Below are 896959 nucleotides of genomic sequence, written 5' to 3'. Positions count from 1 at the left end.
ACGCCTGTTGCGGCAGGCGAGCCTCCTTGCTGAGAGTGCTCCGCGTGCGGGGCTACTCCCCGACGCGGGTCACCACGGCATCGGGCATCCGCTCGGTCATGACGCGCACGGCCTCGGGGTTGTCGTCGACGAGCACCGCGTCGCGCCCGAGAGCCGAGGCGACGGCCCCGGCGGTGCCGCTGCCGGCGAAGAGGTCGAGCACACGGTCGCCCGGACGGCTGGACGCCCGCACGATGCGCCGCAGGATGCCCTCGGGTTTCTGCGTCGGATATCCGGTCTTCTCGCGGCCGGTCGTCGGCACGATCGTGTGCCACCACACGTCGGTGGGCAGCTTGCCTCGGGCGGCCTTCTCTGCCGTGACGAGGCCGGGAGCCATGTACGGCTCGCGATCGATGTCGTCGGAGTTGAACACGTACTCGCGGGGGTTCTTCACGTAGACGAGGATCGTGTCGTGCTTGGTGGGCCAGCGACGGCGGGACTTCGCACCGTAGTCATAGGCCCAGATGAGCTCGTTCAGGAAGCAGTCGCGGCCGAAGACCGCATCGAGCATCACCTTCGCGTAGTGCGCCTCGCGGTAGTCGAGGTGCAGATAGAGGGTGCCGTCGTCGGCCAGCAGTCGCCACGCCTCCTCGAGTCGCGGCATCAGGAAGGCGCCGTAGTCGTCGAAGCGGTCGTCGTAGGTGCGGAGCATCCCGCGCACCCGCTCATAGGCGTGGCCGTGGAACCCGTGCCGCACCTCGGCCGGCGGCGCCGCCGGTTCAGAACTCAGCACGATCGGCGTGACCGCCGCATCCGACCCGCGGGATTCCGGGAGTCCGACTCCGGACGCACCCGGTTCTTGCTGAGTCGTGAACGTGCGACGGGCGGTGACCACCTGTCGCTCCTGCGTCCGGCCCGTGTTGAACGGCGGGTCGAGGTAGACGAGCGTGAACGACGCCGACGGCAGGGTCGCCGCGACGGCGAGGTTGTCGCCCTGGATGATCGAGACGTCACCGCGGACGACAGGAGCGGGATCCACCGCCCCGGGATCAGACGAGGGGTCAGGCGCGGGGTCGGTCACGGAACCCGGTGCAGCCACGTGTCGGTGGCGAACTTCGACTCCACCAGAGCCTCGGCATCCGCGTACTCCTCGGCGCTGATCGTGCCGTCCTCCGCCGAGGTGAGCGAGCGGAAGGTGTCCTTGAAGCGCTCGATGATCTCGGCCCGCGCGAGGCCGGTCTGGCTGCGCAGCGGATCCACCCGCTTCGCGGCCGACGTCGTCCCCTTGTCGCTGAGCTTCTCGCGGCCGATGCGCAGCACCTCGGTCATGGTCTGGCCGTCGATGTCGTACGACAGGGTGGCGTGGTGCAGCACTCCCCCGTTGGCGAGGCGCTTCTGCGCGGCTCCGCCGATCTTGCCCGACGAGCTCGCGATGTCGTTGAGCGGCTGATAGATCGCATCGATCCCCAGCGAGCGCAGCGCCTGCAGCACCCAGTCGTCGAGGAACGCATAGGAGTCGGCGAAGGTCATGCCCTGCACGAGGGATGCCGGCACGTAGAGCGAATAGGTGATGATCTGCCCTGCGGCCATGAGCATCGCGCCGCCGCCGGAGATGCGGCGCACGACGTCGAAGCCGTGCCGGGCGGCGCCCTCGGGGTCGACCTCGTTGCGGTACGACTGGAATGAGCCGATGACGACGGCCGACTGGTCCCACTCCCAGATGCGCAGCGTCGGACGACGGCGCCCCTCACCGACCCGAGAGGTGAGCACCTCATCGAGCGCGAGGTTCATGCGCGGCGAGACCGCCTTCTCGTGCAGGATCTCCCAGTCGAAGTCGTTCCAGCCGGGAGCCGTGACCAGGGCGCGGCGCACGGCGGTGCCGACGGCTTCGGGCGTGAAGCCCAGCAGCTGCGCGCCCTCGGGGAGCGCACCGCGCACCGCGGCGGCGATGGCCGTGGCGTCCGTCTCGACGGGCAGCCCGGTGACCGCCCGGTCGATGTCGTCGAGCGCCGTGTCGGGTTCGAGGAAGAAGTCGCCGGCGAGCCGGAAGCGGGCGATCCTGCCGTCTTCGACCTCGAGGTCGACGACGACGAGCTTTCCTCCTGGAACCTTGTATTCACCGTGCACGGCTACAGCTTAAGGCGGGGCCGTCAGGTCGGCGCGGTACGCCGCGGATTCAGCGCCCGTGCACCACCGCGCGCTCTCCGGCGCGGATCGGCGCCGAGAAGCGGTTGCCCGGCGGCGGCTGAGGACACACGTACTGGTCCGAGAAGGCGCAGGGCGGCAGGTAGGCACGGTTGAAGTCGATGACCACCGAGCCGTCTGATGCCGGTTCCTCGACCGGCAGGAAGCGGAACCGATAGGTCTCGGTGCCGTTGGTCCCGTCGGCGAAGACGGCGCTCAGGCCGCCCTGCGGCGCACGCGTCGCGGCCAGCGCCACCGCGACACCGTCGAGCGTGAACCGCAGCCGTCCGGCGAGGTCGGTGTCGTGCGAGCGCCCGTCGATCGAGGTCACGGTGATCGTCTCGCCCGGCGTGGGCTCGAACACCGCCGGGATCCGCCATCCCTCCCGAGGCGGATACGCGTCGATCGCGCTGAACCGCTCGCGCTCGGGGCGTCGGGGGTTGAACACCCGCAGCGCGACGTCGCCGCGCCGGTCGAACACACGCAGCTCGCGGCGTCCGAGCCGCAGCGTCTCACGGCCCCTCAGCGTGACGACCGACCCGGCCGTGCCGAGATCGCTGCCGCGGATCCCTCCGTCTCCCGTGAGCGCCCAGAGACCCGGGACCCCCTCCACGGCGGCGGGTTCGGTGATGAGCCAGTTCGTCGCCTCGAGTGCGGCCGGGCCGTACTCCGCGCCGGCATAGCGCTCCCGCGCGTCGTGCCATGCACGCCACTCGTCTTCGAATCCCACCCCGCACCTCCCTCTCGCCGTGAATCTATGCGGAGGAGAGGCCGAGGTGCCGGGATGACGTCACGCGGATTCACCCGCTGTAACGTCCGTTCACGGGGCGTAACACGCCGACGCGCGAGCCGCCCGGATCATGGCACGGCTCGCCCGGATCGAGGCGACGGTCAGCGAGCGGGAATGCGGGTGTCGAGCCACGACAGGATGTCTGCGCGCACCTCGTCCTGCTGCAGCTCGTTGAAGATCTCGTGACGAGCGTCGGGATACACCAGCGTCGTGATGTCGGTGAGTCCCGATCGGGTGCGGTACTCGTCGGCGAGCTTGTGCACGCTGCGCGGACCGCCGACCGGATCGTCGCGACCGACGAGAAGCAGCAGGGGGATGTCGCGTCCGAGGTCCTTGCGCGGACGGCCGTAGAGCTTGGCCGCCTCGACGGGGCCGAACAGCTTCAGCAGCGGCTGGTTCGTGGTGAGCGGATCCTCGTCGAACGCCGTCCACACCGCCGGATCGCGGCTCAGCCACTCGAGGCCCGTGGCGTCGTCGGCGGCCCAGCGGGCGTTGAGCGGTGCAGCGTTGAGCGATCCGGGCGTACGCAGAGCCGAGCCCGAGAGGATCACCGCATCCCACGCCTCGGGGTGGTCGTTCACGAGCATCTGCGCGAGGAATGATCCCCACGAGTGCCCCAGCAGCACGAGGGGCAGGTCGGGGTGCTCGTCCTTGATGATGCCGGTGAGCTGCCAGATCGCCGCCTCCGCCGCACGCAGACCGCCCTTGCCGAGTCGACCGAGCTTCTCGGGTCCGCCGTGCTGACGGATGCCGGTGCGCCCGTGCCCCCGATGATCGTCGGCGTAGACGATGAATCCGGCCTCGGTGAGCGCGGCGATCAGCGCGCCGTACCGACCGGCGTGCTCGCCCACCCCGTGCAGCAGCTGCACGACTCCCCGCGCATCACCGACCGCCGGGTGCACGTCGTAGACGATGGCGATGCCGTCGGCATCCGTGAATTCGCGCGTATCGGTCACGCCCCCACCCTACTGAGAGTGCGCGACATGCGTCAGGCCGACCGCGTCGGACGCGTCAGCTCGACAGCGCGGCGATGACGCCCTGGGCGATCTCGAGGTCGGTGACCTCGTATCCTCCGACGCCGTCGGTGGCGGAGCCCATGCGCACGCCGCCGTCTTCTCTCACCGTGCGCTTCGCGGAGAAGTGCAGGGCGTCGACACCGGCGGCGGCGAGGGCGGCGGCGCTGGCGGCATCCACTCCGCTGCCCGCCATGATCTCGATCTCTCCGGCGGCCTCGGCGACGAGCGCCCGGAGCGTGTCGATGCCGTCGATCGCGACCGAGGCGCCGCCCGAGGTCAGCACGCGGCGCAGGCCCAGCGAGCGAGCGGCGACGAGCGTGGCGACGGGGTCGGGGGTCACGTCGATCGCGCGATGCAGGGTGACGGATGCTCCCCCGGCGGCGTCGCGCAGACGCCGCATGGCGGGGATGTCGAGCAGCCCCTCGTCGTCGAGGGCGCCGATCACGACACCGTCGGCTCCCGCCTCGATCGCACGTCGGACATCGTTCTCGGCGATCGCGATCTCGTCGGCGGAGTAGCGGAAGCCGCCCGCCCGAGGCCGGACGAGCACGTGCACCTCGACACCGACGGCATGCGCGGCGTCGATCGACAGGTCGAGGGTCGCCGGCGACGGAGTGAGGCCGCCGAGCGCGAGGGCCTGGGCCAGCTCGACGCGCGCGGCGCCGACGGCTCCGGCGATGCGCACTCCGGCGGGATCCTGGACGGCGATTTCGATCGCGGGGGTTCGGGTCACCCGTCCATTGTGACCCGTGCGGCGGGTGCGTCCTGCCATCGACTTCCGATCCGGGCGAAAATTACTTAGACTGTCTAAGTAATGTCTGCGCCCGATGATTCCCTCCACCTCACCGCGACAGACCTGCGCATGGCGACGTTCCGGCTCGCACGGCGTCTGCGATGCGCTCGCGCCGTCGACGCGATGAGCGACGCGCAGCTCGCGGTGCTCGCGACGCTGCGCATGCACGGCCGCCGCACCATCAGCTCCCTGGCAGAGCGCGAGCGGGTCACCGCGCCGTCGATGACGAACATGATCAACGGGCTCGAAGAGCAGGGATTCGTGCTCCGCACTCCGGATGCCGAAGATCGCCGCCGCGTGCAGGTCGACATCACCGAGGCAGGCACCGAGATCGTGGAGCAGACCATCCGACGAAGAGACGAGCTGCTCGCCGAGATGCTCGGCGAACTGGACTTCACGGAGGACGAATTGGCGACGCTGCGCGCAGCGAGCGCCCTGATGCGAAAGGTGGTCGACCGATGAGCGCGATGTTCCGTTCCTTCTCGAACATCAACTACCGCATCTGGTTCGCCGGCGCCCTCGTCTCGAACATCGGCGGGTGGATGCAGGCGACCGCCCAGGACTGGGTCGTGCTCACCGAGCTCACCGACAACGACGCCGCGGCCATGGGCGTCACGATGGCGCTGCAGTTCGGTCCGCCGCTCGTGCTCGTGAGCCTCACCGGATGGGTCGCCGATCGCTTCGAGCGCCGCCGCATCCTGCTCGCCACCCAGAGCGCCCTGCTGATGCTCGCGATCGCCGTCGGCGTGCTGCTGCTCAACGGAGTGATGACGCTGCCGATGATGTTCTGCTTCGCTGCGGCGTTCGGTGTCGTCAACGCCTTCGACGCCCCCGCGCGGCAGGCGTTCGTCTCCGACATGGTCTCCGCCGGCGACACGTCCAACGCGGTCGCCCTCAACTCGGCATCCTTCAACCTGGCCCGCATGATCGGCCCGGCCGTCGGCGGCCTGCTGATCGTCGCGATCGGCTCGGGATGGGTGTTCATCGCGAACGCCGTGACGTTCCTGGCGATGCTCGTCGCGCTGCTGATGCTGCGCACCGGCCAGCTCGCGCCGCGCCTGAAGAACCGCCGCCCCGGCGGACTCGCCGAGGGCTTCCGCTATGTGTGGGGGCGCAGCGATCTGCGCGTCGTGTTCGTGACGGTGTTCCTGATCGGCGCCTTCGGCATGAACTTCCCCATCTTCGCTTCGACCATGGCGATCGAGTTCGGGGCGGGCGCCGACGGGTACGGAGTGCTGAGCTCGGTGCTCGCGATCGGCTCGCTCGCCGGTGCGCTCCTGGCTGCCCGGCGTGACCGAGCCAGGGTGCGTGTCGTGATCTTGGCTGCCGGGGGATTCGGCGTCGCGGCGTTCGTCTCCGCATCCATGCCCACGTATCTGACGTACGCGATCACGCTGACGTTCACCGGGTTCATGATCGTGACGCTGCTGACGACCGCCAACGGCTACGTGCAGATGACCACCGCGCCTGCCCTGCGCGGCCGTGTGCTCGCGCTGTACATGGCCGTGATCATGGGCTCGACGCCGGTCGGCGCCCCGATCGCCGGGTGGGTGGCCGACACCTTCGGGCCGCGCACGGCGATCATGCTCGGCGGCACCGCCGGTTTCGTCGCGTGCGCGATCGGCGCGATCTGGGTCTTCACCTCCGGACGACTGCACCGCTCCGAGGGCAGCCGATTCCTCATGACGCTCGACGAGACGCGACCGCTGAACATCGTCGACGAGGCCGAGATCCTCGAGAAGAAGGCCGAACCGGTCGAGTTCAGCGACGAGGCAGCCGTCACCACGCCGATCCGCACCTCGAAGAAGGACTGACCGCGTTCTGACCGGGCATCGCGGGCGGAACGCGTGAGACCGGTTTGTCAATGCCCTCCACGCGCAGGCGGGGTGGACGTACCGTCACGTCATGGACCAGAACACAGGACGCACCCCGCACCCCGAGCAGCCCGCAGAAGGCTCCCCCGACGTGATCCCCGAGCACAACACCGCTCCTGACGGCCAGTCGACGGCAGACGCCGGGCGTCAGCCCGACGAGCTCGACGGAAACGCCCAGGGCTCCAATCAGGGCGGCGCGATCCAGGGCGACAGCTCGCACGGCGACTCGCCGCGCGGTGCCATCCAGGGCGACGCCGACGAGGAGAACGCACAGGGCGCTGCCCAGGGCGGCGCCATCCAGGGCGACAGCTCGCACGGCGAATCACCCCGCGGCGCCATCCAGGGCGACGCCAGCCCCGACCGCGACGCGGCCATCGGCGGCGACGAGAACACCGAAGACCAGCTGACGGCCGACAATGAGGTCGAGCAGGACACCCTGCGCACGCTGGACCCGAACGACACCCCGGCCTGAGCGCGCGGGAACGACGAAGGGGGCGGATGCCGCAGCATCCGCCCCCTTCGTGCGCCGTCTGACAGGGCGTTCAGCGAATCGTCCCGGCCCGCACGAGCAACCGCCGCACTCCGATCACGCCTGCCGCCACCGCCAGTTCGCCGACGATGCGCGCGCCGAACGTCGCCGTCAGCACGCCGGGCACCAAGTGCTCGGGGGAGAACACCGGCAAGGCGACGAGGAACAGCACGACGCCTGCGACCGCAGCGGCAAGGAGGATGCGGCGTGCGCTAGCTGTCGTTCCCCGCTGGAGCGGCAGGACCAGATCGAGCGCGATGGCGGCGCAGACCATCGGCACCGCCGCGATCGGACCGATCGGGGAGATTCACCCCCGCCCGAATGAGCCGAATTCACCCCTCGTTTTCACCCCTTGCTCGGAACGGTGGGGCGTCATGGTGCACGGCACGAGTGACCAAACTGTTAGGGTTGCCTAACCAACATCGATCTGGTCGGTGTCGTTCCCCTCCCCGGTCCCGAAAGGTCATTCACCATGCCCTCCAGCCTCCGTCTTCGCGCCGTCACGGCCTTGGCCGCCTCAGGATGCGCACTGCTTCTGCTCGCCGGCTGCGCCCCTGAGCCGACCGCCGTCACCGATGCGGCGGGGGAATCCGCCGGCACCCACGACGTCGAGCATGCCCGCGGCACCACCGCGGTCCCCGACGAGCCGCAGCGCGTGGTGACCCTCGAACCGCTCGAGCTCGACACCGCCGTCGCGGTCGGCATCGAGCCGGTCGGCGCTGCGGTCGCGAGCAACGTCGCAGGAGCACCGGCATACCTCGGCGCCGACGACGTCGAGCCCGTGGGCACTGTTCCCGAACCCGACCTCGAGGCCATCGCCGCGCTCGAGCCCGATCTGATCCTCGGAACCGAGGCCCGGCACTCCGAGCTCTACGAGCAGCTCTCGGCGATCGCCCCGACCGTGTTCATCGAGACCCAGGCCGACCCGTGGCGAGACAACGCCATGCTCATCGGCGAAGCGCTGGGCCGCGAGGCCGAGGTCGCCGATCTGCTCTCGGCCGTCGACGACCGGTGCGAGTCGCTGGCCGGCGAGTATGCGATCGACGGCGAGAGCGTGCAGCTGATCCGCCCCCGCGACGAGACGACCCTGAGCCTCTACGGACCGGTGTCGTTCTCGGGCAGCCTCCTCGAGTGCGCCGGGTTCACGATCCCCGCGCAGGAGTGGGCCGATGGGCTGCAGGCAGACATCTCGCCCGAGAACATCGTCTCGGCGGCAGCGGACCATGTGTTCGTCACCGTGACCGACGTCGACGAGGCCTCGGAGATCCCCACCGCGATCACGCAGAACGCCGCAGACTTCCCCTCGGTCACCCCTGTCGACACGAGCTACTGGGTCTCAGGAGTCGGGCCGAAGGGCGCACAGGCCGTGCTCGATGACATCGAGGCGTACCTCGAAGAGAGCCGGTGACGACTCTCACCCCGGTCGAGACGTCGGGGGCTCCGCACGCGCGGATCCCCCGACGCGGCGGTCGTGCGGTCGTCGGTGCGATCGTCCTTCTTGCTGCGCTCGCGGCCGCCGTCGTCCTCTCCCTCGCGATCGGCGCGAATCCCCTCTCCCCCGAAGCGGTCTGGACGACCCTGCGGGGCGCGGGCACGACCGAGATGGATTACATCGTGCTCGAGTTGCGCATACCTCGCACCGTCACGGGGATCGTCGCCGGTGCGGCGCTGGGTGTGGCCGGCGCTCTCATCCAGGCCTTCACCCGTAATCCGCTCGCCGACCCGGGCATCCTCGGCGTGAACGCCGGCGCCGCGCTCGCGGTCGCCCTCGGCGTGAGCGTGCTCGGCCTGCGCGACGTCTCGCAGTTCGTCTGGTTCGCCTTCTTCGGCGCCCTCATCGTCACGGTGGCCGTCTACCTGATCGGCTCGGCGGGACGCGGCTCCGCTGACCCGCTCCGCCTCACGCTCGCCGGGGTCGCACTCGGAGCCGTGCTCTCCGGCATCACGACGGGCATCTCCCTCAGCGATCCGGAAGCCTTCGACTCGATGCGCAGCTGGAACGCCGGAACGCTGCTCGGACGTGGTTTCGACGTCATCATTCCCGTCCTCCCGTTCGTCGCTGTCGGAGTCGCACTCGCAGTGCTGCTCGGTCCCGGCCTGAACGCCATCGGCCTCGGCGAAGACGTCGCTCGGGCACAGGGCGCGAATGTCGCAGGCATCCGCGTCGGGGTCATCATCGCCGTCACACTTCTCGCGGGCGCGGCGACCGCCCTCGCCGGCCCGATCTCGTTCATCGGGCTGATGGTGCCGCACGTGATCCGCTGGACGTTCGGCGTCGACCAGCGAGTGATCCTGCCGCTCTCCGCCGTGCTGGCACCGGTGATCCTGCTTCTCGCCGACGTCCTCGGCCGGGTCATCATCGCCCCGGCGGAAGTGCCTGTCGGAATCGTCGCGGCATTCGTCGGAGCGCCGGTGCTGATCGCGCTGGCGCGGCGACGCCAGGTGAGTGCCCTGTGAGCGCGTCGATCGCCTCGGCGCTCACGGACGCCTCCCGCTCCAGGATGATCCTGCACCTGGGGCCGCTGCGGATGCAGGTTCGCCGGCGCAGCATCCTCGTCGGCGTCGCTGCAGCGGCCACTCTGATCGTTCTGGGCATCCTGGCGCTGGGGCTGGGGAGCTATCCCCTCACTCCCCAGGAGGTCGTGCAGACGCTGCTCGGCGGGGGCGACGCCCTGCACCGCACGGTCGTGATCGACTGGCGCCTGCCACGCGCGATCGCGGCGATCACCGTCGGTGCGCTCCTCGGCATCGCCGGCGCGCTCTTCCAGACCGTCACGAGGAATCCGCTCGCGAGCCCCGACATCCTCGGCCTGTCCAACGGCGCGTTCACGGGCATGCTGATCGCGCTGGTGCTGGTCTCGGGGAGCTGGCCCGTGCTCACCGCCGGGTCTCTCATCGGCGGGTTCGCGACAGCCGTGGTGATCTGGCTGTTGTCGGCACGAGGCGGTGTGCACGGCTTCCGCCTCATCGTCGTGGGCATCGGAGTCTCGGCGATCCTGGCCTCTCTCAACACCTGGCTGCTCCTGCAGATCGAGCTCGAGACCGCGATGTTCGCGTCTGCCTGGGGCACTGGATCACTGAACGGCGTCACCGCAGGCCCGCTCGCGGGCGCGCTGCTGTGCGCCCTGCCGTTCACCGTCGCAGCGCTTCTCCTGGTGCCGCGACTGCGCCAGCTCGAGCTGGGGGACGACACGGCCGCAGCCACAGGGGCTCGGCCGGGGCGGATCCGGGTCGTGGCGCTGCTCATCGGCGTCGCACTCGTCGCCGCCGCGACGACCGTCGCCGGCCCCGTGGCGTTCGTCGCGCTCGCTGCACCGCAGATCGCGCGCCTCGTGGCCCGCACCCCGCACCTCTCGCTGATGCTGTCGGCGCTGTTCGGAGGAGTCCTCCTGCTCGGTGCCGACCTCATCGCCCAGCACATGCTGCCGTCTGCTCTGCCTGTCGGCGTCGTGACCGTGTCGGTCGGCGGCGCCTACCTCGTCCTGATGATCATCCTGGAGATCCGCCGCCGTGCTTGAGAACTCGACCTCGCCCGACCCCAGCGCCGCCTCGCGCCTCAGAGCCGAGAGCATCACGCTCACATACGACCGCACCGAGATCGTCCGCGAACTCTCCGTGGCTGTGCCCGCAGGAGGCTTCACGGTGATCATCGGGCCGAACGCGTGCGGCAAGTCCACCCTGCTGCGCGGCCTGTCGCGCCTGCTGCCTCCCTCGAGCGGGCGCGTCGTGCTCGACGGCCGGTCGATCAGCGAGTACCCGGCGAAGGAGGTGGCCCGCCGGCTGGGGCTGCTTCCTCAGAGTGCGACAGCGCCGGACGGCATCACCGTGGCCGATCTGGTCGCCCGCGGACGTTACCCGCATCAGAGTCTGATGCGCCAATGGTCGGATGCCGATGAGAGTGCTGTGCGGCACGCTCTCGACGCGACAGGAACAGCAGATCTCGCGTCACGCCCCGTCGATGCTCTGTCCGGTGGGCAGCGCCAGCGCGTCTGGGTGGCGATGGTGCTCGCGCAGGAGACGGATCTGCTGCTGCTCGACGAGCCGACCACTTTCCTCGACGTGGCCCACCAGGTGGATCTCATGGAGCTGCTCGCGCATCTCAATACGCAGGGACGCACACTCGTCGCCGTTCTGCACGACCTCAATCACGCCGCACGCTACGCGAGCCACATCATCGCGATGCGCGAGGGCCGCATCGTCGCTCAAGGCCCACCCCGCGAGGTCATCACGAGCGAACGAGTGCAGCAGGTGTTCGGCCTGGCGAACGTCGTGATCGATGATCCCGTCACCGGAGGACCGCTGGTGGTGCCGCTGCGCGGCTCGGCCCCTGCGGGAGTGCGGTCGTGACCGCCGAGCGCCCATGGGCCTACAGCGCTTTCCCGGTGGAGGTTCGCGCACGCGTGATGCTCAGCCCGCATTTCGTCAGGCTGACCCTGGGCGGTGAGAGTCTGCGGAACTTCGCTGACTGGGGCATGGATCAGCGCATCAAGGTCGTCCTGCCGCTGGCCGACGGAGGCATCGCCGACTTCGGACTGCTCGACGAGCCGACACCGCATCCCTCCGACTGGTACACACGGTGGCGCGCCCTCCCTGAAGACGAACGCAACGTGCTGCGCACCTACACCCCCGCCGCGATCAGAGCCGAGGACCGCGAGATCGACATCGACTTCTTCCTCCACGAGCCCGCCGGGCCCGCCTCTGCATGGGCGGCCGCGGCGTCCCCGGGCGACCGGCTCGTCGTCAACGGTCCCGACGCGCGAATGGGGTGGACCGGGTACGGACTGCACTGGCATCCCGGCGATGCGGGGCGGTTCTTGATCATCGCCGACGAGACGGCATTCCCGGCTGTGCGCGGCATCCTCGACTCCCTCGGGCCGGACGCGCGCGCCGAGGTCATCCTCGAATGCGGTCACCCCGCCGATGACCTCATCTCGCCGGCTGCCCCCGACACCGCGCGCGTGCATCGCGTGCTGCGCGACGCCCCGGATTCGACGGCGATCGAACGGGCGGTGCACGCCTGGGGCGCCACCCACGGTGCGTCCGCCCGCGAGGACACCGCCTTCTACGCGTGGATCGCGGGTGAGTCCGGCATGACCACCGGTATTCGCCGGTATCTGACCTCCGACCTCGGCATTCCGAAGGAACGGGTCTCCTTCCTCGGCTACTGGCGTCGAGGTGGGCCACTCGTCGGGTGATCCGCGCAGCGGAGCACGACGAAGGGGGCGGATGCCGTAGCATCCGCCCCCTTCGTATCGTTCAGCAGGTGACTCAGAAGTCCCAGTCGTCGTCTTCCGTCGCCTCGGCCTTGCCGATGACGTACGACGATCCCGAACCCGAGAAGAAGTCGTGGTTCTCGTCGGCGTTCGGCGAGAGAGCCGACAGGATCGCCGGGTTCACGTTCGTGACGGTCGAGGGGAACATCGCTTCGTAGCCGAGGTTCATCAGCGCCTTGTTGGCGTTGTAGTGCAGGAACTTCTTGACGTCCTCGGTCAGGCCGACGCCGTCGTAGAGGTCCTGCGTGTACTGCACCTCGTTGTCGTAGAGCTCGAACAGCAGGTTGAAGGTGTAGTCCTTCAGCTCCTGGCGGCGCTCCTCGGTCTCCTTCTCGAGACCCTTCTGGAACTTGTAGCCGATGTAGTACCCGTGCACGGCCTCGTCACGGATGATGAGGCGGATCAGGTCGGCCGTGTTCGTGAGCTTCGCCTTCGACGACCAGTAGATCGGCAGGTAGAAGCCCGAGTAGAACAGGAACGACTCGAGCAGCGTCGAGGCGACCTTGCGCTTGAGCGGGTCGTCGCCCTGGTAGTAGTCCATGATGATCTGAGCCTTCTTCTGAAGGTTCGGGTTCTCAGTGGACCAGCGGAACGCCTCATCGATCTCCTTCGTCGACGCGAGCGTCGAGAAGATCGAGGAGTAGCTCTTCGCGTGCACAGACTCCATGAACGCGATGTTCGTGTACACGGCCTCTTCGTGAGGCGTGATCGCGTCGGGGATCAGCGAGACGGCGCCGACGGTGCCCTGGATCGTGTCGAGCAGCGTCAGACCGGTGAAGACGCGCATGGTGAGCAGCTGCTCATCGGGCGTGAGCGTGTTCCACGACTGGACGTCGTTCGACAGCGGCACCTTCTCAGGCAGCCAGAAGTTGTTCACCAGGCGGTTCCAGACCTCGAGGTCCTTGTCGTCCTGGATGCGGTTCCAGTTGATCGCCTGAACGCTGTCGACCAGCTTGAGCGGGGGGTGAGGAGTCATGATTCTTCGTCGTTTCTCGTGTTCAGGGCCGGATCAGAGCATGCACGAGACGCACTCGGTCATGTCGGTGCCCTCGAGCGCCATCTGACGCAGACGGATGTAGTAGATCGTCTTGATGCCCTTGCGCCATGCGTAGATCTGAGCCTTGTTGATGTCACGCGTCGTGGCGGTGTCCTTGAAGAACAGCGTCAGCGACAGGCCCTGGTCGACGTGCTGGGTGGCGGCGGCGTAGGTGTCGATGACCTTCTCGTAGCCGATCTCGTACGCGTCCTGGTAGTACTCCAGGTTGTCGTTCGTCATGAACGGCGCCGGGTAGTAGACGCGGCCGAGCTTGCCTTCCTTGCGGATCTCGATCTTCGACGCGATCGGGTGGATCGACGACGTCGAGTTGTTGATGTACGAGATCGAGCCGGTCGGGGGCACCGCCTGCAGGTTCTGGTTGTAGATGCCGTGCTCCTGGATCGACGCCTTCAGCGCCACCCAGTCCTCCTGCGTCGGGATGTGCTTGCCCGCGAAGAGCTCCTTGACCTTCTCGGTCTCGGGAACCCAGGCGCGCTCGATGTACTTGTCGAAGAACTCCCCCGACGCGTAGGTCGAGTCCTCGAAGCCGTCGAAGGCCTGCTTGCGCTCGATCGCGATGTTGTTCGAGGCGCGCAGCGCGTGGAACAGCACCGTGTAGAAGTAGATGTTCGTGAAGTCGATGCCCTCTTCGGAGCCGTAGTGCACGTGCTCGCGGGCGAGGTAGCCGTGCAGGTTCATCTGGCCGAGGCCGATCGCGTGCGAACGGTCGTTGCCGTCCTCGATCGAGCGGACCGAGCGGATGTGGCTCTGGTCGCTCACCGCGCTCAGCGCACGGATCGCGGTCTCGACCGTCTGGCCCAGGTCATCGGCATCCATGGACAGCGCGATGTTCATCGAGCCGAGGTTGCAGGAGATGTCCTTGCCGATCTGGTCGTACGACAGGTCGTCGTTGTATGTGGTCGGCGTGTTCACCTGCAGGATCTCGCTGCAGAGGTTGGACATGTTGATGCGGCCCTTGATCGGGTTGGCCTTGTTCACCGTGTCCTCGAACATGATGTACGGGTAGCCCGACTCGAACTGGATCTCGGCGATCGTCTGGAAGAACTCGCGCGCGTTGATCTTCGTCTTCTTGATGCGCGGGTCGTCGACCATCTCGCGGTACTTCTCGGTGACCGAGATGTCGCCGAAGGGGACGCCGTAGACCTTCTCGACGTCGTACGGCGAGAAGAGGTACATGTCCTCGCCGTTCTTCGCCAGCTCGAACGTGATGTCGGGCACGACGACGCCGAGCGACAGCGTCTTGATGCGGATCTTCTCGTCGGCGTTCTCACGCTTGGTGTCGAGGAAGCGCATGATGTCGGGGTGGTGTGCGTTGAGGTACACCGCGCCGGCACCCTGACGCGCACCGAGCTGGTTGGCGTAGCTGAAGCTGTCTTCGAGGAGCTTCATCACGGGGATGATGCCCGAGGACTGGTTCTCGATCTGCTTGATCGGCGCACCGGCCTCACGGATGTTCGAGAGCAGCAGCGCCACTCCGCCGCCGCGCTTGGAGAGCTGGAGGGCGGAGTTGATGCCGCGGGCGATCGACTCCATGTTGTCCTCGATACGCAGCAGGAAGCAGCTGACGAGTTCGCCGCGCTGGGCCTTGCCCGAGTTGAGGAAGGTCGGGGTCGCGGGCTGGAAGCGACCGGAGATGATCTCCTCGACCAGTGCGACGGCGAGCTGCTCGTCGCCGCCGGCGAGGCCGAGGGCCGTCATCACGACGCGGTCCTCGAAGCGCTCGAGGTAGCGCTTGCCATCGAACGTCTTGAGCGTGTAGCTCGTGTAGTACTTGAAGGCGCCGAGGAACGTCTCGAAGCGGAACTTCTTGCCGTAGGCGAGGTCATTGAGCTTCTGGATGAACTCGAGCGAGTACTGCTCGATCACGGCCGGCTCGTAGTACTCCTTCTCGACGAGGTAGTCGAGGCGCTCCTTGAGCGAGTGGAAGAACACCGTGTTCTGGTTGACGTGCTGCAGGAAGTACTCGCGCGCCGCCCGCTTGTCGGCGTCGAACTGGATCTTGCCGTTCGCGTCGTACAGGTTCAGCATCGCGTTGAGGGCGTGATAGTCCAGGCCCTCGTAGGTCGGGTTCATCTTGAACGCCACCGTATCCGTCACTGAGTCGGCTCCTGCCTGCTCGTCAACTGCGGTACCCACCGTCGCTCCAATCCGTCGCTCACGCGATCTACATCGTCTTGTGTGCCGAAGATCTCGAGCCGATACAAGTGAGGCACGTTGCACTTGCGGCTGATGATGTCACCGGCGAGACAGAACGAGTCGCCGAAGTTGGTGTTGCCCGCCGAGATGACTCCGCGGATGTGACGCCGGTTGCGCTCGTCGTTGAGGAACCGGATGACCTGCTTGGGCACCGCGCCTCGTTCGACGCCGCGCCCCTCACCCCCGCCATAGGTGGGGGTGACCAGCACGAAGGGCTCGTCGACGACGAGTTCTTCCTGCTGTCGGAGAAGGGGAATGCGTCGGGCCGGGAGCCCGAGCTTCTCGACGAAGCGCGCGGTGTTACCCGAGGCGCTCGAGAAGTAGACCAGGAGCGGCGCGGCGGTCGCGACGGCGCTCATGGCGGATCACGCCAGACGCGAGGCGAGCTCGTCGATCTTGTCGGGGCGGAAGCCCGACCAGTGACCCTCGTCGGTGACGACGACGGGTGCCTGCATGTAGCCGAGCGCCTTGACCTGCTCGAGCGCCGTGGCGTCCTCCGACAGGTCGAGGATCTCGTACTCGATGCCCTTGGCGTCGAGCGCGCGGTAGGTGGCGTTGCACTGAACGCAGGACGGCTTCGTGTAGACCGTGATCGACATCTTTTCGCTTCCCCTCACATCTCTGGCCTGCATCTGAATCAGGCTGTTTTCCGGTAGACCCTCACCGGGATCTCAATACTACATATAGGTACGGACATTCAGGGTGACCACTAGGGGTAGTAGTTACATACGTGTAGTTTTCCACCGCTCTCCACTGTTACAACACAGGTTCTCCACCGTTTCTTCCACAGGCACAGCCCCCTTGACAGCACCTCCGAACCGCGAGAAATCGCGGCTGGGAACGACCTGTGAGAGATCCATCCACAGGGCGGACGATACGGCCGACCTCGGACATCGGATTTTCTGTGGAAACTCGGTTTGGGCGTGTCGCGGCGTGTCGCAGAGGAGCCGCTTGGACCCGCGTCCGCGCCTCCCGGTAGCGTTGACCCGTGGCGGGATATCGGGACCTTCTTCGCACGCCCGGAGTGGCGCGCATGATCGCTGCACAGCTGACCGCTCGCTTCCCCAACGGGATGACCTCGCTCGCGATCCTGCTGCACGTCGAGCAGCAGACCGGGTCATACGGCTCGGCGGGCCTCGTGCTCGCCGCGACGAGCGTCGGGCAGGCCGTCGCCGGCCCGATCACGAGTCGGTGGATGGGTGTCTGGGGCATGCGCCGCGTGCTCACCCTGACGCTCAGCGTCTGCGTGGTCGCCGTGCTGGGGCTCGCGCTCCTCCCCCTCAGCATCCCCGGCTACATGATCCTGGGCATGATCGCCGGTCTCTCGACCCCGCCGGTGCAGGCCGCCGTGCGCACCATCTATCCGAAGCTCGTGAACTCGAAGCAGCTCACTCCGCTGTTCTCCCTCGATGCCTCGCTGCAGGAGATCATCTGGGTCATCGCGCCCGTCGTGATCACCCTCGTCTCGACCCAGGTCGGCACCGCCGAGGGTCTCCTGCTCGTCGCCGTCGTGCTGGTGGGCGGCGGGGCGTGGTTCATCCTCTCGCCCGAGGTCGGCCGCGTGCGCATCCCCCGCAGCCGCAACGCCCTCGGCAAGGTCGTCCTCAAGCCGCCCGTGCTGCTCGCCACCGTCATCGGGTTCCTCCTCATCGGCGCCTGCTCCGCCGTCGAGGTCGGCGTCGTCGCCACGTTCGAGCACGGCAGCCTCGCCGCCGGCCTCGTGCTGGCCGTCTTCTCGGTCGGCAGCCTCGCCGGCGGACTCGCGTTCGGACACATCCCCATCGGCCCCTGGGCGATGGCCCGCCGTCTCGCGATCGTCACCGTCGGCCTGGCGCTCACCATGTTCTCCCTCAACGTGTTCTGGCTCGGCGGCACGCTGGTCCTCGCCGGCATCGGCATCGCGCCGGCCCTCGCCGTGCTGTTCGCCATCACGACCGCGAGCGTGAAGTTCAGCGAGACCGCCGAGGCGTTCGGCTGGGCGGGCACGGGACAGCTCATCGGTGCCGCGGCGGGCTCGGCGGTCGCCGGCTTCCTGGTCGACGCGACGGACCCGCGCGGCGCCTACCTCGCCGCGACGCTGTTCGCCGCAGCCGGCCTCGTCGTCTCGATCGTCTTCGTCCGCTCCTTCCCCGACCTGCGCCATCGCGACGCGAGTCCCCACCCCGACACCGAACCTCTGGCGGTCACCCCTTCATGAGCTCTGCCCCCTCCCCCGCATCCGCCGCCCCCGAGGTGGTCTGCATCGGCGAGTCCATGGGACTCGTCACCGCTCTCGGCGCCCCGCTCGCCGAGACCGAGACGGCTGCGCTCGGTCTGGCGGGAGCCGAGGGAAACGTCGCGGTCGGGCTCGTGTCGGCAGGGCACCGCGCCGCGTGGGCCTCACGCCTCGGTGACGACCCGATCGGCGTGCGCATCTCGACCGAGCTCGAGCGGCGCGGCGTCGACCTCTGGGTGACGACGGATGCGGATGCTCCCACCGGCGTCATGTTCAAGGACCCCGGCGTGGAGTCGTCGTCGGTCTACTACTACCGGCGCGGTTCGGCCGCCTCGCTGATGGCACCGGGGTTCCTCGACGCCGCCCAGCTCGCCGGCGTCCGCATCGTGCACACCACGGGCATCACCCCGGCGCTCTCGCCGTCCTGCCGCGCGATGGTCGATCAGCTGTTCGTCGACGCTCGCGCCGTCGGCGCCCTCGTGTCCTTCGACGTCAACGATCGCCGCGCACTGTGGACGATGCAGGATGCCGCCGACACCCTCGCCCGCCTCGCTGACGGCGCCGACATCGCCTTCGTCGGACGCGACGAGGCCGAGCGCATCTGGGGCACCGCGACCGCCGCCGAGATCCGCACCCGTCTGCCGCACTGCGGGCTGCTCATCGTCAAGGACGGCGACGTCGGGGCGACCGCGTTCCTCGGCGACGACGAGCCGGTGTTCGTGCCCGCTCCCCGTGTCGAGGTCGTCGAGCCGGTCGGCGCCGGAGACGCGTTCGCGGCCGGGTTCCTCGCCGCGACCCTCGACGGCGCAGATCTGTCGGCACGGCTGTCCGCGGGCCACACCGCCGCGGCCCGCGTGCTGACGACGCACGGCGACCTGCCGCCCCTCGACTGAGCTCCGCAGGCCTCACCGCCGCGAGCCGGTCGTAGGCTTGCTGCATGCCCGCACCGCTCACGCTGCCCCGCATCTCCTGGGGCGACCCGGCATCCGATCGTCGCGTTCTCCTCGTGCACGGGCTCGGCTCGTCCGCGGCTCTCATGTGGCGCGTCGGCACCGACCTCGCCGACGCCGGATGGCATGCGACCGCCGTGGATCTGCGTGGCCACGGCGACGCCCCGCGCGCCCTCGACTACTCGGTCGCCGCCTACGCGGCAGACCTCGCCACGACGACGCCCGACGGAGGGGGACCCTGGGATGCCGTCGTCGGCCACTCTCTCGGCGGGGCCTCCAGCACGGCGGCGGCGGCATCCGCTCCCGAGTGGACGCGCCGACTCGCGCTGCTCGATCCGGCGCTCCTCGTCGGCGGCCGGGATGCCGCGATCGTCCGCAGGAGCCAGGAGCGCGCCTTCGCCGACAACAGGGTGGAGCTGGTGCAGCAGGAGCATCCGCACTGGCACCCGCAGGACTGGGAGCTGAAGGTCGACGCGGTGCACCGCGCGAGCGCCTGGGCGGTCGAGCAGACGAGTGCGCAGAACACTCCGTGGGACGTCACTGCGGATGCCGCCCGGCTGACCGTTCCCACCCATGTGATCGCCTCGGATCCCGCGGTCTACAGCATCTTCACCGGCGAGGTCGCGGCCCGCGTCCTCGCCTCCAACCCCCTCGTCACGATGTCGGTCGTCGAGGGCGCCGGGCACTCGCTGCACCGCGACAAGCCCGAAGAGACCGTCCGACAGCTGAGAGAGGCACTCGCGTGAGCACCTTCGATCCGACCGCCTACCTTCCCGACGACCTTCTCGAGCGCATCCGCGAGCGGGCCCCGATCCACGACCGCGAGAACACGTTCCCCGAGCAGGACCTCGATGAGCTCCGCGACGCGGGATATCTGTCGATCCTCGTGCCCGCCGAACGCGGGGGCGCGGGGCTCGGCCTCGCCGAGGCGGCGATCCTGCAGCAGCGTCTCGCGACCGCCGCTCCCGCCACGGCGCTCGCGATCAACATGCACCTGGTGTGGACCGGCGTCGCGAAGGTCTTCTCCGACCGCGGCGTGCCGGGTCTCGAGTTCGTGCAGGACGGCGCGGTCGCGGGCGAGGTCTTCGCCTTCGGAATCAGCGAGGGCGGCAACGACCTGGTGCTGTTCGGGAGCGACACCGAGGCCGCGCCCACCGCCGACGGAGGCTACGCGTTCACCGGCACGAAGATCTTCACCTCGCTCGCGCCCGTATGGACGAGGCTCGGGCTGCACGGCCTCGACACGACGAGCGCCGACGCTCCGAAGCTGGTCTTCGCCTTCGTCGACCGCACCGACGCGGTCGTCACGGGCGACGACTGGGACACCCTCGGCATGCGGGGCACCCAGAGCCGCACGACGCGTCTCGACGGAGCCGTGGCGGATGCCGCGCACGTGGTGCGTCGCATCGATCCGGGCCCGAACCCCGACCCCATCGTCTTCGGGATCTTCTCCGTCTTCGAGATCCTGCTCGCCTCCGTCTACACGGGCATCGCACGTCGTGCCCTCGACCTGGCGGTGCTCACCGCGCAGATGCGCCGTTCGAAGAAGACGGGTGCGACGTACAGCCAGGATACCGACATCCGCTGGCGCATCGCCGACATGGGCCTCGCGTACGACGCGCTCCCGCCGCAGATCGCGGTGCTCGCCCGCGATGTCGATGAGAGGGTCGACAACGGCGCTCGGTGGTTCACGCTGCTGTCGGGCGTCAAGCATCGGGCGATCACGATGTCGAAGCACGTCGTCGATCAGGCGATGCTCGTCGCCGGCGGCGGCTCGTACTTCTCGTCGAACGAGCTGTCGCGTCTCTACCGGGACGTCCTCGCGGGCGCATTCCATCCCTCCGATCCCGAATCGGCGCATTCCACTGCGGCGAGCGCCTGGCTCGGACCCCTCGAGGCATAAGCGCGATATTCTGCGGTTTCACCCCTGAGGCTCTGTCGATTCTGCGGAATCAGTTGAAGACCGGCCGCTGCGGTGCGAGGATCGCATCATGGCGTCCTCGAAGAAGCACCCCCACTGGACGATGTCGCGAAGACGATCATCGAACTGCTGCAGGAGGACGGGCGACGCTCGTACTCCGACATCGGGCGAGAGGTGGGACTCAGCGAAGCCGCCGTCCGCCAGCGCGTGCAGCGGCTCACCGAGTCCGGCGTGATGCAGATCGTCGCAGTGACCGATCCGATGCAGCTCGGCTTCCCCCGGCAGGCCATGATCGGCGTCCGCGTCTCGGGCGACACGAGGGTCGTGGCCGAGGCCATCGCCGAGATCGCCGCCATCGACTACGTCGTCATCACCGTCGGCTCGTTCGACATCCTCGCCGAGGTCGTCTGCGAGGACGACGAGGACCTCCTCGCCCTCATCAACGATCACATCCGCCCGATCGACGGGGTCCTGTCGACCGAGACCTTCATCTACGCCAAGCTGCAGAAGCAGCTCTACAACTGGGGGACCAGATGAGCACGCAACGCCCGACACCGTCCGAGGCCGAACTCCAGACCATGGCCAAGGACCACCTGTGGATGCACTTCACACGGCAGTCCACGATGGAGAAGAGCGGCGTCCCGATCATCGTCAAGGGCGACGGTCACCGCATCTGGGACTCGAAGGGCAAGGAGTACTTCGACGGCCTCGCCGGACTCTTCGTCGTCAACGCCGGCCACGGCCGTCGTCGGCTCGCCGAGGCCGCGGCGAAGCAGGCATCCGAGCTGTCGTTCTTCCCGCTGTGGTCGTATGCGCACCCGGCGGCCATCGAGCTCGCCGACCGACTCGCGGCCGAGGCGCCCGGCGACCTGAACCGCGTGTTCTTCTCGACGGGCGGCGGCGAGGCGGTCGAGACCGCGTTCAAGCTCGCGAAGCACTACTGGAAGCTGATGGGCAAGCCGACCAAGCACAAGGTCATCTCGCGATCGGTCGCCTATCACGGCACCCCTCAGGGCGCACTGGCCATCACCGGCATCCCGGCGATGAAGTCCATGTTCGAGCCCGTCACCCCGGGTGGGTTCCGCGTGCCGAACACCAACTTCTACCGCGCGGCCGAGATGGGCGGCCCGAGCGACGACCTCGAGGCCTTCGGTCGCTGGGCCGCCGACCGCATCGAGGAGATGATCCTGTTCGAGGGCGCCGACACGGTCGCCGCGGTCTTCCTCGAGCCGGTGCAGAACTCGGGCGGATGCTTCCCGCCTCCTCCCGGTTACTTCGCCAGGGTGCGCGAGATCTGCGACCGCCACGACGTGCTGCTCGTGTCGGACGAGGTCATCTGCGCGTTCGGTCGCCTGGGCCACACCTTCGCGTGCACGGGCCTCGGCTACGTGCCCGACATGATCACGTGCGCCAAGGGAATGACGAGCGGCTATTCGCCCATCGGCGCGACCGTCATCAGCGACCGGATCTACGAGCCGTTCTCGAAGGGCGACGTGTCGTTCCCGCACGGCTACACGTTCGGCGGGCATCCGGTCTCGGCGGCCGTGGCCCTCGAGAACCTCGCGATCTTCGACGAGGAGGGGCTCAACGAGCACGTGCGCGAGAACTCGCCCCTGTTCCGCGCCGAGCTCGAGAAGCTCCTCGACATCCCGATCGTGGGCGATGTGCGCGGAGACGGCTACTTCTTCGGCATCGAGCTCGTGAAGGACAAAGCGACGCGGGAGACCTTCGACGACGACGAGTCCGAGCGGCTGCTGCGCGGCTTCCTCTCCCCCGCCCTGTTCGAGGCCGGGCTCTACTGCCGTGCCGACGACCGCGGCGACCCCGTGATCCAGCTCGCACCGCCGCTGACGGTGGGACCCGCGGAGTTCCGTCAGATCGAGCAGATCCTGCGGAGCGTGCTCACCGACGCCCAGTCGGTGCTCTGACTCAGTCGGTCACCGCGGTGCGCCGCCTCGCGAGGAGCGCGAGGTGAAGCGCCGCGATCGTCTCGCCGTCGTCGAGGTCGGCACCGAGCAGATCGCCGATCAGCGTGAGGCGCTGATAGAACACCGACCGCGACAGGTGACTCGCGGCGGCCGCCGCCGAGCGGTTGCCCGGGTGTGCGACGAGAGCCGCGAGCACGGCGAGCAGGTCGCCGCGACGCTCTCGGTCGTGACGGATCAGCGGCGCCAGCATCCGCTCGCTGTGCTCGTGCAGTCGGTGATCGTCGCGCAGCGTGGCGACGAGCCTCTCGAGCGGGCGATCGTCGACCCGCCGCACTCTGGCCCCCGCCTCGGCGCGGTCGCTGTCGGCGAGGTCGCGCGCGGCGCGCAGCGAGCCGAGCAGTCCGACGACGTCATCGGCGACCGGGCCGACGAACACCGCGCGGTCGGGACCGGCGATGCGCAGCACGACCTCGTCGGACAGCACTGCGGATGCCGGAAGCGAGAGCAGAGCGACGTCGTCGCCCTCGACCCTGGCCGCCATGACGGCGAACCCCGCCTGCCGTGCGCGATACGCGAGCTCGCTGATCGACGCCGACCCTCGGGCGACGATCCCGTGGCACTGCCGGTCGGCGAGGGCGAAACCGCCGGCACGCAGCCGCGCGTCGATGTCGTCGGCCTTCGCGAAGCGCGCCCCCAGCAGATCATCGATCACCGTGCGCTGCGCGAGCAGCGACCATTCGGTGTCGCCGCCGTCGGCGATGCAGCCGAACGCGAGGGCCGTCGCCCCCTGTTCGAGCACCGTGACCCGCCCGGCGGGGTGAGCCGGTCCCGGCTGGGCGAGCAGCGTGCCCCAGCGCACTCCCCGCGCCTGCACCGGCACCCGCTCGGCGTCGCCACGCGAGCTCAGGACGTCGGCGATCGGAGAGTCGAGCCCCTCGGCCGCGATCACCTCACCCGCGAGGTTCTCCAGGATCACCGGTGCGCGCAGCGCCCGCGCGGTCTCGGACACCACGACATCGGCCGGCGCGCCCTGCAGGCTCAGCGCGGTGAAGAGCTCGTGCAGGTGCTGCCGCTCGTGCAGCGCGTGCGTCTGCGCGGCGATGAGTGCGTGATGCACCGCCTCGGTCACCGCGACGAACTTGACTTCTCGGGTCAACGCGATGAGCGCCAGTCCGGCCGTCGCACACAGGTCGACCAGCGGCTGGGGAACCGCCTCCCGGGCTGTGCCGAGCTCGAACACGATGCCGGCGATGCCCGCGCGGTGCAGGCTGGTCGCGAAGTCCCGCAGCTGCTCGACGTCGCTCGGCCACCCGGCGCCCGTGGTCAGCAGCAGTTCGCCGCCGTCGAGAAGCCGCGCGACGTCCGGGCTGTCGGAGACATGCACCCACCGCACGGCGACATCGAGAGCGGCGCCGCCCACGAGCACCGACGGGCCGCCCTGCTGCACGGCGGGCTCGGAGAGCACGTCGGAGACGCTGAGAAACGTGCTGCCGTCCGGACGTTCTGTCCGACCCAACTCGAAGTCGCTACGTTCTGACACCTGTTCGCCCTCTCGTGCTCTGTGATCATGGGAGAGAACCCAGCGTATCGCTGCTCGGTCAGAGTGTTCGATACGGATCACGCAGCACGAAGGAGCCCCGTGGACATCGTCCGTCACCTCATCAATGGAGCAGAGACCGCCGACGCGGCGCGCACGGGACAGGTCTTCGACCCGGCCACCGGTCAGGTGTCGAAGCAGGTCGCCTTCGCGTCGACCGCCGAGGTCGACCATGCCATCGCCGCCGCGGCATCCGCTCTGCCCGCCTGGCGCGAGACGAGCCTCATCAAGCGCGCCGACGTGTTCTTCCGCCTGCGTCAGCTGCTCAAGGAGCGCACGCCCGAGCTCGCGGCGATCGTCACCTCGGAGCACGGCAAGGTGCTCTCGGATGCCGCCGGCGAGGTCTCGCGCGGCATCGAGAACGTCGAGTTCGCCGCCGGCCTCGTGCACCTGCTCAAGGGAGAGCGCAGCGAGCAGGTCTCGCGCGGCGTCGACGTGCACTCGGTCAAGCAGCCCGTCGGGGTCGTCGCGGCGATCACGCCGTTCAACTTCCCCGTCATGGTGCCGCTGTGGATGGTCGCCTCGGCGATCGCCTGCGGCAACACGGTCGTGCTCAAGCCGAGCGAGAAGGACCCGTCGGCGGCCATCTGGATCGCGAAGCTCTTCCAGGAGGCAGGACTGCCCGACGGCGTGCTCAATGTCGTGAACGGCGACAAGGAGGCCGTCGACGCGCTGCTCGAGTCGCCGCGGGTGAACGCGATCAGCTTCGTCGGATCGACCCCGATCGCCCGCTCCATCTACCAGCGGGCGGCGAACGCGGGCAAGCGCGTGCAGGCTCTGGGCGGCGCGAAGAACCACATGGTCGTGATGCCGGATGCCGACATCGACGCCGCGGCCGACGCCGCGGTCTCGGCCGCATACGGCTCGGCCGGCGAGCGCTGCATGGCCGTCTCGGTGCTGGTCGCGGTGGGAGACATCGCCGACGACCTCGTCGCAGCGATCGCCTCGCGCATCGACGGACTCACCATCGGCGCGGGCACGGATGCCGCGAGCGAGATGGGCCCGCTCATCACCCGCGAGCACCGCGACCGCGTCGCCTCCTACGTGACCGGCGCCACCGCGGAGGGTGCGACCGTCGTGGTCGACGGCACGACGAAGGAGTTCGACTCCGACGGCTTCTTCATCGGGGTCAGCCTCATCGATCGGGTCGCTCCCGGCATGAAGGTGTACGACGACGAGATCTTCGGCCCGGTGCTCTCGGTCGTGCGCGTCGAGACCTATGCCGAGGCCGTCGAGCTCGTCAACGCGAACGCGTACGGCAACGGCACCGCGATCTTCACCCGCGACGGCGGCACCGCCCGTCAGTACGAGTTCGACATCGAGGTCGGCATGGTCGGCGTCAACGTGCCGATCCCCGTGCCGATCGGCGCCTACTCGTTCGGCGGCTGGAAGGACTCGCTCTTTGGCGACTCGCACATCTACGGACCCGAGTCGGTGCACTTCTACACTCGGTCGAAGGTGGTCACGACGCGCTGGCCCGACCACACGCCCTCGCAGATCGACCTGGGCTTCCCGAGCAACCACTGAGCCCCCGAGCAGACACTGAGAACCGAGACACGAGACATGACGAACTTCATCGATCGCCACGGCGCATCGCATCCGCTCCCCGCCCCCGAGGCCGAGGCGCAGGTGCGGGCGGACGACCGCGGCCACGTCTTCCACTCCTGGAGCGCCCAGGGACTCATCGATCCGCTGCCCGTCGCCGCGGGTGAGGGCTCGACGTTCTGGGACTACGCCGGCAACGCCTACCTCGACTTCTCGAGCCAGCTGGTGAACCTCAACCTGGGGCACCAGCATCCCGACCTCGTGGCCGCGATCCAGCAGCAGGCGGGTCGCCTCTCGACCATCCAGCCGGCGATGGCCAACGACGTGCGAGGCGAGCTCGCCCGACTCATCGTCGAGGTCGCGCCCGAGGGCTTCGAGAAGGTCTTCTTCACCAACGGCGGCGCCGAGGCCAACGAGTACGCCGTGCGCATGGCGCGTCAGTCGACGGGCCGCCACAAGGTGCTCTCGATGTACCGCAGCTATCACGGGTCGACCTCGACGGCGATCTCGCTGACGGGTGATCCTCGCCGGTGGGCGAACGGCACACCGGATTCCGGAGCCGTGCGCTTCTTCGGGCCCTACCTCTACCGCTCGCCGTTCCACGCCGAGACGCCGGAGCAGGAGTCCGAGCGCGCCCTCGCCCACCTCGAGCAGACCATCCAGCTCGAAGGACCCTCGACGATCGCGGCGATCATCATCGAGACCGTCGTCGGCACGAACGGCGTGCTCGTGCCGCCGCCCGGCTACCTGCAGGGCGTGCGCGAGCTGTGCGACCGCTACGGCATCGTCTACATCGCGGACGAGGTCATGGTCGGCTTCGGCCGCCTCGGCGAGTGGTTCGGCATCGACGCGTACGACGGGCGTCCCGACCTGATCACCTTCGCCAAGGGCGTGAACTCCGGATACGTGCCGCTCGGCGGCGTCGTCATCTCCGAGCGCATCGCGAAGGCCTTCGACACCACGCCGTTCGCCGGAGGGCTCACGTACTCCGGGCATCCGCTCGCGTGCGCCGCGGGCGTCGCGACCTTCGAGGTGTTCCGCCGCGACGGCATCCTCGAGCGGGTGCGCGACCTCGGCGAGCGCATCGTCGAGCCGACCCTGCGCGGCTGGGTCGACACCCACCCGAGCGTCGGAGAGGTACGCGGCCGCGGGCTCTTCTGGGCCGTCGAGCTGGTGCGCGACAAGGAGACGCGCGAGCCGCTCGTGCCGTTCAACGCCAGCGGAGCGGATGCCGCGCCCGTCGCCGCCTTCGCCGCCGCCGCCAAGAAGGCGGGTGTCTGGCCGTTCACGCACTTCAACCGCATGCACGTGGCACCGCCGCTCGTGATCGGCGAGGACGATCTCGTGCGCGGTCTGGCCGTGCTCGACGAGGCTCTCGCCGTGGCCGACGAGGCAGCCACGAGCTGACAGTGCCGTGAGGCGCAGCCGCTGCTGCGCGGGTTCAGATCAGGAATCCGCGCAGCAGCGCTTCGGAACCGGCGAGGTGATCGCGCATCGCCGCCTCGGCGACGTCGGGCCGCCCGGCGAGGATCGCCGTCACGATCTGCTCATGCTGCTCACCCGAGTGCTGGATGTTGCGCGGCATCAGCGGGAACGTGTCGAGCCACGCATTGACGTCGGCCCGGTTCTCGGCGACCAGCGCGACGAGCGAGGGGATGCCGGCCGCCTCCGCGATCGCGAGGTGCAGCAGCGTGTCGAGACGCCGATACTCCTCGGGCCCGGCGGGCAGCGCGGCCTCATGTCGCGCCCACAGGTCGGCGCGGGTCGCGGCATCCAGCGCCCGGCTCGCCGCAGCCCGCACCGCTCCCGTCTCGAGCACCCGCCGCAGCCCCAGCACATCGTCGATCTCGTCCGCCGTGACCTCCCCGGCATCCGAGGGCTGGGGCAGCGGATCGGCGATGAACGTGCCGCCGTACCGCCCCCGCTTGGGCACCAGGTATCCGGTGTCGGCGAGTTCGCGGATCGCCTCGCGCACGGTGTCGCGACTGACGCCGAACGAGGCGGCGAGCTCTCGTTCCGGCGGCAGCGACTCCCCCGGGGCGACGACGCCGAGGCGGATGGTCTGCACGAGGCGAGCCACCGCATCCTCGAGGGCGTTGCCTCGGCGAAGCGGCCGGTAGACCGCCCGACGCACCTCGACGAGATCGCCGTCGGAAGGGTGCTCGCTCATGCTTTCACCTTGTCACAGTGACATGGTCCCGCTTCACAGCGGGGTGACGTAGGCGTTCGTGATGCCGCCGTCGACGACGAAGGCGCTGGCGGTGATGAACGATGAGTCGTCCGAGGCGAGGAAGGCCACAGCGGCGGCCAGCTCGGACGGCTCGGCGAAGCGCCCCATCGGCACGTGCACGAGTCGTCGCTGCGCGCGCTCGGGATCCTTGGCGAACAGCTCCTGCAGCAGCGGCGTGTTCACCGGCCCGGGGCACAGCGCGTTCACCCGCACGCCCTGTCGCGCGAACTGCACGCCGAGCTCGCGCGACATCGCCAGCACGCCGCCCTTCGACGCGGTGTAGCTGATCTGCGAGGTCGCCGACCCCAGCAGGGCGACGAACGACGCGGTGTTGATGATCGATCCGCGACCCGCCGCCACCATGTGGCGCAGTGCCGCACGGCTGCACAGGTACACGCTCTTCAGGTTCACGTCCTGAACGCGATCCCAGGCCGGCAGCTCGGTCGTCTCGATCGAGTCGTCGTCGGCGGGCGAGATGCCGGCGTTGTTGAAGGCGATGTCGATACGGCCGAACTCCGCGGCGACGCCGTCGAAGAGCGTGTTCACCATGGTCTCGTCGGCCACGTCGACGGGACGGAACGCACCGCCCACCTCGGCCGCCGCCTTCTCGCCCGTGGCGGGGTCGACGTCGGCGATGACGACGAACGCGCCTTCGGCCGCGAAGCGCTGAGCGGTGGCGAAGCCGATCCCGCTCGCCCCTCCGGTGATGATCGCGACGCGGTTCTTGAGGCGCTGGGTCAGATCGATGGTCATGTGTGCTCTCCGTTGCAGGTGGGGATGGTCGGGCCGGGTGTCGCTGGTCAGGATTCGTCTGTCGCGAAGAAGACGTTCTTGGTCTCGGTGAAGTGCTCTGCGGCGTCGGGACCGAGCTCGCGCCCGAGTCCGGATGCCTTCATGCCGCCGAACGGCGTCGCGTAGCGCACCGACGAGTGCGAGTTCACCGAGAGCACGCCGCTCTGCACGCCGCGCGAGACTCGCACCGCCCGTCCGAGGCTCTCGGTCCAGATCGACCCGGCGAGACCGTAGGCGGTGTCGTTCGCCAGGCGGATCGCATCGGCCTCGTCCTCGAACGGCATCACCGCGACGACCGGGCCGAACACCTCCTGCTGGGCGATCCGGTCGGACGGGTCGGCGAGCACCACGGCGGGCGCGAACCAGAATCCGTCGCCGCTCGGAGCGCTGCCGCGGAACGCGATGTTCGCGTCGTCGAGGAACCCCGACACGGTGTCGCGATGCGCGGCAGAGATGAGCGGCCCCATGTCGGTGTCGGCACTCGACGGGTCGCCCACACGCCACGCCCTGACCGCGGGTTCGAGCATCTCGAGGAACCGGTCGTACACCGATCGCTGCACGAGCAGCCGGCTGCGGGCGCAGCAGTCCTGGCCCGCGTTGTCGAACACCGAGCCGGGCACCGCGGCGACGGCCTTCTCAAGGTCGGCGTCGGCGAAGACGATGTTGGCGCTCTTGCCGCCGAGCTCGAGCGTCACGGGCTTGAGCGCGCGAGCGCATCCGGCGGCGACCTCGATGCCGACCTCGGTCGACCCGGTGAACACGACCTTGCGGACGTCAGGGTGCTCGACGAGACGCTGCCCCACCACGGATCCCGACCCGGTGACCACCTCGAACAGCCCTTCGGGAAGGCCCGCCTCGAGGGCGAGCTCGCCGAGTCGGATGGCTGTCAACGGCGTGAGTTCGGCGGGCTTCAGGACGACGGCGTTGCCTGCGGCGAGCGCCGGCGCGAACGCCCACGCCGCGATCGTCATCGGGAAGTTCCACGGCACGATGACTCCGACCACGCCGTAGGGGTCGTGGAAGGTGACGTCGAGTCCGCCGGCCACCGGGATCTGCCGACCCGACAGTCGCTCGGGATCGGCCGAGTAGTAGTTGAGCACCTGCGCGACGTGTCCGGCCTCCCAGCGGGCCGAGCCGATCGGATGCCCGGAGTTCCGCACCTCGAGCTGTGCGAGCTCCTCTGCGGCGGCCTCGACCGCACGAGCGAAGGACCGCAGCGCGTCAGCCCGCGCGACCGGGGCGAGAGCCGCCCACCGTCGCTGCGCTGCGACCGCGCGGGCGATCGCGGCATCCGTCTCTCCGATGTCGGCGCGCGCGATCTCACGGATCGCGGCACCGGTCGACGGGTTGATGACTGTGAACGCGCTCATCGGGCGTCCTCCTTCCGCCGCGCGGCGAACGCGCGGGCCTGTGAGACGAGATCGGTGAAGAGCCGCCGATCCTCGGCGTTCTCTTCGGGGTGCCATTGGACGCCGACGATGTGGCCGGCTGACGTGTCGACGAAGGCCTGCACGAGGCCGTCGTCCGAATGCGCGGCGGCGACGAGCCCCTCGCCGAGACGGTCGACCCCCTGGTGGTGGTAGCTGTGCACCCGCATCTCGGTCTCGCCGATGATGTCGGCGAGGGGTGTGTCGGTCGACACCGCGACGTCGTTCTCGGCGAAGACACCGCCGCCGATGCGGTACTTCTCGGTGCCGAGCGACTCGGGCAGGTGCTGCTGCAGGGTTCCGCCGCGGGCGACGTTCACGAGCTGCAGACCGCGGCAGATGGCGAGCACCGGGATGCCACGACGCTCGGCCGCCTGGAAGAGCGCGAGCTCCCACGCGTCGCGGTCCACCCTCGCGGGGTCGGTGAGCGGATGCCGGTCCTCGCCGTACAGCTCGGGGGCGACGTCCGCGCCACCCGAGAGCACGAGTCCGTCCATCCCTGAGATCGCCGCGTCCGCGGCATCCGGATCCTGGGGCGGGAGAAGAAGGGCGATGCCGCCCGAGGAGGTCACGCTCGTGAGGTACTGCTCCGGCAGGAACGCGGCCCTGACATCCCACACCCCCTGCTGCGCGCGCTCGAGATAGGTCGTGACGCCGATCAGCGGCGCGGGGTCAGAGGCGCTCGAAGCCACGGATGCGCTCCCAGTCGGTGACGGCCGCGTCGTAGGCTTCCACCTCGATGCGGGCCTGGTTCAGATAGTGCTCGACCACGTCGTCGCCGAACGCCGCCCTCGCGACGGTCGATTCGCTGAACAGCTTCGCCGCCTCGCGCAGTGTGGTCGGCAGGTGGTCGACCGCATCCTCGTAGGCGTTGCCGGTGAAGCGCTCGGGCAGCGGCAGTTCGTTCTCGATGCCGTGCAGACCGCCCGCGATGATCGCCGAGATCGCGAGGTACGGGTTCACATCTCCGCCGGGCACCCGGTTCTCGACCCGCAGCCCCGATCCATGGCCGACTACCCGCAGAGCGCAGGTGCGGTTGTCGATGCCCCATGCCACACCGGTCGGCGCGAAGCTGCCCTTCGCGAAACGCTTGTACGAGTTGATGTTGGGCGCGAGCAGCAGGGTGAATTCGCGCAGAGTGGCGAGGATGCCGGCGATCCAGTGCTCCATCACGGGACTGAAGCCGTGCTCGCCGTCGCCTGCCATGACCGGGGCACCCGACTCGTCGCGCAGCGACAGGTGGATGTGGCAGCTGTTGCCCTCACGCTCGTTGAACTTGGCCATGAAGGTGAGCGCCTTGCCGTGCTGCTCGGCGATCTCCTTCGCGCCGTTCTTGTAGATCGCGTGCTGGTCGGCGGTCTCCCGCACCTCCGCATACCGGAACGCGATCTCCTGCTGACCGAAGTTGCACTCGCCCTTCACGCCCTCGCAGTACAGGCCCGCGCCGTCCATGCTGTTGCGGATGTCACGCAGCAGCGGCTCCATGCGGGTCGAGGCGAGCAGGTTGTAGTCGACGTTGTAGTCGGTCGCGGGTGTCAGCCCGTCGTACTTGCGCGCCCAGGCGTCGCGGTAGGTGTTGTCGAAGACGATGAACTCGAGCTCGGTGCCCGAGTACGCGGTCCAGCCCCGCTCGGCGAGGCGGTCGCGCTGGCGATCGAGGATCGCCCGGGGCGAGGGCCCGACGGGTTCGCCGTTCTGCCACACGAGATCGGACATGACCAGCGCGGTGCCCTCGAGCCACGGGATGTTGCGCAGGGTCTCGACGTCGGGCTTCAGCACCATGTCTCCGTAGCCGCGGTCCCACCCCGACATCGCATAGCCGTCGACGGTGTTCATGTCGACGTCGACCGACAGCAGGTAGTCGCAGGCCTCGGCCCCGTGAGCCAGGATGTCCTCCTGGAACAGCCGCGCCGACACGCGTTTGCCGACCAGTCGCCCCTGCGCATCCGCGAAGGCCACGATCACCGTGTCGATCTCACCGGCGGCGATGCCGGCATCCAGCTGTTCGATGCTCAGGTTGCCCGACATCTGACGCTCCGTTCTCGTGCGGTGAAGCGATCGGCCGACCGGCTTCGCCCTCAGAGTAGATCAACTCGTCGTCTAAAGGTAGACGAAACCACCATTGACTGTCACAATCATCCGCAAGGTGCACCCGGCGCCTGCACGCATGCGAACGGAGAGCGGATGTCCCAGCAGAGCAATGAATCCCGCAAGGTCGCCGGAGCGACCTATACACGTGCCGGGAGTGACTACTTCGAGAAACGGACGCTGAAGAGGTCGGCCGGCGTCTGGGGCCTGTGGGGCCTGGCGGTCGCCGCGGTGATCTCGGGTGACTTCTCCGGCTGGAACTTCGGCATCGACTTCGCGGGTTTCGGCGGGATGCTCATCGCGTTCGCCATCCTCGTGGCGATGTACTACGGCATGATCTTCGCGATCGGCGAGATGGCGGCCGCGATGCCGCATACCGGCGGCGCGTACTCCTTCGCCCGCTCGGCCATGGGTCCGTGGGGCGGTCTCGTCACCGGAGCCGCCGAGACCATCGAGTACGTCGCGACCACGGCGGTGATCGTCTACTTCTCGGCGTCGTATGCCAACGGCATCACGAGCGAGCTGCTCGGCCTCGAACTGCCGGGCTGGGTCTGGTATCTCATCCTCTACGTCGTCTTCATCGCCCTGAACTCCGCGGGCGCCGCCATCTCGTTCCGCTTCGCGATCGTCGTCTCCGTGATCTCCATCGGCATCATCCTGGTGTTCTCCGCCATGGCGATCTTCTCCGGCGCGTTCTCGTGGGATGCCCTGTGGGACATCGTCCCCGACGAGGGCCAGACCGCGTTCCTTCCGCACGGCGTCCTGCCGATCCTGTTCGCGCTGCCGTTCGCGATGTGGTTCTTCCTCGGCATCGAGGAGCTCCCGCTCGCGGCCGAGGAGTCGCACAACCCGACCCGCGACATCCCGAAGGCAGGATTCTGGGCCCGCGGCACCCTGATCGTCACCGGACTCCTGGTGCTGTTCCTGAACACCGGCGTGATCGGCGCCGAGGCCACCGGCACCGCCGGTGAGCCGCTGCTCGACGGCTTCCGCGCGATCGTCGGCGACCAGCTCGCCGCCGTGCTCGCGCTGTTCGCCCTCATCGGCCTGCTCGCGTCGCTGCAGGGAATCATGTTCGCCTACGGACGCAACATGTACTCACTGTCCCGCGCCGGCTACTACCCCCGCTTCCTCTCGCTCACCGGAAAGCGGCAGACCCCGTGGGTCGCGCTCACTGTCGGCGCGGCGGTCGGCTTCGTGGCGCTGATCGTGCTCGACGTGCTCACCGCCGTCGACTCGGAGGGTGCCGGAACGGTCGCCGGCGCGATCGTGCTGAACATCGCCGTGTGGGGAGCCGTCGTCGCCTATGGACTGCAGCTCGTGTCGTTCATCATCCTGCGCAAGAAGTTCCCCAACGTCGACCGTCCGTACGTCAGCCCGTGGGGCATCCCCGGCGCGGTGATCGCCCTGGTGATCGCGGCACTGATCTTCGTGGGCTTCCTGCTCAACCCGACGTTCGGCCCGGCGATCATCGCGATCGCGATCGTCTACGCGATCATCCTGCTCGGATTCGGCCTGTTCTTCCGACACCGCCTCGTGCTCTCGCCCGAAGAGGAGTACGCGCTGTCAGGCGGTTCGCACGGCGACCCGCAGGCCGAGGGCTACGACGCCATGGAGGGCGAGGTGTTCGGCGGCGGACGCTGACCGGGGCGGAGGAGCGCGGCGCTACTTGCGGTCGAAGTCGAACGCCTTGAGCAGCTCGTCGACGGCCTTGTCGCGCTCCTCCCCGCCCTCGTCGAACATGTGCGTCACGTGCGTGCGCAGATGGTTCTCGAGCAGCAGGCGGTTGAGGGACTCGAGCGAGCGCTGGATCGCGCGGGACTGCGTGATGATGTCCATGCAGTACTCCTCGCTCTCGATCATCCGCGCGACTCCGCGCATCTGACCCTCGAGGATGCTGGTGCGGTGCAGCGCACGCTTCTTGATGTCTTCGATCACGATTCGAGGGTACTCGGATCCTGCCTCGGTCAGACCGAGAACGGGTTGAGGACAGCGAGTCCCGGGATGTCGAAGTCTCTCTCGTTGCGGGTGACCAGCGTCAGTCCGTGGTGCAGCGCGGTGGCCGCGATGAGCGAGTCGCCGAGCGGACGCCGGTTCGGCACTTGGATGGCTGCGGTGATCTGAGCGATCGCCTGCGTCACCTCGAGAGCGGGGTGCACCAGTCCGCTTCTGACCGAGTCCAGCCACCGTTCCAGAGACGCGGCGGCGACGGCATCCCGTCTCCGCGCCAGGAGGACGCCGCGCTCGAGTTCGAGCCCGGTGATCACGCTGATGTGCATGGACTCCCGAGCCGTCGCGCCGAACCACCGCGCCACGCCGAGGTCGGGCCTGGGCCGACGGATCTCCGAGATCACGTTCGTGTCGACCAGGAACGGTGTCACAGGTCGATCTCTCGTCCGAAGTCACGCGATCTGTCGGCGGCGATCTCGTCCATGATCTGACCGAAGACGTCATCGGGATCCGCCCCCTCAGGGAGGGGCCGGACGACGTCCAGGAAGGATCGCGTGTCCTCCGTCAGAGCGGCGGGCCGGAGGCGTTCGTACTCTCCGATGCTCAGCAGTACATAGGCGGGCTCGCCACGTCTCGTGATCATCACGGGCTGCCCGTCGGCGACGCGCTGAGCGCGCGCGACGGACTGGTTGAACTCTCGAGCGGTCATGGTGAACACGATGGACCCCGTTTCGAACTGTAGTGAGAGTACTACACAGCGTGGACTCGGTGAAGGGCGAACGGACCGGACGCTGCAAGCCGACCTCAGCGAGGACTCCCCGTGAAAGGATGACGTCATGCCGCGAACCCCGATGGCGCTCCTGTCGCCCGCAGACCAGGTACGACTTCGCGCTCTTCGCCGCATGAAGGCGGTGGCTCTCGGAGCGCTGATCTTCATGGCGGTCGTGTTCGTGATCGCGTTCGCCTTCCAGGAGCGACAGCCGTGGTTGGCCTACGTCCGCGCCGCCGCTGAAGGCGGCATGGTGGGTGCTCTCGCCGACTGGTTCGCCGTGACCGCGCTCTTCCGTCGGCCGCTGGGGCTGCCCATTCCGCACACCGCGATCATCCCGAACCGGAAGGATGAGATCGGCCGCACGCTGGGCGAGTTCGTCGAGACGAACTTCCTCGAGGCGAGCGTCGTGCGCACCAAGCTCGCGAGCACGGCGATCGCGAAGCGCGCCGGTGAATGGCTGCGTGAGCCCGCCCACGCCGAACGCGTGGCGGCCGAGGGGGCGACGATCGCGACCGCCGTCCTGAACGCTCTCAGCGACGACGACGTGCGCGACCTCATCACCGACCTCGCCCGCGAGCACCTCGTCTCTCCCGAGTGGGGACCGCCCGCCGGCGCCTGGCTCGAGAAGATCGTCGAGGCCGATGCGCACCACGGGGCGGTCGACCTCGCCGCCGACAGCATCGGCCGCTGGCTGGATGCGAACGCCGAGTCGTTCTCGGGACTCATCTCGCGCAGGCTCCCCGGGTGGGTGCCGAAGCTCGCCCACCGATTCGTCGACGACACCGCCTACAACGAGGCGGTCAAGTTCGTCCGCGCCGTGCAGGCCGACCCGAAGCATCCGGCGCGCATCGCCGTCGACGGCTATCTCGCCCGCCTCGCCGACAGCCTGCAGAACGACCCCGCGACGAGGGCCAAGCTCGAGAACGCCAAGGCATCGCTGTTCGACAGCCCCCGCGTGGGCGCCCTCGCCGCCGAGGCCTGGGACACGGCGAAGAACGGACTGCTCACCGCCCTCGCCGACCCCGAGAGCGGTCTGCGTGTGCGCGCGGCGCAGGCTCTGCAGGAGATCGGCGACAGGCTCACGACGGATGCCGCGCTGCAGCACCGCGTCGACACGTGGGTGTCGGATGCCGCGGTGTTCCTCGTCGACCGCTACCGCCACGACATCGCGTCGATCATCACCGACACCGTCGAGCGCTGGGACCCGGTCGAGACGACCGAGAAGATCGAGCTCATGGTCGGCCGCGACCTGCAGTACATCCGTCTGAACGGCACGTTCGTCGGCGCGCTCGCGGGCCTGGCGATCTTCACGATCGCGCACCTGCTGATCCCCGGGGTCTGAGCAGCGCGGACGGCATCGCACCCTCCGGGTGAGGGCCTGTGGAGGGGCGGCCGCGCCACTGCTAGCGTGCACCTCACTCGCGCAGGTCGCACGGGGAACCCCTCTGGCATGCCGGCATCCCTCGAAGGAGGAGTCATGGACTCGCTGCTCTCCGCGAACCTGGTCTGGTCGGTGCTCGCGATCGCGGCGTTCTGCATCAACGTGCTCGCACTGATCTACATCCCGCGCGATCGCAAGCCCACCGCGGCGATGGCCTGGCTGCTGCTCGTGTTCCTGCTTCCTTTCATCGGCATCGCGCTCTACCTGCTGATCGGAGACTTCCGGCTGCCGAAGAAGCGCCGTGACGAGCAGCAGCGCATCACGGCGATGATCGCCGAGCGCGCCCTCGACCTTCCGGATGCCGAGGCTCCGCGGTGGCTGCAGCGTGTCGCGCAGCAGAATCACGCCCTCACCGGCCTGCCGATGGTCGGTGCCTCGTCGGCGCAGCTGATCGACGACTACCAGGCATCGATCGACGCGATGGCCGCAGCCATCGACTCCGCCGAGCGATACGTGCACGTGGAGTTCTACATCGCGGCGCGCGACGAGACGACCCGGGGCTTCTTCGACGCGATGGAGAGGGCCGTCGCCCGCGGGGTGACGGTGCGCCTGCTGGCCGACTACATCGCCTCGCGCAAGATCCCGAAGTCGGAGGAGACCTTCGCCGAGCTCGACCGGGTCGGCGTGACGTGGGCATGGATGCTGCCGGTTCGCCCGCTCAAGGGCGAGTACCAGCGCCCCGATCTGCGCAACCACCGCAAACTCGTCGTCGTCGACGGCCGCGTCGGTTTCGTCGGCTCGCAGAATCTCATCTCTCGCGACTACAACTCCGAGAAGAACATCAGACGCGGCCTCATGTGGCAGGAGCTGGTGTCCCGCGTCGACGGACCGGTCGTCGCCCAGGTCGATGCGGTGTTCCTGTCGGACTGGCTCATCGAGACCGGCGAGGACCTGTCCGCGGTCGAACGCGTACCGGCCACCGCCGTTCCCGCACCTCCACCCGCCGATCTGCACTGCCAGATGGTGCCGAGCGGGCCGGCATACGGCACCGAGAACAACCTGCGGATGTTCCTCTCGCTCATCCACGGCGCGACCGAGAAGGTCATCCTGACGAGCCCGTACTTCGTGCCCGACGAGGCGATGATCTATGCCATCACCACGGCATGCCAGCGCGGACTCGACGTGCAGCTGTTCGTATCGGAGCTCGGCGACCAGGCGATGGTCTATCACGCACAGCGGTCGTACTACGAGACGCTGCTGCGAGCCGGAGTGCGCATCTTCCTCTACCCCGCGCCGTACATCCTGCACGCCAAGCACTTCTCGATCGACGACGACATCGCCGTGATCGGCTCGAGCAACATGGACATCCGCTCCTTCAGCCTCAACTCCGAGATGTCGCTGCTGGTGCGGGGCGGGTCCTTCGTCGCGCAGATGCGCCAGGTCGAGCAGAAGTACCGCGCCGCCGGGCGGGAGCTGACACTCGACGAGTGGCTGCGCGAGCCTGCGAAGTCGACCTTCCTCGACGGCCTGTTCCGGCTGACGTCGGCGCTGAACTGAGTGGCGCTCTCCCGACGCCGTGTCAGCGGGACGCGAGCGCCGCGAGCATCTCGAGCACGCACAGCGCGGCGAGCCTCACCGTGCGGAGGTCGTCGGTGTCAGCGGTCGCATCGACCTCGGCGATGTCGGCGCTGACCACACGCGGGTCGCCGACGATCGCGCGCACGAGGTGGCGCAGCTCCCACGCGGCGAAGCCGCCGGGAACGGATGCCGGGCAGCCCGGCGCCGCGGAACGGTCGGCCGCGTCGACGTCGACGTCGAGGTGGATGCGGGCGGCGGCACCCGCTCCGGCGATGCGCGTCGCCTCCGCGACGACGTCCTCGATGCCCCGGCGGCGAACCTCGTCGAGGGTGATCACGCGGATTCCCCACCCGGCAGCACGCGCCGCGTAGGCGGCGGAGTTCGCGAAGTCCGCGATGCCGATCTGGACGATCCTCGTCGGGTCGATCCTCTCGCCGTCGGGCGCGTCTTCGATCAGCCGACGGACGGGCGATCCGTTCGAGATGCCGTCACGCAGATCGAAGTGCGCGTCGATGGTGATGAGTCCGGTGGCCCCGGCACCGCGCGCGACCGGATAGGTCAGGGCGTTGTCGCCCCCGAGTGCGACGACGAGACGGGTGGCGTCAGCGAGCTCGCGCACGCGCCGGACGGTGATCGCGATGCCGTCCTCGCCGTCCGGCTCGTCGACGTCCCCGGCATCGAGCACGCGGAGTGCCGCCCCGAGATCGACCACGGGCGGCCCCATGAGCGTCGCGCTGTACCGGGTGAGCGCCTCGCGGATCGCGGCGGGCGTCGCGTGCGCTCCGGTCGGTGACAGCGAGGTGCGCCAGGTCGGCACGCCGAGCAGCACGGCATCCGCATCATCCCCTGTCTCGAACCCGGGCCAGGAGCCCGCGCGCGGCCAGAGCTCATCGTGCGACAGTGCCATGATTCGTCCCCTCTGCCGTTCCGGATGCTGCGAAGACCCCGACGCCGTCCTTCCACACCCGCTCGACGAGCGGGACTCCGGGTCGGTAGGCGAGATGGATGCGGGTCGGCGCCGACAGCAGCACGAGGTCCGCCCGCGCGCCCGGCGTGATCACGCCGACATCGTCGCGGCGCAGCGCCAGAGCGCCCCCGGCGGTCGCCGCCCACACCGCCTCGGCGGGGGTCAGGCGCATGTCGCGCACCGCGAGCGCGATGCAGAACGGCATCGACGACGTGAAGCTCGATCCCGGATTCGTGTCGCAGGCGATCGCCACGGTCACGCCCGCGTCGATGAGTCGTCGCGCGTCGGGATACGGCTGGCGCGTCGAGAACTCCACCCCGGGGAGCAGCGTGAGCACCGTGTCGGATGCTGCCAGCGCCTCGATGTCGGAGTCGGTCAGGTAGGTGCCGTGGTCGACGGATGCCGCGCCGAGGTCGACGGCGAGGCGTACTCCCTCACCCGGGCCGAGCTGACTCGCGTGCACTCGGGGAACGAGCCCCTGTGCGATGCCCGCCTCGAGCACCCTTCGCGACTGCTTGACTGAGAACGCACCCGTCTCACAGAACACGTCGATCCACTTCGCATGCGGAGCGCACGCGTCGAGCATCGGCCCTGCCACCAGGTCGACGTACTCGTCCGCGCGGTCGGCGTACTCCACCGGCACCACGTGCGCTCCGAGGAAGGTGACCTCGGGCGTGACTTCCGCCGCGAGGCGCACCAGGCGCTCCTCGTCTCGCACGCTCAGGCCATAGCCGCTCTTGATCTCGACCGTCGTGGTGCCCTGGGCGAGCATCTCGTCGACGAATCCCCGCAGACGCGCGCGCAGCTCGTCGTCGCTCGCCGCTCGTGTCGCGACCACGGTCGAGCGGATGCCGCCGGCGGCGTATCGCTGCCCCGCCATCCGGGCCTCGAACTCCGCGGCGCGGTCGCCTCCGAAGACCAGGTGGCTGTGGCTGTCGACGAAACCGGGGATGACGGCGCGACCCGCCGCGTCGAGGATGATGTCGGCCTCCGGCGCATCCGCGGCGGACCCGACCCATGCGATCCGCTCGCCGTCGATGAGCACGGCCGCGTCGACGAGCGTGCCGAAGCGGTCGCCGTCGGGCGAGGCGACGTTGGTCGTCAGCTCGGCGATGTTCGTGATCAGCGAGGTGCTCACAGCATCGGCACCTTGAGTCCACGCTCACGGGCGATGTCCCGAGCGTGCTCGTATCCGGCGTCGACATGGCGCATGACGCCGGTGCCCGGATCGTTGGTGAGCACGCGTTCGAGCTTCTCGGCGGCGAGCGCCGATCCGTCGGCGACGCTCACCTGCCCTGCATGGATCGAGCGCCCGATGCCGACTCCGCCGCCATGGTGCAGCGACACCCACGATGCACCGGATGCCGTGTTGAGCAGCGCGTTCAGCAGGGGCCAGTCGGCGATGGCGTCCGAACCGTCCTTCATGGCCTCGGTCTCGCGATACGGCGACGCCACGGAGCCGGAGTCGAGGTGGTCGCGGCCGATCACGATCGGCGCGGCCAGCTCCCCCGAGGCCACCATCTCGTTGAACCTGAGGCCGGCGAGGTGGCGCTCCTTGTATCCGAGCCAGCAGATGCGCGCGGGCAGTCCCTCGAAGTGCACCTTCTCGCCGGCCTTCTCGAGCCAGCGGTGGAGAGCCTTGTCTTCGGGGAACAGCTCGGCGATCGCACGGTCGGTCTTGTAGATGTCCTCGGGGTCGCCCGAGAGCGCCGCCCAGCGGAAGGGTCCGCGACCCTCTTCGAACTGCGGGCGGATGTACGCCGGCACGAAGCCCGGGAACTCGAAGGCGCGATCGAATCCGCCGAGCTGCGCCTCGGCCCGGATCGAGTTGCCGTAGTCGAAGACCGCGGCCCCGGCATCCTGGAACGCGACCATGGCCGCGACATGCTGAGCCATGGACTCGCGCGAGCGGCGGGTGAACTCCTCCGCATCCCGCTCGGCCTCGGACTTCCAGTCGGCGACGGCCATGCCGACCGGCAGGTAGGCGAGCGGGTCGTGCGCGCTGGTCTGATCGGTGACGATGTCGATCGGCACCCCGCGGCGCAGCAGCTCGGGGAAGACCTCGGCCGCGTTGCCGACCACGCCAACCGAGAGCGCTTCGCCCGCATCCTTCGCCGCGACCACCCGCGCGATCGCCGCATCGAGATCGGTGGTGTACTCGTCGAGGTAGCCGTGCTGCACACGACGGGCGAGACGCGACTCGTCGACGTCGACGATCAGCACGGCGCCGTCGTTGAGCGTCACCGCGAGCGGCTGAGCGCCGCCCATGCCACCCGCACCGCCGGTCAGCGTCAGCGTTCCCTTGAGCGAGTCCTTGCCGAGCGAGCGGGCGACCGCGGAGAACGTCTCGTACGTGCCCTGCAGAATGCCCTGGGTGCCGATGTAGATCCACGACCCCGCGGTCATCTGGCCGTACATGATCAGACCGAGCTCTTCAAGCTTGCGGAACTCGGGCCAGTTGGCCCAGTCGCCCACGAGGTTCGAGTTGGCGATCAGCACGCGCGGCGCCCACTCGTGCGTGCGGAAGACGCCGACCGGCTTGCCCGACTGCACGAGCAGCGTCTCGTCCGGCTCGAGCTCATCGAGCGTGCGGACGATCGCGTCGTACGCCTCCCAGCTGCGCGCCGCCTTGCCCGTACCGCCGTAGACGACGAGGTCTTCGGGGTGCTCGGCGACCTCGGCGTCGAGGTTGTTCATCAGCATCCGCTTCGCCGCCTCCGCACCCCAGCTCTTGGCGGTGCGCTGGTTGCCACGGGCGGCGCGAACCGTGCGCGGCCCGGTGGTCGGAGTCGTATCCGTCGTGATGTCAGTCATTCGCGTGCTCCTTTGCGATGCGGGCGATGGCGCCGGACTGCACGAGTGCGGTCACGGCCTCCATGTCGGGTGAGAGGAATCGGTCGGGTCCGGGGCCCGCGGCGACCGTGCGCACCAGGTCGCGCACCGCTCCGGTCGCGGGGCCGGCCTGCAGCGGAGCGCGCAGATCCAGCGCACGGGCACCGGTGAGCACCTCGATCGCGATGACACGGCCGAGGCCGTCGATCGCACGGCGCAGCTTGCGAGCAGCAGCCCACCCCATCGAGACGTGGTCCTCCTGCATCGCCGAGGACGGGATGGAATCGACGGATGCCGGAACGGCGAGCCGCTTGAGCTCCGAGACGATTCCAGCCGCCGCGTACTGCGCGATCATCAGCCCCGAGTCGACACCGACCTCGTCGGCGAGGAAGGGCGGCAGCCCGTGGTTGCGTGCCGGATCGAGCGCCCGGTCCGTGCGCCGCTCGGAGATGGAAGCCACGTCGGCGACCGAGATGGCCAGGAAGTCCAGCACCGCTGCGACCGGTGCACCGTGGAAGTTGCCGTTCGACTCGATGCGCCCATCGACCGTGATCACCGGGTTGTCGATGACGCTGGCGAGCTCGCGCTCGGCGATGGTGGATGCGTAGCCCATCGTGTCGCGCGCGGTGCCGTGGACCTGCGGCGAACAGCGCAGGGAGTATGCGTCCTGCACGCGCCCGTCCTCCGGTCCCTTGTGGCTGTGCACGATCGGCGAATCGTGCAGGAAGGCCCGCAGGTTCGCCGCCGACTCGGCCTGGCCTGACTGCGGTCGCAGCGCCATGAGGTCGGCCGCGAAGACGGCATCCGTGCCCAGCTGCGACTCGACCGACATCGCCGCCGCCATGTCGGCCGTCACGAGCAGCGTCTCGAGGTCGTGCAGCGCCAGCACGAGCATGCCCAGCATGCCGTCGGTGCCGTTGATGAGAGCGAGGCCCTCTTTCTCGACGAGAGTGAGAGGCTCGACGCCGGCGGCGGCCAGAGCATCGGATGCCGGGATGAGCGTCCCCTCGGCGTCACGGACATCGCCCTCTCCCATCGCCGCGAGCGCGATGTGCGCGAGCGGGGCGAGGTCGCCGGAACACCCCAGCGATCCGTATTCGCGCACGATCGGGGTGATGCCCGCGTTCAGCAGAGCAGCGTAGGTCTCGACCACGACGGGGCGAACACCCGTGCGGCCGGAGGAGAGCGTCTGAAGGCGCAGTAGCTGCAGGCCGCGGACGACCTCGCGTTCGACCTCCGCGCCGGTGCCGGCCGCGTGCGAGCGGATGAGGCTCGCCTGCAGCTGAAGGCGGCGGTCGGGGGCGATGAACGTCGTCGCGAGCGCGCCGAAACCCGTCGAGACGCCGTAGTGCGGGTGCGGATCTGCCGCGAGTCCGTCGATCACGCGCCGCGTCTCGGCGACCCGGTCGAGAGCGGCGGAGCTGATCGTGACGCTCGCGCCATAGCGCGCCACCGCGACGACGTCGGCGGGGCTCAGGGGTGCATCGCCGATGAGGACGGCGGGAAGATCGGTCATGTCTCGATTCCACACCCGACGGGTCGCGCGTGGCAGGTGATCGTGACATCCTGTGTCTGTGATCCCAGACAATGAAGTGGCCGCCGCGCAGGTGCCCGCCGCCCACAACACGCTGCGGATCCTGAGTTATCTGGCCGGGCGCCCCGCGCCCGTCGCCGCCTCGGCGATCGCCCGCGAACTCGAGCTGCCCCGGTCGACCGTTTATCACCTGCTCACGACCCTCGCTGCGCACGGGTTCGTGCTGCATATGAAGGAAGACCGGCGCTGGGGCCTCGGCACCTCGGCATTCGAACTCGCCGGCGGATACGCGCGGCAGCAGCCGCTCGCACGGATCGGGCGGCCTCTTGTGGCCGCCCTCTCAGATCGTCTCGGCGAGAGCACCCACCTGGCGGTGATGAGCGGCGGCGACGTGCTCTATATCGTCGAGGAGCGCGCTCCCCGACGGCAGGCTCTCGTGACGGATGTCGGCGTCCGCTTGCCTGCGCACCTCACCGCCTCGGGGCGGGCCATGCTGGCTGCGCTCCCCCGCGAGCAGGTGCGTGCACTGTACCCGAGCGCGTCTGCGTTCCCCGACCGTACGGGACGCGGCCCCCGGAAGCCGGGCGAACTGCGCGAGCTGCTGCGCACCGTTCGTGAACGCGGCTATGCGACCGAAGACAGCGAGGTGGCAGACGGACTGCGCAGCGTCGGCGCCGTCGTCCGCGATCATGCGGGCTGGCCTGTGGCCGCGGTCGCGGTGACCTGGGCCGGCGGCGAGCTCGATGAGCGTATCCTTGCGGACGCCGTGATCGAGACGGCGTCCGTACTCGAGTCACGGCTCAAGCGCTGACGCTGCGCATTCTCTGCTGCGCCCGGTCAGTCGACGACTGCGCTTGCACTTGCGCTTGCGCACACGTTAACGCAGAAAAGCCACCCAACATTGGGTGGCTTTTCTGTTTAAAAGAAGTCCGGCGGTGTCCTACTCTCCCACAGGGTCCCCCCTGCAGTACCATCGGCGCTGTGAGGCTTAGCTTCCGGGTTCGGAATGTAAACCGGGCGTTTCCCTCACGCTATGGCCGCCGAAACACTATTGATGTTTCAATCAAACCTATAGACAAATCATTGTTGTCTGTAGGGTTCTCGACCGTACATCGAGAACCACTCAGTGGACGCGTAGCACCAACAAACGGTGTGTTATCAAGTCATCGGCTTATTAGTACCAGTCAGCTGCATGCATTACTGCACTTCCACATCTGGCCTATCAACCCAGTAGTCTGGCTGGGAGCCTCTCACCCGAAGGTATGGAAATCTCATCTTGAGGCCGGCTTCCCGCTTAGATGCTTTCAGCGGTTATCCATCCCGAACGTAGCTAATCAGCGGTGCTCCTGGCGGAACAACTGACACACCAGAGGTTCGTCCAACCCGGTCCTCTCGTACTAGGGTCAGATCCTCTCAAATTTCCTACGCGCGCAGCGGATAGGGACCGAACTGTCTCACGACGTTCTAAACCCAGCTCGCGTACCGCTTTAATGGGCGAACAGCCCAACCCTTGGGACCTACTCCAGCCCCAGGATGCGACGAGCCGACATCGAGGTGCCAAACCATGCCGTCGATATGGACTCTTGGGCAAGATCAGCCTGTTATCCCCGAGGTACCTTTTATCCGTTGAGCGACAGCGCTTCCACAAGCCACTGCCGGATCACTAGTCCCGACTTTCGTCCCTGCTCGACCTGTCAGTCTCACAGTCAAGCTCCCTTGTGCACTTACACTCGACACCTGATTGCCAACCAGGTTGAGGGAACCTTTGGGCGCCTCCGTTACTTTTTGGGAGGCAACCGCCCCAGTTAAACTACCCACCAGGCACTGTCCCTGAACCGGATTACGGTTCGAAGTTAGATATCCAGAGTGACCAGAGTGGTATTTCAACAATGACTCCACACGAACTGGCGTCCATGCTTCACAGTCTCCCACCTATCCTACACAAGCCACACCGAACACCAATACCAAGCTGTAGTAAAGGTCACGGGGTCTTTCCGTCCTGCTGCGCGTAACGAGCATCTTTACTCGTAATGCAATTTCGCCGAGTTCGCGGTTGAGACAGTTGGGAAGTCGTTACGCCATTCGTGCAGGTCGGAACTTACCCGACAAGGAATTTCGCTACCTTAGGATGGTTATAGTTACCACCGCCGTTTACTGGGGCTTAAATTCTCAGCTTCGCCTTGCGGCTAACCGGTCCTCTTAACCTTCCAGCACCGGGCAGGCGTCAGTCCGTATACATCGTCTTGCGACTTGGCACGGACCTGTGTTTTTAGTAAACAGTCGCTACCCACTAGTCTCTGCGGCCTCCAAACGCTTTCGGAGCAAGTCCTAATACGTCGAAGGCCCCCCTTCTCCCGAAGTTACGGGGGCATTTTGCCGAGTTCCTTAACCACGATTCTCTCGATCTCCTTGGTATTCTCTACCTGACCACCTGAGTCGGTTTGGGGTACGGGCGGCTAGAACCTCGCGTCGATGCTTTTCTTGGCAGCATAGGATCATCCACTTTTTATCCGCATCGTGTCTCAGCCTATGTGAGAGACGGATTTGCCTATCTCTCGGCCTACGCACTTGCACCAGGACAACCATCGCCTGGCTTGGACTACCTTCCTGCGTCACACCTGTTAATACGCTAACCGCACCAGAATGGGGTCGTGCGCTAGGCCCAACGCGTCACCCCGAAGGGATCAGTCACTGGGATTCAGACACTTAGCACTACTGGATTAGCTTGGGCGGTTCTTCGCCGGTACGGGAATATCAACCCGTTGTCCATCGACTACGCCTGTCGGCCTCGCCTTAGGTCCCGACTTACCCAGGGAAGATTAGCTTGACCCTGGAACCCTTGGTCTTTCGGAGGACGTGTTTCTCACACGTCTTTCGCTACTCATGCCTGCATTCTCACTCGTGTAGCCTCCACGGCTGGTTTACACCGCCGCTTCGCTGGCCACACGACGCTCTCCTACCCATCAACACGGCTGGACCACGAAGGCCTACCAATAATGTCAATGCCACAACTTCGGTGGCGTGCTTGAGCCCCGTTACATTGTCGGCGCGGAATCACTTGACCAGTGAGCTATTACGCACTCTTTCAAGGGTGGCTGCTTCTAAGCCAACCTCCTGGTTGTCAAGGCAACTCCACATCCTTTCCCACTTAGCACGCGCTTTGGGACCTTAGTTGGTGGTCTGGGTTGTTTCCCTCTCGACTATGAAGCTTATCCCCCACAGTCTCACTGCTGCGCTCTCACTTACCGGCATTCGGAGTTTGGCTGACGTCAGTAACCTTGTAGGGCCCATCGGCCATCCAGTAGCTCTACCTCCGGCAAGAAACACGCAACGCTGCACCTAAATGCATTTCGGAGAGAACCAGCTATCACGAAGTTTGATTGGCCTTTCACCCCTATCCACAGCTCATCCCCTCAGTTTTCAACCTAAGTGGGTTCGGTCCTCCACGACGTCTTACCGTCGCTTCAACCTGGCCATGGATAGATCACTTCGCTTCGGGTCTAGGACATGCGACTGAATCGCCCTATTCAGACTCGCTTTCGCTACGGCTACCCCTCAACGGGTTAACCTCGCCACATATCGCTAACTCGCAGGCTCATTCTTCAAAAGGCACGCTGTCACAGCTACTAAGGCTGCTCCAACGGTTTGTAAGCAAACGGTTTCAGGTACTATTTCACTCCCCTCCCGGGGTACTTTTCACCTTTCCCTCACGGTACTTGTCCGCTATCGGTCATCTGGGAGTATTTAGGCTTATCAGGTGGTCCTGACAGATTCACACGGGATTTCACGGGCCCCGTGCTACTTGGGATACTCTTCGCGCCACGGTTGGCATTTCGACTACGGGGTTGGCACCCTCTATGACCGGCCTTTCAAGACCGTTCGTCTATACCATCGTGTAACGCCGCCATCTCGGCAGAGATGACTGAAAAGTCCCACAACCCCCAACGTGCAACGCCTGCCGGCTATCACACACGCTAGGTTTAGCCTGTTCCGGTTTCGCTCGCCACTACTAACGGAATCGCGGTTGCTTTCTCTTCCTGTGGGTACTGAGATGTTTCACTTCCCCACGTTCCCTCTACCCGCCCTATATATTCAGGCGGGAGTCACTAGGTCGGCACGCCGCCCAGCGGGGTTTCCCCATTCGGACACCCTCGGATCAAAACTTGCTTATCAGTTCCCCGAGGCTTATCGCAGATTGCTACGTCCTTCTTCGGCTCCAGATGCCAAGGCATCCACCGTTTGCTCTTAAAGACTTGAAATCACATGAGTTTGAATCAGAATCGACACCAGACCCAAAGGCCTGGCATGAAATTGACTAATGATCTTTAAGATCATCTTGTGCAACCGACCGAAGCCGGCTGCAAGATGCTCGCGTCCACTGTGTAGTTCTCAAAGTACGGGCGGTACCCCTTCTCGCCACCCCCACAGGGGAAACAACAAGAGGCCCAGAGGTACAGAAACGATCCGAAGATCGCATCCGGTCCCTCAGGACCCAACAGCGTGCAGACACCTCGCTCACGAAGTCCCACTTTCCAACCGACCCGAAGGTCAGCGTACTCACGAGACTCAGCTGCGCTGATGTCATGTCAAATGTTCCACCCATGAGCTCCCAGCGAAGAACGAACGTCTTCGATCTGGGTTCTGGACTCCGAAGAGTCAGATGCTCCTTAGAAAGGAGGTGATCCAGCCGCACCTTCCGGTACGGCTACCTTGTTACGACTTAGTCCTAATTACCGATCCCACCTTCGACGGCTCCCTCCACAAGGGTTAGGCCACCGGCTTCAGGTGTTACCGACTTTCATGACTTGACGGGCGGTGTGTACAAGACCCGGGAACGTATTCACCGCAGCGTTGCTGATCTGCGATTACTAGCGACTCCGACTTCATGAGGTCGAGTTGCAGACCTCAATCCGAACTGGGACCGGCTTTTTGGGATTCGCTCCACCTCGCGGTATTGCAGCCCTTTGTACCGGCCATTGTAGCATGCGTGAAGCCCAAGACATAAGGGGCATGATGATTTGACGTCATCCCCACCTTCCTCCGAGTTGACCCCGGCAGTATCCCATGAGTTCCCACCATTACGTGCTGGCAACATAGAACGAGGGTTGCGCTCGTTGCGGGACTTAACCCAACATCTCACGACACGAGCTGACGACAACCATGCACCACCTGTTTACGAGTGTCCAAAGAGTTGACCATTTCTGGCCCGTTCTCGTATATGTCAAGCCTTGGTAAGGTTCTTCGCGTTGCATCGAATTAATCCGCATGCTCCGCCGCTTGTGCGGGTCCCCGTCAATTCCTTTGAGTTTTAGCCTTGCGGCCGTACTCCCCAGGCGGGGAACTTAATGCGTTAGCTGCGTCACGGAATCCGTGGAATGGACCCCACAACTAGTTCCCAACGTTTACGGGGTGGACTACCAGGGTATCTAAGCCTGTTTGCTCCCCACCCTTTCGCTCCTCAGCGTCAGTTACGGCCCAGAGATCTGCCTTCGCCATCGGTGTTCCTCCTGATATCTGCGCATTCCACCGCTACACCAGGAATTCCAATCTCCCCTACCGCACTCTAGTCTGCCCGTACCCACTGCAGGCCGGAGGTTGAGCCTCCGGATTTCACAGCAGACGCGACAAACCGCCTACGAGCTCTTTACGCCCAATAATTCCGGATAACGCTTGCGCCCTACGTATTACCGCGGCTGCTGGCACGTAGTTAGCCGGCGCTTTTTCTGCAGGTACCGTCACTTTCGCTTCTTCCCTGCTAAAAGAGGTTTACAACCCGAAGGCCGTCATCCCTCACGCGGCGTTGCTGCATCAGGCTTGCGCCCATTGTGCAATATTCCCCACTGCTGCCTCCCGTAGGAGTCTGGGCCGTGTCTCAGTCCCAGTGTGGCCGGTCACCCTCTCAGGCCGGCTACCCGTCGACGCCTTGGTGAGCCATTACCTCACCAACAAGCTGATAGGCCGCGAGCCCATCCCCAACCAATAAATCTTTCCAGTAACTGACCATGCGGTCGCTACTCGTATCCAGTATTAGACGCCGTTTCCAGCGCTTATCCCAGAGTCAGGGGCAGGTTGCTCACGTGTTACTCACCCGTTCGCCACTGATCCCACAGAGCAAGCTCCGTGTTCACCGTTCGACTTGCATGTGTTAAGCACGCCGCCAGCGTTCATCCTGAGCCAGGATCAAACTCTCCGTAAAAAAGAAATGCATACAACACCGGGAAAACGGTGACGCAGCGAGTTTGATGCTGACCAAAGAGACAAATCATTGCTGACTTTATCCGTTGCCAACCCCACAAGGAGGTTGGTCTTTGATCCAAAGGAATCTCATCCAGCCGAAGCTGAATCGAGGTTATTTGGCATTTGACAAGTGCACGCTGTTGAGTTCTCAAGGATCGGATGCTCCCACGACCCAGTCATCACAACCAGGCCCGAAGGGCAACTTCTCTATCTTATCTGTGCCATTCGGCCTGTCAAATCGACACGCCGTGAGGCTCAGAACCAGATCTGCAGCTCGGGGCTCAAGGCCGCCGAGGCAACTTCACTAGCTTATCCGTTCCGGAGTCGCTGTCAAATCGACCGTTTCTCCGAAGTGGAAGCTCCAGGTCAGACAGAAGTGTGTCTGCGATCTGCTCCGAGGAGCTGATCGAGTGGAGGTGGTTCTCCGCTTGAGGGGGGTAAGGCTCTCGGCCTCTCCGCTTCCCTGTGGGGCGAACAAGTAATAAGTTACGTGGGTTCCGGGGTTCCGGCAAATCCGGGCTGTCCGCCGGGCGTGTCGCCCGGCGGACAGGGCGTCACGCCCCGAGAACCAGCTTCAGCTGCTCGACCGCCCAGTCGAGTTCGGTCGCGCGGATCACCAGCGGAGGGGCGATGCGGATCGTCTGACCGTGGGTGTCCTTGACGAGCACACCCCGGTCGAGGAGCTTCTCCGCGATCTCGCGGCCGGTGCCCTTGGCGGGGTCGATGTCGACGCCGGCCCACAGCCCGGCGATGCGCACCTCGGTCACCCCGTGCCCGATCAGCGGCTCGAGGCCGGCGGCGAGGTGGGCGCCGAGTGCGCGAGCGCGCTCCTGGAACTCCCCGGACTCGAGCATCTCGACGACCCGCAGGCCGACGGCCGCGGCGAGCGGGTTGCCCCCGAACGTCGAACCGTGTTCACCCGGGCGGATGACTCCGAGCACATCCGCGTCGCCGACGACCGCCGACACCGGAAGGATCCCGCCGCCCAGCGCCTTGCCCAGGAGATACAGGTCGGGCACGACGCCCTCCCGATCGCAGGCGAAGGTCTCGCCGACCCGGCCGAGACCCGACTGGATCTCATCGGCGATGAACAGCACGTTCTTCTCGTCGCAGATCTCGCGGATGCGGCGCAGGTATCCCTCCGGGGGGATCACCACTCCGCCCTCGCCCTGGATCGGCTCGATCAGCACGGCGGCGGTGTTCTCGGTGATGGCCGCTGCGACGGCATCCGCGTCCCCATAGGGAACCACGTCGAATCCCGGCGTGTACGGGCCGAAGTCCGTCCGCGCCTCGGGGTCGTCGCTGAAGCTGACGATGGTCGTGGTGCGTCCGTGGAAGTTGCCGGCCGCGACGATGATGCGCGCCTGGTCGTCCGCGATGCCCTTGACGCGATACCCCCATGCGCGAGCGACCTTGATGCCGGTCTCGACCGCTTCGGCGCCGGTGTTCATCGGCAGCACCATGTCTTTGCCGGCGAGAGTCGACAGCGCGGCGGCGAACGGCTCGAGCCGATCGCTCATGAAGGCGCGGCTCGTGAGGGTGACGCGACCGAGCTGCTCGGTCAGGGCCGCCACGAGAGCCGGATGCCGGTGCCCGAAGTTCACCGCCGAATAGGCGGCGAGCAGATCGAGGTACCGCTTGCCCTCGACATCCGTCACCCACGCACCCTCACCCCGGGCGATGTTGACCGGCAGCGGGTGGTAGTTGTGGGCGACGTGCGGCTCCGCCGTCACCTCGGCGCTCACGCCCGAGTCGACGGCGGTCACACCGCACCGCGCAGTTCGAGGGTGCAGCACTTGATGCCGCCGCCGCCGAGCAGCAGCTCGGACAGGTCGATCATGATCGGGTTGTAGCCGCGCTCGCGCAGCTGCTTCTCGAAGCCCTTCGCGCGCGGCGAGATGATCACGTTGTAGCCGTCGCTCGCGGAGTTGAGACCGAAGACGGATCCGTCCTCGTCGGACACGAGGATCGCCTCGGGGAAGCGCTCCTCGAGGATCGCCCGGCTCTCGTCATCGAACGCGCCGGGCAGATACGCGATGTTCGCGCGCTCGGGGCCGCCGTTCTCTACGCCCTGCACGGGGTCGAGCACCGCGATCGCGGTGTCCAGGTGGTAGAAGCGCGGGTCGACCAGGTTGAGCGACACGACCTCACGGCCGAAGACGTCGCCGACCTCGCGGTGGCTGTCGCCGGTCGAGCGGAACCCGGTGCCGGCGAGGATCACGTCGCCGACGAGCAGGAAGTCACCCTCGCCCTCGTTGACCTCTTCGGGGATCACGGTGTCGTAGCCCGCGGCGCGGAACCAGTCGGCGAACGCGGGCGCCTCGCCCTGGCGCTCGACGAAGCGGAACTTCGGCACGTAGGCGCGGCCATCGATCAGGAATCCGCCGTTCGCTGTGTAGACCATGTCGGGGAACCCGGCGAGAGGCTCGATCAGCTCGACCTCATGGCCGAGCTCGAGGTACAGGTCGTGCAGCTTCTGCCACTGCTCGACCGCCCTGGCCGTGTCGGTCGGCTTCGAGGGCTCCATCCACGGGTTGATCGAGTAGTTCACCGTGAAGTGCGACGGCGTGCACATCAGGTAGTGACGGTGGTGTGCGGTGCGGACCGGGGCTGCGGTCTCGGATGCCGGCGCAGTGGTTTCGACAGACATGGGGCTCCTCGAACGGATGCGGCGGACGCTGTCCAGGGGCCCGGCGGTCCTTCGACCCGCGCCGCTCGATGAGAGCCGGCGCCCGGGGAAGATGCGACTCGGGCACGCCAGCATCCATTCTGTCACCCGCCCCCTGGACGCCGCCAGAGCGCAGGCGCTTCTCGCTCAGGCTCCGCGGACGACGACCTTGCCGACCGTATGACCGGCTTCGAGGTGCGCGAGGGCCGCGCGGGCCTCGTCGAATCCGAATTCGCGCTCGATCACGGGTGTGATCCGCCCCTCGGCGGTGAGCTCGAGCAGCTTCGCGAGGATCTCCGGACGAGGGCTCGCCGCGAGCGGGCGGATGCGGCGGCTCGAACCGATCGACAGGAACGCCGCCTTCACCATCCGCGGGATCGGGCCGAGCACGTGGCCGCCGTCGCCCGTCACGAGCACCACCCGGCCGCCGGAGATCACGAGGCGCTGCAGGTCGCACAGCGGCATCCCTCCGGCGATGTCGATCACCGCGTCGAAGTGTGCTGCGGGCAGCTCCGTCAGCGGCGAGCGACGGTGGTCGAGGGTGCGCACGGCGCCGAGGTGCTCGACGAGGCGCGCGTTGCGTTCACCGCACGTCGCCCAGACCTCGGCACCGCGCAGCGCCGCGAGCTGCACCACGAAGGTGCCCACTCCCCGGAGGCGCCGAGCACCAGGACTCGAGGAACGTGGCCCGCCGCAGTGTGCTTGACGGAGCGGAAGCCGATGCCGGCGTGGTCGAGGGCCTGCCATGCGGTGCCTGCGGCGATCGGCAGGCAGGCCGCAGTCACGGAGGTCACATCCGGCGGGATCGGGACGAGGCGCGTCGCGGGCACAGCGACATGCGATGCGAGTCCCCCTCCTCCGACGAGCTCGCCCACCACGCGCTCGCCGACCTCGGCGCCGATCTCCTGGGATCCGACGGCGACGACGGTGCCGGCCACCTCCATTCCCCGCACCGGATGCTTCGGGCGCGTCAGGCCGAAGACCGGACGCACGAGCAGGGGGTCTCCGAGCATGAGGCGGATGTCACCGGCGTTGAGGGCGGTCGCCTCGACGCGCAGCACCACCTCGCCCGGACGCGGAATCGGAACGGGGATCTGCTCGAGGTGCACTCCGTCGGACGGGCCGTATGTCTCACGCACCCAGGCAGGCATCGTCTCGGTCATCTCACACCTCCGCGCTCGTGGGCTCGGGGTACTGGAACAGGTCGTCGATGCCGACGCCGAACGCCCGGGCGATCTGAAAGGCCAGTTCGAGGGTCGGCGAGTACTTCTCCTGCTCGATCGCGATCAGCGTCTGGCGAGTCACGCCGACGCGGCGGGCGAGCTCGGCCTGGGTCAGACCGGCGGCCTCCCGATGCGCACGGATGCGGTTGGAGACGAGCGTCGGCTTGACCATCAGACGAGACCCCTTCGATAGGCCACGACCCGCGCGATCCCGCCCACGATCGTCGCGATCGCGAAGCCCGCGAACATGGCGTGGGCGATCCAGAAGACGTCCGCGTTCATCGCGCAGAGCAGGATCACGCCGGTGCCCGCGATGGCCACGAACGCCTGCTCGACACGACTCCCCATGCGACCGATGTCCCGATCGCGGATGTCGGACCTGCCCACGCCGTCGGGGTCGCGGGCGCCGGCGATCATGCCCCAGATGATGCTGATCGCGATGGTCACGACGATTCCGCCGCCGATCATCCACAGCATCAGCGGCGGCCAGTCGACCTCGGTCACGGGACCGCCGGCCGCCTGCTGCAGCACCGCGACGACGTACGCCGTGATGGCGATCAGGCTGACGACGAGACCGACCCAGACGTTGCGCTCCTCGTAGACCATGACATCCTCCCGTGTAAAAGATTCTTGACACGAGGTTACGCCTGCGGCATCGTCTGTGTCAAGAATTCTTTACACAGCGCGCGCGCGGCGTCAGATGACGGAGGCGCTCCAGGCGTCGGGGTTGCCGTAGCGGTGCGCGGTGATCGCGATGGCCTGCTCGTGCACGAAGGGCAGCAGCTCGATGCGCCCGGCGGAGGTGACCTCGCCGTCGTACACCGCGAGGTCGGGATCGCCGCCGACGGCTGTCGCCAATGCGCGGTGCCGCGCTGCCACGGAGTCGCGGGGCCCGACCAGCCGCACCCGGCTCGGTCGCAATTCGTCGTCGAGGGATTCAAGCGTCGCGGACGACTGCTCGCCGCGCCGCCGCATCCGCTCGATCCACTCGTCGTCGCTCTCCATGTGGACGACGGCGCCGAGCTCGCCGAGAGCGCGGCGAACCAGCGCCGGAAGACCGACGGGCGTCGACAGCACGAACCGGGCGCCGGCGCGCACCGCGGCGACGACGACGCGCAGCAGCTCCTGCCAGCCGGCATCCGCGGTGGCTCTGATCGCGACCGGAACCGGGCGGTAGCGGAACAGGTTGCGCTCGATCCCGAGGTGCGACACGTCGCGCACCTGCCCGAACTCGCGGTCCCAGGCGAGCGCATCCGAGAGCGCAGAACGACGCAGCCACTCGAAGGCCTCGAAGTCGAGCGACGGCTGCGCCGACTCGATGAGGTCGGTGATGCGCGAGTCCAGCCCGCGCAGATGGAGAGTGCTCGAGACGGTGCCGGACCCGCTCGATCGCCAGGATCCGAGTCCGATGAGGTAGTTCGGGCCGCCGGCCTTGGCGCCGGGGCCCACCGCGGAGCGCTTCCACCCGCCGAACGGCTGGCGCTGCACGATCGCACCGGTGATGCCCCGGTTCACGTAGAGGTTGCCGGCCTGCACGCGGTCGAGCCAGAGCGCGAGCTCAGCCGGGTCCTGCGTGTGCAGTCCGGCGGTCAGACCGTACTCGACCGCATTCTGCAGATCGATCGCCCGCTCCAGCGTCGGCGCGTGCATGACGCCGAGCACCGGGCCGAAGAACTCCTCGGTGTGGAACCGCGAACCCGGCTGCACTCCCACACGGATGCCGGGTCGCCAGAGGCGCCCCGTGGGGTCGTCGGTCGAGACGGCGGGCTCGATCAGCCACTGCTCGTCGCCTTCGAGCTCGGTGAGCGCCCACGCGAGCTTGCCCTCGGGTCGCTCGATGACGGGTCCGACCTCGGCGAGCGGATCGGTGGGCCAGCCGACATGCAGCGACCGAGTGGCATCGGCCAATTGACGGGCGAAGCGCTGGGAGCGTCCGACGGGTCCGACGAGGATCGCGAGGGAGGCCGCCGAGCACTTCTGCCCCGCGTGCCCGAAGGCGCTGCGCACCAGATCGGCGACCGCGAGATCGAGATCAGCCGAGGGGGTGATGATCATCGCGTTCTTGCCGCTGGTCTCGGCGAGCAGCGGAAGTTCGGGGCGCCACGAGCGGAACAGCGCCGCCGTCTCCCACGAACCGGTGAGGATGACCCGATCGACGGACTCGTGCGAGATCAGCTCGCGGCCGAGATCGCCCTCTTCGATGTCGACGAGGGCGAGCACGTCGCGGGGAACGCCGACCTCCCAGAGCGTCTCGGCGATGACCGCCGCGCAGCGGCGAGCCTGCGGAGCCGGCTTGAAGACGACTCCGGAGCCCGCGGCGAGCGCGGCGAGCACGCCGCCCGCGGGGATCGCGAGAGGGAAGTTCCACGGTGGGGTGACGACCGTCACGCGCGCCGGGTCGAACGTGGCGCCGGCGACGGCATCCAACTCCCGCGCCTTGGCGGCGTAGTAGCGCGCGAAGTCCACGGCCTCGCTGACCTCGACGTCGGCCTCGGCGAAGACCTTGCCGGTCTCGGAGGCCGCGACCTCGATCAGGTCTCCGCGGCGGCCTTCCAGAGCGGCGGCCGCGCGCAGCAGCACTTCGGCCCGCTCGGCGGCGGGGCGAGCACCCCAGAGCGCCGCGGCGTCGTGCACGCCCGCGATCGTGGCCTCGAGCGTGTCCGCATCGTCGATCCGGGCGGCCTCGATCGTCGAGACGCCGAGGGTGGAGTCGTCGATCCGGGCGGTGATCTCGCGGGCCCAGTCCCGGTTGGCCGGAAGCGACGGGTCGCTGTCGGGGGTGTTCGCGAAGCCCGGCGCGCCGCCGGTCGCCTCATCGATCTCGCGTGGGGCGTAGACCGCGGTCTCCAGGAACGGCCCGGTCGGGTCATCCGATCCGCGCGAGATTCCGAGCACCGCCTGGGTCAGCCCCTCCTCGGGCGCAGGCGCCACGGGCACGGGCCGCATGGACTCGTGCACGGGTGCGAGTCGGTCCTGGCTGCGCAGCGCCCCCACCTGCAGCGTCGGGGACGCCGAGCGGTCGACCGCATCGAGGAACCTGTCGCGCTCACGCACGAACAGCGCCTCGTCGTCACCGAGGCGGAATGCTGCGGACAGGAAGTTGTCGCTCGACGCGTTCTCTTCGAGCCGGCGCACCAGGTAGCTGATGGCGACGTCGAACTCGCTCGGCTTCACGACCGGGACATAGAGAAGCACCTCGCCGACCTCGCGGGAGACGGCCTGCACCTGCCCCTGCGCCATGCCGAGGAGCATCTCGAATTCGATCGGCGGCTGCGAGTTCGCGGCGGTCGCCGATCCCGGATCGAGAGCGCGGACACCCCGCTCCCCCGCGAGCAGCCACGCATAGGCGATGCCGAACAGGTTGTGACCCGCGATCCCCAGACGCACGGCGGCGACGTTCTCGGGGCGCAGCGCCCAGTCGAGGCAGCGCAGATAGTTGGCGTCGGTGTCGAGCTTCGTGTCATACGTCGCCTGCGTCCATCCGTGCATCCGCGCCTCGACCCGCTCCATCGCGAGGTTGGCTCCCTTGACGAGCCGCACCTTGATGGGGGCGCCGCCGTGGTCGACGCGCTCGCGAGCCCAGGCGGTGAGCTGCTGCAGCGCCGACAGGGCGTCGGGCAGATAGGCCTGCAGCACGATGCCGGCCTCGAGACCTTCGAGCCGCGGATCCTCGAGGATGCGTGTGAACACCGCGATCGTCAGATCGAGGTCGCGATACTCCTCCATGTCGAGGTTGATGAAGGTGCGATCCGACGCGGCGGTCAGATACAGCGGAAGGAGTCGCTCGACGACCGACTGCACGACCTCGTCGAACGCCCACATCGAAATGTGGCTGACGATCGCCGACACCTTCACCGAGACGTAGTCGACATCGGGACGACGGATCAGCTCATGGATGCCGTCGAGCCGCCGCTGCGCCTCGGCCTCGCCGAGCACGGCCTCTCCCAGCAGATTGAGGTTGAGTCGTGCGCCCGATTCGCGGATCTTCGCGATCGCAGGACCGAGCTTCGCCGGTCGGGCGTCGACGACCAGGTGACCGACCATCTCGCGCAGCACCCGGCGGGCGATGGGCACCACGGGGCTCGGCAGCATCTGCGCGACTCCGCCGCCGATGCGCACGGCCGACCGCAGGTACCACGGCAGGAAGTCGGGCACGATCGGGGCGATGCGGTGCAGCTGGGATGCCGCGGCGCTGAGGCTCTCGGGGCGCATGACCCCGTCGACGAATCCGAGCGTGAACGGCAGCCCGTTGGCATCCTGCAGCACACCGGCCAGGCGCTCGGCCGCCGGATCGACATCGGCGGCCGCGGCCTCGATCACCCAGCGGCGGGCGAGCTCGACCGCACGGTCCGCGAGCGAGACGGATTCGGGATCCGTGGAGGGCATCGGGTCGGCCATGAGCTCAGCCTAGGACCGCGGCGAGCGCCTGGCCCTGAGCGACGATCGCGTCGTGCGGTTCCGGCCGCAGTTCGTGCCGTCGAACGCGCGGGCGGGCGGCACGAACTGCGACCGGAAGAGGTGAAACCGCTCAGAGCGCGGCGATCATCTCGTCGTATCCCTCGCGGAAGGTCGGGTAGTCGAGATCGCCGAGGAACTCCTGCAGCAGATGCCCGTCGAGCACCGTCCCGCCGCCGACCTCGGGGTCGAGGTGCGGCGGCGGCTCGACGCCGAGCCGGGTGGCGATATGCGCGACCACGTCTCCGAGCAGCACCGGCTCCCGATCGACGGCGTGGATCAGCGGTGGCGCGGAGTCGGCACGCAGCATCGCCTCGAGCAGCCGCACGAGGTCCGTCTCGTGGATCCGGTTCGTGCGACGCGTGTGGTCGACCGGTGCCGCCTCTCGCACCCGTCGGATGAGGAAGTCGCGTCCCGGGCCGTAGATGCCGGCGGGCCGCACGATGCGGGCACCGAACAGCTCCATGGCCAGCTGCTCGCCCTCGACCAGATCGCCGCCTCGCTCGCTCGAGACCCGCGTCGCGTCGCGCTCGGTCAGCGGTGTCTCGCCAGGACGCCCCTCGAACACCCGCGTCGATGACACGAACACGACCCGCTCCGGCATCGACGGCAGGGCCTTCGCGAGTCCGCGCAGCGCCGGTGGATAGATCGAGTCGCCCTCGGTGCTGGGCGGCAGCGTGACCACGACCGAGTCGAAGGCCGGAAGGTCGCGGTCGAGCGGATGCCGCAGATCCGCCTCGATCGTCGGGAAGGGCAGCTCCCCCGCACTCCGGCGCATGGCCGTGACCTGCGCGCCCTGCTCGACGAGCCGCTCGCCGAGTCGCACGCCGAGTTTGCCGCATCCCACCAGCAGCACCGAGCCCGGTGCGCGCGTCTCGAGACCCCACGGATCGGTCACGGGGTCAGTTCCACACGCTCGGCGCGGAGGTGCGCACGGGAGGCAGAGCGGATGCCGCGGCCCAGTCGTGCACCCACGGATCGATCTCGGGCACGCCCTCGGGCTTGCCCACTGCGGCGAACAGCTCTTCGTTGCTGACCGTGCCGCCGGTGCGGCGCAGCATCCGCGAGCGCACGATCACCCGCGCGTAGATCTCGCCGCCGACGACGGCTCGGTGCTCGAGGAACACGGCCTTGTCGTCGTGTCCGATGAACCGGGACTGCACCTCGAACCGCTGCCAGAGCTGCAGGGACTTGCGGAAGGTGACGGTCTCGCTCGACACGACGGCGTACCAGCCGCGCTCGTTCATCGCGTCGAACAGCCCCGTGCGGATCAGCAGGTCCCAGCGACCGAGGTCGAACAGCGACAGGTAGCGACCGTTGTTCATGTGGCGCAGGATGTCGATGTCGGTGGGGAGCGTCGTCAGTGTGATGCTGCTGACGGAGCCCGCGTCGAGGGTCTTGCCTCGCCGCACGCGGCGACGGGCGGAGAGGATCACGAGGAGAGTGCGCCAGATCACGTTCACGAGCACTGATCGTAGCCAGCGACGAACGATTCGCGAACATCGTTGTGCGATGTCTCCAGCGGCATATCGGTGCTGCGGGAACGCTTCCGTTCGATTTCCTCTTCGCGGACCCCGCGCGTAGAGTCGCGATATGAGCGCCGAAGCCCAGCCTGAAGTCATCGTCCGTCCGGTCCGTGATGTGGATGCGGAAGCCCTGGGTCGCGTGCACGCGCAGTGCTGGCACGAGACCTATGACCACCTGATCAGCAAGGCAGCCCTCGAGAAGGTCTCGCCCCGCCGCATGGCCGAGCTGTGGACGCACTGGGCCTCGCAGGGCCCCGAGTTCACCATGCGCGCCGCGCTCGTCGACGGAGAGATCGTCGGGTTCGTCGGCTCCGGCCCCGCCCGCGACAAGGACGCCCCGGCGTTCCGCGAGCTGTACTTCATCTACCTGCTCGACGCGTACCACTCCACGGGCATCGGCCAGAAGCTGTTCGACGCCGCCGTCGAGAAGGACGAACCTCTCTACCTGTGGGTCGCGGAGGACAACCCCCGCGCCCACCGCTTCTACACGCGCAACGGATTCACGCTCGACGGCGCGAGCCACACCGAGCCGTTCCTCGGCGAGACGCTGACCGAGGTGCGCTTCGTGCGCTGAGCCCGCGCCTCGTGGCCCTCGCGCTCACGTTTTCGCATGAACGGCCCCCTGCCTCAGGCAGGGGGCCGTTTCGCTGCGTCGGAAGCGGTCTGGGCTGAATCGTGGACGGGTCAACGTCCGGAGACGGTGCCGAACAGCTTCGCGATCGGGGCGATCACGAGCGGCCGGGCGGCGACCCAGCCGAGGGCGATCACCACGAGGGATGCCACGAAGACCCAGAACCCGGTCCAGCCGACGGCATCCGAGGAGGCGTACATGTGGTTGAGGTTGCGCAGGAACCCGGTGAGGAACACCAGCGCGACGTGTCCGATGATGAACACCACGAAGTAGATCATGATCGGGAAGTGCAGCGCGCGGGCCCACTCGATCGGGTAGGCCTTCGAGAGACGTTCGGCCTTCTTCGGCCACATCCCCGACATGCGGAACCCGGTCGCCGCCGCCAAGGGAGCCGCGATGAACACCGTGACGAAGTAGGCCAGCTGCTGCAGGCTGTTGTAGTTCACCCAGCCGTGCTCGGTCGGCCAGTCGAACGACACGTACTGCAGCGCGGCCGACAGCGCGTTCGGGATGACCTCCCAGCTCGTCGGCACGATGCGCGCCCAGTGTCCGGTGACGAAAAGCAACACCACGAAGATCACGCCGTTCACGAGCCAGAGGATGTCGAGCGCCTGGTGGAACCAGATCGTCAGGCTGACCTTGCCCTTGGGATCGTTGCGCGGGGTCCAGAACGCGGTCGGGCGCTTCTCGTTGCGGATGCGGAGGCCCGACCGGATGATCAGCACCATCAGGAACACGTTGAAGAAGTGCGCCCAGTTGGTCCACGGGGCGAATCCCGGTTCGACGGCGACGGCCGGCTCGTATTCGCCGGGGAACGCGGCGAGGAAGTCCTGCATGAACGGGAAGCTCAGCAGCGCCCGCACGAACGCCACGGCAGCGGCCGCCAGGATGCCGAGAGCCGCGGCGCCCAGAAGGACGGCGATCGCCTGGGTCCAGGTCGGCCGAGGTCGGTCGGATGCCGGAGCGGTCGCCGTGACGTGCCGAGGCGCACTGCCGTTCCAGACGGTGCGGGGAGCGGGCAGCGGGATCGAAGGATCCCCGAGCGCGAACGCGGCGGCGGTGGCGACGGCCGTGGTGGGTGCGGATGCCGGAGCGGCGGCCGGTGCGGATGCCGGTGCAGATGCCGCGACCTCGGGGGCTGCATCCGCGGAGGCCGGGGCATCCGCGGCAGCCGGGGCATCGACGGCGATGGAGGAGGCCGCGTCCGAGGCGACTGCGATCAGCGGAACGGTATCCGCCGGGGGCCACGGGTCTCCGCCGGCGACTCGCGGCAGACCGCGACGCACGGATCCCGTCTGCGCGACGACCGGGGCCGACTCAGGCGTCGGCTCGTCGAGCGTGGACGGCGAGGCGGACCGGGTCGGCACGTCTGCCGCGGCGTCGGTGGCAGCATCCGCCGGCTCCGGCGTCGAAGACGATGTCCGCGCCGCGGCAGCGCCTGCGCCTGCGACAGCCGCCACGCTCGCGGGAGGCCACGGTTCGCCACCCGGCGTGCGCGGAAGGCCCCGGCGAAGAGACGCGCCACTCGCCGCAGACGGCACCGCGTGCTCGACGACCGAGGACTCGGGCTCCGGCACGGCAGTCTTGGGAACGGTAGCCACCGGAGCGGCAGCCGCCGGGGCGGCCTCCTCCGACTCATCGAGCGAGGTCGACGGCGCCGAGAGCGGCGATGCGTGCTCGGCATCCGCAGGCGCCTCCACGGCGATGTCGCCGGGAGGCCACGGCTCGCCGCCGGGAACGCGCGGGAGCCCGCGCCTGAGCATCCGCGTCGCCATGGCTACTTCTTCCGCGCCTCGAGGGCCGCGATCACCTGCGGGACGATCGTGAACAGATCGCCGACGATGCCGAAGTCGGCGACGTCGAAGATCGGCGCCTCGCCGTCCTTGTTGATCGCGACGATGTTCTTCGCCGTCTGCATGCCCGCGCGATGCTGGATCGCACCCGAGATGCCGAGGGCGACATACAGCTGCGGCGAGACCGAGACGCCCGTCTGACCGACCTGATGCGACTGGGGGATGTAGCCGGCGTCGACCGCCGCGCGCGAGGCGCCGACCGCTGCGCCGAGAGCGTCGGCGAGCTCTTCGACGAGCACGAACTTCTCCTTCGAGGCGAGGCCGCGACCACCCGAGACGACCCGCGTGGCGCCGCGCAGCTCAGGCCGCGTCGACGTGGACTCGACGGCCTCGACCGCGCCGACGGTCGCCCCGACGGTGCCGGATGCCGACACGGAGAGCGCGTCGATCGTCGGCGACTCCACCGCCTCGGCTCGCGCGTCGACCGCGCCCTGACGCACCGTGATGACCGGTGCGCCGAACGTGGGAGCCGAGTCGGTGAGGTACGCGCCTCCGTAGACGGAGTGGTGGGCGACGATGCCCTCGTCATCCCTCGAGACGCCGACGGCGTCGACCGACAGCGCCAGCTTCGCGCGCACGGCGAACCGCCCGGCGACATCGCGTCCGCTGATCGAGTTCGAGATCAGCACCGCGTCCGGCCGCACCTGCTCGAAGGCCGCGTGCAGTGCATCGACGATCGGCACGGTGAGCACCGTCGGGTCGCCGTCGGCCGTGAGCACGACCGATGCTCCGGCCGCGGCCACCTGAGCCGCCGCGTCTGCGGACCCTCCGACGACGAGCGCGACCGGAGCGCCGACGGTCGAGGCCGCGCCGATCAGCGCCGCCGTGCTGCTGGCGGGGTTGCCCGCGGGGTCGAGGTCGACGAGGACGAGGATGGGGTTCTCGGGGTAGGTCATGTCACACCAGCCTGTTCTGCACGAGGTACTCGACCAGCTTCTCGGCGGCATCGCCCTCATCGACGATCTTCACGCCGGCCGCGCGCGGCGGCTTCTCGGCGACCGACGTCATGATGGTGCGGGGTGCGGCCGCCGGGTCCGCGGAGACACCGAGGTCGTCGAGGGTGAGCACCTCGAGCGGCTTCTTCTTCGCCGCCATGATGCCCTTGAAGTTGGGGAAGCGCGCGTCGGGCAGTGCCTCGGTGATCGAGATCACCGCCGGGAGGGATGCCGAGATCGGCTGCGCTCCGGCATCCGCCCCTCGGGTTCCGGTGATGCCGTCCGAGGAGATCTCGACCGAGGTCAGCGCCGTCGCCTGCGCCCACCCCAGGTGCTCGGCGAGCATCGCCGCCATGACGCCGCCCGAGCCGTCGGTCGACAGGTTGCCGGTGATCACCAGGTCGGGTTCGCCGCGACGGATCGCCGCGGCCAGCGTCTCGGCAGTGAGGCCGAGGTCGGCCCCCGCGAGCTGCTCGTCGGCGATGTGCACTGCGGAGCCTGCGCCGATCGCGAGCGCTCGGCGCACCGATGCGGTCGAGCCGCCAGGAGCCATCGCGACCGCGACCACCTCGGTGCCCTCATTCTTGTCGGCATGACTCAGCGCGACCTCGAGCGCGCGCTCCGTGATCTCATCGAGCACCACGTCGCCGGCGCCTCTGTCGGCGAGGCCGGTCTCGAGGTTCAGCTTGCGGTCGCCATAGGTGTCCGGCACCTCTTTGACCAGGACGAAGATCTTCATCGATTGCTCCTCACGACTGCGTCGATTCTAGTCCCTTGATACTGAGTTCCACCCGACGAGCGACTGAGGGCCACCAGTCGGCTCCCGGGTGCCGGGTCCCGGCTGCAGCGACGCGATGGCCTACCGTAGAACCGTGAACCGACCGCGTCCGCTGCCCGTCGATCCGCTCGCCGAGGCGAAGCGGCAGTGGCTCGCGCACGGATGGACCGATGCCGCCGACGGCATGACCGTGGTCACCTCCGTCATGCGCGCGCAGCAGCTGCTGCTCGCGCGGGTCGACGCGACGCTCAAGCCCTTCGCGCTCAGCTTCGCCCGATACGAGATGCTGCGTCTGCTGGCGTTCAGCCGGTCGGGCCGACTGCCGCTGTCGAGCGTCGTCGCCCGACTGCAGGTGCACGCGACGACCGTCACGAGCACCGCGGAGCGCCTCGTGCGCGACGGACTCATCGTGCGCGAACCGCACCCGCACGACGGCCGTGCGGCACTGCTCGCCCTGACCGAGTCGGGCCGAGAACTGGTCGCTCGCGCCACGGACGCCCTGAACGCCGATGTCTTCGCCGACCCGGGGATGAGCCGCGAGGATGCCGCCGAGCTCGTCGCGATCGTCGCCCGCATGCGCAAGGCCGCCGGCGACTTCACCGACCCCAGGCCGCAGCCCGAGCCGCTCTGACATGGCCGCGTTCGTGCTCGAGACGGTCATCGCCGCACCGCGTGAGACGGTGTTCGCAGTCGCTCTCGACCCCGGGATGCACCTGCGGTCGATGGCGCGATACCGGGAGACCATGATCGAGGCTCCCGCCGGCGGCGTGTTCACGGAGGGGTCGACCGTCACGTGGCGAGCACGGCACTTCGGCATCCCGTTCCGGCTGCGGACGATCGTGTACGACGTCGACCCGCCGCGTGGGTTCCGCGATCGGCAGCTCTCCGGGCCGTTCGGAGCGTTCGAGCACGAGCACGTGTTCGAGGAGCATCCGCAGGGAACCCTGGCCCGCGACACGATCGTCTTCCACTCGCCGTTCGGTCCGATCGGACGCCTCGTCGACCGTCTGATCCTTCGCGAGTACATGCGACGCCTGATCGAGGAGCGCAACGCCCACCTGGCATCCGAGGCCGAGGGACGCGGGCGTACACTGCCCGCATGAGCGAACTGCGCCTGCACACCATCCTCGAAGGCCGTGGCCCCGCCGCCGCGATCATCCTCACCGACGAGCAGGTCGCCTCGTTCGGAGCGGGGAAGGCGTTCCCCGTCGCGGTCACGATCGGAGGACGCACCGCCCGTCTGCGCCTGGCCCGGATGGGAGGTGCGAACATGATCGGCTTCAGCAAGGCTGTGCGCACCGACCTCGGCGTCGAGATCGGCGAGGAGGTCGATGCGGTGATCCGGCTGGATGCGGCCGAGCGCACTGTCGAGGTGCCCGCCGCCCTCGCGGAGGCGCTCGACGCCGACACCGCGCTGCGCGCCGGCTTCGACGCGCTCCCCTATTCCGTGCGCAAAGAGCACGCCCGCTCGGTGGCGGAGGCCAAACAGGATGCGACCCGCGAGCGGCGCGTGGCGAAGATCGTCGACGCGCTGCGCGGCTGAGGTCTCCCGCCGCCTGCGTGCAGGCTCTGCTCCATGACTCCGGAGATCCGAGGGGGCTCGGGCTTGCCGGCGGGTGCTCGGCACGGAACGGGCGCAGTCCTCCGGAGTTGTGGAGCGGCGCTCAGCGGTTCTGGAAGTCGGGCGCACGCTTCTCCCGGAAGGCGGACATGCCTTCCTTCTGGTCTGCGGTGTCGAACAGCTCGGCGAACGCCCGCTTCTCGTGGGCGAGGCCATCGGCGAGCGTCGTCTCCATCGCCGCGTCGAGCGCGGCCTTCGCGGCGAACACCGACGGCAGCGATTTCGACGCGATGGTCTCGGCGAGCCTCGTAGCCTCGGCGAGGAGGTCGGATGCCGGCACGACGCGCGACACGAGGCCGGAGCGCTCCGCCTCCTCGGCGCCCATGAACCGACCGGACAGCACGAGTTCGGCCGCCTTGTAGTAGCCCACGGCGCGGATGAGCCGCTGCGTGCCGCCCATGCCGGGAATGACGCCGAGGTTGATCTCGGGCTGCCCGAACTTCGCGGTGTCGGCGGCGAGGATGATGTCGCACATCATCGCGAGCTCGCATCCTCCCCCGAGTGCGAACCCTGAGACGGCGGCGATCACGGGCGTGCGCACCGCGGCGAACTCATGCCAGACGCCGAAATGATCGGTCTCGAGCATCTCGGAGGCTGACATGCCCTCCATCTCCTTGATGTCCGCGCCGGCGGCGAACGCCTTCTCAGACCCGGTCACGACGATGGCGCCGACCCCGTCGTCGAGGTCGAAGGCCACAGCGGCCGCGGTGACCTCGTCGGCGAGGCGACTGTTCAACGCGTTGAGCGCCTCGGGGCGGTTCAGGGTGATCCACCCCACACGTCCGCGCTGCTCGACCAGGATCGTCTCGTATTCCGTCATCGTGAAGGCCTCTCCGTCGTGGTCATCTCAGTATCTCGCGCGGCTCACACGCTGCCGTCGCGGATGTCGGTGATGATGCCGGAGAAGTCGCGGGTCGCGCCGTCGCCCGCAGCGAAGGCGGCGTAGAGCTGCTGGGCGAGCCGCCCCATCCGCGCGTCGGTCGACGTCTGCTCGATCGCCTGCAGCGCGAGCCCGAGATCCTTCGCCATCAGAGCACCGGCGAAGCCCGGCTGGTAGTCGCGGTTCGCCGGGCTCGTCGGAACGGGGCCGGGGACGGGGCAGTTGGTCGTGATGGACCAGCACTGACCGGACGCCTGCGACACCACGTCGAACAGCGCCTGGTGCTCGAGCCCGAGCCGCTCGCCGAGCACGAAAGCCTCAGCCACCGCGATCTGCGAGACGGCGAGCACCATGTTGTTGCACACCTTCGCGGCCTGGCCGAGCCCCGACCCCCCGCAGTGCACGATGCGCGTGCCCATGATCTCGAGCACCGGCAGTGCGGCGGCGAAGTCCTCGTCCGAGCCGCCCACCATGAACGCGAGCGTGCCGTTCTCGGCACCGACGACGCCGCCGGACACCGGGGCGTCGACATTGCGATGCCCCGCGGCGAGCGCGAGCGCGTGGGCGGCACGGGCCTCGTCGACCGCGATCGTCGACGACTCGATGAACAGGGTGCCGGGGCGGGCTGCGGCGAGCAGCTCGGTGCGGTACGCGTCGATCACGTGCCTTCCCGCCGGGAACATCGTGATGACGACGTCGGCGTCGGCGACGGCGTCCGCTCCGCTGGCCGCGACGGGGATGCCGGCGGCCTGCGCCGCCTCGATCGCCGCGGGCACCAGGTCGAACCCGTGCACCTCGTGCCCTGCGGCGACGAGGTTCTTCGCCATCGGCAGCCCCATGTGGCCGAGTCCGAGGAAGGCGATCCGGACGCTCGACGACTCGCTCATGATGCGCTCCGCATCGAGGCGGATCCCGCCGGTCGCAGCATCTCGCGCCCGACGATCAGGCGCATGATCTCGTTCGTGCCCTCGAGGATCTGGTGCACCCGCAGGTCGCGCACGACCTTCTCGATGCCGTAGTCCTGCAGGTAGCCGTAGCCGCCGTGCAGCTGCAGCGCGCGGTTGGCGACGTCGAATCCGGCATCCGTCGCGAAGCGCTTGGCCATCGCGCATCGCATCGTGGCATCCGGGGCGTGCTCGTCGACCGCCAGCGCGCCGTCGGTCACCATGAGGCGAGCGGCCTGCAGGTCGGTGCGCATGTCGGCGATCGCGAACAGGATCGACTGCTTCTCGGCCAGCGGCTCGCCGAACGCCACGCGCTCGTGCACGTACTGCACCGCCCGATCCAGGGCCCACTGGGCACCTCCGATGGAGCAGGCCGCGATGTTGAGGCGACCGCCGTTGAGGGCCGACATCGCGATCGCGAAGCCACGGCCCTCGTCGCCGAGCATTCCGGATGCGGGGATGCGCACGCCGTCGAGGATCACCTGACGGGTGGGCTGGGCGTGCCAGCCCATCTTCTTCTCGGGCGCCCCGAAGCTGAGTCCCTCGGCATCGCCGGGAACGAGGAAGGCGCTGATGCCCCGGGCTCCCGGCTCGCCGGTACGGGCCATCACCACGTAGACGGCGGCCTCGCCGGCACCCGAGATGAACTGCTTCACGCCGGTGAGGAGGTAGTCGTCCCCGTCGCGCACCGCGCTCGTCGCGACGTTCGCGGCATCGGATCCGACGCCCGGCTCGGTCAGGCAGTAGCCGCCGAACTCCTGCATGGCGGTGAGGTCGGGCAGCCAGCGGCCGCGCTGTGCATCGTCGCCGTAGGTGTCGATCATCCACACCACCATGTTGTGGATCGAGATGTAGGCGGCGACCGCGGGATCGCCCTTCGCGAGCTCTTCGAAGATCGCCACGGTGTCGGAGCGGCTGAGGCCCGTGCCGCCGAACTCCTCGCTCACGTAGATGCCGCCGAGGCCCAGTTCTCCGGCCTTGCCGAGCGACTCGCGGGGGAAGATGTGCTTCTCGTCGCGTTCGGCGGAGAAGGGTGCGAGCTCGGTCTCGGCGAACTCGCGGACGGCGTCGAGAATGGCCTCGCGCTCTTCGGCGGTGGTGGTGACGGTGGTCATTGTCATGTCGATTCCTTGTGGGCGTCGCGAGGTCAGTGCATGGTGGGGATCACGAAGCTGGCGCCGTCGCGGATGCCGGCCGACGGCCAGCGGCTCGTGACCGTCTTGGTCTTCGTGTAGAAGCGGAAGGCATCGGCGCCGTGCTGGTTGAGGTCGCCGAACCCGCTGCGCTTCCAGCCGCCGAACGTGTAATACGCGATCGGCACCGGGATCGGCACGTTGACGCCGACCATCCCGACCTCGACCCGTGCGGCGAAGTCGCGTGCCGCGTCTCCGTCGCGCGTGAAGATCGCGACGCCGTTGCCGTATTCGTGCTCGGATGCCATGCGCAGCGCCTCCTCGTAATCGGCGGCGCGGGCGATCACGAGCACCGGTCCGAAGATCTCCTCGCGGTAGATCGCCATGTCGGTGGTCACGTCGTCGAACAGCGTCGGTCCGAGGTAGAAGCCCTGCTCATGACCGGGCACCGTGAAGCCGCGACCGTCGGCCAGGAGGGTCGCGCCCTCGTCGACCCCCTGCTGGATGTACCCCTCGACCCGCTCGACGGCAGCCCGGGTGACGAGTGGCCCGTAGTCGACGTCGGAGGCGAGGGACGGGCCGATCCGCAGCTGCGCCACGCGCTGGGTGAGCTTGGCGGCGAGAGCATCCGCCGTCTCCTGACCGACCGGCACCGCGACCGAGATCGCCATGCAACGCTCGCCCGCCGATCCGTATCCCGAGCCGACCAGCGCGTCGACGGCCTGGTCGAGGTCGGCGTCGGGCATGACGATCATGTGGTTCTTGGCGCCGCCGAAGCACTGCGCGCGCTTGCCGTGCGCGGCCGCCGTCGAATAGATGTACTCGGCGATCGGCGTCGAGCCCACGAAGCCGACGGCGCGGATGCGGTCGTCGGTGAGCAGCGCGTCGACGGCCTCTTTGTCACCGTGCACGACGTTGAGGACCCCGGCGGGCAGCCCCGCGTCGAGGAACAGCTCGGCGATGCGCACCGGCACCGAGGGGTCGCGCTCGCTGGGCTTGAGCACCACGGCGTTGCCGGCGGCGAGGGCGGGGCCCGCCTTCCACAGGGGGATCATCGCCGGGAAGTTGAACGGGGTGATCGCCGCCACCACTCCGAGCGGCTGCCGCATCGAGTAGACGTCGATGCCGGCGCCGGCACCCGTCGAGTACTCGCCTTTGAGCAGGTGCGGCGCGCCCGCGGAGAACTCGATGACCTCGAGACCCCGCTGGATGTCGCCCTTCGCATCGTCGACCGTCTTGCCGTGCTCGCTCGCAAGCAACTCGGCGAGCTCGGTCATCTCGCGCTGCACGAGATCGAGGAAGCGCAGCAGCACACGTGCGCGCTTCTGGGGGTTGGTCGCCGCCCACTCGACCTGCGCGGCCTCGGCGTTCGCGATCACATCGGCGACCTCCTGCGCGGAGGCCAGCGGCACGCGCGCCTGAACGGATCCCGTGCTCGGATCGAACACGTCGGCGAAGCGCCCTCCCTCGGGGGTGAGGTGCTTTCCGCCTACGAAGTGGGGAATGGTACGAGTCATTGTGCGATGTCCCTTCGCGCCGTCGTTGGCACTATGACGATGGTACTTCGGCATCCGCATATTTACTAGGGTGTCCTTGCAGTTGCGGAAGCACGCCGGACGACTGTGCTGGAAAGCGCTTCCCCGCTAGGGTCGAGAGAGCAGGCCGAACACCCGACCCAGGAGACTCATGCACTACGGCGCCGACTACAACCCCGAGCAGTGGCCGCGAGAGGTGTGGCCGGACGACGTCCGGCTGATGCGCGAGGCCGGCGTGACGCTCGTGAGCCTGGGGATCTTCTCGTGGTCGCGCATCCAGCCGGCCGAGGGCGAGTTCGACTGGGAGTGGCTCGACGAGATCATCGGGCTGCTGCACGAGGGCGGCATCCAGGTCGACCTCGCCACCGCCACCGCATCCCCGCCGCCGTGGGCCTCGACCGCCTACCCCGAGATGCTGCCGCAGGATGCCGACGGCTCGACGTTCTGGCCCGGCAGCCGCCAGGCCTTCGCGCCCTCCTCTCCCGTCTACCGTCGCCTCGCGGCCGAACTCGTCACCGCTCTCGCGGAGCGCTACGCGCAGCATCCTGCCGTCGTGCTGTGGCACGTCAACAACGAGTACGGATGCCATCTGCACTACGACTACTCCGACGCCGCGCGCGACGCGTTCCGCGCATGGTTGCAGCGCAGGTACGCGACGATCGACGCCCTCAACCACGCCTGGGGCACGGACTTCTGGTCGCAGCGCTACACCGCCTTCGATCAGATCGTGCCGCCGCGCAAGGCGCCGTACAGCATCAACCCGACCAGCGTGCTGGACTTCAAGCGGTTCACCTCCGACACCCTGCTCGAGCTGTATGTGATGGAGCGCGACATCATCCGAGCCGCGGGAGCGACCCAGCCGATCACGACCAACTTCATGGGCGCGTTCCCGCCGGCCGACTACTGGAAGTGGGCGGCCGAGGTCGACGTGATCAGCGACGACAACTACCCCGATCCCAACGACCCCCAGTCGTTCCGCGGGGCCGCGTTCGCGCGCGAGCTGATGCGCGGCCTCAAGCCCGGGGTGCCCTGGATCCTCACGGAGCAGTCCACCAATGCCCTGAACTGGCGTCCCACCAACGCCCCGAAAGCACCCGGTCAGATGGCGGCGATCAGCGCGCAGGCGGTGGGCCGAGGCGCCGACGGGATCATGTTCTTCCAGTGGCGGCAGTCGCGCCGCGGCAGCGAGAAGTTCCACTCGGCGATGGTGCCGCAGGCCGGGCTCGACACCCGCACCTGGCGGGAGGTCGTCGAGCTGGGCGGACAGCTCGCGCAGCTCCCCGAGATGCCGGACGTCTCGTCGGGGGCGAAGATCGCTCTCGTCTTCGACTGGGAGAACTGGTGGGCGATCGACGGGCGCGACCACCCGATCGTGCTCGACTACCTGACGCTCTCGCACCGCTGGCATGCGGCGCTGCATCGGCAGAACCTCGCGGTCGACATCGTGAACACGACGAGCGATCTCCGCGGCTATTCACTCGTGGTCGCGCCTCAGCAGTATCTGCTGAGCGATGAGGGCGCCGCGAATCTCACGGCGTATGTCGCGCAGGGCGGCAACCTGTTCGTCTCGGCGTTCAGCGATGTCGTCGACCAGGACGACGCGTTCCGCGAGGGCGGCTTCATCGTGTCGCTGCGGGACGCGCTCGGCGTCGCGCTCGAGGACTTCGGGGCGCTGGTGCCGCCCGAGTCGGTGCGATCGGCCGACTCGGCCGGAGAGGTCGCGAGCCACGCCGTGCCCGACGGGCCGGGCCAGTCGGAGGCGCCAGTGGACGGCCCCGCGGGGACGATCGTCGGCCAGTACTTCGCGGAAGAGCTCCTCGTGCAGGATGCCGAGGTGCTGGGTCGCTTCACCGAGGGTCGCACCGCCGGGCGAGCGGCGTTCACCCGCAAGGCCTTCGGGGACGGCAACGGCTACTACCTCGCGACGATCCCGGACGACGCCGGCATGGCAGCCGTGCTGCGCTGGCTCGCCGCCGAGGCGGGAGTGACCGCCGAGATCGAGGGCCTTCCCGAGCACGTCGAGATCGCACGCCGAGGCGGCATCCTCACCGTCATCAACCACAGTGCAGAGCCGTTCGCGGTCGATGTGCCCGGCCGCGACGTGCTCACGGGGTCGATCGCGGCGCGCCGCGAGCTCGGTGCGTACGGCTGGGCGTTCATCGACACGAGCGGGGTCGACGCGCGGGACTGATCACGCGAGGACGGCCGCGGTCGCGCGGGTCGAGGGGTGCGGCGCGCGGCCGCACCCCTCGCCTCGACCTCAGTAGACGATCACCGGGAGGCTGCGCGTGCTGCGGGAGTCCTGCCACGGCTCCGTACCGTCGAAGCGGACCGTGAGCAGGTGCACCCCACGGCTCAGCTTCGGCACCGACACGGTGACCCTGCCCTTGTCGGAGGGAGCCAGCTCGACCGTGGCGACGACCTTGCCGCGGTCGTGCACCGTCACCGTGCCCACCGGCGCGCTGCCGTCGTCGGCCGCCACGGTGACCTTCACGGTGGCGCTCTTGCCCGACTTCACCAGCAGGTCCGAGGAGGCGCGCACCCGCGTATCGATCGGCTGCACCTGGTCGTCGACCAGCACGGCGACCGACCGGGCGGGGATCGTCACGGTGCCGGTCGCGGCGTCCCAGGTCGTGGTCTTGACCACGGCATCCGCTCCGTTCGCCTGAGCCGGGGTCAGCGCGAACGAACGCCCGGCCAGGCCGGCGACGGTCTGCGTGACCGGCGCAGGAGAGGAGTTGAACGCGACGAGCGCACCGTCGAGATCGGCGTCGGCGTCGGGACCCGTCAGGTCGTCGATCTGCATCAGGATCACGCCCGGAGCCGCCCCCGCCCCGCCGTTCGGGAACGTGACCTTCTGCTGGATCAGCTCGGCCGAGCCGAGCCGCAGCAGATCGACCTCGTCGCGGATGCGCAGCAGATCGAGAGCGGATGCCTCTGCGGCCGCCATGTCGGCCGCGGCCGGCTTGAGCGCAGGATCGGCGAGCAGCGGCGCCATGATCGGCCACTTCTCCTCGTTGTCCGCCGCGGTCGGCAGCCCCGAGCCGAACGTCGACTCCTGACCGGTCCAGTCGATGCGGTTGAACCAGTCACCGGAGTTGTAGCTGTTGCGATCGAGGGACTTCGACCGCAGCAGCTCGGTGCCTGCATGCCAGAACGACGGCGACTGCGAGAGCGTCACAGTCGCGAGCTCCAGCGTGTTCATCCGCACGCGGTCGGCCATCGTCGTGTCGACCGGGAGCTTGAGCACCGAGAGGTCGTAGAGCGTCTCGTTGTCGTGCGCATCGACGTAGTTGATCGTCTCGTCCGGCTGATCGGCATAGCCCGCCGCGGAGCCGCGATAGTCGATCGCCTCTCCTGCCGTGACCGAGCCGTCGCTCGTGGTGAACTCGAAGTCGCGCAGATTGCCCGCCAGCCCGAGCTTGACGAGATCGGTCTCGTGGCCGAGGTCGGCGAGCGCCTGCTCGACCGTGCCGTTGATCGGATCGCCGTTCGGGTCGGTGCCGAGACCGGTGCCGAAGCCCTGACGGAACGTCGACGACGAGTCGACCGGGCTGCCGCCGTGCACGGCGTCGCGCAGGCGGTCGTTGAACGTGCCGATGCCGGTGCCTCCCAGCTGCCCCTGGGTGGCCTGCTCGAACAGCGCATCGTCCGCCACCTCGCCGAAGTTCCAGCCCTCGCCGTACAGATGGATCGCCGAACCGTCGACGCCGTCCTTCGCGAGGGTCAGGGCGTCGAGCGCGTCGCGGATCGCCTGCATGTTCGTCGTCGAGTGGTGGCCCATGAGGTCGAAGCGGAAGCCGTCGACCTTGTAGTCGCGCGCCCAGGTCACGATCGAGTCGACCATGAGCTTCTGCGCGGCGAGGTGCTCGGTCGCGACGTTCTGGCAGCACGTCGAGGTCTCGACGCCGCCGGCCGCGTTCAGCCGGTGGTAGTAGCCGGGCACGACCTGGTCGAGCACCGACTTCTCGGCCTGACCGGATGCCGCCGTGTGGTTGAACACCTCATCGAGCACGACCTGCAGGTCCATGTCATGGAGAGCGCCGACCATCGACCGGAACTCGCTGACCCTGGCGCCGCCGTCGGCGTCGACCGCGTACGAGCCCTCGGGCGTCGAGTAGTGGTACGGGTCGTAGCCCCAGTTGAAGCCGTCGGCATCCGCGACCGCCTGGATGCACGCCTGCTGTGCCGCGTCGGCCGGGCCGAACGAGGCGAGGTCGCAGTCGGGCACCGCCTGCGCTGCGCGGTCCTCCTCGATCGAGGCGATGTCGAAGGAGGGCAGCAGATGCACGGTGTTGATTCCGGCATCCGCGAGCTGCTTCAGCTGATCGGTGCCCGCGCTGTCGCGGGTGAACGCCAGGTACGTGCCGCGCTCGTCGGCCGGAACCGTCTCGTCGCTGATCGAGAAGTCGCGGATGTGCAGCTCGTAGATCGCCCGGTCGACCGCGCGCTCGACGACCGGCGCTTCGGCCTTCTGCCACTGCTTCGGCTGCCAGGCCTTGTCGTCGAGGTCGATGGCGACCGAACGCCGCGAGTTCAGAGTGAGCGCCGTCGAGTAGGGATCGGTGACCCGGTTCGTCTCGATCGCACCGGTCGTCGGCGCATAGACCACGACCTCCCACAGGAACTCGTCGCCCTTGAGATCCTTGGCGCCCGCGACCGACCAGACGCCGGACGCCGCATCCCACGCGGCCTCGTGCCGAGCGGGGTCGCCCTCGGCGCCCTCGTCCCAGGTGAGAAGGGTCGCGCTCTGCGCCGTCGGCGCCCACAGCCGGAACGTCGGCTTCTTGCCCGAGAACGTCACGCCCAGGTCGACGTCGTCGAGGGCTGCGGCATAGAGATCGTCGAGAACCCCGGCGATCTGCACGCCGGTGAATGCGGAGGGCGCACCCGTCTCGTCACGTTGGACGACCGCGAGCTGCGTGCGCAGCAGTGCCGCCGCATCGGCATCCGTCACCCGCAGGGCGAGGTATCCGTCGAGCGCGGGGAACCGGGCGAGCTGCTCGTCCGTCAGGCCGCCCTCGATCACCTCGAGCGCGATCGACTCGCCACCCGCGATGTCGCCGTCTGCCACCGCGAGCGAAGCGTCCGCCGAGGAGTACAGCTGATAGGCGGCCTTGTCGACAGACCCGAGAGTCGCCGGCCAGGCGATCGTCTCGGCGTCGACCCACTGTGCGCGCTGCTCTCCGGTGCCGGGGAGCTGCGGGTCCGCGCTCACGACCTCGAGGACGTGCGTCGCCAGCGTGTAGCGGAACGACGTCACGCTGCCCTCGGCCGCGCTGAACGAGATGTTCGCGCCGCCCGGCACTCCGTCGGCGCCGTAGTTCTCAGCCCAACTCAGGCCGTGCGCCACCTTGAGCTCGTAGGCTCCGGTGGGGAGGTCGGCGGTCGAGAACTCGTAGACGCCGTCGCGGTCGCCGTCGGCCATGAGGGTGCCGAGGCAGTCGGGAGACCAGTCCGCCGCGCAGCCGAGCTCGTCCTGCAGAGAGCCCGGCAGCGTGACGATGGGTCCGTCGGCCGAGGACTGCACGATGTTCGTGCGCGGGTCGAAGTAGAAGGTGATCGGCCCGCCCGCGTGGGTGAGCGTGACGTTCGAGCCGCCCGGCACACCGTTCGCTCCGTAGTTGACGGCCCAGCTGCCGTTGATCGCCGCCTTGTACTCGTAGTCGCCGGCCGGCAGATCAAAAGCCCCCTCCCATACGCCGTCGGCGCGCAGGGTCAGCTTCGCCTTCTCGCAGGCAGGGTCCCAGTCGCCCGCACAGCCCATCTCGGAGTTGAGACTGCCGGGCACGGTCACCATGTCGATCGGAGACTCGGGCTCCTCGCCGGCCGCCAGCGTCACGGCGTTGCCGACCGACGCGTACGTCGAGGCTGCGGCGTGGTTGCCCGCGGCATCCGTCGTCACGGCCCGATATTCGACGAGCGTGCCGTTCGCGAGATCGCGGATGTCGTGGAAGACGCGGGGGTCGGTGTCCTCCGCGGTGCCGAGCGCCTGCCACTCCTCGGAGCCGACGACGCGCCAGGCGAAGCTCGTCTGCGCCCACTGATCGGCGATGTCGGCCTGCACGGCGGACTGTCCGGTGACACCGGCTCCGGCGGCGGGCACGACGACCTCGACGGATGCCGCCTCGGACGGCGCCGTGACGGTCGAGTCGGCTTTCCAGACCACCGCCGACAGAGCCGGCACCGTGATCGAGGCGGCCGCACCGGCATCCGTGGCGAGGGACGCGGCGTCACCGTAGAGCACCTCGTACGAGGCGTCGGCGGTCAGCGTGGTGAGGTCGACCGTCTGCGCGGTGGCGGCGTTGTTCACGGCCACCAGGTATTCGACCTTGTCGTCGGCATCCACGCGGGAGAACGCGTACACACCAGCACCGGATGCCGCGTACCGCTCGATCTGCGCGCCCTCACTGAGCGCCGGGTTCGACTCCCGGAGCTCTGACAGCGCGGCGATGTGCTCGTAGAGCGCGGCATCCGTCGCATAGCGGTCGACCGAGCCGGCCTGCTCGCCGGTGATGAGGTTCTGATTCGCGTAGTCGGCGACCTGGGTGGCGAAGAGCGACTGCCGGGCGTCCTTGTCGCCGCCGGGGCCGGCGAAGCCCTGCTCGTCGCCGTAGTAGACGACCGGCTGACCCCGGGTGAGGAACATGAGCTCGTGCGCCAGCTCGTCGCGCTCGAGCGGAGCATCCGTCGTCTGCAGGAAGGATCCCACCCTGCCCATGTCGTGGTTGCCGAGGAACGTGGGCAGTGCCGTCGCCGACGAGTCGGGTGTCGTGTAGCGATCGTCGCCCGCGAACAGGGACTGCAGGCCCTTGGCCGAATTGCCCGACGCGTAGCTGACGGCGGAGGACTGGAACGTGAAGTCGAGGATCGAGTTCATGTCGGTGTCTCGCACGTACGGCGCGAGCTTCACCGGGTCGGCGTCGTAGACCTCGCCGAACATGAAGAAGTCGTCGTTGCCCTTCTCGTGCGCGTAGTCGAGGACGTCGGCGGTCCATTTCTCCCAGAACTCGAAGTTCACATGCTTGACGGTGTCGATGCGGAAGCCGTCGATGCCGAGGTCGATCCACTTGTCGTAGACCTCGACGAAGCCGTTGACCACCGTCGGGTGCTCGGTCATCAGGTCGTCGAGTCCGCTGAAGTCGCCGTATGTGACCGACTCCCCCGACCAGGTCGAGTCTCCGCGGTTGTGATAGAGCGACGGGTCGTTCAGCCAGGCCGGCACCTTGACGTCGGCCTCGCTGTCGTCGATCACCGGCGTGTAGGGGAAGCTCGTCGCCGGGTCGAGTTCGGGGAACCCGTCGGTGCCCGCGTGGTCGGCCGGGTCGAACGCCGTACCCGCGGCATCCGTGTAGGGACTCGTCGCCTGGTCGATGTAGGAGTACTGCCCCTCGGCGTAGTCGATGACGTCGGCAGTGTGGTTGGTGATGATGTCGAAGTACACCTTGATGTCGCGGGCGTGCGCGTCGGCGATCAGCGCCTGCAGCTCCTCATTGGTGCCGAGGTGCGGGTCGATGCGGGTGAAGTCGGTGATCCAGTAGCCGTGATAACCGGCAGAGGCGTTGGCGCCCTCACCCTGCACCGGCTTGTTGGCGAAGCTCGGCGTCAGCCAGATCGCCGATGTGCCGAGCCCCTCGATGTAGTCGAGGTTCTCGCGGATTCCGGCGATGTCGCCGCCCTGATAGAAGCCCTTGTCCGTGGGGTCGAAACCGGTGGTGAGCCGGTCGCCCTCGAGACCGCCGGTGTCGTTGGCCGTGTCGCCGTTCGCGAAGCGGTCGGTCATCACGAAGTAGAACTGCTCGCCGGCACCCGCCTGTCGGGTCGGGCTCGCGATGAGCGCCTCATCGTCGGAGGTGTAGCCGCCACGCAGGTCGGTGGACTCGAGCCCGACGCGCTTGAGCGTGTCGTCGAACGTGAAGCGGAGGGTTGTCGGGCCGGCCACCGTCAGAGGGATGTCGTCGGCCCCGCCGTCGAGCCCGTACGCCTCGTCCCAGCCGTCGTTCACCGCGACCTTGTACTGCCACGTGCCCGCAGGGACCTCGAACTCGGCGGAGTAGATGCCCTCGGCGCCCGTGGGCTCGAGCTCGGTCTCGGTGCAGTCGGGCGCCCAGTCGGCCGCGCAGCCGAGCTCGGACTGCAGCGAGCCCACGAGAGCCACGGTGCGATCGGCCGCCGCGGCGGATGAGCCGCCGAGCGTGCCGGCCGCGCCGAAGCCCGAGACGACGAGCGCGGTGGCGGCGAGTAGGGCGAGCGGACGTGAAGCGGTCGTCTTCGACCGAGCCGACTTGAACAAATGATGCTCCCTGATGGCGGCGGACACGACGACGTGTCCGGAGGCTTGCGAGTGAAGCTAGCAGGGCGGGCTCCAGGACTGCAAGCGCTTGCAGCTGCGGTCTGGCGAAAAGTCAGGGGTGTGAGTACTGCTGATGGCCTTAAGTCGCAAACGCTTCCAGGATCGCGAATCCCGGGTGAGGAGGATTTCTCGCCGCGTTCACCGCCCGGACACCTTCGCCGACTACAACTGCAGATGCGCGGACACAGACTCAGACCGGATCGGGTAGTCACGTCATCCGCGCATACGGTGAGCGTCTGCTCCCGAAGAGACCCCCGCCGAATCGGGTCGGCGGGGGTCTTCTCTGTCTTGTCCGGCGAACATCGACCCGGCAGGGGCACAGCGGGTGCCGGACGCCGGATGCCGGATGCCGGATGCCGGATGCCGGATTACAGCCGCTCGATGATCGTGGCGTTCGCCATGCCACCGCCCTCGCACATGGTCTGCAGTCCGAAGCGGCCGCCGACCGCGTCGAGGTGGTCGATCAGGGTGCCGAGCAGGCGGGTGCCCGACGAGCCCAGTGCGTGCCCGAGGGCGATCGCACCTCCTCGCGGGTTGAGCTTGGCGGCATCCGCCCCGAGTTCCGCGGCCCAGGCCAGTGGCACCGACGCGAAGGCCTCATTGACCTCGTAGGCGTCGAGGTCATCGATCGTCAGTCCGGTGCGTTCGAGAATGCGCCGCGTCGCGGGGATCGGGCCGGTCAGCATCATGAGCGGATCGTCGCCGACCACCGTGAACGCGTGGAACCTCGCCCGCGGCGTGAGTCCCAGCTGTTCGGCACGCTCGGCGCTCATCACGAGCGCAGCGGATGCTCCGTCGGTCAGCGGCGAGGAGTTGCCGGGAGTGATCCGCCAGTCGACGTCCGGGAATCGGGCGGCAAGAGCGTCGGTGCGGAACGCGGGGCTGAGTCCCCCGAGCCCCTCGGCCGTCGTGCCGGCGCGCACGGTCTCGTCGCCCGCGGCATCCGGAGCCTCGGCGACCGGAATGACGGTGCGGTCGAAGAAGCCCTCGTGCCACGCGGCGGCCGCGCGGCGGTGCGACTCGGCGGCGTACGCATCCAGCGCTGCGCGATCGATGCCCCAGCGCTGGGCGATCAGCTCGGCCGAGACGCCCTGGTTCACGAGTCCCTCGGGGTAGCGCTCACGCAGGCGAGGCGACATCGGCGACCCGCCGGCCGCAGACGATCCGAGCGGCACCCGACTCATCGACTCGACGCCGCCGACGATGACCGCGTCATACGCGCCGGCCATGATCCCCTGCGCGGCGACATGCATGGCCTGTTGGCTGGACCCGCATTGGCGGTCGATCGTCGTCGCGGGGATCGACTCGTCGAAACCCGCGGCGAGCACAGCCTGCCGCGCGATGTTCGACGACTGGTCCCCCACCTGACTCACGCAACCGAGCAGCACGTCGTCGATCTGCCTCGACTCGAGCCCGCTGCGCTCGAGTATCGCGGCGAGAGCACCCGCCGCGAGGTCGACAGGATGCACACCCGAGAGCGCGCCGCCCGGCTTGCCGCGTCCGACGGGAGTGCGGACGACATCGATCAGGACGGCTTCGCTGCGCGTGCTCATGCCTCCTATTCTCACCCTGTCGCGGAGTGCGGGGACGGATGCCGCGTCGCTGCCCTGCACCAGCCTCGGCCATGCGCGCCCGCGACGGCCGAATTCCCGGTATCCGGCCGTCGCAGGCGCATTCGGCCTTCTGAAGCGTCCGGCACCCGGCATCGGTATCCGGCACCGGCACCCGGCACCCGGCATCGGCATCCGGCATCGGCATCGGCATCGGCATCGGCATGCACCCCGAGATGCCGTCTTCGCGCGCGGCGAAAAACGACCGGCGCCACCCGGCATCCGAAATACAATCGAACACGCGCCCGCACCCCGGCGCATCCCCCACCGTCGAGGCGCCCGTGACCCGGGCGATCCGCTCTCTCCGAGGACCCCACCATGTCCAGCGAACCCATCACCGTCTCCATCCGCCGCGAGGTCGACCCCGAGCATGTCGCCGCCGCCACCGCCTGGGTGCAGACCGGCGTGAATCTGGCGCACCGGTACCCGGGGTTCCTCGGATCCGGCTGGGTGCGCGACGGCGAGGACTCGCACGTCTGGCACATGCTGTACCGCTTCTCCGACGAGAAGTCGCTCGTGGCGTGGGAGCAGTCGGGCGAGCGCGAGTGGTGGAAGTCGACCGGCGAGCAGTTCGTGCGCAGCGAGCGCGTGCGCCGCCGCACGGGCATCGAGGGCTGGTTCGACGAGCCGACCACCGACACCATCACCCTCCCCCGCGCTGACGGCTCGACGACCACCGTCGCGATGGTCAGCACTCCGCCGCGGTGGAAGCAGGCCGTGTCGATCTGGCTCGGGTTCTTCCCGCTGAACCTCGCCTTCACCTATGCGCTGAGCCCCGTGCCCGGCTGGAACGAACTGCCGATCTGGCTGCGCGTGCTCGCCACGACCGTCGTGCTCACGCCGATCATGACCTACTGGGTGCTGCCCTGGGTCACGCGCACGCTGCGCCACTGGCTCAACCGCTGAGGCTCGGTCGCCACTGCCGCATCGGGTCTGCCGCACCTGCCGTGTGCGGTCCGTCCGTGAGATGCGTGCGTCCGTGAGGTGCGTGCGTGAGGTGCGTGCGTCCGTGAGGTGCGTGCGTCCGTGAGGTGTACGCGTCCGTGAGGTGCGCGCGTCCGTGAGGTGCGGCATCCGTCCGTCGTGTGCGTTCGCCGCGCGAGCGGCTGCACATCTGTGAGGCCGGGCAGTGCATCTGTGCGGGGCCACTACCGCATCCGAATCGGGCGTTTCCGATGCGAAACTGACTCCGCACCGGATGTCCGATGCGAAACTGACCCCGTACCGAATGGTGGATGCGAAACTGACCCTGCACCGGACTCCAGATGCGCACCTGACCCCGCACCGCCGCCGCGACGAGCGTCAGAGGTCGGCGACGGCGGCGCGCAGCGTCTTCTCCACGGCCGCGACCCCGTCGGACAACGGACCCGGTCGCCGCACGAGATACAGCGTGTTGATCGGCGGATCCTCGGTGGGTCGCAGGTCGACGAGTCTGCCATCGGCGAGTTCGTCGGCGATCAGGTAGGTCGGCAGGGCGGTGACGCCCGCCCCCGCAACCGCAGCGGCGGCGAGCGCGCGCAGGTCGGGGAAGACGAGAGCCGGTTCCCGGTCGAGACGGATGCCGAACACGTGGCGCCAGTACCGTCGGACGATCGGGACGTCTCGGTCGTATGCCAGCAGAGGTACGTGCGCGAGCGCGTCCGGTGAGAGGGCCGGAGACGGGTCGATGCGCAGCGACGGCGAGGCCACGAGCACGAAATCCTCGTCGAACAGCGGCATGCTCGGCAGCGCCCGTCCGCGAGGTCGCACGGCGGAGATCACCAGGTCGAGGCTGCCGACCCTCAGCTGATCGAGCAGGTCGTCGGCCAGGCCCGTGGTCACCGCAAGCCGCAGTCCGCCGGCCACAGCACTCGCGAGAGCCGGGGCGGCGACGGCGGCCAGGAACTCCCCCGCCCCGCCGAGGCGGATGACCGGCGGTTCGAGGGCCGGGTGGGTGCCGAGAGCATCCGCCAACGCGTCGAGCGGGCCCGAGAGCCGCGCGGCGAACTCGTCGGCTCGGGGCGTCGGACGGATGCCGCGGGCATGACGGACGAACAGCGGCTCGCCGACGCTCGCCTCCAGCGCCTGCAACTGCGTCGTGACCGACGACTGCGCGAGTCCGAGCCTGCGCGCCGCCGCCGACACCGACCCGGATCGGTGCGCGATGAGGAAGGTGCGCCACAGCCCCAGGTCGGGCAATCCATCGGAATTCCGATTGCTCATATCGGCAATCTATCGGAATCGTTCGTCGCGGCGGGCCGTTGTCCTGGATATCGCATCCGCACGGCATCCGTCGTCCGAACCTTGGGAGCATCCATGTCATCCGTCCTCTTCGTCGTCTCCGGCGCCCGCGCCTGGACTCTGTCCGACGGCACCGAGCACCCCACCGGCTACTGGGCCGAAGAGCTGCTCGCCCCCTATCGCCTGCTCACCGCCGCGGGGCACGACGTGGTGTTCGCGACACCCGGCGGTGTCGAGCCGGTCGCCGATGCGTCGAGCCTCGGCGACGGGGATGCCGCGGCGCTCGCGGAGATCCCGGGGCTCAGCACTCCCCTGGTGCTCGCCGATGTCGACGGCGCCGACTACGCGGCCGTCTACTACCCCGGCGGGCACGGACCGATGCAGGACCTCGCTGTGGATGCCGATTCGGCGGCGCTCATCTCGGCGACCGTCGCGGCGGGACGTCCGCTGGCCGCGGTGTGCCACGGGCTCGCGGCTCTGCTGCCCGCACGCGATGCTGCGGGCGAGCCGCTCGTCGCCGGACGCCGCATCACCGGATTCTCCGACGAGGAGGAGCGCATCGGAGGGCTCGCGGACCGCGCGCCGTTCCTGCTCGAGACCTCTCTGCGCGAGCTCGGCGCCGACATCGACGTGACCGACCCGTGGAGCGATCACACGATCGTCGACGGACTGCTCATCACCGGCCAGAACCCGCAGTCGTCGGCATCCGCAGCCCGGGCGCTGGTCGCGGCACTCGCCTGATCGGAGAGGCGCGGTCCGCAGCCGCGACATCCGGCACCCTCACCCGCACCCGCACCCGCACCCGCACCACGCGTGCGGGGCCAGTTGCGCACCGGAAACGCCCCATTCGGATGCCGAACTGGCCCCGCACCGAGCCCCGGATGCCGAACTGGCCCCGCACCCAGTCCCGGATGCCGAACTGGCCCCGCACCGGGTCCAGGGTGCCGAAATGGCCCCGCACCGAGTCCCGGATGCCGAACTGGCCCCGCACCGAGCCCGGATGCCGAAGAACTGGCCCCGCATCGGCGCCACGACCGTGCCGCGAGCGACTCGGCCGGCCGCCGCGCGTCAGACGGCGGCGATCCGCCAGGATGCTGCGTGCGTCGCGCCGGGTTCGAGCACGACCAGGTCGGTCCCCGAGTTGAACGCGTCCGGCGGACAGGTCATCGGCTCGACCGCGAGGCCGATGCGATGGATCGCGTCGATGCCGGGGTTGTCGGCCGTGTGCACCTGCACCCACGGGCAGCGCTCGTCGAAGGTCATGACGACGCCGCTTCCGGCACCCGTCACCACCCGCACCTCGGCGACTCCGCCCTCGCGGGCGAGGCCGGAGAACGCGTGGTCGATGAAGACGTCGGCGATCGGGCGCGCAACGCGGAAGTCCCACTGCGGATGCGCGGACACTCCCTCGAGCGCCACCGGGCTCAGCCGGTCGTCGGTGACGGTCAGCACCTCGGATGCCGGCAGGGTCAGCGTCCAGTCATCGACGCGGCCATCGGGTCCGGCGACGAGATACGGGTGCGGCCCTGTGCCCCAGGGCGCGGCATCCGTCCCGAGGTTGCGCGCGGTGACGGTCTGCTGAAGGCCGTCGCCGTCGATGCGGTACTCGGTCTCCACCTCGACGCGGAACGGATAGCCGGTCTGCGGCTCGATCACGGCCGCGAGCACGACGCGGTCGTCGAGCACCAGTCGGTCTTCGAACTCGCCCCAGGCGAGCAGCCCGTGCAGCGCCTGTCCGCGGGCGGGCTCGGTGAGGGCCAGCTGATGCTCGACGCCGCTGAACGTGTAGCGACCGTCGACGATGCGATTGGGCCACGGTGCGAGGGTGGTGCCGCGGTATCCGGGCCGCACCTCGTCGGCGTCGAAGGGCACGACCAGGTCGCGTCCTTCGAATGCGAGCAGGCGCAGCGAGGCGCCGACGCTCGCGATCACGGCGTCGTATCCGTGCCCGGTGATGCGCAGCTGACGCCCCGAGCGCGGCCGGCCGGCTCCCGTCATCACAGCCCCTGCGCGAGTCGGTAGTAGGCCTGGTTCCAGCGGACCTGCTTCTGGAACTCGGGCAGGGTGGTCGCATCGTCGATCACGAGCAGCTCGACCTCGGCCATCTCGGCGAAATCGCGGAAGGCCTCGAGCCCGATGGCGGTCGACATCACCGTGTGGTGCGCAGCACCCGCGGTCAGCCAGGCGGCGGCCGAGGTGTTGAAGTCGGGCTGCGGCTTCCACACGGCGCGGCCGACCGGCAGCTTCGGCAGCGACTGGCGCGGGGGCACGTTCTCGACGACGTTCGCGGTGAGGCGGAAGCGGTCGCGCATGTCGCTGAGGGCGACGACGATCGCGGGGCCGGGGTCGGCGGTGAAGACCAGACGCACCGGGTCTTCCTTGCCGCCGATGCCGAGCGGGTGGATCTCGAGGGTCGGCTTCGCCGTCGTGAGCGAGGGCGAGACCTCGAGCATGTGCGCCCCGAGGATCAGCTCGTCGCCGGGCGTCATGTCGTAGGTGTAATCCTCCATGAGGCTCGCCCCGCCGGGCAGGCCCGCGCCCATGACGTTGGCGACGCGCACGAGGATCGCGGTCTTCCAGTCACCCTCGGCGCCGAAGCCGTATCCCTCGGCCATCAGACGCTGCACCGCGAGGCCCGGCAGCTGCTTCAGGGCGCCGAGGTCTTCGAACGAGGTCGTGAAGGCGCCGAAGCCGCCCTCTTCGAGGAACGTCCGCAGACCGATCTCGATCGCGGCCCCGTCGCGCAGCGACTGGTGGCGGTCGCCACCGCGACGAAGCTCCGGCACGACCTCGTACAGCTCTTCGTACTCGGCCACGAGGGCGTCGATCTCGGAGTCGGATGCCGCGGCGACGGCATCCGCCAGGTCGTTCACGCCCCACGTGTTGACCTGCACGCCGAAGCGCAGCTCGGCCTCGGTCTTGTCGCCCTCGGTGACCGCGACGAAGCGCATGTTGTCGCCGAAGCGGGCGAGCTTGAGCGAACGGGATGCCGCGAGGCCGGCGGCCGCACGCTGCCACGTCGCGATCTCCTGGCGCACCCGCGGGTCGCTCGCATGACCGACGACGGTCTTGCGCGGCACGCCGAGGCGCGTCTGGATGTAGCCGAACTCGCGGTCGCCGTGCGCCGCCTGGTTCAGGTTCATGAAGTCGAAGTCGATGTCGGCCCACGGCAGCTCGACGTTCGCCTGCGTGTGCAGGTGCGCGAGCGGCTTCTGCAGCGCGTCGAGACCGGCGATCCACATCTTCGCGGGGCTGAAGGTGTGCATCCACGCGATCAGGCCGATGACCCGGTCGTCGGCGTTCGCCTCGAGGGCCGTGCGCTTGATGGCTGCGGCATCCGTCAGCACCGGCTTCCAGACGATGGTCACGGGCACCTCGCCGGCCTCGTCGAGGATGCGGGCGATCTCCTGCGACTGCTCGGCGACCTGCGCGAGCGTCTCGGGGCCGTAGAGGTGCTGACTGCCGGTGAGGAACCAGACCTCGTAGCCGTCGAGCGAAGTGGTGAGCGGGGTGCGGGGCATGAGAGTCCTTGGGTGTTCCGGTGTCGGCGTGAAGAGTGCGCGTGGGGGTCAGAGAGCGGTGGTCGCGGCGGCTTCGATCGCGAGGCCCGCGCGGTAGCGGTCGAGGTAGGCGGTGAAGCCGGCGACGTCGGCGGGGTCGGGGTCGGCGACCGCGAGGGATGCCGAGGCGAAGACGTCGCGCTCGAGGTACTCCCCCAGCGACGCCGTCTCGGAGTGCGCGAGATACGACGCGAGCACCGCGATACCCCACGCGCCGCCCTCGGAGGCGAGCTCGCCCACCGCGACGGGAGCGCCGAGTGCTCCGGCCAGGAAACGCTGCGCGACCCCCGCGGTGCGGAACATGCCACCGTGCGCGAACATGCGGTCGAGTTCGACTCCTTCGGCGGCGAGCACCTGCATCCCCAGCGCGAGCGTGCCGAACACGCCGTACAGCTGCGAGCGCATGAAGTTCGCCAGCGTGAAGGCACTGTCGGGGGTGCGCACGAACAGCGGGCGCCCCTCGGTGAGGCCGGCGATCGGCTCGCCCGCGAGGTGGTTGTACGCCAGCAGGCCGCCGGCATCCGCCTCTCCGTCGAGAGCCTCGCGGAAGAGTGCGTCGAAGACGGCGTCATCGCTCAGCGGCTGCCCCGCGGCGGCGGCGAAACGGGTGAAGAGCCCTGCCCAGGCGGCCAGTTCGCTCGCGCCGTTGTTGCAGTGCACCATCGCGACGGCGTCGCCCGCGGGTGTCGTCACGAGGTCGAGCTCGTGGTGTACCTCGGCGAGCGGGCGCTCGAGCACGACCATCGCGAAGATGCTGGTTCCGGCCGAGACGTTGCCGGTGCGCGGCGACACCGAGTTCGTCGCGACCATGCCGGTGCCCGCGTCGCCCTCGGGCGGGCAGAGCGGGATGCCGGGGGGCAGCGCGCCCGACGGATCGAGCAGGGCCGCGCCCTCGGCGGTGAGCGTCCCGGCGGCGGCGCCGGCGGGAAGGACGGTCGGGAGCAGGTCCTTGGCTGCGGCGGGAAGACGGTCGGCGGCGAGGGCGTCGTAGGCCTGCAGCATCCGCTCGTCGTAGTCTCCGGTGGCCGAGTCGATCGGGAACATGCCGGAGGCGTCTCCGACGCCGAGAACGCGCTCGCCCGTCAGCCTCGTGTGCACATAGCCCGCGAGGGTGGTGACGAAGTCGAGCTGCGGCACGTGCGCCTCGCCGTCGAGCACCGCCTGGTGCAGGTGGGCGATCGACCACCGCAGCGGGATGTTCACGCCGAGCAGGTCGGTCAGCTCGGCCGCCGCGGCGCCCGTGTTGGTGTTGCGCCAGGTGCGGAACGGCGTGAGCAGCTCGCCCTGCGCATCGAACGCGAGGTATCCGTGCATCATGGCCGAGATCCCGATCGCGCCGAACGTCTCGGGGCGCACGCCGTGGCGCTCGTCCGCGTCGGCGACGAGACCGGCGTATGCCGCCTGCAGGCCTGTCCACACCTCGTCGATCGCGTAGGTCCAGAGGCCGTCCTGGAGGCGGTTCTCCCACGAGAACGACCCGGTCGCGAGCACCTCGGTGGCGTCGGATCCGATCAGACAGGCCTTGATGCGCGTGGAGCCGAGCTCGATGCCGAGGCTCGTGCGGCCGGCGAGGATGTCGTCGCGGGCGGTCGTGCGGGTCGTGTCGCTCATCGTCGGGCGTCCGAGTTCTGTCCGTAGACGTTCTGGTAGCGGTTGAAGAGGCTGTCGATGGCCTCCTGCGGAATCGGGATCAGCGGGCCGGCCTCACGGGCGTAGTGCACGGTGCGGGCCACGTCTTCGACCATGACGGCGGCCTTCACGGCATCCTTCGCGTCGACTCCGATGGTGAAGGGACCGTGGTTCTGCATGAGCACCGCGCGGCTGCGGTGACCCGAGAGCGTCTGCACGATGCCGCGGCCGATCGAGTCGTCGCCGATGATCGCGAAGGGACCGACCGGGATAGGACCGCCGAACTCATCGGCCATGGCCGTGATGACGCAGGGGATCTCTTCGCCACGGGCTGCCCACGCGACGGCGAACGTCGAGTGCGTGTGCACGACTCCGCCGACGTCGGGCATGTGGCGGTAGACGTAGGCGTGGGCGGCAGTGTCGCTCGAGGGAGAGCGGTCGCTTCCCGGAGTGCCGGGGATCACGGCGCCGTCGAGGTCGCACAGGATCATGTTCTCGGGCGTGAGGTCGTCGTAGCTGACGCCCGACGGCTTGATCACGAACAGGTCGGCTCCGGGCACGCGGCCCGAGACGTTGCCGCCGGTCCAGACGATGAGGTCGTAACGGACCAGTTCGCCGTGCAGACGGGCGACATCCTCGCGGACGGCCTGGATGGAGGCGTCGATCTCAGGGGAGAAGACGGGGGCTTCGTTGCTCACGGATACCTCAGGGTCGGCGGTGGTCACTGTGACCGGTCACAGAAGTGTGTCACGGAGGTCGGCGGACCGTCAAGACACCGGCGACCGCTCGGCGCCGCGGTTCGGGGCCACTTTCGCATCTCCCGTCTCGTGCGGGGCCACTTTCGCATCGGATACGGCGTATTCACGTGCAGAACTGACCCCGCACCGCGCCGCACAGGCAGAACTGACCCCGCACCGCGCCAGCACACACCCTGGCGCCGTTCAGCGCGGCGGCGCCACCGAATCGCGGGTCACGAGCACCGGTGCCACCGGCGCGAGGTCGGATGCCGCGGCTCCGGCACTGCCCGCCAGCACCGCCGCCACCGCACGACGCGCCAATTCCGAGAAGTCCTGCCGCACGGTCGTGAGCTTCGGCCAGTAGTAGGCGGCATCCGGAGTGTCGTCGAAACCGACCACGCTGATGTCCCCCGGCACCGAGAGCCCGACTTCCTGCAGACCGCCGAGCAGACCGAGGGCCATCTGGTCGTTCGCCGCGAATACCGCCGTCACACCCGAGTCGCGCACGGCGCGAGCCGCTGCATAGCCCGAGCCGGCGGTCCAGTCGCCCTCGATGACCGGCCCGGCGGCGAGTCCTCGTGCGGCGAGCTCGACCCGGAACCCCTCAGCGCGGGACTCGGCCTCGAGCCAGTCGGCGGGGCCGGCGAGGTGCGCGATGCGTGTGTGCCCGGCGTCGGCGAGTGCCGCGACGGCGAGTCGAGCCCCGGCCTCCTGATCGACCGAGAGGCCGCGCGCGCCGCGATCGGCTGCGTGCAGGGTGACGACGGGCACGCCGATGGGCACCGAGTCGAGCGCGTCGAGGGTGTGGGCGTGAGGCGCGACGACGACGATGCCCTCGACTCCCTGCATGACGAGGTGGTCGACCGCGGCGACCACGGCATCCGTGTCCCCCGCATCCGCGAAGGCCGCACTCAGCCAGTAGCCGACCTCGCGGGCCGACGCCTCGAGCGCTGCGATGCTGCGCGACGGGCCATAGTGCAGTGCGTCGGTGGCGAGCACCCCGAGCGTGCGGGAGCGGCGGGTGCCCAGCGCTCTGGCCGCGTTGTTCATGCGGTAGCCGAGTTCCGCCATGGCGGCGATGACGCGTTCTCGAGTCTCGGCGGCGACCTCGGGGTGGTCGTTGAGCACGCGCGACACCGTCTGCCGAGACACCCCTGCGCGCACGGCGACGTCGCGCACGCCGACGGTGCGGCGGGGCTCGCTGCTCGTGTCACTCACGCCGACGAGTGTATGCCGAGCGGCCCCGGCGCCTCGTCTTCGTGCCACTCTGGTGACATGCGCATCGCACTCACCGGATCATCGGGCAAGCTCGGCAGCGTCGTCGCGCGGGAGCTCCGCGCTCACGGACACGAGGTCATCGGCATGGACGTCTCGGGCACCCGCGGCCCTGACTTCGTGCAGGTCGACCTCACGGACTACGGCCAGGTCGTGGATGCTTTCACGGCCGTCGGCGACCGGCACGACGGCATCGACGCCGTGGTGCATCTCGGCGCGATCCCGGCGCCCGGCATCCGCAGCGATGTCGCCACCTTCCACAACAACATGCCCGCCACGTTCAACGTCTTCTGGGCGGCGGTGCGCCTCGGCATCCGCCGCGTCGTCTACGCCTCGAGCGAGACCGTCCTCGGTCTGCCGTTCGACGTGCCGCCGCCCTACGTGCCGGTCGACGAGGACTACCCCGCCCGCCCCGAGTCGGTCTACTCGCTCGTGAAGACCCTCGAGGAGCAGCTCGCGAGGGAGCTCGTGCGCTGGCATCCCGACCTGTCGATCACCGCACTGCGGTTCTCGAACGTGATGAACCCCGAGGACTACGCCGAGTTCCCCGACTTCGACGCCGATGCGCTGCGCCGTAAGTGGAACCTCTGGGGATACATCGACGCCCGCGACGGCGCTCAGGCGGTGGAGCGTGCGCTCGAGGTGGCGGCACCCGGGTTCGACAACTTCATCATCGCGGCGGCCGACACGGTGATGACGCGTCCGAACGCCGAGCTGCTCGCCGAGGTCTTCCCCGATGTGCCGGTCGCCCGCGAGTTCGGCCCGAACGAGACGCTGCTGTCGATCGACAAGGCCCGCCGCGTGCTCGGGTTCGATCCGCAGCACTCCTGGCGCGACCACGCCTGACCTGACTCCGGCACGCGCGAGCGCCCCTCAGCGCCGGGCGATGGTCGATCCGCGGATCACGAGCCGCACCGGCAGGTGGTGCGCGCCTTCGCCGATGTCGATGCCGTCGATCGCATCGAACACCCGCAGCGCCGCCTGACGACCGAGCTGCTGCAGGTTCGCGTCGATGCTGGTGAGCTCGGGCCGGGCGTTGGTCGCGAGCACTTCCCAGTTGTCGTAGCCGATCACCGCGAGGTCGTCCGGCACGGTGCGGCCGAGATCGCGGGCCGAGTCGAGCACACCGCGAGCGATCTGGTCGGATCCGCAGAACACGGCGTCGATGTCCGGATGCCGCTGCAGCAGCATCGCCGCGGCATCCCGACCCCAGTGCTCGGTCCACTCCGAGAACATGGGCTCGCCCACGAGTTCGAGCCCCGCCTCGCCGAGTGCTGCTCTGGCGCCGGCGAGGCGGTCTTGGGCTGCGGCATAGGTCGGGTCGCCCGAGATGTGCGCGATGCGCCGACGTCCGCAGGCCAACAGGTGCTCGATCGCGAGACGCCCGCCCGCGTAGTTGTCGGGGGTCAATGAGAGGTCGCGCGGGTCATCCGAGGGGGCGTACGCGTAGACCACGGGCACGGGGATCTCCTGCCCGAGCGAGGGGCGCGGATCCGTCTGACGGCCGACGACGATGATGCCGTCGACCCTGCGGCTCAGCAGCTCCTTCAGGTGGTGCTGCTCACGGATCGCGTCACCTCGCGCATCGCACAGGAAGACGTTGATGCGACCTGCGCCGAACGCATCCTCCGCGCCCATGAGGATCGGCAGCATGAAGCGGCCCTCGAGGTCGCTGGTGAGAAGGCCGACCGTGCCGGTGCGCCCGGCGAGGAGTCCTCGCGCCATGGCATTGGGGGTGAAGGACAGCTCCTCGGCGATCGCACGCACCTTGGCGCGGGTGGCGACCGATACGTCGCCCCGATCGTTCAGCGCCTTGGATGCGGTCGAGATCGAGACTCCGGCGCGCGCGGCGACGTCACTGAGGGTCGCAGCTCGTGCTCCAGTCGTATCCGTCATCCCACTCCTTCGTGCTGAAAGGTTATCGGAACGAGGGTTGACGCGCCCTCCGAAACCACGCTATACCTTTTCGAAAGGGTTTTCGTAACTTTCGAAGAACCTGATCTTCACCCTCATCTCCACTCCCGGCGCTGCACTGCCGAAGCGCCACACCGCACCCGCTCGAGGACGAGCCCAGAGGAGCCCCCGCCCATGAACACCATTCGCACCCACGCCGCACGTCGGGCAGCAGCCGCCGTCATCGCGGCCGGCCTGCTCGTCGGCGGACTCGCCGCCTGCGCCCCCGCCGGCGATGACGCCGCCTCCGACGAGCCCATCCCCGCCGAAGGCACCGACGACGGCACGACCCTGACGCTGTGGACCCGCGCGCCGATCGAGCGCCAGGCCAAGCTGCTCGTCGACGCCTACAACGACAGCCACGAGAACCAGGTCGAGCTGACAGTCGTGCCCAACGACGACTACGTCGCGAAAGTCGGCGCCGCCGCAGGGTCGAGCGGCCTGCCCGACCTCTTCGCCGCCGACATCGTCTACGTGCCGAACTGGGCGCAGCAGGGCCTGTTCCAGGACATGTCCGAGCAGATCGACGCCCTCGACTTCAAGGACGAGATCAACCCCGGGCACCTGTCGGCCGGCACCGTCGACGGCGCCGAGTACGTGCTGCCGTTCGCCCTCGACCTCTCGATGCTGTTCTGGAACAAGGAGCTCTTCGCCGAGGCCGGCCTCGACCCCGAGAAGGCGCCCGCCACGCTCGAGGAGTTCGCCGAAGCGGCCATGGCCGTGCAGGCGCTGAACAAGCCGGACACCTACGGCACCGCGACCGGCCTCAACTGCGGTGGATGCCTGGTCTTCACCTGGTTCCCCTCCATCTGGGCATCGGGCGACGAGGTCATGAGCGACGACGGCACCGAGTCCCTGCTCGACGGCGACTCGGCTCAGGCCGTCTACGACACGTGGGCAGGCCTCGAAGAGGCGGGTGCGGTTCTCCCGAGCTCGACCGATGAGGCCGGCCCCACCTGGACCGCCGCGTTCAGCGAGGGCAAGGTCGGCGTGATGCCGTTCCCCGCGACGCTGCTCCCCTCACTCGAGTTCGACGCGGGAGTCGCCGGCATCCCCGGTGTCGACGGCGGTGCCTCGACGTTCGTCGGCGGCGACGGCATCGGCATCTCGAAGGACTCGAAGAAGGCCGCGCAGGCCTGGAACTTCCTCAACTGGATGATGTCCGAGGACGCCCAGGTCGAGGTGCTCGCGAAAGACGGCAACGCCGTCTCCCGCGGAGACCTGGCCGACAACGAGTATGCGGCCGCCGATCCCCGACTGGTGACGATCAACGAGGTCGCAGCCCAGGGCGACACCCCGGTGGCCCTGAACTTCCAGCAGGCGTTCAACGCCCCGGGCAGCCCGTGGCTCACCCTGGTGCGCAACGCCGTGCTCAACGGCGACGACTCGGTGCCCGCCGACAACGAGGAGATCACGGCGATCCTGTCGCAGTGACCACGCGGGGGCGGCGCACCGCGTCGCCCCCGCATCCCCCCTCGTCAGTCCCCCATCGAAAGAGAACGTGATGACCCAGGCCACACTCCCGCTGCATCGCCGCAGACGGCGCACCGCCTTCGGCGGCCCGGTGCAGGGCTGGCTGTACGCGGCCCCCACGGCGATCTTCGTCGCCCTGCTGTTCATCGTGCCGCTGGTGCTGGTGCTGCAGATGTCGGCCTCGGACTGGCCCCTGCTGAGCGGCAACCAGGGCATCAACTTCCCGGAGAACTATGCGGATGCCGTCACGCACCGCCTCTTCTGGGATTCGATCCGCTTCACCCTGCTCTACACCGTCATCACGACCGTGATCCTGATCGGACTCGGGCTCGGCCTGGCCCTGCTCGTGCAGGAGTCCACCCGCTGGAAGGGGTTCCTGCGCACGGCCTTCCTGATCCCCAGCGCGCTCGGCCTGGCATCCGCGTCACTGCTCTTCTACGTGCTGTACTCCCCCATCGCCGGCCCGTTCGCGAACCTCATGAAGTCGTGGGGCATCACGTTCCTCGGCACGCCGGAGGGCGCACTGTGGTCGACCATCTTCCTGATCGTCTGGCGATACGCGGGCTTCTACATGCTGCTGATGCTGGTGGGCCTGCAGGGAATCCCGGATGACGTCTACGAAGCCGCCCGCATCGACGGTGCGAACCGCTGGCAGACCTTCCGCGACATCACCGTGCCGTTGCTCAAGCCGACCTTCGCGCTCACGACAGTGATGTGCGTGACCGGGTCGCTGCTCGCGTTCGAGCAGTTCTACATCCTCACCAAGGGCGGCCCCGACAACAGCACCATGACCGTCGTGCAGCTCATCTACAACGTCGCCTTCCAGGGGCAGAACAGCCTCGGCATCGCCGGCGCCCTCTCGGTGATCGTGCTGCTCGCACTCATCGTCATCAACGTCTTCCAACTGCGCGCGTTCCGCCGCACGGATGAGAGCTGAGAATCATGTCCCAGACGCTGACGCGCACGATCGTCGCTCCGAACCATCAGCCGACCCCGCCGCGCTATCGCTCGAAGGCCGCTCGCGTCGTCCTCGGCATCCCGTACTGGGTGTTCACGACCGCGCTCGCCGTGATCTTCCTCTATCCGCTCATCTGGACCGGCGTCTCGTCGGTCAGCCCGATGGCCGGCACCAGCCAGACAGACGGCTGGGGCTTCGGCAACTATGCGGCCCTGGGCGAATACCAGGCCGGCATCTGGGTGTATCTGGGCAACTCGCTCTTCGTCTCGGTGCTCACCGTCGCGCTCACCCTGTTCATCTCGCTGCTGGGCGGATACGCGTTCGCGCGCTTCTCGTTCCCCGGCAAGAACGCACTGTTCCTCCTCACCCTCGCCATCCTGATGGTGCCGTATGCGACCCTGCTCATTCCGCTCTACGTGATCCTCAATGCGGTCGGCCTGCAGAACTCGCTGGTCGGCGTCGCGCTGGTGATCACGATGTTCCAGCTGCCGTTCTCGATGTTCATGATGCGCATCTCGTTCGAGTCGATCCCGCGGGAGATGGACGAGGCGGCGATGGTCGACGGATGCTCCAGCTGGGGCGCCCTGTGGCGGGTGCTGCTCCCTGCCGTCAAGCCCGGGCTCGTGACCGTCGGGCTGTTCGCGTTCCTCACCGCCTGGAACGACTTCATGGCACCGCTGATCCTCATCAACGACACCAACCGCATGACGCTGCCGCTCGCGGTGGCGAACCTCCGCGGACAGGTGCAGGGCGTCGTCGACTACGGCGCGACCGAGGCGGGAGTCGTCGTGCTGGCGCTCCCCTGCATCCTTCTCTTCCTGATCCTGCAACGACACTACGTGCGCGGCTTCATGTCCGGCGCCTTCAAGGGATGACCATGTTCGACACCACTGCACCGGCCGCCCCGGTGGTTCCCACCCACGGGCGTCTGCGCCCGCTCGGCCTCGACGAGGTGCGCATCACCGGGGGGTTCTGGGCCGACCGCCAGGCCGTCAACGGCACTGCCACTCTCAGCCACATCGAGTCGCGACTCGAGTCCGAGGGATGGCTGCCCAACTTCGACCTCGCCGCCGCCGGCACGCTGCCGGACGGGCGTCGGGGACGCGAGTTCGCCGACTCCGAGATCTACAAGTACCTCGAGGCGCTGGCGTGGGAGATCGGGCGGACGGATGCCGCAGCCGACAGCGACCTCGAGCAGCGATTCCGCCGGGTCGTCGACCGGGTCGCCGCCGCGCAGGAGCCCGACGGGTACCTCAATACGATGTTCGGCCGCGAGGGCCAGGACGAACGCTGGTCTGCGCTGCAGTGGGGGCACGAGCTGTACTGCCTCGGGCACCTGTTCCAGGCGGCCGTCGCCCGGGTGCGCACGAGACCGGATGCCGACGACGGTCTGATCGACATCGCTCGGCGCGCCGCGGATCTCGTCTGCCGCGAGTTCGGCGTCGACGGCCGGGACGCGATCTGCGGGCATGCCGAGGTCGAGGCGGGGCTTGCCGAGCTCGGCCGAGCGCTCGGCGAGCAGCGTTACATCGATCAGGCCGCGCTGTTCGTCGAGCGGCACGGGCGTGGGTCGCTCGGCGAGATCGAATGGGGGCGCAGCTACTTCCAGGACGACGTGTCGGTGCGCGACGCCGAGGCTCTTCGCGGGCACTCCGTGCGGGCGAACTACCTGTCCTCCGCCGCAGCCGACGTCGCCGCCGAGCTCTCCGACGACTCGCTGCTCGACGCCCTGCGGTCGCAGTGGGATCGCACGGTCGAACGCCGCACCTATGTGACGGGGGGCCAGGGGTCGCACCATCAGGACGAGGCCTTCGGCGACGACTGGGAGCTGCCGCCGGATCGCGCCTACTCCGAGACCTGCGCCGGCATCGGGTCGATCATGTTCTCGTGGCGGCTGCTGCTCGCGACCGGTGAGGCGCAGTACGCCGACCTGATCGAGCGGACCCTGTTCAACGTCGTCGCGACCTCGCCCGGTGACGACGGGCGCTCGTTCTTCTACGCCAACACCCTGCATCAGCGCACGCCGGGGATCCCGGCGGATCCGGATGCCACGTCGCCGCGCGCCTCGTCATCGCTGCGCGCGCCGTGGTTCGAGGTGTCGTGCTGCCCGCCGAATGTGGCGCGCACGTTCGCGAGCCTCTCCGCGTATGTCGCGACGGCCGATGATGACGGCGTGCAGCTGCATCAGTACGCACCGTCGACCGTGCGCACGACACTGCCGGACGGCCGGATCGTCGCGTTCGATGTCTCGACGGACTACCCGGCGAAGGGCGATGTTCGCGTCACGATCACGGAGGATGCCGAGTTCACACTGACGCTGCGAGTGCCGTCGTGGGCGTCGGGAGCAACGGTGCGTGTGCACAGCGGGAATGAGGTCACGGAGCTGCCTGCACCTCCGGGTGCGGTCGAAGTCGCTCGTGCGTTCCGCGCCGGCGACATCGTCGTACTGAACCTGCCGATCGTGGCGAGGACCACGTCACCGCATCCGATGGTGGATGCCGTGCGCGGCAGCGTCGCGATCGAACGCGGCCCCGAGGTCCTGGCACTCGAGTCGATCGACCTCGGCGGCGACATCGGCGACGCGGTCGCGGCCGGGGAGCCCGTCGAGCGCGACGGTCACGTGGTGCTGCGGGTGCGCCACCGCTCGACCGGCGAGACGGTCGACGCCCCCTTGATCGCCTATCACGACTGGGCGCGGCGCGGTCCGTCGACCATGCGGGTCTGGATTCCGACGGTGTGAGTCAGCTCCAGAGGTCGGCGACGTGAGCCTCGGCCTCGCGAGTGCGTGCTTGCGCGCGGGCGGCCGCGGTGGCGGCGCTGGTGAGAGCGGTCTGCATGTCGCCGGCGCACTCGTTCCATTCGCGGTGAGCGCGGGAGTAGGCATCTTGGGCGGCCCCGGTCCACAGGTGCCTCAGCCCGGTTGCTTCGGCGTCCAGGTCGTCAAGGAGCGCTCGGATCTGCTGCGCGGTGTCGGCCAGCGTCGCGATCGACTGGGCGAGCGGTTCGTGCTCGACGCGGATGCGCATCAGCCGGCGCCCTCTTCGGATTCAGGTTTCGGCCAGCTCAGGTGCAGATCGCGGAGCTCGTAGGGCTGAGACACGTCGTCGGTGAGGAAGTACGTGTAGAAGACGACCGCCGCCTCGTCGGCGGTGAAGACCTCGTGCGGGTAGACCGTGGTGCTGTGGCGACCGTCGTCGTAGTGGATCACCTCGGTGGGCTCGCCTGTGCGGTCGCCGCCGGGCTTGCCGATCGCGTACTGGCGGGGAGTGCCGTCGGCCTCGATGCGGCGCACCTCCAGCGCCAGCGCCTCAGCGGTTCCCGCGCACTGCATGTACTCCTCACTGAACGGCAGATCTCGGAGAAGGTCGGCTCCTTCCGGCGCCCGCCACAGGCCCCACGCCCAGAACGATGACCCATTCATCCGGCTCAACGAGAATCGGATCTGATCCGGATACGGGCGGACACTATCGATCAACGCCATGCGACTGTAGCCGTTTCGCTGTGTGACGTGTGTGCGTGTGATGGCCATACGGTGACTCTCTTCTCGGCGTTGGCGGCCGGCAGGTTCACGGAACATGTTTGAGGATCACATCCACGATCCGGATGGGCTGGCCGTTCAGCGTCGCGATCGCGGGCCGCTCGCGACTGACCATTGCGTCGAATCCCTCCTGCGCCGCATCACGGGACCCGGTACCGCCCTTCACTTCGATCGCTGTCCAAGTCCCGTCGCCGTTACTGTAAAGGCCATCAAAGTATCGGTGTTGATCCGAAGCCATTCCAGGCCGGTGATGGTACCCCTCGATCGTCGCACGCACCTTGTCGCGGATGACATCCGTTCCGACATCATCCGCGACTTCGTCGAGCCCGATCTTCTCGGTGTCGACCCAGGGTCTTTGCCCGTCTCCGTTCCAATGGCCCTTGATGTCCCGGCCCCCATACTCGGGATGCGGCGGCGGTCGTCGGGCGACGGAGGCCGCGTCGTCACCGGCCGCCTCATTCATCCAGCGAATGCCGGCGTGCCCGGCAGCCGCGACCCCGGCCCCGACGACCCCCGCGCCGGCCCACGCCAGGCCGCCGCCCGGGGCTGCGCCGACCCCGGTGATCGCGAGCGCACCTCCGCCGCCGATCATCGTGCCGCCACCGACCACGAGCGCGACTCCGCCGAGGAGTTCGAGGAGGATGTCGGGGTGGTTGATGAGCGCGTTGCCCATCGAGGCGATGAAGTTCAGTTGCTCGATCGCCGGGTTGAGTACGGCGGTCTCGAACATGATCGAGCCGACCGCCCCGACGACTGCCCAGTTCGTCGCGGCTTCGGCCTGCTTCGGCGTCTGCAGGGGCGCGGCATCCGCCGCTGCGTGGATGGCGTTGGCAGCGTCGACGGCGTAGCGATCCAGCACACCCCGTGCGTTCGTCAAGACGTCGACCGCCTGCGCGCGCAGGTCCGCGCCGCCGTCGACGAACGGGACGTCGAGTTCGACGTGTCGCAGGTGAAGGTCGCGTTCCAGCTCACGCACCTTCACCTGGTGCTCCTGGCGTGAAGCGATCGTCGCTGCTTCGGCCTGCTCCCACAGGTCGATGGCGCGTGCGGCTTCGTCCTGCGCCCATCGCAGAGCATCGCCATAGGCCGACAGAGCGGCGGCGCCACTCATCAAGTACTCGCCGCACCTCTGCCACGACGACCGCACGTATTCCGCCCGCTCGAGGTACTTCTCATACGGGTACCCCGTCCACGCGGAATCGACCTCGAGGCCCCGCAACCCGTCCCGAAGGGCAGTGGCGGCCTCGGACCGAGACCGCCACGCGGACGCGACCGTATGCGCTGCGGCATACGAGCCCGGTATCAGCGCGACCGGGTCGTTCGTCATCCCCAGCTCGGACATCAGTAGTCGCTCTCGGCCCAGATCATCTGGCCGAGTTCGCTGCTCGACGCCTCATCGCCCCGGTCGAACACCTCGGCCGTCTGCCGCAGGTTCTCCGCCACCATGTCGACGTCCGCGAGACGGCGCCCCAGTGCCGTCGTCCATGCGTCGCCGAATCGCGCCACCGCCGCGGTGATCGAGCGTGCGCCCAACCCCGACGACTGCGCGACCACCGCCGAGCCGAAGTCGCCCCGCAGACTGGCGGCCTTCGTCGCGAAGGCGCGCAGCTCGTCGGTCTCCACATCCGTCATCGCACGCCATCGGTCACGAACGACAACGTTACGTCTTCATATGAGGACGTCACCGACATCCGCAGCTCGAATACCGGTGTTCCGAGATGGGACCTTCAGGGTGCTCAGACATGCGAATGGCCCCACCTCGGTGCGAGATGGGGCCATTCGGGCGATGGAGCGGAAGCTACTCCCGTTTGCGTGTCACTGCGCGCTGGAGCAGCACGAACACGAGCAGGATGCCGCCCGTGATGATCGTCGTCATCTCGGGCGGGATGCCTCCGTCACGCGTGATGAGCACGTTCATCAGACCGAGCACCAGCGCACCGACGACCGAGCCGAGCACGTATCCGTAAGCCCCTGTCAATACGGTGCCGCCGATCACTGCCGCGGCGATCGCGTCGAGCTCCCACCCGATGCCGGTGATGTTCTGAGCGGTGCCGAGTCGTGCGGTGTAGAGCACCGCCGCGAGACCGGCGAGACCGCCGCTGATCACGTAGACGAGCACCTTCGTGCGCTGCACGGGCAGACCCATGAGCAGCGCCGAGCTCTCCGATCCTCCGATCGCGTACACGGTGCGGCCGGTGCGCGTGCGGTGCAGAACGAAGAACGCGGCGGCCACGACGATCACCGCGATGAGCACTGCGGGGGTGATCACGAGGTCGTTGACCTTCGGGCCGTCGATGATCTTCAGCTGGGTGCCGATCCAGCGGATCGGCGACTCCTCACCCAGCCGCTCGGGCTTGGTGCTGAGCAGCGAGGCGAGGCCCCGACCGAGGAACATCATCGCCAGTGTCGCGATGAAGGGCTGCACGTCGAAGTACCGGATCAGCACTCCCGAGACGATGCCGAAGAGCACTCCGATGCCGATCATCGCGACGATCACGGCGAAGGCGTTCCAGCCGGCGTTCGAGAGCATCACACCGGCGACCGACGAGACCGCGATGATCGATCCCACCGAGAGGTCGATGCCGCCCGTGAGGATCACGAAGGTCAGCGCGACCGCGAGCACGATGAGGTGCGCATTGTTGATGAGCAGGTTCGACAGCGTGTTGAACTGCAGGATGCGGCCGTAGGCCACCTCGCCGAAGATCACCATGCCGACGAAGATGACCACCGAGGCGATCGTCGGCAGCACCGAGGGGTTCGCCGTGATCATGCGTCGCAGACGGTCGGCGACGCTCTCCGTCGCCTGAGGGGCCGGAGGGGCGGTCATGACGCTCATGCGGACACCTCTTCTTTCGCGATGATCTGTTCGACCGGGCGGGCTCTGCGTCGCGTCCGGAACCAGCTGCGCACGCGCTGCGACTGCAGCAGACACAGCACGACGATCACGATGGCCTTGAACGCCGGGGTCGCCGACGACGAGACGCCGAGATACAGCACGGTCTTGTCGAGGGTCGCGATGAGCAACGCGCCGACGAAGGCGCCGCTGAGTGAGAACTTGCCACCCGCCAGCGATGCGCCGCCGATGACGACCGCGAGGATCGCGTCGAGCTCGAGCTGGTAGCCGGTGCGGGAGATGTCGACGGTCATGACGCTGCCGACCGACATGATGCCCGCGATCCCGGCGAGGATGCCGCTCATGATGTAGGCCGTGAGCAGCAGTCCCTTCGGCTTGATGCCCGCCATGCGGCTGGCCCGGGGGTTGATGCCGATCGCCTCGATCATGAGGCCCAGCGCGCTGCGCCTGACCACCCAGCCGACGGCGATCACGATCAGCACCGCGAGGATGAACACCACGGGGATGCCGATCACGAAGCCGTTCGCGATCCACCGGAACGCATCGTTGGATGCCGTCGTGTTCTGCCCGCCGGTGATCACCTTGGCGATGCCTCGGCCGGCGAGCATGAGCACGAGCGTGGCGATGAAGGGCTGCAGGCCGACATAGGCGACGAGGACGCCGTTGACCGCCCCCAGGATGCCGGTGATGACCAGCGCGAGTCCTACCGCGGCGAGCGCTGCGCCGAAGGAGTCGCCTGCGGCGCTGAGGAACTCCATCGAGACGGCTCCGGCGACGGCCATCAGAGATCCGACCGAGAGGTCGATGCCACCGGTGGCGATCACGAGCGACATCCCGATCGCGATCATCATGATCGGCGCCGCCTGGCGCAGGATGTCGATGAGGTTGCCGACGAGGTTGCCGTTGTTGGGGTTGATCGAGAGCGCGAGGTACGTCGGGTCCTTGATCACGTTCAGGGCGAGCAGCGCGAAGATCGCCACGATGCCCCAGAAGAACGGCTTGTGGATCAGGTCCCGCCAGATGGTGGTGCCGGCTGACGCGGTCATCGCGCTGCCTCCTTGTCGGTCGTGGGGGCGATGCTATCGGGCACGGCGCCGTCGGTGTCGTCGAGCGTCTCGGCAGCGGCCTCGACTCCGTGAGCGGCGATCACATCGACGATCACCTGCGCGGTGACGTCCGGTCCGTTCTGGATCTCGCCGATCTTCCGGTGGTCCTTCAGCACGACGATCCGCTCGGAGAGGCGCACGACCTCTTCGAGCTCGGAAGAGATGAACACCACGGCGACGCCGTCTTCGGCGAGCTCGGCCACCGCCTCCTGGATCTCGGCCTTCGCACCCACGTCGATTCCGCGGGTCGGCTCATCGAGGATCAGCAGCTCGGGCTGCGTGGCGAGCCAGCGGCCGAGCAGCACCTTCTGCTGGTTGCCGCCGGAGAGGTTCTTGATCATCCGGTCGGGGTCGGCCGGACGGACGTTGAACTGCGCGATGTAGCGGTCGACGATCGCATCCTGCTCCTTGCGGCTCATGGGACGCGCCCATCCGCGCTCCGCCTGCACGGCGAGGATGATGTTCTCGCGCACGGTCAGGTCTCCGATGATCCCCTCGTCGCGGCGGTTCTCGGTCGAGAAGGCGATCCGACGAGGCAGCGCATCGGCGGGCGACTTGAGGTCGACCCGGCGTCCATGCAGCTCGATCGTGCCTTCGTCGGTGCGGTCGGCGCCGTAGAGCAGTCGGGCGAGCTCGGTGCGCCCGGAGCCGAGCAGCCCGGCGAACCCGATGACCTCGCCGGGGCGGATGTCGAGGTCGGTCGCCTCGACCGCTCCGCGGCGTGCGATTCCGGATGCCGCGAGCAGCGGCTTCTCATCGGCCTCGCGCGGCGCGCGGCGGCGGTTGCCTCCGAGCGACTTGAGCGCATCGAGGTCCTTGCCGATCATCTTCGAGATGAGAGCGTGGCGGTCGAGGTCCCGGGTGAGGTACTCCCCCTCATACAGTCCGTTGCGCAGCACCGTCAGGCGGTCGCTGATCGCGTAGACCTGATCGAGGAAGTGCGAGACGAAGAGGATCGCGACCCCCTGGTCTCGCAGTGCCCGGATCACGGTGAAGAGGCCTTCGACCTCGGCGGCGTCGAGGCTGGAGGTCGGCTCGTCGAGGATGAGCACCTTGGCCTTGATCGCCATCGCGCGGCTGATGGCGACGAGCTGCTGCAGCGCGATCGAGAGGGTCGAGAGCGGCCGGCGGGTGTCGAGGTGCCCCAGGCCGAGTCGGGAGAGGGCGTCGGTCGCAGCGCGGTGGGTGGCCGTCCAGTTGATGCCGAACACACCTCGCGTCTCATGACCGAGCATCACGTTCTCGCCGATCGAGAGGTTGGGGGCGAGGTTGACCTCCTGGTACACCGTCGAGATCCCGGCATCCTGCGCGTCGCCGGCGCCGCCGAAGCTGCGCTCCTGCCCGGCGACGACGATCGACCCGGAGTCGATCCGGTAGACGCCGGTCAGGGCTTTGATCAGGGTCGACTTGCCCGCGCCGTTCTCGCCCATGAGCGCGTGGACCTCGCCCTGGAACAGCCGGAAATCGACCTTGTCGAGGGCTTTCACCCCAGGGAACTCGATCGAGATCCCACGCATCTCGACGATGGGCAGTGCTTCGTTCATCGGTGTCTCCTCCTCCGGAAGAGCCCGGGCGGTGCGGCTGTTGCGGCACCGCCCGGGCTCACTGGCTGATCGCTCCGGCGGCGGGGTCAGTACTTGCGGTCGGCGAGCACGGCCTGTGCCGCCTCTGCGGAATCGAACGCCTCGCTGGGGACGACGATGTACGAGTCGACGTCCTCACCCGCGAGAGCCTTCTCGACGACCTCGAGGGCCGTCTCGCCGAAGAGCGGGTTGTACTCGTGCACGTAGCTGAGCTGGCCGTCGGCGAGCGCCTGCATGGCGTTCTTCGTGCCGTCGATCGTGGCGATCTTGACGTCTTCGCCCACCACCAGGCCGGCTTCCTCAGCGGCCTGCGCAGCGCCGAGACCCATCTCGTCGTTCTGTGCGAACACGAGCTGGATGTCGTTGTTCGAGGACTTGAGCATCGTCTCGAAGACGCTCTTGCCCTCTTCCGCCGACCAGTTCGCCGTCTGCGCGTCGAGCTTGGTGAGCGACGAGTCGCCGAGGCCCTCGTCGAAGCCGGTGTTGCGCTCGTTCACGACGCCGACGCCGGCCGGGCCCTCGAGCACGACGTAGTTGCCTCCGTCGGGGAACGTCGCCGCAGCCCAGGTGCCGACCTCCTTCGCGACCTCGACGTTGTCGGGAGCGATGCGGGTGACGTACAGGCTGTCGTCGTCGGGCTCGATGCCGCGGTCGAGCAGGATGACGGGGATCTCCGCCTCCTGTGCGCGCTTGAGCGAGTCCTCCCAGCCCGAGGCCTCGGTGGCCGAGAGCAGGATCACATCGACGCCCTCGTCGACGAACGACGTGAACGCGTCGATCTGCGACTTCTGGTCGAGGTTGGTGGCGGGTGCGTACTTGAGGTCGTATCCGGCTTCCTCCGTGAAGGTGTCCTGGATGTTCTGCTCGTTGGCCTCGCGCCATGCGCCCTCGGGACCGACGGCCACGAAGCCGACCGTGGTGACGTCGTCGCCGTCGCCACCCCCGTCGCCCGAGTCGCCGGTCGAGCAGGCCGCAAGGCCGATGGTGAGTGCGCCGACTGCTGCCAGGCCGAACGCGATGCGAATGCGCTTCTTCGCGGACATTTCTTCTCCTCGTTGAGATGCCGGTGGTCACTCCGGCGGTGGTGGACCAGTCATGGTCCGATCGTGATTGCAGGACACCTGCATCGCATGTCCTGCGGTGATGTTACCGGGAACAATTTCTGGAACACAAGAGGTGAACGAAAATCAACGATGTAAGGAGCGAAAGATCTTGTTACCGATCACAGCTCGACGCTGTGGCTGAGCTCAGCGGCGATCATCTCGACCACGGTGTCGACCGTGACACTGGGACCGTTGCTGAGCTCGCCGATCTTCTCGCGGTCCTTCAGCACGATGATGCGATCGCTCAGCCGCACCACCTCTTCGAGTTCGGACGAAATGAAGACCACGGCCACTCCGTCACCGGCGAGCTGGCTGATGCGTCTCTGGACATCGATCTTCGCCGCGATGTCGATCCCCCGAGTGGGCTCGTCGAGGATCAGCACGTGCGGACGCACCGCCAGCGCACGGGCCAGCAGCACCTTCTGCTGGGTTCCCCCCGAGAGCAGGCCGACCGGGCGGTCGAGGTCGGCGGGATCCAGATGCAGGGCCTCGACGTACGTCTCGACGAGTCCCCGCGACTCCGCGTGCGAGAGCGGACGAGTCCACCCGCGCAGCGCCTGCAGCGACAGGATGATGTTCTCGCGCGCCGTGAGCTCGCCGATGATGCCCTGCGTCCCCCGGTTCTCGGCCGACAGCGCGATCCGGTGTCGCAGCGCCGCCGACGGGCTCCGCAGCTGCACCCGTTCGCCGTCGACCCAGAGCTCGCCGCTGTCGGCCCGCGCCGAACCGCTGAGCAGCGACGCGAGCTCGGTGCGCCCGGAACCCCGCAGCCCCGCGAGGCCCACGATCTCTCCGCGTTGGATCTCGACATCCATCTGCTCGAGCTCACCGCGTCGCCCCACACCGGACGCCTGCATCGCGGGCTCTCCGTCGTACGCGTAGTGGTGGGCCTTGCGCTCAGAGCCGAGCGCTCGGAGGCTGTCGATGTCCTTGCCGAGCATCTTCGAGATCAGGTCGGCCCGGTCGAGGTCTCGCGTCGCATACTCCCCCACGCGCCGCCCATTGCGCAGTACGGTCATGCGGTCGCTGATCGCGAACGCCTGCTCGAGGAAGTGCGAGATGAACAGGATCGCGACCCCCCGCTGCCGCAGACCGCGGATGACGCGCATCAGGGTCGCGACCTCGGCGACGTCGAGGCTGGAGGTGGGCTCATCGAGGACGAGCACCCTCGGCTCGTCGACGACCGCGCGCGCGAGTGCGACGAGCTGCTTCTGCGCAGGCGTGAGCAGCGAGAGCGGCGTCTTCGGATCGAGGCCGTCGAGCCCGAGTCTGGCCAGCGCCTCCGCGGCATCCGCTCTCGTCCTCCGCCAGTCGATGCCGAACCGTCCTCGGCGCTCCCGCCCGAGCATCACGTTCTCCGCGACGCTGAGATTCGGGCTCAGCTGGGTCTCCTGGAACACCGTCGCGATCCCCGCCGCTCGACTGTCGGCGACCCCCGAGAACCGACGGGGCTCGCCGTCGACGAGGACCGTGCCCTCCTCCAGCGCGAGGGTGCCGGTGATCACCGCGACCAGGGTGGACTTGCCGGCGGCGTTCTCGCCCATGACGGCATGCACCTCGCCGGGGAACAGCCGGAAGTCGACGTCGTCGAGCGCGCGCACGCCGGGGAACTCGACCGTGATGCCCGCAAGCCGCACGACCGGCGCGGGACCACGGTCGGAGGTCATCGCACCTCCCGAGGTGCGGCCGATGAGCCGCGGGCGACGAGCTCGGTCGGGATCCGGGTGAGCGTGGGGATGTCCCGCCCTTCGATCGCCGCGCGCAGCATCTCGACCACCGCGACGCCCAGCGCCCCGAAGTCCTGGCGCACCGTCGTGAGCGGCGGGATGAAGTGCCGCGCCAGCGGGATGTCGTCGAAGCCGACCACGCTCAGATCCCGCGGCACCTCGAAGCCCCGGTCGTGCAGACCGTGGATCAGCCCCATCGCCATGTCGTCGTTCGCGGCGAAGAGCGCCGTGTAGTCGGGCAGCCGCGTGAGCCCTTTCGCGAAGTCGTAGGCGAAGTCGGCCGACCAGTCGCCGACGACGATGGGCCGTTCGCGGATGCCCCACGACTTGGCCCGCGAATGGAAGGCCCGCTCCCGCGCCCTCGCGTCGAGCCAGTCGAGCGGACCCGAGAGGTGCAGGATATCGCGGTGGCCGAGCGCGACGAGGTGGTCGACCACGGATGTCGTGCCCGCATGCTGGTCGATCGACACGGTGAGGAACGTCGGGTCGGCGTCTGCCTTGACGACCAGCATCGGCACGGTGATGGCGATGCGGCGCAGCGCCGCCACGGACGACGAGCGGGGCGCGATGACGCAGAGCGCATCGACTCCCTGGGTCACGAGATTGTCGACCGCCTCCTGCGGAGACAGCGGGTCGCCCTCGTGCAGAGCGATCGGCGTGACGGAGTATCCGGTGGCACGTGCGGAGAGCTCCACGGCTCGCAGGATGCTGGTCGGACCGTGCGCCACCGCGCTCTCGACGATCACGCCGATCCGGCGGGTGCGCTGCGTGGCGAGAGCCCGCGCGACGAGGTTCGGGCGGTAGTCGAGCTCCTCGATCGCCTCGAGCACGCGGCGTTTCGTGTCGGGCTTGATGTTCGGGTGATCGTTGAGAACACGCGAGACCGTCATGTGCGAGACGCCCGCGATGGTCGCCACCTGACGGATGTTGGGCTTGTCTGAACCGACGTTCGCCATGCACACCTCCGTCGGCCGAGCCTCGGAGAATGTTACCGAGAACAACCCCGGTGGTGCAATGGATCCCGCGGCAGCGACCGGCGCTAGAGGCCCAGGCGCTCCAGGTACGGGTTCACCAGTCGGCGCTCGGGGTCGAACCGCGCCGCGAGGTCGGCGAAGTCATCCCAGCGCGAGTAGCGAGAGCGCACCTCGGCGGCATCGAGCGTGAACACCTTTCCCCAGTGCGGGCGGGCGGTCTCGGGCAGTGCCGCTTCGAGCGTGGGCAGGAACTCGCGAACGGCCGCCTCGTCGGGCTTCCAGGTGAAGTGGATGCCGACGGCATCCGTACCCTGCGATGAGCTCAGCCAGAGGTAGTCGGGGGCGACCGTGCGGATCTCGTTCACGAGCAGCAGCGGCGCGATCTGGCCGGCGAGGGTGCGGACCGCCTGGATCGCGGCGACCGCATCGGCGCGGGGCACCAGGTACTCGCTCTGGATCTCGGCGCCCGCCGACGGCGTGAACTCGAGCTTGAAGTGCGCGAGACGCTCGAACCACGGCCCCGGCACTCCGAGCTGCTCGGTGCAGGCCACCGGGTCGACGCCGATGATCGGATGCCGCTTCGCTGTCGCAGGCTCCGCTCCGAGTCGGTCGAAGAGATCGGCGCGGGTGTTCTCGCGCGCCTCGGGCTGTCGCTGCTTGACCCAGATCTGGTCGGCGACGTCGGTGTGCTCCCACCGCGAGAAGATGCTGACGCTCGTTCCGATGCTCGTCACCTCGTCGAAGTCGGCGAGGATCGCATCCCACGACGGATGCTCGAACACGTGCTGGGCGACCTCGTAGGCGGGCTCGACATCGAGCGTCACGTCGACGACCGCTCCGAGTGCGCCGAGGCTGACGACTGCGCCGTCGAAGTCTTCGTCTCCGCGAGCGAGCGAGCGGATCTCCCCTGCCGGTGTGATGATCGTCAGCGCGCGCACGGCGGAGGCCAGCGATCCCGTCGCGTCGCCCGAGCCGTGCGTTCCGGTCGCGACGGCTCCCGCGATCGAGATGTGCGGCAGCGAGGCGAGGTTCGCGAGCGCGAGCCCCTCGGCATCGAGCAGCGGGGCGAGGTCCCCGTAGCGCAGCCCGCCCGACACGCGCACGGCGTCACGGGCGTCGGCGACCTCGAACACGACGGGCAGCCGGTCGAGCGCGATGAGCACCCCGTCGGTGTCGGCGATGTCGTTGAAGCAGTGCCGCGACCCGAGGATGCGCACGGCCCCGCCCCGGGCGAGCAGTCCCTGCAGCTCATCGATCGAGCTCGGGTGCTCGATCGCGGATGCGCGATAGGTGAGGTTGCCGGCCCAGTTGCGTTCGATGGTCATCGGGCCATAGTAGCCACGGCAGCCTCGCCCGCCATCGGAGAGGCACCGCGCTCGGCACGCGCATGGATAGGCTGACCGGATGACTGCGATGCCGCCGCCGCGCGCGACGATGAAGGACGTCGCCGCACTTGCCGGCGTCTCACCCAAGACGGTCTCGAACGTCGTCACCGGCACGGTCGCCGTTCGCGAGGAGACGAGGCTCAGGGTCGAGTCGGCGATGGCGGAGCTCGACTTCGTGCCCAACCTCAACGCCCGCGGGCTCCGCAAGGGCCGCTCGGGCATCATCGCCGTGGCCCTGCCCGACCTCGCCACCGCGTTCTCGGCCGAGCTGATGCATCGCATCGTCGACGCTGCGCACGATCGGGGCCTGGCGGTGCAGATCGAGGAGACCGCGACCGATCCCGAACGCGAGCGGGAGCTCGTCTCGCGCGCTCGCGCGCACCTGGTCGACGGGCTGATCCTGAACCCGATCCGCCTCGAGGACAGCGTGCTGAAGTACGCCGACCGGCTGCCCCCGCTCGTCGTGCTCGGGGAGGTCGAGCAGAACAGGGCCGACCACGTGCGCATCGACAGTCGCCGCGCCGCCGCTGACGTGACCCGGCATGTGCTGTCTCGCGGGGCGACCCGCATCGCGGTGATCGGCGCCGATGACGACGCGGCGGTCGCGACCGCCACAGGTCGCCTGCGACTCGAGGGCGTGCACGACGCGCTGCGAGAGGTCGGCATCCCGCGCGACACCGCTCTCGAGATCAACCCGATGCCGTGGTCGATGACGGGTGGGGCGGATGGCGTCGCCACGCTGTTCCGGCGGGGTGTGGCATTCGACGCGATCATCGCCTTCACCGACTCGCTCGCGCTCGGAGCGCTGCACGCGCTGCACGATCACGGCGTGAGCGTGCCGGACGATGTGATCGTGACGGGCTTCGACGATGTCGAGTTCTCGCGGTACACGTCGCCCTCGCTCACGACGATCGCCTTCGATCGTCGCGCGTTCGCCGACGCGGCCCTCACGCTGCTCGAGTCGCGCATGGACGACCGCTCCGCTCCCCCGCGCGCGCTCACCCTCTCGCATCATCTGCTCGAGCGCGACAGCACGCGGGGCACCCCGCGCGGCTACCGCCCCTGACGCGGCTCGGAAGCATCGGCTCACTCTTGCGCGGCTGATTACATCGATGTAATGATGTACCCCGACCCCGCCCGCTGTCACGAAGGAGTGACGATGACGCCCCCGCTCGATATGTCCAGACGGCAGTTCCTGACTGCCGCCTCCGTCACGGCCGCCGCAGCGCTGCTCGCCGGCTGCGCACCCGGCACAGTCCCGGGCTCGAACACCACGACCCTCCAGTTCTGGCATCTGCTCTCGGGTGGCGACGGCGTCACCATGTCGCAGCTGCTCGACACCGCGAACGCGGCGCAGAACGCGTACCGCATCCGCCCCACCGTGCTCGCCTGGGGCACCCCGTACTACACGAAGCTCGCGATGGCGGGCGCCGGTGGCCGCGCCCCCGACGTCGCGATCATGCACGCCACCCGCACGGTCGGCTGGGCCCCCGGCGGTCTGCTCGACCCGTGGGATCTCGACCGACTGGCAGACCTCGGCGTCGACGCCTCGACGTTCCCGAAGCCCATCTGGGAGAAGGGCTTCGTCGGCGAGAACATGTACAGCGTCGCGCTCGACGCGCATCCGTTCGTCGCGATGTTCAACACCGACATCTGCGATGCCGCCGGAGTGCTCGACAGCGACGGTCGCCTCGCAGAGACGTCGTCTCCCGAGGAGTTCGTCGAGCAGCTGCGCACGATCGGCGGCAAAGCCGACGGCCACGCGCTGTCGTACGGATATCTCGGCGACGGCGCGCAGATGTGGCGCCTCTTCTACACCTTCTACTCGCAGCACGGCGGTGCGATGGAGCTGCCCGCCGGCGGCAAGGCCGTGATCGACAAGGATGCCGCGGTCGAGTCCCTCTCGCTCATGCGCACTCTGCTCGACGGCGAGATCGCCCTCGCCCAGGCCGACTACGGCAGCGCCGTCGCCGAGTTCGCGACCGGCAAGAGCGGCATGCTGTTCACCGGCGTCTGGGAGCTCCGCACCATGCAGAACGCGGAGATCCCGTTCGACGCGACCATGATCCCCACGCTCTACGGCACCCCGGCGGTCTACGCCGACTCGCACTCGTTCGTGCTGCCGCATCAGACCAACGCCGACGAGAAGAAGCGCGACCTGACGTACCAGTTCGTCGCCGACATGCTCAAGGGCTCGTTCGGCTGGGCCGAGGCCGGGCACATCCCCGCCTTCCTGCCGGTCACCGAGTCCCCCGAGTACGCCGATCTCGTCCCCCAGGCCCACTACGCCGAGGCCGCGCAGCACGTCGTGTACGACCCCACCGCGTGGTTCACCGGATCGGGCTCCAACTTCCAGGGCGAGTTCGGCGCCGCGGTGCAGGGCGTCCTGCTGTCGGGCGATGACCCCGCGGCGGCGATCGACCGGTTCGAGGCACGGGTGAACACCCTGCTCCGTCAGCCCAACCCGGCAGACCCCGAGGGGACGTTCGCATCATGACCACGGCAACCGACTCCACGCGCACCATCGTCACCGGCTCCAAGGCCGCCATCCCGATCCGTCGCGCCGGCTCCCGCAACCGCGAGCAGCTCATCAGCTGGGCGTTCCTCGCTCCGTTCCTGCTCGCGTTCGTGCTGTTCCTCGCCTGGCCGATCGTGCACGGCATCATCCTCAGCTTCACCGACCAATCGCTCACGGGCGCCGGCGGCTCCTTCATCGGCTTCGCGAACTACGCCGAGGCGCTGACGGATCCGAAGATGTGGCAGTCGATGGGCAACACGGTGTGGTTCACCCTGCTGTCCACTGTGCCGCTCGTCGTGATCGCTCTGCTGATGGCGGCGCTCGTCGACCGCGGCATCCCGGGTCAGTGGCTGTGGCGACTGTCGTTCTTCATGCCGTACCTGCTCGCCTCGACCGTGATCTCGCAGATCTGGGTGTGGATCTTCAACCCGCAGATCGGTGCCGCGAACAACATCCTCGAGTTCTTCGGTCTCGAGCCGCTCGCCTGGCTCCAGAATCCCGACACCAACATGCTCTCGATCGTGATCGCCACCGTCTGGTGGACGGTCGGATTCAACTTCCTGCTGTACCTCGCGGCGATGCAGAACATCCCGCCGCAGCAGTACGAGGCGGCATCGCTCGACGGCGCGGGGCCGTGGCGCCAGTTCTGGTCGATCACTCTTCCGCAGCTGGGACCGGCGACCGTGCTGATCCTGATCCTGCAGATCCTGGCGTCGCTCAAGCTCTTCGATCAGGCGTACCAGATGCTCGGCGGTGTCGCGAGTGACACGACCCGCTCGATCGTCCAGTACATCTACGAAGCCGGCTTCGTCAGCTACCGATTCGGCTACTCGGCCGCGATCTCCTATGTGTTCTTCGCCCTCATCGTCATCATCGGCGTCGCGCAGGCTCTGATCACGCGCCGCCGGAAGGAGTCGCAGCTGTGATGTCCACCGCCACTCTCACCGAGACCATCACCACGACCAAGCCCGCGCGGGCCCGTCGCCCGCACCTGCCGGGCGAGAAGCCGTTCGGCGTGCTGCGCATCAGCGCACTCGTCGTCCTCATCGTCCTGGCGGTCGGCTGGCTGCTGCCCTTCCTCTGGGCGATCGCGACGGCCTTCAAGACCGAGACGGATGCCGCCAGCGGCGACCCGTCCTGGATCGGCGCCTCGGGCCCGACGATCGAGGCGTTCACCGCGATCCTGTCGCAGGGCAACGTCTACACCTGGGCGTTCAACAGCCTATGGACGTCGATCGCCGTGACCCTGATCACGCTCACGATCTCGGCATTGGCCGCCTACGCCTTCTCCCGGCTCGACTTCACCGGTCGCAAGTGGCTGTTCGTCGCCATCATCGCCTCGATCGTCGTGCCGCCGCAGGTGCTCATCATCCCGCTGTTCTACGAGATGCTCGCGTTCAACATGATCGACACCTACTGGGGTCTGATCCTGCCGCAGGTCGTTGCGCCGGCCATGGTGTTCATCCTGAAGCGCTTCTTCGACGCGATCCCGATCGAGCTCGAAGACGCCGCCCGGGTCGACGGCGCCAGCCGACTGCGCATCTTCTGGTCGATCGTGCTGCCGCTGTCGCGCCCGATCCTGGCATCCGTCGCGATCTTCGTGTTCATCGGCGCCTGGAACAACTTCCTCTGGCCGTTCCTCGTCATCAACGACACCACGCTGATGACGCTGCCGGTCGGCCTCCAGACGGTGATCAGCGCCTACGGCGTGCAGTACGCCCAGGTCATGGCGCAGGCCGTGCTGGCGGCGCTGCCGCTGATCATCGTGTTCATCATCTTCCAGAAGCAGATCGTCAAGGGCGTCGCGACCAGCGGCTTCGGCGGTCAGTAGTCCCCCACCCGGCTCGAGAGCCAGAAACAAGGAGAGCAATGTCTCAGGCCCGCATCACCATCGATCGCGACTTCACCATCGCCGACGTCCCCCGGAGGCTCTTCGGGTCGTTCGTCGAGCACATGGGGCGCTGCGTGTACACCGGCATCTACGAACCGGGGCACCCGCAGGCCGACGAGCGCGGCTTCCGTCAGGACGTCCTCGCCCTGGTGAAGGAGATGGGTCCGACCGTGGTCCGATACCCGGGAGGCAACTTCGTCTCGGGCTACCGCTGGGAAGACGGGGTGGGCCCGGTCGAAGACCGCCCGGTGCGCATCGACGGCGCCTGGCACACGATCGAGACCAACGCCTTCGGCCTGCACGAGTTCATGGACTGGGCGAAGGATGCCGACGTCGAGGTCATGGAGGCCATCAACCTCGGAACCCGGGGTGTCGAGGAAGCCAGGTCGCTCGTCGAGTACGCCAACCACCCGGGCGGCACGTACTGGTCGGACCTTCGCCGCAAGAACGGTGCCGAGCAGCCCTTCGACATCAAGCTGTGGTGCCTGGGCAACGAGCTCGACGGCCCCTGGCAGATCGGCGGCAAGACCGCGACGGAGTACGGGCGGCTGGCGCAGGAGTCGGCCAAGGCCATGAAGCTCGTCGACCCGACGATCGAGCTCGTCGCCGTCGGCTCGTCCGGCCGGTCGATGCCGACGTTCGGCACCTGGGAGCACACGGTGCTGACTCACGCGTACGACGAGGTCGACTTCATCTCGATGCACGCGTATTACCAGGAGCATGACGGCGACGCCGAGTCGTTCCTCGCGGAGTCGGTCGACATGGATGCGTTCATCGACGGCGTCATCGCGACGATCGATGCGGTGAAGGCGGCGGGCAAGCACACGAAGCAGGTCGACATCTCGTTCGACGAGTGGAACGTGTGGGACCAGGTGAAGTTCAACGACGTCGAGTCGGTCGAAATCGCGAAGGCCGGGTGGAAGAAGCACCCGCGTCTGATCGAGGACACCTACAACGTGACGGATGCCGTCGTCGTGGGCACGCTGCTCAACAGCCTGCTGCGTCACGGCGATCGCGTGAAGATCGCGAACCAGGCGCAGCTCGTGAACGTGATCGCGCCGATCCGCTCGGAGGAGAACGGTCCGGCCTGGCGTCAGACGAGCTTCTGGCCCTTCGAGCGCATGGCCCGTCTCGCCAAGGGCCGCATCCTGCGCCTCGCGGTGTCGGCTCCGCAGATCGAGACGAAGCGCTACGGCGGGGTCGACTCGGTCGATGCCGCGGCCACGTGGGACGAGGAGACCGGACGAGTCGTGGTCTTCGTCGCGAACCGCTCGCTGACCGAAGAGAGCGACCTGACCGTCGAGCTGCGCGGCCTCACCGGCCTCCGCGTCGTGAACGCCGAGACGCTGACGATCCCCGAGGGCGGCGACCGTCGCACCGCGAACCTCGAGACCACGCAGGATGCCGTGCACATGGTGCCGCTCGGCGCCGCCGAGGTCGTCGACGGGTCGGTGCGTGCGACGCTTCCGCCGCTGTCATGGTCGGTGATCGAACTCGCCTGAGGTTCGGCTCGACAGGAGAGGGCCCGGCATCGGATTCCGATGTCGGGCCTTCTGCGTGTCCGGCATCCCGCGCGCCTGCACCACGAAGCACCCCGCAGACGCGAAGAAGCCCGGTATCGATCGATACCGGGCTTCTCAGCGATGGGGTTCGCGGCCGAGGCCTGTCACTCCGTCAGATCGTGATCAGGCGATCAGCTCTGGATCTGCTGGCGACGACGCACGACCAGCAGCAGTCCGCCCGAGAGCAGGGCGAGCGCGATGGCTCCGGCCGTCAGCGGGACGAGCATGTCGGAACCGGTCGCGGCGAGACCGCCGTCACCCGGGGCGGCTGCGCCACCCTCACCGGGAGCGGGAGCGGCTCCGCCACCGCCGGCGACCGGTGCGGCGAGAACAGCGAACGCCAGGTCGGTCGGAGCCGACGAGACGCCGTCGATGGCCTGCGTGGCCGAGACCGTGTAGGTGCCCGACTCGAGAGCCGCACCGAAGTCGACGCTCCAGGCGCCGTCCTCGACAGTGGCCGTGAACGTGCCGCTCGCCGCGGCGAAGGCGCCCGCGAGGGCCGCCGTGTTCGCCGTGGTCGGCTCGGCGCCGGTGAGCTTCACCGTCACGGTCGCTCCGTCGATGCCCGAGCCGGCGAGTCCGGAAGGACCGTCATTGTGGGCGAACTCCGCGCCGTTCGCGACCGAGGTCACGGCCGGCGAGACGGGGATGACCGAGAATGCCGAGGTGGCCTCGGGAGAGACTTCCTCGTCACCGTCGATCGTGCGGGTCTGCGTCACGACGACGCTGTGCGAGCCGTACTCGAGGGTGAGTCCGTCGACGGTCCAGGAACCGTCTGCGGCGACCTCGGTGGTGCCGAGCACGTCATCGGTCTGGGCGTCGGTCACCGTGATGGCGGTGGTCGGCAGGCCGGTGCCGCTGATCGCGGTGACCGTCTCGTTGACGGTCGATCCGTCGGCGGGCGAGGTGATGACCGGCGCGACGAGCGGAGCCGGCACGACCTTCACGTCGAGCGTGACGGTCTCGGAGGAGCTGAAGCCGGTGCGGGCACGGACCGAGATGGTCTGCTCGCCGAGCTCGACCGGGCCGACCACCGAGAACGCGCCGTCGACGACGCGAACGGTCTGGTCTGCGCCGAAGCCGCTGACCGTGACCTTCTCCGCGCCGGGAGCGGTTCCGGTGATGGCCGTTCCGGGCTGCACCTCGGCGCCATCGGTCGGGCTGGTGACGACCGGTGCGTCGAGGTCGAGAGCGACCTGGTAGCCACCCGTCTTGGGCAGGGCGGTCACGAGCGATGCCGCCCAGGTGAACTGCTCCTGGGTCTCGGTCGCTTCCGTGCCACCGCTGATGAGGCCGACGGCCGCGTTGCCCTGGATGACCGATCCACCGGAGTCTCCGGGGCCTGCGAGCGTGTTGCTCGAGAAGCCCTGCACCCAGTGACCGTCGATGTTGGCCCATCCGTCGAGGATGTCGTCGCTGGCGACGACGCCGGTGGTGAAGCCGGTCGTGCGACCGCTCTTCGAGACCTCGCCGAGCGTCGGTGCCGCGACGGACTTGATCTCGATGACGCTGTCTGCGAGCGAGCTCAGCGAGTCGCCGGCAGTGGTCCAGTCGGTGACCGCCGGTACCGGGTTCCAGCCTGCGGCCTCGTTGATGTCGATGGTCGAGATGTCCGTCGCGGTGGTGTCGCCGTTCGAACCGAGGCCGCCGTCGCCGCCGCCGAACTGAGCGAAGCCGAACGTACCGAGCAGGTCGATCGTGGCCGGCAGCGCGGTCTGGGTGCCACCGGCTGCGTCTTCGCTGCTGGGAACGGTCAGCGTGGTGTCGCGGAGCGGCTCGCCGTCTTCATCGAACGCGCAGTGTCCGGCACTCAGGAGCGCCGGGTCGCCGGTGGGCGTGAAGGCCGCGAAGCCGATGGAGCACGACCAGGCGTTGCTCCCGGGCACGCCGGCGACGAAGCTCTCGAGATCGGGGCTCACCGAGAGGTAGCCCTGACCGCCGACGATGTCGCCCTCGGCGAAGGACGAGAGTGCGGTGTCGACCTTGACGACGGATGCGTCGGTGACGCCGTTGTCGCTCGCGATCTGCGTGATCTCGGCGTCGCTCTTGCCGGTGTCGGCGGTGACGACGACGACGTTCTCGCCACCTGCGGTCTGACCGAGCGCGACCATGTCGGTGTCGGCCTCGGCCAGGTCCGCCTTCGTGTTCAGCACCTGGGCAGGAGCGTCCTGTCCGGGTGCTTCTGCGGAGTCGTCCGCGAACGCCACAGGCGCTCCGAGGAAGAGCCCCGAGAGGGCGAGCGTGGTGGCGGCCGTCAGCGCCAGTGGGCGGCGGCCTGTCACTCTGTGCTTCATGTGATGTATGTCCTTGCTGGTCACGGATCGTCAGTCAGTTTCATCGTCGGCAGTGTGCTGTGCACACAGAACCGTTCGCCTCCCGGTGGAGGCGTGAACTGCGACGCTGGCCCCCCGACAAGCAGGATCCTGTTCGTCGAGACGAGCAGGGATCTCCAGAAGCGTACCCAGTAAATCCACAGAATGGGGAAATTGTTTACCAGAATTTCGCCTCTTGACCTGGCCCTCTCGTTTGCGATACGGCAGGACGACCGCCCGCCGCACAACGGATTGCGTTCGCAGACGACACGGTTACCATGGCCACCATGAGCACCCACCGCAGAGCACGCACCCTCGTCGGCCTCGCGATCCTGGGAGCCTTCGCCGTGATGGGCGCAGCCTGCGCGACCGGCGGCCCCAGCAGTGCGCCGACGTCGAGCGCCGACCCGAACGGCGAAGACAGCGCCGTCGTCGAGAAGCTCGTCGGACTGTGGGGAGAGGATGCCTCCGGTCAGCCGCACCTCGAGTTCACCGCCGACGGCGAGGTGCACGGCAGTGACGGCTGCAACGGCATCACGACGACCTACTCGGTGAACGGCGACCATGTCGATCTCGCCCGATTCGCGTCGACGCTGAAGGCGTGCCCCGGAGTGGACGGCTGGATGCGGGGCGTGCGTGCGGTCGAGATCGACGGCGACGTCCTCGTGATCAAGGACGCGTCCGGCACGGAGCTGGGCACCCTCCCGCGCGCGAGCTGACGTCACGCCGCGGAGTGCGGCATCCGGTCCGGCGCCCGGCCCGGGTCGTCGACCCGGGCCGGTGCGCCGATCAGTTCTCGATGTGGCGTTCGTCGACGCCGTCGTAGAACGACAGCGGGCGGATCAGAGCGTTCGCACCGGCCTGTTCGATGATGTGCGCCGTCCACCCTGTGACCCGCGCCGCGACGAACAGCGGCGTGAAGGTGAGGGTGTCGAAGCCGATGAGGTTGTAGGCAGGACCCGACGGGTAGTCGAGGTTCGGGTAGATGCCCTTGCGCGCCACGAACTCCGACTCGAGAGCGTCGTACAGCTCTGCCACCTCGGCCTTGTCGTAGTGCTCGACCAGGGTGTCGAGCGCCGCCTTCATCGTCGGCACCCGCGAGTCGCCGCTCTTGTAGACGCGGTGCCCGAAGCCCATGATTTTGCGCTTCTCGGCCAGCGCCGTGTCGAGCCAGGGCACGACGTTCGAGGCCTCGCCGATCTCGTCGAAGATGTGCAGCACAGCCTCGTTGGCGCCGCCGTGCAGCGGCCCCTTGAGCGCGCCGATCGCCCCGACCACCGCCGAGTAGAGGTCGCTGAGGGTGGAGGTGATCACGCGGGCCGTGAACGTCGAGGCGTTGAACGAGTGCTCCGCATACAGGATCATCGAGCGGTTGAACGCGTCGACGACCACAGGATCGGGCTCCTCGCCGAACGTCATCCAGAGGAAGTTCGCGGAGTAGTCGAGGTCGTCGCGCGGTGCGATCGGCTCCTGCCCGCGGCGGCGGCGCTGACCGTACGCGACGATCGCGGGGAGAGCGGCGAACAGACGGATGCTGCGCTCGAGGTTCTCCTCCGGGCTGCCGCCGGCATCGAGCACCGATCCGCCCGCGTTCGTGTCGGAGGCACCGATCAGGCTGACCGCCGTGCGCACCTCGTCCATCGGATGCGCGTCGAGCGGAACCAGGTCGATCGCGGTCTTCACGCTGTCGGTCAGAGCGCGTCGGAGGCGCTCCTCCGCGCGGAAAGCGGCCAGCTCGTCGGCCGTCGGCAACTCGCCGTGCCACAGCAGGTAGGCCACCGCCTCGAAAGGCTGGGTCGCCGCCAGCTCCTGCACGGGATATCCGCGGTAGAGCAGGCTGTTCGTCTCGGGGTTGACCTTCGAGATCGCGGTCGTGTCGACGACGACCCCGGCAAGGCCCTTCTTGATGTCCGGCTCGGTCATGCTCACTCCTTCGTGACGGTGAAGCCTGCGACGCCGGAGTCAAACTGCTTGTAGGACTCGTAGTCGATCAGGTCGTAGAGATCGGCACGGTGCTGCATCTCACCGAGCTTCGAGGTGAGGTGCCCCTCCTCGTTCAGCGTATCGAGCGCACCGCCCGCCGCGCCCATCGCGATGCGCAGCAGCGACACCGGCCAGATGACCATGTTCACACCGGCATCCCGCAACTGGTCGACCGAGAACAGATCGCTCTTGCCGAATTCGGTCATGTTGGCGAGGATCGGCACGTCGAGCGCATTCGCCATCGCCTCGAACTCGCCGAGGGTGCGCATGGCCTCGGGGAAGACGGCATCCGCCCCGGCATCCACCAGCGCCTTCGCACGATCGATCGCGGACTCGAGTCCCTCGACCGCGCGGATGTCGGTGCGCGCCATGATGAGGAAGTTCGGGTCGCGTCGAGCGTCGGCGGCGGCGCGGATGCGACGGATCGCCGTGCTCTCGTCGACGACGCTCTTGCCGTCGAGGTGGCCGCAACGCTTCGGGTTGATCTGGTCTTCGATGTGCGTGCCGGCGAGGCCGGCATCCTCGAGCTCCTGGATCGTGCGGGCGACGTTCATCGGCTCGCCGAAGCCGGTGTCGGCGTCGACGATCGCGGGGATGTCGGTCATCCGCGCGATCTGCTTGGCCCGACCGGCGACCTCGGTCAGCGTGGTGAGGCCGATGTCGGGCACCCCGAGGTCGGCAGAGAGCACCGCACCCGAGATGTAGACCCCGTCGAAGCCCTTCTGCTCGATCAGTCGGGCGCTCAGCGGATTGAACGCGCCGGGGAAGCGCAGCAGCTCGCCACTCGCGAGCCGTTCGCGGAACAGACGGCGCTTCTCAGCCGGGGTGACGTGCGAATACAGCATCAGAACAGGCCCTTCGGGGCATCGGCGCCCTCGAGCAGGCCGGGCTTCGCGATGATCGACAGCTCGCCGACCTCCGCGGCCGTGAGCTCGGGCAGACGCTGCACGAGCTCGAGGAACCGCTCGATCTCCGCGGGCTCGAGCACGGGCTCGGCCAGCAGACGGAACTTCGCGATGTAGTTCTCGCGGGCGAACGGACGAGCGCCCAGCGGGTGCGCGTCCGCGACGGCGATCTCATCGACCACGGTCGTGCCGTCGGTGAGGCGGAACTCGACGCGACCGCCGAACGCCTTCACGTCGGGGTCTTCGGAGTGGTAGCGGCGGGTCCACTCGGCATCCTCGGCCGTGGTGATCTTGTGCCACAGGGCGACCGTGTCTGCGCGACCGGCCCGCTCGGGGGTGTACGAATCGACGTGGTGCCAGCCGCCGTCCTGCAGCGCGACCGCGAAAATGTACGGGATCGAGTGGTCGAGCGTCTCACGGGATGCAGTGGGGTCGTACTTCTGCGGGTCGTTCGCACCCGAGCCGATCACATAGTGCGTGTGGTGGCTGGTGTGCAGCACGATGGCCTCGATGTTGGCGGGGTCGCGCAGCGCCGGATTCTCGGTGCCGAGCTTGCGGGCGAGGTCGATCCACGCCTGCGCCTGGTACTCGGCCGAGTGCTCCTTGGTGTACGAGTCGAGGATCGCGCGCTTCGCCTCGCCCGCGGCAGGAAGCGGCACCTCGTAGGCGGCGTCCTTGCCGTCGAGCATCCAGGCGATCACGCCGTCTTCGCCCTCGTAGATCGGCGCGGGACTCGTCTGACCGCGCATCGCCCGGTCGACCGCTTCGACGGCGAGCTTGCCGGCGAAGGCCGGGGCGTGCGCCTTCCAGGTCGAGATCTCGCCCTTGCGGCTCTGACGCGTGGCGGTGGTGGTGTGCAGGCCCTGACCGACGGCCTGGTAGATCGTCTCGACGTCGAGCCCGAGCAGAGTGCCGATGCCGGCGGCGGCCGACGGGCCGAGGTGCGCGACGTGGTCGATCTTGTGCTTGTGCAGGCAGATCGCGCGCACGAGGTCCATCTGGATCTCGTAGCCGGTGGCGATGCCGCGCAGCAGCGCGCGGCCGTCGGCCTGCACGTGCTGGGCGACGGCGAGGATCGGCGGGATGTTGTCGCCCGGGTGCGAGTACTCCGCCGCGAGGAACGTGTCGTGATAGTCGAGCTCGCGCACGGCCACGCCGTTGGCCCACGCCGCCCACTCGGGGCTGGTGCGGTGGTCGAGAGCCGCGCCGAAGACCGTCGCGCCGATGCCGCCGGTCGAGACGGGGTGGCTGAACGCCTGGGTGCGAGCCGCGTTGATGGGCCCGCGGGTGAGCGATGCCGCGGCCACCGACGCGTTGTCGATGATGCGGTTGATGATCATGTCGGTGACGTCCTGGTCGACCTCGACCGGGTCGGCGGCGACCTCGGCGATCTTCCAGGCGAGCTGGTCTTCGCGGGCGAGGTTCTCATCGCTGCGGTGGACGCGGACGTGGTGGGTGACGGTCATTTCACACCTTCTGGGTTGGCGGTCAGTGAGTCGAGGATGCCGGTCAGCGCATTGTGCAGATGCACGTGCGTGGCGTGGGCGGCGAGGTCGCCGTCCCGGGCGGCGAGGGCCTGCGCGATCGTTCGGTGCTCGGCGGCTGAGGCTGCGAGGCGGGCCGGCTTGTCGCGGGCCATGCGGCGGACTCGCACGAGGTGGGTGCGCACGGTGCGCAGAGCCGAGGCGATGTAGTCGTTGTCGACCGCACCGTCGAGAGCGGCATCGAAGCGGGCGATCAGGGCGTAGTACGCGTCGCGGCCCTCGACGGCGGTGAGGTCGACGTGCGCGAACTCGTCGGCGAGGGCGGCGAAGAGGGCGGCGTCACCCCGCCGGGCCGCGAGTCGGGCGGAGGTCTCTTCGAGCGCGCGGCGGATCTCGAACAGCGCGCGGATGTCGTCGGCATCCAGGTCGGCGACCACCGTCACTCGCGGCGACTGCTGCACGACGAGGCCGTCGGCGGCGAGGCGGCGCAGCGCTTCGCGCATCGGGGTGCGGCTGATGCCGAGGCGGGCGGCCTGCTCGACCTCGCCGAGCACGAACCCCGCGGGGAGGGCGCCGGACTGGATCTCCTCGAGCAGCGCGGCGTGGGCTCGATCGCCGGCGGTGATGCGATCGGCGACAGAGCTCATGCCCTCAGTGTATACACAAATACGTTTCGATGGTCAGTCGCGCGGTCATCGGGTTCTTCGCGTATACATTGCGCTACCGCTGCGGCCGCTCCACGGCATCCGGCACCGGCTCGACGAACTCGGCGGGACGCGGCTCGCCGAGCTTCACCACGACGACGCCGACCAGCACCAGCGCCCCGCCGAGGGCCTGCAGCAGATCGGGCAGCTGTCCGAGCAGCAGCCAGCCGAAGAGCAGCGCGGCGACCACCTCGGAGAGCGCGACGAAGGATGCGAGGCGGGAGCCCAGCATCCGTGTCGACGCGATGCCGAGCACGTAGGCGAGTGCCGTCGCGATCAGGCCGATCGCGAGCACCGGCACGAACCACGGCACGGTGCCGAAGCGATAGGTGATGTCGTCGGTCGTCCACGCGATGGGCAGGATGCCGGCGAGTCCGGCGACCGTCAGTGCGATCGCGCCGAGCAGCAGCCCGCCCCCGGCGAGCGCGATCGGAGGCAGTCCGGTGTCGGCCTTGGCCGAGAGCAGGAAGTACGTCGCGGCGCCCACCATCGCGGCGAGTGCCCAGAGGATGCCCGCGACATCGACCTCGGCGCCGGTGATGATGTCGAGCATCAGCACGAGTCCGATGAAGGCGATGGCCGCGCCGATCACGCTGCGCCGACTCGGCCGCTCGCCCCGGCGGAGCCACAGCCAAAGGATGACGGCGATCGGCGCGGTGTATTCGATGAGCAGTGCGAGGCCCACGTCCATCACTGCGACGGCCTGGAAGTAGCAGAGCTGCGTGGCGGTGACGGCGAGCAGTCCGTAGGCGGCGACCATCCCGGCGTTCTTGCGGAGCACTGCCCACCGCCCGCGCAGCGACAGGACCGTCGGCACGAGCAGCACGAGTGCGGCGACCCAGACACGCGCGGTCACGGCAGCACCGGGCGTCCACCCCGCATCGATGAGCCCGCGAGCCCAGGCGCCGGACATCCCGAACGCGAAGGCCGCGCCGATCGCCAGAGGCAGACCGAGACGCACGCCGCGCATCGAGATGTCATTCGCAACTTTGCTCATGACAGGTGACGCTACTCGTGCACGTTGTAAGGTGTCAACATGAACTTCACCGATGACACGGAAGAGGCGCTCCGCGCAGCCATCCGGCTCGTGAACTCGGCGGAAGAGCCCGAGACCCTCGAGACGCTCGCCGACTACGACGCCTTTCTCGCGGACTTCCCCTACTCCGGCCGCCTCGACCGCGACGACGCCGAGCTCTCCTCGCTGCGTGCGATCCGCCCGCGCCTGCGCTCCATGCTCATCGCGCCACGAGACGAGATGGCCGAGCACGTCAACGCCGCGCTGGCCGAAGCGTCTCTCGCGCCGCGACTCGTGCGCCATGACGGCGTGGACTGGCACCTGCACGCCGTCGCCGACGAGCGCCCCCTCGCCGAGCGCGTGCTGATCGAGACCGCGATGGCGCTGATCGACGTCATCCGCACCGACGAGGGATCCCGCATCTCGATCTGCGCCGACGACACGTGCGAGGCGCTCGCTCTCGACCTGTCCCGCAACCGGTCGAAGCGCTACTGCTCGACGACCTGCACGAATCGCAACGCGGTGGCGGCGTATCGTGCGCGGCGCGCGAGCGCCTGAGCCGCGGCATCCGGAGGACGTTCGGTAGCGTCGTCTCGTCATGGCCTTCCCCCTCCCTACGACACCTGGTTCCCCGACGCCGAGTTCGACGCCGCTTACGGACACACGCTCACCACGCTCCGCGAGATCGCACCGGTTCCAGCGCCGGACGGCTTCACCGCGCGATGGCAGGCGTGGCGCGCACAGGCGAAGACGGTGGATGCCGCACCCGCCGTGCTGTCCACCGAGAGCATCCACGGCCGGCGGGTGTCGATCATCGAGCACGCCGGAGTCGACGGCATCCGACTGCGTGCCTGGCTCGTCGAGCCCGTCTCGCCGCCCGCGCGGGTGGGCGTCGTGCACAGCCACGGATACGGCGGGCGGGATGCGATCGACCTCGCTCGTATTCCCGAGGATGCAGCGGCGATCTTCCCTGTCGCCCGCGGGCTGCCCACGCTGAACACGGGCATCGGCGCCCCCGAGATCCAGGCCGAGCATGTGCTGGCCGGGATCGAGAACCCCGACGACTACGTGCTGGGACTCTGCGCCCGCGACCTCTGGCTCGCGGCGGATGCCCTGACCGCGCTCGTCGGACGCGTGCCGCTCTACTACGTCGGCGAGAGCTTCGGCGGCGGCATCGGAGCGCTCGCCCTGCCGTGGGACGACCGGTATATCGGGGCGACCCTCATCGTCCCGAGCTTCGGGCAGTACGACGAGCGCCTCGCCGTTCACTGCCTCGGCAGCGGGGAGACCGTGCGCGATCACGTCGCCGCGCATCCCGACGCGCGCGAGGCGCTGCGCTGGTTCGACGCCTCGTCAGCCCTCGGCTTCGCCCGCGTTCCGGTACGCGTGGAGGCGGCACTGTGGGACCCGTACGTGCCGCCGCCCGGACAGTTCGGCGTCGCGAACGCGGCGCGGATGCTCGAACTCGCCGTCCTTCCCGCCGGCCATGCCGACTATCCAGGGGCCGACGAGGTGACAGCCGAGTCCGTCAGAGGCGGCCGCGCCCACCTCGCGCGCGCACTGCGCGCCGCCTCCGCTCCATGACTCCGGAGAAACTCGCATGGCGAGCCCGACGGGTTCGGGCGATCCAGGAGCAGCGCACACCCGCGCTCCCCGGCCTGCGCATCCGAGCACTGGACGCCACTTGTCATCACAGGTACACTCAACTTGTCATTACAGGTTGCGCAGCGCCGCAGCATCCGCACGAGGAGCACCGATGCCCCAGTTCCACACTCCCCCGATCTCGCCGATGGCGATCGCCTTCGACGCCGAGAAGCTCACGCTCTCCCCGGAGGGACCCACTCTGACGCGGCGCATGTCCGACCTCGAGGGACTCTTCCTCGACGCCGACGCCTGGGCTGCCGCGGCCGCCGGCGACAACCCCGTCGTCTACACCGTGGTCAGCTCTCCCGTGCCCGAGGTCGACCGCGAGCTGCCGCAGTCGATCACCACGATCATGCCCGGCGACACCTCGGGAGAGCTCTGGATGACCAAGGGCCACCAGCATCCGAACCACCAGGGCGAGATCTACCTCGCGCTGAAGGGCCGCGGCGGGCTGCTCATGTTCGACGGCGAGCGCACCGAATGGCTCGACATGCTGCCCGGCACGATCGGCTACATCCCGCCGGGCTGGGCGCACCGCTCGGTCAACACGGGCGACGAGCCCTACTCGTTCCTCGCGGTGTACCCGGGCGGCGCCGGCCACGACTACGGCTGGGTCCTCGAGCACGGGATGGGCTCTCGGGCCTATCGCGCCACCGAGGGCGTGGACCTGCGCCCCTATTCCGCGTCCCCCTCCGCGGAATAGGCTCCGGCCATGCTGATCGCGCACGATCTGGGGACCACCGGCGACAAGGCCTCCCTGCACCATGACGACGGACGCCTCGTCACCTCGGTCACGGTGCCGTACCCCGCGCACTTCGCCGCGGGCGGCATCGCCGAGCAGGATCCGGCGGACTGGTGGGATGCCGTCGTCTCGGCGACCCGACAGCTGATCGACCGTGCGGGCGTCGACCCGTCGACCGTCGGCGGACTCGTCGTCAGCGGCCAGATGATGGGCACGGTGCTGCTCGACGCACACGGCGAGCCGGTGCGCCCCGCGATCATCTGGGCCGACACCCGCTCGGGCGCGCAGACCCGTGAGCTCGAAGAGCGTCTCGGCGCACAGGACGCCTATCGCGTGCTCGGCCATCGACTGAACCCCACCTACTCGGTCGAGAAGATCATGTGGGTGCGCGACAACGAGCCGGATGTCTGGGCGCGGGTGCGGCACTTCTGCGTCGCGAAGGACTACATCGTCTACCGTCTCACCGGACGCCTCGCCACCGAGCGCTCCGACGCCTCGGGCACCAACGCCTACGACCAGGTGCGCGGCGAGTGGTCGGCCGATGTGCTCGCCGCCGCGGGACTCGACCCCGCCCTCTTCCCCGAGATCCTCGAATCGACGACGATCGCCGGGTCCCTCACCGCCGAATCGGCCACCGACCTCGGGCTTCCGGCATCCGTCCGCGTCGTCATGGGCGGCGGAGACGGCCCCCTGGCCGCCGTCGGTTCGGGCATCGTCGCGCCCGAAGACGGCGCGTACGTGTGCCTGGGCACCTCGTCGTGGATCTCGTTCGCGAGCCTCACACCGCTGCACGACCCGCAGATGCGCACCATGACGTTCGACAACGTCGTGCCCGGATCCTTCGTGCCGACCGCGACCATGCAGGCCGGCGGCGCCTCGGTGCAGTGGATCGCCGAAGCCCTCTCCCCCGACCCCGCCCGCCCCGACACCGCCCGGCTCACCACGGAGGCCGGGGGCGACCTCGACACCGAGGACCTCTACTTCCTCCCCTATCTGCTCGGCGAACGATCCCCGCTGTGGGACCCGCACGCCCGCGGAGCCTTCGTCGGCCTCGCCCGTCACCACACCCGCGCGCACCTCACCCGAGCCGTGCTCGAGGGTGTCGCGTACAACCTGCTCACCTGCATCCAGGCGTTCCGCGAATCCGGTGCGTCGATCGACCGCATCGACGCGGTGGGCGGCGGAGCGCAGAGCGACGCCTGGCTCGGCATCCTCGCCGACGTCTGGGGTGTGCCGATCCGACGGCGCACGATCGTCGAAGAGGCCAACAGCCTCGGCGCCGCTGTCACCGGTGCCGTCGGCCTCGGCCTCGCCGACTTCCTCGGCGGCGCGGGCGCTCAGCGAGGTCACGGCGGAGTTCACTCCGGACGCCGGCCGGCACGCCGTGCACGCGCAGCGGCATTCGCGCTTCGTCGGCGCCTACGCCGCGCTCGAGCCGTGGTTCGCCCAGGCCCCCGCCACCCGAGGCGCCTGATGGGAGTCATCCTCGCGACCAGCCGGTCGTTCTCGGACGGAGACCTCGACCTCGTCGGGCGAGCCAGGGCCGCCGGCCACGAGATCGTCCGGGGCCCCGCCCACCACGCGCTCACCGAGCTCGCACCCCTGCTCGCTGCCGCCGAGGGGTGGATCGCGGGCACGGGTCCGGTGACCGACGACCACCTGGCCGCCGCGCCGAACCTCAGGGTCGTGGCCCGCTACGGCGTCGGCACCGAGGCAGTCGATCTCGACGCGGCGCTGCGGCGCGGCATCCCGGTGACGAACACCCCGGGGGCGAACGCGGATGCCGTCGCCGACCACGCCGTCGGCCTCATGCTCGCGGCGCTCCGGTTCATCCCCGACGGCGATCGCCGCGTGCGGGCCGGCGACTGGGCCGTGCGGCGCGGTCGCGAGCTCGGAGCCGCCACGGTCGGCATCGTCGGGTTCGGTCGCATAGGCCAGGGCGTCGCGCGACGTCTGAGCGGTTTCGGCGCACGCGTGCTCGCGGCAGATCCGTTCCTGCCGGCCGACGTGATCGCCGAGCGCGGCGCCGAACCGGTCGACCTCGACGAGCTGTTCCGCACCGCCGACGTCATCACCCTGCACGCCCCGGGCGGGCAGACGCTCGTCGATGCGGCGCGACTCGACCGCATCCGCCCCGGCACGATCCTGGTGAACACCGCCCGCCCCGACCTCGTCGACGAGGCGGCACTCGCCGCCGCCCTGCGTGACGGACGCCTCGGCGGATACGCCGCCGACACCCTGACCGGCGACACCGCGGCGAGCGCGAGTCCGCTGCTCGCCGACGACCTCGCCGACCGTGTCACCGTGACCCCGCATCTCGGCGCGCAGACGACCCAGGCCGTCGACAACATGGGCTCGATGTCCCTCGACGATGTGCTCGCGGTTCTCGCGGGCACCGCTCCCGCCCACCCCGTCTCCCCCGACCCTGAAGGACCCAGCGATGACCATCACCGAGAACACCGCGACCCCCGCGACCACGACCGGCGGCTACATGGGCTTCGTCGGCGTGAGCACCGGCTCGTCGTCGATCATGAAGGTGTTCCCGAAGTGGGCCGAGGTGCTGGGCCTCCCCACCGAGAACCTCATCGGACACGACCTTCCGATGGATGCGACGCCCGAGCAGTACGTCGCCATGGTCGAGCAGATCCGCGACGACCCGCAGCACCGGGGCGCACTGGTCACGACCCACAAGATGAACGTGTTCGCCGCGGCATCCGACCTGTTCGACGAGCTCGACCCGTTCGCCGTCTCGTGCTCCGAGATCTCGAGCATCTCGAAGCGGGGCGACCGCCTGATCGGCCGCGCCAAAGACCCCCTCACCGTCGATCTCGCACTCGAGGACTTCCTGCCGGCCGACCACTTCGCCCGCACCGGGGCGGAGGTCGTGATCCTCGGCGCCGGCGGCTCGGGCACCGCGCTCAGCTGGGCGCTGGCGGAGAGGGCGGATGCTCCGGCGAAGATCACCGTGACCGCTCGCGACGACGACAAGCTCGACCACCTGCGCGAGGTGCACCGCCAGCACGGCACCCCCGACGGGCTGATCACGTACGTGCGCACCGACACGGTGCAGGATGCCGCGGCCATCGTCGCAGGCGCTCCCGCGGGCTCGCTGATCGTGAACGCCACCGGCCTCGGCAAGGACCGCCCGGGCTCGCCGCTGCCCGACGACGTCGCGTTCCCCGAGGACGCGTGGGTGTGGGAGTTCAACTACCGCGGCTCGCTCGAGTTCCTGCATCAGGCGCGTGCGCAGGAGGGCGCGCGCGGTCTGCACGTGGTCGACGGCTGGCGCTACTTCATCCACGGGTGGTCGCAGGTCGTCGCCGACGTGTTCGAGATCGACCTCACGCCGGAGATCGTCGAGCGGCTCGCCCAGGCCGCCGAATCGGTGCGCTGATGCCCGTCGTGCGGACGGTGCTCGGCGACATCGACCCGACGCGTCTCGGGGCGACGGACTATCACGAGCACCTGTTCCAGATCTCGCCGCTGCTGGTCGGCGATGAGCTCGACGATGAGGAGCTCTCCGGCCAGGAGGCCGCCCTGCTGCGGGCCAGCGGCTTCGCGGCGATGGTCGATGCGACGCCGTTCGGGCTCGGGCGCGATCCCGAGGGGGTCGCACGCATCAGCGCCGGCACCGGACTGCACATCGTCGCCACGACAGGGCGCCACCGCGAGGCGCACTACGGCGAGGACCATCCGATGCAGGTGTGGGATGTCGAGCGCCTGGCCGAGCTGTTCATCGCCGAGGTGATGCGCGGGATGCTCGTCGACGATGCGCTGGTGTTCGAGACCCCCGACGTGCCCCGGGCGGCTGCGCCCGAGGGATCACCGGTACGCGCCGGGATGCTGAAAGCCGGCGTCGGCTACTGGAGCATCACCGCCTTCGAGCACACGACCCTGCTCGCGGTCGCAGCGGCGCACCGAGCGACCGGCGCGCCGGTCATGGTGCACCTGGAGTTCTGCACCGCCGCGCACGAGGTCCTCGATCTGCTCGAGGGCGAAGGCGTGGCATCCGATCGCGTCGTGCTCGCGCATGCCGACCGCGATCCGGATGCCGGGCTGCACGCGTCGCTCGCCGAGCGCGGTGCCTACCTGGGCTACGACGGCTTCGCGCGTCCGCGCACGAGGTCGGATGCCGAGCTGCTCGCCCTGACCGAGAAGGCCGTCGCCCTCGGATGCGGAGACGGCATCCTGCTCGGCGGCGATGTCGCCCGCCGCACCCGCTACCTCGCGTACGGCGGCATGCCGGGTCTCGCCTATCTCGGCGAGCGCTACCTGCCGCGGCTGCGCTCCGCGCTGGGCGACGACGCGGTCGAGCGGATGCTGGTCGCCAACCCCGCGCGCCTGCTCACCCTGTCGACCTGACCCTGTCAGCCTGACCACACCGCTGCCTGACCGCACCGTCCCACCCCGCCAGCCCACACCCGAGGAGTCCGCATGACCGAGCCGACCATCCTGCATGCCGTGTTCACCGCACGCCCCGAGAAGGGCGACGACGTTGCGGCGCTGCTGCGCGACTTCGCCGAGGTGGTGCGCGCCGAAGAGGGCAACGTCGTGTTCGATGCGACGCGGCTCGTCGACGACCCCGACCGCTTCTTCGTCTACGAGGTCTACCGCGACGAGGCGGCCTTCCAGGCGCACATCTCGGCCCCGGCCGGCGTCCCGTTCAATGAGGCGCTGCAGCAGCTGATCGTCGAGCCGGCATCCGTGCTGACCTTCCTCCGACGTATCTGACGCACCCTGCCACGCGCCCCCCGCACCCCCGGCACGCAAGAAGCCCCCCACCCGAAGGTGAGGGGCTTCTTTCTCAGCGGGTCACTCGTAGAGGACCGCTGCGATGTCCTCGTCCTCGAGGTTCGTGCTGTCGTACCAGTACGAACCCGTGTCGTAGAACTCCTCGACGTCCTCGCCGTTGGCCGCGTCGTACGCCGCCTGGACGACCTGCGCGCCGATGCCGATCGGGTCCTGCGTGATGGCGCCGGCCATCGTTCCGTCCTTGATCGCGTTGATCTGGGCAGCTCCCGAGTCGAAGCCGACGATCGTGATCTTGCCCTTCTCGAGGCCGAGCTCGTTCACGGCGTTCACGACGCCGATGGCCGAGCCCTCGTTCGTGCCGTAGATGCCCTTGAGATCGGGGTGAGCGGCGATCAGCGTCTTCGCGATGTCAGCCGACTTCAGGTGGTCGCCGTCACCGTACTGGATGTCGACGATCTTGATGTCGGGGAAGTCCGCCTCGATCTTCTCGACGAATCCGTCACGACGCTCGACACCGGTCGAGTTGATGTTCGAGTGGCCGACGATGGCGACTTCGCCCTCGCCGCCGATCAGCTCGGCCATGTGCTCTGCGGCGAGCGCACCGGCGACCTTGCTGTCGGTCGCCGACAGGCTGAGTCCGACGTCGCCGTCGCAGGGAGCGTCGAAGTACACGACGGGGATGTCCTTGGCCTTCGCCTGCTCGAGCGGGGCGACGCACGCCTCGGGGTCGAGGGCGGCGTAGGCGATGGCATCCGGGTTCTTGTCGATCGCGGTGGTGAGCATCTCGAGCTGCTGGGCGATCTCGGTCTCGGCGGCCGGGCCCTCGAACGTGATCTTCACGCCGAGCTCGTCCGCCTTCTCCTGAGCACCGGTCTTGACGGCCTGCCAGAACTGGTGCTGGAAGCCCTTCGAGACGAGCGCGATGTACATCTCGCCGTCGCCGCTGCCTCCGTCGCCGCTGCCTTCTTCGATGACGTCACCGCCGCCTGCGCAACCCGCGAAGACGAGGGCGGATGCGGCCACGAGTGCCGCGAATGCGGTCTTCTTGCCGAATTTCATGGAAACTCCATTGTTCTCTGTGTGGTGGTGGGGGGTGTAGATCTGTGGGTCAGGTGCGCTGGCGGTTGCGCAGCGAGTCGAGGAAGACGGCCAGCAGCACGACGATGCCGACGACGATGTTCTGCCACTCCGACTGGATCGACATGATGCGCAGGCCGTTGACGAGCACGCTCATGATGAGCGCACCGATCACGGTGCCGAGGATCGAGCCTCGTCCGCCGAGCAGCGACGTTCCGCCGATGATGACGGCGGCGATCGCCTGCAGCTCGTAGCCGGTGCCGATCTGCGGCTGCGCCGAGTCGAGACGGGCCGCGATCACGATGCCCGCGATGCCGGTGAAGGCGCCCGCGAACATGTAGATGAGGATCGTCCAGCGGCGGGTGTTCACACCCGACAGCCGGGTGGCCTCCTCGTTCGAGCCGATCGCGAAGGTGTAGCGGCCGAGGAGCGTCTTCGACAGCACGAGCCACGCGATGATCGCGGCCACGGCGGTGATCAGCACGGCGTTCGGGATGCCGGGGATGATCACGCCGAGCGCGATCTTCTTGAAGTCGGGGGCCGAGGTCGAGAAGTAGATCGGCGAGACGTTCGAGATGACGAGGGCGAGTCCGCCGGCGATCATCATCATCGCGAGGGTCGCGATGAAGGGCGGCAGCCGGAGGAACGTGATGTTGATGCCGTTCACGAGTCCCATGAGGACACCCGTGAGCACACCGCCGATCACCCCGACCCAGACGGGGAGTCCCATGTTGGTCACGAAGACACCCGTCATCACGGCGCACAGCGCCATACCGGTGCCGATCGAGAGATCGATGCCGCCGGTGATGATGACGAAGGTCGTGCCGAGGGCGAGGATGCCGATGACCGCCGTCGACAGCAGCACCGTGGCGATGTTGCTGAAGGTGAAGAAGTTCGGGCTGGCGATCGAGAAGAAGATCACCAGGACGATCAGCGTGCCGAAGGCGAGCGACTGCTGCAGCTGGCGACGGAGGAACCCGCCGAAGTCGCGCTTGTCGGTGTTCTCATCGACCGCCGTCTGGATGATCGTCGTCGTCGACGATCCGGACTGCTGTGGGGTGCTCATCAGTCTTCCTCCCCGTGGGCTGCGAGTTGCATGATCTTCTCCTGGCTGGCTTCCTCGTTGCGGAGCGTCCCGGTGATCCGACCGTTCGCGAAGACCGCGATGCGGTTCGCGACGCGGAGGATCTCGGGGAGCTCCGATGAGATGACGATGATGGATTTGCCCTGGTCAGCGAGCTGCTGCATGAGGCGGTAGATCTCCTCCTTCGCGCCGACGTCGATCCCTCGGGTCGGCTCGTCGAAGATGAGGATGTCGCAGTCGCGCATCAGCCACCGGGCGATGACGACCTTCTGCTGGTTCCCTCCCGAGAGCAGCTTCACGACCTGGTTCACCGAGGGCGTCTTGACCCGCAGCTGCTGCACGTACTCCTTGGTGCGGTTCTTCGCTTTCGCGTCGCCCATCCAGCCGATGCCGTTGGCGTACGACCCGAGCGAGGCGAGCACGGTGTTGAAGGTCACGTCCTGCTCGAGCATCAGGCCCAGCAGCTTGCGGTCCTCGGAGAGGTAGCCGAGGCCGTGCTTGACCGCATCCGCCGGCTGTCCGATGCGCACCGGGTCGCCGCCGATCGCGATCGTGCCGCCGTCGCGGTGGTCGGCACCGATGATGGCCCGCGCGGTCTCGGTGCGCCCGGCGCCCATGAGCCCGGCGAAGCCGAGGATCTCGCCCTTGTGCAGCTGGAACGAGACGTCCTTGAGGAGGTTCTTGGTCGAGAGTCCCTGCACGTCGAGCACGATCGGGTCGTTGATGTGATCGCGGGCCTGCGGACGGGTTCCCTCGTCGATCACGCGGCCGACCATCATCTCGATGATCTTCGGGACGCTGACCTCTGACTTCTCCAGTGATCCGATGTATGTGCCGTCACGGAGCACCGTGACCCGGTCGGCGAGACGCCGCAGCTCGTCCATGCGGTGCGAGATGTAGACGATGCCGGTCCCCGAGGCGCGCAGCTGCTCGATCAGCAGGAACAGGGTCTCGGTCTCGGAGTCGGTGAGCGCCGAGGTGGGCTCGTCCATGATGAGCACCTTGGCGTTGAACGAGAGCGCCTTGGCGATCTCGACCATCTGCTGCTCGGCCACGGTCAGCTCGCCGACGAGCTGTCGCGGGTTGACCCTGATGCCGAGGCGCTGCAGCAGTTCGGCCGTCTGCGCGTTGAGCTTGCGCTCCGACAGGAAGGGGCCGGTGGTGGGCTCGCGACCCACGAAGATGTTCTGCGCCACGGTGAGATCGGGCATCAGGTTGAGTTCCTGGTGGATGATCGTGATGCCGAGCTGCTGCGCCTGCAGCGGGCTGGTGAGTTCGACCTCCTGGCCCTCGAACGTGATGGTGCCCTCGTCCTTGGTGTAGATCCCCGAGAGGATCTTCATCAGGGTCGACTTGCCGGCGCCGTTCTCGCCCACGAGCACCAGCACCTCGCCGGCTCGCACCTCGAGGTGCACATCCTTGAGAGCCTGCACACCGGGGAATCCCTTGCTGATCCCGTCGACTCTGAGAATGGGGTCACTCATGTGCTCACCTGCTTCCTTGAAGGTCGTGATGCGATATTCCGGTCGGGTCCGGAAACATCGGATCAATTCTGCGTCTTACGCCCCACCCTGCGCAAGTTGTATCTAAATGTAACTAAGACTTCTTCGGATGGGAAGACCTGTAATAACAAGTTGGCAACAGGTCGGCGGATCGAGGCGACGGCCCGGCTCAGTGCAGCCGGATCGAGTCGACCGCGACGAGCTTGTCGCGGATGTAGGCGTTGGCGTGCGCTCCGAGCTCGACGTTGTCGGTCCACAGGTTGCGCCAGATGCCGAGCATGCGGCTGAGATCGGGGGCGACGACGGCTGACGAGAACGACTCGAACACGATCGGACCGTCGTAGCCGATGCGGCCCAGCGCCTTGAAGAAGGTGTCGAAGTCGACGGTGCCGGTGCCGAGATAGCCGCGGTGGCTCTCGCCGATGTGCACGTAGCGCAGGGCCGGAGCCGCGTCGAGGACCGGCGCGAACATATCCGACTCCTCGATGTTCATGTGGTACGTGTCGAGGTGGATGCCGAGGTTCGGCCGATCGACCTCGGCGAGGTAGGCGAGCGCCTGCCGTGCGGTGTTCAGCACGTTCGTCTCGTAGCGGTTCACGACCTCGAGCGAGACCGAGATGCCGCGCTCTGCGGCATGGTCGGCGACGCGGGCGATCGTTTGCCGACTGCTCTCCAGCCCCTCGGCCGTCACCGGGTCCATGTACTTCTGCATCGCACTGTAGATCACGCCGCAGAAGTGCTGGCCGCCGAGGTCCGCGAGCACGTCGACCGCCCTGAGCAGCAGGGCCTCCCCCGCGGCCACGACAGCCGGGTCGGAGCTCGTCACGTCGGTCGCTCCCGAGAGTCCGAGCGAGGCGCTGACGGCGAGATCGTGCTCTTCGAGCGCGTCCTTCGCCGCGGTGACGTCGAACGAGAACGGGTCCATCAGCGGGAACTCGATCAGGTCGAATCCGGCCGCCTTCGTCTTCTCGACGGAGAGACGGATGCCGTCGGCATCGAAGTGTCCGGTCCAGACGAGCCCGTGGCATCCGATGTTCATGAGACCTCTCGGAGACGGGTGTGCGGCACCTTCGCCTCGGCAGGATTGGCACGTTGCAACTCTGCGTTCAGGTCACCGTACGCGGGTCGGGGATGCGGTGTCAAGAACTTTCTTGGCACGTTGCAATCGCTGGGCTACTCTGGACTCGCCGCCGACCGTCCTGCGTCGACGCGCAGTCGACAGGAGCTCCATGCCCGCCAGCGTCAAAGACGTCGCCGCTCTCGCCGGGGTGTCCTCCTCGACCGTCTCGAACTACCTCAACCACCCGCATGTGCTCGGCGAATCGAGCGCGGCGAAGGTGAGGGAGGCGATCGCGCAGCTCGGCTACGTGCCCAACGAATCCGCCCGTCAACTGCGAGCCGGCTCCAGCAAGGCGCTGGCGCTGATTCTTCTCGACGCCTGGCTGCCGTACTTCCACGAGCTCTCGCGCGGGGTCGAAGACGTGGCCCGCGAGGGCGGCTGGTCGCTGTTCTTCAGCAACAGCAACCGCGACGCCGACACCGAACGCGGCAACATCGACATGTTCGAGGCGCACCGGGTGCAGGGCATCGTCATCTACCCGCTCGAAGACGTGGTGCCCCGGCTCGAACAGCTCGCCGATCGCGGCATCCGCTCGGTCGTCGTCGGCCCGATCCCCGATTCGCCGACCGTCGGTTCGGTGCTGTTCGACGACCGCGGCGGCGGACGGCTGGCGGGCGAGCACCTGCTGTCGCTCGGCCGCCGCCGCATCCTCTTCCTGGGGGCGCCGAGCGTCAGCCAGTCGAACGACCGCCTCCTCGGGCTGCGCGATGCCGTCACCGCGGCCGGGGCGACGGCCGATGTGATCGACGTGCCGCACCTGACGACCGAGGACGGCCTCGACGTCGGCGCGCGGATCGCCGAGATGCCTGCCACCGAACGCCCCGACGCGATCTTCGCCGCCAACGACATGGTGGCGATCGGCGTGCTCACCCAGCTGCTGCGCCGGGGCATCCGCGTGCCCGAGGAGATCGCGCTGGTCGGCTTCGACGACGTCGCGCAGGCCCACCAGAGCGTCGTGCCGCTGACGAGCGTGCGACAGCCCGGGTACGAGATCGGCCGCGCGGCGGGCGCGGCACTCATCCGTCAGCTCACAGACCCCACGGCCGACCTCCCCGCTCCCACACCGTTCGCCGCCGAGCTCGTGGTCCGCGAGTCGACCGTCGGCCGCTGAGCCTCGTCTCCGCCGTCGCGTCGCCGGTGCGACTCCATAACTCCGGAGAAGCGCCCACCCAGTCCGAGCCCTGGCGTCTGGCGCTGCCGTTCCGCCCCGGCTATCCAGAGTTATGGCGCAGGCCCGGTTCACAATTCAGCACGAACCCGCACTGATGCCGCCGCCGAAGCCCCAGACCGCCCACTAGCGCAGACCTATGCTGAATTGTGAACGCGCGCCGTCCGGCTTCCACAACTCCGGAGAAGCGCACGTCGAACTCACGCCAGGGCGTCTCAGCCCGCCATTCCGTCCCGGCTATCCAGAGTTATGGCGCGGGCTCGGTTCACAATTCAGCACGAATCCGCACTGATGCCGCCGCCGAAGCCCCAGACCGCCACTAGCGCAGACCTGTGCTGAATTGTGAACGCGCCGCCGTCCGGCTCAGCCCGGTATCAGCCCCTCTGCAGCGAGCTCATTCCACAGCGCGCCAGGAATCTCGAGCGCCGCATACTCGGCATTCTGCGTCAGCTGCCCTGGCCGGCTTCCTCCGACCACCACCGAGCGCACCACGTCTGACTGCAGCGGGAACTGGATCGCGGCGGCGGGCAGCGGCACGTCGTGCTCGGCGCACACCCGTGCGATGCGCAGCAGCCGCTCCCACAGCTCGTCGGGAAGCTGCCCGTACTCGTATCGCCCGTCGCGGCGAGGTTCGTTCGATGCCAGCAGCCCGGAGTTGAAGACGGATGCCGCGACGATCCCTGTCCCGGTCTCTCGGCACGCCGGCAGCACCTCGGCCGCCGCCGGCTGTTCGAGCAGCGTGTATCTGCCCGCGACCATGACCAGGTCGAGGTCGGCCGACCGCACGGAGGCGGCGAGCGCATCCGACACCATCGAGCCGATGCCGACGGCAGTCACCTCGCCGTCGCGACGCAGCTGCTCGAGCGCCGGCAGCGCCTCGGCGAGCGCGAGATCCAGGTCATGCCGCTCGGGGTCGTGCAGGTAGAGCAGGTCGATGCGCTCGATCCCGAGACGTTCGCGGGACTCATCGAGACTGGTGCGTATCCCCTCAGCCGAGAAGTCCCACACGCGCTGCAGATCGTCGGGAACATGGAAGTCGTTCGCGGTGTCGAGGCCGCCGTCGTGGTCGGGGTTCGGTCGCAGCAGGCGGCCGACCTTGGTCGACAGCACGTACTCGTCGCGCGGTTTGGTCTGCAGGAACGCCCCGAGACGACGCTCCGAGAGCCCGAGCCCGTAATGCGGAGCGGTGTCGAAGTAGCGGATGCCGCTGTCCCACGCCGCATCGAGCACCGCCCACGCCTCGTCATCGCTCAGCGCGCGGAAGAGGTTGCCGACATTCGCGGCCCCGTATCCGAGGGGCGGAACCGCCAGAGCATCAGACCCCGACATGCTGCCCCGTCCACGTGTACGCGGCGATGCTCTCGGCCTTCATCTCCATGCCGGATCCGGGCGCCGTGGGCGCCATGTACGACCCGCCCTGGATGTCGGTGGGGATCACGAAGTGCTCGTGCAGGTGGTCGACGAATTCGATCATCCGCCCTTCGCGGGTGCCGGTGACGGCGACGAAGTCGAACATCGAGAGGTGCTGCACGGCCTCGCACAGCCCGACGCCGCCGGCATGCGGGCAGACCGGCACACCGAACTTCGCGGCCAGCAGCAGGTTGGCGATGTTCTCGTTGACGCCCGCGACGCGCACGGCGTCGATCTGCATGACCGAGATCGCCTCGGCCTGCAGCAGCTGCTTGAAGATGACGCGGTTCTGGGCGTGCTCGCCGGTGGCGACGCGGATGGGTGCCACCCCCTGGCGATCTCGGCGTGACCGAGCACGTCGTCGGGGCTCGTGGGCTCTTCGATCCAGGCGGGGTGGAACTCGGCGAGCGCGCCTATCCATTCGATCGCCTCCGACACCTCCCACCGCTGGTTGGCGTCGATCGCGATGGGGAAGTCCGGTCCGCACACCTCGCGGGCCTTGCGGAAACGGCGGATGTCGTCGTCGAGGTCGGCGCCGACCTTGAGCTTGATCTGGGTGAAGCCGTCGGCCATCGCCTCGCGGGCGAGCCGTTCGAGCTTCTCGTCGGAGTATCCGAGCCATCCGGGGCTGGTCGTGTAGCCGGGGTATCCGGTGGCGAGCAGTTCTCGTTCGCGCTCGAGGCGTCCCGGCTCGGCGGCGCGCAGGATCTCGAGGGCGTCCTCGGGCGTCAGCGCATTGGTGAGGTAGCGGAAGTCGACGAGTCCCACGAGCTCCTCGGGCGTCATCCGCGCGAGCAGCTGCCACAGCGGCAGCCCGGCCCGCTTGGCCTTGATGTCCCACAGCGCGTTGATGACCGCGCCGATGGCCATGTGCATGACGCCCTTCTCGGGGCCGAGCCAGCGCAGCTGCGAGTCGCCGATGATGTCGCGGAACGTCGTGCCCATGTCGTCGAGCAGCGGCTCGATCTCGCGACCGACGAGGTGCCCGGCGAGCGCGTCGATCGCGGCGACCTGCACATCGTTGCCGCGCCCGATCGTGAAGACGAACGCGTGGCCGTCGATGCCGTCCTCGGCATCCGTGCGCACGATCACGTATGCGGCCGAGTAGTCGGGGTCGGGATTCATGGCATCCGATCCGTCCAGACTCAGCGATGTCGGGAAGCGGATGTCGGTCGTGTCGAGGGCGACGATGCGGCTCACGGGTTCCTCTCGTGCACGGGACGGATATCCGTGCAGATCTCTTGGAGTGTAAACATCGGATGTCTATACTGTCAACGAGACGGGCCGCACTGACGCGCCTCGTCACCCACGGACACCTCACTGAGCAGGAGAGACATGAAGTTCGCACGGCTAGGCACCCCCGGCGCCGAGATCCCCGTCCTCGTCGAAGGCGACCGCTACCTCGATCTGCGCTCTGTGACATCCGATGTGAACGGTGATTTCCTCGCCGGTGATTTCCGGGCTCGCGTCGCCGCGGCCCGCGCCGCCGACGAACTGCCGGTTCTCGGGGATGCCGCGGCGATGCGCATCGGCGCGCCGATCGCGCGCCCGAGCGCCGTCATCTGCATCGGCCAGAATTACGCGGCGCACGCCCGCGAGTCCGGCTCCGAGCCGCCGACCGTCCCGATCATGTTCCTGAAGACGCCGAACACGGTGGTCGGCCCGAACGATGCGGTCACGATCCCCCGCGGCAGCGAGAAGACCGACTGGGAGGTCGAGCTCGGCATCGTGATCGGCGCCCGCGCCGCCTACCTCGATTCGCCCGACGACGCCGACGCCCACATCGCCGGCTACGTGGTGGCGAACGACGTCTCGGAGCGCGCCTTCCAGATGGAGGTCTCGGGCGGGCAGTGGTCGAAGGGCAAGATCGCCCCCGGTTTCAACCCGACCGGCCCCTGGCTGGTGACACCCGACGAGGTCGACGTCGACGACCTGCGGCTGCGCAGCTGGGTGAACGGCGAAGCGCGTCAGGATTCGAACACCGACGACATGATCTTCGACGTGCGCGTGATCGTGCACCACCTGTCGCAGTACGTCACGCTCGAGCCGGGCGACCTGATCCTCACGGGCACTCCCCAGGGCGTGGCCTTCGGGGGCAAGTTCCCCTATCTGACGGCGGGCGACGTGGTCGACATCGAGATCGAAGGACTCGGGCATCAGCGCCAGGAGTTCGTGGCATGGGAGGCACAGAAGTGAGCAGCGCACTCGACGGACTCGTCGCGATCGTGACCGGCGGAGCATCCGGGATCGGAGCGGCCATCGCCGCCCGCCTGCACGCCGACGGCGCGCAGATCGCGGTGCTCGACCGCGACACCTCAGGAGCGGATGCCGCCTTCGCCGCTTTCACGGCCGACGTGTCGGACCGTGCATCGGTCGATGCCGCCGTGGCCGCCGTCGCCGAGAGGTTCGGGCGCATCGACATCGTCGTGAACAACGCCGGGGTCGGCGCCCAGGGCGACATCAGCGCCAACGACGACGACGAGTGGGCGCGTGTGCTCTCGATCAACGTCACGGGCATCGCCCGCGTCACGTCGGCGGCGCTGCCGTGGCTCAAGAAGTCGCCGAGCGCGGCGGTCTGCAACACGGCATCCATCGCCTCGACCACCGGCCTTCCCCAGCGCGCGCTCTACAGCGCGTCGAAGGGCGCCGTCTCGGCCCTGACCCGTGCCATGGCCGCCGATCACCTGCGCGAGGGCATCCGCGTCAACGCCGTCAACCCCGGCACCGCCGACACCCCGTGGGTCGGCCGGCTGCTCGACTCGGCCGACGACCCGGCCGCCGAGCGCGCCGCCCTCGAGGCCCGCCAGCCGCATGGCCGCCTGGTCTCACCCGACGAGGTCGCCGCGGCGGTCGCCTACCTGGTGAGCCCCGCCGCGGGCTCGACCACGGGCACGTTCATCGAGGTCGACGGCGGCATGGCTCAGCTGCGGCTCCGTCCCGTCGGGGGCTGACCGCCGCGTCGCCCACTGTCCCGGTCCCTGCCCCGGACAGCGGGCGCTACGAGCGACCGCCGCGCAGCCAACCCAGGATGCCGCGGCGCGGCCGCTCCTCCCGAGCGTCCTCATGCGTCGGCCGCTCGCCGATCCGGTAGAACTCCTCGGCGTTCGTCCACATGATCGCGTCGACGTCGTGCCCGCGGCGCTCGGCCCAGGCGATCACCGCATCCGCCCATCTGATCCGAGCCGTCGGCTGGTACATGGGCGATCCGTCGACGTTCGCGTACGGGTCGCCCTCCTCCGGGGGTCCGATGACCGAGACCGGCCAGTCACTGCCCCACATCAGCCGCTCGACGCCGAACGCGTCGGCCGCGGCGTCGAGGAACGGATGCAGCTGCTCGGCCGACCAGTCGCCTCCGGCCTCTCCGGGCAGCCCCGAGAGCTTGCACCACACATTCGGATGCCGTGCCAGGTCGTCGAGATCGCGCACCCATTCCATGGTCGGCGCCACCGGGGCCTTCGCCGTGCCGACCTCGGGCTTGCCGAGGTGATCGAGCACCATCCGCAGCTCGGGCACCGCCCCCGCGAGCCGGGCCACCTCGGGCAGCTGCGCGGCGCGCACGCAGGCGTCGAAGGCCCAGCCGCGCGCCGCGACCTCGCGCGCGCCGGTGACGAAGTCGGCCGAGACCGCCAGTCCGTCGGGTTCGCCCTGCAGGTTGTGCCGCACGCCGACCACGAGCGGCTCGGCGGCGAGTCCTTCGAGGTGCGCGGTGGTGTCGGTGCCGCGATCCAGACGCGCCCCCGCGACGATGCCGACCACCCCGACGCGGGGCGCGAGCCCGGCCACCCACCGCACCTCTTCAAGGAAGTCGTCTTCGACGGTCTCGGCCTGCACGAACACCGCGCGCTCGGTCGTCGCGCGGGCGATGCGGGCGTGCTCGATCTCGGTCGCACCGAACAGCCAGGCGAGCGGACCCTCGAGCCACGTGTAGTGCAGAAGCTCGGGGTCCCAGAGGTGCAGGTGCGAATCGAGTACGCGCATGCCCCCATCCTGCCGCAGACATCCGATGAATGGCTAGGATGACGCCATGGCAGTGACTGACGACGCGATCGAGAAGATCAAGGCGATGATCGTGTCGGGCGAACTCGCACCCGGCGATCGCCTCCCTCCCGAGAAGGAGCTGTCCGAACGGCTCGGCCTGTCACGCAACTCGATGCGCGAGGCCGTGAAGGCGCTCGAGGTGATCCGGGTGCTCGACGTGCGCCGCGGTGACGGCACCTATGTCACCAGCCTGGAGCCCCACCTGCTGCTCGAGGCGATCTCGTTCGTGGTCGACATGCACGACGACGACTCGATGCTCGAGATCTTCGCAGTGCGGCGGATGCTGGAGTCGCAGGCGACCGGCCTCGCGGCCACCCTCGGCAGCGACGCCGCGATCGCCGGCCTCGAGAGCGAGGTCGCCTCCATCGATCCGACGGTCAGCATCGAAGAGCTCGTCGAGCACGACATCCGCTTCCACCGTGAGATCGTCGGCATGGCCGGCAACGCCTATCTCGCCAGCCTCATCGAGCACCTGAGCAGTCAGACCGTGCGCGCCCGCGTGTGGCGTGGTCTCACCGAGGGCGGAGCGGTCGAGCGCACCCTCTCGGAGCACCGGGCGATCGCCGACGCCATCGCCCGGCGCGATTCGGGTCTCGCCACCTCGCTCGCCACGGCGCACATCGCCGGCGTCGAGCGGTGGCTGCGCCAGGCGGCATCCGCCTGACGCAGCGACGCCTTTTCTCGGCCACGCGTCCCTCGGGCCTTCCCTGCACGCTTTCGTCGCCCGGGCCCTCACCGGCACGTTCGGCCAGATGCGCTTCGCTCGGCCGTATCCGTGACGTCGGGCCGAATCTGGCGCGTCTGGCCGACGCTGACCCACCCGCCGAAGTGCGACTCAGGCCCCGAGCCGCCCCATCGCCGCGTCGAACTCGGCGGCGGAGCTGTCGCTGACCTCGTGGAACAGCACCTGCTCGATCACGTCGGGTGCCGCCGTGAAGTACGGCACCCCCGCGAGACGCAGACCGGTGATGTCGTCAGGTGATCGCAGGCTGGCCGCGAGCACGTTCGAGTCGCTGCCCGCGCACACCTCCTGCATGCGGGCGATCACCGTATCCCCGTCGATGCCGGCATCCCGCATCCGTCCGAGGTAGGGGGCGATGTACTGCGCCCCGATCGAGGCGCATGCCAGCGCCTGTGCGACCGAGTAGACGGCGGTGACGAGCACGGTCGCGCCGTCGCGCACCAGAGCGGATGCCGCGGCGAAGCCGTCGCGGGTCGCCGGCACCTTCACGGCCACGCGATCGCCCAGCGCACGGATGCCCTCGGCGTTGCGGAGGAAGGATGCGGTGTCGCCGCCCCACGTCTGGAAGAAGATCTCGCGGGCGCCCTCGTCCGACCAGCGGGCGTAGAGGTCGGGGATCTCCGCGGCGGTGCGGCCACCACGCTCGAGGATCGTGGGGTTGGTCGTCACGCCGTGCACGACGCCCGCGGTGAGGAGGGAGGCGACGCGGTCGACGTCCGCGCTATCGACATAGAGACGGGGGGCCAGCGCGGTCATCGGGTCTCCTTGTGCACAACCTGTCGTTACAGGTTCGGATTCGGCTAATGTAATGACAGCCGCGGAGGATGTCAAAGCACCCCGCATCGACGACGATCAGGAGTGCCATGACAGCCGCCACCTCGCCCGATCGCACCGGCGTCGTCATCGTCGGCAGCGTGACCGCAGACGTGACGACCTTCTCGACCAGGCTCCCCGCCCGCGGAGAGACCATCCTCGGCAACGAGTTCACCCTGATGCTCGGCGGCAAGGGCGCGAATCAGGCGGTCGCCGCCGGACGATCGGGGGCCCGCACGAGCTTCGTCGGATGCGTGGGAGACGACCTCTTCCACGACCTCGTCGTCGACGGGCTGAGCGAGGCCGGAGTCGACCTCACGCACCTCCGCACGGTGCCGGGCCCGACGGGCATCGCGCACATCCGCGTCGACGCCTCGGCGCAGAACGACATCGTCATGGTGCCTCTGGCCAACGCCGCGCTCAGCACCGAGCAGATCGACGCGGCGCTCGAAGCCCTCGCGCCGACCACGTCGGTGCTGCTCACCCAGCTCGAGACGCCCTCGGCGCTCACCGCGCACATCACGTCACGAGGACGCGAGCACGGCATGACCGTCATCCTCGACCCCGCCCCCGCCGCTCCGCTGGATGACGCCGTGTGGGCGAGCATCGACATCGTCACCCCGAACGAGACCGAGGCCTCGGTGCTCAGCGGCGTCGAGGTGACGGATGCCGCGTCGGCGGAGATCGCCGGACGCTGGTTCCTCGACCGGGGCGTCGGCGCCGCCGTGATCACGCTCGCGGGTCAGGGCTCGTGCGTCGTGACCGCAGCGGGAGCATTCGTCATCCCGCCCTTCCCTGTCGAGGCCGTCGACACCACCGCGGCCGGCGACGCCTACGCCGGGTATCTCGGCGCCGCCCTCGCCAACGGCTGGGAGCTGACGGATGCCGTTCGCCTGGCGACCGCCGCCGGAGCCCTCGCCGTCACGAAGCAGGGCGCGTCGCCCAGCCTGCCGCTGCGGGCCGAGGTCGACGCCTTCCTGGCCGCCCGAGAAGCCCACTGACACCCCCGAGGAGACATCATGCGCAAGACAGCGACGACCATCAACCCCGCACTCTCGCGCGTGATCAGCGAGACCGGCCACACCGATCTGCTGGTGGTCACCGACGCCGGCCTGCCCATCCCGCCCGGATCCGAGCGCATCGACCTCGCCTATCGTCCCGGCGCTCCGGGATTCTTCGACGTGCTCGACACCGTGCTCGCCGAGCTCGTCGTGGAGGGAGCGACGGTGTCGGCCGAGGTCGCCGAGAAGAGCCCCGAGGTGCTGGCCGCGCTGCGCGAGCGCTTCGCCGATCAGGACTTCGAGATCGAGCTCATCCCTCACGTCGACTTCAAGAAGCTGACCCACTCGGCGCGCGCGTTCGTGCGCTCGGGAGAGTTCACCCCCTACGCGAACGTGATCCTGCACGCGGGAGTGGCGTACTGATATGAACGACACGATCGACCGCCACTCCGCCGCGCCCATGTACGACCAGCTGCGTCAGCTGATCGTCGACGGCATCTCGCGAGACGGCCTGCAGCCCGGCGACCCGCTGCCCGGCGAGCACCGCCTCTGCGAGCGGTACGGCATCTCGCGCACCGTGGTGCGCCAGGCGTTGGCCCAGCTCGAGCACGAGGGGCTCGTCGAACGCGTCAAGGGCAAGGGCACGTTCGTGTCGCGCCCCCGCACGAGCGAGAGCCTGGTGCACACGCTGATCGGCCTCTACGACGACGTCGAGCGCCGCGGCGGGCACGTGCACAGCGACGTCCTGCGCCACGAGCAGACTCTCGCCGACGACGAGATCGCGGCGGCACTCGAGGTCGACCCTGGCGCACCGGTCGTGGTGCTCGACCGTCTGCGTCACGTCGACGGCGAACCCTGGTCGCTCTCGACCACCTGGATGCCGGATGCCGTCGGCGGAGTCACGCTCGGCGTCGACCTCTCGGAGCGGTCCCTGTACCGCCTGCTCGCCGATCACGACATCGTGGCGACCAGCGGCGTCCGCTCGGCCGAGGCCACCGTCGCGACCCACGAGCAGGCGCAGCATCTGGGGGTGAGCGCCGGCTCCGCCCTGCTGCGACTGCGCAGCGTGAGCCGTTCCTCCGACGGCACGCCGATCGAGTACTTCGTGGCGCACCACCGCGGCGACCGCTCGCGCTTCGAGTTCCAGCTGCAGCAGGAGCTGTCGCAGGCGTCGCTGCTGCACGTCGACGGCGACGGCAGCACCTCGCGCGCCGGCACCGTCCGCTAGCCGCATCCGCACGCGGCATCCACTCACAGGTGGGTCGGCCGAGCACGGGTCGCGGACTAGCCTGGAACGAGAGCACGCATCGCACGGGGCGATGCGATCGGGGGAAGACACGATGGTCGACGACGCGCATCCACCGGCATCCGACTCCGACCCGGTCATCCCTCCGCCGCCTGCCGCGGCGCCGGGACAGCTCGGATCCTCCGTCCCGCTGGCCCCGCCGCTGGGCGGGATCCCCGGGCCGCCCGCGCCGCTGCCGCCGTACGCCTCTGCCTCCCAGCCGGGGCAGCATCCGCAGATGGCCGCGTACCCGCCGCCGCACCCGGGGCAGCCGTCGCCTCCCTACGGCGCCGCATATGCTTCCCCGTCCGCGCCTCCTCCTCCGCGTTCAGGACGGACCGTCGGCATCGTCATCGCAGCGGTCGCGGCGTTCGTGCTGATCGTCGTCGTGGGCATCGCGGTGGCCGTGAGCCTGCTGCTGAGCTCGCGCACCGAACCGGCGACCGCGCCTCCGGCCACGAGCGTCACGGAAGAGCCCGCAGCGCCTTCCGAGGCACCGCAGGGCGACCCGGACTCCGACGGCTCGGGCGACGCCGATGCCTCCGCCATCGCCGACGCGCTCCAGGCGAAGATCGACGAGTACAAGCGCCTGCGCGACAGCGGCGCGCTCTGGCAGAGCATCCCCGACACCGAGTTCAACCGCACGGCCGTCTCCGCCTTCCTCTACTTCCTCACCGACATGAAGGTCGCCACCATCTGGGGTGTCGACGATGCGCAGGCGCAGGAGTACGAGGAGCGCATGACGATGCTCGAGGAGCGTCTGCTCGCCCAGCAGCCCCTCGGCGACGACATCCAGATCACCCTCGAGGACGAGGTCTTCACGTACGACGGCGAGACGGGCGAGGGCGGCTACACGCCCCGCTAGAGGAGCGTTACGCTCGAAGCATGAGCGACTGGACCAGCACCGCGATCGCCCTGCTGGAAGCCGACGCCAACCGCAGCGCCGACACCCATCTGCACCTCTTCCCGCTGCCACCCGAGTGGGGCATCGACCTGTACCTGAAAGACGAGTCGGTGCATCCGACCGGGTCGCTCAAGCACCGTCTCGCGCGCTCGCTGATCCTGTACGGACTCGTCAACGGACGCATCACCGAGGACTCCACTCTCGTCGAGTCCTCCAGCGGATCGACGGCCGTCTCCGAGGCGTACTTCGCGCGGATGCTGGGGCTGCCCTTCGTCACCGTCGTACCGCGCTCGACCAGCCAGGAGAAGATCGACCTCATCGAGTTCTACGGCGGACGCTGTCACTTCGTCGACCGTGCCGAGGACATGTCTCCTGAGGCTCAGCGCCTGGCCTCCGAATGCCATGGCCACTACCTCGACCAGTTCACGTTCGCCGAGCGGGCGACCGACTGGCGCGGCAACAACAACATCGCCGAGAGCGTGTTCAGCCAGCTGTCGCAGGAACGGCATCCGATCCCCCGCTGGATCGTCGTGGGCGCAGGCACCGGCGGCACGAGCGCCACCTTCGGCCGGTACGTGAAGTACCGCCGCCACGAGACGCAGATCGCGGTCGTCGACCCCGAGGGTTCGGCGTTCTACGACGGATGGGCGGGCACCGTCGACGCGCCGGCCGGACGCCCCAGTCGCATCGAGGGCATCGGCCGCCCGCGCGTCGAGGCCTCGTTCGTGCCCAGTGTGATCGACGAGATGATCCGCGTGCCCGACGCGGGGTCGATCGCCGCGATCCGGATGCTGCGCGAGCGCACCCTGCACTGGGCCGGAGGTTCGACCGGCACCAACCTGTACGGCGCATTCCAGCTGATCGCGCGCATGCGCGCGGCGGGCGAGACCGGCAGCATCGTCACGCTCATCTGCGACAGCGGCATCCGCTACGCCGGCACGTACTTCAACGATGAGTGGGTCGCCGAGCAGGGCTGGGACCTCGACCCGCATCGCACCCGCCTCGATCACTTCCTCGAGACCGGGGTCTGGGTCGACTGACCCTCGTTCCGCTTCCATGACTCCGGAGATCCGGGCAGGTCATCCGGGAGAACACGCTTCCTCGGGGTCGAGCGGCCACATTCTCCGGAGTCATGGCACGTCGCGGGCCGAGGCGCTCCGGCTACGCTGGCCGCATGACTACTCTCATCCTCACTGTCGCGGGTGCCGATCGCCCCGGACTCGTCGCAGCCGTCGCCGATGTCGTCGATGCCCACGGCGGAAACTGGGAGAACAGCTCGCTGGCCGAGCTCGCGGGCACCTTCGCCGGAGTGATCGAGGTCTCGGTCGCCGCCGACCGTTCCGACGAGCTGCAGACGGCGCTCCGCGGACTTCAGGGACAGGGGCTCCTGACGCTCGCCGTCCTCACCGGAACGCCTGATGACGACGCGGAGGACGAGCAGCGACTCGAGATCCGGGTGCTGGGCAACGACCGATCCGGCATCGTCCGCGAGGTCTCGAACGTGCTGAACGCGCACGAACTCAGCATCGAGGAGCTCGCGACCGAGACCCGGGATGCCGCGATGGCCGGCGGCCGTCTGTTCGAGGCATCCGTGATCGCGCGGGTTCCGTCGTCGGTCGACATCGATGCCCTGCGTCGCGACCTCGAGCGCATCGCCACGGAGATCCAGGTCGACATCACCCTCGCCTGACCGCGGCGTCCCCTCCGCCCGATACGCACACAGCGTCCCGCACGGCCCACGGGGCGACCGCACGCCTGTGCAGACCGAGGCGAACTGTGCAGAACGGGAGAAATGAGAGGGCGATCGTCGTCACTCAGGGCGACTCGACGGACGATCCTTCGGCTCGCAGATCCGTATCGGTGTACCGGCGCACCCAGTACTCGGTCTGAGCCACGTGGGCGGATGCCGCAGCCGACGCCGCGACCGGGTCCGCCGCCGCGAGTCCGCGGAGGATCGCCCGGTGCCCGGCATCCGAGTGGAGCTTGAGTTCGGCGGCGTCGCCGGCATCCGGGATCCGATAGGCCCGCGAGCGAGAGCGCAGCACGTCGATCAGGCTCGTGAGCGCGTCGTTGCCGGCGACCTCCGAGATCGTCATGTGGAAGGCGTGGTCGAGGCGGGAGTGGTCCTCGAAGTCGTCGCTCGCCTCGATCTCATCGAGCACGCCGCTGAGCGTCTCGATCGTGGCGGCGTCGATGCGGGCCGCGGCGAGCGCAGCCGCGTGGGGCTCGAGCACCCGGCGAAGCTCCGTCAGTTCGAGCACCCCGGCCATGGGCAGGAGTCCGACCGTGAGAGAGAGGCTGCCGATCAGGTCGGCGGCGCGCAGCTCGCTGACGTAGCTGCCCGAGCCGTGCCGGGTCTCGAGCACACCGAGGGCGGCCAGCATGCGGATGGCTTCGCGCAGCGATCCGCGTGAGACGCCGAGCGTCTCGCACAGCTCACCCTCGCTCGGCAGACGGTCGCCGGGACGCAGCTCGCCGTCCGCGATCAGCGCACGCAGCCCGTGCAGCGCTGTGTCCAGTGCGCTCATCGTCATCCTCCTGACACCGCCCGATCCCCTTGCTGAGTCTGTCGGACGCAGACCCTTCGTCAAATTCGTATGACAACTATGTTTCATCCTCGCCTTTTCGTAGCCATTTCGAAAGCCGTGTGGCAAAGTTGTGCAACAACTCCCCCACTGCACCGACGAGGACCGATGCCCGCACCACTCTTCCCCGCACCGCTCACGCTGAACTCCGGCATCCGAGCCCGTGATGCGTGGCCGCTCGATCCCGACGTGATCCACCTGAACCACGGCTCGTTCGGCGCGGTCCCCACGGCCGTCGTCGAGCAGCAGGATGCCCTGCGACGTCGCGCCGACCTCAGCCCGGTCGAGTGGTTCCCCCGCATCGCCGAGCGGGTGCGCGACGCTCGCGAGCGCACGGCTCCGTTCCTCGGCGCCCATGCCGAAGACAGCGTCTTCGTCCCGAACGCCTCCGCCGCCGCGACCGTCGTCTACAACGCCCTGCACCTCGAGCGCGGCGACGAGATCCTCGTCACCGACCAGGGCTACGGAGCGATCACCATGGGCGCGCAGCGCCTGGCCCGCCGCTTCGGAGCATCCGTCCGCGCCGTCGAGCTGCCGCTGCTCGCCTCCGACGACGAGGTCGTGCAGCGCTTCGCCGACGCACTCACTCCGGCCACCCGCCTGATCGTGGTCGACCAGATCACCTCGCCGACCGCGCGGATGCTGCCGACCCGGCGCATCGCCGAGCTCGCGGCGGAACGGGGCATCCGCACCCTCGTCGACGGCGCTCATGCTCCCGGTCTCGTCGCCGATGCCGCCGCGGTCGCCGGCGGCGACTGGTGGTTCGGCAACCTGCACAAGTGGCCCTGCGCCCCGCGCGGTTCCGCCCTGCTCGTCACGAACGCCCCCGACCGCGACGACCTGTGGCCGCTCATCGACTCGTGGGCGGCGAACGAGCCATACCCCGAGCGCTTCGACACCCAGGGCACGATCGACGCGACGACCTATCTCGCCACCCCGGCGTCGATCGAGTTCATCGAGTCCGAGTTCGGGTGGCACAACGCCCGCCAGGCGATGGCGCAGATGGCGGATGCCGGGGCCGAGATCATCGCCGAGGGCCTGCGCCCCTACGGCGACGAAGACCCCCTCACTCCGTTGCCCTCGCCCGTGCCGTCGATGCGACTCGTGCGTCTGCCGCTCGGACTCGGCTCGACCCGCGAAGAGGCCGATGCCCTGCGCATGGACCTGCTCGACGAGACCGGCGTCGAGACCGCGTTCACCAGCTTCCGCGGCGTCGGCTACTTCCGCCTGTCGGCGCACCTCTACACAGAGGCGTCCGACTTCGAGGCCTTCGTCGAGCGCTGCATCCCGCAGATCCTCCGCCGCGCCGGCATCCGCACCGCCGACTCCATCATCGTCTCCTGACCCGACCCACCCCTCCACCCACCACCCGACCCACCACCATCACCAACTGAGAGGCACCTCGTGAAGAAGAACAGAATCTTGACGACCGCCGCGGGAATCGGCACCGTCGCCGCACTCGCGCTCACCGGCTGTTCCGCAGGCGGCGGCGAGTCCGCCGACGGCACCGTCACCCTGCAGATGGTCGAGAGCCTGACCAATCCTGCCCGCACCGACCTGCTGCGCGGACTCCTCGACGACTTCGAGAAGGAGAACCCCGACATCAAGGTCAAGCTCGTCTCGCCGCCCACCGAGCAGGCCGACGCGAAGATCCAGCAGATGCTGCAGTCGGGCAAGGGCGTCGACGTCCTCGAGGTCCGCGACATCACCGTCGGACCGTTCGCGAACAACGGCTGGCTGCACGACATCTCGGCCGACCTCGAGAAGTGGGACGGCTGGGACGCCCTCACCGACAACGCGCAGTCGGCGTCCGTGGCCGCAGACGGCAAGAGCTACTTCGTGCCGTACGGCTTCTACGGCCTCTCGCTGTTCTATCGCACCGACCTCGTCGAGGAGGCGGGCTTCGACGGCCCGCCGCACAGCTGGAAGGATCTGCTCGAGCAGGCCAGCGCCATCCAGGACCCCGCGAACAACATCTACGGCTACGCGTTCCGCGGTGGCCAGAACGCGAACAGCAATGTGGTCGCGGCTATCGAGGCCTACACGATCGACGGCCTCGACGTCGATGACGCCTTCCTGATGGAGAACGGGTCGACGATCTTCGCCGCTCCCGAGGCACAGGAAGCCGTCGACGACTACTTCGACCTCTTCAAGGAGGCGTCGCCGCCGTCCGCCGTGTCGTGGGGCTACCCCGAGATGGTCGCCGGTTTCACCAACGGCACCACGGCGTTCCTGCTGCAGGACCCCGAGGTCATCGCGACCGTGCAGGACTCCTCTCTGACCGAGGATCAGTGGGACACCGCCCCGCTGCTCGTCGGGCCGTCGGGCAAGGCCGCGCAGCCGCTGGCCGTCGCCGGCTGGGGCGTCGCGGAGAACAGCGAGCACCAGGATGCCGCGGTCAAGCTCGTCGAGTTCCTCTCGTCGGCCGAGCCGGCCACCGAGTTCGCGCAGGCCAACAGCCTCGTGCCGATCATCTCCGAGGCAGCCGATGACGAGTTCTACTCCTCGGGCCCGTGGACGAGCTACGTCACGATGACCGAGGACCCCGAGACCTACGTCAACGTCAAGCAGCCTCGCGGCGTCAGCTGGTGGACCGAGTGGATCCAGAAGTCCGACCAGGACGTGCAGAACGTGCTGCTCGGCAACATGTCGACCACCGAGCTGCTCGAGTCGTGGGACACCTTCTGGACCGAGAAGTACGCTGCGGAAAAGGGCTGATCCGTGACCCGGACCACTCTCGAAGGGGGCTCCGTCGGCACCGCCGGCGGGGCCTCCCCGGCATCCCGCCGGCGCCGCCCCTTCCGTGGCCGCCACGCGCTGACGCTGCTGGCCTTCATGGCCCCGGCGATCGTGTTCGTGTGCTGGTTCACCTACTGGCCGATGCTGCAGGGCGCACGCATGGCCTTCCACGACTGGAACCTGTGGGATCTCACCTCCACCCCGTGGGTGGGTTTCGACAACTTCGTCACCGTCTTCCAAGACCCTGCCTTCCCGATCGTCGCCTGGAACTCCGTCCTGTGGGTCGTCGGCTCGCTCGTGCCTCAGCTCGTGATCGGCTTCCTGATCGCGCTCGCCCTGCGCAAGCGCTTCCGCTTCCGCGGGCTCTACCAGGCGCTCGTGTTCTTCCCGTGGGCCGTCTCGGGCTTCCTGATCGGGATGCTGTTCCGCTGGATGTTCAACGCCGAGTTCGGCGTCGTGAACGACCTGCTCATGAAGGCCGGCCTGATCGACGCCCCGCTGCCCTGGCTGGCGGATCCGAAGCTCGCGATGTTCGCGGTCATCGTCGCCAACATCTGGTACGGCGTGACCTTCTTCGCGATCATGATCCTCGCGGCTCTGCAGTCCGTGCCCGATGAGATGCTCGAGGCCGCGAGCCTCGACGGCGCAGGCAAGGTGCGTCAGCTGTTCTCGATCATCATCCCGTACATCTCGATGACGCTGCTGCTGACGATCCTGCTGCGCATCATCTGGATCTTCAACTTCCCCGACATCATCTACGCGATGACCAACGGCGGGCCGGCGAACCAGACCCACATCATCACGACGTGGATGATCAACTACACGCAGCAGGGCAACTACGGCATCGCGAGCGCCATCGGACTCATCGTCGTCGCGTTCCTGTTCGTGTTCTGCGCGTTCTACCTCATGGCGATGCGGAGGGTCCAGCGATGACCATCACCGGAACCACGGTCACCGAGACCCGGCGTCTCACCGTCCCCGACATCGCGAAGGCACCGCGTCCGAAGCGCAAGGCCTCGGTCGGCGGCGTCGTGCGCGTCGTCGGTCTCGCCCTCTGGCTCGTCATCACGCTCTTCCCGCTGTACTGGATCGCGCTGACGTCGTTCAAGTCGCCGGGAACGATCAACTCCTTCCCGATCGAGTACTGGCCCAGCGAGCCGTCGCTCGACAACTACGTGAGCCTGTTCGAGCAGAGCTCGTTCGGGGTCTTCCTCGGCAACTCGGCTCTCGTGGCGACGATCGCGGGTGCGGTCGCGACGCTCATCGCTCTGCTCAGCGCCTATGTGATCGCGCGCTTCGAGTTCCGCGGCAAGGGGACGGTGCTGGTGGCGTTCCTGCTCACGCAGATGATCCCCGCGTTCATCGCGCTGGGGCCGCTGTACTCGATGATGACCGACCTGGGCCTCGTCGACACCAAGCCCGGCCTGATCCTCGTGTACATCGCGGTCTGCATCCCGTTCTCCACGGTCATGCTGCGCGGTTTCTTCGAGAACGTGCCGGACGCGCTCGAAGAGGCGGCGATGATCGACGGATGCTCGCGCTTCGGCGCGCTGTTCCGGGTGCTCGTGCCGGTGATGACCCCGGGCATCATCGCGGCCTTCATCTTCAACTTCGTCAACTGCTGGAACGAGCTGTTCCTGTCGGTCGTGCTGATGAACACCGACGAGAACCGCACCGTGCCGTCGGCGCTGAACGGGTTCATCTCGACGTTCAACATCGACTGGGGCTCGATGAGCGCCGCAGCCGTGCTGACGATCCTGCCGACCATGGTGATGTTCGCACTCGCGAGCCGCTGGATCGTGCAGGGCCTGACCGCCGGCGCCGTCAAGGAGTAAGCGCATCCGGATATGACGAAGGCCGCCGCCCCTCAGGGACGGCGGCCTTCGTCATGCATCCGTCAGACCAGGCGGGCCTTCGGCGACACCGAGTACGTGGCCTCTGCATCGCGGTTGACCGTGTCGCCCAGTGCGGTGTCGATCGCCGCGAGCGTGTCGGCGTCGAGCGTCACGCCCGAGGCCTTGACCGTCTCGGCGAGCTGCTCGGGGCGCGAGGCTCCGACGAGAGCTGCGGCGACGTTCGGGTTCTGCAGCACCCAGGCGATCGCGAGCTGCGGCATCGACAGGCCGGCCTGCTCGGCGATCGGCTTGAGCTTCTGCACGGCGGTGAGGATGTCGTCCTGCAGGAACCCCTTGATGAAGTCGGAGCCGCTGTGCGGATCCGTCGCGCGGGAGCCCTCCGGAACCGGCTGACCCGGCAGGTACTTGCCCGACAGCACGCCCTGCGCCATCGGCGACCAGACGATCTGCGAGATGCCGAGCTCCTCTGATGCGGGCACGACCTTGCCCTCGATCACACGGTGCAGCATCGAGTACTGCGGCTGGTTCGAGATCAGCTGCACGCCGAGCTGCTTCGCGAGGGCGTGCCCCTCGCGCAGCTGCTCGGCCGTCCACTCCGAGACGCCGATGTAGAGGGCCTTGCCCTGGCGGACGACGTCGGCGAACGCCTGGAACGTCTCCTCGAGCGGAGTCTCGTAGTCGAAACGGTGCGCCTGGTAGAGGTCGACGTAGTCGGTGCCGAGTCGCGTCAGCGAGCCGTTGATCGATTCGAGGATGTGTTTGCGGCTCAGCCCGGTGTCGTTCGGACCCTTGGGGCCGGTCGGGAAGTAGACCTTCGTGAAGATCTCGAGACCCTCGCGGCGCTGACCCTCGAGCGCCTTGCCGAGCACGACCTCTGCCGCGGTGTTCGCGTAGGTGTCTGCGGTGTCGAATGTGGTGATGCCGGCGTCGAGCGCCGCGTGCACCGTCTTGACGGCGGCGTCGTCGCCGACCTGCGAAGCGTGCGTGACCCAGTTGCCGTAGGTGATCTCAGAGACCTTGAGACCGCTGTTGCCGAGATAGCGATAGTTGACCATGCCATAACGCTACCGGCCGTGGCAGGCGCCGGGCCCGGATCTCCGTGACCGGTCTCAGACCGACGGACGCGAGGCCGGCTCCGGACGCGCACGCCCTCTCGCGAGTGTCGCCGCCAGGATCACCCCCACCGTCAGGGCTACCCCCGCGATCACGCTGACGACGAAGAACGGCATCACCCCCGGGAGGAAGATCCCGCCCGCCACCATGAAGGTGTCCGCCATCCCCATGCCGGGTCCGAAGGACGCGACGAAGAGCCCTGGCCCGCCCAACATCAGAACGCTGAGAAGCGTGATGGCCGGAATCGCGGGGTGTGCGCGAGCTCTCACCGCGATCGCGGCGACGACCACGGCGATCAGCGGGCCGATCGCGAGGATGGAGATCGTACTGGCCTCGTTCAGCGACTCTCCTGCACTGTGCATCTCGGCCTTGACCTCTGCGAGAGAGAGTCCTGGCGCCGCGGCAAGCGGTGTGAACACGAGGATCTGCAGTGCGGCCAGGCCGGCGTAGATGACCACGACGGCCACTCCGACCGTGGACACGATGATCGTCTGACGCCGTCTTCTCATGCCGTCACGCTAAAGGCGCTCGCTGAGAGCAGCCCGATACTCCCGCCACGCGACACCGGTGCCACCCAGCGGGCATCCACCCGGCATGACCAGACGGCACCGACTGCAATCGGAACCAACGCTGCAGGCGATCAGACGCGCGGTTCGACCAGCTGCTCCTGCTCGGCGAGCGTCTGCGCCTGGGCGCGCTTCTCGGCGAGCTCGCGCTCCTGCGCCGCGTCACGCGCTTCGGCGGCCTGGGCGGCCTCCTTGCGCTCGGCGCGGGTCTGCGGTTCGCCTGATCCGGCATCCGCCTGGATCCCCTGCGACTGCACGGTGACGATCGCCGCGCGGTCGCGGAACCCCTCGGCGGTCACCTTGTCGAGCGCGACCTGCTTGCGGATCGCGACGGCCTTCTCGTAGAGCGACGGGTCGCCGTAGGAGGTGAGCACCTTCACGAGCACGGGCAGCAGCTCGATCATGAAGAACAGTGCGGCGATGAGGATGTGCGCCCACAGGATCGTCGGCTCCTTCTCGCTGAGCCTGTTCAGACCGCTGATCTGGCTGAGCAGACCGATCGCGCCCGCGTTGCCGGACGCCACCGATTCGGCGCGCGCGTTGTACGCGGCGAGCGCGGTGTCATAGCTGTCGCGCGCGGCGGGCAGCTGAGACTGCGCCTCTTCACGGTTCTGCGACTCCGACGTGCTGGTGTTCTCCTTGGCGGCGGTGCCCGCGGCTGCCAGCTCTTCGTTGGCGGTGCGCAGCTGCGCGGCGAGCGCGTCGTAGGTCTGCTGCGCCTCGGCGAGCTGGGCCTGGGCGGCATCCGAGCTCGCGCCCTCGCCGTTCACGCCGGTGCAGCCGGGAACCGTGCCTGCACCTTCGCCGGTGAGCTCGCACTGGTAGAGGACGCGGGCCTGGTCGATCACGGCCTGCTGCTCGGTCATCTTGGCCGTGAGGTCGTCGACCGTGGCCTGCGCGGCCGATTCGGTCGCCGACGACGAGTCGGTGCCGGCGACGATTCCGGTCGCCGCCTGGTTCTCGAGCTCGGCGACGCGGTCGGATGCGGCGTCGAGCGCCTTCTTCTCGGGGCCGGTCTCGAGTGCATCCTGGTCGGCCTGCGCCTGGGTGATGTTCGTCGAGGCGACCTCGCGCGCGATGTCGTTGTGAAAGATCTGCAGCACGAGCGGCTCGGCGACGACGAAGCCGATGATCGCGGCCATGATCACACGTGGGATCGCGAGGCCGATGAGCTTCCAGACGTTGCGGGTCGACGTCATGGTCGAGGTGAGGAAGCGATCGAGGTTGAAGATGATGAGCGCCCAGACGACCGCCAGCGGCACGGCCAGCCAGATCGCGGCCTGCACGCCCGTGGTCAGTGCGAACAGCATGGAGATCGCCGAGACCAGTGCGGTTCCGGCCAGCACGAAGAACATCTGCACGAAGCGCGGGGTCTCACCGGGGACGCGGTCGAGGATCTCGCCCTCGGCTCCGCCGAGGATGGCGAGCTTGCGCAGACGCGACCCCGGCACGCGCGGTGCGCGCTCGCGCGGCTGACGCCGGGGCTTGGGCTCACGCACGGGACGGGCGGATGCCGCGGCATCCTGCTCCTGCTCCGGCGCATCGGGCACCTCGGGTGCCTGCTGCGGTTCCGGCAGATCGGCGCCCGTGGGCTCGTACGCGCGCAGGAAGTCGAGGTCGTCCGTGTCAGCGTTCGGGTCGCTGTCGAGGATGATCCGACCCTGTGAATCGAACCGTCCTGGGCGGTGAGCGGAATAGGGCATTCCGACAATCTACGAAATGTCGCCTGTGGAAAACGTGCACGAACCCTGTGTTTCCGCCTCCGCGGGCCTCGTCAGGGTCAGCGCGGCAGCATGCGGACGAGCGCATCGGCGCTCGCGGCGAGCGCGTCCTTGAGCGAGAAATGTCCGGCGGCGCACAGCGTTCCGAGTCCGTGCACGAGGCCCCACACTCCGGCGACGCTCTGCGCGTCGAGGCCCGCCGCCACGGACGCCTCCGACAGCAGCTGCTCGAGTTCATCGATCAGGGGGGCCATGGTCTCGCTCGGCTCACCGGGGATGCACACCGTCGGGTCGTAGATCACGTCGAAGCCGTGCGGATGCTCGACCGCGTAGCGGATGTACGCGGCACCGCCTTCGATCACGGCGGATGCGGAGTCCGGCGCCTCCTCGATCCCGCCGCGCACCGCGTCCACCAGGTCGGCCATGCTGCGCTCGGCGAGGACCTTGAGCAGACCGCGCCGGTCGGAGAAGTGGTGGTACGGGGCGTTATGGCTCACGTCGGCGGCGCGGGCGACCTCGCGCAGGCTGATCTCCCCCGCGGGCTTCTCGGCGAGCAGCTGCATCGCCGCCGCCTCGAGGGCGTGGGCGAGGTCACCGTGGTGATAGCCGGATCGGGAACTTGACACAAGCAACATTGTTGCTTATCTTGACAGTGTCCACCACTGCTTGACACTGTCAACATAGGAGCGCACATGCCATCCGCACTGATCATCGACGGCCACCCCGATTCCGGATCCCTCACCGCAGAACTGGCCCGACGCTATGCCGAAGCGCATGGCGACGCCCGTGTCCTCGCTCTGCGCGATCTCGACTTCGATCCGTCGCTGCGCTTCGGCTACCGCCGGCGCATGCAGCTCGAGCCCGACCTGATCGACGCGAAGCGCGCACTGGCCGAAGCGCGGACGGTCGTGGTGTTCACCCCGCTCTGGTGGGGGTCGGTGCCCGCGCTGCTGAAGGGGTTCTTCGATCGGTCGCTGCTGCCGCAGCAGGAGTACCGGTACTCGAAGCTCGGGATGCCCGAAGGCCTGTTGACGGCCGCGAACGGACGCCTGTTCCTACTGGCGGACACCCCGTGGTTCCTCACGCCCTTCACCGGGCTCCCGGCGCAGACGCACGTCGCCCGCGGGACGATGAGGTTCTGCGGCATCCGCTCGGTGCGCACCACGCGGATGCTGGGCGTCAAGGACGCGAGCCCCGCGCGCATCGAGTCGTGGCTGTCGCGCTCCGAGACTCTCGGTCGCCGCGACGGCCTTCGCGATCGCGGCACCGGCCCTCAGGCCATGGCGGCGGAGGCAGCCTCGTCTTCGGTCGTCGCGACGAGCTGACCGCAGGCACCGTCGATCTCCTTGCCGCGAGTGTCGCGGAGGGTCGTCGGGATGCCTGCGTCGTTGAGGCGGCGCACGAACTCGTTCTGCACCGAGGGCTCGGACGACGTCCAGATCGAGCCGGGCGTCGGGTTCAGCGGGATCGGGTTGACGTGCACCCAGCCGCGGCCGCGCTCGTTGAGCTTGTCGGCGAGCAGGTCGGCGCGCCAGGCGTGGTCGTTCATGTCCTTGATCAGCGCGTACTCGATCGAGACACGGCGGCCGGTCTTGGCGTAGTAGTCGTAGGCGGCGTCGAGCGCCTCGTCGACCTTCCAGCGCGAGTTCACCGGGATGAGCTCGTCACGCAGGTGGTCATCCGGTGCGTGCAGCGACAGCGCGAAGGTGACGGGGATGCCCTCGTCGGCGAGCTTCTTGATGGCCGGCACGAGTCCGACCGTCGACACCGTGATGCCGCGCGCGCTCATGCCCAGGCCGTCGGGCTGGGGCGCGACCATCGAGCGCACCGCGTCCATCACGCGCTTGTAGTTGGCGAGCGGCTCACCCATGCCCATGAAGACGATGTTCGACACGCGCTCCATCGAGTGGTCGTCGGCCTTCTTGCCGCCGAGACCGCCCTCGGCGATCAGGCGGTTGGCGCGGACGATCTGCTCGATGATCTCGGCGGTCGACATGTTGCGGGTGAGGCCCGCCTGGCCGGTGGCGCAGAACGGGCAGTTCATGCCGCACCCGGCCTGCGACGAGACGCACAGGGTGATGCGGCCCGGGTAGCGCATGAGCACCGACTCGACCAGCGCGCCGTCGTGCAGACGCCAGAGGAACTTGATCGTGTCGCCGCGGTCGGTCTCCAGGCGGCGCACCTCGGTGAGCAGCGGCGGCAGCATGCCGGCGACGAGCTGCTCCCGGGTGTCGGCCGGAAGATCCGTCATCTCCGCAGCATCCGACGTGTAGTGCCGGAAATAGTGGGTCGAGAGCTGCTTCGCGCGGAAGCCGGGCAGGCCGAGCTCCTTGACCTTCTCGACGCGCTCGGCGGGCGTGAGGTCGGCGAGATGCACCGGCGGCTTGCCGCGCTTCGGGCTCGCGAACTGCAGCAGCGGCCGCCCCTCGGCATCCTTCTGCTGCGTCCATCCCTCGGTCGCAGGACGCACCTGCGGGGTGCCGGTCGAGCGGACTGCCCCCGAACGGGACGACGCGGGTGCCGTGGCGGGGCGCGTCTCGCGCGTGCGGGGAGTCTCGGTCATACCTCCAGGGTACGCGGTGCCGGGTGGGAAGCGCCTGGGGCGCCGGCCCCGGCGTCCCTAGACTGACCCCATGGACATCATCATCGCTGTCGGCGCGGTCATCGCAGCTGTCGTCGTGGGCGTGGTGATCATCGGCGCCGCCCTGCGCTCGATGCGCCCGAAGGCACCGGAGCCGCACGTGTTCACCCCGTCGCCGACGATGGCCCGATCCGTGGCATCCGCTTCGACGTCGACCGCCTCGGCATCGCAGCTGACGCCCGCGGCGATCGCCGAGATCGATCGTCTCGTCGCCGCCGGGCAGAAGATCCACGCGATCAAGCTCTACCGGCAGCACACGGGCGTGCGCCTGCAGGAGGCCAAGGACCGGATCGACCACTGGTCCGTCAGCACCACGGCACCGCACCTCGCGGCCGTCTCGAACGCCTCGGCCGCCCACTCGTCGATCACGGCGACGCCGTCGTCGGTGCGGGGTGCGCTGCCGGCATCCGTCGCCTCCGAGGTCGACCGGCTCATCGCCGCCGAGCAGAAGATCCAGGCGATCAAGCTGGTCAGGGAGCACACGGGGCTCGGCCTCAAGCAGGCGAAGGACGTCGTCGAGGCCTGGCCACACCCGCGCCACTTGTAGTTACAGGCTGCGGTCGGGGAGAATGGAGCCGATCCCCCATCGAAGGAGTCTTCGCCATGCCCGACCGCCTCTCCCGCGCCCGTTCCACCGGCGTCCTCGCCGTCTTGCGCGCACCCTCGCCCGAGCTCGCACTCGAGGCGTCCGAGGCGATCATCCGCGGTGGCGTGACCGGCATCGAGGTCACTTTCTCGACCCCCGATGCCCCCGCGGTGATCCGCGAACTCATCGCGCGCCACGGCGACGCGGCCTACATCGGCGCGGGCACAGTGACGACTGCCGAGCAGGCCGCCCTCGCCGCCGATGCCGGTGCGGAGTTCCTCGTCAGCCCCGGAACCCTGCCCGCTCTGACCCGAGCGATGCTCGAGACCGGCCGCGTCGTCATGACAGGTGCCATGACCCCGACCGAGGTCATGGGCGCGCTCGAGCTCGGCGTCGACGTGGTCAAGATCTTCCCCGCGTCCCTCGGCGGGCCCTCGTACCTCGGCGCGCTGCGCGGACCGTTCCCGGATGCTCCGCTGATGCCGACCGGAGGCGTCAGCCCCGACAACCTCGCCGACTGGTTCCGCGCCGGAGCCGTGGCGGTCGGAGCGGGCGGCGACCTCGCGAACGGCGCCTCGCTCGCTGCATCCGACTGGGCCGACATCGAACAGCGCTCGGCCCGCTTCGCCGCGGCGCTCGCTGCGACCCGCAGCTGAGTCGGCCGATGACCCGGTGATCGAACTCGCACCCCTCGCCTGGGCGGCGCTCGGCCTCGCCGCCGTCACGATCGGCATCTCGAAGACCGCGCTCCCCGGCGGCAGCATCCTGGCCATCGCACTGTTCGCGACCGTGCTCCCCGCGCGCACGTCGACCGCCGCGATGCTCCTGCTGCTCATCGTCGGCGACGTGTTCGCGTTGATCACCTATCGCCGCCACGCGCACTGGCCGACGCTGCTGCGCCTCGCGCCCGCCGTGCTCGCGGGACTGCTGGCCGGCTTCGCGTTCCTCGCGCTCGCGGGCGACGGCATCGTGCGTCGGGCGATCGGCGTGATCCTGCTGGCGATGATCGCAGTCACCCTGTGGCGGCGATGGCGGCAGGACCGGGCGGATGCCGCGTCGCCCGCACCGGGAGGCATCGTGCTCTCGGGCGTCTACGGCACTCTCGGTGGCTTCACGACCATGGTCGCCAATGCGGGCGGACCCGTGATGTCGATGTACTTCCTCGCCACCCGCACGCCCGTGCAGGTGTTCCTCGGCACCTCGGCCTGGTTCTTCACGATCATCAACCTCGTGAAGATCCCGTTCCTCGCGGGCCTCGGCCTCTTCGAGGGCCACGTGCTGCTCATGGATGCCGTGCTCGCGCCGCTCGTGGTGCTCGGCGCTCTGGGCGGCATCCGCCTCGCGAAGCGCATGAACCAGGTGCTGTTCGACCGCATCGTGATCGTGCTGACGATCGCCGGCGCCGTCTACCTGCTGTTCTGACCGTCTGCTCCCCGCGGCAGGACCGCCTCAGTCGAGGAAGATGTCGGGGAACAGCCGGTCGTCGGGAGTGCCGGGGACGGCGGCGTAATGCGAGAAGTCGGTCACGCCGTCGGCCTCGAGCACGTCCTCGACGATCAGCGTCTGACCGGTGTACTCGGCCGCGGGCTTGAGCAGCACCGCATAGGCGGCGTCGGCGTAGATGTCGGGCGTGCGGCTCGCCGCCATGACCTTATCGCCGCCGAGCAGGTTCTGCACCGCGGCGGTGGCGATGGTGGTGCGCGGCCACAGGGTGTTGGCGGCGATGCCGTCGCGGGCGAACTCCGCGGCAAGGCCGAGCGTGACCATCGTCATGCCGAACTTCGCGAGCGTGTATCCGGTGTGCGCACCGAGCCACTTCGGCGTGGGGTTCAGGGGCGGCGACAGCGACAGGATGTGGGGGTTCTCGGCGTCCTTGAGGATCGGCACCGCCGCGCGCGAGAGCATGAACGTGCCCCGGACGTTCACGTCCTGCATCAGGTCATACTTCTTCGCGCCGAGGTCGAGCGAGCGCGAGAGGTCGATGACGCTGGCGTTGTTGATGACGATGTCGATGCCGCCGAACTCGCCCTGCGTCTTGAGCACGGCCTCGGTGATGTCGTCGTCGTCGCGCACGTCCCCGACGATCGGCAGCGCCTGACCGCCCGCCGCCCTGATCTGGTCGGCGGCCGTGTGCACCGTTCCCTCGAGCTTCGGATGCGGGGTGTCGGTCTTCGCCAGCATCGCGATGTTCGCGCCGTCAGCCGCGGCACGCAGCGCGATCGCGAGTCCGATGCCGCGGCTGCCGCCGGACATCAGGATGGTCTTGCCTGCCAGTGACATGGATTCTCCTTGGAGCGTCGGGGCTTCGGGACTTCGGGGTTCGGGCTTACTTCGGTGCCATGCGGATCGCGCCGTCGAGGCGGATCGTCTCGCCGTTGAGGTAGCCGTTCTCGACGATCTGCTGCACGAGAGAGGCGTACTCGTCGGGGCGTCCGAGACGCGAGGGGAACGGCACCTGCTGGCCCAGCGAGTCCTGCGCCGCCTGCGGCAGGCCCATCAGCATCGGGGTCTCCATGATGCCGGGAGCGATCGTGCAGACGCGGATGCCGTAGCGAGCGAGCTCGCGAGCGACGGGAAGCGTCATGGCGTGCACGCCGCCCTTCGAGGCCGAGTATGCCGGCTGGCCGATCTGCCCGTCGAAAGCGGCCACGCTCGCGGTGTTCACGATGACGCCACGGTCGCCGGTGTCGGTCGCGTCGTTCTTCGCGATCACGGCGGAGGCCTGCGACAGGACATTGAAGGTGCCGACGAGGTTGATGCGGACGATGCGCTCGAAGTCGGCGAGCACGGCCGGGTTGCCCTCGCGGTCGAGCACCTTCGCCGGCGGGGCGATGCCCGCGCAGTTGACGACGATCCGCAGCGGAGCGGCGGCCTGCGCTGCGGCCACGGCGGCAGCGGCATCCTCAGCGCTCGTGACGTCTCCGCCCGAGAACACCCCGCCGAGGTCGGACGCGATCTCGGCACCGGCCGACGAGGGCAGGTCGAGGATGGTGACGACGGCGCCGGCGGCGGCGAGCGTCCGCGCGGTGGCGAGGCCCAGACCGGACGCACCGCCGGTGATGAGAGCACTCGAGCCCTGGATCTGCATGCGGTTCTCCTTCGAAACGTGTGCGACTCAGTGTCAGTTTAGCTGATTCCGAGTTTCAGGTGACACATCGCGAAAGCCCGCGACGGTGTCGACCCCGAGCCTACGCCGCGCACGTCGAAGGGGCGGGCCCATGACGGCGCCGCCCCTTCGGAGTGACTCGCGAGATCAGACCTGGATCTGCGCGGCGATGCCCTTCAGCTTGTGGCGTGCGAGCGCGAGGTTCGCCGACGCACTGTTGAGCACGAGGTAGATGAAGAGCCCGCTCGCACCGGTCGTGTTGAGCACGTTGATCAGGTGATACTGCGAGCTCAGGGTGATGAGGATGTCGTCGATCTCATCCGTGATGCCGAGGTCGCGCATCGTCGCCAGCTTGGCGCGCACGACGTTCGAGTTGCCCGCGGCGGCGATCCCCAGGTCGAATGAGGGGTTGCCGCCCTGGGCGAGTGCCATTCCGCTGCCGTAGTCGACGATCGCGGCGCCGGTGGCGCCCTCGATGGCCAGCAGCTGCTGCAGGGCGTCGTCAAGTGAACTCATGTTGTACTGCTCCTCTGTGGTGGTGCGTGTGCTCTCGACGCCGGCGTCAGGCGCCTGTGCGGATGCCGGGGCGTCGCCGCTCCAGATCCACTCGACGAACTGGTCGAGATCCCGTTCGCCGGATTCCTGCGACGAGATCGCCGGAGCCTTCGGCAGCCCGACCGCGGTAGCGTGAGCGGCATCGGAATCGGCACCGGGTGCGACCTCGGAAGCCGCGGATGCGGACGAGGAGGCACCGGCATCGCTGCCCTGCCGCCGCCACCACTGTGACCGGGACGAAACGCGCACGAAGACCTCTGATGTGTCGAGTGGGATGGATGATGCGGCCGCCGACGGCGACCGCGACTGAGACTAACCGCGTCCTGCCGCCTGGAGCCGGAAAAATACACGCATACCGATATACGTTCGAACATGAGATGAGCGCCCCATGAGCATCCCCTCCACGACGACGGAGATCCCGCCGATCGTGCGGTCACTGGCCGCGGGCGCCACGCTCACGCCGGTATGGCTGAACGGCATCGGCGGGCTCACCTTTCGCACCGACGACGGGCGCTACATCAAGTGGGGCCCGCATGACGCCGAGGCGAACATGCGGGACGAAGCGGAGCGGATGCGGTGGGCGCGGCGTTGGATCGCGGTTCCCGAGGTGATCGATCAGGGTGAGGACGCCACGCACGAGTGGCTCGTCACGGCTGCGCTCCCGGGCCGCAGCGCTGTGGACCCCCGATGGATCGACGACCCCGAGACCGCCGTACGCGCGGTCGGAACCGCGCGGCGCGCGATGCACGACTCGCTGCCCGTCGAGCAGTGCCCCTGGACCTGGAGCCCCGCCTGGAGGATCGCGAACGCGGTCGAGCGCGGCGTCACGGTGCCGGCCGACCTGCACGAGCCGCCATCGGTCGAGAAGCTGGTGGTCTGCCACGGCGACGCGTGCATGCCGAACACGCTGCTCGACGACGACGGCCGCCCGATCGCGCACGTCGACCTCGCCGCGCTCGGCGCAGCCGACCGCTGGTCGGACATCGCCGTCGCCTCGATGAGCACGACGTGGAACTTCGGTGCGGGGTGGGAGGACACGCTCATCGAGGCGTATGGCGTCGCGCCCGACCGGGATCGGCTCGAGTACTACCGCCGACTCTGGAACGAGACCTGAGACTCGACTCAGTCGGTCGGCGAGGCGTCCTCGTGCACGGCCACTCGGATCTCCGAGATCCGGCGACGATCGACGGCCGTCACGCGGATCGTCGCACCGGGCACCTCGACCGAATCACCGACCACCGCGAGGCGGCCGAGCATCTCGGTGACGAAGCCCGCGACCGTGTCCGATGCGCCACGGGGCAGCGCGATCCCGGTGATCTCGGCGAAGTCCTGCAGATTGAGGCGGCCGTCGAGTGCGCCGCCGGCGTCCGGCATCCGGTCCTCCGTGTCGTACTCGTCGAAGATCTCGCCCACGACCTCTTCGACGAGGTCCTCGAGCGTCACGATGCCGTCAGTGCCGCCGTACTCGTCGACCACGACGGCGATCTGGTGACCGGCCGCCCGCATGCGGGTCAGGGTGGGCAGCACGCCCGCGGTCGAGGGCACGTACTCGACGGGACGCATGAGTCCGAGCACCGCGCGCGTCGCGTCGTCGGCGGCGGCCTCGAAGAGGTCGCGCACATGCACGAAGCCCACGATGTCGTCGAGCGAGGCGTCGATCACCGGGTACCGCGAGAACGGCAGCTCGCGCACGTCCGCGATGGCCTCGGCGAGCGTCGCGGCGCCGTCGAGCGCGACGACCTCGGGACGGGGCCGCATGACCTCGCTCACCTGACGTCCGCGAAGCGACAGCACGTCGTCGAGGATGCGTCGCTCGTCGTCGGGGAGGCTCTGATGCGTCGCGACGATGTCGCGCAGCTCCTCCTCGCTGAGCTCGTCCGCCGCCTTGTGCGGGTCGCCGCCCAGCAGACGCACGACCGCATTCGTCGACACCGACAGCAGCCAGATGACCGGCCTCATGACCACGGCGAAGCCGTCGAGCACCGGCGCGACGGCATACGCGAACTGGGCGTTGCGCTGGATGGCGAGCCGCTTGGGCACGAGCTCGCCGAGCACGAGCGACAGGTAGGCGATCACGAGCGTCAGCAGCACGGTCGAGAGGGTGAGAGCCAGCGGAGCGGCGACCCCGAGGTTCTCGAGCAGAGGCGCGACCGACGGGGCGATCGAGGTCGCACCGTAGGCGGCCGAGGCGAAGCCGGCGACCGTCACGCCGATCTGCACCGCCGAGAGGAAGGTGTTCGGGTTGCGAGCCAGGCTCGCGACCTTCTCGCCTCGTCTGCCACGAGCAGCGATCGCATTGATCTGACTCTCACGCAACGTGACGAGGGCCATCTCCGTCGCGGCGAACACGCCGCCGACGAGGACGAACACGAACACCAGAGCGATGTTCACCGCGAGGTCGCCCATCAGCGGGCCACCTCACGAGGTGCGGGGGTGCCCGAGGTCATTCGGGCGCCGGGTCTGTCGGGGTCTGCGGACGCGTCGGAGCGGCGCGACTGGTTCACGAGTGTTCCTTCTGGGTGTCGGTGGTGAGCGGTGCAGAGCTGGACGGATCAGGAGTGTCGAGCGCGTCGCGCTTGTCGTCGCGTCGCGTCTTCATGAGGCTCGCGACGGTGGCGACGGCGATCGTCGCGCCGATGAAGACGAGCGAGAACCAGATCGGGATCTCAGGCGCCCACAGCATCGGCTCTCCTCCGTTGATGAACGGAAGCTCGTTGACGTGCATCGCGTGCAGCACGAGCTTGACGCCGATGAACGCGAGGATGACCGCGAGGCCCTGCGCGAGGTACACGAGGCGCTGCAGCAGGCCGCCGATGAGGAAGTACAGCTGGCGCAGGCCCATGAGGGCGAAGGCGTTGGCCGTGAAGACGATGTAGGCCTCTTCGGTCAGACCGTAGATGGCGGGGATCGAGTCGACCGCGAAGATCAGGTCGACGAAGCCGATCGCGATGATCACGAGGAACATCGGCGTGAAGAATCGCTTGCCGTCGCGCTGCACGGTCAGGCGGTCGCCGTTGTACTCGTCGCTCACCGGCAGGATACGGCGCACGAAGCGCATGAATCGGCCGTTGGCCGGGTTGTGGTCGCCCTGTGCGAACGCCTGGCGGTAGGCCAGGAACAGCAGCAGCGCACCGAAGAGGTAGAAGATCCAGGAGAAGTTCTCGATCAGCGTGGCGCCGAGCGCGATGAATCCACCGCGCATGATGAGCGCGATGACGATGCCAATCATCAGCACCTTCTGCTGATAGATGCGCGGCACGGCGAAGCCGGTCATCACGATGAGGAACACGAAGAGGTTGTCGATCGACAGCGCCTTCTCGGTCAGGTACCCGGCGAAGTACTCACCGCCGTACGTCCAGCCCGACACGGTGCCTATGCCGACGCCGAACAGCAGGGCCAGACCGATGTAGAACGCCGACCAGCGGGCGGACTCGCCGATGGTGGGCTCATGGGGCTTTCGCACGTGCGCGAAGAACTCGTACACGAAGAAGGCGATCGTGACGGCGATCGTGATGATCCACACGAGGGGGGTGATGTTCAAGGAGGTCTCCAGAAGACGAGGCGTGACGAGGTCGACGCCAAGGTCTTCTCCATCCTCGAGAACGAGGACCGGGGACCCGGGATGCAGGGACATCCGTAATGACGAGCCGCCCGTGGTGGAGTACTCCCCTTGGGTTCACTCGATGCTAGCGAATACATCGGCATTCCAGCTATGAGAAAGCTGAGTGGATGCTGCCAGGTCCGGTGGTTCGGGCGGGCGTCCGGTCGTGGGCTCGTCAGCCGGTCGGGCCGAGGATGAAGTTCCACGCACCCGTGAGCACCGCCGCCGCGATCGCCACCGCCGGGATCACCGCCGCGACGACGACCAGCGCCGTGTCGCGTCGGTCCCACCTCGACTCCCGCGCCCACGAACGCGGTGCCGAGCCGCCGAAGCCGCGAGCCTCCATCGCCGTCGCCAGCGACGATCCACGACGGATCGCCAGCACGAACAGCGCGAACGCCATGCCGAGCGCACGACGGACCCGCCCCTCGTCGGCCACCCCGCGCGCACGCCGCGCGAGAGAGAGCGCCCGCCAGTCGTCGACGAGCAGGCCCAGCATCCGCATCCCCGCGAGCGCGCCGACGACGAATCGCGCAGGCAGCCTCACCCGCTGCGCCAGGTCGTCGGCGAGGTCGGTGGGGTCGACCGTGATGAAGAGCACCACCGCGGGGAGTCCGATCGCGAGCACGCGCACGGCGGTCGCCGCAGCGAGCGCGAGCGACCCGTCGCTGATGCGCACGACGAGCCACTCGACATGCACGGTGCCGCTGGTCGCGCCGTAGAGAGCGATCGTGACCGCACTGAGCGGCGCCGCGATCCACAGCACCGCGGTGCGGGTCCAGAACTCCTTCGCGCGCAGGCCTGCGAGCACGAGCAGAGGGATCTCGAGCAGCAGGGCGACGGATGCCGACACCACGTCGATCGTCAGCACGAGGGGGAGGGCGATGAGAAGCGCCGCGATGAGTTTCGCGAGGGCCGAGCGCGGGGCGATCGGACCGGATCGTTCGACGCGGGCGGTCAGCGGATCGATCATCGTCCCACCTCGATGCGCCGAGCGTGCAGAGCCTCGAGCACGGCCTCGTCATGACTGATCGCCACGATCGCCGTGCCCTCGTCGCGCAGACGTGCGATCAGGCCGACGAGTTCGGCCCAGGTCGTCGCATCCTGCCCGAAGGTGGGCTCGTCGAGCACCAGCATCCGGGGCCGCGTGGCGAGGGCGGCGGCGACCGTGAGCCGCCGCTTCTCTCCGCCCGACAGGGTGTAGGGATTGGCTGCGGCGAGCGAGGTGAGCCGCAGTCTTTCGAGCAGGTCGTCGACTCGGGAGGCGATCTCGGCGTCCGGCAGCTTCAGCGCCCGCGGCCCGACCGACAGCTCGTCGCGCACGGTCTTGGCGAGCAGCTGGTGCTCGGGCGTCTGCATGACCGACGCGATGCGCGTGAGCAGGGCGCGCGACGACCAGTGGATGGGATCCGGCTTCTCTCCGGCGGCGAGGGGCGGCAGAGCGGCGACCCGACCTTCTTCGGCCGGGATCAATCCCGCGAGCGTGAGCCCGAGCGTCGATTTGCCTGCGCCGTTCGCGCCGGTGACCCCGAGCACCTCTCCGGCGCGCACATCGACGTCGAACGGACCGGCGACGGCGAGCCCGCGCCTGCGAGACACGGCGAGACCACGGGCCTCCAGCAGCGTCGCTCCCGGCCGCTGCGCCGGTGCGGGCGGGACGGCGGGCGGGTGCCCGGGAACCCAGACACCGGATGCCGCGAGCTCCGCGCCCCGAGCGCCGAGGACCGCGTCCGGGCTGCCGTCGGCGAGCACGACCGTTCCATCCGGCTCGGCGCCGAGCACGATCACCCGGGTCACGAGCGGCAGCCAGATGTCGATGCGATGCTCGATGACCACGAGGGTCGCACTCGTTGCATCGAGGGCGGCGGCCACGGCATCCCGTACGTCCCGCACCCCCTCGGGGTCGAGGTTCGCCGTCGGTTCGTCGAGCAGGATGGCACCCGGTCGCATCGCGAGCACGCCGGCGAGGGCGAGGCGCTGCTTCTGACCGCCCGACAGCGCGGCCGTGGATCGATCGAGGGCGACGTCGAGCTCTACGGCGTCCAGCGCCGCGCGCACCCGCTGCCAGATCTCGTCTCGGGGGACGCCGAGGTTCTCGCAGCCGAAGGCGACGTCGTCGCCGACCCTCGCGAGGATCGTCTGCGTATCGGGATCCTGCAGGACCATCCCGACCCGACCCCGGGCGTCGGTGGGCGGCACGCCGTCGACGAGCAGCGCACCGTGCGTCTCGCCCTCATCCGCACCGCCGAGCACCCCGCCGAACCCCTGGAGCATCGTCGACTTGCCCGAGCCGGAGGCGCCGAGCAGCAGCACCCGCTCCCCCGGCTCGATGCGCAGGTCGACGTCGCGCACCGCCCAGCGCCGTCGCGTCGCGTACCGCCACCCCCAGCCACGGGCTTCGAGGGTGGCGGGCGTCGTGAGCGAGCTCACACCCGTGCGGTGACCTCGCGGCCGGCGGCGAACCGGCTGAGGGCGCCCGTGGCGGCGAGTCCTCGGGCGATCAGCCACGCCCCGAGCCCGGCGATGACCGCGCCCGAGATGGTCGTCGAGACGATGTAGACGCTCGTGAAGAGCGTGTCGGCGCCGGCGTACCAGAGGATGCGGTCGTTGATGCCGCAGGCGAGACCCGCACCGGCACCAGCCAGCATCGCGACAGGCAGCCGCCAGACGCCGTACAGGAAGATCAGGAACACCAGCTCTGCGCCGAGACCCTGTACGAGGCCCGAGACGATCGTGAGCGGGCCCCACGCGTTGCCGACGAGTGCTGAGATGATCGCGGCGACCAGCTCGGTGTACAGAGCGGCACCGGGCTTGCGTATGATCAGACCGCCGAGCACTCCGGCGATCAGCCAGGGGCCGGCGAGCAGGCCCTGCACACCGGGGAGCAGCGGCGTCAGGATGCTGCTCGGCACCTCGTAGCCGACGTTCCAGAGCAGGAAGATCATCGCGCATGCGACGGCGATGACACTCGCCACGACGATGTCGACGACCCGCCAGCGCCAGAGCTGCGGGCGACCGAGGCCCGTCGATGACTGCGTGGCCGATGCCGATCCCGTGGTGGATCCGGACGTGGATGTACTCATCTGTGACTCCTCCCTGCGCTGGCATGACCCAGATCAGGTTCGACGGTCGAAGCGCGATTCGCTCCCTCTCAGCCCGGCTCGCCGGACTCCCGTGGTTGTACCCACGATCTTACCCAGAGGCGACACCCCGCGTCCTCTCCCGCTGCAGCGACACGGATCCCCGCACGAGTTCGGTACCGTGAGGAGGTGACCGCTCCCGATTCCGCCGAGGCCACCGCCTCCGCCGTTCCTGCGGATGACGACGTCTCTGCGATCTTCACTCCTGAGGCGACTCCCCCGCGCAGTGGGCGGAGGAAGACAGCGGCGGCACTCCCCTGACGTGGGTCGACCCGGTCGACGTGGCCCAGCACCCGGCGACCGACGCGCTCGATGACGCGCCGGCCGTGGAGAGCGGCGGTGCGCTGCTGACCGGAGCGCACCTGCGCCCGGCGATCGCCCGGCCCGGCGTGCTGGTGCCGCTCGGCGTCCTCGTCGGCTTGCTCGGCACCTACGCCGGATCGGCCATGCTGTGGCCGTTGCACGAGGTCGCGCCGACGGTTCAGGCCGTCGAGCTCGCCCCCGTCGCGGCGCCCGCTGCCGCGATCACCTTCCCTGCCCAGGGAAGCGCTGCCGTGGGGATCGGCGGCATCGGTACGACGTCGTCGTCGCTCGACGCTGCGGCGATCGCAAGCGTCACCAAGGTCGTCTCGAGCTTGATGGTGCTCGAGCGGATGCCCCTCGCCGTGGGCGAGCAGGGCCCCGAGTTCTCGTTCACGCGGGCCGACAACCTGGCCTACTGGGACTACCGCCGCTCCGACCAGTCCGCGCTCGACGTGCCCGTGGGCGGCACTCTCACCGAGTTCCAGCTCCTCCAGGGAACGCTGCTCGGATCGGCCAACAACTACATCGACCGGCTCTCCGCGGAGATCTGGGGTTCCCCGTCGTCGTTCACCGCCGCAGCAGCTGTGTGGCTGCGCGACCGTGGTCTCGACGACATCACGATCATCACTCCGTCGGGCTTCGACGACCGCAACCGGGCCACACCCGAGTCGCTCGTCGCGTTGGCCGAGATCGCGATGCAGAACCCCGTCTTCGCCGGCATCGTCGGAACTCCGTCGGTCGATCTTCCGGGTGCGGGCACGGTGGTGAACACGAACGGGATGCTGGCGGACCCCGGCGTCGTCGGCGTCAAGACCGGCACGCTCGGCGACAGCTGGAACCTGTTGACCGCGAAGGTCGTCACCGTCGACGACACGACTGTGCATCTGTACGCGTCGGTTCTCGGTCAGGCCGACGACGCGCAGCGCCTCACGGAGACCCGTTCGCTGTTCACGCAGGTCGAGACGGCGCTGGAGCAGCAGACTCCCGCCGTCGCCGAGGGCACGGTCGTCGGCACCGTCACCACGGCGTGGGGCGCGAGCACCGATGTCGTCACGGATGCGGATGCCGATGTGGTTCTGTGGAACGGCGCCGTCGCCGAGGCCTCGACGGACTTCTCACTCGGCGACAGCCGCGAAGCGGGCGACGAGGTCGGCACGATGACGAGCGTCGGGCCGTTGAACACGGTGACCACGTCGCTGTCGCTCGCCGACGATGTCGATGCCCCGAGCCCGTGGTGGCGGCTGACCCACCCCCTCGAACTCCTCGGCATCACGGCCGACCAGCGCTGACGCGTCGTCCCTCCAGCGAAAGCTCGACGGACGCAAAACGCCTCGCCGCCCGGGATTCGGGAGGCGAGGCGTTCTGTCACTTCAGGGGCTCTGGCGCTTCAGGCGCTCTGGCGCTTCAGGCGCTCTGGCGCTTCAGGCGCGTGAGGAGCCTCCGGCATCCGGCCGTTCGACCACTGCCTGCGCGGCCGCTGCCTCGGCGGCGGGAGTCTGCGCCCCCACCGAGACGCCGACCTGTGCCGACGCAGCCGCGTCTTCGGCGTCGCCGCTCATGACGACCGGAGTAGACCCGGTGAGCGCGTCCTCTGCGTCGATGTCGGTCGCCGCCTGTTCGAACTGCGACTGGTAGAGGCGCCAGTAGGCGCCCTGCGCGGCGATGAGCTCGTCGTGCGTGCCCTTCTCGACGATGTCTCCGTGCTCCATCACGAGGATGAGGTCGGCATCGCGGATGGTCGACAGGCGGTGCGCGATCACGAACGAGGTGCGTCCCTGTCGAAGCGCCGCCATCGCGTGCTGCAGCAGCAGCTCGGTGCGGGTGTCGACCGCCGACGTGGCCTCATCGAGGATCAGGATCGACGGCTGGGCCACGAACGCTCGCGCGATCGTGATCAGCTGACGCTCGCCCGCCGAGACGTTCGACGCGTCTTCGTCGAGCACGGTGTCGTAGCCCTCAGGGAGGGCATGCACGAAGCGATCCACATAGGTCGCCTTCGCCGCTTCGAGAACCTCGTCGTCGGTCGCGGTCGAGCGTCCGTACCGGATGTTCTCGCGGATGCTCCCGGCGAACAGCCACGGGTCCTGCAGGACCATGCCGGTGCGAGAGCGCAGCTGGTCACGCGTGACCTCGGAGATGTCCTGACCGTCGAGCAGGATGCGCCCGCCGTTCAGTTCGTAGAACCGCATGATGAGGTTGACGAGAGTGGTCTTGCCCGCTCCCGTCGGACCGACGATCGCGACCGTCTGACCGGGCTCGACCCGGAACGAGAGGTCGGTGATCAGCGGACGGTCGGGAGTGTACGAGAACGCGACGTTCTCGAACTCCACGACGCCCTTGCCGTCGGCGAGCTTCGGAGCATCCGCGTCGTCCGCTTCCTGCTCTTCGGTGTCGAGGAGCTCGAACACCCGCTCGGCCGATGCCGTACCGGACTGCACGACGGCCGCCATTCCACCGAGCTCGGACAGCGGCTGCGTGAACTGCTGCGAGTACTGGATGAAGGCCTGCACGTCTCCGAGACGCAACTGCCCGTTGGCGACCATGAGACCGCCGAGCACCGCGATGCCCACGTAGGTGAGGCTGCCGACGAAGGTCATCGCCGGCATGATGATGCCGGAGAGGAACTGCGCCTTGAAGCTGGCCTGGAACAGCTCCTCGTTCTCGCCCTGGAACTTCTCCAGCGCGTCCTGCTCGCGACCGAAGACCTTGACCAGCGCGTGACCGGAGAAGGCCTCTTCGACGCGAGCGTTCAGACGCCCGACCTTGCGCCACTGGGTGCCGAACGCCTTCTGCGAGCGAGGACCGATGACGCCGAAGATCACACCCATGAGCGGGAGCGCCACGAGCGCGACGAGAGCGAGCTGCCAGGAGATCGAGAACATCAGGACCAGCACGCCCACGACCGTGAGTACGGCCGTGATCGCGCCGGACAGCGACTGCTGCATGGTCTGGGTGATGTTGTCGATGTCGTTCGTCACGCGCGAGATCAGATCACCGCGCTGCACCTTGTCGAAGTACGACAGGGGCAGACGGTTGATCTTCGCCTCGACCTGCTCGCGCAGACGCCACATGGTGCGGACCATGATGACGTTGATGACGTAACCCTGGATCCAGCTGAGGAAGGCGGCGGTGACATAGATCGCCAGCACGGCGATGATGATCCACCGCAGCGCGTCGAAGTCGACACCGTCACCGACACGGAAGGCGCCGAGGGCCTCGACCTGGTTGGCGAAGTCGTCCTGCCCTCCCTGGCGGAGTGCCGCGACGACATCGTCCTGCGGAGTGCCGGCGGGGAACCCGGGGAAGTCCCCGTTCGCCTGCGCGAGCTGCACGGAGATGAAGCCCTTGTAGATGAGGTTCGTGGCCTCACCGAGCACCTTCGGCGCCGCGACCGTGAGCACGACGCCGACGGCGCCGGCGATCGACACCAGGATGAACCAGACGGCCGACGGCTTGAGCAGCCCGATCATCCGGCTGAAGCTCTTGCCGAAGTTGTCGGCCTTTCCGGGAGCGACGCTGTCCCAGCCGCCGCCGTCCTGGCGTGCCTTCTCGGCGAGCTCGGCCTCGTACTTCTCTTCGTCTGTCAGCTCCGGCTCGACCGCAGTGGTCGTGTCCGCCGCCTTGGCCGCGCGACCGCGGCGGGTCCGGGGAGCGTCCTGCTCGCTCATGCGTCCACCCCCAGCTGCGACTCGACGATCTCTCGGTAGGTCGTGCTGGTCTCGAGAAGCTCCTCGTGCGTGCCGACGCCGACCATGGTGCCCCCTTCGAGGACGACGATGCGGTCCGCATCGGTGATGGAAGAGACGCGCTGCGCGACCACGATCTTGGTCACGTGCGGCAGCTCACGCCACAGCGCCTGCCTCAGTCGGGCGTCGGTGGTGAGGTCGAGCGCGGAGAACGAGTCGTCGAAGACCAGGATCTGCGGCTGACGGACGATCGCGCGGGCGATCGCCAGGCGCTGACGCTGACCGCCCGAGACGTTGGTGCCGCCCTGGGTGATCCTCGAGTCGAGCCCCTGGGGCATCTCCTCGACGAAGTCGCGTCCCTGAGCGATCTCCAGCGCATGCCAGAGCTCTTCGTCGGTCGCGTCCTCGCGGCCGTACCGGAGGTTCGAGGCCACCGTTCCGGTGAAGAGGAACGGACGCTGCGGAACGAGGCCGATGGTCGCCCACAGCGACTCGACGTCGGCATCGCGCACATCGGCGCCGCCGACGAAGACGGCTCCGCCGGAGACGTCGAAGAGTCGTGGGATCAACGACACGAGGGTCGTCTTGCCGGCACCGGTCGATCCGACGATCGCCACCGTCTCGCCGGGCTCGGCCGCGAAGCTGATGCCCTTGAGCACGGGAGAGTCGGCGCCCGGGTAGGTGAACTCGACGCCGTCGAAGGCGACCGAACCGGGTGTCGGGAAGTCGGTCACGCCGTCGGCCGGCCGCACCATGCTCGACTGCGTCTCGAGCACCTCGCCGATGCGCTCGGCCGACACTGCCGCGCGCGGGATCATGATCGCCATGAAGCTGGCCATGATGACGCCGCCCATGATCTGGCCGATGTACTGCATGAAGGCGAAGATCGTGCCGACCTGCACCGTGCCACTGTTGACCTCGATGCCGCCGAACCACACGACCGCCACGATCGTGACGTTGAGGATGAGCATGAACAGCGGGAACAGCAAGACGAACAGCGAGCCGACCTTGCGGCCGACCACCATGATGTCGGTGTTGGCACCGCGGAAGCGCTCTTCTTCGATGCCCTCTCGGACGAAGGCACGGACCACGCGCACGCCGGTGAGCTGCTCGCGCAGCACGCGGTTCACGGTGTCGAGCTTGCCCTGATAGCTGCGGAACAGCGGAACCATGCGGCTGACGACGAGACCGGCGACGATCAGCAGCAGCGGGACGGACACGGCGATGAGCCAGCTCAGGCCGATGTTCGTCTGCACGGCGAAGATGATGCCGCCGATCGCGAGCAGCGGCGCGGTGACGAGCATCGTCGCGCCCATCATCGCGAGCATCTGCACCTGCTGCACGTCGTTCGTGTTGCGCGTGATGAGCGAGCCGGCGCCGAACTGCGACACCTCTCGCTCGGAGAATCCGCTGACCTTGGCGAAGACGTCGGCACGGATGTCGCGCCCCGCACCCATCGACGCGCGAGCCGCGAAGTAGGTCGCGATGACCGACGCGATGATCTGGCCGAGCGAGACGGCGAGCATGAAGAGCCCGGTGCGCCAGATGTAGGCGGTGTCGGACTGGGCCACGCCCTTGTTGATGATGTCTTCGTTCAGGCGCGGGAGGTAGAGGGTGGCCAGAGCGCTGGCGAATTGGAACACCAGCACGGCGACGAGCAGCCACTTATAGCGGGCGAGATAACGGAGGAGGATTTTTCCCAGCACAGGCGGACTTTCTAGGAAGGATGAATCGGCGGATCTCCCGACGGGCGGACGCAGGCCGACGATCGCGCACATGCAAGGGTGGCACGAACTCCGGACATTCGTATCCCCCTGTGGGCGGACCTTCGCTCACAGCGAACCATTTCGGGCGCGGCCAGCGGTTTATGCACCGCGGCGAACAACCGCGGATATATCGAAATGCTCTAGAAGAGGGGGTCTTCGGGCGTGAAGTGTCGAGCGTCGGCGCCGGGGTCTGCAGGCAGTTCGGAGATCGTCGCCGGGTTCCACTTCGGATTGCGGTCCTTGTCGATCAGCTGCGCCCGGATCCCCTCCACGAGGTCGGGATGCCGCAGGACGAACCACATGACGCGGCGGTACTCACCCTCCAGGGCGGCACGCAGGTTCGGCAGCGCACGCGCTTCCCGCACGGCGTCGAGCGTGACGGCCAGCCCGGTGGGCGCCAGGCTCTCGAGCAGATCCGCGGTCGCCGCGGCATCCGGGGCCTCGTCCGCGCGCAACCGCGACACGATCTCCGCGACCGTGTCGGCGGAGAACGCGTGGTCGATCCATCCCCGAGAGGCCGGAAGCGTCGACGGATCGGGAGTCTCGTCGAACAGCAGCACGATCTCGGCCGGTCCTGTCGGATCGGCACGATACGCGAGCGCCTCGCGCAGCGCGTCGAGGCGATCGGAGGGCACGAAATGGTCGGCGAAGCCGAGCAGTACGGCATCCGCTCCGTTCATCGACGCCCCCGTGAGCCCGAAGTACTCGCCGAACCGCCCCGGAGCGCGTGACAGCAGCCACGTGCCGCCCACGTCGGGCGTGAAGCCGATCCGCGTTTCCGGCATCGCGAGCTTCGACCGCTCGGTCACGATGCGGATGGCCGCGTGGCCCGACAGTCCGACGCCTCCGCCCATCGTGATGCCGTCGGCGACGGTGACCACGGGCTTCGAGTACTCGGCGATCATCGCGTTCAGCGCGTACTCCGCGCGGAAGAACTCCGCCGTCTCATCGGATCGGCCCTCCACGATCTGCGCGTGAAGTCCCCGCACATCGCCGCCGGCGCACATGCCTCGGTCGCCTTCGCCGTCGATCAGCACGATCTGCACATCGGTGTCGTGCCGCCACCGCTCCAGCGTGCGCGTGATCTCCTGGACCATGCCGAAGTCGAGCGCGTTGATCGCTTCCGGTCGGTTCAGGGTCAGCCTGCCGAGGGCTCCCTCGGTACGGACGAGGACCCGGGAAGCGGCGCTGGATTCGGTCACGATTGCCAGGCTACCCGGTGGATTGAGCCTTGCATCCGGCCGTGTCTGTACGGTAAATGCACGATCCGGCGGCTTTTCCGGCAGGATAGACAGAACTGCCCACTGCAACGAGAGGTCGCAGATGCCCGACGGACAGGTGCTCGAGTTCACGCACGTCACGAAGCGGTTCAACGACGTGACGGCGGTGTCCGACTTCTCCGCGCGGGTCGAGCCCGGCGTCGTGACCGCTTTCCTCGGCCCGAACGGCGCCGGAAAGACCACCACGCTGCGCATCCTCCTCGGTCAGGTGCGCGCCACGAGCGGCACCGCCACGATCGGCGGAGTCGCACATCCTGAACTGCGTCACCCGCTGCGCACCATCGGCTCCGTCCTCGAGGAGACCGCCTACCGCCCGCGGCGTTCGGCAGCCCGCCAGCTGACCATCGCGGCCAAGGCCAACGGCATCCCGCTCTCGCGTGTCGACGAGGTCCTCTCTCTGGTCGGGCTCGAGCACGAAGCGGAAGGACGCATCGGCAGCTTCTCGCTCGGGATGCGGCAGCGGCTGAGCGTCGCGCACGCGCTGCTGGGCGACCCTGGCGCGCTCGTCTTCGACGAGCCGGCGAACGGGCTCGACCCCGAGGGCATCCGGTGGATCCGACTCCTCCTGCGCCAGCTCGCCGATGAGGGCCGCACGGTTCTCGTCTCCTCACATGTGCTGAGCGAGATCGAGCAGGTCGCAGACCACGTGCTCGTGCTCTCGAAGGGCCAGCTGGTCCTCTCGAGCGGCATCGAGAAGCTGGCCGACCCGTCCGCCGGATCCGTGGTCGTCGACGCCGAGGACCGCGCCGCCTTGAAGGCGGCGCTCTCGGCCGCCGGCCTCGAGGTCGAGGTGCTCCGCTCGGGTCTCACGGTCCGCGGCAGCAATGCCGGCGCCGTCGGCGCCATCGCCGCATCGGCCGGCATCGCTCTGGCGACCCTGGTGCAGCGCGGCCCGACGCTCGAAGACGTCTTCATCGAGCTCGTGCGCGGCGGGAGACTCGCCCCGCAGGCCATCACGGCTGCACCGGTCATCGAGTCGGAGACGCCGGTCGCGGATGCGACAGCGCCGCTCGCGGCGGTCCCTGCTGCGTCCGACGCTCAGGACGTGTCCGGTCCGAGTGCCCCCGATTCTGCTGCGTCCGACGCCGTTGCGTCCGATGCCGACGCGTCCGAAGCCGACTCGTCCGATTCCGACTCGTCCGATTCCGACGCCGAACGCGCGGAGGCCGATGCGGCCGACGTCGAGGCTGACGCCGCCGCGGATGCAGCGGATGCGGCTCGCGACATCGAGTACGCCGCGGCGGAGCTCGGCTACGCAGCGGACGCCTCGGATGCGAACGACGCCGAGGATGCGGCTGATGTGGCCTCCGATGCCGCGCATGCGGGCGGTGACGAGGTCTCCGGCGACGACGACTCGACGGGGGAATCGACCGAGCACGAGACTCCGGCCGAGGAGCACCCTCAGCCCTCCTTCGACGACATCCTCTTCGGCACGACCCCTGTCGATGCTCCCACCGATCCCGATGTCCCCTCGGCGGCCGAGAGCGGCGCGGAGGAGCACTCCGGCGTCGAGTTCTTCGGCGAGGCGCACGACTCCGAAGACGCGTCGGAGTCGTCTGATGACGTCGCCGCGCCGTCTGACGATGACCCCCGATCCGCGGCCGTCACCTCGATGCTCGCTGCAGCAGCGCGCGCGTACTACGAGGACGAGCCGAAGGACTATCCGCTCGGAGACGCCGACGCATCAGCCGACGCGCAGGCAGCGTCGGATGCCGAAGGCGAGCACCACGAAGGTGAGCACCACGAAGGTGAGCACCACGAAGGCGAGCACCACGAAGGCGAGCACCACGAAGGTGAGCACGACCGCTCCTGAGGTCGCTCCCCCATTGCGAACGCCCTCCGCGCCATAAGGCTGCGGAGGGCGTTTCCCGTTCCGTGACGGTCAGGCGGGACGCGGGCGGATCACTGGGCGGCGGCTGCCCTTCGAGACCGGCGTGGGCGAGGTCGCCACGATCTCCTCGACGTCCGCCGGCTCATCCGACACATCGAGTCGGAGCGCTTGGGTCAGGGCGAGGCCGTGCCTCGTCGTGAGGATCAGACGCCGGTACTGCGCATCCCCGGAGAGATCGATGACCACGCTGGGACGACGTTTGCGGATGAGGACGAAGTCGACGCTGCCTGCGGCCTTCCACGTGCCTGCGGCGAGCACTCCGGGGATGTGCGTCCCCGGGTTCGGCACGCCACGCAACCAGGTCCACGCATCATCGATGAGCTGGACCTTGGTGATGGTGTCGCGCACGAGCCGCACGTTGTCCCGGTGGAAGCTCGCCGCACGCTCGATCGGCGAGAGCACGATCTCGAGTTGCGTCTGGTCCAGCAGCAACGTCACCATGCGTCCAGTCTGCCAGCGGCACCCTTCCAGATGTCTGTGTCTTGTTCACAGGAAGGCAACGATCCGTTGTCGGTTCCCACGATTCCACCCCTTTTCCATTCCGGTGTTCCGCTCGACTTTCGAACAAATCTACTAGATTCGGAACATGACATTCGCCACCGACCCCGGCCTCGAGCAGCGTGCAGAGCTTCTCGACTCCTGGGTCGAGAAGCGACGGCAGTCCGGCTGGAGGACGAACAGCCGGTCGCATCGCTCAGGGCAGCATCGAGTATGCCTTCACGGATGCGGCATTCCTCGAGCGAGGCCACCCGCGCGTCCAAGAGGCCTTCCGCGAGGGAGCCGTCACGGCGGCTGGGGGTGGGTCAGCTCCGCTCAGGCAGTCGCGGCGGCATCAGCTGCGGCGCGCGCAGCCACGGGCAGAGCTGCCTCGATGCGCTGCAGCTCTTCCTCACCGTGAGCGGCGGTGAGGAACCACGCCTCGAACACGCTCGGAGGGAGCGCCACGCCCTGCTCGCGCATCGCATGGAAGAACGGGGCGTACCGGAACGACTCCTGCGCCTGAGCCTCGGTGTAGTCCCGAGGTGCAGATCCGCGGAAGGAGGCGCTGAAGAGGTTGCCGGCATGGGCGACGGCGTGGGTCGCACCGGCCTCCGTGAGCGCCTCATCCAGGGCGCGGGAGACTCGCGCTGCGGCCGCGTCGACGGTCGCGTACACCTCCGGCGTGGCGAGGCGCAGCGTCGCGAGACCCGCGGCGACCGACAGCGGGTTACCGGACAGCGTGCCCGCCTGGTAGACGGGTCCCAGAGGAGCGAGAAGGTCCATGATCTCCGCACGGCCTCCGAGCGCAGCCAGCGGCATCCCTCCGCCGACGACCTTGCCGAAGGTGATGATGTCGGGCAGATAGTCCTCGCCGGCGGCCGCCTGGAGCCCCCAGAAGCCCGCCGGGTGCACGCGGAAGCCCGTCAGCACCTCGTCGAGGATCAGCAGGGCGCCATGCGCGTGAGCGGTCTCGGCGAGCAGGCGGTTGAACCCCGGCAGCGGCGGAACGACACCCATGTTCGCCGCTGCGGCCTCGACGATCACCGCCGCGATGCGCGGGCCGTGCTCGGCGAACACAGCTGCGAGAGCGTCGGGATCGTTGTAGTCGATCACCAGCGTCTGAGCCGCGATGGGCGCAGGCACACCCGCGGAACCCGGAAGCGCGAGCGTCGCGACACCGGAGCCCGCCGCAGCGAGCAGACCGTCGGAGTGCCCGTGATAGTGCCCGGCGAACTTCACCAGCAGGTCGCGTCCGGTGGCGCCGCGGGCGAGCCGGATCGCCGTCATCGTCGCTTCGGTTCCGGTCGACACGAGCCGCACCCGCTCCACCGGCCGAACCTCCCCGAACCGCACGCGGTCGGCGATCAACTGAGCGAGCTCGACTTCGCCCTCCGTGGGAGCGCCGAACGAAAGGCCTCGGGTGGCCGCTTCCTGCACGGCGGCGACGACCTCCGGCTGCGCGTGGCCGAGCAGCGCCGGCCCCCAGGATGCCACGAGGTCGACGTAGCGGTTGCCTGCGGCATCCGTGACCGTCGCGCCGCTCGCCGAGGCGAGGAAGCGCGGCGTGCCGCCGACCGAGCCGTACGCGCGCACCGGCGAGTTCACCCCTCCGGGGATCACCGTGCGGGCAGCGGAGAACAGGTCGTCATTGCGGTCGGTCACAGCACACTCCTCAACGATGCGCGGACCTCTCCCGGCATCCCATCCAGGCTAATGCGCCGACCTGAGGGCGGGACTCAGATCGACGGGGCTCTCAGCGAAGGCGTGCGCGACTCAGCCGCGCAGCCAGCGGGCGGCCTCGGTCGCCCAGTAGGTCAGGACGACGTCAGCACCCGCACGGCGGATCGAGAGCAGCGACTCGAGGACCGATGCACGACGATCGATCCAGCCGTTCGCAGCGGCCGCCTCGATCATCGCGTACTCGCCGGAGACCTGATATGCCCACACAGGAATGTGGACGGTGTCGCGCACCTCTCGCAGCACATCGAGGAACGCCATCGCCGGCTTCACCATGACGATGTCGGCGCCTTCCTCCTCGTCGACGACGGCCTCGCGCACACCCTCGCGACGATTGCCCGGGTCGAGCTGATAGGTACGACGGTCGCCCGTGAGCTGCGAGTCGACGGCTTCACGGAACGGGCCGTAGAACGCGCTCGCGTACTTGGCGGCATACGCGAGCAGCAGCACGTCGGTATAGCCGTCCGAGTCGAGCGCCTCGCGGATGACCGCGACCTGGCCGTCCATCATCCCCGACAGACCGAGCAGCTGCGAGCCGGCGCGGGCCTGCGAAAGCGCCATGGAGGCGTACCGCTCGAGGGTCGCATCGTTGTCGACCGACCCGTCAGCTGCGAGAACGCCGCAGTGACCGTGATCGGTGAACTCGTCGAGGCAGAGATCCGTCTGCACCACGAGTGCATCGCCCACCTCGGCGGCCAGCGCCTCGGTCGCGACGTTGAGGATGCCCTGCGGGTCGTCGGCACCCGAGCCCTGAGCGTCGCGCACGGCGGGCACGCCGAACAGCATCACACCGCCCACACCCGCCTCGGCCGCCTCGGTCGCGGCGGCTCGCAGAGAGTCGAGCGAATGCTGCGCGACTCCCGGCATCGATCCGATGGGCGCGGCCTCGGTGAGTCCCTCGCGGACGAACAGTGGAAGCACCAGCTGACGAGGCTCGATCGAGGTCTCGCGCACCAGTCCACGGACTGCAGCAGACTGGCGGAGGCGGCGCAGTCGTACGTCGGGGAAGCTCACGGTGCCAACTCGTCCGCCGCGTGCGGGAGGGTGTAGCTCGACACCGCGTCGATCAGCGCGTCCACAGTCTGACGGTCGGCGACGACGGTGATCGGCAGACCTGCCCGATCGGCATCCTTCGCGGTGCGCGGACCGATCGCTGCCAGCAGCGTGTCGTCCGGGATCAGCGGGAACTGCTCGCGCACCTGCTCGGCGACTGAACCGCTCGTGATCAGGATCGCGTTGATCCGTCCGTTCTCGACATCACGCTTGATGCGCTCCGTGACAGGGACGCCGACCGTGCGATATGCCACAACGCTGTCGACATCGTGACCGGCCTCCTGTAGGAGGACGCTGAGCACGGGCTTCGCGATCTCGCTGCGCAGCGCCAGGATGCGACGAGGCTCGGTCTCGAGGGCGATGAGCTGCTCGGCCATGCCCGCTGCCGAATTGTCTTCGTCCGGCACCATCGCGACTTCGTAGCCGACCGCCTGCAGGGCGGCGGCGGTCGTCTCGCCGACGGCCGCGATCTTCGTGCGGCGCGGGACGATCGCGCGGTGCGCGAACATCACGTCGACGGTCGTCGCACTCGTCACCGTCAGCCAGTCGTACTCTCCATCCGCGAGCCGGGTGAGAGCGACGTCGAGGGCTGCCTGGTCGGTGGTGGCGGCGAAATTGATCAGCGGTGCCACGACGGGCACCGCGCCACGGGAGCGCAGACTGGCGGCGACACCGTCGCCCCACGGCCCTCCGCGGGGTACGAGGATGCGCCAGCCGTCCAGCGGTCGGTCCTGCTTCGAATTGGTCATGATGAGGAATGCTCTCGGGAGACGAGGTCGGCCGCCCCTTGCTCGAGCAGCCGATGGGCGACAGACAACCCGATCTCGCGTGCTGCGTGCATCGGGTCTGCACCACCGGCAGCATCCGCTCCATTGCCGCTGCCGTTCCGACGAATATACTCCCCGTTCACGGCTTCGGTGACGTCGAGGCCGATACGGCGCCCACCGTCGGTGGCGTAGACGACTGTCCTGATGCGGATCTCGTCGCCCTCGACGACCGCATGTGCGGCCATCGGCGCCTGGCATCCGGCATCCAGCCCCTCGAGAACGGCACGCTCCACGGTCACCGCCAGACGCGTGTCGAAGTCGTCGAGCTCGGCGAGCGCGGCGAGCAGCTCTGCGGGGGCATCCGTGCGCGTCTCCACGGCGAGCGATCCCTGCCCCGGCGCTGTCGGCCATTCGGAGAGGCCCAGCTCTTCGCGGCGCAGCGGGGAGTCCGTGCCGAGGCGCGACAGACCGGCCGCAGCCAGGATCACCGCATCCAACTCGCCGGAGGCGACCCGCTGCAGACGAGAATCGACGTTGCCCCGGATGTCCACGACCTCCGCGTGCGGAGCCCTCCGGTGCACCTGCGCGATGCGCCGGGGGATCCCGTGCCGACCTTGCTGCCGGAACGGAGCTGGTGCAGCGGTGTGCCGCCGCGAGTGATCGCGACGTCGCGCGCGTCCTCACGCACCGGGGTCGCTGCGATGACGAGACCGTCGGGGATCGCGGTGGGAAGGTCTTTGAGCGAATGCACGAGGAAGTCGCACTCGCCGGCGAGCAGTGCCTCTCGCAGACGCGTGGCGAAGATGCCCTGACCGCCGATCTCCGACAGCGACGCACGATTCGTGTCGCCCTCGCTGGTGATCGGTACGAGCTCGACGGGGCGCCCCGAGATCTTCTCGAGCGCGGCGGCGACGTGCCCCGACTGCGCCTGAGCGAGCGCGCTGCGGCGGGTGCCCAATCGGATCGGGGAGGGGGTCTGACTCTGAGTGTTCATCGTCGACCTACTGCAGCACGTCCGCGATCTCGTCGAACCGGAGGCGTCGACCCGTGTAGAACGGGACCTCCTCCTTCACGTACAGGCGCGCGTCGGTGTAGCGCAGGTCGCGCATGAGATCGACCAGCTCGGTGACCTCGTCGGCTTCGAGCGGAAGGATCCACTCGTAGTCGCCCAGGGCGAATGCGGCGACCGTGTTCGCGATGACCCCGGTGAACGCCGCTCCCTTGCGTCCGTGATCGGCGAGCATCTTCCGGCGCTCCTCTTCGGGCGCAAGATACCACTCCGGCGTGCGGACGAACGGGTACAGGCACAGCCAGTCCTTCGGCTCCACGCCACGAAGGAATCCCGGGACGTGAGCTCGGTTGAACTCGGCATCGCGGTGCACGCCCATGACGTTCCAGACCGGCAGCAGGGTGCGCAGCAACTCGGTGCGGCGGAGCCGGCGGAGAGCCTTCTGCAGGTCTTCGGCAGTGTCGCCGTGCAGCCACACGAGCAGATCGGCGTCCGCCTTCAGGCCCGAGACGTCGTAGAAGCCACGGACCGTGACGCCGGAGTCCTCGATGTACGAGACGATCGTCTCGAGCTCCGTGGAGTCGGACTCGGTGACCGCCACATCGGGGTTTCGTCGCCAGACTGCCCAGAGGGTGAAGCCGGACGGGTTCTCTTCGCGCGCATCGGACATGGATCCAGTCTGCCCCCTTTGTGAAGCACTCGCGAACGCGAGTCAGGATGCGAGGATTTCGGCCTGCGGTCAGCGTGAGAGCGCGCGGGCGATCGCCCAGACGGCACCGCCGACGATCACCGCGACGCCCACGGCTCCCGCGATCGCGGCAGCCGGGTTGCGGTCGGCGAAGACCCGCGCCTTCGCCGCGGCGCGCTTGGAGGCCGTGTCGATGCGCCGGGGGAAGTTGCCCTTGACCTCGATCGCCGCGAGAGCGGCCTTCAGCTCCGCCCGAGCCGACTGGACCGGGTCGACGATGCCCGCCGGAACCGCCGTCTTGGGCAGCGGCCTCGTGATCTCAGAGTTCGTCATTACCGGCTTCCTTCACGAGTCTGATGTCTTCGCCCACCGCTTGCGCGGGGTTCTTACGAGCGAGCACCTTGCGGAACTTCAGGATGCCGAGCAGCGCGAACAGCAGCACGGCGAGGATCAGGATGCCGAGCACCGCCAGGGCGGACAGCCAGACCGGCCACCACGACGACAGCCCGGCGATCGCGAACACCAGGATCACCGGCACGGCCCAGAACAGGAAGAAGAGAGCGACGAGGAACCAGACGGAGCCGATCCCCGCGTCCTTCGCCGTCTTCGAGATCCAGGTCTTGGCCGCGTTGATCTCGGCTTTGACGAGGCTGCTGATGAGCTCGGGAAGATCGCCGATCAGGGACAGCAGGCTGTCCTCGGCGCGATCGCGGTATCCGCGGGGCATGTCAGCTGCCAGACTTCGCGGCGGTGGAGCCGGGCGTTGCCGGCTTCTTGGCCGCGGGCTTCTTCGCGTCGTCCTTCTTCGCGGCGTCCTTGACCTCTTCGACGGCGTCCTCGGTGGCGTCGACGATGTCGTCAGCGGCCTTGCGCCCCGCAGCCACGGCGGAGTCGAGTCGCTGCCCAGCGGTCTTGTCGCCACCGCCGGCCGACTTGACGACCTTCTGCACGCCGGTCCAGATCGCACCGGGCACTGCCGCCGCCTTGTCGCCGACGTAGCCCTTGACCTTGTCGACCTGCTCCTGCACCGGGTCGAGGTTCCAGACCTTCAGCCACTGAGTCTTGATCTGCTCATACCTCTCGCGGCCCGCGCGGGTTCCGAGCACGTATCCCACGCCGATTCCTACGACGAGTCCGATCTTCCCCTTCATGGGGTCTCCTCACGTTGTTCCGGTGTGAACGCCTGGGGCGAACCGACGACTCGGAGCCGCCTGCAGGTGTCCAGCGTAGCCCCGTATGCCGATTTCGGCATCTGTCACGCAGAGGGTTGACAGCGGAGCGACTTTCGGGTTCGTGCGACGGCGTCAGTCCCAGAGCAGCGCCCGACGAAGCCGGTCCGCCTCTTCGCGCGCGTCGGGGATCACCTGGGCGAGACCCGTGCCGGCCAGCCACGCGCCGACGGCGGCGAGCCCGTGCACGCCCTGCACAGCCGACCTCGCGGCCTCTCGGCGCGCACCGGAGCCGATGATCGATGCAGGCTGCGACTGCACGTACCTCGCGCGGTGAGACGCCACGAGGTCGCCCGCCGCGAGCGGCACGCCGAGGAGAGCCGATGCTTCGCTCAGCGCCAGTCGAGCCGCGGCGTCGTCGTCGAGCGCGGTGGTGGCGGCGGGTTCGCCCTGGGCTCCGAACGAGACCCGCACGACGTGCCTGGGGCCGGCCGCGGCGCGCACCCAGTCCCACTTCGCACTGGAGTGGGTGAGCGCCTTCGCTGTGTGGCTGCCGGGGACGGTCAGCACGCCGGTGCCCCGTGGAGCACCCGCCAGCGCCGACGGCTCCAGCAGCAGTGTGACGATCTCGATCTCCGGAGCATCCGCCGGCGCGGTCTCCGCCAGTGCGGGCACGCTCTTCTCGAGAAGTCGCCTCGCGGCGGCCTCGGAGGTCGCGACCACCACGCCATCTGCGGCGAACTCGATCTCCTCCGTGTGAGCGTCGCCGAGAACGGCGTCTGCCACGGGAGCGACGTCGGCGTGAGCCTTCACCATCCACGCCTCGGCGGTGCGCGTCAGCTGCGTCACCCGCGCGCCGGTGTGCACGACGCCACCGAGCTTCTCGATATCCGCGACCAGCGCCTCGATCAGCACCGTCATACCGCCGTCGAGCCCTTCCACGGCCGCGCCGGGCGCGAGCGCGGCACCTTCGCGACTCGCGGCTCCGCGCGCCTTCGCAGCTCTGTCCGCGCTCTCCTGCCGCATCGTCTGCACCGCCCCCGAGAGCGATCCGACGCGGGTGAGGGCGGCGTTGAGTCCGGGGGCCGCGATGTCGACGTCGACGTCGTCAGGCGAGGCTGAGTACACACCGGTCGTGACCGGGGCGACGAGACGATCGCGCACCCTGGCTCCCATGCGCGACGACACCAGTCTGCCGAGGCTCTGACTGTGGCCGATCGTCAGCGGCGGGCGAACGCGATCCAGGTACGCACGCCATGCGCCCGACCACCCGATGATGCGGCGGACGTCCTCCTGGAACGGATTGCCGGGGATTCCGAGAATCCCGCCGACGGGCAGCGGTGCCGCGCCGATGCCGGGGATGCCGGCGAGCCAGGCGCTCCCTGCCGCGGGCGCGACGATGCGGTCGGCGAGGCCGAGCTCCTCGATCAGAGCGCGCACACGGCCGCCCCTCGTCGCGTAGCTCTCCGCGCCGGCATCCACCACCACTCCGTCGAGCTCAGCGCGACGGATGGCGCCGCCGATGGCATCCGTCGCCTCGAGCAGGGTGACGCGCATGCCGACCTTGACGCACTCCCGGGCAGCGATCAGGCCGCCGATGCCCCCGCCGATGACGACGATGTGCCTCTCCGCCGCCCTCGCGGCGACGTCGGCCGGTTCGGCGCGGGGCGTCTCACTGTTCGCTGGCTTCGACGTCATGCGTCAATCCTTCCATCCGCCGGGGGAACGGCGTCCAGCATTCGGCCGGACAAACCCGTCACGCCTCGGTCTGCACCGCGGATTCCCGCCCGGTGCCGCGCTTGCGCACCTCACGGAGCACGATCTGCTCGGGGCACACGGTCGACAGGAAGTCACCAACGGAGAGGGCCAGCCGCTCGCCGACGAGGGAGTACAGGATGCGGTTGGCATCACGACGCTCGCTCACGAGACCGGCCTGACGGAGAACGCCGAGGTGCCGCGAGATCGTCGGCCCGCTCGACGAGAACCGCGAGGCTATCTCACCCGCTGCGAGCTCGCCCTCTTTCAGATCCTGCAGGATCTGGCGCCTCGTCGGGTGCGCCAGAGCCGCGAAGACGTCCGACGCGCTATCTGTCATGGGTGCAATCTAGCACTGACGCTATATTGCATCCTCATGAAGCTCGGCCGCGAAGCGCTCTGAGACTCAGATCGAATGGACCAGCTCGACGATACGGGTGAGCTGATCGGGGTCCGCCTCGGGCGGCACGCCGTGCCCGAGGTTGACGATGTGTCCCCTGGCGGCACTCCCGCGCTCGACGACGTCGCGCACATGCGCCTCGAGCACCGGCCACGGAGCGGACAGCAGTGCCGGATCGATGTTGCCCTGCACCGAGACGTCGGGGCCGAGGATCGCGGCGGCCTCGTCGAGCGGCATCCGCCAGTCGACACCGACGCCGTCGGCGATGCCGTCCAGGCGCATGTCGGCGAGGAAGGGCCCGGTGCCCACGCCGAAGTGGATGCTCGGCACGCCGATGGCATCGAGGGCGACACGCGAATGCGGTGCCACGTACGCGCGATAGTCGGCGGTGCTCAGCGACCCGGCCCAGGAGTCGAACAACTGCACGACGGATGCTCCGGCATCCCGCTGGATCTCGAGGAACCGGCGTGAGACCTGCGCGAGCCAGCCCGCGAGGCGGTTCCACGACTCCGGATCGGCGTGCATCATGGCCCGCGCCCGCAGGTGCTCCTTCGACGGGCCGCCTTCGACGAGGTACGCGGCGAGAGTGAAGGGAGCACCCGCGAATCCGATCAGGGGGGTGTCGCCGAGCTCGGCCGTGACGATGCCGACGGCCTCGGCGATCGCGGTGCCGTCGAGCGACAGCGGGTCGATCGCTGTGATGCGATCGACATCGGCGGCAGACCGCACGGGGTCGGCGAACACGGGGCCGCGTCCGGGCTCGATCTCGACGTCCACCCCGGCGAGACGCAGCGGGATGACGATGTCACTGAAGAACACGGCGGCGTCCACGCCGTGACGACGCACGGGCTGCAGCGTGATCTCGGCCGCGAGATCGGGAGTCAGGCAGGCGTCCAGCATGCGCGTGCCGACGCGCAGCTCGCGGTACTCGGGCAGCGACCTGCCGGCCTGGCGCATGAACCACACGGGAGCATGTTCGGGGCGGGGGCCGGTGAGGGCGCGCAGCAGCGGAGCGTCGGAGAGGACCATGCGACCATCCTCCCATCCGCCGCCGGGCCGACCTGCATGAAGCCTCAGGTAGAATCGTCATGTGCTGCTGGTTGTCACGGCGAGTCACAAGACCGCCTCCTTCGAATTGCTCGAACGCCTGAGCCGCACCCCCGATGACGTCGCCTCCACGGTCGTGGACATGGCGTCCTGCGTGCAGGGTGCGGTCGTTCTTGCTACCTGCAACCGCTTCGAGGCCTACGTCGAGATGGACGAGCCCGTCACGGCGGCGGGTGCGATCGGTGTCGAGGCGGTGCTCGAGGCTGTCGAAGCATCGACCGGCATCCGCGCGTCCGAACTCGACGGCGCCTACGAGGTGCACTCCGGTCGTCGAGTGGCGGAGCACCTCTTCTCCGTCGCATCGGGACTCGAATCCGTCGTCTCCGGCGAAGGCGAGATCGCCGGTCAGGTGCGTCGCGCCCTCAAGTCCGCGCGCAAGGAGGGCACCACCTCGCCCGAGCTCGAGCGGCTTTTCCAGCGCGCGAGCCAGGCGCAGCGCAAGGTCAAGAACGTCACAGCCCTCGGCCGGGCCGGCCGCTCGCTCGTGCGCCTCGCCCTCGAACTCGCTGACAGCCGCATCGCCGACTGGTCGACGGAGCGCGTGCTGCTCGTCGGCACCGGTGCCTACGCAGCCGTCACCCTCGCGACACTGCGCGAACGGGGAGCCGTCAACATCTCGGTGTACTCACCCTCGGGCCGAGCCGAGAAGTTCGCCGCAAAGCACGGCATCCGCCCGGTCGCCGCAGAGGACTACGCGCGCGTTGCCTCGCGCTCGAGCCTGCTGATCACCTGCACGACGGCGACCGCTCCCGTGCTGACACCTGAGCACCTGCAGGCGCCGACCGGCATCGCACCCGAGGGATGCCCCGTCGCGTCGCACAGCCAGATGGTCGTCGACCTGGGCATGCCGCGCAACGTCGACCCCGCCGTCGCAGCGCTCGAAGGCGTCGCGCTGCTCGACCTCGAGACCATCAGCCTGCACGCACCGCTCGAAGAGCTGCAGGCGACGGATGCCGCACGCACCGTGGTGCGCGAAGCAGCTGACACGTTCCACGTCGTCGGCAGCCGACAGAGCGTCACGCCGTCGGTCGTCGCCCTGCGGTCGCATATGTTCGCGCTGCTCGAGGCCGAGATCGGCCGCGCTCGCGCACGCGGCGATGACGACGGCAGGGTCGAGCAGGCGCTTCGCCACCTGACCGGCGTGCTGCTGCACGTGCCGACCACCCGCGCCCACGAACTGGCCGCCGCCGGCCGCGCGGACGATTTCGCAACTGCGCTCTCGACGCTGTACGGCATCGAGCCGGTCGAGTCCGCGCTGTCATCCGATACCGACGGCGCCGCGACCGCCTGAGCCGCGCTCCTTCTGCACAGGAGCCCTCTGTGGTGGTCTTTCCACAGCACTCGGGAGAAGCACGGCGGTCGCCCTGGCGGCCACTTCGATGCTTCATATCGTCGAACCCCTGACAGCGTCGATCACGCGGCGCAGACTGGGGGAATGCTCGTGGATCCGAACCTGATCGGCATCATCATCGCCCTCTTCGGCGTCACTGCCACCGTGCTCGGCGGCGTCTCTCGGATGCTTGCAAAGCAGGCCAAAGGGCTCGAAGTCCGGTTCGACAGGATCGACGAGCGATTCGACAGGGTCGATGAACGGTTCGCGAGGGTCGAAGGCGACATCGCGGAGCTCCGCACCGAACTCAAGACCGACATCGCCGAACTCCGCACCGAACTCAAGACCGACATCGCCGAACTCCGCACCGAACTCAAAGGCGACATCGCCGAACTCCGCACCGAACTCAAGGGCGACATCGCCGAACTCCGCACCGAACTCAAGGCCGACATCGCCGAGCTCCGGTCGGAACTCAAGCAGGACATCTACGACGTCAAGACAGAGCTCAAGGCCGATATCGCCGATGTCCGAATTTCGGTCGCGCGTCTCGAGGGCCCCCTTCCCAAGCTCCAGCGCATATGACTCCGGCATCGGAGCGAGTCGGTGCCAGACTGGATGCATGGCCCTTCACATCACCGGAGACACCGCCGCAGACGCGCTGCTCACCGACAATCCGCTGGCCCTGCTGGTCGGGATGCTGCTCGATCAGCAGGTTCCGATGGAGACGGCCTTCGCCGGTCCCCTGAAGATCGAGCAGCGCACAGGCGCGTCCGACGCCACCACGATCGCGGCCATGGACCCGGACGAGTTCCTCGAGGCGTTCAAGACGACGCCCGCCGTGCACCGGTTCCCGGGTTCGATGGCGGCACGCGTGCAGACCCTGTGCCAAGAGATCGTCGATCAGTGGGACGGAGACGCCTCGGCGATCTGGACCGACGGTGATCCGTCGGGCACCGAGGTCCTGAAGCGGCTCAAGGCCCTTCCCGGCTTCGGCGAACAGAAGGCGAAGATCTTCCTTGCTCTGCTCGGCAAGCAGTACGGCTTCACCGGCGCGGGATGGCGGGAAGCCGCCGGCGACTACGGCACCGAGGGTTCGTACCGCAGCGTCGCCGACATCGTCTCGCCCGAATCGCTCACCAGAGTACGAGAGCACAAGAAGGCCATGAAAGCTGCGGCGAAGGCGAACGCATGAAACCCACGGGCGATGACGTCGCAGGTCTCATCGCCCGCTCCACTCCGGCGGTCCGCCGCCGGGATGCCGAGACGCTGACCGCGCTCATGCAGGAGATCACGGGCCGCGACCCTCAGACCTGGGGCACGATCATCGGATTCGGAAGCTGCCACTACCGGTACCCGACCGGCACCGAGGGCGACAGCGGCCTGCTCGGCTTCGCCCCGCGTAAAGCTGCGACCACCATCTATCTGTTCGACGGCGTCGATGCGCACTCGGGCGCGCTCGAGAACCTCGGCCCGCACAGCACCGGCGTCGGATGCCTCTACATCAAGGACCTGGAACAGATCGACCTCGACGTGCTCCGCGGCATCCTCGAGCGCTCGCTCGCCTGGGTAGAGGCGGGCGGCACCGATCAGGTGCAGCTGACCGTCACCGGCTGACGCGAGAGGCCCGCCGTCCTCTCGGACAGCGGGCCTCTCGTTCTGGTGGTCCGCGCGTCAGGCGCCCTTGAGACGCTCGGCCAGGTACTCGTGCAGATCGTCGATCGAGACGCGCTCCTGAGCCATCGTGTCGCGGTCGCGCACGGTGACCGCACGGTCGTCGAGCGAGTCGAAGTCGATCGTGACGCAGAACGGTGTGCCGATCTCGTCCTGACGGCGGTAGCGACGGCCGATCGCGCCCGCGTCGTCGAAGTCGACGGCCCACGAGCTGCGCAGCGTGTCAGCGACCTCGCGCGCCAGCGGCGACAGGCGCTCGTTGCGGCTCAGCGGCAGTACGGCGGCTTTGACAGGGGCGAGACGCGGGTCGAGCTTGAGCACGGTGCGCACATCGGTGCCGCCCTTGGCGTTCGGCACCTCTTCTTCGCGATACGCGTCCACGAGGAACGCCATCATGGCGCGAGTGAGGCCGAACGAGGGCTCGATCACGTAGGGCGTGTAACGGTCGCCGGTGGCCTGGTCGAAGTAGGTCAGGCTCTGGCCCGAGGCTTCGCTGTGGCTCGACAGGTCGTAATCGGTGCGGTTCGCGACGCCCATGAGCTCACCCCACTCCTTGCCCGTGAAACCGAAGCGGTACTCGACGTCGATGGTGCCGGCCGAATAGTGCGCGCGGTCATCTTCGGGAACGTCGAACTGGCGCATGTTCTCGGGGTCGATGCCCAGATCGATGAACCAGTTCCAGCACGCCTCGACCCAGTGGTCGAACCACTCCTGAGCTTCTGCGGGCGGCGTGAAGAACTCGATCTCCATCTGCTCGAACTCACGGGTGCGGAAGATGAAGTTTCCGGGCGTGATCTCGTTGCGGAACGCCTTGCCGACCTGGCCGATGCCGAACGGCGGCTTCTTGCGGCTGGCGGTGAGCACGTTCGAGAAGTTCACGAAGATGCCCTGAGCCGTCTCGGGGCGCAGGAAGTGCAGCCCGGACTCGTCGTCGACGACTCCCAGGTAGGTCTTGACGAGACCCGAGAACGACTTGGGCTCGGTGTACTGTCCCTTCGTGCCGCAGTTCGGGCACGGCACATCGGCGAGGCCGTTCTCCGCCTTGCGGCCCTTGCGCGCCTCGAAGTCCTCGATCAGGTTGTCGGCACGGAAGCGCTTGTGGCAGCTGAGGCACTCGACCAGCGGATCGGTGAAGGTCGCGACGTGACCGGACGCCTCCCACACGCGCTTGGGCAGGATGATGCTCGAGTCGAGGCCGACCATATCGCCGCGGCCGCGCACGAACGTCTGCCACCACTGGCGGCGGATGTTCTCCTTGAGCTCGGTGCCGAGGGGCCCGTAATCCCACGCGGACCGCGAACCGCCGTAGATCTCACCCGCCTGGAAGACGAACCCGCGGTGGCGGGCAAGGGCGATGACCTTGTCTAGACGGGACTGTTCGGCCACGGTGGCTCCAATGGTCGGCGGTGGGAAAGCCCGTGATCACGGGCACCTCAATCTTATCCGCGACCGCTTCGCGTCAGGACCCCGGCGAGGCCAGGTGTGCGGCGCTCAGGCCGTGAAGAGGTAGCCCTTCTCGACATCGAACCCCGAGAGAGCGAGGCCGCTGCCCAGCAGCCCCTCCATCTGCGCGCGCAGCCGCGTGCGCCACTCGTGCGCCGCCTCCGGATCCTCGATGCGCATGGTCTCGATGTCCGAGGGGATCTCGAGCGTCTCGACGATCGCGTCGGATGCCGGTGGCTTGGCGATGTCGGCGAGAGCCCACTCGACGTCGAGTCGGTCGCTCTCGTCTCCGGCATCCCCGCCGCCGAAGATGCCGTAGCGGTTGACGGAGTATCCGGTGACACGTGCGCCGAGAACGGTGAGGAAGAAGTGCGCGTTGCGGGCGACGAGCGGATCGAACGTCCAGGTGATGCGGCCGACATCGCGCGAGAACGCCCACTGGCGCTGGTGCTCCTTGAGCTCGCGCCCCCACCCGCGTCCGCGGTAGTCGGGCAGCAGTGCCGTGATGTGCGAGTGCATCGCCCGGCGTCCGGGTGCGCCGAAGAACGCGATCGACGCGCCCACCATCCGCTCTTCGCCGCTCTCGGCGTCGAAGAGGCCGACGACGTAGTTGCCGGATTGCTGCAGGGCGCGCAGCGTGCCGGCGTCGATCACGCGCTCGGGGCCCCGGATGGAGTCGAGCAGGCCCTGCGCGTCGATGATGAGTTCAACGGTGTCCAGATCACGGATGGTTCGCACGCCCCCAGTCTGCCCCTCCGGTCGCCGTTTTCGGAATCGAGCGACGCGAACGGTCTGGGAACCATGCCGCGAGCGGGCGTACCGTGGAGGGATGTCAACCAGCGATACGACCGCCGAGAGGTCCGACACCAGGTTCTTCGGGCAGCCCTGGGCGCTCGTCCACATCTTCGGAGTCGAGATGTGGGAGCGCTTCAGCTTCTACGGCATGCAGGGAATCCTGCTGATCTACCTGTACTTCTCGGTCACCGAGGGCGGCCTCGGACTCTCGCAGGCCGTCGCCGGCGGCATCGTCGGCGCCTATGGCGGGTCGGTCTACCTCTCGACCATCCTCGGCGCGTGGATCGCCGACCGGATGCTGGGGTCGGAGCGAGTGCTGTTCATCAGTGCGATCGTGATCGTCGGCGGGCACGTCGCCCTGGCCCTGCTTCCCGGGTTCATCGGAGTCGGCGTCGGGCTCGTGCTCGTCGCCCTCGGATCCGGTGGCCTCAAGGCGAACGCCACGTCGGTCGTCGGAACCCTCTACAGCGCCGATGACACCCGCCGGGATGCCGGATTCTCGCTGTTCTACCTCGGCATCAACCTCGGGGCCTTCCTGGGTCCGATCCTCACCGGCATCCTGCAGTCGTCGCTCGGATTCCACTATGGCTTCGGCCTCGCCGCGATCGGGATGACGCTGGGGTTGGTGCAGTACTCCTTCGGCCGCAAGGCGCTGCCGGACGAGGCGCGCCGCGTGCCGAACCCGCTCCCCCGGTCGCGCTATCCGCTGGTCGCGATCGTCGCGGTCGCAGCCGTCGCGCTCATCGCGGTGCTGGTGCTCATCGGCGTGATCCAGGCCGACAACCTGGCGGACATCGTCATCATCGGAACCATCATCGCGACGGTCGCGTACTTCGCCGTCATCCTCAGCAGTCGGCGGATCGACGGCACCGAGCGCTCCCGCGTGTGGGGATTCCTGCCGCTCTTCATCACGAGCGTCGCGTTCTGGTCGCTGTACCAGCAGCAGTTCACCGTGCTCACGGTCTATTCCGATGAGCGCCTCGACCGCAACATCTTCGGATTCGAGATGCCCGTCTCGTGGGTCCAGTCGATCAACCCCGTGTTCATCATCATCCTCTCCGGCGTCTTCGCGGCGATCTGGACGCGCCTCGGCCCGCGCCAGCCCTCCACCCCGGTGAAGTTCGCACTGGGAGCGATCATCATGGGTGCGGCGTTCCTGCTGTTCCTGCCGTTCGCAGGCGGCGGCGCCAACTCCACGCCCCTGCTCGCGATCGTCGGCATCCTTTTCGTGTTCACCGTGGCCGAGCTGCTCATCTCTCCCGTCGGGCTGTCGGTCACGACGAAGCTCGCGCCGAAGGTGTTCCACACCCAGATGGTGGCGCTGTTCTTCCTGTCGATCGCACTCGGCACCGCGATCTCGGGCTGGCTCGTGCAGTTCTACGACCCGAAGAACGAGGTGCCGTACTTCTCGATCCTCGGCGCGATAGCGATCGTGGTCGGCCTCGGTCTGCTGTTCGCCGTCAAGCCGGTGCTGCGACTGATGAAGGGCGTGAGCTGACGATCGCATCGGTCTCGCGCCTCCGGTGTCGCAGACGCCGATAGCCTGAAGCGATGGGAGAGAACGAAGATCGCGCGCGCAGAAGACTCTCCCGAACACCACCCAAGTGGGCCATCGTCGCCGTCCTGGCCTTCGCGGGCCTCTGCTCGTCGTTCATGTTCACGCTCGTCGTGCCCCTGCAGGCCGAGCTGCCGCGCCTGCTGAACGCGTCTCGCGAGGACACCACCTGGGTCGTCACGATCACGCTGCTCGTCGCCGCCGTCGCCACTCCGATCTCGGGCCGGCTCGGCGACATGTACGGCAAGCGCCGAGTGGTGATCGTGCTGCTCGGGCTGCTCATCCTCGGCTCCCTGATCGCCGCACTGTCGGGCTCGATCATCGGAGTCATCATCGGTCGAGCGCTCCAAGGCGCGGTGACGGGTGTGGTGCCGCTCGGCATCGCGATCATGCGCGACGTGCTGCCTCCCGAACGCCTGGGCACGGCCGTCGCCCTGATGAGCGCGACCATGGGCGTCGGAGGCGCGATCGGGATGCCGGTCGCCGCGCTGCTGGCCGTGAACGCGGACTGGCACTGGCTGTTCTGGCTCGCCGCGGCTCTCGGCGTCGTGGGTCTCGCACTGGTGCTGCTCGTGATCCCCGAGGATGTGCTGCGGTTCCCCGGACGCCTCGATGTGCTCGGCGCCATCGGACTCGCGATCGGACTCACCGGCATCCTGCTGTTCGTGTCTCGCGGTGCCGAGTGGGGCTGGACGGCACCGCTGACCCTCACCTGCATCATCGGCGGCGTGGGCGTTCTGCTCGTCTGGGGCTGGTATCAGCTGCGGACGAACGATCCGCTCCTCGATCTGCGGGTCGCCGCGCGCCCCGCCGTGCTCTTCACCAACATCGCCGCGATCGGGATGGGCTTCGCGCTGTTCGCGTCGAACGTGACGTTCCCGCAGCTGCTCGAGGGCCCCGCGGCCTCGGGTGCGGGCTTCGGGCTCGACATGGTCTCGGCGTCGCTGATCATCATGCCCGCCGGCCTCGTGATGATGGTGATCTCACCCCTGTCGGGATGGCTCGAGCGCACCGTCGGACCTCGTCCGCTGTTCACCGTGGGCGCGGGAGCCATCGTGCTCGCGTACGTGTTCGTGCTCCTGTGGTCGAGCGAGGTGTGGCACATCCTGGTGGGCAACCTGCTGATCGGCGTCGGCATCGGCTTCACGTTCGCCGCCATGCCGATGATCATCATGCGGTCGGTGCCCGCGAACGAGACCGGCGCCTCGAACGGACTCAACGCCCTCTTCCGCTCGGTCGGCACGTCGAGCGCCTCTGCCGTGATGGGCGGCGTGCTGGCCGCGATGAGCATCGACGTCGGCGGGGTATCCGTGCCGACGAGGGCGGCGTTCGACGTGTGCTTCTGGCTCGCGATCGCCGCCGGAATCGTCGCTCTCGTCCTGTCGCTGTTCATCCCCCGCCAGCGCTCGTCCGAGCAGCACCCCTCGCTGCCGGGCTGACCGCGCACGCACACCGCGCACGCCGGCGCCCGCAGTCCACGAACGGTCGGGTCAGAACGCCCGCGGATCGGGATCCGTCGGCGATGGCGTCCGCAGCCGATCAGGGGCGGGCCAGGAGAGCACGTACTGCTGCGTGGCGGGACGAGTGATGTCGCCGAAGTCGTCGACCTTCACCACGATGCGCCCCGATCTCCCCTCACCATCGGGCGTGACCTCGACGATGCGCACGCGCAGGGGGCGCTCGGCCTCGCCCTCGAGCATCCACGGGTCGGCGAGCCACGCGATCCCGTGGTCCTCCAGGGCCGCCTCGGCGTCGAGCCACTCCGTCGGCCCGGACACCGCGCGCCCGAGCACATCGATCGCGACCCAGGCCTCGCCTTCCGGATGGATCCAACCGAGCAGTTCTCCGTCATCACGATGATGCGGGGTCCAGTCTGTACGGGGCATTGCTCGATGCTAACCGCGGCCGACGTCGCGTCGGGCGTGGAATGCGATCAGTGGGTGTACTCCATGAGCTCGACCCCGAGGACGCGGAAGACGTCGTGCGCGCGGAGTCGGTGCGTGATCGACAGATCGTCGAAGCAGACGATCAGGGAGTAGGTCACACCCGCGCGCGGCCCGGCGAGCACTCCCGCTTCGGCACGCACGCCGCGGTCGCGGCCGGTCTTGTTGATGAACAGCAGGCCGTGCGCGTCGTGGTCGTGTGCGAACGGGTCGAGGCCGGTCGCGGATGCCACCAGGCTCAGATCCTGATTGAGGCTCAGCCACTCGGACACCTGAGCGCTCACCGACGCCCCCACCACCTGGGAATTCACGAGCGCCGAGAAGAGACCCGCGAACTCGCGTGCAGAGCCCACGGCGACGTGCGGAGCATCATCGGGGCCGCGCTCGTCACGGAATCGATCGAGAACGGCGGTGCGGCGCAGTCCGAGAGCCTCGATGCGCTCGCGCACCCGGTCGTGGCCGACCCGCTGCAGCAGAGCGTTGACCGCGATGGGGTCGCCGGCCGTGGCCGCGAGCACGGCGAGGTCTTCGAGTGGGAGGGCGGGCGCGTGCAGGTGGCGCCAGAGCCCCGACGTCGACACCGGATCGACGGCGGTGCGCTCGACGATCTCGAGCGGATCGAGTGTCCCCGCCTCGAACGCGGCCGCCACCTCGATCAGCAGGGGCACGACACCGAGTCCGGCGACCGGCATGGTCACATGGTCGTCGCCCGCGAGGACGTGCGTGTGGTTGTCGAGATCGACGACATGCACCGATACCTGGGCCCCGGCATCCGCCAGCTGTTCGAGCGCCCGCAAGGTCGAGGTGAACGACCTGCGCCCTGCGGCAGCACGGCGCGGCAAGCGTCGGCTGGTCCGCTGAGAGCGGCGCAGCGAGGCCAGCGGCGGGCCGTCGGCAGGCTCGGAAGCACCCACGCGTGATCCTTAACAGGGGGTTGGATTGGCGGGATGCTGCGGTGTCCATCCGCCGCAGCACGGATATCGTAACCCCGCCAGGTGAGGATGCCCTACATACTCCGGTATACGGTCATCAGAACGTCATCCGGCAGACAGCAGGGCACCCCGACCCGGCGCGATCGCCGAGGCCGGAGCGCTCACCAGATGGTCACGCGCGAGTCCTGCGGCAGCCACAGCGCGTCGGTCTCGGTCACGTCGAACGCCTCGTAGAACGCATCGATGTTGCGGACGATCTGGTTGCACCGGAACTCGTTCGGAGAGTGCGGATCGATCGTGAGCAGGCGCAGCGTCTCGGCGTCGCGGCTCTTCTGCTGCCAGACCTGCGCCCACGACAGCAGGAGGCGCTGCACGCCGGTGTAGCCGTCGATGACCGGCGCCTCGGCGCCGTCGAGTGCGATCTCGTACGCCTTGAGCGCGATGCCGAGACCGCCCAGGTCGCCGATGTTCTCACCGATCGTCAGCGCTCCGTTGACGTGGTGCTCGGCGGCGAGGCCCTCAGGCACGAGTTCGTCGTACTGCGCGATGAGGGCCTTGGTGCGCTGCTCGAACGCGGAGCGATCGGCATCCGTCCACCAGTCCTCGAGCTTGCCGTCACCGTCGTAACGGCTGCCCTGGTCGTCGAATCCGTGACCGATCTCGTGACCGATGACCGCGCCGATGCCGCCGTAGTTGGCGGCCGCGTCGCGCGACGCGTCGAAGAACGGGTATTGCAGGATCGCCGCCGGGAACACGATCTCGTTCATCGAGGGGTTGTAGTAGGCGTTGACCATCTGCGGCGGCATGTGCCATTCGTCACGGTCGATCGGCTTGCCGACCTTCGCGACGTTGCGGTCGTGCTCGAAGATCGCCGCACGGCGCACGTTGCCGAACAGGTCGGCGCGGTCGATCTCGAGGCTCGAGTAGTCGCGCCACACGGCAGGGTGCCCGATCTTCGGCGTGAAGGAGTCGAGCTTGGCGAGTGCGCGTTCGCGGGTCTCGGCCGTCATCCATTCGAGGTCGGTGATGCTCTGCCGGTAGGCCTCGATGAGGTTGTCGACGAGCTCATCCATTGCGGCCTTCGCCGTCGGCGGGTAGTGCCGCTCGACGTAGACCTTGCCGATCGCCTCGCTCAGCGCGCTCTCGGTCACCGAGACACCGCGCTTCCAGCGCTCGCGGATCGAGGGGACGCCGGTGAGCTCGGTGCCGTAGAACGAGAAGTTCTCCTGCACGAAGTCGTCGGTCAGATACGGAGCCGCGGCGTGCACGACCTGGGCGCGCAGCCAGGCCTTCCACTCGTCGAGACGCTCGGCGGTCAGCAGCGACCCGAGGCCTTCGAGGAAGCTCGGCTGCGAGACCACGACCTCGGCGAACGCCTCGGGGTGACCGGGAGCGACGGCATCGCGCCACGGCTCGAGGTCGACACCGGCGAGCTCCTGGATCTCGGCCCAGGTCTTCAGGTTGTACGTGGCGACGGCATCGCGGCTGCGCACGTTGTCCCAGTGGTGCCCGGCGAGCTCGGCCTCGAGGGCGATCGAGCGGTCGGCGGCGCCCGCGGCATCCGCGACTCCGGCGAGCGCGAGCAGTCGCTCGAGGTGCGCGCGGTACGCCGCCCGGGTCTCGGCGAAGGTGTCGAGCCGGAAGTAGCTCTCGTCCGGCAGCGACAGGCCCGACTGCACGACCACCGGGAGGTAGCGCTCCGGATTGCCCGGGTCGCCGTCGACGTAGAACCCGATCAGGTGCGCCCGGCCGTCGCGATCGTAGGCGCCGACCGTGCGCAGGAACGCGGGGATGCCGTCGATCGCGTCGATCTCGGCGAGCGTCTCGGCGAGGGGCGTCACCCCGGCGGCGGCGATCCGCTCGGTGTCCATGAAGCTGGCGAACAGGTCGCCGATCTTGCGGGCGAGAGTGCCGGGCTCGGCATCCTGCGACTCCTCGATGATCGCCCTGACGTCCTTCTCCGCCTGCTCGGCCAGCAGATGGAAGGACCCCCACCGCGCCTTGTCGCCGGGGATCTCGGTGCGGGAGAGCCAGGCGCCGTTGACATGGCGGTAGAGGTCGTCCTGCGGGCGGATGTCGGAGCTGAACTCGGAGGTCTCAAGGCCAGAGGGAAGCACGTCGGTCATGCCGACCAGCCTATGCGTCGCTCCGACATTCGGGGGGATGGGTCACGCCCTGCGCCGGAGGCCGAACCGACGTCGCCGGGGCCGCTCCGGCGTCTCCGCAGCACGCGCCGCGAAACGCGCCGCGCGTCGCTCGGCCCACGCCGCCACCTCGGCGTCGATGTCGCGTGGACTCGTCACGACAGGCGGACCGCCCTGCAGCTGGCGTCGGGCCTCGAGCACCCGACCGTTGAAGTCCTCGAGCACCGACCGCACGTCGGCCTCGCGACCGAGCAGGTCGAGCTGGTCGTCGAGCTCGCGATCCTCGGTGCGCAACAGGATCGCCGGCGGACCGAGACCCGTCAGGTTCTCCTGCTCGATCTTGCGTCGGATCCACCAGTCGGGGTCGTGGTGCGTTCCGAGTCCCTCGAGGGGCTTGCCCGCACCGGGGAGATCGTCGAAATCGCCCCGGCGGATCGCGACCTGGATCGCCGTCTCGATGAAGGCGGCTCGATCCGTCGCTGCGGCGATGCCCGGCTCTGCACCGGACTCGCTGTCGTCCTCGCCGTCCCCCCGGCTTCGCTGCCGCGCACGGTACCGCGCCGCGGCCTCCCGTGGATCCGTCATGATGCACCTCCGTCGCATCCTGGTCCTTCCAGGGTACGACCGCACCGGATCCGGAGGGCGGAGCGGGCGTGCTGCACCGCCTGCTGTCCGCGCCAGCCCATAGGCTCGGAGGATGACCGAGCGCACTCTCAACCGCGAGATCCTGCGCCTCGCCGTCCCCGCGCTCGGCGCCCTGATCGCAGAACCGGCGTTCCTCATCGTCGACGCGGCGCTGGTCGGACACCTCGGCACGACGCCGCTCGCGGGCCTGGGCATCGCGGGTGCGGTGCTGCAGACGATCGTCGGACTCATGGTCTTCCTCGCCTACTCGACGACCCCGGCGGTGGCCCGACTGTTCGGCGCCGGCAGACCGGGCGAGGCCGTCTCGGTCGGCATCAACGGCATGTGGCTCGCCCTCGCGATCGGGGCCGTGCTCGCCGCCGCAGGCGCGGCATCCTCCCCCTGGCTGGTCTCGCTGTTCGGCGCGAGCGACGCCGTGGCCGCCGATGCCAACGCCTATCTCGTCGTCTCGATGTGGGGACTCCCGGCGATGCTCATCGTGTTCGCCGCGACCGGGCTGCTGCGCGGGATGCAGGACACCATGACTCCCCTGTGGATCGCCGGCCTCGGGTTCGGGGCCAACGCGCTGCTCAACGTGGTGTTCATCTACGGGCTGGGCTGGGGCATCGCCGGCTCGGCGGCCGGCACGGTCGTCGCCCAGTGGGGCATGGTCGGCGCATACGTCCTCGTGATCCGGCGGCTCGCGGCGAGGCATGACGCATCGTTGAAAGCCCGACGGGACGGCATGGGCAGCACAGCGCGCTCGGGCGGCTGGCTGTTCCTGCGCACCGTGAGCCTGCGCGTCGCTCTGCTCGCGACGGTCGCCGTCGCCACCGGCATCGGCACCGAGGAGCTCGCCGGATGGCAGATCGTGTTCACGATCTTCTCGGCTGCGGCATTCGCGCTCGACGCGCTGGCGATCGCCGCACAGGCGCTGATCGGCAAAGAGCTCGGTGCCGGCGACGAGCGACAGGTGCATCGGGTGCTGAAACGCACCGTGGCCTGGGGCGCGTGGTTCGGCGTCGTGGTCGGGGCTGTCATCGCTGCACTCTCCGGAGTCCTCGGGGTCGTGTTCACCGGCGACGCCGAGATCGCGGCGCTCGTGCAGCCGGCGCTGCTGATCCTCGCGCTCGCGCAGCCGATCGCCGGGGTGGTGTTCGTGCTCGACGGAGTGCTGATGGGGGCGAACGACGCGCGCTACCTCGCGATCGCCGGCGGGATCAATCTCGTGCCGTTCCTGCCGGCACTCTGGATCATCGCCGCGAGCGGAGTCGATGCGTCAGCGGGCCTCATCTGGCTCGCCATCGCCTTCTTCGGCATCTACCTGCTCGCTCGGCTGGGCACTCTCGGCTGGCGCGTGCGCTCGGGTCGCTGGGTCACCGCCGGCGTCTAGCACTGCACGATCGCTGCGACTCCGGACGTCTGCACGTATCCCGGAATCTCGGGAACTGAGGATGCCGCGAGGGATCAGGCGTTCTCGAGCTCGGCGATCACGATCTTCTTCATGTGCATGAGCGCCTGAATCTGCTCTGGCCTCTGCTGGAGCAGATCCAGACCGGCCGGCACGACCTGCCAGCTCACTCCGAACCTGTCCTTGCACCAGCCGCAGGCCTCCGAGTCCGGCACGGCCGAGAGGGCTTGCCAGTAGTGGTCGATCTCGGCCTGATCCTCGCACCCGATCACGAAGGAGATCGACTCGTTGAACGCGAACTCGGGGCCTCCGTCGAGGCAGCCGAACGGCGAGCCGTTCAGGGTGAAGTCGCCGTTGAGGACCTTGCCGCTCATGCCCTCGAAATGTCGATCGAGCGATTCGTCGGGGTACAGGACCACCTGGTCGATCGACGAGTTCGGGAACACCGAGACGTAGTACTCCATCGCCTCCTGCGCCCGCCCGTCGAACCAGAGAAACGGGCGGATGGAACTGATCGCTGCCATGTCGACCTCCTCAGATCGGCACTCACGCTACGCCCGAGCGGGCATCGTGTCGAGAGGGTCCGACGCCGCCGTCAGCCCGCATGCCTCCGGCACCACTCGTACATGATCACCGCGGCGGCCGCGCTCGCGTTGATCGACCGGGTCGAGCCGTACTGCGTGATCTCGATGTGGGCGGATGCCGCGGCGAGCGCGGCATCCGAGAGACCCGGTCCCTCCTGACCGAACAGCAGCACGCAGCTCTGCGGCAGATCCGCGCGGTCGACGGGCACTGCGCCCTCGACGTTGTCGACGGCGATGATCGGCAGGCCTTCGGCGGTCGCCCAGGCGGTGAAGGCCTCGACGTCCTCATGGTGCACGACGTGCTGATAGCGGTCGGTGACCATGGCGCCCCGCTTGTTCCACCGGCGCCGGCCGATGATGTGCACGGTGTCGGCGAGGAACGCGTTGGCGCTGCGCACGATCGAGCCGATGTTCATGTCGTGCTGCCAGTTCTCGATGGCCACGTGGAACGGATGCCGCTTGGTGTCGAGGTCGGCGACGATCGCGTCCATCCGCCAGTAGCGGTAGCGATCGATCACGTTGCGCGTGTCTCCGACGGCCAGCAGCTCGGGGTCGTACTGTTCCCCCGCAGGCCACTCGACCTCGCCGCCGGGCCAGGGTCCGACCCCGTATCCGGGCTGGGCCGACGATCCGCCTGTCTCCGCTGCATCCGCGGGCGCCTGCTCATCCATCCAGCCAGGCTATCCGGCGCATCCGCAACAGAGATTTAGGTACGCCGAAATATCCGCTACGATTTCGGCATGCCGAAAAATGCTGTCGTCGAGAAGGGGCCGACGCCCACCCGCGCCACCGCGCCCCGCAGCCTCTGGCTCCTCGGCCCCGCGCTGGTCGCCGGTGTCGCGTATCTCGATCCGGGCAACGTCGCGAGCAACATGACCGCCGGCGCGCAGTACGGGTACCTGCTGGTCTGGGTCGTGGTGGCGGGCAACGTGATGGCCTGGCTGATCCAGTACCTGTCGGCGAAGCTCGGCGTCGTCACGGGGCAGAGCCTCCCCGAGGTTCTGGGTGCGCGCCTCACGAAGCCGTGGGCCCGTCGGGCCTACTGGCTGCAGGCCGAGCTCGTCGCGATGGCGACAGATCTGGCCGAGGTCATCGGCGGCGCGGTCGCCCTCTACCTTCTGTTCGACATCCCGCTGCTGCTCGGAGGGATCATCACCGGCGCCGTGTCGATGGTCCTGCTGACGGTGCAGAGCCGCCGCGGCGCTCGGCCCTTCGAGTTCGTGATCATCGGGCTCATGGTGATCATCGCGGTCGGCTTCGTCGCCGGGCTCTTCATCGCACCGCCGGATGCCGCGAGCATCGTCGGTGGCCTGGTGCCCCGTTTCGAGGGCACCGGATCGGTGCTCCTCGCCGCCTCCATCCTCGGCGCGACGATCATGCCGCACGCGATCTACGCGCACTCCTCGCTCACTCGCGATCGGTTCGGTGCCGCCGCGGCGCACGGGCCGACGGAGACTGCGCGAACCGAGACCTCGCGCATCCGTCGCCTGCTCACGGCGACCCGCTGGGACGTCTCGATCGCGATGGTGATCGCGGGCACCGTCAACCTCGGCATCCTGCTGCTCGCGGCCGCCAACCTGGCCGGTGTCGAGGGGACGGATTCGCTCGAAGGCGCCCATGCCGCGCTCGCCGCGGGACTCGGGCCTGTCGTCGCGACCTTCTTCGCGGTCGGGCTGCTGGCCTCCGGTCTCGCCTCGACATCCGTCGGCGCCTACGCGGGAGCGGAGATCATGCACGGCCTGTTGCACGTGCGCATCCCGCTTCTCGCGCGTCGACTCGTGACCCTGATCCCCGCGCTGGTGATCCTCGGCATCGGCGTCGATCCCACGCTGGCGCTGGTGCTCAGCCAGGTCGTCCTCTCATTCGGCATCCCGTTCGCGCTGATCCCCCTCGTCGCGCTCACCGCGCAGCGTCGCACGCTCGGCGTCTGGGCGAATCGCACCTGGACGACGGCGGCGGGCATCGTGGCATCCGTTCTGCTCATCGCGCTCAATGGCGCCCTGCTCTGGTTGGTGCTGACGGGCGCCTGAGCGACCGGCCTCGCGCGCGCAGCACGACCCTTGCGCGCAGAACCGCCCCGAGCCGGCACGGGAAGAGTCGACTCGGGGCGGCGTCCTGTCACCGCGCCGTCAGCGAGAGCGGAGAGTCTCGGTCCACTGCGAGGTCGCGCCGTCGGCGATACGCCATCCGGGCTCGGGGACGGCGACGACGGTCACTTCTCCCGTCACCTTCACCTTGCCGCCCCGCGCCTCGACCTTCTCGCCGTTGACGTAGTAGCTGATGCCTGTCACGTTCTTCGGCACCTTCACCTCGTCGCGGGAGGTGCCCGGCTTGTCGGTGAAGGTCGGAGCCTTCGGAGTCGTCGGCGCGGTCAGCACCGGCACCTGCGACCAGTCGATGTCGCTCGCCAGGTAGTACGAGGTGTACGCGGGCTGGTTGTAGGTGGTCTGCTGACGCGCGGTCTCGGCCCGGTACTGCACGTCGTGCATCAGCGTCGTGAGCTTGTGCGCCGTCGGCTCGGTCGTCGTGAAGAACCGCAGCGCGCTCGAGTCGACGGTGCGCACGAGCAGCTCCTCACGCCAGTCCCCCAGCACATCGGCGACGAGCGACGGGTGGCCTTTCGTGCCGTTGTTCGTGAGCGTTCCGGTCGCGGTGACGAGCGTCCCGCGGGTCCAGTCGTCGATGGTCGGCGTCTGGGCGCCGCTGCCGTTCACGAGCTGCGTCGTCAGGTCGCCCGCCCAGCGGATCGACATGTTGGTGCCTGGCGTCTCCGGCTGCAGCACCTCGCCGGTCGCGCTCAGGAGTCCGCTGCCCTCGGTGCCGCCTGGCATGCTCGACCACACCTCGATACCCGGCACGTCGGGACGCACGTCGCCGATCATGGCGCGACCGGTGTCGCGACCCGAGTACGCCCCGAACAGGGACTCTCCCGTCGCGGCATCACGCATCACCGACCCGTACGGTGCGCTCGTCGCACCCTCGTGGGCCGTCCAGATCTCGAGGCCGGGGCGGCTGGGGTCGATATCGGTCACGTGCATGGCGTCGCCATGGCCCAGGCGCACGGTCGCCCCGGGATCGGCGCTGCCCTCGGGGAGCACGTCGAACGAGCTGTACAGCAGGCTGCCGTCGTCGTCGATCGTCGCCGATCCGTAGACGAGCTCCTGCTTACCGTCGGCATCCACGTCGGCGAAGCTCAGCGAGTGATCGCCCTGCGTCGTGATCGTGCCGAACTCGGGGTCGGTGCCGTCCCGGCCGTGCGGGGAGTCGTTGAACGGGTTCGTCATCGGCACGTGGCCGCTGTCGACGCCCCACCGCTCCGTGAGGCGCTTGCCGTCCCAGTCGAAGGCCGTGACGGTCGTGCGCGTGTAGTACCCGCGAGCGAAGACGGCCGACGGATGCTGCCCGTCGAGGTACCCGACGCCGGCGAGGAAGCGGTCGACGCGGTTCGCCGGCTCGATGCGCGACATCGCGTAGTCACCCCACAGCAGTCCGTCGTCTCCTCGCTCGGTCGGATACGGGATGGTCTGCAGCTCCTTGCCGGTCGCGCTGTCGAAGACCGTGAGGTACTCGGGTCCGTCGACGATGAAGCCCTCGAACTCCCGCAGCAGGTTGCGCGCGCTGCGGCTCGGCGCGTACACGTCGATGAAGGTGGTCGCCAGTTCCTGCGCGGCCTCCGGCGAGAGCGGGTAGTCGTGCGTCACCGGCATGCCCCACGCCTCTTCGAGAGTGGCCGGCCACTGGCCCGACACGACCTCCTCGCGGTCACTCCACCCGAGGAACATCTCGACCAGACGCTGCTCGTAGTCCGCGGCACTCAGGCGGTAGTCGTCGTCGTTCGAGTACCCGGCCTTGCGGTCGTCCTTGGGGAGAGTGATGTACGACTCGCTCGCGACCGAGCCGTCGTCGGCATACTGCACCGACTTCGTGCCGGGCGCCGTCTTCAGCATGGTCTCGGACCGGCCGTCGCCGTCGAAGTCGTAGACGAGGAACTGCGTGTAGTGCGCTCCGGCGCGGATGTTCACGCCGAGGTCCAGGCGATTCAGCAGCGTTCCGTCGAGCTCGTAGGTGTCGAGATAGACCGGCCCGGTGTAGCCGCGCTGCGAGACGTCCTTCGAGTTCGAGGGGTCCCACTTCACGACGTACTCGTACTGCCCGTCGCCGTCGACGTCGCCGACGGAGACATCGTTCGCCGAGTAGGTGTAGGCCTCGCCCTTCGGCGTCACCCCGTCGGCCGGCTTCTGCAGGGGCAGATCGTGGTGACCGTCGGCCCAGGCGGTGACGGATGCCGACGCGGATGCCGTCAGCTCGATGCCGCTCACGATCGGGACGACGGAGTACTCCGAGGTGGCGGAGCCGCCGGCATCCGCGTAGTTCGTGCTGTCGGTGACCGTGGCGACCTTCGCGCCGTCGCGATAGACGGCGAAGTCGGGGCCGGCGAGGCCGGTCTCGGTCGCGCCCGTCGTCTCGGTCGCAAGGAGTCGCCAGCTGAGGAAGACGCCCTCGGCGGTCGAGACGGCGACGAGTCCGCGGTCGAGCGACTCGAGTTGCGGTGCCGGGGTGCCGTGATCGTGGCGACCCGCGGCCGGGGCTGCGGGTGACGCCGTTGCCGCGCTGTGCGCACCACCCGCGACGAGGCAGCCGGCGGCGGCCACCGCCACGACGGCGCGGAATGATCGGTGTCGGATGTTCATCATCGAAATCCATCTCTGGGCCTGCGGCCCGCTCGGATAGCGTTTTCCCGTGCCCGGTCGAAGCTACCCGCCGCGCTCCTGTCGCGTCAAGGAATCGGGCCGGATTGACACGATTCACAGCGTCCACGGCGCCCTCGCCAGGCGATTAGGCTCGAAGGATGTCTGCCGAACCCGCGCGCCGCACCGTCCGCATCCTCACGTGGACCGGCATCGCGACCGGCGTGATCGGAGGCCTCCTCGTCGCCTTCCCGACCGTGCTTCCGTTCGGCGGCCCGTGGGTGCAGCTGGTGCTGGGCATCGCGACGCTGGTACTGGCCTTCCGCGCCCGCAAGATCGGCATCGCCGAGATCGAGGGGTTCGACGGCCGCCTCTCGCTCTTCGCCGCTCTGCTCGGCTTCCTCATCGTGTTCTTCGCCGGCCAGGTCGCCATCGGCATCCTCGTCGACGTCGCGAACCCCTGATCTAGGCTGGACGAGTGGCATCCCCCGCAGCAGACGACTACCTGAAGACGGTCTACGCGCACACCGAGTGGCAGGACGCGCCGATCACCCCGTCGGTGCTCGCGGCGAAGCTCGGCATCGCTCCGTCTTCGGTGACCGAGATGGTCAAGAAGCTCGCCGCTGCGGGCCTCGTCTCGCACGTGCCCTACGGCGCCGTTCGGCTGACCGTTGCCGGCACGCAGCGCGCCCTGGCCATGGTGCGACGCCACCGCCTGATCGAGACCTGGCTGGTGCAGGAGTTCGGCTACGGCTGGGACGAGGTGCACGACGAGGCCGAAGTGCTCGAGCACACGATCAGCGACCGCCTTCTCGAGGGCATCGACGCACGCCTCGGCCGGCCACGATTCGACCCGCACGGCGACGCGATCCCGGATGCCGCGGGCGTCGTCGAACGCGAGCCCTTCATCCTTCTCGCCGACGCGCCGGTGGGTCACGTCGGCCGCGTGCTGCGCGTCGACGACCGCGACCCCGAGCTGCTGCGCGCCCTCGAGGCGGCTGGCGTCGCCGTCGCGGCGAGCATCACGACCACGGACCGGGGCATCGAGCTAGACGGCGTCGAGACCACGCTTCCTGACGGCGCCGCAGAGGTGGTCTGGCTCAGCGCCTGACAGCCTCGCCACAACCTGACACCTGCCCGTAATCGCCGCCCCATAAGCTGTGCTCATGGCACACCGCGACAACATCGAATGCTGGCTGACCGACATGGACGGCGTGCTCGTGCATGAGAACGACGCCATTCCCGGCGCGTCCGAGCTGCTCGCCGGGTGGGAGCAGAACGACATCCCGTACCTCGTGCTGACGAACAACTCGATCTTCACGGCACGAGACCTGTCGGCCCGCCTCCGCGCCAGCGGACTCGTCGTGCCCGAGGAGCGGATCTGGACCTCGGCGCTGGCCACCGCGGACTTCCTCGCGCAGCAGCTGCCGGGCGGTTCAGCCTTCGTGATCGGCGAGGCGGGCATCCTCACGGCCCTGCACGAGGCCGGGTTCATCATGACCGAGACGAATCCCGACTTCGTGGTCGTCGGCGAGACTCGCAACTACTCGTTCGAGGCGATCACCAAGGCGATCCGACTCATCATCAAGGGCGCGCGCTTCATCGTGACGAACCCCGATGCGACGGGCCCCTCGGCCGACGGAGTCATGCCGGCGACCGGCGCGATCGCGGCGCTCATCACCAAGGCGACGGGCAAGGAGCCGTATGTCGTCGGCAAGCCGAATCCGATGATGTTCCGCTCGGCGCTCAACAAGATCGGCGCGCACTCGAAGAAGACCGGCATGATCGGCGACCGGATGGACACCGACATCATCGCCGGCATCGAGGCGGGGCTGCACACCGTGCTCGTGATGACCGGCATCAGCGACGAGGCCGAGGTCGAGAAGTATCCGTTCCGGCCCGACGAGATCGTCGACTCGGTCGCCGACCTGCTGCCCACCGTCACCGAGTCGATTCCGACACTCGACGAGGACTGACGTGGGCGCGCTCGACGAAGGAGAGCGGGTCGTCGCAGCGGATGCGGCCGCCTGGCGCGCCTGGCTCGAGGAGCATCATGAGCGCATCGCGGGAGTCTGGCTGCTGAGCGTTCGCGGCAACCGGGCCGGAGGTGTCGGATACGACGATGCCGTGCGTCAGGCTCTGTGCTTCGGATGGATCGACGGTCCGGTGCGCACCTTCGACGACCAGACGGTGGGCCAGTGGTTCTCACCCCGACGACGCGGCAGCGGATGGGCAGCGACGAACAAGGCGAGACTGATCGACCTCGAGGCCGCCGGACAGCTCGCACCGGCCGGCATCCGCGTGCTCGAGTCCGCGAAGGCGGACGGGTCGTGGACCTTGCTCGACGGCCCGGAAGCCGGGATCGAGCCGCCCGATCTGACGGAGGCGCTGGATGCCCTGCCCGCCGCGCGGGCCCACTGGGACGCCTTTCCGAAGTCGGTCAAGAAGTTCGGCCTGACGCACATCGCGATGGCGAAGCGTGCCGAGACGCGGTCCGCTCGGATCGCCAAGATCGTGGCGGATGCCGCGGAGGGGAAACGCCCATGAACCAGTCCGACCTGCTGTTCCTGGTGATCTTCCTGATCCTCCTCAGCACGCTGACCGTGTGGGTGGTGCAGTTCTTCCGCTCACGACGTCGTGGAGGCGGCGGGGGCGATGGGCGCGCCGGCTGGTGGGAAGGCCCCTGGGACGACGACGACCGCAAGCGCTGAGCGCCCCGATCCCTCGATCAGCGCAGCGTCAGGCTGCGCACTCTATCCACGGGCTCCGGCATCCGCAGCGGACCCGCACCGGGTGTGATGGTGCCGAGGATTCGGGCTTCCCGCGCTCCGGTGCCGCCGGGCGTCACGGCCGGGACGCCATGCAACGTGCACCATCCGATCAGCGCGAACAGGATCGCCTCCTTGCTGTCGACCGGGGCGCCGAGCTCGTCGGCGAGCACCACCTCGATGTCGGGGAGCGCATCACGCAGGCCTTGCATGATGAGCGGGTTGTGGCACCCGCCACCCGAGACAGCCAGGAAGCGGATGCCGGCGGTGCGGATGTCGTGTGCGACGGTGCGGACCGTGAGCTCGGTGAGCGTGCGGATCAGGTCTGCCGGCGCGATGCCGGGTCGCATGCGGTCGACGTGCGCACGCACATAGTCGAGGTGGAAATGCTCCTTGCCCGTGCTCTTGGGCGCGGGCAGGGCGTAGTACGGGTCGGCGAGCAGCTCGGCGAGCAGCACGTCGTCGACGGTGCCGGTGCGAGCGATCGCGGCATCCGCGTCGTAGCCTCGGTCGTTCAGCCCCTCGGCGACGACCACCGCGTCGACCAGTGCATTCGCCGGGCCGATGTCGTAGGCCGACAGACCGTCGGGACCGACCACGGTCACGTTCGCGATGCCGCCGAGGTTCACCGCCGCCGAGACTCCCGCCCGACCGCGCAGCAGCAGCTCATCGAGGAACGACACGAGCGGTGCACCGTGGCCCCCCGCAGTGATGTCACGGATGCGCACGTCCGACACCACGGGTGCGCCGACCCGCTCGGCGATCCACGCCGGCTGCCCGATCTGCAGGGTGCCGAGCGCGTGGCCGTCGGCGACCCAGTGGAAGACGGTCTGGCCGTGCGTGCACACGGCATCCACTCCCCCGACGACATCGGATGCCGTGGCGGCGACCTCGGCGAAGGCCTGGCCGATCAGGGTGTCGAGCTCGCAGACCTCGGCGAACGTCGTGGGCGCCGGAGGCAGCGCCGCGACGAGTCGGGCCCGCAGATCGGGGGCGTACGGCACGCTGTCTTCGTGCAGCACCGTGCCGCGCAGCGCTCCGTCGCTCTCTGCGAAGTCCACGACCGTGACGTCGATGCCGTCGTGTGAGGTGCCCGAGAGCAGTCCGAGTACGCGCATGCGTGTTCCTTCCGTCGCCTGCTACGAGCGTAGGCCGGTTTTGTTAGGGGGGCGAACGGAAAGCATCGATCTTTTCTGCACGATCATCTTCTGGACCGCGTTCTCCCCCGTGCCCGAAGGATGACCCGCACCGCCGACGGCCCCGGTCGTCGCCCGCGTAGCATTCTGCGAGACCCCACCCTCCACCCCCAGAATGGGAGCATGTTCGTGTCCGCCGAGATCATCACGATCGTCATCAGCGCCGTCGGCCTCCTGCTGGCTCTGGGCGGCACCATGTTCGCGGGCTTCGCCTGGTGCATCCGCCGATCCGACTCCCTCCGCACCGACCTCGTCGGCGTCGAGACGTCGCTCGGTGCGCGTATCGACGGAGTGGAACAGAGGCTCACGGCACGCATCGACGGAGTCGAAGAGAAACTCACCGCACGCATCGACGGCGTCGAAGAGAAACTCACCGCACGCATCGACGGAGTCGAACAGAGGCTCACGGTACGCATCGACGGAGTCGAAGAGAAACTCACCGCACGCATCGACGGAGTCGCCGCCGATGTCACCGAACTCAAGGTCGCGGTGGCCCGACTCGAAGGGCCGCAGCGTCACCTGATCGTCGCGGGGCGCTGATTCCCCGGTGACCGACAGGTCAGCGTAGGACGAGCGCCGCGGCGCCGATGAGCGGCCCCTCGTCGCCGAGTCCCGAGCGCACGACCCGGGTACGCCGCGAGTACTCGTGCGCGGCACTGGCCGTGAGCGCCTGCTGCACGAGGTCGATGTAGTCGGCGGACACGCGAGAGAACCCGCCGCCGATCGCGACCATGTCGAGGTCGACGAGGGTCGCGGCATCCGCGAGCGCTTCTCCGACCGCCTTCGCCGACCGCTCGATGGCCGCGCGGGCGACGGCGTCGCCCGCGGCGGCATCCCGAGCCAGGTCCTCGCCGGTGGCTCCGGTCCAGCCCTGTTGCTGAGCCCAGGCGGCGCTCGCGGGCCCCGAGGCGATCTCCTCGAGGGTGAGTCCGCCTTCGCGACGCACCTGTCCGAGATGCCCGGCATTGCCGGTGGCTCCGGGAATGTACGCGCCGTTGACGACGAACCCTCCGCCGACGCCGGTCGAGACGACGATCGACAGCGAGGCACCGGCATCCTGCGTGGCACCGAGCCAGGATTCCGCGAGGGCGAGCGCGCCACCGTCATGGCCGAGGACGGTCGGAACCTCGCGGCCGAGCGCAGCGGATGCCGCCGAGCGCACCGACTCCGCAAGACCGAAGCCCCGCGCGAGCGGCATGTTCACCGGCATGATCGCTCCGGCGGCACGGTTGATGGGTCCGGCGCTTCCGGCACCGGCGCCCACGAGGTCGGCATCTGCCGGCAACGCGGCCAGAGCGTGGGTCACGATCGAGATCACCGCGTCGTTCAGCGACTCGAGCGTCGCCTGGCGCCCGGTCGCCTGTCGCGAGCGGCTGCCGCCGACGAGCACACCGTGCTCGTCCACGAGCGCGGCCTCCATCTTCGTGCCGCCGACGTCGACGGCCAGCGCGTAGCGGGTCACTGGGGGTCGAGTCCGAGGTCGTCGAGGTCGAAGGCGGCACGCCATTCGAGGCCCTCGGCTTCGATCGCGGCCTGGGCGCCCGTCTTGCGGTCGACGATCACGGCGACGGCGACGATCTCGGCCCCTTCCTTGCGCAGCGCCTCGACGGCCTTGAGCGCGGACTGCCCGGTGGTCGAGGTGTCTTCGAGCACGACGACGCGCTTGCCGGCGACGTCTGCACCCTCGATCTGGCGACCGCGGCCGTGGTCCTTCGGCTCCTTGCGCACGACGAACGCGTCGAGCGGCTTGTCGGCGGCGACCGAGGCGTGCAGCACCGCGTTCGCGATGGGGTCGGCGCCGAGGGTCAGGCCGCCGACCGCCACGACGTCGAGGTCGCCGATGAGGTCGAGCATGATGCGACCGATCGCCGGTGCCGCGCGGTGGTCGAGGGTGAGCTTGCGCATGTCGACGTAGTACGTCGCCTTCTTGCCGCTCGAGAGCGTGAAGTCTCCGTGGAACACCGCCTCGTCCCTGATCAGGTCGAGAAGGGTCTGGCGGTCTGCGTCGAGTGCGGTCACGGCATCCAGTGTAGGAGGCAAGGCCTAGGCTTGACGCATGCGCTTGGCCACCTGGAACGTCAACTCCATCCGCACCCGTGTCACCCGCACCGTCGAGTTCGCCGTCCGAGAGGACATCGACGTGCTGGCGATGCAGGAGATCAAGTGCAAACCCGAGCAGTTCCCCTACGGGCCGTTCGAAGAGGCCGGCTACCACGTCGAGGTCCACGGCCTGAATCAATGGAACGGCGTCGCGATCGCCAGCCGCCTGCCGATCACCGACGTCCGCACGTCTTTCGACGGCATGCCGGGCTTCGCCAAGGGACACGAGGGACCGGATGCACCGCTCGAAGCACGTGCGCTCGGCGTGCTCGTCGACGGTGTGCGCGTGTGGAGCCTGTACGTGCCGAACGGCCGCTCGCTCGACGACCCGCACTACGCCTACAAGCTGCACTGGCTCGAGGAGCTGAAGAAGTCCACGGCGGCAGAGCTCTCGGCGAACCCCGAACTGCCGCTCGCTCTGGTCGGCGACTTCAACATCATCCCGTTCGACGCCGACAACGGCGACCCCGACATCGTCGAGGGCGTCTCGACGCACGTCTCGCCTCAGGAGCGTCAGGCCTTCTTCGCTCTCGCCGACGCGGGCCTGACCGATGTCGTCCGCCCACTGCTCCCCGAGGGCTACACCTACTGGGACTACCAGCGTCTGAAGTTCGCTCGCAACGAGGGCATCCGCATCGACTTCATCCTCGGCTCGAAGACACTCGCCGAGGCGGTCACCGGAGCGTCGATCCACCGCGAAGAGCGCAAGGGCGAGCAGCCCAGTGACCACGTCCCCGTGGTCGTCGAGTTCGACCTCGGCGGGGCCGAGGAAGACGACGACCTGCCGATGATCTTCTCCTGAGACTGTGACCGTCCGCCTGATCGCGACCGATCTCGACGGGACACTGCTCGACTCCTCGTCATCGGTCACGCGGCGCACCCGCGCGGTCCTCGACGCGGCGCGCGCCCGTGGCATCCACGTCGTCCCGGTGACCGCTCGTCAGCCGATCGGTCTACGCGCGCTCGCGGACGGCGCGGGCTTCGACGGCTGGGCGCTGTGCAGCAACGGCGCCTACGCGACACATCTCGTCGACGGACGGATGCTGTTCGCGGAAGAGCTTCCGGCAGAGACGATCCGCACCCTGGCCGAGGCGCTGCGCGCCAGCATCCCCGGACTGCTGTTCGCGAGCGTGCGTGAGGGCGGCGAGACGTTCGTCGCGCAGCACGGCTATGCCGAGATCGCCGATCTCGCCGACCACAAGCGCGATCCACGCACGATGGGCGGCGTCGAGCTCGATCATGTGCTGGCCGCACCCAGCCTCAAGCTCGTGATCCGGCACCCAGAACTCGCCCCGACGGCGTTGTTCGACGCGCTGCGCGACCTCGGGCTGACCGGTTTCGAGGCGACGCTCTCAGGCGCCCCGTTCGTCGAGGTCATGGCCGAGGGCGTGACCAAAGCCACCGGGCTCGCGCGCCTCTGCGAGCACCTCGAGATCGACCGCCGCGATGTGATCGCTTTCGGCGACGCCCTCAACGATGTCGAGATGCTGCGCTGGGCCGGACACGGCGTCGCGATGGCCGACGCCGACGACGTCGTGCAGGATGCCGCGGATGAGACGACCACCTCGAACGACGACGACGGGGTGGCGAGGGTGATCGAGCGGGTGCTCGGCGCCCGCTGAGCAGGACAGTGAGAACCCGGCCCCTTCCGCAGAAGTCACCGGGTCCTCGTCGCCAACGCCGTCAGCTGCGCACGCGCCGACGACGCACGAGCAACAGGCCGGCGAACAGCAGGCCGGCCGCCATCATCGACGCGAACGCGGGCACATCACCACCGGTGTTGGCCAGCGTGTCGCCACGAGCCTCGACCGCGCCCGCACCCGCTGCCGTCGTGGTCGGAACCGCCGCGATCGGTGCTGCGGGGGCCGGTGCCTGGGTCACCTGCAGAGCGACGCTCGCCACCACCTCCGACTGCGCGTTCAGCGCCACGAGCGTGTGCGCTCCCGGAGGCGTGCTCGCGGGAATACGGAAAGTACCGGTGAGCGCGCCGTTCGCGTCGGCGGTCAGGGTTCCCAGAGCCACCGGAGTCGAGCGCAACTCGAACGCGATCGTCGCGCCAGGGGTGAACCCGGTACCCGAGACGTCGATGTCACCGCCGGCGCGGGTGGACGCGATCGAGACCGTCAGCTCGGGCTCCGGTTCGGGCTCGGGTTCCGGTTCAGTGATCGGCACGAGAGTGAAGTCGATGCCGTCCACTGTCGTGGAGGCGACTGCCGTGACGGGGGTCGCGAGCTCCGCCGTCTCGACGCCGTCGTAGAACTGGGGCTTCGCCGTCGTCGGGCTGTCGTTGTAGAAGATCGCAGATGCCTTGAGGATGTACGTCCCGGCAGGGATGTTGAGGGTGTACGCCCCGGTCTGCCGATCGGCGATCACATACCCGACACGTTCGCTGCCGTCCCACGCTTCGACGAGCATCTCCCGGTCTTCCGAGCTCGCCATCGTGACCGTGCCGGCGATGGTCGCCGCTGCATCGAGCTGTGCGTCGACACCCGTGACGTCGTCGCCGGCCGCGACCACCACAGAGGTGGCGTCCTCGGGGACGGCGGCGTCGTCCCAATACTCGTCGAGCAGGCCGGAATCGAAGGCGTCGAAACTCACCAGGTAGGTCCCCGGCGCGACGGCGACGCGAAAACTGCCGTCACTGCCGACGAATGCGAACCGCATGTCTCGGTCGATGCCGCTGACCGTGACAGAAGCGTTGACGGGAGAACCGTCGGCGGTCTTCGTCACGGTGCCGCTGATGTAACCGACGCGTTCGAGTGCGGCATCCACATTCGTCACCGTCTGCTTCTCGACGATCGTGATGAGCGTCGCGGCGTCCCAGCCGTATGCGTCGTCCCAGAACTCCCACACCAGGTCGGGGTCAGGCGACCCGAAATACAGGCGGTAGGAGCCGCCAGGAAGACCGCCGAGGTGGTACTCGCCGGACGCGTCGGCCTGGGTCGATGCGACGATCTCGTTGTTGTCCGAGAGTGCCGAGACAGTGGCGCCCGCGACCGCTGAGCCGTCCTGCGCCCGGGTGACGATGCCCTCGATGGCGCCGCCGGTGCTCAGCGACGCGTCGATGTCGGCGACCGACGCACCGCCGGCAATGACGACAGGAGTGGCGGCCGAGGAATCTGTGACTCCATCCCAGTGCTCGCGCATGAGGTCCGTCCCGCCTCCGGCCCAGAACGACACGACGTAGGAGTCGTCCGCGAGTCCACGAAGGGTGTAGTCGCCGTTCTCGTCCGTGAGGGCCGTCGGTGTCACCCACGCGCGCCCGCTCACCGACACGCTCACGCCGGAGATCGGAGCCCCGTTGTCTTCGCGTGTCACGGTGCCGCTGATCGTCCCGGTGCCCTGAGGCGCCGGTGGCGGTGGCGGGATCAGTGCCGGAGGCGGCATCAGTGCAGGGGCGGCGTCGAGATCGAGCGGGTCGGCTGCGATGTCGTCGGTCGTCGCGATCACCTCGCCTGTGGTCGCCCCGGGATCGATCGTCGGATCGTCCTCCACAGCTCCCGCTGCGGTCGCTCCCCCGAGTGCGAGTGCGATCGCCGCCACCCCACCCAGAACTGCATGAATCAGAGCGCGTCGTTGCGCCATAGCTCCACCCTCCGACGGAAGTCGAGCACGCCGTGAACGGACCCTGCGCCGGACCTCGGAACCGCGGCCGTTCCGGCCGCGTTGAGTTGAAGCTATCGGATCGCCACGCAGGAGGGAAGAAGCGGGCGATATACCGTTTCAGTCATCGAAGGTGCCGACCTCGGGCACCCGATCCGTCCGTCCGTAGCGCAGCAGCAGCACTCCACTGTCGTCGGCGACCGGCGCCTCGAGCAGCCGCAGCACCGCCGGCTCGGCGCCGTCGTCGAAGACCTTCTTGCCCGTGCCGAGGAGGATCGGATAGACCCACAGGTTGAGCTCGTCGAACAGACCCTCGGCCAGCAGCGAGTGCGCGAGGTCGATGCTGCCGATCACGTGCACCTCGTCGTGCCGCTCGCGCATCGCGGCGATCTCCGCGGCGAGATCGTCTCCGACGCGCTCGCTGCCCTTCCACGACAGATCGAGGTCGGCATCCCGTGTCGCCACATACTTCGGGACCCGATCGAAGAGCCTGCCGATCTCCCCCGACGGACCGTCGGTGTGATGCGGCCAATACGCGGCGAAGATGTCGTACGTGCGGCGCCCGAGCAGCAGCGCATCGAGTCCCTGCATCCCCCGCTGCACCTGGGGCCCCATCCCGGACGACGGATACCCCGCCTGCCAACCGCTGAACTCGAAGCCTCCGGACGGATCCTCGTCGATACCGCCCGGCCCCTGTGCGACGCCGTCGAGGGTCATGAAGAGGTCGATCAGAATGCGTCCGGTCATCAGAGTGCTCCTTCGCACGAGAGGGCGGCGATGTTCACAGTATGCGCTCGTTCTGCTCGGCGGGTGCCGGCACCTCCGCGCCCCAGCGGCCGAGAGCCTCGATCGCCTCCCGCAATGCGACGCCTCGCTCGGTGAGGGCATAGGCGCGCGTGTTGTGCCGCAGGGGCAGTCGCCGCAGCACTCCGGCCGCTTCGAGCTCGCGCAGACGTGTCGCGAGGATGTTCGTCGGAGCTCCGAGCTCACGCTGCAGATCGCCGTATCTCTGCGGCCCGTCGAGCAGCTTCTCGACGATGAGCAGGGCCCAACGGGCACCGACGACATCGAGGGCTGCGGCGAGGTCGCTCACGCGCCCGGATCGGCGTCCGGCTTCATCCAGAACGGCGAGTAGTGATAGCCGTCCGGATCGTCGAACTGGCGCTGATACATGAAGGGGTAGTCGTCGGTGTCGCCGATCCGACCGCCGGCGGCAGCCGCGCGGTCGACCAGCTCGTCGACCGCCTCACGACTGTCGAGGTCGAACGAGACAGTGACCTTCGAGGGGGTGTCAGGGCCGCCGATCACGTCTTCCGTGCCGCCGACGCTCGCATACATCTCGCGGCTGCCGAGCATCACGTACTGCTCGGGCGCGATCATGAAGCACGACACATTGTGATCGGACATCTCGGCGTTGAGGGTCCAGCCGAGAGCGGTGTAGAACGCGGTGGCCCGGTCGACGCTCTCGACGGGGCAGGTGATGAAGAGGCTCATGCGCCAACACTTGCAAAATACAAGTGACGCGTCAAGAGCTTCTGCGGTCCCGCCGCAATCCCACCAGCGCGAGCACTCCGGCTCCGGCCGTGAGCGCGGCCACCGCCGCGAGACCGACGCCGGGGACGGATGCCGTCGCCACGGCGCCCGCCACGAGAGGACCACCCGCATCTCCCAGCTCGCGTCCGAGTTCGGCGCTGCCCATCGTGCGGCCCATCCGCTCCGGCGGGGTCGATGCGGCCAGGTGCGAGAACGCGATCGGCGTCGCGACCCCGACGCCGATGCCGACCAGCAGCGCGGTGACGACGAGCGCGGCCGGAGTCTGCGTGACCGCGGCGAGCGCGATGCCGGCCGCGATCAGCGCCAGGCCGCCGACGGCGCCTGTGCGCACCGAGATGCGCCCGCGGTCATGCGCGGCGCCCACGAACGGCTGAGCCACGCTCGACGCGATCGCGAGCACGGTCACGATGGCCATGCTCCAGACGATGTCGAGCCCGGCCTGCCGCCCGAGCAGCGGGAGGAATCCGACGGCGACCGCCAGGGCGCCGGTCGTCGCCGCCAGCACCAGGGTCGGGACGAGGAATCCGGGCGCGATCAGCTCTCGACCGAGATCGACGAGCGTGACTCGCTTGCGGGGCAGCACGGCGACCCGTGGCACCGCTGCAGCGACCCACAGTGCAGCGCCGAGACCGAGCACGGCGAGTGCCCAGAACAGCGCGGGCAGGCCGCCCCAGACCACGAGCACGGCGCCGATCAGCGGACCGAGCGCGTAGCCGAGACTCTTCCACGAGCCGTAGCGACCGAAGTACTTCCCGCGGGTGGCATCGTCGGTGAGCCGGGCGACGGCAGCCGACGACGACGGCGAGAAGGCTGATGCCGCCGCCCCCTGCCCGAATCGACCGATGACGAGTCCGAGCATGCCGGGAACCACGGCGCCGAGGACCGAGAACGCCGAGAACGCGAGGAGGCCGCCGATGATGACAGGGCGCACGCCCACCCGGTCGCTCAGCGCGCCGAACAGCGGCTTGAGCAGCACCTCGGCGAGGTCGTAGAGCGCGAGGGTGAGCCCGAACGCGAGCAGCGTCCACCCGATGTCCTCGGTCTCCGCGCCCAGCGCCGCGGCGATGCCGTGGGCCCCGAAAGCGGTGGTGAATCCGGCGAGGTAGAGCGGGGCGAGGCGGGGCTTCGCGGTGTGCGGAGTCGAGGTCACGCTCGATTCTCGCAGGATCGCGTGTCTGCACGTCACCACGGCCCCGCCACGATCCCCCGTGCGGGGGATGCCGCCGCATCCGCCCCGGCTCTACGGTAAGAGGATGCCTGCAGCGCCGTTCACCCGCATCCCCAGCGTCCGCGAGCAGCGCAGCGACCTCGTGCTCGCGGCGGTCATGTTCGTCGGCGCCGTCCTCAGCGCCGCTCTCTCGACCGTCGCCGACATCTACGGCGACACCCGGGCAGAACCGTGGACGGCTCTCGTCTACGCGGTCGCGGTCACCGCACCGCTGGCCGTGCGTCGGCGCTGGCCGGCCCCGGTCGCGATCGCCGTGTCGCTGGCATACTTCCTCGCCATCTCTTTCCAGGTGCCCGAGATCTATGTCGGCAACATCGCCATGTTCGTGTCGCTCTATACGGTCGGCGCCTGGATGAACAACCGCCGGGCCGCGATGATCGTGCGCGTCGGCATCATCCTCGGCATGTTCGTCTGGCTGATCATCACGATGTACCGCGAAGCCATCGAAGAGGCGGCGAAGGCCGAGGTCGCGGCGGGACTCCTGTCTCCGTACCTCGCGTTCATGCTCATCCAGCTGCTGCTGAACGTGCTGTACTTCGGCGGCGCCTACTACTTCGGCGAGCGCTCCTGGCACGCCGCACGCGAACGCGCGGTGCTCGAGCAGCGCACGGCCGAACTCGAGCAGGAGCGCGAGGTGACCGCGGCGCAGGCCGTCGCCCTCGACCGCGTGCGCATCGCCCGAGAGCTGCATGACGTGGTCGCCCATCACGTGTCGGTCATGGGCGTGCAGGCGGGCGCCGCTCGTCTCGTGATCGATCAGGACCCTGCGAAGACCACGAGCATCCTCAGCGGCATCGAGGACTCCGCGCGCGATGCGATCCACGAGCTGCGGCAGTTGCTCGAGACGCTTCGCACACCCGGCGGCGAGACGGCGGATGCCGCGTCGACCGTGACGCTCGACGACATCCGCTCGTTGGTCGACGCGTCGTCGGAGGCGGGGCTGCCCACCGACTATGCGGTGATCGGCACCCCGAGGCCCGTGCCCTCGGTCGTGTCCGTGAACCTGTATCGCATCACCCAGGAGTCGCTCACGAATGCTCGGCGTCATGCCGGCGTCGGCGCGACCGCCGATGTGCGCGTGCGCTACGACGATGACGGGGTCGAGGTCGAGATCGTCAACACCGGTCGCGCCGTGGCCGTGCTTCGCCCCGGACTCGGTCAGCTGGGCATGCGCGAGCGCGCCGCGGCATCCGGTGGCACGCTCGACGTCGCTCCTCGCGCGGCGGGAGGTCTGCGGGTGCGGGCTCGAGTTCCGCTGACCGGCGCCGGCGGCGCGCAGGCCGCGTCGCCGATCGAGACGGGTGTCTCCACATGAGCGGGTCCGACGCACCCATCCGCGTCCTGCTCGTCGACGATCACGCGATGCTGCGAGCCGGATTCCGGACGATCCTCGACACGCAAGCCGACATCACGGTGGTCGGCGAGGCGGCGACCGGCGCCGACGCCGTGGCGCAGGCATCCGCTCTGCGCCCCGACGTCATCACGATGGACGTGCAGATGCCCGACATGGACGGCATCGAGGCCACTCGGCGGATCGTCGCCGACCCGGAGGTCGGCGCGGCCATCGCGATCGTCACGACGTTCGATCGCGACGACTACCTCTATCAGGCGCTGGACGCCGGTGCGAGTGGCTTCCTGCTCAAGAACGCCGGCGCCGAGGATCTCATCGCCGCGGTGCGGGCCCTCGCCGCGGGCGACGGGATGCTGGCACCCGAGGTCACACGACGCGTACTGGCTCGGTTCACGACGGCCCCCGGACCGGCATCCGGACCGGCATCCGCCTCCGCGCCATCGCAGGTCGCAGCGACCGTGCTCGCCGACCCGCTCACCGACCGTGAGGCGGAGGTGCTCGTGCTGCTGGCCGATGCGCGCAGCAACGCCGAGATCGCGAGCGCCCTGTTCATCGGAGAGGCGACGGTGAAGACGCACGTGTCGCGCATCCTGCAGAAGCTCGGCGCGCGCGACCGCGTGCAGGCCGTCGTCCTCGCGCACCGGATGGGATTGGCGTGACCTCGACACGCGATAGCCTCTGACGCATGCCGACCGCCGCGCCCCTCTCCCGACCGATCCTGGCCGGGGTGGTCACCGCGCTGGTCGGGTTCACGAGCTCGTTCGCCGTGGTGCTCACGGGCCTCAGCGCCGTCGGAGCGACCCCCGAGCAGGCCGCCAGCGGGCTGCTCGCGGTCAGCCTCACGATGGGGCTCGCCTGCGTCGTCCTCGCCTGGCGATATCGGATGCCGATCACCGTCGCCTGGTCGACTCCCGGCGCCGCCCTCCTCGCCGCCACCGGAGCAGTCGACGGCGGATGGTCGGCAGCCGTCGGCGCGTTCCTCGTCACGGCCGCGCTCATCCTGCTCACGGCGCTGTGGCCCGCTCTCGGCACCCTGATCGCCCGCATCCCTCCGTCCATCGCGCAGGCCATGCTCGCCGGGGTGCTCCTGCCCCTCTGTCTCGCACCGATCACCGGACTCATCGCGAATCCGTGGGGCGTGGTTCCCGTGGTGATCACGTGGTTGGTCTTCGCGCGTCTCGCGCCGCGGTGGGCCGTGCCGCTCGCCTTCGTCGCGGCAGCAGTCGTGGTGGCCGTCTCGTTGGTGCAGGAGAGCACGGCAGTGGATGCCGGACTCCTCGTCCCCCGGATCGAGCTGACCGCCCCCACGTTCACGGTCGGCGCTCTGGTCGGGGTGGCGCTGCCGCTGTTCATCGTGACGATGGCCTCGCAGAACGTGCCGGGCATCGCCATCATGCGCAGCTTCGGCTACGAGGTCCCCTGGCGTCCGGCGATGCTCGTCACGGGTGTCGGCACCGCGATCGGCGCGACGGCAGGCGGCCATGCGATCAACCTCGCGGCGATCAGCGCGGCCCTCGCCGCTTCACCCGACGCCGATCCCGACCCACGGCGTCGGTGGGTCGCCGGTGTCTCGACCGGCTTCTCCTACCTCGTGCTCGGCGGCTTCTCTGCAGCGTTCGCCGCGCTGGTGCTGCTCGCTCCCGACGCAGTCATCCCGGCTGTCGCGGGGCTCGCGCTGTTCGCCGCCTTCGGGTCGTCGGTGCAGCAGGCGATCGACGACCCCGGCGAGCGCATCCCCGCCGTGGTGACCTTCCTGGTGGCGGCATCCGGCATCGCGGTGCTGGGCGTCAGCGCCGCATTCTGGGCTCTCGTGGCCGGACTCCTCGTGCGCACCGCTCTGCACGCCGGCCGTCGCTGACGCTGCGGAGAAGGCGCTCGGCTACCGTGGACGCGTGACAGTTCCCACGCCTGCTCCTGTGCCGTCGGCCGGTGCTCCCGCCGGGTCCTTCGACGCCCGCGCCCTGCTCGATCCGGTGAATCCCGCCGAGGTCGACGCGTTCGCACGCGCCCAGCGCACCGCTCACCCCACGTCGGCCGCACGGATCATCGCCTGGGTGGGCGTCGGATTCGCGCTGCTCTGCGTCGTCCCCATCCTCGGGATCATGATCCTCGGCCTCGGCTATGCGGTCGGTCAGGAGGCGGGGGTCGCCGTCGCCGCGCTCATCGGGCTCGTGCTTCTCGCCGGCATCGTCGTCGGCGTCGTGATGCTCGTGCGCCGCAGCATCCGCCTGCGCAACATCACTCGCTTCCGCCTCGCGCGATTCGCCCGGGCCAACGCCATGAGCTATCTCGACCGCATCGACGAGCCGCCCCTGCCCGGCATGATCTTCTCGTCGGGCTCGAGTCGGATGTCGACCGACGTGCTGCGCGGCGTGGAGCCGCGTTTCGTCGAGTTCGGCAACTACCAGTACACGACCAGCAACGGCAAGCAGTCGACGACGCATCGCTGGGGATACGTCGCGGTCAAACTCGACGTGCCCCTGCCGAACATCGTGCTCGACGCGCTCGGGAACAACACGCTCGGCAGCACGCTCGCTGGCGCCTTCAGAAGCGACCAGCGCCTCTCGCTCGAGGGCGACTTCGACCGCTACTTCTCGCTCTACTGCCCGACGGGCTATGAGGTCGATGCGCTGTACCTGTTCACCCCCGATGTGATGGCGCGCTTCATCGACCACGCCGCGCAGCTCGACGTCGAGATCGTCGACGACTGGCTGTTCCTCTATGCACGACGCGATGTCTCGACCCTCGACCCGGCCACCTGGGCGTGGCTGTTCGGAGCCGTCGGGGCGCTTCTCACGAAGCTCGACCAGTGGGCGCGCTGGCGCGATGACCGGCTGCGGCTCACGCAGCATCCGGGATCCCCGGCAGCACTGCAGGGTCCAGGGCAGATTCCAGGGCAGCATCCTGGCCCTTATCCGGGAGCTCCCGCCCTGCCGTTCGCTGCGCCCGCAGGGCTGCTCACTCCCCCGCCGCCGGGCGTCGCCCTGCCCGGCCAGCGCCTCCGGCGACGCAGCCCCTGGCTGATCGTCGGGATCATCGTCGGCGTCATGTTCGTCGTGACCATGGCCCCGTTCGCGCTCGGGATCCTCTCGGTGCTCTTCCTGCGTTGACGCGGGCTCTCCCCCGCACGGCGGACCACCGTCGCCTCCCGCGCTGCGCAACTCCACCCGCAGATCCGCCACGCGGGGGATGCCGCGGTCCCGCACCGCGCCATAGCGTGAAGGCATGACCACAGGAAAGCTCGTACTCACCGGCATCACCAAGAGCTATGGCTCTCGGCGCGTGCTCGACGACGTCTCATTCGAGGTGGCGCCGGGGCGCCTCACCGGGTTCGTCGGCGGCAACGGTGCCGGCAAGACCACGACCATGCGCATCGTCCTCGGGCTGCTCGGCTCCGACGGGGGCACCGTCGCACTCGACGGTCGGCCGCTGTCGAGCACCGACCGGCGCCACTTCGGCTACATGCCCGAAGAGCGCGGCCTCTACCCGAAGATGAAGGTGCTCGAGCAGATCGTCTACCTCGCCCGTCTGCACGGCTTCAGCAAGGCGGATGCCGAGTCGCGCGCGACCGCGCTGCTCACCGAGCTGGGACTCGGCGAGCGCCTGGGAGACACGATCGAGTCGCTGTCGCTCGGCAACCAGCAGCGCGCGCAGATCGCCGCCGCCCTCGTGCACGACCCCGAGGTGCTCATCCTCGACGAGCCGTTCTCAGGCCTCGACCCGCTCGCGGTCGACGTCGTCGCATCGGTGCTCCAGGCGAGCGCCGCCAAGGGCGCGTCGATCCTGTTCTCCTCGCACCAGCTCGATGTGGTCGAGCGGCTCTGCGACGACCTGGTGATCCTCGCCGGCGGCACGATCCGCGCGGCCGGCTCGCGCGACGGGCTGCGCGCTCAGCACGCCGGCGACCGCTACGAGCTGGTCTCCGCCGGGGATGCCGGCTGGCTGCGCGCCGAGCCCGGCGTGACCGTGATCGATTTCGAGGGCGGCTACGCCCTGTTCGACGCCGAGGACGCCGACACCGCGCAGCGCGTGCTGCGCACCGCCGTCGAACGCGGAGACGTCGCGAGCTTCGCCCCCAAGCATCCGTCCCTCGCCCAGATCTTCAAGGAGGTCATCCAGTGAGCACCTCGAACACCACCGGGTCTGCAGGCTCGCCCTCGCAGGCATCGATGATCTGGCTCGTCGCCGAGCGGGAGATCGGGTCGAAGCTGCGCAGCAAGGCGTTCCTGATCTCCACCGGAATCCTGCTGCTGCTCGCCCTCGCCGGGATCGTGATCGGGGGCTTCGCGAGCAAGAACACCGATGCGATGCCCGTCGCAGTGACCTCCGAGACGGCATCCGAGGTGTCGGCTCTCCCCGCGGTCGAGATCACCGAGGTCGCCGACCAGGCCGCGGCCGAAGAGCTCGTGCGATCGGAGAAGGTCGACGCCGCGGTGCTCCCCGGCGACGGACCGACCGGGGTGACGATCATCGCTCTCAAGGACGCACCGACCAGCCTCGTGTCGGCGCTGTCGCAGGCACCCGACATCGAGATCCTCGAACCGGCCACGACGAACCCGCTGCTGCGGTACTTCATCGCGATCGCGTTCGGAGTCGTCTTCATGGGTGCGGCGGCGACCTTCGGCGGCACCATCGCGCAGAGCGTCGTGGAGGAGAAGCAGACCCGCGTGGTCGAGATCCTGCTGTCGACCATCTCCGCCCGCACGCTGCTGGCGGGCAAGGTGATCGGCAACACGATCCTCGCGATGGGGCAGATCCTCGCCCTCGCCGCGGTCGCCACCATCGGTCTCATAGCGACGGGTCAACGCGAGGTGCTGTCGACCCTCGGCGCCCCGATCATCTGGTTCGCCGTGTTCTTCCTCTTCGGCTTCATCCTGCTGGCGGCCCTGTTCGCCGCTGCCGCATCGATGGTCTCGCGTCAGGAGGACATCGGCTCGACCACCACCCCGATCACGATGCTGATCATGGCGCCGTACATCCTGGTCATCTTCTTCAACGACAACCCGCTGGTGCTGACGATCATGTCGTACGTGCCGTTCTCGGCTCCGGTCGGCATGCCGATGCGGCTGTTCGTCGGCGAGGCGCAGTGGTGGGAGCCGCTGCTCAGCCTCGTGATCCTGCTCGCCAGCTGCGTCGCGGCGATCATGATCGGCGCGAAGATCTACGAGAACTCGCTGCTGCGCATGGGGTCGCGGGTCAAGCTCGGCGAGGCGCTGCGCGGCTGAGGTCGCTCGGACATCCCTCCATCGACGAGGCCCCACCCCGCAGACGTCTGCAGGGTGGGGCCTCGTCGTTCAGACGGTCACAGTCCGGGATCAGATCAGGCCCTCCGACAGGGTCGTCGGGTTGCCGAACCGGTGGTTCGTGATCGAGACGGCCTGCTCGTGCAGGAACGGCAGCATCTCGACGCGACCCGCACCCGTCACGGCGTGCGACCAGACGGCGACATCAGGCGTGCCACCGAGGGCCTCGAACAGGGCCGACGCATCGCCGCCCACCAGGCGCACGCGCTGCCAGGTGTGCTCGGCCTTCGCCGCGGCCTTCGCGTAGCGCTTGACCCAGGCGGCGTCGTTCTCGATCTTCGGAGTCACGCCCTGCGCGCGCAGCGCCTTCTCGACGCGAGACGGCAGAGCGGATGCCGACACCGTGAACGGGCTGCCGCTGCGCAGCGCAGAGGCGATCACGCGGATGCCGTCGGCGAGCGACGCCGCCTCGGCGATGCGCACGTCGACGGCGACCGGGCGGTACCGGAACACGTTGCGCTCGACACCGAGACCGGACTTGTCGCTCACGGCGCCGAACTCGTCGACCCAGGCACGCTCGTCGGACGCGGCGGCGCGATGCAGCCACTCGATCTCGACGGCGCCGAGGTCTGCACCCGCAGCGGCGAGCACGGCCTCGACGGCCGAGTTCACGGCGGCGCCGGGCGCTGCGGCGGGAAGTTCGGCCGGGGCCCACTCTCCGAGGCCGAACAGGTAGTTCGGGCCACCGGCCTTCGCGCCGGCACCGACCGCGGAGCGCTTCCAGCCGCCGAACGGCTGACGCTGCACGATCGCGCCGGTGATGCCGCGGTTGACGTAGAGGTTGCCGGCCTCGACCTGGTCGAGCCAGGTGGCGACCTCATCGGAGTCGAGCGAGTGGATGCCGGCGGTGAGGCCGTAGTCGACGGCGTTCTGCAGACGGATCGCCTCGTCGAGGTCCTTCGCGCGCATGATGCCGAGCACGGGTCCGAAGAACTCCGTCAGGTGCGTGGTCGAGCCCGGAGCGACGCCGATCTTGACGCCGGGAGTCCACTGACGCCCCTCGTCGTCGAGCTTCTTCGGCTCGACGAGCCAGCGCTCGCCCTTTTCGAGAGTCGTCAGCGCGGTGAGCAGCTTGCCGTTCGCCGGCTCGATGATCGGTCCCATCTGGGTCGCCGGGTCGTCGGGCAGGCCGACGCGCATCGAGGTGACGGCGTCGACCAGCTGACGCTCGAAGCGCTGCGAGTCGGCGACCGAGCCCACGAGGATCGCGAGCGATGCCGCCGAGCACTTCTGCCCCGCGTGGCCGAACGCGCTGCGGGCGACGTCGGCGGCCGCGAGGTCGAGGTCGGCCGACGGCGTCACGATGATCGCGTTCTTGCCGCTGGTCTCGGCGAGCAGCGGCAGGTCAGAGCGGAACGAGCGGAACAGCTGCGCCGTCTCGTAGGCACCGGTGAGGATGACCCGGTCGACCTCGGGGCTGGCGACGAGGCGCGTGCCGAGATCGCGGTTCGCGAGATCGACGAGGGCGAGCAGGTCACGCGGCACACCGGCGGCCCACAGCGCCTCGACCATGACCGCGCCGCAGCGCTGCGTGAGCTTGGCGGGCTTGATGATCACACCGGAGCCCGAGGCGAGGCCGGCGAGCACTCCACCGGCGGGGATCGCGACCGGGAAGTTCCACGGCGGCGTCACGACGGTGACCTTGGACGGGACGAACTCCGCACCCGAGACGTTCTCGAGGTCGAGGGCACGCTCGGCGTAGTAGTGCGCGAAGTCGATCGCCTCCGAGACCTCCGGGTCGGCCTCGGCGATGGTCTTGCCCGCCTCGTGGGCCATGATCTCGATCAGCTGGCCGCGACGGGCTGCGAGCTCGTCGCCCGCGCGGTGCAGCACGGCCGCCCGCTCGGCGGCCGGCAGGGCGGCCCACCGCACGGCGGCGGCGGATGCGGCGGCGAAGATGCCGTCGAGCTCGTCGGTCGTCTCGACCTTGGCGAGAGCGATCGAGTCGAGACCCAGTGTCGACTCCAGCGACCGCGCCAGGATCTCGCGACCCCAGGTGCGGTTCGCGGCGATCGCCGGGTCGCTGTCGGGCTGGTTCTCGAAACCGGTGGTCACCTCACCGCCGGCACCCGCGGCGGCCTCGGCCGCACGGTCCTGCACGCGGTTCGACGAGGGCACGGAGCGGTCGGCCTCGAGACCGGCCAGGGAGCGCTCGAAGCGCTCACGCTCGCGAGTGAGCAGTGCGGGGTCCGATGCGAGCTCGAACACGGCCGACATGAAGTTCTCCGGGCTCGCGTTCTCCTCGAGGCGGCGCACGAGGTACGCGATGGCCACGTCGAACTCGGCCGGGTTCACCACGGGCGTGTAGAGCAGCAGCTGACCGACGTCCTTGCGGACGGCCTCGGCCTGACCCGTCGCCATGCCGAGGAGCATCTCGTACTCGACGGCATCCGTCACCCCGCGGGCCTGCGCCAGCAGCCAGGTGTAGGCGATGTCGAAGAGGTTGTGTCCCGCGACACCGATGCGCACGGCATCCAGTCGATCGGGCGTCATCGACCAGTCGAGCACGCGCTTGTAGTTCGTGTCGGAATCCTGCTTGGTGCCGTAGGTGGCGAGCGGCCAGCCGTGCACCGCCGAGTCGACGTGCTCCATGGCGAGGTTCGCGCCCTTGACGACGCGCACCTTGATCGGCGCACCGCCCTTCGCGCGGCGAGCCGAGGCCCACTCCTGGAGATGCTGCATCGCGCCGAGCGCATCGGGCAGGTAGGCCTGCAGCACGATCCCGGCCTCGAGCTTCTCGAGCCCGGGCTGGTCGAGGATGCTGGTGAACGCCGCGATCGTCAGGTCGAGGTCGCGGAACTCCTCCATGTCGAGGTTGATGAACTTGGTCTTGCCGGCGGCCTCCGAGGTCGCGGCGAGCTCGTACAGGGGGGTGAGCTTCTCGACGACGTCGGCCACGGCCTCGTCGAACGACCACATCGACAGCTGGCTGACGACGCTCGACACCTTGATCGACACGTAGTCCACGTCCTTGCGGGCGAGGAAGTCGTAGGTGCCCTGCAGGCGGCGGCCGGCCTCACGCTCGCCGAGCACCGCCTCGCCGAGGAGGTTGAGGTTCAGGCGGTTGCCGCTCTTGCGCAGCTTCGCGATCGCCGGGCCGAGCTTCGACGGCGTCGCGTCGAGCACGAGGTGCCCGACCATCGCGCGCAGCACGCGGCGCGAGATCGGCACGACGACGCCGGGCAGCTTGGGCGCCCAGAAGCCGCCGGTCTTGATCGCGGCGCGGAGGTAGCCGGGCAGCAGCGAGGGCGTGATGTCCGAGAGGTCGGCGAGAGCGCGGCCGGCGACACTGAGGTCTTCCGGGCGCATCACGCCGTCGACGAAGCCGACCGTGAAGGCGAGTCCGTTCGGGTCCTTGAGAACCTCGGAGAGACGCTGCGCTGCGGGCTCGACGGGGTGCGTCTCGCTCTCGGTGAGCCAACGCTGCACGAGGGCGGCGACCTCGTCGGTGCTCGGCGTGGTGTCGGGGGTGGTGGTGTCGGCGACGACAGTCATCGGGGTGAGCCTTCCAGGGGGATCGCACACCCGGGAACGTGTGCGGCTCGATCATTGTCAGCCTCGCCGGTAGGCTACGTCTATCAACCGATTCGGGACCATTCTGTTCAGCCGGAGTGAACGATGGGGACGACTCCGAAAGGCTCAGGATGCTCGACGTCAACCGACTGCGGATGCTGGTCGAACTGTCTCGTCGCGGCACGCTCTCGGCCGTCGCCGATGCGCTCTCGTACAGCAAGGCTTCGGTGTCGCAGCAGCTCAGCGCCCTCGAACGAGACGTCGGCGTCCCGCTGCTCCGCCGGGTGGGGCGCGGCGTGCAGTTCACCCCGCAGGGCACCGTGCTCGTGGCCGAGGCGATCGGCATCCTCGATCAGCTCGAACACGCCGAGGTGGCGGTCGCCGAGTCGCTCACCGAGGTGACCGGCACCGTGCACATCGCGGTCTTCCAATCGACGGCGCACTCCCTGCTCCCCGGGGCGCTCAACGCGCTGCGCGAGCAGCATCCGGCCCTGCGCGTCGAGGTCACCGAGAGCGATCCCGAGACCGGGCTCGTCGGCGTCTCGAGCCGCGACTTCGACCTGATCCTCGCCGAGCAGTACCCCGGTCGCACCCGCCCGATCCACGCCGATCTCGATCGCGTGGTGCTCGTGCACGACTCCATCACGCTGGCCAGGAAGCCGGGAACCCGGGATGCCGAGGACGCCGTCGCCGCGCTCTGGTCGACCAGGGATGCGCCGTGGGTGCTCGAACCCGCAGGCACGGCGTCGCGAGCCTGGGCCGAGCAGCTGTGCCGCACCGCCGGCTTCGAGCCCGACGTGCGCTTCGAGGTCGCCGATCTCACGGCGCACGTGCGTCTGATCCGCGCCGGTCTCGCCGTCGGACTCCTTCCCGAGCTCGTGTGGGCCGGCGAGGCACCGACCGTCGCGCTCACGCCGCTGCCCGATGAGCCACGTCGGGAGATCTTCTCCTCCGCTCGTCGGGTATCGGCCGCAGCGCCGTCGATCCGTGCGGTGCGGCGAGCTCTCGCTTCCGCCGCATCCCGCAACCTGCTGGACTGAGCGCGGATCGTCCCCCGACGTCATCTCGCGTCATCGGGAATATGCGTTCACATACATCTGTTGAGACCCTCGTACCCGGACGAAGGAGTCCGATCGACTCCTTTTCGAAAGGCACTTCCGTGAGCACTCCCGTGATCGACCGCACCGCCCCCACCGAGCACCCCGTCCTCGACGTCCTCGCCGGCCGCTGGAGCCCCCGCGCCTACGACGCCGAGACCACGATCGACGACGCCAAGCTGAACGCCGCCCTCGAGGCCGCACGCTGGTCGCCGTCGGCCTACAACCTGCAGCCGTGGCGGTTCATCGTCGCTCGCCGCGGCACCGCACTGTTCGACCAGGTCGTCGACTCGCTGGTCGAGTTCAACCAGCTCTGGGCCTCGAAGGCCTCGGCGCTCGTCGTCGCGATCGCCGAGACCGAGTCCGAAGAGGGCAAGGCGATCAGCCACGCGGTCTACGACCTCGGCCAGGCCGTCGCGCACTTCTCGGTGCAGGCCCACCACGAGGGTCTTCTCGTGCACCAGATGAGCGGCTTCGACCCCGAGGTCATCCGCGAGTTCGCCGACCTGTCGCCGCGATTCTCCGCCCTCACCGTCATCGCTGTCGGTGAGCTCGGTGACGCCGCCGGTCTTCCTGAAGGACTCCAGCAGGGCGAGACCGCTCCGCGCGTGCGTCGCCCGATCGACGAGACCGTCATCCTCAGCGCCTGACGCATCGCCCACGGGCATGACAAGAGGGGCGGATGCCATGGCATCCGCCCCTCTTGTCATGCCCGGGCGTGACCGAGCCACATGGCCGGGTCCTACTCGTCGAGCAGCTCGGCGTCGATCACATCGTCGTCGTCGGATCCGAGATCGGGCTCGGGCTCGGGTGACGTCGACGTGAGCATGAGCCCGCTGCCGTCGACCGCGACGTCGACCCTGACCAGGTCGCCGTCGTGCACTCCGCCCGAGAGCAGCGCCGTGGCCAGCTTGTTCTGCACCTCGGTCTGGATGAGACGCCGCAGCGGCCGGGCGCCGAACATCGGGTCGTAGCCGCGCTCGGCGAGCCACGACCGTGCGTCGGGGGTGACCGCCAGAGTGAGTCGCCGATCGCGCAGGCGGTCGTGCAGCTGGTCGATCGACAGCTCGACGATCTGCGCCAGGTCGTCCTGACTGAGCGCGGAGAACATCACGATGTCGTCGAGACGGTTGAGGAACTCGGGCCGGAACGCCTGGTGCACGAGCGCCATCACCTGCTCGCGCTTCTCATCGGGCGACAGCGTCGGATCGATGAGGATCGGCGAACCGAGGTTCGAGGTGAGGATCAGGATGACGTTCGAGAAGTCGACCGTGCGGCCCTGTCCGTCGGTCAGTCGGCCGTCGTCGAGAACCTGCAGCAGCACGTCGAAGACCTCGGGGTGCGCCTTCTCGACCTCGTCGAGCAGCACGACGCTGTAGGGACGCCGTCGCACGGCCTCGGTCAGCTGACCGCCCTGCTCATAGCCCACGTACCCGGGAGGGGCTCCGACGAGCCGGGAGACGGAGTGCTTCTCGCCGTACTCCGACATGTCGATGCGCACCATGGCGCGCTCGTCGTCGAACAGGAAGTCCGCCAGGGCCTTCGCCAGCTCGGTCTTTCCGACACCGGTCGGGCCGAGGAACAGGAACGATCCGGTCGGGCGACCGGGGTCGCTGATGCCCGCACGCGAGCGCCGTACGGCATCGGAGACGGCCTTCACGGCATCCTTCTGTCCGATCAGGCGCTTGCCGAGCTCGGATTCGAGGTGCAGCAGTCGCTCGCTCTCACCCTGCAGCAGTCGCCCGACGGGGATGCCGGTCCATGCGGCGATCACGGCGGCGATGTCCTCGTCGGTGACCTGCTCGTTGACCATGCGACCCTCGGTCGACACCGTCGCCTCGGCCTGCTCGGCCTCGGCGATGTCGCGTTCGAGGCGCTTGATCGTCTCGTACTCGAGCTTCGAGGCGCGCGTGTAGTCGGCCTCCCGCATCGCGAGGTCGCGCTGGGTGATCGCATCGTCGAGCTGCTTCTTCAGGTCGCCGACACGGTTGAGTCCCTGGCGCTCGCGCGCCCAGCGGGCTTCGAGCTCGGCGAGCTGCGCCTCCATGCCCACGAGCTGCTCGCGGAGGGCCGCGAGCCGCTCTTTCGACGCGGCGTCCTTCTCGCGCTTGAGCGCCAGCTCTTCGAGCTTCATGCGGTCGACCTGACGCTTCAGCTGGTCGATCTCGACCGGCGACGAATCGATCTCCATCTTGAGCCGCGACATCGACTCGTCGATCAGGTCGATCGCCTTGTCGGGAAGCTGCCTGGCCGGCAGGTACCGGTTCGACAGTGCCGCGGCGGCGACCAGCGCGCTGTCGGCGATCGTCACCCCGTGGTGCGCTTCGTAGCGGCCCTTGAGCCCCCGGAGGATCGCGATGGTGTCCTCGACCGTGGGCTCACCGACGTAGACCTGCTGGAAGCGACGCTCGAGAGCGGCGTCCTTCTCGATGAACTCGCGGTACTCGTTGAGAGTCGTCGCGCCGATCAGCCGCAGCTCGCCCCTGGCCAGCATCGGCTTGAGCATGTTCGACGCCGCGACCGAGCCTTCGCCGCCGCCCGCGCCCATGAGCACGTGCAGCTCGTCGATGAAGGTGATGATCTGCCCGTCGGATTCGGTGATCTCCTTGAGGACGCTCTTCAGCCGCTCCTCGAACTGGCCGCGGTACATCGCCCCGGCGACGAGGGCCGAGATGTCGAGCGACACGAGCTCCTTGTCCTTGAGCGACTCGGCGACGTCACCCGCCACGATGCGCTGGGCGAGCCCCTCGACGACGGCCGTCTTGCCGACGCCGGGCTCGCCGATCAGCACGGGGTTGTTCTTCGTGCGACGGGTGAGCACCTGGCTGACTCGACGGATCTCGCTGTCTCGCCCGATCACGGGGTCGAGCTTGCCCTGTCGGGCACGGTCGGTCAGATTGATACCGAACTGCTGGAGGGCGGCCTGCTGGTCATCGTTCTGGGGACTGCTCTGCGGGCTTGGCATGTGTTCCTCCTGGGGAGACTCCTTCGGGTCGGCATCCACAAAGTTGAGTGGATGTGACTCAAGTTTAGCGCATTCTGCGCGCGGCATCCAGGATCACGCGGGCGACCTCGCGCTTCGATCCCGCGGCGGATGCCACGACCTCACCTCCCGCCCCGACGATCTCGACCGCGTTGTCGCGCTTCTCGAAGCCGTGACCGGCGTTCGCGAGGTTCACCGCGAGCAGGTCGACGCCCTTGCGCTCGCGCTTGCGGCGAGCGCGCTCGCGACGTTCGTCCGCGTCCTCCGAGGTCTCGGCCGCGAAGGCGACGATGGTCTGCCCCTGCGGCGCACGGCCGTCGGCGCGGGATGCCGCGAGCGCGGCGACCACGTCCTCGTTCTCGACCAGGTCGAGGTGCGTGAGCACGCCCTGCTCCTTCGTGAGCTTGTGCTCCGACACCGTCGCGGGGCGGTAGTCGGCGACGGCGGCGGCCATGATGACGATGTCGGCAGCCCCGGCGGCATCCTTCATCGCGTCGGCGAGCTCGGCCGCGGTCCCGACCGGGACGACCCTGACGGACGGATGCCGGGCATCGGCCAGCACATCGGCTGAGATGTTGGCGGCGACCAGCGTGACGTTCGCGCCGCGGGCTGCGGCGTCCACCGCGAGCGCGATGCCCTGTCGGCCGCTCGACCGGTTGCCGAGGAAGCGCACGGGATCGATCGGCTCCCTGGTGCCGCCCGCGGACACGACCACACCCAGCCCGCCGAGGTCACGCGGCGCGAGGAGCGCGAGGGCCACCTCGAAGATCTGCTCCGGCTCCGACATGCGGCCGGGCCCGCTGTCGCCGCCGGCGAGCTCGCCGTCGGACGGGCCGACCAGGTGCACTCCGCGCGACCTCAGGGTCGCGATGTTCGCCTGCGTGGCGGCGTTGCGCCACATCTCGGCGTGCATGGCCGGCGCGAGCAGCACCGGAGCCTCGGTCGCGAGCAGCGTGGTGCCGAGCAGATCATCCGCGATGCCCGCGGTGATCTTCGCGATCGAGTTCGCCGTCGCGGGGGCGACGATCACCAGGTCGGCGTTCTGGCCCAGTGCGACATGACGCACCCGCGCGACGTCGTCATGCACGCTCGTCGTGACCGGATGCCGGCTCAGAGCCTCCCACGTCGGGGTGCCGACGAATCGCAGGGCGTCCTCGGTCGGAACGACGGTCACCTCGTGTCCGGCCTTCGTCAGCAGACGCACCAGGTGCACTGTCTTGTATGCGGCGATGCCACCCGTAACCCCGACGACGATGTTCACGGTTCGATTCTGCCCCAGCATCCGACGTCGCGGGCCCGGGACTGCGACGCGCTTCTAGACTGGATCCCGTGTGCACCGTGGTGATCGATGTGGCCGGATCCGAGACCGCGCGACTGCTCGCAGTGCGCGATGAAGACCCGCAACGGGAGTGGGATGCCCTCGGCGAATGGTGGCCGGACGCCTACCCCGGGGTCTCGGGCATCCGCGACCGGCGTGCCGGTGGCGCGTGGCTCGCAGTGAATGCGGCGGACAGACGACTTGCGGTGCTGCTGAACCGCGCCGACGTCGTGGATCTCGCGGCAGACGTCGCCGTCTCTCGCGGTTCGCTCGCCCTCGAATCGGTCATGGGGAGGTCCCCGGTGGCTCCGCTTCCCATGCACGGCTTCAACCTGCTCGAGGTTCGGCCGGAGGGAGCGCGCGTGCTGAGCTGGGACGGCGCGGAGCTGCGCGAGACACCGCTCGGCGACGGCATCCACATGATCGCGCACGACGACCTCGACGACCTCGGCACTCCCCGGATCGCGGCGTGGCTGCCGGAGTTCCGGGCGCTCGGGCCCGCGGCCGACAGCGGCGACTGGACCGGCGAGTGGACGACCCTGCTCGCCTCGTCGGCGCGGTTGGACCCGGAGGACGATCGGGCGATCATCCGCGACAACCGTCCGCACGGCTACCCGACCCAGTCGCTGCTGTACTGCACCGCCGCGGTCACCCCCGACGGGGTCGACGTCGACTATCGCGCGCTTCCCAGCCCCGGCCACTGGGATCACTGAGCAGCGAGCGTCACTGAGCGCAGCGTGCGGCGCGCCGTGCAGCGTGCGTCGCTGAGCGCAGCGTGCGGCGCAGCTGCGTCGCGCGGTGCCGCGCTCAGGCCGCAGACGACTCGCCGTCGTCGGCGCACGAGAAGCGCGCACGGTAGGCCGTCGGGGTGGTGCCGAGCACCCGCGAGAAGTTCTGCCGAAGCACGGCCGCCGACCCGAAGCCGCACTCGTCGGCGATCTGCTCGAGCGACAGATCGCTGCGCTCGAGCATCCGCTGGGCGTGCAGCACACGCTGCCGCGCCAGCCAGGCCGCCGGAGTCGCGCCGTACTCCGCCTTGAACCGTCGGGCGAACGTGCGGGGAGACATGAGCGCGCGGGCCGCGAGCTGGTCGACGCCGAGATCGTCGCGGAGGTGCGCGACGGCCCAGTCCGCGACGGCGGCGAGCGAATCGTTCTGCGCGACGGGGATCGGACGGTCGATGAACTGCGCCTGGCCTCCGTCGCGCTGCGGCGGCACGACCATGCGACGGGCGATGCGGTTGGTGAGCTCGGCCCCGAGCTCGATCCGCAGCAGGTGCAGGCAGGCGTCGATGCCCGCCGCTGTGCCTGCGCTCGTGATGATGCGGTCGTCCTGCACGAAGAGCACGTCGGGGTCGATGTCGATCTCGGGATACATCTCGGCCATCACGTCGGAGTACATCCAGTGCGTGGTCGCCCGACGCCCGTCGAGCACTCCGGCGGCGCCGAGGATGAAGGATCCGCTGCAGATCGTCAGTACCCAAGCGCCGCGCGCGACCGCGTCGCGGGCGACCTCGAGGAGCAGCGGGTCGATCTGCGTCCAGTACTCCCGGGGAACCGGACACAGGATGACGAGGTCCGCTTCGTAGGCGAACGACAGGTCGTGCTCGACGTTGATCGAGAAGCCGAGCTTCGACTGCACGACACCGGGGTGCGGAGCGACGACCCGGAAGTCGAAGTTCGGGACCCCGTCGTTCGACCGGTCCAGTCCGAACGCCTCGCAGGCGAGGCCGAACTCGAACGGCGCGAATCCGTCTTGGACGACGCAGGCGACGGTCTTCATCATGGCGCTCTCCCGGTTTGGCAGTTTTCCTACGTGCAGAGTCTATTCTGCCACTCGTGGCAGATCAACAGTGATCGTAGCGTTTCTGCCATGTTCCTCATCATCGCACTCATAGCCCTCGCCGTGTGGGCTCTCGTGTCCACGGTCATCGAACTCCGCCGCGACGGATACCGACGCGTTCCCACTGACTGGTCCCGCGTCGCCGATCGAGACGCGCTCGACCGAGCGGAGACCGGGCGCGTCTATCGCTGAACCGGAGCGGAATCTCCCTGCGCGCCGGCATGCGCGGCTACGCTCGTGTGCATGAGCGAGCCCCAGCAGCCTCCCGCGCAGCCACACGGAACTCCCCCGGACTACGCGGGCTCGCACTATCCGGCGCAGCCGGTACCGCAGCCGGCACCGCAGCCGCCACCGCAACCGCAGCACGCGCCGCACGACGGCCAGCCGCACGCCGGACAGCCCTACCCCGGACAGCAGCATGCCGGACAAACATATGCCGGACAAACATATGCCGGACAGCCGTACCCGGGCGAGCAGCGTCCGGCCCAGCCCGGAGCCGGCCTCGGGCGCACCGCCTTCCTCCTCGCTCTGGTCTCGCTCGCGATCGGGCTTGTCGTCACGCTGTCGTACCCTCTGATGTTCCGGATGACGGGCGACCCCTTCGCGATCGGCGCGTTCTCGGCGATCGGCAACGGACTCGTGCTGGTCGTCGCCGTCGTCGGACTCATCCTCGGCCTGATGTCGGTGCGACGACCGGGGCCGAAGATCCTCGCCGGCATCGCGATCGGCGTCACCGCATCGCAGCTCGTCGGAATCGTCATCTCGTGGGTGTCGAATCTCTTCTACGCGCTTCCCTTCTGACCGTCCGGAGAATCGATGAGCGACCAGCAGCAGAACCCAGACGCCCCCCAGGATTCGGGCAGGCCGCACACGCAGCCCGGCCAGCCGCACGCGCAACCCGGCCAGCCCTATGCGCAACCCGGCCAGCCGTACGCGCAACCCGGCCAGCCCTACGGACAGCCCGCCCAGCCCTACGGAGTCGCGACGCCGCCGTACGCATCAGGGCAGACAGCACCGCGGCCCGGGAGCCTCGGTCGCACCGCGTTGATCGTGGCGGTGAGCGCCGCGGCCGTGGGGCTCTTCTTCCAGATCGTCACCCCGTTCATGTACATGAGCGTCGGCTACCAGTTCGTCGATCTGCTGTCGAACCTCGTGAATCTCATCGTGCTGGCCGGCGCGGGTGCCGGTCTGGTGCTGGGACTCATCGCGCTTCGGCGCCCGGCACCTCACCTGCTCGCGGCGATCGCGATCGGCGTGGGCGGCAGCGCCGTCGTCGGCACCCTCGTCTCGTGGGTGTCGAACCTGTTCTACTACTTCGGGTTCTGAGTGCGAGACTCGGCCGCGAGCACGCGGTCGTAGACCTCGATCATCGCGGCGGTGCGCGACGACTGACGGAACGACTCCGAGACTTCGCGCATGGGCAGAGGTGCGGTGCCGGCAGCGATGTCGGATGCCGCGCGGCGCAGCGTCTCGACGAGACCCGCCCGTCGCTGGTCCTCGGTGCCTGACGCACCCGGGACAGCCCAGAGACCGCCACCCAGTTCTGCGGCGATGTCGGGGTCGCTGATCACAGACGGCGTGCCGAGCGTCGCCGCCTCGAACGGCGTCATCCCCTGCGTCTCGAAGCCGATCGAGGTCTGCACGAGCGCGTCAGCGGCGGCGATTCGCGCCAGCGTGTCGGGATAGCTGAGCTTGCCGGCGAATCGGACCGTCGGCAGGTCCTCGACGATCTTCTCCGCCGCGGCTCGCTGGGCGCCTCCGCCGATGATCTCGAGATCGGCATCGACTCCCGATTCGACGAAGGCCTCGAGGAAGGGGAGCAGTCGCTTCTCGGGGCTCATGCGCCCGAGCCAGACGAAACGGGGGCGCCCCGGTTCACGCTCGCCGGGCGCGGCGGCGAGGGTCGCGTCGCGGATGTCGTCGTCGATGCCGTTCCACACCACATCGACCGGACTGAATACCCCATGCTCTTCGAGGCGTCGGGCGAAGTGGGTCGACGGTGCTGTCACCGCTGACGCACCGCCGGCGATTCCACGCAGGAACGCCCAGCCGTCACTGCCGCCGATCGTCGGCACCACCCCCGCGAGCGCCCGGCGCCGCCAGATGTTCAACGCAGAGAGCACCGGCCCATGCAGCGGGGTGACCGCGGCGATCCCCACGTCCACGCGGTTGTGCATGGTGTGCACGACGGGAATGCCGTGTCGAGCCGCATATCGGTGCCCGATGAACGCACCCCAGAAGTCCGCCTGGACATGCACGAGATCCACGGGCGGTCGATGCGTCAGCGCCCGATCGAGGAAGCGATCCGTGCGGCGTCCGGGCCAGCTCATCGAATACTCGCGGTCGACGGTGATCGGCACCGACGGCAGGTCGAGGTTCGAGGGATCGGTGCCGCCTGCAGCCCGCGATCCGTGCATCTTCGGTGCCACGACGGTCACGGTGTGGCCTGCGCGCTCGAGGAACTCGCGCTGCAGCCGCATCGACACCTGCGCCCCGCCGAGCGAGTCGAGGTGCTGATCGCCGAAGAAGACGATGTGCATGGCGGGTGCCGTCACTCGGGCAGGGGCTCGTCGCGGTACAGCGCCTCGAAGGTGTCGAGCGTGCGGTTGATGTCGTGGATCGCGACGCCGTCGAGAGATGCCTGCTGCATGCGGGCGTACTCCCCGGGTGACGCGGTCAGCACATCGGTGAGCCGCGCCGCCAGGGCATCGGCATTGCCCGGTTCGAACAGGTAGCCGTTCTCGCCGTCGTGCACGAGGTGCGGCAGTGCGACGGCATCCGCTGCGACGATCGGGAGCGCGGAGGCCATGGCTTCCATCGTCGCGATCGACTGCAGCTCGGCGATCGAGGCGATCGTGAAGACGGAGGCACGCGAGAGCAGCGCCCGCAGTTCCTCATCGCTGGTGCGTCCGTGGAACGTCACGCGGTCGGCGAGGCCGAGCTGGTGCGAGAGATTCTCGAGCTGCTTGCGCTGATCCCCGCCGCCGACGATGTCGAACGTGGCGTGCAGGGCGGGGTCGAGCTTCGTCATCGCCTGCAGGATGACCTCGACCTGCTTCTCGGCGGTCAGTCGGCCGACGAAGATGATGCGATTCGCGTCACGGGGTGCGACGACCGGCGTGTACTGGGTGCGGTCGATGCCGCAGCTGACGGGAATGACGTTCTCGACGGCGACGGTGCGCTCGAGGAAGTCGGCTGCTCGACGCGTCGGCGTCGTGATCGCGCGGGTCAGTGCGAAGGTGCGCTTCGCGTCTCCCCACGCCCACCGCAGCACGAGATCGTCGATGAACTTCGGCATCGTGGTGTGGTCGAGGATGTTCTCGGCCATCACATGGTTCGTCGCGATCACCGGGATGCCCCGCTCGTGAGCAATCCGCGAGAGGCCGCGACCGATCACGATGTGCGACTGGATGTGCACGACGTCGGGCTGCACGTCGTCGATGATCTTGCGGGCGTAGTGCTTCACGCGCCACGGCCAGACGAAGCGCAGCCAGTCGTGCGGAGCCCAGCGCACCGAGGGCAGCCGGTGAAGAGTCATCGGCTCGCCCTCGATGACCTCCGTCCGCGCGGGCGTGCGGCGGTAGACCAGGTTCGGGGCGACGACATGCACGTCGTGGCCGCGCTGCACGAGACCGGCGGCGAGGCGCTCGGCGAAGCGCGCGGCACCGTTGATGTCGGGCGCGAAGGTGTCGCATCCGATCAGGATGCGCAGTGGACGGGGTCCCGTGTGGGGAGCGACGTCGGAAGCACTCGTCGGATCGGAGGTAGAGGAGGACATTCTGCCTTACGGTACGGCGGCCAGGGGAGCCCGATCGGGCGATCGCCACTCTACCCGAGGGGCTTGTTCGAGCTGCTGAGGCATACCGGCATCCCTCAGCCTCACCCCCTACCGTGGAGGCATGCGACTGACTGCCGACGCCGACCCGCAACTGTGGATCCCCGTGACGGATTCGCTCGGATGGAGGGGTCGCCGGCACCGCAAGGCGGCGATCCGGATGCTGTTGGGGCAGGTGAACTCGGCGATCGGCGCCACGCAGCGTCCGGGTTCGCGGCTCGGCGCCTGGGCGATGAGCCAGGCGGCGCCGATGCTGATGCGCCGGGCGGACGGGCGCGTGCTCGTCTGGACCTGGAAGGCGGACCCTGAGCTGGTCGTGGCGATGGCGACCGCGCAGGCGCTGACTCCCGAAGTCCGGATCGCCCGCGCCTCGATGCCGATGGACTACGACGACACCCAGTCCTTCTCGAGCCGCTGGCTGGGCACGGGAGAGAAGCTCGTCGTGGCGATGCCGCCGTCCCCTGCATCTCCGCCGTTCGTCACCTACACCTGGGACACCGGCACGCACCTGGTGACGTTGACCGCGATGTGCAGCGACCGCGAACGCTTCGGCACGCTCGACGGTGCGCTCGATGACCTCGCGCGCAGCATCCGGGTCGCCGATGAGGTCACGGGCGGCGAATCTCCCGAGGTGCTCCGCCTCGGACCCGCCTGAGCTCGATTCTCCCGCCCGAGCGGCGGTTGCCAGAGTTCGATCGCGGGACCTTCCCGGGTCGTGGATGCGGGCGAAGGTGCCCTATTCGGCTGTTCTTCTCCGGTCAACGCCGTCAGGTCAGACCCGCATAGGGGCAGCTCGAACGTGCACGTTCCGCAGGACGCTGAGCCTCGGTGTGCGCCATCGTTCGTCGGGATCCCACCATCTCGGTCCTCGTACCTGCGGGACCCCGTCGTCCATGCGGATCTCCCACCCCGAGGTCCCGAGGGATCGGTGGTGCCACCAGCACAACGGCACCCCGTTATCGGTATGCGTCGGACCACCCCGCACATGCTCGACGACATGGTGGATCTCGCACCACGACGCCGGAACATGGCACCCGGGAATGAGGCATTCTTTGTCGCGGGCGATGATCGCCCGGCGTTGGTGCACGGTGAACACCCGGTCGGTGGTCGTGATCCCGATGATCCTGCCCTCATCCACCAGCACCCGTTGAATCGTCCCCGCGCATCCGACGTGCGCGGCGACGGAGACCGGGACGTGGGCACCGGATCCCGGGATCGTCGCCCACCCACCGTTTCCGCCCGCTCCGCCCATTCCGCCCGCTCCGCCCATTCCGCCCACGAGATCCTTCGCGTCGACGTTCACGACCAGGACCGGCGCCGCTCCACCGAGGGTGGGCATGTCGTTGTGTCGCGCGGCGATGGCGAACACCATCGCGAGGGCGTCGTGACGCTTCTGCGACGCGGAGCGGTCATCAAGCACACACCGCGGATCCGAGTTGAACGGGTCACCGTCCTCTACGTCCGGGCCGGCGTCAGTATCCGCACCAGCATCCGCATCCGCATCCGCATCCGCACCCTCGCTCGGGGCGAAGTGCACTCCGGGCATGGGCGGGCCGTCGCTTTTGGGGTTGAGGATCGCGTCCAGGATCAGCTGCAGCTGCGCCGCGACGTCCGGGGTCAGATACCCGCGGATCGCGTGCACGCCGTGCGTGAGACGGCCGATCGTGATGCCCCGCCGGCGCCGGGAGTCCTCATCCTTGGGTTCTTCCCCATCGGGGTCGAACATCGACGCGAGATCCTCGGCAAGGGCCTTCAAGTCCTGAGCGGTCGGCGCCGGACCCGGCTCATCAGCCTCCAGGCCCTCATCATCAGCGTCGACCACGACGCCGTGGCCGCGAGCACACCCCGCCAACGCGACATCCGCCGCCAACCGCTGATCGACCGTCAGCCGATCCCACACCTTCTCGATCGGCCCCGTCGCCGCAAGAAACCCGGCCACCCCGACCACCCCATCCAGCAACGCGAGACGCAACTCCGACCACCGCGCCGGCATCCTCTCCCCCGCCAGACTCACCGGACGCCGCACCAGATCGACGACCCTGTCGACCCGGGACGCGCCCCGCACATCCACCGACACCGTCCGCTGCAACAGCTCATTCAGGCCCCGACACCCCGCCGAATGCGGAAAGTCTGCCGCGTCGCCCGTCGCGATCGTCTCGACAATCACGGCCTCCGCGCGGCGGAAGACAGCACCCGCACCCTGCAGAACAGTCACCCGATCCGCATCCGACAACCCCGCCAGCGCGTCATCGGACAGCACCGTGTCGAGGTCGGCGATGACCCGATCCAGAAGCTCCGCAGTGCTGTTCATACCCCCAGTCAACCCCGGGCCACCGACATTCGAGACCCGAAACCACCAAGAATTACCCCAGATCAGATCCGTATTCTGATCTCCCGGAATGGCACAGCGCAGGGTGCACGCCATCAGGCGACGCCTATTGTGAACAGAGGTAACAATGTAATAGGGTAACCACCATGGAACCCCTCTTCGTCGACCGCCTCCTTCAGATCGCCGACCTGTTCCAGAAGGACATGGCCCGCGCGTTCGCCGGCACGGATCTCACACCGACCCGTGTGCACCTCCTGTGGGTCCTGCAGCACACCGGTCCGTCGACGCAGCAGACCCTCGCCACCCTCTGCGGGGTGACACCCCGCAACATCACCGCTCTCGTGGACGCACTCGAGGGCTCAGGTCACGTCCGTCGCACCCCCCATCCCTCCGACCGCCGCGCCGTGCTGGTCGAGCTCACCTCGACCGCCCTCGAGACCATGTCGCAGATGCAGGAGGAGCACGCGCAGCTCAATGAGACGCTGCTGAACGCGATCGCCCCCGACGACCGCGCCGCGGTCGAGCGTGGCCTGACAGCCGTCGCCGCGCATCTCGAGAACCTCGTCACCTCCGCGGCGAGCGCGCACGCCCCCGCACCCGCACCCGCACCCGCACCCACACCGGTGCCGACACCGACCCCGGCACCGGCACCGACACCGGAGGGCACGCCATGACCGAGCATCTGCAGACGACCGCTCCGAGCCCGACCCCGATCGCGCGCATCCTCACCTTCCTCCATCGCGCATGGGTCGCCGAGCTTCGCGTCTACTCGAGCATCGCGCGTGCCATCGCCCGTCGTCCCGCAGTCCCGGAGGGCGGCACGGGGATCAGCTATCACCGTCCCGTGCTCACCGTGCTGTTCATCTTCATCGGCCTCTCCGCTGTCGAGATCCCGATCCTCGACCTGATCGTGCATCAGTGGCCCGTCGTGCGGATCACTCTGCTGGTGCTCGGGATCTGGGGCGTCACCTGGATGGTCGGTCTGCTGTGCGCGATGCTCATGCGCCCGCATGCCGTGGGGCCAGACGGCGTCCGGGTGCGCAGCGGACTCGAGCTGGACGTGCCGATCGGCTGGGCCGACATCGCGTCGATCGCGATCAGTCGTCGCGTCGATGAGCCCAAGCAGCCGCGGGTCATCGGTTCGGAGTACGCCGAGCGGATGCAGGACGAGACCAACATCGAGATCGAACTCGAACGCCCCGTCGCGATCCGGCTCCCCGGCCTCGCGCCGAAGGGCGGGACTCATCAGGTCGACCGCATCCGCCTGTGGGCCGACGACCCGCGCGCGTTCCTCGACGCCGCCCGACCGTTCCTCGTCGCGGCCTGAACGAGGCCTGATCGCGGCGCGGTCAGTCCAACCCGCGGTCCGCGAGCCACTGCTTCGCGACGAGTACCGGAGCCCGCACCAGCCAGGCGTCCGCGATGATCTCCGCCAGCCGGTCGCGCTCGACCGCATCGAGCTGCACCAGCACACCGGGGTACCCGTCGAAGTGCGGAATGGAGAACAGCCCTTCGGGCTCTGCGGCGAGCAATGCCGCCTTCTCATCGAGGCTGCCGACTCGCACGCCCAGCACGGGCCCCTCCGGCCAGTCGAGCCCGAGGTCGGCGAGCTGCCGCAGATCGACCTTGCTCGGCCCGCGCACCCAGGCGATCTGACCGCTCGCCAGGCGCCAGGAGGGCTCGCCGGTGTGTCCGCCCACACGCTCGGTCACACCGGGGAGCGCGAGAGCGATCTCACGGACATCATCGACGGTCGCCATCCGCCCATCGTCCTCCCGTGAGGCGGCCGCCACAATGGCCGCATCCGCTCGCCGCCCCTCGGGTGGCGTTCAGCGCGAGTCGCGCTTCGCCTGTCGACGCGCACCCTGGGCGCGACTCGAGGCGTCTCGTTTCACACCACCGGTGGTCTGCTCGGGGATCCCCGCCCGCCATGGGTTCTTGCGCGGAGGATGCCGGTCGGAGGACATCCTCACGGCTGCCTCACCGCACGATGCGCAGCGTCCGCACCTCGAACGGCCGCAGGCGCAGCTCTCCGCCGACGCGCGGGTCGTCGATCGCATCCTCGATCAGCGAGACCTCACGGATCTCCCTGTGCTCGAAGTCGGCGACCAGCGAACCGACGGCGCGGCGACCGAGCGCCTCGTAGAGACGGACGATGACGTCACCGGAGCCATCGTCCGCGAGCTTCACGCCCGACACCACGATGCCGTCGCCGTCGACGGACACGAGAGGCGCGACTTCGCGCTCGCCGTGCACGACCGTCGGCGCGGTGTTGAGTCGGATCCCCTCGGTCGTCGCGATCGCCGCATCGGCTCCGATCACGAAGCCGATCGTGATCTCGTGGTGCCCGTGATCGGTGTCGGGATCGGGGAACCGCGGTGCGCGCAGCAGCGAGAGCCGCACGGTGGTCGCGACCGCGTCGTCCGAGACCTCGCGCGAGGTGTCGTACCCGTAGATCGAGTCGTTCACGAGCGCTACGCCGAAGTCCTGCTCGCGCACCAGCACGAAGCGGTGCATCGAGGTCTCGAACTTCGCAGCCTCCCAGCTGGTGTTCGTGTGCGTCACCCGCGACTGGTAGCCGAACTGCGTCTCGGCCTCGGTGTGCGTGGCCTGGATGTCGAGAGGGAAGGCGAGCTTGAGCAGCTTCTCGGTCTCGTGCCAGTCCACGTCGTTGCGCAACAGCACGGTGCGCTCGCCCGGGGCGAGCGTGATGGTCTGCTCGATCGTCGACTCCGAGAACGCCCGGGTCACGATGACGGTCGCGACCCCGTCGACGACGGATGCCGAGATCGATGCGACCGCGGTGAGGTCGTCGACGCTGTTGCGGTAGTAGCGATCGATGTCCCAGGCGTCCCACATGTTCGGGAAGTCCTGGTGCAGCTGGAACAGGTTCGCCGCCCGCCCCTCGGCCACCGCCTCTCGGCCCGACGCCTTGTCCACCGCCGAGACGATGAGTCCCTCGGCGGAGATCAGCACGGAGACCAGCTCGTTCTCGAGCCGCCAGCCGCCGTCTTCTCCTGCGAGCAGGACGGATGCCGGGGCCGGCGCCTCGACGAAGCCGGCGCCGAGGGCACGACCGCCGCCGACCGAGGTCGGCACGAACCGCAGCTCGCGCTCGCCTTCTCCGGCGAGGGAGCGGCGCGCGGCGTCGGCGAGCGCCTGCGCATCGGCGAGCACGCGCGAGAGGACCTCGACGGCCTCACGATGCACCCAGGCGATCGAGGTGCCGGGCAGGATGTCGTGGAACTCGTGCAGCAGCACCGTCTCCCACAGGCGGTCGAATTCGGCCTGGGGATATGCGGCGCCGGTGCGCACGGCATCCGTCGCCGCCCACAGCTCCGCCTCCACGAGTGCGTGCTCGCACCACCGGTGCAGCGCCTTGGTGGCGTGCTGGCTGGTGAGCGTTCCGCGGTGGAGTTCGAGATAGAGCTCGCCGACCCATACGGCCGGGTTCGGCAGCTCGGCCCTGGCCGCCTCGAAGAAGGTGTCCGGGTGCTCCCAGACGACCCGCGCGCTGCCTTCGAGGTTCTCGAGGCGCTTCGCCTTGCCGGTCATCTCGCGCGTGGTGCCACCGCCCCCGTCGCCCCAGCCCACCGGTGCGATCGACCGCGACGTCACGCGGTTCTCCTTGAACTGACGAGATGCCTTGGCGACTTCCATGCCGCTCAGCTGCGAGTTGTACGTGTCCATCGACGGGAAGTGCGTGAACACCTGCGAGCCGTCGATGCCCTCCCAGAGGAAGCTGTGGTGCGGGAACGCGTTCTGCTGATTCCACGAGATCTTCTGCGTGAAGAACCACTCGAACCCGGCCCGGCGCATGAGCTGCGGCAGCGCAGGCGAGTATCCGAAGCTGTCCGGCAGCCAGACGCCCTTCGAGCGGATGCCGAACTCGCGTTCGAAGAACCGCTGACCGAACGAGAACTGGCGCACGAGCGACTCGCCGGACGGCATCACGGTGTCGGATTCGACCCACATGCCGCCGAGCGGCAGGAATCGCCCGTCCGCGACCGCGGCCTTGACCCGGGAGTAGACCTCGGGCCGGTGCTCCTTGAGCCATGCGTACTGCTGCGCGCTCGACATCCCGTAGAGGAAGTCGGGCTGCTCGTCGATCAGCGTCGCCATCGACGACGTGGTGCGGGCGACCTTGCGGATCGTCTCGCGCACCGGCCACAGCCAGGCCGAGTCGATGTGCGCATGTCCGATCGCCGAGATGCGGTGGGCGCTGGCCTCGGCGGGCGCCGCGAGCGCCGGCGCCAGTCGAGCTCGGGCATCGGCAGCGGTCTCGACGATGTGCTGCAGGTCGAGCACGTCGAGGGCATCGTCCATCGCCTGCAGGATCTGCATCCGTCGCGGCGAGGTCGCCGGCAGCTCGGCCTGGAGCTCGAACAGGACCTCGAGGTCGAGGGACAGCTCGAACACCTCCTGCTCGAAGACGGCGAGGTCGATGCGGCGGGTGCGATAGAGCGGTTCGCGGGAGGACGTGCGGATGTCGCCCTCCTGCGTCGGCAGGAAGGGGTGGTAGTCGAGCAGAACCGGGTTGGCGGCCGCCTCGAGGTAGAGCTCGACCGGCTCGTCGCCGTGCGCGGTCTCGGTGATCGGCAGCCACTGATTGCGTGGGTTGATGCTCTTCACCGGTGTTCCGTCCGGCCGGTAGACGAGCGCCTCGCACTGGAAGCCGGGCATGTTGATGTCGAACCCGAGGTCGATGACGGCCTCGACCCGACGGCCCGCCCAGTCGGCGGGCACTGCGCCGGTGATCTTGAACCAGGTCGTCGACCAGGCAGGACCCCACATGCTCGGCACGGATGCCGGGGCGAAGTCCAGTGCGAGCCCGTCGGCGGGACTGATCGGCTCGCCGGGGATCTGGTTGACCTCGACGGTGAGGGGGACGGCGGCCGAGTGGACGGCCGGGCGGATGCGCTCGTCGAGCACCCTCTTGACGCGGCCGACGGTGAGCGAGGTGTCGTCATGCATGTATCTGGTTCTCCGGGCTCGACGGTGAGTGGTGCATAGGCGGTGTGCGCGACTGGAGCCCGATTCTCGGGCAGGTGCCGACAATGCTATCGGATTTACTAAAGCGATCTAGTAAATCTCGCATCGAGCGTGTCAGACCCCTGTCGTGCGGCTACCGAGCGGCTAAACCGATCAAGTAGTGTGAGGCCCATGACCTCGGCCAAACGCGTCACCATCGCGGACATCGCGCGCATGGCCGGAGTCTCGCCCGGAGCAGTCTCGTTCGCGCTCAACGGACGCCCGGGGGTGAGCGACGAGACGCGCCAGCGGATCCTCGCGATCGTCGAGGAGAACCACTGGCAGCCGAGCTCGGCGGCACGCGCCCTCGTGGGAGCCCGTGCCAACACGGTCGGCTTCGCGCTCGCACGCCCCGCCCGTTCGCTGGGCTCGGAGGCCTTCTTCACCGACCTCATCGCGGGCATCGAATCCCGGCTGTCGGAGAGCAAGGTCAGCCTGCAGCTGCGGCTGGTCACCGACATCGCCGAGGAGATGGAGGTGCATCGGCAGTGGCGCTCGTCGAACCAGGTCGACGGCATCATCCTCATCGACCCCCGCGACGACGACCCGCGCAGCGACCGGATCGCAGCCCTCGACGCCCGCGCCGTGTTGATCGGCTCCAAGCCCTCACCCGACGGAGCGGTGCCGAGCGTCTGGATCGCCGACGACGAGGTGGCCGAGACCCTCTTCTCGTACCTCGCCGCGCTCGGACACACCCGCATCGCCTACGTGGCGGGTCCCGCCGAACTCGAGCACACCCGGCTGCGTGCCGAGGTGCTCGATCGCATGGCTGCGGACGGCGTCTCGAGCGAAGTGATCACGACGGACTTCTCCCCCGCACGCGCATCCGCGGTCACGCGATCGCTGCTCTCCGCGAGGCCCCGCCCGACGGCGATCGTGTACGACAACGATGTGATGGCCGTCGCCGGCCTCCGCGTCGCTCAGGAGATGGGCCGCGCGGTGCCCCGCGACGTGTCGATCGCCTCCTTCGACGACTCCGTCATCGCCGGCCTGATCAATCCGTCGATCACCGCGATGACCCGCGACACGTTCGAGCTCGGCGAGCAGGCCGCGACACTGCTGCTGCAGCAGATCGTCGCCGGGACCAACCTCCCGAGCGCGCAGGGCCCGACGCCGACGCTCACCGCCCGCGAGAGCACCGCCCCGCCGACGGCCGCGTCCTGACGGAGCCCTTCGGCCGCTACGGCGTCGCGCTCAGCCGCTGACGACGGTGTTGACGGAGCCGTAGGGGTCGACACCGCTCGTCGACAGATCAGGACGGATGAGGTGACGGATGCCGCGCGCGGCGAGCGCCGCGTCGTCGCGCACCGTCTGAGACGTCACGAAGGCGGGGTCGAGCCCGCGCTCGCAGGCATCCACCCACGCCTGGAACACGGCACCGCCCGGGCTCAGCGCCGCCCGGCTCACCGGCACCTCGCGCTCGTCGACGTCGACGACGATGGCCGTCTCCCGCTCCGGCGTGGCCGCCCGTTCGCGCAGTTCGGGGATCAGCTCGGCGAACCGGCGGCCGATCGGCTTGGCCGCACCGCTCTGATCGACCAGGCCCAGCGAGTACTCCAGTTCGGGGAAGTCGCCGAGCTCGCGGCTCACATCGTGCGAGCACCACCAGGTCACGCCCCAGAGGTTCTCGGTGCGCACCGCGGATCGCAGGGTCGCCTCGAGGAATCCGGGCATCTCGCTCTCGTCGAGGCAGTTCGACGGAGCGCCGACCTCCTGCAGCCAGACCGGTCGATCCCGATCCGTCGCGAAGGCGCGCGAGAGCTCGATGAGGTACTCGGCGTGGCGGTCGGAGGCGACCGAACGGCCGCCGTAGCGCTGAGCCGTGCCGTTGAAGATCCAGGAGTGGATGGTGGTCATCTCGCCCAGCCGAGACGCGTGCGCGGGCGTGAAGCCGTGCCCGTCCATGTACCAGACCGCGTCGTACTCGCTGTGCACGTGCGAGAGACCGGGGGCCGCACCCTCGGCCGCGGAGAGCAGCGACTCGATCCAGTGCCCTGCCTCGTCGATCGTCACGGGCCACGGGGACGGGTGCGTGTGCGCCGAGAACTGATTCGTCTCGTTGCCGAGCGTCAGGCCGAGGAAGTTCGGCGCATCGCGCAGCGCACCGGCCAGCGTCTGAACGAGGTCGACCTGCCCGCTGAGCGCCTTCGGATCGGTGAACATGTTGCGGTCGTGCCAGGTGTACAACCATGACGGGACGAAGTCGAAGCTCGACAGGTGCCCCTGGATCACGTCGACGCTGACGTCGAGCCCGAACTCGGCGCCGATGTCGACCATCGAGCGGACGTCGTCGATCGCCTTCGGGCGGATCAGAGTACGGTTCGGCTGCAGCACCGTCCACAACGGGAAGACCCGGACGTGATCGAGACCGAGCTCGGCGAGCGCCGCGAAGTCCCTGCGCACATCGTCGGGGGTGAAGTCGAGCCAGGAGTGCATCCAGTCCTTCGACGGCGTGTAGTTCGCCCCGAATCTCAGGCGAGCATCGAGAGCGCGGCGCTGCGTCATGTGTCCGGACCTTTCCGACAGAGCCCTCCGACGAGGACGTGGTCGCACCACTATAACGCTTGAGCAACGGACCGCTACCCGGAATACCGCGGCCCGCCGATGCACGCAGCCTCGAGACCTTGACAGCGACGGGATCGGATGGTTTCATCTGCTAAAGCGTTGTAGTCCGTTGGACGGACACCGCCAATCGCCCGCCTCGAGGAAGAAGCACGATGAAAGTTCCCGCACGCATTGTCGCTCTGGCAACATTCACGATCGGCGCCATGGCGCTCGCCGGCTGCACCGGAGGCGGTGCCACATCCGATGCCGACGGACCGATCGACACCTCCGGCGAGCTGAGCGGGACGATCCAGTTCCAGACCTGGTCGCTGAAGAACGAGAAGTTCACGCCCTACTTCGAAGACCTGATCGACGCGTTCGAGAAGGAGCACCCGGAGGTCACGGTCGAGTGGCTCGACCAGCCGGGCGACGGCTACCAGGAGAAGATCCTGAGCCAGGCGAACGCCGACACGCTGCCCGACGTGCTGAACCTGCCACCGGACATCGCCTACCCGCTCGTCGCCGCCGGCAAGCTCGTCGACCTCGAGACGGCCGACCCCGACCTGAAGTCGGCATACAACACCGGCGCATGGGACGCCTACAGCCAGTACCCGGGTGTCGAGGGCACGTACGGTCTGCCCTGGTACCTGTCCAGCGACGCATCATGGTGGAACCTCGCTCAGCTCGCCCCCTACGGCGTCACCGAGGAGAACCTCCCGACGACGGTCGACGAGCTGCTCACCCTCGCGAAGGACGTCGCGACCGAGTCCGGCGGCAAGGTCCAGCTGCTGTCATCGATCCCGGCACTCGACACGTTCACGTCGGCCGGCATGGAGGTCATCAACGACGACGGCGAGTTCGACTTCAACACCGACGAGGCCGCGGCCATCATCGAGAAGTACGCCGACGCGTACGCGGCCGGAGCCATGCCGGCCGAGGCGCTGACCGGCGACTACGGCGGAAACGCCGAGGCGTACATCCAGGAGAAGGTGGCCTTCACGACCGGTGGCACTGGTTTCACGACCGACCTCGCGAAGGACGCGCCCGCGCTGCTCGAGAACACGGTCGCCACGCAGCGACTGGGCATCCCGCCGCTCTACGTGCAGGGACTGAACGTCTCGGCCGACTCCGACAACAAGGAGGCCGCCCTCGCGTTCGCCGAGTTCGCGACGAACGAGGAGAACCAGGTCGCGTTCTCATCGCTCGCGGTCGGCACCGCACCCGGCACCTCCGCCGGCGGCGACGCCGTCGTCGAGAACATCTCCTCGTCGATCACCGACGAGAAGCAGCTCTCCGCGATCGACACCGTGTTCACGGCCATGGAAGACGCCAAGGCGATCCCGTTCCAGTGGACCTCCGACATGGCGACGTACATGACCCAGCAGATCGCGCTCGCCGTCAACGGCGAGGCCGACGCGCAGGAGCAGCTCGACAAGATCGTCGAGTACGCCAACGCGAACCGCGTGGACCAGTAAGCCATGAGCGCGCACACCAGCATCCGGAGCCGGAGGACGACCATGCGATCGCACCGGTGGTTCACACCCTGGCTGCTCCTCGGCCCCGCCGTCGTCTGGGTGCTGGTGTTCGCGCTCTGGCCGTTCCTCAACACCGTCTTCCTGAGCTTCACGGACGCACGTCCTCTGCGGACTCCCGAGTTCGTCGGCGCCGCGAACTACGAGCGGATGTTCGGCGACGAGATGTTCTGGAACGCCCTCACCACGTGCATCATCTACGTGGTCGTCTGCGTGCCGTTGCTCACGATCCTTCCCCTGCTGCTCGCCCTGCTCGTGCAGAAGAAGCTGCCGGGCATCGCGTTCTTCCGCACCACCTTCTACTTCCCCGTCATCGCCTCGGTCGTCGTCGTCGCCCTGATCTGGACCTGGCTGTTCGACAGCCGCGGCATCATCAACCAGACGCTCGAGTTCCTCGGCCTCGTCGACAAGCCCATGGCGTTCCTCGTCGACCGGTGGCTGCTGCTCGGCTGCGCGATCCTGCTCACGGTGTGGAAGGGTCTGGGCTACTACATGGTCGTGTACCTCGCCGCGCTCGGCAATGTCGGCAAGGAGCTGCACGAGGCGGCCATGCTCGACGGCGCCGGCTCGTTCCGTCGCTTCCTGTCGGTGACGATCCCGTCGGTGCGCGGAGCGATGCTCCTCATCGCGGTGCTCATCGCCGTCTCGGCGATGAGAGTGTTCGCCGAGCTCGACGTGCTCTCCAAGAGCACGGGAGGTCCCGGTGGATACGACATGTCGCTGGTCATGCTGATCCGCCAGGTCGGCTCCGGCCTGAACGGCAACATCGGCTACGCCTCGGCGATCAGCGTCGCGCTGTTCCTCCTCACCCTCATCCCGCTGGCCGCGATCGCCTTCATGAATCGCGAGAAGAAGGCGAAGGTCTCCGCATGAGCACCCTCACTCCGCCCCGCATCGACGACGACCGTCGCCCTGACGATCAGTCGGCTGCGACCACGCGCGAACCCATCTTCCGCCGCCGCGGTTCCGGCGACTTCAGCAAGCCGACGCTCGGCGGGCTCATCGGCCGCTATGCGCTGCTGCTGCTCGTGCTGGTGCTCGTCATAGGCCCGTTCCTCTGGCAGCTCTCGACGTCGTTCAAGGGTCCGCAGGAGAACATCTACTCGTTCCCGCCCAACCTGATCCCCCGCGAGCCGACTCTGCAGAACTACGCCACGGTCGCCGAGATCGTGCCGGTGTACCTCTACGCCTGGCACTCGCTGCTCGTCTCGGTGGGCACCGTCGTCAGCAACGTGGTGCTCGCGACCTTCGCGGGCTACGCCCTCGGATGCATGCGGTTCCGCGGCAAGTGGATCGTCATGGCCATCCTGCTCTCGACCCTGCTCTTCCCCGGCGAGGTCACGGTGACGAGCAACTTCCTCACCATCCGCTCGCTCGGCCTCGCCGACACCCTGTGGGGCGTGTTCCTGCCCGGCGCCATCAGCGCGATGAACGTGCTGCTCGTCGCCACCGCCTGCCGCATGATCCCGAAGGACGTGCTGGACGCCGCGACGGTCGACGGAGCGACGACCTGGCAGCGCATCCGTCACATCGTGTGGCCCAACATCCGCGGCATGGTCTCGGTGGTCGCGATCTTCGCCTTCATCGGCGCCTGGGACGACTACCTCTGGCCCCTCATCGTGCTCTCCGATCCGTCGAAGTACACGCTCACCGTCGGCATGGCCTACCTCAACAGCAGCTTCTCGGTCGACCCGCGCCTGATCGCGGCGGGCACCATGATCGCCCTCGTGCCGATCGTCATCATGTTCTCGTTCACGCAGCGGTTCTTCTTCAAGGGCGTGCAGGAGGGCGCGGTCAAGGGGTGAGCGACGCCCAGCTCACGCCCGCCGACGGACCCGCCGATCCTCCGTCGTCCCGCCCTCACTCCGGCGTGCTCCGCGGTGACGTGTTCGCCTACTCGTTCGATCCGTCAGCGGGCGAACAGCGGATCGATGTTCCCGGACTCGCGGACGTCGCGATCAGCCCCGACACTCTGCTGCACTGGGCGTTCTACGCAGACGGCGATGCGGCGACCCTGGCTCCGCATGCCGCCCTCGCGGTGACCGTCGATGTCCGCGGGGACGGCGGCGCGCGGCTCGGCGAGACAGCCGCCGTGCGTGACCGGTACGACTTCGCCATGACCGCCGATGCCCAGTTCGCGGCGCGCTGGAGCATGCCCGAGCAGTGGAACGCCGACACCGTGTCGCTGGCGCCGATGCTCCCCGGCTCGGCCCCGCGCACCTCCGCCACCGTCGAGCTGGTGCTCGGCAGCGGATCCCTGGCGGGGATGAGCGGACTGCCGCCGCTCGTCACGGGATTCGTGCAGGTCCTGGTCGAGGAGCAGGTCGAGCAGCAGGATGCCGTCGCCGACCCGCCACCGGTCGAGCGAGTGGACACTCGTCGCGGCAGCCACTCGGGCCCGCGCTTCTCGCGTGGCAACACCACCCCCGCCGTCGCCGTGCCGCACGGCTTCACCTTCGTCACCGCGGCGACCGATGCCTCGGACACGCGCTGGCCGTATCGGCCGAGCATCCACGATGATCCACCCGGGCGACGCCTCGAGGCCCTGCAGTTCTCGCACCAGCCGAGTCCGTGGATCGGCGACCGCTCGGTGCTCCAGCTCATGCCGTTCGACGGGCATCCGGCCTCCGAGCGCGCCGCGCGCCGCCGGTGGATCGCCCCGGGCACCGAGCGAGCACGCCCCCACGAGTACGCCGCCGATCTCGGTGATGGTCTGCGCGTGGAGATGACCGCGACGTCGCACACCGCCGCCTTCCGCGTGCATGGCGCAGACACTGACGCGGTCGTCGGCTTCGTGATCGATCAGCCCACCGATGACGGCGAACTGCACTGGACCGACGGCGGTGGCTTCGAGGGGTGGACGCCCGAGGGCTCCGAGGACTGGGGCAACTCCCCCGCTGCTACTTCGCGGGCGCCGTGCTGCATGGCGAGGGCGACCCTGCGACGAGTCTGCACGGCGCCCTCGACGACGACGGACGGGCGCGGGTCGCGGGCTACGTCGCCGGCGACGGGTCGCTCGAGGTGCGCGTGGCCGTGTCGTTCCTGTCGGTGGAGCAGGCCAGGCGCAGTCTCGAGATCGAGTGTCCTCCGGGCATCGCATATGACGAGTTGCGAGCGGAAGCCGCAGCCTCCTGGAACCGGGTGCTGGGCCGCGTGACGATCCCGCCGCTCGACGCATCCGAGACCCCGTATCGCCGATTGGCCGACGAGGAGAATCGAAACCGGATAGCCGCCGCATTGCATCGGATGCATCTGTATCCGAACTCCGCCGCCGAGAATGCCGGCACTGCAGAGGCGCCGCGGCATCGCTTCGCCGACGTGTTCGCCCCACGCGCGCCGTTCGGGGAGAGTGAGACGAGCGCGCCGATCGTCGACGGCGAGCTCATCGTGAACAACGGCTATTGGGACACCTATCGCACCGAGTGGCCGGCGCTCGCGCTGCTCGATCCCTCGCTGACCGGCAGACTGCTCGACGGCCAGCTCGAGCAGTACCGTCGCGGAGGGTGGATGGCGCGGTGGAGCGCGCCCGGATATGTCGACAGCATGGTCGGCACCTCCAGCGACCAGATCTTCGCCGATGCCGCCCGGTGGGGCGTGGCGTTCGACCGGGCGGAGGCGTTCGAGAGCGGATGGCGCAACGCCTGCGAACCCGGGCCCGATGCGCGACGCGGCCGCAAGGGCATCGCACGCGGACGCTTCACCGGCTACATCTCGTCCGAGGTGCCGGAGGGCATGAGCTGGACCGTCGAGAACGCGGTGAGCGACGCGGCGCTGGGCCGGTTCGCCGAGCAGCTGGCCCTCGAAGCCGAACGCGCAGCCGCTCCCGGCTCCGACCGCGATGCCGCTCGCTACCGTTCGTTCGCCCGCTATTTCGCCAACCGAGCGCGGTCGTATCGCACACTCTTCGACTCGGAATCCGGGTTCCTCCGCGGCAGGGATGCCGACGGCGACCTCGCCCCCGAGTTCGACCCGCGCACCTGGGGAGGCGACAACGTCGAGACGAACGCCTGGGGCATGTCGGTGGGCGCCGTGCACGACGGCGCCGGCCTCGCCGCGCTGCACGGCGGACGTGGGGCCTTCGCACAGCACCTCGACGCGCTCTTCGCCGAGCCGGAGACCGCCGACGAGCGATTCGGCGGGGCGTACGGCACCGTCATCCACGAGCAGCGGGAGGCGAGGGCCCTGCGTTCGGGCATGTGCGCGATCTCGAATCAGCCCGCCCATCACATCCCCTTCATGTACGCGTTCAGCGACCGGCCGTGGCGAGCCGGCGCGATCGTGCACGAGCTGGCCGGGCGTCTCTTCGCAGGCGCCCACATCGGACAGGGCTTCCCCGGCGACGAGGACAACGGCGAGATGAGCGCCTGGTGGCTGTGGGCCGCGCTCGGTCTCTATCCGCTCGAGCTCGCGTCCGGCGTGCTGAGGATCGGCTCGCCCCTCTTCGACGACATCCGCGTCGATCGCGCGGACGGCCGCTCGCTGCGCATCCGCTCTCATCGCCGAGAGCCGGGAGCGCACGTGCTGCAGCGTGCCCGGCTCGACGGGGTCGACCTGCCCAGGGCCGAACTTCCCGTCGACGCCCTCGCCGGGGACGCCCTCGTCGGGGACGTCGAGCTCGAACTGGTCTTCGGAACCGAGCCCGCGGATGCTCTCGAGACGGGTGAGCGGATGACGGATGAGATCGCGCCCTGGTGCCGCGATCTCACGGCAGACACAGGAGGCGTCATCGCGTCGGCATCCGTCATCGATGCGGACCGCCTGTTCGACGACGGCGACCCGAGCGGTTCGAGCGGCGTCGTCCTGGCGGCCGGCGAATGGGCAGGATGGCGTTTCGCCGAGCCGCGCGCGGTCTCCGATCTCACAGTGACGATGGCCACCGGCGCCCCGTCGTCTCGGCTGCGATGGGAGATCCTCGACGCGGACGGATGCTGGGCGGCGGCTCCGACCACCTACGACGCGGAACTCCCGGCCGATCGCACGACCCCGTTCGAGCTGGTGTCGCGCGTCGTGACCCCGGCGATCCGCCTGCGAGCGGATGCCGAGGTCACGATCCGTCAGATCGAGGTCTTCGACCTCGGGTGATGGCCTCGAGCGCGCGTCGTCACTTCGACAGGACGAACGAGAGCTCGGTGACGTTGCCGGCGACGTCGACCACCTGCAGCGTGTTCTCCCCCACGACCGCACCGAAGACACCGGGCTTCACGAAGTTCAGGTCGCTCCACGCGTTGTCCGCGAGGTCCTTGACGACCCCGTTCACGGAGAGCCGGTCGATCTTGCCTTCGTCGAAGAGCTTGTAGCTCACGCGCTGGTAGCTGCCGTCGGTCTCGACCTTGGTGAATCGCGCGCCGTCCTTGATCGTGACGGTCGGCGAGGTGGTGTCGCGAGGCGCCGCCCGGTACTCCGTCGCCTCGCCCTTCAGCGCCTCGGTGATGCCCGAGAGATAGGCCGACTGATCGGTCGCGGTGAGGTTGTAGGCGACATAGACGCCGTAGCCGTCGGCGACCGTGCGGGTCGCGAAGTCCTCCGCCGTCGCGGCGCTCGTGTTCGAGAGGTCGATCGCCGCTGCCCCGAGGCGGGTGCGGTCCTCCAGCCCCGGAACGGTGGGCGCGTCATAGGTCGGGTAGTACGGGTTCCAGGCGTAGTCGAGCACGCCGGCCGCGTCGAACAGCGTGAAGTCGGTCGTCGTGTAACTCGGACCGATCGCATACAGGCTGATGATCTTGTCGGGTCCGAGACGGTCGCGCAGCGCCGTGGCCAGCCATCCGAACGACTGCGGGTTGGGCTGCGGGGTGCCGTTCGCCCCGTATTCGGTCCACTCGTCGTCGAAGTCGATGCCGTCGAGACCATAGGTCGTCACGGCGTCGGCGAGCTGCGCGGCGAACGCATCCGCCTGCGCATAGGAGGTGAAGTTCGCGAATCCCGCACCCTGATGGTTGCCGAGCACCGAGAGCAGCACCTTGGTGCCGTTCTCCTGCACCGGACGGATCTGCGTCTCGGCGTCGTCGAGCGTCTCGGTGACCCGCTCGTTGAAGTGCAGGTACGCCTTCTCGCCGTCGTAGTTGATGTTGGCGGCGAAGATCATGGCCATGTCGATGGCGGCGTCTCCGGACTCGGCAAGGGTGTAGTCGGCGGCGTTGGCTAAATCGTTCGAGTTCACCTCGACGTACACGGCGAGCTGCGGGTCGACCGGCTCGGTCGTGTCGGCGGCGGCACCCGCGGTTCCGACGAGCATGCCGGCAGCAGCGGTGGCGAGCACTCCGAAACCGGCGATGCCCTTTCGGAACCGGTGATTCCTGACGTTCTGGTTCATGACTGATCGTCTCCTTCGGCGTCGTTGTCGAATCCGGTCGCACCGTCGCGACCTGTCGCCGACTATAGCGCTTAAGTGATGTGACGGGAAGGCAGAGAAGAAGGGGCGGATGCCGCAGCATCCGCCCCTTCTCGACCGCCTGGACCCTTCGCTCAGATGGTCACATCTCCGACGAGATTGACCTGGATGCCCATGCCCGCGAACATCGCGGCCTTCGCGATCAGCGCCTTGTCGGCCGTCTCGGCGTCGGGCGCGTAGACGAGCTGCGCGTGGTTGGCCTTGTGGCGGGCCATGAACTGGTCGCGCGAGATGCCGTGCAGCACGACGTGCGCGATCGGCCACTCCGGGTTCGTGGCATCCTTGCGTCGCTGCGTCTCCTCCGCAGGCAGCTCCACCACGGAGGCTCGGAAGATGTCGGCCTGCAGGATGCCGTCGGCGATGAACACGCGCGACAGCACGATCTCGCCCGGCTTCGAGACGCCGTTGATCGTGGCGCCGCCCGCAGGGAAGAAGACGTGGCCCTGTCGCCAGCCCTCGGCGTTCTGCCATCCGCCGAGATGCGAGGCGGGCACCGAGCCCGAGATCTCGTAGACCCAGACGAACTCTCCGTCGAAGTCCTCGCCCCAGCGCACGTCGTGCAGGGTGTTGTCGGGCACCAGACCCATGGCGCGCCAGACCCGGTCGGTGACGAGGGCGTCGACTGCCACCCCCTCGTCAGCCTCGTTGAAGTGCGGGAAGGCCCGGCCGTCGTGCAGCACGCGCGAACCGTCGCGAGAGGTGACGGGAGGGCGCTCGGTCGAATTCAGGATGCCCTCGGCGAGGTCCGATGCAGGGACGAGGTCCTTCAGGCCCTGCTGGTACTGGATGCCGACAGCGTCGAGCCCGAAATCGTCGGCGATGCGGAGTGCGGCGATATACATCTTCAGCTGCCACTGCACCTGCTCACGGGTCAGCTCGGTGGCGGCATCCTCGCCGTAGCGGAAGGTCATGCCGGCGTCGATCAGCCAGTCGTAGGCGGCATCCGCCTCATCCTCGCCGACCTCGAGCATCTCGGCGTACAGCGCGGACTGCGAGAGGCGCTCCTTGTAGATGCCCGTCTGGTTGAGCAGCTCGTCGTCGAAGATCGCGTTGTACATGCCCATGCAGCCCTCGTCGAAGACGCCGATGATGGCCTTCTCGGCGCGCAGCTCGGCGGCGAGCGCCTCACCCAGCTGCTTCTCGGGGCTGTCCGGCAGCTCGGGCAGAGGACGCACATGCGAGGCGTCATGGGTGATCGACCCGGTCTCCGTCCACTCCCTGATGCCATCCGTGAACCAGTCGTCGGTGAAGTCGACCGACCAGATCGTCGAATAGGGCTTGCCCATCTTGGTGAGGCCGGCATTGAGGCCGAGGAGTCCGACCAGGCCGGGCCAGTCCCCCGCGAAGTTCGCGACGGTGAGGATCGGCCCCTCGTGCGTGCGCAGTCCTGCGAGCACGTGGTGCGAGTACTGCCACACGGCCTCGGCGACGATCAGCGGAGCATCCGTCGGGATGTTCTTGAAGACCTCGAGGCCCATGCGCTGGCTCGAGATGAAGCCGTGGCCGGTCTCGGGATCGACATCGTTGGCTCGGACGACGCTCCAGCCGAGCTGTTCGAAGACGCCGGTGACGCCCGCTTCGAGTTCGACCTGCACGGGCCAACCGCCCGTGTTCGCGGCTTCGCGCAGGTCGCCGGAGGCGATCAGGTACGCGGTCTTCGGCGCGGACACCGGTCGGGATGCCGTCGTCGGCAGGGTATAGGTCATGACTCGCGTCCTCCTTGATCGCACGTGTCCTGCAACTGTACGTGAAATCGGTTTCAGCACGCAAGCACCCGGACCGAGCGTCGTGTGCGTCAGCGCGTGGCGGTCGCCCCGGCGCGGGCGGGCTGGACCTCGGCTGGCAGCACCACGATGCGCGACGGACCGCCGGCCCCACCGATGCGCTCGAGCAGCATCCGCGCCGCCCGGACTCCCATCTCGCGCGCCGGGAGGCGCACGACGGTCACCGCTGCGGGCGAGAGGGTGGTGAACGGCAGCGAGCCGATCACCGCCACGCCGACCCGCGGCGGGGTCAGGCCGTGCTCCGTCAGCACCTGGATCGCACCGACGCCGATCAGGTTGTTCCCCGCCACCACCGCGTCCGGCGGCTCCGGGAGCGCGAGCAGCTCTTCCATGGCGCCCCTGCCTCCGTCGACGCGGAAGGTCGCGAAGCGCAGCAGCTCATCGGCATCGACCTCGGGGGCGCGCGCCGCGAGCGCAGACCGCCAGCCGGCAGCGCGCTCTGCGGCCGTGTCGATCCCCTCCGGACCGCCGATGTACGCGACCCTCCGGAATCCGGCGGCGAGCAGCGCTTCGGTGGCCGATGCCCCGGCCTCGCGATTGGCCATGACCACACCGTCGACGTCGTAGACCGTATGCCGATCGACGGCGACGACGGGGCGCCCCGTGTCGAGGATGCCGTCGAGCCTCGTGCGTTCGGACGCGGGGGCGATGATCACACCCGACATGTGCTCGGAGACCGCGATCTGGAGGTAGGTCGTCTCCTTCTCGGGCTGCGAGTCGGAGTTGCAGAGCACGACCGAGTATCCGGCCTCGGACGCGACGTCCTCGACGCCTCTGGCCATCTCGGTGAAGTAGGGGTTCTCGATGTCGGGGATCACCAGCCCGATGACCTCGGACCTTTGCCGCCGCAGATTGCGAGCCGTGCGGTTGGGCGTGAAACGCAGCTGCTCGGCGGCCCGGCGCACCGCCTCGACCTTCGCGGCGGAGACGCTGGTGCCGTTGAACACCCGCGAGACGGTGGCGGGCGAGACCTGCGCGAGTCGAGCGACATCGTAGATCGTGGCCATCGGCACACTGTAACCGGTTTCAGGTCGGCACGGAGAGTTCGTCTGCGCCGGCGCGTCAGTCGGCCAGCATCCGATCCCGCACCTGCCTGCGCAGGACCTTTCCGATGAGCGAGCGGGGCAGCTCGTCGACGACCGTGATGCGCTTGGGCACCTTGTAGGGCGTCAGCCGCGTGCGGCAGAAGTCGCGCAGCGCACCGGTGTCGAGCACAGCTCCCTCGCGGAGCACGACCGCAGCGGCGATCTCCTCTCCCCGCTCGACCGCGGAAGGCCGACGACCGCGGCCGCGACCACGTCCGGGTGCGCTTCGAGCGCGTCCTCGACCTCACTGGGCGACACGTTGAAGCCGCCCGTGATGATGAGCTCCTTGAGGCGGTCGACGATCGTGACGAAGCCGTCGACCGAGACCTCGGCGATGTCGCCTGTGCGCAGCCATCCGTCAGACAGCAGGACGTCGGCGGTGTCACCGGGACGGCGCCAGTACCCCTGGAAGACCTGCGGACCGCGGATGAGCAGCTCGCCTCGTTCGCCGACGGGCAGGTCGACGTCGGTGTCGGCGGGGTCGACGACGCGGATCTCGGTGCTCGGGAAGGGCACTCCGACCGTGCCAGGGCGCCTGCTCCTGCCCATCGGGTTGCCGAGCGCGACGGGCGAGCTCTCGGTCATGCCATAGCCCTCGACGAGCAGACCGCCGGTGGCCTCCTCCCACCGCTGCACTGTCGCGACGGGAAGGCTCATCGCCCCGGAGATGGCGAATCGGACGGTCGAGAGGTCGATGGTCCCCCGCGATGCGGCTCGGGCGAGCTGGTCATAGATCGGCGGGACCGCGGGCAGGAACGTGGGCGGACTGGTGCGGGCCGCCTTCGTGACCAGGCCGAGGTCGAACGTCGGGAAGAGCACCAGCTTCGCGCCGATGCTCATCGCGAAGGTCAGGCACAGCGTCATGCCGTAGGCGTGGAACAGCGGCAGCACGCCGTAGAACGTCTCCTCGCCGTCGACCAGACCGGGCACCCATGCCTGGCCCTGCATCGCGTTGGCGCGCAGGTTCGCGTGAGTGAGGATCGCGCCTTTGGGCGTGCCCGTGGTTCCGCTCGTGTACTGCAGCAGGGCGGTGTCGTCGAGCGTCGGGCCGGCGACCTTGCGCGAGAGCGGCCGATGGTCGACCAGCTTCCTCCAGGCCACTGCTCGCCGTGTCCGCGGGGTGGCCGTCAGCTTCGCGCGCGCCGCGCGCGCCTTCGGGATGGGCAGGCGCAGCAGCATCCGCTGAGCGGCGGGCATCGCCTCGGTGAGGTCGACGCTCACGATGTGCTCGACTCGCAGATCGGAGGGGAACTCGGCGATCGTGTCGACCGTCTTGTCCCAGACGATCGCGACCTTCGCTCCGTGATCCTCGAACTGGTGCCGCAGCTCCCTCGCCGTGTAGAGCGGGTTGTGCTCGACGACGATCGCTCCCAGGCGCAGCGCCGCGTAGAACGCCACGACGTGCTGCGGGCAGTTCGGCAGGACGAGGGCGACCCGGTCGCCCTTGTGCACGCCCAGGCGCCTCAGCCCCTCGGCAGCGCGTGCGATCTGGTCGCCGAGCTCGCGGTAGGTCGTGACCGCACCGAAGAACTCGAGCGCCGGTCGACGAGCGAAAGCGGCGATGCTCGCCGACATCATCTCCGGCAGCGTCTGCGTCGGAGCGTCGATCTCGGCGGGCACACCGTCCGCGTAGGAGTCGAGCCATGGCCGGGATTCATACGGGGAGTCGGACATGGGTCCATCCTGCCCCGACCGGCTGTGAGCCGGCCCGCCCCACGCGGCGCGAGATGCGAGCGGCTAGCTGTGCGCCGCCACCACCTGCGCGACGGCGCGACGCTCCTCGTCCGTCGGCTCGGCGATCGCCATGCGGCAGTGCGTGTCGACCACATCGAGCACGCGGTAGGCCTCTTTCATCCGCGCCATGTCGCCGCCGATGAGCGACACGACATCGTCGACCGCGGCCTGCGCGACCGCGATGGCGTCGGCATCGCCGGAACGGCCGGCGTCGGCCAGGGCACGGAAGGGCTTCGGGGTGACCGAGGAGACGCCCGAGACGACACCCTGGGCACCCACCTGCACGGCCGCGATCAGGTCGCGGTCGGCGCCGGTGTAGAGGTCGAAGTCGGCGGGCACCGCGGCCCTGTAGGCGGCGATGTCGTCGAGCGACAGCTCGCTGATCTTCGCGCCCACGATGTTCGGCAGCGCGGCAAGCCGCGTCAGCAGCTCGACCGACACCGGATTCCCGCTGCGCGCGGGATAGATGTAGACGTAGAGACGACCGTCGCCGATCGCGCTCGACAGCGCCTCGTAGTACTCGAAGATCGACTCGTCCGTGGCCTTGAGGTAGTAAGGGGTGAGGGCGGCGAATTCGGTCGCACCCAGTCCCCTCGCGATCTCTACGAGACGCAGCGCCTCGAAGGTGCTCGGCTGGCCGACGTGCACGACGACGCGCATGCGGTCCTTCAGCTCGGCCAGCGCGGCCTCGACGATCGCCGCGAACTCGGTCGCGTCGACGGCAGGGAACTCGCCCGTGGTGCCGAGGACGAAGGCGCCCTCGTTGCCCGATTCGGCGACGAAGCGGAAGATCGCTCGCGATCCCTCGAGGTCGAGTGCGCCGTCGCTGTGGAAGGCTGTGGGCACGGCGGTGAGGATGTCGTAGCGGGTCACTTCTCGTTCTCCTTGGAGTTCTTACGGGTCTTGCGCGGGCGCCTCGTGGCGGCCGGGACGCTGCGGACGGTCGACGTGAGCAGGTCGGGGTCGGCGGCGAGCTCGCCGTGCGCCTTCTCGATCTGCTCCCGGCTCTCGGCATCGAGGATCGAGTCCTCGAGTGAGCCGCGCTCGGCACGGGGTGTGCGGGCCGCGCGGATCGCCGGCATGACGATCGAGAGCACGGCGAGCGCGAGCAGCACGATCGCGATGGGACTGACGACCTCGAAGAACGGCCGCGTGGGCAGGATCGCCAGCGTGCGAGCCAGGTTCTCCTCGGCCAGGGGGCCGAGCAGCAGGCCGAGCACGATCGGCCCGGCCGGCACCTGCATCCGCTTGAGCAGCACTCCGATGACACCGAACACGAGCATCGTGACGACGGTCGACAGGCTGTTCGAGGTGGCGTACGTGCCGATGATGCAGAAGATCAGGATGCCGCTCCACAGGTAGGGCTGCGGCACGTCGAGCAGCTTCACCATGCCCTTCATGCGCACGAGGCTCAGTCCGAGGGAGAGCAGGGTCGCGACGAGCATGATGCCCACGATCGAGACGACGAGGTCGGGGCGGTTGGTGAACAGCGTGGGTCCGGGGGTGATGCCCCAGATGATCATCGACCCGATCATCACCGCCATCACCGAGTCGCCGGGGATGCCGAGGGCCATCGTGGTCGTGAGGGAGCCGCCGAGCGTGGCGCTGGACGCGGTGTCGGATGCCGCGACGCCCTCGATCGAGCCCTTGCCGAACATCTCGGGGTGCTTCGATGCCTTGCGGGCTCGTTCCCATCCGATCAGACCGGCGATGTCGCCACCGGCTGCCGGTATCAGCCCGACCCCGAGACCGACGGCGCCGCCGACCGCGGTGGCTCGACCGCTCTGCTTCAGCTCGGCGCGATTCGGCCACCAGCGGCCGAGGCTCGAGATCGGGCGCACGTGCGACTTGCGATACGTGAGCAGCTGGTCGAAGAGCTCGGCGATGCCGAAGAGTCCGATGATCACGGCGATGAAGTTGACGCCCTCGACCAGCTCGAGCACTCCGAAGGTGAATCGCTGGTCCGCCGTGGCGGCATACGTTCCGACGGTGCCGAGCATGAGGCCGAAGAGACCCGCGAGGATGCCCTTGAGCATCGACTTCGACGAGATCCCGATCATGATCGCGATGCCGAAGACGACGAGCGCGAACAGCTCGGGCGACTTGAAGTAGTCGCGGGCGAAGCTGGCGATCGGCACGGCGGCGACGGCGAAGAGCACGAGGGAGGCGAGGATGCCGACGGCCGAGACGATCGCCGAGATCGTCAGCGCGAGACCGGCTCGCCCCTGCTTCGCCATCGGATAGCCGTCGAGAGTCGTCGCGATCGACGCGGGAGTGCCGGGGGTGTTGATGAGGATCGACGGCACGCGGTCGCCGAAGTTCGCGGCGACGTAGATCGTCAGCAGCACCGCGAGGCCCTGCACGGGCTCCAGCGTGAGCGTGAATCCTGCGGCGAGAGCGACCGCCATGGTCGCGGTGATGCCGGGGAAGGCGCCGACCATGAAGCCGAGCAGCAGCCCGACGAGCATGTACAGCAGGATCGAGATGTCGAGGAGCGAGTTCAGCCCCTCCATGAGCGCGTTCACAGCGGGATCCTCAGGAGCATGCCGAACACCACGTAGACGAACGCGGTGACGGAGACGGAGTAGATGATCAGGCTCAGCCACCGGCGGTGCCCGTAGAGGAGCATGAGAGCGGCCATCAGCACGGCGGCGGCGATCGGGAAGACCTCGATGCGGTAGCCGAAGAGGATGACGGATCCGAGCGACCACACCGCGATGAAGGCCCCGGCGATCAGCAGGGTGGCGATGACGCGGACCACGCCGCCCGGCTGGATGCGGTCGAGGTCTTCGCGGCCGGGAGCGGGGCGGGTGATCGCCAGAGCCAGGATCACGAGCGAGACGACGACCGCCGCGACCGCGAGGACCATGGGCCAGAAGCGCGCGTCGATCTGTCCGGGCAGTGCCTCTCGGCGCAGCGGGATCTGCGTGGCCAGGAAGAGATAGCCGGCGCTGAACGCCAGGGCGACGGCGCCGAAGACGATCTCGAGCGGTCGCGAGGGCGGTGCTCCCTGGTGCGCGTCCTGCTCGATCGCAGGAGTGACATCGGCGTGGGACATGGTGCTCCTTCCCTGGTCTGACGTGCGGCGGCGGACTGCGGGGCCGGCGTGCGGCCGACCCCGCAGTCGGAGCCGGTCAGCCCAGGAGGTCCTTGAACAGGTCGAACTGCTCGTTCACGAACGTCGTCCACTCGGCCGAGTCGCGGTAGACCACGAGGTTGCCGGCATCCTTCTGGAACTGCTGGTAGGTGTCGGACTCGACGGCCTCCTTGACGGCGGCCTCGAGCTCGCTCTTCACGTCATCCGGCAGACCCTTGGGGGCGTAGATGCCGCCCCAGCCGCCGAAGACCACGTCTTCGCCGATCGCCTCGTCGGCTGTCGGCACGTCCTCGGCGTCGGGGTGACGCTCGTCGTTGAGGACCGCGAGGATGCGCACGGCCTCGCCCTGCGCGAGAGCCTCGCCCAGGCCGGACACGGCGGCGACGGTCTCACCGGATGCGGCGGCGGCGACGGCCGTCGCTCCGCCGTCGTAGGGAACCGGCGTGAACGCGGCACCGGTCGCGTCGCCGAGGCCGATCGTCGCGGCCTCCCAGATGGAACCCGCGCCGGAGTTGGCGACGGTGACGGCGCCGGCCTCGGCCTGGGCGACCAGGTCTTCCAGAGTCTCGATGCCGCTGTTCGCGCCGACCGTGACGACACCGGGAGCGAGCATGATCTGGCCCAGCAGGTCGAAGTCCTCGGGCAGCACGTTCGCGCTCTGCGTGGTGTTGAGCATCGCGATCTCGACCGGGGCGAACCCGATGACGTAGCCGTCCGGATCCTGCGATCCGACGTACTCCATCGCGAGAGCCCCTGCCGCACCCGGCATGTTCTCGGGGATCACGCTGACGCCGAGGATGCCCTCGAGCTCGGTCGCGAGGGCACGCGACGACAGGTCGGATCCACCGCCCGGGTTCGCCTGGATGATCAGACGGATGTCATTCTCGGGAAAGGCGGATTCCGCGTCTTCACCCTCTTCGACCTTCGTGCAGGCCGACAGGACGAGAGCGGTGGCGGCGACGGCCGCGAGAGCGGCGGCGGCCCGGGTGATGCGCTTGCGGGGCATCTTTGCTCCTCTACGTGGGTCGACCTTGTTGTCGACCCCCTGACCGTATCAGTGTTGACTGTTAACAGTCAACACTGATACCGGTATACAACTCTCCGCCACCGCCTGTCATCCGCGCCCCGGCAGGTGCGAGTATGAGAGCAGCTACGAGGGGAGCGGAGCAATGTTCGATGAACGCAGACGCCAGCAGGCACTGGAGGAACTCGGGATCCTGGACACACCACGGGATGAACGAGTGGATCGGGTCGCCAGGCTGGCTCAGCAGATGTTCGGTATGCCGATGGTGAGCGTCTCGCTCCTGGACGGCGACCGCCAGTGGCGCAAGTCGGAGATCGGACTCGGCGGGCGAGAGGCGCCCCGACAGGATTCGTTCTGCGACTACACGGTCGGCCAGGACCGCACGGTGGTGATCGAGGATGCCAGCGCGACCGAGAACTTCGCGGCGAATCCGTTCGTGGTCGGTGATCCGCACCTCCGGTTCTACGCCGGGCACCCGCTGCACGCACCCGGCGGCGAACCGGTGGGAACGCTGTGCGTCCTCGACACCGAGCCGCACACCTTCTCGGAGGCGCAGCGCGACCTGCTGCGCGACCTCGCCTTCTGGGTGCAGACCGAGCTCGCGGCCGACGCCGAGCTCGATCAGGCCACTCTGATCCAGAGCGCGCTGCGACCGCACTCGCTCCCCACCATCGCCGGCTACACGATCGCGGGCGGGGGCGCCTCGCGTGGCCGCCTGGCGGGCGACTTCTACGACCTCCGCCTCCACGGCGGCGCGCTGCGCATCACCCTCGCCGACGCGATGGGCAAGGGCACGGGTCCCGCCATCGTCGCCGCGGGCGTGCGCGCCTCACTGCGCACCGCTCCCGAGCGCAGCATCGCCGAGGCCGTCGCCGACGCCGACCGGCTGCTCGAGGAGGACCTCTCCGAGACGACGATGTTCGTGACGGCGGTCCACGCCGAGCTGCAGCCCGAGACCGGCGATCTCGAGGTGATCGACGCCGGGCACAGCCTCGCGTTCATCCTCCGAGCCGACGGCTCGTGGGAGCACCTTCGCTCGACCGGCCTCCCCCTGGGGATGGGCGCCGCCCTTCCGGACCAGGATGCTCGGGAGTCCCGGAGCACGCGCCTCGAACCCGGAGACGCCTTCGTGTGCTGCAGCGACGGCCTGCTCGACGTGCTCGACGCCGATGACCCGTTCGCCCACGTGGCCCGCGTGCTCGACGCGCTCGGTCCCGATGGGGCGATCAACGAGGCGCTGCAGCTCATCTCGGACGATCGAGCGACCGACGACATCACCGTGGTCGTGGTGCGGCGCGACGCATGACCGCCCGCTTCGCCGCGATCCGCATCATCGCGGTGCTGTCGGTGCTGCTCGGTGTGAACTACGTCGCGTGGCGCTGGCTCGAATCGGTGAACTGGTCGGCGTGGTGGATCGCCGTGCCCCTGGTGATCGCAGAGACCTACAGCCTGATCGACACCTTCCTCTTCTGTCTCACGATGTGGCGGGCCAAAGAGCGGCCGGCTCCCGTGTCGCCGCCTCAGGGCACGGTCGACGTGTTCATCGCGACGTACAACGAGCCGATCGAGCTCGTGATGACGACCGCGCGAGCAGCGCGCGGGATCGCCTATCCGCACACCACCTGGATCCTCGACGACGGTGCCCGACCCGAGCTCGAGCGGGCCGCCCGCGACGCCGACATCGGCTACCTCACCCGCTCCGACGACTGGATGGGCAAGCCCCGTCACGCGAAGGCGGGCAACCTCAACAGCGCGCTCTTCGAGACCGACGGGGAGTTCCTCCTCATCCTCGACGCGGATCAGATCCCCGATCCGCTGATCCTGCACCGCACGCTCGGGTACTTCGCCGACGACCCGGAGGTCGCCGTGGTGCAGACCCCGCAGTGGTTCGTCAACGTCGACGAGGCCGATCCGCTCGGCAGCCAGGCGCCGCTGTTCTACGGCCCGATCCAGCAGGGCAAGGACGGCTGGAACGCGGCGTTCTTCTGCGGATCGAACGCCGTGCTCCGTCGCGACGCCCTGATGCAGCTCGGCATCATCGGCTACGTGCGCGAGGTGACGGACACCGCGGCTCGCGCGCTGCGCACCTCCGAGACCCTGGTCGAGAAGGAGATGCGCTCGGCATCCGATCCGGAACTCCGTCGCGAGCTTTTCGCACTGCACGTGACGATCGGCCAGAGCCGTCGTGATCTCGCCGGCGGGGCGCCCGTGCGCGAGGTCGCCGACGCGGTGCTGGCTGCGGTGCACAACGCCTCGGTGATCCTGGTCGCCAAGGATCTCGCCGGCATCAGATCCGACCTCGCGGAGCTGGGCTCCCTGCCGATCGCCCACGATGCGCAGCTCGACGCGATCGTCGTCGACGAGGCGGGCCTGACGGCGCTCGCCCAGTCCGATCTGTCGCCGATCACTGCGCTCGACGCCGTACGAGCGCTGCTCGACGCTCTCCGCCTCGACCGCGGCGACGAGGCGCAGCCGATCCTTCCGCTCGCCACGATCTCGGTCACGGAGGACATGGCCACCGCGATGCAGCTGCACTCGCTCGGCTGGCGCAGCGTCTACCACCACGAGATCCTGGCGAAGGGCCTCGCGCCCGAGGATCTGCGGACGATGCTGACGCAGCGCCTGCGCTGGGCGCAGGGCACGCTGCAGGTGATGCTGCGCGACAACCCGCTCGCGAAGCGCGGACTGTCGATCGGGCAGCGGCTGATGTACTTCGCCACGATGTGGAGCTATCTCTCGGGGTTCGCCGCCGTGATCTATCTCACGGCGCCGGTCGTCTACCTGGTGTTCGGCGTGCTTCCGGTGACCGCCTGGTCGGTCGACTTCTTCGTGCGGTTCCTGCCCTACTTCCTCGTCAACCAGCTGCTGTTCCTCGTGGTCGCCAAGGGGCTGAGAACCTGGCGCGGGCAGCAGTATTCGCTCGCGCTGTTCCCGGTCTGGATCCGCGCATGCTGGACGGCGTTCGCGAACGTGGTCTTCGGCCGCCCCCTGTCGTTCGCCGTCACGCGCAAGGACGGACGGGATCCGCGAGGAGTGCCGTGGCGCGAGATCTGGCCGCAGCTGACCGCGATGGTCGTGCTCAGCGTGGCGCTCGTGATCGGCATCACCCGCGTCGTCATCGGAACGGGCGACGGCACCGGCACCCTGGTCAACACGGTGTGGGTGCTGTACGACCTCGTCGTGCTCAGCGTCATCATCCAAGCCGCCCGCTACCGCGGACCGGCCCGAACCCTCGAGGAGGAGAACCATGGATCTCAGCACTGACATCAGGGACGGCTTCGCCGTGATCTCCCTGTCCGGACGCCTCACGGCGACGGGAGCACCGCTGCTCCGCAAGGCGGTGAACGACCTCGTGGCCGGAGGCGAGTCGAGGATCGTGATCGACATGGCCGACCTGCAGTTCGTCGATTCGTCGGGCCTGGGCGCCCTCGTCGGCGGTCTGAAGAGCGCCAGGGTCGCCGGCGGCGATCTGCGCATCGCAGCAGTGCCCGAGGCGGTGCGGACGGTGCTGCACCTGACGAACCTCGACCGCGTGCTGCTCGACCACCCGACACCCGAGACGGCGTTCGATGGGCGTTGAGGAGCGCCGGGCGCACGTCGCGGGCCTCGCCGGCCCCGCCTTCGTCGAGCACGTCCTCGACGCCCTGGACGCCCTCTGGGAGTCCGCCCCGCATGTGGCGCCCGAGGACCGCACGCTGTTCGCACTGGCGGTCAGCGAGGTGTCGACGAACATCGCCACGCACGCTGACGCGCAGGGCGAGCCGGATGTCGGCATCACCGTCGAGGTCGACATCGAGGTCGGCTCCGACGACCTCGTCGCGACCTTCGTCGACACGGCCGATCCGGCCAGGATCGACTGGGATGCGGTCACGATGCCCGGCGTCGACAGCGAGAGCGGACGCGGCCTCGCCCTGTCGAGCGCTGTGCTCGACGATTTCGAGCACAGCGGCGATGCGACCGGCAACACCTGGGTGCTGCGTCGTCGCCTGACGCCTCCCGCCTGATCCGGACGGAGATCTGTCGGAGACCGTCAGAGATCCGACGCGCAGGCGCCGTCAGGCGGGTCGGTCGGCGAGCTCGCTGAGCATCCGGTCGCGTGCGCCGTCGAGGTGGGCCGTGAGCACCGCCGCAGCCTCGTCGGGGCTGCCGGAGCGCATCACCTCCATGAGCTTCATGTGGTCGTCGGACGACTCGTGGAGGTCGTCGTCGTGATTGATGGTCACCTCGAGGAGCGACGCGAAGGTCGGCAGGTACTGACTCCACGCGCCCTGCAGACGCGGGTGGTCGGCGAGGACGTAGATCTCGGAGTGGAACTCGAGGTCGGCGGCGACGAAGGCGGCGTGATCGCCCCTGTCTGCGGCCTGACTCATGCGATCGACCGCAGCCGCCATCGATGCCCAGCGCTCGTCGTCCTCCACCCTCATGGCGCGCGACAGCGCGAGCTGCTCGAGGGCGCCGCGCAGACTGTAGAGCTGATCCACGTCGTCCTGCGAGAGCCCGGTGATGTACACGCCTCGAGGGCGCTGCACTTCGACGAGCTTCTCGAAGCTGAGCTGGGTGAGGGCGTCGCGGATCGGCCCCCTGCTCACCGAGAACTCCTCGGCGAGGGCCTCCTCGGTGATGCGCGCGCCGGGCGAGAGCTCGCCGCGCACGATGCGCTGACGCAGGACCTGCGCCACCTGCGCGCCGAGGGACTCTCCGCGCTTGACGGTCTGTGTCACGGTGACCTCCTGTTAACTGTTGACAGGATACACACCGACGGGGGAACGCCCCGTGGGGCGCTCCCCCGCATGCTCAGCTGAGCCAGGCGGGAACACGACCGCGCAGGAAGGCGCCGTCGAGCGAGAAGCGGCCCGCGCCGGTGAACGCGAGCGCGAGGGCCGCGACGCCGAGAACCGCGACGAACTCGTAGCCGCCCTCTCCGACCCAGAGGCCCGCCGGAAGGTGCACCGCGAACAGGGCCACGATCATGTCGATCGCGAGCAGGATGCCGACGGGGCGCGTGAAGAGTCCCAGCGCCAGCAGGATGCCGCCGATCAGCTCGATGAAGGCGACGACCGGAGCCGCGATCTCGGGCAGAGGGATGCCCATGCCCGCGAAGCTGCCGATGGTTCCGGGGAGGGTGTACTCGAAGATCTTCTGCGCTCCGTGAGCGGCGAAGACGGCGCCGACCACGACGCGGAGGACGAGCAGTCCCAGCGAGGCGGCGGCAGAGGGGCGGGTGGTGTTCGTCATGAGGAGGTGTTCCTTCGTGGCAGGACACCGCGCGCCAGGCGCGGAGCAGGGGCGATCCCTGCATCCACGCTATGAAGACGACTTTTCCGTCTCCTGTACGAGTCGCGGGGCAGACTGCCGCCGCGTTCTCTTCCGTAGACTCGCCGGATGGCATGATGCGCGATATACGGGAACATCGGGCACAGCCGGAAAGGGGCAGAGGCGAAGGTGAGGGCACGATCGGTGTTCGGCGTGCTGCGCCTGACGACAGCAGCCGTCTGCACCGTCGCCCTCGTGCACCGCCTCTTCTGGGGTCTGAGCTCGCGGACGATCGCCGGCGAGAACTTCTTCGCCTATCTCACCGTGCAGTCCAACTGCGCCCTCGTGGTCGTGCTGCTGATCGGCACGGTGCTCGCCTTCATCCGGGCGACGGACCCCCGCTGGTTCACCGTGGCTCTGGCCCTCGTGCTCACCTGGACCATCACGGCAGGGCTCGCCTTCGCGCTCATCGTCTGGCAGGCGGGTCTGCGCGGCATCCGCGTCGACGTGCCCTGGTCGGACCAGGTGCTGCACTTCTACCTGCCGGCCTGCACCGCCCTCGCCTGGGTGCTCACCCCCGGGCACCGCGGGGTGCCGTGGTGGGTGGTGCCGACGGCGCTCACCTTCCCGCTCGCCTGGGGCGGCGTCACCATGTGGCGCGGACCGTCGGTGGGCTGGTACCCGTATTACTTCCTCGACCCGCGGCAGGTGTCCGGCCCGCCCGAGTTCCTGATCACCAGCGCAGTGGCCCTGGCGATCTTCGCTCTCGTCGCGACGGTGATCGTGCTCGTCAGCAGGATGCGACGGCGCGGCCACGAGCGGCCGGAGGTCTGAGCGCGCTCGATCCGGCGGGATCAGGCTCGCGTGATCAGGCAGGGGGCGAGCAGGCTCGTGCGATCAGGCAGGGGCGCTGAGGAAGGGCGCGAGCGAGGCGATCGCGGCCTCGACCGCCTTCTGGTCGTTCAGCTCGGCGAATGTGCCCGCCGCTTCTCCGCCGACGATGCCCACCACGACGTTCTCGCCGGTGGCCGGTGCGAGGTTGATCCACGTGCGGATCAGCGCATCGCCGCCGACCACATGCCAGAGCGTGGCGGCGGAGGCATCCGCTGCATCGGCGCCTTCCTCGGGCTCGGGCTCGGGCTCGGGCTCGGCCACGATCAACGGATCCTCGAAGCGCAGCCACACCGTCTCGATGCGCCCCATGCCGAGTTCGGCGATCGCTCCGCGGTGACCGAAGGGCAATGCGGGAGAGAACTGCAGGCCCTCGCTCTTCAGCACACCGAGCGGCACCGTGATCAGCACGCGGTCGAACGACAGCGATTCGCCCGAGGCGATGCCGAGGCTGACTCCCGCTTCGTCGTAGGCGACGCGACTGACCGGCGACGAGAGGCTCAGCTTCGCACCCTCGAGCAGCCCCTCGATCGCCGGGGTGAGGTCGCCGAGTGGCGCCAGCATCTCGTCGACCGGCAGTCGCGGGGGGAACCACGTCGAGACATCGGACGCATCGGCGCCGGCACTGGCGGCCACCGAGGCGAGCAGTGCTGCCAGCCCCGGCTCCTCGAGGTCGGCACCCGCCGCCGCGAGCGCCTCGTCGAGAGACGCGTCGGTCAGGCCCTGCTGGGCAGTCGCTATGGCGGCCTGCACCGGCTCGATCGGCACCGGCTCGACGTCGCCGTCGGTCGACCGCCACAGCGAGCCGGTGACCGGAACCGTGCGGATGTCGAGGGCGTTGAGAGCGTCGAGCAGGACGTCGTCGGAGGACCCGAGCAGCCAGCCGCCCAGCTGAGCGGGGAACGGCCAGGCCTTGTCGTCGACCACGGACTGGACGCGTCCGCCGACGCGGTCGCGGGCCTCGAACACCGTGACCTGCAGCCCCTCGGCGACGAGGCGAGCTGCGGCGGCCGCACCCGCGAGTCCTGCACCGACGATCGCCACACGCTCACCGCTGTCGGCCGCGCGGAGGAGCTGCTCGGCGGCCCGGTCTCCAGATCGGAGCGCAGCCGCGATCGTGCCCGGCGCGTCGACATCCGTCGCCTCGCCGGAGATGAACAGGCGGTCGTCGATCGGCTCGGCCAGCGCCTCGCGGGCACTCGCCTGCGTGCCGACGGGAGTGAAGCTCGCGGCGCCCAGCGCGAACGGGTCGGTCGTCCAGGAGCTGCGGGCGAACGCGGCGGGCGTGATCGACCCGGCGGTCGGCTTCGGAGTCGGCGAGCGATCGGGCGTGGGAGACGGCGCCGGCTCGGGCGTGCAGGAGGCCAGCAGGACTCCCAGGACACCGGCTCCGGCGCCGATCAGCAGTGTGCGACGCGTCATCCTCATCGTGTCGCAACGATACCGCGCGCGGGTGGACGACGCGTGCCGGCTGCACCCTGCGAGCCGCGAGCTGTCAGCCCCGGCCGCTGCCCGGATGCCAGAGCACGACCTCGGCCGATCGACGCATGCGGCGACCACTGGGCATCGGGATGACACCGGCGGATCCTGCTGCGAAGACGCGCATGCCCGGGCGGTTCTCACGCTCGGCGCGCAGAGCGGCGTCGAGTTCGGCGACGCGGCGGCGCAGCATCCGGTTCTCGTCTTCGAGGTCGAGAAGGCGTGCGATCGCAGGAAGGCTGACGCCTTCCGACGACAGCTGAGCGACTTCGCGGAGCTGCTCGATGTTGCGGGTCGAATATCGGCGTGAGCCGCCGGACGTCCGGCCGGGCACGACGAGCCCGATGCGGTCGTACTGTCGCAGGGTCTGCGGGTGCAGCCCCGAGAGCTGGGCGGCGACGGCGATCGCGAACACCGGGGTGTCGGCATCCATGTGCTGGTCAGCCATGTTCCCTCACCTCTTCCTCGGTGTTCGCGTTCGTCATCATCAGGTGTTGCGGTTCTCTAGCGGCGGGCCTTGGCCATCAGGTCGGCCCGCGGATTCTCCGAGGGCTCGAGCGCCTGGAACTTCTCCAGCGCCTCCCGAGCCGCTTCGTCGAGGTGCGACGGCACCGCGATCTGCAGCTCGGCGAGCAGGTCGCCGGTGCCCTTCGAGGTCGTGACCCCACGCCCCTTGACGCGCAGAACGCGTCCGGACGGCGTACCGGGCGCGACACGGAGCTTGACCGTGTCGCCGCTCAGAGTGGGAACCTCGATGGTCGCGCCGAGGGCGGCCTCCGTGAAGGTCACCGGCACGATGACGCGCAGGTTCAGCCCCTCACGGGTGAAGACGGGATGCGGTCGCACAGCGATCTGGACCACCACGTCGCCGCTCTCGCCGCCGTCGGGCGAGGGACGCCCGCGGCCGCGCAGCCGGATCTTCTGACCGTCGGCGACGCCCGCGGGGATCTTGACCTTGAACGGCTTGCCGTCTTCGCCCTGCAGGGTGATCGTCTCGCCCTGCACGGCCGTCACGAAGTCGAGCGTGGTGCGCGCCGTGACGTCGGCCCCCTTCTGGGGTCCGCCGAAACCGCGGTATCCGCCGGAGGTCTGCCCGAACCGACCGGAGCCGAACGAGCCGCCCTGACCCTGGTTGAACATCGCGAAGATGTCCTCGAAGTCGGCGGACTGCTGCTGCCCGCGCCCCTGCTGCCCGAACCGGCTGAAGACGTCTTCGAAGCCGCCCGCGCCCGCGCCGCTCGCCGTGAAGCGTGCGCCCGAGCCCATCGCGCGGATCTCGTCGTACTCCTTGCGCTGTTCGGCGTCAGAGAGCACGGAGTACGCCTCGCTGACCTCTTTGAACTTCGCCTCCGCCTTCTCATCACCCTGATTGGAATCGGGGTGATACTTGCGAGCGAGCTTGCGGTACGTCTTCTTGAGATCAGCGTCGCTGACGTCCTTCGTGACCCCGAGGGTCTTGTAGAAGTCCTTGTCGAACCAGTCCTGGCTAGCCATCGATCACCTACTCTGCGGGTACGGCGACGACGACCTTCGCGGGACGCAGCTCGACGTCACCGAGGCGGTAGCCCACCTCGACGACCTCGAGCACCGTGGTCTTGTCGGCGCCCGGGGTGGGCTGCTGGAAGATCGCCTCGTGACGCTGCGGGTCGAATTCCTCGCCCTTCTCGCCGTACGAGACGACACCGAGACGCTCGACGACCGCGCGCACCTTGCCGGCGATGACGGCGAAGGGAGTCCCCTCGACCAGGTCACCGTGCTGCGCGGCGCGGTCGAGATCGTCGAGCACGGGGATGAGGCCCTTGGCGGCCTCGCCCTTCGCTCGCTCGATCTCGACCTGGCGCTGCTCTTCGGTGCGGCGGCGGTAGTTGGCGTATTCGGCCTGGAGGCGCTTGAGGTCGTTCAGCAGCGTCGACTCCAGGTCGGCGAGCACAGCATCCTCTGCTGCGGCCTCGCCGGTCTGGGTGGCGCCGAGGATGTCATCGACCGTCAGATCGTCGGGGGCGCCGTCGACCGGCGTCTCGTCGGATCCTTCCGCGGCCGCGGCCTCGCGCGAGTCGGGATTCTGCGGCGCGGGGCCGGATGCCTGAGCATCCGACCCCTCGCTGCGAACCTCGTCGTCACCTTCGAAGTTCTTGTCCGTCATGATTACTTCTTCTCGTCCTCGTCGTCGACGACCTCGGCGTCGATGACGTCCTCGTCGGAGGAGGTGTCATCGGCCGGAGCCTCGCCCGCGGCGTCGGCGCTCGGAGCGCCCTCTGCCTGGGACTGTGCGTAGATGGCCTCGCCGATCTTGCCCTGCGACTGGTTCAGCTTGTCGAACGCCGTCTTCACGGCCTCGTCGTCCTCGCCGGCCAGAGCCGTCTTCAGAGCGTCGACGTCGGCCTTGACCTCGGTCTTGACGTCTTCGGGCAGCTTCTCGTCGTTCTCGGTGATCAGCTTGTCGATCGAGTACGCGAGCGTCTCGGCCTGGTTGCGGACCTCGGCGGCCTCGCGGCGCGCCTTGTCCTCAGCCGCGTGCTCCTCGGCCTCGCGCACCATGCGCTCGATGTCCTCCTTCGACAGCGACGAGCCGCCGGAGATGACGATCGACTTCTCCGTGCCCGTGCCCTTGTCCTTGGCGGACACGTGCACGATGCCGTTGGCGTCGATGTCGAACGTGACCTCGATCTGTGGGATGCCGCGGGGAGCCGGGGCGATTCCGGTGAGCTCGAACGTTCCCAGCGGCTTGTTGTCGCGGGTGAAGTCGCGCTCGCCCTGGAAGACCTGGATCGCGACGGACGGCTGGTTGTCGTCTGCCGTGGTGAAGGTCTCGCTGCGCTTGGTCGGGATGGCCGTGTTGCGCTCGATGAGCTTGGTCATCATGCCGCCCTTGGTCTCGATTCCGAGGCTGAGGGGCGTGACGTCGATGAGCAGCACGTCCTTGCGCTCACCCTTGAGGACACCGGCCTGGAGGGCTGCGCCCACGGCGACGACCTCATCGGGGTTGACACCCTTGTTGGCCTCCTTGCCGGTCTCGCGCTTGACGAGCTCGGCGACGGCGGGCATACGGGTCGATCCACCCACGAGCACGATGTGATCGATGTCGGCGACCTTGATGCCGGCTTCGCGGATGACATCCTCGAAGGGCTTCTTGGTGCGGTCGAGGAGGTCCTTGGTGAGGTCCTCGAACTTCGCGCGGGTGATGGTCTCGGAGAGCGAGACGGGGCCCGACTCGGTCAACGACAGGTAGGGCAGGTTGATGCTGGTGCTGGTCGAGGAGGAGAGCTCCTTCTTGGCCTGCTCAGCCGCCTCCTTGAGACGCTGCAGAGCGATCTTGTCGCCCGAGACGTCGACGCCCGTGGTCTCCTTGAACTGCTTGATCAGGTGGTCGACGAGACGCTGGTCCCAGTCGTCACCGCCGAGGCGGTTGTCACCCGCGGTGGAGCGCACCTGGATCGTCGAGAAGTCGTCGTCCTTGCCCACCTCGAGGAGCGAGACGTCGAAGGTTCCGCCACCCAGGTCGAAGACCAGGATGAGCTCGTCTTCCTTGCCCTTGTCGAGGCCGTAGGCGAGGGCTGCGGCGGTCGGCTCGTTGATGATCCGCAGGACGTTGAGGCCCGCGATCTCACCGGCCTCCTTGGTGGCCTGACGCTCGGCGTCGTTGAAGTACGCGGGGACGGTGATGACGGCATCCGTCACCGTGTCGCCCAGGTAGGACTCGGCGTCGCGCTTGAGCTTCTGGAGGATGCGCGCGGAGATCTCCTGCGGCGTCCACTTCTTGCCGTCGACGTCGAACGTCCAGTCGGTGCCGACGTGACGCTTGACGGATGCGATGGTGCGGTCGACGTTCGTGACGGCCTGGCGCTTCGCGGTCTCGCCGACGAGCACCTCGCCGTCCTTCGTGAATGCGACGACCGAGGGGGTGGTGCGGAAGCCCTCGGCGTTGGCGATGACCTTGGGCTCGCCACCTTCGAGGACACTGACGACGGAGTTCGTCGTACCGAGGTCGATTCCAACAGCACGTGCCATGTGATTCTCCTTTGTTGCTGAGGTTGATGTGGGTCTGGAAATCCGGGGCGATCAGGGAAACCTGAGTCGCGATGACTCAACTGTACTCCGACCTCCCGAGGCTGTCAAATGAAGTTGATACAACCCGGCTCAACTTTGCGACCAGACGCGCACATTCGCACCCCAGGCGCCGCGAGATCCTCGAAACACCGTCGTCACACGGCTCGCCTACAGTCGCACCATGAGCCGCCCCATCCTGCTCGCCGTCTCGCACGGCACCTCGGATGCCGAGGGCGCCCGGGCGATCGCCGACCTGGTCGATGCGGTCGCCGCCGCGCTTCCCGACGTCGAGGTGCGCAGCGCCTTCGTCGACGTGCAGCAGCCCGATGCCGCCGACCTCCTTCCGACGATCGAGGGGCCGGTCGTGATCGTGCCGCTGCTGCTGTCGCGCGGCTTCCACGTGCACCACGACCTGCACGGGATGGCGGCGAAGAAGCCGGACGCCGTCGTCAGCGACGCGATGGGACCCGACCCCCGGCTCGCCGAGGTGCTCGCGGATCGACTCGCGGCAGCAGGTGCGGCATCCGCCACGTCCGCCGACGCGGCACGGCTCGAGCCGGTGATCCTCGCGGTGGCGGGCTCTCGCGACCCCGCGTCGGTGACGGATGCCGAGGCCATGGCCTCCCTGCTCTCGCTGCGGCTCGGCGCGAAGGTCGAGCTCGCCTATCTCGCGGCCCGGCAGCCCGACCTGCCCTCATCGATCGCCGCGCACCCCGACGCGGTCGTCTCGACCTATCTGCTCGCGCAGGGCTTCTTCTTCGACCTCACGATCAGGCAGACCGCAGGACGCTCGGTCACCGCGCCCCTGCTCGACGGCGTGACGGTGCCGCAGCCGCTGATCGACCTCGTCATCGCCCGATACGACGAGGCGGCGGCTCGACTGCCCGCCACTGCCGCACGGTCATGACCCCGGACACGCCCTCAGGGGTCGCCACGGTCACGCTGGTCGGTGCCGGACCCGGCGACGCGGGCCTGCTGACTCTGCGCGGTCTGCGCGCGCTGCAGCAGGCCGACGTTATCGTGGCCGACCGTCTCGGAGCCCGGGCCGTGCTCGCGCAGCTCGCCGAGGACGGAGTCCTGCTGGATGCCGAGGTGGTCGACGTCGGCAAGCTCCCCGGTCACCACCCGGTGCCGCAGGACGGCATCAACGCACTGCTCGTCTCGCTGGCCAGGGACGGGCGCCGCGTGGTGCGGCTCAAGGGCGGCGATCCATTCGTCTTCGGCCGCGGTCGCGAGGAGCAGCTGTTCTGCGAGGCGGCCGGCATTCCCGTCGAGGTGGTCGCCGGGGTGACGAGCGCGGTCGCGGTGCCCGGCCTCGCCGGCATCCCGCTGACGCAGCGCGGAATCGCCGAGACGTTCACCGTCGCCAGCGCACATGATCAGATCGTCGCGCTCGGTGGCGGACGCGACCACACCGTCGTGCTGCTCATGGGCGTGAACACGCTCGGCCATTCGGCGCACGTGCTCGCGGCCGGCGAGCGCGGCGGGGACTGCCCCGTGGCGATCATCGAGGACGGGTTCGGCGCACGTCAGCGGGTCACCGTCGGCACGCTCGCGACGATCGCGCATCTCGCCGCCGAGCGGCAGGTGCGCTCCCCCGCGGTCGTGGTCGTCGGCGACGTCGTCATGCTCAGCCCGCACGCCGAGGCCCCCGCGAGTTAGGCGACCCTCAGCTCCGAGGTGGCAGACTGAAGACGTGCGAATTGCTGAGGCGGACACCTACGACGTGCTCGTGATCGGCGGTGGCCCCGCCGGCCTCTCCGCCGCCCTGAATCTCGGCCGTTCGCTCATGCGGGTGCTCGTGGTCGACGCCGATCGCCCGCGCAACGCCGCCACGCTGAACTCCCACGGCTTCCTCACCCGTGACGGAGTCGCCCCGCACGAGCTGCGTCGCATGGCCCGCGAAGAGCTCGCCGCCTACCCGAACATCGAGGTGCGCACACGCGTCAGGGTGCTCGAACTCCGCAGGACGGATGCAGGTGCGGATGCCGATGCAGCCGGAGGGTTCACGGCATCCGTGGGGCGCAAGGATCCCACCGACGTGGTGACCGCCCGGACCGTGCTGCTCGCGACGGGCCTGCGCGAGACCCTCCCCGACGTCCCCAACCTCCGCGGCTTCTACGGCATCAGCCTGTTCAGCTGCGCCGCCTGCGACGCGTGGGAGCTGCGCGGCCGACGACTCGCGCTCATCGGCGAGACCCCCGACATCGCCGAGCGAGCCCGCCTCATCGCGCGCTGGACCGAGGATCTCACGATCTTCACCCTCGGAGCCGACACCGTCAGCCCCGCCGAAGAGGCCGAGCTCGCCGCCTCCGGAGTGGCCGTGCAGCGGCATCCCATCGCCGAGCTCGTCGGCGACCGCGGCCGCATCGAGGCGATCAGACTGACCGACGGCACCGTCGTCGCCGTCGAGGGCGGCTTCGTGCGCCCCGAATGGGAGACCGATCTGTCGTTCCTCCGCGGCTTCGCGCCTGCCATCGACCACGACGGGCACCTCGTCACCGACCGCTCGGGGCGCACCGACGTCCCAGGACTCTACGCCGCCGGCGATGCGGCGATCCCCGGCCCTCAGCAGCTGATCGTCGCCGCGGGGGCGGGCGCGAGGGTCGCGTCCGTGATCGTGCATGACGCGGTCGGGATCGCGACAGCGCACTGACTCGGTGCCCGCACCGAGGGCTAGGCTGACCGGCATGACGCGCATCTCGCAGGTCTCGCCGCTCGTCCGCCTCGCCGCCGCCTCGGTGGTCGCGCTGGCCGTGCTGCCGCTCAGCGGATGCTTGTATGCGCAGATCCCGGTGAACGTCCCCGACGGCGACGGACCCGATCCCTCCCCGACCGCGATCCCGTCCGAGCAGCCCTCCGGCGATCTGCCGTCGTCGATGACCTTCGCCGACGGCGCAGACATCCCGGCGAGCGCCTACATCCAGTGGGGAGACGGCTTCGTCGTCGACGACGGCTGGAAGATCGTCGAGCCTGACGACGGCAACGGAGGCTGGACCTACGGCACGGTCGACGACACGTGCACCGCGCAGTTCTGGCAGGGACTCATCCCCGATGTGCCGACCGTGGCCGGCGATGACAGCGTGAGCTCCGATGCGATGCTCGCCGTCATCCTGGGCGAGGCGGATGCCGCCGCGATCACCCCGCTGTCGACCACCGGAGGCTTCAGCTACCAGGTCGGCGGCAATGCCGAGGTCGAGAACCGGCAGGTCCTCGGGCAGGAGGCCGACCGCCAGTGGGCGATGGCGGCGCGCGCCTTCACCGCGACCGGGGTCGGACTCTACGTGATCGTCGACTGCACCGGTGGCGACATCGACGCGACGATGGCCGAGGTGATCGATAAGAACGCCGTCGTCATCTCGTGAGCCGGGCCTCGGCTCACTTGCCGCCGGGCGGGCCGACCAGCAGCAGGATCACGTACAGCGCGACGATGCCGACGGCGAGCAGGATCGCGAGCACCCACGGGCGACGCAGGAACCAGCGCATGAGGCGGTCGTACCAGCGCGCGTCGCGCGGGTCGTCGGTCTGCTCCAGGCGCCAGTCGCCGGCCAGCCGACCGGTGCGGTGCAGCCAGATCTCCATCGGGATGGTCGCGTAGGGCACGATCGCACTCGCCACGGCGAGGATCGCGACGCCGAGGTGCCAGCGCTGGTTGAGCGCGACGAGCACGGCCGTCGCCGCATAGGCGAGGAACACGAACCCGTGGATGCCACCGCCCACCGTCACGACGACGCCGGGCGCACCGGCGGCACGGGCGATGATCGCCGAGATCAGAAGGGTCCAGGTGATCGCCTCCGCGATCGCGAGAACTCGGAACAGGCGGTCGGGTGTGCGGAACACGGGACTCCTCGGGTGGGGGTTCCTTCAGCGTATCCGGAATAGCTATGAGGGCCCGGGCGTTGCCGAAGGCATGGTGACCGTCGACTCCGCAGCCCTCGGGCAGGTGCTCGACGCCGTCGACCTCCGCGTCGGTGTCGCCCGTCGCGTCGCACTCGCCACCGGCGGCATCCTGCCGATCCCCTCAGGTGCCGCCACCCTCGTGTACATCGCATCGGGTTCGGTGCACGGGCACCCCCGCTGACCACCGGATGCCGCCTCGACGTCGACGACGCGGCCCAGCTCGTCGCGGTGGACGATCGCCCGCTGAGCGCGAACCTGGTCGCCGGAGACGCGTTCCTGACGCTCGGCCGCGCCGCGATCGCCCTCGTAGCCGACGGGACGGCCGACCTGGTGGTCGTCGACCTGGAGTTCTCGGACAGCGCCTCGATGATCGCCGCGCTTCTTCCCGATCCGATCACCGTGATGTCGTTCGCCGAGCTCGAGCCGGCGGCGGCCGCGCTCGCCGGCAGCATGGGCCCCTCCGACCCCGCCACCTGCCCCTCGCGTCAGGGCGATCCCGTGATCTGCCGGATGATGGCGCAGACCGTTCTGCTCTCGGTCATCCGTGCCTGGGCGGCGAACGGCTGCGCACCGGCCGGCTGGCCCTCGGTGTCGAACGATCCGTTCCTCGACCGGGTGGTCGAGGCGATCCACGAGCAGCCCGGACGCGACTGGACGGTCGAGCGCCTCGCGAACGTCGGCGCGATGTCTCGGTCGGTGTTCGCCGAGCGGTTCCGCAGCGCGATCGGACGCTCACCCGCCGACTACGTCACCGAGGTGCGCGTCGACGCGGCGAAGCGGATGCTGAGCGAGGGCCGGTCGATCAGCGAGATCTCTCGCGAGTTGGGCTACGCCTCGGATGAGGGTTTCAGCCGTGCGTTCCGCCGCCGCACGGGGATGACGCCCTCCGCCTGGCGGGCATCGCAGCTCACCGCCGTTCCGGCCTGAGCCCGGCGACCGCCCTGCCGGGCACGGCGAGACGGCTCAGAGCCGCGCCGCCGCGGTGCTCATCCGGTTCGACGCACCGAACAGCACGGCGCCGAGCAGCAGAGCCGCCGCGCCCACGACGTAGACGACTTCGACGCTCAGCGTGTCGACGAGCAGGCCGCCGACACCGGCGGCGATCGTGATGGCCCCCTGGAACCCGACGACCACGAGGCTGCCCCCGGCCTCGAGGCGATCGGGGGTGCGGTGGCCGACCCAGGTGTTGATCACGAGCAGCCAGGACGAGAAGAAGAACCCCCAGACGAGCACGACGATCGCGATGCCGAGGACCGATCCCGACAGGAAGATCATCGACAGCACCGAGGCCGCGATCACGAGCGGCGCGAAGACGGCGAAGAAGGCGAACGTGCGGTCGATGAAGAACCCGAGGCCGAGGTTGCCGGCGAGACCGCCGACGCCGAAGAGCGCGAGCAGCAGGATGATCGTCGAGCCGTCGACCTCGGGGATGCGCTCGAGAGCCAGTCGCACGTACGTGTAGGCGAGGAAGTGCCCGAGCACCACGAGCACGTGTCCGACCATGCCGAGTGCGATGCCGGGGCGGCGAACCGTGTCGACCAGGAGTCGGATGCTGGACGCCTGCTCCGCCGGCACCGAGGGCAGCACGAATCTCAGCGCGACGGCCAGCAGCACCATGAGCACACCGGCGATCGCGAACACCGTCTGCCAGTCGACGATCTCGCTGAGCATCACGCCCAGCGGCACTCCGGCGACGGTGGCGAGCGAGACGCCCGCGGACGTGAACATGACCCCTCTGCCGAGATGCTCGGGTCCGGCGAGGCGCACGGCGACCGTGATCGACATCGCCCAGAACGCGCTGATCGCGGCCCCGAGCAGGAATCGGGCGAGGAGGACGATGATCAGGTTGGGCGCGACGGCGACGATGAGGTTCGACACCGCTGCGGCGAGCGCCATCCAGACGAGCAGCGATCGACGGTCGAGGCGGGGGAAGATGAGTCCCACCGTCGGTGCGACGATCAGGCCGACGAGAGCGGTGACCGTGACGGTCTGTCCCGCCTGACCGGGGGTCACGCCGAGCGCATCGGCCATCTCGGTGAGCACGCCGTTCGGCAGGAACTCCGCCGTGACGAGCAGGAAGCCCATCAGCATGAGCACGATGAGCCCGCCGTAGCGGATGCTCTCGGTGCGGGCGGTCGTCACGGGCACGGGCGCGGTCGTCGTCATGGTTCCACACTCGCAGCGCTGCGGCCCCTCCGCCCGACGCGGCGTCCACGGCATCCGACCATTCGTCCGGATCGGGTCTGGACACCGGTCGGCTCCGCGCCCTAGGCTCGACGACGCACCGGGGTTCTCCCGGAAGGCCAGAGCGAGAGGAGTGGATGACATGACCACCGTCTCTGTCGTGCCCTTCGCCGACATCCTTCCTCTCGAGGCCTCCCGCTCCTGATCCGCGCGCGGCCTCCCTCTTCAGGAGCCACACCGTGTCTGATCTGTTCGCTTCTTCCGAAGCATCCTCTTCCCGTCTCTCCGGTGCCTCGACCTTCGACGCCTCCCCCTTCGAATCGGTCCCGACGTTCGCCGATGTCGAGCCCGCCGACGGCCAGCGCTGGACCACCTGGCCGGCGATCACCCCCTCTGAACGTGGGCCGCTGCCCTGGCCGGCCTGGGTGGTGACGAGCGCCGGCGCGCTCGACACCGAACTCGGCATCCTGAAGACCGGCAAGGAGGCCGACGTGTTCCTGCTCGAACGGGCGGTGCCGGATGACCCCGCCCAGCGCACATTGCTCGCCGCCAAGCGCTACCGCGACACCGATCACAGCAGCTTCCACCGCTCGGGCGTCTACACCGAGGGCCGCAGCACCAGGAACACCCGCGACACCAGGGCGCTCGCGAAGAAGAGCGAGCACGGCCGGGCGGTCGCCGCCCTGCAGTGGTCATTCGCGGAGTTCGATGCGCTGTGCCGCATGTGGGAGCTCGGCGCGCCGGTCCCCTACCCCGTGCAGGTCAACGGCACCGAGCTGCTGATGGAGTTCATCGGCGACGCGAGCGGGGTCGCGGCACCTCGCCTGGCGGCGGTGCGCAGCGACCGGGGCGAGCTGGCCGGTCTGTACGACCAGATCGTCGACCTGATGCGGATCTTCGCTGCGGCGGGCTTCGCCCACGGCGACCTCTCGGCGTACAACCTGCTCATGCACGACGGCCGGGTGCGGGTGATCGACCTGCCGCAGATCGTGGACATCATCGCGAACCCGCGAGGCCTGGATCTCCTGCACCGCGACTGCGTCAACATCTGCGACTGGTTCACCCGCCGCCGTGTCGAACGCGACCCCGAAGAGCTGTTCGCCGAGCTGCTCGCCGCGTCGTACGCGTGAGGGCGGCGCGCCTCGCACCGGCACCCGGCGCGCCGTCACCGTCCGTTCACCCCGCGCCGCCAGACTTCGAGCATGAGCGATTCCCCGCAGAGCGGCGCGGTGCCCGAGCCCGCTGCGACGGCCAACAGCGGCGCGGTCGGCGTGATCGGCCTCGACCTGCGCGGCGAGACACCGGCCCCGAAGAAGCAGGTCTACTCGTGGGCGCTGTGGGATTGGGCGACGCAGCCTTTCAACACCGTCATCCTGACCTTCATCTTCACGGCCCTGTACCTCACGACCGAGGCTTTCCTGCCGGCGTCGATCGCGGGCCTCGACGCCAAGGATCCGATCCGCGAAGCCGCTGAGGCCGATCTCGCCTCGGGGCTCGGCCTCGGGTCGACGATCGCCGGCATCGCGATCCTCCTGATCGCGCCGGTGCTCGGTCAGCGAGCGGATGCCGCGGGGCGCCAGAAGCTCTGGCTCGGGATCGGCACCGGCGCGCTCGTCGCCTGCATGTTCGGCCTCTGGTTCGTCGAGCCGACGCCCGCGCTGTTCTGGCTGGGCGTCGCATTGATCTCGGCCGGCTCCGTGTTCGGCGAGATCGCTGCCGTGAACTCGAACGCGATGCTCGTCGGCATCGCGAACCCCAAGACCGTGGGCCGCATCTCGGGGCTCGGATGGGGGTTCGGCTACATCGGCGGGATCATCGCTCTCGTCCTGGTCGTCATCTTCTATATGCTCGACTGGTTCGGCCTGCCGGAGGACGGGGGGCTGCCCTTCCGCATCATCGCCGTCGGCTGCGCGATCTGGGCGATCGTCTTCTCGATCCCGATCTTCCTCAACGTGCCGGAGCCGTCGCTCGGGCGCCCCGAGCGCAAGGTCGGCTTCTTCGCCTCCTACGGACTTCTCGTGAAGGACGTCGTCGGCCTCTACCGCAACCCCGAGACCCGTCAGACGTTCTGGTTCCTGCTGTCGAGCGCGGTGTTCCGCGACGGACTCGGCGGCGTCTTCGCCTTCGGGGCCGTCATCGCCAGCCAGGTGTTCGACTTCGCCTTCCTCGATCTCGTGATCTTCGGCATCGCCGCGAACCTCATCGCGGGCGTCTCGACGATCATCGCCGGCCGCTACGACGACCGCTTCGGGCCGAAGCGCATCATCCTCATCTCGCTCGCCTCGATGGTGATCGCGGGGCTCGCCGTCTTCTTCCTCGTGGATGCGGGCACGGTCGTGTTCTGGATCGGCGGCCTGCTGCTCTGCGCATTCGTCGGTCCCGCGCAGGCGGCATCCCGGTCGTTCCTCGCCCGCATCACCCCGGCCGGGCGCGAGGGCGAGATCTTCGGCCTCTACGCCACGACCGGGCGGGCGGCGAGCTGGATGGCATCCGGTGCGTGGACGCTGCTGATCGTGCTCTCGGGGTCGACGTCGTACGGCATCCTGGGCATCGTGCTGGTGCTGATCGCCGGGTTCCTCCTGCTGCTGCCGGTGAAGGCGACACAGCGGGCCTGATCGTGATGGCCCGCGGACGTCGCAGCCCCGGGAGTAGCCTGACCGCGTGACGGTCATCATCGCTTTCCTCGCCAACATCCTCGTCGCGATCGCCAAGACGGTCGCGGCCGTGATCACCTCTTCCGCGTCGATGGTCGCCGAAGCCGCGCACTCGTGGGCGGATGCCGGCAACGAGGTCTTCCTCCTGATCGCCGACCGTCGCGGTGCGCGGGCGAAGGATGCCCGGCATCCGCTGGGCTACGGGCGCGCGGCGTTCGTCTGGTCGTTGATCGCGGCGTTCGGCATCTTCACCGCCGGCTCGATCGTGTCGATCATGCATGGTGTCCAAGAGCTGTCCGAGACCGGCCCGGTCGAGAGCCCGACCGTCGCGTACACCGTGCTCGGCATCGCATTCGTGCTCGAGGGCGCGTCGTTCACGCAGGCGATGGTGAAGTCTCGACGGTTGGCACGCGAGCGCGGATCGTCGACGTGGGACTACGTGCTCGACACCAGCGACACGACGCTGCGGGCGGTGTTCTTCGAGGACCTGGCGGCTCTGATCGGCCTCGTGATCGCGGCCGGCGCGATCGCGATGCACCAGGTCACCGGCGTCGCCGCATGGGATGCGATCGGGTCGATCCTCGTCGGCATCCTGCTGGGTGTCGTGGCGGTCATCCTCATCGGACGCAACATCGCGTTTCTGGTGGGCTCCAACGCGTCGCCCGCGCTGCGTGATCGAGTCGGGCGGGCGCTGCTCTCGTCTCCGCAGATCCAGCGGCTCACGTATCTGCACATCGAGTACGTGGGCCCGAACCGCCTGTTCATCGTCGCCGAGGTCGACCTGACCGGTGACGCGCGCGAGCACGATGTGGCTCGAAGCCTGCGCGCGATCGAGCAGCAGATCGAGGCGCACGACGTCGTCGAGACGGTGGTGCTGTCGCTGTCGGTCGACGACGAGGAGTCCCTCGAGTTCGGGGCAGCTGTCTGAGTTCATCCGGCGCACGCGAAGAGTTCATCCGGCACGCGCGAAGACGGGCGGCCGCCGCGTTCTGCCCTGCGCCGAGGCGCTGAGTCTTGGGGTGCGCCATTGCTGTGCGGGGTCCCACCACCTCGGCCCTCGCACCTGCGGAATGCCGTCATTCATCCGGATCTCCCACCCGGACGTTCCCAGACTCCGGTGGTGCCACCAGCACAACGGCACCCCGTTGTCGGTGTGCGTCGGCCCGCCCCTGGCGTGTTCGGTGACGTGATGGATCTCGCACCAGGATGCCGGGACATGGCACCCGGGGATGAGGCATTCTCTGTCGCGGGCGATGATCGCGCGACGTTGATGCACGGTGAACACCCGATCGGTCGTCGTGATCCCGATGATCCGACCCTCGTCGAGGAGAACTCGCTGGATGGTGCCGGAGCATCCGACGTGGGAGGCGACACTCAGAGGCAGTTGGCCCCACGCACCGCTGACGCTCGCACGCCCGGTGCCGTTCACGAGGTCGTTCGCATCCACCGTCACGACCAGCACCGGTGCGGCGCCTCCGAGTGCGGGCATGTCTCGATGACGGGCGGCGATCGCCAATGCCGCGGCGAGAGCATCATGACGCTTCTGCGCCGGCGTGCGGTCATCGATGACGGCACGCGGATCGGAGTTGTACGGATCCTCGTCGCCGTCTGCCGCATCGCCGTCTTCCGCGTCACCGCGATCGGCCGCGGGCGTGAACGCGACGCCGGGCATCGGCGGCCCGTCCCCCTTGGGGTTGTTCAGCGCATCGAGGATCAGCTCCAACTGCGCGGCGACCTCGGGCGTCAGGTATCCCTTGATCGACCGCAGCCCGTCTCGCACCCGCCCGAGGGTTATCCCCCGACGCCGGGCAGGCTCATCACCCGGCCCGTCTCCATCAGGGTCGAGCAGCGCGACCAGCGTCTCAGCAAGCAGCTTCAGCTCATCGAGTGTGGGCGCCGGGCCACGGACCTCCCCGTCGGGGCCCGCCTCGGCGTCAGGTCTGATGCCGCGAGCCGCGCGAGCGAGACACGTGTCGGCGTCGAGCCGATCAGCGGCACCGATGCGATGCGACACCTTCTCGATCGGCTCTGTCGCGGCGAGCATCCCCGCGACTCCGATCACCCCATCGAGCAGCGCCTCCCGCAGCGCCGGCCAGCGAGCAGGCAGCCGATCGCCGGACACCAGATTCACGTCCCGGCGGACCAGAGCGACCACCTTGCCGACGCGCGTCGCCTCTCGCACGTCTGTCAGCAGGGTGCGCTGCAGCAGTTCGTTCTGAGTGCGGCACCCCGTGGCATGCGGGAAGTCCACCGCATCCCCTGCGGCGATCGTCTCGACCACCACGGCTTCGACCCGCCGGAACGCCGCGCTCGCAGCCTGCAGCACCTCGACCCGTTCTGCATCCGTAAGCCCCGCGAGCGCGTCGTCGGACAGCACCTGATCGAGGTCGGAGACGACCTGATCGAGAAGGGCACGAGTGCGGGATGACATGACTCCATCACACACGGGGCCACCGACATTTGAGCCCTGAAGTCAGCCTCTTTTCGGCCAGTTCAGAAGCATATTCCGGAACACTGGACATGCATTCCGGAACACCGGCGAGCGCCTACCCACACCGACCGCCAGTACCGCCGCGCGCCAGTCAGTTCTCCCAGTTGTCGGCGAGCTTGTTCAGCAGCGTCGCGAGCTGATCGCGCTCCTCATCCGTGAATGCGGCGAGCGCCTTGCTGAGCGCCTCCCGCCGCTCGCCGCGCATGCCCCGAGCGACCTTGCGCCCTTCGTCCGTCAACGCGATGCGCGTGCGCCGCGCGTCGTCGGGGTCGGCCTCGCGGCGCACGAAACCGTGAGCGACCCCCTGTTGCACGAGCCGCGAGGCCCGGGGCTGATCGACTCCGATCGCCGCGCCGAGATCACTGACGCTGAGAGGAGCGGATGCCGCGGCGAGCGCCTCGAGCATCCGCATCCGCGCCGGGCCGCCGAAGCGTCCGGACGGGTCGTTCGCCCACGGCGGCATGCCGGGGTGCACAGGGTGCCCGCGTCCGTGACTCCCCTGCTCGAAGTGGTCAGGGTGGGGTCCGCCGTGCCAGCCGTGCGGCCCGCCCATCCCTCGCGATCCGCGACCACGGTCGCCGGGGCGCCTTCCGCGAAGGCGCGACAGGGCGCGGGCGATGGCCTCGGCGGGGTCGTTCTCTGCGGCGCTCACAGATCGATTTTACATGCGACTTGACATGGATCTGCACTACATGTCACACTACATATACATGCATAGTGACAAGCACATGCTCCATGACATCTAAGGACTCCACCCATGAACACCTCTGACACTCAGAACACAGACAGCACCTCCCGCCCCTTCGGCTATTGGCTGAAGGCCGTCGACCGCCTGATGGCGGCCGAGTTCGACTCCGCTTTCGACGGCGAGCATGCAAGCCGCCGCGACTGGCGGATGCTGAACATCATCGACGGCACCGCGCCGGCCCGCCGCCCCCTCAACGCACACAAGCTGCACAGCCTGGTCGAGCGCGGCTGGGTCGTCGCCGACACCGACAGCGACCTCGGCTGGACGCTCACCGACGACGGCCGCACGGCGAAAGACCGGCTCAGTGACGTCGTCGACGGCATCCGCGCCAAGGTCACCGACGCGGTCGGGCCCGAAGACCTCGAGACCACACTGGCCACGCTCCAGCAGATCGCTCGCGCGTTCGGCTGGGACGAGCAGACGCCGCTTCCTCGTGGACGCGGCCGTCGCCGCGGCTTCGGCCGCCACGGTTTCGGACCCGGATTCGCCCCGGGGCGCGGTTTCGGCCGCCACCACCGACACCCGTTCGGACGCGATCACGGTGTCGCACCCGACTTCGCGTCCGAGCACGAGCACGACCACGAATCGGATGCCGAGTTCCGCCGCCGCGAGTGCGGTCACCGCGGACACCCGGGCCACGACCGCTTCGCGGACGCACGCCGCTCACACCACGGCCACCACGGCCACCCGCGTGACATCGCGGAAGACCGTGACCACCGCCATGGTGGTCACGGTCACGGTGGCTTCGGAGACGTACGCCACGGCGAGCACCGCGTCGCCCGCGCGGCGCAGCACGCCTACGAGCGCGGCTTCGACGCCGGCTTCTCCCGCGGCCGCGACGCCTGAGGCGTCACACCCGCATCCGCTGCACCCAGAACGCCCCGTTCGCTTCGGCGCACGGGGCGATCCCGCGCGTCGGAACCGCACCCCGAGCCAGCTCACGCCAGGAGAACAGCGCCGACCCCGTCGCGAGCCGCGGAGAGGCGCCTAGCGCAGAGCGGGCAGAACGACCTCGTCGACGAGCTGCACCACCGCATCCGATTCGAGTGCGCGCCGCCGCAGGCTGACGCTGCCGAACGCCGCGGTCGGCACGAGGCCGGCGATGAGCGCGACCGGAGCGTCCGCACGCACCTCGCCCCGCTCGATCCATCGCTCGATCACTGCCGTGAGCGCCGCGACGGGCGGTCCGCCGACCACTCGATAGGCGATGTCGCGCAGCTCGTCGTCGCGTCCGATCTCGCTCAGGATGCTGGCGAGCACGCCGGCCGTGCGGTCATCCGCCCTCGCGAAGTGCATCGCCGCAGCGAGGAGATCCTCGCGGAGGGTGCCCGTGTCCGGCACCTCGGCAGCGACCTGCAGCGCACCGACCGCTGCCACGACGAGCTCGGCCTTCGTCTCCCATCGGCGGTAGATCGCGGAACGCCCGCAGCGGGCGCGCTCTGCCACGGCGCCGATCGTCGTGCCGGCGTAGCCGCTCTCGATCAGCAGATCCTGCACCGCCTCGAGAATCGACGCCTCCACGCCGGGGTCACGAGGACGCCCCGCCGGTCTGGTCATCGCATCTGCGCTCATCGGACCCATTGTACATTCCGGTATCGAGCAGTACCGTTTATATCCGGTACTACTCGGTACCGGATATCCGAACCACACTCCAAGGAGCCGTCATGGTCACCACCGCCGTCCGCGCAGACCGGCGCACCACCGAATCCCGGTTGCGCACCGCACTCATCCTCACCGCCGCCATCGCCGTGGCCATCGCGACGAACTCCGTCGTGGCCCTCCTCGCAGTGGCTGCCGGCGCTCCGGCGACATACGGGCCGCTGACACTGCCCGCCTATGCCCTGTTCACGACTCTGGGCATCGTCGTCGGCTGGATCGGCTGGTCGCTCGTGCGCCGCCGCGCCCGCAACCCCCGCCGCACGCTCTCGATCCTCGTGCCGATCGTGACCATGGCGTCGTTCATCCCCGACGTCCTGCTGCTCGTTCTCCGCTTCATCCCGGGAACGACGGGGAGCGCCGTCATCGGGCTCATGGTCATGCATGTCGTCGTCGTCGGAGTCGCAGTGCCCGCATACATCTGGGCCTCGAGGAGACGCTGAGGGAAGCACTGGCGCCACTCTCGGCCGAGAGGTCGCACGGCGCGAAGGTCAGGCGCGCGGTTCTTCCGGGTGGAGCAACCGGGAGGCACCGAGAATCTCGATGCCGAGCAAGTGGCCGTCGCGATCGAAGTCGAGAAACAGCCCACCGGAGATGTCGTCGGGCAGGTTCACCGCGACGGTTCTCGCAACCTCGCCATCCGCGATCGCTGCGCCCACCGTCACGTACGCGGCGTCGACCTCAGGGTCGCGTCGCAGCTCACCCACGCCACGGAGTCGCGGCGGCGGCGGCGACATCCGGGGCACCCGCCGACTGCGCGAACGACACCGTCGTGCCGAGGTAGACCGCACCGGCGATCGCCGCCGCGAGCAGCACGATGAGGAATCCGAAGATCACCGCCGACAGCGCGCGGTATCCCCCGGATGTCGGCACCTCAGGTGCCACCGACGGCTGCGCCCAGTCGTCGGCCACCGGCGCCGGCTGATCGCCCGTGAGGATCGCCGGCTTGGGCCGCGACCGGCGAGTGCTGGGAAGCATCGCCTCGGGCGGAGGCGGCGGAATGACGGCATCCGGAATCTCGGACTCCGCGGGAGGCGGCGGGATCACCGCATCCGGAACCTCGGACTCGGGCGGAGGCGGCGGAATGACAGCATCCTCCGGTCGGATGTACGGATCTCTGCTGTCACTGCTCATCTCAGCCCCCTACGGCTCCGACGTCGGTCGTGCCGACGTCCGTCTTGTGGAAGTTCTGGAACGAGCGGGATGCGGTCGGCCCGCGCTGCCCCTGGTAGCGGTTGCCGTACGGGCCCGAACCGTACGGGTTCTCGGCCGGCGACGTCAGCCGGAAGAAGCACAGCTGACCGATCTTCATTCCGGGCCACAGCTTGATCGGCAGCGTCGCGACATTCGCGAGCTCGAGCGTCACGTGCCCCGTGAACCCGGGGTCGATGAAGCCGGCGGTCGAGTGCGTGATCAGCCCCAGGCGACCGAGCGACGACTTGCCCTCGAGGCGAGCCGCGATGTCATCGGCCAGGGAGACCTGCTCGAACGTGGCACCGAGCGCGAACTCACCGGGGTGCAGGATGAACGGCTCGTCGGGGTCGACCTCGATCAGCCGAGTGAGTTCCGGCTGATCGACCGACGGGTCGATGAACGGGTACTTGTGATTGTCGAAGAGACGGAAGTAGCGGTCCAGCCGCACGTCGATGCTCGACGGCTGGATCATCTCCGGCTCGTGCGGATCCAGACCGATGTGGCCGGAGGCGAGTTCTGCTCTGATGTCGCGGTCGCTGAGAAGCACGGCCCCAGCCTAGTTGGCACACGCGGCCGACACTTTGGCCATGACGGATCGTGCGGGTAGGCTTGCGTTCACCCGCTCCTCGGATGCGGGTACGGGGCTGTAGTTCAATGGCAGAACTTCTGCTTCCCAAGCAGATAGCGCGGGTTCGATTCCCGTCAGCCCCTCCGTATATGTGACGCCCCGCTCGCTGTTCCCGCGACGCACTCCGGCTCCTCCTCATGGATCCATCACGGATTCGTCGGTGGGTGGTCGAGGGTGATGACGAGTTTCCGTGCCGATACGCCACGGCGAAGGGTGTCGATGGCTTCTTGGATGGCCGAAAGCCCGTGTCCTGCGATGTGGGCCTCCGGGTAGAGGTGGTGGCTGCCCGAAGCGAGAGCGGCAGGGAGATACCCGCCCCAGACGGCCGGACCCACGGGAGACGTGGCGATGGCGCTCCCCCAGATGAATGATGCCCTGATGCCGCGAGCGCGACTGCGCACCTGCAGGAGGGCGGTCTTCGTTCCGAGCGTCAGGAAGAGACGGATGCGGGCGAGAGAGAGACCGCCACGGCGGGGTTGTTCGTAGAACGAGACGGGAGGGCTCGCCATCGCGATCCGCGTGGCACCGGTGGCGCGGGCGATCCTCAGACAGGGCTCGGCCGATCCCACCGCGACGGCGAGGATCCCCGCCACCGCGGAGCCGCCGACCGCTTCGACGATCCGATTCGCCGCTTCCGGGTCGCGATAGTCGAAGGCGGCTTCTGCGCCCAGCCGCCTCATCCGGTCGTGGTTCTTCGCAGAGGCCGTCGTGATGACGCGATAACCGGCCGCTCGGGCGAGTTGGATCGCATTGCCTCCGACGGCTGTCGCGCCGCCCCAGATCACGACGACCTCATCGCGATGCGCCGAGTCTCCGAGTCGGGAGCAGTCCAGTCCCAGCTGCTCCTTCTCGAACAGACCGGCCGCCGCAGTGGACACCGCCAGCGGCAGGACGGCGGCATCCTCGAAAGCTGTGGTGGCCGGCAGAGCGGCGGCCAGGCTCGCATCGACCGCGACGTAGGTCTGGAAGCCGCTCTCGGAGACGGCATCCCGACCCTTCTCCAAGCCCATCGCATACGCCACGACGCGGTCTCCGACGACGAAGTCGTCCACGCCCGCTCCGGTCTCGACGACCACGCCCGCGACGTCCTCCCCGAGGATCACCGGGTAGCGCAACCATCCGTACATGACAGTGCCGTTGGACTGGATGATCGCATCGAGCGGATTCACCGCCACCGCATGCACCTCGAGCACGAGCTGCCCTGCCCCTGGCTTCGGCATCGGGGCATCTCGAATCGTCAGGTCCGCATAGGCGGAATCGATCCACGCCGCAGTGTTGTCGCTCATTTTCTTCCGCTCTCCGAATCCGATGACATCTCGTGTCATCATAACTGAGCTTACGACAGTTCGTGTCATCATTGCTGTATGCCTCGATGGTCACCGGATGCTGCACTGCGGTTGGAAGCTGCAGCGATGAACCTGTTCACCGACCAGGGGTACTCGGGAACCACGGTTCCCCAGATCGCCGAGGCGGCGGGACTGACCACGCGGACGTTCTTCCGCCACTTCTCGGACAAACGCGATGTGCTGTTCCTCCGAGATCGCGAGTTCCCCCAAGCGGTGAGCGACTTCATGGAGTCCATCCCGCAAGAACGCGGCGGGACGGCCACCGTTCGAGCCGGCCTCGCGGCCGCATGCCGAGGCCTCCAGGAGTGGCGGGAGCAGATCGCACGTCGACGCAGCATCATCCGCAGCGAACCCGCGCTGCACGAACGCGATCTTCTGCGCAGTCACTACCTCGCGCGCGCCATCGAACGGTCACTGAACCAGCGCGGCATCGCCCCTGAGCACGCACATACCCTGGCCGCCCTCGCCGTGACGTGTTTCGACCTCGCGATGGACCGATGGCTGGAGGGCCCCTCCGATCTCTCACTCGAGGATGCCCTGACTGCGGTGTGGACCGACATGCAGGGATGGATCAACGGGTGACATCGCCCCCACCGCATTCGGCTGGACACCGACGGGAGAGTGCCGAGACGTCGACTGGCCGAGACATCAGCAGTGCCTTTCCCCATCCGATTCCTCCCGGGCTCCGAACAGGAGCAGATGGGCCCGTTCTCGCGCGCCCGAGAGGAGTTCCGATGATCGAATCGTCGACCCCGCCGCTCGCCGACCTCGACGGGTATCGCAACGTCACCGACCTGCTGGTCGCACGCGCAGCCGCAGCTCCCGATCACGTCGCCTTCGAGGTCAAAGGCGCGGATGCTCGAGGCCCGTGGCGCCCGATCACGACTCGGGAGTTCCTCACCCAGGTGCGCGCTCTGGCCAAGGGCTTCATCGCCCAGGGCGTGCGGGCCGGTGATGCCATCGCGATCATGGCTCCGACTCGTTACGAGTGGGCCGTCGCCGACCTCGCCGCCTGGTACGCCGGCGCTGTCGTCGTGCCGATCTACGAGACGTCCTCGCCCACGCAGGTGAACGCGATCATCGCGGACGCGGATGTGCGTCTGGCCATCGGCGGCACCTCGATGCACGCGGTGCTGCTGCAGTCCGCACTCACCCACACGGAACGGATCACGCTCGGCGCCTGGACGATGGATGCCGCAGTGTCCGGCACGCTCTCCGATCTGGTGGCGCGGGGCGCCGCCGTCACCGACGAGGAGCTCGAGGCCCGCAGGGCGTCCGCCACGCAGGACGACCCCGCCACCATCGTCTACACCTCGGGCACCACGGGCGAGCCGAAGGGGGTCGTGCTCACGCACCGGAACTTCCTCGGGCAGGTGCTCAACATCGCCGCCGCCTACCGCGAGATCGTGAACGAGCAGGGCAACACCGTCATCTTCCTGCCCCTCGCCCACGTGCTGGCGCGCGGCCTGCAGCTGATCTGCCTCGCCAGCGGGATGCGCATCGCGCACCTGTCCGACCCGTCGACCGTCGTCGCGACCCTCGACACACTGCGCCCGACGTTCCTCGTCGTCGTGCCGCGCGTGCTGCAGAAGATCCAGGCCGCCGCGGCCGACAAAGCCGCCAAGAAGAAGCTCTCGGCGGTGTGGGCCAAGGCCCGGTCGACGGCTGTCTCCTGGGGCCACCGCGCCGAACGGATCGACGCCGGCCGCCGTCTCCCGAAAGACCTCGGGCTCAGCCTGCGGCACCGCGTCTTCGACGCTCTCTTCTACCGCCGCCTCCGCACCGTGATGGGCGGGCGCGTCGGATACATCCTGTCGGGTGGAGCCGCGCTCGACGCCGAACTCTCGCTCTTCTTCCGCGGCATCGGCGTCCCTGTCATCGAGGGCTACGGCCTGACCGAGACGACCGCTCCCCTCACCGGCAACCTGCCCGGTCGCATCGCGTCGGGCAGCGTCGGCTCGCCGCTTCCGGGACTCACGGTGCGCATCAGCGACGAAGGAGAGGTGCTGGCCCGCGGGCTCGGCGTCTTCAGCGGCTACCGCAACCCCGCGCACGACGACGGCGCCTTCATCGACGGATTCTTCCGGACGGGCGACCTCGGGCGCCTCGACGACCAGGGCAGGTTGATCCTCGACGGCCGCCTCAAGGACGTGATCGTGACGTCGAACGGCAAGACGATCGTGCCGACCCGCTGGGAGAGCGTCGTCGAGGCGGATCCGCTGGTCTCGCACGCGGTGATGGTCGGCGAGGGGAAGCCGTATCTCTCGGCGCTTCTCGTGCTCGACCCCGAGCAGACCGTGGCCTGGGCGGCATCCGAAGGCGTCAGCATCCCTCTCCTCGCCGAGACCGACATCCGCGCCGTGACCGAGCCGACGCTGCGCGCCCGCCTGCAGCGCACCGTCGACGCCGCCAACGCGCTCGTCGCTCGCAGCGAGCAGGTGCGCCGTTTCAGCGTCGTGTTCGCCGACCTCGACGACCGCGGACTCGTCACCCCGACCATGAAGCTCAAGCGGAGCGTCGTGCTGCATCGCGCAGCCCTCACCGTCGAAGACCTCTACCTCTGACAACCGGAAAGAACACCATGTCCTCCCCCACTTCCTCCGCACCGAAGTCATCCCGGTCCTCGCTGATCGCGATCATCGTCGCCCTCGTCATCGGCGCCCTCGTCGCACTCGCCGGCAGCCAGGGCGGCGCGACCGTCGGCGGCATCCCGCTGTTCGCCATCGCCGTCGCCGCGGCCTTCGCGATCCAGATCCTCGCGTTCATCCCGGCGATGATCCTGCGCACCGAGCGGTTCTTCGACCTCACCGGCAGCCTCACCTTCCTGGCCATCTCAATCGCTCTCGTGCTGCTGACGCCTATGCCCGATGCGCGCAGCTGGATCCTCGCGGCGATGGTGACCCTGTGGGCCGTGCGCCTCGGTTCGTTCCTCGCCCTGCGCGTGCACAAGGCCGGATCCGACGGCCGCTTCGACGAGATCAAGGGCTCGCCCGTGCGCTTCCTGCAGGTGTGGGTGATCCAGGGCGCGTGGGTGTCGATCACGGCGGCGGCGGCATGGATCGCGATCAGCACGGATGCTGCGGCACGAGCGCCCATCGGATGGCTGACCGTCGTGGGCATCGTCGTGTGGCTGCTCGGCATGACCATCGAGATCGTCGCCGACGCGCAGAAGTCGGCGTTCCGCGCCGACCCGAAGAACAAGGACGAGTTCATCCGCACCGGACTGTGGTCGCGTTCGCGCCACCCCAACTACTTCGGCGAGATCGTGATCTGGGTCGGCGTCTTCCTCACCGCCGCGCCCGTGCTCGCCGGATGGCAGTGGGTCGCGATCCTCTCGCCGCTCTTCGTCATCCTGCTGCTCACGCGCGTGAGCGGCATCCCGCTGCTCGAGGCTCGCGCCGAGAAGAAGTGGGGCGACCGCGCCGACTACATCGAGTACCGCGAGAGCACGCCCTCGCTGATCCCGCGGCTCACGCGGCCCGTGGTCCGCGAGCACGCGGCGTAAGAGCGCCGTCGCGTGAGGGGCGCTCGCGAGCGCCTCTCACGCGAAGTCGAGCTCGCCGCGCACGATCGAATCGCCCGAGTGCGCAGGATCGCCGTCGACCGGCTCGAAGGAGATGTCGACCAGGCGGTACTCGTCGAGGTCCACACTGTCGGGGACGCGGAACGTGCCCGACGAGTCGTCGAGCACCCCGAGGCTGATCAGCGCCTGTCCGTCCTCGCGGATCAGCCACACCTCGCGGTAGTCGCCGGCGACGAGCTCGTCGCCGTCGAGGGTCACTGTCAACGTGCGCCGGCCGTCGCCGTCGTCGTCGATCCGGGCCTGTCCCTCCGCATCGGGGTGGTCGGGGAACGCGGCGAGCTCGGCCGAGGCGATCACGGCAGAGGAGGGCGTGAGGGTGCGGGCGATCCATACTCCGGCGCCGATCGCGACGACGAGCGCCATCGAGGCGGCGAGGATCCACATGGTGGCCGACGAGCGGCGGCGTGGACGGACACGAGCCCGGTGTCGCGGCGCAGCCGCTTCCGCAGCATCCGCCTCAATCGCGGTCGCCGGACCGGCCGCCGAGACCGGTGCCGATGCAGCCGGTGCCGATGCAGACTCCGATTCCGATTCGGGCGGGTGGACGTCGGATGCCGGGTCGGCAGCAACCGCCGAGGTCAGCCCGAGTTCGCCGTGGATCCTCGACCAGACGTCGGCGGGCGGGGATTCCAGGTCGCCCTCGACGACGCTGGAGCGCGCCACGAGCGCCACCCGCGACATCGCAGCGACCTCGGCGGCACAGTTCTCGCACTCGACGAGGTGTTCCATGTCGGCGTCGGATCCGGCCGGTTCGCCCATCGCGATCAGGGCGATCTTCTCGTCATCGAGATGTGACACGGTTCACCTCCAATCGGTCGCGCATGCGGGCAAGGCTTCGGCGGATATGGCTCTTCACGGTGCCGAGCGGCATCCCCATTCTGCGTGAGATCTCTTCGTGGGTCAGGTCATCGTAGAAGGCCAGTCGCATGACGGCCTGTGCATCCGGCGCGAGCTGCTGGAGCTCGCTCGAGAGCAGCAGAGTCTCGGACAGATCGATCGATTCGGAGACGAGGGCGTCGGGCGGAGTGAGTCGTTCCATCTCGGCCTGCAGCTGCTGCACCTTGGCGCGCGCCTCGAACGTGTCGGCGATCCGGCGCCGCGCGATCGTGATCAGCCAGGTCGACAGTCGCGCCTTCGACGAGTCGTATCCGGCACGCGAGTTCCACGCCGACACGAAGGTGCGCTGGGTGACGTCCTCGGCATCCCCCCGATCGCCGAGCGAGCGCAGCGCCAGGGTGAAGACGACCGGCGACCACCGCCGGTAGAGCTCCGCGAGCGCCTGCTCGTCGCCCGCGACGAAGCGCCTGTCGAGCGCCGCTTCGGCTTCGGTGGTCTCATCCACCCGGAGTCTCCTCTCCATGGTGATCACCCCGCCTCATCGCGGGACCGCCACCGCGACCACGTTATCGCGGTAGTGCCCGGTCTGGCTGTCGAAAGGTCCGCCGCACGTGACCAGCACAAGGGCCGAGGGGCCACCACGCTGGAAGAGCTCGTCGGTCGGCAGTGCCGCCTTCTCGTAGTAGGTCAGCGACTGCACCACGAACTCGCGGCTGGTGCCGTCGGCCGCCGTGATGAGGATGGTCTCGCCGGCGGGCACGTCCCGCAGGCGAGCGAGCGGTCCGATCGGATAATCGATCGCGTCGACGTGCGCTGCGATCAGAATCCGGCCGCTCGTGCTCGTGGCATCCGCTCCGTATCGATACCAGCCGGCGATGGCCGGGTCGACGGGCAGTTCCATCTGTCCGGAGTCGGCCACCCCGACGTCCGTCACCGGCATGTCGATGGCGAGCGACGGGATGGCCAGACCCACGGGAGCGACGGATGCGGTCGGGGTGGGGAGAGCACCCGGCCGCACGGCGACGTCTCTCGCGGGAGTGGGAGGGACGGGCGATGGAGTCGTGGGGGGCGACTCCGTGGAAGGAGGGAGATCCGCGCCCGCCCCTCCCGGTGTGCATGCCACGAGGCACGCCGCGGTGACCAGGGCGCCGAACGTCATGATGACGCGGCGCAGACGGGCCGTCCGCAGCGTGCCTCGGAGCATCAGCGCACCGTCTGGCGGCGACGGACGATCAGGCCCGCACCCACGGCGGTCGCGATCGCGAGGGCGACGAGACCCGCCGAGAGGAGGGCGTTCGCCGAGGCATCCTGCTCAGCGAGGTAGCCCGCGGTGCCGGAGGGCACTCCGTCGGGGTTCGAGTGGAGTCCCGAGATCGTCTGAGCGGCGATCGCGAGGTTGCCGTCTTCGGCACTGCCCCACGCGTAGACGATCGTGTTGACGCCCTCTTCGATCGCGACGTCTGCCGGACCGATGACCGGGTCGGTCGTGCCGGTCAGAGCGACGGCGGCCGACACGGTGCCCGCGGGGAGGTCGAGCTTGGCCTCGTTCGGGTTCGTGAGGTTCTCGATCACGGGCGATCCGCCCGCGAGGATGTCGACCGCGGGCGCCGCGGCGGTGTGACGCACGGTGAGTCGCCCCTGGCCGGGAGCCGTCTGCGAGATGTCGTTGGTGAAGAGGTTGAGGCCGGGTTCGCCCGCTTCGGTCAGGTGGGCCACGGCGGTGTAGTTCCCGCCCGCTTCGAGAGCAAGGGTCGCCGGGCCGAGGATGGGCGCGCTGGCGTCGGCGGCATCGGGAGCGGTGAGCGCCACCTCGTACGAACCGGCGGGCAGCTCGAGCGGTCCGGCGAGGTCTCCCGGCGCGAAGTCGTCGAGGGTGAGCTCGCCGTTCACGTACACGTCGACGGGGGTGTCGGGGATCGCATGCAGCACCGAGAGCTGTGCGGCCTGGGTGGTGGCGGCGCCGGCCGGCATGGCCAGGCCGAGAGCGGTGATCATTCCGACGGCGAGGCCGGCGGCGACTGTCTTGCGCATCTGTTCCTCCTGTACCCGGACCGCCCTGTGCGGCCCTTCATAGGAGTTGTTCTCCGGGAGCGCCGGGTTTGGATGCACCTGGATGAAGATTTCTCAGATCGCCGTGTCGATGTCCGTTCCGGCTATCCGAGCAGCCACTGCTGCAACGGGTACACGAAGTAGAGCAGCGAGAAGGCCTCGTAGAGCGCCCCGATGATGAGCAGCGCGAGGGCGGGCAGGCTCAGCCAGCCGATGTGCTGGAGTCCGCGCAGGTAGGCCGCGCGTCGATTCCGCGCACCGATCGCCTGTGGGCGAACCCAGTACCGGCCCAGCAGGAACGCGCCCAGCAGCAGAAGGATGTAGGCCTGCAGCTCGATCACGAGAGTCAGCGAATGCGGGATCAGCGCGACCCACCCCTCCGGCGTCGTCGGCACGAGGGTCACTCCGGTCGTCACCGACCAGACCGCGAACGTCGCGAGTCCGAGGAACGGCACGACGAGCGAGGGCAGCAGGATCGTGAGGGCGCCGAGCCGCAGGGTGTTGACCGCCAGGATCGTCAGCGCGAAGAGCCAGGGACTGCTGAGCAGAGAGGTGACGAGGCTCGCTGTGCCGTCGTCCTCCAGCGCCTGGGCGCGGCCGGCGACCAGGTCGGGGAAGAGCAGCCCGAGGATGAAGCCGATCGCGAAGGTGCCGTAGGCGAGCGCATTGAGAAGCGCGTAGACGCGGAGGTTCGAGCGGATGATCTGGAAAGGCCTGCGGATGAGTGTCATGGGTGCTCCCGTCGATGGACTAACACGGTGTGTTAGTAAGGGACGCACGCCACGCTAACACACTGTGTCACCGGGGGTCGTGGAGAATGGGATGATGACCGCCGACCCGAGCATGCTGCCGACGAAGGACCGCATCCTGCACGCGGCACTCACGATGTTCGGCGAATCACGCGGCGCGAAGCTCAGCGTCCGCGCGGTCGCAGCGCGGGCTGGCGTGAGCACCGGGTCGTTGCGCTTCCATTTCCCGACGCAGCGGGCGCTGCTCGACGAGGTCCTCCGCGTGGTCTACGAGGTGATCGCACCGGACGACCCGATCCACGATGAGTCGCTGACCGCGAAGGAGCGGCTCCTCGCATGTCTGAGGCAGGTGCTCGCTCCGTCAGGCGTCGGGGCGCAGGCACGCGAGGCAGCCACGATCCTGCACCGGACCTTCATCGAACCCGAGCTCACGGACGAACTCCGTGATGCCTACCTGGCCATCGAGCGCGAAGGGCAGCGCAGGGTCGAGCACTGGCTGTCCGTCCTCGAAGACGAAGGCTCACTCCCGGCCGGAGACAACGCCACGCGCGCGCGTTTCCTCAACTCCGTCCTCGCCGGCCTGGCCCTCGAACGGGCGCTCCCCTCGGACGAGTCGATCCTCGGATCCGAGACGAACACGCTCGCGATGGCGGTCGATGCCGTGTTCCGCGACGACTAGCGAGGGCTCAGTCCGCCGCCGCCTTCGCCGCGCGCTTGGCCTCTTGGAAGACCCGGATCGCCTCGTACCGCTCGGCTGAGCGAGCCTGTCGCTTCTCGCGCTGCTCGTCGCGGTCCTTCGGGGGTGCGGTCGTGACGAGGTCATCGAGCAGATGTCGCACCGACTTCTCGATCTCAGCGACAGCACGGTCGAACACCTCCCTGTTGGCGCGGGAGGGGGCGTTCGCACCCGAGATCTTGCGCACGAACTGCACTGCGGCCTCATGGCATTCGTCATCGGTGGCCGGCGGGGCGAGGTTGTTCAGAGGAACGATGTTGCGGCACATGCCTGCCAGGGTAGAGCGCTGAGCGCCGGAGTCAAGAGGCATCGGACCGACGACTTCCCCACCTATCCTTCCGAGCAGGCACAGCCCCACCCGAAGGGGTGGTCAGCCGCGCACGATGGCCGCGAGCTCGGCGCGTGACGCCGCCCCGGATTTGCGCAGCAGGTTCGACACGTGGAACTTCACCGTGTTCTCGCTCACGTTCAGCGTCTCGGCTATCTCGCGGTTGCGGCGCCCCGCCGACACCAGTCGCAGCACATCGCGCTCTCGCGGGCTGGCGTCGATCGCATCCGGCAGATCGCCCGGCTCGGCCGGTGGATCGAGAGGAAGGCGGATGCCGACCTCCGACCCCCATCCGGGTGTCGAGGCCACCGACAGGTCGCCTGACAGCGCAGAGACCTGCTCGGCGATCGGGCGAAGTGCGTCGTCGTGCGTCGTCAGGTCTCCTCGGCCGTCGTCGCGGATCGCGATCAGCAGGTTCAATCCGTCGCAGTCCCATTGGATGCGCACGCGTCGCGTCTCTCCGCGGTCGACGATCGCCAGCACGGTGCTTCTCACGATCGAGCGCGCCGAGTGGGCGATCACCCCGGGGAGCGCGCGACCGTTGGCCGGGGGCTCGACGAACTGCACGTCGAGTTCGCTGTATCGCACGAGCGGGCGCAGATCGCCGCGCAGACGCTCGAAGGCGCCCGTCACCGGCTCGAGTCCTGCTCCCTGCTCATCGTTGTGCGTCCGCAGTCCGACCAGTGCACCGGCCGCGACATCGACCGCGATCGTGCGTGCCGCCCGGTCGTCGAGCCGCTGCGAGCGCAGCGTCGCGAGCAGGGATTCGAGGGTGAGGGCGTAGCGGTCCCGCTGCTCGGCGAGGGCGAGCGCGTGGTCTGCGGCCAGTCGGCGTGATCCCGCCGGCCCAGCATGCTCTTCGATGCTCATGATCACCTACTCTATTCGCCCCTCTCCCTTCGGGTAGGTGGAACGGTCCCGAGGCGGGAGCGCCCGAAGGTCGCGCGATCGCAAGAGTGGAGACATGCCTCTCACCGCCACGATGTCGCCCGGCGCCGCCATCTCCCTCATCGCCAACGAGCTGCTCCGCGTCGCGGAGCGCACGAGCGTCGCGAACGCGCATCAGCTCATCGATCTGGCAGACCTCGTCGTCGAGGCCCGGCGCGTCTTCGTGCTCGGAGCCGGCCGCTCAGGGCTCGCCCTGCGAATGACCGCGATGCGCCTCATGCACCTGGGACTCGACGTGCATGTGGTGGGCGACACCACCACTCCGGCAATCGAGGCCGATGACCTGCTGCTGACGGCGAGCGGGTCGGGAACGACGGAATCGATCGTGCGAGCCGCGCAGCGCGCCTCGTCGGTCGGGGCGCGCATCGGCGCGCTCACGACCGCAGCGACGTCGCCCCTGTCAGAGCTCGCCGACGTCGTCGTGCGGGTGCCTGCCGCCCAGAAGCTGGACCGCACGGCCGACGCCTCGCACCAGTACGCGGCGAGCCTGTTCGAGCAGGCGGTCGTCGTCATCGGCGACGGGCTCTTCCACGCCCTCTGGCAGCGCCAGGGCACCAGCGCCGACGACCTCTGGCCGCGCCACGCGAACCTCGAATGAGCGGCTGCCGCCCCACCATCCACCCCGCAGAACGAACGGAACACCCATGAAACTGCAGTTCGCCATCGACACGCTCAGCACCGAGAAGGCCCTCGAGCTCGCCGCCGCCGCGGCCGCGCACGTCGACATCCTCGAGCTCGGCACCCCGCTGATCAAGAGCGAAGGCCTCTCGGCGATCACCGCCCTGAAGAGCGCCCACCCCGACAAGGTGATCTTCGCCGACCTCAAGACCATGGATGCCGGTGAACTCGAGGCCGACATCGCCTTCGGCGCGGGTGCGGATCTCGTGACGGTGCTCGGCGTGGCCGACGACAGCACGATCACCGGCGCGGTGAAGGCCGCGAAGAAGCACGGCAAGGGCATCGTCGTGGATCTGATCGGCGTCGCCGACAAGCCCGCCCGCGCGCAGCAGGTCATCGGCCTCGGTGCCGAGTTCGTCGAGATGCACGCGGGTCTCGACGAGCAGGCGCAGGACGGCTACTCGCTCGACAGCCTGCTCACCGACGGCACCGCATCCGGCGTCGCCTTCTCCGTCGCGGGCGGCGTCAACGCCTCGAGCATCGCCGCCGTCCAGGCATCCGGGGCGCAGGTCGCCGTCGCGGGCAGCGCGATCTACAGCGCCGAGAACGTCGGAGACGCCGCCGCCGAGTTGCGCGCCGCGATCAGCTGACGACCGCACAGAGAGGGGCCGACCGGCGATGCCCGGTCGGCCCCTTCGTGCGTCGAACGCCCCGACGGCGCCGCTCTAGACGACGCGGGCCGTCACGAGCAGGTACTCCCAGTCCATTCGACCGTCTTCGAGGTAGCGGTCGCCGAGGTCGGCGAGCGCATCATCCAGCTCTGCTCGCCGCTGTTGGTCGTCGCCGATACCTCGGTACGCCGCCGCGGTCGGGCCGTAGAAGTCCCGGAAGAAGTCCCGGAAATCCGCACCCGACGCGAACCTGTCGACCGACAGCTGCCGACGCTGCGTCGACAGCTCGGCCACGCGGTCTCCGAGGAGGGCGCGCACGTGCTCCTCGTCACCCCAGAGCGGCGGCGGCTGCACACCGGCAGGCGGCGCGGGGACGAACTTCTTCAGCGTGGCGAACAACTGTCCGACGAACCCCTCCGGCGTCCAGTTGATCAACGCCAGCCGTCCATCGGCGCGCACCACCCGCGTCAGCTCGCCGGCCGCCACCTCGTGATGCGGCGCGAACATGACGCCGACGCACGAGAGCACGGCATCGAACGAGTCGTCCGCATAGGGCAGCGCCTCGGCATCCGCCTCCTCGAAGGCGAGTTCGACGCCCTGCCGTGCAGCATCCTGCCTGCCGATCTCGAGCAGCTCGGGCGTGAGGTCGCTCGCGACCACGGATGCGCCGGTGCGCGCAGCTTCGATCGACGCGTTGCCGGTGCCGGCGGCGACGTCGAGCACGCGATCGCCCGGCCCGATGCGGCTCTCGGCGACGAGCACCCGACCGAGTTCGGGGATCACTTCGCGCGCGACGGCCGAATAGTCGCCGAGCGCCCAGACGACTCTGTGCTTCGCCTTCAGCGCGCGGTCGGCGTCGGCCTGGAGGTCGGTGGTGGTGTTCATGGTGGGCTCCTCTGCCTTGTGATCCTCACGCTACGAACCCCGCGCAGACCGCTCTAGTATCCGATCTGTACCGGGTCTATCGTGAGGTCCGTGGGCGCCCCCTACTATCAGTTCTGCCCCGTCGCCAAGGCGATGGAGCTGCTGGACGAGCGGTGGACGATGCTCCTGCTGCGTGAGCTTCTGCTCGGCACCGAGCACTTCAACGAGCTGCGCCGCGGCCTCCCCCGCATGTCGCCGACGCTGCTGTCCCATCGACTCGACCAGCTGCAGCGTGCCGGCCTCATCGAGCGGATCACCCAGGGTGCCGACGTCCGCTACGTGCTCACCGTCGCGGGTGCCGAATTGCGTCCGGTCGTCGAACAGCTCTCGGCGTGGGGTGTGCGCTGGATCGGCGAGCTCGGAGACGCCGACCTCGACCCCAAGCTGCTGCTGTGGGACATGCACCGCAACGTCGATCACGGCACCGTCCCCGATGCGCGCACGGTGATCGCACTGCATTTCACGGACGCGAGTCCGGCGCAGCGCCGGTGGTGGCTGGTGATCCACGACGGCGAGGCCGACGTGTGCGACGCCGACCCCGGGTACGACGTGTCGGTCGAGGTGCGCTGCACGCTCCGAGCGCTGACCCGGTTCTGGCGCGGGGACATCGAATGGACGACGCTGCTGCTCGCCGAAGACGCCACCGCGACCGGCCCGAGCGACCTGCGGCGAGCGCTGCCGTCGTGGTTCATCCGCCCGGGATATGCCGCGGTGCCGCGGGTGGGCGCGCCGGTGGTGGCGGGCGCGAGCGCCTGAGGGCGTTGGTCTCGCCGTGTCAGTAGAACGTGCCGTTCTCGTCGAGCACCGAACCGCCGTGGGCCTGGATCAGCGCACCCGTCGTGTCGAGCCAGACCTCACCGGGACGGATGCTGTCATTCACGGCCATGGAGAGAAGCCTTCGGTGGCGACGGTCCACGTCCGTGGGAACCCGTGCGTGGCGAGCATCGAGACGGCGGCGAGAAGCGAGCCGTTGCCTGGCAGGTAGATCGGGAGGATCGAACCCATCTGACTGTTGTGCCCGACCGCGGTGAATCGGTTCTTCACCTCGTCGCGCATCAGCGCATCGATGGCGACGTCGGCCAATCCGAGCCGGGAGGCGGTCATGGCGAGCACCGGGAAGTCCCACCCCCACGCCGACGGCCACTCCCATGTGCGCAGGACGTCGTCGAGCGTCGCGCGCATGATGCTCGGGTCGATCACAGGCGTCGATGGCAGCACTCCGAACGCGGCCAGCAACGACGGATGATCGTCGCGACGAAGGTACGGCGCGGTGGCGATGGCCGTGTAGCGCCCGTTCTCGACATGAGGCGTTGTCAGTCCGTTCTGCACGGCGGACCAGTCCTCTCGTCGAGGTTCACCCGCACGCTCGCGCCACCGCTGGGCGATCTCCAGCCCCCACCACCAGTACGCGAGCTCGTACGTGGGATCTTCGGTGGTGGTCACGTCATAGAACTCCTGCGCCGGCATGAGCGGCGCGAGCAGGTGGAAACGGCCGCCACGCTCTTCTGCGAAAGCGGCCATGAACTCCGCAGTGCCCACGACGAGATCGCCGAACTCGTCGATCAGCGCGGCGCGCTTCACCGCGTCCGACGCTCTCCACACGAGCTCCAGCAGGTAGAGCACGTGCGGCTGCTGCCAGACGAGGAAAGAGCCGATCGGGTCGGGGCTCTCCCTCCCCTCCGGGCCGACCTGCTTGGGCCAACGGATCCCCGGATAGCCCTGCCCGTCGGCAGTCGCCCGCGCCCGGTCGGCGATAGCGCGATACCACCCGAGGCTGCGTTCGAGCAGCTCGGGGCGACCCCAGGTCGCGAAGTGCGCGGCGTGCCAGAAGTGCATTTCCAGATGTGACTTGCCCGACCAGGAGTTGGTGATGAGTCCGGTCTCCGACGGCGGCATCACTCCAGCGGAGTTCACGGCTGTGAGGTACTGCGAGAGCACGATCCGGCGTTCGAGTTCTGCAGCGCGAGCATCGTCCGTTCCGGCGAAGTCGACCGCGGCGCCCGAGTTCCAGAAGCGCTCCCACGAGAGCGCCGAGGCCGAGGCCACCTCGTCGAAGGTGGGCAGTTCTCGGGCGCTCTCCTCGGTGAAGCGGACGATGAGGTCGAGATCGTCGCCGTCGGATCGCAGCTCGAACGCATGAGCTGCGATCCGACTGATGCTGCCACCGGTGAAACCGAGTTCGACCCCATAGGCCGTGTCATCGAGGGTGCGGATGATCCGGGCACCGAGATCAGTCGACTCGAGGGCGGACTCGTGGCGCTCCGGCGAGGACCAGTCGGAGGTCTGGAAGAACCCCGGATGTGCGTAGGGGAAACGCAGCGCGACCCTCAGCCGTCCGTCGCCCATCAGCGGAGAGTGGATGCGGAAGGCCACGAGCGACTCGTCGGGGGCCGACACCGTCTGAACGGATACGGGTTGCCCGTCGAAGACGAATGCCGAGCGGATAACCCCCGACCACAGGTCGAGCGTCTGCCGCGTGTCCCGCAGCGCCTCAGGGCCCGTTGCCGGGTCGTCGAACGCGAAGCCGATGCGACCGAGATCCAGCCGCTGCGGGTTCGCGTTCAACCAAGCGCCGGCCCGGTTCTCGTCAGCGACCTGGCCGCGCATCGCACCTTCCATGTCGTGGCGGTCGGGGTAACGCACAGCTCCTCGGCGGGTGAGGTGCTCGGACATCGCGTCGTCGAGGACAAAACCCTCGGGGTTGGGCATCTCGTGCCATCCCCAGGAGCTCATCGTCGCCGTGTTGACCGCGACTCGGCCCTCCCTGACCGCCAGGGACTGATCGTGGAACGCCGTGAACGTCTGCATGCCCGTGATGTCGGCGGTGTAGGCGAAGTCGCCGTTGCCGACCGTGAGAACGTGCTCGGGGTCGGGCGTGCTGACGGTGACGTCGTGACGGCTCACGACCTCGCGCCGGTTGATCGCGACGCCCATCAGCGCGCTCCCTCCGCCAGGCGCGCCCGAGGGAAACCGATGCCGATCGCGCCCCCATCGCTCGCGGCGACTTCGCCCAACCACGCCAGACTCGGTTTCGGTGTGCGCGTGAAAGTCTCTCGATCGACGGAGATGAGACCGAACGTCGGCTCCCAGTGGCCCCATTCGAAGTTGTCGAGCAGAGACCAGTGCAGATAACCGCGCACATCGATACCGTCATCGATCGCGGTGGCCAGTCCGCGGAGCGCCCCTGTCGTGTATGCGATTCGACGATCGTCGTCGGCCGTAGCCAGCCCGTTCTCGGTCACAAGAATCGGCACGCCGCCGGTCACTTCCCAGGCGTGCCGCACGGCCGATTCGAGAGCATCCGGACGGTAGTAGGTTCCGACCAGCGTGTTCTCCGGTCCCGGCTCCGCCGCCACGAATCCCTGCGCATCGATCTCCTGCGTCGAGTAGGCCTGCACACCGATGAAGTCATCGTCGCGCGCCGCTCGGAGATAGAGATCCTCCCGTGCGTGACGCTCGGCCTCGAGGTACACCTCGTTCTCGGGCTTCGCCCACAGATTGAGATTCGCCAGCGTCCATCCGACCCGGGCGCTGGTGCGCTCCTTCAGCACGGCGCGCGCAGCGAGGTGAGCCTCGACGAGCCGTTCACCGACGTGGAGAGACGGACGGGGAAGCACGAACCCTTCGCCCGGCTGCACCGTGGGGGTGATGAACGACGGTACGGCGTCCGGGTTGATCGATCGCGACATCAGCACCATCAGGGCGAGCATGTTGGGCTCGTTGATCGTGCACACCCAGTCGACGCCGTCGAGGATCTCCACGACCCGGGTCACATAGGCCGCGAACCGGTCGATGGCGGTGTCCCCCAGCCACCCGCCCTCTTCGACGAACCAGCGCGGACTCGTGAAGTGGTGAAGGGTGACGACGGGCGTGAGACCGAGCCCTTGTGCGGTGTCGATCATGCGGCGGTAATGTGCCAGCGCCGCTCGTGAGTACTCTCCCGCGATCGGTTCGACCCTCGACCATTCGATGCCGAAGCGGTAGGCGGTGAGACCGGCATCCGCCAACAGCCGCATGTCTTCTTCATACCGGTGATAGCTGTCGACCGCGTCGCCGCTCAGGCCGAAGTGCGGCATCAGCTGCTCATAGAGCCACCAGTCGCTGTTGACGTTGTTGCCCTCGACCTGGTGCGGCGCAGTCGCCGCACCCCAGAGGAACGCGGAGGAGGTGTCGGTCATCTCGGAGATCCTTTGTGCGTATAGCGATTCAGCGGACGGACTTGACGCGGAGGATGACGAATCCACCGATCACGACGAGCACGGCTGCAGCCACATAGAGCACCGAATAGTTCGGTCCTCCCTCCGTGGCGATCAGCGTCAGGACACCGGACGCGACGAGTGGCGCCAGCGCCTGGGGGATGGTGGTGGCGAACTGCGTGATGTTGACGAAGCGACCCGCTTCGGTGTCCCTTTCGGGAAGCACGTCGAGGAACAGCGCCTGATCCACCGCCGAGAAGACCCCGATGCTCAGGTTCGTCAGCAGCGAGCCGATGATGAGCAGCGTGAAGTCGGGCGCGAGGACCATGACAATGGCTCCGATCCCGAACAGGATCGCGGAGCCCAGGACGAACGGCTTACGACGACGAAGCCTGTCAGACAGGAACCCACCGGCGAAGACTCCCACGATGGTGCCCAGGATGCCGATCAGGCCGACGGTCGCGACGGTGTCGCCGATCTCGATGACGGGAATGTCCAGGCGCTGTGCGAAGAAGTAAGCCGTGTAGGTCGTGTTGAGCGTGAGCCCGAAGAAGAACAGGAAGCGGCCCAACCAGTTCCAGGCGAAGTCGGGGTAGCGCTTCGGGTTGAAGACGTACCCCGAGAGCACGCCCTTCACCGAGAGGGGTCCGTCGAAGGTCAGCGAACGACTGTCGGCGTCCTTGTAGAACAGCACGAAGACGAAGACGAAGACGAGCGCGACGGCACCGGGGACGAGGAAGAGGAGGAACGGCTGAGTGGCGAATCGACCGCCGACCACCGCACCGACCACAGGCGCGACCATCGTCACGAACCCGGTGATCGCGGCGACGCGTCCTCGCTGCGACTCGGGCAGCTTGTCGGCTTGAATCGTCGTGAAGAGGTTGGCGGCCTGGCTCAGACCGATCTGGGCGATGATCCACCCGAGACCCAGCACGAGGACGTTCGGGCCGAGAGCCATCACGGTGAGACCGACGAGTCCGAGCAGTACACCGCCGATGAGCCAGGGACGGCGGCGCCCGAAGCGTGATCTTGTGCGGTCGCTCAGCTGCCCACCCAGCGGCCCGACCAGCAGCGCGGCGAGCGAGCCGATGCCGAGCAGCAGACCGAGGTACTCCGGGTTTTCGGGCGCGAGGACGTTGACCCGCAGAGCGAGCGAGATGGCGATCGGGGTGACGAATGCGAGGTAGGTGCCGAACAGGCCGAGTGCGAGGAGGGCGATGAAGGCTCTGCTCACCCTCTCGCGCACGATGAGGGTGCCTGTCTCGGTGAAGACCGGCTCCTCGGGGACGGTCGCTGCGTTCAGCAGCGGGTCGCTGACTCCTGCGGTCACAGGGGTGGTCCCCGGTGCGGTGTGGTCGTCGGTGCTCATGGTGACTCCTTTGTCTGGCGTGCGTGGCGTGTGTGCGGGTGTCTGGTGAAGGTGCGGGGTCGGTCAGGATGCCGTCAGGGCGACGCTCACTGGATTCGCGAACTCGGACGAGACAGTGACTGTGATGTCTCCGGTGCCGATCGGACGGATGATGGCGAGTGCGCGCCCGTCGAAGGTGTCATGCGTGTCGGCCGAGAAGGTCTCCCGGGTTGCCGGTGCGCCGCTGCCGAGAGCCTGCAGCATGGCCGCGCCCTCGACGGTGACTGTCACGGCCTGATCGCGGGCGGCGTGCACCGCTCCGGTCGCATCCGTGAGTGCCACCTCGATGAAGCCGAGATCGGTGCCGTCGTGGCGGAGCACAGCACGCTCGACATCGACCGAGAGCCGCAGATCGCTCGACGCGCTGCGAAGCATGCTTCTTCCCGTCTCGACTCCGTCGGTATACGCGACCGCTTCGAGCGTTCCCGGGTTGTACGTCGTCGTGAAGGCGGCACGAAACGGCGCGGGGTCTCCCACCCGACTGCGGCCGATCACGGCCCCGTCGAGCAGGAGCTCGACCTCGTCTGCGTCGCTGTACACCTCGACCTGCACCGGGCGCCCCTCGAATCCGGCCCAGGACCAGCTGTTCAGCGAATCGGTCCACGACCAGGGCGTTGCCACGGCGACCGGGACACCGTGGACGGCGGGTCGTTCGACGGCGATATACGGTTCAGACCGCAGGCCGAAGACCGTCTCGCGGAAGTAGGAAACCGGACGCCGCGTGCCGATGATGTCGATGTCGCCACACCAGGCCGTGAGTTCGGGGAATCCCCCGAGAAGCCCGATGTCGGGGCGGTGTCGCCCGCCTCGGCGGAAGGCAGGTACCGAACGGTGCCGAGACCCGTCTCGCCCAGGTAGTCCCAGCCGGTCCAGGTGAAGTCCCCGATGACTCGCGGGTCGGCCTGTACGAGATCCCAATTGCCGGCGATCGAACTGGGCCACGTCTCGGTGCCCACGATGATCCGGTCAGGGAAGCGCTCGCGGTCTTGGACGTATCTGGCGTCGGAGTAGTTCATGCCCGCAGCGTCGAGCACCGCGAACGACTCCTCCGTGCGCTCGGTCGCCGCATCGGAAGACTGGATATGACCCATCATCTGGCCGAACCCCGCCATCATCGTGTTGACCCCGCCCGCCGTCTCAGGCGCACTCGCCTCGCGACGCGCCTTCATCTGCGGCACGATCGTGTCGAGCATCGCCACGAACGGATTGATGCCGTTGGTCACGAATCTCGTCGAGTCCAGCGACCGCACCTTCTCCGCGAGTCGGCGGCCCCAGGTCGAGCCAATCGGCGTTCCGGTCTCAGGGATCTCGTTGCCGATCGAATAGAAGATCACGCTCGGGTGGTTGAAGTCCTTCGCGACCAACGCCTCGATGTCGCGCTCCCACCACTCGGGGAAGTCGAACGAGTAGTCGTAGTCGCTCTTGGCCGATGTCCAGACGTCGAACGTCTCATCCATCACCAGCATCCCGAGTCGGTCGCAGGCTTCGAGCAGCGCGGTGCTCATCGGGCAGTGCGAGCTGCGGATCGCGTTGAACCCCGCCTCTTTCAGGCGGGCGATCTTCCGTTCCTCCGCGGCGCGCATCGACACCGCGCCGAGCGGGCCGTTGTCGAGATGGATGCAGGCGCCGCGCAGCTTCACGACCTCGCCGTTGATGCGGAGGCCATGGCGGGGATCCAGCTGCAGTGATCGGATGCCGACGACCGCGTTCTCCTCGTCGACCACGCGCTCGTCCACGGGGTCGCGCAACGTGATCAGCACGTCGTGGAGGTTCGGCGCGTCGACGCTCCACAGCGCCGGATCCTCGAGGAACAGCCGCCGCCGAACGGTCGCGCGACTGCCGGGCAGCAGAGTCACGGGCGAGCTTCCCGCTGCGGCGATCTCGCCCGATGTCCCGACGACGTCGACCTCAAGGCGGTACGTCCGCGTCAACGCACCGCTGTTCTCCACGACGGCGGCGATCTCGACCACAGCGCTGTCGGTGTCGACACTCGGCGTGCTCACTCTCAACTCGTCACGCACGATGTGCACCGCGTCCTTCACGACGAGATGCACATCACGGTAGATGCCCGCTCCTGCATACCAGCGACTGTCGAGGTGGGTACGACACTCCACTCGGATCTCGTTCTCGGCCCCGAAGACCAGGAACGGGTCGATCCGCACCGAGAAACGGGAGTAGCCGAACGCCCGCTGTCCGGCGAGGTGACCGTTCACGTAGACGGCTGCATCGCGGTACACGCCGTCGAACTCGAGCCGCATCAGACGGCCAGCGAGCTCGGCAGCAACCTCGAGCGTCCTCCGATACTCGAACGCTCCACCGGGAAAGTACCCGCTGGTCTCTCCTCGCGGCGCGTCCGCGCGGCGCTCCTGCGCGATGAGCGCGTCATGCGGGAGGTGCACCGAAGTCCATTCGGATGCCGAGCTGCCGCCGAGCTCCTGGAAGGCGGTCACTTTGCTGCGATATGCCCAGCCGTCGGTGAAGAGGAAGCGACCCGTCGACGCTCGCCGGTCCTCACGACTCTCGACAACGTCTCTTGCGATCGACTCTGACAGCACAGCATCCTCCTTGACGTCCGCCAAAATACCCAGGCATGGCGGTTTTCATGAAGATAGCACGAAATACGCCACAGGTGGGTAATTTCATTCGAAGTACTCTCGAAGGTGCCCGGGACGTCGTCGAGAGGACCGGAGCGGTCAGGAGAAGACATGACGAACGACGCCACACACGGGGGCCGCGGCCCCTACGCGAAGAGCGCAGCCGTGCGTCAGCGGATCCTCGAGGCGGGGATGCAGGGCTTCGCACAGGTCGGCTACTTCGCCACCTCTCTCAATGACATCGCGGACCGTGCCGGCATCAGCCGCCGCGGTCTCGGACACCACTTCCGAAGCAAGGAGGAGCTTCTCACCGAAGTGCTGGACCAGCGCCAGGACGAGGACGCCGAGCGCATCCGCGACACCCGAGGGATCGACTCACTGGCCGCCGTGCTCGAAGTCTCGACCCAGAACGCCGACCGCCCAGGCCTCATCCAGCTGTACAGCCTGCTGCGCGCGGATGCCACGGCGACCGAGCATCCGGCGCACGAGCATCATCGCCTGCAGTACGACCGCCTCCGGCAGTATCTCGCCCGCGCGTTCGACGAGGTGCGCGGCGACGGGGAACTCAGGTCGGACGAGGACTCCGACACCCTTGCGTCGACCTATCTCGCACTGATGGACGGGCTGCAGATCCAATGGCTCTATAACCGCGACAACACGGACATCGACCGAGTGCTGCGGGCGTATCTCCGGAGCGTGATCCCCGCTTTCCCGACCGCCCGGGACGCCCGTCGAGAGCCTGACACCGCCGCACACTGACGGCGCGTCGGGATCTACTCCTCGCCGCTGTCGAGGAAGACTCCGACATGGTCGCCGTCGAGCACGAACTGCAGCGCTACGCCTGACGGGAAGCGCTCGGCGAGCTCGTCGGGGGTCTCGGAGTCGAACGGCACCGCGACGGTCGGCGGGAATGCACCCACGCCGCACGCCACGTACCGTTGGCCCTCGAAACTCCAGGACGTCTCGGTGAAGTCACGCACATCGGGCAGCTGGTCGTTCCTGACGACATTGAGACAGACGTTCTCCGACGAACGCTCTCCCGAGTCGGCGTACCACCCGGGCGTCAGGAAGACCGTCAGGCCGGAGAACTCGGCCGATGCCGCATCCTTCTCCGCGCCGAACCACCCCGGCGCGATCATTCCGGATCTCGTGAGCTCGAGCGTCTCGATCTGCGGCGCACCCGCAGACGACGACACGGGCGGGACCACGGCGAAGGCGTAGGCGATCGACGCCGCGAGCGCGGCCGACGCCGCCACGGAGGCCACCCACAGCGGTGCTCGCCACCTCGCCAGGCGCCCCGGCCACCCGGTCACCCCGTGCGGGGCCGCGGGTGCGACCGATTCGTCCCACGTGGAGTCGTCGTCCAGTCGGTCGAGCAGGTCACCGCTCTCGCGCGATGCATCGGCCGAGGGATGCACGACCCGCAGCTCGGCGCGCTCCGAGTCGGCGACGGAGGCCACAACGGATGCGGCGCCAGCGGCCTGGGATCCCGCCGCGCCCCCGGTCGACGCCGCGCTGCGCGAGGATTCGAGCTCCTCGAGTCGGCGGACCGCGGACGGGTCGCTCGCGATGTCAGCACGCGGACCGTAGGCACGAGCCCATAGCTCGCGAAGCTCGTCATCAGCGGCAGCATCCATCCCCGGCATCGTCTCACGGCATCCTCGCCGCGCACAGCAACGGGCGGATGGAGCGTGACACCGCTCCATCCGCCCGCGCCGGGGGTCTTACTTCTTGAATGCGTCCTTGACGTTCTCGCCGGCCTTCTTCGCGTCGGCCTTGACCTGGTCGGCCTTGCCTTCGGCGGCGAGCTTGTCGTTGTCGGTCGCGTTGCCGATCGCTTCCTTCGCCTTGCCGGCGATGTCCTGAGCGGCGTTCTTGATCTTGTCATCGAGTCCCATGAGGAGCTCCTTTCGTGAGGGTGATCGTGACGGCGGGAGGATTCCCGACGTCTTATCGCCGTTGCGTGTCGCGACCGACGATAAGTCTGTGGAGGGGTGTCAGCGGCGGACCTTGTCGAGTGCCTTCTCGGCCGCCTTCGCCGCCTTCTTGGCCGCCTTGGCGCGTTCCTTCTTCGCCTTCGGGTCGTTCCACATGCGCACCAGCTGGTGCCGCACGGACTCGCCCTTGTTCACCTGCACGGTCGCTGCCCGACTGCCCACGACGTAGGCGACGAAGGCGATGGCGCCGATGAGGAGGATCTTGTTTCGCATGGTGCTGTCCTGCTTCCTGGGGTGGTGGGGGCGAGGTCCGAGGTTCACGACAGACGTCGCTGGTCGTGCGCGAGCCGCGCCCGGAGGCCGGTGTGGATCGAGACGAAGGTCGCGCTCTCGCGGCCGGTCAGGGTGGCGAGGTTGGTGAGCAGCTTGTCGATGTGGTCGACCAGCTCACGCGGATCGGTGTTCTGCCGGGGCGTGACGGCCACATGCAGCACCGGCTCTCGACGGATGTCGTTCGCGGTGACCTGCGACGACAGGATCTCCGCTCTCCCGGCGAGGGAGTTCTTGACGGCATCCGACACGAACGACTCGGTGACCGTGACACGTCCGAGCGGGTTCTGTGCTCCGCTCGAGCGGAAGGCGGTCTTCGACCGGCGGCCCGAGATGCTGGTGAGGGCGACGATCAGCAGCACGATCACGATGACGATCGCGGCCACTGCGCCGATGCCGATCCACGAGAGGCTGCCGCCGGCGATGGCCGTGGCGGCGATCGCCTGGTCGAGCCATGAGCGGGCGTCCGTGCCGGCCGACGTCCAGATGTCGGTGGCGGTCGGCCAGCTCATGATGGCGATGCCGAGAGCGCCCAGTCCGAGGAAGAGCAGGCCGATGATGAGCAGCAGGGTGCGGTTCAGCGCACGATTGGTGTTGTTCACAGCTCGTCTTCCTTCTCGTGGGGGCGCTCGATGCGCACGCGGGTGCGGACGCTGCGGGTCAGCCGGTAGGTCTGCAGCTCTGCCTCCGTGGCCGACTGCACGGCGCCCTTGTCGAGGGGGATGCCCGCGCCGGGGCGCACGGTGACGTCGACACTGCGGTGGCCGACTCCGACGGTGATGCTCTCGCGAGCCAGGCCCGTCTCCTCCGAGAGGTGCTGGGCGAGCGCGCTGGCGATCACGCCGTTGTCGACGACGACCGCCCTGTCGCCCGCCTCGAGGGTGTGCCGTGACAGGCGACCCGGAGTGACGGCCAGCACGACGAGCACGACGCCGATCAGGGCGAGCACGACGCTGCCCGCGATCACGAGTCCGGCCGGCTGTGCGGTGGGCAGGCCGACCAGCCATCCGCCCGCCGCGGCGGGACCCAGCAGGAGAGCGGGCTGCGCCGCGAGGCTCAGCACGATCTCGAGCCCGATGTAGGCGAGGGCGAGGATGAGGAGGATGACCGCGACGAACATCGCGACGGTCCGCGGCGAATGCGTCTCGCGTCGGACGACGCGACGAAGAACCGGGGTGCTCATCGCACTCGTCTCCTCTCTGGGATGGTGGCACCGGTGATGGTGAGGGTGATGCGGGTCACGTCACGTCCGAGAAGACCACTGAGACTCTCCTGCAGCTGCTCCTGCAGCTGACGAGCTCGGTCGAGGACGGGGACGCTCTGGGAGATCGCGACGGTGTCGTCGAGATCGGGGACGGGAAGCGGGGTCGCTATGCGCACGGCGATCCCGCCCGGGTGCTCGGCGACGTCGACCTTCACGTCACCGCGCGGCACACCGATCAGGGTTGCGGACGCCTTCTCGGTGACCGTGCGGTAGACGCGTTCCTTCACGTCGATGCGCCCAGGGACGGTGGCCTCTGCGGTGGCGGCCCGCGCGGGGCCGCCACCGGCGGCGAGGTGCTGGTCGACGCGCATCAGGAGGTGCGCCGCCCTGTGAAGGCGTCGGCGAGACCGCGGACGTCGAGCTTGCCGGAGGCGATCCGGCCGATGACTGCTCCGACGCCGGCGAACAGGGCCATGAGGAGGAATCCCCAGAACCCGAACAGCAGAGCGGCCAGGGCCAGGAGTGCGCCGATCAGGGCGCCTGTGGTGGTGGGGGTCATGAGACTCGCGACTCCTCGTTCTCCTGGTTGTCGTCACCGGGGACGTGCACGTCGTTGACCTCGACGTTGACCTCGACGACCTCGAGACCGACCAGGCGGCTGATCGCACCGGCGACGGCGGCGCGCACGTTGCTCGCGACCTCCTGGATCGGGGCGGGGTACTCGACGACGATGGTCAGGTCTGCGGCGGCCTGCGTCTCGCCGACCTCGACCTTGACGCCCTGCGTCAGGTCGGTGGCGTTGACGGCGTCGCGGATGGCGCCGAAGGCACGTGCTCCGCCACCGCCGAGCGCGTAGACACCGGCGACCTCACGGGCGGCGATGCCGGCGACCTTGGCGACGACGCCGTCGGCGATGACCGTCTTGCCCGCGGCATCCGAGTCGGCGGGGACGCGCGACGTCGAGAAGGCCGACGTGCGGTCGACGCGCGAACCCGAGGCAGCCGGCTTCGGCGCGGTCGACGTCTGAGCGAGCTCCTTGTCGGCGGGGCTGGTGGGGGTGTTCTGATCCTGAGTTGCCATGACCATTCCTTCGTCTTACGATGTGCCGGCCGGGCCGTGGTGGCTTCGCCGGGAGCGTGTGTGGGTCGCTCACAGATAGGACGAGCGCCGAGCGGGATTCGTCACAGATTCGTCGGGAGAATCTGCGAGACGGCGCCCGAGCGGCGATCGACGGCAGAGAACACGCGGTCGCTGGCCGTGCAGGCACTGGCCGTCGCGGGCCGGGACCGCGAGGATGATCGGATGAGCCACGACTCCCCCGCCACCGCCCTGCTCGTGATCGACGCGCAGGAATCCTTCCGCCAGCGACCCGACGAGTGGGCGGCCACCGCCAACCCGGGCGTCATCGACAACATCTCCCAGCTCGTCGCGTACGCGCGTCGGTCGGGAGACGCCGTCGTGTGGGTCACGCACTCCGAGCCGGGCAGCGGAGGAGTCTTCGATCCGGCCAACGGCTTCGTCCGGGTGGTCTCCGACCTCGACCCGCAGAGCGACGAGATCGCCGTGACGAAGACCACCGTCAACGCGTTCACATCGACCGATCTCGAAGATCAGCTCCGGCGCCGCGGCGTCGGCCGGGTGGTCGTCTGCGGCATCCGCACCGAGCAGTGCTGCGAGACGACGGCTCGGATGGCGGCCGACCTCGGCTTCACGGTGGAGTTCGTGACGGATGCGACGACGACCTCGGCGATCGAGGCGACGGACGGGCTCGCGGCCGTCTCGGGCGACGAGATCATGCAGCGGACCGAGAGCATCCTGGCGGCGCGCGGATTCGCGACGATCGTCCGCACGGCCGACCGGGTGGGTGTCTCCGCCTAGGTTGGAGGACATGCCCTCGCCGCTCGCGCTCCCCGACCTCACCGGCCGCACGATCCTCGTCACCGGGGCGAACGCGGGCATCGGATACTGGTGCGCGGAGATCCTGGCCACGCAGGGTGCCAGGGTGCTGCTCGGATGCCGGTCGGCAGAGCGCGCACAGGTGGCCGTGTCGTCGATCCGCGCGCAGGTTCCGGGTGCCGACCTCGACATCGTGCCGGTCGATCTCGGGTCGTTGGTGAGCGTCGCCTCGGCGACGGCATCGCTCGACGAGCGGCTCGATGCGGTGATCTGCAATGCCGGGGTCAAGGCGGCGGATCGCAGCGCCCGCACCGCGGACGGACTGGACCTCATGGTCGGCACCAACGCGATCGGACACTTCGCCCTGGTCGCCCAGCTCGACCGTCTGCTCGCCGACGACGCTCGGGTCGTGGCCGTCGGATCGCTGGCGCATCGCTTCGCCGAGATCGACCCCGGCACGCTCTCTCAGCCGTGGACGGGTGCGTCGCTGCGTCAGTACGGCCGCTCGAAGGCCGCCCTGATGGCCCTCGCCTTCGAGCTGAACCGCCGGTGGCGGGGCACGGCGCGGTCTGCGCTGTGTGCTCACCCCGGTTACGCCGTCGATCCGCTGACTCCGCACCGCGACGGACTCGCCGCGGTCTCACCTCTGACGCGCGCCCTCGCGTCGGTCAGCCGCCCGCTCGTGCAGGGCAAGGATGCCGGGGCCGCGCCGATCGTGCATGCTGCCGTCGCGGCCGATGCCACCGGCGGCGATTATTGGGGTCCGGGCGGGCTGCTCGAGTTCCGCGGGGCGCCGAAGCGGGTCGCCGCGAGCGCCCAGGTGCGGTCGGTCGACGTCGGCGCGGAACTGTGGTCGGTCGCCGAGCACCTCTCGGGCGTGCGCTTCACGATCTGATGGCGGATCAGGCGAGCTCCTGGAGTGTCGCGGTCATGTCGCCTCCGGCGTCCCCGGTGTTGACCGTTCCCTTCGGCTCGAACAGGATCGCGTGCACCTCGTCCGTCGCCTTCGGGCAGTGCTCGACCCCGCGCGGCACGACGAAGACGTCGTTCGGGTGCAGAATCACGTCACGGTCGCGGAGCTGGATGGTGAGCTGGCCGCTCACCACCATGAACAGCTCATCGGTGTCGGGGTGGGTGTGCCAGACGAATTCGCCCTGGAGCTTGACGACCTTGACGTCGTAGTCGTTGACGCTGGTGAGCCGGTGCGGCTGCCAGTGCTCGGTGATCGTCGAGAGGGCGTCGTGGACGTTGCGCACATCGTCTGTCATGCTCACGAGCCTAGCCACCGGCTGGCCACGGCCCCCTCCCGATGAGCCGCGCTCAGGCGGCTTCGGCATCCCTCGACGGGATCTCGTCGATCGATCGATACACGGGCAGCCCGCGCTCGAGCGCGATCTCGACGTCCTTGTCGGCGCCCGCGGAGTCTCCCGGCAGGCGCAGCACCGCGTCGCAGTGCTGCAGCAGTCGGTGGGCCGTCTCGTACATGACGTCGCCCTCGGCGGCATCCGTCTCGTCCATGCCTCGGAGGATCGGCAGGGCGACCCATTCGCCGATCATCGGCACGTGGCCGAGACGGTGGATGGGGGCCGCGACCTCTTCGAGGACCTCGAGGTTGCGGGCGATCAGGGCGGGGTCGCCGCCCGTGCCGGAGCGGTAGGGGCCGGCGATGAGAATCAGCAGTGGTGTGTTCATGGAGAAGACTGTAACGTTAACCGTGCAGGAACGTGCAACTTCGTGAATGATCGGGATGGAGCTTCGGATGCTGAGTGCGCAACGAAAGGATCATCTGCGCGAGATCCTGCGCAGAGACGGTCGCGTTGTGGCGAAGGACGTCGCCACCGATCTCGGCGTCTCCGAGGACTCGATCCGTCGCGATCTGCGCGAGCTCGCCGACACGGGCGAACTCGTCCGCGTCTATGGCGGCGCTCTGCCGGTTCCGCCGGCCGATCGGCCCGTCGACGAGCGCTCGTCGCTGGCCACCGAGAGCAAGGAGCGGGTCGCCCGCCGCGCCGTCGAGCTGATCCTGCCGGGCTCGACGATCGTGCTGGATGCCGGAACCACGACGCTCGCGATGGCCCGCATGCTGCCGTACGGCGCCGACCTGACCGTCATCACCCCCAGCCCGGCGATCGCCCTCGCCGTCGCCGAGCACTCCGACGCCCGCGTCGTGATCATCGGCGGCGAACTCGCCCGCTTCTCGATGGTCGCGAGCGGCCCCCTCGCCATGGAGGCCGTGCAGCATCTCGCCGCAGACCTGTTCTTCCTGGGCGTGACGGGCGTCGATCCCGTCCACGGCCTGACCACCGGCAACCTCGACGACGCCGCCACCAAACGCGCGATCGCCGCGCGCTGTGCGCAGACCTACGTCCTGGGCAGCGAGGAGAAGATCGGCGCCATCTCGCGCTTCCCGGTTCTGAACGTCGACGCCATCACCGGTCTCGTGGTCGACCCTCAAGACGCGAACCCGGTCATCGGCGATCTCGCAGAGGGCATGCCGGTGCTGCGCTGACCGGTGTCAGGTGATGGTCGCCGCCACGATCGTCGGCGTCATGATCGCCACCATCGCGGCCGTGATCGCATCGTTGACCGCCTTGGCGACGGCATCCCCTGCCTGCGATCCTGCCGTGAGCTGCTCGATCCGCTTCTTGAGGTCGCCCGAGGACCGCCCGCCGCACTCCTCGCGCAGGATCGCGTGCGCCGCGTTGAGGTTCTGCAGGATCGCAAGCAGCGCCAGGTCGGCCTGCGTCGGAGCACCCGTTCCGGCGAGCACCGCGGCGAGCCGCGCCCTCAGCGCCTGCTCGGGCGTCGAATCGGATTCGGGAGTGCGTGCCGACCCCCAGCCGAAGAATCCGCGCTCCCCTCTGACGAGCACGCCCTGCACGATGAGCGACTCGACCACGATCTCGAGCGGATCGAGCTTGGGGCGCACCACGAGCGACTGCAGCCGCTTGCCGCGCAACGGCACGAGGCGCTGCAGTGTCGTATCGAGGATCGGGTTGCCCGTCGGGTCGGTCGACACGATCTCGACGACCGGGTTCTTCTCGTCCGACACCGCGATGCGTCCGTGCAGGGCGAGGTCGACGATCACGGCCGCGACCTCGCCGTACAGGCGGTTCACGCTCACCGCGCTCTCGACGCGGCCATCAGGCCGGAGAAGCAGCATGTGGAGTTCCTCGACGATCAGCATGCATCCACGCTATGACGGGCCACCTCACGACGGCATCCCCCGGACGGATGATTCCGGAACACCCCCACACGCACGAACGCCGCGCCCTCCGGAGAGGACGCGGCGTTCGATGAAGAGTGGTTACGCGCCGATCTTCTTGGCATCGTCCGCGTTGAGCACGCGGAAGAGCAGAGCCGCGATGACCGCGCCGACCACGGGGGCGACGATGTAGAGCCACAGCGAGACCCAGTCGAAGTACCCGCCGACCGAGAGGCCGAGGGCCACCGCCGGGTTGAAGCCGCCGCCCGAGATCGAACCGACGGTCGCTGCGCCGACGAACACCGTCGCCCCGATCGCGAGGCCGTAGAACGAGTTGCCCTCGGTGTCCTTCGAGGTCGCGGTGTTGAGCACGACCCAGACGAGGATCAGCGTGAACAGCGCCTCGACGAAGAAGGCGGGTCCTACCTCGACGACCAGAGCCTCGCCACCGGCGGGCCACACGGCGAAGCTGACCAGCGCGGCGAGCGCGCCACCGACGAACTGCGCCACGAGGTAGGCGATGAAGTCGACGACGCTGAGGCCGCCACGGATGAAGACGCCGACGGAGACCGCCGGGTTGAGGTGAGCGCCCGAGATGTGGCCGGTCGAGAAGACGAGCACGGCGAGCGTGAAGCCGATCGCGAGCGGAGTCAGCGGGCTCTCGCTGTTGATCGCCGCGATGATCGTGAGGACGAAGAGGAACGTGGCGATCGCTTCGGCGAGCGCCTTTCGGGGAGTACCGGACATGAGAAGTGCTCTTTTCTGAGAGGTGAGGGAAGGCGACCCCCGTCCGCCTGCGCACTCCAGCCGACGCACCCTCCGATAACGCCCCCGAATCTAGCGACGGCAGTCGGAGTCCGGGCGTACGCCGCGCTGGCGCCTGTGAAATACCTGAATGCGATGCGACGGCATGTCAACCCCGTCGCCACATCGGCACGCTTGTCCGTACTGTTCCGGGATGACTTCCGACACCGCCACGACGCCGGAGGAGCCCACTCGCCTGCGTCGCGCCATCACCGGCCCCCTGCTGTTCGCCTTCATCCTGGGCGACGTGCTCGGCGCCGGCATCTACGCCCTGATGGGTGTGCTGTCCGAGAAGGTCGGCGGGATGCTGTGGGCACCGCTGCTTCTCGCTCTCCTGCTCGCGCTGCTGACCGCGGGGTCGTACGCCGAGCTGGTCACCAAGTATCCGCGCGCCGGCGGGGCATCCGTCTTCGCGGAGCGCGCCTTCCACAGCCCCGTCGTGTCGTTCCTGGTCGGGTTCAGCATGCTCGCGGCCGGCGTGACGAGCGCCGCGGGCCTGGCGATCGCGTTCGCCGGCGACTACCTCGGCACGTTCTTCGACCTGCCGACCATTCCCGTCGCGATCGTCTTCCTCGCGATCGTCGGAGCACTCAACGCCCGCGGCATCCGTGAGTCGCTCGGCGCGAATCTGGTGATGACGGCGATCGAGCTGAGCGGTCTCGTGATCGTGATCGTCGTGGTCGGGATGTTCGTGGTCGGCGGCGGCGGCGACGCCTCGCGGCTGACTCAGACGCCCGAGGGGACGCCCGTCGCCCTAGCGGTCCTGTCGGGAGCGGTGATCGCCTACTACTCCTTCGTCGGCTTCGAGACCTCGGCGAACATGATCGAAGAGGTCAAGAATCCGCGGCGCACCTATCCGCGAGCCCTCTTCGGCGCGCTCTTCACCGCCGGTGCGGTGTACGTGCTCGTGGGGGTCGCGAGTTCCATCGCACTGCCGGCGTCCGAGTTGCAGGAGTCGAGCGGACCGCTGCTGTCGGTCGTCGAGGCCGCGGGTGCCAGCATCCCCTCCTGGCTGTTCAGCCTGATCGCCCTGATCGCGGTGGCGAACGGTGCACTGCTCACGATGATCATGGTGAGCCGCCTGACCTACGGGATGGCCGAGCAGAACCTGCTGCCCGCCGTGCTCGGCCGCGTGCTGCCGAATCGAAAGACCCCGTGGGTGGCGATCCTCACCACGACCCTCGTCGCGATGGGACTCACGCTCGTCGGCGATCTGGCGACGCTCGCCGAGACCGTCGTGCTGCTGCTGCTCTTCGTCTTCCTCAGCGTCAACGTCTCGGTGCTGGTGCTGCGACGTGACCGCGTCGAGCACGATCACTTCCGCATCTGGACGGTCATCCCGGTGCTGGGCATCGCCTCGTGCATCCTGCTGCTCACCCAGCAGCGAGGGGTCGTCTGGCTGTTCGGCGCGATCCTGCTGGCGGTCGGCGCCGTGCTGTACCTGCTCGCCCGCTGGGGCCGCAACCGCTCCGACCGTCGCGACCACGACGGAGCCCCGTCATCCACCACCACGAAGGAGAACGATGAGCACGCCTGATCTCACCCCCGACGCCGACGACGCCATGACGAGCGAGGAGAAGCGCCACGACCAGCTGACCGCGGCCCCTGATGCCACCGAGGCCGATGCCGCCCCGCGCATCGAGGTCTCGGAGCACGACGGGAACACCCGCATCGACATCCTCCCCGATGCCGCCGTGCGGCCGGGACCCGGACCCGGGGTCGAGGTCGACGACGAGCCCGAGCAGTAGGCGGAGCGGCGGCGAGAACGCGCGCGGGATCGCCCCCGCGATACTTCAGCGTTCCGATATATCACAACTCGCCCCTCGAAAGCAAGCTCTGAGCGTATGCTGACTCCGAGACCGCCTCCGCGGTCTCGGAGTCGGTGACCCGGACCCCGTCACCACGATCGGGGGGACGCCATGAGCATCACCACAGATCCGAGCACCGACACGCGGTCGGATGCCGAGCTCGCCGACGCGACGCGCAGCGGAGACGCCCGAGCGTTCGCCGTGCTGTGGCAGCGCCATTCCGAGGCGGGGCTCCGCGCGGCCCGCGCAGTGACGCGTTCCATCGACCCTGACGACCTCGTCAGCGAGGCCTTCACGAAGACGTTCAGCGCGATGCAGAACGGCGGCGGACCGACCGATGGCTTCCGGGCGTATCTCTACGCCGCCATCCGCAACGCCGCCGCGACGTGGGGCGGCAAGCAGAAGGACATCCCGATCGAGTTCATCGAGGAGATCCCCGATGAGGCCCCCGACGCGATCGAGCAGCTGTCGGACAAGACGATGCTCGCGGCGGCGTTCAAGAATCTGCCCGAGAACCACCGCACCCTGCTCTGGTACCTCGAGGTCGAGGGCATGAAGCCGCGCGAGATCGCTCCGCTGATGGGGCTGACTCCGAATGCCGTGTCTGCGCTCGCTCTCCGCGCTCGCGACGGATTCCGCCATGCTTGGCTGGATGCGCTCATCGCCGACCCTTCCCGTCCCGAGGAGTGTCGCTGGGCGTGCGGGCGGCTCGTGCGCCGCTCTCGCCGCCCGGTGAGTCGGCACGAGCGCCCCCGCCTCGAGTCCCATCTCGAAGGGTGCGCCGGCTGCACGATCATCGCGCGAGACATCGACACGGCCTCGTCGAAGCTGCGAGCCGTGCTGCTGCCCCTCGCACTCGGCAGCGCCGGCGCCGCCGCCTACGCCGCTCTCGAGCCCGGCGCGGCAGCGAGCGCCTCCGTCATCGGACCGTCCGCCGCACTGCGGACCCGCCGCGTGCTCACCATCGGGATCGCCGCGGGAAGCGCGGTCGCCCTCGCGGCGACGGTCGCCGTGGCGATGGTCGCCCCCTGGTCGCAACCGGCGGCAGACGGCGACCGTGGTGAGGCGTCCGGGCCCGCCGCCCGACCCATCGCCCCGACTCCCGGTGCCACACCCGCGACGGACGACGACACGTCACCGACGCCCCCACCTGTCGCACCGCTCATTCCTGCTCCGGTGGAGCCGCCAGTGCAGCCGGTCGTCGAGACGACTCGGCAGGACACACCTGTGCGCGCCGTTCCGGAGCCGCCGAGCGCCCCGGTGGCCGCACCGCCGGCGGCGGGCCCTCCGGCGACCAGACCCCCCGTGGCGACCCCGCCGGTCGAGGTCCCGCCGGTCGAGACCCCGCCCGTGTTCGCGATCGGTCCGGACGGGTGGGACACCAGCAGTCCCCTCGCTGTCTCGGTGAGCGGCACCGGCATCCCCGGCAGCATGGTCGCCGTCATCGACGAGCTCGGCTCCGTCCTCGCCCAGGCGACGGTCGACGACGACGGTGAGTTCACGCTCTCCGTCGCGGGAGGCGAACTGAGGCAGGGCATGACGCTCACGGCCCAGCACACCTCACCCTCCGGCGACGTGGACCTCAGCGAGCCGGTCGGACCCCTCGCATTCCCCGTGCCGGTCATCTCCGGTGATCAGCCCCGCCCCCACCTCGAGCGGGGGGATGCTGACGCCGACGGCGAGCAGGACGACGCGCTCGTCACTCTCGAGGGCATCCCGGGCGGCTGGGTGCAGGTCGCCGTCGACGGCGTCGTGGTGCCCCACCTCATCGCCATCGACGAGGTGTCCTCCGACGACTACATCCCCGACATCCATCTCGGATTCCACCTGCTCACTCTGCAATACGTCGATGCGGAGTCGGGCGTCACCGGTCCTGGAGCCGAGTACGCGGTCGTCGTCACCCCGGGCGGCAAGTGACGTCCGGGCACGGATCCGACCGGAATATTGGTTGCGGCGTCAGGAACGGGCGTCGTCAGCGTCTTGATAGTGGGACGAGAAGCCGGCCCTGGGGACCTGAGTCGACTTCGTGTCCGAGAGCTCGCGTTCCCCTACGGACGCGGCACTCGCGGGTGGGGCTGCTCCCCAGTCCCACCCGCATTCCCTTCCGCACCCGTGGGGGGGCCTACAGCCAGCCCTTGCGCTTGAACGCCCAATAGAGCCCGACGCCCATCGCCAGCATCAGAGCGACCGCCATGGGGTATCCGAGCGTCCAATGCAGCTCGGGCATGTGGTCGAAGTTCATGCCGTACACTGTGCCGACGAGCGTCGGGGCGAACAGGATCGCCGCCCAGCCCGAGATCTTCTTGACCTCGTCGTTCTGGCGGATGCTCAACTCGGTCATCCGCCGCATCTCCTCGTTCTGCCGCCGCGCCACGATCGTGGACTCGACGGTCAGCGCGTTGTCGAGCACCGTGCGGAAGGTGTTCGCGCGCTCCGACACGCGCAGGGTGTGGTCGAGCACGTCGCGCAGGTACCGCTGCAGCTCCTCGTCGACCTCGTACTTCGTCGAACCTCGCAGCAGCGAGTCCAGCATGCCCGCGAGAGGCTGCACCGCGCGCTGGAAGTCGATCACCTCACGACCGAGTTCGTAGATGCGCTGCGTCGCGTCGACCTCGTCCTCGAAGAGCTGGCTCTCGATCTCGTCGATGTCGTTCTCGAGTCCCGACAGCACGGGTGCGTACTCGTCGACGACCTCGTCGAGGATCGCATAGAGCACCGCCTCCGGACCGAGCTTCAGCAGACCGGGGTCGTCTTCGAGTCGGCGTCGCACCCGCCCCAGGTCGGGAGACTCCGCGTGGCGGATCGTCACCACGAAGTCGGGCCCCACGAGCACATGGATCTCGCCGAACTCGACCTCCTCCGCGGCATCCAGATACCGGGCGGATCGCAGCACCATGAACAGCACGTCTCCGTACCGCTCGAGCTTCGACCGCTGGTGACCCGAGAGCGCATCCTCGACGACGAGAGCGTGGATGCCGAACTCGTCGGCGACCTCGCGGATCTCGGCCTCGCTCGGCCGGTACAGACCTATCCAGCTCATGCCGCCGCGTTCGCGCAGCACCTCGAACGTCTCACTGAGGCTCCGCGGATTCTCGGTGCGGACACCGTCGACGTAGATCGCGTTGTCGATGATCGCCATCGGCGTTCCCTTCGTCGGTATGCCGCGGCGGTCGTGCGCCGGGCCCTAGGCGGCCGGCGGTGCGACGCAGGCGACCGCCGAGTCCGTGATGGCCTGGTGATACTGCTCGGCCGTGAACGGAAGCCCGAACTCGGGAGCGGTCTCACCCGCGGCTGCAGGCACCTTTGAGGCGATCGCCGCGAGCTCCCACGCCAGGTACATCGCGGTCGTCGCGCCGGTCGTCGAGTTGTTCAGCGACACTGCGACCGTGAAGCCCGTCTCGGGGTCGGAGAACGCCGACGTCTGATACCCGGGAGTCCAGCCCGCCTGTCCGACCATCGAGCCGACGAGCAGAGCCCCGCCCGTGGCCTGGAGCCAGGAGGGAGCCTGGGGGCCCTGCGGCAGGGGAGCTCCGAAGCGGTTCGGCTCGTCCTTCGTGCGCAGCTTCTGCGCGGCTTCGGCCTGGGCGTACCGACCGAGATCCTCGATCGTCGACACGACGCCGGAGTCGGTGTAGCCGGTGCTCGACGAGAGCGTGGTGATGTCGACCGGGGCCGCACAGTCGTACCCGCCTTCGACGGGTGTCAGGTAGTGCCCGTTCATGACCGGTCCGTCAGAGGGCGGGGCCGGGGCCGGCGAAGGCAGCGACGTCGCCGAGAGACCGAGCGGCTGGGTCACGTACTCGGCGATCAGCTCGGAGGCCGTGCGGCCGGACGCCCGCTCGAGTGCGAGTCCGAGCAGCAGGTAGCCGGCATCCGAGTTCGTGTAGGTCGTCTTCGGAGTGGTGCGCGGGGCGCCGAGGCCGTACGCCGCGAGCTCGAGGGGTGCCCACACGCGCTCGGGGGTGGTGAGCCATGCGGCCTGCGCGGTCGCCTCGGACGAGCCGACGCCGCTCGTGCTGTTGCACAGGTCGAGCAGCGTGATGTCCTTCATGTCAGCGACGCCCGAGACGTGGTCGGGCACGGGGTCGTCGAGATCGACCACGCCGTCATCGGCCAGACCGTAGAGCACGTCGCACGTCATGAGACGCGTCATGTCCGCGATCCGGAGGGACATGTCGGTGCTGATCTCTTCGTCGCCGCCGGGGGTCTGGGTGCCGAGACCGGCGACCCAGCTGCCGCTCCACGGAGCCCACACGCCCACGACGGCGCCCGAGGCACCCGATGCGGCGAGCGCGTTGGTGATGGCCGCCTCCATGGCGGCGACCGTGTCGTCAGGCAGAGGGCCGTCGACCTGGGACGGAGGCTGGTAGCTGAACTCCGGTTCGGCCGTGCAGCCGGTGAGGAAGAGCCCGAGCGCGGCTGCGCCGGCCACTGCTGCGCGGAACGTGCGCGACGAGAGAAGCTGCATGAAAGGGGACCCCCGGAAGACGTGTCTCCCGAGTCTAGAACGCCCATCCTGAAAGAAAGGCATCACCGAACGCCGTTTAGGGTGATCACCATGCCCCACACGTTCGATGCCGACGTCGTCTCCGCGATCCTCCGCCACATGAACGGCGACCACACCGATGACAATCTGCTCATCACGCGCGCCTTCGCGCCGGCCGAAGGGTCTCAGTCGGACGAGATCACCGACGCCGTGATGACGGACCTCGACGGCGACGGCGGAGTCTGGAAGGTCACCCGCTCCGGCGAGGCCTCCGAGATTCGCATCCCCTGGCCCTCCGGTCCGATCACGGAGCGCCCCGCCGTGCGCCGCGAGGTCGTCGCGCTCTACGATCTCGCCTGCGAGAAGCTCGGGGTCGAGCCGCGTCCGCACGCATGACGCTCGGCTCACCGAGGGGTTTCCTTTCAGGTTAGGCGACCCTTACACTGGGCACATGTCCGAGATCCTCTCCTTCTCCGCAGCCCTCCGTGAGCGCTCCTCCGGTTCGCACTCGCGCAGCGAGGGTGCCGGCTTCATGTCCGACCTGCTCAAGGGCGAAGGATCGCGCGAGGACTACATCGCGCTCGTCGCGCAGCACTACTTCATCTACGAAGCCCTCGAGGGCGCGGGCGAGCGCATGCGCCAGGACCCCGTGGCATCCGTCTTCCTCAGCGACAAGCTGACCCGCCTGCCCGCGCTCGAGGCCGACCTCGAGTTCCTCCTCGGGGCGCACTGGCGCGATGTGATCGTCGCGCTGCCGACCACGCAGCGCTACGTCGAGCGCATCCGCCAGGTCGGGGCGACCTGGGCCGGTGGCTTCGTCGCGCATCACTACACGCGCTACCTCGGCGATCTGTCGGGCGGCATCTTCATCGGACGCGTCATGGCACGCCGCTTCGGCTTCGAGACCAACGGCATCGGCTTCTATCTTTTCGACGACATCGCCGACCCGTCGGCGTTCAAGGACGTCTACCGCGAGCAGCTCGACTCCGCCCCCTGGGACGACGCCGAGCGCGAGCGCGTGATCGACGAGGTCCTGCTCGCCTACCGGTTCAACACCGAGCTCTTCGAAGACCTCGACCGCGCACGCGTCGCCGCCTGACGACGAACGGGCTCAGCCCTTCCCGACCTCGGGAGTGGATGCCGCGAGCCACGCGTCGCGCATGAAGCGGCGCACATCCTCGTCGACGCGGATGTCGCTCGGGCGCAGCGCCCTCGACAGGTAGAGCCCGTCGAGGGACGTGAGCCGAGACAGCGCCACATAGGTCTGCCCTGGAGCGAAGGCGCCTGAGCCGAGGTCGATGATCGCGCGGTCGTACGTCTTGCCCTGCGACTTGTGGATCGTGACCGCCCACGCGAGGCGCAGCGGGAACTGGGTGAACTCGGCCACGACGTCACGGCTCAGCTTCTTGGTGCTCGGCTCGTAGGAGTATCGGAACCGCTCCCAGACCGCGGGCTCGACGTCGACCTCTTCGCCGTCGATCTCGACGCGCACGGTCTCTCCGAGGATCCGCACGACCGTGCCGATCGTGCCGTTCACCCACCGCGGCGGCTCGCCCGACATCGAGGTGTCGTTGCGGAGGAACATCACCTGCGCGCCGATCTTGAGCTTGAGCTCCGACTCGGCCGGCAGCGACGCCTCGCCCTTCCCGAACTCGCCGCTGACCTCGGCACGCGCCGTCTGCTCCTTGCCGGGCAGCGCTGCGAGGTGGCGGCTGTTGATGGTGTTCACGATGTCGTTGCGGGTGGCGAGGGTGATCATCGGCACCTCTCCCGGCTCCGGGTCCGGTGGTGTGCGCGCGCCCTGCGTGTTCAGCACTCCCGCGATCTCCGCGGTGACTCGCCCGTACCGCACCGCGTTCAGCATCGCCTTGAAACCGTCATCCGACTGCCGGTGGATCTGCACGAGCTCGCGCACGTGCAGCTGGGCCCGGGTGTCGACGGCGAACAGTCCCCCGTCGTCCTCGTCACCCTCACCGCCGGCCGGACCCGCCCAGACCTTGGCGTCGAAGAACCAGAACGAGCGGTAGTGGTCCTTGACGTAGCGCAGCTCGTCGCCGCGCGGCGGCACGGGAGCCAGCTGATACGGATCGCCGAACATCACGATCTGCACTCCGCCGAACGGGATGCCCCGCTTGCCCCGCGCCTGACGGAGCGAACGGTCGATCGCATCCATCAGGTCGGCGTTGACCATCGAGATCTCGTCGATCACGAGCGTCTCGATCGCATTGAGAATCCGTCGCGTGTTGTCGTTCTGATCGATGTCCGAGTCGCCGATCAGTCCGATCGGCAGCCGGAACAGGGAGTGGATCGTCTGACCCTCGACGTTGAGCGCGGCGACGCCGGTCGGCGCGCAGATGGCGATCTGCTTCTTGGTGTTCCACGAGAAGTACTGCAACAGCGTCGACTTGCCGGTGCCCGCTCGACCGGTGATGAAGACGTGCTCGCTGGTGTCCTCGATCAACCGGAACAGCTCTTGCTGCTCTTCGGACAGGGCGGGAAGCGACACGGTTCTCTCACACGGACGGAGGCGGGAATGCACGGCGAGACCGTGCCTCCCCATGCTACGTGGCGGCGCCGCCCGGCATCCGAGGAACACAGCGATCGCGGCCGACGCACACCGACTCACGCACGGCGTCGTCCCAGGCCACGCTTCTAGACTGACGCCATGCAGCAGGTCGAGACGAAGGCGCCCCGGCGCTCGCGCCTCGCTGCCGATCTCGCGCTCCTCGCGGTCATCGGCCTCGTGCTCGTCGCCGCTCTCGGTGCAGGTGGAGCCACCCTGTACCAGCAGTTCTACGGGCCGTCGGCGTTCGTCGTGCGCTACCTCGACCTGCTCTCGGAAGGACGAGCGGCTGACGCTCTGCGCGTGCCCGGCGTCGCGATCGATCGGGAGACCCTCGAGATCGCCGGCATCGGAGCCACGGCGTCGGAGGCGCTGCTGCGTCACTCGGCACTCGCGCCGCTCACCGACGTGGAGGTGCAGTCGGAACAGGCCGACGAGTCCGGCAAGACCGAGGTGACCGTGTCGTACGAGGCGAGCGGGCACGCCGGCACCACCACCTTCACCGTCGAGCAGGACGGCTGGGCGGGGGTCACCCCCAACTGGCGCTTCACGACGAGCCCGCTGGCCGTGGTCGAGCTCACGGTGCGCGGTGCCGATCAGTTCGCCGTCAACGGCTTCGAGATGGATCGCCGCCAGGTCTCACCCGCCGGGGCGGAGGCCGCACCCCTCGATCCCCTTCCCCTGCTGGTCTTCACGCCGGGGCTGTACTCGGTCACCGTCGACACTGCGATCGCGGAGTCCGAGGGCATCGGCGTCCTCGCCGACACCCCGCTCGCCACCACGCCCGTCGACGTGCAGACCGAGCCCACCTCGGACTTCGTCGCGGTGGTGCAGCAGCGGGTCGAGGAGTTCCTCACCGCCTGCACGACGCAGGAGGTGCTGCAGCCGACCGCCTGCCCGTTCGGCCTCGAGGTCTCCAACCGCCTCGCCTCGCTGCCGAAGTGGTCGATCGCCGCACAACCGCAGGTGAGCGTCGTGCCCGACGGCGGACACTGGAAGATCCCTCCGACGGATGCCGTCGCGCACGTCGACGTCGAGATCCGCTCGCTCTTCGACGGCTCGGTTCAGGAGCGGTCGGAGGACGTCCCGTTCCAGGTGAACGGATCGATCACGATCCTCCCCGACGGCAAGGTATCCATCCGGGTCGGATCCCCCGACGAGGAGTCCACGGGCTGACGCCCGCCGGGAGCACGGTCACCGCGCGTCGCGCTCCGCCTGACGCAGGTCGCGCTCGGCGAGAGCCGCGAGCTTCTGGTTGTACTCCTCGAGCTCGGCCTCGCCCGTGCGGTCTGCATGCCGGTCGCGGCGCTTCTGCAGCTTGGTGTCGCTGCGGCTCCACTGGATCGCCACGGTGATCGCGAGGATCAGAGTCGGGATCTCTCCGATCGACCACGCGATGCCGCCGCCGATGTACTGATCCTCGATGGGCGTCGGGCCCCAGGTGCGACCCATCGACCCGAACCAGTCGGCGACCATCAGCCCCTCCTGCATCATGATCGCGACGCCGAAGAAGGCGTGCATGGCCATGATGGCGATCAGGGTGATGAGGCGCCCCGGGTAGGGCAGACGGTAGGGCACCGGGTCGGCGCCGACCAGGCTCAGCACGAACAGGTAGCCGGAGATGAGGAAATGCGCGACCATCCACTCGTGGCCGAGGTGCTCGAACATCGACCAGCGCACCAGGTCGGTGAAGTAGAACGCCCACAGCGACAGGATGAAGATGCCCGCCGCCACGAACGGGTGGGTGACGACCTTCGAGAACGGCGAGTGCACGGCCCACATGATCCATTCGCGACCACCGCGGGTGCCGTCGTCGCGCTTGTGGATCGCTCGAAGGGCCAGCGTGACCGGCGCCCCCGAGACCAGCAGCAGCGGGATCGCCATCGACAGCATCATGTGCCCCAGCATGTGCACGCTGAAGAGATACTCCTGATACGCGTTGATCGGGCCGCCCGTGACCCAGAGCAGCATCAGCATTCCCAGCACCCAGAACACGGTGCGGTGGATCGGCCAGCGGTCGCCACGGAGCCGCAGTCGGCGCACGCCGGCGAGGTAGAGGAAGAGGCCGAACCCGGCGGCCACCAGCCAGAGCACGTCGATGTCCCACGCCGTGAACCAGCGGTCGATCGTGAACTCCGGCGGCAGCGGGGAGCGGGTGAGGTTCTCGGCGGGGGTCTGCACGAACGCCGCCTCCTCGCCGGTGGGCGGGGGCGTGCGCGCGAGCGCGGCGGCAGCTCCCGAGGCCAGACCCATCAGAGCGACCTCGCACAGCACCAGCATCCAGAACCAGCGCGCGGATCCGTCGTCCTCGAGCCGAGGGATCAGGCGGGTGCGATACCAGGCGCCCAGCATTCCCATACCGACGAGGAGCACGACCTTCGCGAGCAGGATGGTGCCGTACGGCGTCCAGAGCTGCGAGATGTCGCCGAACGAGACGACGGAGCGGGCGAGACCCGAGATCGCGACGACGGCGAACGCGGCGATCGCGAGACTCGAATAGCGGCTCACCAGCTGCGCCGTGCCCACGCCCGAGCGGTCGCGCAGGATCACGACGAGCAGCAGGCCGCCGAGCCACACCGCCGCGCCGATCGTGTGCAGCAGGATCGAGTTCACCGCGATGTTGTGACCGGCGAGCTCCCCGGAGTGACCCTGCGTCGCCAGCGGAAGGAAGGATGCCGCGGCGAGGATCGCCGTGATGAGCGTCGGCGTCCACGTGCGCCACGCGAACGCGAGCACGGTGATCACCGAACCCATGATGGTGGTGATCAGCCATGACTGACCGAGCGGCAGCTGCAGCAGGAATCGTCCGAGCTGCTCACCGAACTCGCGCTCGGCGCTCAGCTGCGGGTTGAAGGCCGCCATGAAGGTGAAGAATCCGCTGATGCCGGCGGTGACCGTGAAGACGGCAGCGCCCGCCGAGGCCGTGTTGAGCGCCGTGTCGAATGACTTCTCCTCGCTGCGCAGGGCGAACAGCGCCAGCACGAGCGAACCCAGCATCGCCGCGGCCGCGATGTTCATCACGAGCTTGACGATGGGGGTGGCCCAGCGCACGAAGGGACCCGGATCCTGCAGCAGCAGCGGAGCCGCGCCTCCGCCGATCACGAGGGCGAAGATCACGCCGATCAGTCCGGTCGCGAGCAGGATGCCGATTCCGGCCGCGCGATACGCGGAGCGGGTCGGGGTCTGCACGGCGCGGGCACTCACCCCTCCAGCCTAAGCCGCGGATCCGGGGAGGACGCACGAAGGCCGCCCCCGACGGATCGGGAGCGGCCTTCGAAGAGGTGCGGTCTTACTTGACGGCAGCCTTGAGCTTGGAACCAGCGGTCACCTTGACGCGGTGGCCGGCCGGGATCTTGATCTCGGCGCCGGTCTGCGGGTTGCGGCCCGTGCGAGCTGCGGTCGCGACCTGCTCGAACGAGATCCAGCCCGGGATCGAGACCTTGCTGCCCTTGGCAACAGCGTCGGAGACCGAGGAGAACAGCGCGTCGAGGACACCCGAGACGGTGGCCTGGCTCTGGCCGGTGGCAGAAGCGATGCTCGCGACGAGCTCGGTCTTGGTGATGGACTTGTCAGCCATGTCATCCTCCAGCGACGAGGTTCCCGTCGCATCGTTGTGGTTCAGAGGGCTGCTGCCCTCCGTTGGTCGAGTGACCGCCTTGAATGTACCAACCACCACCCACATTTCCGCGTCATTTCGCGGGTTTTGGGCTTTTCGGCGGCGTGTCGTGGGGCAGAAGTGACGAATGTGACTCGTGGGGCATCGATTTCAGCGCGCCTGTCGGCCTCATCGTGGGAAGGAGATCTCTTGCCGCGAAGGCTCGGAATCACCGTTCGATCCTTGCGTGAGAGAGATCTCCTTCGCTCGGCGCGCGCAGGTCAGCCCGGGCGACGACGCGTCTCAGGTCGGTTCGGCCGTCGTCGTGGCGGTCGGGGATGCGTCGTCGGCCGTGGCGGAGGCCATCGCGGCGCGGCGCTTCGCACGACGGGTGCGGGTCTCCTTCGACAACGGGTACCGGGCGTCCAGCCGGGGCTCGAGGACGATCCGACGCAGCGCAGTGAGGATCACGTACCCGCCCACCCAGTAGGACAGGAACAGCACGAGTCCATACGAGAACGTGAAGCTCAGCAGCGTGCACACGATGCCGATGCCGACATAGAGCCAGGTCCAGGCGTGGGCGATGCGATCACGCGCGGCCTGCTGGTCATCCGTGCGCTGCTGCAGCGAATCGACCCGGCTGCTGAGTGCCTCATCGTCGATCGTGGCGAAGAGGTCCCGCACCGGCACCTGCAGCGCATCCGCGACCAGAGACAGCGTCTCCAGGCTCGCATCCTGTCCGGCTTCCAGGCGCTGCACGGTTCTGAGTCCCACGCCGCTCTCGGTCGCCAGTCGTTCCTGAGTCCACCCCTGCGCCTGGCGCAGTTCCGTGATCCGTGTCGTGTTCATGTCCTCCATGCTCTCCAGCGGCCCCGATCCGCCGCCACGCCACCGAGCCGCCAGTCAGCCGCCAGCTGGCCGCCATCGACCCGCCGCCATCCGCCGCCCCGTCGCCGCGTCAGAGCGGGCGGTGGGCGGCGACCACCGAGCGCGCGGTGCGCTCGAACGCCGGCGTGACCCGCTCGTCTCCGTCGAGGTACCCGCCGACGAGCGCGGCGTCGCGCAGCAGCACGAGGGACGCCGCGACATCGACGGGGCTCTCGAGGCCGGCCTGCTCGGCGACGGCCTGGAGCGTCGAGCGGAACCACTCCCGGTGCTCGTCGATCAGCAGACGGACGGCACCGTCGGCATCCGGATACTCCGCTGCCGCGTTGATGAACGGGCAGCCACGCGTGTGTCGGAGGCGGATGTCGGCGGCGATGCCGTCGATCACGGCGTCGACCAGCTGCGCAGGATCCGTCACCGCCTCGCCCGCGTCGGCGAACATCGCGCGGAGCATCTCGTCTTCGTTGCGCAGGTACGCGAGGACGAGGTTCTCCTTGCCGCCGAACTGGTTGTAGAGCGTCGCCCTGGTGACCGCGGCCTCATCGATGATGCGGTCGACGCCGACCGCATGGATCCCCTCTTCGTAGAAGAGCCTGGTGGCGGTGTCGATCAGCCGGGTGCGGGCTGCGCTGGGCCGCTTCGGAGCCGTCGTCGGAGCGGAGGTGGAAGTCGTGGTCTTCATGATGATCCCTCTCATCGTGTCATCCGATTCGGGTTTTCGGGAATAGGTTGTGCTATATAGAACGTTCGGTCTACTATCAGCGTAACGCACTCGCACCGGGCGGGGCAGACATAGGAGAAGAAACGATGAACAGCACCGACAAGACCCCGATCGTCCTGATCCACGGACTCTGGATGACGCCGAAGAGCTGGGACACGTGGGCCGAGCGGTTCCGCGCGCAGGGCCACGAGGTGATCATCCCGGGATGGCCCGGGATCGACGACCGCTCCGTCGAGGACATCCGCCGCAACCCGTCGGCCCTCAAGGGGATCGGCCTGAAGCAGATCGCCGACAACTACGAGCGCGTCATCCGGGCGCTTCCGGTCAAGCCGATCATCATGGGCCACTCGTTCGGCGGCGTGCTCACCCAGATGCTCGCCGACCGCGGCCTCGGCGCCGCCTACGTGGGCGTGGCCCCGGGACAGACCGCCGGCGTCACCGCACTGCCCCTCTCGACCCTGTGGACCGGAACGCCGATCCTCTCCAACCCCTTCGGCATCAACGGAGCCAAGCCGCTGTCGAAGCGCCACTTCCACTTCACGTTCGGCAACGACCTCCCCCGCGCAGCATCCGACGCCCTCTGGGAGGAGTACGCCGTGAACTCCTACAACAAGGTCTTCTTCGAGGGCGTGACCTCGGTGCTCAACGAGAAGGGCGGAGTCACCCACGTCGACTACGCACGCGCCGACCGCGCCCCGCTGCTCGTCATCACCGGCGAGATCGACCACGTCGTGCCCCCGGCCATCGGACGCGCGATCGTGAAGAAGTACCACTCGTCCGGCAGCACCGCCATCGTCGAGTACAAGGAGTATGCGGGCCGCACCCACCGTCTCGTCAGCCAGGACGGCTGGGAGGAGATCGCCGACTACGCGCTCACCTGGGCGGTGGAGCACGCGACAGCATCCGTCGCCTGATGCGGGGCGCTGCGGCGCCTCGGAGCGCATCCGCGATACGGAGAACGCCTCGATGTGCGAAGGAGATCTCGCGCAGCGAAGGACTGGATGACGCATTCGGTCCTTCGCTGGGTGAGATCTCCTTCTCTGCAAGCGAGGACATCAGCCGAGATGCCTGCCCTGAGCGACAGCATCCATGATGATCGCCTGCACTTCTGGCCAGCGAGCCATGATCTGCTCGTATCCGAACCGCAGCACGTGATAGCCACGGAGCACGAGCTGTGCGTCATGCTCGATGTCAGCCGTCCGCTGTGCTCCGACGTGTGTCGCTCCGTCGATCTGAATCACCAGGCGCTCGCCGATCAGGAGGTCGACACGGTGTCCGTGCAGCCACGCCTGCTGCACCATCGCAAGACCCAACCACCGCAGCCTCGACACGAAGATCGTCTCGAGACCCGAGTCCGAGAACGGCCTGGCGGATTCGAGCAGCTCCCGGGCGGCGGGCGGCAGCTCGAATCGCGACAGCACACGCTCGTCGACGAGCCCCTTGTTCAGAGCCGACTCCCAGATCACCAGGGCGGTCTCTCTCGGCTGGCAGCGCGCCACCACGGCGAGGGTGTTGACGAGCCCGTCGACGGTGGAGTCGGGGTCGCGCTGAACCACCGGGCGCGACCAGTGGACGACGACCTGCGACGGCACCCGCACGCGGGCGGCATTCGGGCGGGCAGCCACGTGGACAGACGATGCGTTCGGCACCCACAACCCCATGCGCTCGGCTGCGGTGACGCAGGTGATGACGACCCCGCGAGTCGCGGCGCCCACGACGATCGGGTCGGCGTCGGGCAGCGCAATCCATCCTCGACGGATCGATCTCACCGCACCGAGCTCCTTCGCACGGCGCAGTGTGTGAGCGCTCACCCCGAGTGACCGAAGTCGCTCGACGCGCGCGATCCCACCCTGACGTTCGAGCTCGGTGACCGCATCCATCAGGCGATACTCCCCCGTGGTCGACTTCCGAGGCGGCCGCGCACCCGGCCCCTGTAGAGAACCGTGAACTCGGCCCCTCGGTGCAGAGCGACTGCTGCGAAGGAGATCTCATGCAATGAAGGAGCGAATGGCGCAGCATCCCCTTCTCAGCGAGAGATCCCCTTCGCAGCGAGGGCCGCAACCCGGGACGCGGATGCGGGACGCGGATGCGGGACGCGGATGCGGATGCGGGACACGAGTCGCGAATGCCGGGATGCGGATGCCGGGACACAGGCTCGGGGACAGCGAAAGGGGCGAGGATCCGAAGATCCTCGCCCCTTTCGGCTTGTCTGCTGAGACTTACCAGCTGGACTTGGTGACACCGGGCAGCTCGCCACGGTGTGCCATGTCACGGAAGCGGACGCGCGAGACGCCGAACTTCGTGAGGACACCGCGGGGGCGGCCGTCGATGACGTCGCGCGAACGCACGCGAGCCGGCGACGCGTTGCGCGGCAGCTTCTGCAGGCCGACGCGTGCGGCCTCGCGGGCCTCGTCGGTGGCGTTCGGGTCGACCAGGGTCTTCTTCAGCTCGGCGCGACGCTCTGCGTAACGCTCGACGATGACCTTGCGCTGCTCGTTGCGAGCGATCTTGCTCTTCTTAGCCATTGATCAACGCTCCTCTCGGAATTCGACGTGCTGACGGATGACCGGGTCGTACTTCTTGAGCACGAGGCGGTCGGGGGTGTTGCGGCGGTTCTTCTTGGTCACGTACGTGTAGCCCGTACCTGCCGTGGAGCGCAGCTTGATGATCGGACGTACGTCCTGAGCCTTCTTGGCCATTAGAGCTTCACACCCTTCGCCTGGAGGTCCTTGACCACGTTCTCGATGCCGCGGACGTCGATCACCTTGATGCCCTTGGCGGACACGTTGAGCGTGATCTTACGACCGAGCGAAGCGACGAAATAGGTCTTCTTCTGCACGTTCGGGTCGAAGCGACGCTTCGTCCGGCGGTGCGAGTGCGAGACGTTGTGACCGAAGCCGGGAACAGCTCCTGTCACCTGGCACACTGCTGCCATGATGTGACTCCTTCTATACCGTGAGACCGGACGGTCTCACCCAAGATCCCTTGTCTGCGCGCCACCCCGCATCGCCGATCTCTCGGCCGAAGAAGGGGAAGCACGCGAACTACGCACAGGAGTGTGCGCAGACAAAGAGTCAGTCTAGCACGACCCCGAGTCAGACCCGAACGACCTCGAGCAGCAGCGCCGCCCCCGGCGCGAGCAGGGGCAGGGGCACCCCGACCGCCTCGAAGAACGCGCCGGTCGCCTCGATCCCGGCATCCAGCCAGGCGGGATCCGAGACCTGATGCCGCGTCGCGGTTCCCAGCTCGTCCCGCACCCGCAGCCGGTAGCGCCCGCCGGGCTGCAGTCCGGGGATGCGGGTGCGCGGCGTGAACGCGTCGACCGACGCACCCTGCCGCACCCACGCGAACACACCGCGCGAGCCGTCGACCGCGACGACGCCGTGCAGCAGCGTCTCGTCGTCGACCTCGTCGCTGCGCACGGTGACCCCGGAGTGCAGCAGCGGCCGCAGCTCGCGATAGAGCGCCGTCCAGCGGGTCAGCGCCTCCCGCTCGTCATCCGTGCACCGCGTGATGTCCCACTCGATGCCAGCGTGCCCGAACAGCGCGGTGGCCATGCGGAACGGCAAGGATGCCGCGCGATGCGTCGTCTCGGCGACCGGCGGACCGACGTGAGACCCCACGACCTCCGGGGGCACGAGAGTGCCTGTCCAGCGCTGGATCTGCTGCCGTTCGATCGGATCGTTCGAGTCCGAGCCCCAGACGCGCTGGGTGCGCTGGAGCACCCCGAGGTCGACGCGGGCTCCGCCGCTCGCGCACGACTCGATCTCGAGAGAGGGATGCCGCTCGCGCAGCGCGTCGAGCAGGGCGTAGAAGGCGGCCGTCTGAGCATGCACGGACGCGCGGCCGGTGTGCGGCGACACCGCGGCGTGCAGGTCGCGGTTGTGGTCCCACTTGATGAAGTCGATGCCGATCTCGGAGACCAGGGCGTCGATGCGCTCCAGCAGGTGGGCCGCAGCATCCGGGTTCGCCAGGTCGAGCACCTTCTGATGCCGCCAGGTGGGCGCGTCGGGCGCGGCCTGCAGCACCCAGTCCGGATGCTGCGCGGCGAGGTCGGAGACCGGGTTCACCATCTCAGGCTCGAACCAGAGACCGAACTGCATCCCGAGACCGTGCACCTGATCGGCGAGCGGCCGCAGCCCCTCCGGCCACTTGGCGTCGTCGATGAACCAGTCGCCGAGTCCTGATCGGTCGTCGGGGCGTCCGCGGAACCATCCATCGTCGAGCACGAACCGCTCGACGCCGACGGATGCCGCAGCCTCGGCGAGCTCGATGATCTTCGCGGGGTCGTGGTCGAAGTACACGGCCTCCCAGGTGTTGAGCACGAGAGGGCGCGGCGTAGTGGGGTGTGCGGAGAACGCGCGGACGGTCTGATGCAGGCGGGCCGACACGGAGTCGAGCCCGCTCTCGCCGTAGGCGAGGAACACCTGCGGCGAGACGTAGGTCTCCCCCGCGCCGAGCCGGATCTCGCCGGGCAGCAGCAGTTCTCCCCCGCCGAGCACCGCCCCGTGAACGCCGGCGCCCTCGGGGAGCCTCTCGACGCCGACTTCGAGGTCCCCGCTCCACGCGACGTGCGCGGTCCACAGTTCCCCTCGGCGGAAGCCGAACCCGTCGGTGCCGATCGCGGTCAGGTACGGGGCGTCGTGGCCACCACGACCGCGGCGCACCTGACGCAGGTGCGCTCCGTGGCGCAGGGCACCTCGCTGTGGTCGCCGCTCGCCCGTCCAGCGTCCGGTGTGATCGAGCACCTCGGTCGCATGTGCGGGGATCGGCAGCAGGATGCGCGCGGCGAGCAGGTCGAGCGGCTCGGCAGCATCCGCCGTGCTCGTCACCGACACCTGGGCGGTGAGCACGCCGACGGCATCCAGCTCGAGATCGAGGACGACGGATGCGCCGGCCGCGGGATCCGCGAACTCCCCGCGCAGCGATGACTCCGTCGCCTTCCACCCGGTCGAGCGCAGCAGCGGCGCGCTGTGCAGCCCGCCGCGGTGCCAGGCGAGCGCCGGGGCGCCGGACCATCCGTCGGCTTCGACGGCCAGCAGCGGGACGGTGCGCGAGGCGTCGAACGAGCTGAACGTCACAGCCCCGGTCGACGACACCGCGAGTGCGTCGAGGTCGGCGGTGTCGAGCGCCGCGCCCCAGTGCAGCAGTCGCGCACTCGTCGTGTCGATGACGACGCTGACGCCGGCCGAGGTCAGGTGGACGAGTTCGCTCATTGCCGCTCCAGACGAAAAGGGGAGGCCCGCCCGTGAGCATACGGGCGGGCCTCCGAGAGGTGTTACTCCGTGACGGGGATCGATGCGGCCTTGAGCGCGTCGATGGTCGCCGTCTGGCCCTTCTCGATCGCGTCGAGCAGAGTGCCGTTGCCCGAGACCGCGGCCTTGAAACCGTCGGACACGTCCGAGTAGGTCTGGGTCATGGTCGGGCCCCACGCGAAGTCGGGCGAGACCTGGGTGGCGGCGTCGGCGAAGACGTCGTAGATCTTCTGTCCGCCGTAGAACTCGACGCCCTCGGCGTAGACCGGCAGCTCGAGACCGGCTGTCGTGGCCGGGTAGAGGTTGGCGGCCTCGGCGAGCGCGGTCAGCGCCTCATCCGACGTGTTGAGCCACAGCGCGAACTTCGTCGCCTCGTAGACGTGCTCGCTGCCCTTGAGGACAGCGGTCGACGACCCGCCCCAGTTGCCGGCCGCGGTGCCGCCGGCCTCCCACTGCGGCAGCGGTGCGACAGCCCAGGAGCCGGCGGTGTCGGGGGCTCCGCTGGAGATCGAGTTGGCGCCCCAGACGGCGGAGTTCCAGGTCCAGACCTGACCGGAGTTGTAGGCGTTGTTCCACTCGTCGGTCCAGGCGGGAACCGTGGCGACGAGGTCGTCGTCGAGCATGCTCTGCCAGAAGTCGGCGACCGTGGTGGTCGCGTCGTCGGCCAGCGACACCGTCCAGCCCTCGTCGTCGCTCGAGAACCACTGAGCGCCGTCCTGCCAGGCGAAGCCGGCGAACTGGTTGATGTCCGACTGCGAGAAGTTGGTGATGTATCCGCCGAGGTCACGGATCTTCACGGCCGCCTCGCGGTACTCGTCCCACGTGGTGGGGATCGCGATGCCGTTCTGCTCGAACAGGTCGGCGCGGTAGAACAGCGCCATGGGGCCGGTGTCCTGCGGAACGCCGTAGACGCCCTCGGTGCCGAGGGTGACCTGTCCCCAGGCCCAGTCGACGAACTGGTCCTCCGCGGCGACGACGTCCTCACAGCCGCTGAGGTCTTCGAGGCCGTCCTGCACGAGGAAGTTCGGCAGCGCGTCGTACTCGATCTGACCGAGGTCGGGCGCATCGCCGGCCTTGATCTGGTTGAAGAAGTTCTGGTACGTGCCGCCGTTGCCGTTCGGGCCGGTCTGCACGTCGACCTGGATCTCGGGGTTGGCCTCGTTCCAGATCTCGACGACGTCTTCGATGCCGGGGATCCAGGAGGTGAACTCGAGCGTGACGTCGCCGTCCGCCGGGGTGCACGCGGCGGCTTCGCCGCCGGTGCCGGAGCTGTCTCCGCCGGACGCCGAGCAACCGGCGAGCGCGAGTGCCGAGATGGCGATGACAGCGGCTGCCTTCATCTTCGAATGCTGCATTTCGATCCTTTCGTGGATGCGATGGGGGTGGTGCGGTAGGGATGGTGCGGTGGTGCGGGCCGTCCGGTCGGTCCGGGCGGCCGCCTGCTCACTTCAGGGCGCCGGCGCCCAGTCCGTTGCGCCAGAAGCGCTGGAGCAGGAGGAAGGTGACGATCAGCGGGATGACCGACAGCAGAGCGCCGATCAGCACGAGACCACGGAGTTCCGGCAGCTGGTTCAGCTGGTTGTTCCAGTTGTAGAGACCGAAGACGACCGGGAAGAGGTCTTCGGATCGCAGCATGATCATCGGCAGGAAGAAGTTGTTCCAGATGGCGACGAACTGGAAGAGGAACATCGTCACCAGCGCGGGCGTCATCAGTCGGATGCTGACCGTGAAGAACGTGCGGATCTCCCCCGCGCCGTCGAGCCGACTCGCCTCGAGCAGTTCGTCGGGAACGGAGGAGGCCGCGAAGATCCGCGCCAGGTAGACGCCGAACGGACTCACGATCGACGGCAGGAACACCGACCAGAACGTGTTGGTCAGCTGCGCCTGGCTGAAGATGAGGAACAGCGGCAGCGCGAGGGCCGTGGCCGGAACCAGCACTCCGCCGAGCACGATGTCGAACATCAGGTCGCGGCCCGGGAACCGGTACTTCGCGAGGGCGTAGCCGGCCATGGCGGCGAGCAGGGTCGCGATGGCACCGCCGAGCGCGGCGTAGAGCACCGAGTTCAGCAGCCAGCGCAGGTAGACGCCGTCGCGGTAGGCGAACAGCTCGGCGATGTTGTCGAGCAGGTGGAAGTCGGCGAACCACAGCGGGGCGGTGGTCAGGATGTCGCCGGTCTCCTTGCTCGACGCGACGAGCAGCCACCACAGCGGCAGCAGGAAGTAGACCGTGAACACGGCCATGATCAGCATGGCGCCGGTGCGGGAGATGCCCGATTCGCGAGCACCCTTTCCGCGCGGGGCCTGTGCGCGCGAGCCCCGACCGGGGGCGACGATCGTCATGGTGCTCATGCGTTCTGCTCCTTGCGCTGCATGTACTTCATGAATCCGAACGACAGCACGAACGTCGTCACGGCCAGCACGACCGAGAAGGCGGCCGCGAGGTTGGTGTTCGGGATGGATGCCGTGGCGTAGACGGTCATGTTCGGGGTGAACGTGCTCGTGACCGCCGAACTGAACGAACGGAAGACCTGCGGTTCGGCGAGCAGCTGCAGCGTGCCGATGATCGAGAAGATCGCGGTCATCACGATCGCCGGGCGCACCAGCGGGATCTTGATCGACCAGGCGATGCGCCACTGTCCGGCGCCGTCGAGGATGGCCGCCTCGTAGAGCTCCTGCGGGATCGAGAGCAGCGCCGAGTAGATGATCAGCATGTTGTAGCCGACGTAGACCCACGTCACGACGTTCGCGATCGACCACAGCACGAGGTCTGCCCCGAGGAAGTCGATGTTCTTGGTGATCGCGGTGAACGGCGAGAGGTTGGGCGAGAACAGCGAGCCCCACATGATCGCGGCGATGACACCGGGAACCGCATACGGCACGAAGAACGCGAGGCGGAAGAAGCGCTTGCCGCGGACGAGCGGCGAGTCCAGCAGCAGCGCGAACAGCAGGGCCAGGCCGAGCATGACCGGCACCTGCACGACGCCGAAGGTCAGCATCCGCCCCATCGATGCCCAGAAGGCCTCGTTCTGGAAGACGAGCACGTACTGCGTGAAGCCGCCGAACACCTGCTCGGCCTTGCCGAAGGTGCCGTCGCGCTCGACCACGAGCAGGGACTGCCAGAACGCGTAGGCGATGGGGACGACGTAGAACAGCGCGAACAGCACGCCGAAGGGCACGATGAGGAAGGCGATGGCGCCCTTGTGCGGGATCCGTCGACGGCGGCCCGGCGCCTTCGGCGCTGAGGCGACCGCCGGAGCGGCGAGCGTGGTGGTCATACATCCTCCTTGATGATGCGGACCGCACCGGCCGGCACCAGGCCGGTGGCGCGGGCGTCGGTGACGAGGTCGTGACCTGCGGCCGCGACCTCGGCATCCGTGGATCCGTGGTTGATGACGAACAGGAACGAGCCGGCATCGCCGGTGCGGCGCACGATCTCGACGTCGGGTCCGGCGCCGGGGACGGGCGCGACACCCGCGGATGCGGCGAGCCGTGCGATCAGTGCGCGGTAGTCCTCGCGAGCGGGCTGGGTGCCGAGGAACCAGGCCTCGCCCGCTCCCGTCGCGCGCCGCGTGATCGCGGGGCGTCCGGCGGCGGGGCCGTCGACGAACGACGCGATGACCTCGGCATCCGTGGCCTTCAGGCGCTCACTCCACACTGTCGCGGTCGTGCCGTCGGTCAGGGTGACGGTCTCGTCGGGACGCAGGGGCGTGAACTCCTCCGAGCGGATGCCGAGCAGGTCGCGGAACGCGCCGGGATAGCCGCCGGTGCGCACTCTGTCTTCTTCGTCGACGATGCCGCTGAAGAAGGTGATCAGTGCTGTCGCGCCGTTCTCGACCGCGCGGGCGATCGCCGCGGCATCCGCATCGCCGATGAGGTGCAGCGCGGGAACGATCAGCAGGCGGTGGCCGTCGAGGTCGCCGCCGGGGCGTACGACGTCTGTGGTGATGCCGGCATCCGCCAGCGCGGCATGCGCGGCATGCACCTGGCCGAGGTAGGTCAGCGCCTCGCTCGGACGGCCCTCGTTCTCGGCGGCCCACCAGCTCTCCCAGGAGAAGAACAGTGCGGCGTCGGCGACGACGCGCGTCCCGGCGACCTCGCCCAGGCGATCGAGGAGTCCGCCGAGCGCGACGACCTCGCGCCACTGGTCGGAGTCCTCGCCCGCGTGCGGCACGAGTGCCGTGTGGTACTTCTCGGCGCCCTGGGTCGACGCACGCCACTGGAAGAAGCAGATGCCGTCGGCGCCGCGCGCGATGTGCGCGGCGATGTTGCGCTGCAGCTCACCGGGAGCCTTGGCGAGGTTGTAGGGCTGCCAGTTCACTGCGCCGGTCGAGGTCTCCATGAGCAGCCACGGCGCACCCTGGGCGAGGCCGCGGGTGAGGTCGGCGGCGAACGAGAGCTCGCCTCGCGCGTCGTCGAGGCGACGGTCGAGGTAGTGGTCGTTGGCGATCAGATCCATCTCGCCCGCCCACGACCAGTAGTCGAGGTTGCGGATGTGCGCGGTGACCATGAAGTTGGTCGTCACCGGCACGTCGCTCCGCTCGCGCAGGATCGCGGCTTCGGCGCGGTAGAGCGCGAGCTGCTCGTCGGAACTGAAGCGCTGGAAGTCGAGGATCTGCCCCGGGTTGCGCAGCGAGAGGGCCTGAGCGGGCACCCGCACGTCGTCGAAGTCGCTGTAGCGCTGGCTCCAGAATGTCGTGCCCCACGCGCGGTTCAGCGCGTCGATGTCGGCGTACCGCTCGCGCAGCCAGCCACGGAAGGCCTCGGCGCTCGTGTCGCAGTAGCAGAGCGCGTTGTGGCAGCCCAGCTCGTTCGACACGTGCCAGAGCGCGACGGCCGGGTGGTCGCCGTAGCGTTCGACGACACGGGTGACGACCTCGGCGGCGTACGCGCGGAAGAGGGGCGAGCTCGGGCAGTACCCCTGACGACCGCCCTGCTGGAAGACGGTCCCGTCTTCGCCGACCGGCAGGATCTCGGGATGCTGCGCGGTGAGCCACGGTGCGGGCGAGGCCGTGCCGGTGCCGAGGTTGATGCGGATGTCCGCGGCGTGCAGCAGCGCGATGATCTCGTCGAGCGCCGCGAAGTCCCACACTCCCCTGGCGGGGTTGATCGACGACCAGCCGAAGATGTTGATCGCCACGAGACCCACGCCGGCCTGCTGCATGAGCCGCACGTCGTCGGGCCAGACGCTGCGGTCCCACTGCTCCGGGTTGTAGTCGCATCCGAAGACGAGGCCGCGCCCTGCGGAGAGGGTGGCGATGCGGTCGGACACAGCGGCGGCCATCGGTGACGCTCCTTTGCGGATCATGTGTGCACGTGCACAGTCCGCTGCGTCGAGACAGCGATCGGGATTTCTGTGAACGTGCACACATCGTCGCATGTCGTGGCGAATCCCGTCAAGTCCGGGTCGCTAGGCTGTCGATCATGAGCACTTCGGCCCGTCGTCGCAGCACCGTGCACGATGTCGCGCGCGTCGCCGGAGTCTCCAGGGGAACCGTCAGCCGCGTGATCAACGGCGGCTACGTGTCGGACGCCGCGCGCACCGCGATCGAAGAGGCGATCCGCGAGGTCGGCTACGTGCCGAACACCGCCGCCCAGAACCTCGTGCGACAGCGCACCCAGGCCATCGCGTTCATCGTGCACGAGCCGCACGCGCTGTTCCTCGAAGACCCCAACATCGGCGCGATCATGCTCGGCACGAACGAGACTCTCTCCGAGGCGGACTACCAGATGGTCTGCCTCGTGGTCGACTCGGTGCGAGACACCGAACGCGTCGCCCGCTACCTCAACGGCGGGTTCGTCGACGGCGCTGTGATCGTCTCGGCCCGAGCGCAGGATCCGATCACCAAGGCCGTGATGCGACTCGACCTGCCTGTCGCCTACGTCGGCCACCCACCCGACGTCGATGCCGCCTGGGTCGGCGTCGACAACCGCGGCGCCGCGCAGGCCGTCACCTCACGTCTGCTGGCGACCGGTCGCACGAGGGTCGGCATGATCGCCGCCGCCCTCGACCGCGACTCGGGCACCGATCGACTCGCCGGATTCACCGACGCTCTCGGCGACGACTTCGATCCGGACCTCGTCGAAGAGGTGCCGCTGTACTCCTACGCCGACGGAGCCGCCGCCATGAAGCGACTGCTCGACCGAGCACCCGACATCGACGGAGTCTTCGCCGCGTCCGACGCGGTGGCCGCCGGAGCGATGTGGGCGCTGCGCGAAGCGGGACGGCGTGTGCCGGATGACGTCGGCGTGGTCGGCTTCGACAACAGCACGTGGGCGACGCGCACCACCCCGCTGCTCTCGACCGTCGACCAGCCGGCCGAAGGTCTCGGGGCCGCGGCCGCGGCATCCGTCCTCGCGCAGCTGCGCGACGATCAGCGTCCGCGTGAGGGGATCATGCTGCCGACGCCCGTGGTGTGGAGAGACTCGGCCTGAGCGCCCCTCCCCCAGCGGAACGGCGAGACCGTCGGGTCGCCGGAGATCCAGAAGCGCCAGGGGAATGCCGCGGTCCCGGCGATGCCGGCCACACCGACCCTCGGCCCGGTCGCCACATCGGTCACCGGTTCGTCACGCAGCCACAGCTCGGCGCGGGCGCCCGCGAACTCCGCTCCGGTGATCGCGTCGATGCCGTCGTGGATCGGATGCCGCAGGCCCGCCGACTGGCCGAATCGACCGGGCCCGCGCGCGAGGTCGCGCAGCGCAGTCGACGTCAGAGGGGGCGTCGCACGGCGGCGCACCGCGACGGCATCCGCCCCGTGCACCACCTCGCCCGCACGCAACAGGATCCCGCCCGCCTGACCCTCGGGGCCCGAGACGACGTTCACGCACGAGTGGATGCCGTGACTCAGATAGACGTACAGGTGCCCCGGCTCGCCCCACATCGTCGCGTTGCGTGCGGTGCGCCCCATGCGCGCGTGCGACCCGGGGTCGGCCGCGGGTCCCGTGCCCTGCCCGTGATAGGCCTCGACCTCGGTGAGTCGGAGTCGCACCTCGGAGCCGGCCACGACGGTGCGCAGCTCGCCGCCGAGCAGCAGCGGAGCGACCTCGACCGGCAGCCCGCTCAGCTCGGCGCGGGTCGCTCGGTGCAGGGCATCCGTCGGCATGGGCTCAGAACTGGGGGGCCGTCTGGCACCACGAGGCGTCGAAGCCGGTGAGCGCCACGATCTCGTCACCCGTGCGCAGGTCGAGCAGGTGCGTCTCGAGGTTCTCGGGCAGCGGCAGCAGCATCTGGTCGTAGGGGTTGTCGGCGAGCTCCGGCGCTATGACGACCGCGGCGTACTGACCGCTGGGCGACGCGCAGGCCTGCAGGATCGAGTCGGTCGAATCGACCTCGACGAGCGGTGTCGCCGCGCCCTCGTCGTTGACCCGGATGACCGCCTGACCGACGGGCAGACCGTTCTCGTCGCGCGACACCACGTGGCGGAGGGTGCCGCCGGGGTACGGCGTGATCGTGATCGCGGTGCCGTAGTCGGGAGTCGATGCTTCGAGCGGCACCTCCGACCCGTCAGCGAGGTTCAGCTCGACCACCGTGCCGTCGAGTCGCTCGACGATCGCCGTGTACGTGCCCCGCGAGATGCCCTGGATGGTCGTCGCGAGTCCGAGGGACTGCACTCCCGCATCGGTCGAGCGGTCGACCAGCGAGAGCGCACCGTCGAAGTCGATGAAGAGCACGGCGGAGCTGTCCGGCACGAACTGCCAGACGAAGATGTTCGCCTCCTTGCCCCCGACCTCTGTCACCACCGGTTCGTCGTCGCCGCTCAGCGATTGGGTGACGAGCACGCTGGCGCGCCCCTCCGTATCGCTGAGCTCCTTGTCGGAGTAGCTGTAGCCGACCAGACCCCCGCGATCGGAGACCTGGATCGCCCCGACGTATCCGACACCGGGCAGCTCGAGCTCGCGCTGGTCCGTCCCGTCGCGGTCCATCACGAGCAGCTTCGAGCCCTCGTCCTCCTCGACCGAGACCACGAGCTGCGACGACGTCGCGCGGAAGTCGTTGATCTTGTCGGCCGCGAACACGGGCTGCGCCTTCTCACCCGACAGGTCGGTGCGGAAGATCTGGTCGTTCCCGTCGGGGTCTCGGCGCAGCAGGAAGATGTGGGATGCCGGAGTCGAGAAGCTCGTCGACAGCGTAGCGCTCGGGCCGCCTCCGGCGCCGACCGCATCGGCGACCTTCACCGTGTACTCGGTGTCATCATCGAGCGGCACGGTGAAGCGGATGCCGATGCCGCGGCCCGCGGCGTCGAGGGTGAAGGGCACGGCGGGGTCGACCGTCACCTGCGATTCGTCGATCGCGGCGAGGGACTGGTTCGCGGTGAGGATGACCCGGCTGCCGGAGGTCTCGATGGCCTCGGTCGGGTCGACCTGCACCTCGGTGATGCGGGGTCCCTGGGTGAGGCTGACGACGCCGAGTCCCGCCCCCACCAGCACGAGGATGCCGAGCACAGCGCCGAGCGCCAGCAGGAACCGGCGGTCGCTCGGGGTGTCGGACTTCTCGGGCTTCGCGGGCTTCGCGGGCTTCTCCGGCTTGGCGGGCTTCTCGGGCCTGGCGGCCTTCGCCGGCTTGGCGGCCTTCGCCGGCTTGGGCTTCTTCTCGGCCTTCGGCTTCTTCTCGGCCTTCGGCTGCACCGGCGCCGGGGGCGCGTAGTCGGTCGTGGAGTGAGCCGCGAACGACGTCGTGGACTCCGCATCAGGCGGGACGAAGGTCGAACGCGTTGGCCGTTCGCCGCCGGCCCCGCGAGCCGCGCGAGCCGCAGGCGAGACGACAGGCGTGTCGGTCGCAGGAGAGGTTCCGTCTCGCTCTGCCCCGCCGCCCTCGTCCGGCGATTCGGCGGTGGGTTCGGCTGCGCCGCCGTCGCTCACCGACGGCGACGGGGAATCCGCGGCAGCAGCGGCCGCTTCCGCCTCGCGGGCGGCGCGCAGCTCGGCGCGCGTGCGCGGCACCGCCGGGAGGTCGGGGCGCTCGTCGTCAGTACTCATACGGGTCCTGAGGCTCGTCGATCGCGGTGACGGTGGTGGGCTCGACGTGCAGCGAGCCGTCGGCATCCGCCTTGACCGTGCCCTCGACCTCGACCCACTGGCCGGTGTCGAACTCTCCCGCGTCGATCGTCACCGGCAGCGTCGCCGGCTGCGCGTCGATCACGCAGTGCGTGATGACGAGGCGCGTGAGGTTGACGCCGTCGGCATCCGTGGGGGTGACGAAGCCGGTCAGCGTGACCGTCTTGCCGTCGTAGGCGGCGGTGTTGGTCGCCGTCGCGAACACGCTCGCCCAGTCGCCCACCCCGAAGGTCGCGGTGTCGGCGACCCCGAGGGTCACATCGTCGGCCCCGGCGAACAGCGCGGTCTGCTCTCCGACCCGCGACATCGCCAGCTCGACCGACAGCGATGCGGGCGGCAGCACGAGCGCTGCGATGACGACACCCGAGGCGACGACACCTCCGGTGACCGTGCCCACGAGGGCGAGGCTGCGGCGAGGCGACGGCTCGGCATCCGCATCCGTGCCGTGTCCGTGATCGTGTCCGTGGTCGCCTTCCTCGCCGAGCGGCAGGGTGCACGACCAGATCGCTCCGGCAAGAGTCACGACGGCCGCGGCGCAGGCGAACCACACCGACTCGGGGCTGATGTAGAGATTCAGGCGACCGGTCAGGCCGAGTCCGAGCGTGACGACCGAGATCACCGTGGCGAGACCGATGCCGAGCCAGCGGGTGCCCAGGGCACGGGCGCGCGAGCGGGCCTGCGTGGGGTGCGCGTGATCAGACAAGGACGTTCACCCCGATCCCGATCGCGAAGGCGGCGAACAGCACCACGCCGATGATCCCGACGAGGGTGCGGGTGGTGAAGGTCGTGCGCATGAGAGCGAGCATCTTCACGTCGACGAGCGGGCCGACGAGCAGGAACGCCACGAGCGCGCCCGACGAGAAGGTGGAGGCGAACGACAGGGCGAAGAAGGCGTCGACGTTCGAGCAGATCGCGACGGTCATCGCGAGGGCCATCATCGCCAGGATGGACAGCACCGGGTTCGAGCCGATCGCCAGCAGCACCTCGCGCGGGATCAGCACCTGCACCGCTCCGGCGAGCGCCGATCCGATCACGAGCGCGGGCATCACGGCGCGCAGCTCGACGAGGAACTGCGTGAGGCTGCGGCGCACCGGGGTGCCGTGCTCGTGCGTGACGCGGTCGCAGGTGTCGATGAACCGCTGGGTGAGCAGCGAGTCGGGCGAGGGGTGGCGGCTGTAGATCCAGCCGATGAGGTTGGCGATCAGGTATCCGCCGATGAGACGGGCCACCAGGATGCCGTCATCGAAGCCGAATGCCGCGTGCGTGGTCAGGATCACGATCGGGTTCACGATCGGGGCGGCGATCAGGAACGTCAGCGCCTCGGCCGGTGCGAGCCCGCGCATCATGAGACCGCGGGCGAAGGGCACGTTGCCGCACTCGCACACCGGGATGAGCATGCCGAGCAGCGACAGCACCGCACGCCGGGCCCATGCGCGCTTCGGCAGCCAGCGGTGGATGACGTCGGCGGGCAGCCACACCTGGACGACGATCGACAGCAGCACGCCGAGGATCACGAACGGCAGCGCCTCGATGAGCACGCTCAGGGCGAGGGTCAGTCCGTCCTGAGCCCTGCTGGGCAGGCTCGCGGTGAAGAGCGACGGAAGGAACCGGTCGATCAGGAAGAGCGCGAGCACGATCGCGGCGCCGAGGCCGACCCCGATCCACGGCGAGCGCGGCGATCGGGAGGGCCGGTGCGAGTGCACCGTCCGTGGAGCGGCCTGGGTGGTCACGCGTTCGCTGCCTCTTCGGCGTCCCGCTTGTTGGTGCAGGAGGCGCACAGCCCGAAGATGTCGACCACGTGCGCGGCATCCGTGAAGCCGTGGAGGGCCGCGGTGCGGTGCGCCCACTGCTCGACGTCGGTCGCCTCGATCTCGACCGTGAGTCCGCAGTTGCGACAGATCAGGTGGTGGTGGTGGCCCTGCGTCGTGCAGGCGCGGTAGAGCGCCTCGCCTTCGGGGCTCTGCAGCGAGTCGGCGTCGCCGGCTGCGGCGAGTCCGGCCAGGGCCCGATAGACCGTGGCGAGGCCGATGCCGGTGTTGTCGTCGCGGAGCGAGGCATGCAGATTCTGCGCGCTGACGAATCCTCGCGCGTCGGCGAGGGCTTCGCGCACGCGATCGCGCTGCCAGGTGTTCCGCTGAGCCATACCCACGATTCTAGGCGCGCCGCCCTTGCCGGGCCCTGGGAACGTCAGGCCCGCACGCGGCGCACGCCGCCTCGGGCGCGCTGGATGATCCAGCACACGACGTAGATCGTGAACGACAGGGTCGTGATGTACGGACTCACCGGCAGCGTGCCCGCGAGGGCGAGCAGGATGCCGCCGACGGCCGACACGAACCCGAAGAGCGCCGCGAGCAGAGGCACCGCGACCGGCCCGGCCGAGACGCGCATGGCGGCCGCCGCGGGAGTCACGAGCAGCGCCATCACGAGCAGGGCGCCGATGATGTGCACGCTGACCGCGACGATCAGACCGAGCAGCACCATGAAGAGCAGGCTCACCGCGCGGGTCGGCACACCGCGGGCCGCGGCCGACTCGGGGTCGAGCGAGTCGAAGCGCAGCGGGTTCCACATGAGCAGCAGCCCGAGCAGCACGACGATGCTGATGCCGAGCAGCCAGCCGAGGTCGGGGCTCGAGACCGAGACGATCTGTCCGGTCAGCAGACTGAAGCGGTTGGCGCTGCGCCCGTCGTAGAGCGACAGGAAGAGGATGCCCAGGCCGAGGCCGAACGGCATGAGCACCCCGACGATCGAATTGCGATCTCGGGCCTTGGCCCCCAGGACGCCGATCAGGATCGCCGCCACGAGCGCACCGCCGAGGGATCCGACGACCACGCTGCCCCCGAAGAGCAGCGCTGCGGCGGCACCCGCGAACGAGAGCTCGCTGACGCCGTGCACCGCGAACGCGAGGTCGCGCTGCATCACGAAGACGCCGATCAGTCCGCCGACGATGCCGAGCACCGCACCCGCGATGATCGAGTTCGCGAGCAGGGCGACGAGCTCGCCGTAGTCCTGGAACGAGAACACGTCACTCCAGTCGACCGCAGGCACGATGCCGGTGATGACGGTCATGCGGCACCTCCGTGGTCGTGGTCGTGCAGGTGGTGGGGCTCGGCATCCGGCACCCCGACGACGACGAGTCGGTCGCCGGCGCGCAGCACGAACACCGGGGTGCCGTAGAGCTCGGTGAGCACGCGGGTCTGCAGCACCTCTTCGGGGGTGCCGAGCACGAAGCGACCGCCGGCGATGTAGAGGATGCGATCGACGCGGCCGAGGATCGGGTTGATGTCGTGGGTGACGAACAGCACGGCGGCGCGGCGATCGCGACGCTGGCGGTCGATGATGTCGGTGATCGCGACCTGGTTCGCGAGATCGAGGTTCGACAGCGGCTCGTCGCACAGCAGCAGGGCGGGTTCGTCGGCGAGCGCCTGACCGACGCGCAGTCGCTGCTGCTCACCGCCCGACAGGAGGCCGACCCGGCGGTCGGCGTAGTGCGCGGCTCCGACCGAGGCGAGCAGCTGATCGACCTTGGCCTTGTCGCCGCGGTGCGGGATCGGGAAGCCGAAGCGGCTGCCCTGCACGCCGAGCGCCACGAGATCGCGGGCTCGCATGCTCGTGTCGGGAGCCAGCGAGCGCTGCTGCGGGATGTATCCGATGCGCGGGTTGCCCTTGCGCACCGGCCCGCCGGCGACCGAGATCTCGCCGGCCGACAGCGGCTGCAGGCCCAGGATGCTGCGCAGCAGCGTGGTCTTGCCCGAACCCGACGGTCCGAGCACGGCGATGAACTCCCCGGGCTCGACGGTCAGGTCGAGGCCCGACCACAGTTCCCGGTCACCGCGCTGGAGGGCGGCTCCCCGCACCTCGAGCACGGGGTTCGACTTCTCGGCTCCTGCCCGCGCGTCGGCGGCGGCGCTCACGACTGGAGCGCGTCGGCGAGGCTCTGGATCGCGTCACTCATCCACTCAGAGTACGACGATCCTTCGGGCAGCAGCTCCGTGAACGCGACGAGAGGGATGCCGGCGGCGATCGCGGCATCCTCGACGCGCTGCGTCTCGGCCCCGCCGGTCTGCGCATTGGTGAGCACGGCTGCCACGTCGCCGCTGGCGACGACGTTCAGGGTCTCGAGCAGGGTCGCGGGGGCGACATCGCTGCCCTCCTCGACCGACTCCGCGAATCCCTCGGGGGTCACATCGGTGAGTCCGGCGGCGGTGGCGATGTAGCCGGGCAGCGGCTCGGTGATGATCACATCGGCGCCGGCGGCATCCGTCTTGAGGGTCTCGAGGTCGACTTCGAAGCCCTCGAGGTCGGCGACGATGTCCTCGGCGTTGGCGGTGAACTCCGCCTCGCCGTCGGGGTCGATCGCGGCAAGCTCATCGGCGATCGCCTCGACCACGTGGATCATCGTGTGCGGGTCGAACCAGACGTGCTCGTTGAAGCCTTCGATGTGATTGTGGCCCTCATGCCCCTCTTCACCCTCAGCGTGGTCGTGATCGTGCTCTTCCTCGGTCGCGCCCTCCTCATCGGAGTGACCCTCGTTGCCCGGGAAATCGTGCGAGAACTCGACGGCGGTGACGAAGTGCGGGTCCTGGGCATCCTGCAGCAGGGTGTCGATGAAGCCGTCGTAGCCGCCGCCGTTCTCGATCACGAGGTCGGCCTTCTGCACCGTCAGGCGGTCACGGGCCGAGGCCTCGTACGAGTGCGGGTCCTGCGTGGCCGAGGTGATGATCGAGGTCACGTCGACGCGGTCGCCGCCGATCTGCTCGGCGAGCGAACCGTAGACATTGGTGCTCGCGACGACCGTCACCGCTCCGCCGTCGCCGCCCTCTCCCGCAGCGGGGGTGGTCGAGCATCCGGCCAGCGAGAGTGCGGCGACGGATGCGAGGGCGAGGGCGACGAACGGCTTCTTCATGTCCCCCACTCTAAACGCTAATGAGAACCATTATCAAATCGGTGGGGTGCGGTGGCACGCTTCACGATCGATTGCAGGGCCGACGCACGGATGCAGGACGAGAAACCGTGTTCTCGCCCTGCATCCGTGCTTTCGTCCTGCAATCAGACCGGCTCAGCCGAGGAGACCCGGCGCGATCCACACGGTCGAGTCCGCCGGGACCGCCTCGTCGACCACCGTGCCGAGGACGACATCGGCGGCATCCGCTCCGAGGTCGAACGGCTCGGTGCCGAAGTTCGTCACGATCTGCCAGCCGTTCGGGCGAGCGAAGCGCAGCACATCGGGCCGGCCGGTCTCGATCCACTCCAGGCTCTCCTCGGTCTGCAGCTCGTGCCGCAGCCGCAGCGCCTCCCGGTAGAGCGAGAGCGTCGACGACGGATCGGCGGCCTCGACATCGACCGCGGACTCGGCAAACCACGCGGGCTGCGGCAGGTGCGCCTCGGCGGATCCGAAGCCGAACGACGGTCCGGATGCGGTCCAGGGCAGCGGCACGCGGCATCCGTCCCGTCCCAGTCCGTCGAAGACGGCACCACGGAAGAACGCCGGGTCCTGACGCTGCTCGGGCGCGACGTCGGCGACCTCGTGGAGGCCGAGCTCCTCGCCCTGATACAGGTAGGTGCTGCCGGGGAGCCCGAGCAGCAGCAGCGTCGCAGCGTGCGCTCGGCGAAGACCCGCCTCGCGATCGAGCTGATCCTCCGGCCCGCCGGCCGCGACCCACTCGACCCCTTGCTTCACTCCGGCGCGCCCCTCGAGCGGCGCGAGACCGTAGCGCGTCGCGTGACGGGTGACGTCATGGTTCGACAGCACCCACGTCGTCGACGACCCCGTGGCCTCGGACTGCGCGAGGTTGTCGGTGATGATCGTGCGGAACTGCGTCGCGTCGAAGTCGGCGACCAGCAGGTCGAAGTTGAACGCCTGCCCGAGCCCCTCGGCCGAGGCATACCGCGCGCGGCGCTCGGGAGTGCTGACCCAGGCTTCGGCCACGGCGGTGCGGGGCGGGTCGTAGTCGTTGAAGACCCGACGCCACTCGGCGTAGATCTCGTGCACGTCGTCGCGGTCGTGCAGCGGATGGTTGCCGTCGTGCGGGAGCAGCTCGAGATCGGCGGTGCTGGGCAGGGGCTCGGTCAGATCCTTCGTCAGCATGTGGGCGACATCGATGCGGAAGCCGTCGACCCCGCGGTCCGACCAGAAGCGCAGCGTCGTCAGGAAGTCCTCGCGCACCTCCGGGTGGTCCCAGTTGAAGTCGGGCTGTTCGGGGGCGAAGCTGTGCAGGTACCACTGGCCGTCATCGACCCGCTCCCACGCCGATCCGCCGAACGCGGCGGTCCAGTCGGTCGGCGGCTCCGCACCGTCGGGACCGGATCCCTCGCGGAAGATGTACCGCTCGCGGGCCGCCGAGCCGCGGCCTGCGGCGAGCGCCTCCTGGAACCACTCGTGCAGGTCGGACGAATGGTTCGGCACGATGTCGACCACGACGCGGATGCCGCGCTCGTGCAGCGCCGCGACCATGTCGTCGAAGTCGTCGAGCGTGCCCAGGCGCGGATCGACGTCGCGGTAGTCGGCCACGTCGTAGCCCCCGTCTGCCAGGGCCGACGGATAGAACGGGCTGAGCCACACGGCGTCGATGCCGAGGTCGCGCAGGTAGTCGGCCCGCGAGACGATGCCAGGGATGTCACCGAGGCCGTCGCCGTTCGCATCGGCGAAGCTGCGGGGGTAGATCTGGTAGACGGCGGCCTGGCGCCACCATGCGGCCGTCGTGTCGTCGCGGGTCTCGGTGAGAAGCGCATCGGTCATGAGGGGTGTTGCTCCTTCGTGTTGCGGTCTGGGGTGTGCGACGTGTCAGCCCTTGACGGCGCCCTGTGTGACGCCCTCCATGACGAAGCGCTGCGTGAACAGGTAGGCCAGGATCGCCGGGGCCATCGCCATGAGGTACGAGGCGAACGACACGTTGTAGTTGTTGCTGAACTGGGTCTGGAAGAGGTTCTGCCGCACCGGCAGCGTCTGCAGCGCGGGATCGGAGATGATCAGCGACGGCATCATGAAGTCGTTCCAGGCGTAGAGGAAGGCGAAGATGCCGACCGTCGCGCTCATCGGCGCCAGCAGCGGGAAGATCAGCTGCCAGAACGTCTGCCAGGTGGTGGCGCCGTCGATGCGGGCGCTCTCTTCGAGCTCGATCGGGATCGACCGCAGGAACGCGGTGAACAGCAGCACGCTGAAGCTCAGCTGGAACATCGTCGCGAGGATGATCACGCCGAACGGGTTGTCGAGTCCCACCCAGCCGGTCAACTGGATCTGCGGCAGCGCCACCACGGGGAACGGGATGAACATCGCGGCGAGCAGATAGAAGAACGACCAGCGGAACAGGCGGTGGTCCCAGTTGCGGACGATCGCGTACGACGCGAAGGCCGCGAGCACGATCGTCGCGATCACGGTGCCGGCCGTGACCAGCAGCGAGATCCCCGCGCCGACCGGGAACTTCGTGAGATTCCAGGCCTCGACGAACCCGTCGATGCTGAAGGGCGCCGGCAGCGAGAACGCGTTGCCGTCGACCGCCTGACCCGTGGTCTTGAACGCCATCGAGATCGTGACGTACAGCGGCAGCAGCACGGTGACGGCACACAGGATCAGGATGATCGTGCCCGACCAGTTGACACGCTCCATGCGGACGCGCGGCTTCTTGCCCGAGGTGGGGATGGTGGTGAGTGTCTGCGTCGACATCAGAGTGCGTTCCTTCCGCGGGTCAGCGAGAGCTGCAGCAGGGAGATGAGCACGGCGACGATGAAGAAGATCGTCGCGTTGGCCATCTGGTAGGCGTAGTCGCCGCCGTTGAAGCCCGCGATGATCGTCATCGCGACGCTGCGGGTGGCGGTGCCGGGACCGCCGTTGGTGAGGCCGACGATGATGTCGTAGGCGTTGAGGAAGCCCTTGAAGCCCAGGATGACGTTGATCACCACGTACCCCGCGACGAGCGGAAGCGTGATGCGGAAGAGCTGCTGCCTCTTGTTCGCTCCGTCGATGCTGGCCGCCTCGTAGACCTCGCCCGGCACCGAGAGCAGGCCGGCGATGTAGATGAGCAGTGTGCCCGGAACCGCCTGCCACGCGGTGACGATGACGATAGCCACCCACGCGAGATCGGGATTCGCGAGCAGACTGGTCGAGAGCCACGGGATGCCGGTGGCGGCGCCCGCGGCAGGGATCGAGTTCGAGAACAGGAAGTTGAAGACGTAGGCGATGATGATGCCCGAGATCACCATGGGGATCACGAAGATCGTGCGCAGCCCCGTCTTGAACCGGATGCGGGAGGTCAGCCCGACCGCCAGCAGGAACGCGATCACGTTGACGACGATCACCGTGGCGATCGAGAAACCGAACGTGAACAGGTAGCTCTGCAGGATGGCCGGGTCGCTGAACATCGCGATGTAGTTGGTCAGCCCGTTGAAGCTCCACTCGCCGATGCCGATCGAGTCGGTGAAGCTGAAGAAGATGCCCATGATGCCGGGCACGGTGATCGCGAGCGTGAAGATGACCAGCGTCGGCAGCAGGAACAGGTAGTAGATCGGCTCGACCTTGCGGGTGCGGCGACCGAGCTTGCGGGTGCCTCCCGTGATGATCGCCGTGGTGTCGGTCGTGGGGGTGTTGGGCTTCGTGATCGTGCCCGCCGTCGGCCTCGACGACGAGGGGTTGGGGGCTGCCGGGTTGGGCAGAGCGGTGTTCGTCATGGCGTGGACTCCTCTGTCTCGCCGGATGCTGAGTCCTCACCGGAGGCGTTGTCCTGGGTCGACGGGATGGGAGCGCGGAACGCGATCCTCGCCCAGTCGGCATCCATGGTGCGCAACGTGGAGGTCGGGGACGCGCCCAGCACCATCGCCTGCGCGTAGTTGAAGACCGGCAGGGTTCGGGGCACGAGCACCGAGGGTCCCTGATAGATCTGGCCGTTGTCGTAGTACTCGATCATTCCCTCGATCCGAGGGTCGTCCGGGGCCGGTGCGTCCTTCGTCGGGGTGAACCCGAGCTGCGACGCGTTGTAGGCCTCGATGTTCTCGGGCTGGAACAGGTACTCGAGGAAGTCACCTGCTGCCTCCTGGTGCTGCGACCCCTCGGGGATCATCGCGGCGAGGTCCATGTTGACGCGCACGCCGAGGTCGGCGGGATCGTCGGTCATCGGCAGCGGGAAGGTGCCGAGGTCGAGGTCGGGAGCCGTCTTCTCGATCTCGCTGAACGCCCACGGCCCCTGCAGGTACATCGCCGCCTCACCCTTGCCGAATGCGAGATTGCCGTCGCCGTATCCGCGGCTCGCGGCATCCGCGTTGGTGTACTCGGTCGCGAGGGTCATCATGCGGTCCATGGGCTCGGCGAAGTCCTTCTCGAACGACACCTCGGAGTCGGGACCGACCTCGGTACCCTCCTCCGCGAGGGTGTCGAAGAAGTCGATCACGTCGACCGAGCCGCCGGCGGTGTAGTCGTACCAGCCCTGCGCGACGGTCCAGTCGTCCTTGAAGGTGGCGTAGAAGGGGTCGATCCCCGCCTGCTTCAGCTGATCGCACACGGCGAGCAGCTCGTCCCACGTCTGCGGGACCTCGAGGCCCTGCTCGTCGAAGATCTGCTTGTTGTAGATGACCGACGCGCCCATCACCGAGTACGGCAGCGCGCTCGTGCGCCCCTCGCACGAGCCGTACTGCTCCATGAGCGGCTGCAGGTCGTCGCGGATGGTCGAGGCGGCCTCGGTGTCGGAGAGATCCGTGAGCGCGCAGCGCTGCACGAACCGGGCGATCTCGTAGTTGTAGTTGGCCAGCATGATGTCCGGCGGGTTGCCGCGCACGAAGCTCGCCGACACGACGTCGACACCCGAGGTGTCGATCTCGACGCGCACCTTGTCCTGCGAGGAGTTGTACTCGGCGACGAGCTCTGTCATGAACTCGATCGCCTCGCGTTTGCTGAACGTGAAGCGGATGGTCTCGGTTCCGCCGGCCGTCGAGCAGCCGGTCAGAGCCGCTCCGACCAGGGCGAGCGCGGCCGCACCGGCCACCAGCTGCGCCGGGCATGGGGGTTTCACAGACACCGTCGTCCTTTCGTCCTATAGATCCGCAGACTAAATCTAGTGAGCGAATTTACTTCGATGAACGGTACTCTCTCATCTGGACGAGAGTGAGGTCAAGGCCCGTGACAGAAGTCTCCGCAGGTCTCGGCACCGGACGAGCCAGCGTCGGCGCCATCCTCGACTTCGCCTGGGCGGCCGGGGAGTTCACCGCGACCGAGGCGATGGCGAGCACCTCGCTGACCCGTTCCACAGCGATCGACGGGATCGACACCCTCGTCGACGCCGGGGTGCTGCGCGAGCTGCCCAACGCCCGCGCCGCCGGAAGCTACCGCGCAGGACGCCCGGCGCGACGTTTCGTGCTGGCATCCGACCTGGGCGTCGTCATCGGGGTGGATGCCGGAGACACCCACCTCGCGGTGACCGTCGCCGACCCCACCGAACACACTCTCGTGCACCACCGCACCGACCTCGAACCGACGCAGACCGCGGCGGCACGCCGCGCCACGATCCTCGACCAGATGCAGCACGCGCTCGCCGAGGCCGAGGTCTCGCGCGAGGCGGTGCTCGCGATCTGCGTCGGCGTCGCCGCGCCCGTCAACCGGGCGGGCATCTCTCCGCCGCATCCCGAGGGCTTCTGGGAGCGCACGAACCCCGGTCTCGCCGAGGCGCTCGCCGACTGGGCCCCCGTCGTGGAGATCAAGAACGACGCACAGCTCGCCGCGATCGCCGAGGGCTCGGCCGGCGCAGCCATCGGATGCCGTGACTACGTCGCCCTGCTCGCGAGCGAACGCTTCGGCGGCGGCGTCGTGGTCGACGGCCACGTGCTGCACGGCGCTCACGGTGGAGTCGGCGAGGGTGTCGTGTTCGACCACATCATCGGCGTCGGCTCGGCCTTCGGTCTGCGCTACGCCCTGCAGGATCAGGTGCGGGCGGCGGTCGAGAGCGGCGAGATCTCCTTCGAATCCCCGATCGGGCGGCTCGCACGCGAGGAGCGCATCGACCCCCGCGCCGTGCTGACGGCGGCGGCAGCTGGCGATGCCGATGCGCTCCTGGCCACCTCCCGCGTCGGCGCGACGCTCGCCCGTGTGGTCGGCGTGCTCGGCAGCATGTACGACCCCTCCCGCGTGATCGTGTGCGGGGCGGTGGCCGAGAGCATCGCCCCCGTTCTCACGGCTGCGCGCGAGGTGCTGCCGGCCCAGCTGCACCTGCCGGCACCCGAGATCCTCGCCTCGACGCTGGGCGCCGAGGTCGTCTCGGTCGGCGCCGTCGCGACCGCGCGCAGGGCGGCGCGCGAGGTGGCCGTGCCGCTGCTCGCGGAGCGGCGGCTCAGCGCGGTGAGCTGACGTCGTGCGAGAACCAGAGCCGCAGCGCTCCCCGTCATCGATCGAACTGCTCCTCGACGCAGGGGCCGAGGCCGCGGTCCGGGCCGAATGGAATGCTCTCGCGGCGCGCGGCCTGTCGAGCCTCGCGGGGCACACGTCGGCGAGCAACCGCCCTCACATCACGCTGGTCGCACGCGTCGACCTGTCACCGCCCGGACCAGATGTCTTCGCCGGCATCCCGTCGTTCCCGATCACGCTGGGCGCTCCCCTGCTCTTCGGCTCCGGAGATCGCCGTGTGCTGGCGCGGAGCATCGTTCCCCGTGCGGAGTTGATCCACCTCCGCGAGACGATCCTCTCCGCCGTCGGGCCGGGTGACGATGCCCCGCATACCGCGCCGGGCGAGTGGATGCCGCACGTCGCCCTCGCCCGACGGTTGCGGGTCACCGATCTGGCGGACGCGCTGGATCTCATCGGCGGCGACATCCACGCTCACGCGCGCAGTGTGCGGCACTGGGACCCCGGCACCGCGCAGATCACTGCGCTCGCGGAGCTGCGTCAGGCGTAGTCGCTGTCGTCCACCGGGGAAGGCGCCGACCCCAGGCTCTCGATGGCGCCCCACAGCGCCTCCGGGACCTCCGCCTGCTCCAGCTCGTCGAGCTGCTCACGACGATGCGGTCTCGACACCCCGACGACTGTGGAGTCGACCAGCGGGGACCGCAACGAGTAGTGCAGCGCTGCGGCAGCCATCGACGTCCCCTGCTCCGCGCACACGTGCTGCAGACGCTCGGTCCACCTCAGCAGCTCCTCGCCGGCAGGTCGATAGGCGTACTGCGCACCGGAATGCGGCCCCTTGACGAGCAGTCCCGAACCGAAGGGCGCAGCGTTGAACACGGCCATGCCGCGTGCCTTGGCGTCGGCGAACACACTCTCAGCCGAGTGATCCACGAGCGTGAATCGGTTGTGGATCAGCACGGCGTCGAACACCCCCGTCTCGACGTACTTCGCCATCAGCGGGACCGGAGCCGCCGCCACACCGATCGCGTCCACCACGCCGGCGCTCCGCAGTTCGATGAGCCCCTGCACCGCGCCCCCGATCGAGATCGTGTCCTCGAACGACACCGAGTACGGGTCGTGCAGGTGCAACAGCGGAAGCCGGTCGACCCCGAGCCGCGCGGTCGTCTCCTCGAACGAGCGGAGGACGCGGTCTCGGTCGAACACGCCCGTCTCAGGGTCCTGATCCACCTTCGAGATGACTCGCGAACCGTCCATCCCCAGCTCGCGCAGCGCGATGCCGATGACGGCTTCGGATCGACCGGCCGAGTAGTTGTTCGACGTGTCCACGAACCCATGACGGCTCGTGAGCAGGTCGATGGCGACATCGACGGCCGCTCTCTCCTCGGCGGATCCCGGCTCCGAATGCCGGCCGAGGCCGGAGGTTCCGAGAGTGATGGCAGTCGGTTCGATCCTCATCCGCGTTGAGTCCGTTCTGTCGGGGCGGTCATCACGGTTCTCCGCCACTGTATCCCCGCTGTCCGCCTCACTCCACGAGCAGTGCGGGCTCCTCGAGCACGGATGCCACGTCGGCGATGAAGCGGCTCATACCGTCGCCGTCGATCACGCGGTGGTCGAACGAGCCTGCGACCGTGGTCACCCAGCGGGGGCGCACCTCGCCGTCGACGACCCACGGCTTCTGGCTGATCGTGCCCATGGCCACGATGCCCGCCTCGCCGGGGTTGATGATCGGGGTACCGGCATCCATCCCGAACACACCGATGTTGGTGATCGTGATCGTGCCGCCCTGCTGGTCGGCGGGGCTGGTCTTGCCCTCGCGCGCCGTCAGGGTGAGCCTGTTCAGAGCGCGGGCGAGGTCCTTCATGCTGAGGTCCTGCGCGTCCTTGATGTTCGGCACGAGCAGACCGCGAGGCGTCGCCGCGGCGATGCCGAGGTTCACGTAGTGACGCACCGCGATCTCCGCGCCGCCCTCGGTCTCGATCCACGCGGCGTTCACCATCGGGGTGCGACGGGCGGCCCAGATGACGGCGCGGGCCATGATCAGCAACGGCGAGACGCGGATGTCGGCATAGTCGGGCGATGCCTTGAGCCTCTTGACGAGCTCCATCGTGCGGCTCGCGTCGATCTCCTTCCACACGGTGACGTGCGGAGCGGAGTACGCGCTCTGCACCATCGCCGACGAGGTCGCCTTGCGCACGCCCTTCACGGGGATCGACTCGGTGCGGTCGTCGGACACCGGGGCGGATGCCGGCGCTGCCGACACTCCACGGGCGAGGCCCGCCGGCGTGCTCTGCGGTGCGGGCACGGTCTCTTCGCGCACGGCGCCCCACTCGGGCGTCTCGATGTTGCGGAAGACGCTGGCCTGCGAGGCGTGGGTCATCACGTCGTCGCGGGTCACCTCGCCGTCGGCTCCGGTGGGCGTGACCGTGGTGAGGTCGACGCCCAGATCGCGGGCGAGCTTGCGGATCGGCGGCTTCGCGATCACGCCGACCGACGAGCGCACCGGGCGCTCCGCCGGACGCTTGCGCCGCGACGTCGCACCGCCGCCCGTGCCGTAGCCGACGAGAACCGACCCGCCGCCCTCTTCCGGCGCGGGGGCCTCCGCGGTGGCGATCTTGCCGGGTCCGGCGTCGTCGCGCGCATCGGTCACGAAGGTGATGATCGGCGAGCCGACCTCGACGGTCGCGCCCTCGGCGGCGAGCAGCTCGCCGACGACTCCGGCGTGCGGCGACGGCAGCTCGACGAGCGACTTGGCGGTCTCGATCTCGCAGATGACGTCGTTGATGGCGACGGAGTCACCCGGCGCGACCTTCCATGCCACGATCTCGGCCTCGGTCAGGCCCTCGCCCACATCGGGGAGGTTGAAGTTCTGCGTGCTCATGTGCGGTCCTTTCGGAACGGTGAGATCAGGGTGAGATCAGTAGGCGAGCGAACGGTCGACGGCCTCGAGGATGCGGTCGGCGTCAGGGAGGTAGGTGCCCTCGAGCTTCGCGGGCGGGAACGGAGTGTCGTATCCCGAGACGCGGAGCACGGGAGCTTCGAGCGCGTAGAAGGCGCGCTCCATGACGGTCGCGGCGATCTCGCTGCCGATGCTGACGAAGCCCTGGGCCTCCTGGGCGTAGACCATGCGTCCGGTCTTGCGCACCGAGCTCAGGATGGGCTCGTAGTCGACCGGAGACAGCGACCGCACGTCGACGACCTCGCAGCTGGTGCCCTCGGCCTCGGCGAGCGCGGCCGCCTGCAGCAGGGTCGTGACCATGGCTCCGTGTCCGACGAGCGTGACGTCGGATCCCGTGCGCACGACGCGAGACGAGTGCAGCGGGGCGGCGGACGCGTCGAGCTCGACCTCGCCCTTCTGCCAGTAGCGGCTCTTCGGCTCCATGAAGATCACCGGGTCGTTGGACGCGATGGCCTCCTGGATCATCCAGTACGCATCGTTCGGCGTCGACGGCGACACCACCCGCAGGCCGGGGGTGTGCGCGAAGTAGGCCTCGGGGCTCTCCTGGTGGTGCTCGACCGCTCCGATGTGCCCGCCGTAGGGGATGCGGATCACGATGGGCAGGCTGATCCTGCCCTCGTGGCGGTTCGTGAGCTTGGCGAGCTGGGTCGTGATCTGGTCGAACGCGGGGAACACGAAACCGTCGAACTGGATCTCGATCACCGGACGGAACCCGGCCATCGCGAGCCCGATCGCGGTGCCGACGATGCCCGACTCGGCGAGGGGGGTGTCGAGCACGCGCCGGTCGCCGAAGTCGCGCTGCAGATGCTCGGTGACGCGGAAGACACCGCCGAGCTTGCCGATGTCCTCGCCCATGAGCAGGACCTTGGAGTCGTCTTCGAGCGCCCGGCGCAGGCCCGAGTTCAGCGCCTTGCTGAGGGGCATCGTCTCGAGGGTCATGCGTGCACCGTCCTCGACGTCGTGAACTTCTGCGGCCATACGCACGTTCGGCGGCCACTGCGCGCAGCGCGGGCCGCGAAAGTCGCTCCTGGCCGAGAATCCTGAAGGCAGTCCATCACTTGCCGTCTCCTTCGAACGATGCCTCGTAGCGCGTGTGCCAGGCCTTCTGCTCCGCCACGAGCGGATGCGGGTCGCTGTACACGTGATCGAAGATCTTGTCTGCGGTCGGCGATCCGAGCTCGACGCTGCGTGAACGCAGGTCCTCGGCGGCGTCGGCCGCCTCGGCATCCACGTCGGCGAAGAACTGCCCCGCCGCTCCCCTGTTCTCGAGGAAGGCGCGCATGCGGTCGATCGGGTCTCGCAGCGCCCACGACTGCTCTTCGTCGGAGCCGCGGTACTTCGTGGGATCGTCGCTGGTGGTGTGCGCGCCGAGACGGTACGTGACCGCCTCGATCGCCCGGGGACCCTGGCCGCTGCGGGCTTCGTCGAGAGCGACGCGCGACACGGCGTAGCTGGCGAGGACGTCGTTGCCGTCGACGCGGACGCTGGGGATGCCGTAGCCGGCGCTGCGCTCGACCAGCGGCACCCGCGACTGCGTCGCGACCGGCACCGAGATCGCCCAGTGGTTGTTCTGCAGGAAGAAGACGGTGGGAGCCTGATAGCTCGCGGCGAAGACCATCGCCTCGTGCACGTCGCCCTGGCTCGACGCCCCGTCGCCGTAGTAGACGATGACGGCTTCGTCCTTGTCGACGTCGCCGGTGCCGGATCGACCGTCGAAGTTCAACGCCATCGCGTAGCCGGCTGCATGCAGCACCTGCGAGCCGAGAACCAGGGTGTAGAGGCGGGTGTTGCCGTTCTTGGGGTCTGTCGGATCCCAGCCGCCGTGCGAGACACCGCGCATCAGCTTGATGATGTCGACGGGGTCGACGCCGCGGATGCGCGTCACGGCGTGCTCGCGGTACGACGGGAAGAGCGTGTCCTGGGCGCGGGCGGCGCGGGCCGAACCGACCTGGGCGGCCTCCTGCCCACGACTCGGCGGCCACAGCGCCAGCTGTCCCTGTCGCTGCAGGTTGGTGGCCTGGGTGTCGATCGCGCGGATGACCACCATGTCCCGGTAGAACTGCTCGAGCTCGGCGTCGCTGATCGCCTCGATCAACGACAGATACTGCTCAGCAGCCGGACTCGGCGTGAAGCGGCCATCCTGATCCAGGACGCGGACGAGTTCAGTCTCTGACGAGGTCACGACCCCCACGCTACCCGCGCACGCATGCCCGGTCACGCATACCTAGGACGTCCTCGCATCTGCCGGGAACCCGGAGAAACGGCGGAACGGCGCGGATCAGCGCAGTGACGATGCGACCTCGAGCACGCGCGCCACGGATGCCTCCTCGCCCACGGAGATGCGGATGCCGTCACCCGGGAACGGGCGCACGATGAGGTCGGCGGCGACGAATGCGGCGGCGACCTCGTCGGTGCGCTCGCCGGTGGGCAGCCAGATGAAGTTGGCCTGCGAGTCGGGCACGTCCCAGCCCTGCCGACGCAACCCCTCGAGCAGGCGCGTGCGGCGCTCGACGATCACCGCGACGCGCTCGAGCAGCTCGGACTCGGCGTCGAGGCTCGCGATCGCGGCGTTCTCGGCTGCCGACGTGACGGAGAGCGGGATGCCGGTGGTGCGCGCGGCATCGAGGACCTTCTCGTTGCCGATCGCGTATCCGATGCGCAGGCCCGCGAGTCCGTAGGCCTTCGAGAAGGTGCGCAGCACGACGACGTTCGGATGCCGCTCGAACACCCGCTCGGCGAGACCGTCGACCGTCCCGGGCACCGTCACGAACTCGGCGTAGGCCTCGTCGAGGACGATCAGCACATCGGCGGGGACGCGCTCGACGAACGTCGCGAACTCGTCGCTCGTGATGATCGGACCGGTCGGGTTGTTCGGGGTGCAGAGGATGACGGCACGCGTGCGCTCGGTGACCGCCTCAGCCATCGCGTCGAGATCGTGACGGGAGTCGGGCGTGAGAGGCACCTGCACCCCGGTCGCCCCCGCGACGAGCGGCAGGCTCGGATAGGCCTCGAACGAGCGCCAGGCGTAGACGACCTCGTCACCCACGGAGGCGGTCGCGAGGATCAGCTGGTGGAGGATCGAGACGCTGCCCGCAGCCACGTGCACCTGGTCGGGCTCGACGGCGTACCGTGCACCGAGTCGTACGCGAAGGCGGCCGGCGGTGGCATCCGGGTATCGGTTGATGGGCGTCGTGTGCTGCAGCGCCGCGGCGACCGACGGAAGCGGCTCGAACGGGTTCTCGTTGCTCGAGAGCTTGAATGCGTCGGGGCCCGCCTGCTTGCCCTGTCGGTACGGCGCCAGGGCGGCGATGGCGGGACGGATGCGCGGAAGGATCGGGTCGGTCACAGTCATGAGTCTAGATTCCGCGGCGCTCCCGCGCCCCACATGGAAGACTGGGCGGACTATGCGCTTCATCATCCGAGTCGTCGTCAACGCGTTCGCCCTCTGGGTCGTGACGCTGATCCCCGCCCTGCAGGTGCAGATCAGGGCGTTCGCGCCGGGCGAGACCCTGCAGCTCGTGCTGACCCTGCTCGCGGTGGCCGCGATCTTCGCGCTCGTGAACACCGTCATCGGCACGGTGGTGAAGATCGTCGCGTTCCCGCTGTACATCATCACCCTCGGACTGATCGGCTTCGTGATCAACGGCTTCCTGCTGTGGCTCACGGCGTGGATCACGAGCGGGTTCGGCTGGGGTCTCACGGTCGGCAGCTTCTGGTGGGGCGTGCTCGCCGCGCTCATCATCTCGCTGATCAACGGTGTCTTCGGCTTCATCCTGCGTCCGCAGAGCAAGAAGCAGCGTCGGGACTGACGCCTGCCTGCGCACCTCGCGCGGCCGTCATCCGACACGCTCGGCCTGATACTCGGTGCGCTCGACCACCTCGGCGGTGTCGAGCTCGCGCCAGAACTCGTGCATCGCATCGATTCGCTGGTCGCTGAGCTCATCGGCCATCTCCGCGGTGTCGATGTACGTGTCGAGGTGGTGCGCATCGACCGTCAGGTCCCCGAGGGTGTCCTGCGGGGTTCCTTCAGTGAGCAGGGTGATGCTGTCATCCGACCCGGTCCCCTCGGGCGATCCTCCGCCGGCCAGCCCGGAGACCACGTCGTCGGAATGACGCAGCTGGATGATGGTCTGGTCGTCATCCAGGGTCGGCTCGACCGGGCTTCCCGCCGTGATCTGCATCTGCACGTCGAACGGGCTCTCCATCGCGAGGTGAGCGGCGACCATGGCCGATTGCGAATGGGCGACGACATCGACCTCATCGCCCGGCTGCGCCCCCGCCGCCTCGAGCGCCTCGATCGTCGCCTGATACGACGCGGATCTCTTCCCGGTGTAGAGCTCGGCGTTGGACTTGGAGTCCCACGGCTGCGCACCTCCCCACGCGACGCTCTGCGTTCCTTCCAGGTAGGCGACGAACTTCGTGGTGCCGTCGGCGAAGGAGTACTTCTCGACGGCGACCTGCGCTCCGACGGCGACCGGCATGCGCCTCAAGGCTCCGGCCAGGCCCGAGGGCGCCCCCTGGGGCGAGGACGTCTTCACCGGCGAGACCGTGACGGGGTCGGCCGTGCCCTGCAGCCTCTCGCCGGGGAGCACCTTGCCGAACCCCGAGAACGCCCCGACGAGCGCCGCGGTCCCGAAGACGTGGTCGTACAGGGCGGGCGTCACGAGGTTGCCCGTGAGGCCTTCGAATCGTCTGGCGCGCCACTCAGCGACGAGGTCGTCGGCCATCTTCGAGATGCGTTCGTCCGACGCAGCAAGACGATCGGCTCGTCGTGTCAGCCGCTGCGCCGTGCTCGGATCGGTCTGCGCGAGCATCTCGGCCTCCGCTCGCAGTTCGACGTATTCGTAGGCATCGGCCATGAGAAGGGTGGACTCGGCGGTCTCCTGGCACTCGGAGCGGAGTCGAGCTACGTGCTCGCCCGACGCCCACAGCCCCACCGTGTCGACGTGCTCGCTGAAGCCAGGAGTGTCGACGATGATCCGATGCGCTCGCATGATGGCCGAACGCACATCCTCATAACGGGAGGCGACGGCATCGATGCGGTGAGCGACATCGCGCAGCACGTCGGGGTCGACGGCGATCGCTCCCCCGTGGTCGATCGTCAGCCCTGTCATGAGACGTCGATCCGTTCGGCCTCAGACTCACGGCTGCGCATCTCGGATGCCTCGACGCGTGTCCTCCGTCGGAGATCGTCGAGCGAGTGCTGCATCGCGCGCACCCCGTCGGAGTGCCAGTCGGTGTCGGCGGTGAGGACGGCGAGCGATGCGCGCACGTCGTCGAGCGCCTCGACGGCGCTGCGAAGCGCTGCCACGGCGCAGGACTGGGCCCAGGCGGTGTCGGCGGCGCCGGTCTGTGCGAGTGCGAAGGAGTACATGCGCCCAGCATCCGCGATCCGCTGCCGCTGCGATGTGCGGACGCCCCTCGGATCTCGGGCCTCGTGAGCAGATGGCTCGGTCGCGGCACCGGTGCAGAACGGGTGCGCCCGCCCGGCCCGGGATCTCCGGCATCGCGCGATCGGGCTGCGACCGGCAGAATAGGACGGTGACATCCCCGGATCCCTTCCGCGTGATCTTCGTGTGCACGGGGAACATCTGCCGTTCTCCGATGGCGGAGGTGGTGTTCCGCGATCTCGCGGAACGTCAGGGTCTCGGCTCGCGGATCGTCTCCCGCAGCGCGGGAACAGGAGATTGGCACCTCGGCGAACGGGCCGACCACCGCACTCTCGATTCCCTCAGCCGCCGCGGCTACGACGGCTCACTCCACCGCGCGAAGCAGTTCACCTTCTCCTCCTTCTCGGAGAACGACCTCGTCGTCGCCCTCGACCGCACTCATGAGCGCATCCTGCGCGAGTGGGCCGCCAACGAGGACGAGGAGGGCAAGGTCACCCTGCTGCTCGCCTTCGACCCCGACGCGCACAGCCAGGATGTCCCCGACCCCTACTACGCCGGCGCCGAGATGTTCGATTCGGTGCTCGGTATGATTGAGACCGCGACTCGCGGGCTGTTCCGCCAGCTCGAGCCGGCTCTCCGCCAGCCCCGCACGCCCCGCACTCCCGGGGCCCGATCAGGAGGACTCCCCTGACTTTCCAGCCTTCGCTCCCGCCCCAGCCGCTGAGCCCCCTCGACGGTCGCTACCGCGGCGCCGTCACCGGCCTCGCCGACTTCCTCTCGGAGGCCGGCCTCAACCGCGCCCGTGTCGAGGTAGAGGTGGAGTGGCTGATCGCGCTCACCGACCGCTCGCTCTTCGAGACGAGCCCCCTGTCGGATGCCGACAAGGAGCGCCTGCGCGCCCTCTACCGCGACTTCGGCCAGGCCGAGATCGACTGGCTCGCCGAGAAGGAAGCCGTCACGCAGCACGACGTGAAGGCGATCGAGTACCTCGTGCGCGACCGCCTGTCGGCCCTCGGCCTCGACGCGATCGCCGAGCTCACCCACTTCGCCTGCACGAGCGAGGACATCAACTCCGCGTCCTACGCCCTGACCGTCAAGCGCGCGGTCGAGGAGGTCTGGCTGCCGGGTCTCGACGTCGTGATCGCGAAGCTCCGCGAGCTGGCCGCCGAGCACGCCGACGCCGCGATGCTCTCCCGCACCCACGGTCAGCCGGCCACTCCGTCGACCATGGGCAAGGAGCTCGCCGTCTTCGCGTGGCGTCTCGAGCGCGTGCGCGCGCAGATCGCAGCATCCGACTACCTCGCCAAGTTCTCGGGCGCGACCGGCACCTGGTCGGCGCACATCGCCGCCGACCCCGACGCCGACTGGCCCACCATCTCGCGCGAGTACATCGAGGGCCTGGGTCTGGGCTTCAACCTGCTGACCACGCAGATCGAGTCGCACGACTGGCAGGTCGAGCTCTACGATCGCGTGCGTCACGCCGGCGGGATCCTGCACAATCTCGCCACCGACATCTGGACGTACATCTCGCTCGGATACTTCGCGCAGATCCCCGTCGCGGGCGCGACCGGATCGTCGACGATGCCGCACAAGATCAACCCGATCCGGTTCGAGAACGCCGAGGCCAACCTCGAGATCTCCGGCGCCCTGCTGGCATCCCTCGGACAGACCCTCGTCACCAGCCGACTGCAGCGCGACCTCACCGACTCGACGACGCAGCGCAACATCGGCGTCGCGTTCGGCCACTCGCTGCTCGCGATCGACAACCTGCGTCGCGGTCTGAACGCCATCTCGCTCTCGCGCGACGTGCTGCTCGCCGACCTCGACGTGAACTGGGAAGTCCTCGCCGAAGCAATCCAGACCGTCATCCGCGCGGAGGTCGTCGCCGGCCGCTCGTCGATCAGCGACCCCTACGCGCTGCTGAAGGAGCTCACCCGCGGTCACCGCGTGGGCGCCGCGGACCTGGCGGAGTTCGTCGAGGGACTCGAGATCGGGGATGCCGCGAAGCAGCGCCTGCTCGCCCTGACCCCCGCCTCGTACACCGGCATCGCCGAGCAGCTCGCGAAGTAGCGCGAACGAGCGGGTGCCGCTGAGGCATCCGCTCGTTCGGTGCGGGGCCAGAAACGCACCGCGCGCGCGATGCCGGGCCAGAAACGCACCGCAATCGGCCGAATCGGATGCGAAAGTGACCCCGCAGCCAAGTGACCCCGCAGCGAAGCGACCCCGCACGAATCTGACCCGGCGCCGGGTCACCAACGCCGTGCGGGCTAGGGGCGGGGCTCTCCGGAGTGCGCGCCCGCCGGATCCCGCGGCATGAACGCCGCGGCGATCAAGGTGAGCACGGCCACGACGGCGGCAGCGATGAACACCCAGACGGATGCCGAGATGATGGTCGCCGGGTCCTCGGGTCCCGCGCCCTGCGCGATCACCGAGTTCGAGATCGCGCCGAACACGGCCACCCCGAGCGCGCTGCCCGCCGAGCGGGCGAAGGCGTTCATGCCGGTCACGGCACCCCGCTCGCCCCAGCCGACCGAGGCCTGAGCCGCGATCAGCGTCGGGGCCGCGCTCCAGCCGAGGCCGAAGCCCAGGACGAATGCCACGGCGGCGATCGAGAACGGATTGGGCCAGGGAGAGACCACCGCCAGAGCGATCGCCGCGACCGCGGTGATCGACATGCCGGTGAGCGCTGTGCGTCGGAAACCGATCCGCATGTACAGCCGGCCCGCGTTCGCGGCGGCGAGCGGCCAGCCGAGGGTGAGCGCCGCGACGGCCAACCCTGACAGCAGCGGTGCGATGCCGATGGACCCTTCCAGATATGCGGGTGCGAAGCTCGTCACGCCGGTCATCAGGGCGCCGATGCCCAGGGAGACGATCGTGGTCGTGAGGATCAGCGGCCGCGCCGCCAGGCGCAGGTCCACGATCGGCTCGGCTGCGCGACGCTCGACGAGGCCGAAGGTCACGAGCGCCGCGGCGCCGAGTCCGAAGCAGACGGCACTGGGGATCGACAGCCACGCCCAGGCGTTGCCGCCCTCCAGCATCCCGAGGATCAGACCCGTGAGTCCGACCGTGAGCAGCACGGCACCGGCGTAGTCGATGCGATGACGCTGCGTCTGCTTCTCTTCGTGATACCGCCGCAGCAGCATCCATCCCGCGATCAGACACAGCGGGATGTTGACCCAGAAGATCCACCGCCAGGCGTCGAGCTGGGCGAAGATGCCGCCGAGCGCCGGCCCGACGACAGAGGAGATCGCCCACACCGAGGCGATGTACCCCTGCACCTTGGCGCGCTCGGCGACCGTATAGATGTCGCCGACGATCGTCATCGACATCGGCGCGACGGCACCGGCGCCGAGGCCCTGGATGATGCGGAACACGATCAGGGCGGTCATGCTCCAGGCGAAGCCGGAGAGCACCGACCCGAGCAGGAACAGCGCGATGCCGAGCAGGATGATCGGCTTGCGGCCGACCGTATCGGCGAACCGCGAGTAGATCGGCACGCTGACCGCCTGTGCGAGCAGATAGACCGAGAAGAGCCAGGGGAACTGCTGGTAGCTGCCCAGATCGCGCACGATGCTGGGCACCGCGGTCGCGAGGATCGTCGCGTCGATCGCGATCAGCCCCGTGGCGAGCATGAGGGCCCCGAGCACCGGGCCTCGTTCCGACCTGAGTCCGATGGAGGCGCGGTCGATCGAGGCAGTCACTACAGGGACAAGCCGTCGCAGCCCGGGACTATTCCGGTCGCGATGGAGAACCTTGCGATCCGGTCAGGAGGAGCTTGCGATCCGGTCAGGAGGAGGAGGTGCGGCCCGGCTTGTCGGCGCCGGGCTCGTCGGGAGTCTCTGGGTCGAACAGCACGGGGCGGTCGACCTTCTTGGTGACCTCGGCCGGGTCGACCACGAGGATCAGCATGGCGAGGAACAGCAGCGTGACGATGAATGCGCCGCCGCCGACCACCAGGCCGAGCGCGATCGGCGTGAGGCCGTCGTAGGTGCCGTTCGCGATGGCGTTGTTCACCCGGGCGGTGAAGGCGCCGGTCGACACGAGCGTCACCACCGCGGCGAAGACACCGCAGCCGAGAGCGATGCCCAGCAGGTGCAGCGGGCGCAGAATGTCGCGTCGGGTGGGCTTCTCGTCGCTCATCGCTCTCCTCCGTGCCCGGCGGGGGCGGGGTCGTTCTCGATCGTGGTCCCGGCGGCGACAGCATCCGCTCGCTTCGGGGTCAGACCGGCGATGCCGAGGAAGACCGCGACGATGGCCGCGTATCCGCCGAACATCCCGACGCCGAGGATGATGCCGGTGAGCTCGAACGCACCGGCTCCCTCGATGGCGTACGGCTGCACGAAGCCCGCCGGGATCGCGATCAGGAGCACGGCCAGCAGCAGGCCGAAGGCGCCGAGGGTGATCGAGTCCCGTGCGGTCGCGTCGCCGGCCTTGCGCGCGCGGAGTCCGACGACGAGCTCGAGGATGCCGGTCGAGACCGCCCAGGCGATCACGACGACGAAGAAGAGGTCTTCGGTACGCCATGCGGGCACACCGGCGGTCATCCCGGCGACGAAGCTCAGCAGGGCGAACACGACGGACGGCCAGCGCTGACCGGCCGGGTAGACGAGCCACGCGGCGACGATCATCACGAGGCCGGTGGTGAGCACGAAGCCGCTGAAGACGGAGAGACCGACGGCCGCCGAGTGATCGGGCGAGAAGGTGATCATCACTGCAGCGGCGGCGGCGAAGAGCGCGCGCAGCAGCTGAAGATGACGCACGGTGAACGCGCGGGCGGTGGCAGACATGAAGATCGAGGGTCCTCCGGGGGTGTTCCCCCCAGTCTACGCGGGGGCGCTGAGTGAGCGCCGACACCGGAGAGGTGTTCGCGGGGCCCGATGGATCTCCCCAGATCGATCATCAGGCCCCGCGACAGAACGCAGCGACGGGGGCGACACTGCGTCAGGCCGAGTGGTCGCGAGGTCGGGCACCCTGCTCACGACTGCTCAGCCGATAGACCCCAGAAATAGCACCTCGTCCCCTACGCGATGCTGGTGTGGTCGTATGCTCACTCTAGGGCTCGATTCTTCACATACCGGAGGGGGTGCTGTGATGAGCATGGAAAGTGGTCTGCGCCGATATGCCGATGTATTCGCAGCGTCCTTCCGCGACGCGATCAATGCGCGTGGATTGACTCTGGCGCGGCTGCACGAGCAGCTGCGCGCCCGCGGCAACAGCGTGTCCATGGCGACGCTCAGCTACTGGCGGTCCGGAGCTCGGCGCCCCGAGGGTGCCCAGTCGATGGCCGCGCTCGGCGACATCGAGCAGCTGCTGCACCTCGAGCCCGGCTCTCTCACCGCCCTGCTCGGCACCACGAACCGCACCGGTCCGCTCGGACCCAACCTCTTCCCGCTCGACGAGCAGGAGCTCGAGGACGCCGTCAAAGAGGCGTTCGCCGCTCTCGGCGCGGAGTACCCCGACACGTCGCGCGAACTCACGACCCACTCGGTGACGGACGTGGATGCCGCGGGCAACGTCTCGTACTCGATCACGCGCAGCATCGTGCAGTCGACCGTCGGCACCGTCGCGTCGATCCCGTTCCTCGAGATGACACCGGGCATCAGCACTCCCGCCCCGTTCATCGAGGCGGTGGCGGGAGGACGCATCGCGGCCCGGTACTCGCATCCGAACGGCGAGGTGCACGGCGTCCTGTTCGAACTCGACGTTCCTCTGACTGCTCCGAGCACCGCGATGGTCGAGTGGTCGGTCGCCTACCCGCCGGACTATCCCCCGCAGCGCGAGACGGGCCACGCCGTCGCCCGGCAGACCAGGGAGCTGCTGGTGTGGACGCGATTCCACCCCGACGCGCTGCCCGACCGGATCGAAGAGCGCGTCGAGACGCCGGACGGCTCGAAGCTCACCGAGCTGTCGCTCGAGGGCCGCAATTCGGTGCACCAGGTGCGACGCGCATTCGGACCCGGACTGCTCGGCGTCGCCTGGAGCTACGCCGACGGGCGCTGACCGCGCCCGTTCGCGGGCTCAGAGTCGACCGACTCACCCGGGCTGATCGCCGACCGCGACCGGACGCCCCGGAGTGTTCGACCACTGGCTCCACGAGCCGGGGAAGACCTTCGCCTCGATGCCGATCTCATCCAGCACCAGCGCGGTGTGCGCCGCAGTGATGCCCGAGCCGCAGTAGGCCGCGACGGGCGTCCCCTCGGTCACCCCGAGGGCGGCGAAGGTCGCCTGAAGGGTGTGCGTGTCGAGGATCCGACCCTCGGCATCCAGATGGGCGGCCATCGGGACGTTGAGCGCGCCCGGAATGTGCCCGGCGATCGGATCGAAAGGCTCGTGCTCTCCCCGATAGCGATCCGGCGCGCGCGCGTCGAGCAGCACACCGGTGTCGACGAACGAGGCGGCCTCGTCGATCGAGATCGCATCGCCGCCGATCTCGTCGAGGACGACGTCGCCGGGCTCGGCCTGCACGTCATCGTCGGCGACCGGAAGGCCGGCGGCCGTCCACGCGCGGATGCCGCCGTCGAGGACGCGCACGTCGACACCGCCCTGACGCAGCAGCCACCATGCTCGTGACGCACTGACTCCCTTGGCGTCGTCATAGGCGACGACGACGTCACCCCGGTTCACACCCCACCGCCGGGCGGCATCCTGGAGCGTCGCTGTGGAGGGCAGGGGGTGCCGGCCGTCCGAGGGTTCGCCGTGGGTGGCGAGCTCGGTCGCGAGCGGCACGAAGACCGCCCCCGGGATGTGGCCTGCGAGGTAGTCCTCCCGGCCGTCGGGCCGGTCGAGTCGCCAGCGCACGTCGATCACACGCACGGGGGTCTCGGACGTCAGCAGATCGCGCAGTTCGGTGGCGCTCACGAAGTTGCTCATGATCCGAGGCTAGCGAGACGCCGTCCGGATCGCGCACCCGGCCGTATTCCGTCGACATATCGGGCCGACCGGCGATTCGAGACGGCGGTCGGCGCGGCGCTAGGCTCGTCCCGGCCGCGTCGAGAAAGGACAGCATGTCCACTCGATTCCGCTTCATGAGCCTGCGCCGACAGGAGGTCGCCCTCATCGCCGTGACGGCGGTCTGGGGCAGCACATTCCTCCTGGCGCACTGGGCGATGCAGCACTCGGGGCCGTGGTTCTTCGTCGGCATCCGGTTCCTGGTCGCCGGCGCGATCAGCATCGTCATCTTCCGACGGGCGCTGCGCGGCATCCGCTGGCGCGACATCGGCGCCGGGGTCGCGATCGGCGTGATGATCTATCTCGGATACGGATTGCAGACCGTCGGGCTGCAGACCATCGATTCGAGCACCTCGGCGTTCATCACCGCGATGTACATCCCTCTCGTGCCGCTCGCGCAGTGGGCCGTCTTCCGCAAGCGCCCACCGGCCATGGCGTTCGTGGGCGCCGCGCTCGCGTTCCTCGGACTGCTGCTCATCGCGGGACCCGATGCGTTCGCCCTGACCCTCGGGGCGGGCGAGATCCTGACGCTCATCAGCACCCTGCCCATCGCGGCCGAGATCATCCTGATCAGCGTGTTCGCCGGCCGGATCGACCTCGGCAGGATCACGATCATCCAGCTCCTCACCGCCGGAGTGCTCGGCATCCTCACCATGCCGATCGTCGGCGAGGGCCTGCCCGAGTTCTCGTGGATCTGGGTCGGCTGCGCAGTCGGACTCGGAGTGGCGAGCTGCGTCATCCAGCTCACGATGAACTGGGCCCAGAAGTCCGTGTCCCCGACCCGCGCGACGATCATCTATGCGGGCGAACCGGTCTGGGCGGCCGTGATCGGGCGCATCGCCGGTGAACGCCTGCCCGTCGCCGCACTGATCGGCGGAGCGCTCGTGGTGCTCGGCATCCTCGCCAGCGAGCTCAAGCCCGTGCGTCGTCGTTCCGCGGAGTAGTGCGCCAGCGGGAATATCCCGGGCGTCGGCGCGTTGCACCCGACATGATTGAAACTTCAACCGTCGTTCCGGTCGCCACAGAGCGGACGCGGGTGCGCGTGCCGATGCGCTTCGCCGACGGGTTCTCGACCACGGCGGATGTCGTCACGTTCGACGGACTGATCGACGGCCGCGAGCATCTGCTGCTCGGGCTCGGCGACTGGAGGGCCGCCATGGAGCGCGCGGCCGACGGCGGCGACGCACCCCTCGTGCGTCCGCACAGCGAATGCCTGACCGGTGACGTGTTCGGTTCTGAGCGCTGCGACTGCGGCCCGCAGCTGCGTGAAGCCGTCGAGCGCATCGCCGAAGACGGCGGGTTCCTGCTCTACCTGCGCCAGGAGGGTCGGGGCATCGGCCTCTACGCCAAGCTCGACGCGTACGCGCTGCAGGATGCCGGCCTCGACACGTACGAGGCGAACGTCGCACTCGGCCGCGGAGAAGACGAACGCGACTACACGATCGCCGCGCAGATGCTGCAGGCGGTGGGCGTCGACAGCATCCGTCTGCTGAGCAACAATCCCGACAAGGCGGCACAGCTCGACGCCCTCGGCATCCGCGTCACCGAGCAGGTGGCCACCGGCGTGCACCTGTCGGACGCGAACCACCGCTACCTCGAGGCCAAGCGCGACCACACCTCGCACACGCTCGACCTGTCAGCCGCCTGATGAACGCGCAGGTGGCGAGCGAGCGGAGGCTCGACGATGCGGAGATGCAGACGTGGTTGCCGACCATCCGGTTCGTGCAGCTGCTGCCGCAGGTCCTCGATCGCACGCTCAAGGCCGAGACCGGACTCAAGCACTCGCACTACGCGATCCTGGTGACCCTCGCAGGTCAGGGTGATCGCGCGATCCCGATGACCGAGCTCGCGCAGATCGCCGGGCTCAGCCGCTCACGACTCAGCCACGCGATCGACTCGCTCGAAGACCGCGGCTGGGTGACGCGCACCTCGTGCAGCAGCGACAAGCGCACGCTGACCGCTGCGCTGACGGATGCCGGTCGTGACCTGCTGCGGGCGGCGGCGCCCGTTCATGTGGCGCAGATCCGCGAACTGATCCTCGACCCTCTGACCGCAGAGGAGAGGGAGCAGCTCGGCACGATCTCGGCCAAGCTGCTCCCCGGCGTCGCCGCCGCTCTCTAGGTCACGCCTCGGGGATCTCGCGGCCGAAGGTCTCGAGCGTGACGTCCTCGGGCTCGGGGCCACGGCGCACACCGGTGTCGAGCGCATCGATCGCGTCGAGCTGGTCGGCGGTGAGCTCGAAGTCGAAGACGTCGAAGTTCTCGGCGATGCGGGCGGGACGCACCGACTTCGGCAGCGCGGAGCGGCCCTGCTGCAGGTGCCAGCGCAGCATCACCTGTGCCGGCGACTTGCCGTGCTCTGCGGCGATGGCCGTGAGCGTCTCGTCGTCGAAGACGGATGCGCCGTTGGGGCGGTAGGCCGTGATGCCGCCGATGGGCGACCACGCCTGGGTGACGATGCCGGCCGCGGCATCCGCCTGCTGCACCTCGCGCTGCTGGAAGTAGGGGTGCACCTCGATCTGGTTGAGCGCGGGGACGATGCTCGTCTCCGCCGCCAGCTTGTCGAGGTGCTCCACCATGAAGTTGCTGACGCCGATGGCGCGCACCCGACCGTCGGCGAGCAGGGTCTCGAGCGCCTTATAGGCACCCAGGGTGAGGTCGAAGCGGGTCGGCAGGGCCTGGTGCAGGATCAGCAGGTCGAGCTGATCGACCCCGAGCTTGCCCGTCGACTTCTCGAACGCGTGCAGGGTCTCGTCGTAGCCGAAATCGCTGATCCAGACCTTGGTCTCGATGAAGACCTCGTCGCGCGCGATGCCGGTGCGGCGGATCGCCTCGCCGACCTCGCGCTCATTGCCGTAGGCGGCGGCGGTGTCGATCAGGCGGTAGCCGGTCTCGAGAGCGGTGCTGACGGCATCGACCGTCTCGTCCGGAGCGGCCTGGAACACTCCGAAGCCGAGGGCAGGCATCTCGATGCCGGTGTTGAGCGTGATGTTCATCGTCATACCTCCAGTGTGCGCGTCCGCTCACACGCGAGGGAGAGTCCACCAGTACCTCCCTTCGTCGCGACAGGGGGCGTACCGTCGCATACATGGACACCCGCAGCGAGGTGCGCGAATTCCTCTCGTCGAGGCGCGACCGCATCACCCCCGACCAGGCCGGCCTCCCCGCATTCGGCGGCAACCGGCGTGTGCCGGGGCTGCGCCGTGAAGAGGTGTCGCTGCTCGCCGGCGTCAGCGTCGACTATTACACCCGGCTCGAACGGGGCGATCTGTCCGGCGTCTCCGACAGCGTGCTCGATGCGCTCGCCCGTGCTCTTCAGCTCGACGAGGCCGAGACCGCGCATCTGTTCGATCTCGCCCGCACCGCGAACGCCTCACCCGTCGCCCGCAAGCCGCGCAAGAAGGTCGAGACGCTGCGCCCCAGCATCCTGCGCCTGCTCGACGCGATGACCGAGGCGCCGGCGATCGTGCGCAACAACTACTTCGACTACCTCGCGGCGAACGCGCTCGGCCGCGCGCTCTATGCGCCGCTCTTCACGACCCCGGTGCCGAACAGCGCCCGCTTCGCCTTCCTCGACCCGGCCGCACAGACGTTCTACCCCGAATGGGAGCGAAACACCCAGGAGCTCGTGGCCGCGATGCGCGGCGAAGCGGGGCGCAACCCGTTCGACCGCAAGCTCACCGATCTCGTCGGCGAGCTGTCGACGCGCAGTGAGCGGTTCCGCACCCTGTGGGCGGCGCACAACGTGCGCTTCCACCGCAGCGGCGTCAAGAGGATCAACCACCCCGTCGTCGGCGAGATGGAACTCACCTACGAGGCGTTCGAGCTGCCTGCCGACCCGGGCCTGCAGATGTCGACGTACACGGCCGAGCCGGGAACGGCATCGGCCGACAAGTTGCGGATGCTGGCCAGCTGGGCGGCGACCGACGCTGCCGATGGGACCATCGATGCGCCTTCAGAGCGCACCGAGGCCTGATTTCTGCTGTGAGCAGAACGGCTCGAATCGTGCGCTGACGGCGGATTATCGTGAGGCATGGCCGACCTCGTCCCGTTCCCTCGCGCACCTCGCTCTGCCCGCCCTCGTCCCAGTGAGCCCGAGCCCCTCTGGCGCCAGATGGTCGGCGATCAGCTGCGCCGTCGACGACACGACCGGGACGAGACCCTGACCGAGACGGCAGGGAACGCCGGAGTCTCGCCGCAATACCTCTCCGAGGTCGAACGGGGACTCAAGGAGCCGTCGAGCGAGATGATCGCGGCGATCGCCGGGGCCCTCGACACCTCGCTGATCGAACTGACGAGCGCCGTGGCCGACGAGCTGCGCCAGGCGACGACGGCTCCGGCATCCGCTGCGGTGTCCGCCACCCGCGGGGCCTTCGCCCTCGCCGCCTGACGGCTCGTCTCGTCTGCCCGCCCGTCTGAAGGTCCGCCCGTCTGAAGGTCCGCCCATCCGAAGGTCCGTCCGTCTGCAGGTCCGTCCGTCTGCAGGTCCGTCCGTCTGCGGGTCCGTCCGTCTGCGGGTCCGTCCGTCTGCGGGTCCGTCCGTCTGCAGGACTTCGGCACGGATGCAGGACCAGAACGGCAGAATAATCCTGCATCCGTGCCCCGATCCTGCAGACGAACGCCGTGGCCCCTCAGTCCGCCCGCTCCCCCAGCACGGTGTCGACCAGACCGTAGTCCCGGGCGGCGGATGCCGTGAAGACGCGATCCCGGTCGGTGTCGGCGCGCAGCTCGCTCAGCGAGCGTCCGCTGTGCCTGGCGAGGATCGACTCCATGTCGGAACGCACCCGCACGACCTCGTCCGCCGCGAGGATGAGGTCGGGGATCGCTCCCCGCGACTGGCCCGCCGGCTGATGCAGCACGATGCGGGCGTGCGCGAGAGCTGCCCGCTGCCCCGGAGCCCCTGCCGCGACCAGCAGCGCCGCCGGCCCGATCGCCTGACCCACACACGTCGTCGCGATCGCCGGACGCACGTGCTGCATGGTGTCGTAGATCGCGAGCGCCGCCCCCGGGTCGCCACCTTCGCTGTTGATGTAGAACTGGATGCCGGAATCCTGGCTGTCCGCATCGAGGTGCAGCAGCTGCGCGATCAAAGCATTGGCGACTCCGGCGTCGATGCCGGTGCCGAGATAGATGACCCGCTCGGCGAGCAGGTGCGAGTAGACGTCCATGACGCGTTCACCGCGCGGATGCTGCGCGATGACGTTGGGGATCGTGTAGCCGCTCATGCGCCCGCCCCCAGTCCGACCCGGGCCCGACGACGCGGCATGAGATCCGCGAGCGAGGCGACGATCTCGTCGATGAACCCATAGTCCTTCGCCTGCTCCGCCGTGTACCAGCGGTCGTGCAGCGAGTCCTCGAAGATGCGCTCCACGGGCTGTCCGGTGTCGGCCGCGATCAGCCCGAGCACGGTGTCGCGCATGTGCCTCAGGTCGTCGGCCTGCGTCTCGAGCTCGCCCGCCGAGCCGCCGATCCCCGCCGAGCCCTGATGCATGAGGATGCGCGCGTGCGGGAGCGCCCTGCGCTTGCCCCTCGCCCCGGCTGAGAGGAGGAACTGCCCGGCGCTGCACGCGAGCCCGAGTGCGAGGGTCGACACGTCGTTCGGCACGAGGGTCATGAGGTCGCGGATCGCGAGCATCGCCGGCACGGAACCACCGGGCGAATGGATCCACAGGGCGATGTCGGTCGTCGGATCCTCCGCCGAGAGGGTGAGCAGCTGCGTCATGAGCAGCGTGCCGTTGTCGTCGTCGAGGGCGCCGTCGAGCACGAGCACTCGTTCGTGGAACAGTGCCCGGCGGGCCTCGGGGCCGAACTGCGGGATGGGGTTGTCTTCGCTCATGGCCCCAGCATCCGCCGCCGTGTCGGAGTGCGGGCGAGTATCCGCTCGCGGCAGATCGGCCCAGAGCAGATAGGCCCAGAGGAGATCGGCCCCAGCAGATCCACCCGTGCAGATCGGTTCGGCATCCTCGCGTAACACCCCCGACTCACGCGACTCCTACCCTCGAAGCATGGCGAAGCAGAAGACACCCGAGTGGCAGTGGTCCGAAGACGGCATCAACTTCCGCACCCGCAAATGGGTGAAGCCGGAAGACCTCAACGCGAACGGATCGCTGTTCGGCGGCAGCCTGCTGAAGTGGATCGACGAAGAGGCCGCGATCTACGCGATCGTGCAGCTGGGCAATTATCGGGCCGTGACGAAGCACATCTCCGAGATCAACTTCGAGGCCTCAGCCGTGCAGGGCGACCTGATCGAGATCGGCCTGCAGGCCACGCACTTCGGCACCACGTCTCTGACCATGCGCGCCGTCGCCCGCAACATGATCACGCGCAAGCGCATCCTCACGATCGAGAAGATCGTGTTCGTGAGCCTGGACGACGACGGGATGCCGACGCCGCACGGATACGACGAGATCACGTACAACCGCGATCGGATGCCGACCGAGCGCATCGCCACGGGGACGATCCGTCTGCCCTAGCCGCGGCTCCCGCCCGCTCGTCCGCCCGTGTTCGAGCCTCCGTTCAGGAGGAGATCCCTCGCACCGAAGGACCACGCAGTGGATTCGGTCCTTCTGAGCGAGGGATCTCCTTCCGCAGGTGCGGGGGTCAGAGGCCGGCGTCTGCGCTCGGTGCGAGGATGGAACACGTCTGCCGAGCAAAGGAGCCCAGAATGAGCCGCAGCGCCACCGCAGCCACGACCGCGATCAGAGAGATGCGCGACTTCCTGTTCGCGAACGCGACGGACTACGCCGCGGCACGCGAGGGGTTCGCCTGGCCTGCGCCCGCTGAGTTCAACTTCGCGCTCGAATGGTTCGATGTGATCGCCGGCGAGTCGCCCGACCGCCCGGCGGTGCAGATCGTGTCAGCCGACCTCAGCCTCGAGTCGTGGACCTACGGAGAGCTGTCGAGCCGCTCCGACCAGGTCGCCGCCTGGCTCACAGGACTCGGCATCGGGCGGGGCGACCACGTCATCGTGATGCTCGGCAACACCATCGAGCTCTGGGAGGTGATGCTCGCCATCACCAAGGTCGGCGCGGTGTCGATCCCCACCTCGACGCTGCTCTCGGCATCCGACCTGGCCTACCGCGTCGACCACGGACACGCCCGCGCCATCGTGACGCTCGGCGGCCTGGCCGAGCGCATCGCCGACATCGACGGCGACGTCCTGCGCATCGGGGTGGGCGAGGGCATTCCGGCCGGGTGGACGCGCTTCGACGATTCCGCCGACGCTCCGACGACGTTCGAGCCCGACGCCGCGACCCCCGCCGATGACACGGCTCTGCTCTACTTCACGAGCGGCACGACCAACCGTCCGAAGCTCGTGCAGCACACCCACGTGTCGTACCCGATCGGGCATCTGTCGACCATGTGGTGGCTCGGTGTGCGCCCTGACGACGTGCACCTGAACATCTCGTCGCCGGGTTGGGCGAAGCATGCGTGGTCGAGCTTCTACTCGCCCTTCCTCGCCGAGGCGACCGTGTTCGTCTACAACTACGACCGCTTCGACGCGAACACCCTCATGCAGGTCATGGACGCGCATCATGTCTCGACGTTCTGCGCGCCGCCCACCGTGTGGCGGATGCTGATCCAGGCCGACCTCGGGCGCTTGACCCACCCGCCGCGCGAGCTCGTCGGAGCCGGCGAACCGCTGAACCCCGAGGTCATCGACCGGGTGCAGGAGGCGTGGGGAGGCACGATCCGCGACGGCTTCGGCCAGACCGAGATGACGGCCTGCGTGGGCAACTCCCCCGGTCAGGTCGTCAAGATCGGATCGATGGGACGACCCCTGCCCGGGTACCCCGTCGTGCTGCTCGACCCCGCGACCGGTGAGCTCGCCGAGCACGAGGGCGAGATCGCGCTCGACCTGGTGCATCCTCCGGTGGGGCTCATGGCCGGGTACTACGACGACCCCGAGAAGACGGCCGAGTCGCGCGTCGGCGGATACCACCACACGGGCGACATCGCCCAGCGGGATGCCGACGGCTATCTGACCTACATCGGCCGGGCGGACGACGTGTTCAAGGCGTCCGACTACAAGATCTCGCCGTTCGAGCTCGAGTCGGTGCTGCTGGAGCACGACCTCGTGATCGAGGCGGCGGTGATCCCGAGCCCCGATCCGACGCGGCTCGCAGTCCCGAAGGCGTACGTGTGCCTGCGCCCCGACGCGGTCGGATCCGACGCCGAGGCCGCGCGATCGATCTTCGCGTACGCCCACGACCGGCTGTCCTCGCACCTCTGGGTGCGGATCATCGAGTTCGTGCCCGAGCTGCCCAAGACGATCTCCGGCAAGATCCGCCGGGTCGAACTGCGCGCCCGAGAGGCCGAGCGCGTGGCCTCAGGAGACGAGGCCGCGCAGCACCGGGATCGCGACTACCGCTGAGTGCGGCTCAGCCTGCGAGCGCAGGCTGACTGCCGGTGCTCGGCGCTTTCGTGGAGCGCGCCGGGACCGTCGGCTCGGGCGCGTCGACGACAGCCTGGATCCGCGCGGCGCGGACGACCTCACGGGCAGGCTCGCCCGCGTTGACGATCCCGCGTGCGACGGCTCCGATCACCAGCATCGCGACGAGCACGATGCCGGACACGAGCAGCGGCGTCCACTGATTCGCGAACGATGCCGTGGTGCTGAGCATCGCGCTCGGGATCCACAGTCCTACTGCTCCGCCGGCGAGACCCGCCGCTCCGCGCATGATCGCGACTCCCGCCACGATCGCGCACAGCGCCGCGAGCACGGCCCCCACCACTCCGATCGGCACCAGTATCGATGCCAGTTCGCTTGCCACCCTTGACGATGTCATCACGACCCCCCGGTCCGCGGAACCTCCGCATCACCAACATTACGAAGTGTCGGCATTCTGGGCATCCATCTGAAGGATGATGTTCCTCAACCGTGACGCGTTGTTCAGCGGCGCTTCAACCGTGCGAACCGTGTCCTCTTGACCACTCGCACCGGCTGGGTGACGACCGCGTCGACGACCATCGAGCCGTCGGTCGGGCCGATGATCGCCATCGCCGACGTCTCGGTGGACTCGATCGGGTCGACCGGCATGCGGGCGAGCGACCGGTGAGCGCGCACGTACGCGGGCACCAGCAGCACGATCGCGCCGAGCCAGGCGAGAGGGTTGCTGAGCGCGACGCCCTCGAATCCGATGAGCGCGCCGAGCACGACGGCCGCTCCCACGCGCATCACCAGCTCGATCACGCCCGTGACGGTGGGGATGAGGGTGTGGCCGAGGCCCTGCAGCGCCCCGCGGAGCACGAACAGCACACCGAGGGCCCAGTACCCGCATCCGTTGATGATCAGCATGAGGTGCGCGAGCCGCACGACCTCGTCGGACCCCTCACCGACGAACAGGCGCACCATCGGCGTGCCGAACGCGATGATGATGACGCCGAGTGCGATGCCGGCGGCGATCGCCATCCAGGTGCCCTCGACGACCCCTCGACGGATGCGGTCGGGGCGGCGCCCGCCCAGGTTCTGCGCCGTGTACATCGACGACGCGAGGCCCAGCGACGAGAGGAAGGCGACCGCGAGGCCGTCGACGCGGGATGCCGTCGTGTAGGCCGCGACGGCATCCGAGCCGAGCGTGTTCAGCGCCACCTGCACGGTGAGCGTGCCGATCGCGATGATCGATGCCTGAAATCCCATCGGCAGACCGAGGCGCAGGTGCTCCCTGAAGTCGTCGCGGGTGACTCGCCAGTCGGCGCGACGCAGGTGCAGCATCGGCAGGCGACGGCGCACGAACTCGAGGCACAGTGCGACGGAGACGGCCTGGGCCACGACGGTCGCGAGGGCTGCGCCGCCGACTCCCCACTCGAGCGGACCGACCATCAGGATCACGAGGCCGACGTTGAGCGCGCACGAGACGGTCAGGAAGATGAGCGGTGTGCGCGAGTCGCCGATCGCCCGGATGACGGCCGAGAGGTAGTTGAAGAACATCGTCGCGCTTGCGCCGATGAAGCTGATCTGGGTGAAGACCGTCGCCTCGGGCATGAGCTCGGCCGGCGTCTGCAGCAGCTCGAGCACGGGCCGGGCGATCAGGGGCGCGACGATCGTGAGCACCACGCTCGTGATTCCGGTCAGGATCACGCCGGTCGCGACCGAGCGGCGCACGGCGGCACCGTCACCCGCTCCGAACGCCTGCGCGATGGGGATCGCGAAACCGCTGGTCAGACCCCAGGCGAAGCCGATGAGCAGGAACAGCAGGCTGCCGGTGGCGCCGACGGCGGCGAGGGACTCGACGCCGAGGTGCCGGCCGACGACGACGGCGTCGGCGAACTGGTACATCTGCTGCACGACGTTTCCGAGCAGCAGGGGAATGGAGAACGACAGGATGACACGCCACGGACGGCCCGTGGTCAGAGAGGTGGCCATGAGAGAAGAGGCTCGCAGAACTGGGGGATGATCGGGGGTCGTACCAGGATATCGAATCGATTCGGTTGGATGCCATCCCCGATCGCCAAGTACGGTCGGAAGGATGCCGCAGCGGGACGCGGCACGGAACACCGGAGGTTCGAGCGATGACGACAGAGAAGACAGGCGGATCCGTCGGGGTGGACGGATCGGCCGACGGCGACGAGCAGCACCTGAAGCGGGCACTGAGCAACCGGCACATCCAGCTGCTCGCGATCGGCGGCGCGATCGGCACCGGCCTGTTCATGGGCAGCGGCAAGACCATCTCGGTCGCGGGCCCCTCGGTCATCTTCGTCTACATGATCATCGGCTTCATGCTGTTCTTCGTCATGCGGGCGATGGGCGAGCTGCTGCTCTCGAACCTCAAGTACAAGTCGTTCAGCGACTTCGCCAGCGACCTGCTCGGGCCGTGGGCGGGGTTCTCCACCGGATGGACGTACTGGTTCTGCTGGGTCGTCACCGGAGTCGCCGACGTGATCGCGATCGCCGGCTACACGGATGCGCTGTTCCCCGGCATCCCGTTGTGGATCCCCGGCGTGCTGGTGATCGTCATCCTGCTCGCGCTGAACCTGCCCACCGTCGCCGCCTTCGGCGAGATGGAGTTCTGGTTCGCGCTCATCAAGATCGTGGCGATCGTGGCGCTCATCATCACGGGTCTCGTGCTGATCTTCACCGGCTTCCAGCACGATGCGGGCACGGCGAGCTTCGCGAACCTGTGGGATCACGGCGGCATGTTCCCGCACGGGTTCATGGGCTTCGTCGCCGGGTTCCAGATCGCTGTCTTCGCGTTCGTCGGCGTCGAGCTCGTCGGCACCGCCGCGGCCGAGACGAAGGACCCCGAGAAGAATCTGCCGAAGGCGATCAACGCGATCCCGATCCGCATCCTGCTCTTCTACGTCGGCGCCCTCGTCATCCTGATGGCCGTCACGCCCTGGACCGAGTACGTCGCGGGCGAGAGCCCCTTCATCGCGATGTTCGCTCTCGCGGGCCTCGGCATCGCCGCGACCGTCGTGAACCTCGTCGTGCTGACCTCTGCCATGTCGAGCGCCAACTCGGGCATCTACTCGACCTCGCGCATGGTGTTCGGGCTCGCACAGGACGGCGATGCGCCCCGGCTGTTCGGACGCCTGTCGAAGCGCCGCGTGCCGCAGAACGCGCTGTTCCTGTCGTGCATCCTGCTGCTGTCGGGTGTCGTGCTGCTCTACGCCGGCAAGGACATCGGCACCGCGTTCGACATGGTCACCACGGTCTCGGCGGTGTGCTTCATGTTCGTCTGGACGATCTTCCTGTGCAGCTACCTCGTCTACCGCCGCCGGCGGCCCGAGAAGGTCGCCGCATCGAGGTTCCGGATGCCGGGCGGCATCTTCATGGTCTACGTCGTGCTCGCGTTCTTCGTGTTCATCCTGTGGGCGTTGACGACCCAGCCCGACACGCTGACCGCGCTGCTCGTGACCCCGATCTGGTTCGTGCTGCTGCTCGTCGCGTGGCTGTTCGTGCGGAAGTCGCAGAACCACCTGACCCGGCACGCCGCGCACATCGCCTACCTGCGCGACGACTCGGCGGAGTAGTCGCGACGGCTCGGCGTTCACAATTCAGCATCAGCCGGCCGATTCCTGACGAATCGGCCGGTTCTGCGGTGTCCGGGACTGCTCGTGCTGAATCGTGAACGGCGGCTGCCTGTGGGAGGTTCCGACAGGCCCTCCCTCGGGGCCGTCAGCGCGCGTAGCGTCGGCCCTGACGAAAGGACTCGACATGCACACTCGCACACTCGGACAGGGCCTCGAGGTCTCGGCAGTCGGACTCGGCTGCATGGGGATGTCGCAGAGCTACGGACCCAACCCCGGCAGCCGCGACGAGATGATCGGCGTGCTGCGGTCGGCTCTCGACCTCGGCGTCACGTTCTTCGACACCGCGGAGGTGTACGGGCCCTATGTCAACGAAGAGCTCGTCGGCGAGGCGCTCGAGCCGATCCGCGACCAGGTCGTCATCGCGACGAAGTTCGGGTGGCGCATCGAAGACGGCAAGAGCGTCGGGCTCGACAGCCGCCCCGAGCAGATCCGCCGCGTCGCGGAGGCATCGCTGCGGCGCCTGCGCACCGACGTGATCGACCTGTTCTACCAGCACCGCGTCGACCCGGACGTGCCGATCGAAGACGTCGCGGGCACGGTGTCGGAGCTGATCGCCGAAGGCAAGGTGCGCCATTTCGGGCTCTCCGAGGCCTCGGCATCCACCATCCGACGCGCGCATGCCGTGCAGCCGGTCACCGCGCTGCAGAGCGAGTACTCGCTGTGGACGCGCGATCCCGAGCGTGAGGTTCTGCCGACCCTCGGTGAGCTCGGCATCGGCTTCGTACCCTTCAGCCCTCTGGGCAAGGGGTTCCTCACCGGCACCGTCGACCAGACCACCTCATTCGCAGACGGAGACATCCGCGGCACGATCCCCCGCTTCAGCGAGGAGAACCGGGCGGCGAACCAGGCCCTCGTGAGTCACGTCACGGCACTCGCCGAGGCGAAGGACGCATCGTCCGGCCAGATCGCGCTGGCCTGGCTGCTCGCCCGCGAACCGTGGATCGTGCCGATCCCCGGCACCCGCCGCACCTCGCGCATCGCCGAGAACGCGGGAGCGGCGGCCGTGGCGCTCTCGGCAGACGAGATGGCGGATCTCGACCAGCTCGCCGCTCGCGTCGGGGTGCAGGGCGACCGCTACAACCCGCAGCAGATGTCGTTCGTCGACCGTTGAGCCGGCGTCGGCGCTGGGTAGTCTGAGGCGGATGACTCCGCCCCGCAGGTACCCGGCGACGATCGCCGCGCCTGTGGAGCACGAGCTCGTCATCAAGAAGTCGCGATTCATCGCGACCGTCGAGCCGGTCGCCTCAGTCGACGAGGCGGATGCGGTGATCGCACGGCTGCGGAAGCGGTGGTGGGATGCCCGGCACAACTGCAGTGCGATGGTCACCGGACTCCTCGGAGACCAGGCACGTTCGTCGGACGACGGCGAGCCGTCGGGCACCGCGGGCGTGCCGATGCTCGAGGTGCTTCGCAGGCGAGAGCTGACCGATGTGGTGGCCGTGGTGACGCGGTACTTCGGCGGGGTCAAGCTCGGCGCCGGCGGCCTCGTGCGGGCATACTCCTCGGCGGTCTCGGAGGTCCTCGACCTCGCGTCGCCGGTGCACCGGCAGTCGCTCACGCAGGTGATGTTCGACGTCTCGCACGCGGATGCCGGGCGCTACGACAACCTCCTGCGCGACTGGGTGCTGCACCACGGAGCGACGCTCGGCGACGCCCGCTATGCAGCGCTGGCGACGTTCGAGGTGTGGGCGCCGGCGGACGAGGTCGACCGTCTCGTCGAGGACATCGCGGCGGCGTCCGCCGGTTCCGTCGTGCCGGTGACCGGCGTGGAGCGCATCGTCGACGTCCCCGGCTGATCCACAACAGCGCCCGGATATTCTGGATGACGCGATCTCGGAAGGAGAGCGATGTTCGACAGCCCGCTCTCGGCTTCCGCCTACGAGATCCTCGGGGTGGACCCCACCGTCGACGACGGCGAGCTGCGGCGCGCCTATCGTCTGCGACTGCGCCAGACCCACCCCGACACCGGAGGGGACGCGGCCGTCTTCATCCAGGTGCAGCGCGCCTGGGAACTCGTCGGCACGCCCGAGGGCCGCGCCGCCTATGACCGTCGCTCCGGCGCCCACCCCGGCATCCCCGCCGAACCGGAGTGGAACGGCTGGCGGCCGCAGTCGGCGACCCGCACCGACACGCGTCCCCGGGCGCGGTCGTACGGCCACCCCGGCGGATGGCGTCGAGAGCGCTACCTCTCACTCATCCGCGAGTGGGCCGGCCGTGGCGTCGAGGTTCCCGATCCCTATGACCCGGCGCTCGTGCGATCAGCGCCGCGAGACCTGCGACGGCTGCTCGCCGATGCGCTGGCAGAAGAGGCGACCGCCCGCACGGTCAGCGCCCTCGGAATGGGATTCACGGTCTGGCACGACGTCGCGACCGGCGCCGACCCCGACGACAAGCTCGACCACGTCGTGCTCAGTCCGTCGGGTCTCTACGGCGTGATGTCGGAGGACTTCGGCGGCGTCGTCGGGTTCCGCCGCGGCGAGATCACCGGCCCGAGCCTCGGCACACGCGCGCCCGTCACCGCGGCGCTCGGCCGCATGCGCACCGTCGCGAAGGCCGCCAAGGTGAAGTTCGGCGGTCTGATCATGGTGCTCCCCGACGACGACCTGGCACAGGCCGTCACACCTCTGGGCAGTAGTCGCGGGGTGCCCGTCGTGGTCGTGCGGCGCAGCGCCCTGGCGATGGTGCTGCGCCAGGGAGTGCCCGGCGCACGAGCGATCGGCGGCAACGAACTGTTCGACGTCCGCACCCGACTGCAGCAGACCGTCACCTTCGTCTGACCCTGGTCGCGCCCTGTCGGCATCCGTCCGGCCCTCTTGACGGGCGTCGTCAAACCGGTTTACACTCGCTGCACCCGCCACTGTCAAACCGGTTAAACCGACGCCTGGCGAAGATGCGGACGATCAGCCCGATGTTCCACGAGGAGGTGGCATGAGCCGCACGACGATCGCCGACGTCGCCCGCGAGGCGGGAGTCACCAAGGCCACCGTCTCTCACGCGATGAGCGGCAAGCGCCCCATCTCCGACGACACCAGGGCGAAAGTGCTCGCCGCCGCGGAGAAGCTGAACTGGGTGCCGAGCCAGAGCGCCCGCGCGCTGGCCACCCAGAAGGCCAACGCCCTTGCCGTCGTGCTGGCCCGCGACCCCGAGGTCATCGCGAACGACTCGTTCTTCCCCGCGTTCATCGCCGGCGTCGAGTCCGTGCTGGCCGAGACCGAGACCGCCCTGATCCTGCAGGTGGTTCCCGATCGGGCGGCAGAGGAACGCGCCTATCGCTCGCTCAGCCACGGGCGGGCCGACGGCGCCCTGCTCCTCGATCTGAGGAACGACGACTGGCGCGTGCCGCTGCTCGAAGAACTCGGCCTGCCGGCCGTGCTGGTCGGCGCCTACGAGCAGCCGACCCGCTTCTCGTGCGTACGCACCGATGACGACGCCCCGGTGCGCGAGATCATCGCCCACCTGCGCGCCGAGGGGCATGAGCGCATCGCGCACGTGGCCGGCCCTCTCGACTACGTGCACTCGCGGGTGCGGGCGGATGCCTACATCGACGCCGTGGGCGGAGACGCACTGCTGCGCGAGGGCGACTTCACGGCATCCAGCGGTCGTGAGCGCACCACCGAGCTGCTCGCGCTTCCCGAGCGACCGACCGCGATCCTCTACTCCAACGACACGATGGCGATCGCCGGGTTGTCGTACGCCCGCTCGAGCGGACTCAGCATCCCCCGCGATCTCGCGATCGCCGGCTTCGATGACGACCACCTCTCGGCCCACCTCTCCCCTGCGCTCACGAGCGTCTCGTCGGGTCCTGCCGCACGTGGCCGCGCGGCAGCCCGCCTGCTGCAGGCCGACATCCTCGGCGCCGAACCGCGCACCGAGGTCGTCGACTGCAACGTCGTGCACTTCCGGGAGAGCACCACCCGCTAGACGATCACCCGAACCATCGCGTCAAGGAGGACAACATGAAGAAGAAGATCCGCGCAGCAGCGCTCTTGGGAGCCGTCGCACTGGTCGCCACCGGATGCTCGTCAGGAGGCGGGGGCGGCGACGCCTCGGCCGACGGCACCGGCTCCATCGACATCTGGCTGTCGAACAACGAGCAGGAGGTCGCCTGGGGCACCGCCGTCGTCGACGCCTGGAACGCCGAGCACCCCGACGAGAAGGTCAACGCCCAGGAGATCCCCGCGGGCTCGTCGTCGGAAGAGGCCATCACCGCCGCGATCACCGCCGGCACCGCACCCTGCCTCGTCTACAACGTGGCCCCGGCCGCCGTCTCGGGCTGGGTCAAGCAGGGCGGACTCGTCGACCTCAGCACCATGGAGGGCGGCAGCGACTACATCACCGAGCGCGGAGGAGAGGTCGACTCGTATGCGACCGACGGCAGCTTCTACCAGCTGCCCTGGAAGTCGAACCCCGTCATGGTCATGTACAACAAGGCGCTGTTCCAGGCCGCGGGCATCGATCCCGAGGACCCGCAGATGAACACGTACGACGCGTTCCTCGAGGGGTCCAAGGCGATCGTCGCCTCCGGTGTGCAGAGCGCCATCTGGCCGGCTCCGACGAGCGAGTTCTACCAGCCCTGGTTCGACTTCTACCCGCTCTACCTCGCCGAGACCGACGGCACCATGCTCGTCGAAGACGGCAAGGCGACGGTCGACTCGGATGCCGGCCGCGAGGTCGCCGAGTTCTGGAAGACGTTCTATGACGAGAAGCTCTCGCCGAACGAGGCGTCGACCGACGATGCGATGTCCGCCGGCACCACCGCCATGCAGCTCGCCGGTCCGTGGGCGATCCCCTCGTACGCCGAGACCGTCGACGTCGGGTTCATGCCGGTCCCGACCAGCGACGGCCGCGAGAACCCGACGACCTTCGCCGACTCGAAGAGCGTCTCGATGTTCACCGCGTGCGAGAACCAGGGCACCGCGTGGGAGTTCCTGAAGTTCTCGACGAGCGTCGACAGCGACGGACAGCTGCTCGAGGCCACCGGTCAGATGCCGATGCGCACCGACCTCACGGAGACCTACGCCGACTACTTCGATGCGAACCCGAACTACGTCGCGTTCGCCGAGCAGGCCGAGGCGACGGCCGACGTGCCCAGCATCCCGAACTCCGTGGAGGCCTGGCAGGCGTTCCGCGACGAGTACTCCGCCGCGGTGATCTTCGGCAAGGAGTCGATCGACGACTTCCTGAAGAACGCCACGACGAAGATCGACGACCTCGTCGCCGAGTGATGAGTCTGCGATGACGCTCCGAGACGACGCCGTCGCGGACGTGGCCGGGGGCACTTCAGCCCCGGCCCCGTCCGCGGGCCGGCCACCGAGGGCGCGGTTGCGCACCCGACTGCTGGGTGCGCAGCCGATCGGCGGCCTGTTCGCCCTGCCGTACCTGGTCTTCGTGCTGGCGATCTTCGCCTTCCCGCTGGGATTCGCGGTCTACATCGCCTTCCACGACTACTTCTTCACCGCGCCCAACGTCGAGGTCGAGCGACCGTTCGTGGGCTTCGACAACTTCGTGACCGTGCTCACCGACCCGAGAGTGCTCGGTTCGTTCCGCAACACCCTGATCTTCCTCGTCATCAACGTGCCGCTCACCGCCGTGCTCTCGCTCGTGCTGGCCGCGGCGCTGAACACCGGCATCCGCTGGGTCGCCGCCTACCGCGTGGCGTTCTACGTGCCGTATCTGACGGCCAGTGTCTCGCTCGTCGGCGTGTGGATGCTGCTCTTCTCGGGAAACGGTCTGATCAACACGATCCTCGGCCCGCTCGCCCCCGATCCGTCGTGGCTCGTGAACAGCGGGCTGGCGATGCCGATGATCGCGCTCTACGTCACGTGGAAGCAGCTGGGCTTCTACATCCTGCTGTATCTCGCGGCGCTGCAGAACGTGCCGAAGGAGCTCTACGAATCGGCCGAGACCGACGGCGCGGGAGCATTCTCCCGATTCTGGAACGTCACGGTTCCCGGCGTCCGTAGCGCCACCACGCTCGTGCTGATCCTGTCGATCATCACCGGAGCCAACCTCTTCACCGAGCCCTACCTGTTGACCAACGGCGGTGGCCCCGACGGCGCCTCGTCGACCCCCGTGCTGCTGATCTACCAGCTGGGCATCCAGCAGCAGAACCCCGACACCGCGGCAGCGATCGGCATGATCCTCGTGATCCTGGTCGGGATGCTGTCACTCGCCGCCAACCGCGCGACCAGGGAGCGATGACCATGAGACGCACGCGTTCACTGCCCCGCATCCTGAGCCTGATCCTGCTCACGGTCGCGGCCATCGGCTTCGCCTTCCCGTTCTACTTCATGCTGGTCGGGGCCTTCCAGGAGAATCCGACGAACTCGCCCAGCGAGCTCTTCCCGACAAGCGGGTGGACGGTCGACAACTTCCTCGCGATCGACTCCCGCATCGACCTCGCGGGCTCCCTGCTCAACTCGCTGATCTTCACGGCGGGTGTGCTGCTGGGCACCGTGGTGTTCGGGCTGCTCGCCGGATATGCGATCGCGAGGCTCGACTTCCGCGGCCGTGGCGTCATCTGGGTGCTCATGCTGCTCGTGCAGATGGTGCCGTTCCAGCTGCTGATGATCCCGCTCTACGTGCAGATCACCCGCAACTACGGGCTCGGCGATTCATACATGGGCATGATCCTGCCGTTCCTCATCAACACGACCGCGGTGTTCATCTTCGTGCAGTTCTTCAAGGCGCTGCCCGTCGAGATCTTCGAGGCGGCGCGCATCGACGGAGCCGGCGAGATCCGGCTGCTGACGTCCGTCGCGATCCCGCTGATCAAGCCGGTACTCGTCACGGTGGTGCTCGTCACGTTCATCGGCCCCTGGAACGAGTTCCTCTGGCCGTTCCTCATCACGAAGGACGCGTCGCTGCAGCCGCTCGCCGTATCGCTCGCCAACTACATCTCCAACGTCGCGCAGTCGACGGCGAATCCCAACGGGGCCATCCTCGCCGGCGCCACGGCGCTCGCGTTCCCCGTCGTCATCCTGTTCATCGTCTTCCAGCGGTTCTTCCGAGCCACCGACCTCGGCGCCGCCGTCAAAGGCTAGCCAGAAAGGCACCCCATGTTCACCGGAGCAACCTTCCCCCTGGGCCCCTTCGTCCCCTACGAGGCCAATCCCATCCTTCGACCGAAAGGCGACAGCTGGGAGTCGGCCAATCTCTACAACCCGGCCGCGATCGTCGACGGCGACGAGGTCGTGCTGCTCTATCGGGCGCACGCCGACGACATCGTCTCGCACATCGGCATCGCGCGATCGAGCGACGGCGTGAACTTCACCCGCGAGGACGCGCCGATCCTCTCCCCCTCAGAGGACTACGAGCGCTTCGGATGCGAGGACCCGCGCATCGCGCTGATCGACGGCACCTACTATCTGACCTACACAGGATGGGACCGACGCAGCGCCCAGCTCTGCCTCGCCACCTCGACCGACCTGCGCACCTGGACCAAGCACGGCCCGCTGTTCGACGACTTCGACACGTTCAAGACCATGGATCCGCGTGGGTTCAACTGGTCGAAGGCCGGCGTGATCGTGCCGCAGAAGATGCACGGCAAATGGTGGATGTACTTCGGCGAGGGGGCGATCTACTGGGCGACCAGCGACGACCTCATCCACTGGACGCCGGGCACGGCCGACACCGATCCGATGTACTCGCCGACCCCGGGCACCTGGGACGAAGCGCTCGTCGAGATCGGCACCTCGCCCGTGCTCGCCGACAACGGACTGCTGGTGTTCCTCACGAACGGCGCGACGAGGGTCGTGCATGACGACGGATCGGTCGACGTCGACTACCGGTGCGGGCAGATCGCGATCGACCCCGACGAGCCGACGAAGGTGATCGCCCGCCTGCAGGAGCCATGGCTGAGGCCGCAGACATTCGAGGACATGAACGGCCTGGTGTCGAACGTCACGTTCGTCGAAGGACTCGTGAAGTTCCGAGGCAAGTGGTTCGCCTACTACGGGCAGTCCGACACGACGCTGGCCGTCGCCATCCACGATCCCGCGCAGCCCTGGGGCCGGGCACTGAGAGACGCGAACGAGGAATGAGAGCATGTCCATCTCCCGACGCACGTTCCTGACCGCCGCAGCCGCGACCTCCGCACTCGCGCTGCTTCCGCTCGACCCTGCCGGGGCGCACGCCTCGGCGCCCGCCGCACTGCCGCTCGGATCTCGACCGATCGGCGCGGGTGGAGGCGCGCGGCTCACGAACCTCGCACACCTGCGCTTCCTGCTCGCCGAGGTTCCCGTGGTGGCGAGTACCACGCACACCACGTTCGGCATCGACGCCTCACCCCGCGTGCTCGCTCCGTGGACCTATGCCGACACCGACGGTGCGGGCGGATTCCGTCCGGTGGGTGGCGGCACTCGCGACGCCGTGACCGGGTACTGGACGCAGGGCGCCTACAACGCGGATGACATCGCGCGAGCGGCGATCGTGTTCCTGCGCGCGTGGAAGGCGACCGGCGACGCGCAGGCCCGCGACGAGGCACGCGATGTGCTGAGGTCGCTGGCGTTCCTGCAGACGACGAGTGGGCCGAATGCCGGCCGGGTGGTGCTGTGGCAGCAGGAGGACGGCACCCTGAACCCCAGTGCGATCCCCGTCGAACTGCCCGACCCGTCGGACTCCGCCGAGTCCTACTGGCTCGCTCGTTCGGTCTGGGCATTCGGCGAGGGCTATGCGGCGTTCCGGCGGGAGGATTCCGAGTTCGCGGCATTCCTGCTCGCACGGCTGCATCTCGCCCTCGACGCGCTCGGTCGCGAGTCTCTGTCGCGTGCCGGTCACTGGGTGCGCAGCGACGGACGGGATCTGCCCGCCTGGCTGATCGCCGGCGGCGCGGATGCGACGGCCGAGGCCATGCTCGGGCTCGCTGCGGCGACCGAGGCCGGAGATGCGCGCAGCCGTCAGGCTCTGCAGACCTACGGAGAAGGGGTGGCCGCGATGGCCACCGACCCGGCGAAGGGATGGCCGTTCGGCGCCGTTCTGCCGTGGACCGGGTCTCTCGGTTTCTGGCATGCCTGGGGCGCTGCCGCACCGGAGGCACTGGCTCGCGCGGGTGCGCTGCTGCGCCGCCGAGAGTGGACCGCCACGGCTGTGGCGGACGCGGGGACGTTCACCCCGCAGGTGCTCGCCTCGGGCGGACCGCACAACGCCTGGGCGCCACTGCCCGCGGAGGCGCAGATCGCGTACGGCGCACACGGCCGCGTCGCGGGCGCCGTGCAGGCGGCGTCCGTCGGCGGAGAAGGTCTGCGCGTGCTCGCCGGGCTGACTGCCAGCTGGTTCTTCGGGGCGAACACCGCAGGCGTCCCGGTGTACGACCCGGCCACCGGCGTGACGTTCGACGGCGTGGAGACCGACGGGCGCGTCAATCGCAACTCGGGCGCCGAGTCGACGATCCACGGGCTGCTCACGATGCTGCTGCTCGACGCGAACCGCGACATCGCACGCATCGCGACATCGATCACCGGCCTGTCCTCGTTCTCGGGACTTCGGGTGATCGATGCCGAAGGCGCTCGGCTCTCGGCGGGCTGCGAGGTCGTGCGGCCAGAGGGCGGCGCGTGGATCGGCGAGGGCAACCTCTCGGGAGCCGCGTATGTGCGGGTTCCCGCGGGCGAGTCGGTCGAGTTCGATGTGACAGAGGCCGGCGGCATCCTGCACGGTCTCGTCTGGAGACAGAAGGCGGATGCCGGAGAGGCGGTGTGGGAGGTGTTCCGCGGTGGCAGGCGGCTCTGGAGCACGCGAACCCCTGCCGGAGGAACGGGCGATCGCGGCCTCACGGAGGCCGACGGCATGCTCGTTCCTCAGCTGCTCGGTGGCGATCTTCCCGCCGATGCGGTGACCGTCCGGTGCACGAGCACCGGCGATCTGCGTCTCGACGCTCTCGTCATCCAGCCGGCGGTGTCCACGGCCGTGTATGCCATGGCATCCGGTTCCGCGGTGCTGTACGCGAACGGCGCTCGGCGCGATCAGCGAGTCTCGCCCCTCGCTGCGGGATCGGGCCGAGCCTACGACGCCGACGGATCGCAGCGTGGCCAGGCTGTGCAGGGCGGCAGGGTTCGCGTGCGCGGCGGAGGTTTCACCATCACGCGGTGAGGGCGCGGGGCTGTGCCGTCGGCACGCGTGCGGACTACGGTTGCGGTGTGCCTGCGCTTCCCGAGTACGACCCGCTGCCCGATCGCCCCGCCCCCGACAATCCCTCGGGAAAGCTCGTCCTCCTGCGCCACGGCGAGACGGAGTGGTCGAGGGCCGGCCGCCACACCGGCCTCACCGACATCCCGCTCACAGCGCGGGGTGAAGACCTCGCTCGCGCTGCCGGGAGGCTGGTCGCCGACTACGACTTCTCGCTCGTCCTGTCGTCACCCCTCGAGCGCTCTCGGCGCACGGCCGAGCTCGCGGGGCTTCACGCCGAGGTCGATCCGCTGCTCGTCGAGTGGGACTACGGCGGATACGAGGGTCGCACGACGAAGGACATCCGCGAGGAGCTCGGCTACGACTGGAGCGCCTTCACCCACGGTGTGATCCGGGGCGCGACGCCGGGCGAGACCGTGGAGGAGGTCGCCGCCCGCGCGTCCCGCGTGCTCACACGGGTGCTGCCGGCGCTGACCGAGGGCGATGTGGCACTCGTCGCGCACGGCCACTTCCTCCGCATCCTCACCGCCGTCTACCTGCGCCTCGCTCCGCGCTTCGGCGCGCAGATCACGCTGGATGCCGGATCGGTGTCGGTGCTGAGCTTCTATCGCGAACAGCCGGCGATCCTGACGTGGAACTACGGCCTCGAGCTGCCCCTCGCGCCGTCGGAGTCCTGACCCCCGCAGCGGAACGAGAGCACTGGAAACTCACGGCACGGTGACGAGCGAGATCGCATTGATCGTGGGAGCGCCGTCGAGAGCGAGCTCGAACCTCACCCCGGTCCGGGCATTCGTGACGTCGAACGCGATCGTCTCGTTCGTGCACGCGATCGGCTCCGACGGCGATCCCTCATCGAGTTCACTGACGGTGAGCACGATCGTCCCCTCGCCTCGGCATGCGAACTGCGCCTGATAGGTCCCCGGTTCGAGCGATGTAAAGCTGGTGACGTCGTTGGCCGAGCTGTTCTCGCTCATCCATCCGGAGAAGCCGAAGACGTATCCGGGCGAGTCCGACCCCGGTACCGCCGTCTGCGCCCACTCGGCGATCTCGTCCACGGGCAGCGGAAGCTGCGCCTCGTCGGAGTCGGCATCCGGAGTCGCCGTCGACGCGGAGCCGCTCGGAGATGGCGAGGGAGACGTCGATCCGGTCGCCGACCCCGACGGCTCTCCCGTGCATCCGGCGAGCGCGATGCCCGCCATCAGGACCAGTCCGATCGTCGCCGCTCGTTTCCTGAACATGCCTCCACGCTACGGATGAGCCAGGATGATGCAACCGCCGCGCCCGACACGCCATTCTTTTGAGTTACTCAAAATAAACGGTAGAGTCGGGGCCATGGAGACAGAACTCGACTCGGCACTTCGCGGTGCCGGGCTGCGTGCGACCGCGGGCCGCGTCGCCGTGCTCGAGGCACTGGAATCCATGGCCCACACGGATGCGGAGCGGATCTTCCGCACCGTGTCCGACGTGCTTCCGACGACGTCGATCCAGTCGGTGCACAACATCCTCGCGGACCTGACGACGGCGGGCCTCATCCGCCGGATCGAACCGGCAGGCTCCGCGGCGCTCTACGAGCGGCGCATCGACGACAACCATCACCACATCGTGTGCACCCAGTGCGGTGCGATCGGCGATGTGGACTGCGTCGTCGGCGAAGCGCCGTGCCTCACCCCGTCTTCGGCGGGGGGATTCACCGTCCAGACAGCCGAAGTGACCTTCTGGGGCCTGTGCCCCAGTTGCCAGAACGCCGCGCAGTAGCATCCGACGCCGATCCCGGGCACCCGGGATGATCGTCGTGTCTGCGTGCAGAAGGAGAAGAACATGACCGACCCATCGACCACCACCCAGACGGGCACCCCCGTCGCGAGCGACGCGCACTCGCTCACCGTCGGAGCTGACGGCCCCACCGTTCTGCACGATCGCTACCTCGTCGAGAAGCTCGCGTCGTTCAACCGCGAGCGCGTGCCGGAGCGCAACCCCCACGCCAAGGGCGGCGGAGCCTTCGGAACGTTCACCGTCACCGAGGACGTGTCGGCCTACACCCGTGCCGCGGCCTTCCAGCCGGGCGCTCAGAGCGAGACGCTGCTGCGTTTCTCGTCGGTCGCCGGCGAGCAGGGTTCGCCCGACACCTGGCGCGACGTGCGCGGTTTCGCGCTGCGTTTCTACACGCCCGAGGGCAACCTCGACATCGTGGGCAACAACACCCCGACCTTCTTCCTGCGCGACGCCATGAAGTTCCCCGACTTCATCCACTCGCAGAAGCGTCTCGGCGACTCGGGTCTGCGCGACGCCGACATGCAGTGGGACTTCTGGACCCTCTCCCCCGAGTCCGCCCACCAGGTCACCTACCTCATGGGCGACCGCGGCCTGCCGCGCAGCTGGCGCCACATGAACGGCTACGGATCGCACACCTACCAGTGGGTCAACGCCGCCGGCGAGCGCTTCTGGGTGCAGTACCACTTCCTGTCGAAGCAGGGCGTCGAGGCGATGAGCGCCGAAGAGGCCGAGAAGCTCGCCGGATCGGATGCCGACTACTACCGTCGCGACCTGTTCGACGCGATCGCTCGCGGCGACGCCCCCTCGTGGGACGTCTACGTGCAGGTCATGCCCTACGAAGAGGGCAAGACCTACCGCTTCAACCCGTTCGACCTGACGAAGACCTGGTCGAAGAAGGACTACCCGCGCATCAAGGTCGGCACGTTCACGCTCGACCGCAACCCGCAGAACTTCTTCGCCGAGATCGAGCAGGCCGCCTTCTCGCCCGGCAACCAGGTTCCCGGCACGGGCATCTCGCCCGACAAGATGCTCATGGCTCGCGTGTTCGCATACTCGGATGCTCAGCGCTACCGCATCGGTGCGAACTACAACCAGCTGCCGGTCAACCAGCCGCACGCGGCCGAGGTGCGCAACTACATGCACGAAGGCCAGATGCAGTACAAGTTCAACCCGGCCGAGCACCGCGTCTACACGCCGAACTCCTACGGCCCCGCCGGCGGACCCACGGCTGACCCCGCTGCCGGTGTCGAGGCGAGCTGGGAGTCGGACGGCGAGCTGATCCGCGCCGCCGCGACCCTGCACCTCGACGACGACGACTTCGGTCAGGCGGGCACGCTCTACCGCACGGTCTTCGACGACGAGCAGCGCGCGCGCTTCCTCGACACGCTGACCGGCCAGGGACAGGGCATCACGATCGACGCGATCCGCGAGCGGTTCTTCCAGTACTGGACGAACGTCGACGCCTCGCTGGGCGACGCTCTGCGCGCTCGCTTCTGAGCCGCCTCCGCTGAGGACCGAGACCCACCGTCCCTTCGGGGCCGGTGGGTCTCGGCGTCTTCGGGCATCGCAGGGGGAGCACAATGGATGCCGTGGCTGTTCCTCTCTCCGACCTGACCCAGATGCCCGAACCCCAGCAGGTGCACGCCGCCGATGGCACTCGCCTCGCGACCTACACCTGGGGTGATGTGGATGCTCCCGTGGCGGTGATCGTGCACGGCTTCGCGTCGAGCGCCCGCGACACCTGGGTGCTCACGGGGTGGGTGCGCGAGCTCACGAAGGCGGGGTATCGGGTGCTCGCGCTCGATCAGCGGGGCCATGGGCTCAGCGAGAAGCCGCACCAGGCCGACGCCTACGGCATCCGCACTCTCGCGACCGACGTCGAGACGGTCATGGACATGTATCTCGTCGACGAGGCCGTCTACGTCGGATACTCGCTCGGGGCCCGGGTCGGCTGGGAGGTCGTGCGCGATCTGCCCCACCGGATCGGCCGCGCCGTGCTCGGAGGGGTGCCGGACGGCATCCCTCTCGCGCGGCTCGATCTCGACCAGGTGCGCGCGTATCTCGCCGACGGGACGCCCGTCGCGGATCCGACGACGCAGAACTACATCGCGCTGACCGAGCGCGTGCCCGGCAACGACCTCGGCGCACTCGTGGCGCTGGCCGAGGGGATGCGGTCGTCTCGGACGATCGATCCCGACCCGTCGAACGCGCCGGCGAGCCCGATCCTGTTCGCGACGGGGTCGAAGGATGCCATCATCGAGGGCTCTCGCGCCCTGGCGTCAGCTGCCCCGCAGGGACAGTTCTTCGAGATCCCCGATCGCAACCACTTCAACGCACCGGGATCGCGCGCTTTCAAGGAAGCCGCGCTCGCTTTCCTGTCGGAGAGCTGACCGCGGGGCGCCACGCCTGCCCACTCGTCGCGGAGGAGATCTCAGGCAACGAAGGATGCTTCTCCGCATCCGCTCCTTCGATCCGCGAGATCTCCTTCATTGCCGGAGCGGCAGCCGTCAGCCCGAGCACTGACCGCGGGCACGAGAAGAGCCCTCCGTCTCGGGGAGACGAAGGGCTCTCGGGGTGACCGTCAGACCGTCGCGTTCTCTTCGCGCTTCGGCAGCACCCATCCCGCACGCGGGAAGTGGCAGGTGTAGCCGTTGGGGTACTTGATCAGATAGTCCTGGTGCTCCTCTTCGGCCTGCCAGAACGGGCCGACGGGCTCGATCGTGGTCACGGCCTTGCCCGGCCACAGACCCGAGGCGTCGACGTCGGCGATGGTGTCGCGCGCGACGGCCTCCTGCTCGGGGCTGAGCGGGAAGATCGCCGAGCGGTAGCTCGAGCCGATGTCGTTGCCCTGGCGATCCTTGGTCGACGGGTCGTGGATCTGGAAGAAGAAGGCGAGGATGTCGCGGTACGTCGTCTTCGTGGGATCGAAGACGATCTCCACAGCCTCGGCATGACCCGGGTGGTTGCGGTAGGTCGCGTGGTCGTTGCTGCCGCCGGTGTAGCCGACACGGGTGTCGAGCACGCCGGGCTGGCGGCGGATGAGGTCTTCCATGCCCCAGAAGCAGCCGCCGGCGAGCACGGCGGTCTCGGTCCCGGGGGTGCGGGTGATTGTTCCGGTGTCGGTCATGAGTTCTCCTCGGAGTTCGGGGTGGGGAAGAGGTGACGGTAGCGACCGTACCCCTCATCTTCCAGGCTGTCAGCCGGGATGAAGCGCAGGGCGGCGGAGTTCATGCAGTACCGGAGTCCTCCTGCGTCTCGGGGTCCATCGTCGAAGACGTGCCCGAGGTGGCTGTCCGCGCCGCTGGAACGCGCCTCGGTGCGCTTCATCCACAGCGTGCGGTCGGTGCGCGTGGTCACGGCGTCGGCCTCGATGGGCTTGGTGAAGCTCGGCCATCCGGTGCCGCTGTCGAACTTGTCGGTCGACGCGAAGAGCGGCTGACCCGAGACGACGTCGACGTAGATGCCGTCGTCGTGGGTGTTCCAGTACGCGTTGCGGAAGGGCGGCTCGGTCGCATCCTCCTGCGTGACCTCGTACTGCAGGTGCGTGAGGTCGCTGACGGCCTCGGGGGTCTTGCTGTACTCGTTCGACATGGTCTGTCTCCTTGTCCGACGCGGCTGGCTGCAGCGTCATAGAAGAGAACCAGGAGGATGCCGGTTTTGGTCCCGCGGGACTGTGAGCGCGCTGTGAGTTTGTGCGCAGTCGATAGAGTTGCTCCGCTACATACACACCAGGGAGACACACATGTCGGTTGGACTGCTCGCCGTCGTCGATGACATTCTCAGCGCGGCGATGAAGGCTTCGGCCAAGGCCGCCGGCGTCGTGATCGATGACGCCGCCGTGACCCCGCAGTACGTGCAGGGCATCACGCCCGCGCGCGAGCTGCCGGTCGTGGCGAAGATCGCCCTCGGATCTCTCGCGAACAAGTTCGTCATCATCATCCCCATCGCGCTGCTGCTCACCGCCTTCGCGCCGTGGGTGCTGCCGTATCTCCTGATCCTCGGTGGCGCCTACCTCTGTTTCGAGGGGGCCGAGAAGGTGCTCGAATGGTTCGGCGTGGAGCACGGCCATGCCGATGAGAGCGCCCGCAACGAGAACAAGCTCGTGTGGGGCGCGGTGCGCACCGACCTGATCCTGTCGACGGAGATCATGCTGATCTCGCTCGCCAACCTCGAGGCCGGCCTCGACATTTGGACGACCCTCGCGATCCTCGCCGTGATCGCGCTGCTCATGACCGGCGTCGTCTACGGTGCAGTCGCCCTGCTCGTGAAGATCGACGACATCGGTCTGAAGATGGCGAAGAACCCGTCCCAGCGAGTTCGCCACACGGGCACGCGCATCGTGCGCTCGATGCCGGCGGTCTTCCGCTTCATCAGCATCCTCGGCACCGTCGCGATGCTGTGGGTCGGCGGGCACCTGCTGCTCGTGAACCTCGGCGAGGTCGGCGTGCACTTCGGCGCCGACATCCTGCACGGCATCGAGCACTTCCTCGAGCCGGCCGGCGGTGTCATCGTCTGGATCGGCGACACGCTGTTCTCGGCCATCGCGGGTCTGATCGCGGGTCTGATCATCGTGGGGATCATCCTCGGGATCGGTCGCCTGATCGGCAAGAAGCCGAGCTTCCACGAGGGTGAGGAATCGCCCGCCGACGTGCACGTCTGACACCGACGCCGCTGTTCGAATCTCGGTCGGTATGCCGACATGCGATCCGGGGCGCGACTCACTCGCCGCGCACGTGATCCTCGGTGCGCAGCCATTCGTCGAACGTGATCGCTCCCTGCAGAGCATCGGCGTCGCCGCGCAGCGACCCCGATGCCAGCCCTTTCCCGTACGCGCCGGGCAGCCGCACCTCGAGCACCAGCCGCCGCGCCCCGTCGTACGCCAGCTGTCGTCGGGCCAGATCGAGCAGGATCTCGTCCCGTGGCCCGACGAGATCGCGCGCACGCCCCGCTGCCGCACCGGAGGCGACCCGAACCAGGTGTGCCCCCACCTCGCGCGCCGCCACCGGCCGCATGAGCAGCTTGGGCATCACTGCGACCGGCCCCGACATCCCCGACAGCAGCTGTCCCAGGAACTCGTGGAACTGCGCCGCCCGCGCGATCGTGAACGGCACAGTGCCCGCGGCCACCGCCCGCTCCTGGGCGAGCTTGCCCGCGTAGTAGGACGAGTCGATCCCGTCGATCCCCACGATCGACAGTGCGACATGATGCCCCACACCTGCCGCCTCCTCTGCGGCGAGCAGATTGCGCGTCGCCGTCTCGAAGAAAGCGACAGCCTTCGCCGCCGAGAGGGTGGTCGTGTTCGTGACGTCGATGACGGCATCCACACCCTGCAGCGCGTCGGAGAGTCCGACGCCCGTGATCACGTCAGCGCCGGTCGAACGCGCGAGCACGACGACCTCGTGCCCCGCGGCCCGCCCCGCCTCGACGACGTGGCCACCGACCACTCCCGTTCCTCCTGCGACTGCGATCCTCATCCGCGCTCCTGTTCGTTCCCGCGGCATGTCCGCGCCCAGCGTGCGCCCACCGCGCACCGTCTGCAGGAGATGACGAGACGGCATCCGAAAGTGTGAGGTCTCACACTCCGCAGCCCTGCGTCGTCATATCCTGCGAGAGCACCCGCGCCAGCGCACCATCGAAAGGCACCCCATGGACGACGACCTCGACGACGTCTTCCGCGAGCGTCGCCGCCTGCTGGCCCTCGGCTATCGGATGACGGGGACGCTGGCGGATGCCGAGGATGTCGTGCAGGAGACATACCTGCGGTGGTACCGGCTCGCCGAGGCCGAGCGCGAGGCGATCGCGAACCCTGCGGGCTGGCTCACGACCGTCGCCGGCCGTGTCGCTCTCGACCTTCTGGGCTCCGCGCGGCGCCGGCGAGAGCAGTACGTCGGGCCGTGGCTGCCGGAGCCCGTCCCGGCCGAGCTCTTCGCGGGGGCACTCGGCTCGCACACGACATCGATGTCCGAGGATCCCCTCGATCGCATCACCCTCGACGACGACGTATCGACTGCGCTGCTCGTCGTGCTGGAGGCGATGACTCCGGCTGAGCGCGTCGCCTTCGTGCTGCACGACGTCTTCGCCGTGCCGTTCGATGAGATCGCCGAGGCCGTCGGCCGGTCCTCCGCCGCGGTGCGGCAGCTCGCGGCATCCGCTCGTCGTCACGTGCGCGAGAGTCGGGCGATCGCCGTCCCTCGCGCCGAGCACGACAGGGTCGTCCGCGCCTTTCAGGACGCCACACGAACCGGTGACGTCGTCGCGCTCGCGCGGTTCCTCGCCCCCGACGTCGAGCTGCGCAGCGACGGTGGCGGAGTGGTCAGCGCAGCCCGCAACGTCGTGAGCGGCGCCGACAATGTCGCGCGCTTCCTGCTCGGAATCGCAGCCAAGAACCCGCACTTCACCGTCGAGGAGAGGCAGTTCGGCGAGGGTCTCGGCCTCGTGTTCCGCGACGGAGAAAGGGTGCACTCGGTCATGAACCTGCACGTCGAAGACGGCGTGATCGATCAGCTGTGGATCGTCCTCAATCCCGCCAAGCTCACGCACTGGCGACTTCACACCTGAACCGACGTGGCGAGCCCTCCGAGACTCCGTGGACCCGGACCGTCTGCAGGGCTGCCGCATGGATGCAGGAGGATCCGAGGGATCTCGCCCTGCAGACGTGCCCCGGTCCTGCACGCGGCACAGGAGGGAAGCCGCGGCGAGCCCTCGGAGACCGACCCCACCCCGGCATCCTGCTACCGTCGTCCCGTGCGCACCCGAGCGCAGATGCAGGAGACCCGATGAGCGACCACCAGATCCGGGATGCCGAGACCGCCGACGTCGAGGCGATCACCGCCATCTACAACGACGCGGTGCTGACCACGACCGCCATCTGGAACGAAGAGGCCGTCACGGTCGACGACCGCACCGCCTGGCTCGCCGAGCGCACCGAGCGCGGCTACCCCGTGATCGTCGCCGTCGACGACACCGGCGTCCTCGGCTATGCGACGTTCGGCGACTGGCGCCCGCACAGCGGCTACCGCCACACGGTCGAGCACTCCGTCTATGTGCGCGAGGGGCAGCGCGGGCGCGGCATCGGCAAGGCGCTCATGATCGAGCTCATCGACCGCGCGCGACGCCTCGGCAAGCACGTCATGGTCGCGGCGATCGAGAGCAGCAACACGGGGTCGATCATCATGCACAAGCGCCTCGACTTCATGCAGGTCGGACGGATGCCGCAGGTCGGCGCCAAGTTCGATCGCTGGCTCGATCTCACCTTCCTGCAGCTGGTGCTCGATGAGCGGCCGTTCCCGGACGAGCGCCCGTGAACCCGCTGCTCTGGCTCGCTGACGCCTTCAACTCGCAGTGGGTGCTCCCCGGCGGTCAGGTGCTGCTGATCCGCGAAGTGGTCGGCAACGCGTTCGGCCTGGCGAGCGCCCTCGGCGGCATGCAGCGCAAGATCTGGGCGTGGCCGGTCGGCATCGTCGGCAATCTGCTGCTGCTCACGGTCTTCCTCGGGTCGATCCTGAATCCCGACCACGAGCTGCCGCATCTGCTCGGCCAGGCCGGGCGTCAGATCATGTTCATCATCGTCGCGATCTACGGCTGGGTGCGCTGGCGCCAGGCCGCCTCGAACGGTGGGCGCGTGACCCCGCGATGGGCGCCCAACAGCGCCCGCATCGGCCTGGTGCTCGTGATGGTGATCGGCACGATCGCCCTCACTCCCCTGTTCCGCGCGCTCGGCTCGTGGGAGCCCGTGTGGGCGGATGCCTGGACCTTCGTCGGCTCGCTGCTCGCCACCTACGGCATGGCCAAGGGCTGGACCGAGTTCTGGCTCATCTGGATAGCCGTCGACATCGTGGGCGTGCCGCTGCTGTTCAGCTCCGGCTTCTACGCCACGGGCCTGATGTACGTGTTCTACGGCGTCTTCACCGCGGTCGGATTCGTCGTGTGGTGCCGCGCACAGGCGAATGCCAAACCGCAGGTCGACACGATCATGCCGGATCCCCGACCCATCACCTCCACCATGAAGACCGTCGACCGCGACCGCGACTGACCCGCCCCGACCACTCGGCGAATGTGTCGGCGCATGTCACCGGGGTGGCCGGGAGGTCGATCGACGGGTTTGCTGGTCCCCATGACCCGTCAGATCCGTTTCAACGCCTTCGACATGAACTGCGTCGCCCACCAGTCGTCCGGCCTGTGGCGGCATCCTGACGATCGATCGCGCCAGTACAACACGATCTCGTACTGGACCGACCTCGCGAAGCTGCTCGAGAGCGCGACCTTCGACGGCATCTTCATCGCCGACGTCCTCGGCACCTACGACGTCTACGGCGGGACGAACGAAGCGGCGATCCGCAACGGCGCGCAGGTTCCGGTCAATGATCCGATCCTGCTCGTCAGCGCGATGGCCGCCGTCACCGAGCACCTCGGATTCGGCATCACCGCCGGCACCGCCTTCGAGCACCCGTACCCGTTCGCACGCCGTCTGAGCACCCTCGACCACCTGACCAACGGACGCGTCGGCTGGAACGTCGTCACCGGCTACCTGCCCAGCGCCGCGCGCAACATGGGCCAGGAGGACCAGCTCGCGCACGACGACCGCTACGACCATGCCGATGAATACGTCGAGGTGCTCTACAAGCTCTGGGAGGGGTCGTGGGAAGACGACGCGGTCGTCGAGGACCGTGGGCGCGGCATCTTCACCGACCCGTCGAAGGTGCACCCCATCGGCCACGAGGGCAAGCACTTCAGCGTTCCCGGCATCCATATCTCCGAGCCGTCACCGCAGCGCACGCCGGTCATCTACCAGGCCGGAGCGAGCCCCCGCGGCGTGCGCTTCGCGTCGGAGAACGCCGAGGCGATCTTCGTCGCCGCCCCGTCGAAGGAGGTGCTCGCCGGCACCGTGAAGCGCATCCGCGACGCACTCGAAGAGGCGGGCCGCGACCGATACGACGCGAAGATCTACACGCTGCTCACGGTCATCACCGGGGCGACGAGCGAGGATGCCGCGGCGAAGCACGCCGAGTACCTCTCGTATGCGAGCCCCGAGGGCGCGCTGACGTTCATGTCGGGCTGGATGGGCGTCGACCTCTCGCAGTACGCGGAGGACGAGCCCGTCGGCAACGTCGAGTCGAACGCCATCCAGTCTGTGCTGCAGCACCTCAAGGAGGAGGCCGACCTCGGACGCGAGTGGACCGTCGGCGACTTCGGACGCCACAACGCGATCGGCGGCCTCGGCCCGACCATCGTCGGCTCGGGCGTCGAGATCGCCGACGAGCTGCAGTCGTGGGTGGAGGAGACCGACATCGATGGCTTCAACCTCGCCTACGCGGTCACTCCCGGCACCTGGCAGGACGTCATCGAGCACGTCATCCCGGTGCTGCGCGAACGCGGCGTCTACCCCGAGGAGTACACGCCGGGCACCCTCCGCAACAAGCTGCAGGGCAAGGGCGACCGCGTGCAGGACACGCACCGCGCCGCGAGGTATCGGATCGGGGCGAACGTCCCGGTCGCCTGACCCTCAGCGACCTTCGGTCGGGCGCGGTCAGTCGGCCTTCGAGGTGAAGAGCCCGCGCAGCACGAGGAACACCACGACCGCGACGACGAGCACGATCGCCAGCTTGGCGATGAACCACAGGATCGAGAACAGCGCGCTGACGATCCACCAGGCGATCACCACGGCGAGGACGACGCCGACGATGGTCCAGAGCGAGTTCTTGTTCATGGTTCCAGCCTAGGCGGCGCGGCGACGTCACAGATCCGGACGCTGCGGCATCCGCCCTTCCGCATCCGATGCGTCGCCGTCAATCCCCTTCCCGTGCGCTGATCACCGGGGTGAGACTGCAAGCATCCGACTCTTGGGAGCATCTCCATGTCTGCGCCAGCACTCACTTCGTCCGCCGTTCACGGCATCACCGCGAGAGGTCCCCTCAGCGACGCCGTCATCCGCCGACTGACCGGCGAAGACGCCGACGATCTCGGTGCCAGGGCCGAGGCTGCGCTCGCTTCGACCAATGACGTCGTGCGCGACGACGACGTCCAGCTCGCGCTCTTCGTGCTCTACGCCTCGTCGTACGGGTCTCTTCCCGAGCTCGACCCCGCCCTCGAGTGGGATCCGGCGTTGATCGCGACACGGGGAATCCTCGAGCACGCGTTCGAGCGGGCACTGCGGGCGACTGTCCCGATGCCCGAACTCCCCGAGCCGACCGTCGATGCCGTCGGGCGGGCCCTCTTCGCCCTCGCCGAGGCCGACACGGGTCCCAGCCTGTCGCGCTACGTCGCGAAGAAGGCGACGGAAGAGCAGATGCACGAGTTCTTCATGCAGCGCTCGATCTACACGCTGCGCGAGGCCGACCCGCACTCGTGGGCGATCCCGCGCCTGCACGGGCGTGCGAAGGCGGCGCTCGTCGAGATCCAGTCCGACGAGTACGGCGGCGGGCGGCCCGACCGCGTGCACGCGACGATCTTCGCTCGCGCGATGCGCGGCGCCGGACTCGACGACACCTACGGCGGATACGTCGACGACGTGCCGGCCATCACGCTCGCCTCGCTGAACTCGATGTCGATGTTCGGCGTCAACCGGCGCCTCCTCGGCGCCATCGTCGGACACCTCGCCGCGTTCGAGATGACCTCGTCGATCCCCAACCGCCTGTACGCCGACGGCCTGCGGCGCCTCGGGTTCGGTGAGGACGTGACCGACTACTTCGATGAGCACGTCGAAGCGGATGCCGTGCATGAGCAGATCGCGGCGCGTGACCTCGCCGGCGGGTTGGCGGAGGATCACCCCGAGCTGCTGCCCGACATCATGTTCGGCGCGGCCGCCTGCCTGACCGTGGACGGCTGGGCAGCGGGCCACATGCTCGACTCGTGGACGCGCGGAGAATCCTCGCTGCGGCCGAGGGACGCACGATGAGCGCGCGCGAGGATGCCGTCACCATCACCGCCTACCCCGACGGACCGCTGCTCGTGCGGGGCGCGGCGGTGCTGGAGTCATCCGACGGCGAGCCGATCGAGGTCACGCGCCGCACGGTGGCGCTGTGCCGTTGCGGCCTCTCGACGATCAAGCCGTTCTGCGACGGCACCCATAAGGCCGCGGGGTTCCGCACCGACGCCTGATCTCAACCCGTCGGTCAGTGCCCGACTGCCGGCAGGCATCCGCCGTCCATGATGACGCCGCCGATCTCGACCGTGAGCACGTCGGCCGAGACCTCGCCGAAGATGCATCCGCCTTCGGGAGCAGCTGCACCGAAGGCCACGGCCCGCTCGTCGCCCAGCGTCTGGACGTAGGCGATGCCGGCGTCGGCGAAGACCTCCTCCACAGCGGCGACCGACAGGCCGCCGGAAGTGCGGAGCGACTCGAGGCCGGCGCGGATGTCATTCGCCGGTTTCTCGGCGGCGGCTCGGCTCTCCTCCGAGAGGTCGACGCGATCGCGGTAGCGCTCGTTCTGCGCCATCGCGTCGTCGGGGTCGTAGGGCGCGCAGTCCGGCGGCAGATCGACGCCTTCGATCTGCGGGCACGCTGCCGTGGGAGTGGGACTCGGAGATGCAGACTGCGATGCGCCCGGCGGGCCGGCGGTGGCCGTCGCGCACCCTGCGAGCATCATGGTCGTCGCAACGACGAGAAGCAGCCGTGCACCTCTCGACCTGTCCCCCCGGAGTCCGGTCATTCCCTCATGCAACCACACGGGAGCTCAATGGCCAATGGTCATTCCGTGTGCGCCTGCGCTCACCGCGACAACGCCCCGGGGTGCAGGCCGGATGCGGCGATGAGGCGCGACGACCCCGCTTCAGCCCGGATTCAGCGTGCGCCCGCCACACTGGAGGAATGCGGATCCTGGTGGTGGACGACGAGGTGCGGTTGGCCGACGCCGTACGCCGGGGACTCGAGGCCGAGGGCTTCGCGGTCGACGTGGCGAACAACGGCGACGACGGGCTCTGGCGTGCGCGCGAGACCCGATACGACGCGATCGTGCTCGACCTCATGATGCCCGGCATGAGCGGCTGGAAGGTGTGCGAGGCCCTGCGCGCCGAGGAGAACTGGACGCCCGTGCTGATGCTCACCGCCAAGGACGGCGAGTGGGATCAGGTGGAGGCCCTCGAGACCGGCGCCGACGACTATGTGACGAAGCCGTTCTCCTTCGCGATCCTCGTCGCCCGCATCCGCGCCCTCGTGCGCCGGGGAGCCGTGGCCCGCCCGGCCGTCCTCGAAGCCGGAGACCTGAAGCTCGACCCCTCGTCGCACCATGTCTGGCGGGGCGAGACTCCGGTCACGCTGACCGCCCGCGAATTCGCCGTGCTCGAGCACCTGATGCGTCATCGAGGTCAGGTGCTCTCGAAGCGCGAGCTGATCGACGGCGTATGGGACGACGACTTCGACGGCGACCCCAACATCGTCGAGGTCTACGTCGGACACCTGCGCCGCAAGCTCGACAAGCCCTTCGGACGCGAGGCGATCGAGACGATCCGCGGTGCCGGCTACCGATTGGCGGCCGACGGTGGCTAGGCGCTCATTCCGATCGGTGCGCGCCCGGACGACCCTCGGCGCGACGCTCGTCGTGGCCGTCGCCCTGCTCATCGGGGCGTTCTCGTTCTACGGCATCCTGAGCTCCAGCATCCACGCGAGCGCGGAGCGTGCCGCCGAGCAGCGCCTCGACGAACTCGCCGATCGCTTCGACGGCCCCGGCGGCGGACCGGGCGGCGAACGCGGCATCGACACCCTCGACGACGAGATCGTGCAGATCATCGGCGGCGACGGATCGGTGCGCGCCGCCAGTGAGGATGCGCGCGACGAACTGGGGTCGACCGCTCTGCCCGTCTCCGACGGAGCGCAGACCCTGACGATCGGCGGCGAGCCCATGCTCGTGGTCTCCGACGGCATCGAGGACGACGACACCCTCGTGCTGGCGGTGTCGATCGAAGACGGGGTCGAGACGCTGTCGACGGTCGCGCTGCTGCTCGCGGTGGCCGTGCCGCTGCTGCTGCTGCTCGTCGCCGTGACCACGTGGCTGGTCGTCGGACGGGCCCTCCGACCGGTCACGCGCATCCGCGAAGAGGTCGACGGGATCACCGCCGAGCACCTGCATCGGCGCGTCGAGGTGCCGCCGTCATCGGACGAGATCGCGGCGCTCGCGACCACCATGAACCGGATGCTGGATCGCCTCGACGCCTCGGCGACGGCGCAGCGCCGTTTCGTCTCCGATGCGTCGCACGAGCTGCGCTCCCCGCTCGCGACGATCCGACAGCACGCCGAGCTCGCGCAGGCCCACCCGGCCACCACGAGCATCGGCGAGCTCGCGGAGGTCGTGTCCGATGAAGGACTCCGCCTCCAGGGCATCGTCGAATCGCTGCTGCTGCTCGCCCGGCTCGACGAGGGCGGCGGCACGCACGACGAGGCGATCGATCTCGACGACCTCGCGCTCGCTGAGGTGAGGCGGCTGAGGTCTCGGGGCGTCGAGGTCGACGGCTCCGGCATCCGTGCGGCCCGTGTCACCGGAGACCCCCGCCTGCTCGGTCAGCTGCTGCGCAACCTCGCCGACAACGCCGTCCGGCACAGCGCGGCTCGCGTGGCCATCAGCGTGATCCCGCAGGATTCGTGGGTGTTCGTGACCGTCGAGGACGACGGCTCCGGCGTGCCGCCCGACGAGCGCGAGCGCATCTTCGAACGGTTCGTGCGGCTCGACGAGGCGCGCAGCCGGGATGCGGGAGGCAGCGGTCTCGGCCTCGCGATCGTGCAGGGCATCGCCGTGGCCGGCGGCGGCACCGTCTCGGTCGACGCCTCCCGTTGGGGCGGCGCGCGCTTCGTCGTGGCCCTGCCCCTCTCGGACTGACACTCTCTCGGCATCCGGGCCGTCTGCAGGACCTGGCACCTCAGCATCCGGGCCGTCCGCAGGACCTGGCACCTCAGTATCCGGGCCGTCTGCAGGCCCGAAGCACGGATGCGGGAACAGGATCCATGTCTCGTCCTGTATCCGTGCGTGGGTCCTGCAGGCGGTGCGTGTCACCGCGGCCGAGACGCCCCTGCTTCCTGAAGACGCCTTCAGGACGCTTCAGGGTGGCTTCAGCACTGCCGCGAGAGCATCGAGACATGAACGACAAGAACCCGACCCCCGACCAGACGCCCGAGAACCTCCCGACGAACGCGACTCCCCCGGCGCCGCCCGCACCCCCCGCGCCCACCGCGACGCCGTCCCACGATGGTGAGACCGTTCCCGTCGCGCCGCTCGCGGCTGAGAACGCCGCCCCGGCATCCGCGTCCGCAGCTCCCGCGAAGCGCGGTCGCAAGCGCGCTCTGCTGATCGGCGGCGGAGTCGCCGCTGCCCTGATCCTCGCCGGTGGAGGCGTGGCCGTCGGAGCAGCCATCGGGGACGACATCGGCGACGACGACGACCGCCCCTCGGTCTCGGACGGACCCCGCGACGACGACGGAGATCGCGGTGGACAGCCCGGCGATAACCGTGACGACAGCGACAGCGACGATCAGGGCGCACCGCAGGGCGGCGGCCCCGTGACCGGGATCGGCACGGACTCGGCCGACGAGCTCGTGGACATCGCGGATGCCGCCCGCGGAGCCGCCGAGGGCGACGTCACCTCGATCGACGCGAAGCGCGACGGCACCTGGGAGGTCCAGCTGACCGCCGCGAACGGCAGCGAGACCGAGGTGCGAGTGGATGCCGACCTCGCCGCCACCGTGATCTCGACCGAGCAGGAGGACGACGACACGGCTCCGACCCACACCCTCGACGAGGCCGCGATCCGTGCCCTCGTGGATGCCGCATTGGCCGAGGCCGACGGGATGATCACCGACCTCGACGCCGACAACGACGAGGTCAGCCCCTACGACGCGTCGGTGCTCACCAGCGACCGCCGCTCGATCGACATCGACTTCAGCGCCGACTACGCGGTCGTCGGCACCGACATCGACGACTGATCGCCCTCGTCGTTCTTCGAGCCGCCGGCCCTATGGGGTCGGCGGCTCGACGCGGTTTCAGCCAGACCTCCCGGCAGCGGAACCCGGCTCCCGCAGGCGATTCCCCCGCGTAGCGTCATGATCCGTCACTCGTCGGGTCTCTCTCAGTGAGTTCGGTCGCCATCGCGCGCCGACGATGCGGACACCGGGGGGATCCATGCCAGTCACGGCGCACACCTACTTCTACACACCCGCTCGAGCGGACTCCGTCGTGCAGGCACTGCAGCACCTCGTGACCGACCTGAAGCACGTCGAGCGGCGATACTTCGACAGCCGTTCGGTCGCGTTCAGCACCCGCGGGTCGCTGTTCGAGGCACCGGCCGACGTGACGATCGTGACGACTCCCCTGACGACCGGCGGATCGGATGTGAGGATCGCGCTGCAGACGACGACCCGGCGGACGGCGAGCCGCCGGTCGCTGACCACCAGGGCCGCCGACCGCCTCAGCGTGCGGATTCAGAAGGCGCTGGGCTGACCGCGAGCCAGACGTATCCGAAGGGTGGGATGCGAAGCCCCTCGTGACGCGTGCCGGTGAGCAGATCCGTGCCGCTCACCGACGGCAGATCGACCGTCGCGTCGCTGACGTTCACGACCGCCGCCACCTCATCCGGGGTGCCGGCCGCCCGACGGATCACGAGCACGCGGTCGTCGAGCGACTCGATGTGCTGCGACGCGAACGGAGAGAACGCGGCGATCTCGCGTCGTACCGCCAGCATCGCCCGCACGCCGTCGAGCATGCCCGCTCGACGGTCCGAGACCTGCAGCTCCTCGCGCAGACGGTCGGCGTCGAGCACCTCGCGGTTGATGCGACGGGCGATGTCGCTCTCCTGCACTCCCGCGTGGTCCTGCTCGGACCCGAAGAGCGAGTGATGGTAGATCGCGGGCACTCCGACCAGCGACAGCAGGATCGCGTGCGCCGCGAGGCCGCGGGTCACAGCCGATGCGTCGGGGTCGGGGTCCTGCGGATCGACGAGTGCCTCGAGGTAGTTCGTGTTCAGCTCGTAGACCCCCTCGCTCCCGTCGGGGCGACGTGCCATCGAGACCCGGCCACCGCGGGCCAGGGTGCGCTCCACGAGCAGGGCGCGATCGTCGTCGGTCAGCAGTCCTTCTGTGGGGCGCAGTCCGATGCCGTCGTGACTGGCCAGGAAGTTGAACCAGGTCGCGGTGTCGCTCACCGGTCCCACCCTGCTCGCCCAGGCGGCGAGCGCCGTCGCCCGTCCGGTCACGAACGCGTGCAGCACCAGAGGCGGCAGAGCGAACTGGTAGACCATGTTCGCCTCGTCACCACCGTCGCCGAAGTAGGTGATGTTGTCGGCGTGGGGGACGTTGGTCTCGGTGAGCAGCATCGTGCCCGGTGCGAGCTCGTCGACCAGTGCGCGCCAGATGCGGATGATCGCGTGAGTCTGCGGCAGGTGGATGCAGGTGGTGCCCGACTCCTTCCAGAGGTAGCCGATCGCGTCGAGGCGCACGGTCGTCGCCCCATGAGCGAGGTAGCCGAGCAGGATGTCGGTGAGGTCGAGCAGCACCGCGGGCGTGCTCGGGTCGACGTCGATCTGGTCGTCCCCGAAGGTCGTCCAGGCACGGGCCGTCGAGCCGTCGGGCCGCGTGTACTCGTGGACGAGCGGGGTGGTGCGCGGACGCACGACGTGCGAGACGTCGAAGTCGGGAGAGGGATCGAGGAAGTACCCGGCGAACCGCTCGTCCCGCTCGAGCCAGCGGCGGAACCAGTGCGACGAGCTCGAGATGTGGTTGGCGACGAAGTCGAGGGCGAGGGCGTACTCCTCACGCAGGTCGGCGACGTCATCCCACGTGCCCAGCGCCGGGTTCACCTCACGGTGATCCAGCACGCCGAAGCCGTCGTCCGAGGTCCAGGGGTAGATGGGCAGCAGGTGGACATCGCTGATGACGTCACCGATGTGCTCCCGCAGCACTCCCGCGAGGGTGTGCAGCGGCGCCTCACCGGCCCGCCGGAACGAGTCGCCGTAGGTGATCAGGTAGGCGGTGCTCTGATCCGGACGCGCCTTCGCGGCCGGCGACAGGCGGTCACGCCAGGTCTCAGCGAGCTCGAGCAGCGCCGCGAGCACCTCGGGCGCTGCATCCGGATAGAGCTGCGCGATCAGGGGGGCCAGGCGCTGCTCGAGCTGAATCTTGGTCTTCATGCCACCGACTCCTTCAGAAGCTCGCGGACGAGGTGCATGCCGCGTGCATCGAGACCGTCGATGCGATCGGAGAACCCTCGGATCCCGGGCGCCGCGAGAACCACCTCAGCCCACTCGTCTCGGAGGGCGAACTCCGGTCGCGCGACGAGGCAGTCGGGGTCGTTGACCCAGAACCGGCCGTGCTGCCACGACCTGGCCTCGAGCGACATCCGCCCGCGGAGTCCCTGCGAGCCGTCCTCGCCACCCTCGTGGAAGGTGTCTCCCGAGACCCGCATCGCGTCGACGAGTCCGACGCTCGGGAGGATCGGAGCACCGCACCCGAGCATGAAGGCGTCGTCGCCGAGCACCTCGCGGATGAGCTCGAGCCCTGAGCGGTAGGCCGAGATCGGCGTGGCGTCGGCATCCCACCGTGCCCCCGGGATCGCCCCGGAGTAGAGGAAGTCGAGCTTGACGTAGTCGATCCCGAGATCGCGGATGTCGCCGAACACGGTGGCCAGGTATTCGCGCACTCCCGGATGCGTCAGGTCGAGCCCACGGAGGTCGTCGCCCCAGTTGCGCCCCGCGTCGCCGACGAGCCACTCGGGGTGCTCCCGGGCGACGGTCGAGCCGGCGCCGACCGAGAAAGGCGCGGCCCAGATCCCCGCGCGGCGCCCGGTCTCGCGGATCGCATCGACCGCGGAGGCGAGTGACCCGAATCGGGGGTGCGGCGCGGTCCACTCGCCGGTGCCGAGGCTCCAGCCGTCATCGATCTGCACCACGTCGACGTCGAGCCCTCTATCGTCGATCGCCCGAAGGTTCTCGATCACGTCAGCAGCCCGCACGTCTTCGAAGTACTGGTACCAGGTGCACCACACGCGAGGTGACCGAGCGGCGGTCCGGGCACCGGCGGCTGCGCCGAAGCGGTCACCGAACGCGGCGAGCGCAGAGGGGCCCGTGTCGTCGCCACCGGCATCCGGAGTCCACGACGAGACGTCGGCGACATCGCCGATCGTGTCCACGATCACCCGGTCGCCGTGCCAGCGGGCGCGCAGTGTGGGCACCTCGCGGCGGGCGTCGAGCGTGCCGAAGACCCGAGCGGGAGCACCGTCGCCCGGATCGACGACGAGCAGCCCTTCGCCCTGAACCGCATCCGTCGCCACCTCGGTTCCCGGCCGGAAGCGCATGGCGTGCTGCCACGGCTCGGCCGGCCGGAGGATCGGGTCGCCCTGGCCGTGCCACGTGGTCGGGCTCCAGCTCTGCCAGCCCTCCGCGTACACCCGGGCGTCGGGCCCGACGGGGATCTCATCGAGGACGCTCACGCTTCTCCACTCCGCCCGGCGAGGGCTGTCGTCAGTTCGAGGTCGTGGGGGCGCACGGGTGCGCCGTCGAGTTCAGCGGATTCGACGGCGGCGAAGGTCGCGCGCACCGTGGCGAGGACGTGCTCGGCCGAGTTCTCGGGTTCGCGCTCCTCGTCGATCGCGCACTGCAGCTCGCCCATCGCGCCGGCGAATCCGTCGGTGAACCACTGGCCGTCGAGGTCGAACTCGGTGCTCTCTCCGTCGCGCTCGAGCACCAGCCGGTCGGAGCCGAGCAGGATGCTGCCGCGGAGGGTCCCTTCGGTCCCGTGGATCCAGAACGGGCACCCGCCAGCGTCTGTCCGCGCGTTGCCCACGATGCGGATCGATGCGCTCGCCCCCGTCGACGTCTGCATCCGCAGGTCTGCCCCCCACGGGTTCCGGGCGGCGGCGGGCTGGCCGGGAACGCGGTGGTCGCGGGCCGCGATCTCGACCACCCGGGATCCTTCGAGCCAGCAGCGGGTGATGTCGACCCAGTGCACGAGGTAGTCGTTCAGGAGCATGTGCGGCACGTCGTCGAACGGCGTGCCCACGAGTGGCGGCAGCGGCTTGTCGTGCAGATGCGTGACCCCCACCACTTCTCCGATCCGGGCGTCACGGATCAGCAGAGACGCGAGGCGCCAGGCCGGAGCCCACCGCGCATTCTGATTCACCGCCACGCGGATCCCCCGTTCACGCGCATCAGCGAGCACCTCGCGCAGACGCGGCAGATCAGCGGGGTCGCTGATGAGCGGCTTCTGGGCGAGGACGTGCTTGCCCGCTGCCACTGCTGCGGCGATCAGCTCGACGCGACCGGTCGGCCCGGTCGCCAGATCGACGATGTCGACACGGGGATCCGCGAGCAGCGCCTCGACGGAGTCGTGGACGGTCTCGATGCCGAAGTCCGCGGCGAGCGCTTCGGCGTCACCGCGAGTCCTCGACGTCACGGCCACGACCGGGAGGCCCCACGCGCCGTATGCCGGAAGGTGGGCGCTGCGAGCGATCGCCCCCGCGCCGACGATGCCGATCGCGCGACGCCGGTCCGGGACGAGCGGGCGATGGTCGGGGATGCCGCTCACCGGAGACGCTCGGGAGTGGCGTCGAAGCGGAGCACGGCCTGCATGATGTCGGGGTCGCCTGCGTCGAGCCTGTCGAAGACCGCGGCGACATCGGCCGCCGGCACGATGTCGGACACGAGCGCCCCGGCATCCACCGATCCGTCGAAGATGAGCGCCATGACGGTGCGCACGAGGCGAGCCTGGTCCCACCGGCCGCCGAGCGCGACAGGCACTCCGGAGATCTGGCTGGCGACGATCCGCACGCGGTTGTGGTGGAACTCCTCCCCCAGGCGCAGGTTGGCAGCTCCACCCTGATAGAAGCCGGAGGCGGCGACGAGCCCCTCGGGCCTCACCGCTCGGATCGCCTCGTGCAGGGCGCGATCCGTGCCGGACAGCTCGATCGCACTGTCGGCCCCGCCGCCCGTGATCTCGCGGATCGACTCTCCGGCGCCACCCTCTCGCAGCGCGTCGACCGTGTGGCGTGCGCCGAAGACCTCGGCCATCGCCAGCCGGGTCGCGAGGGTGTCGACCGCCGTGACCCGACCGCCGGCGAGGGTGGCGAGGCGAGTCGCGAGCAGGCCGATCACGCCCTGTCCGAACACCGCGACCCGCTCGCCGAGCCGCACGTCGGCGGCGAGCACGGCATTCAGAGCGATCGCTCCCACCCGCGCGAAAGTCCCCAGCAGGGGATCGGCGCCGTCGGGCACGAGCCGCCCCACGACCGCGGATGCCGGCACGACGGCGTCACTGCGGTGTCCCCAGATGCCGTGCACCACGTCTCCGACCCGCACTCCGCTCACGTCGTCCGCGACCTCGGTCACCTCGCCGACCTCGGAGTAGCCCCAGCCCGAGACCGGGTAGCCGAAGCTGGGCTCACCCGGCACGAAGAGCCGTCGGTCGGCGTCCCACGTGGAGGTGAGATACGGGTTGGTGCCGCGGTAGGCGGTGAGCTCGGTGCCGGCTGAGATGCCCGAGTACCAGGTGGAGATCCGCACGCTTCCGGATGTCAGCGGCTGCGGCGCGATCTCGACCAGCTCGACCTCTCGGACGGCGGAGAACTGCACGACGTGGGGCACGGGAGGCCTTCTTTCCAGCGGGGACTCAGCCCTTCTCCGCACCGGCGGTAAGGCCTCCGACGAGGAGCCGCTCGGAGGCGAAGAAGAGGATGATGATGGGCAGGGTCAGGATCACGGAACCGGCCATGAGGACCGTGGTGGGAACCTCGATGCTGCCGGAGAGCTGGGAGAGGCCCAGCGAGACGGTCCATGAATCGCGCTTCTCGACGAGGAACAGCAGAGCGAAGAGGAACTCGTTCCAGGCGATCATGAAGATGAACAGTCCGTTCGACACGATCGCGGGCATGGCGAGCGGGATGCTGACTCGGCGCATGATCTGGAACCGGGTGCACCCGTCGAGTGCCGCAGCCTCCTCGAGCGAGACCGGGATCGTGGCGAAGTAGTTGCGCAGCGTGTAGATCGACACCGCCGCGACCTGTGACACGTAGACGATGAGCAGTCCGACGAGCGAGCCGCGCAGCCCGATCTGCGTGAAGAACACGAACAGCGGCACCGCCAGCAGGATCGCCGGGAAGAAGTACACCGCGAGGAACAGGCCGGACACCTGACGGCGACCGAAGAAGGCCAGTCGGCTGACGGCATACGAACCGGGAATCGACACCAGGAGCGTGAGCACGACCGTCGCGAGAGCGACCAGCAGTGAGTTGCGCATGAAGACGATGAAGCCCTGCCCGCCGGCGTCCACGGGCGCCAGCACGTCGAGGTAGGTCGAGAAGTCGAGCTCCTCGATCGTGATCCACAGCGCGCCCGGATTCTGCAGCAGCGAGTCGAGCGAACGGAAGCTGAGCAGCACCATGTAGTAGAACGGCACGACGGCGGCGAGCACCAGCAGCACGATGACGATCGGGCGGAGGATGCGGAAGAGGGCGTTCTCGAAGCCGTCGCGGTCGAATCCGCGTCTGGCGGGCCGGGCCTCGGTGACGGCGTCGGTCGTCGCACTCATGCCTGCTCCTCCTGTCGGCCGAAGATCTTCAGATAGACGCCGACGAGCACGGCGAGAATGGCCGCGAGCACCAGCGCCTGAGCGGCGGCGGCGCCGATGTCACCGCGAGCGGTGAGCAGGTCGAACACCCGCACCGAGACGACCTCGGTGCCGGCTCCGCCACCCGTCAGCAGGTAGATGTCGTCGAAGTTGTTGAACGTCCAGATGAAGCGCAGCACGCAGAGCACCGCGATCGTCGGCAGCAGCTGCGGAAGAAGAATGTGCCGGAAGCGCTGCGTGGGGGTCGCGCCGTCGACCCTGGCCGCCTCGTCGAGCACGGCCGGGACCGCCTCGAGTCGGGCCGTGAGGAAGAGGAAGGCGAACGGGAAGGAACGCCAGGCTTCGAACAGGATGACGGTGATCAGCGCCATCGGCAGCTCGACCTCCCACCCGAAGATGCTCACGGGCAGGGCGCGGTCCGAGAGGAACGCGATCGGCTCCTCCCATCCGAGCACGGTGGTGCCGAACCAGTTCACGATGCCGAACTGCGGGTTGAGCATCGTCGACCACACGAACGTCGCGGCCACGACCGGGGCGACGTACGGCAGCAGCAGCGAGGCGCGCACGAGGCCACGCCCGCGGAACGGCTTGCGCAGGGCGAGGGCGGCGGCGAGGCCGATGCCGATCGCGAGCGCCGTGCCGCACACGGCGTAGACGATCGTGGTCCACAGCGCGCTGAAGAAGCCGGGCGACGTCAGCACGTCGATGAAGTTGTCGAGGGTGTAGTCGCCGATGATCCCGGTGCCGCGGATGTTGATCAGGCGGACGTCCTGGAACGCGAGGGAGATCGCCCAGATGATCGGCAGGACGACGGCGACCAGGATGATGATGAAAGTCGGCGAGATGAGCAGCAGCCCCGCCCGGTTCTCCTCCCGACTGTGCCTCGACCCGCGCCGCGGCTTCATCGCGCCGGTCGGTCTCGGCGGCGTGGTGCCGGGCTCGGGGCGCTGTGCCCCGAGCCCGGACCCCTCGACGACTCTGCTCACTTCAGCGACTCTGCGATCGAGCGCACGGTCTCGGCGGCGGTCGACGCGGCGTCAGCCGGGTCACCGCCCTGGGCGACATCGCTCACCGCCGTCGCGACCGGAAGCTCGCCCTGCAGCGCGCCGAGCAGCGAGCCCTGACCCTGGGTGATGCCCCAGCGGGCGAGATCCTCCGGCCCTGCGGCCACAGCATCGAGGACCTCGGGTGCGTAGAAGTCTGACAGAGGAGCCTTGGTGTCGACTCCGGCGGGCAGCGTCGCCCACATGTCGGAGAACATCGTCGGATCCTCGGGGGTGCCGGTGCGGACGGGAACCTTGCCCTCGGGCGCGATCGCGATCCAGGGCTCGTAGCCGTCGCTCATCATGTACTCGACGAACGACTGCGACGCGTCGGTGTTCGCTCCCTCGGTGATGGTCCACGAGGTGATCTCGCCGAACTGCGCCGCGGCGTCGGAGTCGGGTCCGGCGATCGACGTGACCACGCCGGTGTTCGCCGCGAGGAAGGCCGGGTCGGCGAGGCACTCGGGGCACGAGGGCTTCGCATCCTCGCGCAGGCCTGCCAGCTCGTCGAGAACGAAGCTCGACCAGATGAACATGGCCGCGTCGCCCGCGAAGTACGTGGCGCGGGTCGTGTCGACGTCCTGCGCACCCGGCACCGAGTAGTCGCCGGTCAGCTCGCCATAGAACTCGAACGCGCTGACACAGGCATCCGAGTCGAGCTCGACGTCACCGTCTTCGTTGACGAGCTCGCATCCGTTGCCGAGCGCGATCTGCTCGAAGGTCTGCTCGGTGAAGGCGTCGCCCGGGGCGGTGGCGCCGACGAAACCGGCGACCTCGGGCGAGTCGAGGGTCTTCGCGGCCTCGAGGATCGATTCGTACGAATCGGGGACGTCCAGGCCCGCGGCCTCGAAGAGGTCAGTGCGGTAGAAGAGCATCTGGGTCCACGACTCACTCGGGATCGCCAGGCTGGTGTCGCCGTCGGAGGTCAGGGCGAGCGCGTTCTCGGAGAACGTCGACGCGTCGAGCGCGTCGATCGTCGCCGCAACGGCATCCGTGTCGACGAACTCGTTGGCCGAGAGCGTGCGCACCTGAGGCAGCGAGATCCCGCCGATCACGTCGGGCAGGTCGCCGGCCGCGGCAGACGAGGTGATGAGCTGGGCGAACTGGTCTTCCGCGACCGAGACGACCTCGACCTCGATGCCGGTCTCGTCGGTGAACGCGTCGACGATCTCCTGTGTGGCGGCCACCCGATCGGGAAGGTCCTCCTGCAGCCAGAAGGTGATGCCGGCATCGCCGCCGTCGTCGTCGCCGGAGCTCGTGCATCCGGTGAGGGCGAGCGCCGTCACGCACACCGCGGCCATTGCTGCTGCTGTCGCACGGGTATTCACTATGCGCCTCCTTGCGCTGGAAATGCAGGACTGAGCCGTCGGGTCGACTCCCATTAAGACTAGAAGCTAGACATAAGTCGCCTAGCTGTCAAGCATTAAGCTGATCTCGTCGTCAGGAGGTTCGATGTCCGGTCCCGGGGAAGTCCTCGATCTCATCAGAGAGCGCCGCGCCTTCACGCGCGGCGATGTGCTCGACGTCACCGGGATGTCGCGGATGACCGTCGCCACGCGCATCGACGCGCTTCTCGAGGCGGGACTCATCATCGAGTCGGGAACCGAGAAGGTCACCTCAGGTCGACCGTCACGGCGCCTCGAGTTCAACACCGCTCACGCGCACGTCATCGCCGCCAACGTCGACACCACGCACACCACCGTCGCCCTGACCGATCTCGCCGGACGCGTGACCGCCGAGGAGCGCATCGAGGTCGCCGTCGCCGACGGACCCGACGCGACCCTCAACGCGATCGCCGAGCACGCCGAGCGTCTGCTGTCGCAGGCCGGCATCCGCCGCGAGGATGTGGCTGCGATCGCGCTCAGCATCCCCGGTCCTGTCGACCCCGACACCGAGCGCCCCTCGCAGCCGCCGATCATGCCCGGCTGGGACGCCTACCCGATCCCCGATCACCTGCACGACGCCCTCGGCGTCCCCGTGCTGGTCTCGAACGACGCCGACGCCGCCGCACTGGGTGAGCAGCGCGCAGCGCATCCCGATTCACGCTCCCTGTGCTTCATCAAGGTCTCGTCGGGCATCGGCACCGGCATCGTGCTGGGTGGCCGGGCATACCGCGGCACCGACGGAGGGGCGGGTGACATCGGCCATGTGAAGATCGCCGGGCACGACGACCTGCTGTGCCAGTGCGGAGCGCACGGATGTCTGGCGGCCGCGGCATCAGGCCGAGCAGTGGCCAGGGCGCTCACCCAGCTCGGTAAGCGCGCCTCGTCAGCCTCGGATGTCGGCACCTACCTCGCTGACGGCGACCCCGATGCCGCGCGACTCACTCAAGAGGCGGGTCGGGTGATCGGCGAGGTCGTCGCGACGGTCGTCTCGCTCCTCAACCCCTCGGAGGTGGTGCTCGGCGGGATGCTGGCATCGCCGCCGCTGCTGGCCGGAGTCCGCGAGACCCTCTATCCCCGATCCCTGCCCCGCGCGACCCGGCACCTGAGTATCAGCCAGTCGACACTGGGCGAGAAGGCGACAGCCGTGGGGCTCGCGGCGATGGTGGTGGAGCGCGAGTACTCGGCATCCGCGGTGAACGCGGCGCTCGCTCGCAGCTGAGCACCGCCGGATACCATCGGAGTCATGACGAATTCCGGTCCGATCGACGATGTCTCCATCGGCGGCGAGATGATCCGCCTCGGCCAGTTCCTGAAGTACTCGGGACTGCTCGACTCGGGTGGTGACGCCAAGGAGGTCGTGATCGACGGATTCGTGAAGGTCAACGGCGAGGTCGATCGACGGCGCGGACGCCAGCTGCATGACGGCGACCTGGTCACCTTCGAGGGCCGCACCGTTCGCGTGCGCCCCTGATCACGCGGGCCGCTTCCGGTCACTCCCGCGTCGTGTAGCGGAGGAACATCACGCCGCTGTCGAAGCGCCGATCCTCGGCGAGCTCCAGGTCGACGTGCACCCCGTCGGGGAAGAACGGCTTGCCACCACCGACGATCGCCGGTCCGATGAAGAGACCGAACTCGTCGACCAGTCCCGCGCGGATCGCCTCGGCGGCGAGAGTGGGGCCGTCGACGGAGAAGTCGCTGTCGGACTCAGCCTTCCACCGCGCGATCACCTCCGGATCGAACGTGCGCTCGAGCCGGGTGCGCTCGCTCGACACCTCGGCGAGGGTCTTCGAGAAGACGACCTTCTGCGCGGCCTGCCACACCCGCGCGTAGTCGATGCCGACCTGCGGCTGATCGGGTTCGAGATGAGCGGTCTCCCAATAGACCATGGTCTCGTACATGCGCCGCCCGTAGAGGTAGGTGCCGACGTCTGCGAACTGCTTGTTGATGAAGTCGTGTAGGTCGTCGTCGAGCGCCCAGTCGAACCCGCCGTCCGGCCCGCTGACGTATCCGTCGAGCGACGTGATCATGGAGTAGATGAGTCGGGCCATGCGGCGAGGCTACTCCCGGCGTCCGCACGGGTCGACCCCTTCTCGGCGGCCTCTCTAGCGACCCTCGGCGTGAGACGCAAGGTGCTGGCCGACATTCCGACGTCGGCGCACGCTGGAGCCATACCCCCAGACCAGCGACCGAGAGGAACCCCCATGTCTCGCGACCAGTACACCTTCACCAACCCGGCCGAGCTCTACTCCGACATCGAACCCGAGAAGCAGCACATGCCGGAGCCCGGCCTCGATGCCGACCTCGGTCCGAAGGCCGACCTCGGTGAGGAGAGCTACCGCGGCACCGGCCGACTGACCGGACGCAAGGCGCTCATCACCGGCGGCGACTCCGGCATCGGCGCGGCGACTGCGATCGCCTTCGCGCGCGAGGGCGCGGACGTCGCGCTCTCGTACCTGCCCGAAGAGGAAGAGGATGCGGCGCGCATCGCCGGCATCCTCCGCGACGCCGGCGCGACCGTGGCGCAGATCCCCGGTGACCTCCGTGACCCCGAGTACTGCCGCACGCTCGTCTCGGAGGCGGTCGGTGCGCTCGGCGGCCTCGACATCCTCGTCAACAACGGCGGCAAGCAGATCTACAAGGAGTCGCTGACCGACATCACCGACGAGCAGTTCGACGACACCTTCAAGACCAACGTCTACGCGATGTTCTGGATCACGAAGGCCGCGCTGCCGCACCTCCCGGCAGGCTCGACCATCATCAACACCACGTCGATCCAGGCCTACTCGCCGTCGGGGATCCTCGTCGACTATGCGTCGACCAAGGCCACGATCAACGCGTTCACGAAGGGCCTCGCCGAGCAGCTCGCACCGAAGGGCATCCGTGTGAACGCCGTGGCACCGGGACCGATCTGGACGCCGCTGCAGCCGAGCGACGGGCAGCCGCAGGAGAAGCTGCCGGAGTTCGGAGAGGACACCCCGCTCGGCCGCATGGGCCAGCCCGCAGAACTCGCCCCCGCCTACGTCTTCCTCGCCTCCGCGGAGTCGAGCTACGTCGCCGGCGAGACGCTCAACGTCAACGGCGGCATGCCCACGCCGTGAGTCGCTGACCGCGGACGCCCCCTCCCGAGCTCGCTTCGGAGGGGGCGTTCGCGTGTGCGGCGGGGCCGGGGCGATGTCGGTGGAACCAGGCAGTATGTCGGTATGGCAGACGGATACGACCTCGACTTCCTTCCGACGCGAGTGCCCCTGCCCGGGCCGGCCCGCGATGCGACGGAGCTGACCTACCCCCACTTCAGCGTGCTGCTCGACCGCGAGCGCCGCCTGGCTGCCGTGACGGGCGTGAACATCGACGGGGCGCTGCTGCGCGAGCTGCCCCGCACCGGGGACTGGCAGCTCGACCCCCGAGTCGATGCAGCACTGCAGACCGGCCCCGAGGTGTATGCGCGCAACGACCTCGATCGCGGCCACCTCGTGCGCCGACGCGACCCCGGCTGGGGTGATGTCGACGACGCTCGGGCGGCGACCGAGGCGACGTTCTTCTATCCGAACGCCGCCCCGCAGGCCGCCGGTTTCAATCAGTCCGCAGAGCTCTGGCTCGGTCTGGAAGACCACGTGCTCGAGTATGCCGAGACGACGGATCAGCGGATCTCGGTGTTCACGGCCCCTGTGCTGGGAGACGACGATCCGCCGTACCGCGGCATCCGCATCCCTCTTCTGTTCTGGAAGATCGCGGCGTGGCAGGGCCCCGACGGTCTGTCAGCGGCCGGGTTCGTGCTCGATCAGTCAGAGCTCGTCGAGTCACCGGACGGTCTCTTCGCGGTTCCGCCGCTCGGCGCATTCCGCACCTTCCAGGTTCCGATCACCGAGATCATACGGGTGACGGGGCTGGATGTCGGCCCGCTGCTCGATGCCGATGTGCTCGACCGGCGCAGCGCCCGATCGACCGAGTGGCGGGCGCTCGCCTCGGCATCCGACATCACGCTCTAGCCGTCGCGGCGTCGGTTCCAGTGAGTGAGCTTGTCGGGGTTGCAGACGACCCAGATGCGCGAGAGCAGCCCTGATCTGCTCTCGACCGACACCGCCGCGACGACTGCGCCGTCTCGTTCCAGCACGAGTCCAGCGGAGCCGTTGATCGACGCGATCGAGACCGTGGGGCCGGTCGCCACCAGTGCCGCCAGCTCCGCGGATGCCGTGTGGGTCCCGTCGACGGCGGTCGACGACTGCGGCATGCGACCTCCGCTGTCGATGATCATCACCACGTCAGGGTGCAGCATCGAGCGGATGCCGGCGCGGTCGCCCGCGGCGAGCGCCAGCCGGAGTTCTTCCACAGCGATCGGTTCGGAGGCATCCCGAGGTCGCCGGCCCAGACGAGCCGGATGCCGCCCGCGAGTCATGTCGCGACCGCGGTGATGTGTCCGAGCTTCTGGGGACTCATCACCCAGAGCAACTGCTCGATCCCTTCGTCGGAGGCCGTGACGGTGACCATCGTGGTGACTTCACCGTTCTCGACGAGCGTCGCGGCGGGCTGACCGTTGACCTCCACCCACCCGATCGACTTGCCCGTCCAGAAGTGGTGCGCGAAGGCAGCCACGAACTGCGCCACGCGGCCACGACCGATCACCGGGATCCGCGCCGCCAGCTTCACCCCGTTGCCGTCGGTGTAGCTGACCACGTCGGCGGCGAAGAGCTTCTCGAGCTCCCGGGCATCGCCCTTCCGCGCGGCGGCGAGGAAGGCCTCGAGCAGGTGACGTTGATGCGAGGGCTCGACGGTGATCTGCTTCGCCGAGGCCAGGTGCGCGCGAGCCCTGCTCACCAGCTGTCGAGCGCTCACCGCACTCGACGAGATGATCTCGGCGATGCGGGGATACGGATAGTCGAACGCCTCGCGGAGGATGTACGCCGCACGCTCGGTCGGGGTGAGCTTCTCGAGCGTCAGCAGGATCGCGAACTGCAGCGCCTCGGCGCGCTCGGCGCCGAGCGAGGGATCGTCGTCGGTGTTGACCGGTTCAGGCAGCCACGGCCCGATGTAGGTCTCCCGCTTCACGCGAGCCGACTGGAGAACGTTGATCGACAGACGCGTCGTGATGGTCGTGAGGAAAGCGGCGGGTTCCTGCACCTGGGTCCGGTCGGTGTTCTGCCAGCGGATCCAGGTCTCCTGCACGATGTCCTCGGCGTCGGCCACGGTGCCCAGCATCCGGTAGGCGATGCCGAACAGTCGGCGACGCTGGGCGGCGAACACCGAGACCGCGGTGCCGAGGTCTCGGATCGACCCGCTGTGCTCGTCACGTGTCGCGGCCACGTCTTCACTCTGCACCAGAGGTCGCCGCATGCGCACTCCCCTTTCCGCGCCGTCGGCGCTCCCACTCACAGCTCTGACCGGAGGGCGACGCGATCTGTGACGAATCCTGGCGATTCCGTCACAGCCGGGTCCGCCGGCCGGTCAACCAGGTACATGCGGGCTCGTCCGCATCACTCGATCGGAGGAGCGGCATGAGGATCACAGTCATCGGCGGCACGGGGTTGATCGGCACCCGCGTCACGCGCATCCTGAAGGGCGCGGGACACGACGTCGTCGTCGCGTCCCGCGCCACGGGGGTGAACTCATTCACCGGCGAGGGGCTCGACGACGCTCTCGCCGGCGCATCCGCGGTGGTCGATGTGTCGAACTCGTCGTACACCGACGAGGCCGGTGCGCAGGAGTTCTTCTCCACCTCGACGATGAACCTGCTCGCCTACGGCGAAGCCGCGGGCGTCTCCCATCACGTCGCCCTGTCGGTCGTGGGCACCGACCGCCTCGCACGCGCGCAGGGCGGATACTTCATCGCCAAGCATCAGCAGGAACGCCTCATCGCGGCATCCGGTCGCCCGTACACCCTCGTGCATGCGACGCAGTTCTTCGAGTTCATCCGCAGCATCACCGACCACGCCCTGCGCGAGGGAGCCGCGCACATCGCCGATGTGCTCGTGCAGCCGATGGCGGCCGACGACGTCGCGAACGCGGTCGCAACGGCAGCGCTCGGAGAACCCCGTGTCGGGATGATCGAGTTCGGCGGCCCCGAGGTGTTCAGCCTGACGGAACTCGCGGCATTCGACCTGCGGGCGAGACAGGACGATCGGGAGGTCGTCCCGGATCCGCTCGGAACGTACTTCGGCGCGCATCTCGCCGCCCGCGACCTGCTGCCGGAGATGACCGCGACGATCGCTCCGACGAGGTATCACGACTGGAGGGTGAAGACGCCCGCCAGCATCTGAGAACCCGAGGCGTCACATCTTCGGGCACTCAGCGGTCATACCTGGCAGACGCCACCCGGGCGTCGTCACCGAAGAAAGGTTTGGACATGGCAGAGATCGTCGTCATCGGAGGCACCGGCCTCATCGGCTCGAAGGTCGTCGCGAAGCTGACGGAGCACGGCCACGACGCCGTCGCCGCATCGCCGAACACCGGCGTGAACTCGCTCACCGGCGAGGGCCTTGCGGAGGTTCTCGTCGGAGCCCACACCGTGGTCGACGTGTCGAACTCCCCCTCGTTCGCCCCCGACGATGTGCTGGAGTTCTTCACCACGTCGACTCGCAACCTGCTCGCCGCTGAGGCCGCGGCCGGTGTCACCCACCACGTCGCTCTCACGATCGTCGGCACGAACCGCCCGCAGAACATCCCCTACTTCGCGGCGAAGGTCGCCCAGGAGACGCTGATCCGTGACTCCGGGATCCGATACTCCCTCGTGCACGCCACGCAGTTCTTCGAGTTCGTGGGAAGCATCGCCGACATCTCGACCGACGGCAACACAGTGACGCTGCCCGGGGCGCTGATCCAGCCGATCGCCGCCGAGGATGTCGCCACGGCAGTGGCCCGTGCTGCGGCCGGTGAGCCGACCGGCGACATCGAGATCGCAGGCCCGGAGGCCTTCGGCATGGACGAGTTCGCGCGCCGCGCCCTGGCCTTCCGTGGCGATCCTCGCACGGTCGTGCGTGATGACGCTGCGCCGTACTACGGTGCGCAGATCGAGGAGCGCACCCTCATCCCGGTCGACGGGGCGCACATCTTCGAGACGACTCTCGAAGAGTGGCTGCCGCTGAACCCGCCTCGCGAGTAGCGGCGGCATACCGGTCGACAATAGGTCTTGCGCGGCGCGTCGGCCGGTGTCACGCTTGCGTCACAGCTCTGTCGCGCTGTAACGCGACAGCTGGGGTGCCGCTCATCGGCGGCATCGGATGGGGCGCCCTTTCTGCTACCTCCCCCGTGGTGGGGGCGTCCCGTCCTCCCCCGACCTGGCGAGCGAGCGCGACTCAGTTGAAGTCGCCGCCCGGTGCCATGTCGTGGAAGCGCGAGTAGTGGCCCTGGAAGGCCACGGTGATCGTCGCGGTCGGGCCGTTACGGTGCTTGGCGACGATCAGGTCGGCCTCGCCCGGACGCACGTCCTTGTCGTAGACCGAGTCGCGATGCAGCAGGATCACCATGTCGGCGTCCTGCTCGATCGAGCCGGACTCACGCAGGTCGCTGATCGCGGGCTTCTTGTCGGTGCGCTGCTCGGGACCACGGTTCAGTTGCGACAGAGCGATGACCGGAACCTGCAGCTCCTTGGCGATGAGCTTGAGGCTTCGCGAGAACTCCGAGACCTCCTGCTGACGCGACTCGACGCGCTTGCCTGACGTCATCAGCTGCAGGTAGTCGATGATGACCATCCGCAGACCCTCACGCTGCTTGAGTCGACGGCACTTCGCCCGGATCTCGACCAGCGTCATGTTCGGGCTGTCGTCGATGTAGAGCGGAGCGTCGTTGATACGTCCGCGGGTCGCGGCGACCGTGGTCCAGTCCCGCGGGTCGAGGTTTCCCTTTCGCATGTTCTGCAGAGGGATCTGCCCCTCGGCACTGAGCAGACGCATCGCGATCTCGCTCTTGCCCATCTCGAGCGAGAAGAAGACCGAGGGGAGGTTGTGGCCGATGGAGGCAGCGCGGGCGAAGTCGAGCGCGAGCGTCGACTTACCCATGGCGGGACGAGCGGCGACGACGATCATCTGCCCGCCGTGCAGGCCGTTGGTGAGCTCGTCGAGCTCCTTGAAGCCGGTCGGGACACCCGTCATCGACCCGTCGCGTCCGCTGGCGGCCTCGATCTCCTCGAGCGCGGCGTCGACCGCGATCTGCAGCGGCACGTAGTCCTCTGCTGTCTCGGAGCCGGTGATCGAGTAGATCTCAGCCTGGGCGTTGTTGACGAGGTCGGTCGCGTCGCCCTGTCCGTCGTAGCCGAGCTGCACGATACGCGTTCCCGCATCGACCAGACGACGCAGGATCGCCCGCTCCGACACGATGCCCGCGTAGTAGCCGGCGTTGGCGGCGGTGGGGACGATCGAGGTGAGCGTGTGCAGATAGTCGGCACCGCCGGCCCGGCTCAGCTCTCCCGTCTTGATGAGCTCGTCCGTGACGGCGACGACGTCGGTCGGCTCGCCGTGCGAGTAGAGCGACAGGATCGCCTCGAAAATCAGCTCGTGCTTGGGGATGTAGAAGTCGGCACCCTTGAGCGTCTCGATGACGTCGGCGACAGCATCCTTCGAGAGGAGCATTCCACCCAGGGCGCTCTGTTCGGCGAGAGTGTCGTGGGGAGGCGTTCGCTCCTGTGGACGCTTGCCTCCGAGGCGCTCCTCTGAGATGTCGGCGATCGACACGCTGCTCCCTTCGATGCGACGGTTCTTCCGGTGTGCTCGGTGCCGACTGCGTCGGTCACGCGATGCGAATCAGCTCGAGAAGGGCCGTCCGCACAGCAAACCAGGCACTTCCGACATCGGGTCGCTGGACCACGCTACGAGCGGGGGTTTTCGGTCGCAACACGGCCTGTGGATAACTATGTGGAAAGCGTGCGAACAAGTCCGGAGAGTCTGTGCAGAACGCATGTGGATAAGTCGGTGGAGTACCTCGAAACACAAGTTTCTTTTTGCACCTGATCTGGTATTTAGAGTTTCCCCACCCTGTGGATGAGATCGTGGTTCAACCGGGCATTGAAGGTTCATCGAATCCGGGATGGGATGTGTAGAACCTGGGGAAAGTCAAGCCGAGATTCCACCGGGCGCGTCACAGTGCGCAACCCTCCGAAATGTGCGCGATATGTCATCGTTTCCGAGCGGAACCCTCTAGACACGGCGATATACCGGGAGTATCGTCTCCCGCTATCGACGTACTGTGCGTCGAGGACGAACGATCGCTCTCGGGGGAGGGAAGTCGACGTGAACGCTCAGGCAACCCGCCGCGGCCTACCTGCCGTCGCTCTCTGGGGTGGCGTGGGCGCGATCGCGTGGGCCGCTCTCACGATCCTCACGGGCGGTTCGTCCGCGAGCGCGGATGACGGATCGAACGACTCGCTGCTCGACGGCGTCTCCTCGATCGTGAGCGAGACCGTCTCATCGGTCGAAGACACCGTGACGTCGGTGACCTCGCCGATCGTCGCGCCGGTCGAGCCCGTCGTGACCGAGGTCGTCCAGCCTGTGGTCACCCAGGTCGTCCAGCCGGTCGTGACCGAGGTGGTCGAGCCCGTCGTCACTCACGTCGTCGAGCCCGTGCAGCAGGTGGCACCTCCGGTCGTCGAACACGTCGCCGAGACGATCGCTCAGGTGCCCGTCGTGGGCCCTGCGGCGTCGCCGATCGTCGACGCCGCCACCGACACCGCCGGGGCCGTCATCACTCCCGTGACCGATCTGCTCGACGGTTCCCCGGTCGCCGAGATCGTGGCCCCTGTACAGGATCTGATCACCGAGCTGCCGATCGTCGGAGAACTGGTCGACGATCTCGGAGTGCCGCCGGTGATCGACGATGTCGTCGGCGTCATCGACGCGACCACCCCGACTGTCGGCACGGTGGTCGAGAACACTCTCCCGCCGGTGCTCGAGGCCATCACCCCCGCACGCCCCGGATCCTCCGGATCGGACCCCGACCCCGGTCCGATCGGAACAGCGCCGCTCGGAACGGTTTCCCCCCTGGCCGATGAGCCGACACGCGGTCACTTCTCCACGTCCGCGGTGCGCCAGCCGGTGATTCCGTCGGCCGGGTCCGACCTCCCGCCTACGGTGTCCGTCGCGGCATCCGAGGTGAACGAGCCGGCAGCCGACGTCGAGGAGTCCCCCTCTGCACCGCCCGCCGGAGCCCCCTCCGCGCCTACTTCCTCCGCCGGTTCGAGCGGAGCATCCTCATTCACCCCCGCGCGCCTCAGCGATGCGGGAGTTTCTGCGTTCCGCACTGTGGAGCGCACTTCCGGTGCATCCGACGACGTCCTTCCGACGTCTCTGGTCGCCGACACCGACGTCTCTCCTGACTGACGGGTTGTCCGGTCGTTCCTCGTGAACGACAGATGCCGTGCTGCGCGCGCACATGCTCTTCGCGTGCACCCATCCAGACCACCCACTTCCAGTCAGGAGAAGGTCATCATGCGTACATACATCAAGCGGGCCCTGTGGGGCACGCTTCTCGCCGGCGGGATCACCCTGCTCGGCGCAACAGCCGCCAACGCGGCAGACACCTCAGGAGAAGACGGGCTGCTCTCGGGCACCCAAGCGGATGCGCCGATCTCGGTGCCCGTGACGGTCGTCGGCAACGCGGTCTCACTGCTCGGAGACACCTCCGCCCAGCAGACCTCGGCGCCCGCTTCGTCTCCCGCTCCCGCTCCCGCTCCCGCACCGGCCGCCACCACGAGTGGAGATTCCGGCACCGCATCGGGCACTCAGGCCGTCGTGGACGTCGTCGTGCCTGTCACGGTGACCGACAACGCGATCACCGTGCTCGGAGACTCGTCGAGCGACACGGCGGCTGCTCCGGCTGAGGCTCCCCAGGCCCCAGCTCCGGCTCCCGCTCCCGCTCCCGCTCCCGCGATCACGACGAACGGCGCCGACGGCGTCCTCTCGGGTACCCAGGCCCTGCTGGACGTCGACGTTCCGGTCACCGTCTCAGGCAACGCGATCACCGTGCTCGGCGACAGCGAGGCAACGGGCCAGGATGCTGCAGCACCGGCATCCTCGGACGGCGGCGGCGCGGGATCGACTGAGCCGACCACTTCGGGCGACGACGGGGTCGCAAGCGGCACCCAGGTCGTCGCGCCCGTCACCGCACCGATCGACGTCACCGGCAACGCCATCTCCATCCTCGGAGACAGCGGATCCACCGGCGGTACCAGCACCGGCACCGCAGGAACCCCGACCACCGGCAGCACCACCACCGGAGACGACGGAATCCTCAGCGGAACGCAGGTCACCGCACCCATCACCGCACCGATCACGATCGGCGGCAACGCCATCTCCGTCCTCGGAGACAGCGAATCCACCGGCGGCACCAGCACCACCGGCACCCCGTCCGGAGGCAGCAGCACCGGAGCGGAGACGTCCGGAGACGACGGAATCGCGAGCGGCAGCCAGGTCGTCGCACCCATCACCGCACCGATCGACGTCACCGGCAACGCCATCTCCGTCCTCGGAGACAGCGAATCCACCGGCGACACCAGCACCGGCACCGGCACCGCAGGAACCCCGACCACCGGCAGCACCACCACCGGAGACGACGGAATCCTCGGGGGAACCCAGGTCACCGCACCCGTCACCGCCCCGATCGACGTCACCGGCAACGCCATCTCCATCCTCGGAGACAGCGAATCCACCGGCGGCACCAGCACCGGCACCGCAGGAAGCCCAACCACCGGCAGCACCACCACCGGAGACGACGGAATCCTCGGCGGCACGCAGGTCACCGCACCCATCACCGCACCGATCACGATCGGCGGCAACGCCATCTCCGTGGTCGGCGAGAGCACGGTGACGCCGCCGACGACGGACCCGGGCACTGATCCCGGAACGGACCCGGGCACCGACCCCGGCACGGACCCGGGCACCGACCCCGGCACCGACCCGGGAACCGACCCCGGAACGAACCCCGGCACCGACCCCGGAACGAACCCCGGCACGAACCCCGGCACCGACCCCGGAACGAACCCCGGAGTCGACCCCGGAACCACCCCCGGAATCGGCATGAATCCTGGAACGGTGACCGCCGTCGGCACGGGCGCCACCGCAGCCGCTGCCGCGAGCGGCACAGCTGCGATGGCATCCGAGCCCATCGAGGGACTGGCCGCCACAGGTGGTTCGTCCTCGATCGGCTTCGTGTCGCTCGCCGCTCTCCTGCTCCTCCTCGGAGCGGGGATGCTGCGCCGCCGCCGTGTGACGGCGTAGCCGCAGGCCCCGGCGGTGTCGACGTCCTCGGGGGAGGAGATGCGACACCGTCGGTGTGCGGGTCCCGCGACGCCCCGCGCAGGTTCCCCAGACCTGCCTGCGTCGGCGATGCCGCACAGTTCACGGATGCCCCGCGTCCCCAGCGCGGGGCATCCGTCGTGCCCCGCCACTCCCCCGAGCGAGTGCGCCCCGACAACCCCGCACACGCAGAACGCCCCCTGTCCCGAAGGACAGGGGGCGTTCGAGAGCGTCGCGCCTTACTTGGCGGCGACGACCTGCAGCGTGATGACTGCGGTCACGTCGTCGTGCAGACGAACCGTGGCCTCGTGCTCACCGGTCGTCTTGATCGCCGACGGGATGTGCACCTTGCGCTTGTCGATCGAGCCGAGACCCGCGGCTGCGACAGCATCCGCGATGTGATCGGTCTTGACCGAACCGAAGAGACGACCCTCGTTGCCGGCCTTGACGGCCAGGCGCACCTTGGTGTTCTCGAGGGAGTTCTTCAGTGCCACGGCCTCGTCGCGGTCGTGGATCGCCCGAGCCTGACGAGCAGCCTGGATCGAAGCGACCTGCTTTTCGCCACCGCGGGTCCACGCCGTAGCGAAGCCCTGGGGGATGAGGTAGTTGCGGGCGAACCCGTTCTTGACCTCGACCACGTCACCGGCGCTACCAAGCCCGGCGACCTCGTTCGTGAGAATCAGCTTTGCCATCTCGTTACCCCTTACCGGCCGGCGCCAGCGTAGGGCAGGAGTGCCATTTCGCGCGCGTTCTTGATCGCGGTGGCGATCAGACGCTGCTCCTGCACCGAAACACCGGTGATACGACGGGCACGGATCTTGCCGCGCTCCGAGACGAACTTACGGAGGGTGGAGACATCCTTGTAATCGATGACTCCGACCCGGATCGACTTCGCGGGAGCGGTGGGCTTGCCACCCTTCCGCGGCTTGCGGCGGTCGCCGCTCGACTTTCCAGCCATTGTTTTTCCTTAATTATGAGTCGGATGCCGAAGCATCCGGAGATCCTGTTTCAGAAGGGGGTGTCGTCACCGAAGCTGCCCGGAGTGCTCCAGGCATCTGCGCTGGTCGACGAGCCGGGCGTTGACCACGGCTCTTCCGACACCTGCTGCTGCTGTGCGGGACGGGACTGTCCGCCACCGCCGCCGCCACCGGTCGACGCCGCACGGGTGACCTGCGCGGTCGCGTACCGAAGCGAGGGGCCGATCTCGTCGACCTCCAGCTCGATCGCGGTGCGCTGGTTGCCCTCGCGGTCCTGGTAGGAGCGCTGACGCAGACGGCCCTGCGCCATGACGCGCATGCCCTTGGTCAGCGAACCCGCCACGTGCTCGGCGAACTCGCGCCAGACCGACGCGCGGAGGAACAGCGCTTCGCCGTCCTTCCACTCGTTGGCGGCGCGGTCGAAGTTCCGAGGCGTCGAAGCGATGGTGAAGTTCGCCACCGGCAGTCCGTTCTGCGTGTAGCGCAGCTCGGGGTCGGCCGTGAGGTTGCCCACCACGGTGATGACTGTTTCGCCGGCCATCGGACTCAGGCCTTCGCAGCCTTGGCGGCCTTGCGGGCAGCCTTCTCTTCAGAGCGCTTGGCCTCCGAAGCGACCATCGCCTGAGCTTCCTCAGAGCGAAGGACCTTCGTGCGCATGATCTGCTCGTTCAGCTTCAGCTGACGGTCGAGCTCCTGCGTGGCCTCGCTGGTGGCGGTGAAGTTGACGACGGCGTAGATGCCCTCGTTCTTCTTCTGGATCTCGTAAGCCAGACGGCGCTTGCCCCAGATGTCGACCTTGTCAATCGAGCCACCATCGTTGGTGATGACCTTCAGGAACTTGTCGAGCGTAGGGGCGACCTGGCGCTCGTCGATCTCGGGGGTCAGAATGACCATGAGTTCGTACTGGTGCGTCACTTACCCACCTCCTTCGGACTAGAACGGCTTCCGGGACTTTCCCGGAAGCAGGAGGGTGTGTGCACGTCATCCGCCGAGCCACCCGAGTGGGTGCCTGATGGCAGACAACCTTGACAGTGTAGCGGAGAAACCTTCGGAGTGCCCCCACGCGCATCACCTCGCACTTGGCATGCTGGAATGCGTGCGTGCTGACTCTCGGTGCGCACACGACCGAAGGGGGAACGCCATGCGCGTCAACAAGTGGGGGGTCGGCATCGTCCTGGCCGCCACCGTACTGCTCACCGGGTGCACCGCGGGTGCCGAAGAGACCGCCGATTCGGAGCCGACGTCGGCCGCCGAGGAGACGCCTGCGACCGACGGTGCCGCATCCGATTCCGACTGCCCCGAGCTGTCGGAGGGTGCGACGGTCGACGGCGCCGAGCTCGGCGCCTGCATCACCGAGGCGATGACCGACACCGCCGGCTATGCCGCCAAGACGTCGATCCTGGGCATGGACACCACCGCCCGGTTCAACCCCGAGACGGATGCCGTCGAGACGATCACGCCCATGGGCTCGCTCATCCTGATCGGCGACGACGCATGGGTGAAGACGCCGACGACCGAGTGGCAGGTCGCCGACCCGAACTCGAGCGACCCGATCGTCGCCGCTCTCAGCAGCGGTGCCGCCACGGCCGCGGGCACCGACCCGGCCACCGCCGCCGGCGCCCTCACCGGCGAGTTCACCGTCACCGGGACCGGCACGCGCCTGGGTCAGGACGTGTATCTCGTGAGCGGCACGTCCGAGGCGCAGGGCGTCGCCGTCGACGTCGTCTTCGAGGTCACCGAGGACTACGTCGTGCTGGCCACGAGCGGCAGCACCGAGGCCGCGGGCCAGATGATCGAGACCTCTCTCGAGATCACCGAGTGGGACGTCGAGCAGGACATCGTCGCCCCGCTCTGAACCACGAGCGGATGCTGCGGGCCGGGGCTGACGCCTCGGCCCGCAGTGCGTTCCGGGTCGACTCCGGGCCGGCGATGGGGTCGGCGATGGGTCGGCGATTCGGAGGAGATTCGGAGGAGATCTGCGATCGGGAGGAGCATCCGGCTCGGAGCATCCTCCCGTCCGCGGATCTCCTCCCGCACGACCGAGCCGACAGCGCGGCTCAGTCGAGGACGGGGGCGATCTCCGACCAGACGGTCCGCTCGTTCGTCGAGGGGGCGACCGGGATGCGGCCCGCACCGTCGGGCTCGGGGATCGCAGCGAGCAGGGCCTGCGTGTACGGATGCTGCGGTGCAGACCACACACGGTCGGTGGCCCCTGCTTCGAGCACCCGCCCGGCGAACATCACGAAGGTGCGGTCCGCGATGCGGCGGACCACGGCCAGGTCGTGCGAGATGAACAGCATCCCCGCGCCGGATTCCGCGACGAGGTCTCGCATGAGCCCCGCGACGCTGGTCTGGGTCGATGCGTCCAGGGCCGAGATCGGCTCGTCGGCGACGAGCAGCGACGGCCGCGCGGCGAGCGCTCGCGCGATCGCGAGTCGCTGCTTCTGCCCGCCCGAGAACTGGTGCGGGAATCGCGTCGCCACTTCGGTCGGCAGGCCGACGCGGTCGAGCCACTCGGCGACCGTCGACCCTTCGGCACCCCGAGCCCGAGCCGTAGCGATGCCGTCGGCGATCTGATCGCCCACGCGGCGACGGGGGTTCAGCGAGGTCGACGGATCCTGGAACACCATCTGGATGCCGGTGAGCGCGAGGTCGCGTCGACGGATGCCGAGCGGCTTCACAGGAGCGTCACGGAAGCGCACCTCTCCCCCGGCGAGCTTCTCGATGCCGACGACCGCGCGGGCGAGGCTCGACTTGCCGCTGCCGGATTCGCCCACGAGCGCGACGGTCTCTCCGGGGGCGACGGTCAGCGAGACGCCGTCGACGGCGACCACCGGAGGACTCCCGGGGTAGCGCACGACGACGCTCTGCGCGTCGAGGACGGCGACTTCACTCATCTCGGGCCTCCTCTTCGGCATCCTGCACGGCCGACTCCGGCAGCACCGGATCGAGCAGCGCGGGATCCGCGTCGGCGGTCGCGATCTTCGACCCAGGCAGCGCCGCGAGCAGCGTGCGAGTGTATTCGTGCTGCGGGTCGCGGAACAGCGTCTCGCGGTCGGCCCGCTCGACGATCTGCCCGTTCTTCATCACGGCGACCTCATCGGCGATCGCGCTCATGACGCCCAGGTCGTGGGTGACGAGCAGCACAGCGAGGTTGCGCTCGGTCGCGAGGTCGCGCAGCAGCCGCAGGATGCCGGCCTGCACCGTGACGTCGAGTGCGGTGGTCGGCTCATCGGCCAGCAGCACCTCGGGGTCGCACGCGAGGGCGCACGCGATCGCGATGCGCTGGCGCTGTCCGCCGGAGAACTGGTGCGGATAGCGCTTCAGCGCAGCATCCGGGTTCGGCACCTGCACGGTCTCGAGCAGTTCGATGGCCCGAGCCTTCGCCGCCTCGCCTCGCAGTCCGAGGTGCACGCGCATGTGATCCGTGAGCTGGCGGCCGATCGGCAGCTGCGGGTGCAGCGACGCCGAGGGGTCCTGGAAGATCATCGCGATGCGCCTGCCGCGGATGCGGTTGAGCGCCCGCCGGCGCATGCCCACCAGCTCCTTCCCCGCGAGCGTGATCGATCCGCCCGTGCGTGCCTGCCGGGGCAGGAGTCCGAGGACGGCCAACGAGGTGAGCGTCTTGCCGGATCCTGACTCGCCGGCGAGACCGTGGATGCGTCCGGCCTCGAGGTCGAGAGAGATGCCGTGCACGAGAGGACGACCGATGTCGATCGTCAGGTCGCGGATGCTCAGAGCACTCGTGGGGGCCGAAGCGCTCATGCTGCCGCTCCCTTCGCGGAGGCCACATGCTCGGCCTGCTTCTCGTGGGTGACCTCGGCCGTCGGGTCGAGGATGTCGCGCATCGCATCACCCAGGAAGTTGAATGCCAGCACCACCGTGAGGATCGCGAGTCCCGGGAAGACCCCGAGCCACCACGCGTCGAAGTTCTGCATGGCCGCCGAGATCATGGAGCCCCATTCGGCGGTCGGCGGCTGCGCGCCGAGACCGAGGAACGAGAGTCCGGACAGCAGCAGGATCGCGGCGCCGATGTCGAGCGTCGCGAGCACCAGCACGGGGCCGGCGATGTTCGGGAGGATGTCGATGAACAGCGTCCGCAGCGGCGAGTGGCCGAGCAGGCGGCCCGCGATCACGTAGTTCTGGCCGCGGAGGCCCAGCACGATGCTGCGGGTGACTCGCGAGTACTGCGGCCACGAGACGACGATCGCCGCGATCACCGCGTTGAACAGCGACGGGCCGAGGGATGCCGCCACCACCATCGCGAGGATGACGGTCGGGAACGCCATGAACAGGTCGGTGATGCGCATCAGCGTCTCGTCGACCCAGCCGCCGAAGTACCCGGCGACGGCGCCGACCACGGTGCCGATGATCATCGCGGCGATCACGAGCATGAGCGCGAGCGGCAGGCTCACCGTCGCACCCGTCATCAGACGCGAGAAGATGTCGCGGCCGTTGCCGTCGGTGCCGAGCAGAGTGTCGATGCCCGGCGCCTGCAGTCGTGGCAGCACCTGAGCGTTGGGGCCGTACGGCACCCACCACTGCGCGGTGAAGGCGACGATGATCCAGGCGCCCGCGATCACGGTGCCGATCACGCCGAGGGCGTGCGCCAGGCGCGCGGCCAGCGGAAGCGGAACCGCCAGGGGCCGGATGCCGAGTCGATGCGGCTCATGCGATCCTCACTCTCGGGTCGAGGACGCCGTAGAGCAGGTCGACGACGAAGTTGATGAGGAGGTAGATGAACCCGACGACCAGGCCGACTCCCATGATGCCGGGCAGGTCGAGGTTGGCCGCCGAGTTGTAGGCGTAGGTGCCCAGGCCGGGCCAGGCGAACACCGACTCGACGAGCACGGTGCCCGAGAGCAGGGATCCGAAGGCGACGCCGACGACCGTGAGGATCGGGAGGGATGCCCCGCGCAGGACGTAGTCGAGGATCACGCGCATCGCCGGAAGACCCTTGGCCCGGGCAGCACGCACGTAGTCGCTGCCCAGCACCTCGAGCACGGAGGTGCGGATGAAGCGGGTGAGCAGGCCGATCGTCACGAGCGACAGCACCATCACCGGCAGCGCCAGGTGGGCGAGCGCGTCGGCGAATCCGACGCCGTCTCCGTTGAGGAGGTAGTCGACCGTGTAGAGCCCGGTGATGCGGGGCGGCGGCGTGATCGACGGCGAGATGCGACCCGAGCCGGGGGCGATGCGCAGCTCGAGGAAGAACACGTAGAAGCTGACCAGCGCGAGCCAGAACGTCGGCACGCTCAGACCGATCAGCGTCACGATGCGGATCACCTGATCGGTGACGAGTCCGCGCCGGTAGGCGGCGAGGGTGCCGAGCACGACGCTGACCGCGAGGCTGAGGATGATGGCGCCGATCGCGATCTCGATCGTCGCCGGCACCGCGGTGGCCAGGTCGCTGGTGACCGGTCGCCCGGTCACCAGCGATGTGCCGAGGTCTCCGCGAAGGAGATTCCCCATGTAGATGAAGTACTGCACGAACAGCGGCTGATCGAGGCCCTGAGCCTTGATGAACGCCTCGCGCGTCTCGGGATTCTGCGATGCTCCCTCACCCAGTGCCGCCGACACGGGGTCGCCGGGCACGAGGTTCGTCAGTGCGAAGGTCACGATCGTGACCCCCACGAGAAGGAGCAGCGAAGTGCCGATTCGGCGAAGCAGGTATCCGACGAGCGGCGACCTGCGACGCTGTGCTTGCCGTCGCACGGCCACCGTCGTCATGAGTCAGCTCCGATCAGCCGGCAGGCGTGATCTCGGCGATGTCCATCTCCCACACCGAGTTGTATACGGCGCCGGTGACGGCATCCGCCGTGGCGATGTTGCGACCGGGGACGATCAGCGGAACGAAGGGACCCTCGGTCTGCATCGCCTCGGCGAAGGAGGTGAAGGCCTCGCTGCGCTGGGCCTCATCGGTAGCGGCGGCAGCACCGGCTGCGATGCCTGCGATCTCGGGGTTCGCCTCAGCCGCCCAGCCGGCACGCAGGCCGACCTTCAGACCGGGAGCGAACGGAAGGAAGTTCGCCGAGTCGGCGTAGTCGGGGCCCCAGAACCACAGGCCGAAGCCCTCGGTGCCGTTGACGTACGCGTCGAGCTCGGTGGCGAACGGGGCAGGCGCGAGTTCGACGGCGATGCCGGCATCCTCGAGCTGAGCCTGGACACGCTCGGCGAGCGGGGTGAACTCCACACCGCCGACCGGATAGTCGTTCGGGAACTGCAGCTTCAGGGTCTGACCCGTGTAGCCGGCCTCGGCCAGAGCAGCCTTCGACTTGTCGAGGTCCTGCTCCACACCGCTGTCGAGGGCGCCCTCGAATCCGGGCGGGATCACTCCGGTCGCCTGCACGGCGCCGGCACCCGCGAGCTCGAGCAGCGCGTCGTAGTCGAGCGCGTAGCGGATCGCCTCGGCGATCTTGACGTTCGCGAGCTCGCCCGCGACGGCCTCGGACTGGTTGAGCAGCAGGAAGATCGTCTGGCCCGACGGCACCGACTCGACGTTCAGTCCGTCGCCGAGGCCCGAGACCTGGTCGCCGTTGAGGTCCATCGCGACCATCGAGTCGCCGCCCTTGAGGTTCGCGAGCTGCGTCGCACTCTCCGAGACGTTGCGCACGACGACACGGCCGTATTCGGACTCTTCGTCGCCGTTGTACTCGTCGCTCTTGGTCAGCACGACCTGCGACGAGAGATCGAGGGTGTCGAGCACGAACGGTCCCGAGCCGGCGGAAGTTCCGTCGAGGAACTCCTGTGCGCTGTCGGTGCCGTCGGTGGTTCCGCCGTTCTCGATCACGACGTCGGAGTTGACGATGCCGAGCGCCGGGTTCGCGAGGATCGCGGGCAGCTGCAGCAGCGGCGTCTCGGAGGTGATCGAGATCGTCTTCTCGTCGACCTCGGTGATGGTCAGACCGCCCAGGAGGAAGTTCGGCTTGGCATCGGTCATGCCCTGGATGCGCTGCAGGGTGAAGACGACGTCCTTCGCCTCGATCGGCGAGCCGTCGGAGAAGACGCGGTCCCCCTCGAGCGTGAACGTGAACTCGGTCGCCTCGTCGTTCTGCTCCCACGATGCGAGGCCGGGAACGGGAGTCGACACGTCCGAGCCCTCGAAGTCGACGAGCGTCTCGTAGAGCGCCTTGGCGATCATGTTGCCGGTCGGGTCGTAGGTGTGACCCGGGTCGGCGGTCTCGATCGAGAACGCGGTGTCGATGACGAGCGAGTCGGAACCGGAGGATTCTCCGCCGTTGTTCGCCGAGTTGCCACCGGAGCAACCAGCGAGGGCGAAGAGAGCGACGGCTCCGATCGCGATGACGGACGTGCTGCGACGTGACGACATATGGGCCTCCAGGGGCGAGGAGTTTCATCGGGTTCGGTCGACGCCGGGTGGACGACCGGTGATCAGATTCGCATTGTATGGGACTATGTGTCCAGCAAGAATGCAGACGTCATCACAGTCTGTCCAAGACCCCGCCCGTGAGGAGCATTGTGTCCACCAAGAGCGACGAAGCCACGAGGCAATCTGGACGAAGTGCCGCCCCACTGGACGACATCGGATACAGAATCCTCGAGACGCTGCGTGATAACGGTCGTATCTCGATCGCCGCACTGGCCGAGACCGTCGGGATCTCGCGGGCCAACGCCTATACCCGCGTCGAGACGCTCATGCAGGACGGAGTGATCACGGGATTCAGCGCTCGCGTCGACCAGTCGAAGGCCGGGCTGTCGATCGGTGCGCTGGTCTTCGTCACCGTGCACCCGCAGGCCTGGGCGTCGTTCCGCGAGAGCGTGCTCGAGATGCCCGATGTCGAGTGGTGCGCCATCACCACCGGCGAGCACGACGCCATGCTGCTGATCCGTGCGGTCGACGTGAGCGGCGTGCACGAGTTCACGACGGGTGTCATCGCGCAGCTGCCCGAGGTGCGCACGGTCGTCAGCGTGGTCGTGCTCGACGAGGTCATCCGCCGGTCGTTCCTGCTGCCGAGCGACCTGCCCGAGCGCGACCTGGCCACGCCGCTGGGCATGACGCGGTGGACGCCGGCGACGCCGGGCCGAGACATGCTCCCGCCACGCTGACCCGCGGCGGAACGAGCCGTCAGGCGGCTGCGGGCTCTTCGCAGACGCTGAGCTGCGGCAGTCCGTGCATCTCGTAGTGCTCGACGAGGCGGATGCGACCGTCATCCGTGAGCTCGAGCCGGCTCTCCCCGTCTCCGGTCACGACGGTGCCGTCGGAGACGAGCACGTGCACGAACGAGACCCAGATGGTGTCGCCGGTGCGGGTGCCGACGAAGCGCCCGAAGGTGACGGTGTCACCGGAGTAGTCGCCCCAGATCGCCCCGTCCTTCTCCCAGTACACGAACTCGCTGGGCGATTCGGGATCCACGGCCGAGGTGGTCGACGAGACCATCAGGAACCGGCGGCCGTCGAGGGAGGGGATGGTTGCAGTCGTGCTCACCCTCCGATTATGGAGGGGGTGGCGGCGACTCTCATCTCGCCTCGTGAACCGTCTGTGTCGGCCGCCGGACGGGCGCGCGGAGCGAGACGAATTCCGCAGAGAGGCTCCCCGGCGCGCCCTTTCGTCTGACCACACGATCGGGGTCGAGGTGTCGCATCGCCGCCGAGACCTCGGGAGACGGGAAGGGCCCCGGGTACCGTGGGTCGCATGCACTGGATGCCTGACACCTCTGCCGGAGACTGGCTGCGGGAGCGTCTCGACGACCCCTGGAACTCGACGATGCACGCCGTGGTGCCGCACGGCTTCCCCGCGTATGCGCGCATCCTGCACCCCGCGATCGTGCGATCGCTCCCCGACCGACCGGTGCCGACCTACGACGACTACGACCGGATGCCGGAGGCCGAGCGACAGTCGCTCCTCGATCGGTTCATCGATGAACCGGCGACATGGGCGCAGACGGCCGCCGCCTTCGGCACGACGCTGCATCCTCTCGCTCAATGGCAGCGGATCGTGCGCACTCCGCCGGAGACCGACTGGAACGCGCGGATCTCCCCCGACGGGCGCGAGTTCACCGCGCCGATGGACGGCGCCGTCTCGTCCGAGATGCTCGCGACCGTCGTGGGTCATCTCGTCGCGCACACCGCGACGCCGGATGCCGGATTCGCCGCGCTCTGGGAGGGCACGGGCGGGTTGCTGGGTCACCTCGGACACGGCCCCTCGCGCACCTTCCTCACGTTCGACGACGACCCGAACCACCGGGCGATGCTCGACCGCAGCATCCGCGATCCGCTCAACAACGCGTTCCGCAAGCCGACGTGGCAGGAGGGCATCCTGTCGCGCGAGGTCTCGGAGGGTCCGCGGCTGCAGCTGCGGGACCGCGACCACGTGCTGTTCCGTGGTGCGCCGCGCATGTTCGCGCGTCGGGACTGGGTGCTCGACGTGCCGTGGCGGGATCGCGAGTCCGAGGAGCACGGGTTCGCGCCGGCCGCGCAGAGCCCCAGCATCCTGTGGCCCGACGACCACGCCTGGGTGCTCGTCACCGAGGTCGACTACGACTCGACGATCATCGCGGGGTCCGCCGAGCTGATCGCCGAGCTCATCGCCGACGACCTCCTCGAGGTCTTCGCCATCCCCGAGAACGCCGAACTCACGTGGGACTCCGACGAGGTGAACCGATGACGGCACCGCAGCCGGCCGCATCGTTCGACGCCCGCCCGCTCACCGATCCCGTCGACGCCCGGGCCGTCAGCACCTTCAACGCCGAGCTGCGCTCGCGGGGCAAGATGGGCGGCTCGGCCACGACGATCGTGGCCTTCGTGATCTTCGGCATCGCGTTCCTCGCGGCCATGACGGTCGTCGGAGCGACGATGGTCTCGCTGCTCACCGATGCAGGGTCGTCGTCGTTCGCCAGCATCGGGATCCTCGTCGCCGCAGTCGTCGGGATCACGATCGCCACCGTCGGCTGGCGCCGATCCCGCATCGCGCGGTACCGCCTCGACGCATTCGCCCGGGCGAACGGCATGACGTACGAGGCCAGGGTCGCCGATCCTGCCCTTCCGGGCATGCTGTTCGGCCTCGGACGCTCCCGAGAAGCCACCGATCTCGTGCGAGGCGCGAAGCCTCGCTTCGTCGAGTTCGGCAACTACCGATACACGACCGGGTCGGGGAAGAACTCGACCACCCACCGCTGGGGCTACGTCGCCGTCAAGCTCGATGTGCCCCTGCCGAACATCGTGCTCGATGCCAAGGGCAACAACGGCTTCGGGTCGAATCTGCCCGCGTCGTTCCAGCGCGAGCAGCGCCTCTCGCTGGAGGGCGACTTCGATCGGTACTTCACGCTGTACTGCCCCGAGGGGTACGAGCGTGACGCGCTGTATCTGTTCACGCCCGACATCATGGCCAGGTTCATCGACAATGCCGCCGAGCTCGATGTCGAGATCGTCGACGACTGGATGTTCCTCTATACACAGCGCAAGGCGTCGACCCTCGACCCTGCGACCTGGGCGTGGCTGTTCGGAGCCGTCGGCGCCTTGATGACGAAGCTCGATCAGTGGGAGCGCTGGCGCGATGAGCGTCTGCGGCTCGAGAGTGCGGCTCCGGCGTCTCCGGCGCCCGCCCTCGCACCGGTGGGCGCGTCCGCGAGTCTGCCCTTCGCTCCGCCGGCCGGTCTTCTCGCTCCCCCGCCAGGAGTCGCGCGTGAGGGACGCCGGCTGAAGCGCAGCTTCCAGTGGGTGCCGATCGTGTTCCTCGTCGGCTTCGCACTGATCTGGTTCTGGTTCAGGTCGTTCTGAGGGAACCCCCGAGGGTGGGTTGTGGGGGTGGGTGCTGACTGGGGATCAGCGCTCCCACCCCATCCCCCCTCGGGATCAGAAGAAGATCTGACTCTCCCTCCGCAGGACGGTCGAACCGTCCACGCGCGGGTCAGCTGGGGACTGACGACTCTGCGCGTATATGAGTAATGGTATACCGGTATACGTTGCATTCCATTGCGTCCGAGAGACTCGACCGAACACGTTGCATTCGCTCCAGAAACGTGCGAAATGAGGGTCTGGGGCGCCTTTCCGACACCGCATTCGTGCATGCCCTCCTGGCACCGTGATCTCCGTTACCCAGAGTGACGCGTCCGGCCCCACCCCCGTCTGCATGCAAGAGAATGGAAGGTGATGTCTGAACTCGAAGATCACACCCAGTGGCAGGCCGATCGCCGCGCCTCCGTCACCTCTGCGACCGGCAACCTCGCGCTGATCGAGACCCGCTGGACGGGCGAGGCTCCCGATCTGGATGCCGAGCGGCAGGCCGCATCCGACACGGTGACCGTGACGCCGATCCAGCGCACGAACATCGAGACCGGGGAGGCCGAGCACGGGCTGCGCGTGTGGGATGCCGAGTCCCCCGCCATCCGCGCCTTCGACCGCATCGACACCTACGAGTACGACCCGGCATGGGTTCTCGAGGGACACTTCACGCCGGTCTCCGGCGATCGTCGGGTGTCGTTCGAGCACATCCGCGACAACGGCGGCACGCGTGAGCTCGTCGTCCCCGGCGACATCCACTTCGTGCTCGACGGCCGCGCGTACGACCTTGCGGCCTTCGACGACGGCGGCACGCTGCTGCTCGTCTTCGGCGACGAGACGAACGGTTCCGAGACCTACGGATCCGGCCGCTTCCTCTTCGTAGAGCTCCGTGACGACGAGGGCACCGTGGTGCTCGACTTCAACCGCGCCTTCGTGCCGCCGTGCGGATTCAGCGCCCAGTACAACTGCCCGCTGCCGCCGGCATCCAACCGCTTCCCCCTGCCTATCCGAGCAGGCGAGAAGAACGTCGTCTTCCGCGACGGCTTCGACATCTACGCGGCGTGACGCCGCGCACCCTCACCCTGGAGCACTCATGAGAAGAACCCGCATCCTCGGCGCGCTCGGCGCCGTCGCCACGCTCGCCCTCGTGGCCGGCTGCGCGTCGGGCGCCACCGACGACGCCGCGAGCGAAGACGCCACCATCTTCGTCGGGTCGCTGTACGAGCCCACCAACCTGAGCAACACGCAGGGCGGCGGACAGGGTGTGACCGAGGCACTGACCGGCAACGTCTACGAGGGCCTCTACCGCCTGACCGACGACGGAGAGGTCGAGCCGCTTCTCGCCGAAGACGCCCAGGTGTCGGATGACGGCCTGACCTACACGATCACTCTGCGCGACGATGTGACGTTCCACTCGGGTGACCCGCTCACCTCCGCCGACGTGAAGTCGAGCATCGAGGCCGTCACCGCCGAGGACTCCGTGTCGGCGCGCAAGTCGAGCTTCGCGACCATCGCCGACATCGCGACGCCCGATGACCAGACCGTCGTCTTCACGCTGTCGCAGCGGTCGATCTCGTTCCTCTACAACCTCAGCTACGTCTGGATCGTCAACGACGAGGCCGGTGACATCACCGGCACGGAAGACGGCACCGGCCCCTACACGCTCGACGAGTGGAAGAAGGGCTCGACCCTGACCCTCGAGCGCTGGGACGACTACTGGGGCGAGCCCGCCAAGAACGGCGAGGTCGTCTACACGTACTTCACCGACGCGACCGCTGAGAACAACGCTCTGGCCACCGGCGAGATCGACGTGATCACCAGCGTGCAGAGCCCGGACTCGCTCGCGCAGTTCGACAGCGACGACTACGTCATCAGCGAGGGCACCTCGACGACCAAGGAGCTGCTCGCCTTCAACGACCGGGTCGCCCCGTTCGACAACGCCCTCGTGCGCAAGGCGATCTACTCGGCCATCGACACCCAGAAGCTGCTCGAGTCGATCTGGGGCGACTACGGCACGCTCATCGGATCGATGGTGCCGCCCACCGACCCCTGGTACGAAGACCTCACCCAGGTGAACCCGTACGACGTCGACCTCTCGAAGGATCTGCTCGCGCAGGCCGGCTACGCCGACGGCTTCACCTTCACGATCGACACTCCGAGCTACGACCCGCACCCCGCCGTCGCGGAGTTCCTGCAGTCGCAGCTCGCCGAGGTCGGCATCACGGTCGAGATCAACACGATCAGCGCCGACGAGTGGTACACGAAGGTCTTCAAGGAGCAGGACTTCGAGGCCACCCTGCAGGAGCACGTGAACGACCGCGACGTGGTCTGGTACGGCAACCCCGACTTCTACTGGGGCTACGACGACGCCCAGGTGCAGCAGTGGGTCGCCGAGGCCGAGCAGGCCGCCACGACCGACGAGCAGACAGCTCTGCTGAAGCAGGTCAACGAGAAGATCGCCGAGGATGCCGCGAGCGTATGGTTGTACCTGTACCCGCAGATCGTGGTCGCCTCGAGCGACCTCAGCGGTTACCCGGTCAACGGCCTGAACTCGCAGTTCTTCGCCTACGACATCGTCAAGTCCTGACGCGCGAGGGGGATGCCGCGTGTCGGCATCCCCCTCTTTCATCCTGAGAAGCCATGCTCGCCTACCTGCTGCGCCGCCTCGCGTTCCTCGTGGTCTCGCTCGTCGTCGCGATGATCGCGATCTTCGTGCTGCTGCGCCTGCTCCCCGGCGACCCGGCTAACGCCCTGCTCTCGGTGAATGCGACACCCGAGCAGATCGCCGCCGCCCGCGCACAGGTCGGCTCGGATCAGCCCCTCCTGCAGCAGTTCACGACCTGGGCCGGTCAGCTCCTGCGCTTCGACCTCGGTGAGTCGTTCCTGAGCTCGCGTCCGGTCGGCCCCGACATCGCCGATCGCCTCGCCGTGACCCTCCCACTCACACTCATCGCGTTCACCGCCGCCCTTCTCGTCTCCCTGGTGATCGGCATCACCGCCGCCGTGAAGTCCGACCGCTGGTACGGCATCGCGCTCTCGGGATTCGCGCAGCTGGGTGTTGCCGTGCCGGTGTTCTGGGTGGGCGTCGTGCTCGTCTGGGTCTTCGCACTCGGCCTCGGCCTGCTGCCGTCCGGCGGATTCCCGCGCGACGGCTGGGAGGATCCGGCCGACGCGCTACGCTCTCTCGCGCTGCCGGTGACGACGATCGTGATCGTGATGAGTGCATCCCTCAGCCGTTACGTGCGCTCCGCCACCCTCGACGTGATCGGCAGCGATTACCTCCGCACCGCGCGCGCCGGCGGGTCGGGCATGTCCGAGGCGCTGCTGCGTCACGGAGTGCGCAACGGCTCGGTGCCGGTCGTCGCGGTCCTCGGCATCGAGCTGTCCACCACGCTGCTCGGCGCGGTCGTCGTCGAGAGCGTCTTCACTCTTCCCGGTCTCGGCAGTCTGCTGCTGTCGGCCATCGAACAGCATGATTTCCAGGTCATCCAGGGCGTCCTCGTCGTCAGCACCCTCTTCGTGCTGCTCGTCGGGTTCGCCGCCGACATCGTGCAGCGCCTGATCGATCCGCGACTGCGCACGAGCGTCTCGGGCAACCGATGAGCCGCGTCGCCGAGCAGCTGATCACCGGATCCGTCCCCGTGCGGAGGCGGCCGAAGGCGACCCTGCTGATCGGGCTCGTGCTCACCGGCATCATCGTGCTCATCGCGCTGGTGTCGCTGTTCTGGCTCCCCTATCCGCTCGCCGACACGAGTGGTAGTCGTCTCGAGGGGCCGAGCGCCATGCACCTGCTCGGCACCGATCGGCTCGGCCGCGACCTGCTCTCGCAGCTCATGTGGGGTGCGAGGATCGCCTTGATCGTGGGCATCTGCTCGGTCGCTATCGCCGCCGTTCTCGGCGTGATCGTCGGACTGATCGCCGCCTTCTCGCGGCCATGGGTCGACGACACGCTCTCCGCCGGACTGGACGTCGTGATCGCCTTCCCGGTGCTGCTGCTCGCGATGCTCGTCGTCGCGGTGCAGGGAGCGTCGCTGTGGTCGGCGGTGCTCGCGATCGGACTGGCGATGTCGGCGGTCGTCGCGCGCCTCACCCGCATCCTCTCGCGCCGCGTGCTGCAGGAGCAGTACATCACCGCCGCACGCACCAGCGGCACGGGTGTGCTCGGCATCGTGTTCCAGCACGTGCTGCCCAACATCGCACCGACCCTCGCGGTCAGCCTGGCGCTGCAGTTCGGTGCCGCGGTGCTCGCGGAGGCGAGCCTGTCGTACCTCGGGCTCGGTGCCCCGCCGCCCAACGCCTCATGGGGTCGGATGCTGCAGGAGGCGCAGGGCACCGTGCTCACCGCGCCCGTCGGCGCGATCGCCCCCGGCATCGCGATCATCGCCCTCGTGCTCGGGGTCAACTTCCTCGCCGACGGCCTGCGCGATCTCGCCGACCCGACCCGCAGGAGGAGCCGATGAGCATTCTCGAGGTCGCAGGGCTCACCGTCCGCTCCGGATCCGGGGCTCTCGTGCGCGATGTCTCGTTCTCGCTGCAGCCCGGCGAACGCCTGGGGTTGATCGGCGAGTCCGGGTCGGGCAAGTCGCTCACCTCGCTCGCGGTCACCGGCCTGCTGCCGGATTCTCTCGTCTCGTCCGGGTCGGTGCTGCTCGACGGGCACCAGGTCGTCGGTGCGCGGGATGCCGACCTGAGGCCGTTGCGCGGACCGGTCGCCCAGATCGTGTTCCAGGAGCCGCTCACGGCGCTCGACCCTCTGATGAGGGTCGGTCGCCAGATCGCCGAGCCGCTGCGTCGTCATCTCGGCCTGCGCGGCGCGGAACTGCGGTCGGCCGTCACGGCGGCGCTCGATGAGGTGTCGCTGTCGGAGCCGCGATTCGCGCGCGCCTACCCGCACGAGCTGTCGGGCGGTCAGCGCCAGCGTGTGGCGATCGCCATCGCCTTGGCCGCCCGGCCACAGCTGCTCATCGCAGACGAACCCACCACCGCGCTCGACGTGACCGTGCAGGATGCCGTGCTCACGCTGCTCGAGCGACTCGTCGCCGAACGCGGCATGGCGTTGCTGTTCATCAGCCACGACCTCGCCGTCGTGTCGCGCATGGTCGACCGCATCGTCGTGCTGCGCGACGGTCTGGTGGTCGAGGAGGGGGCGGTCGCCGACGTGCTGCGGCGCCCCGCGGAGCCGTACACGCGGATGCTGGTCGACAGCGCTCGCGCGCTCGATGCGTTCCTCGATGCGAAGGAGGCTGACGCATGAGCCTCCTCGAGCTGCGCGGTGCCGGCTTCGCCTACGGATCGCGCCGGGTGCTCGACGACATCTCGCTGAGCCTCGACGAGGGAGACTCGCTCGGCCTCGTGGGCGAGTCGGGTGCGGGCAAGTCGACGATCCTGCGGCTGATGCTCGGGCTCTCGGCACCACGCGATGGACAGGTGCTCTTCGACGGTGCTCCCCTGTCGCTGCGCGACCGTGCGCAGATGCGCCGCTTCCGCGCGAGCGTGCAGCCGGTGTTCCAGGATCCGTACTCGTCGCTCGACCCCCGTCAGCGCATCGACCGCATCATCGGCGAGCCCCTGCGTTCACTCGGCCTCGCCTCCGGCGCCGACGCGCAGCGCCGCATCGCCGAGGCCCTCGAGTCGGTCGGGCTTCCCGCCGACACCGCCCGCCGATACCCGCACGAGTTCTCGGGCGGCCAGCGTCAGCGCATCGCGATCGCCCGAGCCGTGGTCTCGCGCCCGCGCGTGCTGCTCGCCGATGAGCCGGTGAGCGCCCTCGACGTGACGACGCGCGTGCAGGTGCTCGAGCTGCTCGACCGCCTGCGTCGAGAGAACGGCCTGTCGCTCGTGATGGTGTCGCACGATCTCACCGCGATCGCGTCAGCCTGCGACCGCACCGTGGTGCTGCAGAACGGCCGCGTCGTCGAACAGGGCGCCACCGCATCCGTGCTGCACGCACCGCAGGACCCATACACCCGGGCGCTGGTCGACGCGGTTCCGCGACTCCCCGCTGAGTCGCGGCCAGCCGACATCGTCTAGCAGGGTGGCCGCAGACGACTCCGTGGTGTCAGGCTGACGCGTGCCAGGCCTCTCGGAGTGCGATCACAGAATGGGTCATGTCCGAGTCAGGGAGATGCACAGGGCCATCGGAGATGTCCACGTTCTGAAGCGGGTCATCCGCCAGATGCTGCGGGAACACATGGCAGTGGAGATGCGGGGCCCGATGTCCCATCACCAGGTAGTTGATCTTCCGCGGGTCGAATGCCTTATCGACGGCCCGGCCTGCGCGCTGGACATCGCGCCAGAACGCGCTGAGCTGACCGGCATCCAGCTGACCGAGGTCAGTGAGATGCTCGCGGAGGATCACGACGGTGTAGCCGGGATGCGCCTGGTTGCGCACCAGTCGGACGTGAGTCATCTCGGTCGAGGCCACCAGGATGCTGTGCTCGTTCTCCGGCAGATGTGCGTCGGCACACATACCGCAGACCTCCGGGTCCACGAGTTCGGCCCACTCCTCATCCGTCCACCACATCGGCCCATGGTAACCAGGCGCGAGGGCGGCCACGGTAGAACTCACGGCATCCCGGCCATGCTTTGGCTGGTTGCTCCGGCAGCCTGTCGCGGTTTCGCCCGGATGGATCCGCGAAATCGACTCCACTCACCGGGGCTGAAATCCGTATCGCTTCATCGTCTCCTCAGTCGTGCGCAACTCACCGGCCGCTGACTGCCTTCGTGCGTCTTCAATATCCTGACCGATGCCTGGCTGCGACAACCAAAAGTCGACGAGAGGCGATACGCAGTCCTTCAACTCACTCCTGTATACGCGCTGCATCTCGCCTTTCTAGTCCGATGCGCTGCCAACAGAGGCATACTTCTGGCCACATTTCCCTCAGCTCCCCGAAGGGGCGAGGCCGAAGTACTGCAGCTCCGCGTCGTTCAGCATCCGCGAGCGGATCAGGAACCGCATTCCAGTGGGACCCTCGACCGAGAAGCCGGCACCGCGGCCCGGCACGACGTCGATCGTGAGGTGGGTGTACTTCCAGTACTCGAACTGCGATTCCGACATGAAGACCTCGACCGGGGAGTCGAGCCCCACATCGAGGGCGCCGAGCAGCACATCGCTCGGCCCGGTGATGAACATGCCGACCGGGTAGCACATGGGTGACGAGCCGTCGCAGCATCCGCCCGACTGATGGAACATCAGGGGTCCGTGCTGCACGGTGAGATCGCGGATGAGGGATGCCGCGGCATCCGTCTCGTCGACTCGCTGATAGGTGCCGATGCTGACCATGGTCCGAGCCTTCCTGCAGGTGGTTCCGGGCGGGCGCTGCCGGTGCAGCGCCCGCCCGGAGGTCGAGCTCAGAAGAAGCCCATCGGGCCTTCTGCGTACGAGACCAGGAGGTTCTTGGTCTGCTGGTAGTGGTCGAGCATCATCTTGTGGTTCTCGCGACCGACGCCCGACTGCTTGTACCCGCCGAACGCCGCATGCGCCGGGTACTGGTGGTAGGTGTTCGTCCAGACACGACCGGCCTCGATCGCCCGTCCCGCGCGATAGGCCGTGTCGCCGCTGCGGCTCCACACTCCCGCACCCAGTCCGTAGAGGGTGTCGTTCGCGATCGAGATCGCATCGTCGAAGTCATCGAACGAGGTGACCGAGAGCACCGGGCCGAAGATCTCCTCCTGGAAGATGCGCATGTCGTTCGTGCCCTCGAACACGGTCGGCGCAACGTAGAAGCCTTCGCTGAGGTCGCCGCCGAGATCGACGCGGTCGCCACCCGTGAGCAGTCGCGCGCCTCCCTGCTTGCCGATGTCGATGTAGCTGAGGATCTTCTCCAACTGATCGTTCGATGCCTGCGCTCCGATCATCGTGGCCGGATCCAGCGGGTTGCCCTGCACGACCCTGCCGACGCGTTCGAGGCCGTCAGCGAGGAAGCCGTCGTAGATCGAGCGCTGGATGAGCGCCCGCGACGGGCAGGTGCAGACCTCTCCCTGGTTGAGAGCGAACATCGTGAAGCCCTCGAGCGCCTTGTCGTAGAAAGGGTCGGCGGTGTCGCGTGCGACGTCCTCGAAGAACACGTTCGGGCTCTTGCCTCCCAGCTCCAGGGTGACCGGAATGAGGTTCTGCGACGCGTACTGCATGATCAGACGCCCCGTCGTGGTCTCACCTGTGAACGCGACCTTGCGGATGCGCTTGTGCTGCGCGAGCGGTGCACCCGCCTCGATGCCGAAGCCGTTCACGATGTTCACGACCCCCGCGGGCAGCAGATCGCCGATGATGTCGAAGAGGAACAGCAGGGATGCCGGCGTCTGCTCGGCCGGCTTGATGACGACGCAGTTGCCTGCGGCGAGCGCCGGCGCGAGTTTCCACACGGCCATGAGGATCGGGAAGTTCCACGGGATGATCTGTCCAACCACGCCGAGCGGCTCGTGGAAGTGATACGCGACGGTGTTCTCGTCGAGCTGGCTGATGCCGCCCTCCTGCGCCCGGAGCACTCCGGCGAAATAACGGAAGTGATCGACAGCGAGTGGGATGTCGGCCGCGAGCGTCTCGCGCACGGGCTTCCCGTTTTCCCAGGTCTCGGCGACGGCGATCTCCTCGAGATGCTGTTCGATGCGGTCGGCGATCCTGTTGAGGATCACCGAGCGCTCCGCGGGGCTGGTCTTGCCCCAGCTGGCAAAGGCCTTCCAGGCGACGTCGACCGCGCGGTCGATGTCCTCGACGGTGCCGCGGCCCACCTCGGTGAAGGGCTTGCCGTTGACGGGGCTCACGTTGTCGAAGAACTGGCCCTTGACGGGATCCACGAACTCTCCGCCGATGTAATGGCCGTACCGCGGACGGTAGGTAGCGAGGGCGCCCGGCTGACCGGGAGCGGCGTAGGCGGTGGACACGTCTTCTTCGACGATGGTCATCGGGACTCCTTCGACGGGCCGCGGCGTCGGTGCTGCGGGCTGTGTCTCGAAGGTAGGTCGGCAGAGGTTGCGCCCCGATGCGCAACGTTGCGGATGGTTGCACGCCGTCGCGAGATGTCCGAGACAGACCGGACCTTTCAGCTCTCCTCGATGCGTTCGATGCGGGCGACGAGCCCGGCGCGCTTCGGCGAGCGCGCCGGAAGCATCTCCAGTGCGAGGCGCAGGGCCGCGGCATCGCCCTGTCCCTCCGGGATCTCGGCGTACTCCAGGAGGACGTCGAGGCTCGCCTCCGACAGCATCGTCTCGCGCAGCGCCGCTCTGACGGACTCGCGGAACTCCTCGACTCCCGGCGATGTGGATTCGGGAAGGACCGGACCGCGGTATGCGGTGAGGGCGACCCGATGGGCACCTCGGTCGAGCAGCGAGAGGACGTCGTGCGCGTCCGTCTCGAGCACCACCGGCAGTCGATACGGCCGCGACTCGGGGACGAGGCTGGGGGCGTGCTTCTCGAGCACCTTGCGCAGACGCACCATCTCCGGCCGCAGCGTGTCGGCCGACGCGTCTGGTCCGTAGACGAGTTCGCTGAGTCTCTCGGCCGACAGCCCCTGGCGATGCACGGCGAGCATCAGGAGGATCGCGGCATGACGAGCGCTGAGCTCGATCACGGATTCCTCGAGTTCTGTCTCGGTCTCGAGGCGGGCGCGATCGCGTCCCAGGACGTGCAGCGTCGCCCGGGTCGTGGGCTTGGCTCGCGAGGAGATGGTGATCGGACGATGCGACTCGCTGCGGGCCCGCAGTCTCGACACGAGCAACTCCGACTCGACCGCGCGCGCTGTCGCATCGACCAGCAGCCTGGCCTGCATCGAGACGACCTCGTCTCCTCCGGTGATGTCGATGACCCCGAGGACACGCCGCGTCTCGGGGTCTCGCACCGGAGCCGCCGTGCACGACCACGGATGCACCAGCCTGTTGTAGTGCTCAGCACCGCGGATCTGCACCGACTGTCCGAGCGCCAGCGCTGTGCCAGGAGCTGTCGTGCCGACGGCGTCCTCGGCCCAGTTCGCGCCGGCCACGAAGCCCATGCCCTCGGTGAGCGATTGCAGCTTGCGATCGCCTTCGATCCACAGCAGCCGTCCGGCCTGATCTCCGACGGCGACGACGACACCGGAGTCCCCCTCGGTTCCCGGCAGCAGCAGGGCTCGGATCATGTCCATCGCGGACGCGAGCGGATGCGCGAGTCGATAGGCCTCGAGCTCTTCGCTCACGAGTTCGATCTGCGGGGCCCCTTCGGGGCCGACGCGCCCTCGCCAGGATCGCACCCACGATTCGCGGACGAGAGGTCGCACCTCCTGCAGGCGTTTGTCATCGAGATTGCCGGCGATGAGCTCTTCGTGTGCACGCTCGATCAGAAGACGAGAGGCCTCAGGCGGCCCTTCACGTGACACCTGCCACGACGCGACCACGGGCGTCTCCGATCGTCGATGGTGGAGCGTTACCTCAGTGTAGGAGCCGGATGCCGTCGGCGGTACCCGCGATATTCCGGTCACGCGTTCCGGGTGCAGGCTTTCGCACAGGCCGCCGAGGTCGACGAACTGGAGGAGTGACGAGTCGTCTGGGGGACCCCTCATGGGGACGCCCGCGCCCGACCGCCGCATCGCTGTCGATGCGGCTCGATCGGCTCAGACCCGGGCTGCCCACCATTCACGGAGCCGCTGCTCGGCGGCATCCGCTCCGATGACGCCTTCGTCGAGGCGCAGCTCGAGCAGGAACCGGTAGGCCTCGCCGACCTCACGACCGGGCGAGATGCCGAGGATCTTCTGGATCTGGTTGCCGTCGAGCTCGGGCCGGATGGAGTCGAGCTCCTCCTGCTCGCGCAACGCCGCGATGCGCGATTCGATGTCGTCGTAGGCGGATGCCAGTCGTCCGGCCTTGCGCTTGTTGCGCGTCGTGACGTCGGCGCGGGTGAGGATGTGCAGCCGCTCGAGCAGGTCGCCGGCGTCGCGCACGTAGCGCCGCACCGCGGCATCCGTCCACGCGCCCTCGGCGTATCCGAAGAACCGCAGGTGCAGCTCGATCAGCGTCGATACCGACTCGGTCGTGTCGGTGTCGAAGCGCAACGACTGCAGGCGCTTGCGTGCCATGCGCGCCCCGACGACGTCGTGATGGTGGAAGGTGACGACTCCGCCGTCCTCCAGCTTGCGGGTGCGGGGCTTGCCGATGTCGTGCAGCAGCGCCGCGATCCGCAGGGCCACATCGGGCTCGGCACCGGGGTGACGCGAATGCTCGAGCGAGATCGCCTGGCGGAGGACCGTGAGGGAGTGCTCGTAGACATCCTTGTGATGATGATGCTCGTCGACCTCTAGTCGCAGCGCACTCACCTCTGGCAGGAACTCCTCCATCAGACCGGTGTCGACCAGCACGCGGATGCCGCGCACCGGGTCATCCGTCTGCATCAGCCGCACGAGCTCCGATTGGATGCGCTCGGGACTCACGATCTCGAGGGTGGCGCGCAGCTGCGTGATCGCGTCGGCGGTGTCATCGTCGATCCGGAAGCCGAGCTGGGCGCTGAAGCGCGCGGCGCGGAGCATGCGCAGCGGGTCATCGCCGAACGAGACCTGAGGGTCGGCCGGAGTGCGCAGTACCCCGGCGACGAGGTCTTCGACTCCCCCGGTCGGGTCGACGAGCGTGATGGCCGGCACCAGCAGAGCCATGGCGTTGACGGTGAAGTCGCGTCGGTGCAGATCCGCGTCGATCGTGTCGCCGAACTCGACGGTGGGCTTGCGCGTCACACCGTCGTAGCTGTCTGCGCGATAGGTCGTGACCTCGACCTGCTCACCCTGCACACGCGCGCCGATCGTGCCGAACGCCCGACCGATGTCCCACTGGGCCGTCGAGATCGGCTTCACGATGCGCAGGATGTCGTCCGGCATCGCATTCGTCGTGAAGTCGAGGTCGTGGGTCGGCCTGCCGAGCAGCGCATCGCGCACGGGCCCCCCGACGACAGCGAGGTCGAAGCCCGCCTTCTCGAAAGCCTCCGCGAGGGTGCGGACGACCGTATTCTCGGCGAGCGCGCCGAGACGGGCGAGGCCGTCAGCCATGTTGAGCATGGGTTCCAGCGTACCGGGGTACGGGTGTCACCCGCGGGTCGCAGTCCCCGTCGAGCGGACGTCAGAACAGCGGGTTCTCACCCTTGGCCTGCGCGACCGCGCGAACTCGCGCCTGCACGAGCCGCACGAGGAGCGTGCTCAACAGGAACCCGCCGACGACGGCGACAGCGACGATGAACCAGATCCCGATCTCGGGATCGATCAGCTCGAAGCCGTAGATCGCGACAACGAGCAGAAGCAGCACCGGCCCCTCGATCAGCGCGAATGTCACGAACAGCCGCGTCTGACGACGGCCGAAATCGGCGTTCACGGCACGGACGCGCGACTCGATCGACGACTCACCTGCGTAGCTCATGCCCCCACGCTACCGGCGTCGCATTTCGCCTCACAGTCCCGCTCTCGTGCTCGGCATCGCCCGAGTCCTAGGATCGGCACGTGGCCGCAGAAGCGAACGAGTCCCCCTCAGCGCCTGACACGTCCCGGCGCGGGTTCCTCAAGATGGGCGGCGCCGCACTGGCTGGCGTCGTGGTCGGCGGCGCGGCTGGCGCTGCGATCGGCGCGAACGTCGCGAACCAGCGCAAGGGTTTCGCCACTGAACCTGATCCGTTCGCCGCACTGACTCCCCGCAGCGAACCCGGATTCGATCATCTCGTCGTGGTGATGGGTGAGAACCGCTCGTTCGACAACCTGCTCGGGTACCTCTACTCGAAGGAGTCGCTTCCGACAGGCGAGAAGTTCGAGGGTCTCGCGTTCGGGACGCACAGCAACACGGCATCCGACGGCACGGTCGTCGACGCGCACATCTACACCGGCGACACCGACCGGATCATGAGCCTGCCCGATCCCGATCCGGGCGAGGAATACCCCCACGTCAACACGCAGATCTTCGGCACCGTCGACCCGAAGGACAACGCCGACCTGTTCGTCGACCAGATGACGGCCCCCTTCAACGCACCCACCCACGGCGAGAAGGCGACGATGTCGGGGTTCCTCGAGGACTACATCATCAACTTCCGCCGTCTGCGCAAGGGCGTCGAGCCCACCCCCGACGAGGCCGCGCACATCATGGGGTCCTTCTCGCCCGAGATGCTCCCCGTGCTCTCGACCCTCGCATCGGAGTTCGCGGTGTTCGACCACTGGTACGCCGGGGTGCCGTCGCAGACGTTCTGCAACCGGTCGTTCTTCCACGCGTCGACGTCGCACGGCTTCGTCACGAACCAGGCCGGCGGCGGGTACCGCAAATGGCTCGATGCGCCCGCGGCCCCGACGGTGTTCAACCGTCTGGAAGACGAGAAGGTCAGCTGGAAGATCTACATCGACAAGCTCCAGCTGGTGTCGTTCACCGGGATGCTGCACGCTGCCGTGCTGGAGAAGCACTGGCGCACCGAGCACTTCGGCACGATGGAGGACTTCTACGCCGACGCGAAGAACGGCACCCTTCCGGCGTATGCGTTCATCGAGCCGCGCATGGTCTACGACCACAACGACTTCCACCCGCCGTTCGGGTCGCCCCGTGAGAGCGAGGTCGACGGCGAAGCGGTCTACGACAGCGCCATCTCGGACGTCCGGGCCGGCGATCGGCTGATCCACGACATCTACGAGGCGGTGCGCACGAGTGCGTCGCCGAAGGGGTCGAACGCCGTCAACACCCTGCTGCTCATCACGTTCGACGAGCACGGCGGATGCTACGACCACGTGCCTCCGCCCGCGGCGACGAAGCCCACGAAAGACACCGGGGCGGGTGAGATGGGCTTCACGTTCGATCGACTCGGATGCCGAGTGCCCGCGATCGCCGTGTCGGCCTATACGAAGCGCGGCACGATCGTCCACGACGAGATGCACCACGGATCCGTCACGGCCACCCTCTCGCGGCTGCACGGATTGAAGCCGCTCAACGACCGCGACCAGTCGGCGAACACGCTGTTCACCGCTGTGAACCTCGACGTACCCCGGCATCCGGCCGACTGGCCCGTGACCACGCCCGCCTACACGCCGCCGAATCCCGAGCAGCGCGAGCCGAAGCCCGGTGAGGCCGACCAGATGAAGCCGCTCACCCCACCCGCCCGCGGCCTGCTCGGGCTGCTCCTCGCCAAGTACGGCAAGCCGGGTGAGCCGGAGCCCGAGACGTTCGCCGACGCCTATCGCCTGCTGCACGAGCACGGCGACGAGCTGTTCGGATCCGCGAAGGGCTCCTGAGCCCCGGGGGTGGATGCCAGCATCCAGCCCCGGTGTCTCAGTCGCGGTTCGAGCGGCGACGAGAGATCAGGAAGAGCACAGCTCCGACCACGAGCACCGCGGCGCCTGCGGCGGCCCAGACGAAGGTCTCGGAGCCGAGCCCTGTCGCAGGCAGCTGGCCCGCCCCGGTGTCGGGCGGCGTCGTCGGCTGCGTCGGTGGCTGCGTGGGCGGGTCCGTCGGCGTGACGACCGCGGCGGAGACCGTGAAGGTCGGGCCGACGAGCGCCTCTCCCGCAGCCGTCACGACGAAGGTGGCCGTCGCCGGACCGATGATCGTGCGTCCCTCCGGAGCGGTGATCGTCAGGTCATACGTGTCCGGCGGCAGGTCGACGATCTCGTAGGCGCCGCTGGCGTCGGTGGTCACCTCCTGCGAGATGTCGTCCGATTCCACCGTGAGGACCACGCCGGCCAGAGGGTCGCCCTCGTCCGTGAGCACCGCGCCCGAGATCGATCCCGGGCGGGCGAGCTCGAAGTCGATGCCCGCGAGGTCGTCCGTGGTGAGCTCTTCGGTGCGAGTCGTCGGTCCGGTTGCGATGTACCCGTCGGGGGGCGTGATCGTGATCTCGTACTCTCCCGCCGGCAGTCGCGGGAATGTGAAGGTGCCCTCGTCGTCGGTGACCGTCGTGACCGTGTCGACGCCGTCTGAGGCGGCGATCGTGACATCGGCGATGCCCGTTCCGTCGACCCGCACCGTGCCGCTGAGGTCGGGGTTCTCGACCACGACCAGCTCCTCGAGGACGATCGGCTCCTCGCTGTCGTCCGGGACGATGATCTCAGCGGTCTCGGTCGTGGTGAATCCGGGCGGAGGAGTGATCTCGACGGTGTGCGGACCGGCCGGAACGCCCTCGATCAGGAATCCGCCGTCGGCATCGGTCGCCACCGGCTCGACGCCGTCGATCGTGATGACGGCACCGGGAACCCCGGCGTCCTCTTCGTCGACGACGCGACCGGAGACCGCGACAGGCACGATGTCACGCACCTCGAAGTCGGCACTGCCGTCGTCGGTCGTGAGGTCGACGGCCTGCGCCGACGGCGACACGGCGATCTTGCCCTCCGGGACAGTGACCGTCACCGTGTATCCGTCGGTCGCGACGAAGCCGGGGAAGGAGTACGCACCGTCGGCATCCGTCGTGGTCGTGGCGACCACATCGCCGTTCGCATCCGTGAGCGCGAGAGCAGCCCCCGGCAGCGGGCCGTCGGCCTGATCGGTGACGGTCCCTGTGATGTCCCGTGCGATCGATGCGAACCACGTCTGGTAGATCGGGAATCCGGAGCGCTGCGTGAAGAAGAACGTGAGAGAGGTGATCGGCACCGACGGCTCGAACCAGGCCGCCGAGCCGCTCGTGTCAGATGCGGCCGCATTGCCCGTCAGGGTCTGGGTCGCGGCGTCCCACCCGGGAACATCCGCGGCGTCTCCCGAGCACGAGGGCTTGCCCGCGATGCCGGGCGCGCAGTAGTTGAAGCCTCCGTTGAAGCCGAGATCCTCGGCGGTGAGTGTCTGACCGTCGACGCCGATCGCCTGGATGCGCACGGAGTCAGCATCGATGTCGCCCAGCACGAACGTCCAGCCGGATGTCGGCGTCGGCCGTGCGAACGAGTAGGTCGTCGTCGAGGGGCTCGTGGGGCTGTCGACCTTCGGCCGCAGGTTCAGATACTGCTGATCGATGCTGCTGCCGTACTTCTCGCCGACGGGGGTGCCCTGAGACAGCCAGGTCGATGCACCCGAGATGACTCCGACCTGCCCTGCGCGCGAATCGCTGGTCATCGTCGCGGTGAGGGTGGGTTGCGCTGCCACCTGCACGGTGGTCGTGTACGCGCCGCCCACACCGGTGAGCGGCTGCCAGGTCGACCATGTGGTGATGGTGGCTGCGGCCGCCGGCATCGCGCCGACGAGCACTGCGACGAGGACGATGGCTCCGGCCAGGAATCCGCTCTTGGGCGCTCGCATGCGGCCAGGCTATCGATATATCGGCTCGCCGGTCGAGGAAAAAGAAGGGCGGATGCAGTTCGCATCCGCCCCTTCATCCGCCGTTGCGGTCGATCGTCAGACCGGATCTCCCTGCACGGGACCCTCGGTGTTCGGCTTCCATCCGAGCGCCGGGGCGACATGGGTCGCGAACGCCTCGAGCACGTGGAGGTTGTATGCCGGCCCCAGCTGGTTCGGGATCGTCAGCAACAGAGTGTCTGCCGACATGACGGCCTCGTCAGCCAAGAGCTGCTGGATCAGCACGTCGGGCTCGGCCGCATACGTCTTGCCGAACGTCGAGCGGAAGCCGTCGATGATGCCGATCTGGTCGGCGTTCTCCTCGCTGCGCAGACCGAAGTACGCCCTGTCCATGTCCGAGACGAGCGGGAACACGCTGCGGCTCACCGAGACGCGAGGTGCTCCGCTGTGTCCTGCCTCCTTGTAGGCGGAACGGAACAGGTCGATCTGCTCGCGCTGCAGCTGATGGAACGGCACACCGGTCGCCTCGGTGAGCAGGGTCGAACTCATCATGTTGAGACCCTTGCGGCCGGTCTCCTCCGCGGTGGCGCGGGAACCCGAGCCCCACCAGATGTGGTCGCGCAGGGTGGGCGACTGGGGCTCGATCGCGAGGTATCGGCCGGCTCCCACCATGCGGGGGTCGCCGGGGGCGAGACCCTCGCCGTCGATCGCACGGAGGAAGAGGTCGAACTTCTCGCGAGCGATGACACTGCCGCGCTCGGGGTCCTCCTCGTCGTGGAAGCCGAAGGTCTCGTATCCGCGCAGAGCCGTCTCGGGTGACCCGCGGCTCACGCCGAGCGCGATGCGACCGTCGGCGATCAGGTCGAGTGCCGCCGCCTCCTCAGCGAACTGGAACGGGTTCTCGTACCTCATGTCGATCACGCCGGTGCCGACCTCGATGCGCTTCGTACGCGCAGCCATGGCTGACAGCAGCGGCATGGGCGACGCCGCCTGGCGAGCCCAGTGGTGCACGCGCACAGAGGCGCCGTTCACGCCGATCTCGTCGGCACCCTCCGCGATCTCGATGGTCTGCTTCAGCATGTCCCCCGCGGTGCGGGTCGCCGAACCGGGCACGTCTGCATAGTGCCCGAAGGAGAGGAATCCGAAAGCCTTCATGGTGTATTCGAACGCATATATGCGAGCGGGTATTCCTGCATCACTCCCCCGGGATCAGCAGACCGTCGAGCACGAGCTGGCGGATGCGGGGCTCGAGGTCGGCCCACAGGTCGACGAGCGGCACCTCGAACAGGTCGGCCAGAGCTGCGACGATCTGCATCACCGTGAGCTCGCCGTCGCAGGCCCCGACGAGAGCGGCGAGCGCCGGGTCGACCGCGATGGTCCGTGCGAAGCCACCGCCCTGACGCAGTTCGATGATGCTCGGATCGTCGTTGCCCGGAAGCAGATGTCGTGCCTCGGTGACATCCGGAGCGACGATCAGCGTCGTAGGCAGTCCTTCTGCGAGCACGTCGTGCGCCGCGAGACCCGAACGCAGCGCCCCGCCCACGTTCGAGACGGGCTGTGCGACGCGCTCGAGACGACGCAGGGGCGCTCCGCCGCCTGCCGGCCGCCGCACCAGGATGTAGCCGAATCCGACGGCGGTGACGCCACGCGCGGCGAAGTCATCGAGCCATGCGGTGAGCAGCGGGGTGAACGCGGCATCGCGGGGCGTCGTGCCTCCGTCGCGGATCCACAGCTCTGCGTAGCCCAGCGGCGACAGCTCTTCGCGCTGGATGACCCACAGATCGAGGTCGCCAGGAACCCACGACGAGAGGCGATCGAGACCCGCGCGTCCACTCAGCGATGCCTGGCCACCGCGCGACTCCCAGTTGCCGAGCAGCTGTGCCACGCCTCCCGGGGTCAGGAAAGACGGAACCGCACGGAGGAACTGCTCGACGAGCCCGTCACCGACGAGTCCCCCGTCGCGATACTCGTACTCGGGGACCCCTTCCGCGCGCGGGGTGATCACGAAGGGCGGGTTCGACACGATCAGGTCGAACGCCTCTCCCCCGACCGGCTCGAACATGCTGCCCGATCGGAACTCGATGTTCGAGACGCCGTTCAGCTGGGCGTTCAACTCGGCATAGGCGAGCGCTCGCGCCGAGATGTCCGTGGCGACGACGGATCCTGCGTGACGAGCGACGAGCAGTGCCTGGATGCCGCATCCGGTGCCGAGATCGAGGGCACGGTCGACCTCGATCGGCATGATGACCTCGGCCAGCGTGCGGGAGGCGCCGCCGACTCCGAGCACGTGATCCGCGGGCAGCGCGCCGTCGAGCGCCACCTCGTCGAGATCGCTGGCGATCCACCATTCGCCGATCCCGTCGGCGTCGACGAACGACTGGGGACGCAGCAGCGCAGTGGGGATCACCTCGTCGCCCTCGATCCTCGCGAGGCCGAGGGCCACGAGGCCGTCCGCTCCGAGTCTAGGGAGAGCCGTCGTCACCGCGGCGATCGGCTGCGGCATCCCGAGCACCAGCAGCCTGCCGAGAGTCGCGAGCACACCGTCGTCACCGGCGATCGCGCGCAGGATCGGCTCGCGCATGCCTCTGGCCAGCGCGTCGTCCTCCTCCTCGCCCCACAGGCGACGGAGCGGCTCCGAGCGGAGATCCGCGGCGTCGAGATCTGCGGCGAGCGCGGTGCTGCGGAGCGGATCGGGCGTGGGGGCGAGGGTGTCGGACACGGCCGTCACTCTACGCGTCTTCAGGGTTCTCATTCAGCCAGCGGCCTAGAATCACAAGGTCACCACTCACGAGCAGCCTGGGATCCCGGCGTTCGAGGAAGACCTTCATGACCGCGACCATCTTCGAGAACGGCCTCCGCACGCGCCTGCAGCGCCTGGCGCGCGGGTCCGTCATCTCGGCGATCGTACTCGGCCTGGTCAGCACGGGCGCAGGCAGCGCGGTCGCAGCCGCCGATGACGAGTCAGAGGCGTCCTCCGTCGAGCTCCTGTTGTCGGCGGGGGTGCGCGGAACGGTCGCCCCTGGCACAGCGACGACGGCCTCGATCACCGTGCAGAACGACGCGAAGTCCGAACTCTCCGCCGGACGAGTCACTCTGGAGATCAACCGCACTCCGCTCGCGGACGAAGCCTCGGTCACGACGTGGCTGAATGACTCCGACGCCACAGGGGGTTTCGACCAGCTCGGAACCGACACCGTCGCACCGGTCGACGCCGAGACCTCCGCGACCACGAGCCTCTTCCTGCCTCCCGAAGTTCTCGGCGACCTCGCACCGGGTGTGTACCCGCTGCGCGCGACGCTCAGCGGAGCGCAGAACGAGGGTCAGGATGCCGCGCGAACGGTGACGTCGACATCCGTGCTCGTGGTGACCGCTGCTGCGAATCCGCCCGTCGCCGTGATGGTGCCGATCACGGCGACGCCCTCCGACGGCGCCCTTCTCACCGCGGACGAGCTCAGCGCTCTCACCGCGCCCGACGGCGCACTCACCGCGACGATCGAGGGTGTCCGAGGGACGTCCGCGATCCTGGCGATCGACCCGGCGATCCCCGCCGCCATCCGCGTGCTCGGCTCTTCGGCGCCGCAGAGCGCGCGCGAGTGGCTGCGACTTCTCGACGCTCTGCCCAACGAGCGGTTCTCTCTGCAGTTCGGCGATGCCGACGCCACCACACAGGCGCAGGCGGGTCTTCCGGGACTGCTGCAGCCCACGACGCTCGCGCCGTTCCTCACCCTCAGCAGCTTCACCGAGCCTCCGGACGAGACCCCCACCGCGACTCCTGCGCCGACTCCCGCCTCGCTGCCGACGGATGGCAGCGCACCGACTCCCGTGCCGACACCGAGTGATGAGCCGAGCCCTCAGCCCACCGACGGTCCGGTGCTGCCCGACGACGCACAGCTCATGGCCGTCGAGGGGTCGACCCCCGGCATTGTGTGGCCCCGCAGCGATGTCTCCGCCGCCGATCTCGACACGTTCTCGACGTACCTGAGCGGCGGCGCGGTCACTGTCCTCTCCTCTGCAGCGGTCGGCGGTGCGGTCGGCGCGCACGCCGCGATCGATTCGCACAGCGTGCTGGTCGCCGTGGATGCCGCATCGGATGCTCTGTCGCAGGCGGCGAGCGAAGACGACGACGCCGCCCGTCAGCAGTCGCTGGCCGAGGCGAGCGCTTATCTCGCCCTGTCGGCTCAGGCGAGTCCGACGACGCCGCTTCTGATCGGACTCGACCGCGACGAGACCCGCACCGCTGATGCGCTCAGAGAGGCCGTCTCATCGGTCGACTCCCTCGGGTTCGGTCTCTCGGAGGTCCTCGCGATCCCGGCGACACCGTCGACCCTCTCGACCGAGCCCGACCCGGCACGAGCCACGGCCCTGCAGGGGATGCTCGACAGCGAGGTCGTGCTCGGCGAGTTCTCCACGATCCTCGACGACAGCCAGCTTCTGCTGAGCCCCAAGCGCATCCAGATCATGCGGGCGACCGCGGTCGGCCTGACGGACAAGGGCTTCTCAGAGGCCGTCGCCGACGTGAACGAGCAGACGACCGAGACGCTGAACGCGGTCGACATCCCTCCGGCGAGCACCATCCAGCTGCTCTCCGCCAACGCCGACCTCCCGTTCTCGGTGCGCAACGACCTGCCGTGGCCGGTGAACATCGAGCTCACGGTGAAGCCGAGCGACCCGCGCCTCGAGGTGCAGTCCGTCACGCCGTGGACGATCCAGCCCGGCACGACGACGAGGGTGAAGGTCCCCGTGTCGGCCCGAGTGGGCAGTGGCGAGGTCACCCTGACGCTGTCGCTCTCGAGCCCCACCGGTGTGCCGATCAGTCAGCCCGAGCGCGTGCGCGTCTCGGTGCGGGCCGAATGGGAGACCATCGGGCTCGCCGCATTCGGCGGTCTGATCGTGCTGCTGCTCGGTCTCGGCATCATCCGCACCGTCCGACGCCGGCGGCGTGAAGCCCTCGCCGGCGACGAAGAACAGGCGACCTCCTCACCGGATGCCGTCGAGGAGCTGAATGAGTAGTCTCGGCCGCGCCAGTGCACTGATCGGGGCCGGAACGCTCATCTCGCGCGTCACCGGGCTCCTGCGAACCATCGTCCTCGTCGGCGTGATCGGCTCGGTCGGTGCGGGCGCCGCAGACGCCTTCGCGATCGCGAATCAGCTGCCGAACAACGTCTTCTCTCTCATCTCGGTGGGCGTGCTGACCGCGGTGATCATCCCGCAGATCGTCAAGGCGACAGCGGACGCCGACGGCGGCAACGCCTTCATCTCGAAGCTCTTCACGCTCGGCACCGTCGTGCTGGTCGTCATCACGGGTATCGCCACGATCGCCGCGCCCTGGCTCGTGTGGCTCTACGCCGGCAAGGAGGGTTCCGCGGAGTTCCTCGCGCTCGCGACGGCGTTCGCGTACTGGTGCATGCCGCAGATCCTCTTCTACGGGCTCTACGCGCTGCTGGGCGAGGCGCTCAACGCACGGCGGATCTTCGGGCCTTTCACCTGGGCGCCGGTCGTCAACAACATCGTGTCGATCGCAGGCTTCCTCGTCGTGGGCGCGCTGTTCGGCGGCCCGCTCACCCGCGTCTCCGACTGGACTCCCGAGATGATCGCCGCTCTCGGTGGAACGGCCACGCTCGGCATCGTGATCCAGGCCGCGATTCTGCTGATCTTCTGGCGCCGCACGGGTCTCGCGCTCCGCCCCGACTTCCGTTGGCGCGGCGTCGGACTCGGCAACGTCGGACGGCTCGCCGGATGGACGTTCCTCATGGCGCTGACGAGCCTCGGCGCCGGACTCGTGCAGACCCAGATCCTCACCGAAGCCTCCGGACGAGGCGCGTCGGTCGCCACCTTCCAGTACGCCTGGCTGATCTTCATGCTCCCGTACTCGATCATCGTGCTGTCGATCGGCACGCCCTACTTCACGCAGATCAGCGAGCACGCGGCGGCCGGCAGGCATGCCGAGGTCCGCGCAGACATCGCCCAGAGCATCCGCACCCTGCTCTTCTTCATCGCGGTCGCCGTCGCCGCGGTCGCCGCGGCAGCGATTCCGGCGTCGCGAGTCTTCACCAATCAGGCGTCGCACGCCGAAGAAGCGGCGCTGGTGCTGCTCGCCTTCCTCGTGTGCCTGGTTCCGCTGACGATCCTCTTCATCGTGCAACGCACCTTCTACGCCTACGGCGACACCCGCACGCCCTTCTGGTTCACGCTGTTCCAGTGCGGTCTCGTGGTCGTCACCGCTCTGGTCGCGCAGTGGCTGCTCGCCGCCGAGATCATCGAGGTGACCATGCTGGCCGCAGCCATCGCGCTGGGCCAGTCGATCGCGAGCACCCTGCAGATGATCGTCGCCAGCTGGCTGCTGCACCGCAAGATCGGCGGACTCCAGATCCGCACCTGGATGACCGCTGTCGTCCGCTACGCCGTCGCTGCCGTTCCTGCCGGGTTCGCCGGGTGGGGCGTCTTCCTCCTGCTCGGCGGCCCGACCGGGTGGACCACGTCCGACAAGATCCAGGGAGCCATCGGCACCTGCATCATCGGCCTCGCCGTCGTGGTCGTCTACATCGGCATCCTGGCTGTCCTGCGCGCTCCGGAGCTCAAGGTCGCGAGCGGCATGCTGCGGCGTTTCCTGCCGGGCCGCTGAGCCCCCTCGCGCGGGAATGTCGCGCGGTTACCATTGGTTGAAGCAGTCGAACGTCTTTCGGCGTCTCAGCATCTACGACGGAGAGCACATGCGTCAGGTCATCATCATCGGTTCCGGTCCCGCCGGATTCACCGCCGCCATCTATGCGGCGCGCGCGAACCTCAAGCCGCTGCTCATCGCGAGCACGGTCGAGGTCGGCGGAGAGCTGATGAACACCACCGAGGTCGAGAACTACCCCGGCTTCCCCGAGGGGATCCAGGGCCCCGAGCTCATGGCGAAGTTCCAGGAGCAGGCTGAGAAGTTCGGCACCGAGGTCGTCTACGACGACGTCACCGAGCTCGACCTCGCCGGCCCCGTCAAGAAGGTCACCCTCGGCAGCGGAACGGTGCACGAGGCCCAGTCGCTGATCTACGCGACCGGCTCCGCATATCGCAAGCTCGGCATCGAGGGCGAAGAGCGCCTGTCGGGCTACGGCGTCTCGTGGTGCGCCACCTGCGACGGCTTCTTCTTCCGCGAGAAGACGATCGCCGTCGTCGGCGGCGGCGACTCGGCGATGGAAGAGGCCACGTTCCTCACCCGCTTCGCCGAGAAGGTCTACGTCATCCACCGCAAGGACACCCTGCGCGCCTCGAAGATCATGCAGGAGCGGGCCTTCGCGAACGAGAAGATCGAGTTCGTGTGGAACAGCGAGGTCGCCGAGATCCTCGGTGGCGAATCCGTCACGGGCGTGCAGCTGCGCAACACGGTCGACGGCACGCTGAGCGACCTCGCGCTCGACGGCCTGTTCATCGCGATCGGCAACGACCCGCGCACGCACCTCGTGCACGACAAGCTCGAGCTGACCGCCGAGGGCACCATCTGGGTCGACGGCCGTTCGTCCGTCACCTCGGTCCCCGGTGTGTTCGCCGCCGGCGACGTGATCGACCCCACCTACCGTCAGGCCATCACGGCCGCTGGCTCGGGCACGGTCGCCGCTCTCGACGCCGAGCACTTCCTGGCGGACCTCGAAGACGCATCGGTCGAGTTCCCGGCCGCCGAAGCCGCTGAGATCATCACCGCCTGAGCGGACGGGAACACTTTCACCTCGCCCGCTGTTGTAGCAGGCGAACCTCGAATCAAGGAGAACTCTGATGAGTGCAAAGGCTACGAGCCAGGCGACCTGGGAGCAGGACGTTCTGCAGGCCGAAGGTCCCGTCCTCGTGGACTTCTGGGCCGAGTGGTGCGGACCGTGTCGTATGGTCGCCCCCGTTCTGGACCAGATCCAGGCGGACAACCCCGACAAGATCACCATCCTCAAGCTGAACGTGGACGAGAACCCGCAGCTGGCGATGAAGTACCAGATCACCTCGATCCCCGCGATGAAGGTGTTCCAGGGCGGTGAGGTCAAGACGACCATCATCGGCGCCAAGCCGAAGCCGGCCCTCGAGCAGGACCTCGCGGCTTTCATCGGCTGATCCTGCAGTCTTCAGGGCCGTCACCCCTCCGGGTGGCGGCCCTTTCTCGTACCCAGCCGCTTCCGTCCCCATTCCTGAGACGAGAGCCGACTACTTGTCGGAGATCCGCACCGGAGGAAGTCCTCGAGACGCTCGAGCGCGGTCGACGAGCTCCTGGATGATGGGGGACTTCGCGGTGTTGTAGGTCGTCCTCCCCCTCGCCTGAGCGGCGACGGCGTCGCACTTCGCATGCGAGTAGCGATCGGCATCCTCTGGATGCTCCAGAAGCCAGTCCCGCAGGATGCGCTGGTGCACCGCATCCCACTCCTCCTCGACGAAGAAGTGCGCGATCGCGATCCGCACGCCGTCAGATTCGCGGATCATGACCGGGTGCGTGCGCACAGCGCTTCCCAGGCGCCATCCTGCGGCTTCCAGAGCGGCCCTGCGCGCGTCGAAGTCGCTGCGATCGACGATGCGGACGGCCAGGTCGATGATCGGCTTGGCGCGCATGCCGGGGATCGCCGTCGATCCGATGTGTTCGATCAGCCAATCCGCGTCCGCGACCGCGTGAATCTCAGCGGCGAACGCCTCGAACTGCTTCGGCCACTCCGGGTCGTAGGAGACGAGCATTCGCGGCACGATAGGTGCCTAGGAGGCGTCGGCGACGGACGGGTCCCAGCGTCGGTGCCGCTGCTTCTCGTCGAGAAGGCCCCAGACCGCCGGCGTGAGCTCGGGGTACTCCAGCGCGATCTGGCGCAGCACCCGGTAGTGCCGAGCCGCGTTCGGTCGCACACCGTCGTTCGCGGTGATGTTGTCGGCTCGCAGCAGGTAGACGACGAGCTCATCGACGCTCGGCAGCTCCTCCATGAACTCCCACGGATCTTCCCCGCCGAGGAGCCTCTCCTGGATCAGCACGGCGAGTTCGTCCGACGCTTCTGCTCTCAGCACTTCGAGGCTGGCGCGGCGCGGAACTGACTCGGTCATGCTTCCAGCCTACGTCGCCCTGCGGGTGCCCCGGCGCTCCACCTTCAGCTCGTCCGTCATCTCCTCGAGCTCGCGACCCTTGGTCTCGGGCACCTTGAAGTACACGAAGAAGAACGACAGCAGCGCGAAGAACGCGTAGAAGCCGTAGGCGAAGGTGAGGCCGATCTCGGCGAACACAGGGAAGGTGGTCGAGATGAAGAAGTTCGCTGCCCACTGGGCTGCTGCCGCGACCGCGAGTGCGCCGGCGCGGATCGAGTTCGGGAAGATCTCTCCCAGAAGGACCCAGACGAGCGGACCCCAGGTGGCACCGAAGAAGACCACGAAGCCGTTCGCGCAGATGAGGGCGACGGTCGCCCACGGGTCAGGCAGGGTCGCTGTGCCCTCGGCGTTCAGCTCACCGAACGAGAAGGCGAGCGCCATGAGGCCCAGCGTCACCGTCATACCCACAGAGCCGACGAGAAGCATGATGCGTCGGCCGACCTTGTCGACCAGCAGGATCGCGATGATGGTGACCACGATGTTCGTCACCGACGTGATGACGGAGGTCAGCAGGGCGCTCGACTCATCGAAGCCGACGGACTGCCACAGTGTCGTCGAGTAGTAGAAGATGACGTTGATGCCGACGAACTGCTGGAACACGGAGAGCAGGATGCCGACCCACACGATCGGCTTGAGCCCCAGACGACTGCCCCGCAGGTCGCTCAGCGACTCCTTGCGCTCGGTGTCGATGGTGCTGGTGATCTCCTGGATCTTCGCGTCGACGTCAACGGCCCCCGTGACCGTCTCGAGCACCTGGGACGCGCCTTTCAGATCGCCCTTGCGCACGAGATATCGCGGCGATTCGGGCAGACGGAACGACATTATCCCGTAAACGAGTGCGGGCACCGCCTCGATGATGAACATCCATCTCCAGGCGGTGAGTCCCCACAGAGGCTGGTCTGCGGCACCCGCGAGGCCCGCCAGCCACGCGTCGGAGAGCAGAGCGGCGAAGATTCCCGTGACGATGGCGAGCTGCTGCAGAGAGCCCAGTCGCCCTCGCACCCGGGCGGGCGATACCTCGGCGATGTATGCGGGAGCGATGACGGATGCCGCACCGACACCGAGACCACCCACCACTCGCCAGATGATGAGGTCGACGACACTGAACGCGAGTCCCGAGCCGATGGCGGAGACGAAGAACATCGCCGCCGCGAAGACCATCACGGGGATTCGCCCGCGTTTGTTCGCAATCGGTCCTGCGAACCACGCACCGACGGCACACCCGATCAGGGCCGACGACACCGCGAAGCCCTTGAGCCCGACCCCGAGGTCGAAGCCCGAGACGTTCCCCGCCAGAGCATCGACGGCGCCGTTGATCACGGCGGTATCGAATCCGAAGAGGAAGCCACCGAGTGCTGCGGCGATACTCACCGCGATGACGCGGCGTTGGAACTTCACTGGACTCGCTGCTCCGGACATGACTCCCCCTCATCGACGAGATGTCGAGAGTCTACGACCGCTCAGGGGTCGAGCGGCGGAATCACGCCGGGCCGTACCCCGATTCGCCCAATTCACCGAGGATGCGGTTCAGATCCTGAATCGATGCGAAATCAATGATGACCTGGCCTTTTCGAGCGCCCAGCGACACCTTGACGCGAGTGTTGAGGCGATCCCCGAGGTTGCCGGCCACCTCGTCGAGGTATGCCCGTCGAGCGCCCGGAGTCGGCTTCGCCGTCCGGCCGGGCGCTGCCGGCTCCGTCTTCGCAGCGACCTCGGTCGCGCGCACCGACAGGTCCTCGTTCACGACCTTGTCGGCGAGACGCTGCATGGCCTCGGGTGACTCCAGGCTGAGGATCGCGCGAGCGTGTCCAGCCGTCAGCACCCCCGCCGCCACACGCTGCTGCACGGGAACGGGGAGCTTGAGCAGACGGATCGTATTGCTGATCTGAGGGCGCGACCGACCGATCCGCGTGGCGAGCTCTTCCTGGGTGATCCCGAAGTCCTCGAGCAGCTGCTGGTATGCCGAGGCCTCTTCGAGCGGATTCAGCTCGGAGCGGTGCAGGTTCTCGAGCAGAGCATCGCGCAGGAGATCTTCGTCGGCAGTCTCGCGGACGATCGCCGGGATCTTCTCGAGGCCCGCCTCCCGCGCGGCGCGGGTGCGCCGCTCCCCCATGATCAGCTCGTACTCGCCGTCGCTGTTCTTGCGAACGACCACCGGCTGCAGAACGCCGAACTCACGCACGCTGTGCACGAGCTCTGCGAGGTCTTCGGGGTTGAAGTGCGTGCGCGGCTGACGCGGGTTCGGCACGATCTTCTGCGGATCGACCTCGACGAGGTGGATGCCGGGAACGACCTCGAGGTCGGCTTCTGCTGCGGGCTGGTCACTGGTCTGCTCCGTCGCCGGACGCAGATTGGCTCCGGGGAAGAACACATCCACGGGACGCTCGGACTGATCAGCCGTCGGGATGAGGGCTCCGATGCCCCGACCCAGTCCAGTGCGCTTCGCCATCATTTCTCCTTGCTCTGCGTCGCCGTCCGCGACGCGATCTCGACAGCGGCCTCGCGATACGCGACGGCGCCGGCGGATTGCCCATCGTAGGCGATCACGGTCTGACCGAAACTCGGTGCCTCCGACACCCGCACGGAACGCGGGATGACGGTGTCGAGCACCTGTTCGGGGAAGTGCGTGCGGACCTCGTCCGCCACCTGCTGCGCGAGTCGCGTGCGTCCGTCGAACATCGTCAGCAGGATCGTGGAGAGGTGCAGTCCGGGATTCAGGTGCTTTTGGATCATCTGGATGCTGCCGAGCAGTTGACTCAGACCCTCGAGCGCGTAGTACTCGCACTGGATGGGGATGAAGACCTCGTTCGCCGCGGTGAAGGCATTGATCGTGAGCAGCCCGAGCGACGGAGGGCAGTCGATGATGACGAAGTCCATACGGTTGTCGACGAGATACTCCTCGAGCGCACGTCGCAGTCGATGCTCCCGTGCGACCTGCGCGACGAGTTCGATCTCTGCGCCGGCGAGATGGATGGTGCTCGGTGCACAGAAGAGGTTCTCGTCCTCGGGACTCTGCTGCACGATGTCGGCGAGCGGGGTGTCTTCGATCAGGACGTCATAGACGCTCGGAGTCTCGGCGTTGTGCGGCACTCCGAGCGCGGTCGAGGCGTTGCCCTGGGGGTCGAGATCGATCACAAGGACCCGTGCTCCGAGACCCGCGAGTGCAGAGGCGACATTGACGGCGCTCGTGGTCTTACCGACGCCGCCCTTCTGGTTGGAGACCGTCAGGATGCGGGTGTCGCCGGCGAAATCGATGGACACGGTCTCGAGTGCTCTGCGTCGTGCGGAGAGGTCGGCGAGTTCCCGCGCGAGGGGCGTATCCATCCCGAAAGAGTCCTTCGGTGATGCCTTTTCGGGCTGTTTCACGTGAAACATCCACTCCTTTCGGGGCCGTGTTCCACTCTAATCGCTGCGGCAGACGTTGCCTTCTCGAATCCCTCCTGAGTCGTGCAGGCCGGTGATACCTCGTCCGGGCGTGCCGTTGCGGAGAGAGTGGCACTTTCGCCTTCTGGCCTGGGTGTTCATTGTGCCGTTGGACGTCCTGACGCACCGGAGATGGGTACACGCATGGAGGGACGACGTCCACGCACTGCACCATCTGTCGCGCCTGCGACAAGTTCGTGTCGGTCATTTCGTGGGCGTGAGGAGAGGGGAGGTCTCTGTGCTCGGCCCACACGGATGTCCTGCCCTCTGTGAAAGAGGCTGTCCACGAGCGGCTTACGGGACTCGACGAGTCTCCGTCGCTGAGGCCCCTCGTTTCGGGGAGACCGAACGGTCGCACAGAACTCGTCAGCGTCCTTCACACCACTATCGCGTGGAACCGGATCCTCCCCCGGTGCGCCGAGGTCCGTGGTGACGGTCGACAGCCGCATAGTTTCACGTGAAACATCTGACGCACCTCGGCCTCGGTCAAGATCGTAGAAGCTGCTCGATCCGGTCGACAACGGCGGTCAGCGGTTGAGTTGCGTCGATCTCGCAGGTGGATGTCGCCCGCAGTAGCGGCTCCACGGTCTCGAGGTTCGTGCGAATCTCGTCTTGCTGCCCCCTCGTCGAGCCGTAGGGATTCGAAGATCGCCGACGGACACGATCGAGCATCACCGAAATCGGCGCTGACAGGAGCACCACATGGTCGAAGCGGTCGTAGAAGGCACCCTGATTCGACACCGTGCCAGACACGATGACTTCGGTGCTCTCCCCGAGTAGCGCACCCATCAAGACCTCGTCCCACAGTCCCGACTCGGTTGTCCATGGTCCATAATCGGTATCGACGACGGAGTATCCCCGCTCCCCCAGTACCTCCAGCGCGCTGGACTTGCCGACGCCAGACATCCCAGTGATGAGCATGCGCACCATGCATTCACCATATCGATGTTTCACGTGGAACATCGCCGACGTGAGTGACAGGAGCGTTCTACCCGGACCGCGTGCAGGCGGACTAGATTGCCTCCGCGTCCAGAGCTGCTCCGGCTAGCCGAGCGGTAGCAGGCCCCCACTCTTGCTTCGGGTTCTACGCTGGCTCCAGCCGGTGCATCACCGTGAGCGGCGAGAGGCTTCACTCCGCTGCGTGATCGCCTGCACTCATTGGCTCAGGGTCGTCTCACCAGTGAACCTCACCCCCGAGGTCACCCACGCGTGGAATCACCTAGTCGTCACAGACGCATCGCGCACGCCACGCACGGCTTCAGACAGCCCGGCCAAGTCGAATGACAAAGGGAAGCGCCGTGATCGCGTGAGACCGACCATTCGGGGCGGAGCCGCACCCATCTCATCGCGAGTTCAGCGGTGTTTCACGTGAAACATCTGCTCAGACGGACCCGACAGAATTACGTCGTGCGCGTGCTGCACACTCGTCAAGGACTGGGACGACGCGCGTCGACGCCCCCGCTCTTCGCTGCAAGCATCGCTCTAGAGTCAGCCCGCCCACCTTGGGTCCGGTGAGGATCTAGTGCGTGGCGTCGATCCGCAAAGGAACCGCAAGCGTGAAACACCACTCACAGTGTTTCACGTGAAACGTTCGTCTACTGAGTCCCGCCTGCTCTTCCCTTGCGTCATACTGACGGGAACTCAGCACGAGCCATGCCCACCGCCTGGCCACAGTTGCCGAGCTCGGGTGGTGCACGGATACGCCCCTGAACTGGGATTTATCCGAAAACCCCGCGCGCGACCGCCGCAACAGACCTCGGGGTGCACCTCGCTGGCATCCGCAGCAGGGGCATCAGCAACGACCGGGTGCGTCCCATTGCGAATAGCCCTCCAGAGCGCTGCTGCTCGGGCTCTCGGTGCGATACCGAGCCTCGCGCCAGCTCACGATTTCTATCGTTCAGACCGGGGACCGCCGCTTCTCGAGCCAAGAATCCCCGCACCTTCGAGACGCCCGATGACTTGTCACATCAATGAGCTAGCGACTGTCTCGCGAGCGGGGCTTCGCAAACTACTCACTGGGACCGTGACGCGATCACTAGTCTTTGAGACCGTCCACCCGACGGTGCATGGGCACCCAGCAACGACGCCGCCACTAGCGCGCCCTCAATCGCCCACGTCGCGGCTGGCCCCCGAGACCCTCCCCCTGTTCCTTCTTTCGCGCGGTCGCGATCATCCGAAGCCATCACCACCCGCCGCTCAATGTTTCACGTGAAACACTTGTGCCTGCCGCATAACGCGACGCGGTCAGTCCGAGGATAGGTGTCCATTCGTGCCGTCGAAGGGTGGTCGTTCACTCCCGCACGCCGCAAGAATCCCGGTGAGACTGAGCAGGGTGTTGCCAGGTCACCCTGTCGCCCGAATGTTGTCAGCGGCAGCGGGTCAGAACAGCCGCCTGACCGGTTCCGCCGCGATACCCGATTGAAAGTTCCAGTTATGTTCGGCCGCCCACCATGCCTAGAGCAGACGGTCCCGCTCCTCGGCGCCATGATCTGGTTGTCAGCTCACAACGCTCCCCCGGCGGATGGTGTACCGGGATGCCATCCGTAGCCACGCCAGGGAAACCGTGACCCGTTCCGTGGCAGCGACGAAACGACTGTTTCACGTGAAACATACGACTCCCGGGAGGACCGGCTCCCCTGTCCACAAGCTCTGAGTGCCGCACGCGGGTTCCACCACGCGCGGACCCCACTCAGTAGTCAGAACGCCCAAAAGACGGCACACGGCACACGGCCGAGTAGCGCAGGTCAGATCACGAGAACGCAGATCAGAACAGGAGAAATCACTGCAAACCGCACGGTGTAGTGCGGTCTAGGGCAGTTCAGCGAGGTGAAGTCCGCTGCTGTGAAGTGACGTGGGTTGAAAAGCAGAGATCAGGACCACAGCGCTACGAAGAAGGGTGGCTCGCAGCACCGCTCCCCGCGCAGCGACGAGCATCGCAGCGCACAGCAGCCGTCCGCAGTGCCTCGAAGTGCGGCTGAGTGGCACAGATCAGACCAGCGAGCGCAACGCCCTCGTGACCCGGACCACCGCAAGTCGTCGGCGGAATCCCTTCAACCCACCTCGGCCCGCCTCGACTTGCCCCCCCATGGCAGTCGACCATCCATGTTTCACGTGAAACATCGTCAGGACCCCCGGCCGTTCCCAGAGGGGCGAACACTCTCGCTTACGAGCACACGGGGACAGACCCATTCCGGATTCCGACACCGGACACGGCTGCTGTGAAGCCTGATCTGTCGTGCCACACACCCGCGTTCCGATACCACCGACCGTGATTCCGGGACAGTCTTTGACGGCGAGGGCAGAGTGCCGGCGGCTATCCGGCACTGCCGACCGTATCCGGCAGCGCTTGAGTGCCTCGTCACGTCGCAACGGACCTCCCACACAGGTGCACGACCAGGGTCGGAAGAAAACCCTTCTCATCAGCCATAAACTCGAATCGTGGCATGATCGTCGAGGGACTCTACCGGCCTCGCGCGGTGACCAGGTCTGGCTCAACCGGACGAGCCCCGACAATAGATCTCATATGCTGCAGAGGCAGATCACAACAGTGCCTGGCCCATGACCACCGTGCGTGGCAAAGTCACCCACCACCTGCGACCTTGCACGCGAGTACACATCTCGAACGTGGAATGTGCGCCCATCCCCGACGAGGCTCAGGTTCCTGAACCGCGGCATCGACCCGTCAGCGGACGACTGCCCTCACCACGCGCGTCGTCTCGGGCAGTACGTTCTCGCCGAGAGTCTCGACGCGGACGTCCGACAGGCGGAACTTCTTGATCTGCTTCTGCGCTGCTTCGATCTCGTTGGCGGCATTCATTCCCTTGAGAAGGGTGAGTTCGCCTCCATCACGCACGAGCGGAGCGGTGAGCGGGATCAGCGTCTTCAGAGCACTGACCGCACGAGCTGTCACGACGTCGAAGCTCGCAGGAGTCACCTCCTCGGCACGCGCGCGCAGAACTTCGACATTGGTGAGCTTCAGCTCGGCGACCTGCTCGTTCAGCCAGATCACCCGGCGCTCCATCGGCTCGACGAGCGTCCAGTGCACATCAGGTCGCGCGATCGCGAGGACGATACCGGGCAGCCCCGCACCCGAACCGATGTCCGCGACCGAACCGTGGAACAACGGGGCGGCGATGACACTGTTCAAGATGTGCCGGGACCACAAACGCGGGAGCTCGAGAGGACCGATGAGTCCTCGCTCCTCGCCATGCTGAGCGAGAGCCGCCGTGAACTGCCGGGCCAGCTCGATCCGATCGCCGAAAAGATCGACCGCCACCGACGGTTCGATCTCCAGGTCACTCACGACAGCATCCTGCTGGCCTGACGTCGCATGTGAGACGTCAACGACGACGCAGAACAGTGTGGCGGTCGGCACCCTCGCCGTAGGACTCGGACACGAGACCCTGATCGGCCGCGATGTCGTGCACCAGCTTGCGCTCATAGCTGGACATGGCGGGCAGCGACGCCTGGGTCGCTCCATCGTCGAGCTTGGCTGCGGCGGCGTTCACGAGCGTCTCGAGCTGACGGCGGCGCGCATCGCGCGATCCGCCCACATCGAGGATCAATCGCGAGAACGAACCCGTCTTGCTCTGGACCGCAAGACGCGTGAGCTCCTGAAGCGCCTGCACCGTGTCGGGTGCAGACAGGAGCGCCAGTCCGTCTCCCTCAGCCTCGACCGAGACATATGCGCGACCCTGGCGCACGTCGAGGTTGAGGTCCCCATCGATGTCGGCGATGTCGAGCAGCTCTTCGAGGTAGTCAGCGGCGACGTCGCCCTCGTTCTCGAGTTCTGCGACCGTGGGCTCCACGGTCTCGGTCACGTTGTCGGTCGTCACGAACCGCTCCCCTTCTTCTTCGAACGCTTCTTGCCCACCGGCTGCTGACGCTTGGGGGCCTGCGCCTTCGCGCGCTCCGCCTCTTCGAGCAGACGCTGCTGCTCTGCTTCGTATGCCGCCATCGGGACGACCTTGCCCGAGGCGTCGATCGCCTTGCCCTTGCGAGCAAGACGCTCTTCACGAGCCTTCGCAGCCTCAGATCCGGGAGTCGGCATCTCACGGATGACGAGGAACTGCTGTCCCATGGTCCAGAGGTTCGAGATGAACCAGTAGACGACCACGCCGAGCGGGAAGAAGATGCCCGAGAAGATGAAGCCGAGAGGCAGCACGTAGAGCATGATCTTCTGCATCTGGTACGCCTGGCCGGTCTTGGCTTCGGGCGACAGGTTCTTCGAGATGATCTGCAGCTGCGTGAAGAACTGCGACGCGATCATGAGCACGACGAGCGTGACCAGGATGATGATCGCTGTGGTGTTCCCTGCGTCGACCGCGTTCCCCAGCGTCTCGTGCAGCGATGCGACACCGAAGAGCTCGGCGTTGTAGAACTGCTCGGTGAGCTCTGCGTTCAGCAGACCGACGCCGCCGACACCCAGGTTGTGGTGCTTCGAGACGTCGCTCAGAACGCTGAACAGCGAGAAGAAGATGGGCATCTGCACAAGAAGCGGAAGACAGCTCGACATCGGCGTCGTGCCGTGCTTCTTGTAGAGCGCCATGGTCTCGCGGCTCATGGCCTCGCGAGAGAGCTGATCCTTCTTACCCCGGTACTTCTCCTGAACTTTTCGCAGCTCAGGAGCAATTTCCATCATCTTTCGCTGGCTCTTGATCTGCTTCACGAAGAGCGGGATCAGGGCAGCACGGACCACGACCACGAGACCGACGATCGACAGCACCCAGGTCAGACCGGATGCGGCAGGAAGACCGACGGCCGTGAACAGCCAGTGCCAGGCGACGAGTACGAGCTCGACGACCCACTTGAGGGGCCAGAGGATGGTTCCGATCAGATCGAAGCCGCCGGAGGCAGGCTCCGGCGAGGGTGTTGCGCTGGCGAGCAGAAGGTCAAGACCCACCGATCAATCCTTTCGGGCAGGGACGACGAAACCGTGAGCGGTCAGGTCATAACGGAAGTGTTCGTGCGGACGGACGTCATCGACGCCGCCGTGGCTCCAGGGATTGCAACGAACGATGCGCCACGCCGAGAGCGCCGCTCCCCGCACTGCGCCGTGCTGTTGCACCGCACCTACAGCGTAAGCGGAACAAGATGGGTAATAGGCGCAGACATCTCCATACATCGGGGAGATCACCTTGCGGTACCCGGCGAGGAGCCCCAGGACGAGATTCCGGGGGATCAGCGGGATGCTGCGGATCGCGTCACCGGCATGAAGCTGAGCGGAGCCGATCGAGGATGCCGGAAGAGCGGTCATGGCCGCTGCCCGAGACGATCCAGACACCGGTTCACGTCCGCACTCAGCTCGGCGTAGGTCGCGGTCGCGGATGCAGGAAGGGCACGGATGACGACATCCGTGCCCTCGGGGACCCGCGTCAGCGCGTCCGCACACACGGCTTTGAGTCGCCGGCGTACGGTGTTGCGCACCACAGCGGTGCCCACCTGCTTGCTGATGATGAATCCGAACCTCGCGGCTCTGCTCTCGCCCGTCGTCAGCATCGAGGTGACGACCTTGGCTCCGCCACAACGGGATCCGCGTCGAACGACCAGTCGATAGTCGCTCCCGCGGGTCACACGATACGGGCGGGCGAGCACAGCGATCTACGCGGAGAGCTCGGTGCGGCCCTTCGCGCGACGAGCCGAAAGGATCGCGCGGCCGGCGCGGGTACGCATACGAAGACGGAAGCCGTGCTTCTTGGCGCGACGACGGTTGTTGGGCTGGAAGGTGCGCTTGCTCATGGAATCACTCCGGGAATGCTGCCACCGGGATCATTTTGACCGGAGACATAGGGATCTGCCGTTCAGGCATAAGTCAACCGATTAAGGGTACGTCTTGACGGCGCGCAGAGCAAATCTGCGCGCGTCGACCACCAGCTCAGGCACGATCCGCACAGCTATTATCCACAACCCTGCGGCGTGCACGTATGAGCAACACGCGCGCGGATTCCCGTAGGCAGGTTGCCGTTCCCAGCCGTGGTGACTACCGTGGCATCCGAAGTTATCCACAGGCGGGCCGCGTCATCCAGACGGCCCGTCGTCCCCTCAGCACGGAGCGTCATGTCATCACCTGCCCAGCCCGACGTTCCGATCTGGACCACGGTGCAGGAGCTCCTCGAGGCGGACGACCGAGTCACTCCTCAGCTCCAGGGATTCCTCAGCCTCGCGGTTCCGGCCGGCGTGATGGCCGCCACCCTCTATCTCGAGGTCCCGAACGATCTCACCGCCGCGCAGATCAACAAGAGGCTGCGGCTTCCGATCATGGAGGCCCTCTCCCACATCGGCGATGAGGTGACGTCGTACCGCGTGGTCGTGAATCATGAGCTCGCCGAGCAGCCGACGGCGCCCATCGCGGTCGCCGACTACGGCCGCCAGGAGCAGATCCGCGTCGAATCCCCGATGGAGCAGCCGACGCAGCTGCGGCACGAGTCCCGCCTGAACCCGAAGTACACCTTCGACAACTTCGTCATCGGGCAGTCCAACCGGTTCGCCCATGCCGCAGCCGTCGCCGTCGCCGAAGCGCCGGCTAAGGCGTACAACCCGCTCTTCATCTACGGCGACTCGGGCCTCGGCAAGACGCACCTGCTGCACGCGATCGGCGACTACGCCCAATCCCTCTATGCAGGGGTCAAGGTCCGGTACGTCTCCAGCGAGGAGTTCACGAACGACTTCATCAACTCGATCGCGAACAACCGAGGTGCAGCCTTCCAGGCCCGCTACCGCGATGTGGACATCCTCCTGATCGACGACATCCAGTTCCTGCAGGGTCGCGCGGAGACCCAGGAGGCGTTCTTCCACACCTTCAACACGCTGCACGACCACAACAAGCAGGTCGTCATCACCAGCGACGTCGCGCCGAAGCATCTCACCGGCTTCGAGGATCGCATGCGCAGTCGGTTCGAGTGGGGCCTGATCACCGACGTGCAGGCGCCCGACCTCGAGACGCGCATCGCGATCCTCCGCAAGAAGGCGCAGAGCGAGGCGCTTCATATTCCCGACGAGGTACTCGAGTACATCGCCACCGTGGTGTCGTCGAACATCCGCGAACTCGAGGGTGCACTGATCCGCGTCTCCGCATTCGCCAGCCTGAACCGTTCGGCCCTCGACATCTCGCTCGCCCAGACGGTGCTCCGCGACATCATCGACACGGCAGAGGACAACATCATCTCGCCGACCGACATCATCACTGCGACCGCGCAGTACTTCAAGCTGACGGTCGACGACCTGTACGGCTCCAGCAGGTCTCAGCAGATCGCCACATCGCGCCAGATCGCGATGTACCTGTGCCGCGAGCGGACGAGTCTGTCCCTGCCGAAGATCGGCCAGCTGTTCGGCAACCGCGATCACACCACCGTCATGTACGCCTACAAGAAGATCAGCGAGCTCATGAAGGAGCGCCGTTCGATCTACAACCAGGTGACCGAGATCACCACGCAGCTCGGTCGACGCTGAGTCCACGCCGCCTCGAAAAAGGGGGTCGTAGCTTCCGATAGGAGGCTGCGACCCCCTTTGCGTGCGTGTGAGCGGCATACGACGGAGCAGATCGATGCCAGTTTGCACATGTGGATAACTTGTGGATGACTCGCCTGCAGGTCGGGACGAATGTGTGTGAAACCGTCGAACCTGTGGATAACTGTGGGAGACGGTTCGACCCGACGGATGCCGTCCACCCGCGGATTCCTCAGGGATTCCACAACTGACAACCGTGTAGTTCCCTACTCGCGTCTGCTTTCCACCGAGTTATCCACAGTATCCACAGGTGTTAACACCGTTAAGGAGTTAATTCAATTCAGGGGCGATCCGATCACCAGAGGGTGGGGAAAGTCCGACAGGCCCGAGCTTTGATCCGGTCGTAGGGATACTCCCGAGTTGGGGGCTAGCATGGGAAGCCCTGCACTGGCAGGACCGATGACGACACGTCTCAGAACGACGACAAGGGAGCACCCGTGAGGTTTCAGGTCAACCGCGATGTCTTCAGCGAGGCCGTGTCGTTCGTGGTCAAGCTGCTTCCGCAGCGCAACCCGCAGCCCATCCTCGCCGGAGTCCTGATCGAGGCAGACGGCTCCGGTCTCACGCTCTCGGCGTTCGACTACGAGGCATCCGCGCGCACGACCATCGAAGCCACCGTCGACACACCGGGCACGATCCTGGTGCACGGTCGACTGCTCTCCGACATCGCCAGCCGCCTTCCCAACGCGCCGATCGAGATCGCCGTCGAGGACGACGGCAGCATCACGGTCACCTGCGGCTCGGCGCGGTTCACCCTCGCAGCCATGCCGGTCGAGGAATATCCGTCGATCCCCGAGGTGTCCGGTTCCTCCGGCGTCGTGCCCGCCGACGATTTCGGCACCGCGATCAGCCAGGTGGGTTTCGCCGCCTCGCGCGACGACGTCACCCCGGTCCTGACCGGAGTGCAGCTCGAGGTCTCCGGCCAGACGCTCAGCCTCGTGGCCACCGACCGCTACCGAGTCTCCCTCCGTGACGTGCCGTGGGACGGCGAAGCGGTCGAGGCCAGCGCACTGGTTCCCGCACGCACTCTTCTCGAGGTCGGAAAGACCTTCGGTCACGCCGGCACCATCCAGATCGCGTTCTCGGGAGCGGGCGACCGCGAGATCATCGCGTTCACGGCCGGCAACAAGACGGTCACCTCGCTGCTGATCAAGGGAAACTTCCCTCCGGTCCGCCGTCTCTTCCCGGAGCAGACCGAGCACTACGCGGTCGTGAACACCGCAGACCTCGTCGAGGCCGTGCGCCGTGTGTCCCTCGTGCTCGATCGAGCAGCTCCGCTGCGCTTCACGTTCACGTCCGACAGCGTGACGATGGATGCGTCGGGCAGTGAGCATGCGCGTGCATCCGAGTCCGTCGACGCGATCCTCTCGGGTGGCGACGACGTCACGCTCGGCCTCAACCCGCAGTACCTCATCGAGGCGCTCGGCGCGGTCAAGAGCGAGTTCGTCCGCGTCACCTTCACGTCGAGCGACAACGCGAACAAGCTCAGCCCCGTGCTGATCACGAGCCAGACCTCGGTCGACCAGGCCGGTCTGGATTCGTTCAAGTACCTGCTGCAGCCGAACCTGCTGCTTCGCTGATCCTGCGACGGGCGCGCTCCGCGCGGCGACGGCAGTGTCAGAGCCCGAAGGTAGGCTGACAGCGTGATTGTGGAACACCTGAGCCTGGTCGACTTCCGCAATTACGCGACCGCGGATCTCGCTCTGCACAAGGGTCCCAACGTCCTCGTCGGGCGCAACGGCCAGGGCAAGACCAACCTTGCAGAGGCTGTCGTCTTCCTCGCCACTCTCGGTTCCCACCGCGTCTCGTCGGATGCGCCGATGGTGCGCGAAGGTCAGGACTTCGCGATCATCCGCGCTCGACTCTCCCACGGCGAACGCAAGGTGCTCATCGAGGTCCAGCTCAACAAGCAGGGCTCGAACAAGGCGCGGATCAACGGCTCTCCCTCGAAGACCAATGAGCTGCCTCGCTACGCCCATGTGGTGCTCTTCGCTCCCGAGGATCTGCAGATCGTCCGCGGCGACCCCTCGTCTCGGCGTCGTTTCGTCGACCAGCTGCTGATCCAGCGCACGCCCCGCATGTCTTCGGTCCTCGCCGACTACGACCGGGTGCTCAAGCAGCGCAATGCGCTTCTGAAGTCGGCCAGGGCGCGCGGCATCAAGGGCGAGGCCCTGAGCACCCTCGATGTGTGGGACGACAAGCTGGTCTCCCTCGGTGCCGAGATCATCACCGCGCGACAGCGTCTCGCCGCAGATCTCCAGCAGCCGGTGGCCGAGGCGTACGCGGCGATCGCGGGCGAGGATCATCGCCCGCAGCTCGAGTGGGCTCTGTCAGTGCGCGGGGCGGATCCCGAAGAGGGTGTCGACGCGCCGGCCGAGACCTCCGGAGACATCGCCGAGATGTTCCACGCCGCACTTCTCGCGAAACGGTCGAACGAGCTCGACCGCGGTCTCACTCTCACCGGCCCTCATCGCGACGACCTCGTGCTGCGCGTTCGTGGCCTTCCGGTGAAGGGGTATGCGTCCCACGGGGAATCCTGGTCGGTGGCCCTCGCGCTGCGCCTCGCTTCCGCCGAGCTGCTGCGCAGCGAGTCTCCTGCCGGCGATCCCGTCCTCATCCTCGACGATGTGTTCGCCGAACTCGACGCCGATCGCCGTCAGCGGCTGGCCGCTCTCACTGCTGGCTATGAGCAGGTGGTCGTGACGGCAGCCGTGGAGGAGGATATCCCCGAGGTGCTCCACGCCCATGTGGTGCGGATCTCGGCGGGAACGATCAGTGATGAGAGGGAGGTGGCAGATGAGTGAGATCGCACCCGATCCGGCATCCGAGACTCCCGAGACCGTCGCGACCTATCTGCGCCTGCGCGGACTCGCCCCGAGTTCGAAGACGTGGAAGCGCAAGCGACGCATCGTCACCGACGACGACAACGCGCCATTCACGCCCGGCCGCGACCCCGGACCGCTCGGAGCCGTGCTCGACAAGCTGACCCGGGACTCCGGCTGGCAGAAGACTCTCGCCCGTGAGGACCTGGTCAGGCAGTGGTCCGACCTCGCCGGCACGGACACCGCCAAGCACTCCGAACCCGTCTCCCTCGAGCGCGGTGTGCTCACGGTGAAGTGCGACTCGACCGCCTGGGCGAAGAACCTGCAGTACATGCGGGGAACGATCCTGACGGAGATCGGCCGACGGTATCCGGACGCCGGTGTCGAGAACCTCCGCTTCATCGGACCGGACGTACCCTCCTGGAAATGGGGTCCCAGAGTCGTTCCAGGACGGGGCCCGCGCGATACCTACGGGTAGGACACCACGGATGGGGTCTGAAACGCTCAGAGGGCCACACGCGGCCGCTGAGCCGCATCTCGCCACGAAAAGCCGCTAGACTGGGGATTCGTGATATCGATGTGGAGAATGCCCTCTGATGACGCCTGAATCCCCCGCTGACGAGACGGAATCGACCAACGGGGGAACCCCCGCGACCGAGGGCAAGATCTCACCCAAGGTGAAGCAGCCCGGTGAGTACGGTGCCGACTCGATCCAGATCCTCGAAGGTCTCGAAGCCGTCCGCAAGCGCCCCGGTATGTACATCGGTTCCACGGGACCGCGTGGTCTGCACCACCTCGTCTACGAGATCGTCGACAATTCGGTCGACGAGGCTCTCGCCGGCTACGCCGACACCATCTTCGTGACGCTGCTCGAAGACGGCGGCGTCCGCGTGGTCGACAACGGCCGCGGCATCCCGGTCGATCCCCACTCCTCCGACCCGACGAAGTCCACGGTCGAGGTCGTTCTGACCATCCTGCACGCTGGCGGAAAGTTCGGCGGCGGCGCGTACGCCGTCTCGGGTGGTCTCCACGGCGTCGGCTCGTCGGTGGTCAACGCCCTGTCGACGCGGTTCGACGTCGAGGTCAAGCAGAAGGGCTTCGTCTGGCGGCACAGCTTCGCGAACGGCGGCGTCCCGCAGCAGCAGCTCGAGAAGGGCGAGGCGTCCGACGACACCGGAACCAGCATCACGTTCTGGCCGGACGCCGAGATCTTCACCGAGACCACGAACTTCGAGTACGACACCCTGCGCACGCGCTTCCAGCAGATGGCGTTCCTCAACAAGGGCCTCCGCATCGAGCTGTCCGACGAGCGTCCCGATTCCGCTTACCAGGTCGAGGTCGACGGGCAGCCGACCCTCACTCAGCCGAACGACGTGTTCTTCTACGAGCGCGGTCTCGTCGACTACGTCGAATACCTCAACAAGGTGCGTCACGCCGAGGTCGTCAACGACGAGATCATCGCCTTCGAGTCCGAGGACACCGAGCGCAAGATCTCTCTCGAGGTCGCGATGCAGTGGACCACCTCGTACACCGAGAACGTCTTCACCTACGCGAACACGATCAACACCCACGAGGGTGGCACGCACGAAGAGGGCTTCCGTGCAGCGCTCACCACGCTCGTCAACAAGTACGCCAGGGCGAACAACCTTCTCAAGGAGAAGGACGACAACCTGTCGGGCGACGACGTGCGTGAAGGTCTGACCGCGGTCATCTCGATCAAGCTCGGCGAGCCGCAATTCGAAGGGCAGACCAAGACGAAGCTCGGCAACACCGAGGCCAAGGCGTTCGTGCAGAAGGTCGTCGGCGACCAGCTCGGCGATTGGTTCGACCGCAACCCGATCCAGGCGAAGAACGTCATCCGCAAGGCGATCGATGCGGCCACCGCTCGTCTCGCCGCGCGCAAGGCCCGCGAGACCGCTCGTCGAAAGAGCGTCTTCGAGTCCGCCGCGATGCCCGACAAGCTCAAGGACTGCACGAGCAAGGATCCCTCGATCAGCGAGATCTTCCTCGTCGAGGGTGACTCGGCAGGTGGCTCCGCTGTGCAGGGTCGCGATCCGCACACGCAGGCGATCCTCGCTCTGCGAGGCAAGATCCTCAACGTCGAGCGCGCGCGTCTCGACAAGGCCCTGGGCAACAAAGAGGTCCAGGCGATGATCCAGGCCTTCGGCACCGGAATCGGCGAAGAGTTCGACATCGAGAAGGCGCGTTATCACAAGATCGTGCTGATGGCGGATGCCGACGTCGACGGCCAGCACATCACGACGCTGCTGCTCACGCTGCTGTTCCGCTACATGCGCGGACTGATCGAGGCCGGCTTCGTGTACCTCGCGATGCCGCCGCTCTACCGTCTCAAGTGGACGAACCAGCCCCACGAGTACGTGTTCAGCGACGCCGAGCGCGACGCGCTGCTCAAGTTCGGACTCGACAACGGCAAGAGGATCCCGAAGGATGCCGGCATCCAGCGCTACAAGGGTCTCGGCGAGATGAACGCCAAGGAGCTGTGGGAGACCACGATGGACCACAGCACCCGGACGCTCCGCCAGGTGACCATCGAGGATGCCGCAGCGGCCGACGAGATCTTCAGCGTGCTGATGGGTGAGGACGTCGAATCGCGACGCAGTTTCATCCAGCGCAACGCCAAGGATGTCCGCTTCCTCGACATCTGACGCGTCCCGCGCCTGCATTCGTTCCCATAACGACCGGAATCGACAACACACATGACTGACGAAGTACGCCCCGAGCCGGCACACGACCACGGCAAGATCGACCAGGTCGACCTGCAGTCCGAGATGCAGCGCAGCTATCTCGACTACGCGATGGCCGTGATCGTCGGCCGTGCGCTGCCCGACGTGCGCGATGGACTCAAGCCCGTCCACCGACGCGTGATCTACGGCATGTACGACGGCGGATTCCGCCCCGACAAGTCCTTCTCGAAGTGCGCTCGCGTGGTCGGCGAGGTCATGGGTCAGTACCACCCGCACGGTGACTCGGCGATCTACGACGCCCTCGTGCGTCTCGTGCAGCCCTGGTCGCTGCGCTACCCGCTGGCCCTCGGCCAGGGCAACTTCGGGTCTCCCGGCAACATGGGTGCCGCGGCGCCCCGGTACACCGAGACCAAGATGGCCCCCCTCGCGCTCGAGATGGTTCGGGACATCGAAGAGGACACGGTCGACTTCACCGACAACTACGACGGCCAGACTCAGGAGCCGACGGTTCTTCCGGCCCGCTTCCCGAACCTCCTCGTCAACGGGTCGGTGGGTATCGCGGTCGGCATGGCCACCAACATCCCTCCGCACAACCTGCGCGAGGTGTCTTCTGCCGCCCTCTGGGCGCTCGACAACCCCGGCCTCCCCCGCGAAGAGCTGCTCGAGGGTCTCATCCAGCGGATCCCCGGCCCCGACTTCCCCACCGGCGCGCAGATCCTCGGCACCAAGGGCGTGCACGAGGCGTACCGCACGGGTCGCGGCTCGATCACCATGCGCGCGGTCGTCAACGTCGAGGAGATCCAGGGCCGCACGTGCCTCGTGATCACCGAGCTGCCGTACCAGGTGAACCCCGACAACGTCGCGGTGAAGATCGGCGACCTCGCCCGTGACGGCAAGATCACCGGCATCGCCGACATCCGCGACGAGTCGTCCGACCGCACGGGTCAGCGTCTCGTGGTCGTGCTCAAGCGCGATGCGGTCGCGAAGGTCGTGCTCAACAACCTGTACAAGCACACGCAGCTGCAGGAGAACTTCGGCGCGAACATGCTCGCGATCGTCGACGGCGTGCCGCGCACGCTCGCGATCGACGGGTTCGTGACCCACTGGATCACGCACCAGCTCGAAGTGATCGTCCGACGCACGCGCTTCCGTCTCGCCAAGGCAGAGGCTCGCATGCACATCCTGCGCGCCTACCTCAAGGCGCTCGACGCTCTCGACGAGGTCATCGCTCTCATCCGTCGATCGCAGACCACGCAGGATGCGAACGAGGGACTGCAGAAGCTCCTCGACATCGACGACATCCAAGCCCAGGCCATCCTCGACATGCAGCTGCGCCGACTGGCCGCCCTCGAGCGTCAGAAGATCCTCGACGAGGCCTCGGAGCTCGAGCGGCTGATCGGCGAGTACCAGGCGATCCTCGTCGACGAGTCGCTGCAGCGCGACATCATCCGCGAAGAGCTCACCGGCATCGTCGAGCGCTTCGGAGACGACCGTCGCACGCACATCCTGCACGGCTTCGACGGCGACGTCTCGATGGAAGACCTCATCGCCGAAGAGGAGATGGTCGTCACCATCACCCGCGCCGGCTACATCAAGCGCACGCGCAGCGACAACTACCGGTCGCAGCACCGCGGCGGCAAGGGCATCAAGGGCGCCCAGCTGCGGGCCGACGACATCGTCGAGCACTTCTTCGTGACGACGACGCACCACTGGCTGCTGTTCTTCACCGACAAGGGTCGCGTCTATCGTTCGAAGACCTACGAGGTTCCCGAGGCCGGCCGCGATGCGAAGGGAACGCACGTCGCGAACCTCCTCGCCCTGCAGCCCGACGAGAACATCGCGCAGGTGCTCGACATCCGCGACTACGGGGTCGCCGACTATCTCGTTCTCGCGACGCGCGACGGTCTGGTCAAGAAGACGCGTCTCGACGCGTACGACACCAACCGCCAGGGCGGCGTCATCGCGATCCGCCTGAACGACGAGGACGAGCTGGTCTCGGCTCTCATGGTGAACGCTGAGGATGACATCCTGCTCATCAGCCGCCGCGGTATGTCCGTCCGGTTCAGTGCGACCGATGATGCGCTGCGACCGATGGGACGCGCGACCGCCGGCGTGAAGGGCATGAAGTTCCGTGAGGGCGACAGCCTGCTGTCGGCATCCGTCGCCGCCCTCGGCCAGTTCGTGTTCGTGGTGACCGACGGCGGCTATGCGAAGCGCACCGCCATCGAGGAATACCGCGTCCAGGGACGCGGTGGATTCGGCATCAAGGTCGCCAAGCTCAACGACGATCGGGGCACTCTCGCGGGTGGTCTGATGGTCTCCTCCGACGATGAGGTCCTTGTGGTTCTGTCCAGCGGCAAGGTGGTACGCTCTGCCGTGGCCGAGGTGCCCGCGAAGGGCCGAGACACCATGGGAGTGGTGTTCGCACGGACGACGGAAGCCGACCGGATCCTCGCCATCGCCCGCAACGGTGAGCGGGGCCTCACCGAAGAAGACGAATCGGATGAGGCTGCGGTGGACTCCGAGTCCACGGCCCCCGAGACGAACGAGAACCCTGAGGAAGCAGACGCATGAGCACAGTAGCCGACAAGCTGGCGAAGAAGTCCACGCGCAAGACCGGTGGCAAGCAGGTGCGCCTGCGCCTCGTCTACGTGGATTTCTGGTCGGCCGTGAAGCTGTCGTTCCTGGGCGCTGTGGCGCTCGCGATTGTGACGATGGTGTCGTTCTTCCTGATCTTCCTCGTGCTGCAGGCGACCGGCATCCTCACGCAGGCGGATGAGTTCATCGGAACCATCACCGACAACTCCGTGCGGATCTCCGAGGTCGCCGGCCTGCCGCAGGTGATGGCATTCGCCGCGGTGGTCTCGATCCTCAACCTCATCGTGTTCACGGTGCTGGGTGCGGTCATCGCCGGGATCTACAACGTCGCCGTGAAGGTGACCGGCGGACTGCTGGTCGGGTTCATGTCGAACTGATCGTCAGGATTCGAGGAGGGGCGGATGCGAACAGCATCCGCCCCTCTTCTGTTCTCCGACGGAGTAGGGAAAACCCGAACCCGGGTCTCCGGTTGCCTCGGTGTCGGCCGGATCGGGGCCGCCGTACCTTTGAACCATGACGACACACACTGCCACGCCACCACCGGCGACGGCCACGAAGCCGCCGTTGCGCATCGTGCTCTCTATCCTGCATCTCGCGGGAATCGGAGTCATCGGCGGCTTCATCTTCGCGACTCTTTCCGGACTCCTCGGCACCGGCCTCGGCCTGCTCTTCGCGGCGGGCGTCGGCATCGTGCTGCTCGTCGGGCTCGTGTACGCCCTGTTCGGCGTCGGCTGGTTCGAGGTCGCGCGAGTCAGCGCTCTCTACAGGTCGCCCATCACGCCGCTCAGATGGCGCCCTCGGGATCGCCCCGGGTTCGCGGGCTGGCTCCGCTCGCTCGGCCGCCAGGCCATCGACGGCCGCATGTGGAGGGCCCTCGCGAACTTCGCGATCACCGCCGTTCTCGGCTGGATCGTGCTGCGGCTCGCCTTCGGCCTCGTCTGGTCGATCGCCATCTCGTTCGCTCCTCTCACGGGAACGGATGCCGTGATGGGTCCGTTCGGCGGGGGCGGCATCGACCCCGCGTGGGCACCGCTCATCGGGATCCTCGGAGTCGCCGCGTGCCTCGCCGGAATGATCGGACTGGCGCTCCTCAACCGCGTGCTCTCACTCGCCATCGTCGTTCGCAGCCGCGAGGCCGAGCTCACCGAGCGAGTGCGCACCAGCACTGCTCAGCGTGAGGGCGCTGTACGTGCCGCGGATGTCGAACGCACACGTATCGAGCGTGACCTGCACGACGGCGTCCAACCGCGACTCGTATCGGTGGGCATGACCCTGGGGCTCGCCCAGCAGAAGATCGACAACGACCCGGATGCCGCGAAGGAGCTGATCGCCGAGGCGCACACCTCGACCAAGGCCGCGATCACCGAGCTGCGTCAGCTGGCCCGTGGCATCCATGCATCGGTCCTCGACGACCGGGGCCTGGACGCGGCGCTGTCCGCCCTCGCCGGCCGCTCGCACATCCCCGTGCATCTCGATGTGCGCATGGACGGCCGCTGCAGCCGTGAGGCCGAAGCCGCTGTCTACTTCTCGATCGCCGAGTCGCTCACCAACGCCGCGAAGCACTCGCGGGCCAGCGAGGCGCGTGTCACTGTCCGCCTCCGCGACGGAGGGATGCTCTGGGCCCGCGTCGAGGACAACGGCATGGGCGGCGCCCAGGTGCAGCCCGGCGGAGGCCTCGACGGCATCGCGAATCGCATCCTCGCAGCGGGCGGAACCTTCCGCCTCGAGAGCCCCGTCGGCGGACCGACCAGCCTGGAGGTGAACGTGCCATGCGCATCCTGATCTGCGAGGACTCCGTCCTGCTGCGCGAGGGACTCGTGCGACTGCTCGAGGACGCCGGACACAGTGTGGTCGCGGCTCTTCCCGACACCAGCGGTCTCAGCGAGGCCGTCATCGAGACGGATCCCGAGCTGTGCATCCTCGACGTACGGCTCCCCCCGACCTTCACCGACGAGGGCATCCGCGCGGCGCTCGGACTCCGGGACACCAATCCCGCGCTTCCGCTGCTCGTGCTCTCTCAGTACGTCGAGGAGCGGTATGCGTCGGACCTCATCGCCGCACAGGGAGGGCCCCTGGGATATCTGCTCAAGGACAGGGTCGCCGACGTCTCTGAGTTCCTCGCCTCCGTGCAGCGGATCTCCGAGGGTGCCACCGTGCTCGACCCCGAGGTGGTGGCTCAGCTGCTCACCCGCCGCAACCGCGACGACCGGATGCAGCGTCTCACCGAGCGCGAACGGACCGTGCTCGCACTGATCGCCGAGGGCAAGTCGAACCAGGCCATCGCCGGTCTGCTCTTCCTCTCGGAGGCGAGCGTCGAGAAGCACATCACCGCGATCTTCCAGAAGCTCGGCTTCGAACAGGGCGAGTCGGGCAACCGACGCGTGCTGGCGGCCCTGGCACACATCGAGAACACGGGCGGCACGACGCCGACCGGACAGACAGGACTGGGACGATGACCACGAACAACGACGACTACCAGGGCGGGCACACGCCCCTCACTCCCCCGCCGGCGTCCGCGCCGCAGGGACAGGAGCCCACACCGGCACCGGCGCCCGAGCAGGCGCAGGCGGCACCGGCCGATGCCGGCCGCTCTTCGGGGACGACGGCGATCATGATCGTCACGGCGATCGTCGGCGGCATCGCGCTCCTCGGAGCGGGCGGGTCGGCGGCTGTCGCCGCCACCGGCAGCATGATGGCCTCCACTCAGGGCAGCGACGCCGTGCTGACCGAGGACGCGTCCGGCATCGACACGCTCGACCTCGACGTGGATGCCGGCAACATGCGCATCGAGTTCGGTGACGTCGATGAGGCCGAGCTGGCAGTGACGAACGCTCGCGGCCCCGCCTGGAGACTCGAGCGCGAGGGTGACGAGCTGATCGTCCGCAGCCCGGAGTTCCGATTCGGATGGTGGTTCGGCGAGTGGTTCGGTGACGACCAGTCGGCGGTGCTGACCCTGCCCGAAGAGTTGAGCGACGCGCAGCTCGATGCCGACCTCACTCTCGATGCGGGCAGCCTCGATGTGGTCGGAGACTTCGGCGCCCTCGACGTCACCGTCAACGCCGGTGCGCTCGATGTCGAGGGTGCGGCGAGCAGCCTCAGCATCGACATGAGCGCGGGTCGTGCCGATGCGATGCTCGACGGCGTCGACGCGGCCGATCTCAGTGTGTCGGCGGGCGACCTCACCGTCGAGCTGACGGGCCGGGCACCGTCTGAGACGACGATCGACGTGAGCGCGGGCTCGGTCGATCTCACGGTTCCGGATGAGTCGTACTCGATCATCCAGGACGTCAGTGCCGGATCGCTCGACGCGAAGGTCGATCAGTCATCCGGCACCCGGAACACGATCGACGTCACACTTGCGGCAGGCAGTGTGACGATCCGTCCGGGCCGCTGATTCCGATCGAGGGCGAGGGCGCGCCGGTGCCCTCGCCCTCGATTGGGTATTTCGGGAAATCTCCGGTAAAGTTTCGGAGGTTGACGGGCCCATAGCTCAGGCGGTTAGAGCGCTTCACTGATAATGAAGAGGTCCCAGGTTCAAGTCCTGGTGGGCCCACTCCTCAACTAAATGAATACCCTCACGGGGCCTTAGCTCAGTTGGTAGAGCGCCTGCTTTGCAAGCAGGATGTCAGGAGTTCGAATCTCCTAGGCTCCACACTGTGTTGAGACAGTTCGAGAAGGCCCCGCCATGTGCGGGGCCTTCTCGTTTTCGCATGTCTCCACAGGTGTTAACAACCCTGTTAACAACTGCTCGCGCGGTGCCATCTGAGTGCACAGCTGTGGATGGACCTGTTAACAACGAGGGCGATGCGGCACCCGCCTCTCACTAGACCTCCTAGATATCAACCCCCCTCCGAATTCTCAGGTCGAGGGCGTAGCGTGCTGGCATGACCGACGGGGAGACGATGATCCAGACCGAGATCGTGTTCGATGGATCGAGCTACCTGCTCGCCCAGGATCAGAACATCGATGATCTGCGAGAACGTATCGAGTCAGCCACGAAGACCGCCGGCACCTTCGTCGACATGGTCGTCGTCGGCAACCGGGCAGTCAGCGTGCTCATCACCCCGACGACGCAAGTGACGATCAGTGTGGCGACTGTGGCATATGACCCCCGCGACACCGGTGACGTCGACTTCCCGTACACCGGTCTCTACGACGAGCTCTGACTCCACGCGTCTGAGCGGGTGATCAGAGGTTCGGGCCGCGGACCATCCGCACCGGGCCTCTGGCGTCGTCGATGGACACCTTCTCGCCCTTCTGCGTCACGACGATCTCATCGCGCTCGGCCAGTGCAGCCGCGATTCGGCGGACGTCCGACATGGTCGAGCGCCACGAGTCCCCGCCCACAGTCCGGGCGACGTCACTCGGACAGATCGAAGACTCGCCCCGCTTGCGGATGAGCGCGCGCATCGCGGCCGCGATCCTCTCGTCGAAGTCGTCTCCGGTGCGGTCCTCCCACCAGGGCGCCCCTCGTTCCCCGAGCGCGGTCTTCGCGTCCTGCACCCGACGTCGTGCGTCCGGCTCGTGCGCCTTCACCGCGCGCCGCGCAGCCATCAGCTCGTTGACCAGCTCCTGGCGGAAAGTCTCGGGGATCGAGGGGTCGGTCGCGCGCCACCGCCGGCCATTGATGACGACGTGATGACCGTCGGGCGTGCGCTCCGGGCCGCTCGCACCGCTGCCATTCGCGCTGTCGTCCGAGGTCATGCCGCCAGTCAAACCGACCATGATCAGGTCGACCAGGGGCTTGACCGGACCTGGGTACCCCCGATCGGGAGGAGATCTGCGATGCGGAGGACGAGTCGACGGACAAGCGCCCTCCCGTGTGCGGATCTCCTCCCGAACTGCTCTCGGTCGGGTCAGACGGCGCGCAGGTCGTGCGGGGCGACGTTGAGACGCTCGCACCCGTCGGCTGTCACGACGACGATGTCCTCGATGCGTGCACCCCATCGGCCCGCGAAGTAGATCCCGGGCTCGATGCTGAACGCCATGCCCTCGCGCAGCACGAGATCGTTGCCGGGCGCGATGTAGGGCTCTTCGTGTACCGAGACGCCGATGCCGTGACCCGTGCGGTGCAGAAAGGCCTCGCCGAGCCCCGCCTCGGCGAGTACGGACCGCGCCGCGGCATCGACAGCCTCGGCCGTCGCGCCGGGGCGCACGGCGTCGACAGCGGCCTGCTGAGCGCGGACGAGCACGGCGATGCGATCGGCGGCTTCACTGTCGGGTGTGCCGACCACGTAGGTGCGGGTGCTGTCGGAGTTGTAGCCGCTTGGCACGGCGCCGCCGATGTCGACGACGACGACGTCTCCGTCCTCGATCACGCGGTCGGACACCTCGTGGTGGGGATCCGCGCCGTTGGGTCCCGAGCCGACGATGACGAACTCGACGGTGCGGTGGCCCTCGGCCACGATGGCCTCAGCGATGTCGGCCGCCACCTCGCGCTCGGTGCGCCCCGCCCGCAGCCACTCGGGCACTCGACGATGCACGGCGTCGATCGCGGAGCCGGCACGCCGGAGCTCGGCGACCTCTTCAGCATCCTTGATCATGCGGCCCTCACGCAGCACCGGGGTGGCGAGCTCGACGCGCACGTCGATCCGATCGGAGAGCGGGATCACGTGCAACGCCGGCAGAGCGTCTGAAACTCCCACTCGCGTGACCGCGCCCAGGGCGGCGGCCACGAGGTCGTAGGGATTCTGTCCATCGACCCAGTCGGAGACGGCGAGGCCGAGCTCACCCACCGCCGTGGTCCTGACCTTCGCCAACTCCATGCGCGGCACGATGACGGTGGGAGCGATGCCGGGTCCGAGCACGAGTGCGGTGAGGCGCTCGATCGTGTCTCCCTCGACGCCGACCAGATACTCCAGATCAGGGCCAGGACCCACCACTATCCCGTCGAGACCGGCGTCAGCGGCAAGCGCTGCTGCGCGGTCGAGTCGAGCGGCGTACACGGAGGCGGGGAACGGCGGTGTGCTCACGGCATCCACGCTACTGCGCCGGCCGTTCCCCGGGAACGGCGACTCAGCTGACGGCGAGGCGGATGCGCTCGGTGAGAACCTTGCGGTTCGCGGCAGAGAGATCGAGCAGCGCGTATGCGGTCGGCCACATCGTGCCGTCGTCGAGGTTCGAGATCGGCTCGAAACCGAATGTGCCGTACCTGACCTTGAACTTGCTGGCCGGCTGGAAGAAGCAGAGCACCTTGCCGTCCTTGCCCCAAGCGGGCATGCCGTAATACGTCCGCGGCATGAGCTCGGGAGCGACCTCGGTCACGAGGTCGTGGAGCGCCTTCGACAGCTCTCGATCATTGTCATCGGGAAGCTTCGCGATCGCCGCCTCGAGGTCTGCGACACCCTCGGCCCGCACCTCTTCCGGGGTCTTCTTGGCACGAGACCGAGACTTGCGCTTGTCGGCCGCGGCCTCCTTCATCGCCTCGCGCTCTTCGGCACTGAAGTTCTTCTCGTTGTCAGCCATGGCCGACTCCTTTCACTGTGTGATCTGCGATGAATCTCACACTACGGATGCGGCGCACTGCTGTGCTTCTTGATTCGTGATCGATGTCTCGGGGTCGAGCGTGACGAGCCGGACGCCTCTCGAGGCGAGGTTTCGTCCAGGATCGTCACGCGCGTACCCTGGCGGAACCCCGGCCACTATGGTGGACGCATGGATATGCGGGTCGCGGCATACGCGGTCGTCACCGATGACGACGGTCGCATACTTCTCGCGCGCTGGACCGAGGGTCGTCGAGTGGCATGGACGATGCCCGGCGGAGGGCTGGAACCGGGTGAGGCTCCCGAGGACGCCGTGCGGCGTGAGCTGCGCGAGGAGACCGGCTACACGGTCAAGGTCGGCGAGCTGCTGGGCATTCATTCGAGGGTGATCCCGGCGAGCCAGCGGGTGAACCAGTCGGATCAGCCTCTGCACACCCTGCGCATCGTCTACCGGGCGTCGGTGACGGGCGGGAAGCTGACGTTCGAGGCCGATGGCTCGACCGACATGGCTGAGTGGTTCCCACTGAAAGCCGTGAAGGAACTGCAGAGGGTCAAGCTGGTCGACATCTCGCTACGGATGGCCGGCATCCTCTGACTCAGTCGCGGGCCTCTTCGGGCACCGAGATGTCGGCGACTGTGGCACCGTACGCGGCGATGAGGTCATCGGCGTCGACGAAGAGGCTGTAGCCGTGAGCGCCGGCACCCATGGCGATCCGCTGCCCGACGATCGACTCGTCGGCGAAGACCGGCCAGTCCGTGGTGCTGCCGATGGGCACGATTGTTCCGCGCTCGTAGCCGGTCGCCGCGAGGGCGAGATCCGGCTCGGGCAGGCGGAGCTTGTTCACTCCGACGACCGCACGCAGCTTCGGCCACGAGATCGACCTGCCGCCGGGAACCAGCGCGAAGAGGTACGTGTCGTCCGACCGCTTGACGACGAGCGTCTTGACGATGCCGGAGGGCGGGATGCCGAGCAGCTCAGCCGCCTCGAAGAGACTGCGGGCGGCAGGACGCTCGCGGATCTCGATATCGAGTCCGCGAGCCGCTGCGGCGTCCCTCACCCGGGCATGGAGATCCCCCGGCTCAGTGGCCGGGGGCTCCGATGTCGAGGTCACGCGTCAGGTGCGGAGAGCGGGTCGTCGGCGACCCAGAGCTCGTCGTCTGCGCGCAGTGCCTGCCACGCGGCGTAGAGAACGCCGGCCGCTGCGGCGACTCCGAGGATCAGGGCGATGACCGAACCGACGCTCGGGCCCTTCGGCTCGGGCTGAGTGGCCTTCCTGACCTTCTTCACGACGCCTTCGCGCTTGGCGTTCGCGACATCCCACGCGGTGAGCGCGGTGCCGACGACTCCGCCGACGATGGGGACGACCTTGTCGTCCACCACGTGGTGACCGAAGCGGACGCCGCGGTCGACGACCGGTGCGACGCGACGGTTGTAGGTGTCCTGGACGACAGGACCGACCTGCTCGCGACCGAAGTGGCCGAGCTGACGTCCGGCTTCACGCGCGACGTCGGCGGCGTGGCCGACGAGGACCTGCTGGTTCTCCCAGAGCTGGTTGGCGTCGTTCTGAAGACGACGCAGCTCCTTCTTCCGCTTGCGGCTGATGCTCACGATGCTCTCCTGTCGATTGGAGTACGGATTCCCCATCTTGCCACGCGACCGTGTATGGGGCGAGGGAATCGCCGAACCCTTGCGTCGGAGGCCGATGAGCGCTAGACGCGGGCCAACTCATGGGAAGCTCTGCGAGAATGGACCCATGGCTCACGCTTCTCATGTCGCAACCCTGCACACCAACCACGGTGACATCGTCATCAACCTCTTCGGCGACCACGCCCCGAAGACGGTCAAGAACTTCGTCGGCCTCGCCGACGGCACCCAGGAGTGGACGCACCCCGCCACCGGCAAGCCGGGCGAGGGTGCCCTCTACAAGGACGTCATCTTCCACCGCATCATCCCGAACTTCATGATCCAGGGCGGCGACCCGCTCGGACAGGGCGTCGGAGGCCCCGGATACAACTTCGACGACGAGATCAACATGGAGCTCAACTTCAACGAGCCCTACATCCTCGCCATGGCCAACGCCGGTCTGCGTCGCAACGCCATCACGGGCAAGGCCGAGGGCACCAACGGCTCGCAGTTCTTCATCACGACCGACCCCACCCCCTGGCTCCAGGGCAAGCACACGATCTTCGGCGAGGTCGCCGATGACGCCTCCAAGGCTGTCGTCGACGCGATCGCCGCTGTGCCGACGGCTGCGGGCGACCGTCCCATCGAGCCGGTCGTGCTGCAGTCGATCGACATCGTCGCGGCCTGACGCCGACGCTGGCCGATCCGGATGACGACGCCTGAGTTCGCGGACAACCGCGACAACTTCTGCTACCGGCATCCGGATCGGCAGAGCTTCGTGCTCTGTCAGCGGTGCCTGCGCACGATCTGCCCCGAATGCCAGACGCAGGCGGCTGTCGGGGTCATCTGCCCCGAGTGCATGGCCGCAGAGCGAAAGAACCGCAGTCCCGCCCAGAAGCGCGCCGAGCGTCGCTGGGGCGGGCGCGGCGCCGCACTCGCCTCGCGTGGCAGCGGCAAGCCCGTCGTCACCTACTCGCTGCTGGCGATCACGTCGTTCATCGGGCTCCTTCAGCTCATCCCGGGAGTGGGCCAGGCGATCACGGGCCAGCTGCTCTTCGCGGCGGGCTATCTGTATCCGGATCTGTCGCTCATGCCGTTCGAACCGTGGCGGCTTCTCACCGCGGTGTTCGTGCATGGCGGTTTCCTGCATCTCGCGCTCAACATGCTCGCGCTGTGGATGCTGGGTCAGAGTCTCGAACCGATGCTCGGCCGAATCCGCTTCCTGTCGCTGTACCTGATCAGCGGACTCGGCGGTTCCGTCGCCGTCGCACTGCTCGCGCCCGGAACCGCGACGGTGGGCGCCTCCGGTGCGATCTTCGGCCTGATGGCCGCCCTGCTGATCATCGGACGGCACATCGGCGCGAACGTGACCGGCATCCTCGTGATCCTCGGCATCAACTTCGTCGTCGGCTTCGTGTTCTCTCAGAACATCGCCTGGCAGGCGCACCTCGGCGGGGCGATCGTCGGTGCGCTCGTGGCGTTCATCCTCACGAGGACCCGACGGCGTGAGCAGCGGACGCTACAGATCGTGCTGCTCGTTGCCGTCGTCGTCGCGCTCGTCCTGATCGTCGCCCTGTTGGTACCGTTCCTGATCACGACGGTTTACTCCTGATCAGAAGTTGTTAACAGGGTTGTTGACCGATGTGAATAACATCTGTGTAATTCTCCCCATGTTGGGGATAACCTGTGGATAACTCAGAAGAAGGCCCCTCTCGCCAGCGCGAGAGGGGCCTTCTTCGATATCGGTGGGGCGGGCGTCAGCGCCAGCGTGTGGTCATCAGGAAGCCGATCAGGGCGATGCCCAGGCCGATCGCAAGGTTCCAGTTGTCGAGCCCCGGGATCGGGAACTGCATGCCCGAGATGTAGAACACGAGGATCCACACGAGACCGAGGAGCATGAAGCCGACCATCACCGGCTTGAACCACACGGCGTTGGGTGCGGCTTCGCCTTCGCTGCGCGGAGCTTCGGGTTCTTCGGTCTTGCGGTCGCGTGCCATTCCCACAGTGTACCCAAGAGTGTCATATCGCGCGGAAAACCAGGGCCGCAGGGCGTGAGTACAGGTCTGGCGGATAGCATGTCGCCATGACTGCATCCGTCGTCTCGGGGGAGCGACGTGCACACCGCCGCCGCCCCCGGTCGCGCGCGACCTTCACCAGCGTGCTCGGCGAGCTGCTGCTCACGGGTGGAGTGATCGTGCTTCTCTTCGTCGCGTGGCAGATGTGGATCGGCGACATCATCATCGCGGCCCAGAAGAACGAAGAGGGTGCGGCGGTCTCGCAGGAATGGGCGAACGCACCCACTCCCGAGCTCCCACCGGTCGTCGAGACCGACGACGGAGCGACAGTCTTCGAGCCCGTGATCCCCGCCGCTCCGGCCGACACCGAGCTTCTCGGCCAGATGCACGTGCCGCGCTTCGGTGCCGAGTACAACGTCGGCATCTACGGCGGTACGACGCGCGCGCGCACGCTCGACAAGCTCGGGATCGGCGTCTACACCGACTCGAAGATGCCCGGTGAGGTCGGCAACTTCGCGATGGCCGGCCACCGCACCACCTGGGGCAAGCCCTTCAACCAGCTCGACAAGCTCCAGGTCGGCGACGCGATCGTCGTCGAGACGCCTGACGGATGGTTCACGTACCGCTTCCGGACGCTGGAGTACGTCAAGCCCACGCAGACGGACGTGCTGCTCGATGTGCCGCAGATGCCCGGCGTCGCGACGGGGGAGAAGTACATCACGCTGACCGCCTGTTCGCCGCTGTACTCCCTCGCCGAGCGCATCGTCGCCTACGGCGTGTACGAGAGCTTCCAGCCCCGCGCCGAGGGTCCGCCCGCCGCGCTCACCGATCCACCGCCTCCGCCGGCCGCGCCGTCGATCTAGCCGAACGGAAAGAGACGACCCATGTACGCCGCACTCTGGCGCATCCTCCCCGGCCCGTGGTGGCTGAAGCTCTTCATCCTCCTCGTGCTCGTCGCAGCGGTGCTCTACGGGCTCTTCTGGTACGTATTCCCCTGGGTGAGCCCGCTGATCACCCCGGGTGAGGTCGACCTCGAATGACCCGCGTGCTCGTCGTGGACAACCACGACAGCTTCGTGCACACGCTCGTGGGGTACCTGCGCGAGCTCGGTGCCGACGTCGCGCTGATCGAGGCGGATACCATCGATGCCGCTGAACTCGCGGTGATGCTGCCGGACTTCGACGCGCTGCTGCTCTCTCCCGGCCCGGGCACCCCTGACGATGCCGGCGTCTCCGTCGACGCCGTGCGGCTCGCCGCGAGGATCCGGATGCCACTTCTCGGCGTCTGCCTGGGGCATCAGGTGATCGGCGCCGCGTTCGGCACCACCGTTTCAGAGGCGCCTGAGCTGATGCACGGCATGGTGTCGCCGGTCACGCACGACGGATCAGCGCTCTTCGCCGGCATCCCGTCGCCGTTCGACGCGGGCAGATATCACTCCCTCGCTCTCGCGGAGACCGACCTGCCGGCTGACGTGGCCGTCACAGCGCGCACCGCGAGCGGCACCGTCATGGCACTGGAGCACACCCGTCTGCCCATACTCGGGGTGCAGTTCCACCCCGAGAGCGTGCTGACCGAAGGCGGATACCGTCTGCTCGCCAACTGGCTCGAACTGTGCGGCGACGCACATGCCGTGGCACGCTCAGCGGCACTGCACCCGCTGTCGGGACCCGACGCTCGTGTGGATCAGCCGGCGGCGACGCAGTAGCGCAGTTCGACCGTCGAGCCGATCGCCACGTCTCCCGGCGCGGCCGACATCGACGACACGGTGGGCGGTTCGGTCGGCGTGCAGTCGATCAGCTCGACCGGACTGGGCGTGAGGCCGATGCGTTCGAGCTCAGCCTGAGCCGCTTCCATCGTCCACCCGGTGACGTCGGTGAGGGTGACCCGGCCGCTCGCGACGACGAGATTCACGATGGTCTGCGGTGCGACCTCGGTGTCGGCCGCCTCGCTGGCCTCCATCACCGTCTCGGCCGCCAGACCCTTGTCGTTGCGCTGGATGACCGTGCCCAGTTCGAGCCCTGCCGCCGCGAGTGCGTCCTTGGCGGCCGTCAAAGACAGGCCCTCGAGCATCGGGACGACCACCGTCTCCTTGCCGGAGGACACGTAGACCGTCACGGAATCGCCCTCGCTCACGGCGGTGCCGGACGCAGGGTCTGTGCGGGTCACGTTGCCCTCGACGATGTCGTTGCTGGACTCGAGCACCAGCTTCGAGGTGAGATCGAGCTTGCCGAGATCATCCTGGGCGCGCTCGGACGAGACATTGACGAGATCAGGCACCACGCGCGAGCTCGACGGCACGTCGTCCGGGCGCATGCTGAGCGTCCAGACCCAGAACAGCACCGAGGCGAGAAGCACGGCGAGCAGTGCCACACCCGCCCAGATCCACGCGACGGGCGGACCCGACTGCGTGCGAGCCATGGTGGTGTCGGTGCTCAGCTGGCGGAGCGACCGGGCGGTCTCCTGCGCGGCACGCGGATTCGGTCCGTACAGCTCGCTCGTGAGCGCGCCGAGCTCCTTGCGGCTCGGCGCGTGGCCGGAGACCGCCGAGTCGAGCGCAGCGCGGAAGTGCGCGGCATCCGGGTATCGCTGGTAGGGATCCTTGGCCAGCGCGCGCAGGACGATCGGGTCGAGCGCGCCGGGGGAGTCCTCGTTCACCTCGGTCGGAGGGACCGGAGTCTCGCTGACGTGCTGGTAGGCGACGGCCACAGGGGATTCGCCGCGGAACGGCTGACGGCCGGTGAGCAGTTCATAGAGCACGACGCCGGTCGAGTAGAGGTCGGCGCGTGCGTCGACCGGTTCGCCCTTGGCCTGCTCGGGTGAGAAGTATGCCGCGGTGCCGATGATCTGGGTGGTCTCGGCGACCGTCGATGATGAGTCGGACACGGCTCGGGCGATCCCGAAGTCCATGACCTTGACCTGGCCCTTGTCGGTCACCATCACGTTGCCCGGCTTGATGTCGCGGTGCACGACACCCGCACGATGCGAGTAGTCCAGCGCCTCGAGGATGCCGTCGACATAGCGCACGGCATCGTCGACGGGCACCGGGCCCTTGGCGATGATGTCCTTCAGCAGCGTGCCGCTGATCAGCTCCATGATGATGTACGGAGGCTCATCCGTGCTGCTGTCGGTCGTCGAGGGGTCGCCGGCGTCGTAGACGCGGACGATCGACGGGTGCGACATGCGAGAGGCGGACTGGGCCTCGAGACGGAATCGCGTGCGGAACGCGTTGTCGCGAGCCAGCTCGGGGTCGAGGATCTTGATCGCCACCGCACGACCGAGCGTCAGATCGTACCCGCGGTACACCTTCGCCATGCCGCCGTGCCCGATGAGCTCGTCGACGCGATAGCGACCCGCGAGAACGCGTGGCTCTGTCGACACGTAGTGACCCCCTGATACGACCTTGTGGATGCTCCAGCCTACGGCGGGAGCGGGTTATTCGCCTGAGTCTCCGCCGTCTGCGTCGCCTTCATCGGCGCCCGGCGCGGCGGGCAGGATGACGACGCCCGGCATGGCATCCGACTGCTCGGACGGCATGTCGCTGCCGCAGAAGACGCGGAACGTGGCGGTGATCGACTGTCCGGCCGTGCCGGGGACGATCTGCGTCGAGAGCACGCTGGGTCCGAAGCTGCGGATGGACTCGCCGGCGTTGCCGCCGGAGAACGTCGCGTTGGTGAGCGTCACCTCGAAGGCCGATCGCGCCGGGGTGCCCGAGGGGCACTCGAAGCTCGGCCAGTTGAGGGTCACGGGCTCGCCCTCGGTGGCGGTGCCGGCGATGGTCGGGGTGCCCGAGGGCTTGCCCACCTTCACCTGCTCCTTGAAGGTCGTCAGCGTGATGGCCGTGCCCTCGGGAACGTTGCCGCCGGGCTGAACGGACTCGACCGTGCCGACCTGGTTCGCGTTGGGAGCGATGGTGTTGCCCACCACGCACTCGGCCTGGAGTCCGGCGTTGGCGGCAGCGGTCTGCGCGGCATCGCACTGCATCCCCACGAGACCGAGAGCATCGACGTCCACGAGCTCGGGCTCGGGCGTCTCGGTCTCGGTCGGTGTCGGCTTCGGGGTCTGCGACACGGTCTCCGACTGGGTCGGCTCGGGATCCGGGTCGCCCTGATTCATCAGGGCGAACACGGTTCCACCGAGCACGATCACGAGCAGTGCGATGAGAGCGATCAGCGGCCACGTCCAGGGGCTGCGCTTCTTCTTCTTCTCGGCTTCCTCCTCGGCCTGCTCGCCGGTGGGCAGCTGGGCCGTCGTGGGGAGGATGCGCGTCGTGCCGTCGTCGCCCGATGCGGTGAGCAGCCGGGTGGCGTCGTCGGAGGCGACACCACCGGTCGCGATGGCCGGCACCGCGATGGCAGCGGAGTTCAGGTCGCCTCGGCGCAGAGCCTGGGCGGCGCGTGCCACGGTCGCCGACGACGACGGGCGGTCGGCGGGCTTCTTGGCGATCATCGCCATGACGAGGTTCTGCACCGGGATAGGCACGGTCGGCGGCAGCGGCGGAGGCTGCTCGTTGATCTGCGCCATCGCGATCGCGACCTGCGATTCACCCGTGAAGGGCCGCTTGCCTGCGAGGCACTCGTAGGCGACGATGCCGAGCGAGTACGTGTCGGTCGCCGGTGACGCCGGGTGCCCCGACGCCTGCTCGGGCGAGAGGTACTGCACGGTGCCCATGACCTGGCCGGTGGCCGTCAGCGGCACCTGGTCGGCGATGCGGGCGATGCCGAAGTCCGTGATCTTGACGCGGCCGTCAGGCGTGATCAGCAGGTTTCCCGGCTTGATGTCACGGTGCACGAGACCTGCCGCATGCGCAGCCTGCAGAGCGGATGCCGTCTGCGCGACGATGTCGAGGGTCTTGTCGGCGCTCAGGGCGCCGTCGCGCTCGAGCACGGTCGAGAGGGCCTCGCCGGGAACGAGCTCCATGACGAGGTAGGCGCTGCCGTTCTCCTCGCCGTAGTCGAAGACGCTCGCGATGCCCTCGTGGTTGACGAGTGCGGCATGGCGCGCCTCAGCGCGGAACCGCTCGAGGAACCCGGGGTCCCCCATGTACTCGTCCTTGAGGATCTTGATGGCCACGGTGCGACCGATGACGTGATCCGTCGCCTCCCACACCTCGCCCATGCCGCCGATCGCAATACGCGACTGCAGCTCGTAGCGACCACCGAACGACACACCCTGCGTCGGTCTCATCTGCCCAGCACCGCCTCTATGACCTTCTTTGCAATCGGAGCGGCGATGGTGTCGCCGGATCCTGACTGCCCTTGTCCACCGCCGTCTTCGACGAGGACCGCTACTGCCACCTCGGGGTCGTCCGCCGGCGCGAAACCGGTGAACCACAACGTGTACGGCTTGTTATCGTTCTCGGTCGTGCCGGTCTTCCCCGCCACATCGACCCCGTCTATTCTTGCACCCTGCGCAGCGCCGTTTGAGACGCTCGCGACCATCGACGCCGTGATCTGATCGGCGATCGTCGCATCGGTCGTCTGACCGAACTGGGTGTCGTCGTACGAACGGATGACCGAGAGGTCGTTGCCGATCACCGTGTCGACCAGACGGGGGTTCATCACGACGCCGTCGTTCGCGATGCCGGCCGCCACCATCGCGATCTGCAGCGGCGTCGCGGTGACCTGTCCCTGGCCGAATCCGGTGAGGGCGGTCTGCGCGTCGTCGAGGGCACGCGGGTAGCTCGACGGAGTCGATTCGAGCGGCGTCGAGAAGCTCCGGTTGAAGCCGAACTTCTCCGCCATCTCGCGGATCGCGTCATCGCCGAGCTCGACGGCGAGCTCGGCCATCGGGATGTTGCAGCTCAGGCGGATGGCTTCGGAGATCGACACGGTGTCTCCGCTGCCGCACGTGCCGCCCCAGGCGTTCGCGACCGTGTTCGTCGAGCCGGGCAGCTGATAGCGGGCCGGGTTCGGGAGCGTCGAGTCGGGCGTCCAGTTGCCCGACGCGTAGGCCGCGGCCGCCACGACGAGCTTGAACGTCGAGCCGGGAGGGTTGAGGTCGCCGGCGATCGCTCGGTTCGAGAGGGGTTTCGTGGGGTCTTCGTCGAGCTGGTCGTAGGTCGCGTTCGCGGCATCCGCGTCGTGCGTCGCGAGCTGGTTGGTGTCGAACCCGGGGGTCGACACCAGTGCGAGGATGCGCCCGGTCTTCGGCTCGATCGCGACGACCGCGCCGTTGAGGCCCTGCAGAGCGTCGTATGCGGCGCGCTGCGCGGCCGTGTCGAGGGTCAGCTCGACGCTGAATCCGCTCTGCGGCTGACCCGAGAGGATCCGCTCGATCTCGGCGAAGAAGGCGCTCGATCCCGTTCCCGACAGGTCGGCGTTCATCGCCCGCTCGATGCCGGTCGCTGACTGCAGCGCCGGGTTGAAGTACCCGGTGACAGGGGCCCACATCGCGGCATCCGTGTAGACGCGCTGGAACTGGTAGCGGTCGTCCGAGGGGGTCGAGGAGGCGATCGCGACGTCGTCGACGATGATCGACCCGCGCTGGATCTCGTAGCTGTCGAGGAGCGTGCGCCTGTTGTTCGGGTTCTGCCCGAGGGCGTCGGCCTCGACGACCTGGATCCAGCTGGTCGCGGCGAACAGCGACAGGAACATGAACAGCATCACGATGCTGAGACGGCGGAGTTCTTTGGTCATGTCAGCCGATCACCGCCCGGGGTTGGCTGCGGACGCCGTCGGAGATGCGCAGCAGGATGGCCACGATCAGCCAGTTGGCGATGAGCGAGGATCCACCGGCGGCGAGGAACGGCGTGGTCAGACCGGTCAGCGGGATGACCCTCGTCACGCCGCCGACCATGATGAACACCTGCAGCGCGATGGTGAACGAGAGGCCGATGGCGAGCAGCTTGCCGAAGTCGTCCTGACCCGCCAGTCCGATGCGCACGCCACGGCTCACGAAGACCATGTAGAGGCAGAGGATCGCGAACAGCCCGATCAGGCCGATCTCCTCGCCGAGGCTCGTGATGATGTAGTCGCTGTGGGCGAGGGGCGTGACGTCGGGGCGTCCCTGACCCCAGCCCGTGCCGAGAAGGCCGCCGTGCGCCAGCCCGAACAGGCCCTGCATGGGCTGGAAGCCGGCGCCGTCGGGGTCGACCTTCTCGGGGTCGAAGAGGAACAGCCAGTTGACGAAGCGGCCCTGCACGTAGCTGAGGATCTGTGTCGCCACCGCGACACCCGCAGCCACGAGGGCGAGGCCGATGAGCACCCAGCTGGTCTTGCCGGTCGCGACGTAGAGCATCGCGACGAACATGCCGAAGATCAGGGTTCCGGTTCCGAGGTCGCGCTGGATGACGATGATGCCGAGCGAGATCGCCCACACCACCAGAACCGGTCCGAGTTCGCGCATGCGCGGCCACATGATGCCGAGGAACTTCGTGCCGACAGACGTCAGGCTCTCCCGCGTGCGCACGAGATAGCCCGCGAAGAAGATCGCGAGGCAGATCTTGGCGAGCTCGCCGGGCTGGAAGGCGAACATGCCGCCGAGCGACACCCAGACCTGGGCGTTCGCATCGGGGATGCGCAGGCCCGGGACGAAGGGGAGCAGCAGGAGCAGGATGCCGGAGAGGCCGAAGATGTAGGTGTAGCGGAACAGCACCCGGTAGTTGCGCAGCAGGATCACGCACGCGATCGCCCCGGCGAGGGAGATGCCCGTCCACGCGAGCTGCTTCGTCGAGTAGGCGTCCCACCCCGTGAGGGACTTCGCGATGTCGATGCGATAGATCATCGCGATGCCGAGGCCGGTCAGCAGCGTGGCGATCGGCAGCAGGAACGGGTCGGCGGCCGACGCGACGGCACGCAGCACGAAGTGCACGGCGAAGGCCAGAACGGCGAGGCCACCGCCGATCGCCAGGATCATGGGGTCGATCAGACCGAGAGCACCGAGCTGCACGAGCGTGAGAGCGCCGCCACTGAGAGCGACGGCGAAGAGCAGCAGCCAGAACTCGCGGTTGCGCTGCGTCTGCGGCATCCGCATTCTCTTGAGGGCCTTGATGACGCTGGTGTCGGCCGTGACGTCGGTGGTCATCCTGCGTCCTCCGTCGGCGTCGCGGTGGGCAGGGGAGTGGGCAGCGGGGTCTCGCCGATCACGCGGTCGGCGCCGGCCTGGAGTCGCGCGACGATGGCCTCGGCATCCGAGAACGACCGCGCCGTGATCGTGCGCTCCACGGAATCACGTTGGTACGGCGGGAGGTTGGCGAGCAGGATGTCGGTGTCGCGGAGCGGAGTCGACAGGGTGATCGGGCCGATGTTCTGCTGCACGCCCTGGTAGATCACGACACTGTCGTCGTCGGCGCCGACGAAGTAGCGCGTCTGCGTCCAGCTGTAGGCGGCGAAGGCGGCGAACACGAGCATCGCGACGACCACCAGCATCCCGGCGATCCATCCGAGACGGCGGCGCTTGGCGCGTCGACGGTCCTCTTCGATGAGCTCTTCGAGGTATTCGGGGGCCGGCTCGAAGTGGCTGGGCTCGTTCGCGGCCTGGCGTACCGGGTGCAGCCAGTTGCCGCGGGGCGCGCGCACCGGAGGAACGGTCACGTTGGCGGGGTTCGATGCCGAGCCGACGATCGTCGCCGTGCCGGAGTGCATCGCGTGCTGACCGCCGACCTCGACGAGGACGATCGTCACGTTGTCGGGGGCTCCGCCGTCGAGCGCCTGCTTGAGCAGGTTGTCGGCCGTGCGGCCAGGCGCCATGCCCATGCGCATCGCCTTGAGGATGTGCGCCTCGTCGACGACGCCCGAGAGGCCGTCGGAGCACAGCAGCCAGCGGTCGCCCGGCTGGGTGTGCATCACGAACATGTCGAGCTCGGGATCGGCGTCCATGTCGCTCAGCACGCGCATGAGCACCGAGCGACGCGGGTGGTATCGCGCCTCTTCGGGGGTGATGCGGCCCGAGTCGACGAGTCGCTGCACGAAGGTGTGGTCGGCCGTGATCTGCGTCACCGCGTCATCGCGGTAGAGGTAGATGCGCGAGTCGCCGATGTGGCCGATGACCGCGTAGTCGTCGACCATGATGACGGCGCTGAGCGTGGTGCCGAGTCCGGCGAGCTCGGGACGGTCCTTGGCGGCGCGGATCAGATCGCCGGCCGCGGTGGTCGCGGCGGCCTGCAGAGAGGCCTGTGCGTCGTCGACCGACGAGTACGGCTGGTCGAGCGGCTCCATCCGGTGGATCGCGATGCTCGAGGCGACGTCACCGCCGGCGTGACCGCCCATGCCGTCGGCGACGACGAAGAGATTCGCCCCGGAGTAACCGGAATCCTGGTTGTTGGAGCGGACCTTCCCGGTGTGGGAGATCGCGGCGCTCGAGCCTTCGAAGACCATGCCGGGGTCAGGCTCGCAGCTCGAAGGTCGTGGCGCCCACCTTGATGGGGGTGCCGAGGGCGAGGGCGACGGGACCGCCGGTCACGCGCTGGCCGGCGACGAAGGTGCCGTTGGTCGAGTCGAGGTCCTGGATGGCCCAGCTGTCGCCGCGCAGCATCAGACGTGCGTGGTGACTGGACGTGTAGTCGTCGCGGATCACGAGGGCGGATTCGCTGGAGCGTCCGATCGTCAACGTCTCGTTGCCGAGGGGGAGCTCGAGCCCCGCCTTCGGACCGGAGGTGATGACGAGCCGCTTGGCCGTCGCGACCGTGGCGGGACCGGTGCTGGGCTTCGACGACGCGGGGCGCGAGGCCGGGGCGGATGCGGGCGACTGCGTCGGAGCGGGAGTCGCCGCGGCGACCTCGGCCGGGAGCTTGCGGACCTTCATGCCGAACAGATCGGCGCGCAGCGAGTAGACGACGCCGAACACGAAGAACCACAGCAGCAGCAGGAAGCCCACGCGCAGCAGCAGCAGGACGAGTTCACTGGGTGTGCTCACGAGATGGCCCCGAACGCGCGGGTCGCGTCGTCGTCGCGCGGCCGGGGCGGGCGCGACGGGGTGGCGACGGGAACGATGCGGAACACCAGGTCGGTGCGTCCGATGGTCAGGGTGGTGTCGGAGGGGAGGGCGGCTTCGCGCACCTTCTGGCCGTCGACCTTGGTGCCGTTCGTCGAGCCGAGATCGCGCATCATGGCGCGCTCTCCGTCCCAGAGGACCTCGACGTGCTTACGGCTGGATCCGGCGTCGGCGATCGTGATGTCGGCATCCGTTCCGCGGCCGATGACGGTGCGTGCGCGGGTGAGCGAGTGGCGACGGCCGTCGACGTCGATCACGGCCTGCCACTCGACGCGCCCCTCGACGGTTCCTGAGCTGACGTTGACCGTGCCGGTCGCGATCTTGTCGTCACCCTCGAGCGAGATCGAGAGCGGGCCGGAGAAGCTGTAACCCTGCGACTTCGCGTGCTTGGTGAGAAGCGCGTGCAGTTCGTCGGTGAGGGCTCCACCGAGCCCCTGCATGCGCTCGGCGTCGTCGGTGCTGAGGCGCACGACGAAGTTATTGGGCGCGATGATGCGGTCCCTGCTCACCACAGCCGCTTTGGTGTCCGCTTCGCGCCGAAGGGCGGAAGCGATCTCCACGGGCTGGATGCCGCTGCGGAAGGTCTTCGCGAAGGCGCTGTTCACAGCGCGCTCGAGACCCTTCTCAAAGCTGTCAAGTAGTCCCACTGGGCTCCTCTGGCATGCCGACCGGTAGGCACATCGTAGCGAGGTGTGCTGGGTGAACGCCCTCGCGAGGCGGGAAAACGCCGAGATTCCGGGGGAGTGGGGGAGTGGGATGCGCCGGATGCAGGAGCTCGGCACGTCTGCAGGACCGAAGAACATCCTCTCGTCCGGCATCCGTGCCCGACTCCTGCAGACCGCGGCGACGCCGGTTTCATCGATGGGCGAAACGCGTGATATCTTTGGGAAGTTGAGTTCTTCGGAGCCCGACATACTCGCGCGAGTGGCGGAATGGTAGACGCGCTGGCTTCAGGTGCCAGTGTCCTTATGGACGTGGGGGTTCAAGTCCCCCCTCGCGCACAGCGAGGCCCTGTTCATTTATTCAGGGCCATCTGTTCGTAAATTGAAAGCGCCGGTCAGAGCATGTTTCTGACCGGCGCTTTTCATTCTCGGCAGGCGAAGAGCATAGCGCCGATTCTCCTCAGGTCGCCGTCCGGACTGGCATCCCATGCGGCCGGTCCGCCCGCGCGTCGCCTCGCGTCCTCGGAGGAATACGCGAAGTGGTCCTACCCGTTGGCCTGCGCCGCGCATGGAGGAGAGGTCACGTCCAATCTCTGGGAGAAGAGGCCTCGTACTGATGAGCACTCCCGAACTAGACGCCACCCTGGCGGAACTCCATACCTCCGATCTCGCGGAGGCGCGCGCTTTTCGCGATGCCCAGCAACTGAGCCCCGGAACGCTTACGGAGGTCATTGTCCACGGCGCCTATGAGCATCGCCGTGAGACTTCGGTTGGCTCTGCCGTATCTGCGGCCTAGCTGGCAGACTTCGTCAACGGTTCGCCGTATGTGAACCGCGAGCTGAGCGAAGAGAATCTCCAGAGGATGCTCCCGAAACCCGCGCGGAAGGGGAGACAGACAACGGCTGGAGCAGGTTCTATCTGAACTAGCTCCCCGTAAGAGTTGTCCCACACGAGGCTCGCGTCAGGAGCGATGGACGTTAGCGCGTAGCTCGGGTTCGACTTTGAACCGTCTGTGCAGCCTCTGTACTCCCGTAGTACACGTCGGTTTTAGCGGGGGTCTTTCCTCTTACGGAGCCAGACCGTCACGCCGATACCCACGGCGAGCAGGACAACCAGAACCACCGCGAGAATGAGAAACAGGTCGGGAATAGCCGGCAACAGCGGGTTCGGAGTCATGGGAGAAATCTATCCTCGAACCAGAGAGAACAGTTGTTGGTCACATCGCCATCGCCGCGCCGTGGAGTTGGGCAATAGCGTGCCCAGTCCGTCCGGGACTCCGCACGCTGCAGATGAGCAAGAAAGCGCACCCCTGGACTCCTTCGGGGATCTCACCAGCTTTATCGACGAGTACCGGACTGCCACCGAGGAACTCGCGAGTAGCCTTCCCGAAGGTCACTCGGTACGGGACACGCCTTCAGGAGACTGGGACGAGAACGGACAGTTCGAACCGGGGGCCGGTGAGATGCAGGCGGCGTTCGAGTGGCAGTGTGCATGGCTCGGAGCGTACGTTGCAGCCACCGCCGACGGCGATGTGACGGCGGCGTCGGAAGCGTTGGACAAGCTTGAAGAGTGGACGAAGCTGCCTGAGGTGGCGCCGCACACGGATGACGCGTCGAAGCAGATTTGGGTTGAACAGGTGATCGCCCCGGCGCGGACAGGCGAGGACACCTTCCTCTTAGAATTCGTTAGCGGATGCGAGCAGTGAGCTCGACGCACCGCAGACGCCGCTCGGATGGCCACGCTCGGGATCGGGACCGATGTGCGACCCGGGGGCTAGTACGTCGCACCGACTGGCTCTGCCAGGCGCCACGAGGCAGCATCGAAGTAGGTTGCTGAAGCTCCGTTTCGTCGCACGATGAAATCAGCTCTGATCTGGAGAAACGCGACGGCCGCGGAACTTTCTGAGGCTTAGCGTGGAATTGCGTCGAAGATCCCCTCTCCGATCCCTTGAGCCTCAAGGGATCGGTGAATAAACGAACACGGCCGCAGCGAGCAGTGAATGAGAGACAGGCCCGGTTCCTTCGAGGAAGCCGGGCCTTTCTCATGCATCGGCAGAGGTGTCGGCGGGGCATCAGCCTCGGATCGACCGCCGAGCGGCTTCGAAGCGCACCCAGTCGTGGTCGGATGCCGGCGTCAGCTCCCACTCCTCGACGGGGCCGCTCTCCCATGCCGTCGCTGCCACTGCACCACCGGCATCGGTGAGATCCGTCACCACGGCGGCATCGAGCCGGCCTCCGGCGAGCAGCTTGTCCTGCGACGCCTTCTTCACCCGACCCCACCATTCAGGCTCAGGTGTCGCGGTGAGCACCTCGCCCTTCTTCAGGACGGCGGCGACGGCGTCGGCGCCACTGTCGGCGGAGTCGTCGACGACGAGAACGGGCGGGCGCTTCACGCCCAACGCCGCCATCACCGCCTCGCCGAGGGAGTCGTAGGCGCCGGTGCTCGCACGCCGGCCGTCGAGGGTGTGCTCGATGTGGAAGCTCATGGATGAAGGCTACTCACGGTGTGCGGCCGACGCGCCGAAACTCCTCGCTTATTTTGAATGACTAAAAATAAGATACGGTGGGGAGACGACGTGGTGCCGGGGTTGCAGCCCCGGCACCACTGTCCGTGAGACACCACCATCCCTGACTGAGGAGGCTCGCATGAGTCACGAACACGCCCCAGAGTACCCACGCCAGACGCCCTCCATGGAGAAGTCCCTCGGACGGGAGGGGCGCGAGCGCATCATCCGCCAGGCGCTCGAGCGCATCGACGGGGCGCCCGCGCCGACGGTCGACATGATGCAGGCGGCGATGGGGACGGAGTCACAGATCCGCCTCGTGCACGACGTCATCCGCGCCTACCTCGACGAGCACCGGTTCACCGACACGAAGGACTGGGCTCAGAGCCTTCGCGAACGATCGTCGCGCAGCGATCAGAAGGCGGAGGCGGTCTGAGATGCGAATCGACTCGATCATGCCTCTCTCCCTGTCTGCTTTCGCACAGCACGAGGCCGTCCAGCGCATCACACCCGCCGACCTGCTCGCCACTCCTCCTCGACTGACCGACTCGGGTCGTTTCGTCGGGCGGGTGGACTCGGGTGGTCTCGGCAGCCCGCGCTACTTCGTCGGGGAGTACCGCGACGGGGCGATGCCGAGCGCGCTCGTCCTCGAGTACGGCGCCGCGTCCGCCGGCGACGGGCGAGCGACCCGGGTGTGGAGCCTGGCCGATCGGCGGGGCACCACGCCCGACTACCGCCTCATCCACGACGACTCCTCCCGGGGGTATGTCACGGTGTGAGCGACCGGGCTCACAGCACCCTCGCAGGACTCGCCGCCTCCACGTGTTGGCTCTCTGGCCCCACTCGTGATGGTGTGAGCAGGTGAGATCGCCAGCTTCCCCCACAGCGACGACCAGAACGACGTCACGTCAGGCTCCGAACCCGCGTCTCGACCACGTCGTCGGCGCGGTCGAGTGATCGGCTGGATCAGCGTCGCCGTCGTGGCCGCCCTGGTCGCCGTGGGCGCCATCGCCTACGGGCAGCTGCAGGGCAACGTCACCACGGCGCCCATCCGCTCGGACGACGGTGAGAGCGAGCCCGAGCTCGCGACGGGCGATCTGAACATCCTGCTGCTCGGGTCCGATTCCCGGGCGCTCGAGTCCGAGGGCTTCGGCGAAGACGACGGCACCGAGCGCAGCGACGCGATGGTGATCGCTCACATCTCGAGTGACAACACCCGCATCGACGCCGTGCAGCTTCCGCGCGACACCGTCGGCGACCTGCCGGCGTGCGACGACAACGGGCGCGGGTCGTACGGCGGCGGCTGGGGGATGCTGAACTCGGCACTGCAGTATGGCCCGGCCTGCTCCGTCGCGGCGGTCGAGCAGCTGACCGGTCTCGCGATAGACCACTTCGTGCAGATGGACTTCGAGGGGTTCATCGGCATGGTCGACGCGATGGGCGGCATCGACGTGTGCCTGCCGGAGCCGCTGCAGGACGGGCACGCACGCCTCGACCTGCCCGCCGGCCCCCAGTCGATCAACGGCGACCAGGCACTCGCGCTCGCTCGCACGCGCCATGCGCTCGCTCAGGAGAGCGACATCGCCCGCCTCGGGCACCAGCAGATGGTGCTCTCGGCGATCGTGCAGAAGGCCACCAAGTCCGCCGTGCTCGTGCGCCCCGACCGGCTCTACGCGTTCCTCGATGCCGTGACGTCGTCGATGACCGTCGACCCCGGTCTAGGAGCCCTGACCGATCTCGCCGGCCTCGCCGCGCGGGTCGCGAATGTTCCGCTCAGCAGCGTCACATTCCTCACCATGCCGACGACCGAGGCCCCGGAGGACCCCAATCGCGTCGTGCCGACCGCGGACGCCGACGTCATCTTCCGGGCGCTGATCGACGACGTGCCGATCGTGCTCACCACCGACGAGGTGCAGCCCGAGGCGCCGGTGCGCACCGCGCCCGTGCAGATCCTCAACGGTGCCGGTGTCAGCGGTCTGGCGTCCCGCGTCTCCGATGACGCGACGGGCTACGGATACACCGTCGCCGGCATCGCCAATGCCGACCCGGTCGACCTCACGACCATCACGGCCGCAGACACCCCTGACGCCCAGCAGACGGCGCAGGCGCTCGCCGCAGAGCTCGGCATCCAGGTCGTCGTCCAGGTCGGAGACGTCGACGGCGTGCAGCTGCTGCTCGGCGCCGACTACGAAGCGCTCACCTCGCAGCCCCGCGCCACCCCGGTGCCACCGCGGCCGGTGGATGCGGTGAACCGCAGCGCCGACACCGACCTCTGCGCGGCCTGAGGCGCACCGATCACGCCTCCGTGGCGTGCGCGGTGTACGACGACTTTCCAAATTGGAAAGTGGCCCGGGTCACCGAACAGGACCGGCAGACTGGAGAGGACTCCCTTCCTCTTCGTCAGGAGACGCAATGCCGGAACAGCCTCGCCGAGCCCCCAGCCAAGCCGTGCTCAGCGTGCACCAGGTCGAGCAGGTCAGCCCCGACCTCGTGCGCATCACGGCCGGAGGCGACGGGTACGAGGCCTTCACCGACAACGTCTACACCGACAAGTACGTCAAGATCCTGTTCGCCGATCCTCGCCACGGGCTCACCCCTCCCTACGATCTCGCTCAGCTGCGGGAGCACAGCCCCGAGAAGCTGCCCACTCCGCGCACATACACGGTGCGAGCAGCGGATGCCGAGCGCCAGCGTCTCGTCATCGACTTCGTCGTGCATGGCGATGAGGGTGTCGCCGGGCCGTGGGCTCGACGTGCACAGGTCGGGGACACGCTGGTCGTCAGCGGCGCGGGCGGCGGCTACCTGCCCGAGCCCGGAGCGCCGTGGCATCTGCTCATCGGCGACCACACCGCGCTCCCGGCGATCTCGTCGGCCCTCGAGGCGATGGACTCGGATGCCGTCGGGCACGTCATCCTCACCGTCGCCGACCCCGGCGACCGCATCCTTCCCGATGCTCCATCCGGAGTGGCGGTGCGATGGACCGAGTCCGATGACGAGCTGCTGGCCGTCCTCGCGGAGCTGGCCTGGTCGGACGGGCACCCCGGTGTGTTCGCGCACGGGGAGCGCGGAACCATCAAGGCCGTTCGGGCCCTGCTGAAGCAGCGCGAGGTGCCGAGAGAGTCGTTGTCGATCTCCGCCTACTGGGCGAGAGGCCGCGCGGAAGACCAGTTCCAGGCCGAGAAGCGGGAGCCCATCGGTCAGATCGAGTAGGCGCCGAAGCGCGGTCAGAAGCCCTCGGGATCCCGCGGCGTGTAGGCACCCTCCAGCTCGGCGAGCTCGGCGGCCTCGAGTCGGATGCTGACGGCTGCGACCGCATCGTCGATGTGAACGGCCTTAGTCGCGCCGACGATCGGGGCGGTCACCGCCGACTGCTGCGCGACCCACGCGAGTGCGATCTGCGCCCGGGAGACGCCGCGTCCCTCGGCGACGCGAGCCACCGCATCCACGATCGCCCGATTCGACTCCTCTTCGCGGTGGTAGAGCGTCGCGCCGAAGGCATCGGTCGCCGTGCGCGTGGTCGTCTCATCCCACTCCCGCGTCAGCCTGCCACGCGCCAGCGGCGACCAGGGCAGCACGCCGACGCCCGAGTCGAGGCAGAACGGATGCATCTCCCGCTCCTCCTCGCGCTGCAGCAGGTTGTACTGATCCTGCATCGAGACGAAGCGCGTCCAGCCGTTCTGCGCAGCGACACCCTGGGCCTTGGCGAACTGCCACGCCCACATCGATGATGCGCCGATGTAGCGAGCCTTGCCCGAGCGGACGACGTCGTGCAGCGCCTCCATGGTCTCTTCGATCGGCGTCTCGGGGTCCCACCGGTGGATCTGGTAGAGATCGACATACTCGGTGCCGAGGCGCGTCAAGCTCGCGTCGATGCCCGACAGGATGTGCCCGCGGCTGAGTCCGGCCTGATTCGCGCCCGGGCCCATGCGCCCGTGCACCTTCGTCGCGAGCACGATCTCGTCGCGGCGCGCGAAGTCCTTGAGTGCACGGCCGACGAATTCCTCGCTCGTGCCGTCGGAGTACACGTCGGCGGTGTCGAACGTCGTGATTCCTGCCTCGAGAGCCTGCGCGATCAGCGGGCGGCTCGCTTCCTCATCGAGCGACCATCCGTGTGCGCCGCGGTCCGGTGCGCCGAAGCTCATGCATCCGAGCACCACCTTCGAGATCTTCACTCCGGAACGGCCGAGCCTGACGCTGTCTGCTGTGTCGAGCATCCGAGATCTCCCTCGAGTCGTGGTCTGCGATCGATGCTCTCACGGTCACGCGCGGTGCGGGGTCGTCGCTCACAGGAAGACGCGGAGGTAGTCGCCGATCTTCTCGCCGCTGTCTTCGGGGACGACCTCGACGCTGAGTCGGGCGCGCACGCCGGCGGTCTCGACCTCGATCGGCATCGCCCCGCATCCCATGACCGGCCCGTTCTCGACGCCGTCGATCACCAGGCAGACCCTTCCGAGCCCGCTCTCGTCACTCGCCTCGACGGCGTAGAAAGTGTGCCCTTCGGAGTCCTCGCCGAGCAGGCGCGCCGTGTCGGGGACCACCGTCGCGAGCTGGTCGGACGTGACCGACTCAGGCAGGCGGGCGGATTCGCCGCTGGCGAGAAGGTCGACCGTCGGAGCGTTGACGCAGCCGGCCAGAAGCGCGACCGCCCCGAGCGCGAGAGCCGCGCTCACCAGTGGACGGAGGCGCGAGCGGTTCATGACCACACCATAGGGGCGACCGGGTGTCGACACAATCGAGCAGCCCGCCGAATCGGCTCGGCCTGTGACGTCACCCGTCGGGATCGGGGCGGGAATAATCCTCGCCCTCCGCCGGGCTGTCAACCGCCCTGCGCTCGCCGCGGATCGGACGCATCATGAGAGCTCGGACACCAACCCTGGAGGGCATCATGTCGAACATCGACGCTTTCGCGAACAGCTTCCCGCCGGACATGCCCGGCATCCCCCGAGTCGACGACTTCTCGGACGGCACCTTCCCCACCGATACCGACCAGCCCGAGACCCAGGGCGACGACCCGGTCGACGCCGAGCTGGGCGACGACGGACAGGGTGACCTGGCTCCGGAGGACGAGGGTCTGCAGCACAGCGGCGACGCGCCGACCGACCTGCGGGACGGCACCGAGTGAGCGGCCGCGGCGAGGAGTCCGGTCAGGATCTCGGCGGTGCGGAACCCTCCGAGGAAGGGATCGCCGCGCTGATCGAAGATCGCAACGCGGACGACCCCGACCAGGTCGGAGAGACTCCCGCCGGAAACGCTGGCGCCGACTCGGGCGGTTCCGGTGCGGTGCGCGTCGACCCGTCGTCGGAGTCATCCGTGCAGGACGAGTCCATCCACAACGACGAACCGGGTATCGGAACGCGACGCTCGGGCGACTGACCGTCGCCATCTGTGCGACGACCGCAGTGAAGGAGATCTCTCTCGACGAAGGGTGAGCCGTCGGCATCCGTCCTTCGTACTGCGAGATCTCCTTCCCTGCGTGTGCGCGCAGTCATAGGATGCTGCGGGTGAGCGACCCACTGGATGACGGCCCCTTCTTCCACGGCACCAAGGCAGACCTGCGACCGGGCGACCTGCTGACCGCCGGATATCCATCGAACTACCGGCCCGAGATCGTGATGAACCACATCTACTTCACCGCCGTGGCCGACGGTGCGGGACTCGCCGCCGAGCTCGCGCCGGGTGATCGCGAGCCGCGGGTCTACGAGGTCGAGCCGACCGGGGACTTCGAGAACGACCCGAATGTGACCGACAAGAAGTTCCCCGGCAATCCGACACGTTCCTATCGCAGCGCGGAGCCGCTGAGGGTCGTCCGCGAGGTGCTCGACTGGACCCGCCTCTCGGCCGAGTCGCTCGCCGCATGGCGCGAACGGCTCGCGGCGCTGCACGCCGACGACCGCGCGGAGATCATCAACTGAGCGCCGGCGCGGGGCGTCTCAGTGTCGGACCAACCGCCGGGCGAGCGATCCGAGGACGCGGTCGATGATGACGTAGACGAAGCCGACCGCGACGAGAGCGACCGTGAGGGCGATGATCCACTGAGCGACGCCCGCGACCCCGAGCACGTCGACATCCATGAACGGGTAGGGATACGCCTGTCCTGGTGTGAACTCGCCGCCGAGCGCACCGTAGACGAAAGCCCAGGTCAGATACACGTAGGGGAGCAGTGTCCACAGCAGAGGATCGATCCACCGGAACGATCCCTTCGGCACGAAGACCAGCCAGTCGACGATCACCAGCACGGGCGTGATGATGTGGATCAGGTTGTCGGTGAGTGAGAAGATCTCGGCGTCGCCGTCAGCGAACCTCGAGGGAACGAGCACGATCAGGTAGATCAGCATGGTCACGGTGATCGCGAACATCACCGCTCCACTGCCGCGTGCGCTGGGCGTCGATGTGCCGAACCGTTCGCGCTGACGCAGATCGCCGACCGTGCGGACGAGGAGGAGCACCACCCACGCGAGACACAGGAGGTTGCTGACCATCGTGTAGAACAGCAGGGTCGTCCACGCCGGCTGACCGGTCAGGATGTCCGAGTGCCGGATGACACCGGTGAGGATGATGGCGAGCGCCACGACCCGGTAGACGAGTGCGGCCGGTCGGAAGTTCACCGCGGCGCGGGAGAACAACGGCGTGCGACGGGGCACGGACTCCGGGAGGGCGGAAGCCGTGGACAGGGAGGCGACGGCTTTGGACATCCTTCGAGGCTACGCGTCTTGAGGCGGCGTCAACGCCGATTCAGCGGCGCACCGGGTCGGAGCCGGCGTCGAGGAAGCGCTCGAGGTCGCGCAGAGTCGGTGCGGCCTCCCAGTCGCCGGGAACGAGGCAGGCCATGGCGCCGCAGGCATTCGCCCGGAGCAGGACCGCATCGACCGCCTGGCCGTCGAGCAGGGCGCTCAGATACCCGGCCACGAACGCATCGCCCGCACCGACCGTGTCGACCGGCTCGATCGTGAACCCGGGCGAGTCGACCACCGATCCGGCGGTGAGGACCGAGGCGCCGTCAGGTCCCTGCTTGAGCACGGTCGTCGCGCATCCGGCCTCCCGCAGGCGTTCCGCGGCATCCGCTGCCGAGGTGCCGGGATACAGGATGGCGAACTCCTCGTGGCCGCCGAAGACGATGTCGGCACGTTCCGCGAGTTCGCGCAGCACGGACCCGGCGACATCGGGCGACGCCAGCGCCGACCGGTAATTGATGTCGAAGCTCACGATCGTTTCGGCTGCCCGAGCACGATCGATGGCTGAGTGGACGGCCGCCCGGGCCGTCTCGGACAGCAGCGGAGTGATCCCGGTGATGTGGAGCAGCGACGCGTCCTCGACCCACCCGTCGGGCAGGTCCTCCGGTCGCAGCCGCGATCCGGCTGACGCCGCACGGTAGTAGTGCACCGCGGTGGATGCCGCAGACGGGCGCTCCTTCACCATGAGGCCGGTCGCGGCATCCGGGTCGACGATCGCGCGCACGTCGACGCCATCACCGCGGATCTCTCGGACGATGCGCTCGCCGAGGGAGTCGTCGCCGACGCGGCCCAGCCACGAGGTCGCGACTCCGAGTCGCGCGAGTCCGATCGCGACGTTGCTCTCAGCACCGCCGATGCCGAACGCCAGCGAGTTCGCGTGACGCAGCGAGCCGATCTCGGTCGTGCGCACGAGCGCCATCGTCTCTCCGAGCGTGACGACGGACGGCGACGAGGTGGTCACTCGGCGCTCCGCGCGCAGACGTCGACGAATGACGCGGCGCGCTCCCGCAGTGCATGCAGGTCACCGCCGGCGAACGCGTCGCCGAGCAGCGGCCCGCCGACGCTCACCGCCACCGCACCGGCACGCAGCCACGCCTCGGCCCCGGCGAGATCGACTCCCCCGAGGGCACGGCGACGAGGTCGGGGAAGGGGCCGCGCAGATCCTTCAGGTACGCGGGTCCGACCTGCCCCGCGGGGAACACCTTCACCGCGGATGCTCCGGCAGACCACGAGGCGAACAGCTCGGTCGGCGTGAGTCCGCCCGGGACGATCGGCACACCGGCATCCGTCGCCTGTGTGACGAAGTCGCGCGAGGTGATCGGGGTCACGATGTAGGCCGCCCCCACCTCGATCGCCCGTGCCAGGTCCACGGCGTTCGTGACGGTGCCGATGCCGAGGTCGATCGCGTCGCCGAACCGCGCGAGCAGGTGCGGGAAGTGCTCGAACGTGCCCGGTGTGGTCAGCGTCAGCTCGACGCTGCGGATGCCGGCATCGACGAGCACGTCGAGCACGGCGTCGTAGTCCTCCGCCCGCTTCGCGCGGGCGACGACGATCAGGCGCGAGTCGACCGTGCGCGGGGGGAGGGCGACCCGTCGCACCTCACCAGTCATGGACGGTCCCGTCGAGCAGACGGTTCACCGGCAGGTACGCCTTGGTGTACTCGTGGCCCGCCGCGGCATCCTCGTCGAGGTCCACACCGAGACCGGGCTGGTCGCCGGGGTGCAGGAAGCCCTTGTCGAACGTGAACGAGGTCTGGAACACCTCGAGCGTCTGCTCGTTGTGCGGCATGTACTCCTGGATGCCGAAGTTGTGGATCGCCAGGTCGAGATGCAGTGCCGCGGCCATGCCGACCGGCGAGATGTCGGTCGGCCCGTGGATGCCGGACTTGATGCCGTAGATCGCGGCGAAGTCGAGCAGCTTCTTCATGGCCGTGATGCCACCGGTGTGGGTCACCGCCGAGCGCACGTAGTCGATCAGGCGCTCGGTGATGAGGGTCTGATAGTCGAAGACCGAGTTGAAGACCTCGCCGATCGCGAGCGGCGTGGTCGAGTGCTGACGCACGAGCCGCAGGGCGGTCTGATCTTCGCCGGGGGTGCAGTCCTCGAGCCAGAACAGGTCGTAGGGCTCGATGTCCTTCGCGAAGCGCGCGGCCTCGATCGGCGACATGCGGTGGTGTCCGTCGTGCAGGATGCGGAGGTCGGTGCCGAAGTCCTCCCGGATCTGCGAGAAGATCCCCGGCATGTGGTTGAGGTAGTTGCGGGTGTCCCAGGTCTCTTCGCTGGGGCGATCGCCCGAGCGCTTGGCGGGCTCGTAGTCGTAGCGCACGCCGGGGCCTGCGGCAGAGACGCCGTAGATCTGCCCGAGGCCGGGAACACCGGTCTGCACGCGGACGGCGGTGAAGCCGAGCTCCTCGTATCCGGTGATCGCGTTCTTCAGGGCGGCGTAGTCGGTGCCCGAGGCGTGCGCGTAGACGCGGACGCCCTCGCGGCTGGCGCCGCCGAGAAGCTGGTACAACGGCATCCCGGCCTTCTTCGCCTTGATGTCCCACAGTGCCATGTCGACCGCGGCGATGGCCGCCATGGTGACGGGTCCGCGACGCCAGTAAGGGCCGCGGTAGAGGTACTGCCAGGTGTCTTCGATCCTGTCCTCATCGCGACCGATCAGCATCGAGGCGACGTGGTCGGACAGGTACGAGGCGACGGCGAGCTCGCGGCCGTTCAGAGTGGCGTCGCCCAGGCCGACGATGCCGTCGGAGGTCGTGATCTTGAGCGTGACGAAGTTGCGTCCGGGGCTGGTGATGTTGACGTCGACGATCTCGATGGTCATGTCGTTCTCTCCTGGAGGTGCGGAATGAGGTGTGGGGTGCGGGCGTTCGGGCGCCCGCACCCCTGGTCGTGAAGAGCGGTCCGATCAGATCGCGTCGCGCGGATCGGTGAGGTCGCGACCGGCGACCTCCGGCATCCAGATCGAGGCGATGAGCGCGCACAGCGTGAAGATGAACAGCATGATGATGATCGGGATGAACGAGCCGGTGACGGCCGACACCCACGCGGCGGCGATGACGGGGCCCGCACCGGTCGCGACGATGGCGGCGATCTCGCGTGCCATGGCCGTGAACGTGTAGCGGTTGCGGGATCCGAAGAGCTCGGGGAGCGTGAGGTTCTCGAGCGACGCGAAACTCATCACCGCGAGGTTGTGCAGCACCACGTAGCCGACGAAGACCTGCACGGTGTCCTTGCTGCTGATCATGAGCATGGTCGGGACGATGATGATGAGCGCGATGATCGCCCACACCATGTACATGCGCTTGCGGCCGAAGCGATCGCCGAGCCAGCCCGACAGGGGCACCGTGATGAAGGCGACGAGCGACGAGACGATCACGGCGTTGACGCCGATCGAGCGGTCGAGCAGCAGCACGACGGTGATGTAGCTGATCAGGTAGGTCTGGATCATGCCCGAGTTGCCGGCCTGGCCGAAGCGCAGCAGGAGCGCGATCGAGAACGCCTTCCAGGGCTTGCGGTTCATCGCCTCGAGCGTGCGGATGTCGTTGGTCTCGGTGGCGAGCTTCACGACCTCTTCACGCGAGAGCGCCTTGCCGTCGACGACGTCGTCGCGCTCTTCGAAGACCGGGGTCTCCTTGAGGTTGAAGCGCACCCAGATCGCGAAGAGCATGATGACGGCGCTGGCGATGAACGGGATGCGCCACGCCCAGGCGATGACCTCGTCTTCGCTGTACGCGACGAGCAGGATCGCCCAGATGCCCGAGGCGAGCAGGGTTCCGCAGTTCGTGCCCAGTGCGACGAGCGAGGCGATGATGCCTCGGCGCTTGGCGGGGGCGTACTCGGCGAGCATGACGCCCGCACCCGAGATCTCGGCTCCGGCTCCGAAGCCCTGCGCGATGCGGAGCAGCACGAGGAGGATCGGGGCGAGGACGCCCACCTGCGAGTAGGTCGGAAGGAATCCGATGAGGGTGGTCGCGAGACCCATCAGGAGGATCGTGTAGAAGAGGACCTTCGTGCGACCCGTCTTGTCGCCGAGGCGGGCGAAGAAGAATGCGCCGACCGGGCGGGCGACGTAGCCGACGCCGTAGGTGGCCATCGCGGCGACCACGGCCACGGCGGGGTTCTCGGACGAGAAGAACAGATCGGCGAAGACCAGGGCGGCTGCCAGCGAGTAGAGCTGGTAGTCCATGAACTCGAGGGCCGTGCCGAGCCATCCGGAGATGGCGGCGCGCACGAGGTCGCGCACCGACCTCTTCGCGGCAGGATCGGCGACCGTGGCGGTCGTCTGCGGTTCGGACATGGGAGGTACTCCTTCGGACCAGGATCGGGTGGGGTGCGCGGGGAGCGCGGAGGGTGTTGCTAGAGGGCCAGCAGGACCTTCGCCGAGGCGGACGAGTCGCGAGCGAGTTCGAAGGCCTGGACGGCGTCGGATGCCGGGAGGACGTGCGAGATGACGGAGTCGAGGGCGTCGGACTCGGCCAGCAGCGCGACCGCGTCGTCGATCTCGGTCGAGAAGCGGAAGGCGCCGCGGATGGTGAGCTCCTTGGCGAGCATCGGCGCGAGGTTGACTCCGATGTCGGCGTTCGGCAGCATCCCGACCTGCACGATGGTGCCGACGCGGCGGGCCGCGCGCACCGCCTGGGTGAGGGCCACTCCGACGCCGGAGCATTCGAACACGATGTCGTAGGACTCGTTCTCGATGGTGTCGCGACCGACGAGCGATACCTCGGTCGCGCCGAGGGACGTCGCGCGGTCGAGAGGCTCTTCACGCACGTCGCTCGCGCCGACCACCGCGGCGCCCGCGTGGAGTGCCGCAGCGACGACGAGGAGTCCGATGGGTCCCGCGCCGATCACCAGCACCCGCTTGCCGGTGATGTCTCCGGCGAGGCTCACGGCGTGGATCGCCACGGCCAGCGGCTCGGCGAGGGCTGCGCGCTCGAGCGGAAGGGATGCGGGGAGCACGCGCAGCATGTGGTCTTCGACGATCAGCAGCTCGGATGCCCCGCCCTGGCGGTGGGGGTTCGCGGCGGCGCTGCCGAAGTAGTCGCCGCCGGGACGCAGATGCGGGTGGCCTTCGAGCCCGGGGACCTCGGCGCCGTAGCGCGCGGGGTGCACGGTGACGGGGGTGCCGGGTTCCAGGCGGCCGGAAGGGTCCAGGTCGACGACACCCGACAGCTCATGGCCGGGGGTGAGCGGCTCGCGGATCGTGTACTCGCCGTTCGCTCCGTGGAAGTAGTAGTGCAGGTCGGAGCCGCAGATGCCGACGAAGTTCACGCGGAGGCGGACCTCGCCGTCGCCGGGGGTCGGGACCTCGCGGTCCTCCCAGCGGATGTCTTCCTTGCCGTGGATGGCGAGAGCCTTCATGGCTGCAACTCCTCTGCGCGGGTGAGTGATGGTGTGGTGGTCTGGGATGCCGAGACGGCGTCGGTGATCGCGGCGTCGACGCCGCGTCGCTGGATCGTGTCGACGAGCTCGCCGACGCGCGCGATGAACGCATCCTGTGATCCGAGTCCATCACCGAACAGGTGCAGTTCGCCGATCACGCGCTGTGCCAGCTCCCGACCCGTGCGGGCGCTCGCCGCATAGCAGGCGAGACGCTCTCGGGCGCCGTCGGTCATCGCGGCGGCGTGCAGGCCCGGGTCGAATCCGGGAAGCGGGGCGATGCACGACAGGTATCCGGCGACCGTGAGGGCGATCAGGTGGGGCATCTCGCCGAGCCGCAGCGCCCGCAGCGCGGGCTCCGGGATGCGCTGTCGCAGCTTCACAGAGCCGTCCGTACCGACCTGGCTGGTGCGGTGACCCAGGGCGCTGTTGGCCCAGCGCTCGAACAGCTCGCTCTCGTAGGCGCGGATGTCGACGCCGGACGGAACCTCGATCGAGGGCTCGTACTCGTCACGCAGCACGGCGCGCGCCGCGCTCTCGATGCCGTCAAGCCCGATGGCCTCGGGGATCGTCCCCACTCCGCTGAGCGCGCCGAGGTAGGCGATCAGTGAGTGCGTGCCGTTGAGCAGGCGCACCTTCATCTGCTCGTAGCGTCCGACCTCGTCGGTGAACACGGCACCGCCGGCCTCCCAGGCGGGGCGTCCGCCGGCGAAGCGGTCTTCGATCGCCCACATCGTGAACGGCTCGGCAGGCACCGGGATGTCGTCGCGGGCGCCGAGCAGGGTGTCGACGCGGGTGCGCAGCTCGGAGGTGGTCGCGGGCACGATGCGATCGACCATGCTCGAGGGGAACGACACGGCGCGGTCGAGGAAGGCGAGGGTGTCGGCGCCTTCGGATCCGGGCAGCTCGTGCAGGAACTCTCGGACGAGCTTCTCGGTGTGGGCGCCGTTGGCCGAGAGGTTGTCGCAGCTGAGGATCGAGATCGGCGCTCCACCGGCTGCGGCACGGGCCTGCAGGCCACGGGCGAGCTGGCCGATGGTCGAGCGGGCGGCGCCGCCCCGGAGGTCGGAGCGCACGGTGTCGTCGTCGAGGTCGAGATGCTGCGTGGCGGGGGAGTAGCTGTAGCCGTTCTCGGTGACGGTGAGGGTCACGATGCGGATGCCGGGGTCGGCGATCTGTGCGACGACGCGCTCGGGCTGCTCGGCGCCGACGAAGGCGTCGGCGTGCACACCGGGGATGGTGAGTGACGTGGTGCCCGGGGCGATCGTCGCGACCGTGTAGAGCATGTCCTGAGCGTGCATCGCGTCGACGATGGTGCGCGAACGCGAGGCGACACCGACGATGCCCCAGTCGCCGCCCGCGGACTGCAGCGCGGCTGCCGTGTAGACGGCCTGGTGTGCCCGGTGGAAGCTGCCGAGGCCGAGGTGCAGGATGCCCGGGGCCGTCGGGGCGACCAGCGGGGATGCGGCGGCAGAGGTCGTGCGGCGCAGGGCCGGTGCTGGGATGCTCACGCGGTGGCTCCTTCGCTCGGGGCCGCGCACCGCTGAGGGTGATCGGCGTTGATCGTCATGCAAATCAGTGTGCAGTGTTTGTACAAACTTGTCAAGCAGTTTTACATCGAGGTGGAGGATCGTAGGATTGCCTGCGAGGGCGGGAGAACGACATGGCAGCGACGCTGACGGATGTGGCACGACGCGCAGGCGTGTCCATCGCGACCGCATCGCGTGCTTTCGGGGAGCCCGATCGCCTCGCCCCGAACACCCTCGGCCGCGTGCTCGAAGCGGCGGGGGAGCTCGGTTACGCGGCGTCGCAGTCGGCCACCGCCACGCGCACCTTCGGGGTCGTCGTGCCCGACGTCGCGAACCCCGTCTACGCCACTCTGCTCAAGGCGATCCAGGGGCAGGCATGGCACGGACGCCACCGCATCGTGCTCTTCGACGCCGACGAGGACCTGCGCCGCGAACGCGAGCAGATCGAGCAGGCCCGAAAGCTCGACGGCATGCTGCTGTGCTCACCCCGTCTGCCCGACGCCGACGTGCTCGACCTCGTCGGAGACACCCCCTACGTCGTGGTCAACCGGCAGATCGACGGCGCGCCGTGCGTGCTCATGGACACCGAGCACGGACCTGCGCAGGCGATCGAGCACCTCGCCGCCCTCGGGCACACGCACATCGCCTACGCCGCCGGTCCGCGCGGATCATGGGCCGATGTGCGCCGCGCCGACACCGTCGCGCGAGCGTGCGAGCGCCACGGCATCCGTCTCACCGGGCTCAGCCACCATGCCGCGTCCATTCAGGGCGGACGGGCCGCAGCCGCACCGGCGGCGGCGAGCGGCGCCACGGCCGTCATCGCCTACAACGACCTCGTCGCCCTGGGACTCGAGGCCGGATTGCTCGAGCTGGGCAAGCGGTGCCCCGCGGACATCAGCATCGTCGGCATCGATGACATCGACCTCGCGGGTGCGGTCACCCCGGCGCTCACGACGGTGCGGATGCCGATCGAACGCAGTGGCGCGCTCGCCGTCGACCTGCTCCTTCAGGCGATGAACGGCACCGCGATCGACGACGTCGTGACCCTCGGGTCGCAGCTGATCGTGCGCGCCTCGACCGCTCCGCCGCTTGACGACTCCCGCTGAGTCGCCCACCGTCGCACCGTGTCCGACAGGTGAGTACCGCGGAGTGCGGCCCGTGTCAGCGGAGGATCCCCTTCCGGCGCGCCTCCGAGACCGCGGCGGTGCGTGAGGTGACATCGAGCTTCGAGAAGATGTGCGCGAGATGCGATTTCACGGTCGTCTCGCTGACGAAGAGCTCGTCGGCGACCTCGCTGTTCGACCGGCCGGCGGCGACGCGCTCGAGCACCTCGATCTCACGGCTGCTGAGACTGACTCGGGGTGCACGCATCCGGTCGAGCAATCGCGAGGCGATCACGGGCGCGAGAGCACTCTCTCCGGCGGCCGCCGCGCGCACGGCGGCGGTCAGCTCGTGCGGCGGGGCGTCTTTCAGCAGATAGCCGCTCGCACCGGCCTCGACGGCGCCGAGGATGTCGGCATCCGAGTCGTAGTTCGTGAGCACGAGCACGTAGGGCGGCGCTTCGAGCGCCCGGATGCGTCGCGTCGCATCCACACCCGTGGTCGCCGTCTGAGAGCCGAACTGGAGGTCCATCAACACCACGTCGGGGTTCTCGCGCTCCGCGCAGGCGACCGCTTCATCGGGCGTGGCCGCCTCCGCGACCACCTCGAGATCCGGTTCCAGGCTGAACAGGGCATGGAGACCGGCTCGGACGATGGGGTGGTCGTCGGCGATCACGAGGCGGATCATACGAACTCCGTGAGGGGGAGGTCGACGGTGAGCGTCGTTCCCCGCCCGGATGCCGTGTCGATCACGAGGCTTCCCCCGAGCTGCTCCACTCGCTCGGCGGTGGCGCGCAGACCGAACGAGTCGGACTTCTCAGCGGTCCCCGGCGCAGGGAGCTCCGCGTCGAATCCGTCTCCGTCATCTTCGACCGTGAAGCGCAGGTGGTCGTTCTCGATGCCGATGGTGACCGTCGCCGTCGTCGCGCGAGCGTGCTGGATGACGTTGGCGATGGCTCCCTGCGTGATGCGCAGCAGCGCCGTCTGCAGGTGCATGGGCAGCACGACAGCGTCGGACACCCGCACCTGGACATCGAGTCCCTGCGTCGCCCACTGCGTTCGCGCCAGTCGGCGCAGCGCCCCGCCGAGGGTCTGGTCGTCGAGCTGGGGTGGGGTCAGCTCACGGATGAATCGCCGAGCCTCGACGAGGTTCGCGGCGGCCGTCTCGCGCGCGAGCCGGATGTGCTCGATGCCCGGTCGGGTGTCATCGGCGCGTTCCGCGGCGTGCAGCAGCATCTGGATGCTGGAGAGTCCCTGCGCGAGTGTGTCGTGGATCTCGCGGGCGAGCCGGGCGCGCTCCGCGAGGACCCCCGACTCGTGTTCGCGCGCGGCGAGCTGTCCGCGGGTCGCCAGCAGTTCGCTGACCAGAGCCTCGCGCTGCTGGGCCTCTCTCGCGAGGGCCTGGTAGCCGAGGCCGATCAGGAGGGCGACGCCGGCGCCGACGAACGGGCCGACCACGCCGCCGACGCTCCACCCGCTGTGGATGCCGAGGGCGCAGACGGCGACGATCGTCGCGGTCAGTATCGCCGCCGATCCCGCCCAGCGCCCCAGAAGGTGCAGGAACAGGAAGAACAGGGGGAACACGAGGTAGGCGGCGTCGGCGCTCACCCACAGCAGGCCCAACCACTCCGCCGAGAGCAGGGCGAGCCAGATCAGTGACGTCAGCCGTCGTCCGCGGGAGAGACGAGCGAGCAGCACACCCGACGCATACGTCGCGCCGACGATCAGCGCCAGGACGATCGCGGACGCGCTCGACTCCGACGGGTCGAGCACGGCCCGCGCGATGACGACCCCCGTCAGGGCGAAGAAGAGGACGTGGAGACCGGTCCGCAGACCCACGAACACCGGGGTCAGAGCGGTATGCGCCATGGCTCGAACTCTACGCCGACGAGCGCACCGCGGCATCGTCCGAAAGGACGATCGAGGCGTCCTCACTCCGGGTGCGAAAGGCTCGTCGAGTGGCCGATGACGTCGAATGGGCCGACGGCGAAAGTGGAATGGTCACCGCATCGGAGACAGGAAAGGCACCACAATGTTCGTCGCGTTACGCGATCTCCGCTTCGCCAAGGGGCGATTCATCCTCATCGGCTCCGTCGTCGCCCTCATCACCCTGCTCGTCGGGTTCCTCAGCGGACTGACGGGGGGCCTCGCCATCCAGAACGTCTCGGGCGTGCTCGCGCTCCCCGCAGACCGCATCGTGTTCTCCGCACCCTCGGGCGGCGACGGTGCGGCCAGTTTCGCGGACTCCGCCATCACCGAGCAGCAGGCGAACGACTGGGCGCAGACGGCAGGGGTGACCGACGAGCGCCCCCTCGGCATCAGTCAGACCCGCGCCGAGACGGACGACACCCGGGCCGCGATCGCGGTGTTCGGTGTCGAGCCCGGCTTCGACGCTGCCGCCCCCTCCGAGAACGGACGGCTGCGCCTGTCGGTGCCCGCGGCGGACGCGCTCGCCGCGAAGGTCGGCGAGCAGATCGAGATCGCGGGCGTCTCCTACGACGTCGAGTCGATCGAGGGAGATGCCTGGTACAGCCACACCCCGGTCGTGCAGATGACCCTGCAGGATTGGCAGGCGTACTCGGCATCCACCGGAAACCCCGGCGCCTACGCCACGGTCCTCGCTGTCACGGGCGCCCCCGACTGGGATGCCGCGGATGCGGCGAACGACACGATCTCCGAGACGACCCTCGGATCCCTGACCGCGCTGAGCGCCTTCCGCTCCGAGATCGGATCGCTCCTGCTCATGGTCGGCATGCTGTTCGGCATCTCGGGACTCGTCATCGGGGCGTTCTTCACCGTCTGGACGATGCAGCGCAAGGGCGATGTCGCCGTCCTCAAAGCGCTCGGCGCGAGCACGCGCTCCCTGATCCGAGACGCGTTGGGGCAGGCGCTGATCGTCCTGCTGGCGGGCATCGGCATCGGGCTGAGCCTGGTCACCGCGCTCGGCCTGCTCGCGGGCACCGCCCTCCCGTTCCTGCTGAGTCCTGTCACGACTATCCTTCCGGGCGGCATCATGATCGCCCTCGGCCTCGCAGGCGCCGCCTTCGCCCTGCGCTCCGTCACCTCCGCCGACCCTCTCACCGCCCTCGGGAGCAACCGATGATCCGCCTGAACGACATCACTCTGACCTTCCCCGACGGTGACTCGCGGGTGACCGCCGTGGACGGTGTCTCACTCACGGCTCACCCCGGAACCGTCACCGGCATCACAGGGCCCAGCGGCTCGGGAAAGTCCAGTCTGCTCGCCGTCGCCGGCACCCTCCTGCGTCCGGACTCCGGCGAGATCCTCATCGACGGGAACGACGTCACGGCGCTCAGTCCGGCCGAGGCGACGCGTCTGCGGCGGGACCGGATCGGGATCGTCTTCCAGCAGCCCAACCTCATCCCCTCTCTGACGGCCCGAGAGCAGCTGAGCGTCATGAACGAGCTCGGTGCGCCGCGCAGCCGCCGCCGCGATCGCGCCGCCGCGGCATCCCGTGCGGATGAGCTGCTCGCCGCGGTCGGCCTCGCCGAGCACGGTCACAAGAGGCCGCACCAGCTCTCCGGCGGACAGCGTCAGCGGGTCAACATCGCGCGAGCGCTCATGAACGATCCGAGCGTGCTCCTGGTCGACGAGCCCACCAGCGCTCTCGACCAGGAGCGCGGAGCGAAGATCATCGACCTCATCCTCCGACTCACCGATGAGCGCAACACGTCGACGCTGCTCGTCACCCATGACCTCGTGCACCTGCCGCGCATGCACGGGGTGCTGCACCTCGTGGACGGTCGCGTCACGCGGTAGGCGGACCCGGTGACCGGGTGAGATGGGTATGAGGCGATTCTGTGACCGCGGAGTACGCTCGCTCGTGTGGGGCGGATCACGACGCGGAGACCGATACTGAAGCTCACTCTCGGGGAGGGAGCCGCTCGGCGTGCCGACACGCTCGCCGTCGAGGAGCCCCTGGAGATCCGGGTCGCAGGCTCGCCGCTCGCCATCACGATGCGCACTCCGGGGCATGACGTCGAGCTCGCGGCGGGGTTCCTCATGTCCGAGGGGATCATCGCCCAGGCCGAAGACTTCCATTCGGCGATCCACTGCGGTGGCCCCGGCACCGGTGGACAGGAGAACACCTACAACGTGCTCGACATCGGCCTCGCTCACGGCGTCGCGCTTCCTGACCCCGAGGCCGCTCGGCGCTTCTACACGACCAGCTCCTGCGGGGTCTGCGGCAAGGCCAGCATCGACGCCGTCCGCACGGTGTCGCGGCATCCGGTGTCCGTCGACGATGTCCAGGTCGGGGCCGAGCAGATCGCGTCGTTCCCTGATCGGCTGCGCGCCGAGCAGGCGGCGTTCGACAAGACCGGTGGTCTGCACGCCGCCGCGCTGTTCGACGCCGACTCGGGCGAGCTGCTCGTGCTGCGCGAAGACGTCGGGCGTCACAACGCCGTCGACAAGGTGGTGGGGTGGGCGCTGCTGAACGACCGGCTTCCCCTGCGTCGGCAGATCCTCCAGGTCTCGGGCAGGGCGAGCTTCGAACTGGTGCAGAAGGCCGCGATGGCCGGCATCCCCCTGCTCAGTGCCGTCTCGGCCCCCTCGTCTCTCGCCGCCGAGCTCGCCGAGGAGGCCGGGGTGACGCTCATCGGGTTCGTCCGAGGGCGTTCGATGAACATCTATTCGCACGCGCATCGGGTGCGCCTCGACGGGCTCGCACCGTCTGCGCACGCCGAAGAAGGGGCACGCCATGCTCGATAGCCAGGGACCCATCGGCACCGCGTTCGGGCTGATGCCCGCCGAGCCGCGTCAGGGCGGATACGGCCCTCGCACCGATCGACCGTGGTCGCGCAAGCCGTACCGGCATCCGGCCGCCGGGTGGGGAGCCGCCGTGTCGGTGGGGCGGGTGGTGCTGGATCAGCGAGAGCCCATCGCCGGACCGCTCGCGATGCTGCAGATGAACCACCCCGTGTCGGGCTACGACTGCCCCGGATGCGCGTGGCCGGACGACCCGGGCAATCTGAAGCTCGACATCTGCGAGAACGGCATCAAGCACGTCACGTGGGAGATGACGCGCAAGCGCGTCGACCGCCGGTTCTTCGACGAGCATTCGGTCACCGAGCTCGCGACGTGGCCCGATTTCGACCTGGAGGACCAGGGTCGTCTCACCGAGCCGATGGTCTACGACGCCGCCACCGATCACTACGTGCCGATCTCGTGGGACGACGCCTTCGCGCTCGTCGGCGACGAGCTGCAGGCGCTCGACAGTCCCGACGAGGCCGCGTTCTATACCTCGGGGCGTCTGAGCAACGAGGCGACCTTCCTGTATCAGCTGATGGTGCGCGAGTACGGCACCAACAACCTGCCCGACTGCTCGAACATGTGCCACGAGGCCTCCGGACGCGCGCTCAAGGCGTCGATCGCGACCGGCAAGGGCACTGTCGACATGCACGACTGGGACGACTGCGACGCCCTCTTCGTGCTGGGCGTGAACGCGGCATCCAATGCTCCCCGCATGCTCACCGCGCTCTCGGATGCCGTGAAGCGCGGCGCGCAGGTCGTGCACGTCAACCCGCTCGTCGAGGCCGGGGCGACCCGGACGATCGTGCCGCACGACTTCGTCGACATGGCGCGCTTCGCGGCGACGGACACGAGCACCATGAACCTGCAGGTGCGCCCGGGGGGCGATCTGGCGCTGATCCGCGGCATGTCGAAGGTCGTCTTCGAAGCCTCCGCCACCGACCCGTCGGTGCTGGACAGCGAATTCCTCAGCACTCTGACGAACGGCATCGACGAGTACCGCGCACTGGTCGACGCCACGAGCTGGGCAGCTCTCGTCGTTCAGTCCGGCCTCACGGAAGAGCAGATCCGCGCCGCCGCTGCGGTCTATCTGGCCTCGGAGCGCACGATCATCAGCTGGTGCCTCGGCGTGAGTCAGCACGAGCACGGCGTCGACACGGTGCGCGAGATCGTCAATCTGCTGCTCCTGCGCGGCAACATCGGCCGCAAGGGGGCCGGCCCGTCGCCGATCCGCGGACACAGCAATGTGCAGGGAAACCGCACGTGCGGCATCGATCACCGGCCGACGGAGGCGTGGCTCGACCGCCTCGCCGAGGTCTGTCGCATCGAGCCGCCGCGGCATCCGGGGCTCGACACCGTCCGCACGATCGAGGCGATGCATGACCGGCGCGTGAAGGTGTTCGTCGGCATGGGCGGCAACTTCGTGCTCGCTGCGCCCGACACCCCGTTCACCGCGCAGGGGCTCGAGAAGTGCCGCCTGACGGTGCAGGTGAGCACGAAGCTGAACCGCAGCCATCTCGTGCATGGCGAGAAGGCCCTGATCCTGCCGTGTCTCGGCCGCACCGAGCGTGACCAGCAGGCGCAGGGCCCGCAGGGCGTCACCGTCGAGGATGCGATGAGCATGGTGCACCTCTCGAGGGGACGCAAGCAGCCGGCATCCGCCTATCTGAGGTCGGAGCCGGCGATCATCGCCGGCATCGCGAAGGCGACCCTGCCGCACACGGCGACGCCCTGGGATTGGTACGTCGGCGACTACGACAACATCCGCGATGTGATGGCGAAGGTGCTGCCGGGGTTCGAGGGCTTCAACGACCTGATCCGCGACCGGCACGGGTTCCGCATTCCGCAGCCCGCCAGGGACCGCGTGTTCGAGACGCCGTCGGGCTGTGCCGAATTCTCCCTGGCTCCACTGCCGGACGTCATCCCCGAGTCCGCCGACACCCTCGTGCTGCAGACGGTGCGCTCGCACGACCAGTGGAACACCACGATCTACTCCAACGACGACCGGTACCGAGGCGTCAAGAACCTGCGCGAGCTCGTCTTCCTGCATGAGGACGACATGCGCGATCGCGGCCTCGTCGAGGGCGATCCGGTCGACATCGTGTCGACGTCGAAAGACGGTTCGACGCGGATGCTGAAGGCGTTCCGCGCGGTTCCGTACGACCTGCCGCGCGGCAGCGCCGCCGGGTACATGCCGGAGATGAACGTGCTGATCGGTCGCAAGGACTTCAGCGTCCAGAGCGACCAGCCGCTGATGAAGAGCATCCAGGTGACGGTCTCGCGCGCGAGCGCGTGAGCGCGCTCGCCTGACTCAGGCCTCGGCGGTAACTGCCTGAAGAGCGTGCACGACGGGGGCCAGCTCGGGCTGCGTGACCGCCTCGCCGAGAGCACGCTCGAGGGTCTCGTCGTGGATCGGATGCGCGTTCTCGTAGAGCGCCAGGCCGGCCGGGGTGAGCTCGGTGTAGATGCCCCGACGGTCGTCGGCGCAGAGGATGCGGGTGAGCAGCCCGCGGTCTTCGAGCCGTGTCACGAGACGCGTCGTGGCGCTCGGGCTCAGCGCGGTCGCGCGGGCGAGCTGCTGCATGCGCATGTGCCAACCGTCCTGTCTGCTGAGGGCGTCGAGCACCGTGTACTCGACGACGGACAGGCCGACGGATGCGCCCAGTGCCTTCTCGAGGTCGGCCTCGATGATCCCGTGCAGAGCGGCGAGCGTTCGCCAGCCGCGTGCCCGGATCTCGACAGCGTCGTCTGAGATGCCCACAGTGACCTCCGAAGTAGTTGCTTGCGCGGGATAGTTGCGTGTGCAATGATTATCCCTCGTGACGCAATATCCCGCGTCTGCAACTACTTTAGCAGAGGACCACGGAGCACACCCATGCCACTCGGACTCATCGCACTCGCCATCGGCGCCTTCGGGATCGGACTCACCGAGTTCGTGATCATGGGGCTCCTCCCCGACGTCGCCGCGGACTTCGGGGTCACCGAGGCCACGGCCGGCTGGCTCATCTCGGGCTACGCGCTCAGCGTGGTCGTCGGTGCACTCGGCCTCACTGCCGCAACGACCCGTCTGCCCCGCAAACCGGTGCTGCTCGGCCTCGTCGTGCTGTTCATCGTCGGTAATGCGATCACCGCCCTCGCCCCCGACTACACGACCGCCATGATCGGACGCATCGTCGCGGCGCTGTGCCATGGAGCGTTCTTCGGCATCGGATCCGTCGTCGCCGCCGACCTCGTCGCCCCCGAGAAGAAGGCGCGGGCGATCGCGATCATGTTCACCGGTCTCACAGCGGCGAACGTGTTCGGTGTTCCGTTCGGAACCTTTCTCGGGCAGCAGTTCGGCTGGCGGTCGACGTTCTGGGTCATCTCCGCCATCGGCATCGTCGCCTTCGCGGGCATCGCTCTGCTGGTCACGGCACCGAAGACAGCAGGCCAGCAGGTGAGTCTGCGCAGCGAGCTCCGGGCCTTCCGGTCGGGACAGGTGTGGCTGTCGCTCATCGTCACCGCGCTCGCCTTCGGCGGCATGTTCGGCGCCTTCACCTACATCGCCTACACGCTCACCGGGGTCACGGGCTTCGCAGACACCACGGTGCCGTGGCTGCTCGTGCTCTTCGGCGCCGGGCTCGTCGCGGGCAACTGGATCGGCGGACGCCTGGCCGACCGTTCGATCGACGGCACGCTGCTGATCTTCATCGCGGCTCTGGTCGTCGTGCTCGTGCTGTTCGGCTTCTTCGCCTGGTCGCAGCCCGTGACCATCGCGATCCTCGTTCTGATGGGCGCGTTCGGATTCGGCACGGTTTCGGGGCTCCAGAGCCGCATCATGCACTACGCCGGCGGTGCACCGACCCTCGCCTCCGGCGCCAACATCGGCGCCTTCAACGTGGGCAACGCCCTCGGCGCGTGGGCGGGCGGCCTCGGCATCGCCGCCGGACTCGGCTACACCTCGCCGATCTGGATCGGGGCCGCGATCACCGCATCCGCTCTGGTCGTCATGGTGATCGCCGTGGTCGCAGCCAGGAAGCCGTCGCCCGCCCCCACCGGCACGCTGCAGACCGTCGCCGCGTGACCACCCGATTCGCAGAGAGAGAAAGAAGCACGAGCATGAACGCTCCCACCGTCCCCACACTCACCCTGAACAACGGCATCGAGATGCCGCAGCTCGGATACGGGGTGTTCCAGGTACCGGATGCCGAGACCACGGCCGCCGTCGCTGCCGCCCTCGACGCCGGGTACCGCAGCATCGACACCGCGGCGATCTACGGCAACGAGGCCGGCGTCGGGCGTGCGATCGCCGAGTCGGGCATCCCTCGCGACGAGCTGTTCGTGACGTCCAAGGTATGGATCTCCGACCACGGATACGACGCCGCCCTGCGCGCATACGACGCGTCCCTCGAACGGCTCGGCCTCGATCACCTCGACCTGTACCTGATCCACTGGCCGACGCCTGCTCTGGCGACGTACCCCGAGACCTGGCGTGCGCTTGAGAGTCTCTACGCGGACGGGCGCGTACGAGCCATCGGCGTCTCGAACTTCGAACCCGAGCACCTCGCGCGCATCGCCTCCGAGGGTGGCGTCGTGCCCGCCGTCAACCAGGTCGAGCTCCACCCGGCGCTGCAGAACCGAGCGGTCGCCGAGGCGAACGCTCAGCGGGGGATCCTCACCGAAGCATGGAGCCCGCTCGCCCAGGGCGCCGTGCTCTCCGATCGCTCGGTCGTCGAGATCGCCGAGCGGCACGAGCGGACGCCGGCCCAGATCGTGCTGCGTTGGCACCTGCAGCAGGGACGCATCGTGATCCCCAAGTCGGTGACCCCCGCTCGCATCGCCGAGAACCTCGACGTGTTCGGGTTCGAGCTCGCCGACGACGAGCTGGCCGCGGTCGACCGCCTCGAGCGCGACGGTCGCACCGGCCCCCACCCCGCCGCGTTCAACGGCTGAGGTCCTCGGGGCGAATTGCGGGCGCAGGGGTCACTGCGCCCGCATGAACTCCTCGGCCGCCTGCACCTGAGCGGTGGAGGGGCGGATGCCGGTGTACAGCACGAACTGCTCGAGGGCCTGCAGGGTCGCCACCTCGGCGCCCGTGATGACGGTCTTCCCGGCCGCGCGCCCGGCGGAGATCAGAGGCGTCTCCGCCGGCAGGGCGACGACGTCGAACACGACGGATGCCGCCGCGATCTGCTCCTCGGTGAACGACAGCGCGTGCTCGTCCGCGCCTCCCGCCATGCCGATCGGCGTGATGTTCACGATGATGTCGGCGTTGGCGGCATCCGCATCCGCCGTCCAGGCGAAGCCGTAGAGATCGGCCAGCCCTCGACCGCGCTCTTCGTTGCGGGCCGCGATCGTGACGCGGCTGAATCCGGCGTCACGGAAGGCGGCGGCGGTGGCCTTGGCCATCCCGCCTGAGCCCCGCAGCAGCACCGATGATGCAGGGTCGAGCGAGTTGCGCTCGATCAGCTGGGCGATCGCGCTGTAGTCCGTGTTGTATGCGGTGAGCACCCCGTCATCGTTCACGATCGTGTTCACCGAGTCGATAGCCGTCGCCGAAGGGTCCATGCGGTCGACGAGCGCGATGACGTCTTCCTTGAACGGCATCGAGATCGCGCACCCGCGGATGCCGAGACCGCGCACGCCGGCGATCGCCTGGCCGAGGTCGGTCGGGGCGAAGGCCTTGTAGATCCAGTTCAGGCCCAGCTCCTCGTAGAGGAAGTTGTGGAATCGCGTGCCGTTGTTGCTCGGGCGTGCAGACAGCGAGATGCACAGGGTCATGTCCTTGTTCAGCATGGTCACCGCACCAGGCTACTCGCGCAGTCCGTCCCGTCATTGCCACCGATGACGACGATCGTCAACCCCCTTGGCGGGATCGAACGGACTCCCCTATGGTGAAGGTGCATGCACAGGGGATTGATCGTCTCCGTCTTCCCCAGAGACGGGCTGCCTTCCCCAGAGGCAAAGGCGATCCGTGCATGCGATTGGGCCCTCTCGAGTAGTTCTGTCCCCAACGGACTGCTCGAGAGGGCCGCTGTCGTTTGTCTCCATCGCACAAATTTCTAATCTGTCCCCCAAATGGGGGACAAAAGCAGGCGCGAGGGGTTAGGCTGGAATCTGACGCACCCTCCGGTCGTCTTCGGCCCTCATCGCTCCCCCCGCGGTGAGGGCCACACCATTTTCTGAGGGTCTCCATCTGCCCTGTCATGTGACCGCGGACGACCGCTCATGCAACATTTGGGTTACGGGCTGACATCAGGACTTCCGCTCAGCGCGTGCTCCACTAGCGTGGAGCACGTCGGGGCATCCTGCGTCGGCTTCTTTCCAGCAGAACAGGCAGTACATGAGCACCCAGGGCACGGTTAAGTGGTTCAACTCGGAGAAGGGCTTCGGCTTCATCTCCCCCGACGACGGCGGCGCTGACGTTTTCGCGCACTACTCCGCCATCGAGTCATCCGGCTACCGCTCTCTTGAAGAGAACCAGCGAGTCGAGTTCGACGTGGCGCAGGGCCCCAAGGGCCTGCAGGCTGAGAACATCCGTCCGCTCTGAGAGCGGACGTCATTGAACTCCCCGACCGGAGGTCTGCACTCGTTGCGACCCCCGGCGGGGAGTTCTGTGCTTTCCGGCCGGATTACCCCGGCCGAGTGGGCCCCCGGTCAGCCGAGGTCAGTGCAGCAGCAGCGCGCGCAGTTCGTCGGCCGATGCGGCGCGGAACGCGGCCTCATCGCCTTCGTGCGTGTCGCTGAAGCCCCACTCGACGAAGATCACCGGCACACCGTTGGCGTTGCCGCCCTCGACGTCGTGGTGGCGATCGCCGACCAGCACTGGGCGTGAGATGTCTGCCCCGCGCTCGGCCAGACGGCGCAGCGCCTCGGCGACGATGTCGGTCTTCGAGGCGAGCGTCGCCTCGTCGGGCGTCGCACCGACCGTCGTCAGGAAGTACGGGCGCAGTTCGAAGAAGTCGACGATCGCATCGACCTGGATCTCGGGCTTCGAGCTGGCGGTCGCCTGAGACACCCCTGCCGCGTGCAGATCGCGGATGATCTCGGGCACGCCCGGGTAGGTCGCGACATCGGTCGTGTATCCGTCGGCCTTGCCGAGTGTCCGATAGAAGGTGACCGCCTCGGTCGCCTGCTCGGGGGTCATCGCCGCCTGCGCCTGAAACGACTCGAACATGGGCGGCCCGATCCAGTGCACGAGCTGTTCACGCGTGGGAGCAGGGTGACCGAAGTGCGTGAGGGCGACGTTCAGACGGCGCAGGATGCCGACCGACGCGTCGGCGATCGTGCCGTCGACGTCCCAGAGCACGCACGAATAGGGGGAAGAAGCCATACCTTCCAGCCTATGGGCAGTGCACGACGCGACCGACCGCGGTGGACATCTGTGCAGGTGGCCTCAGAACAGGCGGGGGATGCCGGACTCGATGCCCTTCATGTCGTCGTAGTCGAGCACGAGGCAGCGGATGCCGCGGTCCTCGGCGAGCACCCGCGCCTGCGGCTTGATCTCCTGCGCGGCGAAGACGCCCTGCACCGGCGCGAGGTGCGGGTCGCGGCCCAGCAGCTCGAGATAGCGGGTGAGCTGCTCGACGCCGTCGATGTCTCCGCGCCGCTTGATCTCGACAGCGATCGCCGCGCCGGCGGCATCCCTCACGAGCAGGTCGACGGGACCGATCGCGGTCGGGTACTCGCGGCGCACCAGGGTCGCGCCGTCGGAGATGCGCTCGACCTGCTCGGCGAGCAGGCGCTGCAGATCGGCTTCGACGCCGTCCTTCTGCAGACCGGGGTCGACGCCGAGGTCGTGGTTGGTGTCGTGCAGGATCTCGTAGATCTGCACCCGGAGCGCGTCGCCGGTCTTCTTGTGCGTCACGCGCCACACCTCCGTGACGCCGGCGATGGATTCCTCCTCGCCGGGTTCCTCGGCCGCGAGGGAGCACGGCGGGCTCATCCAGTTCAGCGGCTTGTAGCTGCCGCCGTCGGAGTGCACGAGCAGACTCCCGTCTCCCTTGTGCACGAGCAGACGCGTGGCGAGCGGGAGGTGGGCATTGAGGCGGCCCGTGTAGTCCACGGAGCAGCGGGCGATGACGAGACGCACCCGTCGAGCCTACTTCGTCGGGTCGACTCGTTCTGCTGATGTCAGCATCAGGGCCGAAGTTTCCACATCTGCGGCGGATCGACTCCCGTCGTCGATTCCATCGGACTGGATCCTGACATTCTGGGCGGACAGGTCAAGGATGAGGAGATGACGGTGTCGATAGAGCTCGTGACCATGATCGTGACCGTCGCGACCACGCTGCTGGGGCTTGCCGCAGGCTTCGGATGGATGATCACGCGCACGGATGCGCGGTTCGAGATGTTCGAGCAGCGTATGGATGCGCGGTTCGAGAAGGTCGAGCAGCGCATGGATGCGAGGTTCGAGAAGTTCGAGCAGCGCATGGATGCGCGGTTCGAGAAGGTCGAGCAGCGCATGGATGCGAGGTTCGAGAAGGTGGACGTCGAGCTCGGAGGGGTGAAGATCGCCATCGCCCGACTCGAAGGCCCGGCACCGCGTCTGCTTGTCGCCCGCTGATCTACGAGGCTGACTTCGCGGTGACGGGCGGCGTCGACATCTCGTCCTTGCGGAGCGGGCGCGCGGCACCCGAGAACAGGCCGGACAACACGACCAGGCCGACGAGGATGTAGAGCGTGTTGAGCAGTCCGATGTGCTCGCTGATGAAGCCGAGCACGGGCGGGCCGCCCAGGAACGAGATGTAGCCGATCGTCGCGGCTGCGCTCACTCGCGCGGCCGCCTTGGCGGGGTCGTCTGCGGCGGCGGACATACCGAGCGGGAAGCCGAGAGAAGCGCCCACGCCCCACAGCGCTGCGCCCACGAAGACGAGAGGAAGGCTGGGGGCGAGGATGAAGATCAGGATGCCGGATGCGGCGGCAACCGCGAGGATGCGCAGCACGGCGACGCGGCCGAACCTGTCGACCAGTGGGCCTCCGAAGACGCGGACGACGGTCATCGCGACCGAGAACGTCGCGAGCGCGGCGGCGCCCAGTGCGGTGCCGCCTCCGTGGTCTTCGGCGACGCCGAGGGCGAGCCAGTCGTTGGCGCCGCCCTCTGCGAACGACATGCCGAGCATGACGACGCCGATCGCGTAGGTGCGCGGCTCGCGCCAGGCGGACATCGCGACGTGCATCCGCTCCCGCCAGTGAGGCTTCTCTGCGTCGTCGGCCGCGGGGTCGAGTGCCTCTTCGCGTCGCGGCACGTTCGCGATGCTGGCGATGCCGATGGCGGCGATCGCGACGGCGATCACGAGCGTATGGGTGAAGACGTCGATGTGCAGCTGTGCGGCAAGCGCCCCGAGCCCGGCGCCGATCACGGTGCCGAAGCTGAAGAAGGCGTGGAAGAGGGGCAGGATCGTCTTGCCCGAGTGCTGCTCGATCGCGGTGGCCTCGACGTTCATCATGACGTCGACGCAGCCGTTGCCGAGTCCGAACAGCACGAGACCGATCAGCACCACGGAGTACGAGCCGAGGACGTTGGCGCCGATGCCGATGAGGGCCACGCCCGAGGCGAAGGTGAAGATCGACACCATCATGCCGAGGCGCGCGCCGGTGCGTGCCATGATCGCGGGGCTGGTCGAGATGCCGATGATCGAGGCGATGCCCGCGCCGAGCAGCAGCATGCCCACCTGAGCCTTGTCGACCTCGAGGGCGAGCTTGATGTCGGGGACACGGGACGCCCAGGTCGCGATCGAGAGACCGCTGGCGAGGAAGATCGCGAAGATCGCGGTGCGCCAGCGCACGTACTGCGATCGGGAGAGAGCCGTGTCCATGCGGATCAGCATATCGAATCGATTCGATGATCGGGAAGCCGGGGAGCTATCCTCGGAGTATGACGAGCCACGACAGCCCGCGCCGAGCGACGATCGCCGATGTCGCACGCGAGGCGGGAGTTGCCACGTCGACGGCATCCGTCGTCTTCAGCGGCAAGGCCAACGTCGCGCCGGCCACGCGCGAGCGGGTGCTCGCCGCAGCGGCGGCTCTCGGATATGCCGGTCCCGACCCGCGCGCCGCATCGCTGCGACGAGGACGCAGCGGCATCGTCGCGGTCGTTCTCGAGGGGCACCTGCGTGCGGCGTTCCTCGACCCGGTGACCACCGCCATGATGGACGGCCTGACCGATGGGATGGCCGAGCTCAGCGCCGGCATACTGCTGATGCGCGACGAGCCGGGCGACGATGAGTCGTCTCTCTCGAACGCACCCGTCGATGCGGTCGTGCTGATCGGGTGCTCGGGGCGCGCCAAGGCGTCGCTCGACATCGTGCGCAGCCGGGGCCTGCCGGTCGTCGTGATCGAGGGTGACGCGGGGGAGGGCATCCCGAAGATCCTGCTCGACAACTCCGCGGCGGCGGCGGACGTCGCACATCACCTGCGCGACCTCGGGCACCGCGACGTCGCACTCGTCACGCTGCCGCTCGACACCCGTCGCGAGCGGGGACCGGTCACTCAGGAGCGAATCGACGCGGCGACGGTGGATGTGACCATCGATCGCCTCGCCGGCATGCGCGAGATCTTTCCCGACGCGCCCGCGATCTCGGCCGGAGGCAGCTTCATCGACGAGGGGCTCCTCGCCGGACGGCATCTGCTGGCGGATGCCGAGACGCGGCCGACGGCGATCCTCGCTCAGAGCGATCTGATCGCCGTCGGCATCATTCGCGCCGCGGAGGAGCTGGGCCTGCGCGTGCCCGAAGACCTGTCGGTCGCGGGTTTCGACGGGATCGCCGCCGATGGGCTCGGCGACCTCGTGCTCACGACCAGCGTGCAGCCGGCGGTCGAGAAGGGGCGCGCCGCCGGAGAGCAGGTCGCGCGGATGCTCCGAGGAGAACCCGGCCAGACCCTGCACCTCACGTGCCGGTTCCGCGAGGGAACGACCACCGCGGCACCAACCCGCTGACCGGGTCGCTGCGGTCTCGCTCAGCTGCGCTGCGGCCCCAGGGGCAGGGTCTGACTGCCGAAGTCCAGGATCGAGTACCGGCCGCACTCGACCACACGCTCAGGCTGCACCGCCTGCGGAAGATCCCACGGCACGGTCTGCGAATCCTCGACGAGGAACGACACCTCGCCGACTGCGAAGTCCGTGCGGTTGACCAGCCACGCGTAGCCGTTGAGCTGGTGATCGACCTGGACGAGGCGCGAGGGGTCTGCGACATGCAGTGCGGGCAGACGAACGGTCCAGAACTGTCCGGCGCCCGTGCGACCGGAGGCGTCGACCCAGTCCGTCACGCACGCGAGATCGGGGTCCGGCCGGGTGGTCGCGTCCGTCAGGCGCGGGATGCTGAGGCCGCCGACGACGAGAAGCACCACGCCGACGATGGCAGCTGTCGAACGACGCAGTCGGGCGGGGAGGCGAAGCACGCGAGGTGATGCGACGAGCACGAGCACCGGAGCGAAGACGAAAGGCTGCAGGTAGCGCGCGGCATGCGTGCCCAGCGCGATCGCCCCGATGACGACGACGATCGGTGCCGCCCAGGCCATCGCGGCGACGAGACGGGTTCCCGGGTCGCCCTGTTGCGCCGTTCTCACGACGGCGAAGACGATGAGGGCGACGGTGACCAGCAGCCCGATCAGCCCGGGGAGGCTCTGGCCGCGTTCGGCGATGAGCCGTGCGTAATAGTCGACTGACTCGTGCCAGTGGTCGGGCTGCGCGTAGCCGACGCCGGTGTTCGCGATCCATGCCGCGAACGGAATACGAGCCAGGAAGCCCGCGGTGGTCCCGGCGAGCAGCACCGCGATGAGGGCGAGGATCTGCGCACGCCGCGACGGCGACACGGCGGCGATGCCCAGGATGATCGCGAGGGGGAGGGTCGCCCACACCGCGTACAGCGGGTTCGAGAGCGCCGATACGAGCGCGACGGCGCCGAGAGCGATCGACGGCGAGGCTCTGAGGCGACCGTCGTCGATCACGCGCCGAACGATGCCGACCGTGATGACGACGCCGATCACGGTCGCCGAGTAGTAGGTGGTCGTCAGCTGCAAGGATGCGAGGTCGAGCGCCTCTCGCGACGCCGAGACATCGGTCATCGCGAGCATGCCGAACACCCCGAGCGCGACGACGGACCAGGTGACGGGCGCAGAGCCCGCGCGGCCGCGGCCGGCGACGAGCCGGATGGCTCCATAGAGGGCGAGGAGATTGACGACCGCGCTGATCGCGAAGAGGCCGTTCACCCTCGCAGGCACGGCGGCGTCTATCGCGGTGAACGCCGCGGTCTCGGGCAGGAACAGCACGCTCGACATCGCCCAGTCGAGCGATTCTCCCGACAGCAGCGACCGCGCGAGCATCGCGACGACCAGTGAATCGCCGTCTCGGAAGAGCAGGTCGGACCGGGCTGACGACGCGACCACGGATGCGGTGACGATCGACACGGCGGCAGCGCACATCCAGCCGGCCAGCTCGCGCACCCACGTCCGAGTCACGGGGCTACTCTGCCACGAGCCCGCGGCAGACCCGGGCAGCGGGGCGGTCAGGAGACCTGCGACCTCAGATCCCAGACCTGCTCCAGGGGAGCGGTGCCCTCGGCGCCGTCTTCGTCGCGGAAGAGCTCGACGAAGCGACCGATGTCGGCCTGCCAGGCGTGGTCGGCCGGATCGTCCTCGAGCGCGGCGACCGCGGCATCCCAGTCATCGCACTCGACCAGGTGGAACAGGCGCCGGCCCGACCTCCAGATCGTCCAGTCGTGGATGCCGATGCGCGCGAAGGTCTCGGCGAGAGCATCCGGGATGCGGGCGTGGTTCGTGCGGTAGTCGTCGACCGCGCCGTCGCGGATCTCGGAGTGCAGAGCGATGCGCATGAGAGGGTCCTTCCGTCAGTCCCTGGGCTGGAACGAGATCGCGACCGGGGTCGTCGCGTCCGCCACCTCGACCAGGATGGCACCATCGACGCGTTCTGCGATCACCGGATGCTCTCCGATCCGTGCGCTGCTCTCGTCGAGCAGGCCGTGCGGATCGGGGAGCTCGACGTGTCCGTTCCGGTCGACGACCGCGTGCACCGCGTCATCCGTGCGTGTCCAGCGCAGCCAGGGGTCGTCGGACGCCGGCATCCGCTCTTCCGGTCGCGCACCGAACACGGCGTGCCCGTACTGCCTGTTCCAGTGGCCGATGCCCTCGAGGGTCTCTCGTTGCAGATCGGGGATGCGCCCGGATGCCTCGAGGCCGATGTTGAGCAGCAGGTTGCCGCCCCGTGAGACCACGTCGACGAGCAGAAGCACGGCCTCGTGCGCCGACAGCAGGTGCTCGCTCGTCTCCCTGCGGTTGTGGCCGAACGAGAGTCCGATCCCCCGGGTGTTCTCCCACGCCTCGCCGACCTCGACTGCGGTGCCGTGCACGTACTCGCTGGTGCGGAAGTCCCAGTGGGACTCGCCCCAGCGATCGTTGACGACGCCCTCGGGAACCTGCGCGTAGAACCTCTGGAAGGCGTGGGCGATGCTCTTCGGCCCCGGCTCGATTCCCGCAGCCGGCCACCGGATGTCGCCCCAGAGGATGTCGGGACGATAGCGGTCGATCAGGTCGATGACGTGGTCGTGCGCATACTCCGCGTAGGCGAGGTCATCGGGGGCGGGGGCGCCGTCATGGTCGATGGGCGGCAGGTCGGAGAAGTGCCAGTCGAGACCGCCTGAGTAGTACACGCCGAAGCGGAGGCCGGCCGCGCGCGTCGCGTCGGCGAAGGCTCCGATGAGGTCCTGCCCTGGGCCACGGGCGACGGTGTTGCGCCCATCCGTTCCCGGTGCGTCCCAGAGTGTGACGCCGTCGTGGTGCTTGGTCGTGGGGATGAAGTACCGTGCGCCCGTCGCCGCGACCACGGCGAGCACCTCGTCGGCGTCGAACTCCTCGGCCTTCCAGGCATCGAGGAAGTCGTCATAAGGAGCCCCGCCGTAGACCTCCTCGTGATGCCGGTGGGTCGGCGAGCCCTCGATGCGCATGGTGTTGGCGTACCACTCGGCATAGGGATTGTGGGCGTACCACTCGTCCCGTGGCACGGCGCCGAGCTCACCGGTGGGCTCTGCCCAGGCGGGAACCGAGTACGGCCCCCAGTGCACGAAGATCCCCAGTGCGGCGCCGCGGAACCACTCGGGAAGCGGTCGCTCGAACTCGCGGTAGGCCTCGGGACGAACAGGATCGGTCTGGAACATCGCCATCGGTAGGCACCTTTCATCACACCCTTGTGAACGGTTTCGTCTATCACGTATCCTATAGGAAATCTTGGACTCAAAGGAGAGGTTCGATGACAGACGCACGCTTCCGACGCCCCACAGAGCGCATCCCCGGCGGGGAGTGGTTCAGCGGCGCAGGCTTCGGCCTCTTCGTGCACTGGGACCAGGCATCGCAGCAGGGCATCGAGATCTCCTGGCCCCTCGTCGGACGATCGATCATCCCGGGTGAGGATGCCGTGGAAGACGCCGTGACCGTGGCCGAGTACCAGGCGACGGCTCCGACGTTCGACCCCGTGAACTGGGATGCCGCAGATCTCGCGCGTCGTGCCCGCGAAGCGGGAGCCACCTACCTCGTCTTCACGGCACGTCACCATGCCGGATACAACATGTTCTTCACCGAGGAGTCCGACTTCGGCGTGCAGCACGGCCCCTTCGGTCGCGACATCACCCGTGAGCTCGTCGACGCCGTGCGCGCCGAAGGCCTGAAGGTCGGCATCTACTACAGCCTCCCCGACTGGAACCACCCCGACTATCCGGCATTCCGCGATGAGGACCGGCCGTACAAGCTCGAGCACTGGCCCGCCGCGGGCCTCGCCGAGTTCGCCGACACCCCCGACGCGACCGATCGCCACCGGCGGTCGAGTCCGGAGGAGTGGTCGCGCTACCTCGACTACGTGCGGGCGCAGCTGACCGAGCTCCTCACCAACTACGGGCAGATCGATCTGCTCTGGTTCGACGGCGACTGGGAGCGCTCCGCCGTCGAGTGGACGGCGCCGGCACTGCGCCGCCTGATCAAGGAGCTGCAGCCCGATGTCGTCATCAACGACCGCCTGCCCGGCCAGGGCGACTACCGCACCCCCGAGCAGGGCTTCCCGCTCACCCCGCCGACCGGTCCGTGGGAGCTGTGCCTCACGATCGGCGATCACTGGGCATGGCGCACGGGGCCGGACAACGAGAAGTCCGCGCGGTCGCTGCTCGTCACCCTCATCGACGTCGTCGCCCGCGGCGGCAATCTGCTGCTCAACGTGGGGCCGGGTCCCGACGGTGCGCTGCCGGCGGTCGAACAGGAGCGGCTGGGCGAGTTCGCGGAATGGATGCACGCGCACGCCGAGTCCGTGATCGGTGTCGAGCCCACCGTCGGCGTCGACTTCCACGGGCCGACGACCGCGCGCGCCGGACGCCTCTACCTGCATCTGACCGCGGTGCCGGTGGACGAGATCATCGTGCGGGGCCTGCCCGTGCGTCGCATCACCCGGGTGCACCGCCTGGCCGACGATCTCGAGCTGCAGCATGACGCGAGCTTCGAGGTGCACGAGGCCTCGATCGCCGGCGACGACCTGGGCGAGCTGCGCATCGTCGCCCCCGCGCCGAGCGGCGCCCTGATCGACGTCGTCGCCATCGACTTCTCCGAGTGACCCGAGCACGACCCGAACCCCCGAGCAGCACCCCCTCACCCATCGCATCGAATCAGCATCCAATGAAGGAGGCAGACAGAATGAATGCACTCTCATCCCGACGCGCGAAGCGTCTCATCCTGACAGGCGTCGCGGGCCTCACCGCTCTCACCCTCGCCGGCTGTGCCAGCGGCTCGGGAGGAGGAGGCGGCGACGCCGGCGGCCCTCTCGTGCTCTACACGTGGGCCGCCAGCGAGGGCGATCAGGCGCAGTGGGCTGACTTCATCGACGGCGCCCAGGCCGAGGATCCCGAGCTCGACATCACCGTCGAGGGGCCCAGCTTCTCGGACTACTGGACCAAGGTGAAGACCCGCCTCAGCGGCTCGAACCCGCCCTGCCTGCTGACCACGCAGGCGGCCCGCGCGCAGGAGCTCGGCGACCTGCTGATGCCGCTCGACGACCTGATCGAGAAGTCCGACTTCGACATCGAGAACATCGACGCATCCATGCTCAGCGGCATGACGGTCGACGGCACGATCAGGGCGATCCCCTATGACGCCGAGCCGATCGTGCTGTTCTACAACGTCGAGGCGTTCGAGGCCGCGGGTCTCGAACTGCCCGGCACCGAGTACACGCGCGATCAGTTCATCGCGGATGCGAAGGCGCTGACCGACGGCGACAAGAAGGGCCTCGCGCTCGCACCCGGCATCTTCATCCCGAACGCCTGGTCGCTCGCCGACGGCGTTCCGGCCGTGACCGAGGACGGCGAGCTCGACCTCACGAACCCCGACTTCGTCGACCAGATCCAGAGCTTCTTCGACCTGGTGTCGGTCGAGCAGGTCGCCAAGGCCCCCGAGGCGGCGGACGGCTCGGAGGTCTCGCAGCAGGCCTTCACCTCGGGCGAGGTGCCGATGCTGATCGAAGGTCCGTGGATGTACGGCAGCTTCGCCGACGCCGCCGACTTCACGCTCGGCGTCACGATCGTCCCGTCGACCAGCGGCGAGGCCGCCGCGATGACGGCGGGTTCGGGCTTCGGCATCGCGGCCAACTGCGACCGCCCGGACGAGGCGTTCGCGGCGATCGAGGCACTGACCTCGGTGTCGGTGCAGGAGAAGCAGGCCGAGGCGCGCGGCATCGTTCCGGCGCGCATCGAGGCGCTCCCGGCCTGGGCTGAGGGCAAGACCGAGGGTGCGGCCGAGGTCGTCGAGGCTCTGCTGGCCGATGCGACCCCGCAGCGCACCACCCCGACCTGGAACCAGGTCGAGACCCTGATGACCCAGTACGGAGTGCAGGGCTACCGGGGTGAGCTGACGGCGGAGGAGATCATGGAGACCATCCAGAACTCGGTCGCGGGCTGAGCGGATGGCGATCATGAGCGAGCGGAGAGAGGCCACGGCCTCCTCTCCCGTGCCCGGCGCGGCGGGAGTGCCCTTCGGCGCTCCCGCCCCGCGGGTTCCCCGCCCCCCGCGACGGCGCGGCCAAGCCTGGGTGGCGGTGGCCTTCCTCGCACCCGGGATGATCGGGTTCGTCCTCTTCATCCTCACTCCGCTGTTCGGGTCGGCCTTCATCAGCCTGTTCGACTGGAAGCTGTTCGGCAGCCCCGACTTCATCGGCTTCGAGAACTATGTCAAGCTGTTCCGCGACCCGACGTTCTACACGGTGCTCGGCAACACCCTGATCTTCGCGATCGTGTACACGGCGCTGAATCTGGTCGTCGCCCTCACCATCTCGCTGTGGCTCAGCACGCGCATGAAGGCGGCCGGGGCGTGGCGGGTCATCTTCTTCCTCCCCGTGATCACGCCCATGGTGGCCAACGCGCTGGTGTGGCGACTCCTGCTCTCGCAGGACGGTCTCGTCAACTCGATGCTCGCGACCGTCGGCGTCGACGGACCGAACTGGCTGTCGGACTCGGCGTGGGCGCTGCCCTCGGTCATCGCGATGTCGGTATGGCAGTCGTTCGGCTACAACGTGATCGTCCTGTCGGCCGGACTCAGCGCCATCCCGAAGGAACTGCTCGAGGCCTCTCGCATCGACGGCACCTCGGCGTGGCAGCGACTGCGCTTCATCATCCTCCCGCTGCTCTCGCCGTCGCTGTTCTTCTGCTCCACGATGACGATGATCGGCGCGTTCCAGGTGTTCGTGCAGCCGCTCTTCCTCACGCAGGGAGGGCCGGGAGAGAGCACCAACACCTTCGTGCTGTACCTGTACCGCAACGGATTCGTCTTCGATCGGCTCGGCTATGCATCCGCTCTCGCGTGGATCCTCTTCCTCGTCGTGATGCTCATCACGGCCCTGCAGTTCGTCGGCCAGCGCAGGTGGGTGAACTATGAGTGACGTCGTGAGCCTGCCCCGTCGTGCGCGACAGCGCCGTGAGTCGCTCAAGGAGTGGCTCAACACCGCGGCCATCGCCGTGGTCGCGCTGATCTTCGCGTTCCCCTTCATCTGGATGTTCCTCACGGCGCTCAAGCCCGAGAACGAGGTCTTCACCGCCACCCCGCAGATCTTCGGATCGGAGATCCGCTGGGCGAACTTCGTCGAGGCGTGGACCGTCGTGCCGTTCGGACGCTTCATCCTCAACGGCCTGTTCGTCGCGATCCTCGGCGCCGCCCTCTCGGTGATCGTCGCCGTGCTCTCGGCCTACGCCTTCTCTCGACTGCGGTTCAAGTACCGCGACAAGCTCTTCCTGCTGTTCGTGCTCACTCTCGTGCTGCCGCAGGAGGTGCTCGTCGTCCCGCTCTTCATCATGATCAACAGCTGGGGATGGAACGACAGCTACGCGGCCCTCATCATCCCGTTCGCCTTCACCGCGTTCGGCACCTTCCTGATGCGGCAGTTCTTCCTCACCATCCCCATGGAGTACGAGGAGGCGGCACTGATCGACGGCGCCTCGCGACTGCGCACCCTGTGGTCGGTGCTGCTGCCGCAGCTGGTCGCCCCGCTCAGCGTGCTCGCGGTGTTCTCGTTCATCGGCTACTGGAACTCGTACCTGTGGCCGCTGATCATCATCAACACGCAGGACATGGCCACCGTGCCCCTCGGGCTCGGCATGTTCACCGGTCAGTTCGGCACGCAGTGGTCGCTGCTCATGGCCGCATCGACACTGGCCGTCATCCCCTCGTTGATCCTCGTGCTGCTGCTGCAACGGCAGCTCATCAAGGGGGTCACCCTGGGCGGACTCGGAGGACGCTGATGACCACGACACACCACACCACGAAGCCCCTGCGGGAGGCCGTTGCGGACGCGACGGCCGGCAGCCGCATCGTGCACGCGGAGGCGCAGCTGTGCGACCTGCCCGTCGAGACCGAGCGCACGGATGCCCTGCAGACGTTCGTCAAGCAGGAGACCATCTTCGTGCGGCTGCGCACCGCCGACGGCACCGAGGGCATCGGCTACAGCTACACGATCGGCACCGGCGGCGGGGCGGTGCTCAGCATGCTGCGCGAGACGCTGCTGCCCGCTCTGATCGGGCTCGAGGCCGAGCGTCCCGAAGCGCTCTGGCTCGCACTCTTCGGCATCACTCGCGCCACCACGGTCGGGCCGATCACGGCACTCGCGCTCGCCGCGGTCGACACCGCGGTCTGGGATGCGAAGACCCGTCGCGCCGGACTCCCGCTCTGGGTCGCCGCCGGAGGCGCGTCGCCCTCCGTGCCCGTGTACGACACGGAGGGCGGATGGCTGCACTTCCGCACCGACGAGCTCGTCGCCCATGCGGTCGCCGCCAAAGAGCGCGGCATGGGCGGCGTGAAGATCAAGGTCGGCATGCCGCGAGGGCACCAGGACCTCGAGCGACTGCGTGCCGTGCGCGACGCGGTCGGACCCGGCATGGACATCATGGTCGACGCGAACCAGTCGTTCACGGTCGCCGAAGCCGTGCGTCGAGCCCGGCTGTTCGAGCAGGTCGACGTCTTCTGGTTCGAAGAGCCGCTGCCTGCGGAGGACATCGAGGGGCATCGCCTTCTGGCGCACTCGACGTCGGTGCCGATCGCGGTCGGCGAGAGCATGTACTCGCTCGGTCACTTCCGCGAGCACCTGCAGCGTGGCGGCGCGTCGATCGTGCAGGCCGACGTCGCCCGGGTCGGCGGGATCACTCCGTGGCTCAAGATCGCGCATCTGGCCGAGTCCTTCAACGCCCCCGTCGCGCCGCACTTCCTCATGGAGCTCCACGTCTCCCTCGTCTGCGCGATCCCCAACGCGCTGTACCTCGAGCACATCCCGCAGCTGCGAGCGGTCACGACGGGCGAGATCCGCATCGAGAACGGTCGCGGGTGGGCGCCGACCCAGGCGGGCCTCGGCATCCCCTGGAACGATGACGCCCTGGGCCGGCTGATCGTGTCATGAGTGCGCCTGTCTCCACCTCAGCGAAGCCCGTCGCGATCGGACGCGGAGGGCTTCTCGCCCCGCCCGTCGCCTATGGGGCTGCCGCGCTCGGCAATCTGTACCGGGCGCTGGACGACCGGGAGTGGCCGCGGATCGTGCCGGCCGCGTGGGAGGGCGGCGTGCGGTACTTCGATGTCGCGCCGCACTACGGTCTCGGCCTCGCCGAGCGACGCCTCGGCGAGAGCCTGCGCGAGCTCCCGCGTGAGGAGTACATCGTCTCGACCAAGGTCGGACGCCTGCTGGTTCCGCAGGATGCCGCGGGCCGCTCGGACCTCGACAACCTGTTCGACGTGCCGGCGGATCATCGGCGCGTGCGCGACTACTCCCGCGACGGCGTGCTGCGCTCGGTCGAGCAGTCGCTCGAGCGCCTCGGACTCGACCGCATCGACATCGCTCTGGTGCACGATCCCGATGAGCACGAGCGCGAGGCGCTCGAGGGTGCCTTCCCCGCCCTGAGCGAGCTGCGGGACCAGGGCGTCATCCGCTCGTTCGGTGCCGGCATGAATCAGAGCGGCATGCTCACGCGGTTCGTGCAGGAGACGGATGCCGACGTCATGATGGTCGCCGGGCGCTGGACGCTGCTCGACCAGTCGGCCGCCGATGACCTGCTCCCAATCGCCCGGGAGCGTGCGGTGACGGTGCTGGCCGCCGCCGTCTTCAACTCGGGAATCCTCGCGACGGATGCTCCCGCTCGCGATGCCACGTTCGACTACGGCCCCGCGGACCGCTCGGTGCTCGCCCGGGCTCAGGCGATCGCCCGGGTCGCCCGGCATCACGGCACCACACTCCCCGAACTGGCCGCACAGTATCCGCTGACGCATCCCGCCGTGGGCGCGGTGGTGATGGGCGGTGCCAGCGCGGAGCAGGTCGCGCGCAACAGCCGTCTCGTCGCACGCCCGGTCGCCGCGGCGGTCTGGGACGATCTGCGTGATCGCGGTCTGATCGCCGACGAAGGGCACCCCCTACGATGAGACTCATGTTCGGCGACGACGAGGCACGCGGACCGAGGCCGCTTCCGGCGCGGCGCGCGCTCGTCGACGACGTGTACGACGCGGTGCTCGGCCTGCTCATGGACCAGGTCATCGAACCGGGAGCCAAGGTCAACATCGACGCGGTCGCCCGCGACCTCGACGTGTCTCCGACGCCCGTGCGCGAGGCGCTGACGCGGCTCGAGTCCGAAGGGCTCGTCGCGAAGCGGGCGCTGAAGGGCTATGTCGCAGCTCCTCTGCTCGACGCGGCGGGCCTGCGCGATCTGTACGACATGCGCGAGCTGCTGGAGCCGGAGGCGGCGCGGCGTGCATCGGCGCATCTCGACCACGAGACCGAGACCGAGCTGGCGGAGTCCGTGGTGACGATGCGTACAGCGTCGGCACCCGATGAGGACGAGCGCTTCCGCAACTACCGGCGGTTCATCGACGAGGATCTGCACTTCCATCACCTGATCGCGGAGAGTGCGCAGAGTCCGCTGCTGTCGGAGGCCATCGTGCGGCTGCGTGCGCACATGCACCTCTACCGGCTGAACTTCCGCCACGACTTCGAAGACGACACCGTGAGCGAGCACGAGAGCATCCTCGACGCGCTGCGCCGACGCGACCCCGAAGCCGCCGCCGCGGCGATGAGGATGCACATCGCGAACTCGTACGACCGTCTCGGTCCGGCGCTCGCTCGGCAGGCTGAGAACGCATCCGAATGATCTGATTCTGCGTGCGAGATCGCGCAAAGTGCCCGAAAATCCGGGGGAAACCGACCATTTGCATGGTCGGGCGCCGACATGATCGACCCTGAAGCGCGGAATATCAAGGTAAACTCGATATCGACACCCGCCCGCCCGCCTGCGCCGCCCCCGGCCGACGAGCTTTGAGGAGCCGCGTATATGCTGACGCTCCTCGCCGTGTTCCTCCTCGGGTCGATCCTGATGCCCGTTCTGGTGCGCTGGCTGGGATCCCAGGCATTCGCCATCGCGGCTCTCATTCCCGCCGCGGCATTCATCCACGCCCTCGTCCTCACCCCTCAGGTGCTCGACGGACCGACGCCCTTCGTCTCGGTCGCGTGGATCCCGCAGCTCGGACTGAATCTGTCCATGAACATGGACGTGCTCGGCTGGGTGCTGACGCTCATCGTCACCGGCGTCGGTGCTCTCGTGCTGCTGTACTGCCGTTGGTACTTCCATGACGACTCCGCCGGCATCGGCCAGTTCGCGGGCGTGCTGCTCGGGTTCGCGGGTGCGATGTACGGCCTCGTCCTGACCGACGACCTCGTCATGCTCGTGATGTTCTGGGAGGTGACGAGCATCCTCTCGTACCTCCTCATCGGGCACTACCGACGCCGCGCCGCCAGCCGACGAGCAGCACTGCAGGCGCTCCTGGTCACCACTCTCGGCGGCCTCGTGATGTTCGTCGGAGTCGTGCTGCTCGTGGTCGACGCGGGCACCTCGAGCATCCGCGAGATCCTCGAGATCGCACCCACAGGCGCCATCGTCGACGCCGCCGTCGTGATGCTCCTCGTCGGCGCGATCAGCAAGTCCGCGATCTTCCCCTTCCACTTCTGGCTGCCCGGTGCGATGGCGGCGCCCACTCCCGTGAGCGCCTACCTGCACGCCGCGGCGATGGTCAAGGCGGGTATCTACCTGATCGCGCGCTTCGCCCCGATCTTCGCGTTCACCGGCCCGTGGCGGCCGATCATCATCTCGCTGGGCATCCTGACGATGCTGATCGGCGGCATCCAGGCGCTGCGCGAGACCGACCTCAAGCGCATCCTCGCCTTCGGCACCGTCAGCCAGCTGGGCTTCTTCTCGGTCGTGATCGGCTACGGCACCCAGGCGAGCGCGCTGGCCGGTCTCGCACTCGTGATCGCGCACGCGCTGTTCAAGTCGGCGCTGTTCCTGATCGTCGGCGTGATCGACCGTCAGCTGTCGACGCGAGACATCACCGAGCTGAGCGGCGTCGGGCGTCAGGCTCCCGTCATGGCGACAGCGGCATTCATCTCCATCGCATCGATGGCGGGCATCGCACCGACCCTCGGATTCGTGGCGAAGGAGTCGACCCTCACGGCGCTCCTGGACGACGCACTGCACGGCTCGCCCTGGGGCCTCGTCGCGATCATCGGCGTCAGCCTGGGATCCATGCTCACGGCGGCATATGGCATCCGCTTCCTCTGGGGTGCCTTCTGGACCAAGCGCGATGCGGCGGGCGATCGCCTCCCCGACACCGCCTGGCCCGACCCGCCCGTCGGATTCCTCTCGGCGCCGATCATCCTCGCCGGGCTCACGCTCGCCGCCGGGATCGGAGCACCGGCTCTCGACGTCGCGCTCCAGGGATACGCGCTCACAGCCACCCCGGGCCTCGATGCCGGGGGGTCGCCGCGGAAGGACCCGGGCACCTCGCGCTCTGGCACGGTCTCGAGCCGGCGCTCGGCATCTCGATCCTGTCGATCCTGCTCGGCGCCGCCGTCTTCCTCCTCACGCTGCGCACCGGATGGGACCGCAAGGCGCGACTGATCCGCTTCACTGCCGCAGACGTCTACTACCTGGTCATGCGCGGTATCGACCGACTCTCGGTGCTGAGCACGACGCTCACCCAGCGCGGCTCTCTGCCGGTCTACGTCGGCACCATCTTCGTGGTGTTCGTCGCCGCCGAGATCACGGCGCTCGTCGCCAGCGACATCGATCGCTTCCAGCTCTCGGCCTGGCACACGCCCACGCAGCTCGTGGTCGCGCCGATGATGGCCGCCGCGGGCGTCATGGCCGTGCGCGCGCAGAAGAGATACACGGGCGTCGTGCTCGTGTCGATCACCGGCCTCGGGATGGTCGTGCTGTTCGCGACCAGCGGCGCCCCCGACCTCGCGCTCACGCAGATCCTCGTCGAGACCGTGACGATGGTCACCTTCGCACTGGTGCTGCGTCGGCTGCCCGCGCGGATGGGCGAGCACAACGCCTCTGTCGGGCGCATTCCCCGCGCGCTGCTGGGTGTCGGAGTCGGGCTCACGATGGCGCTGGTCGCGATCGTGGCGACCCAGTCCCGCGTCGCGGATCCGATCTCCGCCGCGTTCCCGAAGCTCGCGTACGAGATCGGTCACGGCAAGAACGTCGTGAACGTCGCCCTGGTCGACCTGCGCGGCTGGGACACGATGGGCGAGCTGTCGGTGCTCGTGCTCGCCGCCACGGGTGTCGCGTCTCTCGTGTTCGTCACGCACCGCGCTGACATGCTCTCCGCGACGAAGACGCTGCCCAAGGCGCGCCGCCGTCGCACGCTCAGCCGCCCGCTCGTCGAGACGACCGAGGGCGTGCGCTTCCAGACCGACGAGAACGAGAGCAGCCCCCGCGCCTGGCTCGTCGGCGGCCCGAAGATGAAGCCCGAGAACAGGTCGATCCTGCTCGAGGTCATCGTCCGCATCCTCTTCCACACGATCATCGTCGTGTCGATCTTCCTGCTCTTCTCCGGCCACAACCTGCCAGGCGGAGGCTTCGCCGGAGGCCTCGTCGCGGGCATGGCCCTCGTCATGCGCTACGTCGCCGGCGGACGCTGGGAGCTGGGCGCTGCCGCACCCACGGATGCCGGGCGACTGCTCGGTGCCGGTCTGATCCTCGCCGTCGGCACGGCGGTCGTGCCGCTGTTCTTCGGCTTGGCGCCGCTCACCAGCAACTTCTGGGAGTGGGAGATCCCCGGCATCGGCCACATGGAGTTCGTCACCTCGACCATCTTCGATGTCGGTGTGTACCTGGTCGTGATCGGCCTCGTGCTCGACGTGCTGCGCAGCCTCGGTGCCGAGGTCGACCGTCAGGCGCAGGAGTTCCGCGAGCGAGGGGTGACCCTCTGATGGATGTCTCCCTCACCCTGATCGTGATCATGGCCGTGCTCTTCGCCTGCGGCGTCTACGCGATGCTCGAGCGCAGTCTCACCCGCGTGCTGATCGGCTTCCTGCTGCTCGGCAACGCGACGAACCTGCTGCTCCTCATCGTCATGGGAGTGCCCGGCAACGCGCCCTTCTTCGGAACCGAGGGCGAGCTCAGCGACCCGCTGCCCCAGGCGCTCACCCTGACCGCCATCGTCATCACCTTCGCCGTCTCGGCGTTCCTCCTCGCCCTCATCTACCGCTCGTGGCAGCTGGGCCAGGCCGACACCGTCGAGGACGACGAGGCCGACATCGCTCTCCGTGAGCGCACCGATGCCGACGAAGACCTCATGGACGACGAGGCCGACGCGGCGGACGACGAGGCGACCACGGACTTCGTCGGCGTGCAGACGTCGCCGATCACCGTGCTGCACATGCGCGACCACGCCGCGATCAACGACGACGCTCCGACCGACCGGCCCACCCCGCCTCGAGCCGTGTCCGCGGCGTCCGACCAGGATCCCGATGTGGATGCCGGTCCAGGCGCGGCCGTCCTCGACGGGGAGTCGGCACCGCCCGACGACGACGCCGAGGACTCGACGCACTCGTCGGCTTTCCGGACGGATGCCGACACGCACGCGTCGGACGCCCACGAGACCGATGCGGCGGACGCCGCTCGAGATACGGCGGCTGACACGGCATCCGATGACAGCGCACCCGAGCACACCGACGATGGGGAGGACCGCCGATGAGCGCCCTCGTCCCCCTGCTCGTCGCCCTGCCGCTGCTCGGCGCCGCCGTGACCCTGATCTTCGGCCGCAATCCGCGCCTCCAGGCCTTCGTCACGGTGGCCACGCTCGCGATCGTCTCGGTCATCGCGGCCGTGCTGCTGGTCGTCGTCGATGCGGGTGAGCCGCTCGCGGTCTCGGTCGGCGGGTGGCCGGTGCCGTTCGGCATCGTGCTCTACGTCGACAGGCTCGCGGCGCTCCTCGTGCTCATCTCGAGCATCGTGCTGCTCGCGGTCCTGCTCTTCTCGATCGGTCAGGGTGCCGCGGACGGCACCGACGAGACCCCGATCTCGATCTTCAACCCGTCGTACCTGATCCTCGCGGCCGGCATCTTCAACGCCTTCATCGCGGGTGACCTCTTCAACCTGTACGTCGGATTCGAGATCCTGCTCGTGGCGTCGTACGTGCTGATAACGCTCGGGAGCACCGAGTCCCGCATCCGCACGGGTGCCGTCTACATCGTCGTCTCGTTGGTCTCGTCGATCCTGTTCCTCGCTTCGATCGCGATGATCTACGGTGCCCTCGGCACCGTGAACATGGCCCAGATCGCCGAGCGCATGACCGAGCTCCCGCAGGAGACGCAGCTCGTGCTGCACCTCATGCTGGTGATCGCCTTCGGCATCAAGGCCGCGATCTTCCCGGTGTCGTTCTGGCTGCCCGACTCGTACCCGACGGCACCGGCGCCCGTCACAGCGGTGTTCGCGGGATTGCTGACCAAGGTCGGCGTCTACGCGCTGATCCGCACCGAGACGCAGCTGTTCGCCGAGAACAGCATCGACACCGTGCTCCTGATCATCGCGTTGGCGACCATGATCGTGGGCGTGCTCGGCGCTGTCGCACAGGCCGAGCTCAAACGAATCCTGTCGTTCACGCTGGTGAGCCACGTCGGCTACATGATCTTCGGCCTCGCGATAGCGACCCCCGCGGCGATCGGCGCGACGGTCTACTACATCGTCCACCACATCATCGTGCAGACGACGCTGTTCCTGGCGGTCGGTCTCATCGAGCGCAGGGCGGGAAGCACGTCCATCCTGCGCGTGAAGGGGCTGCTCAAGGTCGCGCCCGTGATCGCGGTGCTCTACTTCATCCCCGCGATCAACCTCGGCGGACTGCCGCCGTTCTCCGGTTTCATCGGCAAGTTCGCGCTGTTCGAAGCCGCAGCATCCGTGGGAACGCCGCTGATGCTCGTGCTGATCTTCGGCGGCATCGTCACCTCGCTCCTCACGCTCTACGCGCTGATGCGAGCATGGAACCTCGCGTTCTGGCGCGAGGAGGACGACTCGACCGAGACCGAGGGGCGCATCTCGTACCTCGGCAACGCCCCGGCCGCGGATGAGCAGCAGGAGCGTCGCCGCATCCCCCGGATCATGACCATCGCGACCGCCGGGATGGTCGGGGTCACGATCGCGCTCACCGTGTTCGCGGGCCCGCTGTATGCCCTGTGCGACCGCATCGGTGCGGCGCTGCTCGACCCCGTCACCCTCGTGCAGCTGGAAGACGAGGTGGAAGGATGAGCCCCACCGAGACCGGCCGCCACTTCTGGCGGGACATCCGCGTGCAGCTGCCGTTCCTGGCATGGCTCGTCGTGCTCTGGATGCTGCTGTGGGGGCAGTTCACGGTGCTGGCGTTCGTCTCGGGCCTGGTCATCGCGGTGTTCGTCACCCGTGTCTTCCGGCTGCCCACCGTCGAGCTCTCCGGACGCATCAACATCTGGTTCGCCGCGTTGCTCATCGTGCAGTTCCTCTTCGCCGTGCTCCGCGGCGCTGTCGCGGTCACCCTGCAGGTGTTCGACTTTCGGCATCAGCCCGGCGCCGCGATCATCGCCGTTCCTCTGCGCTACGCCGACGACCTGATGATGACGCACGTGTCCGTGGTGTCGTCGCTGGTTCCCGGGTCGCTCGTCGTCGAGGCCGATCGCGACCGGCAGGTGCTGTATCTGCACGTGATCGGGGTGCGCAGCATGGCCGATGTCGAGAAGCAGCGCGAAGGCGTGCTGCGCTGGGAGCGACGGGTCGTGCGCGCGCTCGGAGCCCCGGCGCAGTACCGTGCCCTCAAGGCCGACGAACGTGCGGCGCGCGCCGGCGGAGGTGCCCGATGAATGTGCTGATGCTCGCGATCATGGTCGTCTTCGGCGTCGCCGCCATTCTGACGATCATCCGCATCGTGCGGGGGCCCTCGATCCTCGACCGGGCGGTGGCCTCCGACGTGCTGCTCACCGAGGTCATGTGCGTGCTCGGCGCCGAGATGGCCATCAACGGCCACACCCGCAACATCCCGGTGATGCTGATCATCGCCGCGGTCGGCGTCTTCGGCTCGATCTCGGTCGCCCGGTTCGTGGCCAGAAGGGACAACACGACACCATGAACGCGTTCGGTCTCGCCATTCCCGACGTGGTCATCGACGTCGCCGTGCTCGTGCTGATCCTGCTCGGCGCGATCCTCTGCCTGTCGGCGGCGGTCGGGCTGCTGCGATTCCGCGACGTGCCGTCGCGGCTGCACGCCGCGACCAAACCGCAGGTGCTCGGCCTCATCCTCATCTGCCTCGCGATCGCCCTGTCTCAGCGCACGGTCGGCGGAATCCTGTTCGGGCTCGCGCTCGTGGCCCCGGTCGTGCTCATGCAGTTCGCCACCGCGCCGCTGTCCGCGCACATCGTCGGGCGGCAGGCATATCGCAACGGCACCACCGACGAGCGCAGCCTGGTCGTCGACGAGCTCGCCGAGTCGAAGCAGACCCCGCCGGCCGCCGGCTGATCGCACGCCCGCAGCTGCGCTGAGACGGACGCCACGCACGTCTTACGCCGGTGCGGGGCCGCTTGCGGTTCACAATTCAGCATGAGCCTGTGCCGGTGGGGCCGAAGGGGCTTCAGGGCTGCTCGGTACGAGATCCATGCTGAGTAGTGAACGACACCGGTCATTGCTTCTTCTCCTACACGGAACCCTGTTCCGTGCAAGTCATCCACTGTTGCTTGGACGACGCACATCGACACCGTCCCTTGTCTGCACACTTCTGCGATGGGGAATAAGCAGAAGACGGTCGTTCAGCGCGCGAGAGACACCTATTCGCGCACGGTCTTCAGTCGATCGGATCTGGTGCACCGAGGGCTTACGGGGCGTCTCATCGCCGAGTCAGTGGCCCGAGGTGAACTCCAGCACGTGCGCCGCGATCGATATGCGCTGCCGTCGACGCACCGGGACATCGTCGAGGCTGTCCGCATCGGCGGGCGGGTCTCATGCTTGTCTCTCCTCGCCCTTCTCGGTGTCTTCGTGTTCCGTTGCCGAGAGCTCCATGTGCTCGTGACTCCTGGCTCGTCTCGTCTGCGTGTGGCGAGGGACGGAAAGGTCGTGCTCCATTGGAAGGCGCTGACCAGCGTTCGCGAGAGCCTTCATGCGGCTCCGTTGATCGATGCCGTCGCGCACTCCGTGCTCTGCCAGGCTCCGCGCGAGGCGCTTGCCACCTTGGACAGTGTGCTTCATCACGGACTCCTGACCCGCGACGATCTGGTCACGATGTTCGCTGCTCTACCCGCCCGATTCCGCCCGCTGCTCGCACTGGTCGACCCGTCGGCGGGCTCGGGCTCAGAGACATTCATGCGGTTGCTGCTCCGGACGATGGGCGTCGCCTATGAGACCCAGGTGTACCTCGAAGGCGTCGGGTACGTCGACTTCGTGGTGGACGGCTGGTTGATCATCGAGTGCGACAGCAAGGAGTTCCACGAGGGGTGGGAGAAGCAGATGCAGGATCGCCAGCGCGATATCGCCGCGGCCCGACTCGGCTTCGTGACCGTCCGGCCCCTTGCGAAAGACATTTTCGGTGACCAGGCGTCTGTGAGGCAGGCTCTCGAGCAGGTCATCGCTGCACTCGGACCGAGGTTCGTAGACGCACGTCGTTCACAATTCAGCAGGAATCGCCGCGGAGCGGCGGTCGAGTAGCGGAATCACGGGGCTCACATGCGTTCATGCTGAGTTGTGAACGGAAAAGTGCGGGGCGGCGGGTCAGAGCCCGTCGGCGAAGCTCTGGATCAGGCGCGCGGCCGGCTCGGAGTCGCTGATCAACGTGCCGTGGCCGTGATCCGGGATGACCTGCAGATCGGCACCCGGGATCTCGTCGATGATTTCCTGGCACCAGGTCATCGGAGCGAGCGGGTCGTCTTCCCCGCGCAGCACCAGCACAGGCTGATCGATGCGCGCGAACGCCTTCTCCGGCTCGTGCACGATGGTCGCCCGGATCTTGCGGATGAGGTGGGGGCCGCCGCGCAGATATTCGCGGGCACCTCGCCAGATCACGAGCGGGCGCTCGCCGACCAGGTCCGTGAGGAGATAGCTCGCCTGCGCTGCGACGTTCCGTGCGGCCTTGTTGACGGTCGGACCGGCGAGCACGACGCCCTCGACGAGGGAGGGATGCCGGGCGGCAAGCTCCGCGGCGATCTGACTGCCCATCGAGTGTCCGATGACGACGACGGGGCCCTCGTCGGCATGACGGAGGTACGCGGCGACGAGGTCGGCGTGACGCTCCATGGTGAAGGTGCGAGCGGGCTCGGGTGCTTCGCCGAAACCGGGCAGGTCGAGTGCGATCACCCGGCCTTTCAGCCGCTGTACGACGTCGAGGTAGACGCTGCGTCCCATGCCGATGCCGTGCAGCAGGAGGAAGGTGTGCGGTCCGTCGCCGAAGGTCTCCGCGATCAGCGTCGCGCCCGCGTGCTCGAACTCGAGCAGCGTGACGGGGGTGCCCTTCGGGGCGAGATAGCTGGAGACCACACCTCAACGCTAACCGAGTGGGACCCCTGCGACGAACCGGGATCCACGCACGCCGTGTGCCGGTGTGCGCAGAGGGGCGAGCCTGCGTCGTGCGAGGATGAAGGGTGTCTTCGCCGAACCCCGATCCCGATCAGATCGAGTCGGAGGGCGAGACCTCAGGCTCGCCCAAGGGTGTCATCGCGCGCATCGCCGACGGGCTGAGCGATCCGGTGCTGCGTGCGCTCGTCGCCGCGACGGCCGTCTCACGCATCGGCCGCGGCGTCTTCCTCGCGGTCACCGTGCTGTTCTTCACGCAGATCATCGGCCTCTCGCCCGCGCACGCTGCGGTGGTGCTCGCCGTGTCGAGCGGATGCGGGGTGGTCGGGTCGCTCCTCGGCGGCTGGCTCGCCGACCGGTGGAGCGCCCGACGCCTCGCCTTCGGCTTCGAGATGGCAGGTGGCGTGCTGCTCGCCGCATACGCGTTCGTCGGAGACTTCGTGTCGGCGCTCGTCCTCGCCAGCCTCTCGGGCTTCTTCGACTCGCTGGGGTATTCCGCTCGGTCCGCGATCATCGCCCGGGGCTTCGCGCCGCACCGGCGGGTGCACGCGCGTGCGGTGCTGCGCACGGTCACGAACCTCGCGATCGCGGCAGGCTCCGGATTCGGCGCGATCGCTCTGGCTCTCGGCACACCCGAGGCCTACCGCGTCGTCATCGCGTGCGCGGGCGCCGTCTGCGCGCTCGGCTCGCTCTCCCTCCTGCGGCTGACATCGGCCGTCGACGCGCCACCGCGCAGCCGGGCCGCGGCTCAGCTGACCGAGACGGGATCCATCGACACGCACGCCACGGCCGCGGCATCCGCCGAGCGCAGGGACTGGAACCGCCGCTCACCGTGGCGGGACCCGAGGTACCTGCTGCTGAGCGCGCTCTCGGCGATCTTCGGCATGCAGTTCGGAGTCGCGGAACTCGGGGTGCCGCTGTGGATCAGCGAGTACACGAATGCCCCGGATGCCACGTTCGCAGTGCTCCTGATCGTCAACACCGCGCTGGTCGTGCTGTTCCAGGTGCGTGCCTCCCGTGGCACGCACGACCTGCGGATCGCCGGCAGGGTGACGATGATCGCCGGCTGGCTGATGGTCTCAGCCTGCCTGATCTACGCGCTCGCCGCAGGGCTTCCGGCATGGGCGGCGATCGTCATCCTCATCGTCGGCATGATCGCGCACACGTTCGCCGAGATCCTGTCGCAGGCCGGAGCCTGGGGTCTCAGCTTCGAGCTCGCCGATCCTGTCCGAGCCGGCGCCTATCAGGGCGTGTTCGGCATGGGATTCTCGCTCGGAGCCCTGGCGTCGCCGATCGTCGTGAACGCCACCGCGATCACCTTCGGCTTCGTGGGCTGGGTGATCCTCGCCGCGATCTTCCTCGCCGCAGCGATCGGCATCTGGCTCATCGCACGCCGCGCCGCAGCATCCGCCACGCCTGACCCCGCCTGAGCCCGCAGAGCCGTCCCGGGCTAACCGGCCGGCGCCAGCACCAGAGTGTGACGCGTCGCCGCATCGACCGCCCCGTCGGTGAACGCCCACGGCCGCTGAATCCCCGCCGCCCAGTCGGACGTCTGATCGACGTAGTGCTCGTCGAACGCGTGTCCGGATGCGCCGGTGAGGTGGATCCAGGTCGAGGCGTCGAGATCGGAGAGGTCGACGACCATGCGCATCGACGGCACCGTGGTCGTGGCGTACGACGTGCCGAGCTCCCAGCCGGTGGCGTTGACCACGGACGCGCCGCCGCTGACGGCGTAGGGGCCGCGGTTGAAGAGGGCTTCGATCGGGGCGATGCCGGAGGACCCGAGGGTGTCGCTCGTGAGGGTGATCGCGTGCAGGTCGCCCCACCTCCATGCGGTGACGACGTCGCCCTGAACCGCGGAGAGCTCGTCGTACGCTTCCTCGGCCGACAGGGCGAGCATCTCGTCCATGCCCGCGACATCGATGCTCGGGTTGGTCCAGAGCGGGTCGGATGGGTCGTCGAGAAGATCCGCGACGACCGTGAAGAGTCGACCCTGGCCGTCGATCGGCAGGGGCTGGTCGCGTTCGGCGAACAGGTTCTGCACGAGGTTCGACCAGAGGACGTTCGCGTAGGCGGCCGCGGCCGACCCTGCGTCGTTCTGTGCGTCCCACGAGCGCAGCAGCGCCACGGCATCTGCAGTCCCCGCACCCGTCACCTCCACATCCTCCATCTCCGTTGCGAGTCGCTTGCCGATCCACATCTCGCTGTCCATCTGGATCTCCCGCATGTCCTGGGCGGTGAGCGGTGCGGCGGCGGCGCGTCGCTCGATCAGGTGCGCGATGCGATCGGCCCTGTAGCCGTAGTCCCAGTCCCGTGAGAGGAAGTAGGGGTAGTCGTCGGTGACGATCGCGTTGTTCGCGGTCACGATGTACCCGGATGCCGGGTTGTATGACACCGGCAGTTCGTCGAACGGGATGAATCCGGTCCAGTCGTAGCTGCTGTCCCAGCCGGGCTGCGGCATCCATCCGTCGCCGGCCCCGCGCACGGGGAGGCGTCCGGGGGTCTGATAGCCGATGTTGCCTTCGACGTCCGCATAGATGAGGTTCTGTGCCGGCACATCGAACAGCGCGGCCGCCGCGCGGAACTCCTCGAAGTCCTGGGCGGTCGACAGAGCGAAGATCGCGGTCGCGGCCGTGCCGGGGTCGAGCGCCGTCCAGCGCAGGCTGACCGCATACTCGGCTCCCTCCGGCGCGGTGCCGGTGGGGGCCGGACCTGTGGCACCGCCGGCGGCGAGGCCCGGTTCAGGGTCGTCGGCGATCGCGGTGAAGTCGTCGGTGAGACCCGAGATGATCGGTCCGTGCACGGTCGACCGGATCGTGAGATCGATGTCGTCGCCCCCGGCCACCGCGATCGTCTCGGTGGTCTCGTCGATCGGCACCAGCGCGCCGTCGCGCCAGTACTGGTCGCCCTCGATCCGCTCGACGTAGAGGTCGGTGACGTCGGTGGTCAGGTTGGTGAAGCCCCAGGCGACCTGCTGGTTGTGGCCGATCACGATGCCGGGGAGACCCGAGAACGAGAAACCGCCCATGTCGAACGGGCAGTCGTCGGTGACCTCGCTGCACCGGAGCTGCACCTGATACCAGACCGAGGGGAGTGATGCGCCCAGGTGCGGGTCGTTGGCGAGCAGCGGCATGCCGGTGTCGGTGAGGTCCCCGGACACGACCCACGAGTTCGATCCGATCCCCTCGCCGACATCGCCGACGAGCAGACTCGCCGCCTCGATCACGTCCGACGCCTCCTGCCACTCGATCGTCGTCGCCGCCTGCTGCATCTCGCCGTCGTACCCATCGGTCGTGAACGCGGCGGGCTCGGCACCGGCCTCGGTGATCGGGGCGGTCGAGATCTCGGGGACGATGACGGGGTGATCCTCGAACGGATACGGCGGGTACAGCTCGTCGAGCGTCGTGGTGATCCCGGCGGCGTCAGAGGTCTCCGCCAGCTGTGCGGCCAGGAGCGAGCGCTCGACCTCGTCTTCGACGTTGCCGCGGAGATCCCAGGCCATCGCCTTGAGCCACGCCACCGAATCGGCCGCTTCCCAGGGCTCCGGCGCGTACTCCGGGTTCTGCATTCCGAGAACGGCATATTCGAGCGACAGCTCGGCGCCCGAGCGGGAGGAGAGGTAGGCGTTGACGCCGTCGGCGTAGGCCTCGTAGTAGCCGCGGGTGACGTCGTCCATGGCCTCGACCTCGGCCTCGGCGACCTTGCGCCAGCCGAGCGTGCGGAGGAAGGCATCGGTCCCGGCCTGCGATTCGCCGAACATCTCGGCCACGCGTCCCGCCGTGACGTGGCGGCGGAAGTCCATCTCGAAAAATCGGTCCTGCGCGTGCACGAAGCCCTGGGCGTAGAAGAGATCGTGCGATGAGTCGGCGGTGATGGTCGGGATGCCGCTGGCGTCGCGCTGCACCGTGACCTCGGCCTGCAGCCCGTCGAGCGACAGGGTGCCGTCGGTCTGCGGGAACGAGCGCTGGATGGTCCAGGTCACGAAGAAGGCGCCGGCGACGGCGACCACCACGATCGCAGCGACGACGAGGAACACGATGCGGCCGATGCGAGCGCCCAGGGAAGGGCGCGACGGGTCGACGATCTCGGTCGAATGGGTTGTCATCTTCGAGAACTCTTTCGGGTGGCATGGCGGAACTCAGTCCCAGAGAGTCCCAGAGCGCGTCTCAACAGACGCTTCCGGAATACTACCCATAAAGCATTCGCGGGCGGGGGTGTTCTCGCCCCCGCCCTCAGTGTCAGCCGATCAGGCTCGGCTGCAGGTCGCGCAGCGTGCGCCGGTGCGTCATGCGCGTCACTCCGATGGCGGCGAGCAGCAGCGCGCCGACCAGCCAGATGCCCAGCACCACCAGATCCCAGCCCGCCCGGCCGAGGCTGCCGCCGTACATCAGCTGCCGCATGGCGTCGACGACGTAGCCGAGCGGCAGCACGTGATGCAGCGCGGCCAGCGGGGCGGGGAGGGTCTGCCAGGGGAACGTGCCGCCCGCGGTGACGAGCTGCAGAACCATGAGCACGAGTCCGAGGAACTGCCCCACGGAACCGAGCCAGACGTTGAGGGCGAGGATGATCGCCGCGAAGGTCGCCGACGCGAAGATCATCACGCCCAAGGTGCCGATGGGGTTGTTGAACGTGAAGCCCAGGGTGATCGCCAGGATGCCCATGAGCCCCAGCATCTGCACCGCGCCGAGCATCGCCGGGGTGAGCCACCCGGCGAGCGTCACTCGGATCGGAGAGTGCAGCGCCGTGACCGCGCGGCGGGAGATCGGCTTCACGATGAGGAACAGGGCGTAGATGCCGATCCAGGCCGACAGGGCGGCGAAGAACGGTGCGAGACCGGCGCCGTAGTCCTCGGCGGAGGCGACCTTGTCGCTCGAGACCTTGACCGGGTCGGCGATCGTGTCGGCCTGCAGCGTGCGGAGCTCCGGCGTCGAGACGGGGATCTGCTGCACACCGTCCGAGAGCCCGTCGCGCAACTCGGCCGTTCCCGACGCGAGGGTTCCGAGCCCATCGCGCAGCTGGGCCGCGCCGTCGTTCGCCGCCGCGGCGCCGGTGGCGACGGTCTGCGCGCCGCTGGCCAGGGTCTGCGCGCCGCCGGCGAGCTGCGAGGCGCCGGATGCCACCGAGTCCGCTCCTGCGGCGAGCTGGTCGACCTTGTCGACCGCGTTCTGCACGGTCGAGTTGCCCTCCTGGAGTCGTGTCGCGAGGGGATCGAGTGTCGTGAGGACCCGATCGATCTGCTCCGGCGTCAGGCCCTGATCCGTGAGCACGGTGGCGATGTCCTCGCGCGCCTGGGGCAGAGCATCCGTCGCCTGCTGCACAGCCGATCCGGCCCGGTCCGCGACGTCGGCCAGCTGTCGGTTGCCGTCACTGACCTGCTGAGCCCCCGACGCCAGCGTCGCCGCTCCACCGGCGAGCTCGGACGCGCCGCCCGCGAGCTGCGACGTGCCCGCGGCGAGCTGAGAGGTTCCGTCTGCGAGCGTCGCGCTGCCGGTGGCGGCGGTGTCGGCGCCATCGGTGAGCTGGGTCGCTCCGTCGACCGCGGTCACGAGGTTGTCGCGCACCTCGCTGAGGCCGGTGAGCAGGCGCTCTGCGGCCTCGCTGCCCACCATCTCGGCGACCGAGCTGCGGATCTTCTCCACCGCCTGCGTGCCCATCGACGACGCGAGGTAGTTGTTCGCGTCGTTGGTCTCGAGCTCGATGCGCGCCTGGTGGGGGTCGTCGCCCGCGGCCGAGGTCAAGGCCGACGAGAAGTCGGCGGGGATCGTGACGGTGAAGTCGACCGTTCCCTCCCGCAATGCGTCGGCGGCCTCGTCTGCCGACATCCGCTGCCAGTCGAAGGCGTTGCCGTCGATGAGGTTGTCGGCGACGTCCTCGCCGTAGTTCACGGTCTCGCCGGTGGCGGCATCCGTTCCCGTGGTGGGCTCGGGGGCTCCGCTGTCATCGACGACCAGCGCGACGGGGACCTCCGGGAACTTCGCGTACGGGTCCTGGTTGGCCCAGAGGTACAGGCCGCCGTAGAGGATGGGCACGCAGACCAGCGCGATCAGGGCGATCACGCCCATCCTGCTCGCGGTGAGGCGCCGCAGCTCGGCGGCGATCATGGCGGGAACCTTCATCGCTCGCCTCCGTTCTCTGTCGTGTTCGGCTCGGGTTCTGCGGGTGGGTCTTCGTCGTCGGCCGGGGGAGAGCCGAGAGCATCCGCGTGCTCGGCGTCGGCATGCGGTGTCGCGGGGCGCTCGTCCGGGTCTTCCGCCTCGGGCTCTGGCTCGGGATCCGGTTCGGGCGCCGGTTCGGGCGCTGGCTCGGGCTCGGCCTCGGCCTCGGCCTCGGAGTCTGGCTCGGGCTCGGGTTCAGAGCCGCCGGGCAGGTCGAGGACGAGCGGCTCGACCGGTCCGGACGCGTTGATCGCCTCGAGTTCGTGCATGCGCTCGAGGGCGACCGCGGCGGATCCGCCGATGACGACGAGCATCGCGTACCCGCGGTCGGCGAACTCCGACGCGATCCGCCACCAGCCGTCCGGGCTGCCGCCGTGACGGTCGGGCGAGACGAGCACGATTCCTTCGGTGCCCGTGCGGAGGATCGCGAGTTCGCAGAGGATGCGCACCCGTGCGGCGGGATCGACGTTGCCGATCGCCACGCCGGCGAGCTCTCCGAAGCCGAGTTGATTCAGCCAGCGCCGTGCGTGCAGAGGGGTGGCGCCGACGCCGGCGAACATGAGCTCTTCGCCGACGACACCCGCGAGGGTGATGTCAGCGTGGGGATCGCTCACGTCGGGGGCGTCGACGAGCGCGATCGTGCGGCGCAGCGCGCGGTTGTCCGCGTCGCCGTCGATCGTCACGCGCCCGGTGTCCGGCCGCATCCGACCGCTGGCGATGAGGCCCAGCACCGTCGGGCGCTGCTCGGTCTCGGCGAGTGCGAAGCGCACGGCTCCGCTGTGGAACTCGAGGCTCGTCGCCGGCAGCGCCTGGCCACCGCGCCCCTTGCTCACGTCGTGCAGGGTGACCCTCATGCGCTGACCTCCTGTGATTCGACGATGTCCGGATGCGCGCTCAACAGCTCGTCGGCCTCGCGCCACGAGAGTCCGGCGATGCTGAGCAGAGTGCGAACAGCGAGATCGGCTGCCCCGGTGCTCGATGCGTCGGTGCGCGAGACGACCGTGCGGGCGACCTCTTCGATGAGGCGGGCGAGGGTGGGGGCGGCGAGATCGGTGCGGAAGCTGCCGTCCTCCTGTCCGCGCCGCGCGAGGGCGGCGACGGTGCGCCGCAGCGGCGCGAGCGCGTCTGCAGTGTGCTCGACGTGCGCTTCGTCGAGCGCGAGCGCTGCGGCGACCTGGACGTGCGCGGCCTCCTGCCAGAGTCGTGCGGCGAGGCGGGCCAGCGCGATGCGTGAGTCGGCGTCGGTGACGGATTCGGCGATCGCGTTGAAGCGCTGCGCTCCGACCGAGATCAGCTCGCGGATCAGAGCCTCTCGGTCGTCGAAGTGGCCGTAGAGGGTGCGGCGCGACAGGCCGGCGCTGCGGGCGATGACGTCGATGGACGCCCGCGGGTCGGTGGCGAGGGTCGCGCGGGCCGCATCGAGGATTCCGGCGCGGTTCTCGACGGAGTCGCGGCGGGGAGCACGGGTTGTCATGCCCCTATTCTACGTATTGTGCACAACCGTGTGCAAGATAACTCGGGGGACTCACAGGGTCTGAACGGTGGGCCGTTCACAACTCAGCACGGATGGGCGCTTAAAGCCGCAATCAGCACCATGCGGACCCGAATCCCGGCGCTCATGCTGAATCGTGAACGGCGAGCGGCGGGCACAGACAGAAAAGGGGGTGGATGCCGCAGCATCCGCCCCCATTCTGCAGAACCCTTGACGTCAGTCGGTGCCGGAGTCGAAGGCAGCGCCCTCGGATGCGGTGTCGACCGCGTCGGCGAAGTTCTCGTCGACCTCTTCGACGGAACCCGTGATCTCGCCGGACTCGCCGGCCGTGACGCGACCGACGAGCTCGCCGGTCGCGCCGCCCACGAGGCCGAGGCCCGCGTACTGCTCGAGGCGTGCGCGCGAGTCGGCGATGTCGAGGTTGCGCATGGTGAGCTGGCCGATGCGGTCGACCGGGCCGAAGGCGGCGTCGCCGACGCGCTCCATCGAGAGCTTCTCGGGGCCGTACGACAGGTTCGGCGAGGTGGTGTCGAGGATCGTCCAGTCGTCACCGCGGCGCAGGCGGATCGTCACGGTGCCCGAGATCGTGAGGCCGACCCAGCGCTGGATGGACTCGCGCAGCATGAGCGACTGCGGCTCGAGCCAGCGGCCCTCGTACATCAGTCGACCGAGGCGGCGACCCTGCTCGTGGTAGGTCGCGAGGGTGTCCTCGTTCAGGATGCCGTTGACGAGGCGCTCGTAGGCGATGAAGAGCAGCGCCATGGCCGGGGCCTCGTAGATGCCGCGCGACTTCGCTTCGATGATGCGGTTCTCGATCTGGTCGCTCATGCCGAGGCCGTGGCGTCCGCCGATCGTGTTGGCCTCCTGCACCAGGGCCACCGGGTCGGTGTACTCGACGCCGTTGAGTGCGACGGGGCGGCCGGCCTCGAACGTGACGGAGACGTCTTCGGTCTCGATCGCGACCGAGGGGTCCCAGAACTTCACGCCCATGATGGGGTCGACGGTCTCGAGCGAGACGTCGAGGTGCTCGAGCGTCTTCGCCTCATGCGTGGCGCCCCAGATGTTGGCGTCGGTCGAGTACGCCTTCTCGACCGAATCGCGGTAGGGGAAGTCGTGGGCGACGAGCCACTCGCTCATCTCCTTGCGGCCGCCGAGCTCGGTGACGAAGTCGGCATCCAGCCACGGCTTGTACACGCGCAGACGCGGGTTGGCGAGCAGGCCGTAGCGGTAGAACCGCTCGATGTCGTTGCCCTTGTAGGTCGAGCCGTCGCCCCAGATGTCGACGCCGTCCTCCTTCATGGCGCGCACCAGCAGCGTGCCGGTGACGGCGCGGCCGAGGGGAGTGGTGTTGAAGTAGGTGCGGCCGCCGGAGCGGATGTGGAAGGCGCCGCAGGCGAGCGCGACCAGGCCCTCTTCGACCAGCGCGGTCTTGCAGTCGACCAGGCGCGAGGCCTCGGCGCCGTACTCGAGGGCACGGCCGGGGATCGACTCGATGTCGTCTTCGTCGTACTGACCGAGATCACCGGTGTACGTGTAGGGGACGGCGCCCTTGTCGCGCATCCACGCGACGGCGACGGAGGTGTCGAGTCCTCCGGAGAAGGCGATGCCGACGCGCTCGCCGACGGGAAGTGACTGGAGGACCTTGGACATGCTTCCCAGTCTATCGGCGGCGTGTCGGCTGTTTCGGACGGCGTCGGCCGTCAGCGGGCCACGACGGCGTCGAGTGCCTCGGGCTCGGAGTCGAGCCGCGCCAACTCGCGTCGCTGATGCGCGGCGTAGCCGGCACCCCAGCTCGTGAGCGCCTCGACGAGCGGCATCGATCCGCGCCCGAGGTCGCTCAGCCGGTATTCGACTTTGGGAGGCACCTGCCGGTAGACCGTGCGGAGGATCAGGCCGTCATCCTCCAGCTCGCGCAGCTGACGGGTGAGCACGCGGGCTGTGGGCTCGTCGAGAAGCCGGCTGAGCTCCCCGAAACGCAGCACCTCATGCTCACCGAGGAGGCTGAGGATGCTGGGCTTCCAGGCCCCGCCGAGGACGGCGATCGAGATCTCCGCGTCGCACGCGTCGCCCCACTCCCGGACGATCCGCTCGGTCTTTTCCCTCATCGGCTCCGCCTCCTGGTCGTCATGGTATCCATTCGGTCACTATCTACCCCGAATGACAGTACTTGTCCGAAGTGTACTCAGACCGGGAGACTGATGCGGTGACCTTCCCGACTCCCACGGCATCCGCTCGACCGCGCACGACCCTGCATCCGTGGCTCGCCATGATCCCGCTGCTTCTCGGCATCCTGATCGGGGCTCTCGCGATCAGCAGCATGTCGACCGCGCTGCCCGCGATCCGCGGCGATCTCGTCCTGTCCGACAGTGGAGCGCTGTGGCTCGTCGACGTGTACGCGCTGTCGCTGGCGGCGACCCTGATCATCGCCGCCAGGATCGGAGACGCGTTCGGTCGCAAGCGGATCGTGCTCGCCGGTCTCGCCGGCTTCGTGGTGCTCAACCTCGTCGGCGGATTCGCTCAGGACGGGATGCTGCTCATCGTCGTCCGGGCGCTCCTCGGCGTCGCCGAGGCGTTCGTCGTGGCGGGCGTCGTCGCGACGATCGGGGCGCACTATCACGCACGGCAGCGCGTGCTCGCCTACGGGCTGTGGACCGCGACGTTCGGTGCCGGCAGCGCGCTCGGACCCGTGCTCGGCGGGCTGGTGACCGAGGGGCCGGGGTGGCGCTGGCTGCTGCTCGGAAGCGTGCCGCTCGCCATCGTCGCCGGGGTGCTCGCGATCTGGCTCGTGCCGGATTCGCGCAGCTCCCGTCGCCCGTCGTGGGACATCCTCAGCATCGTGTCGTCGATCGTCGCGCTCGGGTCTCTCGTCTTCGCCCTGCACGAGGTGCTCGCCGCTCCCCTCGCCGCCGGCATCGCGGGTGTCATCGCCGTCGTGACGCTCGTCTTCTTCATCCGCCGCCAGCGTGCCCTCGCCGAGCCTCTCATCGACATGCGGCTGTTCGGCGTGCCCGGCTTCAGCCCTGCGATCGTGCGCATCGTGGCGAGCAGCGGGGTGTCGACGGCATCCGTGCTCCTGGTGAGCCTGCACCTGCAGGATGCGCGGGGCTTCAGCGCGGCCGAAGCCGGTATCGCGATCCTCCCGCAGGCGGTGGCGATCGCCCTCGGCGGGGTGCTCGCACCCCTGTTCCTGCGGTGGTTGACCTCGCCGACGCTCACCGTGCTCGCCCTGGTGGTGCAGGGGGCGGGACTCGCGTGGCTGTCGACGGGCGTCGAGCTGGTCGTGATCCCTCTGGTGCTCGTCGGCGCGGGGTTCGGAGTCGCGGCGACGCTCGCCGCCACCACGCTCTTCGACGTCACGACGGAGGACGACGCCGGTCAGGTGGGGGCGATCCAGGAGGTCGGGTTCGCCCTCGGCGGCGGTCTCGGCATCGCGGTGCTCGGCACGATCGCATCGATCGTCGGGTCTCGCGGCTTCCTCGTCGCCCTGCTGGTCGCGACCGTCGCGGTCGTCGCCGCCGCGCTCCTGCCGCTGTGGAGACGCTCGCCGGTGAGCGCTGCCGAGAACCCGGCCATCGATGCCCGCTGAAGGAAGGACACCCGTGTCAGCATCGCGCCCGACCGTCCACTGGATCTATGCCCACCCCCAATCGAGCTCGTTCAACGCGCGACTGTTCCGAGATGGGGTCGACGCCCTCGCGCACGACCACGATGTCGAGATCACCGATCTGTACTCTCAGGGCTTCGATCCGGTTCTCGCAACGCCGGATCTGGGCGAGCCCCGGGGGCGTGAGGGCAGCGTCGTCGACCTGATGGGCGAGGCGTACGCCGCGGGCCAGCTGCCGCCGGACGTCGCCGAGGAGCAGCGCAAGCTCGCGGCCGCCGACCTCGTCGTGCTCCAGTTCCCGCTGTGGTGGTACGGACCGCCGGCGATCCTCAAAGGCTGGCTCGACCGGGTGCTCACCAACGGCTTCGCCTACGGCCCCGCGGATGCCGAGACCGGTCTGCCGCTGCGATACGGAGAGGGCCCGCTCGCCGGGCGCCGAGCCCTCGTGATCGTGACGGCAGGGGAGGACGAGCGCTCGATCGGAGAACGGGGCATCAGCGGGGATCTGGACTCGCTGCTGTTCCCGCTGACCCACGGCACCCTCTGGTACACGGGCATCGAGCCGCTCGACCTGCACGTCGTCCACGACGCTGACGGGTTGGACGCGGAGCGCGTCGATCTCGAGAGCGCACGGCTGATCGAGAGGCTCGCCGGAGTGGCGTTCGAATCTCCGAGCCGCCCGTACCGTCGGCTGCGCGATGGCGACTACCACGGCACCCGGGCGCTGCGATCGGACCTGCTTCCCGGGCGCACCGACCTCGGCATCCATCGCGTCGCGGTCGACTGAGGCGACGCGGCCCGACGCGCGCGGGCGTAGCTCTTCGCTTCTGCACGATCGGCCCCGACGGTGGCAGAGTGTCCGTGAAGGAGGACGGCATGGGTGGAGCGATCCTGTGGGGCGTCGTCGCGGCGTCGCCCCTCATCGTCGGCGCTGTTCTCGCTCTGCTGCGCACCTGGCCGCCGCGCTGGCTGGGCATCGTGCTCGGCTTCGGAGCCGGTGCCCTGATGGCCTCCATCGCCTTCGAGCTGTGGGAGGAGGGGCTGGACCTCGCAGGCCCCATCCCTCTCATCGTCGGCGTGGTCGCTGGCGCGCTCGCGTACTTCATCGCCGACCGGATCCTCGATGCGCGAGCCGCGAAGTCCCAGGAACGGGGAGCGGGCGTCCCGCTCGCGCTCGGAGCACTGCTCGACGGCATCCCCGAGCAGCTCGTGCTGGGAATCGGACTGGCCTCCGGAGAACCGGTGAGCATCGCGCTCGTCGTGGCGATCGTGGTCTCGAACCTACCCGAGTCGATCGGCTCGGCCGCCGACCTGCTGAAGGGCGGCATGGCGAAGTCGCGCGTGCTGCTGCTGTGGGCCGGCATCTCGGTCATCTGCGCGCTGGCGACCGTCGCCGGATTCGCGGTGGCGAGCAGCACCGGCGACGACTTCCGGGCCGGCGCGAGCGGCTTCGCGGCAGGCGCGCTGCTCGTGATGCTCGTCGACTCGATGGTGCCCGACGCGCAGCAGAAGGCCAAGCAGGTGACCGGGCTCGCGACCGTGCTGGGCTTCGCGCTCGCCGCGGGGCTCTCGCTCGCGAGCTAGCATCACCGCGATGAGCCCGCCCGATAGGTCAGCCCTCGCGGACGACCCGGATGCTCACCCAACGGAACGCGGCGAGATCCGTGTCGCTGAGGTCCGTCGGGTCGCCGAGCTCGGAGCGAAACGTCACCGTCGTCCCGGTCCCCGCGCCGGCGCCGGGTGAGACTTCTGCCGGATCGGCCAGGATGCGCAGGTCCGTCGACGGGACTCCGTGGTGGTATTCCTGCACCCACCGCCCGTCAGCCCGCCGGTTCTCGTGGGCGAGGACAGAGCTGAGTGCCGAGACTGTCGACATTCCGCGGCGCGGCAGACCATCCGGCAGAAGCGGTGCCGAGGCAGATTCGAAGAAGCGGATATCCCGGGTGGCCATGACGGGCTTCCGCACGATGTTACCCCCGCCGTCGGTCCGCGTGTCGGTGCCGCGGCCATCGTCGGCGACCGACACCGAGCCGTCGCGAGAGATGCTCACGACGACATGGCCGATTCGCCCGAGCCCAGCGGCCTCGTCGTCCGCGTACGCGAGGACTTCGAGGATCTGATGGCGGCGTCCGCCGGGTTCGTACATGGCTCGTTCGTCGCGGATGCCGTGCAGGTGATCGACGTCGACATCTCGCGCCCAGTCATGCGTCGTGATGGTCCACGTGGCGCGATCCTCCGACTTCATCACCGCACTCTACCGATCCGCGGCCGGTCGGGGATAGCAGACTCGGCAGGGCTCAGAACCCGGGGTACTCCTGCAGCTTCTGCTCGAACTCGGCTCGGTCCGCATCGCTGAGCACGGCGCTCGCGATGACCACCATCTGCAGCCCCTCGAGGGGCTCGCCGGTGCGGGCGTTCTGCGCCTCGCGCGTCGTCAGGAAGTCGCCCGACGGGTCGTTCGAGAGGTCGAAGATGTTCGCGTAGAACCTCATCGGATCGGGGTAGTTCTCGGTGTAGTACTCCCACGTGTGCTGCTCGCGCGGGTCTTCGCTGCCGTAGAGCTTCGCGATCATCGACGGGTCGATCCCCGAGTACTCCCCGTTGAACGAGTACAGCGTGGGCAGACCGTGCTCGGCGACGACCGAGTCGATCGTCGACATGACCTCGAGCTTGAGGCTGTAGTCCTGGATCGGCTCGGTGGTGGCCCAGCCGACGGAGGTGTACTCGATGAGCATCGATTCGCCGCCGTAGCCGTTGCGCTCCGGACGCAGATCCTCGTCGCCGACCTGCACCCAGTCGTATCCGTACTCGGCGGTGATGCGCTCGCGGATGTCGGCGAACAGGCTGTCCGCCTCGGTCTTCACCTCTTCGAGCGACTGCTGGTTGAGGGCATCCTGCGGATCGGTGCCCTTGATGCCCGGGTAGGCCTCTTCGTGCTTCTGCTCGTCGGTCTTCATGCCGTCGTAGCTGCCCGAGGCCGACGTCTGCAGTGCACCGATGCCGCCCACGGTGGCGACGTTGAAGATCAGCGTGACAGCGAGGGCGACGGCTGCCAGCGTGCGTCCTCGGGCGGTGAACAGCGCGCCGATCACGACGGCGACGACGACGAGCTGCAGCGTCAGCATCGTCACGCCGTAGACCGCGTCGGTCGCTCCGATCGCGAGCATGATGAGGAGGATCAGGGCGAACAGGATGCCGGTGATGAGTGCGATCCAGCCGAGTGCGTTCGCCGGCTTCTTCTCGGCGGAGGCGACCTCGGCTGCGGTCGCCGTGCCCGACATCGCCGGAGCGCCGGGATGCTGCACGACCGGCCCGGCCTGGCGGCGGGCGTTGCGATAGCCGCCGGGCGGCGGCACGGGCGGCGCACCCTCCGTGCCGGCGACGTAGCGGGCCCGCTGCTTCTCGTGATCCATCACCATGGCTTGTCCGTTCCCGAGCCTCCGCCATCGTCGCCCTGCTGCTGATCGCGCTCCTGCGTGCCCTGCTCGAGCTTGTCCTCGAGCTCTTCGAGCTTCTCCTCGGAGGGCTGCGGCTCCTGCTCCTGCTCCTCCTCCGGCGGCGGCTGCTCGTTCTGCTGCTTCTGCTTGAGGCGGTCCTCGAGGTCTTCCCTGCTCTGCTGCATGTCTCGGTCGGGGTCGGACGACTGCTCCTGCGCCTCGTCGCTGTTGCACTCCTCGGGCATCTCGGTCGTGATGGTGAGCGCGTCGCCGTAGAACTCCGCGGCCCCCGCGCCGTCGCCCTCGGCGCGGGCGACGTCGCCCATGCGCTCGAGGACGAGAGCGAGGTTGATGCGCACCGTGCACACCTCGAGGCCGGTCGCGAGGTCGAGCGATTCCTCGAGCTTCGCCCGAGCATCCGGCAGCTTCTCGGCGCCCGCCAGCGCGGTGCCGACGTTGAACGGCGCCTTGAAGGGCTCGAACCAGTTGACGAACTCCTGCCCGCGGGCCGACGCCTCTGATCCGGCATAGTCATCGGCCACGTACGCGGTGATCGACTGGTGCGCGAATGCGTACATGCTGAGGATCTTGCCGACGAACAGCAGTGCGGCCAGCGTCAGCGGAAGCGTGCCGATCGCGATCCACCGTCGGATGCGGCGACGGCGACGATTCGAGGCCAGCAGCGCGGCGGCGGCCGACGCCCTCAGGTCCTCAGGGCTGTCGGACGCTGTCCCGCCGGCGCGTGTGGACAGATCTGTCATGCGGCACCTCCGTCGGTCGTCCGGCGTTGCGGCGATGTCGACGGCGCTCGCAGCAGACGCAGTCGGGCCACGAGCATGCTCGCCCTCGTGAGCTCCACGCCGAGCAGCGCCACGATCACGAGGGCGGCGACCCAGTAGAGCTCGGTCACGTTGCCCACGGTGCCGGACTCCGCGTAGGTGGCGGTGGTCGAGGGCGCCTCGGGCAGGGTGAGTGCAGCATCCGCGGTCCGGTGCTGGTACTCGACTCCGAGATCCGAGGCGATCGCCTCGAGGTTCCCCTCGTCGATCACCGACAGCGCGTTCGCACCCTCGTACTCGATGTATTCGCTCGACGAACCGTCCACGCCGCCCGTGGTGAGCTTCATCGGTCCGCCCTCCGCGGTGCCGTACCCGAGCACGGCGCCGGCGTCGGTGAGCTCGGCGCTCCCGTCGAACGGCTCGGGGGCCGACGAGACCGTCTGCTCGCCGTCTCCGAAGTAGAACACCATGCGCGAGCGATCGGGCGACGACTCGGCCGCGTTCGACAGGGTGTCCGAGAGCAGCTGGTTCGCGATGCCGATGGAGCTGCCGCGCGACTGGCTCGTCACCTCGGGGCGCAGCACCTCGAGCGACGAGACGAGCGCGGTGGTGTCGGTGGTGAGCGGCATGCGGAGATCGGCCGTGGCGTCGAACGTGATCAGCGCGAACCGCGCACCGGGGTACTCGTCGACGATCGCCTGCACGTCGGCGCGGACGCCGTCGAGGCGAGGCCTGTCGCCGTCCCAGTCCTCGGCGACGATGCTCGCGGTGGTGTCGACGACGAGCACGATGTCGGTGTCGGTCGCGAGGGTCTCGGTGGCACCGCCGGGGATCCCCGGGCGCAGGAGCATGACGAAGCAGGCGAGCAGCATGACGAGCCGCATGGCCCAGAGCGCCCGTCCGCGGCCGGTCGCCCTGACCAGCGCCATCACGGCGAGGGCGGCCACCGGCGCGCAGAGCAGAGCGAGGAGGAAGACGTTCAGCACGGGCTGGAAGATCACAGTCTCACCCTCCACAGCACGACGATGAACGAGAGCATCGAGATCATCAGCACGACGATCCAGAGGTTCGGCGCGTCTGTCCAGACGACCTGCGCCTGACCCTTCAGCGCGGACGCCTCCTGCTCCTGCACCTGCGTGACGATGTCGCTCACGGTGGTGGTGTCCCGCAGGCCGTACGCCTGTCCGCCCGTGGCCTCGGCGGCCTTCGTGAGCTCGGCGCTGACGTCGGCGTCCTTGCCCTGCACCGGGTTGAGTGCGAAGACGCGCACGCCGTTCGATGCGGCATACGCGGCGGCCTCGTCGAGCGTCACGATCGAGGCGCCGTTGACCTCGTTGTCGGTCGCGAAGATGATCGAGCGCGACCGCTCGTCGTCGGGGTGGTCGAACGCCATCGCGCATGCCGCGAGGCCGTCGCCGATCAGCGAGGCGCCGTTGCCGTTGAGCGTGCCGACCCAGTGCTCGGGGACCGATTCGGTGAACTCGAAGCTCTCGCGGATGCTCTGCAGGTGGCTGCGGATGAACTCGTAGTCATCGGTCAGGGGGAAGATCCGCACGGGCGAGCTGTTGAAGATCGTGAGGCCGATGCGTTCGCCCTCGAAGTCCTCGAGCAGTTCCTCGAAGACCGTGAGCACCTCGACGTCGACCTCGCTCATCGACCCCGAGACGTCGAGGCAGAGCATGATGTCGCGGCTCGTGTTGACGGGCTGGATGGTCTGCGACGCCATCGGCCGGGCGGAGACGACCCCGGCCGCGAGGGTCGCGATCACGCCGATCAGCAGGATGCTCGACAGTGCGAGCACGCGGCGGTTCAACGCCTGGCGGAAAGTCGGCAGCGCGCGCAGGCGCTCGGCTCGGGCGACGCGGGCGCGCTCGTGGGCCTCGGTCTTCGCACCGCTGCGCAGCCCGATGACGATTCCGAGCGCTATCGCGATGACGACGACGGCCACGGCGACGAGGATGAGCCACCCGTTCGCTAGTGCCATGTGCGCACCACCGTTCGGGCCGCCTCGGCGCCGGCGATCGGGTCGATCGCGGGACCGGGCCGGAAGATGCTGGGGTAGTAGTGGCGACCCATGGCGTCGACGAGCGCGGGATGGACCCCTCGAGAGACGAGGTCGTCGAGCGCGAGCACCGGGGCCTCGAGTCCGCTGTACTCGTTCACGAACGTGCGCACGACGCGGCTGAGCTCGAGATTCGCGTTGCGGGCGGACAGGGTGCGGGCGCGGTAGTCGTCTTCGATGCGCTGGATCCGATCGAAGTACTCGACCCGCAGCTGCGACAGCACGTCGGTGGTGAGCAGGGTCGGTCCCTGGGCGTCGCGCGACAGCGTGAGGTCACGTCGCGGCCTGGTGAGCGCCACGACCACCCATGCTGCCGCGATCAGCAGCAGGAGGATGCCGAATGCGACCAGGATCCAGCCCCAGCCGTATTGGAAAGGCGGGTACAGCTCATCAGAGTCGGGCATTCGACCTCCGATTCAGCAGCTGGAGCAGCTGCGAGACGGCGTCGTCCTGACCCGCCAGCACGCTGTGGCTGATCTCCATGCGCTTGAGCAGCTCAGCGAGTCGTGCCGCGTCGGCCTCGGTCTGCGCGGCGAGCTCGCGGATGATGTCGGGGTCGCCCTGCACGAAGTCCGGCACCTCCCACATGCTGTCGACATCGCTGCGGATGGTGGCCGTCGCGTGGTCGAGCACCGGATCGGCGTCGCTCACGGTCAGCCACAGGACGTCGTGCTGCACGCGCAGTCGGCGCAGCATCCGTTCGGTCTCCGTCGTGACCGGAGCCTCGTCGGTGATGACGACGACGATCATGCGGCGAGACATCGTGCGCGTGACGTACGACAGCAGCGCGTCGCGGTCGCTGGCTGCCCTGCTCGTGTCGATCGACCGGTCGATCGTGCGCAGCGCGTGTTCCAGTGCGCCCTCGCTGCGGCCCGGCGCACGGCGGCGGATGCGGTCGGAGTCGCCGTAGACCAGTGAGAAGTCGTCGCCGTGCCGCAGCGCCAGCACGCCGAGCACGCCGGTGGCGAGGATCGCGAGGTCCTTCTTCGACTTCTCGTCGTGCGCGAGCGCGCCCATCGAGCGGCCGGTGTCGACCACGAAGAGGACCGTGTGCATCCGCATCGCACGGTGCCGCTTGACCAGAGGAGTGCCCAGTCGAGCCGTCGCGCGCCAGTCGATGTCGCGCACCTGATCGCCGTACTCGTACTTGCGCAGGTCCTCGAAGTCGAGGCTGCGGCCGTGCAGCAGCGACGCGTAGGCGCCGTCGAGCGCGTGCAGCGACTTGCGCGACGAGTGGATGAAGAGCTTGCTCTTCACCTGGGCGATCAGGCTGGCCATGGCGGGTCAGGGCGTGGGGACGGATGCGAAGATCTGGTCGATGATCTCCTCGCTGCGGATGCCCTCGGCGTCGGCCTCGAACGTCAGCAGCACGCGGTGTCGCAGCACGAGGTGGCGCAGCGAGCGGATGTCCTCGGGGATCACGTGGCCGCGGCCGTTGAGCAGCGCCAGCGCCCGCGACGCCTGCAGGAACGCGATGCTCGCACGCGGGCTCGCGCCGTACTTGATGAAGCGCGCGCGCTCCTCGCCGATGTACGGGGCGGGGTTCCGCGTGACGTAGGCGATCGAGACGATGTAGTTGCGGATCGCGGGGTCGACGTAGATGCGGCTCGCGACGTCCTGCAGCATGTGCACGTCGTCGAGGCTGATGGCGCTCGAGACGTGACGGTCGGGATCGAGCACTCCCGAGTCGATGCGGCCGAGGATCTCGAACTCCTCGGCGGGACTGGGGTACTCGACGATCTCCTTGAGCAGGAAGCGGTCCATCTGCGCCTCGGGCAGCTCGTAGGTGCCCTCCTGCTCGATGGGGTTCTGCGTCGCGATCACCAGGAACGGCTTGGGCAGGTGGTGGACCTCGCCGCCGATCGTGGTCTGGTGCTCCTGCATGGCCTCGAGCATGGCGCTCTGGGTCTTGGCGCTCGAGCGGTTGATCTCGTCGAGCAGCACGAAGTTCGCGTGCACCGGTCCGAGCACGGTGCGGAACGACCCGGTCGCCGCGTCGTAGATCTGGTTGCCCGTGATGTCGCTGGGCAGCAGGTCGGGGGTGCACTGGATGCGCTTGAACTGCGCCCTCACGGTGTCGGCGAGGGTGCTGGCCGCGGTGGTCTTCGCCAGACCCGGAACGCTCTCGAGCAGGATGTGCCCGCCCGCGATCAGCGAGATCAGCAGGCTCATGCGCAGACGCTCCTGGCCGACCATCTTGGCCGAGTACGCGTCGGACACGGTCTTCAGCACGGCGCTCGCGCGCTGGAGCTCGGCGTCCGTCGGCGCTTCGGACTTCCTGCTCGCCGACGGGGAGGCCGCGGGGGCCGCGGGGGCCGACGATTCGGAGCGGGTCGCGGGAGCGGGAGGAGCCGGTGCGGCGGCCTGGGCGGAGGGCGCAGGCGGAGGCGGCGGCGTCGAACCTGCGGAGGGGCCGGGCGCGTAGGGCTCGTTCATCGGTGTGTCTCCTCGTTCCCACGGGGGACGCGTCGACGACCCCCCGTCGACCAGCGTAACCGCATCGGCCGGCGCGGCTCCGGCCCCGGCGCGGATGGCGCGGCGGCGGGCCACGCAGGGGGGACGGCATCCGTGACTCGACATCATGGGATCTGATCCGGCCCGACGCGTATATCGGCGGAGCGACGGACGCGTGCTTAGCTGAGAGCTCGATCTTCGGATGATGCGGGAACGATGAAGCAGCCCAGAACGATGCCGCGCAGTGCGCTCGAGTACTCGATCGGACGACCGTTGTGGGTGGCCGTGGTCGTGCTGAACGTGATCCTCGCGGCCGTCGCCACCTCTGCTTGCGCCTGGGCGTACCTGCACGACACCGGGTCCATGCGATCCATGATCGGCGTGCTCATCGCTGTCCCTTCGCTGTGGTGGGTGATCGCGGTGACACTCTGGCTCACCACGCTCTCTCGCCGGCGCGTCAGCGCGGAGGACATCAGTCGGGCGAGTGCGAGCGTCCCCGGGGGCATCCTCCTTCCCGGATCGAAGCTCGTGCCCGCGATGACGCTGGTCGCGGCGCTCGCCGCCGCGTCGACCTTCGCGGTCGTGGTGGCGACCGTCAGCGGTGTGTGGCGCATCGTCTGGGCACTGGTCGCCGTGCTGCTGCTGGGTCCTGTCGTCAGTCACCTGATCTCACTGCGGCAGCCTCGGCGACTGTTCCTGCATCCCCGCGGACTCGGATCCGCGACCTTCCACCTGGATGCCGAAGTGCACTGGGACGACATCCAGAGCATCGACCTCGGCGTCGGCATGAACAACTCGATGGTTCTGAAGGTGGGTGTTCGTCCTGACGCCCAGAGCTATCGGGAACGGTGGCGTCATCCTTTCTCACGCAGGCGCGGCGTGATCGACATCGACCCGGCAGCGCTGGGGCTGGACGGGACACTGCTCTGGCTCGCCCTTCGTCTCTACGTACTCGAACCATCGACGCGGGAGGAGCTTCGCGGTGACCGTGTTCCGACTCGCCTCCTCGATCCGCGCGAGGCCCTGGCCACGACTCCTCAGCACGTGAGCGATGCGGTGCTCGCGACGTTCAGGCCCGAGGGCGGAACCCGATAGCCGCAGCGTGAGCCGCTCCGCCTCGGGGCAGGCTTCTCGCCGCATCATCCTCGGGCGCGCGGGGACTCCTCGACGTGCGTCGTGTCGGCGACGTCCTGAGGGGCGCCGCGCTTGCGGCCCACCCAGATGACCACGCAGGCCACGCCGATGATGGCGATGGCGATGCCGACGATGTAGCCGGCGACCCCGAGATAGCCGCCCGGCACGATGTGGGGGTTGAGGAACGGGTACGGATACCACCAGGCCTCGCCGGTGGCGGGGGCGACGATGAGATTCGCCCGGATCATCGTGTAGACGACCCACACGATGGGGAAGATCGTCGCTATCGCCACGGTACGCCAGCGCAGCGCGCGCCGCCGCGGAGCGAACAGCAGGTCGACCAGCAGGAACAACGGGAAGACGACGTGCAGCACCTCGTTCGACCAGGGGACCGTGACGCCCTGGGGCAGTTCGACGCCGCGGAGCAGGGTGTTGTAGACGATGCCCGTGACGATCATGTACGTGCTGACGCAGACGAGGAGGACAGCGAGCCAGCCGGGCTCCCGCTCCTCGTCGTGACGGTGGCGCAGCGCCCAGACCGCGGCGACGATCAGCACGATGGCCGCGAGCAGGTTCGACAGGATCGTGAAGAAGCTGAGGAAGTTCGCCGCGACCGTCGGCAGGTGCTGGCCCCACTCGGTGGTGGCCGCGAGAGCGTTCTCGACGCTGCGTGCGAGCTGGGCGATGATCGCCGCGAGTCCGAGCGCTGCTGCTGCCAGTCGGGCGTAGGGCCACCAGGTCGTCATTTCGCCTCCGCGCACACTTTATCGGTCAGTATGCCGGTTGACGCTAGCCTCGATGCCGTCACGTCACGCGGCGCGGCGTCCCCACTTCATCCGTGTCACGAGCACCCCGAGCAGGCACAGTGCACCGCCGACGAACATGAGCGGGGTCGGCACCTCACCGAGGATCGCCCACGACATGAGGATCGCGATCGCGGGCACGACATAGGTCGTCGCCGACGTCTGGCCGGCCGTGCTGCGCTGCAGGACGTACGCCCAGGTGGTGAACGCGACCGCCGTCGGGAAGATGCCGAGATACACCACCCATAGCGTCGAGCCGAGCGGGGCCGTCTGCAGTGCTCCGACCAGGCTGCCTGCCCACGGGAGCAGCGCGACCGTGCCGGCCACCGCGCCGAGGAACGTCAGCGTGGTCGCGTCGGACCCCGCGCTGAGCAGATGCTTCTGCAGCAGAGTGCATCCCGCGTACATCACTGCCGCGAGCAGCGCGAGCAGCAGCCCGGTGATGTCGGGACCCTCGCTCGTCGACGAGTTCATGCCGATCAGGACGACACCGAGGAAGGCGATCGGCGCGCCGATGATCAGCGGCTTCGGAAAGCCCTCACGCAGGAAGAGCCCGCTGAAGACCACCACCATGAGCGGCGCGAGGTTGACCACCATCGCGGCCGTGCCGGCATCGAGCGTGCGCTCGGCGGCATTGAGGGCCAGGTTGTAGACGCAGAACCACCCGACGCCCCAGACCGCGACGAGCCACCAGTGCCTCCGGTCGGGAAGACGGATGCCGTGGCGCACCGCGATGATCGCGAGCACGGCGCTTCCTACAGCCATGCGCAGCAGCGCCAGCGCGCCCGGGTCGAAGTGCGGACCGGCGCCGCGGATGCCGATGAACGCCGAGGCCCACAGCACCACCGTCACCAGTGCGGCGACAAGCACGAGCGGACCCTGTGGGCGGGGCTTCGCGGGGTTCAGGCTGTCGTCGCGACGCACGCGACCGGTCTTCGGCATCCTTCGATCCTGGCACCGGCCACCGACATCGGCGATGCGCCCGAGCGACAGCATCCGCTCGTTTTCCGCCACGGGTCGCTGCAGTCCGTTCGAGAGCGTCCGCCGCCCACAGCCCGGAGGGTCGGCGAACGACCTTCGATAGGATGGAGCCGCCCGAAGAGGGCCAGCTCATCAGCCGGTGCAAACCCGGCGAAAGCAAGGGGGATACCCATGCCAGGAATCGTTATCGTCGGCGTCCAGTGGGGCGATGAGGGCAAGGGCAAGGCCACCGACCTGCTCGGCGAGCGCACCGACTGGGTCGTCAAGTTCAACGGCGGCAACAACGCGGGCCACACCGTCGTGGTCGGCAATGAGAAGTACGCACTGCACCTGCTGCCGTCCGGCATCCTGTCGCCGGGCGTCACGCCGGTGATCGGCAACGGCGTCGTGATCGACCTCGAGGTGCTCTTCAGCGAGCTCGAGGCGCTCGGCGGCCGCGGCATCGACGTCTCCCGTCTGAAGGTGAGCGCCAACGCGCACATCATCACCCAGTACCACCGCACTCTCGACAAGGTCACCGAGCGCTTCCTCGGCAAGCGCATGATCGGCACGACCGGCCGTGGCATCGGCCCCGCCTACGCGGACAAGATCAACCGCGTCGGCATCCGCGTGCAGGACCTCTTCGACGAGAACATCCTGCGCCAGAAGGTCGAAGGCGCCCTCGACCAGAAGAACCACCTGCTGGTGAAGATCTTCAACCGTCGCGCGATCACCGCCGACGAGGTCGTCGAAGACCTGCTCTCGTACGCCGAGCGCCTGCGGCCGATGGTCGCCGACACGGGATACCTGCTCGACGAGGCCCTGCGCCGCGACGAGGTGGTCGTGTTCGAGGGCGGTCAGGCCACCATGCTCGACGTCGACCACGGCACCTACCCGTTCGTCACGTCGTCGTCGGCCACGGCGGGCGGCGCGTCCACCGGATCGGGCGTCGGCCCCGGAGCGCTCGACCGCATCGTCGGCATCGTGAAGGCCTACACGACCCGTGTCGGCTCCGGTCCGTTCCCCACCGAGCTGTTCGACGAGCAGGGCGAGTGGCTGCGGTCGCGCGGCTTCGAGTTCGGCACCACCACGGGCCGTCCGCGCCGGGTCGGCTGGTACGACGCCCCGATCACCCGCTACGCGACGCGTGTGAACGGCATCACCGATCTCGTCCTCACCAAGCTCGACATCCTCACCGGACTCGAGCAGATCCCGGTCTGCGTCGCATACGACGTCGACGGTCGGCGCTTCGACGAGGTGCCGGTCAACCAGACCGACTTCCACCACGCGACGCCGATCCTCGAGTACTTCCCGGGGTGGAGCGAGGACATCTCGACGGCACGCACGTTCGACGACCTGCCGAAGAACGCGCAGGACTACGTCATCGCGCTCGAGGGCATGAGCAACACGCGCATCTCCGTCATCGGCGTCGGCCCCGAGCGCGACCAGGTCATCGTGCGTCACGACCTGCTCGACTGAGGCTGACATGACCCGGTTCTGGCTCGGCGGGTACGGACCCGCGATGGACGGCTCGGCCGACGGCATCGGCCTGCTCGCGGGCGACGAGAGCGCGCCCACCGCACTCGAGTATCGGGGAGCGGTCACGCAGACCCCCTCCCCGTCGTGGTTGGCGCAGCATCCGTCGCTCGACGTCGTCTACGCGGCGCTCGAAGGGGATGCCGGAGTGCAGGCGTTCGCGCGCAGCGGTGACTCGACGCTGAAGCCGCTCGGTGAGCCGGTCGCCGCGGGCGACGGCGTCTGCCACGTGGCGGTCTCGTCGAGCGGATCGTTCCTCGTCGCGAGCTGCTACGGGGACGGCCGGGTCGTACGCATCGGCATCGACTCGCAGGGCCGCCTGGTGCCGGATGCCGTGAACAAGGCAGCCGAACTGCGTGCCGCTCTCCTCGGCGAGCCGCTCCAGGCGGCGCCTCCGGCGGGCGTCGCGGTCGCGGCATCCGATCCGTATCCCGGCGAGCTCACCGCGTCGGGTGAGGAGCGCGCATCGCACGCGCACTCGGCAGCCTTCCTCGCCGACGGGCGCATCGCGACCACCGATCTCGGCTTCGACCTGGTGCGGATCTGGCGACCCACCGGGGGAGGACTGGTGCTCGATCACGAGGTCGTGCTGCCCGTCGGCACCGGCCCCCGGCATATGGTCGTGCACCCCAGCGGCCACCTGCACGTGGTGACCGAGTACTCGTGCGAGGTGTTCACTCTCGGCGCCGGGCGCGACGGCACGTGGGCTGTCGTGTCGTCGGTGCTCGCGAGCCCGATCGCCGAGATCGGCGTGGACTTCCCCGCCGAACTCGCCCGCAGCCGTGACGCGCAGTTCCTCTACACGGCCCTGCGCGGCAGCAACACGATCGCCGCGCTCCGTGTGCGCGGGGGAGGCGAGGCTCTCGAGTCGATCGCCCTCGCCGACTCGGGCGTGGACTGGCCGCGTCATCACGTCGTGCACGAGGGCAAGCTGCTGGTCGCGGGGCAGCGCTCCGACACCGTCGCGCTGATCGACCTCGACGAGCGCACCGGCGCGCCGCTCGGCATCCGCCACCTCGCGCAGGCCCCGGCGCCGACGCACATCCTGCCGGTTCGCTGACGCGCCCGTCGTTCGCGGCTTGACCTCAACCATTGTTGGGGTTTTACGGTCGAACCTATGACTATCGACACGGGTGCGGTTCCGACCGCCAACGCCCGCACCGGCATCCTGAGCGGCACCTACGCATGGATCACGATCGGCGCGTGCGCGCTCGTGTTCCTCGGAGCGTTCGAGTCCCTGGCCGTCACGACGGTCATGCCGGCGGTGAGCGCCGACCTCGCCGGCGAGCGCCTCTACGCCCTCGCGTTCGCGGGTCCGCTCGCGACCGGTGTGATCGGCATGGCGGTTGCGGGCAACTGGGCGGATCGCCGGGGACCCGTTGCCCCCCTCTACGCGTCGGTGGCGCTGTTCGTCCTCGGTCTGGTCGTCGCCGGACTCGCGCCGAGCATGGAGGTGCTCGTCGCGGGACGCTTCGCACAGGGGCTCGGCAACGGCGGCCTGATGGTGGCGCTCTATGTGGTCGTCGCCCGCGTGTATCCACGCGAGCTGCATCCGGCGATCTTCGCGGGGTTCGCCGCAGCCTGGGTCGTGCCCTCGCTCATCGGGCCGACCGTGGCGGGTGCCGTCACCGAACTGTGGAGCTGGCACTGGGTCTTCCTCGGCGTCGTGTTCCTCGTGGTGCCGGCGCTGCTCATGGTCGTCCCCGCGCTCCGGGGCCTCGACGGCGACCGCGATGCGACGACGCCATGGGCCTTCGGGCGGATCGGTTGGTCGGTGCTCGCGGCGGTCGCCGTGCTCACGCTGAATCTGGTGGGCGATGTGCCGGGAGCGGGTCCTGTTCTCGCGGCAGTCGCGGTCGTCGTGGCGCTCGTCGCGGTTCGTGCGCTGTTGCCCGCGGGAACCCTCCGCGCCCGACGCGGCCTTCCCTCCGTGCTCCTCGTGCGAGGGCTCGCCGCCGCCGGATTCTTCGGCGCTCAGGTCTACATCCCCTACCTGCTGACCGACCGCTACGCGGTGTCGCCGACCATCGCGGGGCTCTCCCTCACCGGCGGGGCGCTGGCCTGGTCGGCGGCCGCCACCCTTCAGGGACGCTTGGGCGTCCGGCTCTCGAGTGCGGTGGCCGTGCGTGTCGGCACGGTCTTGGTCGTCGCAGGCGTCCTGCTGGCGCTCGTCGCCGCCGTGCTCGCCGCGCCGGTCGCCGTGATCATCGTCGCCTGGATCGTCGCCGGTGCGGGCATGGGGCTCATGAGCCCACGGACCAGCGCGCTGACGCTCGAGATGTCGGCACCCGAGAACCAGGGCTTCAACAGCTCGGCGATGACCGTCGCCGACTCGTTCGGCAGCGCGCTCGCGCTCGCGATCGCCGGGGTGCTGTTCACCGGCATCGCGGGGGTGGGCGACCCGTTCGTCGCGGTGTTCGCTTTCGCGGGGATCATCGCGCTCGCCGCGGCGGTGCTCGCTCCTCGGGTGGCGCCTCGGGGTGCCTGACCGGACGTTCACAACTCAGGTCGCAACGCGCCCGACGGCGCGTCGCGGAACAACCACCCCGTGACTCGACGTTGGACTTGAGCAAGACTGGGCGACGGAGAGGTGCACCCCATGACTGCTGAGAAGACCGACGACTACGACCTGATCGTGCTGGGCGGCGGGCCGGTGGGCGAGAACGTCGCCGACCGCGCCGTGCAGAACGGACTGACCGCGATCATCGTCGAGAGCGAGCTGGTCGGCGGTGAGTGCTCGTACTGGGCATGCATGCCGTCGAAGGCGCTGCTGCGTCCGGCCCAGGCGCTGCGAGCCGCGCAGAAGGTCAAGGGCTCGGCCGAGGCGGTGACGGGGTCGCTCGACGTGCGCGCGGTGTTCGACCGCCGCGACTCGTTCACGAGCAACTGGTCGGATGACGGACAGGTGAAGTGGCTCGACTCCGCCGGCATCGACCTCGCCCGCGGGCACGGTCGTCTGACGGGTGAGCGCGAGGTGACGGTGACGGATGCCGACGGCGGCACCCGCGTGCTCCGGGCCCGCCACGCCGTCGCGATCAGCACCGGATCGGATGCCGTGATCCCGCCCATCGAGGGCCTGCGCGACTCGTCCCCCTGGACCAGCCGCGAGGCGACCAGCGCAGAGGAGCTGCCCGAGTCGCTGGCCGTGATCGGCGGCGGGGTCGTGGCTGTCGAGATGGCCACGGCTTATGCGGCCCTCGGTTCGACGGTGACGATCATCGCCCGCAGCGGTCTGCTGGGTTCGATGGAGCCGTTCGCCGGGGAGCGCGTCGCGGCCGGGCTGAAGGAGCTCGGTGTCGACGTCCGCACCGACACCGGCACGACCAGCGTGACGCGAGGCGACGGGGGAGTCGAGATCGTGCTCGACGACGGGTCGACGGTCACCGCTGCCGAGGTCCTCGTGGCGACCGGGCGGTCTCCTCGCAGCGGCGACATCGGCCTCGACGTCGCCGGTCTCGAGCCCGGTCGCTGGATCACGGTCGACGACACGCTGCGTGTTCCCGGATCCGACTGGCTCTATGCGGTCGGCGATGTGAACGGTCGTGTGCTGCTCACGCACCAGGGCAAGTATCAGGCGCGAGCAGCGGGCGACGTGATCGCGGCGCGCGCCAAGGGCGAGGACGTCGACGATGCGGCCTGGGGTCGTCACGTCGCCACCGCGGACAGCGCGGGCGCCCCTCAGGTGACCTTCTCGTTCCCCGAGGTCGCCTCGGTCGGGCATACCGAGGCAGAGGCCCGCAAGGCCGGAACCGACGTCGCCGTCGTCGATTACGACCTGGGTTCTGTCGCCGGCGCGAGCCTCTATGAGGACGGCTTCGAGGGGCAGGCCCGCCTCGTGATCGACAAGGAGCGCGACGTGATCATCGGAGCGACCTTCGTCGGCCCCGAGGTCGCCGAGCTCGTGCAGACGGCCACGGTCGCGATCGTCGGCGAGGTGCCGATCGCCCGCCTGTGGCACGCCGTTCCGGCGTACCCGACGATCAGCGAGATCTGGCTGCGGCTGCTCGAGTCCTACGGGAGGGACTCGGCCTGAGCCCATCGGACGGATGCCGACGACGGACGCCGCGCGGCCCATCCGTTTCGGCATCCGCTCCGAACAACCGACGAGAGACTGGCGCGATCGGCGCGCCCGGAGCAGGATTGTTTCCCACATTGACGACCTCCGGCACAACCCCCGGCCGAATGTCGCACACGTCTTATACGCTCGAACACACATCCGAGGAGGCAGGACCATGAAGGCTGTACTCGCAGGAACCGTCATCGCCGAAGCCGACGAGAGCGATCTCGCGCGCATCGAGGGAAACTGGTATTTCCCGCCGGCATCCATCACGGAGGGCGTGCTCGTCGAGAGCCCCACTCCGTACACATGCCCGTGGAAGGGCGCCGCCCAGTACTTCTCCGTCCAGGCCGGTGGCGAGCTGCACACCGACTACGCCTGGTCTTATCCGACGCCGTATCCGAGCGCCTTCGACCGTGTGGGCAAGGACTTCTCGGGCTTCGTCGCCTTCGACCCGCGGGTCGAGGTCTCTGCATGACCTCTGTATGCCGCAGTCGAGGCGCTGATGCGCGCCTCGTCGATCGATCGACCGGAGAGTAGTAAATCGTGATCGAGTTCCGCAACGTCACCAAGCAGTTCCCCGATGGCACGACCGCCGTGAAGGACTTCAGCCTGGTGCTGCCGTCCCGCAAGACGACGGTGTTCGTCGGATCCTCGGGATGCGGCAAGACCACTCTGCTGCGCATGATCAACCGCATGGTCGAGCCGACCTCGGGCGAGGTCGAGATCGACGGCGAGAGCGTGCTCGGCGGCGACCCCGTCGCCCTGCGCCGCCGCATCGGCTACGTCATGCAGAACTCCGGCCTGATGCCCCACTTCACGGTGATCGACAACGTCGCCACCGTGCTGCGTCTGACTGGCGTGAAGAAGGGGCCGGCGCACGAGCGCGCGCGTGAGCTGCTCAAGACGGTCGGGCTCGACCAGTCACTCGCCGACCGGTATCCCAGTCAGCTCTCGGGCGGTCAGCAGCAGCGCGTCGGCGTGGCCCGCGGTCTTGCGGCGGATCCGAACATCCTGCTGATGGACGAGCCCTTCGGCGCCGTCGACCCGATCGTGCGCGCCGACCTGCAGCAGGAGACGCTGCGGTTGCAGCACGAACTCGACAAGACCGTCGTGTTCGTCACCCACGACATCGACGAGGCCTTCCTGCTCGGCGATCAGGTCGTGATCCTCGACAAGGGCGCGCGCATCGTGCAGGTGGGCAGCCCGAGCGAGATCATCGAGAACCCGGCAGACGACTTCGTCGCCTCGTTCATCGGAGCCGACCGTGGGCGTCGGGCCCTCCACCTCAAAGAGACCCCGCACGGCACCGTCGTGGTCGACTCCGAGGGGCGCACGCAGGGTGCGATCGTCGCGGCGGCCGAGACGTCCGACGGCCCTCTTGCGGGGCCGGATGCCGCCGCTCTCGGCGCTGTGCAGGGCGAGGGCGCGTGAACTGGGTCACCGACAACCTCGGGTTGATCCTCGATCTGACTCTGGTGCATCTGCGTCAGAGCATCATCCCGATCGTGCTCGGTTTCGTGCTGTCGCTCCCGCTCGGCTGGGTCGCGTGGCGTTTCCGGCTGGTGCGCGGCCCGATCATCGTGCTCACCGGTCTGCTCTACACGATCCCGTCGCTCGCGCTGCTCATCCTGCTGCCCTCGGTCGCCGGGTATTCGGCCCGGAGCGAGTCGAATCTCGTCATCGCACTCACGATCTATGCGATCGCGATCCTGGTGCGCGCGGTCTCCGACGGTCTCGATTCGGTCGATGACGATGTGCGCCAGGCGGCGACGGCGACGGGCTTCGCCGCCTTCCGCAGATTCTGGGCGGTGGAGTTCCCGCTCGCCGGTCCGGTGATCCTCGCCGGACTCCGCGTGACGGCCGTCAGCACCATCTCGCTCGCCACGGTCGGCATCCTGATCGGCGTGACCAACCTCGGCTACCTGTTCACGAACGGCCTCGACCGGCGCATCATCGCCGAGGTGTTCGCGGGCGTCGTCGCCGTGGTCATCATCGCCCTCGTGATCGATCTGATCCTGCTGCTGATCGGTCGCGCGCTGATGCCGTGGACGCGCGCCACCTCGAAGAAGGTCGCGCCTCGGCCGATCGCGCTGGGAGCCCCGGCATGAACCTCTTCGCCGAGGCCTTCGCCTGGATGCTCGCTCCCGAGCAGTGGACGGGAAACTACGCGCTGCCCAAGCTGCTGGCCGAGCATCTCGCCCTGACGGTGATCTCGGTGCTGATCGCCGCGGTGATCGCGGTGCCGATCGGCTGGCTGATCGGCCACACGGGCAAGGGGCGCGAGGTCGCGGTCGCGATCTCCGGCGCGGCGCGAGCGATTCCCGCGTTCGGCCTGATGATCCTGCTCGTCCTCCTGCTCGGCGTGCTGCGCGTGCCGCAGGCGGCCATCATCACCTTCGTTCTGCTCGCGATCCCCTCGCTGCTCGCCGGCGCGTACACGGGGCTCGAGGCGATCGACCGCCGCGTGATCGATTCGGCCAAGGCGATGGGGATGACCGGCTGGCAGATCTTCTGGAAGGTCGAGGTGCCGCTCGGACTGCCTCTGCTCGTCGGCGGCCTCCGCTCAGCCCTCCTTCAGGTCATCGCGACCGTCACGATCGCCGCCTACGTGAATCTCGGCGGCCTCGGCTGGCCGATCATCCAGGGCATTCCCCTGCAGAAGTTCGATCAGGTGCTGGCCGGGGCGATCCTCGTGGCCACACTGGCGCTGATCGTCGACCTGATCCTCGCCGCAGCCCAGCACGCCGCGGTGCCGGCGGGGCTCCGTGCCGGCCGTCCCACCCGTCGCCGGTCGCGCGACCTCGCTCCCGCCGCGGCTCCGGCCACGGCCTGATCGCGCACCGGCTCCTCCGTCCCTACCGCGCAGTTCCACACAGCAGCAGTCCCCCACAGCAGTTCCAGAAAAGAGGAAGTCCATGTTCACAGCACGAGGCAAGCGCTCTGTCTTCGCCGTCGGTCTTGTCGCCGCGGCTGCACTCGCCCTGTCCGCCTGCTCGTCGAGCAACCCGCTCGACGAGCCGTCCGACTCCGGTGAGAGCTCGGGCAGCGGCGACACGATCGTCGTCGGCTCGCAGGCGTACTACTCCAACGAGATCATCGCCGAGATCTACGCCCAGGCGCTCGAGGCCGCCGGCTTCGACGTCGAGAAGCAGCTCAGCATCGGCCAGCGTGACGCGTACATGCCGGATGTCGAGTCGGGCGACATCGACGTCTTCCCCGAGTACACGGGCAGCCTGCTCGAGTACATCTCGGATGACGAGGTCGACGTCACGAGCCCTGACGACGTCTACGCGGCGCTGCAGGAGGCCCTTCCCGAGAGCCTGACCGCTCTCGACTTCGCCGAGGCGACCGATCAGGACTCCTACACGGTGCTGAAGAGCTTCGCCGAGGAGAACGACCTGAAGACGATCGGCGACCTCTCGAAGGTGACCTCCGAGGTCACGATCGGTGCGGCTCCGGAGTTCGAGCAGCGTCCGTACAGCCCGGCCAAGGCCAAAGAGGTCTACGGCGTCGACCTGACGTTCTCGGCCACCGGCCCGACCACGCTCGAGTCGCTGCTCGCCGGGCAGATCCAGGTCGCCGACATCTACACCGCCGACCCGGCTTTCGAGACCGAGGAGATCGTCGCTCTCGAAGACCCCGAGAACCTGATCATCTCGTCGAACGTCGTGCCGATCGTCTCGAGCGACATCGCCGACGACGTCTCCGATGTCCTCAACGCCATCAGCGCCAAGCTGACCGGCGAGGAGCTCGTCGCCCTCAACGTGCTCAGCACGGTCGAGGAGCAGTCCTCCGCGGACATCGCGAAGAAGTGGCTCGCTGACAACGACCTCGTCTGATCCGAGTCGTCCTCACAGAAGTGCCCGGCCCCTCAGGGGGCCGGGCACTTCTGCGTCCAGGGACTGCCTAGACCCTGGCGTCCTGCCGGGGTATCAGCACCTGCTTGATCACGATGAGGATGGATGCCGCGACCGGCACCGCCACGAGAGCGCCGAGCAGTCCGAGCAGCGTGCCGCCGGCGAGGGCGCCGATCACGACGAGGGCACCCGGAACGGCGACGGCCTTGTTCATGACGCGCGGGGTGATGACGTAGGCCTCGATCTGCATGTACACGAGGTAGATGAGGGCGAAGACGAGCGCTGCCACGGGGTTCGTGAACAGGGCGAGGCTCGTGCCGATGATCCAGAAGATCACCGATCCGACGAGCGGGATCAGCGTGATGCAGAAGGCGACGGTCGCCATGAGCGGCGGGAAAGGCAGGCCCAGGAACAGATAGAGCAGGAAAGCGAGCACGGCGTTGCAGAACGCGAGCACGACCATTCCCATCACGTAGGCGCCTACGGAATCGGTGATCTGCTCGGTGATGTCGCTTGCGCGAGCGCGGTCACGTGCGGGAGCGAGACGGAGCATCCCCGACTTGATCGACGGCAGCGTCGCGACGAAGTAGAGCGTGAGCACGAGCACCACGATGATGCCCGAGATGGCGTTGGCGATCGAGGCGCCGACCTGCAGCGCTCCTCCGCCGATCGCGGCGATGTTTCCCGGGTCGGTGAGGAACGTCTGCACATCGGCGACGAGGTCCTGGAACTGGTCGCCGAACTGGGCGTCGAGCGTCGCGTAGATGTCGCTGCGGGTGAACTCCTGGATCATCCCCGGCACCGACCGCACGAAGCTCGCGACCTGGTCGATCACGACCGGCAGAACCATCCACACGACGAGACCCGCCACGACCACGAGCCCGAGGATCGCGACGACCACCGAGATGGCGCGAGACAGCCCGCGCCGCTCGAGGAAGCGCACGGTGGGGTCGAGGCCCAGGGCGGCGAACAGTGCCAGGGCGATGTAGATGAGCACGGTCGACAGGTTCGCGACGGCCAGACCGAGCACGATGGCGGCGAGGCCGCCGATCGTCACCAGGAATCCGAACACGAAAGGCCGGTCGATGCGCGTCCAGAACGAGCGGCTCGGAGTCATCGGCTCGACGACCCCGTGATGAACTGCCGGCGACGTCTTCGGGGTGTGGGGGGAGATCGCCGGAACGGCGGTGTCTCCTGCGGGGGAGCTCGCGGACCCCGGGGTGTCGGCGGATGCTTCGGTGATCGACGCTGCGACGTCGGGTGCCGAGGAGGGTTCGGATGCGGCAGCAGACGCGCTCTTCGACGGGTCCTGCTCTTCTCGGCTCATGTGCTCACGATAGCGGCCGAGCGCGGGTCCATCCGGGAGGCATCCCCCTTCAGGGTGGGGTCGTTCTGCCGCGTGTTTCCGTAGAGTAGGGGGCATGACCGCCGCCGAAGACCCCCGAGCTGAACTCCTCCGACTGCGTTCGAGCATCGACAATATCGACGCCGCACTCATCTTCATGCTCGCCGAGCGCTTCCGCGCCACGCAGCAGGTCGGTCAGCTCAAAGCCGAGCACGAGATGCCGGCATCCGATCCCGGTCGCGAGGAGCAGCAGGTCGCGCGGCTCAAGGCACTCGCCGAGCAGGCGCATCTCGATCCGGAGTTCGCCGAGAAGTGGTTCAACTTCGTCGTGGCCGAAGTGATCCGCCATCACACCGAAGCCGCCGAAGGACGATGATCCGGCCTTCCGAGCGAGTGACGGTGTGTGCAGCACTCACTCGCCCGGGGACCGAACTAAGTTTATTGAATAAACTATGACCGAGGGTACGCAGAACCACCAGGTCTGTCAACTGATTCCTGCACCGGGACCGGCACCATGCTGAACGGCGATGACGCACTCGACACCCAGGCCTCGGTCCGCCGCGCGAACCTGCGCCGGGCGCTGCAGCTGGTCTTCCGCAACCCGGGCTCCGAGACCCGGGCGGGGATCGCCCGAGCCACCGGCCTCACTGCGGCGACGGCCTCGTCGCTGGTCGCCGAGCTCATCGAGCTGCAGCTGGTCGTCGACGGCGAGCAGGCCGCCAGCACGGGCGGCAAACGAGCGACCACGCTGAGCATCGAGGCCGAGCATCACGTCATCCTGGTGCTCGTGATCCGACCGACCGATGCGCGCATCGCTCTGGTCGCGCTCGACGGCACCGAGGTCGAGACACGGCGAGTCGCGTTCTCCGATGAATCGCGGGTGCGAATGCTCGACGCTGCGCTGACGGAGATCGCCGCCGAGTACGCCGGACGGCTGCTCGTCGCGGGCGTGCAGCTTCCCGGGACGACAGACGGCCGCCGCGTGTTCGAGAGCGTGCAGCTCGGATGGACCGACGTGCCGCTCGCCGAGCGCTTCGAGCGCCTGCTCTCGGTTCCCGTCCTTCTCGTGAACGACGTCGATGCCGAGGCGATCGCCGAAGCGGCCCGAGAGGATGAGTCGTCCGGATACCGGCTGTTCATCCACATCGGCACCGGGATCGGTGCGGCGGTGACTCTCGACGGCGAGCTCGCACCGGGCCCACGCGATCGCGCGGGCGAGATCGGTCACGTCCAGGTGCAGTTCGGCGAGGATGCGCGCGCGTGTCGCTGCGGACGCCAGGGATGCCTGGAATCGGCGTCGTCGATGACGGCGATGCTGGGCGATGACTTCGATGACGCCATGGATGACGAGGCGATCACCGCGCTGGCCGCGTCTGCCGATGAAGAGAAGCTGGCTGAGGGCGCACGCGCACTCGCGCGCACCATCAAGCTCATCGCCGCAGTGCTCGACGCGGCAGAGGTCGTGATCGGGGGCCGGCGCGCGCGCTCGGAGACCCGTTCCTCGGCCTCGTGCAGGCGGAGATCGACTACACGGCGACGGGCACCGCGAACGTTCCGGTGCGTTTCGCGGATGCCGACGCGTCGATCTCGACGGGGGTCGCACAGGTGGCGCTGTCGAGCGCGCTCGGGGTCCGCTGGAGTCCCGCGCAGCTGCGCGAGGCATCCGTTCCGGCATCCTGATTCGCGGATCGGCAACGACGCATCGGAGGATGCGGGATCCTGCTCAGCGCGAGGCGATCCCGACGAGGGCGGCGACGAGCCCGGCGATCACCAGGACGACGATCGCGAGGATGTGCACCACCTTGCCCACGACGAGCATCGGCAGGTCGGGTCCGTCGTACGACGCGGGATTGAAGAGCGTGCCGCGTGCGCGGAAGCTCCAGCGCATGCCGAACCCGATGCGCCGCAGCGCGCGCGACGGTGCGGCGAACGTGTGCCCGCGCTCTTCGCGTGATGCCTTCCACGCAGCCTGCACGGCATACCAGGCGATGACGAAGAACGGCATCGCGAGAGACACGGCCCAGGCGATGAGCGCGACGCCGATCACGGTGCCCATCCCGGGGTCGAGCTCACGGATGAAGAACAGCCCGAGAGCCGCGAGTCCGACGGCCACGGGCACCAGCACCACGCCCCACCCCCACCCGGGGTGAGCGTCTTCCGTCGGCCGCCTCTCGACGCGCCCCGCATCCTGCCAGGTCATGTGATCCCCCCCGTCTCACCGCGCCGGATGGCGGAGTCGACCGTGCCAGAGTACCGGGAGCGGTCGGTTCCTGTCGGTGGAGAGGATGCTGAGCATCGCGAGAGGATGGGGTCATGACACGCATCCTCGTCACGGGCTCCACGGACGGTCTCGGCCGCGCGACGGCCGCCGCACTTCTCGATCAGGGCCATCGGGTGATCGTCCACGCGCGCAGCGCGGATCGAGCAGCCGCCGTCTCATCGCTGACGGATCGCGGTGCCGATCTCGTCATCGCCGACCTCACGGATCGCCGCGCCGTCAGGGATGTCGCCGACGAGCTGAACGGGGGAGCGGAGGTCGACGCGGTCATCCACAACGCCGGTGTCATCTCGGGGTCCGGCATCCTGCCCGTCAACGTGGTCAGTCCCTACCTGCTCACCGCGCTGCTGCGCACGCCCACACGTCACGTCTACCTCAGCAGCGGGATGCATCGCGGCGGCTCGACCGATCTCACAGAGCTCGACTGGGACGGCTCGCGGACGACGGCCAGCTACTCCGACAGCAAGCTGTTCGTCACGGCTCTGTCGGCGGCGGTCGCCCGACGGTGGGCGCCTCGCGTCGCGGCCGACTCGGTCGATCCTGGATGGGTGCCGACGAAGATGGGCGGTGCCGGCGCCCCCGACGACTTCGATCTCGGGCATGAGACGCAGGAGCGCCTCGCGACCGAGCCGCGTCTCGACGTCACCGGCGGATACTGGCACCACGGCGAGCGGCGCACACCCCACCCGGCCGTCGACGACACATCCTTCCAGGAGCGGCTCCTCGCGGCCCTCGCTGACGCGACCGGGGTCGAGCTGCCTGCGCGGTAGGCGTCAGAGTCGAGGTTCCCGTCGCAGTTCGTGCCGCTCGCGGGTGCGCCCGGCGGCACGAACTGCGAACCGGACGCCCCGCGACGGGCCCGAGGTCTACTTGACGCTGCCGGCGGTCAGGCCGCCGACGAGGCGCTTCTCGATGAGCATGAACAGGATGACGACGGGCAGGATCGCGACGATCGAGACGCCGAACACGTACTGCCAGCTCGTCTCGTACTGACCGACGAACTTGGTCAATGCGACCGAGAGCGGCTGGTTCTTGTCGGTCGAGAGGATGACGAGCGACGCGGCGAACTCGTTCCAGCAGGCGACGAACGTGAAGACGATGGCCGTCACGATGCCCGGCCAGACGAGGGGCAGGTTGATCTTGAACAGCACGGTGAATCGCCCCGCGCCGTCGATCTGGGCGGCCTCGTCGATCTCCTTCGGGATGCCCGCGAAGAACGAGTGCATGATCCACACCGCGAACGACAGGTTGAACGCGGCGTTGATGAAGATCATCGCCGCCCACGTGTCGCTGAGTCCGAGCACCGTGAACTGGCGGAACAGGCCAGAGGTGAGCACGGCCGGCTGCAGCATCTGCGTCACGATCACCAGGAACAGGAAGACCATGCGCCCGGGGAACTTGAAGCGGGCGGTGTAGTAGGCCGCGGGCAGCGAGACCAGCAGCACGAGCAGCGTCGCGAACACGGCGATGATGATCGTCGAGATGAGGTTGTAGGGCAGCGGCGTCTCGGGGGTCGACCACATCGAGATGTAGTTCTCCCAGTGCCACTCGATCGGCAGGTACGTCGGGTCGACCGAGCGGATCTGCGACTTCGTCTTCACGGAGCCGAAGAACATGATCAGGTACGGCAGCACGAAGATCGCGAGCACCAGGATGCCGGCTGCCATGCGCAGGATGACGCGGGGAAGCGTGACCTGGTCCTCGGTGTAGCGGCGCTTGCGTCCGGGGATGCGAGGGGCGGCGTCATCGCCCGCGGTGGTGACGAGGGCGGTCTCGGTCAGGGTCATGATCAGACCTCCTTCATGGGCTTGACGGCCTTGACGTAGATCGCGACGATCACGATCACGATGAGGAAGGCGACGACCGAGAGTGCGCTCGCGACGTCGACTTTCTTCTGCAGCTCGATGTACTTGAAGATCATCGTCATGATCGTGTCGGCGCCGTATCCGGGGATCGACCCGGTCATCACCTTGAGGATCGGCAGCGAGTTGAAGACGTTGATGATGTTGATGAGGATCGCGACGGCGAGGGCGCTGCGCAGCTGGGGCACGACGACCGTCCAGTAGGTGCGGGTCGCGCCGGCGCCGTCCATCTTCGCGGCTTCGAGGGTGTCGGCCGGAACCGTCTGGAGGCCCGCGAGGATCGTGTAGGTCGTGAACGGCAGCGAGACGAAGATCGCGATCACGATCGACCAGGCGAAGGCGGTGGCCGGGTTCTTGGTCCAGCCGTAGCCGACCGCGTCGTCTGCGAGCCCGATGTCGTAGAGGAACTTGTTGAAGACGCCGAAGTACGGCTCGAGGCTGTAGTAGAAGACCATCGTCGTCATCACGACGGATGCCGCCCAGGGCACGATCACGGCCATGCGGACGATCTGGCGACCGGGGAAGGCCTTGTTGAGGATCTGCGCGAGCCCGAGCGAGATCATCACGGTGAAGGTCACCACCGCGACGACCCAGATGATCGTGCGGAACATGATCGGCCAGAACTCGGCGAACGTGAACACGGTCACGAAGTTGTCGAAGCCGACCGAGCCCTTGTCGAGGCCCGAGAGCGAGATGTCACGGGTGGAGTTGAAGAACATCACCCCGGCGGGGAACAGGACCACGCCGATGATGAGGAGCAGGGCGGGCGCGATCCAGGGCAGCGCCTGGAGCAGGTCCTTCCCTCCCGGCTTGCCGCGGGCGGCGCCCGATCGGCGGCCCGGGGTGCGGGGGCGGCCGGTGGCCGCCCCCGCGAGGTTCGAGGATTCTTTCGTCTGGCTCATGGGATACCCGAACCTCTCCGTCTGCGGGGCTCAGCCCGCGTCGACCTGTGCCTGGATCTCGGCCAGGACGTCCTGGGCCGGCTTCGACTGCAGCTGGCCGAACAGCGACTTGAAGGCGCCGTCGGTGGCCGACCACTTCTCGTTCGTCGACGGGTAGAACTGCGCGTCGGGCAGGACCTCGAGGAACGGCGCGAGCGCCTCCTCACCGGCGAGCTGCTCGGCACCGGACTTGGTGACGGGCAGGAAGCCCTCTGCCTGCACCCACGGCACGTACACGTCTGCCGAGTAGTAGTAGTCGAAGAAGGCGGTGATCGCCTCCTGCTTGTCGCCGTCGTTCTGGAAGGCCATCAGCTGGTCCATGACGCCGAGGGTGAAGGGCGAGCCGTCCTTCGTCGGGATCGGGACGATCGAGTAGTCGAGCTCGGGGTTGCCCTCTTCGATCTGGCCGACCGTCGGCGGCAGGCCGACCTGCATGCCGATCTTGCCCTGGATGAAGATGTCCATCAGGGGCGAACGCTGCGTCGAGCCGGGGTCGGCCTGCGTCGCACCGGCGTCGATCATCTTCTTGATCTGCTCGGCGCCTTCGAGGTTCTCGGGGGTGTCGATCGTGATCTCGGACGCGTCGCCGAACGATCCGCCGCCGCCCCACAGCCACACGGCCGCTTCGGCCTGAGCCTCTTCGGAGCCGAGGGGCATGCCGTAGCCGGCCACGCCGCCACCGAGTGCCGACACCTTGGTCGCAGCGTCGAGCAGCTCGTCCCAGGTCGTCGGAGCCTCGACGCCGGCCTGCTCGAGCAGCGCGTTGTTGACGAACAGCGCACGGGCCGATGCGATCAGCGGCAGGGCGTAGGCCGTGCCGTCGACCTCGGCGTTCGCGAGGAACGCGTCCTGGAAGTCGGAGTAGGTCTCCTCCGACACGACGTCTTCGACCGGGTAGAGCAGTTCGTCGCCGACGAATCCGGCGAACGGACCGCCGTTGTAGATGTCGGGAGCCTCGCCGGCCTGGATCTTGGTGGAGACGACCTTCTCGAGGTTGTCCCACGACTGCACCTCGAGGTCGACCGTGATGTCAGGGTTCTCCTTCTCGAAACCCTCGATCACGTCTTCCCACAGGCCCTTGGTGGCGTCGGAGTAGCTGGGGACCAGAAGGTTGAGCGTCGTCTCGCCCTCGGCGTCTCCGCCGCCTCCTGTCGAGCCGCCGAACCCGCACGAAGCGAGCGTGAGCGTGGCGGTGGCCGCAAGAGCGACAGCACCGAATCGCAGTGACTTCTTCATGTGTATTGCATTCCTCACTGTGTAGGTGGTGCACAGTCGCAAGCACAGCACGCGACGGTGCGTGTGATCGCCTCCCCCGGTGGCGGGACGATCGGTTCAAGCCGGGTCGGCTCGAGGAACCCTCCATGGACCGGATCTCCGGAGGGGCGGTGGAACTTGTTCGATTATTTGTCAGGAGAATAAACAAATCAAGAGGAACCTTGCAACGATTCCTAATGTCGACATACTATGATCGAATAAGCCGCTAAACAATCACAAACTTGCAACATCTGGTCCGGAGGGCCCGACATGACCGAACTTCTGCCCGGCGCACACATGCGCGAAGAACTGAATTCGCAGCCCGAGACCTGGGCCCGCGCGGCGGATCTCCGCGACGCGCAGGCGCTGCTCCCGGCATCCGGAGCCCGCATCGCCGTCGTCGGCTGCGGAACCTCGTGGTTCATGGCGCAGTCCTACGCGTTCCTCCGCGAGACCGCGGGCCAGGGCGAGACCGATGCGTTCGCCGCATCCGAGTCGTTCGTCGACCGCGGCTACGACGCGGTCGTCGCACTGACGCGTTCGGGTACGACGACCGAGGTGCTCGAGCTGGTCGAGCGCATCAAGGGCCGCGTGCCCACGATCGGCGTGATCGGCGACGAGACATCGCCGCTCGTCTCGCTCGTCGACGACGCCGTGCTGCTGCCCTTCGCCGATGAGAAGTCGGTCGTGCAGACCCGCTTCGCGACCACGGCCCTGGCCCTCTTCCGTGCCTCGCTCGGTGAGGATCTCTCCGGCGCGATCGCCGATGCGGCCGCCGTGCTCACGGCGGACTACGACGACGAGCTCCGCGACGCCGAGCAGTACTCGTTCCTCGGCCGTGGGTGGACGGTCGGCCTCGCGCACGAGGCCGCGCTGAAGATGCGCGAGTCGTCGCAGTCGTGGACCGAGTCGTACCCGTCGATGGAGTACCGCCACGGTCCGATCGCGATCGCCGCCCCCGGCCGCGTCACCTGGCAGTTCGGCGAGGCGCCCGAAGGCCTGGCCGCGCAGGTCGAGGCCACCGGAGCCCGCTTCGTGCAGCATCCGGTCGACCCGCTCGCCGACCTCGTGCGCCTGCACCGCGTCGCCCTCGACAGGGCCGTCGCCCGCGGGCTCGACCCCGATCAGCCGCGCAACCTCACGCGATCCGTCATCCTGGATGCATGACCCGACCCATCAGCGGAGCGATCGATGACCAGCACTGAGGATGCCGCGAGCATCGCCGACGTCGTGAGCGACGCGTCGGGCGAGCGGCTCGCCGCCGCGCGCCCGCTCGGTCACGGCGCGCCGGTGCTGGCGTTCGACGTGGGCGGCACCGACATCAAGTCGGCGCTGTTCGATGCCGACGGCACGGCTCTCGGCCTCCGCCGCACGCCGACCCCCGTCGCCGAGGGCGACCGCACGGAGGTGCTGATCGAGCGCCTGGGCGTGCTCGCCGCCGAACTGCGGGCCGACCACCCAGGTGTCGTGCCGCAGGCGGCAGGACTCGTGGTGCCGGGGATCGTCGACGCGGAGGCCGGCCTCGGCGTCTTCGCGAGCAATCTCGGCTGGCGGAACTCGCCGCTGCGCGACCTCGCGTCGGAGAAGCTCGGTCTGCCCGTCGCGTTCGATCACGACGTGCGGGCGGCGAGCTGGGCCGAGCACCGCCTCGGCGGCGCCCGCGCCTACTCGAACTCCGTCGTGCTGGTCATCGGCACGGGCATCGCCGGTGCCCTGTTGGTGGGCGGCGAGCCGTACACCGCCGGCGGTTACGCGGGCGAGATCGGCCACTCGCCGATCGCCGACGGACCGGTGTGCGCGTGCGGTGCGCGCGGGTGCCTCGAGGTCGTCGCGTCTGCCGGCGCCATCGCTCGCCGCTATCGCGAGGCGACCGGAATCAGCCCTGACGGCGCGAAGGACGTGATCGCCCGCGCGGCGGCCGGCGACCGCGTCGCCTCCGAGATCTGGAACTCGGCGCTCGACGCCCTCGCCCTGTCCCTCGCGCAGCTCACCGCCGTCATCGCCCCCGAGGCGATCGTGATCGGTGGTGGACTCTCCCGCGCCGGGGGAGCGCTCTTCGACGAGCTGCGGGCACGACTGGCGGAGCGTCTGAGCTTCCATCGCCTTCCTGAGCTCGTGCCGGCGGAGCTGTCGGGCAATGCCGGCATCCTGGGCGCGGCGCTGCGCGCGAGGGAGCTGGCATGATCCTCACCGTCACCCCGAACCCCGCGCTCGACCTCACCTGGCACGTCGAGCGACTGACCCTCGGCGAGACCCACCGAGCGGATGCCGGTGCGGTGCGTGCCGGCGGCAAAGGCCTGAACGTCGCCCGGGTCGCCCACGCGCAGGGCGCCTCGGTGCTCGCCGTGTCGACGGCAGGCGGTCGCAGCGGTGTCGAGCTCGCCGCAGAGCTCGGGGCCAGCGGCGTGCCCCATCGCCTGGTCACCGTGGTCGGAGCCACGCGGCAGAGCATCGCGCTGGTCGACGAGACCCTCGGCGACACGACGATAGTGAACGAGCGGGGCGTGAACCCCTCCGACCCCGAGTGGGCTGCGATGCTGGGCGAGGTCGTCGATGCGCTTCCCGGCGCGCGCGTGCTCGTGATCTCGGGCAGCCTGCCGCCCGGGGCGCCGGAGACGCTGCTGCCCCTGCTGATCGGCACGGCCCGGGATGCCGGTGTACCGGTGATCGTCGACACGTCGGGACCCGCTCTGCTGCACGCGGCGGATGCCGGAGCATCCGTCCTCAAGCCCAACGCGGCCGAGCTCGTCGAGGCGACCGGCATCAGCGACCCGGTCGACGGCGCGCGTTCGCTGATCGAGCGCGGCGTCGACCTCGTGCTGCTGTCGCTCGGCGCCGAGGGCATGCTCGCCGTCACGGCCTCCGACGTGCTGCATGCGCGCCTCGATGCCCCGCTGGCCGGCAACCCGACCGGTGCGGGCGACGCGGGAGTGGCCGCGTGCGCCGTGCTCTACGCCGACGGCATCCGGGATCCCGCAACGATTCTGCGACGCGCCACCGCCTGGTCGGCCGCCGCCGTGCTCATGCCGCTCGCCGGCGAGATCTCCGATGACTGGGCGGCACTCGAGGAGCGCCTCGTCGTCACCCCCTACGATTCCCCCGTTCGAGAGGACCCTCTGTGACCCTGGTCTCCGCCCGAGAGCTCGTGACGGATGCCGCAGCCCGCGGCGCCGGCATCGGCGCCTTCAACGTGATCCACCTCGAGACCGCCGAGGGGCTCGTACGTTCCTCTGCCGATGCCGGACTGCCCGTGATCCTGCAGATCTCGCAGAACTGCGCCGACTACCACGGCGGCCTCGAGCCGATCGCTCTGGCGACGCTCGCCGTCGCGCGGCGCGCGCAGACCCCGGTCGCGGTGCACCTGGATCACGCCGAGCGCCCCGAGCTCGTCGACGAGGCCATCGCGCTGGGCTTCGGCTCGGTCATGTTCGACGGCGGTGCGCTGCCGTACGACGAGAACGTGGCGCTGACCGCTGCCGTCGCCGAGCGGGCGCACGCGGCAGGCGTCTACGTCGAGGGCGAGCTGGGCGAGGTCGGCGGCAAGGACGGCGCCCACGCCCCCGGTGTGCGCACCGACCCCGACGAGGCCCGCGCGTTCGTCGCAGCGACCGGCGTCGACGCGCTCGCCGTCGCCGTGGGGTCGTCGCACGCCATGACGGACCGCACGGCATCCCTCGACCTCGCTCTCATCGCACGCCTGCGCGAAGCCCTCCCCGTTCCCCTGGTGCTGCACGGATCATCGGGAGTCTCGGACGCCGTGATCGCCGACGCCGTGCGCGCGGGCATGACGAAGATCAACGTCTCGACGCACCTGAACGGGTTCTTCACCCGCGCGATCCGCGCGACCCTCGACACCGATGAGAGGCTCGTCGACTCGCGCAAGTACCTCACCCCTGCGCGCGATGCGCTCGCCGGGGAGGCGGCGCGGATGCTGCGCCTGTTCGCCCTCGAGTCCACCGAGGTGGCGGGGTGAGTCACGCGATGCCGGGCAGGATGGTGACATGAAGCGCGCCGCCCGACTGAACGCGATCCTCGACCTGCTGGCCGCGGACGGCGAGGTGAACGTCGACGAGCTCGTCGAGCGCTTCGGAGCCTCGGCCGCCACGACGCGCCGTGATCTCGACTCGCTCGCCGAGCAGCGTCTGCTCACGCGCACCCACGGCGGGGCGGTCGCCCACTCGGTCGCCTACGAGCTGCCGATCCGCTACAAGAGCCACCAGCGCTCGCAGCAGAAGGAGAGCATCGCCCAGGCCGCCGCCGCCCTCGTGGCGCCGGGCATGGTCGTCGGGCTCTCGGGCGGAACCACGACCACCGCCATCGCCGCAGCGCTCGCCGCTCGGGACGATCTCGCCGCAGGCCCGGGCATCACGGTCGTCACCAACGCCGTGAACATCGCCGCCCAGCTCGCCACCCGACCCGACATCAAGGTCGTCGTGACCGGCGGGGTGATCCACTCGCGCAGCTACGAGCTGGTGGGTCCGTTCGTCGAGCAGCTGCTGCGCGGAGTGCGACTCGACATCGCCTTCATCGGGGTCAACGGGATGGATGCCGCGGCCGGCGCCACCACGCAGGACGAACGCGAGGCAGCCGTCAACCGCATGATGGCCGAGCGCGCCCGCCGAGCCGTGGTCGTCACCGACAGCAGCAAGATCGGCACCGTGGCGTTCGCGGCCGTCGGCGGCCCGGAGCTGTTCCCCGTTCTCCTGACCGACGACGGTTCCGACGACGCCTCGCTCGCCGCGTTCCGCGACGCGGGGTACGAGGTCATGACGGCCTGATCTGCCGATCAGTCCTCGGACCTCACAAGCAACACGGTGCCGGACTCCTGGTGGGGATGCCGCGACCCCTCTCGCGACATCCCCGGAGTAGATGGTGTCCTGTCGTCCCCTCACACTCCCCAGTGCACGAGGGTTTCCCCAGTTCGACTGCGCCTCCCTCGCGCTTCGTTTCCGAAGCCCTTCGCTGGCACCTTCTGGAGATAAGGAGCGGGTCACCGATGTTCTGATACATCGACTGGAGAAAAGTTTCAGAGTCCGCTTCCGTGGCACTGGAAAGGCGCGCTGAGGCCTGTGGATTCGGATGCCGCGGCCAGCGCGTCCGCGGGCCTGGCGCCGGTCGCCAGCTCGGAGTGCACGGCCCCGAGCAGCTCGCAGGCGACGTCGTCGGCGACCACGACAGGAGCGGCGATGACGCAGCCGGTGCCGGCGTGCAGCCAGACGCGCGTCATGCCCAGCGCCTCCTCGCCCCAGCGCACCGACGAGCGGCCGAGTTCGCACGCCGAGAGCACGACGGTCTCGGGCGGGCGCGAGATCAGGTCGACGTCGTACCCGAACAGGGTGCCGTCGACGAGTTCGAACCCTGAGAACAGCGGGTTGTCGACCGCATGACGACCGTGGGCGGCGATGTGCAGCACGTCGACCTGCTCGGCGAGCTCGGTGACGGCACTGACCCGCGCGCTGTCGCCGGTCAGCATCCTGGCGCCTGCCCACGCTGCGGCGGCCCGGCGCACCTCCTCTTCGGCGCGCGCGACGCGGGGGCCGGTCGCGAAACCTGCCCGGGAGGCCTGTGGCGGGCGGCGATCGGAGCCGCCGAGCAGGCGAGACACCGACGTCGCGATGGTGAACGGAGTTCCGCGCATTCCCGGGAGCATCGCCCACGGGATGCCGCCCAGGATGCCGGGCACCGTCAGGGCCAGACGTGCCGCTCCTCCCGACGCCGCGCGCGCCGGTGCCAGGAGGGCCTGGTCGAGTCGTCGCAGTCTGTCGTCGAGCGAACGCGCCACGACGTGCGCCATCGGCCCGCCGTGGGTCAGAGCCGCCACGTCGAGGTCGGCGCGGAGTCCGTCGAGCGCGGCCTCGATGCGCGGCAGCGCCAGCTCGACGATCGACGAGCCGGATGTCGTCACGACGACGCACAGCAGCTCCTCGCGCGTGAAGACGTAGGCGAGGATCGCTGTGTCATCGTCGAGTCGCGCTCGGGTCTCGGAGAGACCCAGGCGTTCGTGGCTCTCGCCGACGCCGGTCGACGACCACTGGCGGTCACGTACTCGATCCCGCAGCTCGCGCACCCGGGCGTCGGTCGTCCAGTCCGACCCCGCGAGGTCGGCGCGCAGCATCCGCAGCTCGGCGAGGTCGGCCGACAGTTCGGCATCGTGCGGCGGGCGCACCGGTGCGACCTGCTGGCTGAGATGCCTGGCACGCTCGGACCACTCGAACAGCACCTCGGGATCGCGCGATCGCGCGGCCGCGGCGAGACCGGCGAACATCAGCTCGGTGCCGTGCATGGCCACCGACGCCTGCAGGTCGAGCGCTCCGAACGACTGCTGCCACGTGGTGAGCAGGTCGAGGCCCTCGGCGGCGGCCCGGCGAGCATCGGCATCCCTGCCCCGTGCGGCGGCACGCACCGCACGCACCTCGTGCGCGCGCAGACGCAGCGGCGTCGGGGCGTCAGGGGTGAGTCGGGGCAGGCGACCTCCGTCGGCCAGCCGAGCGGTGAGCGACACCGCAGCCGCTTCGGTGCGGAATCCTCCCCGGGTGAGCGCGTCCACCGTGCGCGAGAAGTCCTCGGCGGCCGGCGGCTTCTGAGGTCGGGTTCGCAGCTGCGCCTCCAGCCGCACCGCGTCGGCGCGGGCGGCCCAGCTCGCGCTTCCCAGGGTGGCGAAGCGACGGGATGCGGTCGCCGCGGCACGCTCGGCCGACGAGGCGTCGTGCCGCAGCAGCGATCGGGCGAGATGGAACTCGGCCTCACCTCGCGCCTGCCGCATCCGCTGTGCGCCGAATCGCACCGCGACCGTGCCGAGCAGTTCTTCGGCCTCGGTCGTGAGGCCGGCATCGCGCAGCACCTCGGCCCGATCGAGGTCGCTGATCGCGGCGGCGAGGTCGCTGGTCGCGGCGAGGATCGGACGCGATCGGGTCATCAGCCCGAGTGCGGTGACGAGGTCGCCGCCGAGCAGCGCGGCGTAGCCGAGATTGTGGCGCGCTTCGGCCAGCGGCTCCTCGGCCCCGTGGGCCTCATAGGCCGCGATGGCCCGCTGCAGATCGGCCGTGCAGGCGTCGAGCCGGTGCCTCTGCATACTGACGATCGACCGGCTCATCAGGCAGTTGGCGCTCTCGATCGAGCCCTCGTCGAGGCCGTCTATCGCCCTGGTGAGAAACAGGTCGGCGTCGTCGAGCCGTCCGCCGTGCATGAGCAACGTGCCGAGTTGGCCGTTCGCGAGGGCGACTGTCTCGTCGCTGAGGCCCGGCCGTGACAGCGCTTCGCGCGACAGTCGCTCGGCTTCCACCGGCTGGCCCGTCTGGGCGAGCACGTAGGCCATGGTCCCGTCGATGCGGGCACGCAGATCGGCGTCGTCCGTGCGCGCCGATGCGGCGGTCAGCGCACGCCGCGCCTGGGCGAACCGTCGGGAGTTGGCTGCGTCGACGCCGCGCTGATGCAGCTCGAGAGCAGACAGGGGCATTGCACCAGAATGCCGGTATGTCTGGCCTCAGGGAAGGTCTGCTGTGATCCGACGCGCGCGGCTACCTTCCCGTCACGGGTGAGGGCAGGGTCTTGAGCACGGCGGCGACGGCCTTGGCCGCAGCATCCGCCGTGACGCCCCCCGCCGGCACGGAGCCCCACTGTGCCGCGATGCGCCCCGCGACATACGGAGCCGCGAACGACGTGCCGCTCCAGATCGAGAAGCCTCCGCGGTAGTCGTCCGGGTCGATCGTCTCGCGCCGCAGTCCGTCGACGTCCGCTCTGGTCGTCGCCTGCTCGCCTCCGACGAAGGCCGGTGACGTGCTCACGACGGCGGCGCCGGGGGCGTAGACCTGCACCCAGGGGCCGACGTTCGAGAACAGCGCGACCGAGCGGCCCGACGGATTGAGAGCCCCGACCGACACATGCGGCGCAGCGTGATCACGGGGGATGCCGTTGTCGGCACCGGGCCACGGCCACAGCGATGCCGGGAACGACGGCCGGTCGATCGCGTCGTTGCCCGCCGAGCACACCACCACGCACCCCAGCTCTCGCGCCGCGGTGAGCAGCGCGTCGAGGGTCCGGCTGAACTGACCGTCGACCGGGGTCTCGTGGTAGTACCCGAGCGACAGGTTGAGCACGTCGATCGGATGCCCGGTCGACGGGTCCTCGCGGTGTCGCCGCAGCAGCTCGACGACCTGCGCGACGGTCGTCAGGAAGGTGCTCTCGTCGATCACGCCCAGTGCGCCGGCCATGCGGATCGACAGGATGTCGGCATCCGGCGCCGTCTGGCGGATGATGCCCGCGATGAACGTGCCGTGCCCGGCGACGGCGTCGATCTCGCCGTCGAGCTGCCCGTAGAGATCCGGATAGACCTCGGGGTCTGCGTCGTCGGTGAGTCCGATCGGCACGCCGTCGATCTCGATGTGGCGGGTGACGATGTCGTCCGGCAGCCAGTCGTGCACACCGCATCCCGTGTCGAGCACCGCCACCACCGGACGTCGGCCGCGCTTCGGGGCCGCCGTGCGCCGGGGAGCCGCTCCGAGCCAGGTCACCGGCTGGCGCGCGCCGCGCCCCGGCTCGAGGTAGTCGTCGCTGCCTCCGGCCCCTCCGCCCGCGCCGCGCACCGGGTTGGTGCGGCTGAACGGGTTGGTGCGGCTGAAGGGATTCGTTCGGCTGAACGGGTTGAGTCCGACGGGGTCGATCGACAGCACATGCTCGAGGCTGGTTCGCGGCATCGACGTGCCGGAGCTGCGCCGCGCGCGCTGCAGCACGCGCCAGGCGTCCGGCGGCACCGGCGACTCGCCGCGGGTCGGCTCGTCGGGAGTGGTCAGGCGAGCGCGCAGGAACCCCGGCACGCCGGGGACCAGCGGATCAGCCGCGCGCAGAGCATCCGGCGAATCGATCTCGAGCATCCAGCCGAACGAGCCGGCAGCATCGCGCAGCTCGCGGATCTCCTCGTCGTACTCCTCCTGACCGTTCTCCTGATCCTGCGTGATCAGCAGCCGCTCCTGCAGATACGCGGTGGGGAACGCCCTGACGTCCTCGACGGGTTCGACCGACGGGTCCAGCGCCGTCCCCCGTCTGATCGATCCCTCGGCCCGGTCCTGCCAGCTCCACCCCTTGGGCTGCTCCATCGTCGATCCTCTCCTCGCGGGCGGACCCGCGTCCTCTGCGGGATGAGCCCGCGTCCTGTGCGGGGGACCCCGCGGTGTGTGCGGGTCGGCCCGCTTCCGGTGAGTGAGGTCCTGCGTGGTGCGGGAGTCGCCCAGCGGTGGTGTGCACGGGTCGCCCCGTCATGCGCGGGTCGCCCCGCGGTGGATCACAACTCGAACTGCGGGGTCGACAGAGTGCGCTCCTGGTCGCCGACCGTGGTGCTCAGGCGCACGCGGGTCAACCCGTCGGGCACGTCGTCGAACAGGAAGCGGCCGGTGTCGTTCGCGGTCGTCGTGCGGATGCTCTCGCCCTGAGCCAGTTCGATCGCACCCGAGATCGAGTCGACCCAGCCGTCGACCCGGTGCGCACCGCTCGCCGTGCGCGTGACGTGCAGCAGGATGCTGGTCGTGCCGTCGCTGAACTGCAGGGTGAGCGCGTCGGCGTCGCCGCGAACGGCTCCGAGCGGTTCCTCGATGAGGGTGAGCAGCGCGTACTCCTCCGACAGCCCCTCGGCTGCCACGGCCGCGATCATGCGGTCGATGAGGGCGGCCGGCATCGGATCGACGTCACGCCAGAGCGAACGCAGCTGCGCGAACAGCTCGGCATCCTCATGGTTGTCGCCGCCGTTGGCGCGATCGTTCTCGCTCATGAGCTGCCCTCCGTTCGTGGTGTCGGTGCGTCGAGCAGCTCGCGCAGCTTCGCGAGGCAGCGCTGGCGGGTGGGGCCGATGCTGCCGACCGGCATCGCGAGATCGGCGGCGAGGCGGGCGTAATCCGGTCGCTCCTCGAAGGCGATCACTCGCAGCAGTCGCTGGCATCGGTCGGCGAGGAGGTGAACCGCTGCCCACAGCCGTCGCTTCTCGTCGCCGACGGTGGCGTGGTGCTCGGCCGACTGCTGCGTGGGAAGCAGTGCGTCGAGAGCATCCGACTCGGTCGTGTCGACCCTGTTCTGGGCCTTCCCGGCCCGCCAGGCCTCGCGGCGAGCGGTGGTCGTCAGCCAGGCCGACACCGCTTTCGGATCACTGATCGAGCGGTGCCCGCGAACCAGCTGCAGCCACGTCGTCTGGACGACGTCTTCGGCCAGTGTGCGGTCGAGTCCGTAGGCGCGCACGACATGCCAGAGCACAGGCGTCATCAGCCGCACGAGGTCGTCCATCGCGCGGCTCTCGCCGTCCCGCCATGCGTCGAAGAACTCGGCGGCACGCCTCCAGCGTGCTGCTCCGTCGTCCGGTGCAGGATCGAGGGCGGCGCCGTCGGGTGCGCCGTCGATCATGAGTCCCATTGTGATCACACCGGTAAGGAGCACGGCAAGAGGCTCCTGATACATGGACTCGGTATGTTTTTTCGGGGTTCTGGCGGGATTCCGTCCCGGGGAGACGGATGCCGGGTGTCCGGCGACTCGTGCCGCGGGCGTTAGCGTGGAGTGGTGATCGCTCTCGCCGTCGTGCTCTTCCTCAACGCCGCCTTCAACGTGCTGGTGTGGCCCCGTTTCTACAAGCGCGTCGCGACCGACCCGCGGGCACGGGATGCCGACGGCAAGGCGACGGCGTTCCTCAAGGTGCACGCCGTGCTGATCGCGATCGCCCTGGTGCTCGCGCTCGTCTCGGTGATCGTCGGCATCGCGGCGCTCGCCGGAGCGCTCTGACGATCAGCTGCGGGTGACCGGCTGCTGGAGCTCGGTGATCCAGTCGGCCTGATCTTCGGACTCCGACTGCAGATAGACCTCACGGCAGGCGCCCTGCGCCGTCGCCCCGTGCGCGGCGATCGCCTGGTTCAGCGCGTGCCAGCTGTCATCGATCGTCGCCATGGTGCCGAGGTGCGTGGCGGTGAACGCATCCTCGACGGCGGGAAGCTCGACGATGACGAGGCCGTCGAGCGCCGGCCCGTCATAGGTGAAGCCGACCGTGATGCGCACGCCGTGCTTGTTCATGTCGTACTCCGCGATCGGGAGCCCCGGTTCTCCGCCCGACGCGACGATCGCATCGGCCACCTGATCGAACAGCGGACCCACCACCCCCGCGACCTCGGGCTGTGAGGCGACGCTCTGGGTCAGCGCCGCGAGGCGGACGTAGGGAAGGGGCTTCTCGGTGATCTGCTCGGCGGACATCGTCGTCTCCTCAGGTCGTGGGTGCGTGCCGCCGATCCTACGCAGGGGCACGGACATCGGCTACCGTCGTCGATCCTGGTCGCTCGTCGGATCCGACTACCCCGCCCCGTCGTCCGACTCGTCCTCGTCCTCGTCCTCGTCGCGGTGGCCGCTGAGGATCAGGATGCGCCGCAGGTGCATGGCCGCGAGCACTCCCGGCCCCATCGAGCGGCGGGCGTCGATGGTCCGGTCGTCGACGGTCTCGAGCAGCAGCCGCACGGCGCGCGCCGCCTCGCCCCTGACCCGGTGATCCTCGGGCGACAGGGGATCCTCTCGGGCGATCACCTCGGCGACGGCATGGCACGCGTTCGACAGCGGTTCGGGCAGCGCCGCGTCGAGCATCAGAGCCCCTGGGCGATCCCAGATGGTGTCGGCGATCTCGTCCGAGATGTCGCGGATCAGATGCGCGATCCTGTCGAGCCGGGCGAGCTCGGCGTGGATGTGTCGCGTCTCCCCCCGTCGTCCCAGCGCCCGTGGGTTGCCTCGCCGGCTGTCGTCGGCCTCCGACAGGGCCGTGCGCAGCTCCGCCGTCGTGTCGGCGAGCGAGGCCGCATCATCGGCCCACTGCTGGTGCTCGGGCGGCCACGACTCCGAGACCGCCGACCCGATGTCGTGCAGATGCTCGCTCAGCTGCGTGCGGAACGCGTCGACCTTGGCCGCGGCGGCGAGGGTCAGCGGCGCCGGCGCGATCACCAGGTTGACGAGGAGTCCGACGACGACGCCGACCGCCGTCTGCACCAGGTACCCGATCGAGTAGTCGTCAGCATTCTGGCCGCCGATGATCAGCACGAAGAGCGCGGCCATGGGCACGTACTCGCGGCCGACGCCGAACCACCCCGTTCCCGAGACCAGCACGCCGATGCCGACCACGGCCGGGATGGTCCACCACGTCGGGCCGACGGTGAGCACGACGATCGCTGCCAGCCCGATGCCGGTGGCGAGTCCGAGCAGGGTCTGCAGCCCCGACCGCACCGACCCCATCAGCGTGGGATACATGCTCACGAGGGCGCCGAGCGGCGCGTAGTACGGGTACTCGTCGGTGACGCCGGGCATGTGCGGGGCGATCAGCCACGCGAGTCCGACAGCCAGAGCGGTCTTGGCCACGAGCAGCAGCCGGGCCGGGTCGACCGCCTCGCGCAGTGAGCGCACGATGCCGGGACGGCGCGCGCGCACTCGTGTCCTGATGTTCGTCACGGCATCCTCTCGTCATCCTCCCCGAAGGGTGACGCTAGCCGCTCGGCATCCGTTCACGCATGTGCTTGCGTCCGGCGGCGAGGGCGAGTAGCGGTCGCGACGCGTCGACGCCGGCCGCCCCTCTTCGGAGCGACCGGCGTCGAGTGATCAGCGGACGATCAGGGGATGGCCCGGCGGAACGCGAGGAACGAGATGCCCGCCAGCACCGCGGTCACGACGAGACCCCACAGTGCGAGACCGAGAGCTCCGGCGTCGAGGATGCCCCGCCACACCTCGTCCCACAGCTCGAGCCTCGTCGCGAGGAACGCGAGACCCACGAGCACGAGACCGAGCCCGACGCCCGCGATCGTGAGCACGGTGGGTCCCCAGCTCTTGTAGATCGTCGCCCCGGTGAAGCCGACGACGAACAGGAACAGGGCGAGCGTGAAGTAGACGGTGAACGCTCCGAGCGGACCCGCCTCCCACAGCCACGGCAGGTAGAACACGTAGCCGTTCACGCCGTAGCCGTTCGTCAGCGTCTCGATTGCGCCGCCGATCAGGAAGACGACGCCCATGAGCGCACTGCCGAGGATCGCGGTGAGCAGCGTGCCGAAGAAGAAATCGCGCCGCGTGATGCTCATCGCCTGCGAGAACGGGAAGGTGAGTGTCATGGCCGAGAGGCCGATCGCGAAGAAGTACCAGAGCGGAGCCTGCCCGCCACCGCCGTACTTGGGGGTGTCGACGGGGATCATCGCGTAGATCAGCACCGAGATCACGACCGCGGAGCCGAGGATGATCAGCGGCACCCAGATGAACGTCTGACGGTTGATGAGCTGCAGGCGGATGACGTTGAGTGTGCGTCGCATCAGCGCACCTCCTCTTTCGCGACGGAGGCTCTGGTGGCTGCGCCCGCCTCGGCCTTCTGGGTCAGACGGACGATCAGCTGCTGCAGCGACACCGGGGCCAGATCGAGACCGGATGCCGTGAGCTCGGCGCGCTCGGCGGCCGACAGCGCCCCGAGCACGGTGACGGATGCCACTCGGCCGAGCGCCTCGCGGTGCAGGACCTCACGGTCTGCCGCCCACGCGTCGACCTTGACCGCATCGCCGACCACGGTGACGGCGCGGTCGCGCACGGCATCCGTGTCTTCGTTGAGGAGGATCTTGCCGTTGTCGATCACGATGACCTTCTCGATGAGGTTCGAGACCTCGTCGATGAGGTGCGACGAGAGGACGATCGTGCGCGGGTGCTCGGCGTAGTCCTCGAGCAGGCGGTCGTAGAAGATCTGCCTGGCGACCGCGTCGAGCCCCAGGTACGGCTCGTCGAAGAAGGTGAGCTCGGCGCGCGACGCCAGGCCGATGATGACCCCGACGGCCGAGAGCTGTCCGCGGGAGAGCTTCTTGATGGTCTGCTTCATCGGCAGCTGGAACTGCTCGATGAGCTCGTCGGCCAGCTCCTGGTTCCAGTTGCGGAAGAACAGGCTCGCCGCCTTGAACGCGTGACGCGGGTAGGCGTCATCCGGATACTTCTGGCTCTCGCGCACGAAGCAGATCCGGTTGAGGACGTGCGTGTTCTCGTAGGGGTGCTCGCCGAAGACGCGCACGGTGCCGGAGGACTCGAAGTTCTGCGCGGTCAGGATCGACATGAGCGTGGTCTTGCCCGCGCCGTTGCGGCCGAGCAGTCCGTAGATCGCGCCGCCCTCGAGGCTGAGCGACACGTCGTCGAGCGCGTTCTTCTCCTTGTAGTGCTTGGTGAGGTTCTGGACCTCGATGACGGCGGTCATGCGGTGGTCTTCCCTTCTGTCTGGTCGTTCTGCTGTGTCTGGGTCGCGCGCTCGTGCAGCAGCGCGACGAGGTCGTCGGAGCCGAGGCCCAGTGTGCGGGCCTCCGCGATGAGCGGTTCGATGTAGCGGTCGGCGAATGCGGCACGGCGCTCGCCGAGCAGCAGATCCTTCGCCCCGGCGGCGACGAACATGCCGATGCCGCGGCGCTTGTAGAGCACTCCCTTGTCGGTGAGCATGGCGACTCCCTTCGCTGCCGTCGCGGGGTTGATCCGGTAGAAGCCGGCGAGCTCGTTCGTCGAGGGCGCCTGCGATTCCTCCTCGAGAGAGCCGTCGAGGATCGAGTCCTCGATCTGCTCGGCGATCTGGAGGAAGAGCGGCTTGCCTTCTTCGATCACGAGTCCTCCGCTGCGGTTAGTGGGTTAGTTACTAGAGTAGGTAACCACTGAACCGCGGGTGTGTCAACAGTTGTTCCGGGCACGCAGCCATGCGGGGTCAGTTCCGCATCGGAAAGGCCGCGTTGCGGTGCGGAACTGACCCCGCACGGCTGGTGCGGTGCGGAACTGACCCCGCACGGCTGGTGCGGTGAGGAGCGCTCAGCCGCGCAGGTCCCGGGCGCGCAGCGCGACGGCCGAAGCTGCGGCGAAGACCACGGCCAGGCCCCAGGTGAGTGCGAGTCCACCGGCATCGACGCCCTCGGCGAGGGGTGGCTGACGGTACACCCAGGCGTAGGGCGAGAGCGCGTTCAACCACTCGAGGTCATCGGACTGCTTCGCCAACGCCTGCAGGATGTATCCGAGCACGGCGATCCCTGCGCCGGCGCCGGTCGCCCAGATGCGGCGACCCGTCGCTGCTCCTACGAGCAGAGCGGCGGATGCCGTGAGGAACGAGAGTCCGGTGAGCGCGGCGCTCGCTCCGACGATGCGCCAGCCGTCGAGGCCGAGTTCGGCCGAGTCGTTCAACGCCCAGACGACGAGGCCCGAGAAGACGCCGAGCCACAGCAGTCGCACGAGCACGGCGAAGGCGGACTCCAGCGCATACCGGCCGCGGCCGATGCCGTGCGCGAGGTCGAGTTCGGCCCGTCCGCTCTCCTCCGCGCCGGCGATGGCCGCCGACCCCCACGTCACTGCTGCGATCGTCAGCAGAAGGAAGCCGATCAGGCCGAAGAACGTGCTCTGCGCGTATCCGGCGCCGGTCGCGATCTGGTCGTACCCGAGGGTGTCGACGAGTTCCTTCGGCAGCGACGAGATCATGGCCTTGAGCTGGCCGTCTCCGGCGAGGCTCGGGTACAGCGGCAGATAGAGGAACAGCACCGCGGCGAGGCCGGTGGTCCATCCGAGCAGGCTTCGCCAGGACTCGAGCAGGCTGCGTCGGAACACGGGCAGGATGCCGTTCATCGCTGCTCCCCCCTGTCGCGCCGCGATCGTCGGGTCGCGGGTCGGGCCGACGCCGGAGTGACAGAGGATCCGTAGAGCCGCAGCACGGACTCCTCGAGGTCCGGTTCCTCGACGGTGAGGTCGCGCACCTCGAACGGCGCGAGCGCCTTGATGAACGGGTCGATCGCGCCGTCGACCGTGCCGGACAGCTGCAGGATGCCGTCGGCATCGTGCGCGTCGATGCCGGTGAGCCCCGGCACCCGGTCGAAGCCGGCGCGCGCGGCCGCGGCATCCGTCGTCGCGAGCTCGACGCGCACCCGGCGGATCGAGCCCAGTCGCAGCGAGGCGACGTCACCGTCGGCGACGACCCGTCCGTTCGCGAGGACGGCGACCTCGTCGGCGGTCTGCTGGATCTCGCTGAGCACATGCGAGCTCAGCAGCACGGTCTGCCCGGCATCCTTCGCCTCGCGGACCATCTGCAGGAACTCGCGCTGCACGAGGGGATCGAGGCCGCTGGTGGGCTCATCGAGGATCAGCAGCTCCGGACGATGCATGAACGCCTGGATCAGCCCCACCTTCTGCTTGTTGCCCTTCGACAGGGTGCGCACCGGTCGTGACAGATCGACGCCGAGACGGTCGCCCAGGTCGCGTGCGGTGCGCAGGGTCGCGGCGGAGTCCCGTGAACCCGAGACCTGAGCGTAGAACGCCAGCATCCGGTGTCCGCTCGTGCGCCCCTCGAGGTGCAGCTCGCCCGGCACGTAGCCGATGCGCCGCCGCAGAGCGGCACCGCCGTGACGCGGGTCCTCGCCGAGGATGCGCACTGTGCCGGAGGACGGACGGATGATGTCGACCAGTGTGCGGAGCGTGGTGGTCTTGCCCGCGCCGTTCGGTCCGATGAGCCCGAACACGGTTCCCGGACGTACTCGGAGGTCGAGCTCGTGCAGCGCGACGCGGCTGCCGAAGCGCTTGTGCAGACGTTCGATCTCGATGGTGTCGGTCATGATGCGTCTCCTTCCGGGGTGGGACCCTCTGTTCCGAGGGCTTCGCGCGCACCGTCGAGCAGCGCGGTCGTCGAATAGATGCCGTGGGTGAGCAGCTCGAGTGTGGGCAGCGTCGTGCGTCGCAGCCCGGCCGGGCTCAGTTGATCGGTGCCCAGGGCCCGGGCGATCTGAGCGCGCATCACGACCGGCGCCAGGCCGATCAGGGTGAGGGTCAGCGTCGTCATCTCGGGGTCGCTCATCGGCTCGAGCATCCCCGCCTCGCGCTGCTCGGCGAGCACATCGCGCGTCCTCGCGAGGAAGCTGTCGAACAGCCGATCCGCTGCCGGAGAGCCGTCGATCAGCATCCGGGCGAGGTAGTCGATATAGGGCCCGTACCGGCCGAGGTCGTTCAGCGCGGTGCGGATGCGGTCGCCGGTCGGGGCCGTGATGAGGTCGTGCTCCTCATCGGTGAAGACGCCGACGACGTAGTCGTCGCACTCCGTGCGCAGGGCGTTCTTGTCGCCGAAGTGATGCACGATCAGCGCCGCGCTGACTCCGGCCTCCGTGGCGATCGCGCGAAGGCTGGTGGCATCGAAGCCGTTGCGCGCGAAAGCGGCGATGGCAGTGTCGCGGATGCGGGCACGAGCGGTGAGATCGTCGGAAGCTGAACGCATGTACAGCACACTAAACAGATGTTCAGCCGCGGTCAAGAGGGGTCGCTCGTACTCTGGAGGAGTGGACTTCCCATACAGCCGCCTGCGCCGCTGGCCCGACGTCGAGGCCGACAATCTGCAGGCGCACGACGCGACCGACCTGCTGCTCGTCGAGCGCGCGCTGGCGCCGGAGTTCTCCGGTCTCTCGGGGCGCGAGATCGCGGTGATCGGCGACGAATACGGGGCGATCACGCTCGCGCTGACGGACGGCGGACTCGACGGCATCCGCGTGCATCAGGACCTCGCGACCGGGCGACGCGCGCTCGCCCGTAACGCCGAGGAGCTCGGGCTGACGGGATTCTCCACTCACGAGCTCGACGCCGCTCTGCTCGACGGCGCGCGGCTCGTGCTGCTGCAGCTGCCCAAGGCGCTCGCCGAGCTCGAGGAGATCGCGGATGCCGTATCGCGTCGGGCCGCCCCGGATGTGGTGCTCGTCGCAGGCGGGCGCGTGAAGCACATGACCATCACGCAGAACGAGGTGCTCTCGCGGAGCTTCGAGACGGTGCAGGCGCAGCGCGCCGAGCGGAAGTCGCGGCTGGTGGTCGCGTCAGAGCCGCGGCCGGCCCCCGCTGAGTCGCCGTTCCCGGTCGCGGAGCGGCATGACGCGCTCGTGCTCGTCGCGCACGGCGGCGCGTTCGCGGGGGCGAAACTCGACATCGGCACGCGGGTTCTGCTCGAGGTGCTCGGTCTCGATGAACAGCCGAGCCCGGCTCCGATCGTCGTCGACCTGGGCTGCGGGACCGGCGCGCTCGCCGCCTCATACGCCCTCGCGCACCCGGAATCCCGCGTGATCGCCACCGACCGATCTGCGGCGGCCGTCGCCTCGGCCCGCGCCACGATGGTCGCGAACGGCGTCGACGATCGAGTCACCGTCATGCACGACGACGCCGGCTCGGAGATCGCCGACGCGACCGCCGACGTCGTGCTGCTCAATCCGCCCTTCCACCTCGGCAGCAGCGTGCACACCGGGGCAGCGACCCGACTGTTCGAGGCTGCTGCCCGCATCCTCCGCCCGGGCGGCGAGCTCTTCACGGTCTTCAACTCGTCGCTCGGGTACCGCGCCGAACTGACTCGGCTCGTCGGGGCGACCGAGCAGCTCGCGCGCACCCCGAAGTTCACGGTCACGCGCAGCATCCGGCGCTGATCCGTCGCCGACTGGGCGTCGTTCGGTCACACTCACTTCCCGCGGCCGAATGCTCGGGATCGGGCCGACGCAGGCGCGAACGGCCGACCGAAATCGCCGACCAGAACCGCGCCGCGACCGCGTCCGAAGCCCGCGCAATCCCCCGGTCAGCCGACGAAACTGAACGGCGCTAGGGATCGTGGATTTGCCCCTGACCGGCCATTTCGTTACGTTGGTTGGTGGGCCTGACGGCCCGAAGACCAGTCCGCGACCACGTCCTTCTTTCGAATGTGCTGTGCTGCGAAGAGGCGTGGACGTACGGTCGATGCTCTATCGCGGTGGATCCGAAATCCGCCGTCCGCGCCGCCACAGCTCCAACTCGAAACGGCCGGGAGGATCACCCGGGCGTAACCGAAGCAGGCTCAGCCACCCGAAGGCGAGCCGCAGGGGAAACGTGTCCGAAATCGCTCTTGAAGCGCGCAATCTGTACAAGGTGTTCGGGAAGAATCCGAGCAGTGCCGTCCGTCGACTCAAGGCCGGTGAGAGCAGATCCGCCGTCGGCGACGCAGGAACCGCCGCCGTCATCGACGCCAGTTTCACCGTGAACCGCGGCGAGATCTTCGTGATCATGGGGCTCTCCGGTTCCGGCAAGTCCACCATCATCCGCATGCTCAACGGCCTGCACGATGTGACCGACGGATCCGTCATCGTGAACGGCGACCCGATCACGGGCATCCCGTCGTCACGGCTCCGCGAGATCCGCCGCGACCGCGTCTCGATGGTGTTCCAGCACTTCGCCCTGCTGCCGCACCGCACGGTCGCCGCGAACGTCGCCTATCCGCTCGAGCTCAAGGGCGTCGGCAAGGACGAGCGACTGAAGAAGGCCGAGGAGATCCTCACCCTGGTGGGTCTCGAAGGCCAGGCCGACAAGCTCCCGTCCGAGCTCTCGGGCGGCATGCAGCAGCGCGTCGGCATCGCCCGTGCGCTCGCCGCCGACTCCGACATCCTGCTCATGGACGAGGCGTTCAGCGCCCTCGACCCGCTGATCCGTCGCGAGATGCAGGAGCAGCTCCTCGAACTGCAGGAGAAGCTGCAGAAGACGATCGTCTTCATCACCCACGACCTCAACGAGGCCATGTTCCTCGGCGACCGCATCGCTGTCATGCGCGACGGTCGCATCGTGCAGATCGGCACGCCCGAGGACATCCTCACGGACCCCGCCAACGACTACGTCGAGCAGTTCGTGCAGGACGTCGACCGCGCTCGCGTGCTCACCGCCGCGAACGTCATGGAGCGCCCGCGCCCGGTCGTCGCCGAGACCGCCGGCCCCCGCACGGCGCTTCGCCAGATGCGCGACGCGTTCATGTCGGCCACCTACGTGACCGGTCGCGACCGCAAGCTTCTGGGAATCGTCACCGACCGCGATGCCGTCAAGCTCGTGCGCCAGGGGGTGTCGACCCTCGACTCCATCATCAAGCCGGCGCCGCAGAGCGTCAGCAAGGACGAGGTGCTGATGAACCTGTTCATCCCCTCCGTCGAATCGCCGCTGCCTCTGGCCGTGGTGGATGCCGAGGGGCGCCTCGTCGGCGTGATCCCACGCATCACCCTGCTCGCAGCCCTGGGCCCCGGCCCCGGTGCCACGGGCGAGCTCACCCTGCCGCTTCTTCCGATGCCGCAGGCCGAGATCGACGCCGTGCTCGATGACGGATGGACGGCCGAGCCGCTGCCGGTCGCGACGACGACGGAGGAGGTGCGCTGATGGATGGTTTCCGCATTCCTCTCGGCAGCTGGGTCGCAACGGGAGTCGACTGGATCAAGACGAACCTCGACGGTCTGCTCGACGTCATCTCGTTCGTGGTCAGCTTCCTGGTCGACGGCCTCACCCGCGCCCTGCTGAGCCCGCATTTCGTGGTCATCATCCTGATCGCGGCGTTCATCGCGTGGCTCGTGCGCTCGTGGCAGCTCGCGATCGGGACGATCGTCTCGTTCGGTCTGATCGTGGCCATGGGCCTCTGGGTCCCCGCGATGCAGACCCTCGCCCTCGTGCTCGTCGCCGCGGTGATCGCCGTGCTGATCGCGGTGCCGCTGGGCATCTGGTCGGCCCGCAACGCCACCGTGCGCGCGGTGCTCAAGCCCGTGCTCGACTTCATGCAGACGATGCCGGCGTTCGTCTACCTGATCCCGGCGATCGTGTTCTTCAGCATCGGCGTCGTGCCCGGTCTCGTCGCCACCGTCATCTTCGCGCTGCCTCCGGGTGTGCGACTGACCGAGCTCGGCATCCGCGGAGTCGACTCCGAGACCGTCGAGGCCGGTCAGGCGTTCGGCGCCAAGCCGGGTCAGATCCTGCGCGGCATCCAGCTCCCGCTCGCGATGCCGACGATCCTCGCCGGGGTCAACCAGGTCATCATGCTCGCGCTATCGATGGCGGTCATCGCCGGTATGGCGGGCGCCGACGGCCTCGGGAAGATCGTCGTCGAGGCGATCTCGACCATCAACATCGCCAAGGGCGTCGAAGCCGGTCTGGGCGTCGTGCTCATCGCCGTCTTCCTCGACCGCGTCACCGCGGCCCTCGGCGACCTGGGCAGCAACCGCTCGTCGCTGCTCGGGATGCTGGCGCGTCGCCGCACGCAGAAGCGTCTCGATGCCGCATCCGCCGAGGCGGACACGACGGCGACGGCATCCGCTCCCGCATCGGCCGAGGCAGCCGACGCAGAGGATGCCGACGCCGAGGTCGAGCGACTGAAGGCCTCCCCGCGCCGCGCCCCTGTCGGCGGCGGCGTGCACTGACTCATCCCTTCCGCACAAGAGAACACGCAGTACACAGCAACACAGCACCTATATATACGGAACGAGAGACATACACATGAAGAAGAAGATCCTGACCATCGCGGCGATCGGCGCCGCAGCGACACTGACCCTCGCCGGCTGCAGCGGTGACGGCATGGGCGGAACCGGCGGAGACACCGGCGGCAGCGAGTCCGGTTCGGGCGACAAGGGCACGATCACCCTCGGGTTCCTGCCCTCGTGGACCGACGGACTCAGCACCGCATACCTGCTGCAGGACCAGCTCGAGAAGATCGGCTACACGGTCGAGATGAAGACGCTGACCGAGGCGGGTCCGCTGTACACCGGCCTGGCGCAGGGCGATGTCGACATGTACCCGTCGGCCTGGCCCGAGCTGACCCACGCCGAGTACATGGAGACGTACGGCGACGACATCGAGGACCTCGGCGCGTACTACGACAACGCGAAGCTGACCCTCGCGGTTCCGGAGTACTCCGACCTGAACTCGATCGAGGACCTCGCGGGCAAGGGCGCAGAGCTCGACGGCAAGATCTACGGCATCGAGCCGGGTGCCGGCCTCACCGCGCAGACCCAGAAGATGATGCCGGAGTACGGTCTCGACGGCGAGTACGAGCTCGTCACCTCGTCGACCGCGGCGATGCTCACCGAGCTGAAGTCGGCGACCGACAAGCAGGAGGACATCGTCGTGACGCTGTGGCGTCCGTTCTGGGCCAACGACGCCTTCCCCGTGAAGGACCTCGAAGACCCCAAGGGTGCGATGGGCGAGTCCGAGGCCCTGCACTTCCTCGGCACGAAGGGCTTCGCGGAGGAGTTCCCCGAGGCCGCCGAGCTGATCGAGCAGATCAAGCTCGACGACGAGCAGTACGGTTCGCTCGAGGACATGGTCGTGAACGAGTACGGCGAGGGCAAGGAAGCGGATGCCATCGACGCGTGGCTCGAGGAGAACGGCGACCAGTTCGACTGGGTCGTCAGCTGACCTGACTCACGGGAACGAGTCCGTCCTCACGCGGGTGGACTCCCCTCCGATGGGCGGAGGATCTGTCACGGATCCTCCGCCCATCGCTGTGTCTGGGCGGGTGTATTGATGTACCGAAACAGCGGCCATGCACCCCCGTCACGATGTCGCGAGCCCCACGTCTTGTGAGTGCCGTCGAAAGATCGACGACACCCCAGACATGCTTCGCCGGGGCTGATTGCCATGCGCATCGGTCCGTTGCTCGGATCCCGGAACTCCTGCGAGATGTCCCTGTGATTCGAGGACCTCATGACAGCACCCGCACCGGCATCCGCACGCGTACCCCGAGGGCGCCGTCGCCTCCGAACGATCCTCGGAGTCGCGCTCATGGGCGCGATCCTGCTCGCCGGCGGGCTGCCGATGACGCAGCAGCCGGCAGAGGCCATCGAGGAAGCGCTGAGCACGACGCGCACCGCGACGAGCGCGACCATGAACTACCGCGGCGGAGTCACGGCCACACTGACGGTGAATCCGGCCACCACGAAGTCGGGCTCGGCCGGCGTGCAGTTCCTGGCGACCACGCCGCACAACGGATACGGCGCGACCAACGCGATGTTCGCGCCCGGCCTGGACGTCGCGACCACGCCGACGGTAGGACTCGAGGCGGGCGCCGGCATGTGCGACGGCCTGGACTTCTCCGGCTACTGCGCGAACAAGAACGGCACCCTCACGGTGGCATTCAGCCGCGCGGTCACGGATCCGATCATCGACATCTCCGGTCTCGGCGGCTACGCCCAGTGCGTGGAGGAGCGCAATACAGCCGACACGTTCTGCGAGATCATCACCGGCAACGGATTCACGATGAAGACGGATGCCGATGGTGACCGCACAGCCGCGGGCTGGATCGCCATGCAGATGGACATCGTGACACCCGGAGTGACCTTCGCTCCGATCGCCGGCGCGCAGAACCTCAGCGTCACCCCCACCACGCTCACCGCTGCGACGAAGACGAGCAGCTCGCGGTGCAACACCATGCTCCCCACTGCGGCCGAGCTGGCTGGGCGGACGATGACCAGCACCGCGCTCGCCGGCTGCGGCTCCGTCGTGCTGAAGGGCACCTTCCAGACGGTCACCATGAATCTCGGCACGCACATCCAGCGGGCGCCGGCGGCGGATGGCTGGGCGAACGGGTACAACACCTACGACCCGGGCAAGAGCCTCGGCGACCTGATCCGACTCTCGATCCGGCTGCACGAGGACATGGGCGACGCGCCGAGCAGCTACGACGCCGCTCAGGCCGCGGTGCACGTCCAGGGTCCGCTGCGCCTCGGTGCGGGCATCACGTCGGATGCCGACGCGACGGCCAAGCCGACGCTCTCGCCGAACGCCGGTGCAGGAGCCTCGCTCGACACGGATGACGCGATCGCCGACGGCATCCGGGCTCCGCGCGCGATCCGCGGCACCGCGTACTCATTGCCGATCCCGCTGTCGGGCACCACGTCGCCCGGCACGGTCGCCGGATGGATCGACTTCAACAAGAACGGCATCTTCGATGCGACCGAGCGGGTGCAGGCCGCCTTCCTCGCCGGTGCGACCTCGGTGAACCTCTCGTGGACGGTGCCGGGCACGGCCGTCGTGGGTGACACGTACCTGCGTCTGCGCACATCGTTCACCGCTGCGGAAGTGGCTGACCCGCGAGGCATCTCGCAGTCCGGTGAGGTCGAGGACTACATCCTCACCCTCGCCGCGGCGGCACCCGCGATCGAGGTCTTCAAGCTCGTGAACGGCGACGACGCGAACACCGCCCCGGGAGTCGCCGTCGACGCCGGATCGGCGATGACGTTCGAGTTCCGGGTCACGAACACGGGCAATGTCGTGCTGACCGCCGTGCAGCTCGCGGATGATGTCATCGCGGCCGCCTCGATCCTTCCCGTCGGCGCGTGGGACGGCACGCTCGATCCGGGAGAGTCGGTCGTGTTCACCGCGACCTACCCCGCCCCGACCACGGGCGGCGTGCTGCACAAGAACACGGCGACCGCCTCAGGGCAGCCGGCGTCGGGCGGGGCTCGGGTCACGGACACCGATCCGGCCCACGCGACCACGCGAGAGGTGCTGGCCTCGCTCATCGTCGAGAAGCTCGGCGAAGACGTCAACGGCGACTGGGTGCGGATGGACGGGTCGGGGTTCCGGCTGCTCGCCGACGCCGCGGGGCTTCCCGGTGCGCCGGTGACTCCCGGGCTGATCGCCGGGGCCGAGGTCGGGCTGTTCACCGCCGCTGGCCTGCGCCCTGGCACGTACTGGCTCGAAGAGACGACGGCTCCGGAAGGGTTCTCACTCCTCGCCGAGCCGGTGAAGATCATCGTGTCGGCGGCCGGTGTGCTGTCGATCGCCGACGGGCAGTCGAGTCCGCAGGTCACCCTCGCCGGCAGCACGGTGTCGGTGCGGGACGTGCCGGTGTTCGAGCTGCCGGCCGCGGGCGGAACGGGGACGCACGGCTTCACGCTCACCGGAGGTCTGCTGATCGCTCTCGCGATCGCGGGCGTGGTCGCGCTCGAGATCCGTCGCGCACGGCGTGGGCGTCGCGAGGAAGTGCTCGACGCCGTCAGCTGACCCGGGTCGAGTCGTCTGCGATCGGGAGGAGATCTGCACTCGGGAGGGGGTCCCCGATGGATCCTCCTCCCGATCGCCGTTCTCCTCCCGATCGCCGGTCGTCTCCCGACACGGCGACCCCCGACACGGCGCCACCCGGCACGCGCAACCCCCTCTTCGACCTGTCGCACCCGGGGTTAGCCTGTGGCCGTGGACGGGTTCGCGGCGGTCGACTTCGGGTTCGCCCGCGAGGTCCTGCAACGGGGCGTCGCGGCGCTCTATCTCGTCGCGTTCATCTCGACTCTGAACCAGTTCCGACCGCTGCTCGGCGAGCACGGGCTGCTGCCGGCACCGGCGCTGCTCGACTGGATCGGGCAGAAGGAGTCACGGCGGCGGATGCTGCATCCGACCCTCTTCCTCCGCGTCCGGTACTCCGACCGCAGGCTCGCACTGCTGTGCGGGGCAGGGATCGTCGTGTCCGCGGCGCTGGTCGTCGGCATCCCGCAGTGGGGTCCGCCGTGGGTGTCGATGCTGTGCTTCCTCGCGCTGTGGCTGGGATACATGTCGGTGGTCAGCATCGGTCAGACCTTCTACTCGTTCGGCTGGGAGATGCTGCTGCTCGAGGCGGGGTTCCTGGCAGCCTTCCTCGGTTCGAACGATCAGCCTCCGCCGACCGTCGTGATCTTGCTGTTCTGGTGGCTGCTGTTCCGTGTCGAGTTCGGTGCCGGCATGATCAAGATCCGCGGCGGGCGGGAGTGGCGTGACCTCACGGCGCTGATGTACCACCACGAGACGCAGCCCATGCCGGGGCCGCTCAGCAGGCAGGCCCATCTGCTGCCACGGTGGTTCCATCGCGCCGAGGTCGTCGGCAACCACGTCGCGCAGCTCGTCGTGCCCTTCTTCGTGTTCGCTCCGCTGCTGTCGGTCTGGATTCCCGGTCCCGTGCCCCAGATCGTCGGGGCGGTGGCCGCGACGATCATGATCGCGACCCAGGTGTGGCTCGTCGCGACAGGCAACTTCGCCTGGCTGAACTGGGTGACGATCGTGATCGCCTTCTCGGCGATCGGACTGCCGGGGGTCGGCGCGGCACCGCGCGACGATGCGATGGACGACACGCTGTGGCCCGGCATCCCGCTGTACTGGTTCGTGCTCACGGCGGCCGTGGGCGTGCTCGTCGTGGCGCTGAGCGGGCCCGCCCTGCGCAACCTGTTCGCGCGGCGGCAGCTGATGAACGCGAGCTTCAACCGGTGGCAGATCGGCAACGCCTACGGAGCGTTCGGCACGGTCACGAAGCAGCGGGTCGAGATCGTCGTCGAGGGATCGGCCGACGACGACGGTCTGCTGTGGCGCGAGTACGAGTTCAAGGGAAAGCCGGGCGACGTGCGACGCATCCCGGGGCAGTTCGCGCCGTACCACCTGCGCCTCGACTGGCTGATGTGGTTCCTGCCGCTCGGCCGTTCGCTCGACGACTGGTTCACGGTCTTCCTGCTGCGACTGCTCGAGGCCGATGCTCCGACGCTCGCTCTGCTGCGGTCCGACCCGTTCGACGGTGAGCCGCCGCGGTGGGTGCGCGCCGTGTCATACCGCTACCGCTTCGCGACGCGGGCCGAACGGCGCGACGGCGCCGGCGTGTGGGTGCGCACGCGCCAGTCCGTCGTGCTCGGTCCCCTCGGGCTGCGGTAGGCCGCGGCGCACCGCATCCGCATCCGCTGCCCGGCATCCGGCATCCGGCATCCGCTGCCCGGCCTCCGGCATCCGCAGCGAAGGGGATCACGTGTAACGAAGGACAGATGCGGTGATCCCCTCCGTCGGAGCGCGAGATCTCCTTCGCACGCTAGGAGCGATTCACGCGGGCTATGTTGGATTCTGTTGGATTCGAGCATGCCCATCGGAGGTCTGATGCCCGCCGCCGCGCGTCACGATGCGATCCTCCGCGAGCTCGAGATGCGCGGCTCGCTGTCGAGCGCCGCGCTCGCCGTGCGGCTGGGGGTGACGACCATGACCGTGTGGCGTGATCTCGTCGCACTCGAGGATCGTGGGCTGCTGGTGCGCGTCCACGGTGGCGCGCTCTCTCTCGCCGTGGCGCAGCAGCAGTCCCGCGACAGTGAGCGCGGCGATTCGCGACCGAGACCCGTCGCGACGATCGGGATGATCGTGCCGACGACGCAGTACTACTTCCCCGAGGTGATCAGGGGAGCGAGTCAGGCCGCGCATGAGTCGAACTGCCGACTGGTCGTCGGCGCGACGAACTACTCCGAGGAGGAGGAGTTCCGCCAGGCCGAGCGTCTGATCGCGAGCGGAGTGGATGCCCTGATGATCACCCCGCAGGACACCCTCACCCCCGACTCGCGACTGCAGCGGATGCTGGCTGAGACCGACCTTCCCGTGGTGATGGTCGAGCGTTCCGTCGAGGATCCTCTCGCCGGACGACTCGAGTGGGTCCGCACGGATCATGCCCACGGCGCGGAGGTCGCGGTGCGCCACCTCGTGCAGCAGGGGCACCTCCGGATCGCGCTCGCCGCCCGGCCGTCTGCGACGGTCGCCGGGTTGGACGCGGGGTTCCGGCGGGCGATGGGATCGCTCGATCAGCACTCCACACGCGCCCTCCGCCGCGATCTGTCGCACCCGCAGGTCGGCGATAATGCCAACATCGCCGAGCTCGGCGATCTGCTCGACGACTGTCTGTCCGATGGGGTCTCCGCAGCGATCCTGCTCGGCGATGCCGACGCGATGGCCTTTCTCGATCTGGTGATCGAGAAGGGCCTGCGGGTGCCCGAGGATTTCGGCGTGGTCGCCTACGACGATGAGGTCGCGGCCTTCGCGACGGTTCCGCTCACGGCGGTCGCGCCACCGAAGCACGAGCTCGGCCACGCCGCGGTGAGGTTGTGCGTGGATCGGCTCAAGCAGCCCGCGGGGGCCGCGCATACACCGGTGCGGATGGCGCTGCTGCCCGCCCTGGTCATCAGGGAATCGACCGTGCGCCCCGTTTGATTGTTAGGTTCTGTTAGAAACCGCCCACTTCGGTTGGTGAATCGTTCGGCGTGGCGAATGATCGAACTCGCACGGTCAACGATTCAAAGGAGAACCCGCGATGTCCCTGCATCGAACTTCCCTCTCTGTGGTGGCTCTCGCCGCCACCTCCGCTCTCGTCGCAGGATGCGCGGCCGGAGGCCCCGCCGCAGAACCCGTGGCCACCGAGACCCCGACGGGCGAGGTCACGTTCTGGTCGTTTCTCAGCGGCATGTCCGACGTGGCCGCCGCGTTCAACGCGAGCCAGGACGACATCACCGTCAACTTCGAGGAGATCCCGAACGGGGCGAACGGTGGCTACACCAAGCTCTCCGCCGCCATCGAATCGGGCAGCGGTCCCGACGTCGTGGGCATCGAGTACGACCGGCTGCCCGGTTTCGTCGCGGCTGAACAGCTCGCGCCGGTCGACGGCCTCGTCTCGGGCGACGTGCTCGGCGAGTACGACGAGCAGGTGCGCAACCTCGTCTCGTTCGGCGACGCCGCCTACGCACTTCCCTACGACGCACCGCCCATGGTGATCTGGTACCGCCAGGACGTGCTCGAGGCCGCCGGCGTCGACGTGCCGACCACGTGGGACGAGTTCGAGGACGCGGCACGCGCGGTGAAGGCCGTGAACCCCGACGCCTACCTCACGAGCTTCTTCACCAACGAGCCTCAGCTGGCGCCGATGTCGTGGCAGGCGGGCGCCGAGTGGTTCTCCGTCGAGGACGACAGCTGGAAGGTCGCCATCGACGACGACGAGTCGCAGGAGGTCGCCGACTACTGGCAGCGCCTGATCGATGAGGGACTGGTGAAGAAGCAGCTCGGCTTCAGCGATGAGTGGACAGCCGATCTGAACACCGGCGTGGTCAACGCGTGGGTGGGCGGATCGTGGAGCGCCTCGGCACTGAAGACACGCACCGAAGCCTCCGGTCAGGAGGGCAAGTGGATCGCCGCGGCCCCTCCCTCGTGGGACGGCGAGCCCAGCGGTGCGCTGAGCGGCGGAACGAGCTTCGCGATCCCTGAGAACTCCGACAACGCAGCGGCTGCGGCCGTGTTCCTCGAGTGGCTCGTCACCTCGCCGGATGCGATCGAGGCGCGTGGTGCCGTGGGCACCGCCTACCTCGCCTACCCCGGACTCAACGATGTCGCGGCATCCGTCGCACCGACGGACTACTACGGCAACGACATCTACGAGGTCTTCGATGAGGCATCGGCGAACCTCGGCGAGTGGGCGTGGGGGCCGAAGTACGATCTCACCGCCACGGCGCTGAAGGACTCGGTCACGGCGTCGCCGACGCTGTCTGACGCGCTCACCTCGACGCAGAAGTCCACGGTCGACGGGCTCGAGAAGCTCGGCCTCGACATCACGGAATAGCCGGTGCATCGTCGGGCGGGCGTCCACGCACGCCCGCCCGACGGTACGGATCGAAGGACACAGACCATGACGACTCAGGCATCCGCCACGAGGCGCACCGCACGGCGCACCGCGCGGAAGACGATACCCGGAACGGGCGGACGCACCGCATCCGTCTTCCTGATCCCCTTCTTCGTCCTCTTCGCGCTGACGATGATCGCCCCGGTGATCTATGCGATCGGCATGAGCCTCTTCGCCGAGAAGCGCAGCGGACTCGGCTTCGGAGGCGCGACGGTCGAGTTCGTCGGGCTCGGCAACTACGTCGAGGTGCTGAGCGACTCGACGTTCACGGACGGTTTCGGTCGGCTCGCGATCTACTGCCTGCTGTACGTGCCGACGTTGCTGGCTGTCGCTCTCGTACTGGCGCTGCTGCTCGACTCGGCAGTCGCCTACGCCAAACGGGCGTTCCAGCTGCTGCTCTTCCTGCCGCACGCCGTTCCCGGTGTGATCGCCGCACTCATCTGGGCGTACCTCTACACGCCCGGCGTCAGCCCGATCGTCAAGGCGCTCGAGTCCGGCGGCATCGGCATCGACTTCCTGTCGGTGCAGCTCGTGCTTCCGTCGATGGTCAACATCGCCGTGTGGGAGTGGGCGGGCTACAACGTCATCATCCTGTTCACCGCGCTTCAGGCGGTGCCCCGTGAGATCCTCGAGGCGGCCAAGGTCGACGGTGCCGGGGAGATCCGCACCGCGCTCTCGATCAAGACGCCTCTGGTCTGGCCCGCGCTCGGGGTCGCGCTGCTGTTCACGGTGATCGGCTCGCTGCAGCTGTTCACCGAGCCGAAGATCCTCTCGTCCGCCACGACCGCGGTCACCAGCACCTGGGTGCCGAACATGTGGGCCTACGACGCGGCGTTCAACCGCAACAACCTGCCGCAGGCGGCTGCAGCCTCGATCATCCTCGCCCTGCTCGCCGGTCTGCTGTCGTGGGTCGTCACCCGATTCACCTCGAAGGAGCCGACGCGATGACCGCCGTGATCGATCGACCGACATCGCACTCTCCTCGCTCGACGAGTCCGACAGGCACGCGCCCGCGGCATAGCGGACGTCGCACCGCCGCGAAGGTCGGCGTCAACGGACTGCTGGTGCTCGGCTCCGCCTACATGGTGCTGCCGCTGCTCTGGCTGGTGTTCGCGGCGACGAAGGATGCGGGGGAGCTCTATTCGGGCAACGCCTTCGCCTTCGGCAGCGATCTCGTCGTGAACCTGCAGCGACTGCTCGCCCAGGATGACGGCATCTTCGTGCGGTGGCTGGGAAACAGCATCCTGTACGCGGGGATCGGAGCCGTCGTCGGCGGGTTCGTCTCACTGATGGCCGGGTACGCGTTCGACAAGTTCGAGTTCCGCGGCAAGCGCGGGCTGTACGCGTCGGTGCTCGTGGGCGTTCTCATCCCGAACACCGCCACGGTGATCCCGCTGTATCTGCTTGCCGCATCGATCGGCCTGACCAACACGATCTGGGCTGTGCTGATCCCGACACTGTGCAACCCCTTCAGCGTCTACCTCGCCCGCGTGTTCTCCTCGGGCTATCTGCCCGCCGAGACGCTCGAGGCGGCGAGGGTCGACGGGGCGGGGCCCATCCGCAGCTTCCTCCAGGTCGGGATGCCGATGCTGGTGCCGGGCTTCGTCACGATCGCGCTGTTCCAGTTCGTGGCCATCTGGAACAACTTCATGCTCCCCCTGATCATGCTGCAGAACCGCGATCTCTTCCCGTCGAGCGTGGGCATCGCGCTGTGGCAGAGCCAGGTGCAGCAGAACCCCGAGTTCTCGACGCTCGTCATCGCCGGCTCGTTCGTCTCCGTGCTCCCCCTGATCATCGCGTTCGTGATGCTGCAGCGGTTCTGGCGATCCGGCCTCTCGGCTGGGAGCGTCAAGTGAGCGCCCGGCGCCCCGTGATCGCCTTCGCGATGACGGCGTCGGTGCGCGAGCGGGTGTTCCCCGAGAGGGTCATGCGCGACTACGAGGCCGTGGCCGATGTCGCCGGCGTCCTCACCGAGTTCAGCTCCCACCCGGCCCGCGCCGTGCTGGCGCAGGCCGAAGTCCTGGTGACCGGGTGGGGAGCGCCGCGCATCGACGCTTCGGTGCTCGACCAGGCCCCTCGCCTCGAGGCCGTGCTGCACGCGGCGGGCACGGTCAAGCCGTATCTCGATCCCGTCGTTCTCGAGCGCGGTGTGCGCGTGAGCTCCGCCGCCGCGGCGAACGCGGTGCCGGTGGCCGAGTACGCCGTCGCGATGATCGTGCTCGCGGGCAAGCAGGTGCTGCCGATCGCTCGCCGTTATGGCCGGGTGCAGGACGAGTTCGACATCGAGGCCGCATTCCCCGGACTGGGCAACTTCGGTCAGCGCGTCGGCATCATCGGCGCGTCGAAGATCGGTCGGATGGTCATCGACATGCTGCGTGCATATTCGTTCGAGGTCGTCGTCTACGACCCGTATCTGACGGAGGACGACGCCGCGGCCCTGGGCGTCACGTCGGTGTCGCTCGACGAGCTGCTGCGTACCAGCCGAGTGGTCTCGGTGCACGCGCCGTCGCTGCCGTCGACGTTCGATCTGGTGGATGCCGCGGGCATCGCCTCTATGCCGCGCGGGGCGACCCTGGTGAATACGGCTCGCGGAGAGATCGTCGACCAGCAGGCTCTGACGAGACGCGTGCTCGCCGGCGAGCTGTTCGCGATCCTCGACGTCACGGTGCCGTGGATCCTCGAATCCGACCACCCGCTGTACTCGTCCGACCATGCACTGCTCACGCCGCACATCGCCGGGTCGTACGGAGTGGAGCTCGAGCGCCTGTCGCGGGCGATGCTCGACGAGCTCGGACGGATCACTCGCGATGAACCGCTCGCGTATGAGGTCGAACCCGAACTGCTGGCCATCACCGCCTGACCGCGCGCGCCTCCTCCCCGACATTCGACGACGAACGCAAGGAGTCCCCATGTCCGAACCCCTGAAGCTGACCCGCCGCACAGTCCTGCTCGCCGGGGCCGGAGGGCTGCTCGCCGCGGCCGCCGGCGTCGGCTCCGCGCAGTCTGCGCAGGCCTCCCCGACTCTCTTCCCGACGGGGCGCGCAGGCACCACGATCACCGAGATCGGGCCGGGCATCATGCAGTACTCCCTGATGAGCGGGGTGCTGCTCGACGGCATCTGCTACATCGGATCCCGCAACCTCGAGCCGACCGGGATACTGGCCTTCGACGTCGCCTCCGCCGCCGTGACTCACTCGACGACGCTCGCGACCGGGCACAGTATTCAGGCGCTGACGGTGGATCCGGCGCGAAAGCTGCTCTATGCCGGCATCCTGCAGAAAGCCCCCAGCGCGAACAACCTCTATCGCTGGGATCTGACCGATCTCGCCGCTCCCGCTGTGGCGATCGGCCGTATCGGCGACCGCGACGTGCGCGACCTCGCCGTCGCGCCGGACGGCACCCTGTTCGCAGTCGGCGGCGGTGGCACAGGTGCTCCGGCGCTGTGGCAGTACGACCCGTCGACGGGAGCGATCACGAACCTCGGCGTGCCCGACGCCAAGGCGACGCTCGCGCGCGCCGTCGCGGCGACCGATCAGACGGTGTTCTTCGGGGCCGGAAGCACGCTCGGGGGAGGTTCCGGAACGAGTAGGGCAGCGCTCTACGCCTTCGACCGCACGGCGGCGATCTTCACGGACATCACGCCGTCGGAGATGGTGAACGACCCCAGCATCCGCGAGCTCACGATCGCCGGGGACCGGCTGCTGGCGTCGACGGCGGGCGCGGTGGAGCCCACGAAGATCGCGGAGATCTCCCTCGCCGATCACACCTCGTACCGCGCGGTGACGGCGATCGGGACGACGGCGAAGAACTTCGCCGTCGTGGGCGACGACGTCTACTGCGCGAACGACGCGGGGGTGCTGCGGTGGACGCCGGGCGAGGATGCGGTGCATCAGCTTCCGGTGCCCGTCGACCTGGGCGAGATCTGGGGACTCGACGTGCACGACGATGGGCTCGTCGTCGTCTCGGGCTACGGTTTCGTCGCCGCTCTCGAGCTCGACGGCGGTGTGCGCGCCGAGTACGACCTGGGCGAGGCGGGCGCCCCGGTGAGCGCGCAGACCTGCATGGGAATCGCCGTCGGTGCCGGGTTCGCCTACGTGGGAGGCAACGGGGGCATCGCGAGGCACGATCTGCGCCGAGGCGGCGCGGTGAATCTGCGCGCGCCGGGAGAGGCGAAGGATGCCGAGGTCATCGGCGGCGTGCTCTACACGGGGCAGTACAACGCCCAGGGGATCTGGGCCTACGACCCGCGGACCGGGGAGCCGATCCACCGTGTCGCGGCGTTCCCGTCAGCCCAGAATCGCCCCCTCGACACCCACTGGGACGACAGTAATCGGCTGCTCCTCGTCGCCGCCCAGGCGGATACCGAGGGCGGTGGCTCGCTATGGACGTTCGACCCCCGGACGGGCGCGAGCACGCATGCGATCAATCCGATCGACGACATGCAGCTGGTGCGCGCGGTCGTCGCGGTCGACGGTGTCGCGTACCTCGGCGGCGACAACGCGCAGAAGACGGGGCCACGCGGGACGATCGTCGCGTGGGACCCGCTGGCGCACCGTGAGCTCTGGCGGGTTGAGACGGGCGCGCCTCACGGCATCGCCGCGCTCGCCGCTCACGGGCGGTACCTTTTCGCGCTCTCGATCAAGGGTGCACTGGTGGTGATCGATCGACCGCGGCGGGCGATCGTCCACACCGGAGACCTCGCGGCCCTTGTGCCCGGATTCGCGGCGATGAAGGCGGCCCGCGGCGTGGTCTACGGCGTCTCGGACACGAACCTGTTCCGCATCGACCCTCGCACCTTCGAGGTGACGACGGTCGTGCCGGGCATCAATGGCGGCTGGTACAGCGGACCCCATCTCAACGTCGATGAGGACGGCGCGGTGTTCACCCTCCGCGGGCGGACGCTGGTCAAGGTCGATGATCGGCCGCGGCGCTGAGCCCCGGCATCCTCCGTCCGGCCTTCCGTCTCTCCTTCCCTTCGGCGTTCCGGAGGAGATCTGCGATCGGGAGGGCACATTGCCGAGACTCACCCTCCGAATCGCAGATCTCCTCCCGCATGAGGCCGACGCCGAGCGCGGCGAAACGCCCCGGCCGGGCGCGGGGCCCGGACGGAGCGTTCCGTCTCACTGCAGACGTTCAACTGACCTTCTTGCGGTACGAGATGATCGCGAACACGTAGGCGACGACCAGGATGCCGACGCACCAGGCGAGAGCGACCCAGATGTCGGTGCCGACCGGCTGCTCGGCGAACAGCGCCTGGATGGTGTCGACGATCGAGGTGACCGGCTGGTTCTCGGCGAACCACTGCACCGGACCCGGCATCGTGTCGGTCGGCACGAAGGCCGAGCTGATGAACGGCAGGAAGATCAGCGGATACGAGAACGCGCTCGCCCCGTCGACCGTCTTGGCGTTGAGCCCCGCGATGATCGCGAGCCACGTGAGCGCCAGGGTGAACAGCATCAGGATGCCGATGACGGCGAGCCAGGCCCAGACGCTCGCCCCGGTGCGGAATCCCATCACGAACCCGACCGCGAAGATGATCGCGAGGGTGATGGCGTTCGCGGTGAGTGATGTGAGCACGTGCGCCCACAGCACGCTCGATCGGGCGATCGGCATGGAGTGGAAGCGCTCGAAGATGCCGCTCTGCATGTCGGTGAAGAGCCGGAACGCCGTGTAGGCGATGCCGGACGCGATCGCGATCAGCAGGATGCCCGGAAGCAGATAGTTCACGTAATTGTCGACCCCGGTGCTCGTCTGCAGAGCCCCGCCGAAGACGTAGACGAACAGCAGCATCAGGGCGATCGGGGTGACCGCCGTCGTGATGATCGTGTCGGGGCTGCGGAAGATGTGCCGCATCGAGCGGCCGGTGAGTGTCGCCGTATCGGCGGCGAAGTGCGTGCTCATGCTGCGTTCTCCTTTCCGGTGGTCGAACCCGACTTCGGTCCGATGAGAGTGAGGAAGATCTCCTCGAGGGTGGGCTGCTTCTCGACGTACTCGACCTTCGCCGCGGGCAGCAGCCGCTTGAGGTCGGCGAGGGTGCCGTTGGCGATGATCCGACCCTCGTGCAGGATCGCGATGCGGTCGGCCAGCTGCTCGGCCTCATCGAGGTACTGCGTGGTGAGCAGCACGGTGGTGCCGGTGTTCGCGAGCTCCTTCACCACGTCCCACACCTCGATGCGGGCCTCGGGGTCGAGACCGGTGGTCGGCTCGTCGAGGTAGATCACCTCGGGATTCCCGACGAGGCTCATCGCGATGTCGAGTCGGCGGCGCATACCGCCGGAGTAGGTGCCGACCTTGCGGCCCCCGGCATCCGTCAGCCGGAACGTCGCGAGCAGTTCGTCGGCCACCGTTCCGGGGTCGGGCAGGTGGCGCAGCTGGGCGACGAGCACGAGGTTCTCGCGTCCAGTGAGGATCTCGTCCACTGCGGCGAACTGACCGGTGAGACTGATGCGCTGACGGACGCCGAGGGGGTCGGCGGCCACGTCGATCCCCTGCACGGTGGCTGCGCCGGCATCCGACTTCAGCAGCGTCGAGAGGATGCGGACCATCGTCGTCTTGCCGGCGCCGTTCGAGCCGAGGAGGGCGAAGATCGTCCCTTTCTCGACCTCGAAGTCGACGCCTCGCAGCACGTGGAGGTCCTTGTAGGACTTCTCGATGCCGCGAACGGCGATCGCTGGTGCGTTCATGATCGTGACTCCTTCTTCTTCGCGTCGTCGACCGCCGTGACGAGGCGGGCGCGCTCCTTGTCGATCCAGTGGGTTCCGCCGTACGCCTCGGCGTAGGTCTCGGCGAACGAGACGGGGTCGTCGCCGACGATGTCGTCGATCGGGGTGCCGTCTATGGCGGCGCGCTCCCACAGATCGGCGAGGTCGAGGAAGATCTGCACGAGGATGTCGCCGTCGGTGATGCCCCCGTAGTACATCGTGTAGCGGTGCTGGGCGTTGGCGACCGTGCGATACGGCTCGGGGAGGGCGTCGATGCGCATCTTCGCATCGCGGTACTGCTTCTTCTGCTCGAGCGATCCGGTGAGCGCTTCGATCCACTTGGCGGCCATGTCAGTTCTCCTTGTTGTTCGTGTTCGTGCTGTTCGTGCTGTTCGTGTTCAGCTGTTCGATGTGCTCGGAGAGGAAGCTCCACGTCTTCCAGAACTCCTCGAGCTCCTGCGTGCCTGCGGCGTTCAGGGAGTACACCTTGCGGGGCGGTCCCTTCTCGCTCGGCACCTTCTCGACGTCGACGAGCTTCTTCTGCTCGACGCGCACCAGCAGTGCGTAGATCGTGCCCTCGGCGATGTCGGTGAATCCGTGGTCGCGCACGCGGCTGGTGATCTCGTAGCCGTAAGCCGGCTGCTCGGCGAGGAGTGCCAGGACGATGCCCTCGAGTGTGCCCTTGAGCATCTCGGTCATCTGCTTGCCCATGAGAGCCTCCTTTCGTTGGTTCGGTACTCAGTGTTGCTGGGTACCGGTACAAAGTAACACTGAGTACCGGTACTTAGCAACACCGAATACTGAACTTTCTCGGAAGCCGCCCGGTGGCCGCGTTGACGGTCGCGCTTCGTGCTGCGCGGGCTGCTGCCGCCCGGGTGGCTGAGCGATCCGCGGCCGGGCTCAGTCGCGAGCGCGGCTCAGTCGCGAGCGCGCCGCCAGGGCAGCAGTCGGTCGAGGAACCGCCGCGGCGCCTCGGACACCACCGTGGGCGGAGCGACGGCGAACTGCACGATCTCCTCGGCCCCGTGGTGCACCACCCGATACAGCGCGGTGCCGATGAGCACTCCGAGCGCGATCGACATGATCGACAGCAGCGCCGCCATGAAGTCGGCGAGGCCGCTGTCGGTGGCGACGGCCTCGGTGAGTCCGACGAGTCCCGCAGCGCCCGGGACGAGCAGCCAGAACGCGGGAAGGAACGTGATCTGCGCCGGGACGCCGCGGCGCAGCGAGGCGATCCAGAACACCACGAGTGCCATCGCCACGGCCCCGACGAATCCGCCCAGGGTCGCGCCGAGCAGCGCGGTGCCGACCCACTGTCCGATGTACGCCACGACGAGCGCCAGCAGCACCCACCCGAATGTCGAGGTGGGGGCCGAGAAGTGCAGATAGTTGCCGAGCGCGAACACCAGGATGCCGATCAGCGCGACCCACCACGGCAGGAAGGATGCCGCCTCGAGCGGCTCGTAGGAGCGCGATTCGACACCCACGACGGTGCCTGCCGCCAGGATGCCGAATGCCAGCAGGGCGAGCTGCACGAAGCCGTAGATCAGACGCGAGGCGCCCGAGATCATCTGCCCCGCCGCGAGCTCGACGGTCGCGGTCGTCAGCACGCCTCCGGGCAGGAAGGTGACCAGCGGGGCGATGAGCAGCCGGATCGGATCGCCGATCTCGATGACCTCGGCGAGCAGGAACACCGCGGCGGCGCACACGAACGCCGCGGCGATCGGCATCACGAGCTGCAGGGTGGGCGAGCGCACGAGCTTGAGCAGCCCGATGCCCGCACCCAGCACGAAGGCGACGATCGCGCCCTGCCAGGTGGGGGCGAGCAGCAGCGCCAAGCCGGTCGTCAGCACGGCATGCCCGAACGTGCGGGTGACCCAGCCCAGCCGTGGACGCATCGCCCCGATCTCGTTCAGGCGACGGATGCCGTCGAGCGGCGACACCGAGGCGGTGCGCGCCTGCGCGATCAGCTCGTACAGTGCCGCGATCTGGTCGAAGCGGAACGAGGCGTTGGTCGCCGACCGGATCGCGACTCGCGACTCCTCGTCGTCGCCGGTCTCCACCAGGATGATGGTCGGCAGCACGACGAAGTCGGTGTCGTCGCCGCCATAGGCCTCGACGACCTCTGTCATCGTGTCGCGGATGCGGTCGACCGACTCGGCCGAGGCGTTCATGCCCTGCGCCACTCCCAGAAGGAACTGGCGCAGGGCCGAGCGGTCGAGCACGTCCAGCATGTCAGCGCGCGCTCACGTCACGAGAACAGGAACGACAGGGTCACGCCGACGACGATCGCGACGCCGATGTAGACGAGGTTGGGCAGCTGGAACGAGTGGTCGAAGACGAACCTGCCCATCTTCGTCGTGCCGGTCTGGTCGAATGCGACGGTGGCGACCTGACTGCCGTTGGCCGGCAGCGTGTAGATGCCCATGGTCGACGGCCACAGCCCGACGAGCAGCGGTGCGGGCAGCCCGATGGTGATGCCGATCGGGACGATCGCGTTGGTCGCGCTCGATTGGCTCGTGGTCAGCATCGCGACAGCGAACAGCGCGAGGGCGAACAGCAGTGCTCCGAGGAACGCCGACGATCCCGACACCACCGAGCCGAGGCCGTCGACGATCAGCGTCTGGTTGGCGGCGACGAAGGTGTTGGCGAGCCACGCGATGCCGAACAGGGCGATCGCGCCGACGATGCCGGCGGGGAACGTCGGCTGCTTCGGCACATCCGCGGCCTTGACCTTGCAGAACACGAAGATGAGAGCGGCGATGACACCCATCACGACCTCGATGATCACGGTCACGCTCAGACGCACCGGGTCGCCGGCGTCGTCGGTGCCGATCACGGGGCGCAGCCCCTCGAAGAGCCCGAAGAGCACGATGACGCCGACGCCGATCAGGAAGAGCGTGGCAGACAGCACTGCGGTGCGCGGAAGCCTGCTGTCGTGCGCGTCGACCGTGGGCGGCTGGATCTGGTGGCTCTCGAGGCGCCGCTGGAACTCGGGGTCGTCTTCGAGGTCCTTGCCGTGGCGCATCATGACGAGCGCGGCGACGAAGAGCCCGGCGATCGACGCGGGCCACATGATCAGCAGCAGTCCGCCGAGATCGACTCCCTGCGGCGCGAGGAGCACCACCATCGACGCGGTCGCTGCCGAGACGGGGGAGCAGAGGATGCCGACCTGCGACGCGACCGCCGAGACGGAGAGCGCTCGTTCGGGGCGGATCTTCTGCTGGTACGACACGTCGTAGATCACGGGCAGCAGCGGGTAGAAGATGTTGCCCGTGCCGGCGCCGACCGTGAAGAGGAACGACATCGCCGGGGCGAGGAAGACCACGGACTTCGGCTTGCGTCTGATCACCTTGGCGGCGATAGACACCATCCAGTCGATGCCGCCGGCCGCCTGCATGGTGGATGCGGCCGTGATCACCGTGATGACGATGAAGACGGCATCCACCGGGGCGTTGCCGGGAGCCTCTCCGAACACGAAGATGAGCACGGCGACGCCGACGAGTCCCCACACGCCCAGGCCGATCCCGCTGGTGCGGGTGCCCATGTAGATCGCGAGGATGACGACGATCAGCTGGGCGATCAGGATCCACACGTTGTCGTTCACGTCGACGGCCCCTTCGTGATCGGGGCGGATGCCGAGAGGATCTCGGTCGCGAGCTCGGTCTCGACGATCCTGCCGCCGATGGCCTCGACACGCAGCGCGAGCGGGTTCTCGACCGGGCTGATCGCCGTGACGAAGTCGGAGTTCTCGAAGTGCAGCGACTGCAGGTTGCCGACCGCGTATCCGGTCGCGAGCTCACCGCTGAGCAGCGACGCGTGGAAGAGCGGTCGCCGCTGATCCTCGGCGTCGTAGTGCGGACAGAAGCTGCCGTGCAGGAATCCGAGCCCCTCGGGCAGCACCTGCAGGGTCGGACCGTAGCTGTCGGTCGTGCCGCCCTCGAACCAGCAGATGCCGCCGGCGCTGCCTCCGGTGAACACGACGTTCGAGTTCGGGTCCTCCCACATCTCGCGCATGATCTCGTCGAGGCCCTGGCGTTTCCAGACGTCGAGCATGTTCGCGGTGTTGCCGCCGCCGACATGGATGACGTCGAACCCCTTCACGAAACCGGCGAGGTCGTCGACCGATCGGTGGAAGAGGGGCAGATGATGCGGTGCGCAGCGGTCCGAGTCGTACGTCGCGTAGAAGCTCACGATGTATGCCGCGTCATCGCCCGTCGCCGTGCCGACGAACAGCACTCGAGGTCTCTCCTTGCGGGTGAGCCCGAGGATGTAGTCGTGCGTCGGATCGTTCCGACGCTCCATCATGGCCTTGCCTGCGCCCGTCGCCACCACATGAGACACGTCGCCACCCCCGCTGTCGTCTGCGAATGCGCTCAGCGTATTGGGGTTCGGGGCGCTGCGGGGGGTGATCTCACCCGGGCGGGGCGACCGCCGCGATCAGCCGTTCAGGCGCGCCATCGCGACCTGCGCCTCGAGCAGCGGCAGGGTGCGATCGGCCTCGGGCTGCGGGCAGATGTCGAGGGCGTTCGCGAGTTCGAGAGCCAGCGCGGCGTGACCGGCGGCGTTCGGATGGAACGGGTCGCCCATCAGCCCCCACGGAACACCGCCGTTGCCCAGCTCCATGAAGCGCGCGTGCTGGTCGACGAGGATCACGTCCTCGGATGCCGCGACGGTGCGCACGGCATCCGCGAACTCCGCGATCCTCTCGCGACCGGGGGCGTTCACGATGTCGATCGCGGGTGGGGTCTGCAGCACGACGACGGCGCCGGTGGCACGGACGCGCGACACGAACTCGCGCAGCGACGCGGCGAAGTCGCCGGGTTCGACGGTGACCTGGCCGGGGCCGGTCGCCAGGTCGTTCGTGCCGATCATCAGCGTCACGACGTCGGGGTGCCACGATGCGACACGACGGTCCCAGTCGTTCAGGATGTCGGTGATGCGGTGCCCGCTGATGGCGCTGTTGATGACGACATCACGGGTGCGCCCGAGCTCGCCACGGATCAGCTCGTGCAGATGTTCGGAGTAGCTGCGCCCGCCCTGCGTGTGCAGCAGGCCGTGCGTGATCGAGTCTCCGGTGATGACCCAGTTCAGCGGCTCGACGCCGGCGAGGGAGGCCGCGATGCGGCGGAGGTCGGATGCGGCGGAGGCGGGGGAGTCAGCATTCGGCACGCCCTAGAGCCTAGCGGCGGCGAGAGTGGAAGACTGGTGCCATGTCCTCCCCACTGCTCGACACTCTCCTCGCCCGCATCGTCGACAGCGGACTGCTCGATGATCCGGTCGCCGAGAACGGTCTCGTCTACGGGCGGGCCACCATCGATGCCGCCGGCGCGGTCGTCACCGTCAACGTCGACCCCGAGCTGGAGGACGACGAGGAGACCCTCGACGACGACGCGCTGATCGCGGCGATCACCCGCATCCTGTCGGTGTCCGAGACCCGGTGGCGGGCGGTGATCGACGAGGTCGCCGACGACATCGACGAGGCCGTCGACGACGAGCCGGTGATCGAGCAGGTCGACCTGCGCGACGATCTCGAAGCCACCTCGGTGGTGGTGTTCGCCGATGCCGTGCTGATCGCCTTCGATGCGCCCAAGCAGTTCCCGGACTCACGGATCCTGGTGCAGCTCGACGACGACCTCGAAGTCGCGAACATCGAGGTGCGCGACCGGGATGCCGCTGACGTCGAGGTCCTGGAGTTCGACGATCTCGACGAGCTGCTCGACAGGCTCAGCGGCGACGACCGCTGAGCCCGCCGCGGGTCACAGCCACTTCTTGTACTTGAACACCCCGTAGAGGGCGACCGCGAAGGCGGCCATCGCGCCGATCGCCATCGGATAGCCGTGCGCCCAGTGCAGCTCGGGCATGACGTCGAAGTTCATGCCGTAGACCGTGCCGACGAGGGTGGGCGCGAAGATGATCGCCGCCCACGACGAGATCTTCTTGATCTCGTCGTTCTGGGCGAGGCTCGCATCCGACTGCCGGCGTGCGACGAGAGCCGACTGCACCGTGAGGGCGTTCTCGAGGATCGCGCGGAACGAGTCGACCCGCTCGTTCACGCGGATGACGTGGTCGAGCACGTCGCGGAGTGAGCGCTGCAGCTCTTCGTCGATGCGGTACTTCTCGGATCCGCGGCGCAACCATTCCAGCATCCCGGCGAGGGGGTGCACCGCGCGCTGGAAGTTGATGACCTCGCGCGAGAGCTCGTAGATGCGCCGCGAGAGGGCGTCGTCGTCGCTGTCGCCGAAGAGCTGGTCCTCGATCTCGTCGATGTCGTTCAGCAGGCCCGTGACGATGGGCTCATAGCCGTCGACGACCTCGTCGAGGATCGCGTAGAACACGGCCTCGGGGCCCATCGCGAGCAGGTCGGGGTGCGCCTCCATGCGACGACGCACGCCCACGAGGTCGGGCGACTCGGCGTGCCGGATGGTCACCACGAAGTCGGGGCCGACGAACAGGTGCAGCTCGCCGAACTCGATCGACTCCTGCTCGTCGCGATAACGGGCGGGGCGCAGCACGGCGAAGAGCGTGTCACCGTAGCGCTCGACCTTCGACCGCTGGTGACCCGAGAGGGCATCCTCGACGGCGAGCGGATGCAGGTCGAACTCGCGCGCGACCGAGGCGACCTCCTGAGGGCTCGGTCGGTAGAGGCCGATCCAGGCGATGCCGCCGTGGGCATCGAGCGACCGGTAGGTCTCGTCGAGGTTCTTCGGGGTCTCCACGCGACGTCCGTGGACGTACACGCCGTTGTCGATGAGGGCCATGGCTGGCTCCGTTCTCGCAGGCGCACGCCGGGTCAGAGGGGGCGTGCGCAGTATTCGTCAGGGGGCGGAAGACGCCGCCGACTGCTGCGGAGCAGGACGTGCAGGTGCGGAGCCGGGGCTCAACGCACGGATGCCGTCAGACGCGACGCAACGAAGGCGGCGTCGCAACTATCACCGGACATCGCCATCACCGCCTCTCGCGCTCTGAACGGGTCATGTGACCCGGTGTGCCAGCATACTCCTGCCTGCTGGGGGTCGATCCACCGGTCCGGCTGCGTCCGCTCGTGGTTCCGGTCGCAACACAGCGGGGCGAACGGCCGGCGATCAGGATGCGGTCAGGCGGCGTCGATCCCGACGAGTTCGGCGCTCTTCTGCCACAGGGCCTCGGCCAGTGCGGCATCCTCGATCATCGGGTTCACCCGCCGGGTCAGAACGCGCTCGTCGTAATACTCGCCCGAGATCCAGGTGTCATCCGGGGTGCCTTCGACGAACCAGCTGAGCGTGCTGCCGCCCTTCTCGCTGCTGATGAGCAGCAGTCGCTTGAGTGGGGTGCGGTAGACGAACCGCATGAGCGTGTTCGAGTCCGAGGCGAAGTTGGTCTGCACGGTGCCGGGGTGGAAGGCGACCGAGCTGAGTCCCTCGCCGTGGAACTTCGTGTGCAGGCTCTTCGTGAACAGCACGTTCGCGAGCTTCGCATCGCCGTAGGCGCGGTTCGCGCTGAAGTCCTTGCGGTTGTCGAGGTCGTCGATGTCGAGCTTGGCGAACAGCCGGTGCGCGACGCTCGAGGTGTTGATGATCGCCGCGCGACCGGTGCGCAGCTGCGGCAGCAGCAGGTTCGTCAGCAGGAACGGCGCCAGGTGATTGACCTGCAGCGTCTTCTCGAAGCCGTCGACCGTCGGGGTCTGATCGCCGAAGATGCCGCCGGCGTTGTTCGCGAGCACGTCGATGCCGCCGTCGCCCACGGCATCCGCGATCTTCGTCGCGAGTTCGCGCACGTCGTCGAGTCGCGCGAAGTCGGCGGTGAACCACTCGGCCCCGGTGTCCGCGGCGACAGCGCGTGTCTTCTCGACCGATCGTCCGACGACGATGAGTCGGTGGCCGGATGCCGCGAGCTGGCGTGCCGATGCCGCACCGATCCCGTCGGATGCGCCCGTGAGGACCACCGTCTTCGGGGTCACGACGTCGGCTCCGCTGCGCCGCGGCTGCGCCCGACGTACACGGTGTTGGACGACGTCCCCCCGGTGACCGCGTTCGCGAAGTCGACCACGTGGGCGACGGCGTCGTCGAACACGGCACGCATCTCGTCCATGAAGGCATCGTCGGGCGGATCATCCGACCACAGTGCGAAGACGCCACCGGAGGCGAGGTGCCGGTCGAGTGCGCGCAGGCCGGCCGCGGTATAGAGGTCGGCGTGCGTGGGGTCGAGCTGGTGGCGCGGCGAGTGGTCGACATCGAGCAGGATCGCAGAGTAGCCGCGGTGGCCCTCCGGGGGCGCTGCGCGGACCACGGCGAAGAAGTCGTCCTCGACCAGGCTCGTGCGCGGGTCGTCGACGAGTTCCGCCGACACGGGCAGCAGCTTCCGTCGGTGCCATCCGATCACCGCGCCGAGCCGGTCTACCACGGTGAGCGACGCCACCCGGTCGTCGCGCAGCGCCGCGACCGCCGTGTATCCGAGACCCAGGCCGCCGACCAGCACGGAGAGGTCATCGCCGGCGACAGCGGCCAGGCCGAGATTCGAGAGCTCCTCCTCCGCCACCGTGAACAGGCTCGACATCAGGTATTCGTCACCGAGCTTGACCTCGTAGATCTCCTGGCCGACAGCGGGTTCGGTGCGGCGACGCAGCGTCAGCTCGCCGATCGGGGTCTCCTGCCAGTCGAGCTCTTCGAATCTCGTGATCATCGGGGATTCTCGCCGTCGTCGTTCGTGTTCGCGCGCAGGGGTGCAGACGCGTCAGTCCGGGCCGGGGAGTCGGGAGCTGTCGACGACGGCAGCCGGATCTTCTCGGGCTCCGGATCCGAGACGGCCCCGGCGCGGGCGGGTGTCGTCGATGCCGCGGTGCTCGCGCTCTCGGCCGGGGTCGACGGATGTGCGGGGAGCTCGCGCGCGACCTGCTTCTCGAGCACCTGCACGGCCTCGTCGCTCAGCAGGATCAGGCCCTCGAGCTCGTCGCGCACTCGTCGGTAGGCGACGTTGCGCTCGGCCTGGGTGGCTGACTCGTCGACGGCGACCTTGAGCAGCTGCTGCGCGCGGTCGAGGCGCTTGCGCTCGGGTTCGGTGAAGGTCGAGTCGCGCAGCCGCCGGGCATCCTTCTCGGCGATCTCGAATGCGACGGCGTACGCGCCGACGGCGTCGAGGTACTCCGACACCTGCTGCTCCGTCACGGCTGCGTCAGCGGAGAGCGGGCGCAGCGCATCCGCCGTCCTCTTGGCCCGAAGGAACGCCGCGACCAGAGGCTGGCGTCCGTCGCTCATGGCGGGGAAGGCGATGAGCTTCGCGACGTCGAGCTCGTAGTCGAGCCACCGCGCGGTGATCTCGTCGTGCTCGGAGAAGAGCCGCTCGAGCAGGGTGTTCGGTGCGACGGAAGCACGAGTGTCGACGAACGCCGGTCCCGCCTGCCTCGCCCTTCCGGTGCGGGCTTCGAGCTGAGCCGTCTTGATCTCGGCCTTCAGTCGCAGGGTCTCGATGCGACGTTCGTGGCGACGCTTCGAGTTGCGCTCCCACGCCTTCGCGGCGCCGCCGGCCATGCCCATGATGGGGAAGACGAGCCACCAGTAGTGCCCCGCGAAGTTCCAGAAGCCCTGGATGAACTCGTCCATGATGCCCTCAGCCTACTTCTCAGGCTGTGTGGCGGTGTGGGTATCGGCGGCGAACATCTCTTCCCAAATTCTTGGTCATTGCTATAGTCAATGCAATTGACTTGCGCAGTGAGTTCCGAGAGTTGGACGAAGATGACCCATTCCCGCACGCCGACATCCGTCGCGGTGGACTGCGACGGCATCCGGATCGCCGCCGACATCCGCGGCACCGGCCCGGCCGTCCTGCTGCTGCACGGGTACCCCGAGACGAAGGCGATGTGGGATGCCGTCGCCGGCGCGCTCGCCGACGATCACACGGTCGTCGCGGCTGACCTGCGCGGCTATGGGGAATCGGCCAAGCCGCGCGGTGCCTCGTACGCCAAGCGCGACATGGCCCACGACCAGCTCATCCTCATGCGCGAGCTCGGTCACGAGCAGTTCGTCGTGATCGGGCACGACAGGGGAGCGCGCGTCGGACACCGACTGGCCCTCGATCATCCGCATGCCGTCACCTCCTTGGCCGTGCTCGACATCGTCCCCACGCTGCACATGTTCGAGAACGTCGACCGAGAGATGGCGACGGCATACTTCCACTGGTTCTTCCTCGCCCGCTCGGACGGTCTGCCTGAGGCCCTGATCGGCGCGGAGCGCGAGACCTGGCTGCGCAGCCGCTTCACCGGCCGGCGGCATGACGGCGATGCGCTGCCCGAGGCGTTCGACGAGTACCTGCGCTGCTTCGACCTCGACACCGTCTTCGCGAGCGGAGCCGACTATCGCGCCGCCGCCACGGTCGACCTCGACCACGACCGTGCCGATCGGGCGGACGGGCGACGCATCACGTGCCCGGTGCTCGCGCTCTGGGGTGCGCACAGCTATGTCGGCCGCAACTTCGACGTGGTCGAGGCGTGGTCGCACTATGCCGAACAGGTCAGGGGGAGTCGATCGAGGCCGACCACTACCTCGCCGAAGAAGCGCCGACGGCCACGACGGCGGCGCTTCGACGCTTCCTCGCCGGCGTGGAGATGGCCTCGTGACCTCCCGCGACCGCGAGGCCGAGCGTCTCGCCGAGCTCGTCATGATCGAGACTCCGACGGGGGATGCCGACGGCCTCGCCGCCGCTCAGGACCTCGTGCGCTCGTGGCTCGACCCGGTGCTGGGCGAGACGGGAGTGATCGAGACGGTCGACGGCATCCCGCATCTGCTGTGGCCCGGTGGCGAGACGCCCTCGGTGCTGCTGATCGGACACCTCGACACGGTGTTCCCGGCGGGCACGATCGACGAGCGTCCGTTCCGCCTCGACGGCGACCGCGCCACGGGACCCGGCGTCTTCGACATGAAGGCGGGCATCGTGATCATGGCGGCGGCGCTCGAGAAGGTCGCGCGCCGCGGCGAGATCGCCGTGCTGCTCACGAGCGACGAGGAGGTCGGCTCGACCACCTCGCGTGCGCTGATCGAACGCGAGGCCGCGCGGGCCGGCACGGTGCTGGTGCTCGAGCCCAGCCTCGACGGCGCGCTGAAGATCGCTCGCCGGGGCGGCAGCATCTACCGGCTGGCGATCACCGGACGCGCGGCGCACGCCGGACTCGAACCGTGGAAGGGCCGCAGCGCCCTCGTCGAGCTCGCCCACCAGGTGCTCGCGCTGCCCCTGCTGGCCGACGATGACCGGGGAACCACCGTGAGTCCGACCGTCGCGCAGGCGGGAACCGTCACGAACGTCATCCCCGAGCACGCCGAACTGCGCGTCGATGTGCGCGCGTGGACCCTCGATGAGCTCGAACGCGTCGACGAGCGGATGCAGTCGCTCGGCGCCCACACCGAGGACGTCGGCGTCGAGGTGTTCGGCGGCATCAATCGTCCGCCGATGGAGGAGAGCGTGTCGGCGGAACTGCTCGCCTGCGCTCGCCGCGTCGCGGATGCCCTCGGCCACCCCGAGGTCGAGGCGGTCTCGGCCGGGGGTGCGTCGGACGGCAACTTCACCGCGGCCGTCGGCGCCCGCACCCTCGACGGACTCGGTCCCCGGGGCGGCGGGGCGCACGCCGACCACGAATGGGTGTCGATCTCGTCGATGCTCGAACGGGTCGATCTGCTGGCCGGCATGCTCGACGACCTGGTCGGTGCGCGCGAGGGCTGAGGCAGCATCCGTTCTGGGTCACGTCGCCGCTTCGGGAGGAGAACTGCGCTTCGGGAGGAGGGTTCCGCCCGTATGCTCCTCCGGAGGGCGAGTCCCCCTCCCGGGCGGCGGCTTCCGCATCCGCACCGGTCACCCGCGCGTTCAGAAGGAGATCTCCCGATCTGAAGGTCAGATCAGAGCAAGGAGCTCCTTCGTTGCGTGAGATCTCCTTCGCATCGCGCGAGCCCACGACTCGCCACGCGCGAACCCACTCCTTGCACCGCGGGACCGCCGCGAGAACGGCGCTGAGTCAGGCTCCTGGTGCGTGCCGCTCGATGCTCTCGAGCAGCAGGTCGAGCGCGGTCTCCCAGGCGCGAGGATCCCGGATGCCGGGCAGAGCGTCGCCGGCCCAGACGATCTCGGGGTACTCGGCGGGGTCGAGCCGGCGGTAGTCCATCTGCCAGGTCAGTTCATCGGCATCCTGCACGTCGGCCGGCAGTGCGGTGAGGGCGGCCTGGATGCTGGATGCCGAGCGGATGAGCTGGCCGAGCGCCCGCGCGTAGAGGGCGGACTGCTCGCGGTCGTAGCCGCCGCGGCGCAGAGCGCCGATCGAGAACTCCATCGACGCGAAGTCGGTCGGGCGGCGCAGCGCCATCTGCAGAGCGAACTCGGGATAGCGCATGTAGTGGTCGTGGATCAGGTGCGCCTGGGTGCGGAGGTCGGCGAGCCAGTCGTCGGTCGCCACCATGCCTCCGCTGTACGAGCGGGCACGCAGGGTGTCGATCAACGCGAGGAGCAGTTCGTCCTTGTCGCGGAAGTGCCGATAGATCGACGTCGGGTGCGCGCCGAGCTCCTCGCCGATCGACTGGAAGGTGAGTCGGTCGAGGCCTTCGCGCTCGACCACGCGATCGGCGGCGGCGACGATGATCTCCCGGCTCAGCGAGTCCCGCGCTCGCCGCGGCCGGGCGGCTGTCTTCGCTGGGGCCTTCGCCTTCGCTGAATCAGCGGCCTTCCGTGTCGTCGCCATCGAGAACTCCGTTCGCAGTCCGCGGCCCTGTCGACCGCGCAGACATCACGGTACCGCACCGCTGTCAGCCAGTCTGTCAGTGGCATCGACAATGCGACAACCCTGGCGGCGCCCGATAGCCACTGTTATAGTCAACGCCATTGGCAACGTGGTCAGAAGGAGTCAGGATGCTCGAGGTCCCCGCAATTCCGTCCGATGAGGTGCTCGACGCACGATTCGCCGTGCCCTACCTCCTCACGGCGCGGCCGGTGCCCGGCGACACAGACCTGGCGCTGCTCGTCGAGAACCACCCCGACGGTGCGCGCGGCCGTGTCTGGCGGGCGCCGTCGGCACCCGGCGACCTGCTGCCCTTCCCCGTGAGCGTCGGAGCGATCCTCACCGCCGACGGCCAGTGGGTGATCGACCTCGACGACGATGGGGGGTCTGAGGTCGGCGGTCTCGTCGCCTTCGCCGTCGACGGCTCCGAGCGCGTCGTCCTCACGCCCGGCCGTGCGCCCTACGTGATCAGAGGGCTCGAGTCGTCGTACGACGGCTCGCACCTCGTCGTGACGGTGGTCGACGAAGACGGATTCCACGTGCTCGTGATCCCCGCAGCACCCTGGGGCGAACCACGGGTCGTCTACTCGAACCCGATCGAGGCCTGGTACGGGCAGATCTCGCCGGACGGATCGCTCGTCTCGGTCGATACGACGGCGCACAACCCCGGCATCCGGCGCCCGATGCTCACGGTCGTCGACGGCGCGACCGGCGAGACGGTGGCGACGCTCGACGACCTCCCGGCGGGCCCCGTGCGCGGAGTGCGCTTCGCCGCGGATGCGGGTGATGACCGACTGCTGCTGAACACCGAGCGCAGCGGCTTCTCGCGACCGGCGATCTGGAACGTCCGCACGGGCGAGCGCCAGGACTTCGACCTCCCTGAACTCGCGGGCGAGGTCATCCCGGTCGACTGGCACTCGCCGACCGGCAGGATCCTCGCGGTGCACGTCGAGAACGGCATTCATCGCCTGATCGAGATCCAGGAGAGCGACGGGCTGGCGAGGACGGTCCTCGAGGGAGGCAGCTTCGCCGACCCCGACGTCGCCGACCTGCATCCGTTCCAGTGGGCGTCGTACTACGCACCCGACGGCGCGATCCGGGCCGTCCGGTCGTCATGGGACGTGCCACTGCACATCGACGAGGTCTCCGCCGACGGCGGCACCGCGCCTCTGATCGAACCCGCGCCCGCTCCGGCGGGGCATCCGCTCGCCTCGGCGATGGTCGAGAGCGCAGACGGCACCCGCGTGCAGCTCTGGTGGGCGCGACCCGAGGGTGCCGAGCCGCGCGGCACGGTGCTCGAGATCCACGGCGGACCGATGCTCGTGACGATCGATTCGTACAACCCGTCTGCGCAGGCGTGGCTCGATGCCGGCTTCGCGTACGCCTCGCTCAACTACCGCGGTTCCGTCACCTTCGGTCGGGCGTTCCGCGAGGGATTCTGGGGAGCCGGAGGCGACCGCGAGATCGAGGATGTCGCGGCGGCGATCGCATGGTTGCGCGAGCAGGGGCTCGCCGACCCGGTCTCGACCTTCATCACCGGCGCCTCGTACGGCGGTCACATGACGCTCCTGAGCGTCGGTCGCCTGCCCGACCTCTTCGCCGGCGGGCTCGCGCACGTCGCTGTCGCCGACTGGACGGCCGCGATCGCGGCGATGAATCCGGCGGTGCGATCGGTGTGGAGCTCATGGGTGCCGCCCGAGATGGTCGAGCGCTTCTCGGCGATCTCCTACCTCGATGACGTGACGGCATCCGTCTGGATCAACCAGGGATCCATCGACACCCGAACGCCCATCATCGGGGTGCAGCGCTATGTCGACGAGCTGGGCGCGCAGGGCGGCGACGTCGTGCTCGACATCTTCGAGGGCGGGCACGAGCCGACCGGTCTCGAAGCGGCCGCGGTCGACCAGCGGCGCATGCACCAGCTCGCTCTGCGGACGCTCTCGGGAGAGCGCTGGGATCACTGATCTCACCTCTAGTCACGAACATTGACTAAAAGGCTTGCTATCTGTTCTGGGCAGTCCTAGAGTCAGACCACCACAGCACGACAGCACGCCCGAAGTGTCCCTCAGTAGCCCGATCACAGGAGATCCGACCATGTCGAAATCGCCCCTTCGCTCTGTTGCACCCGCCTCCCGTCGCGGCTTCGTCGCCGCTCTCGCCGTCGCCGCGCTCATCGGCTCGCTCACCGCCTGCTCGTCGTCGGGCACCACGCCGGAGCCCAGCGAGGTCGCGGTCGTCGACGGCGGCGAGATCGTGATCGGCGCCGAGCAGGAGCCCGACTGCGCCGACTGGATCGCCACCTGCGGCGGGTCGATCTGGGGCACGTACATCATGCAGATCCCGACGCTGCCCGGTGTCTTCCAGACGCGGCAGGTCGACGACGAATGGGTGCCGGTGCCGTCTGACCTGGTGACCGCCGAGCCCGAGGTCGAGGTCGCGGACGACGGCACCCAGACGATCACCTACTCGATCAACCCCGACGCGGTCTGGTCGGACGGGGAGCCGATCACCTCGGCCGACTTCGAGTACACGGCGCTGCAGATCCGCGACGGCGACGACATCTTCGACAAGACCGGCTACGACCGCATCGCCTCGGTCGACGCGACCGACCCGTCCACCGCGGTCGTCACCCTCAGCTCGCCCTACGCCGGATGGCGCACCCTCTTCAGCGTCTACGGCATCATGCCCGCGCACCTGCTCGAGGGCCAGGACCGCAACGCGCTCATGGCCGACGGCTACGACTTCAGCGGGGGTCCGTGGAAGATCGACGAATGGACGCGCGGCACCTCCGTGACGCTCGTCCCGAACGAGAACTACTGGGGTGAGAAGCCGCACCTCGACAAGGTGACCTTCCTCTTCCTCCCCGACACGACCGCCGCGTTCCAGGCGCTCAAGAGCGGCCAGGTCAGTGCGCTCTACCCTTCGCCGCAGCTCGATGCGCTGAACCAGATCGATGCAGGGCTGCCCGGCATCCAGTCGCAGGTCGATGCCCGCAGCGGCAACCTCGAGGCGATCTGGCTCAACAACTCGGCCGCTCCCTTCGACTCGGTCGCCGTGCGCCAGGCACTCGCCTACTCGATCGACCGCGATGCCATCGTGAAGCGCCTGTTCGGCAGCCTCGGCATCGACGAGGCCCAGCAGAGCTTCAACTCGCCGATGGTCGCACCGTTCGCGGCCGACGACTTCTCGCAGTACTCACTCGACCTCGACAAGGTCGACGAGCTGATGGAGGGCGACGGCTGGGCGAAGGACTCCGACGGCGTCTGGGCGAAGGACGGTGAGACGGCGACGTTCGCGATCAAGACCCTCGCCGGCAACAAGCGCCGCGACCTCACGGTGCAGGTGCTGCAGTCGCAGCTCGCGGATGCCGGATTCGAGATGACCATCGACCAGGTGACGCCCGCGGACCTGTTCGGCACGATCGCCCCGCAGGGCGACTTCCAGGCCGGTATCTGGGCTCTGGTCGACACGTTCCCGGATCCCACTCTCAGCTCGACGTTCTCATCGGTCAACATCCCGAGCGAGGCGAACGGCTTCTCCGGCATCAACTTCTACCGCACCGACATCCCGGGCCTCAACGACCTGCTCGCGCAGGTCGACAGCGAGGTCGACCCGGATGCGCGCATCGCCGCCTCCCACGAGGCCGACGCGCTGATCGCCGAGAACGTGCCGTCACTGCCGCTGGACGCCGTGCCCAACGTGCTCCTGTGGAGCGACACGGTCGGCGGCCCGCTGCAGATCAACCCGGTCGAGGGCCCGTTCTGGAACCTGGCCGAGTGGGGCCTGGCCGGCTGAGCCGGCTCGGACAGGCAGAGCAGGACAGGAACGAGGCGACGTGATCACCTTCATCGCACGACGGGTGCTGTACTCGATCCCGGTGATCATCGTCGCCTCGTTCATCCTGTTCTGGGCGGTGCGCTCGACGTTCGATCCGCTCGCCAAGCTGCGCCAGGCGCATGACCCGGCCGTGATCGCCCGCGAGGTGGAGAGGCTCGGTCTCGATCGGTCGATCCCCGAGCAGTATCTCCTGTGGCTGCGGTCGCTGATCGTCGGAGACTGGGGCCTCAGCACCCGCACGGGAACCCCGGTCCTGCCGCTGATCGGCGATGCGCTGTGGCCGACAGTGCAGCTCGCCTTCTGGGGGCTGATCATCGCGGTGCTGATCGCCGGCGGCATCAGCGTCTACTCGGCCGTCCGCCAGTACTCGCTCGGTGACAACCTGCTCACCGGCGCCTCGTACATCGGCATCGCGATGCCGGCGTTCTGGTTCGGACTCATCCTCATCCAGACGTTCGCGGTATGGCCCAAGGAGGCGTTCGGGCTCAGCGAGCCGCCGCTCTTCTTCATCGGGCTGCACTCGCCGGGCGAGACCGGCGTGATCGATTACATCCGGCACCTGATCCTGCCCGTCGCCGCCCTCATGATCGCGCTCGTCGCATCGTGGAGCCGCTTCGGGCGGGCGGCGATGCTCGACGCCCTGTCGAGTGACTACGTGCGCACGGCCAGAGCCAAAGGGGTGCCGCGTCGTCAGGTGATCTGGCGGCACGCGGTGCGGAACTCGATGGCGCCGTTCGTCACCGTCGTCGCCCTCGACGCCGCGATCCTCATCGGAGGTCTCGTCGTCACCGAGCAGATCTTCGCGATCCCGGGCATGGGGCGGCTGTTCCTGCAGTCGCTCGTCGCCGGCGACGTCTACGTGCTGCTGCCCTGGATGGTCGTGGTCGCCGTCGCGGTCGTCGTCTGCAACCTGATCGCCGACATCGCCTATGCGGTGCTCGACCCGAGAGTGAGGCTGTCATGAGCGGTGCAGGCATCGCCGGACGCGAGGAGATCCTCGCCGAGCAGGATCCGCAGAAGGCGCCCACCCGCCAGCTGCTCAGAGGGTTCCTGCATCACCGACTTGCGGTGACGAGTCTCATCGTGCTGGCCATCCTGCTGATCGCGTGCTTCGGCGCCGGCTGGCTCGCCCCGTACCCGCAAGGGCAGCAGGATCTGCTGCTCGGCCCGACACCCCCGTCGGGCGAGCACTGGCTCGGCACCGATGAGCTGGGCCGCGACTACCTCAGCGAGATCCTCTTCGCGGGGCAGATCTCGCTCGCGATCGGCCTCGCCGTCGCTCTGCTGGCGACGGTCGTGGGCACCGCCCTCGGGGCGATCGCCGGGTACGTCGGCGGCTGGGTCGGCGAGCTCATCATGCGCATCACCGACCTGTTCCTCATCGTCCCCGCCATCGCGCTGCTCGCGGTGATCCTGCAGGGGCTCGGGCCCTCGCCGACGACGATCGTCCTGGCGCTCACGGCACTCGGGTGGACGTACATCGCCCGCGTCGTGCGCGCCCAGGTGCTGTCGCTGCGGGAGAAGGACTTCATCGACGCGGCGCGCGGCATCGGAGCATCCGGATTCCGCATCGTCGTCTCGCACCTCCTGCCGAACCTCGCGGGCGTGATCGTCGTGGCGATGAGCCTCGCCGTCGCGTCGTCGATCATCGCCGAGTCGACCCTGAGCTTCCTCGGGTTCGGTGTGCAGCCGCCGCAGACCAGCTGGGGCTCGATGCTCAGTCAGGCCGCGGGATATGTGGGCACACCACAGGTGTACCTGCTGTACTTCCCCGGCCTGTTCATCCTCGTCACGGTGCTGTGCGTCAACTTCATCGGCGACGGACTCCGTGACGCCCTCGACCCGCAGGGGAAGAATCTATGAGCACCGCAGAGATCCTCCTCGAGGTCGACGACGTCGCGATCAGCTTCCCGACGGATGCCGGCCTCGCTCGAGCCGTCGAAGGCGTCTCGTTCGTGCTGCACACCGGAGAGACGGTCGGCATCGTCGGCGAGTCCGGATCGGGCAAATCGATGACGGCGATGGCCATCATGGGGCTGCTGCCGAAGAAGGCCGTCGTCACCGGGTCGATCAAGCTCCGCGGGCGTGAGCTCGTCGGACTCTCGGATGCCGAGCTGCGTGAGATCCGCGGCAAGGACATCGCGATCGTGTTCCAGGATGCTCTCACCGCGCTGAATCCGGTCATGCGGGTGGGCGAGCAGCTGATCGAGGCGGTGCGGGTGCATCGGCCCGAGTCGACGGCGGCCGAGCGCAGGGCGCGGGCCGTCGAGCTGCTCGATGTCGTCGGCATCCCCTCGCCCGAGCTGCGGGTCGACCGTTTTCCGCACGAGTTCTCGGGCGGCATGCGGCAGCGGGTGATGATCGCGATGAGCATCGCGAACGAGCCCGACCTGCTGATCGCCGACGAGCCGACCACCGCCCTCGACGTCACGGTGCAGGCGCAGGTGCTCGAGGTGCTGCGCGAGGTGCAGCGGCGCACGGGCACGACCGTGCTGCTCATCACCCACGACCTCGGCGTCGTCGCCAGCACCGCCGATCGGGTGCTGGTGATGTACGCGGGCGGGCTGGTCGAGACGGCCGACGTCGACCCGCTGTTCTACGAGACCGCGCATCCGTACACGGCGGGGCTGCTCGCCTCGCTGCCTCGGCTCGACCGCCGTTCGTCTCGGGACGAGCGGCTCTATCAGATCGCCGGGCAACCGCCGGTGGCGACAGCCTGGCCCGGCGGATGCCGCTTCGCACCGCGCTGCGCCCATGCGGTCGAGGGGCTCTGCGATGCCGTGGTGCCACCGCCGATCGAGGTGGGCGCCGGGCATACTGCCGCATGCGTGCGGGTCGACGAATGGCAGAAGGAGGTCGTGTCATGAGTGATCGCGTCGTGAGCGAGGTCGTTCGAGGAGGCACCGGTCTGACCGTCGAGAGGCTCGTGAAAGAGTACAAGGTCGGCGGAGGGCTGTTCGGGCGCACGCGCGACGTCGTGCAGGCCGTGTCGGATGTGAGCCTCTCGATCGATGCCGGCCAGACGTTCGGCCTCGTGGGCGAATCCGGGTGCGGCAAGTCGTCGCTCGGGCGCAGCGTCGCCCGATTGCAGTCGAGTGACGGCGGCACGATCCGGCTCGGCGGCGACGACATCACCGGCCTCGAGGGCGGGCGGCTGCGGGCGCTGCGGCGTCGGGTGCAGTTCGTGTTCCAGGACCCCTACGCATCGCTCAACCCGCGCAAGTCCGTGCGCGCCACGATCACCGAACCACTCGTGATCCACGGGCTGCACCGTGGACGGCACGAGCAGCGGGTCGAGGAGCTGCTGGCGCAGGTGGGGCTCAACCCGGCCCACGCCGATAGCTTTCCGCACGAGTTCTCGGGCGGTCAGCGCCAGCGGCTCGGCATCGCGCGCGCTCTCGCGGTGGAGCCCGAGGTCATCGTGCTCGACGAGCCGGTCAGCGCCCTCGATGTGAGCGTGCAGGCCGGAGTGCTCAACCTGCTCGACGATCTGCAGCGCGACCTCGGTCTCACCTACCTCTTCATCGCGCACGACCTGTCGGTGGTGCGACACCTGAGCGACCGCGTCGGGGTCATGTACCTCGGCAAGCTCGTCGAAGAGGGACCGGTCGATGAGCTCTACGAGCGGCCGCTGCATCCGTACACCCAGGCGCTGCTGTCGGCGATCCCCGTGCCCGACCCCCGAGCCGAGCGGGCGCGGGAGCGCATCGTGCTGACGGGTGACGTGCCGAGTCCGGTCTCGCCGCCGTCCGGATGCCGCTTCCGCACCCGCTGCTGGAAGGCCACCGAAGTCTGCGCCGAGGTCGTGCCCCTGCTCGTCGACCACGGCGACACCCACGGCGTGGCCTGCCACCACCCCGCCGAGCGGGACGTGCTCTGAGGTTCGCTCCTCCGTCCCCTCTGTCCGTACCCGGAAGGAATCCCATGACCACCACGCACCGCATCGCCGTGATCGCCGGCGACGGCATCGGCACCGAGGTGATGCCCGAGGGGCTGCGGGTGCTGCGTGCCGCGGCATCCCGCTTCGACATCGCGCTCGAGTTCGAGGAGTTCGACTTCGCTAGCGCCGCCTACTGGCAGAAGCACGGGCGGATGCTGCCGGAGGACTGGTTCGAGACGCTCAGCGGGTTCGACGCGATCTATTTCGGCGCCGTCGGCTGGCCCGATGTCGTGCCCGATCACGTGAGCCTCTGGGGCAGCCTCATCCAGTTCCGGCGTGCGTTCGACCAGTACGTGAACCTGCGACCGTGCCGTCTCATGCCCGGCGTCGTCTCTCCGCTCGCCGGCCGCGAGCCCGGTGACATCGACTTCTACGTGGTGCGCGAGAACACCGAGGGCGAGTACTCGTCTATCGGCGGGCGCATGTTCGAGGGCACCGAGCGGGAGTTCGTGCTGCAGGAGACGGTGATGACTCGCACGGGTGTCGACCGGGTGCTGCGGTATGCGTTCGACCTGGCGCAGAAGCGCGGCGGCCATCTCACGTCCGCGACGAAGAGCAACGGCATCTCGATCTCGATGCCCTACTGGGACGAACGGGTCGCCGCGGTCGCCGCGGACTACCCCGATGTGCGGCGTGACCAGTTCCACATCGACATCCTCACCGCGAACTTCGTGCTGCATCCCGACTGGTTCGACGTCGTGGTGGCGAGCAACCTGTTCGGCGACATCCTCTCGGACCTCGGACCGGCATGCACCGGCACGATCGGCATCGCACCGAGCGCCAACATCAACCCGGAGGGGCTGTTCCCCAGCCTCTTCGAGCCCGTGCACGGCTCGGCGCCCGACATCGCCGGGCGGGGAATCGCGAACCCGATCGGCCAGATCTGGTGCGGTGCGATGATGCTCGAGCACCTCGGGTATCCGGATGCCGGGGCCGCCGTGCTCGGCGCGATCGAAGACGTGCTCAGCAGGGGAGCGGATGCTGCGCCCTTCACCCCCGACCTCGGAGGCACCGCCACGACGGTCGAGCTCGGTCGGGCGATCGCCGAGGTCGTCGGCGGTTAAGGGTCTGCGGCGTCCAGCTCTGCGGGGCGCCGATCAGAGGCCGAGCTTCTCCGCGCAGGCGACGCAGTGCGTGGCGAACGGGCGCACCTCGAGTCGCGCCTCGGGAATCGGCCTGCCGCAGTGCGCGCAGACGCCGTAGGTGCCGGCATCCAGTCGTGCGATCGCGTCGTCGACCTGCTGGAGTTCGGATGCCGCCGCATCGGCGAGCCCGGTCAGCCGTGACCACTCGGACGAGAGTGTGACGCCCTCGGGGTCGTGCTCGTCGTCGTCGTTCGAGCCTTCGCGATCGTGCATCAGCTCGGCGAGGGTCGCCGCCGTCGATGCGACCCGCGCCGTCGCCTCGGCGCGCAGCATCTCGAGGCGTGAGCGGGCATCCGACGTCATCCGCACACTCTAGGCGGCACCTCCGACACCAGCCGTTCATTCAGCGTTCCGTTTCGAGTACGGCGGTCTCGTAATTGCCTGTCACCTTCGCGAGTTGGAATACCCATGTTCTCGGAATTCGGGAACGCCTCCTCCCGAAAGGTCATCATGCGCCGCCTCACCCTGCCCGCCGTCGGCCTCCTCGGCGTCGCCGCCCTCGCCCTGACCGGCTGCCAGAGCCCGTCCGCCGAAGCGGCCCCCGCCGACCCGAACGCTCCTCTCACGATCGCGACGATCCCGGTCGGTGACGACCCCACAGCCGAGAACCCCGTCGAGGTCTTCGCCGAGCTGCTCGAAGACGCCACCGGCCGCGACGTCGAGATCACCGATGTTCCCGACTACCTCAGCGTCGTCGAGGCGATCCGCGCCGACCACGTCGACATCGGCATCATGAGCGGCTTCCCCTCGGCGCTCGCCGTGAACACGGGCGAGGTCGACGCGCTCGTCGCCTTCCAGGGCGACGGCAAGCCCGTCTCGACCTGTGTGGTGCTGAACGACTCGCCGATCCAGACCGTCGACGACCTCGAGGGCAAGACCGTCGCCTTCGCCGACCAGGCGTCGAGCTCGGGCTACTTCATGCCGGTGTACATGCTGCATGAGGCGGGCCTCGAGCAGGGCACCGACTACGAGGCGATCTTCGCCGGCGGACACGAAGGCAGCTTCGCCGCGCTCGAGCAGGGACAGGTGGATGCCGCCTGCACCGCCGTCATGCTGACCGAGCTCGGCGCGCCGATGTTCCCCTTCGCCGACGGGGAGTGGCGTGCGGTGGGTGAGAGCCCGGCGATGGACATCCAGGGTGCTGTGCTCGGACGTCAGTCGCTCGACGCCGAGACCCGCAAGGTCATCCAGGAGGGCATCGCCGAAGTCTTCTCGCCTGAGAACGCCGAGCGCCTCGGAGCGTACGGCGTCTTCGCCGCCGCCGAGCAGACCGTCGACCCCGACGGCTCGTCGTTCGCCTCGTTCGCCGAGATCGCCGCGGTCGCCGGTGTCGAGCTCAAGGACCTCAAGTGACGAGTCCCGCACCCGTCGTCGCTTCACTGGAGAACGCGCGCGGTGCGTCCGCCGATCGGCATGTCGCCGCCCGACGCGCCGAGACGGCATCCGATGGTCTGGGATCGCCGACGGCGGAAGAGCTCCGCACCCCGACCGCCGAGCTGCGCCAGGCCCTGCCGCTCGTCACGGTGCGCGACCTCAGCGTCGCGTATGACACCACCACCGTGCTCGATGGCGTCGATCTCGACCTGTTCCCGGGCGAGATGGTCGCGCTGCTGGGCGCCTCGGGGTCGGGCAAGTCCACCCTGATGCGCAGTCTCACGGGCTTCGCGCCGATCTCGGCAGGGTCGGCGCGGGTCGCCGGCCACGACGTCACCAATCTCGCGCGCGGCGAGCTGCGCACCCTGCGGTCGGATGTCGGACAGGTGTTCCAGCAGTTCAACCTCATCCCGCGCCTGAGCGTCATGACGAACGTGCTGGCCGGAGCCCTGCACGGCGCGGGCTCCATCAATCTGGTCGGCGGCTTCTCGAGCGCGCACCGTCGCCGCGCACTCGAGCTGCTCGATCGCGTCGGCATCGCGCACAAGGCCAGTGCGCCTGCTCGCTCGCTGTCGGGCGGACAGCAGCAGCGCGTCGCGATCGCCCGCGCTCTCATGCAGCAGCCGAAGGTGATCCTCGCCGACGAACCGGTCGCGTCGCTCGACCCGAAGCTCGCCGACTCCGTTCTCGGTCTGCTGCGCGAGATCGCCACCGAAGACGGCATCCCCGTGCTCGTCAGCCTGCACGTGCTGCCGCTGGCCCTCGCGCACAGCGACCGCATCATCGGCCTGCGGCACGGACGGATGCTGGTCGCCGGCGCCACTTCGCAGCTGGATGCCGCGGCCCTTGCGCCGCTCTACGACGACGAGGAGCACGACGATGACGCTCACCACTGACCCCCGCTCCACGGCAGGGTCAGCAGGCTCAGCCGCCCCCTCTGGCCCCTCCGCCGGCGCGACCGACCGCTCGATCTCGAGGCCGACCCTCGACCCTGCCGAGCGCTCGCGGCTCGAGCGGGCGTTCCGGGTGCCGCGCGCGAGGTTCCTGCTCGGGCTGCCGATCGCCGCCCTGCTGCTGATCTGGTCGTTCAACGGCGCCGAGTTCAACTTCATCAAGCTGGGCGACGGCGCTGTCAACATGGGCGAGTTCCTGTCACGCCTGTTCCCGCCGGACTTCTCGAAGATCGGCACGATCCTCGCGCTGCTGCTCGAGACCTTCCAGATGGCGGTGGTCGGCACCGTGCTCGGAGCCGTGCTCTCGCTGCTCGTCGCCTTCGGGGCATCGTCGAACATCGCGCCGAAGTGGGTCTACTACCCGACGCGCTGGGTGATGAACATCATCCGCTCGGTGCCCGACCTGGTGTTCGCGCTCATGTTCGTCTCGGCTGTCGGACTCGGTCCGTTCGCCGGCATCCTGGCCATGACCCTCGGGTCGATCGGGTCGATCGGCAAGATCTTCGCCGAGGCCATGGAGCAGGTCGACCGCGGACCCGTCGTCGCCATGGAGGCGGTCGGTGCCTCGAAGCGTCAGGTCATCCAGTACGGCATCCTGCCGCAGAGCGCACCGCTGCTCACGTCCTACACGCTGCTGCTGTTCGAGGGCAACGTGCGCGGCGCGACCATCCTCGGCCTCGTCGGCGCCGGTGGCATCGGCCTCGAGCTGACCACCGCCATGCGCATGTACGACTACGGCCACCTCAGCGCCATCATCATCTGCATCATCGTGCTCGTCACGGCGATCGACCAGGGCAGCGCCCTCATCCGAAGGAGAATCACATGACCATCGCCGACATCGACCTGGTGCTCAGCGCCCCCGTGAACCTGCGCGACCTCGGCGGCATCCCGATCGAGGGGGAGTACTGCGGGAGGGTCTCGCGATCCGCACGGATGACCTCGCCTACGTCACGACCGAGATCGCGTCGCAGCTCGTAGCCGCAGGGCTCACGGCGATCATCGACCTGCGCTCGCCGCTCGAGGTCTCGGTCACGGGGCGGGGTCCGCTCGCCGACTACCCGGTCGCGTACCACCACCTGCCGATGATCGCGGATGTCGGGGAGTCGATGAACCGCGACGCTCCCGAGTTCAGCCACGACGCCATGGGCCGGATGTACCTGCGCATGGTCGAGGTGGCGGCACCCCAGCTCGTCACCGCGCTGAACGTGATCGCCTACACACCGGGAACCGCGGCGTTCCACTGTGCGGCCGGACGCGACCGCACCGGAGTCGTGGCGGCGATGCTGCTGCTCGCCCTCGGCGCGGCTGATGATGACATCGTCGCCGACTACGCCCTCACCGGCGGCAACATGGTCGCGATCATGCAGCGCACTGCACCCGTGATGGGCGCGATGTGGAAGGCGCTCGGCTTCGACGCGGATGCCGCCGGTGCGACGTCGTCGCTGCTGGAGGGTTCGATGGAGGTGTCGATGCGCACCCTGCTCGACACCCTCCGCGCGCAGCACGACGATGCACTCGCTCCGCTGCGAGCGGCGGGACTGTCGGATGCGACTGTTGCGCGGCTCCGTGAGCGGGCGCTCGCCGCGTGACGACCGTGGAGCTGGAGGCTCGCGTCGCGAACCCGGGTGACGCTGTCGGTGCCGCTCCGGTCGCCGTCGGAACTGCGGGCTCGGAGTGTGCGGGCGCGAAGTCTGTGGGCTCGAAGTCTGCGGGCGCGTCGGATGCCGGGGCTGCGGTCCGCCGCCGCCCCGGCCGTCCGCGCGATGAGGACATGGACGGGCAGATCGTCGCCGCGACGCTCGAGATCATCGATGCGGGCGAGGACGTCACGGTCAGTCGCGTCGTCGCGCGGAGCGGAGTCAGTCGCGCTGCCCTGTATCGGCGGTGGCCGTCGCTCACGACGCTGATCGCGGCGGCGCTCGACGTCGGACGCACCATCCCGCCCGAATACCCGGACCATGTCGACCTGCGCGAGGCGCTGTTCGACGGGTTCGGGCTCGGTGACACCGGTGTGGCGCTGTCTGTCGCGGCATCCGGCTATGCGGAGGAACGATTCCGGCAGCGCATCCGACTCGTCATGTCGGATCGCGCACTGCAGAAGGCGTACTGGCAGTCGCACGTGTCGCGGCGACGAGTGCCGCTCCTGAACGCGTTGCGCGCGGGAATCTCCCGTGGCGAGCTGCGGGCCGACCTCGATGTCGAGGCGTGCTTCGATGCGATAGCCGGCACCGCGTACTACCAGATCGTCGTGCGCGGCGACCGGATGGACGACCCTGCGGTGGCCGCTCGCCTGCGGGCTGCGGTCGAGACGATCTGGCGCGGGATGGTGGCCTGACTCACGCGTCCCGGGGACCCGGGTATCCGGGTGAGGTGATGCAGACGGCGGGCTGGGTCACGAATGGCGGGAGCATCGCCCTCAGGGGATCTCACGTACCGAAGGAGATCTCACGTACCGAAGGAGATCTCACGCATCGAAGGAGCATTCCTCGGATGGGCTCCTTCGTTGTGCGAGATCTCCTTCGCAGGGACGCCGAGCGGCAGTACGAGCGACAGTCACCGCCGCGACGTCAGCGCGCCTCAGGCGTCTCCGAGCTCGCCACGACCTGCACCGTGTCGGTCCTGACGCCCGGGTGCTCGCGCTCGAGCGCTGCACCCTCCATGTCGACATTCGGAAGGATGCGGTCGAGCCACCGCGGCAGCCACCAGGCCGACCGGCCGAGCAGGTGCATGAGCGCCGGCATGAGCAGCATCCGGACGACGAAGGCGTCGAGCAGCACACCGAACGCCAGGCCGAAGCCGATCGAGCGGATGATGGTCGACTCCGAGAAGATGAACCCGCCGAAGACCGACACCATGATGAGCGCCGCGGCGACGACGACCGAACGTCCGGCCCGGAAGCCCTGGGCGACGGCATCCCGTGCCGAGGCTCCGTGCACGTACGCCTCGCGCATCCCCGAGGCGAGGAAGAGCTGGTAGTCCATCGCCAACCCGAACAGGATGCCGACGAGGATCACGGGCAGGAAGCTGAGGATGGGCCCCGGGCTGTCCAGGCCGATGAGGTCGGCGCCCCAGCCCCACTGGAACACGGCGACGATCAGGCCGTAGGTCGCGAACAGCGAGAGCACGAAGCCACCGGTGGCGATGATCGGCACGAGCAGCGAGCGGAACACGACGATCATGATGAGCAGCGAGAGCCCGACCACGACCACGAGGTAGAGCGGCAGGACGGCGGCCAGCGCCTCGGAGATGTCGATGTTGGTCGCGGCCTGCCCGGCGACGCCGAGGGTGATGCCGCCGTCGAGCTGCGGCAGGGCGCGGATGTCCTGCACGAGCTTCTCGGTCGATGCGCTGTTCGGGCCTTCGGCGGGGAGCACCTGGAACGCGAGCAGGGTGTTGTCGTCGGAGTTCGCGATCGGGGCGACACCCACGACGTCGTCCTGGTCGGCGATCTTCTGGGCGATCTCGACCTGCGTGGCGAGCAGGTCGTCGTCGCTCACCGCGTCGTCGAGGGTGGCTGTGACGAGCAGCGGACCGTTCGCCCCTTCGCCGAACTGCTCGTCGACGATGTGGAAGGCGCGGTAGCTGGTCGAATCCGACGGTTCGCTCGCGCCGTCGGGCAGTCCGAGGCGCATCGACATCGACGGGATCGCGACGATCAGCAGTGCGATCACGCTGACGAGCACGGTGACGATCGCGCGGAGCGTGGACATCCGCTTCACGGGCTTGCCCGCGGCGTGCGGCTGGCCGATCGTGGAGCGAGCCTTGCCGCTGAGCAGTCGTGTTCCGACGAGGCCGAGGATCGCGGGGGCGAGCGTGATGGCGACGAGCACGGCGACGCCGACGCAGACCGCGCCGACCGTGCCCATGAGTCCGAGGAACGGAACGCCGGTGACGTTGAGGGCCAGCAGCGCGACGATCACCGTGGTGCCGGCGAACACCACGGCCGTTCCCGATGTGCCGGTGGCGAGGCCGATGGATTCGCGAACCGGAACACCATTGAGCAGCTGCTTGCGGTGCCGGTTCACGATGAAGAGCGAGTAGTCGATGCCGACGGCGAGACCGAGCATGACGCCGAGCACGGGGGTGACGGATGCCATGTCGACGACGCCCGAGAAGGCGAGAGATGCGGTCACGCCGACGCCCACGCCGACGACGGCCGTCACGATCGGCAGTGCTGCACCGATGAGTGTGCCGAGCATGACGATCAGCACGACTGCGGCGAATGCGAGTCCGATCGCTTCGCCGACGCCGAAGATCTCGGGCACGCCCTGCGCGATGTCGGTGCCGAAGTCGACCTCGACGCCATCGATCGGGGACGACTCGAAGTGCTCGATCGTGCCTTCCTTGACCTCTTCGGAGAGCTCGAGGCGGGGGTCTTCGAACGAGACGTTGACGATCGCTGTCGAGCCGTCGTCGGACACGACACCGATGCCGTTCGTGAGATCGAGGAGCGTGGACCCGAGATCGACCTTCTCGGCGTTGGCGTCGAGCTCGGCGCGCGACTCGTCGATCGTCTTCTGCTGGGTATCGAGCTCGGCGAGCTGTGCGTTGAGCGCGGCGATCTGCGCGTCGAGAGCGGCGAGCTGTGCAGAAGGAGCACCGCCCGCTTCGGCCTGCGACCGAGCGGTGGTGAGCTGTTCGAGACCCGCATCGAGCTGGGTGCGTCCGTCATCGAGCTGTGTCTGACCGGCATCCAGCTGGGCGCGGCCGCCTTCGATCTGGTCCTTGCCGTCGGCGAGATCCTGCGCCTGCACGGCCTGCTGCTGCTGGGCGTCGAACGGGTCGACCACCGATGCGACCCCGTCGAGGTCCTCAGCGCTCTTCGCGAGGGCGGAGATGTCCTGCTTCTGCTGCTCGGTGAAGGCCGAGCCGTCGGTCGTCTGATAGACCACCGTGCCGGTGCCGCCCGCGGTGTCTGGCAGCTTCTCGGCGAGCTGGTCGGTCACGGCACCCGAGGCGGTGCCGGGGATGTCGAAGCTGTTGCTCAGCGTGCCGCCGAGCGTGAGGAACGCGCCGACGCCCAGGCCGAGAATGAGGACCCACGAGACGATCACCGTCCACGCCTTGCGCGCAGCGAAAGAACCCAGACGGTAGAGCAGTGATGCCAAAACGATCTCCTTAGACGAATAGATCGTACGGGGCGTCTCGTCTAGTGTTCTGTGGTTATCCTGAACGTGTGGTGAACGAGCATCGAAGCGGGCCTGTGCGCAGCACGGCTGCCCGTGAGGCGATCCTCGACGCGACCGCGCGACTGTTCCACAATCAGGGCTACGACCGTCTCACGATCGAGGGGATCGCGAAAGAGGCCGGTGTCGGCAAGCAGACCATCTACCGGTGGTGGCCGTCGCGGGGCGCGTTGATCGGTGAGTGCCTCGCCGAGGGGCGCCTCATCCCGGTCGACTTCGTCGTGCCGGACACCGGAGACCTCGCCGCCGACGTCGAGACCTGGCTGCGCAGCGTGCTCTCGATCCTCGAGGCGCCCGAGGGCGGAGCGCTGCTGCGATCACTCGTCGCCGCCGCCACCGAGGATGCCGGAGTCGGAGCGCACCTCGGTGACAGCCTCGGCGTCGAGAAGTACCTCACCGAGCGCATCCGCGGTGGCATCCGCGACGGTCAACTCACCGAGGACGCCCCCGTCGAGCAGCTCGGGCGTGCCATCCTCGGCGCGATCATCGTCGAGTCGCTGGGGCGCGAGCACCACGACCCGGAGTCGATCGTGCGGCTGACCCGCTTCTTCTTCTCCCGCTGACGGCGGTCGGCGTCTGTGCCGGCATGGCCATCGCGCCGAGACCCGGCGGGAGGCGTCGGCATCAGACGACGCGGAACTAAGTTGAACGGAACCGGTCAAGCTGGCGCTGAATCCAAATGGAGCTTTGTAGTCAGCGCTCGCATGTGATTCCGCGCAAGAACCATGCGGGCAGATGCTAGGAAATCACCTCGGCATCGACAATATCCTCACCAGGGGCTTCGACCGTTGTCGGAAGTTCAAGGAAATGGCTGTATACACTAGTCGACTCGGCAATTTCTGCCGGACCGGCGTACACTCCGGCCAGTAGAACGACGGTGTTCCCGAGGGCCAGTATCTTTCCCATGGCCGGGTGTTCCCGCATCCTCGACGCCTCGCCAGAGCGAGCAATGACGCCAACCAGGGCATCTGCTTCATCAAGCAGGCCATCTGCGCCATGGATCTTGTATCCATTGACGACCGCGATGATCGATTGAGCGTGTCGACGGATCTCTTCTCGAAACTGCAGCGAGAAGCCGTCTTCGTTGGCGAGATCATCGACGATCTCTGTCGCCAAGCGCCGAATCTCATCGAGTCGCTCTCTGGGGATCGCGCGTAGGGCGTCGCCCTGCAGAAGGACCCGGCTCCCGTACTGAAGGCCGACCACGACGTCGTCCCCAAGCTGATCCCAAATCTTCTTGGGGCTGCCGTGCGGCGATCCCAAAGAGGGGAGAGCCGCTTCGATTCGATCCATGTGCTGGAGCAGCATGTCCGGCGGGACGATCGGCTTCTCCAGCGCCGCCACGTCTCGTCGAATGGTCACTGGCATCGACATAATCTCGGCTACGGCAGCAAAGTACGCGGCGGAGTCGCCTTCATCGAGCTGCAGATATGACTCAAGTACCTGACGGTTCTGGAAGGTCATAGTGGTGGTCGTCCTCGTGGCGTAGCCCTTGATGTGGGTCAGCAGCTGTGCCAGTCGACCTGCGGGGGTCCGAATGTAGTCGTCCTCTATACTCACGCCGTAACCCTAGCGTCCGCCTCCCCCAAGAAGCCTTTGGCAGTCGGGTGCACTCGAACACGGCGCGCAACCAGCCACGTTGAAGACCCTGCATATCGCGAAAACCATGGGACAGACCGCGGAGATTATCGGCATCGAGTTAACGCGCGATCAGAAGCGGCCTGATCATGTGAACTCTGCGAAGCACGTCATCATCGATGTCTGTGCTGAGCTCGAAACCGAATCACCAGTTGAGCGGACGGAATGTTCAATCTTCTAGGTCGGTTTGATGCCCATCAGTCCCCCGTCGCGCACTCTCCACGAGTGCATCCATCTGACGTATGTACTCGCGTGAGACCGTCAACGACCATTGGACGGCAGACTCGCGGATAACGAGAGAGTGCCCGAGTACTTCCGCGCCCATTCGATCGCGAAGCCTACGCTGCAGATCGAGTGCATCGGCAGCGTTTCGCATCTGCCGCCCGGTGAGCTTTCCGCCGCCGTGAACAAGTGCGTTTCGGGCCTCGACGAGCGTTGCTCGATCGCCGTCTACGTCAGTTCCTGCGAGCGAGATCCCGAAGCCATTTGAGAGCCAACGAAGCCTTGCCGTCCACGACTGGTTGAACTGGTCCTCTAGATGACTGAGTAAAGCCTGCCCGAACCTTAGTTGCGAAACGCCCGATGCTTGGATCAAATATTGAAGCGACGAGTCGACATAGATCTCCAGAACTGTGCAGATTGAGATCAACGCGTGGTCGGCCGGTCCAAGCGATGACATCGATCGCTCGACTACTGAAAGTGATCGGAGAGCAGCGACGGCCGCTGTCTCGATGTGGGGGTCAGGCACGAGTATGTGCCTCCCGAGCCGCGACGCCAGCTCGGAAACCAGCCGCGGCGCGCGGAGAATCACCGGTTACGGACGTCGCCACTCGATCCGTGTTGTTGAGGCCGTTTCGGCCGAGAGCAGCCGCGAGGGCTGGGCGTGCGAGAGTCGGCGATGCCGCAAATGCTCCTATTGTCGAGGCCGAATTGAGTCTGCCGCGTTGCGCCAAGTACCAGGAGGCTTGAGCGCGGACTGTGTCATAAGGCTCCTCTAGCAGCGCAAGCGCCCAATCTTCGATTGCTGAGTGATCGGCATCGACCGGAACAGTAGTAGCGGCAAGTGAGAGAACCCAGAGGCATCCCCATGGCGTCTGGCGATCTGCCGCGATGATCTTCTTGAGTACTTCTAAGTTGGTGGCGTGGACTGGTCGGCGTTGCAACAGTCTGGCGACCAGTTCGAGGTGAGCGGGGCGCCAGAAGACAATCTCCGCGAGGACTGCGTCGTCGGTCACGTCTCCGCGCAGTTCGGACAGGATCCGGAGCGCCGTGGGCACGTAGAAAGAGAGGGTAGATTCGAGCGCAGCGCTACCAAGCCGTTTGGTCTCTACGAACCAGTCTTGCAGCAGAGTCTGCATTGCAAGTTCAGCGGCTTCGTCTTCGTCGACGTCGTCGCCACTGCCGTCGAAGTCGTCATAGAAGGCGCCGGATTCCTGGTCGGAAAGAGTTGAGAGTGCGTCTTCGGAATATTCCTGCAGGGAAGCTTCCCTTTTAGCTCGGCGTTCGATGGCCGTCGAGATCTTGTACACGCGCGTTTTTTCCGAGGACAGGATCAGCCCATAGGCTCGAGCGATCTCCGCAGCCTGTTCGATCCTGCGTCTTGCGCCGCTCCAAGTCTCCTCGATCATACGGAAGTCGTCGGCGAACCTTGACACTGTCGCGCCGGACCGAAGCAGGTCACGCTCCATCATCGCAAGGTAGATGTCGGCGAGCACGTCCGAGCTGCGGAGGAATTGCGGGAGCCCAATCTCACTCCTCATAATCTCTCCGAGTAATTCCCCAACTGCAGTCGCGTAGGCCACCTCGGAAGTCTGAAGGATGAGCTCGTCGACCAGCTTCTTGTGATCGATGTATTCGTAGAAGGAGGCGATATCGGTTTCGACCAGGTATGTGCTGCCGTCCAGATGTTCTCCGAAACGCTGGTGAGCCTGCCATGCAGGCTTCCATCCGTCCGCGATGCGCGACGACAGAGTGATGCTCGCGCTTAGATGAGTCACTAACGCCTGAAGCAAGGCTCGCGCTTCCACGCTCACGATCGTTACGGGGCGGGGGCCGAATCCGTTCCGCCGCGGCATTGCGATTACCTCTGAGGATATAGGGGCGCCCTTGAGGAAAGTCGCGAGCACAAACTCAACGACGCGGGAGGGTTCCGCAGCAAGGCATTCGTCGACGATGATTGGTGGGAGCCGTTCATATCCCTCTTTGAGCACGAAACTGACTGCGTCCGCGATCTTGAGCTTCTGAAGCTGGGCTTGAGTGAGTCGCACTCTTGAATACTTGCGTACTCCCCGGCTGCTAACGGACGCGGCACGCCTAACCTGAGCCATGTCGACGATGGAGCCCGCGGTAAGTTCCGGCTGGATGCGTCAGGCGGAAAACGCCACTGCGCCAACTCCTCAGAAGTCAGCCATCCGAAAGCCTCAGCCGAGGATGAGCGTGATGACCGTCGCGCCACCGCCACCGAGGATCAGGGCGATGATGACGGTCCAGGCGACGATGCGCATGCGGCGATTGCGCTTCTCGCCGAGATCGCCGTAGTCCTCGCTCAGACCGTCGCCGCTCATGCGCTGACCGGCTCGGTGACCGTCGGGCCGAAGGCGGCGGGCAGGGTGGCCTGCGAACGCTCGCGGATCTCGGCGATCGGCACGGTGAAGACGTCCTGCACCTCGAGCTTGTCGCCCTCGGAATCGGTCACGCCGATGCGCATCACCGGGTAGTCGCGGCCTTCGCAGAGTCCGCGGAACTTGACGTCGTCTTCCCGCGGAACGGTCACGATGACGCGGCCCGTCGACTCCGAGAAGAGGGCGGATGCCGCATCCACACCGTCGCGCTCGATGATCTCGTTCAGCCAGACGCGTGCGCCGACGCCGAAGCGCGAGACGCCCTCGGCGAGGGCCTGCGCGAGGCCACCCTCCGACACGTCGTGCGCCGACGAGATCAGCCACTCGTCACGGGCGGCTCCGAGCAGACCCGCGAGGCGCTTCTCGCCCGCGAGGTCGACCTTCGGGGGCAGTCCGCCGAGGTGCTGGTGCACGGTCTCGGCCCACGCCGAACCCGAGAGCTCGGTCGAGGTCGTGCCGAGCAGGTAGATGTTCTGACCCTCGTCCTGCCATCCCGAGGGGATGCGGCGCGAGACGTCGTCGATGATGCCGAGCACGCCGACGAGCGGGGTCGGGTGGATCGGCACGTCGCCGGTCTGGTTGTAGAACGAGACGTTGCCGCCGGTGACCGGGGTGCCGAGTTCGTAGCATCCGTCGGCGAGACCGTCGACGGTCTGCCCGAACTGCCACATGACCTCGGGGTTCTCGGGAGAGCCGAAGTTCAGGCAGTCGGTGATCGCGGTGGGAACGGCACCCGTGACGGCGACGTTGCGGTACGCCTCGGCGAGTGCGAGCTGCGCACCGGCGTACGGGTCGAGCTGGCAGTAGCGTCCGTTGGCGTCGGTCGAGATCGCGAAGCCGAGTCCCGACTCCTCGTCGACGCGGATCATGCCGGCGTCATCGGGGAACGACAGGGCCGTGTTGCCGAGCACGTAGTAGTCGTACTGGTTGGTGATCCAGCGGGTGTCGGCGAGGTTCGGCGAGGCGACCAGGTCGAGGAACTGCTCGCGAAGCACCTCGGGGTCGTTCGACCGCGGAAGGTTCTCGGCGGCATCCGCCTGCAGTGCGTCGATCCACGTCGGGTACGCGACCGGGCGGTCGTAGACCGGGCCGTCGACCGCGACGGTCGAGGGGTCGACGTCGACGATGCGCTCGCCCTGCCAGTCGATGATGAGGCGGCCGTCGCCGGTGACCTCACCGAGGACCGACGTCTCGACGTCCCACTTCTGAACGACGGCGAGGAACGCGTCGAGCTTCTCGGGAGCGACGATCGCCATCATGCGCTCCTGCGACTCCGACATGAGGATCTCCTCGGCCGTGAGCGACGGGTCGCGCAGCAGCACGTTGTCGAGCGAGACCTTCATGCCGCTGTTGCCGTTGGCCGCGAGCTCGCTGGTCGCGCACGAGATGCCGGCAGCACCGAGGTCCTGGATGGCCTCGACCAGCTCGTCGCGGTAGAGCTCGAGGCAGCACTCGATGAGCACCTTCTCGGCGAACGGGTCGCCCACCTGCACCGCGGGGCGCTTGGTGGGTCCGGTGCTGTCGAACGAGTCGGATGCCAGGATGCTGGCACCGCCGATGCCGTCGCCACCCGTGCGGGCGCCGAACAGCACGACCTTGTTGCCGACGCCGGTCGCATTGGCGAGCTTGAGGTCCTCGTGGCGGAGCACGCCGACCGCGAGCGCGTTGACGAGCGGGTTGGCCTGGTAGACGGAGTCGAAGACCGTCTCGCCCCCGATGTTCGGCAGACCCAGGCAGTTGCCGTAGAAGCTGATGCCGCTGGTCACGCCGTGCACGACGCGAGCGGTGTCGGGGTGGTCGATCGCGCCGAAGCGGAGGGCGTCCATGACCGCAACCGGACGTGCGCCCATCGAGATGATGTCGCGGACGATGCCGCCGACGCCGGTCGCGGCGCCCTGGAACGGCTCGATGAAGCTGGGGTGGTTGTGGCTCTCGGCCTTGAAGGTGACGGCCCAGCCCTCGCCGACGTCGATGACGCCCGCGTTCTGGCCCATGCCCACCATGAGGCGTTCCTTCATCTCGTCGGAGACCTTCTGGCCGAAGCGGCGCAGGTAGTTCTTCGACGACTTGTACGAGCAGTGCTCCGACCACATGACCGAGTACATCGCCAGCTCGCCGGAGGTCGGGCGGCGGCCCAGGATCTCCTTGATGCGGGCGTACTCGTCGTCCTTGAGGCCCAGCGCTGCGTACGGCTGCTCCTTCTCCGGAGTCGCGGTGGCGTTCTCGACGGAGTCGGGGACGTGCTTGTGGGCAGGTGCAGGGGCGGTGGTCACGCGCACTCCTAGATGAGGGGCCGGCGGGGCATGGCCAGTCTACCGGGGGATGCCGTGGCCATCGCCCCGGGCGGACAGCGGGGTCTACGTCGGGAGCGGCCCGAGCTCCCGTGCGGCCGCGATGAGGGAGAGCGCGATCGAGTCGGAGCTGTCGATCTGCCGGCGCGGGCCCGAGTAGGAGAGCGCTCCGGCGAGCGTGCCGGAGGCATCGGTGATCGGCGCGACAAGGCAGCCACGCTGACCGTCGCGGGCGCGGATCACCCCCTGCGAGCGGAGTTCGGAGACCAGGTCGCCGGCGGCGGTCTCCCCGCGCACGACCAGGGGCAGCAGGCCGAGGGCGTAGCGGGTGGGCTCCTGCTGCAGGCCCTGCCGATTCGAGAGGGGGAAGTCGGGGTCCTCATCGGCGACGACGACCCGGTCGTCACGATAGAGCACGAGGTGGATGCCGCCCTCGCGCTCGCCCTGGTGCGCTCGAGCACGTCCCGTGCGGCGCGCGGGATGCGTTCGACGCCGATGCTGCCGGCCAGCAGCGCCACCTTCGTGCCCAGGGCGAATCCGGTGAGATCCGGCGTCCGGACGAGGTACTCGTCCTGCACCAGCAGGTTGAGCAGGCGATAGGTGGTCGCACGCGGCATCCCGAGCCGGTCGGCCAGCTGCCGCGCTGTGACGCCGGCACCCATCGCAGCGACGGCCTCCAGCATCGACAGCGCGCTGTGGATGGCGGCGGGCTGTCGGGCCGTGATCGATACCGCGTCGCCAGCCGTCATCCGTCGGCGTCCCCCGGTTCGCCCCGGTGTGCGCTGCCGCCGCCGGTGCGGGCCACGCCGCCGAGAACGTGGGCGGCGACCGGCTCGTCGTAGCGCCCGACCTCGCCGAGAGGCGAGCGCCGTCGCCACCGGATCAGTACCGCGGCGATCAGGGCGAAGCCGAGGGCGAACCAGACCCCGGGGTTTCCCGCGGCCGCCTCCGCGACGAGATAGACCGTCAGGCATGCCGCAAGCGCCGCCGCCGCGCTGACGGCGGCGATGATGGAACCGACGGTGACCTCCCCGATACGGCGCAAGAACAGGGGAGCGGCGATGCAGACCAGCACGTAGGCGACGATGTAGCCCGCTGCCGAGATCAGCAGGACGGCCTTCATCGCGTCCCACGGTGACACGCCTGCCGCGACGATCACGAGCGGTGCGAGGACGATCGGCGGGACCGCGACGACGACCGCGCCGATCGGGGTGCGGTGGCGCCCGTGCGTGCGGCCGAGTCGGGCGGGGAGGACACCGTCGCGGGCGAGCGCGAACACGATACGGGTGAGGGCGGTCGTCGAGGCGATCGCGCAGGCCAGACCCGAGGTGGCGATGCCGACGTCCGCCACGGCGGCCCATGCGGAGAGGCCGAAACGCGACGCGAGATCGTCGAGGAGCGCGACCGATGCCGTCCCCCCGATCGCGGCGGCTCCTGCGATCTGCGTGTAGGCGGCGATGAGGTAGAACACTCCGGCGACGCCGACGCTCCACACGATGGCGCGAGGGATGTTCTTCAGCGGCGAGCGGGCCTCGACGCCGAGCGTCGCGGAGCTCTCGAACCCCACGAACGCGGTGATCGCGAGAACGGCACCGCCGGCGACGCCGGCCACGGAGATGCCGTCGGCCGAGAAGATCGCCGCCGGTTGGAGCGGCCCGATGTGCACGAGGAGCACGATCATCAGCGAGAGGATCAGCGCGACGGAGATGAGTTCGACGACGAGCGCGACCCGGGATGAGAGGCGGATGCCGCGCACGAGGACGATCGCGAGCACCGCTGCTTCGACGACGAGAGCGCCCAGGGCGATCGGCGTCGCGGCGAGCTGAGGCCACAGTCGGGTCACGAGCATGGTCGCATAATGGGCGCCGCCCAGAAGAGCGAAGATCGAGATGAAGGCATACCCGACGAGGATCGCTGCACCGGTCGCGAGTCCGCCCGCCGCGCCGAGTCCGCGCGCCGCGTAGGTGTACAGGGAGCCGCTGGCGGCGAACCGACGAGTGAACTGGTTGATCGTCCGAGCGACCAGGAACGTGATGATCATGGCGAGGGCCATCACGAGCACGGTGGCGCCGCCCGCCAGGTCCGCCACCAGCAGCACCGCCATCGCCGAGGCGGCGGCTGGGGCGACGGCCGCGACCGATTGCGCGAGGATGTCGGCGAAACCCACGGTGTGTCTGTCCAGTCCGTGCAACGGCGAGCGGGCGGCGAACGAGCGCACGGTCTGCGGGCGCTCGATCGCCTCTTCCAGTGCAGACATGGGGCCTCCGCCTGTCTCGTGATGGGAGGAGGCTACGAGCGGCCTGTTGCCGGAGCGCGTCTGCGATGTTTCACGCAGATGTCACCCGAATGAGACGGCCGGAGTTCCGGCGTCCCGTTCGCGGCGAACGCAGACGTCACTCCGGCGAGACGGGTGGGAAATCCTGCCGCGGCAGGGTGGGGGAACCGCTCCACTCCGCTTCTCTCAGAAGGGTTTGCACATGGTCCAGATTCAACCCAGCGCCACCGAGACCTCCCCGAAGAAGGTCCTGTCGGGATCGCTCGGTGCTACCGCGATCGTCTTCATGGTGGTCGCCGCCGCCTCGCCCCTGACTGTCATCGGCGGGTCCGCCCCACTCGGCATCCTGCTCGGCAACGGGGCGGGCTTCCCGGCGCTGTATGCGATCAGCGCCGTCGTTCTCGTGCTCTTCGCCGTCGGCGTCTCCGCGATGGCCAAGCACGTCCCCAACCCCGGGGCGTTCTTCACCTACGTCGGATATGGCCTCGGACGCTCGACCGGTCTCGCGTCCGCCTGGATCGCGATGCTCACGTATACGACGATCCAGGTGTCCGTGTACGGGTACATGGGCTACGTGCTGAGCTTCACTTTCGAGGGGTTCGGCATCACGCTCCCGTGGTGGCTGTACTCGATCGCCGTCGTCGCGCTCGTCGGGTTCCTCGGCTATCGCCACATCGATCTGTCCAGCAAAGTGCTCGGCGTCCTGCTCTGCGCCGAGGTCGGAATCGTCCTCCTTCTCGTAGCGGCGGTCGTGATCTCCGGCGGCCCTGAAGGTCTGAGCCTGGCTCCGTTCGAGCCGAAGAACGTCGCGAGCGGCTCCCCCGGCGTCGGCCTCATGATGGCGATCGCCGCGTTCATCGGGTTCGAGGCGACCGCCGTCTTCCGCAGCGAGGCGCGCGATCCCGACCGCACGATCCCCCGTGCCACCTATATGGCCGTGATCGGCGTCGGCGTGTTCTACACGCTCGCCTCATGGGGCCTCGTCATGGCGTGGGGTCCCTCGAACATCCTGGAGGAGGCCGCGGCCGACCCGGGAACGCTCATCCTCCGCACGATGTCGGCGTACCTCGGCGCCACCGGCGAGATCATCACGAACATCCTCCTCATCACCGCGATGTTCGCCTGCGTGCTGTCGTTCCACAACGTCGTCGCCCGTTACCAGTACTCCATGTCAGGCGCCGGCGTGCTGCCCGACCGGGTGGGCGCCGTGCACCCCCGGCACATGTCTCCGCACGTGTCCTCGCTCGTGCAGAGCATCACCGCGATCGTCCTCGTCGCGCTGTTCGCCGTTCTGCAGCTCGACCCGGTGCTGCAGGTGTTCACCTGGTTCGCCGGGGTCGCGACCGTGGCGATCGCCCTCCTGATGGCGGTCACCTCGATCGCGGTCATCGTCTACTTCGCGAGGACACGCAAGGACCGGAGGATCTGGAACACCGTGATCGCCCCCGTGCTCGGTTTCATCGGCCTGGTGCTCTCCGTGGTCATGATCGTCGTCTACTTCCCGATCATGGTCGGCGATGCGGATGCCACAGGCGCGCCCGTGTTCGGCGCGGTCAGCTGGAGTCTGCTCGGGCTGGTGATCGTCTTCCCCCTCATCGGGTACGCCCAGGCCGCGTGGATCAGAGCCCGCAGGCCCGCGGCATACGTCAAGCTCACCGACGCCATCGCCGGCTGAGGCGCACCATGAGCGCGACCGACACACTCTCCCCCACCCCCTCGACGAGAAGGACCGTCATGCCCCTGCCACACGTGGATTTCCTCTACCTCTCCGAAGCCGACATGATCGCGGCCGGAGTGACCGATATGCACCAGTGCGTCGACACCATGGAGGAGATGTTCGCGCTGTTCGCCGCCGGCGACTACCGCATGACCGGTGAGAGCAACGACTCGCACGGCGCGATGATGACGTTCCCTGAGGCATCGCCGTTCCCGAACATGCCGGTGCCTACTGAGGACCGACGGTTCATGGCGATGCCGGCGTACCTCGGCGGAGACTTCCAGACGACTGGCGTCAAGTGGTACGGATCCAACATCGCCAACCGCGAGAAGGGTCTGCCGCGGTCGATCCTCATGTTCACGCTCAACGACACCGACACCGGGGCGCCACTCGCGTTCATGTCGGCGAACCTGCTGTCGGCATACCGGACCGGCGCCGTGCCGGGGGTCGGTGCGCGGCACTTCGCCCGCAAGGACTCGCGCGTCGCGGGGATCGCCGGGCCCGGCGTCATGGCACGTACGGTGCTCCTGGCCTTCATGGATGCGTGCCCGCTAATCGACACGCTGAAGATCAAGGGGCGAGGGGCGGAGAGCCTCGCGCGCTTCCAGGAGTGGGTGCGCGAGGAGTTCCCGACGATCACCACGATCGAAGTCGTCGACTCGATCGAAGACGTCGTCCGGGGCAGCGATCTGGTGAGCTTCTGCACCACGGGCACCGGTGCCGGTGGCTCGGAGAACTACCCCACGATCCAGCGGGAGTGGATCACGCCGGGGGCGTTCTTCGCGATGCCGTCCCTGTGCAACACCGACGACTCGCTGCTGGACAGCGACATCACGAAGGTCGTCGATGCGTACGGGTTGTACGAGACCTGGTATGAGGAGTTCCCGAAGCCGTCGTTCGAGTACATTCCGATGGTCGGGCAGAAGTGGATGGATCTCGTGAAGGCCGGGGAGCTCTCACGCGACGAGCTCGTCGACATCGGCGATGTCGTCTCCGGAAAGCGGCCCGGTCGGCAGAGCGACGACGAGATCGTCATCATGTCGGTCGGCGGGATGCCGGTGGAGGACGTCGCGTGGGGGACGAAGGTGTATCGCAACGCCCTCGAGCGCGGCATCGGCCAGAAGCTGAACCTGTGGACCGAGCCGGCTCTCGCATGAGTGCGGCAGAGGTCATCCGGACCGTCGACGTCGCGGTGGTGGGTGCAGGCTCCATGGGATCGATGGCGCTGTGGCACCTCGCGCGCTCGACGGGGATGTCCGTGCTGGGCATCGAGCAGTACGGACCGGCGCACGGCCACGCGGCCTTCGCCGGTGAGTCGCGTCTGTTCCGTGCGGCGAACAAGGAGGGCGCGCTCTACACGGCGGCTGCTCTCGAGGCCAGGGCGCTGTGGACCGAGCTGGAGCGTGAGACCGGCCGCCAGCTGCTGCTGAAGACCTGCGTCCTCGCGATCGCGCCGGAGGGACATCCATTCCTCGAGTCCACGCAGCGGTCGATCGTGGAGGGCGATCTGCCGCACCGGTTCCTCGACGCCGCAGAGCTCCGCCGGGAGTATCCGCAGTTCACCGTCGAGGACGGCGACATCGGGATCATGGACCTGCTGGGCGGCGGGTTGCGCTCGGAGCTGGCGGTGGCGACGGCGCAGCGGGCCGCGATCTCGCGCGGGGCGGAGATCCTCTACAACACTCCGGTGCTCGGCATCGATGAGCGCGAGAGCGGTGTCGTGATCTCGACATCCGAGGGGATCGTTCACGCGCAGAAGGTGATCGTGACGACCGGTGCGTGGACGACGAGGATCGTGCCGGAGGTGCGCGATCTGGTGAGCGCCATCGCCATACCGCTCACGTGGTTCATGCCGGAGGACATCAGCCAGTTCACCCCGGACCGCTTCCCATGCTGGATGCGGGACCTGGACGGCGACCATGCCTTCGGCGTCCCCACACTCGACGGCTACTCGGTCAAGATCGCCCCCACGACCCGCATCGACACGATCGAGGACCCCGACACAGATCCCCGCGAACCGTCGCGTGAGCAACTGCGGAGATGCACGGCGATCGCCACCCGGATGTTCCCCGGCATCCTGCCCGAGGTGGTCCGGTCGTCCATCCACCCGGAGTCGGCGACGGCTGATCATGTCCCGATCCTCGACGTCTCCGAGTCGGGCCGGACCATTATCGGAGCCGGATTCTCCGGCAACGGCTTCAAGTTCTCGCCCGCCTACGGGCGAGTGTTGGCGCAACTCGCCGAGAGCGGGTCGAGCGCGCTGCAGCACCCCCTGTTCACGCTCGGTCACCACCGGCGCCGTGCTCAGGCGCGCGCCGACGATCTTGTCCTCGCAGACGACTATCCGGTCCTCCAGGGCCACTGACACGAAAGACGGAACCGTTGATAATCACCAGCGTGAAGAGCGGCAGCAAGTTCGAGACCCTCGCAAGCTATTCGCGGGCCGTCGCGATCGGCGATTGGATCTTCGTCTCGAACACCGCCGGCATCGATTACGAGACCAGGACCCTGCCGGACACGGCGGCAGAGCAGCTGCGTCTCGCGATCGCCACCGTCGCGCGGGCGCTCGCCGCCGTGGATTCATCGCTCTCCGATGTCGTCCGGATCCAGGTCTTCGTTCCGGATGCGTCCGATCAGGACGAGACGATCGAAGTGCTCGGCGAGGCGTTCCGCGGCATCGACCCGGCACTCACCATGACGCGCAGCCCGCTCGCGGGCGAGTACAAGGCCGAGATCGAGGTGACCGCGCACCGCGGGGCGGGGGCGGCGAGGCGCACGCAGATCGATCTGTGAGCACTCGGCGACTCGGGGTGCGGGGTCTCGGATACGGTCAGGCCTGACCGGGTCAGCGGGCCTCGCCCGCGCCGGACAGGCGTCGCGAGAGGGCGGTCGCGGCGTCCGCCAGCGCGGGCGGTGCGACGACGCGGAACGGCGCGTCGAAGCGGGCGATCGACGCGAGGATGCCGACCCACGACCACGATCCGACGGTCACGCGGCACGAGCTGTCGTCGATCGGCTCGACGGTGCCGTCGCGGCCGTTCCAGTGCGCGACCTCGCGGGCGGGCAGATCGAGCACGAGCTCTCCGATGCACGGCCAGCGGTCTGCGGCATCCGATCCCTTCGCCCGAGCTGCGAGGTAGGTCTGGGCGTCGGCGGCGGGCAGCTCGCGTGGCGTGAAAGCGGGGCCGGTCGGGATGCGCGGTGTCATCCGGTCGAGTCGGAAGGTGCGCCAGTCATCGGCCTCGAGGTCCCAGGCGAGCAGGTACCAGCGGCCCTCCCGGGCGACGACCGCGTGGGGCTCGGTGCGCCGCGCCGGGCGGTCATGGTTCTCTCCGTAATCGAAGCGCAGCACGTGGTGGTCTCGCACCGCACCGCTGACGGCTTCGAGCACCGCCGGATCCACGCGCGTCTCGTTCTCGACCCCGGCGAAGCGGATGCCGTCGACCCGGTGCCGCAGGCGTGACGGCATCACCTGGCGCACGGTGGCCAGCGCACGAGCCGCGCCCTCGTCGATGTCGATCCCCGTGGCCGACACGCTCTGCAGCGCGACGGCGATCGCGACGGCCTGCTCGTCGTCGAAGAGCAGCGGCGGCAGCTCGGAACCGGCGGCGAGGCGGTATCCGCCGTCGGGGCCCTTGATCGCGCTGATGCGGTAGCCGAGCTCGCGCAGTCGGTCGACGTCTCGTCGCACCGTGCGGGGTGTGACGTCGAGGCGGTCGGCGAGCACCTGCCCCGGCCAATCGCGAGCCGTCTGCAGCAGGGACAGCAGGGCGAGCATGCGAGAGGAGCTGCCGGTCATGACTCCATTGTGCTCCGAGTAGAGGACCGAAACTGACCTCTTCTGCTGTGAGTGTTGGTCTCACCGGCATCCGCCGCCCACACAGATCCGAGGAGATCCCATGACCATCGCGACCACCACCCACCTGAACTTCCGCGGCACCGCGCACCAGGCGCTCGACTTCTACCAGTCCGTCTTCGGCGGCGAGGTCACGCGGGCGACCTATGCGGATTTCGGCATGCCGGTGGGAGTTCCCGGCGCCGACAAGGTCGTGTTCGGCCAGGTCGAGAACGCCGACGGCTTCCGGCTGATGGCATACGACATCCCCGGCGCCGACGACGCTGACGCTGACGCCACCGCGGGCACCACCTCGAGGGAGAACGGGACGACCGTCACCGACCGCACGTTCTTCCAGTCGCTGCGCGCCGATTCGCTCGACGAGCTCACCGGGTACTGGGACGCCCTCGCGGACGGCGCCTCGATCGTCGAGCCGTTGGCTGCATCGGCGTGGTCACCCGGATTCGGCATGCTGACCGACCGATTCGGCGTCACCTGGGTGCTCGACGTGCGCGCCGCCTACGCGGGCTGAGGCGGGCGCCGTTCAGGACTCAGGAAGATGCGCTCTCGATCGGGCCGGAACCAGCGGTCTCGGCTCGATCGGTCGCGTTCTTCCGGAGTTGCGGACCGCGACGTGCCTAGCCCTTGTCCGGCTTGCCCTTGTCGCCCTTGTCGCCCTTGTCGCCCTTGTCGCCCTTGCCGGAGTTCCCGGAGTTCCCGTTATTCCCGGAGTTGCCTGAGTTCCCAGAGTTGCCCGAGTTCCCGGAGTTCCCGTTGTTGCTCGGGTCCACGGGCTCTGTGACCACCTCGACGGGCGCTGCGGGGGTGTCGATGGGGGAGGTCTCCGCCGGGGTCGACGCCGTGCGGGCGACGACGCCTGAGGCGGTGCGTCCCAACTCGGATGCCGGTGGCGCGCTGAACGCCGCGATGCCGGTGACGATCGCACCGGCGGCAAGAAGCCCCGCGGCGCCGGCGATCACGCGGGTGCGGGTGCGTGTGCCGGGGCGGGTGCGGTCGCGGGTCCGCAAGCGGGGTGCGGGATTCGTGACCTCGGTCGCAGGGATCACAGCGGTCGCTCCGGTCGGCGCGGAATCAGCGTCGAGGGCCGACGACTCCGCGTCGACGCTCGCGGATGAGGCGGCGGATGCGGGACGCGGCTGAATTCCCGCGCCCGCGTCTGGCGCGGCGGCGACGGCATCCGATTCCGTGCCCGTCACCCCCGGAGTCGCGTCGACCGCCGGCTCCGTGCCGGCCGATGCGACGATGGCCGCAGCCGCCGCGGCGACGGCGGTGCCGTTGCTGTTCGCGGCGTAGTCGCGCAGCAGAGCCCGGGCGGCGCGCGCCACCTCGACGGCGGTCGGGCGTTCCTCGGGCTCGAGGCGTGTCATGCGGCTGAGGAGGTCGCGCCACTCGTCCGGAACCGTGTCGGAGATGGTCGGCGGGTTGAGCAGGCGAGCGACCGCCGCCGCGCGCCCGGAAGCGAGGGAGGGGTAGCCGGGGTATCCGCTGAGCGCCTCGAGAGCGACGAGTCCGAGCGAGAAGATGTCGACCGGGGTTCCGGGGTCGGCGTCGCGCAGCTGCTCCGGCGCCATATAGGTGAGTGTGCCGAGCACGATCCCCGGCGTCGTGAGGCGGGTGTCCTCGATGGAGCAGGCGATGCCGAAATCCGCGAGTTTCGCCGCGACCGGGCGGCCGGACCGGGCGTGCGCGAGCAGCACGTTCGACGGTTTGATGTCGCGATGCACGATGCCAGCCGCGTGCACGGCGGTGAGTCCCTCGGCGAGATCGCGGACGATGCGGGCCACGTCGCGCGGCGTCATCGGGCTTTCGGCCATGCGCGCGCCGAGGGTGGGCCCGTCGACGAACTCCATCACCAGGTACTGCGGACGACCGGGCACGAGCTGCGCGTCGTACAGCGTCACGAGCGACGGGTGGCTCAGCGAGGCGAGCAGCGCCTTCTCGGTATGCGCGCGCTCGATCGAGGCGACCGGACCGTCGCTCTCGTGGATCATCTTGATCGCGACGATGCGTCCGAGGTGGGTGTCCTCGGCGCGGTACACGGTCGCCATGCCGCCTCGTCCGACGCGGTCGTGCAGTACGTACCGTCCGTCGAGCAGTGCCGCCGTCGGCGACATCACTTCCAGCGTCATCACTTGCTCCTTGCAGATGCACCCGGGTCATGCATCGTTCGACATAACCACGGCTGACGGGAGTGTGTCATCGGGGTTGACGTATGGACGAAGAAGTGGATGCGGTCGATGATTCGCGTGCTCTCGCGCCGGGCGAGCGCGTGCGCGGAGGCTGTCAAGGCCCTCCTCGAGCGTCGGCGGCCTCGGGTAGAAAAGAGTCAGATCGAAAGGATGTGGCATGGCCGCAGGTGACATCGAGACGTTCCAGCGAGACGGGATCTGGTTCAACCGCATCGAGGGCGAATCCCGCACTCTGGGGTCCAGCTTCGAGACCGAGGCCGAGGCGGTTCGAGTCGGTCGGGGTGCCGCGACGGCACGTCAGGTCAAGCACACCGTGCGTGTCGAAGAGGGGCCGTCGGGCACGGGCAACCTCTACGACTGGCACCCGCGCGATCTCATGAACTGAGGGCCGGTGACCGGCAACGACAGACACGGGCGGATGCTGTTGCAGGCGTGCCTCAACGGTGCGCGACCCGCAGTGCAGCATCCTGCCCTCACGGCCGATACGACCCTCGCCGGCGCCGACGCCGCGCGTGCCGTCGCGGCGGGTGCCCGCGAGATCCACGTGCACCCGAAGGATGCCGCGGGCGACGACAGCCTGCGTGCCGCCGATGTCGACCGGTGGGTGAGAGCACTGCGCTCGGCGTGCCCTGGCGTGCAGGTCGGGGTGACGACCGGTGCATGGATCGAGCCCGATGTCGGGGAGCGCCTCGCGGAGATCCGCGAATGGAGCGTCGTGCCCGACTTCGCTTCGGTGAACTGGCACGAAGCCGGTGCTGACGAGGTCGCGGCGCTGCTCGTGAGCCGCGGTATCCGCGTGGAGGCGGGCATCTGGGATGCCACCGGACTCGACGCCTGGCAGCGCTCGCCCGTTCACGACGACACGCTGCGGGTGCTGGTCGAGCTGCCTGACGAGGCGGCGGATGTCGTGCGGCGGCACGCGGAGGGGCTGATCGCGCACGTGCGCCTCGACGACCCGGACATTCCGATCCTGCTGCACGGCGAGCAGCGGTCCGCCTGGCCGGCGTTCACCCTGGCGGTCGAGCTGGGCCTCGATTCGCGCATCGGCCTCGAAGACACCCTGCAGCTGCCCGATGGACGGACCGCACCCGACAACGCGGCACTGGTGCGAGCGGCTGTGGCCTTCATCAACGCCTGAGTCGGGGTCCGGAGTCGGCTCCTCCTGCAGCCTCATCGTCACCCGCCGTCATGCGACTCGCGACCGATCCGCCGCTTCCTTAGGGTGGAAGCTCCCGCTGAGAAGGAGTACGCGTGTCCGAGATCCAGACCCGCCGCGCCGGTGCCGTTCGATGTCGGCTCGCGGGCTGAGGAACGCCTGCCATGACCGACCACCGCGCGCCCACTGACCCGCATCCGTTCGACTCCCGCACGAGGTTCGACCTCGACCGGCCCGAAAGCCGCAAGTGGAGCCTGCACCCCGGCCACATCGGGGCATGGGTGGCGGAGATGGACTTCGGCGTCGCGCCGGTGATCGCCGACGCCATGCATCGAGCGATCGACGAGGAGAACCTCGGATACCTGTCGCCGCCGCTCGCTGCCCGACTCGGCGACGCGACGTCCGAGTGGATGCGCAGCGAATACGGCTGGGCCGTCGATCCGGAACGCGTGCATCCGGTCTCCGACGTGATGGCGGCCCTGAGGGTTGCGGTCGAGGAGTACGCTCCCGCGGGATCGCCCGTGATCGTGCCGACTCCGGCATATATGCCGTTCCTGACATATCTGCCGACCGTCGGCCATCCGGTGATCGAGATCCCCGGCGTCGACATCGACGGACGCTGGCACCACGACCTGCAGCGCATCGACGAGGCATTCGCCGCCGGTGCCCGCACGCTCGTGCTCTGCAACCCGCACAACCCCACCGGCACGGTCGTGGACCGCTCCGAGCTCGAGGCGCTCGCGGAGATCGTCGAACGCCACGGCGGACGGGTGTTCGCGGACGAGATCCATGCGCCGCTGCGCTTCGACGGGAGACCGTTCATCCCCTATGCGTCGGTGTCCGAGGCGACCGCCGCCCACACGGTCACCGGCACCAGCGCGTCGAAGGCGTGGAACATCCCCGGCCTCAAGACCGCGCAACTGATCACCTCGAACGACGCCGACCAGGAGCTGTACCGCCGCTTCGGGTTCTCGGTGCAGCACGGTGCAGCGACGCTCGGTGTCGTGGCGTCGACGGCGGCATATCGGGAGGGCAAGCCGTGGCTCGACGGCGTGCTCGGGTATCTCTCGGAGTCGCGCCGCCTTGTCGGCGACCTCATCACGGAGCACCTGCCTGGCGCGGTGTATCGCGAGCCCGAGGCGACCTACATCGGATGGATCGACACGACGGCGCTCGAGATCCCCGGCCCGCCGGCCGCGTACTTCCGCGAGAACGCCGGCGTCGTGCTGACCGAGGGCGCGCTGCTCGGACGCGGATACGAGAACTTCGTGCGGATCGTGTTCGCGACACCTCGGCCGATCCTGCGCGAGGCCTTCGCGGCGATGGGGGATGCCGTTCGCGCTCGGTGATGCGTCGTTCGTCGCCTCGTGAGGGCGGGTGCGGGGTCAGTTCCGCATCTCTCGGCGGATGCGTGGTCAGTTCCGCATCTCCTGGCGGGTGCGTCGACTCCCGGTGGTCGCGTGGTCAGAAACGCACCTCGCAGCAGGTACGTGGTCGGTTCCGCACCTCTCGTCGGATGCGTGGTCAAAAACGCACCGGAAACGCTGAGTTCCGATGCGTTACTGACCCCGCACGCGCCGGGGCCAGCGGGCCGAATGCGGCTCAGCCTCGGTCGCGCAGCGCCGACGCGATCCGCTCGACCGCCTCGACCAGCACCGGACGGGGCATCGCGAAGACGAAGCGCGTGTATCCGATCGCGGCCACACCGCATGCGGCGCCGTCCGTCATCGCGACTCCGGCGTGCTCGCGGAACCACTCGCCGAGATCGCCCGTCAGCCCGGTCTCGCGGAAGTCGAGCAGGGCGATGTAGCTCCCCTCCGGCACGACCATCCGCACGCCGGGGAGCTTCTCGTCGACGAGCTGCGCCAGCGTCCGCCGGTTGCCGTCGAGGTAGTCGACCACGTCGTCGAGCCATTCGCGCCCGCCGGTGTAGGCAGCGATGTTCGCGATGACGCCGAGCGTCGATGTGCCGTGTCCGGCCCAGAATCCCAGGCTCTCCCAGAGTTCGGCGTCGGCGTCGTTCGAGAGGATGATCTGCGCGCACTTGAGGCCCGCGAGGTTCCACGCCTTCGAGGCGGAGGTCGCGGTGAGGGTGTGGGCTGCGGCGGCATCCGACACCGAGGCGTAGGGGATGTGCCGGGCCGGGGTGTAGACGACGGGCGCGTGGATCTCGTCGGCGAACACGCGTCCGCCGGCATCCGTCACGACCGACGCGATGGCGAGCAGCTCGTCGCGGGTCGCGACGGTGCCGAGCGGATTGTGCGGGTTGCAGAGCACCAGCATCTCGCCGCCGTCGCGGAAGGCCTGGGCGACGGCATCCAGGTCCATGACCCAGCGTCCGTCGACCTCGATGCTCGGCACCTCGATGACCCGACGGTCGTGCATCGGCGGCACCAGCAGGAACGGCATATATGCAGGGGTCGGCACGATCACGGCCGAGCCGGGGGTGGTGAAGTGCTCGATCGCCAGCTCGAACGCGGCGATCACATCGGGCACGTGGTGCACGCGCTCGGCGGGGATCTCCCACCCGTACGAGTCGGAGTACCAGCGCGCCGTGGCCGCCGAGAGGTCCTTCGCGAGCTTCTCGGGCAGGTACCCGGTCACGCCGAGGTCGAGGGCATCCTTCACCGCGCCGGTGATCGCGGGGGCGAGGCCGAAGTCCATCTCGGCGACGAACGCGCCGATCGTGTCGGGGAAGGCCGTCCATTTGACGCTGCCCGCAGCGCGCAGGTCGTCTTGCGTGATCTGGTCGAACGCGGGGGAAGTCATGTCTCAATCCTTCCACCCGTCGGCGACACCGGGCTCGCGCGCGGCTCCGGATGCCGGGAGCGGGCACCGCTTCGGGTGCGCAACTGGCCCCGCATGGAGTCGTGCCGCGTGCGGGGTCACTTCGGCATCCGAAATCGCCGTTTCGGGTGCACAACTGACCCCGCATGGAGTCGAGCCGCGTGCGGGGTCACTTCCGCATCCGAAAACCGCCGTTCCGAGTGCACAACTGGCCCCGCACGACACCCCGCACGACCGCCCGCACGACCCCACGCCACCCCGCAACACCATTGAGCGTCATCAGTACCCGTGCCAGGATTGCCCCGACTCGGCCCACCGGGGCTGAGACGAAGGGATTCTCATGCAGCTGGCGATGATCGGACTCGGCCGGATGGGCGCCAACATCGTGCGCCGCCTCATGCGGGCGGGGCACGAATGCGTGGTCTATGACGTCAACACGGATGCCGTGCAGGCGCTGGTCGCCGAGGGAGCCACGGGCGCCGACAGCATGGCCGATCTGGCGTCGAAGCTCGAGGCGCCGCGGGCCGTGTGGATGATGGTGCCCGCGTCGCTCACGGGCATGGTGGCGGATCAGGCGGCGGAGGTGCTCGACGAGGGCGACATCCTGATCGACGGCGGCAACTCGAACTACCGCGACGACGTCCGCCGGGCGAAGGCGTTCCGCGAGCGCGGCATCCACTATGTCGATGTCGGCACGAGCGGTGGGGTGTTCGGACTCGACCGCGGATACTGCCTGATGGTCGGCGGACCCGATGAGGCCGTGCAGCGCATCGAGCCGGTGCTGCGCACGATCGCCCCGGGTGTCGGCGAGATCGAGCGCACGCCCGGCCGCACCGGAGACCTCACCCCCGAGGAGCAGGGCTACCTGCACTGCGGGCCGTCGGGTGCGGGGCACTTCGTGAAGATGGTGCACAACGGCATCGAGTACGGCATCATGGCGTCGATCGCCGAGGGGCTGAACCTGCTGCACAACGCGGATGCCGGGGTGCGCGAGGCGGAGCACTCGGCGGAGATCGCTCCGCTGGAAGAGCCGGAGTTCTACCAGTTCCCGATCGACACGTCGAAGGTCGCCGAGCTCTGGCGACGCGGATCGGTCATCTCGTCGTGGCTGCTCGACCTGACCGCTGCCGCGCTCGCCGACAACCCGCAGCTCGACGGTCTGGCCGGCCGCGTGTCCGACTCGGGCGAGGGACGCTGGACGGTCAAGGCCGCCGTCGATGTCGGCGTGCCCGTGCCGGTGCTCGCGGCGTCGCTGTTCGAGCGCTTCGCCTCACGCGATGAAGACAAGTTCGCCAACCAGGTGCTGTCGGCGATGCGTCTGCAGTTCGGCGGGCACCAGGAGCTGCCGGCCGGAGATGTGCTCGAGGCCGGATCGCGGAAGGCGGATTCCGACAGCGCCTGATCGCCTTCTCGCGGATCGTCGAGCGGGGCCCACGGAGGTTCACGTTCACAACTCCGGAAGAAGCGGGTGCGTCCGCCGGCTCGACGCCGGAATCCCGGGGAACCGATGCGTCGGCCCGCTCGCTCTTCCGGAGTTGTGAACCGGCGGAACTGCAGCCGTCCGTCCGAGCCGAAGCCCCGACCCGAGAAAGGCATCCGATGACCGCCGCCACACGTCGAGCCACCCCGCACGACGCCGCCCGTCTCGCCGAACTCCTGCACGCCTTCAATACGGAGTTCGACACCGAGACGCCGGGGGTCGAGGTGCTCGCCGAGCGGTTGCGCACGCTGCTGGGCGGAACCTCCACTTTCGCGGTGCTCGGCGGCGATCCGGCGGTCGGTCTCGCGCTCGTGACCCTGCGTCCGAATGTGTGGTCGGAGGGGCCGGTCGCGCTGCTCGATGAGATGTACGTCGAGCCCGCGCACCGCGGTGGTGGTGTCGGCGGCGCGGTCCTCCGGCACATGGTCGAGATCTGCCGGGAACTCGGCGTCGCGGCGATCGAGATCAACGTCGATGAATCGGATGCCGCGGCGATGCGCTTCTACGAACGGCACGGGTTCAGTGGCGTCGACCCCGATTCCGGCGAGCGGGCGTTCTACTTCTATCGGTCGCTGGAAGTCGGGGCCTAGCTGCCGGGGCTCGAGGCGCCGCGCACCCCGGTGGCTATCCTGACGCCATGGATCCTTTCCTCACCAATCGTCCTCTTCTACGTCGCCGGGTTCCTGATCGGCATCCTGATCCTGTGGCTCGTGATCTACACGGCCGTGCGGTCGGCCTTGACGTCGCATCGTCAGGCGCTGGCGGAAGAGGGACGACCGGCGCAGCGCTACTCCGGGCGCTGACGAATGGCCTCTGTCACGACGCTCTCGCGGTCCGACGCGGCAGGGCTCGACGGCGAGATCCTCGAGGTCTGGACTGAGGTCTTCGGCCCGGTGGACTAGCGCTCAGTCGCAGGCGATGCCGTCTCCGTCGCGGTCGAGGTCGTAGATGTCCGAGCCGACGACCTGCACGGGGCCCTGCACATATCCGGGTCCGTCTCCGCTGCCGCCGGCGCAGTCGACGTCGCTCGAGATCGGAACACACGCTCCCGTGTAATTCGAGTCGCACCCTCCGCCACCCTGCTGCACGAGCGGCACGGGGGCGGGAGCGGGTGCCGGAGCCGCGACCGGTGCCGGCGCTTTGCTTCCGATCGCCGTGACCTCGTTCACCGGCTGCACGGAGATCGCCTCGCTGACGACCTCACGCGACACCTCGACGCCGTCGATCAGAGTCAGGCGATAGGTGATCACCTTCACGCCGTTCACGCCCGCGGCGACGAGCGCCGTGGCGCCCTGGTCGAGCTGCGGGTCGTCGACCGTGGTCGCCGTGAACGGCACGGGCACCTCTTCGGTCGCGGTCTCGAACGTCGTCGGCGTGGGAGTGGGCGTCGGCGTCGGAGCCGACGTCGTCACCGCGGCGAAGGTCTGAGGTTCGGATGCCGTCGGGGCAGTGCCGCTGCTGGCACTCGCGATTCCGCCGCCGGTGACGAGCAGAGCGGCCAGGCCAAGGGCGATCACGCCCGACATCCGCGATCGGAGTCCCAGAGCCGGGAGGGGGCGCGCGATCATGACATAGAGAGCGATGCCGACGACGGCGGTGGCGACGAGCAGGATCGCGATCGGCGACAGGCGGGCGAGCACGCCGCCGACGACGAGTGCGGCGATGATGATCCCGGCAGTGCGCCAACCGGTCTTGCGCTTCGCGAGTGCGGGTGCGGGTGCGGGTGCGGGTGCCGGCGCGGTGGCGGACGCGATCTGCGTCGTCGCGACAGCCGCCGGGGACGGAGCGGTCGAGGACGTCCAACGATGGCCGTCCCACCAGCGCAGTTGATGCGGATTCTCCGGATCGGGATGCCAGGCGGCAGGCGGCTGTGACATGAGAGTTCCCCTCGACGATGAGGCGACGAATCGCCGGCGCCCCCAGAGCGCCTCGACCTGTATATCGGTTCAGATCGCCGGGCGGCAACAGCCGAATCTGAAACGTGACAATGGCCTGCTCGGGTAGGGCGCCGAGCAGCAACGGCACACAGGTGTTGGTCGCTTCAGAGCTCGAGAAGCCGCGTCACGCCGTCGGGCGCTCCCAGCCCACCCAGTCCGGCCGGTCCACGACGCAGAACCGGTTCCCCTCGGGGTCCTCCATGATCACGTAGTCGGCATCGTCCGGCAGGTTGTCCCAGTGCACTTCGCTGGCGCCGAGCTCGGTGAGGCGGCGCACTTCGGCAACCTGATCCTCGGCATAGATGTCGAGGTGGATGCGCGGAGGCAGCACCCGCTCGGAGTGGTGAGCGTCGAGGGCGATGCAGGGCGCGTCCGCGTCGCGAGGCTTGAGCACGACCCAGTCATCGGATGCCGGGTCTCGCTCGACATAGTCGAGGGCCGCCTGCCAGAAGCGGGACTGCGCCGGGAGGTCGTTCACGCGGATCACGATCGACACGATCTTCAACATGCCGGTCAGGTTAGGGCCCGCGGCGGCGCCCGCGGAGGGGATTGACCCGGGCCGGTGCCCGTGGTGCTGACCTGGCTCGCGAGTCTCAGCAGACCAGGCCAGGCGCACTCAGATGGTCAGCGGCACGACCTCGCCCGACGCCCTCCCGTCGGCATGCAGCAGGTGCCCGAGGTGCTTCGTCGTCCGCAGCACGACAGACCGGTCGGCGATGCTGACCCCGGGCAGGCGCTCCTCGATGATCGCCTCCATGCGTCCGACGTCCTGCAGGGTGCGCAGCCAGACGGCCATGATCACGTTGTACTCGCCGACCGTGTTCGCGACGAGGCGCACTTCCTCGATCCGCCCGAGCTGTGCGCCGATGCGCGACGCCATCGCCGCCGGCACCCGCAGGAAGTACCACGCGTAGATCGGCCAGGGCGTGTAGCGGCGGGCGACGTCGACGCGGATCGCCAGCCGACCGGATTCGCGCATCTCGGCGATAGCGTCGCGCACGCGCCGCGGAGCCATCCCCAGTCGCGAGGCGAGCTCGGTGATCCCGACGCGACCGTCGTAGGCGAGCTCGGCGGCGATGGCGTTCCGCTGGTCGACAGACATGCGAACGGATGCCGCGGGCGCGCGTCGTTCCAGGCCTTCGATCTGCGTCACCTCCTGCGTCGTGAGCGCGCGGAGACGCCAACCCCGTGCGTCGCGAACCGTCTCCGACACCAGGTGGGTGCGCATGGAGCGGACGCCGGAGACCCCGCGGATGCGTTCCAGCGTCCACACGGCGAGCGCCTCGGCATCCGGCACCGCGAGCGTGACGAAGATGTCGCGCCCTCCCGCGGTGAGGTCGATCGTGAATGCCTCGGGGTCTTGTCCCAGGGTCTCGGCGACGGCGAGCGTCTCGCCTGGACTGCACTCGATCTCGATCAGCACGAGCGTCGACGGCGCCGCTGAGCCGTATGCCGTGACGTAGACGATCCCCTGGTCGACGAGCCGTGTCCACCGGCGCGAGAGGGTGACCGGGTCGGCGCCGACGATCGGGGCGAGGGCGCTCCAGCTCGCGCGTGGGCTGACCTGCACGGCGTGGATCAGTCGCTGATCGAGGTCGTCCAGTCCGATTTCCTGCATTCGCTACACCTCTGCATCCGATTTCAGGCACCTGACCGCGATCGTACAGCCCCGTTCCTAGAGTCGCTGCAACCCGATCCGCTCTTGCTCCACCCGATCCCTCTCAAGGAGTCCTCATGGCTGTCCCCGCACCGCCTGGCAAGACCATCTCCGGCCGCTCCGCTGTGCGCGGCGCCGTCGGCTTCCTCGTCATCATGGAGCTCGGCTCCGGCATGCTCCAGGGCTGGTACCCGGTTCTCCTCGCCGCGATCGGCGAGGAGTTCGGCGTGGGCGCCGCCCAGCTCAACTGGGTCAGCGCCGCCTACATGCTCGCGACCGTTGTCTGCGTGCCGATCCTCGCCAAACTCGGCGACCGGTACGGGCATAAGAAGCTGCTGCTGATCTCGACCGCGCTCGTGGCGCTCGGTTCGATCGTCGTCGCGATCGCTCCGAGCTATGAGCTCTTCCTCGTGGGTCGGGCGCTGCAGGCGCCGCTCGCCGCCTTCCTTCCGTTGGAGTTCGCGATCGTGCGCGATCGTGACGAGAAGTCGGCCGGACGGTCGATCGGCAAGCTCGTCGGTGCGCTGACGTTCGGGGCGGCCCTCGGAGCCCTCGGCTCGGGTCTTCTGTTCGGTGCGCTCGGAGACCTGCGCGCAGTGCTCTGGATGCCGGCCATCTTCCTTCTCATCTGCGTGCCGGTCGTGGCGTTTCTCGTGCCCGAGACCACGGTCCGCGCCGCTGGAAAGACCGACTGGCTCGGCGCCTCGCTGCTCGGCATCGGACTCCTCGCCGCGCTGGGCGGCATCTCGAACGCATCCGCGTGGGGCTGGACGAACCCGATCACCTGGGTCGCGATCCTCGGCGGTGTCGCTCTGCTCGTCGTCTGGGTGATGGTCGAGAAGCGCGTCGCGCATCCGCTCGTCGACATCGCGCTGCTCACGAAGGGCGGCATCGGACTGCCGATCATCATCGCGTTCCTCTTCGGCGCCCAGCTCTTCGGAGGACAGACCGCGTCGAGCGTCTACGTGCTCAGCGATCCGGATGCCGTCGGCTTCGGCCTCGGGTTCACCGCCGCCATGGTCGGAGTCATCTCGCTGGCCGCAGCGCTCTCGGCCTTCCTCGCGTCGATCGTCGGAGACCGTGTCGCCGGCCGCATCGGAGCGAAGGGCGCGATCGTCCTCGGCGGTGTGCTGGTCGCGGGAAGCTACCTCGCGTTCATCAGCGCGCCGACGATCGTCGCGGTGTTCGTCGGGTCGATGGTGATGGGCGGCCTCGGCAACGGTCTGCTCATCTCGGTGCTGCCGACCATCGTGGTGCGTCGTGCGCCCGCCGACTCGGTCGGCATCGCCTCCGCTCTCTACAACACCTCGCGCACCGCGGCCGGAGCCGTGGCGGGTGCCGTGTTCGCTCTGGTGATGGGCAGCTTCCTCATGACTGTCGGCACCGGTGAGGCCGCCGTGACCACCACCTCGTTCGACGGATATGTCGCGGTGTGGAGCATCTGCGCGGGCATCGGGGTCGCGATCGCCGTTCTCGCCCTGTTCCTCCGCGTGCCCCGCCCGGTCGCCGAGGCCCCCACCCCTGTCCCCGCCGTCACCACGGCCGACCCCGTTCTCGAAGGAGAAACCGCATGACCCTCGCAGACCCGACCCCCCGCACCCTGCTCGAACTCGCCGACGCGAAGCAGCGCAGCGCGGATGCCGTGCGCGACTGGGAGCAGCGTCTCATCGAGATCAGCCACGAGATCCACGCCGATCCCGAGATCGCGTTCGAGGAGGTGCGCGCGGCGAACCTGGTCGCGGCGGCTCTGCGCGATGCCGGCTTCACCGCCACGGTCGGCGCGTTCGGTGTCGACACGGCCATCGACGCCAGCTTCGGCGACGGGGAGTTCGTGGTCGCGATCTGCGCCGAGTACGACGCCCTTCCCGGCATCGGCCACGCCTGCGGGCACAACGTCATCGCGGCGGCCGGACTCGGTGCGGCGATCGCGCTCGCGGCCATCGCCGACGACGCCGGACTCACCGTCAAGCTCCTCGGCACGCCTGCCGAGGAGCACGGCGGCGGCAAGGTGCTCATGCTCGAGGGCGGAGCGTGGGAAGACGCCACGATGTCTCTCATGGTGCACGGCGCCCCCGGCATCGATGTGCGTTGTGAGAACTTCGCGACCCAGGCCGTCGACCGATTCCAGATCACGTATACGGGGCGGCCGGCGCACGCCGCGGCCGCTCCCGACAAGGGAGTGAACGCGCTGGATGCCGCGACGATCGCGCTCACGTCGATCGGGCTGCTCCGTCAGCAACTGCCCGGCACCGTCCGCACGGCGGCCGTGATCACGCAGGGCGGCGAGGTGACGAACATCATCCCCGCGCGCACCGTGCTGCAGGCCGAGGTGCGCTCGTTCGATCTCGACGAGCTGCGTGACGCCAAGCGGCGAGTGATGGCCTGTTTCGAAGCGGGAGCGCTCGCCGCGGGTTGCTCGTGGGAGCAGGTGCGCACCGAGCCGCGCTACGACCCGCTGGTGCAGGAGCCGCTGCTCGCCGACCCGTGGAACGACGCGTTGACCGAGCTCGGCCGCGAGCCCATCGCCTTCTCTGGAATGGCCGGCGGATCGACCGACATGGGCAACGTCTCGCAGGTCGTGCCGTCGATCCACCCCGGCATCGCGATCATCGGATCGACGTCGGCTCCGCACACCGAGGGATTCGCGGCGGATGCGGCGACGCCCGCCGCCGACCGCGCGGTCGTCGACGCGGCGATCGGCCTCGCCTGGGCGGCGGCTACCGCGGCACTCACGCCGGAGTCCCGCTCCGATCTGCTCGCCCGACAGGCCGCGCGGCCGGTCGGTGCGACCACTCACCCGCAGGGCGAGGAGTGACGACGCTCACCTCTGAGACCGGCGCCCGTAGCAGCGTCTATGTCTCGGCGTTCGACCTGTTCTCGATCGGCATCGGGCCCTCGTCCTCTCACACGGTGGGGCCGATGCGGGCCGGGCTCGACTTCGCGCGGCGCGTGCTGGCGCAGCATCCGGAGGGTCCGAGTCGTGTCGAGGTGGTGCTGTGTGGGTCACTCGCGGCGACCGGACTCGGGCACGGCACGCCGGATGCGGTGGTCGCCGGGTTCGCCGGTCTCGATCCCGAGACCTGTGACCCGGCATCCGTTCGCGGCGCGTGGTTGGGGCATCCGTCGGGCTCACCGCTGCTGTTCGGTGGCGTCGTGCCGGTGGAGTTCGACAGCTCCGATGTCGTGCTCGATCCGTTCACCCGGCAGGCGGGACACCCGAACACTCTGGTGATCCGAGCGTTCGGTCCTGGTGGGGTGTCGATGGCGGAGGAGACGTACCTCTCGGTGGGGGGCGGATTCATCCAGCGCGTCGGCGAGGTCGTCGGGAGCTCGGTCGTGCCCGAGGGGATGCCGTCGTTCCGGACTGCGGCGGAGTTGCTCGCACTGTGCGTCGATGGCCTGTCGATCGCCGACGTCGCGCGGGTCGGCGAGGTCGCGGTCCGCGGGGCGGATGCCGTCGACGCGGGTCTCGACGCGATCTGGACCGCCATGCGCGACTGCGTCGAGGCGGGGCTGGGTGCTTCCGGCGTACTGCCGGGTGGTCTCGGTGTGCCGCGGCGGGCGCGGTCGATGCGCGACAGCATCCTCCGGGCAGAGGCTGCGGGGCAGCCGGTCACGTCCGACTGGCTTCAGGCGTTCGCGCTCGCCGTCAATGAGGAGAATGCCGGGGGTGGGCGGGTCGTCACGGCGCCCACGAACGGTGCCGCCGGCATCCTGCCCGCGGTGCTCATGTACTACTCGCGGTTCGTGCCCGGCGCGGATGCTGCGGCTGTGCGGACCTTCTTGCTCACCGCCGCCGCGATCGGCTCGCTCATCAAGGCGAACGCGTCGATCTCGGGCGCGGAGGGCGGATGCCAGGCAGAGGTCGGTTCCGCGTGCGCGATGGCGGCTGCCGGACTCTGCGCCGTTCTCGGCGGCACGCCGCAGCAGGTCGAGAACGCGGCCGAGATCGCGATGGAGCACCACCTCGGTCTCACGTGCGACCCGATCGCCGGTCTCGTGCAGATCCCCTGCATCGAGCGCAACGCCGTCGCCGCGTCGACGGCCGTCACGGCTGCCCGCCTCGCCCTGCACGGCGACGGCAGCCACGTGGTGTCGCTGGATGCCGTGATCGAGACGATGCGTCAGACCGGCGCCGACATGAGCGACAAATACAAGGAGACCAGTCGCGGTGGGTTGGCGGTGAATGTGGTGGAGTGCTGAGGGGTTACTCGTTCGCTGAAGACAGGGTTGCGCTGTGATCTGATACTGCCTGCACCATCGGATCGATGACTTCGCGCAACTCGTCAGTCAGCTCCTCGTCGTCACCCTCATTCGACAAGCGCGAGATCAGAGCGTCCCTCGCGGGTTGGCGGTCGATTGCGTGAGCCAACTCGAAGGCCAGGATGTCGAAGTCGCGCTCACCGGATCGAGGAACGGTGGCCCGCACCTGTCCGAACTGGGGGTCATCGCTCGTCAGGTGCAGATACGCCCGCAATTCCGGATCGGACCCCGTGCCACCCACGTGAACGATTTCCCCCGTGGCGGAGTCGAGCCACACGTACAGCCATGACCCGCTGGGACGAACGCGACCGCTCCGAACGGAGATGACGCGAGGCTGGGCGGGGTTCATGTGCCAACCATATTCGTCGGCAAGGGCGTCATCCCAGCCTTTGACCCTCCTCTCTGATCCAGCCCGCTCCCCTTCACTTGCCCACGTTTGCACGTCACGCTTCATACCAATGTGCACTCGTATGTGTGCTTTTGTTGCTCGAAAGAAGACATATGCGGCGGATTGGAACAGAAATGAAGAAACAAGCACGGTTCTCAGCGCACGACTCCACGCACGGCAGACTGCATGTCTGGAGCTCGCTAGCCGCGATAGTTGCGCTGACCGTGACCATGGTGTCGCCTGCACATGCGGAGGAAACAGCGGACGACGCGGACGCGATCGCTTCATTGATTCAGGAGGCGGCTCCAGTAACCGAGCTATCCGAACCAGGGGATCTCGTCGCAGGTGGATTGACCACAGAAGCGGGGGATGTGCAATCCACCGTGCCCATGTCCCCAGACGAAGAAGTCACCGTGACCTCGTCGAATGGCAGCGGGACGACAACGGCGACCATAGAACTGCCCGACGAAATAGACGTTAAAGGCGGTGTGGTAGCCGACGATGGGACGGTCGTCTTCGCCGCTACCGACGATTCTGGCGACGCTATCGCTGTGCAGACGCTTGACGACGGTTCGACCCGGATTCAGACCGTCATCGGCAGTGCTTTGAGTGCGCACGAGTTCGGCTATCGGATGGCGGGCTATCAGCCGTACCGCAGCGATTCCGGCGAGGTGATCTTCGTGAGCGAGGACGGTGACTACGTGCCGGTGGCGGCGCCCTGGGCGACGGACGCCAATGGGAATGCGGTAGAAACGCGTTACGAGATTCGCGGAGACGAGCTCTTCCAGGTCGTGGTTCCGGACGAGTCCACCGCCTACCCCGTCGTGGCGGATCCGAGCTGGCAGTGGTATGGCCCGATCTGGGGAATGAAGCTCACCCGTGCCGAGACCTCGCGTGTGCGCGACTACGCCGCTGCCCTTGGTATGTGCGCAGTGTTTGCGAGGCAGGTCAGTATCGCTTGCTCTGCATTTGGGTCGTACATCATTCTTCAGGCGAACCTTGCGCAAGGGGACAGTCCTGCAAGGACCTGCCTGTTCTTCACGGCTGCCCCAGTTCCCGGTGTGATCTTCCGGCTCTCGTGCTGATGCCGGAGAGAACCTCATGGCAATCGAAGGTGTCGAGATCTTGGTCTACATGCTCACTGCGGCGCAAGCGATGGGTGTCGGCTTCGTGTTCGCAATCGCTTCGGGCAGCAGACGTCGGTCGGCTCTCCGTGGCGCGGGGCTCTTGCTTGTCGGGGTAGCGGTGGTCGCAGGCTTCATGCTCGGAACGAGTGCTCCGTGGACAGGGCCGATCTTCGCGATCGTCGCATCGGGAACCGCCATTCTCACCGCTGCTGCGTCGCTCGGGACTGATCCGGCTATGCGGGGACAGTCCTTCGGGCAACGGGTCGTCTTCGCGCTGTCGCGCCGCCCGCGTTCGGGTGAACTCGACGAGAACTAGAACTGAGGGGCTCCCGTGCTCGCGCGCCAGTACCCTGGGTCTCATCCCGCACCATCGTGCACCGCCCGCATCGAAGGAGATCGGCGAGATGAGAGCATTGCGCTACTCGATCAACGTCACGCTCGACGGCTGCGTCCATCATGAGGCGGGAGTCGCTCCCGACGAGGAGCTGATGGGCTTCTGGACCGCCGAGATGCGGCGAGCGGATGCCGTCATCTACGGCCGAACGACCTACGAGATGATGGAAGGCGCGTGGCGGCGCCCGGCATCCGGTGCGTGGCCCGAATGGATGGAAGAGTGGGAGATCCCGTTCGCGGAGGCCATCGACCGGGTGCCGAAGAATGTCGTGTCGAGCACCCTGGATTCGGTCGACTGGAACGCCGAGCTCATCCGAGGCGACCTAGCTGAGATGGTCCAGCGGCTCAAGCAGCAGCCCGGCCAGGGGATATCGGTGGGTGGCGTGACACTTCCGTTGCGATTGGCCGAGTTGGGGCTGATCGACGAGTACACGTTCGTCGTGCATCCGGTCATCGCGGGGCATGGGCCGAGACTCCTCGACGGACTGAGCGAGCGCACCCGGCTCGAGCTCGTCGAGCGACGGGAGTTCGGGTCGGGGGCGGTCGCGCACACCTATCGGCCATTGCGCTCGGCCTGATCGCGGAGATATCTGCCGGCTCCCCGCCGCGTCACCAGTGCAGTGAAGCCTGCGAAGGCACCGAAGATCGCCACGGATCCCAGCACGAGAATCCAGAGACCGGCGCCGTCCCGATAGACGATGCTCAGGTAGATCAGCAGGAGGATGCTGCCCAGGGATCCGCCGATACCTGCTCCGATGGCCATACTTCGGTTGACCTTCGCTGCGTCGAAGTAGCTCGGCGCCGTGAACCTCTCGACGAACGCACCGAATGCTGCGGTGAGGCCCGAGATGATGCCGGTCACGACCGACGGAATCATCATGAGCCAGATGATCCATCCGATGCTGGCTTGCGAATCAGGCAGGTGGCTGACCACCGCAACCGCCTGCGTCGCCGCCATCACCGTAGTGAAGAGACCGAGGCCGAAGAGGGTGAGGCCGAGGGTCGGTATGCGCGTCTTTCTCCTTGGTGCGACCGGGCAATCAGCGCGCGGTTCTTCAGAGACGTCCCCCATGCGGCGACTCTATCGCCGGGCAGTTCCTAGGCCTTGGAGTCTTGCGCGGGTCTGCGGCACCCGCCCACCTCAGTAACCTGTTCAGGTGCCTCGTCCCCGAAGTGAAGCCGCGCGCCAGTCTGTGCTCGAGGCGATGCGCGCGGCCGTCATCGCCGGCACCTACGAAGCGGTGACCATCGAGGGACTCGCTGAGACCGCAGCGGTCTCGAAGCAGACGATCTACCGCTGGTGGCCCTCGAAGGCGGCAATCCTCGGCGAGGCGCTGCTCGAAGGAGACCTGCCCGGAGCCGACCCTGCCGTCGCGATGACCGACGACATCCGAGCCGATCTGCACGCCTGGTTCTCCGCGATGTCCGCCGGACTCGCACGGCCCGAGGGTGTCGCACTCGCCCGGGCGCTGATCGCGGTGACCGCCACCGACCACGAACTCGGGCTTGCGCTCAACGAGCGTCTCGCGGCGCCGATCCGCTCGTGGGTCGCCGAACGGATCGCACGCGGACAGGCGGCGGATGAGATCCGGGCCGACGTGGATGCTGACGCCATCGCCGACCAGCTCATCGCCATGGCATCGTACGCAGCTCTGATCGGTCAGCCCTTGAGTGGCGAGCGTGTCGAGGAGACGGTGACGCGGCTGCTGCGAGGCATCGCTCAGTAGGACCCTCTGGTTGGCTGAGGCCGGCGCTGGATACCCTGGCGACGGACACTCGCCGCTGAGGACTGGAGCTGAGCATGGTCATCGCTGACATCACCGTCGTTCCGGTGCCGACGGAACGCAAGGCCGCATACCTGGACTTCTCGAAGCGGATGGCGGAGGTCTACCGCGATCACGGTGCGATCAGCGTCGTGGACTACTGGCAGTCGAGCGACTCGGCCGACCCGGGTGACTATCACGCAGATGGGACGTCGTATGAGCCGGGCGAGCTGAAGAGCATCGCCGACCTCGCAGGAGCGAACGCCGAGGAGTCCGTCGTGGTCACGGTGACGACCTGGCCGTCGCGCGAGGCCCGTGACAGCGGAACCGCTGCCGTCACGAGCGATCCCCGCGTTATCGAGACGCTCGATGAAGACCCGATATTCGACGGCGCTCGCGTGATCGGCGACAGCTTCGAGATCGCGATGAGCGTTCAACGCGACGAGTGGCGATAGCTACGGGGTGCAGTAGGCGAGCATCGCGTCGGTCGCCGCGCGCATCTCCGTCGTCGCCGCATCCAGGCCCGCGATGTCGCCCGCGATGGCCTTCTCGCCCTCGGCGGCGAAGGCGTCGATGCTCGTCGTCCACGAGTCGCGGAGGGCGACGAACTCCTCGGGTCCGTCGACACCGCGGATGTTCTCGGCGACGTTCTTGACCCCGTCGAGCGCTGCCTGCGCGGCCTCGGGGGTCGGTGAGCTGACGCTGCCGATCACACCGGTCACCTGCGCGGCCTGGGCGGCGACCTGGCCGCAGGCGGCGATCGTCGAGGCCTGCGAGCATCCGGAGAGGAGCAGGATGCCGACGGCGAGCGTCGCGAGCGCGGGGAGCTTCTTCATGAGGGTCACTTTAGGCGGGGGAGATGTGAGGTCTACGCCTCGCCGTAGGCAGGGCCGACGAAGGTGACGGTCTTGCCCGCGGCGCGCGCGTAGTCGATCTCCGGCGTCGTGGACTCGCCGAAGTGCTCGCCGCGGTTCACCACCACGACACGATCGGCCACGTCGATCTTGCTCAGGTGCAGCTCGCCGAGAGCCGCCTTCTGCTCGTCGGTGATCGGGGTGTCTACCTCGGCGGGCATGAGCACGATGACGCCTGCGAGCGTCAAGGATTGGCTCACTGCGCGCATCTCCTCGGCGAACCGCATGGAGCCGCAGATGCAGACGATCTCGGGACGCTCGGGCACGGGGTCAGTCTGTCATCCGCTCAGGGCATGCCGACTTTGCGGCGGTCTAGGCTCGCCTCATGAGCGAGCCCTCCCTGATTCAGCAGCGCATCGCATTGCAGCGCCGCAAGAACTTCGCGCTCTACACGATCGTGTTCTCGGCTGTCCTGGTTGCAGGATGGGGCGTCGCGATCATGCTGGATCCGAGCGCGGTCTATCGATGGATCAGCCTCGTCGTCTTCGGCGCCGGAGTGGGCGTCGGGATCTTCGAGCTGCGCAAGGCGCGTCGAGCGATCGGCGAGTTCGAAGACCGGCACGGTCGCCGTGCCGGCCTCCAAGACTGACGCTTACTGCACCGACCATCCACCATCGGATGCCAGCACGGCACCGTTAATGTTCACAGCGTCGTCCGACAGCAGGAACGTGATCGACGCCGCGAGGTGCTCGGCGGTCGCGACCGTCGGGATCGCCTGCTGGAACGGGGCCAGGCGGCCGGAGCCGTACTCCGACATGTTCGGGGGCATCGGGATGCCGGTGGCGACGCCGCCCGGAGCGACGGAGTTCACGCGGATGCCCTTCGGCCCGTACATGAACGCCGCGGACTTCGTGACGCCGATGATGCCGTGCTTGCTGGCCGTGTAGGCGTTGCCCGACGAGTTGCCGCGCAGGCCCGCTTCGCTCGAGACGTTGAGGATCGAGCCGCGGCCGGCCTTCTCCATGATCGGCAGCACCGCGCGCATGAGCTTGAACGGGGCGGTGAGGTTGATGGCGATGACACGGTCCCAGACGGCATCCGTCGTCTCGCCGGCGGGGGAGAAGTCGTCGTTGATGCCGGCGACGTTCGCGAGGGCGTCGATGCGGCCGCCCGCGGCGGCGATGACGGCGTCGATCGCGTCCTGCGTGGTGAGGTCTCCGGCGACGGTGGTGATGTCGGCATCCGGCAGCTCGGCCTTCAGGGCGTCGAGCTTCTCGGCGGCGATGTCAGAGGCGATGACGCGTCCGCCTTCACGGGCGATGCGGGATGCGGTGGCCTTGCCGATTCCGGATGCTGCGCCCGTGACGACCACGGTCTTGCCAGCGAAACGACCGGTCGTGGGCTTCTCTGTCCAGCCCTCCGACTCGTCGCCCTCGGGGATCTCACCGCCGTTGGCCGCGCGCACCAGGTCATCGACGACCGACTGCGGAAGCTGGCCCTGGCTCATCGCGACGAGCTGCTGCAGCGGGAGTCCGAGCACGGGGGTGAGGAGCTCGGGGTCGGCGCCCGTCTGCTCGAAGAGTCCACGGATGAGCGGCCCGCCCGTCGGGTCGTTCATCCAGTCGCCGATGGTGGAGTGTGCTGTGAGGGCCATGGTTGAGCTCCTTGAGGCTTGGGTTTCGCAACGGTGCGTCTACTTATCGAGAAGTCTACGACTGCGGAGCTCGAAAGGCGACTCGGGGTGAGGATCGAGCCGCGGCCGGCTTTCTCCATGATCGGCAGCACCGCGCGCATGAGCTTGAACGGGGCGGTGAGGTTGATGGCGATGACGCTGTCCCAGACGGCATCCGTCGTCTCGCCTGCGGGGGAAAGGTCGTTGTTGATGCCTGCGACGTTCGCGAGGGCGTCGATGCGGTCTCCCGCGGCGGCGATAACGGCGTCGATCGCGTCCTGCTTGGTGAGGTCGCCAGCCACGGTGGTGATGTCGGGCAGATCGAACCTGGTTGTGCGTGCGATAGACGCGGCGCTTGCCTGGCCCGCTCCGAGGGAGCTTGCGGATGTGTCGCACTGTATTGCTCGCGAGGCGGCGATCATCGATGGCGCCGTCGAGGATGCCTGCCAGTGCCGAACGCATGTGGGACGCCGTCAATGATGCCGATTAGCGATGTGAATAAATGACGGAAGACGTCATCAACTGACGTTGGGCGGGCGCCTCCCTCCGACGCCGAGAGTGTAGCGATCGTTCGAGTCTCCGTTCTCGCCGCTCACTCGCTGCAAAATCCGCGCTGGCGCGGTCCGCTTTGCAGCCGTTCCATGGCGAGCACTGCACCGCGCCCCATCGCTGAATTGGCTGGATGTCGGAGGAAGACTGTGCCGATCTCCGCCGGTTGCGCGGCTTGAACGTGCGCCCCAGGCGAGGGCGAATCGCGGAGGGGTGGCAACGTCTCCACGTGTCGCGTGTCATTGCACCAACGTGCTGACCAAGCGGGGCCGAACCCCTCCGCCCGCCATGGATCAGGTGGTGTCGTCGGTCGGCCACTCCGCTTGGCGCTGTGATCATTCGCTGGTCAGCAGCCGCGGCGTCACTCCGGGCCGATCTAGAGCACTAGCTTTGGGAGATGCCCCTGACGAACGCGGCGCGTCGGCGCGCGACCAAGGACCTGCAAGCATGGGCGGACGAGACCGCACAGTGCACATTCCCGTCAAGGTGGACGCTGGAGCTCACTCCAGAGATTTGCGACGCGTTCGTACACTCGCTCGTCAGCATGGCGGAGCAACTGCCCACCGAAGTACCCGAGCTGAACGCAACGACCGCGACGTTCGTAGAACTACAGGAGTGGACGGGCGAGGTCATCGAATCGATTACCCCGATCCGCCAGAGAATGACCGCACTCGCCAGGTTCGCGCCGTTCGGAAGTGAGCTGGCGAAGGACGTGCTGGATCAACTCTGCGCATGGGTCCGAGCTGCGCTCAATGCAATCGAAATGGGAGCCGCATCGTCCGTGCCGAGCTTTGCTTTGCAACCGGCCACTATCAAGACGCTTAGAAGCGCTCGGGGTACCCCACATCCACTCCGCTCGATGTTCGGATTGGATTGGGATCCGGTCGACGCGAGCGGCGAGTTCAAACCCGGGCGAGTGATGGAGGGATACGCCTACCAACCCGGCGCTCTCATGGGCCGCCTAGTGCCTCATCTCGCGTCGCTCGGCCTGAAACCCGTTAACGACGCTCTCGCTTCCATCGCGATGATCGGCTGGATCGTCACTTCTCCGAACCCGCCACTGGCCGCTTGGGCGATGCATGTGGCAATCAACGTTATGTTTACGCCAGGCGGAGACGGCATCCGTGCTGAGGTGCTCGATGCCCAGAGGAGTAGAGATTCCGTCGCGCGACAGAGTCGGACAAGGACGCTATCCGATCTCGCGGCGGCGGCCGCGGAAGACTCGGAAGAGCAGCGTGCCCACCTTCTCGCGAGCGCCTATCGCAGGGTGGTTGAAGGACCTGTGAGGCAGTCTGCATGGGCGATCATCTGCATGGCTAGAGGCTCGGCGAGTAAGACGCCGAATCTGGGCCAGGTTCGAGAGTTGATGATCGCGCACAACGAGTTCCTCCGTGCAATAGCCAGTAGCGCCGTCTTTCCAGGGCTGCGCAACGCTCAGGCGCACGAGACCCTCGAATGGGATGGCGTCGATCAGGTAGTCCGCGGTGAAGGTGACACGCTTACCCTCGACCAACTCCGAGAAGCCATTGAGCTGTGTATCACGTTCGATCGCGGTTGCGAGGCGGCTTTCACGTTCGCGCGCGCTTTGCAGGCCGGGCCAGCGATCGGGACCCCATCAGAGCTGGATGAGATGCGCATGCCTCCGTGGATGCGTGCCGAGTCATTCTTTGCATCGAATGGATTGGTGCTTGAGCATCTCGAGACGAACTCCCATCTAGTCAAGGCGACCGTGAAGCAACTCGGCGAGGCCGACGTCAATCCCTGCTTTCAAGCCCTGGTTGTGTTGCGTCGTCTATTGCCGCGCGCGCAGGCGTTCGAAGTCGTCGTCGCCGACGAAACGAAGCCCTCTCTTACAGTCGATGCCAGTGCCTTGGACGATAGTTTGGCGGCGCTCGAGTACTCCCATTCTTGTCTTACTGTGACCCCACTCGGCGCGTTTCTTCCAGCTAGTCTCAACGCTCGGATGCGCTCTGAGAGCGCCCGCGTCGCGCTTCGGTCGATAAGCTGGATGGCGGTCGACGACGTACTAGACGCGATCGATGGGTCCCCGGCACTGATTGACGAAGGTGGCCGACGGCTCTTGCTGGCTCGAATCACCACGACTCGAATTGCACTCGAGGCATGTCAGCCCCTTGAAGGTGTTCATGTTGATCGACCAGGGCTCGTCCGCGACCAATTGGTGATCCTCTTGGCGCGGCTTTCAATCACCAACACCCCGTTCCTAATCGGCGCGATCGAACGCTGGGAACCTGTAATCCGCTTGCGCCATTGGTGGACCGCTTGGGGCCCAGTCGAGCGACTGCCCGGCATTGGGGTGTCGACGAAGGGACGCGTTTCGAAGGACGTCAGAAGCGAGCTCCTCGAGGGAAGGCGGGTGGTACTGCCCTTCTAGGTAACTGAACGGCCGAAGAGCGCGGCCCAACCTGACAGTCGTTAGCGATGCCTGATGCATCGGCGTAGCGCGGCCCCAGTCGGATATGCGTTGCGTGCCCACTGTGCCCGAAGGGACCACCACGTCAAGCGCCGCTGACGCAGCAGTCGAGATGAGGCGGACATGGCTGCGCTGCTGGGGCGGTTGGTTGTCGCAGGGGAAGCCGCTGTGCGATACCGTCTCACCGTGACGAGTGAGCGAGTTCGTGAAGCCTTATCGGAGTTGGTGCGCGAGCGCGACTGGGCTCAGTTTCATACGCCAGCAAACCTCGCGAAGAGCATTTCGATAGAGGCGGGCGAACTGCTCGAGTGCTTCCAGTGGAGCGACGATGCAGACGAGGTTCGCGTGCGCGAGGAACTCGCCGACGTCGTCACTTACTGCACACTCCTCGCCGCTCGACTGGGAGTCGATCTGGATGAAATTGTCCTGCAAAAGCTCGCCGTAACCAGCTCGAAGTACCCCGCAGATCGATCGAGAGGGCGGAGCACGAAGTATGACGCCCTTTGAGATCGAACGGCTCGACTTCACCACACCCGCGATCTCGGCCTGGGCGTCCGGTGATGAACGGCGTACGAACTGGCCCGTCGTCTACGTTCTAGACAGCGCCGGGTCCCCAGATGCTCCATCGGTCTACGTCGGTGAGACGGTCAGTGCTGTGTCACGCATGCGTCAGCACCTCCAAAATCCATCAAAGGCGGGGTTCGGCCGGGTGAGTGTCGTCATAGACGAGACGTTCAATAAGTCGGCGTGTCTCGATCTCGAGTCGCACCTCATCCGCTGGCTCGCCGGTGACGGGCACTTCACAGTGCTCAACGGAAACGAGGGGATCATCGATGCGCGGTACTACGAGCGCGATCAATACCGCGAAAGCTTCCGGGACATCTTCGAGCAGCTGCGCTCGGACGGGATCTTTCAGCGCAGCATTCCTGAGATCGAGAACAGCGATCTCTTCAAACTCTCGCCCTTCAAGGTCCTTACCCAAGAGCAAGCCATCGCCGTCGAGCAGATCGTCGAGACACTCCTCACGGACCTCGCGACAGGCACGCGATCGTCAAGCGTAATCCAGGGCAATCCGGGTACCGGCAAGACCATTGTGGCGATCTTCCTCATGAAGCTGCTGGCCGACATTCGCGACTACGAAGACATGGAGGAGATCGAGCAGGACTCCCTCTTCTCTGAGTTCTTCGTCCCCGAGAACCGCGAGTTACTGAGAAGCGTTCGCGTCGGATTGGTCGTACCTCAACAGTCGCTCCGAGACTCGATCAAGAAGGTGTTCAAGAAGACGCCGAAGGTCAGCGAGGAGCTCGTTCTCAACCCGTTCGACGTCGGCAAATCGTCCATGCAGTTCGACTTGCTCATTGTCGACGAGACGCACCGTCTCAATCGCCGCGCGAACCAATCCTCGGGTATGCGCAACCGCGACTTCGCGGAGATCAACGAACGACTCTTCGGATCAGATGACCTCAACAGGACCCAGCTCGACTGGATCCGCGCCCAGAGCACGCACCAGATTCTGCTCATAGACGAGCAGCAAGGCGTGCGGCCTGCTGACCTGCCGGGTGCGACTCTCGCCGCTGAGATCGCTGACGCAAAGCGAGCGCATCGGTGGTTTCCGTTGGCGAGGCAGATGCGTGTGAGGGCGGATGCGGACTACGTTGGTTTCGTCCGCCAGCTGCTTCGAGGTGAACTTCGCGCAGGGGACCGCCCGGACTTCGGCGAGTACGACCTGCGGTTCTTCGAGAGTGTCGGAGAACTGCAGGAGGCGATCCACGAACGCAATCGCGACGCAGGGCTCGCCCGACTTGTCGCTGGCTACGCCTGGGACTGGAAGACCCGCGGCAACAAGCCCGGCTTCGACTTCGAGATCGAGGGGAACAAGTTCGTCTGGAACCGCACAGACAAGGACTGGATCAACTCCCGGGGATCGATCGACGAGGTGGGCTCGATTCACACTGTGCAGGGCTACGACCTCAACTACGCCGGTGTGATCATCGGCGAAGATCTCCGTTACGACGAGCTCACGCGACAAGTGGTCGTCGACCGTGTCGCCTATCGTGACAAGAAGGGCAAGGAGAACCTCGCGCAGCTTCGAAGGCCAACAACGGACGAGGATCTCCTTGCCCTTGTCCAGAACATCTACGGAGTCCTACTTACGCGAGGAATCTTGGGGACTTACGTCTACGTCTGTGACCCCGGGCTTCGCGAGTACGTCGCGAAGGTACTTGGAGTCGAACTGGGTTGATTGCGTCGTCGGAGACGTTCGGGCCTCAGGTTCAAATGATCTCGAAGGTGAGCTCTGATTGCTACAGAGTTTGGCGTTCCGCGGCGACCCATTCATCAATCAGTGAACTGCGCAACGAGCTGACGTGCGATTGCCGCTCCCAGCGGGATGGGAACGGCGTTTCCGATTTGCTTGGCGATTGCGGTCTTCGAGCCCACAAACTTGTGGGTCTCGGGAAAACCCTGCAGGCGGGCCGCCTCGTAATGAGTGATCGCGCGGTTCGCAACCGGGTGCAGGTAGCGTCCCTTCTCCGGTTTGAAGAACTCCGTCCGGATGGTCACAGAAGGTCGGTCCCAATGCAGACGGCCCATGACGTCCCCCGAACCGGATTTGTGCTTCACCCAGCAGGGAGCGAGCAAGTGTTCGGGCAGATCAAATCGATTACCGCCAGCTGGAATAGCTACGAAGCGGTCCTTTGAGAGTTTCGCGTAGTTACGACCCAGATGAAGCTGCGAAGGGACGTATGCGCCCTCGAAGACCCTTCCCCCCATCTCAACGCCATCACTCGACGGAAGGTTCACACCGGTCGTCTCGGCCGGAATGCCCTTGAACGCTTCTCGCACAGTTGCATAAGCTTCGGGTGTTCGGATTGGCGAAGGAAATCCCGGGAACTCAAGGTCGCGCAGGTGTCCGATGATGACCGATCGCTTGCGCGCTTGTGGTGCACCAAAGTCGGCCGAGTTCAGAACTCGGTACTGGAATGCGTAATCCTCCAGTTCGCCTCCCAGGGCCGTAGCGGCAACGAAATCTTCGTACTGAGACGACGCCGCGAACTGGGGTACGTTCTCAACCACGAAGTAGCGCGGCTTGGCGCGCACGACGGTTTGGGCGTACTCCCTCCAGAGGAAGTTCCTCCTGTCCTGAACATCTTGCTTACCCAGCGCCGAGAAGCCCTGGCAGGGAGGGCCGCCTACGACAACGTCGACCTCGGGCACGTCTTCGGATTCGAGCCAATCCTGAATTGAACCCGCGTAGACGACGTTCTTGCCGAACGTAGCTTCATACGAAGCCGCAGCGGCTCGATCCAGCTCAACTGCACGAACTGAGCGGAAACGTCTCGAGGCCGTTCGGAAACCAGCCGTGAGTCCACCCGCCCCGGCGAAGAGGTCAAGCACTCGGATCTGATTCTTGGTGGGCGGCATTCTAGTCATGCTAGCCGGCATCGCCATCTGAGGGACTTAAGCTGGCTGGCGTGCCGGTCGAAGCGACGAGCGCCCGATCGATCTGACGGATCAATCCGCGTGGCACCTCGACGGGGTGTTTAGGACTCGACAGGAGCTGCCAGCCGATCGCAAATGGCGTCCGCATCAAGCGGTCGGCGATCCGACGGACTGATGCGCCACCTCGATACATCTCGAGGATCTTTTCGCGATCCTGCGGAGTGTAGGGCTGTCCATGCATCGCGGCCAGGTTCTCGTCGTCCACATCGGCGCCTTCGAGATCGAGGAGAAGCGCACAGAGTCTCATCGCGACAGCGTGGGGCTCGGCGCCAATCGTGCTGGCGATCGCGTCGATTTCAAGTCCCGACCGATAGAGAACGACTATCTCGCGATCCCCGGGTTTCGCGTGTACTGGTGCGGGTACGGACCCTTTCTGGCGCGTGGCAAGCGAGACCAACTCCGATATTGGCTCCGACTCCATCTCTATTGCCGGTTCGCCCTCTATCGCCCGTTGGTCGGATGGCGCGACGAACGCATCCATGTCATGGCGCGGGTCTGCCGAGCGATCCGCATTCTTCCCTTCCACAAGCGGCACATCGGCCGGCTGTGTTGCCCTGACGGCCAGCTCGATCTCCAGCTGCTCGGGCGCAAAGTCGGAGTGGAGAACAGAGTCGTCGCGACCGGGCTCCGAGCCCGTACCCCGTTGCCCAAGGTGAGCCCACCGCAGCTGCACGGACGGCGGCGACGGCATCGGGCCGACGGAGGTCCTTGATGCTGGGATCGCGAGTTCTGCATCCCAGTTGGCGAGCGGATCGTACGCATCATCGCCAAGTTGGGCCAGCATGGCCGCAGTCGCGACCTTCTGCCATGCGGCGATCTGCGCCTTCGTGCTATCCCTTAACCAGTCCCTGGTGAAGTAGTTCTCTAGGAGGAGGTATACGAGTGTCGGAACGAGTGCGACTTCGTCTCCGCCGAGCGCCGCACGGTAGCCGAGATTGAACGCGATGCGACGCTGTTCGAGCTGCATCTCGAAGAGCTGGTCCTCTCCGAGCATCTCCCACTCGACGCAGATCGCATCTCCGGCGCGCTCGCCAAGTTCCTCGCGGACTGTTTCAATGACGCGCTCCGGAATACCCACTCCAAGCGGTACGACCGGCTTAACTGCGGATGTGCGCACGTTCGACGCTCGGAGAACCTCTCGCGCATGCAACCGAAATGCGTCGAGTGTCAACCCTGCCTGATTGGTGGCCGCTTCGAGCGCGGCGCTGAACTCCTGGGTGGGTGTAACACCGCTCTTCTCATGGCGGAGACGCAGATGGCGCTCGAGAGGACTATTCAAGTCAATGCGCACACGCGCGAGTCGCAGCCGCTTGTCGTCGGGGCGGACGTCGAGCCATCCTCCAGCCTGCAGCAACCGGTCGTGGCGGTAGATGTAGAGCCCTTGCCATTCCACCGGGTTGCGACCAAGAAGCCACGCCGATGGTGAATCCGACCGAGGGGGAAGAATGAAGCACTCAGCCTCGAGGCGTGCCCCGTCCGTCGTCGACGCGCCGATCACTGCGGGATATCCGTTCATTCCCGAGATGGCGAACTGGAACGGGTCTCGCGGCTCGACAATTCGAGGAGGTCCGGCGGTCCCAGCCCTTCGGTCCCAAGTGTCAATCATCAGACGGATGCCTCGAAGTTGAATCAGACGATGAAAAGTAAGGCCGAGCGAGTGCGACAGCCCGGTGATCGTCCTGTCTAGCCAGCTTCGTCGCTCCGACGCGAGCTGCGAGTGGCTGATGGCCTCGAGACCAGACCATTCGACGACGGTTCCAGTCGACAGTGGTCCGCGGGCGTCCCACGAATAGCCGAGCTCGGCGGCGCCCTGGTCAAGCACGTGGCCTGTGAACGATCCGCGGGTTATGCGCATCGCGCACGGTGGGCCTTCGGCGCTCCTGGTAAAGACGGTGAGTGTTATCGCCTGGCTCAGGGACGCGGCCTTGAGCCCTATCCCGAAGTGCCCAAGGGCTTCTTCTCCGTACTGGCTTCGCTTTCCGAGCGTCATCGCGTCGAGCAGCTTCTGGGGTGTCATACCGGAACCGTCGTCACGAATACGGATTGCGACGAGCCGATCATCCTCCACGACGAACCGGACGACTATTCGTTCGGCGTTGTGATCCAACGAGTTGTCGATGATGTCAGCGGCCGCAGTGGCCAGGGTGTGGCCGCGGCCGATCGCGTCGGTGATGCTCTCGTCGGGGACGAGTTGGACGGTCTGCGCTGCGTCGCTGGCGGTATCCCCCATGATGCGCGATCTTATCGCTGGTGGCGGACGTTCTTGCGGCATCGCCATGCCACGGAGCCGCGCGCAGTTGTGATCGGTTAGGTTGGCAGACGTGCCACTAAGGAGTACCCGATGGTAGATGAAGCGGTCAACCTCAGCCCGGACTCGCTCGAAGAGTACTTCCGCCTGGGCGTCGTGTCGGTCTTTCAACTCAGCCGCGAGGTCGATGCGCGGCTGGAGGTGGATCCCCTAAGTGATCAACTTCGGCTCTTCGTGCCCGCGAAGGGCAACCCGCCTGAGGTGACCAATCTGGAGCGCGTGCGGGTCGACGTTGTCGAGGGCCCCGAACAATTCAGACGGTTTCGTATGGTTTTCGATGCGCGTGGAATGCATTACGCGGCGTATCAACTAGTCGAGTCAGTTGTGGCCAACCTAAGGGAAGGATCTTCATTCGAGCACGCGGTTCTCGCGTCAATCGCGGACATGAAGGATCTTCTTGCGCGTCGAGGTCGCCTGACTGATCAAGAGGAAACTGGCCTGTGGGGCGAGCTACTCGTCTTGGAACACATCATCGGCCGAGCAGGTGAAGAAGCTGCGCTCGAGTCGTGGCTTGGTGCTGCCGCATCCGAGCACGACTTCTCTTTTCCACGTTTCGAGGCAGAGGTGAAGACGACTCGCGCCGAAAGTCGGACACACCTCATCCGGGGGGACTTGCAGCTCCAAGTGTCTCCCCACAGACCCCTCTTCTTGATATCGATACAGGCCACACTTGCGGGCGCTGGCAGCACGGGGCGGACGCTGTCGCAGATGATCGTAGACATCCGTGGTCGACTTCGGACGCGTGTTGCCCACTTCGATGCCGCACTACACGCGCTCGGTTATCGTGAAGCTGACGCGGACCTGTACGACACCAAGCTTCAGCTGCGGAGCAATCCGAGAGCGTACGCGATTGACGCGGACTTTCCGGCCATACAAATGTGGCGTCTTGGCGAAGTTGTTCCGAACTCGCATCTAGTTTCTGATCTCCGTTATCGCGTCGACGTGGGGAATCTATTGTTCCGGGACGTCCCGCCGCCGCTCAACGACTTCTGTGAGGGACTCAGTGAATCAGCAGCAACTTAACGAAGCGATCGAGAGCGCCATTTTCGCTATGCGGGGGTCAAGGCCCCGGGGCCTTCGTCGAGCCGTCGCCTTCCAACTCGACGACGAGCATGAGATCGATCTCGATGAGGACACGATCGTTCAGGAACTCATTAAGCCCGACCTCAACCACGGCCCCCGCAAAGCGTTGCATAAGGCTCTCACCATCTGGGACGCAACGAGGGATCCCTCGTGGGGCACGGACACAGCAAGCAGATCGCCCGGACGGCGCGAGCACGTTTACGACGCGTTGAGGTTGTCCCAGCAGGCCCGCGATCTGCTCACCGCGACTTTTCCGATCGCTGTCGGACGCGACGTCGTCCTAGCCGCACCCGCGCCGTGGGATCCCTGGTACACGCCTCAGCGACAGGCTGAACACAACTTCTATTGGAACGCCTACCAGAGCGTCCTCGAGAGCAAGATCCCTGCCTGGGATGCGGAAGCGCTGGCGAATCTTGACGCGGCCACGACCGACATTATCGGCCGGCTCGCCGACCCGACCCGCGCCAAGTCCTACCAAACCAAAGGGCTTGTGGTCGGATACGTCCAGAGCGGCAAGACGGCCAACTTCACGGGGATCATCGCCAAAGCAATCGATGCTGGATACCGCTTGATCATCGTCCTTACCGGGACGGTCGAGCTTCTGCGTGGTCAGACCCAGCGACGACTCGACATGGAACTTGTAGGCGAAGAAAACATCCTCGGCGGCAGGGACCGGAATGACCCAGATGCAATCAAGGATCTCGACTACTTCGGTACGGGCGACTCCGATCTCGACGCTGGAAAATTCCTCCGCCACGGCATCGACATCAACAGAAACCGCGACGTGCCCGGAATTACTCGGCTCACGACGATGGAGAAGGGATATCGTCGCCTGCGGTTGGGGCTCGATGCTCTGGACTTCGCTCGTACCGGTGAGCTCCATAATCCGGCCAAGCCGGTCTACGACCCGGAGAATCTTTTCGGCGTCGACGCGCGCATTGCCGTGATGCTGAAAAACACCTCCGCGTTGAAGGCCATCATTCGCGACCTGCAGGATATTCAAGCCAGCATGACCGAGATACCCGTACTCATAATCGACGACGAGGCCGATCAAGCGTCAATCAACACGCGGGATACCTACAATCCGAACTCGAGCGGCTATCGGGAACGCACAGCCATTAACAAGCTCATCGGCGAGCTCCTGAGGAAATTGCCGAGGGCCCAATACCTCGCCTACACGGCCACGCCATATGCGAACGTTTTCGCTTCGCCAGCAGACGCAACGGATGTCTTTCCGAGGGACTTTATTATTAATCTGGAGCCGTCACCTGCGTATTTGGGCGCAAAGGCTTTTCATGACCTGGAACAACTCCCGGATGGAATCGAAAAATCGCCAGCGAACTCCAACGAGAAGGCCTACGTCCGAGACCTGCGCGCCGACAACGATCGCGACGAGGAGTTCGAGCTCCGCGGAGCTCTCGACGCCTTTGTTCTTTCCGGCGCCATCAAGAAATGGCGCAGGTCTCAAGGCCTCGCTGGCGACTTCAGGCATCACACGATGCTCGTGCACTCTTCGTCTCGTCAAGCGGATCATCTCTTGCTCGCGCAAATGGTTAGAGACGTGTGGGCGGCAGCGGGGTACTCTTTGCCCGACGGTGTTGCACGTTTGAAGACCCTCTTCGAAGCAGATTTTCTGCTTGTCACAAGTTCTCGCCACTGGAACGGATCGAACGGGCTGCCTGCCGACTTCGACGACCTCCTCCCATATGTCGGATCGACAGTCAATGACGTAATGGCCACCGGTGATCCGGTCGTAATAGTCAACGGGTCCAGAGATAGCGAGTATCGCGCCATGGACTTCCAGACTGGGCCCTATTGGCGTGTAATGGTCGGCGGCACGAAGCTCAGCCGCGGCTTCACGGTAGAGGGCCTCACTGTGAGCTACTTCCGGAGACGAGCTACTGCCGCGAGTACGCTGATGCAGATGGGGCGCTGGTTCGGATATCGACCCGGCTACGAGGATCTCGTTCGCCTCTATATCGGCCGCGAGGTGGTCTCCGGGAACGGCGTCTTCGACATGTACGAGGCGTTCTCGTCGATAGTTAAGGACGAAGAAGACTTCCGCGAGCAGATTCGTCAGTACGCAGACATGACGGAGGACGGGCGACCTCTTATCACGCCGAAGGACCTTCCACCCTTCGTGTTCTGGAGCTTGAACTGGCTCCCGCCCGTAGCGGCCAATCAGCGGTACAACGCTCGCTTAACGGCAGCTGGAACAGCAGGAAGGCTTACTGATCTGCGCCGATTCCCTCGACACGCGGGTCCCGCCCACCGAGAACGGCTGGAGCGAGTCGGGACCTGGCTAGAAAGCGCAGCGTCCATCGAGTTGCCCCGCGACAACGGTCGACCTTTTGGCGCCCGCGTAGCGATCATCCCCGCCCTTGAGGTTCTCGACGCACTCCACTCATTCGAGTGGGATGGTGATGTGGGCCCCAGCCTCGGATTCATCGAGAAGGCGGTGAGCGACTTGCAGTTGCTCGATGACTTCGCCGTCATATTCCCGAACGTCGGAGAAGCCGCGACCGTCGAGGGCATCCCACTCAGCTTGGTGCGCCGCCGGTACCGCGAAGACCGAGGAGAGTTCTACACCCGCGACAGTCACCTCGACCCCGCGCTCGTCCACCTCGGCCAGAAGCCGAACCCTGATGGGACCAGCCCGATCACCTTGCTATACGACGAACACACGATTTGGGACCCGAAGGGGCGTCGTGCAGCTCTGCTCGTGGAGTTCGCGAACCTCAATCCGGACCAATCTGTTCCTGACTCGGGTGACGAAGTGGCTCCACTGTTCTCATTCGTTATGCCTGGAAAGACAGCCGCTGCCGCACGGCCAGCGCTCCAAGTCTTCGATCGAGCGCGCCCGAACGCGATCGTCGTGCCAGCCGACTAATCACCAGTCCGGGCTGCCTTCGCCGGATCAACGAAGAACCTGTGGCTGTGCGACGCGCTTCGAGAGATCCGGATCGCCGATCTCGGCCTGCGAGTGATCGCCACGTCGAGCTCGTCCGACCCCACTCGCGGCGGTCGGCGCAGATTGAGCCCAACCGCGCGCGCCTGATCGCGGAGTGGTCCGGGGTGCACGGAGGATCTATGCCGAGCGTAGAGATGTTGCAGCAGTTCGAGAGGGGATGCCGACCCATCATTTCAGAGGGCCGCCGGACTCCGGAAGGCGTTGCTCGCAACAGGAGCGTTGCGCGAGGCGTGAAGAGTTGCAGCGGCATGTGCCGTTGCGGCCTTCAGTCGCTTGCCACCACGGCATGCTGGAGCCATGGAGAGCTTTGTGCAACTCGGTGACGGTCTCGCGATCGTTGAGGAGGTGGGCCGCTTCCGGCGAGGTGAACGGCGGGGCGAAGACGGGCGGATCAGTCTCGATGTCGAGTGGCGCGAGATCAGCCCGTGGGCCCTGGAGAACGGGCTTCTGACGATCATCCCCCTGGCGCGCTCCGACGGGTCGGCCGACGCGAAGCAGAGGATGACGGCGCTCGAGCGATCACTCGAGATGGCGTTCGTGCACTACTTCGGCGGGGGCGGATTCCATGCGGAGTCGCCTCTCGACCCCGACGAAGGGTATGGAGCAAGGCTGAGCCAGAATGCGCGGATTTCGCCTCCGCGCGCTGTGTGGCGGGTCGGCGACTACGCCTTCACGCTCGTGCGTGCCGCGGATCCGCGTGCAGCCGACGCGAGGACGCTCTCGCTGCACATGTTCCCGGTGGAGTGGCGATGGCCCGACCTGACCAACGCGAACACGAAGCGCGCCGCGTCACGACGGCGTCGCGTTGCGAAGCAGATCGAGGAGGTGGAGATCGATTGGACGTGGCCGGCGGACGCCGACACTAACGACAGGTGACAGCGGTGATGAGATCGAAGACGCTCACCCTCGCGGCTGATGGCGTCGTCGTACCAGGCGTTCAGGCGGCGCTTGGCCAGCCGGGAGCGCTCAGCGGCGTGGTACTTGGCGCAGGCTTCCGAGTCCTGAACGTCTCTGCGCCGAAGGCTCATCGGGCACACGGCGTTCACTTTCGAACCACAAGGGGATTCCCAGCGTTAGGGCCCGCGGGGCATCGCCACGCGCGGCCTCAGGATTGCCCGTCTGGTTGGTGCACGGAGTGGCTGCCGTGAACTGATCTAGAGCGTTTCGTCTCGCTCTGCTTCGCCGGGCTCGCTCAACGAACGGGTCGCTCCCGCCAGCTAATACCCCGCCCAGCGATCCGCCGCCCGGCCTCGTCCGCCGCCACAGGTTCCCCGACATCCGCGCCAACCTCGAGCCCGACGACCGAGTGCACGATCGTCCCCTCATACACGTGCACGAGGTTGTACCCCTGCGCAGCATCCTGCCCCCGCGTAGCTCCAACAGGCTGAGCCAGATCCTGCCCGTACGCACTCGAGGATGCGGCCGCCACCGGAATCCCCGCGAACGTCCCGAACGACGGGTGGTGCACGTGCCCCGACAGGATCCCCCGCACATCCGACCCCGCCAGCACCGCAGCCAGTGCCGCCTGCTCGCGCAGCTCCACAGTCACCGCAAGGTCGAGCACCGTCGGCAGTGGCGGGTGATGGATCAGCAGCAGCGAGCCCTCCGGAGCGGGCATGGCCAGCTCGGCCGCCAACCACGAGAGCTGCGCCTCATCGACCCGCCCCCAGTGTTCCCCCGGCACGGTCGAATCCAGCACGATCACCCGCACCCCACCGAACCAACGCACCTCGACCACAGCATCCGAAGCGCCCCCCGAGAGCCCCAATTCCGCCCGCATCGCCCCGCGCTCGTCGTGGTTGCCCATGGCCCACACGACCTCACACCCCAACGCCTCAACCGCAGGCGCCACCAACTCCCGCAACCGCCGATACGACGACGCGTCTCCTCGATCCGCGAGATCCCCCGTGAACAACAGAGCATCAGGGCGAAGCCCCGAAGACACCAACCGCGACAGGACCGAAGCCAGGTTCGCATCAGCATCCGCCCCACTGCCATACAGCGGCGCGCGTTCACCGGGAAGGTGCGTATCGGAGATGTGCACGAAGGTGTGCGATGGGCGAGAGTGCTCGGTGAGGATCATTTCTCTTCCAGTGAGACGACGAACAAGTACAGGACAGAGGTCAGGCGGCTGCGGCGGTCGACCCGGGCACGAGGGTTCCGACGAACGGCTGCCGAACGGTCTCGGAAGAATCCGAGTCAGCATCAGAACTGAGCAACCGCTGCATCGTCTCGACAGCCGCGGCGGCGACGGCCTCGACCGGAATCCGCAGCGTCGTCAGCCCCAGCAGGTCGGCTCCGGGAAGGATGCCATCGCACCCCGTCACGCTCACATCCCCGGGCACAGACAACCCCGCAGCACGCAACGCCCGCATGACCGCGAGCTGCCGATAGTCCGACGCGCACATCACAGCCGTCGCACCATCGCGCACGGCATCCAGCGCCTCATCAACTCCATCGGTCGGCGCAGCCCCCGCTGAAACCAGAGTCACCGAGGCCCCGCCGTCGACCAAAGTCGAAGACATCGCCGATGCTCGCAGATGCTCAGCAAAAGACACATCCTCCGCGCCAGCGAGCACCACCACCCGTCGATGCCCCAACGACAGAACATGCGACGCCAACATCCGCCCATGCGAGGGATCGTCGTAGTGCGCAGTATGAATCCCCTCCGCCGTCTCAACCCGCCCCGCGCGCACGATCGGCACCTGGTCGGCGAACGGCTCGAGCTGCGCGGCCGTGATGCCACCGGTGGCGACGATCAACCCGGCGACGCGCATGCCGAGCAGCCGGTGCAGCGCGTTGACCTGCTCGGCTCCCTGTACGTCGGCGCCGATCGTCACGGTCACGAGGTCGAGGCCGCGCCTGTGCGCCTCGTCCTGCAGCCGCGAGAACAGCAGACCATAGGCCGGGTTGCTCGCGTCGCGCAGCATCAGTCCGACAGTTCCGGTGCGCCCGGCGGCGAGCTCGGCGGCCATCGTGTTGCGCACGTATCCGAGACGCTCGGCCTCGGCGAGGATCCGCTCCTGGGTTTCGGGGGCGAATCGCCCCTCGCCCTTCAGTGCCCTCGTCGCGGTGGCCCGGGAGACCCCGGCGGCCGCCGCGACATCGCTGACCGTGACACGCAGCCCCGGACCATCCGAAGGCGATGCACCACTCACGCGCGAGCCTTCTTGGCCTTGCGGGGCGCTCCGGCGCGCGAACCTCGTCCATACACGAGATACATGGTGACACCCATGATGATCATCAGCAGCACTGTATAGACGAACGTGATCGGCATCGCGTCGAGATTGTTCTCGCCGCGCGTGCTCTCCTGAATCGCCACACCGAGCGGCTTGAACAGCGGGTGGTAGAGGAAGATCGCCGCGTCGTAGTCGTCGAGCAGGCTGTTGAAGTTCAGCGCCGTGATCGCCGCGGCCGTCGGCAGCACCAGCGGCACCAGCACCTTGCGGAACGTCGTCAGCGACTTCGCTCCGAGGATGCGAGAGGCGTCTTCGAGCGAATCGGGCACCGACGCGAACCCGGCCTTGAGCAGGCGCAGCGTGAACGGGATCTTCACGCAGATGTACGCGATGAGCAGCAGGATCGGCGTGCCGGTGAGCACGAAGCCGCCCACGATCGCCCGCGGCTCGTCGAACGCGGTCACCAGGGCGAGTGCGATGAGCACGATCGGCAGGATCCACGGGATGTGCAGCACGTACTCGATCGCGGTGGTCAGCAGGTTGCGGTGCTTCTGCAGCATCCGCGCCACGAACAGCAGACCGCCGACCACGACGATCGAGGCGACGGCGCTGTAGACGACGCTGACGATGAACGGACGGATCGCCTCGGCGCTCGAGAACACGGTGACGTAGTTGTCGAGCGTGAAGCTGTCGAGGGTGATCGACCCGGCGAGGATGCTGCGCGCATCGACGAACGAGAAGATCACGATGAGCACGACGGGGATCAGGTAGATCACCCACAGCAGGTAGGCGATGACGTGCACGACAACGTTCGCGAACGGGTTGCGGATCCTCTGCTTCTGGATCGGCGTCGCCACCTTCGCGACCGAGAAGTACACACCCGACTTCTCGAAGCGGTTCATGATCGCGAGCAGGATGATCGTCGCGATGCCGAGCACGATCGCGAGCAGAGCAGCGATGTCACGCGTGATGGGGCTGCGCGAGAGGTCGATGATCAGAGGCGCGACGGTCTGGAAGTCGGGCCCGCCGAGCACGAGCGGAGCCGTCAGCGCACCGAGCCCGATGAGGAAGGTGAGCACCGTGACGGCGAACAGCATGGGCTTCATCACCGGCAGCACGATGCGGCGGAGGATCGTCCAGGTCGAGGCGCCCATCAGCTTCGCCGCCTCGATCGACGCGTAGTCGACCTTGCCGAGGGATGACGAGAGGAACAGCATGTGGTTCGTCGTGGTCGCGAACGTCATCACGAAGACGACGGCGAAGTATCCCGAGAACCAGTCGCGGTCCATGTCGGGCCACCAGTTGACCATCATGTTCGTGAAGAACCCGAACCGGCCGTAGATGAAGTTGTATCCGGCGGCCAGCACGATGCCGCCGTAGATCAGGGTCGTGGCATAGCCGAGCCAGAGGATCCTCGCTCCGCGCACCTGGAAGTACTTCGTCACCAGCACGATGAACACACCGACCACATTGACCGTGATCGACAGGGTGACCGCCAGCAGGAAGCTGTTGCCGAGCGTCTTCAGCGCACGCTCGCTGCCGAACAGCTTCTCGACGGCACGGATGCTGAACTGCCCGTCGGGAAAGAAGGTGACGCCGAGCAGGGCCGCGTTGGGAAGTACGAGGAACGCCGCGGCGAACCAGATCACGATGATGCCCGTGATCCACGCGAGGGGCGAGCGCAGCATCGCCTTCACGCTGCCGGGGCGCCCTCTCTTGTTGAGCCGCGGTCCCGCCGTCTGACCCTCGACGACAGCTTCGGTCGTCAAGGAGCCGGCTTCTCCGGTCACGGCCGCTGAGGGCGGGACCGCGGGGTGTGAGGGGTTCTGGGGGTTCCGAGCGTCCGACATGTCACGCCGCCGGATACTGCAGGATCCAGCGCGGATCGACGTCGACGCGCACCGCGTCGCCGGGGTTCCACTGGCGCGCGCTCGCCGCGGCGGGAACGCTGACGCGCAGCGCAGCATCCTCCGCCGTCACCGTGTAGACGCTGTGGCTGCCGTGGTACGTGCGATCGACGATGGTGCCGGCGAGCGACGCGGATGCCGTCGAGCTGTCGCCCACCTCGGCGAGGTGCAGCTTCTCGGGCCGCACGTAGCTCTCGGCCGTGGCGTCGAGTCCGCCGCCGAGGCTCGTGATCTGCGCCGGGCTGAGACGGTTGTTCTCGCCGATGAAGCGGCACACGAACGGCGTCGCGCTGCGGTCGTAGATCTCCTCGGGGGTGCCCACCTGCTGCAGGGTTCCGGCGTCGAGCACGGCGATGCGGTCACTGAGGGTGAGTGCCTCTTCTTGGTCGTGCGTCACGTAGACCGTGGTCACACCGACCTCGTGCTGCAGGTCTTTCAGCTGCTCGCGCAGCTGCACGCGCAGCTTCGCGTCGAGGTTCGACAGCGGCTCATCGAGCAAGAGGATGCTGGGGGTCAGCGCGAGCGCGCGGGCGATGGCCACACGCTGCTGCTGCCCGCCCGAGAGCTCTGAGACGTTCTTCTCGAGCTGCGACGGCGCGAGGCCCGTGCGGTCGGCGATCTCGTCGACGCGGCGGCGCTGCTCGGCCTTCGACGTCTTCTGGATCGACAGCCCGAACGCGATGTTCTCGCGCACGTTCATGCTGGGGAAGAGGGCGTAGTTCTGGAACACCATCCCCACGCCGCGCTTCTCACTGGGCACGCGAGTGACGTCACGGCCGTTGATGTGGATGCGACCGCCCGTCGGCTCGACGAACCCGGCGAGTGTGCGGAGGGCGGTGGTCTTGCCGCATCCCGACGGACCCAGGAGGGTGAAGAACTCACCCTCCTGGATCTCCAGATCGAGGTGCGAGACCGCGCGGTGATCGCCGAACGCGACCTCGACATCTTCGAAACGGATCATGGTGTCTTTCCGACTAGTGCGAGAGGAGGGGTGGTGTCGTGCGGGATCAGCCGATGTACTCCAGCGTGACCTTCTCGACCCAGGCACCGAGGTTCTCGCTCACGAAGCCGAAGTCGATGTCCTGACGGTCGAGGGTGCCCATGAGCTCGACGACCTCGGGGTTGGCCTGCTCGACCGCACCCTCGTTGACGGGCATCGAGTTGAACTCGGCCGCGAACTCGCCCTGCACCTCGGCGCTGCCGAACCAGTCGATGAACTCCTGGGCCTTCTCCTCGTTGCCGGTGCCGTTGATCTGCGCGATCTGCTCGGTGACATACGGCACGCCGTAGTCGGGCACGATCATGCCGGTCTTCGTGCCGTACTCCTCGTCGCGCGCCGCGATGCCGCTCGAGGGCAGCACGCCGTAGTCGATCTCGCCACGCGTGATGCGGGCGTAGAGGTCGGTGCCCTCGACGGCAGGCGATCCGTTGGCGTAGTACGACTTCACCAGGTCCCAGCCCTCGTCGCTGACGCCGAGGTCGCCGTCCTCGTCGAGGTGACGCGACAGGATGCTGGCGAGCACGAGCTGCGGGGTGGCCTGGCCGAGCGCCGGGTTGACCTCGTAGCGGCCCGCGTACTCCTCGTCGGTCCAGAGGTCCTCCTCGTCGGAGGGGGCGTCGGTGATGGTGTTCTCGTCGTAGACCGTGACGATGGCCTGCTCGACGAGCGGCCAGAACGCTCCGTCAGCGGGGTCGCCCGCATCGGCCGGGACCTCGCCGCTCCACTCGGGCTCGTAGGCGGTGATCGCCTCTTCGGCCTTGAGCTGCTCGAAGAACATGTTGTTCAGACCGAACACCACGTCGCCGACGGGGTTGTTCTTCTCGGCGATGATGCGGTTGGTGAGGTCGGCGCCGCCGAGACCCACGATCTCGATGTCGATACCGGCATCCGCGGCCTTCTCGGTGATCCACTCGCCACGGCCGTCGCTGTTCGAGTTCGTGTAGACGATGAGGGTCGCATCCGACCCGCCGTCGCTCGAACCGCCGTCGGACTCGGTGCTGCCACCTGCACAGCCGGTCAGGGTCACGGCCGCCACCGCAGCGATTCCCAGGAGAGACCAGCGCTTCTTTCGGATGTCGACCATGGTCGCCTTTCTCGTCATCGAGGTATGTCTGATCCGACTTTACCGCGATGTTGTGGTTTATGTACAACGATCTGTCTGATTCTTAGCCGCGTTCGCGCGACCGCACTCAAGATAGGCGTCCGAGGTGAACGCACGGGGAGTGGGAAGTGAACTGTCGACGCTGTGCCTCGCCTGACGCCTGACGCCTGACGCCTGACGCCTGTGCGGTGGGTGGTCAGTAATGCACCGGAAGTGGCCGTGAGGGGTGCGAAAGTGGCCACTCACGCGCGGTCGAACCGAGGGCGACGCGTCAGGCGGAGAACGCCGGAACTGCCTCGATCAGCATCCGCGTGTACTCCTCTTGCGGAGCCGTGAAGATCTGCGCGGCATCGCCGCACTCCACGAGCTTGCCGTGCTTGAGCACGGCGACGCGGTCGGCGGTCTCGGCGACGACACCGAGGTCGTGCGTGATGAAGAGGTAGCTCAGTTCGCGCTCGCGCTGCAGTTCGTCGAGCAGTGCCAGGATCTGCGCCTGCACCGACACGTCGAGCGCCGAGACGGCCTCGTCGAGCACGAGGAACTCCGGGTCGAGCGCGAGAGCGCGGGCGATGGCCACGCGCTGCCGCTGGCCGCCCGACAGCTCGTCGGGGAACCGACCCAGCATCCCGTCGGGAAGAGCGACCTGCTCCGACAGCTCGACGGCGCGCTTCGACCGCGACGACCGGTCGCCCTCGCCGAACGACAGCAGCGGCTCGGTGATGAGCTGCTCGATCGTCATGCGCGGATTCAGGGAGTCGAACGGGCTCTGGTAGACCATCTGGAACCGCCGCCGCAGCTGACGCAGCTTCTCGCCCTTGAGGTGGGTGATGTCTTCGCCGGCGAACGAGATGGATCCCGAGGTCGGCTCCTCCAGCCGCAGCACGAGTCGCGCGAGCGTGCTCTTGCCCGACCCCGACTCGCCCACGACGGCGAGCGTCTCGCCGCGCCGCACCTCGAGAGAGACGGCGTCGACCGCGGTCAGCGAGCGGCGCTCGCCCTCGCCCTTGGGCAGCGGGAAGACCTTGGTGAGCTCGGAGACCCGCACGATCGGCTCGCCGCCGAACTCGATGCGGGCCTGGGTGGATGCCGTCCGCCGCTCATGTGCGCTCAGCCGCGGTGCGGCGGCGATGAGCTTGCGCGTGTATTCGTGCGTCGGCGCGGTCATCACCTGCGCCGCCGGACCGGAGTCCACGATCTCGCCCTGCTTCATGACGACGACCCGGTCGGCCCGCTCGGCCGCCATGCCCAGGTCGTGGGTGATGAGCAGGATCGCGGTGCCCAGCTCCTGCGTGAGGTTCGCGAGGTGGTCGAGGATCTGCTTCTGCACGGTGACGTCGAGGGCGCTCGTCGGCTCGTCGGCGATGATCAGGCTCGGCTGCGCGGCCAGCGCCCCCGCGATCAGCGCACGCTGCTTCATGCCACCCGAGAACTGGTGCGGATACTGCTTCGCCCGCTCGGCCGGATACGTCAGACCCGCCATCTCGAGCAGCTCGACCGCACGATCATTCGCGTCGTGCTTGGTCGCGAGTCCGTGCACGAGCAACGGCTCCGCCACCTGCACGCCCACGCGTCGCACCGGGTTGAGAGAGAGTGCGGGGTCCTGGGGGACCAGTCCGATCAGACGGCCCCGGATGCTGCGCCAGCGGCGCTCGCTCAGCGGGATCAGGTCTTCGCCGTCGAACTCGATGCGCCCGCCGGTGACCTCGGCGTTCGGCGCGAGGAGGTTCATGATCGACTGCGCGACCGTGCTCTTACCGGATCCGGACTCGCCGACGATCGCGACCACTTCACCGCGGCCCACGCTGAGGTTCACTCCGCGGACCGCATCGACCTCGCGGTCGCCGATCCGATAGGCGACGCGCAGATCCTCGACGCGCAGGATGTCGTCACGCGCGGCGGGTCGACCGCCGGGTGTCGGTTTCACGGCCTCACCGAGTCGGGCGGACTCATCGGCGGTCGCGGCGATGTCCTTCGGCATGCGTCCTCCTCGTCGAGCACGGGTCGTGTCATCAGCACTGATCATCTTCTCGTTCACGCTAGGCGTGGGGATTCATCCCGATCAAGCACTACATCGGCATTGGGCAATGCGCCCACTGCATAGATCAGTCGTCGTGATCCACGTCGTCGATCAGATTCAGCAGACGCTCGACGAGGGGATTGTGCGATTCGGAGTTCCACGCGATGTCGAGCTCGACGCTGTTCACCCGCGACGACGGATCGGCCTCGCTGATCGGCAGCAACGTCACGGTGTCGGGAGAGATCCGCTCGGCCGACTGCGGCACGAGCGTGAACCCGATGCCGGCGCTGACCATCGCCAGCAGGGCGGGCACCTGCCCGGCGTACTGCACGATGTGCGGGTGCACCCCGCTCGCCACGAACATCGACAGCAGCAGGTCGTGGAAGTAGCGCGCGCCGCTCGGGGAGTACATGAGCAGCGACTCGTCCTTGAGGTCGATGAGCTTCACGGGCTCGGCGCGCTGCGCCAGTGCCGAGTCGCTGGGGAGCGCCACTGCCAGCCGCTCGCGGTACACCGCACGGCTGCTGATCTGCGGTCGGGCGAGCAGTGGCCGCATCAGGCCGATGTCGACCGTGCCCTTCTCCAACTCCTCCACCTGGTCGAGCGAGACGAGTTCGCGCAGCAGCAGGGTGACGCCGGGCAGCTCGGCCGACGCGCGCCGCAGCAGATCGGGCACCACGGCCTGCCCGGCCATCGCGGTGTAGGCGATCGTGACGGTTCCCGCGGCGCCCTCGCCGACCGAGCGCACGTCCGAGACCGCCTTCGCCGCGAGGTCGATCAGGCGCCGCGCGTTGGGGAGCAGCGCGCGCCCGGCCTGGGTCAGCGCGACGCGACGGCTGGTGCGATCGAACAGTCTCGTCGACAGCTCGCGCTCGAGCTGCTGGATCTGCCGACTGAGCGGCGGCTGCGTCATCTTGAGCCGGGTCGCGGCCGCACCGAAGTGCAGTTCCTCCGCGACGGCGATGAAGCATTCGAGCTGTACCAGCGAGATCATCGATCCACTCCCGACATCAATCAGTGCGAGTTTTGGTTTGTCCGCGCATCTGTCCCCACCATAGTGTCGGAGAAACTCGATGACGCGGAATCCGTCGAAGCGGAGTCCCGGAGTCTCACCAACGGAGGCGTGATGTCCGAAGAGTTCCTGCTGTCTGTCCCGGCTGCCACGCGGTTGTCCGAGAACGCGGTGCGGTCCGTCCGCATCACTCCGGTCGCATTCCACGACCCGCCGCTGCTCAACACCGTCGGAGTGCACGAGCCGCTCGCGCTGCGCGCCATCGTGCAGGTGACCACCGAATCGGGCGTCGTCGGACTCGGTGAGACCTACGGCGACAGCGCGCACCTGCAGCGATTGCGGGTCGCCGCCGACGCCGTGCTCGGCTGCGACGTGTTCGCCACGAACGACTTGCGAGCGCTGGTCGAGCGCAGTGTGGCCGGCGACGGCGTGCAGGGCGGACACGGCATGTCGGGCATGGTCACCGGCACGAGCACCGGCGACCGTGTGCTCTCGCCGTTCGACGTGGCCGCCATCGACATCCGCGGCAAGCTGCTCGGCATGCCCGCCAGTGAGCTGCTGGGCGGACGCGTGCGGGATGCGGTGCCGTTCAGCGGCTACCTCTTCTACAAGTGGGCGGGCCATCCGGGTGAGGCATCCGACGAATGGGGCGAGGCGCTGACGCCGGACGGAATCGTCTCGCAGGCCCGTCGCATCGTCGACACCTACGGCTTCACAGCGCTCAAGCTCAAGGCCGGTGTCCTCGCGCCCGACGACGAGATCGCCGCGATCCTCGCGCTGCGCGAGGAGTTCCCCGACCACCCCCTGCGCATCGATCCGAACGGCGCCTGGACCGTCGAGACCTCGCTGCGGGTCGCCGATGCGCTGAAGGACGTGCTCGAATACCTCGAAGACCCCACCCCGGGTCTCGAGGGCATGGCCGAGGTTCGCCGCCACACCGACCTGCCGCTCGCCACCAACATGTGCGTCGTCGCGTTCTCGCACATCGCGGATGCCGTGCGACTCGGCGCGATCGACATCGTGCTCTCCGACCACCACTTCTGGGGAGGTCTCGAACGATCCCGGCTGCTCGCCGGCGTCGCCGAGACGCTCGGGTGGGGGCTCTCCATGCACTCGAACTCGCACCTCGGCATCAGCCTCGCCGCGATGACCCACCTCGCCGGTGCCACCCCCGGCGTCGGCTACGCGTGCGACACGCACTGGCCGTGGAAGCGCGAGGACGAAGACGTCATCGCCCCCGGCGCCCTGACCTTCAGGGACGGATCGCTGGCAGTGCCGACCGCGCCAGGACTCGGCGTCGAGCTCGACCCCGAGGCGCTCGCGCGGCTGCACAGGCAGTACCTCGACGGCGGCATCCGGGAGCGCGACGACACCGGCTACATGCAGCGCGTCGACCCCGGATACGTGCTCGAGAGCCCCCGCTGGTGAACGCGCCGCTGCGCATCGCGGTCACCGATCCGATCATGTCGGCGTTCGCCGACGATCTGCGCCGCACCGCGCGCCCGCACGAGTGGGTGTTCGCCGACCTCGACGTGCCCGGTTCGACGCGAGAGGCGATCAAGGACGCCGACGTGGTGATCTGCTCGCGGCTCACGGTCGCCGAGATGGCCGGCGCCGATCACGTGCGACTCGTGCATGCGACCGGTGCGGGTGTCGACCGGGTGGAAGACGGTGCCGTGCCCGACGATGTGCCGCTGTGCAACACCGGTCACCACGGCGCCGCGATCGCCGAGCACGTGATCATGACCGCACTCATGCTGCGCCGTCGCGCGATCGACGCCGATGCCGAGATGCGTCGGGGGGAGTGGCGGACGATCGCGACGGCGGGCACCCCGTACCATCGCTCGCTCGCCGGCAGCACCCTCGGACTGGTCGGCTACGGCGAGATCGGCCGCTCCGTCGCCCACCTCGCGAAGGCCTTCGGCATGCGCGTGGTCGCGATGCGTCGGCATCCGGACGCGGGCGGCCCCGGAACCGAACTGCTCGATCAGGTGTACGGCGAGGATCAGCTGCATCCGCTGCTGCGGGAGAGCGATGTCGTCGTCGTCACCGCGCCCCTCACCGAGAGCACGCGAGGGATGATCGATGCGGACGCGCTCGCGCAGCTGAACGCCGACGCTCTGGTAATCAACGTCGCCCGCGGGGCTCTCATCGACGAGGACGCACTGTTCTCGGCCCTCAGCGAGGGACGCATCGGGGGAGCGGCGATCGATGTGTGGTGGGAGGCGCCGCAGGGCGCGCAGGCTCCACCCGTCGTGCAGAGATTCGCCGCGCTCGATCGGGTCGTGCTCACCCCGCACCACTCGGGCCATGCCCGCGAGGTCTTCACGGCGCGGGCAGCCGACATCGCCCGCAACATCGACCTGCTCGACGCGGGCCTCCCGCTGGAGCGTCAGGTGCGCTGAGTCGGCTGGCCGTGGGCGGGTCGCTTCGGCATCGGCTCAGCCGAGCTCGAACAGGCGGGTGACGATGAGCGTCACCGCACCGAGGGCGGATGCTCCGAGAGCGATCGCGCGCGTGCGCCGGCGGTTGAGGAACCTGTTCACGAACCGCGACAGCACCACCCCGGCCACCGCGAACGGCGCCATCCAGGCCGCCGTGGCGAGCGCGTGCGTCGGCACCGCGCCCCACAGGAACAGCGCGACGAGCGACAGCGATGATCCGACGAGGAAGAACGCCGACATCGTGCCGCGCAGCCGCGGCCCGTCGGAGCCCTGCCAGATGATCGCCATCGGCGCTCCTCCGACCGACGTGGTCGTGCCCATGACGCCAGACAGCGCCCCGGCCACCGCCTGCGTCGTCCTCGTCACTCTCGGGCGCCAGCCCCGCAGCGAGACGACGACGCCCAGCAGAACGACGACCGCGACCGCCCAGGAGAGCACGGTCGTCGACATCACGGTGACGAGACCCGCGCCGACGACGGTCCCGGGTACCCGCCCCGCCAACGCCCAGCCGGCCCCGCGCAGGTCGAGCGCCGCGCGATCCATCACCGCCACGATCAGCGTCACGACCATGGCCAGCATGATCACGAGCACCGGCAGCAGCGTCGTGTCGATCAGGGCGATGAAGGGTGCGGCCAGCATCCCCATTCCGAAGCCGATCGAGCCCTGCAGGCAGCCGGCGACGAGGATGACGGCCGCCAGCATCATGAACTCGAGCGGCGTCACCGCGGACTCAGCGACGCGGGGCGATCGAGCCGATCACACGACGGCGCTTCTTGCTCTGCAGACGCCAGCGCTGGCCCGGGTCGGTCGCCAGACGCAGCCACGCGGCCAGGACGTTCGCGCACACCGTGGTGATGACGATCGCGAGACCGGGGAGCACCGACTGCCACCACGCCTCGGCGAGGTACTGGCGTCCCTGCGAGACCATGAGGCCCCAGCTGACATCGGGCGGCTGGATGCCGATGCCGAGGAAGCTCAGCGACGACTCGGCCAGCATCACGTAGCAGAACTCCAGCGTCGCCAGCGTGACCAGCGTGGGCAGGACGTTCGGGACGATGTGCCGGAACACGATGGCCTTGTTCGTGGCTCCGAAGTTCGTCGCGGCGTCGACGAACATCCTCGAGCGCAGCTCGGCGGCATCCGCTCGCGCCGTGCGCAGGTAGAGAGGGATGCGGGTGATCGCGAGCACGAGCACGATGTTGGCCGCACTCGGGTTGAACACGTACAGGATCACGACGGCGAGCAGCAGCGAGGGGAAGCTCATGATGACGTCGGCGATGCGCATCGAGACCGACTCGCGCCATCCGCGGTGGAATCCGGCCCACATGCCCCAGATCGAGCCGACGACCGCCGACACGACCACGGCGGCCGCCGCGACACCGAGCGTGGTTCCCGCGGCGGTGATGATGCGGGCGAGCAGGCTGCGACCCAGCGAGTCGCTGCCGAGGACGTACTCCCAGCCGAGCTGGAAGCTGAACGGCGGCATGTTGCGCGCGCCGAGGTCCTGTCGCTGCGCCATCTCGCCGAACAGCGGCGGACCGATGATCGCGGTGAGCACGATGAACGACAGCACGATGGCGGCGGCGGTGGCGACCTTGTCCTTCAGCAGCAGCTGCCAGAGGTTGGCGCGACCGGACGAGCGGGCTCCGCGCGCCTTCTGCGTGAGGACGGTGACGGTCGATGCGTTGTCAGACATTCGTCAGCACCTCTGCCTTCGTGTCGGAGAGTGCCCCGGGACCGCGGCGGCGGGCCTTGGCTCCCGAGGTCGGCCGCACGCGGGGATCCAGCAGCGCGTAACCGAGGTCGATGATGATGTTGAGGGCGAAGATCGCCAGAGCGGTGATCAGAACCGCGGCCTGCAGCACCGCGAAATCGCGCTGCAGGATCGAGTCGATCATGAGCTTGCCGATGCCCGGCCAGCCGAAGATCGACTCCACCACGACCGCGCCGTTGATGAGGCCGACGGTCAGGTCGCCGGCGACGGTCAGGGCAGGTGCTGCGGCGTTGCGCAGCGCGTGCTTCGAGACGATGTGCATCTGGCCGGCGCCGCGACTGCGGGCGACCTGGATGTACGGCTGCCCGAGCACGGTCACCATCGACCCGCGGATCACCTGGGCGAGCACCCCGACCGGTCGCAGCATGAGCGTCGCGACCGGCAGGATCCAGACGAGAGCGCCGGAGGTTCCGGAGGTCGGCAGCCAGCCGAGGGTGATCGCGAAGATCCAGATGCCGAGGATCGCCACCCAGAAATCGGGCACGCTCGCCGCCGTCATCGAGAAGAAGCTCACGATGCGGTCGGCGATGCCGTTCGGCTTCAGCGACGCCCAGCTGCCGAGCACGATGGCGATGACGATCGCGAGGATCATCGTCACCGCGGCGAGCTGCAGGGTGGCGGGGAAGGCGCGCAGCGCCATCTCGGCGGCGGGTTCCCCGGTGCGCAGCGACTGACCGAAGTCCAGCTGCAGGACACCGAGGAAGTAGTCGCCCATCTGCTTCCACAGCGGCTGGTCGAAGCCGTTGCGGGCGGCGAAGTCCTCGCGCATCTGGTCGGTGGCGTTCAGCGGAAGGTACAGCTGCGACGGATCGCCGGTGAGACGGGCGAGCACGAAGACACCCAGTACGACGGCGATCAGCGGCAGCGCGCTCTGCAGGATCCGTTTTCTCAGGTAGGTCCACATGGTCGCCCGCCTCTCACTCTCGCTCGCGGTCAGCCCGCGAGCGAGACCTCCTTGATGCGCAGCTCGTCGCCGGTCGACGAGTTGGGCTCGTACGTCACGCGGTCGGCGAGACCGAGCATGACCGTCTGGTGCGCGATCGGGGCGAGGGCCACGACGTTCTCGCGCTCGTAGGCGAACACGTCCTCGTAGGCCGCCTGACGCTCATCGCCGGTCAGGGTGCGGGCCGTGTTGATGAGCTCGTCCAGACCCGGGTCGCCGAACTCGGCCTGCGCACCGCCCGTGAGCATGTACTGCTCGACCGTGAACTGCGCGTCACCCGCCTGGTTGCCGTGCTGGATGAGCATCGAGATGGGGCCCTCGTTCGTGACGAACGGGCTCAGCTGGTACTGCAGGTGCTGCGTGGTGTCGACCATGCGGAGCTCGACGTTGAGGCCGGCGGCGGCGAGCTGCTCGCGCAGGACCTCGCCGAGCTCGCTGACCTTCGGGAACTGCGCGGTGCGCACCGGCATGAGGATCTTCGTGTCCGTCGGGACGCCGTCAGCCGCAGCCTCCTCGACGAGGGCCTTCGCCTTCTCGGGGTCGTACTCCCAGGGCTCGAGGTCGGAGTTGAAGCCGACGATGCCCTCGGGGATCAGCTGCGCGGCGACCACGTCGCCGTCGGGGTAGAGGGAGGAGACGATGCCCTCGCGGTCGATCGCGTAGTTGATCGCCTGGCGGATGCGGATGTCGTCGAGCGGCGCCGTCTGCCCGGAGAAGCGCAGTGCGATCGTCTCGTTGTTCGGGTAGCTCACGCCGAAGTCGCCGATGCCGTCCTCGGCGCTGAGGCCGAGGGCGATGTCCGCCTCGCCGCTGGTGATCATCGCGGCACGGACGGTGCCCTCCGACCGCCACTGGTACTCGACCTCGGCGAACTGCGGAGCGTCGCCCCAGTAGTCGTCGTTGCGGTCGAGGGTGAGCTTCGTGCCGGCCTGCCAGTCGCCGATCGCGTAGGGGCCGGTGCCGATGGGCTCGCGCACGAACTCCGTGTTCGAGGTCTCGGGGGAGACGATCTCGATGAACGAGAGCTTCAGCGGGAGGATCGGGTCGGGGCTCGGGGTGGTCACGGTGAGGGTGGTGGCATCGGTGGCGGCGACCTCGAGGTCGTCGTCACCGAAGATGTAGCCCTCGACGTTGCAGCCGAGGTCGCCGTTCACGGCGCGGTCGATCGAGTAGGCGGCCGCTTCGGCGTCGAAGGGGGTGCCGTCCTGGAAGGTGACGTCGTCGCGGACGGTGAACGTCCACTCGGTGTCGCCGGTCTGCTCCCACTCGGTGGCGAGCAGCGGCTCGAGCTCTCCGGTCGACGGGTTGCGCTCGACGAGCGGCTCGGTCACCGTGCTGCGCACGACCACACCCGTCGAGGTGAGGTTCGCGTCGCATGCCTCGAGCGTGGGCGGCTCCTGCGTGAGCACGACGCGGAGGGTGTCTTCGGTGCCACCCTCGCCGCCGCCTTGCGACTCCGAGTTCGCGACCGAGCAGGATGCGAGCAGTGCGATCGACGCGATTCCAGCGGTGACGGCGGATGCGCGGGCCGCTCTGCGTCGGGGGGAAGAAAGCTTCATCGGTTCCTCCAGGTAGGGGACGGCCGAGGCCCAGAGTGGTCGTCGGCTCGTTCAGAATGTCGCAGACCGCTTCACGAGCGTCAACCGATGCGCGGCACGCATCGGCGGGCGGAACCGGGGCTCGGCGCTCGGCAGCGGTGGAGCGACATGCGGCGATCCGCGGGATTCCGCCGTTCTCGCCCGATGAATACAGCGGACGCATCAATCCATGCAACTTCGCTTATGGAACTGCATCGTTGACGGGTCGTAGTCTCGCGCCATGACGAACATCATCAATGCCCCCTCGCCCGTCGCCCCCGGCTCCGTGGCCCAGGCGGGGCCACTGCTCGACTCTCTCGAGCGGACGCTTCAGGACGAGTACTCCGTGGTGCGTCTTCCCGACGACCTCACGACCCTCGATCCCGCGGATGCCGCGAAGGTGCGCGCCGTCGTCACGAGCGGTCGCAACGGTGTCCCGTCCGCTCTGATGGCTGCGCTCCCGAACCTCGAGGTCGTGACGAACTTCGGCGTGGGCTACGACACGACCGATGTGGCTCAGGCGGTCGCACGCGGCATCCAGGTCACCCACACGCCCGACGTGCTCACCGACTGTGTCGCCGACACCGCACTCGGGCTCATGCTCGACGTGTTCCGACGGTTCGGGGCATCCGAGAGGTTCCTGCGCGAGGGCCGCTGGGAGTCCGGCGGCTTCCCGCTGACGCGTCGGTTCTCGGGCAGCACGGTCGGCGTGCTCGGCCTCGGCCGCATCGGGCAGGCGATCGCCCGGCGCGCGGCAGCCTTCGACACGACGATCCTCTACACGACCCGCCGCCCGGTCGACGGAGTGCCGTGGGAGCACGTGGCATCCGCCGTCGAACTCGCACGCCGATCGGATGTGCTCGTCATCGCGGTTCCCGGAGGAGCCGCGACCGAGGGTCTGGTCGACGCCGAGGTGATCCGCGCCCTCGGACCGGACGGGTTCCTGGTGAACATCGCGCGGGGCTCGGTCGTCGACGAGGAGGCGCTGATCGCCGCTCTCGAAGCCGGTGAGATCGCGGGGGCGGGTCTCGACGTGTTCGCGCAGGAGCCGCACGTGCCCGAGCGGTTGATCCGCGACGATGTCACGCTGCTGCCCCACGTCGGCAGCGGGACGCACGAGACCCGGCGCGACATGCGAGACCTCACGCTGGCGAACCTCCGGGCGTACCTCGCAGGCGAGCCGCTCCCGACGCCGGTGCCGGAGATGTCTGCGCTTTGATGCAGGTGGTGCATTGATCTATCCACCATTTGGTTTGTAGGCGCATCGTTTCCCGCATAGCGTGACGATTGTTCAGATCCGAGCCGGACACCGGCGCGACACCCCAGGAGTGCACCGTGGCACGATTCACGCCCACCGAGCTGGCCGACCACCTTCGCGAAGGTCTCCTCTCGTTCCCCGCGACGGCATTCACGCCGGAGCTCGAGTTCGACGAGAAGCGCTACCGCGAGCACGTCGAGTGGCAGGCCGGATTCGGCGTCGCCGGTCTGTTCGCCGCCGGCGGCACCGGCGAGGGCTTCAGCCTCGATGCCGCCGAGTCGGCCGCGGTCGTCCGCGCGGCCGTGCAGGCATCCCGCCCCGAGGTGCCGGTGCTCGCGTCGGCCGGAGGCTGGACCCGCAACGCGATCGCGAACGCTCGTGCAGCCGAGGAGGCCGGTGCCGAGGGCATCCTCGTGCTGCCCCCGTATCTCACCGAGTGCGACCAGCCCGGTCTCGTCGAGCATGTCTCGGCGATCGCCGCAGCGACCCGTCTCGCGATCATCGTCTACAACCGGGGCAACGCGATCTACTCGGCCGAGACGATGGCGATCCTCGCCGACCGACACGAGAACGTCATCGGCTTCAAGGATGCGACGGCCGACATCGAGCACCTCGCCTCGGTCTACGTCCGCAACGGCGAGCGGCTGTTCTACCTGGGCGGGCTGCCGACGGCGGAGACGTATGCGCTGCCGCTGCTGCAGATGGGCATGAGCACCTACTCGTCCGCGATGTTCAACTTCGTTCCCGAGTTCGCCCTCGAGTTCTACCGGGACGTGCGTGCCCAGGACCGAGTCGCGGTGACCGAGAAGCTGGGACGCTTCGTGCTGCCGTACATCGCGATCCGCGATCGGGGCCGCGGCTTCGGCGTCTCGATCGTCAAGGCGGGGCTGCGTCTCACCGGACACGGCGTCGGACCCGTCCGCCCGCCGCTGCACGACCTGTCGGAGCAGGATGACGCCGACCTCCTGCAGCTTCTCGACCGCGCCGGGCTGCTCGAGTCCGTCCCCGTCTGATCCTCACCATCCCCACCCTCGACTCAAGGAGAGTGACATGACCGTTCCCGTCCTCACCGGGCATTCCTCGATCGCCGGACGCTCCGTCGCCGGCACCGGCTCGGCTCTGCACGCCATCGCGCCCGACACCGACGAGCAGCTCGATCCGCCCTACTCGCAGATCGACGTCGACCAGCTCCGCGAGGCGACGGCGGCTGCCGCCGAGGCGTTCGTGACGTTCTCGCGCCTCGAGCCCGAGGCACACGCGGCCTTCCTCGAGACGGTCGCGGAGGAGATCGAGGCGATCGGCGACACACTGATCGAACGGGCGATGCAGGAGACCGGGTTGCCGCAGGCGCGTCTTCTCGGGGAGCGTGCGCGCACCACCGGGCAGCTGCGGCTGTTCGCCGAGGTCGTCCGAGCCGGCGAGCACCGAGGCGTGCGCATCGATCCGGCGCAGCCCGACCGCACGCCGGTGCCCCGCGTCGACATCCGTCAGCGCAAGATCCCTCTCGGGCCTGTGGCGGTGTTCGGGGCGTCGAACTTCCCGTTCGCGTTCTCCACCGCCGGCGGAGACACCGCATCCGCCCTCGCAGCCGGCTGCCCGGTCGTGTTCAAGGCGCACAGCTCGCACCCCGGCACGAGCGAGCTCGTGGCGACGGCGATCGCGCGTGCCATCGACGCCCATGGACTCCACCCGGGAGTCTTCTCGCACATCTTCGGCCCGGGCCGCAGCGTCGGACAGGCGCTCGTCTCCGACCCCGAGATCCAGGCCGTCGGGTTCACCGGCTCCCGCGAAGGCGGTCTCGCCCTCGTGCGCGCCTCGCAGGCGCGGCCGGTGCCGATCCCCGTCTACGCCGAGATGAGCTCGGTGAACCCCGTGTTCATCCTGCCCGGCGCTCTGCGCGGCGATGTCGGAGCGCTCGCCGCGGGGTACGTGCAGAGCGCGACCGGATCCAGCGGGCAGCTGTGCACGCAGCCCGGAATCGTCTTCGTCCCGCGGGGCGAGCAGGGCGACGCCTTCCTGCAGGCCGTATCCGAGGCGCTGCGCGCGGCCACAGGGCAGACCATGCTCTCGCCGAGCATCGCCGCCGCGTGGCGCGAGGGCGTCGAGACGAGGGACGCCAACGCCGAGATCCTCGCGCGGGGATCCGACGGAGAGGGTCCGCATGCCCCCGCGCCGGTGATCCACGCCGCCGACCTCGGATCGTTCGAGGAGAACCACGTGCTGCACGAGGAGATCTTCGGTGCGGCATCGCTGGTGGTGCGGTACGGCGATGTCGCCGAGCTGGTGCAGGCGGCGTCGCGTCTGGAGGGTCAGCTGACGGCCACGCTGCAGCTCCGGGCGGACGATAATGAGCTCGCGGCGGCGCTGCTGCCGGTGCTCGAGCGCAAGGTCGGACGCATCCTCGCGAACGGCTGGCCGACCGGGGTCGAGGTCGGGCACGCCATGGTTCACGGCGGACCGTTCCCGGCGACGAGCGACTCGCGCACCACGAGCGTCGGGACTCTCGCGATCGAGCGCTTTCTGCGGCCGGTCGCGTATCAGAACATCCCCGACGAGCTGCTGCCCGAGGCGCTGCGCGACGCCAACCCGTGGCACGTCCCGCGCTTCATCGACGGGCGGCGCGAGGCGTCCGCATGAGCGCCGTTCCCACCGTCGACAGAGTCGAGGTCGTTCCGGTCGCCGGCCACGACTCGATGCTGTTGAACCTCTCGGGCGCGCACGGGCCGTTCTTCACCCGCAACATCGTCATCGTGACGGATTCGGACGGACGCGAGGGTCTCGGCGAGGTTCCCGGCGGAGAGCCGATCCGCCGCACCATCACCGAGGCCGGCGAGATGCTCTCGGGTCAGCCGGTCGGCCGATACCGTTCGCTGCTGCGGTCGATCGCCACGCGCTTCGCCGATCGCGACGCCGGTGGCCGCGGGCTGCAGACGTTCGACCTGCGCACCACCGTGCACGCCGTCACCGGCATCGAGTCGGCGCTTCTCGACCTGCATGCGCAGCACCTCGGCGTGCCGGTCGCCGAACTGCTCGGCGACGGTCAGCAGCGCGACAGCGTGCCGATGCTGGGCTATCTGTTCTTCGTCGGCGATGCCGACAGGACCGACCTCCCCTATCTGCGCGAGAGCGGCGACAGTTGGGAGAGCGTGCGACGCGAAGAGGCGATGACGGCCGAGGGCGTCGTGCGCCTGGCCGAAGCCGCCCAGCAGCGCTACGGATTCTCGGACTTCAAGCTCAAAGGCGGCGTCCTCGACGGAGAGATCGAGGCCGACGTCGTGACCGCCCTCGCCCAGCGCTTTCCCGAGGCGCGCATCACACTCGACCCGAACGGCGGGTGGCTGCTGGAGGATGCGGTGCGCATCGGTCGACGACTGCGCGACGTGCTCGCCTACGCCGAGGACCCCTGCGGTGCGGAGGGCCGGTTCTCGGGCCGAGAGGTGATGGCGGAGTTCCGGCGGCGCACCGGACTGCGGACCGCGACGAACATGATCGCGACCGACTGGCGCGAGATGGCGCACGCGATCCGATCGGATGCCGTCGACATCCCGCTCGCGGACCCGCACTTCTGGACCATGGCAGGGTCGGTGCGCGTCGCGCAGCTGTGCAACGACTTCGACCTGACATGGGGCTCGCACTCGAACAACCACTTCGACATCTCGCTGGCGATGTTCACACAGGTCGGTGCCGCCGCGCCCGGCGAGATCACGGCACTCGACACGCACTGGATCTGGCAGGACGGTCAGCAGCTGACGGTCGATGCGCCGCAGATCCGCGACGGCGCGGTGCGCGTGCCCGACCGGCCGGGACTCGGTGTGACGATCGACCGCGTGCGGCTCGCCGAGGCCCACGAGCTGTATGTCGAGCACGGGCTCGGCGCCCGCGACGACGCGATCGGCATGCAGTACCTCTTGCCCGACTGGCAGTTCGACAGCAAGCGGCCCGCCCTCGTGCGCTGAGGCGCGTCCGGGTGGATCGCTACTCGAACCCGCCGGTCAACCGTCCCCGCATCCCCTGACTGCTCTCGTTCATCCCGACGATCTCGACGCTCTTGCCGAGCGCTGCGTACTTCGTCTCGATCGCATCCAGAGCGGCGACGGTCGACGCATCCCAGATGTGCGATCCCGACAGGTCGATCACGACATGCTCGGGGTCGTCGGGGTACTCGAAGAGGGTGGTGAGGTCGTTGCTCGAGGCGAAGAACAGCTCGCCGTTCACGACGTAGCGCGCGACGTCGCCCGAGACCGAGCGGTCGACCGAGCGCTCGACCGAGACGAAGTGCGCCACGCGGCGCACGAACAGCACGGATGCGACCAGCACCCCGCCGACGACGCCGACCGCGAGGTTGTGGGTGAGGAGCACGAGCACGACGGTCGCCACCATCACGAAGGTCTCGCTCTTCGGCATCCGCTTGAGGGTCGACGGCTTCACGCTGTGCCAGTCGAAGGCGCCGATCGCGACCATGATCATCACGGCGACGAGGGCGGCCATGGGGATCGTGCCGACGAAGTCGCCGAACACGACGACCAGCAGGAACAGGAAGATGCCGGCGCAGAACGTCGAGATGCGGGTGCGCGCCCCGGACGCCTTGACGCCGATCATGGTCTGGCCGATCACCGCGCATCCGCCCATGCCTCCGAAGATTCCGGAGAGCATGTTCGCCACGCCCTGCGCCCACGACTCGCGCGTCTTGTTCGAGTGGGTGTCGGTGATCTCGTCGACGAGCTTGGCGGTGAGCAGTGACTCCATGAGCCCGACCAGCGCGACCCCGAGGGCGAACGGAGCGATGATCGTGAACGTCTCCCAGGTGAGCGGCACGTTCGGGATGAACAGCTCGGGAAGGCTCTTCGGCAGCTCGCCCTGATCGCCGACCGTCGGCACGGTGATCGCGAACGCCAGCACGACACCGGTCACGATGATCACCGACACGAGTGGCGCCGGCACGACCCGGGTGATCCTCGGCATCACGATCATCACGACGATCCCCAGTGCGACCAGCGGATACACCAGCCACGGCACGTCGATCAGCTGCGGGAACTGCGAGCTGAACACGAAGATCGCGAGCGCGTTCACGAACCCGACCATGACGCTGCGTGGGATGAATCGCATCAGCTTCGCGACGCCCAGCACCCCGAGGAGCACCTGGAAGATGCCCGCGAGGATCACGGTCGCGATGAAGTAGTCCATCCCGTAGGTCGGAGCGACCGGTGCGATCACGAGCGCGACGGCTCCGGTCGCCGCGGTCACCATCGCGGGGCGCCCGCCGAGGAACGCGATCGACACCGCCATGATGAACGACGAGAACAGCCCCACCTTCGGGTCGACGCCCGCGATCACCGAGAACGCGATCGCCTCGGGGATCAGCGCGAGACCCACGACCAGGCCCGCGAGCACCTCGCGCGTCAGCATCCGCGGACTCTTCAGCGCCTGGAGGACAGTGGGATTCGCCCGATAGTGGGCGCGATCGTCGACCGCGAGTGCAGACATGGGGATGCTCCAGAGAAGGTGCCCGGGGATGGGGCAGACGTTCCAGCGTAAGACCTCGGTCTCGATGCGGAGGATTTCTGCAGTACGGAGGGCGGATGCCGGGAATCGGCCCTCCGCATCGAGGATCCCCTCCCGATCGGTGGTGTCGCGGGAGGGTGGCGAGATCGAGAGGTCATTGAGAGCAGGGTTCTGCCTGTTCTGCGCACCAGAGTGACAAGGGCTGGGCGCGTTCGGATTGTCAGTATGCTCCGAGATTTTGCGCGTACCCGGTCTCGGGCGGATACTCATCCCATCCGCGCCGCCCTTCTCGGCCGGGGAATCGACATGCACAGCACCCCTGTTCTCGCCCCTGACACGACCATCGCCATCGTCGGCGCCGGTCGTCTCGGCGGCGTTCTCGCCCGGGCCCTGCGTGCAGCGGGCTTCGGCGTCCTCGGCCCGCTTCGTCGCGACGACCGGATGCCGGATGCCGATATCGCGCTGCTCTGCGTTCCCGATTCGGCGATCGCGGCGGTGGCCTTCGCCGCGCGACCGCATGCTCGACTCGTCGCGCACGTCTCAGGCGCGACGCCGCTCACCGACGTCGACTTCAGCATCCACCCGTTGCAGACCTTCACCGGCACCGAGACGCCCGAGGTCTTCCGCGGAATCGGCGTCGCGGTCGACGCCCGCACACCAGAGGCGCTCGCGGTGGCCGAGCAGCTCGCCACAGCGCTCGGTGCGACACCCTTCCGCGTCGACGACGCCCACCGCGCGGAGTATCACGCGGCCGCATCCTTCGCCTCGAACTTCGTGCTCACGGTGCTCGACGCCGCCGAGCGCCTCGCGGCTCCCTCCGGGCTGGATCGCGCCCACCTCGCACCGCTCGTGCAGCAGACGGTCGACAACTGGGTGGCATCCGGCGCGGCATCGGCCCTCACCGGTCCGATCGCTCGCGGCGACGAGGCGACCGTCGCGCGGCAGCGCGCAGCATCTGCCGACTTCGCCGACCTCTTCGACGCACTCGCCGCCGCCACCCGAGCGGTCGCCGACAGAAAGCCCCGGTCATGAGAATCCTCCGTACGATCGCCGAGGTGCGCACCGCGGTTCGAGACGCCCGCGGTGACGGCGGGACTGTCGGGCTCGTCCCGACCATGGGCGCCTTCCACGAGGGGCACCTCTCGCTCATGCGCGCGGCGAGGGCGCAGAACGACCTCGTCGTCGTCTCGCTCTTCGTCAATCCGACCCAGTTCGCCGCGAACGAAGACCTCAGCACCTACCCGCGCGACGAAGCGCGTGACGCCGCGCTCGCTGAAGCGGAGGGCGTCGACCTTCTCTTCGCCCCCGAGCCGGCCGAGATCTACCCCGACGGCTTCGCCACGAACATCCACGTGGCGGGCATCACCGAGGTGCTCGACGGCGCGAGCCGCGGCCCCCACCACTTCGACGGCGTCGCGACCGTCGTCACGAAGCTGTTCGGCATCGTGCAGCCCGACGTCGCGTACTTCGGGCAGAAGGATGCGCAGCAGGTGCTCGTCGTCCGCCGGGTCGTGCGTGACCTGAACCTCGATGTGCGCATCGAGGCGTGCCCCATCGTCCGCGAACCCGACGGACTCGCCATGAGCTCGCGCAACGTGTACCTCGACGCGGATGCTCGCGCCCGGGCGACCGCGCTGAACCGTGCGCTCGACGCGGCGGATGCGGCGCACCGTTCGGGCGACGGGGACGGTATCGGCGATGGCGATGGCATCCTGTCCGCTGCCCGGGATGTTCTCGCCGAGGCGGGAATCGACGTCGAGTACCTGGAACTCCGGGATGTTGAGACGCTTCAGCCCGTCACCCGCATCGACCGCGACGCCCTGCTGCTCGTCGCCGCCCGTGTCGGCGCCGCCCGATTGATCGACAACCACCTGCTGAGAGGGTTCACGCCATGAGCGCCCACGCCGCCCCCACGAAGCGACTGACCCTGCGCGATCTCGACGCCAAGAAGCATGCCGGCGAGCCGATCGTCATGGTCACCGCGTACGACTTCCCGAGTGCGCAGATCGTCGAGGAGGCCGGCGTCGACCTGGTGCTCGTCGGTGATTCGGCCGCGATGACCGTGCTCGGCCACGACAGCACCGTGCCCGTCACGACCGACGAGATGCTGATGCTGACGAAGGCCGTGCGGCGCGGACTCACGAAGCCACTGCTCGTCGGCGACCTGCCCTTCGGTTCATACGAGGCGTCGGATGAGCTCGCCCTCGCGACCGCGCAGCGCTTCATCAAGGAGGCCGGCGTCGACCTGGTCAAGATCGAGCGCGGCGGCACCACGGTCGACCGTGCCCGAGCGCTCGTGAATGCCGGCATCCCCGTCGTCGGCCATGTCGGACTCACGCCGCAGACTGCGACCTCGCTCGGCGGATACCGCGCCCAGGGACGCACCGCCGAGGCGGCGCTCGCCGTGATCGACGACGCCCTCGCGCTGCAGGATGCCGGAGTTTCGCTGCTCGTGATCGAAGCAGTGCCGTCCGAGGTCACCGCCGCTCTCGCGCCCCTGCTGCGCATTCCGCTGATCGGCATCGGAGCCGGAGCGGATGCCGACGGCCAGGTGCTCGTCTTCCACGACCTGCTCGGCATCTACGCCGGCGGGGCCGCCAAGTTCGTCAAGCGCTACGCCGATGTGCGCGGTGTGTCCATCGCGGGGGTCGCGGCCTATGCCGACGAGGTGCGAGGCGGGCAGTACCCGGCGCCCGAGCACGGCTACGGGATGCCCGAGGGCGAGGCCGCGCGACTGCGCGACCTGCTCGCGCGGCGGTAGGTATTGGCCTCCGGGGGCTTCGACGTCCGGCATCCAGTGCTGTCCCTCTCTTGCTGACCTCGTCGATGCGGAGGAGATCTGCGATGCGGAGGGCCGTATTGACGAGGTCATCCTCCCGTGCGCTGTTCTCCTCCGCACTGCAGGAGTGCGATGGCTGCCGTGTCGAGGTCTCGAAGCGCGCGCATCACGCATTGTGAAGGAGAAATGCGCTTCCGAAGGAGAGAATCCCGGGATCAGGCCTTCTGAAGCGCAGATCTCCTCCGTTGCGTGGGTGCGTGGGTGCGTGTGTGTGTGGGTGTGTGGGTGCGTGGGTGTGAGTGCCGCGACGAAAGAGGTCCCCCTCACGCCTCCCAGCGCAGGATGTCGCCGGGCTGGCATTCCAGCGCTTCGCACAGTGCGTCGAGGGTCGAGAACCGCACGGCTTTCGCCCGCCCGTTCTTCAGCACGGCCAGGTTCGTCGGCGTGATCCCGATGCGCTCGGCCAGCTCGCCGACACCCATCTTGCGTCGCGCCATCATCACGTCGATGTCGACGACGACGGGCATCAGATGACCTCGTTGTCGAGCTCGGACCGCAGCGCCTGCGCCTCGACATCGCGGTCGATCGCCTGCCGCAGCAGCGCCTTCATCACCACGACCAGCAGGGCGACGCCGGCGAGTACCACCCCGGCTCCGCCGATGAGCGCGACGAGACCCGGAGCTGCCGAGCCCGGAGCGAGTATCGCCGCGAGGATCCACAGGAGAGCCGCGGCCACGAGGATCGCGCCGATGATCACGTCGATGTAGCGGAACGACGAGGTCGAGAAGATCGATCCGCGACGCACCTTCGTGAGCAGCAGCCACACGCAGATGCCGAAGACCTGCAGAGTGCCGACCCCGAGGACGACGATCGACACGAAGGCGATCCGTGCCCACAGCTCTTCGTCGGCGAGGTCGAGCCACAGCAGCGGCACGATGAGCGCCTGCACGGCCACGGATCCGACAAGCGCCAACGCGATCACGACCCGCAGCACGATGATCGTCGACTTCGCCATGACTCCACCCCTCATCGAACAACAGCAGAAATCTATCGTTAATCGTTCGATTCGGCAAGGTGGATGTGCGGGGGCGCGTTCGATGCAGAGGAGATCTACGGAAGGGAGGATCAACTGCGCGAGTTCGTCCTCCGGTGCGCAGATCTCCTCCGCTACGCAGATCTCCGCCGGTGCGCAGATCTCCTCCGGATGCGGGGCCGCGCGCTCGGAAGGAGATCGCGCATACCGAAGGAGATATCGGCGACATCCCTCCTTCGAGGCGAGAGATCTCCCTCGCAGTGGGAGTGGATGCCGGGGCCGCGCGCTCGGAAGGAGATCGCGCATAACGAAGGAGGTGTCGGCGGCATCCGTCCTTCGGGGCGAGAGATCTCCTTCGTACTGGGGGTGGATGCGGGAGGGCAGCGCGCGCTCGGAAGGAGATCGCGTCTACCGAAGGAGGTGTCGGCGGTATCTCTCCTTCGGAGTGAGAGATCTCCTTCGCAGTCGGTGGGATGCCGGAGGCGGCGCGCGCTCGGAAGGAGATCGCGTCTACCGAAGGAGGTGTCGGCGGCATCTGTCCTTCGGCGCGAGAGATCCCCTCCGACGCGAGAGACCTCCACCCAACAGAGAGCAGCTACTCCGCTCGACGCACCCGCAGCACCAGTGCGATGAGCGCGAGCGCGATGACCGCGACGCCGTACCCGACGCACACTGCGCCGAGTCCGAAGGCTCCGACCAGCATCCCTGCGACGACTGCGGGCACGCCGAAGGCGAGGTAGGCGAGCAGGTAGATCACGGCGAACGTGTCGGCGCGGTCGGTCGGGGGGATGCGGGGTGCGAGTGAGGCGACGACTCCCGAGAAGGCGGTGCCGAATCCCATGCCGGTCACGGCGGTCGCGGCGAGGTAGAACGGAAGCGACCCGGTCGCGAGCGCCCAGAGCGACAGCGCGGTGCCGACGGCGAGGGCCGCGGTGCCGAAGATCACCGAGGTGCGCGGGCGCCGGTTGCGGAAGAGGAATGCGGTGACCGCACCGACGCCGGCCAGCATCGCGACCGCGAGTCCCTGCCAGACGTGCGCCTCACCGCCGAGCTGGGTGCGCACGATGTTCGCGCCGAGTGAGAGGAAGAGCCCACCCGTCGCCCAGCCGGCGATGATCGCGGGGGCTCCGCGCCAGAAGTCCGAGCGGATGCCGGCCGGCACCGACAGTCGGAAGCTCAGCGACGCGAGTGCTCCCGGCCGCAGCGGAGCGGTCTCGGGTGCCAGGAAGAAGAGCCCCGCGAGCACGATGTACACGGCGGTCAGGGGTGCGAAGACGTCGAGCAGCGGCTGTCCGGTCACGTCCAGCGCGATGCCCGAGACGAGCGCGCCGAGGGCGAGGCCGATTCCGGGGCTGAGCGCGTTCCACAATGCGGCGACCCTCGAACGGCCACCGGGGGCGAGGTCGAGCGCGGCGGCCGAGAGGGCTGCGATGAGCACGCCACTCGCCGCCCCCTGCAGGATGCGGGCGAGCATGAGCGTGGCGACCGTATCGGCATGCCAGAACAGCACCATGCTCGCGGCGAGCACCAGGAGACCGCCGATCGCGACCGGTCGCCGCCCGACATGGTCGGAGAGCGAGCCTGCGGTGAGCAGGGCGAGCAGCAGGGCGACCGCGTAGACGGCGAAGACGGCGCTGATGACGATCGCGTCGAATCCGATCTCTGCGGCGAGCACGGGGTAGAACGGCGACGGCGCACTCGCGCCCATCATCATCGAGATCTGCGTCACGACGGCCAGCGCGAAGCCGAAGCGCGGGCGACGGATCCGAGGTGCCGTCGCGGTCGTGTCGATCGGTGACGTGGTGGTCATGAGTGCTCCCGCGGTATTGGTTCGAGATTCATCGAACTATCGGAGCGTACTCGCGATCCCGCAATTGTTCAACTATTCTCGAACCATGCCTGGCGAACTCCCGCACCCCGAGCGATCCGAGATCCAGCTCACCGACGTGCTCTTCGCCCTCAGCGACCCCGAGCGTCTGGCGATCGCGCGACAGCTCGCCGACGGGCCGCTCGACATGGCGGAATGCCACGCGACCGACCCGAACCTGCCGAAGTCCACCAAGTCGCATTTCATGAAGGTGCTGCGCGAAGCGGGCGTGATCCGCAACGAGCCCAACGGCCGGCGACGGATGCTGACGCTGCGCCGCGCAGAGCTCGACGAGCTGTTCCCCGGCCTGCTGGAGTCCGTGCTGCGTTCGTGACCCGCAACAGCCCAGGCGAGAGCCCACCGCCTCAGCGGAAGTACGACGCGCCGTTCAGGTCGAGCACCGTGCCCGATGCCCACACCGCGGTGGGCGAGGTGAGATAGGCGACGGCATCCGCCACCTCTTCGGGCGTGCCCACCCGGCCAAACGGACTCTGACCGCGGATGCTGTCGCCCTGCTCTCCTTCGAGCTTCGCCGTCTGCCGGTCTGTCGCCACCATTCCCGGAGCGACCGAGGTCACAGAGATGCCGTGGGGTGCGAGCACCAGCGCCATCGACTGCCCGAACGCGTGCAGTCCTGCCTTGGTCGCGGCGTACGCGGGGTGGTCGGCCTCTCCGCGGAACGCGCCGCGTGACCCGACGTTGACGATCGATCCGCCGCTGCCCCGCTCGATCATGTGCTGAGCGACGAGCATCGTGACGTTCGAGGCGCCGAGCAGGTTCACCGAGGCCATGGCAGACCAGGCGCGCTGCCACTCGGCATACGTCGTCGAGTCGACGCGATGCTCGTTCGCCGTGCTCGGGGCCACGGCCGCATTGTTCACCAGGATGTCGAGTGAACCCAGGGCTGCGATGCCCTCCTCGACCACGCGCTGCGCCTCCGCCGGGTCCCCGACGTCGCCGCCCACGATCGCATGGTTCGAGCCTTCGAGTGAGGCGAGGGTCTCTTCCGCGGCCGCGCGATCGCGGCCGTAGTGCACGACGACCCGGTCGCCCCGTCGGGCGAAGGCCTGCGCCACTGCGCGGCCGATGCCGCGCGAGCTGCCCGTGATCAGCGCATGCGCCATCTCAGGACGCGACCTGCGTGCGACCGACCGCATGCACCGCCGGCTCGATCTCGGACCACACCGAGTCCAGCGAGAGGTGCAGCACGCCGGCGATCGCGGCGATGGTCGAGAAGGCGGGGGTCGCCACGCGACCCGACTCGATCTTGCGCAGGGTCTCGGGCGAGACCCCCGCCTCGAGGGCGACGCTCAGCATCGATCGCTCACCGCGCGCTCGCCGCAGCAGCGCGCCGAGGCGCTCGCCCCGCTCGACCTCGGCGGGAGTCAGGGGCATCCGAACCATCATGAGCCCATTGTAATACCGGGATAGTATTACCGGTATAGTTATTGGAACGACCGACGGCGAGCTGTGGAGAACCCCATGATCGAGATCCTGAACCGCGACGAACTGGCTCGTGCACGAGACGCGGGCGCCCTCGTCGGCGGCATCCTCCAGTCCCTCAAGGAGCGAGCGGCGGTCGGGGTGAACCTGCTCGACCTCGACCGCTGGACGAAGCAGATGATCGAGGATGCCGGTGCGCAGTCCTGCTACGTCGATTACGCCCCCTCCTTCGGTCGGGGGCCCTTCGGCCACTACGTCTGCACTGCCGTGAACGATGCGGTGCTGCACGGGATGCCGCACGACTACGCCCTCCTCGACGGCGACCTTCTCACTCTCGACCTCGCCGTCACGCTCCGGGGGATCTCAGCGGATGCCGCCGTCAGCTTCGTGGTCGGCGACGGTGCGGCATCCGCCGACCTCGACATGATCGACGCGACCGAGCGTGCGCTGGCCGCCGCGATCGCCGCAGCCCGACCCGGCGCGCGCATCGGCGACCTCTCCCACGCGATCGGCACGGTACTCGGCGACGCGGGCTACCCGATCAATCTCGAGTTCGGCGGCCATGGCATCGGTTCGACGATGCACCAGGACCCGCACGTCGCGAACGACGGACGCCCCGGCCGCGGCTACAGACTGCGCCCCGGCCTGCTGCTCGCACTGGAACCGTGGGTGATGGCCGACACCGACCGGCTGGTCATCGACGACGACGGCTGGACGCTGCGCAGTGCGACCGGATGCCGCACAGCCCACACCGAACACACCATCGCCATCACCGAGACCGGGGCCGAGGTGCTCACGCTGCCGCGCTGACCCTCGTCACTTCGTGCGCGAGCCGCTCCGCACCCGACGCACAGCGCGGCCGGCCAGGTCCTTGAGCCGGCCGCCGGGGTACTGCCTGCGCAGCTCGACGGCGCCGCCGCGTCCCGCGACCGGCGTGCACGTGCGCCCGGCGAGCAGGGGTGAGCGTCCCGCGGCGGCGAGCGTCGCAGCATCCGCTCGGAGAGGGACGTCGAAGGTCCACCCCGCCCGTCGCACGGTCACGAAGAGCTTCGCCCCGCGCGACTCGTCGTCGGGCCGGAACACCTTCAGCGGGTCGATCGCGATGCGGAGGGAGTCGAGGCTGCGTGGGTGGAGGTTCGCCACACGACGCTCGATCGCCGCGGCCTTGTCGCGCCACACCAGCTCGACGTGATCGTTGGACATCTCCCGCTTGGCTTCGAGAAGACCGGTCGGAAGGCCGTCCATCGCGATCGGCAGTGACGTCATGACGCCCGTGCCCGGCTCGAACTCGAGTGCGTCCTGCCCGTCGCGGGTGATCGAGACATCGACGGTGAGATACAGTCCGCCGCCCCGCGACCACCGTGCCGACGTCACCACCGCCCGGCAGGTGAGCTCGGCCTCGAACCGCGCGAACGTCAGCAGGTCGGCGCGTCGATCGGCTCGCAGCAGTGCGGCCCGGATGCGGTTCGGAAAGGCCAGGCCCCCGTCGACGCCGGGTCCGAAGCGACGTCGCGCGAGCGGGATGACGACGTCGAGCAGTCGCTGGCGATACTCCTCGGGGTACCCGGCGTACTTCTTGCCCGACACCCGCTTGAGGATCTTGCCGCGGAACCAGTGCCGCAGCAGCCGGTCGCGCAGTCGCCCCGGTTCGGTGTACCGCTCGACGAGATCGAGCACGGCCTCGAGATGCGGGAAGTACGTCTCGGGTTCGATCCGCGACGAACTGGCACTGCCCGCGTGCTTGACCCACGCGTAGCAGGGGCGGCTGGCGAGGATCGAGATCGTCGACGCCTCGAAGTACGCCCTCATCACGAACAGATGGTCTTCGAGGCGCACCTTGCCGTCGGGGAATCGGATGCGCTTCTCGCGCAGGAACGAGGTGCGGAACATCTTGTGCGGCGTCAGCATCTCGAGCAGCGGATCCTCGCCGAGTCGCGCGCGGGGGATGTCGCGGCGGAAGATGCGACTCGGAAGCCGCCGGCCGATGCCGACCTCCCTGCCGACCACGACATCGGATGCATGCTCGTCGGCGTAGTCGCAGAGCGCCTCGAGGGCGCCGTCGTAGAGCCAGTCGTCCTGATCGACGAACTGGATGTACGTGCCGCGCGCATCGTCGATCCCGTGGTTGCGCGGTGTTCCCGGCCACCCCGAATGCGGTAGATACGCGACGCGCACGTAGGGACGATCACGCGCGATCTCGACCAGTCGAGCCGCCGTCTCCTCACCGGAGCCGTCGTCGCAGAGCAGCACCTCGAACCGGCCGTGATCGAGCGTCTGCCGATCGAGAGACGCGATGAGCTCGTCGAACGCCGCTCCCGGACGGAACACGGGAACGACGACGCTCACTCTGATCGAAGTGGACGGTGGGGAAACGGCAGGGGAAGACGACATCGACGGCAGTCAAACATCGTCGGCTATGGAGCGCACGGGGCTTGCTTTCAGCGCCGTGTGCGTGCAGTGCGTGCGGCGTATGCGTGCAGTGCGTGTCAGTGGGATCGTGCGTGGGCCGCCGCGCGGCCGCGGAGGAAGCCGATGACGCCGTCGTCGTCGGCGAGCGCGATCGCCCGCGCGTAGGCCTCACCGGCATCCTGTCCGGCCTCGGCGAGCAGGCCCGCCCGAGCCGCCCAGTACGGCTGGAATCCCTCTGCATGGGCCGGAAGTGCGGCGAGGCCAGCCTCGGCTCCGTCGATGCGCGCGGTGACGACGGCGGCCGCGACCCGGGCGCCGAGGGTCGGAGCGACCGCGAGAAGCGCGGCGTACAGCATCCGCAGTGAGTCCCAATCGGTCGCGCCCGTGCGCAGCCGATCGCAGTGCACCGCCTGGATCGCCGCCTCGAGCTGGAATCGTCCCGGCGCACCGGTCGGCCGCGCTCGCCGCAGGTACGCCTCGCCCTCGGCGATCAGCGCCGCATCCCAGGTCTGGGGATCCTGCTCGTCGAGGGGGATGAACTCGCGAGAGCGCCGCGCGAGAGTCAGCGTCGTGAGGGCGGCCAGCCCCCACGCCTCGGGCTCGTCATCGAGAAGCCCCGCCAGAGTGACGGCCAGGTACTGCGCTTCGCCCGCCATCGACTCGGCGTCGCCGCGCCAGGTGAGCGCGGCGCATCCGTAGACCGCCTCCAGCACAGCGGGCAATCGTTCGGGCATCGAGCGGCGGTCCGGAATCGCGAACGGGATGCGGGCATCTCTGATGCGTCGCTTCGCCCGCACCAGGCGCTGTGCCATCGCCGTCGCCGGAACGGCGAACGCGCGCGCGACCTCGGCCGCCTCGAATCCGAGCACGGTCTGGAGCATGAGCGGCGCGCGCACGGCAGGGTCGATCGCCGGATGCGCGCACACGAACAGCAGTTCGAGTCGCTTGTCGCCGATCGCGAGCGGATCATGGTCGGCGAGCGGATCGACGCGAGCGCTCTCCTCGGCGAGGGGAGCGGATGCCGTCGCCGCCGCCGACTTCCACATATCGCGCAGCCTGTTCCTCGCCACGGTCATCAACCACCCTTCCGGGTTGTCGGGCACTCCGGCATCCGGCCAGCGCCGCAGCGCCTCTTCGAACGCTCCCGACAGGGAGTCCTCGGCGAGCGCGAGGTCGCCGGACCGCGCCGCGAGCAGCGCGACCAGCCGGCCGTAGGAGGTCCTCGCCGCACTCTCTGCAGCGGCCCGGACCCCCTCGGGGATCATCGGTTCGGAGTCCAGACGCCGTCGACCGTGAACACGGCACCCGGGCGGATCTCGACCGCACCCCAGAACGCCGGCGGGGCCTGGCGGGCGAATCCGATCGCGGCATCCAGGTCGGGGACGTCGATGACGACCGTGCCGCCGAGCTGCTCTTTCGTGTCGGCGAACGGGCCGTCCTGCACCTGCAGCGCGTCATCGCGCACGCGAACGGTGGTGCTGACGGCCGACGGCTGCAGAACCTCGGCCGAGACGAGCACCCCTGCCGACTGCAGGGTGGCGGCGTAGCTCGCGAATGCGGCCTGGCCCTCTGCGAGCGCCTCGGCGCCCAGAGTCTCGGCATCGAGCTCTTCGTAGTGCAACAGCAGTGTGTAGCGCATGTCTCTTCCTCACTGTTCGACGGTCAGCGTACAGAGAGATGACGATCGAGCAGCAGGCCGATCGACACATCCGCCGAAGTTCACCTTCCGGGCCGAGACTCCCACCCCACATTCAGCCTTAACGATATATCGTTGACTATCGCTCACCACTTCCGGGAGGTCATCATGAACAACGCATTCCCCTCGAACCCGTTCGGCGGATCCGGCTTCGGCTCGGGCCAGGGCGGACCCGCATCCGCGATCTTCGATGCCATGGAGCAGCTCCGCAAGTCCTTCGAGCAGCGCCCCAGCGGCGGCTCGCGCATGGCGAAGGGCGACGTCCGCACCGCGGTGCTGTCGCTGCTCACCGAGAAGCCGATGCACGGCTACCAGATCATCAACGAGATCGCCGATCGCAGCGGCGGATCGTGGAAGCCGAGCGCAGGCTCGGTCTACCCCACCCTGCAGCTGCTGGCAGACGAGGGCCTGATCGAGGCTCAGGAGCAGAACGGTCGCAAGACCTACTCGCTCACCGAGGCCGGCCGCGCCGTCGCCGCCGAGCACACCGAGACCCCCGCCCCGTGGGAGTCGCAGTCGAAGAGCGAGGGCTCGCACGACAACCCCCGCTACAGCGCACTGCCCAAGGCGGGCGTCGACCTCGCGGCGGCAGCCGCGGCCGTCGGTCGCAGCGGCAGCACCGAGCAGGTGCAGCAGGCGGTCGAGATCCTCGACGAGGCCCGCCGTAGGCTGTACTCGATCCTCGCTCAGGACTGATCGCACACGACACAGGGACGACACATGACGGATGCTGCGGCGCAGGGCGCCCATCGTGCCCGGTACCGCCGCATCCTGTCGTTCGCGGCGCGCGAGTTCCTCAAGGTCTGGTGGTTCGAGCTCGTGCTGCCGCGCTTCGGCATGAGCTCGATCGCCGAGCGCACCCGGTCGCCGCGCATGCAGCGCTTCGCGAAGCGGTTCCACGTGCTCGCGGTCGAACTCGGCGGCCTCATGATCAAGGTCGGGCAGTTCATGTCGTCGCGCCTCGACGTGCTGCCGCCCGAGATCACGAAGGAGCTCGAGGGACTGCAGGACGAGGTCCCGGCCGTGCCGTTCGCCGACATCCGCGCGGCCGCCGAGGCCGAACTCGGCCGTCCGCTCGCTGAGGCCTACGCCTGGTTCGATGAGACGCCGGTCGCTGCGGCATCCCTCGGCCAAGCGCACCGGGCCCGACTCTCCGCGCAGGATGCCGTCGACACCGGTCTCGGCGACGTCGTCGTCAAGGTGCAGCGCCCCGGCATCGACGAGATCGTCGCGGTCGACCTCGCGGCCCTCCGCCGCGTCGCCCGCTGGGCGATGCGCGTGCGACTGGTCGCCGATCGGGTCGACGCGCCCGGCCTCGTCGAGGAGTTCGCGCAGACCAGCCTCGAGGAGATCGACTACCTGCACGAGGCCGCCAGCGCCGAGCGCTTCCGTGAGAACTTCGCCGGCGACCCCCGCGTCAGCGCGCCCGAGATCGTCTGGGAGCGGTCGACCCGGCGCGTGCTCACGCTCTCGGACGTCACCGCGATCAAGATCAACGACACGGATGCTCTGCGGGCAGCCGGCATCGATCCGGCCGAGGTCGCCGACGTGTTCGCCGAGGTCATGTTCGACCAGGTGTTCACGCACAGCTTCGTGCACGCCGACCCGCACCCGGGCAACATCTTCGTGACACCGGAGGCCGACTCGACGACCGGCCGCAACTTCCGCCTCACCTTCATCGACTTCGGGATGATGGCCGAGGTGCCCGACAACCTCCGCGACGGTCTGCGCACACTGCTGATCGCGGTCGCCGGTCGCGACAGTCGAGGCCTGGTCACCGCGGCCCAGGAGATCGGCGTGCTGCTGCCCTCCGCGGACACCGCCGAGCTCGAGCGGGCGCTCCGCGCGCTGTTCGCCCGCTTCGGCGGCATGGGCTTCGCCGAGCTCAGCAAGGTCGACCCTCGGGAGTTCACCGACTTCGCCGACGAGTTCGGCGACATGGTGCGCTCGCTTCCGCTCCAGCTGCCCGAGAACATGCTGCTGCTCATCCGTGCGGTGTCGCTGACCTCGGGCATGTGCTCGAGCCTCGATCCATCGTTCAACGTGTGGGACGCCGCCGAGCCCTACGCCGGCCGCCTGCTGCGCGACGAGTCGGGCAACCTCATGCAGGACATGGCGCAGCAGGCCATGGAGACCGCCGCCGTCACCTACCGCCTGCCGAAGCGGATCGACGCGATCATCACCCGCGTCGACGACGGCAACGTCACCTTCGACACCTCGGCCCTCGAGCGCCGCCTCGACCGGCTCGAGGGCATCGCCCGCCGCATCGGATCGGGCGTGCTGTTCGCCGCGATGCTCGTCGGAGGCGCGCTGCTCGTCACGCCGCTGCCGCCGCTCGGCATCACCCTCATCTGCGTCTCGGCGCTGCCCCTGCTGCACTCGGTGTTTGGCGGTCGTCGCTCGCGCTGACGCGCCCGGACTGCTCGCGCTGACGCGCCCGGAGAACCCGGAGCATCCGGCATCCGCCCGGCGTGTGCGCCCCGGAGCGCCGCGGATCGACCCGTTCATCTGGCCTTTCCGTCCAGGTCGCAGAATGCCGGCATGGGAGAATGGGTTCTCATGGACACTCCGGACGAGAAGACGCCCACGAGGAACGAGCCTCCGAAGACCTCCACCGCCGCGATCAGGCAGGCCGCGAAGGCCACCGAGACCGCGCAGAAGATCGTGCGCGACATCGCCGCGGTTCCGCCGCGCGGCGTGCACCCGGCGCTCGTGCCCGGCGTCTCGGTCGAAGAGACCGGACGCACCTACCGCACCGATCCGCTCGTCTTCGGCATCGCCGTCGCGCTGACCCTCGCGTTCATCGCGTGGGGCGTGTTCGCGGGTGACAACCTCTCGGGCACGACCTCGACCGTGCTCGGGTGGGTCGTCGAGTACTTCGGCTTCTTCTTCACCACGATCGCGACCGTCATCCTCGTCTTCATGCTCTTCGTCGGCTTCAGCCGCTACGGACGCATTCCCCTGGGCCGCGACGACGAAGAGCCCGAATTCTCGATGTTCTCGTGGATCTCGATGCTCTTCGCCGCCGGAATGGGCATCGGTCTCGTCTTCTGGGGCGCCGCCGAGCCGCTCACCTTCTTCGAGAACCCGCCGCCCGGAACGGTCGAGGCGAACACCCTCGAGGCCATGCACACGGCGCAGGCGCAGGTGCTCTACCACTGGGGCCCGCAGGCGTGGGCCTTCTACGCGCTGGTCGGCGGCGCGATCGCGTACGGCGCGTTCCGTCGTGGCCGCACGCCCCTGATCTCGTCGATCTTCGCGCCGCTGCTCGGTGAGGGGCGCACCACCGGACCCCTCGGTCGCACGATCGACATCTTCTCGATCATCGTGACCCTCTTCGGCACCGCCGCGTCGCTCGGCCTGGGAGCCCTGCAGATCGGCCACGGCGTCGAGATCGTCAGCGGCATCGGCGAACTCGGCAACGGCGTGCTCATCGCGGCCATCGCCGTGCTCACCGCCTGCTTCATCGCCTCGGCGGTCTCGGGCGTCTCGAAGGGCATCCGCGCGCTGTCGAACATCAACGCGGTCGTCGCGCTGCTGCTCGCATTCTTCGTCTTCTTCGTCGGACCGACGCTGCTGATCCTGAACGTCATCCCCTCGGTCGCCGTGCAGTTCCTCGGCGACCTGCCCGAGATGGTCGCGCGGTCGGCGTCGCAGGGCGACGAGGCGCAGATGTTCCTGTCGAGCTGGACGATCTTCTACTGGGCGTGGTGGATCTCCTGGTCGCCGTTCGTGGGCATGTTCATCGCCAAGATCTCGCGGGGCCGCACGCTGCGACAGTTCGTCTCCGTCGTCATCCTGGTTCCGGCCGCCATCTCGCTCATCTGGTTCGCGATCTTCGGAACCACGGCGATCCAGCAGCAGATGAACGGCGCAGGGCTCACGGTCGACCCGCCCGAAGAGGTGCTCTTCGGCGTGCTCGAGAACCTGCCGTTCCCGCTGATCACCAGCATCGTGCTCATCCTGCTGATCTCGATCTTCTTCATCACCGGCGCCGATTCGGCCTCGCTCGTCATGGGCACGCTCTCGCAGCAGGGCCGCCCCGAGCCGTCGCGCTGGGTCGCCGTCGTCTGGGGAGTCCTGGTCGGAGTGATCGCGGCGGTGCTGCTCGTCACCGGCGAAGAGGGCAGCGGCCTGAAGTCGCTGCAGAACGTCACGATCATCGCGGCGCTGCCGTTCGCCGTGATCATGGCCTTCATGATGGTCGCGTTCATGAAGGATCTGCGACGCGACCCCATGATCCTGCGCGAGCGCTATGCCCGCATGGCCGTTCGCCACAGCGTCATGGCCGGACTCGAGGAGTACGGCGACGACTTCGCGCTCGTGCCCGTCGAGTACGACCACTCGGAAGACGACCTCGCCTGGATCGATGAGGCCGACGTCGACGACAGCCTCGCCGAGGTCTACGCGACCGCGACCGAGGCGATCGACATCATCCCCGACGCCGGTGGTGGCGCTGCGGATGCCGGCGCCGATGCCGGCGATGCGAGTCCGGCCGGAGATGCGAGTGCGACCGGCGACGCGAGTGCGGCCGGCGATGCGAGTGCGGGTGCGGCCGCGGACGCCGGGTCGGATGACGGGGGCGACCCTGCGGGCCTCGCCGAGCGTCCTTCCTGACGACAGGTGCATTCTTGACCCCGCCCGCGCCGCCGTCGGTCCGGTGCGGGGCCAGTAACGCATCCGAATCGGCCGTTTCCGCTGCGAAAGTGGCCCCGCACGTGAGTCCCGGTGCCGAAGTGGCCCCGCCATGTGGGTGGGGCGTGAGGTTGCCCCTACCCGCTGGTTCCATCGCGGTGCGGGGTCAATAACGCATCCGAATCGGCCGTTTCCGCTGCGAAAGTGGCCCCGCACGTGAGTCCCGATGCCGAAGTGGCCCCGCAGGCACCTCGCGCGTGGGTCCGGGTGCCGAAGTGGCCCCGGATGCACCTCGTGCGTGGGTCCGGATGCCGAAGTGGCCCCGCCACGCGGGCTGTGGGAGTGAGGTTGCCCCTACCCGCGGGTTCCATCGCGGTGTGGGGTCAGTAGCGCATCCGAATCGGCCGTTTCCGCTGCGAAAGTGGCCCCGCACGTGAGTCCCGGTGTCGAAGTGGCCCCGCATTCACCTCGCGCGTGGGCCCAGAGGCTCAGGCGACGGGGGCCGTCTCGCTCGGGGCCGCCTCGCCCGCACCCGCCTCGCTCGCACCCGCTTCGCCGACGCCCGCCTCGCCCGCACCCGCCTCGCCCGCACCGGGCGCGACCGTCTCGACGGGGACGGATGCCGCGGCGGTGATCTTCGCCGCCATGCCCGCGAAGATGAAGCCGTGGAACGGCAGCACGGCCAGCCAGTACAGCCGTCCCGCGAGCCCGCGGGGGAAGAACACCGCCCGCTGCTCGTAGCGGGATCCGTCGCCGTCGGGCAGTGCGCGCAGCTCGAGCCAGGCCTCGCCCGGCACCTTCATCTCGGCGCGCAACCGTAGCAGTCCGCCGCTCGCGGGCGACGAGTCGGTCTTGCGGCCGGGCTCCTCGACGGCTTCGACGCGCCAGAAGTCGATCGCATCACCGACCCGCGCCTCGGCCTTGCTGCGGCGTCCGCGGCGGAGCCCGACTCCGCCGACGAGCCGGTCCATCCAGCCGCGCACCGCCCAGAGGAACTTCGACGAATACCAGCCGTTCGACCCGCCGATGCCGATGATCACCCGCCACAGTCCGTCGACCGGAGCTGACGTCTTCAGCTTGCGGGTGTCGGTGAAGACGGTGCGTCCCGCCCAGTCCGGGTCGCTGGGCAGCGGGTCGCTGGGGGCGCCCGAGACCTCGGCATCCTGCCAGCTCGTCTCGATGGTGTCGGCGTCGAGACGGCCCAGCGCCATCGAGACGGCGGTCCGATACGGGGTCAGCCCGCCGTCCGGGCGGGGGATGAGGTCATCGATCGCGCGGTCCTTGACGATGCACTCGTTCTGCAGCGACGCGACGAGCGGGCGCGCGATCGATCGCGGAACCGGGGTCACCAGGTTCACCCAGTGCGATGCGAGTCCCGGAGTGAGCACCGGCAGGGCAGCGATCGCGCGCTGGCGCAGACCCGCCTCAAGCGCATAGCCGTTCATCATCTGGCCGTAGCGCAGCACGTCGGGTCCGCCGATGTCGGCGGCGCGGTTGACGCTGTCATCGACGCGCGCGGCGCCCAGCAGGTAGTGCAGCACGTCGCGCACCGCGATCGGCTGGATGCGGTTGCGCACCCATTTCGGCGCCGGCATGTACGGCAGCACATCGGTCAGGTGCCGGATCATCTCGAACGACGCGGAACCGGAGCCGATCACGACGCCCGCCTGCAGCACGAGCGTCGGAACGCCCGACTCGAGGAAGATCTCGCCCACCCGCACCCGGGAGCGCAGATGAGGCGAGAGCTTCACATCGTCGGGATGCAGTCCGCCGAGGTACACGATGCGGCGCACGCCGGCCTTCGCCGCGGCATCCGCCACCGTGGTGGCCGCTCGTTCGTCGCTCTCCTCGAACCCCTTGCCCGCCGTCATCGAGTGGATCAGGTAGTAGACCACGTCGACATCGCGCATGGCCTCGGCCACGGCGTCCGCGTCGTCAGCCGACCCCTCGACGATCTCGCAGTCGGCACCCCACGGGAAGGATGCCGCGCGCGCGGCGTCCCTGGCCAGTGCGCGCACCCGGTATCCGGCGTTCAGCAGACGAGGCGTCAGCCGCCCGCCGATGTATCCCGTGGCGCCGAGCACCAGCGCGCGAGGCGCCGATCCGTCTTCGCGGGGGAGGGCGCGCAGGGCCTCTTCGTGCCCGGTGGGCTGGGTGAGCTCGGTCATGTGTCGAGCGTAGGCGTGATGACCGGAAATTTCACTAGGCTGGCGATTGACTAGTTCATCTAGTAATCTTTTGGCGGAGGAAGGTGATCACATGACGACAGCCACGCAGTACCCCACCCGTCGTGAGCTCCGGTCTCGGCGAATCCTGCCGAACGGTCCTGTCGACGTCGCCCCGCTGTCGGCACGTGCTGCTGTCGGCCGCTCCACCGGGCTCCGCAGCGTCCCGCTCCCCGCATCGCGCACGCCGTTCTGGAAGTCCGCCGGAGTCGTCGGCCTCATCGCGGTCATCGCCGCCGGCACTCTGCCGCTGGCGGCATCCGCCCTCGACATCCCCCTGTGACCGCACGGCGCGGGCGCTCGACCACAGACCACCGCTGATAAGAGAGAGGAGCCCCCATGGGACTCGATGACAAGATCAAGAACACCGCTCAGGACCTCGCCGGCAAGGCGAAGGAGGCCGTCGGCAAGGTGACCGACAACGAGAAGCTCGAGGCGGAGGGCCGCGCCGACCAGGCGAAGGCCGACGTCAAGAAGGCCGGAGAGAACGTGAAGGACGCGTTCAACAACTGACACCGGTGAGCAACGGCGGGGAGGTGGCGCGAGCCACCTCCCCGCCTTCTGTGCGGCCCGACCTGCGATGGTCGTGCGGCGCGAGAGAGAGTGAGACAGCATGTCCGACCGCCTGAACAATGACACGCCGAACCTGTGGCAGCGCCTGCTGCGACGGCTGCGTCCCGCCGCGGCAGAGCCTCGTCGGCTCACGGTCGAGGACGTCACCGTCGTCGACCGCCCGATGCTCCGCCGCGCGGTCGCCGGCACCGTGGTCGGCAATCTCATGGAGTGGTACGACATCGGCGTCTACGGCTATCTCGCGGTGATCATCGGGCGGGCGTTCCTGCCGGACGCATCCGCGGGGGCGCAGTCGCTCTTCTCGCTCGGCGTCTTCGCGGTGACCTTCGTCGCCCGTCCGCTCGGCGGCATCGTGCTCGGCCAGCTCGGCGATCGACTCGGCCGTCAGCGCGTGCTGGCCTTCACGCTGATCATGATGGCCGCGGCCACATTCCTCATCGGCGTGCTCCCCGACTTCTCGGTCATCGGCGTCTGGGCGCCGATCCTGCTGATCGTGCTCAAGCTCGCGCAGGGCTTCTCGACCGGCGGTGAGTACGCGGGCGCCACGACCTTCATCACCGAGTACGCGCCCGACCGGCGCCGCGGCTTCTATGCCTCCCTGCTCGACCTCGGCTCGTACATGGGCTTCGCGATCGGCGCCGCCTTCGTCTCGATCCTGCAGCTGACGCTGTCGGCCGAGGTCATGCAGGGCTTCGCCTGGCGCATCCCGTTCCTCGTCGCGCTTCCGCTCGGACTGATCGCGATCTACTTCCGGCTGAAGATCGAGGACACCCCGGCATTCCAGGAGGCACAGGACTCGGCGAAGCGCGCGGCCGACGACGCACAGGCGTCGGCGGATGCGCCCAAGGGCGTGCTCGCACTGATCCGCGCATACTGGCGCGAGCTGCTGACGGCGTTCGTGCTCGTCGCCGCCGCCAACACCGTGGGCTACGCCCTCACCTCCTACATGCCCACGTACCTCACCGGAACCCTGGGCTACGACGAGGTGCACGGCACTCTGCTCACCCTTCCCGTGCTCGTGGCGATGGCGCTCTGCATCCCGCTCACCGGAAAGCTCTCCGACCGCATCGGACGCCGCAAGGTGCTGTTCATCGGGTCGATCTCGGCGATCGTGCTGGCCGTGCCGTCGTTCCTGTTCATGATGCACGGGGAGATCTGGTCGACGCTCCTCGGCCTGGTGCTGCTCGCCTTCCCCGTGACCTTCTATGTGGCCAACCTCGCCTCGTCTCTGCCCGCGCTCTTCCCGACGTCGTCGCGCTACGGCGGCATGGGCATCTCGTACAACCTCGCCGTCGCCCTGTTCGCGGGCACGGCTCCGGTCGTGATGGAGGCGCTCGTGCAGATGACCGGATCGTCGCTGGCCCCGGCGTTCTACGTGATCGGCACCTCGATCGCCGGCTTCATCGCCGTGGTGGTGCTCAAGGAGTCGGCGCGCAGGCCGCTGCCGGGTGCGATGCCGAGCGTGCAGACGATCGAGGAGGCCGTGGAACTGGTCGAGACGCAGGAGGAGAACCCCGACCTCGACCTCGACGAGCTGTTCCCCGAACGCCTCGAGAACGCCGCGGACGACGACGGAGTGGCTGGCGCTCGGGTCGAGGATCAGGTCGAGAAGGCCTGACCCGCGGCGGAGGGATCACTCGCCGGAGGGCTCGGACTCCTCGTGCGAGCGGATGACGTCGCGCAGCTCCTGATCGAGATCCGACGCCTCTTCGATGGCCGAGGTCATGCCGGCGAGGAATCGCGTCACGATGCCACGCTCGCGGTCGCTCATCTCGTCGACGAGCGACAGCATCCGCCGGTGCATCGCGCCGAGGGTCTCGCGCACCTCGTCGTCGCTGCTGACCGTGGGCACGACGACCCCGGCGCGGCGATCGGTCGGGTGCGGCTCGCGCTTCGCGTGCCCGCCCTTCTCGAGGCGGTCGATGAGGGTCGTCGTCGACGCCGTGGAGATGTCGAGCATGCGGGCGATGTCGATCGGGCGCACGATGCGGCCGGCCCGCTGCTCGCGCAGCAGGAAGCGCAGCGCGACCAGGTCGGTCTCGTTCATGCCCATCGACGCCCTGGTGCGGGCTCGCATGGCGGTCTCGGCCGAGCGGTAGCGGCGGAGCATGTTGAGCACGTCGACCGTGCTCGCGCTGTCGGAGTCGGGGTACCAGTACCCCGATCGGCCGAATTCTTCAGAGCGCTCCATCACGCCACCTCGCCGTCATCGCTCAGGGATCCCTCGTTCTCTCCATGCTCGCGCGCGAGCATCTCGATCGCGCCGGCTTCGACCTCGGCAGGGACGATCCGCAGCAGTCCGCCCGTGATGGCGTCGTGCTCGGCGGCCACGATCTGGTCGAGCCGCCAGGCGGGAACCGACGGGAACCGCGCTCGCAGGCGATCGAGCATGTCGGCGTACATGATGTACCCCGCATCCCCGAGTGTGAATCGCTCGACCATGACGTCCCTTTCCTGCCCGTGTTCTATCTTCGCACCCGATCAGAGTCCCTGGTGGCATTGGAATTCGCTAGGCCACCTCGTTACCTGTCTTTCGAGTAGAATGGAGGGGTCAGGGGGTGACACATGGCCAGCAGGACCGACATCAGAACGACGTCGACCGATCTCGTCGCTCGGGTCGACGAACTCCGTCGCGCCGAGGCGCAGCTGGGCCGTCGTCTCGCCGCGCTGCGCGCGCCCAATGACACCGATCGTGAGGCCATGAGGTACATCACGGAGGCGCCGGCGGATGCTCCCGCGACCCCGGGAGGACTCGCTGCGCACCTGAACGTGAGCACGGCCGCGATCACGAGTCTGCTGCGCCGTTTGCAGGAGCGCGGCCAGATCGTCGTCGCCCCGCATCCGGCCGACGCGCGATCGAAGGTTCTGCGACCCTCTCTGCGCGATCTCCACTCGCCCGGCGACGAGCTCACGCAGCGCATCGCCGCCCTCGCCGACGAGTTCACGCCCGAGCAGACCGATGCGATCTCACGGTTCCTGCACCGCTTGACGGAAGAGATCGGCGACCTTCCCTGACGTCCGACTGGGATTTAGCTAGGTAACCTAGTAATCTATTTCTCAAGCCAGTCTGAGCGTGAGGGAGAGAACATGGGTTACCTGACCTACGGAAGCACCGCCGCACCGATCGAGATCGACGACGAGCTGCTGACCCACCTGCGGCTGGTGATCGTGACCAAGCTGCGGCGCAACGAGTCCTTCCCCCTGACCCTCTCGATCGGCGACGGCGCCATCGAGACGCTCTGGGTGCACGCCTCCATCCCCCTCCGGTTCGCCATGGACGAGGAGCCGAGCATCGACCGCTCGCTGGTGGTCTCGATGATGAACGCGGCGAACTCGGCCGGCGGGCTCGACCTCACTCGGGCTGAGTTCGCTCCGGCGCTCACGGGGTCGCGTGTGCTGCACGCGATGACTGCGTGAGCCATGTCCGTACGAATCAGAAATGCCGCGAAGGCGGCGACGAGCGCGCGGGTGCGAGGCGCCTCGCGGACGCGAGGGCTGTGGGTCGAGGTCGATCCCGGCTTCCACGTCGGCAATGACCGGCGCCAGTTCCTCGGATCGATCACGGGGACGCCGCGTGAGGGCTTTCGGGCTTTCGGAGCGCAGTCCGACTTCATCGGCCAGTTCGACGACCTGGATGCCGCCAAGGCAGCGGTCGCTGCGGCATCCGTGATCGCCGAAGAGATCGCACAGGGCGAACCGCAGCTCCACTGAGGTCGATCGCGATCGCCGCACGGGTGGCATACGCGATGCGGAAGGCGATTTTCGACGGCGTCCCTCGACGTGTACGGTCGTTGCTATGACTTCGATCGAATCGATTCGACGGCCGGCTGTCGACCAGGCGTCGCGCCGAGCGCGCATCGCGGTCTCGGCGCTGTTCCTCACGAACGGCGCACTGTTCGCCAACATCCTGCCCCGCTACCCCGAGATCAAGGCTGCTCTGGGGCTCGACAACGCCGGGTACGGCCTTGCGATCGCGGCCTTCCCTGCCGGCGCGATCGCCGCGGGTCTTCTCGCCGCCGTGCTGATCCGTCGATTCGGCTCGGCGCGGATCGCCGTGTTCGGCACGATCGCCACGGGGCTCGGCCTGCTCGCGGCCGCACTGGCGCCCTCCGGCATCCTCTTCGCCGTCGCCCTTCTGCTCGGCGGGGCATCCGACGCGATCACCGACGTCGCGCAGAACGCGCACGGTCTGCACGTGCAGCGGCGATACGGCCGCTCGATCATCAACTCGTTCCACGCCATCTGGTCGATCGGCGCGGTTCTCGGCGGAGGCATGGCCGCGGCCGCGATCGCCCTGCAGCTGCCGCTCGGCGTGCATCTCGGCATCTCGACCGCGGTGTTCGCGGCCGTCGCCTTCACCGCGCTCTGGTTCTGCCTGCCCGGACGCGATGAGGAGGCGGATGCGGAGGCGACGGCCGAGCCGGTCGAGCTGGGCGGCGCCGTGCGCCGCGGAGTCAGCCCTCGCACCGTGATGATCATCATCGCGCTCACGCTCATCGCGATGGCCGGTGCCGTGGCCGAAGACGCCGGCAACTCGTGGGCGACTCTCTATCTGAGTGAATCGCTCGGCGCCGCGGCCGCCATCGCGCCGCTCGGATTCATCGCGCTCGTCGGCGCACAGTTCATCGGCCGGATGCTGGGCGACGGCATGACCGACCGGTTCGGGCAGCGCGCGGTGGCCCGCGTCGGAGGACTGATCGCCGCAGCGGGCATGACACTCGCGCTCATCTTCCCGAGCGTGCCGGGAACCATCGCCGGATTCGCCGCCGTCGGCTTCGGCATCGCGACGCTCATCCCGGCCGCCATGCATGCGGCGGACGAACTGCCCGGCCTGCGACCGGGAGTGGGGCTCACGGTCGTGTCGTGGCTGCTGCGGCTCGGCTTCCTGCTGTCACCGCCGATCGTCGGGTTCATCGCCGACACCGAGAGCCTGCGGGCCGGGTTGATCGTGGCCCCGGCTGCGGCTCTGGTCGCGGTGCTTCTCGCCGGAGTGCTCGAGAAGCGCAGGGTTCGGGAGTAGCAGTTCGGGTCGGCCGCGGCGGGCCGTGAGAGTGATGCCGAAGGGTGTTCGTCCTCGCGTATCGCGGGTTTTCGCAGTATACGTATTCAATCCAGAAAGTTTCCGGGAACATAGGCTTCCCTAAGTCGATTGCATACGTATACCATCAGCGTCATGGGACACATCAAGCATCGAGCACTGCCGGTACTCGCCCTCGCAGCAGTGGGCATGATCGCCCTCTCCAGCTGCGGCGCCGGGACCCGAACCGACAATGAGAACGCGACAACGGTGTCGTGCGACTACACGGCTCCCGAGGGCAAGACCACGGTCAACGTCCTCGCCTACAATTCCTCCGCCATCGACCCCTTCACCGACACCATGGTCAAGAGCTGTTCGACCGATGACGTGACGCTGAAGCACGATCCGATCGACTTCGGCGGGCAGGTGACCAAGACCACGGCCACCCTGGCCGGCGACACGGGCACCTACGACATCATCGAGACCTACGGATTCGTCATCCCCGGCTTCGGCGAAGAGGAGAAGCTCGTTCCGCTGAACGACCTCTGGGACAAGTATGGCGAGGACTACGGGCTCGGCGAGATCAGCGAGTCGATGGTCGAGGGCATGTCCTACGACGGCGACATCTACGCCATCCCGATGCAGGCGCAGATGTTCGTCATGGCCTACCGCACCGACATCTTCGAAGACCTCGGCCTCGACGTGCCGACCACCTTCGACGAGATGATCGCCGCGGCCGAGGCGATCAAGGCAGAGGGCCTCATGGACTATCCGATCGCGCTGCCCTGGCTCGCCACGGCCGACGTGACGACCGGCTTCGAAGGGGCGATGAACTCCCTCGGCGCCGACTTCGTCACCGCAGACGGCGAGGTCACGCTCGACGGACCCGAGGCGAAGCAGGCCGTCGAAGCGATGCTCGCACTCAAGCCCTACATGGACCCGCAGGTCACGACCTTCGACCAGCCCAAGGTGCAGCAGCAGATGTTCAACGGCACGGCGGCCATGTCGATCATGTTCTCCGGTCGCATGTTCGACCTGACCCTGCCCGCGAACTCCAAGCTGTCCGACTCCTTCGGATTCGCCGGTGCGCCCAAGGTCTCCGACGACGCCGAGTACTCCTACAACCGCCTCTCGATCGACGGCTGGTCGATCCCCTTCAACACCAAGCTCGACCACGACATGCTCTTCCAGATGATGGCGTCCGCCGTCAGCGAGGACGCCTCCACGGCATCCGTCCCCGCCGCCTACCCGGCCCGCGAGGGCATGGTGACGGAGGAGAACTCCCCGTACGGTGCCGCCGCCAACGACTCGATCGCGAGCGCCATGCCGCCGATCGTGTCGCCGGTCATCGCCGACATCACCAACGAGATCCGGCCGATCCTGGTCTCGATCCTCAACGGCCAGGTGTCCGTCGACGACGGGCTCGCCCAGATGCAGGCCGCCGGCGAGAAGATCGCCGGCTGACCCCGATCCGACCGTCCATGACTGTGGCCTGAGCGTGAGTTCAGGCCACAGTCCGTCCAAGGGAGGACGCACATGAAGGCACGCGAATTCTGGCTGCTCTTCGCTCCGAGCCTGCTGGTGATGGGTGCACTGCTCGTGCTGCCGCTGGTGCGCACGGTGCAGTGGAGCTTCGAGCAGGTCCGCTACGGCACACCAGGCACCTTCATCGGGTTGGAGAACTTCACCGACGCGCTGACGGACCCCCGTTTCCACAAGGCGGTGATGTTCACGGTCGCCGTCACGATCGTCACCACGGCGATCCTGCTCGTCTTCGGGTACATCATCGCCACCGGCATCAACCGCATCACCACGTCGCGTCCGCTCGTGCTCGGCATCATGCTCGTCTCGTACGTGCTGCCGAACCTCGTCGGCGCCGTCGCCTTCTCGTGGCTCTTCGACGACAACTTCGGCGGTGTGGTGAACCGCCTGATCGGCTTCTTCGGCGGGTCGCAGGTGCTCTGGTTCACCGACCAGGTGCCCAACGCGATCCTCGTGATCGCCAACACCGTCTGGCACATGCTCCCGTTCGCGATGCTGATCATCCTGGCCGGACTCCAGGGCGTGCCGAACGAGCTGAAGGAGGCGGCGAAGATCGATGGCGCCAACGGCTTCCAGACGCACCTCAACGTGATCATCCCGACCATCCGCGGAGTGCTCGGATTCGTGACGCTGATCACGATCATGGATGTGCTGCGCATGTTCGACAACCTGATCCCGCTGTCGCCGCAGGCGCAGAACATCGGCAACGAATCGATCATGCTCTACGTCTACTCCGTGGCATTCGCCGATGGCGCCGAGAACCTCGGTCTCGGCAGCGCGATCAACGTGCTCACCATCCTCCTGATCCTCATCATGCTGATCCCGTTCATCCGGGGCATCTTCAAGGAAGCGAAGGCCGAACGATGAGTCTCACCTCCGCAGAACTCTCGACGAGGGCCATCGTCACGAAGGGCGTGCCGAAGCGCCGTCGCCGCGGCCCCAACCGCCCGCCGGTGATCACGGGGCTGCTGCTCGGCATCCTCTGCATCGTGATGCTGAGCCCGTTCATCTGGATGACGCTGTCGGTGACCAAGCCCACCGACGTCGCCTTCGCCAACCCGCCGGTGCTCTGGGACTACCAGCCGACCCTGCAGGCGTTCGTCGATCTGTGGCAGACCACGTACTTCGCCGACTACCTCGTGAACACCGTGGTCGTGGCGGTCGTGTCCACCGTGATCGCGCTGGCGATCGGCATCCCGGCGGCCTATGCGCTGTCGCGGTTCCCCAGCTACGTCTCGGCGCTGCTGCTCGTGCTCGCACTGATCTTCCGTGCGCTGCCCCGCTTCGCGGTGGTGCTGCCGATGTACGACATCAGCCGCGCGCTCGGCATCTACGACACCACGTTCGCGCTCGCGATCGCCCTCGTCGCGATCAACCAGCCGTTCACGATCTGGCTGCTGCGCAACTTCTTCGCCGAGATTCCGAAGGAGCTCGACGAGGCGGCCATGATCGACGGCTGCACCAGGATCGGGATGCTGCGCAGGGTCATGATCCCGCTGATGGGGCCGGGGATCCTGACCGCCGGCATCTTCGTGTTCCTGTTCGCCTTCCAGGAGTACCTCACCGCGCTCGTGCTCACCGACACCTCGTCGAAGACGGTGCCCGTGTTCATCGCCACGCAGCTCGGGCAGACCCTGCCGATGCTGCAGCAGGCGGGAGCGGCGTCGATGCTGTTGACGATCCCGGTGTTCGTGATCGCGTTCATCGCGCAGAAGTATCTCGTCGCGGGTCTCAGCGACGGTGCCGTGAAGGGCTGAGGTGGCTGCCGCGGTGCCGCCGCTCGTGCTCCTCGCGGGCATGAACTGCACGGCCGACCTGTGGACGGATGCGCGGTTCGAGGGGGCGGTCCGGCCGGTGCTGGATCGTCCCTCGATCGGCGAGCAGGTGGCGGCGCTGCTCCGGGATCTGCCCGAGACCTTCGTGCTCGTCGGCCACTCCCTCGGGGGCATCGTCGGCATGGCTCTCGCCCTCGCCGCGCCTCAGAGGGTGGCCGGCCTCTGCCTCGTGTCGACCAATGCCAAGGCGCCGACCGACGCGCAGCGTTCCGGATGGGGCGGGTGGCTCACGGCACTCGACGAGGGCGTCGAGCCGCGCGCGCTGCAGGACGGCATCCTCATTCCTCTGCTCGGGGAGGCGCTCGTGCGAGAGCGGCCCGAGCTCGTGGAGCGGACTCTGCGCATGGGGGAGGAGACCGGTGCCGACCGGCTGCGCGCTCAACTGCGGATGCAACTCACGCGCACCGACCTGCTCTCGCGGATCACCGGATTGACGATGCCGACCCTCGTCGTCTCGGGGCTCGACGACGCCATCTGTCCGCCTCACTTCCACACCGAGATCGTGTCGGCGATGCCTGACGCCCGTCTCGTCACCCTGGATGCCGGCCACCTGCTGCCACTCGAGCGGCCGCGTGAGTTCGGGCGTCTCGTCCGGTCGTGGAGGTCGCAGCAGCGACTGGCCGGCATCGTCGTCTGACCTCGGGTTCGCTGCGCCTCGGCTTGTGGTGCTGCGGCAGTCGGGAGGACATCCGCGATTCGGAGAGTGGAGGCGGGGGAGGTGACCTCCGTATCGCAGATCTCCTCCGAATCGACGGTGGGTGGCGGGGCGCGGGCGGCGCGGGCGGCGCGGGATGCGGGGAGCGCTCAGCGCTCGGGCGCCGCGAGGCCGCGCAGATGCGCCATGAGAGAGGACGCGAGGTTGTAGACGACGAGGTCGGCTCCGTCGGCGAAGGCCGCGCTCGCCGCATCCCTCGTGCCGACGATGTCCATGCGCAGTGAACCGACCCTGGCCAGCGCCGAATGCACCGCAGCGATCGCCTCGGGCAGCGGTCGATCATCCGGTCCACTCGACGCCGCGAGGTCGGCGGGGCCGACCATGATGCCGTCGAGTCGTGGCACCGTGGCGATGCCCTCGACGTCTGCGACCCCGCCGGGCGATTCGATCATCCCGAGCACGAGAGTGTTCTCGAGCCACCAGTGGCGGTGCTCTGAGGGGTCGATGAGACCGAAGCGTCCGGCCCGGCTGTAGGTCGCGAATCCGCGCAACCCGACCGGCGGGTACATCGCCGCAGAGACCAGCGCCTCGGCATCCGCTGTCGTGTCGAGGTGAGGGGCGAGGATGCCCTGGGCTCCCTGGTCGAGCACCCGCAGGATCTGGCCGCGGTCGCCCTCGCCGACGCGCACGATCACCGGCACGCCGTGCACCTGGGCCAGCGCGATGTGCTGCCGCAGCGCGACGACGTCGGCGGGGCCGTGCTCGCAGTCGATCAGCACGAAGTCGAACTCGGCGACGGCGAGCATCTCGACCAGCTCTTCCGACGGCATCCGGAGCAGTGCCCCGATCAGCTTCTCGCCGGCGAGCGCTCGGGCTCGCAGCGACCGCGTCATGCGACCATTCCTGCTGAGAGATCGATGTCGGCACCGCACATGCCTGGCATCCCGAGCATCGCGATGACCGCTGCGCCCACCTCTTCTTCTGTGACCATGCGTCCGAGCGCCGCGCGCGAGACGAACGCCTGCTCGGCGTCGTCGATGCTCGTGCCCGATCTCGCGGCCTCGAGGCGGAAGTTGCGCTCCATGCGCGGTCCCTGCACCGGGCCCGGCGACAGCGAGTTCACCCGCACACCTGCCGGTCCGACCTCGAACGCGAGCGTCGAGGTGAGCCCGATCACGGCCATCTTCGACGCGCAGTACGGCGTGCGGTGCGCGAGCGGACGCTTGCCCGAGACGGAGGCCACGTTGATGACGTCGCCGTCGCCGCGTTCGACCATGCCGGGCAGGAATGCCTTGCAGAGCAGGAACGTGCCGCGCACGTTCACGGCGAAGACCTCGTCCCAGTCGTCGACCTCGATGTCGGTGAGCGCTGCGACCGGACCCGGGATGCCGGCGTTGTTCACCAGGATCGACACCTCGGTGTCCGCCAGCTGCTCCCGCAGCCTGTCGACGGATGCCGGATCCGACACGTCGCAGGTCATTCCGCGTGTCCGTGAACCGAGGTCGGCGACGACGCGGTCGAGCTTCTCGGCGTCCCTCCCGACCACGACCACGTGCGCACCGGCGGCGTGCAGGGACCGGGCGATGGCCGCCCCGAGTCCGCTGCCGCCGCCGGTGACCACGGCCGTGCGACCGGCGAGGTCGGTCATCGCGACTCCGCGCCGACCGCCGCGTGACTCTCGTCGATCCAGGCGAACTCCGTGCCGGCGTGCCTCCAGGCGCGGGCATCGCCCGAGCGGGCATGACCTTCGAAGAGCTCGACTCGTGCAGCGCGGCCGCACACGGCTCCGAGCTCGGCCGACGACTCGCTGTTCTGGATCTCCTGATAGGTCACCGTGCGCAGGTACTTGCCCACCCAGAGTCCGCCGGTGTACCTCGCGGCGCCGAGCGTCGGCAGCACGTGGTTGGTGCCGATCACCTTGTCGCCGTAGGAGACGCAGGTGTTCTCGCCGAGGAACAGCGCGCCGTAGTCGTGCATCCGCGTCAGTGCCTCGCGCGGGTTCTGCGTGAAGATCTGCACGTGCTCGAAGGCGAAGTCGTCGGCGATCCGATAGGCCTCGTCGAGGTCGTCCGCGACGATCACCTGTCCCCAGTCGCGCCAGGCCGGGCCGGCGTAGTCGCGAGTGGGCATGCCGGGCAGGATCTTCTCGATCCAGTCCATGACCTCCTCCGCCAGCGCCTGCGAGGTCGTGACGAGCACGGCGGGGGAGTCGGGGCCGTGCTCTGCCTGGGAGAGCAGGTCGACGGCGGTGAAGAAGGGATCGGCGTGCTCGTCGGCGACGATGAGGATCTCGGTCGGGCCGGCGAAGAGGTCGATGCCGACCTCGCCGAACAACTGGCGCTTGGCCTCGGCGACGTAGGCGTTGCCCGGGCCGGCGATCATGTTGACCGGTTCGATCGAGTCGGTGCCCACGGCCATCGCCGCCACCGCCTGCACTCCGCCGAGGATGTAGATCTCGTCGGCGCCGGCCATCTTCATGGCGGCCACGGTCGCGGCGGGGATCTCGCCGCGGATGGGCGGAGTGCACGCGACGACGCGGGGCACGCCGGCGACCTTGGCGGTGATGATCGTCATGTGCGCGGATGCCGTCAGCGGGTACTTCCCTCCCGGGATGTACGCACCGGCCGCCTGAACCGGAACATGCTTCTGTCCGAGGAACACCCCGGGCAGCGTCTCGACCTCGATGTCGACCAGCGAGTCGCGCTGGGCCTGAGCGAAGCGGCGCACCTGGCTCTGCACGAACTCGATGTCGGTGATCACCTGGGCGTCGAGCGTGCCGATGATCTCGGTGATCTCGTCATCGGAGAGCCGATACGAGTCGCGACTCCAGTTGTCGAACTGCTCGGCGTACCGCCGCACGGCGACGTCGCCGTTCTGGCGGATGTCGCCGATGATTCCCCTCACCCGCTCGGCGACGTCCTGCTGAGCGGTGTCCGCGAACGTCTTCGTCGGCGCGGTCTTGAGATGCAGGGGCATGGCCCTTCCTTCCGTTGCATACGTATGTGCTGATTATGACCGCGTATGCATTCGGGCGTCAAGGGCGGTAGAATCCTGAGATCGAGGGGGAGGCGCCAGATGGTCGTCACGAGTCGTGATGTGGCCCGCTTGGCGGGAGTCTCGCAGCCGACGGTGTCTCGGGCACTGCGCGACGACGCGCGGGTGTCCGAGGCGACGAAGCTCCGGGTGCGCGAGGCGGCTCAGCTGCTGGGCTACGTGCCGAGCGAGGCGGGGCGTGCTCTGTCGTCCGGGCGCACGCGGCGCATCGGCCTGCTGCTGACCGATCTCGACAACCAGTTCTACTCGCACATCATCGCCCCCGTGCACCGCGAGCTCGAGACGCTCGGGTATCAGCTGATGCTGCACACCGAGTCGGCCGACAACGACACCATCGTCGAGCGACTGCTGGCCAACGGCCTCGACGGCGTGATCCTCGCGACCACCACCGTGGACTCCGTCGCGCCCCTGCGCCTCAAGGATCGCGGGCTGCCTTTCGTGTACTTCAACCGCACCGGCTCGTTCGTCGAGGCGGACGCCACGGTCGTCGACCCGGCTCCCGGTTATCGCGAGGCGGTTCGGCGTGCTGTCGCACTCGGGCACATCAGGGTCGGCGCGGTGCTCGGACCGAGCAACACGAGCACGGCGCAGAGCCGCGAGGCCGCTCTGCGGGAGGCGCTCGTCGCCGAGGGTGTGACGCTGCCCGAGAGTCACGTGCGCCGGGTGCCGTACGGAGCCGCCGAGGGCGAGGCTGCGGCATCCGAGCTCCTCGAAGGGTCGGAGCGCCCGACCCTGCTGTTCTGCGGCAACGATGTGGTGGCGTACGGTGCGCTCAATGCCGCGCACCGTGCCGGTCTGCGGGTGCCGGACGACCTCTCGATCCTCGGTTTCGACGACCTTCCTGAAGCGGCCTGGCCGATCATCGACCTCGCCACGATCGGCTACGACATCGCCGGCATGGCGCGCGCGGCCGCCGACCTCATCGTGCGCCGCATCGAGGATCCGAGCGCCGAGCTCGAGAAGACGCGCTTCGAGTCCGTCTTCGTGCCGAGGCGCACTCTCGCGGCCGCACGCGCTGACTGACCCGCCTCTCGGCGATGATCACCGTGTGCGCAGGATCGTCTCTTGCGTTGCTTTGTGCATACGCATACACTGACGAGGAAGAAGCCAGCGATCACCGATGAACCGCAGCTTCGCATCTCGAAGGAGTGAAACGCGTGTCTCTCGACCCGGTTGCCTATCTGCCCTACCAAGACCCCGACGACTTCATCCGTGAGGTCACCGATCTGATCTGGGTCGATCGGTCGATCAGCTTCATCCGCGACAACTACGAGCCCGACTCGATCGTGCACGGCGCCTACGGCACCTCGACGACGCGACAGGAGGTCATCGAAGGAACGCTCATGCGCATCTCGGCGACACCCGATCGCACCGGCCAGGCCGAAGACGTGATCTGGGAGGCTCGCGGCGACGACGCGTTCCTCAGCTCGCACCTCGTGCTGTCGGGGCACCTGCAGACCTCCTCGCACAGCCGCACCATCGCCAACTGCCTGTACCGCAAGGGCCGCATGGTCGAGGAGTGGGTCGTGCGCGACTCGCTCGCCGGCGCACTCGAACGCGGCGACGACCTCGACGAGCTCGCCCGCGCCCAGGCCTTCCGCGGCTACACGGGGTCGTGGACCGAGCCGGCGCCCGCCGATCCGATCGCGAAGGGCGACTCGGGCGTGCGTCCCGACGACCACCGCTCCGAGGTCGAGACCGTCATCGACATGATCCAGACAGTGTGGAACGACCGCGACCTGCAGAAGGTCGAGAAGTTCTTCCACCGCGACCTCGTGCTGCTCACGGTCGGCAACCGCGTCGTCATCCGGCCTGAGGGCTACCGCCGCGCACTGCTGCGATTCCTCGAGTCGTTCCCCGCCGGGCAGTTCGAGATCCGTGACATCCAGACCAACTACGACGTCCGCTATGCGGGACTGCGCGTCGCGGTCACCTGGAAGTTCGTCGGCGATTACAACGGAGCCCCGAACTACGGCAGCCTCACCGGCAAGCCCGTCGACGTGCTCGGCATCTCGCAGTTCACCTTCCATCAGGGAGCCCTCGTCAAGGAGGTGCGCCTGTGGGACGACATCGCTCTGCGCGCCCAGATCGCGGGTACCCGCGGCGACGAGCCGGCAGCCTTCAGCAACATCTACTGATCATCGACTGATCGACAAGGAGAAGAAGAAATGAGCAACGCCATCGTCGACCAGGTCGACGTCATCGTCCCCGCGGACGAGATCGCACGCCGCACCATCCGCCGCACCGACTGGGTGCCGTGCAACTCCGCTTTCATCGACTGCCGCACTCCGGGATCCGACCGCAAGGAGAACTACTCCTTCATCGGCGCCGGCGTCTCGCAGAACGCGAGCCAGTACGTGAACCTCGAGGTGAATCACGGCTTCAACACCGGAGCCGCGGGGATGCCGAACGGCATCTCGAACAACCTGCATCTGCACTTCACTGCGGAGGTCTTCATCAACCTCGGCGGCGAGTTCCGCCTCCGCTGGGGTGTCGACGGCAAGCAGGGCGAATACATCAGTCACGACGGAGACATCGTGACGATCCCCACGTGGATCTTCCGCGGGTTCACGAACGAGGGGCCGGATGACGGCATCCTCTACACGGTGCTCGGCCGCGACGACAACGGCGGCATCATCTGGGGTCCGTCGGTGCTGCGTGAGGCGGAGTCCTACGGCCTTCACCTCACGGCCGACAACAAGCTCATCGACACGGTCGCCGGTGACGTGCTGCCCGACGATGTGCCGCTGATCACCCCGATGAAGCAGCACTACATCGACGAGCTCACGACCTACACGGTCGAGGACATGCGCTCGCGGGTCATCCAGCCCGGCGACCGCAAGTACTCGTCGGCGGCGCTGCTGTGCGCGGCGGTCGACGGCGGGCACGTCGAGCTCGCCACCGCCATCGGATACGGCATGAGCGAGAACCGTCGCCAGGTGCCGAACGTCACGGAACCCCACTCGTTCAACCTCGCGTGGGTGCGGGCCGAAGCCGGTCAGGGAGTGCTGCGCCACCGCCACGACAAGACGCAGGCGCTGCTGTTCAAGACCGGCCGCTGGGAGGTCACCCTCAACGGCGACCCGTCGACCGCCGTCACGCTGGGCGCCGGAGACACCTTCTCGGTTCCGGAGGGCAGCTGGCGCTCGTACGTCTGCGTCGAGGGCGACGAGTCCGGCACCGGCACGGTGCTCGTGATCAACGGCGGCGACGACCGCGTCTACCTCGAGTGGGCTCCGGAGGTCGTCGAAGCGGCAGCCGCCGCCGACTGGACCATCGATCCCAACGGCTACCTGGCCCCGCTGGGAGTGATGGTCACCGCCACGGAAGATGACTGAGAACGACGGGGCGCGAGGGGGTTCTGTCCTCTCGCGCCCCGGCGCGTCCGTGACGGGATCGGATGCCGCTGAGCTGCGCGTCGCGGCGCTGTCGCCCGAGATCGTGCTCGGCGACGTCGACGACAATCTCGACCGCATCCGCTCGGCGATCTCTGCTGCCGCTCGTCGGCAGGCGCAGCTGATCGTACTGCCGGAACTCGCGACCAGCGGCTACGTGTTCGCGGACCGCGAGGAGGCGCACAGTGCCGCTCTCACCGCCGACGACCCGCGGTGGTCGACGCTGCAGGAGGCGATCCCCGCGGATGCCGTCGTCGTGGTCGGGTATGCCGAAGCAGACGGGGAACGGCTCTTCAACACCGCCGCCGTGCTCACTCGCGACGCGCGCCTGGCCGACTACCGCAAGTCGCATCTGTGGGGTGCCGAGAAGCTCGTCTTCGACAGCGGGTCCGAGGCCGGACTCGTCGTGGACGCCCCGTTCGGTCGTCTCGGCGTGGCGCTCTGCTACGACAACGAGTTCCCCGAGGTGCCGCGCCGCCTCGCGCTCGCGGGCGCGGATGTGCTCGCGCTGCCGGTCAACTGGCCGCTCGTGCCCCGGCCGGACGGCGAACATGCACCCGAGCTGATCCAGGCGATGGCGTCGGCGCGGTCGTCGCGACTGCCCGTGGTGATCGCCGATCGATGGGGGTCCGAGCGCGGCGTCGACTGGACCGACGGCACGGCGATCATCGACGAGCAGGGCTGGATCGTCGCGTTCCGCGCAGTGATGGGGGCGACGGCCGTGCTGTCGCTCGACGCCGCCCGCGGCAAGGCGCTGCCGCCGCACAACGACCTGTTCGCCGATCGGCGCGCCGACCTGTACTGAGTGGGTATGTGAAGCCCGGCCCTGTGCCGGATGCAGCACCTGAGCACGGATCGGTCGTGTCCGGCCCCGTGCCGGATGCAGGAACTGCCCCCGTGCCGGATGGGTCCTGACCTGTGCCGGATGCAGGACGAGAGCACGGATGCGGGGCGGGATCGCCGATCTGGTCCTGCATCCGTGCTCTCGTCCTGCAAACGGCGCGCGGTGGGGTGGCGAGGTGGCGCCGCCCGCCCACCCGGAGTCGGCCTCAGCTCAGTGCCGTGCGACCCTGATGCTCCGGCAGGCGTTCGCGCAGCATCCGCTCGGCGAGCTCGGCGAGCTTCTGCGTCGCGGGTGAGAGCAGCACGCCCGCTCGCTGCACCAGGGCGATCGTGTCGTGCATCGGCTCGGCGAAGGGGAAGGTGCGGATGCCGGAGGGGAAGGCGTCGGACTCGGCGATCGAACGTGACACGATCGTGTCGGCCGTGCCTGCGGCGACCAGGCTGAGGGCCGTCTCGACGTGCTCGACCTCGACCGCCGGCTCGATGGTCAGGCCCCGCAGCCGTGCGCGTTCGAGCAGCTGGCGTCGGGTCGGGTCGTCCCACCCGGCGAAGGCGTCGTAGAGCACGAGCTTGGCGTCGGCGGCCTCCTCGATCGTGACCGGGCCGGCTTCCGGCGCCCGCGTGGCGGAGGCGTAGAGCACCTCGTCGCGGAAGAGCGGGCGCACCTCGAGGCCGTCTTCATCGACCGGCAGCACGAGCAGTCCGGCCTCGAGTTCGCCCGCCGCGATCGACCGGGCGACGTGCGCCGAGTTGATGCCGACCAGGCGCAACCGCACATTGGGATGCCGGTGATGGAATGTCTCGGCCAGATCGGCGAGCGCGTAATAGGCCGCGTTGCGCAGCACGCCGAAGGTGCACGTGCCCCGCTCGAGCGAGGCCAGCGCCTGGATCGTGTCGATGCCGTTCTGCACCGCGCTGACCGCCTGCGCGGCGTGCGGCCGCAGTTCGAGCGCCGCGGCCGTCGGGACGAGGCGTCTGCTGCCTCGGGCGAACAGCGTGACGCCGAGTTCCCGTTCGAGGCGCGCGACCAGCTCCGAGACCGAGGCCTGCGTCATCCCGAGGGTCTTCGCCGCCGCCGTGAAGGATCCGTCGTCGAGTGCGGCGAGGAAGGCGGTGAGCTGGGTGATCGTCACACCCAATGGTAAACCCGATGGATGGTGCAGGATCATCAGGCTTGTCTCGTGGTTACGAGCGGATCTAGCCTTCCTGCATGCGTTACTCCTCTGCAGTGCTCGCCCGCTTCGACGGCGACTTCCACCACCTCAAGACCCCACTCATCGACGCACCCGCCGCGCAGCGCGACCCCGCCGTGATCGAGACGGTCACGGCCATGCTCGCCGACATCCGCGAGCGCGGCCTCGACGCCGTGCTCGACTACGCGCGAAAGCTCGACAACTACCAGGGGAACGACATCGAGCTCACCCCCGAGCAGATCGCGAGCAGCGGAGAACGCCTCGCCCCCGACCTGCGGGCGGCCATCGAGCTCGGCGCCGAGCGGACGCAGGCGTTCGCCCGCGCCTCCCGCGAGCACCTGACCGACTTCGAGACCGAGTTCGTTCCGGGCATCGTGACCGGCGCGAAGTACATCCCCGTGTCGCGTGTCGGCGCATACCTGCCAGCCGGACGCTTCCCGCTCACGGCCAGCGCGTTCATGACCGTGGGCGTGGCCAAGGCGGCCGGCGTGCCGACCGTCATCGCGTGCACGCCCCCGCAGCCCGACGGCGGAGCGAACGACGCCGTCGTCTACGCCGCGCACCTGTCGGGTGTCGACCGGGTGTTCGTGATCGGCGGGGTGCAGGCGCTCGCAGCCATGGCGTTCGGACTGCTCGGCGACCTGCCCGTCGACATGCTCGTCGGCGCGGGCAACGCCTACGTCGCCGAGGCCAAGCGCCAGCTGTTCGGCACGGTCGCGATCGATCTGCTCGCAGGCCCGAGCGAGGTCGCCGTGATCTCGGATGAGACGGCCGACCCCGTGCTCGTCGCCGCTGACCTGCTCGGGCAGGCCGAGCACGGGCCGAACTCGCCTGCGGCGCTCATCACGACCTCCGACGAGCACGGTCATGCCGTGATCGCCGAGATCGAACGACAGCTCGAGACGCTGGCGACGGTCGACATCGCCGGCGCCGCCTGGCGCGACTACGGCGTCGTCACCGTCGTGAAAGACCGCGAGACGGCGGTCGCTCTGATGGACGACCTCGCCCCCGAGCATCTCGAACTGCTCACGGCCGACGACGACTGGTACCACGAGAATCTGCGCAACTACGGCTCGATCTTCCTCGGGCCCTGGAGCACGGTCGCATACTCCGACAAGGGCATGGCGGGCACGAACCACGTGCTGCCCACGGCCGGCGGGGCCAAGCACAGCGCCGGGCTCTCGGTCTCGCGCTTCCTCAAGCCGCTCACGTATCAGCGCATCAGCCGTGCGGCCACGCCCGAGCTCGCGCACGCCGTGCAGGTGATCTCGGACTCCGAGGGCATGGCCGCGCACAGCGCCACGGCGACCCTGCGGTTGGACCGTCTCGGGTGACGGAGGGGCGTCGGGTGGCCTGATCCGGTGCCGACGGGTAGGTCGGTGCCGGATGCAGGACAGAAGCGCGGATGCAGGGCGAGATGGTCGATCTCGCCCTGCATCCGTGTTTTCGTCCTGCAAACGGCGCGGCGCGGACAGCGGCGCGTGGCGACTGAGCCTCAGGGGGCGGTGTAGCCGCCGTCGACGAGGTGGTAGCTGCCGGTGATGAAGCTGGCGGCGTCGCTGGCGAGGAAGGCGATGAGGTTCGCGACCTCGTCGGGCTGGCCGAGGCGACCGATCGGGTGCTTGCTCACGAGGAACGCCTTGGCCTCGTCGCCCATGGTGGCGAGCAGGGGGGTGTCGATGAAGCCGGGGCCGACCGAGTTCACGCGCACGCCCTGGGCGGAGTACTCGAGGGCAGCCGACTTGGTCATGCCCACGACGGCGTGCTTGGCGGCGACGTAGGCGGGGGAGTTCGCGAAGCCGACGCTGCCGAGGATCGACGCGATGTTGACGACGGAGCCGCCGCCGTTCGCGAGGATCGAGGGGATCTGCGCCTTCATGTTGCGGAACACGGCGTTGAGGTTGATCGAGATGACATTGTCCCACGCGGCGTCGTCGTACTCGGCAGTGGGAGCGGATGCGCCGCCGATGCCGGCGTTGTTCACGCCGATGCGCAGCGGGGCGAGCGTGTTCGCGAGCTCGACCGAGCTGGCGATCCAGTCGGTGTCCGTCGCGTCTCCGACGGATGCCTCGGCGATGCCGCCGGCGGCGCGGATCTCCTCGACGACCGCGTTCGCGTTGTCCGCGTTCAGGTCGTTGACCACGACGGAGGCGCCGTTCTGGGCGAGCAGCAGAGCGGTCGAGCGTCCGATTCCGCTGCCTGCTCCCGTCACGATCGCCGAGCGGTTCGAGACGTCGTACTGAGCCACGAGTGACTCCTCTTCCGGACGGTCACGGTGCCGGGAGATCTTCTCGGACGGTCCGTCCTAGGTCTCCAGCCTACGCCTGTCTCAGGGAGATGGATGCACGTGAATGGATCCGTGCCGTCGCATCCGCTGTCTACCGCGAAGCGCTGCCGAAGGTGAGATCGAGAGCGGCGGAGAGGTCGGCGAGAAGGTCGTCGGCATCTTCGAGGCCGACGGACAGACGCAGGTGTCCGAACTCTCGGAAGGGTGCCGGATAGGTGGCGACACGGCCGCCCTCGGTGCCCGTGTGCACGATGAGCGAGTCGTCGTGGCCGAGTGAGAACCCGGAGGTGATGAGTCGCAGGTTCGCGACGAAGCGGTTCTGCACGTCGGGGGAGCCCGTGACGGCGAAGGCCATCATGCCTCCGAAGCCGCGTCCGCCGAACTGCCGCACGGCGAGGGCGTGGTCCGGATGCGATTCGAGACCCGGGTAGTAGATGTACTCGACCCGCGTGTCGGCGTCGAGCATCTGCGCGATCTGCAGCGCCGACGAGAAGTGCTGGCGCAGGCGCAGCGGCAGGGTGACGGTGCCGCGCTGGATCTGCCACGCGTTGAAGGGCGAGATGATGCCGCCGACGTCGACCATGGCGTCGGCTTTGATCGCCTGGATGAGATCGCGCCGGCCGGAGACCGAGCCCCCCATGGCGTCGCCGTGGCCGTTGAGGTACTTGGTGAGGGAGTGCACCACCAGGTCGGCGCCGTCGTGGATCGGTCGGTAGAACGGCGGCGGCGAGAACGTCGAGTCGACCATGAGGATGGCGCCGGCGGAGTGGGCGATCTCGGCGACCGCGCTCACATCGGCGACCTTGGTGGTCGGATTCGCGATGGCCTCGATGCACACGAGACGCGTCTCGGGGCGCATGGCCGCCCGCACCGCGTCGAGGTCGCTGATGTCGACGAAGCTGGCTTCGAGCCCGTAGCGCTGGGGCAGCAGCTCTGTCCACAGGCGCCACGTAGCCTCATAGACCACGTCGCTCACGACGACGTGGTCGCCGGCGCGCACATGAGTGAAGAACACCGCGTGCAGGGCGGCGACTCCGGAAGCGAGGGTGACCGCGTCCTCGGCTCCGTCGAGCGCGGCGAGCTTCTGCTCGAGTGCGGCCTGATTGACTCCGGTGTTGCGGGTGTAGAGCCCCGGTGCAGTCGCCGACCAGCTGATCTCGCTCGGGTCGTCGGGCAGCTGGTACGAGTTGGCCATCACGAGGGGCGTGCGCAGCGCCAGGGTCGAATCGAGCTGATTGCCCCCGTGCACGGCCAAGCTCAGGTCGGACAGCGTGTGCAGATCCTTGCGGTCGGGGCGAGCGCTCATCGTGACTCCTTCGTTCTGCACCGTCTTCCAGTGCCATCTTCCAGTCTAAGGTGCATAATAGACACACGCAATTGCCAATACTGCACAGTCTACGGACTGAACCAGGAGGTCCCGATGGAGCGGCTTCATCTCGATCAGATCGATCGCCAGATTCTCACGGCGCTCACCGACGACGCCCGCATCCCCTTGGTCACTCTCGCCTCTCGGGTGCATCTGTCGCGCAACGCGGTCAAGCAGCGCATCGAGCGGATGGAGCGGCAGGGCGTGATCGGCGGCTACAGCGTCGTCCCCGGACGCGCCGGCGGTTCGCCGGTCTCGGCCATCGTGCTCGTCTATCGCAGCGATCGGATGCGCGGCGGCGGTGTCGTCTCGCAGATCGCGCAGATTCCCGAAGTGCGTCGGTGTGATGTGCTCTCGGGCGACTTCGACCTGCTGGTGACGCTGGAGGCGGAGTCGATGGATCGCATCGGCGAGATCTGGGAGATCCTCGCCGCGCTGCCCGGAGTCGCGAACACCGTGACGGCGGTGTCGTTGACCCGGGTGGTCGATCGGTCATGACCTCGCAGAGGGGCAGGGCATCCCCCGCGGACCCCTCCCCTCTGCGAGGAGATCTCAGGTGGTGATGCAGGTGACCTTCGGCTGGGTCATCTCCTCGTACGCGAAGCGGACGCCTTCGCGCCCCATGCTCCCGTACTTCGATCCACCGAACGGCATGCTGTCGATGCGGTAGTCGGAGGAGTCGTTGATCATCACGCCGCCGGCGTCGAGCGCTTCGGCGACTCGCAGCGCGCGGGTGATGTCGGAGGTGAATGCCGCGGCATGCAGCGCGTAGTCGATGCTGTTCGCCTCCGCCACCGCCTCGTCTTCGGTGTCGAACGGCGTCAAGACCACGATGGGGGCGAAGGCCTCCTCGCTCCACGCTTCGCAATGGGCAGAGACGTTCTCGAGAGCGGTCGGCCAGTACACCGAGCCCTCCCTGCGGTGTCCGGCGAGCACGCGTGCCCCCGACCGCACGGCGTCGTCAACCACACGCTCCGCGTTCGTCGCAGCGGCCACCGAGATCATCGGGCCGACATCTGTCGACTGGTTCACGGGGTCGCCTGCGCGCAACGTCGAAGTGCGGGCCGCGAATCGGTCACGGAACTCGGCATACACGGAGCGCTCGATGAGAATGCGCTGGGCGCCGACGCAGTTCTGCCCCGCCGCCCAGAACGCGCCGGATACGCAGGCCTCGACGGCGGCCGAGATGTCGGCATCCGCGAACACCAGCACGGGGGCGTTGCCGCCCAGTTCCATCGCCAGCTTCTTGAGGCCCGCGGCGCGGGCGATCGCCTCGCCCGTCGCGAATCCCCCGGTGAACGACACCATCCGGATGTCGCGCACGGCGACGAGCGCCTGCGCCACATGACGGTCTCCGTGCACGACGGTGATGATCTCATCGGGTAGTCCTGCCTCCAGCAGCACCTCGACGAGGAACCGCGCGGTCAGCGGGGTGAACTGCGACGGCTTGAGGATCACGGCGTTGCCACCGGCGATCGCCGGTCCGATCTTGTGCGCGACGAGGTTGAGGGCGTCGTTGTACGGCGTGATCGCGAGGATCACCCCGAGCGGCTCCCGCGTGTACCAGCCACGACGATTCGCGGAGCCCTCGTAGGCATCGAAAGGGATGACCTCGCCGTCGAAGGCGCGGGAGGTCTCCGCCGAGAGCGAGATCGTGGTCACCGCGCGCTGCACCTCTTTGCGCGCCTGAGTGATCGTCTTGCCTGCCTCGCGCACGATGAGCGTGGCAGCCTCTTCGGCGCGGCCTTCGAGGATCCGCGCGGCACGGTCCAGGATCCGATGCCGCGCGAACCTCGACAGATCGCGCGAGAGCGTGGCACCGAGCCGCGCCCGCGACATGATCTCGTCGACGTCGTCGACCGAGTGCTGGGCGAGTCGGGCGATCACCTCTCCGTTGTAGGGATCGAGCACTTCGAGAAGTGACGCGTGCGCCACGGGAGCTTCGACGGAGGGCGCGCTCATCACGCCGCTCCTACGAGCGACGCCTGCTGCGCATCGATCGCGATGATGTCCGACAGCAGAGCGTAGGCCGTCTCGAGGCGTCCGGCACCGGGGCCCGACATCGTGACGGTGCCGAGCAGATCGGTCGTGAACGCGATCGCGTTGGTCGCTCCCGAGATGCCCGCGAGAGGGTGGTCGGCGGCCAGCGAGAGGGGCTGGACGGATGCCGTCACGGCGCCGGACTCGTCGCGCGAGATCGTTCCGAGGAGCTTCCAGTGCTCGCCGGCCGCCGCTGCCGCGACGACATCGGTCGCGGTGATCCCGCTGATGCCGACGCGCGAGACATCGGCCGTCGTGATCTCGGCGCCGAGCAGCTCATTGGCGAGGATCACGACCTTCAGCTGGACGTCCGACCCTTCGATGTCGGCGGTGGGGTCGGCCTCGGCGTAACCGAGCGCCTGAGCCTCCGCCACGGCATCGTCGAGCGACTTGCCCGACTCCATCTGCCCGAGCACGAAGTTGCTCGTGCCGTTGAGGATCCCCTGGATGCGGCTGATGCGGAGCCCCTTGAGCGTCTGCTGCGCCAGCCGCAGCACGGGCGTGCCGCTCATCACCGAGCCCTCGTACTCGAATCGGGCCCCGTTCTGCTCGGCGAGCCGGTTGAGCTCGGCACTTGCGAGCGCGACGGGTCCCTTGTTGGTGGTCGTGACGCTCTTGCCGCTCTCAAGGGCAGCACGGACATGCGAGATCGCGGGTTCGCCGTCGATCGGGTTCGTGTAGGTCGCCTCGACGATGATGCCCGCTGTCGTGGTGCGGATGACGTGGTCGTTGCGAGGGTCGACGTCGCCGCCGGGCATACCGGCGAACGAGTCATCCCCTGTCATCGCGAGCACCGCAGCGAGGTCGATGCCGTCGCTCTGCATGAGGGAGCCGAACCGCAGATCCGTGATCGCGACGACCCGCAGGGTGAAGCCGAGGTCGGACGCGAGCTCCGTACCGCGGTCGCGGATGATCTCGGCGAGGGCGCGGTTGACGCCCCCGAAGCCGATGAGGGCGAGGTCGTGGTGAGTCACGGGAGTTCTCCTTCTCTACGTGGGCTGTCGCCGGCGTCGCCGTGCTGACATGGCTCCATCCTCAGCGCCGGTGGTGTCCGTACGCGCCTGTCAGAACGGCAGCGTGAGGTGACGGATCGGCAGCTTCCCGCGCGGAATGTCGGCGGTGGCGGCTGCAGGCGGCAATCCATGGTCGTGCTCTTGCGCACCCGATGACGCAGCGGATAGTGTCCCCGCAGATCATCAACAAGATGCGTCATTGGCACATAGATGTGAATATGATGCACATACAACCCGATTGAGAGTTCCGATGACGCCTCTTCCCGGCGAGAAGCCCCTCCCCAACGTCCTGCCGAACACGACGGCCACTCAGGTGCCGCTGCGTCGGCTGCAGCGCACCATGGATGCCCGGCACCTGATCATGATCGCGCTCGGCGGTGTGATCGGTTCCGGGCTGTTCCTCAGCTCCGGCTACACCATCTCGCAGGCGGGCCCCCTCGGCGCGATCATCGCGTACCTGATCGGGGCGTTCGTCGTCTACCTCGTCATGGCGTGCCTGGGCGAGCTCGCAGTCGCCTATCCGGTCTCGGGTGCCTTCCACATCTATGCCTCCCGGTCGATCGGCCCAGCGACCGGCTTCACCACGGCCTGGCTCTACTGGCTGTGCTGGGTCGTCGCGCTCGGGTCCGAGTTCACGGCATCCGGCATCCTCATGCAGCGCTGGTTCCCCGGGGTGCCGGTGTGGGTGTGGTGCCTGATCTTCGCCGCAGTGCTGTTCCTGCTCAACGCGATCTCGGCACGTGTGTTCGGCGAGGCGGAGTTCTGGTTCTCGCTGGTCAAGGTCGTGGCGATCGTCGGCCTGATCGTGCTCGGCGGGGCGGCGATCTTCGGGTTCACGCCCCTCTCGCCCGAGCACCCGCCCGCACTCCTCTTCAGCAACTTCGAGACTCCCGGCGGCCTGTTCCCGAACGGGTTCAGTGGCGTGATCGTCACCGCCCTCGCCGTCTTCTACGCGTTCAGCGGCTCGGAGCTCATCGGTGTCGCCGCGGGCGAGACCAAGGATCCGGCGAAGAACATCCCTCGTGCCCTGCGCTCGACGGTGCTGCGACTCGTTGTGCTCTTCGTCGGGGCGATCGCGGTCATCGCCGCGATCCTGCCGTACGACCAGGCCAGCGTCACCAGCAGCCCGTTCGTCGACGTCTTCCAGTACGTCGGAGTCCCGTACGCCGCAGACATCATGAACTTCGTCATCATCACCGCGCTCCTCTCCGCCGGCAACAGCGGACTCTTCTCGTGCGCACGGATGCTGTTCTCGCTCGCCGAGGAGGGCCACGCGCCGAAGGCGTTCACCCGCCTCACCCGGCGTGGTGTGCCGCTCATCGCGCTGAGCGTCAGCATTCTGATCGGCCTCGTCTCACTGCTCACGAGCGTGGTCGCGGCGGGCACGGTGTACCTGGTGCTGGTGTCGATCGCCGGATTCGCCGTGGTCGCGGTGTGGATGTCGATCGTCGCCTCGCAGTTCTTCCACCGGCGCAGGTTCCTCCGCGAGGGGGGACGCGTGCAGGATCTCGCCTACCGCACGCCGCTCTACCCGGCGCTGCCCATCGTCGCCTTCTCGCTGCTGCTCATCTCGATCATCGCGATCGCATTCGACCCGAATCAGGTCGCCGCGCTCTACTTCGGCATCCCGTTCGTCGGGGCGTGCTACCTGTACTTCTGGTGGCGTCACGGTCGCAAGGGCGCGCGAGATGTCGTGCAGGATCATGAGGCCGAATCCGTCGAGGCGTGACGACCCCCGTGTCCGCGGCCGGGTGGGTGGAGATCGATGAGAGCGCCATCGCCCACAACGTCCGCACGATCCGCGCAGAACTCGGCGAGAACGTCGAGTTCTGCGCGGTCGTGAAGGCCGACGCCTACGGACACGGGATCGACATCGTCGCTCCGGTGCTCGCCGCTCAGGGGGTCACGATCGTCGGCATCGCGTCCAACGACGACGCGGCCGCCGTGCGGCGGGCGGGCTTCACGGGGCGACTGATGCGAGTGCGCCCCGGCGGACGCGACGAGATCGGCGACGGCATCCGCTTCGGCGTGGAGGAGTGGATCGGCGGTGCCGCGCACGCGGGAATCGTGGGAGCCATCGCGGCAGCGCAGGGGGTCAGGATGCGCGTCCATCTCTCGCTGAACTCGACCGGGCTCGGTCGCGACGGCATCGACCTCGGCGAGGCCACGGGGATGGATGCCGTGACCGGCGTTCTCGCAGACCCACACCTGGACGTCGTCGGCCTGTGCTCCCACTTTCCCTGCGAAGACATCACCGACGTGGTCGAGGGTGCATCGCGCTTCGACGCGGAGACGCGCGCGGTGTGCGTGCGGGCGGGTGCGGGTGATCGGATCGTGCGTCATTGCGCGACCACGTTCGCGGCGCTCAAGGTGCCCGCATCCCGGTTCGATCTCGTGCGCATCGGAGCCGGGTTGTACGGGGACACCGATGCCGTGGGCGGCGCGTTGCGTCCGGCCATGCGGGTCGCGTCCCGGATCGCAGCGATCAACCCCTACCGTCGCGGAAGCACCGTCGGGTACGAACGCTGGCACCGTCTCGACCACGATGCGCGTCTGGCCGTGATCCCCCTGGGGTATGCCGACGGAATCCATCGCAGCCTCAGCGGCACCGGCGAGGTGCTCGTGCGGGGAGACGTGCACCGATCGTCGATCGGATCGCCATGAACAGCTTTCTCGTCGACGTCACACGAATAGACGACGCAGTGGCCGGCGACGAGGCCGTGCTGTTCGGCCGTCAGGGTGACCAGACGATCGCTTCGGCTGATGTCGAGGGCGCCCACGGTCACATCGCCGCCGACCTCTACGTCGCGTGGGGACGCCTTCTCCCTCGTCGTCGCGTGGTCGGCGACGGATAGGATTGCGGTGATCTCGACCCGCAGCGAAGGAGGACCGGTGGTGGCTTCCTCGTCTCTGGTGCAGGGACTGAAGCTCCTCGACGCCGCCGTCTCGCAGGAGCGCCGCGCGCGGCCGGGTCTCAACGCGTCGCGTCTTGCGGAGCACACCGGGATCGAGCGCAGTCGTGTGTCGAGGCTCACACAGGAGCTGCGTGCGCGACAGTTCCTCAGTCGAGACGACGATGCGCTGTTCTCGGCGGGGCCCGAGTTCTTCGGCACCGCCGCCGTGCTCAACACGACGTGGCTGCGGGCCTCGCGAGCCGCTCTGCGGGCGCTCGCCTCGCAGCGCGGTGTCAACGCCCTGATCACGATCGCCGACGGCGCGCGCGGTGTGCTGCTGCGCTGCGAGAGGTCGGCCGACGGGTTCGATCGCTCCATCCGTGAGGGGCTCGTCACGCCGATCTGGTGCACCGGCGCGGGTCGAGCGCTGCTCTGGGATCACACGCTCGAGCAGCTCGAGGCCCTGCTCGAGCACGTCCAGTTCGTCGGGGTCGGTGGACCGACGGCCGCTCGTTCGACGCGCGACTTGTGGGCGCTGCTCGAGCGGGACCGCGCGGACTCGCTCATCGCGGCGGCGGAGGAATACGACGAGGGCATCGACGAGTTCGCTCTCCCCATCCGCAGCAGGGGTGAGGTCATCGCCTCCCTGGCTGTGCGCGGCAGGCATCGGCCGAAGGGGATCACGCGGGATACGCGGGCCCTGCTCATGCAGTTCGCCGGCGAGCTCAGCGCCGCAGCGGGCGCGGATCAGCCCTCACGCGAGAACGGCTGAAGGGGCGCCGAGTTCTCGGGAGAGCTCGGCGGCAGCGCGGGCGCACGCCTCGCCGCACGTCGCCGTGCGCTCCGCCATCACGTCGCGCGTGCCGATCACCTGGACCGCGGCGACGACCTCGCCGCGGTGGTCCCACACAGGGGCGGCGACGGAGTAGAGACCAGGCTCGGCCTCCTGGTCGACGATCGCGAACCCTCGGCGCCGATCGTCGTCGAGCCGTGCGAGGAAGTCGTCGATCGAGGTGGGGGTGTTCGGCCCCTGAGGTGAGAACTCGGTGGCGCGGAACACCGCGCGGATCTCGTCGGCCGGCGCGTCCCACAATGTGGCACGGCCTGCGTCGCTGCAATAGGCGGGGTAGGCGCGTCCGATCCACGACCCGATCATGCGTGAGTCCGCGGGAAGGCTCTCGAGCATGGTGAGCGTCGTGTCGCCCTGCAGCACACTGAGGAAGGCGGCTTCGCCGAGGTGCGACGACAGGTCCTCGAGCACCACCAGGCCGTGCGTGCGCAGCCGCTGTGCACTCAGCTCCTGGGCGGCGGCGTACCATCCCCACGCGAGGGCGAATGAACGGTCCGCCGCTCTGGTCACGAGGCCCGAGCGTTCCAGGCTCGCCAGCGTGCGCGACACCTGCGAGCGCTCGCGACCGAGAGAATCCGCGATGACGCTGACCGTGGCCGGTCGGAGGTCGCGGGTGAGAGTCGCGACGGAGGAGAGCACATCGAGTCCTCGGCCCATGCTGCTCGACGAGGGGACACTCGGCGTCGCGGGGGGCATGGAACGAGGTTACCGCTGCGCGTCAGCTCACACGGCGGATCGACGCCCGCTCGATGACCGGCATGGGGATCAGCACGGCGTCGAGCGGCCGCTCGCCGAGCAGCATCTCGACCGCTGTGCGACCCATCACGTCGTACGGGAGCCGGGCGGTCGTGAGCCCCGGCCGCTGGAAGCTGGCGAGCTCCTCGTCGTCGAAGGAGGCGACCGAGATGTCGTCCGGCACCCTCAGCCCTCGCTCGGCGATCGCCTGGTAGGTGCCGAACGCCACGCCGTCGTTGCCCGCCAGGATGGCCGTGAGGTCAGGGTGCGCGTCGAGCATCTGCAGGGTCCGCGTGTATCCGATGTCGGGGTTCCACTCGGGGACGTCGATGATGAGCGGATCGACGCCCGCCTCGGCGAACGCGGCGCGGATGCCGTCGAATCGCGAGCCGATGGTCACCGAGTACACGGGGGACGAAACCGCACGGGGATTGTTGCCGATCACGCCGACACGGCGATGCCCGGCTTCGGTGAGCAGGCGCGCCATCGCGTGGCCGGCGACGCGCTCGTCGGGCAGGACCGAGGGGTGGCCCGTCGTCGACGTGCCGTTGACGATCACGACGGGGACGTCTGCGGGCGTCTCGGGCACCTCGATCATGCGGGCGCCGAGGAGGCCGATCAGGATGCCGTCGACCCGGCGGTCGATCATCGCCTGGATCTCATCGGCGATGGTCGCGTCGTCGCCCTCGGTCTCGGCGATGAGGACGGTGTGGCCGTGCTCCTTCGCCGCCGAGAGCAGGCCGCGGATCATCTCGGAGGCGTAGCGGGTGACGGTGATCTGGTCGGAGATGAAACCCAGCGTCTTCGTCTTGCCCAGGCGCAGGCTCTGAGCCGCGGGATTCGGGCGATAGCCCAGCTCCTCGGCGGCGGCCTTGACCCGTCGCGCCGCGTCGACGGAGAGTCGCGACCCCGGTCGATCGTTGAGGATCATGCTCACCGAGGCCTTCGACATGCCCGAGAGCGCCGCGACGTCGGCGAGCGTCGGTCTGCGATCCACTCTCTTCGGCATCGGCGTCCTCCAGTCGCTGCGATCCAGCATAGGCAGTGGATGCCGAGCCCCGAAACCACCCGTGTTGAATTGATTTAGCAAAATCGTTGCGACCGCGATTCGACGATGCTACTCTCGGCGATGCTGAATCAATTTAGCATCGCAGCCCGGGACTCTCGATCCGTGCCGCGAAGTCATCACACAGGAGAGAACATCGTGGTTGATCTCACTCGCAGGGCTCTGTTCGGCGCGATCGGACTGGGCATCGTCGGCACCGTCGTCTCGTGGCCGAGGCTCACCGGATCGGACATCCCCGGGCGCGGCAAGGACACTCTGACGGTCGCCCTCTTCGGCACCGCGCAGGATGCGCTGGCTCGTCAGTCGCTGATCGACGGCTTCCAGCGCAAGCACCCCGGCGTCGAGGTGCGCATCGTCGCCATCCAGGGTCAGGACTGGAGCGAGTACTTCGCGAAGATCCTCACGATGATCGCCGCGGGCACGCCACCCGATGTCGTCACCGTCGCGACCGAGGGGGCGCAGCTCTTCGCCTCGCGCCTCGCGCACCCGCTCGACGACTTCGTGCGTCGTGACGCGTCCGAGATGCAGGAGTACTTCGATGACGTGAACCCCACCCTCATCGAGGCGTTCATGTATCAGGGCAGCCTCTTCCAGATGCCCGACAACTTCAACGCCGCCAACGTGTTCTACAGCACGACGGCCATGGAGCGCGCGGGGCTGGAGCGTCCCGCGGACAACTGGACGCTGGAGGACTTCCTCGGCACCGCCCGCGCGATGAAGAAGAGCGCCTCGGGGCAGTTCCTGCCGTACTTCTGGAACAACCGGCTGTGGGGCGGAGTGGTGCCCTGGCTGTATGTGAACAACACCAGCTTCCTGCATGAGGAGAAGGCGACCGGCGGCGACTGGCTCTGGGACCGCTTCTATCCGGATCAGCCGGCCCGCAGCGGAGGCTACGTGTGGAAGCAGGCCGACGCGCTCAACGAGCATGCGGTCGAGAGCTTCTCGGTGCTCGAGCGCATGGTCTCGGAAGGGCTCGCGGCGAACCCGGCGCAGGGCGGCGGCAACGAGCTGGTCTCCCTGTTCTCCACCGGCTCCGTCGGGATGACCCCGGCCGGCGGCTTCTGGGTGCGCGGCCTCGAGGAGGCCGGCGTAGCGAACGACGCCTACGACGTCACCTACTTCCCGAGGATGGCGGGGCAGCGGCACCAGTTCGGCGCGGGCGGCTACGCGATCATGGAGACCTCGCCGCGCAAGGACGAGGCGTGGGAGTGGCTCAAGTACTGTGTCTCGGTCGAGGGCATGACGATCGCGCACTCGAAACCCGACTCGTCGCTCCCCCGTCGCTCACTCAACGCCAAGCTCTACGGCGCGGGAGTCGGGCCGGCGCACTGGGACGTCTTCTACGACACGCTCGACAAGTTCCCCGACACGGGCCCGATGCCGGCACCGCCCCAGCAGGCGGCCGTCGAATCCGCCCTGCTGAAGAACGTGGTGTCGACCATCACGAACGGTCCGTCCGGCGTCCGCCGAGGACTCGAGACCATGCAGCGAGATCTCGAGCTCGCGTTGGGGGGCAACTGATGTCCGAGAGCAGCACCCGCACCGTCACGGTGCCCACGAAGCTGCGTCGGGAGACCGGCACGGTCGCCCGATCGGGGCGCGTCTTCACCTGGGTCTTCCTCGCGCCCACGTTGATCGGGCTCGGCCTGTTCAACTTCGTGCCGATCATCGGATCGTTCGTCCTGGCGTTCTTCCGCTGGGACATCATCTCCGATCCGGTGTTCGTCGGATTCGACAACTTCGTCGACCTCGCCGCGAACCCGACCGTGAGCGTCTCGTTCCTGAACACCATCGGCTTCGTCGTCGTCGCCGTCATCCTGCAGCTGTCGGTGGCTCTGGTGCTGGCGGTGCTGGTCCAGTCCAGGATGCCGAACTGGCTGCGCACGTTCTTCCGGTCGGCGCTGTTCTTCCCGCTGATCCTGTCGGCGGCATCCGTCTCGCTGATCATGGCGTACCTGTTCAATCAGGAGTTCGGGCTCGTCAATCAGACGCTCAACCTGATCGGCATCGCGGACGTCGGCTGGTTGACGACCGGCCTCGGAGCCAAGGTCGTGGTGCTGCTGGTCTACGTGTGGCAGAACTTCGGGTTCACGTTCCTGCTCTTCATCGGAGGTCTCGCGGCGATCCCGAGTGAGGTCTACGAGGCGTCCTCCCTCGACGGCGCGGCCGGATGGACCCAGTTCCGCATGATCACGCTGCCGCTGGTGAGTCCGACCCTGCTCGTCGCATCCGTGATGGCGATCATCAACGCGCTGCAGATCTTCGACCAGCCGTGGGTGCTGACCCGAGGCGGTCCCGGCGACGAGACCCGCACCGCGGTGATGGTGATCTACGAGTCCGCGTTCCGACAGCTCGACTTCGGCGGCGCATCGGCCATCGGCATCGTGCTGACCCTTCTCATCATGCTCGTCACGGCCATCCAGTTCCGGCTGAGCCGCCGATTCGTCTTCTACGGGTGAGGCCCATCATGACCACGACAGCGTCTTCGAAGCGTTCCTGGCTCTACACCCTCGGCACCGGCGGAAAGTTCGCCCTTCTCGGGCTCGCCGCCCTGCTGACCATCGGTCCGGTCGTCTGGACCCTGATCACGGCGCTCTCGCCGACCGACCCCGTGACCCAGGAGGTCAGCGTCGGGTTCGATGCGTTCGCCGACGTCTTCGCCAAGATCCCGATCTGGCTCTACGCATGGAACAGCGCGCTGGTGGTGGTGCTGGTCGCCGCCGGTCAGATGCTCTCGGCCGCGATGGCCGGGTATGTGTTCGCGAAATTCGAGTTCCGCAGCAAGAAGCTGCTGTTCGCCCTGATCCTCGCGACGATGATGGTGCCGTTGCAGGTGACGATCGTCCCCGTGTTCATGCTCGTGAGAGGCATGGGCCTCGCCGACACCCTGCTCGCGCTCATCGTCCCCGCGCTCCCGACGGCATTCGGCACTTTCCTGATGCGGCAGTACTTCATGGGCATCCCGACCGAGCTGGGAGAGGCCGCCCAGCTCGACGGAGCGGGCCCCTGGCGCACGTTCTTCGGCGTCTACCTGCCGCTCGCGACCCCGGGTCTCGCGATCGTCGGCATCCTCGCCTTCAACTACCACTGGAACGAGTTCTTCCGTCCGCTGATCATGACGATCAGCGAGCAGAACTTCACGTTGCCGCTCGGTCTGGTCACGTTGCAGGGCAACCTCGGCACGGGCAGCGTGTCGACGGTGCTCGCCGGAGTGATCCTCTCGATGATCCCCGCACTCCTGGTGTTCTTCTTCGGGCAGAAGCCGCTGCGCGAGGGACTCACAGCCGGCGTCGGCAAGTGACGCACGCCCCCCATCACAGAGAAAGACGACTACCCCGGTGACCCCCACTGACTCTCTTCCGGTCCGCACCACGAGCCCGCGCACGCACTTCGCGCCGCGGAACAACTGGATGAACGATCCGAACGGACTCGTCTTCCACGACGGCATCCACCACCTGTACTTCCAGTGCAACCCGCACGGGATCTCGCACTCGAACGTGAGCTGGGGGCATGCGACGAGCACGGATCTCGCGCGATGGACCGAGCACGAGCCGGCCATCCTCTCGGACGACGCGGCGCAGATCTACTCCGGCTCCGTCGTGGTCGATCACGGCAACACCTCGGGATTCGGCACCGCCGAGGAGCCGGCCCTGGTCGCCCTCTACACGGCGGCCGCTGCAGGGCATCAGGCCCAGGCTCTCGCGTACAGCACCGACGGCGGATACGTCTGGACGAAGTACGAGGGCAACCCGGTGCTCGACCGCGGCACCAGCGACTTCCGCGACCCCAAGGTGTTCCGCTACGACGACGCCGACGGCGGGTACTGGGTCATGGTCGCGGTCGAAGCCCACGACCGGCAGGTGCTGTTCCACCGGTCCGACGATCTCACGACCTGGACGTATCTCTCGTCGTACGGCCCCGCGGGACCCGTCGGCGGGGTCTGGGAGTGCCCCGACATGTTCCGGCTCGCCGTCGACGGCGATGAGACCGACTCGCGGTGGGTGCTGCTCATCAGCCTCAACCCCGGGGGCATCGCGGGGGGATCGGGAACCCACTACGTCGTGGGGGACTTCGACGGCACGACGTTCCGCGCGAGCGCACCGCATCCGACTCCCTCGCGGCGGCTGATGGTCGACCGCAGTCAATCACGAGACGAGCTCGAGGCGTACGGCTGGATCGACTTCGGCCCGGACTGCTACGCCGGTGTCACCTTCGACGGCCTCGCCGAGAGCGAGCGGACGCTGATCGCGTGGATGGACAACTGGGAGTACGCCGGCCGCATCCCCCAGGACGAGTCGTCCGAGTACCGCACCGCGATGACTCTCCCTCGCCGGCTCTCGCTCACCCGCGACCGCAGCGGCGTGGTGCGTCTGCGCCAGGCGCCGGCGGTCGACGCCGCGCCCGTCGAGTTCACCGAGCTCGGCTCGATGACGGGCCCGACCACGGTGTCCGAGCAATTGCCGGACGCCGCGCGGATCAGAGTCTCGGCGGCGTTCGGAGACGCGCGAGGAGTCGAACTGCGCCTCGAGGGCGCGGATGCGGGTGGGGTCGTGATCCGTCAGGACCGCGCGAGCGGGCGCATCGACGTCGTCCGCCCCGAGCTGATCCCTCCCGCCGGGGTCGGCGGGTCGATGTCGATGCCCGCCACTCGCCCGGACGAGATCGACTGGGAGATCTGGATCGATCGGCTGAACGACAGGGTGTCGTCTCTCGAACTCTTCGCGGAGGACGGCGTTCGGGTGCTCACGGCGCTGATCCCTGCCGCTGCGCATCGCTCATGCGTGCTGGATGCCTCGGGGGAGCGCTCCTCGACGCCCGTGTCGCCGTCGCTGAGCTGCCGTGCTGACGACTGCACGGTGCCTCGTCGTGGGGGAGGCGCTCGTCGACGTCGTCGGCGGTGTGCCCCACCCCGGCGGATCGCCGATGAACGTGGCGGTGGGGCTCTCTCGTCTCGGGCTCGCGACGAGACTGCTCACGCGGATCGGTGACGACCCGCACGGACGGATGCTGGGCGAGCACCTCGCCCGGGAGGGGGTCGCCGTCGTGCCGACGAGCATGAGAGCAGGGGAGCGCACGTCCCGCGCCGTCGCCGTGATCGGGGCCGACGGGGCTGCGGCCTACGACTTCGACATCGAGTGGGATGTGTCAGCGGAGGTCGCGATCGCAGAGGCCGCCGGCGTCGACGTGGTGCATGTCGGCTCGCTCGGCGCGGTGCTCGACCCCGGGGCGGATGCCGTCCGCGCGATGATCGACGCGGTGCCCGACGGCATTCTGCGCACCTACGATCCCAACATCCGGGGCGAGCTTCTCGGGCCGCGCGCGGCCGCGACCGAGCGTGTCGAGGCGATCATGGCGGCGTCGCACATCGTGAAGCTCAGCGATGAGGATGCCGAGTGGCTGTATCCCGGATGCCCGATCGATGACGTGCTCGCGCGGGTGATCGCGCTGGGTGCGCGGCTCGCCGTCGTCACCCGCGGAGGCGACGGGTGCGTCTCGCTCATCGAGGGAGCGACGGGGCCGGTCGAGAGAGAGGCGCCGCCGGTCCAGGTGGTCGACACGATCGGTGCGGGCGATTCCTTCATGTCGGGCCTCATCCACGGCGTGGTCTCCGGCGGGCTGGCGCCGGCGCTCGCCGCCGACGCGTTCCATCCCGACGCTCGCGATCTGACGCAGTTCGAACGCGTGACCGAGGCCGCGCTCGCCGGCGCGGCCGTCACCGTGTCCAGGCGCGGCGCGAACCCGCCGCGCCTGAGTGAGCTGGCGATCTCCTCGCGCTGACGCGCCGGCACTCCCACGCACCGCACGCACCGCACGGCCGGTTCGTGCGGTGCGATTTTCGTGCGCCCATCGTGGAATACCCGGAGAGGGTATACGCTTGTGTCTAATACCCCCCTGGGGTACTAGAACGAAGACAAGGAGACATGATGACGAAGAACGAGTTCCAGGTGACGGGCATGACGTGCGGCCACTGCGAGATGTCGGTCCGCGAAGAGGTCTCCGAAGTTCCCGGCGTCGAAGACGTCCAGGTGAGCGCTCAGAACGGCACGCTCGTCGTCACCGGATCCGCCCCGATCGACGAGACGCGGATCCTCGCAGCCGTCGCCGAGGCGGGCTATTCGGCGGTGCGGACGTCATGAACTCCGGCGCACGGCTCGGCCTCTTCGGGGCCGGCCTGGTGGTGGCGTTCGGCGCGGCCTTCGGCCTCGCCGGCGTCATCATCCCCGCGAGTGCCGTGAGTGACTGGACGAAGGGTGCGGAGATGGACGAACACGACTCTCACGATGCGAGTGCCGCCGGTTCCGGCGAGGGCGAGAGTGCTCCGGCGGACGACCTGAAGGGGCTCTCCCTCGGGCTCGACGGCTACACGATGTCGCCGGTCGAGGCCCCGACATCGACGGGAGAACCCGGTGAGCTGGCGTTCCGGATCGACGACGCAGACGGCATCCCGGTGACGGCGTATGCCACCGCGCACGAGAAGCAGCTCCACCTGATCGTCGTGCGCTCCGACGGAAGCCAGTACCGCCACATGCATCCGGTGCTCGATGAGTCGACCGGCACCTGGTCGCTGCCGTGGGAGTGGACGGATGCCGGCGCATACCGCGTCTTCGCGGACTTCACGCCGGCGGGCGCCGATGCGCCGTCGCTCACTCTCGCGCGCACCGTCGAGGTGGGGGGCGAGTTCGCACCCGTCGAGCCGCAGCCGACACAGGTCGCCGAGGTCGACGGCTATACGGTCTCGGTCGACGGGGCTCTCGAGGCCGGGGCGGTGAGCGACCTGACGTTCACCGTGACCCGCGACGGCCGGCCGGTCACCGCTCTGCAGCCGTATCTCGGGGCGTTCGGGCATCTCGTGGCACTCCGGGACGGAGACCTCGCCTACCTGCACGTGCACGCCGCGGGCGCTGAACCCGAACCGGGCGAGACGTCGGGGCCGGAGATCGCGTTCGCCGCCGAGGCTCCGACTGCCGGGCGCTACCTGCTGTACCTGGACTTCCAGGTCGACGGCGCCGTGCACACCGCCCCGTTCGTGCTCGATGCCGCTCCGGCTGACGGCGCGCCCGAATCCGACGGCGACTCGCACGGCGACGCGCACTGACCGTCGCTCTTCGCCCCCACCGCGGCTGCCCGCTGCGACCCACAACGACATCGCACAGAAGGAACGAACATGAGCACGTCAGCACCCTCGACCACGGGGACAGGTCTCGAGCTGGAGATCGGCGGGATGACCTGCGCGTCCTGCGCGATGCGGATCGAGAAGAAGCTGAACAGGCTCGAGGGCGTCGTGGCGACGGTCAACTACGCGACCGAGAAGGCGAAGGTCACCGTTCCCGAGGGGTACGACCCGGCCGCGCTGATCGCCGAGGTCGAGAAGACCGGCTACTCGGCGTCGCTGCCTGCCCCGAAGGGGGTGGTGCGTGACGCCGGAGATCTCGACGCCGAGGACCCGGAGCTTCGCTCGCTGCGCACTCGCCTGATCGGTGCGGTCGTGCTGACCGTGCCGGTGATCGCCATGGCGATGATCCCCGCGCTGCAGTTCACGTACTGGCAGTGGGCGTCGCTCGCACTGGCCGCTCCCGTGATCCTCTGGGCGGCCTGGCCGTTCCACCGGGCGGCCTGGATGAACCTCCGCCACGGCACTGCGACGATGGACACGCTCATCTCCCTGGGCACATCGGCCGCCTTCCTCTGGTCGTTGTACGCGCTGTTCTTCGGCACGGCCGGCACGCCGGGCATGACCCACCCCTTCGAGTTCGCGCTCGCTCCGTCCGATGGAGCGGCGAACATCTACCTCGAGGTGGGTGCCGGTGTCACGATGTTCATCCTCGCCGGGCGCTATTTCGAGAAGCGGTCGAAGAAGCAGGCCGGCGCGGCGCTGCGTGCGCTGCTCGAGCTCGGCGCGAAGGACGTCGCCGTGCTGCGCGGTGGGGTCGAGGCCAAGATCCCGGTCGAGGACCTGCAGGTGGGAGACGAATTCGTCGTGCGGCCCGGTGAGAAGATCGCGACCGACGGCATCGTGGTGTCGGGCACGTCGGCCGTCGACGCGTCGATGCTCACGGGCGAGGCCGTGCCGGTCGAGGTCGCCGAGGGCGACGCCGTCACGGGCGCCACGGCGAACGTCGGTGGGCGGCTCGTGGTTCGCGCCACCCGGATCGGTTCCGACACGCAATTGGCGCAGATGGCCCAGCTCGTCGAGGACGCCCAGACGGGGAAGGCGGAGGTGCAGCGCCTCGCCGACCGCATCTCGGGTGTCTTCGTGCCGATCGTGATCGTGATCGCCGTCGTCACGCTGGGCGGCTGGCTCGGCGCCGGGTTCCCCATGACGGCGGCGTTCACCGCGGCGGTCGCCGTGCTCGTGATCGCGTGCCCCTGCGCGCTCGGCCTCGCGACGCCCACCGCGCTGCTCGTCGGCACGGGCCGCGGTGCGCAGATGGGAGTGCTCATCAAGGGGCCGGAGGTCCTGGAGTCCACTCGCACGGTCGACACCGTGGTGCTCGACAAGACGGGAACCGTCACCACCGGCAGGATGACGCTCGTCGACGTGTTCGTCGAGCCGGGCACCGACCGTTCGGATCTCCTGCGGCTGGCCGGTGCGCTGGAGGATGCCTCCGAGCACCCGATCGCGCAGGCGATCGCCAAGGGCGCGACCCAGGAGATCGGCGCCCTGCCCGCACCAGAGGACTTCGCGAACATCGAGGGCAAGGGCGTGCAGGGCGCCGTCGACGGCCACACCGTCATCGTCGGCCGGGATTCGCTCCTCGCCGAGTGGGCGCAGGCGCTGAGCCCCGGGCTCGCCGCCACGAAGGCCCGCGCCGAGGGCGAGGGCAAGACGGTCGTCGCGGTCGGATGGGACGGCCTGGCTCGCGGCATCCTGGTCGTCGCCGACACCGTGAAGCCGAGCAGTGCCGAGGCGATCGCCCGGTTCAGGGCGATCGGGCTGACGCCCATCCTGCTCACCGGGGACAACGAGGCCGTCGCCCGGCGGATCGCCGCGGAGGTCGGCATCGACGAGGTCATCGCCGAAGTCCTCCCGGCAGACAAGGTCGCGGTCATCACCCGCCTGCAGGGTGAGGGGAAGACGGTCGCGATGATCGGCGACGGCGTCAACGACGCACCCGCACTCGCCCAGGCCGACCTCGGCCTGGCCATGGGCACCGGAGCGGATGTCGCGATCGAGGCGTCCGACATCACCCTGGTGCGCGGTGATCTGCGCAGCGCGGTCGACGCGATCCGGCTCTCGCGGGCGACGCTCTCGACCATCAAGACCAACCTGTTCTGGGCCTTCGCCTACAACGTGGCGGCCATCCCGGTCGCGGCGCTGGGAATGCTCAACCCGATGCTGGCCGGTGCGGCGATGGCGCTGTCGAGCGTCTTCGTCGTGGGCAACAGCCTGGGTCTGCGCGGGTTCCGCAGCATCGCGACGCGGTGACCCCTAGGCTCTCGGCGACCGCCGAGACACACTGAGAACGACACCCGATACGGGAGGACGGGACCCATGACTGCACACGACGCGCACGGAACCCCCGGGGGAGGCCGGCAGGTCTCGCACGACGATCACGCTCGGGACACGGACGGGGCTCACAGCGAGCACGCGGACCACGGCGGACACGGCGGACACGGCGGACACGGCGGACACGGCGGACACGGTGACCACGTCGGTCAGTTCCGTCGCCTGTTCTGGGTCAATCTCCTGCTCGCCGTGCCGGTGGTGGCGTTCTCGCCGATGTTCGCGATGATCTTCGGCTACGACGTCGCCGGAGGGGCCCGGTTCATCTCGCCCGTGCTCGGCACCGTCATGTACGTCTGGGGCGGATGGCCGTTCCTCACCGGGGCGATCAGCGAGCTGAAGGCCCGCAAGCCCGGGATGATGCTGCTGATCGCCCTCGCGATCACGGTCGCGTTCTTCGCCTCATGGGGCGCGACGCTCGGCATCCTCCATCACGAGCTCGAGTTCTGGTGGGAGCTCGCACTGCTCATCGTCATCATGCTGCTGGGCCACTGGATCGAGATGAGGTCCCTCGCGCAGACGACGTCGGCGCTCGACTCCCTCGCGGCGCTGTTGCCCGACGAGGCCGAACGGGTCGAGGGCGACGAGATCGTCACGGTCGCACCCGCCGATCTCGTCGTCGGCGACGTGGTCGTCATCCGTCCCGGGGCGAGCGTTCCGGCGGATGGTCGCATCATCGACGGCGCAGCCGCCATGGACGAGTCCATGGTGACGGGCGAGTCCCGCCCGGTCACCCGAGCGACCGGTGACACCGTGACCGCGGGGACGGTCGCGACCGACTCGGGTCTGCGGGTCGAGATCACCGCGACCGGGGATGACACCGCGCTCGCCGGCATCCAGCGGCTGGTGACCGATGCGCAGAACTCCTCGTCGCGGGCGCAGCGCATCGCCGACCGCGCAGCCGCCCTGCTGTTCTGGTTCGCGCTGCTGTCGGCCGCGCTGACCGCGCTGGTGTGGACCCTCGTCGGGGATCCGGATGCTGCGGTCGTGCGCAGCATCACCGTGCTCGTCATCGCCTGCCCGCACGCGCTCGGCCTCGCGATCCCGCTGGTCGTGTCGATCGCGACCGAGCGCGCAGCCCGGGGCGGGGTGCTCGTCAAGGATCGCCTCGCGCTCGAGAGCATGCGCACCGTCGACGCCGTGCTGTTCGACAAGACGGGCACGCTGACGAAGGGCGCGCCGACCGTGACCGCCGTCGAGCCGACCGGTGACATCGACGCCGATCGTCTGCTGGCGCTCGCCGCCTCGGCTGAGGCCGACAGTGAGCATCCGCTCGCTCGCGCGATCGTGCGCGCGGCGGAGGAGAGAGGGCTGACGCTCTCGAAGGCCTCCGGGTTCTCGTCGTCTCCCGCCGTGGGTGTGACCGCCACGGTCGACGGCAGAGAGGTGCGCGTGGGCGGGCCGAAGCTCCTCGACGAGGTGGGCGGCCGAGAGATCTCCGCCGCAGACGGGTGGCGAGACGAGGGTGCCATCATCCTGCACGTGACCGTCGACGGACAGGTGGCCGGCGGGCTGAAGCTCGCCGACGAGGTGCGACCGGAATCTCAGCAGGCGGTCGACGCGCTCCACCGCCTCGGCGTCGAGGTCGTCATGATCACCGGCGACGCCCAGGCCGTGGCCGATTCCGTCGCAGCCCGGCTCGGCATCGACCGGGTGTTCGCCGGGGTGCGTCCCGAAGACAAGTCAGCCAAGGTGAAGGAGCTGCAGGCAGAGGGCAAGAAGGTCGCGATGGTCGGCGACGGCGTCAACGACGCCCCCGCCCTCGCTCAGGCCGACGTCGGCATCGCGATCGGCGCCGGGACCGATGTCGCCATCGCCTCGGCCGGGGTGATCCTCGCGAGCTCCGACCCGCGGTCGGTGATCTCGGTCATCGAGCTCTCCCGCGCCGCATACCGCAAGATGCGGCAGAACCTGTGGTGGGCGGCCGGATACAACCTGCTGTCGGTGCCGCTCGCCGCCGGCATCCTGGCACCCGGGGGATTCGTCCTGCCGATGTCGGTCGGAGCGGTGCTGATGTCGCTCTCGACGATCGTCGTCGCGCTCAACGCGCAGCTGCTCCGGCGCATCGACCTGTCGCCCGAGGCGAGTGTGCGGGGCGTGCTCGAGCGGTCCTGACGCGGGATCGCCTCGGTGATCCCGCGAACACCGAGATCTCACCGGCGCTTCAGCGCGGTGACGGCGCTCGATCGGCGGTGCAGACAGCAGCGGCCGCCCCGCCTGTGAGACGGAGCGGCCGCTGTGCGAAAGCGCCGTCTACGGGACGATGACTGCGCGGCCGCGGATGCTGTTCGAGGCGAGATCCTCGTACGCCTTCGGGCCGTCGTCGAGCGAGTACGTCTCGGTCTGCACGTGGATCTTTCCCGCGCGCGCGAGATCGAGCACCTCGATCAGTTCCGAGCGCGATCCCCAGTAGGGGATTCGCACGGCGGCGTCGTAGGCGATCGCGCCGAAGCCGAGCGACATGGTTCCGCCGCCGATGCCGACGATCGTCACGTCCGAATCGAGTGCGGCGACACTCTGCGCCAGAGCCATCGTCGGGTTCGCGCCCACGAAGTCGAACACGGCGTTGGCGCCCAGACCGCCGGTGATCTCGCGGATCTTGTCGGCGGCGGATGCATCGCTGATCAGGACGTGGTCTGCGCCCACTTCGGTGGCGAGCTCGAGCTTCGTGTCGTTCACGTCGAGGGCGATGACGGTGGCGCCCGAGATCGCCTTCAGGATCTGGATGCCGACATGGCCGAGCCCGCCGGTGCCGATGACGACGGCGAAGGTGCCGGCGCCGAGCTTGGGGAGTGAGCGCTTGATCGCGTGGTACGGGGTGAGGCCGGCGTCGGTCAGCGAGACGTTCTGCACGGGGTCGAGGTCGCCGAGCGGCACGAGGTGGCGGGCATCATCGACGATCATGTACTCGGCCATCGAACCCTGGCTGCCGAGGCCGGGAGGGCGGATGCCCTCAGCCGCGGCGTTGGTGCAGTAGTTCTCCATGCCCTGTGAGCAGTTGTGGCAGCGGCCACAGCCCCACGGACCGTAGACCGCCACGGCGTCGCCGACCTTCAGCGTCGAGTCGACGCCCTCTCCGATCTCGTGCACGATGCCTGCGCCCTCATGGCCGAGCGTCAGCGGCAGCGGATAGCTCTGCTCGAGGTAGTCCTTCTCAGGAAGGCCCATGACGTAGTCGTCGGAATGGCAGACGCCGCCCGCAGTGATCTTGAGCAGAACCTGACCGGGGCCGGGCTGAGGAATCGGGATGTCGACGACGACAGGGGGCTTGCCGATCTCGACGTAACGGAGAGCTTTCATGTGCTTCTTCTTCCTGGCGCCCGAGCGGTCTGCCGCGCGGTGCGGAGGCGTGGGCGCTCGAGGCCGTCTCTTCCAGTATCAGCCCGAGGCGTGAGCGGCGGCTGTTGCGGCAGATGTCGGGAAAACGATCTGTTGACACAGAATGTCGCGCAAGAGCGGCTGCTTCAGCTTTCACGCGACCTCTTTACCGTGAGACTTTTAGCCATCGGTGACCTCCAGGGCCGATGCAGCTAGGTCAAGGGAGTGAGTGAAGAGCCGTCTAGTCGTCGATGGACGTACGAGAACAGCGCGAACGCGTCGTAGAAGTCGGGCATGGCTTCGACGATGGTGATGCGATTCGAGTGCGCCCGAGGGTTTCGGAAGTGTCCGTGGATGCCGAGCAGAAGATTGTTGAAGCCTCGATGTTCACTTATGTCCGAGTCTGACTCATATGCGTTGATGTAGAGAACCGGCTTGTCGCGACCAGTGGCGAAGACACCGTTGTACAGGGCACCGCCGTCGCCCGCGAGACCGGTGATTGCTCGGACGCGAGCAGGAATGCTCTTGGCTGCCTCCGAGAGCGCGTGGAAGAGCGAGCGGTTCACGAACTCCTCCTCGCAGTAGCGGAAGAGCTCGGCGTGCGTGCCCCGTCTGCGAAGCTCGACCTGAAGGGTGCCAGCGAGTTTCGCGCCTTCGCTGAGAGATGTCGCTTGCCTTTTGCGAGTTAGCTTTCCAGCGTCGCTTACCCCGTAGCCGTGATGTATGAGGAACTTATTGAGTTCGTCTCTGAGTTGCGTGAAGCGCTGAGGGTCCCGTGCGTACCTCCCGGGAGACATCGCCTTCGTGATGAATGCCGCAACACAGTTCCCAGCGCTCTGGGCCACCTGCTTGTTGTTCAACGCAGCGTAGAGCCCATCATGCTTGTTGAATCCGTCGGGTCGGCCGCTGATGCCCGCCATCTGAAGAAGCTGGTCGATCTCGCGGTTCGTCAGCCCGGGGTGCTCAGTTTGTCCGAGGATCTCCGTGACTCCCTTGACGAGATCCATGGGAAACTCCGGCTGTCGACTTGGCTTGTCGCTCATTCCTGTCCTCCGTGAGAGGTAAGGCCGTACAAGCGGCGTGCGAAGCCGATGGACCAGGGTGCCGTGTACCAGCCCTTCTGTGTGAGATGTGACTCCCAGTCCATCCCGTTGAGTCGATGAACGTGGATCGCGTAGCTGAGCTGGGCTCTTGATCTGGCGTCCGACCGGGAGAGCGACCGTGATGGCGTCATTCACGAAGCGGTGCAGCTTGCCGGCTTCCCGTTTGAGGAGTTTGCTGAAATGCTGACAAGAGACTTGAGCAGACGGAACCTGATGCCATGTTTGATGGCCTGTTCCGCCCCGACGACGCGTCGAGCGTCCCAAACTGTTCGAGGTTGATCGTGGGCAGCACTTCATCCGGACTGAGCGAACTCCCGAGGTCGGCGAGATGCTCCGGGTGCTTTGCCATGAGGTCGGTTTCCACACCAAACAGCGACCTCAAACCAGCGGCCCGATCCTCGAGCCCGAGCAACCACACCAACCGCAAGGTGATCTCCATCACGGTGCGCAAGTCTGGAGCGCTCACCGCCTCCCGACCACGCTGAGCGAGCTCCCCGATCGCCAGGATCTGATGATGCGCAGCACGATCTCTACTTCTTGGAGCGGGCGGGCCGTCCCTTGCGGGCGCTAATCTTGGCTGCGCTTTTGAGTAGCTGCTCGTCGGTGCGATCGTAGAGGCGGCGTAGCGCCAATTCGAGGTACTTGGCTCCCTCGAGCACGTACTCGATGGTCAGACCGGGTTCGTGTGAGCCGGTGTTACCGATCCATTTGACGGCCTCGAGGGCGTCAGCCACGTCGGGGTACGCCGGGCGTAGGGCTTCGATCCTGGCGTGGGTCGTCAGTCGCCGTTTGGTGTTTGTTGGTTGCGTCTTTCGAACTTTGAGGTGAGTAAGGAGGATCTCGACAGCCTGGCGCAACTGGTTGGCCGCGGCGCTGGGGTTGATCCAGATAATCTCGTTCGCGGCGCTGATCGCGGCAGCCACGGGAACCGGTGTCCCTGAGACCGGGCCGACAGTGTGCAATGCAGGCGAGATGTATCTGACACGGAGGTTCTCACCCCATTGCGGACCGTCAAATTCGTTCGATTCGTCGCTGACAAACCAATCGCCGGCGATAGCGAGCTGGGCTGTGCAAGTTGGGTCGGAACAACGCAGCATCGCGGTGAATGTTCCGTGGAGAATGTCGGGGTCAAGGTAGCCGTGGTCGACGACAGCTTGATATGCGGTCTGCGATGAGGGGACGGTGACAGTCTTTCCAACGCGTTGGACGGTGCTTCGCTGGCAGGCGGGGCAGGAGATGCTGGGCCACTGGCCGTCGGGGAACCAGTCGGCCAGTGGGAGCAGAGCATGATGGTGCGGCACGATCCGACACTAGGGCACAACCCATTCGCTCACCTGCGGCGAGGGGTCGCTACCGGCTCTTCGCGCGAGGTACGCGTCCCTTGCGGGCGGTGACCAGCGTGGCCTTCTTGAGCAATTCGTGGTCGCTGCGGTCGTAAAGCTTACGGAGAGCGAGGTCGAGGTAGTCGGCGCCGTCGAGTACGTTGCGGATGGTTAGGGCAGATTCGTGGGAGCCGGTGTTGCCGATCCACTTAACGGCCATGATCGCCTTGACGACGTCGTTGAGATCAGGTCGGTTCTTCTCGAGGAGTACGATTCGCGAGTGTGTGGTGAGGGCCTGGCGCTTGCCTTTGCTATTGATGGTGTATCGCTTCACTTTCAAGGTGGTCAGGAGTTCCTCGACTGCCTGGCGAAGCTTGTTGGCTGCAGCACTAGGGTCAATCCAGATCACTTCGGCGGCCGCATCGATCGTCGCGATCACGGTGGGCGGAGTCTTCGCCGGCGGGGTGATGATGCGGAGCGCGGGAGAGATGTACTTCACCCTGAGGTGGTGGACGTAGCGTTCGGAGCCCTCTTCGTCGTCGTAGTCGGGAGCGTACGTCCAATCGCCTGTGAAGGGGAGGGTGCGCTTGCATCCGGCGTTGGTGCATCTCAGGAGGCCGAGGAACTTACCAGTGAGGTCTTCCGGGGCTAGTTGCTCGTGGCGAGCAGCGGCGAGATACTCCTCGGACAATGGATCCTTGATGTGCATGACGCTGTTGCGGATCGCCAGGGTGCCCGCGGCGCATTCCGGGCAGGGGACGGGCGGCCATGAGTCCTGGCGGACCCAGCCACCAAGGGCAGTGAGATGGTTCGGCACGATCTGACAGTAGAGCACAGCGGCCGGCTGCCCGCGCCGTAAAGCACGATGCCGGTGACCATCTCACGCCAAGGCGTGGCGGCACCACTGTCGCTCTCCGGATCCTGGTCCCCGATCGTTTTCGAGGATGGCCCCGCTGCATAGATCCGATGAGCGCGCTTCTGGATTCGAACAGGTTGCGAAACCGGGCGGCAACTGCGGCATAGACACGCTCCGCGGACTTTGGGCCTCATTGCGGTCAGACTCGATAGATTCGAGCCATGACTGTCGCAGACGAGGCTCTCGTGGGGGAAGTGGTCGCAGCGTTTGGGCTGACCGATGAAGGGCCAATTGGCGCCATCGGCGGTCAGAAGGCTGTACGCCGCGTCTCCCGGGACGGGCAAACGTTCGTCTTGAAGGTCGTGGCGTTGGAGTTCACTACGGACGAAACGCTGAAGCGGGCGGAAAGAGAGGTGCAGCTCCTTGCGAGCCTTGATAATCCAAACGTCGTCAAGGTCAAATCCGAGCTCACAGAGCTCGGCACTCCCGTGCATGCGGCCGCCTGGATCGAGGAGTATTTGGATGGCGACGACCTAGGGAACCTCATCGGGGGCGTGCCGTGGTCATGGATCGACGCTAAGTCCATGGGCGTCCAGGTCGCGAATGGGTTGGCGGCTGGACATGACAAGTCCGTCATACATCGAGATCTGAGCGCGAACAATGTGCGCCGCCTCAGCGACGGTACGTACAAGGTTCTGGATTTCGGGTTCGCGCGGCATACGCTCCGATCTGGTCTGACCGTCGCGGGGCAACCGGGGACGAGGGGCTACCTGACGCCCGAGCACCTCAACAGCTATAGCGGGGGCCCAATGCAGATGTCGGACGTGTTCCAGGTCGGCATACTCATGTACACGGCATTGAGTGGTGTCTCTCCGTACCCGTGGACCGGTGACGATAACGAGTACATGACTCGTCTGCGCACCGGGGCGATGACTCCGCTCGATGTTCACCGGGCAGATCTGTCGCGCGAACAGGTAGAACTCGTCCACCGGGCCTTGCACCCGCAGCCCGCGCGAAGATTCCGTAACGCGGCGGCCTTGCGCGACGCGCTGGAGGCGACCCAATGACTACGTTCATCGAGGATAGTCCGCGCTCATTTCAGGCGGGCTGGATCGCGCGCGCCCACCAAGCAGGCACGGCGACCGGTGCTGTGATCACCCCGTGGGCGACACCCTATATCCACCGCGGTGGGCCAGGTCTCAAGCCCGGCATCGTCAACCGTATCCGCGAGTTGCGTGATGCTGGTGTGGCCGTGTGGTTCGACGCCACCACCCACGCCCTGCAGATGCCCGGGGTCGGTGATTTCCGGTACTACGCGGAGTACAACCTCTGGGGCGGCCCGGTCGGTGACCTCACCCAGGACGCCTACCGACGCGAGCATGTGCGCCGGGTGTTCAAGCATCAGACGGAATTGGGCCTATCGCTGGTTGCGCCGGCTCCGCTGCTTCCGTCCGGACTCAACAACGTCAGCACGCTCGCTCTCGAGACGGCTCGAGTCGCCCAGGAGCTCGAGCCGTCAGCTTGGTTCACGATTGCAGGCGTCGGAACCTTCTGGAGCGATGGTCATGACCTCGATGCCCATGTAGGGGCGCTCGCCGCGCTGGCACCCCAAGGATGGTTTATCTCCTTCGTGCAACCGGATAATGAACTTCCTCCGAAGCTCACGGCGGAGGAGGTTTACGGTATCTGCCGCACCGTGCGGGCGCTGAGCGAGTACGCGCCCGTACATGTCTCTCATGGGGACTTCGCTGCTCTTCCGGCGGTAGCAGCGGGTGCAACCACCGTCGGGACAGGCTGGGACAAGCGCCAGCGCGTCGTATCGTACACGGATTACGCACCACGCCCCGAGACCACGGGGCAGGCGAGTTGGTACGAGAGGCCCAGCTTTCTGGGCCTCCTTGGGACGCTGGATCGGAAGGCGGACGGGCCGCTGCTCCAGCAACAGGACGCGACGCTTTCGACACGGCTCGGCGGGGTGGCATCGGTGCCGAACGCCGAGGGTGCCTTCCAGCACCACGTAGCCCAGCTGGATGCAGCAATTCGGCGCATCCAGGGGGCGGGCAACTCCTACCGCCAACGCTACGACGAGCTAGACCGAATGTACACCGAAGCCTCAACGAACTGGGCTGCCGTCCAAGCGGCCACAGGCCTGCGTGATCGGTCGAACCTCTGGGTCAGTTCTTATCAACAGGGTCTACGTATGTACGGCCACAGCGAAGGCTGGATCGTATAGCCCTGCCTCGGTCGCTGCTGCGAAAAGTTCCCAAGCCTGGAGGCGCCGCCGCTCCTCGGCGCGCCCCAGTCGAGGTCGGATGACCCAGCGGCCGGCAATCATGAGACCGCCACGGTCATGGGCCACCTCGGCCTCAAGGGCAACTTGGGCGCGAGTAGAGATTTGCCCCATCACGAGAACGTAGCTGTCGGCCCAGATGCGGTAAGTGCGCACCTGACGTAGTGCTGAGCGCCAATCCTCCACCTTCGCCTCGACGGCGTAGAGTCGACCGCCTGGTGTCAGCGGGATGGGACGTACGTAACGGTCGGCTGCGACCTCGATTAGAGCGCCGCGCCGCACGAGACCCCTGACTCGATAGGAAATCGCTGCAGTTGGCCACCCTTGGGCGGCGGCGAGACCTTTGGCGCTCAACGCGCGGCGCACGTTCGCGGATGACACCACGCCGGCATCCAACTCGTTGAGAACCGGTGCGACATCAAGTCTGTGGCGGCGCCGCAGGCGCTCGATGTCGCCCACGTACGCTGTGAAGTCAGGGACGCCGAGCGGGCCAGCAAACTCAGGGACGACTACGAGGCCTCTGCTCGCTCCTGGAAGGCCCTGCGTGGCGGCCAGGGCATCCTGGTGAAGTTCTCGTTCCTTCACGGGCTCAAATCGACGTCCAGCCCGCGGGTTGGACGTCGCGATCTCAAGCGCGTATGCCATGACTCTCCTCCCTGGAATCGACTCTAGTACGACCCACTCTTAAGGGCCTCGGAGCCCGATGCCGGTCTCTTGCTAGGGCGCCGGTCAAGACGTGTCAGCGCGACGAACGCTAGACGACGTGCGCCGTCGGGGGCTGATCGGCTTTGCTTCATCTACTGGCCGCATCGCAGCCCTTCTCGCACGTGTATCCGCTCGGATGATGCGAAGACGAAAGGGGCGACCGGAGCCCCATCGCTCCAGTATCTGCCGCTGATGTTCCTCCTGAGAGAGGCGCCATCTCGACAAGGCGTCGGCGTTTCGTGACACACGGTGTCACCTCATCGGAGCCTTGTGTCATCCAAAGTCGGGTTGTGTCACCGGAACGCGTTCTCGACAGCAGAACTGTCGGAATCGCGATGAAATCGGACTAAATCCGATGTAAAGCGCGAACGGGGTGTTCCCGCCCCTCGTATGCCCCGGTGTTGAGATCATACGGGCGGGGTCTGACATTCACTATCGTTACCCCGCTTGCCCGGAGCTCCTGCGGTTTCGCCCAAACGTCGTGACAGGTGCGGACTCGAAACCGGCCGTTCAACGGCCATCGATGCGCTCCGGTTCATCACCAGTCGCTCTCGTTCTCCGGCTGCGGACCGGCGGCGTACATCTCGGTGATCCCATCGAGCATGCCTCCCAGGAGTTCGAACTCGGTGTCGAGCATGGCGACTAAGTCGACGAAGTCGAGGCTCTCCTGGATGTCGGGCATCTGCCCGGAGTAGCGAAAGGAGGTTCCTGTTCTGTCCGCCTCGTGCAGAAGAAGCAACAGCTCTTTGATCGACTCTCGAAACGGCTCATCCGTTTCCAGGGCGTTGTAGTGACCTATCAACTCGTTCATCAAAGCGTCAAGGTTGTGACCCAGGATGCGAGACGTTCGAAGTCGCTGCTCGATTTTCGCTGTCGCGAGGTCCGGGTTGCCCGACTCATGGAAACGGCGACGCAATGACGCAAATTCTCGGATCATGACCTTCAGTCGGAGTTCGAACGCCTGCCGATAGAGCGTCAAGAATGGTAGAAGCATGGTGTCATCGATCGGCTCCGCTTTGAAAGTCCCCGCAAGGCGCCCGGCAGCCTGCTGGAAGCTCGCCGCGAGGACCGAATCGTCCTGGTACGGATAGCGGAAGATCAAGCGGTCGTACCGGTTGCCGGGAACCTTAAGAAATAGGGACGTGGGCTCGCTCTTGCCGCTCTTGCGCATCCTCGATCGTCGCATCGCGTACGTGGTCGACGCCACTGCTAGAAGTAGAACTGCACAGCCGCATGCGCCCTGGCAGCAGCGACCGTGTACTCCTACTTCTTGATCCGGTAGCCCAGTTTTCTTGCGGCTTGCGCTAGGTAGATGTTCGCACTCGAGGAGTCCAGGCGAGTGTGCACCAACGGAAGTAGAGGGAACGAGTCGTCGGCGCGGGTGAATAGGGTCACCATCGGACCGAAGTCAGTCGAGGACATGTGGTACAGGCCATCGATGGTCGCGCCGAGCTGGTCCTGGATCGCGTTTGCCCAGGTCTGGGTATACCGTTTAGGCCCCATCTGAATCGAGGCTGTCGTGCCGTTGACCACGGGCCAGTTGCTGGTGAGATCCAGCAGCTTCAGTTCGCGCGTCGGTTGCCAGGCAGCGAGGGTGTTCCCACGAGCGTGCCTGTTGATGAGTCGGCGCCTCTGAAATACCTCGCCGAGAGCTGTGGTGGATCCAGCGGCTGTATACATCACGCCGTACTTCGCGTGGTGCTGCTGCGGCTCGGGATGCGGGTCGAACCGCATGGTTTCGACCGGCCCGAAGTGCCGTAGCTCATCCCATGCCTGCGGGTGAGCGCCCTTCGTGGCGAAGACACGCCAGAGGACCCCTTCGTAGGTCTTCAGGTGCTCGCTAGCGTCGAGGTTGAGCTTCGCTGGTGGCGTGGCTGGGACCTTTGCGTGCGCCCGGCTCACGTGATGTCGGCGTCTTCAAGAATCCCCACCACGGGTGCGGGGTCCTTTGCGGCAGCCAGCCACTCGATTGGTGTCATCCATTCGTTGCGATCGTTGGCGTCGTCTGATGGCCGCAATTCATCTTGCGGTGTCGTCATGAAGCCCTCGACGTCGGCCGGATCCCAGTCGGATGGGATCGCTCGGACGAGCAAGGGGAGGTGGGGGATCGTCGAGGCCTTTTCGCCGAGAATGAACTGCCATCGAGGGTAGAGGCGGACCCTTCCGGCCCGGAAGCCGTACAGGGTGTTCTTGCTTTGGCGGTGACGCACACTGGAGGCATCGATGCCGAGTAGCGCTGCGACTTCAGATGCGGTGTACGTGTTGGTTAGGGCGCGCACGTGAGTCTCGCGTTCTAGCTTGGCGAGCCCACCGCTGGTGACGAATGCGGCTGCCTCGGCGAACTCCTCCGGAGTGAAATCGCCGGACTCGATCAGGAAGCTGGCTTCGTGCTCTGTGAGGCCCAGCTCGGTCGATTGACGGTCGGTCATGGCTTCGGCGAGCTGGTCGATGAGTGCGTTGAACACGGACACGTCGACGTTTGACGTCTTCGCCACCTGCGCAAGGCGTTCGACACCGGCTTGTACGTCGGTCTTTGCCGGGGCTTTGGTCGCCACGACGAGCTTCGGTTTCCCGTCGCGGAATCGACCTGTCACAGTGCCGCGGCCCACAGGGATTTCGCGACCGGCGACGCGATTCGAGGCGGCACGGGGGCGACTCTTCTTCGCGGCCATCTGGGCTCCTCGCGTCGTCATCTGATTAGCGCGTACACGCATTATCTTACTCGCGCTCTTGCGTGTATTCATCGTCGGGAAGCGTCAAGGTGTGAGCGGTCACTGCGCTCCCTGGCGAGGACGCGGCGGCGCTGACAGAGGCATATCGCCCGCGCATTCAAAGCGGCGCCCACCCCTTGGCCACCTTGGTCCCTGGCGGGCGACGTCTTCAACGCCCAACAATCAGCGAGAATGTCGCCGGCCTACGCTTGAATGCTTGCGTGGGGAAGAGCAAAAAACTCGTAGGAACAGTCGGCCTCGATCTCAATGGCGCGCGGTGAGCGCCACGCAACGGGAGCCAGACGCACTCGAACAGGCCTTTTCAGCGTACGATCCGGACGAGCTCTGGACGCTGATTTTCGCCGCCGCCACGTCCCCCGGCAACAGGCATCGGTCGGTGACATTGGGAAGCAGCTTCGCGGCTGCGATACGAGCCTCCGCCGCTCCGGCACCAGACGAATACCGGCCGCTGCCGTCGATCCAAGTACTGTCCGATCTAGCGGCTACAACCTATGGGATCGGCCCGGCGCGTGAAGATTTCATCGCCACCGACCCGACCCGGACTGCCTTCCTCGCCGTGGGCTCTGAGCCGCTGCGCGCAGTGCCTGGCCTCACCGAACGGCCGGTCGCCGACCTCACGCGTGCGCTCAGAATGGCGGAAGCGGTAGACGGTCGGCTTCACAGACGATTTCATTTCGGCATCGAAAACGTGGTGAACGTGGCAATGAAGTACGGCGACTTCTGTGCCCGCCAACTTGCAGACGCATGGGTACCAGCCCCGGACCTCGAGCTCAACGACGAGGTCTTCCTGCCGGACGCGGAGTACGAAGCGACACGGGCCTTCCTCAACCTGAACCCCCTCGACCACATCGAACTCGGTGAGGCTGACAAAAGCGCGTTGGAATGGATGACGAACTCCGCGAGTCTGGCCACGTTCGACGCGGAGAGTCTTTCCAGCCCGTTCGGGAGGTACCTTCGCTTTGCTGACTCGGCGGGTGCACATCGATGGGTGCCGCCACTTTTCATCCCAGAGATCATGGCCCATGCCGTGCGAGAACTGGTGTCTGCGCTCGACCGGGACGGGCAAGCACGACGGGCCCTCCGGAGTTCTTGCCTGAACCAGATCCGCCAGTCCCTATGGCGCTTCTCCAACAGCGTGATCGAAGCTCCTCCCCGCAGTGAAGGCGTCGATTCCCCGCTTCGCGGGATTGACGTTCAGTGGCTGGTGCCGGTGAACCCATCCACATTCATCGCCGTCTCAGTCATCTACGTCCCCGACCTGGGAGCCGCGCCGCCGCCATACATCGGCTCAGTGGAGCTGGCGAAACAGGTGAGGTCGCAATCAGGCCCTGTGCCGGTGCGGATGGCGGGCGGGCGACAAGGAACCATCAGGCCGGGCGCGGAGGTCATTCCGCTGACGGTGTTCGCTGCACCCGGCCACATCGCTGTGCCCCAGGCGGTGGGCGAAGCAAAACTCGCGCTCGAAGACCTGACCTGGATCGCGGATACGGCTACGTCCGACGATGATCTCTACGCATTCGCGCGGGATCTGAGCGCTCCCGATTTCCCTGAGAGTTTCGGCTGGGAGGCGATCAACTACTGGGAGCCATGGAAAGCGAATGGCAAGTCGTTTTTCAAGGGTGGCGTGGTACCCAATGCCGTCTACTTTGAAGCGCACGCGGGCGAGGCCGAGTGGGATCGAGCGGTAGAGCTATCCGATCTCGAAGTGGCGCTCCTCAGGGTCGGGCTTCCCCCGATTCGAGACCTCCGAGCGGCAGAAGTCGCTCCGGGGGCCGTCGCAAACGTCGCGATGATCGCAGGTGACCCCACGTACGACGCCACCCGCGGTGTCAACATCGCGCCGAGTGTTGACGGGTGGTCCCTCGCTCTCACCGAACCTCCCGTTGCCGTGGCACGGGCGAGCCTGGAGGAAGCATCTGCGGACCACCGGCGGTTCTTCTTCGACTTCTGCGGCGGGCTAATCTACGGCTTCGCTGCGCTTGGTGATCGATGGCGTTTCGCGCACCAGGAGATCGATGTGCCCGGATACGTCCTTCACCTCCACGCATCGGAAACGGTCTCGGGTGAACCGTCCGGCGTGGTCACGCCGTACCTCGACCCGCACGCGCGTGCCGTCGACGAACCAGTCAACTTCTTGTGGCGCATCGATGTCGAGGGATTCGCAGACTCGGCGAATGGAGATCCGCACGCGGCGAATCTCCTAACAGCGGATGCAGTGTTCGATCTGCTCCGCGCGGCAGGCATGGATATCGAAACCGCAGCGGCGCTCCGCGACCAGTGGCGCACAGCTAGACCCTTTCTCATCTTGGAGATGAAGCAGGCCCGGACCACTCTCAATCACCTGCCTGATCCGTGGCGTCTACGACCCTCTGATGAGAGCCGCATGGTTGCGGCTTTGGGACGACGACTCCACGATGCCGGCGTTCAACCGGGAGAGTACCGAGCGGACGACGCTAATCGACTTATCCGCGAGCAACTTGCGCCCCTTGCTCTCGAGACCCTGACTGAAGGAATCAAGAGACACGACGTGAGCGAGGTGGTGCTTACGGGGATGGAGCAGCTGGCGAGGGTGATGGACAGTGCCATTCATCAGCAAGACGATCTATCCCGAGTCGCAGCGAATCTCGCGACCGAATGGGATCCGCTCACCCGCACGGCCGAGCTCTCGGCGGAGACACTTCAGCTTCGTCAGTGTAACGAGATCGTGGTGGAGGCTGCCTTGCGCATCCTGGACAATCCGGCGGCGGTGAAGCCGATCACTCCTCAGGCGTGGAGCGGTCTTCTTGCCGCCGCAGATGCGTACCTCACCGCGACCACATTGAGTGAGCGGATGTATCACCAAGTCGCGCCCGCAGTCATCGACCTCAGCCCGATGTACGAGCTCAACGTCGACGATGATCCGCATCCCGACGCATCGGCTTGGGGCCTTCGAAACGACGAACTGAGCCGTGCGGCTGCAAGCGTTCGGCTGCATGGCACTCAAGATGACGACTCGCTGCAACAGGCGAACGAAGGAGACGACGTCGAGGGCGCTTTCCAGCAGGCATGGGGAGCGACGTCGCAGGACATGCTCTTCGCCCTCGCCGCGCTCGCAAACTGGGAGACGTTCGAGCCAGGCAGGACGACTGCCCACGTCACCGCGGCCGAGGCAACAGCTTGGGTCTGTGATGCGCTGGGCTGGGGCGCGAATGAGACTCAGAGAACGCGTGTCGAAGCCGCTATCGGGATGCTCACGAGCACCGCCGTCCAGATGCGAGCCGTGGAGTGGAAGCCCTGGCTAACGCGCACTCGGCGTCACCGGCTCCTCGTGCAACCGCTGGTGCAAGACTCGAATGGACGACTCATTGTCAGTCCCCAGTACTTACTGACCTCCTTTCAGGTCTACTACCGCCACCTCCTCCAAGGCGTTCTTCCCTGGGCGGGAGACGTTCCTCAGCCGGTCAGCAACGCGCTTGCGGAACGCCGTGCGCGCCGCAACATTCGGTTCGAAAGATTTCTCCAAGCTCAGCTAGAGGAACTCGGATACATCACGATCACCCGCGTGAAACCCAACGACCACGCGCGACTCGGCGTTCCGACTCTCACAACCGAAGTTGACCTCGTGTGCGGACGCCCTGGCGATAGCACCATCTGGTTGATCGAAGCGAAGGACCCTGCGTCGGTTCACGGATTCGCTGAGACGGCACGCCAACTGCGCACCTTCTTCCGGGACCAGGTAGGAGGCCGCGGGACCAAGCCCTGCTATGCAACGCAGCTCGCCCGCAAGGAGAGCGAACTAGCGCCCCACGTCGCGAGCATAGCGACGCGTCTCGGACTCGGCGACTCGCCTGACGGCGAGCAGTTCCGCCTCAGCACCCTCTTCGTAACCCGAAACCTCACACCGGCAAGTTACGTCGACGAGCAGTATCCAGTTGAGACGGCGACGGAGTTTCTCGCAGCTCGAGGCCACACTCCTTAGACGACATGTGAACGGCGCCCACTGTGCCGTTGCATTGCCACGATCGCTATCGCCACTTCTGACCCTCGATGATCCGGGCCAGAGCTTCCACATCGCCGCCACGCCTGAACCATTCCACAGGGCTGTGCTGCCCGTCGGTGACCATGGTTGACTGTGGCGTCGCCATCAGAGCAGATACCGACATCCATCCCTTGTCTTTCACGATGTCGATGATCTCGGTTAGGTGCGGCAGGAGTTTCCCCGGCGAGGAGAGGCTGAACTGCCACGACGGAAAACGCCGGGACTGCGCAACATCGACCATATACAACTCGCCACGGTCGGCAGCGGCGAAGAGTGATTCCTCATCCATATTCAAGAAGGCAGCGGCTGCGGATGCGGACATGGTTTGAAGCACGCTTGTCAGAAGAGTGCTCGCTGCACTCACTACAAGACCCCCGCGAGCAACCAGAGTCGATGTCTTCTCGAGCGACTCTGGCGTGAAGGCCTTGGACCAGATGAGATAGCTGATCTCCTGCGGCGTCAGCTCTTCCTGATCCGCGATCGGTCGCTCTGCGAGAAGCTGGTCAGTCAGCGCCCGAACAATGAAGTCCCCGTCGGCGTTCAATCTGGTGACGGCGACAGTGAACGCTGCGATCACATCGGTGGATGGCTGTGCTTGCCATGGGCGGGGCCGTGGCTGGCCATCGGTTTCATCCATGAGCGGCAGCATAGATGAGGCTTTGCCGGAAGGGTAGGCCTCCCTCGGCGTCGACATCGCGGATGCCACAGAGTCGATGTCAGGCGACTAGATCCAGACGTAGTCCTGCTCGATCCAGATGATCCTGCCGCGAATCTGGTCGGAGTCATCATTTTGTCGTTGCCGGAAGCGCCCCACACCGTCTAACGCGGTTGCTGGCCGGTCACCCCGAACAGGACCCCGAGGAATGTCGCGTGCAGCAGCAGGCGGAGTCGGAACTGATGGCGAATACGAGCGGGTGCGCTGCACCCGAGCCCAGCATGCCTAACGCGACACCCGCGACGATCACGGCGACGTACAGAGCGATCTGAGGACGTTCCCACCAGGTGACGAGGTCGTGCACGCTCCCAGCGTGTCGAGTCACATGCACGTGCGCGAATCGGCTGGATCGGAAGCGGATAGGTGGTTTCCGCTCCGGCGAGAACGCCGCAGACAATCGATACAAGACGTTAGCCGACGAGAACAGCTGCCAGACCACGTACCTTCGCGTCGATGGCGTCGCGGAGTTCGCGGACGCCGTCGGCATCCCAGTTGGAGGGGTCGGGGAATGACCACTCGACCAGCTCTCCGTGCACCGCGCCCGGCAGCGGGAGGCCCGGTTACATCAAGACCACGACATCGGACGTGTTGAGATCATCCACTGTCACGGCCCGGGGCGTGGCCGCTGACGTGTCGATTCCGAGCTCGTGCAGCGTTGCCGCGACGGCTGGGTTGATCGTCTCGGAGGGGGTGATTCCCGCACTCGTCGCGACAAGTCGCCCATCGCCGATGTGTGTCAGGAGATGGGCGCCGAGCTGGGAGCGCCCCGCATTGTGCTTGCATATGAACAGAACTGTCTTGGGCAGGGGTATCTGGGGTCCTCTGGTTCATGACTGTCTCGAATGCTCCACCGGCATGATCTGTTCGCCAGGCGAAGAGCAGGTGAACTCCGTCATCAGCGGTTGCACGCAGTATCGACGGATGTCAATATAGACACATGTCGATTCAAGAGGTTGAGCTAGTTATCATCGGGTCCGGGCCTGCGGGCTACACCGCCGCGGTCTACGCCGCGCGTGCAGGTCTTGCTCCTGTGGTCCTCGCCGGTTCTGTGACGGCAGGCGGCGCGCTGATGACCACGACCGAGGTGGAGAACTTCCCCGGTTTCGTCGACGGCGTGCAGGGGCCTGACCTGATGGAGTCGATGCGCGCTCAGGCTGAGCGCTTCGGTGCCCGGATCCTCCTTGACGACGCCGTCCGCGTCGACCTCGACGCGACCATCAAAACGGTCGAGACCGGAGCTGGGGAGACCTTCCTCGCCCGTGCCGTCGTGCTCACGATGGGCTCCGCCTATCGCAAGCTCGGCTTGCCGGACGAGGATCGACTCACCGGTCACGGCGTCTCCTGGTGCGCCACCTGTGACGGCTTCTTCTTCCGTGAGCAGGAGATCGTCGTCGTCGGCGGCGGAGACTCTGCGATGGAGGAGGCACTGTTCCTCACCCGCTTCGCGTCGAAGGTCACCGTCGTGCACCGCCGTGACGAGTTCCGGGCCTCGAAGATCATGGCGCAGCGTGTGCTCGACCATCCCAAGATCGAGGTCGCCTGGAACAGCGAGGTCGCCGGCCTCGTGGGCGCCGAGAAGGTCGAAGCCGTCACGCTACGCGACACCGTCACAGGCGCCGAGCGGACGATCTCGGCCACTGGAGTCTTCGTCGCCATCGGCCATGACCCGCGCTCCGAGATCGTCGCCGGCCTCGTCGATACGGATTCCGACGGCTACGTGCTCGTCGAGCATCCGTCCACGCGCACGAACCTCGCGGGGGTCTTCGCCGCGGGTGATCTGGTCGACCACACCTACCGTCAGGCAATCACCGCCGCAGGCACCGGATGCGCCGCAGCACAAGACGCCCAGCACTACCTCGCGTCGCTCGACGAGACCGCATCGGTACAGACCGAGACCGAGGAGGTCTTCGCATGAGCGCGCCCATCACTGTCACCGATGCCACCTTCCAGGCCGAGGTCATCGACTCCGAGATCCCCGTCGTCGTCGACATTTGGGCCACCTGGTGCGGGCCGTGCAAGCAGGTCGCACCCCTTCTGGATCAGCTTGCCGCCGAGTACGACGGCCGTGTGAAGATCGTCAAGCTCGACGCCGACCAGAACCCTGAGACGGTGACCGCAGTCGGTGTCACGTCCATTCCCACACTCGGGTTCTATACAGGAGGCACGCGGGTCGACACACTCATCGGCGCCCACCCGAAGCCCATCATCGCCACGAAGATGGAGGCTCTCCTCGCATGAGCACCGCCACCGCACCCACTACCGTCCCGACCGCCACGCGTCGTCTGTCGACCCTCGACCGCTGGTTGCCGCTCTGGATCGGTCTCGCCATGGTCGGCGGCATCGTCATCGGTCGCTTCGTCCCCGGAGTCTCCGGTCTCCTAGCCGACCTCGAGGTCGGTGGAATCTCGATTCCCATCGCCCTCGGCCTACTGGTGATGATGTACCCGGTTCTCGCCAAGGTCCGCTACGACAAGGTCGCCGCTGTCACCGGAGACAAGAAGCTGCTCATCTCCTCTTTGGTGCTCAACTGGCTCGTCGGACCAGCGCTCATGTTCGTTCTCGCCTGGGCTCTCCTCCCGGACCTACCTGAGTACCGCACCGGGCTCATCATCGTCGGCCTCGCCCGCTGCATCGCCATGGTCGTGATCTGGAACGACCTCGCATGTGGCGACCGCGAGGCCGCGGCAGTGCTCGTCGCCATCAACTCGGTGTTCCAGGTCTTCGCCTTCTCGCTGCTCGGCTGGTTCTACCTGACGGTTCTCCCGGGCTGGCTCGGCCTCGACTCCCAAGGGCTCGAGATCTCGGTCTGGCAGATCGCGCTGAACGTGCTGATCTTCCTCGGCATACCCCTCGTCGCCGGATTCGCTTCCCGCTTCATCGGGGAGCGGACGAAGGGACGCGACTGGTACGAAGACCGCTTCATCCCGAAGATCGGCCCCTGGGCCCTCTACGGTCTCCTCTTCACCATCGTGCTGCTGTTCGCGCTCCAGGGCGAACAGGTCACCAGCCGCCCCTGGGACGTCGCTCGGATCGCACTCCCGTTGCTGGCGTACTTCGGGATCATGTGGTTTATCGGCCTCTTCACGGGCAAGGCGCTGGGGCTCGGATACGCCCGCTCGTCGACGCTGGCCTTCACTGCAGCGGGCAACAACTTCGAGCTCGCCATCGCCGTCGCCATCGGCACCTTCGGCGCGACCTCCGGCCAGGCCCTTGCCGGGGTCGTCGGCCCGCTCATCGAAGTGCCTGTTCTCGTCGGACTGGTCTATGTCTCGCTCTGGGCAGCCCGACGCTGGTTCCACACCGATCCATTCACCGCTGAAAGGATGTAGACATGAACGCCGTGCTGACCACCCAGGGTGACACCTGCAGTCCCGTCGCCAGCCACGCCATTGGCGTCGATGCGGCCACCTCGGTCGCCTCTACTCTGAAGGCGCTGTCGGATCCGCTCCGTCTTCGGATGCTGTCTGCCATCGCATCCGACCCTCGAGGGGAGTCGTGCGTCTGCGATCTCGCCGAGCTCGCCGAGGTTTCCCAGCCGACGGTCTCTCACCATCTGAAGGTGCTCAAGGACGTCGATGTCCTCACCTCGGAGCGGCGTGGAACCTGGGTCTGGTATCGGATCAACCCGAACCGGCGCAGCGCCGTTACGGCACTGCTGGAATCCTTCGCGCCCGCGACGCTCGCACCGTGGAGTGTCTCTGACGGCCGCGATGAGCCGCGGCCCGACTTCGACGCGCGGGTGACCCATCTCGCAGATGAACTCGCGGCAGAGGTCCCCGAGCTCGACCCCAATGTCGTGCTCACCATCGTCCGCGAGTCCTACACCGCCCTCGCCCGCACCGCGCGAGTCACCTCAGCACTCGTGCCACTGACCGAACGCTTCGCACGTCAGCGACTCGCCGACCTCACACGGGACCGCGACTCTGCTGTGCCCCAGGTGCTCTTCGTCTGTGTCGCCAACGCGGGGCGTTCGCAGCTCGCCGCCGCGCTCGTCAACAAGCTGGCGGGCGGCAAGGTCGTGGCTCGCTCGGCAGGATCGGCTCCTGCCGACGTCATCCATCCTCACGTCCGGTCGATTCTCGCCGAGATCGAAGGTGACGCTGCCGTCGAGCGCTTTCCGAAGCCGCTCACCGATGATGCCGTCCGTGCGGCGGACGTCGTCATCACGATGGGCTGCGGAGATGTCTGCCCGATCATCCCCGGCGTCCGTTACGACGACTGGGCAGTCGGCGATCCTGCTCTCGCATCGCGTGACGGTGTCGAAGCCATCCGTGACGACATCGCCGGCCGCGTGCGCGCGCTCGTCGAAGACCTTCTCCCTTGACCAACCCCTCGCACCAGGAGCAACCATGACTGACACGACCACCAAGCCCTCCGTTCTCTTCGTCTGCGTCCACAACGCCGGACGCTCGCAGATGGCCGCAGGCTTTCTCCGCGATATCGCCGGCGACCGCATCGAAGTCCGCTCCGCCGGCTCCATGCCCGCCGACCAGATCAACCCGACCGCCGTCGAAGCGATGAATGAACTCGGGATCGACATCACCGCCGAGCAGCCCAAGATCCTGACGACCGAGGCCGTGCAGGCCTCCGACGTCGTCATCACGATGGGATGCGGCGACGCTTGCCCGTTCTTCCCCGGCAAGCGCTACGAGGACTGGAAGCTCGACGACCCCGCCGGCCAGGGCATCGACGCTGTGCGCCCCATCCGTGACGACATCAAGGCGCGAATCGAGCAGCTGGTGAGTGAGCTCGTCTAACGAGGGGAACGTGCTCGCCGATCCGGGGTGCTTTCGTCAGTGATCGAATCGGGAGCTCGAGTCTCTCGATCTATCCCGATTCGCTCGCGTCAGCGTCAGCGTCAGACTGTGAGCTAGCGCTGTGTTCGAGGAGGACTCAGCGCCACAGGTCAATAAGCCCAGACGAGGTTCGCATCGGGTCCTGTTGCTACTTGCGACATTCGGGGCAGTGGGCGTGAGGTCTGCGGGTTCTGGTCTGAATCTTGGACGGCCACGAATATCCGCACGCACAGATCCACATGACTTTTCGACCCGACCCGACGGTGACCTCGGTAGGAGAGAGGGTGTTCGCTGGGTCCCATTGCTTGGCGAGGTCGGGGCGCAGAGTCGCAAGGTCGTTCTCGCCAGGGATGGGCAGCTTTCCTGCGCAGTAGGGGCAGCCGTGGCCGCACGTTCGATTCTTGACGGTCGCCGGCCACGAGTGGTTGCGATGGCAGATCCATGACACCTTCACGTGGGATGAGACTGTGACCTGATTCGGTGAGCAGTCGTTGCTGGGATCCCATTGAGCGGCGATGTCTGGCCGAAGCGTTGCGAGGTCGGTTGTACCCGGGATGGCAACGCGGCCGGAGCATGAGGGGCAACCTGAGCCGGCGTGTCGGTTGGCGACTGTCGCTGGCCAGGTGTGACCCTTCACGCAGCTCCATCGGGCTTCGTATTGGCTGCTGACGGTCACTTCGGACGGTGTCCGGTCGTTCGCGCCTGGTTTGTGGTCCCATTCCGAAGCCAAGTGAGGGTCGAGAGTTCCCAGGTCATTGAATCCTGCCAAGACGACGCGATTCGCGCACACGGGGCAGCCCGTCTTGTCCGTCGTGCGGCCCCAGACGGGGAGTTCCCACGTGTGACCCAGCGCGCAACGCCATACTGCGGGGAAATCCGAACCCGCGGTGACCTCGCAAGGAGTCTTGGAGTTCACGTGGTCCCACTGTTCGGCGAGTTGAGGGTGGGTGGTGGCGAGGTCGTTGAAGCCGGCGAGGGTGCGTTGGTTGGAGCAGTACGGGCACCCGTGTCCTGAGCAGCGGTTGCCGACAGCCGCGTCCCAGCTGTGGTCGCAGGGGCCGTGCCACCAGACGACACGGTCTGATCCGGGGGTGACTGTCTCCGGAGTGATGGAACTGTCGTTGCGTTGGTAGTCCCATTCTGTTGCAAGGCCTGGGTGAAGTGTGGCTAAGTCTGTTTCGCCCGGTATCGCCCGGCTACCGGCGCAATAGGGGCAGCCGCTTTCTAACGTGGTGCGGGAGCGCACCTGGGCAGGCCAAGTGTGCTCCCGAGCCGCACACCGCCAGTTGATTTTTCGGGCGGAGGTGACGCTGACGTGATGGGGGTCCCCGCGGTTGGCTCCTAGGGTGGTGTCCCATTCCGCGGCGATGTCTGGCCGCAGGGTGCCGAGGTCGGTATGTCCAGGCCAGAAGTCCATGCCGATGCAGTATGAGCAGTTCGTCTCGGCAAAGCCTCGCACGTGGGGGCTTGCTTCCCAGGAGTGCCCCTCTTCGCATAACCACCAGGCTTTGTGGGAGACATCGACTCCGGACCAGGGGTCTCGGGTGGGCGGGTTGCGATCCCAGTCCCATTCGGAGATGGCTTTCGGGTGTCGGAGGATCCATAGCGGGTAGTTGGCGGTGGCGTCGAGGATGCGGGGGACGTCGACGGTGTCGAGGGCGGCTTCCAGGGGGCGGAACTTCGTGGGGATGGTGTGGCGGCGGAGGGGTCGGAGCCAGAGAATCACCCGTTCGACGAGGATGTCGCTGTTGGCGAGGCCCAACGTTGTGTTGATGTCGAGTCGTAGATCTGCCGCCGTCTGAGTGCGCCATCGTGCGCAGTGCGAACGATTGGACAAGATCTGCAGAACGCGCACCGTCGCGCGGTACAAATGTGCGCGGCGATCGATCTCGCGTACCGCGCTCATCAAGGACGGATTCTGCCTGGTCTCTCCGTTCTGGGCGGAGAGCGTGTCGTTGTCGCGCACCATGGCCCACACTTGACTGTGCAGTTGCGTGGTGACCCGACCAGTAACGACGAGTCGACGGAAGGAGAGTTCCGCTTTCCGAAGCGTGGGATCGAAGGGAACGATCACCTGGGTATCGAGTTCGGTTCCGGGACCGACCCACACCATCTGCCCCGGGTGTCGGAGACAGAAGTTTTCCCGATCGTGGGGAATCTGCTCGATCGTCTCCCCGGCGCTGCATAGGCGGCACAGGAAGCGCTGCGGGTAGGCCCGTGTGGAGTCCGGTTGCGCTAGACGTTTCATGCGGAGGTAATGACCGCCCGGGCGCCCTGCCGTCGCCTCGACCGTCCGAGCGGCCGCTTCATCGTCGATCCAGACGCGGTGGATGTTCGGTTGCGCTCGGCTGGTCAATGCCCTCTCGGCGAAATCGAACGGCACTCCTGCGGCGTGGCATTGCCGCTGCGCGTAGGAGCGTGGCGTCTCAAGATGATGCCACTTGGGTCGTTTCGCCCACGCCTGCGTGCTGATCATGCGGCGTCCACCAAGTCGTCAAGGGTGACGTTGTGTGTGTTGAGCGTGGTGCGCCGGAGAGTGTCGAGAACCCCGAAGAGTCGCTCGCGGGTTACGGTCTCCGAGGTGCGCGATTCGTCGCGCAAGATGGACGCGACTAGGCGGTCCACGATCATCGCGAGAACGGCGAGTTTCCCGTCGGCGGCGTGGACTAGCGTGCCGGCGTTACGGGTGAGAAGGCCGTGGACGTGCCCGCATAGTGGTAGGAAGCTGTCGAAGGTGGCGACCCATTTGATCCATTGTTCGAAGTCCTTCTGGACGGCGGGGTCGATCTTGTCGAGTGTGACGAAGTCGCAGCGTGCGCTGACTTGCAGGCCGTCGCCCGTCTTGAATGCTTGGTCGAGATTGATTCCAACCAGGACGACGGTCGCACAGGACTCATTCTGGAGAGCCTTGATGACACTGGAGGGTTCAGTCCCGCCAAGCTTGTGCGCTTCGTCGATCACCAGCAGCTTCGTGTTATGTCGATGGAGGGCTTCGACGGCAAGCTTCCGCAGCCGGTCGGTGGCAATCTGTTTGGGGAGAACGATCGTGGGGGCGAGAAACTCCACGATCTGGGCAAGGAGAGCTTTCCCGGTCGAGTGTTCGGTCATCTCCACCCAGACGACCGGTGCGTCTCCGTCTCTGAGGTAGTCGGGGTGTTGGGCTGCGTGTCTGCGTTCCACGGATCGAGCCAACAGGAGAGCGAGCTCTGTCTTGCCGTAGAACATCGGCGCGGATATCATCAGCCCGCGCCGCGAGTTCTTCAGCCGAGGGTTGATTCGGATGAGGTCCTCCAGAATGCGAGCGCAGACCGCTTGCTCGCGTGTCTTCACCCTCAACGTCAGCCGGAGAAAATCTTCGCGAGCTTGGTCGTATAGCTCTCGGGCTTCACTGTCCAGATCTGCGTACTGCCGGAAGGTGATCTTCGGCGGCGATGCGGGCTCGGCGTCGAATGCTTCTCGAAGCCCTGCAAGGCTGGTCTTGCGGTCATGGTGGAGGACGAGTGGGGTGATCTTCATGAATCAAGCTCCTCTGCTTGCGCGAGATGTATGTCGGGGGACGTCCAATCGATGGTGCTGATGTCGACGGGTTTGGCCCATTGCCGTAATGGGATCGGTGTCGTTGTCGAGGGGCCTGACTCGCGTTGAGCTTCGACCTTGAGGCGCTGTTGCTCTCGCTTGTGCTGCGTGCGTTTCCGTTTGTCTCCTCGTTCCCGACTTTCGACACGATCAATCCACTCGCGACGGCGGTCGGGATCGTCGATCGCGGCGTCGGGGTATCGGGCAAGAAGTTTCATGTCTATCTCGGCGACCATCGGTGCTGTCTTTTCCCGCAGAGCGATGTCCCAGCACTCGATCCACACACCGGTTTCTGGGTGACGCACCCAGACGGCATTGGCGTTGTAGGGGTCGAAGCTCACTGGGAATTTCCTGGCTTTCGCGGATCCCGGTTCAGCGCCCGTGAGGGAGCGATTGCGCAGATCTTCCAGATGGGGTGAGTCGTAGCGGCGATTGTGGAGTTCGATCCCTGCACGGCCGATCATGCGTCGTTCGGTGGGCAAGAGCGCGAGGTACTCCTCAACTCCGAAAGGCACCGGAACGCCGGGTCCTACAACGAACAGTTCGGCGTACATCTGATTCGGGGTGAAGATGCGCCCTGGATGCCTCACCGACTTCAAGCCACGGTGAGGCCTGTTCAGGTAGATATTCGTTATCCAGCTGTCGAAAATGAGGCGAAGCGAATCCAGGGTGAGCGTGGGGTCGTCTTTGGCGGCCCGATGGGCGACGGAATTCCCCACGAATCCAGCCAGCCATGCGGCGAAGTCTGTCGAGAGCGTGCCGAAGTTGCGTTCAACGTGTGGTTTTACCGTCGGTGTTCTCGAGGGGGCAAGTTCCCTGTGGATTCCGTACGCACTGCAGGCATCTCTGAACGTGCGGGACCGAAAATCTGCTCCACCATCGATAGTGATCGATCGCGGGAAGATCCAAGGGACAGCCAGAGAATCGTCGGTGAGGAAGGGGTTCACCTGCTTCATCAGGTCGGACGGCAACGTGGCTGACCCTGCGAGGGTGGCTGCTCCTGAACCAGGTACGGCTTTGCGCCCGATGACAGCCCGGGCGAGCAGGAGCGCATGGTCGAATCCACCGGGGCTGTCCGCGTGAATCGCCCAAGCGATCGGTACCCGGCTTGCGACATCGAGAAGCACGGTGAGTGTCGGCCGGAACTCACTGTTCTCATCCCAGACGAGAACGTCGAGTTTCGTTGAATCGATCTCGCATCGCTCCCCAAGTTGATAGGCAGCCCCGGAGTAGTACTGACGCTTGGGGCTGTTGTCGGTGTTTCGCCGGGTGGTCGCTTTGTCGAAGCTGTAACGGCCGGCAGCCCGCTCGTTGATGTAGCCCTGGAGGGTGCGAGCCTTGATCTCACATAAAGGATCGCCGGGGTAGGTGGTCTCGAGCGCTCGCCTCACCAAGACAGCGCACCGGCGTTTGCTGCTCGTCGACTTGTCCGTCTGACGATCGAGGAATCGATCGATGATTGTCACCAGCCGTGGATCTGCCCGGCTGATGGCGAGTCGCTGCTCGCCCTTGCGATGCATGCGGGCATTCAGTCCGGCTGCACCGCCTTGCTGGTACGTCTTCCACAGGAGGTGAAAGGTGCTGCGCGCTCGCCCAAGTGAAGTGCCTTTTAGCTCGAGCAGCTTCGCGTCAACGCGTGCGTTCTGAGTTGTCAGCGCAGGGTCATATTGTGCCCGAGGAGCGGAGGCCAACGGATTCATCGGCTTGCCCGTGAACGCCTCAAGGAGATGAGCTTCCATATCGCAAACGTCGGTCGGCCATGCATCCCCGTCCGGCCGAAGAGATACGATGCGATCCCGTTGGGCTGTTCCGGCCTGGAGCAGGAACTCGTCTACGGACATGATCAGGTGTCGGTGGGGTGCGGTCTCAGATCGGAGCTTCACCTCTAGGCCAGGGATGATGTGGACCCAGACCCAGCTCTCTCCGTCAATGTCGAAAGTGTCTCCGAGCTTCAGCTTCTTCTCGTCAGACACCGATCGCGTCCGTTCTCTCCCGATGGGCGCTAGTCAGTAGCGTGTTGCTGTTGAAGACCGCCGAAAGATCGAGCTCGAGCAGCCTGCGCCAGGCGAGGTTGTCAATCCAAGCGCAAGCAAGAGGTGGGCAATCTGGTGATGCCAGCTCGCATAACTCCCGGCGAGTCTTGCCGAGAGTTGCCGCCTCGAGGATCCTGTCTTCGAAGGCAGCAGGCGGCCTGCAGCGGTCATGACGCGACGCCGACAACCATTCGACCACGCGGGTCGCATGAAGGCTGTGGCCGGAAAGCACCTGATAGTGCCAGCCGAGCGTTGCCGAAACTCGCGCCGTCTCATCGAACTGCAGTTGCGCATACTCGTCGATGAGTTCCTCTGGCCTCACGTCCCGAACGGCATAAGAGCCGTCCGACATCTGCAACAGGAAATCCGGCACATGCCAATGACCGGCCATCGGCGAGCGGACGCCGAACACCACGCCAAACGGCTGCGACCACACCCTTTCGACCTGTCCGCCAAAATCGAGCCACATCAGCTCGTCGCGCTCGAACTGAGACTCGCACCAGACGTGACTGCGGGTGCGGGTCCAGAAGTACTCAGATCCCGTGAAGAAGTGGCTGGCGCCCTTCGATACTCGAACCTTCATGGGGTCGATGATCGACCAATCCAAACGGCCGAGACTTCGGTCGACCGGTGCGAACGAGGTGTTGTTCGCATAGCCAGTCTCCGAACGATGATCACGCGGCACCCAGTGCAGCTCCGACTCTTTCGAGAACCGTCGACGAGCGATCATCCGTGCGATCTCAGCTGGCTTCATCATCACTCCCGGAGGGAGGCGGAGTGCCGGTAGGCACATCTTCGTCGCCTGCGCCCAGGATCAGCCCGGTCGGCTTCGACGGGCTTCCGACACACCGGCGCGGACCGGATATCGTTCGATCTGATCACGAGTGGCCCGACGTGAAGCGAAAACCGCATCGTTGGTCGCCCGGCGTCACTCGGGACTCCACCGGCTTCCGTCGCACGGTCTAGGCAACGCAAGGCCAGACTTGAACAAACGATGGGAAAGCTCCCCCACTAGCCTTGGGTGAACAGTACTCGCCGCCGGGTTCCGGGTGAACATTGCCGGCTCCGGCGCTGCGGCAGACATTGAGATGCCGGTCGGCGTTGCCGTCCCGGGCGCTCACGCCCTGGCGGCCGCGGAGACCGTTGCGGACGCCGACCTCGCGAGACTGACCATCCCGCTCCCCAGTGTCGGACCCGTCCCGCACGAGATGCTCGACGGGAACCTCGTCATCGACAAGGTGAACTACTGACCGCCATCGACGGGGTTCTGCAGGCCCTCGCCTCACACAACGAGGGCCTGCACGTGTGCACGTGCAGGCCCTCAGGTTCGATTAGACGCGCTGGCTGATCGTGCCGCCCAGGTTGCGGTTGGCGGTCGATTCGGTGACGAACCGGCCCGACGACGCGGAGCGGTGCACCGTGGTCGAGTTGCTCGTGCCGGAACCGACACGTTCGGTGGTGGTCTTTCCGGGCCAGCGGGCCGCAGCGGCCTTGGAGACGAAACGACCGGTGGATGCAGAGCGACGAACGGTTCCCATCGGAACTCCTTCACTGATTGGTGCCGGGGTGCCATGAGATGGAGCGCCGCTAGTCTGCGGCTGCCAACTCCGGTACAGTCAGTGCTCTGGATGAGACCTGACCTTCTCAGGGCTTGTGAGCCGTCCCGTTACCGCGGGGCGGCTCTTTTCCGTTGTGATCCCGACATCTCGGTATATGTCCGCCGCTGGTCACTTCCCCTCGCGGCCTCTCAACTGCTTCGATTGAGTCTTGCCCGTCATCGATCGCGAGACGAGCGACTGCGCTTTGTTGGCGGAAACGGTTCGGCGTGCCGCCTTCGCGTTCTGGGTCCCGAACGACGAGCGCTCGATCTTGCCTCGAAATTCACTGCTCATGCGGACTCCCGGTTCTGTCGTACTTGCTGACGTGCGCGCGCGATCGCCGACTCCACCGCTTTCGCGGTCATGCCAAGCTTCTCGCCGATCTCGGCGTGCGTGAAGCCATGCGTCACGTTCAGATAAAAGGCTGAGCGGACACGCTCGTCCTTGATGCTCCCGAATGCACGACGCAGCTCGTCCTTGATGTGCGCCGCCTCGCTCGCGTCGGGAGCGGCCGGCGTCGACGGGCCCTCCTCGAAATCATCAGCCCAGGTCGCGGCGGGCGGCGGAGCCTGCGGCTCCGCATAGGAACTCAACTCTTCTCGACGCCAACGCTTGTAGACGTTGCTGAACTGCAGCAGGCACTGGCCCACGAAAAACGTGCGCAGGGAGGCGCCCTTGGCGGGGTCCCACTTACCCGGAACGAGCACCTTGTCTCGAAACGCGGTGAGGGCGAGCACGATCGTCTCATCCGCCAGGCTCTCGGCCTCTTCGATCATCGCTCCCGGGCGGGGCTCAGGCTCCAGTGCACCGAAGCCTTTTCGCTTCACCTCGCCACGAATCTGCCCTTTGTAGATCCACCCGCGGATGACAGCCCACCCGTATTTCGCGATCTCATTCGCGAACAGATCGTAGTTCCGGCCACGGTATCCGCTGGCCTGGAGTGCGGTCGCGAGTTCGCGGTCTCCGGCGAGCCGGTCGAAACCTTCCTCGGCGCGATCGCGGTCTGCCTCGGCCAGCCAGGCCTGATCCGTTGCCCACGCGCTGAGAGTAGGAACGCCATCGGGGGACGAATGCCCTTCGGGCTCGTCGATACCGGTCATAGCGTTTCCTCACGATCCTGGTCAGCTCATAGTCACCACGATCACTCATATGTCCGACATTGCAGACTTCCCCTCGCCTCTCGCAAGAAAATGTTGAGCAACCTCACGGCTCGGTGCCGCCCGCCGTACACGATCGTTTGCGGCGAGGTTTCGCATTCGGTTCTACTAGTGGTGCCGCAAGCGTGCACCGGAAGCTAGTTTCGACAGACGATCCCGGCGGCACTTCAGTGGATAACGGAAGAAAAGGGGCGGCCTCAAGGCCGCCCCCGCTCGTGCGTGATCGTGGGTCAGTGGCCGCTGCCGAGGTTGCCGGTGAGGCGGCCATGGAAAGCTGCCGCGGTGTCGTTCAGGCCTTGGATGGTGACGGTCTTGCCGTGGTTTTCGTACTTGGTGACGATTGCGTCGAGGGCAGCGACCGTGGACGCGTCCCAGACGTGGGAGTGGCTCATGTCGATTACCACCGTGTCGGGGTCGTCGGCGTATTCGAACTGCGTGGTGAGGTCATTGCTGGAGGCGAAAAAGTTCTCCGTCGACGGCGTAGTGCGCTGTCGAGGTGTAAGCGTTGACGGTGCGGGTGACGCTCACGAAGTGGGCGACCCGTCGAGCGAACATGACCATCGCGGCGATGACCCCGAGGATGACCCCGACTGCGAGGTTGTGGGTCCAGACGGTGGCGATGACGGTGATGAGCATGACCGCCGTCTCACTCTTCGGCATGCGCTTGAGGGTGTTCCAACGGATGCTGTGCCAGTCGAAAGTCGCGATCGAGACGAGGATCATGACGGCGACGAGTGCGGCCATGGGGATGATCGCCACCACGTCGCCGAGGGCGAGCACGAGAACGAGCAGGAAGACACCGGCGAGGAACGTCGAGATGCGCGTGCGTGCGCCGGAGGCCTTGACGTTGATCATGGTCTGGCCGATCATCGCGCAGCCGCCCATGCCGCCGAACGCGCCGGAGAGAACGTTCGCTGCGCCCTGTCCGAGCGCCTCGCGGGTCTTGCGGGAGTGGGTGTCGGTGATGTCGTCGACGAGTTTCGCGGTCATCAGCGACTCGAGCAGGCCGACCACGGCCATCGCGAGAGCGTAGGGGGCGATGATCTGCAGCGTCTCAAGGGTGAGCGGCACATTCGGAATGAACAGCTCCGGGAGGCTCTCGGGGAGTTCTCCCTGATCGCCGACGTTCGGGACATTCCAGGCGAAGACCACGACTGCCGCGGTGAGCAGCACGATGGCGACGAGTGGCGCCGGGATGACCTTCGTGATCCGCGGCATGAGATACATCACCAGCAGACCCACCGCGACGAGCGGGTAGACCAGCCAAGGAACCCCGATCAACTGCGGGAACTGCGAGGTGAAGATCAGGATCGCCAGAGCGTTCACGAATCCGACCATCACCGAGCGCGGGATGAACCGCATGAGCTTCGCGACGCCGAGCAACGCGAGGACGATCTGGATGAGACCGCCGAGGAGCACCGTGGCGATGAAGTAGTCCATGCCGTACTCGCGGGCCACCGGCGCGATGACGAGCGCGATCGCTCCGGTGGCGGCGGTGATCATGGCAGGGCGTCCGCCGAGGAAGGCGATCGCGACGGCCATGATGAAGGATGAGAACAGGCCGACGCGGGGGTCGACGCCCGCGATGATCGAGAACGCGATCGCCTCGGGAATCAAAGCGAGTGCGACGACGAGGCCGGCGAGGACTTCCCGGGTGAGCAGGCGCGGGCTGCGCAGCGCCTGCATGACGGCGGGTTCGATGCGGTAACGCGCCGCGGAGTCGCGGGCGGGGGTGACGGCAGTCATGTGCCCTCCGGAGTGTTGGGCTCTCTCGTGAGAGCGCGGGAAACGATGAGGAGCGCAGCAGTGCGCAGGCGCCGGTCAGGCCGACGCGGGAAGATGAGGGGAGCAGGCGCGAGAACCGCGCCGCATCTAGACTCTAACGTTACGTGAGTGTTTTGGGGAATGCAATGGAAGACGAACACCCGAACGTCAAGACGATGCGGATAGGCGAGGTGGCCGAGCGCACAGCGCTCTCGTTCCGCTCGCTTCGACACTGGGACGACGTGGGGCTCGTGCAACCGTCCGCACGCACGGAGGGTGGGTTCCGGCTCTACACCGAGAAGGACGTCGAACGCATCCTCATCATCCGCAGGATGAAGCCGCTGGGATACACCCTCGACGAGATGCGTGAACTCCTCGACGTCGTCGACGCCCTCACCGTCGACCCGAGCGATGTCGCGCTGCGCGCCCGGATCGACGACATCCGCGACGGCGCCGACCAGCGTCGTCAGAAGCTCACGGAGCAGCTCGCCATGGCCGACGAGTTCGTGCAACTGCTCGGACAGCTCTAGAGCGACGGATCGACCTGGTTCGAGGCCTCACGCGCGCAACGAAGGGCATGCCGAAAGTGATGGTTCCGGCGCAGCGATCCACGCCCAGCTGTGTCGAAGTCCAACGTTCCCGGTGATCGCGGCCGCTCTCTCCGCCGCAGCGGCCGATCGAGTCCTCGGTGCGCACATCTTCGACCCGGCGAACGGTGGGGTCCTGCTGTGGCAGCACCTGTTCTGGTTCTTCGGTCACCCCGAGGTGTACATCATCGCGTTGCCGTTCTTCGGCGTCGTGTCCGAGATCTTCCCGGTGTTCAGCCGTAAGCCGATCTTCGGGTACAAGACCTTGGTCTATGCGACGATCGCGATCGCGGCCCTGTCCGTGGCGGTGTGGGCGCACCACATGTACGTCACCGGATCCGTGCTGCTGCCCTTCTTCGCACTCATGTCGATGCTCATCGCGGTGCCGACGGGTGTGAAGATCTTCAACTGGATCGGAACGATGTGGCGAGGGTCCGTGACCTTCGAGACTCCGATGGTGTTCGCCCTCGGATTCTTGGTCTCTTTCGTCTTCGGTGGTCTGACGGGTGTCATTCTGGCGGCCCCGCCGCTCGATTTCCACGTCTCTGACACCTACTTCGTGGTCGCGCACTTCCACTACGTGGTGTTCGGCACCGTGGTGTTCGCGATGTTCGCGGGCTTCTACTTCTGGTGGCCGAAGTGGACGGGACGCATGCTCAACGAGCGTCTCGGATACGTGCACTTCTGGATGCTGTTCATCGGCTTCCACATGACCTTCCTCATCCAGCACTGGCTGGGCGTCGACGGCATGGTGCGACGCTACGCGGACTACTCCGCCGCAGACGGCTGGACCTGGCAAAACCAGGTCTCCACCATTGGCGCGATGATCCTCGGTGCGTCGATGATCCCGTTCTTCCTGAATGTATGGATCACGGCCCGCCGGGCGCCGAAGGTCACGGTGAACGACCCGTGGGGTTACGGTTCATCGCTGGAGTGGGCGACGTCGTGCCCGCCGCCGCGTCACAACTTCACGTCGATCCCGCGCATCCGCAGCGAGCGGCCCGCCTTCGACCTGAACCACCCTGAGGCGGCGGAGTTCGCCACCACGGCACCTGGCGAACAACAGCGCCAGTAGGCCACGCTCACGGTGCCGCCGAGCTGTTGCTAATCCCTCGGAGCGGCCCAGAACCGCTGGTCAGCTGGCTTCGCGTTCCTCCACACTCGCGTTGCTGACTGACCGGCGAGGTGACGGAGTCGATTCGCCGGAATCGGTTTCTCGCGCAAGTCGGTAGATGCTCGTCTCGAGCTCGCGATGACGGATCGACTGGATCACGAACAGCGCCACGCCGAGTGCGACGGCGACGAACGACGCCCAGACGTTGGCGGGAATGCCCCAGAAGCCGTCGCTGGTCGGGTCGATGCGGATGGCTTCCAACCAGCTGCGGCCGAGGCCGTACCAGATGAGATAGAGCGCGAACGTGCGACCCCATCGGAGGGCGATTCTGCGCTCGAGGAGCAGGATGATCGCGACACCGGCGAGGTTCCAGAGAATCTCGTAGAGGAACAGCGGATGGAAGAGAGTCCCGTCGGCGAGACCTTCGGGGAATTTCGCGTTCGTGGATTCGATCTCGAGTCCCCAGGGCAGGACAGTCGGGAGGCCGAAGAGTTCGTGGTTGAAGTAGTTGCCGATACGGCCGATCGCTTGAGCGATGAGCAGGCCGGGTGCCAGTGCGTCGGCGAACGACCAGAGGCGGATTCCGGCTCGTCGGCAGCCGATCCACGCGCCGAGCGCGCCGCCGATCAAGGACCCGTAGAGGGCGTTGCCACCATCCCAGATCGCGAAGATGTCTGCGAGATTCGCACCGGGATAGAAGTAGTCGCCGACGTGGGTGAAGACATGGTAGAACCGGGCGCCGATGATCCCCAGCGGCACCGCCCACAAGGCGATATCGATGACCACGCCCGGCTCCGCGCCTCGACGGGCGAGTCGACGCTGGGTGAGGATCACCGCCACGATCATTCCCGTGATGATGCACAGGGCATAGGTGTGGATGGTGAGGGGGCCGATGGCGAACTGGGCCCAGTTCGGATCAGGGCTGGGGATACTCATGCGCACACCGCGCAACTATAGTCCCCGAGAGTCCGCATACCCACCTGGGTATGCGGACTCGTGGGATACTGAAAGGGCGTCGTCCATCAGGGACGTGAGAAGCAAGGGGTGCCCGAATGATCGAGACCATGGAAGCCAGCGTTTCCGAGGACACCGTCATGCCCGAGGAGGCCGGAGCCGCTCGAGCTGCGCAGCAGCGGAAAATCGTCAACCGTCTGCGTCGTGCTCAGGGACAGCTCGCTGCGGTGATCACCGCCGTGGAGTCTGGTGGTGAATGCCGCGACATCGTCATTCAGCTCGCCGCAGTATCGAAGGCGCTGGATCGTGCCGGGTATGCGATCGTCGCATCCGCGATGCGCAATTGCGTGGCCGACCCGGAGAGCGAGTCGCTGACACCGGACGAGTTGGAGAAGCTGTTCCTCACCCTCGCGTGAACGACCGCGCCTACCGGTTGAACAGTCGGGCGAAGAACCCCGTCGACGGTTCGTTGGCGTGTCCGTCGCAGCGCTGCGACCGAGGGATGCCGCGCATCACCTGATCGACGTGCTGGCCGCACCCCTTCCACGTCGCCTTGCCGCACTTCTTGCAGGTCACTTGGTAGCACATGGGGTCTCCTTCAATCGTTGCTACGAGAGCATCAGGAAGAGCTTTTCGATCTCTTCCGTGGTCATATCGGTCGGTTCCTTGTCCGCGTCATCCACGGAGAGGCACTCTTTCAAAGCGTCGGCGACGATCACGAAGCCCGCACGGTTCAACGCGCTCGTCACCGCTGCCAGCTGGATGACGACATCCCGACACCCCGCGTCGGCTTCGACCGCGGCGATCACCGCGTCCAGTTGCCCCCGCGCGCGTCGCAAGCGGTGCACCACGCGCCGCTGAGCGCCAGAGTCCGCTCTGCCGGCCGGAAGCGGGTCGGTGAGGACTGTCATTCCGATCCGCCCGCGGAGGACTCGTCCAGCTGCCGACGCACATCATCCATATCCAGCCCGCGGACGGCAGTGATGACCTGGTCGAGTTGAGCCTCGTTGAGCGCCCCTGGTTGCGAGAAAACGATGATCCCGCTGCGGAACACCATCAGGGTAGGAATCGAGCGGATGTTGAACGCGGCTGCGAGCTCCTGTTCGGCTTCGGTATCCACCTTGCCGAACGTGATGTCCGGGTGCGCGCTCGATGCGGATTCGAACACGGGCGCGAAGGCGCGGCACGGGCCGCACCAGGCGGCCCAGAAGTCGAGAATCACGATATCGGTGCCCTCGATCACTTCGCGCAGTGCAGTGCCGGTCACCGTTGTGGTGCTCATTCGGTCACGCTGCCGTGTCGAGGTGACCGGGGCAGCGCTGTTCCACGGGAACCCCGTGGAGCGCTTCTTCCACGTGCTGCCCGCAGCCCTCCCATGTGGCCTTGCCGCACACGTCGCACGTCACTCTCGCGCACATCTCTGTCTCCTTCTTTCGGGATCATCGACAATCGTACTATACCCCCCAGGGTATTATGTCTTCATGCCCTCCTCCTCTGAGATGCCTGAACGCCCGACGATCGGACAGTGGGTGACCGGAGTGGATGTGCCGGTTGTGAACGAGCGTGCCGTCCGAGCATCGGCCGGCATCCTGTTCCTTGGCGGCTTTGCTGCGTGGATGTGGGCGTTGGCGACCGGGGACTTGCAGCCGATGCGCGCCTTCGGCATGGTCTTCGCGGTGGAGATGCTGATCCGGCTCGTCGTCGGAACGGCATACACCCCGACTCTGCTGCTGGGCACTCTGCTCACCCGTGCGCAACGTCCGGAATGGGTTGAGGCTCGCTCGAAGGTGCTGGCGTGGAGCCTCGGATTGGGTATGGCATTGGTGGGATGCGTCAGTCTCGGCTGGCTTGGGCTTCCCGCGGTGGTCGCTCAGGCGATCTGTGGCGGATGCCTGCTTCTCCTGTATCTGGAGACGGCGTTCGGGTTCTGCGCGGGGTGCGCTCTGGCGCGACGCTTTTCGCGCCGCAAGCCGGAGCTGTGCGCCGGGGACACGTGCACCTATACGCCCCCGCCGCGGGGCTCGAAGCATTCAGTGCTGACGGACTGACGGCATTCAGGTCAGAGGGATGATGGTCGTGACGAGGGTGACGACCGCGATGACGAGCACGAGCACGGCGAAGCCGATCTGCAGTCCCTTGCCCGGGAGCTTGGCCGCCAGACGTGCACCCAAGAGCGATGCGATCATCGCGGGGATGGTGAAGGCCACGGTGAGGGGAACGTCGATGCCGCCGATGCTTGCGTGTGCGGCGGCACCGGCCAGCGAGTTCGCGACCGTCACGACGAGCGAGGTACCGATCGCGAGCTTCATCGGGAGGTGCAAGAGGAGGGCCAGCGCGGGAACGATGACGAACCCCCCGCCGACGCCCAACAGACCCGTGAGCATGCCCACGCCCAAACCGATCAGGATCGCGTGGATGAGCCAGCGCGGCTGTCGTTCTCCCTGGGATGCATTGTCGGGGATCGGTCGGAGCATCCGCACGCCCGCGACGAGCATGAGCGCGCCGAATCCGATCAAGAGCAGCGATTGCGGGAGCAGGGCGTTCACGGCGGTACCCACGAGTGCTGCCGGAATGCCCGCCGCGCTCACGGCCGCCGCGACCGGCCAATCAACGCCGCCGCGAAGGCGCGGCACTACTGCGGTGGATGCGGAGGCGATCGCCATGACGAGAGATGCGGTCATGGCGTCGGCGACCGGGACTCCGACCAGGCCGACGAGCGCGGGCACGGAGATGATTCCGCCGCCGGCGCCGACCAGTCCCATGACGGCGCCCACGACGACGCCGAGGGCGATGACGAGGAAGATCACCTCAGACGCGCACGTAGGCGGCGCCCGCCCATTGCTGCTCCGCAAGGTGGATGACGGCCGATGGCACGACGGTGACGCCCTCCGTCAGCTGGTCCTGCTCGATACGTTCACGTTCCATGCTGTTGCCGCATGCCGCGACGTCGATCATGCCTCGGAGAGTGTCGGCGAGGTCCTCGTCGAAACCTGCGCCGCTGACAAGTCCCGCAACGGCCGGCCCCTGCACCACCACGCGGATGCGTGCTTCCGGAAGTCCGTGGCTCGCATTGCGAGCAACTCGCAGTGCGCCGGTGATCACCCCGGGGTCAGAGCCGAAGGCGTGGATCAGAAGCATGTGCTGCTCGCTCACGATTGCACCGACCGGCCCGACTCGATCCAGGCCGACGTGCCCCCAGCGACGTTCACTGCCCGGATGCCGGCGGACGCCAGCGCCTCACACGCTCTGGCGCTTCGACGCCCGGATTGGCAGATCACATAGACGGCACCCGTCGTGTCTATCTCGGCACTGTGATCTCTCACCTCGCCGAGAGGGATGTTGCGGGCACCCGGCACGTGGCCGTCCCCGTACTCATCCGGTTCGCGCACATCGATGACGACTGCGGAAGGGATGGCGGCAAGCTCGTCTACAGAGATCTCGTTCATGTTCACGCTTCTTTCACGACTGATGGAGGATCAGGAGGCTACGGGTGTCTCCACCGGCTGGCCGGCGCGCACCCACCCGAGGTAGCTGCCTTCGAGCTCGACGACCGGGATCCCCGCTCGACGCAGCGCCTGGCTGGCGACGATGTTGCGGGCACCGCTCTGACAATAGGTGACGATCGTCCGATCCGCGGGAAGCTCATCACTGTCCCACAGCACCCGCCCGGCCCCGATCCGGGTCGCACCGGGGACATGCCCGTCGGCATACTCGCTCGCCTGTCGGACATCGAGAACAAACGCGTCCTCGAGGTTTGCCACCGACTCTGGAGCGATCGTGTCCGAGGGCACCGTGGGAAGGTCGCCGAGCGAGGTGACGAACCCCGCGTACGAGTCGATCCCGACCCGGATGAGGTGATCGCGAACTTCGATGGCCTGCGGCCCGTCGTGGACGAAGAGCAGCAGTGGGCGCTTTTCGCGTTCGGGATCCACCGCCCACGCGCCCCATGCCGCCGTCTTACCCACGGCCGGGATCGCCAATGCGCCCGGCACGGAGCCCGCCCTCACGGCGTCAGGGGTGCGGGTGTCGACGAATACGACGTCATCGGCATCGACGGCACCCGCCGCGCGGTTCGCGTCGAGTTCGACCAGGTCGGAGAGCGGTCCGAGGACCGAGGGGCCATCCCGATTCTCCCGCTTCATCCGCGCGAAGTATGCATGCGCATCAGGCTGCCCATCCAGAAGCTCTGCGACGAATCCGTCCCTGTCGCCGGCGGCAAGATACGGCCCCCACCAGGCGTGAAGCCGTTCGTAGCCCACGGTCGTCGACGCAATGGCGCCGAGCGCCTTCCCGCACGCACTTCCCGCACCGTGCGCAGGATGAACCTGCACGTGATCAGGAAGTGCGAGGAAGACCGTGCGCAGGCTGTCGAACAGATCCAGCGCACCCTGGAATCGGGTGTCCACCCCGCCGGCGGCTTCGTCCAGGAGATCGGGTCGCCCGAGATCACCGACGAAGACGAAGTCACCGGACAGCACATATCCCGGTTCGTCAGCGAACGCACCGTCGGTGACCAGGAAGACAAGGTGTTCAGGGGTGTGCCCGGGCGTATGCCGTGCCTGCACCCGGATGTTCCCCACCGTGATGATGTCTTCGTCGTGCAGGCGGTTCGCGGGGAAGCCATACTCCCAGTCGGCCCCACCCTCGCCGGAGACGAAGATATCAGCGCCGGTTGCGTGCGCCAGTTCGCGCGTCCCGGAGAGGTAGTCCGCGTGAATGTGGGTCTCCGTCACGGCTGTGATGCGCAGCCCGTGCTTCTTCACCGCATCGAGATAGATCCCGATATCCCGTCGCGGATCGACCACGACGGCGTCCCCCGTGGCCTGGCAGCCGATCAGATAGCTGGCCTGAGCGAGATCCTCATCATAGAAGCGTTCCAACAGCATGACATTCCCTTCGAAAACCTCACCCCAGCATACCCCCAGGGGTATGCCTGTCAAGGTGGCGGTGCAAGCGCGAACTCGGTCGCCTGCGTCGTCGCCATGAGAACGGCACCCGAGCGCAGCGCGAGTGCGGGCGCGGGGCCGGGGTCATCGACGAATGCTGCGGCATCGACATCCCGTCTGATGTATCCGCTCGAGGCGGTGAACCAGACGCTGTCCGTGGTGGCCGACACGGGCTGACTGGCTGACGGAACCTCCTGCTGCCAGAGCTCTCCCAGAGACGGAGAGACTGCGATCACAGTCCGCCTGGTTGGTGTGTCTGTGGTGAAGAAGACCGTGTCCTCAGCTGGCGTGGAGAGGGTTCTCGCAGCAGGTGTGCCAGGGAGAGTCGCAAGGAGTGTGCCGTCGTCGAAGCGGTGGACCGTGAACTGGACGCCGTCGGCCGTCGGCCACTCGAGGACGAGCACGTCGCCCGCAGGGATCGTCGAGTCTGCCGCGACGCGCGCCGGACCACTTGTCCCGGGCGGTGCTTCGGGCTCGGACTTCCACAGCAGAGGAGCTCCGTCAGCTGCCGCATCCCGCACGGCCACTCCCGTCGGCGTGTTCGAGGCCAGGAGTCCTCCGCGCGCGTACGCCGGTCGTTCGGTGTCGGGCAGATCAATCGCCTCGCCTGTGCGCGGTGAGAGTGCCGTCCCCGATGCCGGCTCATCGGTCAGAGCGCCACCCAGCATCTCGACTGTGATCAGGCCGAGGTCGGACATCCCACCGTTCACGCTCACCGGCCCCCACGCCACGGCCCCGTCGTCGCGAAACGCCGTCGCCGTGGTCTCTGTGGCGATGACACCGTCGTGCAAGGCTGCGTCGGAATCGAGGATGACGAGCAGGTCTTCCCCATCGACTCGCGTGACAGCGAACCCCGTGCAGGCAGGGTTCGTGCGTGCTTCCCACTGCTGTTCTCCGTCTGTCACGACGAAGGTGAGTTCCGCTGACTGTGGGCTCGGATAGCGGACGGCCACAAGACCATCGCCGAACCGGGTGGGGGACCGATCGAACACGACGGTGTCACTCGCGGCCGTGACCTCCCCGGCGGACGCTCCCAGCGGCTCGCTCGTGCATCCCGTCAACACCAGCACGGCGGCGACTGCTACGCAGGTCCAAGTCAGGCGGCGGTTCATCGCTGATCCCTGCCGTGTCGACCGTGCGGTGATCCCTGCTGCAGATTCTCGACAGAAGTTGCCACCCTGCGGTTCATGATGTGCGCTACTCTCAGCTATATACCCACGGGGGTATGGAATCGGAGGGGTGTCATGCCTGTTATCGCTTTTCTTGGATCGACCGCTGGCCGCTGGGTGCGGGGCATCCTCGGTGTTGCTCTGAGCGCGGTCGGTGTGATCGCGGGCCAGTGGTGGCTGCTTCTGCTTGCCCCGGGTCTGCTCTTCCTCGCGTCAGCTGTGTTCGATTTCTGCCTGCTCGGACCGTTGGCGAAACTGCCGATGCGGGGCCCTGCATTCCGTGCGGCATGTGCTCGACCTCGTAACGCGTAGACGACTCCTCTCGATCAGCTCGGGCGGCGCACCAGGACGACACTGTCGATGAGCGTCGCTCGGCGCCCATCCGGCCCGATCGCCTCGCGCTCGTGGAGTTCGCAGCGGTCGACGTGCCAACCGTCGGGGAGCTCCATGGTCGCGAGATCGCTTTCCGGGGTCGGGAAGCTCACAGAGGAAGCGGATGCGGCGTCTGCCCAGGGAGGCGGCGCTGCGTGAGCCACGACAAGAAGCGAGCCGCCCGGCGCCACGAAGTCCTTGCTGCGTCTCACGATGTCCGACCTCGGGATCTTCACCGGCCAGGAGTGAAGAAACGCCGATGTGACGAAATCGAACGTCTGCGTGGTCGTCCACTCGCTCAAGTCGGCTGCGACGAAACTGACAGCGTTGGCGCCCAGGCCGACACTCGCCGCGGCGGTGCGAGCTCTCTCCGCGGCAGTGTCAGAGAGGTCTACGCCCACCGTCAGCCACCCGCGGGATGCCAACCACACGGCATCGCCGCCTTCGCCGCAGCCGAGATCGAGAGCTGATCCGGGTTCCAGGGACTCGGCGACCTCTCGGACGACCGTATTCACACGCCCTGACCACACGGCTTCCGAACTCGCGTATCGGGCCTCCCAGAACGTCTGTGCGTCAGAAGAATCTGCGTCCGTCATGGTTGGCTCGCTTTCTGTGATCGTGCGATGTCTGGGGCGTTGCGGAGGCCGCGGTGTCACGTGATCCCGAGAAGGACCGGTGTGAACAGTGCCGCGATCCACACCGCGAGGACGAGGAGCGCAATGAAGAGCGCCCTCCGCACCCCCTTCCGGTGAGCAGTGTCGCCCCACAGGTGGGATCGGGTTTCTTGCCGCATCGCTCGATTCGCTTCGCGGCGAATCACTGGGTCGTTCATGTCGAGGTGGCCTGACCGCGCGTGCGCGGCGATCGCCTCCGATCCGGAGTCGTCGTGAGGGTCGTTCGTCTCGGGGATTTTTCGAGCCATCGTCTCCTCCTTCGTCTCCGACGGGCCGTGCGACCAGGCAATCTTGATATACCCCATGGGGTACATGGAGCTGGTGTTGTCGGTCATTTCGGATCCCTTGTGGGGGCGGGGAGACGCTTACGGCGACGGCTCCACAGGGCGAGGATGAGGGCAGCGATGATGAGGATGAGAGTGATGTCGACGAGCGGGTTCGCCAACATGCTCGCGTTCGCCTGCAACCAGGCTTGAGCCTCGACGGGAACGAGTTCAGGTGCACCTACCAGGCCGTTCGTCACCCAGAAGAGGATGCCGACGCCGGTGACGAGCAGGCCGGTGATCACTGACGTCGTGTGCCACTCGCGACCGAGAAATGTGAAGGTGCGGCCGCGAAGCGCCTGTCTCCCGCGAGTCCCGAGCTTCTGCCACAGTGCGGCGATCAGCAGCAGCGGAACGACCATCCCCGCGCCGTAGACAGCCAGGAGCGCTCCGGCGGCCACGGCGTTGCCGCGGGTCGCCGCCAGGGTCAGAACGGCGCCCAGAATCGGGCCGGCGCAGAAGCCGGCGATGCCGCTGGCTGCGCCGAGGATCGCGGTCTTCGCGATGCCCGATTTGGAAGCGGCGCGAGCGTGGAGATCTGCACCTGCGGGGAGGAGGCGGGCAGGGTCGAATCCGAAGCCTAGAGTCTGTGCGATACCCAGGGCGACAAGCACCACAGATGACACGAGAACGACCACCTGACGATGCGATACGAAGAGCGCTCCCAGTGCTCCGGCCCCGACCCCCAGCGGGACGAGAATGACGAGCAGGCCTCCGTAGAAGATTGCACCGTGGAGTGCGAGTCGAGAACCGGTGCCGATCGTCGACGCGAAGAAGGCGGGCATCAGCAGTGCCGCACACGGGCTCAGGAGCGCAAGCACTCCTCCGACGAACGCGGCAACGAATCCGATCTCCACGGCGGCCTCAGCGCGCCGATTCCAGTGCGGCTTGGAACGCGTCTTCGAAAACCTCGGTCGGCTGCGCGCCGATGATCGGCTTTCCCCCAGCACGAACATCGGCGTCGACGTCGCGCCCAACTCGAGCCCGAAATTCTGATTCTTCGCAATCACCTCCGCTGTCGCAGGGGCGTTCAGATCAGCCGCGAACTTCTCCGTGTCCAAGCCCACGTCGCCGGCGAGAGCGATGAGCGCCTCTTCGCTGAGGTTGGCCTCTGTGCGGTGGTGTCCGTCTGCGAAGAGAGCGTGGTGATACTCCCAGAACGATCCCTGCAGGGCGGCTGCATAGGAGGCGCGTGCGGCGCGCTCGGAGGCAGGGCCGAAGACGTTGACATCCCTCACTTCGATCCGCAGGTCGCCATTTTCCGCGTGTTCCATCATCGCCGGCAATGTGTTCTCGCTCCACAGTGCACAGAACGGGCACTGATAGTCGGAGAACATTACCAGGACCACGGGAGCATCAGCTGGACCAGCTGCGAGGAGATCGCTCTCGTCACGGCTCTCCGCCGCAGAAAGGTCAGGCCCCGCCGGGTTCTCCACCACGGTGGGGCCACTCGACTCCTCGGAACCACTCTCAGAAGGAGTGACAAGCGAGAGCACGAGCGCGATGAGGATGCCCACGAGGGCAAGAACCCCCACCGGCACCACCCAGGCTGGCCACGGCCGGGGCGTCTGTGCGTTCGTCATGTGTGGACCTCCTGGTCGCAGGCTGAGTGGGCAGTCGACTATCCAACATAGTCGACTATGCAAGATAGTCGACTATGCAAGATAGTCGACCTCGTGTGATGATGGTTCCATGCAGCGCGCCGTCAGTGACTTCTTCCGGGGGCAGCGGGAGAGCCTGACACTCGCTGCGCAGGCGCTTCGAGGCTGGGGGCCGCGGCAGGTCCTGGCCTCGGTAATCACGGCGGTACCGGTCGTTCTCGTGATCGGGTTCGTCACCGTTCTGATTCCCAACGATGTGTTCGCTCGCGATATCCCGCCGGTGTGGTGGAACTGGCCTGTCCTGCTTCTCACGGCGGCCATGTCGGGGATGCTCGTTGGCACGTACGTGAAGGGTGACTCATCGGCCGGTGCAGCGAATCCCGCTCTAGAAGAGGCCGCTGCTGATCGCAGCGATCGTCGGAGTGGACGACTCGGTGTGGCCGGCGGACTGCTGACGTGGTTCGCGGTGGGATGCCCGGTCTGCAACAAGCTTGCGCTTCTCGCGTTGGGGTATTCGGGAGCCATTGCATGGTTCGCGCCCTTTCAGCCTGTGCTTGCCGTCGTTGCGCTCGTCGCGACGGGAATTGCGCTCGTTGCGCGGCTGCGCGGTCAGGTGGCATGCCCGGTATCGCGACGTCGGGCACGGGTGGCGGCATGAGAAGTCCAGCAGATGGACCCCGCGAGGTGTTGCGGCTCGGTGCGCTCGAGTCGCAGGTGATGGATGTGCTCTGGGAGCGCGGCCCGGCCACAGTCCGAGATGTCATCGACGGACTCCCCACTGACCCTGCGTACACCACGATCGCGACCGTGCTGGGGAACCTTGATCGGAAGGGTCTGCTGGTCATCACAAGACAAGACCGGTCGACTCGATATGCCGCCCGCGTGAGCAGGCAGGAGCATGCAGCGGGCCTCATCGAGCAGGTACTGGCAGGGACGCACGACCGCGTGTCATCAATCCTGCAGTTCGTCGATTCACTGCCCGAGAATGAGCTCGACCTTCTCCGTGATTACCTGGATCGCCGCGACGAGGCTGGACGGCCGTGATGCCGCTGACCGTCGCCGTTCTTCTCCTCGTGGGAGGAGCGGCCTTCGCGGTGTTCGGCCCGTGGCTGTTGCGTCGAGCTGCACCGGCGCTGGTTCGAATCCCTCGTATAGCGATCGGACTGATCGTCGGCGGGATGCTCGTCTGGATCGGATCCGTGCTGGCCATCGGCCCAGTGCTTGCCTGGGCCGGGTCCGGACCTGTGGTGCTTTCCGGGCAGGCTGCGGATGTCTGTCAGCGTTGCTTGGCAGCGGCGAATCCCTTCCTCGACTCAACGACGAGCTCGCTCGTTCCGACGATTCTCTTCCTCGTCATACCAGCGGTCGTCGCGTTGTCCTTGGGTATAGCCACGAGCGCACGGATGCTACGGAATGCGCGTAAAGCGCGTGCCACCGCCGAAGCGGTTCGATCCGGATCGGTTCGTACCCGTCTCGACGGGCATGAGGTCTCCGTCATCGATAGCGAGAGAGTCTTCGCCCTCACATTCGCCTTGCGTGATGGCGGCATCGTCCTCTCCACGGGCGCCATCCGCTCACTCGACCACAACGAACTCGCCGCCGTCCTGGAACACGAACATGCTCACCTGCGGCAGCGCCACCACCTGATCTCTTCACTGGTCGACGGCATCGCTGCCCACCTGCGATGGGTACCCCTCGTCGCAGCAGTCGCCGAAGCAATCCCTCACTATCTCGAGATCGCGGCCGACAACCACGCGCGACAGGCCGTCGGAACCCCCGCTCTCGTAGGGGCCCTACTCAAAATGGCGAAGCCCTCTCCTGATACAGCCCTCGCCTCTCACCCGGCTGCGCTGCATGCGACCGGTCCGGAACGGATCAGGCAACTTGTGCGGCCAGGGGTCGGACTGTCCGGCGCAGTCCCACTGATCGCGATCGCGGCGTACCTGTTTGCCTTGGGCATAGTCTCCATTGCCATTCAGCTCCCCTACGCGTCAGCTGCGATCACCGGTTGCTCCTGATGGAGTAACTAGGTCGATCCTTGACGATGGGTGAGTGACGGTCTGAGGCTAAGAAGCGGCCCCGCCAGTTGAAGGCAGTGCGTCGATGTCACGGTTTCCCCCGGGGTTGACTGTGGCCTTCGGGAATCAGCCTGACGACCAGAGCCATCCCCTTTGATCTGAACGACTTCAAGGTCAATCCGAGGGGAGGCGGAGCGCGTCGGTAAACGCATTGCCATCGCGTGCGCCAACAGGCGCACCACCGCCGGCGTCAAGCTCCCGTCAATCCACTATTAGATCGGACTCAGTCCGATTCAACCTCGGGTAATCCGATGTAAAGCGGCCAGTCCGATTCAAAGACGCAAATCACAAGAACCCTTGACATCCGCTCTTCCCCGGGTCTAACGTACAACCAAATGGTTGCACAAAGAGAACTGACCGAAGCGGAGGTCGACCGTGTGTTCCACGCATTGGCGACGTCGACCCGACGCGACATCCTGCGTCGGACGATCGAGCGGGAGCAGTCCGTCTCGACCCTCGCCTCCGAATACGAGATGTCGTTCGCCGCGGTGCAGAAGCACGTGGCCGTGCTCGAAGCGGCGAATCTCATCGTCAAGCGCGCCGAGGGACGCGAGCGGCTCGTCCGCGCGAACCCCGAGATGATCGCCCGAGCCAGGGCGCTCCTCGCCCGATACGAAGAGCTGTGGCGGTCGCGCATCGCCCGGCTCGACGAGCTGCTGGCCGAGACGCCGGCATCCCGCACCGATACGACCGACACCACCGATGTTCCACGAACCGAAGAAGGAGACTGACATGCCCGTCACGGATGTCACCACCGATGCCGACAACCTCACCATGACCGTCGTCGCCGATTTCGCGGCGCCGATCGAGCGGGTCTGGGCCGCATACAGCGACCCGCGCCAGCTCGAGCGCTTCTGGGGCCCTCCCGGATGGCCGGCCACCTTCACCGCCTGGGACCACACGGTCGGCGGACGTGCGCAGTACTCGATGAGCGGGCCGCGCGGCGAGAAGTCGTCGGGGTCGTGGGAGTTCCTCTCGATCGATGCCCCGCACAGCTTCGAGGTGCTCGACTCGTTCGTCGACGATGAGGGCAATCCTCTCGACGGCTTCCCCGCGCAGCGGATGTCGTTCGCGTTCGAGTCCACCGCCGACGGCACCCGCATGGTCACGACCAGTCACTTCGACTCGGTCGAGGCGATCGAGCAGGTCGTCGAGATGGGCCAGATCGAGGGTCTGAAGCTGGCGATGAGCCAGCTCGACGCCGTGCTGCAGGATCTGCGCGACTACGCGCAGGGCAAGGGCACGCAGGTCGAGCTGCTCGACGACACCCACGTGCGCATCACGCGTCTCGTCGAGGGACCGCGCGAGCTGGTCTGGCGTGCGCACAACGACCCCGAGCTCATGAAGCAGTGGCTGCTCGGACCCGACGGGTGGGAGATGACCGACTGCGTCGTCGCCACCGAGGTCGGTCAGACCTACCGCAACTCGTGGGCGCCCGTGGGCGACACCGACGGGCAGCCGTTCGGATTCGAGGGCGAGGCGCTGCTGATCGACGCACCGCGGCGGTCGGTGCAGACCGAGCGGATGATCGGAATGCCGGTCGAGACGTTGAACGACCTGAACCTCTACGAAGAGGACGGGGCGACGCTCATCACGCTCTACATCGAGTACCCCGACAAGGAGACGCGCGACATGATCCTCGCCACCGGCATGGCCGACGGCATGGAGACCTCGTACGCCCGCCTCGAGCGGGAGCTGCTCGCTGTCTGAGCTCCACGACTCCGGAAGGCCGGTCGCATCCCTCGGGGAACGGCCGGTCTTCCGCCGTTACGGTGCAGAGCTTCGGAGTTATGGAGCGGCGGGAGCGGAGCCGGCCGCGTCGCGGCGCGGGCGGCGCGTCGACCAGATGGCCAGGGCGATCAGCACGGGCTGGAAGAACAGGCGCACGAATCGCTTCATGTCGGTGTCGAGGCCGAAGCCGTCGCGGTGATGCGTCCACTGCGCGATGTTGCCGGGGAAGACCGCGACGAAGAACAGTGCGGTGATCACGCCGACCAGTCCGCGGTGCTTGCGCGCGACGAGCAGCGCGGTGCCGAGTCCGATCTCGACGACACCCGAGGCGAGCACGGTCACGTCCGGGTCGATGGGCACCCACTCCGGCACCTGCGCCTGGAACTCCTCGCGCGCGAACGTCAGATGCGAGACGCCCGCGAAGACGAGCGAGGAACCCAGGAAGACCCGGCCGATGGTGCGTGCTACATTCTTCGCCATGGTGCGAGTGTACGCGGGGCCCTCAGGGGTGAGGGCCGTCAGATCAGGCGGCGGAGCGCCTCTTCGAGCGTGACGCCCTGTGCCTCGGCGCGATCGCGCAGGCGGGCGTGTTCGTCGCTCGACAACGCGAGTCGCACCTCGATCGGATCGTCGACCGGCGCGTAGAGGCTGTCGAGCAGATCGGATGGCTCGGCCCACAGGGGTTCGGCGAGAGACGTCGCGACGGCCGGGGATGCCGCAGCATCCTGCTCGCCGCGTGTCGCTGCGGCGGCGATCGGGGCGGATGCTGCGGCAGCGGCCCCGGCATCCGTCGCCATGGTGAACCCGGGCCCGCGGCGCGGCTCCTGCTGTGCCTGGTAGGCCTTCGCCGCGGCGTTCGCGCGCTCGTCGGCCGCCTCGTTCAGGGGGTGGCCGGCGTGGCCCTTGACCCACGAGAACTCGACGTCGCGCCCGCGGATCGCCTCGTCGATGCCCTCGAGCAGGTCGCGGTTGAGCACGGGCCCGCCGTCCGACTTACGCCAGCCCTTGCGCTTCCAGCCCGGCATCCACTTGGTCACCGAATCGATCACGTAGCGGCTGTCGCACTCGATCATCAGCTTCTCGGAGATGCCGGCCGTCGCCTGCAGCAGTTCGAGCACGGCCCGCAGCTCACCCTGGTTGTTCGTGCCGTGCGGGGAGCCGCCCGCGGCCCAGTTGGCGTCGTCGATGTACCAGGCCCAGCCGTTCGGGCCGGGGTTGCCCAGGGCGGAGCCGTCTGCGGCGGCGGTGATCGTCATCCCTCAACCGTAGCCGCGCGCGGCGACACTCCTTGCGCGGCCTCGTGCGTTCGCCTCCGCCCGCCGCGGGACATAGTGTGGATCGATGCCTACCGACTTCTCCTGGGATTCCTGGGTCGGCACCGCCGCGTCGATCGCCATCCTCACGGTGATCTCTGCCGCCGCACTCGCGGTGCTGGCGCTCGCCGCCTCGCTGATCAGCCGTCGCGTGCCGTGGGTGCGCGATCTCGCCAGACGCGTGCGCAACGCGATGATCGCGACGACCGCTGTGGTCGCGATCTGGATCGCGGGTGCGATCTCAGAGCCGGCGACACAGGAATGGTGGCCGGTGGTGTCCCGGCTGTTCCTGATCGCCACGATCCTCACCGGCTCGTGGTTGCTCGGCGCATCGATCTCGTTCGGCTTCGAGCGATTGATGGCCAGAGAGGAGACGCTGCTCGTCGGTCCGGAGGCCCGCCGCCGTCGCACGCAGCTGCTCGTCATCCACCGGCTCGTTCTGGTCACGATCGCCGTGCTCTCTCTGGGCGCCGTGCTCTTCAGCTTCCCCGAGATGAGGGCCGTCGGCACGAGCCTGCTGGCCTCGGCCGGCATCGTCAGCATCATCGCCGGACTCGCTGCGCAGTCGATCCTCGGCAACCTCATCGCAGGGGTGCAGGTCGCTTTCACCGATGCGATCCGAGTCGGCGACGTGGTCGTCGTCGAAGGCGAATGGGGGCGGGTCGGCGAGATCAACCTGTCCTACGTGGTCGTCTACATCTGGGACGAGCGCCGCCTGGTCATTCCGTGCAGCTACTTCACGACGACACCGATCGAGACCTGGACGCGACGTTCCGACAAGATCCTCGGCACGGTCTACCTCGATCTCGACTGGCGAGTGCCGATGGATGAGCTGCGGCAGGAGTTCCAGCGCATCGTCGAGGCGTCACCCGCCTGGGACGGCCGTTCCTACGACTCCGCGGTGACGGAGGCACAGGGCGGTTACGTCACGGTGCGCCTGGTGATGTCGGCCAAGGACTCGGGCGATCAGTGGACACTGCGCTGCGAGGTACGGGAGAAGATGATCGGCTGGCTGCAGCGTGAGCATCCCGAGGCGCTTCCCCGGACGCGAGTCGACCTGGGTGCCCCGCAGCTCGCGGACTGAGAAGGCGGGTCAGCCTTCGGGCTCGCGGTCTTCGGGCTCGCGATCTTCGATCGAGAACGCCGCGGGAGCGGGCGGGGCCACGGGGAAGGCGACGGAGCTGATCGATGCGCCGGCACCGAGGCCGAGTCCTATGGCCAGCGGGTCGACCGCCGGCGCGGCGTCGAGCACCTCGGTCTCCGACCGCTCGAGCGGCTCGGAGGGCAGAGTCCACTGATCCTCTTCGTCATCGGAGCGCTGCTGGAAAAGTCCCATGGGTCCCATTCTCGACCCGCCTCGCGAAGGGGCGGTCGGATTCACACCGGATTGATCGGGTCAGGCCTCAGCCGGCGGGCGCCGACGGAAAGTGAAGTACCCCTCGACAGCGCCGTGATTGACGACGCCGGTGCCGGTGCTGAGCATGCGCGCCGAGGTGGTCGCCCCGGACTCGACGAACGTGTACCCCGTGTGATCGAGCCGCCAGCCCACGCGTTCGACCTCGCTGAGGAAATAGCCGATGCTGTCATCGCTCATGAATCCGTTCTGGGCGGATCCCCAGGTCGAGGCCTCGCCGGTGAGTCGGCTGACCTCGACGTTGAGGTGCAGCAGCGCGTCACCGCGGTCGTAGGCGTCTCGGGCCAGCTGCAGCAGCCGGGCGGCCTCTTCGGTCGTCACGGGGTTGTGCCTCTCGTCGTCTGTGATCGTTCGGGTCAGGCTGCGGCCTCGCGGACCGCATCGACGAGTTCTCGCCACGGCCCGTCGAGTGCGGAGTCGGGGAGCTCGCGTTCGCGTTCCTCCGACGGTGTGCGCACGCGGATCAGCCACACGAAGCGGTCTGCGCCAGAATCGGCATCGCTGTCGGCATCCCACGGGCAGCTGTCGATCATCGCGATCCAGTGGTGCGTCTCGGTCGGGTCTGGTTCCACCCGCCACTTGCGACGGATGCCGGCGATGCCGCCCGTCCGCACCACCGCGATGACGACCGGCGCGTCACTCGACTCTGGGGACTCGCTCATCCTCATAGACTCCCACGGTCGCCCACGCACGTCGAGCGGCTGCGGCAGTCGCGTCGTCGATGGCGGATGCCGCGGCGAGGGTCGCGTCGGCGAACTCCGTGAAACTCGCAGTGCTCGACAGGCCGCCGGTGAGCGCGCGGTACCAGACCGTTCCGGCGGTCTCCCAGGCGTTGCCGCCGAGGTCGATCGCGAAGAGGGCGAAGGCCCGGTTGGGGATGCCCGAGTTGATGTGCACGCCGCCGTTGTCTTCTGTCGTGCGCACGAATCCGCTCATGTGATCGGGCTGCGGGTCTTTGCCGAGCTCGTCGTCGTCGTAGGCCGTGCCCGGGGCGATCATCGACCGCAGTGCACTGCCCTGCACGGCATCCGTGAAGATCTCCGCCCCGATGAGCCAGGTGGCATCTGCGGCGGTCTGCCCGAGGAGGTACTGCTCGGTGAGCGCGCCGAAGACATCGGCGATCGACTCGTTCAGCGCGCCGGGCTGACCCTGGTACTCGAGGTTCGCGGTGTACTGCACCACACCGTGCGCGAGTTCGTGGCCGATCACCGTGGTCGATGAGGTGAAGCCGACGAACACCTCGCCGTCGCCGTCGCCGAACACCATGCGCTCGCCGTCCCAGAAGGCGTTGTCGTAGTCGATGCCGTAGTGCACGGTGGCGTCGAGAGGGGCGCCGGCGTCGTTGAGCGAGTTGCGCCCGAAGGCGGAGAGCAGCATCTCGAACGTCGCCCCGAGCCCGTCGAACGCCTCGTTGACCGACGTGTCGGCCACCGGCTCGTCGTCTTCGGCGCGGACGATCGCCCCGGGGAGGTTCTGGGTGTTGCCGGCGTCGCTGATCGTGCGGTTCGGCGCGTCCGACAGCTCGGCGACCAGGTCTCCGTTCTCGTCGATCGACAGATCGATGCGCGCACGGAACGGCGGTCTGCCCGCCGTCAGTGTCTGCCGTGCGGCGGCGGCCGCACGGGGATAGCGGCCCGACTCGGCCAGGCGCGCGAGCAGGTAGGACGGGACGACTCCGGGGATCTCGGTGTGGCTGCTCATGTTCAGACCCTACGCCGGGGGTCCGACGTTCGGGCGAGGGCTGGCGGGGCCGTGCGGAGTCGCCGTACGTGCGCCTCGGTCGGCCGGATGCGCCTGCATCGGCCGGATTCCGGGCCTCTGGCCGAGGAAAGCATGTGCCGCCGAGCCGGCGCACACGAACGATGTCGGAACGACACGACATGACCGGAAATGGCCCCGACTTGATACTGAGAATCGTTATCAATAAAGTGGGCTCCTGTGACCCCCTCTCCCCGCGCCGGCCGCACTCTCCTGTTCGTGTCATTGCTCGCGGCCACCCTGACGGTGACCTCGTGCGCAGCATCCGATGCCCCGGCTCCTGCATCGAGCGCGAGCATTCCGCCGAACGACGGGGTCGACGGCGGGGGAGCGGCCGAGGTCGCATCGCCGGCTCTCGCGCTCGTCGTCGCCGACGCGGACGGCGAGCTGACCCTGCTCGACCTCGAGACCGAAGAACGCTCGACGCTCGCAGAGGGGGACGCGGATGCGGATGCCGTGCTCGGCGTCGGCCGCTTCGCCCACGTGATCCATGTCGAGGGAGACCGCACGGTCGTCGACGTGATCGACTCCGGCCGCTGGACGGTTCCCCACGGCGACCACTCGCACTCCTTCTTCGGCGACGCGGGGGTGCTCGGAACCATCGATGGAGAGGGCCCTGTCGACATCCGAGTCGGTGACAGTGCGACCGCCATCCGCTTCGGCAGCGACGTCGCCCTCATCGACCACGAGAAGCTCGCCGATCTCGACGACGCGCCTCACCTCACACTCCCCGTCGACCCGGCCGGACCCGTCATCCCGTTCTCCGGGCGCCTCCTCGCCGCCACCGGCGAGACGATCGAGATCCTCGACGCGGAAGGCACCGCGACCGGCATCGCCGTGCCCTGCACGAACGCGACCGACGTCGACCTCACCCGTGTCGGCGCCGTCTTCGCGTGCGACGCCGGTGCCGTGCTCGTGAGTCGCCAAGTCGGCGGTGCGCTCGTCGCCGAGTCGATCCCCTACCCCGCGGGCGCCGTCGCGGCACCGGTTCTCGCCGGACGCGCGGACCGACCGGATCTCGCAGGCGTCGACGGCGACAGAGGTGCCTGGCTGCTCGACTCCCGGGCCCGCGAATGGATGCTGCTCGCCACGGACACCCCGCTCCTGCGCGCCGCGGCCATCGGCGACGACGACAGCCGCACCGTCGTGATCGCCGCGGACGGCACCGTGCGGGTGCTGGCCGCCGACGGCTCGGAACTCGTCCGGACGAGCGCCCTGCTCGCCGCATCCGTCGCGGACCCTGCCCTGCGCGAACTCGTGCACCTCGTCATCGACGCCGATCACGCGTACGTCTCCGACCCGGCCACAGGCGCGGTGCACGAGATCGACCACGGCGACGGCACCGTCACCCGCACTTTCGACGGCCTCGATCCGCAGTACCTCCAGCTCGTCGGCTGACACCGGACTCATCGGCGGCATCCGTCGTCACGCGCACCCGCGCACCCCCCAGAAGAAGGAGACACCCATGCATCGACCCGCCCGCAGCCGCCTCGCGGCCGGCGCGATCGCCACGCTCGCCGTGGTCGCGCTCGCCGGATGCGCGACCGCCGCGCCCTCGGCATCCGGAGAGCCCGAGTCGTCGTCGGACCACGAAGGCGACACCAGAGTCGCCATCGCCTATGACGGCGGCATCACCGTGCTCGACGGCGAGACCCTCGAGACCGTCGACTCCGCCGAGCTGGACGGCTTCCTGCGCGTCAACCCGGCCGGCGACCACGACGGACACGTCTTCGTCACCGCGGCCGACGGATTCCACGTGCTCGACACCGGCCTCGCCTCGGACACCGTGGAGTTCACCGGCGAGATCTTCGACGCCGTCACCCCGGGCCACGCCACCCCGCATGCCGGGCGCACCGCTCTGTTCGACGACGGCACCGGAGACGTGACGCTCTTCGACACGGATGCCGTCGGCACCGGCACGCTGCCGGACTCGCGCACCGTCGCATCGGAGGCCGCTCATCACGGAGTCGCGATCGAGCTGTCCGACGGTACGCTGCTGTCGACCATCGGCACGTCGGAGTCGCGCAGCGGCGCCCGCCTGCTCGCCGAGGATGGCGGCGAGCTCGCCCGCAACGAGCAGTGCCCCGGGGTGCACGGCGAAGGCGCGCTCAAGGGCGAGACCATCGTGTTCGGCTGCGAAGACGGCGTGCTGGTGTTCGCCGACGGAGCGTTCACCAAGCTCGAGGCGCCTGACGACTTCGGTCGCTCGGGCAACGCGTACGTGACCGAGACGAGTGCGATCGCCGCCCTGGACTACAAGTCCGACCCCGATCAGGAGGGCTACCTGCTGTCGCAGCTCGCGCTCGTCGACACCGACGCGCAGAGCCTGTCGGTGGTCGACCTCCCGGAGGGCGTCGAGTACACGTGGCGCGGAGTCGGCCGCGACGGGCACGACAACATCATCGTGCTCGCATCCGACGGCACCCTGAACGTGCTCGACGAGACCGGCGCGGTGGTCGACTCGTGGGATGTCATCGAGCCGTGGGAGAGCCCCGACGAATGGCAGCAGCCGCACCCGGGACTCCGCGTGGTCGGCGACGTCGCCTACGTGACCGAGCCGGCAGAGAACCGCATCGTCGCCGTCGATCTGCACACCGGCGAGGTCGCGGCCGAGGCGACGCTCGACGTCGTGCCCGGCGAGTTCGTCGTGGTCGGCGCCGCCGGCCACTGACCGGCGCGAGGTACCGCTCCACAACTCCGGAGATCCACGTGGCTCTCGTTCCCCGAGGTGCGCCGTTCCAGGGAGCGCGAACCCGGTGGTGCGTGCGTCTCCGGAGTTGTGGAGGTCGAGCCCCGGCGCCCCGCCCGCGCTCCCAGGAAGACACCCCGAGAAGTCGCGTAAAATCGGCACAATGACCGATGCACCCGACGCCGCCTCCGACCTGGGTGCCGGTATCGACCCCGAGGATCTCGCCACCACCCTGCGAGTCCTGTCGGAGCTGCACCAGATCGACAACGAGCACCCCGACTTCGTGGCCGTGCGTCATGCGACGGCCGCGATGTTCAAGGCGGTCAAGCGCGTGCGTCGCAAGGAGATCCGCGACGCGATCGCCGACGCCGACAAGGCGGTCGTCGCCCGCACGGCGACCGGCGCTCCCGACCGCATCGACGACGAGACCCGCGGGCACGACCTCGCGACGAGCGTCGTCGACGCCCCGATCGCCGGCGAGCTGCTCAAGCCGCGCAACTGCTACATCTGCAAGCAGCCCTACACGGTGGTCGATGCGTTCTATCACCAGCTCTGCCCGGACTGCGCCCGCTTCAGTCATGGCAAGCGAAACGCCCGCACCGATCTGACCGGCAAGCGCGCGCTTCTCACCGGCGGCCGCGCGAAGATCGGCATGCACATCGCCCTGCGACTGCTGCGCGACGGCGCGCACACGACGATCACCACTCGATTCCCCCGCGACGCGGTTCGTCGGTTCTCGGCGCTGACGGACTCGGCCGACTGGCTGCACCGCCTGCGCGTGGTCGGCATCGACCTGCGCGACCCCGCTCAGGTGATCGGCCTCGCCGACTCGGTCGCGGCTCAGGGACCGCTCGACATCCTGATCAACAACGCCGCGCAGACCGTGCGCCGCTCACCGGGGTCATACTCTCTCCTGGCGGATGCCGAGCTGCAGCCGCTTCCCGACGGACCGCTGCCCGAGATGGAGACATTCGGGCACACCGCCGATCCGCATCCGCAGGCGCTGCAGGCTTCGGTCGATGCGCATCCGCTGCTGTCCGTCGCGGCGCTCGGCGGCACCGTCGCTGAGCAGGGCGGTCAGGCGCTGACGGCCGAAGACCTCGCACGCCTCGCGATGGCCCCCGGTTCGTCGTCGCTCGAGAAGCACGCCGACGGCACCGCCATCGACGCAGGCGGACTCGTGCCCGACGTCAACCGCACGAACAGCTGGGTGCAGTCGATCGATCAGGTCGATCCGCTCGAGATGCTCGAGGTGCAGCTGGCCAACACGACGGCGCCGTTCCTGTTGATCAGTCGCCTGCGCGCCTCGATGGCGGCCTCGTCGGCGAACCGCAAGTACGTGGTCAACGTCTCGGCGATGGAGGGGCAGTTCTCGCGCCGGTACAAGGGTCCCGGTCACCCGCACACGAACATGGCCAAGGCGGCGCTGAACATGCTGACGCGCACGAGCGCCGGCGAGATGCTCGAGACCGACGGCATCCTCATGACCGCCGTCGACACCGGTTGGATCACCGACGAGCGCCCCCACTTCACCAAGGTGCGCCTGGCCGAGGAGGGCTTCCACGCCCCACTCGACCTCGTCGACGGAGCGGCCCGCGTGTACGACCCGATCGTGCGCGGCGAGGCCGGCGAAGACATCCACGGCGTGTTCCTGAAGGACTACGAGCCCAGCCCCTGGTGAGTCGGCGGCCTCTGAGCTGCGGGCCGCCGTGACTGCACCGCGCGACCTGTGCCGTCTGCAGGGTGAGATCCCGTCTGCAGGAGGGGACGGGGAATCTGATCCTGCGTCCGTGCTTCGGTCCTGCGAACGGTGTGCTGGTCTCCACCCTGGGCCGCGCGCGACGGTCAGTGCGCGCGGATCTCGAGGTTCTCGGACGCCCAGGTGCCGAGCTGATCGAGGATGGGCAGCAGCCCACGTCCGCTGTCGGTCAGCGAGTACGAGACCGTGACAGGCGGACCGGCGTCGACCGCGCGGGCCACGAGCCCGGCCTCGGCGAGCTCTGCCAGCCGGTCGGAGAGCACGGTGTCGCTGATGCCGGACACCCCGCGGCGCAGCGCGACGAACGTCGAAGGACCGCCGCCGAGCGACGAGACGATCATGCCGTTCCAGCGCTTGCCGAGCACGCTGAAGGCCAGTGTGACGGCGGCGTCGCAGACGTGACGCTCTTCGTCGATCTCGGCCATGCGCCCATCATACCTGTGCTACGTTAACGCGAGTCGCTAAGAAAAACAGAGTGACTACGAAAAACGAAAGGCACCTCTCATGTCCCTGTTCCGCCTGGATGCCAGCATCCTGCCCGCGTCGTCCGCCAGCCGTTCGCTCGCCGATCTCGTCGAAGCCGAGTGGACCGCCTCGCACCCGGACTCCACGGTCACCCGCCGCGACCTCGCCGCCGACCCCGTGCCCGCGACGGCATGGGCGGATGCCGTGACCGGCGGATTCGTCGACGACGCCGAGCGCACCGACGCTCAGCGCGCAGCGCGCGCCCTCGCCACCACCTTCGCCGACGAGCTGATCGGCGCCGACGCGCTGCTCTTCGCCGTGCCGCTCTACAACTACGGCGTCTCGCAGCACTTCAAGACCTGGTTCGACCTGGCCTACACGGACGCCCGCATCGACCCGCAGGGCACCGCATTGCGCGGCAAGCCGGCGACCCTCGTCACCGTGCTCGGCGGCAACTACGCCCCCGGAACGCCCAAGGAGGGCTGGGACCACTCCACCGGATGGCTGCGCCGCGTGCTCGAGGACGTCTGGGGCCTCGACCTGCGCATCGTCGAGCGTCCGTTCACCCTGGTCGGCGTGAACCCCGCTCTCGACGCCTTCGCCGACACCGCCCGCGAGCTCAAGGAGAACGCCGAGGAGTCGGCGCGCACGTACGGCCGCGAGCTCGCCGCACTGCGGGGCGACCAGGTCGCCTGACCCGGCATCCTGAGCGGTCCCGCCCCTCCAGGCATCCCGTCTGGTCCCGCCCCTCCAGGCGTCCCGTCTGCAGGATCAGGGCACGGATGCGGGGTCAGAACCCGGTTTCTGGTCCTGCATCCGTGCCTCGGTCCTGCAGACGGCACAGGAACCGGACCTCCGTGCAGGCCCCGGACCTCCGGACGACCGACCGCCGCCTCAGGCGAGCGGCCGGGGGAACGGATGCGGCAGCCACACCGTCACGTTCAGACCCCCGCCGTGCCGAGCGGTGAGCACGAGGGATCCGTCATGCGCCTGGGCGATGCGCTGCACGATGGCGAGGCCCAGGCCGACACCGCCGTGATCCTCGCCGCGCGTGCGGTCGGCACCTCTCTGGAACGGTTCCGCGAGCGTCGCGACGAGATGGGCGGGCAGCACGTCGCCCGTGTTCTCGACCACCAACGCCACAGCCTGCGGCAGAACATGCGTCCGCACGACGACCGTGCCGCCTGCGGGCAGGTTGTGAACGATCGCGTTGTGCACCAGGTTCGTGATCAGCTGCTGGAGCAGGGCGGGGGATCCGAGCACGTTCGCGGTGTCACCGCCGACGTCGATGGACACACCACGTCGCTCGGCCGACGGCAGAAGCGTCTCGGTCGACTCCTCGGCGAGCAGTGACAGGTCGACCGGCTCGCGGGTGAACGCGCGGCGCTCGGCACGGCTCAGCATCAGCAGGGCCTCGGTCAGCTCGATCGCGCGCGCATTGACCTCGTGCAGTCGGTCGATCAGCGCGTCGACGTCGCGGTCGGGGTCGTTGCGGGCTACCTCCAGCATCGCCTGCGAGATCGCGAGCGGGGTACGCAGCTCGTGCGAGGCGTTGGCGGCGAACCGCTGCTGCTCGCCCATGTGCGCCTCGAGCTGCTCGAGCATCGAGTCGAAGACATCGGCCAGATCACGGAACTCGTCGCGCGGTCCCTCGAGGGCGACCCGGTGCGACAGCGACCCCTGCGCGGCGAGCTGCGCTGCCCGTCCGATGCGGTCGAGGGGGGCCAGCATCCGTCCGGCGATGATCCATCCGCCGCCGATTCCGATCGCGAGCAGCACGAGCATCATCACGATCGCAGCCGGAATGAATGCGCGGATCAGGTCCGAGCGGTTCGGCACGAAGCGGTCGGCGATGATCGCGGCATCCGGTACATACCGCAGCAGGTATACGGCGACGGCCGCGAGCAGACCGATGCCTGACACGACCACGACGCCCGCATAGCTCAGCGTGAGCTTCCAGCGGGCGCTCATGCCTCGGCGCCTCACGGGCCGAACGGGATCAGCCATCGGCATCCGTTCCGATGCGGTAGCCGACGCCGGGGACGGTGAGGATCAGCCACGGCTCGCCCAGTCGCTTGCGCAGCGACGAGACCGTGATGCGCACGGCGTTCGTGAACGGGTCGGCGTTCTCATCCCACGCGCGCTCGAGCAGCTGCTCGGCGCTCACGACTCCGCCGCCCGCATCGACGAGCACCTCGAGCACCGCGAACTGCTTGCGCGTCAGGGCCACGTACTTGCCGTCGCGGAAGACCTCGCGGCGGAACGGGTCGAGACGCAGCCCTGCGACTTCGAGCACGGGCGGCCTGGCGCGGTGGCGACGACGGTCGAGCGCCCGCAGGCGCAGCACGAGCTCGCGCAGCTCGAAGGGCTTGGTGAGATAGTCGTCGGCGCCGATCTCGAAACCCGACTCCTTGTCGTCGAGGCGATCGGCCGCGGTGAGCATGAGGATCGGGATGCCGCTGCCCGAGGCCACGATCGACCTCGCCACATCGTCTCCCGACGGGCCGGGGATGTCGCGGTCGAGTACCGCGAGATCGTAGGAGTTGATGATGAGCAGCTCGAGGGCCGTGTCGCCGTCGCCGGCGATGTCCGCCGCGATCGCCTCGAGCCTCAGGCCGTCTCGCACAGCCTCCGCGAGATAGGGCTCGTCCTCGACGATCAGCACACGCACGACACAGCTCCCATGTGCTCAGAGCTTACGCACCCGGACATATCGGGAGCATATGAGAAATCGCATACGTCGTCGCAACACGCCTCCTTCTTGACTGAGGGCATGAACACTCGCTCCACCTCCTCACGGCGACGCCTCACCGCGATCGTCGGTGCCGCACTGCTCGCCGTCGCTCTCACGGTCTCGGCCGTGCTGATCGGTCAGCAGTCTCTGGCGTCGGCATCCGTCGTGCCGACCGTCGCGCCGTCGTCCCTCAGCGAGGCGGACGGGATGATCCGCGAGGGGGGCGCCGTCTCGGTGTTCGACGACACGCCCGCCGTGACGAATCTCGACTCCGACCTGCTCGCCGCCGTGCGCGCCGCCGCATCCGCTGCCGAGCACGACGGCGTGCGGATGCATGTGAACAGCGGCTGGCGGTCGGCCGACTACCAGCAGGTGCTGCGTCAGGATGCGGTCGTCGAGTACGGCTCCGAAGAGGAGGCCGCGCGCTGGGTCGCCACCCCCGAGAACTCCGAGCACGTATCGGGAGACGCGGTCGACCTCGGCCCTCTCGCCGCTCAGGACTGGCTGTCACGCCACGGCGCGGACTTCGGCCTCTGCCAGATCTACGCGAATGAGCGCTGGCACTTCGAGCTGCGGCCGGCGGCCCCGGCGAACGGGTGCCCGCTGATGTACGACGACCCGACCACCGATCCCAGGACGCAGCGATGACCACGGCGCTCACCACTCCACGCCTCACCCTCTCGCGCGTTCACCCGCCGACATTGCACACGATCCCTGACGCGATCGGAGCGAACGTCGAGCGGATCCGATCGGCCACGGATGCCCGCATCATGGCGGTCGTCAAGGCCGACGGCTACGGCCTCGGCGCCGTGACCGTCGCTCTCGCGGCGATCGGGGCCGGAGCCGAGTGGCTCGGGATCACGGATGCCGAGGATGCTGCCCCGCTGCGTGCGGCGGGTGTCGAGGTGCCGATCCTCGCCTGGCTCAACCCCGCCGGGGTCGACGTCGCGCAGGTCGTCGCGGATCGCGTCGATCTGGCTGTCGGCTCGGTCGAGGAGCTGCGGCAGCTGATCGCGGATGCGTCGGCGCTGCCGAACGGGTGCGTTCGCGTGCATCTGCACATGGACACGGGCATGTCGCGGGGCGGTGTACCGCTCGAGGACTGGGCAGAGCTGCTGCGGGTGGCTCGCACGGGCCGCGACTCGGGTCGTGCACGCATCGACGTCGTCGGGGTGATGGGGCACCTGCCAGACGCCGACGCCGCCGACCCGGCGAAGAACGCGCCGGCCGTGCTCCGGATGCGACAGGCGAGGGATGCCGTGCTGCGCGCCGGATTCGGTCCTCTGCTCGTGCATCTCGCGGCGACGTCTGGGACGCTGACGGATGCCGCCACGCACTTCGACATGGTCCGGGTCGGCGCCGGGCTCGTCGGCATCGATCCGTCGGAGACGGTGCCGCTGCAGGGGGCGGCGCGGCTGACGGCATCGGTCGTGCACAGCAGTGTCGTGCCGGCGGGCACCGCGATCGGCTACGGCGGCGCGTATGTGACGACGCGCACCTCGCATCTGAGCGTGATCGGGGTCGGGTATGCCGACGGCATCCCGCGGGAGCTCGGTGCGGGCGCAGGGGTGGCGGTCGACGGCATCCGGTGCCCGATCGTCGGTCGCGTGTCGATGGATCAGATCGTGATCGACACGGGTGACCTCTCGATGCCGAGGGGCACCACGGCGGTGGTCTTCGGACCCGAGGGGGGCGCGGTGCCGAGTATGCAGGAGTGGGCGCGGTGGGCGGGGAGCATCCCGCACACCGTCGTGACGGGCATCGGCTCCCGCGTCGAGAGGGCCATCGCATGAGAGTACTGGTGATCGGGGGAGGGCAGAACGCCGAGCACGAGGTGTCGCTCGCCTCTGCGGCAGCGGTCGCAGAGGCCCTGCGGCTCGGGGGATACGACGTGAGCACGGTGACGATCTCGCGGCAGGGCGTGTGGGAGGTGGCGGGCGTCTCGGAGGGTGCCACCGCCGCCGGATCCCTCGCTCTCGCGATGCCGCTCCTCGCCGACTGCGACGTCGTATTCCCCGCCGTGCATGGACCCCTGGGGGAGGACGGAGCACTCGCGGCACTGTGCGGTCTCGCAGGGGTGCGCGTGGTCGGATCGGGTCCGCGGGCCGGCGCCATCGGCATGGACAAGTGGGCCACCAAGCTCGTCGCCGAAGCGGCAGGGCTGCGCACGGCACGGGGACGCGTCGTCGATGCGGCGGACTGCGGCGATGCCGAGTTCGAGGGGCCCGTGGTGGTGAAGCCGGTGTCGGCCGGTTCGAGCTACGGCGTCTCGCTCGTGCGGGGAGAGCATGAACTGGGGCCGGCGCTCCGCGAGGCGGCGCGGTTCGACCGCCGCATCCTCATCGAAGAGGTCGTGCAGGGGAGGGAGATCGATGTCGCCGTCCTGCGCGAAGCCGGTGGCGTCCGCTGGGCGGCGCCGCCGCTCGAGATCCACGCCGCCGGCCTCTTCGACACCGCCACGAAGTACGACGGCAGCGCGCGATTCACCGTGCCCGCGCAGCTGTCGACGGCCGAGACGACCTCGCTCACGCGTGCGGCGCTGACCATGTTCGACTCCCTCGGATGCGCCGGGGTCGCCAGGATGGACTTCTTCCTCACCGCCGAGGGCCCGGTGCTGAACGAGGTCAACACGATGCCGGGGCTCACCGCGGCCTCGCAGGCGCCGCGCATGTTCGCGGCGGCCGATGTGTCGTACGTCGACCTCGTGTCGCGCCTCGTGCGAGCCGCTGAGGTGCCAGGCGGTGACGGTGCGCGCCGGAGGGCCGGCCTCGAGCGGGTCGCCTAGAGGCGGTCGACGCCCGTCACCGTGACCACGGCCGCGCCCTCTTCGTCGGAGGCGGCGAGGTCGACGGTGGCCGAGATGCCCCAGTCGTGGTCGCCTGCCGGGTCGTCGAGGATCTGACGGACGGTCCACTCCGTCGCACCCTCGGTCAGGAGCAGCAGCTGAGAGCTGCGGGCGTTCGCGCCCGTGAGGATCTCGTCGTGATCGGAGAAGTATCCGTCGAGCGCATCCGACCAGGCGTCGGCGCCGAAGGTCGGGTCGAGTTCGGCGAGGGCGGCGACGTCCTCGCGGGCGGCCAGCTGCACCCGACGGAACAGCTCGTTGCGCACGAGAGTGCGGAAGGCGCGGACGTTCGATGTCAGTCTCTTCGGCGCCGGCGGAACGATCGGCTCGTCGTCCGGGCCGTGGAGCACGCCGTTGACCAGCTCCTCCCACTCGTCGAGCAGGCTCGAATCCACCTGGCGCACCAGCTCGCCCAACCATTCGATCAGGTCGCGGAGATCCTCGTCCTTCGCCTCTTCGGGGATGGTCTGCGAGGCCGCCCGATAGGCGTCGGAGAGGTAGCGCAGCACGACGCCCTCCGACCGCGCGATCTTGTAGTACGCGACATATTCCCCGAAGGACATGGCTCGTTCGTACATGTCGCGGACGACGGATTTCGGATGCAGCTCGAAGTCGCGGATCCACGGCTGCGCGGCGCTGAACGTCTCGAATGCGGCGGTCAGCAGCTCGTCGAGAGGCTTCGGATATGTGATCTCCTCGAGCAGCTCCATGCGCTCGTCGTACTCGATGCCCTCGCGCTTCATGACGGCGACGGCCTCGCCCCGTGCCAGGAACTCCTGCTGTCCGAGGATCGCCCGCGGATCATCGAGCGTCGACTCGACGATCGAGATCATGTCCAGGGCGTACGACCCGGTTCCGGTGCCGGCAGCGGGGTCGCGGTCGAGCAGTTCGAAGGCGGCGAGAGCGAACGGAGACAGCGGCTGGTTCAGGGCGAAGTTCGGCTGCAGATCGACGGTCAGGCGGATCTCGCCGTCGGCCGTCTGCTCGACGACGCCCGATTCGAGCAGCGTGCGGTAGATGCCGATGGCGCGCAGAGCGAGTTCGCGCTGTCGTTTGCGAGGTTCGTGGTTGTCGTAGACGAGTGCGCGCATGTTGCCGAAGACGTCGCCGCCGCGCCCGATCACGTTGAGCATCATGGCGCTCGTGATCTGCATGTGCGAGGTGAGGGTCTCGGGCTCGGCGTCGATCAGCTTGCGGAACGACGGCTCGCCCCACGAGACGAAGCCATCGGGAGCCTTCTTGCGCACGATCTTGCGCTTCTTCTTCGGGTCGTCGCCGGCCTTCTTGATCGCGGCGACGTTCTCGCTCTCGTGCTCCGGAGCCTGGGCGACGACGGTGCCGGCCGTGTCGAAGCCCGCGCGGCCCGCCCGCCCGGCGATCTGGTGGAACTCGCGGGCGCTGAGCTGCCGCATCCGGGTGCCGTCGAACTTGGTCAGAGCGGTCAGCAGCACCGTGCGGATCGGCACGTTGATGCCGACGCCGAGCGTGTCGGTGCCGCAGATCACGCGCAGCAGACCTCGCTGGGCGAGCTGCTCGACCAGACGTCGGTACTTCGGGAGCATCCCGGCATGGTGCACGCCGATGCCCGCGCGGAGGAAGCGGGAGAGGGTCTTGCCGAAGGCGGTCGTGAAGCGGAAACCGCCGATCAGGGCCGCGATCTCGTCGCGCTGCTCGCGCGTGGCGACCTTCGTGCTCGACAGCGCCTGGGCCCGCTCCATCGCAGCGGCCTGCGAGAAGTGCACGACGTAGATCGGCGCCTGGCCCGTGCCCAGCAGGTCGTCGATCGTCTCGTGGATCGGCGTCGTCTCATAGAAGTAGTGCAGCGGAACCGGGCGCTCGACGCCGGTGACGGATGCCGTGTCACGGCCCGTCCTGCGGGTGAGGTCGCTCGACAGCTGCGACACGTCGCCCAGGGTGGCCGACATGAGGATGAACTGCGCCTGCGGCAGCTCGAGCAGCGGTACCTGCCAGGCCCATCCGCGGTCGGGGTCGGCATAGAAATGGAACTCGTCCATGACGACCTGATGCACCGCGGCATCCGTGCCCTGGCGCAGCGCGAGGTTCGCGAGGATCTCGGCCGTGCAGCAGATGATCGGGGCATCCGGGTTGACCGAGGAGTCGCCCGTGATCATGCCGACGTTCGAGGCGCCGAAGACGTCGACGAGGGAGAAGAACTTCTCGCTCACGAGCGCCTTGATCGGGGCGGTGTAGAACGAGCGGCGCCCCTCGACCAGCGCCGCGAAATGCGCGCCGACCGCGACGAGCGACTTGCCGGTGCCGGTGGGCGTCGACAGGATCAGGTTGTTGCCCGAGACGATCTCGATGACCGCCTCGTCCTGGGCGGGGTAGAGGCTGATGCCGGTCGACTCGGCCCATTCGACGAACGCCGTGTAGACGGCATCCGCATCGGATCCGTCGGTCAGCGTCGTGTGGTCGAGGATCGCAGGCATGGTCTGTCGATCATCCCACCTCCGGCAGGGCACCTCCTGCGAAGGGGAACACGTGCTGTGCAGGAGCGGATGCTGGATGCGGTCCTTCGCAGCGTGAGATCTCCTTCGCTGCGAGGGAGCGAGCGAGCGCGCCGGCCGGCCCGCAACGACTCAGACGGACGTCGCGGCGCGCAGCGCGATGCGGATCATGTCGCCGAAGGTCTGCTCGCGCTCCTGAGCGGTGGTCTGCTCGCCGGTGACGATGTGATCCGACACCGTGCAGATGGCCAGAGCGCGACGCCCGTGGTACGCGGCGAGGGTGTACAGCCCCGCAGCCTCCATCTCGACACCGAGGGCGCCGTGCTGCACGAACGGCTCGGTCAGCTCGGGTCGGGTGCTGTAGAACTGGTCGCTCGAGAACAGCAGACCGACGTGGACGGCCGAGTCCAGGGGCTCGGCCTCGCTCGCCTCGACCGCCGCGCGCAGCAGTCCGAAGTCCGCGACAGGTGCGTAGTCGAGTCCGTGGAAGCGCACCCTGTTGATGCCCGAATCGGTGCAGGCGCCGTTCGCGATGATGATGTCCCGCACCTGCAGCTTCTCGGTCAGCGCCCCGCACGATCCGACGCGCACGATCGTCTTTACGTCGTACTCCTCGAACAGCTCGGTCGCATAGATGGCCATCGACGGCTGACCCATGCCCGAACCCTGCACCGAGACGCGGTGGCCCTCCCAGGTGCCGGTGAAGCCCAGCATCCCGCGGGTCTCGGAGTACAGCTCGGCGTCGTCGAGGAAGGTCTCGGCGATCCACTTCGCCCGCAGCGGATCGCCGGGGAACAGGACGACGGGGGCGATCTGACCGGGCTGTGCGGCGATGTGCGTGCTCATGGCTTCAGCGTAACCAGCGGTCTCTGCGTGGCGCGCCCGGACCACGGCGTCCGCCTTGAGATCATCGGTACCGAGCGGTGATCGACACCGCGGAAAAGGGACGACGATGTCCGATCAGATCTTCTTGTACGGGGCGCTCGGGCTGTACTTCGCCGGCATGCTGCTCATCGGATATTTCGCCTACAAGCGCACCTCCGACCACGAGGACTACATGCTCGGCGGACGCAACCTGCCGTCGTGGGTCGCCGCGATCAGCGCCGGTGCGGCCGACATGTCGGGCTGGCTCGTGATGGGCCTTCCCGGCGCGATCTACGCCGCTGGACTGATCGAGGCCTGGATCGCGATCGGGCTGACGATCGGCGCCTACCTCAACTGGCTGCTGGTGGCCCCACGGCTTCGCGCCTACACCGAGGTGTCGCGCAACTCGATCACGATCCCGAGCTTCTTCGAGAACCGTCTCCGCGACACCAGCCGGTCGCTGCGCATCGCCTCGGGGCTCATCATCCTGGTGTTCTTCACGCTGTACATCTCGTCGGGCATGGTCGCCGCCGGCGTCTTCTTCGAGAGCTCGTTCAACGGCGACTACCTGTTCGGGATGCTGCTGGTCGGCGGCATCACCCTGCTGTACACGCTCTTCGGCGGATTCCTCGGGGCCTCCCTCACCGACGTCGTGCAGGGGCTGATGATGGTGATCGCGCTGATCGTCGTGCCGGTCGCCGCCGTCATCGCGATCGGCGGACTCGAGGAGACGTCGACGCTCATCACCGAGAACGCCGGAGAGGGATTCCTGTCGCTGCTCGGCGGAGGGGCCGTCACCGGCGGCACCTTCCTCGCCATCGCCTCGGCCCTGGCGTGGGGCCTCGGGTACTTCGGGCAGCCGCACATCATCGTGCGCTTCATGGCGCTGCGCTCGCCGCAGGAGGCGAAGAGCGCGCGTCGCATCGGCATCTCCTGGATGGTCGTCTCGATGTTCGGCGCGATCATCTCGGGCCTCGTCGGCATCGCCTACATGGCGCAGCAGGGCATCACCCTCGACAACCCCGAGACCGTGGTGCTGCTGATGTCGCAGACGCTGCTGCATCCGTTCGTCGCCGGACTCGTGCTGGCGGCCGTGCTCGCGGCGATCATGAGCACCGTGTCGAGCCAGCTGGTCGTGTGCTCGTCTGCGCTGGTCGAGGACCTCTACAAGGTGGTGCGCAAGACCCCGCCGTCCGACAAGCGGCTGGTGCTGCTGGGCCGCCTGGCGGTGCTCGTCGTCGCGATCATCGCGATCATCCTCGCGATCACGCCGAACGACTCGATCCTCGGGCTCGTGTCGTTCGCCTGGGCAGGATTCGGTGCCGCGTTCGGCCCGATCATCCTGCTCAGTCTGTTCTGGCGCAAGCTCACGAACTGGGGTGCTCTCGCGGGCATGTTCGTCGGAGCGGTCACGGTGTTCGTCTGGAAGGCCCTGGACACCGACCTGTACGAGCTGCTCCCCGCGTTCGTGTTCGCGTTCGTCGCGGCCGTCGTGGTGAGCCTCGTCACCTACACGCGCAACGACGACATCGAGAAGGAGTTCACCGACGCCGAAGCGATGCTGACGGCACCGCGGGCCGCAGTCGGCAGCGCTCGCTGACGGACGCAGGGCTGAGTCGCGGGACGCAGGGCTGAGTCGCCGGATGCGGGGATCAGCCCTCGCGTCGGGTCTCAGCCCTCGCGCCGCCGCACGATCTCGCCGATCCAGATCGGCGCGAACGGCGAGGTGCAGCCGGGCGCGGTGGGGTAGTCGGCGAGCACCTGCAGGCGCTCACCGATCTCGAGCGCCCTGGACCGCAGCTCCGGGTGGAAGATGCCGATGTTGGCGAGCGTCTCGTTCATCGCCCACTGCAACCGCGAGGGCGCGTTCTGCAGATCGCGCTCGATCAGATCGAGCAGGTGATCGAGGTCGAGGCCCTCGGCATCCTTCGCGACGCGCACCGTCGTGAGCGACCATGCGGCCGCGGCGACGGTCGGGTCGGAGTCGTCGAACCAGCGCAGCCGCAGCTCCTCCGCGAGGGGGTCTTCTTCGCGACGTAGTTCACGAACCAGTCGTTGACCTTGGGGGCCTGAGTCTGTCGCAGCATCGCGTCGAGCTCGTCGGCGGTGAACGCGCGCGGCGTGCAGATCAGCAGCGCCAGCAGCCGGGCGGCGGTGTCGCCGGTCGCCCACAGCTCTTTCGCCAGGGGCTGGTCTGTCTTGATGCGCTTCGCGAGGGTGCGCATGCGGCTGAGATTGATGCCGTGGTCGTCGCCGCGCTTCTCGTTCGCGGCGCGCATCTTCGGATCCTCGAGGGCGGCGAGCTCGGCCAGAGCCTCGGGAACGGTCATGTCGGACATGTCACCAGGGTAGGCCCGGAGTGCTTGTCAAGGCCCGGGCTTCTGCGGGCATGCGGCCCTAACCTCGCAGGAGATCGAACTCCGACGAAGGGAAAATGCCATGACTCGCGACAGCGACGACATCAGCACCGACCGCAACGACATCAGCACGGAGCCGTCGCCCGGCCCCGAGGAGAACGACAACCTCGGCGCCGAGGACAACAAGGGAGAGCCGCCGACGGTCGTCCCCTCCGGCTCGGGCGACGAGAGCGACGACGACGACGGCGACGTGCTCGCCGACGACCCCGAGCAGGACTGACCGGCGCCGCCGCGTCGCCCTGTCATTCCTCGTCGACGAGCTCCGCGCGGATGCGCCTGAGGTCCTCCATCAGCGACCCGATGAGGATCCAGTGCGTCGACGAGGGCGGCCGGATGACGAGAGGCGCGGTCAGTGCCGGGATCGCCGAGGTCAGTGTCTCGGGCTCCGGGGACACGTCGGCGATCTGCACAGCCAGTCGCACATCGTGCCCTGCGCGCCGCAGCTGCTCCGCGATGGCCGTGACGGCCGGCTCCTCGCCGATGGAGTCGTCGTAGTGGTCGAAGTAGGCGCGCGTCATCCCGATGGTCTGCGTCACGATGGGCGTCAGCCGTTCGAGCAGTGCGCGCATCTCGACGAGCTCTTCACGGTGCGTCGACCGGCGCGGGTTCAGAGTGAGGGATTCCTCACCCGCAGCGATGGATGCCTCTGCCGCGTCCTTCATCGGGCGCAGCAGTCTGGCTTCGAGCATGAGCTGATGCAGCGTGGCGGGAGTCTGGGGTTCGGGCAGCGCATCGGCGAGTCGGTCGAGGCTCGAGGCGAGCTCGCTGCCCAGCAGCCCGAGATCGCGTCGGGCCGGGGCGACCAGCACGGGCGGCACGATCAGGGCGTTCACGACGATGCCGATGACCACGCCGATCAGGGTCTCGAAGATGCGCGCTATCGCATAGTCGGGAGTCGAGCCCAGCGCGAGCACGAGCATCGCCGAGATGGCCACCTGGTTGCCGGTGCCGGGCGTCGCCCGGAAGGCCCACGCGACGAGCATGGCCACCACGATGGCGAGCAGCACGATCCAGCTCGGTGACCCCAGGAGAAGGCCCAGGGCGACCGCGATCACCACGCCGACGATCACGCCGATGCTGCGTTCGAGCGCCTTCGACAGCGACTGGTTGACGCTGGGCTGCACGACGAGCAGAGCGGCGATCGCGGCGAAGACGGGGAGCTGTCCCGGAACCACCCATCCCGCGAGCATCCATGCGGCGATCGTCGCTGCGGCGGACTTCACCACCTGCAGCAGGGGTGAGCGCTTCGAGGCGCGGATCGCGGCGTGGATGCGCATGCCTGCAACGCTACTCGGCTAGCGAGTGCCGTCAGGGGAGATGTCAACCCCGTCGCCAAGAGTCGTCGAACGCCGCTGAATGGGATGACACGACCGACGAACAGTGAGGAGCATCACATGGTGCAGATCATCGAGACCATCGACGTACACGTTCCCATCGACGTGGCGTACAACCAGTGGACGCAGTTCGAGAGCTTCCCGCAGTTCCTCGACGAGGTGGAGTCGATCGTCCAGCTGGACGACACGCACACCCGCTGGAAGGTGAACGTGGGCGGCGCGACGCGCGAGTTCGACGCGGAGATCACCGAGCAGCACCCCGACGAGCGAGTCGCGTGGAACAGCATCGGCGGTGAGACCGAGCATGCGGGCGTCGTGACGTTCCACAAGCTCGAAGACCTCACGACCCGCGTGACCGTGCAGATCGACTGGGAGCCCGAGGGGCTTCTCGAGAAGGTCGGCTCTCTCGTGGGCGCGGGCTCGCACGCGGTGAAGAAGGATCTCCAGAACTTCAAGGAGTTCATGGAGAAGCGCGGCACCGAGACCGGTGCGTGGCGCGGCGACGTCGACGCCTGATCGACCCCTGAGCTGAGGTCCGAGCGGTGGTGCCCCCATCACCGCTCGGACCTCTTTCGCTGCCCGGCGGACGGCACGCCCGGCGTCGACTAGGGAACTCACGAACGGAAGATAGGGCATCCTCCCGATGTCGTCGGGGTGACTCAGAGCGGATTCTGAGGACATCGCACACCGAGGAGATGTCATGTTCGAGCACCCGTATCTCGCCTACAGATCGACCGAGTTCGACCAGGAGCAGCTCGCTCGCGCGGCAGAACGCCGTCGCGTCATCGAGGAGCGCAGCGATCAGCTGGTCCGCAGACAGCCCGGCCCGGTCCGGCGTCTGGCCGGCCGGCTGCTGCACACGACCGACGCATCGCGCGACGCGGCGACGGATGCTGCACGGCAGCCCGAGCGCCGCGCATCCGCGGGCCGCGAACCGGCACCCGCCCGGTGATCGTCGCTCCGCTGCGGGCAGACGGCAGCGCGACGCCGGATGTCGGAGGGGAGTGGCACGATGAATTCATGCCCCCGTCCGCTCCCAGCGCCGCGATGGTCGGCCGAGAGACCGAGCTCGCGACCATCCGCGAGCTGTTCCGGCGAGCGGTCGACGGGGTCCCGGTGGCCGCGCTCATCGAGGGCGAGGCGGGCATCGGCAAGTCGCGACTGCTGCGCGAGTTCAGCGCCGAGGTGGCGAACCGCGCAGACGTGCATGTCGGCTGGTGCCTCGATCTCGGGGCGTCGCGCACGCCCTTCGGGCCGCTCGCCGGCATCCTCCGGTCGATCGTCGCGAGCATGGGTGCCGACCGGGTGCGGGAGGAGATCGGCGTCGGCGTCGAGGCGCTGGGCATGCTGCTGCCGGAGCTCAACCCCACCGAGCGATCGCAGACCAGCCCTGACCGCCTGCGCGATGCGATCGCGGCGCTCATCGAGGCGGCCGCCGAACACGCGCCGCAGGTGCTCGTCGTCGAAGACCTGCACTGGGCTGACGAGTCGACCCTGGCGCTGCTCTCCTTCCTGCTGCGCACCCTCGGGCACGGCCGCATCCTCCTGATCCTGACCTGCCGCTCCGACGACGTGCGACGCGGCGATGCCGTGAGCCGCTTCATCGGCGAGTCCACCCGCGCGCGTCTGCTCGAGAGAGTCGCGATCGATCGGCTCGACACCTCGGCTGTCCGTGCGCTCGTCGAATCGCTCACCGGGCAGCCCGTGACAGACGCGGCGCTCGATCGCATCCACGATCGAGCCGAGGGCGTGCCCTTCTTCGTCGAAGAGCTCGCCGGGTGCTCGACCGGTCCCCTGCCCGGCAGTCTGCGCGACCTGCTGCTCGCCCGATTCGACCGTCTCAGCGATGACGCCCGCCGGGTGGTGCAGGTCGTCTCGGGAGCCGAGCGTCCGCTGACCCACCCGCTCGTCACCCGCCTCGCGGGTCTGCCCGAAGCCCGCCTCGACGAGTCGATCCGCGAGGCGACGCTCAGCGGCATCCTCGTCGTGGTCGACGACGACTACCGGTTCCGGCATGCGCTGCTGCGCGAAGCCGTGCACGACGATCTGCTCCCGGGCGAGAGAGCGCGGCTGCATCGGGCGTATGCCGAGGCGCTCGAGGAGAACTGCTCAGGGGCCGAAACCGCCGACTCCGCCGCGCTCGCCTATCACTGGCAGCTCGCGCAAGACGACCGGCGAGCGCTCGCCGCGGCCGTCACCGCGATGGCCGACGCCAAGTCGCGGTTCGCCTTCGCGAGCGCTGCCCGCTTCGGCGAGCTCGCCCTCGACCTGTGGATCCAGGTGCCGGATGCCGAGGCCGTCGTGGGTGTGGCGCGCCTCGAGGTGCTGCGCACTCTCGGTTCCGTGCTGCGCAACGCGGGAGACGGAGAACGGGCGCTCGCCGTGGTCGACCTCGCGCTCGCCGAGGTCGATCCGACGACGGTCGACCCCCGCATGCACGCCCGGCTGCTGCGCGACAAGGCGTACTACACGATGAACCTCGGCCGCGCCGGCGCGGTCCCGCTGCTGCAGCAGGCGCTCGAGATCCTCGAGGCGGGCGTCGACGACGACCGGCTGCGCGCCTCGGTGCTGAACCAGCTCGCCAGTCGCTACATGATCTCGGGGCGACTCGACGAGGCGATCGCGTTGGCCGCGGAGGCGGGCGAGCGGGCCGCGCGCGCCGGGTCGGACGACGAGGCATCGATCGCCGCGAACGTCCGGGGCGGAGCCCGCGCGCACCTCGGCGACCTCGACGCGGGGCACCGCGAGTACGCGCTCGCCCTGCAGCTCGCCAAAGGCACGAACGCCGAGATGAGATACCGGGTCAACTATTCGGATCTGCTCGGCCTGCTGGGGCGCTATCGCGATGCCGTCAGGGTCGCCGAAGAGGGGCTCGCGCCCGCGCGCGCTTTCGGCGTCGAGCGCACCACGGGCGCGCTGATGACGCAGAACATGGCCGTGCCACTGCTCGAGATGGGCGAGATCGAACGGGTCGAGGGGATGCTGGCGCGCGAGCTCGCTCAGCGGACCCTGCGCATCTCGCACATGTACTCCACGATGACGCGCGTGCGGGTGCTCTCCTGGCGAGGCAGACACGAGGAGGCGGCCGAGATCCTTCGCGAGTGGCACCCCGCATTCGAGGAGACCGGTCGGGTCGAACGTCAGATCTGGTACGACGAGGTCATGATGCGCGTGGCCGTCGCCGAGGGGCGGGGCGACCTCGCGGGTGCTCTCGGTGAGGTCAGGGCGATGCTCGCCGATCAGGGGCCGGTGTCCCTGCATCAGCGTCGACTGCTGCTCGAGGCGGCATGGTTCATCGCCGAGCTGCGGGCATCCGGCGTCGAGGTCGAGGCGGCGGTCGCAGACGTGCGGGACGCGTGGCGCGCCCAACCTCCGCAGCTGCGAGGCGACAGGTGGGAGACGATCCTCGAGGCATTCCTCTTCCCGTCCGTCGCAGCCCTGCGCCAGGCGGTCGAGCACGCAGACGACCGCGATGTGCCCGTGACGTTCGCGGTGACCACGCGTCTGGCTCTCGCTCGCGCACTCGTCGACGCAGGAGACCGAGGGGAGGCGAGCGCCGTGCTCTCGGCCGCGATGCGCCAGGCGGAGCGCCTCGGCCACGTTCCCCTGGGGCGGATCGTCGGTGGTTTCCAAGCGGCGGCTGGCCTCGCCGCAGCATCCGGCACCGCAGCATCCGGCACCGCCGGCGTCGAACCGGATGTCGACCCGCTCACCGCCCGCGAGCGGCAGGTGCTCGAGCTGATCGCCGAGGGTCTGAGCAACCGCCAGATCGGGGAGCGGCTCTTCATCAGCGTCAAGACGGTGAGCGTCCACGTGTCGGCCGTGCTGCGCAAACTCGGGGTGAGCACCCGCACCGAGGCGGCTGTTCTTCAGAAGAATCCGAACTTCCGGGACACCGGTCAGCCTGCCGTGGTACGTTGAGCAGGCGCGTATGTCGGACGTTCCGTCACGGCGCGGGCCGCGCAAGCGGCCGTTTGAAAACAGAAAGTAGAAAACACATGGCCACTGGCACTGTGAAATGGTTCAACGCGGAAAAGGGCTTCGGCTTCATCGCTCCCGATGACGGCACGGACGACCTCTTCGCCCACTACTCGGCAATCACCGGCTCCGGTTTCAAGGAGCTTCGTGAGAACCAGAAGGTCGAATTCGACGCTGAGCGTGGCCCCAAGGGCATGCAGGCTGCGAACATCCGCGCTCTCTGAGCGCGCATAGGCTTCCTGAAGCCGGTCGGATCCTCACGGATCCGGCCGGCTTTCTGCATGTCCGGGTGTTTTCTGCCCGTGCCCGTGCCCCCCGCATCGGGCGGTGCGGTGCGATGTCGACCCCGCGCGAGAGGCGAGGATGACGCCCGGGCCAGGGACCCAAGATGAGGCTTGCCTAACTTTCTGTTAGATTAGGCCAGGCTTACCAAAGCCTTGGCGCCCCTCCGCGCCGCACCCCCTCATCCCAACCCGAAGGGAACGCCTGTGCGCACCTCTCGTCTCATCGCCGCCGGTGTCGCCGCGGCTCTGGCCGTCGGCCTCACGGCCTGCGCGACGTCATCGACCGACTCGAACTCCGACTCCGCCGGCGGCAACCCCGCCGATGACGGTGCCTTCCCCGTCACGATCGAGCACGTGTTCGGCGAGACCACGATCGAGGAGAAGCCCGAGCGCGTCGCGACGATCGCCTGGGCGAACCACGAGGTTCCCCTCGCTCTCGGCATCGTCCCGGTCGGCATGAGCAAGGCCACCTGGGGCGACGACGACGACAACGGCATCCTGCCCTGGGTCGAGGACAAGCTCGACGAGCTCGGCGGCGAAGAGCCCGTGCTGTTCGACGAGTCCGACGGCATCGACTACGAGGCCGTCGCCGACACGCAGCCGGACGTCATCCTCGCGGCGTACTCGGGTCTGACGCAGGAGGAGTACGACCAGCTCTCGAAGATCGCTCCGGTCGTCGCCTACCCCGAGGTCGCCTGGGGCACCCCGGTCGACGACATGATCGAGATGAACTCGAAGGCGCTCGGCCTCGAGGAGGAGGGCGACGCCCTCATCGAAGAGCTGCACGCCGACGCCGAGGCCGCCCTCGAGGAGAACAGCGCCCTCAAGGACAAGAAGGTGCTGTTCGCGTACGTCGACCCGAGCGACCTGAGCCAGGTCGGCTACTACACCGCGATCGACACGCGCCCCGGCTACCTGCACGACGACCTGGGTCTTCCGCTTCCGTCGATCGTCGAGGAGAACGCAGACAGCAAGGAGTTCTACCTGTCGGTGAGCTCCGAAGAGGCTGACACCTTCGACGACGTCGATGTCTTCGTGACCTACGGCGACGACTCGCTCATCGCCACCATGCAGGCCGACCCGCTGCTGTCGAAGATCCCCGCGATCGCCGCCGGCAACATCGTGATCCTGCCCGACTCCACCCCGATCGCGGCGTCGGCGAACCCGTCGCCGCTGTCGATCCAGTGGGGCCTGTCCGACTACCTCGGCCTGCTGGCAGCACCGCTCGCCGCGAAGTGACCGTCGGCGTCACCTTCGCACACTGAATTCCCGTGACCGCTGTCACCGTTCCCCTGCCGGGCGTCGCAGATCTGCGACGCCCGGCATGGGCGCGCACGCTCTGGCTGCTCGTCGGCCTGGGAGTGCTGTTCGTGCTCTGCATCCTGTCGATCTGCTTCGGCGTGCGCTCCGTGAGCATCGACGACATCTTCGCCGCCCTCGCCGGGCAGGATGACACCCTCGCCCAGGCGGCGATCATCAAGCGCCTTCCGCGCACGGTGCTCGCGATCCTCGTCGGTGCAGCGCTCGCACTCTCCGGCGCGACGATGCAGGCGGTCACCCGCAACCCGATCGCCGACCCCGGCATCCTCGGCGTCTCGAACGGCGCTTCGCTCGCCGTCGTGTTCGGTCTCGCCTTCCTCGGTCTCACCGACGCCTACAGCCAGATGGCGCTCGCGATCATCGGCGCCGCCCTGGCCGCGGCGTTCGTCTACACCGTCGGCTCGCTCGGACGCGGCGGTGCCACGCCCCTCAAGCTCGCGCTCGCCGGTGCCGCCACCTCGGCCGCCTTCGCCTCGCTCATCAGCGCCGTCATGCTGCCGCGCGTCGACCTGCTGCAGGCGTTCCAGTCGTGGCAGATCGGCGGAGTGGGCGGTGCCGAGTGGCCGCGCATCGCGATCACCGCCCCGGTGCTCGCGCTCGGCGCACTGATCTGCTTCGCCAGCGCCCGGGGCATGAACTCCCTCGCTCTCGGCGACGACATGGCGAAGGGACTCGGCGAGCACGTCTTCCGCACGCGCCTCATGTCGGCGGTCGGCGCCGTGATCCTCGCCGGAGCAGCCACCGCGATCGCCGGGCCCATCGGATTCGTCGGTCTCGTGATCCCGCATGTCTGCCGGATGCTGATCGGCACCGACCACCGCTGGCTGCTGCCGTTCTCGGCCATGGCCGGCGCCGCCCTGCTGCTCGCGAGTGACATCGTCGGCCGTGTCATCGCGCCGACCTCGGAGGAGATCCAGGTCGGCATCATCACCGCCATCATCGGCGCCCCGTTCTTCATCTGGATCGTCCGTCGTCAGAAGGTGCGTGAACTGTGAGCACCATCGACCGGGCTGCCGCCCACACTCCCGCAGCATCCGACCGCACCCGCGACGAGGTCGCCGCGCTCGTCGCGGGCCGCCGTTCGCGCCACCGCCGCCACGCCACGGCCACGATCGTGCTCGGTGCGCTGCTGCTCGTGCTGTTCGCCGTGGCGCTCATGATCGGCAACACGTTCTATCCGCTCGACGAGGTGATCCGCGTGATCCTCGGCGAGACCGTGCCGGGGGCGTCGTTCACCGTCGGCGAGCTGCGCCTGCCCCGCGCGGTGCTCGCGATCCTCGCGGGTTTCGCGTTCGGCATCGCCGGCGTCTCGTTCCAGACGCTGCTGCGCAACCCGCTCGCCTCGCCCGACATCATCGGCATCTCGAACGGCGCCGGCGCCGCGGCGGTGTTCGGCATCATCGTGCTGTCGTTCAACGGGCCGATCGTCTCGCTGCTCGCGCTCGGCGGTGCGATCGTCACGGCAGGAGTCATCTACCTGCTGTCGATCAAGAACGGCTTCGCGGGCACTCGACTGATCCTGATCGGCATCGGTGTCGCGGCGATGCTGCAGAGCATCATCTCGTACATGCTGTCGAGGGCGGCGAACTGGGACATCCAGACCGCGATGCAGTGGCTCACCGGAAGCCTGAACAACGCCTCGTGGGAACGCGTGATGCCGCTCGCGATCGCCGCCGTCATCATCGTGCCGCTGCTGCTCCTGCAGGGCAGGGCGCTCGGGGCGATGCAGCTCGGCGACGATTCGGCATCCGGTCTCGGGGTGCGGGTCAACACGACTCGTCTGCTCTTCATCCTCGGCGCAGTCGCACTGCTGGCGTTCGCCACCGCCGCGACCGGCCCCATCGCTTTCGTGGCGTTCATGGCGGGTCCGATCGCGGCCCGCATCACGGGGCCCGGAGCGAACCTGCTCGTCCCCAGCGCATTCATCGGCGCTGTGCTCGTGCTCGGAGGCGACCTGATCGGTCAGTTCGCGTTCGGCGAGCGCTACCCGGTCGGCGTGATCACCGGCGTGCTCGGCGCTCCGTACCTCATCTACCTGCTCATCCGTACGAACCGCTCGGGAGGCTCCCTGTGACCGAGGCGCACACTCTGACGGCGGAGTCCGTCACTCTCGCCTACGGCGACCGGACGATCATCGACGGCCTCGATCTCGCGATCGCGCCGGGCAAGATCACCACGATCGTCGGCGCGAACGGATGCGGCAAGTCGACCCTGCTGCGTTCGCTCGCGCGTCTGCTCTCGCCGACGGCGGGTCAGGTCGTGCTCGACGGCAAGTCGGTGCACGCGCGCCCCACCAAGGAGGTCGCGCGCATCCTCGGCCTGCTGCCACAGTCGCCCGTCGCTCCCGAGGGCATCGCCGTCGCGGATCTCGTCGGCCGCGGTCGGCATCCGCATCAGAAGATGCTGGCTCGCTGGAGCGCTCACGACTACGAGGTCGTCGCGGATGCTCTGGCCGCCACCGGCACCACCGAGCTCGCCGACCGCAGCGTGGACGAGCTCTCGGGCGGCCAGCGTCAGCGCGTGTGGATCGCCATGGCGCTCGCGCAGGAGACCGACATCCTGCTGCTCGACGAGCCGACCACGTTCCTCGACGTCGCTCACCAGGTCGAGGTCCTCGATCTGCTCACCGACCTGAGCGTCTCGCGCGGCACCACGATCGTGATGGTGCTGCATGACCTCAACCTCGCCGCGAGGTATTCCGACGAGCTCGTCGCGATGAAGGAGGGCAGGGTGCACGCCACCGGCGCTCCGCAGGATGTCGTGACCGCCCAGCTCGTCGAAGAGGTCTTCGACCTCGCAAACCAGATCACCATCGACCCGGTCTCCGGGAAGCCGATGGTCACCCCGATCGGAAGGCATCATGTCCGCTGAGACCACGACCGAACGCCCCACCTACGTGCTCGCTCGCGCCGAGGTGCGCGGGGTCGAACGGGTGTCGCCGAACTTCGTGAGGATCACGTTCGGCGGCGACGACCTTCTCGAGTTCGGCACGCCGGGTGACGTCTTCGACTCCCGGATCAAGATCGTGTTCCCGCCGGCATCCGGCATCCTCCCCGATCTCGATCGGGAGACCGACGACTGGTGGGGTTCCTTCCTCGCCGTCCCCGAGGAGGACCGCGGATCCATGCGCACCTACTCGGTGCGTGACCTGCGGGCGACGGGTGCGGGCACCGAGCTCGATGTCGATTTCGTGCTGCACCTGGCGCCCGGTCTCACGGGCCCGGCGTCGCGCTGGGCCGATGCGGCCGCGGTCGGCAAGGAGCTCTTCATCGTCGGACCACGTCGAGGCGTCGCCGCGGCCGCACACGGCGGCGCCGAGTACGAGCCGGGCACCGCGACGTCGGTCGTCCTCGCCGGTGACGAGACGGCGGCTCCCGCGATCGCGCGCATCCTCGAAGACGCCCCGAGCGACCTTCGAGGCTGCGCCTTCATCGAGGTGCCGTCCCCGGCCGACGTCCTGCGCATCGACGCGCCTGCCGGGGTCGAGGTGCACTGGCTGCCTCGCGATGCGGGTGAGCCCCACGGTGTGCGGCTGATTCCCGCCGTGCTCGAGTACCTCGGAGATGCGGATGCCGCCGACGAGATCGACGTGAAGGACATCGACACGGAGGCCCTGCTCTGGGAGACCCCCGACTACTCGGGTCTCGGCGAGGAGATCGCGGAGGCGGATGCTCCCGCGGAGCGCTACTTCTGGATCGCCGGGGAAAGCGGCGTCGTCACGACACTGCGCCGCCACCTGGTCAAGGATCTCGGCATCGACCGCTCGCAGGTCGCCTTCATGGGCTACTGGCGACGCGGCGTCGCCATGCGCGGCTGAGGCCGGGCGGTTCGGGGGGCCGCTCTCGTTCGCGTTCGCGTTCGCGTTCGCGCTCGCTCTCGCGTTGGCGCTCGCGCATCGCAGGAGATCTCACGCAACGAAGGAGCGGATCCGGCATCCGATCCTTCGCCGAGCGAGATCTCCTTCACGGGATGCGGTCGGCTGAGACGGGATGCGGTCGGCTGTCACTGGATGCGGTCGGCTGACAGGGGGTGCGGTCGGCTGATACGGGGTGCGGTCGGCTGATACGGGGTGCGGTCGGCTGAGACGGGATGGTCGGCTGTCACGAAGAAGTGTCGAAGCGCTGGCGCCAGCGGATGCCGCGCCGTAGCATCCCAGTGGAATCGTTCGACGCCGAGGAGGCCACCCGATGACGCAGCACACCCTCGAGCTCCCGGACGTCGACCTCGTCTACGACGTGCATGGGCCACTCCCGACGAAGGATGGCCGCCCTCCGTTGATGATGATCGGCCAGCCGATGGATGCGAGCGGCTTCCAGGCGCAGGTGAAGCTGTTCGGCGATCGCACCGTCGTGACCTACGACCCACGAGGGTTGGGCCGCAGCGTGCGCAAGGACGGCGGAGTCACGAACGAGCCCGATGTCCAGGCCGAGGATGTCCACGCGATCATCGAGGCGCTCGGTGCAGGCCCTGTCGACATGTTCGCGAGCAGCGGTGGAGCGGTGAGCGCACTCGCTCTGGTCACTGCGCACCCTCAGGACGTGGTGACTCTGGTCGCCCACGAGCCGCCGATCGACAGCGTGCTGCCTGATGCCGAAGCGGTGCATCGAGCGCGAATCGCTTATACCCGGGCATATCAGGAGCGAGGATGGGGTGCCGGAATGGCGGCGTTCGTCGCGATGACGTCGTGGGAGGGAGAGGTCACCGAGGAGTTCCTCGCCCAGCCGGTCCCCGACCCCGCGGCATTCGGGATGCCGACGGAGGACGACGGCTCGCGGAATGATCCACTGCTGTCCGAACTCTCGTGGGCGGTGCCGCTCTACGAGCCGGATCTCGAAGCGCTGAAGGCATCCCCGACTCGGATCGTCGTCGCTGTCGGGGAGGAGTCGCTGAAGGGCTACACCGGCCGCACCGCGCTCGCCCTGGCCGAGAAGCTCGGACAGCAGGCGACGGTCTTCCCCAGTCACCACGGCGGCTTCATGGGTGGCGAGTTCGGCTATGCCGGGCAGCCCGAGGCCTTCGCTGCCACGCTCCGCGAGGTGCTCGACCGGCCGTAGGGGGCGAGCGAGACCTCGTCGACGCGTCCTGTCGTCAGCCGTCGCACGCACCGAAGGAGATCTCGCGCTGCGAAGGGCCTCACGCGGCCGTCGGCCCTTCGCTGCGAGAGATCACCTTCGCAGCAGCGTGCGCACGAGCGGGAGCGGGAGCGGGAGCGGGAGCGGGGGCGGCAGCGGGAGCGCGCGCACGAGCGGGAGCGGGAGCGAATGCCGCCTACGCGGTCGCGCGCACCACGAGCTCGGTGTCGAGGATGACCGAGCGGGGGATGCCCCGGCGATGACCTCGAGCAGCACGGCGACCATCTTCGCGCTGATCTGATCCCACGGCTGGCGCATGGTCGTGATCGGGGGCTCGTGCGTCGCGGCGAGGCCTGAGTCGTCGAAGCCGGCGATCGCGATGTCCTCGGGCACGCGGCGCCCTGCGCGGCGGGCGGCGGCGATGGCTCCGGCCGCCATCCGGTCGGATGCCGCGAACACCGCGTCGACGTCGTGCTCGAGCATCCGCGTCATGGCGGCGAGTCCTGACTCGTACGAGTAGTCGCCGCGCTCGACCAGCGATTCGTCGTAGCGGTCGCCGAGCTCTTCGCGGAATCCGACCAGGCGATAGCGGCCACCGGGGGTGTCGTCAGGGCCGGCGATCATGCCGATGCGGCGGTGTCCCTGCGTCACGAGGTGCGCGGCCATGGTGCGGGCGGAGGCGATCTCGTCGACGGAGATCGTCGAGAGCTCGCGTTCGTGCCCGAGCGGCACGCCGCAGCACACAGTCGGGATGCCGACCTCGATCAGCTGATCGAGCAGCGGGTCGGACTCGTGCGACGAGATCAGCATGACGCCGTCGACGTGTCCCGCGCTGAGGAACTGGGCGACGCTCTCGCGCTCGGCGGGGGTTCCGGCGACGAGCAGCACGAGGGTCATGGCCCGCTGGGCGAGCGCTTCGGCGGCCCCGCGCAGCAGCAGCGCGAAGGTCGGATCGTCGAACAGCAGCTGCTGCGGCTCGGTCAGGAGGAAGGCGAGTGATCCGGCGCGGCCGGTGGCGAGGCTGCGGGCATGGTGGTTGGCGGTGTAGCCGGTGGCGAGGATCGCCTCTTCGACGGCCTGCCTGGCGTCGGGGGACACCCAGTGCCCGCCGTTGATCACTCGCGAGACCGTGCTGCGGGACACCCCCGCCTGCGCCGCGATCTGGCGGATCGTCGGCTTGCGCTTCGCGCTGACATCACTCATCGCCTGTGACTCTACCCACAGCATCCCGTCCAGCGGTAGTCCAACCTGGGACCGGTCTCAGTTCGGTAACGGCGGTTGTGGTCGGCGCCGAACCTGGGGTAGAACTGAGACCGGTCCCAGTCATGTCCCCGTGACAACCTGAGACCGGTCCCAGTCGAATGAGCGGCAGCACGTCGGGACCCGCACCACGACCACACCGACCCGATGGAGTGCCGATGACCTCGCCCCACGCCTGGCCCGACCTGCGCGGAATCGCCTACGGCGGCGACTACAACCCCGAGCAGTGGTCGCCCGAGACGTGGCGCGAAGACGTCATCCTGATGCGCGAGGCCGGGGTGAACCTGGTCAGTGTCGGCATCTTCTCGTGGGCGCTCATCGAGGTCTCCGAGGGTGAGTTCGACTTCGCCTGGCTCGACGAGCTGCTCGACCTCCTGCACGAGAACGACATCAGGGTCGACCTCGGCACACCGACGGCCTCGCCGCCCGCCTGGTTCTTCGCGAGCAACCCCGACGCGCACGTCATCGACCGCGAGGGCCGCACGATGGGCTTCGGCTCGCGCGGCATGGCCTCGCACTCGTCGCCGGCCTACCGCGAGGCGATCGTGCGGATCGCGGATGCTCTCGCGGCGCGTTACGCACAGCATCCTGCCGTCGTGCTGTGGCACGTGCACAACGAGTACGGCGTTCCCGTCGGCGAGGACTATTCGCCGAACGCGGTCGCCGCCTTCCGGCTCTGGCTCCAGGAGAAGTACGGCTCGCTCGACGCGCTGAACAGCGCGTGGGGCACCGCCTTCTGGGGCCAGCACTACTCGGCATGGGAGCACGTCGGCGCCCCGGCCATCGCCCCGAGCGTCGTGAACCCCGCCCAGCGCCTGGACTTCGCGCGCTTCACCGATCACCAGCTGCGCGCGTGCTTCATCGCCGAGCGCGACGCGATCCGCGCGCACGCCGCCCAGCCCATCACGACCAACTTCATGGCGAACCAGAGCTGGACCACGGACCTCTGGGCGTGGGGCCGCGAGGTCGACATCGTCTCGGACGACCACTACCTGTGGGCCGCCGATGAAGACGCTCACATCGGCCTGGCGATCGCCGCCGACCTCAGCCGCTCGGTGGGCGGCGGCAAGCCGTGGATCCTCATGGAGCACTCGACCTCGGCCGTGAACTGGCAGCCGCGCAACATCGCGAAGCGCCGGGGAGAGATGAAGCGCAACTCGCTCACGCACCTCGGTCGCGGGGCCGACGGCATCCTGTTCTTCCAGTGGCGCGCCGGGCGCTCCGGCGCGGAGAAGTTCCACTCGGCGATGCTGCCGCACGCCGGCACCGAGTCGCGGGTCTTCCGCGAGGTCGTCGATCTGGGTGCAGCACTCGGGCGCCTCGACGAGGTGCAGGGCAGCGTCGTGAAGGCCGACGTCGCGATCCTCTGGGACTTCGAATCGTTCTGGGCGCAGGACCTCGAGTGGCGCCCTTCCGAAGACGTCACGCACGCCGCCCAGGTGCGCCGCTTCTACGAGCAGCTCTGGCGTGACGGCATCACGGTCGACTTCGCCCTGCCCGGCCAGGACCTCTCGGGCTACCGCCTGGTCGTCGCTCCGGCGCAGTACCTGCTGAGCACGGCGGATGCCGCCAACCTCACCGCCTACGTCAACGACGGCGGCACCCTGCTCGTGTCGTTCTTCTCGGCGATCGTCGACGAGAACGACGCCGTGCACGCCGGTGGCTTCGTCGCGCCGTTGCGCGAGGCGCTCGGCCTCACGGTCGAGGAGTTCCTGCCGCTGCGCGAGGGCGAGAGCCACGGCCTCGACTGGGTCGACCACGAGGGCATCGTCGCCGACGTCTGGCAGGAGGACATCGCGCTCGAAGGCGCCGAGGTCGTCGCGAACTTCTCGGGCGGACCCGGCGAGGGCGAGCCGGCGATCACCCGCAACGCGCATGGCGCCGGGACCGGCTGGTACGTCGGCACCCGTCTGGATGCCGCGGGCATGCGCGCCCTTCTCCACGAGGTCTACGCGGATGCCGACATCACCCCGTCGGGCGTCGCCGACGGCCTCGAGGTCATCACGCGTCACGGCGCCGACGCGGTCTACCGGATCGCCGTGAACCACCGTGACGACGACGTCGAGCTCGATGCCTCGGGCATCGAGCTCCTCAGCGGCGCCGAGGTCTCGGGCGCCCTGACCATCGCGGCGGGCGGCGTCGCCGTCATCCGCACTTCCCACTGACCGCACGAACCGCACGAACCGCACGAACCGCTTCACCCTGCACCACCCGCTTCACCCAGCACCACCCACTCACCGGTCGCGATGACGCGCAGCGCATCGTCGGCCACGACAGATAGGAAAACGCATGCGCAAGCACATCGGAGTCGGCGCACTCGCTCTGGCCGCGGCCGTGGTCCTCGCGGGCTGCTCCGCCGGCGCACCCGAAGGCGGCGACGACGCCGCATCCGGCGACGGCGCGGAACTCGTCATCTGGACGGACGCCGAGCGCGAAGCCGCGATCACCGCCGCCGCAGAGGCGTTCGAGGAGGAGACCGGCGCGAAGGTCACCCTCGTGCAGAAGAACTTCGAGGACCTCCGCAACGACTTCATCGCACAGGTCCCGACCGGAGAGGGCCCCGACATCACGGTCGGCGCCCACGACTGGCTCGGCGCGCTCGTCGCCGCCGGTGTCGTCGACACGATCGACCTGGGCGACAAGGCGTCGGAGTTCGAGCAGGTCGCGCTCGACGCCATGACGTACGACGGTCAGCTGTACGCGATGCCGTACTCGCTCGAGACCATCGCCCTCGTGCAGAACGTCGACCTGGTCGGCGCGGAGGCTCCCGCCAGCTGGGACGACATGATCGCCAAGGGCGTCGCCGCCGGCACCGAGCGCCCGTTCGTCATCAACACGGGTGGCGAGACCGGCGACGGATACACGATGTACGGACTGCAGACCTCGTTCGGCGCCCCCGTCTTCGTGCAGGACGACACCGGCTCGTACACGAGCGAGGTCGGCATGGGCGGCGCGCCCGGCGAGGCGTTCGCCACGTGGCTTGGAGCCAACGGGTCGAACGGCACCGGCTACATCTCGACCACGGTCGACTACGACATCAACAACGAGCTGTTCGCGTCGGGCAAGGCCCCGTACACGATCCAGGGCCCGTGGGCCATCAGCGCGTTCGAGGGCGTCAACGTCGCCGTGAACCCGATCCCGTCTGCGGGTGGCGAGACCGCTGCGCCGTTCGTCGGCGTGCAGGGCTTCTACCTCTCGAGCAAGAGCAAGAACGCGCTGCTCGCGCAGGAGTTCCTCGTGAACTACCTCGGCACCGAAGACGCGCAGCGCGCGCTGTACGAGGCCGACCCGCGCATCCCGGCGTGGACCACGCTCGCCGAAGAGGTGTCGTCCGACCCGATCACGGCCGGATTCGTGGCCTCGGCGCAGACCGGCGTCCCGATGCCGTCGATCCCCGAGATGGGCTCCGTCTGGGACCTGTGGAACGCCGCGCAGGCGCAGATCATCAACGGCGCCGACCCGGTGTCGACGTGGAACACCATGGTCGCCGACCTCGAGACGACCCTCGCCGGCTGACCCCGCCGGACGGGGAGGGGCCCGAACCCCTCCCCGTCCTGCGATCCTCAGACAGGACGCACACATGACGATCCAGGCACCGCCCGCCGAGGCGCCCACTCCCGTGGTGAAGCCCTCGCGCGAGTCCCATGCCCGCCGCTTCCGCGGCCTCGGCTGGGGCTTCCTCATCAAGCTCGCGCTCATGGCGCTGGTCAACGCCTTCGGCATCATGACGGCCATCTCGGCCTGGAGCGCCGAGTCGTGGATCGTGCTCGGCGTCGTCGTGCTGCTGGTGATCATCGCCGACTGGGTGTACTTCACCCGCAGGGCGCTGCCGCTGAAGTACCTGCTGCCCGGGCTGATCTTCCTGCTCGTCTTCCAGATCTTCATCTTCGGCTACACGGCCTACATCGCCTTCACGAACTACGGCACCGGTCACGTCGGCACCCAGGAGCAGGCGGTCGAGGCCGCACTGATCCAGGGCGAGCGCCGCATCGAGGGCTCGTCCGACTACCCGCTGTCGATCGTGCAGCGCGGCGCAGAGCTCGGCTTCGCGATCGTCGATGACGACGGCGACGTGCAGGTCGGCTCGGCCACCGAGCCGCTGACCACCGCATCCGGTGCCGAGATCGGCGCGACCGGCGCCCCCAGCGAGGTGCCCGGGTGGGAGGTCGTCCCGAGGGCGACCGTGCTGACCGATCCGGCACTCGGCGCGACCATCAAGGACCTCAGGGTGCCCGTGTCGGACGACCCGAACGACGGCTCCATCCGCACACGGGAGGGCTCGACCGGCTCGGTGTACGAACCGACGCTGGTGTGGGATGCCGAGGCGCAGACCATCACGGACACGCAGTCGGGCACGGTCTACACCGCCACAGAACTCGGCGCGTTCGTGGCCGAGGACGGCACGGCGCTGCCGACGGGCTGGTCGGTCAACGTCGGCTTCGCCAACTTCCTGAAGCTCTTCACCGACGCGAATCTCGCGGGCACTCTGCTGAGCGTGACCGTCTGGACCTTCGCGTTCGCGATCCTCTCGGTCGTCCTCAGCTTCGCCGTGGGGCTCGGCCTCGCGATCGTCTACAACGACCCGCGGGTCAAGGGTCGCCGGTTCCTGCGAGCGCTGTTCATCCTGCCCTACGCGTTCCCCGCGTTCATGGCCGCGTTGCTGTTCCGCGGCATGTTCAACGCCGAGTTCGGCGTCATCAACGACCTGTTCTTCTTCGGGTCGCAGATCAACTGGCTCGGCGACCCGTGGCTGACCCGGGCTGCGGTGATCTTCGTCAACGTCTGGCTGAGCTACCCCTACTGGTTCCTCGTCTGCACCGGAGCCCTGCAGTCGCTCCCCGGCGAGACGCTCGAGGCCGCCGAGATCGACGGGGCCAACAAGCTGCAGCGCTTCCGCGCCATCGTGCTGCCGCTGCTGCTCGTCTCGACCGCTCCGCTGCTGATCGCCTCGTTCGCGGTGGCGTTCAACAACTTCACCGTCATCTACACCTTCAACAACGGCGGGCCGGCGATCGCCGGAGCGCCCTACGCACTGGGTTCGACCGACATCCTCGTCTCGGCCATCTACGACGTCTCAGGCGTCTCGGGTGGTGCGGCCGACTACGGCCTCGCGAGTGCGCTGTCGATCATCGCCTTCATCGTGGTCGGTCTCATCTCAGCGCTGAGCTTCCGACAGACCCGCAAGCTCGAGGAGTACCAGTGATGAGTGAGACCAGAGTCATCGTGACCGGTTCATCGAAGGATGCCGAGGCCGCGCGCGCGGGTGCACGTCGGCGTCGATGGTGGGGCGAGGTCGGCTGGAAGTACATCCTCGCCGCCGGCGTGCTGTTCTTCGCCGCGTTCCCGCTCGTCTACGTCCTCTCGGCCTCGCTCAACCCGAACGGCAGCCTTGCGGCATCCAGTGCGCTGTTCAGCGCGTTCGACCCGGCGAACTACATCGCTCTGGGTGAATCCCGCTACTGGGTCTGGTTCGGCAACACCCTGCTGATCGGCGGCGTCACCGCAGTCGGCTCGGTGCTCATGGGCGCCTGCGGGGCGTACGCGTTCTCCCGGTTCCGGTTCAGCGGACGACGCGCCAGCCTCACCACCCTGCTCGTGCTGCAGATGTTCCCGCAGGCGCTCGCGTTCATCGCGATCTTCCTGATGCTGCAGACGATCGGCGACGTCGTGCCGGCGCTCGGCATCAACTCGAAGATCGCCCTGATCTGCGTGTACCTCGGTGGCGCGCTCGGCGCGAACACCTTCCTGATGTACGGGTTCTTCAACACGATCCCCGTCGAGATCGACGAGTCGGCGAAGATCGACGGGGCCAGCCACGCGCAGATCTTCTGGCGGCTCATCATGCCGCTGGTCGTGCCGATCCTCGCGGTCGTCGCCCTGCTCGCGTTCCTCGCGGCGTTCGGCGACTTCATCCTGTCGAAGATCATCCTCACGTCCGAGGACAACTGGACCCTCGCCGTCGGCATGTACCAGTGGGTCTCGAACCAGCTGACCTCACGTTGGGGGCTCTTCGCCGCCGGCGTCGTGGTCGCCGCCGTGCCCGTGCTCGCGCTGTTCTTCTCGCTGCAGAAGTACATCGTGGGCGGGCTCACCCAGGGATCCGTCAAGGGCTGATCCGCACCTCCACCGCTCGAAAGGCCGTCATGCACCGTCGCACGCGTTCCCTTCTCTCCACCGCCCTGGCCACGGTCACCGCCGTCGCCCTGATCGGCGTCGCGCTGCCGGCGTCGGCCGCCTCGCCGGCGGCATCCGCTCTCGCTCCTGCGGCTGTCTCGGTCGACGGGCCGGTGGACGCCACCATCACCGTCCCCCGGGTCGATAACCTGCCGGACGACTTCATCGGCGGCGTCGACGTCTCGTCGGTGCTGTCGCTCGAGGAATCGGGCGTGGTGTTCCGCGACGCCCAGGGCGCGCCGGGCGACCTGTTCGAGATCCTCGCGGACGCCGGGGTCACCGACGTGCGCGTGCGCGTCTGGAACGACCCGTTCGACGCGAACGGCAACGGCTACGGCGGGGGCGATGTCGACGTCGATCGGGCGATCGAGATCTCGCAGCGAGCGACGGATGCCGGCCTCGGCGTGCTCGTCGACTTCCACTACTCCGACTTCTGGGCCGACCCCGCGAAGCAGCAGGCGCCCAAGGCGTGGGAGGGGATGACCGCCGACCAGGTGGCGACCGAGGTGGGTGCCTTCACGCGCGATGCGGTGCGTCGCCTGGTCGATGCGGGTGTCGACCTCCGCATGGTGCAGGTCGGCAATGAGACGAACGGCGGAGTCGCCGGAGTGCGCGGCTGGGATGACATGGCGAAGGTTTTCTCGGCCGGTTCCGCCGCCGTGCGGGCCGAGGCGCCGGACACGCTCGTCGCCCTGCACTTCACCAACCCCGAGCGCGCCGGGTTCTACGCCGACGTCGCCGCGCAGCTCGATCGCCGCGACGTCGACTACGACGTGTTCGCGTCGTCGTACTACCCGTTCTGGCACGGGACTCCCGAGAACCTCACGGCCGTGCTCTCGCACGTCGCCGAGACCTACGGCAAGAAGGTCATGGTCGCCGAGACCTCGTGGGCGTTCACGCTCGACGACGGAGACGGTCACGGCAACGTCGTCGACCTGGCGTCCGAGGCGACGCAGTACCCGGTGAGCGTGCAGGGTCAGGCCGATGCCGTGCGCGCGGTCGTGCAGGCCGTCGCCGACGTGGGTGAGGCGGGGCTCGGCGTCTACTACTGGGAGCCCGCATGGCTGCCGGTGGGTCCGCCCGCACAGCTCGAGGAGAACAGAACGCTGTGGGAGCGCGACGGATCGGGCTGGGCGTCGAGCTTCGCCGGCGAGTACGAGCCCGAGGACGCGGGGCACTGGTTCGGCGGATCCGCGTGGGACAACCAGGCGCTGTTCGGCTTCGACGGCACGGCATCCGATGCGCTGAACATCTTCTCGTACGTGCGCACCGGCGCCCAGGCCCCGCGGGCCGTCGAGTCGGTGCAGGCGGTCGCGCTGCAGGTGACCGAGGGCGATGCCGTCGAGCTGCCCGACGAGGTCACGGTGCTCTACAACGACGGGTCGTCGGAGCAGCAGCCCGTGACCTGGTCGCCGGCGGCCGGATTCATCGAGGGCGCCGGCGAGTACGTGATCTCGGGCGCGACGGATGCCGGCCTCGCGGCGTCGGCCACCGTCACCGTCTCGGCGCGCAACTACCTGCGCAACCCCGGATTCGAGGACGCGGACACGAGCACGTGGAGCGTCACCGGATCGGGACTCACGCTGCGCGCGTGGGACGACCCTCGGAGCGGCACGCACTCGGCGCACTTCTATGCGGGTACCGGATACTCGTTCGATCTCTCGCAGACGGTCTCCGGACTGCCCGCGGGGTCGTATGTCGCACGGGCATCGCTGCAGGGCGACGGGGAGGGTGCCGACGGGCGTGCGTCGCTGTCGCTGTCGTCTGCGTCCGTCGCCGGCGCCGCTGCGGCGTTCGGCTTCGACGGCTGGCGCGTGTGGTCGACGCCGATGACCGAAGCGCTGCAGGTGGGCGCTGACGGCACGGCTGTCGTGCGAGTCTCCGCGGCGCTTCCGGCGGGGGCGTGGGGGACGATCGACGATCTCGAACTCGTGCGCGCACCGGTGCCCGGTGCCGACACCTCGCAGCTGCGAGAGCGGCGCGATGCGGCCGCGGCTCTCGACCTCGATGCCTATGTCGAGTCGTCGACCGTCGCGCTGCCCGGAGCGATCGCTCGCGCCGACATCGTGCTGGCTGCCGCGAGTCCGAGGGCGTCAGCGGTCACGGGGGCCTTGGACACACTGGCTGCCGCAGTCGACGCGCTCCTGCTTCAGGATGCGGCGACCACCGCGCCCGCTCGCGGAGTGCTGTCGCACGACAACGGTCACGATACGGGGCTGCTCGACGGCGACTTCACGCTCACCATGAACCTGTGGTGGGGGCAGAACGCCACGAAGCTGCGGGTGTTCGAGAACGGTGTGCTGGTCAAGACCGTGCCGCTCACCTTCGGGGGAACCTCCGCGCAGAGCGCGCAGATCGCCGTGACCGGCAAGACGAATGGCTCGTACGTCTACTGTGGCGAGCTGGTCAATTCGCGCGGTGTGACGGCGGTGAAGCCCGTGACGGTGACGGTGAAGGATGCCGCGCCCGGCACGCCCGTGCTCTCGACGGACAACTGGGACGGCGACGGCTCATACACTCTCACCGCCGACATGTGGTGGGGCACCAATGCGACCTCGTATCGCCTGTATGAGGACGGCATGCTGATCTCCGAGGGCGACATGATCGCGAACAGCCCCGCCGCGCAGCGGGTGACGGTGCCGGTCGCTGATCGCGCGGTGGGGAAGCACACCTACCGCGTCGAGTTCGTGAACGCCGCCGGGAGCACCCAGAGCAAGACGCTCACGGTGGCGGTCAAGCGCTGACGTCAACACGCCCGCGAGCCCGACATCCTGAGG

At 68.2% G+C, this 896959-nt stretch carries 853 protein-coding genes, 4 tRNA genes, 3 rRNA genes, 14 pseudogenes and 1 riboswitch (1 of these 875 running past the window's edge); of the genes and pseudogenes, 419 read left to right on the top strand and 455 right to left on the bottom strand.

What is annotated here, in order from left to right:
• A protein-coding gene (locus ACZZZQ_RS09900; protein WP_053097774.1) for a hypothetical protein crosses the window boundary here: on the top strand, position 1 shows a 1-nt sliver of it. It extends 545 nt beyond the left edge of the window; only 1 of the gene's 546 nt is visible here; its start codon lies off the left edge, out of view; its stop codon straddles the left edge of the window (only 1 of its three bases is visible, at position 1).
• 51 nt (positions 2–52) lie between these two features.
• On the opposite strand, the gene ACZZZQ_RS09895 is transcribed toward ACZZZQ_RS09900, so the two are convergent.
• The 5 genes from ACZZZQ_RS09895 to ACZZZQ_RS09875 all read right to left on the bottom strand — a co-directional run bounded on the left by ACZZZQ_RS09895 (position 53) and on the right by ACZZZQ_RS09875 (position 4702).
• Positions 53–1018 (bottom strand): DNA-methyltransferase, encoded by a 966-nt coding sequence (locus ACZZZQ_RS09895; protein ID WP_295100909.1) that lies wholly within the window; start codon positions 1016–1018, stop codon positions 53–55.
• A gap of 38 nt (positions 1019–1056) precedes the next feature.
• On the bottom strand, positions 1057–2106 hold the full coding sequence (locus ACZZZQ_RS09890) for a lipoate--protein ligase family protein (RefSeq protein WP_463507450.1): 1050 nt from the start codon (positions 2104–2106) through the stop codon (positions 1057–1059).
• 49 nt (positions 2107–2155) lie between these two features.
• On the bottom strand, positions 2156–2893 hold the full coding sequence (locus ACZZZQ_RS09885; protein WP_463507449.1) for a DUF1684 domain-containing protein: 738 nt from the start codon (positions 2891–2893) through the stop codon (positions 2156–2158).
• A gap of 161 nt (positions 2894–3054) precedes the next feature.
• Positions 3055–3909: an alpha/beta fold hydrolase gene (locus tag ACZZZQ_RS09880; protein WP_053097778.1), complete on the bottom strand. Its 855-nt coding sequence runs from the start codon at positions 3907–3909 to the stop codon at positions 3055–3057.
• A 55-nt stretch (positions 3910–3964) separates the two neighbouring features.
• Positions 3965–4702 (bottom strand): copper homeostasis protein CutC, encoded by a 738-nt coding sequence (locus ACZZZQ_RS09875; protein WP_463507448.1) that lies wholly within the window; start codon positions 4700–4702, stop codon positions 3965–3967.
• An 81-nt stretch (positions 4703–4783) separates the two neighbouring features.
• Between ACZZZQ_RS09875 and ACZZZQ_RS09870 the strand changes: the two genes are divergently transcribed.
• The 3 genes from ACZZZQ_RS09870 to ACZZZQ_RS09860 all read left to right on the top strand — a co-directional run bounded on the left by ACZZZQ_RS09870 (position 4784) and on the right by ACZZZQ_RS09860 (position 7108).
• On the top strand, positions 4784–5224 hold the full coding sequence (locus tag ACZZZQ_RS09870; RefSeq protein WP_056279186.1) for a MarR family transcriptional regulator: 441 nt from the start codon (positions 4784–4786) through the stop codon (positions 5222–5224).
• Between the two features lie 5 nt (positions 5225–5229).
• Positions 5230–6576 carry an MFS transporter gene (locus ACZZZQ_RS09865; protein ID WP_082298048.1) on the top strand — a complete coding sequence of 449 codons (1347 nt, stop codon included), beginning with the start codon at positions 5230–5232 and terminating at the stop codon, positions 6574–6576.
• A 91-nt stretch (positions 6577–6667) separates the two neighbouring features.
• Positions 6668–7108, top strand: coding sequence for a hypothetical protein (locus tag ACZZZQ_RS09860; protein WP_083569392.1), 441 nt, complete (start codon positions 6668–6670; stop codon positions 7106–7108).
• A 70-nt stretch (positions 7109–7178) separates the two neighbouring features.
• Here the strand turns inward: ACZZZQ_RS09860 and ACZZZQ_RS09855 are convergent, their stop codons facing one another.
• Complete coding sequence (locus tag ACZZZQ_RS09855) at positions 7179–7439, bottom strand: hypothetical protein (protein ID WP_463507447.1); 261 nt, start codon at positions 7437–7439, stop codon at positions 7179–7181.
• Between the two features lie 198 nt (positions 7440–7637).
• Between ACZZZQ_RS09855 and ACZZZQ_RS09850 the strand changes: the two genes are divergently transcribed.
• The 5 genes from ACZZZQ_RS09850 to ACZZZQ_RS09830 are packed head-to-tail and all read left to right on the top strand — an operon-like array spanning position 7638 to position 12360.
• Positions 7638–8573, top strand: a complete 936-nt coding sequence (locus ACZZZQ_RS09850) for an ABC transporter substrate-binding protein (protein WP_463507446.1) — start codon at positions 7638–7640, stop codon at positions 8571–8573.
• Positions 8570–9622, top strand: a complete 1053-nt coding sequence (locus tag ACZZZQ_RS09845; RefSeq protein ID WP_463507445.1) for an iron chelate uptake ABC transporter family permease subunit — start codon at positions 8570–8572, stop codon at positions 9620–9622. The genes ACZZZQ_RS09850 and ACZZZQ_RS09845 overlap by 4 nt, the downstream gene beginning before the upstream one ends.
• Complete coding sequence (locus ACZZZQ_RS09840; protein WP_463507444.1) at positions 9619–10683, top strand: FecCD family ABC transporter permease; 1065 nt, start codon at positions 9619–9621, stop codon at positions 10681–10683. Before ACZZZQ_RS09845 ends, ACZZZQ_RS09840 begins: the two co-directional genes overlap by 4 nt.
• Complete coding sequence (locus ACZZZQ_RS09835) at positions 10676–11512, top strand: ABC transporter ATP-binding protein (protein ID WP_053097784.1); 837 nt, start codon at positions 10676–10678, stop codon at positions 11510–11512. Before ACZZZQ_RS09840 ends, ACZZZQ_RS09835 begins: the two co-directional genes overlap by 8 nt.
• The gene (locus ACZZZQ_RS09830; protein WP_463507443.1) at positions 11509–12360 is read left to right on the top strand and encodes a siderophore-interacting protein; all 852 of its coding nucleotides are present in this window, start codon (positions 11509–11511) and stop codon (positions 12358–12360) included. The genes ACZZZQ_RS09835 and ACZZZQ_RS09830 overlap by 4 nt, the downstream gene beginning before the upstream one ends.
• Positions 12361–12433: 73 nt before the next feature.
• On the opposite strand, the gene nrdF is transcribed toward ACZZZQ_RS09830, so the two are convergent.
• The 4 genes from nrdF to nrdH are packed head-to-tail and all read right to left on the bottom strand — an operon-like array spanning position 12434 to position 16290.
• The gene (gene nrdF / locus ACZZZQ_RS09825; RefSeq protein WP_056279164.1) at positions 12434–13414 is read right to left on the bottom strand and encodes a class 1b ribonucleoside-diphosphate reductase subunit beta; all 981 of its coding nucleotides are present in this window, start codon (positions 13412–13414) and stop codon (positions 12434–12436) included.
• A gap of 33 nt (positions 13415–13447) precedes the next feature.
• Positions 13448–15568, bottom strand: coding sequence for a class 1b ribonucleoside-diphosphate reductase subunit alpha (gene nrdE / locus ACZZZQ_RS09820; protein ID WP_056280194.1), 2121 nt, complete (start codon positions 15566–15568; stop codon positions 13448–13450).
• A gap of 20 nt (positions 15569–15588) precedes the next feature.
• On the bottom strand, positions 15589–16050 hold the full coding sequence (gene nrdI, locus ACZZZQ_RS09815) for a class Ib ribonucleoside-diphosphate reductase assembly flavoprotein NrdI (protein ID WP_053097788.1): 462 nt from the start codon (positions 16048–16050) through the stop codon (positions 15589–15591).
• 6 nt (positions 16051–16056) lie between these two features.
• Positions 16057–16290 (bottom strand): glutaredoxin-like protein NrdH, encoded by a 234-nt coding sequence (nrdH, locus tag ACZZZQ_RS09810; protein ID WP_042537838.1) that lies wholly within the window; start codon positions 16288–16290, stop codon positions 16057–16059.
• A gap of 389 nt (positions 16291–16679) precedes the next feature.
• On the opposite strand from nrdH, the gene ACZZZQ_RS09805 reads away from it, so the two are divergent.
• From ACZZZQ_RS09805 to ACZZZQ_RS09780, 6 genes are all read left to right on the top strand, one after another.
• Positions 16680–17888 carry an MFS transporter gene (locus ACZZZQ_RS09805; protein WP_285364340.1) on the top strand — a complete coding sequence of 403 codons (1209 nt, stop codon included), beginning with the start codon at positions 16680–16682 and terminating at the stop codon, positions 17886–17888.
• Positions 17885–18799 (top strand): sugar kinase, encoded by a 915-nt coding sequence (locus ACZZZQ_RS09800; RefSeq protein WP_463507442.1) that lies wholly within the window; start codon positions 17885–17887, stop codon positions 18797–18799. The genes ACZZZQ_RS09805 and ACZZZQ_RS09800 overlap by 4 nt, the downstream gene beginning before the upstream one ends.
• Before the next feature lie 44 nt (positions 18800–18843).
• On the top strand, positions 18844–19602 hold the full coding sequence (locus ACZZZQ_RS09795; RefSeq protein WP_463507441.1) for an alpha/beta fold hydrolase: 759 nt from the start codon (positions 18844–18846) through the stop codon (positions 19600–19602).
• Positions 19599–20759, top strand: a complete 1161-nt coding sequence (locus tag ACZZZQ_RS09790) for an acyl-CoA dehydrogenase family protein (RefSeq protein ID WP_463507440.1) — start codon at positions 19599–19601, stop codon at positions 20757–20759. Before ACZZZQ_RS09795 ends, ACZZZQ_RS09790 begins: the two co-directional genes overlap by 4 nt.
• Before the next feature lie 72 nt (positions 20760–20831).
• Positions 20832–21314 (top strand): Lrp/AsnC family transcriptional regulator, encoded by a 483-nt coding sequence (locus ACZZZQ_RS09785; RefSeq protein ID WP_463507439.1) that lies wholly within the window; start codon positions 20832–20834, stop codon positions 21312–21314.
• Positions 21311–22705: an aspartate aminotransferase family protein gene (locus ACZZZQ_RS09780; RefSeq protein WP_053097794.1), complete on the top strand. Its 1395-nt coding sequence runs from the start codon at positions 21311–21313 to the stop codon at positions 22703–22705. Before ACZZZQ_RS09785 ends, ACZZZQ_RS09780 begins: the two co-directional genes overlap by 4 nt.
• Before the next feature lies 1 nt (position 22706).
• On the opposite strand, the gene ACZZZQ_RS09775 is transcribed toward ACZZZQ_RS09780, so the two are convergent.
• Entirely contained in the window at positions 22707–24170 is a 1464-nt protein-coding gene (locus ACZZZQ_RS09775; protein WP_463507438.1) for a PucR family transcriptional regulator, read from the bottom strand.
• Positions 24171–24344: 174 nt separating this feature from the next.
• Between ACZZZQ_RS09775 and ACZZZQ_RS09770 the strand changes: the two genes are divergently transcribed.
• Entirely contained in the window at positions 24345–25829 is a 1485-nt protein-coding gene (locus tag ACZZZQ_RS09770; protein WP_431739224.1) for a CoA-acylating methylmalonate-semialdehyde dehydrogenase, read from the top strand.
• A gap of 36 nt (positions 25830–25865) precedes the next feature.
• Positions 25866–27254, top strand: coding sequence for an aspartate aminotransferase family protein (locus tag ACZZZQ_RS09765; protein ID WP_431739223.1), 1389 nt, complete (start codon positions 25866–25868; stop codon positions 27252–27254).
• Positions 27255–27288: 34 nt separating this feature from the next.
• On the opposite strand, the gene ACZZZQ_RS09760 is transcribed toward ACZZZQ_RS09765, so the two are convergent.
• The 5 genes from ACZZZQ_RS09760 to ACZZZQ_RS09740 are packed head-to-tail and all read right to left on the bottom strand — an operon-like array spanning position 27289 to position 32324.
• The gene (locus ACZZZQ_RS09760; RefSeq protein ID WP_053097799.1) at positions 27289–28017 is read right to left on the bottom strand and encodes a FadR/GntR family transcriptional regulator; all 729 of its coding nucleotides are present in this window, start codon (positions 28015–28017) and stop codon (positions 27289–27291) included.
• 33 nt (positions 28018–28050) lie between these two features.
• On the bottom strand, positions 28051–28830 hold the full coding sequence (locus tag ACZZZQ_RS09755; RefSeq protein WP_463507437.1) for a 3-oxoacyl-ACP reductase: 780 nt from the start codon (positions 28828–28830) through the stop codon (positions 28051–28053).
• Positions 28831–28877: 47 nt separating this feature from the next.
• The gene (locus ACZZZQ_RS09750) at positions 28878–30239 is read right to left on the bottom strand and encodes an aldehyde dehydrogenase family protein (RefSeq protein WP_463507436.1); all 1362 of its coding nucleotides are present in this window, start codon (positions 30237–30239) and stop codon (positions 28878–28880) included.
• The gene (locus ACZZZQ_RS09745; RefSeq protein ID WP_320490721.1) at positions 30236–30988 is read right to left on the bottom strand and encodes a gamma-glutamyl-gamma-aminobutyrate hydrolase family protein; all 753 of its coding nucleotides are present in this window, start codon (positions 30986–30988) and stop codon (positions 30236–30238) included. Before ACZZZQ_RS09745 ends, ACZZZQ_RS09750 begins: the two co-directional genes overlap by 4 nt.
• Positions 30969–32324: a glutamine synthetase family protein gene (locus ACZZZQ_RS09740; protein ID WP_285364323.1), complete on the bottom strand. Its 1356-nt coding sequence runs from the start codon at positions 32322–32324 to the stop codon at positions 30969–30971. The genes ACZZZQ_RS09745 and ACZZZQ_RS09740 overlap by 20 nt, the downstream gene beginning before the upstream one ends.
• A 156-nt stretch (positions 32325–32480) precedes the next feature.
• Here ACZZZQ_RS09740 and ACZZZQ_RS09735 point away from each other — a divergent pair, with 156 nt between their 5' ends.
• Positions 32481–34028, top strand: a complete 1548-nt coding sequence (locus ACZZZQ_RS09735; RefSeq protein WP_053097808.1) for an amino acid permease — start codon at positions 32481–32483, stop codon at positions 34026–34028.
• A gap of 21 nt (positions 34029–34049) precedes the next feature.
• Here ACZZZQ_RS09735 and ACZZZQ_RS09730 read toward each other — a convergent pair whose 3' ends face one another.
• Genes ACZZZQ_RS09730 through ACZZZQ_RS09720 form a run of 3 tightly spaced genes read right to left on the bottom strand, consistent with a single transcriptional unit; the run spans position 34050 to position 35043 of the window.
• Positions 34050–34322 carry a metal-sensitive transcriptional regulator gene (locus ACZZZQ_RS09730; RefSeq protein WP_053097810.1) on the bottom strand — a complete coding sequence of 91 codons (273 nt, stop codon included), beginning with the start codon at positions 34320–34322 and terminating at the stop codon, positions 34050–34052.
• A 29-nt stretch (positions 34323–34351) separates the two neighbouring features.
• Positions 34352–34765: a PIN domain-containing protein gene (locus ACZZZQ_RS09725; protein WP_463507435.1), complete on the bottom strand. Its 414-nt coding sequence runs from the start codon at positions 34763–34765 to the stop codon at positions 34352–34354.
• Positions 34762–35043, bottom strand: coding sequence for a type II toxin-antitoxin system prevent-host-death family antitoxin (locus tag ACZZZQ_RS09720; protein ID WP_053099257.1), 282 nt, complete (start codon positions 35041–35043; stop codon positions 34762–34764). The genes ACZZZQ_RS09725 and ACZZZQ_RS09720 overlap by 4 nt, the downstream gene beginning before the upstream one ends.
• A 127-nt stretch (positions 35044–35170) precedes the next feature.
• Between ACZZZQ_RS09720 and ACZZZQ_RS09715 the strand changes: the two genes are divergently transcribed.
• Positions 35171–36448: a DUF445 domain-containing protein gene (locus ACZZZQ_RS09715; protein ID WP_053097814.1), complete on the top strand. Its 1278-nt coding sequence runs from the start codon at positions 35171–35173 to the stop codon at positions 36446–36448.
• A gap of 135 nt (positions 36449–36583) precedes the next feature.
• A complete protein-coding gene (gene cls, locus ACZZZQ_RS09710) occupies positions 36584–38044 on the top strand; it encodes a cardiolipin synthase (RefSeq protein ID WP_463507434.1) in 1461 nt (486 codons plus the stop codon).
• Between the two features lie 22 nt (positions 38045–38066).
• Here cls and ACZZZQ_RS09705 read toward each other — a convergent pair whose 3' ends face one another.
• Genes ACZZZQ_RS09705 through hutH form a run of 4 tightly spaced genes read right to left on the bottom strand, consistent with a single transcriptional unit; the run spans position 38067 to position 43380 of the window.
• Positions 38067–38972: an arginase family protein gene (locus ACZZZQ_RS09705; protein WP_463507433.1), complete on the bottom strand. Its 906-nt coding sequence runs from the start codon at positions 38970–38972 to the stop codon at positions 38067–38069.
• On the bottom strand, positions 38953–40170 hold the full coding sequence (gene hutI / locus ACZZZQ_RS09700; RefSeq protein WP_463507432.1) for an imidazolonepropionase: 1218 nt from the start codon (positions 40168–40170) through the stop codon (positions 38953–38955). The genes ACZZZQ_RS09705 and hutI overlap by 20 nt, the downstream gene beginning before the upstream one ends.
• Positions 40167–41846: a urocanate hydratase gene (hutU, locus tag ACZZZQ_RS09695; RefSeq protein ID WP_400341297.1), complete on the bottom strand. Its 1680-nt coding sequence runs from the start codon at positions 41844–41846 to the stop codon at positions 40167–40169. The genes hutI and hutU overlap by 4 nt, the downstream gene beginning before the upstream one ends.
• Positions 41839–43380 carry a histidine ammonia-lyase gene (hutH, locus tag ACZZZQ_RS09690; protein WP_463507431.1) on the bottom strand — a complete coding sequence of 514 codons (1542 nt, stop codon included), beginning with the start codon at positions 43378–43380 and terminating at the stop codon, positions 41839–41841. The genes hutU and hutH overlap by 8 nt, the downstream gene beginning before the upstream one ends.
• A gap of 52 nt (positions 43381–43432) precedes the next feature.
• On the opposite strand from hutH, the gene ACZZZQ_RS09685 reads away from it, so the two are divergent.
• A complete protein-coding gene (locus tag ACZZZQ_RS09685) occupies positions 43433–44209 on the top strand; it encodes an IclR family transcriptional regulator (protein ID WP_463498852.1) in 777 nt (258 codons plus the stop codon).
• A 116-nt stretch (positions 44210–44325) separates the two neighbouring features.
• On the opposite strand, the gene rrf is transcribed toward ACZZZQ_RS09685, so the two are convergent.
• The 12 genes from rrf to ACZZZQ_RS09625 all read right to left on the bottom strand — a co-directional run bounded on the left by rrf (position 44326) and on the right by ACZZZQ_RS09625 (position 59444).
• Positions 44326–44443: ribosomal RNA gene (rrf, locus tag ACZZZQ_RS09680) — 5S ribosomal RNA — on the bottom strand.
• Positions 44444–44552: 109 nt separating this feature from the next.
• Positions 44553–47657: ribosomal RNA gene (locus tag ACZZZQ_RS09675) — 23S ribosomal RNA — on the bottom strand.
• A gap of 412 nt (positions 47658–48069) precedes the next feature.
• A 16S ribosomal RNA gene (locus tag ACZZZQ_RS09670) occupies positions 48070–49594 on the bottom strand.
• The 16S, 23S and 5S rRNA genes sit together here, the layout of an rRNA operon.
• A 595-nt stretch (positions 49595–50189) precedes the next feature.
• Complete coding sequence (rocD, locus tag ACZZZQ_RS09665; protein WP_053097826.1) at positions 50190–51401, bottom strand: ornithine--oxo-acid transaminase; 1212 nt, start codon at positions 51399–51401, stop codon at positions 50190–50192.
• The gene (gene ddaH / locus ACZZZQ_RS09660; RefSeq protein WP_053097827.1) at positions 51398–52285 is read right to left on the bottom strand and encodes a dimethylargininase; all 888 of its coding nucleotides are present in this window, start codon (positions 52283–52285) and stop codon (positions 51398–51400) included. Before ddaH ends, rocD begins: the two co-directional genes overlap by 4 nt.
• A 165-nt stretch (positions 52286–52450) precedes the next feature.
• Positions 52451–52936, bottom strand: coding sequence for a zinc-binding dehydrogenase (locus ACZZZQ_RS09655; RefSeq protein WP_463508093.1), 486 nt, complete (start codon positions 52934–52936; stop codon positions 52451–52453).
• On the bottom strand, positions 52819–53466 hold the full coding sequence (locus ACZZZQ_RS09650) for an alcohol dehydrogenase catalytic domain-containing protein (RefSeq protein ID WP_463507430.1): 648 nt from the start codon (positions 53464–53466) through the stop codon (positions 52819–52821). The genes ACZZZQ_RS09655 and ACZZZQ_RS09650 overlap by 118 nt, the downstream gene beginning before the upstream one ends.
• Before the next feature lies 1 nt (position 53467).
• The gene (locus ACZZZQ_RS09645) at positions 53468–53698 is read right to left on the bottom strand and encodes a helix-turn-helix transcriptional regulator (protein ID WP_320488836.1); all 231 of its coding nucleotides are present in this window, start codon (positions 53696–53698) and stop codon (positions 53468–53470) included.
• Positions 53698–54132, bottom strand: coding sequence for a hypothetical protein (locus tag ACZZZQ_RS09640; RefSeq protein ID WP_447648231.1), 435 nt, complete (start codon positions 54130–54132; stop codon positions 53698–53700). The genes ACZZZQ_RS09645 and ACZZZQ_RS09640 overlap by 1 nt, the downstream gene beginning before the upstream one ends.
• A gap of 90 nt (positions 54133–54222) precedes the next feature.
• Positions 54223–57924, bottom strand: coding sequence for a proline dehydrogenase family protein (locus ACZZZQ_RS09635; RefSeq protein WP_463507429.1), 3702 nt, complete (start codon positions 57922–57924; stop codon positions 54223–54225).
• Between the two features lie 130 nt (positions 57925–58054).
• Positions 58055–58879, bottom strand: coding sequence for a Rossmann-fold NAD(P)-binding domain-containing protein (locus tag ACZZZQ_RS09630; RefSeq protein ID WP_230101220.1), 825 nt, complete (start codon positions 58877–58879; stop codon positions 58055–58057).
• A 4-nt stretch (positions 58880–58883) separates the two neighbouring features.
• On the bottom strand, positions 58884–59444 hold the full coding sequence (locus tag ACZZZQ_RS09625) for an acyl-CoA thioesterase (protein ID WP_056280685.1): 561 nt from the start codon (positions 59442–59444) through the stop codon (positions 58884–58886).
• Positions 59445–59574: 130 nt separating this feature from the next.
• Here ACZZZQ_RS09625 and ACZZZQ_RS09620 point away from each other — a divergent pair, with 130 nt between their 5' ends.
• Positions 59575–60081 carry a GNAT family N-acetyltransferase gene (locus ACZZZQ_RS09620; RefSeq protein WP_053097837.1) on the top strand — a complete coding sequence of 169 codons (507 nt, stop codon included), beginning with the start codon at positions 59575–59577 and terminating at the stop codon, positions 60079–60081.
• 110 nt (positions 60082–60191) lie between these two features.
• Here the strand turns inward: ACZZZQ_RS09620 and ACZZZQ_RS09615 are convergent, their stop codons facing one another.
• The 3 genes from ACZZZQ_RS09615 to ACZZZQ_RS09605 are packed head-to-tail and all read right to left on the bottom strand — an operon-like array spanning position 60192 to position 63665.
• The gene (locus tag ACZZZQ_RS09615; RefSeq protein WP_463507428.1) at positions 60192–61913 is read right to left on the bottom strand and encodes a cytochrome b/b6 domain-containing protein; all 1722 of its coding nucleotides are present in this window, start codon (positions 61911–61913) and stop codon (positions 60192–60194) included.
• A 2-nt stretch (positions 61914–61915) separates the two neighbouring features.
• Positions 61916–62887, bottom strand: a complete 972-nt coding sequence (locus ACZZZQ_RS09610) for an electron transfer flavoprotein subunit alpha/FixB family protein (protein WP_053097841.1) — start codon at positions 62885–62887, stop codon at positions 61916–61918.
• Between the two features lies 1 nt (position 62888).
• The gene (locus tag ACZZZQ_RS09605; RefSeq protein ID WP_053097843.1) at positions 62889–63665 is read right to left on the bottom strand and encodes an electron transfer flavoprotein subunit beta/FixA family protein; all 777 of its coding nucleotides are present in this window, start codon (positions 63663–63665) and stop codon (positions 62889–62891) included.
• A gap of 133 nt (positions 63666–63798) precedes the next feature.
• Between ACZZZQ_RS09605 and ACZZZQ_RS09600 the strand changes: the two genes are divergently transcribed.
• From ACZZZQ_RS09600 to ACZZZQ_RS09590, 3 genes are read left to right on the top strand one after another with little or no spacing between them, the layout of a single operon-like run.
• Positions 63799–64335, top strand: coding sequence for a MarR family winged helix-turn-helix transcriptional regulator (locus ACZZZQ_RS09600; RefSeq protein ID WP_053099260.1), 537 nt, complete (start codon positions 63799–63801; stop codon positions 64333–64335).
• Between the two features lies 1 nt (position 64336).
• On the top strand, positions 64337–64807 hold the full coding sequence (locus ACZZZQ_RS09595; protein ID WP_053097845.1) for an SRPBCC family protein: 471 nt from the start codon (positions 64337–64339) through the stop codon (positions 64805–64807).
• Complete coding sequence (locus tag ACZZZQ_RS09590; RefSeq protein ID WP_463507427.1) at positions 64804–65247, top strand: YdeI/OmpD-associated family protein; 444 nt, start codon at positions 64804–64806, stop codon at positions 65245–65247. Before ACZZZQ_RS09595 ends, ACZZZQ_RS09590 begins: the two co-directional genes overlap by 4 nt.
• Before the next feature lie 121 nt (positions 65248–65368).
• On the opposite strand, the gene ACZZZQ_RS09585 is transcribed toward ACZZZQ_RS09590, so the two are convergent.
• From ACZZZQ_RS09585 to ACZZZQ_RS09570, 4 genes are read right to left on the bottom strand one after another with little or no spacing between them, the layout of a single operon-like run.
• Positions 65369–66145: an enoyl-CoA hydratase-related protein gene (locus ACZZZQ_RS09585; RefSeq protein WP_053097849.1), complete on the bottom strand. Its 777-nt coding sequence runs from the start codon at positions 66143–66145 to the stop codon at positions 65369–65371.
• 44 nt (positions 66146–66189) lie between these two features.
• Complete coding sequence (gene mmsB / locus ACZZZQ_RS09580) at positions 66190–67092, bottom strand: 3-hydroxyisobutyrate dehydrogenase (RefSeq protein WP_053097851.1); 903 nt, start codon at positions 67090–67092, stop codon at positions 66190–66192.
• Complete coding sequence (locus ACZZZQ_RS09575) at positions 67089–68270, bottom strand: acyl-CoA dehydrogenase family protein (RefSeq protein ID WP_072591951.1); 1182 nt, start codon at positions 68268–68270, stop codon at positions 67089–67091. The genes mmsB and ACZZZQ_RS09575 overlap by 4 nt, the downstream gene beginning before the upstream one ends.
• A gap of 26 nt (positions 68271–68296) precedes the next feature.
• The gene (locus ACZZZQ_RS09570; RefSeq protein ID WP_463507426.1) at positions 68297–69799 is read right to left on the bottom strand and encodes a CoA-acylating methylmalonate-semialdehyde dehydrogenase; all 1503 of its coding nucleotides are present in this window, start codon (positions 69797–69799) and stop codon (positions 68297–68299) included.
• 169 nt (positions 69800–69968) lie between these two features.
• Here ACZZZQ_RS09570 and ACZZZQ_RS09565 point away from each other — a divergent pair, with 169 nt between their 5' ends.
• Positions 69969–72008 (top strand): beta-galactosidase, encoded by a 2040-nt coding sequence (locus tag ACZZZQ_RS09565; RefSeq protein WP_463507425.1) that lies wholly within the window; start codon positions 69969–69971, stop codon positions 72006–72008.
• 69 nt (positions 72009–72077) lie between these two features.
• Here ACZZZQ_RS09565 and pulA read toward each other — a convergent pair whose 3' ends face one another.
• On the bottom strand, positions 72078–78137 hold the full coding sequence (gene pulA, locus ACZZZQ_RS09560) for a pullulanase-type alpha-1,6-glucosidase (protein ID WP_463507424.1): 6060 nt from the start codon (positions 78135–78137) through the stop codon (positions 72078–72080).
• Between the two features lie 401 nt (positions 78138–78538).
• Positions 78539–79723, bottom strand: coding sequence for a thiolase family protein (locus ACZZZQ_RS09555; RefSeq protein ID WP_463507423.1), 1185 nt, complete (start codon positions 79721–79723; stop codon positions 78539–78541).
• A gap of 375 nt (positions 79724–80098) precedes the next feature.
• Here ACZZZQ_RS09555 and ACZZZQ_RS09550 point away from each other — a divergent pair, with 375 nt between their 5' ends.
• The gene (locus ACZZZQ_RS09550; RefSeq protein ID WP_053097861.1) at positions 80099–80686 is read left to right on the top strand and encodes an antibiotic biosynthesis monooxygenase; all 588 of its coding nucleotides are present in this window, start codon (positions 80099–80101) and stop codon (positions 80684–80686) included.
• A 396-nt stretch (positions 80687–81082) separates the two neighbouring features.
• On the opposite strand, the gene ACZZZQ_RS09545 is transcribed toward ACZZZQ_RS09550, so the two are convergent.
• A complete protein-coding gene (locus ACZZZQ_RS09545) occupies positions 81083–81982 on the bottom strand; it encodes a LysR family transcriptional regulator (protein ID WP_463507422.1) in 900 nt (299 codons plus the stop codon).
• A 93-nt stretch (positions 81983–82075) separates the two neighbouring features.
• Here ACZZZQ_RS09545 and ACZZZQ_RS09540 point away from each other — a divergent pair, with 93 nt between their 5' ends.
• Positions 82076–82741 carry a type 1 glutamine amidotransferase domain-containing protein gene (locus ACZZZQ_RS09540; protein WP_463507421.1) on the top strand — a complete coding sequence of 222 codons (666 nt, stop codon included), beginning with the start codon at positions 82076–82078 and terminating at the stop codon, positions 82739–82741.
• Between the two features lie 327 nt (positions 82742–83068).
• Here ACZZZQ_RS09540 and ACZZZQ_RS09535 read toward each other — a convergent pair whose 3' ends face one another.
• The 5 genes from ACZZZQ_RS09535 to ACZZZQ_RS09515 all read right to left on the bottom strand — a co-directional run bounded on the left by ACZZZQ_RS09535 (position 83069) and on the right by ACZZZQ_RS09515 (position 89144).
• A complete protein-coding gene (locus tag ACZZZQ_RS09535; RefSeq protein WP_463507420.1) occupies positions 83069–83998 on the bottom strand; it encodes an aldose 1-epimerase family protein in 930 nt (309 codons plus the stop codon).
• Positions 83998–85521, bottom strand: coding sequence for an L-arabinose isomerase (araA, locus tag ACZZZQ_RS09530; RefSeq protein WP_187250689.1), 1524 nt, complete (start codon positions 85519–85521; stop codon positions 83998–84000). Before araA ends, ACZZZQ_RS09535 begins: the two co-directional genes overlap by 1 nt.
• Before the next feature lie 48 nt (positions 85522–85569).
• Positions 85570–87171: a xylulokinase gene (locus ACZZZQ_RS09525; RefSeq protein ID WP_463507419.1), complete on the bottom strand. Its 1602-nt coding sequence runs from the start codon at positions 87169–87171 to the stop codon at positions 85570–85572.
• Positions 87168–87887 (bottom strand): L-ribulose-5-phosphate 4-epimerase, encoded by a 720-nt coding sequence (locus ACZZZQ_RS09520; protein ID WP_072591958.1) that lies wholly within the window; start codon positions 87885–87887, stop codon positions 87168–87170. The genes ACZZZQ_RS09525 and ACZZZQ_RS09520 overlap by 4 nt, the downstream gene beginning before the upstream one ends.
• 243 nt (positions 87888–88130) lie before the next feature.
• Positions 88131–89144 carry a LacI family DNA-binding transcriptional regulator gene (locus ACZZZQ_RS09515; protein ID WP_463507418.1) on the bottom strand — a complete coding sequence of 338 codons (1014 nt, stop codon included), beginning with the start codon at positions 89142–89144 and terminating at the stop codon, positions 88131–88133.
• Positions 89145–89201: 57 nt separating this feature from the next.
• Here ACZZZQ_RS09515 and ACZZZQ_RS09510 point away from each other — a divergent pair, with 57 nt between their 5' ends.
• Positions 89202–90047, top strand: coding sequence for an NAD-dependent epimerase/dehydratase family protein (locus tag ACZZZQ_RS09510; protein ID WP_463507417.1), 846 nt, complete (start codon positions 89202–89204; stop codon positions 90045–90047).
• 27 nt (positions 90048–90074) lie between these two features.
• On the opposite strand, the gene ACZZZQ_RS09505 is transcribed toward ACZZZQ_RS09510, so the two are convergent.
• A complete protein-coding gene (locus tag ACZZZQ_RS09505) occupies positions 90075–91097 on the bottom strand; it encodes a LacI family DNA-binding transcriptional regulator (protein WP_053097877.1) in 1023 nt (340 codons plus the stop codon).
• A 192-nt stretch (positions 91098–91289) separates the two neighbouring features.
• On the opposite strand from ACZZZQ_RS09505, the gene ACZZZQ_RS09500 reads away from it, so the two are divergent.
• The 4 genes from ACZZZQ_RS09500 (at position 91290) to ACZZZQ_RS09485 (ending at position 96325) form a co-directional block, all read left to right on the top strand.
• Positions 91290–92588, top strand: coding sequence for an ABC transporter substrate-binding protein (locus ACZZZQ_RS09500; protein WP_072591962.1), 1299 nt, complete (start codon positions 91290–91292; stop codon positions 92586–92588).
• Positions 92589–92658: 70 nt separating this feature from the next.
• On the top strand, positions 92659–93564 hold the full coding sequence (locus tag ACZZZQ_RS09495) for a carbohydrate ABC transporter permease (RefSeq protein ID WP_053097880.1): 906 nt from the start codon (positions 92659–92661) through the stop codon (positions 93562–93564).
• A gap of 5 nt (positions 93565–93569) precedes the next feature.
• On the top strand, positions 93570–94460 hold the full coding sequence (locus ACZZZQ_RS09490) for a carbohydrate ABC transporter permease (protein WP_082297903.1): 891 nt from the start codon (positions 93570–93572) through the stop codon (positions 94458–94460).
• Positions 94457–96325: a glycoside hydrolase family 127 protein gene (locus ACZZZQ_RS09485; protein WP_463507416.1), complete on the top strand. Its 1869-nt coding sequence runs from the start codon at positions 94457–94459 to the stop codon at positions 96323–96325. The genes ACZZZQ_RS09490 and ACZZZQ_RS09485 overlap by 4 nt, the downstream gene beginning before the upstream one ends.
• A gap of 1 nt (position 96326) precedes the next feature.
• Here the strand turns inward: ACZZZQ_RS09485 and ACZZZQ_RS09480 are convergent, their stop codons facing one another.
• From ACZZZQ_RS09480 to ACZZZQ_RS09430, 11 genes are all read right to left on the bottom strand, one after another.
• Entirely contained in the window at positions 96327–96611 is a 285-nt protein-coding gene (locus tag ACZZZQ_RS09480) for a WXG100 family type VII secretion target (protein ID WP_056280591.1), read from the bottom strand.
• Positions 96611–97006 (bottom strand): hypothetical protein, encoded by a 396-nt coding sequence (locus ACZZZQ_RS09475; protein WP_463507415.1) that lies wholly within the window; start codon positions 97004–97006, stop codon positions 96611–96613. Before ACZZZQ_RS09475 ends, ACZZZQ_RS09480 begins: the two co-directional genes overlap by 1 nt.
• Positions 97007–97151: 145 nt before the next feature.
• Positions 97152–98450 carry a putative T7SS-secreted protein gene (locus tag ACZZZQ_RS09470; protein ID WP_463508092.1) on the bottom strand — a complete coding sequence of 433 codons (1299 nt, stop codon included), beginning with the start codon at positions 98448–98450 and terminating at the stop codon, positions 97152–97154.
• Positions 98451–98464: 14 nt separating this feature from the next.
• Positions 98465–98755 (bottom strand): type VII secretion target, encoded by a 291-nt coding sequence (locus ACZZZQ_RS09465; protein WP_463507414.1) that lies wholly within the window; start codon positions 98753–98755, stop codon positions 98465–98467.
• Positions 98756–98921: 166 nt separating this feature from the next.
• Positions 98922–99959, bottom strand: coding sequence for an ABC transporter permease (locus ACZZZQ_RS09460; RefSeq protein WP_072591968.1), 1038 nt, complete (start codon positions 99957–99959; stop codon positions 98922–98924).
• Positions 99956–101023: an ABC transporter permease gene (locus ACZZZQ_RS09455; RefSeq protein ID WP_053097897.1), complete on the bottom strand. Its 1068-nt coding sequence runs from the start codon at positions 101021–101023 to the stop codon at positions 99956–99958. Before ACZZZQ_RS09455 ends, ACZZZQ_RS09460 begins: the two co-directional genes overlap by 4 nt.
• Positions 101020–102627, bottom strand: coding sequence for a sugar ABC transporter ATP-binding protein (locus ACZZZQ_RS09450; RefSeq protein ID WP_053097899.1), 1608 nt, complete (start codon positions 102625–102627; stop codon positions 101020–101022). Before ACZZZQ_RS09450 ends, ACZZZQ_RS09455 begins: the two co-directional genes overlap by 4 nt.
• Before the next feature lie 86 nt (positions 102628–102713).
• A complete protein-coding gene (locus ACZZZQ_RS09445; protein WP_053097901.1) occupies positions 102714–103709 on the bottom strand; it encodes a substrate-binding domain-containing protein in 996 nt (331 codons plus the stop codon).
• A 179-nt stretch (positions 103710–103888) separates the two neighbouring features.
• Positions 103889–105436, bottom strand: a complete 1548-nt coding sequence (locus ACZZZQ_RS09440) for a sugar ABC transporter ATP-binding protein (RefSeq protein ID WP_463507413.1) — start codon at positions 105434–105436, stop codon at positions 103889–103891.
• Positions 105433–106452, bottom strand: a complete 1020-nt coding sequence (locus ACZZZQ_RS09435; protein WP_463507412.1) for a LacI family DNA-binding transcriptional regulator — start codon at positions 106450–106452, stop codon at positions 105433–105435. Before ACZZZQ_RS09435 ends, ACZZZQ_RS09440 begins: the two co-directional genes overlap by 4 nt.
• Before the next feature lie 83 nt (positions 106453–106535).
• Entirely contained in the window at positions 106536–107795 is a 1260-nt protein-coding gene (locus tag ACZZZQ_RS09430; RefSeq protein WP_372984111.1) for a D-arabinono-1,4-lactone oxidase, read from the bottom strand.
• 79 nt (positions 107796–107874) lie between these two features.
• Here ACZZZQ_RS09430 and ACZZZQ_RS09425 point away from each other — a divergent pair, with 79 nt between their 5' ends.
• From ACZZZQ_RS09425 to arfA, 5 genes are all read left to right on the top strand, one after another.
• Positions 107875–108921 carry a LacI family DNA-binding transcriptional regulator gene (locus ACZZZQ_RS09425; protein WP_463507411.1) on the top strand — a complete coding sequence of 349 codons (1047 nt, stop codon included), beginning with the start codon at positions 107875–107877 and terminating at the stop codon, positions 108919–108921.
• A 93-nt stretch (positions 108922–109014) separates the two neighbouring features.
• The gene (locus ACZZZQ_RS09420; RefSeq protein ID WP_053099262.1) at positions 109015–110352 is read left to right on the top strand and encodes an extracellular solute-binding protein; all 1338 of its coding nucleotides are present in this window, start codon (positions 109015–109017) and stop codon (positions 110350–110352) included.
• Positions 110349–111299, top strand: a complete 951-nt coding sequence (locus ACZZZQ_RS09415) for a carbohydrate ABC transporter permease (protein ID WP_053097910.1) — start codon at positions 110349–110351, stop codon at positions 111297–111299. Before ACZZZQ_RS09420 ends, ACZZZQ_RS09415 begins: the two co-directional genes overlap by 4 nt.
• Positions 111299–112204 carry a carbohydrate ABC transporter permease gene (locus ACZZZQ_RS09410; RefSeq protein WP_053097912.1) on the top strand — a complete coding sequence of 302 codons (906 nt, stop codon included), beginning with the start codon at positions 111299–111301 and terminating at the stop codon, positions 112202–112204. Before ACZZZQ_RS09415 ends, ACZZZQ_RS09410 begins: the two co-directional genes overlap by 1 nt.
• A 38-nt stretch (positions 112205–112242) precedes the next feature.
• Entirely contained in the window at positions 112243–113766 is a 1524-nt protein-coding gene (gene arfA, locus ACZZZQ_RS09405; RefSeq protein ID WP_187250672.1) for an arabinosylfuranosidase ArfA, read from the top strand.
• Positions 113767–113957: 191 nt separating this feature from the next.
• Here the strand turns inward: arfA and ACZZZQ_RS09400 are convergent, their stop codons facing one another.
• On the bottom strand, positions 113958–116120 hold the full coding sequence (locus ACZZZQ_RS09400; protein WP_463507410.1) for a S1 family peptidase: 2163 nt from the start codon (positions 116118–116120) through the stop codon (positions 113958–113960).
• Positions 116121–116425: 305 nt separating this feature from the next.
• On the opposite strand from ACZZZQ_RS09400, the gene ACZZZQ_RS09395 reads away from it, so the two are divergent.
• Positions 116426–116857 carry an META domain-containing protein gene (locus tag ACZZZQ_RS09395; RefSeq protein WP_187250670.1) on the top strand — a complete coding sequence of 144 codons (432 nt, stop codon included), beginning with the start codon at positions 116426–116428 and terminating at the stop codon, positions 116855–116857.
• A 70-nt stretch (positions 116858–116927) separates the two neighbouring features.
• Here ACZZZQ_RS09395 and ACZZZQ_RS09390 read toward each other — a convergent pair whose 3' ends face one another.
• From ACZZZQ_RS09390 to ACZZZQ_RS09370, 5 genes are all read right to left on the bottom strand, one after another.
• Positions 116928–118061: a bifunctional 2-methylcitrate synthase/citrate synthase gene (locus ACZZZQ_RS09390; RefSeq protein WP_463507409.1), complete on the bottom strand. Its 1134-nt coding sequence runs from the start codon at positions 118059–118061 to the stop codon at positions 116928–116930.
• 2 nt (positions 118062–118063) lie between these two features.
• Positions 118064–118966, bottom strand: coding sequence for a methylisocitrate lyase (prpB, locus tag ACZZZQ_RS09385; RefSeq protein WP_053097922.1), 903 nt, complete (start codon positions 118964–118966; stop codon positions 118064–118066).
• Complete coding sequence (locus ACZZZQ_RS09380) at positions 118966–120492, bottom strand: MmgE/PrpD family protein (RefSeq protein WP_072591976.1); 1527 nt, start codon at positions 120490–120492, stop codon at positions 118966–118968. The genes prpB and ACZZZQ_RS09380 overlap by 1 nt, the downstream gene beginning before the upstream one ends.
• Entirely contained in the window at positions 120489–121157 is a 669-nt protein-coding gene (locus ACZZZQ_RS09375) for a GntR family transcriptional regulator (RefSeq protein WP_463507408.1), read from the bottom strand. The genes ACZZZQ_RS09380 and ACZZZQ_RS09375 overlap by 4 nt, the downstream gene beginning before the upstream one ends.
• Positions 121158–121230: 73 nt before the next feature.
• Positions 121231–122211: an EamA family transporter gene (locus ACZZZQ_RS09370; RefSeq protein WP_463507407.1), complete on the bottom strand. Its 981-nt coding sequence runs from the start codon at positions 122209–122211 to the stop codon at positions 121231–121233.
• Positions 122212–122250: 39 nt separating this feature from the next.
• Between ACZZZQ_RS09370 and ACZZZQ_RS09365 the strand changes: the two genes are divergently transcribed.
• The 5 genes from ACZZZQ_RS09365 to ACZZZQ_RS09345 all read left to right on the top strand — a co-directional run bounded on the left by ACZZZQ_RS09365 (position 122251) and on the right by ACZZZQ_RS09345 (position 129346).
• Complete coding sequence (locus tag ACZZZQ_RS09365; protein WP_053097930.1) at positions 122251–122787, top strand: CGNR zinc finger domain-containing protein; 537 nt, start codon at positions 122251–122253, stop codon at positions 122785–122787.
• Positions 122788–122982: 195 nt separating this feature from the next.
• Positions 122983–123813, top strand: coding sequence for an acetylxylan esterase family protein (locus ACZZZQ_RS09360; RefSeq protein WP_463507406.1), 831 nt, complete (start codon positions 122983–122985; stop codon positions 123811–123813).
• 172 nt (positions 123814–123985) lie between these two features.
• Positions 123986–124576 (top strand): glucose-6-phosphate isomerase family protein, encoded by a 591-nt coding sequence (locus ACZZZQ_RS09355; RefSeq protein WP_053097935.1) that lies wholly within the window; start codon positions 123986–123988, stop codon positions 124574–124576.
• A gap of 9 nt (positions 124577–124585) precedes the next feature.
• Positions 124586–128977: a xylulokinase gene (gene xylB / locus ACZZZQ_RS09350; RefSeq protein WP_463507405.1), complete on the top strand. Its 4392-nt coding sequence runs from the start codon at positions 124586–124588 to the stop codon at positions 128975–128977.
• Positions 128978–129049: 72 nt separating this feature from the next.
• Positions 129050–129346 (top strand): putative quinol monooxygenase, encoded by a 297-nt coding sequence (locus tag ACZZZQ_RS09345; RefSeq protein ID WP_463507404.1) that lies wholly within the window; start codon positions 129050–129052, stop codon positions 129344–129346.
• Positions 129347–129427: 81 nt separating this feature from the next.
• Here the strand turns inward: ACZZZQ_RS09345 and ACZZZQ_RS09340 are convergent, their stop codons facing one another.
• The 4 genes from ACZZZQ_RS09340 to ACZZZQ_RS09325 form a co-directional block, all read right to left on the bottom strand.
• Complete coding sequence (locus ACZZZQ_RS09340) at positions 129428–130426, bottom strand: ABC transporter substrate-binding protein (RefSeq protein ID WP_056280540.1); 999 nt, start codon at positions 130424–130426, stop codon at positions 129428–129430.
• 49 nt (positions 130427–130475) lie between these two features.
• On the bottom strand, positions 130476–131510 hold the full coding sequence (locus ACZZZQ_RS09335) for an ABC transporter permease (protein WP_171821947.1): 1035 nt from the start codon (positions 131508–131510) through the stop codon (positions 130476–130478).
• A complete protein-coding gene (locus ACZZZQ_RS09330) occupies positions 131510–133012 on the bottom strand; it encodes a sugar ABC transporter ATP-binding protein (RefSeq protein WP_056280538.1) in 1503 nt (500 codons plus the stop codon). The genes ACZZZQ_RS09335 and ACZZZQ_RS09330 overlap by 1 nt, the downstream gene beginning before the upstream one ends.
• A gap of 187 nt (positions 133013–133199) precedes the next feature.
• Entirely contained in the window at positions 133200–134069 is an 870-nt protein-coding gene (locus tag ACZZZQ_RS09325; RefSeq protein WP_463507403.1) for a sugar phosphate isomerase/epimerase family protein, read from the bottom strand.
• A gap of 190 nt (positions 134070–134259) precedes the next feature.
• Between ACZZZQ_RS09325 and ACZZZQ_RS09320 the strand changes: the two genes are divergently transcribed.
• The gene (locus tag ACZZZQ_RS09320) at positions 134260–135261 is read left to right on the top strand and encodes a LacI family DNA-binding transcriptional regulator (RefSeq protein WP_285363406.1); all 1002 of its coding nucleotides are present in this window, start codon (positions 134260–134262) and stop codon (positions 135259–135261) included.
• Positions 135262–135681: 420 nt separating this feature from the next.
• On the opposite strand, the gene ACZZZQ_RS09315 is transcribed toward ACZZZQ_RS09320, so the two are convergent.
• Both ACZZZQ_RS09315 and ACZZZQ_RS09310 read right to left on the bottom strand, forming a co-directional pair.
• Positions 135682–136647 carry an aldo/keto reductase gene (locus ACZZZQ_RS09315; protein ID WP_463507402.1) on the bottom strand — a complete coding sequence of 322 codons (966 nt, stop codon included), beginning with the start codon at positions 136645–136647 and terminating at the stop codon, positions 135682–135684.
• A pseudogene (locus tag ACZZZQ_RS09310) lies at positions 136634–137928 on the bottom strand (L-fuconate dehydratase). The gene ACZZZQ_RS09315 and the pseudogene ACZZZQ_RS09310 overlap by 14 nt, the downstream one beginning before the upstream one ends.
• A 135-nt stretch (positions 137929–138063) precedes the next feature.
• On the opposite strand from ACZZZQ_RS09310, the gene ACZZZQ_RS09305 reads away from it, so the two are divergent.
• Positions 138064–138924 (top strand): fumarylacetoacetate hydrolase family protein, encoded by an 861-nt coding sequence (locus ACZZZQ_RS09305; protein ID WP_363522638.1) that lies wholly within the window; start codon positions 138064–138066, stop codon positions 138922–138924.
• Positions 138906–139679 (top strand): SDR family NAD(P)-dependent oxidoreductase, encoded by a 774-nt coding sequence (locus ACZZZQ_RS09300; RefSeq protein WP_053097956.1) that lies wholly within the window; start codon positions 138906–138908, stop codon positions 139677–139679. The genes ACZZZQ_RS09305 and ACZZZQ_RS09300 overlap by 19 nt, the downstream gene beginning before the upstream one ends.
• Before the next feature lie 46 nt (positions 139680–139725).
• Here ACZZZQ_RS09300 and ACZZZQ_RS09295 read toward each other — a convergent pair whose 3' ends face one another.
• Positions 139726–140706, bottom strand: a complete 981-nt coding sequence (locus tag ACZZZQ_RS09295) for an amidohydrolase family protein (protein WP_463507401.1) — start codon at positions 140704–140706, stop codon at positions 139726–139728.
• Positions 140707–140752: 46 nt separating this feature from the next.
• On the opposite strand from ACZZZQ_RS09295, the gene ACZZZQ_RS09290 reads away from it, so the two are divergent.
• Positions 140753–141430 carry a FadR/GntR family transcriptional regulator gene (locus tag ACZZZQ_RS09290; RefSeq protein WP_463507400.1) on the top strand — a complete coding sequence of 226 codons (678 nt, stop codon included), beginning with the start codon at positions 140753–140755 and terminating at the stop codon, positions 141428–141430.
• Between the two features lie 171 nt (positions 141431–141601).
• Here ACZZZQ_RS09290 and ACZZZQ_RS09285 read toward each other — a convergent pair whose 3' ends face one another.
• Positions 141602–142264, bottom strand: a complete 663-nt coding sequence (locus tag ACZZZQ_RS09285) for a transaldolase family protein (protein WP_363522633.1) — start codon at positions 142262–142264, stop codon at positions 141602–141604.
• Between the two features lie 107 nt (positions 142265–142371).
• Here ACZZZQ_RS09285 and ACZZZQ_RS09280 point away from each other — a divergent pair, with 107 nt between their 5' ends.
• From ACZZZQ_RS09280 to ACZZZQ_RS09255, 6 genes are all read left to right on the top strand, one after another.
• Positions 142372–143322 (top strand): ribokinase, encoded by a 951-nt coding sequence (locus ACZZZQ_RS09280; protein ID WP_463507399.1) that lies wholly within the window; start codon positions 142372–142374, stop codon positions 143320–143322.
• An 18-nt stretch (positions 143323–143340) separates the two neighbouring features.
• Positions 143341–143745, top strand: a complete 405-nt coding sequence (gene rbsD / locus ACZZZQ_RS09275) for a D-ribose pyranase (protein ID WP_320488929.1) — start codon at positions 143341–143343, stop codon at positions 143743–143745.
• A gap of 1 nt (position 143746) precedes the next feature.
• Positions 143747–144550, top strand: a complete 804-nt coding sequence (locus tag ACZZZQ_RS09270) for a GntR family transcriptional regulator (RefSeq protein WP_463507398.1) — start codon at positions 143747–143749, stop codon at positions 144548–144550.
• Between the two features lie 112 nt (positions 144551–144662).
• Positions 144663–145472, top strand: coding sequence for a hypothetical protein (locus ACZZZQ_RS09265; RefSeq protein WP_463507397.1), 810 nt, complete (start codon positions 144663–144665; stop codon positions 145470–145472).
• Positions 145473–145492: 20 nt separating this feature from the next.
• Positions 145493–146551 carry a PLP-dependent cysteine synthase family protein gene (locus ACZZZQ_RS09260; protein ID WP_072591991.1) on the top strand — a complete coding sequence of 353 codons (1059 nt, stop codon included), beginning with the start codon at positions 145493–145495 and terminating at the stop codon, positions 146549–146551.
• A 134-nt stretch (positions 146552–146685) separates the two neighbouring features.
• A complete protein-coding gene (locus ACZZZQ_RS09255; protein ID WP_053097968.1) occupies positions 146686–147201 on the top strand; it encodes a glycine cleavage system transcriptional repressor in 516 nt (171 codons plus the stop codon).
• Between the two features lie 124 nt (positions 147202–147325).
• Here the strand turns inward: ACZZZQ_RS09255 and ACZZZQ_RS09250 are convergent, their stop codons facing one another.
• A complete protein-coding gene (locus ACZZZQ_RS09250; protein ID WP_053099265.1) occupies positions 147326–148039 on the bottom strand; it encodes a FadR/GntR family transcriptional regulator in 714 nt (237 codons plus the stop codon).
• 165 nt (positions 148040–148204) lie between these two features.
• On the opposite strand from ACZZZQ_RS09250, the gene ACZZZQ_RS09245 reads away from it, so the two are divergent.
• Genes ACZZZQ_RS09245 through ACZZZQ_RS09230 form a run of 4 tightly spaced genes read left to right on the top strand, consistent with a single transcriptional unit; the run spans position 148205 to position 152670 of the window.
• Positions 148205–149440, top strand: a complete 1236-nt coding sequence (locus ACZZZQ_RS09245) for an aminotransferase class V-fold PLP-dependent enzyme (RefSeq protein ID WP_053097969.1) — start codon at positions 148205–148207, stop codon at positions 149438–149440.
• Positions 149441–149500: 60 nt separating this feature from the next.
• Positions 149501–150814 (top strand): ABC transporter substrate-binding protein, encoded by a 1314-nt coding sequence (locus ACZZZQ_RS09240; RefSeq protein WP_463507396.1) that lies wholly within the window; start codon positions 149501–149503, stop codon positions 150812–150814.
• 3 nt (positions 150815–150817) lie between these two features.
• Positions 150818–151768 carry a carbohydrate ABC transporter permease gene (locus tag ACZZZQ_RS09235; RefSeq protein WP_053097971.1) on the top strand — a complete coding sequence of 317 codons (951 nt, stop codon included), beginning with the start codon at positions 150818–150820 and terminating at the stop codon, positions 151766–151768.
• Entirely contained in the window at positions 151765–152670 is a 906-nt protein-coding gene (locus ACZZZQ_RS09230; protein ID WP_222839501.1) for a carbohydrate ABC transporter permease, read from the top strand. The genes ACZZZQ_RS09235 and ACZZZQ_RS09230 overlap by 4 nt, the downstream gene beginning before the upstream one ends.
• Before the next feature lie 62 nt (positions 152671–152732).
• On the opposite strand, the gene ACZZZQ_RS09225 is transcribed toward ACZZZQ_RS09230, so the two are convergent.
• From ACZZZQ_RS09225 to ACZZZQ_RS09210, 4 genes are all read right to left on the bottom strand, one after another.
• Positions 152733–153746 carry an aldo/keto reductase family protein gene (locus ACZZZQ_RS09225; RefSeq protein ID WP_053097972.1) on the bottom strand — a complete coding sequence of 338 codons (1014 nt, stop codon included), beginning with the start codon at positions 153744–153746 and terminating at the stop codon, positions 152733–152735.
• 54 nt (positions 153747–153800) lie between these two features.
• Entirely contained in the window at positions 153801–154313 is a 513-nt protein-coding gene (locus tag ACZZZQ_RS09220; protein WP_295105388.1) for a hypothetical protein, read from the bottom strand.
• Between the two features lie 131 nt (positions 154314–154444).
• Complete coding sequence (locus ACZZZQ_RS09215) at positions 154445–156073, bottom strand: DUF4407 domain-containing protein (protein ID WP_463507395.1); 1629 nt, start codon at positions 156071–156073, stop codon at positions 154445–154447.
• A gap of 77 nt (positions 156074–156150) precedes the next feature.
• Positions 156151–156717 carry a TetR/AcrR family transcriptional regulator gene (locus tag ACZZZQ_RS09210; protein ID WP_463507394.1) on the bottom strand — a complete coding sequence of 189 codons (567 nt, stop codon included), beginning with the start codon at positions 156715–156717 and terminating at the stop codon, positions 156151–156153.
• Between the two features lie 66 nt (positions 156718–156783).
• On the opposite strand from ACZZZQ_RS09210, the gene ACZZZQ_RS09205 reads away from it, so the two are divergent.
• Complete coding sequence (locus ACZZZQ_RS09205; protein ID WP_463507393.1) at positions 156784–157416, top strand: NAD(P)H-dependent oxidoreductase; 633 nt, start codon at positions 156784–156786, stop codon at positions 157414–157416.
• Here ACZZZQ_RS09205 and rlmN read toward each other — a convergent pair.
• Positions 157365–158654 carry a dual-specificity RNA methyltransferase RlmN gene (gene rlmN, locus ACZZZQ_RS09200; protein ID WP_171821948.1) on the bottom strand — a complete coding sequence of 430 codons (1290 nt, stop codon included), beginning with the start codon at positions 158652–158654 and terminating at the stop codon, positions 157365–157367. The genes ACZZZQ_RS09205 and rlmN overlap by 52 nt on opposite strands.
• Before the next feature lie 70 nt (positions 158655–158724).
• Between rlmN and ACZZZQ_RS09195 the strand changes: the two genes are divergently transcribed.
• The 3 genes from ACZZZQ_RS09195 to ACZZZQ_RS09185 are packed head-to-tail and all read left to right on the top strand — an operon-like array spanning position 158725 to position 160740.
• Positions 158725–159279, top strand: coding sequence for a ribosomal protein L7/L12 (locus ACZZZQ_RS09195; protein ID WP_053097977.1), 555 nt, complete (start codon positions 158725–158727; stop codon positions 159277–159279).
• Between the two features lie 56 nt (positions 159280–159335).
• A complete protein-coding gene (locus ACZZZQ_RS09190; protein WP_053097978.1) occupies positions 159336–159974 on the top strand; it encodes a bifunctional 4-hydroxy-2-oxoglutarate aldolase/2-dehydro-3-deoxy-phosphogluconate aldolase in 639 nt (212 codons plus the stop codon).
• 16 nt (positions 159975–159990) lie between these two features.
• Positions 159991–160740, top strand: coding sequence for a sulfite exporter TauE/SafE family protein (locus ACZZZQ_RS09185; RefSeq protein ID WP_463507391.1), 750 nt, complete (start codon positions 159991–159993; stop codon positions 160738–160740).
• Between the two features lie 27 nt (positions 160741–160767).
• On the opposite strand, the gene ACZZZQ_RS09180 is transcribed toward ACZZZQ_RS09185, so the two are convergent.
• From ACZZZQ_RS09180 to ACZZZQ_RS09170, 3 genes are all read right to left on the bottom strand, one after another.
• On the bottom strand, positions 160768–161598 hold the full coding sequence (locus ACZZZQ_RS09180) for an SDR family oxidoreductase (RefSeq protein WP_053097980.1): 831 nt from the start codon (positions 161596–161598) through the stop codon (positions 160768–160770).
• 46 nt (positions 161599–161644) lie between these two features.
• Positions 161645–162406, bottom strand: coding sequence for an SDR family NAD(P)-dependent oxidoreductase (locus tag ACZZZQ_RS09175; RefSeq protein WP_056280483.1), 762 nt, complete (start codon positions 162404–162406; stop codon positions 161645–161647).
• 165 nt (positions 162407–162571) lie between these two features.
• On the bottom strand, positions 162572–163228 hold the full coding sequence (locus tag ACZZZQ_RS09170; protein ID WP_463507390.1) for a hypothetical protein: 657 nt from the start codon (positions 163226–163228) through the stop codon (positions 162572–162574).
• Positions 163229–163367: 139 nt separating this feature from the next.
• Here ACZZZQ_RS09170 and ACZZZQ_RS09165 point away from each other — a divergent pair, with 139 nt between their 5' ends.
• Entirely contained in the window at positions 163368–164093 is a 726-nt protein-coding gene (locus ACZZZQ_RS09165; RefSeq protein WP_463507389.1) for a phosphotransferase, read from the top strand.
• Positions 164094–164101: 8 nt separating this feature from the next.
• Here the strand turns inward: ACZZZQ_RS09165 and ACZZZQ_RS09160 are convergent, their stop codons facing one another.
• The 5 genes from ACZZZQ_RS09160 to ACZZZQ_RS09140 all read right to left on the bottom strand — a co-directional run bounded on the left by ACZZZQ_RS09160 (position 164102) and on the right by ACZZZQ_RS09140 (position 169663).
• Complete coding sequence (locus tag ACZZZQ_RS09160) at positions 164102–165385, bottom strand: hemolysin family protein (protein ID WP_056280479.1); 1284 nt, start codon at positions 165383–165385, stop codon at positions 164102–164104.
• Between the two features lie 94 nt (positions 165386–165479).
• Positions 165480–166520, bottom strand: coding sequence for a TerC family protein (locus ACZZZQ_RS09155; protein WP_053099269.1), 1041 nt, complete (start codon positions 166518–166520; stop codon positions 165480–165482).
• A 235-nt stretch (positions 166521–166755) separates the two neighbouring features.
• Complete coding sequence (locus ACZZZQ_RS09150; protein WP_463507388.1) at positions 166756–167553, bottom strand: energy-coupling factor transporter transmembrane component T family protein; 798 nt, start codon at positions 167551–167553, stop codon at positions 166756–166758.
• Positions 167550–169010 (bottom strand): ABC transporter ATP-binding protein, encoded by a 1461-nt coding sequence (locus tag ACZZZQ_RS09145; protein ID WP_463507387.1) that lies wholly within the window; start codon positions 169008–169010, stop codon positions 167550–167552. The genes ACZZZQ_RS09150 and ACZZZQ_RS09145 overlap by 4 nt, the downstream gene beginning before the upstream one ends.
• The gene (locus ACZZZQ_RS09140; RefSeq protein WP_053097984.1) at positions 169007–169663 is read right to left on the bottom strand and encodes an ECF transporter S component; all 657 of its coding nucleotides are present in this window, start codon (positions 169661–169663) and stop codon (positions 169007–169009) included. Before ACZZZQ_RS09140 ends, ACZZZQ_RS09145 begins: the two co-directional genes overlap by 4 nt.
• Positions 169657–169766, bottom strand: a riboswitch (TPP riboswitch). It overlaps the preceding gene by 7 nt.
• 83 nt (positions 169767–169849) lie before the next feature.
• On the opposite strand from ACZZZQ_RS09140, the gene ACZZZQ_RS09135 reads away from it, so the two are divergent.
• Positions 169850–169981, top strand: a complete 132-nt coding sequence (locus ACZZZQ_RS09135) for a hypothetical protein (protein WP_463507386.1) — start codon at positions 169850–169852, stop codon at positions 169979–169981.
• A gap of 20 nt (positions 169982–170001) precedes the next feature.
• On the top strand, positions 170002–171312 hold the full coding sequence (locus ACZZZQ_RS09130; RefSeq protein ID WP_463507385.1) for a D-alanyl-D-alanine carboxypeptidase family protein: 1311 nt from the start codon (positions 170002–170004) through the stop codon (positions 171310–171312).
• A gap of 132 nt (positions 171313–171444) precedes the next feature.
• Here ACZZZQ_RS09130 and ACZZZQ_RS09125 read toward each other — a convergent pair whose 3' ends face one another.
• From ACZZZQ_RS09125 to ACZZZQ_RS09115, 3 genes are all read right to left on the bottom strand, one after another.
• Positions 171445–173691 (bottom strand): ABC transporter ATP-binding protein, encoded by a 2247-nt coding sequence (locus tag ACZZZQ_RS09125; RefSeq protein WP_187250639.1) that lies wholly within the window; start codon positions 173689–173691, stop codon positions 171445–171447.
• Entirely contained in the window at positions 173688–175415 is a 1728-nt protein-coding gene (locus tag ACZZZQ_RS09120) for an ABC transporter ATP-binding protein (protein ID WP_056280467.1), read from the bottom strand. Before ACZZZQ_RS09120 ends, ACZZZQ_RS09125 begins: the two co-directional genes overlap by 4 nt.
• A 200-nt stretch (positions 175416–175615) precedes the next feature.
• Positions 175616–176677: an enoyl-CoA hydratase/isomerase family protein gene (locus tag ACZZZQ_RS09115; protein ID WP_295101542.1), complete on the bottom strand. Its 1062-nt coding sequence runs from the start codon at positions 176675–176677 to the stop codon at positions 175616–175618.
• A 121-nt stretch (positions 176678–176798) separates the two neighbouring features.
• On the opposite strand from ACZZZQ_RS09115, the gene ACZZZQ_RS09110 reads away from it, so the two are divergent.
• Positions 176799–178568: an ATP-binding cassette domain-containing protein gene (locus tag ACZZZQ_RS09110; RefSeq protein WP_463507384.1), complete on the top strand. Its 1770-nt coding sequence runs from the start codon at positions 176799–176801 to the stop codon at positions 178566–178568.
• Here ACZZZQ_RS09110 and ACZZZQ_RS09105 read toward each other — a convergent pair.
• From ACZZZQ_RS09105 to hemE, 13 genes and pseudogenes are all read right to left on the bottom strand, one after another.
• Positions 178510–178641, bottom strand: a pseudogene (locus tag ACZZZQ_RS09105) (hypothetical protein); the annotation flags it as partial. The gene ACZZZQ_RS09110 and the pseudogene ACZZZQ_RS09105 sit on opposite strands and share 59 nt — an antisense overlap.
• A complete protein-coding gene (locus ACZZZQ_RS09100) occupies positions 178638–179087 on the bottom strand; it encodes a hypothetical protein (RefSeq protein ID WP_053097989.1) in 450 nt (149 codons plus the stop codon). The gene ACZZZQ_RS09100 and the pseudogene ACZZZQ_RS09105, both read right to left, overlap by 4 nt.
• 372 nt (positions 179088–179459) lie before the next feature.
• Positions 179460–180788: a glutamate-1-semialdehyde 2,1-aminomutase gene (gene hemL, locus ACZZZQ_RS09095; protein WP_400338923.1), complete on the bottom strand. Its 1329-nt coding sequence runs from the start codon at positions 180786–180788 to the stop codon at positions 179460–179462.
• A gap of 111 nt (positions 180789–180899) precedes the next feature.
• On the bottom strand, positions 180900–181877 hold the full coding sequence (hemB, locus tag ACZZZQ_RS09090) for a porphobilinogen synthase (protein WP_053097991.1): 978 nt from the start codon (positions 181875–181877) through the stop codon (positions 180900–180902).
• A complete protein-coding gene (locus ACZZZQ_RS09085) occupies positions 181874–182665 on the bottom strand; it encodes a uroporphyrinogen-III synthase (protein WP_053097992.1) in 792 nt (263 codons plus the stop codon). Before ACZZZQ_RS09085 ends, hemB begins: the two co-directional genes overlap by 4 nt.
• Positions 182662–183677: pseudogene (hemC, locus tag ACZZZQ_RS09080) on the bottom strand (hydroxymethylbilane synthase). The gene ACZZZQ_RS09085 and the pseudogene hemC overlap by 4 nt, the downstream one beginning before the upstream one ends.
• A 7-nt stretch (positions 183678–183684) precedes the next feature.
• Positions 183685–184362 carry a hydrogen peroxide-dependent heme synthase gene (gene hemQ / locus ACZZZQ_RS09075; protein ID WP_053097994.1) on the bottom strand — a complete coding sequence of 226 codons (678 nt, stop codon included), beginning with the start codon at positions 184360–184362 and terminating at the stop codon, positions 183685–183687.
• A 69-nt stretch (positions 184363–184431) separates the two neighbouring features.
• Entirely contained in the window at positions 184432–184713 is a 282-nt protein-coding gene (locus tag ACZZZQ_RS09070; protein WP_072592006.1) for a hypothetical protein, read from the bottom strand.
• Entirely contained in the window at positions 184700–185107 is a 408-nt protein-coding gene (locus ACZZZQ_RS09065) for a phage holin family protein (RefSeq protein WP_053097996.1), read from the bottom strand. The genes ACZZZQ_RS09070 and ACZZZQ_RS09065 overlap by 14 nt, the downstream gene beginning before the upstream one ends.
• 1 nt (position 185108) lies before the next feature.
• The gene (locus tag ACZZZQ_RS09060) at positions 185109–185531 is read right to left on the bottom strand and encodes a hypothetical protein (protein ID WP_072592007.1); all 423 of its coding nucleotides are present in this window, start codon (positions 185529–185531) and stop codon (positions 185109–185111) included.
• Between the two features lie 153 nt (positions 185532–185684).
• On the bottom strand, positions 185685–187247 hold the full coding sequence (locus ACZZZQ_RS09055) for a protoporphyrinogen/coproporphyrinogen oxidase (RefSeq protein ID WP_463507383.1): 1563 nt from the start codon (positions 187245–187247) through the stop codon (positions 185685–185687).
• Positions 187248–187305: 58 nt separating this feature from the next.
• Complete coding sequence (locus tag ACZZZQ_RS09050; protein ID WP_053097999.1) at positions 187306–187644, bottom strand: metalloregulator ArsR/SmtB family transcription factor; 339 nt, start codon at positions 187642–187644, stop codon at positions 187306–187308.
• Positions 187645–187710: 66 nt separating this feature from the next.
• The gene (gene hemE, locus ACZZZQ_RS09045) at positions 187711–188733 is read right to left on the bottom strand and encodes a uroporphyrinogen decarboxylase (RefSeq protein ID WP_463507382.1); all 1023 of its coding nucleotides are present in this window, start codon (positions 188731–188733) and stop codon (positions 187711–187713) included.
• A gap of 61 nt (positions 188734–188794) precedes the next feature.
• Between hemE and ACZZZQ_RS09040 the strand changes: the two genes are divergently transcribed.
• The 4 genes from ACZZZQ_RS09040 (at position 188795) to ACZZZQ_RS09025 (ending at position 191755) form a co-directional block, all read left to right on the top strand.
• Positions 188795–190102, top strand: a complete 1308-nt coding sequence (locus ACZZZQ_RS09040) for a glutamyl-tRNA reductase (protein WP_230101054.1) — start codon at positions 188795–188797, stop codon at positions 190100–190102.
• 144 nt (positions 190103–190246) lie between these two features.
• On the top strand, positions 190247–190723 hold the full coding sequence (locus ACZZZQ_RS09035) for a hypothetical protein (RefSeq protein WP_463507381.1): 477 nt from the start codon (positions 190247–190249) through the stop codon (positions 190721–190723).
• Positions 190724–190760: 37 nt separating this feature from the next.
• A complete protein-coding gene (locus ACZZZQ_RS09030) occupies positions 190761–191333 on the top strand; it encodes an HhH-GPD-type base excision DNA repair protein (protein ID WP_056280445.1) in 573 nt (190 codons plus the stop codon).
• Positions 191330–191755 carry a DUF1801 domain-containing protein gene (locus ACZZZQ_RS09025; protein ID WP_372984079.1) on the top strand — a complete coding sequence of 142 codons (426 nt, stop codon included), beginning with the start codon at positions 191330–191332 and terminating at the stop codon, positions 191753–191755. Before ACZZZQ_RS09030 ends, ACZZZQ_RS09025 begins: the two co-directional genes overlap by 4 nt.
• 57 nt (positions 191756–191812) lie before the next feature.
• Here ACZZZQ_RS09025 and ACZZZQ_RS09020 read toward each other — a convergent pair whose 3' ends face one another.
• Positions 191813–193198, bottom strand: a complete 1386-nt coding sequence (locus tag ACZZZQ_RS09020; protein ID WP_053098005.1) for a glycine--tRNA ligase — start codon at positions 193196–193198, stop codon at positions 191813–191815.
• Positions 193199–193303: 105 nt separating this feature from the next.
• The gene (locus tag ACZZZQ_RS09015) at positions 193304–193993 is read right to left on the bottom strand and encodes a GNAT family N-acetyltransferase (RefSeq protein ID WP_053098006.1); all 690 of its coding nucleotides are present in this window, start codon (positions 193991–193993) and stop codon (positions 193304–193306) included.
• Between the two features lie 91 nt (positions 193994–194084).
• On the opposite strand from ACZZZQ_RS09015, the gene ACZZZQ_RS09010 reads away from it, so the two are divergent.
• Positions 194085–195548 (top strand): peptide MFS transporter, encoded by a 1464-nt coding sequence (locus ACZZZQ_RS09010; protein ID WP_463507380.1) that lies wholly within the window; start codon positions 194085–194087, stop codon positions 195546–195548.
• A 53-nt stretch (positions 195549–195601) separates the two neighbouring features.
• Positions 195602–197044, top strand: coding sequence for an MFS transporter (locus ACZZZQ_RS09005; protein ID WP_187250629.1), 1443 nt, complete (start codon positions 195602–195604; stop codon positions 197042–197044).
• 51 nt (positions 197045–197095) lie between these two features.
• Here ACZZZQ_RS09005 and ACZZZQ_RS09000 read toward each other — a convergent pair whose 3' ends face one another.
• The 4 genes from ACZZZQ_RS09000 to ACZZZQ_RS08985 all read right to left on the bottom strand — a co-directional run bounded on the left by ACZZZQ_RS09000 (position 197096) and on the right by ACZZZQ_RS08985 (position 201209).
• Positions 197096–197491 carry a hypothetical protein gene (locus ACZZZQ_RS09000; protein ID WP_463507379.1) on the bottom strand — a complete coding sequence of 132 codons (396 nt, stop codon included), beginning with the start codon at positions 197489–197491 and terminating at the stop codon, positions 197096–197098.
• Positions 197492–197538: 47 nt separating this feature from the next.
• Positions 197539–198462, bottom strand: a complete 924-nt coding sequence (locus ACZZZQ_RS08995; RefSeq protein WP_463507378.1) for a serine hydrolase — start codon at positions 198460–198462, stop codon at positions 197539–197541.
• 179 nt (positions 198463–198641) lie between these two features.
• Positions 198642–200606: a M13 family metallopeptidase gene (locus ACZZZQ_RS08990; RefSeq protein WP_463507377.1), complete on the bottom strand. Its 1965-nt coding sequence runs from the start codon at positions 200604–200606 to the stop codon at positions 198642–198644.
• Between the two features lie 42 nt (positions 200607–200648).
• Positions 200649–201209, bottom strand: coding sequence for a DnaJ family domain-containing protein (locus tag ACZZZQ_RS08985; RefSeq protein WP_072592016.1), 561 nt, complete (start codon positions 201207–201209; stop codon positions 200649–200651).
• Between the two features lie 112 nt (positions 201210–201321).
• Between ACZZZQ_RS08985 and ACZZZQ_RS08980 the strand changes: the two genes are divergently transcribed.
• On the top strand, positions 201322–202641 hold the full coding sequence (locus tag ACZZZQ_RS08980) for an MATE family efflux transporter (protein WP_072592017.1): 1320 nt from the start codon (positions 201322–201324) through the stop codon (positions 202639–202641).
• A gap of 74 nt (positions 202642–202715) precedes the next feature.
• On the opposite strand, the gene ACZZZQ_RS08975 is transcribed toward ACZZZQ_RS08980, so the two are convergent.
• Both ACZZZQ_RS08975 and ACZZZQ_RS08970 read right to left on the bottom strand, forming a co-directional pair.
• Entirely contained in the window at positions 202716–203183 is a 468-nt protein-coding gene (locus ACZZZQ_RS08975; protein WP_053098014.1) for a VOC family protein, read from the bottom strand.
• A 71-nt stretch (positions 203184–203254) separates the two neighbouring features.
• Entirely contained in the window at positions 203255–203914 is a 660-nt protein-coding gene (locus ACZZZQ_RS08970) for a TrmH family RNA methyltransferase (RefSeq protein WP_056280412.1), read from the bottom strand.
• Between the two features lie 69 nt (positions 203915–203983).
• On the opposite strand from ACZZZQ_RS08970, the gene ACZZZQ_RS08965 reads away from it, so the two are divergent.
• A complete protein-coding gene (locus tag ACZZZQ_RS08965; protein ID WP_463507376.1) occupies positions 203984–205273 on the top strand; it encodes an Nramp family divalent metal transporter in 1290 nt (429 codons plus the stop codon).
• Positions 205274–205372: 99 nt separating this feature from the next.
• Here ACZZZQ_RS08965 and ACZZZQ_RS08960 read toward each other — a convergent pair whose 3' ends face one another.
• Positions 205373–207934: a rhamnogalacturonan lyase gene (locus tag ACZZZQ_RS08960; protein WP_463507375.1), complete on the bottom strand. Its 2562-nt coding sequence runs from the start codon at positions 207932–207934 to the stop codon at positions 205373–205375.
• Between the two features lie 158 nt (positions 207935–208092).
• On the opposite strand from ACZZZQ_RS08960, the gene ACZZZQ_RS08955 reads away from it, so the two are divergent.
• From ACZZZQ_RS08955 to ACZZZQ_RS08935, 5 genes are read left to right on the top strand one after another with little or no spacing between them, the layout of a single operon-like run.
• The gene (locus ACZZZQ_RS08955) at positions 208093–208395 is read left to right on the top strand and encodes a hypothetical protein (RefSeq protein ID WP_463507374.1); all 303 of its coding nucleotides are present in this window, start codon (positions 208093–208095) and stop codon (positions 208393–208395) included.
• 14 nt (positions 208396–208409) lie between these two features.
• Positions 208410–209042 (top strand): metal-dependent transcriptional regulator, encoded by a 633-nt coding sequence (locus tag ACZZZQ_RS08950; RefSeq protein WP_463507373.1) that lies wholly within the window; start codon positions 208410–208412, stop codon positions 209040–209042.
• A 55-nt stretch (positions 209043–209097) separates the two neighbouring features.
• The gene (locus tag ACZZZQ_RS08945; RefSeq protein ID WP_053098019.1) at positions 209098–209907 is read left to right on the top strand and encodes an HAD-IIA family hydrolase; all 810 of its coding nucleotides are present in this window, start codon (positions 209098–209100) and stop codon (positions 209905–209907) included.
• 1 nt (position 209908) lies between these two features.
• On the top strand, positions 209909–210478 hold the full coding sequence (locus ACZZZQ_RS08940) for a YdeI/OmpD-associated family protein (RefSeq protein ID WP_394195450.1): 570 nt from the start codon (positions 209909–209911) through the stop codon (positions 210476–210478).
• Positions 210475–210642, top strand: a complete 168-nt coding sequence (locus tag ACZZZQ_RS08935; protein ID WP_171821950.1) for a hypothetical protein — start codon at positions 210475–210477, stop codon at positions 210640–210642. The genes ACZZZQ_RS08940 and ACZZZQ_RS08935 overlap by 4 nt, the downstream gene beginning before the upstream one ends.
• 17 nt (positions 210643–210659) lie before the next feature.
• Here the strand turns inward: ACZZZQ_RS08935 and ACZZZQ_RS08930 are convergent, their stop codons facing one another.
• Positions 210660–211817 (bottom strand): anhydro-N-acetylmuramic acid kinase, encoded by a 1158-nt coding sequence (locus ACZZZQ_RS08930; protein ID WP_463507372.1) that lies wholly within the window; start codon positions 211815–211817, stop codon positions 210660–210662.
• A 201-nt stretch (positions 211818–212018) separates the two neighbouring features.
• Between ACZZZQ_RS08930 and ACZZZQ_RS08925 the strand changes: the two genes are divergently transcribed.
• Entirely contained in the window at positions 212019–212435 is a 417-nt protein-coding gene (locus ACZZZQ_RS08925) for a hypothetical protein (RefSeq protein WP_463507371.1), read from the top strand.
• Positions 212436–212454: 19 nt separating this feature from the next.
• Here the strand turns inward: ACZZZQ_RS08925 and ACZZZQ_RS08920 are convergent, their stop codons facing one another.
• Entirely contained in the window at positions 212455–213357 is a 903-nt protein-coding gene (locus ACZZZQ_RS08920; RefSeq protein ID WP_463507370.1) for an ROK family protein, read from the bottom strand.
• Positions 213354–213914, bottom strand: coding sequence for an orotate phosphoribosyltransferase (gene pyrE, locus ACZZZQ_RS08915; protein WP_463507369.1), 561 nt, complete (start codon positions 213912–213914; stop codon positions 213354–213356). Before pyrE ends, ACZZZQ_RS08920 begins: the two co-directional genes overlap by 4 nt.
• A gap of 37 nt (positions 213915–213951) precedes the next feature.
• On the opposite strand from pyrE, the gene ACZZZQ_RS08910 reads away from it, so the two are divergent.
• Together ACZZZQ_RS08910 and ACZZZQ_RS08905 are read left to right on the top strand one after the other, a co-directional pair.
• Entirely contained in the window at positions 213952–214797 is an 846-nt protein-coding gene (locus tag ACZZZQ_RS08910) for an exodeoxyribonuclease III (protein ID WP_463507368.1), read from the top strand.
• Between the two features lie 4 nt (positions 214798–214801).
• Positions 214802–215617: a Cof-type HAD-IIB family hydrolase gene (locus tag ACZZZQ_RS08905; RefSeq protein WP_463507367.1), complete on the top strand. Its 816-nt coding sequence runs from the start codon at positions 214802–214804 to the stop codon at positions 215615–215617.
• A 61-nt stretch (positions 215618–215678) separates the two neighbouring features.
• Here the strand turns inward: ACZZZQ_RS08905 and ACZZZQ_RS08900 are convergent, their stop codons facing one another.
• The 5 genes from ACZZZQ_RS08900 to ACZZZQ_RS08880 all read right to left on the bottom strand — a co-directional run bounded on the left by ACZZZQ_RS08900 (position 215679) and on the right by ACZZZQ_RS08880 (position 220302).
• Positions 215679–217580 carry a carboxypeptidase regulatory-like domain-containing protein gene (locus ACZZZQ_RS08900; protein ID WP_463507366.1) on the bottom strand — a complete coding sequence of 634 codons (1902 nt, stop codon included), beginning with the start codon at positions 217578–217580 and terminating at the stop codon, positions 215679–215681.
• Between the two features lie 138 nt (positions 217581–217718).
• Positions 217719–218345: a dihydrofolate reductase family protein gene (locus ACZZZQ_RS08895; RefSeq protein WP_400338969.1), complete on the bottom strand. Its 627-nt coding sequence runs from the start codon at positions 218343–218345 to the stop codon at positions 217719–217721.
• 34 nt (positions 218346–218379) lie between these two features.
• Positions 218380–218691: a winged helix-turn-helix transcriptional regulator gene (locus ACZZZQ_RS08890; protein WP_056280383.1), complete on the bottom strand. Its 312-nt coding sequence runs from the start codon at positions 218689–218691 to the stop codon at positions 218380–218382.
• Positions 218688–219092: a VOC family protein gene (locus ACZZZQ_RS08885; protein ID WP_053098028.1), complete on the bottom strand. Its 405-nt coding sequence runs from the start codon at positions 219090–219092 to the stop codon at positions 218688–218690. The genes ACZZZQ_RS08890 and ACZZZQ_RS08885 overlap by 4 nt, the downstream gene beginning before the upstream one ends.
• A gap of 31 nt (positions 219093–219123) precedes the next feature.
• Positions 219124–220302, bottom strand: coding sequence for an MFS transporter (locus ACZZZQ_RS08880; protein WP_463507365.1), 1179 nt, complete (start codon positions 220300–220302; stop codon positions 219124–219126).
• Between the two features lie 103 nt (positions 220303–220405).
• Here ACZZZQ_RS08880 and ACZZZQ_RS08875 point away from each other — a divergent pair, with 103 nt between their 5' ends.
• The 6 genes from ACZZZQ_RS08875 (at position 220406) to ACZZZQ_RS08850 (ending at position 226956) form a co-directional block, all read left to right on the top strand.
• Positions 220406–221695: a sensor histidine kinase gene (locus ACZZZQ_RS08875; protein WP_463507364.1), complete on the top strand. Its 1290-nt coding sequence runs from the start codon at positions 220406–220408 to the stop codon at positions 221693–221695.
• Positions 221692–222390 (top strand): response regulator, encoded by a 699-nt coding sequence (locus ACZZZQ_RS08870; RefSeq protein WP_463507363.1) that lies wholly within the window; start codon positions 221692–221694, stop codon positions 222388–222390. Before ACZZZQ_RS08875 ends, ACZZZQ_RS08870 begins: the two co-directional genes overlap by 4 nt.
• Positions 222391–222416: 26 nt before the next feature.
• Positions 222417–223589 (top strand): benzoate/H(+) symporter BenE family transporter, encoded by a 1173-nt coding sequence (locus ACZZZQ_RS08865; protein WP_463507362.1) that lies wholly within the window; start codon positions 222417–222419, stop codon positions 223587–223589.
• A gap of 34 nt (positions 223590–223623) precedes the next feature.
• Positions 223624–224841 carry a hypothetical protein gene (locus tag ACZZZQ_RS08860; protein WP_463507361.1) on the top strand — a complete coding sequence of 406 codons (1218 nt, stop codon included), beginning with the start codon at positions 223624–223626 and terminating at the stop codon, positions 224839–224841.
• A gap of 115 nt (positions 224842–224956) precedes the next feature.
• Positions 224957–225853 (top strand): ABC transporter ATP-binding protein, encoded by an 897-nt coding sequence (locus tag ACZZZQ_RS08855; protein ID WP_053098032.1) that lies wholly within the window; start codon positions 224957–224959, stop codon positions 225851–225853.
• 47 nt (positions 225854–225900) lie between these two features.
• Positions 225901–226956: an ABC transporter permease gene (locus ACZZZQ_RS08850; protein WP_295104212.1), complete on the top strand. Its 1056-nt coding sequence runs from the start codon at positions 225901–225903 to the stop codon at positions 226954–226956.
• Positions 226957–227046: 90 nt separating this feature from the next.
• Here ACZZZQ_RS08850 and ACZZZQ_RS08845 read toward each other — a convergent pair whose 3' ends face one another.
• A complete protein-coding gene (locus ACZZZQ_RS08845; protein WP_463507360.1) occupies positions 227047–230529 on the bottom strand; it encodes a bifunctional proline dehydrogenase/L-glutamate gamma-semialdehyde dehydrogenase in 3483 nt (1160 codons plus the stop codon).
• A gap of 149 nt (positions 230530–230678) precedes the next feature.
• Between ACZZZQ_RS08845 and ACZZZQ_RS08840 the strand changes: the two genes are divergently transcribed.
• Both ACZZZQ_RS08840 and ACZZZQ_RS08835 read left to right on the top strand, forming a co-directional pair.
• Positions 230679–231587, top strand: a complete 909-nt coding sequence (locus ACZZZQ_RS08840; protein WP_053098034.1) for a LysR substrate-binding domain-containing protein — start codon at positions 230679–230681, stop codon at positions 231585–231587.
• A gap of 119 nt (positions 231588–231706) precedes the next feature.
• Positions 231707–232294 (top strand): nitroreductase family protein, encoded by a 588-nt coding sequence (locus ACZZZQ_RS08835; protein WP_320489013.1) that lies wholly within the window; start codon positions 231707–231709, stop codon positions 232292–232294.
• Between the two features lie 92 nt (positions 232295–232386).
• Here the strand turns inward: ACZZZQ_RS08835 and ACZZZQ_RS08830 are convergent, their stop codons facing one another.
• Both ACZZZQ_RS08830 and coaBC read right to left on the bottom strand, forming a co-directional pair.
• Positions 232387–234609 carry an ATP-dependent Clp protease ATP-binding subunit gene (locus tag ACZZZQ_RS08830; RefSeq protein ID WP_463507359.1) on the bottom strand — a complete coding sequence of 741 codons (2223 nt, stop codon included), beginning with the start codon at positions 234607–234609 and terminating at the stop codon, positions 232387–232389.
• Positions 234610–234673: 64 nt separating this feature from the next.
• On the bottom strand, positions 234674–235888 hold the full coding sequence (gene coaBC, locus ACZZZQ_RS08825; protein WP_463507358.1) for a bifunctional phosphopantothenoylcysteine decarboxylase/phosphopantothenate--cysteine ligase CoaBC: 1215 nt from the start codon (positions 235886–235888) through the stop codon (positions 234674–234676).
• Positions 235889–235956: 68 nt separating this feature from the next.
• On the opposite strand from coaBC, the gene ACZZZQ_RS08820 reads away from it, so the two are divergent.
• Complete coding sequence (locus tag ACZZZQ_RS08820) at positions 235957–236658, top strand: NRDE family protein (RefSeq protein ID WP_431738327.1); 702 nt, start codon at positions 235957–235959, stop codon at positions 236656–236658.
• A 94-nt stretch (positions 236659–236752) separates the two neighbouring features.
• On the opposite strand, the gene ACZZZQ_RS08815 is transcribed toward ACZZZQ_RS08820, so the two are convergent.
• The gene (locus tag ACZZZQ_RS08815) at positions 236753–237727 is read right to left on the bottom strand and encodes a GlxA family transcriptional regulator (protein WP_171822003.1); all 975 of its coding nucleotides are present in this window, start codon (positions 237725–237727) and stop codon (positions 236753–236755) included.
• Between the two features lie 90 nt (positions 237728–237817).
• On the opposite strand from ACZZZQ_RS08815, the gene ACZZZQ_RS08810 reads away from it, so the two are divergent.
• From ACZZZQ_RS08810 to ACZZZQ_RS08800, 3 genes are read left to right on the top strand one after another with little or no spacing between them, the layout of a single operon-like run.
• Positions 237818–237979 carry a hypothetical protein gene (locus tag ACZZZQ_RS08810; protein ID WP_171821952.1) on the top strand — a complete coding sequence of 54 codons (162 nt, stop codon included), beginning with the start codon at positions 237818–237820 and terminating at the stop codon, positions 237977–237979.
• Positions 237980–238030: 51 nt separating this feature from the next.
• Positions 238031–238588, top strand: coding sequence for a hypothetical protein (locus ACZZZQ_RS08805; protein ID WP_463507357.1), 558 nt, complete (start codon positions 238031–238033; stop codon positions 238586–238588).
• A gap of 15 nt (positions 238589–238603) precedes the next feature.
• A complete protein-coding gene (locus ACZZZQ_RS08800) occupies positions 238604–239113 on the top strand; it encodes a hypothetical protein (protein ID WP_463507356.1) in 510 nt (169 codons plus the stop codon).
• Here the strand turns inward: ACZZZQ_RS08800 and ACZZZQ_RS08795 are convergent.
• Together ACZZZQ_RS08795 and ACZZZQ_RS08790 are read right to left on the bottom strand one after the other, a co-directional pair.
• Complete coding sequence (locus tag ACZZZQ_RS08795; RefSeq protein ID WP_321163945.1) at positions 239098–240342, bottom strand: glycosyltransferase family 4 protein; 1245 nt, start codon at positions 240340–240342, stop codon at positions 239098–239100. The two genes, ACZZZQ_RS08800 and ACZZZQ_RS08795, sit on opposite strands and share 16 nt — an antisense overlap.
• Entirely contained in the window at positions 240339–241565 is a 1227-nt protein-coding gene (locus ACZZZQ_RS08790) for a glycosyltransferase (RefSeq protein ID WP_053098039.1), read from the bottom strand. The genes ACZZZQ_RS08795 and ACZZZQ_RS08790 overlap by 4 nt, the downstream gene beginning before the upstream one ends.
• 121 nt (positions 241566–241686) lie before the next feature.
• On the opposite strand from ACZZZQ_RS08790, the gene ACZZZQ_RS08785 reads away from it, so the two are divergent.
• Positions 241687–242277, top strand: a complete 591-nt coding sequence (locus ACZZZQ_RS08785; RefSeq protein WP_053098040.1) for a hypothetical protein — start codon at positions 241687–241689, stop codon at positions 242275–242277.
• A 117-nt stretch (positions 242278–242394) separates the two neighbouring features.
• Here ACZZZQ_RS08785 and ACZZZQ_RS08780 read toward each other — a convergent pair whose 3' ends face one another.
• The gene (locus tag ACZZZQ_RS08780) at positions 242395–243933 is read right to left on the bottom strand and encodes an HNH endonuclease signature motif containing protein (protein WP_463507355.1); all 1539 of its coding nucleotides are present in this window, start codon (positions 243931–243933) and stop codon (positions 242395–242397) included.
• Between the two features lie 164 nt (positions 243934–244097).
• Here ACZZZQ_RS08780 and ACZZZQ_RS08775 point away from each other — a divergent pair, with 164 nt between their 5' ends.
• Together ACZZZQ_RS08775 and ACZZZQ_RS08770 are read left to right on the top strand one after the other, a co-directional pair.
• Complete coding sequence (locus tag ACZZZQ_RS08775; protein WP_463507354.1) at positions 244098–244625, top strand: MarR family winged helix-turn-helix transcriptional regulator; 528 nt, start codon at positions 244098–244100, stop codon at positions 244623–244625.
• Positions 244622–245278: a hypothetical protein gene (locus tag ACZZZQ_RS08770; RefSeq protein ID WP_463507353.1), complete on the top strand. Its 657-nt coding sequence runs from the start codon at positions 244622–244624 to the stop codon at positions 245276–245278. Before ACZZZQ_RS08775 ends, ACZZZQ_RS08770 begins: the two co-directional genes overlap by 4 nt.
• 22 nt (positions 245279–245300) lie before the next feature.
• On the opposite strand, the gene ACZZZQ_RS08765 is transcribed toward ACZZZQ_RS08770, so the two are convergent.
• Both ACZZZQ_RS08765 and ACZZZQ_RS08760 read right to left on the bottom strand, forming a co-directional pair.
• On the bottom strand, positions 245301–245711 hold the full coding sequence (locus ACZZZQ_RS08765; RefSeq protein WP_372984058.1) for an MmcQ/YjbR family DNA-binding protein: 411 nt from the start codon (positions 245709–245711) through the stop codon (positions 245301–245303).
• A 220-nt stretch (positions 245712–245931) separates the two neighbouring features.
• Entirely contained in the window at positions 245932–248925 is a 2994-nt protein-coding gene (locus ACZZZQ_RS08760) for an alpha-mannosidase (protein ID WP_463507352.1), read from the bottom strand.
• Positions 248926–249114: 189 nt separating this feature from the next.
• On the opposite strand from ACZZZQ_RS08760, the gene ACZZZQ_RS08755 reads away from it, so the two are divergent.
• Positions 249115–250146 (top strand): LacI family DNA-binding transcriptional regulator, encoded by a 1032-nt coding sequence (locus ACZZZQ_RS08755; RefSeq protein WP_053098044.1) that lies wholly within the window; start codon positions 249115–249117, stop codon positions 250144–250146.
• Positions 250147–250176: 30 nt separating this feature from the next.
• On the opposite strand, the gene ACZZZQ_RS08750 is transcribed toward ACZZZQ_RS08755, so the two are convergent.
• A complete protein-coding gene (locus ACZZZQ_RS08750) occupies positions 250177–251487 on the bottom strand; it encodes a glycoside hydrolase 5 family protein (protein ID WP_187249284.1) in 1311 nt (436 codons plus the stop codon).
• Between the two features lie 212 nt (positions 251488–251699).
• Here ACZZZQ_RS08750 and ACZZZQ_RS08745 point away from each other — a divergent pair, with 212 nt between their 5' ends.
• Genes ACZZZQ_RS08745 through ACZZZQ_RS08725 form a run of 5 tightly spaced genes read left to right on the top strand, consistent with a single transcriptional unit; the run spans position 251700 to position 258140 of the window.
• Entirely contained in the window at positions 251700–253001 is a 1302-nt protein-coding gene (locus ACZZZQ_RS08745) for an ABC transporter substrate-binding protein (protein WP_187249283.1), read from the top strand.
• 42 nt (positions 253002–253043) lie between these two features.
• Entirely contained in the window at positions 253044–253931 is an 888-nt protein-coding gene (locus tag ACZZZQ_RS08740; protein ID WP_230100945.1) for a carbohydrate ABC transporter permease, read from the top strand.
• A complete protein-coding gene (locus ACZZZQ_RS08735) occupies positions 253928–254863 on the top strand; it encodes a carbohydrate ABC transporter permease (protein ID WP_230100944.1) in 936 nt (311 codons plus the stop codon). Before ACZZZQ_RS08740 ends, ACZZZQ_RS08735 begins: the two co-directional genes overlap by 4 nt.
• A complete protein-coding gene (locus ACZZZQ_RS08730; protein ID WP_463507351.1) occupies positions 254860–256215 on the top strand; it encodes a hypothetical protein in 1356 nt (451 codons plus the stop codon). The genes ACZZZQ_RS08735 and ACZZZQ_RS08730 overlap by 4 nt, the downstream gene beginning before the upstream one ends.
• The gene (locus ACZZZQ_RS08725) at positions 256107–258140 is read left to right on the top strand and encodes a glycoside hydrolase domain-containing protein (protein WP_463508091.1); all 2034 of its coding nucleotides are present in this window, start codon (positions 256107–256109) and stop codon (positions 258138–258140) included. Before ACZZZQ_RS08730 ends, ACZZZQ_RS08725 begins: the two co-directional genes overlap by 109 nt.
• A gap of 19 nt (positions 258141–258159) precedes the next feature.
• Here ACZZZQ_RS08725 and ACZZZQ_RS08720 read toward each other — a convergent pair whose 3' ends face one another.
• The 8 genes and pseudogenes from ACZZZQ_RS08720 to ACZZZQ_RS08685 all read right to left on the bottom strand — a co-directional run bounded on the left by ACZZZQ_RS08720 (position 258160) and on the right by ACZZZQ_RS08685 (position 268152).
• Entirely contained in the window at positions 258160–259368 is a 1209-nt protein-coding gene (locus ACZZZQ_RS08720) for an endo-beta-N-acetylglucosaminidase H (RefSeq protein ID WP_463507350.1), read from the bottom strand.
• A 152-nt stretch (positions 259369–259520) separates the two neighbouring features.
• Positions 259521–261152, bottom strand: coding sequence for a fucose isomerase (locus ACZZZQ_RS08715; RefSeq protein WP_400339027.1), 1632 nt, complete (start codon positions 261150–261152; stop codon positions 259521–259523).
• A gap of 89 nt (positions 261153–261241) precedes the next feature.
• Positions 261242–262237 (bottom strand): LacI family DNA-binding transcriptional regulator, encoded by a 996-nt coding sequence (locus tag ACZZZQ_RS08710; protein ID WP_463507349.1) that lies wholly within the window; start codon positions 262235–262237, stop codon positions 261242–261244.
• 55 nt (positions 262238–262292) lie between these two features.
• Positions 262293–263989, bottom strand: a pseudogene (locus ACZZZQ_RS08705) (long-chain-fatty-acid--CoA ligase).
• A 63-nt stretch (positions 263990–264052) separates the two neighbouring features.
• Positions 264053–264922, bottom strand: a complete 870-nt coding sequence (locus ACZZZQ_RS08700; RefSeq protein ID WP_463507348.1) for a dihydrodipicolinate synthase family protein — start codon at positions 264920–264922, stop codon at positions 264053–264055.
• The gene (locus ACZZZQ_RS08695; RefSeq protein WP_053098053.1) at positions 264919–266574 is read right to left on the bottom strand and encodes a tripartite tricarboxylate transporter permease; all 1656 of its coding nucleotides are present in this window, start codon (positions 266572–266574) and stop codon (positions 264919–264921) included. Before ACZZZQ_RS08695 ends, ACZZZQ_RS08700 begins: the two co-directional genes overlap by 4 nt.
• Positions 266571–267107: a tripartite tricarboxylate transporter TctB family protein gene (locus ACZZZQ_RS08690; protein WP_053098054.1), complete on the bottom strand. Its 537-nt coding sequence runs from the start codon at positions 267105–267107 to the stop codon at positions 266571–266573. Before ACZZZQ_RS08690 ends, ACZZZQ_RS08695 begins: the two co-directional genes overlap by 4 nt.
• A 76-nt stretch (positions 267108–267183) precedes the next feature.
• Complete coding sequence (locus ACZZZQ_RS08685) at positions 267184–268152, bottom strand: tripartite tricarboxylate transporter substrate binding protein (RefSeq protein WP_053098055.1); 969 nt, start codon at positions 268150–268152, stop codon at positions 267184–267186.
• A gap of 163 nt (positions 268153–268315) precedes the next feature.
• On the opposite strand from ACZZZQ_RS08685, the gene ACZZZQ_RS08680 reads away from it, so the two are divergent.
• Genes ACZZZQ_RS08680 through ACZZZQ_RS08665 form a run of 4 tightly spaced genes read left to right on the top strand, consistent with a single transcriptional unit; the run spans position 268316 to position 272174 of the window.
• Entirely contained in the window at positions 268316–269476 is a 1161-nt protein-coding gene (locus ACZZZQ_RS08680; protein WP_072592050.1) for a PP2C family protein-serine/threonine phosphatase, read from the top strand.
• Positions 269473–271434 carry a glycosyltransferase family 2 protein gene (locus ACZZZQ_RS08675; protein ID WP_053098056.1) on the top strand — a complete coding sequence of 654 codons (1962 nt, stop codon included), beginning with the start codon at positions 269473–269475 and terminating at the stop codon, positions 271432–271434. Before ACZZZQ_RS08680 ends, ACZZZQ_RS08675 begins: the two co-directional genes overlap by 4 nt.
• Positions 271418–271750, top strand: coding sequence for an STAS domain-containing protein (locus tag ACZZZQ_RS08670; RefSeq protein WP_053098057.1), 333 nt, complete (start codon positions 271418–271420; stop codon positions 271748–271750). Before ACZZZQ_RS08675 ends, ACZZZQ_RS08670 begins: the two co-directional genes overlap by 17 nt.
• Entirely contained in the window at positions 271740–272174 is a 435-nt protein-coding gene (locus ACZZZQ_RS08665) for an ATP-binding protein (protein ID WP_285363459.1), read from the top strand. The genes ACZZZQ_RS08670 and ACZZZQ_RS08665 overlap by 11 nt, the downstream gene beginning before the upstream one ends.
• A gap of 51 nt (positions 272175–272225) precedes the next feature.
• On the opposite strand, the gene ACZZZQ_RS08660 is transcribed toward ACZZZQ_RS08665, so the two are convergent.
• Both ACZZZQ_RS08660 and ACZZZQ_RS08655 read right to left on the bottom strand, forming a co-directional pair.
• Complete coding sequence (locus ACZZZQ_RS08660; protein ID WP_053098059.1) at positions 272226–272891, bottom strand: GntR family transcriptional regulator; 666 nt, start codon at positions 272889–272891, stop codon at positions 272226–272228.
• Positions 272892–272964: 73 nt separating this feature from the next.
• Entirely contained in the window at positions 272965–273405 is a 441-nt protein-coding gene (locus ACZZZQ_RS08655) for a DoxX family protein (protein WP_056275271.1), read from the bottom strand.
• Positions 273406–273612: 207 nt separating this feature from the next.
• Here ACZZZQ_RS08655 and ACZZZQ_RS08650 point away from each other — a divergent pair, with 207 nt between their 5' ends.
• Positions 273613–274257 carry a Pr6Pr family membrane protein gene (locus ACZZZQ_RS08650; protein WP_230100937.1) on the top strand — a complete coding sequence of 215 codons (645 nt, stop codon included), beginning with the start codon at positions 273613–273615 and terminating at the stop codon, positions 274255–274257.
• Positions 274258–274320: 63 nt separating this feature from the next.
• Here the strand turns inward: ACZZZQ_RS08650 and ACZZZQ_RS08645 are convergent, their stop codons facing one another.
• The 5 genes from ACZZZQ_RS08645 to dnaK all read right to left on the bottom strand — a co-directional run bounded on the left by ACZZZQ_RS08645 (position 274321) and on the right by dnaK (position 279801).
• Positions 274321–275736: a flavin monoamine oxidase family protein gene (locus ACZZZQ_RS08645; RefSeq protein ID WP_463507347.1), complete on the bottom strand. Its 1416-nt coding sequence runs from the start codon at positions 275734–275736 to the stop codon at positions 274321–274323.
• A 73-nt stretch (positions 275737–275809) separates the two neighbouring features.
• Complete coding sequence (locus ACZZZQ_RS08640; RefSeq protein ID WP_053098063.1) at positions 275810–276241, bottom strand: heat shock protein transcriptional repressor HspR; 432 nt, start codon at positions 276239–276241, stop codon at positions 275810–275812.
• Positions 276242–276297: 56 nt separating this feature from the next.
• Positions 276298–277287: a DnaJ C-terminal domain-containing protein gene (locus tag ACZZZQ_RS08635; RefSeq protein WP_053098064.1), complete on the bottom strand. Its 990-nt coding sequence runs from the start codon at positions 277285–277287 to the stop codon at positions 276298–276300.
• 7 nt (positions 277288–277294) lie between these two features.
• Positions 277295–277936, bottom strand: a complete 642-nt coding sequence (locus tag ACZZZQ_RS08630; RefSeq protein WP_053098065.1) for a nucleotide exchange factor GrpE — start codon at positions 277934–277936, stop codon at positions 277295–277297.
• Positions 277937–277938: 2 nt separating this feature from the next.
• A complete protein-coding gene (gene dnaK, locus ACZZZQ_RS08625) occupies positions 277939–279801 on the bottom strand; it encodes a molecular chaperone DnaK (RefSeq protein ID WP_056275280.1) in 1863 nt (620 codons plus the stop codon).
• Between the two features lie 220 nt (positions 279802–280021).
• Between dnaK and ACZZZQ_RS08620 the strand changes: the two genes are divergently transcribed.
• From ACZZZQ_RS08620 to ACZZZQ_RS08605, 4 genes are read left to right on the top strand one after another with little or no spacing between them, the layout of a single operon-like run.
• On the top strand, positions 280022–280747 hold the full coding sequence (locus ACZZZQ_RS08620; RefSeq protein ID WP_053098067.1) for a sirohydrochlorin chelatase: 726 nt from the start codon (positions 280022–280024) through the stop codon (positions 280745–280747).
• The gene (gene cobA, locus ACZZZQ_RS08615) at positions 280744–281502 is read left to right on the top strand and encodes a uroporphyrinogen-III C-methyltransferase (protein ID WP_463507346.1); all 759 of its coding nucleotides are present in this window, start codon (positions 280744–280746) and stop codon (positions 281500–281502) included. Before ACZZZQ_RS08620 ends, cobA begins: the two co-directional genes overlap by 4 nt.
• A gap of 34 nt (positions 281503–281536) precedes the next feature.
• Positions 281537–282496 carry an NAD(P)/FAD-dependent oxidoreductase gene (locus tag ACZZZQ_RS08610; RefSeq protein WP_315985268.1) on the top strand — a complete coding sequence of 320 codons (960 nt, stop codon included), beginning with the start codon at positions 281537–281539 and terminating at the stop codon, positions 282494–282496.
• 34 nt (positions 282497–282530) lie between these two features.
• Positions 282531–283205: a hypothetical protein gene (locus tag ACZZZQ_RS08605; RefSeq protein ID WP_463507345.1), complete on the top strand. Its 675-nt coding sequence runs from the start codon at positions 282531–282533 to the stop codon at positions 283203–283205.
• Positions 283206–283218: 13 nt separating this feature from the next.
• Here the strand turns inward: ACZZZQ_RS08605 and ACZZZQ_RS08600 are convergent, their stop codons facing one another.
• The gene (locus ACZZZQ_RS08600) at positions 283219–283680 is read right to left on the bottom strand and encodes a DUF3817 domain-containing protein (RefSeq protein WP_056275292.1); all 462 of its coding nucleotides are present in this window, start codon (positions 283678–283680) and stop codon (positions 283219–283221) included.
• A gap of 73 nt (positions 283681–283753) precedes the next feature.
• Here ACZZZQ_RS08600 and ACZZZQ_RS08595 point away from each other — a divergent pair, with 73 nt between their 5' ends.
• Together ACZZZQ_RS08595 and ACZZZQ_RS08590 are read left to right on the top strand one after the other, a co-directional pair.
• The gene (locus tag ACZZZQ_RS08595; RefSeq protein WP_463507344.1) at positions 283754–283921 is read left to right on the top strand and encodes a hypothetical protein; all 168 of its coding nucleotides are present in this window, start codon (positions 283754–283756) and stop codon (positions 283919–283921) included.
• A 47-nt stretch (positions 283922–283968) separates the two neighbouring features.
• Complete coding sequence (locus ACZZZQ_RS08590; RefSeq protein WP_463507343.1) at positions 283969–284667, top strand: helix-turn-helix domain-containing protein; 699 nt, start codon at positions 283969–283971, stop codon at positions 284665–284667.
• Positions 284668–284703: 36 nt separating this feature from the next.
• Here the strand turns inward: ACZZZQ_RS08590 and ACZZZQ_RS08585 are convergent, their stop codons facing one another.
• The gene (locus ACZZZQ_RS08585; protein ID WP_072592056.1) at positions 284704–285906 is read right to left on the bottom strand and encodes an MFS transporter; all 1203 of its coding nucleotides are present in this window, start codon (positions 285904–285906) and stop codon (positions 284704–284706) included.
• Between the two features lie 257 nt (positions 285907–286163).
• On the opposite strand from ACZZZQ_RS08585, the gene ACZZZQ_RS08580 reads away from it, so the two are divergent.
• The 3 genes from ACZZZQ_RS08580 to ACZZZQ_RS08570 all read left to right on the top strand — a co-directional run bounded on the left by ACZZZQ_RS08580 (position 286164) and on the right by ACZZZQ_RS08570 (position 289506).
• Complete coding sequence (locus tag ACZZZQ_RS08580) at positions 286164–287054, top strand: serine protein kinase RIO (protein ID WP_463507342.1); 891 nt, start codon at positions 286164–286166, stop codon at positions 287052–287054.
• Between the two features lie 72 nt (positions 287055–287126).
• On the top strand, positions 287127–288539 hold the full coding sequence (locus ACZZZQ_RS08575) for an MFS transporter (RefSeq protein ID WP_053098073.1): 1413 nt from the start codon (positions 287127–287129) through the stop codon (positions 288537–288539).
• 46 nt (positions 288540–288585) lie between these two features.
• Positions 288586–289506 carry a cation diffusion facilitator family transporter gene (locus ACZZZQ_RS08570; RefSeq protein ID WP_053098074.1) on the top strand — a complete coding sequence of 307 codons (921 nt, stop codon included), beginning with the start codon at positions 288586–288588 and terminating at the stop codon, positions 289504–289506.
• 24 nt (positions 289507–289530) lie between these two features.
• On the opposite strand, the gene ACZZZQ_RS08565 is transcribed toward ACZZZQ_RS08570, so the two are convergent.
• Positions 289531–291009, bottom strand: a complete 1479-nt coding sequence (locus ACZZZQ_RS08565; RefSeq protein WP_400339068.1) for an HNH endonuclease signature motif containing protein — start codon at positions 291007–291009, stop codon at positions 289531–289533.
• Positions 291010–291160: 151 nt separating this feature from the next.
• Positions 291161–291721, bottom strand: coding sequence for a MarR family winged helix-turn-helix transcriptional regulator (locus ACZZZQ_RS08560; protein ID WP_463507341.1), 561 nt, complete (start codon positions 291719–291721; stop codon positions 291161–291163).
• A gap of 400 nt (positions 291722–292121) precedes the next feature.
• Here ACZZZQ_RS08560 and ACZZZQ_RS08555 point away from each other — a divergent pair, with 400 nt between their 5' ends.
• Positions 292122–292808, top strand: a complete 687-nt coding sequence (locus ACZZZQ_RS08555; protein WP_463507340.1) for a twin-arginine translocation signal domain-containing protein — start codon at positions 292122–292124, stop codon at positions 292806–292808.
• Here the strand turns inward: ACZZZQ_RS08555 and ACZZZQ_RS08550 are convergent.
• On the bottom strand, positions 292805–293389 hold the full coding sequence (locus ACZZZQ_RS08550) for a TetR/AcrR family transcriptional regulator (RefSeq protein ID WP_295101196.1): 585 nt from the start codon (positions 293387–293389) through the stop codon (positions 292805–292807). The two genes, ACZZZQ_RS08555 and ACZZZQ_RS08550, sit on opposite strands and share 4 nt — an antisense overlap.
• A 92-nt stretch (positions 293390–293481) precedes the next feature.
• On the opposite strand from ACZZZQ_RS08550, the gene ACZZZQ_RS08545 reads away from it, so the two are divergent.
• On the top strand, positions 293482–293916 hold the full coding sequence (locus tag ACZZZQ_RS08545; RefSeq protein WP_463507339.1) for a DUF6069 family protein: 435 nt from the start codon (positions 293482–293484) through the stop codon (positions 293914–293916).
• Between the two features lie 48 nt (positions 293917–293964).
• On the opposite strand, the gene ACZZZQ_RS08540 is transcribed toward ACZZZQ_RS08545, so the two are convergent.
• From ACZZZQ_RS08540 to dcd, 3 genes are read right to left on the bottom strand one after another with little or no spacing between them, the layout of a single operon-like run.
• Positions 293965–294210: a DUF2283 domain-containing protein gene (locus tag ACZZZQ_RS08540; protein WP_463507338.1), complete on the bottom strand. Its 246-nt coding sequence runs from the start codon at positions 294208–294210 to the stop codon at positions 293965–293967.
• The gene (locus tag ACZZZQ_RS08535) at positions 294173–294607 is read right to left on the bottom strand and encodes a hypothetical protein (RefSeq protein ID WP_463507337.1); all 435 of its coding nucleotides are present in this window, start codon (positions 294605–294607) and stop codon (positions 294173–294175) included. The genes ACZZZQ_RS08540 and ACZZZQ_RS08535 overlap by 38 nt, the downstream gene beginning before the upstream one ends.
• 1 nt (position 294608) lies before the next feature.
• Positions 294609–295214, bottom strand: a complete 606-nt coding sequence (gene dcd / locus ACZZZQ_RS08530; protein ID WP_042536862.1) for a dCTP deaminase — start codon at positions 295212–295214, stop codon at positions 294609–294611.
• A 93-nt stretch (positions 295215–295307) separates the two neighbouring features.
• On the opposite strand from dcd, the gene ACZZZQ_RS08525 reads away from it, so the two are divergent.
• Positions 295308–295378, top strand: a tRNA-Gly gene (locus ACZZZQ_RS08525).
• Positions 295379–295441: 63 nt separating this feature from the next.
• Here ACZZZQ_RS08525 and ACZZZQ_RS08520 read toward each other — a convergent pair.
• Positions 295442–296581 carry a zinc-binding alcohol dehydrogenase family protein gene (locus ACZZZQ_RS08520; protein ID WP_463507336.1) on the bottom strand — a complete coding sequence of 380 codons (1140 nt, stop codon included), beginning with the start codon at positions 296579–296581 and terminating at the stop codon, positions 295442–295444.
• Between the two features lie 126 nt (positions 296582–296707).
• Between ACZZZQ_RS08520 and ACZZZQ_RS08515 the strand changes: the two genes are divergently transcribed.
• The 3 genes from ACZZZQ_RS08515 to ACZZZQ_RS08505 all read left to right on the top strand — a co-directional run bounded on the left by ACZZZQ_RS08515 (position 296708) and on the right by ACZZZQ_RS08505 (position 300146).
• Positions 296708–297223: a TetR/AcrR family transcriptional regulator gene (locus tag ACZZZQ_RS08515; RefSeq protein ID WP_187249261.1), complete on the top strand. Its 516-nt coding sequence runs from the start codon at positions 296708–296710 to the stop codon at positions 297221–297223.
• A 152-nt stretch (positions 297224–297375) separates the two neighbouring features.
• The gene (locus tag ACZZZQ_RS08510) at positions 297376–299205 is read left to right on the top strand and encodes an AMP-dependent synthetase/ligase (RefSeq protein ID WP_463507335.1); all 1830 of its coding nucleotides are present in this window, start codon (positions 297376–297378) and stop codon (positions 299203–299205) included.
• Positions 299206–299222: 17 nt separating this feature from the next.
• Entirely contained in the window at positions 299223–300146 is a 924-nt protein-coding gene (locus ACZZZQ_RS08505) for a DUF1295 domain-containing protein (RefSeq protein ID WP_463507334.1), read from the top strand.
• A gap of 36 nt (positions 300147–300182) precedes the next feature.
• Here ACZZZQ_RS08505 and ACZZZQ_RS08500 read toward each other — a convergent pair whose 3' ends face one another.
• From ACZZZQ_RS08500 to ACZZZQ_RS08480, 5 genes are all read right to left on the bottom strand, one after another.
• Positions 300183–301022, bottom strand: a complete 840-nt coding sequence (locus tag ACZZZQ_RS08500; protein ID WP_463507333.1) for an anti-sigma factor — start codon at positions 301020–301022, stop codon at positions 300183–300185.
• Positions 301006–301566: an RNA polymerase sigma factor gene (locus tag ACZZZQ_RS08495; RefSeq protein ID WP_150115128.1), complete on the bottom strand. Its 561-nt coding sequence runs from the start codon at positions 301564–301566 to the stop codon at positions 301006–301008. Before ACZZZQ_RS08495 ends, ACZZZQ_RS08500 begins: the two co-directional genes overlap by 17 nt.
• A gap of 33 nt (positions 301567–301599) precedes the next feature.
• On the bottom strand, positions 301600–302265 hold the full coding sequence (locus tag ACZZZQ_RS08490) for a class F sortase (RefSeq protein WP_232224496.1): 666 nt from the start codon (positions 302263–302265) through the stop codon (positions 301600–301602).
• Positions 302265–303092, bottom strand: coding sequence for a DUF4397 domain-containing protein (locus tag ACZZZQ_RS08485; protein WP_053098083.1), 828 nt, complete (start codon positions 303090–303092; stop codon positions 302265–302267). Before ACZZZQ_RS08485 ends, ACZZZQ_RS08490 begins: the two co-directional genes overlap by 1 nt.
• 122 nt (positions 303093–303214) lie before the next feature.
• Complete coding sequence (locus ACZZZQ_RS08480) at positions 303215–303841, bottom strand: stage II sporulation protein M (RefSeq protein WP_157557453.1); 627 nt, start codon at positions 303839–303841, stop codon at positions 303215–303217.
• A gap of 94 nt (positions 303842–303935) precedes the next feature.
• On the opposite strand from ACZZZQ_RS08480, the gene ACZZZQ_RS08475 reads away from it, so the two are divergent.
• Positions 303936–304538, top strand: a complete 603-nt coding sequence (locus ACZZZQ_RS08475; protein WP_463507332.1) for a TetR/AcrR family transcriptional regulator — start codon at positions 303936–303938, stop codon at positions 304536–304538.
• A gap of 7 nt (positions 304539–304545) precedes the next feature.
• Here ACZZZQ_RS08475 and ACZZZQ_RS08470 read toward each other — a convergent pair whose 3' ends face one another.
• Entirely contained in the window at positions 304546–304863 is a 318-nt protein-coding gene (locus ACZZZQ_RS08470) for a DUF2277 domain-containing protein (protein ID WP_053098085.1), read from the bottom strand.
• A 102-nt stretch (positions 304864–304965) separates the two neighbouring features.
• Positions 304966–305793 carry a helix-turn-helix transcriptional regulator gene (locus ACZZZQ_RS08465; protein WP_053099285.1) on the bottom strand — a complete coding sequence of 276 codons (828 nt, stop codon included), beginning with the start codon at positions 305791–305793 and terminating at the stop codon, positions 304966–304968.
• Between the two features lie 94 nt (positions 305794–305887).
• Between ACZZZQ_RS08465 and hxlB the strand changes: the two genes are divergently transcribed.
• Both hxlB and hxlA read left to right on the top strand, forming a co-directional pair.
• Positions 305888–306469, top strand: a complete 582-nt coding sequence (gene hxlB / locus ACZZZQ_RS08460) for a 6-phospho-3-hexuloisomerase (RefSeq protein ID WP_463507331.1) — start codon at positions 305888–305890, stop codon at positions 306467–306469.
• Positions 306470–306515: 46 nt separating this feature from the next.
• Positions 306516–307139: a 3-hexulose-6-phosphate synthase gene (hxlA, locus tag ACZZZQ_RS08455; RefSeq protein ID WP_053098088.1), complete on the top strand. Its 624-nt coding sequence runs from the start codon at positions 306516–306518 to the stop codon at positions 307137–307139.
• A gap of 75 nt (positions 307140–307214) precedes the next feature.
• On the opposite strand, the gene ACZZZQ_RS08450 is transcribed toward hxlA, so the two are convergent.
• Positions 307215–308045 carry a class I SAM-dependent methyltransferase gene (locus tag ACZZZQ_RS08450; protein ID WP_463507330.1) on the bottom strand — a complete coding sequence of 277 codons (831 nt, stop codon included), beginning with the start codon at positions 308043–308045 and terminating at the stop codon, positions 307215–307217.
• Between the two features lie 90 nt (positions 308046–308135).
• On the opposite strand from ACZZZQ_RS08450, the gene ACZZZQ_RS08445 reads away from it, so the two are divergent.
• Positions 308136–308840: a winged helix-turn-helix transcriptional regulator gene (locus ACZZZQ_RS08445; protein ID WP_463507329.1), complete on the top strand. Its 705-nt coding sequence runs from the start codon at positions 308136–308138 to the stop codon at positions 308838–308840.
• A gap of 120 nt (positions 308841–308960) precedes the next feature.
• Here ACZZZQ_RS08445 and ACZZZQ_RS08440 read toward each other — a convergent pair whose 3' ends face one another.
• From ACZZZQ_RS08440 to ACZZZQ_RS08420, 5 genes are all read right to left on the bottom strand, one after another.
• Positions 308961–311018: a hypothetical protein gene (locus ACZZZQ_RS08440; RefSeq protein ID WP_463507328.1), complete on the bottom strand. Its 2058-nt coding sequence runs from the start codon at positions 311016–311018 to the stop codon at positions 308961–308963.
• Positions 311018–312262, bottom strand: a complete 1245-nt coding sequence (locus ACZZZQ_RS08435) for a glycoside hydrolase family 1 protein (RefSeq protein WP_463507327.1) — start codon at positions 312260–312262, stop codon at positions 311018–311020. The genes ACZZZQ_RS08440 and ACZZZQ_RS08435 overlap by 1 nt, the downstream gene beginning before the upstream one ends.
• Before the next feature lie 28 nt (positions 312263–312290).
• Entirely contained in the window at positions 312291–313649 is a 1359-nt protein-coding gene (locus tag ACZZZQ_RS08430) for an MFS transporter (RefSeq protein WP_400339123.1), read from the bottom strand.
• 63 nt (positions 313650–313712) lie between these two features.
• Positions 313713–314309 carry a DUF4982 domain-containing protein gene (locus ACZZZQ_RS08425; RefSeq protein WP_463507326.1) on the bottom strand — a complete coding sequence of 199 codons (597 nt, stop codon included), beginning with the start codon at positions 314307–314309 and terminating at the stop codon, positions 313713–313715.
• Positions 314276–316138: a glycoside hydrolase family 2 TIM barrel-domain containing protein gene (locus tag ACZZZQ_RS08420; RefSeq protein ID WP_463507325.1), complete on the bottom strand. Its 1863-nt coding sequence runs from the start codon at positions 316136–316138 to the stop codon at positions 314276–314278. The genes ACZZZQ_RS08425 and ACZZZQ_RS08420 overlap by 34 nt, the downstream gene beginning before the upstream one ends.
• Positions 316139–316393: 255 nt before the next feature.
• Between ACZZZQ_RS08420 and ACZZZQ_RS08415 the strand changes: the two genes are divergently transcribed.
• Positions 316394–317041 carry a TetR/AcrR family transcriptional regulator gene (locus ACZZZQ_RS08415; RefSeq protein ID WP_400339129.1) on the top strand — a complete coding sequence of 216 codons (648 nt, stop codon included), beginning with the start codon at positions 316394–316396 and terminating at the stop codon, positions 317039–317041.
• Between the two features lie 14 nt (positions 317042–317055).
• On the opposite strand, the gene ACZZZQ_RS08410 is transcribed toward ACZZZQ_RS08415, so the two are convergent.
• From ACZZZQ_RS08410 to ACZZZQ_RS08375, 8 genes are all read right to left on the bottom strand, one after another.
• Positions 317056–317919, bottom strand: a complete 864-nt coding sequence (locus tag ACZZZQ_RS08410; RefSeq protein ID WP_463507323.1) for a hypothetical protein — start codon at positions 317917–317919, stop codon at positions 317056–317058.
• Between the two features lie 87 nt (positions 317920–318006).
• Positions 318007–318180 carry a CsbD family protein gene (locus ACZZZQ_RS08405; RefSeq protein WP_053098095.1) on the bottom strand — a complete coding sequence of 58 codons (174 nt, stop codon included), beginning with the start codon at positions 318178–318180 and terminating at the stop codon, positions 318007–318009.
• A gap of 99 nt (positions 318181–318279) precedes the next feature.
• Positions 318280–318492 (bottom strand): hypothetical protein, encoded by a 213-nt coding sequence (locus ACZZZQ_RS08400; RefSeq protein WP_053098096.1) that lies wholly within the window; start codon positions 318490–318492, stop codon positions 318280–318282.
• Positions 318493–318536: 44 nt separating this feature from the next.
• Positions 318537–319151, bottom strand: coding sequence for a hypothetical protein (locus tag ACZZZQ_RS08395; RefSeq protein ID WP_056275349.1), 615 nt, complete (start codon positions 319149–319151; stop codon positions 318537–318539).
• On the bottom strand, positions 319148–319732 hold the full coding sequence (locus tag ACZZZQ_RS08390) for a DUF6286 domain-containing protein (RefSeq protein WP_053098098.1): 585 nt from the start codon (positions 319730–319732) through the stop codon (positions 319148–319150). Before ACZZZQ_RS08390 ends, ACZZZQ_RS08395 begins: the two co-directional genes overlap by 4 nt.
• Entirely contained in the window at positions 319729–320124 is a 396-nt protein-coding gene (locus tag ACZZZQ_RS08385) for a hypothetical protein (RefSeq protein WP_072592084.1), read from the bottom strand. Before ACZZZQ_RS08385 ends, ACZZZQ_RS08390 begins: the two co-directional genes overlap by 4 nt.
• On the bottom strand, positions 320124–320312 hold the full coding sequence (locus tag ACZZZQ_RS08380) for a DUF2273 domain-containing protein (RefSeq protein ID WP_053098100.1): 189 nt from the start codon (positions 320310–320312) through the stop codon (positions 320124–320126). Before ACZZZQ_RS08380 ends, ACZZZQ_RS08385 begins: the two co-directional genes overlap by 1 nt.
• Positions 320309–320833 (bottom strand): Asp23/Gls24 family envelope stress response protein, encoded by a 525-nt coding sequence (locus ACZZZQ_RS08375; protein ID WP_053099288.1) that lies wholly within the window; start codon positions 320831–320833, stop codon positions 320309–320311. Before ACZZZQ_RS08375 ends, ACZZZQ_RS08380 begins: the two co-directional genes overlap by 4 nt.
• A 222-nt stretch (positions 320834–321055) precedes the next feature.
• Here ACZZZQ_RS08375 and ACZZZQ_RS08370 point away from each other — a divergent pair, with 222 nt between their 5' ends.
• Both ACZZZQ_RS08370 and ACZZZQ_RS08365 read left to right on the top strand, forming a co-directional pair.
• Positions 321056–321631 carry an isochorismatase family protein gene (locus ACZZZQ_RS08370; RefSeq protein ID WP_053098101.1) on the top strand — a complete coding sequence of 192 codons (576 nt, stop codon included), beginning with the start codon at positions 321056–321058 and terminating at the stop codon, positions 321629–321631.
• A gap of 10 nt (positions 321632–321641) precedes the next feature.
• Complete coding sequence (locus ACZZZQ_RS08365; RefSeq protein ID WP_400339140.1) at positions 321642–322544, top strand: SDR family NAD(P)-dependent oxidoreductase; 903 nt, start codon at positions 321642–321644, stop codon at positions 322542–322544.
• A gap of 7 nt (positions 322545–322551) precedes the next feature.
• On the opposite strand, the gene ACZZZQ_RS08360 is transcribed toward ACZZZQ_RS08365, so the two are convergent.
• Both ACZZZQ_RS08360 and ACZZZQ_RS08355 read right to left on the bottom strand, forming a co-directional pair.
• Positions 322552–322917 carry a cupin domain-containing protein gene (locus ACZZZQ_RS08360; protein ID WP_072592087.1) on the bottom strand — a complete coding sequence of 122 codons (366 nt, stop codon included), beginning with the start codon at positions 322915–322917 and terminating at the stop codon, positions 322552–322554.
• 52 nt (positions 322918–322969) lie between these two features.
• Positions 322970–323341 (bottom strand): DUF4406 domain-containing protein, encoded by a 372-nt coding sequence (locus ACZZZQ_RS08355; protein WP_171821956.1) that lies wholly within the window; start codon positions 323339–323341, stop codon positions 322970–322972.
• Positions 323342–323408: 67 nt separating this feature from the next.
• On the opposite strand from ACZZZQ_RS08355, the gene ACZZZQ_RS08350 reads away from it, so the two are divergent.
• The gene (locus ACZZZQ_RS08350) at positions 323409–324158 is read left to right on the top strand and encodes a DeoR/GlpR family DNA-binding transcription regulator (protein WP_056275362.1); all 750 of its coding nucleotides are present in this window, start codon (positions 323409–323411) and stop codon (positions 324156–324158) included.
• Between the two features lie 6 nt (positions 324159–324164).
• Here ACZZZQ_RS08350 and ACZZZQ_RS08345 read toward each other — a convergent pair whose 3' ends face one another.
• Positions 324165–324836: a GOLPH3/VPS74 family protein gene (locus ACZZZQ_RS08345; RefSeq protein WP_463507322.1), complete on the bottom strand. Its 672-nt coding sequence runs from the start codon at positions 324834–324836 to the stop codon at positions 324165–324167.
• Between the two features lie 120 nt (positions 324837–324956).
• A complete protein-coding gene (locus ACZZZQ_RS08340) occupies positions 324957–325601 on the bottom strand; it encodes an MIP/aquaporin family protein (RefSeq protein ID WP_463507321.1) in 645 nt (214 codons plus the stop codon).
• 211 nt (positions 325602–325812) lie between these two features.
• Between ACZZZQ_RS08340 and ACZZZQ_RS08335 the strand changes: the two genes are divergently transcribed.
• From ACZZZQ_RS08335 to ACZZZQ_RS08325, 3 genes are all read left to right on the top strand, one after another.
• The gene (locus ACZZZQ_RS08335) at positions 325813–327195 is read left to right on the top strand and encodes an APC family permease (RefSeq protein ID WP_053098106.1); all 1383 of its coding nucleotides are present in this window, start codon (positions 325813–325815) and stop codon (positions 327193–327195) included.
• Complete coding sequence (locus ACZZZQ_RS08330; protein ID WP_053098107.1) at positions 327182–327406, top strand: hypothetical protein; 225 nt, start codon at positions 327182–327184, stop codon at positions 327404–327406. Before ACZZZQ_RS08335 ends, ACZZZQ_RS08330 begins: the two co-directional genes overlap by 14 nt.
• Before the next feature lie 171 nt (positions 327407–327577).
• Positions 327578–329383, top strand: a complete 1806-nt coding sequence (locus ACZZZQ_RS08325; protein ID WP_463507320.1) for a sigma-70 family RNA polymerase sigma factor — start codon at positions 327578–327580, stop codon at positions 329381–329383.
• Between the two features lie 205 nt (positions 329384–329588).
• Here the strand turns inward: ACZZZQ_RS08325 and ACZZZQ_RS08320 are convergent, their stop codons facing one another.
• Both ACZZZQ_RS08320 and ACZZZQ_RS08315 read right to left on the bottom strand, forming a co-directional pair.
• Positions 329589–330605, bottom strand: a complete 1017-nt coding sequence (locus ACZZZQ_RS08320; protein ID WP_053098117.1) for a magnesium and cobalt transport protein CorA — start codon at positions 330603–330605, stop codon at positions 329589–329591.
• 45 nt (positions 330606–330650) lie between these two features.
• Complete coding sequence (locus ACZZZQ_RS08315; RefSeq protein ID WP_463507319.1) at positions 330651–331934, bottom strand: serine hydrolase domain-containing protein; 1284 nt, start codon at positions 331932–331934, stop codon at positions 330651–330653.
• Positions 331935–332024: 90 nt separating this feature from the next.
• Between ACZZZQ_RS08315 and ACZZZQ_RS08310 the strand changes: the two genes are divergently transcribed.
• Together ACZZZQ_RS08310 and ACZZZQ_RS08305 are read left to right on the top strand one after the other, a co-directional pair.
• Positions 332025–332348 (top strand): DUF2470 domain-containing protein, encoded by a 324-nt coding sequence (locus ACZZZQ_RS08310; RefSeq protein ID WP_431738639.1) that lies wholly within the window; start codon positions 332025–332027, stop codon positions 332346–332348.
• A 55-nt stretch (positions 332349–332403) separates the two neighbouring features.
• The gene (locus tag ACZZZQ_RS08305) at positions 332404–333051 is read left to right on the top strand and encodes a biliverdin-producing heme oxygenase (protein ID WP_053098119.1); all 648 of its coding nucleotides are present in this window, start codon (positions 332404–332406) and stop codon (positions 333049–333051) included.
• A gap of 12 nt (positions 333052–333063) precedes the next feature.
• Here ACZZZQ_RS08305 and ACZZZQ_RS08300 read toward each other — a convergent pair whose 3' ends face one another.
• On the bottom strand, positions 333064–334458 hold the full coding sequence (locus tag ACZZZQ_RS08300; protein WP_463507318.1) for an ATP-dependent DNA helicase: 1395 nt from the start codon (positions 334456–334458) through the stop codon (positions 333064–333066).
• A gap of 159 nt (positions 334459–334617) precedes the next feature.
• Between ACZZZQ_RS08300 and ACZZZQ_RS08295 the strand changes: the two genes are divergently transcribed.
• Positions 334618–335691, top strand: a complete 1074-nt coding sequence (locus ACZZZQ_RS08295) for a hypothetical protein (protein ID WP_056275381.1) — start codon at positions 334618–334620, stop codon at positions 335689–335691.
• A gap of 18 nt (positions 335692–335709) precedes the next feature.
• Here the strand turns inward: ACZZZQ_RS08295 and ACZZZQ_RS08290 are convergent, their stop codons facing one another.
• The 4 genes from ACZZZQ_RS08290 to ACZZZQ_RS08275 form a co-directional block, all read right to left on the bottom strand.
• A complete protein-coding gene (locus ACZZZQ_RS08290; protein ID WP_463507317.1) occupies positions 335710–337719 on the bottom strand; it encodes a cytochrome c oxidase assembly protein in 2010 nt (669 codons plus the stop codon).
• 85 nt (positions 337720–337804) lie between these two features.
• Positions 337805–338092, bottom strand: a complete 288-nt coding sequence (locus ACZZZQ_RS08285; RefSeq protein WP_042541574.1) for an HU family DNA-binding protein — start codon at positions 338090–338092, stop codon at positions 337805–337807.
• 321 nt (positions 338093–338413) lie between these two features.
• Positions 338414–338959 carry a helix-turn-helix domain-containing protein gene (locus tag ACZZZQ_RS08280; protein ID WP_082586520.1) on the bottom strand — a complete coding sequence of 182 codons (546 nt, stop codon included), beginning with the start codon at positions 338957–338959 and terminating at the stop codon, positions 338414–338416.
• 109 nt (positions 338960–339068) lie between these two features.
• Positions 339069–339677, bottom strand: coding sequence for a TetR/AcrR family transcriptional regulator (locus tag ACZZZQ_RS08275; protein WP_072592399.1), 609 nt, complete (start codon positions 339675–339677; stop codon positions 339069–339071).
• 125 nt (positions 339678–339802) lie between these two features.
• Here ACZZZQ_RS08275 and ACZZZQ_RS08270 point away from each other — a divergent pair, with 125 nt between their 5' ends.
• Positions 339803–340630 (top strand): alpha/beta hydrolase, encoded by an 828-nt coding sequence (locus ACZZZQ_RS08270; RefSeq protein ID WP_463507316.1) that lies wholly within the window; start codon positions 339803–339805, stop codon positions 340628–340630.
• Between the two features lie 141 nt (positions 340631–340771).
• On the opposite strand, the gene ACZZZQ_RS08265 is transcribed toward ACZZZQ_RS08270, so the two are convergent.
• The 9 genes from ACZZZQ_RS08265 to ACZZZQ_RS08225 form a co-directional block, all read right to left on the bottom strand.
• A complete protein-coding gene (locus ACZZZQ_RS08265) occupies positions 340772–341596 on the bottom strand; it encodes an endonuclease domain-containing protein (protein ID WP_463507315.1) in 825 nt (274 codons plus the stop codon).
• A 339-nt stretch (positions 341597–341935) separates the two neighbouring features.
• Positions 341936–342241, bottom strand: a complete 306-nt coding sequence (gene rpsN, locus ACZZZQ_RS08260) for a 30S ribosomal protein S14 (protein WP_042540535.1) — start codon at positions 342239–342241, stop codon at positions 341936–341938.
• 3 nt (positions 342242–342244) lie between these two features.
• Complete coding sequence (rpmG, locus tag ACZZZQ_RS08255) at positions 342245–342415, bottom strand: 50S ribosomal protein L33 (RefSeq protein ID WP_017203558.1); 171 nt, start codon at positions 342413–342415, stop codon at positions 342245–342247.
• Positions 342415–342651: a 50S ribosomal protein L28 gene (gene rpmB / locus ACZZZQ_RS08250; protein ID WP_042540533.1), complete on the bottom strand. Its 237-nt coding sequence runs from the start codon at positions 342649–342651 to the stop codon at positions 342415–342417. The genes rpmG and rpmB overlap by 1 nt, the downstream gene beginning before the upstream one ends.
• Before the next feature lie 160 nt (positions 342652–342811).
• On the bottom strand, positions 342812–344932 hold the full coding sequence (locus tag ACZZZQ_RS08245; RefSeq protein ID WP_056275391.1) for an alpha-galactosidase: 2121 nt from the start codon (positions 344930–344932) through the stop codon (positions 342812–342814).
• Positions 344933–344994: 62 nt separating this feature from the next.
• Positions 344995–346326, bottom strand: a complete 1332-nt coding sequence (locus tag ACZZZQ_RS08240; protein ID WP_056275394.1) for an ABC transporter substrate-binding protein — start codon at positions 346324–346326, stop codon at positions 344995–344997.
• A gap of 88 nt (positions 346327–346414) precedes the next feature.
• Positions 346415–347320 (bottom strand): carbohydrate ABC transporter permease, encoded by a 906-nt coding sequence (locus ACZZZQ_RS08235; protein ID WP_372984668.1) that lies wholly within the window; start codon positions 347318–347320, stop codon positions 346415–346417.
• The gene (locus tag ACZZZQ_RS08230) at positions 347317–348246 is read right to left on the bottom strand and encodes a carbohydrate ABC transporter permease (RefSeq protein WP_053098126.1); all 930 of its coding nucleotides are present in this window, start codon (positions 348244–348246) and stop codon (positions 347317–347319) included. Before ACZZZQ_RS08230 ends, ACZZZQ_RS08235 begins: the two co-directional genes overlap by 4 nt.
• Positions 348243–350252 (bottom strand): beta-galactosidase, encoded by a 2010-nt coding sequence (locus tag ACZZZQ_RS08225; protein WP_463507314.1) that lies wholly within the window; start codon positions 350250–350252, stop codon positions 348243–348245. Before ACZZZQ_RS08225 ends, ACZZZQ_RS08230 begins: the two co-directional genes overlap by 4 nt.
• 140 nt (positions 350253–350392) lie before the next feature.
• Between ACZZZQ_RS08225 and ACZZZQ_RS08220 the strand changes: the two genes are divergently transcribed.
• On the top strand, positions 350393–351403 hold the full coding sequence (locus ACZZZQ_RS08220) for a LacI family DNA-binding transcriptional regulator (RefSeq protein ID WP_285363500.1): 1011 nt from the start codon (positions 350393–350395) through the stop codon (positions 351401–351403).
• Here ACZZZQ_RS08220 and ACZZZQ_RS08215 read toward each other — a convergent pair.
• From ACZZZQ_RS08215 to ACZZZQ_RS08160, 12 genes are all read right to left on the bottom strand, one after another.
• Positions 351343–352071 (bottom strand): DNA-3-methyladenine glycosylase, encoded by a 729-nt coding sequence (locus ACZZZQ_RS08215; protein ID WP_463507313.1) that lies wholly within the window; start codon positions 352069–352071, stop codon positions 351343–351345. The genes ACZZZQ_RS08220 and ACZZZQ_RS08215 overlap by 61 nt on opposite strands.
• A gap of 4 nt (positions 352072–352075) precedes the next feature.
• A complete protein-coding gene (locus ACZZZQ_RS08210) occupies positions 352076–353944 on the bottom strand; it encodes a hypothetical protein (protein ID WP_463507312.1) in 1869 nt (622 codons plus the stop codon).
• Positions 353934–354725, bottom strand: coding sequence for a TIGR03943 family putative permease subunit (locus ACZZZQ_RS08205; protein ID WP_232224497.1), 792 nt, complete (start codon positions 354723–354725; stop codon positions 353934–353936). Before ACZZZQ_RS08205 ends, ACZZZQ_RS08210 begins: the two co-directional genes overlap by 11 nt.
• The gene (locus tag ACZZZQ_RS08200) at positions 354718–355752 is read right to left on the bottom strand and encodes a permease (RefSeq protein ID WP_463507311.1); all 1035 of its coding nucleotides are present in this window, start codon (positions 355750–355752) and stop codon (positions 354718–354720) included. The genes ACZZZQ_RS08205 and ACZZZQ_RS08200 overlap by 8 nt, the downstream gene beginning before the upstream one ends.
• Positions 355749–356165, bottom strand: coding sequence for a Fur family transcriptional regulator (locus ACZZZQ_RS08195; protein WP_042540517.1), 417 nt, complete (start codon positions 356163–356165; stop codon positions 355749–355751). The genes ACZZZQ_RS08200 and ACZZZQ_RS08195 overlap by 4 nt, the downstream gene beginning before the upstream one ends.
• 44 nt (positions 356166–356209) lie before the next feature.
• Positions 356210–357088: a metal ABC transporter permease gene (locus ACZZZQ_RS08190; protein WP_187249213.1), complete on the bottom strand. Its 879-nt coding sequence runs from the start codon at positions 357086–357088 to the stop codon at positions 356210–356212.
• Complete coding sequence (locus ACZZZQ_RS08185) at positions 357085–357933, bottom strand: metal ABC transporter ATP-binding protein (protein WP_295104374.1); 849 nt, start codon at positions 357931–357933, stop codon at positions 357085–357087. Before ACZZZQ_RS08185 ends, ACZZZQ_RS08190 begins: the two co-directional genes overlap by 4 nt.
• Entirely contained in the window at positions 357930–358925 is a 996-nt protein-coding gene (locus ACZZZQ_RS08180) for a metal ABC transporter solute-binding protein, Zn/Mn family (protein ID WP_463507310.1), read from the bottom strand. The genes ACZZZQ_RS08185 and ACZZZQ_RS08180 overlap by 4 nt, the downstream gene beginning before the upstream one ends.
• Positions 358926–359078: 153 nt before the next feature.
• Positions 359079–360758 carry a glycoside hydrolase family 13 protein gene (locus ACZZZQ_RS08175; RefSeq protein WP_463507309.1) on the bottom strand — a complete coding sequence of 560 codons (1680 nt, stop codon included), beginning with the start codon at positions 360756–360758 and terminating at the stop codon, positions 359079–359081.
• Positions 360759–360803: 45 nt separating this feature from the next.
• On the bottom strand, positions 360804–361682 hold the full coding sequence (locus ACZZZQ_RS08170) for a carbohydrate ABC transporter permease (protein WP_053098134.1): 879 nt from the start codon (positions 361680–361682) through the stop codon (positions 360804–360806).
• Positions 361682–362683, bottom strand: coding sequence for a carbohydrate ABC transporter permease (locus ACZZZQ_RS08165; RefSeq protein ID WP_230100920.1), 1002 nt, complete (start codon positions 362681–362683; stop codon positions 361682–361684). Before ACZZZQ_RS08165 ends, ACZZZQ_RS08170 begins: the two co-directional genes overlap by 1 nt.
• Complete coding sequence (locus ACZZZQ_RS08160; RefSeq protein ID WP_463507308.1) at positions 362680–364023, bottom strand: ABC transporter substrate-binding protein; 1344 nt, start codon at positions 364021–364023, stop codon at positions 362680–362682. Before ACZZZQ_RS08160 ends, ACZZZQ_RS08165 begins: the two co-directional genes overlap by 4 nt.
• A 101-nt stretch (positions 364024–364124) precedes the next feature.
• Between ACZZZQ_RS08160 and ACZZZQ_RS08155 the strand changes: the two genes are divergently transcribed.
• Both ACZZZQ_RS08155 and ACZZZQ_RS08150 read left to right on the top strand, forming a co-directional pair.
• Positions 364125–365345 (top strand): ROK family protein, encoded by a 1221-nt coding sequence (locus tag ACZZZQ_RS08155; RefSeq protein ID WP_463507307.1) that lies wholly within the window; start codon positions 364125–364127, stop codon positions 365343–365345.
• A gap of 4 nt (positions 365346–365349) precedes the next feature.
• Entirely contained in the window at positions 365350–365889 is a 540-nt protein-coding gene (locus ACZZZQ_RS08150) for a 2'-5' RNA ligase family protein (protein ID WP_230100917.1), read from the top strand.
• On the opposite strand, the gene ACZZZQ_RS08145 is transcribed toward ACZZZQ_RS08150, so the two are convergent.
• The 5 genes from ACZZZQ_RS08145 to ACZZZQ_RS08125 form a co-directional block, all read right to left on the bottom strand.
• On the bottom strand, positions 365880–366794 hold the full coding sequence (locus tag ACZZZQ_RS08145) for an aldo/keto reductase (protein ID WP_463507306.1): 915 nt from the start codon (positions 366792–366794) through the stop codon (positions 365880–365882). The genes ACZZZQ_RS08150 and ACZZZQ_RS08145 overlap by 10 nt on opposite strands.
• Positions 366795–366861: 67 nt before the next feature.
• A complete protein-coding gene (locus tag ACZZZQ_RS08140) occupies positions 366862–368217 on the bottom strand; it encodes a dihydrolipoamide acetyltransferase family protein (protein WP_053098139.1) in 1356 nt (451 codons plus the stop codon).
• A gap of 36 nt (positions 368218–368253) precedes the next feature.
• Entirely contained in the window at positions 368254–369234 is a 981-nt protein-coding gene (locus ACZZZQ_RS08135; RefSeq protein ID WP_053099302.1) for an alpha-ketoacid dehydrogenase subunit beta, read from the bottom strand.
• A gap of 115 nt (positions 369235–369349) precedes the next feature.
• Positions 369350–370477 carry a pyruvate dehydrogenase (acetyl-transferring) E1 component subunit alpha gene (gene pdhA / locus ACZZZQ_RS08130; protein WP_053099303.1) on the bottom strand — a complete coding sequence of 376 codons (1128 nt, stop codon included), beginning with the start codon at positions 370475–370477 and terminating at the stop codon, positions 369350–369352.
• A 96-nt stretch (positions 370478–370573) separates the two neighbouring features.
• The gene (locus ACZZZQ_RS08125) at positions 370574–371647 is read right to left on the bottom strand and encodes a histidinol-phosphate transaminase (protein WP_431738648.1); all 1074 of its coding nucleotides are present in this window, start codon (positions 371645–371647) and stop codon (positions 370574–370576) included.
• Between the two features lie 52 nt (positions 371648–371699).
• Here ACZZZQ_RS08125 and ACZZZQ_RS08120 point away from each other — a divergent pair, with 52 nt between their 5' ends.
• Positions 371700–372104, top strand: coding sequence for a phage holin family protein (locus tag ACZZZQ_RS08120; protein ID WP_053098140.1), 405 nt, complete (start codon positions 371700–371702; stop codon positions 372102–372104).
• 27 nt (positions 372105–372131) lie between these two features.
• Here ACZZZQ_RS08120 and ACZZZQ_RS08115 read toward each other — a convergent pair whose 3' ends face one another.
• Both ACZZZQ_RS08115 and ACZZZQ_RS08110 read right to left on the bottom strand, forming a co-directional pair.
• On the bottom strand, positions 372132–373409 hold the full coding sequence (locus ACZZZQ_RS08115) for a hypothetical protein (protein WP_463507305.1): 1278 nt from the start codon (positions 373407–373409) through the stop codon (positions 372132–372134).
• Positions 373406–373669, bottom strand: a complete 264-nt coding sequence (locus tag ACZZZQ_RS08110; protein WP_463507304.1) for a hypothetical protein — start codon at positions 373667–373669, stop codon at positions 373406–373408. The genes ACZZZQ_RS08115 and ACZZZQ_RS08110 overlap by 4 nt, the downstream gene beginning before the upstream one ends.
• Before the next feature lie 230 nt (positions 373670–373899).
• Here ACZZZQ_RS08110 and ACZZZQ_RS08105 point away from each other — a divergent pair, with 230 nt between their 5' ends.
• Together ACZZZQ_RS08105 and purB are read left to right on the top strand one after the other, a co-directional pair.
• Positions 373900–374376, top strand: a complete 477-nt coding sequence (locus ACZZZQ_RS08105) for a low molecular weight protein-tyrosine-phosphatase (RefSeq protein ID WP_230100954.1) — start codon at positions 373900–373902, stop codon at positions 374374–374376.
• On the top strand, positions 374373–375755 hold the full coding sequence (gene purB / locus ACZZZQ_RS08100; protein ID WP_056275439.1) for an adenylosuccinate lyase: 1383 nt from the start codon (positions 374373–374375) through the stop codon (positions 375753–375755). The genes ACZZZQ_RS08105 and purB overlap by 4 nt, the downstream gene beginning before the upstream one ends.
• A 197-nt stretch (positions 375756–375952) precedes the next feature.
• Here the strand turns inward: purB and ACZZZQ_RS08095 are convergent, their stop codons facing one another.
• The 3 genes from ACZZZQ_RS08095 to ACZZZQ_RS08085 all read right to left on the bottom strand — a co-directional run bounded on the left by ACZZZQ_RS08095 (position 375953) and on the right by ACZZZQ_RS08085 (position 378472).
• A complete protein-coding gene (locus ACZZZQ_RS08095; protein ID WP_463507303.1) occupies positions 375953–377386 on the bottom strand; it encodes an MFS transporter in 1434 nt (477 codons plus the stop codon).
• An 85-nt stretch (positions 377387–377471) separates the two neighbouring features.
• Positions 377472–377825 carry a hypothetical protein gene (locus ACZZZQ_RS08090; protein ID WP_053098147.1) on the bottom strand — a complete coding sequence of 118 codons (354 nt, stop codon included), beginning with the start codon at positions 377823–377825 and terminating at the stop codon, positions 377472–377474.
• Positions 377822–378472, bottom strand: a complete 651-nt coding sequence (locus ACZZZQ_RS08085) for a hypothetical protein (protein ID WP_053098148.1) — start codon at positions 378470–378472, stop codon at positions 377822–377824. The genes ACZZZQ_RS08090 and ACZZZQ_RS08085 overlap by 4 nt, the downstream gene beginning before the upstream one ends.
• 304 nt (positions 378473–378776) lie before the next feature.
• Here ACZZZQ_RS08085 and ACZZZQ_RS08080 point away from each other — a divergent pair, with 304 nt between their 5' ends.
• Entirely contained in the window at positions 378777–379685 is a 909-nt protein-coding gene (locus ACZZZQ_RS08080; RefSeq protein WP_053098149.1) for a hypothetical protein, read from the top strand.
• Positions 379686–379718: 33 nt separating this feature from the next.
• Here ACZZZQ_RS08080 and ACZZZQ_RS08075 read toward each other — a convergent pair whose 3' ends face one another.
• Entirely contained in the window at positions 379719–380555 is an 837-nt protein-coding gene (locus ACZZZQ_RS08075) for a sulfurtransferase (protein ID WP_320489201.1), read from the bottom strand.
• Between the two features lie 134 nt (positions 380556–380689).
• Here ACZZZQ_RS08075 and ACZZZQ_RS08070 point away from each other — a divergent pair, with 134 nt between their 5' ends.
• Genes ACZZZQ_RS08070 through ACZZZQ_RS08060 form a run of 3 tightly spaced genes read left to right on the top strand, consistent with a single transcriptional unit; the run spans position 380690 to position 382754 of the window.
• The gene (locus ACZZZQ_RS08070) at positions 380690–381577 is read left to right on the top strand and encodes a DMT family transporter (RefSeq protein ID WP_463507302.1); all 888 of its coding nucleotides are present in this window, start codon (positions 380690–380692) and stop codon (positions 381575–381577) included.
• A 44-nt stretch (positions 381578–381621) separates the two neighbouring features.
• Positions 381622–382281 carry a GTP cyclohydrolase II gene (locus ACZZZQ_RS08065; protein ID WP_463498440.1) on the top strand — a complete coding sequence of 220 codons (660 nt, stop codon included), beginning with the start codon at positions 381622–381624 and terminating at the stop codon, positions 382279–382281.
• On the top strand, positions 382281–382754 hold the full coding sequence (locus ACZZZQ_RS08060; RefSeq protein WP_372984684.1) for a MarR family winged helix-turn-helix transcriptional regulator: 474 nt from the start codon (positions 382281–382283) through the stop codon (positions 382752–382754). Before ACZZZQ_RS08065 ends, ACZZZQ_RS08060 begins: the two co-directional genes overlap by 1 nt.
• A gap of 1 nt (position 382755) precedes the next feature.
• Here the strand turns inward: ACZZZQ_RS08060 and ACZZZQ_RS08055 are convergent, their stop codons facing one another.
• A complete protein-coding gene (locus tag ACZZZQ_RS08055) occupies positions 382756–383628 on the bottom strand; it encodes an aldo/keto reductase (protein ID WP_198032420.1) in 873 nt (290 codons plus the stop codon).
• Between the two features lie 92 nt (positions 383629–383720).
• Here ACZZZQ_RS08055 and ACZZZQ_RS08050 point away from each other — a divergent pair, with 92 nt between their 5' ends.
• Together ACZZZQ_RS08050 and ACZZZQ_RS08045 are read left to right on the top strand one after the other, a co-directional pair.
• Positions 383721–384608: a helix-turn-helix transcriptional regulator gene (locus ACZZZQ_RS08050; RefSeq protein ID WP_053098155.1), complete on the top strand. Its 888-nt coding sequence runs from the start codon at positions 383721–383723 to the stop codon at positions 384606–384608.
• A gap of 57 nt (positions 384609–384665) precedes the next feature.
• Positions 384666–385022, top strand: coding sequence for a helix-turn-helix domain-containing protein (locus tag ACZZZQ_RS08045; RefSeq protein ID WP_463507301.1), 357 nt, complete (start codon positions 384666–384668; stop codon positions 385020–385022).
• A 241-nt stretch (positions 385023–385263) separates the two neighbouring features.
• Here ACZZZQ_RS08045 and ACZZZQ_RS08040 read toward each other — a convergent pair whose 3' ends face one another.
• Both ACZZZQ_RS08040 and ACZZZQ_RS08035 read right to left on the bottom strand, forming a co-directional pair.
• On the bottom strand, positions 385264–385857 hold the full coding sequence (locus ACZZZQ_RS08040) for a ClpP family protease (RefSeq protein WP_053098157.1): 594 nt from the start codon (positions 385855–385857) through the stop codon (positions 385264–385266).
• A complete protein-coding gene (locus ACZZZQ_RS08035) occupies positions 385854–386468 on the bottom strand; it encodes a ClpP family protease (protein WP_053098158.1) in 615 nt (204 codons plus the stop codon). The genes ACZZZQ_RS08040 and ACZZZQ_RS08035 overlap by 4 nt, the downstream gene beginning before the upstream one ends.
• Before the next feature lie 169 nt (positions 386469–386637).
• Between ACZZZQ_RS08035 and ACZZZQ_RS08030 the strand changes: the two genes are divergently transcribed.
• Together ACZZZQ_RS08030 and ACZZZQ_RS08025 are read left to right on the top strand one after the other, a co-directional pair.
• A complete protein-coding gene (locus tag ACZZZQ_RS08030) occupies positions 386638–387105 on the top strand; it encodes an acyl-CoA thioesterase (RefSeq protein WP_072592111.1) in 468 nt (155 codons plus the stop codon).
• Positions 387106–387296: 191 nt separating this feature from the next.
• On the top strand, positions 387297–389006 hold the full coding sequence (locus ACZZZQ_RS08025; protein ID WP_463507300.1) for an AMP-binding protein: 1710 nt from the start codon (positions 387297–387299) through the stop codon (positions 389004–389006).
• Between the two features lie 7 nt (positions 389007–389013).
• On the opposite strand, the gene ACZZZQ_RS08020 is transcribed toward ACZZZQ_RS08025, so the two are convergent.
• Together ACZZZQ_RS08020 and ACZZZQ_RS08015 are read right to left on the bottom strand one after the other, a co-directional pair.
• Complete coding sequence (locus ACZZZQ_RS08020; protein WP_463507299.1) at positions 389014–389406, bottom strand: hypothetical protein; 393 nt, start codon at positions 389404–389406, stop codon at positions 389014–389016.
• Positions 389407–389525: 119 nt separating this feature from the next.
• Positions 389526–390998, bottom strand: a complete 1473-nt coding sequence (locus tag ACZZZQ_RS08015; RefSeq protein WP_463507298.1) for an MATE family efflux transporter — start codon at positions 390996–390998, stop codon at positions 389526–389528.
• A gap of 146 nt (positions 390999–391144) precedes the next feature.
• Between ACZZZQ_RS08015 and cycA the strand changes: the two genes are divergently transcribed.
• From cycA to ACZZZQ_RS07960, 11 genes are all read left to right on the top strand, one after another.
• Positions 391145–392605: a D-serine/D-alanine/glycine transporter gene (gene cycA, locus ACZZZQ_RS08010; RefSeq protein WP_463507297.1), complete on the top strand. Its 1461-nt coding sequence runs from the start codon at positions 391145–391147 to the stop codon at positions 392603–392605.
• A 184-nt stretch (positions 392606–392789) separates the two neighbouring features.
• Positions 392790–393776 (top strand): aldo/keto reductase, encoded by a 987-nt coding sequence (locus tag ACZZZQ_RS08005; RefSeq protein WP_463507296.1) that lies wholly within the window; start codon positions 392790–392792, stop codon positions 393774–393776.
• Positions 393777–393807: 31 nt separating this feature from the next.
• Positions 393808–394461: an IMPACT family protein gene (locus tag ACZZZQ_RS08000; RefSeq protein WP_400339245.1), complete on the top strand. Its 654-nt coding sequence runs from the start codon at positions 393808–393810 to the stop codon at positions 394459–394461.
• Positions 394462–394512: 51 nt separating this feature from the next.
• Positions 394513–395442, top strand: coding sequence for a J domain-containing protein (locus ACZZZQ_RS07995; RefSeq protein WP_053098165.1), 930 nt, complete (start codon positions 394513–394515; stop codon positions 395440–395442).
• 151 nt (positions 395443–395593) lie between these two features.
• Positions 395594–396586 (top strand): LacI family DNA-binding transcriptional regulator, encoded by a 993-nt coding sequence (locus ACZZZQ_RS07990; protein ID WP_053098166.1) that lies wholly within the window; start codon positions 395594–395596, stop codon positions 396584–396586.
• Positions 396587–396621: 35 nt separating this feature from the next.
• On the top strand, positions 396622–397890 hold the full coding sequence (locus ACZZZQ_RS07985; protein ID WP_072592117.1) for an extracellular solute-binding protein: 1269 nt from the start codon (positions 396622–396624) through the stop codon (positions 397888–397890).
• Between the two features lie 10 nt (positions 397891–397900).
• Positions 397901–398866, top strand: coding sequence for a carbohydrate ABC transporter permease (locus ACZZZQ_RS07980; protein WP_082586444.1), 966 nt, complete (start codon positions 397901–397903; stop codon positions 398864–398866).
• A gap of 2 nt (positions 398867–398868) precedes the next feature.
• Positions 398869–399708, top strand: a complete 840-nt coding sequence (locus tag ACZZZQ_RS07975; RefSeq protein WP_053098169.1) for a carbohydrate ABC transporter permease — start codon at positions 398869–398871, stop codon at positions 399706–399708.
• A 15-nt stretch (positions 399709–399723) separates the two neighbouring features.
• Positions 399724–400707, top strand: coding sequence for a glycoside hydrolase family 130 protein (locus ACZZZQ_RS07970; protein ID WP_072592119.1), 984 nt, complete (start codon positions 399724–399726; stop codon positions 400705–400707).
• 4 nt (positions 400708–400711) lie between these two features.
• On the top strand, positions 400712–402751 hold the full coding sequence (locus tag ACZZZQ_RS07965) for a hypothetical protein (RefSeq protein WP_463507295.1): 2040 nt from the start codon (positions 400712–400714) through the stop codon (positions 402749–402751).
• 47 nt (positions 402752–402798) lie between these two features.
• Positions 402799–403464: a histidine phosphatase family protein gene (locus ACZZZQ_RS07960; RefSeq protein WP_082298058.1), complete on the top strand. Its 666-nt coding sequence runs from the start codon at positions 402799–402801 to the stop codon at positions 403462–403464.
• Positions 403465–403494: 30 nt separating this feature from the next.
• Here the strand turns inward: ACZZZQ_RS07960 and ACZZZQ_RS07955 are convergent, their stop codons facing one another.
• Positions 403495–404025: a hypothetical protein gene (locus ACZZZQ_RS07955; RefSeq protein ID WP_072592121.1), complete on the bottom strand. Its 531-nt coding sequence runs from the start codon at positions 404023–404025 to the stop codon at positions 403495–403497.
• 94 nt (positions 404026–404119) lie between these two features.
• Between ACZZZQ_RS07955 and ACZZZQ_RS07950 the strand changes: the two genes are divergently transcribed.
• The 3 genes from ACZZZQ_RS07950 (at position 404120) to ACZZZQ_RS07940 (ending at position 406950) form a co-directional block, all read left to right on the top strand.
• Entirely contained in the window at positions 404120–404542 is a 423-nt protein-coding gene (locus tag ACZZZQ_RS07950; protein WP_053098173.1) for a Fur family transcriptional regulator, read from the top strand.
• A gap of 63 nt (positions 404543–404605) precedes the next feature.
• Positions 404606–406057 (top strand): catalase, encoded by a 1452-nt coding sequence (locus ACZZZQ_RS07945; protein ID WP_053098174.1) that lies wholly within the window; start codon positions 404606–404608, stop codon positions 406055–406057.
• An 83-nt stretch (positions 406058–406140) separates the two neighbouring features.
• The gene (locus ACZZZQ_RS07940; RefSeq protein WP_072592122.1) at positions 406141–406950 is read left to right on the top strand and encodes an alpha/beta fold hydrolase; all 810 of its coding nucleotides are present in this window, start codon (positions 406141–406143) and stop codon (positions 406948–406950) included.
• Positions 406951–407141: 191 nt separating this feature from the next.
• Here ACZZZQ_RS07940 and msrA read toward each other — a convergent pair whose 3' ends face one another.
• Together msrA and msrB are read right to left on the bottom strand one after the other, a co-directional pair.
• The gene (gene msrA, locus ACZZZQ_RS07935; RefSeq protein WP_053098176.1) at positions 407142–407687 is read right to left on the bottom strand and encodes a peptide-methionine (S)-S-oxide reductase MsrA; all 546 of its coding nucleotides are present in this window, start codon (positions 407685–407687) and stop codon (positions 407142–407144) included.
• The gene (gene msrB, locus ACZZZQ_RS07930; RefSeq protein WP_053098177.1) at positions 407684–408151 is read right to left on the bottom strand and encodes a peptide-methionine (R)-S-oxide reductase MsrB; all 468 of its coding nucleotides are present in this window, start codon (positions 408149–408151) and stop codon (positions 407684–407686) included. The genes msrA and msrB overlap by 4 nt, the downstream gene beginning before the upstream one ends.
• A gap of 151 nt (positions 408152–408302) precedes the next feature.
• Between msrB and ACZZZQ_RS07925 the strand changes: the two genes are divergently transcribed.
• Positions 408303–409220: a DUF808 domain-containing protein gene (locus tag ACZZZQ_RS07925; RefSeq protein ID WP_463507294.1), complete on the top strand. Its 918-nt coding sequence runs from the start codon at positions 408303–408305 to the stop codon at positions 409218–409220.
• 58 nt (positions 409221–409278) lie between these two features.
• Here the strand turns inward: ACZZZQ_RS07925 and ACZZZQ_RS07920 are convergent, their stop codons facing one another.
• Entirely contained in the window at positions 409279–410034 is a 756-nt protein-coding gene (locus ACZZZQ_RS07920; protein WP_463507293.1) for an SDR family oxidoreductase, read from the bottom strand.
• A 172-nt stretch (positions 410035–410206) separates the two neighbouring features.
• Between ACZZZQ_RS07920 and sigJ the strand changes: the two genes are divergently transcribed.
• The 4 genes from sigJ (at position 410207) to ACZZZQ_RS07900 (ending at position 414059) form a co-directional block, all read left to right on the top strand.
• Complete coding sequence (sigJ, locus tag ACZZZQ_RS07915) at positions 410207–411118, top strand: RNA polymerase sigma factor SigJ (protein ID WP_463507292.1); 912 nt, start codon at positions 410207–410209, stop codon at positions 411116–411118.
• 218 nt (positions 411119–411336) lie between these two features.
• Complete coding sequence (locus ACZZZQ_RS07910) at positions 411337–411864, top strand: GNAT family N-acetyltransferase (protein ID WP_056275511.1); 528 nt, start codon at positions 411337–411339, stop codon at positions 411862–411864.
• A complete protein-coding gene (gene pnuC / locus ACZZZQ_RS07905) occupies positions 411861–412592 on the top strand; it encodes a nicotinamide riboside transporter PnuC (protein ID WP_187249190.1) in 732 nt (243 codons plus the stop codon). Before ACZZZQ_RS07910 ends, pnuC begins: the two co-directional genes overlap by 4 nt.
• Positions 412593–412673: 81 nt before the next feature.
• Positions 412674–414059 carry an LLM class flavin-dependent oxidoreductase gene (locus ACZZZQ_RS07900; RefSeq protein WP_463507291.1) on the top strand — a complete coding sequence of 462 codons (1386 nt, stop codon included), beginning with the start codon at positions 412674–412676 and terminating at the stop codon, positions 414057–414059.
• 27 nt (positions 414060–414086) lie between these two features.
• Here the strand turns inward: ACZZZQ_RS07900 and ACZZZQ_RS07895 are convergent, their stop codons facing one another.
• On the bottom strand, positions 414087–414266 hold the full coding sequence (locus ACZZZQ_RS07895) for a hypothetical protein (protein WP_053098182.1): 180 nt from the start codon (positions 414264–414266) through the stop codon (positions 414087–414089).
• Positions 414267–414413: 147 nt separating this feature from the next.
• Between ACZZZQ_RS07895 and ACZZZQ_RS07890 the strand changes: the two genes are divergently transcribed.
• Positions 414414–415454: an iron-containing redox enzyme family protein gene (locus ACZZZQ_RS07890; RefSeq protein ID WP_463507290.1), complete on the top strand. Its 1041-nt coding sequence runs from the start codon at positions 414414–414416 to the stop codon at positions 415452–415454.
• Complete coding sequence (locus ACZZZQ_RS07885; RefSeq protein ID WP_053098184.1) at positions 415451–415657, top strand: CDGSH iron-sulfur domain-containing protein; 207 nt, start codon at positions 415451–415453, stop codon at positions 415655–415657. Before ACZZZQ_RS07890 ends, ACZZZQ_RS07885 begins: the two co-directional genes overlap by 4 nt.
• Before the next feature lie 14 nt (positions 415658–415671).
• On the opposite strand, the gene ACZZZQ_RS07880 is transcribed toward ACZZZQ_RS07885, so the two are convergent.
• A complete protein-coding gene (locus ACZZZQ_RS07880; protein ID WP_463507289.1) occupies positions 415672–416208 on the bottom strand; it encodes a hypothetical protein in 537 nt (178 codons plus the stop codon).
• A gap of 158 nt (positions 416209–416366) precedes the next feature.
• Between ACZZZQ_RS07880 and ACZZZQ_RS07875 the strand changes: the two genes are divergently transcribed.
• From ACZZZQ_RS07875 to ACZZZQ_RS07860, 4 genes are all read left to right on the top strand, one after another.
• A complete protein-coding gene (locus ACZZZQ_RS07875) occupies positions 416367–417044 on the top strand; it encodes a response regulator transcription factor (RefSeq protein ID WP_463507288.1) in 678 nt (225 codons plus the stop codon).
• On the top strand, positions 417037–418368 hold the full coding sequence (locus tag ACZZZQ_RS07870; RefSeq protein ID WP_056275530.1) for a sensor histidine kinase: 1332 nt from the start codon (positions 417037–417039) through the stop codon (positions 418366–418368). Before ACZZZQ_RS07875 ends, ACZZZQ_RS07870 begins: the two co-directional genes overlap by 8 nt.
• 257 nt (positions 418369–418625) lie before the next feature.
• Positions 418626–419468, top strand: a complete 843-nt coding sequence (locus ACZZZQ_RS07865; RefSeq protein ID WP_233277262.1) for a PepSY domain-containing protein — start codon at positions 418626–418628, stop codon at positions 419466–419468.
• Between the two features lie 196 nt (positions 419469–419664).
• The gene (locus ACZZZQ_RS07860; protein WP_053098188.1) at positions 419665–419982 is read left to right on the top strand and encodes a hypothetical protein; all 318 of its coding nucleotides are present in this window, start codon (positions 419665–419667) and stop codon (positions 419980–419982) included.
• Here the strand turns inward: ACZZZQ_RS07860 and ACZZZQ_RS07855 are convergent.
• The 7 genes from ACZZZQ_RS07855 to ACZZZQ_RS07825 are packed head-to-tail and all read right to left on the bottom strand — an operon-like array spanning position 419951 to position 428466.
• A complete protein-coding gene (locus ACZZZQ_RS07855; RefSeq protein ID WP_463507287.1) occupies positions 419951–421666 on the bottom strand; it encodes a sugar phosphorylase in 1716 nt (571 codons plus the stop codon). The genes ACZZZQ_RS07860 and ACZZZQ_RS07855 overlap by 32 nt on opposite strands.
• Positions 421663–422964, bottom strand: coding sequence for a glycoside hydrolase family 36 protein (locus tag ACZZZQ_RS07850; protein ID WP_295104608.1), 1302 nt, complete (start codon positions 422962–422964; stop codon positions 421663–421665). Before ACZZZQ_RS07850 ends, ACZZZQ_RS07855 begins: the two co-directional genes overlap by 4 nt.
• Positions 422961–424058 (bottom strand): Gfo/Idh/MocA family protein, encoded by a 1098-nt coding sequence (locus tag ACZZZQ_RS07845; RefSeq protein WP_463507286.1) that lies wholly within the window; start codon positions 424056–424058, stop codon positions 422961–422963. Before ACZZZQ_RS07845 ends, ACZZZQ_RS07850 begins: the two co-directional genes overlap by 4 nt.
• Positions 424055–425113: a zinc-dependent alcohol dehydrogenase gene (locus ACZZZQ_RS07840; RefSeq protein ID WP_463507285.1), complete on the bottom strand. Its 1059-nt coding sequence runs from the start codon at positions 425111–425113 to the stop codon at positions 424055–424057. Before ACZZZQ_RS07840 ends, ACZZZQ_RS07845 begins: the two co-directional genes overlap by 4 nt.
• 25 nt (positions 425114–425138) lie before the next feature.
• Positions 425139–426056: a carbohydrate ABC transporter permease gene (locus ACZZZQ_RS07835; RefSeq protein WP_082297926.1), complete on the bottom strand. Its 918-nt coding sequence runs from the start codon at positions 426054–426056 to the stop codon at positions 425139–425141.
• Entirely contained in the window at positions 426053–427081 is a 1029-nt protein-coding gene (locus tag ACZZZQ_RS07830; RefSeq protein ID WP_295105778.1) for a carbohydrate ABC transporter permease, read from the bottom strand. The genes ACZZZQ_RS07835 and ACZZZQ_RS07830 overlap by 4 nt, the downstream gene beginning before the upstream one ends.
• Complete coding sequence (locus ACZZZQ_RS07825; protein WP_285363531.1) at positions 427078–428466, bottom strand: ABC transporter substrate-binding protein; 1389 nt, start codon at positions 428464–428466, stop codon at positions 427078–427080. The genes ACZZZQ_RS07830 and ACZZZQ_RS07825 overlap by 4 nt, the downstream gene beginning before the upstream one ends.
• 124 nt (positions 428467–428590) lie before the next feature.
• Between ACZZZQ_RS07825 and ACZZZQ_RS07820 the strand changes: the two genes are divergently transcribed.
• Positions 428591–429742, top strand: a complete 1152-nt coding sequence (locus ACZZZQ_RS07820) for an ROK family protein (protein WP_463507284.1) — start codon at positions 428591–428593, stop codon at positions 429740–429742.
• Positions 429743–429766: 24 nt separating this feature from the next.
• Positions 429767–429994, top strand: a complete 228-nt coding sequence (locus ACZZZQ_RS07815; RefSeq protein ID WP_053098195.1) for an RNA-binding S4 domain-containing protein — start codon at positions 429767–429769, stop codon at positions 429992–429994.
• 19 nt (positions 429995–430013) lie between these two features.
• Here the strand turns inward: ACZZZQ_RS07815 and ACZZZQ_RS07810 are convergent, their stop codons facing one another.
• Positions 430014–430571 (bottom strand): dihydrofolate reductase family protein, encoded by a 558-nt coding sequence (locus ACZZZQ_RS07810; RefSeq protein WP_400339296.1) that lies wholly within the window; start codon positions 430569–430571, stop codon positions 430014–430016.
• Positions 430572–430724: 153 nt separating this feature from the next.
• Here ACZZZQ_RS07810 and ACZZZQ_RS07805 point away from each other — a divergent pair, with 153 nt between their 5' ends.
• Positions 430725–431621: an SDR family oxidoreductase gene (locus ACZZZQ_RS07805; protein WP_053098197.1), complete on the top strand. Its 897-nt coding sequence runs from the start codon at positions 430725–430727 to the stop codon at positions 431619–431621.
• 102 nt (positions 431622–431723) lie between these two features.
• Entirely contained in the window at positions 431724–432509 is a 786-nt protein-coding gene (locus ACZZZQ_RS07800) for a DNA/RNA non-specific endonuclease (RefSeq protein ID WP_056275536.1), read from the top strand.
• Here the strand turns inward: ACZZZQ_RS07800 and ACZZZQ_RS07795 are convergent.
• Together ACZZZQ_RS07795 and ACZZZQ_RS07790 are read right to left on the bottom strand one after the other, a co-directional pair.
• Positions 432506–432850, bottom strand: coding sequence for a sigma-70 family RNA polymerase sigma factor family protein (locus ACZZZQ_RS07795; protein ID WP_056275539.1), 345 nt, complete (start codon positions 432848–432850; stop codon positions 432506–432508). The two genes, ACZZZQ_RS07800 and ACZZZQ_RS07795, sit on opposite strands and share 4 nt — an antisense overlap.
• Positions 432851–432912: 62 nt before the next feature.
• Positions 432913–433821, bottom strand: coding sequence for an RNA polymerase sigma-70 factor (locus ACZZZQ_RS07790; RefSeq protein ID WP_463507283.1), 909 nt, complete (start codon positions 433819–433821; stop codon positions 432913–432915).
• 191 nt (positions 433822–434012) lie between these two features.
• On the opposite strand from ACZZZQ_RS07790, the gene ACZZZQ_RS07785 reads away from it, so the two are divergent.
• Together ACZZZQ_RS07785 and ACZZZQ_RS07780 are read left to right on the top strand one after the other, a co-directional pair.
• Positions 434013–434774, top strand: coding sequence for an SDR family oxidoreductase (locus tag ACZZZQ_RS07785; RefSeq protein ID WP_463507282.1), 762 nt, complete (start codon positions 434013–434015; stop codon positions 434772–434774).
• Between the two features lie 86 nt (positions 434775–434860).
• Positions 434861–435616, top strand: a complete 756-nt coding sequence (locus ACZZZQ_RS07780; RefSeq protein ID WP_463507281.1) for an SDR family oxidoreductase — start codon at positions 434861–434863, stop codon at positions 435614–435616.
• 193 nt (positions 435617–435809) lie between these two features.
• Here ACZZZQ_RS07780 and dnaB read toward each other — a convergent pair whose 3' ends face one another.
• Positions 435810–437183, bottom strand: coding sequence for a replicative DNA helicase (dnaB, locus tag ACZZZQ_RS07775; RefSeq protein WP_053098201.1), 1374 nt, complete (start codon positions 437181–437183; stop codon positions 435810–435812).
• A gap of 555 nt (positions 437184–437738) precedes the next feature.
• Between dnaB and ACZZZQ_RS07770 the strand changes: the two genes are divergently transcribed.
• Positions 437739–438824 carry a hypothetical protein gene (locus ACZZZQ_RS07770; RefSeq protein ID WP_463507280.1) on the top strand — a complete coding sequence of 362 codons (1086 nt, stop codon included), beginning with the start codon at positions 437739–437741 and terminating at the stop codon, positions 438822–438824.
• 108 nt (positions 438825–438932) lie between these two features.
• Positions 438933–440720, top strand: a complete 1788-nt coding sequence (locus tag ACZZZQ_RS07765; protein ID WP_463507279.1) for a chaplin family protein — start codon at positions 438933–438935, stop codon at positions 440718–440720.
• Between the two features lie 257 nt (positions 440721–440977).
• Here the strand turns inward: ACZZZQ_RS07765 and rplI are convergent, their stop codons facing one another.
• The 4 genes from rplI to rpsF are packed head-to-tail and all read right to left on the bottom strand — an operon-like array spanning position 440978 to position 442630.
• Positions 440978–441430 (bottom strand): 50S ribosomal protein L9, encoded by a 453-nt coding sequence (rplI, locus tag ACZZZQ_RS07760; RefSeq protein WP_053098203.1) that lies wholly within the window; start codon positions 441428–441430, stop codon positions 440978–440980.
• Positions 441431–441441: 11 nt separating this feature from the next.
• On the bottom strand, positions 441442–441696 hold the full coding sequence (gene rpsR / locus ACZZZQ_RS07755; protein WP_042541518.1) for a 30S ribosomal protein S18: 255 nt from the start codon (positions 441694–441696) through the stop codon (positions 441442–441444).
• A 50-nt stretch (positions 441697–441746) separates the two neighbouring features.
• The gene (locus ACZZZQ_RS07750; RefSeq protein WP_053098204.1) at positions 441747–442256 is read right to left on the bottom strand and encodes a single-stranded DNA-binding protein; all 510 of its coding nucleotides are present in this window, start codon (positions 442254–442256) and stop codon (positions 441747–441749) included.
• A 5-nt stretch (positions 442257–442261) separates the two neighbouring features.
• Positions 442262–442630 carry a 30S ribosomal protein S6 gene (rpsF, locus tag ACZZZQ_RS07745; protein ID WP_029264265.1) on the bottom strand — a complete coding sequence of 123 codons (369 nt, stop codon included), beginning with the start codon at positions 442628–442630 and terminating at the stop codon, positions 442262–442264.
• Between the two features lie 226 nt (positions 442631–442856).
• Here rpsF and ACZZZQ_RS07740 point away from each other — a divergent pair, with 226 nt between their 5' ends.
• Positions 442857–443570 carry a hypothetical protein gene (locus tag ACZZZQ_RS07740; protein ID WP_463507278.1) on the top strand — a complete coding sequence of 238 codons (714 nt, stop codon included), beginning with the start codon at positions 442857–442859 and terminating at the stop codon, positions 443568–443570.
• 202 nt (positions 443571–443772) lie between these two features.
• Here ACZZZQ_RS07740 and ACZZZQ_RS07735 read toward each other — a convergent pair whose 3' ends face one another.
• From ACZZZQ_RS07735 to ACZZZQ_RS07715, 5 genes are all read right to left on the bottom strand, one after another.
• Complete coding sequence (locus ACZZZQ_RS07735; RefSeq protein ID WP_394195100.1) at positions 443773–444612, bottom strand: ABC transporter ATP-binding protein; 840 nt, start codon at positions 444610–444612, stop codon at positions 443773–443775.
• On the bottom strand, positions 444605–445480 hold the full coding sequence (locus ACZZZQ_RS07730) for an ABC transporter ATP-binding protein (RefSeq protein ID WP_394195099.1): 876 nt from the start codon (positions 445478–445480) through the stop codon (positions 444605–444607). Before ACZZZQ_RS07730 ends, ACZZZQ_RS07735 begins: the two co-directional genes overlap by 8 nt.
• Positions 445477–446310, bottom strand: a complete 834-nt coding sequence (locus ACZZZQ_RS07725) for an ABC transporter permease (RefSeq protein WP_463507277.1) — start codon at positions 446308–446310, stop codon at positions 445477–445479. Before ACZZZQ_RS07725 ends, ACZZZQ_RS07730 begins: the two co-directional genes overlap by 4 nt.
• A 73-nt stretch (positions 446311–446383) precedes the next feature.
• Positions 446384–447445, bottom strand: coding sequence for an ABC transporter permease (locus ACZZZQ_RS07720; RefSeq protein ID WP_053098208.1), 1062 nt, complete (start codon positions 447443–447445; stop codon positions 446384–446386).
• A gap of 13 nt (positions 447446–447458) precedes the next feature.
• Positions 447459–449045, bottom strand: a complete 1587-nt coding sequence (locus ACZZZQ_RS07715) for an ABC transporter substrate-binding protein (RefSeq protein WP_053098209.1) — start codon at positions 449043–449045, stop codon at positions 447459–447461.
• Between the two features lie 149 nt (positions 449046–449194).
• On the opposite strand from ACZZZQ_RS07715, the gene ACZZZQ_RS07710 reads away from it, so the two are divergent.
• The gene (locus ACZZZQ_RS07710) at positions 449195–449782 is read left to right on the top strand and encodes an Lrp/AsnC family transcriptional regulator (RefSeq protein ID WP_230101269.1); all 588 of its coding nucleotides are present in this window, start codon (positions 449195–449197) and stop codon (positions 449780–449782) included.
• 19 nt (positions 449783–449801) lie between these two features.
• On the opposite strand, the gene ACZZZQ_RS07705 is transcribed toward ACZZZQ_RS07710, so the two are convergent.
• Positions 449802–450161 carry a hypothetical protein gene (locus ACZZZQ_RS07705; RefSeq protein ID WP_230101268.1) on the bottom strand — a complete coding sequence of 120 codons (360 nt, stop codon included), beginning with the start codon at positions 450159–450161 and terminating at the stop codon, positions 449802–449804.
• 216 nt (positions 450162–450377) lie between these two features.
• On the opposite strand from ACZZZQ_RS07705, the gene ACZZZQ_RS07700 reads away from it, so the two are divergent.
• The 8 genes from ACZZZQ_RS07700 to ACZZZQ_RS07665 all read left to right on the top strand — a co-directional run bounded on the left by ACZZZQ_RS07700 (position 450378) and on the right by ACZZZQ_RS07665 (position 458485).
• Positions 450378–451340 (top strand): hypothetical protein, encoded by a 963-nt coding sequence (locus ACZZZQ_RS07700; RefSeq protein WP_463507276.1) that lies wholly within the window; start codon positions 450378–450380, stop codon positions 451338–451340.
• On the top strand, positions 451337–452452 hold the full coding sequence (locus ACZZZQ_RS07695; RefSeq protein ID WP_463507275.1) for a hypothetical protein: 1116 nt from the start codon (positions 451337–451339) through the stop codon (positions 452450–452452). The genes ACZZZQ_RS07700 and ACZZZQ_RS07695 overlap by 4 nt, the downstream gene beginning before the upstream one ends.
• Before the next feature lie 372 nt (positions 452453–452824).
• Positions 452825–453520 carry a DUF1684 domain-containing protein gene (locus ACZZZQ_RS07690; protein WP_053098211.1) on the top strand — a complete coding sequence of 232 codons (696 nt, stop codon included), beginning with the start codon at positions 452825–452827 and terminating at the stop codon, positions 453518–453520.
• Positions 453521–453548: 28 nt separating this feature from the next.
• Positions 453549–455042 carry an ABC transporter substrate-binding protein gene (locus ACZZZQ_RS07685; RefSeq protein ID WP_463507274.1) on the top strand — a complete coding sequence of 498 codons (1494 nt, stop codon included), beginning with the start codon at positions 453549–453551 and terminating at the stop codon, positions 455040–455042.
• Positions 455043–455095: 53 nt separating this feature from the next.
• A complete protein-coding gene (locus tag ACZZZQ_RS07680; RefSeq protein WP_187249174.1) occupies positions 455096–456058 on the top strand; it encodes an ABC transporter permease in 963 nt (320 codons plus the stop codon).
• Positions 456055–456915, top strand: a complete 861-nt coding sequence (locus ACZZZQ_RS07675) for an ABC transporter permease (RefSeq protein ID WP_056275574.1) — start codon at positions 456055–456057, stop codon at positions 456913–456915. The genes ACZZZQ_RS07680 and ACZZZQ_RS07675 overlap by 4 nt, the downstream gene beginning before the upstream one ends.
• Complete coding sequence (locus tag ACZZZQ_RS07670) at positions 456912–457709, top strand: ABC transporter ATP-binding protein (protein WP_230101155.1); 798 nt, start codon at positions 456912–456914, stop codon at positions 457707–457709. The genes ACZZZQ_RS07675 and ACZZZQ_RS07670 overlap by 4 nt, the downstream gene beginning before the upstream one ends.
• The gene (locus ACZZZQ_RS07665) at positions 457706–458485 is read left to right on the top strand and encodes an ABC transporter ATP-binding protein (protein WP_463507273.1); all 780 of its coding nucleotides are present in this window, start codon (positions 457706–457708) and stop codon (positions 458483–458485) included. The genes ACZZZQ_RS07670 and ACZZZQ_RS07665 overlap by 4 nt, the downstream gene beginning before the upstream one ends.
• 28 nt (positions 458486–458513) lie before the next feature.
• Here the strand turns inward: ACZZZQ_RS07665 and ACZZZQ_RS07660 are convergent, their stop codons facing one another.
• The 6 genes from ACZZZQ_RS07660 to ACZZZQ_RS07635 all read right to left on the bottom strand — a co-directional run bounded on the left by ACZZZQ_RS07660 (position 458514) and on the right by ACZZZQ_RS07635 (position 464818).
• Complete coding sequence (locus ACZZZQ_RS07660) at positions 458514–459104, bottom strand: HIT family protein (protein WP_157557458.1); 591 nt, start codon at positions 459102–459104, stop codon at positions 458514–458516.
• 231 nt (positions 459105–459335) lie between these two features.
• Entirely contained in the window at positions 459336–459737 is a 402-nt protein-coding gene (locus ACZZZQ_RS07655) for a DUF779 domain-containing protein (protein WP_463507272.1), read from the bottom strand.
• A gap of 68 nt (positions 459738–459805) precedes the next feature.
• A complete protein-coding gene (gene exaC / locus ACZZZQ_RS07650; RefSeq protein WP_053098219.1) occupies positions 459806–461356 on the bottom strand; it encodes an acetaldehyde dehydrogenase ExaC in 1551 nt (516 codons plus the stop codon).
• Positions 461357–461493: 137 nt separating this feature from the next.
• Positions 461494–462819 (bottom strand): sigma-54-dependent transcriptional regulator family protein, encoded by a 1326-nt coding sequence (locus tag ACZZZQ_RS07645; protein WP_053098220.1) that lies wholly within the window; start codon positions 462817–462819, stop codon positions 461494–461496.
• 216 nt (positions 462820–463035) lie between these two features.
• The gene (locus tag ACZZZQ_RS07640) at positions 463036–464463 is read right to left on the bottom strand and encodes a CCA tRNA nucleotidyltransferase (protein ID WP_463507271.1); all 1428 of its coding nucleotides are present in this window, start codon (positions 464461–464463) and stop codon (positions 463036–463038) included.
• 61 nt (positions 464464–464524) lie between these two features.
• Positions 464525–464818, bottom strand: coding sequence for a hypothetical protein (locus ACZZZQ_RS07635; RefSeq protein WP_056275643.1), 294 nt, complete (start codon positions 464816–464818; stop codon positions 464525–464527).
• An 80-nt stretch (positions 464819–464898) separates the two neighbouring features.
• On the opposite strand from ACZZZQ_RS07635, the gene ACZZZQ_RS07630 reads away from it, so the two are divergent.
• The gene (locus tag ACZZZQ_RS07630; RefSeq protein WP_463507270.1) at positions 464899–466659 is read left to right on the top strand and encodes an alkaline phosphatase family protein; all 1761 of its coding nucleotides are present in this window, start codon (positions 464899–464901) and stop codon (positions 466657–466659) included.
• A gap of 37 nt (positions 466660–466696) precedes the next feature.
• Here the strand turns inward: ACZZZQ_RS07630 and ACZZZQ_RS07625 are convergent, their stop codons facing one another.
• From ACZZZQ_RS07625 to ACZZZQ_RS07615, 3 genes are all read right to left on the bottom strand, one after another.
• Positions 466697–468646, bottom strand: a complete 1950-nt coding sequence (locus ACZZZQ_RS07625) for an MSCRAMM family protein (protein ID WP_463507269.1) — start codon at positions 468644–468646, stop codon at positions 466697–466699.
• A gap of 96 nt (positions 468647–468742) precedes the next feature.
• Complete coding sequence (locus ACZZZQ_RS07620) at positions 468743–469798, bottom strand: LLM class flavin-dependent oxidoreductase (protein ID WP_463507268.1); 1056 nt, start codon at positions 469796–469798, stop codon at positions 468743–468745.
• 40 nt (positions 469799–469838) lie between these two features.
• Positions 469839–471395, bottom strand: a complete 1557-nt coding sequence (locus tag ACZZZQ_RS07615) for a DUF7059 domain-containing protein (protein ID WP_463507267.1) — start codon at positions 471393–471395, stop codon at positions 469839–469841.
• Positions 471396–471469: 74 nt separating this feature from the next.
• Between ACZZZQ_RS07615 and ACZZZQ_RS07610 the strand changes: the two genes are divergently transcribed.
• The 4 genes from ACZZZQ_RS07610 (at position 471470) to trxA (ACZZZQ_RS07595) (ending at position 476719) form a co-directional block, all read left to right on the top strand.
• Positions 471470–473653 (top strand): DUF6049 family protein, encoded by a 2184-nt coding sequence (locus tag ACZZZQ_RS07610; protein WP_463507266.1) that lies wholly within the window; start codon positions 471470–471472, stop codon positions 473651–473653.
• Positions 473646–475265 (top strand): murein biosynthesis integral membrane protein MurJ, encoded by a 1620-nt coding sequence (gene murJ, locus ACZZZQ_RS07605; protein WP_053098227.1) that lies wholly within the window; start codon positions 473646–473648, stop codon positions 475263–475265. The genes ACZZZQ_RS07610 and murJ overlap by 8 nt, the downstream gene beginning before the upstream one ends.
• 88 nt (positions 475266–475353) lie before the next feature.
• Positions 475354–476328, top strand: coding sequence for a thioredoxin-disulfide reductase (gene trxB / locus ACZZZQ_RS07600; protein WP_463507265.1), 975 nt, complete (start codon positions 475354–475356; stop codon positions 476326–476328).
• 67 nt (positions 476329–476395) lie between these two features.
• Positions 476396–476719, top strand: coding sequence for a thioredoxin (gene trxA, locus ACZZZQ_RS07595; protein WP_042541543.1), 324 nt, complete (start codon positions 476396–476398; stop codon positions 476717–476719).
• A gap of 90 nt (positions 476720–476809) precedes the next feature.
• Here trxA (ACZZZQ_RS07595) and ACZZZQ_RS07590 read toward each other — a convergent pair whose 3' ends face one another.
• The 12 genes from ACZZZQ_RS07590 to rpmH all read right to left on the bottom strand — a co-directional run bounded on the left by ACZZZQ_RS07590 (position 476810) and on the right by rpmH (position 487882).
• Positions 476810–477328, bottom strand: a complete 519-nt coding sequence (locus tag ACZZZQ_RS07590; protein WP_463507264.1) for a GrpB family protein — start codon at positions 477326–477328, stop codon at positions 476810–476812.
• 18 nt (positions 477329–477346) lie between these two features.
• On the bottom strand, positions 477347–477682 hold the full coding sequence (locus ACZZZQ_RS07585; protein ID WP_053098229.1) for a hypothetical protein: 336 nt from the start codon (positions 477680–477682) through the stop codon (positions 477347–477349).
• A 9-nt stretch (positions 477683–477691) separates the two neighbouring features.
• Positions 477692–479140 carry a sugar porter family MFS transporter gene (locus ACZZZQ_RS07580; protein ID WP_053098230.1) on the bottom strand — a complete coding sequence of 483 codons (1449 nt, stop codon included), beginning with the start codon at positions 479138–479140 and terminating at the stop codon, positions 477692–477694.
• A 61-nt stretch (positions 479141–479201) separates the two neighbouring features.
• Positions 479202–480170 (bottom strand): ParB/RepB/Spo0J family partition protein, encoded by a 969-nt coding sequence (locus tag ACZZZQ_RS07575; RefSeq protein WP_083569415.1) that lies wholly within the window; start codon positions 480168–480170, stop codon positions 479202–479204.
• Complete coding sequence (locus tag ACZZZQ_RS07570) at positions 480170–481045, bottom strand: ParA family protein (RefSeq protein WP_269464941.1); 876 nt, start codon at positions 481043–481045, stop codon at positions 480170–480172. Before ACZZZQ_RS07570 ends, ACZZZQ_RS07575 begins: the two co-directional genes overlap by 1 nt.
• Before the next feature lie 585 nt (positions 481046–481630).
• The gene (locus ACZZZQ_RS07565) at positions 481631–482074 is read right to left on the bottom strand and encodes an AAA family ATPase (RefSeq protein WP_463507263.1); all 444 of its coding nucleotides are present in this window, start codon (positions 482072–482074) and stop codon (positions 481631–481633) included.
• 2752 nt (positions 482075–484826) lie between these two features.
• Positions 484827–485447, bottom strand: coding sequence for a 16S rRNA (guanine(527)-N(7))-methyltransferase RsmG (rsmG, locus tag ACZZZQ_RS07560; protein WP_400339357.1), 621 nt, complete (start codon positions 485445–485447; stop codon positions 484827–484829).
• Between the two features lie 37 nt (positions 485448–485484).
• The gene (locus ACZZZQ_RS07555) at positions 485485–485979 is read right to left on the bottom strand and encodes a Jag family protein (RefSeq protein WP_056275682.1); all 495 of its coding nucleotides are present in this window, start codon (positions 485977–485979) and stop codon (positions 485485–485487) included.
• Positions 485976–487046: a membrane protein insertase YidC gene (gene yidC / locus ACZZZQ_RS07550; protein WP_463507262.1), complete on the bottom strand. Its 1071-nt coding sequence runs from the start codon at positions 487044–487046 to the stop codon at positions 485976–485978. Before yidC ends, ACZZZQ_RS07555 begins: the two co-directional genes overlap by 4 nt.
• A 3-nt stretch (positions 487047–487049) precedes the next feature.
• On the bottom strand, positions 487050–487400 hold the full coding sequence (gene yidD / locus ACZZZQ_RS07545; protein ID WP_072592157.1) for a membrane protein insertion efficiency factor YidD: 351 nt from the start codon (positions 487398–487400) through the stop codon (positions 487050–487052).
• Positions 487397–487738, bottom strand: a complete 342-nt coding sequence (rnpA, locus tag ACZZZQ_RS07540) for a ribonuclease P protein component (protein WP_072592158.1) — start codon at positions 487736–487738, stop codon at positions 487397–487399. Before rnpA ends, yidD begins: the two co-directional genes overlap by 4 nt.
• Before the next feature lie 6 nt (positions 487739–487744).
• Positions 487745–487882, bottom strand: a complete 138-nt coding sequence (gene rpmH / locus ACZZZQ_RS07535) for a 50S ribosomal protein L34 (RefSeq protein ID WP_022889115.1) — start codon at positions 487880–487882, stop codon at positions 487745–487747.
• A 318-nt stretch (positions 487883–488200) separates the two neighbouring features.
• Here rpmH and dnaA point away from each other — a divergent pair, with 318 nt between their 5' ends.
• The 13 genes from dnaA (at position 488201) to ACZZZQ_RS07470 (ending at position 501940) form a co-directional block, all read left to right on the top strand.
• Entirely contained in the window at positions 488201–489592 is a 1392-nt protein-coding gene (gene dnaA, locus ACZZZQ_RS07530) for a chromosomal replication initiator protein DnaA (RefSeq protein ID WP_053098239.1), read from the top strand.
• Positions 489593–490086: 494 nt separating this feature from the next.
• A complete protein-coding gene (gene dnaN / locus ACZZZQ_RS07525; protein ID WP_053098240.1) occupies positions 490087–491229 on the top strand; it encodes a DNA polymerase III subunit beta in 1143 nt (380 codons plus the stop codon).
• 63 nt (positions 491230–491292) lie between these two features.
• Positions 491293–492453, top strand: coding sequence for a DNA replication/repair protein RecF (gene recF / locus ACZZZQ_RS07520; protein ID WP_072590396.1), 1161 nt, complete (start codon positions 491293–491295; stop codon positions 492451–492453).
• Complete coding sequence (locus tag ACZZZQ_RS07515; protein WP_056275693.1) at positions 492446–492949, top strand: DciA family protein; 504 nt, start codon at positions 492446–492448, stop codon at positions 492947–492949. The genes recF and ACZZZQ_RS07515 overlap by 8 nt, the downstream gene beginning before the upstream one ends.
• 118 nt (positions 492950–493067) lie before the next feature.
• Positions 493068–495137: a DNA topoisomerase (ATP-hydrolyzing) subunit B gene (gene gyrB, locus ACZZZQ_RS07510; protein WP_171821963.1), complete on the top strand. Its 2070-nt coding sequence runs from the start codon at positions 493068–493070 to the stop codon at positions 495135–495137.
• A gap of 51 nt (positions 495138–495188) precedes the next feature.
• Positions 495189–497750: a DNA gyrase subunit A gene (gene gyrA / locus ACZZZQ_RS07505; RefSeq protein ID WP_053098243.1), complete on the top strand. Its 2562-nt coding sequence runs from the start codon at positions 495189–495191 to the stop codon at positions 497748–497750.
• The gene (locus ACZZZQ_RS07500; RefSeq protein ID WP_053098244.1) at positions 497747–498151 is read left to right on the top strand and encodes a DUF3566 domain-containing protein; all 405 of its coding nucleotides are present in this window, start codon (positions 497747–497749) and stop codon (positions 498149–498151) included. The genes gyrA and ACZZZQ_RS07500 overlap by 4 nt, the downstream gene beginning before the upstream one ends.
• 136 nt (positions 498152–498287) lie before the next feature.
• Positions 498288–499556, top strand: a complete 1269-nt coding sequence (locus ACZZZQ_RS07495) for a sensor histidine kinase (protein WP_463507261.1) — start codon at positions 498288–498290, stop codon at positions 499554–499556.
• Positions 499544–500230 carry a LuxR C-terminal-related transcriptional regulator gene (locus ACZZZQ_RS07490; RefSeq protein ID WP_053098247.1) on the top strand — a complete coding sequence of 229 codons (687 nt, stop codon included), beginning with the start codon at positions 499544–499546 and terminating at the stop codon, positions 500228–500230. Before ACZZZQ_RS07495 ends, ACZZZQ_RS07490 begins: the two co-directional genes overlap by 13 nt.
• Positions 500227–501168 carry a DUF4097 family beta strand repeat-containing protein gene (locus ACZZZQ_RS07485; RefSeq protein ID WP_463507260.1) on the top strand — a complete coding sequence of 314 codons (942 nt, stop codon included), beginning with the start codon at positions 500227–500229 and terminating at the stop codon, positions 501166–501168. Before ACZZZQ_RS07490 ends, ACZZZQ_RS07485 begins: the two co-directional genes overlap by 4 nt.
• Positions 501169–501253: 85 nt before the next feature.
• Positions 501254–501327: transfer RNA gene (locus tag ACZZZQ_RS07480), tRNA-Ile, on the top strand.
• A 26-nt stretch (positions 501328–501353) separates the two neighbouring features.
• Positions 501354–501426, top strand: a tRNA-Ala gene (locus ACZZZQ_RS07475).
• A gap of 232 nt (positions 501427–501658) precedes the next feature.
• Positions 501659–501940 (top strand): hypothetical protein, encoded by a 282-nt coding sequence (locus ACZZZQ_RS07470; protein ID WP_400339377.1) that lies wholly within the window; start codon positions 501659–501661, stop codon positions 501938–501940.
• A 22-nt stretch (positions 501941–501962) separates the two neighbouring features.
• On the opposite strand, the gene ACZZZQ_RS07465 is transcribed toward ACZZZQ_RS07470, so the two are convergent.
• The 3 genes from ACZZZQ_RS07465 to ACZZZQ_RS07455 form a co-directional block, all read right to left on the bottom strand.
• Positions 501963–502478 carry a DUF3253 domain-containing protein gene (locus tag ACZZZQ_RS07465; RefSeq protein WP_463507259.1) on the bottom strand — a complete coding sequence of 172 codons (516 nt, stop codon included), beginning with the start codon at positions 502476–502478 and terminating at the stop codon, positions 501963–501965.
• Positions 502479–502630: 152 nt separating this feature from the next.
• A complete protein-coding gene (locus tag ACZZZQ_RS07460) occupies positions 502631–503746 on the bottom strand; it encodes a M24 family metallopeptidase (protein WP_463507258.1) in 1116 nt (371 codons plus the stop codon).
• 43 nt (positions 503747–503789) lie between these two features.
• Complete coding sequence (locus ACZZZQ_RS07455; protein WP_056275709.1) at positions 503790–504239, bottom strand: DUF1801 domain-containing protein; 450 nt, start codon at positions 504237–504239, stop codon at positions 503790–503792.
• Between the two features lie 189 nt (positions 504240–504428).
• Between ACZZZQ_RS07455 and ACZZZQ_RS07450 the strand changes: the two genes are divergently transcribed.
• On the top strand, positions 504429–504851 hold the full coding sequence (locus ACZZZQ_RS07450) for an NUDIX hydrolase (protein ID WP_230101137.1): 423 nt from the start codon (positions 504429–504431) through the stop codon (positions 504849–504851).
• Position 504852: 1 nt separating this feature from the next.
• On the opposite strand, the gene ACZZZQ_RS07445 is transcribed toward ACZZZQ_RS07450, so the two are convergent.
• Both ACZZZQ_RS07445 and ACZZZQ_RS07440 read right to left on the bottom strand, forming a co-directional pair.
• Positions 504853–505314, bottom strand: coding sequence for an aminoacyl-tRNA deacylase (locus ACZZZQ_RS07445; protein ID WP_053098258.1), 462 nt, complete (start codon positions 505312–505314; stop codon positions 504853–504855).
• A 50-nt stretch (positions 505315–505364) separates the two neighbouring features.
• A complete protein-coding gene (locus ACZZZQ_RS07440) occupies positions 505365–505865 on the bottom strand; it encodes a hypothetical protein (RefSeq protein WP_053098260.1) in 501 nt (166 codons plus the stop codon).
• Between the two features lie 145 nt (positions 505866–506010).
• Between ACZZZQ_RS07440 and ACZZZQ_RS07435 the strand changes: the two genes are divergently transcribed.
• Together ACZZZQ_RS07435 and ACZZZQ_RS07430 are read left to right on the top strand one after the other, a co-directional pair.
• A complete protein-coding gene (locus ACZZZQ_RS07435; RefSeq protein WP_053098262.1) occupies positions 506011–506568 on the top strand; it encodes a peptidylprolyl isomerase in 558 nt (185 codons plus the stop codon).
• A 21-nt stretch (positions 506569–506589) separates the two neighbouring features.
• A complete protein-coding gene (locus tag ACZZZQ_RS07430; protein WP_053098263.1) occupies positions 506590–507492 on the top strand; it encodes a rhomboid family intramembrane serine protease in 903 nt (300 codons plus the stop codon).
• Between the two features lie 145 nt (positions 507493–507637).
• Here the strand turns inward: ACZZZQ_RS07430 and ACZZZQ_RS07425 are convergent, their stop codons facing one another.
• Entirely contained in the window at positions 507638–507877 is a 240-nt protein-coding gene (locus ACZZZQ_RS07425) for a cell division protein CrgA (RefSeq protein WP_042541028.1), read from the bottom strand.
• Positions 507878–507963: 86 nt separating this feature from the next.
• On the opposite strand from ACZZZQ_RS07425, the gene ACZZZQ_RS07420 reads away from it, so the two are divergent.
• From ACZZZQ_RS07420 to ACZZZQ_RS07410, 3 genes are read left to right on the top strand one after another with little or no spacing between them, the layout of a single operon-like run.
• Positions 507964–508758 carry a class E sortase gene (locus ACZZZQ_RS07420; RefSeq protein WP_072590401.1) on the top strand — a complete coding sequence of 265 codons (795 nt, stop codon included), beginning with the start codon at positions 507964–507966 and terminating at the stop codon, positions 508756–508758.
• Between the two features lie 21 nt (positions 508759–508779).
• Positions 508780–508935: a hypothetical protein gene (locus ACZZZQ_RS07415; protein ID WP_167947501.1), complete on the top strand. Its 156-nt coding sequence runs from the start codon at positions 508780–508782 to the stop codon at positions 508933–508935.
• On the top strand, positions 508932–509600 hold the full coding sequence (locus tag ACZZZQ_RS07410; protein ID WP_230101134.1) for an anthranilate synthase component II: 669 nt from the start codon (positions 508932–508934) through the stop codon (positions 509598–509600). The genes ACZZZQ_RS07415 and ACZZZQ_RS07410 overlap by 4 nt, the downstream gene beginning before the upstream one ends.
• On the opposite strand, the gene pknB is transcribed toward ACZZZQ_RS07410, so the two are convergent.
• The 7 genes from pknB to ACZZZQ_RS07375 are packed head-to-tail and all read right to left on the bottom strand — an operon-like array spanning position 509579 to position 518472.
• The gene (gene pknB, locus ACZZZQ_RS07405) at positions 509579–511273 is read right to left on the bottom strand and encodes a Stk1 family PASTA domain-containing Ser/Thr kinase (RefSeq protein ID WP_053098267.1); all 1695 of its coding nucleotides are present in this window, start codon (positions 511271–511273) and stop codon (positions 509579–509581) included. The two genes, ACZZZQ_RS07410 and pknB, sit on opposite strands and share 22 nt — an antisense overlap.
• Positions 511274–511327: 54 nt before the next feature.
• On the bottom strand, positions 511328–513079 hold the full coding sequence (locus ACZZZQ_RS07400; protein WP_053098268.1) for a serine/threonine-protein kinase: 1752 nt from the start codon (positions 513077–513079) through the stop codon (positions 511328–511330).
• Positions 513076–514530 carry a peptidoglycan D,D-transpeptidase FtsI family protein gene (locus ACZZZQ_RS07395; protein WP_056275724.1) on the bottom strand — a complete coding sequence of 485 codons (1455 nt, stop codon included), beginning with the start codon at positions 514528–514530 and terminating at the stop codon, positions 513076–513078. The genes ACZZZQ_RS07400 and ACZZZQ_RS07395 overlap by 4 nt, the downstream gene beginning before the upstream one ends.
• A 1-nt stretch (position 514531) precedes the next feature.
• The gene (locus ACZZZQ_RS07390) at positions 514532–515917 is read right to left on the bottom strand and encodes an FtsW/RodA/SpoVE family cell cycle protein (RefSeq protein WP_072590403.1); all 1386 of its coding nucleotides are present in this window, start codon (positions 515915–515917) and stop codon (positions 514532–514534) included.
• Entirely contained in the window at positions 515914–517209 is a 1296-nt protein-coding gene (locus ACZZZQ_RS07385) for a PP2C family protein-serine/threonine phosphatase (protein ID WP_053098271.1), read from the bottom strand. The genes ACZZZQ_RS07390 and ACZZZQ_RS07385 overlap by 4 nt, the downstream gene beginning before the upstream one ends.
• A 7-nt stretch (positions 517210–517216) precedes the next feature.
• Positions 517217–517747: an FHA domain-containing protein FhaB/FipA gene (locus ACZZZQ_RS07380; protein WP_053098272.1), complete on the bottom strand. Its 531-nt coding sequence runs from the start codon at positions 517745–517747 to the stop codon at positions 517217–517219.
• Positions 517744–518472, bottom strand: coding sequence for an FhaA domain-containing protein (locus ACZZZQ_RS07375; protein WP_053098273.1), 729 nt, complete (start codon positions 518470–518472; stop codon positions 517744–517746). Before ACZZZQ_RS07375 ends, ACZZZQ_RS07380 begins: the two co-directional genes overlap by 4 nt.
• A 271-nt stretch (positions 518473–518743) precedes the next feature.
• Between ACZZZQ_RS07375 and ACZZZQ_RS07370 the strand changes: the two genes are divergently transcribed.
• Positions 518744–518826 (top strand) — tRNA-Leu (locus ACZZZQ_RS07370).
• A gap of 708 nt (positions 518827–519534) precedes the next feature.
• Here ACZZZQ_RS07370 and ACZZZQ_RS07365 read toward each other — a convergent pair.
• A complete protein-coding gene (locus tag ACZZZQ_RS07365) occupies positions 519535–519663 on the bottom strand; it encodes a hypothetical protein (RefSeq protein WP_372984479.1) in 129 nt (42 codons plus the stop codon).
• Here ACZZZQ_RS07365 and ACZZZQ_RS07360 point away from each other — a divergent pair.
• Positions 519662–520192, top strand: a complete 531-nt coding sequence (locus ACZZZQ_RS07360; protein ID WP_372984478.1) for a hypothetical protein — start codon at positions 519662–519664, stop codon at positions 520190–520192. The genes ACZZZQ_RS07365 and ACZZZQ_RS07360 overlap by 2 nt on opposite strands.
• Positions 520193–520558: 366 nt before the next feature.
• Here ACZZZQ_RS07360 and ACZZZQ_RS07355 read toward each other — a convergent pair whose 3' ends face one another.
• The gene (locus tag ACZZZQ_RS07355) at positions 520559–520972 is read right to left on the bottom strand and encodes a hypothetical protein (protein WP_072590406.1); all 414 of its coding nucleotides are present in this window, start codon (positions 520970–520972) and stop codon (positions 520559–520561) included.
• A gap of 205 nt (positions 520973–521177) precedes the next feature.
• Between ACZZZQ_RS07355 and ACZZZQ_RS07350 the strand changes: the two genes are divergently transcribed.
• The 4 genes from ACZZZQ_RS07350 (at position 521178) to ACZZZQ_RS07335 (ending at position 524200) form a co-directional block, all read left to right on the top strand.
• A complete protein-coding gene (locus ACZZZQ_RS07350) occupies positions 521178–521426 on the top strand; it encodes a hypothetical protein (protein ID WP_320489364.1) in 249 nt (82 codons plus the stop codon).
• Positions 521427–521445: 19 nt separating this feature from the next.
• Positions 521446–521769: a hypothetical protein gene (locus ACZZZQ_RS07345; RefSeq protein WP_320489366.1), complete on the top strand. Its 324-nt coding sequence runs from the start codon at positions 521446–521448 to the stop codon at positions 521767–521769.
• A gap of 174 nt (positions 521770–521943) precedes the next feature.
• Positions 521944–523275 carry an LCP family protein gene (locus ACZZZQ_RS07340; RefSeq protein ID WP_072590408.1) on the top strand — a complete coding sequence of 444 codons (1332 nt, stop codon included), beginning with the start codon at positions 521944–521946 and terminating at the stop codon, positions 523273–523275.
• A 127-nt stretch (positions 523276–523402) separates the two neighbouring features.
• The gene (locus ACZZZQ_RS07335; RefSeq protein ID WP_463507257.1) at positions 523403–524200 is read left to right on the top strand and encodes a siderophore-interacting protein; all 798 of its coding nucleotides are present in this window, start codon (positions 523403–523405) and stop codon (positions 524198–524200) included.
• Between the two features lie 14 nt (positions 524201–524214).
• Here ACZZZQ_RS07335 and ACZZZQ_RS07330 read toward each other — a convergent pair whose 3' ends face one another.
• The gene (locus ACZZZQ_RS07330; protein ID WP_463507256.1) at positions 524215–525204 is read right to left on the bottom strand and encodes an aldo/keto reductase; all 990 of its coding nucleotides are present in this window, start codon (positions 525202–525204) and stop codon (positions 524215–524217) included.
• A gap of 69 nt (positions 525205–525273) precedes the next feature.
• Complete coding sequence (locus tag ACZZZQ_RS07325) at positions 525274–525687, bottom strand: hypothetical protein (protein WP_463507255.1); 414 nt, start codon at positions 525685–525687, stop codon at positions 525274–525276.
• Between the two features lie 188 nt (positions 525688–525875).
• On the opposite strand from ACZZZQ_RS07325, the gene ACZZZQ_RS07320 reads away from it, so the two are divergent.
• The 3 genes from ACZZZQ_RS07320 to arr all read left to right on the top strand — a co-directional run bounded on the left by ACZZZQ_RS07320 (position 525876) and on the right by arr (position 526902).
• Positions 525876–526112: a hypothetical protein gene (locus ACZZZQ_RS07320; protein WP_053098280.1), complete on the top strand. Its 237-nt coding sequence runs from the start codon at positions 525876–525878 to the stop codon at positions 526110–526112.
• Positions 526109–526363 carry a hypothetical protein gene (locus ACZZZQ_RS07315; RefSeq protein WP_053098281.1) on the top strand — a complete coding sequence of 85 codons (255 nt, stop codon included), beginning with the start codon at positions 526109–526111 and terminating at the stop codon, positions 526361–526363. Before ACZZZQ_RS07320 ends, ACZZZQ_RS07315 begins: the two co-directional genes overlap by 4 nt.
• 128 nt (positions 526364–526491) lie before the next feature.
• Positions 526492–526902 carry an NAD(+)--rifampin ADP-ribosyltransferase gene (arr, locus tag ACZZZQ_RS07310; RefSeq protein WP_463507254.1) on the top strand — a complete coding sequence of 137 codons (411 nt, stop codon included), beginning with the start codon at positions 526492–526494 and terminating at the stop codon, positions 526900–526902.
• An 18-nt stretch (positions 526903–526920) separates the two neighbouring features.
• Here the strand turns inward: arr and ACZZZQ_RS07305 are convergent, their stop codons facing one another.
• The 7 genes from ACZZZQ_RS07305 to ACZZZQ_RS07275 form a co-directional block, all read right to left on the bottom strand.
• Positions 526921–527682 carry a Pr6Pr family membrane protein gene (locus tag ACZZZQ_RS07305; RefSeq protein WP_463507253.1) on the bottom strand — a complete coding sequence of 254 codons (762 nt, stop codon included), beginning with the start codon at positions 527680–527682 and terminating at the stop codon, positions 526921–526923.
• A gap of 40 nt (positions 527683–527722) precedes the next feature.
• Positions 527723–528682 carry a sugar kinase gene (locus tag ACZZZQ_RS07300; RefSeq protein ID WP_463507252.1) on the bottom strand — a complete coding sequence of 320 codons (960 nt, stop codon included), beginning with the start codon at positions 528680–528682 and terminating at the stop codon, positions 527723–527725.
• Positions 528683–528785: 103 nt separating this feature from the next.
• Positions 528786–529331, bottom strand: a complete 546-nt coding sequence (locus tag ACZZZQ_RS07295) for a bifunctional 4-hydroxy-2-oxoglutarate aldolase/2-dehydro-3-deoxy-phosphogluconate aldolase (RefSeq protein ID WP_463507251.1) — start codon at positions 529329–529331, stop codon at positions 528786–528788.
• A complete protein-coding gene (gene manD / locus ACZZZQ_RS07290) occupies positions 529321–530547 on the bottom strand; it encodes a D-mannonate dehydratase ManD (protein WP_053098284.1) in 1227 nt (408 codons plus the stop codon). Before manD ends, ACZZZQ_RS07295 begins: the two co-directional genes overlap by 11 nt.
• An 84-nt stretch (positions 530548–530631) precedes the next feature.
• Entirely contained in the window at positions 530632–532023 is a 1392-nt protein-coding gene (locus ACZZZQ_RS07285; protein WP_053098285.1) for an MFS transporter, read from the bottom strand.
• Positions 532024–532082: 59 nt separating this feature from the next.
• Positions 532083–533087: an L-idonate 5-dehydrogenase gene (locus ACZZZQ_RS07280; RefSeq protein ID WP_053098286.1), complete on the bottom strand. Its 1005-nt coding sequence runs from the start codon at positions 533085–533087 to the stop codon at positions 532083–532085.
• A complete protein-coding gene (locus tag ACZZZQ_RS07275) occupies positions 533084–534616 on the bottom strand; it encodes a mannitol dehydrogenase family protein (protein WP_463507250.1) in 1533 nt (510 codons plus the stop codon). The genes ACZZZQ_RS07280 and ACZZZQ_RS07275 overlap by 4 nt, the downstream gene beginning before the upstream one ends.
• 152 nt (positions 534617–534768) lie before the next feature.
• Here ACZZZQ_RS07275 and ACZZZQ_RS07270 point away from each other — a divergent pair, with 152 nt between their 5' ends.
• Positions 534769–535740, top strand: a complete 972-nt coding sequence (locus ACZZZQ_RS07270; RefSeq protein WP_053098288.1) for a LacI family DNA-binding transcriptional regulator — start codon at positions 534769–534771, stop codon at positions 535738–535740.
• Positions 535741–535795: 55 nt separating this feature from the next.
• Here ACZZZQ_RS07270 and ACZZZQ_RS07265 read toward each other — a convergent pair whose 3' ends face one another.
• Both ACZZZQ_RS07265 and ACZZZQ_RS07260 read right to left on the bottom strand, forming a co-directional pair.
• A complete protein-coding gene (locus tag ACZZZQ_RS07265; protein WP_230101129.1) occupies positions 535796–536422 on the bottom strand; it encodes a response regulator transcription factor in 627 nt (208 codons plus the stop codon).
• Positions 536419–537603 (bottom strand): sensor histidine kinase, encoded by a 1185-nt coding sequence (locus ACZZZQ_RS07260; protein ID WP_463507249.1) that lies wholly within the window; start codon positions 537601–537603, stop codon positions 536419–536421. The genes ACZZZQ_RS07265 and ACZZZQ_RS07260 overlap by 4 nt, the downstream gene beginning before the upstream one ends.
• 163 nt (positions 537604–537766) lie before the next feature.
• Here ACZZZQ_RS07260 and ACZZZQ_RS07255 point away from each other — a divergent pair, with 163 nt between their 5' ends.
• The 4 genes from ACZZZQ_RS07255 (at position 537767) to ACZZZQ_RS07240 (ending at position 542800) form a co-directional block, all read left to right on the top strand.
• Positions 537767–538837, top strand: coding sequence for an FtsX-like permease family protein (locus tag ACZZZQ_RS07255; RefSeq protein ID WP_463507248.1), 1071 nt, complete (start codon positions 537767–537769; stop codon positions 538835–538837).
• Positions 538834–539514, top strand: coding sequence for an ABC transporter ATP-binding protein (locus ACZZZQ_RS07250; RefSeq protein WP_187249133.1), 681 nt, complete (start codon positions 538834–538836; stop codon positions 539512–539514). Before ACZZZQ_RS07255 ends, ACZZZQ_RS07250 begins: the two co-directional genes overlap by 4 nt.
• A 66-nt stretch (positions 539515–539580) precedes the next feature.
• Complete coding sequence (gene fdhD, locus ACZZZQ_RS07245; RefSeq protein WP_463507247.1) at positions 539581–540465, top strand: formate dehydrogenase accessory sulfurtransferase FdhD; 885 nt, start codon at positions 539581–539583, stop codon at positions 540463–540465.
• Positions 540455–542800 carry an FdhF/YdeP family oxidoreductase gene (locus tag ACZZZQ_RS07240; RefSeq protein WP_463507246.1) on the top strand — a complete coding sequence of 782 codons (2346 nt, stop codon included), beginning with the start codon at positions 540455–540457 and terminating at the stop codon, positions 542798–542800. The genes fdhD and ACZZZQ_RS07240 overlap by 11 nt, the downstream gene beginning before the upstream one ends.
• Positions 542801–542815: 15 nt before the next feature.
• Here the strand turns inward: ACZZZQ_RS07240 and ACZZZQ_RS07235 are convergent, their stop codons facing one another.
• Positions 542816–543265 (bottom strand): MarR family winged helix-turn-helix transcriptional regulator, encoded by a 450-nt coding sequence (locus ACZZZQ_RS07235; RefSeq protein ID WP_285363587.1) that lies wholly within the window; start codon positions 543263–543265, stop codon positions 542816–542818.
• Positions 543266–543379: 114 nt separating this feature from the next.
• On the opposite strand from ACZZZQ_RS07235, the gene ACZZZQ_RS07230 reads away from it, so the two are divergent.
• The gene (locus ACZZZQ_RS07230; protein ID WP_463507245.1) at positions 543380–544567 is read left to right on the top strand and encodes an MFS transporter; all 1188 of its coding nucleotides are present in this window, start codon (positions 543380–543382) and stop codon (positions 544565–544567) included.
• A 35-nt stretch (positions 544568–544602) separates the two neighbouring features.
• Complete coding sequence (locus ACZZZQ_RS07225; protein ID WP_463507244.1) at positions 544603–545436, top strand: aldo/keto reductase; 834 nt, start codon at positions 544603–544605, stop codon at positions 545434–545436.
• 30 nt (positions 545437–545466) lie between these two features.
• Here the strand turns inward: ACZZZQ_RS07225 and ACZZZQ_RS07220 are convergent, their stop codons facing one another.
• On the bottom strand, positions 545467–546285 hold the full coding sequence (locus tag ACZZZQ_RS07220; protein ID WP_463507243.1) for a shikimate 5-dehydrogenase: 819 nt from the start codon (positions 546283–546285) through the stop codon (positions 545467–545469).
• 541 nt (positions 546286–546826) lie between these two features.
• On the opposite strand from ACZZZQ_RS07220, the gene ACZZZQ_RS07215 reads away from it, so the two are divergent.
• Positions 546827–547033, top strand: a complete 207-nt coding sequence (locus ACZZZQ_RS07215; RefSeq protein ID WP_042540947.1) for a cold-shock protein — start codon at positions 546827–546829, stop codon at positions 547031–547033.
• 117 nt (positions 547034–547150) lie between these two features.
• Here ACZZZQ_RS07215 and ACZZZQ_RS07210 read toward each other — a convergent pair whose 3' ends face one another.
• Together ACZZZQ_RS07210 and nucS are read right to left on the bottom strand one after the other, a co-directional pair.
• On the bottom strand, positions 547151–547816 hold the full coding sequence (locus ACZZZQ_RS07210; RefSeq protein ID WP_463507242.1) for an HAD hydrolase-like protein: 666 nt from the start codon (positions 547814–547816) through the stop codon (positions 547151–547153).
• A gap of 63 nt (positions 547817–547879) precedes the next feature.
• On the bottom strand, positions 547880–548575 hold the full coding sequence (nucS, locus tag ACZZZQ_RS07205; RefSeq protein WP_056275812.1) for an endonuclease NucS: 696 nt from the start codon (positions 548573–548575) through the stop codon (positions 547880–547882).
• Between the two features lie 147 nt (positions 548576–548722).
• On the opposite strand from nucS, the gene ACZZZQ_RS07200 reads away from it, so the two are divergent.
• Entirely contained in the window at positions 548723–549049 is a 327-nt protein-coding gene (locus ACZZZQ_RS07200; protein ID WP_463507241.1) for a response regulator, read from the top strand.
• Between the two features lies 1 nt (position 549050).
• Here the strand turns inward: ACZZZQ_RS07200 and ACZZZQ_RS07195 are convergent, their stop codons facing one another.
• Positions 549051–550301 (bottom strand): MFS transporter, encoded by a 1251-nt coding sequence (locus ACZZZQ_RS07195; protein WP_463507240.1) that lies wholly within the window; start codon positions 550299–550301, stop codon positions 549051–549053.
• 59 nt (positions 550302–550360) lie between these two features.
• On the opposite strand from ACZZZQ_RS07195, the gene ACZZZQ_RS07190 reads away from it, so the two are divergent.
• The gene (locus ACZZZQ_RS07190; RefSeq protein WP_463507239.1) at positions 550361–551422 is read left to right on the top strand and encodes a LacI family DNA-binding transcriptional regulator; all 1062 of its coding nucleotides are present in this window, start codon (positions 550361–550363) and stop codon (positions 551420–551422) included.
• Positions 551423–551442: 20 nt separating this feature from the next.
• Here ACZZZQ_RS07190 and ACZZZQ_RS07185 read toward each other — a convergent pair whose 3' ends face one another.
• The 3 genes from ACZZZQ_RS07185 to ACZZZQ_RS07175 are packed head-to-tail and all read right to left on the bottom strand — an operon-like array spanning position 551443 to position 554660.
• Complete coding sequence (locus tag ACZZZQ_RS07185) at positions 551443–552942, bottom strand: hypothetical protein (protein ID WP_463507238.1); 1500 nt, start codon at positions 552940–552942, stop codon at positions 551443–551445.
• Positions 552943–552989: 47 nt separating this feature from the next.
• Positions 552990–553316 (bottom strand): L-rhamnose mutarotase, encoded by a 327-nt coding sequence (locus ACZZZQ_RS07180; protein WP_056275821.1) that lies wholly within the window; start codon positions 553314–553316, stop codon positions 552990–552992.
• Between the two features lie 15 nt (positions 553317–553331).
• Positions 553332–554660: an alpha-L-fucosidase gene (locus ACZZZQ_RS07175; RefSeq protein WP_463507237.1), complete on the bottom strand. Its 1329-nt coding sequence runs from the start codon at positions 554658–554660 to the stop codon at positions 553332–553334.
• 86 nt (positions 554661–554746) lie between these two features.
• On the opposite strand from ACZZZQ_RS07175, the gene ACZZZQ_RS07170 reads away from it, so the two are divergent.
• From ACZZZQ_RS07170 to ACZZZQ_RS07105, 14 genes and pseudogenes are all read left to right on the top strand, one after another.
• Complete coding sequence (locus ACZZZQ_RS07170; protein WP_463507236.1) at positions 554747–556090, top strand: alpha-L-fucosidase; 1344 nt, start codon at positions 554747–554749, stop codon at positions 556088–556090.
• Positions 556091–556170: 80 nt separating this feature from the next.
• Positions 556171–557427 carry an ABC transporter substrate-binding protein gene (locus ACZZZQ_RS07165; protein ID WP_463507235.1) on the top strand — a complete coding sequence of 419 codons (1257 nt, stop codon included), beginning with the start codon at positions 556171–556173 and terminating at the stop codon, positions 557425–557427.
• Positions 557428–557440: 13 nt separating this feature from the next.
• Positions 557441–558403, top strand: coding sequence for a carbohydrate ABC transporter permease (locus ACZZZQ_RS07160; RefSeq protein ID WP_232224506.1), 963 nt, complete (start codon positions 557441–557443; stop codon positions 558401–558403).
• Complete coding sequence (locus ACZZZQ_RS07155) at positions 558396–559259, top strand: carbohydrate ABC transporter permease (RefSeq protein ID WP_187249122.1); 864 nt, start codon at positions 558396–558398, stop codon at positions 559257–559259. The genes ACZZZQ_RS07160 and ACZZZQ_RS07155 overlap by 8 nt, the downstream gene beginning before the upstream one ends.
• The gene (locus tag ACZZZQ_RS07150) at positions 559259–560407 is read left to right on the top strand and encodes a mandelate racemase/muconate lactonizing enzyme family protein (protein WP_463507234.1); all 1149 of its coding nucleotides are present in this window, start codon (positions 559259–559261) and stop codon (positions 560405–560407) included. The genes ACZZZQ_RS07155 and ACZZZQ_RS07150 overlap by 1 nt, the downstream gene beginning before the upstream one ends.
• Positions 560404–561417 (top strand): aldo/keto reductase, encoded by a 1014-nt coding sequence (locus ACZZZQ_RS07145; protein ID WP_463507233.1) that lies wholly within the window; start codon positions 560404–560406, stop codon positions 561415–561417. Before ACZZZQ_RS07150 ends, ACZZZQ_RS07145 begins: the two co-directional genes overlap by 4 nt.
• A 5-nt stretch (positions 561418–561422) precedes the next feature.
• Entirely contained in the window at positions 561423–562139 is a 717-nt protein-coding gene (locus ACZZZQ_RS07140; RefSeq protein ID WP_053098309.1) for a GntR family transcriptional regulator, read from the top strand.
• 180 nt (positions 562140–562319) lie between these two features.
• Positions 562320–565261 (top strand): annotated as a pseudogene (locus tag ACZZZQ_RS07135) (Na+/H+ antiporter subunit A).
• Positions 565261–565761 (top strand): annotated as a pseudogene (locus ACZZZQ_RS07130) (Na(+)/H(+) antiporter subunit C); the annotation flags it as partial. The pseudogenes ACZZZQ_RS07135 and ACZZZQ_RS07130, both read left to right, overlap by 1 nt.
• Before the next feature lie 263 nt (positions 565762–566024).
• Entirely contained in the window at positions 566025–567578 is a 1554-nt protein-coding gene (locus ACZZZQ_RS07125) for a Na+/H+ antiporter subunit D (RefSeq protein ID WP_056275836.1), read from the top strand.
• Positions 567575–568162, top strand: a complete 588-nt coding sequence (locus ACZZZQ_RS07120) for a Na+/H+ antiporter subunit E (protein ID WP_053098312.1) — start codon at positions 567575–567577, stop codon at positions 568160–568162. Before ACZZZQ_RS07125 ends, ACZZZQ_RS07120 begins: the two co-directional genes overlap by 4 nt.
• Entirely contained in the window at positions 568159–568428 is a 270-nt protein-coding gene (locus ACZZZQ_RS07115) for an MrpF/PhaF family protein (protein ID WP_053098313.1), read from the top strand. Before ACZZZQ_RS07120 ends, ACZZZQ_RS07115 begins: the two co-directional genes overlap by 4 nt.
• Positions 568425–568814, top strand: a complete 390-nt coding sequence (gene mnhG / locus ACZZZQ_RS07110) for a monovalent cation/H(+) antiporter subunit G (RefSeq protein WP_463507232.1) — start codon at positions 568425–568427, stop codon at positions 568812–568814. The genes ACZZZQ_RS07115 and mnhG overlap by 4 nt, the downstream gene beginning before the upstream one ends.
• Before the next feature lie 261 nt (positions 568815–569075).
• Positions 569076–569993: a hypothetical protein gene (locus ACZZZQ_RS07105; RefSeq protein WP_463507231.1), complete on the top strand. Its 918-nt coding sequence runs from the start codon at positions 569076–569078 to the stop codon at positions 569991–569993.
• A gap of 63 nt (positions 569994–570056) precedes the next feature.
• On the opposite strand, the gene ACZZZQ_RS07100 is transcribed toward ACZZZQ_RS07105, so the two are convergent.
• A complete protein-coding gene (locus ACZZZQ_RS07100; protein ID WP_187249116.1) occupies positions 570057–570818 on the bottom strand; it encodes an alpha/beta fold hydrolase in 762 nt (253 codons plus the stop codon).
• A 104-nt stretch (positions 570819–570922) separates the two neighbouring features.
• On the opposite strand from ACZZZQ_RS07100, the gene ACZZZQ_RS07095 reads away from it, so the two are divergent.
• On the top strand, positions 570923–572284 hold the full coding sequence (locus ACZZZQ_RS07095) for an MFS transporter (RefSeq protein WP_463507230.1): 1362 nt from the start codon (positions 570923–570925) through the stop codon (positions 572282–572284).
• Between the two features lie 20 nt (positions 572285–572304).
• On the opposite strand, the gene ACZZZQ_RS07090 is transcribed toward ACZZZQ_RS07095, so the two are convergent.
• From ACZZZQ_RS07090 to ACZZZQ_RS07065, 6 genes are all read right to left on the bottom strand, one after another.
• A complete protein-coding gene (locus ACZZZQ_RS07090; RefSeq protein ID WP_463507229.1) occupies positions 572305–574959 on the bottom strand; it encodes a penicillin acylase family protein in 2655 nt (884 codons plus the stop codon).
• 133 nt (positions 574960–575092) lie between these two features.
• Complete coding sequence (locus ACZZZQ_RS07085) at positions 575093–576970, bottom strand: YhgE/Pip family protein (protein WP_463507228.1); 1878 nt, start codon at positions 576968–576970, stop codon at positions 575093–575095.
• Positions 576967–577863 carry a hypothetical protein gene (locus ACZZZQ_RS07080; RefSeq protein ID WP_463507227.1) on the bottom strand — a complete coding sequence of 299 codons (897 nt, stop codon included), beginning with the start codon at positions 577861–577863 and terminating at the stop codon, positions 576967–576969. Before ACZZZQ_RS07080 ends, ACZZZQ_RS07085 begins: the two co-directional genes overlap by 4 nt.
• Positions 577860–578483, bottom strand: coding sequence for a TetR/AcrR family transcriptional regulator (locus tag ACZZZQ_RS07075; protein WP_463507226.1), 624 nt, complete (start codon positions 578481–578483; stop codon positions 577860–577862). Before ACZZZQ_RS07075 ends, ACZZZQ_RS07080 begins: the two co-directional genes overlap by 4 nt.
• 234 nt (positions 578484–578717) lie before the next feature.
• Positions 578718–580151, bottom strand: coding sequence for an argininosuccinate synthase (argG, locus tag ACZZZQ_RS07070; protein WP_056275848.1), 1434 nt, complete (start codon positions 580149–580151; stop codon positions 578718–578720).
• A 50-nt stretch (positions 580152–580201) separates the two neighbouring features.
• Entirely contained in the window at positions 580202–580606 is a 405-nt protein-coding gene (locus ACZZZQ_RS07065; protein ID WP_072590440.1) for a winged helix-turn-helix transcriptional regulator, read from the bottom strand.
• Positions 580607–580704: 98 nt separating this feature from the next.
• On the opposite strand from ACZZZQ_RS07065, the gene ACZZZQ_RS07060 reads away from it, so the two are divergent.
• The 3 genes from ACZZZQ_RS07060 to ACZZZQ_RS07050 all read left to right on the top strand — a co-directional run bounded on the left by ACZZZQ_RS07060 (position 580705) and on the right by ACZZZQ_RS07050 (position 583689).
• On the top strand, positions 580705–582087 hold the full coding sequence (locus ACZZZQ_RS07060; RefSeq protein ID WP_463507225.1) for an MFS transporter: 1383 nt from the start codon (positions 580705–580707) through the stop codon (positions 582085–582087).
• Between the two features lie 13 nt (positions 582088–582100).
• Positions 582101–582892 (top strand): NAD(P)H-dependent oxidoreductase, encoded by a 792-nt coding sequence (locus ACZZZQ_RS07055; protein WP_463507224.1) that lies wholly within the window; start codon positions 582101–582103, stop codon positions 582890–582892.
• Between the two features lie 89 nt (positions 582893–582981).
• Positions 582982–583689, top strand: a complete 708-nt coding sequence (locus ACZZZQ_RS07050; protein ID WP_320489437.1) for a ZIP family metal transporter — start codon at positions 582982–582984, stop codon at positions 583687–583689.
• Between the two features lie 28 nt (positions 583690–583717).
• Here ACZZZQ_RS07050 and ACZZZQ_RS07045 read toward each other — a convergent pair whose 3' ends face one another.
• Genes ACZZZQ_RS07045 through ACZZZQ_RS07010 form a run of 8 tightly spaced genes read right to left on the bottom strand, consistent with a single transcriptional unit; the run spans position 583718 to position 590819 of the window.
• On the bottom strand, positions 583718–584350 hold the full coding sequence (locus tag ACZZZQ_RS07045) for an ATP-binding protein (RefSeq protein WP_463507223.1): 633 nt from the start codon (positions 584348–584350) through the stop codon (positions 583718–583720).
• Positions 584351–584402: 52 nt separating this feature from the next.
• Entirely contained in the window at positions 584403–585524 is a 1122-nt protein-coding gene (locus ACZZZQ_RS07040; RefSeq protein WP_463507222.1) for a hypothetical protein, read from the bottom strand.
• Positions 585518–586303, bottom strand: a complete 786-nt coding sequence (locus tag ACZZZQ_RS07035) for a hypothetical protein (RefSeq protein ID WP_463507221.1) — start codon at positions 586301–586303, stop codon at positions 585518–585520. The genes ACZZZQ_RS07040 and ACZZZQ_RS07035 overlap by 7 nt, the downstream gene beginning before the upstream one ends.
• On the bottom strand, positions 586300–587337 hold the full coding sequence (locus ACZZZQ_RS07030; RefSeq protein WP_463507220.1) for a vWA domain-containing protein: 1038 nt from the start codon (positions 587335–587337) through the stop codon (positions 586300–586302). The genes ACZZZQ_RS07035 and ACZZZQ_RS07030 overlap by 4 nt, the downstream gene beginning before the upstream one ends.
• Positions 587319–588305 (bottom strand): vWA domain-containing protein, encoded by a 987-nt coding sequence (locus ACZZZQ_RS07025; RefSeq protein ID WP_463507219.1) that lies wholly within the window; start codon positions 588303–588305, stop codon positions 587319–587321. Before ACZZZQ_RS07025 ends, ACZZZQ_RS07030 begins: the two co-directional genes overlap by 19 nt.
• Positions 588296–588787, bottom strand: coding sequence for a hypothetical protein (locus tag ACZZZQ_RS07020; protein ID WP_053098330.1), 492 nt, complete (start codon positions 588785–588787; stop codon positions 588296–588298). Before ACZZZQ_RS07020 ends, ACZZZQ_RS07025 begins: the two co-directional genes overlap by 10 nt.
• Positions 588774–589661, bottom strand: a complete 888-nt coding sequence (locus ACZZZQ_RS07015) for a DUF58 domain-containing protein (RefSeq protein ID WP_463507218.1) — start codon at positions 589659–589661, stop codon at positions 588774–588776. Before ACZZZQ_RS07015 ends, ACZZZQ_RS07020 begins: the two co-directional genes overlap by 14 nt.
• A 6-nt stretch (positions 589662–589667) precedes the next feature.
• The gene (locus tag ACZZZQ_RS07010; RefSeq protein ID WP_295101499.1) at positions 589668–590819 is read right to left on the bottom strand and encodes an AAA family ATPase; all 1152 of its coding nucleotides are present in this window, start codon (positions 590817–590819) and stop codon (positions 589668–589670) included.
• Between the two features lie 234 nt (positions 590820–591053).
• Here ACZZZQ_RS07010 and ACZZZQ_RS07005 point away from each other — a divergent pair, with 234 nt between their 5' ends.
• Entirely contained in the window at positions 591054–591932 is an 879-nt protein-coding gene (locus ACZZZQ_RS07005; protein ID WP_463507217.1) for a hypothetical protein, read from the top strand.
• A 44-nt stretch (positions 591933–591976) separates the two neighbouring features.
• Here the strand turns inward: ACZZZQ_RS07005 and ACZZZQ_RS07000 are convergent, their stop codons facing one another.
• Both ACZZZQ_RS07000 and ACZZZQ_RS06995 read right to left on the bottom strand, forming a co-directional pair.
• A complete protein-coding gene (locus tag ACZZZQ_RS07000) occupies positions 591977–592717 on the bottom strand; it encodes a Pr6Pr family membrane protein (protein ID WP_056275876.1) in 741 nt (246 codons plus the stop codon).
• A gap of 63 nt (positions 592718–592780) precedes the next feature.
• Positions 592781–593716 (bottom strand): DMT family transporter, encoded by a 936-nt coding sequence (locus ACZZZQ_RS06995; protein ID WP_463507216.1) that lies wholly within the window; start codon positions 593714–593716, stop codon positions 592781–592783.
• A gap of 210 nt (positions 593717–593926) precedes the next feature.
• On the opposite strand from ACZZZQ_RS06995, the gene ACZZZQ_RS06990 reads away from it, so the two are divergent.
• The 9 genes from ACZZZQ_RS06990 to ACZZZQ_RS06950 all read left to right on the top strand — a co-directional run bounded on the left by ACZZZQ_RS06990 (position 593927) and on the right by ACZZZQ_RS06950 (position 603169).
• Complete coding sequence (locus ACZZZQ_RS06990) at positions 593927–595213, top strand: adenylosuccinate synthase (RefSeq protein WP_056275880.1); 1287 nt, start codon at positions 593927–593929, stop codon at positions 595211–595213.
• Positions 595214–595220: 7 nt separating this feature from the next.
• A complete protein-coding gene (locus tag ACZZZQ_RS06985) occupies positions 595221–596330 on the top strand; it encodes a lactonase family protein (protein ID WP_431738908.1) in 1110 nt (369 codons plus the stop codon).
• Between the two features lie 57 nt (positions 596331–596387).
• Positions 596388–597758, top strand: coding sequence for an MFS transporter (locus tag ACZZZQ_RS06980; protein ID WP_463507215.1), 1371 nt, complete (start codon positions 596388–596390; stop codon positions 597756–597758).
• A 111-nt stretch (positions 597759–597869) separates the two neighbouring features.
• Entirely contained in the window at positions 597870–599303 is a 1434-nt protein-coding gene (locus ACZZZQ_RS06975; RefSeq protein ID WP_463507214.1) for a dihydrolipoyl dehydrogenase family protein, read from the top strand.
• A 199-nt stretch (positions 599304–599502) separates the two neighbouring features.
• On the top strand, positions 599503–599805 hold the full coding sequence (locus ACZZZQ_RS06970; protein ID WP_056275888.1) for a DUF427 domain-containing protein: 303 nt from the start codon (positions 599503–599505) through the stop codon (positions 599803–599805).
• A gap of 68 nt (positions 599806–599873) precedes the next feature.
• Positions 599874–600761: an ABC transporter ATP-binding protein gene (locus ACZZZQ_RS06965; protein WP_053098339.1), complete on the top strand. Its 888-nt coding sequence runs from the start codon at positions 599874–599876 to the stop codon at positions 600759–600761.
• A complete protein-coding gene (locus ACZZZQ_RS06960; RefSeq protein ID WP_463507213.1) occupies positions 600758–601438 on the top strand; it encodes an ABC transporter permease in 681 nt (226 codons plus the stop codon). The genes ACZZZQ_RS06965 and ACZZZQ_RS06960 overlap by 4 nt, the downstream gene beginning before the upstream one ends.
• The gene (locus ACZZZQ_RS06955) at positions 601435–602163 is read left to right on the top strand and encodes an ABC transporter permease (protein ID WP_463507212.1); all 729 of its coding nucleotides are present in this window, start codon (positions 601435–601437) and stop codon (positions 602161–602163) included. The genes ACZZZQ_RS06960 and ACZZZQ_RS06955 overlap by 4 nt, the downstream gene beginning before the upstream one ends.
• A gap of 82 nt (positions 602164–602245) precedes the next feature.
• Positions 602246–603169: an ABC transporter substrate-binding protein gene (locus ACZZZQ_RS06950; protein ID WP_056275893.1), complete on the top strand. Its 924-nt coding sequence runs from the start codon at positions 602246–602248 to the stop codon at positions 603167–603169.
• A gap of 67 nt (positions 603170–603236) precedes the next feature.
• Here ACZZZQ_RS06950 and ACZZZQ_RS06945 read toward each other — a convergent pair whose 3' ends face one another.
• A complete protein-coding gene (locus tag ACZZZQ_RS06945) occupies positions 603237–604514 on the bottom strand; it encodes an AI-2E family transporter (RefSeq protein WP_463498298.1) in 1278 nt (425 codons plus the stop codon).
• Positions 604515–604608: 94 nt separating this feature from the next.
• Between ACZZZQ_RS06945 and ACZZZQ_RS06940 the strand changes: the two genes are divergently transcribed.
• From ACZZZQ_RS06940 to ACZZZQ_RS06930, 3 genes and pseudogenes are all read left to right on the top strand, one after another.
• Positions 604609–604908 carry a chorismate mutase gene (locus tag ACZZZQ_RS06940; protein ID WP_053098343.1) on the top strand — a complete coding sequence of 100 codons (300 nt, stop codon included), beginning with the start codon at positions 604609–604611 and terminating at the stop codon, positions 604906–604908.
• A gap of 138 nt (positions 604909–605046) precedes the next feature.
• Positions 605047–605949: pseudogene (locus ACZZZQ_RS06935) on the top strand (ROK family protein); the annotation flags it as partial.
• Between the two features lie 92 nt (positions 605950–606041).
• A complete protein-coding gene (locus ACZZZQ_RS06930) occupies positions 606042–606212 on the top strand; it encodes a hypothetical protein (protein WP_463508113.1) in 171 nt (56 codons plus the stop codon).
• 43 nt (positions 606213–606255) lie between these two features.
• On the opposite strand, the gene ACZZZQ_RS06925 is transcribed toward ACZZZQ_RS06930, so the two are convergent.
• Positions 606256–606732, bottom strand: coding sequence for a hypothetical protein (locus ACZZZQ_RS06925; protein WP_463507211.1), 477 nt, complete (start codon positions 606730–606732; stop codon positions 606256–606258).
• Between the two features lie 113 nt (positions 606733–606845).
• On the opposite strand from ACZZZQ_RS06925, the gene ACZZZQ_RS06920 reads away from it, so the two are divergent.
• Positions 606846–607580: an SDR family NAD(P)-dependent oxidoreductase gene (locus ACZZZQ_RS06920; RefSeq protein ID WP_053098346.1), complete on the top strand. Its 735-nt coding sequence runs from the start codon at positions 606846–606848 to the stop codon at positions 607578–607580.
• A 96-nt stretch (positions 607581–607676) separates the two neighbouring features.
• Here the strand turns inward: ACZZZQ_RS06920 and ACZZZQ_RS06915 are convergent, their stop codons facing one another.
• From ACZZZQ_RS06915 to ACZZZQ_RS06905, 3 genes are read right to left on the bottom strand one after another with little or no spacing between them, the layout of a single operon-like run.
• The gene (locus ACZZZQ_RS06915; protein ID WP_171821966.1) at positions 607677–608597 is read right to left on the bottom strand and encodes a carbohydrate ABC transporter permease; all 921 of its coding nucleotides are present in this window, start codon (positions 608595–608597) and stop codon (positions 607677–607679) included.
• Positions 608598–608599: 2 nt separating this feature from the next.
• Positions 608600–609574: a carbohydrate ABC transporter permease gene (locus tag ACZZZQ_RS06910; RefSeq protein ID WP_053098347.1), complete on the bottom strand. Its 975-nt coding sequence runs from the start codon at positions 609572–609574 to the stop codon at positions 608600–608602.
• 30 nt (positions 609575–609604) lie between these two features.
• Positions 609605–610849: an extracellular solute-binding protein gene (locus ACZZZQ_RS06905; RefSeq protein WP_056275906.1), complete on the bottom strand. Its 1245-nt coding sequence runs from the start codon at positions 610847–610849 to the stop codon at positions 609605–609607.
• Between the two features lie 288 nt (positions 610850–611137).
• Between ACZZZQ_RS06905 and ACZZZQ_RS06900 the strand changes: the two genes are divergently transcribed.
• From ACZZZQ_RS06900 to ACZZZQ_RS06880, 5 genes are read left to right on the top strand one after another with little or no spacing between them, the layout of a single operon-like run.
• Complete coding sequence (locus ACZZZQ_RS06900; RefSeq protein WP_187249097.1) at positions 611138–612034, top strand: SIS domain-containing protein; 897 nt, start codon at positions 611138–611140, stop codon at positions 612032–612034.
• Between the two features lie 24 nt (positions 612035–612058).
• Positions 612059–613051: an ROK family protein gene (locus tag ACZZZQ_RS06895; RefSeq protein ID WP_320489472.1), complete on the top strand. Its 993-nt coding sequence runs from the start codon at positions 612059–612061 to the stop codon at positions 613049–613051.
• Positions 613048–613989, top strand: a complete 942-nt coding sequence (locus ACZZZQ_RS06890) for a 1-phosphofructokinase family hexose kinase (RefSeq protein ID WP_320489473.1) — start codon at positions 613048–613050, stop codon at positions 613987–613989. The genes ACZZZQ_RS06895 and ACZZZQ_RS06890 overlap by 4 nt, the downstream gene beginning before the upstream one ends.
• A complete protein-coding gene (locus tag ACZZZQ_RS06885; protein WP_372984852.1) occupies positions 613986–614840 on the top strand; it encodes a class II fructose-bisphosphate aldolase in 855 nt (284 codons plus the stop codon). The genes ACZZZQ_RS06890 and ACZZZQ_RS06885 overlap by 4 nt, the downstream gene beginning before the upstream one ends.
• A 28-nt stretch (positions 614841–614868) precedes the next feature.
• Complete coding sequence (locus tag ACZZZQ_RS06880; RefSeq protein ID WP_056275914.1) at positions 614869–615645, top strand: DeoR/GlpR family DNA-binding transcription regulator; 777 nt, start codon at positions 614869–614871, stop codon at positions 615643–615645.
• Positions 615646–615893: 248 nt separating this feature from the next.
• On the opposite strand, the gene ACZZZQ_RS06875 is transcribed toward ACZZZQ_RS06880, so the two are convergent.
• From ACZZZQ_RS06875 to ACZZZQ_RS06860, 4 genes are all read right to left on the bottom strand, one after another.
• Positions 615894–618323 (bottom strand): CHAT domain-containing protein, encoded by a 2430-nt coding sequence (locus tag ACZZZQ_RS06875; RefSeq protein WP_463507210.1) that lies wholly within the window; start codon positions 618321–618323, stop codon positions 615894–615896.
• 61 nt (positions 618324–618384) lie between these two features.
• Entirely contained in the window at positions 618385–619959 is a 1575-nt protein-coding gene (locus ACZZZQ_RS06870; RefSeq protein WP_463507209.1) for a S8 family peptidase, read from the bottom strand.
• A gap of 185 nt (positions 619960–620144) precedes the next feature.
• A complete protein-coding gene (locus tag ACZZZQ_RS06865; protein ID WP_056275923.1) occupies positions 620145–620627 on the bottom strand; it encodes a hypothetical protein in 483 nt (160 codons plus the stop codon).
• Positions 620624–621250, bottom strand: coding sequence for an RNA polymerase sigma factor (locus ACZZZQ_RS06860; protein ID WP_233277273.1), 627 nt, complete (start codon positions 621248–621250; stop codon positions 620624–620626). Before ACZZZQ_RS06860 ends, ACZZZQ_RS06865 begins: the two co-directional genes overlap by 4 nt.
• 153 nt (positions 621251–621403) lie before the next feature.
• Here ACZZZQ_RS06860 and ACZZZQ_RS06855 point away from each other — a divergent pair, with 153 nt between their 5' ends.
• The gene (locus tag ACZZZQ_RS06855) at positions 621404–621622 is read left to right on the top strand and encodes an SCO4848 family membrane protein (RefSeq protein WP_222839149.1); all 219 of its coding nucleotides are present in this window, start codon (positions 621404–621406) and stop codon (positions 621620–621622) included.
• A gap of 3 nt (positions 621623–621625) precedes the next feature.
• On the opposite strand, the gene ACZZZQ_RS06850 is transcribed toward ACZZZQ_RS06855, so the two are convergent.
• The 8 genes from ACZZZQ_RS06850 to ACZZZQ_RS06815 all read right to left on the bottom strand — a co-directional run bounded on the left by ACZZZQ_RS06850 (position 621626) and on the right by ACZZZQ_RS06815 (position 628106).
• A complete protein-coding gene (locus ACZZZQ_RS06850) occupies positions 621626–622084 on the bottom strand; it encodes a hypothetical protein (protein WP_463507208.1) in 459 nt (152 codons plus the stop codon).
• A 96-nt stretch (positions 622085–622180) separates the two neighbouring features.
• Positions 622181–623317: an FUSC family protein gene (locus ACZZZQ_RS06845; RefSeq protein WP_463507207.1), complete on the bottom strand. Its 1137-nt coding sequence runs from the start codon at positions 623315–623317 to the stop codon at positions 622181–622183.
• Between the two features lie 158 nt (positions 623318–623475).
• A complete protein-coding gene (locus ACZZZQ_RS06840) occupies positions 623476–624162 on the bottom strand; it encodes a hypothetical protein (RefSeq protein WP_295101662.1) in 687 nt (228 codons plus the stop codon).
• The gene (locus ACZZZQ_RS06835; RefSeq protein WP_056275931.1) at positions 624162–625079 is read right to left on the bottom strand and encodes an ABC transporter ATP-binding protein; all 918 of its coding nucleotides are present in this window, start codon (positions 625077–625079) and stop codon (positions 624162–624164) included. Before ACZZZQ_RS06835 ends, ACZZZQ_RS06840 begins: the two co-directional genes overlap by 1 nt.
• On the bottom strand, positions 625076–625474 hold the full coding sequence (locus ACZZZQ_RS06830) for a GntR family transcriptional regulator (RefSeq protein ID WP_072590463.1): 399 nt from the start codon (positions 625472–625474) through the stop codon (positions 625076–625078). The genes ACZZZQ_RS06835 and ACZZZQ_RS06830 overlap by 4 nt, the downstream gene beginning before the upstream one ends.
• 198 nt (positions 625475–625672) lie before the next feature.
• A complete protein-coding gene (locus ACZZZQ_RS06825) occupies positions 625673–626473 on the bottom strand; it encodes an ABC transporter permease subunit (protein WP_463507206.1) in 801 nt (266 codons plus the stop codon).
• The gene (locus ACZZZQ_RS06820) at positions 626470–627453 is read right to left on the bottom strand and encodes an ABC transporter ATP-binding protein (RefSeq protein WP_372984807.1); all 984 of its coding nucleotides are present in this window, start codon (positions 627451–627453) and stop codon (positions 626470–626472) included. Before ACZZZQ_RS06820 ends, ACZZZQ_RS06825 begins: the two co-directional genes overlap by 4 nt.
• Positions 627450–628106: a TetR/AcrR family transcriptional regulator gene (locus ACZZZQ_RS06815; RefSeq protein ID WP_320489487.1), complete on the bottom strand. Its 657-nt coding sequence runs from the start codon at positions 628104–628106 to the stop codon at positions 627450–627452. The genes ACZZZQ_RS06820 and ACZZZQ_RS06815 overlap by 4 nt, the downstream gene beginning before the upstream one ends.
• A gap of 61 nt (positions 628107–628167) precedes the next feature.
• Between ACZZZQ_RS06815 and ACZZZQ_RS06810 the strand changes: the two genes are divergently transcribed.
• The 12 genes from ACZZZQ_RS06810 to ACZZZQ_RS06755 all read left to right on the top strand — a co-directional run bounded on the left by ACZZZQ_RS06810 (position 628168) and on the right by ACZZZQ_RS06755 (position 644998).
• A complete protein-coding gene (locus ACZZZQ_RS06810; RefSeq protein WP_463507205.1) occupies positions 628168–629289 on the top strand; it encodes a class I SAM-dependent methyltransferase in 1122 nt (373 codons plus the stop codon).
• 433 nt (positions 629290–629722) lie between these two features.
• A complete protein-coding gene (locus ACZZZQ_RS06805) occupies positions 629723–631027 on the top strand; it encodes a quaternary amine ABC transporter ATP-binding protein (RefSeq protein ID WP_053098367.1) in 1305 nt (434 codons plus the stop codon).
• The gene (locus tag ACZZZQ_RS06800; RefSeq protein WP_463507204.1) at positions 631027–632055 is read left to right on the top strand and encodes an ABC transporter permease; all 1029 of its coding nucleotides are present in this window, start codon (positions 631027–631029) and stop codon (positions 632053–632055) included. The genes ACZZZQ_RS06805 and ACZZZQ_RS06800 overlap by 1 nt, the downstream gene beginning before the upstream one ends.
• Before the next feature lie 76 nt (positions 632056–632131).
• On the top strand, positions 632132–633049 hold the full coding sequence (locus ACZZZQ_RS06795) for a glycine betaine ABC transporter substrate-binding protein (RefSeq protein WP_053098368.1): 918 nt from the start codon (positions 632132–632134) through the stop codon (positions 633047–633049).
• A gap of 288 nt (positions 633050–633337) precedes the next feature.
• Positions 633338–635638 carry a GEVED domain-containing protein gene (locus ACZZZQ_RS06790; protein WP_463507203.1) on the top strand — a complete coding sequence of 767 codons (2301 nt, stop codon included), beginning with the start codon at positions 633338–633340 and terminating at the stop codon, positions 635636–635638.
• Between the two features lie 189 nt (positions 635639–635827).
• Complete coding sequence (locus tag ACZZZQ_RS06785; protein WP_463507202.1) at positions 635828–637300, top strand: lipase maturation factor family protein; 1473 nt, start codon at positions 635828–635830, stop codon at positions 637298–637300.
• 198 nt (positions 637301–637498) lie between these two features.
• On the top strand, positions 637499–638608 hold the full coding sequence (locus ACZZZQ_RS06780) for a LacI family DNA-binding transcriptional regulator (RefSeq protein ID WP_463507201.1): 1110 nt from the start codon (positions 637499–637501) through the stop codon (positions 638606–638608).
• Between the two features lie 100 nt (positions 638609–638708).
• Positions 638709–640004 (top strand): ABC transporter substrate-binding protein, encoded by a 1296-nt coding sequence (locus ACZZZQ_RS06775; protein WP_463507200.1) that lies wholly within the window; start codon positions 638709–638711, stop codon positions 640002–640004.
• A gap of 66 nt (positions 640005–640070) precedes the next feature.
• Positions 640071–641012 carry a carbohydrate ABC transporter permease gene (locus ACZZZQ_RS06770; RefSeq protein WP_463507199.1) on the top strand — a complete coding sequence of 314 codons (942 nt, stop codon included), beginning with the start codon at positions 640071–640073 and terminating at the stop codon, positions 641010–641012.
• Complete coding sequence (locus tag ACZZZQ_RS06765; protein WP_187249078.1) at positions 641009–641920, top strand: carbohydrate ABC transporter permease; 912 nt, start codon at positions 641009–641011, stop codon at positions 641918–641920. The genes ACZZZQ_RS06770 and ACZZZQ_RS06765 overlap by 4 nt, the downstream gene beginning before the upstream one ends.
• A complete protein-coding gene (locus ACZZZQ_RS06760) occupies positions 641917–642924 on the top strand; it encodes a hydroxyacid dehydrogenase (protein WP_463507198.1) in 1008 nt (335 codons plus the stop codon). The genes ACZZZQ_RS06765 and ACZZZQ_RS06760 overlap by 4 nt, the downstream gene beginning before the upstream one ends.
• Positions 642925–642973: 49 nt before the next feature.
• A complete protein-coding gene (locus ACZZZQ_RS06755) occupies positions 642974–644998 on the top strand; it encodes an NHL repeat-containing protein (RefSeq protein ID WP_463507197.1) in 2025 nt (674 codons plus the stop codon).
• A 199-nt stretch (positions 644999–645197) separates the two neighbouring features.
• Here ACZZZQ_RS06755 and ACZZZQ_RS06750 read toward each other — a convergent pair whose 3' ends face one another.
• The 8 genes from ACZZZQ_RS06750 to ACZZZQ_RS06715 form a co-directional block, all read right to left on the bottom strand.
• Positions 645198–645965, bottom strand: a complete 768-nt coding sequence (locus ACZZZQ_RS06750; RefSeq protein ID WP_053098370.1) for an ABC transporter permease — start codon at positions 645963–645965, stop codon at positions 645198–645200.
• Entirely contained in the window at positions 645962–646747 is a 786-nt protein-coding gene (locus tag ACZZZQ_RS06745; protein ID WP_463507196.1) for an ABC transporter ATP-binding protein, read from the bottom strand. Before ACZZZQ_RS06745 ends, ACZZZQ_RS06750 begins: the two co-directional genes overlap by 4 nt.
• Positions 646744–647115: a DUF1048 domain-containing protein gene (locus ACZZZQ_RS06740; RefSeq protein WP_463507195.1), complete on the bottom strand. Its 372-nt coding sequence runs from the start codon at positions 647113–647115 to the stop codon at positions 646744–646746. Before ACZZZQ_RS06740 ends, ACZZZQ_RS06745 begins: the two co-directional genes overlap by 4 nt.
• Position 647116: 1 nt before the next feature.
• The gene (locus ACZZZQ_RS06735; protein ID WP_053098373.1) at positions 647117–647476 is read right to left on the bottom strand and encodes a PadR family transcriptional regulator; all 360 of its coding nucleotides are present in this window, start codon (positions 647474–647476) and stop codon (positions 647117–647119) included.
• Positions 647477–647682: 206 nt separating this feature from the next.
• A complete protein-coding gene (locus ACZZZQ_RS06730) occupies positions 647683–648999 on the bottom strand; it encodes a threonine/serine exporter family protein (RefSeq protein ID WP_463507194.1) in 1317 nt (438 codons plus the stop codon).
• Positions 649000–649016: 17 nt separating this feature from the next.
• The gene (locus ACZZZQ_RS06725) at positions 649017–650372 is read right to left on the bottom strand and encodes an anaerobic C4-dicarboxylate transporter family protein (RefSeq protein WP_072590470.1); all 1356 of its coding nucleotides are present in this window, start codon (positions 650370–650372) and stop codon (positions 649017–649019) included.
• Complete coding sequence (locus ACZZZQ_RS06720) at positions 650369–651109, bottom strand: Type 1 glutamine amidotransferase-like domain-containing protein (protein WP_463507193.1); 741 nt, start codon at positions 651107–651109, stop codon at positions 650369–650371. Before ACZZZQ_RS06720 ends, ACZZZQ_RS06725 begins: the two co-directional genes overlap by 4 nt.
• 96 nt (positions 651110–651205) lie before the next feature.
• Entirely contained in the window at positions 651206–651937 is a 732-nt protein-coding gene (locus ACZZZQ_RS06715; RefSeq protein ID WP_463507192.1) for an SGNH/GDSL hydrolase family protein, read from the bottom strand.
• 41 nt (positions 651938–651978) lie between these two features.
• On the opposite strand from ACZZZQ_RS06715, the gene ACZZZQ_RS06710 reads away from it, so the two are divergent.
• Entirely contained in the window at positions 651979–652512 is a 534-nt protein-coding gene (locus tag ACZZZQ_RS06710) for a hypothetical protein (RefSeq protein WP_053098376.1), read from the top strand.
• A gap of 12 nt (positions 652513–652524) precedes the next feature.
• On the opposite strand, the gene ACZZZQ_RS06705 is transcribed toward ACZZZQ_RS06710, so the two are convergent.
• The 4 genes from ACZZZQ_RS06705 to ACZZZQ_RS06690 all read right to left on the bottom strand — a co-directional run bounded on the left by ACZZZQ_RS06705 (position 652525) and on the right by ACZZZQ_RS06690 (position 656343).
• Positions 652525–653526: a magnesium and cobalt transport protein CorA gene (locus ACZZZQ_RS06705; protein WP_053098377.1), complete on the bottom strand. Its 1002-nt coding sequence runs from the start codon at positions 653524–653526 to the stop codon at positions 652525–652527.
• Between the two features lie 335 nt (positions 653527–653861).
• The gene (locus ACZZZQ_RS06700) at positions 653862–654704 is read right to left on the bottom strand and encodes an SDR family NAD(P)-dependent oxidoreductase (RefSeq protein ID WP_372984821.1); all 843 of its coding nucleotides are present in this window, start codon (positions 654702–654704) and stop codon (positions 653862–653864) included.
• Entirely contained in the window at positions 654701–655426 is a 726-nt protein-coding gene (locus ACZZZQ_RS06695) for a polyamine aminopropyltransferase (protein WP_285363645.1), read from the bottom strand. The genes ACZZZQ_RS06700 and ACZZZQ_RS06695 overlap by 4 nt, the downstream gene beginning before the upstream one ends.
• Complete coding sequence (locus ACZZZQ_RS06690; RefSeq protein WP_463507191.1) at positions 655423–656343, bottom strand: hypothetical protein; 921 nt, start codon at positions 656341–656343, stop codon at positions 655423–655425. Before ACZZZQ_RS06690 ends, ACZZZQ_RS06695 begins: the two co-directional genes overlap by 4 nt.
• 90 nt (positions 656344–656433) lie before the next feature.
• On the opposite strand from ACZZZQ_RS06690, the pseudogene ACZZZQ_RS06685 reads away from it, so the two are divergent.
• The 3 genes and pseudogenes from ACZZZQ_RS06685 to ACZZZQ_RS06675 form a co-directional block, all read left to right on the top strand.
• Positions 656434–656871: pseudogene (locus ACZZZQ_RS06685) on the top strand (alpha/beta fold hydrolase); the annotation flags it as partial.
• A 356-nt stretch (positions 656872–657227) separates the two neighbouring features.
• Positions 657228–657356 (top strand): hypothetical protein, encoded by a 129-nt coding sequence (locus ACZZZQ_RS06680; RefSeq protein WP_463507190.1) that lies wholly within the window; start codon positions 657228–657230, stop codon positions 657354–657356.
• Entirely contained in the window at positions 657353–658453 is a 1101-nt protein-coding gene (locus ACZZZQ_RS06675) for a M20 family metallopeptidase (protein WP_463507189.1), read from the top strand. Before ACZZZQ_RS06680 ends, ACZZZQ_RS06675 begins: the two co-directional genes overlap by 4 nt.
• 289 nt (positions 658454–658742) lie before the next feature.
• Here ACZZZQ_RS06675 and ACZZZQ_RS06670 read toward each other — a convergent pair whose 3' ends face one another.
• Positions 658743–659459: a TetR/AcrR family transcriptional regulator gene (locus ACZZZQ_RS06670; RefSeq protein ID WP_187249070.1), complete on the bottom strand. Its 717-nt coding sequence runs from the start codon at positions 659457–659459 to the stop codon at positions 658743–658745.
• A gap of 167 nt (positions 659460–659626) precedes the next feature.
• On the opposite strand from ACZZZQ_RS06670, the gene ACZZZQ_RS06665 reads away from it, so the two are divergent.
• From ACZZZQ_RS06665 to ACZZZQ_RS06635, 7 genes are all read left to right on the top strand, one after another.
• On the top strand, positions 659627–661459 hold the full coding sequence (locus ACZZZQ_RS06665) for a S9 family peptidase (protein ID WP_463507188.1): 1833 nt from the start codon (positions 659627–659629) through the stop codon (positions 661457–661459).
• 130 nt (positions 661460–661589) lie between these two features.
• A complete protein-coding gene (locus ACZZZQ_RS06660; RefSeq protein ID WP_187249068.1) occupies positions 661590–663290 on the top strand; it encodes an ABC transporter substrate-binding protein in 1701 nt (566 codons plus the stop codon).
• 40 nt (positions 663291–663330) lie between these two features.
• The gene (locus ACZZZQ_RS06655) at positions 663331–664296 is read left to right on the top strand and encodes an ABC transporter permease (RefSeq protein ID WP_187249067.1); all 966 of its coding nucleotides are present in this window, start codon (positions 663331–663333) and stop codon (positions 664294–664296) included.
• A complete protein-coding gene (locus tag ACZZZQ_RS06650; protein ID WP_463507187.1) occupies positions 664293–665195 on the top strand; it encodes an ABC transporter permease in 903 nt (300 codons plus the stop codon). Before ACZZZQ_RS06655 ends, ACZZZQ_RS06650 begins: the two co-directional genes overlap by 4 nt.
• Positions 665192–666199 carry an ABC transporter ATP-binding protein gene (locus ACZZZQ_RS06645; protein ID WP_463507186.1) on the top strand — a complete coding sequence of 336 codons (1008 nt, stop codon included), beginning with the start codon at positions 665192–665194 and terminating at the stop codon, positions 666197–666199. The genes ACZZZQ_RS06650 and ACZZZQ_RS06645 overlap by 4 nt, the downstream gene beginning before the upstream one ends.
• On the top strand, positions 666196–667212 hold the full coding sequence (locus ACZZZQ_RS06640; protein WP_463507185.1) for an ABC transporter ATP-binding protein: 1017 nt from the start codon (positions 666196–666198) through the stop codon (positions 667210–667212). Before ACZZZQ_RS06645 ends, ACZZZQ_RS06640 begins: the two co-directional genes overlap by 4 nt.
• Positions 667213–667256: 44 nt before the next feature.
• Positions 667257–668336 (top strand): tartrate dehydrogenase, encoded by a 1080-nt coding sequence (locus tag ACZZZQ_RS06635; RefSeq protein WP_187249063.1) that lies wholly within the window; start codon positions 667257–667259, stop codon positions 668334–668336.
• Between the two features lie 33 nt (positions 668337–668369).
• Here the strand turns inward: ACZZZQ_RS06635 and ACZZZQ_RS06630 are convergent, their stop codons facing one another.
• Entirely contained in the window at positions 668370–668720 is a 351-nt protein-coding gene (locus ACZZZQ_RS06630; RefSeq protein WP_053098380.1) for a TraR/DksA family transcriptional regulator, read from the bottom strand.
• Positions 668721–668825: 105 nt separating this feature from the next.
• Between ACZZZQ_RS06630 and phnD the strand changes: the two genes are divergently transcribed.
• From phnD to ACZZZQ_RS06600, 6 genes are read left to right on the top strand one after another with little or no spacing between them, the layout of a single operon-like run.
• A complete protein-coding gene (gene phnD / locus ACZZZQ_RS06625; protein WP_463507184.1) occupies positions 668826–669770 on the top strand; it encodes a phosphate/phosphite/phosphonate ABC transporter substrate-binding protein in 945 nt (314 codons plus the stop codon).
• Complete coding sequence (locus ACZZZQ_RS06620; RefSeq protein WP_463507183.1) at positions 669767–670687, top strand: phosphonate ABC transporter ATP-binding protein; 921 nt, start codon at positions 669767–669769, stop codon at positions 670685–670687. Before phnD ends, ACZZZQ_RS06620 begins: the two co-directional genes overlap by 4 nt.
• A complete protein-coding gene (gene phnE / locus ACZZZQ_RS06615) occupies positions 670671–671570 on the top strand; it encodes a phosphonate ABC transporter, permease protein PhnE (RefSeq protein ID WP_463507182.1) in 900 nt (299 codons plus the stop codon). Before ACZZZQ_RS06620 ends, phnE begins: the two co-directional genes overlap by 17 nt.
• On the top strand, positions 671567–671722 hold the full coding sequence (locus ACZZZQ_RS06610; protein WP_463507181.1) for a hypothetical protein: 156 nt from the start codon (positions 671567–671569) through the stop codon (positions 671720–671722). Before phnE ends, ACZZZQ_RS06610 begins: the two co-directional genes overlap by 4 nt.
• Positions 671650–672333 carry a tyrosine-protein phosphatase gene (locus ACZZZQ_RS06605; RefSeq protein ID WP_463508090.1) on the top strand — a complete coding sequence of 228 codons (684 nt, stop codon included), beginning with the start codon at positions 671650–671652 and terminating at the stop codon, positions 672331–672333. The genes ACZZZQ_RS06610 and ACZZZQ_RS06605 overlap by 73 nt, the downstream gene beginning before the upstream one ends.
• A complete protein-coding gene (locus tag ACZZZQ_RS06600) occupies positions 672330–673079 on the top strand; it encodes a TetR/AcrR family transcriptional regulator (protein ID WP_463507180.1) in 750 nt (249 codons plus the stop codon). The genes ACZZZQ_RS06605 and ACZZZQ_RS06600 overlap by 4 nt, the downstream gene beginning before the upstream one ends.
• Before the next feature lie 232 nt (positions 673080–673311).
• On the opposite strand, the gene ACZZZQ_RS06595 is transcribed toward ACZZZQ_RS06600, so the two are convergent.
• Positions 673312–675852, bottom strand: coding sequence for an MMPL family transporter (locus tag ACZZZQ_RS06595; protein ID WP_463507179.1), 2541 nt, complete (start codon positions 675850–675852; stop codon positions 673312–673314).
• Positions 675853–675923: 71 nt separating this feature from the next.
• Between ACZZZQ_RS06595 and ACZZZQ_RS06590 the strand changes: the two genes are divergently transcribed.
• Positions 675924–676493: a TetR/AcrR family transcriptional regulator gene (locus tag ACZZZQ_RS06590; RefSeq protein WP_244198774.1), complete on the top strand. Its 570-nt coding sequence runs from the start codon at positions 675924–675926 to the stop codon at positions 676491–676493.
• Positions 676494–676668: 175 nt separating this feature from the next.
• On the opposite strand, the gene ACZZZQ_RS06585 is transcribed toward ACZZZQ_RS06590, so the two are convergent.
• Positions 676669–677490: a hypothetical protein gene (locus tag ACZZZQ_RS06585; RefSeq protein WP_463507178.1), complete on the bottom strand. Its 822-nt coding sequence runs from the start codon at positions 677488–677490 to the stop codon at positions 676669–676671.
• Positions 677491–677869: 379 nt separating this feature from the next.
• Here ACZZZQ_RS06585 and ACZZZQ_RS06580 point away from each other — a divergent pair, with 379 nt between their 5' ends.
• Positions 677870–678058, top strand: a complete 189-nt coding sequence (locus ACZZZQ_RS06580; protein WP_463507177.1) for a hypothetical protein — start codon at positions 677870–677872, stop codon at positions 678056–678058.
• 250 nt (positions 678059–678308) lie between these two features.
• Here the strand turns inward: ACZZZQ_RS06580 and ACZZZQ_RS06575 are convergent, their stop codons facing one another.
• The 6 genes and pseudogenes from ACZZZQ_RS06575 to ACZZZQ_RS06550 form a co-directional block, all read right to left on the bottom strand.
• A complete protein-coding gene (locus ACZZZQ_RS06575; protein WP_463507176.1) occupies positions 678309–679835 on the bottom strand; it encodes a reverse transcriptase domain-containing protein in 1527 nt (508 codons plus the stop codon).
• Between the two features lie 153 nt (positions 679836–679988).
• Positions 679989–680132 carry a hypothetical protein gene (locus ACZZZQ_RS06570; protein WP_171821968.1) on the bottom strand — a complete coding sequence of 48 codons (144 nt, stop codon included), beginning with the start codon at positions 680130–680132 and terminating at the stop codon, positions 679989–679991.
• Positions 680129–682462, bottom strand: a complete 2334-nt coding sequence (purL, locus tag ACZZZQ_RS06565; RefSeq protein ID WP_053098386.1) for a phosphoribosylformylglycinamidine synthase subunit PurL — start codon at positions 682460–682462, stop codon at positions 680129–680131. Before purL ends, ACZZZQ_RS06570 begins: the two co-directional genes overlap by 4 nt.
• An 84-nt stretch (positions 682463–682546) precedes the next feature.
• Complete coding sequence (locus tag ACZZZQ_RS06560) at positions 682547–682897, bottom strand: hypothetical protein (protein WP_463508112.1); 351 nt, start codon at positions 682895–682897, stop codon at positions 682547–682549.
• Between the two features lie 188 nt (positions 682898–683085).
• Positions 683086–683142: pseudogene (locus tag ACZZZQ_RS06555) on the bottom strand (hypothetical protein); the annotation flags it as partial.
• Positions 683143–683225: 83 nt separating this feature from the next.
• A complete protein-coding gene (locus tag ACZZZQ_RS06550) occupies positions 683226–684737 on the bottom strand; it encodes an APC family permease (RefSeq protein ID WP_230101073.1) in 1512 nt (503 codons plus the stop codon).
• 220 nt (positions 684738–684957) lie between these two features.
• Between ACZZZQ_RS06550 and ACZZZQ_RS06545 the strand changes: the two genes are divergently transcribed.
• From ACZZZQ_RS06545 to ACZZZQ_RS06530, 4 genes are read left to right on the top strand one after another with little or no spacing between them, the layout of a single operon-like run.
• Positions 684958–686430 (top strand): APC family permease, encoded by a 1473-nt coding sequence (locus tag ACZZZQ_RS06545; protein WP_053098388.1) that lies wholly within the window; start codon positions 684958–684960, stop codon positions 686428–686430.
• Positions 686431–686489: 59 nt separating this feature from the next.
• Positions 686490–687629, top strand: a complete 1140-nt coding sequence (locus ACZZZQ_RS06540; RefSeq protein ID WP_463507175.1) for a tyramine oxidase subunit B — start codon at positions 686490–686492, stop codon at positions 687627–687629.
• Positions 687626–688837, top strand: a complete 1212-nt coding sequence (gene solA, locus ACZZZQ_RS06535; RefSeq protein WP_463507174.1) for an N-methyl-L-tryptophan oxidase — start codon at positions 687626–687628, stop codon at positions 688835–688837. Before ACZZZQ_RS06540 ends, solA begins: the two co-directional genes overlap by 4 nt.
• Positions 688838–688869: 32 nt before the next feature.
• Positions 688870–689265: a RidA family protein gene (locus ACZZZQ_RS06530; RefSeq protein WP_230101071.1), complete on the top strand. Its 396-nt coding sequence runs from the start codon at positions 688870–688872 to the stop codon at positions 689263–689265.
• 52 nt (positions 689266–689317) lie between these two features.
• Here ACZZZQ_RS06530 and ACZZZQ_RS06525 read toward each other — a convergent pair whose 3' ends face one another.
• Positions 689318–690271 (bottom strand): helix-turn-helix transcriptional regulator, encoded by a 954-nt coding sequence (locus tag ACZZZQ_RS06525; protein WP_463507173.1) that lies wholly within the window; start codon positions 690269–690271, stop codon positions 689318–689320.
• 100 nt (positions 690272–690371) lie between these two features.
• Here ACZZZQ_RS06525 and ACZZZQ_RS06520 point away from each other — a divergent pair, with 100 nt between their 5' ends.
• Positions 690372–690839: a VOC family protein gene (locus tag ACZZZQ_RS06520; RefSeq protein WP_463507172.1), complete on the top strand. Its 468-nt coding sequence runs from the start codon at positions 690372–690374 to the stop codon at positions 690837–690839.
• 106 nt (positions 690840–690945) lie between these two features.
• On the opposite strand, the gene ACZZZQ_RS06515 is transcribed toward ACZZZQ_RS06520, so the two are convergent.
• On the bottom strand, positions 690946–692457 hold the full coding sequence (locus ACZZZQ_RS06515) for a serine/threonine-protein kinase (RefSeq protein ID WP_463507171.1): 1512 nt from the start codon (positions 692455–692457) through the stop codon (positions 690946–690948).
• 217 nt (positions 692458–692674) lie between these two features.
• On the opposite strand from ACZZZQ_RS06515, the gene ACZZZQ_RS06510 reads away from it, so the two are divergent.
• The 3 genes from ACZZZQ_RS06510 to ACZZZQ_RS06500 all read left to right on the top strand — a co-directional run bounded on the left by ACZZZQ_RS06510 (position 692675) and on the right by ACZZZQ_RS06500 (position 695022).
• On the top strand, positions 692675–692902 hold the full coding sequence (locus tag ACZZZQ_RS06510) for a DUF2188 domain-containing protein (protein ID WP_053098394.1): 228 nt from the start codon (positions 692675–692677) through the stop codon (positions 692900–692902).
• Between the two features lie 6 nt (positions 692903–692908).
• Positions 692909–693655 (top strand): 3-keto-5-aminohexanoate cleavage protein, encoded by a 747-nt coding sequence (locus ACZZZQ_RS06505; RefSeq protein ID WP_463507170.1) that lies wholly within the window; start codon positions 692909–692911, stop codon positions 693653–693655.
• A 182-nt stretch (positions 693656–693837) separates the two neighbouring features.
• The gene (locus ACZZZQ_RS06500) at positions 693838–695022 is read left to right on the top strand and encodes a MalY/PatB family protein (protein WP_463507169.1); all 1185 of its coding nucleotides are present in this window, start codon (positions 693838–693840) and stop codon (positions 695020–695022) included.
• Positions 695023–695275: 253 nt separating this feature from the next.
• Here ACZZZQ_RS06500 and ACZZZQ_RS06495 read toward each other — a convergent pair whose 3' ends face one another.
• Complete coding sequence (locus ACZZZQ_RS06495) at positions 695276–696442, bottom strand: MalY/PatB family protein (protein WP_394194979.1); 1167 nt, start codon at positions 696440–696442, stop codon at positions 695276–695278.
• A gap of 358 nt (positions 696443–696800) precedes the next feature.
• Between ACZZZQ_RS06495 and gnd the strand changes: the two genes are divergently transcribed.
• The 3 genes from gnd to ACZZZQ_RS06480 all read left to right on the top strand — a co-directional run bounded on the left by gnd (position 696801) and on the right by ACZZZQ_RS06480 (position 698743).
• Complete coding sequence (gnd, locus tag ACZZZQ_RS06490) at positions 696801–697862, top strand: phosphogluconate dehydrogenase (NAD(+)-dependent, decarboxylating) (RefSeq protein WP_056276027.1); 1062 nt, start codon at positions 696801–696803, stop codon at positions 697860–697862.
• Between the two features lie 197 nt (positions 697863–698059).
• Positions 698060–698530 carry an N-acetyltransferase family protein gene (locus ACZZZQ_RS06485; protein WP_463507168.1) on the top strand — a complete coding sequence of 157 codons (471 nt, stop codon included), beginning with the start codon at positions 698060–698062 and terminating at the stop codon, positions 698528–698530.
• A gap of 30 nt (positions 698531–698560) precedes the next feature.
• Positions 698561–698743, top strand: a complete 183-nt coding sequence (locus tag ACZZZQ_RS06480; protein WP_463507167.1) for a hypothetical protein — start codon at positions 698561–698563, stop codon at positions 698741–698743.
• 102 nt (positions 698744–698845) lie between these two features.
• On the opposite strand, the gene ACZZZQ_RS06475 is transcribed toward ACZZZQ_RS06480, so the two are convergent.
• From ACZZZQ_RS06475 to ACZZZQ_RS06465, 3 genes are all read right to left on the bottom strand, one after another.
• The gene (locus tag ACZZZQ_RS06475) at positions 698846–699817 is read right to left on the bottom strand and encodes a G5 domain-containing protein (protein ID WP_463507166.1); all 972 of its coding nucleotides are present in this window, start codon (positions 699815–699817) and stop codon (positions 698846–698848) included.
• Between the two features lie 184 nt (positions 699818–700001).
• Positions 700002–700385 carry a VOC family protein gene (locus ACZZZQ_RS06470; RefSeq protein WP_463507165.1) on the bottom strand — a complete coding sequence of 128 codons (384 nt, stop codon included), beginning with the start codon at positions 700383–700385 and terminating at the stop codon, positions 700002–700004.
• 108 nt (positions 700386–700493) lie between these two features.
• On the bottom strand, positions 700494–701495 hold the full coding sequence (locus ACZZZQ_RS06465; protein ID WP_072590490.1) for an Lrp/AsnC family transcriptional regulator: 1002 nt from the start codon (positions 701493–701495) through the stop codon (positions 700494–700496).
• Between the two features lie 116 nt (positions 701496–701611).
• Here ACZZZQ_RS06465 and ACZZZQ_RS06460 point away from each other — a divergent pair, with 116 nt between their 5' ends.
• From ACZZZQ_RS06460 to ACZZZQ_RS06450, 3 genes are read left to right on the top strand one after another with little or no spacing between them, the layout of a single operon-like run.
• A complete protein-coding gene (locus ACZZZQ_RS06460) occupies positions 701612–703108 on the top strand; it encodes an MFS transporter (protein ID WP_463507164.1) in 1497 nt (498 codons plus the stop codon).
• Positions 703105–704349, top strand: a complete 1245-nt coding sequence (locus tag ACZZZQ_RS06455) for a M20 family metallopeptidase (RefSeq protein ID WP_463507163.1) — start codon at positions 703105–703107, stop codon at positions 704347–704349. The genes ACZZZQ_RS06460 and ACZZZQ_RS06455 overlap by 4 nt, the downstream gene beginning before the upstream one ends.
• Positions 704346–705737 carry an L-serine ammonia-lyase gene (locus ACZZZQ_RS06450; RefSeq protein WP_463507162.1) on the top strand — a complete coding sequence of 464 codons (1392 nt, stop codon included), beginning with the start codon at positions 704346–704348 and terminating at the stop codon, positions 705735–705737. The genes ACZZZQ_RS06455 and ACZZZQ_RS06450 overlap by 4 nt, the downstream gene beginning before the upstream one ends.
• 4 nt (positions 705738–705741) lie before the next feature.
• Here ACZZZQ_RS06450 and ACZZZQ_RS06445 read toward each other — a convergent pair whose 3' ends face one another.
• Complete coding sequence (locus ACZZZQ_RS06445) at positions 705742–706146, bottom strand: hypothetical protein (RefSeq protein ID WP_463507161.1); 405 nt, start codon at positions 706144–706146, stop codon at positions 705742–705744.
• Positions 706147–706319: 173 nt separating this feature from the next.
• Here ACZZZQ_RS06445 and ACZZZQ_RS06440 point away from each other — a divergent pair, with 173 nt between their 5' ends.
• From ACZZZQ_RS06440 to ACZZZQ_RS06430, 3 genes are all read left to right on the top strand, one after another.
• Positions 706320–707270 (top strand): hypothetical protein, encoded by a 951-nt coding sequence (locus ACZZZQ_RS06440; protein WP_463507160.1) that lies wholly within the window; start codon positions 706320–706322, stop codon positions 707268–707270.
• A 16-nt stretch (positions 707271–707286) separates the two neighbouring features.
• Positions 707287–707628: a hypothetical protein gene (locus ACZZZQ_RS06435; RefSeq protein ID WP_463507159.1), complete on the top strand. Its 342-nt coding sequence runs from the start codon at positions 707287–707289 to the stop codon at positions 707626–707628.
• An 88-nt stretch (positions 707629–707716) separates the two neighbouring features.
• Complete coding sequence (locus ACZZZQ_RS06430; protein ID WP_463507158.1) at positions 707717–708283, top strand: dihydrofolate reductase family protein; 567 nt, start codon at positions 707717–707719, stop codon at positions 708281–708283.
• Here ACZZZQ_RS06430 and ACZZZQ_RS06425 read toward each other — a convergent pair.
• Positions 708259–708777: a hypothetical protein gene (locus ACZZZQ_RS06425; protein WP_463507157.1), complete on the bottom strand. Its 519-nt coding sequence runs from the start codon at positions 708775–708777 to the stop codon at positions 708259–708261. The genes ACZZZQ_RS06430 and ACZZZQ_RS06425 overlap by 25 nt on opposite strands.
• Positions 708778–708862: 85 nt before the next feature.
• Here ACZZZQ_RS06425 and ACZZZQ_RS06420 point away from each other — a divergent pair, with 85 nt between their 5' ends.
• Together ACZZZQ_RS06420 and ACZZZQ_RS06415 are read left to right on the top strand one after the other, a co-directional pair.
• Positions 708863–709432, top strand: coding sequence for a TetR/AcrR family transcriptional regulator (locus tag ACZZZQ_RS06420; protein WP_463507156.1), 570 nt, complete (start codon positions 708863–708865; stop codon positions 709430–709432).
• Between the two features lie 74 nt (positions 709433–709506).
• Positions 709507–709923 (top strand): DUF1428 domain-containing protein, encoded by a 417-nt coding sequence (locus ACZZZQ_RS06415; RefSeq protein ID WP_463507155.1) that lies wholly within the window; start codon positions 709507–709509, stop codon positions 709921–709923.
• Here the strand turns inward: ACZZZQ_RS06415 and ACZZZQ_RS06410 are convergent, their stop codons facing one another.
• Together ACZZZQ_RS06410 and ACZZZQ_RS06405 are read right to left on the bottom strand one after the other, a co-directional pair.
• A complete protein-coding gene (locus ACZZZQ_RS06410; protein WP_463507154.1) occupies positions 709924–710304 on the bottom strand; it encodes a hypothetical protein in 381 nt (126 codons plus the stop codon). It lies immediately after the preceding gene.
• Positions 710305–710336: 32 nt separating this feature from the next.
• On the bottom strand, positions 710337–710648 hold the full coding sequence (locus ACZZZQ_RS06405; protein ID WP_463507153.1) for a hypothetical protein: 312 nt from the start codon (positions 710646–710648) through the stop codon (positions 710337–710339).
• Positions 710649–710707: 59 nt separating this feature from the next.
• Here ACZZZQ_RS06405 and ACZZZQ_RS06400 point away from each other — a divergent pair, with 59 nt between their 5' ends.
• Positions 710708–710971 carry a hypothetical protein gene (locus tag ACZZZQ_RS06400; RefSeq protein WP_447647239.1) on the top strand — a complete coding sequence of 88 codons (264 nt, stop codon included), beginning with the start codon at positions 710708–710710 and terminating at the stop codon, positions 710969–710971.
• 3 nt (positions 710972–710974) lie between these two features.
• On the opposite strand, the gene ACZZZQ_RS06395 is transcribed toward ACZZZQ_RS06400, so the two are convergent.
• Entirely contained in the window at positions 710975–711976 is a 1002-nt protein-coding gene (locus tag ACZZZQ_RS06395; protein ID WP_463507152.1) for an SDR family NAD(P)-dependent oxidoreductase, read from the bottom strand.
• A complete protein-coding gene (locus ACZZZQ_RS06390; RefSeq protein WP_463507151.1) occupies positions 711937–712416 on the bottom strand; it encodes an SDR family NAD(P)-dependent oxidoreductase in 480 nt (159 codons plus the stop codon). The genes ACZZZQ_RS06395 and ACZZZQ_RS06390 overlap by 40 nt, the downstream gene beginning before the upstream one ends.
• Before the next feature lie 524 nt (positions 712417–712940).
• Between ACZZZQ_RS06390 and ACZZZQ_RS06385 the strand changes: the two genes are divergently transcribed.
• The 3 genes from ACZZZQ_RS06385 (at position 712941) to ACZZZQ_RS06375 (ending at position 717216) form a co-directional block, all read left to right on the top strand.
• Positions 712941–714935, top strand: coding sequence for a hypothetical protein (locus ACZZZQ_RS06385; RefSeq protein WP_463507150.1), 1995 nt, complete (start codon positions 712941–712943; stop codon positions 714933–714935).
• A 225-nt stretch (positions 714936–715160) separates the two neighbouring features.
• Positions 715161–715481 (top strand): nucleotide pyrophosphohydrolase, encoded by a 321-nt coding sequence (locus ACZZZQ_RS06380; RefSeq protein WP_463508089.1) that lies wholly within the window; start codon positions 715161–715163, stop codon positions 715479–715481.
• Positions 715468–717216 (top strand): DNA/RNA helicase domain-containing protein, encoded by a 1749-nt coding sequence (locus ACZZZQ_RS06375; protein ID WP_463507149.1) that lies wholly within the window; start codon positions 715468–715470, stop codon positions 717214–717216. The genes ACZZZQ_RS06380 and ACZZZQ_RS06375 overlap by 14 nt, the downstream gene beginning before the upstream one ends.
• 95 nt (positions 717217–717311) lie before the next feature.
• On the opposite strand, the gene ACZZZQ_RS06370 is transcribed toward ACZZZQ_RS06375, so the two are convergent.
• Positions 717312–718397 carry a DNA cytosine methyltransferase gene (locus tag ACZZZQ_RS06370; protein WP_463507148.1) on the bottom strand — a complete coding sequence of 362 codons (1086 nt, stop codon included), beginning with the start codon at positions 718395–718397 and terminating at the stop codon, positions 717312–717314.
• Positions 718398–718407: 10 nt separating this feature from the next.
• Positions 718408–720705, bottom strand: coding sequence for an ATP-binding protein (locus tag ACZZZQ_RS06365; protein WP_463507147.1), 2298 nt, complete (start codon positions 720703–720705; stop codon positions 718408–718410).
• A gap of 111 nt (positions 720706–720816) precedes the next feature.
• Between ACZZZQ_RS06365 and ACZZZQ_RS06360 the strand changes: the two genes are divergently transcribed.
• The 3 genes from ACZZZQ_RS06360 to ACZZZQ_RS06350 all read left to right on the top strand — a co-directional run bounded on the left by ACZZZQ_RS06360 (position 720817) and on the right by ACZZZQ_RS06350 (position 725713).
• A complete protein-coding gene (locus tag ACZZZQ_RS06360; protein ID WP_463507146.1) occupies positions 720817–721806 on the top strand; it encodes a PD-(D/E)XK motif protein in 990 nt (329 codons plus the stop codon).
• On the top strand, positions 721787–724756 hold the full coding sequence (locus ACZZZQ_RS06355; protein WP_463507145.1) for a Z1 domain-containing protein: 2970 nt from the start codon (positions 721787–721789) through the stop codon (positions 724754–724756). Before ACZZZQ_RS06360 ends, ACZZZQ_RS06355 begins: the two co-directional genes overlap by 20 nt.
• A gap of 378 nt (positions 724757–725134) precedes the next feature.
• Positions 725135–725713 (top strand): hypothetical protein, encoded by a 579-nt coding sequence (locus ACZZZQ_RS06350; RefSeq protein WP_463507144.1) that lies wholly within the window; start codon positions 725135–725137, stop codon positions 725711–725713.
• 316 nt (positions 725714–726029) lie between these two features.
• On the opposite strand, the gene ACZZZQ_RS06345 is transcribed toward ACZZZQ_RS06350, so the two are convergent.
• The 7 genes from ACZZZQ_RS06345 to ACZZZQ_RS06315 form a co-directional block, all read right to left on the bottom strand.
• On the bottom strand, positions 726030–726920 hold the full coding sequence (locus ACZZZQ_RS06345; RefSeq protein ID WP_463507143.1) for a metallophosphoesterase: 891 nt from the start codon (positions 726918–726920) through the stop codon (positions 726030–726032).
• 40 nt (positions 726921–726960) lie between these two features.
• Complete coding sequence (locus ACZZZQ_RS06340; RefSeq protein ID WP_463507142.1) at positions 726961–727995, bottom strand: LacI family DNA-binding transcriptional regulator; 1035 nt, start codon at positions 727993–727995, stop codon at positions 726961–726963.
• Positions 727992–729785, bottom strand: a complete 1794-nt coding sequence (locus ACZZZQ_RS06335; protein ID WP_463507141.1) for an ABC transporter permease — start codon at positions 729783–729785, stop codon at positions 727992–727994. Before ACZZZQ_RS06335 ends, ACZZZQ_RS06340 begins: the two co-directional genes overlap by 4 nt.
• Positions 729786–729867: 82 nt before the next feature.
• Positions 729868–730884, bottom strand: coding sequence for an ABC transporter ATP-binding protein (locus ACZZZQ_RS06330; RefSeq protein WP_285363690.1), 1017 nt, complete (start codon positions 730882–730884; stop codon positions 729868–729870).
• Positions 730885–730930: 46 nt separating this feature from the next.
• The gene (locus ACZZZQ_RS06325) at positions 730931–732007 is read right to left on the bottom strand and encodes an extracellular solute-binding protein (protein WP_053098430.1); all 1077 of its coding nucleotides are present in this window, start codon (positions 732005–732007) and stop codon (positions 730931–730933) included.
• A 289-nt stretch (positions 732008–732296) separates the two neighbouring features.
• Positions 732297–734003, bottom strand: a complete 1707-nt coding sequence (locus ACZZZQ_RS06320) for a dipeptide ABC transporter ATP-binding protein (RefSeq protein ID WP_463507140.1) — start codon at positions 734001–734003, stop codon at positions 732297–732299.
• A gap of 124 nt (positions 734004–734127) precedes the next feature.
• On the bottom strand, positions 734128–735036 hold the full coding sequence (locus ACZZZQ_RS06315) for a LysR family transcriptional regulator (RefSeq protein ID WP_053098431.1): 909 nt from the start codon (positions 735034–735036) through the stop codon (positions 734128–734130).
• A gap of 132 nt (positions 735037–735168) precedes the next feature.
• Here ACZZZQ_RS06315 and ACZZZQ_RS06310 point away from each other — a divergent pair, with 132 nt between their 5' ends.
• A complete protein-coding gene (locus tag ACZZZQ_RS06310; RefSeq protein WP_463507139.1) occupies positions 735169–736482 on the top strand; it encodes a glucarate dehydratase family protein in 1314 nt (437 codons plus the stop codon).
• Positions 736479–737459, top strand: coding sequence for a 2-hydroxyacid dehydrogenase (locus ACZZZQ_RS06305; protein WP_463507138.1), 981 nt, complete (start codon positions 736479–736481; stop codon positions 737457–737459). The genes ACZZZQ_RS06310 and ACZZZQ_RS06305 overlap by 4 nt, the downstream gene beginning before the upstream one ends.
• Before the next feature lie 36 nt (positions 737460–737495).
• Here ACZZZQ_RS06305 and ACZZZQ_RS06300 read toward each other — a convergent pair whose 3' ends face one another.
• The 4 genes from ACZZZQ_RS06300 to ACZZZQ_RS06285 are packed head-to-tail and all read right to left on the bottom strand — an operon-like array spanning position 737496 to position 741774.
• A complete protein-coding gene (locus ACZZZQ_RS06300; RefSeq protein ID WP_463507137.1) occupies positions 737496–738221 on the bottom strand; it encodes a sulfite exporter TauE/SafE family protein in 726 nt (241 codons plus the stop codon).
• A 7-nt stretch (positions 738222–738228) separates the two neighbouring features.
• Positions 738229–739194: an ABC transporter permease gene (locus ACZZZQ_RS06295; RefSeq protein WP_053098433.1), complete on the bottom strand. Its 966-nt coding sequence runs from the start codon at positions 739192–739194 to the stop codon at positions 738229–738231.
• Positions 739187–740176 (bottom strand): ABC transporter permease, encoded by a 990-nt coding sequence (locus ACZZZQ_RS06290; RefSeq protein WP_053098434.1) that lies wholly within the window; start codon positions 740174–740176, stop codon positions 739187–739189. Before ACZZZQ_RS06290 ends, ACZZZQ_RS06295 begins: the two co-directional genes overlap by 8 nt.
• Positions 740177–740205: 29 nt before the next feature.
• Entirely contained in the window at positions 740206–741774 is a 1569-nt protein-coding gene (locus ACZZZQ_RS06285; RefSeq protein ID WP_053098435.1) for an ABC transporter substrate-binding protein, read from the bottom strand.
• 259 nt (positions 741775–742033) lie between these two features.
• Here ACZZZQ_RS06285 and ACZZZQ_RS06280 point away from each other — a divergent pair, with 259 nt between their 5' ends.
• From ACZZZQ_RS06280 to ACZZZQ_RS06265, 4 genes are all read left to right on the top strand, one after another.
• A complete protein-coding gene (locus ACZZZQ_RS06280; RefSeq protein WP_463507136.1) occupies positions 742034–743011 on the top strand; it encodes a 2-hydroxyacid dehydrogenase in 978 nt (325 codons plus the stop codon).
• 116 nt (positions 743012–743127) lie between these two features.
• A complete protein-coding gene (locus tag ACZZZQ_RS06275; protein ID WP_053098437.1) occupies positions 743128–744063 on the top strand; it encodes a 5-dehydro-4-deoxyglucarate dehydratase in 936 nt (311 codons plus the stop codon).
• Positions 744064–744100: 37 nt separating this feature from the next.
• A complete protein-coding gene (locus tag ACZZZQ_RS06270; protein WP_463507135.1) occupies positions 744101–745687 on the top strand; it encodes an aldehyde dehydrogenase (NADP(+)) in 1587 nt (528 codons plus the stop codon).
• The gene (locus ACZZZQ_RS06265) at positions 745684–747006 is read left to right on the top strand and encodes an enolase C-terminal domain-like protein (protein ID WP_463507134.1); all 1323 of its coding nucleotides are present in this window, start codon (positions 745684–745686) and stop codon (positions 747004–747006) included. Before ACZZZQ_RS06270 ends, ACZZZQ_RS06265 begins: the two co-directional genes overlap by 4 nt.
• A 19-nt stretch (positions 747007–747025) precedes the next feature.
• On the opposite strand, the gene ACZZZQ_RS06260 is transcribed toward ACZZZQ_RS06265, so the two are convergent.
• Positions 747026–748534: a SulP family inorganic anion transporter gene (locus ACZZZQ_RS06260; protein WP_463507133.1), complete on the bottom strand. Its 1509-nt coding sequence runs from the start codon at positions 748532–748534 to the stop codon at positions 747026–747028.
• Between the two features lie 324 nt (positions 748535–748858).
• Between ACZZZQ_RS06260 and ACZZZQ_RS06255 the strand changes: the two genes are divergently transcribed.
• The 3 genes from ACZZZQ_RS06255 to panB are packed head-to-tail and all read left to right on the top strand — an operon-like array spanning position 748859 to position 751313.
• Positions 748859–749584 carry a DUF2520 domain-containing protein gene (locus ACZZZQ_RS06255; protein ID WP_463507132.1) on the top strand — a complete coding sequence of 242 codons (726 nt, stop codon included), beginning with the start codon at positions 748859–748861 and terminating at the stop codon, positions 749582–749584.
• A complete protein-coding gene (gene panC, locus ACZZZQ_RS06250; RefSeq protein ID WP_463507131.1) occupies positions 749581–750447 on the top strand; it encodes a pantoate--beta-alanine ligase in 867 nt (288 codons plus the stop codon). The genes ACZZZQ_RS06255 and panC overlap by 4 nt, the downstream gene beginning before the upstream one ends.
• Positions 750444–751313: a 3-methyl-2-oxobutanoate hydroxymethyltransferase gene (panB, locus tag ACZZZQ_RS06245; RefSeq protein ID WP_463507130.1), complete on the top strand. Its 870-nt coding sequence runs from the start codon at positions 750444–750446 to the stop codon at positions 751311–751313. Before panC ends, panB begins: the two co-directional genes overlap by 4 nt.
• Before the next feature lie 341 nt (positions 751314–751654).
• Here panB and ACZZZQ_RS06240 read toward each other — a convergent pair whose 3' ends face one another.
• The 3 genes from ACZZZQ_RS06240 to ACZZZQ_RS06230 form a co-directional block, all read right to left on the bottom strand.
• Positions 751655–751858 (bottom strand): helix-turn-helix domain-containing protein, encoded by a 204-nt coding sequence (locus ACZZZQ_RS06240; RefSeq protein WP_431738067.1) that lies wholly within the window; start codon positions 751856–751858, stop codon positions 751655–751657.
• The gene (locus ACZZZQ_RS06235; RefSeq protein WP_463507129.1) at positions 751858–752346 is read right to left on the bottom strand and encodes a DUF2975 domain-containing protein; all 489 of its coding nucleotides are present in this window, start codon (positions 752344–752346) and stop codon (positions 751858–751860) included. The genes ACZZZQ_RS06240 and ACZZZQ_RS06235 overlap by 1 nt, the downstream gene beginning before the upstream one ends.
• A 613-nt stretch (positions 752347–752959) precedes the next feature.
• Positions 752960–754174 (bottom strand): MFS transporter, encoded by a 1215-nt coding sequence (locus ACZZZQ_RS06230; RefSeq protein ID WP_463507128.1) that lies wholly within the window; start codon positions 754172–754174, stop codon positions 752960–752962.
• Positions 754175–754259: 85 nt separating this feature from the next.
• Here ACZZZQ_RS06230 and ACZZZQ_RS06225 point away from each other — a divergent pair, with 85 nt between their 5' ends.
• Positions 754260–754565, top strand: a complete 306-nt coding sequence (locus ACZZZQ_RS06225; protein ID WP_053098447.1) for an ArsR/SmtB family transcription factor — start codon at positions 754260–754262, stop codon at positions 754563–754565.
• A 31-nt stretch (positions 754566–754596) separates the two neighbouring features.
• Here the strand turns inward: ACZZZQ_RS06225 and ACZZZQ_RS06220 are convergent, their stop codons facing one another.
• Together ACZZZQ_RS06220 and ACZZZQ_RS06215 are read right to left on the bottom strand one after the other, a co-directional pair.
• Positions 754597–755355 (bottom strand): SDR family NAD(P)-dependent oxidoreductase, encoded by a 759-nt coding sequence (locus ACZZZQ_RS06220; RefSeq protein WP_463507127.1) that lies wholly within the window; start codon positions 755353–755355, stop codon positions 754597–754599.
• 1 nt (position 755356) lies between these two features.
• Positions 755357–755635, bottom strand: a complete 279-nt coding sequence (locus ACZZZQ_RS06215; protein WP_056277652.1) for a helix-turn-helix domain-containing protein — start codon at positions 755633–755635, stop codon at positions 755357–755359.
• A 78-nt stretch (positions 755636–755713) separates the two neighbouring features.
• On the opposite strand from ACZZZQ_RS06215, the gene map reads away from it, so the two are divergent.
• A complete protein-coding gene (gene map / locus ACZZZQ_RS06210) occupies positions 755714–756484 on the top strand; it encodes a type I methionyl aminopeptidase (RefSeq protein ID WP_463507126.1) in 771 nt (256 codons plus the stop codon).
• A gap of 6 nt (positions 756485–756490) precedes the next feature.
• On the opposite strand, the gene ACZZZQ_RS06205 is transcribed toward map, so the two are convergent.
• The 3 genes from ACZZZQ_RS06205 to ACZZZQ_RS06195 all read right to left on the bottom strand — a co-directional run bounded on the left by ACZZZQ_RS06205 (position 756491) and on the right by ACZZZQ_RS06195 (position 759722).
• Positions 756491–758020, bottom strand: a complete 1530-nt coding sequence (locus tag ACZZZQ_RS06205; protein ID WP_053098449.1) for a glycosyltransferase family 2 protein — start codon at positions 758018–758020, stop codon at positions 756491–756493.
• Between the two features lie 140 nt (positions 758021–758160).
• Positions 758161–759348 (bottom strand): RNA polymerase sigma factor, encoded by a 1188-nt coding sequence (locus ACZZZQ_RS06200; protein WP_463507125.1) that lies wholly within the window; start codon positions 759346–759348, stop codon positions 758161–758163.
• A complete protein-coding gene (locus ACZZZQ_RS06195; protein WP_053098451.1) occupies positions 759345–759722 on the bottom strand; it encodes a YciI family protein in 378 nt (125 codons plus the stop codon). Before ACZZZQ_RS06195 ends, ACZZZQ_RS06200 begins: the two co-directional genes overlap by 4 nt.
• A gap of 165 nt (positions 759723–759887) precedes the next feature.
• Between ACZZZQ_RS06195 and ACZZZQ_RS06190 the strand changes: the two genes are divergently transcribed.
• From ACZZZQ_RS06190 to ACZZZQ_RS06180, 3 genes are all read left to right on the top strand, one after another.
• A complete protein-coding gene (locus tag ACZZZQ_RS06190) occupies positions 759888–760475 on the top strand; it encodes a PadR family transcriptional regulator (RefSeq protein WP_053098452.1) in 588 nt (195 codons plus the stop codon).
• 24 nt (positions 760476–760499) lie between these two features.
• Positions 760500–762188, top strand: a complete 1689-nt coding sequence (locus ACZZZQ_RS06185) for an ABC1 kinase family protein (RefSeq protein WP_463507124.1) — start codon at positions 760500–760502, stop codon at positions 762186–762188.
• Positions 762189–762320: 132 nt separating this feature from the next.
• Positions 762321–764396: a BCCT family transporter gene (locus ACZZZQ_RS06180; protein WP_463507123.1), complete on the top strand. Its 2076-nt coding sequence runs from the start codon at positions 762321–762323 to the stop codon at positions 764394–764396.
• Positions 764397–764902: 506 nt separating this feature from the next.
• On the opposite strand, the gene ACZZZQ_RS06175 is transcribed toward ACZZZQ_RS06180, so the two are convergent.
• Positions 764903–766582, bottom strand: coding sequence for an SDR family oxidoreductase (locus ACZZZQ_RS06175; RefSeq protein ID WP_463498173.1), 1680 nt, complete (start codon positions 766580–766582; stop codon positions 764903–764905).
• Between the two features lie 91 nt (positions 766583–766673).
• Here ACZZZQ_RS06175 and ACZZZQ_RS06170 point away from each other — a divergent pair, with 91 nt between their 5' ends.
• The 3 genes from ACZZZQ_RS06170 (at position 766674) to ACZZZQ_RS06160 (ending at position 768830) form a co-directional block, all read left to right on the top strand.
• Positions 766674–766922 (top strand): hypothetical protein, encoded by a 249-nt coding sequence (locus ACZZZQ_RS06170; RefSeq protein ID WP_295104537.1) that lies wholly within the window; start codon positions 766674–766676, stop codon positions 766920–766922.
• 56 nt (positions 766923–766978) lie between these two features.
• A complete protein-coding gene (locus tag ACZZZQ_RS06165) occupies positions 766979–767152 on the top strand; it encodes a CsbD family protein (protein ID WP_072590528.1) in 174 nt (57 codons plus the stop codon).
• A gap of 100 nt (positions 767153–767252) precedes the next feature.
• Complete coding sequence (locus ACZZZQ_RS06160; RefSeq protein WP_285363714.1) at positions 767253–768830, top strand: MFS transporter; 1578 nt, start codon at positions 767253–767255, stop codon at positions 768828–768830.
• A gap of 15 nt (positions 768831–768845) precedes the next feature.
• Here ACZZZQ_RS06160 and ACZZZQ_RS06155 read toward each other — a convergent pair whose 3' ends face one another.
• The gene (locus tag ACZZZQ_RS06155; protein ID WP_053098456.1) at positions 768846–769403 is read right to left on the bottom strand and encodes a MarR family winged helix-turn-helix transcriptional regulator; all 558 of its coding nucleotides are present in this window, start codon (positions 769401–769403) and stop codon (positions 768846–768848) included.
• A complete protein-coding gene (locus tag ACZZZQ_RS06150; protein ID WP_053098457.1) occupies positions 769403–769654 on the bottom strand; it encodes a hypothetical protein in 252 nt (83 codons plus the stop codon). Before ACZZZQ_RS06150 ends, ACZZZQ_RS06155 begins: the two co-directional genes overlap by 1 nt.
• 123 nt (positions 769655–769777) lie before the next feature.
• Between ACZZZQ_RS06150 and ACZZZQ_RS06145 the strand changes: the two genes are divergently transcribed.
• The 8 genes from ACZZZQ_RS06145 to ACZZZQ_RS06110 all read left to right on the top strand — a co-directional run bounded on the left by ACZZZQ_RS06145 (position 769778) and on the right by ACZZZQ_RS06110 (position 776243).
• Positions 769778–770227, top strand: coding sequence for a MarR family winged helix-turn-helix transcriptional regulator (locus tag ACZZZQ_RS06145; RefSeq protein WP_056276197.1), 450 nt, complete (start codon positions 769778–769780; stop codon positions 770225–770227).
• A gap of 72 nt (positions 770228–770299) precedes the next feature.
• The gene (locus ACZZZQ_RS06140) at positions 770300–770629 is read left to right on the top strand and encodes a DUF7882 family protein (protein ID WP_285363716.1); all 330 of its coding nucleotides are present in this window, start codon (positions 770300–770302) and stop codon (positions 770627–770629) included.
• Positions 770630–770632: 3 nt separating this feature from the next.
• Positions 770633–770923 (top strand): hypothetical protein, encoded by a 291-nt coding sequence (locus ACZZZQ_RS06135; protein WP_157557383.1) that lies wholly within the window; start codon positions 770633–770635, stop codon positions 770921–770923.
• A gap of 85 nt (positions 770924–771008) precedes the next feature.
• Positions 771009–772232 carry an MFS transporter gene (locus ACZZZQ_RS06130; RefSeq protein WP_463507122.1) on the top strand — a complete coding sequence of 408 codons (1224 nt, stop codon included), beginning with the start codon at positions 771009–771011 and terminating at the stop codon, positions 772230–772232.
• A gap of 153 nt (positions 772233–772385) precedes the next feature.
• Positions 772386–773693 carry an ABC transporter substrate-binding protein gene (locus ACZZZQ_RS06125; protein ID WP_053098462.1) on the top strand — a complete coding sequence of 436 codons (1308 nt, stop codon included), beginning with the start codon at positions 772386–772388 and terminating at the stop codon, positions 773691–773693.
• A 72-nt stretch (positions 773694–773765) separates the two neighbouring features.
• Positions 773766–774638 (top strand): carbohydrate ABC transporter permease, encoded by an 873-nt coding sequence (locus tag ACZZZQ_RS06120; protein ID WP_056276212.1) that lies wholly within the window; start codon positions 773766–773768, stop codon positions 774636–774638.
• Positions 774635–775528: a carbohydrate ABC transporter permease gene (locus tag ACZZZQ_RS06115; RefSeq protein WP_056276215.1), complete on the top strand. Its 894-nt coding sequence runs from the start codon at positions 774635–774637 to the stop codon at positions 775526–775528. The genes ACZZZQ_RS06120 and ACZZZQ_RS06115 overlap by 4 nt, the downstream gene beginning before the upstream one ends.
• Before the next feature lies 1 nt (position 775529).
• On the top strand, positions 775530–776243 hold the full coding sequence (locus ACZZZQ_RS06110; RefSeq protein ID WP_463498171.1) for an alpha/beta fold hydrolase: 714 nt from the start codon (positions 775530–775532) through the stop codon (positions 776241–776243).
• Positions 776244–776410: 167 nt separating this feature from the next.
• Here ACZZZQ_RS06110 and ACZZZQ_RS06105 read toward each other — a convergent pair whose 3' ends face one another.
• The 3 genes from ACZZZQ_RS06105 to hisD (ACZZZQ_RS06095) are packed head-to-tail and all read right to left on the bottom strand — an operon-like array spanning position 776411 to position 779237.
• On the bottom strand, positions 776411–777154 hold the full coding sequence (locus tag ACZZZQ_RS06105) for an HpcH/HpaI aldolase family protein (protein ID WP_463507121.1): 744 nt from the start codon (positions 777152–777154) through the stop codon (positions 776411–776413).
• Positions 777151–777909 carry an SDR family NAD(P)-dependent oxidoreductase gene (locus tag ACZZZQ_RS06100; protein WP_056276223.1) on the bottom strand — a complete coding sequence of 253 codons (759 nt, stop codon included), beginning with the start codon at positions 777907–777909 and terminating at the stop codon, positions 777151–777153. The genes ACZZZQ_RS06105 and ACZZZQ_RS06100 overlap by 4 nt, the downstream gene beginning before the upstream one ends.
• The gene (gene hisD, locus ACZZZQ_RS06095) at positions 777906–779237 is read right to left on the bottom strand and encodes a histidinol dehydrogenase (protein WP_463498167.1); all 1332 of its coding nucleotides are present in this window, start codon (positions 779235–779237) and stop codon (positions 777906–777908) included. The genes ACZZZQ_RS06100 and hisD (ACZZZQ_RS06095) overlap by 4 nt, the downstream gene beginning before the upstream one ends.
• A 99-nt stretch (positions 779238–779336) precedes the next feature.
• Between hisD (ACZZZQ_RS06095) and ACZZZQ_RS06090 the strand changes: the two genes are divergently transcribed.
• From ACZZZQ_RS06090 to ACZZZQ_RS06075, 4 genes are all read left to right on the top strand, one after another.
• Positions 779337–780338 (top strand): LacI family DNA-binding transcriptional regulator, encoded by a 1002-nt coding sequence (locus ACZZZQ_RS06090; RefSeq protein WP_463507120.1) that lies wholly within the window; start codon positions 779337–779339, stop codon positions 780336–780338.
• Between the two features lie 134 nt (positions 780339–780472).
• On the top strand, positions 780473–781453 hold the full coding sequence (locus ACZZZQ_RS06085) for a nuclear transport factor 2 family protein (protein ID WP_053098470.1): 981 nt from the start codon (positions 780473–780475) through the stop codon (positions 781451–781453).
• Positions 781454–781483: 30 nt separating this feature from the next.
• The gene (locus ACZZZQ_RS06080) at positions 781484–782653 is read left to right on the top strand and encodes a cupin domain-containing protein (protein WP_053098471.1); all 1170 of its coding nucleotides are present in this window, start codon (positions 781484–781486) and stop codon (positions 782651–782653) included.
• A complete protein-coding gene (locus tag ACZZZQ_RS06075) occupies positions 782646–783515 on the top strand; it encodes a nitrilase-related carbon-nitrogen hydrolase (protein WP_463507119.1) in 870 nt (289 codons plus the stop codon). Before ACZZZQ_RS06080 ends, ACZZZQ_RS06075 begins: the two co-directional genes overlap by 8 nt.
• 244 nt (positions 783516–783759) lie before the next feature.
• Here ACZZZQ_RS06075 and ACZZZQ_RS06070 read toward each other — a convergent pair whose 3' ends face one another.
• Positions 783760–784686, bottom strand: coding sequence for a LysR family transcriptional regulator (locus tag ACZZZQ_RS06070; RefSeq protein ID WP_463507118.1), 927 nt, complete (start codon positions 784684–784686; stop codon positions 783760–783762).
• A 77-nt stretch (positions 784687–784763) separates the two neighbouring features.
• Between ACZZZQ_RS06070 and hisD (ACZZZQ_RS06065) the strand changes: the two genes are divergently transcribed.
• Positions 784764–786080: a histidinol dehydrogenase gene (hisD, locus tag ACZZZQ_RS06065; RefSeq protein ID WP_463507117.1), complete on the top strand. Its 1317-nt coding sequence runs from the start codon at positions 784764–784766 to the stop codon at positions 786078–786080.
• A 161-nt stretch (positions 786081–786241) separates the two neighbouring features.
• Here hisD (ACZZZQ_RS06065) and ACZZZQ_RS06060 read toward each other — a convergent pair whose 3' ends face one another.
• Together ACZZZQ_RS06060 and ACZZZQ_RS06055 are read right to left on the bottom strand one after the other, a co-directional pair.
• Positions 786242–786994: an SDR family NAD(P)-dependent oxidoreductase gene (locus ACZZZQ_RS06060; RefSeq protein ID WP_463507116.1), complete on the bottom strand. Its 753-nt coding sequence runs from the start codon at positions 786992–786994 to the stop codon at positions 786242–786244.
• Between the two features lie 130 nt (positions 786995–787124).
• The gene (locus ACZZZQ_RS06055) at positions 787125–788339 is read right to left on the bottom strand and encodes a trans-sulfuration enzyme family protein (RefSeq protein ID WP_463507115.1); all 1215 of its coding nucleotides are present in this window, start codon (positions 788337–788339) and stop codon (positions 787125–787127) included.
• Between the two features lie 114 nt (positions 788340–788453).
• Between ACZZZQ_RS06055 and ACZZZQ_RS06050 the strand changes: the two genes are divergently transcribed.
• Complete coding sequence (locus ACZZZQ_RS06050) at positions 788454–788897, top strand: Lrp/AsnC family transcriptional regulator (protein ID WP_295103972.1); 444 nt, start codon at positions 788454–788456, stop codon at positions 788895–788897.
• 54 nt (positions 788898–788951) lie between these two features.
• Here ACZZZQ_RS06050 and ACZZZQ_RS06045 read toward each other — a convergent pair whose 3' ends face one another.
• The gene (locus ACZZZQ_RS06045) at positions 788952–790361 is read right to left on the bottom strand and encodes an aldehyde dehydrogenase family protein (protein ID WP_463507114.1); all 1410 of its coding nucleotides are present in this window, start codon (positions 790359–790361) and stop codon (positions 788952–788954) included.
• Positions 790361–791413, bottom strand: a complete 1053-nt coding sequence (locus tag ACZZZQ_RS06040; protein ID WP_053098477.1) for a homoserine dehydrogenase — start codon at positions 791411–791413, stop codon at positions 790361–790363. The genes ACZZZQ_RS06045 and ACZZZQ_RS06040 overlap by 1 nt, the downstream gene beginning before the upstream one ends.
• 289 nt (positions 791414–791702) lie before the next feature.
• Between ACZZZQ_RS06040 and ACZZZQ_RS06035 the strand changes: the two genes are divergently transcribed.
• The 3 genes and pseudogenes from ACZZZQ_RS06035 (at position 791703) to ACZZZQ_RS06025 (ending at position 795118) form a co-directional block, all read left to right on the top strand.
• On the top strand, positions 791703–793181 hold the full coding sequence (locus ACZZZQ_RS06035) for an amino acid permease (protein ID WP_082297953.1): 1479 nt from the start codon (positions 791703–791705) through the stop codon (positions 793179–793181).
• Positions 793178–794307: pseudogene (gene alr, locus ACZZZQ_RS06030) on the top strand (alanine racemase). The gene ACZZZQ_RS06035 and the pseudogene alr (ACZZZQ_RS06030) overlap by 4 nt, the downstream one beginning before the upstream one ends.
• A 40-nt stretch (positions 794308–794347) precedes the next feature.
• Positions 794348–795118: an IclR family transcriptional regulator domain-containing protein gene (locus tag ACZZZQ_RS06025; protein WP_463507113.1), complete on the top strand. Its 771-nt coding sequence runs from the start codon at positions 794348–794350 to the stop codon at positions 795116–795118.
• Here the strand turns inward: ACZZZQ_RS06025 and ACZZZQ_RS06020 are convergent.
• Both ACZZZQ_RS06020 and ACZZZQ_RS06015 read right to left on the bottom strand, forming a co-directional pair.
• Positions 795101–795892, bottom strand: coding sequence for an IclR family transcriptional regulator (locus ACZZZQ_RS06020; RefSeq protein WP_363519181.1), 792 nt, complete (start codon positions 795890–795892; stop codon positions 795101–795103). The genes ACZZZQ_RS06025 and ACZZZQ_RS06020 overlap by 18 nt on opposite strands.
• 22 nt (positions 795893–795914) lie before the next feature.
• Entirely contained in the window at positions 795915–796940 is a 1026-nt protein-coding gene (locus ACZZZQ_RS06015) for a LacI family DNA-binding transcriptional regulator (RefSeq protein WP_463507112.1), read from the bottom strand.
• Between the two features lie 195 nt (positions 796941–797135).
• On the opposite strand from ACZZZQ_RS06015, the gene ACZZZQ_RS06010 reads away from it, so the two are divergent.
• From ACZZZQ_RS06010 to ACZZZQ_RS05970, 9 genes are all read left to right on the top strand, one after another.
• Complete coding sequence (locus ACZZZQ_RS06010) at positions 797136–798518, top strand: extracellular solute-binding protein (protein WP_056276254.1); 1383 nt, start codon at positions 797136–797138, stop codon at positions 798516–798518.
• A complete protein-coding gene (locus ACZZZQ_RS06005) occupies positions 798518–799456 on the top strand; it encodes a carbohydrate ABC transporter permease (protein WP_201778482.1) in 939 nt (312 codons plus the stop codon). The genes ACZZZQ_RS06010 and ACZZZQ_RS06005 overlap by 1 nt, the downstream gene beginning before the upstream one ends.
• 8 nt (positions 799457–799464) lie before the next feature.
• On the top strand, positions 799465–800298 hold the full coding sequence (locus tag ACZZZQ_RS06000) for a carbohydrate ABC transporter permease (protein WP_463507111.1): 834 nt from the start codon (positions 799465–799467) through the stop codon (positions 800296–800298).
• A 37-nt stretch (positions 800299–800335) separates the two neighbouring features.
• Entirely contained in the window at positions 800336–801985 is a 1650-nt protein-coding gene (locus tag ACZZZQ_RS05995) for a glycoside hydrolase family 32 protein (protein ID WP_463507110.1), read from the top strand.
• Complete coding sequence (locus ACZZZQ_RS05990; RefSeq protein ID WP_463507109.1) at positions 801921–802775, top strand: PfkB family carbohydrate kinase; 855 nt, start codon at positions 801921–801923, stop codon at positions 802773–802775. Before ACZZZQ_RS05995 ends, ACZZZQ_RS05990 begins: the two co-directional genes overlap by 65 nt.
• 146 nt (positions 802776–802921) lie before the next feature.
• Positions 802922–803134, top strand: a complete 213-nt coding sequence (locus ACZZZQ_RS05985) for a heavy-metal-associated domain-containing protein (protein ID WP_056277661.1) — start codon at positions 802922–802924, stop codon at positions 803132–803134.
• Positions 803131–804093 (top strand): heavy-metal-associated domain-containing protein, encoded by a 963-nt coding sequence (locus tag ACZZZQ_RS05980; protein ID WP_463507108.1) that lies wholly within the window; start codon positions 803131–803133, stop codon positions 804091–804093. The genes ACZZZQ_RS05985 and ACZZZQ_RS05980 overlap by 4 nt, the downstream gene beginning before the upstream one ends.
• 69 nt (positions 804094–804162) lie before the next feature.
• Positions 804163–806424, top strand: coding sequence for a heavy metal translocating P-type ATPase (locus ACZZZQ_RS05975; RefSeq protein ID WP_463507107.1), 2262 nt, complete (start codon positions 804163–804165; stop codon positions 806422–806424).
• Positions 806425–806490: 66 nt separating this feature from the next.
• Positions 806491–808617, top strand: a complete 2127-nt coding sequence (locus tag ACZZZQ_RS05970) for a heavy metal translocating P-type ATPase (protein ID WP_463507106.1) — start codon at positions 806491–806493, stop codon at positions 808615–808617.
• A gap of 138 nt (positions 808618–808755) precedes the next feature.
• On the opposite strand, the gene ACZZZQ_RS05965 is transcribed toward ACZZZQ_RS05970, so the two are convergent.
• The 5 genes from ACZZZQ_RS05965 to ACZZZQ_RS05945 all read right to left on the bottom strand — a co-directional run bounded on the left by ACZZZQ_RS05965 (position 808756) and on the right by ACZZZQ_RS05945 (position 813062).
• Entirely contained in the window at positions 808756–809802 is a 1047-nt protein-coding gene (locus ACZZZQ_RS05965; RefSeq protein ID WP_053098488.1) for an NAD(P)-dependent alcohol dehydrogenase, read from the bottom strand.
• Between the two features lie 230 nt (positions 809803–810032).
• Positions 810033–810863, bottom strand: a complete 831-nt coding sequence (locus tag ACZZZQ_RS05960) for a TIGR02391 family protein (RefSeq protein WP_463507105.1) — start codon at positions 810861–810863, stop codon at positions 810033–810035.
• Between the two features lie 187 nt (positions 810864–811050).
• Entirely contained in the window at positions 811051–811365 is a 315-nt protein-coding gene (locus tag ACZZZQ_RS05955; protein ID WP_463507104.1) for a hypothetical protein, read from the bottom strand.
• A gap of 88 nt (positions 811366–811453) precedes the next feature.
• On the bottom strand, positions 811454–812224 hold the full coding sequence (locus tag ACZZZQ_RS05950; protein WP_463507103.1) for a DUF4145 domain-containing protein: 771 nt from the start codon (positions 812222–812224) through the stop codon (positions 811454–811456).
• 49 nt (positions 812225–812273) lie between these two features.
• Positions 812274–813062, bottom strand: a complete 789-nt coding sequence (locus ACZZZQ_RS05945; RefSeq protein WP_463507102.1) for a DUF4145 domain-containing protein — start codon at positions 813060–813062, stop codon at positions 812274–812276.
• Positions 813063–813322: 260 nt separating this feature from the next.
• Between ACZZZQ_RS05945 and ACZZZQ_RS05940 the strand changes: the two genes are divergently transcribed.
• The gene (locus ACZZZQ_RS05940) at positions 813323–814168 is read left to right on the top strand and encodes a serine/threonine protein kinase (protein WP_463507101.1); all 846 of its coding nucleotides are present in this window, start codon (positions 813323–813325) and stop codon (positions 814166–814168) included.
• Positions 814165–815334: a hypothetical protein gene (locus ACZZZQ_RS05935; protein ID WP_463507100.1), complete on the top strand. Its 1170-nt coding sequence runs from the start codon at positions 814165–814167 to the stop codon at positions 815332–815334. Before ACZZZQ_RS05940 ends, ACZZZQ_RS05935 begins: the two co-directional genes overlap by 4 nt.
• Here the strand turns inward: ACZZZQ_RS05935 and ACZZZQ_RS05930 are convergent.
• The 4 genes from ACZZZQ_RS05930 to ACZZZQ_RS05915 all read right to left on the bottom strand — a co-directional run bounded on the left by ACZZZQ_RS05930 (position 815296) and on the right by ACZZZQ_RS05915 (position 818768).
• A complete protein-coding gene (locus ACZZZQ_RS05930; RefSeq protein WP_463507099.1) occupies positions 815296–816036 on the bottom strand; it encodes a hypothetical protein in 741 nt (246 codons plus the stop codon). The genes ACZZZQ_RS05935 and ACZZZQ_RS05930 overlap by 39 nt on opposite strands.
• 598 nt (positions 816037–816634) lie before the next feature.
• Entirely contained in the window at positions 816635–817267 is a 633-nt protein-coding gene (locus ACZZZQ_RS05925; RefSeq protein WP_275093348.1) for a hypothetical protein, read from the bottom strand.
• A gap of 92 nt (positions 817268–817359) precedes the next feature.
• The gene (locus tag ACZZZQ_RS05920) at positions 817360–817998 is read right to left on the bottom strand and encodes an RES domain-containing protein (RefSeq protein WP_463507098.1); all 639 of its coding nucleotides are present in this window, start codon (positions 817996–817998) and stop codon (positions 817360–817362) included.
• Positions 817995–818768 carry a hypothetical protein gene (locus tag ACZZZQ_RS05915; protein WP_275093350.1) on the bottom strand — a complete coding sequence of 258 codons (774 nt, stop codon included), beginning with the start codon at positions 818766–818768 and terminating at the stop codon, positions 817995–817997. The genes ACZZZQ_RS05920 and ACZZZQ_RS05915 overlap by 4 nt, the downstream gene beginning before the upstream one ends.
• A gap of 316 nt (positions 818769–819084) precedes the next feature.
• Between ACZZZQ_RS05915 and ACZZZQ_RS05910 the strand changes: the two genes are divergently transcribed.
• A complete protein-coding gene (locus tag ACZZZQ_RS05910) occupies positions 819085–822786 on the top strand; it encodes a hypothetical protein (RefSeq protein WP_275093351.1) in 3702 nt (1233 codons plus the stop codon).
• A 46-nt stretch (positions 822787–822832) separates the two neighbouring features.
• On the opposite strand, the gene ACZZZQ_RS05905 is transcribed toward ACZZZQ_RS05910, so the two are convergent.
• Both ACZZZQ_RS05905 and ACZZZQ_RS05900 read right to left on the bottom strand, forming a co-directional pair.
• Complete coding sequence (locus tag ACZZZQ_RS05905) at positions 822833–823483, bottom strand: hypothetical protein (protein ID WP_275093352.1); 651 nt, start codon at positions 823481–823483, stop codon at positions 822833–822835.
• Positions 823484–824121: 638 nt separating this feature from the next.
• A complete protein-coding gene (locus ACZZZQ_RS05900) occupies positions 824122–824346 on the bottom strand; it encodes an arsenate-mycothiol transferase ArsC (protein WP_275093820.1) in 225 nt (74 codons plus the stop codon).
• 152 nt (positions 824347–824498) lie between these two features.
• Here ACZZZQ_RS05900 and trxB (ACZZZQ_RS05895) point away from each other — a divergent pair, with 152 nt between their 5' ends.
• From trxB (ACZZZQ_RS05895) to ACZZZQ_RS05875, 5 genes are read left to right on the top strand one after another with little or no spacing between them, the layout of a single operon-like run.
• Positions 824499–825476 carry a thioredoxin-disulfide reductase gene (trxB, locus tag ACZZZQ_RS05895; protein ID WP_275093353.1) on the top strand — a complete coding sequence of 326 codons (978 nt, stop codon included), beginning with the start codon at positions 824499–824501 and terminating at the stop codon, positions 825474–825476.
• On the top strand, positions 825473–825799 hold the full coding sequence (trxA, locus tag ACZZZQ_RS05890) for a thioredoxin (RefSeq protein ID WP_292765925.1): 327 nt from the start codon (positions 825473–825475) through the stop codon (positions 825797–825799). The genes trxB (ACZZZQ_RS05895) and trxA (ACZZZQ_RS05890) overlap by 4 nt, the downstream gene beginning before the upstream one ends.
• Positions 825796–826890, top strand: a complete 1095-nt coding sequence (gene arsB / locus ACZZZQ_RS05885) for an ACR3 family arsenite efflux transporter (protein WP_275093355.1) — start codon at positions 825796–825798, stop codon at positions 826888–826890. The genes trxA (ACZZZQ_RS05890) and arsB overlap by 4 nt, the downstream gene beginning before the upstream one ends.
• 2 nt (positions 826891–826892) lie before the next feature.
• Positions 826893–827885, top strand: coding sequence for a metalloregulator ArsR/SmtB family transcription factor (locus ACZZZQ_RS05880; protein WP_275093356.1), 993 nt, complete (start codon positions 826893–826895; stop codon positions 827883–827885).
• A 25-nt stretch (positions 827886–827910) separates the two neighbouring features.
• A complete protein-coding gene (locus ACZZZQ_RS05875) occupies positions 827911–828318 on the top strand; it encodes an arsenate reductase ArsC (RefSeq protein WP_029264080.1) in 408 nt (135 codons plus the stop codon).
• Positions 828319–828505: 187 nt separating this feature from the next.
• On the opposite strand, the gene ACZZZQ_RS05870 is transcribed toward ACZZZQ_RS05875, so the two are convergent.
• From ACZZZQ_RS05870 to ACZZZQ_RS05855, 4 genes are read right to left on the bottom strand one after another with little or no spacing between them, the layout of a single operon-like run.
• Entirely contained in the window at positions 828506–830833 is a 2328-nt protein-coding gene (locus ACZZZQ_RS05870) for a zinc-ribbon domain-containing protein (RefSeq protein ID WP_431785203.1), read from the bottom strand.
• A complete protein-coding gene (locus ACZZZQ_RS05865) occupies positions 830830–831873 on the bottom strand; it encodes a TniB family NTP-binding protein (protein ID WP_275093358.1) in 1044 nt (347 codons plus the stop codon). Before ACZZZQ_RS05865 ends, ACZZZQ_RS05870 begins: the two co-directional genes overlap by 4 nt.
• Positions 831870–833906, bottom strand: a complete 2037-nt coding sequence (locus tag ACZZZQ_RS05860; RefSeq protein ID WP_275093359.1) for a Mu transposase C-terminal domain-containing protein — start codon at positions 833904–833906, stop codon at positions 831870–831872. The genes ACZZZQ_RS05865 and ACZZZQ_RS05860 overlap by 4 nt, the downstream gene beginning before the upstream one ends.
• Entirely contained in the window at positions 833899–834720 is an 822-nt protein-coding gene (locus ACZZZQ_RS05855) for a TnsA-like heteromeric transposase endonuclease subunit (protein WP_292765913.1), read from the bottom strand. Before ACZZZQ_RS05855 ends, ACZZZQ_RS05860 begins: the two co-directional genes overlap by 8 nt.
• 334 nt (positions 834721–835054) lie before the next feature.
• On the opposite strand from ACZZZQ_RS05855, the gene ACZZZQ_RS05850 reads away from it, so the two are divergent.
• Positions 835055–835216, top strand: coding sequence for a hypothetical protein (locus tag ACZZZQ_RS05850; protein WP_275093361.1), 162 nt, complete (start codon positions 835055–835057; stop codon positions 835214–835216).
• Between the two features lie 81 nt (positions 835217–835297).
• On the opposite strand, the gene ACZZZQ_RS05845 is transcribed toward ACZZZQ_RS05850, so the two are convergent.
• The 3 genes and pseudogenes from ACZZZQ_RS05845 to ACZZZQ_RS05835 all read right to left on the bottom strand — a co-directional run bounded on the left by ACZZZQ_RS05845 (position 835298) and on the right by ACZZZQ_RS05835 (position 838467).
• Positions 835298–835504: an ABC transporter ATP-binding protein gene (locus tag ACZZZQ_RS05845; protein WP_275093362.1), complete on the bottom strand. Its 207-nt coding sequence runs from the start codon at positions 835502–835504 to the stop codon at positions 835298–835300.
• 350 nt (positions 835505–835854) lie between these two features.
• Positions 835855–836664: an RNA polymerase sigma factor gene (locus tag ACZZZQ_RS05840; RefSeq protein ID WP_463507097.1), complete on the bottom strand. Its 810-nt coding sequence runs from the start codon at positions 836662–836664 to the stop codon at positions 835855–835857.
• A 287-nt stretch (positions 836665–836951) separates the two neighbouring features.
• Positions 836952–838467 (bottom strand): annotated as a pseudogene (locus ACZZZQ_RS05835) (SulP family inorganic anion transporter).
• Positions 838468–838631: 164 nt separating this feature from the next.
• Between ACZZZQ_RS05835 and ACZZZQ_RS05830 the strand changes: the two are divergent.
• Positions 838632–839015: a MerR family transcriptional regulator gene (locus ACZZZQ_RS05830; protein WP_275093370.1), complete on the top strand. Its 384-nt coding sequence runs from the start codon at positions 838632–838634 to the stop codon at positions 839013–839015.
• Positions 839016–839121: 106 nt separating this feature from the next.
• Positions 839122–840147: pseudogene (locus ACZZZQ_RS05825) on the top strand (cytochrome c oxidase subunit I); the annotation flags it as partial.
• Positions 840148–840207: 60 nt separating this feature from the next.
• Here the strand turns inward: ACZZZQ_RS05825 and lgt are convergent.
• A complete protein-coding gene (lgt, locus tag ACZZZQ_RS05820; RefSeq protein ID WP_275093371.1) occupies positions 840208–841122 on the bottom strand; it encodes a prolipoprotein diacylglyceryl transferase in 915 nt (304 codons plus the stop codon).
• 128 nt (positions 841123–841250) lie between these two features.
• Here lgt and ACZZZQ_RS05815 point away from each other — a divergent pair, with 128 nt between their 5' ends.
• Entirely contained in the window at positions 841251–841556 is a 306-nt protein-coding gene (locus ACZZZQ_RS05815) for a metal-sensitive transcriptional regulator (RefSeq protein ID WP_373695387.1), read from the top strand.
• A gap of 10 nt (positions 841557–841566) precedes the next feature.
• On the opposite strand, the gene ACZZZQ_RS05810 is transcribed toward ACZZZQ_RS05815, so the two are convergent.
• From ACZZZQ_RS05810 to trxA (ACZZZQ_RS05800), 3 genes are read right to left on the bottom strand one after another with little or no spacing between them, the layout of a single operon-like run.
• Complete coding sequence (locus ACZZZQ_RS05810) at positions 841567–841728, bottom strand: hypothetical protein (RefSeq protein ID WP_165875491.1); 162 nt, start codon at positions 841726–841728, stop codon at positions 841567–841569.
• Positions 841729–841748: 20 nt separating this feature from the next.
• A complete protein-coding gene (locus ACZZZQ_RS05805; protein ID WP_275093372.1) occupies positions 841749–842051 on the bottom strand; it encodes a metal-sensitive transcriptional regulator in 303 nt (100 codons plus the stop codon).
• A complete protein-coding gene (gene trxA, locus ACZZZQ_RS05800; RefSeq protein WP_275093373.1) occupies positions 842048–842422 on the bottom strand; it encodes a thioredoxin in 375 nt (124 codons plus the stop codon). Before trxA (ACZZZQ_RS05800) ends, ACZZZQ_RS05805 begins: the two co-directional genes overlap by 4 nt.
• Positions 842423–842621: 199 nt before the next feature.
• On the opposite strand from trxA (ACZZZQ_RS05800), the gene ACZZZQ_RS05795 reads away from it, so the two are divergent.
• Positions 842622–843188 carry a DUF4395 family protein gene (locus ACZZZQ_RS05795; RefSeq protein WP_275093374.1) on the top strand — a complete coding sequence of 189 codons (567 nt, stop codon included), beginning with the start codon at positions 842622–842624 and terminating at the stop codon, positions 843186–843188.
• Between the two features lie 6 nt (positions 843189–843194).
• Here ACZZZQ_RS05795 and ACZZZQ_RS05790 read toward each other — a convergent pair whose 3' ends face one another.
• From ACZZZQ_RS05790 to ACZZZQ_RS05755, 8 genes are all read right to left on the bottom strand, one after another.
• A complete protein-coding gene (locus ACZZZQ_RS05790; protein ID WP_275093375.1) occupies positions 843195–843947 on the bottom strand; it encodes a sulfite exporter TauE/SafE family protein in 753 nt (250 codons plus the stop codon).
• Between the two features lies 1 nt (position 843948).
• Complete coding sequence (locus ACZZZQ_RS05785; RefSeq protein ID WP_275093376.1) at positions 843949–844293, bottom strand: DsrE family protein; 345 nt, start codon at positions 844291–844293, stop codon at positions 843949–843951.
• Positions 844290–844586: a rhodanese-like domain-containing protein gene (locus tag ACZZZQ_RS05780; RefSeq protein WP_275093377.1), complete on the bottom strand. Its 297-nt coding sequence runs from the start codon at positions 844584–844586 to the stop codon at positions 844290–844292. Before ACZZZQ_RS05780 ends, ACZZZQ_RS05785 begins: the two co-directional genes overlap by 4 nt.
• 30 nt (positions 844587–844616) lie before the next feature.
• The gene (locus ACZZZQ_RS05775; RefSeq protein WP_275093378.1) at positions 844617–846026 is read right to left on the bottom strand and encodes an MBL fold metallo-hydrolase; all 1410 of its coding nucleotides are present in this window, start codon (positions 846024–846026) and stop codon (positions 844617–844619) included.
• A gap of 50 nt (positions 846027–846076) precedes the next feature.
• Complete coding sequence (locus ACZZZQ_RS05770) at positions 846077–847198, bottom strand: hypothetical protein (protein WP_275093379.1); 1122 nt, start codon at positions 847196–847198, stop codon at positions 846077–846079.
• Positions 847199–847581: 383 nt separating this feature from the next.
• Positions 847582–848223 carry a class I SAM-dependent methyltransferase gene (locus ACZZZQ_RS05765; protein WP_275093380.1) on the bottom strand — a complete coding sequence of 214 codons (642 nt, stop codon included), beginning with the start codon at positions 848221–848223 and terminating at the stop codon, positions 847582–847584.
• A 56-nt stretch (positions 848224–848279) separates the two neighbouring features.
• Positions 848280–848636, bottom strand: coding sequence for a hypothetical protein (locus tag ACZZZQ_RS05760; protein ID WP_275093381.1), 357 nt, complete (start codon positions 848634–848636; stop codon positions 848280–848282).
• A complete protein-coding gene (locus ACZZZQ_RS05755; RefSeq protein ID WP_463507096.1) occupies positions 848633–850207 on the bottom strand; it encodes a thioredoxin domain-containing protein in 1575 nt (524 codons plus the stop codon). Before ACZZZQ_RS05755 ends, ACZZZQ_RS05760 begins: the two co-directional genes overlap by 4 nt.
• A gap of 109 nt (positions 850208–850316) precedes the next feature.
• Between ACZZZQ_RS05755 and ACZZZQ_RS05750 the strand changes: the two genes are divergently transcribed.
• From ACZZZQ_RS05750 to ACZZZQ_RS05730, 5 genes are all read left to right on the top strand, one after another.
• Positions 850317–850883: a hypothetical protein gene (locus tag ACZZZQ_RS05750; RefSeq protein ID WP_275093383.1), complete on the top strand. Its 567-nt coding sequence runs from the start codon at positions 850317–850319 to the stop codon at positions 850881–850883.
• The gene (locus ACZZZQ_RS05745) at positions 850844–851269 is read left to right on the top strand and encodes a BlaI/MecI/CopY family transcriptional regulator (protein ID WP_318391114.1); all 426 of its coding nucleotides are present in this window, start codon (positions 850844–850846) and stop codon (positions 851267–851269) included. Before ACZZZQ_RS05750 ends, ACZZZQ_RS05745 begins: the two co-directional genes overlap by 40 nt.
• Positions 851269–852243, top strand: coding sequence for a M56 family metallopeptidase (locus ACZZZQ_RS05740; RefSeq protein ID WP_275093824.1), 975 nt, complete (start codon positions 851269–851271; stop codon positions 852241–852243). Before ACZZZQ_RS05745 ends, ACZZZQ_RS05740 begins: the two co-directional genes overlap by 1 nt.
• A gap of 395 nt (positions 852244–852638) precedes the next feature.
• Positions 852639–853034: an ArsR/SmtB family transcription factor gene (locus tag ACZZZQ_RS05735; protein WP_463507095.1), complete on the top strand. Its 396-nt coding sequence runs from the start codon at positions 852639–852641 to the stop codon at positions 853032–853034.
• Between the two features lies 1 nt (position 853035).
• A complete protein-coding gene (locus tag ACZZZQ_RS05730; RefSeq protein WP_463507094.1) occupies positions 853036–854013 on the top strand; it encodes an SRPBCC family protein in 978 nt (325 codons plus the stop codon).
• 78 nt (positions 854014–854091) lie between these two features.
• Here the strand turns inward: ACZZZQ_RS05730 and ACZZZQ_RS05725 are convergent, their stop codons facing one another.
• Both ACZZZQ_RS05725 and ACZZZQ_RS05720 read right to left on the bottom strand, forming a co-directional pair.
• Positions 854092–854514 (bottom strand): DoxX family protein, encoded by a 423-nt coding sequence (locus ACZZZQ_RS05725; RefSeq protein ID WP_053098501.1) that lies wholly within the window; start codon positions 854512–854514, stop codon positions 854092–854094.
• Between the two features lie 38 nt (positions 854515–854552).
• On the bottom strand, positions 854553–855290 hold the full coding sequence (locus ACZZZQ_RS05720; RefSeq protein ID WP_053098502.1) for a ribonuclease H family protein: 738 nt from the start codon (positions 855288–855290) through the stop codon (positions 854553–854555).
• 85 nt (positions 855291–855375) lie between these two features.
• Between ACZZZQ_RS05720 and ACZZZQ_RS05715 the strand changes: the two genes are divergently transcribed.
• Entirely contained in the window at positions 855376–856431 is a 1056-nt protein-coding gene (locus ACZZZQ_RS05715; protein WP_056276280.1) for a mechanosensitive ion channel family protein, read from the top strand.
• A gap of 9 nt (positions 856432–856440) precedes the next feature.
• On the opposite strand, the gene ACZZZQ_RS05710 is transcribed toward ACZZZQ_RS05715, so the two are convergent.
• The 4 genes from ACZZZQ_RS05710 to ACZZZQ_RS05695 are packed head-to-tail and all read right to left on the bottom strand — an operon-like array spanning position 856441 to position 858462.
• Entirely contained in the window at positions 856441–856683 is a 243-nt protein-coding gene (locus ACZZZQ_RS05710) for a hypothetical protein (RefSeq protein ID WP_463507093.1), read from the bottom strand.
• A gap of 60 nt (positions 856684–856743) precedes the next feature.
• Positions 856744–857082, bottom strand: a complete 339-nt coding sequence (locus ACZZZQ_RS05705; RefSeq protein ID WP_463507092.1) for a hypothetical protein — start codon at positions 857080–857082, stop codon at positions 856744–856746.
• 35 nt (positions 857083–857117) lie between these two features.
• Entirely contained in the window at positions 857118–857423 is a 306-nt protein-coding gene (locus tag ACZZZQ_RS05700; RefSeq protein WP_053098506.1) for a protealysin inhibitor emfourin, read from the bottom strand.
• Positions 857398–858462, bottom strand: a complete 1065-nt coding sequence (locus tag ACZZZQ_RS05695) for a M4 family metallopeptidase (protein ID WP_187248988.1) — start codon at positions 858460–858462, stop codon at positions 857398–857400. The genes ACZZZQ_RS05700 and ACZZZQ_RS05695 overlap by 26 nt, the downstream gene beginning before the upstream one ends.
• Before the next feature lie 237 nt (positions 858463–858699).
• Here ACZZZQ_RS05695 and ACZZZQ_RS05690 point away from each other — a divergent pair, with 237 nt between their 5' ends.
• From ACZZZQ_RS05690 to ACZZZQ_RS05680, 3 genes are all read left to right on the top strand, one after another.
• Positions 858700–859917 (top strand): hypothetical protein, encoded by a 1218-nt coding sequence (locus tag ACZZZQ_RS05690; protein WP_463507091.1) that lies wholly within the window; start codon positions 858700–858702, stop codon positions 859915–859917.
• A 67-nt stretch (positions 859918–859984) separates the two neighbouring features.
• Positions 859985–861190 carry a hypothetical protein gene (locus ACZZZQ_RS05685; RefSeq protein ID WP_463507090.1) on the top strand — a complete coding sequence of 402 codons (1206 nt, stop codon included), beginning with the start codon at positions 859985–859987 and terminating at the stop codon, positions 861188–861190.
• A gap of 181 nt (positions 861191–861371) precedes the next feature.
• Entirely contained in the window at positions 861372–862889 is a 1518-nt protein-coding gene (locus tag ACZZZQ_RS05680) for an SDR family NAD(P)-dependent oxidoreductase (protein WP_463507089.1), read from the top strand.
• Positions 862890–863053: 164 nt separating this feature from the next.
• Here ACZZZQ_RS05680 and ACZZZQ_RS05675 read toward each other — a convergent pair whose 3' ends face one another.
• Complete coding sequence (locus ACZZZQ_RS05675; protein ID WP_053098511.1) at positions 863054–863392, bottom strand: winged helix-turn-helix transcriptional regulator; 339 nt, start codon at positions 863390–863392, stop codon at positions 863054–863056.
• 79 nt (positions 863393–863471) lie between these two features.
• Between ACZZZQ_RS05675 and ACZZZQ_RS05670 the strand changes: the two genes are divergently transcribed.
• On the top strand, positions 863472–864128 hold the full coding sequence (locus ACZZZQ_RS05670) for an FMN-dependent NADH-azoreductase (RefSeq protein WP_056276298.1): 657 nt from the start codon (positions 863472–863474) through the stop codon (positions 864126–864128).
• Positions 864129–864326: 198 nt separating this feature from the next.
• Here ACZZZQ_RS05670 and ACZZZQ_RS05665 read toward each other — a convergent pair whose 3' ends face one another.
• Both ACZZZQ_RS05665 and ACZZZQ_RS05660 read right to left on the bottom strand, forming a co-directional pair.
• Positions 864327–865403 carry a sensor histidine kinase gene (locus tag ACZZZQ_RS05665; protein ID WP_463507088.1) on the bottom strand — a complete coding sequence of 359 codons (1077 nt, stop codon included), beginning with the start codon at positions 865401–865403 and terminating at the stop codon, positions 864327–864329.
• Between the two features lie 28 nt (positions 865404–865431).
• Positions 865432–866103: a response regulator transcription factor gene (locus tag ACZZZQ_RS05660; protein WP_463507087.1), complete on the bottom strand. Its 672-nt coding sequence runs from the start codon at positions 866101–866103 to the stop codon at positions 865432–865434.
• Between the two features lie 102 nt (positions 866104–866205).
• Between ACZZZQ_RS05660 and ACZZZQ_RS05655 the strand changes: the two genes are divergently transcribed.
• From ACZZZQ_RS05655 to ACZZZQ_RS05645, 3 genes are read left to right on the top strand one after another with little or no spacing between them, the layout of a single operon-like run.
• Positions 866206–866814: a M15 family metallopeptidase gene (locus tag ACZZZQ_RS05655; RefSeq protein ID WP_463507086.1), complete on the top strand. Its 609-nt coding sequence runs from the start codon at positions 866206–866208 to the stop codon at positions 866812–866814.
• A complete protein-coding gene (gene alr / locus ACZZZQ_RS05650) occupies positions 866811–867959 on the top strand; it encodes an alanine racemase (RefSeq protein WP_463507085.1) in 1149 nt (382 codons plus the stop codon). Before ACZZZQ_RS05655 ends, alr (ACZZZQ_RS05650) begins: the two co-directional genes overlap by 4 nt.
• Positions 867956–868951, top strand: coding sequence for a D-alanine--D-alanine ligase family protein (locus ACZZZQ_RS05645; protein ID WP_463507084.1), 996 nt, complete (start codon positions 867956–867958; stop codon positions 868949–868951). The genes alr (ACZZZQ_RS05650) and ACZZZQ_RS05645 overlap by 4 nt, the downstream gene beginning before the upstream one ends.
• Here ACZZZQ_RS05645 and ACZZZQ_RS05640 read toward each other — a convergent pair.
• Positions 868948–871461 (bottom strand): DEAD/DEAH box helicase, encoded by a 2514-nt coding sequence (locus ACZZZQ_RS05640; RefSeq protein WP_463507083.1) that lies wholly within the window; start codon positions 871459–871461, stop codon positions 868948–868950. The two genes, ACZZZQ_RS05645 and ACZZZQ_RS05640, sit on opposite strands and share 4 nt — an antisense overlap.
• Before the next feature lie 150 nt (positions 871462–871611).
• The gene (gene deoD, locus ACZZZQ_RS05635; RefSeq protein ID WP_463507082.1) at positions 871612–872325 is read right to left on the bottom strand and encodes a purine-nucleoside phosphorylase; all 714 of its coding nucleotides are present in this window, start codon (positions 872323–872325) and stop codon (positions 871612–871614) included.
• Between the two features lie 106 nt (positions 872326–872431).
• On the opposite strand from deoD, the gene putP reads away from it, so the two are divergent.
• Complete coding sequence (putP, locus tag ACZZZQ_RS05630) at positions 872432–873943, top strand: sodium/proline symporter PutP (protein WP_056276310.1); 1512 nt, start codon at positions 872432–872434, stop codon at positions 873941–873943.
• A 71-nt stretch (positions 873944–874014) separates the two neighbouring features.
• On the opposite strand, the pseudogene ACZZZQ_RS05625 reads toward putP, so the two are convergent.
• Positions 874015–874682: pseudogene (locus ACZZZQ_RS05625) on the bottom strand (DNA alkylation repair protein).
• A 100-nt stretch (positions 874683–874782) separates the two neighbouring features.
• On the opposite strand from ACZZZQ_RS05625, the gene ACZZZQ_RS05620 reads away from it, so the two are divergent.
• Positions 874783–874980 carry a hypothetical protein gene (locus tag ACZZZQ_RS05620; RefSeq protein WP_053098521.1) on the top strand — a complete coding sequence of 66 codons (198 nt, stop codon included), beginning with the start codon at positions 874783–874785 and terminating at the stop codon, positions 874978–874980.
• Positions 874981–875002: 22 nt separating this feature from the next.
• Here the strand turns inward: ACZZZQ_RS05620 and ACZZZQ_RS05615 are convergent, their stop codons facing one another.
• The gene (locus ACZZZQ_RS05615; protein WP_053098522.1) at positions 875003–876037 is read right to left on the bottom strand and encodes an FUSC family protein; all 1035 of its coding nucleotides are present in this window, start codon (positions 876035–876037) and stop codon (positions 875003–875005) included.
• A 117-nt stretch (positions 876038–876154) separates the two neighbouring features.
• Between ACZZZQ_RS05615 and ACZZZQ_RS05610 the strand changes: the two genes are divergently transcribed.
• The 10 genes from ACZZZQ_RS05610 to ACZZZQ_RS05565 all read left to right on the top strand — a co-directional run bounded on the left by ACZZZQ_RS05610 (position 876155) and on the right by ACZZZQ_RS05565 (position 886730).
• On the top strand, positions 876155–876610 hold the full coding sequence (locus ACZZZQ_RS05610) for an SRPBCC family protein (protein ID WP_053098523.1): 456 nt from the start codon (positions 876155–876157) through the stop codon (positions 876608–876610).
• Between the two features lie 184 nt (positions 876611–876794).
• Positions 876795–877046 (top strand): hypothetical protein, encoded by a 252-nt coding sequence (locus tag ACZZZQ_RS05605; protein ID WP_053098524.1) that lies wholly within the window; start codon positions 876795–876797, stop codon positions 877044–877046.
• 68 nt (positions 877047–877114) lie between these two features.
• Positions 877115–880015 carry a helix-turn-helix transcriptional regulator gene (locus ACZZZQ_RS05600; RefSeq protein ID WP_463507081.1) on the top strand — a complete coding sequence of 967 codons (2901 nt, stop codon included), beginning with the start codon at positions 877115–877117 and terminating at the stop codon, positions 880013–880015.
• A gap of 77 nt (positions 880016–880092) precedes the next feature.
• Positions 880093–880296: a cold-shock protein gene (locus tag ACZZZQ_RS05595; protein ID WP_042538190.1), complete on the top strand. Its 204-nt coding sequence runs from the start codon at positions 880093–880095 to the stop codon at positions 880294–880296.
• Between the two features lie 264 nt (positions 880297–880560).
• Positions 880561–881595: an iron-siderophore ABC transporter substrate-binding protein gene (locus tag ACZZZQ_RS05590; protein WP_053098526.1), complete on the top strand. Its 1035-nt coding sequence runs from the start codon at positions 880561–880563 to the stop codon at positions 881593–881595.
• Positions 881596–881627: 32 nt separating this feature from the next.
• Positions 881628–882671, top strand: a complete 1044-nt coding sequence (locus tag ACZZZQ_RS05585; RefSeq protein WP_072590572.1) for a FecCD family ABC transporter permease — start codon at positions 881628–881630, stop codon at positions 882669–882671.
• Positions 882668–883750 (top strand): FecCD family ABC transporter permease, encoded by a 1083-nt coding sequence (locus ACZZZQ_RS05580; protein ID WP_463507080.1) that lies wholly within the window; start codon positions 882668–882670, stop codon positions 883748–883750. The genes ACZZZQ_RS05585 and ACZZZQ_RS05580 overlap by 4 nt, the downstream gene beginning before the upstream one ends.
• Positions 883747–884547: an ABC transporter ATP-binding protein gene (locus ACZZZQ_RS05575; RefSeq protein ID WP_053098527.1), complete on the top strand. Its 801-nt coding sequence runs from the start codon at positions 883747–883749 to the stop codon at positions 884545–884547. Before ACZZZQ_RS05580 ends, ACZZZQ_RS05575 begins: the two co-directional genes overlap by 4 nt.
• Complete coding sequence (locus tag ACZZZQ_RS05570) at positions 884537–885493, top strand: siderophore-interacting protein (protein WP_463507079.1); 957 nt, start codon at positions 884537–884539, stop codon at positions 885491–885493. The genes ACZZZQ_RS05575 and ACZZZQ_RS05570 overlap by 11 nt, the downstream gene beginning before the upstream one ends.
• A 370-nt stretch (positions 885494–885863) precedes the next feature.
• Entirely contained in the window at positions 885864–886730 is an 867-nt protein-coding gene (locus tag ACZZZQ_RS05565) for an alpha/beta fold hydrolase (RefSeq protein ID WP_463507078.1), read from the top strand.
• 214 nt (positions 886731–886944) lie between these two features.
• Here ACZZZQ_RS05565 and ACZZZQ_RS05560 read toward each other — a convergent pair.
• Positions 886945–887951: pseudogene (locus tag ACZZZQ_RS05560) on the bottom strand (LacI family DNA-binding transcriptional regulator).
• 215 nt (positions 887952–888166) lie between these two features.
• Between ACZZZQ_RS05560 and ACZZZQ_RS05555 the strand changes: the two are divergent.
• The 5 genes from ACZZZQ_RS05555 (at position 888167) to ACZZZQ_RS05535 (ending at position 896926) form a co-directional block, all read left to right on the top strand.
• Positions 888167–890173 (top strand): beta-galactosidase, encoded by a 2007-nt coding sequence (locus tag ACZZZQ_RS05555; RefSeq protein WP_463507077.1) that lies wholly within the window; start codon positions 888167–888169, stop codon positions 890171–890173.
• Between the two features lie 124 nt (positions 890174–890297).
• On the top strand, positions 890298–891524 hold the full coding sequence (locus ACZZZQ_RS05550; RefSeq protein WP_056276340.1) for a sugar ABC transporter substrate-binding protein: 1227 nt from the start codon (positions 890298–890300) through the stop codon (positions 891522–891524).
• Positions 891525–891588: 64 nt separating this feature from the next.
• Entirely contained in the window at positions 891589–893211 is a 1623-nt protein-coding gene (locus tag ACZZZQ_RS05545; RefSeq protein WP_072590577.1) for an ABC transporter permease subunit, read from the top strand.
• Entirely contained in the window at positions 893211–894122 is a 912-nt protein-coding gene (locus ACZZZQ_RS05540) for a sugar ABC transporter permease (RefSeq protein ID WP_053098533.1), read from the top strand. The genes ACZZZQ_RS05545 and ACZZZQ_RS05540 overlap by 1 nt, the downstream gene beginning before the upstream one ends.
• 29 nt (positions 894123–894151) lie before the next feature.
• Entirely contained in the window at positions 894152–896926 is a 2775-nt protein-coding gene (locus tag ACZZZQ_RS05535) for a glycosyl hydrolase 53 family protein (RefSeq protein ID WP_463507076.1), read from the top strand.
• Positions 896927–896959 lie beyond the last annotated feature (33 nt).

Source organism: Microbacterium sp. AC132 (assembly GCF_979258525.1).
Note: the sequence above shows the minus strand (reverse complement) of the source record. Positions and strands in the feature narration are given on the sequence as shown.

Excerpts from the sequence above, each read along its gene's own strand:
- ACZZZQ_RS08325 (WP_463507320.1), top strand. The coding sequence starts at position 327,578 with ATGAGCATCACCACAGATCCGAGCACCGACACGCGGTCGGATGCCGAG.
- ACZZZQ_RS08415 (WP_400339129.1), top strand. The coding sequence starts at position 316,394 with ATGACGAACGACGCCACACACGGGGGCCGCGGCCCCTACGCGAAGAGC.
- rbsD (WP_320488929.1), top strand. The coding sequence starts at position 143,341 with ATGCGCAAGACAGCGACGACCATCAACCCCGCACTCTCGCGCGTGATC.
- ACZZZQ_RS07005 (WP_463507217.1), top strand. The coding sequence starts at position 591,054 with ATGAAGCAGCCCAGAACGATGCCGCGCAGTGCGCTCGAGTACTCGATC.
- ACZZZQ_RS06225 (WP_053098447.1), top strand. The coding sequence starts at position 754,260 with ATGCCTGGCGAACTCCCGCACCCCGAGCGATCCGAGATCCAGCTCACC.
- ACZZZQ_RS05730 (WP_463507094.1), top strand. The coding sequence starts at position 853,036 with ATGCCCGTCACGGATGTCACCACCGATGCCGACAACCTCACCATGACC.
- ACZZZQ_RS07965 (WP_463507295.1), top strand. The coding sequence starts at position 400,712 with ATGTCCATCTCCCGACGCACGTTCCTGACCGCCGCAGCCGCGACCTCC.
- ACZZZQ_RS05750 (WP_275093383.1), top strand. The coding sequence starts at position 850,317 with ATGCAGCGCGCCGTCAGTGACTTCTTCCGGGGGCAGCGGGAGAGCCTG.
- ACZZZQ_RS05870 (WP_431785203.1), bottom strand. The coding sequence starts at position 830,833 with ATGATCAGCACGCAGGCGTGGGCGAAACGACCCAAGTGGCATCATCTT.
- ACZZZQ_RS06485 (WP_463507168.1), top strand. The coding sequence starts at position 698,060 with ATGACCGCCGCCACACGTCGAGCCACCCCGCACGACGCCGCCCGTCTC.
- ACZZZQ_RS08520 (WP_463507336.1), bottom strand. The coding sequence starts at position 296,581 with ATGAGCGACAACACTGCGGCGTGGATCGATTCCGCCTATGCGGACCTG.
- ACZZZQ_RS06990 (WP_056275880.1), top strand. The coding sequence starts at position 593,927 with ATGCCAGGAATCGTTATCGTCGGCGTCCAGTGGGGCGATGAGGGCAAG.
- ACZZZQ_RS09410 (WP_053097912.1), top strand. The coding sequence starts at position 111,299 with ATGTCCACCGCCACTCTCACCGAGACCATCACCACGACCAAGCCCGCG.
- ACZZZQ_RS06230 (WP_463507128.1), bottom strand. The coding sequence starts at position 754,174 with ATGACCACCACGTCACCGATCGACACGACCGCGACGGCACCTCGGATC.
- ACZZZQ_RS08080 (WP_053098149.1), top strand. The coding sequence starts at position 378,777 with ATGAGCATGGAAAGTGGTCTGCGCCGATATGCCGATGTATTCGCAGCG.
- ACZZZQ_RS07835 (WP_082297926.1), bottom strand. The coding sequence starts at position 426,056 with ATGAGTGCGACGACCGACGCCGTCACCGAGGCCCGGCCCGCCAGACGC.
- ACZZZQ_RS08355 (WP_171821956.1), bottom strand. The coding sequence starts at position 323,341 with ATGAACACACCACTGCTGATTCTCATCGCCGGCCCCTACCGCTCCGGC.
- ACZZZQ_RS08775 (WP_463507354.1), top strand. The coding sequence starts at position 244,098 with ATGGAACCCCTCTTCGTCGACCGCCTCCTTCAGATCGCCGACCTGTTC.
- ACZZZQ_RS06835 (WP_056275931.1), bottom strand. The coding sequence starts at position 625,079 with ATGACCGCCGTCATCGAGGTCCAGAACCTCACCAAGCACTACAAGGAG.
- ACZZZQ_RS06375 (WP_463507149.1), top strand. The coding sequence starts at position 715,468 with ATGACGCCCTTTGAGATCGAACGGCTCGACTTCACCACACCCGCGATC.
- ACZZZQ_RS07415 (WP_167947501.1), top strand. The coding sequence starts at position 508,780 with ATGTACGCCGCACTCTGGCGCATCCTCCCCGGCCCGTGGTGGCTGAAG.
- ACZZZQ_RS09605 (WP_053097843.1), bottom strand. The coding sequence starts at position 63,665 with ATGAAGATCTTCGTCCTGGTCAAAGAGGTGCCGGACACCTATGGCGAC.
- ACZZZQ_RS09755 (WP_463507437.1), bottom strand. The coding sequence starts at position 28,830 with ATGACCATCGATCTGACCCAGCGCCTCAAGAACCGCGTCGCGATCATC.
- ACZZZQ_RS08485 (WP_053098083.1), bottom strand. The coding sequence starts at position 303,092 with ATGCGCAAGACAGTCGCCGCCGGCCTCGCCGTCGGAATGATCACCGCT.
- ACZZZQ_RS06770 (WP_463507199.1), top strand. The coding sequence starts at position 640,071 with ATGACGACTCAGGCATCCGCCACGAGGCGCACCGCACGGCGCACCGCG.
- ACZZZQ_RS09305 (WP_363522638.1), top strand. The coding sequence starts at position 138,064 with ATGAAGTTCGCACGGCTAGGCACCCCCGGCGCCGAGATCCCCGTCCTC.
- ACZZZQ_RS06005 (WP_201778482.1), top strand. The coding sequence starts at position 798,518 with ATGTCCGAGAGCAGCACCCGCACCGTCACGGTGCCCACGAAGCTGCGT.
- ACZZZQ_RS08720 (WP_463507350.1), bottom strand. The coding sequence starts at position 259,368 with ATGAACCAGAACGTCAGGAATCACCGGTTCCGAAAGGGCATCGCCGGT.
- ACZZZQ_RS07515 (WP_056275693.1), top strand. The coding sequence starts at position 492,446 with ATGAGTGAGATCGCACCCGATCCGGCATCCGAGACTCCCGAGACCGTC.
- ACZZZQ_RS05600 (WP_463507081.1), top strand. The coding sequence starts at position 877,115 with ATGCCCCCGTCCGCTCCCAGCGCCGCGATGGTCGGCCGAGAGACCGAG.
- ACZZZQ_RS08405 (WP_053098095.1), bottom strand. The coding sequence starts at position 318,180 with ATGGGACTCGATGACAAGATCAAGAACGCCGCTCAGGACATCGCCGGC.
- ACZZZQ_RS09510 (WP_463507417.1), top strand. The coding sequence starts at position 89,202 with ATGCGCATCGCACTCACCGGATCATCGGGCAAGCTCGGCAGCGTCGTC.
- ACZZZQ_RS07665 (WP_463507273.1), top strand. The coding sequence starts at position 457,706 with ATGAGCCTCCTCGAGCTGCGCGGTGCCGGCTTCGCCTACGGATCGCGC.
- ACZZZQ_RS07400 (WP_053098268.1), bottom strand. The coding sequence starts at position 513,079 with ATGAGACCGACGCAGGGTGTGTCGTTCGGTGGTCGCTACGAGCTGCAG.
- ACZZZQ_RS08865 (WP_463507362.1), top strand. The coding sequence starts at position 222,417 with ATGCCGACCGCCGCGCCCCTCTCCCGACCGATCCTGGCCGGGGTGGTC.
- ACZZZQ_RS07720 (WP_053098208.1), bottom strand. The coding sequence starts at position 447,445 with ATGACGACGGTGGCCGTGCGACGGCAAGCACAGCGTCGCAGGTCGCCG.
- ACZZZQ_RS09740 (WP_285364323.1), bottom strand. The coding sequence starts at position 32,324 with ATGTCGGGCAACCTGAGCATCGAACAGCTGGATGCCGGCATCGCCGCC.
- ACZZZQ_RS08045 (WP_463507301.1), top strand. The coding sequence starts at position 384,666 with ATGGCCGACCTCGTCCCGTTCCCTCGCGCACCTCGCTCTGCCCGCCCT.
- ACZZZQ_RS09550 (WP_053097861.1), top strand. The coding sequence starts at position 80,099 with ATGTCCAGCGAACCCATCACCGTCTCCATCCGCCGCGAGGTCGACCCC.
- ACZZZQ_RS06550 (WP_230101073.1), bottom strand. The coding sequence starts at position 684,737 with ATGTCTGCACTGGAAGAGGCGATCGAGCGCCCGCAGACCGTGCGCTCG.
- ACZZZQ_RS09190 (WP_053097978.1), top strand. The coding sequence starts at position 159,336 with ATGCCCGACCGCCTCTCCCGCGCCCGTTCCACCGGCGTCCTCGCCGTC.
- arfA (WP_187250672.1), top strand. The coding sequence starts at position 112,243 with ATGTCTCAGGCCCGCATCACCATCGATCGCGACTTCACCATCGCCGAC.
- ACZZZQ_RS06360 (WP_463507146.1), top strand. The coding sequence starts at position 720,817 with ATGGTAGATGAAGCGGTCAACCTCAGCCCGGACTCGCTCGAAGAGTAC.
- ACZZZQ_RS08120 (WP_053098140.1), top strand. The coding sequence starts at position 371,700 with ATGCGCTTCATCATCCGAGTCGTCGTCAACGCGTTCGCCCTCTGGGTC.
- gnd (WP_056276027.1), top strand. The coding sequence starts at position 696,801 with ATGCAGCTGGCGATGATCGGACTCGGCCGGATGGGCGCCAACATCGTG.
- gyrA (WP_053098243.1), top strand. The coding sequence starts at position 495,189 with ATGACTGACGAAGTACGCCCCGAGCCGGCACACGACCACGGCAAGATC.
- ACZZZQ_RS09490 (WP_082297903.1), top strand. The coding sequence starts at position 93,570 with ATGTCCCAGACGCTGACGCGCACGATCGTCGCTCCGAACCATCAGCCG.
- ACZZZQ_RS09440 (WP_463507413.1), bottom strand. The coding sequence starts at position 105,436 with ATGACCTCCGACCGTGGTCCCGCGCCGGTCGTGCGGCTTGCGGGCATC.
- ACZZZQ_RS09100 (WP_053097989.1), bottom strand. The coding sequence starts at position 179,087 with ATGGTGACGTTGCTGCTGGACCAGACGCAACTCGAGATCGTGCTCTCG.
- ACZZZQ_RS07395 (WP_056275724.1), bottom strand. The coding sequence starts at position 514,530 with ATGACCAAAGAACTCCGCCGTCTCAGCATCGTGATGCTGTTCATGTTC.
- murJ (WP_053098227.1), top strand. The coding sequence starts at position 473,646 with ATGAGTAGTCTCGGCCGCGCCAGTGCACTGATCGGGGCCGGAACGCTC.
- map (WP_463507126.1), top strand. The coding sequence starts at position 755,714 with ATGATCGAGATCCTGAACCGCGACGAACTGGCTCGTGCACGAGACGCG.
- ACZZZQ_RS07075 (WP_463507226.1), bottom strand. The coding sequence starts at position 578,483 with ATGACAACCCGTGCTCCCCGCCGCGACTCCGTCGAGAACCGCGCCGGA.
- ACZZZQ_RS09720 (WP_053099257.1), bottom strand. The coding sequence starts at position 35,043 with ATGACCGCTCGAGAGTTCAACCAGTCCGTCGCGCGCGCTCAGCGCGTC.
- ACZZZQ_RS07125 (WP_056275836.1), top strand. The coding sequence starts at position 566,025 with ATGAGCGCCCTCGTCCCCCTGCTCGTCGCCCTGCCGCTGCTCGGCGCC.
- ACZZZQ_RS06825 (WP_463507206.1), bottom strand. The coding sequence starts at position 626,473 with ATGAACGGCATCCTGCCCGTGTTCCGACGCAGCCTGCTCGAGTCCTGG.
- ACZZZQ_RS06195 (WP_053098451.1), bottom strand. The coding sequence starts at position 759,722 with ATGCGCTACACACTGCTGTTGCACTACGAAGAGCTCGATGCCGAGACT.
- arsB (WP_275093355.1), top strand. The coding sequence starts at position 825,796 with ATGAGCACCGCCACCGCACCCACTACCGTCCCGACCGCCACGCGTCGT.
- ACZZZQ_RS05815 (WP_373695387.1), top strand. The coding sequence starts at position 841,251 with ATGGAAGCCAGCGTTTCCGAGGACACCGTCATGCCCGAGGAGGCCGGA.
- msrA (WP_053098176.1), bottom strand. The coding sequence starts at position 407,687 with ATGACCGACACCGGAACAATCACCCGCACCCCCGGGACCGAGACCGCC.
- ACZZZQ_RS08195 (WP_042540517.1), bottom strand. The coding sequence starts at position 356,165 with ATGGCTCAGCGGAACACCTGGCAGCGCGATCGCGTGCGCGAAGCCCTC.
- ACZZZQ_RS09480 (WP_056280591.1), bottom strand. The coding sequence starts at position 96,611 with ATGCGCATCCGCGTCGAGCACGAACCGCTCGCCCAGTCGATCGCGACG.
- ACZZZQ_RS09460 (WP_072591968.1), bottom strand. The coding sequence starts at position 99,959 with ATGAGCGTCATGACCGCCCCTCCGGCCCCTCAGGCGACGGAGAGCGTC.
- ACZZZQ_RS09635 (WP_463507429.1), bottom strand. The coding sequence starts at position 57,924 with ATGGCCGACCCGATGCCCTCCACGGATCCCGAATCCGTCTCGCTCGCG.
- ACZZZQ_RS09320 (WP_285363406.1), top strand. The coding sequence starts at position 134,260 with ATGCCCGCCAGCGTCAAAGACGTCGCCGCTCTCGCCGGGGTGTCCTCC.
- ACZZZQ_RS06510 (WP_053098394.1), top strand. The coding sequence starts at position 692,675 with ATGGCCGCAGGTGACATCGAGACGTTCCAGCGAGACGGGATCTGGTTC.
- ACZZZQ_RS09230 (WP_222839501.1), top strand. The coding sequence starts at position 151,765 with ATGACCATCACCGGAACCACGGTCACCGAGACCCGGCGTCTCACCGTC.
- ACZZZQ_RS06460 (WP_463507164.1), top strand. The coding sequence starts at position 701,612 with ATGGCTGTCCCCGCACCGCCTGGCAAGACCATCTCCGGCCGCTCCGCT.
- ACZZZQ_RS05535 (WP_463507076.1), top strand. The coding sequence starts at position 894,152 with ATGCACCGTCGCACGCGTTCCCTTCTCTCCACCGCCCTGGCCACGGTC.
- ACZZZQ_RS08085 (WP_053098148.1), bottom strand. The coding sequence starts at position 378,472 with ATGTCTGCCACCGCCCGCGCGTTCACCGTGCGTCATCTTCAGCTGCTG.
- ACZZZQ_RS09525 (WP_463507419.1), bottom strand. The coding sequence starts at position 87,171 with ATGAGCGACACGACCCGCACGACCGCCCGCGACGACATCCTCGCCGGC.
- ACZZZQ_RS06515 (WP_463507171.1), bottom strand. The coding sequence starts at position 692,457 with ATGACGCTGGAAGTGATGTCGCCGACGGCGGCACTGCTCGACGGACGG.
- ACZZZQ_RS09855 (WP_463507447.1), bottom strand. The coding sequence starts at position 7,439 with ATGGTCTGCGCCGCCATCGCGCTCGATCTGGTCCTGCCGCTCCAGCGG.
- ACZZZQ_RS06705 (WP_053098377.1), bottom strand. The coding sequence starts at position 653,526 with ATGGCCCTCATCGACAACGGCGTGTACGTCCACGGACGTCGCGTGGAG.
- ACZZZQ_RS06495 (WP_394194979.1), bottom strand. The coding sequence starts at position 696,442 with ATGACTTCCCCCGCGTTCGACCAGATCACGCAAGACGACCTGCGCGCT.
- ACZZZQ_RS05795 (WP_275093374.1), top strand. The coding sequence starts at position 842,622 with ATGCCCTCCTCCTCTGAGATGCCTGAACGCCCGACGATCGGACAGTGG.
- ACZZZQ_RS06215 (WP_056277652.1), bottom strand. The coding sequence starts at position 755,635 with ATGGTTCGGATGCCCCTGACTCCCGCCGAGGTCGAGCGGGGCGAGCGC.
- ACZZZQ_RS07700 (WP_463507276.1), top strand. The coding sequence starts at position 450,378 with ATGCCTGACACCTCTGCCGGAGACTGGCTGCGGGAGCGTCTCGACGAC.
- ACZZZQ_RS07785 (WP_463507282.1), top strand. The coding sequence starts at position 434,013 with ATGAGGATCACAGTCATCGGCGGCACGGGGTTGATCGGCACCCGCGTC.
- ACZZZQ_RS08515 (WP_187249261.1), top strand. The coding sequence starts at position 296,708 with ATGAACCTGTTCACCGACCAGGGGTACTCGGGAACCACGGTTCCCCAG.
- ACZZZQ_RS08135 (WP_053099302.1), bottom strand. The coding sequence starts at position 369,234 with ATGACCCTCGAGACGATGCCCCTCAGCAAGGCGCTGAACTCGGGCCTG.
- ACZZZQ_RS07740 (WP_463507278.1), top strand. The coding sequence starts at position 442,857 with ATGCGCGTCAACAAGTGGGGGGTCGGCATCGTCCTGGCCGCCACCGTA.
- ACZZZQ_RS08815 (WP_171822003.1), bottom strand. The coding sequence starts at position 237,727 with ATGAAGACCGTCGCCTGCGTCGTCCAAGACGGATTCGCGCCGTTCGAG.
- ACZZZQ_RS07085 (WP_463507228.1), bottom strand. The coding sequence starts at position 576,970 with ATGAAGGTTCCCGCCATGATCGCCGCCGAGCTGCGGCGCCTCACCGCG.
- ACZZZQ_RS07800 (WP_056275536.1), top strand. The coding sequence starts at position 431,724 with ATGGCAGACGGATACGACCTCGACTTCCTTCCGACGCGAGTGCCCCTG.
- ACZZZQ_RS07165 (WP_463507235.1), top strand. The coding sequence starts at position 556,171 with ATGAATGCACTCTCATCCCGACGCGCGAAGCGTCTCATCCTGACAGGC.
- ACZZZQ_RS09160 (WP_056280479.1), bottom strand. The coding sequence starts at position 165,385 with ATGGGCGACCTCGCGGTGAACATCGCTCTGGTGTTCGTGTTCGTCCTC.
- ACZZZQ_RS06540 (WP_463507175.1), top strand. The coding sequence starts at position 686,490 with ATGCCCCTGCCACACGTGGATTTCCTCTACCTCTCCGAAGCCGACATG.
- ACZZZQ_RS07995 (WP_053098165.1), top strand. The coding sequence starts at position 394,513 with ATGTTCGACAGCCCGCTCTCGGCTTCCGCCTACGAGATCCTCGGGGTG.
- ACZZZQ_RS06850 (WP_463507208.1), bottom strand. The coding sequence starts at position 622,084 with ATGTCCGCCGAGCAGATCACCGAGAAGCCCCTTCCCTACGTCCGCCTC.
- ACZZZQ_RS08175 (WP_463507309.1), bottom strand. The coding sequence starts at position 360,758 with ATGACCGATGCGCTTCTCACCGAGACCCGCGACGACACGACGGCCGCA.
- ACZZZQ_RS06735 (WP_053098373.1), bottom strand. The coding sequence starts at position 647,476 with ATGGGCAAGCAGATGACCGAGATGCTCAAGGGCACACTCGAGGGCATC.
- ACZZZQ_RS07955 (WP_072592121.1), bottom strand. The coding sequence starts at position 404,025 with ATGTTCAGGAAACGAGCGGCGACGATCGGACTGGTCCTGATGGCGGGC.
- ACZZZQ_RS06260 (WP_463507133.1), bottom strand. The coding sequence starts at position 748,534 with ATGTCTGCACTCGCGGTCGACGATCGCGCCCACTATCGGGCGAATCCC.
- ACZZZQ_RS07570 (WP_269464941.1), bottom strand. The coding sequence starts at position 481,045 with ATGGATACGCCCCTCGCGCGGGAACTCGCCGACCTCTCCGCACGACGC.
- ACZZZQ_RS08975 (WP_053098014.1), bottom strand. The coding sequence starts at position 203,183 with ATGGCAGCGATCAGTTCCATCCGCCCGTTTCTCTGGTTCGACGGGCGG.
- argG (WP_056275848.1), bottom strand. The coding sequence starts at position 580,151 with ATGTCCAAGGTCCTCCAGTCACTTCCCGTCGGCGAGCGCGTCGGCATC.
- ACZZZQ_RS06265 (WP_463507134.1), top strand. The coding sequence starts at position 745,684 with ATGAGCGCCGTTCCCACCGTCGACAGAGTCGAGGTCGTTCCGGTCGCC.
- ACZZZQ_RS06985 (WP_431738908.1), top strand. The coding sequence starts at position 595,221 with ATGACCCGGTTCTGGCTCGGCGGGTACGGACCCGCGATGGACGGCTCG.
- ACZZZQ_RS08980 (WP_072592017.1), top strand. The coding sequence starts at position 201,322 with ATGACCGAGCGCACTCTCAACCGCGAGATCCTGCGCCTCGCCGTCCCC.
- ACZZZQ_RS05615 (WP_053098522.1), bottom strand. The coding sequence starts at position 876,037 with ATGCGCATCCACGCCGCGATCCGCGCCTCGAAGCGCTCACCCCTGCTG.
- ACZZZQ_RS06415 (WP_463507155.1), top strand. The coding sequence starts at position 709,507 with ATGGTCATCGCTGACATCACCGTCGTTCCGGTGCCGACGGAACGCAAG.
- ACZZZQ_RS05865 (WP_275093358.1), bottom strand. The coding sequence starts at position 831,873 with ATGAAGATCACCCCACTCGTCCTCCACCATGACCGCAAGACCAGCCTT.
- ACZZZQ_RS08535 (WP_463507337.1), bottom strand. The coding sequence starts at position 294,607 with ATGAGCAGTGACAGCAGAGATCCGTACATCCGACCGGAGGATGCTGTC.
- ACZZZQ_RS08060 (WP_372984684.1), top strand. The coding sequence starts at position 382,281 with ATGAACGCGCAGGTGGCGAGCGAGCGGAGGCTCGACGATGCGGAGATG.
- ACZZZQ_RS09295 (WP_463507401.1), bottom strand. The coding sequence starts at position 140,706 with ATGCGCGTACTCGATTCGCACCTGCACCTCTGGGACCCCGAGCTTCTG.
- ACZZZQ_RS09470 (WP_463508092.1), bottom strand. The coding sequence starts at position 98,450 with ATGACGAACGACCCGGTCGCGCTGATACCGGGCTCGTATGCCGCAGCG.
- ACZZZQ_RS07890 (WP_463507290.1), top strand. The coding sequence starts at position 414,414 with ATGTCTGCGCCAGCACTCACTTCGTCCGCCGTTCACGGCATCACCGCG.
- ACZZZQ_RS06975 (WP_463507214.1), top strand. The coding sequence starts at position 597,870 with ATGACTGCTGAGAAGACCGACGACTACGACCTGATCGTGCTGGGCGGC.
- ACZZZQ_RS06945 (WP_463498298.1), bottom strand. The coding sequence starts at position 604,514 with ATGAGCCGAGAAGAGCAGGACCCGTCGAAGAGCGCGTCTGCTGCCGCA.
- ACZZZQ_RS06780 (WP_463507201.1), top strand. The coding sequence starts at position 637,499 with ATGCCCATCGGAGGTCTGATGCCCGCCGCCGCGCGTCACGATGCGATC.
- ACZZZQ_RS07470 (WP_400339377.1), top strand. The coding sequence starts at position 501,659 with ATGACCGACGGGGAGACGATGATCCAGACCGAGATCGTGTTCGATGGA.
- ACZZZQ_RS07270 (WP_053098288.1), top strand. The coding sequence starts at position 534,769 with ATGGCAGCGACGCTGACGGATGTGGCACGACGCGCAGGCGTGTCCATC.
- ACZZZQ_RS07730 (WP_394195099.1), bottom strand. The coding sequence starts at position 445,480 with ATGAGCGCTTCGGCCCCCACGAGTGCTCTGAGCATCCGCGACCTGACG.
- ACZZZQ_RS08305 (WP_053098119.1), top strand. The coding sequence starts at position 332,404 with ATGTCCGAGATCCTCTCCTTCTCCGCAGCCCTCCGTGAGCGCTCCTCC.
- ACZZZQ_RS09180 (WP_053097980.1), bottom strand. The coding sequence starts at position 161,598 with ATGTCACTGGCAGGCAAGACCATCCTGATGTCCGGCGGCAGCCGCGGC.
- hutH (WP_463507431.1), bottom strand. The coding sequence starts at position 43,380 with ATGACCGATCTTCCCGCCGTCCTCATCGGCGATGCACCCCTGAGCCCC.
- ACZZZQ_RS09590 (WP_463507427.1), top strand. The coding sequence starts at position 64,804 with ATGAGCGAACTGCGCCTGCACACCATCCTCGAAGGCCGTGGCCCCGCC.
- ACZZZQ_RS07585 (WP_053098229.1), bottom strand. The coding sequence starts at position 477,682 with ATGACCGAGTCAGTTCCGCGCCGCGCCAGCCTCGAAGTGCTGAGAGCA.
- trxA (WP_275093373.1), bottom strand. The coding sequence starts at position 842,422 with ATGAGCACCACAACGGTGACCGGCACTGCACTGCGCGAAGTGATCGAG.
- ACZZZQ_RS09060 (WP_072592007.1), bottom strand. The coding sequence starts at position 185,531 with ATGAAGGGGAAGATCGGACTCGTCGTAGGAATCGGCGTGGGATACGTG.
- ACZZZQ_RS07080 (WP_463507227.1), bottom strand. The coding sequence starts at position 577,863 with ATGAGGGTCACCCTGCACGACGTGAGCAAGGGGCGCGGTGGCCAGGCG.
- hutU (WP_400341297.1), bottom strand. The coding sequence starts at position 41,846 with ATGACTGACATCACGACGGATACGACTCCGACCACCGGGCCGCGCACG.
- ACZZZQ_RS08805 (WP_463507357.1), top strand. The coding sequence starts at position 238,031 with ATGAGCGAGCCCCAGCAGCCTCCCGCGCAGCCACACGGAACTCCCCCG.
- ACZZZQ_RS06435 (WP_463507159.1), top strand. The coding sequence starts at position 707,287 with ATGGCAATCGAAGGTGTCGAGATCTTGGTCTACATGCTCACTGCGGCG.
- ACZZZQ_RS07490 (WP_053098247.1), top strand. The coding sequence starts at position 499,544 with ATGCGCATCCTGATCTGCGAGGACTCCGTCCTGCTGCGCGAGGGACTC.
- ACZZZQ_RS08055 (WP_198032420.1), bottom strand. The coding sequence starts at position 383,628 with ATGAACATCACGCTCAACACCGGCATCGAGATGCCTGCCCTCGGCTTC.
- exaC (WP_053098219.1), bottom strand. The coding sequence starts at position 461,356 with ATGACCATCGTCGAAGAAGACGTGTCCACCGCCTACGCCGCTCCCGGT.
- ACZZZQ_RS06445 (WP_463507161.1), bottom strand. The coding sequence starts at position 706,146 with ATGAACCCCGCCCAGCCTCGCGTCATCTCCGTTCGGAGCGGTCGCGTT.
- ACZZZQ_RS06035 (WP_082297953.1), top strand. The coding sequence starts at position 791,703 with ATGACGCCTCTTCCCGGCGAGAAGCCCCTCCCCAACGTCCTGCCGAAC.
- araA (WP_187250689.1), bottom strand. The coding sequence starts at position 85,521 with ATGCCCCGCACCCCGCTCACCACTTCGCTCGACGGCTACGAGGTCTGG.
- ACZZZQ_RS06115 (WP_056276215.1), top strand. The coding sequence starts at position 774,635 with ATGAGTCTCACCTCCGCAGAACTCTCGACGAGGGCCATCGTCACGAAG.
- ACZZZQ_RS08490 (WP_232224496.1), bottom strand. The coding sequence starts at position 302,265 with ATGCTCCGAGGCACGCTGCGGACGGCCCGTCTGCGCCGCGTCATCATG.
- ACZZZQ_RS07230 (WP_463507245.1), top strand. The coding sequence starts at position 543,380 with ATGCCACTCGGACTCATCGCACTCGCCATCGGCGCCTTCGGGATCGGA.
- ACZZZQ_RS09650 (WP_463507430.1), bottom strand. The coding sequence starts at position 53,466 with ATGACCGAGACGATGCCTGCCTGGGTGCGTGAGACATACGGCCCGTCC.
- ACZZZQ_RS06920 (WP_053098346.1), top strand. The coding sequence starts at position 606,846 with ATGACACGCATCCTCGTCACGGGCTCCACGGACGGTCTCGGCCGCGCG.
- ACZZZQ_RS06690 (WP_463507191.1), bottom strand. The coding sequence starts at position 656,343 with ATGGACGAGTTCATCCAGGGCTTCTGGAACTTCGCGGGGCACTACTGG.
- ACZZZQ_RS09000 (WP_463507379.1), bottom strand. The coding sequence starts at position 197,491 with ATGCCCCGTACAGACTGGACCCCGCATCATCGTGATGACGGAGAACTG.
- nrdF (WP_056279164.1), bottom strand. The coding sequence starts at position 13,414 with ATGACTCCTCACCCCCCGCTCAAGCTGGTCGACAGCGTTCAGGCGATC.
- ACZZZQ_RS09575 (WP_072591951.1), bottom strand. The coding sequence starts at position 68,270 with ATGACAATGACCACCGTCACCACCACCGCCGAAGAGCGCGAGGCCATT.
- sigJ (WP_463507292.1), top strand. The coding sequence starts at position 410,207 with ATGGACGACGACCTCGACGACGTCTTCCGCGAGCGTCGCCGCCTGCTG.
- ACZZZQ_RS09765 (WP_431739223.1), top strand. The coding sequence starts at position 25,866 with ATGACGAACTTCATCGATCGCCACGGCGCATCGCATCCGCTCCCCGCC.
- ACZZZQ_RS06775 (WP_463507200.1), top strand. The coding sequence starts at position 638,709 with ATGTCCCTGCATCGAACTTCCCTCTCTGTGGTGGCTCTCGCCGCCACC.
- ACZZZQ_RS06280 (WP_463507136.1), top strand. The coding sequence starts at position 742,034 with ATGACGAACATCATCAATGCCCCCTCGCCCGTCGCCCCCGGCTCCGTG.
- ACZZZQ_RS05685 (WP_463507090.1), top strand. The coding sequence starts at position 859,985 with ATGCATCGACCCGCCCGCAGCCGCCTCGCGGCCGGCGCGATCGCCACG.
- ACZZZQ_RS07865 (WP_233277262.1), top strand. The coding sequence starts at position 418,626 with ATGAACGACAAGAACCCGACCCCCGACCAGACGCCCGAGAACCTCCCG.
- ACZZZQ_RS06400 (WP_447647239.1), top strand. The coding sequence starts at position 710,708 with ATGAGCGAGCCCTCCCTGATTCAGCAGCGCATCGCATTGCAGCGCCGC.
- ACZZZQ_RS09570 (WP_463507426.1), bottom strand. The coding sequence starts at position 69,799 with ATGACTCGTACCATTCCCCACTTCGTAGGCGGAAAGCACCTCACCCCC.
- trxB (WP_275093353.1), top strand. The coding sequence starts at position 824,499 with ATGTCGATTCAAGAGGTTGAGCTAGTTATCATCGGGTCCGGGCCTGCG.
- ACZZZQ_RS07940 (WP_072592122.1), top strand. The coding sequence starts at position 406,141 with ATGGATGCCGTGGCTGTTCCTCTCTCCGACCTGACCCAGATGCCCGAA.
- ACZZZQ_RS07640 (WP_463507271.1), bottom strand. The coding sequence starts at position 464,463 with ATGCTCAACATGGCTGACGGCCTCGCCCGTCTCGGCGCGCTCGCCGAG.
- phnE (WP_463507182.1), top strand. The coding sequence starts at position 670,671 with ATGACGCTCACCACTGACCCCCGCTCCACGGCAGGGTCAGCAGGCTCA.
- ACZZZQ_RS08440 (WP_463507328.1), bottom strand. The coding sequence starts at position 311,018 with ATGGGCGTCGCGATCAACCGGCGCGAGGTCGTGAGCCGTCACGACGTC.
- ACZZZQ_RS07695 (WP_463507275.1), top strand. The coding sequence starts at position 451,337 with ATGACGGCACCGCAGCCGGCCGCATCGTTCGACGCCCGCCCGCTCACC.
- ACZZZQ_RS07010 (WP_295101499.1), bottom strand. The coding sequence starts at position 590,819 with ATGAACGAGCCCTACGCGCCCGGCCCCTCCGCAGGTTCGACGCCGCCG.
- ACZZZQ_RS09780 (WP_053097794.1), top strand. The coding sequence starts at position 21,311 with ATGAGCACGCAACGCCCGACACCGTCCGAGGCCGAACTCCAGACCATG.
- ACZZZQ_RS07045 (WP_463507223.1), bottom strand. The coding sequence starts at position 584,350 with ATGAAGTCGGAGGATCGCGCCACGTGGACCATCACGACGCATGACTGG.
- ACZZZQ_RS08430 (WP_400339123.1), bottom strand. The coding sequence starts at position 313,649 with ATGAGCACCGACGACCACACCGCACCGGGGACCACCCCTGTGACCGCA.
- ACZZZQ_RS06790 (WP_463507203.1), top strand. The coding sequence starts at position 633,338 with ATGACAGCACCCGCACCGGCATCCGCACGCGTACCCCGAGGGCGCCGT.
- ACZZZQ_RS09450 (WP_053097899.1), bottom strand. The coding sequence starts at position 102,627 with ATGAACGAAGCACTGCCCATCGTCGAGATGCGTGGGATCTCGATCGAG.
- ACZZZQ_RS08480 (WP_157557453.1), bottom strand. The coding sequence starts at position 303,841 with ATGACACTCATCCGCAGGCCTTTCCAGATCATCCGCTCGAACCTCCGC.
- ACZZZQ_RS06090 (WP_463507120.1), top strand. The coding sequence starts at position 779,337 with ATGGTCGTCACGAGTCGTGATGTGGCCCGCTTGGCGGGAGTCTCGCAG.
- ACZZZQ_RS05715 (WP_056276280.1), top strand. The coding sequence starts at position 855,376 with ATGCCTACCGACTTCTCCTGGGATTCCTGGGTCGGCACCGCCGCGTCG.
- ACZZZQ_RS06820 (WP_372984807.1), bottom strand. The coding sequence starts at position 627,453 with ATGACCGACACCATCGAGATCGAACGTCTGCACAAGCGCTTCGGCAGC.
- ACZZZQ_RS07875 (WP_463507288.1), top strand. The coding sequence starts at position 416,367 with ATGCGGATCCTGGTGGTGGACGACGAGGTGCGGTTGGCCGACGCCGTA.
- ACZZZQ_RS08565 (WP_400339068.1), bottom strand. The coding sequence starts at position 291,009 with ATGTCATCCCGCACTCGTGCCCTTCTCGATCAGGTCGTCTCCGACCTC.
- ACZZZQ_RS07040 (WP_463507222.1), bottom strand. The coding sequence starts at position 585,524 with ATGGTGATGGATCACGAGAAGCAGCGGGCCCGCTACGTCGCCGGCACG.
- ACZZZQ_RS06080 (WP_053098471.1), top strand. The coding sequence starts at position 781,484 with ATGAGCAACGCCATCGTCGACCAGGTCGACGTCATCGTCCCCGCGGAC.
- ACZZZQ_RS09150 (WP_463507388.1), bottom strand. The coding sequence starts at position 167,553 with ATGATCGATCCGCTGACCGCCCGCGTCGAACGATCCGGTCCGATCGCC.
- ACZZZQ_RS08845 (WP_463507360.1), bottom strand. The coding sequence starts at position 230,529 with ATGACTGTCGTCGCCGACACCACCACCCCCGACACCACGCCGAGCACC.
- hisD (WP_463507117.1), top strand. The coding sequence starts at position 784,764 with ATGCGTTACTCCTCTGCAGTGCTCGCCCGCTTCGACGGCGACTTCCAC.
- ACZZZQ_RS07680 (WP_187249174.1), top strand. The coding sequence starts at position 455,096 with ATGCTCGCCTACCTGCTGCGCCGCCTCGCGTTCCTCGTGGTCTCGCTC.
- ACZZZQ_RS06125 (WP_053098462.1), top strand. The coding sequence starts at position 772,386 with ATGGGACACATCAAGCATCGAGCACTGCCGGTACTCGCCCTCGCAGCA.
- ACZZZQ_RS09415 (WP_053097910.1), top strand. The coding sequence starts at position 110,349 with ATGACCACGGCAACCGACTCCACGCGCACCATCGTCACCGGCTCCAAG.
- ACZZZQ_RS06325 (WP_053098430.1), bottom strand. The coding sequence starts at position 732,007 with ATGGTCGACATCCGAAAGAAGCGCTGGTCTCTCCTGGGAATCGCTGCG.
- ACZZZQ_RS08475 (WP_463507332.1), top strand. The coding sequence starts at position 303,936 with ATGACCGCCGACCCGAGCATGCTGCCGACGAAGGACCGCATCCTGCAC.
- ACZZZQ_RS09485 (WP_463507416.1), top strand. The coding sequence starts at position 94,457 with ATGACCATGTTCGACACCACTGCACCGGCCGCCCCGGTGGTTCCCACC.
- ACZZZQ_RS09250 (WP_053099265.1), bottom strand. The coding sequence starts at position 148,039 with ATGAGCGCACTGGACACAGCGCTGCACGGGCTGCGTGCGCTGATCGCG.
- ACZZZQ_RS06750 (WP_053098370.1), bottom strand. The coding sequence starts at position 645,965 with ATGAGCACGCACTTCGCCGCCGATACGGCGACACTCACCGGCCGCTCG.
- rplI (WP_053098203.1), bottom strand. The coding sequence starts at position 441,430 with ATGGCAAAGCTGATTCTCACGAACGAGGTCGCCGGGCTTGGTAGCGCC.
- ACZZZQ_RS08990 (WP_463507377.1), bottom strand. The coding sequence starts at position 200,606 with ATGACCGACGTGCTTCCCTCTGGCCTTGAGACCTCCGAGTTCAGCTCC.
- ACZZZQ_RS07880 (WP_463507289.1), bottom strand. The coding sequence starts at position 416,208 with ATGACCGGACTCCGGGGGGACAGGTCGAGAGGTGCACGGCTGCTTCTC.
- ACZZZQ_RS09245 (WP_053097969.1), top strand. The coding sequence starts at position 148,205 with ATGCCCGCACCACTCTTCCCCGCACCGCTCACGCTGAACTCCGGCATC.
- ACZZZQ_RS07305 (WP_463507253.1), bottom strand. The coding sequence starts at position 527,682 with ATGTCCAAAGCCGTCGCCTCCCTGTCCACGGCTTCCGCCCTCCCGGAG.
- ACZZZQ_RS06075 (WP_463507119.1), top strand. The coding sequence starts at position 782,646 with ATGACTGAGAACGACGGGGCGCGAGGGGGTTCTGTCCTCTCGCGCCCC.
- ACZZZQ_RS06155 (WP_053098456.1), bottom strand. The coding sequence starts at position 769,403 with ATGGAGCGCTCTGAAGAATTCGGCCGATCGGGGTACTGGTACCCCGAC.
- ACZZZQ_RS09265 (WP_463507397.1), top strand. The coding sequence starts at position 144,663 with ATGGTCGACGACGCGCATCCACCGGCATCCGACTCCGACCCGGTCATC.
- ACZZZQ_RS08170 (WP_053098134.1), bottom strand. The coding sequence starts at position 361,682 with ATGTCGACGCAGACACTCACCACCATCCCCACCTCGGGCAAGAAGCCG.
- ACZZZQ_RS09795 (WP_463507441.1), top strand. The coding sequence starts at position 18,844 with ATGCCCGCACCGCTCACGCTGCCCCGCATCTCCTGGGGCGACCCGGCA.
- ACZZZQ_RS06370 (WP_463507148.1), bottom strand. The coding sequence starts at position 718,397 with ATGCCGCCCACCAAGAATCAGATCCGAGTGCTTGACCTCTTCGCCGGG.
- ACZZZQ_RS05780 (WP_275093377.1), bottom strand. The coding sequence starts at position 844,586 with ATGAACGAGATCTCTGTAGACGAGCTTGCCGCCATCCCTTCCGCAGTC.
- ACZZZQ_RS07590 (WP_463507264.1), bottom strand. The coding sequence starts at position 477,328 with ATGCTCGTCTCCTACGACCCGGAGTGGCCGAAGCAGTTCGAGGCGTTC.
- ACZZZQ_RS08145 (WP_463507306.1), bottom strand. The coding sequence starts at position 366,794 with ATGAGGATCGAACCGACTGCCATCACTCTCGGAACCTCCGGCCTCGGC.
- hisD (WP_463498167.1), bottom strand. The coding sequence starts at position 779,237 with ATGCCCCTGCATCTCAAGACCGCGCCGACGAAGACGTTCGCGGACACC.
- ACZZZQ_RS09465 (WP_463507414.1), bottom strand. The coding sequence starts at position 98,755 with ATGACGGATGTGGAGACCGACGAGCTGCGCGCCTTCGCGACGAAGGCC.
- ACZZZQ_RS08350 (WP_056275362.1), top strand. The coding sequence starts at position 323,409 with ATGCTGAGTGCGCAACGAAAGGATCATCTGCGCGAGATCCTGCGCAGA.
- ACZZZQ_RS06610 (WP_463507181.1), top strand. The coding sequence starts at position 671,567 with ATGACCATCGCCGACATCGACCTGGTGCTCAGCGCCCCCGTGAACCTG.
- ACZZZQ_RS05810 (WP_165875491.1), bottom strand. The coding sequence starts at position 841,728 with ATGTGCTACCAAGTGACCTGCAAGAAGTGCGGCAAGGCGACGTGGAAG.
- ACZZZQ_RS05565 (WP_463507078.1), top strand. The coding sequence starts at position 885,864 with ATGACGCAGCACACCCTCGAGCTCCCGGACGTCGACCTCGTCTACGAC.
- ACZZZQ_RS08900 (WP_463507366.1), bottom strand. The coding sequence starts at position 217,580 with ATGGCGCAACGACGCGCTCTGATTCATGCAGTTCTGGGTGGGGTGGCG.
- ACZZZQ_RS05545 (WP_072590577.1), top strand. The coding sequence starts at position 891,589 with ATGACGATCCAGGCACCGCCCGCCGAGGCGCCCACTCCCGTGGTGAAG.
- ACZZZQ_RS05595 (WP_042538190.1), top strand. The coding sequence starts at position 880,093 with ATGGCCACTGGCACTGTGAAATGGTTCAACGCGGAAAAGGGCTTCGGC.
- nrdE (WP_056280194.1), bottom strand. The coding sequence starts at position 15,568 with ATGAACCCGACCTACGAGGGCCTGGACTATCACGCCCTCAACGCGATG.
- ACZZZQ_RS06350 (WP_463507144.1), top strand. The coding sequence starts at position 725,135 with ATGGAGAGCTTTGTGCAACTCGGTGACGGTCTCGCGATCGTTGAGGAG.
- ACZZZQ_RS08710 (WP_463507349.1), bottom strand. The coding sequence starts at position 262,237 with ATGGCCACGATCTACGATGTCGCTCGACTCGCGCAGGTCTCGCCCGCC.
- ACZZZQ_RS07025 (WP_463507219.1), bottom strand. The coding sequence starts at position 588,305 with ATGGCACTAGCGAACGGGTGGCTCATCCTCGTCGCCGTGGCCGTCGTC.
- ACZZZQ_RS08320 (WP_053098117.1), bottom strand. The coding sequence starts at position 330,605 with ATGGCGATCATCGACAACGCGATCTACGTCGACGGTGTCCGCACCGAG.
- ACZZZQ_RS07425 (WP_042541028.1), bottom strand. The coding sequence starts at position 507,877 with ATGGCACGCGACCGCAAGACCGAAGAACCCGAAGCTCCGCGCAGCGAA.
- ACZZZQ_RS07910 (WP_056275511.1), top strand. The coding sequence starts at position 411,337 with ATGAGCGACCACCAGATCCGGGATGCCGAGACCGCCGACGTCGAGGCG.
- ACZZZQ_RS09435 (WP_463507412.1), bottom strand. The coding sequence starts at position 106,452 with ATGGCGAACGTCGGTTCAGACAAGCCCAACATCCGTCAGGTGGCGACC.
- ACZZZQ_RS09005 (WP_187250629.1), top strand. The coding sequence starts at position 195,602 with ATGGGAGAGAACGAAGATCGCGCGCGCAGAAGACTCTCCCGAACACCA.
- ACZZZQ_RS08740 (WP_230100945.1), top strand. The coding sequence starts at position 253,044 with ATGCGATCGCACCGGTGGTTCACACCCTGGCTGCTCCTCGGCCCCGCC.
- ACZZZQ_RS08785 (WP_053098040.1), top strand. The coding sequence starts at position 241,687 with ATGCGACTGACTGCCGACGCCGACCCGCAACTGTGGATCCCCGTGACG.
- ACZZZQ_RS08345 (WP_463507322.1), bottom strand. The coding sequence starts at position 324,836 with ATGCTGATCGTCGAGGAACTCCACATGCTGCTTCTCCGGCCTGATGGC.
- ACZZZQ_RS08075 (WP_320489201.1), bottom strand. The coding sequence starts at position 380,555 with ATGAGCAACTTCGTGAGCGCCACCGAACTGCGCGATCTGCTGACGTCC.
- ACZZZQ_RS06175 (WP_463498173.1), bottom strand. The coding sequence starts at position 766,582 with ATGACCGAGCTCACCCAGCCCACCGGGCACGAAGAGGCCCTGCGCGCC.
- yidD (WP_072592157.1), bottom strand. The coding sequence starts at position 487,400 with ATGACCGCTCTTCCGGCATCCTCGATCGGCTCCGCTCAGCTTCATGCC.
- ACZZZQ_RS09365 (WP_053097930.1), top strand. The coding sequence starts at position 122,251 with ATGAACTTCACCGATGACACGGAAGAGGCGCTCCGCGCAGCCATCCGG.
- ACZZZQ_RS06895 (WP_320489472.1), top strand. The coding sequence starts at position 612,059 with ATGACCAGCACTGAGGATGCCGCGAGCATCGCCGACGTCGTGAGCGAC.
- ACZZZQ_RS08895 (WP_400338969.1), bottom strand. The coding sequence starts at position 218,345 with ATGACCGGACGCATTCTGATCGACCTCTTCATGACCCTCGACGGCGTC.
- ACZZZQ_RS08230 (WP_053098126.1), bottom strand. The coding sequence starts at position 348,246 with ATGACCACCACGCTCGCCGCTCCGGCGGTCGCCTCAGCGCCGAAGGCG.
- ACZZZQ_RS08265 (WP_463507315.1), bottom strand. The coding sequence starts at position 341,596 with ATGGATGCGGTCACCGAGCTCGAACGTCAGGGTGGGATCGCGCGCGTC.
- ACZZZQ_RS07050 (WP_320489437.1), top strand. The coding sequence starts at position 582,982 with ATGGGTGGAGCGATCCTGTGGGGCGTCGTCGCGGCGTCGCCCCTCATC.
- manD (WP_053098284.1), bottom strand. The coding sequence starts at position 530,547 with ATGACCATCGAGATCGTCGACGTCAACATCACCAGCCCCGGACGCAAC.
- ACZZZQ_RS07620 (WP_463507268.1), bottom strand. The coding sequence starts at position 469,798 with ATGAAGGCTTTCGGATTCCTCTCCTTCGGGCACTATGCAGACGTGCCC.
- ACZZZQ_RS07105 (WP_463507231.1), top strand. The coding sequence starts at position 569,076 with ATGGGGAATAAGCAGAAGACGGTCGTTCAGCGCGCGAGAGACACCTAT.
- ACZZZQ_RS06105 (WP_463507121.1), bottom strand. The coding sequence starts at position 777,154 with ATGACGCGGTCGCTGCGAGCCCGAGCGCTCGCCGGCGAGAAGCTGATC.
- ACZZZQ_RS07675 (WP_056275574.1), top strand. The coding sequence starts at position 456,055 with ATGAGCCGCGTCGCCGAGCAGCTGATCACCGGATCCGTCCCCGTGCGG.
- ACZZZQ_RS06330 (WP_285363690.1), bottom strand. The coding sequence starts at position 730,884 with ATGATCCGTTTCGAAGATGTCGAGGTCGCGTTCGGCGATCACCGCGCG.
- ACZZZQ_RS08070 (WP_463507302.1), top strand. The coding sequence starts at position 380,690 with ATGTCCACTCGATTCCGCTTCATGAGCCTGCGCCGACAGGAGGTCGCC.
- ACZZZQ_RS07065 (WP_072590440.1), bottom strand. The coding sequence starts at position 580,606 with ATGAGGGAAAAGACCGAGCGGATCGTCCGGGAGTGGGGCGACGCGTGC.
- ACZZZQ_RS05905 (WP_275093352.1), bottom strand. The coding sequence starts at position 823,483 with ATGGATGAAACCGATGGCCAGCCACGGCCCCGCCCATGGCAAGCACAG.
- ACZZZQ_RS08675 (WP_053098056.1), top strand. The coding sequence starts at position 269,473 with ATGACCGCCCGCTTCGCCGCGATCCGCATCATCGCGGTGCTGTCGGTG.
- ACZZZQ_RS09340 (WP_056280540.1), bottom strand. The coding sequence starts at position 130,426 with ATGAAATTCGGCAAGAAGACCGCATTCGCGGCACTCGTGGCCGCATCC.
- ACZZZQ_RS08035 (WP_053098158.1), bottom strand. The coding sequence starts at position 386,468 with ATGAGCGAAGACAACCCCATCCCGCAGTTCGGCCCCGAGGCCCGCCGG.
- ACZZZQ_RS07140 (WP_053098309.1), top strand. The coding sequence starts at position 561,423 with ATGTTCGGCGACGACGAGGCACGCGGACCGAGGCCGCTTCCGGCGCGG.
- ACZZZQ_RS06630 (WP_053098380.1), bottom strand. The coding sequence starts at position 668,720 with ATGACGTCGGATGCCCGCTCACGCCTCGAGATGCTGCGCGCCGAGGCG.
- ACZZZQ_RS05735 (WP_463507095.1), top strand. The coding sequence starts at position 852,639 with ATGGTTGCACAAAGAGAACTGACCGAAGCGGAGGTCGACCGTGTGTTC.
- ACZZZQ_RS05765 (WP_275093380.1), bottom strand. The coding sequence starts at position 848,223 with ATGACGGACGCAGATTCTTCTGACGCACAGACGTTCTGGGAGGCCCGA.
- ACZZZQ_RS09850 (WP_463507446.1), top strand. The coding sequence starts at position 7,638 with ATGCCCTCCAGCCTCCGTCTTCGCGCCGTCACGGCCTTGGCCGCCTCA.
- ACZZZQ_RS08215 (WP_463507313.1), bottom strand. The coding sequence starts at position 352,071 with ATGCCGACGGATGCCCTGCACCGAGCGACCCGCGCCGAGCTGAGCGGG.
- ACZZZQ_RS07330 (WP_463507256.1), bottom strand. The coding sequence starts at position 525,204 with ATGCTCGACACAGCAGACAGCGTCAGGCTCGGCCGTTCCGGAGTGAAG.
- ACZZZQ_RS09325 (WP_463507403.1), bottom strand. The coding sequence starts at position 134,069 with ATGAACATCGGATGCCACGGGCTCGTCTGGACCGGACACTTCGATGCC.
- ACZZZQ_RS06870 (WP_463507209.1), bottom strand. The coding sequence starts at position 619,959 with ATGGAGCAGCCCAAGGGGTGGAGCTGGCAGGACCGGGCCGAGGGATCG.
- ACZZZQ_RS07750 (WP_053098204.1), bottom strand. The coding sequence starts at position 442,256 with ATGGCCGGCGAAACAGTCATCACCGTGGTGGGCAACCTCACGGCCGAC.
- ACZZZQ_RS09595 (WP_053097845.1), top strand. The coding sequence starts at position 64,337 with ATGGCCGCGTTCGTGCTCGAGACGGTCATCGCCGCACCGCGTGAGACG.
- ACZZZQ_RS06755 (WP_463507197.1), top strand. The coding sequence starts at position 642,974 with ATGTCCGAACCCCTGAAGCTGACCCGCCGCACAGTCCTGCTCGCCGGG.
- nrdI (WP_053097788.1), bottom strand. The coding sequence starts at position 16,050 with ATGAGCGCCGTCGCGACCGCCGCGCCGCTCCTGGTCTACTTCTCGAGC.
- ACZZZQ_RS07975 (WP_053098169.1), top strand. The coding sequence starts at position 398,869 with ATGAGACGCACGCGTTCACTGCCCCGCATCCTGAGCCTGATCCTGCTC.
- ACZZZQ_RS07810 (WP_400339296.1), bottom strand. The coding sequence starts at position 430,571 with ATGGCCCGACTCATCTACTCCATGATCACGTCGCTCGACGGATACGTC.
- ACZZZQ_RS07985 (WP_072592117.1), top strand. The coding sequence starts at position 396,622 with ATGAAGAAGAAGATCCGCGCAGCAGCGCTCTTGGGAGCCGTCGCACTG.
- ACZZZQ_RS07900 (WP_463507291.1), top strand. The coding sequence starts at position 412,674 with ATGACCCGTCAGATCCGTTTCAACGCCTTCGACATGAACTGCGTCGCC.
- ACZZZQ_RS06045 (WP_463507114.1), bottom strand. The coding sequence starts at position 790,361 with ATGAGCGCGCCCTCCGTCGAAGCTCCCGTGGCGCACGCGTCACTTCTC.
- ACZZZQ_RS07250 (WP_187249133.1), top strand. The coding sequence starts at position 538,834 with ATGATCCGCCTGAACGACATCACTCTGACCTTCCCCGACGGTGACTCG.
- mnhG (WP_463507232.1), top strand. The coding sequence starts at position 568,425 with ATGAACGCGTTCGGTCTCGCCATTCCCGACGTGGTCATCGACGTCGCC.
- ACZZZQ_RS05665 (WP_463507088.1), bottom strand. The coding sequence starts at position 865,403 with ATGAGCGCCCGCTGGAAGCTCACGCTGAGCTATGCGGGCGTCGTGGTC.
- ACZZZQ_RS08540 (WP_463507338.1), bottom strand. The coding sequence starts at position 294,210 with ATGTCGCCGCCGCCGCCGCGACTCCGTGGCGTGGGTGAGCTGCGACGC.
- ACZZZQ_RS06180 (WP_463507123.1), top strand. The coding sequence starts at position 762,321 with ATGGGAGAATGGGTTCTCATGGACACTCCGGACGAGAAGACGCCCACG.
- ACZZZQ_RS06635 (WP_187249063.1), top strand. The coding sequence starts at position 667,257 with ATGACCACCACGCACCGCATCGCCGTGATCGCCGGCGACGGCATCGGC.
- ACZZZQ_RS08410 (WP_463507323.1), bottom strand. The coding sequence starts at position 317,919 with ATGGATGCTGCCGCTGATGACGAGCTTCGCGAGCTATGGGCTCGTGCC.
- rpmH (WP_022889115.1), bottom strand. The coding sequence starts at position 487,882 with ATGAGCAAGCGCACCTTCCAGCCCAACAACCGTCGTCGCGCCAAGAAG.
- ACZZZQ_RS06440 (WP_463507160.1), top strand. The coding sequence starts at position 706,320 with ATGAAGAAACAAGCACGGTTCTCAGCGCACGACTCCACGCACGGCAGA.
- ddaH (WP_053097827.1), bottom strand. The coding sequence starts at position 52,285 with ATGTCTGTCGAAACCACTGCGCCGGCATCCGAGACCGCAGCCCCGGTC.
- ACZZZQ_RS07690 (WP_053098211.1), top strand. The coding sequence starts at position 452,825 with ATGTCTGAACTCGAAGATCACACCCAGTGGCAGGCCGATCGCCGCGCC.
- ACZZZQ_RS06640 (WP_463507185.1), top strand. The coding sequence starts at position 666,196 with ATGAGTGATCGCGTCGTGAGCGAGGTCGTTCGAGGAGGCACCGGTCTG.
- ACZZZQ_RS06925 (WP_463507211.1), bottom strand. The coding sequence starts at position 606,732 with ATGACCTGGCAGGATGCGGGGCGCGTCGAGAGGCGGCCGACGGAAGAC.
- ACZZZQ_RS09260 (WP_072591991.1), top strand. The coding sequence starts at position 145,493 with ATGAGCGACTGGACCAGCACCGCGATCGCCCTGCTGGAAGCCGACGCC.
- ACZZZQ_RS06020 (WP_363519181.1), bottom strand. The coding sequence starts at position 795,892 with ATGCCCCCCGCGACGCCGAGTGTCCCCTCGTCGAGCAGCATGGGCCGA.
- ACZZZQ_RS08760 (WP_463507352.1), bottom strand. The coding sequence starts at position 248,925 with ATGCATGACGACACCTCGCTCACCGTCGGCCGCGTCAAGAGGGTGCTC.
- ACZZZQ_RS08630 (WP_053098065.1), bottom strand. The coding sequence starts at position 277,936 with ATGACGGACAAGAACTTCGAAGGTGACGACGAGGTTCGCAGCGAGGGG.
- ACZZZQ_RS09455 (WP_053097897.1), bottom strand. The coding sequence starts at position 101,023 with ATGACCGCGTCAGCCGGCACCACCATCTGGCGGGACCTGATCCACAAG.
- ACZZZQ_RS09445 (WP_053097901.1), bottom strand. The coding sequence starts at position 103,709 with ATGTCCGCGAAGAAGCGCATTCGCATCGCGTTCGGCCTGGCAGCAGTC.
- ACZZZQ_RS08275 (WP_072592399.1), bottom strand. The coding sequence starts at position 339,677 with ATGAAGACCACGACTTCCACCTCCGCTCCGACGACGGCTCCGAAGCGG.
- ACZZZQ_RS05845 (WP_275093362.1), bottom strand. The coding sequence starts at position 835,504 with ATGGGAACCGTTCGTCGCTCTGCATCCACCGGTCGTTTCGTCTCCAAG.
- ACZZZQ_RS09620 (WP_053097837.1), top strand. The coding sequence starts at position 59,575 with ATGAGCGCCGAAGCCCAGCCTGAAGTCATCGTCCGTCCGGTCCGTGAT.
- ACZZZQ_RS08550 (WP_295101196.1), bottom strand. The coding sequence starts at position 293,389 with ATGAGCGCAGATGCGATGACCAGACCGGCGGGGCGTCCTCGTGACCCC.
- ACZZZQ_RS07805 (WP_053098197.1), top strand. The coding sequence starts at position 430,725 with ATGTCTCGCGACCAGTACACCTTCACCAACCCGGCCGAGCTCTACTCC.
- ACZZZQ_RS05610 (WP_053098523.1), top strand. The coding sequence starts at position 876,155 with ATGGTGCAGATCATCGAGACCATCGACGTACACGTTCCCATCGACGTG.
- ACZZZQ_RS07950 (WP_053098173.1), top strand. The coding sequence starts at position 404,120 with ATGGAGACAGAACTCGACTCGGCACTTCGCGGTGCCGGGCTGCGTGCG.
- alr (WP_463507085.1), top strand. The coding sequence starts at position 866,811 with ATGACCACGGCGCTCACCACTCCACGCCTCACCCTCTCGCGCGTTCAC.
- ACZZZQ_RS08965 (WP_463507376.1), top strand. The coding sequence starts at position 203,984 with ATGCCGAAAAATGCTGTCGTCGAGAAGGGGCCGACGCCCACCCGCGCC.
- ACZZZQ_RS06745 (WP_463507196.1), bottom strand. The coding sequence starts at position 646,747 with ATGAACGCACCAGCGATCGCCGTTCGCGGCATCGAGAAGTCCTACAAG.
- ACZZZQ_RS05620 (WP_053098521.1), top strand. The coding sequence starts at position 874,783 with ATGACTCGCGACAGCGACGACATCAGCACCGACCGCAACGACATCAGC.
- ACZZZQ_RS07615 (WP_463507267.1), bottom strand. The coding sequence starts at position 471,395 with ATGAGAACCCTGAAGACGCGTAGAGTGACGGCCGTGTCCGACACCCTC.
- ACZZZQ_RS06840 (WP_295101662.1), bottom strand. The coding sequence starts at position 624,162 with ATGCGACGCACACTCAACGTCATCCGCCTGCAGCTCATCAACCGTCAG.
- ACZZZQ_RS06140 (WP_285363716.1), top strand. The coding sequence starts at position 770,300 with ATGGGTTACCTGACCTACGGAAGCACCGCCGCACCGATCGAGATCGAC.
- ACZZZQ_RS09505 (WP_053097877.1), bottom strand. The coding sequence starts at position 91,097 with ATGACGGATACGACTGGAGCACGAGCTGCGACCCTCAGTGACGTCGCC.
- ACZZZQ_RS07625 (WP_463507269.1), bottom strand. The coding sequence starts at position 468,646 with ATGCGAGCGCCCAAGAGCGGATTCCTGGCCGGAGCCATCGTCCTCGTC.
- ACZZZQ_RS09420 (WP_053099262.1), top strand. The coding sequence starts at position 109,015 with ATGACGCCCCCGCTCGATATGTCCAGACGGCAGTTCCTGACTGCCGCC.
- ACZZZQ_RS09035 (WP_463507381.1), top strand. The coding sequence starts at position 190,247 with ATGCTCGTGGATCCGAACCTGATCGGCATCATCATCGCCCTCTTCGGC.
- ACZZZQ_RS05645 (WP_463507084.1), top strand. The coding sequence starts at position 867,956 with ATGAGAGTACTGGTGATCGGGGGAGGGCAGAACGCCGAGCACGAGGTG.
- ACZZZQ_RS07365 (WP_372984479.1), bottom strand. The coding sequence starts at position 519,663 with ATGACTCCGAACCCGCTGTTGCCGGCTATTCCCGACCTGTTTCTCATT.
- ACZZZQ_RS08270 (WP_463507316.1), top strand. The coding sequence starts at position 339,803 with ATGAACAGCACCGACAAGACCCCGATCGTCCTGATCCACGGACTCTGG.
- ACZZZQ_RS08115 (WP_463507305.1), bottom strand. The coding sequence starts at position 373,409 with ATGACAGGGCTGACGATCGACCACGGGGGAGCGATCGCCGTCGACCCC.
- ACZZZQ_RS09290 (WP_463507400.1), top strand. The coding sequence starts at position 140,753 with ATGGCAGTGACTGACGACGCGATCGAGAAGATCAAGGCGATGATCGTG.
- ACZZZQ_RS07190 (WP_463507239.1), top strand. The coding sequence starts at position 550,361 with ATGACGAGCCACGACAGCCCGCGCCGAGCGACGATCGCCGATGTCGCA.
- ACZZZQ_RS08510 (WP_463507335.1), top strand. The coding sequence starts at position 297,376 with ATGATCGAATCGTCGACCCCGCCGCTCGCCGACCTCGACGGGTATCGC.
- ACZZZQ_RS05770 (WP_275093379.1), bottom strand. The coding sequence starts at position 847,198 with ATGAACCGCCGCCTGACTTGGACCTGCGTAGCAGTCGCCGCCGTGCTG.
- ACZZZQ_RS08800 (WP_463507356.1), top strand. The coding sequence starts at position 238,604 with ATGAGCGACCAGCAGCAGAACCCAGACGCCCCCCAGGATTCGGGCAGG.
- hemQ (WP_053097994.1), bottom strand. The coding sequence starts at position 184,362 with ATGTCCGATGCGCGCGAAGAGAACCCGTCCGGCTTCACCCTCTGGGCA.
- ACZZZQ_RS09225 (WP_053097972.1), bottom strand. The coding sequence starts at position 153,746 with ATGGTCAACTATCGCTATCTCGGCAACAGCGGTCTCAAGGTCTCTGAG.
- ACZZZQ_RS06395 (WP_463507152.1), bottom strand. The coding sequence starts at position 711,976 with ATGGCCCTCACAGCACACTCCACCATCGGCGACTGGATGAACGACCCG.
- ACZZZQ_RS07715 (WP_053098209.1), bottom strand. The coding sequence starts at position 449,045 with ATGTCGTCACGTCGCAGCACGTCCGTCATCGCGATCGGAGCCGTCGCT.
- ACZZZQ_RS07860 (WP_053098188.1), top strand. The coding sequence starts at position 419,665 with ATGCCAGTCACGGCGCACACCTACTTCTACACACCCGCTCGAGCGGAC.
- ACZZZQ_RS09165 (WP_463507389.1), top strand. The coding sequence starts at position 163,368 with ATGAGCATCCCCTCCACGACGACGGAGATCCCGCCGATCGTGCGGTCA.
- ACZZZQ_RS08000 (WP_400339245.1), top strand. The coding sequence starts at position 393,808 with ATGACTCCGCCCCGCAGGTACCCGGCGACGATCGCCGCGCCTGTGGAG.
- ACZZZQ_RS08770 (WP_463507353.1), top strand. The coding sequence starts at position 244,622 with ATGACCGAGCATCTGCAGACGACCGCTCCGAGCCCGACCCCGATCGCG.
- ACZZZQ_RS09565 (WP_463507425.1), top strand. The coding sequence starts at position 69,969 with ATGCACTACGGCGCCGACTACAACCCCGAGCAGTGGCCGCGAGAGGTG.
- ACZZZQ_RS05990 (WP_463507109.1), top strand. The coding sequence starts at position 801,921 with ATGAACGTGGCGGTGGGGCTCTCTCGTCTCGGGCTCGCGACGAGACTG.
- ACZZZQ_RS08635 (WP_053098064.1), bottom strand. The coding sequence starts at position 277,287 with ATGGCTAGCCAGGACTGGTTCGACAAGGACTTCTACAAGACCCTCGGG.
- ACZZZQ_RS06545 (WP_053098388.1), top strand. The coding sequence starts at position 684,958 with ATGGTCCAGATTCAACCCAGCGCCACCGAGACCTCCCCGAAGAAGGTC.
- dnaK (WP_056275280.1), bottom strand. The coding sequence starts at position 279,801 with ATGGCACGTGCTGTTGGAATCGACCTCGGTACGACGAACTCCGTCGTC.
- ACZZZQ_RS07580 (WP_053098230.1), bottom strand. The coding sequence starts at position 479,140 with ATGTCCGGAGCAGCGAGTCCAGTGAAGTTCCAACGCCGCGTCATCGCG.
- ACZZZQ_RS06170 (WP_295104537.1), top strand. The coding sequence starts at position 766,674 with ATGACGACAGCCACGCAGTACCCCACCCGTCGTGAGCTCCGGTCTCGG.
- ACZZZQ_RS08025 (WP_463507300.1), top strand. The coding sequence starts at position 387,297 with ATGAGCCGCAGCGCCACCGCAGCCACGACCGCGATCAGAGAGATGCGC.
- ACZZZQ_RS06910 (WP_053098347.1), bottom strand. The coding sequence starts at position 609,574 with ATGAGCCAGACGAAAGAATCCTCGAACCTCGCGGGGGCGGCCACCGGC.
- ACZZZQ_RS07500 (WP_053098244.1), top strand. The coding sequence starts at position 497,747 with ATGAGCACAGTAGCCGACAAGCTGGCGAAGAAGTCCACGCGCAAGACC.
- ACZZZQ_RS09050 (WP_053097999.1), bottom strand. The coding sequence starts at position 187,644 with ATGACAGATAGCGCGTCGGACGTCTTCGCGGCTCTGGCGCACCCGACG.
- ACZZZQ_RS05980 (WP_463507108.1), top strand. The coding sequence starts at position 803,131 with ATGAACTCCGGCGCACGGCTCGGCCTCTTCGGGGCCGGCCTGGTGGTG.
- ACZZZQ_RS06270 (WP_463507135.1), top strand. The coding sequence starts at position 744,101 with ATGACCGTTCCCGTCCTCACCGGGCATTCCTCGATCGCCGGACGCTCC.
- ACZZZQ_RS06890 (WP_320489473.1), top strand. The coding sequence starts at position 613,048 with ATGATCCTCACCGTCACCCCGAACCCCGCGCTCGACCTCACCTGGCAC.
- ACZZZQ_RS06345 (WP_463507143.1), bottom strand. The coding sequence starts at position 726,920 with ATGATCCTCACCGAGCACTCTCGCCCATCGCACACCTTCGTGCACATC.
- ACZZZQ_RS06645 (WP_463507186.1), top strand. The coding sequence starts at position 665,192 with ATGAGCACCGCAGAGATCCTCCTCGAGGTCGACGACGTCGCGATCAGC.
- ACZZZQ_RS08220 (WP_285363500.1), top strand. The coding sequence starts at position 350,393 with ATGAGCACTTCGGCCCGTCGTCGCAGCACCGTGCACGATGTCGCGCGC.
- ACZZZQ_RS08340 (WP_463507321.1), bottom strand. The coding sequence starts at position 325,601 with ATGTCCGGTACTCCCCGAAAGGCGCTCGCCGAAGCGATCGCCACGTTC.
- putP (WP_056276310.1), top strand. The coding sequence starts at position 872,432 with ATGTCCGATCAGATCTTCTTGTACGGGGCGCTCGGGCTGTACTTCGCC.
- ACZZZQ_RS08670 (WP_053098057.1), top strand. The coding sequence starts at position 271,418 with ATGGATCTCAGCACTGACATCAGGGACGGCTTCGCCGTGATCTCCCTG.
- ACZZZQ_RS07385 (WP_053098271.1), bottom strand. The coding sequence starts at position 517,209 with ATGGTCTTCGAAGGCTCGAGCGCCGCGATCTCCCACACCGGGAAGGTC.
- ACZZZQ_RS09085 (WP_053097992.1), bottom strand. The coding sequence starts at position 182,665 with ATGACCAATTCGAAGCAGGACCGACCGCTGGACGGCTGGCGCATCCTC.
- ACZZZQ_RS08400 (WP_053098096.1), bottom strand. The coding sequence starts at position 318,492 with ATGCGAAACAAGATCCTCCTCATCGGCGCCATCGCCTTCGTCGCCTAC.
- ACZZZQ_RS06970 (WP_056275888.1), top strand. The coding sequence starts at position 599,503 with ATGAAGGCTGTACTCGCAGGAACCGTCATCGCCGAAGCCGACGAGAGC.
- ACZZZQ_RS09345 (WP_463507404.1), top strand. The coding sequence starts at position 129,050 with ATGACCGAGCCGACCATCCTGCATGCCGTGTTCACCGCACGCCCCGAG.
- ACZZZQ_RS06860 (WP_233277273.1), bottom strand. The coding sequence starts at position 621,250 with ATGATCGACGGCGCACCCGACGGCGCCGCCCTCGATCCTGCACCGGAC.
- ACZZZQ_RS08985 (WP_072592016.1), bottom strand. The coding sequence starts at position 201,209 with ATGACGGATCCACGGGAGGCCGCGGCGCGGTACCGTGCGCGGCAGCGA.
- ACZZZQ_RS08755 (WP_053098044.1), top strand. The coding sequence starts at position 249,115 with ATGACCTCGGCCAAACGCGTCACCATCGCGGACATCGCGCGCATGGCC.
- ACZZZQ_RS07280 (WP_053098286.1), bottom strand. The coding sequence starts at position 533,087 with ATGAAGGCTCTCGCCATCCACGGCAAGGAAGACATCCGCTGGGAGGAC.
- ACZZZQ_RS09735 (WP_053097808.1), top strand. The coding sequence starts at position 32,481 with ATGTCCCAGCAGAGCAATGAATCCCGCAAGGTCGCCGGAGCGACCTAT.
- ACZZZQ_RS09280 (WP_463507399.1), top strand. The coding sequence starts at position 142,372 with ATGACAGCCGCCACCTCGCCCGATCGCACCGGCGTCGTCATCGTCGGC.
- ACZZZQ_RS05935 (WP_463507100.1), top strand. The coding sequence starts at position 814,165 with ATGACTACGTTCATCGAGGATAGTCCGCGCTCATTTCAGGCGGGCTGG.
- rpmG (WP_017203558.1), bottom strand. The coding sequence starts at position 342,415 with ATGGCCAAGAAGGCTCAGGACGTACGTCCGATCATCAAGCTGCGCTCC.
- msrB (WP_053098177.1), bottom strand. The coding sequence starts at position 408,151 with ATGTCGAACGAGTACAGCAAGACCCCCGAGGCCGTCAGCGACCTCACG.
- ACZZZQ_RS06390 (WP_463507151.1), bottom strand. The coding sequence starts at position 712,416 with ATGATCGCCGCCTCGCGAGCAATACAGTGCGACACATCCGCAAGCTCC.
- ACZZZQ_RS05640 (WP_463507083.1), bottom strand. The coding sequence starts at position 871,461 with ATGCCTGCGATCCTCGACCACACGACGCTGACCGACGGATCCGATGCG.
- ACZZZQ_RS08190 (WP_187249213.1), bottom strand. The coding sequence starts at position 357,088 with ATGACCGTCATCACCGGCATCGTGCCTGCGGTCGACTGGAGTGACGTG.
- ACZZZQ_RS07320 (WP_053098280.1), top strand. The coding sequence starts at position 525,876 with ATGTCGAACATCGACGCTTTCGCGAACAGCTTCCCGCCGGACATGCCC.
- ACZZZQ_RS08750 (WP_187249284.1), bottom strand. The coding sequence starts at position 251,487 with ATGACGCAGCGCCGCGCTCTCGATGCTCGCCTGAGATTCGGGGCGAAC.
- cycA (WP_463507297.1), top strand. The coding sequence starts at position 391,145 with ATGACGACAGAGAAGACAGGCGGATCCGTCGGGGTGGACGGATCGGCC.
- ACZZZQ_RS09140 (WP_053097984.1), bottom strand. The coding sequence starts at position 169,663 with ATGAGTACATCCACGTCCGGATCCACCACGGGATCGGCATCGGCCACG.
- ACZZZQ_RS06130 (WP_463507122.1), top strand. The coding sequence starts at position 771,009 with ATGACTTCGATCGAATCGATTCGACGGCCGGCTGTCGACCAGGCGTCG.
- ACZZZQ_RS06730 (WP_463507194.1), bottom strand. The coding sequence starts at position 648,999 with ATGCTGGACGTGCTCGACCGCTCGGCCCTGCGCCAGTTCCTTCTGGGA.
- ACZZZQ_RS06425 (WP_463507157.1), bottom strand. The coding sequence starts at position 708,777 with ATGGGGGACGTCTCTGAAGAACCGCGCGCTGATTGCCCGGTCGCACCA.
- ACZZZQ_RS08790 (WP_053098039.1), bottom strand. The coding sequence starts at position 241,565 with ATGTCCTCCTCTACCTCCGATCCGACGAGTGCTTCCGACGTCGCTCCC.
- ACZZZQ_RS09335 (WP_171821947.1), bottom strand. The coding sequence starts at position 131,510 with ATGAGCACCCCACAGCAGTCCGGATCGTCGACGACGACGATCATCCAG.
- ACZZZQ_RS06185 (WP_463507124.1), top strand. The coding sequence starts at position 760,500 with ATGACGGATGCTGCGGCGCAGGGCGCCCATCGTGCCCGGTACCGCCGC.
- ACZZZQ_RS09715 (WP_053097814.1), top strand. The coding sequence starts at position 35,171 with ATGCCGCGAACCCCGATGGCGCTCCTGTCGCCCGCAGACCAGGTACGA.
- ACZZZQ_RS06000 (WP_463507111.1), top strand. The coding sequence starts at position 799,465 with ATGACCACGACAGCGTCTTCGAAGCGTTCCTGGCTCTACACCCTCGGC.
- ACZZZQ_RS06365 (WP_463507147.1), bottom strand. The coding sequence starts at position 720,705 with ATGGGGGATACCGCCAGCGACGCAGCGCAGACCGTCCAACTCGTCCCC.
- ACZZZQ_RS06455 (WP_463507163.1), top strand. The coding sequence starts at position 703,105 with ATGACCCTCGCAGACCCGACCCCCCGCACCCTGCTCGAACTCGCCGAC.
- ACZZZQ_RS07610 (WP_463507266.1), top strand. The coding sequence starts at position 471,470 with ATGACCGCGACCATCTTCGAGAACGGCCTCCGCACGCGCCTGCAGCGC.
- ACZZZQ_RS07345 (WP_320489366.1), top strand. The coding sequence starts at position 521,446 with ATGCCTCTCTCCCTGTCTGCTTTCGCACAGCACGAGGCCGTCCAGCGC.
- ACZZZQ_RS06470 (WP_463507165.1), bottom strand. The coding sequence starts at position 700,385 with ATGTTGAAGATCGTGTCGATCGTGATCCGCGTGAACGACCTCCCGGCG.
- ACZZZQ_RS06200 (WP_463507125.1), bottom strand. The coding sequence starts at position 759,348 with ATGATCCCCGAGGGGGTCCGGGCCGCTGCAGAGAGTGCGGCGAGGACC.
- prpB (WP_053097922.1), bottom strand. The coding sequence starts at position 118,966 with ATGCTGTATTCGCACGTCACCCCGGCTGAGAAGCGCCGTCTGTTCCGC.
- ACZZZQ_RS09215 (WP_463507395.1), bottom strand. The coding sequence starts at position 156,073 with ATGCCCTATTCCGCTCACCGCCCAGGACGGTTCGATTCACAGGGTCGG.
- ACZZZQ_RS07155 (WP_187249122.1), top strand. The coding sequence starts at position 558,396 with ATGAGTGACGTCGTGAGCCTGCCCCGTCGTGCGCGACAGCGCCGTGAG.
- ACZZZQ_RS08040 (WP_053098157.1), bottom strand. The coding sequence starts at position 385,857 with ATGAGCGGCTACACGATCCCCAACGTCATCGCGCAGCATCCGCGCGGT.
- ACZZZQ_RS06500 (WP_463507169.1), top strand. The coding sequence starts at position 693,838 with ATGACCGACCACCGCGCGCCCACTGACCCGCATCCGTTCGACTCCCGC.
- ACZZZQ_RS07325 (WP_463507255.1), bottom strand. The coding sequence starts at position 525,687 with ATGAACCGCTCGCGCCTCCGTCCACTGGTGAGCGCGGCTCTCGCGCTC.
- ACZZZQ_RS06135 (WP_157557383.1), top strand. The coding sequence starts at position 770,633 with ATGTCCGTACGAATCAGAAATGCCGCGAAGGCGGCGACGAGCGCGCGG.
- ACZZZQ_RS09195 (WP_053097977.1), top strand. The coding sequence starts at position 158,725 with ATGGACATCATCATCGCTGTCGGCGCGGTCATCGCAGCTGTCGTCGTG.
- ACZZZQ_RS09425 (WP_463507411.1), top strand. The coding sequence starts at position 107,875 with ATGACTGCGATGCCGCCGCCGCGCGCGACGATGAAGGACGTCGCCGCA.
- ACZZZQ_RS09500 (WP_072591962.1), top strand. The coding sequence starts at position 91,290 with ATGAACACCATTCGCACCCACGCCGCACGTCGGGCAGCAGCCGCCGTC.
- ACZZZQ_RS06120 (WP_056276212.1), top strand. The coding sequence starts at position 773,766 with ATGAAGGCACGCGAATTCTGGCTGCTCTTCGCTCCGAGCCTGCTGGTG.
- ACZZZQ_RS07780 (WP_463507281.1), top strand. The coding sequence starts at position 434,861 with ATGGCAGAGATCGTCGTCATCGGAGGCACCGGCCTCATCGGCTCGAAG.
- ACZZZQ_RS08545 (WP_463507339.1), top strand. The coding sequence starts at position 293,482 with ATGGTCACCACCGCCGTCCGCGCAGACCGGCGCACCACCGAATCCCGG.
- ACZZZQ_RS09400 (WP_463507410.1), bottom strand. The coding sequence starts at position 116,120 with ATGAAGCACAGAGTGACAGGCCGCCGCCCACTGGCGCTGACGGCCGCC.
- ACZZZQ_RS08885 (WP_053098028.1), bottom strand. The coding sequence starts at position 219,092 with ATGAGCCTCTTCATCACCTGCCCCGTCGAGAGCGTCGACCGGGCCACC.
- ACZZZQ_RS09610 (WP_053097841.1), bottom strand. The coding sequence starts at position 62,887 with ATGACCTACCCCGAGAACCCCATCCTCGTCCTCGTCGACCTCGACCCC.
- ACZZZQ_RS08110 (WP_463507304.1), bottom strand. The coding sequence starts at position 373,669 with ATGTACTCCTTCGCACTCGCACAGACCGGCGCCGCCGACACCGCCTGG.
- ACZZZQ_RS07430 (WP_053098263.1), top strand. The coding sequence starts at position 506,590 with ATGACGACGCCTGAGTTCGCGGACAACCGCGACAACTTCTGCTACCGG.
- ACZZZQ_RS07355 (WP_072590406.1), bottom strand. The coding sequence starts at position 520,972 with ATGAGCTTCCACATCGAGCACACCCTCGACGGCCGGCGTGCGAGCACC.
- ACZZZQ_RS06875 (WP_463507210.1), bottom strand. The coding sequence starts at position 618,323 with ATGCCCCTGTCTGCTCTCGAGCTGCATCAGCGCGGCGTCGACGCAGCC.
- ACZZZQ_RS06900 (WP_187249097.1), top strand. The coding sequence starts at position 611,138 with ATGACCGAACTTCTGCCCGGCGCACACATGCGCGAAGAACTGAATTCG.
- ACZZZQ_RS08140 (WP_053098139.1), bottom strand. The coding sequence starts at position 368,217 with ATGAGCACGCAGAACTTCAACCTCCCCGATGTGGGCGAGGGCCTGACC.
- ACZZZQ_RS05830 (WP_275093370.1), top strand. The coding sequence starts at position 838,632 with ATGGAAGACGAACACCCGAACGTCAAGACGATGCGGATAGGCGAGGTG.
- ACZZZQ_RS07170 (WP_463507236.1), top strand. The coding sequence starts at position 554,747 with ATGACAGACGCACGCTTCCGACGCCCCACAGAGCGCATCCCCGGCGGG.
- ACZZZQ_RS08280 (WP_082586520.1), bottom strand. The coding sequence starts at position 338,959 with ATGAACACGACACGGATCACGGAACTGCGCCAGGCGCAGGGGTGGACT.
- ACZZZQ_RS08465 (WP_053099285.1), bottom strand. The coding sequence starts at position 305,793 with ATGAGCATCGAAGAGCATGCTGGGCCGGCGGGATCACGCCGACTGGCC.
- ACZZZQ_RS08315 (WP_463507319.1), bottom strand. The coding sequence starts at position 331,934 with ATGCAGCTTCTCTCGTCGCGCACGTTCCGCGCAGCAGTGGCCGGCGCA.
- ACZZZQ_RS05550 (WP_056276340.1), top strand. The coding sequence starts at position 890,298 with ATGCGCAAGCACATCGGAGTCGGCGCACTCGCTCTGGCCGCGGCCGTG.
- rlmN (WP_171821948.1), bottom strand. The coding sequence starts at position 158,654 with ATGACCGAGACTCCCCGCACGCGCGAGACGCGCCCCGCCACGGCACCC.
- ACZZZQ_RS08960 (WP_463507375.1), bottom strand. The coding sequence starts at position 207,934 with ATGAACATCCGACACCGATCATTCCGCGCCGTCGTGGCGGTGGCCGCC.
- ACZZZQ_RS06695 (WP_285363645.1), bottom strand. The coding sequence starts at position 655,426 with ATGATCACGAGATTCGAAGAGCTCGACTGGCAGGAGACCCCGATCGGC.
- ACZZZQ_RS09585 (WP_053097849.1), bottom strand. The coding sequence starts at position 66,145 with ATGACGGAATACGAGACGATCCTGGTCGAGCAGCGCGGACGTGTGGGG.
- ACZZZQ_RS07815 (WP_053098195.1), top strand. The coding sequence starts at position 429,767 with ATGACGAATTCCGGTCCGATCGACGATGTCTCCATCGGCGGCGAGATG.
- ACZZZQ_RS09220 (WP_295105388.1), bottom strand. The coding sequence starts at position 154,313 with ATGAGAAGACGGCGTCAGACGATCATCGTGTCCACGGTCGGAGTGGCC.
- ACZZZQ_RS05875 (WP_029264080.1), top strand. The coding sequence starts at position 827,911 with ATGACTGACACGACCACCAAGCCCTCCGTTCTCTTCGTCTGCGTCCAC.
- ACZZZQ_RS09645 (WP_320488836.1), bottom strand. The coding sequence starts at position 53,698 with ATGGTCAAGCCGACGCTCGTCTCCAACCGCATCCGTGCGCATCGGGAG.
- ACZZZQ_RS07655 (WP_463507272.1), bottom strand. The coding sequence starts at position 459,737 with ATGGTCAGCATCGGCACCTATCAGCGAGTCGACGAGACGGATGCCGCG.
- ACZZZQ_RS08375 (WP_053099288.1), bottom strand. The coding sequence starts at position 320,833 with ATGGCAACTCAGGATCAGAACACCCCCACCAGCCCCGCCGACAAGGAG.
- lgt (WP_275093371.1), bottom strand. The coding sequence starts at position 841,122 with ATGAGTATCCCCAGCCCTGATCCGAACTGGGCCCAGTTCGCCATCGGC.
- ACZZZQ_RS06015 (WP_463507112.1), bottom strand. The coding sequence starts at position 796,940 with ATGCCGAAGAGAGTGGATCGCAGACCGACGCTCGCCGACGTCGCGGCG.
- ACZZZQ_RS06050 (WP_295103972.1), top strand. The coding sequence starts at position 788,454 with ATGGAGCGGCTTCATCTCGATCAGATCGATCGCCAGATTCTCACGGCG.
- ACZZZQ_RS08935 (WP_171821950.1), top strand. The coding sequence starts at position 210,475 with ATGAACCAGTCCGACCTGCTGTTCCTGGTGATCTTCCTGATCCTCCTC.
- ACZZZQ_RS07420 (WP_072590401.1), top strand. The coding sequence starts at position 507,964 with ATGACTGCATCCGTCGTCTCGGGGGAGCGACGTGCACACCGCCGCCGC.
- ACZZZQ_RS06940 (WP_053098343.1), top strand. The coding sequence starts at position 604,609 with ATGACCGCCGCCGAAGACCCCCGAGCTGAACTCCTCCGACTGCGTTCG.
- ACZZZQ_RS08765 (WP_372984058.1), bottom strand. The coding sequence starts at position 245,711 with ATGGCGACCGTCGATGATGTCCGTGAGATCGCTCTCGCGCTCCCCGGT.
- ACZZZQ_RS08745 (WP_187249283.1), top strand. The coding sequence starts at position 251,700 with ATGAAAGTTCCCGCACGCATTGTCGCTCTGGCAACATTCACGATCGGC.
- ACZZZQ_RS07195 (WP_463507240.1), bottom strand. The coding sequence starts at position 550,301 with ATGGACACGGCTCTCTCCCGATCGCAGTACGTGCGCTGGCGCACCGCG.
- ACZZZQ_RS05805 (WP_275093372.1), bottom strand. The coding sequence starts at position 842,051 with ATGACAGTCCTCACCGACCCGCTTCCGGCCGGCAGAGCGGACTCTGGC.
- ACZZZQ_RS05670 (WP_056276298.1), top strand. The coding sequence starts at position 863,472 with ATGTCCCTGTTCCGCCTGGATGCCAGCATCCTGCCCGCGTCGTCCGCC.
- ACZZZQ_RS08030 (WP_072592111.1), top strand. The coding sequence starts at position 386,638 with ATGGCGAAGCAGAAGACACCCGAGTGGCAGTGGTCCGAAGACGGCATC.
- ACZZZQ_RS06285 (WP_053098435.1), bottom strand. The coding sequence starts at position 741,774 with ATGAAGCTTTCTTCCCCCCGACGCAGAGCGGCCCGCGCATCCGCCGTC.
- ACZZZQ_RS08735 (WP_230100944.1), top strand. The coding sequence starts at position 253,928 with ATGAGCACCCTCACTCCGCCCCGCATCGACGACGACCGTCGCCCTGAC.
- ACZZZQ_RS06315 (WP_053098431.1), bottom strand. The coding sequence starts at position 735,036 with ATGATCTCGCTGGTACAGCTCGAATGCTTCATCGCCGTCGCGGAGGAA.
- ACZZZQ_RS06150 (WP_053098457.1), bottom strand. The coding sequence starts at position 769,654 with ATGGTCGAGCGATTCACACTCGGGGATGCGGGGTACATCATGTACGCC.
- mmsB (WP_053097851.1), bottom strand. The coding sequence starts at position 67,092 with ATGAGCGAGTCGTCGAGCGTCCGGATCGCCTTCCTCGGACTCGGCCAC.
- ACZZZQ_RS05720 (WP_053098502.1), bottom strand. The coding sequence starts at position 855,290 with ATGACGATCACCGCCGCCGCAGACGGCTCCGCCCTGGGCAACCCCGGC.
- ACZZZQ_RS08855 (WP_053098032.1), top strand. The coding sequence starts at position 224,957 with ATGACCACAGGAAAGCTCGTACTCACCGGCATCACCAAGAGCTATGGC.
- ACZZZQ_RS07765 (WP_463507279.1), top strand. The coding sequence starts at position 438,933 with ATGCGTACATACATCAAGCGGGCCCTGTGGGGCACGCTTCTCGCCGGC.
- ACZZZQ_RS08285 (WP_042541574.1), bottom strand. The coding sequence starts at position 338,092 with ATGGCTGACAAGTCCATCACCAAGACCGAGCTCGTCGCGAGCATCGCT.
- ACZZZQ_RS08090 (WP_053098147.1), bottom strand. The coding sequence starts at position 377,825 with ATGAGCGACGAGAAGCCCACCCGACGCGACATTCTGCGCCCGCTGCAC.
- ACZZZQ_RS09330 (WP_056280538.1), bottom strand. The coding sequence starts at position 133,012 with ATGAGTGACCCCATTCTCAGAGTCGACGGGATCAGCAAGGGATTCCCC.
- ACZZZQ_RS07410 (WP_230101134.1), top strand. The coding sequence starts at position 508,932 with ATGACCCGCGTGCTCGTCGTGGACAACCACGACAGCTTCGTGCACACG.
- ACZZZQ_RS06160 (WP_285363714.1), top strand. The coding sequence starts at position 767,253 with ATGTCCGACCGCCTGAACAATGACACGCCGAACCTGTGGCAGCGCCTG.
- ACZZZQ_RS06320 (WP_463507140.1), bottom strand. The coding sequence starts at position 734,003 with ATGCCGAAGGACATCGCCGCGACCGCCGATGAGTCCGCCCGACTCGGT.
- ACZZZQ_RS09025 (WP_372984079.1), top strand. The coding sequence starts at position 191,330 with ATGAAACCCACGGGCGATGACGTCGCAGGTCTCATCGCCCGCTCCACT.
- panC (WP_463507131.1), top strand. The coding sequence starts at position 749,581 with ATGAGAATCCTCCGTACGATCGCCGAGGTGCGCACCGCGGTTCGAGAC.
- ACZZZQ_RS08235 (WP_372984668.1), bottom strand. The coding sequence starts at position 347,320 with ATGAGCACCATGACGATCGTCGCCCCCGGTCGGGGCTCGCGCGCACAG.
- ACZZZQ_RS09395 (WP_187250670.1), top strand. The coding sequence starts at position 116,426 with ATGAGCACCCACCGCAGAGCACGCACCCTCGTCGGCCTCGCGATCCTG.
- ACZZZQ_RS06240 (WP_431738067.1), bottom strand. The coding sequence starts at position 751,858 with ATGCCCGTCGTCGTCGACATCGACGTGATGATGGCGCGACGCAAGATG.
- ACZZZQ_RS09390 (WP_463507409.1), bottom strand. The coding sequence starts at position 118,061 with ATGACCGAGCCGGACATCAAGAAGGGCCTTGCCGGGGTCGTCGTCGAC.
- ACZZZQ_RS08125 (WP_431738648.1), bottom strand. The coding sequence starts at position 371,647 with ATGACTGTGACCGACCCGATCCTTCCGCGCATCCGTCCCGCCATCGCC.
- ACZZZQ_RS07020 (WP_053098330.1), bottom strand. The coding sequence starts at position 588,787 with ATGCCCGACTCTGATGAGCTGTACCCGCCTTTCCAATACGGCTGGGGC.
- ACZZZQ_RS06800 (WP_463507204.1), top strand. The coding sequence starts at position 631,027 with ATGGATGGTTTCCGCATTCCTCTCGGCAGCTGGGTCGCAACGGGAGTC.
- ACZZZQ_RS07895 (WP_053098182.1), bottom strand. The coding sequence starts at position 414,266 with ATGAACAAGAACTCGCTCTGGACCATCGTCGGCGTCGTCCTCGCCGTG.
- ACZZZQ_RS08910 (WP_463507368.1), top strand. The coding sequence starts at position 213,952 with ATGCGCTTGGCCACCTGGAACGTCAACTCCATCCGCACCCGTGTCACC.
- ACZZZQ_RS07670 (WP_230101155.1), top strand. The coding sequence starts at position 456,912 with ATGAGCATTCTCGAGGTCGCAGGGCTCACCGTCCGCTCCGGATCCGGG.
- ACZZZQ_RS09070 (WP_072592006.1), bottom strand. The coding sequence starts at position 184,713 with ATGACGAACTCTGAGATCACGAGGCCGCTGCCCAAGACGGCGGTTCCG.
- ACZZZQ_RS09125 (WP_187250639.1), bottom strand. The coding sequence starts at position 173,691 with ATGAGCGAGCAGGACGCTCCCCGGACCCGCCGCGGTCGCGCGGCCAAG.
- ACZZZQ_RS06410 (WP_463507154.1), bottom strand. The coding sequence starts at position 710,304 with ATGAAGAAGCTCCCCGCGCTCGCGACGCTCGCCGTCGGCATCCTGCTC.
- ACZZZQ_RS06190 (WP_053098452.1), top strand. The coding sequence starts at position 759,888 with ATGAACAACGCATTCCCCTCGAACCCGTTCGGCGGATCCGGCTTCGGC.
- ACZZZQ_RS08165 (WP_230100920.1), bottom strand. The coding sequence starts at position 362,683 with ATGACGAACACCGCTCTGCCCAACCCGGCAGCCCCCAACCCCTCGTCG.
- ACZZZQ_RS05970 (WP_463507106.1), top strand. The coding sequence starts at position 806,491 with ATGACTGCACACGACGCGCACGGAACCCCCGGGGGAGGCCGGCAGGTC.
- ACZZZQ_RS05605 (WP_053098524.1), top strand. The coding sequence starts at position 876,795 with ATGTTCGAGCACCCGTATCTCGCCTACAGATCGACCGAGTTCGACCAG.
- ACZZZQ_RS08680 (WP_072592050.1), top strand. The coding sequence starts at position 268,316 with ATGTTCGATGAACGCAGACGCCAGCAGGCACTGGAGGAACTCGGGATC.
- cobA (WP_463507346.1), top strand. The coding sequence starts at position 280,744 with ATGACCCCGGACACGCCCTCAGGGGTCGCCACGGTCACGCTGGTCGGT.
- panB (WP_463507130.1), top strand. The coding sequence starts at position 750,444 with ATGAGCGCCCACGCCGCCCCCACGAAGCGACTGACCCTGCGCGATCTC.
- ACZZZQ_RS07575 (WP_083569415.1), bottom strand. The coding sequence starts at position 480,170 with ATGGCGAAGCGCACTGGACTGGGTCGGGGCATCGGAGCCCTCATCCCG.
- nrdH (WP_042537838.1), bottom strand. The coding sequence starts at position 16,290 with ATGTCGATCACGGTCTACACGAAGCCGTCCTGCGTTCAGTGCAACGCC.
- ACZZZQ_RS08780 (WP_463507355.1), bottom strand. The coding sequence starts at position 243,933 with ATGAACAGCACTGCGGAGCTTCTGGATCGGGTCATCGCCGACCTCGAC.
- ACZZZQ_RS08310 (WP_431738639.1), top strand. The coding sequence starts at position 332,025 with ATGCCCCACACGTTCGATGCCGACGTCGTCTCCGCGATCCTCCGCCAC.
- ACZZZQ_RS08690 (WP_053098054.1), bottom strand. The coding sequence starts at position 267,107 with ATGTCCCACGCCGATGTCACTCCTGCGATCGAGCAGGACGCGCACCAG.
- xylB (WP_463507405.1), top strand. The coding sequence starts at position 124,586 with ATGCTGATCGCGCACGATCTGGGGACCACCGGCGACAAGGCCTCCCTG.
- ACZZZQ_RS07565 (WP_463507263.1), bottom strand. The coding sequence starts at position 482,074 with ATGGTGCGCATGCTCATCACTGGGATGTCTGGCGTCGGCAAGTCCAGC.
- ACZZZQ_RS09750 (WP_463507436.1), bottom strand. The coding sequence starts at position 30,239 with ATGAGCGCGTTCACAGTCATCAACCCGTCGACCGGTGCCGCGATCCGT.
- ACZZZQ_RS09535 (WP_463507420.1), bottom strand. The coding sequence starts at position 83,998 with ATGACGGGAGCCGGCCGGCCGCGCTCGGGGCGTCAGCTGCGCATCACC.
- trxA (WP_042541543.1), top strand. The coding sequence starts at position 476,396 with ATGAGTGCAAAGGCTACGAGCCAGGCGACCTGGGAGCAGGACGTTCTG.
- ACZZZQ_RS09540 (WP_463507421.1), top strand. The coding sequence starts at position 82,076 with ATGTCATCCGTCCTCTTCGTCGTCTCCGGCGCCCGCGCCTGGACTCTG.
- ACZZZQ_RS05775 (WP_275093378.1), bottom strand. The coding sequence starts at position 846,026 with ATGCTGTTGGAACGCTTCTATGATGAGGATCTCGCTCAGGCCAGCTAT.
- ACZZZQ_RS07120 (WP_053098312.1), top strand. The coding sequence starts at position 567,575 with ATGAGCCCCACCGAGACCGGCCGCCACTTCTGGCGGGACATCCGCGTG.
- ACZZZQ_RS08840 (WP_053098034.1), top strand. The coding sequence starts at position 230,679 with ATGCTCGACGTCAACCGACTGCGGATGCTGGTCGAACTGTCTCGTCGC.
- ACZZZQ_RS06670 (WP_187249070.1), bottom strand. The coding sequence starts at position 659,459 with ATGGCGACGACACGGAAGGCCGCTGATTCAGCGAAGGCGAAGGCCCCA.
- ACZZZQ_RS08575 (WP_053098073.1), top strand. The coding sequence starts at position 287,127 with ATGAGCGATTCCCCGCAGAGCGGCGCGGTGCCCGAGCCCGCTGCGACG.
- ACZZZQ_RS09030 (WP_056280445.1), top strand. The coding sequence starts at position 190,761 with ATGGCCCTTCACATCACCGGAGACACCGCCGCAGACGCGCTGCTCACC.
- hxlB (WP_463507331.1), top strand. The coding sequence starts at position 305,888 with ATGCCTCTCACCGCCACGATGTCGCCCGGCGCCGCCATCTCCCTCATC.
- ACZZZQ_RS08620 (WP_053098067.1), top strand. The coding sequence starts at position 280,022 with ATGAGCCGCCCCATCCTGCTCGCCGTCTCGCACGGCACCTCGGATGCC.
- ACZZZQ_RS07495 (WP_463507261.1), top strand. The coding sequence starts at position 498,288 with ATGACGACACACACTGCCACGCCACCACCGGCGACGGCCACGAAGCCG.
- ACZZZQ_RS09545 (WP_463507422.1), bottom strand. The coding sequence starts at position 81,982 with ATGAGCAATCGGAATTCCGATGGATTGCCCGACCTGGGGCTGTGGCGC.
- ACZZZQ_RS08665 (WP_285363459.1), top strand. The coding sequence starts at position 271,740 with ATGGGCGTTGAGGAGCGCCGGGCGCACGTCGCGGGCCTCGCCGGCCCC.
- ACZZZQ_RS08295 (WP_056275381.1), top strand. The coding sequence starts at position 334,618 with ATGCAGCAGGTCGAGACGAAGGCGCCCCGGCGCTCGCGCCTCGCTGCC.
- ACZZZQ_RS06475 (WP_463507166.1), bottom strand. The coding sequence starts at position 699,817 with ATGTCACAGCCGCCTGCCGCCTGGCATCCCGATCCGGAGAATCCGCAT.
- ACZZZQ_RS07360 (WP_372984478.1), top strand. The coding sequence starts at position 519,662 with ATGGGAGAAATCTATCCTCGAACCAGAGAGAACAGTTGTTGGTCACAT.
- ACZZZQ_RS05960 (WP_463507105.1), bottom strand. The coding sequence starts at position 810,863 with ATGAGCGACAAGCCAAGTCGACAGCCGGAGTTTCCCATGGATCTCGTC.
- ACZZZQ_RS08105 (WP_230100954.1), top strand. The coding sequence starts at position 373,900 with ATGGCGGAGGTGGTGTTCCGCGATCTCGCGGAACGTCAGGGTCTCGGC.
- ACZZZQ_RS08685 (WP_053098055.1), bottom strand. The coding sequence starts at position 268,152 with ATGCCCCGCAAGCGCATCACCCGGGCCGCCGCCGCTCTCGCGGCCGTC.
- ACZZZQ_RS05725 (WP_053098501.1), bottom strand. The coding sequence starts at position 854,514 with ATGGCGAAGAATGTAGCACGCACCATCGGCCGGGTCTTCCTGGGTTCC.
- ACZZZQ_RS05840 (WP_463507097.1), bottom strand. The coding sequence starts at position 836,664 with ATGACCGGTATCGACGAGCCCGAAGGGCATTCGTCCCCCGATGGCGTT.
- ACZZZQ_RS09475 (WP_463507415.1), bottom strand. The coding sequence starts at position 97,006 with ATGAATGGGTCATCGTTCTGGGCGTGGGGCCTGTGGCGGGCGCCGGAA.
- ACZZZQ_RS08050 (WP_053098155.1), top strand. The coding sequence starts at position 383,721 with ATGGACACCCGCAGCGAGGTGCGCGAATTCCTCTCGTCGAGGCGCGAC.
- ACZZZQ_RS07115 (WP_053098313.1), top strand. The coding sequence starts at position 568,159 with ATGAATGTGCTGATGCTCGCGATCATGGTCGTCTTCGGCGTCGCCGCC.
- ACZZZQ_RS09760 (WP_053097799.1), bottom strand. The coding sequence starts at position 28,017 with ATGAGCGAGCACCCTTCCGACGGCGATCTCGTCGAGGTGCGTCGGGCG.
- ACZZZQ_RS07335 (WP_463507257.1), top strand. The coding sequence starts at position 523,403 with ATGCCGGAACAGCCTCGCCGAGCCCCCAGCCAAGCCGTGCTCAGCGTG.
- ACZZZQ_RS07035 (WP_463507221.1), bottom strand. The coding sequence starts at position 586,303 with ATGACAGATCTGTCCACACGCGCCGGCGGGACAGCGTCCGACAGCCCT.
- ACZZZQ_RS06430 (WP_463507158.1), top strand. The coding sequence starts at position 707,717 with ATGAGAGCATTGCGCTACTCGATCAACGTCACGCTCGACGGCTGCGTC.
- ACZZZQ_RS08365 (WP_400339140.1), top strand. The coding sequence starts at position 321,642 with ATGCCCTCGCCGCTCGCGCTCCCCGACCTCACCGGCCGCACGATCCTC.
- ACZZZQ_RS06290 (WP_053098434.1), bottom strand. The coding sequence starts at position 740,176 with ATGTGGACCTACCTGAGAAAACGGATCCTGCAGAGCGCGCTGCCGCTG.
- ACZZZQ_RS07210 (WP_463507242.1), bottom strand. The coding sequence starts at position 547,816 with ATGGCTTCTTCCCCCTATTCGTGCGTGCTCTGGGACGTCGACGGCACG.
- ACZZZQ_RS06255 (WP_463507132.1), top strand. The coding sequence starts at position 748,859 with ATGCACAGCACCCCTGTTCTCGCCCCTGACACGACCATCGCCATCGTC.
- ACZZZQ_RS05940 (WP_463507101.1), top strand. The coding sequence starts at position 813,323 with ATGACTGTCGCAGACGAGGCTCTCGTGGGGGAAGTGGTCGCAGCGTTT.
- rpsR (WP_042541518.1), bottom strand. The coding sequence starts at position 441,696 with ATGGCTGGAAAGTCGAGCGGCGACCGCCGCAAGCCGCGGAAGGGTGGC.
- ACZZZQ_RS06995 (WP_463507216.1), bottom strand. The coding sequence starts at position 593,716 with ATGCCGAAGACCGGTCGCGTGCGTCGCGACGACAGCCTGAACCCCGCG.
- solA (WP_463507174.1), top strand. The coding sequence starts at position 687,626 with ATGAGTGCGGCAGAGGTCATCCGGACCGTCGACGTCGCGGTGGTGGGT.
- ACZZZQ_RS07635 (WP_056275643.1), bottom strand. The coding sequence starts at position 464,818 with ATGAGCTACGCAGGTGAGTCGTCGATCGAGTCGCGCGTCCGTGCCGTG.
- ACZZZQ_RS05540 (WP_053098533.1), top strand. The coding sequence starts at position 893,211 with ATGAGTGAGACCAGAGTCATCGTGACCGGTTCATCGAAGGATGCCGAG.
- ACZZZQ_RS07225 (WP_463507244.1), top strand. The coding sequence starts at position 544,603 with ATGAACGCTCCCACCGTCCCCACACTCACCCTGAACAACGGCATCGAG.
- ACZZZQ_RS09255 (WP_053097968.1), top strand. The coding sequence starts at position 146,686 with ATGACTACTCTCATCCTCACTGTCGCGGGTGCCGATCGCCCCGGACTC.
- ACZZZQ_RS09375 (WP_463507408.1), bottom strand. The coding sequence starts at position 121,157 with ATGAGCTCTGTCGCCGATCGCATCACCGCCGGCGATCGAGCCCACGCC.
- ACZZZQ_RS09705 (WP_463507433.1), bottom strand. The coding sequence starts at position 38,972 with ATGGCACTGTCGCACGATGAGCTCTGGCCGCGCGCGGGCTCCTGGCCC.
- ACZZZQ_RS08655 (WP_056275271.1), bottom strand. The coding sequence starts at position 273,405 with ATGACGAACACCACCCGCCCCTCTGCCGCCGCCTCGCTGGGACTGCTC.
- ACZZZQ_RS07180 (WP_056275821.1), bottom strand. The coding sequence starts at position 553,316 with ATGCGCATCGCTCTGCACTCCGAGATCCGCGACGGCGCGGTCGACGAC.
- ACZZZQ_RS08005 (WP_463507296.1), top strand. The coding sequence starts at position 392,790 with ATGCACACTCGCACACTCGGACAGGGCCTCGAGGTCTCGGCAGTCGGA.
- ACZZZQ_RS06905 (WP_056275906.1), bottom strand. The coding sequence starts at position 610,849 with ATGAAGAAGTCACTGCGATTCGGTGCTGTCGCTCTTGCGGCCACCGCC.
- ACZZZQ_RS06980 (WP_463507215.1), top strand. The coding sequence starts at position 596,388 with ATGACTATCGACACGGGTGCGGTTCCGACCGCCAACGCCCGCACCGGC.
- ACZZZQ_RS06145 (WP_056276197.1), top strand. The coding sequence starts at position 769,778 with ATGGCCAGCAGGACCGACATCAGAACGACGTCGACCGATCTCGTCGCT.
- ACZZZQ_RS07735 (WP_394195100.1), bottom strand. The coding sequence starts at position 444,612 with ATGAGTGAAGTCGCCGTCCTCGACGCGCAGAGCGTCGTCGTGCGCTAC.
- ACZZZQ_RS05555 (WP_463507077.1), top strand. The coding sequence starts at position 888,167 with ATGACCTCGCCCCACGCCTGGCCCGACCTGCGCGGAATCGCCTACGGC.
- ACZZZQ_RS08225 (WP_463507314.1), bottom strand. The coding sequence starts at position 350,252 with ATGGCCGCCGCTGTGTCCGACCGCATCGCCACCCTCTCCGCAGGGCGC.
- ACZZZQ_RS07150 (WP_463507234.1), top strand. The coding sequence starts at position 559,259 with ATGACCACGACACACCACACCACGAAGCCCCTGCGGGAGGCCGTTGCG.
- ACZZZQ_RS08925 (WP_463507371.1), top strand. The coding sequence starts at position 212,019 with ATGTTCGTGTCCGCCGAGATCATCACGATCGTCATCAGCGCCGTCGGC.
- ACZZZQ_RS05930 (WP_463507099.1), bottom strand. The coding sequence starts at position 816,036 with ATGGCATACGCGCTTGAGATCGCGACGTCCAACCCGCGGGCTGGACGT.
- ACZZZQ_RS07265 (WP_230101129.1), bottom strand. The coding sequence starts at position 536,422 with ATGATCCGCCTCGTGATCGCCGACGACCACCCCATCGTCCGAGCCGGT.
- ACZZZQ_RS05855 (WP_292765913.1), bottom strand. The coding sequence starts at position 834,720 with ATGAAGCCAGCTGAGATCGCACGGATGATCGCTCGTCGACGGTTCTCG.
- ACZZZQ_RS06815 (WP_320489487.1), bottom strand. The coding sequence starts at position 628,106 with ATGCGTTCAGCTTCCGACGATCTCACCGCTCGTGCCCGCATCCGCGAC.
- ACZZZQ_RS09380 (WP_072591976.1), bottom strand. The coding sequence starts at position 120,492 with ATGACCGTCACCCACCACGTCCGCGTCCACCGCAGCGATGAGAACCTC.
- ACZZZQ_RS09430 (WP_372984111.1), bottom strand. The coding sequence starts at position 107,795 with ATGACCATCGAACGCAACTGGGCCGGCAACCTCACCTATCGCGCATCC.
- ACZZZQ_RS07450 (WP_230101137.1), top strand. The coding sequence starts at position 504,429 with ATGGATATGCGGGTCGCGGCATACGCGGTCGTCACCGATGACGACGGT.
- ACZZZQ_RS07295 (WP_463507251.1), bottom strand. The coding sequence starts at position 529,331 with ATGACTGGTGAGGTGCGACGGGTCGCCCTCCCCCCGCGCACGGTCGAC.
- ACZZZQ_RS07485 (WP_463507260.1), top strand. The coding sequence starts at position 500,227 with ATGACCACGAACAACGACGACTACCAGGGCGGGCACACGCCCCTCACT.
- ACZZZQ_RS05675 (WP_053098511.1), bottom strand. The coding sequence starts at position 863,392 with ATGGCCGAGATCGACGAAGAGCGTCACGTCTGCGACGCCGCCGTCACA.
- ACZZZQ_RS06955 (WP_463507212.1), top strand. The coding sequence starts at position 601,435 with ATGAACCTCTTCGCCGAGGCCTTCGCCTGGATGCTCGCTCCCGAGCAG.
- hemE (WP_463507382.1), bottom strand. The coding sequence starts at position 188,733 with ATGGTCCTCTCCGACGCTCCGCTGCTGCGCGCCCTCACCGGCCCCCGC.
- ACZZZQ_RS05695 (WP_187248988.1), bottom strand. The coding sequence starts at position 858,462 with ATGAGCAGCCACACCGAGATCCCCGGAGTCGTCCCGTCCTACCTGCTC.
- ACZZZQ_RS08380 (WP_053098100.1), bottom strand. The coding sequence starts at position 320,312 with ATGACCCCCACCACCACAGGCGCCCTGATCGGCGCACTCCTGGCCCTG.
- ACZZZQ_RS05680 (WP_463507089.1), top strand. The coding sequence starts at position 861,372 with ATGACCGATGCACCCGACGCCGCCTCCGACCTGGGTGCCGGTATCGAC.
- ACZZZQ_RS08930 (WP_463507372.1), bottom strand. The coding sequence starts at position 211,817 with ATGCGCGTACTCGGACTGCTCTCGGGCACCTCACACGACGGCATCGAC.
- ACZZZQ_RS07435 (WP_053098262.1), top strand. The coding sequence starts at position 506,011 with ATGGCTCACGCTTCTCATGTCGCAACCCTGCACACCAACCACGGTGAC.
- ACZZZQ_RS08335 (WP_053098106.1), top strand. The coding sequence starts at position 325,813 with ATGACTTCCGACACCGCCACGACGCCGGAGGAGCCCACTCGCCTGCGT.
- phnD (WP_463507184.1), top strand. The coding sequence starts at position 668,826 with ATGTTCTCGGAATTCGGGAACGCCTCCTCCCGAAAGGTCATCATGCGC.
- ACZZZQ_RS06465 (WP_072590490.1), bottom strand. The coding sequence starts at position 701,495 with ATGCAGGAAATCGGACTGGACGACCTCGATCAGCGACTGATCCACGCC.
- ACZZZQ_RS09800 (WP_463507442.1), top strand. The coding sequence starts at position 17,885 with ATGAGCTCTGCCCCCTCCCCCGCATCCGCCGCCCCCGAGGTGGTCTGC.
- ACZZZQ_RS05915 (WP_275093350.1), bottom strand. The coding sequence starts at position 818,768 with ATGGCCGCGAAGAAGAGTCGCCCCCGTGCCGCCTCGAATCGCGTCGCC.
- ACZZZQ_RS07980 (WP_082586444.1), top strand. The coding sequence starts at position 397,901 with ATGACGCTCCGAGACGACGCCGTCGCGGACGTGGCCGGGGGCACTTCA.
- ACZZZQ_RS06880 (WP_056275914.1), top strand. The coding sequence starts at position 614,869 with ATGAAGCGCGCCGCCCGACTGAACGCGATCCTCGACCTGCTGGCCGCG.
- ACZZZQ_RS09865 (WP_082298048.1), top strand. The coding sequence starts at position 5,230 with ATGTTCCGTTCCTTCTCGAACATCAACTACCGCATCTGGTTCGCCGGC.
- ACZZZQ_RS07820 (WP_463507284.1), top strand. The coding sequence starts at position 428,591 with ATGTCCGGTCCCGGGGAAGTCCTCGATCTCATCAGAGAGCGCCGCGCC.
- ACZZZQ_RS08370 (WP_053098101.1), top strand. The coding sequence starts at position 321,056 with ATGAGCCACGACTCCCCCGCCACCGCCCTGCTCGTGATCGACGCGCAG.
- ACZZZQ_RS08875 (WP_463507364.1), top strand. The coding sequence starts at position 220,406 with ATGCCTGCAGCGCCGTTCACCCGCATCCCCAGCGTCCGCGAGCAGCGC.
- ACZZZQ_RS07455 (WP_056275709.1), bottom strand. The coding sequence starts at position 504,239 with ATGGCTGACAACGAGAAGAACTTCAGTGCCGAAGAGCGCGAGGCGATG.
- ACZZZQ_RS06100 (WP_056276223.1), bottom strand. The coding sequence starts at position 777,909 with ATGACCGACCTCGCCGGTCGCACGGCCGTGGTCACCGGCGGCGGCAGC.
- ACZZZQ_RS08640 (WP_053098063.1), bottom strand. The coding sequence starts at position 276,241 with ATGGCTGACCAGCACATGGATGCCGACACCCCGGTGTTCGCGATCGCC.
- ACZZZQ_RS09370 (WP_463507407.1), bottom strand. The coding sequence starts at position 122,211 with ATGAGCAAAGTTGCGAATGACATCTCGATGCGCGGCGTGCGTCTCGGT.
- ACZZZQ_RS08240 (WP_056275394.1), bottom strand. The coding sequence starts at position 346,326 with ATGCAGCATTCGAAGATGAAGGCAGCCGCTGTCATCGCCATCTCGGCA.
- ACZZZQ_RS05700 (WP_053098506.1), bottom strand. The coding sequence starts at position 857,423 with ATGAGCGAGTCCCCAGAGTCGAGTGACGCGCCGGTCGTCATCGCGGTG.
- ACZZZQ_RS09300 (WP_053097956.1), top strand. The coding sequence starts at position 138,906 with ATGGGAGGCACAGAAGTGAGCAGCGCACTCGACGGACTCGTCGCGATC.
- ACZZZQ_RS05975 (WP_463507107.1), top strand. The coding sequence starts at position 804,163 with ATGAGCACGTCAGCACCCTCGACCACGGGGACAGGTCTCGAGCTGGAG.
- ACZZZQ_RS05965 (WP_053098488.1), bottom strand. The coding sequence starts at position 809,802 with ATGAAAGCTCTCCGTTACGTCGAGATCGGCAAGCCCCCTGTCGTCGTC.
- ACZZZQ_RS07000 (WP_056275876.1), bottom strand. The coding sequence starts at position 592,717 with ATGACGACCTGGTGGCCCTACGCCCGACTGGCAGCAGCAGCGCTCGGA.
- ACZZZQ_RS05710 (WP_463507093.1), bottom strand. The coding sequence starts at position 856,683 with ATGGGACTTTTCCAGCAGCGCTCCGATGACGAAGAGGATCAGTGGACT.
- ACZZZQ_RS06220 (WP_463507127.1), bottom strand. The coding sequence starts at position 755,355 with ATGGCGCATGCGCTGATCACGGGCAGCTCGCGCGGCATCGGCCGCGCA.
- ACZZZQ_RS08970 (WP_056280412.1), bottom strand. The coding sequence starts at position 203,914 with ATGGATGAGCAGGCGCCCGCGGATGCAGCGGAGACAGGCGGATCGTCG.
- ACZZZQ_RS09010 (WP_463507380.1), top strand. The coding sequence starts at position 194,085 with ATGTCAACCAGCGATACGACCGCCGAGAGGTCCGACACCAGGTTCTTC.
- trxA (WP_292765925.1), top strand. The coding sequence starts at position 825,473 with ATGAGCGCGCCCATCACTGTCACCGATGCCACCTTCCAGGCCGAGGTC.
- ACZZZQ_RS08605 (WP_463507345.1), top strand. The coding sequence starts at position 282,531 with ATGACGCGCATCTCGCAGGTCTCGCCGCTCGTCCGCCTCGCCGCCGCC.
- ACZZZQ_RS07215 (WP_042540947.1), top strand. The coding sequence starts at position 546,827 with ATGAGCACCCAGGGCACGGTTAAGTGGTTCAACTCGGAGAAGGGCTTC.
- ACZZZQ_RS06385 (WP_463507150.1), top strand. The coding sequence starts at position 712,941 with ATGCCCCTGACGAACGCGGCGCGTCGGCGCGCGACCAAGGACCTGCAA.
- ACZZZQ_RS05745 (WP_318391114.1), top strand. The coding sequence starts at position 850,844 with ATGCCCGGTATCGCGACGTCGGGCACGGGTGGCGGCATGAGAAGTCCA.
- rpmB (WP_042540533.1), bottom strand. The coding sequence starts at position 342,651 with ATGGCAGCAGTGTGCCAGGTGACAGGAGCTGTTCCCGGCTTCGGTCAC.
- ACZZZQ_RS08945 (WP_053098019.1), top strand. The coding sequence starts at position 209,098 with ATGGCACACCGCGACAACATCGAATGCTGGCTGACCGACATGGACGGC.
- ACZZZQ_RS05925 (WP_275093348.1), bottom strand. The coding sequence starts at position 817,267 with ATGCGCAAGAGCGGCAAGAGCGAGCCCACGTCCCTATTTCTTAAGGTT.
- ACZZZQ_RS05850 (WP_275093361.1), top strand. The coding sequence starts at position 835,055 with ATGCCGGTCGGCGTTGCCGTCCCGGGCGCTCACGCCCTGGCGGCCGCG.
- ACZZZQ_RS06650 (WP_463507187.1), top strand. The coding sequence starts at position 664,293 with ATGAGCGGTGCAGGCATCGCCGGACGCGAGGAGATCCTCGCCGAGCAG.
- gyrB (WP_171821963.1), top strand. The coding sequence starts at position 493,068 with ATGACGCCTGAATCCCCCGCTGACGAGACGGAATCGACCAACGGGGGA.
- ACZZZQ_RS08505 (WP_463507334.1), top strand. The coding sequence starts at position 299,223 with ATGTCCTCCCCCACTTCCTCCGCACCGAAGTCATCCCGGTCCTCGCTG.
- ACZZZQ_RS09355 (WP_053097935.1), top strand. The coding sequence starts at position 123,986 with ATGCCCCAGTTCCACACTCCCCCGATCTCGCCGATGGCGATCGCCTTC.
- ACZZZQ_RS06295 (WP_053098433.1), bottom strand. The coding sequence starts at position 739,194 with ATGTCTGACAACGCATCGACCGTCACCGTCCTCACGCAGAAGGCGCGC.
- ACZZZQ_RS08645 (WP_463507347.1), bottom strand. The coding sequence starts at position 275,736 with ATGACGCGTCGCACACTGCTGATCGGCGCCGGAGCCGGTGTCCTGGGA.
- rpsN (WP_042540535.1), bottom strand. The coding sequence starts at position 342,241 with ATGGCTAAGAAGAGCAAGATCGCTCGCAACGAGCAGCGCAAGGTCATC.
- ACZZZQ_RS07015 (WP_463507218.1), bottom strand. The coding sequence starts at position 589,661 with ATGGCCAGCCTGATCGCCCAGGTGAAGAGCAAGCTCTTCATCCACTCG.
- ACZZZQ_RS07350 (WP_320489364.1), top strand. The coding sequence starts at position 521,178 with ATGGAGAAGTCCCTCGGACGGGAGGGGCGCGAGCGCATCATCCGCCAG.
- hxlA (WP_053098088.1), top strand. The coding sequence starts at position 306,516 with ATGAAACTGCAGTTCGCCATCGACACGCTCAGCACCGAGAAGGCCCTC.
- ACZZZQ_RS05760 (WP_275093381.1), bottom strand. The coding sequence starts at position 848,636 with ATGACCGACAACACCAGCTCCATGTACCCCATGGGGTATATCAAGATT.
- ACZZZQ_RS06310 (WP_463507139.1), top strand. The coding sequence starts at position 735,169 with ATGTCCGAAGAGTTCCTGCTGTCTGTCCCGGCTGCCACGCGGTTGTCC.
- dnaA (WP_053098239.1), top strand. The coding sequence starts at position 488,201 with ATGTCATCACCTGCCCAGCCCGACGTTCCGATCTGGACCACGGTGCAG.
- ACZZZQ_RS05880 (WP_275093356.1), top strand. The coding sequence starts at position 826,893 with ATGAACGCCGTGCTGACCACCCAGGGTGACACCTGCAGTCCCGTCGCC.
- ACZZZQ_RS07990 (WP_053098166.1), top strand. The coding sequence starts at position 395,594 with ATGAGCCGCACGACGATCGCCGACGTCGCCCGCGAGGCGGGAGTCACC.
- ACZZZQ_RS07260 (WP_463507249.1), bottom strand. The coding sequence starts at position 537,603 with ATGGCGCATACCGCTCTGACCCCGGTGTTCGTGGGTCTGCGGACCGGT.
- ACZZZQ_RS08330 (WP_053098107.1), top strand. The coding sequence starts at position 327,182 with ATGAGCACGCCTGATCTCACCCCCGACGCCGACGACGCCATGACGAGC.
- ACZZZQ_RS07175 (WP_463507237.1), bottom strand. The coding sequence starts at position 554,660 with ATGGCGATGTTCCAGACCGATCCTGTTCGTCCCGAGGCCTACCGCGAG.
- ACZZZQ_RS06865 (WP_056275923.1), bottom strand. The coding sequence starts at position 620,627 with ATGAGCGAGAACGATCGCGCCAACGGCGGCGACAACCATGAGGATGCC.
- ACZZZQ_RS05570 (WP_463507079.1), top strand. The coding sequence starts at position 884,537 with ATGTCCGCTGAGACCACGACCGAACGCCCCACCTACGTGCTCGCTCGC.
- ACZZZQ_RS08810 (WP_171821952.1), top strand. The coding sequence starts at position 237,818 with ATGTTCCTCATCATCGCACTCATAGCCCTCGCCGTGTGGGCTCTCGTG.
- deoD (WP_463507082.1), bottom strand. The coding sequence starts at position 872,325 with ATGAGCACGCACATCGCCGCACAGCCCGGTCAGATCGCCCCCGTCGTC.
- ACZZZQ_RS08360 (WP_072592087.1), bottom strand. The coding sequence starts at position 322,917 with ATGACAGACGATGTGCGCAACGTCCACGACGCCCTCTCGACGATCACC.
- ACZZZQ_RS05755 (WP_463507096.1), bottom strand. The coding sequence starts at position 850,207 with ATGACGAACGCACAGACGCCCCGGCCGTGGCCAGCCTGGGTGGTGCCG.
- ACZZZQ_RS05655 (WP_463507086.1), top strand. The coding sequence starts at position 866,206 with ATGAACACTCGCTCCACCTCCTCACGGCGACGCCTCACCGCGATCGTC.
- ACZZZQ_RS06570 (WP_171821968.1), bottom strand. The coding sequence starts at position 680,132 with ATGAGCGGCGACGGTCTGAGCGAGGACTACGGCGATCTCGGCGAGAAG.
- ACZZZQ_RS09175 (WP_056280483.1), bottom strand. The coding sequence starts at position 162,406 with ATGCAGATCCAGGGCTCGAGTGCTCTCATCACCGGCGGTGCGTCCGGT.
- ACZZZQ_RS09315 (WP_463507402.1), bottom strand. The coding sequence starts at position 136,647 with ATGTCGGGGTCTGATGCTCTGGCGGTTCCGCCCCTCGGATACGGGGCC.
- ACZZZQ_RS09205 (WP_463507393.1), top strand. The coding sequence starts at position 156,784 with ATGCCATCCGCACTGATCATCGACGGCCACCCCGATTCCGGATCCCTC.
- ACZZZQ_RS09065 (WP_053097996.1), bottom strand. The coding sequence starts at position 185,107 with ATGCCCCGCGGATACCGCGATCGCGCCGAGGACAGCCTGCTGTCCCTG.
- ACZZZQ_RS08470 (WP_053098085.1), bottom strand. The coding sequence starts at position 304,863 with ATGTGCCGCAACATCGTTCCTCTGAACAACCTCGCCCCGCCGGCCACC.
- ACZZZQ_RS09640 (WP_447648231.1), bottom strand. The coding sequence starts at position 54,132 with ATGGTCTACGAGGAGCGCAACGTCTGGGTCGGTCTCGTCGTCAGCCTG.
- ACZZZQ_RS07160 (WP_232224506.1), top strand. The coding sequence starts at position 557,441 with ATGAGCGAGCGGAGAGAGGCCACGGCCTCCTCTCCCGTGCCCGGCGCG.
- ACZZZQ_RS07465 (WP_463507259.1), bottom strand. The coding sequence starts at position 502,478 with ATGACCTCGGACGACAGCGCGAATGGCAGCGGTGCGAGCGGCCCGGAG.
- ACZZZQ_RS07970 (WP_072592119.1), top strand. The coding sequence starts at position 399,724 with ATGTTCACCGGAGCAACCTTCCCCCTGGGCCCCTTCGTCCCCTACGAG.
- ACZZZQ_RS07255 (WP_463507248.1), top strand. The coding sequence starts at position 537,767 with ATGTTCGTCGCGTTACGCGATCTCCGCTTCGCCAAGGGGCGATTCATC.
- ACZZZQ_RS08870 (WP_463507363.1), top strand. The coding sequence starts at position 221,692 with ATGAGCGGGTCCGACGCACCCATCCGCGTCCTGCTCGTCGACGATCAC.
- ACZZZQ_RS09860 (WP_083569392.1), top strand. The coding sequence starts at position 6,668 with ATGGACCAGAACACAGGACGCACCCCGCACCCCGAGCAGCCCGCAGAA.
- ACZZZQ_RS08180 (WP_463507310.1), bottom strand. The coding sequence starts at position 358,925 with ATGAAGAAGCCGTTCGTCGCCCTCGCCCTCGCATCCGTCGCCGCACTC.
- ACZZZQ_RS08850 (WP_295104212.1), top strand. The coding sequence starts at position 225,901 with ATGATCTGGCTCGTCGCCGAGCGGGAGATCGGGTCGAAGCTGCGCAGC.
- ACZZZQ_RS06665 (WP_463507188.1), top strand. The coding sequence starts at position 659,627 with ATGCTCGAGGTCCCCGCAATTCCGTCCGATGAGGTGCTCGACGCACGA.
- ACZZZQ_RS09110 (WP_463507384.1), top strand. The coding sequence starts at position 176,799 with ATGCCCGACGGACAGGTGCTCGAGTTCACGCACGTCACGAAGCGGTTC.
- ACZZZQ_RS05985 (WP_056277661.1), top strand. The coding sequence starts at position 802,922 with ATGACGAAGAACGAGTTCCAGGTGACGGGCATGACGTGCGGCCACTGC.
- ACZZZQ_RS08245 (WP_056275391.1), bottom strand. The coding sequence starts at position 344,932 with ATGAGCGAACTCGTCCACCTGACCTCGGCCGGCGTCAGCGTCGTCATC.
- ACZZZQ_RS07200 (WP_463507241.1), top strand. The coding sequence starts at position 548,723 with ATGACGGTGTCGATAGAGCTCGTGACCATGATCGTGACCGTCGCGACC.
- ACZZZQ_RS06235 (WP_463507129.1), bottom strand. The coding sequence starts at position 752,346 with ATGGCGAAGTCGACGATCATCGTGCTGCGGGTCGTGATCGCGTTGGCG.
- ACZZZQ_RS09555 (WP_463507423.1), bottom strand. The coding sequence starts at position 79,723 with ATGAGCACGCGCAGCGAAGCCGTCCTGATCGATGTCGTCCGCACTCCC.
- cls (WP_463507434.1), top strand. The coding sequence starts at position 36,584 with ATGGACTCGCTGCTCTCCGCGAACCTGGTCTGGTCGGTGCTCGCGATC.
- ACZZZQ_RS05740 (WP_275093824.1), top strand. The coding sequence starts at position 851,269 with ATGCCGCTGACCGTCGCCGTTCTTCTCCTCGTGGGAGGAGCGGCCTTC.
- ACZZZQ_RS07390 (WP_072590403.1), bottom strand. The coding sequence starts at position 515,917 with ATGACCACCGACGTCACGGCCGACACCAGCGTCATCAAGGCCCTCAAG.
- ACZZZQ_RS08210 (WP_463507312.1), bottom strand. The coding sequence starts at position 353,944 with ATGAGTACTGACGACGAGCGCCCCGACCTCCCGGCGGTGCCGCGCACG.
- trxB (WP_463507265.1), top strand. The coding sequence starts at position 475,354 with ATGCGTCAGGTCATCATCATCGGTTCCGGTCCCGCCGGATTCACCGCC.
- ACZZZQ_RS08015 (WP_463507298.1), bottom strand. The coding sequence starts at position 390,998 with ATGGCCACCTCTCTGACCACGGGCCGTCCGTGGCGTGTCATCCTGTCG.
- ACZZZQ_RS08435 (WP_463507327.1), bottom strand. The coding sequence starts at position 312,262 with ATGACCGACACCTCCTCCGCGTTCCTCTGGGGTGCGGCGACTGCGCCG.
- ACZZZQ_RS09055 (WP_463507383.1), bottom strand. The coding sequence starts at position 187,247 with ATGACGTCGAAGCCAGCGAACAGTGAGACGCCCCGCGCCGAACCGGCC.
- ACZZZQ_RS09870 (WP_056279186.1), top strand. The coding sequence starts at position 4,784 with ATGTCTGCGCCCGATGATTCCCTCCACCTCACCGCGACAGACCTGCGC.
- ACZZZQ_RS07685 (WP_463507274.1), top strand. The coding sequence starts at position 453,549 with ATGAGAAGAACCCGCATCCTCGGCGCGCTCGGCGCCGTCGCCACGCTC.
- ACZZZQ_RS06055 (WP_463507115.1), bottom strand. The coding sequence starts at position 788,339 with ATGAGCGCTCGCCCCGACCGCAAGGATCTGCACACGCTGTCCGACCTG.
- ACZZZQ_RS06795 (WP_053098368.1), top strand. The coding sequence starts at position 632,132 with ATGAAGAAGAAGATCCTGACCATCGCGGCGATCGGCGCCGCAGCGACA.
- ACZZZQ_RS08955 (WP_463507374.1), top strand. The coding sequence starts at position 208,093 with ATGTCTGCCGAACCCGCGCGCCGCACCGTCCGCATCCTCACGTGGACC.
- ACZZZQ_RS08065 (WP_463498440.1), top strand. The coding sequence starts at position 381,622 with ATGATTGAAACTTCAACCGTCGTTCCGGTCGCCACAGAGCGGACGCGG.
- ACZZZQ_RS06950 (WP_056275893.1), top strand. The coding sequence starts at position 602,246 with ATGTTCACAGCACGAGGCAAGCGCTCTGTCTTCGCCGTCGGTCTTGTC.
- ACZZZQ_RS09285 (WP_363522633.1), bottom strand. The coding sequence starts at position 142,264 with ATGACCGCGCTGGCCCCCCGTCTCTATGTCGATAGCGCGGACGTCGAC.
- ACZZZQ_RS08450 (WP_463507330.1), bottom strand. The coding sequence starts at position 308,045 with ATGAACACCACCACCGACCTCCAGGCCGACGCCGACCGCGCGCTGAAG.
- ACZZZQ_RS08715 (WP_400339027.1), bottom strand. The coding sequence starts at position 261,152 with ATGACCTATACCCTGCCGACGACGGCATCCCGACCGGTGTCCGCGCCG.
- ACZZZQ_RS07855 (WP_463507287.1), bottom strand. The coding sequence starts at position 421,666 with ATGAAGACCAAGATTCAGCTCGAGCAGCGCCTGGCCCCCCTGATCGCG.
- ACZZZQ_RS08585 (WP_072592056.1), bottom strand. The coding sequence starts at position 285,906 with ATGACGACGACCGCGCCCGTGCCCGTGACGACCGCCCGCACCGAGAGC.
- ACZZZQ_RS09615 (WP_463507428.1), bottom strand. The coding sequence starts at position 61,913 with ATGGCGACGCGGATGCTCAGGCGCGGGCTCCCGCGCGTTCCCGGCGGC.
- ACZZZQ_RS06520 (WP_463507172.1), top strand. The coding sequence starts at position 690,372 with ATGACCATCGCGACCACCACCCACCTGAACTTCCGCGGCACCGCGCAC.
- ACZZZQ_RS07285 (WP_053098285.1), bottom strand. The coding sequence starts at position 532,023 with ATGTCCGAACCGCAGACGACCGCCACGGTCGCCGATCCTGCCGCGAAG.
- ACZZZQ_RS08830 (WP_463507359.1), bottom strand. The coding sequence starts at position 234,609 with ATGCCAAGCCCGCAGAGCAGTCCCCAGAACGATGACCAGCAGGCCGCC.
- ACZZZQ_RS09495 (WP_053097880.1), top strand. The coding sequence starts at position 92,659 with ATGACCCAGGCCACACTCCCGCTGCATCGCCGCAGACGGCGCACCGCC.
- ACZZZQ_RS06165 (WP_072590528.1), top strand. The coding sequence starts at position 766,979 with ATGGGACTCGATGACAAGATCAAGAACACCGCTCAGGACCTCGCCGGC.
- ACZZZQ_RS06915 (WP_171821966.1), bottom strand. The coding sequence starts at position 608,597 with ATGACCCTGACCGAGACCGCCCTCGTCACCACCGCGGGCGATGACGCC.
- ACZZZQ_RS06525 (WP_463507173.1), bottom strand. The coding sequence starts at position 690,271 with ATGACCGGCAGCTCCTCTCGCATGCTCGCCCTGCTGTCCCTGCTGCAG.
- ACZZZQ_RS06710 (WP_053098376.1), top strand. The coding sequence starts at position 651,979 with ATGTCCTCCCCACTGCTCGACACTCTCCTCGCCCGCATCGTCGACAGC.
- ACZZZQ_RS07090 (WP_463507229.1), bottom strand. The coding sequence starts at position 574,959 with ATGACAACCCATTCGACCGAGATCGTCGACCCGTCGCGCCCTTCCCTG.
- ACZZZQ_RS08390 (WP_053098098.1), bottom strand. The coding sequence starts at position 319,732 with ATGAGCACCCCGGTTCTTCGTCGCGTCGTCCGACGCGAGACGCATTCG.
- ACZZZQ_RS07920 (WP_463507293.1), bottom strand. The coding sequence starts at position 410,034 with ATGAGGATCGCAGTCGCAGGAGGAACGGGAGTGGTCGGTGGCCACGTC.
- ACZZZQ_RS07145 (WP_463507233.1), top strand. The coding sequence starts at position 560,404 with ATGAGTGCGCCTGTCTCCACCTCAGCGAAGCCCGTCGCGATCGGACGC.
- ACZZZQ_RS06740 (WP_463507195.1), bottom strand. The coding sequence starts at position 647,115 with ATGGCCGCCAAGTGGATCGAAGCGCTCACCGGATCGCTCGAGCAGAAG.
- ACZZZQ_RS06765 (WP_187249078.1), top strand. The coding sequence starts at position 641,009 with ATGACCGCCGTGATCGATCGACCGACATCGCACTCTCCTCGCTCGACG.
- ACZZZQ_RS09270 (WP_463507398.1), top strand. The coding sequence starts at position 143,747 with ATGAACGACACGATCGACCGCCACTCCGCCGCGCCCATGTACGACCAG.
- ACZZZQ_RS06660 (WP_187249068.1), top strand. The coding sequence starts at position 661,590 with ATGTCGAAATCGCCCCTTCGCTCTGTTGCACCCGCCTCCCGTCGCGGC.
- ACZZZQ_RS07945 (WP_053098174.1), top strand. The coding sequence starts at position 404,606 with ATGACCGACCCATCGACCACCACCCAGACGGGCACCCCCGTCGCGAGC.
- ACZZZQ_RS07240 (WP_463507246.1), top strand. The coding sequence starts at position 540,455 with ATGCTCGATAGCCAGGGACCCATCGGCACCGCGTTCGGGCTGATGCCC.
- ACZZZQ_RS08385 (WP_072592084.1), bottom strand. The coding sequence starts at position 320,124 with ATGCGCGTCGACCAGCACCTCGCCGCCGGTGGCGGCCCCGCGCGGGCC.
- ACZZZQ_RS07885 (WP_053098184.1), top strand. The coding sequence starts at position 415,451 with ATGAGCGCGCGCGAGGATGCCGTCACCATCACCGCCTACCCCGACGGA.
- ACZZZQ_RS07925 (WP_463507294.1), top strand. The coding sequence starts at position 408,303 with ATGTCGGTTGGACTGCTCGCCGTCGTCGATGACATTCTCAGCGCGGCG.